Below are 922,746 nucleotides of genomic sequence, written 5' to 3' on the forward strand. Positions count from 1 at the left end.
TTTCATCACTTCAATTGGACCAAAAAAATTGGTTTCAAAATTATTTTTGATTTCCTCCATCGGAATTTCTTCCAAAGGACCAGTAATACCAACTCCTGCATTATTAATCACAACATCCAACCTTCCAGAAGTAGCAATAATTTTGGCAACAGCCGAATGGATGGAATCTGCATTTCTTACATCCAAAGCAATCAAAGGAAAAATTGAATTAAGCACACGTTCTGGATTTCTACTAGTTCCATACACCACAAATCCTTTATGATGCAAAAATTCCCCAATAGATTTGCCTATTCCCGAAGATCCTCCTGTAATTAAGACTACTTTATTCATTAACTATAAATTATGGTTAGGGTAAAAATAAAAAAATCCTCCCGAAGGAAGACTACTTTTGTATAATTCTTGAAAAGAATATGAAATAAAAAAAATGGCAAGCGATCTACATCGCACCGCTCAACCACGTACCCTTGCTATGTTCCCATCCTGGGGGAGTCTGCAGGAGCTGGTCGTGTAGGACTTGCCGGTGCAAATATACAATCTTTTTATATTTTTGCAAGGGCTTTGCCTCTTAAAATTATCGTTGTATATTGGCTTTTTAAAATTTCAAAACTATGAAAAACTATAACTTCCTATTTATCATTTTCTTAGGAATCATTTTATCCAATTGTGGAAACACAAAAAATGGTGAAAATTCTATATTTACCTTTGATAATTCCAATTATAAGGCACATTATATCTCTGATGATGCTATTTCGTTGGGTATTTTAAACCCAAATTCTAAAGAAATTGACAGTATTGTCTATTTTGTAAACGATAAAAAAGTAGGTTTCAAAAAAGGAAATGAGAAACTAAACTTCAACTTGAAAGATCAAAAACTGGGTTACCAAAATCTTAAAGCTTTAGTTTATTTTGGAGGTGAAAACTCTGCGGCTACAGCAAGAATTGAATTGGTTTCTAATGTAACTCCGAAATTATTAAATTATAAAATCGTAAATACTTATCCTCACGACACCGCTTCATTTACCGAAGGTTTCGAATTTCACAATGACACACTATGCGAAAGTACCGGACAAAAAGGGACATCCTATTTTAGAAAATACGATTACAAAACCGGTAAAGTTTACAAGCAAATTGATTTAGATTCAATGTACTTTGGGGAAGGAATAACCTTTATAAACGGTAAATTATACCAATTGACCTGGCAAGAAAAAACGGGTTTTATATATGATGCCAAAACATTTAAACTGGAAAAAACTTTTACTTTTGAGAAAGACATTGAAGGTTGGGGAATGACTAATGATGGTACCTATATATATCAAACTGATGGAACGGAAAAAATTTGGAAAATGGATCCAAAAACCCAAAAGATGATGGACCATATAAATGTATATTCTGGAGAATCCAAAATTAAAGCCATCAATGAACTGGAATGGATCAATGGTAAAATTTACACCAATGTTTGGCAAAAAGATGCTATTGCTGTAGTAAATCCAAACACAGGTGCAGTAGAAGGAATTTTGAATATGTCAGGTTTACGTAAATTTTTGAAAGTTACACCTGATGATGTATTAAATGGAATTGCCTACAATCCTAAAACAAAAACCATTTTTGTAACTGGTAAAAATTGGAATAAAATGTTTGAAATAACAGTTTCTGAATAAATTTAAATGACAACATTAATAGTTAATATTAAAGAACTGCTTCAAGTCCGCGAAAATTCCATTTCAAAAGTATCTGGAACTGAGATGGCTATTTTGCCAACAATTAAAAATGCTTTTTTACTTATCGAAGACGACTTAATTGCTGATTTTGGGTCTATGGACGATTTTCCTGAAATTAATGCCGATACCACTATTGACGCAACAGGAAAAACAATCCTTCCATCTTGGTGTGATAGCCATACCCACATCGTGTACGCCGGTAATCGCGAACAAGAATTCGTGGATCGCATAAATGGAATGACCTATGAAGAAATTGCCAATCGAGGTGGCGGAATCTTAAATTCGGCAAAAAAACTTAACGAAACCTCAGAAGAAGAAATTTATATCCAATCAAAAGCACGTCTTGAAGAAGTAATGCATTTGGGAACCGGTGCAGTCGAAATCAAATCGGGTTACGGTCTCACCGTTAAAGGAGAACTCAAAATGCTGCGTGTAATTCAACAATTATCACAAAACTATCCGATAACCGTAAAAGCGACTTTTCTTGGTGCTCACGCCTTCCCTACTGCTTTTAAAGACAATAAAAAAGGTTATATAGATTGCATTATTAACGAAATGCTTCCTGAAATTGCCAAAAAAAAATTGGCCGATTTTATTGATGTCTTTTGCGAAACAGGCTACTTTTCAGTCGAAGAGACCGAACAAATTATGGAAGCGGGAATTCAATTTGGCTTAAAGCCAAAAATTCATGTGAACCAATTCAATTCTATTGGCGGAATTCAAGCTGGTGTAAAACACAATGCCCTTTCGGTAGATCACCTTGAAATAATGAAACCAGAAGACATAGAAACCTTAAAAAACACAGAAACAATGCCGGTAGCTTTGCCTTCTTGTTCCTATTTTTTAAGTATTCCTTACACCCCAGCACGCGAAATTATTGCTGCTGGACTTCCTTTGGCTCTTGCTACTGATTATAATCCCGGCTCTACCCCATCGGGAAATATGAATTTTGTTGTTTCCACAGCTTGTATCAAAATGAAAATGACTCCCGAAGAAGCCATAAATGCTGCAACCTTAAATGGTGCTTATGCCATGGGAATTTCCAAAACCCACGGAAGTATTACCAAAGGCAAGAAAGCCAATTTAATCATCACAAAAGCAATACCTTCCTACTATCAATTGCCATATGCTTTTGGTAGTAATCTAATTGATAAAGTAATGCTCAATGGTAAAATTATTGAATAATAATTTTTAGCTTTTTAAAATATAAGTCAAAAAAGAAGGGCGAAATTCAAATTGAATTTCGCCCTTCTTTTTCAAAAAAACATGCTTATTATCTTAAAGAGAAATTAGTTGAAGAAACCAATTGATCCTTATCGAAAACATTTACGGAATACAATCCTTTAGCAAAATCTTTTCCAGCTAAATCCTGAGATACCTGAACAGTTTTGTTTTCATATTTAACGCTAGAAACAAAACTATATGACAAAGTTTTATCTCCAAAAGTAACCGTTTTAGCATCTCCTAAAACATTATTTTTACTATCAATAACTTGTACATAATAATCTTTATCACCTGATTTTGCTATAGAATTTTCAGCGATAGTGAAGCTGATTTTAAGAACATCTGCTCTACTTGCTTTATCTGTTGCGATTTCTTTACCCGAACTTTTTAATTTATAAGCTGCAGTTTGCAAATTCAAAACTGATAATTTAGATCCTTTATCAACTGTTTTTGCTAATTCTTCATTTTGCCCAACTAAAACTTCATTAAATTTTTGTGCTTGACCCAAAACAACAACTGTACTATCACGTTGATTAGTCAAAGTCACGTTTTGTTTTTTCAATCCATCATTTTCTTTCATCAATTCACTCATGTGAGCTTGCATAGTACGAACTTGGTTTTTGTATTTTGACAAATCACCATTAGATTTTTTAAGTTCATCCATCAAATTAACGACTTTGTCCCTTTCTTGAATTAATTCCTCAGACATCGAGGTATTTTCTGCAATAGCGGCATCATAAGTCGCTTTTAGATCTTGTAAATCTTTCATAACCGATTCTTTTTCAGAACCAACTTTTACAACTTCGGTATGAACAGCTTCAACTTCAGAAGACATTTTAAAAATATAAACTAAACTCCCTACTAATAAAATAGCTAAAACTGCTATAACAGCTTTTAGACTTGAATTGTTTTTTTGATTTTCCATGTTAAAATATAATTGTTTTTTACAAATTTAATAATATATATAACGCAACTTAACACAATTATATTATTTTTGAAAAATATATTTTTTATGGAAAAACTTATTACACTCAGTATTAACGACCTAGCCAAAATCACCAATCATCGAAGTGGTGAAATTAAATTTGGTGAAAAAATACTTACAATTCCAAAGAACACTGACCCTATAGACTTTATAAAATCAAGTGAAGCCAAATTTGTCTTATTTGGAATTCCGGAAGACATTGGTGTTAGAGCTAATTATGGAAGACCTGGAGCGGCATCAGCATGGGAAAGTGCCATCAAAAGTATAGCCAATATACAACATAATCGTTTTTCAAAAGGCAACCAAATTATTGCTTTAGGTCAGCTGAATGTAAAACAAGAAATGAAAGAAGTCGAAAATCTAGATTTCAATGATATCGATGATCGTTCTAAATTAAGTCAATTGGTCGAAAAAATTGACAAAGAAGTTTCCCATATAATTTGCAAAATAATACAGTGTGGTAAAATCCCGATAGTTATTGGTGGCGGACACAACAATGCATACGGAAATATCAAAGGAGCAGCACTTGCCAAAGGAAAAGCCATAAATGCTGTCAATTTTGATGCCCACTCCGATTTTAGAATTTTGGAAGGGCGCCATAGCGGAAATGGTTTTTCGTATGCCTTTGAAGAAGGATTCTTAAAAAAATATTTCATTTTTGGACTACATGAAAATTATACTTCCAAAAGTGTTTTGGATATAATAAAAAAGATCGAAGATAGAGTTCGATACAATACTTATGATAGCGTTAACATCCGAAAAGAAAAAAACTTTGATCAAGAAATGTTAACAGCCCTTGATTTTATCAAAAATGACCCATTTGGAATTGAAATAGATTTGGATGCCATTCCTAATATTGCTAGCAGTGCAATGACTTTGAGCGGCTTTTCAATTGAAGAACTTCGTCAATTTGTTTCTTTTTTCGGAAAAAATAGGAATGCAACTTATTTACATATTTGTGAAGGAGCCCCAGACTTAGGTGAAGACAAAAACAATCATTTAATTGGGAAACTGATAGGTTATTTAGTAACCGATTTTATGAAAGCACAAAATTCCATTGCCCTATAAATTTTACAAAAGCATTGCTGGAATTCAAAATTAATAGTCAACAAAAATAATAACACTATCTTTGCACACTTATCTATGTACTTATTACAAGATATTTAATACAAAAAATATGTTATTCGAAGATTTATCACTTTCAAAAAGTATACAAAGAGCCGTATTTGAAGAAGGCTATACAGAAGCAACACCCATACAAGAGCAATCTATTCCAATCGTTTTGGCAGGAAGAGATTTGGTAGGTTGTGCACAAACTGGAACAGGAAAAACAGCGGCTTTTGCAATACCAATTATACATCAACTACATCGAATCGTAGGGTCATCAAAAAAAGCCAAAGTAATTCGTGCACTTATAGTTACTCCTACAAGGGAATTAGCAGTTCAAATTGGACAAAGTTTTGATACCTATGGTAAATATACCAACTTGACACAATTGACACTCTTTGGAGGTGTTTCACAAAATCCGCAAGTAGACGCTTTAAAAAATGGTGTTGACATAGTAATTGCCACACCAGGACGTTTATTAGACTTACACAAGCAAGGTTTTATCGATTTAGACCATTTACATACACTTGTACTTGATGAAGCCGATCAAATGCTTGATATGGGTTTTGTTAATGATGTAAAAAAAATTGTAAAGCTTACGCCAAAAAACAGACAAACTCTTTTCTTTTCAGCAACGATGCCTATAGCTATCAGAGAATTGGCAGAAATGTTTCTTACAGACCCAGAAACAGTGACCGTCTCTCCTGTTTCATCAACAGCAGAAAATGTTGAACAACGTGTTTATTTTGTTGAAAAAACAGAAAAAAGAAACTTATTATACCATTTGATAAAAAATGAAAATTTATCAGATGTCCTTGTTTTCTCAAGAACAAAACATGGAGCTGATAACGTGGTAAAAGCATTGAGAAAAAAAGACATTCCCGCCGAAGCCATACACGGTGACAAATCCCAAAATGCAAGACAACGTGTTCTAGATGCTTTTAAGAATAAAGAAGTCGGAGTTCTTGTGGCTACTGATATTGCTGCTCGTGGAATTGACATTGACCAATTGCCTTTTGTCATCAATTTTGATTTACCCAATATTCCGGAAACTTACGTTCACCGTATTGGAAGAACGGGTCGTGCCGGAAATGGAGGAATTGCAATCTCTTTTTGCAGCAAAGATGAAAAAGATTACTGGAAAGACATCCAAAAATTAATTAAAGTAGATGTTCACACTATAAATGACCATCCCTATCCTTGGCATTCTGGAAGTCCTACAGAATCTCCAAATGCTCAGAAAAACTCAAACCGAAGCGGTGGCGCACATAAATCGAGAAAATCAACAACATCAAAACAAAATAAAAAGCGCTGGTACTAAGCTTTTTTATTAGATTCAAGAATTGTAAAAAAACACATTTTAACAGAGCGTTAAAATGTGTTTTTTTTTGTTAACTAAATATCAAAATAAAAACATAAAAAAAGGTATTAGTATCAAACAACGCTTTTTGTTTTTAAAATAAGACAATTAATAATTTTAAATAACTGAACTACTTCAAAAGGTTTTACAATAATATCGTTTATTCCAGCCATAATTGCTTCATCCGTAATTTCGTTTTTATCAAAGGCTGTCAAGGCTATTATTGGAGTTTCGATACCTTTTTGTCTTATTCTTCTTGAAGTTTCAAATCCATTCATCAAAGGCATGTTAATATCCATTAAAATAATATCAAATTCTTCGGTTTCCAAAATTTCCAAAGCCTTAAAGCCATCTTCTACTACCACACACGAGTAATTGTTCTTCTCTATGGTTCTCTTGGTAATCAATTGATTGATAGGATTATCTTCAACAACCAACACTTTAAATACTTGACTAGAAGTCATATCTACCTGAATATTATTTATGATATCAATAGTTTTGTCTGCATTAAATTCAAAATTGATAAGAAAACTAAATGCTGTCCCTTTTCCTAATTCACTTTCAACAACAATTTCGCTACCAAAAAGTTCTAATAATCTTTTAACTATTGGCAAACCTAAACCAGTCCCCTGATAATCTAATTCCTTTCTTCCTACTTGAACAAATTTATCAAATATTTTTTGTTGGTCTAAAGAGGCGATACCAATACCATTGTCTTTAATTTTAATCTCTATAGAATGTGTTTTGTCTCGTATTTCAACTTGTTTGGCAATTATATTTACTTCTCCATTTTTAGTAAATTTCAAGGCATTGCTAACTAAATTCATAAGAATTTGGGCGAATCTCAATTTATCTCCTATTAGACTTTCCGGAATTAATGGATCGACATCTATATATACTTTATTGTTGTTTTTTTTAGCAATAAAAGACAATGAATTTTTTATCATATAAAATTCATCTGTCAAATTGAAAGTCAAACTATCCAATACAATCTTATTTTCTTCAATTTTATTGATCTGTAAAATATCATTAACCAAAGACAATAAATAACGTGCTGAAAATTTTAAGGAGTTTAAATGTGGACTTGAAGCAAGCTCTTTATGCTCTTCCAGTAATAAATCAGTAATACCAACAACCCCATACAATGGCGTTCGCAATTCATGGCTTATTGTAGAAACAAATTGTGTTTTTAGAATAGATGATTCTTCTGCTTTTTTATTTGCTATAATCAATTCTTCATTGGCAATCATCAAATCGGCATTTGATTTTAATCTAAACTTATTATTTTTAATCAATGAGTTCAGGAAAAGCAACAAAACAAAAATTGCGATTATAAAAAGTAACACAATGATTCTTGATTTTTTCAAACTTTGAAATTGTAAATCCTTTTCATTTTCAATTTTATCAATGGTCCTTCTGTATTCATCCAATTCAAAGTTAATTCCTTCTACATTTGCCTTTTCTAACTTTTCTTCGGCATAAATTTCATCATTGAGTTTAGTGTAAATATCTAGATTTTCATATGCTCTTTTATAATCCTTTCGTTTCAATAAAAATTTAGAATACTCCAAATGAGAAAATGACAAATCCGATTTTTCATTTAGTTTTTTTCCAAGCCGAATGGCCTCTTTAAAATAAAAATCAGCTTTTGTATCTTCATTTTTAAAATTCCAATACATGCCGTTAAGCATTTTTAATACAACAATAATTGAATTATTATTGTGCCTTTTATAATAGGCATTAATCATTTTCAAATTCCCTTCACCCTCTTGAAACTTACCGATATCAAAAAAAGCCCAAGCAATATTGAGATTAGTAAAAGCCATTTGAGAAGAATCGGGTATTTTTTTACTGTATTCTAGTGCCTTTCTATAATAAACCACCCCTTTTTCGTATTTCTTTTTTTCAAAGCAATACATATTTCCAAGATTATTATTAATCCTTTGTTTTATAGTGTCATTTTGAGTAAGATTGGCATAAATCAAGGCTTTGTTGTAGTAAAAAATAGCCTTGTCAAATTCAACTAAATCATTATAATTAGCTGCAACATTATTATAATTTTTGGCAATAAGAACATTGTCATGTATAGCTACAGCTTTGCGCAAAGCCAACCTTGAAATCAACAAAGATTTTTCAAAATTACCGGATTCGCGTAGCTCAGTAGCTTGATTTGTTAATTTATCAATTACTTTTTTGGTTGGTAATTGCGTTTGGCCAAATGCAGTACCTAAAAAACTAAACCACAAAATAATTAATAAAACTATTCTTATTCGGGGCATAAATAGCAGTTATTTCTTCAAATATACGTCATAATCTATAGATATATCACATTTTAATTCAGAAAATTTTAGAAATATAACACTAAGTTTGATAAATAAAAAAGCAGTTACATTTGAGTTGTAACTGCTTTTTTTCAAAAAATCATATATTTATATTTTTAATATTTAAATCAAATATTAAAGACTTAAAATTCTATTTTAACTATTTTGTTTTCTTTCTTTTTCATCTTCCCATTTTCCAACTACCGAAGTTGCCAAAGCATTACCTAAAACGTTCGTGGCACTTCTAAACATATCACAAAAATGATCTATCGGCAATATTAACGCAATACCCTCAATTGGTATTTTAAACATTCCACAAGTAGCAGCAACAACTACCAAACTTGCTCTAGGAACTCCAGCAATCCCTTTACTGGTAAGCATAAGGACAAAAAGCATTGTGAACTGAGTAGGATAATCCAAATGTACTCCATAAGCTTGCGCAATAAAAATTGCCGCAAATGTCATATACATCATACTCCCGTCCAGATTAAACGAATAACCCAATGGTAACATAAAAGATACTATTTTGTCTTTTACGCCAAATCGTTCCAATTCTTCTGTAAGTTTTGGAAAAACAGCCTCAGAACTAGTTGTACTAAAAGCTATAACCAATGGACTCACGATATGTTTCAACAATACTTTTATTCTTTTTCCCAGAAAAAGTACCCCTACAAAAATTAATACTATCCAAAGCGTGCCAATACCAATTAAAAATGAACCGAAGAATTTGAAATAAGTAATTGCTAATTCCTGAAAATCGCGAACAGCAAATACTCCTGCAATAGCACCAAAAACTCCAATCGGAGCAAATTTCATTACAAAATTTACCATTTTTAAAACAATATGTGAAGTTCTATCCAAAAAATCGGTCACTGGTTTTGCATGATCTCCAACTGATGCAGCTGCCAATCCGAAAAATATAGAAAATACTACAATCTGCAAAATTTCATTGGTAGCCATTGCTTCAAAAAGGCTTTTGGGTACAATATGCTCAATAAAATTTTCAAAAGACAAACTTTGAGTTTTTGCCGTAACATCTGTAGCCGAAGCTAAATCGACATTAGACAAATTTAAACCAACACCCGGTTGCAATAAATTCACATACAACATTCCAATTAATAATGAAATAAATGAAGCTGTAAAGAACCAGGCTAAGGCTTTTCCCCCAATTCTACCAACCGTTTTTATATCCCCTAATTTGGCTATTCCCACTACTAAAGTTGTAAAAACTAATGGTGCAATAATCATTTGTACCAATCTAATAAAAATAGTAGCTAACATTTTTATTTTATTGCTGAATTCTTGTGCACTTTCTACTGCAATAGAGTTGTGAATAATAACACCTAAAACAGCTCCTAAGAACATCGCGGTTAAAATTTGGCCAGTAAGACCTTTAAAGAAAGATGGTTTTTTGGTTGTAATTGTAGTCATTTAATTAATTTCAAGGTTAAATCTCAATATTTAGCTCGTCAAAATACTAAGTATGCTTTGCAATTATAAATATGTTTTATTTAAAAGATAAAAATCAGCAAGAATAATCGCAGCCATAGCTTCTACAATGGGAACTGCACGAGGAACAACACAAGGATCGTGACGACCTTTTCCTGTCATTTCGGTTATATTTCCTTTATTGTCTAGTGATTCCTGTTTTTGCATTATAGTTGCTACCGGTTTGAAAGCCACACGGAAATAAACATCCATTCCATTGCTTATGCCACCTTGAATTCCTCCAGAAAGATTCGTTCTGGTAGTTCCATCAGGATTATACAAATCGTTATGTTCGCTACCTTTCATTTTAGAACCTTCAAAACCACTTCCAAATTCAAAACCTTTTACCGCATTGATAGAAAGCATTGCCTTTCCAAGTTCAGCATGTAATTTATCAAAAACAGGCTCTCCAAGACCAACAGGCACATTTTGAATTACACAAGTAACCACACCTCCTACTGTATCACCCTCTTTACGAATTTGTTTAATATAATCTTCCATTGTTGCAGCCATAGCTTCATCCGGACAACGTACTGGATTACTTTCTATTTTAGAAAAATCCAATTCTTGGTAAGGTGTATCCAAAGAAAGAGGACCTACTGCCGAAACGTAAGCATTTATTTTAATATTGGAAAGCATTTGTTTAGCAATAGCTCCCGCTACTACTCTACTGGCCGTTTCGCGGGCAGAACTGCGTCCTCCCCCTCGATAATCACGAACTCCATACTTTTTTTCATACACATAATCGGCATGACTGGGTCTGTAGTTATCTTTTATGTGGGAATAATCATCCGATTTTTGATTGGTATTCGGAATAATAAAACCAATAGGCGTTCCAGTAGTTTTTCCTTCAAAAATTCCTGATAAAAATTGGACATCATCTGGTTCTTTTCTTTGGGTAACTATCGCCGATTGACCTGGTTTTCTTCGTGACATTTCAAATTGAATTGCCTCCAAATCCAGTTGAATTCCGGAAGGACAACCATCAATAATTCCTCCTAATGCTTCACCATGCGATTCTCCAAAAGTAGTTATTCTATATAGTGTGCCGTAGCTATTTCCTGCCATTGTATAAAAATTTTACGCAAATGTAAGTTTTATGAATTAAACTAAAAATTATAAATTAGTAATATTTCACAATAATTCTATACAATATCCATATAAATCAACTTGTTTTTCAGAGTAAACAAAATGTAAACTCTTAAAATGTAATTTATCTTGGATGTATAAACTTTGCCGGCTTATTTTCAATTTAAAAGAAAAATGAATTTTGATTATTTCGAAACAAATCATAAATACCTGATTTAAAAATAACTAAACACAACCTTTATTATTTTTTGTATTTTTATAGAAAGTATGCTTATTAACTCCAAAAAATAAATAGACAAATGAAAAAAAGCTACTACTTGTTATATCTGCTAATAGGTCTAGCATTTTCTAGCCAAGCGCAAGACACTATTCCAAAACAAGATAACATTTCAAAAAATGCAATAGGATTGCGATTTGGAAATAATCATGGTTTAGGAGTTGAAATCTCGTATCAAAAGAAACTATCTGTAAAAAATCGATTGGAACTTGATTTGGGTTTTACTAATGATAATAATACCGATGCCATAAAACTATCCGGAATCTATCAGTGGTATTGGAATATTGAAAAGGAATTGGACTGGTTTACCGGCTTCGGAGGAGGATTAGGTTCCTGGAATACCAATGATAATTACAATAATGGATATGGAAGTGACAATGGAATTTTTGCCGTAATCAATGGAGATATTGGCATTGAGTACCACTTCAAAGAAATTCCTGTTCAAATTGCCATAGACTTAAGACCGGAATTAGTTTTTAACAATTACCAGAAAAATGATTTTGGAATCAATGCAGGTTTGGCAATGCGATATAAATTTTAAAAAAATCCATCTTTATATCAAAAAAAGATGGATCTTTTTTAAACTACTTGTATTTATTGATGGCTTTGAGATACAAAGCTTCATAAATAGGGAGAATGTTTTTAATATCAAATTTTTCGGCTACATGTAAGGCATTCGTTTTAAATTCAGCAAGAACACCGTCTTCTTTTAATATTTTTAGAGCATTTTGAGCCATTTCATTAATCTCTCCCACATCGCTTAAATAACCGGAAACACCATCCATATTCACCTCAGGCAAACCACCCGAATTACTTGATATCACAGGAACTCCACAGGCCATTGCTTCGAGTGCTGCCAATCCAAAACTTTCTGTTTCTGATGGTAAAAGAAATAAATCCGTAAGACCTAAAATTCTGTCTATTTCGTTACTATTTCCGAAAAAAATCACTTTATCCTGAATACCAAATTTTCGACACAACTTTTCAGCCTTTTCTTTTTCTGGACCATCCCCAACCATCATTAATTTGGCAGGAATCTCTTTTTGAATTTTATAAAATATTTTAATGATATCCGGAATTCGCTTTACTTTTCTAAAATTACTTATATGAGTAATTATCCGTTCATTCGGATTGGCCATAACAGAACGTCGACAAGGAACTGTTGGATCATAATTATTTTTGTCCAATTCAATGAAATTCGGAATTACCTGAATTTCATTTTTTATATTGAATAGTTTCAACGTATCGTCTTTTAAACTTTGTGAAACCGAAGTCACATAATCCGATTTATTGATGCTAAAAGTTACTGCCGGCTTATAAAAAGGATGATTCCCAACCAAAGTAATATCAGTCCCGTGAAGTGTGGTTACCATCGGAATATCAATCCCTTCATCTTTCAACATTTGCTTGGCCATATACCCAGCATAAGCGTGAGGAATCGCATAATGCACATGTAAAACTTCAATTTTATACAATTTAACCATATCAACCAATTTACTGGATAGAGCCAATTCATAAGGCTGAAAATGAAATAAAGGATATTCTGGAACGATTACTTCGTGGTAGTGAACATTGGGATTTAACAATGCTAAACGCACTGGTTGACTATAGGTTATAAAATGAATTTCGTGACCTCGCCTAGCTAATTCTAGACCTAATTCTGTAGCAACTACGCCACTTCCCCCAAATGTTGGATAACAAACAATTGCTATTTTCATGTATGATTTTTAATTGGAACGAAATTAAGGAGATTAGGTCTCTTTTAGTATAAAATAAAGTTAAAATTTAACTTTTAAACTTCATTCTCTGCAATCGAATTTCATAGTTTTTTATGTCAAGACTCTTCACTTACATTTTCATTCCCTCCATTGGGTCACTTCCTTTCCGGAATTTGTATTCACTATTTATGGCATAAGCACCTGTAATCACAATTTTTTTTGAGGGATCCAAATCGGATTTGATTTCAATCATTCCATTGGTTTCTATTCCTGTTTCTACCATAACATTTTCAAATATTCCTGGTCTTTTTTCAACCCAAATATAGGAAGCGTTTTCTTCTCGAATAACTGCATCAATCGGGATAAAAAGTCCTTTAGCATTTGATTGTGTCAATTTTACAACCGCCTGCATTCCCGGTTTGAATTGTAAACCCTGATTCGGAATTTCCAATCGAATTAAAATCAATCGAGTATCAGGATTGATTTCTGGATTAATAAAAGAAACACGCGCCTTTATGTTTCTAACAGGGAAATCTGGGAAAACAACTTTAGCATTTTGCCCTAAATGTACATTTTTGGCATAGTTTACATTAACTTGCGTTTCTAGCCAAAGACTATTCAAATCTGCCAATTTAATCACTGCGGAACCTTCCATCATATAACTGCCTTCTGTAGCAACTATTTCAGAAACATATCCGCTTGATGTACTATAAAAAATCGTGTAAGGAGAAACTTCAGCTTTGAATTTTATACTTTCAATTTGCGCATTGGTTAAACCAAAAAACAATAATTTTTGTTTGGCTGATTTCAGCATATTTTGAGCATTTTTACCAAAATCACCCGGCATATTCAATTGTTTATATGCTGTAAAATAATCTTGTTTGGCAATGGCAATGTCTTCGCTATACAAAGAATAAACAGGTTCATTTTTTTTGACGTATTCTCCAATGGTTTTGAAATACAACTTTTCAATTCGACCCATCGCTCTTGCCGAAAGCGTATTAACGTTCTCTTGATTAATGGCTAAAACTCCGGTATAATTTTGTTCCAGATTACTTTCACTTTTTGAAATAGTTTGAGTGGTAATATTACCCAATCGAATTTGCTGTTTACTCAAACTTATTTCACTAGGATCTGCATCATTTATATTTGTTGGAGTTAATGTCATGTGACAAATGGGACATTTTCCGGGTTTATCTTCTTTTATCTGTGGATCCATAGAGCAAGTGTAGAAAGTTGTGAGTTCTGAGTTCTGGGTTTTGGGTTGTTGATTGTTGGAATTACAAGCAACAAAAATTAGTATCAATAACAATAAATTTATCTTTCTCATCTTTATTCGGTTTTGATGAAGCTTTCGCTATCAATTAGATATTGCGCATTTTTGGCAATGGTGTCACCTGCAGAAATACCTCCAATAATTTGAACAAAATCATCTATTTCTATACCCGCTTGTATGGCTGTTGCTTTGAATCCATTGTCCATTTTAACAAAAACTATTTTTTTCTCACCCAAGCTAACCAAAGCTTGCTTTTGCAACCAAATAGCCTTTGATGAATTTAATTGTACAAGGCCTTGCAATCTTGCACCTATGAGCAATTCATAATTTTCATTATTCAGATATACCCGAATTTTATTGGTTTTATCCGCCGGATTTAATTGTGTTTCCACAAAATTTATTTTTGAGTAAATGATGTTCTTTTCATCCAATTCAGAAGTAATATCAATAGACTGATTGGTTTTAATTAGGCTATTGTACCCTTGTAAAACATTGAAAACACCCCAAACTTTATCAGTATTCATCAACTTGAAAACTACTTCCCCTTTTTTTATATAATTACCTTCTTTTACGTCCAATATTTCGGTAGTACTACCTGTGTTTGACATCGAAGAAGTTCCTGTAATAGCCATTTTTTCAGTCCCTGTAATGATTCCGTTAGCAGGACTGTAAATAGCAATTACAGGATTGACTTTTTTGGCGGAAGCCAATGCATTTATCTGAGAATTTGTCATCCCATAGAGCAATAGTTTCTGTTTTGCCGAATTAATAATTGATGCATTTTGGCTATCATTAGAAATCAAATAAATAAAATTTTGTTGCTCGGTCAATAATTCGGGACTGTACAATTCAAATATTTTTTGTCCTTTTGATACTTTTTGATACTTATAATTTACGTAGATTTTTTCAATTCGACCACTTATTCTTGCTGAGATATTTACAGCCGAATTCAAATCGTAAGTTACTATTCCGGGTAAACTGATTTCACCACGTATAACTGTGTCTTTTGCAATTATGGTTTCATAATTACCTACGACAAAATTATCGGTACGTTTCAAAAGATCGTCAATAGAATCATTTTTTTCGGAATGATCTTCGGTAACTTTTTTAACTAATGTCATTCCGCAAATAGGACAATTACCGGGTTTCTCTCGAATGATTTCAGGATGCATCGAACAAGTGTAAACCTCGTTTTGATGGTCCATTTCCAAATGTTTATCTGATTTTGGGGTAAAGAAGTAAATTCCAGTTCCAACCAAAACTACGACCAAAAATAGTATTGCAAATTTTAAATATCTGTTCATAATTTTTCGGTTTCAAGTTGTTTTTCGATTTCTACTTGTGTCGTTAAAATCGATTTTAATTTGTCTAAAGCATCAATTTGTGTCATATTCATTGCTTCCCAAGCTTCTAACGCCACAAATAAATCTCCGGTATTGTTTTGCCAAGCTAGAATGGCGGTATCATAGTTTCGTTTTAATGCAGGAATAATATTCTCTTGTGTAATTTGGTATTGTTTTTTTAGGTTCAAAAACTCAGCATTCATTCCTTTTATCATTCCGATTGCTTCGGTCGCAATCATTTGCTTTTGCCACTCCAAACTTTCGTTTTTTATGCGATAACTTTCCATATTGGCCTTATTCATTTTGGTCGACCAAGCCATCGGAATTGTAATCATTCCCATCAATGAAAATTGCTGTGGCTGATTCCCAAAAGCAAACATATGGTCATATTTTATACCAAATTCTGGTCTGGTTGCGACTTTTTCGACCTCTATTTTCAATGTATTGATATCCTTGGTTTTATCAATGGCTTTAATATCGCTTCGGTTGTTGATGTAGGAAGATAAATCGGTTTCAAAAAGATTGAAATCTTTAATTTCAAAATTAGAATCAATTTCAAAATCCTCATTTTTATCGCGAGCCATTAAGGTATTGAGCATATATTTTCGCTGTGACACATCATTTTCCAACATTACAATCATACTTTGCAAAGTGGCGTACTGAGATTTGGCCTTATAATACGATGATAATTTGTCCATATTATACTGGTAGCGTATTTCCATACTTTTAATCATGTAATTCAGGAGCTGAAGATTGTCTTGGGCTATCTTTATTTTTTTATTAATGATAATCCATTCAAAATAATAGGTTTTGGCAAATGCATTTAGTTGATTTAATGTAAAATTTTTATTTTCACTTTCGACCAATGACATGGCTTTCATTAAATTTTCATTTGCATTTAACTTAGAAGCATTCGGAATCATTTGGGTAACACCTAACATATAATTCCCCATCCCTGGTCCCATTTCATTGGCTTTCCATAAATTGGCATTGTAAGGCGTCATAAAGAATCCCGTTTCTACTTGTGGTGCCATCCAACTTCTGGCGCCTTTGGCTGAAGCATCCATACTTTGAATATCGGCATCATACATTTTTAATTGTGGATTATTTGTTTTGATGGTACTCAAAACATTTTCCAAAGTCAGTGTTTGGCCTTTACTATTTGCAAAGCTTAAAATCAAACAACTTAGAGCGATATAAAATTTATTCTTTAACATCTATCAGATTTATTTTTCCTTTTGTTCTCAATTCGTGAAGTTTCACCATTTCAAAAACAACAGGGGTTACTAACAATACATAAATCGTTGAAGTAATTGTCCCGCCTATGAGTGGAACAGTGATTGGGAGCATCACGTCGGCACCTGTTCCCGTTGCCCAAAGAATCGGGATTAATCCAAATAATGAAACCGAAACGGTCATCAATTTTGGACGCAATCGCTTGGCAGAACCTTCAATGATATATTCTCTTACTATTTCTTCTGTCAAGGTTTCGTTGCTATTTCCGTGTTTTTTGACCATTTTATTCATAGCTTCATTCAAATAAATCGTAATTAGCATTGCTGTTTCAACAGCCAAACCAAACAAAGCAATAAAACCCACCGCCACAGCTACAGATAAATTAATTCCATAAAAATAGACCATAAAAACACCTCCAATTAATGCAAACGGAACTGTTATCATGGTAATCAAAGCCTCTTTCATAGAATGATAGGTGAAGTATAAAATGAGGAAAATAATCACAACAACAATTGGCAAAATTAAGCTCAACGTTTTATTGGCTCTGATTTGATTTTCCCACTGACCACTCCATTCCACATAATATCCTTTGGGCATTTTGATAATCATTTCATTCAGTTTTGCCTGTGCTTCTTTCACCGTACTTCCTAAATCACGGTCTCGAACATTAAACAATACACTACCACGGAGCATTGCATTTTCGCTGTTTATCATTGGTGGCCCATCGCTTATTTTTACATCGGCAACCGTTTCTAAGGGAATTGGACCAAATTCCATCGTTTGTACTTGGAGTTTCTTTAAGGCTTCAATACTATTTCGGTATTCTTGTGCATATCGCGCATTGACCGAGAAACGCTGTCTTCCCTCGATGGTTGTGGTAAGTTTCATTCCGCCAATAGATGCTTCAACAACTGTATTTATGTCATCTATAGAAAGTCCATACCTGCCTATGACTTCACGTTTGGGTATAATGTCTATGTATTTTCCACCCGTAATAGGTTCGGCGTATAAATCCTTAACTCCCGAGGTTCCCTCCAAAGCCATTTTTATCTTTTGTGATAAAGCATTAATGGTGTCTAAACTTTCGCCGTAAATTTTTATACCCACATCGGTTCGAATACCCGTAGAAAGCATATTGATACGGTTGATAATCGGCTGCGTAAAACCATTGGTAACGCCCGGTATTTGCAGTTTGTTGTTGATTTCATTTATAATATCCGCTTTCTTTTTACCGTCCCTCCATTCGTTGCGGGGTTTTAGCAAAACAATTGTTTCAATCATACTCACTGGACTGTTATCGGTTGCTGTATTGGCTCTACCTGCTTTTCCCAAAACATTAGCCACTTCAGGAATTGATTTTATCAATCGGTCCTGAACCTGCAAAATCCGTTTCACTTCAGAATTGGACACATCAGGCAATGTTACTGGCATAAACAAAACGGAACCTTCGTCGAGCGGAGGCATAAATTCGGATCCCAAACGAGTGAACATTAATACGCCAATTAATAACGCCACAATATTGACTGCCAAAACTGTTTTTCTCCATTTTAAACAAAGTGTCAAAATGGGTGTGTAAATACTTTCCAATTTTCTGTTTATTGGATTTTTGTTTTCTGTACGAAGTTTGCCTTTGAGCAAAAAGCTAATCAAAACTGGCGTCAATGTAATAGCAAAAAACGCATCTACAATTAATATAAATGATTTTGTCCAAGCCAATGGACTGAACAGTTTGCCTTCCATCCCTGTAAGCAGGAACACGGGTAAAAAAGATGCAATTACTATTATGGTAGAATAAAACACACCCGGCCCGACCAATTTAGAAGAAGCCTCGATTAGTCTGAGTTTTTCTTCCGAAGTCAACGGATCACTTTCCTTTTCGAATATATTTTTCAGGTTATTTTTCATCTTAAATTGCATTTTGGTTATTATCCATTTCTTCCTGTTTCTCCGAAATTGTCCTGTATGCGTTCTCGACCATTACAATTCCGTCATCAACCAAAACACCTATCGCCAAAGCAATTCCCGTAAGAGACATGATATTCGAAGATATTCCAAAAGCTTGAAGAAAAATAAAGGCAACTGCAACAGATATAGGTATTTGAATCAAGATAATTAAAGCACTTTTCCAATGAAAAAGAAAAAGCAATACCACTATTGAAACGGCAATCATTTCTTCGAATAATGTTCCTTTAACGGATTCGATTGCTTTCTCAATCAATTCGCTTCTGTCGTAAGAGGTCTTAAAAGTTACCCCCTCGGGCAATCCTTTCTCCACTTCTTTCATTTTCAATTTGACCGCTTTTATCACTTTGTCTGCATTTTCTCCGTATCGCATCACTACAATACCACCGACGACTTCTCCTGTGCCATTTTCATCAAAAATACCCAAACGCAAATCTCCTCCCATTTGGATCGAACCAATATCTTTTACCCGCACTGGAATAGAATTGTAATTTTTGATAGCAATTTCTTCTACGTCTTTTATGTTCTTTATATAACCTAAACCTCTTATGATGTATGACATATCACTCATTTCGAACTTCCGTCCTCCCACATCATTATTATTAGCTTTGACGGCATTCATCACTTCCATCATACTGACTTTGTAATATTGCATTTTCAAAGGATCTAAAACCAATTGATATTGTTTTTCAAAACCTCCAAAAGAAGCTACTTCAGCAACTCCGGGAACTGTTTGCAAGGCAAATTTCACATACCAATCTTGCAAGGCTCTTTGCTCCCCTAAGTCCATTCCATTTGCATCTAGATGATACCAAAAAACATGACCAACCCCCGTACCATCTGGTCCAAGGGTAGGAACCACATTTTGAGGCAATAATCGTTGGGCATAATTGAGTCGTTCCAAAACCCTTGTTCTTGCCCAGTAAATATCAACATTGTCCTCAAAAACAATATATACGAAGCTCATTCCAAACATAGAAGCACCACGAATATTCTTGACTTTTGGGATTCCCTGAAGATTCGAAACCAAAGGATACGTTACTTGTGATTCGATAACCTGTGGACTTATTCCCATCCACTCCGTAAATACAATTACTTGATTTTCGGATAGATCGGGAATAGCATCTATGGGATTTTGTTGCACACTATAAACACCCCATGCAAATAAACAGGCCGAAACGAGTAAGACAACAAATCGGTTTTTTAATGAAAATGATATTAATTTTTCTACCATACTATTTTGGATAAAATTTCCCTTTCAGAATTAATAATCCGAAAGGGAAATGAATTATTTCACTTCTACATTCAATTTCATTCCACATTTTGGACATTTATCATTTAGTTTGCCTTTAGCTTCCGGATGCATCGGACAAGCATACACTTTATCAATTGATGTGGAGTCTTTCACCACCTCAGTACCATCTTTTACTGTTGTTGTTGTTGTTGTTGTTGTTGTTGTTGTTGTATCTTGTTCCGTCACTGGAGCATTTGTCGTTTCACTGTCTTTGTTTTTTTGGTTACAAGAAACCAATGTAAATGCAATAATTACAGCTAAAAGGATTATATTTTTCATTTTTATAAATTTTAGGAAACAGAGAATTGACATCATCGAAAGATTCGATTTAGTGAATTTCCGTTTTGTTTTTAGTTTAAATAATATTGAACTGAATAGGCCATAGAATAATAAAACAATAGCAAAAACTATGATTTAATAATTCAATTAACCGAAAATAGAATTGATTTTTAAAGCAAACATTGCTTTCGATTTGACACATTTATGGCTGTCAAAATTTGATTTAGCTTATTTTTGGTATAAGCCATAAAGAATTGAAACCAGAAGAAATTTTGGTTTCATAGTTGCAAAAATTTTGTTTTCCTGAAGAGAAATTAAAACGATTTGAAGTACTATTCCATTCAGCAATCGAAACAGATGTATTGCAGGAAGAAGCACAACCACATTTAGAATGATTGCATTTGCCATCACAACCTTCGTGATTTTTGCTTTTTGAATGACTGTCTTTTTTACAACAATCGTCATTACACATTTTGGAAGAAATCTCTTTTCTGGAAGAATGATTTGCAGAATTCATTTCACACGCAAAAACATCAACTGGCGTCAGTAAGATGCCAAACAATATTAGTACTAAAATGTGAAATTTATTCATTTTTATTTTCTTAATTTCAATTCAAATTTAATTAATTTATTTTGATTGATTCCTAATAAGGTGTTAAAAACGTAATACAGATAAATCAAAAAGGATGTTTATGAATTACAAACACCTTTTTTGAATTTAATCTAAAATTTCATTCTCTGAATCCGAACGGCATTCAAAATAGCCAATAAAGCGACTCCTACATCTGCAAAAACTGCCTCCCACATTGTAGCCAATCCTCCTGCTCCTAGTACTAAAACAACGGCTTTTACCACAAAAGCCATGGTTATATTTTGCCAAACTATTTTTTTGGTTTGTTTTCCAATGTTTATTGCGGTATAAATTTTTGAAGGCTGGTCGTTTTGAATAACAATATCGGCAGTTTCAATGGTAGCATCACTTCCTAAACCCCCCATTGCAATTCCGGCATCGGCGAGTGCAATTACGGGCGCATCATTTACTCCATCACCAACGAATGCTACTTTTAAATTTTGTGATTTTAATGCTTCTACATGTTCAGCCTTATTTTCTGGCAATAAATCTCCAAAAGCCAATTCGATATTCAGTTCTTTTGCAACTGCATCAACAACAGCTTGTTTATCACCAGAAAGCATAATAGTTTTGACATTTATTTTATGCAAACTTTCAATAGTAGCTTTCGCATCTTCCTTAATCTCATCTGCAATCAAAAAGTAACCGGAATAAACCTTATTAATCGCAACAACTATAATAGTAAAAGCTGAATTATCCAGTTCCAAATCATAATTTATATTGAACTTCTTCATTAAATTTACATTTCCAACTATTATTTCGATATCATCTATTTTCCCTTTAAGTCCATGCCCTGCAATTTCTTGAACTTCAGTAATATTTATTTTTTTATCTAATCCTTTTGCATATTCCACAATTGCTGTTCCTACAGGATGTGTAGATTTTGATTCTAATGCGGCTGTATATTGAACCAAATCTTGTTCTGAAATGCCTACAGCCACCACTTTTTGAACTGTAAATACGCCTTTGGTCAACGTTCCTGTTTTATCCAAAACAACTACTTGAATGGCTGCCATTATATCCAGAAAATTGGACCCTTTGAATAGAATTCCATTTTTGCTCGCGGCTCCAATTCCTCCAAAATACCCTAACGGAATAGAAATCACCAAAGCACAAGGACAAGAAATTACCAAGAAAACCAAAGCTCGATACAGCCAATCACTGAACACATAATGGGCAACAAAAAACATAGGTACCAAACAAATTGCTAGTGCCAAATAAACTACGATTGGTGTATATAGGTTAGCAAACTTCCTAATAAACAATTCGGTTGGTGCTTTTTTGGCAGTTGCCTCTTGCACCATTTCCAAGATTTTAGAGAGTTTACTGTCGGTATAAGCAGTCGTGACTTCAATTTCAACAACGGTGTTCAAGTTAATCATACCAGCCAAAACAATATCATTTTTTCTCTTACTAGCAGGCTTACTTTCACCAGTTAAAGCTGCAGTATTGAAAGTAGCACTTTTAGAAAGTAATTTTCCATCTAAAGCTAATTTTTCTCCTGGTTTTAATTGAATAATTGCACCAATACCAATTTCGGATGCTTTGATTGAAATAGTTTTATCCCCTTCTAAAACAGTTGCAAAGTCAGGTCTTTGATCTAATAATAATTTGATATTGGACTTAGCCCTTTTCACTGCTAGTCCTTGCAAATTCTCACCAATACCGTAAAATAACATTACGGCAACTCCTTCGGGAAATTGTCCGATGGCAAATGCGCCTATAGTTGCAATTACCATTAATGAAAATTCTGAAAAAAATTGCCCTTTTTTAATACTCTCAAAAGTTTCTTTTAAAACGGGTAAACCAACCGGAATGTAAGCAACAATATACCAGCCTATTCGAACCCAATATGTGAACCAAGTTTGAGGAAAATAATTATCGAAAACAATTCCAATCAGCAATAAGCAAAAAGAAATTACAGATGGAAAGAACATTTGAAAATAGCTCCCATCTCCGTGTGAATGATCATGATCGTGATCGTGATTGTGACCATTATCTTCACTATGATTTTCCGATCCACTATCAGTCGTACAACAGCTTGAATTTGAATTGTTATTTTTTGTGCTACCTTTTTCTTTAATGGTACAACGCGACTCTTTGCCGTTTATATCTTGTTTTTCCATTTGTTTCATATGCAGATAATATTTGTTTTTTATAGGAACATAGCACCGCTATTCCCTATTTGCGATCGTGATTAAACAATCTGTTGATTTTATATAATTCTTTTTTTGTATTCGATAAAAAACAAGAAATAAGCAATGACGAATACTGTTGCTATAGCTGTAACCAAAAAGGTTGTATTTGCATCAAATTCATACCAAATAAATCCCGCCAACGAACTGGCAATCATAGCGCAAATACTTTGAAACGCTGAATATGTTCCAATTGCTGTTGCTGTATCTTTTTTATCGGAAACGTTACTAATCCAGGCTTTTGAAATACCTTCGGTTGCCGCCGCGTATATTCCATAAATTAAAAACAATGAAGCAATAATGTAAATATTGGTACTAAGCGCCATTCCGAAATATACTATCGAAAATAACAAAAGTCCAAAAACAAACATTTTCTTGAGCCCTATTTTATCAGCGTAAAAACCTAATGGAAAAGCGCAAAGAGCATAGACTAAATTATAGAAAATGTAAACTCCTATAACCGACGTATCATTTAAACCCGCTTGCTTGGCCTTTAGCAATAAAAAAACATCCGAACTATTAAATATCGCGAAAGCCAAAAGCCCAACCACAATTTTACGATATTGCAACGGACTCGTTTTCCAGTACTTTAGAAATGAAAAAAAAGACGTTGCCTTTACTTCTGGTAAACTCTTTTTGTTTTTATCTTTCAAAAAAAAAGAAGCCGCTATTGCTAATAAACCAGGAACAAAAGCAATATAAAAAAGTGTTTTGTATTGCTGTGGATAAAAATAAAGATACAATAATGCCAAAGATGGTCCCAAAACCGCACCAAAAGTATCCATAGAGCGATGAAATCCAAATATCTTCCCCTTAGTTTCGGTAGTTGCTTCGTCAGATAGAATCGCATCTCTCGCACCAGTACGAATCCCTTTTCCGAATCGATCCATTGCCCGCGAGAAGAAAATCCATATTGGAAATGAAAAAATAGCCATCATTGGTTTTGAAATCGAACTTAGTGCATATCCCAGTTGTACAAAAGGAACGCGTTTCCCTGAATTATCCGATAATTTCCCAAAATAACCTTTACTTAAACCTGCTAAAGCTTCTGCAAAACCTTCTAAAGCCCCTATTAAAACAATTGAAAACCCTATTGTTTTTAAATAAATAGGCATTATGGGATACAACATTTCACTAGCAGTATCAGTAAACAAACTGATTAAAGAGAGTATCCAAACCGTTCTAGAAATATGCCTGATTATTTTCATTGCTGTACGCTTAGTATGCTTAACAAAAATAGTCTTTAAATCTCTTTTTCATCCAATTGCCTTTTCTTTATTAAAATAATAAATTAAAGCATATTATAAAACACTCTCAAATTTTTAAACACATATAAAATCCATATTGATGATTATCAATTTCAGGAATAAGGGTAACATTTTTTGTTTTTTCAAAAGGGTTCCATTTAATGATTGGGTCAAAATAATAAACCACTTTTGATACTAAAATACCAATTCCTGCACCCACCAAAACATCCGATAGCCAATGCGCATCATTCATTATCCTCAAAGCACCTGTAGTCGTTGCAAAACCATAACCACTATAAGCTAACAAAGGGCTAGTGTCTTTGAATTCTTCAAACAAAACAGTAGCATTGGTAAAAGCCGAAGAAGTATGTGCAGAGGGAAAAGACTGACCATCTGGAGAACCATTTGGCCGAATTTTATAAATATGAGTTTTTAATTTGAATGTAATAAAATCAGTAATAACTATTGATAAAGTCAAATTTTTAGTTTGGTCAAACCAATGATTTTTTGCTTTTACTCCCATTACATCAGCAGCGTAAAGTTCTACTATTGGCACATACCGAGTGTAATTGTCTGCCGTTGTGCTAAAATCATCCCCAACAGCATTTCTGACACCTTCTTGAAAAGACTTCTCGAAGTTACTACTACTTATCAAACTTCCACCAGCAATCAGGGCAATCGGCACAATACTCATTTTCAGAAAACTGTTTTTTTGCTTTGATTTTATATTGATAGTATCGTTTTGCGCTTTAACAGTTATTGTAAAGGATAATAATACCATTGCTAAAAGAGATGCTTTTATTCGCATAATTTAAGAAGGTTAATTTTAATAATTATGCACTGATTGAGCATTCAAAAAACTACATAAAATGCTTAAAATGTTTTTCGTTTTTATATACTTGAGCCAACAAACTCGGCAGAACAATCAATAACAAAGGCATTGCAATAATAAATCCGCCAATCACTGCTATCGCTAAAGGTTGGTGTAATTCTGAACCCGTTCCAATTCCGATAGCCAAAGGCAAAAGTGCAATTATAGCACCTAAAGCAGTCATTAATTTTGGCCGTAATCGTGTTGAAATAGAATAGACTATGGATTCGTTTACGTTTCGGGTCAATTTGAAAGTTTCTCGAAATTGAAGAAAAGTGAAAATCGCATTTTCTGCAATAATACCCACTATCATAATGATTCCCGTGTAACTGCCAACATTTAAAGGAGTCTCTGTTATAAAAAGCAAAATATAACTTCCCGCAATACCTAAAACGGAAATTAAAAGTAAGACAAATGCAATTCTGAAATCTCTAAAAAGAAACAAAATAACTCCAAAAACCAATAATGAAGATGCAATCAAAATCATCAATAATTCCTCAAATGATTGCTGTTGATCCTTGTAGGCTCCCCCATATTCAATATAATAGCCGCTTGGCAAATGAATTTTATCAGTAACTTTCGTTTGAATTTCTTGCATTACGCTTCCCAAATCCCGATTGTCCAATCGTCCGGTAACTACATTCATCATTTGAAGATTTTCGCGTTCAATTTCAGCAATTCCTTTTTGTACCGAAATTGTAACTAAACTTGAAATTGGAATAGCTTGTCCGTTGGGTAGGAATATCTTGAGTTGTTTAATATCTTCCAAACTGCGCTTTTGTCCATTGGAATAAATCAATCGAATAGACGTTTGCTTTTCATTTTCTAATAAACTACCTACCACATTTCCCTCTAAAGCAGTTTGCATTTGAAATTGCAAGTCAGTTGGGGTGATTCCATATTGTGCCAATTGCGCATAATTGGGCTGAATCGTTATTTCTGGCCCTGCCAAAACAATGCCATTAAATACGTCTGCGGTTCCTTTTACATTTTCAACAATTCCACTAACTTCTTTGGCAATTCTTTGTAATTCAGTTTGATTGCTTCCATATATTTTGACTTCAATTGGAGAAACAGAACTCATTAAATCGCCTAACATATCTCCAATAACCTGACCAAAATCAATACGCAACGCCGGCTGTGTCGCCTCAACTTTGGCTCTAATTTCGTCAATTACGTCATTACTGCTTTTGCTTCTGTTTTTCTTTAATTGAATCAAATAATCGCCACGATTGGGCTCAGTGATAAAAAAACCCATTTGCGTTCCCGTTCTACGACTGTAGGCTTCAACTTCAGGTATTTTTATAATAATTTTCTCCACTTCATTTAGCATTCTGTCCGTTTCTTCGAGCGAAGTTCCTGGAGGACTTTCGTAATCCAAAATGATACTTCCTTCATCCATTTCTGGTAAAAAGCCAGTCTCCAAGTTTGGCAAAATAATAAAAATGGAAAGAACCAAAACTATACAAAAAGCAATGCTGATAATGGGTTTTGAAATAAAATAAGCTACCCAATTTTGTGTTTTAACCTCGTGACTCTGGATTTTTTTTTGAATTCCGCTGGCTGAATTTTCATTTTTTGTAAGCAACAAATAAACCACCGGAAGCAATAACCAAGTAACAAAAAAAGAACAAATCAAGGTGATGATCATTGTATCGGTCAGTACTTTAAAATAGGAACCCGCAACACCACTCATTAATACAAAAGGGATAAAAATTACAATAGTACTAATCGATGAACCGACCATTGCTGGGAATAAGTAGTGAATAGCTTTTTGCAAAAGATTCACTGTAGGCTCCTCAGGGTGTTCTTCGTGTGTTCTGTGAATTTGCTCAACAACCACAATCGCATCGTCTATTATTAATCCCAAAGCAGCAGCAATGGCTCCCAAAGTCATAATATTAAAACTATTTCCGGTGAGGTATAATACAATTAAGGTTAAACCTAAAGTTACGGGTATGACGATTAAAATGGTAGCACTGGCCTTAACCGATTTCAAAAACAAAACTGCTACAATGATAGCCAACAACAAGCCTAATAACAAACTATCGGTTACACTTTTGACCGCATCATTTACAAAAGTAGCCTGTTCATAAAAAGGTTTGATTTTTATCCCATTTGGCAGAATCTTTTTTAAAGATTCTAACTTTGCATTCATATTACTCGAAAGCGTAATCAAATTAGCATTAGGTTGTTTAATGACGGCAACTAAAATGCTTTCTTTACCATTGGCATTAACTTTTATATATTCTTTGGCCTCCTTTATTTCGACTGTAGAAATATCTTTTAGTGTAATAATTCCTTTGCCATTATTAAGAATGACAAGGTTTTCCAACTCTTCTTTTTTATCTACTTGTGCATCGGTGATGGTTAAATACAAATACCGATAATCCGATAGATAACCATTGGATTTAATAAAATTGGTTTGGCTTAAAATTTGTGAAATACTATTTGGCGAAATGCCAAGTGCTCTCATTTTTTCAAAATCCAACGACAGCCAATACTCTTTTTCTTTTCCACCGATGATTCTAATTTCAGAAACACCATCAATTTGGGAAAGAAAGGGTTTGATAGTGAAATTGGCAATCTTCTTTAACTCAATGGGAGACATTCCTTTGCCTTCAATCGCGTAACCAATTACTGGAAGGATTGACGGATTCATTTTTTCAACCGTAATTTGAGTATCTGGCGGAAGGTTATTTTGGATTTGGCTAATTTGCTCTTCAATACGGGTTTTACTCAAATCTATATCTGCATTCCAATCCATAAAAGCTGAAATTTCACAACTTCCGCGACTGGTGGTACTGCGAACGGTCTTTAAATCTTGTACTTTTTTGATAGCGGTTTCTAGCGGTTTAGTAACCGTAATCATCATTTTGTCTATGGGTTGCTGTCCTGCATCGGCAATGATTTTTATTTTGGGAAAAGTAATTTCTGGAAACAAACTGGTTTGCATTTTGGAATACGCAAAAAAACCACCCAAAATAATCAGGAAAATAATGGTGCTTAATCCGTTTTTGTGTCTTACAAAAAAGTTGTTCATTTTTTATTTTTTTTAGCTACAGATTAAAAAATTTTAAAGGATTTTTAAGAATCTGTCAAATCATTTAAATCTATGGCAAACTTATTTAATCCTTAATCACTCTGACCTTAATTGTATCTCCTACTCCGTAATTACCCGTGAGTAAAATTCGATCTTCTACCGTTAGAACAGGAGAAAGAATTTCAACTTTATCTTCTGTTTGAATTCCTTTTTTTATCGGAATTTTGATTGCTGTATCAGCGTTTATCATTTTCATTATCCAAAAATCAGTTTCGGTTTCATCGCTTAAAACGGCCAATTTTGGCACTGAAATACCTTTATAATTAGTCGCTTTATTTACCCGAACTTTCACGATTAAATTCTCTGGAATATCTTGTTTGCCATTTATTTTTAAAATCACATTTTGCGTTTGGGAAGTAGCGTCAACTGAAGGCGAAAATTTTTCTACAGTCGCAGTTCTTTTTGAATTGTCTGGTAAAAAAACATTTAATTGTTGACCGACCGAAATATATTTCTTCAAATCGTATGGTAAACTCAAAACAATTACAAAACTTTTGGCATCATTGATGGTAACCAAGGCATCTCCGTCCTGCACATAATCGCCTTGTTGCACATTGACCATCGTTACTGTTCCGTTGGTGTTCGAAAGCACCTTGATCGCTCCACCAAAACCCAAAGTTGGGTCTATTTTATTTACGGAATTTCCAAGGACTTTGGCTTCTCGAGTTTTTATCGAAAATAATTCCTTACCATTGACTACAAAATCATTTGTCGCCACATTTACAGAATTTAAATAGCCCGTTGCGTTGGCTTTAATGCTATTTTTTACCAAATAAGTAGCCGTTGCATTCAGGTCAATATAGCTTTGTATACCGGTGGTATCAATTGAAGTTAAAGTTACCGGAACTCGAACAGCAGTTGGGGTTTCAGATTCGGATTTATCTTTACAGGAAATAAAAAAAACTGTAATTAGCAAACCTATAGAAAATGTTTTTTTCATTATGTTAGTCATTAGAAATCCAATAATTGATTTCGTTAATAAGTAGCAATTTGTTGATTTTGTTTTGAGAAATCGAATTATTGAGCGTGATAACATTTCCAATTGCAATAACAAAATCTGTTATTTGGGCATCACCTGACAGTAATAGTTTTTTGTCAGCTTCAATTAACGCATCGGTTATTTGAAGCTGAGATTGTAATTGGTTTCCTGTATCCACAGTTTGTTTCAATTTCTGATTAAGCATCAGTAATTGTTGTTGGTATTGCTTATTGAAATGGGTTTTGTAAGCCAAATTAGTGGCCACTGCCTGCTCATTTTTTTGATGTTGCAATGATCTTTGATTTCCGTCATAAATAGGAATTGACATTCCTAATCCAACACTAAATCCAAAATTTTTATACGGCAGATACTCAAAACTCGACAAATAGCCCGCGTCGCCAAGCAAGGCCAATGTAGGTTTATAAGCGTTATCTATCAACTTACTTTGATTAACAATTTTCAAACTATCAACTTCAAATTGTTTTAAGAAGATTGTTTTTTCAGGACTTGAAATCGTTTTTAAGTTAATATCCGGTTTTGCCAAACTCACAAAAGTGGTATCGGTTTCACCAGACAAATAATTGAGTATTCCCAAATTATTTTGATATTGTTGCTTAAGTTGTAAAACTTGTAATTCCTGCTGTTTTAATGTGGAAAGAAAAATCAAATAATCGGTTTGTTTATAAATGGAATTTTGAGCTAATTTTTTCAGCGTATTCAAACCGTTGCCCAATAGCGCTATCATTTTTTGATTATACACTATTTGTTCGGCGCTTCCGTATGTCGTGATATATTGGTCGGCGATTACTTTACTCAAATCTTTGAGAGCTATTTTTTTGTTTAAAACCAAACTCTCTTTTAGAATTTTGAAACTTTCAGCCTGTGAATCTGATATTTTCTTACCGACTATTTTTTGATTAATACCAATCAAACCTGAAACGGATTGTCCATTAGTTATAGCGGTATCATAACCAATTCCATTAATAACTGGCGCATAATTAGCATTGAGGTTTCCAGTAACTAGTGGTTTGTAATTGGCTCTATTAATCAAACTGTCAATTTGATTTGACTTGATTTGATTGGACAAATCAGTGAGTAAAGGCGAATTATTTTGTGCCTTTTCCATATAAAATCGCAAATCTTTTTCTTGCGAAAAAGACTGTAGACAAATAAAGCTAAGAATGAAAAAAAAGATGAATCTCATTAACTGATTTATAAAATAAAATTATTTTTTGCTATTACTCGCGACAACCAAAACCACAGAAGAATTGGAAACAATAGAAGCTCTTGGGTTAGGATTTTCGGTAGTTGCTTTGGGTTTTGCACCAAAATCAGCGGTGGTTAGATATAAATCCCCCCTAGTTTTGTTTAATACAATGGTTCTTGCTCCTTTTTGAGTTTTTACCGTTTCCAGAACCGAAAAGGTATTTGCGTTTTGTTCTTTTACAACCGTAATTGTTCCTTCACCGTTGGAACTAAAAACAAGTTTCTTTTTGGCATCAAAAGCAACACCATCACAACCATCTCCAATAGGTAATGTTTTGATAACTTTTCCATTTGAAGCATCAACAACAACCATCAGTTTATTGCCACAAACCGAAAATAATCTATTGGAATCTAAATCAATGGCCAGTCCTGATGGTTCATCACCAGGTGCAATACTCCAAGTTCCAATTACTTCCAATTTAGTGACATCGATTGTTTTGATTTCGTTTTTATCTTCAATGTTGACATAAATCAAGCCTTTGGTATTAGTAACCGAAAATTCGGGTTTTCCGCCCAATGGAATTGTTTTTACAACTTTATTAGTAATGGCATCAAGAACAGTTGCATCCTTAGAATTGGCATTATAGGTAAATACTTTTTGAGAAAACTGATCGTACAAAACAGCATCAGGCTTTTGACCATCAATGGCAACTTTTTCAATCAATTCGAGGCTTTTCAGATCAATAATTGTAACAGAATTATCCTTCCCGTCAGTGATAAAAGCTTTGTTTAAATCATTTGCTATTGCAATTCCATGAACACCTTTGGTATCACTAATGGTTGCAATAGTTGTGTCCGATTTTAAATCCACTACATTAACAACACTTCCGTGTGAAACGAACAAATTTTGATTTACTTCGTCAACAGCAAGATAATCCCAACCTTCATTACCTGCAATTTTAATTTTTTTAGAAACTTTATACTCTTGACTTAGACAAGTCATAAAACATAAAAAGGTAAGTGCTATGGAAAGTATTTTTTTCATTGGACCGATTTTTGAGTATAAATATCGGGATTCCAATTTGATATTAAATTAAATTTCGCTTAATTTATTGCTTCTGTCCATCAAATAAAATGGGTTTATTTTTTTTCTTATTAATCCATTTATTCAATTTATAACACAAAAAAGCAGAACCACTACCCACAAGTGCACCTGCCAAAACATCGGTTGGATAATGAACGCCAAGATATAAACGGGAATAACCAACTGCACCAGCCCATAAGAAAGACGGAGCAATAACATACCATTTTGGGTAAGCCATACTTAATGATGTCGCTGTCGCAAAAGCCGATGAAGTATGACCTGATGGAAAAGAATAACTGGATTCTTCTACAACATTATCAATTTCTGGATAGGTAACATATGGTCTGTCCCTTTTAACAATGCTTTTTAATGCCAAAGAAACAAATGCTGAAGCGGCAAAAGTTTCTCCTATAAATATGGCTTTTTTCTTTGTGAGACTGTCTTTTTCGATTAGCCCAACCGCATAGATAACAATAGGAGTTCCAATACTAACAGGCATGGCACTATTTGTAATCCCAATCATTGTTGATTCGAGATTTGTATTTCTATTTAAATTTATTTTCTTTAAAAGATCTATATCCGAATTTTGGGCATTTGAAATTGAAAAACAAAAAAGGAATACAAAAAGGGAAAGGATTTTAGACATATTGACTTTGTAAAATTGGTTTAAAAAAATCGGCTATGCCAGCTGTCCATAGCGGGAACTTCCCATGATTCATTGAACTCTTCGATATTGTTAACCAAATTATTAAAGACAATTGTATTTTCGGTAACTGCTTTATCTTTCGCCATTTTCTTAAAAACAATCAATGACTTATGTGCAATATGATCTCCTAGTTTGAAGGTTACATTCATTTTATCTAATAAATCTACATTGTATTTTTTTTCCAAACTTTGGATAAATTCAACTGAAGAATCAATAGAACAACCTGTAGCTGCTTGAACATCCTGATTTACGGCAATTATAATAAAACGATTGTATTTCAATAAATACGAAGACTCCAGGCTAGTTCCGTGTGCCGCCCATTCGTTAAGGAAAGCTTGCAAATCAGTTTCAATTTCAGAAAACTCGGCATCCGAGAACTTTCTGTTCGATTGATAAATCCAAATTCTAGATTCTTCGGGTAAATTTTCAAAAGGAACGTACATGTTGTGTAATTTTAGATTTATGATTTTAGATTTTTACACCTAAAATTTATTTGTATATTTTAATTTAAAAAGTGGAAATATATCCAAATCCTACTTGTTTCCCATCATAATAAGGAATAAACGCAGATTTTTTGTTTGGATTACTTTTGGAAGCAAATAATTTATTAACCGTTGGGAACAACCAATAACCTGCTTTGGCACTTAATATCCCAATTCCGGCTCCGGCTACCACATCGGTAAGCCAGTGTCGGTTATTATACATTCTAAATGCTCCTGTAAAAGTAGCTATAGCATATCCAGAAACACCATACCAAATAGAAACATCTTTATATTCCTGATATAGAAATTCTGCTCCCATAAAAGCGGTTGCAGTATGCCCTGAAGGAAAAGAATTATTACTTGTCCCATCAGGTCTTTCAACTTTAGTAATACTCTTTAATCCTGTAACCGTTGCTGTCATCAACAAAAAGGAGGTTGCAAGGATTATCGATTTATCTTTAAAATTATTTTTTCCTTTTATTCCAAAAGCTCCTAAAGCATAAACTGAAGCAGCTGGCGCATATTGAGTAAAGTCATCAATTGTTATTTGCTTATCAATATGTTCTACTACCTCTTCACTGATTTCGGCGTTTAGATCTTTTAATTGATCGCTATTAATTCCAATTACTCCAAATCCAATCAAAGCGGCTGGAAGTATCAATTGTTTAACATTAAACTTTAATTGTTTAACGGCACTCGAATCCGGAATGGAATCTTGAAAATTTACTTTCACTGTCGTTTGGGCTAATAAGGAACTCCAAATTGGCAATAACACTAGGAAAATAAATTTTCGTTTAGCCATTTTTTATAAATCTTGGGCGTTAGCAATCAATTCGGCAATATCCATTACTTTTACATCTCCTTCTCTTTCCTTGTTTTTAACTCCATCGGTCAACATGGTATTACAAAAAGGACAACCTGCAGCAATAATGTCAGGTTTTGTTTCAAGAGCATCTTCTGTTCTTTCCACATTGATTTCTTTATTACCAGGCTCAGCATCTTTAAACATTTGTGCCCCTCCTGCTCCGCAACATAAACCATTTGCTTTAGAACGTTTCATTTCTAGTAATTCAACGTCCAGTTTCTGAATTAAATCCCTTGGTGCTTCGTATACATTATTGGCACGTCCTAAATAACAAGGATCATGAAAAGTAATACGCTTCCCTTTAAACTGTCCTCCTTCGATAGTCAGACGTCCTGAATCTAATAATGATTTAAGGAATTCTGTGTGATGCACCACTTCATAATGGCCACCCAATTCTGGGTATTCATTTTTTAAAGTATTAAAACAATGCGGACAAGCAGTAACTATTTTTTTTGCTTCATAAGCATTAAGCACTTCGATATTCATCATGGCTTGCATTTGAAACAAAAACTCATTTCCTGCTCTTTTTGCTGGATCTCCAGTACAACTTTCTTCTGTACCTAAAACGGCAAAAGAAACATTGGCACGATTTAGAATTCGTACAAATGCCTTTGTTATTTTCTTTGCTCTATCGTCAAAACTACCTGCACAACCTACCCAAAATAAAACTTCTGGTTGTTTTCCTTGGGCTAGCATTTCGGCCATTGTTGGCACAATTAAATTTTCTGACATTTCTTTTTTGTTTAATCGTTTAAATGTTGAATCGTTTATTTGTTAATTGTTTAATCGGTTAAACTTTTTACCGATTAAACGATTCAACTATATTTCGTTTTTCCAGTTCAATCGGTCTTGTTGGCTGTATTGCCAAGGTGCACCATTATTCTCTATGTTGGTCATCATAGCATTTATAGGCATTGGAGCTGCGCTTTGCTCCATCACAAGATAACGTCTCATATCCATAATAATAGAAAGCGGGCTGATATTTACAGGACATTCCTCTACACAAGCATTGCAAGAGGTACAAGCCCACAATTCTTCTGGAGTAATGTAATCGTTCAATAGCGATTTGTTGTCTGGTACAAAAACACCTTTGTTGGCATCAATGTTCTTTCCTACTTCTTCCAATCTATCTCTTGTATCCATCATAATTTTACGAGGAGACAGTTTTTTGCCTGTTTGATTTGCAGGACAAGAAGAAGTACAACGACCACATTCAGTACATGTGTAGGCATTTAATAACTGAACCCAGTTTAAATCCTGAACATCGCTGGCACCAAATTTACTTGGAGCTTCATTTTCTGAAACTGGCGCTGCCGCAAAAGGATCTGCATTTGGATCCATCATCAGTTTTACTTCGGCAGTTACTGAAGCCAAATTATCAAACTGTCCTTGAGGATTTAAATTAGCGAAGTAAGTATTTGGGAAAGCCAATAAAATATGAAGGTGTTTTGAGAAATATAAATAATTCATAAAAATCAAAATCCCAACAATATGCAACCACCAAAAGCCTTCATTTAGTAACATCACCAACTCATTTGACATTCCATTGAACACCGGTGCAATAAATTGACTTATTGGATAAGAGCCTGCTTTTATAAAATGTGAAAATCCTCCAGGTACATTTTGCAAATGAAAATCGGTGGCATTCATTAATAAAAACAAAGTCATTAAAGTAATCTCAAAATACAAAATATAATTGGCATCACTTTTTGGCCAGCCTTTTAAATCAGCGTGAATAAATCTTCTCAACTTAACGATATTTCTTCTTATCAAAAATACAGTAACAGCAAACAATACCAAGAAAGCCAAGACTTCAAAAGAACCAATTAAAAAATCATAAACAACTCCAAGAGGAGCAAAAATTCTATGAGTTCCAAATAAACCATCAATAATGATTTCTAGTAATTCAATATTGATAATAACGAATCCAACATAAACTATGATATGCAGTATTCCAGCAACGGGTCTTTTTACCATTTTGGATTGCCCCAGAGCAATCATTGCCATATTTCTCCAACGTGCTTTAGCATTATCTTTACGATTAACATCAACGCCAAGATTAATATTCCTAATGATTTTTTTTACATTCGAATAAAAATACCCGAATCCAATAATCAACACTATGGCAAATAACACATTACTAAGGTAACTCATAAATACTAGTTTTTTATTTTTGTTATAGAATCGTTTGGAGCAACATATGGTTTGTTTTTCTTACCAAAAACAGAAACATTTACATAACGTGTTGGATTTAATCTTACATCCTGTAGAAGCAACTCTAACTCCTTGGAAGTTTTTTCTAAATTAGCATAAAGTGCCTCGTCTTTCAGTAATTTTCCCATGGTACCTTTTCCAGACTCTAAACCTTTCATTAATGCATCCACTTTGCTCAATGTCGCATTTAAATTTCTAACAGTATTACCTAAATCAGCTTTGTTTAATGAGTCTGAAATTTTAACGAAATTATCAGAGACTTTATTAAAATTAGAAACAACACCTTTCAACTGTCCTTTATTTTCATCCAAAATCACATTTGCATTTGATGCAACTTTATGGAATTGCTCCATAGTCGCGCTAAGTTCTGCTAAACTCTTTTTTAAATCTGCTTGCCCTTTTGCATCCAAAACAGAATTAAAACTAGTAATTAATTTATCTGCACTGGTCATTAATTTCTCTACTTTAGCCATAACTGGGGCCGCTTTGTCGCCCAATGAAGCCATAAGACTAGACTCTATAGTGCCCGCTAGGTAATCCCCATTTTCGGCGATAATTTTGTCTGAATAATTAGGATGGATGGCTACTTGCTTGCCACCAATAAGACTGGCATCATAAATTGTAGCCGTGCTTGATTTTGATATTGGAAATTCAGTATTTATTTGCAATTCAACCAATAAAGTTCCTTTTTCACTAATCGTAATGGTTTTCACTTTACCTATGCTCAGTCCATTGATTGTTACTGGAGCTGAAGGCGCAAGTCCCTCGACATTAGCATATTCAACATAAAAAGTTTTATAACTATTAAAAAGGTCTTTTCCTTTTAAAAAACTGTATCCCCAAATGAATAATAAAATTGATGTAATAACTAAAATGGCAGTTTTTATTTCTCTTGTAATTTTCAAAATTTTGTTTTTTTTAATGGGCAAATTTAATATAAAATATTCGAATTTATGAGTATTATTTGATTGCTTCCTGAATGCTTATTTTTTTTCCATTTTTGAATGCTATTAAAAAAGCTGAATTATATCCTTTGGATTTCACTTCATTTAATTGGTTCTTGGCATTTTCATAATCGGAAGTTTCACCGTATAAATATTTATAAATATTATCTTCATAAACAAGTTTTACATTTTGCAATCCTTTAAAATTTTTAGGTTCCAGTGCTAACTTTTTTTTACTAGCCGATAACTGAATTTTATAAATCGAACCTAGAGTATCTTTTTTAATAATCCCTTTATTAATCTCAGTTTTATTAACATCTGGATTTTCAGAACTTTTTACAGGATTTTCTCTAAGGATTTGAGATGGCTTTTCTCCAAAGGTTTCTGCTCCCCCATCCCCAAAATAATCATACTTATAACTGATTATTGCATTAGCAATAGCTCTGGCAATATCATTTTGTCCTTCTTCTGAATTTAATAAATCCCCTTCAACAGGATTGGAAATAAAACCAGTTTCAATTAGAACCCTAGGCATATATGCTTTATGCAAAACCATAAAAGGAGCTTGCTTCACACCTCCATGTCTTAATTTCTTACCTAATTTTGCAAATTCATCTTCTACCTTACCTGCTAATGAAATACTATTATCTAAATATTCTTCTTGCATCAAAGTCATACCAATCATGGTTTCTGGAGAATTTGGATCAAAACCTTCATATTTCTGCTTATAATCTTTTTCCATTGTGATTACAGCATTTTCCTTTTTGGCAGCTTCAAGATTTGAAGCAATCTTATTCATCCCCATAACGTAGGTTTCAGTTCCATCTGCTGCGGTATTTCTATTGGCATTCAAATGGATAGAAACAAAAATATGAGAATCAGCTCTATTGGCAATATTGGCACGCTCTATCAAATCAATAAAAACATCGGTCTTTCTAGTATATATAACATCTACCTTAGGATAGGATTCCAAAATTTTACCCACTTTTAAAACAATGGCTAATGCAATATTTTTTTCAATCCGTCCATTATAATTCGCACCAAAATCATGACCTCCATGACCAGCATCTAAAGTAACTTTAAAATCATTGGATTGGCTATGCGATTCTACTGCCAACATTACTAATAAAAATGTGAATGCAATTTTTATTTTTTTTGATATATACATCTATTAGTTAATTTAATTATAAGACTTCCGTTATAAATTTATGATTTGATTATTTTTGCCAAAAAATTATAGTAATTTTGGCTCGCGAATATTCGAGTCTTCATTTTACAAAAATAGCATTTAAACCTTTGCATACAAACTTATTTAATATCGTTTTACTATCATTTTTCCTATCTTTAGGATGTTCTAATTTATATTCACAAGATATAAAAAAGAAACAAACAACAATTCCGTCTAAGAAACAAGAAGTTAAGAAACCGATCCAGGAAGATAGTATTAAAAATCCTCTGGTCGAATCACCTACTGACACCATTAAACTAGACACCATTAAGGTTAAAAAAAACTTTCTTAATGGCAAAGTAAAATACAAAGCGGAAAAATATGCAAAGATTGAACAAAAAAAGAAACTCATAACTTTATACGACAAGGCTGAATTATACTACCAAGATGTTGAATTAAAATCTGGTATTATAGTAATGGATTACGAAAAAAATGAGGTTTATGCGGGAAGAATAAAAGATTCGCTCGGTAATTACACACAATTTCCAAATTTCAAACAAGGTTCAAATGTTATCGAACCTGATTCTATTCGCTTTAATTTTAAAACTAAAAAAGCTTTAATTTGGAATTCAAGGTCTTCTCAAGGAGAATTTAACGTAAAAGCGGCCATTACAAAAAAAGAAAACGATTCGGTGTATTTTCTAAAAGGAGCACGATTTACCACTTCAAAAGATGTAGACAATCCTGAATATTATTTTCAAACCAATAAAATAAAATTTATTCCTGGTAAAAAGATAGTTACGGGTTTCACCAATATGGTGATTGAAGGAGTACCTACTCCAATATTCTTACCTTTTGCTTATTTTCCTCTTTCAAAAGAAACTAGTACATCGGGAATTATTTTACCATCGTATAATGATTCAAACACTAAAGGTTTTTCACTTCAAAATGGAGGATATTATTTTGCGTTAAGCGACCACTATAACTTAACCGTTATTGGAGATTACTATACTAATGGGAGTTATGGTTTAGGAGTGCAATCATCCTATGCAGACAGGTACCATTATCAAGGAAATCTTCATATTAGATTTGAAAACAATATCGTCAGTGAAAGAGGATATCCAGATTATTCCAAGACGAAAATTTACAATATTCAATGGTCACATTCTCAAGATTCGAAAGCCAATCCAAATTCTACTTTTTCAGCTTCTGTGAATTTAGGAAGTAGTCAATATTATCAAAAAACTATAAATCAAATCAATGTTGGTTCCTCATTAAACAACACTTTGAGTTCTTCCATATCGTACAGTACAGTATTCCATTCAATCCCAGAAAGCAGAATATCACTGACTGCAACCCATTCCCAAAATACGAATACAAAAGTAATTGACATGACTCTTCCTACGCTACAGTTTAGCTTAGATCGTATTTATCCATTTGCACTAAATGACGGAGCAAAAAAGGGAATCTTCAAAAACATCAACTTACAATACAATTTAAACGGAAAAAATCGTTTTCTAACAACCGATTCATTGTTTTTCAAACCCGAAATGTTCCGAGATGGAGAACTCGGATTCCAACATACAATTCCAGTAAGTACTAACTTCAAAATTTTGAAATATTTTAGTGTTTCTTCTTCTTTAAATTATGAAGAAGTTTGGTATTTTAATACTATCAACAAGCGTTATGACGACCAATTAAGCACCGTTGTTACCACTGATGTAAAAGGATTTGACTCTTTTAGGACATACTCATCTTCTACTAGTGTTGGAACTACAATTTACGGTACATTTAATTTTGGTGATGACAAAATAATAAAATCCATTCGACACGTCATGCGACCAGCGATTTCGCATAGTTACACCCCTAGTTTTGAAAAATATTATGATACTTATGCAACAGATGGTAGTGGTACGATGCAAAAAGACTACACTCGATTTGAAGGAGGTATGTACGGTGTTCCTGGCATGAATAGTTCTAATTTTGTCGGCTTCAACCTTAGTAATACATTCGAAGCAAAAGTAGCTGACAAGGATAGTACCAAAGTTGAGCCTAAGAAAATAATGCTGCTTAACAATTTAAATTTTTCAACGAGTTATAACTTTGATGCCAAAGAACTTGCCTGGGCACCAGTTAGAGTAAGCGGTGGAACTCAGTTTTTTGACAATAAATTGAGTGCGAATTTTGGAGCAACTCTGGACCCATACGCGATTGACAATTCCGGAAATAGAATAAATGTTTACAATATCAATAATGGAGGTAGTCTTTTTAGAATGACGAGTGCCAATTTGACTATGAATTATTCAATATCAAGTACGAAAGAGAAAAAACAAAAAGACAAAAACGACCAAGGTAAAAGAAACGGAGGGCGTGAAGATGATTTATTTGGATCAAATATTGATGCTAATAATATTAGAAAAAGCCAGTTTGACGGGGACAATGAAAATGAAGATGTTGTTTCAGAATTCTTTAGATCAAAATTACCATGGGATATGACATTTGCCTATTCTTTAACGTATGGAAATAATAACAGAGAAAAGAAAATAACAGGAAACTCCATTATGATTTCTGCAAATGCTGATTTAACACCAAAATGGAAAGCAGGAGTTTCTACAGGATATGATTTTGTACAAAAGGGTGTTACCTTTACACAATTACGTTTTGAAAGGGATTTGATGAGTTGGAGAATGGCTTTCAACTGGACTCCATTTGGAGATAGTGCCAGCTGGAATTTTTTCATTGGCATCAAATCAGGTGTACTTAGTGACATTAAATGGGAAAAAAGAAAACTTACCAATCAATAGATTAACTCTAAATATATAGGTTATGAAAACAATAATTTACACCGAAAATGCCCCTGCACCAATTGGACCTTATAATCAAGCTATATTAAAAGGAAATACGTTATATACTTCTGGTCAAATTGCATTAAATCCAGCAACAATGGAATTGGTAGTAGACAATATAGAATCAGAAACCAAACAGGTGATGGAAAACATGAAAGCCGTTCTCGAGGCAGCTGGAATGACTTTTGAAAACGTAGTAAAAACAACCATTTTCATTATGAATATGAATGATTTTGGAAGTATTAATACTGTTTATGGATCTTATTTTAATGAAAAAACCGCTCCAGCTCGTGAAACGGTTCAAGTGGCTTGTTTGCCAAAAAATGTAAATGTAGAAATATCTATGATTGCTGTGCTATAGCATTAATCAACAATTGTGCTGTCGCTTCATTAGTTGCCAGCGGCACATTATGTACATCACAAACACGAATAAGCATATTAACATCTGCCTCATGCGGATGACTAGAAAGAGGGTCTTTAAAGAATAAAACCATTTGTGTTTTACCTTCAGCAACTCTTCCTGCAATTTGTGCGTCACCCCCTAATGGTCCAGAAAGCATTCTTCTGGTTTTAAAACCGGCAGCTTCCGCCCTTCCTCCAGTTGTTCCAGTTGCAATGAACTTTATTTTTTCTTGCTGCAACACCTCGCGGTTTTTAATTAGAAATTTAACAATATCTTCTTTTTTACCGTCATGGGCAATAATTGCTATTTCCATATAATTATTTATTTGCAATATGATAAGCTATCAATCCATCAATAGGTCTTCTTAATACATTACCCAATTGCAATTCGTATTTTTCAAAAATTTCAGCTAATTCATCTTTTAGATAAAAAGCAATCGAACCTACAAAATGTACAGGTACTTCTTTACAATTTTCAAATTGCTTGATATAATTCTTAATGAAAGATTTCATTTCCTTAAAAATGATTTTTCTACAAAATTCATGTTCCTTATTCTGAATTAAAAATTTTGCAAAAGTGGCAAGATAGGCGTTCGGATTTGGCTCTTTATACAATTTACTTTTGATATAATCTGGGTCCACATCATACTCTTTTTCAAAAACTTCGGCCAATTCTTTTGGCATTTTATTAAAATAGTATTTTCTAATTAAACTTTTTCCAAAAACGTTTCCGCTACAATCGTCCATAACAATATAGCCTAATGATTGTACTCTTTGTTCTAAAACCTTACCATCAAAATAACTGCAGTTTGAACCAGTACCTAATATACTAACAATTGCTTTTTCCCCTTTTGGTGTAGTGGCAAAAACAGCTGCATATGTATCTTCTTCAACAACTACAATAGCATTTGAAAAATATTCTTTAAAAACCTGAGAAAGAAAAATTTTCATCCTATCAGTTCCACAACCAGCACCATAGAAAAATAAATGGGTGGCCAATTTTTTATTTTGTAATATATCAAATCGATCATTCAAGCGATCGAGAATTTCATCTTTATCAAGAATTTCTGGATTTAAACCTAACGTTTGTGTGGTAAACATAACTTTCCCGTCATCATCTATTGCAATCCAATCTGCTTTAGTAGAACCACTATCAACTATTAATTTCATATGTAGATATTTATATATTTTTATCGGTCATATGTAATTCGCATATCTTCATTGGCACTTGTAACCAATTTATGCTCATTTCATATTATTTGGTTTATTGGTTATGAATTTTGTCCCTAATTTTAAACACTTCTGGCGAGAAACATTCAATAGAACAAAAAAACAAAATCCCATTAATTTCACTTAATGGGATTTGTAAAATTATAAATTTTATTTTAATGAAGAGATATGTACAGCTAGGTCAATTAATTTACTTGAATAACCATATTCATTATCGTACCAAGATACCAATTTGAAGAAAGTTGAATTTAAACCAATTCCTGCAGTAGCATCAATGATTGAAGTTCTTTTGTCAGAAATAAAATCTTGAGAAACAACTGCATCTTCAGTATATCCTAAAATACCTTTCATTGTCGTTTCAGAAGCTTTTTTCAAAACAGCCATAATTTCTTCGTAAGAAGTTTCTTTGGCAACTTTTACAGTTAAATCTACTGTAGAAACGTCTGCAGTAGGAACACGGAATGCCATTCCTGTTAATTTTCCATTCAATTCTGGAATAACTTTTCCAACAGCTTTAGCAGCACCTGTAGATGAAGGAATAATATTTATACTTGCAGCACGTCCACCTCTCCAGTCTTTTCTAGAAGGACCATCAGCTGTCATTTGAGTTGAAGTTGTTGCGTGAACAGTAGTCATCAAAGCTTCAACAATTCCAAAATTATCATGAATTACTTTAGCCAATGGAGCCAAACAGTTTGTAGTACAAGAAGCGTTTGAAACAACAATATCAGAAGCTTTTGCAGTTTCGTGATTTACTCCCATTACAAACATTGGCGCATCTGCAGATGGAGCAGAAATAATTACTTTTTTAGCACCACCTTTAATGTGCTCATTTGCAGTTTCAATAGTTGTAAATATACCTGTACACTCTGCAACTACATCAACATCAACTTCATTCCATTTTAAATCAGCTGGGTTTCTTTCAGCAGTAATACGGATGTTTTTTCCGTTTACATAAAGTTTACCTTCCTTTACTTCTACAGTTCCATTAAAACGACCGTGAACTGAATCATATTTTAATAAATAAGCTAAGTGATCTACATCTAATAAATCGTTGATTGCTACTACTTCTACGTTGTCTCTATTGAAAGTTTCTCTGAAAACAATTCTTCCAATTCTACCAAATCCGTTTATTCCTAATTTTACTTTTGACATTGTATTAAATTTAAATTATTTTTTTATTTTATTCTCTTTTACTTTTAAATAGACATAATATCTGAAACGCGAAGCAATTCCTGATCTATTTCAGTATGTCCTTTGATGGCTTGTTCTAAAGGTGTTAATTCAATTTTATCACATAATAATCCAACCATGAAATTTGATTTACCCTCTAATAAACATTCAACCGCTTTTACTCCTAATCGACTAGCCAAAACTCTATCAAAACAAGATGGAGCACCACCACGTTGCATATGCCCTAACACTGATACACGTACATCATATTCCGGAAAATTTGATTCTACGTAATCCTTTAGTTCAAAAACGGTTTTACCTATTTTATCACCCTCAGCGATAACCACTATACTTGAAGATTTTCCTGCAGCTTTACTTTTTCGTAAAGAGTCCAACAAACGATCCAATCCTAAATCTTCTTCTGGAATAAGAATTTCTTCGGCTCCAGCACCAATTCCTGCATTCAAAGCTATATGACCAGCATCACGCCCCATTACCTCAATAAGAAACAATCTGTTGTGAGAACTTGCCGTATCACGAATTTTATCAATTACATCAACAACTGTGTTTAGAGCGGTATCATAACCCAGAGTATGGCTCGTACCAAATATGTCGTTGTCGATAGTTCCAGGAATTCCCATAACTGGAAAATTATATTCAGAATTAAATAATAATGCTCCTGTAAAAGAACCATCACCACCTATTACTACCAGAGCATCAATTCCTGCCTTAACTAAATTCTTATGTGCTTTTTCTCTTCCTTCGGGAGTCTTAAATTCCATTGATCGAGCAGATTTTAAAATAGTCCCGCCTTTGTTTACAATGTTATTTACACTACGGGGTCCCATTTCTTTAAAATCCCCTTCAATCATTCCTTGGTACCCCCTATAAATACCAACACATCCTATATTATGAAAAGCACATGTTCGCACAACAGAACGAATAGCAGCGTTCATTCCCGGAGAGTCTCCTCCAGAGGTAAGTACACCTATCTTTTTTATTGTTTTTGACATTTTTTTAAGTATTAAAGTGTAAATTTAGCAAATATCAAAGACATTTTAGGGGGGCTTTCTAACATTTTAATAAAATATCTGAAATTCAAACGTTTTCGTTGATAAGTTTTTTTAATTAAAAAATGGCTATTATTTATTTCCTTTTTTTAAATCTAAAACTGTTGAAAAAGGGGAAATACGAACTATTTATCTCTTTTGTAAAAACAAATAAACAGACAGTATAAAATAATTGAATAAGTGCAAAACAAAATTTTAGCCATAAAGTTAACTAAAATTTTCAAAAAAGACATAAGTCCTTAATTAATAATTAATTATGATTAATCATCCTCTGGAAGTATAGCATCTTGATTAATTTTCGGTTTGTCCGAATTAGGCTCTTTGGGTTTGGTGAAATTAATAATATCAGGATTCAAATTGGAATCTGAATTATCAACTTTTGTTTTAGATTTTTTTTCTTTGGTCAGTTTATTACTTTTAAACATTTTATCGACCAATTCTCTAAAAGTATCAAAGTCTACTTCGTAAGTAATACCGGCACCTTGAGTATAACCAATATCCTGTCCTATATAATTTAAATCATTTTCTTTATTGAAAACATGGAAATTAAAAGACCCATCATCATTTACTCTGTACTTAATATCAACCGCTCCCACAATAGCGGATTCATTAACACCTCCAAATGGCACCCCAATTTTACCATTTATCGTAATTCTTTCATTTACTTGAGAAGTAACAATTGCTTCGACTCTACCATCTGTTTGGGTACTTGGTCTATTGTCTGGTGAAACAACATTAAAATTCATTTCAAATTTCTCATTATTTGATTGAACTATATTTCCCAACATACTCGAAGCTGTTTCATACATGCTTGATGCAACCGCTTGACTTGATCCATCTCTGCCTAAAAAACTCCCTGTTGACAATAAATACAAAGCTTGGGTTTGCCTTACATCTTTATCAGCTAATTCTGTTTGAAGTTCAGATTTTAAAACACTTGTAATGGTAGGAAAATCTATCATGAAATCAGGCTCTGGACGAGACAAATCGCCTCGAATCCCAATTATAACTTCAACATCAACCTTTTTATTGACACTTGAATTTTCTAATAAAAGTGCTGGATTTGCAGATGTTTTGTAAACTGCTTCGAGATTCAGTTGAGCTCTCATAGGGTCACCTTCCCAAATAATAGAACCTCCTTTTTTAACTTTAAATTTTTTATCAATTAATCCACCATATTTAAAATTATAAGTACCGTCATAAGGCAAGAAATCACCCCACATATTGAAAGCACCAAGTGTATTGATTTTAAACAAAAGTGTACCATTTCCGCGTCCTTTCATTCCGTGTCCAGAATTCCTGTCCAAAATAACTTCAACTTCCGCATTGGGAGTTATTTCAAGATCAAACTCTAATTCAAGTCCGTTATAATTCTTTGTTTTATCAACAATTCCTTTTTGTAAATTGAATTTTTCTTTCGGGGTTATAAAATGAATAAAGCTATTTTCGCTAACGCTTTCCGCACTGTTTATTGGTATTTTAAGAGCAGAGCCTTTTTCAGATTTTGCATCAACTTTAATAAATAAACCATTTGCAGGCCCTTTAATTGTGGCAATACCATTAATAAATGCTGTTCCAAAATAAGCGGCATCTTCACTATCTTTAGTGTCCAGCACAAGAAGTCTCTTAGAATTAATAGCCAAATCTAATTTCCAATCCGAAAAATTTTTATGCTCCACTACTCCATTTAAAGTTCCCGTAGTGTTGTATTTTGTATCTATCAAAGTGTTATTTCTGAAAAGAAATTTTTCACCTGTAAGATCAATAATAGTTTTTTCTTTTAGTGCATAATCAACATTAAGGTATGGTATTGCCAATCCTCCGCCATTGACGTATAGACGCCCATTGACATCCGGTTTGCTTAAGGTTCCACCAACGGTTGCATTTCCAGATACCAATCCTCTTATGTGGGAAATAACATCTCCTCCCAATGAACTTAATGTTGCCAAATTGAATTTGTCAAATTTTAAATTCAAGTCAAATAAGGTTTCTTTGTTTACTATCTCAAAGGTTCCATCGGCACTAAAAGATTCAAAATCTTTATTTTCAATAGTAGAAAATAAGGTGAATTTTCTAAAATTTTCATCCCCTTTTATATCAAAATTTAAAACTCCCAAATCATAATCATTAACTTTCAAGCTATCAATCCGCAAGGATGCTGTAGGTTTATAGACCTGCTTATTTTGGTTGTAATTAATTTTTCCGTTTAAATTTCCATAAATGGCAAAACTCTGTTGGGCCGAGGTTAATGCATTGATATCAAAATTCTTGAATTCGACATTAATATCTTTATAATAATTCCCCTTGAACTCACCATCGAGTTTTATTTCTTGCTCCTTATTGGAAAGTATAAAATCATCCAGTTTAAACTCCGTTAACTTTTTATCAAAAACTAAACGATTATTGGATAGATTTCCCTCATTCAAAAACCACAAACTATTTTTTAATTTGATTTCTGATTTACTGAATCCGATTACATTTTTATTTTCCTTATTAATTGTATGATATAAATCCAAATTAAAATAATCCTCCCCTTTTGAACCTCCTTTAAACTCAGTCCTAAAAAACAAAGTATCTTTTGAAGTGACATTTATTAAACTAAAATCACGGATTTTATATCTCTTAGTTTTAATACTGTCCAACTCAATGTAGGCATTATACAATGGGTTCTTATTATCAATAGAAATCCTAATATTATCAAAAGAATTATCAGCCTGTTTTATACTTGGAGAATTAAAATTGAATTTGAATTCATTAATATCCGAATTAATATTTCCTTTTACGACAGTATTTTCACTTAGCTTTATATCAGGCAAAAACACTTCAACTATCTTATTATAAACTTCAAAATTAAATTTCAAAAACTGCCCTTTTTTAACTGGAATAGGTTTGTAATTTGTATAAAGACTTCCCAGGGAATTTGTAACCAAACCTTTTAATTCCGAGAATTTATATTTTCCCACAACCGTTCCATTAGTTATATCGGGAGCTGTTATTTTTATAGTTCTAATTCTTTTATCATCAAAACTGGAATTCAAATTAAAATCATTGAACTGATAAGTATCCTTAGGATTAGTATAGTTGGCGGTATTCACGTAGATATTACCGTGCATATCATCAATAGAATTCCCCTGTACATCAACAATAATATTCCCGTTAAATTTAGAAACACTATCTTTTACAAAATTCAATTTATTCAATTCCGCTTTATCTATTTTAATCTGAAAATCATATTGGCTTTCTTTTTTACTTAAATCTACCAATCCATCAAAATTCATTTTCAAATTAGGATCATCTACAATAATTGATCCTTTATATATAGGTAATTTGAAATTACCATTTACGGCAACATTCTTATAATTATAGCCATTATAAACAATACTTGAAACTATTCCTTTTAATGAGGTATTCAAATACTTTTCTGAAAAACCATGTCCATCGACATCAATATTTAAACTTATTTTAGACAAATCCTTATTATCCAATAAATTTCCAATATTAAAATCATCCAAAACAACATAACCAACATAAGCTGCCTTGTCACTTTGATCCATATTATTGATAATGAATTTTGATTTTACAGCACCCAAAGCAGTGTTTGCCATCAGATTGGCATGGATTGAGGTGGTTGTAACCTGGGTGTTTCCAATTAATGAAATATCTCCAAATTTCTTTAAGATAATAGGGAGCTTTTTACCTAAAACATTCGGCAATATACTTACCAAATCATCATAATTAGCATCCAATTGATCAAACTTTCCATTCATATAGAATTTTTGATCTTTTGTTCCTAAAAGGTTTTTAAAATTTATAAAACCAACGATTTTAGTACCTCTATTATCTCTTAGATATAAATCGAGAAATTTCAAATTGTTTAAAGGTCCCGTAATATGTGATTTAAGTTTAAAATATTGATATTTACCCAATTCATTGTAAAAACAACGAATATCATTGGAGGCTAATTTTGCAGATTTTAACTGAACATCAAATTCGACTTTATTTTGAAAATCAGAAAAATCTTCAATCTCATAGTTCAAAGCGGCATAACCCTTAATACTGGATTCTTTGGTTTCAATTTCCATTTTATCCAATATCATATGCTGTTGCGTAAAACTATAATTTCCTTTTAAGCTCTTCACATACAAACCTCTATGATCCAAAAAAGACATTTTTTGGATATTGGCATATACTTCGGGACCGTATACTTTAAAATTGGTAACCAATATATTCAATCTTGTAAAATCGACAGGTTTTACAGTTTCATGATTTTCATTCGACAAAATAAATCGACCATTCGACAAATCAATACTTGAAGCAGTTAATAAAAAATGCTTTTTAGAAGGTGTTTTGCTTGGAGGACCAAAGGCGTCTAAAAAATAATCCAGATTGGTTTTATTTTCTTTTTTATAAGTTTTTAAATTAAAAAGAACACCATTCATTGCCAAATCTCCAAAAATCACATCCCCATCTAAAATCTTTTTGGCGCCTAAAAATGATGTATTCAATCTTTTAACATAAATCAAGGTGTCTTTATGATGATCTATAATCAAAACTTTTTTAAGTTTTACACCACCAAAAAGGGTAAGCTGTACTTCATCAATATCCATGTGAAGCCCATAATCATCATTGATGCTTTTCATGAAATACTGAGCCAGCTTAGTTTGAACAAAAGGTAAACTAAGGGCTATAAAAAGTACTAACAAAAGTAAAATTAGTCCAAGTAGACTGCGGAATACTATTTTTTTAATCTTTTTGATAAGAGTCGCTTTTTGTTTTTTTAGTACAAATAAATAATTTGCCGTTGGAAATACTAATACCTTAACTAAAAAATCTTTAATTTTGGCACAGCTGTAAAAATACTATTTTTATAGTAATCCATCAAATATACTTCAAAAATCATCTGTTTATATGCAAATTCCGGAGGTTTATATACTTGCCATAGAAAGTTCATGTGATGATACTGCCGCTGCAGTATTATGTAACGACAAAGTGCTGTCAAATGTTGTTGCCAATCAGTTAATTCATAATCAATATGGAGGCGTTGTGCCTGAGCTTGCTTCTCGGGCTCATCAACAAAATATAGTTCCAGTAATCGAGGCTGCATTAAAAAAAGCTAATATTAAAAAAGAACAGCTATCAGCAATTGCTTTTACACAAGGCCCTGGACTTATGGGTTCTCTTTTGGTTGGAAGTTCATTTGCAAAATCAATGGCATTGGCTTTACAAATACCTCTCATCGCAGTAAACCACATGCATGCCCATATTTTGGCTCATTTTATAGATGAAGAAGGTTTTGACAAACCTAGCTTTCCTTTTCTTGCGTTAACAATAAGTGGTGGACATACTCAAATTGTGCGGGTTGATGATTTTTTTGATTTAACAATCATCGGTGAAACAACAGACGACGCAGTAGGTGAAGCGTTTGACAAAAGTGCCAAAATACTTGGTCTTCCCTACCCGGGCGGCCCTTTGGTTGACAAATATGCACAATTAGGAAATCCGAAAGCATTTCCTTTTACAAAACCAAAAGTTCCAGGATTAGATTTTAGTTTTTCGGGTTTAAAAACAGCTATTTTATATTTTATTCAAAAGAAGAAAATTGAAAACCCTGATTTTATCGAAGAAAATTTAAACGACATCTGTGCTTCCATTCAATATACGATTATCGAAATATTGATGGATAAACTAAAAATGGCCGTAAAAGAAACTGGCATCACACAAATTGCAATTGGTGGTGGTGTTTCGGCCAATTCAGGAATTAGAAATACCTTGAAAGAAACAGAAACAAAATACGGTTGGAAAACATACATTCCTAAATTTGAATACACCACCGATAATGCTGCAATGATTGGAATTGTAGGTTATCAAAAGTTTTTATCCCAAAAATTTGAAACTGCAGAAGTTGTTTCAAAAGCACGAATACAATTTTAAATTATGCAATTATTTTATAACCCTACAATAAACGAAACTACCGAAACCTTTTCTTTTGATAAAGAAGAAAGCAAACACGTTATTAAAGTATTACGTAAAAAAGACAATGACATACTGTTTGTAACTAATGGTTTAGGTTTTTTATTTAAAACTGAAATTACATTAGCCTCTGATAATAAATGTACCGTTAAGATTTTAGAAATTCAAAAAACTGAAGCTCCAAAACACAAATTACATCTTGCGGTTGCTCCCACAAAAATGAATGATCGCTACGAATGGTTTCTTGAAAAAGTTACTGAGATTGGAATATATGAAATCACTCCAATTGTATGTGATCGGTCAGAGAGAAAAGTAATAAATACGGAAAGATTTGAAAAAATTATTCTTTCGGCAATGAAACAATGCAATCAAACGTATCTTCCAAAATTGAATCCTGCTATTTCGTTAAAAGAGTTCATAAAAAGAGAAAACTCAGGAGAAAAATTAATAGCCCATTGCGAAGAAACCAATAAAAAATCGCTAAAATCAATTCTTAGACCAAAAACAGATTATACTATTTTAATAGGTCCTGAAGGTGATTTTTCCAACAAAGAAATCGAATTGGCATTAGAAAACAATTACATCCCTGTTTCTCTAGGCGAAACACGATTACGAACAGAAACTGCTGCTGTAGTTGCCTGTCACAGTATTGTTTTTACTAATGAGGATTAGATTTTAAAATTCAATTCTACAATCAAATTTATGAAAAAGACAGTATTTTTATTATTATTACTATTCTCTTCTCTGACCAGTTTCTCTCAAGAAATTGCTTTACTAAAATATAGTGGTGGTGGCGATTGGTATGCAAATCCAACTTCACTGCCAAACTTAATAAAATACTGTAATGCCAACATAAACACAAAAATAAAATCGAAACCTAGAACTGTAGAACCAAGCAGTCCTGACCTTTTTTCCTATCCATTTGTTCACATGACAGGACATGGCAATGTTGTTTTTAGTGAAAGTGACGTAACAAACTTAAGAAAGTATTTATTTGGCGGTGGTTTTCTGCATATCGATGATAATTACGGAATGGACCAATACATTCGTAAGGAAATCAAAAAAATATTCCCAAATAATAGTTTGATTGAAATACCATCAAACCATCCAATATTTCAAAAACCTTTTGTTTTTGCCAACGGCTTGCCTAAAATCCATGAACATGACGGGACAAGAGCACAAGCGTTTGGAATATTTATCGAAAATAAATTAGTCCTTCTTTATACATATGAGTGCGACCTAGGTGATGGATGGGAAGATCCGGAAGTCCATAATGACCCTTTTGAAGTTCGCGAAAAAGCTTTAAAAATGGGAGCCAATATTATAAATTACGTTTTCTCAAATTAGATTCTCTTAAACAAAAATTTCCTTTCAATACTTTAATTCTCTTTTAGTGAAAAATAATTTTAGTTGCATAATTTTTTTAACACGTAAAATACTAATAATATTTTATTAGTAAATCTTGAAGCATAGCAAATTTCATAAATTAACAAGTTTAAAACTACGTATATACCCCTAAATTACTATTAACCAAGTCAATAAAATCAGCTAATTCTTAAAAATGACTAAAATTATTGTTAAAAAAATTTTAAATAACTGATATTTTGTTATAAAATTGCATAATAATTAACCAAACAAACTTTTATTTAACAAAAATGATTACTATTATGAAAAAATTAATTTTATCAGCGGCAGCTTGCTTAATGTTATTTTCTTGTCAAAATGAACAAACTGAATCACAAAACGATTCTACAAATGCAATTACCCAACGAAAATGTGCTACACAAGACGTTTTGGAAGCGCAATTAAAAGCCGATCCAACTTTGGCTATTAGAATGAACCAAATTGAAGCATTTACTCAAAATGCTTTATTGACAAAACGTTTAGTTAACGGAAAAGTCGAAATTCCAGTAGTTGTCAATGTTTTATACAGAACAGCTGCCGAAAATATTTCTGCAACCCAAATCCAATCTCAAATCGATGTTTTGAACAAAGATTTTAATGCACTAAATTCCGATTACAATTCGGTTCCTGCTTTATTTTCAGGAGTAAAAGCAAACGTAGGAATCACTTTTGTACTTGATCAAATCGTTAGAAAATCAACGACTAAAACATCTTGGGGAACTGCTGATGCCATGAAAAAAACAAGTAAGGGTGGTCTAGCCCCAATTTCACCAACCACAAAATTAAACTTATGGGTTTGTACAATTGGCGGTGGCATTCTAGGTTATGCACAATTTCCTGGAGGTGCTTCTGCAACCGATGGAGTTGCAATTGATTCTAAATATTTTGGATTATCTGGATCTGCAAATGCGCCATATAATCTAGGAAGAACAGCAACACATGAAGTTGGGCACTGGATGAATTTAAGACACATTTGGGGAGATGCTACTTGTGGTAGCGATTTAGTTTCTGACACTCCTACTCATAATGATGCTAATTATGGTGTTCCAGTTTATCCTCACTATAGCACTTGTACTGGTACTCCTGTTGAAATGACAATGAATTACATGGATTACACAGATGACAATGCTATGTATATGTTTTCAATTGGGCAAAAAAATAGAATGTCGGCAATATTTGTTTCTGGTGGCGCAAGAGCTGCTTTTGGAATTTAATTGCTTTTTGTTATTTGATTTAATTTGTTATTAAAATGAAAAACTCGCTACTTGATAGCGAGTTTTTTTATGCTTGCAATTTCCAAAACATTATTAAAAAAAAATTTCGACCTTTTGATATTAAAGATGTTATAAAAAAACTATTATTTTCTTCATATTTTAACAACAATAAATTGTAAATTGCACTTAATTAACTGATAATCAATTTTTTAAACACATAAATTATTATGAAAAAAATTATTTTATCCGCAGTTGCATTTATAATGCTTTTTTCATGTCAAAATGAAGATAATGGATCCGAGATCTCCCAACTAGATTCGCCAACGCTTCGCAGTTGTGCAACACAAGAAGTTCTTGAAGCACAATTAAAAGAGGATCCCACATTGGCAGTGAGAATGAATCAAATTGAAGCTTTTACCAAAGAAGCAGTACTAACTAAACGTTTAGTAAATGGTAAAGTTGTAATTCCTGTAGTAGTAAATCTTTTATATAGAACTTCGGCAGAAAACATCTCTGATAATCAAATACAATCACAGATAGATGTTTTAAATAAAGATTATACAGCTACAAATTCTGATTTTTCTAGCACTCCAGCTGAATTTGCTGCAGTTGCTGCAAATATTGGTATTACATTTGAGCTAGTAAAAATTGTGCGGAAATCGACAACAAAAACTTCATGGGGAACAAGGGATGCAATGAAAAGCTCAAAAAAAGGAGGCATTGACCCTACAACGCCAAGTACAACATTGAACATTTGGGCCTGCAAAATTGGAAATGGAATCTTAGGATATGCGCAATTCCCAGGAGGTTCACAAGCAACCGATGGTGTTGTAATTGATTCTAAATATTTTGGTCTATCAGCCAGTGACAGTTATCCTTATAATCTTGGAAGGACAGCAACTCATGAAGTTGGGCACTGGATGAATTTACGCCATATTTGGGGTGATTCCTCTTGCGGCAATGATCTAGTCGCTGACACACCAGTTGCAAAAACTTCTAATTTTGGTGTCCCAGCATATCCATATGTGAGTTTATGTTTACCAACTCACAATGAAATGACAATGAATTACATGGATTATACTGATGATAGAGGAATGTATATGTTTACTAACGGTCAAAAAGCACGAATGTCAGCATTATTTGTTTCTGGCGGAGTAAGAGCTGGTTTCGCTCAATAGTCATATATAAATTTATAGTTTTCAAAACTCGCTGCTTTTTGGCGAGTTTTTTTATCTTTATAACCAAATACAACGATATGATAACATCCAAAATTATTGCAAATGGGATTTTAAGGGCAATTGCTACTTTAATCTTAACTACTTTACTTCTATATTTTCTGTATCAAATTCAAAACGTACTGATTTATCTATTAGTTTCATTAATACTTACCTTAATTGGAATACCTATTTTAGATTTTTTCAAGAAAAGATTAAAATTCAGACATACAATTGCATCCATTACCGTTTTAATGATTTATATTTTAATCATCTTTGGTTTCATAATGATGTTCATCCCATTAATCATATCACAAGGACAAAATTTATCTCTTTTAAATACTATTGAAATTGAAAAGAATAGTTTAGAACTTTTCAAAAAATTAAACATTTTTTTGGAGCAACATCATATAGACTCCGCAACAATTTTTGATGCAAAAAATTACAAATCAATCCTAAATTTAAATATAATACCTAATTTTTTAAATTCTGTGGTCGGAACAATTAGTAACTTCGGAATGGGTCTTGGTTCCGTTCTCTTCATTACCTTTTTCTTCCTTAAAGACAAATCCATATTCTTAAAAGGAGCCAAACTACTTATTCCAGACTCTCATGAAGAAAAAATTTTGAATTCTGTTGAAAAAATAAATACCCTACTTTCTCGATATTTTATAGGTTTACTAATTCAACTGTTCATCGTTTTCATATTATATACTATTGTATTGTTTATTTTTGGAATCCCGGATGCATTTGTAATTGCTTTTTTATGTGCAGTTTTAAATATCATTCCATACATAGGTCCATTAATTGCTTCCATCTTGGCAGCTATTTTAACAATGTTAAGCAACTTAGGTTCCGATTTTCAGTCTGAAATCTTGCCTACGACCATTTATGTATTAATAGGCTTTTGGATTGTACAGGTAATCGATAATAACTTTTCTCAGCCAATCATTTTTTCAAAAAGTGTTAGTTCTCATCCTTTAGAAATATTTCTTGTCATATTGATTGCAGGATTCTTATTTGGTATTATGGGGATGATTATTGCCGTTCCTTTGTACACTATCATAAAAGTAATTAGCAAAGAGTTTTTTCCGGACAATAAATTTATTCAACAAATAACAAAAAACTTATAAATTGAACCTAGACATTTTAGACTCTAAAATTCAAGAATTTATTGATTTAAATATTGGGACCTCTATTTCTAAATTGGCTCTTCAAAAAAATCCATTTCCTGCTGTGGAGTGGATTTCCATTATAAATCAAATTGCTGCAAAATCAAAGGCAAAAGACAAACTGCCAACCTGGTTTTCAACTAAAAATATAATTTATCCAAGTAAAATATCAGTTGAACAAACTTCTTCCGAAAAGACAGCTTTATACAAAAGTTCAATTGTTTCGGGTGACAATTTAATAGACTTAACAGGTGGATTTGGCATTGATGATTACTATTTTTCTAAAAAAATAAAAAACGTAGCACATTGTGAAATCAATGCTGAATTATCCAATATTGTTCAACACAACTGTAAACAATTAAACAGCAATAATATAACTTGCTATGTAGGTGATAGCTTTGAAACATTGTTAAGCATAAACACCAAATGGGATTGGATTTACATAGATCCTTCCAGAAGAAATGACAGCAAAGGGAAGGTATTCATGCTAAAGGATTGTTTGCCCAATGTACCCGAAAATTTGGACTTTTATTTTGAAAAATCAAATTACATCTTGATAAAAACGGCGCCAATATTAGATATTACTGCTGGTATTAATGAATTAAACCATATCAAATCCATCCATATAGTTGCAGTTGAGAATGAAGTAAAGGAATTATTATGGGAATTAAGCAAAGATTACCAAGGAACTATTGGTATTAAAACCATAAATCTTTTAAAAGAAAAAACGGAAACATTTGAATTTATTTTAAACGAAACTCACGAACAGCCATCCTTTAGTTTACCACAAAAATATCTCTACGAACCCAATAGTTCCATTATGAAATCAGGCGGTTTTGACCAAGTTGGCCTTTTTTATGGATTGAATAAATTGCATAAACATTCCCATTTATATACCTCGAATGAACAAAGAGATTTCCCTGGCAGAATTTTTGAAATTAAAAATTGTATTACTTATAACAAAAGTGATATGAAACAATATTTAGAAAATCAGAAAGCCAATATTACTACAAGAAATTTTGCTGATTCAGTTGAAAGCATAAGAAAAAAGTGGAAAATAAAAGATGGCGGAGATTTATATTGTTTTTTTACAACCGACGAAAATAACACCAAAATTGTTTTAATTTGCACCAAAATAAAATGAAATCGTCATTAATACCCTTTTGGGAGATCAAAACCAATAAATAAAGACGACAACATATTTGACCGTTAAAAAATAAATTTTACATAATATGAAATACATTCTTGTTACAGCCTTATGCTTTTTAAGTTTTAATATTTTTGCTCAAAAACCTTGTGATTATGCAACAAATGTTACCGATTCTATTGGAACCTACAAATCCACAAAAGAATACTTAATAAGTGAAAAAGTTTTTGGAGGGAATTCCAATTATATTTTTTATTCCTTAGCTTTGACCGATGGATTACCAACGCTGACCGTACAATTAATACAAAAAAGTAAAGATTTTGTAAAAGCGAATTGTTTTGACAAAGATTCAAAAATATTTTTGCAGCTTCAAAATGGAAAAATAGTTACTCTGCTACATATAGACCAAGAAAATTGCGGTTCTATGGTGCGAGATGATAAAGGTTTTGACAATAGGGTGAAGTCAGGGATTTTTATGTTCACGAAAGAGAACTATGAAGACTTAAAAATATCTCCTGTTTCCTTAATGCGAATAAAATACTTAACAGATGTTGAAGACATTATATTCAAAAAAGAATTTACAGCTGAACTAGACGGAAAAGTATACCATCCAGAAACTTATTTCATGGACAACATACGTTGTATAGAATAAGCATCTTTTACTCAAAATAAAAAACATTTATCAATGAATTAAGATTCATTTGTAAATGTTTTTTTTATGCATTGTAACCCTCTTGATTATCATTTTGTTTATCAATATTGATAACATAATTCTTCACATTTCGCACTACCAATGGAACTAGTAATCCAACAACAACCACTTCTACAAATGTAATTCCTGACTTATTTTCCGGTCCAATACATTTAAAAAAACTATTCTGCAATATCCTTTTCATCTAACGATTCGTATGTTTTTTTTTAATTTAAAAAATAAAATTTAAGAACTTATTTAATCAACAGCCTAAACAAACATCTTTGATATCTCTTAATTTGCCAATAAACAAATTTTGATCAAGTCAATCTCATTATTTTTAAATCAAAAACTGAATTTAATAGCATTTTTTATGTTTGCTATTGTATTCAATATGGGGGTTAATTTAATCGAACTATAAATCATTGTTTTTAAATGATTTAAAGCGCGAAAGTAAATATATAAATCAATTAAATAACAATATAATCGATGAAATGCATATTTTACACTTATTTTAGCGTTAATTCTTTCAAAATTCACAACTAGCAAGACTTTAGATAGTTAACACAAATAAATTTTAACAAGAAAAAGAGCTGATTAAATAAACCATTTCGTAACTCCTTAAGAGTAAGAATACAATAAAAAAGATTTTTTTGAAGTAAAAAAAGAAAAATTTTATGATAATAAGCAAACCTAATTACAATCCCATTTAAAATTGGAAACTCTGTCATTTAAACCAGCTTTCAAATTATAGTGCCACCATTCAGAATCAAACGAATTAAAATGTTCCTTAACCATAACCTTTCTCAGCAGATTTCTATTATTTAAAATTTCTTTTGAAAAACCACGATAGTCATGACTGGCTTCTTTTCCGAAAAAATCAAAAGAAGTTCCCATATCCAATTCTTTACCTTCAAAATTAACCAATGTGATATCTACAGCCCCTCCTCTATTATGGATTGAACCTTTGCTTGGGTTTGCAACATATGTAGGATCCGGAACTATAGCCCACATTCTTTTTTGAATGTCTAAAGGTCGATAACAATCAAAAAGTTTTATTTTAAAACCTTTCTTCATAAATCTTTGATTAGCCAAAATTAGCTCTTTTACGGTTTTATAACGCAAATAACATTCGGCACAATCATATACTTTAGATTTCAAAAAATTGTCATCTGTAGCGTACCTCATATCATACATGAAATCTTGACTGAAGTCTTTTAAATTAACAAAAGTGGTATCATTGATTGCAACTATAGTCGCTGATGCATTTGTAATAGTTTGTGAATTACATTTAAGTAGGTTTAGTAGAAAAAGAAAAAAGAATAAAGGCTTGAAATAAGAAGTCATAACTAATAAATTTCCATAAAAATAAGGAAATTTAAAAGGATTAAAAAAGTAAAACCCTCTAAAAACAAAAAAAGCCCCTACAATAGGAGCTTTCTTGTGAACGCAGAAGGATTCGAACCTTCGACCGCCTGCTTAGAAGGCAGGTGCTCTATCCAGCTGAGCTATGCGTCCATTATTTTATTTGTCGGGGTGGCAGGATTCGAACCTGCGGCCTCCTGCTCCCAAAGCAGGCGCGATAACCGAGCTACGCTACACCCCGAAAACAATCTATTAATTTATTTTATGAAAATATAATAAAATATTGAATCTTGCTACGATTCTTAATCATGAATAAATTGCGGAGAGTAAGGGATTCGAACCCTTGGTACAGTTACCCATACGCTTGTTTAGCAAACAAGTCCTTTCGGCCACTCAGGCAACTCTCCAAGCTCAAGGAACGTGTCCTGTTTTGCGGTTGCAAACTTAAGACATGTTTACGTTTCTCACAACTATTTCAGCACTTTTTTTTCATATTTTTCTACTATTTATTCAAACGACTTCACTATCAAAGATATAACTAGCGCCTAAAAAATCATTTTTTCCACTAAAAAAATAAAAACGGTCTATTGTCACTAAAACGAACGAGTAAATTGTTTTTAAATATTAATTTAAACTTCCCATCGCTCCCATTTTTATGATTTACTATTTTAAGCATACAATAAAATCATAACTAAACAAACAAAGACATTTCATAATGGAGAACCATAAAACAAAGCGTGCTAGTGCATTTTTTTTTAATTAAAATTTATTTATACCTCGAAAATGGGCAATCTCATTTATTAGTAAATTAAACAAAAACAAACCCAAAAACAGAGATTCGTTAAATATATCCTAATTTAAATTCAATAAAAATTTGAATTTTACAAAATAAGTTTAAATTTGCTATAATAAATCAACATATAATAAACATGAGCAAAAGAGTTGTTATCGTTTCTGCTGTTAGAACACCTATCGGCAGTTTTATGGGAGGATTATCTACAATTACCGCACCAAAATTAGGAGCAATAGCCATTAAAGGTGCGCTAGAAAAAATACAATTAGATCCAAATTTAGTTGACGAAATTTTTATGGGTAATGTCGTGCAAGCTGGCGTAGGTCAAGCTCCAGCACGTCAAGCTGCCATTTATGCTGGCCTTTCAAATAATGTCGCTTGTACAACTGTCAATAAAGTATGTGCTTCTGGAATGAAAGCTCTAATGTTAGGATCACAAGCCATTCAATGTGGAGATGCAGAAATTGTTGTTGCCGGAGGAATGGAGAATATGAGTTTAATTCCGCATTATATGAACTTAAGAAGCGGAACCAAATTTGGTCCTAGCACAATGGTCGACGGAATGCAAAAAGATGGATTAACAGACGCGTATGATAACAATGCCATGGGGGTTTCTGCTGACCTATGCGCAGCAGAATATAAAATATCAAGAGAAGAACAAGATAATTTTGCAATACAATCTTACGAGCGTTCTGCTAAAGCGTGGAGTGAAGGAAAATTCGATAACGAAATAGTTCCTGTAGCCGTTCCTCAAAGAAAAGGTGAGCCGATACTCATTTCAAAAGATGAAGAATTTACTAATGTATCGTTAGAAAAAATACCTACGCTAAATGCAGTATTTACAAAAGACGGCACCGTTACCGCAGCAAATGCATCAACCATAAATGATGGTGCAGCCGCAGTTATTTTGATGAGTGAAGAAAAAGCAATTTCTTTAGGTTTAAAACCATTAGCATACATAAGAGGTTATGCAGATGCTGCCCAAGAACCAAAATGGTTTACAACGAGTCCTGCAAAAGCACTCCCTAAAGCATTAGCAAAAGCCAATCTGACTTTAGATGAAATTGATTATTTTGAATTCAACGAAGCCTTTTCAGTAGTTGGACTAGCCAATTCAAAGATACTTGGGTTAGACAATCAAAAAGTAAATGTTAATGGCGGAGCCGTATCATTAGGACATCCTCTTGGCTGTTCAGGGGTTAGAATAATTGTTACATTATTAAATGTTTTGAAACAAAATAATGCAAAATATGGAGCAGCTGCTATTTGTAACGGCGGCGGCGGAGCTTCTGCCTTTGTTATTGAACGAAACATTTCATAAATATCACTTTAAATAAAATACAATTATTAAATAATACGAATTGAAAATTACTATTTTTACAGATATTTTTGATTCGTATTATTTTAATTTCTAATTTATATAAATGTTTGGGATTTGTAATTTAGCCATGATTCCACTTCGTGCCGAAGCTAGTGATAAAAGTGAAATTGTTTCTCAAGTCTTATTTGGAGAACATTTTGAAGTTTTGGAACAACATAAACAATGGTCTTATATAAAAATGCAATATGATGAATACGAAGGCTGGATAGATACCAAACAATTTCAACCTATTACAGAATCTTGCTTCAACCAACTTTCGTCGGACGCAATCATCCTCAATGGCGATTTGATAGAATACATTATAGCACCTTCCAATTTATTAATTCCCATACCACTTGGAGCTTCCCTGTCTTTTTTAAATTATCCTGAAATCAACACAAGTAATTTTGATTTCGAAGGAACCAAAATTAATGGAGTAAAACCAAAAAATAATTTACTAAATTCAGCTTTCATGTATTTGAGCGCCCCCTATTTATGGGGAGGAAAAACACCTTTTGGAATAGATTGTTCCGGTTTTACGCAAATGGTTTACAAACTAAATGGCTATAAATTATTACGAGATGCATCACAACAAGCAACTCAAGGAGAAGCATTAAGTTTTATAGAAGAAAGCGAACCTGGTGATTTGGCTTTTTTTGACAATGACGAAGGAAATATAATTCATGTGGGAATAATAATGGAAAACAACTATATTATTCACGCCAGCGGAAAAGTAAGAATTGACAGATTAGATCATTTAGGAATCTATAATGCCGAAATAAACAAACACACTCATAAACTAAGAGTAATTAAAAAAATTATATAAAAAAAAAGCTAGAAAAATTTTCTAGCATTTTTTTTATTTATCACAATCACAAAGCTACATACTTGCTTTTAAGGAATTATATTCATTAGTCATATCCAAAGATCTATAAACGCCTAAAAGAGACTTCAAAACATCTTGATTTTTAGGTTCAATAACCAATGCTTTTTTAAGATATGGAATCACACTTCTTACCAAATCATCTTTTTTAGCTTTCAACTGATCATAAAGCTCCATCTCTTTTGGAGTATTACCCAAAGCCGCCATCTGATCCACTAAAGCCTTTTTAGATTCCAATTTAACATATGTTAAATTGATATATGCATCAATATAATTTGGATCTAACTCTAAAACTTTATTATAACAAATTTCAGCTTTAACTGCATCATTTTTTTCAAGATAGATAAAAGCTAAATTTTTATTAATTTCTAACTTTTTAGATGGTGAAAACTGATCTCTAGGTTTTTCATGAAACCCTGCAGTAATACTTGCTGTTCTAACGGCTGCAGAAGCAAAACTTTCTTCAACTTTTGTTTTTTTATTTGTGGCAAAATAAATTATCCCTTTTCCAGAATAATTAATTCTTTTTAGTTCTTCATAATATTTAATTGCTGAATCAAAATCTTTTACCGTCATCGATGAAGAAGCTGCATTAAATAAATTTAAAGTGTCTTTTTTATCAAATAAATAGACCTTATAACTTTTTTCGGCACTTTCTTTATATTTTCCTGCTTTATAATCATCTGCTGCACCATTAACAAGAGTAGATTTCATCTCTCTCAAAGCTGTATTTGCTTGTAAAGAATATTTATACTTCCCTGCCTCATTTTCCGCTTTAATCAATTCTTGATAAGCCTCAGCTGCCAAAGAAAGATTATTAGCCATGTCAATATTTTTTGAAGCTAAGTCTTTTAAAATATTACCTTTCAATAAATAGAAATCAGATTTTTCCTCATCAGTTGAATTGTAAATCAAATATTCGATTTTTTTCAAAATACCCAATGCATCTTGAGATTTTCCACTTTCAAAAACTGACTGAGCAGTTTTAATTTGATCCTTTTGTGCATACACACCAGCATTTATCAATAACACTATTGATAGCATTACAAATTTTCTTTTCATTAGGTTAAGTTTAGTTGTTAATATTAGGGGTTTAATTATATATAGAAATTAGTGCAAAAATCAAATCTTACTCGTTCCAAAGTTTAAAAAGACTATAATACTCACTAAACAAAAAAGGAGAATAAAACACTAAAAGGGCTTAAAAATGCAAATTAAAAAGTTAATTCAGTAAAGTTTTAAAATAACTTTTACCGCTAGTAAATGTTTTTTTTTTTGACATTTTAGAAGAAAGTAGTTTTTGGCATATTTATTTTTTTTAGTTAAACAATTTTTAAGCAATTAATTTTACAAATTACAAATTTTAATCTTTACACAATTAACAATACTTACTTTACATAAGCTTTCAGTCAACTATATCGATTTCTAAACTCATAATTTTTCTCTAAAATAAAATTATTTTTTGATTGCACAAATAAAATATTAATAAATTTTAACAAAAAGATAACGATTTCGTAAAATGAGGCAAACTCTACTGTTTTCCATTTTATTCAAAAAAAAATCATACAGTTTCAAAGTATTATTGCATTATAATAACTTTATTCAACATAAACCAAAACATCAATTCACATTCCTTAAGATATTTAAAATAATAAATCAATATAATATCCTGTTAAAATCGACATATACTTCCTATTCTAGTATTAACCAAAGAAAGAAGCTCAATTGTTTGTGTTTTTCTTTAAAAAAAACAAGTAAAATAAAAAATCCTGCGTCGATTATGCTCGAGCAGGATTTAATTTAACTATTTGGTCAAAATTACATTTTTGCTTTCAAAGTTTTATATTCTGTAGTCATTTCCAATGCACTGTAAACATTCAATAATGTTTTTGCTACATCAACATTTTTAGGATCTAACGCTACCGCTTTCTCTAGATATGGAATTGTGCTTCTAAACAAGTCTTCACGTTTCTTTTTCAAAACATTATAACGTTTCATATCATCAGCAGAATTACCAAGTTTATTCATCTCATCAATGATACCTTTTTCATCATCCAATTTCATTGCAGCCATATTAATATAAGCATTGATGTATTTTGGATCCAATTCCATAACTTTAGTATAGAATTTTTCAGCTTCAGCATAGTTTTTCGCTCCAGCACTAACAACACCTAAATTAAAAATCAAATCTACATCATTTGGATTTTTTTCCAATGCCTCAGAAATTAGTTTTTTATAAGTAACCATATCTTTTGACTCAAGATACAAATTAGCCTCGGTCAAAATTAACGAAGTATCTTCTGGATTTGCTTTTCTAGCATCAGAAACTGCTTTTTTAGCCAAATCCATTTTTCCTTGTTGCACATAAATTAAAGCTACATTTTTATAGATCTCGCCTCTTTTTGAAGGCACATTTTCATTTCTTGGTTTTTCATGAGTCCCCATTTTTACCAATCTATCTCTATCAGCAGCAGTAGTAAAATAATCTTCTTGATTATTTACCTTATTTACGGCATAATAATAAGTTGCTTTTCCAGAATAGTTTAAAACTTTTAATTCCTCGTAAAGCTTAAGAGCAGTATCATAATCTTTTGCATTTACGTAAGTAGATGCCGCATAATAAAGATTGATAGTGTCTTTTTTCTCTAACAAATAAGCTTCATACAACTTTTTAGCTCCATCTGCATCCTTGTTAGCTTTAGTATCTTCAATTGCTGAATTAATTAATTTACCTTTAATTTCAGCTATTGATGCTGCAGCTTGTGTCGAATATTTTGCTTTTCCAGAAGCTTTTTCAGCTTCCAATAATTCTTGAAAAGCTTTCGCCGCCAGACTTAAATTCTTATCTGCCTCAACATTTTTATTCGCCAAATCCAAATGTGCATTTCCTTTTACAAATAAGAATTGTGCTTTTTCAGCATCAGGCGCATTAACAGACAAATACTCTGCTCCTGTTAAAATTGTAATAGCCTCATCGGACTTACCCGCTTTTAATGCTTTTTCAGCAGCTTTTATTTCATTTTTTTGAGCAATACTTGCTACTGATAAAAATAATGCTGACGCTATTATTACATATCTACTTTTCATATTAATCTATTTTATATTTATTTATTCTATTACTGTTTAATTATGCCTCATCATCAGCATCATCTTCATCTGAGTCATCTTCTTCTATTTCCTCATCATCCTCTTCCTCATCCTCTTCAATTGCTCCATCATCTTCTAGCACTTCCAAAACAGGTTTTACTCTTTCGATTGCTGCATCTTCGATAACATTCCCATCTTCATCTACTACTACTTCTGCAGCATCATCTTTCATTACTTTAGTAACAGCTGCAATTGAATCATTACCCTTGATATTGATCAATTTAACACCTTGTGTTGCTCTTCCCATGACCCTAAGATCTTCAACAGCCATTCGTATGGTCAAACCAGATTTATTTATAATCATCAAGTCATCAGCATCTGTTACCGCATTTATAGAAATTAATTTACCCGTTTTCTCAGTGATATTAAGAGTTTTAACTCCTTTACCACCACGGTTTGTAATTCTATATTCGTCTAGACTAGAACGTTTTCCATAACCATTTTCAGCAACTACCAGAATTTCACTATTCATATCATTTACAGTAACCATTCCAATCACTTCGTCAGTTTCGTCTTTTAAAGTAATACCACGAACTCCAGAAGCTGTTCTTCCCATTGGACGAGTTTTGGTTTCTTCAAAACGAACCAATTTACCTGATTTAACCGCTAAAATGATTTGGCTTTCACCATTAGTCAATTTAGCTTCCAATAATTCATCTCCTTCTTTAATCGTAATTGCAGCAACACCGTTAACCCTTGGTTTAGAATATTTCTCTAATGAAGTCTTCTTAACCTGTCCTTTTTTGGTCACCATTACAAGATTATGACTATTGATATACTCTTTATCTTTTAAATCTTGAGTACAGATAAAAGCTTTTACTTTATCATCACTTTCGATATTCACTAAATTCTGAATAGCTCTACCCTTTGCAGTTTTACTTCCTTCCGGAATTTCGTAAACGCGCATCCAGAAACATTTCCCTTTTTGCGTAAAAAACATCATATATTGATGATTCGTTGCAACAAACATGTGTTCCAAGAAATCTTGATCTCTTGTACCAGCACTTTTTTGACCAACTCCTCCTCTATTTTGTGTTTTATATTCGGATAAGTTTGTACGTTTAATATAACCCGCATGAGATATCGTAATAACCACATTCTCATCTGCAATCAAATCTTCAATACTTACATCTCCGCCTGAATATTCAATTTGAGAACGGCGTTCATCCCCGTATTTATCGCGAATTTCTGTTAGTTCTTCTTTTATCAGTGCAATTCTTAAATTTACATCTGCTAATAAAGCTTTTAAATGCTCTATTAACTTCATGATCTCATCATATTCTGATCTTAATTTATCTTGTTCCAGACCAGTTAATTGACGCAAACGCATTTCAACAATTGCACGAGATTGAATATCAGACAAATTGAATCTTTCTATTAATTTTTCTCTTGCTTCTTCTGTGCTTTTAGATGCTTTAATTAACGCAATTACTTCGTCAATATTATCAGAAGCAATAATCAAACCTTCCAAAATATGAGCTCTTGCTTCGGCTTTCTTCAATTCAAATTGCGTTCTGCGAGTAACAACATCGTGACGGTGCTCTATAAAATAATGAATCAAATCTTTTAGATTCAACATTTGTGGACGACCTTTTACAATTGCAATATTGTTTACACTAAAAGAAGATTGTAATTGTGTAAACTTATAAAGTGTGTTCAAAACCACATTCGGTGTAGCATCACGTTTTAATATATAAACGATACGCATTCCGTTTCTATCCGATTCATCACGAATATTAGCTATACCATCGATTTTCTTTTCATTAACCAAGTCTGCAGTACGTTTGATCATGTCTGCTTTATTAACCTGGTATGGAATTTCGGTAACAATAATAGATTCACGGCCATCCACTTCTTCAAAACCTACTTTGGCACGCATCACTACTCTACCTCTTCCGGTTTTAAAAGCTTCACGAACTCCTTCATAACCATATATTATACCTCCAGTAGGAAAATCAGGAGCTTTGATATGCGTCATTAGCTCGTCAACTTCTATGTCATTATTATCCATATAAGCTAACGTACCATTAATCACTTCAGTTAAGTTGTGAGGAGGCATATTTGTTGCCATACCTACTGCAATTCCGGTAGCACCATTTATCAATAGTGTAGGAACACGAGTCGGCATAACTGTCGGCTCTTCTAATGTGTCATCAAAATTCAGTTTAAAATCAACTGTTTCTTTATCTATATCTGCTAGAATTTCTTCTGAAATCTTACGCATTCTTGCCTCAGTATAACGCATTGCTGCTGGACTATCACCATCTACAGATCCAAAGTTACCCTGACCATCAATCAATAAATAACGCATACTCCATTCTTGTGCCATACGAACCATGGCATCATAAACAGACGTATCACCATGAGGGTGATACTTTCCAAGAACTTCCCCGACAATTCTTGCGGATTTTTTATGGGCAGATCTTGAATTAACTCCCAAATCATGCATTCCAAATAGTACTCTTCGATGTACTGGTTTCAAGCCATCTCTAACATCTGGAAGCGCTCTTGACACAATTACTGACATCGAATAATCGATGTAAGCTGTTTTCATTTCATCTTCAATGTTAATAGGAATTAACTTTTCTCCTTCAGACATAATATATACTTAAATTAAAATTATTTTGTTTTAAAAAATCCCGCTAATATAACCTTTCTCAATATGTTTTCACTCATAAACAGACAGAAATTTATTCGATTTATTAACAAATTTTTATTGGGATTTAGTTAATAAATTAAGTAGGCTTTAACTATATGGTTATCATTTTTTTTGTCACTTAGCGGTAGGAGTATTTAAAGGTATGATTTTTGCTTTTGATAATCTTATTCACTAAATTTACAATAACAATACCAAACAATATGGATGATAATTTTTCACCTAGAGTAAAAGACGTTATTACTTATAGCAAAGAAGAGGCTCTGCGCCTTGGACATGACTTTATAGGTACTGAACATTTGATGCTTGGCATTCTAAGGGATGGAAATGGTAAAGCAATTCACATCCTTAACAACCTGTCTGTTGATCTTGATCATTTAAGAAGAAAGGTTGAAATCCTAAGCCCCGCCAGCCCTAGCATTGATGTTAGTGTAGAAAAGAAAAATTTACATCTGACACGTCAAGCAGAACGCGCTTTGAAAACTACTTTTTTAGAAGCAAAAGTTTTCCAAAGTTCATCAATCAGCACTGCACACTTACTGTTGTGCATCTTGAGAAACGAAAATGATCCTACAACCAAGCTATTGAATAAACTTAAAATAGATTATGACGTAGCTAAAGAACAATACATCAACATGACTCCAAACGAAGACGATTTTTTAGAAAACTTGCCAAAAAACGAATCCTACAATGACGATTCAGGACAAGATGACAGCCTCAAGGAAGGTAATTTCAATAATCCTGCCAATAAATCAAATAAAAAATCTAAAACTCCTGTACTTGACAACTTCGGAAGAGATTTAACTGAAATGGCAGAAGAGGGAAAATTAGACCCTGTTGTAGGACGCGAAAAAGAAATAGAACGTGTTTCTCAAATTTTGAGTCGCCGTAAAAAGAACAACCCTTTGCTAATAGGTGAACCAGGAGTTGGTAAATCTGCTATCGCCGAAGGTCTTGCGCTGCGAATCATTCAAAAGAAAGTTTCCCGTATATTATTCAACAAACGTGTAGTTACTCTAGATTTAGCAAGCCTTGTCGCTGGAACCAAATATAGAGGACAGTTTGAAGAAAGAATGAAAGCTGTAATGAATGAATTAGAGAAAAATGATGATATCATTCTTTTCATAGATGAGATTCATACGATTGTTGGCGCTGGAGGAGCAACAGGTTCACTAGACGCTTCCAATATGTTCAAACCTGCATTATCAAGAGGTGAAATTCAATGTATAGGCGCAACTACATTAGACGAATACCGTCAATACATAGAAAAAGATGGCGCACTTGAAAGACGTTTCCAAAAAGTAATTGTAGAACCGACTTCTGTCGAAGAAACTATTGCTATTTTGAACAACATTAAAAACAAATATGAAGATCATCATAATGTAATTTACACTCCCGAAGCTATTGAAGCTTGTGTTAAATTAACGAATCGATACATGTCTGAACGATTTTTACCAGACAAAGCCATTGATGCATTGGACGAAGCTGGATCAAGAGTTCACATTACCAATATTGATGTTCCAAAACAAATATTAGATTTGGAACGACAACTGGAAGAAGTTCGCGAATTGAAAAACTTGGTTGTTAAAAAACAAAAATATGAAGAAGCAGCTAAACTTCGTGATGATGAAAAAAAGATAGAAAAAGATTTAGCCATAGCACAAGAGCAATGGGAAGAAGATTCTAAAAACAATAGAATATTGGTTACCGAAGATAATGTTGCTGATGTCGTATCAATGATGACTGGAATTCCGGTAAATCGTATTGCACAAACAGAAAGCAATAAACTGGCCAAATTGCCTGAACTTATTCAAAATAAAGTAATTGGACAAAACGAGGCTGTTTTAAAAATCGCTCGTTCAATTCAAAGAAATAGAGCTGGATTGAAAGATCCGAACAAACCGATTGGTTCTTTCATTTTCTTAGGTCAGACAGGTGTTGGAAAAACACAATTAGCCAAAGTTCTTGCGAAGGAATTATTCGACTCGGAGGATGCACTGGTTCGAATTGACATGAGTGAATACATGGAGAAATTTGCGATTTCAAGATTGGTTGGAGCGCCTCCGGGATATGTAGGCTACGAAGAAGGTGGACAATTAACTGAAAAAGTTCGCAGAAAACCTTATTGTGTGGTCTTACTCGATGAAATTGAAAAAGCACATCCAGATGTTTTCAACATGATGCTACAAGTGCTTGACGATGGTTTTTTAACCGATAGTTTAGGTCGAAAAATTGATTTCAAGAATACGATTATCATTATGACATCTAATGTTGGAGCTCGTCAATTGAAAGATTTCGGACAAGGAGTTGGATTTGGTACTGCTGCCAAAATTGCACAAGCCGATGATAATTCTAAAAGCGTTATTGAAAACGCTTTAAAGAAAACTTTTGCACCCGAATTTTTGAACAGAATTGATGATGTAATTGTATTTAACACTTTAGAAAAAGAAGATATCAATTTAATCATTGAAATCGAATTAAAAAAACTTTATGACCGTATCGAAGAGCTGGGTTATAAGTTAAAATTGTCTGACAAAGCCAAAGCATTTATCGCCGATAAAGGTTTCGACAAACAATTTGGTGCAAGACCATTAAAAAGAGCAATTCAGAAATATGTGGAAGATACATTGGCTGAAGAAATTATCACTTCAAAAATTGCTTCTGGTGATGAAATCTTTATGGATATCGAAGATGGTTCTCAAGAATTAACGGTAAATATTCATAAAGCCGAAGAACCAAGAAACCAAGCTGAAGAACCTACTAATCAATAATTTAAAATAAAATATTACATAACAGACCCGTTACGTTTTAATAACATAACGGGTTTGTTTTTTATAGGATATTATCGTATTTTTTTAAAAACAAATATCTACATTTGATAGTTATAAAAAAGATCAACAAAATTAATTTATGTTTCAAAATAAAGTCATACTGGGTAGCGAAGAATGGTGCTCTTTTCCAGAATTAGGAATACCTACAATTAAAGCTCGTGTCGATTCTGGCGCAAAAACATCTGCATTGCACGCCATCAATATTGCACCATTTATAAAAAATGATGCGAATTGGGTGAAGTTTGACATAAATCCTATACAGAACAATATAAAAACTGTTATCCATTGTGAAGCTCCTATGGTTGACAAAAGGATTGTAAAAAGTTCTAGTGGCTTTAGGGAACACCGCTATGTAATTCAGACTAGTATTGCCATTGGAGATTCGAAATGGCCTATCGAAATGACCCTTACAAATCGTGATTCAATGGGCTTTAGAATGCTTTTGGGACGAGAAGCCATGAGCGGAAGAATATTGGTTGACCCGGAACAAAAATATCTTTTAGGACAACCTACCACAGAAAGTCTTGTTGAATTATATAAAAATTCAGAAAAAGCAAGCTCAGGTTTAAGAATAGGCCTTTTAGCAAGTAATCCTGAATTGTACAGCAACAAAAGAATTATGGAAGCTGGAGAAATGCGTGGTCACGAAATGCATTTTTTGAATATCAAAGAATGCTACATGAAACTGGATGCCAAAACTCCAGAAATTCATTACCGCGGTGGAAAAATATTAAATCAATTTGATGCTATTATTCCTAGAATTAGGCCGAGTATCACCTTTTACGGTTGTGCCTTAACTAGACAGTTTGAAGCTTTAAAAGTGTATTGTTTAAACTCTTCTACTGCTATTACACAATCTAGGGACAAACTTTTTTCTTTGCAATTGTTATTAAATCACGGTGTAGATATCCCAACGACTGGATTTGCCAATTCTCCATTAGATACTGATAATTTAATCAAAATGGTTGGAGGTTCTCCTCTCATTGTAAAATTACTGGAAGGAACGCAAGGAAAGGGTGTTGTTTTGGCTGAAACTAAAAAAGCGGCAGAAAGTGTAATTAACGCATTCAAAAGTCTTAATGCTAATATATTGGTACAAGAATTCATCAAAGAAGCCAACGGAAAAGATATCCGTTGTTTTGTAATTGATGGAAAAGTTGTTGCCGCAATCCAAAGAGAAGCCATGCCAGGTGAATTTAGAGCCAATATCCATTTGGGTGGAACAGCATCGGTAATTAAAGTTACCGCTGAAGAAAAAAGGATTGCCATAAAAGCGGCCAAAGCAATGGATTTAAAAGTTGCTGGTGTGGATATTATCCGCTCCGCAAAAGGGCCTTTATTACTTGAAGTAAACTCTTCACCAGGGCTTGAAGGAATTGAAGGCGCTACCAATAAAGATATTGCCGGAGAAATGATTAAAGCGATTGAGAAAAACTTTAAGATAAAATAAATTTTTAGAAAATAGAAAAAAGAGCAAAGAATACAGATAACAGAAAGTAGATGGCAGAAAACAGAAAAGACTATAAAAAATATAATCTAAATACAATTTGATGCTTAACATTCTTAATCTGAAATCTGAAATCTGAAATCTGAAATCTAAAATCTGAAAACCGAAATCCAAACTATGAATCCTTATCTAGACATCGTCATTCGCAGTGCAGCTGTATATTTATTCATGGTTATTGCGTTGCGTATTTTTGGTAAAAAAGAATTATCCCAACTCAATACCGCTGATGTGATTTTGATTCTACTGATAAGCAACTCCGTTCAAAATGCGATGGTCGGAAACAACACAACACTTTGGGGAGGTCTAGCAGCAGCAACAATACTTTTTGGGATTAATTTCATCTTAAAGAAACTAATGTACCGTTACCAAAATTTCGGTGAATTCATGCTTGAAAAGCCAGAAATTCTAATTCACAACGGAACTTTAGATTTCAAAAACTTGAGTAAGTTAGACATCACTTCGGATGAATTGAAAGAAGCCATGAGAGAGCATGGGGTAGAATCTTTTAAGGATGTAAAACTGGCAATGCTTGAAATTGACGGGAACATAAGTATCATAACAGGCGGAAATACTCTAAAGCAAACCCATTACAAGCGTAGAAAAAACCATAAAAATTTAATTCAGGGGAATTAGTTCTACCATAAAATCTTCTGAAATTTATTTTCTCCCTAAACCATAACTGTTTTCATAGAATTCTTTTGTTTGAAAAGCTGATAAAAGCACTAAACTAGTCATTTAGCCCAGATGGAAACGGCATCTCCCAATATAGAAAAACAAGGCTTTTTTGCCGTAGTTTTTATTAATCGGGAATACAGTGGACAGCTGGAGAACTGCTGATTATTGCTGAACAGGTCTTTGCTCCAAAAAATATAAAAGTAAATTTTAAGGCATAAAAAAAACCATTCGGAATACGAATGGTTTTATATAATGTGTATTGTTTTTACAAAAATATATTCAGAAACCAATATACTAGCGCAGCCAATAATGCTGAAACAGGAATCGTTAGTACCCAAGCCCAGAGTAAACTCACCGTTACACCCCAACGAACAGCTGAAATACGTTTCGTTAATCCAACTCCAATAATAGATCCTGTAATAGTATGCGTTGTACTTACCGGCACTTTAAAATGTTCTGTAAAATAAAGCGTCAAGGCTCCCGCAGTTTCAGCAGCCACTCCTTCAAAAGAAGTCACTTTGGTGATTTTAGAACCCATTGTTTTCACAATTTTCCAACCCCCACTTAATGTTCCAACAGCAATAGCCGTATAACAAGCCAATGGAATCCATTCAGGCATTGCTCCTTTTATACCTTTATCATCATCTGGAAGAACTACTTGCAACCAATCTGGAAGATTCATAATATCGACACCGCTAGTTTTGATATAAACCGCCACAGCCGCAGCAATAATTCCCATTACTTTTTGTGAATCATTTCCACCGTGACCTAAACTAAAAGCTGCTGAAGACAGTAATTGCATTTTTTTCAAAACTGCATCCGCTTTGTGTAAATTTAAACTACTAAATACTAAAGCAAATGTTGAAATCGAAAGTATTATAAAAGCTACCAAAAACCACTTAATATTATGAGATTCAAATACAACACTCCAAAAAACAGAAGATTCAAAACGAGGTTTTTCGATTTTTTCGAACGGAACCATTTGGCTATAAACAAACCAAATTGACAATATCATTAATCCAATTGTAAACAATTTAGGCAAAATCCTTTTTCTGGAAGCATTCAACAACCAAATAGAAATTAAATACGACATAAAGGCTCCTAACAAAGGGGCAAGAACTATAAATGCAATAATAATCACTACTCCAGAAGGCATACCACCATCTTTTCCTGCTTTGTACCAACTTACAATATCATACCAATGTCTAGTGTGCTGAACTCCATCTTCAATTAAAATATAATCTGAAAAACCGTGCACTGTAATTGCATGAGCAATCGCAGCACCAGCAAAACCACCAATTAAAGTATGTGAAGAACTGGAAGGAATTCCTTGCCACCAAGTAATTAAATTCCAAACAATTGCCGCTACAACACCTGCAAGGATAACGACTAAATCAATTTGACTTGAATCGGCCGTTTTTGCAACGGTATTTGCAACACCCAAGCCAAAAACCCAGTACGCCAAAAAGTTAAAAAAAGCTGCCCAAAGTACCGCTTGGAAAGGCGATAAAACCTTGGTTGCAACAACAGTAGCAATAGCATTTGCAGCATCATGGAAACCATTGATGTAATCAAAAATTAATGCTAGAACTATAATAATTATGAGTAAAGTCATATCAATATCTTCAAATGAATAGAATTAAATTAAGAATGTTTTACCGTAATAGATTCTAAAACACTGGCAACACTCTTACATTTATCAGTTGCTGATTCTAAAACTGACAACACTTCTTTATATTTAATGATATTTTTGGCATCGGTTTCGTTTTCGAAAATCTCAAAAACAGCTTTGTTATATACCATATCCGACTTGTTTTCCAACTTATTTATTTTAGCACAAGCGTTGGTGATCGTTTTCATATTGCTCAAGTTTTTCAACTCTTTTACCGCAACATCAATATTTTGACAGGCCTCTAGATTGATTTCTGTCATTTTACGAATTGACTTCGTGATTTTATCCACCTGATATAAACGCATTCTTGAAGCGGCACCATGAAGATAATCGGCTACATAATCAATTGAAGTGATTAGGGAGTGAATATCTTCCCTGTCAAAAGGAGTAATGAAATTTCTACTCAATTCTAAATTGGTTTGACGTGTAATGTCTTCACCTTTTTGTTCTAATTCATCTATTTTAAGAAAAAGAACTTCTCTTTCTTTCAATGGAAGATTTACGGCTTCGTGCAAAATTGAAGCCAATTCGATTAAATTACTTGATGCTTCTTCGAAAAGAGGAAAGAATTTTTTGTCTTTTGGAACTAAAAATTGAAAAATACTATTTAATGACATTTGTTTATGTTTTAGTAGTGCAAAATTACTTCATTATTTAAAGCTAATGTTAAGCTAATGTTAACAAATCCTCTTCGATTTGAAAACTATTCAGGAAAGACACTGTTTTCTCAATATCATAATGAAGAATTCTGTCTTCTTTTACCAAAGGAACTTCACTCCTGTAAGATTTTAAAAACATTTCTATAAAATCACTTGACTGCAAAGGTCTGCGGTATTCGATCGCCTGAGAAGCATTCATCAATTCTATGGCCAAAATACGTTCCAAATTATCCATCACACGCAAACATTTGGTTGCTCCATTTGCTCCCATGCTCACATGATCCTCCTGACCATTACTCGAAACTATACTATCTACGCTTGAAGGAGTTGCCAGTTGCTTATTTTGACTTGCAATACTTGCGGCAGTATATTGCGGAATCATAAACCCTGAATTCAATCCTGGATTATCAACCAAAAACGCCGGAAGATTACGCAATCCAGAAATCAATTGATATGTTCTACGCTCAGAAATACTCCCTAGTTCTGCCAAAGCAATTGCCATAAAATCCAAAGCCAAAGCCAAAGGCTGTCCATGAAAATTTCCACCCGAAATAATCTGGTCACTTTCTATAAATATATTTGGATTATCCGTTACCGAATTAATCTCGGTTTTGAATACTTTTTTCACATAATCAAAAGCATCTTTTGAAGCACCATGTACTTGGGGAATACAACGGAAAGAATATGGATCTTGAACATGCGTTTTTGGCTGTTCGATAATTTCACTTCCTTCCAGAAATCCTTTTACTCTTTTGGCTGTAGCAATTTGACCATTATGAGGACGTATATAATGAATCAACTCATTAAAAGGTTCAATTCTGCCATCAAATCCTTCTAATGATATTGTTCCTATTAAATCAGCCAAATAAGAAAACTTATTTGCTTTCATAACAATATGGGCGCCATAAGCACTCATGAATTGAGTTCCATTTAATAATGCCAAACCTTCTTTTGACTTTAAGACAATAGGTTCCCAACCAAAATGTTTTAAAACTTCGCTGGAATGCACTTTTTTACCTTCAAACCAAACTTCTCCTTCACCTAATAAAGGCAATGACAAATGCGCCAAAGGTGCTAAATCTCCAGAAGCCCCAAGTGAACCTTGAGTGTAAATAACTGGTAATATATCATTATTGTAAAAGTCAACCAATCGATCCACTGTTTGCAATTGTACTCCAGAATGCCCATAACTTAAAGATTGAATTTTAAGCAATAACATCAATTTTACAATATCATTTGGCACTTCCTCTCCTGTCCCACAAGAATGTGACTTTACAAGGTTTTCTTGAAGTTTAGAAAGGTTTTCATTTGAAATTTTCACATTACAAAGTGATCCAAAACCAGTATTGATTCCGTAAATGGGTTCCGAATGAGAAGCCATTTTTGCATCCAAGTATTTTCTACACTTTAGAATATTTGTTTTTGCATTCTCAGAAAGAGCAATTAATTTATTATGAGAAATAATTTCCTGTAAGACTTCGAAAGAAAGTAATTCGGTACTTATATAATGTGTATTCTCCATTTTGTTTGAATTTAAGAGTTCAAAATTCCATAAATCAATATTAAAAAGCAATGATTTTTGATAATAATTTAAAAAACCATTCAAAATAAAGTTTTCAATAGCTTTTAACTTCAGTATATACCTTAAATCTTATTCCTTTTTTAAAAAATGTTAGCCTAATTACCTTTTCTAAAGTTAAATATACCCTTATTCGAGTATGAATTAGTAGTAAAACCAAACAATAACTGCAATTAAATCAAAGATAATCTCAATAAACAAAGAAATAAATTATACAATATTAAATTTGAATCCATATTGAATTTAAATATTAAACTATTCGCAAAAATACCTCACAAAGCTTTATTTTTTGATGAAAAACTGTACTTTTGAAAAATCAAAAATGAAAAATTTTAACAGCACATATCATCCTTCGATAGCAACTCAAATTTGGGTTGCACTTGCTGTTACAACTACATCTACTACAACTACTACCCCTTAGGGGTATACATTTTACATATAATCCAGTTGCTGTACTTTTTTCTTAAAGAAAGAAAGAAAGAAAGAAAGTCATGGGTGTATAGAAGCCTTTTGCAATTAAAATAATAAAACACAATATAAATATCGTTTAGATTTAAAATAGCGATACTAAATTACATTAAAACAAATACATAATAATATCTACATATGAAAGTATTAAAATTTGGCGGAACTTCGGTAGCCAATGCAGAAAACATAAAATTAGTTTTAGATATAGTCATTAATAAAGCACAAGACGAAAAGCTTGTTGTTGTGGTATCCGCCTTGAGTAAAGTAACCGATTTATTGCATTTGGCTGCATCCAAAGCGGCTGCAAATGATGAAAGCTTTAAAGATATTGTTACCGAAATCGAGAAAAAACATTTAGAAGCACTTAAACAACTAATTCCCGTTAGCGAGCAAAGCGGTTTGTTAAGTCATATCAAAAGAATCATTAATCACCTGGAAACATTGCTTGATGGTTGCTTTTTGTTGGGAGAATTATCTCCAAGAACTTTGGACACTATCTTAAGTTTTGGAGAATTATTATCTTCTTATATTATTGCCGAAGCCTTAAAACAAAAATTAAAAAACAGCCGTTATAAAGACAGCCGAGAACTGATTAAAACTAATAATCAATTTGGAAAAGCAGCAGTTAACTTTGAACTTTCAAACCAGCTAATTTCAGATTTTTTTGCATCGAATGAAAATCAAGTAGTCGTGATGCCTGGTTTTATTGCTACTTCTGAAGATGGTATCAATACTACTTTAGGACGTGGTGGTTCGGATTATACAGCAGCTATTATTGCAGGAGCATTAAATTCAACAGATTTAGAAATTTGGACAGACGTAAACGGAATGTTTACTGCCAATCCAAAAATTGTAAAACAAGCGCAACCAATAGCTACAATATCGTACCAAGAAGCGATGGAATTGTCTCATTTTGGCGCCAAAGTTCTGTACCCGCCAACAATCCAGCCTGTCTTAAGAAAAAATATTCCTATTTTCATTAAGAACACTTTCGAACCAACAGCCGAAGGAACTTTGATTTCCAATACTATTGTACCACATACAAACCCAGTAAAAGGAATTAGTCACATCGACAACATTACTTTGATAACCCTAGAAGGTTCCGGTATGATTGGAGTTGCTGGTTCTTCCAAAAGACTATTTGAAGTTTTATCTAATGAAAGTATCAACGTAATTTTTATTACTCAAGCTTCATCCGAGCATTCTATATGTATCGGTATTTTAAATTCAGATGCCGAAACTGCTGAAATAGCTATCAATAAAGCTTTTCAAATAGAAATTGCACAAAACAAAATTGATCCTTGTATTGTAGAACAAAATCTTTGCATTATCGCTTTGGTAGGTGAAAACATGAAAAATCACCAAGGTTTGAGCGGAAGAATGTTTAGCACTTTAGGAAAAAACAATGTCAATATTCGTGCGATTGCACAAGGTGCTTCGGAAAGAAACATCTCAGTTGTTATCAATGAAAGAGATGTCAAAAAAGCGTTGAATACTTTACACGAAAATTTCTTCGAAGAAAATACTAAACAATTAAACCTATTTGTAATGGGGGTTGGAAATGTAGGTGAGAAATTCATCGAACAAATCCATCAACAGAAGAAATTTCTAAAAGAAAATTTAAAAATAAATGTGAGGGTTATTGCTGTTTCCAACTCTAGAAAAATGTATTTTGATGAAGACGGAATGCCGTTGAAAGAATGGCAATCGCTTCTTGAAAAAGGAGAAACAGCCAACAGAGAACAATTTATTGCGAATGTAAAAGCGCTCAATTTACGTAACAGTATTTTTGTGGATATCACTGCCAATGAAGAAGTATCAAAAACATACGATCAGTATTTAAAACAAAACGTTGCTGTAGTAACTTGCAACAAAATTGCTTGTTCATCGGCTTATGATAATTACAAAAACCTAAAAAGTTTATCTCGTAAATTCAATGCGCCTTTCCTTTTTGAAACTAATGTTGGAGCTGGATTACCAATTATAGATACAGTAAAAAACCTAATCGCTTCTGGTGATAAAGTACACAAAATACAAGCCGTTTTGTCAGGTAGTTTAAACTTTATTTTTAATAATTTTGATGAAAACAACACTTTTCATGACGTGGTAAAAGAAGCTGGAATTCAAGGATTTACAGAGCCAGACCCAAAGATTGATTTAAGTGGTATTGACGTAGCTAGAAAGATACTTATTTTGATTCGTGAAAGCGGTTATCAAATGGAAATTAAAGATATTGAAAACAAATCTTTCCTTCCAAAAGAGTGTATGGGAACTACTAATAATGAGGCTTTTTTCGCTTCATTAAAAGAACATGCAAAACACTTTGAATCCATTTTGGCAGAAGCCAATCAAAAAGAAAGCCGACTAAAATTTGTGGCACAATTTGAAGATGGAAAAGCAAGCGTAGGTTTACAATTCATCCCGAAAGATCATCCATTTTACAATTTGGAAGGAAAAGACAATATCGTTTTATTCTACACCGATCGTTACGTTGATCAACCGTTATTGATAAAAGGTGCTGGTGCAGGAGCAGCGGTTACAGCTTCTGGAATTTTTGCCGATGTGATTAGAATAGGAAATGTTTAAAAATTAGTTTCCAGTTTAATGTTTCAAGTTAAGACGTCTTCAAACAAACCTCTTTTAAACCTGAAACTTTAAACTTTAAACCTGAAACAAAATAACAATGACTGAAATAAAAATATTTTGCCCTGCCACCATTGCGAATCTTTCGTGTGGTTTTGATGTACTCGGACTTTGTTTAGCCACTGCAGGTGATGAAATGATTGTTCGTAAATCAGATGTGAAAGGAGTTCGTATTACTAAAATTGTAGGTGCGGACTTACCATTGGAAACCGAAAACAATGTAGCTGGAGTTGCTGCTTTGGCAATGCTGGAAGAAATTGAAACCGAATTTGGTTTTGAGATCGAGATCTACAAACACATAAAAGCAGGAAGTGGTATTGGTAGTAGTGCTGCCAGTTCAGCAGGTGCGGTTTTTGGAATCAACGAATTGTTGGGACGTCCTTTTACTAGAAAAGAATTGGTAAAATTTGCCATGCAAGGCGAAAAATTAGCCAGTGGAAATGCCCATGCAGATAACGTTGCCCCTGCCCTTTTGGGAGGTTTTACATTGGTAAGATGTTCAAATCCCTTGGATATTATCAAAATTGAAAGCCCATCAGAATTATACGCCACAGTGGTCCATCCACAAATTGAACTAAAAACATCGGATGCACGCTCGGTATTGAAACAAACTGTATCCCTAAAAAGTGCCATTACCCAATGGGGAAATGTAGGCGGATTGGTAGCAGGATTATATACTCAGGATTATGAGTTAATCGGTCGCTCTTTACACGATGAAATCATAGAACCTATTCGCTCTATGCTGATTCCGGGATTTGATTTAATCAAGCAGACCGCTTATGAAAATGGAGCTTTGGGTTCAGGAATTTCGGGTTCTGGCCCTTCAATTTTTGCCTTAAGCAAAGGAAAGGAAAACGCCGATAAAATTGCCAAAGCAATGAGTGCCGTTTACGAAGAAATGAATTTACCTTATGAAATTCACGTTTCTAAAGTGAATGATGAAGGAATGAAAATAATAAGTTAGCAGTAAAAAGTTAGCAGATTAAAATAATTTAAGAATTATGATTAACGATTTTTGATTTGTGATGTAACTTCTGTTGCGAAAATCTTAAATCAAAAATAGTTAATCTACAATCAAAAATCACAATGAAATATTACAGCTTAAACCACAATGCACCCAACGTTTCTTTTCAAGAAGCGGTAATACAAGGATTGGCAACCGATAAAGGGTTGTATTTCCCAGAAACCTTAACGCCATTAGCAACAAGTTTTTTTGAGACTATCGACAGTTTATCTCACGAAGAAATCGCTTTTGAAGCGATTAAACAATTTGTGGGAGACGAAATCCCTGCCGAAACTTTAAAACAAATCATAGCCGAGACTTTGTGTTTTGATTTCCCATTGGTGGAAATTGAAAACGGAATCTATTCCCTTGAATTATTTCATGGTCCAACTATGGCGTTCAAGGATGTAGGTGCAAGATTTATGTCTCGTTGCTTAGCCTATTTCAACAAAGACAACAAAAACAATAAAAATACAGTGCTTGTAGCGACTTCCGGAGATACGGGAGGAGCTGTAGCCAGTGGTTTTCTTGGCGTAACTGGTGTTGATGTCGTGATTCTTTATCCTTCGGGAAAAGTGAGTGACATACAAGAAAGACAATTAACAACTTTGGGTCAGAATATAAAAGCGCTTGAAGTAGATGGTGTTTTTGATGATTGCCAAGATATGGTCAAAAAAGCATTTCTTGACGAAAGCTTAAGCCATATGCAATTAACATCTGCCAATTCGATTAATATTGCGCGTTGGTTACCACAAATGTTTTACTTTTTCTCTGCATACAAAGCATTGAAAAAACAAAACAAACCATTAGTTTTCTCTTGCCCAAGCGGAAACTTCGGAAATATTTGTGCGGGTATTATTGCTAAGAAATTAGGATTGCCTATCGAGCATTTTGTGGCTTCCACCAATGTTAATGATACCGTTCCTAGATTCCTTGCCAACGGAATTTACGATCCAAAACCATCTATTGCCACTATTTCGAATGCTATGGATGTTGGGAATCCAAGCAACTTCATTCGCATTCAAGAGATGTACCAAAACGATTTGGAACAATTCAAAAAGGATTTTAGTTCATATACATTTACCGATGCTGAAACTTTGGTAGCAATGAAAGCCATTCATAACGAAAGAGGCTATATCGCAGAACCACACGGCGCTGTTGGATATTTAGGATTGAAAAAAGAATTGCAAAACATACCAAACGCAATTGGTGTTTTCTTAGAAACGGCACATCCTATTAAGTTTTTGGATGTGGTGGAACCAGCTTTAGGAGTTACTTTGCCTCTACCAACACAAATAGAAAGCGTGATGAACAAAGAGAAAGTGAGCGTAAAAATCTCAACTTATGATGAATTGAAGGCTTTCTTGAATTCAAAATAATTCTTTCAAAAAAAAGGTTTTCAAACCACATAAGTAATATAAGACCATTTAAGTTTTGCTAGTGATTAGTGAAATTTAAATGGTTTTCTTTTTATACAAAAATAATCTCAGCTCAACTAAGTATTCGCTGTTATGCTTAGCGAAATCTCCCGACTTCACCACACACTCAGAGCTAACAATACAAATCAACAATCAAAATAACATCCTGCTGTAGCAAAGAAACACTAGCATTTATAATAAAACGACACTCACCTACAAACAAAAAATTTAGCCAAACAGTAAAATTTAATTCAAAAAATATTAAATTTAACTCTCTAAAAAAGAACGTTATGGCAAATAATAAAGTTACACTTCACAGAGTTTTTTCGGCACTTCCTGAAAAAGTTTATAAAGCATTCACAGATGCTGATGCAATGGCATCGTGGTTATCTCCTTATGGTTTTCTCTGTAAAGTACATAGTATGGATGTTCAAATTGGCGGGAAATACAAAATGTCGTTTACAAATTTTACTACAGGTAACAGTCATTCATTTGGTGGCGAATATTTGGAAATTATACCTAATGAACGATTAAAATATACAGACGTGTTTGACGACCCAAATTTACCGGGACAAATGATTACCACAATCGAACTACGAAAAGTACTATGCGGTACAGAACTTTTTGCAACACAAGAAGGAATACCTGATGCAATACCAACTGAAATGTGTTATTTAGGCTGGCAGGAATCATTAGATAAATTAAAACGTTTGGTAGAACCAAATATTCCAGATGCTTAACTTAGTAAAACTAAAAAATTAAAAAAATGGCAAAACAAATTTTTATCAATTTAGCAGTAACTGATTTGCAAAAATCGATGGCCTTTTATACTGCATTAGGCTTTACAAACAATCCTCAATTTTCGGACGACAGTGGAAAGTGCATGGTTTGGTGTGAAAACATTTTTGTGATGCTTTTGACACACGAAAAGTTTTCAGGCTTTGCTACCAAACCTATTGCAGACACAAAATCAAGCGTAGCAGGACTTTTTTCATTATCGACTGAAAGTGTTGATGAAATGAACAGCATTATGACAAATGGACTAAATGCAGGCGGAACAGAGCCGAGTGAAATGAAAGACTATGGTTTTATGCAACAGCGAACTATCGAAGATTTTGATGGACACACTTGGGAAATTTTCTATATGGATATCTCAAAATTCCCAACAGCATAGGAAGACATAACGTAAAACAAATAATTGACTTTCAGACAACTCAAAAATACTATGACCTTAATTGCAATATTCTTTCCGTTTGTTTCTTTCTTTTTGAGAGGCAGAATACTCACCTCTATTCTCTGCCTGATTTTGCAAATAACTTTAATTGGCTGGATTCCCGCAGCAATTTGGGCTGTTATTTCATTGCAAAACTCAAGAGCTGATAAACGCAACAATAAGCTCATTAGAGCATTGAAAGTAAAATAGCGGACAGTAATAAAGCATAACTAAAAAACACTCCATATGTTTATTATTTCATTATCCTATAAAAAAGACATCAGTGAAGTAGATAAATTTATCGAAGCACATATTCAATTTTTAGACAAATATTATTCGGAAAAGAAATTCATTTTTTCAGGAAGAAAAAATTCAAGAACAGGAGGTATCATATTAGTTCGTAATGTGGACAGAGATACCCTTCAGGAAATTATTAAGCAAGATCCTTTTTATCAAAATGAAATCGCTGACTATGAGATTACCGAAGTAATCCCGACCAAATATGATGAAGACTTTGCTCTTTTTATATAAAGAAAAAACTTTAATAAAACCTTCTTCATTACTTGTAAAAAGAGCCTAAAACAATTACTATTTTCTATTTTGGGTTTACGCTCAAATTATAAAAATAATTGGAGTTACAAAACCAATTCTTCAAATAAGCGTTGAATGGTTTTATCCAAATCCGTACAAAAACCCGAATGCGGTCTGGAAGTTTGAATCGCCGAACTTCGGATAGCGGTCAGCCAACGAAAACGAGACGGAATATCGAACTCGCCAATTGGTCCTCCGCCTTTTCCTCCGTCTGCAATCTTTTGAAAAGAGGCTAAGTTTAATTCGAGTTGTTCCAAATCAAAATCTTCCGAAAACATCAACAATTTAGCCTCATTAACAGAATAGAGCATTTTTATGAATTTGGCGCTTTTGCAAAACAGAATAATGCCTACATTCAGGAATTCTTCGCGTTCTACCCTTGGCACAACGCGAATAACGGCATATTCATATAAGTTTTTCTCTTGCATTTTGGGCTTCATTTATAAAAATTTCTGAATGATTCAATCTCGTCCATAAAAACTGAAAGTAAACGGCTCTAATTTCGTCAGGAGTTTGTTCGGTATCTTCCCAATGGAGCCAATCTTCCGGAATGTAATCGACAATATCCTGCAGTATTTCTTTGGTAAGCAACTTTCTAAAAACAACATCAGTTGCTGCCAATTCGGTTGCTTGAGGCAATAAAACATGGTCTTTTATTAAGGCAAAAGGACTTTTGGCATGCGTTTCCCAAGTATTCCAAGAATGATGAAAATAAAGTGACGCTCCGTGATCAATGAGCCATAATTCTTTGTGCCAAATAAGCATATTGGTATTTCGGAAAGTACGATCAACATTGGTAATAAAAGCATCCAACCAAACGATTTGCGAAGCCAAGTCCGCAGGCAGTTTTGTCACAACGGGATCAAAAGTAATGGCTCCCGACAAAAAATGTAGTGCCAAATTGAGCCCTTGGCTTCCTTGCAATAAATCCTGAATTTCCTCATCCCCTTCGGTACGGCCAAAGGCTTCGTCGAGATTGGCAAATACCAATTCGGGCATTTTAAGATTTAGAACTCTTGCGATTTCACCGCCTATGAGTTCGGCAATCAAAGCTTTTACACCGTGTCCCGCACCCCTAAATTTCAAAACATATTTAAAATCATCATCCGCTTCGGCAAGAGCAGGCAACGAACCACCTTCCCGCAGAGGCGAAATATAGCGCGTAACATTTACGGTTCTTAATTCAAGTGGTTTTCTCATAGTATGATTTTACGAACTACAAATTTACAAATTACTGCTCTTCGATTCACACTTTCTGGAATAACGTTGCTTATTTTGTCTTGTAAACAAAAAGCAATCCACAAAAAATTATTTACTTGACTGACTTTTTTCTATTGGTTTAAATAAAAAATTAGATTCTTTGAATTCCAATGTCCCTTTCACATAGAAGGGTATTGTCATATAGGTCGAAATTATTCCTGTTCCCTGTTTTAATTTTTGATTCTTTTCCAGTAAAACAAAAGGGACTCTTTTTATGTCTCCACCATAAGATCTGTAACAAAAGTCACCTCTCAATGTGTCTCCAATACGATTTCCACGAACGGCTCCAGAATCTTTTCCTAAAAGTCCATATTGGATTTCATATTCACCATAAAAAGTATTTTTTGTAAAAACTAATGATAGATAAGCTGTTGAATCTCCTTTTGAAACTTTGTAAAATTTTTTAATAGAACTGTTTTCTCTCTTGTTACAGCTATGCAGCAAAAAAATCACAGCTACCACAAAAAACATTTTTTTTACTATATGTTTATTTGTTCCCATTTCCATCGAATAAATTGACAGGGCAAATATAAAATATCAATAAACAAGCTTGACTTTTTTTTGTAATTTCCAACAAGCTTCTTCCCAAATTAAATACCAGTGGGTTACTTATTTGAAGAAAAAAAACAAAAATCGCTGACAAAAAACTATTAATTGAAAAAGATTTAAGTTTTACCAATTCACTAATAGATATCAATGTCAATTTTAATAGGGCATCATTGAAATTATAGCTATATTTTAAGACATCACCCCTGCTCCTGAAAAGGCAATATCCCTAAATAATGCTTTTTTTAAAGCAATTAATTATTCAATGAAATAATAGACAAAACTCTGTTAAAATCCTTTGACTTTATTGACGTTTAAATATATATTTACAAATATGAAAACAGCTCGTAGAATAGCACTTTACACCCTTTGCTTACTACTAACCCTTTCTTGGGTTACGCCGTCTGTTTCAAATATTATAAAAACATCCACCGAAAAAAAAATTACCGATAAAAAGGAAGCAATGCCAGAAAACAAATCGGAAGTGGAGGAGAAAAAAATTGAAATAATTTTAGACTTTCCAACTCCTTTTAACATTCCTTTTCAAACTATAGTTTCAACAGACTTTTACTTTAGTAAGGGGACTGCCCTACCACAATCGGTAATCTTGGATTTATCAAATCCACCTCCCGAATTTCATTTATTTGCCTAAGATCAACTTCCGAAACTAATTAGCTTCGGAAAAACTTTTATACAATTAAATTAAAATTCAAACATATATGAAAACGATATTCACGATTGCACTCACTTTGTTTACCTCATTTCTATTTGCTAACTCTCATATTATTGTAAAACAAAATGGAGAAAAACTTGAAGTAAATTATGTAACCACCAAAAACAACACTGTTTATTATTCAGTTCCTGGAAACAGTACCCTAAATGAAATAAGTCTTTTTGCCATTGAAAAAGTAATTGATAAAAAAACAAACAGTTTAATTATTGATAACAACAAAATAGATGTTTCTGGAAAGGCAGGATATAAAAAAGTACAATTTTTAACAAAAGATCAAACAACTGGTTTACAGCAAGGAGCGATTTTAAAAACCATAATTCACAAACCAAAAGGATTCACAAAATCAGATTGGATTGCAGAAGCTTCGACAAATATAAAAAAACAGGCCGCAAAACAGGGTTTTCCTTTTGTAGTGATTACCAAACAAACCGATTCAAAAATAGAAGTTATGACATACACCTATTAAACAGAACTTTTAAAAGAAACCAAAAAGAGACAAGTCATTAATTCTTGTCTCTTTTTTGTACGCGAATAATTTATTAACGTTTAATTTTCCAAACTCAAATAGGCTCTCCCAATATTTGCAATAATATCCGACGCAATAAAAGACTGATAACCCGTTTCGGGCAAAGCGATATCGGCGGTTAAACCGTGGAGATAAACACCTAATAGAGCTGCATCGATAGGTTTATAAGATTGCGCCAAAAGACTCGTAATCATCCCTGTCAGGACATCGCCGCTTCCGGCTGTGGCCAGAGCAGCGTTCCCAGTTGTATTTACATAAATCATTTCGCCGTCAACAATGTAAGTTGGCGCGCCTTTCATCACAATCACAACTTGATTTACTAGCGAAAAAACGACAGCCTTGCCAAACATTTCCTCTTTGGTATACCATTTCCCTATCAATCGTTCTAATTCTTTTGGATGCGGAGTCAAAATAGTTCTAGGCGAAACCAAAGCTACCCAAGACGGGTTATGTGACAAAATATTCAGGGCGTCGGCATCGATAACGAGCGGAAGACTTGTATTCGACAAAAAATCGTGAAGTGCTTTTTGAGTTGCCATTTTTTGTCCCATTCCGGGACCTATCCCTATTGCATTGACATCCAAATTCAGGGCAATCTCCGAAATATACTTTTCATGATCATCCGTCACCACCATCACTTCGGGAACGGAAATTTGTACAATATCATACCCGCATTGCGGTACAAAAGCGGTAACCAATCCGCAACCCGTTTTCAGCGCCGCTTTCGATCCCAAACACACAGCACCTATCTTTCCATAGCTCCCGCCAATGATCAAAGTATGCCCCTGCATCCCTTTGTGGGTATATTTGTCAATGGTTTTGTAGCGTTTTAGAATTTCATTACGATCAATCAGAATAGGACTATTCATAAGATGTATTTTCCATTAAAAGTACGAAATTCTGAAACCAAATTTTTAAATTATATCTTGTTTTAAATTCTAAAATCTCTTACAGGCAATCATTCAACTATACTCCGCAGATTCAGAAATCAATTGTAAACATTAACTTATTGTTCGGTTAACATTACAGACGTGGAATTAAAATATTTTTGCGATATATTAACAAAACAAATATTTTAATGAAAAAACTATTCCCAATCGTCATTGCACTACTTTTTGCTTTTAATGCCAATAGCCAATCCAAGAACTACGCCTCTCTAAAAGTGAAAATCGCCAACCTTGAAGTCGATTCTTTGGTTATTATCTCATACAAAAATCCAAATTTCAAAAAAGTTATCAAAATCGATAGCGACGGGACTTTTAAAGACACTTTGAATGTACGAGCTGACAAATATTATATAAGCAATTGTTCGAATGTTTTTCCTAATGGGATCTATCTAAATAATGGATATGATCTAAAGATTACTGTTGATGCTAAAGCCCCTGGAAAAACCATATCTTTTAGTGGAAAAGGTGCTACAGAAAATGAATTTGTCGTGACTTTTTCCAAAAATGAAGAAAATTTTGATTACGAGTCGTTAATGCAATTGGACCAATCTGCATTTGATAAACAAACAGAACAAATACGATTGAATCTATTTGCTACCCTTGACAAGAAAAAATACGCCTCTGATTTTGTTGTTTACCAAATTGGTTATTTAGACAACTTCATCGAAATGAAAACCCAAGCATATAAAACCATTCTGGAGGAGCGAAAATAAAAATCTGTTTGCAAGAATAACTTTGGCTTTGCCACTATCTATAATTCTTCCCTAGCTTTCGATGTGTACATACTCTGTTACATTCTACGACAAAACATCACATCGATAATCAAAACTACTGAGAAATAAGTTTTCACTCAGTAGTTTTTCTTTCTAAAAGTGTCTCAATCTGCAAAAAAATAATTAAGACCAAAAAAATAACTTCTATTCTCTTACAATTATTATGCTTGCTTTATAACCCTTTCCAACATTCCATTGGTCTGACATTACGCTAACTCCTTTATCGTCATAAACTTCAAATTGTGCAGTATTGGGAGGAGCAAAGCCTTCATTCAAAGCTTCAATGTCTATTCTGTTAACACCTTTCTCAAGCTTTATTTCAAATTCTTTATAATCGCCCTCCAAAACAACCTCCGGGACAATTACTTTATTATTTAAAAATACTCTTATGTAGTCCCCATCCAAAAACGCAGCATCACGATAACGTATTTTAGATGTTAAAGATTTAGTTTTTATACTACCTAAATATTGATTTTTTCTATAATAAACACCTTCTGTATTAGCCTCTTTTTTATAGTAATTGATGTCATTAAAAAGCTTTTTTGGATCAACTAGCGAAGAATCAGGTTTTTTCACGATATCAGGCGGCGTAACTTTTGGTGAGATTTCTTTAGGAGGAATCTCTTTTTTCTTTTTGGTTTCTTTGGGTGGAATTGGTTTGTATTTAGCATTAAATTCTTCCTGGGCATATCCACTCAAGGATATTCCAATCATAATAACAAAAAACAATATCCTTTTCATATAAATGAATTATTTATTAGCGTTCCAATTGCTATACTTTTAATTAATTTGAATATTTTCAAAACCATTTAACAAATACAATCGGACTCTATTTAGATAACAGACTTTTCATGGAATTTATTGCATTTTTCTCAAGAAATGTGATTCTAAAATTAACTCACTGACTTATTTTTTCAATTCTAAAAGAAAAAGAATACTTATATGCCTGAACCAATTTAAATTTCCCCTATAACACAAAAATGCTAATTACCAATGCATTGGGATATATAAAAAATTAGAAATCAATTCTTCTAAACTCCATTCTTTTCTTTAGCATTAGTCTTACTTTTTCGTTTACCATTCAAAAAAAATCATTTTGGGTTAGAAATCTTGGAATATTTATAAGAACTTTGCACGCTTTTTGTGAACACACAAGCAAATAGCTTTTTTAGAAATTATAAAACGATCATCAACTGATGAAGAAGAAAATAGAAATTTTAGCCCCCGCAAAAGATTTAATTCATGGTATAGCAGCCATTAACAGTGGTGCCGATGCCGTTTATGTTGGAGCTCCCCAATTTGGTGCCCGTTCCAATGCCACCAACTCTATTGAAGATGTTGCAGCCTTGGTGCAATATGCCCATTTATATAATGTTCCTGTTTTTGTGGTTATGAATACCATTCTGTACGATAACGAATTGGAAACTTGCCGTCAGATGATTTGGAAATTGTATGATATTGGAGTTGATGCTCTTATCATTCAGGATATGGCTATTATGGAAATGGACTTACCTCCTATCATTTTACATGCCAGTACGCAAGCCAACAACAGAGATGCCGACAAGATGAAATTTTTGGCCGATGCCGGAATCAAACGTGTGGTTTTGGCTCGTGAATTGAATTTACACCAAATCAAAGAAATCAGCAACGCAACCGATGTGGAGTTGGAATTCTTTGTTACCGGAGCTTTATGTGTTTCTTTCAGCGGTAACTGTTATATGAGTGTTGCTAACGGAGAACGTAGCGCCAATCGTGGTTCTTGTGCCCAAAACTGTCGTTTACCATACAACTTAATTGATGGTCATGGAGAAACGCTAATTAAAAACACTCACTTACTTTCAATCAAAGATTTTGATGTTTCAAACGAAATTCCAAATTTAGTGGAAGCTGGAGTTTGTTCCTTCAAAATTGAAGGACGTTTGAAAGATATCGTTTATGTAAAAAACAACGTTTCTTACCTTAGACAAAAACTGGATGCTTTCTTGGCTGATAATGACAAATACACCAAAGCTTCTTCAGGAAAATGTACTTATACTTTTGATTCAGCATTGAATCGTACTTTCAACCGCGGTTATACTGATTATTTTGTCAATGAACGTCACGCCACTATTGGTTCTTGGGAAAGCCCAAAATCAAAAGGGCAATACATCGGTAAACTAATCCGAACCGTTGGGAATGCCTATGAAATTGAAAATGGCCATGTATTGAACAATGGTGACGGTTTGTGCTACATCAATGAAAATAACGAAGCCGACGGTATTTACGTAAATAAAGTCGAAAATGGTTTGGCTTATCCAAATGTATTAAAAGAAGTAAAAGAAGGGACTTTTATTTACCGAAATAATGATGCCGCTTTTATCAAAATCGTTGAACGTGAAGACAGTGCTGTCCGTAAAATAAGCACTTCATTGTTATTATACGAAAACGAAACTGGTTTTGAGTTACTTGCAACCGATGAAGATGGAAACGTGAGTACTGTTCAATTGGTTCATCCAAAAGAACAAACCAAAAATAATCAATCCATCGAGGAAAACATCAAAGCGCAATTGGCCAAAACAGGATTTACGCCTTACACAGCCGATGAAATAACCGTTCAGTTTACGGATAATTGGTTTTTACCTATTTCAAAAATCAATGAAATGCGTAGGACCGTTTACGAACAACTGTCTGAAATCCGTTTGAAAAATTACAAACGAGAAGAACGCAAAATCGAAAAAACATCTCATCCCTACCCAGAAACCAAATTGGATTTCATGTATAATGTTTCGAATAAACTGGCAAGAAAGTTTTATGAACGACATGGAGTGACCGAAATCGAGAAAGCATTTGAATTGCAATGGGATCCTGGAAAATCGCGCGTGATGACAACCAAATACTGCATCAAATACGAATTGGCCAAATGTCCAAAATACCATAGAGACACCATGGAAACCAAATTGAAAGAGCCTTTGGTATTGAAACAAGGAGAATTGGAATACAAACTAAAATTCAACTGCAAACCTTGCGAAATGGAGATTTGGGAAAAAGATGCCGAATTTGAAATTGAAGAAGATTAAGATAGGATTTTCTTGTTTTAGATACAATCAAAGCTACAAAGTAAAGTGACCTTTATTTTGTAGTTTTTTTATGACCACATTTTGAATTCTTTTTAAAAAGCAAACTTCAATTAAGGAGCGCATTATTTAAAATCCTAAATTTGTCAAAACCAATAAATCAAACCATGAAAAATCTGTTAACTCCCCTATTCATTATAGCATTCGTATTGATTTCTTGCAAAAATGAAGCTGAAAACAAAGCCCCTAAAGTAATTGTTCCATTTTATCAAGTTGCCAATCAGCAACAAAATCAAACGGCAACTGCTCCCCAACCCAGTGCACTTTATCAGCAAAATGGTGTAAATAAAAATACCGCAAATCAGATACAAACTCAAACTCAAACACAAACTGTAGCTGCTCCTGTAAAAGTTGCCAAGGGAATGAATCCTTCCCATGGTCAGCCAGGTCACCGTTGTGACATTCCTGTAGGCGCACCTTTAAATTCTCCGGTTGCCACTAATTCAACAACTCCACAAGTCGTTTCAACTTCGGGGCAATCTTTGACTACAGCGAAAGGTATGAATCCTCCTCACGGTCAGCCAGGACACCGTTGTGATATTCCAGTAGGATCACCATTAAATTCTCCGGTAGCTACCGCTAAACCCGCAAGTCCACAAGGAGCTCCAAATTACATTGTTTCCCCTCCGACAACAACTGAGACTCCTGCTTCAACTCCTACAGAAACTACTCCGCCCGCAACTGTTTCTGGTCAATAAAATTTTATTTGGGCGTGTCCCTTCGTAAAAACTGCGGGTCGTGCTGTACGTTCCCGCTTTTTTTTGTCCCGTAAAAAAACAGGACAAAAAAAGAGCTCCACTTCCATCACTCACGCAAAACACGAGCATCCGGATTAATTGATTCTTTTTTATAATCAAAGATCAGTCGAAAGAAATACCATGACATTATTTAATTTAAATAACTAAAAACCAAATAACTAAATACATTTTTTTCTTAACTTTATAAGAGCAAAAAAATCAGATTCTACTTATACAAAAAACAGTATAACCCAATCTATTTTTTGTTCGTCAAAAATTTTTATTAAATTTTAAAATAGTGTAAAATGAAAAAAGTATTGTTCTTGACAGGCGATTTCACCGAAGATTATGAAACTATGGTTCCCTTTCAAATGTTAGAAATGGTTGGCTACACCGTTCACACCGTTTGTCCCGACAAAAAAAAGGGAGACACCATAAAAACGGCCATCCATGATTTTGAAGGAGACCAAACCTATTCTGAAAAACCGGGACACAACTTCACATTGAATTATAGCTTTAGTGACATAAAAGTGAATGATTATGATGGATTGGTTATTGCAGGAGGAAGAGCTCCAGAATATTTAAGATTGAACGAAAAAGTGATTGAAATCACTAAGCATTTTTTCTCCACCAATAAACCAGTCGCGGCCATTTGTCATGGTATTCAGATTTTAACTGCTGCCGATGTAGTGAAAGGACGAAAACTAACCGCTTATCCAGCCGTAGGTCCCGAAGTAACATTGGCCGGTGGAATATTTCAATCCATTCCTGTAGATGGAGCCTATGTAGACGGAAATCTGGTTACTTCACCCGCTTGGCCCGCACACCCAAGTTTCATCAGAGAATTTTTAAAAGTTATGGGAACCAAAATTGCAATTTAATTTTTTCCTACCAATTAAGTTTTCAAAGAAAGGAATTAAATAGTTAGTTTAAATAATACCATATAAAAGCTACAGCAAGAGTTTATTTTGTTGTAGCTCTTTCATTTTTAAATGATGCTACAGGGATAAAACCGCTACAATAAACTGAGCAATTCATTTTTATAGAACACTTTTTTTATCTTTGGAAACTATTGCAAATAGCTTAAAAAAGTAAAATATAAACATACTACAGAAAATGAAAAGAATTTCCCTAACCATTATTGTAATGCTTTTTGTGATCTTGTCGGTTTCGGCACAAAAAAAGGAAGTATGCAAAATTACCACTTCGTTAGGTGAAATCACGGTAGAATTATATCCCGAAAAAGCTCCGATTACGGTTGCCAATTTTTTAAAATATGTTGATGCACATTTATACGACAACTGCAGCTTCTTTCGAGCCGTGACGTTAAATAATCAACCCAAAGATTCGATAAAAATTGAAGTTATACAGGGAGGTGAAATTGATTCTACAAAAGTGTTTGCACCTATCCCGCTTGAAACTACAAAGCAAACGGGAATAAGTCATAAAAACGGGACCCTTTCTATGGCAAGAGACAAACCCAATTCGGCTACCACCAATTTTTTTATTTGCATAAATGACCAGCCTTCTTTAGATTATGGTGGAAAAAGAAACAAAGATGGACAAGGATTTGCCGCTTTTGGTTCGGTTATAAAGGGCATGGAAATCGTAAAAAAGATTCAGCAACTTCATCCCGAGCAGGATCAATATTTCAAACCCGAAATACGGATTATCTCCATAACAAGAAAGAAATAAGATATTGAATACTGTTTAAATTCTCAATTATTTAAAATAAAAACACCAGAATATATTAGCGCTATGATTACAATTGCAACACTAGAAGACGCATCTGCTTTAGAAAAATTAATTAACTCTGCCTACCGTGGTGAAACTTCCAAAAAAGGATGGGCCACCGAAGCGAATCTTTTAGAAGGCAAAAGAATCACTTTAGATGAGTTAGAGGAAATAATTAAAAACAAAGGCAATACGATTTTAAAATATACAGAAAATAATCAAATCATTGGATCCGTTTTGCTTTCCAATAAAGGAAATAAACTCTATTTGGGAATGCTAGCCATTTCACCTGAATTGCAAAATAGAGGCCTTGGAAAAAAACTATTACAAGAAGCCGAAGTTCATGCATTATCCTTGGGCTTAACCAAAATTGTAATGACCGTTATTACCATTAGGGAAAAATTGATTGAATGGTACAACCGTTATGGATATGTAGATACAGGAGTAAGAGAACCTTTCCTACTCAATGATTATGATGCTATTATTACAGACCAACATTTGGAATTTATGGTCTTAGAAAAAATACTTTAGCACTTTATTACCCATTGGTTATTATTTTATAAATTAGTAAAAAAAATATAAAATATGAAAACATTAGACCAATGGTTTGAAGAATATGCAGTAAGTCATCAAAATCCAAAAAACAAGGCCATACACTATATTTGTGTTCCTGCCATTTTCTTTTCTGTTTTGGGTTTATTGATGAGTATTCCAAGTGGATTATTGAATTCTATTTTTCATTTAAACCAACCTATTATTGAAAACTGGGGATTTGTAGCTTTAATATTTATTTCTATATTTTACATCAGATTGTCAGTGTCTATGGCTATCAAAATTATCATTTTCTCTTTACTTTGTTTGGTACTTAATTTTTACATCGGGCAATTCGTTCCTCTTTGGGCATTTTCAATTGGAGTTTTTGTTATCGCTTGGATTGGACAGTTTTATGGTCATAACATCGAAGGCAAAAAACCATCATTTCTGAAAGATATCCAATTTTTGATGATTGGTCCAGCTTGGGTTGTGCAAAATTTATTTTCTAAAAAATAGCCGTTTCACATATCTTCAAAAAAAAATTTTCCTTATCGTAGTCCTTTAACAATTCATTGTTTTAGGACTTTTTTTTTAAAATAAATTTTAACAGAAATCCTTTTTAAAGATTAAAAAAAGCTTACCTCCAAATAACTTACTAAATTACAATACTTTAAAAAATAAAAAATCGCAAAAACTTAGAGAAGTCATTTTGTTATAGTAAATAAATTATTACTTTTACTCACCCCGCATTGAACTATAAAACTCAATCTAATCAATTAATAATAAGGTTTTAGACAACTAAATTTCTTATTAATTAATTGCATTAACCAAAAACAAAACCAATGGACTTAACAAACAAACCAACACCAGGAGTTTTCATTAATGAAATAAATGCATTTCCAAACTCTGCGGTTGGAGTACCCACAGCAATACCAGCATTCATAGGATACACCCCTCAGGCCCTACACGAAGGAAAATCATATTTAAATGTACCCGTAAAAATCACTTCTTTCGCCGATTTTCAGGACATATTTTGCCTACCTGATCATCCCCTTCCTGCAAGTCCAACTAAACAATACAGTCCGGAATATTATTTAGTTCAACAAAAAAGTCAACCTGAGAAAGGAGATTTTATGTTGATTTTCGAAGCCTATTATTCTATAGTACCCGACCCTTACACCATTTATTACCTTTATAATAGTGTGAAACTTTTTTATGAAAATGGTGGTGGTGAAGCATATATTGTATCCGTAGGTACTTATGGACCGTCTTCTAAGAAACCGATGGATATTGACACCCAAATAGTAAATCCAAATGTAGTATTAAATGATTTACTTGAAGGCTTGCAATTATTAGTACACGAACCTGAACCTACACTTTACATTTGTCCAGAAGCCACTTTACTTAGTCTTTCAGAGAATGGAGAACTTATGGAAAGTATGTTGCTTCAATGCACTCAAATGCAAACCGCTATGTCGATTTTTGATATTATTGGAGGCAATGATCCCGATCCAATTTTATACACACAGGACATTTCAAATTTTAGAATAAATACAGGTTCGGTTGGATTAAATTATGGTATGGCTTATTATCCTTTTATTGGAACCGATCTAATGCAAAAACAGGATATTGATTATACCAACTTATTTGGTGGAGACGTAAAACAATTAGGTTCTGTCATTAATCCTGCGAGTAATCCAAACCCTAATATTGCGGCAATTATTGCAAACATTCAAAATCCAGCAAGTACATTAACTACAACTCAAAACAATAATGCGCTCTTGAATGCCAGTTTAGAATATTCGTACATTATAAAAGAAGTGGAACGAATTGCAAGTATACTTCCAGCAAGTGGTGCAATAGCTGGTGTAATTTCAATGACCGATAATCAAGAAGGTCCGTGGCAAGCTCCCGCAAATAAATCAATTTTTGGTGCAATTTCATTACCCATAAAAATATCCGAAAGCCAACAAGCCAACTTAAATGTTGATGTAGTTTCTGGAAAATCAATAAATGCAATACGAGTGTTCAATGAGCTTGGCATACTAATTTGGGGAGCAAGAACACTTGATGGAAACAGTCAGGATTGGAAATATATTCCTGTAAGAAGAACAATGATTTTCATAGAACAGTCCTGTAAATTAGCTGCTCAGGCCTATATTTTCCAACCCAATGACAAAAACACTTGGGAGGCTGTAAAATTGACCATTGCAAATTTCCTAACTGATGTTTGGAAACAAGGAGGATTGCAGGGTGCAAGTGCATCAGATGCATTTTCGGTTGATTGTGGTCTGGGAACAACGATGACAGGAGAAGATATTTTAAATGGTTATATGACTATCAGCATAAAAGTTGCAGTTGCACATCCTGCAGAGTTTATACTTATTACTTTGCAACAAAAAATGGAATCTGCCTCTTAATCAATCTTTTTAAAGTTTTAAAATACTTTTATGGATACAAACAATAACAGCATTGAAGATACTTCATGGCCAATGCCAAAATTTAGATTTGAAGTAGACTTTGGAACCGAACTTGCAAAAGTAGCTTTCCAGGAAGTAACAGGAATGGATGTTGAAAACCAAATAATAGAATATCGTAAAAATGACAGCCCGCTTTTCTCTGTAGAAAAAATGCCGGGAATTATCAAATACGGAAATATTACTATGAAGCGGGGTCTTTTTGTAAATGACAATACTTTTTGGAATTGGCATCAACAAGTGGTAATGAATACAATTAAAAGAAGAACGATTGTAATAAAATTATTGGACGAAAATGGAAATGTAACTATGCAGTGGACATTAAACAACGCTTGGCCAACAAAAATCACCAGCACCGATCTAAAATCAGACGGAAATGAGGTCGCCATTGATATGATAGAAATTGCACATGAACAATTAATTATTTCAAATGGATAATGATTATCATATATTTTTCTCTTAGCATTTTCTTCTCTAAACCTAGAGGTAATCTCAACAAATTAATATTCCATCCAATAATATAAAATCTAAACTAAATGAGTACAACAAGTGAGATATCCTACGGTGGAATTGTAACGTTTTCTATCAAAGTTAATGGAGAAACTATCCCTGACGAATTGAGTGTGTTCTCAATTCATATTGAAAAGAAAATAAATCGAATCCCAATTGCCAAAATAGTAATTTTGGATGGAGAGCCTAATACGGGACAATTTGAAGCTAGTTCATCAAGTACTTTTCTGCCAGGTGCTACTATTAGTATTGAAGCGGGATATGATTCTAAAAACGAAATAATTTTTAAAGGAATAATTACAAGTCAATCACTTTTAATAGATGGTTTAGTTGGGTCTGCACTGGAAATTGAATGTCGGGATGCAGCAGTAAAAATGATTGTGGGTCGAAAAAGCCTTACTTATGCCAATAAAAAAGACAGTGAAATCATTTCATCCATTATAGGAAGCTATTCGGGATTAACGTCGGATGTGACGGCAACAAATACAACATGGCCGGAACAGGTACAATATTATGTAACGGACTGGGATTATATCCTGGCGCTTGCAGAAGCAAATGGACTAATCGTCACAACTTTGAATGGCACGATTACGGTTAATAGTCCTGACAGCAATACTTCATCTGTTTTGAAAGTCACTTATGGAGATAACCTGATGGAGTTTAATGCAAAATTGAATTCCAGTACGCAACTGGGTAATGTAACATCTTCTTCTTGGGATTATAAAAATCAACAAATAGTAAATAGTCAGGCAATCCCTAATATTGCCGGATCCGGAAACCTTTCGACAAAAAAACTGTCAGAGGTTATTGGTCTTTCTACATTTCAATTGCAAACTTCGGCTGCACTGGAAACAACTGATTTAAACAATTGGTCCAAGGCACAAATAGTAAAAAGCGAATATTCTAAAATAATAGGCGAAGCCAAATTTCAAGGAACAAATCTGATTGATCCTGGAAAATACATGACTTTTAATGGTCTAGGAAATCGTTTTAATGGAGATTATCTAATTTCGGGTGTTGTTCATGATTTATCAAATGGTAACTGGGTTTCCAAAGTGAGTCTTGGTCTTTCCCCTAATTGGTTTACAGAAGAACCCGATGTAATGGCTCCACCAGCTTCTGGTCTATTACCAGGGGCAAGAGGCCTTTTGAACGGAACAGTTAAACAAATATTTGGCGACCCTGATTCTCAATATCGAATCCTGGTAGATGTTCCATTATTCGATACCAATGGAGCTGGTATTTGGGCCAGACTTTCCAATTTTTATTCCACAAATGGAGCAGGTGCCTTTTTTTTACCCGAGGTTGGAGATGAAGTGATACTTGGTTTTTTAAACGAAGACCCGCGCTTCCCCGTAATATTAGGGAGTTTGTACAGCAATTCAAAAATAAAACCTTTTGCAGGATTGGAGCCCAATGAAAAAAATTCAATAAAAGCCATTGTTTCCAAATCTGGAATTTCAGTTGAATTTGATGATGAAAATAAAATTTGGACGGTTGCCACGCCTAATAAAAATACTATCATCATTAGCGATAAAGACAAGCAAATCACAATTAAAGATGAAAATCAAAACAGCATCGTAATGTCCAGTAATGGTATTGATATGTCGAGTCCCAACAATATAAACATTTCGTCCCAAGAAAAAGTCACCATCAAAGGCACTATGGGTATCTCAATAGAATCCAATGGCGGTGATGTTGAAACAAAAGGAATGAATATAAAAGAAACCGCAACTATGCAATATACCGCTAATGGCGGAGCAACAGCCCAAGTATCTGGAGGAGCGGAATTAACGCTGAAAGGCGCGATGGTAATGATAAACTAATAACTATGCCAGCAGCAGCAAGACTTACAGATTTTCATGAATGCCCAATGGTAACATCAGGATTACCTCCTATTCCTCATGTTGGTGGGCCAATAATTGGTCCAGGTGAACCAACCGTTCTAATTGGAGGATTACCCGCTGCCAGAGTTGGTGATATGCTAGTTTGCGTTGGCCCGCCAGATTCAATTATAGGAGGTTCATCAACTGTAATGATCGGTGGAGTTCCTGCAGCAAGAATGGGAGATCAAACTGCTCACGGGGGATCAATTGTACTAGGAGCATTTAATGTTATGATTGGTGGGTAGAAAATTGAAAAAACATCAATTACAATACAACTTCTTACCACATAATAAAACGTAGTAATTAATGCAATCGATAAAATAAAATCACAAACAAAATACAAATTGCTAAAAATCAGATAATTAATTCATTTTTTATTAATTTTATATTCATTATATAAAAGATAATCAAAATGGAAAATAAAAAAATAATTACCGTGTTTGGTGCCACAGGAGCACAAGGCGGCGGACTTGCCAGAGCAATTTTGGCAGACAAAAACAGTGAGTTTGCTGTAAGAGTTGTAACCAGAGATGCTAATTCAGAAAAATCCAAAGCATTCGTTAAATTAGGTGCCGAAGTAGTTGAGGCCAACATCGATGATATCCAAAGCATTAAAAAGGCAATTGATGGAGCCTATGGAGCATATTTTGTTACTTTTTTCTGGGAACATTTCTCCGTGGACAAAGAACTGCAGGAAGTGAACAATTTTATTGAAGCTGCAAGGGAATCTCATTTGCAGCACATCATTTGGTCAACATTGGAAGACACCAGAAACTGGATGAAATTGGATGATGACAGAATGCCAACACTACATGGCAAATACAAAGTACCTCATTTTGATGGAAAAGGAGAAGCGGATCACTATTTTAGAGAAGCCGAACTACCTACCACTTTTTTGAGAACTTCATTCTACTGGGACAATTTCATTCATTTTGGCATGGGACCCCAAAAAGGAGAAGACGGCAATTATTATATTGCATTCCCAATGGATGACAAAAAATTGCCAGCCATAGCAGCAGAAGATATTGGTAAATGTGCATATGGAATTTTCAAAAAAGGAAAAGAGTTGATCGGAAAAACCGTTGGTATTGCAGGAGAAAAACTAAATGGAAATGAAATGGCCGAAAAACTTTCAAAAGCATTGGACAAAAAAGTACTTTTTAATCCCATAACTCCAGAAGCATACCGCAATTTTGGATTTCCGGGCGCCGATGATCTGGGTAATATGTTTCAGTTTAAAAGAGATTTTAACGATGACTTTAATGGCGCTAGAAATGAAAATTTTGCAAAAGAATTAAACCCTGAACTTCAAAATTTTGATATGTGGCTTTCTGTAAATGCGTCCCGAATTCCTATCGAGTAACAGTTATAAATAACTTAGAAAAATTAAAAAAAATAACATCCCACCTCATCCTGAAAGTAATCTTGTGATTTAAGTAAAAGTAAACTCTAAGTTTTATCAACATCAAAAAGAATAATCACATCATAGTATAAAAAAGAAGACATGAGAACAACATAGGAATAAACAACCAATAGAATATGGATACGGTAACACATACGCTTTTGGGAGCTGCCATTGGCGAAGTAATCCTCGGAAAAAGAATTGGCCAAAAAGCTATGTTTTATGGTGCTTTGGTTAGTAACCTTCCCGACATTGATGTTCTTGGAATTCTTTTCCTTAGTGATTCCCAACAATTATTATTTCACCGTGGAATTACTCATTCATTTTTCTTTGTCGCACTAATTTCCGCGTTATTGGGGTGGCTTTTCAAAAGAAGGTTTAGCGATAGTAACGCAAACTGGATGGATTGGACTTGGCTATCCATTATTGCACTGTTGTCCCATTTAGTATTGGATTCTTTTACCTGCTACGGTATAGGATTGTTTGAGCCTTTTAACAATGAAAAGATATCCTTCAATACCATTTTTGTGACTGACCCATTTTATACTTTACCTTTATTGATTGGTGTATTATTTCCCTTAATTGGAAAGAAATCACCTGATAAAACAAAAAAATGGAATACTATTGGATTAACGTTTAGTTCTTGTTATTTAATTTTTGCAATGTGTGTACATGTATATGTCTGGAAGGTTATGCACCAATCTTTTAAAGAGCAACAATTACTTTCAGACGAATTCACCATTACTCCAACTCCACTAAATACCTTTCTTTGGATGGGTTATTCCCATGACAGTAATGGTGCATGGATTGGATATTACTCCATTTTTGACAAACAGAAAAAAATAGACTTTTACAGAGTGCAACGAAATGATTCTTTGATTGCTTCTTTTGAAAAGGACATCATGGTAAAGAATTTGAAACAACTTTCGAAAGGAAACTATATTATCACCAAAGAGGATTCCATTTTATATTTCAACGACATCCGATTTGGTCAGGTAAGCGGATGGAATAAAGCGGATGGCCCATTTGCTTTTAAATTTAACCTCAACAAAAATGCTGATAATAAAAGAGCTCTGAACAGAATAAAATATAAAGAATCAACTTATGAATGGTTTGCCATATTAGTAAACAGAATTGAAGGAAAGTAAATTGTAATACATATTTTTAATACTGATGGAAGAACAAGAAATCCAAACATCAAACTATTGTACAAACAATGTCTGTAAGGAAAAGACAACTCTTGTTCACAGCGGAGAAGATTATTTTTTGCGTGCCAGAAACATTATTTTAAATGCACAATTAGTGATTCATATTCAAATGTACATTTTTGAAAATGATGCTACGGGTTTGGATATTATCAATGCCTTAAAAGAAACAGCCATTAGAAATGTAGAAATCTTTTTACTTCTTGATGGATATGGCTCGTACTCGTTCTCGCGGTTAATTATGAAAGAACTTAAGCAGTTGGGTATTAATATCCGATTCTTTTCTCCTTTTTTTTCCGGAAACAATTTTTATATCGGCCGAAGACTGCATCATAAAATAATTGTTGCCGATGGAACTATAGCCCTTATTGGCGGACTCAATATTTCAAACAATTACAGAGGAACAACAATAGGAAGTACATGGCTTGATTATGCCGTCCAAATTGAGAACGATGAAACAGCAATGCAATTGGAACAATTGTGTCAAAATATCTATTTCAAACATAAAAGAACACACAGACTAAATTTGCAGCCTGTTTCCTATTTGGATAATGAAACCACCGTTACCGTTCTACAAAATGATTGGCTGAAAAGAAACGATGAAATTACAATCGCTTATGTCAAATCAATTCAAAAAGCACAAAAAGAAGTCATAATCGTTGGCTGTTATTTTCTACCTGGTCAAAGATTTACAAAAGTCCTTAAAAAAGCGGCCAAGAGAGGTGTAACAATAAAACTTATTTTATCTGGAATTTCAGACATTCCATTAATGCAGCGAGCAACCTATCATTTATATTCTTCTCTTCTTCAAAACAACATTGAATTGTACGAATGGGACAAGTCCGTTCTACATGGCAAAGCAGCTTTGGTAGATAATAAATGGGTAACTATTGGCTCTTTCAATTTGAATCATTTGAGTTCCTATGGAAGCATCGAAACGAATGTAGCTATAGAGTCCACAAAATTCGCCAAAACACTGGCATCCGATTTAAACGCTGTAATTTCTCAGTGTGAAAGAATTACTCTCGAAACTATGAAACGAAAAAACAGCCTTTTTGCAACAATTGCAAACTGGCTTTCCTACCAGTTTATGAGAACAATTTTTATAATCATAACTTATATCACTTACAATAGGTTCTTGAACAAGTACAGGGAAGAAGACTAAGAAGCAAAATTAACTATCTATCATGAATTGGCATTTACTTCCACTACCAGAAATTGCACAGTTATTAAACTCATCTCCAAAGGGGTTAGACAGCGTTACTGCTTCAGAACTACTCTTGGAATATGGAAAAAATCAGATAGAAGACCAAAAAAAGAAAACAGCTTTTCAGATGTTTTTACAGCAATTTACTGACTTTATGATTATTGTTCTAATTGCTGCAGCCATAATTTCTGGTATTTTAGGAGATTTAATAGATACCATCATTATTCTTGCGATTATCATTATCAATGCCATTATAGGATTCATTCAGGAATTTCGGGCCGAAAAAGCAATGGAAGCATTGCAAAATATGGTCGCAAGTACTGCTCTTGTTTTACGCGAAGAAAATCCAATTGAAAAACCTGCTTCTGATTTAGTTCCGGGCGACGTAATATTACTTGAAGCCGGAAATAGTATTCCTGCCGATATTCGCTTTTTGGAAACCCATAAAATCAAAGTAGATGAATCGACACTAACCGGTGAATCACATAATGTCGAAAAAATCACAGAGGAGCTTCCTTATGGTGACTATAGTTTGGGAGATAGAATAAACATGGGGTTCAAAGGCACTTATGTTACCAATGGACGAGCACTTGCCTATGTCGTTGCAACCGGTATGAACACAGAACTTGGACGTATAGCCAAGATGATACAAAAAGATGAAACAGCAACTCCTTTGCAAAAAAGGCTGATTGCTTTTGGAAAAAGATTATCAATAGTCATACTGACTATCTGCGCGGTAATATTCATAATTGGTTGGTTACGTGGCGAAGCTGTTTTAGTCATGCTGCTTACTTCTATTTCATTAGCCGTTGCCGCCATTCCCGAAGCATTGCCTGCACTGGTAACCATTGCCCTTGCTTTTGGTGCCAAGCGGTTGGCAAAAAACAACGCCCTGATCCGAAAACTACCTGCCGTAGAAACATTAGGCTCAGTCACCTACATCTGCACCGACAAAACCGGTACGCTAACATTGAACAAAATGACTGTTCAGGAAACACATGAAATTCAATACAACCCTTCCGATTCTGCTTTCTTCCCTACGAATACGTTGCTTACTGCAATGGCTTTAAATAATGATGTTTCAAAAGATAAAGACGAAAAATGGCTGGGTGATTCTACCGAAGTGGCCTTGGTACAATATGCCCATAATAAAAATTTCAAAAAAACTGAACTAGAAAAAACACTACCTCGAGTAATGGAGCTGCCCTTTGATTCAACGAGAAAATGCATGACTACATTACACCAAACAGAGCAAGGAATATTGGTCATTACCAAAGGTGCAGTAGATATGTTAATTGGCAAATTAGATAAAAATCAAAAAAAACAGATTCCTGAAATTGAAGCCAAAGTGAATGAAATGGCAGATAAAGGCTACCGGGTTTTGGGATATGCAATGAAGTGGCTACCCTCCATTCCCGAAAAATTCAACACGGATACCATTGAATCCCGATTAACCTTAATAGGATTTGCAGGAATGATTGATCCTCCAAGAGAAGAAGTAAAACAAGCTGTTGCTGAATGTAAAGAGGCTGGAATTATTCCGGTAATGATTACTGGCGACCATAAACTCACTGCAAAAGCCATTGCAAAACAATTAGGAATTTTCAATTCCGAAGATGATTTGATCTTAACCGGTGCTGAACTTTCAGCATTATCTGAAACTCAATTTGAAAGTATTGTAGAAAAAACACGGGTATATGCGCGGGTAAATCCGGAACAAAAATTAAAAATTGTAAAGGCATTACAGGATAAGAATCAATTTGTGGCCATGACAGGAGATGGTGTCAATGATGCACCCGCACTTAAAAATGCAGACATCGGAATCGCAATGGGCATTAACGGCACCGAAGTTACCAAAGAAGCTTCCCATATGATATTGTTGGACGATAATTTTGCTACCATCGTAAAAGCCGTCAAACACGGACGAAGAATATTTGACAACATCCTAAAATTCATCAAATATACTATGACATCAAACTCTGGGGAAATATGGGTAATTTTTTTAGCTCCATTTTTTGGCTTACCCATACCATTACTGGCGATACACATTCTTTGGATAAATTTGGTAACGGATGGATTGCCGGGACTGGCACTTGTCTCGGAACCGTCTGAATCCAATATCATGAGCCGCCCTCCAAGGAGTCCAAAAGAAAATATCTTTGCGGGAGGAATGGCGACTCATATTTTGTGGGTGGGCTTCTTAATGGGGGTCGTTACTCTCGGAATACAAGCATGGTCAATACATTACAACAACAGTCATTGGCAAACAATGGCTTTTACCGTACTGTGTCTAAGTCAAATGGGGCATGTAATGGCTATTCGTTCCGAAAGAGAATCTATTTTTAAAATAGGTGTTTTTTCAAACAAACCTATTTTAGGGGCGTCACTATTGACTGTCGGATTACAAATGATGATTATTTATACTCCTTTTTTTAATACAATTTTCAGAACACAGCCCTTAACGGTTTATGAACTTGTTATAACCATTGCTGTTTCAAGCATCGTATTTTGTGCTGTAGAATTGGAAAAATGGACTAAACGAAAATGGAAATAAAACAGTTTAAAACTTCATTCCCTCTTTTGCACCATTCACAAAATACATTTTCATCATCCCCCTGTTTTTGACTTCTACCTCTCCCCTGTACTCACAATCAAAAGAGTCTTTTATAATTGCAAATGTATTTTCAGAAATATTAATTTTCCCCCGAGCTGAATTCGATTCCATTCTAGAAGCAATGTTTACAGTATCGCCCCAAATGTCATAGGCAAATTTCTTGGTTCCCACTACTCCGGCAACTACAGGCCCAGTATTAATCCCGATGCGAATGTTAAATCGAGTATGATTGAGTGGATTTTCCCTGTTCGAATGCTGAACAAATTCTAAAATTTCTTGAGCTACCAAAATCATTTTATAAGCATGATCTTCTGTAGGGAAAGGCAATCCTCCGGCACACATATAGGAATCTCCCAATGTTTTTATTTTTTCTAAATCATACTTTTCGATAATCGCATCAAATTTTGAAAAGTAATAATCGACACTTTCTACCAATTTTTCTGGAGACAAATTTTCGGCATATTGCGTAAATCCTTCAAAATCGGTAAATAAAACAGTAACGGATTCAAATCTTTTAGCTACTACTTTACCACTTTCTTTTAGTTCAAGAGCCGTTTCTTCCGGAAGAATATTCAATAATAAAGTGTCTGATCTTTTTCTTTCTTCTTCAATGATACTATTCGTTTTCTTGATAAAACGATATCTTCTAAATAAACCAATCGCCAGCAAGAAAACAAGAACTAATGAAACGATAGAAGAAATGGCAATTATTTTTTGGGTCCGCTTTTGTTGAATCATCAAATCGACTTCTGCCTGCTTCTTTGAAACCTCAAAATTGGTTCTCAAATTCCCCATTTTCTCGACTTCTTCAAGATTTCTGACACTGTCTCGATAAGTAATGTATTTTTTATAATAGGTAAATGATTCAGGTATGTTTCCTGCTTGTTGATACAATTCAGAAAGTATCAAACTTGACTTTTGAACTTGGTCTTTCAATCCTTGTTTTTGTGCAATATCCAAACTTCTTTTTGCGTAATCAAGAGCAGATTTCCATTCTTTTCGCTTAAAATAAATATCTGACATATAGAGAAGGTAATCTGATATGCCATAGTAGTCTTCCTGTTTTTCTAGGATTGAAATGGCTTCACTTATATTTTTGATCGCCAATTCATCATTTCCTTGTTTAGCAAAGACCATCCCTTTATTCCCTAAAGTATAGGCAATACCAATGAGATAATTTTCCTTCTTGAATATTGTACCGGCCTCATTAAAATAATTTAAGGCCAAATTGAATTTTAAATTCTTCGAATATTCATCTCCGGCATTTAGCAAAGCAGTAGCCAATGAAAGCCGATTTGTCGTTCTTCTTAAAATTTTAATAGCTTTGTCATAATACAACTCTGCATTCTCTTTACTCCCCATAGTAGAATACACATCGGCAATAAACATATAAGACATTCCTTCTCCTATCACATATTCCGCTTTTGCAGCTGCATCAATACTCTTGAAATAAGAATCTAGAGCAATATTAAAATTCCCAATAATTCTGTTTTTATTCCCTTTTTGGCTATATCCCCTATATAAATATAAATAGTTCTTTTCAGCTTTGGATAAAGCAATGAGTTCCTCAGCATATTTTAATGACAATTCAAGGTTATTACTTTCATTAAAAGACAAATTCCTTAACAATTCCATTTTTTCAGAATTATTAAGTTTTTTTGTTTTGTAAATTTTGACAAGACTATCCGCTACTTTTTGATCTTGAGCAAAAACAACAGATTGCTGAAAAAAAAGTAGAATTAAATAAATTACAATATTAGTGAAATAGCCAAATAACCGTTTTACTATCATGGATTTCCCATTAATTTTGGGTCAATATGAAAACTTTTTTTATGTAAACCATCCTTGTAAACACTACAATTCATGGTATATATATCTTCTTTGTTTATCAATCTTAAATCCTCTTTGACTCTCGCCTCAACAATACTATTTACCCCACCACTTCCCATAATCGTTGTGTCATGAAAAAAATCAACATCATTTTGGTCTTTACCTTTTGAATGATATACAATACTGTCAATAGCAATTGAATACTCTTTATCATTAGATTTACCCACCCATTTTACATTTTTATGAAGATAAACATGAGTCACAAAATCGATCACTTTACTATCATTTGTTTTTCCAAAATTGTTATCCGTTAATTTGCATAAATTATCAACTATACTATGATCAGGTTCTATGGGTTGTATAATTGTATTCAAATATTCGTACAGTTTTTTGGCTTTAACCTCTAAGGTGATTTTAACTTTACCTCCCTTAGACAAACGTATTTTTAAAAATCCTTTTTCTGTCAAATAAAATTTTAGTCTTCTGTCCATTGTAATTTATTATTTCAGGTTTATAAATAATTTATTAACCATAAAAGCTATAATAAATTGAAAAATGGCAGATTCTTTGGGAGAAACAACTTTTAATTTTATTGATTTTTTTATATAAAATTCAAAAACTACAAACTATTATGGATTTGCTATTAGTTTAGGATCTATTAAATATGATTTAGCCACATTATTGTAATGAATACTAAATTCTATTTTATAAATATTTTGTGTTTTAGCCATTTCAATTTGGTCTTTGATAGTCGCTACAACTTTGCTGTTACAGCCTCCTGTTCCCATGATAGTAATGTCATCTTCCAAAAAGCACTTATCATTAGGATCATTCAAATCAAAATCATAAACGATTCTGTCTATTGCCACAGAATAACCATCATCTGTGGTTGAGCCTATCCATTCTACGTTATGTCCAAGATAAACATTTGATAAAAAGCCTTGCACTTTTCCATTTTCAGAAATGCCATCATTATCATCAGATAAAGTACTCACAGTATCAATTTCTTCTTGGGATGGATTTGACATTTGATAGAGACTGCTGGCATCAACAGTCAAAACTATCTGAACATTTTTACTCATAAATTTTAGATTTAAAAGATTAATTAATTCCAATAAAATTTATAGGTTAAAAAGTCGATTTGAGGGAAGCAAAAATTAGATTTTTACTATTTTTAATCAAAGTATAATCAAATTTAATGCTTTTTAAATTAAAAATTAACAAATAACAAGAAAATATAAAACCAAAAGAGCTAAAAAATGCATTTGTAAAAAATAAATAAAAAATAATAATTCAAAAGAAGTATTTTTCTTAAATTTACAACAATAACTAATTGTATTTTAGTTAAGTACAAATATTTCTCATACCAACTTCACTCCTAAAACCAAAGATAATATGAAATTCAACCAAGAACCTATAGACTGGAGAGAAATATTCGAACTGAAAAATATCATTCTTAATTTGGTTGGAGTAGCATTAATTACATTAGCCTTAAAAGGTTTTATGATTCCCAATAAATTTTTGGACGGAGGAGTTATAGGAGCTTCAATACTCATTCACGAAATCTCACATGTACCATTTGGTGTTTTAGTGCTCGTATTGAATATCCCTTTTTTATTTATTGGCAAAACTGTACTAGGTAAAACTTTTGCCATACAAAGTTTAATCACCTTTTTAATGATAGCAGCCAGTATGACATTTATTGACATTCAGCCCGTAACATCCGACCGTTTATTGATTGCATTATTTGGAGGTTGCTTGATTGGTATGGGAATGGGATTTGTCATTCGAAGTGGCGCAGCGGCAGACGGAATAGAAATACTCGCCTTATTTACTACCCGAAAAATTGGTCTTAACGTGTCGGAAGTTATTTTTGGAATCAACTCAACACTATTTCTTTGTGCTGCATGGTCATTTGGCATAAGTACCGCTTTATACTCTATAGTTACTTATTTTTCGGCTATAAAATGTCTTGATTACATTGCTAATGGAATAGAACAATACACTTCTTTACATATTATTTCATCCAAAAGTGAGGCTATAAAATCATTAATTGTGCAACAATTTGGAAAAGGAATTACAGTTATTAAGGGAGAAAGAGGCTATTTACCACATTCTTTTCATGAAAAAACAGATTGCGACATTATAATAACAGTCGTAACCCGACTAGAATTACTGAGGATAAAGGAAGAAGTTAGCCAATTGGATCCGCATGCCTTTATGTACATTCAATACATCAAGGAAGCAAGAGGAGGTATTTTAAGAAACAAGGCCAAGCATTAGGATATGAAAAACTGGGATTTATTGTGTCATACAGTCATTAATTTATTAAAAGAGAACTTAGCGCCATTCTTAACCTATCATGATTGGAAACATACTGAACATGTTATAAGAATGGCCGAATATATTGCGCGCAAAGAAAACATGCCTGAAGAAGACGTTGTATTAATAAAAACGGCAGCCCTATTTCATGATGCTGGATTTATCAACTCTGTTGCTGATGGACATGAAGAAGCAAGCATTCTAATGGCTCAAGATAGATTGCCTCAGTTTGAATACACTAAAAATGAAATTAAGGCCATTGCAGGTATGATTCAGGCGACCACTATTCCTCAAGAACCTAAAACAAAATTAGAATCCATACTCGCTGATGCCGACTTGGAATATCTCGGTACTGATAATTTTGAACGAATAGGAACCAATCTATATTTTGAAATAAAACATACAAACCCAAATCTCAGCATAAGCGAATGGAATGATATACAAATTAAGTTCCTCCAAAGTCACCAATACCACACTCCGTATTGCATTCAATATAGAAACCCCACCAAACAAAAAAACCTTGAATTACTTATTGAGCAGAAAAATGAAAGTTAGTTTGCTAAGATGAATCAAACTCTATTCTCTTTATTTTTTAATGCAACTAAGTAGATTTGATAAAATCCATTACATTTACTTTTCACAACCAAAATGCGTATCAGATTATGCATTCTGACATTATTTTCTAAAACATATTAAATTTCAAAAAATTATGGAAGAACTAAAAAAACTAATGACTGAGTTAGAAAACAAAATACATAATCAAGAATTACTCAATCCATTGGTTTCTAAATCTTCTGTAGGTTGGCATATTGAACATACTTTACTTACTATGAACTTAGTCCTCGAATCTATTCATAAATCGAATCCTGAGAATTACAAAAGAACTTTCAACCTTAATCGTTTTCTAGTATTTACACTAAATAAAATTCCAAGAGGAAAAGTCAAAGCGCCCCGAATGGTTAGACCTGAAGAGAATTTTACAACCGATTCATTAAAAAGTCATCTTGAAAAAGTAAAAATGAACCTCGAAAAATTAAGCACTCTTTCTGCTAACAATTATTTTGAACATCCTTTTATGGGACAATTGAATTTGAAGCCAACAATTCGTTTTATTAAAATCCATACTAATCACCATATTAATATTATAAAAGAGATTATTGAAAGTAAAAGTTAAAATAAAAAATACTAAAACAAATAATTTTTCTCTTCAAATTACTAATCGTATTTGAATGTTTTAATATTAAACTATTACTTTAAAATGCAATATTCATTTTATTCATTTTATTCATTTTATTCATTTTATTCATTTTAAAACAAATAGAAACTAAAATAATCTATAATTTTTTATTAAAACAAACAATCTTTCCTTACTAATAATTAACTAGAAATTCCTAACAGTCTTCCAAATCTGTTAGGATAAAAAACCTCGTTACTTACCCAGCTATTAAATTCCGATGCAATAATTAACACCGATACAAGATCATTTTTTTTGTTATTTCCCTGCATCTTACTTCATAAACAAAATTCTAATTAGCTAAAAATCATGTATTTATACTTTTGTGTGATTTATTTTCATTATTTTTGTTAAAACATTTATTAAAATAACCATTTCTACCCAAACGAAATGAATCAAAAAGATTGATTTTTTAAGGACTCCCCTTCCTCTTATATAATATGCACTTTGATAAATCATAAACACGATTATCAATTTACATGATGATTTTAAGAATATAACCAAACAACAATCTTAACTTATTGGAATTGCAGGGTCCACAATAATGTTATTACAGATATGGTCCCAAGAAAGCGGACGTTCCTTTATCTATTTTCAGTTTTAATCTAAAACAACTTTCTGTCCTATTTAAAAATATTTTTGATTTTATAAAAAAGCAATTAAAGTTTAACCAATTAAATAAAAAAAGATGAAAACAATTTTGACAATGTTTGTGGCAATGCTAGCCTTAAGTTTCACTTCCTGCAAAAAAGAAAGTGATAAGGAAGTAACTCCAGCCGAAAGCTCCCCAGAAAAAGTAGCAGTAAAAGAAGAACCTGTTTTTGAACCCTTTAAAGTTATGGTTATAACCCATACCGTAAAAGATTTTGATACTTGGAAAAAAGCATTTGACGAACACGAAAGTGTCAGAACCGCAAGTGGATTAACATTAAGAGCCTTGGGGAGAGATATGGATAACCCTAATAAAGTTTATGTCTTTTTGAATCTGGAAGATTTGCAAAAAGCCAAAGATTTTGCTGCCAATCCTGAATTAAAAGAACGAATGAAAAAAGGAGGTGTAACCAGTGCACCGGAATTCAGATATGCAGATGTAGTACGTTTCGAAGAATCTCCTGCTACACTGAAGGGAAGATTGCGGGTTGGACATAAAGTAAAAGATTTTGATGCATGGCTCAAAGTATATGATGCCGAAGGCAAAGAAACCAGAATGGCGAATGGATTAGTAGACAGAGCCATCTCCAGAAGCATTGATGATCCCAACATGGTTTATGTAACTTTTGCCATAAGTGATTTAGAGAAAGCTAAAGCGAGGCTAAAAGACCCCGCTTTACAAAAAATTATGACAGATGCCGGTGTGATAGGCAAACCCGAAGTGACTTTCTATAATGCGGTAGAATAAAAAAAACACATTCAAGAAAGCCAAACAAACTTATTTTATATCATTTAAGTTTGTTTGGCTTTTTTGCGTAAGAGATTGAAGCTATATCCCACGCTTTTGGGCGTGGATAAATCCTAAAACCCAACTCCATAGTTGAAAATTATGGAGAGACGACTGCAATTTTCAACTGTAAAGTTACGCCGAAATCAATATCGTAATTGCAGATTATCGTTTATTAATCACGCTTTATAGAATGTAAAGTATTTCAACGTTTATAGGCTTTGCCACGCAAAATAAAAACTATAAATTAGCACTTTAATAATTATATAAAAAAAACAATGAAAAATACTGCTTTAACGCACATACATGAGGGTTTGGGAGCGAAAATGCTACCGTTTGCTGGATACAATATGCCTATTCTTTATGAAGGGGTAAATGCTGAACACGAAACGGTTCGAAATGCAGTAGGTGTTTTTGATGTGTCGCACATGGGAGAGTTTATACTCTCGGGTCCAAATGCTTTGGCTTTGATCCAAAAAGTAACTTCAAATGATGCGTCGACTTTGACAATTGGAAGAGCCCAATATTCTTGTTTGCCTAATAATGACGGTGGAATTGTAGATGATTTAATTATCTATAAAATGAAAGAAGAACAATATTTATTGGTAGTAAATGCTTCCAATATTGAAAAAGATTGGGATTGGATTTCAGCTCACAATGATTTGGGAGTAGAAATGAAAAATCTATCAGATGATTATTCTTTGTTGGCTATTCAAGGACCAAAAGCAGTTGAGGCGATGCAATCTTTATCGTCTATAGATTTATCAGCCATTGCTTATTATCATTTTGAAGTAGCTGATTTTGCAGGTTTCCCTAATGTTATCATATCAGCAACTGGTTATACAGGTTCTGGTGGATTTGAAATCTATTGCAAGAACGACCAAGTTGAAACAATTTGGAACAAAGTTTTTGAGGCTGGAGCTGCTTATGATATTAAACCTATTGGTTTGGCAGCAAGAGATACTTTGCGATTGGAAATGGGATTCTGTTTATACGGTAACGATATCAACGATACAACATCACCTCTAGAAGCTGGTTTAGGATGGATTACCAAATTCAACAAAGAATTCACTAATTCTGATAATTTAAAAAAACAAAAAGAAGAAGGTGTAACCAAAAAATTAGTAGCTTTCGAAATGCAAGAGCGTGCAGTACCAAGACATGACTATGAAATAGTTGATGGTTCTGGAGCTGTAATTGGAATTGTAACATCTGGAACTATGTCTCCTTCTATGAACAAAGGAATTGGTTTGGGTTATGTTACAACAGCCAATAGTACAGTTGATAGTGATATTTATATCCGAATCAGAAAAAATGATGTTCCTGCCAAAGTGGTAAAACTCCCTTTCTATAAAAAATAAATATTTCTATGAAAAAAATCACATTTGTGTTTCTGTTTTCTACATTCTCTCTATTTGCGCAAAATAGTGATACAAGTTGTGACATTTTATTCAAAATAAATAAATTACTCCAAAAAGAGCACTTTAGTCCAAAGCCGGTAAACGACAGTTTATCGGCTTATCTTTTTGATGAACTATTTGATGAATTAGATCCCTCCAGAAACATTTTTTTAAAATCACAGGTTGATACACTGTCCAAGAAATACAAACTCAATCTGGATAATCTCATCTTGAAGAAAGATTGCTTTTTTATAACGGATATAAAAAATGAGTATAAAAAATCACTGCTGAGAAATAAATCCATTTTAGAAAAACTCAACCGAGAAACTATTGATTTCAATATAAAAGATACGATTCGATTCAAACAAAGAGACTTTAATTTTTATTTGAAAGAGAACGACGTTGAAAAAGCCTTAAATAAAAAAATCAGGTTTGAAGTATTCAATGATATCTCTGAAAAAAGCAAAAACTTAGATTCGTTGAAACTCAATTTTAATTCGATGAGTCATACATCCAAAAAGAGTATTATCGAAAATGAACTTTGCAAAATCAATGCTTTACTTTCCGATAGCAAATCATTTGAAGACAATCTTTTTAATATTTTTTGTGGTTATTTTGACCCTCATACCAATTATTTCAGTAACGACACTAAATCAAGTTTTGTATCTACTTTATCCAAAGAAAGACTTTCATTAGGATTGGACGTCAGTCTAAATGATAAAAATGAAATTATTGTAGACGAAATAGACCCTAATGGACCAGCATTTAGAACTGGAAAAATCAAAAAAGGAGATCAAATTATTGCAGTTTCCAATCAAAAAGAAACACTTGAAGTTTCCTGTTCCTCTCTGGAATCCATAGCTACTCTAATGTCATCAGAATTGAATACCAATATAACATTAACCATCAAACGAAATTCTGGAAAGAGTTTCAAGGTAAATATTGAAAAACAAGTTCTAAAAGACGAAGAAAATACAGTATATAGCTTCATAATTGATAAAGACTCCAAAATAGGTTATATAAAAATACCTAGTTTCTACTCAAATTTTGAAGGAGGAAACAGTAAAGGCTGCGCCCAAGATGTTGCCAAAGAAACCATTAAATTAATGAAAGACAATATCAAAGGATTGGTTCTTGATTTGACGGACAATGGAGGTGGATCTATGGAAGAAGCTGTAAAATTAGCCGGCTTATTTATTGACTACGGACCAATATCTATAGTCGTTGACAATAAAAAAGAACTATCTGTGATAAATGACCCGTATAGAGGTGTTATTTACAAAGGTCCAATTGTTATTATCATTAATGGAAATTCAGCCTCAGCAAGCGAGTTTTTTGCCTCAATCATGCAAGATTACAACCGAGCACTTTTGATAGGAAGCACTTCCCTAGGAAAAGCAACCATGCAAACTATTGTTCCTTTGGAAAAAAATGACGATCAACATTTTGTAAAACTGACCATCAGTAAATTTTACAGAATCACCGGAAAAAGTCATCAAGCCGTTGGAGTTATACCAGATGTGCAAATTCCAACAATCTATCAAGATGTTTTTCAAAAAGAAAGCGGATTTCCAACAGCTTTAAAAAATGAAAGCTTAAATTCAAGAATTCGCTTTACACCCTATGTAAGCAACGAATTAATTGAATCTCTTGCCCAAAAAAGCAGAATTAGAGTAGCTCAAGACCCTTATTTCAATTCCATTATTGCTCTAAATTCGAAGATTGATGCCGTAATAAAGAAATCCAAATTTGAAATTCCAATGACATTGGAAGCAGTTTTTGAAAACCAAAATAACATTAACAATTTATCCGAAGAAATCAATAATTTCAAAGCAGATGATTTGAATTTAAATGTATCCAATTCAGAATACAACAAATCATTACTTGAAATTTATCCTTCACTTATCGAGTACAACAAAATGCAACTTGATAATTTAAAATCCAATCACTATCTTAACGAGGCAATAGCCATTATAGCTGATTACAAAACATTAAAACAAAATAAACCGAATTAATTACACACTATTTTGCAAAAGATTTTCCATAGGCTTTTGGATAAATAAGGAATAGCTGTATTTTTGCAATTCAAAATAACAATAAGAAATGGGAAGAGCATTTGAGTTCCGAAAAGGTAGAAAAATGAAACGTTGGTCTGCAATGGCCAAAGCCTTTACCAGAATTGGTAAAGATATTGTAATGGCGGTAAAAGAAGGTGGTCCAAATCCTGAAGCCAATTCAAGACTAAGAGCCGTAATTCAAAATGCCAAGGCAGCCAACATGCCTAAAGAAAATGTCGAACGCGCTATCAAAAAAGCTACCGATAAAGACACTGCCAACTATAAAGAAGTATTATTTGAAGGTTATGCTCCTCACGGAATTGCACTTTTAATTGAAACTGCTACGGATAACAACAATAGGACTGTTGCTAACGTTAGAAGTTATTTCAACAAATGCAATGGAACTATGGGAACTCAAGGTTCTGTAGAATTCATGTTTGACCATACTTGTAATTTTAGAATCCCAAAAGAAGGTATTGATCCAGAAGAATTAGAACTTGAACTAATTGATTTTGGAGCTGAAGAAGTTTTCGAAGACGAAGACGGAATTTTAATTTACGCTCCTTTTGGAAGTTTTGGAACTATCCAAAAAGAATTAGAAAGCAGAAAATTAGAAATATTGTCCTCTGGTTTTGAAAGAATTCCACAGATTACTAAAAAATTAACAGAAGCCGAAATGGCCGATGTTGAGAAATTAATTGAAAAAATGGAAGAAGACGATGACGTTATGAACGTTTATCATACTATGGAAGAATAATAAATTCATCTAATAAAAAACTTATAAAACTCTAGAATCTCTCTAGAGTTTTTTTTTACCATAAAGTAATCACCTAATTAATCAAAGAAAAGGCAGATTACATTCGACAAGTTTCAAAAAAAGGTTGATGCAATAACTACATCAACCTTTTTTAATTATGTCTACTCTAAATTATTTTGATCCGAATCAAATCAATTAGACGATATTATTTTATCATTTGGGCTTTGTCCTGTATTCCTAATTTTCAACGAATAAGTTCCTTCTGGAATCGAACTAATATCAATTACACTTGCATTAGCTGCAAATACCTTTGCTCCTTTAGGCGAGTATATTTCAAAAGACTTGATTCCTCCTTCTGTTAAAGGAACAGTTAATACAGTCTTTGCCTCTTCCATTTTGTGCAAATTTGAGCTTATTTTTTTATCAGCTAAACTTTGTGTTTTATTAGCGATTTCCAACAAATAAGTTCCATCTAGAATTGAACTGATGTCAATTACATTAGTATTGCTCGCAAATACTTTTACACCTTTTATTGAATAAATTTCAGAAGACCTGATTTTACTTTCTGTTACCGGGACAGCCAATACTGTTTTTGTTTCTCCTACTACGGAGGTTATACTAGTTGTTGCAACATTTTTTGTTATCAAAGAAGAATTGCCTTTGTATAACGTAACAATTTGTTCGTCTGACAAGGCAACATCATATATTTTTAAATCATCAATATCAGCATTAATACTTACAGATGGACCCTTTTTACCAATTGAAAAAACAATACCTGAAGTCAATTTTCTAGGACTTATGGAGGACTTAATCAATTCACCATTTCTATAAATCTTTGAAGTAAACCCATCATAAGTTACTATGTAATTGTACCAAATATTTGAAGAAACTGCGGTGGACACAATAACATCGTTTTCATCTCCACATCCAGCGAGATTTAAATCCGATTTAGAATCCGTTGCAATTTGTTGTAATAAACCAAAATAACGTGCATTATATAAGGAACCATAGCCCCAAATATAATTTGCTTTTGTTACGTCATTATATTTTACCCAAATGGAAACTGTTCTTGAGGAATTGGCTGGCGGTAAATTAAGCACCATTGCTTCGATATAACTATTTGAAAGACGTATTGCACTATTGGGAACACCAGCTCTATCATTTACAAACATGGCTTTACCCGAAAATGAAATTTCATTTTTTGTATTGCTAAGGGTACCATTAAAATCAAACTCTTGGATTGCTGTTTGGGCGTTGATTGAGAAAGTAAATACAAACACTACTGTAAGAAGTGTCATTTTTTTCATAAGTTGTAGGTTTAGAATTTGCGGAATAAATAATTGCGATTATCATTTATTAATCTCAAATCTAAGGATTGATCTAGCAAGAGCCTAAATATCCCGATAAAATGTTAAAAAAATCGTTTAAAATCCACAAAACAAACAAAAAGACTTATAATTATTACATTTTTTTATCAAATTTAAAAGGAATATATAAATTATTTAAACATAAAAAATAACATTATTGCAACTATTGATTAAATAAAATTTTAGCGCTAAAGATGTTCTTCCTTGTCCATTCTTTTGAAAAATAAATCTTTAGTCCGGATTTTGGTATAAATAAATTTCTCTAAAAAAAACGTCTTTTAAATAGATCACTAATAGCCACAAAAAAACTCCAGCTATTTCTAAACTGGAGTTTTTATATTGAATAAAAGTTGATTCTTATTTTATAAATTCAACTTTCTGTACTTCTTCTTCATTAATACTGTCAAAAAATCCTTGGTCATTCATCCATTCATCACTAAACACTTTACTCATATAACGAGAACCATGATCAGGAAAAATAGCAACAACATTACTATTTTCGTCAAACTCTCCTTCTTCAGCATATTGCTTTATTGCCTGCATTACTGCACCTGAAGTATAACCAACAAATAAACCCTCTTTTCTGGTGATCTCTCTTGCAGAGTGAGCACTTTCCTCGTCGGATACTTTGATAAATTTATCTATAATATCAAAATCTGTAGCAGATGGGATCAAATTTTTCCCTAAACCTTCTATTCTATAAGGGTAGATTTCATCATTATCAAATTCTTTAGTTTCGTGGTATTTTTTTAAAACAGAACCAAAAGCATCAACACCAAGTATCTTAACATTAGGATTTTGCTCTTTCAAGTACTTAGCCGTCCCAGAAATTGTTCCTCCAGTTCCGCTACAAGCTACAAGATGTGTAATGTGACCATTTGTTTGTTTCCAAATTTCTGGTCCAGTCGACTTATAATGTGCATCAATATTTAATTGATTAAAATATTGATTGATATAAACAGATCCTTTAGTTTCTTCATGCAAGCGCTTGGCTACATTATAATAAGATCGATCGTCGTCTGCAGAAACGTGTGCTGGGCAAACATATACTTTCGCCCCCAAGCTCCTTAACATATCAATCTTATCTTTTGAAGATTTTGAACTTACCGCCAGTATACAATTGTATCCTTTTATAATACTAACCATTGCCAAACTAAAACCGGTATTTCCAGAGGTAGTTTCGATTATGGTATCTCCAGGTGATAAAATTCCTTGCTTTTCTGCTTCTTCGATAATATATAAAGCAATTCTATCTTTCGAAGAATGACCCGGATTAAAGGACTCAACCTTAGCGTAGAAATTACCCTTTAAATTCTCGGTTATACTATTTAGCCTAATAAGTGGAGTATTACCTATTAACTCTAAAACATTATTATAAGCATTTATTTCTTCTTTCATAAAAAAATAGTTTATCTAAGAGCATTTTTTTAATTTACCCCGATATGATGCAAATCTAACAAAAAAAATCTAATTAGTTTTCAATTTTCTCTAAATCTAATAAAAAACTATACTCTTTTGCTAATTCCTTAATGGCTTCAAAGCGACCAGATGCTCCTCCATGCCCTGCATCCATATTTGTATCCAAAAACAGGAGATTATTATCTGTTTTCAAAGCACGTAATTTAGCCACCCATTTAGCTGGTTCCCAATACTGTACCTGAGAATCATGTAATCCTGTTGACACATACATATTTGGATATTTTTGTGGCAATACATTATCGTATGGGGAATAGGAAAGCATATAGTCATAATATTTTCGAACATTCGGATTCCCCCATTCATCATATTCTCCCGTTGTAAGTGGAATACTATCGTCAAGCATCGTAGTTATAACGTCCACAAAAGCTACTTGTGCGATAACCCCATTGTATAATTCAGGAGCTTCATTGACAACAACTCCCATCAACAAACCACCGGCCGAACCTCCTTCGGCATACAAATGTTGTGGTGAAGTGTATTTTTCGGCTATTAAAAATTTTGAACAATCTATAAAATCAGTAAATGTATTTTTCTTTTTCAATAATTTTCCATCTTCATACCATTGTCTTCCCAAATCTTCGCCGCCTCGTATGTGCGCAATGGCAAAAATAAAGCCTCTGTCCAGTAAAGTCAGCCTTGTCGACGAAAATGTAGCATCCATAGAATGGCCGTAAGAACCATAAGCATATTGAAGCAATGGATTTGTGCCATCTTTCTTTAAACCCTTTCTATAAACCATCGAAATAGGTATTTTTACACCATCTGTTGCTGTTGCCCAAACACGTTCCTCAGCATAATTATTTTTATCAAATTTTCCACCAAGTACTTCTTGCTCTTTTTTGATTTCTTTGACTTTAGTCTTCATATTGAAATCAATAATCGAAGAAGGGGTTGTCATCGACTGATATCCATAACGCAATATATCGGTATCAAAATCAACATTAGAACTCGTATAAGCGGTATAGGTTTCACTTTCAAAAGGAAGATAATACTCCCCTTCTCCACTCCAAGGCATAATTCGGATTTTATTCAAGCCGTTTTCACGTTCCTCAACTACCAAAAAGTCTTTGAATATCTCAATATCTTCCAGCAAAACATCTTTTCTGTGTGCAATGACTTCAACCCAATTAGCTTTTGAAGTCTTGCCAACTGGAGTTTTCATCAATTTAAAATTCTCTGCCTGATCTTTATTTGTCAAAATATAAAAACTATCCCCAAAATGACTGATACTGTATTCCATTCCTCTAACCCTTTTTTGGAAAATCTTAAATTCGCCGTCAGGATTATCAGCATCCAGAATTTGATATTCTGTGGTCAAAGTACTATCAGATTCAATCGCCAAATACTTTTGTGACTTAGACTTTGCTATTTCTACATTAAAAGTTTCATCTTCTTCAAAATAAACCAATACATCGTCAGCTTGTTTTGCACCTAATTTATGTTTGAAAATTTTATGCGAACGCAAAGTAACATCATCTTGATCCGAGTAAAATATGGTTTTGTTATCATTCGCCCAAACGGCGCTTCCAGTAACATTTTCTATTTTATCTTCAAGAATTTCATTGGTTTCCAGATTTTTTATCTGAATGGTATAAATTCTTCTCCCAACGATATCATAACTAAAAAGCGCCAATTTATTATCCGGGCTAATACTCAATGCTCCCAACTGAAAATAAGGCTTGTCCTTTGCCATTTCATTGCAATTGAAGAGTATTTCTTCCTTTGCCGAAAGACTTTCCTTTTTTCGGGAATAAATCGGGTAATCCTGCCCTTTTTCATATCGGGTAATATAATAATACCCATTGTACAAATAAGGAACCGATTGGTCATCTTCCTTAATCCGACTTTTCATTTCTTCGAAAAGGGCTGCCTGAAAATCTTTGGTATGCGCCGTTTTTTCTTGATAATAGGCATTTTCTTGATTCAAATAATCAATAACCTCGGGGTTTTCCCTATCTTTTAACCAAAAATAATTATCGATTCTGACTTCGCCAAATTTCTTTAATTTCTTAGGAATTATTTTGGCTATGGGAGGTAAACTATTTTCTGGCATTGTTTGCGAGGGGTTTTAGTATTTAAAATGCAAAAATAACACAAAGCGATTTTAAAACGAATTCGTTTTAAACCTTATTTAACGTATATAAAAATCTAATTCAGTAATTTTGTCCTTCAATAATTTAAAAATCACCAAAATGGATTTAATGGGAATGATGGGTAAACTTAGAGAAACCCAACAAAAAATCGAAGATACTAAAAAACGTTTAGACACCGTACTAATTGACGAACAAAGTAGCGACAACTTATTGAAAGTCACTTTGACCGCCAATACCAAAATTAAATCAATCGCCATCGATGATTCACTATTGGAAGACAAAGAACAACTGGAAGATTACTTGATTTTGGTACTGAATAAAGCGATAGAAAAAGCAGCAAAAATCAACCAATCAGAATTAGATGCCGTTGCAAAAATGGATATGCCAATGATTCCAGGAATGGAAGATATGTTTAAATAAATATTTTGTTTCAGGTTAAAAACATGTTTCAAGTTTCATGTTCCAAACGTGAAACTTGAAACCTGAAACTTAAAACAAACCTTTCTACTCTCATGAATCAAGAAGCGTTAACTTTCAAAAAGGCAACCAAGGAAGATCTTGAATTTCTCCTTTGGCTTCGCAAAGAGACAATGGTAGAACACTACATTAAAGCTGGAAAGAAAGTAAACAAAGAGAATCTTTTAAGTCGAATAAACCATCATTTTGAACACGCCAAAATAATTCTGTTAAACGAGCAAAAAATCGGACTTCTAAAAGTTTCCGAAAGCAACACCGAAATTGAAATCCATCAAATTCAAGTTGCCCCAAATTATCAAAACAAAGGTATTGGAAGACAAATAATAAAATCCATTCTCCAAGAATCATCCACAAAGAAAATCCCAGTAAAACTTAGTGTTCTTAAAATAAACAAAGCCCAAACTCTTTATAAGAATCTAGGCTTTGCAATATATGATGAAAATGAATATTCGTATTTTATGAAAACGTCTTAAAGAGTAATCTTCTGCAATGTTTCCAAAACATAAGTATGCATCACTTCTTTGTAATCAAGATGCGTCACAATTCGCAGTTTTCCGTGTCCCAAGGCGCTAATCAAAATATTTTTCTCTTTTAATTTCTCGATAAAAACTTTTTCATTTAAGCCTTCACGAAGCGCAAAAATCAGAATATTAGTTTCTACTGGCTCTATTTTACCTATCCATAGTTGGCGTGACAAAACTTCAGCAATTTCTCTGGCTCTTCTGTGATCATCTACTAATTTGGCAATATTATTATCCAATGCAAAATTCCCTGCAGCCGCAAGATATCCCACTTGACGCATACCACCACCCAATATTTTTCGAATACGCAATGCTCTATGAATAGTTGCTTTATCAGCCAAAAGCACCGAACCAATTGGCGCTCCCAATCCTTTCGATAAACAAACTGAAATCGTATCAAACAATGCCCCAAACTCTCTTGGGTGCTGTTTTTTGGCAACCACAGCATTCCAAATTCGGGCGCCATCCAAATGGAATTTTAAATTATTAGCATCACAAACTGCTTTTATTTTCTTTAATTCTTCCAACTCATAACAAGCTCCTCCCCCTTTATTCGTCGTATTTTCCACACAAACCAAACTCGTCAACGGGCTATGGTAAAACTCAGGGTCATTTATCGCTCCGGCTACTTGCTCGGCCGTAATCATTCCTCTATCTCCATCCAGCAAACAGCAAGAAACTCCGCTGTTAAACGAAACACCGCCACCTTCATAATGATACACGTGGGCATATTTATCGGCAATCAATTGCTCCCCAGGCTGCGTATGCAATTTAATCGCAGTTTGATTTGCCATAGTCCCTGACGGAAAAAAAAGTCCCGCCTCCATACCAAACATCCCCGCCAATCTCGCTTCAAGTGCAATAACAGTTGGATCTTGCTTGTACACATCATCCCCCACTTGAGCGTTAAACATGTATTGCAACATTTCCACCGATGGTTTGGTAATCGTATCGCTAATCAAATTTATTTCCATAATCTAAAAACTATATCCTATTTTTGCATTCAAAACTAGTAAAATTATTAGGAGCTAATCCTGCTATTCGTTGCAATCTTTTCTATTTTTTAAGAAAAAATAGAAAAGGATTTCCACTGCTATCAGGGCTAATACTGCTAACCCAATAATTTTCGACACAAAACTACTATAATTTATGACAACTACCGAACAAATAAAAGGTATTGTGGAACGCCTTGGTGCGTTGAGGAGGTATCTTTGACGTTGATGCCAAGCTTATCGAAATTGCCAACGAAGAAGAAAAAACCTTTGCTCCCGACTTTTGGAACAACGCCAAAGAAGCCGAGATTCTTGTAAAAAACCTTCGGAGCAAAAAAAAATGGATTGAAGATTACAACAAAGCTGTCGAGATGACAGACGAGTTGCAACTTGCTTATGATTTTTACAAAGAAGGAGAGCTAACTCCCGAAGAATTAGACGATCAGTACAATTCAACTCAAGCACATATTGAAGCTATAGAATTCAAAAATATGCTTTCGGAAGAAGGTGATTCTTTGAGTGCTGTACTTCAAATTACGGCCGGAGCGGGTGGTACCGAAAGTTGTGATTGGGCCGAAATGCTCATGCGTATGTACATGATGTGGGCCGAAAAAGAAGGTTACAAAATCAGGGAACTGAATTTTCAAAAAGGCGATGCTGCGGGCATAAAAACCGTAACACTTGAAATTGAAGGTGACTATTCTTTTGGATACCTTAAAGGCGAAAACGGTGTTCACCGATTGGTACGTATTTCTCCTTTCGACAGTAACGCCAAAAGGCATACATCATTTGCTTCGGTTTATGTTTATCCGCTTGTTGATGACACCATCGAAATTGAAATCAACCCAGCCGATATCGAAATCGTAACTGCCCGTTCAAGTGGTGCCGGAGGTCAAAACGTAAACAAGGTTGAAACCAAAGTGCAATTGACACACAAGCCAACGGGAATTCAGATACAGTGTTCAGAAACGCGTTCACAACACGACAACCGAACTCGTGCTATGCAAATGTTGCGTTCTCAATTATATGAAATTGAGCTTAAAAAACAACAAGAGCAACGCAGCGATATTGAAGCCGGAAAAATGAAAATCGAATGGGGATCACAAATACGTAATTACGTAATGCAACCATATAAACTGGTAAAAGACGTAAGAACTGGACATGAAACCAGCGACGTTGACAGCGTTATGAACGGAAACATCGACGGATTCCTAAAAGCCTACCTGATGATGATGGGACAGCGTGAAGAGGAATAGTACTTAACAAACAATCTTATACCAAAAAATGCCTTTCAAAATATTGAAAGGCATTTTTATTTTGTCTTTATAATGAACTCTAAAAGAGTCAATACCCTACTGCCATTCAATCAATGAAACCCCAACTCCTACAGTAGTTTGATCGTGATTATAATCAATCAGTGAATTTCCATAACCGTGAGAAACCTGCAAATATCCCCTAAGATTTCCTTTTATGGGATAAGCCCATGAAAAAGTAGAACTTCCTCTCATTTTTCCATCAAAACTAAAATTATGACTTCCGATAAAAGTAAGAACACTTTTATTTTTTGTATAAATAATATTCACATCTGCATTACCAATATAATTTGATATATCGGGATTATCACCTTTTGATTCTGGAATTACATACCAAGGCCTGATGTAAATATTCCAATTTTTCCGCTCAAAACCAGTCATCATAATAACCCTATTCCAACTTCTGGTATTGGGATAACTTTTTCCGTTTGACTCGTGATCAAATGAAACCCCAATCATTCGGGTTTTAAACCCAAATACATTAAACTTAACAGGAAAATTAAGAATGATTTCGGGTTCGTAATTAATTTCTCTGAATGGGCGTGATAATTCTGTATTATATATTTGCCAATGCGATATTTGGGTATAAGCCACCCACAAATCTGCATGTCCCCATAAAAATCCCTGCAAAATTTTAGTTTTAAAACTCAACTGAAATTTCATTTCGACAACATCATAATCAACCTTCGCTGGCGGGATATATTCTGGTGAAGGATTTCCAGAATGGGGTTGCTCATTTGGATTACTCGTCCACACAAAAGGTAAAACATAAATTGCTTTGTAGGGAGTAACCAAAAAAGTCCCTCTTGCCGCGGTTGAATCTAATTCCCAACGGGCAACCATGGTTTTGAGTTCAACTTTATCATTGAATAAAGCTTGAACCTGAGCATTTGATGAAAAAATAGAAAGGAAAAATAAAATGAATGAGAATGTTTTTAACACAGCTTTGAATTTTATTCAAAGGTAGAATCCGAAAAAAGACTTACTGTTATATATTTAGTTCTAAAGCTTATATAATTCACGTTTTAGTTTAAGCCATTTTAATTCATAAAAAGCAATTAAGAATAATTTAAAAATTCAAGATATAAATAAGCTCTTTAGATTTAAAATCCGTTTCAAATTTTACAATAACTATCTCTAAAACGATATCGCTCAAGAAACTGATAAATAACACCATACAAGCATAATATATAACATCCAAAAGCACAATTTCAAAAACAAATTATTTAAATTTGTTAGGTATCAAACTTTAAATACCTACACAATATGAGTAAGAGTTTACCCGAAAAATACAGACATCCATACGCATTTGATAAAAAATACAAAAAATCGGCAGTTTATTTTTCTATGGAATTTGCCATTGACCAATGTCTCAAAATCTATTCTGGAGGATTAGGTTTTTTGGCAGGATCACACATGCGTTCTGCATATGATTTGAAACAAAACTTGATCGGAATCGGAATTTTATGGAAAAAAGGATATTATGACCAATACCTAAAAGAAGATCTTTCTATGGGTGCGCTTTTCAGAGAGAAAAACTACAGTTTTCTTGAAGATACCAACATACGATTCACCATAAAAATAAACAATCACGATGTTTGGATTAGAGCTTATTTCTTAAAACCGGAAATCTTTGGAACTGTACCCATGTTTTTTCTTTCCACAGATTTACCTGAAAATGATTATCTAGCCAAATCAACAACATTCAGGCTATACGATTCAGATCCAAGTGCCAAAATAGCCCAAACAATGGTTCTAGGACTCGGTGGAGCCAAATTACTGGACGCCTTGGACTACGAGCCGGATATTTATCATTTAAATGAAGCGCATGCCGTTTCTTCTGTTTTTCATTTGTACAACAAATATAAAAGCGTTGAGAAAATTAGAGAAAAAATGGTTTTTACCACCCACACTCCCGAAGAAGCCGGAAATGAGAAACACGATATTTATTTACTGGAAAACTTAAGTTTCTTCGACGGCATACCATTGGAAACCGTTAGAGAAATAACTGGTATCCATGATAATACTTTCAATCATTCACTCGTAGCATTACGATTGAGCCACAAAGCAAATGGAGTGTCAAAATTACATGGCGAAGTTTCTAGAGACATGTGGAAAGATTTCAGTGGAATTTGCCCAATAACACATATTACCAATGCCCAAAATAAAAAATACTGGGTAGATCCTTGGCTGGACGATGCCCATGCCAGTAAAGACCGAGAAGAATTAATCAATCGAAAAAAGAGACTAAAAACTAAACTTTTTGAAGTCGTTGCCGATCAAACTGGAAAAATATTTGATCCTGAAGTTCTTACTATTGTATGGGCAAGACGATTTGCCGATTACAAAAGACCAGATTTAATTACTAGAAATATTGAAAAATTCAGAAGTCTAATGACAGACACCAAAAGACCAATTCAAATTATTTTTGCAGGAAAACCATACCCTACTGACTATGGAGCCATTCACAATTTTGACAATCTTTCGCACATCAGTAAAGAATTCAAAAGTATGGCAGTACTTATCGGTCATGAATTAAAATTATCCCGCCAATTAAAAAAAGGATCCGATGTTTGGTTAAACAATCCAAGAGTAACCAGAGAAGCTTCTGGAACATCGGGAGTAACTGCCGCTATGAATGGTTCTATTAATTTTTCGACCAATGACGGATGGGTTCGTGAATTCAAAGATTTAAATGAAACCAAAAATTCATTTGTATTACCAATTGTCGATCACAATTTACCTACATATCAACAAGACCAAATGGATTTAGACAATTTATACCGAATGCTGGAAGACGAAATTCTGCCTTTGTATTACGACACTCCCGAAGAATGGTGGGATCTGGTAGAAACTAGCATGAAACAAATTGTACCCTTTTTTGATTCTGCCCGAATGGTCGATGAATATTACACCAAAATGTATAACTAAATCCATAATTTTGGAATTAAAGTTAAATACTAAACCTCGTTATCTGGAAAAATAGCGAGGTTTTTATTTTTATATGATTTTAAAGAACATTAAATTGCTAAAAATTTAAAATTATCTATATAAATTAAAAAAATTCAATCGTTTTCGTAAATTAGCACTCGTTACAAAAAATACATTTTACACCTATGGATTTAAACTTCAATAAAAACGAAGATCACAATAAACTTTTACTGTCTGAACTCAGACAAAAATTTGCCAAAGTCAAACTTGGTGGTGGCGAAAAACGAATCGAAAAACTTCATGCCGAAGGCAAAATGACAGCTCGGGAACGTATTGATTATTTGTTAGACGAGAACGCAAAATCTATTGAGATTGGTGCTTTCGCTGGAAAAAAAATGTACGTTGAACATGGAGGATGCCCATCGGGAGGTGTAATTGTAAAAATAGGATACATCAAAGGAAAGCAATGCATCGTTGTAGCCAATGATGCTACCGTAAAAGCAGGTGCCTGGTTTCCTATTACTGCAAAGAAAAACCTAAGAGCACAGGAAATCGCGATGGAAAATCGTTTACCAATCATCTATTTGGTTGATAGTGCTGGTGTTTATTTGCCATTGCAAGACGAAATTTTCCCAGACAAGGAACATTTTGGTCGTATTTTTAGGAACAACGCCATAATGAGCAGTATGGGAATTACACAAATTGCAGCCGTAATGGGCAGTTGTGTTGCAGGTGGTGCCTACCTTCCCATTATGAGTGATGAAGCTCTAATTGTTGATAAAACGGGAAGTATTTTCTTGGCAGGAAGTTATTTGGTAAAAGCTGCCATTGGCGAAAGTATCGATAATGAAACCTTGGGTGGAGCAACAACACATTGTGAGATTTCAGGAGTGACGGATTACAAAGCAAAAGACGACAAAGATGCGTTAGACAAAATAAAAAACATAGTCGATAAAATTGGTGATTTTGACAAAGCAGGATTCAATCGTATCAAAGCAGAAAGACCTGCTTTAGACGAAAAAGAAATCTACGGTATTTTGCCAAAAGCCAGAAATGAGCAATACGATATGATGGAAATCATCAATCGATTGGTAGATAATTCTGAATTTGAAGCTTACAAAGAAGGATACGGTCAATCGCTAATTACGGGCTATGCGAGAATTGACGGTTGGGCTGTGGGAATAGTCGCCAATCAAAGAAAAGTGGTTAAAACAACCAAAGGCGAAATGCAATTTGGCGGTGTCATCTATTCGGATTCGGCCGATAAAGCCACCCGTTTTATTGCAAATTGCAACCAAAAGAAAATTCCATTGGTTTTTGTTCAGGATGTGACTGGTTTTATGGTAGGTTCCAAATCTGAGCATGGTGGAATCATAAAAGACGGTGCCAAAATGGTAAATGCCGTTTCCAATTCGGTGGTACCAAAATTCACGGTCGTAGTTGGGAATTCATATGGCGCAGGAAATTACGCGATGTGTGGAAAAGCATTTGACCCGCGATTAATCTTTGCTTGGCCAAGTGCCGAACTCGCTGTTATGGGAGGCACACAAGCCGCAAAAGTATTGGCACAAATCGAAGCTTCTTCTCTAAAAGGAAAAGGTGAGATTGTGGACGAAGCCAAAGAAGCCGAATTATTTGCCAAAATAAAGGCCCGTTATGACGAACAAGTTTCACCATATTATGCTGCAGCACATTTGTGGACAGACGCCATTATTGACCCGCTAGAAACCAGAACTTGGATCTCTATGGGTATCGAAGCTGCTAACCACTCACCTATTGAAAAGAAATTTAATTTGGGAGTGATTCAGGTTTAATCTTAAACTAATTACGCTTTATAAAACTCCTGACTTATCGGGAGTTTTTTTTTGTTAAAAAAAAAACATCCAATTGATAATACAAGACCTAAAATAAATCTCCTTTAAAGAACAGCAAACAATCAAGTAGAATATTTTCATCAATAGACTTTTATTAATACTATAATTACAATATCAAATAAAAGAGATATTGTCAATAAATAGCATAAAAAAATATCTATATATCATTAATTATTAGTAACTTAGTATAACTAATTTAAAACTTAAGGCATTATGAACAATGTAAAAACCTTAAATAAGTGGGCAAATGCACATACTTATTTACCTGTTGATTTATTACGAATGGCTCTTGGTGTTTTTTTATTTATAAAAGGAGTCTATTTTTTTTCAAACATCCAATATTTAGCTGATTTATTATCACCAATAGATAAAATAGACCATATTGGTGGCGGTATGTTTCTAATTCATTATATAGCACCCGCACATTTAGTTGGTGGTATTTTAATTTTCTTTGGTCTATTGACACGCTGGGCCATTATATCACAATTACCTATTTTAATTTGTGCCATTATTATTAACTTTATGGGACATATGCATCACCAAAATTTACTATTAGCAGTACTAACACTAGCAATATGTATCTTTTTTCTAATCTACGGTAGCGGAAAAAACTCGGCGGACTATTTTTTTAAAATGCAAAAATGATCCGAACAAAAATTTATATCAAAACAAAAAAGAGAGGAATAACCATCCTCTCTTTTTTGTTTTGTATCTATTAGTTTTTCTTTACACAGTTATATTTTTGCTTTCTTCTCTCATAATTTTACCGGTAGCCGTTTCTTTAAATTTAGGAATAAAAACAATTTCTTTCGGTTTTTCATATTTATCCAAAACATCAAATACAGAATGGTCAATATCCATTGGTGAACCTTCAACATAAAGAACAACTTTTTCTCCCAAAGTTTCATCTGGCTCTCCATTCACAAAATAGCGTCTTGGTATTAGCGTAGATAATTTAGCCTCCACTTGCTCGGGCATAATTTTTATTCCTCCACTATTGATTACGTTATCAAAACGTCCCAACCAGATAAACTGATTATCCGAAATCAATTTTACGATATCATTGGTAACAATTTTTTCGTTTCCAATATTTTTGGCCACAATTTCCAAACATTGATTCTCGTTAACAGAAACTGTTACATGCGGCAATGTGGTAAAAGCTTCCACTCCAACTTTCTTGGCAGCAATATGCGTAATTGTTTCTGTCATTCCATAGGTTTCATAAATATCGACTGGTAATTTAATCAATTCCTGTTCTAATGATTTATGAATTTTTACTCCACCAATTATTATCTTCTTAATATTCGATAATTTGTCAATTGAATTCTTGGCTTGGAGCGGCACCATAGCAGCAAAATCATACTTTTGATCATTATGTTCTAAAGGATGAGAGCTTGGCGGCACAAAATCCATATCCAAACCTAAGATAAAAGAACGGACAAACATCATTTTGCCCGCAACATAATTAGCAGGCAAACAATGCAAAACTCTATTCCCAGGTTGAAGATCAAAAAAATCTCCAGTTGCTATAGCTGATTTAACCATTGCATCTTTCTCAATCCTAATGGATTTAGGATTTCCTGTTGTTCCTGAAGTGTACATATCGATATATGGTTTGTCATCAAACCAGTCCAATAAAAAATCACCAACCGACTGCTCAAAATCTTCTCCTTCTTTTATAAAACTATAAGCTATTCTGCATAAATCTTCTTTTGTCAAATGAAATCCATTTAATTTAAAATGGTTGTGCACATTCTTGTATGTTACTGTATTATCCATAATGGTTGTTTTGATTTTTTGGGTATTTAATTTAGACTATTTTACAATACTTCCCGTTAGTTTTTCTTTCCAACCAGACCAATTGTATTTTAAGCCAAATATAAGCAAAAGTAGAGGATAAATAACAACAACAGGGAAGATAATATCAAGTCCAGCCTTGGGTTCTGAGACATCTTTAAAAATAGAGTAAGTTTGAAAAGCAGACCAATCTGAGGTTACCAATAATGCTCCAATTAAATTATTTGCAGCATGAAAACCCAAAGCCAATTCCATTCCGTCATCCATTAAAGTTATTATCCCTAACAAAAGGCCTGTACCAATATAGTAAATCATAATTATATTCCCCATCTTGGCTACTTCAGGATTAAAAAAATGCATTAATCCAAAAATACTGGATGTCATCAATAACGGAAACCATTTATTTCTCGATAAATTGGCAAATCCTTGCATTAAATAACCACGAAAGACTAATTCTTCTACACTGGTTTGAATTGGTACCAAAAGAGTGGCAATCACGACCAAAATCAAGAAAGGAATAAGTTGAAAATTGATTTTAAAATCCGCTGGATTGAAATAACACATCAGCAGTGTTGAAATTATCGTAAATAGCGACCATACAAAAAAAGAGAAAAACACTCTTTTCCAATCTATTTTTTTCCTGCCCGTAACAATAGAAATAAATTTTTGCTTATGTAAAAAACGAACAACAAAATAAATTCCGCCCAAAGTAAACACAAACGAAATGAGCAGTAAAAACAGATTCAAATTTGGCTCAAAAAAATGCATTAATTCATCATCGGTGGTTGGATAAACTTTTCCTCTAAAAGATGTTTGAAACAATAGCAATGCTAACATTGGCAACTGCCCCACAAAAGAAGCCCCAATTATAAACATTGAGCCTAAGATATATTTCCAAAATTTATTATTTCCGTCAATTCCTTGTTCTATAAACATTTGTTATTTTTTCTATAATTTTAATTAAAATGGCATTTCAAATCTTATTTTTGCTCGAACTAAAGTAGTTTTTTATTTTAGTATAAACCAAATCTTACCTACAAAAATGATACAAATATACCACAATCAACGTTGCGGAAAATCAAGAAACTGTTTACTCCTTTTGAAAGAATCCAATAAAGAAATTGAAATCATCAATTATCTCAACACTCCACCAAGCGCAGCTGAATTGACCACGCTACTTCAAAAACTAAATTTAACACCAATAGAATTAGTACGTCAAAAAGAAGCTATCTGGATAGAAAATTTCAAAGCAAAAACATTGACTGAAAATGAAATAATTCAAGCGATGGTTGAGAATCCTATTCTTATTGAAAGACCAATCGTAGTTAATGGAGATAAAGCAATCATCGGTCGCGATCTGGAGAAGGTAATTCCATTCATATAGACATTAACATAATTTTAGGAAAATCATCTTTAAACCTTTTATTGCTTTCTCTATCCAATAGAGAAATCTTATTTATTATTAAATGAAAAATTTCAAATTTACAGTAGTTCTATTATTTCTATTTTTAGGACTAACCAACTTTGCTCAACAGGGGCCTCCAACAGTTAGCAAAATCAAAGTGACTGGAAAAATTGTAGACAAAAAAAGCAACCAACCCTTAGAATTCGCTACTGTCACTTTAAAAAATCAAAAAAATCCTAAAGCTCTTTCTGGAGGAATTACAAACAACAAAGGGGAATTTCAAGCCGATGTTGTTCCAGGAATTTATGATATTACTGTCGAATTCATTTCGTTTAAATCAATCGAGATAAAAGGAAAAAACATAACCGAAAAAACTTCACTGGGTACCATTGCACTTGAAGATGATGCTTCACAACTGAACGAAGTAGTTGTTCGTGCTGAAAAATCATCTGTTGAAATAAAACTGGACAAAAAGGTGTACAACGTTGGCCAGGATATGATGGTAAAAGGTGGAACTGTAAGCGACGTTTTAGACAATGTTCCTTCTGTTTCTGTTGATACCGAAGGAAATGTAAGCTTGAGAGGAAGTGATAATGTCCGAATTTTAATTGATGGAAGACCGTCCTACGCTGTAAATATTGCAGAAGCTTTAAGACAACTTCCTGCTGATGCCATTGATAAAGTTGAAGTTATCACTAATCCATCAGCCCGATATGATGCAGAAGGTGGTTCTGGAATAATCAATATCATCCTTAAAAAAGGAAAAAACCAAGGCTTTAACGGAACTATTATAGCGTCAACAGGTATTCCTGAGACTTATGGTTTAAGCGCCAATGTGAATTATAAAACAGAAAAATTAAACTACTTCACTACTGCAGGCTACAATCACAGAACTAATGAAGGTGGTGGTAAAACTTACTCAGAATATTTCAATGAAGACGGTTCTATCAAAAACTATTTAGATGAAGATCGTGATACAAAGAGAACCAGAGATGGTTTTAATGGAAGAGCTGGTGTTGAATGGACCGTGGCGCCAAATACTTATTGGACAAATGCAATCAATTACGAAAAAAACACTGGCGATGACAAAGATTTAATCAACTACAACAACTATGATGCAGCTCATATTTTCACAGCTTCAACTTACCGACTGAACAATGGAGATACTGGTAGTGAAAACGTCTCATATACTTCAAACTTAATCAAAAACTTCAACGACAAAGGACACAAACTTACTGTTGATGCTTCTGTTTCAAGAAATACTGATGATAGCCAAAGTATTATTACCGGTTCTAACAATTATAACAATACCTTAAATAATCAAGTTCAAAAACAAGCACAATTTCAGGCTGATTATGTACTACCGCTAGGGGAAGGAAGTCAGTTTGAAGCTGGATATAAAGGTAATTTTGGCGATTTAAACAACGAATATTATGTTCTTGACGATCAAGGAGTAAGAATAGATAATTTATCAAATACTTTAGAATACAAAGAAAACATCAATGCTGTTTATACACAGTATGGTTTCAAAAAAAATAAATTTTCTTATTTATTTGGTTTACGTTGGGAAGACACTAATGTTCATGTAAACTTATTAGACACCAACGATTTTAACACTAAAAAATACAACAACTTGTTTCCAAGTGCTTTTATCAGTTATCAAATTTCAGATCAAAGTAACTTCACTACAAGCTACAGCAAACGTTTAACAAGACCAAGAGGACGTTTCATGAACCCTGCTGTAAACTATTCAAGTAATGTTAATATTTTTCAAGGAAATCCTGATCTAGATCCTTCCCTAACTGACAAATTTGATATTGGATATATCAAGCGTTGGGACAAAGTAACTTTTAATACATCTGCTTATTTTGAAAACACAAAAGATGTTTTCAGCTTTGTGAGATCTCCAACGGGCGATGAAGTAAATGGAATTCCAGTTATTAAAAGTCAACCTATTAACTTAGGAAAAGAACAAAAATTCGGTTTTGAGTTTACTTTAAATTACAACCCATTCAAAATATGGCGAATAAACAGTAATTTCAATTTGTATAATGTAAAAACAACTGGAGATCACAGCTATACGGATACAAACGGTAATCTTATAGTACAAAATCTTGACAACCAAGCTAATACTTGGTTTGCAAGAGTGAATTCAAAACTTACATTACCATACAAAATAGACTGGCAATTGAATGCTACCTACAACGGTGAACAAAAAACGGCACAAGGAAAAAACTTAGATCAGTTTAGCATGAACACTGCTTTCAGCAAAGATCTAATGAAAGACAAAGCAACATTAGCGTTCAATATTAGTGATATTTTCAACACTAGAATAATGAGATCGTATACGTATCTTGAAAACCAAACATCGTATGGTGAAATGCAATTTCGTAAACGTCAATTCAATTTATCATTCACCTATCGTTTCAACAAATCTAAAAGTGATAAAGAAAAGACACAACCTAAAAATGAAGGTGGTGGAGATGCTGATTTCCCAGGATAATCTTCAGACCAGATATAATAAAAAAAGGATTCGTAATTACGAATCCTTTTTTTTTTGTAAAGTAAAAATAAGACTAAGCTTCTTCTTCTTTTTGTTTTGCTTTCTTTTCTTTATAAGCTTCCCAAGTTGCTCCACCTACCCAATAGGATACGAAACCAACTAGGAAAAACATTAACCAAAATCCCATTGTAAGGATGGTTAAGAAAAGTAAAAAGCCTAAATACTGATGAAATTCAAACATGTTTTCCGGAATTTTTGAATGTAGCGACAAATATAAGTTTTAAATCTTTTCGCACCAATAAAATCGGTAAAAACTATAACGTAATTTTAAAATTATTTTAGGCCAACAAAAATTAGAAACAAACAAAACGGTCTTACCGCTTGACATTCAAAAAATTAATTACTTTTTAACAAAATAAACATCAATAATTACAAAAAATAGACGGTTTATTTCATTTTTTTAATTTATTTTACGTACTGTTGCTTTTCCAAAAGAGTAATAATTTTTAAAAAATCCCTATGAATAAAACATTCCATTCATTCTATTTTCAAATTAGCAAAAAAATGGAAAAACACAGTGTCGATTTCATGAGATATGCGTTAGCAATTGTCTACATATGGTTTGGAACATTAAAATTAATAGGAATGAGCCCCGCTGGTGAACTAGTGGAACAAACTGTTTTTTGGTTTAAACCCGAAATTTTTATTCCGTCATTAGGGTTTGTTGAAGTATGCATAGGGGTAGGTTTTTTATTCAAAAAATTAATTCCCTTTACCATTATAATTTTGCTGTTTCATATGGCTGCTACGTTTTTTCCGCTTTTTATATTGCCTAAAATATGTTTTGATTCCTTTCCGTACTGTCCAACTTTGGTAGGTCAATACATTATCAAAAATCTAGTATTAATTAGTGGTGCTTTTTGTGTTGCTGGTAAATACAACCATGAGTATTACGCTGTTTCAAAAAATTAATTCTTTGAAACAATTCCAACTCATAAGTATAGAATAATTCATATTCAAAAGAAGATACAAAAAATCATCACTTATACTTATCCGTTTTAAGAATCCATCAAAGTATCAGCCTCATTTCGTAACAATATTATCAAATTATCATTTTTAGATCTAAATTTTTCTATTATAGTTCAATTAATAATTATATTTGTTCATCAAAAAAATTAAACTTTTATGGAAGAATGTATCTCAGTTTTTGATATGCTGAAAATTGGTGTTGGACCATCAAGTTCACATACACTTGGCCCTTGGCGTGCGGCTGAACGTTTCTTAAACGAACTGAGAAGTGAATATGACATCAATGCGGTAAAAAGAGTAAAAGTTGATTTATACGGTTCTCTTTCATTAACAGGAAAAGGACATGCAACTGATTTGGCCATTATGCTCGGACTAAGCGGTCAGGATCCGGAATACATCCCTATCCAAGATATTGACGGAATTATCAAATCGATTGAAGCTAAAAACGAAATCCATTTGGGAAACCAAATCCAAATTCCTTTTTATTTTCTTCAAGACATTGTTTTCAATAAAAACTTTCTTCCTTTCCACGCCAATGGATTAACTTTTACAGCTTATTTCAGTGATGAAACCGAATACAGTTCCACCTTTTATTCTATAGGAGGAGGATTTGTTGTCAAAGAAGAACGTGAAAATGCCCAAAAGAAAATTGCTATAAAATGTGCATTCCCCTTCCCTATCAATAAAGCCACAGAGCTTTTAGCCTATTGCACAAAAGAAAATAAATTAATTTCCGAAATCGTTTACGATAACGAAAAATCAATGCGTCCCGAGGCAGAGATTCACCATGAATTAATGCGCATTTGGAATACTATGTTGGAATGCATGTATATCGGTTGTCATTCCGAAGGCATACTTCCAGGCGGTTTACATGTGCGTAGGCGCGCTTTTGACATGCATCAAAATTTGATTGGTTTGGCAAATTACACCAATCCTCAAGAATGGCTGGAAGAAATTAGAAAAACCGAAGTTAAATTTCGTCAGATTCTAAAATGGGTAAGCTGTTTTGCATTGGCGGTAAACGAAGTAAATGCAGCTTTAGGACGAGTAGTAACTGCTCCAACAAACGGAAGTGCCGGAGTAATTCCTTCCGTTTTAATGTACTATTTGGTTATTGAAAACCATCAAGCCGGGGAAAAAGAAATCAAACAATTTCTAATGGTCGCTGGGGAAATAGGCAGTATTTTCAAGAAAGGCTCAACAATTTCTGCAGCAATGGGTGGATGTCAAGCCGAGATTGGTGTTTCAAGCGCTATGGCTGCGGGTGCTTTATGCGAATTGATGGGAGGAACTCCAGATCAAGTATTAATGGCTGCCGAAATTGCCATGGAGCATCACTTGGGTTTAACATGCGATCCAATTGGCGGTTTGGTGCAAATTCCTTGCATCGAAAGAAATACCATGGGTGCCATAAAAGCAATTAATGCCGCCGAACTTGCCCTTGAAACCGATGCCAAAAACGCCAAAGTATCTCTGGATAAAGTAATCGACACCATGTGGCAAACCGCCAAAGACATGAACTCCAAATACAAAGAAACCTCCGAAGGCGGACTGGCAATTGCCGTGAATATGGCAGATTGTTAGAGTTTTAGAAGGCAGATTTCAGGTTTCAGATAGCAGAACTAAGATAGCAGAAGGCAGATTTTAGAATACCAAAATAGAAGAATAAAAAAAGATTTCAGAACAAGAAGGTTATTCTTCTAATCTGAAATCTTTTTTTTGATTACTGCAAACCGAAATATGCCTTCAAAAAATTTTTTAAAAACTGCTTACTGCAGACAGCAAACTACCTTTTGCTACCTGAAAACTGCTAGCTAATCACTTTCCTTTCCAGTTCTAAATTAGAAATTGGTTGATAGACAATAGGAATTTCCTCAATTACCACGTCACTTTTGTCAAGTCCAAAAGCTCTAGTATCCGATAGTGACATGTTTTTTAATATATAATAGGAATTCAATAAAAGTCCATCTCTTACGGCAAATTCATTTTCGACAGATAGGAATTTTTCAATTATAACAAATTTAAAATCAGGTTCAGCATTGTATTTTGTTGAACCATCGGCACGAATATGCAAATTCAGTTCTTTATTATCAACTAGATTTTGAACTATTCTTTTAAAATACAATTCCACTTTTGGTTGAATTCTGAAACCAATATTCAAGACAATTTTGATTACTTTATCATCCAATAACTCTATAACTTCATAATTCAAATCAAAAGGTGAATTGGTTCTGTTAATATGAAAAAACCAATACACATCAGCCCTTTTTGGTTTTTTAGAAAAAATGGAATTTAATATTTTTTCTTCAATTTCATAATTTCTGTCCGCTTTTGATAAATAAATTAAATGCGTAGAATACTTCGGAATTGTAATGTCGTTGCTCAATTCCTCCAACTTAGCGGTATACTCAGTCAAATTGGTGAATTTCACAAATTTATTATTGATTTTTCTGGAAAAGAACCAAACGTACATTGTCATAAATATAAAAAGCTCGAAGAACAAAAACATCCAACGTTCTTTGATCTTAATAATATTTGCAACAAAAAAAGCAATTTCAATGGCTACAAAAATTGCAATGATTACACCAATAAGAATTCTGTTTAATTTTTTAATATAAATCAAATAATAATTAAGAAGAACCGTGGTCATTAACATGGCAATAGTAATCGAAAATCCATAAGCCGCTTCCATATTTGAAGAGGTTCTAAAATACAAAACCATCAAAATACATCCGACCCATAAAATAGTATTCACCGAAGGAATATAGATTTGCCCTTTCAAATTGGTCGGGTTTTTCATAGTTACACGTGGCCAAAAATTAAGGGAAACCGCTTCGTTGATTAAAGTAAACGAACCACTTATCAATGCTTGAGAAGCAATAATTGCCGCAAAAGTCGAAATAATAACACCAGATAAAATGAACCAATGTGGCATAATTGCATAAAAAGGATTTTTCCCAACCAAGAAATGATTACTTTGATTCATTAACCAAGACGCTTGCCCCAAATAATTAACAACTAATGCAATTTTCACAAAAACCCAAGTGGTTCTAATATTGCTCTTTCCGCAATGCCCCAGATCCGAATATAAAGCTTCGGCTCCAGTGGTACAAAGGAAAACAGCTCCTAGCAACCAAAACCCGTGTGGATATTCAACCAATAATTCATAAGCATACAAAGGATTCAATGCCGTCAAGATTGCTGGATGATCTAATATCTGAACAAATCCTAAAACAAAAAGCATCGAAAACCAAACTACCATTGCCGGTCCAAAAAAGAAGCCCACTTTTTGAGTTCCAAAACGCTGAAAAAAGAACAATCCTGAAATAATAACAATAACAATTGGTAGAATTGGAATATTTGGAACTATATCGCCTAATCCTTCAACAGCTGAAGTCACAGAAATAGGAGGCGTAATAATTCCGTCTGCCAAAAGTGTGGTAGCACCCAAAATGGTTGGGATTATTAATTTTCCTTTTCCAAATCGTTTAACCAAAGCATAAAGCGAGAAAACTCCACCTTCACCGTGATTATCTGCTGAAAGTGTCAGTAATACATATTTGAAAGTTGTTTGAAAAGTAAGTGTCCAAAATATACACGAAATCCCTCCATAAACCAATAATTTCGATATTTCTCTTTGCCCTATAATGGCTTTCATAACATATAACGGACTGGTTCCTATATCTCCGTAAATAATTCCGAGCGCCACCAAAAGGGAAGCTGCTGTTACTTTTTGAACCGTTGATTTATTCATTTTGTTTTAATTTATATTCTTTTAATTCATTTTTTTAGAGCACAAAAAGCCCTATATGAGATGCTTGCACACTTCAAGTTTTATTCTTTTTTTGAATATTTTAATTGATTTTAACTAGTGTTAAACCGGTATCCTACACCGGATTCTGTGATAATAAATTTAGGATGATTGGGGTCTTCTTCAATTTTCTTTCGAAGTTGCGCAACAAAGACACGCAAGTATTGCGTTTGATCGGCATAGCTGTTTCCCCAAACCTGTTTCAATAAATATTGATGGGTTAATACTCGTCCCTCATTTTTTATAAAAATAGAAAGTAAATTATATTCAGTCGTTGTGAGTTTCAAAATTTCATTATTCAACCTCACAATTCGAGAAGCCAAATCAATTGAAACCGAACCAAACTCAATTATAGGTTCCTTTTCATCGGTAACCGAATTTCGCAAAGCAGTTCGAATTCTAGCTAGTAATTCTTGTGTACGAAACGGTTTAGTCAAATAATCATTGGCTCCATTATCAAGCGCTTTTACAATCTCTTCTTCGGCACTTTTCACCGTTAAAATAATAATTGGATTGTTATACCATTCGCGTAATCGTTTCAAAACAACTTGTCCGTCTTCATCAGGCAAACCTAAATCAAGAATAACCAAATCCGGCTGATGATTTGCTACCATAGACAATCCTTCTTTTGCATTGACGGCAAAAATTGTTCTATAGTCATTTGAATTCAACGTGATTTCAAGTAGTTTTCTAATTTGAATTTCATCATCAATGACTAATATTTGAGCACTATTATTCATTTGAAATTTCTTTGGTATTCATAGTTAAAGTTTGAAAATTTAGTGTAAAAACTGAACCTCCCTCTTCTCTGTTTTCGAGTGTTACTTTTCCGTGTTGTGCTTCGACAAATCCTTTCACGATAGACAAACCAAGACCTGTTCCACCGGTTTTGGAATTTTGAAGACGATAAAACTTATCAAACACTTTGTCTATTTCATTTTCTGGAAAACCAATGCCATCATCTGCAATTGTGATTACACAAGGGTATAATTTATCGGGATTGTATTCAAAATCAACATCCACATTATAGGATACTTTAATTTCTATTTTTGCTCCTTTGGGTGTATATTGTGATGCATTAAAAACCAAATTAAAAATAATCTGTTGCATCAAGCCATAATCCAATTTAAAAAGCGGCAAATTTTCGTCTGTTTTTACGACTACTTTATGAAATTGCAGGTCATCCTTTAAATGATCCAAGACATTATAAATCAATTCTTCTAGATCGCACCAATCCATTTTAGCTTCAATAACCCCCGACTCTAATCGGGACATATTCAGTAAATTTTCGACCTGATGATTCAATCTCAAAGATGCTTTCTCTATTTCTGCATATAAATTTTCTTTATTTTCTTCAGAAATATGCACTGATTTGCTTTGAATAGTATCTATAGCTCCCATTATTGTAGAAATAGGTGTTCTCAATTCGTGGGATAAAGAATCAAGTAAGGCGTTGTAAAGTTTCATAGTATTAACCCTAACTTCCTTTACCTGTAATATTTTTTCTGCTCTTCTGATTTTATTAGTCAAAACCGCATTTACTAGAGCAATAATGAAGAATAGCACCAATAACAAAGAATCTTCGGCATCACTAATATGAAAAGTATAATAGGGCTGAATGAAGAAAAAATTCAATATCAATGCACATAAAACAGCACTAAGGAGTAGTGGTAAAATTGACAAAAACATTGACAATATTGAAACTACAACCAATAAAATATAACCTACAATTTTATAATCTAAATAATCTCGGGTAAATAAACACAGTGAAGCTACTATACCAATAGATAGTATGCTTACTAAATATTGATTTTTTATTTTGATTTGATCCAAAATACTACTCATACCCTAGTCTTTATTTGTTAATACAAAGTTAAAGGATATGATGTAAGTATTTTATAATATAACAAACTAGAATATAAAGATTTTATAAAGATTTACTTTATTAACCAATATGAATTAAGTTTCAACAAAGAGAATGCAAACTTTTCTGCTTAAACACTCAATAGTTTAAAATAAAATGTACTCCCCAAGCCCAATTCACTTTCAACTCCTATTGTACCTCCTTGGGCTTCAATAAACTCTTTGGATATAGCCAATCCCAATCCAGTACCCGTTTTGTGACTTCCTGGAATTTGAAAATATTTATCAAAAACTTTAGTTAAATAACGATTATCAATTCCTTTTCCGGTATCAATAACCGTAAACGAAATTTGATGGTTATCACTTTCCAATTTCACTCTAATGGCACTTTTTTCAGAAGAATAACGAATGGCATTTGTCAAGAAATTAATCAGCACCCAAGACGTTTTTTCGCTATCTGCTTTTACCATTGGAAGATTGTCGGTAGTTTCTACTAGCAATTCAATTTGCTTTTGTTCGGCTTGTATTTTTACCGCTTCGGTAGCATAATGCACGATTTCATAAGGGTTGCTTTTTTCAATATTGAGTTTAATATTACCGGTTTCAACCTGTGAAAGTTCCAATAACTCTCCTGTAATTTTCAGCAAGCGCTCACCATCATCCTTGATGCTTTCTATCAGATGTTTTTGCTCTTCATTCATTGTCCCTGTTTGCTCATTTTCCAATAAATTCAAACTTAATTTCATAGTTGAAATAGGTGTCTTTAATTCGTGTGAAATGGTCGCTATAAAATTTGTTTTGGCAAAATCCAATTCTTTAAATGGAGTTATATTTCTTAAGATAATTACGTCTCCAATATCAATAGTTTGGTCTTCACCTGTGGGCTGAATCGTAATATTTACGTTTTCTTTTTCAAAATAACTTTCTTTTCCATCGGCAAAAATTTTCATCGGAAGTGGTTTGCGCCCGTGTAAATTATCCTTATTTTCAATGTTTTTATCTATTAATGATTTCATCAAATCATTTGTCAACCCAAGGGTTATAGCAGTTTTTCCAAGTACTTCTTCCGATTTGAGGCCGATGATTTTCAAAGCTTCATCATTGACAAATAAAACCACTCCCTGATTATCCAATCCGATAATAGGATCATTCATCTTGTTGATTAAGGTTTCCAGTCTTTTCTTTTCAAACAACAATTTATAAAGATTGCTATCGTGGTACTCCTCCAATTTTTGAGCCATCGTATTGAATGATTTTGCCAAATCACCAAACTCACTATGACTCATAAAATGCACTCGTTCCGAATAATTTTTATTGGCAATTTCTTTAATACTTGCAGTAAGCTCCTTAATGGGGTCGGCAATATTGTTGGGTAAATTCACCAAAAGGTTAAAAGCTATCAAAAAACATAGTGTTCCCGTTATGGCTATCCACATATTGGCTGTTTCGGCGGTGTGTTTGGCAATATCACTTTTCTGTTTGATAGCAACCATATTCAACTTCATAATCTCGAAGATATCTTGTCGAATTTGACTTTTTAATTTTTCATCAGCTCTATTTGTTTTTAAAAGATTAAAACTTTTTTTTAAATTACGAGTTGCGTCACCTTCTCCTACCTCAGTTACATTCTTATTTTGTTTATTCAGATTGGTTTCAAATGTAGCTATTGCTTTCTCTTCATTGCCATCAACCTCATCTAATGAAAGCAGCATATTTCGAGAGTATTCCAAAGTATTATAATTGGCTTTCAAAATATTTTCAGTGTCTTTTTTTATCGAAAAAATATAAAAAGCACTGACTAAAGTCAAGATAATTATCATAACAAATAACAATCCGACACCTAAATTTAATTTAGTTTTAATTTTCATATATAGATAATATTTAAATTTTGGAAATATAATACAGCCATTCTTAATTCCTATTTGTATTTTGGAGTCATGGCGATTTCATTTTATGATAGAATTACAAGATCAATATTAGATGAAGATAATTTATTCAATAATCTGTTAAAAATGGTTGTAGACAAAATTACTCTAAATAGATTAAAATGTGGTTTCCCAATACAAACCGTTGTGATACCTTTTTGTTTAACCACTTCCAGCATAGCATCTGTGATATTTTTAGCCTCAACTTTAATCACCTCTGCTCCCAATTGTGTGGCTAATTTAAAATTATTAATCAAATGCCGTTGTTTGTCAAGTGCAATTTTATCTGAGCTTTCTTTTGGTGTTTCCACATATAAAACATACCAGTCACTGTTGTAATAACTAGCTAATCGAGCTGCCTTTCGAATGACAATTTTAGCCGTTCTGTCATTACTGCTAATACAGGCCAACAACTTTTCATGTCGCAAAGCTAGATTTTTTGGTACTTCATTCTCCACTTTTCGAACTACTTGACTAGCCACTTCACGCAAAGCCAATTCCCGTAATTGCAAAATTTGCTCAGCCTTAAAAAAATTACTCAAAGCAGTCTGAATTTTATCGGCTGTATAAATTTTCCCCTCTTTCAAACGATCAATTAGATCCTCCGAAGTCAAGTCGATATTTACGACTTCATCTGCCATTCGCAGTACATTATCCGGAACACGCTCTAGAACATCAACATTGGTGATTCGCTTTACGTCTTCGTTTAAGCTCTCAATATGCTGAATATTTACGGCCGAAATTACATTGATTCCTGCTTCCAGAATCTCCAAAACATCTTGCCAACGTTTTTCATTTTTACTACCTTCGATGTTGGTGTGTGCCAATTCATCAACTATTACTACTTCTGGACGCAAATTGATAATGGCCTGCACATCCATTTCCTCGAGCTGTTTTCCTTTGTAAAAAATAGTCCGACGTGGAATTACAGGTAATCCCTCCAACAAATCGTGTGTTTCCTTACGATTGTGTGTTTCGATATAACCAATTTTCACATCAATTCCGTTTTTCAACAGCGTATGCGCTTCCTGTAACATCCTATAAGTTTTGCCCACACCGGCACTCATCCCAATGTAGACTTTAAACTTTCCTTTACGTGATTTTTGAATTAAATCCAGAAAGTGCTTTACATTATTTTCTTTTTCGTTATCCATAAGTTAAACTAACAGTTGAATCATTTCATTTTAAATAAAACTTTTTAAACCATTAAGAAATTAAGCCTTATTAAACTTAATTCCTTAATGGTTTCCAATAAAAATTTCTTCTTATTGCCTTTTTACCTTAAATTGATATAGCCAAAGATGTAGTTATGCACACATTATTATTTGTCGGATTGTTGTCCTTCAAAAAGACATCATCCTTGCTATTCAAAGTTCGGGCTTCTATTCTAAACATTACATTTTCTGTTGGCAAATAATCAAAATTTGCTGAGAACCCATAGGTTTTAAAACCATTTGGTGTTCCTGTTGGAATTATCACTCCTTTTTCGTCTTGGTAATATTCTCCTCTAGCGGCCAATTGAATTTTGTCTGTTGGCTTGTATTGAATGATTGCAGACGGAGTATACCAAACATCATAATCGCTGCTTCCTTTTGCAGATTGTTGTGATCCAATATCAAAACCAGCAATAACAGTTGTTTTATCAGTCAATTTAAATGTTCCGTAAAAATCATTAAAATAGCGCCATTTCTTATCAATATCAGGCTGTTCGTTTCCCGCATAAGTACTCCAGTTTAATGCTACTTTTCCGGTTGGTTTAAAAGTCACCTGAGTTCCAAAAGCCGGCGTATGATTACCATCAACTTTTTGAATGCGTTGCCAACCGTTCAAATACAGTGCTGCCAAATACCATTTTTCAGACTTTGAAGTGTACCCGATTTTTACTCCAGCTTCATAAAAAGGAGTGTTATCGGCACCAATACTTCTGGTCAAAGTCATACAATCTTTTCCAATCGCACTTTCAGATCCAATATGTGAAGGCATAACTCCTGCATCAATCCAAAGATTATTGTCTTTTGAAATTTTAACACCTACATTAGCTTCATAAACGTTTTTCAACAAATCTTGTTCTGCTGCCATGTTGTAATGTGCATACGTTCCAGCCATAAGTGCCAAATTCCCACGAACATTTTCTTTTGTATAATTCACTTTTGCCATCCCCAAATTCAAATTAACTTCATTGGATCGATTGTAACTGTAAATAAATCCTGGCTTGGTATGATTATCCGGCTTCCCAAAATCATAGCTGTAATACACGTCCACATAAGCGGAGAAAGTAATTGGACTTTTTGACTCTTCTTGAGCATTAATTGTTGTAAAACCAAAAGCTATAAAAGCTGTAACTATTATTTTTTTCATTATTTTTGTTTAGATTTTTATTAATCGATGCCCTTTCAGATCCCTGGCCGGGAATGTAAATCTGAAAGGGTTATTTTTTTATTTCAACTCATCCAGAGCTACATTCAACTCTAAAACATTTACTGTTGAAGTTCCCATTAAAGTTGGCTTATTGATTTTGGTTTCCACCAATGCTTTCACTTTTTCCTCAGATAAATTTCGAACTTTTGCTACTCTTTTTACCTGAATCAAAGCGCCTTCCGGTGATATATTTGGATCCAAACCACTACCCGAAGCCGTTACCATATCCGAAGGAATCTCTGATTTTTTCAAATACGGATGCGCTATCAAAAACGTATCAATTCTTTTTTGTACCAAAGCCAAATACTCTGGATTGCTTGGTCCTTTGTTACTTCCTGCGCTTCCCGCGGCATTGTAATCCACTGCCGATGGTCGTCCCCAGAAATAATTGGGTTTGTCAAATTTTTGACCAATTTTTTGATACCCCACTACTTTTCCATTTACAGAAATGGTTTCTCCTTTACCCTTATTTGGAGCAAATTGTGCAATTCCTAAAATTGCCATAGTATAAATAACGGAGAATAAAACCACCAATAATGCGGTGAATTTTACTATTGAAAATATGTTTTTCATTTTGTTTGTTTTTTTTTAAGTTTAGTTTCTAAGTCGCTGAGATACTAAGTCTCTGAGATTTTTGAAAAGCAAATGCTTTTTGTTAAATAAAAAAGCAAAAATCTCTCTCCTTAGCCCCGATAGTAGCGAAAATCCTTGTGGGCCCGTGTTCGGTCCGCAAGATTGTAGCGGATAGCGGGACAATATTTCCAAAAATGCCTAATCTTTCTGCTCCGAAAAATCAACAATCGAACTCAGAAACTTAGCATCTTAGCTCCTTAGAAACTTTTTTATTACATAAATAAAGCAACTGCCAAATCAATTAATTTAATTCCGATGAAAGGAACAATTATTCCTCCCAAACCGTAAATCAACAGATTTCTTTTCAAGATAGCACTCGCTCCGATTGGTTTATAATCAACTCCTCTCAATGCTAGTGGAATCAAAATCGGTATGATAATCGCATTGAAAATCACGGCTGATAAAATGGCACTTTCCGGACTGTGCAATTGCATAATGTTCAATCCTTGTAAAGCAGGAATTGAAGCTATGAAAAGTGCAGGAACAATAGCAAAATATTTGGCAACGTCATTCGCAATTGAGAACGTGGTAAGTGTTCCTCTAGTCATCAACAGCTGTTTTCCAATTTCAATAATTTCAATTAACTTAGTTGGGTCATTGTCAAGATCGACCATATTACCCGCTTCTTTCGCAGCTTGAGTTCCACTGTTCATTGCTACACCAACATCGGCTTGAGCAAGAGCGGGTGCATCATTCGTACCGTCACCCATCATCGCAACTAGCTTACCAAGTTGTTGTTCATTCTTGATGTAATTCATTTTATCCTCAGGTTTGGCTTCGGCGATAAAATCATCAACACCGGCTGCTTCGGCAATAAATTTGGCCGTCAAGGGATTATCTCCGGTAACCATCACCGTTTTTACACCCATTTTTCTCAAACGTTCAAAACGTTCTCTCATTCCAGTTTTAATAATATCCTGCAATTCAATAACACCCTGAACTTCATTATTTTTGATAACTACTAATGGCGTTCCTCCTTTTGAAGAAATAGCAATAACTCTTTCAGAAACATCTTCGGGAAAAATATGACCTGCTTGAAGTGCAATGTTTTTTGCCGCATCCTGAGCTCCTTTACGAATATTGGTTCCATCTCTTAAAACCACTCCAGAAGTTCTGGTTTCGGCAGTAAATTTGATTAAAGTAGCGCCTTCAATAGATAATTTTTGAGATACATCTGGTCCAGCTAATTCCACAATACTTTTACCTTCCGGAGTATCATCGGCTAATGAACTCAATACCGCAGACTTTATAAAATCTTCTAGCATAACTCCTTTTGCAGGATAGAAATTAGTTGCTTTTCTGTTTCCAATGGTAATTGTACCTGTTTTATCCAAAAGCAATACATCAATATCACCTGCAGTTTCCACTGCTTTTCCTGACTTCGTAATTACGTTAGCACGCAACGCTCTGTCCATTCCCGCGATTCCAATTGCAGAAAGTAAACCTCCAATAGTAGTTGGAATTAAACATACGAAAAGAGAAATGAAAGCCGCAATCGTAATTGGTGCATTCGCATAATCAGCAAACGGTTTCAAAGTCACACAAACAATCACGAATATTAAGGTAAACGCAGCCAAAAGAATCGTCAAAGCAATTTCGTTTGGTGTTTTTTGACGGCTTGCTCCTTCCACCAAAGCAATCATTTTGTCAAGGAAACTTTCTCCTGGTTCTGAGGTTACAATGACTTTAATTTTATCTGACAATACTTTGGTTCCTCCCGTTACAGAAGATTTGTCTCCACCTGATTCACGTATTACCGGAGCACTTTCGCCAGTAATGGCACTTTCATCAATAGTTGCCAATCCTTCGATGATTTCGCCATCTGTGGCAATCAAATCACCTGATTCACAGATAAAAACATCTCCTTTTTTCAAAGCGGATGAACTTACATTTCTGATTTCACCATTGGCCAAAAGTTGTCTTGCAGGCGTTTCCTCGCGCGTTTTTCTCAAACTGTCCGCTTGTGCTTTTCCTCTGGCTTCGGCAATTGCTTCGGCAAAATTAGCAAACAAAAGAGTTGCAAACAAAATTAGGAAAACAATGAAATTATAGATAAAACTACCTTGATCCTGTGCACCAAACAAAATGGCAATACACACAGCAAACATAATGGCAGTCCCTATTTCTACGGTAAACATTACCGGATTTTTGAACATTACTTTAGGATTAAGCTTCACAAAAGACTGCACTAATGCTTCTTTTACCTGCTTGCTCTCAAATAATGAAGTGGATTTATTTTTACTCATTTTTTTTATATTATTTTATTGTAAAGTACTCCGCTAAAGGTCCAAGTGCCAAAGCTGGAAAGAAAGACAACGCCGCAATAATCGCGATTACAGCAAAAACCATCACACCAAAAATGGTGGTATCAGTTTTTAAAGTCCCAGCACTTTCTGGAATATATTTTTTGTTCGCCAATAATCCTGCTATGGCCAATGGCCCAATGATTGGAATGAAACGACTCAACAGCAATACAATTCCTGTACTGATGTTCCAAAATGGATTATTATCACCTAAACCTTCAAAACCAGAACCGTTATTGGCCGCACTCGAAGTGTATTCGTATAGCATTTCAGAGAATCCGTGATGTCCCGGATTATTCAACCAGCCTGTGGCGTTTCCGCTAAACCAATAACCCATTGCAGTATCGTTTGCAGCAAAATAAGATGCCAAAGCTGTTCCTGCCAATATCAATAAAGGATGAAGAATGGCAATGAAAGCTGCGATTTTTACTTCACGTGCTTCAATTTTCTTTCCTAAAAATTCAGGTGTTCGACCTACCATTAAACCCGAAATAAATACAGCCAGAATTACAAAAATGTAAAAATTCAACCACCCTACTCCACAACCGCCATAAAAAGCATTGACCATCATGGCCAACAGTTGCATAGCTCCAGAAGCAGCCATTGTGCTATCATGCATTCCATTAACTGATCCTGTAGAAATTACTGTTGTAGCAATTTCCCAAAAACTGGTGACTGCAGTACCAAAACGTAATTCCTTACCTTCCAACGCGCCTGTCGCTTGGGTAATTCCCATTCTTTCGATAGCTGGATTTCCGTTAATTTCGCTTACCATTGTTGGTATGACCAGCATCAAAAAACCAGCTGTCATGACGCCAAAAACTACATAAGAAAATTTTCTTTTGTTAAGGAAAAAACCTAATGCAAAGATCATTGCAAACGGGATAATTAATTGCGCCCACAATTCAACTGCATTAGTGAAATAGGTAGGATTCTCGAATGGATGTGCCGAATTGGCTCCAAAGAAACCACCACCGTTGGTTCCTATATGTTTGATCCCAATAAATGCAGCGGCTGGACCACGGGAAACTTCAACAGTATCCCCTTGCAAAGTCACTATTTTATCTTTCCCTTCAAATGTCATTGGAGTTCCGCTAAATACTAGAACTACAGCCACAATAGCAGAAAGAGGCAATAAAATACGGGTACAACTTTTGATGAAAAAATTATAAAAATTCCCTAGTTTATCAGTAGTTCTTTCTCTCATGGCAACAAAAACCATAGCGGCAGCAGCCATTCCTGTCCCAGCAGAAACAAATTGAAGGAACATTAACATAAGCTGACCTAAATATGAAAGGCCTGATTCACCTGAATAGTGCTGCAAATTACAGTTTACAACAAATGAAATGGCGGTATTGAATGCCAAATCCGGTGTCATTGATGGATTCCCGTCTGGATTTAGTGGTAAACTTCCTTGAGAAATTAAAACTAAAAAGCATAGAAAGAACCAAACCATGTTGACACTTAAAAGCGCTTTCAGATGTTGCTTCCAGTTCATCTCTTCAGTAGAATTGATACCACTGATTTTGAAAATAAATTTTTCAATAGGATTGAAAATTGCATCAAGCATTGTTTTATCTCCCAAATACACTTTGGCTATATACCTTCCAACAGGAATAGCCAAAACTATCGTGACGATAAAAATACTGATGACTCCAAAAAATTCTGTGTTCATATTTTATTTGTTAGAAATTAATTTTTTCGGCTTTTATAAGAAAACAATAAGCATTATAAAGGCTAATGTCCAAGCCATAATTACTAGGGATATTTTTCTATCTGCCTTTTTCATTTTTAAAATTTTTCGGGTTTGATTAATACATAAACCAAATAACCGAAAACGGCAAGTGCGACAATAAATAGTGCTGTCATGATCTAGATTTTTTCAAAAAATTCGACGGATTTAAAACAAATCGCAAAAAGCAAAACTCCTAATGCGAGTAAAAGAATAGTGATTATCATATTATTAAAAATTAAGGTTAAATTTAAACTCCAGAGGTATTAATTTGCTTGATATATTCAGCCTTCAACAATTTTGGAAACAGATTGGAAATACTGCAATGACGCAATTCCATAAAAGAAGAAACCGAAAAAACATACACATTCGAAATTGCATTCTTTGTCTCGTTGCTTCCCGTTTCGAACAATCGTTCGGCAAGTGCCAAACATTTTTTTGCCCGGTTAATATTTCCGGTAATAATTGCAATTTTTGTGATTTCGGCAAAGCGTTCTGCTTTTTCGTAAATCGTTGCTATTTTATTTTTCATTCTTGGTAATGGTTTATTTTGTTCTTCCTCCCTTATGCCAAAAAGCATTCCAAAAAAAGAAAAAAATCGTAAAACATTGTTTTTAATGCAATTAACTATTTCTCATCAAAAAAGGGCATAAAAAAAGCCTATCAAAATGATAGGCTTTTCTCAAAACGATAAATTTATTTTAAGACTTTTTCATCATAAAATATTGTGTTTATATTACGTGACAGCTAACACTTCAAAAGTTAATAGTCCTAAATTAGGATTAGAAATTTAAGAGTTGTAAATTAGAACCTATAAAAATCAACACTTTAACTTAGAAAGCAATAATAACAAAACAAGCATCATAATAATACTTTTGAAAATGAAAATAAAATTTAACTTAAGAATTGGATTGCTTTTCATAATGATAATTTCACTTTCATTAGTGAGTGCATACTATAATTTTTCGATTAAAAATGATACTGAAAACATTTTGGAAGATAATTATAACACACTCGAGTACTCTAGAAATATGCTCCTTTCATTAGACGAAAATAATTCTAATAAAGAAAAAGCAATATCCCAATTTGAAGCTAATCTAACCAAACAAATGGGAAATATTACCGAAGTTGGTGAAGATACAGCAACTTTTACTCTGCAGAATAATTTCGATTCTTTGAAAAAAAACTGGGATGATGAAGCTATGAAAAGTCAAATTCGTCAAAATATATTTCATATTTTGGAATTAAATACGTTTGCCATCAAAAAGAAAAGTGATATTGTCAAACATACAGCGGAAAAAGCCAATTTCGGCATCGCCATTTTAGGAACACTTTCTTTTTTGATTGCTTTTAATCTTCTGCTCACTTTCCCCAATTCAAAAAAATAGCAGCGTGTATTATTAAAAAAAACATCGCCTTGATATTTCTATAACAAAAAAGAATATAAAAAAACCAGTAAATCCTATGCTTTTCTATAAATGACAATTTTGTTATTGAATATTGTATTCGTCCAATTTTCGGTAAAGTGTTGCAACACCAATTTCGAGTAAACGGGCAGCTTCGGCTTTATTACCTTTGGTATAATTCAATACTTTTTGAATATGGAGTTTTTCAACACTTTGCATCGAAAATGCCGATAGCGTTTTGTTTGCATGATCTATTTGATGTTGTATTTCATAAGGCAAAACATCCTGTGTCAAAACATCGCCATTAACTAGAATTACAGAACGTTCAATCACATTTCTCAATTCACGGACATTTCCTGGCCAATGATAGGTTTCTAATTTATGAAGAAAATTAGGATCGATGGTCAATATCTTCTTATTCCCTCTTGATGAAAATTGCTCTACAAAATAATTGGTTAAAGGCGCAATATCTTTTATTCTTTCCCTCAACGGTGGAATCTTAATCTCAAAAATATTTAATCTAAAATACAAATCCGAACGAAAACGGTGTTCATCACTTTCTGTTTTTAAATCACGATTGGTAGCGGCTATCAAACGGAAATTGGATTTTCTGGGAGTCGTATCACCAATTTGAATATACTCGTTGGTTTCTAGAACCCGTAACAATTTAGCCTGCAGTTCTAATGGCATTTCCCCTATTTCATCAAGAAACAAAGTTCCGCCATTGGCTTCTTCGATAAAACCTTTTTTATCTTTTATCGCTCCTGTAAAAGCTCCTTGCTTGTGCCCAAATAATTCACTTTCCAAAATTTCCTTACTGAAAGTACTGCAATTTAATGCTACAAACGATTTTCCTGCTCTGTTACTGTTTTCGTGAATCGCTTGTGCAAAAACTTCTTTTCCTGTTCCTGTTTCACCAGTTAAAAGTACGGTTGAATCTGTTTTGGAAACTTTTTTGGCCAAATCAATTACTTGCTCCAATCCTTTTGATTTTCCAATAATGCCGTCAAAAGAATATTTATCGGAAATTCGTTTTTCGAGTTGCTTGACTTTCTTTTGGAGTTGCACTTTTTCCAAAGCCTTGTACAAAAGTGGTATAATTTTATCATTGTCATCCCCTTTCACGATATAATCGAAAGCTCCGTTTTTCATTGCTTGCACACCATCCGAAATTTTGCCGAAAGCAGTCAGTAGAATGACCTCTGTTAATGGAAATGCAGATTTGATTTTTTGAAGAAAATCAACACCATTGCCATCGGGAAGCTTGACATCACATAGAACAACATCAATATCATTAGTTTCCAATTTTTTGTAACCGGATTTTAAATCGGGAGCTTCAAAGACATCAAACCCTTCCGATTTTATAATTCGGGCCAGAAGATGCCGTAATTTTTCTTCGTCGTCAATAATGAGGATATTTTTCAAAATTCTGCTTTCTATATTTAGTTTTTCAAAATTAGTTTTTTTAGCCGTTTGTTATAGAAATTCTTCAAAATAGTTTGCTTAAATAGCAATCTCATAATTTCGCCAGTCTACTTTTTGATATTCCTTATAAAAATTCAATTTAAAAAAATTCAATTTATTACTTTTACACTCTCAAAATAAAATCAATACCGAGCCTTTCGGAAATAAAATTATAAATCCAATGTCTGCAATTAAAAAAGATTACAAAAGAATTACCACTAAGTCCTTAATCGAGATGAAATCCAATGGTGAAAAAATCTCCATGCTTACGGCTTATGATTATACAATGGCCAAAATTGTGGATAGCTCTGGAATTGATGTGATTTTGGTTGGAGATTCAGCCTCCAATGTTATGGCTGGTCATGAAACGACTTTACCTATTACGTTAGATCAAATGATTTATCATGCATCATCCGTAGTTAGAGCTGTAGAAAGAGCTTTAGTAGTTGTTGATTTACCTTTTGGAAGCTACCAATCCGATTCTAAGGAAGCGTTACGCTCCTCCATTAGAATTATGAAAGAAAGTGGTGGTCACGCCGTGAAATTGGAAGGTGGTAAAGAAATCAAAGAATCCATCAAAAAAATCTTGAATGCAGGAATTCCGGTTATGGGACATTTGGGATTAACCCCTCAGTCTATTTATAAATTTGGTACTTATACCGTTCGTGCCAAAGAAGAACAAGAAGCCGAAAAATTAATTGAAGATGCCATATTACTGGAAAAATTAGGTTGTTTTGCAATTGTTATCGAAAAAGTTCCTGCAAATTTAGCTGAAAAAGTAGCCAAAAGTATCTCTATTCCTGTTATCGGAATTGGTGCCGGTGGCGGTGTAGATGGACAAGTATTGGTTATTCATGATATGTTGGGTATGAATAATGAATTCAGTCCTCGTTTCTTGAGACGTTACATGAATTTATACGAAGGAATGACAACTGCGATTAGTCAATATGTTGAAGATGTAAAATCACAGGATTTTCCAAACGAGAAAGAACAATACTAGTTTTTCATTCATTAAAATTTGCTAAAACAATTAACCATTGTCGAATAAAATAATTTCAAATAAAAACAATCTCCAAATCCTGCACGAAGACAATCATCTAATCGTGGTCAATAAACGTGTAGGTGATATTGTGCAAGGAGACAAAACAGGTGACAAACCATTGAGCGATGTTGTCAAAGAATACATCAAAGATAAATACAACAAGCCTGGCGAAGTATTTCTGGGAGTGGTGCATCGATTGGACCGACCCACTACAGGAATTGTGGTTTTTGCCCGTACCAGCAAAGCCTTGACTCGGATGAATGAATTATTCAGCAACAGAGAAACCAAAAAAACATATTGGGCCGTAGTAAAAAACAGACCCTCCAAAAATGAAGACACCCTCGTTCACTATATCAAAAGAAACGAGAAAAATAATACTTCAAAAGCACACTCAAAAGAAGTTCCAGATAGTAAATTGGCCAGTTTGGAGTATAAAATCATCAAAGAATTGGACAATTATTTCGGTCTCGAAATTCAATTGCACACCGGCAGGCACCATCAAATAAGAGCACAGCTCTCTGCCATTGGCTGTCCAATAAAAGGGGATCTAAAATACGGTTTTGACCGAAGTAATCCGGATGGAGGAATCCATCTTCATGCCCGAAAACTGGTCTTTATCCATCCCGTTTCTAAAGAAGAAATCACTATTATTGCCCCAACTCCAGACGAAGTTATTTGGAAAGCTATATAATATTTTAATGAAAAAAATATTATATATGAATTTTAAAATTTAACTTGCAGTATATAAATAACCTGTTTTGCAATGAATTACAAATTAAACATTAGTTCAAGAAAAGAAGCTTTAATTAAATTGTTGGATGTAATTATCAAGCATGAAAATGAAATCATTCAGGCGTTATATGATGATTTCAAAAAACCTCCTTTTGAGTCGATTGCTACCGAAACCAGCTATGTTATATCCGAATTAAAAGACACCATAAAAAACATTGGGAAATGGTCAAAAATTAGAAAAGTATTTCCTTCAGTGCTTAATTTCCCGTCAACCGATTATATCGTAAAAGAACCCTACGGAAAAGTTTTGATTATTGCACCTTGGAACTATCCTTTTCAATTAGCAATCTGTCCTTTGGTATCTGCTGTTGCTGCTGGTAATCAAGTGGTTTTAAAACCTTCGGAATTGACACCCAAAACTTCAGCAATAATACTCAAAATTATCAAAAATGCGTTCCAACATCAGCATGTAGAAGTAATTGAAGGTGGTGTTGAAACCGCACAAAAATTATTGGAACAACGTTGGGATTATATTTTCTTTACCGGAAGTGTTGCTGTTGGAAAAATTGTTGCCAAAGCAGCCGCCGAGCACCTCACTCCAGTAACCCTAGAATTAGGTGGAAAAAATCCTTGTATTATAGATGAAACGGCCAATTTGAAGTTAGCCGCCAAGAGAATTGTTTGGGGGAAATTTTTAAATGCAGGACAAACTTGCATTGCCCCGGATTATATTTTGATTCAAGAAGATATGAAAAGTCATTTTGTAGAGTTTTTGAAAAAAGAAATCACAAAAGCTTATGGTAAAAACCCAAAGGAATCTCCAGATTTTGCTCGAATTGTGAACAAAAAAAACTGTCTACGATTAATGAGTTTGATTGAACCTGAAAAGGTGATTTTTGGTGGTGAAACCGACATCGAAGATCATTACATTGCACCAACCCTAATCGAAGAAAATTCCCTTGACAGTTTACTGATGGAAGAAGAAATATTTGGGCCAATATTACCAATAATCAGCTATAGAGACGAAAAAGAAATAGCGCAAACCATTTCAAGATACGAGAAACCATTAGCACTATACGTTTTTAGCGACGATAGAAAATTTGCTAGAAAAATAGTCACCACCTTTTCATTTGGAGGTGGCTGTGTCAACGATACGGTTATTCATTTTGCTAACAAAAGACTTCCATTTGGAGGTGTTGGCCATAGTGGAATAGGTGCTTATCATGGCCAACTGAGTTTTGATACTTTTTCCCATAAAAAAGGAATTGTAAAAAAAGCCAATTGGTTGGATTTGGAATTACGATATGCTCCCTATGCAAAAAAAATAGGTACCTTAAAGAAATTGCTGAACTGGCTCTAGCAAATAAAAAATTTGTTAGTAAATCTATAAAATAAAGAAGATTTAAAAAAAAAACTAACAGTCCTACTCGTTGATATAATTAATTTTTAACCCATGGCTTCTGTATTGATTTTTACTTTTTTTTCAAAACAAAAACATTCATAAACAGGAAGTTGATTACAGCAAAGAAGAAGAATTTACCACCGTATTTTAAGACAAAATTATTCCAACTTTTTATTTTTATTTTTTTAGGAATTCTGATATATATCAAGTACTTTGCTTTTTAAATTATCGGACTATTTAAATCTATTTTAAAGACAAACCAAAGAAGTTCAATCTGGATTGTTATATAATTAAATTAAACACTAGCTGTTCAAAATTTCACGATTAGACTGTCAGTAACTGCGACATTTGCCATAAGTGAGATTTTAACTCTTAAAGAATAAAAAATAGTAAATTTGCCCATTGATTTCAAAATCAAAATAGTTTTTGATTCTGGCATCAGAGAAAAAATAATATTTATAGAGACTATTTTGAAAGAATATAGCTCAACCTAACCAACATAATTAACCTATTCAAAATGAACCAAACAAAAGAAAGATTAAACGATATTGAAAAAAATGGATACCAAATTGATTTTGCCAACGTATTTAATCATGCCTTCGAAAATTATAAAAAAATAGCAGTGTATGCTGGATTAGTTCTTTTCATTTTTAGCGTTTTATTTGTCATCTTCATTGGAGTATCATTAATCTCTGTAATGGGAGTTACTGCAATGACACGTGAACTTTCCCCAGAAAAATTGAACGTTGAAAATCTTTCCGAATCTAATTTTTTAGTTTTTGGCAGTATAGCACTTATAGTATCCTGCATCTTGAGCCCTTTTCAGGCATCATTTTTAAAAATGGCACACTGTGGAGACCGAGATGAAGAGTTCCATATTTCCGATTTATTTGGCTATTATAGACTTCCATATCTTAAAGAAATTATTATATCCACATTTTTAATTTCAGCAATTGGTTTTGCCCAAGCTACTTTACTATCATACGTTCATTTTGACTTTCTCGGAACAATTATAACCTATTTTATTTCCTTTATCACACTCCTTGTTACTCCACTGGTAATTTTTGGTGATTTAAAAGCTATCGAAGCAATAAAATACAGTATTTTACTTATTTTCAAGCAGCCCTTCGTTATACTCGGGTTAATTATTGTAGCATTTATCGGTTCATTAGTAGGTTTTATGGGATGTTGTATTGGTGTATTTTTTACCTTACCCTTTCTGTATTCCATGAATTATGCAATTTATAGTGCAGTTGTTGGAATTGATGCACAAGAAATAGAATAAACAATTTCAATTTGTCGAATAATAAAGTTTTAAAAATTAAATCATAGAAGCAAACATTTTAATCAAATAGTTACCCCTAAATCTATGTTATTATTTTGTAACATACTGCTCTACTCAAACTTCAACTTTTCTTTACCAAGTTTAGTTTGTATTCCTATGTCATTAAGTCTAGAGTCAACGCATATAATAATGACAAGCTTTAGAAATGTAACCCTGTTAGCAATACTAGTTATATTAATAATAGCACTATTGTATTCAAACACCAAAATAAACTCTATTTTAAAAAACATAGATAATCTTCCTGCAGAAGAAGCAGACAAAAGGGAATACCAACTTTATTTATTATTTCTGGGGTTAATAATTCCATTTTTAGAGATCTTCTTTGAATTATTTCATGTCAGACCCAAAAGTCTATTAATCAACAATTTTTCAATAGGCTGTTTTTTTCTGTTATTATTTTTAATAAGCGAAAAATCAAAATACTTGTATGATAGAATTAGAACTATTTATATTTTCCTATTTTATCTATATTCGCTGTTAATTGGATACAACATTATATTCCTACAGAATGATATTATTCCTACTTATGCATTTATAGTTTTATTTTTCTTTTCATATATTATAATCAAACCAATAAAAAAATATTGGGTATTTTCAGGCTTTGTCTTTATTTATTTGTTCTTCATTTTTGCTTTTGATTTAGTTCCTGTCAAAAGGGCTATTATACTAATCAATTATGGTATTATGGTATTTATCATAAACCATATAAGACACGTTTCAATAACAAAAATCCAAGAGAAATTTAATTTTACCAATGAAATTGTAAACAAAGGGAACTCGCTCACAATAGCCACTAACAAAAAAGGGGAAGTTACTTTTTGCAGTGATACCATTATTCCTATTTTAGGTTATACTCCTGGAGAGGTAATGGGAATGGGATTTTGGAAACTAACAGAAGATCCTGAATTTATTGGCATTGATTATCATACAAATTTTATAGACAATCGACTATACGTTAGAAAATTAAAATGCAAAAATGGTGAATATAAATTTATCCAATGGATTGACAAACAATTTTCGGAAGACTCCATTATCGGGATAGGCCAAGATATAACTAATGAAATAAAAATAAGAAACCAGTATGAAACATTAATTCAGACTGCTGTAGACATCATTTTTGAAGCAGATTACCAAGGAAACTTTACTTTCGTAAATGATTATGGTATAAAAACGTTGGGGTACTCCAAAGAAGAATTTCTCACTAAAGATTTCCAATCCATTATTCATAAAGACTATGTAACCAATACAATGAGTTTTTATAGAAACATTCAATATTACGAGGAGAATTATACTACCCTTGAGTTCCCAATCATCAAAAAAAATGGTGAAGCAATTTGGATATCGCAAAATGTTTTTGTTCGAAAAAATAGTTTTGGAGAAATATCAGGATATTCGGGTATTGCGAGAGATATTACATTATTTAAAAACTTAGACGAAGAAAAAAACAAAAGACAGGAAAAAATAGAAAAATACAGTAAAACACTGAAAGATTTAGCAGTCATTAACCACTCTAATGGTGATGATTTTAACCAAACAATTATTAATATCCTAAAAATTACATCTGTAGAATTGGAAGTAACTAGAGCAAGTTATTGGATATATGATACTGATAAAATTATATGCGATAAACTTTATATATCGAAAACAAACACAATAGAAAGCGGGCTTCGATTTTATAGAAATGAAAATTTAGATTATTTCGAAAAAATTGAAAATAAACTTCAAGTTGTTCAATCCGATATTATATCTTATGCTTTCAATAATGAGATAAAAAGTAATTATGTAAATACTAATAACGTATTTTCAACACTTGATACTCCTATTTTTATTGATGGAGAATTAAAAGGTATTCTTTCTTATGAATCCACAGAAAATATTAAAAACTGGGACAATGAGGATATTAATTTTGCCAAATCTATCTCTGATTTAATTGTAATCGCATTAACCTCTCAAATGCGCTTGGAAATAGGACAAAGACTTGCTTATAAAAGCGAATTGCTTTTAGTTATCAATAAAAACACAAATGAATTTTTATTACAAAAAAGCACCAGCAAACTAATTATGGGAATCATAAATGAGCTTGGAAAAGTGACTTTATCAGAACGCATTTCCTATTTTAAGAAAGATCCAAAAACTCATTTATTTGACCAAAAATGTATGTGGACAAATGAGCTACAAGATTTTGACACGGTACATCCTAAATTACAGAACCTTTCATTTTCTGAATTTGACAATAATATAAAAGATTTATCCCCTCAACAATTTTTTGAAAGTATTAAGGATAAAATTCAGAATGAAAACATAAAATCATTTTTAAAAAGTTTGAACCCAGATTCAATGCTATTATTTCCAGTTTTTATCAAAAATGAATTTGATGGTTTTTTTGTATTTGATGATTCAACCAAAGAACGTATTTGGAGCAGCGATGAAATTTCCATTTTACATTTATTGGTAAAAAACATATCCTCTTCAATAGAAAGAAACATAAATGAAGCCATTATTGAAGAGAGTGAAGAACGATTCCGATTACTGGCCAATAACATCCCAGGAACTGTTTTTCTATCTAATTATGATGAAAAATACACCAAAATTTATCTAAATGACGAAATAGAAAAATTGACAGGTTATCCGAAATCTGATTTCTTAGAAAATAAAATATACTTTGTAGACTTAATCCTTCCAGAAGATTTAGAAAACGTTTTATCGAAAAATAAGATTGCTTTAGAAGAAAAAAAGCCATTGCATGTTATCTATCGAATTATTCATAAAAATGGTTCCATAGTTTGGGTAGAAGAATTTGGGGATTCAATTGTAAAGAATGGTGAAATTGCTTTCATGGAAGGTATCTTAATTGATATTACCGAAAAGAAAAAAAATGAATCCATCGTCAAGGAGAAAGAATTGGCAGAAGCTGCAAATAAAGCCAAATCGGAATTTCTTGCAAATATGAGTCATGAAATACGAACTCCCTTAAACGGAATCATTGGCTATACTGATCTATTAATGAATTCTAAACTGGAAAACACCCAAAAACAGTACATGAACACCATTAACCAATCGGCTAATATTTTATTGGAAGTGGTAAATGACATTCTGGATTTTTCAAAAATTGAATCAGGAAAACTAGAACTCAATATAGAAAAATACTGTGTAGACGATATAATTCTTCAAATAAAAGAATTAATCAATTATCAAGCCCATTCCAAAAATCTGGAGATAAACTATATTATCGAGAAAAATGTGCCAAAATACATTTGGGTTGATTATATCCGTTTAAAACAAGTACTTATCAATCTATTAACAAACGCCGTCAAATTTACCCATAAAGGAAAAATTGACCTTACTATTTCAGCATTAGAAATTCAAAAAAGTCAAACCGTATTGCGTTTTTCAGTAAAAGACACCGGAATCGGAATTCGAAAAAACAACCAGAAAATAATTTTTCAGGCCTTTTCACAGGAAGACAGTTCAACCACCAAAAAATTTGGGGGAACAGGATTGGGATTGACTATTTCCAATCAACTACTGGGATTAATGAATAGTAAACTACAGATTAACAGTCAATTCAATATAGGCAGTACCTTTTTCTTTGATATAAAGCTAAAAAGCAGCAATAAATCAAAACAAAAAAAAGTGGCAGATGCAGAAAAAAGTATCACAGAAAATCGTACATTAACCTTAGAAAATGAAGAGCCAAAAATATTGATTGTTGAAGATAACAAAATCAATATGCTTTTGACTAAAACATTAGTCAAACAGATTATTCCAAAATGTAAAATTTATGAATCTATTGATGGCGAAAAGGCTCTTGCAAAAGCATTGGAAGTCATTCCAGATATCGTTTTAATGGACATTCAAATGCCTTTAGTTAATGGTTATGAAGCCACTAAACAAATTCGAGAAATCGAAAAATTTAAAGACACCATTATTATCGCCCTTACTGCGGGAACCGTTATGGGCGAGAAAGAAAAATGTATAGAAGTAGGCATGAATGATTATGTCCCCAAACCAATTGTAAAGAAAACACTTGAAGATATTTTAGAAAAATGGTTAAAAGATAAAAGCAACGCATTATAAAATTGCCCTGATTCCAAAATCATAAGTTGATGGAGAATGGCAATACCTTATTCTTATAAAACTAATACTATCTAGATATGAAATGGATTGGCAGAAGACAAAGCGATAATGTAGAAGACCGCAGAGGCATGTCCTCTGGAGGTAAAACCGTTATTGGCGGAGGAATAATCGGAATTATTATTTTACTTGTAAATGTTTTTGGCGGTGAAAATGCTCAAATGATAACACCCATTTTAGAGCAATTCAACCAACAGCAAACCACACAAACCGAAAGTAGAACTTTGACCGATGCCGAAAAGACAGAAGGCGAATTTGTCAAAACGCTAATGGCGGATAATGAAGATGTTTGGACTCAAATATTTGAAGAAAACAACTTGACATTCGAAGCCCCAAAACTTATTCTTTTTAGTGGCCAGGTTGAAACAGCTTGCGGAGGAGCCAGTTCGGCTTCCGGTCCTTTTTATTGTCCCGGAGACAGAACCATTTATATGGATATGTCTTTTTTTGAAGAACTTAGAACTAAGTTCGGAGCTAAAGGAGGGGATTTTGCAGTCGCATACGTAATCGCACACGAATTTGGACACCACATACAAACCTTATTGGGAACTTCCGGAAAAGTGCATCAATTACAACAAAACAAAAGCGAAAAAGAAGGCAACAAACTTTCTGTTGCTTTAGAATTGCAAGCTGACTTTTATGCAGGTCTTTGGACACATTATAACGAAAATAAAAATGCCATGCTCGAAGAGGGCGACATTGAGGAAGCATTGAGCGCCGCAAATGCTGTTGGCGATGATGCAATCCAGAAAAAAATGCAAGGTCAAGTAGTTCCTGATTCCTTTACCCACGGTACCTCCGACCAACGAATGTATTGGTTCAAAAGAGGTTTTGTGTCAGGAGATTTCAAAAAAGGAGACACTTTTTCAGAAATGAATTAAAATAGATTCAATTTCAATGGCAATAGCAATGACAATATAAATTCAAAAGACTGAGTGCAATTATTGTTTTCTTTTTGATGATGATAAAAAAATAAAATATCTCGCCTAGCCCCGATTGCAGTAGAAATCCTTTTGTGCCGGGGTTCGGCACAAAAGATTGACACGAAAAGCGGGACAACTGTTGATGAAACATCAAATGTTTCTGCTCCAAATAGCAATAATCAAACTGCAAGTTCCAACAACTTACAACAACATCCCATCTATCTCAAATTAAACAAGTAAAGCAATAAAAGGCAGATCAAATAAATTAGCAGTACCTTTGCGCCAAATTAAAGGAGTAAACTAAATATATAGTGTTTACTCCATAAACACTTTTTATGTCATTCAACTCATTAGGCTTATCTGATGCTTTATTAAAAGCCATCAGCAAAAAAGGGTACACAAACCCTTCCCCAATACAACAAAAAGCAATTCCACCAATTTTAGAAGGTAAAGACGTTTTAGCATCTGCACAGACAGGAACAGGAAAAACAGCAGGCTTTACACTTCCAATATTACAATTATTATCACAAGGAAAACACTTAAGCCACAGACCCATTCGTGCCTTAATATTAACCCCAACACGAGAACTAGCTGCACAAATATTGGCTAATATAAAGGAATACAGTGAATTTTTAGATTTACGCAGCACCGTAATTTTTGGTGGTGTAAACCAAAATCCACAGGTTAGTCAATTGCGTCAGGGTGTGGATATTTTAGTCGCTACTCCTGGTAGATTAATCGATTTGCAAAATCAAGGTTTAATTTCGCTTTCAAAAGTTGAAATTTTGGTTTTGGATGAAGCAGACCGCATGCTGGATATGGGCTTTTTACGAGACATTGAGCGCGTTATGAAAGTATTGCCTCCAAAAAGACAAAACTTACTTTTTTCGGCAACTTTTTCAAAAGACATTAAAAAACTGGCAATGGGTATCTTGCACAAACCTGTTCAGGTTGAAGCCACTCCCGAAAACACAACTGTTGATGCTATTATTCAAAAAATATATCCTGTTGCCAAAGAGAAAAAAACAGAATTGATTATTAAACTTATTACCGAGGGCAATTGGAAACAGATTTTAGTGTTTACACGTACCAAACAGGGCGCCAACAAGCTGACCGAAAGTATGATTAGTTCTGGTATAAAAGCAGCAGCCATTCATGGTAATAAAGGTCAAGGGGCACGAACCAAAGCCTTAGCCGGTTTCAAAAACGGAAGCCTAACCGCTTTGGTCGCTACAGATATTGCCGCTAGAGGTTTGGATATTCCGTTGTTACCACATGTTATCAATTTTGAATTGCCGAATATTCCAGAAGATTACGTTCACCGAATAGGTAGAACAGGAAGAGCCGGAGCGAGTGGCGAAGCTATTTCGTTGTTTAGCCCAGATGAAACCACTTTTTTGCGCGATATCGAGAAATTAGTTGGTCTGAAATTGCCCAAAGAAAACATTAAAGGTTTTGAACCAGATCCTAACGCATCAACCGAGCCTATCAAACAAGGCCAAGGGAGACAGCAACGCAATTCAACTCCCAAAAAACCAAAAACGGATACTCCAAATAGAAGCGCAAATAATAGTTTTGGTCCAAGACGTCCAAGTCAAAATAATGACAGACGTTCTAATAGATAAATTATCTAAAAAATTGAGTTTTATTATTTTTTAGGAGCGGAGGATTTTATTTTCATAAGAACATCCCTCCCGCTATCCACTATAATCTTATGGGGGCAAAATGCTAGCCCCCACAAGGATTTTCGTTTCTATCGGGGCTAAAACACACTATTTGGCTTCTTTCAAATTTTCTAAAATCTGAAATCTTTACCCCAACCAACCATCGCGATCCAAACTTCTGTATTGAATAGCTTCGGCAATATGAGCTGAACCAACCACTTCTGCTCCTTCCAAATCGGCTATGGTTCTGGAGACTTTCAGGATTCTGTCAAAAGCACGGGCCGAAAGATTCAATCTTTCCATGGCAGTTTTCAATAATTGTAGTGAAGCATCATCAAGTGCGCAATGCTCGCGTATTTGTTTCGAACCCATTTGGGCATTGTAATGTATATAATCCATTTCTTCGAATCTCTTAGACTGAATCTCACGTGCAGCAGTAACGCGTTTTCTTATTTCTACGCTACTTTCCCCGTTTCTTTTTTCGGTTAATTTATCAAAAGGAACAGGCGTCACTTCAATATGAATATCAATTCTATCCAATAAGGGACCGGAAATTTTACTCAAATAGCGGGTCATTTCATGAGGCGATGAAGTATTGGGAGAATCTGGGTCATTGAAAAATCCGCTCGGACTCGGGTTCATACTTGCCACCAACATAAATGACGAGGGATACGTTATCGTAAATTTTGCCCTCGAAATGGTTACTTCCCTATCTTCCAATGGTTGTCGCATTACCTCCAGCACTTCACGTTTAAATTCGGGCAATTCATCCAAGAACAGAACCCCATTGTGTGCCAACGAAATTTCGCCGGGTTGCGGATAACTACCCCCGCCCACAAGTGCCACACTCGAAGCCGTATGATGAGGGCTCCGAAACGGACGCTGATTCATTAATCCCACATCCTTTACTTTTCCGGCGACACTGTGAATTTTTGTAGTTTCCAAAGCTTCTTTCAAAGTCATTGGAGGCAAAATACTGGGCAATCGTTTAGCAATCATTGTCTTTCCGGAACCAGGAGGACCTATTAAAATAATATTATGTCCACCGGCAGCCGCAATTTCCATACAGCGTTTAATGGATTCTTGTCCGCGTACTTCGGAAAAATCAAATTCCGGAAAATCTAAGGTTTTATAAAATTCATCCCGTGTATTAATAACCGTAGGCTCAAGTGTTCCTTTTCCTTCAAAAAAATCAATGACTTCCAATACATTTTCCACACCATAAACGTCAAGACCGGCAACAATAGCCGCTTCTTTTACGTTTTGTTTGGGCAGAAAAAAACCTTTAAAACCTTCTTCTTTGGCTTTAATGGCAATGGGAAGTCCTCCTTTTATAGGCTGTAAACTTCCGTCAAGCGAAAGTTCTCCCATAATGAGATATTTGTCTACCTCATCTGATTTGATTTGTCCTGATGCGGCAAGAATCCCTATGGCAAGGGTCAAATCATAGGCAGAACCTTCCTTCCGTAAATCTGCGGGAGCCATATTAATGGTTATTTTTTTAACCGGAAGATTATACCCATTATTTTTCAAAGCAGCAGCAATGCGGTAACTGCTTTCTTTTATGGCATTATCCGGTAAACCTACCAAGTGGTAGCCTACGCCTTTATCAATATTAACTTCAACAGTAATCGTGGTGGCTTCTACTCCAAAAACGGCACTTCCGTAAACTTTGATTAACATATAAAATAGTTTTGTTTAAATGTAAATACTATTTTACTTCAAACCAAAAATATTTAATCAAATTCTTACTTATACACATTTTTATGCTTCGTAACACTTAAATCAAGAATACATCAACCCTATTTGTTTCCTCACTTCATCTACAATTGTAATGAGTTCTAAACTATTTTGATGTGACCAAAGTTCACTTTCTATTTTATTTGCCCTAATGCAGAAATGACATTCCTCTATTTCGTAGGTATAGCCTTTGCCAAGTGTTGGTCTTTTGAATTTTTCTTTATGTCCGTCTTGAATCAAAGTATAGGATTCCGTCATATACCAAGGTGAGTTAAGATTAATTCGGCCATGTGTACCACTTATCGAAGCTTTTAAATTAGAAGTTGATAAAAAACTGGAATGTAATATTGCTTGCGCTGTTTCATATTGCAAAATGATGGACGTTTGCAAGTCGGCACCAGTGGAATGAAAATTGGATTTAGCTACAATCTCCTTAGGAATTCCCAACATCAAATAAGCCAAAAACAATGGATAAACACCAACATCCATCAAAGAACCACCTCCGAGTTTTATATCGGTCATTCGGTTGCCTTCCAGATTTTCGGCAGCAAAGGCAAAATCAGCATTAAGGTATTTCACATCACCAATTACTCCGTTTTGAACGTGATGCAGCGCTTCCCGAACCGAAGGATTGAAACGAGTCCAGAACGCCTCCATGAAAAATTTGTTATGCTTTTTGGCCGTTGTTATCATTTGCAAAGCATCTTGATAATGCAAAGCTATTGGCTTTTCGCACAGCACATGCTTGTTGTTTTGCAACGCCTTGATGGTTAGCTCAGCGTGGGAATCGTGTGGTGTGGCAATATAAAGAATAGCGACATTTTCGTCTTTAAAAAGTTCATCATACGAACCGTAAGCTTTTGAACATTGGAAATTATTGGCAAATTCTTGGGCTTTGTCAAGATTCCTAGAAGCTACTCCACAAAGTTCAGCCGATTCAACCAATTGTAATTCCTTGGCAAATTGATTGGCAATCTTTCCCAAACCTACGATTCCCCATTTTATTTTTATATTATTTCCCATTGAAACTTTTTTTTGAACACAGTAAATATAATTGTTTTGAAGAAAAAATAAACTGCATTTGATATGGTTACCATAAAAATTAACCACAAAGTTCACAAAGAATTACTCAAAGTTCACAAAGCTTAGTGTTCCTACAGATTCATTTGTGGACTTTGTGGTTAAACTTAAGGTTTGTCTCTACCGATGAATCTTTCTTTTCCGAGTAAAAAGTTTACGGCTCTCAAAACATTCTTATCAATGGATTCATTCCTATTATTTGAATTTTGGCTGATTATTTTAATCGCTGCTGAAAATTTATTTACTAACATACAATCCATCATTTAAAAAATAAACCGTTCCAATGTCGCAATTATGTTTCCTGTAACGTGCATAGTAATTGGAGTATAAATTGATTTTGTATAATGTCTGCCATAGCCAAATAATGTGGCGTCAATTAGAGCCTGAACAATGACAATGTTGGATGTCAATGTATTTTGATAGGCGAAATTATGAAGTAAAACAAAGAAACAGGCCTGTATTAAAATAGCAAGATGCATATTAACTTTTTTGGAAAGTTTACTCAAAAGCAAACCTCTGAAAATAAGTTCCTCTGATATTGGCGCCAGAATTACAGCACCAACAATTCTTATTATGGAAGAAAAGAATGGATGATTCCATTTATCTATTTCTAAAATTCCCGATTTATTAAGAAAAAATTCTATCAGTAGAATAAAGCTCAGAAATCCAAAAGTCCAAAAGAAAAAATGAGTCATTGAACTTGGTTTTTGTAAACCTAAATCTGCTGCTCGGTCAATTTTTCCTCTTTTGGTGGCAACAAACAAACCGACCAAAATCATCACAAAAGGAAACACTCTAATTAGCGCTAATTTTATTTCTTCATTCATCTTGTTAGTATTCTGTTAGCGAATTTTATGGTAAACGAAAATACGAATTAAAAACAGAAATCATTCAAACATAAAACAAACGAAAAATTACACTTTGTAAGTTTGTTATTATAATTTCTTAAATTTGAAAAATAAGGACAAATCAGATCAAGCTAGCTCAAATGAAGGTAGATTGGAATGATTTTATCAGACCTATAAACGAGTTGGCAGAAATCGTTTAGAATAGGAAAACAAAAGAAGCATAAAATGGAATTAACCTCTGAATTTAGAACATTATTTATTTTAAGGAAAATCTCAGGATTTATATTTTTATTAGTTATTTGTTGTTTACTAATGAATATTGGATTTGTAAGAAATGAATGGGTAATAATAGTAATTTCATTGATAATATTAGCTATATCTTATATAATACTGAAAAACGATATTAGGAAAATCTATAAAATTAAAGTTGTTAAAAATGGAATATTAAAAATTCCCATTTTTAACAACAAAGAGGAATTAATATTATTTAGCGACATTAAAGAAGTTCGTTTAGAAAAAGTTGAAGGAATGAGTAGTGATGCTGGTGAAATAACTTTAGGATATTACGAAAGTATATTAATTCTAAAAACAAATGAAAAAATATTAATCAGTCCTGACACTTTTGAAAATTATAAAGAGATTATGAAAACAATTAAACTCAATCGAAATGACGAATATAATTAAACAAATACGGCTATCTGCCAACAGCTACAACGGATTTGAGTAATAGACTTAATGGAAAGTTAAATTTGTATTTGGGATGATTTGGGAAATCCGAATAATGGACATAATTTAATAACAAACCCTGCTGTAGTATCGAGACACAGCAAAGAATAAAAAAACTAAAGATCAGAAAATTATGTTAGAAATTGAAAAAAGATTCAACAGTAAAATGTTCCTAATATTTTTTATTCTGAATTTTAGTTTAATTGCATTTTCAGATTTATTTATACTATCAATGAGTAATGGAAATTCAGAAAACAAATTTCCATGGAATATGTTTATAATAATGATAATGGTTTCTACTCCAATAATACTTCTTCAATATCCTCTATTAAATCTTAAACAAAATTGGTTTTATAAGACAATTATATTTTACTTAAGCATGATTATTTTTCTATTTTCTTATGGAACAATACAATCAATATTTGAAGAACATAAAGTTAATTTTCTTGATTATTTTGAAAACGGATTAAAAATGATTCTTCTGGGACAAATATTTGGTTTAACCGTTTTCCCAGGTATTGTAGTAGTGAATTGGTCGGTTAAAAAATATACTTTAAATGAAACAAAATAAGAACAAACAAATTTTAACTTAGTACCCAAACCAGAGCATTAGAAGTAAAAATACAAAGACGAATTACATACAAAATGAGTCTACCTCCATACGCCATTTTCCCAATTATCTCTGGCGACAAAATTTCGCTGAGAGAAATTACAACTACAGATATTGAAGACCTTATTGAAATTTCGTTTTATGATGCTTTTCAGGCAACAACCTTTCAAGAAGCGAATGAGATGCAAGATAAAATAAACAAAGACTATCTTGAAGGGAATTCTATTCATTGGGGTATTGCAGACAATTCAACAAATAAAATTATCGGGACTTGTGGTTACTATCGTGGACTTGACCAAGAAACGGGGGAACTTGGTTGCGTTTTATTACCGCAATACCGTGGGCAAGGTTTTATGACTTCGGCTATGTTATTAGCCATAGACTTTGGAATAAATACTATCGGGTTGAAACGAATTTATGCCATAACAACTAAACAAAACGAGAAAGCAATAAAACTTCTAGAGAACCTTAACTTTAGAAAAATTGCAGATTTGGACGATAGCGAAATTGAATACGAATTAAGACAAAACATATGAAAAAACAATTCCCTATCGCAATTTTTATTTTTCTAGGAGTGATTTTAGCTTCGATATCATTTATCAATCATAAAAACCAAGTAATTAATATTTATGACACTTATTATATAATAAGTTCTTCTGACTTTGGAATTGTTTTATTGTTACTGTTTTTAATTCCTGCCATTTTATCATTTACTTTCCAAAAATTCGTTTCGAAAAAATTACTTTGGATTCAACTACTGTTTTTTGCATTACCCATAATTTACTTTATGATATATGATATCGTTACCCAGCACTATTCTCCAGGATATTATTTTGCACATCCTTTTCTTTTCGAATTACAGACCGTTTATTTACCAATAGGATTTCTTGTCATTTTTCTAGTTAGTATTCTTCTATTAATTTTTAATTCGATATATTCAGTAGTGAAATTCATTAAAAATTAGGTTGTCTCTTTGATGATGCCTCAAAGATTATCTTTAATAATATCTCACTTTTCTCTTCAATACTAAGATCTTGTGTGCTCGCGTAAGGGATAGAAATAAGCTACCAAAGTAGCATGTATAGCCCGACCCCGTGACACAAAGGGGCTGTATAAGCGGCACTATAAATAAGTCCCTTTGTGTCACGGGGTTACGCCCAAACGAGTTTTTACGAACGGACGCCTTAAAACCCATTTATGATTTTATGGCAAATTGCAAGGCTAAAACAAGTAAATTCTTTAAATTTGAGTCAAATAACTTAAAGAAAATACCATGGGACTATTTAATGCCATTCTGGGCAATGCATCGGAAGTAAATCTTGAAAATCTTTCGAAGGAATTTGAACCTTTATTGATAGAGGGCGAAAGAATCGAAAAAGGATATAAAGTGATTAAGGATATGTTTGTTTTCACGAATAAAAGACTGATTTTGGTCGAAAAACAATTGGTAGGCAGTAAGGTCGATTATCTTTCGATTCCGTATTCGTCCATTAAAAAGTTCTCTAAAGAAAGCGCCGGTATCCTAGACATGGATGCAGAATTGAAGATTTGGCTGACTGGAGAAGATGCTCCTATCTCTAAACAATTTGGCAAGGGCGGAAATAATATCAATGAAGTGTATCAAATCCTGAGCCAACATATTTTGAAATAAGTATTAAGTATGCAGAATTAAGTATTAAGACTTGTTGATTTCTTAATACTTAATACTCACTTCTTGATACTCCTTAAAACCTACCTCCTATGAAAATAATCATACGCACTTTTAAGCTCAAGCTAAAGCACACTTTTACGATTTCGAGAGAGTCGCACGATATTCAACCTACATTGATTGTGGAATTGCAAAGTGAGGGGTTTTCGGGTTTTGGTGAGGCGACTTCGAATCCATATTATAATATTACGGTGGATAGTATGAGGGCTCATCTGGAAGCTATTATTCCGTTCATAGAATCACACAATGACGAAACTCCAGAGGAATTTTGGGATAGTGCTTCGGCTTTATTGAAGAATGATATGTTTGCATTATGTGCTTTGGATATGGCTTACAATGATTTGTATGCCAAGAAAAAAGGCAAAAAACTATATGAACTTTGGGGGAATTCTCCTTTGCACAATCCTAAAACCGATTATACGATTGGGATTGACAAATTGGATAAAATGGTGATGAAGCTGAAAGAAATGCCATGGCCAATCTACAAAATCAAACTAGGAACCAAAGATGACATTGCCATTGTTACCGAATTGCGCAGACATACCGATGCGCGTTTCCGGATCGATGCCAATTGTGGTTGGACGGTTACTGAAACCATTAATAATGCAATTGCCCTGAAAAAACTGGGAGTAGAATTCTTGGAACAACCTATGAAAGCTGACCAATGGGCGGCGCATAAAGAGGTTTTCAAGCACTCTGTCTTGCCAATTATTGCCGATGAAAGTTGTATTGCAGAGGAAGATGTTGCCAAATGTCACAACCATTTTCACGGGGTGAACATAAAGCTAGTAAAATGTGGTGGTCTCACACCCGCCCGAAGAATGATTGCTGAAGCCAAACACTATGGCATGAAAACAATGGTGGGTTGTATGACGGAATCCACGGTCGGTATTTCGGCTATTGCTCATTTATTACCCGAGTTGGATTATGTGGATATGGATGGCGCTTTGTTATTATCTGAAGATATTGCCACCGGCGTTACGATTACAGACGGAATTATTCATTATGCCGATTCGAATGGAATAGGTGCTTCTTTAATAAACAGATAACTTAATGGAGGTAAAAGAGATCCCGAATAGAGTATTTTATAAGGACGGAGAAGAGTTTCTGTACTTTGGTGGCACCAATTATTTGGGTGTCACTACCCTACCCGAGTTTCAAAATATTCTGCTGGCTAGCCTCCAAAAATGGGGAACGAGCTATGGAAGTTCCCGTTCGGCAAACATCCAGTTGGAGATTTACAAAACAGCAGAAGATTTAATTGCTAAACAAATTGGTACTGAAGCAGCTGTTACGATTTCCTCAGGGATGTTGGCAGGAAAACTGGCTTTGGAACAACTACAGCATACCACCGATTTGGTCTTTCATTTCCCTAATACACACCCCGCATTGTTACATCCTTTTTCACTGCCGTTAATTCAAAACGGGAAACTGAATCCGTTTCTTTTAGATCCAACGGTTTCAAGAATAGGAATTGTTGCCGATGCTATTCCGTCTCTGGAAGTTACTCCCATTGATTTGAGTATTCTGCAAAATATTCCTAGCGATAAAGAAATTACTTTACTGCTTGATGAATCTCATAGCATCGGAATTTTAGGCGACCAAGGACAGGGTGTTTTAAATCAGTATGAACTTCCAAATGTTCGCCACAAAATAATTATTGCATCCTTGGGAAAAGCCATGGGGCTTTCCGGAGGTATTATTGCTGGGGATTCTCAATTTATAGACGCAATAAAAAAACAGCAAAATTTTGTGGGAGCCTCCGGAATGAATCCTGCTTTTTTGGAAACCTTTGTAAATGCACAGACACTTTATCATTTGCAAAGACAGCAACTAAAAGACAATTTAAATTATGTTGCCAAGCATTTAATTCACAACGCTGCTTTTACGTTTACCCAAAATTACCCCGCAATTTATTTTGACCATGAGGAACTACTGCAATTGCTCTTGGACAATAATATTATTCCAACATCCTTTCCGTATCCAACGGCTTCTGGAAAACTGAGTCGGATTGTAATTAGTGCCCATCATACCAAAGCCGACTTGGATAAAATGGTGCAACAACTAAATACTTTTACGCAAATGAATTCAGGCTTTGAAGGAGACATCAGATTTGTGCTGTAGTTTTATATAATTCTGATCCGATAGATTGGAATTAATTGCAAGCATCGTAATTTTTTATAACAATGTACAACACAATTATTAGATCTATAACTTCAAACTGATAATCCCACAATAAATTGAAAGAAACAGCTACAATTTATATAAGTCAGCTTTTACATAGAGGGTAAAAAGACCTTCAAAATTAAATTATTGTTATTTTTTAATGATTTTTACATCACCCACTAAAAATATAGGGGGTTCAAAATACAAAAATGATAAAAATAACAAACACACATCTATTTTAAGAGGGTGATTGAAATGATTTTTTATTTTTGCATCAAAAAAAATAATAAAATAATTCAAAATGCGAAAAATAGTTTTAAGTGTGATTCTCATCACGATTTTGGTACTATCCTATTGCTCTAATTACTTTTTAACAAAAAACCCAACCAACCTTTCTGAAATTTCAAAATTCGATACTGGAGATACTGCATGGATGCTGGTAGCTTCGGCATTGGTATTATTAATGACTCCCGGATTAGGCTTCTTTTATGGTGGTATGGTCGGTAAAAAAAATGTCATCAGCACTATGCTTCAAAGTTTTATGGCAATGATTATAGTGACTGTTTTATGGGTACTGATTGCTTTTGGCCTATCATTTGGTCCATCTATAGGAGGCATAATTGGAAATCCTCTACCTAATCTCTTTTTTCAAGGCGTAGGTATCGGTACCTCATGGAAATTGGCACCAACAATACCTTTTTTATTATTCGCATTATTTCAGGCTAAATTTGCCATTATAACTCCCGCCATTGTAACAGGAGCTTTTGCCGAACGCATTCGTTTTTGGGCATACCTTTTATTCATGGTCTTATTCATTTTATTCGTTTATACACCATTGGCTCACATGACTTGGCATCCTGACGGATTACTATACAACTTAGGAGTACTCGATTTTGCAGGAGGAACAGTTGTACACATGAGTGCAGGATGGGCAGCTCTTGCCGGCGCTATGTTTCTTGGAAAACGCAAAGTACCAAAAGCAAATCCAGCCCGTATCACCTATGTATTACTAGGAACTGGCTTATTATGGTTTGGCTGGTTTGGATTCAATGCAGGATCCGCCATGGGTGCAAATGGTCTTGCCGCACAAGCACTGGGAACAACAACTGTAGCTGCCGCATCAGCCTCAATGGCTTGGGTATTCCTTGATAAAATTATGGGACATAAACTTTCAGCTATGGGCGCTTGTATTGGTGCTGTAGTAGGACTGGTAACTATCACTCCCGCCGCTGGATATGTTAGTATGCCACACGCTATCACCATCGGAATTCTAGGAAGTCTTGTAAGTAATATTATGGTCAGTAAATTTCCAAAAGGAAAAATCGATGATGCTTTGGACGTATTTGCCTGTCACGGTGTTGGCGGAATGGTCGGAATGGTACTAACGGGAGTTTTTGCTTCCAAAGACATCAACCCTGCCGTTATTAACCAAGGACTTGCTTTTGGTGAAACCAAATTATTCAATCATCAAATGATTGCTTTAGTAGGCGTTTCCATATTTGCTTTCACAATGTCCTACTTCCTTTTCTATATAGTCAACAAAATAACTCCTCTAAGAGTTTCCGAAGAAAAAGAACAATTAGGATTGGATATTTCACAACACGGAGAATATTTATAATTTCTATTTTCAATCACAAAACCAAAACACTCTAAGAAATTAGGGTGTTTTTTTTTACTCAATTTCAGTCACCAACAAATTCACCCTATTCATTGCATAAAGCAAATCACTCCCAAACAATGACCATACTTTTTTCGAGACTAAAGCCTTAACAAACAACTCAGTAAATTCACTCAAAACAAATAAATCATCATATTATTTATAAATAGTAAACATATTTTTAATAAATTTAACAAATTTGACTACAATGATAAAAACAAAAAAGTATTCAAAACACCATTTACTGCCACCCAAACCGACGTAAATAATTAAAAATAAATCCCTGCTAAAACTCATCGCAGAGAAAACAATTTTAAGTTATCATTAACAAAAAGTTCGCTTAATTACCAAAATCAGCGATAATTTCACGAATAATCAGTTAATACAAGACCAAACCTTAAAAAAAACTTAAAATTCCATTAACACATTCTATTTTTTTACTTCAAAAATTAAATACCCGTCAAAATATAGGGGTATGAAATATAATATCCGTAAAAATACTCGTGTTGACCCATATTTTTTGGAGGGTATAAAATCATTTGATACATTTATAAAAAATTAAAAACCGAAAAACTATGCGAAAAATTATTTTAAGTGTGATACTAATCACCATTCTGGTATTATCCATTTTTTCAATTCATTTACTGAATGAATCATCAAAACTAGGGGCACACGTTGTTGAACTAAAATTAGACACTGGAGACACGGCTTGGATGATTGTAGCCACAGCCCTTGTATTATTAATGACACCAGGACTTGGATTCTTTTATGGTGGAATGGTAGGTAAAAAGAATGTTATAAGCACCATGTTACAAAGCTACATGGCTATGGTTATAGTAACCATATTATGGGTTGTAGTTGGTTTTGGTCTTTGTTTTGGTCCTTCAATTGGAGGTTTTATTGGAGATCCAACCTCAAATCTGTTTTTTAGCGGAGTAAGTGCTAATACTGCCTGGGAATTAGCCCCAACAATTCCTTTTATTCTGTTTGCCTTATTTCAAGCAAAATTCGCAATCATTACTCCTGCATTAATCACTGGAGCTTTTGCTGAGAGAGTACGTTTTTGGGCTTACTTATTATTTATGGTATTGTTCATATTATTTGTATATGCACCATTATGTCATATGACTTGGCATCCTGATGGATTATTCTTCGGATGGGGAGTATTGGATTTTGCTGGAGGAACCGTAGTGCACATGAGTGCTGGTTGGGCAGCTCTTGCAGGTGCAATGTTCTTAGGAAAAAGAAAAGTACAAAAAGCTAACCCTGCTCGTATTACTTATGTATTATTAGGAACTGGTTTATTATGGTTCGGCTGGTTCGGTTTCAACGCTGGATCTGCTGCTGGGGCTGGTAGTCTTGCAGCTCAAGCACTAGGAACTACAACAGTAGCTGCTGCTGCTGCTGCAATGGGATGGGTATTCCTTGATAAAATTATGGGACACAAACTTTCAGCAATGGGAGCTTCAATCGGTGCTGTAGTTGGGTTGGTTGCCATTACTCCTGCTGCAGGATTCGTAAGCATTCCTCACGCTATGGCTATTGGTATTATTGCTAGTATTGTTAGTAACCTTGTTGTGAGCAAATTTCCTAAAGGAAAAATCGACGATGCCTTGGATGTATTCGCCTGTCACGGTGTTGGTGGTATGGTAGGTATGCTTTTAACAGGTGTCTTTGCATCAAAAGCCATAAACCCAATTGTTGGTGATAACCAAGGTTTAATTTTTGGAGATCCAACTTTATTTTTAATTCAATTGAAAGCCTTGGTTCTTGTTTCTATCTTTGCTTTCAGTGTTTCTTATTTCTTGTTCTTCATTGTAAATAAAATTACTCCTTTAAGAGTTACTGAAGAAAAAGAAGAACTGGGATTAGACATTTCTCAACACGGAGAATTCTTATAAGACTCAATTTTCTAACACCTCAAAAAACACTCTAGAATTCATTTTAGAGTGTTTTTTTTTATATTAATTACCCTCCTATTTACTACAAAAATATATGACGCCTTTAACACAAGCAGACATATTATATTCTTAAATTTATACTCCATTTCACAAAAACATCCCCCTTAAATCTCCAGCTTTTCTTTCCCTACAAAGTCGTGCATCCACAATATAATTAACAACAATAAATTATACTATTATGGAACTAGAAATCGAACAAATCAGGGACCAACAGAAAGAAACCTGGAACAAGTTTTCTTCCGGTTGGAAAAAATGGGATGAACTCACAATGGATTTCCTAAAACCCATGGGAGATGAAATCATCAAACTTCTCAATTTAAAAAACGACGCTATCGTTCTGGATGTCGCCGCAGGTACTGGAGAACCAGGCCTAACTATTGCATCTCATTTAAATGGAGGAAAAGTAATCTCTACAGACTTAGCCGAGGGAATGCTCGAAGTAGCCCAAGAAAATGCAAAAAACAGAGGAATCAAAAATTTTGAAACCATAGTGTGTGACGTTAGCGAACTCCCCTTTGCAGATAACACATTCGATGCCATTAGTTGTCGCTTTGGATTTATGTTTTTCCCTGACATGCTATTGGCCATAAAAGAAATGACACGAGTCCTCAAACCCGGAGGCAAAATCGCAACCGCCGTTTGGAACATTCCCGAAAAAAATTTCTGGATAACCGCTACCATGGGAACTATCAGCAAAAATATAGAGATACCTCCCCCTCCACCCGGAGCACCAGGAATGTTTCGCTGTTCAAAAAGCGGGCTCATGACCGATTTATTTTCACAAGCGGGTCTCAAAAACATTTCAGAAAATGAAGTCACAGGGAAATTAAACAGCAAAACAACAGACATATACTGGAGCATGATGAATGATGTTGCCGCCCCCGTTGTAGCCGCCCTCAGCAAAGCGGACAACTCTATGAGACAAAAAATAAAAGAAGAAGTTTATTCCATAATAAATCAAAAATACCCTGACAACAACGTCATTATTGACTCCAGCGCCCTTGTAATTTATGGTGAGAAATAATAACAAATTCTAAATTAAATCTACAACTCTTAAAACAACAAATCACAAACAAAAACAACGCTTAAAAAAGCAAACATGACACCATTACAAATTATCGTAACCATACTCGTTATTTTCCTTATAGCAGGTATTCGTATCGCACAAGAATATCAACGAGCAGTAGTATTTAGACTTGGTCGTTTCAAAAACATAAAAGGTCCTGGGATTTATTGGATTATCCCTTTCATTGAAAGACAACAACGCGTGGACATTCGGACAAAAACCGTCGATTTGGAACAACAGGAAACCATTACGAAAGACAGTGTAACGATTAAGGTAAATGCCGTACTGTGGTTCAAAATAACGAGCCCCGAAAATGCAATTATCAAAGTGGCAGACTACAATAAGGCAGTTTATCAGTTTTCTGTTACTGCATTACGAAATATTATCGGACAACATTCCCTTGACGAAGTATTAAGAGAAAGAGAACAGATCAACGGAACTCTTCAAAAAATTGTAGACTCGGCAACTGAACCATGGGGAATAAAAATTGAAATGGTCGAAATGAAAGATGTCGAAATTCCAGAAGCAATGCAAAGAGCCATGGCACGCGAAGCAGAAGCTATAAGAGAAAAAAGAGCGAGAATTGTAAAAGCGGAAGCCGAACTGGAAGCATCCATAAAACTAACCCAAGGAGCAAAAAAAATGGAAGAAAGCCCAATTGCATTAGAATTAAGACGTATGCAAATGCTAGCTGAAATAGGTATCGACAATAATACCACAACCGTAATCCTTATACCATCAGACTTTACAAATGCTGCAAAAAGTTTAACAAAACTGGTCAATGACAAATCGGATTCGTAAATTATAAGACAAAAGAAATCCCAATCTGTTACGATTGGGATTTCCTTTTAAAAAATAGCAATAGCTATTAAAAATCACTATTTTTTAAATTTTGAAATACCTAATTTCAACCAAGGCAAATATTCTTCAACAGTTACATAGCTTATAGTAGGTTGCTTTTCATTCAGATTATTCCCTTGCAAATCGGTTAAAACATACAAAGGCTGTGTATTGGTGTTGTATTTGGAAATCATAAAATCTGTCCATTTATCGCCTATCGTTTCAATTTCAGATCCAGTTGATTTGGAAATAAACTGTTCGCCTTCTGGTAATGGTCTTTTGTCATCCACATACAATGAAATTACTACAACTTCATTTTTAAGAATTGGAAGCACATTTTCATCCGACCAGACATTGTTTTCCATTTTTCGGCAATTCACACAAGCATGACCTGTGAAATCAAGCATTATAGGTTTGTTCACTGCTTTGGCATAAGCCAGTCCTTTATCATAATCATCAAAAACAACAATTTGGTTTGGACCTAATTTTGCTCCTTCTGGCAAAACAACCGACGAAGCATTTCCAACATTGGAACCGCCTACACCCAAAGGACTTTCACTATATTCCATTGGAGGAGGAAATGCACTTATCAATTTAAGTGGAGCACCCCAAAGCCCTGGTATTAAATAAATTGTAAAAGACAAAACCAACAAACCTAAAGACAGTCTTCCCACTGAAATATGTGATATTGGGCTGTCATGTGGCAACGTGATTTTTCCAAACAAATAAAAAGCCAAGGTTCCAAAAATTGCAATCCAAATCACCAAGAACACTTCTCTTTCCAACAAATGCAATTGTAAAACCAAATCGGCATTTGATAAAAATTTGAAAGCCAAAGCCAATTCCAAAAATCCTAAAACAACTTTAACGGTATTCAACCATCCACCCGATTTTGGTAGAGATTGCAACCATCCCGGAAACATTGCAAAAAGCATAAATGGCAAAGCCAAAGCCAATGAAAACCCAAACATTCCAATTATAGGGGCGATTCCCCCTTTGGAAGCTGCATCCACCAAAAGTGTTCCCACAATAGGTCCAGTACAAGAGAACGAAACAATAGCCAAGGCCAAAGCCATGAACAATATCCCTACAATTCCACCTCTATCGGCCTGATTGTCTACTTTATTTGCCCATGAATTAGGCAACATGATTTCAAAAGCTCCAAGAAATGAAGTAGCAAACACCACTAATAAAATAAAGAATAAGATGTTAAACCAAACATTGGTTGACAAAGCATTCAGCGCATCGGCACCAAAAATCCAGGTTACCAAAAATCCTAATAATACATAAATCAGAATAATCGAAATCCCATAAATAATGGCATTTCTGATTCCAGCCGCTTTATTTTTACTCTGTTTGGTAAAAAAACTAACCGTCATCGGAATCATTGGGAACACGCAAGGGGTCAGCAAAGCAGCAAAACCGGAGAAAAATGCGATAAAGAAAATTGACCACAATCCTCTTTCCGAAGTCGGCTTCGGTTGTTCAATAATTTTCTTTTCAACTGCTGCAACCGCAGTTTCTTTAGTCACCACAGTAAATGTATTTGCCGTATCAACTTTGACTGTATCCATTTTTACGGTAGCAACTGGAGTAGTTGCCACAGCAGCCGCTGATTCAACCATTGGAATTTTGAAAGTGAATTTCTTTTCTAGATTAATACAAACCTCTTTGCACACTTGATAATTCAATTCCGCTTTAATTGAAGTAATCTTTGGATTTATTAAAGTTATTTCCTGCTGAATTTGAGCTTTATCATGAAAAAAAGTTTCGTTCACTCCAAAAACGTCATTAAAAGCAGTAGTCGTTTTACTTTCTTTAGCTTTGCCTACTAAATCAAAATTCCCATTTTGATCTTTAAAAACAACTTCCAAAGGCAGTGGACCACCATCTGGGGTGAATTGTGAATACAGATGCCAATCTTTTTCGATCACACCACTAAAAGTCAAAATATATTTGGTCTCCGATTTTTTTTCGATTTTAGTAGTCCATTTTACAGGATCTAAAACTTGAGCATTCCCTTTGGCGAAAGCCAAAAAAACAAGAAGTATAACTATTATTTTTTTCATTTTTTATTTTCTATTTTCTAACTCTTTATTCTATTTTCTAATTCTCAAATTCTATTTTAAGTATATTTTTGGTCGCATTTGAGGTTCTAAATCGATGATCAGCTCTTATTCCAATGACCCAAACTACTCGATTTTCGGAACATAAAAGCCAAGTGTTTTCTTTTTCTATCAATGATAATTTTTCATCCTTAAAAAGTTTACTCACCTTTTTTGACTTTCCATCCATACCAAAAGGCAGAAAAACATCTCCCGTTTTCCACTTGCGTATCACCAATGGAAAAACCAATTGATCAGCATCGACAAATATAGTTTTATTTGAGGCAACAGATATGTCGGCTACTTTACAAAATGTCATATTTAAGGGAATCTTAACTTCTGTTTCATTTTCATTAACTAAAAATTCTATCTCATCCGCTACATCCTCAATAGGAGATAAAATCAGGGAATCCCTGTCTTTTAATAAACGAAAATCAACAGCAAAAACCTGTTTTCCGGATTGGCTGTCAACCAAATCGTAAATATCTTCCCAAGCGGTAAAACCATATTCTTTTAGCCATTGGTACAAATAGGATTGATAATTGGGTAATTGCAGTAATTTATTCAAATCAAAATGAATTTGATTTTCCACTTCACTGGCTACTTGCTGATAAATCATAATTGCAGCATCTTCAACCATCGCCAAGGATTCCTGTAAATAACCTTCGGTCTTCAAAAATGAGGTCATAAAATGCGGATTCAATTCCTTCAAAACAGGAATCAAATGATGCCGTATTTTGTTCCGCACATATTTATCAGATGAATTACTGCTGTCTTCTCTCCATTGAATATTATTTACCTTGGCATAATTTTCAATTTCTTGACGGGATAAAAAGAGTAAAGGTCGAATTACTCTGTCATTTTGCACCGGAATCCCTGTCAATCCTTCTAATCCTGTTCCTCGTGTGAGATTGATTAAAAAGGTTTCCAGATTGTCATCGGCATGATGAGCTGTCAGTATATAATCAAATTTTTCGGTTTCCAATAACTCATAAAACCAATTGTATCGTAGTTCTCTGGCAGCAACCTGAGTTGATAATTTATAATCTTTGGCGAATGCCTCAGTATCAAACTGAGTCACAAAAATTGGAATCTCATTAGCCTCTGCATAGTCTTGTACAAATTTTTGATCTCCAAAACTCTCTACTCCCCGAAGCTGAAAATTGCAATGGGCAATGGCAATATCACAGTTTAATTCCTGAAATAAATGCAATAAAACCATACTGTCCAAACCACCACTTACGGCAAGAAGCAGTTTTTTTTGCTTCAAATATGGGATTTTTTTATCGATATGATTTTGAAGTATATTTTTCATGCGAAGTTAATATTGTTTTTTTTTTAGGAACATGGTATGCTTTGCCTGTTCGCTATCGCTCGGGTCGCCATTCTTCATTCCAATCATCATTTTTGAATCATTGCGATTTCATTTATCAAAAATACTGATTATTATTTAATCCAAAATGAATTCAATTACAGCAAAACTTCATGCATTGCTTTTGCTTTAAGCAAACATTCCTCATATTCCTTTTCGGGAATTGACAAAGAAGTTATGGCACTTCCAACGGAGAACGATACATACTCATTTTCTTGATTATACAATATACTTCGAATAACAACATTTAAATCGAAGTCACCATTGGGCAAAAAATAGCCCACTGCCCCACTGTACAATCCTCGTTTGGTTTCCTCCAATTCCTCAATAATTTTCATGGCGGCATACTTAGGAGCTCCCGTCATACTTCCCATAGGAAATGTGGTTCTAATTGCATCTACTGCTGTATATTGGGGATCGATTTTGGATGTTATGGTCGAAATCATTTGGTGTACCTGCAGGAAAGAATAAATCCCACATAGTTCTTTAACTTCTACTGATGCTTTTTGGGCGGTTCGAGACAAATCATTGCGAACCAAATCGGTTATCATAATATTTTCGGCTCTTTCTTTAGGATCTTCAGCCAAAGTATTTTTAGATTTTTCATCCTCCAATGGATCTGCAAATCGTTTGGAAGTTCCTTTTATGGGTTGCGAAATTAGATTTACTCCTTCTTTTTTCAAATAACGCTCTGGTGATGCCGAAAGCAAAAAATTCTTGTTGTTCTTAAAAAAAACAGTTAATGGAGCCTGAGAAATTTCATTAAGCCTAAGGAATTTTTCCAGAGGATTGATAATGGCATTCTGAGCAAAAAACTCCATGCAAAAATTAGCCTCATACAAATCCCCGTGATGAATATGTTTCAATAATTCCGAAACTTTATGAATATAGCTGTCTTTTGAGATCCGTTGATTAATTATTATTTTATCCTTACTTACAACTTTTAACTTTTGACTTTTGGCTATCTCAGTAAAATCATCTTCAACTTCATCATCACACATATTAAGATATTTAATCTCAAGCTGATTTCCTTTTAGCAAAAACAACTTTTTAGGCTGAAAAAAGAACAAATCAGGAAAGTCAAGTCCATCAAAATTATTGGACTGTAAATGCTCCACATCATTTTTCAAATCATAGGACAAATAACCAAACAGCCAATCTTTAGTGGTTTGCTGGTATTGTTTTAAATCCTCAAAAGCATTGTGGTAATCCGTTTTCATGGACGTAAAAGCATCAACAGCCAATACGCAATCGAAGCTGGAATATTCGTCTGAAAAAGAATTACTGTCTAGAAAAGTTATTTCTCGAAATTGTTGTCCCCAAGCAACAAGCTGCTGCTTGAACTGCAATGGTTCTTCAATAAATTTATAAATGGAAGTTCTCAAAAATTAATCTGTTTATGGACCTCAAAATTACAACAAAAAAAATCGCTTCTCAAGTAGAAATATCATAAAACTAAACCGTAGTTAAATAAATATTAAAAAAGTTTTTACTTGTTAAAACATTATATATTTGATACAAAATTCAAGCTTAAAAATTTAAAAACAATCGAACATTAGAAAACAATCATCAATCCTTAAAAACCAAATCTATGAACAAAATTGTGAAGCAAGGCCTAATTTCTTTAGCCATTATTACTCTAATTATCAGCTGCAAAAAGAGTGATGCCAGCGAAGAATCATCTCCAGACATCGCAATATCTGCTGACAGCATTTCCTCCTCCGCAGCTGTTGAAAAAGAAGGAAGCACTCGAAAATTCATTCGTACTGCCGACCTGAAATTCAAAGTTAAAAATGTTACCCAATCTACTTATACAATTGAAAACATCACCAATAAATTTGATGGTTTTGTTACCTACACCAATTTACAAAGCAGTATTATCGATAAGTTTGAAACCAAAATAAGTCAGGACAGCACGCTCGAAACGACCCGCTACACTGTAGAGAACAATATCACTATAAGAGTTCCCAACAAACGTCTTGACACAGTTATAAAATCCATTGCCAAACAAATTGATTTTCTCGATTACCGAATTATAAAAGCGGATGATGTTTCCTTAAAAATGCTTTCAAACCAACTTTCTCAAAAAAGAAGCAGCATTACTGAAAAAAGAGTGGAAAAAGCCATTGACAATAGAGGAAAAAAAATCAACGATATTATGGAGGCCGAAAATAATTTGGCTGCCCAAAAAGAACAAAACGATAATTCCAAACTTGAAAATTTATCCATCCAAGACCAAATAGACTTTAGTACACTGACCATTCAAATATACCAACATGAATCAGTGAAACAAGAAATGATTGCAAATACTAAGGATTACAACTACTACAAACCCAATATTGGAATCCGCATCATCGATTCTTTAAAAACGGGTTGGTACGTACTACAAGACGTTATCGTTTTTATTATAGAAATTTGGTGGTTGTTATTTATCGTCATTGGTGGATTCTTTATTTACAAAAAATATCTCAAAAAGCAATAGAGAACACAAACTGTCCTAAATAAGACAAAATCCAATTCTAATCGTCCATCCTCATATCGAGCGAAGCCAAAACTAAAAAGTTTAGGGTTTCGCTCGAATTACTTAAAGTACCATCATTAGACAATAAAAATTCACAAACAACTCAATACTAGGAAAATATCACTAATAAAATAATTAAAAACACAATAAATAAGAAAAAATTTAACTAAATTTGTTAGTGAAATGGACTTAGTTTTCAGCCTCCGAAAGCTATCAATGTAAGTAAATGAATGAAAGGTGATCATATCTGTGATCACATAGTATTGCTTAAACATTCAACTTCTTAAATACTCGAAATATGAAAACTGCAACTTTCTTTATTCGCACAATAATTGGCTTATTATTAATTTGTATAGCAATAGCCTATTTTTTTAACTTAATGCCTGAACTAGAAAGCACAGAAAATTTCAAAGCTTTCAATGTAGGATTGATTTCTTCCGTTTATCTAATGCCATTAATTAAGACAATCGTTTTATTGTGTGGAATTTCATACCTCACTGGTCAATACGTAGTGTTATCCAATATCATTATTTTACCGGTAAGCACAAATATATTATTCATCGATTTCTTTTTAAATCCAAATGGACTACCTCTCGCTTTATTTATTTTTTTAGGAAATTTATTTTTAATCTACGTCCATCGAAAAAGTTATAAAAACCTGTTTCACAGAAAATCAGTTATGCATTTTGATTAAAAAAAATATATTTGAAAAGAAAAAAGACATAAACGTCAGCAAATCACAACCTACAAAAACATGAAAATTGCAACAATCATCATTCGTTCACTAATTGGATTATTACTATTATTCGCTTCTGTCAGCTATTTTTTACATTTATTTCCCGATCCCCCTTTGACTGGAAACATGAAACTCTTCAATGATGGAATCAAAGCTTCAGGATATTTAATGCCATTGGTAAAAACAGTAGAACTGCTTTGCGGATTATCTTTTATAACTGGGAAATTCAACAAAATAACTTTCATTCTATTAATACCTATTTCCGTGAATATCCTTTGCACACATCTATTCCTTGCTCCATAAGGCATTCCTGTGGCTAGCTTTTTATTGCTAGGAAACCTATTTTCTTTATACCAAATGGGACAGTTACAAAGGCTTATTTACCGCATAAGCTAAAACCTTTATAAACCAAAACCCCGTCTCATTTATATAACGAGACGGGGTTTTCTATTTCTACAAGCTTTTAAACTATACGTGCAAAGCTCTGTTATCTGTTGCTGCCAATGCCGCTTCTTTTATCGCTTCCGCAAATGTTGGATGCGCATGTGACATTCTGGAAATATCTTCGGCAGAAGCCTTGAATTCCATTGCTGTAACTGCCTCAGCAATCAAATCAGCTGTTCTGGCGCCAATCATATGAACACCTAGGACTTCATCTGTTTTTGCGTCAGCAAGAATTTTTACAAATCCATCCAAATCTCCACTCGCACGAGCACGCCCTAAAGCTTTGAAAGGAAAACTTCCCACTTTATATTCAGCACCAGACGCTTTCAATTGCTCCTCTGTTTGCCCAACAGCAGCAACCTCAGGCCAAGTATAAACCACTCCTGGAATCAGGTTATAATCAATATGCGGTTTTTGACCCGCCAAAATTTCGGCAACCATTGTTCCTTCCTCTTCCGCTTTGTGAGCCAACATAGCGCCACGAACCACATCACCAATTGCATAAATATTAGAAATGTTAGTTTGTAAATGGTCATTTACTTCTACCATTCCTCTATCAGAAATTTTCACTCCAGCTTTATCGGCATTCAATCCATCTGTATACGGACGACGACCAACAGATACAAGAGAATAATCACCCTCTAAAGTAATCGTCTCACCTTTTGCATTTTCAGCTTGAACAATCACGGCATCACCATTTCTTTCTACCGATTTCACTTTATGCGAAACGTAGAATTTCATTCCTTGTTTTTTCAACACTTTCGTCAATTCTTTAGACAAAGCGCCATCCATTCCTGGAATAATTCTGTCCATGAATTCCACAACCGAAACTTGCGCTCCCAATCGTAAATACACTTGACCTAACTCGATACCAATCACACCACCACCAATAATCACAAGGTGTTTTGGCACTTCCTTAAGAGCCAAAGCTTCAGTCGAAGTGATGATTCTTTCTTTGTCGATTTTGATAAAAGGTAATGAAGACGGTTTTGATCCCGTGGCAATAATGATATTTTTGGCTTCAATCGTTTCTGAAGTTCCATCAGCTTTTGCAATTGCAACGTGAGTCGCATCAACAAAAGAACCCAAACCATTAAAAACAGTGATTTTATTTTTTTCCATCAAGAAATTTACTCCTCCTGATGTTTGATCAACAACTGCTTGTTTACGGGCAATCATTTTCTCCAAATTCACTTTTACATCACCTGAAACTTCAATTCCGTGATCGGCAAAATGTTTAATTTCTGCATAATGATGTGAAGAAGACAATAATGCTTTCGATGGAATACAACCTACATTTAGGCAAGTCCCACCCAAAGTGGAATATTTTTCTATAATTGCTGTTTTGAAACCCAATTGTGCACAACGAATAGCCGAAACATATCCGCCTGGACCAGAACCTATAATGACTACGTCAAATGAACTCATAGTATGTGATTTTTATTTTTAGTGATGCAAAATTAAGGAATAAAGTTTTGTTTAAAGTTTAATTCTAGAGGTTTTTTGTTCGAATTATAACGATTTCATCAAGAATTACAGACAAACCTTTTAAATACCTCAAGTAAAACCTAAATCCCTTTTGATTCATTACAACAAATTCTATAAGCAGTTTAGTCTATAAATTTAGGAGCAGAAAAAATACATTCCTTAACAACATTTCTCCCACTATCATTCCAAACGAAGTTCACTGAACTCTGATAAAAATAGAAATATAGTGGAGTAATCGGGGCTCCATACATTTTGCTTTTTATAAGAAATTTTCAAAAGCATCACTCTCAAAAAAAAACGTCCTGAACCATAATGGCTCAAGACGTTATACTATTTATAATTATTCCGTTTTCAGGAATCGCTTTCGCAATTCACAACTCACAATTTTAAAAAAACTATTCTTTTTCCAAATTCAGCTTACTATTTTTACGACTGAAGCCAAAGTAAATCACCAATCCTAACAGCAACCAAATAGTAAAGTAAATCCAATTCCAAACGCTTAGCTCTGCCATCATATACAGACAACAGATTAAACCCAAAAGCGGAATCAAAGACAAATTTTCTTTGAAGGACCAATAAACCAATCCAACAATTACGATTAAAAAAATCCACATCGGTATTTTGTGTTTGAATAAATCAAATCCACTTTCGTATTTTATGGAATCCGAAATTGGCAATCCAGCAACTACTGTTTCATATTTAGCATCATCTTCCTGATACTGACTCAACAAATGCTCTACATCCAGTTTCTCAGTTGCATTCGTTTTTCCTTCAATCTTAACTAAATAATCATATACTTTTTGTGTCTCCTCTTTATTTAATGAAGTAATAATAAATTCCGAATTGTTAATTTTGGTCTCATTGGTAATGAAACCCATTGTTGCTTTTTTATTGTAGGTAAAAGAAATCACCAAAGCAATAATAATCAATAATGGAAATATGTATTTGGAATTAACATAAGGCGTTTTGAATTTCCCTCTTGGAATATCGGTTCTGTTTTGCAAAGCCAAAACACCCGCACAAACCAAAACAAAGGCAAACAATGTTCCAATACTGCATAAATCAGTAACCATAGTTAAATTCATAAACAAAGCTGGAACAGCAACAACAAAACCAACTACAATTGTGGCAAAAGAAGGTGTTTTAAACTTTGGATGCACAGTAGAGAATTTCTTTGGCAACAAACCATCACGACTCATACTCATCCAAATACGCGGTTGTCCCATTTGGAAAACCAACAATACACTAGCCATGGCAACCACAGCGCTTACCGCAATGATTCCTGACATCCATTTCAAATGCAATTGATCAAATACAAAAGCCAATGGATCCCCAACATTCAAGGTATTATAACTCACCATCCCTGTCAAAACCAATGCAATGGCAATATATAAAAGTGTACATATAATAATCGCCCACATCATCCCTCTTGGCAAGTCACGTTGTGGATCTTTACACTCTTCAGCTGTAGTCGAAATAGCGTCAAAACCGATATAAGCAAAGAACACTGCTGACACTCCTTTTAAAACCCCTGAAACTCCATTCGGAGCAAAAGGATGCCAATTCGTAGTATCCACATAAAAGATACCGACAGCAATAACCAAAAGAACAATACACAATTTAACAACAACCATGATATTACTCGCATTACGAGATTCTTTCATTCCTCTATAAATCAAGGCTGTAATCAAGACAATAATCAAGAGCGCAGGCAAATCGGCTACTAAATGAAAAGAACCAATTACAGGAGACGTCGTCCAGGCGGTATAAGCATTTTGCAATCCAGAACTCAAGTTCTCAAAAGTCTTCCCTCCTTCCATCAAGGCAGTGGCGTCTTTAAAACCATTAGAAGCTGTTAAATAATCCATTTGTACCCATTGTGGCAAGTCAATTCCGCCACTGGAGAGCAGCCCCGTAAAGTAATCACTCCAAGATATGGCGACCGTTATATTCCCAACAGAATATTCCATAATCAAAGCCCAGCCAATAATCCAGGCAATTAATTCACCAAAAGCTACATAGGAATAGGTATAAGCGCTTCCCGAAACAGGCACCATTGAAGCAAATTCGGCATAAGCAAAAGCGGCAAAACTACAGGCAACCGCAGTAAACAAAAACAAGAAAATTACAGCTGGACCTCCATCAAAACTGGCTTTCCCGATAGTACTAAAAATTCCAGCACCAACAATGGCTGCAATTCCAAAAGCGGTTAAATCTTTGGCTGTCAAATGTTTTCCAAGCGCTTCATGCCCTTCCATATTGTTTTTTTCGACCTGCTTTAAGATATCTTGAACCGTTTTTTTTCTAAAAAGCCCTTTTAATGCCATGTTATATATGTTACCGTTAAAAAATTAATATTTTATATTTTTTGCAATAGTGTTTTAGTAAAAAAGAAAAAATAGTAAAGGCCAAATATAAAAAACATATTCATTCTTTAAAGTCATGATTCTGATTTTTTATAATATTGGGATATTAAAACAATATTTCTCTTTTTATTCTTAAAAAAAGTCAAATATACACTAAAAAGATATATTAAAACAAAATATAATTCAATTTTTATTTTAAAAAGTTTAAAATAGCAAAAACTGTAATATTGAAGATTATTGACATAATATAGTAATTTAACGTATTATAATTCTCCAAAATTATAATAGTTCCCTGAACGAAAAGAGCCAAAATAGTTTAATTTTTATATTTTTTTTTATAACAATAATTAAATTATAAGTGGAATTTTTTCTTGTTAAAAAAAATATAATTTATTATATTTGTAATCCTTTTAAATCTAATTTTTAATAAAAAATACATATATTCTGTAATTTTAAAGTAACCTATAATTTGTGATAAATTGAACCAAAACACCCCAAACCTATACTCTTTAATACTTTTGTTGTTATTTATAAATTTAAATTGCCACTCCAATACATTTAAAGATTCCCTAAATAGTTCAAAAAAAAACAGGTCAAAACTAATTTTAAATGTAACTCCAAAAAATAGTTACATAAAAACTGCTGCTCAACAAATAAACACATCTCCTATCAGAAGTGAATTTACTGAGAGTTTTATCAAGAAAAAATTCCCTACATCAGAGAGTACAAGTGAAGATTTAAAAACAGCTAAGGCTGTGTTCCAAAAAATTGACAGTACAAATAACAATACTGAACTATTAGAGAATAAATCCCTTTCGATGCTGCCAATTGGCATCAAAAAGACTATTCATAAAACCCAATACATGTTGGGGATAAGTAATGCAAAATTCACCCCAGAGTATACTGAATTAACAGCATTTGTCAGAATAATTATCCCACAAATAGATTCACTTGGTAAGCCCAGAGAAATATTTTTTGGAGCAAACAACATCAAGCTTTCCCATAAAGGCGGTCTGATTGGAGATACTAAACTAGTTTTACTTGGAGATTTTCCTTTAAAAATATGTGGAGATAAAGCTCTTTTAGTTTTAAAAGGAGGCATGAATATGAATACAAGAGTTGTTGACAACCTAACTTATGTAACTATTGATTGCAATGGTTTTAAAGATTTAGGTATTACTGCCGACGTTGAATTCTCAAGAAAAATAATAGAACCCGTTAATGCCTATAATAAAGTAATTGATTCTGTAACTAGAGTTAAAGGCACTTTTCAAACAAAAATCACCAATTGGAATGATATCTTAATTGATATTTCATTACCTAAATTTCAATTAACATCTTTCAAGGGAACTTTCTTCGAACTCAACAATGCAGTCATAGACTTAAGTGATTTGCGGAATTCAGACAATATATCTTGGCCAGATAATTACGCCAAAGATTATTTGGTTCCTGGAAGCGAAAATCTATGGAGAGGATTGTATGTAAAATCGTTATTGATTACACTTCCTGAACAGTTTAAGTTTAATTCCAGCAAAGGCAGAGTTACCTTCCAAGCTACCGATTTACTGATTGACAGAATGGGAGTTTCGGGTAATTTTACAGGAAACAATATATTGAACATTGATCAAGGATCTGCAGGTGGATGGGCATTTTCGGTAAACAATATTAATCTAAAATTTAGAGCAAATGCTTTAGTTGCAGGAGGATTTGGCGGTGCAATTGTTTTACCTGTTTCAGATAAATCTAAGAAATGCGCTTCCAACTCACAAGGTGAAATTGGATACACAGCAATAATCAACCCGATAGACAATGAATACCTATTAAAAGCAGAAGTCAATAACAACCTTTGTTTTCAAGTATTTAAAGCTACTGCAAAAATTGACAAGGGTTCCTATATTGAATTGAAAGTCAAAGACGGGAAATTTTTACCAAAAGCATTGTTAAACGGAAGTCTTGCTATAAAAGGAAGTAACACACCAACACCTGATGCTGAAGCTCCAAAAACAGCAGCAAACACAAATGTTCCAACAACAAATTTCACATATTACGACCCACTAAAAGAACCTACAACTACTACACCTAAAACCGACAAACCCGAAGAACCAGCCAAAAAAGAAACTGTAGCGTTTGAAGGGATAACATTCCAAAACCTTCAACTGCAAACGGTTACTCCTGTATTTAAAGCAGACTATTTTGGGTATAAAAATGAAACCGAGAATGATCCAAAATCATCCAAAGTTGCCAATTTTCCTATAACAATTCATGAAATTGCCATTATTGCAGATGATGTATCCGCCACTCTAAAAATAGATTTATCCATCAATTTGATGAAAGATCAATTTAATGGCAGAACAAAATTCAATATCATTGGAAAATTCGATCAAAATGATGGTATTCAAAAATGGAAGTTTGATCATTTAAAATTTGAACAAATTAGCCTAAAAGCAGACATTGGTGGTGCCAAGTTTGACGGATATATTGTTTTAATGGATAAAGATCCCGTCTATGGAGATGGATTTAAAGGAGGACTAAAAGCGGAGTTCAAAGCGGGAATAATAGTTGAGGCCAATGCAATTTTTGGAAAAAAAGATGATTTTAGATATTGGTATGTTGACGCTATGGTTGATGGTCTAAACATTCCGTGCAGTGCCTTTGTAATAAAAGGTTTTGGAGGTGGAGCCTATTATAACATGAAAAAAGATGGTTTCAGTTCTAGTTTTACTGCTTCTGGTGCAAATTATGTTCCTGATGTAGAATCCGGTTTGGGAATAAAAGCAATGATCCATTTTGCTAATGCGGCGAAACCTGATGCTTTTTGGGGTGGAGCCGGTTTCGAAATTGCTTTTTTAAAAACCGGTGGCATTCGTAGAATTAGTATTTATGGAGAAGGTCATGTAATGCAAGATTTTGGTTTTAAAATCCCAGCAAATTCCTTAACTAAAAACTTAGAAAAAATTGTCACAGCCGAAAGTAAAATTGTCACTGCAACTTTGGATAAATTAAAAGAAAGCAATCTTACTGAAGCTGCAAAAACTGTATATCCGGATGAAGTTTCAGGAAAAGTAGGGATAAATGCTTTTGCAGCCATTGAGTATGATTTTGTTGCTAAAACACTTCATGGCTCATTTGATTTGTATGTAGATGCCGCAGCAGGATTATTGAAAGGAAGAGCTTCCCAAAACAGAGCTGGTTGGGCTGTACTTCATTTTGCCCCAAATAAATGGTACATCCGAATGGGTACTCCAACAGACAGGCTGGGTTTAAAAATGGCTATTGGATCTATAGAAGTTGAAGCTGGTGGTTATTTTATGTTGGGAGACGATATTCCTGCTAGTCCACCACCTCCTGCAATTGTAGCGCAAATACTAAAATTGGATGTAGGTTCATTAGATTATATGCGATCTGAAAATGCAAGCACTTTAGGTTCTGGAAAGGGTTTTGCTTTTGGCTCCGACTTTAGCCTAAAAACAGGAAATATGAACTTTCTAGTATTCTATGCCAATTTCGAAGCTGGACTTGGATTTGATGTCATGGTAAAAGATTACGGAGAAGCCATGTGCAAAGGAACTGGGCAAATAGGTATAAATGGTTGGTATGCCAATGGACAATCTTATGCCTATTTACAAGGTGAAATGGGAATAGATGTAAAACTATTTATGATTCGTAAAAAAATCTCTATTATAAAAGGTGGCGGAGCGGTTATTTTACAGGCCAAATTACCCAATCCAGTTTGGATTAGAGGATATTTGGGAGGGTATTATGATTTATTGGGAGGAACAGTAAAAGGCAGTTTTAGATTTAAACTAGAATTTGGTTCACAATGTGAATTTATAAGCAGTAATCCTTTGGAAGGACTTAAAACAATTGCCGACATTAACCCTACCGAAGCAAGCAAAGAAATTAACGTATTTACTATACCTCAAGTTGGTTTTAATATGCCTATTGAGAAAAATTTTGTAATTGATGGCGACGGAGGCACAAAAACATATAGACTCAAACTGGAAGAATATACTATAAAGAAAGAAGGAGTCCCAATAGCAGGAACTGTAAGTTGGAACAATACTAAAGATTTAGTGAGTTTTAACGCTACGGACGTATTACCGCAAAATTCAAAACTAATCCTTACAGTAAAAGTCAGTTTTCAAGAAAATGTAAATGGTTCTTGGGTTACCGTGTATGATAAAGGTCAAATTGCTACCGAAACAGAAGTTCGAAACTTTACAACTGGGACAGCTCCAAATAATATTCCAACTACAAATATTGCCTATTGTTACCCTGTTTTTGACCAAAAATATGTGTATCAAAACGAAAGTAAGCAGGCCTATGTAGTTTTAAAACAAGGTCAACCTTATCTATTTGATTTAAAACCCGGTCAATCCCAAAAAGCTTTTTATAAGACAACCGATAATACCGGTACGGGTAAAATAAGTTACGATGTCAGTAACAAAAGAGTGAATATCGAACTACCACTATTAAAAACGTCAAAACCTTATTCATTATCCTTAATGACTCTTGAAACAAAAACGGATGTAACCAATAACTTGTCTCAAAACTATGAGAAAAAAGAACTTGCAACTGATGTTAATGTTGAGATAAAAAGCAATAAACTCAATGAAACGGCAATTGGTGGAGAAGGAACAGAAATATTGCAATACAAATTCAACACTAGTCAATACTTTAGTTTCAAAGAAAAAATGGAAGCTAAGAAACCGAAACAAACATTAGTAGAGATTATTTATACAGATGTACATGCTTTACAATCCTTAAATGAGTCTACTGAACCATTTGACGAAATAGAAATAATAGGAAATTCAAAAACATTAAATAAACCTTTAATTAGTGTTGAAGCCGTATTAGATGACAGCTATTATTTAAACGAAATATATCCTCTTATCTACAAAGGCTATCCTTTGGAAAATGTAATAAAATTAGATAGAGATACAAACTCATTAGGAGTTCCGCCCATAAGAGCTGTTGAAGTTTTGGCTTGGTATCAGGATTACATCATAAACAGTCCTTCCAGCTTTATGCTAAAAGAATATCTACCATTTAGATACAACCTTCCATTTTATTATAAAACTGATTTCAAAGATCTTAGATACAAAGTAGCCAATAAATACATAAACTCATCAAATCAAACAATGATTCAAAAATACGATTACCTCATAAATGGAGAATTCCCATATATAAAACAAGGAACTTACAAGATAAAGTTGAACTACATTCTTCCTGGTGGACAAGCAGGGACTAGTTCTGGTTCAATTTTCACCTTCCAAAAATCAAATTAAATGAAAGAAAAAATCTTAAAAGATAAAATGAAATTTTATAAATAAAAGACAAGAATAGTGGGTAAAACAATAAATAAAATACACAAAAAAAAATGAAAAAACAAATCAGATTATTAATGGTGTTGCCATTTGTATTATTATTCGGCAACTGCAGCAAAGATTCAGAAGTAGAAGCGGTTAAAGTAGATACTACTGTACCAGAACCAAAACCAACTCCAGTGCCTTTGGTAGAAGTTAAAATAAATTCGTATTCTAAAAACTATGGTCGTAAGGATGATATAATTACAATCTATGGAGAAAATTTTACAGACAAAATCGAAGATATTAGTTTGGTTTTTGACGGCATCCCAGCAAAGATTATTTCAGCCACCTCCACGGAAATAAAATTTAAGATACCGGATACGATGGGCACGCAAATACCAATATTAACAATTATTATCACGAATTCAAAAGTAACAAATTTAGTTAAGAATTGTTACAATGGCAATATTGCAATTTTAGGAAACAGGAGCCCTAGTCCTTGGATTGTTATGAACAGCCCTTCTATAAATGCATCAGTAAGCAATGTTCAAATCTTGGATAACAGAGCTATATATTACCATACGGAGAGTAAAACCACCCTTTCTGGAGGAAGTAGTATTTCTTATTTTTATGTTTATAGATCTTTTGATGAAGGAAAAACATGGGGAATCTGGATAGATACGCAATCGGATTCTAGATTTCCATTTTCTGCTACAACAAATGATGAAGGGTGGTCTTTATACGGCAGTGCAAACTTATATAAGACGCTCGCTTCTAGTGGAACGAGGGGAGATCTTGTTTTTAAAGGCACATCAACGATTGGGGTGGTAACCGCAAACGAAAATTTGACCGCAGGAACAATTGTTACATATAATGGAACTGTTTACGACACAAATGACGGAATCAATTTTTCCAACGTATATACAAGCAATACCGATACTTATGTAGGATTAGGTCTTGCATCCTTTGCTTTAGACAATAACCACATTTGGGTAACGGGATACAAAGGAATAACTGTAAATTCAAGTTACACTTTGAAGCCTTTTATGATTTATAAAAATACTAGTTCTGCTGGTTGGAAAGAAAAATTCTTTACGGATGAACCAAATGACACATATATTAGAGAAATACAGTTTTTTGATGCTGACTCAGGACTGCTGCTGCTTGTAGGACCTTCTTCTTCTAAAATTTATAAGAGTAACAATGGAGGAGACAATTGGATTTCAATATATAATGGTGAAAATTTTTCAAACTTTGTATTTAAAGATGCTACTACTGGTTGGGCAACATTAAAAAATGTTATTTATAAAACAACCGATGGAGGAGCTTCCTGGTCTATCGAGTACAACCATAATGAAGATATTTTAAAAATAGCCTACAAGGATAATGTTATTTGGGCTTTCTCAAAAACTAAAATTTTAAAACGAAATCTGTAATTTCATAGCAGTATGTGATAATTCACATACTGCTTCAATTCGTTTTTGTACCCTCTATTATTCTCAACAAAATAATTCGCATGAAGCATACATTTTTGGTTGCATTAATTTTTGTTGTTCTTTTCAAAGGCTATTCTCAAGTAAAAAAAATTGAAAAGCCTAAAAAAGAATCAACTATTCAAGTAATCGTAAGAGTTCAAAAAGATAAAATTCTTTTGCGTTGGGCACCTAGCGATGCACTTGCATGGAAAAAATTAAATAAATATGGGTATCAACTCGAACGCTATACCGTAACAAGAGATAACAAAATATTGGCAAATCCTGAAAAAATAATTTTAGCAAAAGAACTAAAACCAGAACCACTTGAAAATTGGGAAAAAATAATAGCAGACAACGATAATGGAGCCATCATTGCACAAGCGCTTTATGGAGAAAGTTTTGGAGTAACTGGTGTAAATCAATTACAATCTATCGTTAATATATCCGAGGAAAGCGAACAACGATTCACCTTTGCATTATTTGCTGCCGATAAGGATTTTGAAATGGCAAAAAAAGCAGGATTGGGTTTTGAAGATATAACGGCTTTGAAAAATGAAAAATACACCTATAGAGTATCGTCTAACGCGCCTGAATCCGAACTTGATATAGAATATGGAGGTGTATTTGTGGGCTTAAAAGAATATGAAGATTTACCCAAACCTATGGATTTTTCCGCCCATTTTACAGACAAAAGCGCCATGCTGAGTTGGAACTTTAAGATATTAGCTCATGCTTATGGCAGCTATTATGTAGAACGTTCCCAAGACAAAATTCATTTTGAGCGAATTACCAATAAGCCCTACACCAGTATGAATCAAGAAAATGAAAATAATAATCGTATTTTTTATGTTGATTCAATTGCCAATAACCTACAATACAGTTATCGAATTCAGGGAATTTCTGCTTTTGGAGAATTAGGTCCTTACTCTGAAGTGGTTTCAGGGACTGGTAAATCAATCTTAAAATTTGTACCTCATCTTACCATAAAAGATTTTAAGGATGATAAAACGGTAACGCTAACTTGGGAATTCAACGAAGAAGGCAATGACGAAATCTCTGGATTTGAACTCAATCGTTCCGATGTTGATGATGATAAATACATCCCTGTCATAAAAAACATTGCTTCAAAAACTAGAACAGTAACATACAACAAACTAGCCTCAACCAATTATTTTACCATAACTGCCATAGGCAAACAAGGCAGCAATAGAACATCTTTCCCGATGCTGGTGCAACCTGTGGATTCTATTCCTCCAGCTAAGCCTGTAAACTTAAAAGGAGCTATTGATAGTTTGGGAGTAGTTAAAATATACTGGGATCTTAATAAAGAAAAGGATTTAATGGGCTACCGCATTTACAAAGCCTACAATCCGAACGAAGAATTTAGTCAATTGACGGTGAGCCCAAGCGAATCTAATAAATACCAAGACAGTGTCATCGTTAAAAGTTTGAACAGTAAAGTCTATTACAAAATAATAGCAGTCGACACCCATTATAACATGTCACCCTTTTCAGAAGTATTGATTGTCAAAAAACCGGATGTCATTCCTCCTACTTCACCAATTTTTACCAATTATGAGATAAAAGACGGAATGGTATCTTTAGAATGGATTAATAGCCAAAGTGAAGATGCAGCCTCGCATCAACTCTATCGTAAAGAAAATGAACAAAAAGACTGGCAATTGATTTTGGATACCAAAGACAAACCAGAATCCTACGTAGATAAAAGCATTATAGAAGGCGGTACTTATCGGTATGCCCTATATGCTAAAGACGAAAATAATTTGGTTTCAAATCCATCACCAGAAATAGTTGTTTTTATTCCTCTCGCCTCAGTTATGCCAGTTGTAAAAGGATTTTATGCACAAGCTAATACTACCACCAACAGCATTGATTTATCTTGGGAATACAGAGCAACGGGTGTCGAAAGTTTTGAAATTTACAAAGCCACAGCAGACGAACCCATGCAATTGATGCAAATGGTCACAGCTCAAACAAAAAAAATATCCGACCCTAGCATTACGATAAATACAACCTATAAATATGCCATAAGAGCCCTTTTTGCGGACGGAAGGATTTCAAAAATGGCTTTTTATGATATAAAATTTTAAGATTATGAGGAAGATAATTTTTTTAATGATATTTCTTTTTGCTTCTAAAAGTTTTGGACAAGACTATACGATAACTTTAAGTTATGAAGCATCAGCTTCTGACTGCCATGCTGCACATTTTGATTGGAATCTTTTAGGAATTGACTCTTTTAGCGCTGGAGGAAATTCTATGAATGTTTCTGGTACTCGTACTTATACAGCTTCTGGCGGGACTTTTACATTATCAAGCAATAGTAGTTGCATTGCTCTTGGCGCAAGTACTAACAATTGTAATATTCCCGCTAATTTAAATTCGCGAACTGAAACTTCTATAAATTTAATCAGAGGAATTTTTATAAATCTGGGGGGATGTAATGGAGGTGTCTCAATCGATGAATTCAAACCCAATGTGTCTATTACAAATAATAAAACCTCCTCAATTTGTTCGGGAGATGAATTGGATTTAGCCGCCACTGCAGGATTCCCAAACGTTGCGTATCATTGGCAATATTCTACGGATAACGAAGCCACTTGGATTGATGTTCCTTTAACAATTGGAATAACAAATACTAACAACACTCCACAAACGCATTTTAGTATTAATGATCTTTTAGGAACTAACTATGAAGATTATTTCAACAAAAAAATTTATTTCAGATTGGGTTATGGTCAAGACAGACCATTTTCTAATGTAATACCAATAACATTTTCTCCTTGTGCGCCAATTATAACTGATGTTCTATATTATACCCCAATATGTAGTGACAATATTCGTAAAGTTGAAGTTACATTCAATGAACCTTTAGAAAATGATGAAATATTAGACCGTATTAAAATGAAAGACGTTACCTATGGTTCAGAAAGAAATGAACGAACAAATGTTGGCTATGATATAAATACAAAAATATATTCTTTCGTTAATTTTGATGCTTTAGAGAATGGACATACTTATAAAATAGTATATCAAATGAAGAAAGGCAATGCTTTATTAGGTTTTTTAGAATCTACAAAAACTTTTCTATATGAAGAAGTAACCCCAATAACCTTTCAAACAACACCAACTGATATTTTATGTAATGGAGACACTACTGGTAGTATTACTATAATAAACCCACAAGGGGGCAATGGCAGTTACACATACAGCAAAGACGGAACAAACTTCCAAGACAACAAAACTTTTTCAAGTCTAGAGGCTGGAACTTATCAAATAACAGTAAAAGACATAAAAGGATGTACAACTACGCAAGCAGATTCATTAAGTGCTCCTCTTAAACCCATATCAATAAAAGGAAAAACTTTTCCTTCATCAGGCCCTAATATTGCCGACGGCTCTATAGAACTTAATAATATATCAGGGGGTACACCTGCTTATAAAATATTTTTGGGCACCACTGAAGCGCCAAACTTAAGCCAACTTATTGCAGGTTCTTATACAATAAAAATAGTTGACAGTAATAATTGCTCAAAAGATACAATAATAGAAGTCAAACAAAAAATAACTTGCATTACAACTAAAACAGATGTAAAATGCAACGGAGGTACTGATGGCATTATAACATTAAAAATACAAGGAGGTACTAAAAATTACAATGTGACTTGGAAAGATAGCGACAATAAACCTTATACAGTAACCTCAACTCCAATTACAACTACAGACAACGTTATCTATAACTATATCGCAACAGGTTTTAAGATGGGTGCATACACTTATTCCATTTCAGACAACGACACTCCAGTAGCCACATATAATGGCAGTGCTATTACAATTAAACAACCAACTTCGTCTTTAGAAATCACATCAACTATTACTCAACCCTCCCCAACAATCCTTACAGACGGGCAAATTCAGATTAATCCAAGTGGAGGTGTACTCCAAGGTGGCTCTGATATTTATTCTTATTTATTATCAAAAACAGATGAACCAAAATTTGATAACATAGCAAGAACTAACCCGATTACAGCATTAAGTAACGGTACTTATCTGATTACAGTTACCTCTTCTTCTGGATGCCCTATTACAAGTGATCCAATTACTTTACAAGCATTAAATGTAAAAATAAAAATAACTAAACCTATAAAATGCATTGGAGATTCGGGAACTTTAGAAGCAGTGGCTGAAGGTGGAACTAGAAATTACAATTATAGTTGGTATAAAGATGGTTCTTCAACAATAGTTGGAACTAGTAAAATCCTGACAGGAATTGATGTTACGAAAGGTAACTATAAAGTAGAAGTATTCGATGGAGACTATACGATAAATGATACTAAAGATTTACTTAAATCAACTAATCCAGCAATTGTGATTAATCCTTTTACAATTACACCTGTAAAATGTAGTAATGGAATAGATGGAGCAATAGAAATAACTGTTTCTGGTGGAACACCTGGATACACTTATAAATGGAGTAATTCAGATACAACAAAAGATCTTTCAGGATTAATCGCAGGAACATATTCTGTTACAGTAACAGACGCTATTGGTTGCACAAACACCTCATCCGATATTGAAATAACTCAACCTTTAGCCATTACCCTCCCTCAAGAATCAATCTCTCCTGTCTTAATCAACGGTCAAAGTACGGGAGCTATAACTTTTGCACAAGACCCAACAGGAGGTAATGGTGGCTATACCTATAATTGGACTTCAAGTACTGATACCTCTTTTACTCCAAAAACCATAAAAAATATTTCAGGGTTAAAAGCAGGTTTTTATACTCTTGAAATAAAAGATAGTAATCAATGTTCTGTTTCCAAAACTTTCGAAATAACAGAATCACCTTTGTTACAAATCAGTATAAAAGAATCTTCTGCTATAAAATGTAATGGAAATTTCAATGGTGAACTGCAGGCGGTAGTTAGTGGTGGTGTTGCTAACTATAATTATCAATGGTTCAAAAATGGATTAGCTTTTGGTGACAACTCATTTGAACAAAAAGGACTGGAATTTGGAGATTATAAGGTCATAGTAACCGATTTTGTTGGTGCCACAAAAACAGCAACTATATTTACTTTAAAACAACCTAATTTATTAACTGTAACCGCTACATCACAAACCAATGTTTTATGCCATAACGCTAGTACAGGTACTATTGGAATCACTATAAACGGAGGAACTGCGCCCTATACACAACAATGGACAAAAGACGGTGTAAATTATTCAACTAATAAAAATTTAATTGACCTAGGTGCTGGCACCTATCAAGTTATTGTTACAGATGCCGTTGGTCATAATTGTACTGCAACACTGCTAAACCCTATAATTATTACCCAACCTACTGCTCCTTTAGCAATAAATGATTTAGTCATAAAAAACCTAACTGGTTTTGAAACCTTAAACGGTAGTATTAAAGTAGCAATAACAGGTGGAACGAGCCCATATAAATATAGCTTTGGTAGCCAATCCAATGTTTCTATTGTTGGAAGTGAATTACTATTAGACAATCTCCCAATAGGTTCTTATACACTGACGATTACAGATGCAAATGGTTGTTCAACTTTTAACAACTACAATTTAACTCAACCCGACAAATTATTAATTACGGATATTTCTCAAACTCCAAGCTCAACCATTAAGTGTTATGGAGATAAATTTGGAATATTAGAGGCGACAATAACCGGTGGTGTACTTCCTTACACTTACAATTGGCACAATGTTCTTACGCCAACCATTACCGCATCTACTATCAATCCATCCGAAACATTGATAGCAGGAACTTATGAATTGAAAGTGACAGATGCAAATGGTAATACTTTCTCTTTGAAAAGCAATCCAATCAGTGAACCACTTCTTTTGAAAATTAATTCTACCCCGAAAAATGTTTCCTGCAAAAACGGAAATGATGGTTCCATAACGATTTCAACTTCAGGCGGAACAGGCGTACCAACCATAAACTGGAGCACAGGAGAGAACGCTACTACCATAAATAATCTTTTTGCTGGAAGTTATTCAGTAACCATTACTGACCAAAATCAATGTCAAACTTCTGAAACTATAACAATCACAGAACCTGACATTTTATACGTGAGTAAAATAACCAAAAATCCTCCTTCCGCTTTAGGATTACAGGATGGTAGTATCGAAATCCAAGTAACGGGCGGTACTCCAAATTATAATTATTTATGGTACAATGGCAGTAAAGATTTAATCTATTCGGATCTAAACCAACCGTCTAACACGAGCATCAATAATATTTATGCAGGGCAATACTTCGTTACAGTAAAAGATGCCAATGGCTGTGCTATTATCGAAAAAGATTTAGACAAAATCGACCCCTTGGTTCTTTCTATAAATCAAATCAACATAGTAAAATGTAATGGAGATGCTACGGCCAGTATCAAAGCTTCTGCTTCGGGCGGGACTCCAATTTATTATTACAAATGGTATAAAACAACCGACCCATTAAACGCTGTTGGACTAGCCGAAACTTTGTTAAATGTAAACGCAGGTACCTATTATGTAGTGCTTTCGGATTCTTTCGGATTGGTAAAACAAAGCGAAAACATAACCATTACTGAGCCTACACCATTAAATAACACTTTGGCTTCACAATACACGCGTTGTGGAGATGCTAAGGATTGGACAATTACTACCGCGCCAACCGGAGGAACAGCACCCTACACATACTTGTGGAATACAAGTCAGCGAACAGCAAATTTACAGGATATTACACCTAGCAGTTATTCCGTATTGGTAACCGATAATCACGGATGTACCATAACGAAAAGCATCACAATTACGGCTCCACCCCATTTGGCTACAGCCGAAACCATTACAAAACCAACTTGCTTTGAAGGATCGGATGCTACTATTGTTTTAACTTCATCCGGAGGACAAGGCCCATATACTTATTTATGGAATACCGGTGAGCAATCAAATATTTTGAGAAACGCTTCCGCAAAAGCATATACAGTATCCATCACAGATTTCAAAGGTTGTGTAATTAACAAAGCCTATACTATCGAAAATCCACCAAAAGACGTTATTAATCTAGGTGATGATGTTACTCTTTGTTTCGACCAATCACTAACAATTAATTCGACTATTGCCGATGATAAAGCCAAATATTCTTGGATATCGACAAAAGGTTTTACAAGTGACAAACCCATTATTACTGTTTCGGAAGCGGCTGATTATACGCTTGTTGTAACGAATAAATTAGGTTGTAAAGCCACCGATAAATTAAAAATATCCAAGCAAGACACCGCAATTAGCGCTGAATTTGCGGTTTCTTCACAAGTTTTTATGAACGAAAAATTCATTATTGTAGATATTAGTAATCCTATTGCCGACAGTATCGAATGGATCTTACCACCCGAAGCTACAGTAGTTTCAAAAAACAAAGATTTTGCCGAATTGAGTTTTAGCAAAGTAGGAGAATACGAACTAACATTAAACACCAAAAAAGGAAACTGTACGGCTACCCAAACCAAAAAAATTGTAGTAGTCGAAGGCGAGTACATAAATCCAGACAATACTGATTTAAAGAAAAAATTTGATCTAAAGATTTATCCAAATCCTTCACACGGAATTTTTACAGTTGATGTGACCCTTGATAAAGTAATGCCGGCTCACATCAAAGTCTTTAATTTGACCAATAATATGATAATCGACTCAAAATATGAAGAAGGAAAAGACACTTATAAATTCAACTTTAGTTTGAACGGACTAACAGCTGGTGTTTATTTTGTTTTAGTAGAGTCACAACAAGGAAATCAGCTAAGAAAAATAATTATCGAATAGACCAGTTAGGTTCATAAATTTTTAGACTTAAAAAAATAACCCATAAAAAGGCCAAAAGAGAAACATCTTTTTTCTACCCTTTTTATACCAACATTAAAATGATTTTAAACAGAATACTATTTTTTATTGTATTGTTTTTTGCGACTACCCTTGGCTATTCACAAAACTTCAATGTAGAACAATTGACAAAGACCAAACTGATTAATGTTTCGGGTGGTGCGTCGGCAAGTGCAATTATGTATTCGGGCAATGCAACTAGGGAACCTTTCTCCTATTTTTTAAATGGAAATATCAACATCAACGTGGCAGGATTGTACAACTTACCCTTTTCCTTCTCCTACTCTACTCAAAAATTTGGGTACACCAAACCCGTTGCCATAAAAACGTTAAGCATTCATCCCTCTTATAAATGGATAACAACCCATATCGGGGATGTGAGCATGACTTTTTCCCCTTATACCCTAAACGGACATCTGTTTACTGGTTTTGGAGTAGATCTTACTCCACCCGGCAAATTCAAGGTGAGTGCTATGTATGGACGTCTATTGAAAAGTAATGAGTATGAGGTCAATTTTCCTGCTGCAATTCCAACCTACAAACGCTATGGATACGGATTCAAAACAGCATATGCTTTCGAAAAAGTAAATTTAGGAATCATCTTTTTTAAAGCAACTGATATAGCGAGCTCGTTATCCAATCCAGTCCCATTTGAATTAGGGTTTACACCAAAAGAAAACGTTGCACTTAGTTTTGAAACCAGTTTTAAATTATTCAAAAAACTGCAAGTCATGACCGAATATGCCAACAGCAGCATAACCGAAGACATTAGTGTTAGCGGCTCAGCTAAAGGAAAAGGAATTGCCTCTCTGTTTTTAAATCCAAATGTAACAACAACTTCCCAAAAAGCGATTAAGGCACAATTGGTATATCCTGCCGGAAAAGGAACTTTAGGATTGGGCTACGAGCGCATTGACCCAAATTACAGAACCTTAGGAAGTTACTATTTTAATAATGATTTGGAGAATATTACTGTAAATGCAACCCAACAGGTTTTCAAAGACAAAGTCTCATTAGCCCTAAGCTTAGGGATGCAAAAAGACAATTTAGAAAAACAAAAAGTAAGTCAGTCCAAAAGATTGGTTTCCTCGCTTACAGCAGATTATAAAGCGAACCAAAAATTAAACCTGAATTTCAATTATTCCAATTTTCAATCCTATACCAACAGCCGCAACCAGTTTGATTACATCAATCAAGCCCCTGGTTTAGTTTATGTAGATACTCTAAATTTCAGACAAGTCAATCAGAATCTGGGCTTAACGGCAAACTACTTGCTTAAAAACGACAAGCAACTCAAGAAATCCGTTAGCGCCAATTTTTCTATGCAGGAGTCTGCCAATCAGCAACAAGGAAAAGCAGTGGCTGGCGGAAAGACCACTTTTTACAACTCGGCTATTTCCTATGTTCAAGGCTATCCAACAAAAGATTTAAACTTTATGGGTTCCATCAATAATACCTACAGTTTAATGGAAACAGGGAACAGTTTAATCATTGGGCCAACCCTTGGGGTAACCAAATTGTTTATGGATAGAAAATTAAATTCTTCGTTTTCTACCAGCTACAACACCACTTTTAGTAATGGCAACAAGCAAAACGATATTTTCAATTTGCGACTCACAAGTTCTTATTTATATTTAGAAAAACATAGCTTCAATTTGGGGGTTATCTACTTATTTGGCAAAACCACAAGCAACAGAAACAACGACCTTACCGCAACTTTGACGTATGCTTATTCATTCGATAAAATAAAATTAAGACCAACTCCAAAAGAACAGAAAAAAGACGAAAAACAATTGGGAGATAATATTCTGAAAATAAATTTCAAAGACTATAAACTGGAAGGAACTCTAGCGCAAATTACGCAACAATTAAAGGATTTACAGCAACAATTACAACCTTTACCAAATGAAGAAGCAAGCAAATTGGAACATCTCTTGACACTTGCCACTTTAACACCGGATGAAGCAAGCTTCAAAGACAAAGTGATTGATTATTTGGAAGAATACCAAGCAGCATCCGAAGTAATAAAAAAATACAACAAACTGATTGGCCAGGCTGTTCAAAAAGTAGCACAAGAAATCAGTAACAAAGACGAAAGTTTTGAAAAAACATACACCACAGCCATTAGCCGCGTGAATAGCCATAAACTGCATGGAGTTAATCCAAGCGAAATAACCGATAAAGTTGGCTATAATTCGTATCTGAAATTGATAGAAAGAAGTGACAAAGCAAAGCAGAAACTACAGGCACATCGTTTTATGCAAACCGAGTTTTTGAAACTTTCAAAAGCAGATACCAAAGAAATGGAACAAAATGATTACCTCCTAAGCTATAACAAAAAAGAAATTGAAGAAGTCTATAAATTGATCACCGACAAAAAAACAGATGCCGAAATCATCGCCCAGCTGGAACAAAATCTAATTCCGTTTTACCACGAACTGGCACTGGCAAATGGAATGAATGAGGAAGTTGAGTTGAAATACATTCAGAAGTAATTTAAAAAGATTGAAAAATTGAAATTAACAACCAAAATCTATTCCCGTCCGAACTCCCCTCTCAAGAGGGGTTGGGGGTGTGTTTTTGTTGATTTAAAAAAATCTAATAATCTAATAGTCAAATAATCTAAGTAGTCAAAAATATAATTACCCAAATGCAAAAAAAACTATACATCCTTGTTACCCTTTTACTCCTGCAATGCTCCCCTTTTGGGGGCTGGGGGGCTTTTGCCCAAACCTACCCCGTTACTATAAGCACACAACTTACGCAGCCCTCGCCTATTTACCTGAGTAATTATGCCAATACTGCGAGTATCAATAGTCCTATAAAAGTACAATTGATTCTTAACGATTTGACCATTATGAACAGGCAGGTGCGATTGAAATGCTATTTTCAGGGAGCTGTGTCTTTTGTTTCCAATGATTTTGTGGTGGGAGCAACACCAATCTACCTCGAAGGCGGATTTCCAACACTATTGACCAATGTTGAACTGGGACATTATTTCGAATTCCAAAACCTCCAAGGCATTAATCCCAATCAATATGCAAAGCCATTGCCCGAGGGAATATATACGATATCATTTGAAGTTTATGACTTTGCAACCAACAAAAAACTATCCAAAAAATCAAGTGTTACCACAGTTATTTTCCAAAACGAACCGCCGCTCTTAAACCTGCCTGTAAACAAAGCTGGTATTGTAGAACAGAACATTCAGAATGTCATATTTAGCTGGACACCACGAAGCATCAATGTGAGTAATGTAGAATACGAATTCTCCTTGGTGGAGATTTGGAACACCAATACGCCTATTCAAAATGCCTTTGCCTACTCGCCACCGCTATATACCATCACTACCAGAAATACCACAGTACAATACAGTATTGCGGAACCCCAACTTATTCCAGGAAAAACCTATGCGTGGCGTGTAAAAGCCAAAGCCCTGGTTGGCGCCGAAGAAATTGGCGTTTTCAAAAACAACGGTTACAGTGAGATTTTTTCTTTTAAATACCTCACGTTTTGTAAAGCACCATTGGCCATTACTACCACCGATGTAAGTCAGGATCAAGCCAAAGTAGCTTGGAGCGGGGAAGTCGATAATTATGATTACCAAGTAAATTATAGAGAGAAAAATGCCGATTCGAAGTGGTACAAACTCGTAACACCAAGAGAGTACATTACCATAAGCAACCTTAAACCCAAAACTACCTACGAGTACACGGTAGGCGCTGCCTGCGACCCTGGCGAATACACCCACAGCAACATACAGGAGTTTACTACACTGGCACAAGACGAAATTGCGTTTGTAGGTTGTGGCATCAAGCCCGACCCTGCCGCTTTATCCAACAAAACACCCCTACCTGCTTTGTTCACAAATGATGTGGTAACGGCAGGAGACTTTCCTATTGTAGTACTCAAATCCACAGGAAGCAACGGTACTTTCTCAGGCGAAGGCTATGTTACCTTGCCCTTTTTGGAAAAATTTAGAGAACTCATAGATGCCGCTGATGCTTTAGGAGGCGATAAAGTTAATATTGGAAAGTACTCCCGCATACGCATCACCTTTAACAACATTGGCATCAATACCGATTTCAAGTTGATTTCGGGAGAGATTGTGGCCAGTTATGATAAGAATTGGGGAGGTATGGTTGATGGGGATAAACTCGTTAATGATATAATGGGCGATACGGGAACTGTTATTCCTATTGATGTACAGTTTGAAATTAAAAGTGTTGTAAAAAATTCAGATGGAACTCTAACAATAACAGGTACAAATGGTGCTGTTAATATCCAGCCAAAAACAGCAAATGATGTAATCATCACTGACAGAAACGGTAACCAATATGCTGTTTCACCCAATACGCCAGCAAGCGAAATCAAATCTACTGGAAAAGCAGCAGCCGGAGGTGTACCTACTCCCCAAAATACAAACGGAATGGGATCTGGTGGTAATATAAAAGAAATTTCCTCTCCAGATGTTTCTATAACCTTTGCAGCAGGCACTGGTTTCTATAGCTTGGATGAAAATCCAAACCAAGATCCTAAACTTAAAGCCAATACCAAACTTAACAAAACCTATGATGTAATTCCTAGAAAGGACGGTAGCAACTATTATGTAAATTACAAAGTCATCTCGGATGCTCCCAATGCAGAAGACTATGTTACTGCAAAAGCGACATTCAGCAATGGAAAAACCACAGCCGATGTAGTATTCAAAACTGAAAACGGTACCGAAATTAAGCCTGTCTGGTCAGGAAATGTAGCAACGCTTCCATTAAAAAGAACTTTAGATTTTGCCAAAGAATCGATACTGGCAACGGTAAGACCTCCTGTTCAAAAAGAAACAGCAGATCCGAAAAATCCTGTAGTTGCAGGTAAATACGACATTGCAGGTACACTGAATTTGTGGCATATGACCGGCAAGAAAGTAAATGTTACTTTGGTTGGGCTTAATGGTGGAGAAACACCAACACAAAAAGATGCTCAAGATTACCTTAATAGCATATATGGTAAAGCAGGAATTCAATTTGAAGTTAGTACAATAAAAGTTGATATAACTGATAGTTGGGGTGCTAGCATAGAAACTGGCGACAGTGATTTGCTCAATACTTATACCAATGGTCAACAAACCATTACTAACAATTTCCAAACCCAATTAGGAACTAGTTATAAAACAAATACTTATTATGTTTTGTTTACTAAAGTAACATCTAGTAAGCCTGGCACACTAGGTTTTATGCCACTCAAACGACAGTTTGGTTTTGTATTTTCTCAATCTGAGGATAAAAAACTTCATACTCTAGCACACGAACTTGGACATGGTGTTTTTGGTCTGCAACACCCATTCACAGAATACAACACTGCAGTCCCTACAGATTTATTAATGGATTATGGAACTGGAACTGCTTTAAGCCATAATGATTGGGAAATAATGCATGCTCCAGGATTGCAGTTGTATCAGTTTACTCAAGGGAGTAGCGCGGGTGCTTTGGCAGGAAACTTGGCTGTCAAATCTGTTTTTGACGAACTGGATTATAAAAACGCAACCGTATTTAAATTTGTAAATAATGAAACACGCGAATTTTATTATCGTGGTTATAAGATAATATTTAAGCATAAGAACCTTCAAGTTGAATTTGATAATAATACTAGGCAATTCAACGTTAGCGAGAATGGAATAAAATCAACGCTCACGGTATTAAATTATTCAAATTCATTAATACCAATTCTTTGTTATACCGAAATTTTACCTCAAGTTCCGAAAATATCCGATTCAAAATCTGGTTTTGTTTATACAGAAAAGGATTTGATAAAGTTCTATGCTCTATATCCAAAAGCAAATTATGAGGTCGAAGCATTCAAAGGCAGTCTTCCTAGTAATGATTTAGTTACTATTAATGAAAAACTTAAGAAATTAGATGCCATTCGAGCTAAAAAAATTATTTCATTATTAGAATCTTTACCGCTTAATGAAGTGCTCGAAATATGTCCAACTGCAAAAGAATGTTATGACATTTTCGGAAAAGAATATTCGGTAGCAGAATGGGATAAAATCATAGAATTATTAGAAAAGAAAAAAAATAGTTTAGGAGTTGACTTAACCAAACTAGCAGTTACAGAACAATTAAATGCGATCAAAGCACTATTGTTAGACGAAAAGAATAAAGACAAAATATGCCGTTTAATATTAAGTGAAGTACGTGCAAAACGAGAAGTACTAGAGTATCCAAAAACATTTCGATTGGAATATTTGGGTAACAATTCGGGAAAAGACCAATTTAGAATTCAACTCCTAGAAAACTATAAAATAGCTAAAGTTGAAAGTATCTTCACAATGAGCTGTGCATTAAATCAGAATATTGTAAATGATAACAATGTTGCATTCGACCTTTCGCTAGAATCATCTACAGAAACGGTTACTATCGATAATCTATCCAAAGGAACTTCTGCAGCCGAAGCACTTTCAAATCTAATAGGTAAAACTGTTTTGGTTTCCTCAGTAACCATACCCGCAGTTTATGCTGCTGCCGAATATTTGATAGCTTCCGAAGCCTATACTACTTATTTAGGATTTCTAGAAACCCAAAACGGAAAGTGTCTAAACAACTTTTTGGCTGATATTGCTTTGCAGTACCTGATTGATGCTTTAGTAAGAAGTTACAACGGCGAAGGCATCCCTTTTTCTTATACAAGTCCAGCCGTGGCTTGTGGTTCTGCTTATTTGGGTAATATTGGAGGCTTAGAATCCTGTGGGATGGGTGCACTGGTTAGTTTGGGTGATACCGTCATTCATAATATCAAAACGGGGCAAGCAAAACCTATTGGAGCTACAATAGATGATGCCACAGTACTTTGTGCTATAAGTGCTGGTTTGCACAAAATAGTTTCTATAAATTATGTAAACGCTGTAAAAGAAGCAGGGCAATGGTTTTCTATTAAAAAACTAATTGACAAAACCCTCACCAATGCCGAGAAATCGATTGTGGCAAAGTTTATGGTAAAATATAAGGCTTCTGTATCTAAAGATTTATTGGCAAAACTAATTAACAACTCGGGCGATGATTTTGCTAATACAATCAAAAAGCTAGAAGAGTATTTGGCCAATGGTAATAAAATTGTACAACAGGGTGAAGAAATTATAATAAAAGATTTAGATGATAAAATAATTGTTAAATTTGAGAATGAAGAGTGGAAGGCAGCGAATGAGGCGGTGAGGTTTATTGCTAAGACAGGCGCAGAACTAAAAACCCATCTTTCGAAACTTGCAACCATACCTATAAGTAAAAGTTATAATGGAGATTTAATACGTTCTTTAAGCATAAAATCTGAAAATGAGTTTAAAGCTGTAGCTAATAAAATGACTTCCGATAAAGATTGGAGTTCATGGGGAAGATACGATTTAGATGGTGCGCAAAATGCCATGTATTTAAATAAGACAGTTTCTGGAAACCAAACCGAACTTTCTGCTTATGGACAATGGGCAGATTACAGTACCTACAAATTTGAAAATATTAAAGTAGATAATCTTTTAGATTTAACAGATGATGTCGTTAGACAACAGCTGGGTACCCAATTTGATGATTTGGTCAAAAATGTTGTAACGCTCAATCCTGATGATGCTAAATTAATTAATTATGAATTTACTAATGAGATAGCATCTTGGGCAAGGAAAAATGGCTATAACGGTATAATTGCTCCCGGAGCAAGAGGTGCAAAGGATTATGAAAGTATTATTTTGTTTGATCAAAATTATATTGATAATATACTGGTGAGTAAAGTTCCTAAAGCATTAGATAAAATATCTGGAAAGTGGGGAGTTACTTTAGATGCTACAAAATTAGGAATGGATGATGCAACAATATTAGCATCAAAATGGATTATTCCTGAAGTTGGCTGGTATGATGTAGTAATTCATGGCACACCTGATAATTTTATGATCTACACAGGTGAAAAATGGGTAAGTATTACTCATCGAGATTTAGTAAATTATTTAACAAGCAAAGGTTATAAAAATGGAACTCCAATCCGATTAATATCATGTAATACTGGGGTTTTTCCAGATGCAATTGCAAAAAATTTAGCAAATAAAATAGGGGCTAACGTTAAAGCTCCAAAAGGGTATATAACAGTTTTTGAAGATGGAAGTTATATAATTTCAAATAGTGGAAATTGGCAAATATTTAATCCTGGACTTTAATTAATATAAAACAATGGAATTAATAGGTATAATCAAAGAATACAGTCCTGAATATAAAGGAAAAGAATATGTAAAGTTTAAAACAAAATGTAATTATGATAATAAAGAAAATATTTTAAATTATCTGCAAAATGGAATTCCTATAGCGGTAACAATGCAAGTTGTACAATCCTTAATTAAAGATGATTTAAGTATTATTGGAGGAATAACTTATTTAACAGATGGATATTGGATTTGGCCAAATTATTTAAACTATTATTTTGATAAAGAATCTATTGAATTACCGTCAAAATTTATAGATTTTATTTCTAAAAATAAAACCAGTAAAATATTAAGTGATGAAGAAAAACTAGAGGCTATTAATTTTATTAAAAACAGTTTATAATAAACTATAAATTAATTATTTTAGGATAATCTAACCAAATTTATAGTCCAAATTTTATAAAATAAAAAATAATAAAGTGATGACAGATGCACAAAAAGAAGTTTTAAAATATAAAGATTACCCTGAAGGCAGTGGCTCAAAGCGACATTACGACAGTTTATTTCTTCCGTTTCAAGATTATTTAGTTAAATATTATACTAACCCTGATTTAACAAGTTGGGAAAGGTGGAAAAATAAATACATCGAACTTGCTTTTGATAAGAAAAGACACGATGAAATGATAAAAAACTTTGGATATGCTGAAAAAAAATATTATGATTTTGTAGTTCAAAATAAATTTTATTTGGAATTAATTAATGAAGATAGGATTGGTAATGATACAAAGAAATTTATAGGTTTTTTGGCAGGAGCAGGTTTTTTTAGGAAATATAATTTAACGCTTAAGCAATGGTTTGACATGAAAAATTGGTCAAATCCCAATTTCGAAGAAGCAGAAGATGGGAAAGCCATAAATGAAATATTAAACTATTCCTATGGTGAAAATTATATCAAAACCAGTTTACCGCATTTGCCATTTTGGAATAGATAAAAATTTAAGGATTATTCAAGTTTTACGCACCCGACCCGATCGCGCGGATATATCTCTACCCCCGCTCCGCAAAGTGTAGCTGCTCCGCGAAGTCTCCCGACTTTGCGTTTTTTTTTAAAGCTCTTGAAAGCAAAGAAAATGTCAAAAGTCTCCCGACTTTTCCCGTGAATGTCTTTAGAATTATATGCGTTTCAAATCATTATAAAAAGCTACAAAATAACAAACCCATATTTTTGTAGTTTTTTCTATATTTGAATTATAGGTTAAAAAACTTTTAGAATGAGTCAAGATAATACAACAACCAAAGAAGGCTATGTCATAAGAGATCAAACTTTGCCACATTTTATAACGGCAACAGTTTTCGATTGGATTGATATTTTTACACGAAAAACATATAGAGACACCGTTATTGAGTGTTTAGATTATTGTATCACAAACAAAGCGATGGTTCTTTATGGCTATGTTATTATGAGTAATCATATTCATTTAATTGTTCAATCCAATGATGGTAAACTTTCGGATTTAATACGTGATTTCAAAAAATACATAGCCAACAAAATCTTAGAAAAAATACAAATCGAACCCGAAAGTCGAAGACAAACCTAACGAAGTGGTTCGGCATAGCCAATGGATGTTGGAACGTTTTAAATTGGCTACCGAAAGCCATTCAAGAAACAAAAATTACCAATTTTGGCAATATGGCAACCATCCCGAAGAAATCTATACTAACAAGTTTATGTGGTCAAAGTTGAATTATATTCATCTAAATCCTGTACGTGCAGGAATTGTTGAGAAAGCATCATATTACATTTATTCAAGTGCAAGTAATTATGTAAACGATACAGGATTACTAAAAATAGAAAAAGCAGATAATCCAATTGTCGATGTTTTGAACCCAAATTCTTTTACAAAATTCAATTTGTATTGATTGTATCACTTATTTTATAATTCTGAAATGCTATAAATTACTAAGGTATTCACGGAAAAAGTCGGGAGACTTTTATTATGTTTACTACTATTTAGAAACTTTAAAAAAAGCGCAAAGTCGGGAGACTTTGCGTAGCGGGGCAAATTATTCAATTATGTTGAAGAAGGTAGTTGTGGAGTAATTAGATTTCAATCAAAACAATCAAAAAATGCAATTATTCCAATAGGTGAAGATTTAGTAAAGAAAAATAAATTTCCATTTACAAACCATGGATTTTCATCAGGTAATAAAGGAAGATTAGGTGCACCAGAATGGTTGTTGGATGGATACAATAATTATTTTGAGGATGGAGCCGAATTATGGGAGGTATATAATAATGGTTCTGAAATCTTAAGAGGTATTTATAGTAAAGATTTAAATAAATTTGTTAGTAAATAATTTATGAATATGGAAATTAGAAATGATTGCTACGCTAAATATAGAGGAGGGGAATATAGGTTTTTTGAAAAAGATAATAGTTATAGATTACAGGCAAGCATAAGCCAAAATTTATTAAACCTAGGATTTAAAAAATATACTCAAAAAGAACTTAAAGAAAAGATATATATAGATCTTGACATTAATGAAATTGTTTCGGCTTATCAAGTTTCGACTTATTGCAAATATAAAGGGTTTGTTTTTTTTATAGAGAATTCTTTTGAAGACATTTTTACGTTATTACCGCTAAAAGAAGCTCAAGAGCATTTTAGAGATTTTCCGCATCACGGATATGATCCCAGTTATGAAGCTAAAGAAAATGAAATGGAAGAAATATGGGAAGAACGTAAACCTATTGAGGGATTTGCTTTTGATGTTGAGCCAATTTTTTTTATTAAAAAGAAAGAGACATAATACCCCGATCGCCCCACTCCACGAAGTGTATATCTCTAAAAGCTACGCAAAGTCTCATGACTTTGCGTAGCTTTTTAAAGTTCATCAAAAACCATAAAAATATGCCAAATGTCTCCCGCCTTTTCCCGTGACTAACTTTATTATTAAGTTTTTTTCAAATCATCACAAAAAAGCTTCATCAACACACTCAATCCCTGCCCCAGATAGCAGCGGCAGCCGCGAGAATTGGAACACTATTTTTTACAGCTACTACAGAGCGACCGGCGGAAGCTCCTGGAGTTGCTAGTAAAAAAAAGCGTTCTAATGGAGGGCTATAGTGGATAGCTGGATAAGGCACATTAGTATACTTTTTAGCAATGATGCAAAACAAAAACGGTATGACTAATTTTATTACCAATTAATTTAATAAACTTAGCTAAAAAAACTACTTTTGATTTCTTTATAAAAAGAGTAAAAATGATCTTAAAGAAGTCCCTGTTATTCCCAACTATATATCTCCTGTTTTTTGCTGTAATTGGGCATGCCCAAAAAAGAGAGATGCACCCAAAAAACGAATTTAGAGCCGTTTGGATTGCCACTGTTGTCAATATCGACTGGCCAAAAAGCAGTATGGATTCGGTGGAGAAACAAAAGGCTGATTTTATCGACATTTTGGACACCTATCAAAAACTCAATTACAATGCAGTAATTGTCCAAATTCGTTCTGTGGGTGATGCGTTATATCCAACGATACTTGCGCCTTGGTCCCGTTACCTGACAGGAAGGGAAGGAAAAGCACCAAACCCAAATTATGACGTACTCGAATGGATGATTACCGAAGCCCATGCACGTGGTTTTGAATTCCACGCCTGGCTGAATCCCTACCGTGCGACTTTCGACTTGAAAACCGAAACCTTAAGTCCAACCCACGATTATTACAAACATCCCGAATGGATGATTGAATATGGTGGCAAATACTATTACAACCCTGCCCTGCCCGAAGTGCAGCAACACCTAACATCGATTGTTGAAGAAGTGGTGATAAAATACGATATTGACGCCATACACTTTGATGATTATTTTTATCCTTACAAAATAAAAGGAATCGAATTTAATGACGCTGCTTCCTATCAAAAGTTTGGAAACGGACTTTCCCTTGCGGATTGGAGACGTTCCAATGTGACTACTTTTGTCAAAAATATTTCTTCCAGCATCAAAAAACTAAAGCCATGGGTACAATTTGGTATTAGCCCGTTTGGGGTTTGGCGCAACAAATCGGTTGACCCAAAAGGTTCCGATACATCTTCAGGACAAACCAATTATGACGACCTATACGCAGATCCTGTTGATTGGATGAACAACAACTGGATTGATTATATCGTACCGCAATTGTACTGGAGCATTGACCATAAAACGGCTTCGTATGCCAAATTAATGAAATGGTGGTCTGAAAATGTGCCAAGCAACACCGCATTGTATGTCGGGAACAGCACCTACAAAATCAAAGCCGATTCTGATAAACACTGGAATAATAAATTCGAAATTCCGAATCAAATTGACCTTACCCGTTCTTATCCTAACGTGCAGGGAAATGGATTTTTTAGTGCCAAATGGTTTATGAACAAAAATATGGATGTGGTCAAAGTACTTCAAGAGTATGAATACAAATATCCAGCATTGCCATTGCCGGTTCCTAATTTCAAAAAGGCAATTACAGAAACACTCGCTATCAATTCCATCACAAAGGACACAGCCAATTATTATATCTCTTTTCAGAAACCAAAATTGCTGTCAAAAGTTAGATATATAGTGGTGTACGGTGCCAAAGATGCTTCTAAAATAAACATAAATGATGCGTCACAAATTCTGGATAAAATTGCTGTCACAGAAGAAAATGAAGGCTTCAGCATCGAAGTGCCCGATTATAAAATGATTGGCAAAACGGCCTTTGCTTTTACTTTCGTGGATTATTATGCCAACGAAAGTCCTGAGACCATAATCGATTTACAAGTAGAAACGCAAACTAAATAAGAATTGGTTTAACGAACTAAACCTTTTAAACTTTTAAACTTTTAAACTTTTTTAAACCCACTTTAACAAATGAAAGACAACAAACCTTGGTATTGGATTCCGTTTTTAAATTTTGCTTCGGGATTCCCGTATGCAATTATTCTTTCTGTTTCAGGAACTATGTATAAAAGCCTTGGTGTTAGCAATGAAGATATTGGAGTATATACAAGCTTAATGTATTTACCTTGGGTAATCAAACCGCTTTGGAGTCCTTTTATTGACTTACACGGAACCAAACGAAACTGGTTTTTAAGTATGCAATTATTTATTTCGATTGCCTTTTTAATAGTAGGTTTTATTATTCCTGCCAGTAATTTCTTCATATTGAGTTTAGCTATCTTTTGGGTAGCTGCCTTTGCTTCGGCATCCAATGATGTGGCGAGCGATGGCTTTTATATGTTGGCTCTAGAAAAAGAACAACAATCTTTCTTTCTAGGAATTCGAAGTACATTTTATAAAATTGCAATACTAACAGGAAATGGATTAGTTGTGATTTTAGCAGGATATCTGGAAATTGCATACGGAGACAAACATAAAGCCTGGTCATACACAATGATATTTGTAGCTATTTTTATGATTGCTATTACCATTTATAATTTCTTTTTTACTCCAAAAACAGAAACTAATGGAGAATTAGAAACTAAAACAAAACCCAATTTCAGCAAAGTTTTCGCTACTTTTTTTCAAAAAAAACAAATAGTTCTGATATTGGCATTTATTTTACTATTCCGATTAGGAGAATCTCAATTATTAAAAATGCTTAATCCTTTTTTAGTAGAACCTATTAAGTATGAATTAGATGAATCCGCAGCAAATATAAAACAAAAAGCAGCGTTGCAATCTTATTATTCTATCATCAAAAATGGAGGAGAATCATCTAAAACCGAATTAGAATTAATCTATTCTGAATTACCAATATTAGCTGTAATGCAAAATGAAAAAACAGCATTAGATTTAAAAAAAATACCTAAAGATGATGTCACAACATATAATGATGTAATGTCAAAAAGAACAAAGTTTATTGATGAATTAATTAAGGAAAAAGGTAATTCCGATGCCATTCCTAAAAAAGGTATGGGTATATCCAATATGGACTATGGAATTATTTATGGTATTTTTGGGGTTATTGCACTAGTTGTTGGAGGGTTAATTGGAGGCTTTGTAATATCAAGAGATGGATTAGGAAAATGGATGCTTCCAATGATTTTAGCAATGCACTTACCTATTATTGGATTCATTTTGATTTCTCATTTTCATCCTGAAATTATTTTTAATATGAACCTTCCCTATATTGAATATTCTTTAGATCCTTTTTACTTAAACCTGACCTCTTCAGTTTTTCATTACAATCCATACGTAGTCCTTTCAGTAGTGATAGAACAATTCGGATACGGTTTTGGTTTTGCGGCCTTTATGATGTATTTAATTTACGTAGCCGATGGCGAATCAAAAACTTCACATTATTCCATAGCTACAGGTTTTATGGCTCTGGGAATGATGCTTCCAGGAATGCTAAGCGGTTACATTCAGCAATATTTAGGATACGGAAACTTCTTTATCTGGGTATTTTGTGCCACAATTCCGGGTTTAATTTTATCTCAATTTCTAAAGTATCCAGCTGATTTTGGAAAGAAAGTTGAAGAAAAGAAAGTTTAAATTCACACAAAATTATTATTTTATTTTCTCGCAAAGTCGCAAAGACGCAAAAGAGAAAACACTAACATAAATTTGAATTTTAATAATAACATTTTATCTATTTAAGAACATTGATAGCCGTTTCATTTTGCGTCTTTGCGACTTTGCGAGCATCAATTTCAAAATTCTTAAAAGTGAGGAACTTATAAAAGACTAAAATGACACTAGAACAAAAAATAGGACAATTCTTTTTTCCTGCCGTTTTCATCAACGACACGGAAGAGAATATTCAGGAAACGGAACGGTTAATCAAGGAACATAACATTGGTGGATTGACGTTTTTTCATAGCAGAGCCAGTGCGGCTACCAACTATGAGAGCAAGAAAAAAGTAGAATTCAATGACGATAGCTATCAACGTTTGAAAGACCTGATTGTACGTTATCAAAAATGTGCCACCACTCCCCTATTGATGAGTATTGATGCCGAATGGGGCTTGGCCATGCGGGTAGAAAAAACACCGCAATATCCCTATGCCATTACCCTTGGCGCATTACCAGAAAGGAAAATCGACTTGGTGTACCAAGTGGGAAAACAAATTGCATTGGACTTAAAATCGGCGGGGATTCACTACAATTTGGCTCCATTGGCCGATATCAATAACAACCCTAACAATCCGGTGATTGGGTACCGTTCTTTTGGTTCCAACAAAGAAAAAGTGGCACAGTATGCTTTGGAATACCTTCGAGGAATGTCGGATGTTGGAATTTTAGGCTGTTTGAAACACTTCCCAGGACACGGAAATACCAATGTGGATTCCCATTTGGGCTTACCTATTTTAGAGGAAAATTTAGAGCAATTGCTCGAAAATGAATTGGTTCCATTTAAAAAAGGGATCGAAAACCAAGTTGATTCCATTATGATTGGTCATTTGGCTGTTCCCGCTTTGAACGACGGAAAGGAAACTTCGGCAACCTTATCCAAAAACATTATTGAATCTCTTTTGCGCGAACGATTGGGCTATGATGGTTTGGTTATTTCGGATGCTTTGAATATGCATAGTGTTTCCAAATTATATGATGTTAAAGGCCAACTGGAATGGGAAGCTTTCAACGCAGGAAACGACGTCCTTTGTTTTGCCGAAAACGTAGCCGAAGGGATTCAGGAAATATTAAAAAATGCAAGTCCGGAGCGAATCGAGGCTAGTTTGAACCGCATTATGAAATGCAAACAAAAAGCGGGTCTTTTTGACGAAAATCCAAGTCCTGCTGCTGATTTTGACTTTAAAATCACTTCGGAATTGAATCGAAAAATAGCCGATTATTGCATTACCGACCTCAAGGACAACAACAGTTCTGTGGTTCTTTTTGATGCCAAAAACAGGGAACGTCTGGCTAAATTGAGTATTTACAAACCTATCGATAATCCATTTTTTAAAACCTTAGGTCCCATCTTGCCATCCCCTGAATATGCGATTGAAAATGCCAATGACTTAATTGACACAACACTCGTAGAAGATCTAAAACCATTTGACACCATACTTATTTCTTTGTTTGTTCCCAAAGCAAAACCTTTGAATAAATTCGATCTGGAAGATTCAGTTTTGGAATTTTTAGGACAATTGTTTCAAACCAAAAAATGCATTCTTTATGTTTTTGGAAACCCATATGCTTTGCAAGTAATCCCAAATTTGCAACACACCAACGGAATTGTGGAGATGTACCAAGATTTTGTGGAATTTCAGGAAAGTGCTGCTGAACAATTATTGGAAGACAAAAAAGGAAAAGGAAGCTTACCGGTTTCAATCACAGGTACTTAACAATTATCAATAACCAAACACTATCACTAAATAAATATTAATAATCAAAATTTATTTAAAACACCTTTTTATATCTATTATATTTGCGGCATAAAATAACTTTAAAACTAAAAAAATGTCATTAGTAGGTAAAAAATTCCCAAGTATTGCAGTAGACGCTATTTCAGAAATGGGTGATAATTTAAAAATCAACATTTTCGAGGAAGCTACAAAAAACAACAAAAAAGTACTTTTGTTTTGGTACCCAAAAGATTTCACTTTTGTATGTCCAACAGAATTACACGCTTTCCAAGCTGCTTTACCGGAATTTGAAAAAAGAAACACAATCGTAATTGGAGCTTCTTGTGATACTAACGAAGTACACTTTGCTTGGTTAAATACTCCAAAAAACAACGGTGGAATTGAAGGTGTAACTTACCCAATTCTTGCAGATACAAACAGAAACTTAGCTAACATTTTAGGAATTCTTGACATCGAATCTACTAGCTACAGCGAAGATACAGATTCAGTTATTATCGAAGGATCAAACGTAACTTACAGAGCTACTTACTTAATTGACGAGACTGGAAAAATCTTCCACGAAAGCGTTAATGATATGCCTTTAGGACGTAACGTAAACGAATATTTACGTATGGTTGATGCTTATACTCACATTCAAGTAAAAGGTGAAGTTTGTCCTGCAAACTGGGAAGCTGGTAAAGAAGCAATGAATGCTGACAGAAAAAGTACTGCTGAATATTTAAGTCTTAACTAATTTAAAAAAGACACTAAGCTACTAAGTCGCTAAGATTCTGAGTTTTTTTTGAACTTAGGAACTTAGAGACTTAGAATCTTAGCAACTTAAAATAAAAATCTATGTTAATCGAATTAAACGAAGATACGTTAGGGGCTTTAATAGCACAAAACGAAAAAGTGGTGGTTCAATATTCAGCCTCATGGTGCGGAAATTGCAGAATCATGAAACCAAAATTCAAAAAATTGGCTTCAGAAAATGATGGAATTTCATTTGTTTTGGTAGATGCCGAGAATTCTCCAGAATCCAGAAAACTAGCCAACGTAAGCAATTTGCCTACTTTCGCCACTTTCGTAAATGGAAAATTGGTAAACGAAACCCAAACCAACAAACAAGAAGTTTTAATCGAATTGGTTAATGAAATTGTTTAAATCAATCATTGGAATTTTAGACCGTTAGATTTTTGAATCTTTTATCTAAAAATCCAGCAATCTAAAAATCTAAAAATGAAGTTACCCGTAATAAAACACCTGACCCAGTTCATCGAGGAAAACGATCAGGATTACATCATTGAAACCATCGAAGTATTGGAAGCCATGACCGAAATTCCCTCATTGAAAGATGAAGAATTGGACGTCATCGGAGAATTGATTTCAAACATGTATGGCGCCATTGAAGTCCACAAAATGGTACAACAAGGCACCGACAAAAAAGAAGCCCTAAACACTTTCATGAAAAGAGTTCTCGGGTCAATCGATAAATAAAATCGTTTCTTAAGTTGATACAAACGCATTCCGTAATGGGCTGCGTTTTTTTTGTTTAAAACACATTTAGAACAAAAAATTGCCGCAAACTTTCATTAACAACATCAAACTTCATCCAAAGATTTTCTTCCTCCTAATCGTATGTTTTTAAAATGACTTGGCGAAAGCCCTGTGACTTTCTTAAATTGATTGCTCAAGTGGGCAACACTGGAATAATTCAACTGGAAAGCAATTTCACCCAAAGACAATTCTTTATAAGCCAATAATTCTTTTACTCTTTCGATTTTCTGGGCGATAAAGTATTTCTCAATAGTTGTTCCTTCAATTTCGGAGAAAAGATTGGAAAGATAAAAATAGTCGTGATACACGTTTTGCACCAAGTAATCCGATAAAGTTATTTTTAAGTCATTGTTTTGCTCATGGATCAATTCAATGATTAAGGATTTTATTTTTTCAATATATCGGCTTTTTTTATCATCGATTAATTCAAAACCCAATTCTTTGAGTACAAGATCCAATCGTTCTTTTTCTGAGGCATCCAAATCTTTTTCAATGGTTACTTCTCCCAATTCAATATTGAGTGGAGTTATGCCGAGTTTTTCCAATTCTGCTTTGACAACCATTTTGCAACGGTTGCAAACCATATTTTTGATATAAAGAATCATTATTGTTGAAGTTTATAATACAAAGATACTTCAAAAGGGATGTTCATTTTTCCGAAGTCATTAACTAATAATACAGCCTAAAATCCAACAACTTACATAGAGCATAGTGCTTTTGATATAATTTTTCCACAATTTCCACTACATCATCATATTCTTGGCATAAACTAAAGAAAGCCTTGTCTATCGTACTGCAACTAGCTATTTTATTATATTTCGCACCATAACCCGAAACAGCGTATGCTCCCGTAATATCTAAGAAGTATTGTGCTTCTTCTACGTCTAAGTCCAATATTTTTGCATTGGCAAAATGGATGATTTTGCCTTTCATTTTGCCTTCAAAAATTTCGGCTATTTCTTCTATACTGTAGTAATAATTATTAAGGCAAATGCTGTTTTCCTTTCCAGGCATTACCAAATATATGATTTCGTAATCGGTAAAATTATGGTCATGATAAAGTAATGCATTCAAACTGTCTTCTAATCCTTCAATGGTGTCACAGGTTTTATAAATGCTTGCTATACCTTGTTCTATCGCTAACTGTTCCAGATTTTTAACCACTTCGGTAGTGGTACGTATCTCTACATCGGGAACAGCTTCGAGGCAGAAAATGAATTGGTCGCAATCCATGAAATTGAGTTTTTGCAGTTGCGTTATTTTACCCGTTGTCGTTAATTCATACTTGGAGATTCCGGTATTTTAACTCGAATCTTTTTTTTCTTTGCGAGTAGCAAATATAATGCGAAACTGCCTAAAACCACCAATAAAGCAATTTGAAGTTCACACCAGGTCGTGTTATCCCTGTGAATGGAATTGGAGCTTTCCAGTTTGGTTTTAGCTTCATTAATCTGGATTTGTGATAACAATTTTAGCGTTTTCAAGGCCTGGTCACCGGATTCGATCACTTGAACCCAGTTATTGTTTTGCGACTCTATTTCAATAGCTGAGCAAGAAGCCAAAAAGGACACAAAGGATGTTTTTTCTTTGGGAGTCAAAAATGTATTCAAATACAATTTGTCAATTTTATGAATACGTTGTATGGCAGACGCGATAGCAGCTTTTTTTTGCAAGTCATTAAATTCACTTTGTAGAGCCTTTGCTTTTATGGAATAAAGTTCATTGTCATACTGAAAGATGTAGTGAGCAACCACCAATCGGTCATTATAGAGTGCATTGATATTTTCGTTTGCTTTTTGGGAGTTTTGCAGTCTGATAAAATTGCTAATTAATATAATAACCATAACAATCAGCAAAACAATTGCAGCTTTGGTTTTATTGCTGGATTTTTTTAAATCATTCATATCCCTATTTTTTAGTATGCAATATAAACCATTGGCTTGAATTTATTACAGTAACTAAAGTGATTTCTGAAAAGCATTGCATCCATAAAAAAACTATCTGCATGACAAAATTCAAAAAAGGGCCTGACTTTTTAAATGTCAAACCCTTTTTTTAACTAACAAACTTTTAAAACAATGCTCTTTTTTATTTATTCAACATTACTCTTTTTCTTTAAAATAATTCGCGCCCCACAAACTGTATCTTTTTTTCTGGGTTTTTATTTTTGTTTGAAAATCGGACCAGTTCTTGTTTTCTTTTGGAGACCACAAAACTTCGCTTAATGCACTCAAGCGTGGGAAAATCATGTACTCCACTTTGGCAGGATTTTGCATGTATTCTGTCCAAACATTTCCTTGGGCTCCCAAAACATACTTAGCTTCTTGTTCATTCAATTCCTTTGGAACTGGCTCATAACTGTAGATTTTTTCTAAGTCCGTAAAACCACCAATGGTAACTTCCTTTTCATTTTTGGTTTGGGAATGATCTAAATAAACGTGACTTCCTGGAGTCATAATTACTTGATGTTTATCTCGTGCTGCTGTTATTCCGCCAGCTTCTCCTCTCCAACTCATTACAATTGCATTTGGTGCAAGGCCACCTTCTAGAATTTCATCCCAGCCTATTAATGTTCTTCCTTTGCCATTAATATATTTTTCCATTCTTTGGATGAAATAACTTTGAAGTTCATGCTCGTCTTTCAATCCTTTTTCTTTTATCATCTTTTGACAAAACTCACTTCTTTTCCAATCATCTTTAGGAGATTCGTCTCCACCAACATGAATGTATTTTGAAGGGAATAATGTCACCACCTCATCGATAACATCTTCCAAAAATTTAAATGTATATTCAGTTGGAGCATACACATCCGTAAAAACACCCCATGTTTCCTGAACAATTTTAGTTTTTCCGTTTGCCAATTCTTGTTTGCTCTTATCCGAAATCATTTTATCTGAAAGTTGGGTTTTCTCTTCTGGAAAACAACTCAACTGTGGATAAGCGGCAATGGCAGCGCTACTGTGTCCCGGCATTTCGATTTCTGGGATTACCGTAATAAAACGATCAGAAGCATATTTTACAATATCTTTAATTTCTTCTTGAGTGTAAAATCCTCCTTCTGGAGTATTATCGCTTCCTGTACCTGGGTAATGGCCAATAATGGATCCATTTCTTTTGGAACCTATTTCGGTAAGTTTAGGGTATTTTTTTATTTCGATTCTCCATCCCTGATCTTCGGTTAGGTGCCAATGAAAATAATTCATTTTATGGAAAGCCAAATAATCGATGTATTTTTTAACAAAAGCAACTGGGAAAAAGTGACGCCCAACATCCAGCATAGCACCTCTATACACAAAACGAGGTTCGTCTTTCACATCTACTGATGCAATTGTAAGACTATTGCTTTTTTCAACAGGCAACAATTGAATCAATGTTTGCATTCCGTAGAAAGTACCAATTGGCGAATTTCCATTAATTACAACACCTTTATCATCTGATTTTAAACTATAGCCTTCGCTTTTTAGTCCCTCGGCGTGCTTGCCACTTTTCAACTTAATGGAGTTTTTATCAGCTTTTTTAACTATCGGCAATTCAAAACCATAGTAATCCAATAAATATTTATTCAAGAAAGCCGCTGTAGACTTATCCTCTTTAATGGTAACAACCAAACTTGTTTTAGTGTTAATTACAAAATCCCCTGTGTTTCTGGTAACTTGTACTGGCTGGGGAATGATATTTACTTCCTGTGCAAACGACAATGCGCTGCATAAAAGAAGTGAAACGATAAATGATCTAACCATGATTATATTTTAATTTATTTATTACTATTGAATTTTTACTAATATTCCCATCTAACAAAGGCCTCCATAGCCGCGTACGTGGCAAGTCCCAGTTGTTGATAAAACATGGCGGTCTCTCTATTTCTGTCTTCGGCCCTTTGCCAGAATTCCCTAGCATCGGATCCTTGGAAAACCACACCATCTTTTTGGGATTGGTGCTTGAATATTCCCTGTCTTTTTTCCAATACCTGATCCGGGCTCATCGGCACAGCCATCTCGATCTCATCGATTCCCCATTCCTGCCAAGCACCTCTGTAAAGCCAAACCCAGCAATCTTTCATAAAATCTTTTGGTTTAAGGCGTCTGGTGGCTTCAAAAATGGCGTCCAAACACACTTTGTGTGTACCGTGCGGATCCGCCAAATCACCGGCCGCATAGATTTGATGCGGTTTTATCTTTTCGATAAGATTCATGGTTAATTGGATGTCCTCTTCTCCCAAAGGTCTTTTCTCAATGGTTCCCGTTTCATAGAAAGGAAGCTCCATAAAATGAATTTGTTCGTCTGGCAAACCTACAAAGTGAGCCGTTGCTCGGGCTTCTCCTTTTCTGATTAGCCCTTTCAAGTATCGAACTTCCGGAATGTCTATTTTACTGACTTTTTTGTTTTTAAGAAAAGCTTCGGCCTTTTTATAGATGTCCTCCGCTTCAGTACTTTGTATTGCAAATTTTTCATTGTAATCACAAACAAAACGTGCAAATCGCAAGGCTTCATCATCGGCAACGGCAATATTTCCAGAGGTTTGATAAGCTACATGCACTTCATGTCCCTGCTGTTGCAGTCTCATGAAAGTCCCTCCCATACTAATGATGTCATCATCTGGATGCGGGCTGAAAATCAGTACTCTTTTTCTGGATGGTTCTGCTCTTTCGGGTCTGTTGGAATCATCTGCATTGGGTTTTCCTCCAGGCCATCCGGTAATCGTATTCTGTAATTTGTTGAATATTTTGATATTGATGTCGTACGCTGGACCTGAATCGGCCAATAAATCGCTCATTCCGTTTTCGATGTAATCCGCATCGGTAAGCATCAGAATTGGCTTTTTTAAATGAAGGGCCAACCCTAATACTGCTTTTCGAATCAATTTGTCGGTCCACACAATTTTTTCAACCAACCAAGGAGTGTTGATTCTGGTCAATTTTGAGGAAGCTTCTTTGTCCAAAACAAAAAGGGCATTTTTGTGCTCCTGCAAAAAGGAAGCCGGTATTTGATTGGTCACTGTACCTTCTACAGAGGCTTTGATGATGTTCGATTTTCCTTCGCCCCAAGCCATTAAAATAACTTGTTTGGCTTCCATTATTTTTTTAACACCTAATGTGATTGCTGTTCTTGGAGTATTGCTTAACCCTTTGAAATCGCCACTTGCTGCCACTCTCGTGATATGATCCAATGCGACCAATCTCGTTTTGGAATTCTGCAACGAACCCGATTCATTGAATCCGATATGACCGTTACCGCCAATTCCCAGAATCTGCAAATCAATGCCTCCCAAAGCCTCTATTTTGGCTTCATAATCGGCGCAATAATCCGCGATTTCCTCTTTTGACAAAGTTCCGTCGGGAATATGGACGTTTTCAGGTAAAATATCAACCTGGTTAAACAGCAATTCTTTCATAAAACGCACATAGCTGTTTATGGAATCCGGTTCCATTGGGTAATACTCATCCAAATTGAATGAAATCACATTTTTGAAACTCAGTCCTTCTTCTTTGTGCAAACGAACCAATTCAGCGTACAACCCTTTTGGGGAAGAACCCGTTGCCAATCCCAATACGCAGGATTGGTTGTTTTCCTGTTTTAGTTGGATAAGATTTGCTATTTCTTTTGCAACAGCCACCGAAGCCGAAGTTGAGTTGTCAAAAACTACGGTGTTGATGTTCTCAAATCTTTTTTCAAATCCCGTCGACTTATCTATATTGCTTTTTAACATTTTTTGATTTATTATGATACTGTTTTTTATTTATAAATTATAAAATTCTATTGCATTTCCTCCCCAGAATTTATCTTGTTGTTCCGTTGAAAATTTCGAAAAATAATGCACTAAAATCTCGCAAGATTGCTCATAGGATGCAGCAAGTAAACTTACTGGCCAATCACTACCAAAAAGCAAACGATTTACTCCAAAAGCTTCTGTAACGACATCCAGACAATAGGTAAAATCCGATTCTTTCCAGCTGTGCCAATCGGTTTCAGTAACTAAACCTGATACTTTACAAAATACATTTGGACAATTTGCAATTTCACGAATTCCTTTTTCCCAAAGAGAAAAATCAGATTGCTTAAAGTCTGGTTTTGCCAAATGATCTATCACAAAAGACTGTTGTGGAAAGCGTTTTACCAATTCAACAGCATAAGGCAAATGCGTGGGAAAAATCAATAAATCATAGGTGAAATTATATTTTGCCAATTTTGATATTCCCGCACAAAAATCATCTCTTAACAAAAAATCATCTTCGGGTTCTGCCTGCACTATATGACGAAAACCTTTCAGCTTTTTATATTGTGAAAAATATCGTAATCGATCTTCTAAATTTTCAGATCTAAGATCAATCCATCCCACAACTCCTTTGATCCAATCATTTGCGGAGGCCAATTCCAATAGAAAATGAGTTTCTTCTTCACTTTGATCTGCCTGAACAGCCACACAGCCATCGATACTATTCTCTTGTAGCAATGAATGTAAATCTAAGGGCAAAAAATCCCGTTGAAGTATCTTCATATCATCATTAATCCAAGAATCTTTTACCGGATGAAATTTCCAAAAATGCTGATGACTGTCAATTTTCATAAATAACTACAATTATATTTTAATGAATATGAAATGCGTCTACTATAACTTCCAATACAAGAATGTATTTTTACAACCGTAATTTATTTACTGTAAGCTACAGCCAATTGTTTACTTGACCCTAATCCTTCCATTCCTAATTCAATCTCATCTCCTGCTTTGATGTAAATAGGCTCTGGTTTAATTCCCAAACCAACTCCTGGAGGAGTTCCCGTACTGATTACATCACCTGGAAGCAAAGTCATAAACTGGCTTAAATAATGTACTAAAAAAGGAATTTTGAAAACCAAATTAGATGTATTACTGCTTTGGAATATTTTTCCATTAACCGTTAACCACATTCGTAAATTGTTGACATCTACAATTTCATCTTGTGTTGCCAAAAAGGGCCCAAGTGGAGCAAATGTGTCACATCCTTTTCCTTTGGCCCATTGTCCGCCACGTTCTATTTGAAAAGCTCTTTCACTGTAATCATTATGCAAACAGTATCCAGCCACATAATCCAGAGCATCAGCCTCTTCCACATAACTCGCTTTTTTGCCTATCACAAAAGCCAATTCGATTTCCCAATCTGTTTTTTCGCTGTTTTTTGGTATAATAACATCATCATTTGGACCACATAAAGCAGTAGTTGATTTGAAAAAAATTATCGGTTCTTCCGGAATTGGAGCATTGGTTTCAAGGCAATGGTCCACATAGTTTAACCCGATACATATAATTTTTGAAGGTCTGGCTACCGGAGATCCCAATCGAACGGCTGCATCTACTTCCGGTAAAACAGGATTGCTTTCCAACGCTTTCTTTAATTTTTCCAATCCATTATTTTCAAAAAATGCTTCATTGTAATCAGTTACAATTGATGAAACATCAAATCTTTTTTCACCGATTAAAATACCTGGTTTTTCCTTTCCGACTTCTCCAAAACGTATTAGTTTCATTTTCTTGCTATTATTATATTATACTTAGTTGTTGCCTATATTATACTGTAAATCAATCACTCTTTATACGCCCTTTCAATCAAGAAGCTTTATTTTGAAAGCTATAAATTTTAGTAAATCGTTTTAGAAAATTATTTAAAATTTACTCTCTCTTTTCCTATTTATTTCCATCATTATTAAGGCTAAAAAATAATTCCTAAAATTACATGGATATTGGCATAAAAACAATTCGATTCAATCAAAACTACTGGCAGAATCTATTTTACCTCAACCTATTCTTGTAATCTATCTTATATTTATGTGGTCAAATTCAAAACAATTAATACCGCATATTTTTTACTAAAATTATACTACTTTGAAACTCTAAAGATATAATGACTAAATTATATTTACTAACTCAATATTATCTTTATTTAATTCTTATTTATCCACAATTCTAAAAATAAGTCTTTCCGGACTATTATAACTTAATCCACAAGACTAACCTATTGACTTACATTTATTTTTATTCAACAACATAAACCGTTGCACTTCTTGCTCCGTGTGCACCAATCACTAGTGACTGTTCAATATCGGCTGTTTTAGAGGGTCCAGCTATAAATACCCCAAAGCCTTCTCGTGCTACCTCTATTTTTTCGTAAGCTTGATGCAAAGTTGCCACAATATTTTTTTTATCAATAACCAAAACCAAATGCTGACAAATAAAAGGAACAAGTCTGTTTATCATTTGGCTTTCATAAATCCATACAGCACCATTTTCTGCCACTCCAACAGTTCCCTCGATATAAGCTTTATCAACTTTTTCCAATTCGATTGCCGTTAAAGAAGCAACATGATTATCAACATCTCCAAGGGCTGCTATCGTATTCACTATAAAACTTCCGGTTGATCTATTAGTATCTAACTGCTCTTTTAGCACAGCTGTATTTGAAATCAATTCCACTTTTCCTCCGATGCTTTCCAATACTGTTTTAAATTGCGCATACAGATCCTCATAACGAATAACAGAGGCCCTATCTATTACAGGAAGCGAAACCAATTCAGGTTGATTAGCCGCTATGGCATTCAAAATATTTTCCCTTACACTCATATTCTTTCGTTGTCTGGAGTTCTGTTTTATTTTATTGTTTTCCCGTTTTTTAAATACCAATCACGGAATGATTCTTTTGGAGCTTCTGGCATTTCTCTTTGCTTATACCAGACATTTAATTTATTGTTCACCACAAAAGGAAATAAATGCATGCACAATCTTCCCATTTTTCCAGCAAAACGATATACTTTGGGGTACGAGAGTACAAAATTCATTCCTCTCATGCCTATTTTTTTACTGGTCGCTACATATCCTTCGGCTACAACCACTTGTCTCCATTTCCACAACTGCTCATGGATATTGATTTTCACAGGACATACATTGGTACAACTGCCACATAAGGTCGATGCAAAAGGCAAATCGGCATTGGCCTTCATATCCAAGTTTGGATTTAGAATAGAACCTATAGGCCCTGCCACTGCAGTATGATAACTATGACCTCCGCTACGACGATACACTGGACAGGTATTGAAGCAGGCAGCACAGCGAATACATTTCAAAGAATTTCTGAAATCTTCGCGGCCCAATTGTCGACTGCGGCCATTATCAAGAATCACAATATGCATTTCCTGTCCCGGTCTTGGTTTGTGAAAATGACTGGAATAAGTAGTGATTGGCTGTCCTGTGGCGCTTCTGGCCAACAATCTTAAAAAAACAGAAAGATGTTCTGCTTTCGGAATTAATTTTTCAAATCCCATGCAAGCAATGTGTACGGGTGCAGTATGCGCGCCCATATCAGCGTTTCCTTCATTGGTGCAAACTACAAAACCTCCCGTTTCGGCAATGGCGAAATTAACTCCAGTTATTGCTAACTCTGACTCCACGAACTTATTACGTAAATGTTGTCTTGCGGCTTCGGTTAAATATTGCGGATCGTTATTTCCTTTTTCGGTTTGCAAATGCTCGTGAAAAGTAGCACTTACATCCTCTTTTTTTAAGTGAATTGCAGGCAGTACTATATGACTTGGAGGCTCTTTTCTGAATTGAACAATGCGCTCTCCAAGATCAGTATCGACTACCTCAATACCTTGATGCTGTAAATATTCATTTAGATGACATTCTTCGGTAAGCATACTTTTGCTTTTCACAATTTTTTGAATATTGTGTTTCCGAATAATTTCATGAATTATTTTATTGTGTTCATCACCATCAGCGGCCCAATGCACTTTGATACCATTGGCAGTGGCTTTTTCTTCAAATTCTTTTAAATAATTAGAAAGATTGGAGAGTGTGTGATTTTTTATCTGTGAACCCCATTCCCTTAACTGTTCCCATTCCGGTAGACCATGGGCAGCCTTATCCCGTTTCTCACGAACAAACCACAACGTTTCATCGTGCCAATCGGTTCTGGGCTCGTCTGCTATAAATTTTTCCGCTAATGCAGCATGTTTTGCCGTCATACTTTTTAAATTTATTTTAATCTTTACTAAAGACTAATTATTTTTTATAACAAGCTATTCAATATTTCAGCAATATGAATCGTTTTTGTCTTGCTTCCTTGTCTTTTTAATATACCTTCCAAATGCATCAAACAACTGGTATCGCCACCGGTTATGTAATCTACCTCATTGGCTTCGTGTTCGCTTATTCGGTCTTTCCCCATTTTAACGCTTACCGCTTCTTCAAACACGCAGAAAGTACCTCCAAAACCACAACATTCATCATTGCGTTTGGGTTTACTAAGCTCTATGCCCTTGACCATGTTTAACAATTGTTCCGGCTTGGAAAACTCAGGTAACATTCTTTCGGTCATTGAAGAAAGATGCAATCCTCTTTGACCGTGACAACTGTTGTGAAGCCCAACTTTATAGGGAAAACGGGCATCAATGCTTTCTACTTTAAGGATATCGGTGAGAAACTCGCTGAGTTCATAAATAGTATTGCGAATCTGTAATGCTTCTCCCGGATGTTTGTCATCATGCAAATGTTCTTTTACGTGCAAAACACAACTACCCGAAGGAGCAACTATATAATCAAATCCTGAGAAATTTTTAACAAAATTGACGTCGCAGCCCTTACTCAGACTTGCAAAACCACTATTAGCCATAGGCTGTCCACAGCAAGTTTGCTGCAAAGGAAAAGTAACATCACAGCCCAATTTTTCTAGTAATTGTAAAGTAGCTATACCCACATTTGGATAAAATTGGTCGATATAGCAGGGTATGAATAAAGCAACCTTCATTTTTTTAGTTATTAAATTTTTAGACTTTTAGATTTTAGCGGTATATTAAATTCATAATCAATGCATCTGCTTCTTTTACATAACTCGCTTTTTACCTAATGCATTAAAATCCTAAAGATATAATAGCCAAAATAGATTTACTAACTCAATATTATCTTTGTTTAATTAGTATTTGTCCTTTATTCAAAATTAAACTTGCGGTGTATATGAGCTATTTATTTCCCAAAAACACTTTTATCTTTTGAACTCCGGAAGTTTTAATTTCAAATGGTCCAGGAGACGGATTTTTTTCCAATCGCTTTGTACCACTATAATCTTTGTCTATGACTAATTTTGTACTGTCCGTGTTTTCATAAGGAAGATTTGAGATAATTGTTTTTCCCAAATTCTCTGTAGAAACGATAGCTCTTTTTTGATTTGTTAACCAATTTTTATCCAAATTAATTACCAAATACATAAAAGCCCCTTCTGTAATCAACTTGGTATCTCCATCAAAATTATCATTTACAATAAAATTATTTTCCACAGCATCAACATCTGGGACATTTTTTATTTTCTCCTTTGCCTGTACTGATATTTCACCAAAACTTCTTTGTTTATCACCAGAAATAGCCATCAATGAACCTTTTGTATATACATTACCATCAAAAAAAACGGGCAAAATATTTTTCTTATACTGGCTTACATCACCATCTTTCACAAATAAATTATTTCTAAATTGAATATCACCGGCCGGATTATCGTGTAAAGCTACAATATCGGTAGAATGTGGCTTATGATAAGGTGTCAAACGGCTATCATATGAAATAACACCTATTTTTCCTCCGAAAAGGTTATGTGCAAATACAGCACCTCTCGAATTCATGTATAAATTCACTTTCGAAAGAAATATATTATTATAAATCATCATCGGACCATGATTCACTTCCAAAAACAAATCCCATGCGGTATTATCGTGCATCAAATTATTGGCAACATGAACACCCTGCGCCATCCAATCTAGCCAAATTCCCATATCGGAGCGATAAATATGATTCCCTATAATCTGTACATCAACAGCTCCGTGAAATTTAATTCCAGCCATTTCGTACCCTGAAAATAATCTTTTCAAATGAATATCATGAATAGTATTTCCGGAAATCGTACTGAAAGCACATCCCATGCTGCCTACAATTCCCGTTTGCTCACAAAAGGCTATAGTATTGTTGCGAACGATATGCCCGCCAATACTTTCTTTTTCCCATTTGTTAACCAAGGCACGGTTGATGGTTCCCACATAACCCTCTGCTGATTCGGCTTTGTTGTCCCATTCATCACCATATTTTCCAAGAGCCACTCCCGAACATTTTGAATAACTGATATCATTGTTTTCGATAATCCATCCTTTGCTCCAATTGGTACCTATCAATCCTTTTTGTTCCGCTGTTGGTGGTGCCCAGTTAGTTGCTGCATGACACATCGTAAAACCTTTTACTGTGATATAATTCACAAACGCTTTCTTTGGATAGAAAACAGTTTCACGGGCATTTACTTCCACCAATTCATTGTTTGGATCTACACCAATAAATTGTGCGTAAATTGCTGTTTTTTGGGCATCCACTTCGGCAAACCAAAGAGGATCATTTACATTAACTCCATTTAAAACATCGTCTTTTTTGGCAGCTTCCATCAGCCATTTTCCGTTCAAATACACACAGCCCGTGTGATGTTGGCGATCTTTTGGAATGAACCAATCACCACGAATCAAATCATTAAACGGATTGAAAGCACCAAACATCGTATTCGGCACAATCGCTTTCCATGTGTAGTTACTAACTTTTTCCCATTTTTTTATGACTTCCGAACCTTTGATTATGACCTTCTCGCCTTTGGCTGCTTGATAGGTAATTCGTTTAGAGTCGCTCTCACCACCATTTTTTGGATTGATTCTTTCTCGATACGTTCCTGCATGGACAAAGACGATATCACCCGCCACAGCAATTTGGGCAGCATGGTTAATCGTTCGGAATGGTTTTGATGCTGTTCCGTCATTGGTATTATTCCCTTTTACAGACACGTGTATTTCTTTTGCCGAAAGGCTTAATGTCACCAAAAACAATAATCCTAATAATTTAAATTTCATTATTTATGATTTAAAACTGCTTATTCTTTATTATTTCAACTTTTACTTCACCACAATTTCATCGATAAATACCCAGGATTTCGATCCTGCCGAAGGATGCCATTCGGGCAACTGTTTAGTTCCTTTTACTTCAAATTTCACGTAACGAATGCTTTTTTGTGGCGCTTTAAAAGCAAAAACTTTATTTACTTCTGCTTTTTCTTGATTGCTTTCTGTTAACACATTACCAACTTCCGTAAAATCTTTTCCATTATCTGAAACTAAACAGCGCACACCAACCGGATGAAGAATCCAGCTTTTGGCATCCCAAAGCGAACTGATTTCGATTGTTTCGGCTTGAATCGTTTTCTCCAAATCGAGTGTTAAAGTAAAATCAATTCCATCCCAACCCAACCAATGCACTTTGTAATTACTGTCGCCTCTCACACCATTGGTCAGATAAGCCAAATCACCTTTGTTGTACTGGGGCGATGGAGCCACATCTGAAGTTACCTTTCTCTTAAAGGAATAATTTCCTTTGACCTGTACATCAATAAATCGTTTGGTGCTTTCATAATACGATTTGGGAGTCAAACCAGATTCATTCAGATGATCGATATTGGCTTGCTGACAAACCGAATAAAAATCTTCAATCATTTGCACTTTTTCGGGAATCACGGTGTATTCTCCATTTTTCTCCGAATACCAGCCTCGCGGCCCAAACATATCGTTTTTACCGATTTCCATAATAGCAAACTGCAACGGCAATCGCGCTACTTTCACATGTAGTAACTGGACTGAATCATTCTGAGTTGCCTTCTCTGCATTATCAAAATAAGAATTGTATTCATTGATGTTGTCTTGTGATAAAAAAGTATTCTGATGACTTGTCGGATGTCCGTAAATATCAAGTCCGTCACTGCTTTTCTTCAATTCACTCTCCAGTTTATCAATATATTTTTTTATCCAAGGAGCAGCTTTACCGTAATAGCCGTTCAAAAACTCATCAGTTATTTGAGCTACATCTGCATTTGGATTCCACAACAAACGGGAAAGTAAATAGACTTTCAACTCCGAAAATTCAGAACCCACTGAAGCATTAGCTTGCTGAAAATGAGCCGAAACATTGTTCTTTACAAAAAACTGAATATTGGGCTGAAGTACGTGTAAATTTGGGAAAGGACTCACCGAATTGACAAAATCAATATTGTAATCCCACAGATAAATGTGATTGCAAATTTTTCCCCATTCGATGATATCATTTTTAAACGATTCGCTTCCTTTATCATCTTCTATTGATTTACTGCGATTCAATTCGATGGTGCACAACATCACCTGAACATTTTTGGCAGGTTTTGTGATGACTGGCGCTTTTCGTGAATATTCATAAGCCAAAGTAGAGATGATTTTATCGGGAAATTGTTTGGCCACTTCATTTACAAAACGGATAATCGGACCGGACGGACTTCCCTCCTCAGCGATAATCTTGTTACATTTTTCGCATTGACAATACGAAAAATTGTCATTCTGGCTCACTGACCAATATTCCTCATTCGGTTGAAGTGCCATTTCTTTTTTCAATTTTTCTAAAGTCAGTTTCAAAACTTCAGGATTTGACAAACACAACTGATCGATATTTCTTCTGCCATTCATTTCAGAGAAATATTCCGGATGAGTTTTGAAGTACTCCTGCCACGGAACCAATTTCCCAAACGTATGAACATAATAACCTTTGGCAAAAATTTCATCAACGGTATTGAGTCTATTCCAATCCAGAAATTCCTGTCCCACTTTATCCACTATATAAACAATTCGGCAATCGTTTTTTGGCTCGTCTTTCAAATCAATCTCCGGCAAATTAATATCCTTTGTCGAAGGAATCACTGCATAGGATGAACTATAATAACGGCAGCCCATATACTTTTCGAGTAATGTTATCACACCATAAATACATCCTTTCTTGTTTCCGCCTTCAATGTAAAGCTTTCCATTTTTGGTCTTTATCGAAAATCCATCAGGATTCTTAATGGCATTGGAAACATTAATATAAATTGTCTTTTTTCTGTTCCCTAATTGATTTTTAGAAATAGGAGGCGCATAACCCGAAATTTGGGAAACGTATTTTTGCAAAAGCAAAGCTGCTTGTTTTTCTGACTCGTTTTCTTTGGCTGAAATTACGATAACATAATCGCTTTTGCCGTTAGCAACAAGAGGAATTGTCTTGCCGTAAGAATTAAACTGAAAACTGGTCAACAGTAAAAAGAGCAAAATTTTAAAACCTTTAGCTCCTATAAATTGGTTTATACTTTTTTTCATTTGTTTTTTTGATTTGTTCATATAAAACACAAAAGGCGAAATTGATAAACTATTCTTACCAACTTCGTCCCTTATTTTAATTCTATTTTTTATTCAGCTTTTCAAACATCACGATAGCCGTGTATAAAACACCTGCTTCGCCTCTGAAAGTCCCAGAACCTCTTGGTTTATTATCTACCGAATACCATTCGTAGAAACCATTGTTGTCCTTTACACGTTTCAGCATTGGCTGTACTTCTCTGTAAGCCTCTTCCACATAACCATATTCAATTAATTGCTGAATCGTTCTCGCTCCAAACCAAGTCCAGTCACCTCCGTTTTGGTAACTATACTCTGGATTCATGATTTTGTTTACAAAATAACCGTTAGGATAAGGAGGATAAAGTGTCAAACCGATGGATGGCGCTCCTGCTTCTTTTACTCTTTTAACCATTTCATCCAATGAAGCTTTTACCTCTTTTTTACTCAACAATCCCGCTTCCATTGCTACGGTAGTACCGCCGAAGTAGAAAATATTGTTTTCGTCGAAATCAGCAGGAAAAGGAGATCCATTCAAATACAAGTGCGGAATAAACTTTTGCTTTTTTGAATCCCAAAGATAAGTGCGGCAGTTTTTTGCCACATCCGTTTTAATTTTACTCCATTTCGTTTTAGTAGTCGGAATCATTTCCATCAAGTTATCCAAAGCATTGACAAACATCGCATTGTCATAAATATCACAAGCAATATGTGTGTTTCCATCAACGTCAACTCCGTAACCCGGCTCTGGTTGTACATCACCCCAGTCGGCTGTAGTTGCTCCGGTAATTAAGCCATATTTTTTAGTGTATCTGTTTTTCATTAGAAAATCCATCGCCCATTCCAATCTCTTGGCAACGGTTTTATCTCCGACCTTTTCAGTTAAAATTGATTTATCACCTGTCAATTTAATGTATTTATAAACCGCTTGTACCAATGAGGTTTCCTGGTCGGTTTCTACTGTATTTTTATGGGCAGCATATCTTGGTTCTAATTTCGAATACGAAAAATCTGTTTCTCCCTTCCCAATTTTTTCTTTAGGCGTATAACCGTCAATAATGTTTCCATCCTCGCCTTGCATTCTGAAAAACACCAAAAGATTTTCTTTTATATCTTCTTTTTTAGTGACTTCTGCAGCCAATTCTATAAAGGTATTATAATCGCGAATCCATACTTCGCGGTAACCATCACCTGCATTAACTCCAGTTTTCATTACTTCCAAAGCCTTGTTTTTCACAAAAGGCATATAGTAATCATTTTTTATTTTCTCCGACAATTTCTTGTCAATTGTCGCTTTTTGTTGAGCTATGGCAGTAAGTGCAAATACAAGTGCTACTACAGACGAAATTATTTTTTTCATTATATCAAATTTGAATTATTTGCTTGTACTCATCGATGGCGGTGGTATTTTTACTCCCCATTTTGTGTTCGGGTTTGCACCCATATCAAAAATCAAGGTTCCTCCGTCCGTCAGTTTTTTTCGGTCAATCCATGCGTTCTCGACTTTTTCTCCATTGAAAGAAGCCGATTGGATGTATCTGTTTTTCTTCGAATTATTTTTGGTTGCAATCACCAATTCCTCGCCTTTATAATATTTTTTATCCAGTTTGATAGTTATTTTATCAAATAATGGACTTCCAAATTGGAACGTCGGATTCATGGCTGAATGGCCCTGAACATCAAACAATCCCATTGAAGCCATCACATACCAAGCTCCCAATTGTCCTTGGTCTTCATCTTGTCCAAATCCGTAACCGTGAAGTGGTTCTGCACCATAGAATTCGTCACAAATCGTACGCGACCATTTTTGCGTCAGCCAAGGTTTTCCGGAATAATTAAATAAAAAGGAATGGTGCAAACAAGGCTGGTTTCCGTGGTTGTACAGCATCTCCAATCCAGAAAAACTGTCAATTCCGTTTCCACCACCAAAGGTTGATTTCTGACTTTCATTGAATGTCGTTTCCAAACGTTTGTTGAACAAATCCAAGCCCAAGACCTTGATTAATCCTGCTGGATCTTGCGGTACATACCAAGTATATTGATAACCGTTGGCCTCTTGAAATCCTCTCCAAGCCTGCATCGGATTGAAGTTTTCGATGAATTTCCCATCTTCGTATCGTGGTCGAATGAATTTGGTTTCCGAATCAAAAATATTTTTCCAATTTCCAGCCTGTTTCATCAGTTTTTCGTAATCTACTTTTTTACCCAAAGCCTTTGCAAATTGAGAAACACCGTAGGAAGTATAGGCAAATTCAAGTGTGTGGGATGCTCCAAAATTGAATTTCCATCCGTTTGCTAAAACAGTATCTTTTGAAGGGATATAACCATTTTTTACAAAATAAGCCAAATCGTATTTCCCTGAACCAAATGGGCGGTTGTTATAACCCGTTTCATTTTTATAGGCAATATTGTACGCTTCTTCCACATTAAAATCACGAATGCCACAGTTATAAGTCATAGCAATCATCAAACCGAAACAGTTCGTTTGTACGCCATTCGAATGTGCTCCGGCGGCAACTCCATCGTGCAACCAACCTGTTTCTTTTGCAAAATCAAGATTCGATTGAATGTACTCACTCAAATAATCGGGATAAGCCAAAGCCCAAAGCTGTCCCAAATTCCAAAATCCACCCCAGATTCCATCCGTGTTGTAGTGATTGTATTGTGGTTTTCCGTTTCCGTCCAACGGAATATGCCCTATTTTCCCGTCGTGTCTTGGATAACTTCCATTCACATCACTCGCTAATCCACGACCCAAAAGTGCGTGATACAAACCTGTGTAGAATTTTACTTTGTTGATGCTGTCTTTGGTTTCAACTTTGATTCGTCCTAATTTCTCATTCCATTTTTCTTGTGCAGTTTCTTTTACGGCATCAAAAGTCTGATCTTTCGATTCGGTTTTCAAATTCAATTTTGCATTTTCAATACTCGTATAAGAAAGTCCGACTTGCATTTCGACAACTTCATCTTTTTTGGTGGTGAAGTTCACATACATTCCATTCCCAATTCCTTTGGTTGAGGACTGATTATCGAAAGTTTTATCTTCAACAAATGAACCGTACGACTCAGGCGTTTTGCTTAACTGAATCACAAAATACATTTTTACTCGCTTTTCGGGATCGCAGAATTTCAAATACTCAGGATAGGTTTCAATCGTTCCTTCCAAAGTATTTTTACCCGATAATTTCATAGTCGCTCCAGTTACGCCACTGCTTTCACCCTGACGATGCCCAATGTCGAAAATAATGCGTGATTCTTTTGACTCTGGGAAAGTATATCTATGAAAACCAACTCTTTCTGTTGCAGTCAATTCCGCTTTAATACCGTATTCTTTCAAGAAAACAGAATAATATCCCGGCTCGGCGTGTTCATCTTCTTTGTCAAAAGTCGATCGATATCCAGTTTCCGGTTTATCCAAAGTTCCTGGAGTGGTTTGTAATTTTCCTGTCACCGGCATTGCCACCAGACCTCCTATTTGGAATTCATGAAAATGACCAAAACCTTCAATCGAGTTGTGACGGTTATCGTAGCCACAGGGTTCCCAACTTCCTCCACTTCCATAGGCGTTCGTATGTGGAGCCAGTTTTGCCATACCAAAAGGCACAGAGGCTGGCGTGTAAAAAAACCAACGTCCATGTACGGAACCAATTTGTGGATCGACCCAAGAAGCGGGATTGAAATCATCCTTTTTCTTCGAACAGGAAAAAATTGAAATGCTCATTATCAATAGTAAGATTCCTTTTGATATTGTCTTCATATCTATTTATTGAAATTAAAATTATTTTTTTAAACCTTTGAGGATGTTTTTTAACCACATAGAAACATAGTTTTTTTTTATGTTTATAAGAGTTTGATAGACGTTTTACTTTTCACATAGCCAATCTATGTGAAAAATAGTGCTATTTTCTATCTAGTCTTTAAAGATTGATTATTGATCTATGTTTCTATGTGGTTCATTTTTTATTTAAATTGGATTTCATCCAATTAACCTCCTTATTTCTTTAACAAAAACTCCGAAACGCCGCTTCCAACCATACTAATTTCAGATGAATTTGATTTTTCACTTCCGGTATTCAGATCAATAATGGATTTTGGAGTTAATGATTTCCATACAAATTTTGTTTGTTGCGCTGATTGTTCCGGATTGAATAAACGCATCAATATTGTTCCATCTTCATTTGGCGTCAAACTGGTAACCACAATTTTGGAGTTGGTCAATTCAAAAAGATTGGATGGTAATTTTACATCTTCATTTATAGTCATTCCAATCAAAGGCTGTGTAAACTCCTCGGCTTCTTTTTCTATATCGCCATCATTTACCATCCCGTGAGGACGAAGTGCATATTTAAAGTTTACAATTCCTTCCTGATCTGCCTTATAATTGGTGTGCCAATAATTATTCATCACATAAGAGAACCATGTTGAAGCGGGTTTCTCTGATTTTTTCCATTCCTTATGGTTGGGCGCAACCACTTTTCTTTCATCAATGATACTGTTCGGTTCCACCAAAGGTGATTCCAACAACATCCACTGGATTCCTTTGTCTCCCGCAGAAACATCCACCCATCTTCTTCCATAGAGATAATCCATATTGGATCCGGCCAATTCGTCTTTCAAAAACTCCATCGATCCATAACCGGCATCAAGAGTAGTTTTGGTAAATTGTGCATTGAACGGATATCCGAAATGAACACCTTCTTTAGCTCGGATGGCTTTTTTGTCCAAAACATTCTGAATCAACACTTCATCACTTCCGCTGTAAAGTGAAATAATACGTTCCAATTTGTTGGCTCCCGGAGCATCCGAAGTAATCGAAACTGCCGTCATAACCGGTCCTTTTTCGATAATTTTTACCTGAACATTTCCGTTGGTCTGTGCTTCTTCAGGATTCAATCCCGGTACATACCAATAACTGTTTAATCCTTGTTTGCTGAAATCTCCGGCATAGTTAAAATCCGAAACAGTCTTTAGATTCGTGATACTTCCATTGTTTTTGTCCCAACTGAATTCAATTTTTCCGTTTGATAATGAGTTCTCCCCCAAAACAAATTTGCTGGACAAAGCAGGAGCCGCTTTGTTTGTAATTTCATAAGTAAGAGTTCCAAAAGCAGGAACGTCTTTGGCTATAAAAGCATACTTTCCGTTGCTCAATTTTTGCAATGGCAAAATATTTCCATTGGTATCTTTTACCGATTTTCCTTCTACAGCTGTTTGAACAATTACCAATCCGGTTCTTTTCCAAGATGAAGTATTGAAAACAGCAATTTTTTTGGATTGGGAATTGCTTACAGTTTCAAACAAGTTTTTCTCTAATGCATTAATTTCTGTGTCTGCATCGAGCATAAATTGTTTTTTTATGCGCCATTGTTCCGTAACAAAAGGTACATCGGGCTCGGTGGTACTGTTGTGCGCTCCCCAAGTATGCTCATGAAACATGATGATATTTCTCCATGCTTCATAGAAATTTTGCTCATTGTATTTTTTAGGATCCAACATGGTGTAAAGTGTTGATAACTGTTGCAAACGCAAACTGTTCACTCTGTTTTTTCCTTCTTCTTCAGCTGTTGACATCGCACCGTCTTCCCAATAGGGTGTCAAATCACCTTTTACAGTTGGAATTTTATCCCCGTATCTTTTCTCGAAAGTTTCAAACATTTTCTCCGTCGTGTTCAAAACCAGTTTTGGAGAAGCATACTTTTCATTCCAATTTTTAACAAAATCAGAGGCATTAGGCTCAATCGGACCGTTATCGGCAACAATGTTAAAACGCCATTGCACCATGTCATATGGATAATTATTGGCCGTAAGTTCATTGAGATAATCAGCAATCTTCTTAGACCCTCTTTCATAAATAGCTCCTGGTTGCATACCGTGCCAAGAGGAATATCCTTTGGCTCCAGCCCAAAACAATACTTTTTCCTGACCTGAAGGCGATGTCCACCAAACGGGTTTGTCTCCCCAATTCTTCAGGAAATGTCCCGCTCTGTCCCCCATATACGGATGATCCAATCCCATAAAATTAGAACCAATTGAGAAATACTTAACACCGCCTTTTGAAAGCGCCGTCACCGTTGACCAAGCAAATCCCGGCACATCCGAAATCATTGCACTGTTGATTTTAAATCCAAATTTCTTACGCAGCTTGGCCGCATAATCCGTGTAATGAAACATCTCTTCGGCCTGACTCATACCGGTAAGCATGTTCACGTACAATGCCGAAAGGAAAATATCTCCATTTTTTACAGCAGCTACAAATTTCTCTTTTTGAGTTGGAGTCGCTTGCTTCAAATAATTTTCAACAGCCCAAATAGATTCTATATTCCATTTGAATTTTGCCTCTTCAGGATATGATTTTGTTTTTTCAATCATATCGAGGGCATCATCAATATTTTTATTGTGAATTTTTAAAACCTCAGGCTGTAAATGGGAATATCCAATATCAGTATGAGCATGATGCAATAAGTGAAGTTCTCTGTACACAACCGGTTTTATTGTAAAATAATCATTGATAAAAATTTTATTTCCAATAGTCGCCTGCACTTTTACTTTTTCCTCTTTGCTCACCGCGGTGATTGGAACATCAAAACTGTTCATTCCATCTTTGGCGATATAGCTAAAATCTTCTTTGTCATTGATCTTCACTTTTACGGTTTCGTCTTTACCTAAATGCAAAACGGTAAGAACAACAGTTTGCTTACCATTTTTCAGAAGAAAAGGCATTGGAACAACTTTTACATTTTCCTCAAATGCAAATTTGAAAGTCATAAACCAATCATTGCTGTTTTGTTTCTGACCAACAATTTTGATACGAACTGGCTGTCCGGGTTTTACTTTACTAGCAGGAAGACGCAAGAAAGCATATCCTTGTGAATCATTCGCACCATCTAATTTGATTTGTTGAAATACCATTGCCGCCCCATCTTCTCCTTTGAAAATCCAATTTGGTTTTTGATTTTTTGGCAAAGTGGTAAAAGTCAAAATCTTTTTGTCATCGACATACAAATCGAAATTTCTGTCACCACTACTCGTTCCCGAAGAATGCCCAGCCACCCAACTGAAATAAACATAATCACCTTTGCCAGCCTTTGGAACAGGAGCAGTTTCCCATTCTATCGTTTTATTTCCATCGGTATTTCTTGTCAAAAGAGCCACCGTGGCATAATCTTGAAAAGCCGAATTATAACTAATATTTTCACCGCTAATTTCTTTGGCAAAACCATTAATCCAATTGATTTTTCCAAAAAAAGGAACTTCTTTTTGAGCAAATGTATTTTGCATCAAAAAAACCAACAATATGAAGAAGCATCTTTTTAATGCTGAAATTATTTTATCTGTAACCATCGCTTTTTTATATAACATCATACAATTCTCTATAATCCACTTTAGGAATGTCTTTTCCCATAGCTTCTAATTCTTTATCTCCATCAAACAGCAGCGGAAAAAAGTTACTGTCTAATACTTGATCCTGTGGCATCTCTGGAAAGGTATGCAAAGCATCAAGTCTGTAATAACCTTCGGTGTTTCCCTGCGTAGTGGAACTCATTGCATTTAGAACAGTCGCTCTTCTGGGACGATCCGAAGTATTGGCATAAGAACCGTGCATAGTCAAAGGATGATGAAAACTGGCATATCCTTTTGGTAACTCATTTGCCACTCTTTTTTCAAAAGCTTCTAATTGCTCTTCATTCAATACTGTTCTTACCGAATCCATATCTCCCGTTAAACCTGTAATAGGAAGTAAGCCCCATTTATGGCTTCCCGGAACAAAATAAAGACAGCCATTTTCCTTATTGGCATCATCCAAACCAAGCCAGCAAGTAAGATGGTGCATTGGTTTTGTAAATGTCCAATACGAGAAATCCTGATGCCAAGCCACTACCCCGCCATGTTTAGCTGGTTTGCAAAATAATTGGTCATGAAAAATTCGGAACGATTGTCCCAACAATTGATAGGCAGCCATACGAAATGCTGGCGCCCAAAATAAATCATGGAATCCTGGAGTCAAACGCCAAGCTCCGATGGCATGAAAAAGCACTTTGTTTGGATCTTCGGATTCGTTGCTTTCGTAGTGGTAAAATAATTTTTTCTCGTCTTCATTTGCGGTTTGCAATTTTACCAGTTCGCTGTTGAGCAAATCTACTTGCTCTTCGGTCAGAATTTTAATTCCCTTTACAAATCCGTCTCTTTTAAAGTCAGCTATTTGTTCCTCAGACAGCATATAATGTTCCCACTCTTTGGCCGTTTTTGGCTGCACAAACATTTTGCTTATTGGGTGACTGTAATCGGCTAAATCTTTTGAAAAATTTAAATTTACGTTTTCCATAACTATATATTTTTAAAGCTTTTAAAAAGCATTTTTTTTACAATATCTCTCTTTCAGTAAATGCATCATATGTATATTAATATCCCATTGGCTGGCTATAGGCATATTCGTAAATGGCAAATGAACCATGTACGGTGCTGGACCAAATTCGGTGGTAATCGTTAATGCCTCGTCTTTAGTATCCCGATAATCATCTACAATTGCATCCCACCATTTTAAGTGCGCTTCCAATTCGTTTTTAAATTCCGGTAATCGAGGATCAATTACTTGCGCACTTTGCGAATGTCCGACCCTTGAGTGGAGATGTCCGACTTGTTTACAGGCCAAAGCAAGAGCTTCCTCCTGGTCTTCGAGCAAACTTTCGGCAACATTACACCAATGCGAAAAATCGGCAGTTATTTTTAGCTCAGGCATCTTTTTTAAAAAATCGTAAGCAATATGAGCGGCAAACAAAGCCTTATTCCGATGCGTTTCATGACAAATGACAATACCCGTTTCCTGGGTAATTCTATTGGCAATGGCAAATAATTCGGCATTCTGTTCAAAACTGAAATAATCTTTCCCAGTTTGTGCATTAATTTTTATTGGCTGGGCTGAAGCCAATACATGCAACTCCCTGGCATAATTAAATTTGTGTTTTTCAAAATCCTTCTCAAAAGACTGATAATATTGACCAATTAGCTTTAGATCATTATTTTTCAAAGCTTTCAAAATTACCTTTTGCTCATCATGAGATTCTGGTACTGGCGCTTCTACCCCATCATATCCAGCCTGCTTTACTTTTTGGCAAAAATGCTCCCAATCAATATCTTCTGAACCCCATCTCGGATAAAAAAAATGTATTCTCATGATTTGCACTTATTTAATTTCTTCCAAAACTTCCATTTTATTTACGGACAATTCCTTTTCTGCCTTCAAATCAGAATTCCATTCTTTTTCAATTTCTTCCAAACTTTTTCCTTTGGTTTCAAACAATCTCTTCTTTGCATATAAAAAAGAAAGGATACAAAAGAAAGAGAAAATAAAGAATGTAGTTGCTATTCCGAATCCGTCTCTCATCATTGGAAATAACAAATTCACAACATAGTCAGAAACCCACATCGTCATAATACACATCGACAAAGCAGTCCCTCTGATATGTGTTGGAAAAATTTCTGTTGAGATGACAAACTTTAGAGGCCCGAGTGAAAAGGCAAAAAATAGAAGAAACAAAATGATGCTAAACAGCATGAACCAACCTGTTATATTCATCATAAAACAAAAGCCTGTCAATGCCAATGCAAAAGCAGCACAAAGTGAACCAACAATGTATAAAGGTCGGCGCCCCCAGGTATCTACTTTCGAAATGGCGATAAAAGTAAAAAGCACATTAGCTGCACCCAATATCACCTGATAAAACAAGGCGTCACTGGTAACAATTCCAGCTGATTTTAAAATAGTGGGGCCATAAAAAATTACGCCATTGATACCACTAAACTGTGACAAAGCGGTAAGTACCATAGCCAAAACTAGTAATTTACGCAACGGTAAACGCAACAATTCTTTATAACCTCCTGATTTGTGACCGGCCATTTCTTTGATGGAATTGAGTTCCACACGTGCGGTCTCCTCACCACTTATTTTAGTGAGAATAACCAAAGCTTCGACGTTTCTGCCATATTGTACCAGCCAACGTGGACTTTCGGGAACTATCAGCAATAACAAACAAAATGCTAATGCAGGAATAACACCTACGATGAACATTCCGCGCCATACATTTTCAATAAATAACCAATTTATTAAACCATGATCTTCATCTGCTGCATGCAAAGAGGCATAACCTTGTAAAAAATAATTACTTATATAAGCTGCCAAAACCCCAACCGTAATAGCAAGTTGATAAAAGACTACTAACTGTCCGCGTTTATGAGAAGGTGCCACCTCAGAAATATAAAGTGGAGACACATTCGAAGCCACTCCAACACCCATACCGGCAAGAACTCGGAACAAAATCAACACTGGATATGCCTCTGAAAATGCAAAACCTACAGCACTGATCAAGAATAATACGGCAGAAACAAACAATACTTTTTTTCTTCCAATTTTATCGCTGAGATAACCCGAAAAACCCACTCCGACAATGCAACCCAACAAAGCACAGGATACAAATAATCCTTCCTGTCCTGATGATAATCCGTATTGCAATTTCAATGGTTCAATAATACCGCTTACCACGGCCATATCAAAACCGAATAAAAATCCGCCTAAAGCCGCAATCAGTGTAATAAGCGATATAAAATAGCTTGATCCTTTTGTTCCCATATTCTTTTTAGTTTTGGTAATAATAATTTTAATAGGTTAATTTAGGTTGTCTAATATTTTGACGTTTAACACCAACTGTCTTTTACGTATGAAACCACCACAAATGCTTTTTTGTCACCTTTGTAATTGATTTTGTATTTCGGAACGTTTGCTGGAATGACAAAAGTTTCGGCATATTTGAATGTTTGAGTATTTTCTCCAACAGACACTTCGGCACTATCGCCTTCGACCAACATACAGATATGACATTGACCGAGGGTTTCAATCTCGATTTCACCAGTAAATTCATAACGGTCAATCGCATAAAAATGCTCTTCATGAGTTGGTAAACTCATTTTTATACCGTTCGAAAATTCTTGAACTGCCTTTTGTTTTGAAATGAATTCGTTTGGAACCCTTTCTCCTTTTCTGTCGAAATAAACATTGTTTAATCCGTGTTCAACATTGATAGGACGAGGCTTTCCGTCCAATCCCGGACGAACCCAATCATACATTTTGAACGTAAAAATGTACGGTGTGCTACTAATTTCCAGAACCATATTATTGATTCCAGAAGCGTGAATGGTTCCGTTTGGAATCAAGAACAAATCGTGTTTTTGGGCTTTGAATTTTTGTACATATTTTTCAATCTCAATCGGCTCGCCTGTTTTCTGAGATTCCAATAAAGCGTTTCCAAATTCTTTCGGATTGATGTCCTCCGTAAAGCCTAAATAAACATTAGCATCATCAGTACAATCCAAAATATAATAGGTTTCATCTTGCGTAAAGGATTCACCAAAATTTTCTTTGATGTACTCAGGACGCGGGTGGCATTGCACCGAAAGATTTCCTCCATCGAAAGTATCCAAATAGTCAAAACGAATTGGAAAATCATTTCCGAAACGGTCAGCCGCTTTGCCTAATACTTTTTTGTTGTCTTGAAACATCAAAAAGTCAAAAGAAACTTCCAACAAATGGTTATTCCCTTCAAAAACGATTCCGTTTTCGGGAGTGATTAATTCAAAAGACCAGGCGTAATTCACTTCGTCCTGATTCAAATCTTCGATATGGTTTTTCATCCAATGACCTCCCCAAACTCCTGCTTCAAACCAAGGACGGGCACGCAACGGACCTTCCAACATCGAATCCAATGCTTTTCTGAAATTACTTCCCTGCATCCAGGTGATTTCATCGATACGCTGTTCATCAACAATAAGGTCGATTTTTGGTAACAAACGCTCTTTGTGCGCATTCAAAACCGGCCATTCGATAAAATACAGTCTCTTGTAAATTTGAGAATATGCCAAAGTATCGGTACAACCAATGTTTTTGGTCGAACAGGCTCTCATTCGGTATTGAATTTCATTTTTCGGAACATCCACATAAATTTGTTGTCCTTCCCAATTCGCCAAAGAAGCTCCAGTTCCATAAACGATACAAACATCAGCTGTTGCGTCTGGTTTCAGCATATTCAATTTTTCGGCATCAAAGAAATCCGAAAGCTCACCCACATATCTTTTTCCGAAAACCAAATCATCCCCATTCATATTAGGTTTGATCATTGCGTCGATTTCAGCAGATGATTTCAAACAGGAATCAATATCGTACCAAAGCACATTTATCTTTTTTTCGGTCAAAGCCGAATTCAAATGATTTCTAAAATTTTCCCAAAGTACCCCTCCAAATCCATCAATAACAACGGTTTTTTGTTGGGTAATGGCATTTGCCAAGGAATCAAATCCCACAAAAACATCCGAATTGGTGGGGAAAGAAGGAAAGATATTGTATTCTGAATTGTTTTTTACGACCGCATTTACCGGTAATAAAGCTTGTGTGGTTTTTCTTTTGGATTGAATCGCTTGCTCCATTTGTATTTTATTTTTCTTATCTGCTATAATTGTCGCTCCCCTTAAAATGCTTTGCTCCGCATCATCACAGAAAACGATGTTAATTTTATTTTTTAATGAATTCAATTTTTCTTCCAAAGCCGGCAAAAACAAAGCTCTGGCTTTAGAAATATTTCCGCCGATGACAAGTTCCTCGCAACCAAATTTTTCGAACCAAGGAAAAAGGAAAGCTCCCATATTGGCTCCAAAATTTCTAAAAACGGCATTAGAAACTTCCGTATTTAAAGCTGCAATAGCCTTAACCGACTCAATAGTTTCTCCCGAAAGACGTTTGTATTCGGCCAAAATCCACCGAGTCGAAAAACATTCATCTGCAATTGTATCTAGAAAAGGTTTATCATAAAACACTCCATTTTCCGGTACGTCTGGATGTTTTTCTGCCAAATCTCCATCAATCATGAAAGCAGAACCAAAACCAGTTCCCAGAGTCAAGAAAATAGTTCTATTACTTTTTAGTTGATGACGGAAATAAGCGCCTTCGGCAAAACAATGTGCATCATTGGCAAACACAAAAGGAACTGTATTTAAACCTGTAAAATTTTTCAGTGCCTGTTGAACATGAACCCCAAAAGTCGGTTCAAATTTTCCTCCAACTCCCATAATTTCACTCACGCCTTTCTCATAATTAAAAGGCCCAGGAAAAGCGATTCCCACTGCGTCAACAGTAATTCCATCAGTTAAAATATCTGTTATGCAATTTCCAATCACCGAAATAATGGCAGTTGGATTTTCCTTTGCATTAATTTCCTTTCTCATTATTGTCTGTGGACAATTTTCAACAGTACTGTTTTCGATAACGCTAACAGTAACATGGCTTCCACCTACATCAATTCCAATTTTCTTCATTCCTTTTTAAATCGTGCGTTTTATTTCTATCGTGTAGGTAAACCAGTCGTTTCGGTAATAACAAATATTGTACTCAATGGGTTTTCTGGCCGTGTCCAGTACCACACGTCTTCTCTCCAGAACGGGTTGGTCTTTTTCGATCTTCAAAAGGCCTGAGATTCGCTTACTTGCAGCAATGGCTTTGAGTTCTTCCTGAGAATACACTGGAACCACATTGTACTTATTACCAAGAATTTCATACAAAGGAATTTCAAAATTTTCTTCAATCGAAAGACCTATTCGTGGATGAAAATAGGATTCGAAATACACCATCGGACTGTCATCAATACTTCGGGTGCGTTGCAAAAGCAGGACTTCATCACCTTCATTAATCTGCAAATGTTTAGCTACTTTGGCACTGGCCGGAACCATTTTCACATTCACCGAAAGATTTTTAAATTCCAATCCCATATCCTCCATCTCGTGAGTAAAACTCATCCAATTATTCAGATTGGTAGTGATTCTATTTTGAGAAACCCGTGTTCCTGAACCTTTTTTTCGAACCAAAAGATTTTCATTTACCAAAATGGCAATTGCTTGGCGTAGCGTGTTCCGGGAAATCCCCCAACGCTTAGCCAGATCGACTTCTTTTGGGAATAATTCGCCATCTTTAAAATCGGGATGTTTGATTAGTTCACGTAATTGTTCCTCCACTTGCTTATGCAACGGAATCTTGCTGTCGTGATCCAGCAAAGGCAGTTTGTTCAAATGTTCATACATATGACAAAAATAGTTTTTTTATCTTATGAAAAAAATTATTTAACAAAAATGTAAGCTGCTGATTTTTAGTAATGTTTACTAAAATTTCTTTTATACTAAAACGTTATAGCAAAATGGCTGATTTTCAACAAATGAGGCGCCAAAAATTTCTTTTTTCATTTATACAAAATGATATGTTCATATACAATTGGAAAATAATAATATTGCTTCCCTTCACTTTTATATAGAGTTATTAATTATATTTGCTATTTAATAAAACGATTTAGTTAATTAAATTCCTATTATCAATTTACACTACCTAACACTACCTATCAAAACTAAAACATGAAAAAAATTCTATTTATATTCTTTACATTTTGTGCAATCAATTTGTCTTTTGCTCAAAAAGTTCAAAAAGCAATTAAAATTACATATCAAAGGACTTCAAATGGAAAACTGTCCGAAAATCAAAATTTGATGTTTGTATTTGCTTCCAAAGATTTGAGTTTAATCACCTCTGACAAAATCATCCAACAGAAAGCAGATTTTCCGTTCGAACAAACTTTTGTTGATTTTAATACCAAAACCATTTCACAATGGGCACAACTGAATGCAACCAAATCGATTCTAAGTCACGACACTGAGGCTTTGGGAAAACAAAAATTTGAATTCAGCAATGAAACCAAAAAAATTCTGAATTATACTTGCAAAAAAGCAACGACTTCGGTAAACTCAAATAAAATTGAAATTTGGTACACCAACGAATTGGGATTGAAAGGTGGTCCAGGAGTTTTGGGACAAGATTTAGGTTTGGTTCTCGAAACCATCCGCAACGGAAATAGCACTTTGACAGCTACAAAAATTGAGACTATAAAAGCAATCCCTTCGGTTTTGGCTATTCCTTCAGTTCCAGCAGTTGACCAATTGACTTATAAAGATTTACTGTGGAAAAGCCGTTTTGTCAATATTCCTGTTTTCAATAAAGAGCAAATACATTTTGTTTCAGATGCCAAATCGAATGACAGCATTTTCCGATTTGCGAGCGGAACGGTAATCGTTCGAAAAATTAAATTCCCAGAAATAAAAAAAGGAAGCGCTATTTATGTTGATGTTACCCAACAGTCGAACGGTGATGCTTACGACAGAACCGGTTCGGTTTTTATGATTCCAATGGACAAGAAACAATCATTTCTTGACGGATTGAAAAATGGAGTCAAAACATTGCCTGCTTATGAAAACGGAAACGGCAAAAAATACCAAGGCGTTGTGGCAACAGATGAATACAATCCTTTGCTGGAAATGATGCGTTTTTTTACCCCATTTGGAGTGAAACATTTCAACTATTTAGAGCTAAAAAACAAAGCCTGGCAAGACAGTGTTATTTATCGTCAGGACATTTCACTATTGCAGCCCAAATTGAGCAATCAAGAAGTCTATATCGGAATGTTTATCGGGAATTATGATGCGGGCGGACACAAAGCGAGTTTGAACATCACAATTCACCAAGGCGAAGACAACAATCCAAAAGGTGATTTTATTTTACCCCTATTCAATACACTGAACGTAATGGAAATGGCTGGGCAGGAATACTCTACTATGTTTGACAACGAAAAAGGACTCGAAATGACTTTTGAAGTACCGCAAGGATATAAAAATTTCAAATTGAGTTATACCACAACTGGCCACGGAGGATGGGAAAATGGAGATGAGTTTTTACAAAAAAAGAACACCATTCTAATTGATGGAAAGGAAGTTTTTGGATTCACACCCTGGCGTACCGATTGCGGTTCGTACCGATTGAGTAATCCTGCTTCGGGAAATTTTGGTAACGGATTATCCTCATCTGATGAAAGTCGCTCGAACTGGTGTCCGGGAACAACAACCAATCCAAATTTGATTGATTTAGGAAATCTTACACCCGGAAAACATACAATTCGTGTTTCGATACCACTAGGAAAGCCTGAGGGAACCAGCAGTAGTGCCTGGAATGTTTCCGGATTTTTGATTGGAGAAAAATAAACATAATATCATTATCAAATACATTAACTAATTGCAGTTTCAATACCTATTGACACTGTTATTTCAAAAAACCTTAAACCTTTAAATATAAATGAAAAAACTGGCACTTAGTCTGTTGTTCTGCTCGATGAGTTGGATGGGAATACAGGCACAAACGTACACCCCTTCGGAGGGAAATATGAAAAACAGAAAAGAATTTCAGGACAATAAATTCGGAATGTTTATTCATTTTGGTCCATATAGTGTTCTTGGCAATGGCGAATGGGTTATGAACAATCAAAACATAAAAGTTACCGAATACGGCAGATTGATTAATGTATTCAATCCGCAGGATTTTGATGCAAAAAAGTGGGTTGGGATTGCGAAATCGGCAGGAATGAAATACATCACTTTCACAACACGCCATCACGATGGTTTTAGCAATTTTGACACCAAATTATCCGATTGGAAAATTACAAATACACATTTCAAAAGAGATTTATTAAAAGAATTGGCAGATGAATGCCACAAACAAGGCATCAAATTGTTCTGCTATTATTCTCTTTTGGATTGGACTAGAACCGATTACCAATACGAAACTGGAAAAACAGGAAAAGGAACTGGTAGAACTCAAAAAAGTGATTGGGACAGCTACATTCGTTTTATGAAAGGACAATTGACTGAGTTGCTAACCAATTACGGAGAAATCGAAGGAATTTGGTTTGACGGACATTGGGATCAATTGGATAATGATACAGACAAAACATTGTCTTCAAAAGTAAATTGGCATTATGATGAAATCTATAAATTGATTCATTCACTTCAACCCGACTGTTTGATTTCAAACAATCATCACCTGACTCCAATTGCGGGAGAGGATTTTCAGGCGTTTGAAAAAGATTTGCCAGGCGGAAACACTTCTGGTTTTGGCGGACAATCCATCTCTCAATTGCCTTTGGAAACCTGCGAAACGATGAATAATTCATGGGGGTTCAACATCACTGACAGAAAATACAAATCAACCAAAGACTTATTGCATTACATGATAAATGCAGCCAGTTTGAACGCCAATTTCCTTTTGAATGTTGGTCCAATGGCCGACGGAACAATCCAACCAGAATTTGTGGCTACATTGAAAGAAATGGGAACTTGGATGGAGCAAAACGGAAACACCATTTACGGAACCAGAGGTGGGGTAATGAAAACCCAAGATTGGGGTGTATTTACTGCCAAAGACAAAATCTGGTATGCACACATCATCAACAATCCAAAACAAACAGAGTATATTTTTGTACCTGAAATGAAGCAAAAAATAAAAAAATGTTATTTGATGGACGGCAAAAAAGAACTGAAATTCAAACAACAACCTGAAGGAACTTTTGTGTACTTGGATGGTGTGAAAATCGATTCAATAGATACGATAATCGAAATGCAAATACAGTAAATTTTGTTATCCTGTGGGGCTTTTAAAAACCCTGCAGGATTTCTTTTTTTATAATTAAATTCTAAAATACATGCTTAAAAAAATTATTTTACTTTTTGTCGTTGCTTTTCTAGCAACCGAAAAAGGAACCGCACAATCAACATTTTCAGCTGAAAAATTCCTCAAGCATGACAGTTATTTGGCTTCAGATAAATTAGAAGGTCGTCTTGTTGGGACAAAAGGCAACAATGAAGCAGCAGCTTATATCAAAAAATATTTTAAAAAATTTGGGTTGAAAAAATTTAATGACAATTATTATCAGTCCTTCAAAGTTTTTATAAAACCAGACATCAACAAAATGAAATCGGATAGTGTAGCCACACAAAATGTAGTTGGTTATATAGAAGGCTCTGATGAAAACTTGAAAAAAGAATTTATCGTGATTGGAGCACATTATGATCATTGGGGATGGGGAGGAAAAGGTTCGGGCAGCAAGAAAAAAGACACGGTAGCAATTCATAACGGAGCCGATGACAATGCTTCGGGCGTATCGGCTTTGTTGTCCATTTTGGAGAAATGCCAAAATGATAAAATCACTACCAAGAGAAGCATCATTTTTATTTCCTTCAGTGGAGAAGAAGAAGGATTATTGGGTTCCAAATATTTTGTAAATCACCTCCCTGTAGATAAAAGTGCTGTAAAAGTAATGATGAACATGGATATGGTAGGTCGATTGAACGACAAAAAAGAGCTGTATATGGGTGGTGCAGGCACTTTTCCTGATGGAGTGGAATTGATGAAAAAACTGGGTGAAGGCAGCGGACTGAATCCGATTGTTTTTGCTGGAGATGTAGGCGGTTCAGATCACGTCACTTTTTACAAAAATGACATTTCGGCTATTGGGTTACATACAGGCGGACACCCGCAATACCATACGCCGGAAGACGATTCTGCTTTAATTAACAGTGAAGGAGCAGTTTTGGTTTGTAAATACATTTACAATGCTCTGACAGCTATTGCTAACTATGAGCAACCGCTAAGTTTTATCAAGTAAAACTAAAGCACTTCAAGATTTCCTCAATTGTCCATTTTAGCTATTTAGAGCGATAATTGGAAGAAATAAAGGAAATTACTTTTAAAAATAAAATCGGCGAATCTGCGGTAAAATTAACCGCAGATTCGCCGATTTATTTATGTGATAAAGATTTATTTCTTAAACGAAGCCGACCATTTTACTTCTTTGGTTATTGTATTATCCAATACCAAAACTTTTAACGAATCGCTGTGTGCGTAGTTTTACTATTTAGACGACTCGGAATCGGTGTCGATTTTTACTTTCTTCCAGTAATTGTAGCAGTATTACAATGTCATTAAGTTAAGCCTTAATTGTTCATGAGAAGCCGCAAAGAAACAAAATTTAGAACCAATTTCTTAGCGCCTTCGTGTCTTTGCGAGAGCCAAATTTTTAAAAATTTAGAGAGAAATCCTTAACTTAATGATATTGTACCAATCCAAACAAGGTAATCAGTAATAATCTGAATATGATTCTTCTCATTTCATTTATTTGTTATTTAATATATCATTATATCATATAAAGAAAACCCCGACCTCAAGAAATATCTAGAGTCCGGGGTTTACCCATTACTAACAAAAAATATTAACTAAAAAATGAGCTTATTTTACATCCCAAAAGATTTTAGTACTCAAATTATCATTTGCTTTAACAGCATTGTAATTCTCAGTATTGTAAACACTCTCAGAATTTGGATATGTCCAACGTGTTGGTGGTGTTTTTCTAATACTGCTAGTCTCATCCTCTTGGAATGTTAAAACTGGAAGTTTTAATCTTCTTTGTTCAGCCCAAGATTCATCAGCTTGCATTATATTGTAATGGATATACTTTTGGAAAGCAATTAACTGCAATTGAGCAGCAGGTGTTGCAGCTCCAGCGAAGTTGATTTTAGCAATATAAGCATCAACTTCAGCAGTTGTAGGTTCTGTAGTTGGTTTCCAAGTTGTATCATCAGCTTTATCCCCTAATCTTACATAATATTCAACTGATTGTCTGATAGCTTTCTCGAAATGAGTTTTTGCCGTACCAGCATTACCCGTTCTTGCATAATACTCTGCAAGAATTAAGTTTACTTCAGCCGCATTGATTAATGTTCCTGGCAACCAGTCGTTTCTACTGATTACAGATCTATTATAGGTTGAAATTTTTCCATCAGTGATTAACTGATCTTGTACGGATGAAGCCAACAGTGGATCAAGTCCTGTATAAACACCTGCTGTATTAACTCCTTCTTCAAACAACCAAGGTTTACGAGGATCATTATTAGCATTCATGTGATCAATCATAGGTTTTGGAGCAACATTGTTGTTCCAGCTTTCTAAAGCTTCAACAAATCCTGAAGTATCCAAATCAGTATCCTGAGTGTAAACTCTGAATGCAATATTTTCTGAGTTTTCATCTACAATTTTTCCATCAGCAATGATTTGAGCAATTTCAGTATTTGCTCTTGCTGCAAAAGCAGGAACTGCAGAAACTCTGTTTAACATTCGCAAACGCAAAGAATTGCAATAGTTTTTCCAACTATCCAAGTTACCTTTATTGATCAAGTCTTGATTTTTGAATTCTAAACCAACTCCTGCAGACAAAGTAATTGAATTCAATTCGGTAGAGAAAGCTTTCAATTGATCTAACATCATGGTATATAGTTCAGTTTGGTTATCATACTTAGCCGATGCACTAGCATAATCTCCACCTGTTAAACTAATTTTTCCAGCTTCAGAAAAAGGAATATCTCCAAAGTTATCAACCATTTTTGCTGTATGATCATACAAATAGATAGTTGAAGTAATCATAAAGATTCTTTTTTCAGTCTGCTCAGCTGCAGGTAAAGAAGCCATAACTTTTTCCAACTCTCTATATTGGGTAATGAATTTGTAATATCTATCCCATCTATTGGTTACAGCAGCACCCGGAACAAAACGACCCGTTAGGTTTGTAAAACCGTGTGCTTGCGTGTATGTTAGGGAAGTTGTTCTTAAAACTGTAAAATAATTCCAGTATGATGGAATTACATCCTCATAGTTGATTTTCATGAATCCAGCAAACTGCTTAGCAACTGTAGTCGTCTCAACATTTGCAGGATTTTTATAAGCATCCGCAAAATCATCTTGCGAGCAAGAGCCAAAGAAAACAGCCGCTGACGCTAATGATATATATAATAATTTTCTCATGTTATATTTTTTTAAATTATGATTTATCAAAAATTAGAAAGATACTCTCACCATTCCTCCAAAACTTCTGGTTGCAGGAGTCGTTCCGGAATTATTTACGTTTTGAGACCATCTAGATCCTGCAGTAGTTGCCTCTGCATCCATATCCTTAATTGTTCTGTAGATATAGAACAAGTTACGTCCGAAAGCAGAAAAACTGATTTTAGAAGCACCTATTTTATTAGCCCAAACACTTGGTAATCCATAAGACAATGATATTTCTCTCACTTTAATATAGTTATTCTTTTGAATATACAATTCGTAACGTGAGCTACTGTATTGAGGACCTCCCCAGTTATAAGTCATATTATAGTAACCTGCCTGAGATATAACATTAGTGTTTGTTGCTCCACTTGCAGTCACACCATCCATTAACATACCGTCACGGTATAATGTTTCTCCGTTAGGTCCAGTAGTTAGACTATTAGCAACTTGAACACCTTGACCGCTAGCATCTTTATAGTACGTTAAACCTCCACGATCATTAGTACTGTAGTTTAAAGTTTCTTCTGTCAATCCTCTAGATTTCATCCAGTTAACCCCTGTTGGCATTAAATAACCTCCATAAGTATAATCGATATTCACATCTAAAGTTAAGTTTTTATATGTAAATGTGTTCAACAAACCACCAACACCTTGAGGCGTAGCTGTTCCATATTTCTCCCATTTATCTCCATCGATCATATAAAATCCATCAGAGTCAACCATTTTATTACCACTAGCATCTGTTTTAACAGGGTGAGCATAAATTCCTCCCATTGGTTCACCTACAACTGATTTCAACTGAGCAGCCGATCCATCATAGTCAGCATGCAATAATTCATTTGCACCGTTAGCCAATTTTACAATTTTGTTTATGTTTTTTGCCCAGTTCAAAGTGATGTCCCAAGAAAAATCCTGAGTTCTAAAAGGTGAAGCTGTCAAAGCGATTTCAAAACCTTGGTTACTCAATTCTCCTACGTTAGCCAAGATACTATTAGCTCCAGTAGTAGGTGCCAATGTCAAATTCAAGATTTGATCTTTAACTTTTGCATTATAGTAAGAAAAATCCAATCCAAGTCTTCTGTCTAAGAATTTAGTTTCGAAACCAAACTCAAACTCATTTTTCATCTCTGGTTTGATACCCTCATTTCCATAAGCAGACATTGAATTAGTAATCAATACTGGAGAAGTAGTCCCTTGAGTTCCCAAAGTAGATTGATTGAAAGCTACGTTAGCAAGGTATCTGTCTGGGTAATTCCCCACTATACCCCAAGAACCACGTAATTTTGCATAACTAATAACCTCCGGCAATTTAACCGCATCCGATAATACGAAACTTGAATTTACAGAAGGATAAGTAAACGCATTGTTATTTGGGTTCATAGTAGAAGTACGGTCTTTTCTAATGGTTCCCTCAAGGAACAAATAGTTTTTATAGTTCCCGCTCAAAGTTCCAAAAAGGGCATCTTTCACTACTTCATATTTTGAAGAAGTACTTTTTGCCGTATTTACAGATGCATTCATATCGTACCACCCTTCAACACTTAAACCACCATCGGTAAAACGAGATAAAGCTTTACCTGTTTCAGTTGATCCTGTATAACCAACAGCTGCATTTACACCGAAATCCTCATTGATTTGTTTGTTGTAAGTCAACATTACATCGCCATAAAGAATATTGTAATCTTGAGAATCCATTTGATAAGAACCTGTTCCAAATCCATAAACCAAAGGTTTTTCCACCGGATTTTCAGTTTCAATATTTACTGAAGTTAAATCAGTAGATGCACGCCCACGAAGCGCAAAATCCTTGTTAATATTATACGTTTCTGTAACACTTGCAATCAAACGGTTTGTAATTTCGTCTTGCTGATTAGCATTTGTATTCCAGAAATAATCACCAACATCCGCTTTGAATCCATTACGTATAATGTTTTCGTTTGGAGTTAAACTTTGGTCTGTACCCCTAACATATTTATAACCTAAACTAGTTTTATATTTAGCTTTGTACCAATCACCATTATCAAACGGACTAATCATACCAGTAAAGTTATTTATCAAACGATCCATAGCAATAGCACGATTATGAACATTTTGATTCATATAACTCACAATCACATCTGTTTTTAAATGTTCACCTGTTTTGAATGATGTATTCAAGTTAAGTGTATTTTTCTTATTCAAATTACCCATACTCAACCCTTGTGATTCAACGTGTGTATAAGAAAAACGAGTACTGCTATTATCAGTATTGTTTGTAAGCGCAAGGTTTGTTGTCGTATCCCAAGAATTTTGGAACAAGTTTTTGTATCCATCTTTTTGAGGTGAATAAGGACGAACCACACCATCCCAAGACATAATAGGCTTGCCATCGAACCAGTTACCAAAGTTAGAACTTCCATTTGATACCCCTCTCGTCTCTTTAATACCATCACCATCTACATCGTAATGAGCAAAACCATCTGGAGCCAAATATGCTGACGGAGCATAAGCAGGATTTGCATAACCAGGACCTCTTTCATATTGGAATCTTGGTAAGTATGCAAGTTCGTTACTTGAATAACTACTACTAAAGTCAATACCTAAACCTTTTTTCCCTTTACCTGATTTAGAAGTAATCAATACAACCCCATTAACAGCTTCAGAACCGTATAATGCAGCAGCAGAAGCTCCTTTAAGAATAGAGATATTCTCAATATCTTCAGGGTTAATATCTGCTAAACCATTACTTCTAATGCGTGAATCATTCCAATAATTATTGTTACTTACCTCTCCATCACGAATAGGCACACCATCCATAACGATAAGTGGCTGATTTTTACCAGTGATAGAGTTTAACCCACGAATCTGGATATTGATTTGTCCAGCTCCTCCTGGCGTAGAGGTAACACGAACTCCCGGCGCTTTTCCATACAAAGAGTTAGCGATGTTAGGTGAAGCTGTCTTTACAATCACATCCGATTTAATGATACTTGTGGCATACCCAATCGATTTGTTCTTTTTAGATTGCCCCAAAGCAGTAACAGTAACACCTTCAAGTTCGTTAGTAGCAGTGGCTAATTTGATTTTTACTCCATCAACAGCTTTTACTTCCACAGTTTTAAACCCGATCGAACTTACAACTAAAGTTGCACCTTCTTTTACAGAAATTTGAAATTGTCCGTTCTCGTCGGTAATAGCTCCTCCTTCTTTTGTTCCTTTTTCCTTAACAGTAACAGCAGGAACTGGCATATTGGCATTATCCGTAATTACCCCGGAGATTTTTTTGTTTTGCGCATTCGCACCTTGGAAGCACAACACCGTTAGAAAAACTAACAGCGACTCATATAACAGTTTTCTCATAATTAGTATTAGTTTGGTTTTGTTTTGTTTTGAATTTATTTAAATTAAAAGGTTTTTATTTCTGGAAAAATATTAAACACTAGGCCCTTTAATTATATATTACCTATTTCTTGATCAAGCTTTTGGTAACAATTAGTTTACTAGATTAACATATCTCTACTTCTTTTATATCATAAGCAATTGTTTTTTTTCATTCAACATTCTGTTTAATTTTCTTTAAATACTTTAAAAATCTTACTATATCGTTTTAGTTTTGCTTTTAAAAAAAAAGGCCATCAGTTTTAAACCGACTCCCTTATAATTAAGCTTCCTTTTTTTTCTTCTTTCTCGATCAAATAATTACTTTTATCATTCATCTGCTTCATCAATAATCTTACTGTTTTTTTACCCATTTCCTCGATTGGCTGCGATAACACGGTAATTGACGGAGAATGCAACCTAAAACTGTCATGGTCGTCAAAACTAATCACTGCTTTATCCGCAGGAATTTTAATTTTTAATTTTTTAAATGACTGCAAGCCTGCAAGCAACAGATAATTTGCCCCAAACAATACAGCGTCAATTTCTGGAGTATTACTCAAAAAATCACTAATCTTTTCAATTCGCTCTTCTTCGGTAATATGGTATTCCAAATCAAGAATTCTAGAATCATCATACAAACCCAATTCTTTCAACGTATCTGCATATCCTTTTTTCCTTAACTGCATTTGAACCAATTGAGAAAAATTAGTTACAAATGCAATTTTTTTTAATCCCTTTTCCAAAAAATAACGGGTTGCTGTTTGAGCTCCTCCAAAATTATCCAACACTACGTGACTAACGTTTTGGCCTTCAAAATATCGGTCAATCAAAACAACAGGACGTTGAAGCTCTAACAATCGATCAATAGTAGTTTTCATACCCGCCGTTGGTGTGATGATAAAACCGTCAACATTTGCCTGTAACAGACTGTTAACCAACTCAACCGCACGTACATCATCTCCTCCAGTACTACAATAAAACACTCTATAGTTTAATTTTATAGCCTCGCTCTCAATCACTTTTGCCAATTCAGAAAAAAACTGATTTGAAATATCCTCCACAATAAGCCCAATAGATCTTGTCTTACCAGTCCTAAGACTACTGGCAATCATATTGGGTTTGTATTTCATATCTTCAGCTACTTTAAGAACTTTCTTGATCACTTCGTTACTTATCCCCATCTTCTCCCCTTTATCATTCAAGACAAACGAAACCGTTGTTACCGATACGTTTGCTGCTTTGGCGATATCCTTTATAGTGATCATTTTTTTCATAAAGTGTTAATTCTGTCTTAAACTATAGTTAAGTTATTTTTAACAAATATATACAATAAAACGTTTTACAAAAACGTTTTAGTATTTTTTTTTTCACAAAGAGCATTTTTTTTTAATCTCCCAATTCTTCTAAATTAAATTCGCAACACACTACATATAAAACAAATACAATTTAATAATTTCTCACTATATTTCAATAAACAATCCGAATCCTGTAAAACTTAAAACTCTAAAAAATATCTAATCAAAATAAAAAAATATACATTTTTTTAACAAATCCCATACTTCACTAAAATCATTGCACTACTTTTTGACTTCCAACTTTTCATTAAGTATTATTTCTAATTCTTTAACCATTTCAGGAAATTGAGGCTAAATTATTTTTCTCACCTCTATTATTGCTTAAATAATAAAATTGGCCTGCTCTTTAGGCAAAATTAGAATACTTTATAAGGTTCCCCTTGAATGGTTAGAGAGTTAAAACTACCTGTAGATTTATTAGGTTGACCGCCCCCGATATATATATCAATCTTTTTGGCACTCTCTGTCAAATTACCATCACTATCAGTCAAGGCGAGTTCTTCTGGAGTTAGGGTAAAACTTACTTTAGCAAATTCCCCTTTATTTAAATGAATTCTTTTGAATCCCTTTAAGGAATGGATTGGCATTCTTTTGTTGTTATCTTCTGGATGTACGAGATACAATTGTACCACTTCGTCCCCATCCCTATTTCCAATATTTTTCACTATTGTACTCACTTGAATGTTAGCTCCTGTCTGCAAAACTGAATCATTTTCTAATGGACCGTAGCTAAAATTTGTATAACTCAACCCGTAACCAAATGGGTATCTAACGGCTCCTTTAAAATAACGATAAGTACGATTTTCCATTGAATAATCTTCAAAGGCAGGCAAATCCTTATCACTCATATAAGTTGTCAATGGCATTCGTCCCGAAGGGTTGTATTTTCCGAAAAGCACATCGACAATGGCATCTCCTGCAGCTTGCCCTCCATACCATGCCTGCAAAATAGCATCTGCATTCTGGCTTTCCCATTGAAAATCCATAATGGAGCCCGACATATTAACCACAATCAATGGACGCCCTGTTTTTTTTAGTTCTTTCAAAAGTTCTGTCTGTACTGGTGGTAATGCAATGGTGGTTCTATCTCCACTAGCAAATCCCGAATAACCGCCGGCACCCGCATCACCAGCTTCTCCTTCATAATCGGCACTGATACCGCCCACGAATATAATCACATCCGATTTTTTGGCCTGTGCCGCTACTTGTGCAAATGAAGATCCATCTTTCAGTTTATCGACAATATTAACCCCTTTCATATAGTCAACCTTAATCTTACCTCCAAAGCGTTTTTGCAAACTGCTATAAGGTGTAATAATCTCACTTGGATTACCAAAATAATTGGCTAACTGTGTATGACCATTATCTGCATTGGGGCCTATTAAAGCGATTCTCTTAATTTTAGAATCATTTAGCGGAAGCACATTTTTCTTATTTTCCAACAGTACCATTGACTTTTGCGCCATCTCGTAAGCGTGTTTTTTGTGTGCATCGCAATCAATTACTTCCCTGCCAATAGATGCATAAGGCACTCTGTCTGCCGGATCGAACATTCCTATTTTGAAGAGAATCTTAAACAAACGGGTTAATGAAACATTAATATCACGTTCCGAAAGTAATCCCTTTTTAACCCCCTGTTCCAATAATTGATACAAGTTGCCGCATTCCAGATCCGTTCCGCTCAACAAAGCATCACTTACAGCCTCCGTATTGTTCGCATGTGTCTTATGAAATTGTGCAAAATCACTGACTGCCCAACAATCGGAAGTTACATAGCCATCAAAATTCCATTGATTATGTAAAATATCTGATAATAGTTTACTGTTTCCACAACAAGGCTGTCCGTCCAAACGGTTATAAGCACACATCACACCATGAACCTTTGCCTTGGTAATGAGTTCGCGAAAAGCCGGCAAATAGGTATCCCACAAATCGTATTTTGAAGGTTGAACATCAAAAGAATGACGGTTATGTTCGGGACCACTGTGCACGGCATAATGTTTGGCACAAGCCACCGCTTTTAAGTATTTTGGATCATTTCCTTCTAATCCTCTTACAATTGCCGATCCCATCTTTCCTGTCAAATAAGGATCCTCGCCATAAGTTTCCTGTCCTCTTCCCCAACGTGGATCTCGAAAAATATTGATATTCGGGGTCCAATACGTCAATCCTCTGTAAATTGAACCTGTTTTACCGTTTCGTAAGTCTTCATTAAAAAGTGCACGTCCTTCAGAAGAAACAATATCACCCATTTTTTGTAAAGCATCACTATCAAAAGTCGCGGCCATACCGATGGCTTGAGGAAAAACAGTTACTATTTCGCTGGTACGAGCAACGCCATGCAAGGCTTCGTTCCACCAATTGTAGGCAGGTACGCCAAGACGATCGATAGCTGGAGACTGATGTTTCATCATACTCACTTTTTCTTCTAGAGTCAATCTGGATATTAGATCTTTTATTCTTACCTCCATATCCAAATCCGGGTTACGGAAAGGGTAATTTTTGTTTTGTCCCTGCCCGTAACCTATAGAAAAGATACTCATTAGCAAAGTCAAAAAAATCCATTTCTTCTTAGTATTCATGGTTTATAGTTTTATTTGGCATTATTATCATTAATTTTTTAAAAATCAATTATTTCACATTTTTCACAGTACCATTATTGTTTAATGAAACCGATACCTCTGTTCCCGCTTTCACTTCAAGTTTTGGCCATTTTGTAAAATTTTGTACAAAAATCTATCCTGTAAAAGTGATATTTGCTTTCGAGTTCAAGCCAATACGTATTCTTACTAATTTTTAAAATGACTCATCACCGTGAATTCTTTAACATCGGCTGATTTGATTTTAACCGAAATGTTTCCTCCCGAATCCAAATCAAAATATTCAGACACCATTTTGTGCCAGCCTTTCGCCAACGCTTTTTGACCAGTCTTGGCTTTGTTTCCGTGTGGTCCATCGTTGTCTATAACCATTGCACCATCCACATACAACATCGAACCGTCATTGGATGCCAATTCAAAGGTATAAACTCCATCGGCTTTAACTTCAAAATAACCTTCAAAAATCAGCCCTGCAAATCCTTTAAAGTCTTTTGGCATTTCCATGCTTTCCACTTTCGATTCTTTGACCAATTTGCTGTTTTTGATTTCAGCACATTTTTTCGATTTCGATTCGTATTCTTTTACTACGATTCCATCACCAGTAAAAGCTCCTTCATAGGCTTTTGAATAACTTTCCTTGCGGAATTCAGCTTTATACACTTCCGAGCCACTTCCGTCGGGACGAAAGGATCTAAAACTAAAATTTGTACTTTCTGAAACCGTAAACGGCGCAATGTATTTTGTTGAATTCGAGTGTGGAATCGAGCCATCGGTAGTGTATCGTACAGTGATATTCGGTAAAATACAATTTACATTTACGGTTTCGTTTTCTATAAAAACATTCAAATCGTTGAAACCTGTTAGGTTCGGAATACGGTAATTGATTTTCTTGGCATCCAAATATTCGATTTCGTTCACCACTCTACTTCTGAATTCATCCCAATTGCGATTTCCTCCATTCCAAGCACCTTCTGAAAGTGCAAATATTCTTGGGAAGTACTGATGTTCGGCACGACGTACTGTCGGAACGGTTTCTGTCCAAAGATTCCCTTGAATTCCAATCACATTCTTCGATTGTTTTAGCGTAAGCCCTTTCAACGGTTCAAACGTATAGGCCGATTCCAAAGAAGTTGGTCCTTCGAGTAAATCAAAATACATTTCGAAACACGGACTTGAAATTGCCAAGTTTCCTTGCTCTGTAGCTGTTGATATCGCTTTTGGCGCCCAATTTCTCCACCACATTATAGTCGCTGTTGGTGATAATCCTCCATCTAAAATTTCATCCCAACCGATGAGTTTTTTACCTAACTTATTGAAATGCTTTTCCATGTCGTGAACAAACCAAGCCTGCAACTCTTCAACACCTTTCAAATGTTCTTTTTTTACTTTCGCCTGGCATTTTGGACATTCCTTCCAATTGGTTCTTTCTACTTCATCAGCGCCCAAATGCATGTATTCATAAGGAAATAAACCAGCCACTTCGGTGTAAATTTCTTTGACCAATTTCAAAGATTCTGGGTTTCCAATACACAATGGATCAGAAAAAGTAGTTCCCATATGCGCTCCTCCTTTACAGGAAAGATACGGATAACCGATGATTGCCGCCATAAAGTGACCCGGCATATCGATCTCGGGTAAAACATCAATACCTCTTTCTTTGGCATATTTCACCACCCCTTTGATTTGTTCCTGAGTATAAAATCCACCATAAAGTGTGTCATTTCCAACGATTTTTAAATGTTCTTTGGGCAAATTAAAATCGCTGTTATCTTGTTCTTTGCTTAATTTAAGACAATCTCTGTCTTGATTGTTCAATTTGCGCCAAGCCCCTTTTTCGGTCAACAGTGGATATTTTTTGATTTCGATTCTCCATCCTTGATCGTCTGTCAAATGCCAGTGGAATTTGTTCAGTTTATATCTTGCCATCAAATCCAAGAAATGTTTGACTTCGTCTTCGCTATAAAAATGACGACTTACGTCCAAATGTGCACCACGGTAACTGTATTTTGGATAATCTTCCATTTTCAGAAACTGCACTTTAGTTTGCCTTGCGCCAACGGGAATAAGTTGTTGTAATGTGGCAACAGACATCAAAATTCCAGCTGGTGAAGCTCCGCTAATTGCAATTCCATCGGCAGAAACCCCCATTTTATAAGCTTCCGCTTTTTCGTTTTTGAAACCTAATGAAAGTGTAATATCGGCTTTTGTATCTTTTGAAATTTTCAAATCCAAACCGTTTTCTTTCCCGATTGTTACCACGAGATAGTTTGCCAAAGGGGCAAGACTCGCATCGGTTACAGCTACTGTCGAACCATTTTTCAAAATATAACCTCCTTCGCTAAAGCTTATTTTCTGAGGTTTTGGTATAATCGAAACCCGGTAAGGTGCTTGTGCCAAACAAAGGAATGGCAACAATAAAAGTAAAAATGCTTTTTTCATATGTAGCTACTATTTTTTTATCTGTCATATGTAATTGATGGTTGTTATCATTTTATTAGAGCCATCGAACTACGTTTCGCATATCTTCATTGGTATTTGCGACCAAATTAACAATCATGCTCATTTCATTTGATAATGATTTATTGTTTCGAATGATTTTATTTTATAATTCGTAAACGATATAAGAACTCACCATCCAGTGATTTGAAGTTCCGTTGGCATTTTTTTGCGCTTCCGGAATGCTGAAAACTGCCGTATGCTTTCCTTCTTTCAAATCCAAAGGAACCACCATCGCGGGAACATTACTTCCTGGGCACCAATTGGAACGACTCAAATCACTACTCGCAATAGGTTCTTCGATTTCTTTGGTTGTATAAGTCCCTTTATCTTCCTGTATATAGGGCGCCACACGTTTTCTCAACCAAACTCCGGTTCCCGGATTGAATCGACGAAAACTAGCACAATCATCTCTCCACGGAATAAAATCAATTACTTTTTTGTCATCGATTTTTACGATATTTTGTTTTTTGACAAACTCGTCACCTTCGCTGTGACCACCATGACCGGTAGTGATATAATATAATTTTGCGTTTTTGGCCCCTTTTGGCAAATTGAATTCCACCTGAAAATCTTTATAGGCAAAAAGTTCATCGTTTCCTTGGTTGGTTCCAAAAGGATCCGTGTTTAATATGGATACAATCACTTTATTTTTGGCAATATCACAACTCAATTCACTTGGAGTAAGATTGATTGATGCGCTTACAATATGTCCTCCTTTGGTATAATTACCAATGTGAACACCAATCCAAACTTCGCCTTGCAATAAAGTGGAGAATTGCGAAATATCTTCTTTCCATTTCACTTCCCTTTCCCAATACGGAATGTAAACAGGTTTGCGTTGCAACGAATCATTACTAAAAAAACCAATACCGAATGTGGTCATAAAACGCATTAATTCGATGGTTGGTGAAAAATTTCCTTCTGGAACAATTGTTTTGATTTTGGTATATTCATTAGAAGCAAACTTTTTGTTTTTTACGACATCCTCAAGCGAATTGTTCTTGTCCACAGGAAGTACATAAATAGACCCTGCACGGTCGTAGCGATCCCCTCCTGATATTACGGTAACGCTGATTTCAACTTTGGTATTCAATTTTTGTTTTGGGAAAGTCACTTTTTTAAACACATATTGACCTCCACCGTAGTAGATATTTTCGTTATTATCAGTTGAAAAATCCTTACGATTTTCATCGTGATTAACTCTTACCTCATCAAAAATTTCTATTTTCTGTGCTGTAACACAATTGTTAAAAAACAATGTTCCCAACAGCATTGTAAAAATAATTTTCTTCATTATTATTTGTTTATTTCTATTCGCCTGTATTTCTTTTTAAAACTTCGCTTCTAATTTTCCTCCAGGTTCCAAATTAATTTCATAAATACCATTTTGAAGGTTTACTTTTTTAGAATTCCATTTAGGCGTTTTTCCTTCAAAATTGTCCTTTATTCTAGCAGTTCCTGCTTTTTTTGCAGTAATGCTGAAAGAACTTATTTTACCTTCTTTTCGGGTAGCCGAAACTTTATATCCGCCTTCGGCTCTCAGATCGGTAAACGAAACATCTGCCCATTCTTTTGGCGTGGCCGGAAAAATTCGGATAACCCCCGAATCGAGTTTACCAGGAGTTGCACTCCAACTCTGCAACAGCATTTCTTGGACGGCCTGCATCGCTAAAAAATTACCTTCTAATGTAAATGGTTTTCCTCCTCCACTACCATAACGTTCATCTGGAGTTTGGTCTTGATTCACATGGAAACCATTTTTCAAAATATAAGCTTTTTCAAAAACATCCAGATGATGGTAAGCACTTTCGGCATTGCCCACACGTGCCTGCATACAGGCCATCCATACCCAGGAATACCCACACCATTCGTTGTGTTTTGGTGCATTCCATTCTGGACGATTCAAAGTCGTATTGATTCTTCGTTGATCTTCTTTACTTCCTTCAACAGTAATAAGATTGAAAGGGTAAATTCCAATAATATTCGAAAGATGACGATGATGTTCTCTCAAAAGTAGTTTTGAATCCAACATCAATTCTCCATCGGGAGCCACATGGAAATCGCCTAATTTGGTGGCCAATTCGTTCCAAGATTTTGCTTCAGAAGTTAATCCTTGTGCTTCTGCCATTTCGGCTACAGCCAAAAAGTGCATTTTTATACTCATCAAATCATAATTGGTATTGGGTTCCAACCATTTATTATTAAATATTTCAGGCGATGAAGACCGCAATAATTTTAATTTACCATCTTTATCCGGTTTTAGAAGTCCGCGCAAACACTCGGCTGCTTCCTTACACCAAGGATAGGCGCGTTCTTTCAAAAAAGTATCATCAGCAGTATACAACCAATGAAGGTAAAACAAGTGCGCATTCCACGAAGTCATCGTAGGAGACAAACTAAAAGCTGCCCACCCCCCCAAAGGCTGCCCTGCAACCGTCATCACGCCGGGAACTGCCAATCCAGGCGTTTCATAGAAATCTTTTGCAAAAGCACGCCAAAGGTCTCTTTTGTTCCAAAGAAAATTCAGGTAACTGCTGCCTTCATCAAAATTTCCTGCAGTTTGATAAGCGATATAAGTCATTTGGGTATTCAAATCACTGTGATAATCGCCTTTCCATGGTGGTAAACTACCAGTCGCAGAAGTCCAAACACCTTGCAAAGGCATTGGTGGTGCATCAGCTCTTGATCCTGAACCATACAAATAGCGGGCAAATGTGTAATAATCCTGTATCCTTTTTTCGGGCAGATTGATTTGTGACTGTCCCCAAAATGCTTTCCACCATTTTACATGCTCCGAAAAGCATTTATCGATTCCTTCGTTGAGTGCTTCCGTGCAATGTTGTTTTCCCAATACAATAGGATCACCACCGTCACGATTCGTCGTAATGGAAATGGCAATTATCGATTCTCCTTTTACGTGACGGGTCTCGGTGTAAACACAATAGGTTAATCCTTCGGCGGCCTGTTGAACATACCATTTGGCATTAGCTTCCACACCGTTTGTTGCTTCAGGATAGCCCAATGCGTTTACCGAATGACTATCTGGTCCTGCCGATTTTCCTCTATATTTCGCCGAAACCTGCAATGGACTCAAAACTTCAAATCCTTTCAAATCCTGATCCGAAATACGAAATATTGCAACCGATTTTACGGCACTAAAAAAAACTTTAGCCTGTTTTCCATTCACAAAATGAACTATTCCAGTTGCTTTTTGTTTGTCTAATTCAAACGATTTGACAGTATTGTTATTTAAAGTAAATTCGATTCCACCGGCTGGCAATTTGGTTGGATAAGCGCCATAATAGGCATCTTCCCACATATTACCTCCTTTAATCCAAGTTTGGGTTTTCCACCAATCTTTTGGTCCATTGGTGCGTTCGTCCCACAAATCACCTCTGTCGAGCGAAAGTTTAATTGTGCTTTTTCCTCCCCATAAAAGCCCACCTGCTAGTCCATTTCCCAACGGAATTGCTTCATCCCACGAACTGATGGGAGCCTGCAATATCAGATTGTTTTCCTCTTTCGGGAAGTTGTTTTTATCTTGCGCGAAACCTATTGCAACACAAAATAAGGAGAATGATAATAGCAGTTTTTTCATTTTCAGTATTATTTTTAATATCTAGTTTCCTCTTTCAAATAAATCCTTAAAAGGTTTTGAATAGCATTTATAATTATTCCGTAACGTTAAGAATATCTCTCAATTTGATGTCTCTTGAAGAAGCCCCAATCATGATTCTGAAATCACCCGGCTCCACAACCCATTTCATGTCACCATTCAGCATTTGCAGTGTTTCTTTGTTGATTTCAAACGAAACTTCTTTTGATTCGCCAGCTTTCAGCGAAATTCTCTGGAAACCTTTCATTTGCTTGATTGGCTGAGCAATTGATGCCAAAACATCTCTCACATACAATTGAACCACTTCATCCCCGTCAACATTGCTGGTGTTTTTAATGGTACAATAGACTTTTGTGGTTTCGGACTTTCCGATTTGTTTTTTGTCAAATCGCATATTGCTGTATTCGAAAGTCGAATAGCTCAATCCATATCCGAAAGGAAACAAAGGCGCTCCGTTCAAATTGGTATAATCATCCGAACGGCCGGTTGGTTTATGGTTATAAACCAAAGGTAATTGCCCTTCAAAAACAGGGAAAGTAATTGGTAAACGTCCAGCAGGATTTTTGTCGCCAAAAAGGATATTCGCTACGGCATTACCTCCGTCTTCTCCTGGATACCATACATCCAAAATCGCCGGTATATTGTTGATCCATTTGTCCATTGTGATGGCACTTCCGCCCACCAAAAGCACCACAACAGGTTTTCCTGTTGCTGCCACGGCATTGATCAATTCTTCCTGATGTCCCAACAAACCTAAATAGGCTCTGTCATTGAACTCACCTTCTTCGATTCCGGCAGCAATCACCGCCACATCAGATTTTTTGGCTGCAGCCACAGCATCGTCAATTTTCTTTTGCCAATCGTTGTTTACACCAACATTCCAAACCAATTTGAATTTGGTATATCCTTGCGATTCAAAGAACTCCACTTTGATATCATATTCTTTGTCTTTTTCAAAATTAAAATCAACCAGTTTTGTTGAATACGTTTGGCTTTTCCAATTGTCGATGATTAGTTTTCCGTTCAAATACAAACGGTAACCATCATTCCCTTCAAAACCTATTTTGTAAGTTCCTGTAGTTGGTGATTTGATTTTTCCACTCCATTTGGCAGAATAAAAATCATAGTTAATTTTTGCCTGATCCGGCGAATATAATGTCCAATCAAAATTAATTGCGTTGTCCAATCGCGTCAAAACGGGACTTCCCGTCAATTGCACATTATTGAAATATTCGGCAGATAATCCGTTAACTGATTTTCCTTTTTCAACAGTGAATAAATTGCTCGTTGGAACAGGAACATATTCGGTGCTTTTTCTTGCGCAACCTCCGGCTAGATTGATTGCCACCGATTTCCCCAGTTTGCTTTTAATTCCGTCAAGCATACTCACTTTTCCGTTTCCGGGTCCACTGTAACCTCCCAATCGTCCTTCGGTAATATCATTTCCGATTAAAGCGATTGATTTAATGTTTTTTTGTAAAGGCAAAACTTTATTTTCATTTTTCAACAAAACCATCCCTTTTTCGGCGGCTTCTCTGGACAATAATTTATGGGCAGGATTTCCGTTCCATTTATTGGTTTCTTTTTCATCGGCATACGGATGCTCAAACAGTCCCAATTCAAATTTTAATCGCAACACTCTTGCCACCGATTCGTCGATGTTTTTTGCATCGATTCTTCCGTCAAGGAAAGGCGGTTGAAATAGTTTATAATGTTCATAAGCCGACTGGAATATCACATCCAAACCGTTATTGATGGCATTGGCTCCTGATTCTGGGTAATCTTTGGCTGTATAATGCAACACATTTCCTCCCCCAACGGCATTGGCATCCGAAATAATGAATCCTTTAAAATTCATTTCACCTTTCAGTTTTTTGTTCAACAACCAATCATTGGCAGTACAGGGACTGCCACTCACGGTGTTGTATGAAGTCATTACACTTCGGCTTCCGCCTTCCGTAAAACAAGCTCTGAAAGGTGGAAGTTGATATTCCTCCAAATAACGCTCGTTGTAATCAATCGGGTAACTGTCACGACCACCGTCTCCGCTATTTGCCAGGAAATGTTTAGGAGTTGTGATTACTCCTCTTTCTTCAAAAGAAGACACAAAAGCGACACCCATTTTGGAAGAAAGAAAAGGATCTTCTCCGTAGGTTTCCTCCACACGTCCCCAACGAACATCAGAGGCAAGATTAACAACGGGTGATAAAATTTGACGAATACCCCGACTTTTGGATTCCAATGCAATGGCAGTCGAAACACGTTTCATCAATCCTGTGTCGAATGTCGCCGCCAATGAAATAGATTGCGGGAAAGCAGTTGCTCCATCTCTTACCAATCCGTGTAATGCTTCGTCAAAAGCAATAATCGGAATGCCAAGACGCGTTTTTTCAACAAAATGTTTCTGTATTTTATTAATCAATTTTACCGTTTCCTGAGCGGTACTCGCAGCACTGTAATCCAAAATTTGGTTACCTGCATCAGCACTTCCTTTCGCACTTACCTGAAAACCGAAAATTCCATTTTTATAGTTCTCGGTACCGTCCGACAAATCGCCCGGAATCATATACATCTGCCAGAATTTTTCTTCCGGCGTCATTCGGGACAATAAATCCTGAACGCGTTCTTCCACGGGTAATTTTGGATTTTTGTACTTTGGCGTGTTTTGGGAAAACAACATCGGAGTTCCCAAAAGGAAACATAGTAAAAGTGCTTTGTTCTTCATGTCTTTGCTATTGGCTAACCAGTAAGGCGCAATTATATATTTGATTTTTAACACATAGAGACATAGAAATTATAAAATTTGAAAAGACCTTATAGACATTTCATTTCACATAGTCAAGCTATGTGGAAAATAGTTTTATTTCTATTATTCCCTTAAATAGGGCGTTTATTTCTATGTATCTATGTGTTTAAAAAACTAATGCTGTTTAAATTTACTCAACGAGTTATAATTAATCATTATTTTAAAATCAAAGAAACCGGTTGGTTTACTTTCAATTTTACTTGAATTGTATTGTTTGAAACAGACAATACTTCTCCTTTTTCTTCTCCTCTCAAATTACAGAATTGTGCTGTTTTGTAGGTCCCGCCTTGTGGTAAAGTCAAGGTACAAACAGTATCTTTTCCGTTTTGCTCCCAAAGTCGGATCAAGTCACCTTCTCCATCTCTGTTTTTTCCGAAGAAAGTCACCAAAACTCCTTTTTCAGAAACCGAAATTCCTTTGGCAGAAGCCGCAATTTTGCCGGCTGCCCCGCTGGCATATGATACCATTAAAGGGTTTCTGATTTCCTCAGAAGGAACAACGATTGAACTTCCATCTTTATAATTATCAATGCTCCACAAATAGAATTTTGCTGTCCAAGAACCTTCTACCCATTCGGTAAAATTGGTACTCCATTGATTGTTATACAAATTGAAAAACACATTTCCCTTTTGTGGCACAAAATCAGTCGAATATTTCCACAATCCCGGACGATCCAAACTTACTCCCGGCACATCAGCCGATGTTACACCAAACCCCTGATTGTTTTTATCCAACACTCCAACACCAGTATTGATGAAACCGTAATCCTGATTTGTTCCTTTTATAAAATCTTTCGTAGGATCAACTATACCTCCCAAACGTCCCAACTTAAACTGAGCATTCTCAATGTTGAAAGGAAAACTGATCCATCCGCCTTCAGGCCAAGCTTCCGCAGGCTTTCCGCTAATACTCCAAATTACTTCTACCGCAGGTTTGTTTTCATACAAAGTAAAAACCATTGTGTAATTGTGATTTAAATCGGAATCGCCTTTAAATTTCATTGTAGCCGAAACCGACAATGCATCTTTAGAGAATTCGATTTCAGCATTTTTTCCTGAAGCTCTTTTATAAGGAGAATCATCAAGATTGATTCGTCCCAATTCCTGATACGCCCAGTCCCAACCCGCTTTGATGTAATCTTTGGCATATTTATCGGTTTGCGTTTTGGCGAATCTTTCGTTGATGTATTGCCCAAATTTGTATTCCGAATTGGCATTCACCATCTCTTTATTTGATTTTTTATCAATCAATGATTGGATGGTTCCGTTTTGTTTGTCGAAAGTGATTTTGAAGAACACATTTTCCATTATTCCCTTTTCAGTATCAAAAGATAAATTCGATTTTGCAGTAGCTGCTTCTTCATCAGTGGAAACAAATGTTGCATATCCCATTGCAGGAATTTGATTCGCCTGGAACTGCAGAATATTTTTGTTTTTGATAATCGGAATGATTTCGCCAGTCGCTACGTTTTTCAATGATTTTTTAAAAGAAGTAACTGTCTGAACCGTTACCATATCGTTGCGTTCCCATGGAAGCGGATTGTACACCACAATACGGTCACCTTCAACATTTACAGCTGTCGCCAAACGTTTTAATTCTCTGCTGAATGTTGGCAAAATAAATTTTTCGGAACCAGTGATATGATTTCCCTTCTCTTTCCATGAATATTCAATCACATCATAATAACCTTTGGCACGCAGTTTTTCAAATTCATTGCCATACGCCCAATAACCTGAATGACCGTGACTCATGGACAATCCCCACGTATGCTCATCAAACAAATGAATACCTTCCAAAGATTCGCTTACGATTTTTTGTATTGGCTCTTCTTCTTTTTGTCCCCAAATCGTTGATAAAGTACTGAATGCTTCCAGATTCAAAGTCGATTTACTCAAAGCACGACTCGCTTTCATTTCGCGTGGCATTGACATATAACCATGTATCCAAGTATCTGGCATATCTCCTTTGATGGTCTCCAGTTTTGGATTTTCTTTAGTAATGGTATTGTAAAAATCCGCCAGACTACCCACTCTAACTTTGGCACCCGGATTAAGCTTTTCAATTTCTTTTACAGCTGCTCTGTACTCTTCATAAGACTGTGCACCAGAATTATCGTTGGTTTGAATGATTGCCAACCAGGTTTTATGATTCCACTCTTTTGGAGGTGCTGGACTTGTTCCATAATATTCTCCAAAATAGAAAGTCATCAACTTGGATTTGTCCGGGCCTTCCCACCAAAACAGTAAAGGAACTTGAGGCGACCTCGAAGCCGGATTACAGCCGATGTGCAAAAATTTCACTCCTGCATTATTCAACATTGTAGGTATAATCCAAGAATGGCTCGGCACATCCGACATTTTGGCGTCAATAGCCAAAGGCATCCCCAAATCGCGATGTATTTTAGATTCATAACCTAATGATTGAACTAAAGGTTCTAAATCGGCAGATTCTGTTTCCATCGAGAAAGGCAAAGCATGAACAAAAAGATTTCCGTCTTTTATGGCTTTCTCAATCTTCGCTTTTACTTCCGGTTTTGATTTCAAAAGCATTTCTTTCATTGGCCAGCCCGAAACCGTCCATTTGAATTGTTGGTCTTTGGGTAAGTTTTTAGATTGTTCGATAGTGTTCAGCGCACTGGTCACCATCGAATTGGCATAATTGTACCTCACATTATCGGACCAATCGGTGTAACCAATATCAAAATGGGTTTTAAAAACGACGATAACTTCATCAACCTTTGGAGTCTCTGATTTGTTTTTTTTCTGACTTATTCCCAAAAAAGGTAAAAGCGAAAATGTTAAAATTAAAACTGTTTTTTTCATATTCTAGATAACATTTATTTTTATTAATCATTTACAAATCAAGCTAATTGATTACTAAATCGATTAAATAAATTTGATAAAAAAATGCCATCTCCAAAGAATGAAGATGACATTTTCATTTCTTTTTAATTGGTCAAGAAACCACCTTGACCTCTGTATAATTTGATCGGCTTGTCTAATGTTACTTTGATACAAGTCACATATTTATCGATAGCGGTTTCTGGCAAGTCAATGTAAACCAATCCAGGAACTGCACTCCAAGAGATTTTACCAACCACTTTATGAGTCAACTTCACATTGGATCCCAAAACAGTAATGTCCTGAATTTTGTTGTCCAATCCTTTCAACATTACTTGTCCAGAAGTTTTTCCGTGAACAAATAAATAAAGTGTTGTTGAATCTTTAGAAAGTGTTGTTGGCCCGTAGAAATGCCCTTGTGGAATTCCAGGTATAGTCCCGAAGATTCCTTCACCGTTTCTTCTGTTCCAATCCCCTAATTCTTTCAATGTAGAAACAACTGTTTCAGGATAAGTTCCGTCAGGTTTTGGTCCAATGTCCAATAATAAGTTTCCTCCGTTTGAAACCGCATCCACAAAAATGGTAATAATTTCATAAGGTGTTTTCCAATTGTTGTCGCTTAATCGATAACCCCAGTTTTCATTCATGGTCATACATAATTCCCACCATTTAAATGCAGGACGCACCACTGGAAAATTTTGTTCTGGAGTGTCATAATCACCATATCCCTGCAAACGACCGTTGATGATTGTATTTGGATTTCTGTCCAACATCATTTTACGTGTTTTTTCAGCTTGCCATTCATCGGCGCTGTGTTCCCAGTCACCATCAAACCACCACAAATCAGGATTGTACCAATCAGATATTTCTTTGATTTGTCCTTGGAAGAATTTTTGGAAACGTTCCCAACGAGCTGGTTCTTTTTTGATATCATAACGTTCCTTATCTTTTAGAAAACCTGGATAATCATTGTGTGTCCAATCGATTAATGAAAAATAAGCACCACATTTCACATCACGTTTGCGCAGCTCTTCAAATAAAGGTTTTATCATGTCTTTTTTGGCAGCACACGTTTTTACCGAACTCAATTTACCTAATTTGGTGTCGTACATTGCCACACCGTCGTGGTGTTTGGTTGTGATTACACAATATTTGGCACCACAATCTTTAATCATTTCTGCCCAAGCAGCAGGATCATAGTTACTTAAATTATACCCTTTTTGTTGTTTCATGTAATCTTCAACAGAAATGTTTCCGTTATGAAAACTCCAAGACTCCGAAACATCCGCCACCGAATAAATTCCGGCGTGAATGAAGATTCCTAACTTAGCGTCTTCAAACCATTTCATTTTTTCAGCAATATCTTTCGCTTGAATTTTATTCTGCGCATTACCCACTATCGAAGTTCCAATAAGTAGAGCCCCAAATATTAATTTCTTTATCATAGTTTATATCTTTTTTGAGTTTGTTTTTTATTTGATTCTGATAACTGTCGAAGCAGCTTGTAATCCAGCGCTTTCTGCTTTCACGGTAAATTGTCCTTTTTGTCCCTTTTTAGCTTTTACAATCACTAAAACTTTTCCGTTGTAAGCAGGTCGTTCGTGACTTTGGAAAGGAATAAAACTAGTAGCATCACCATTGTCGGTTGCTACGATTTCTCCAGCTCCTTCAATTGAAAATTTAACTGATTGATTGGAACGAGGAACCATCAAACCAGCATTATCGGCAATATCCACAGTTACGAAAACCAGATCAACGTCGTCTGCAAGTACTTCGTTTCTGTCTGCAGACATTTTCAATTTTGTAGCAGCACCGGTAGTTTTAACGACATCGGTCGCCCATACTTTTCCCTTTTTATAACAAACAACTTTAAGTTCGCCTGGCGTGTAAACCACATTGTCCCAAATTAAACGGAAATCTTTTCCTGCTTCCATTTTCTTTTTTCCAAGACTTTTTCCATTAAGGAATAATTCTCCTTCATCTCCTGATGTATAAACGTGTACAGGAACAATTTGCCCAACACGTTCGCTCCAATTCCAGTGAGGAAGTATGTGAGCTGTTGGTACATCCGCTCTCCAATGAGATTTATAGCTGTAATAACGGTCTTTTGGGAAACCGGCCAAATCGATAATTCCAAAATAACTGCTTCTTGAAGGCGGATTGCTTTTTTGCAATTCTGCCAATTTAGCTTCCAATTCTGCTTGTTTTGAAGGATCGGTTCTAAAGTTTAACAGATTAGTTTCATCCGAATTATAAGGTGTTGGTTCTCCTAAATAATCAAATCCTGTCCAAACATATTCACCCAATAAATGAGGCAATTGGGCATTGGTACGGAATTGGGTATCTGGTGAACACCCCCAACCTGGAAATGCATCATCATAGGATGAAATTTGCCAAGACATTTTATTATATGGGTCACCAAAGAAATATTCGCCACGAGAACTCACTGTTGAAGCAGTTTCACTACCAATGGTTGGCTTTTTCTCATATCTTGGATCAACATCCCATTTAGATTGTTGGCTAAAGAAATAATTAACTCCCATAATATCCAATCCCACAACTGCACCAGAACTGCGTCCTCCATCTGGATCATTGTAACCATTCGAAACAGGACGAGTTGGATCTTCTCTTCGCATTATATCAGCCAGATGTTTGGTCATTGCAACGTTTTGTTGGTCTGGAACTTCATTACCAATTGACCAGATAAACACCGAAGGATTGTTTCTGTCCCTATGAGTTAAAGCTATTAAATCTTTTTCATGCCATTCGTCGAAAATCACGTTGTAATCCAATTTTTTCTTACCATTTTTCCAAGCATCAAAAGCTTCGTCCCAAACCAAGAATCCCATTTTATCCGCTAATTCCAATAATTCAGGAGCTGGAGGATTGTGCGAAGTACGCAAAGAATTACAGCCCATTTCTTTCAACATCACCAATTGTCTTTTCAATGCCGATGTATTGATGGCAGCTCCCAAAGCCCCTAAATCGTGGTGGTTACAGGTTCCTTGAATTTCAACTCTTTTTCCGTTTAAAAGGAATCCATTCCTTGGTGTAAATTCAATTGTACGAACACCAAAAGGAGTATTATAAGTATCCACCACTTTCCCGTCAACAGTTACTTTAGTTTGTGCCAAATAACGATTTGGTGTTTTCAAATCCCATAATTTTGGATTGTTTAAAACTGAATGCGCCTCAGATCTTCCAGTAGCGTTTGGTTTAATTTCAATTGTCGAACGAATTAATGAACCTACTTTTAATTTAGGCGTATTGTTGATATCCATTTCATATAAATCTGTCGTCACCACCGCTTTTACATTTTGGTTGGATGCATTGTCAACATTTACAATCATTCTGATATCAGCGGCTTCTTTGGTAATATTTGGAGTGGTGATGTAAGTTCCCCAATGACCAACATGCACCGGATTAGTTTTTACCAACCAAACGTGGCGATAGATTCCGGCACCAGGATACCAACGGGAATCCCAATTTTCTGTATCCAAGCGAACGGCTAAGATATTTTCTTGTCCAAATTTCAAAAATGGCGTCAAATTCATGCGGAAAGAATTGTAACCATAAGGCCAGGTTCCAACATAATTTCCGTTCAAATAGATTTTGGCATTAGCCATAGCGCCATCAAAATCAACAAAAATCTCTTTTCCGGAATCTGAAGCTGGTACAGTAAAATGTTTGCGATACCAACCAATTCCTTTCCATGGTAATTTTCCGGTTTCACCTCTTAATTCAATTCTGAAAGGTCCTTTGATTGCCCAATCGTGTGGCAAATTCAGTTTTTCCCAATTATTTTCGTTGGATGAAATGGCTTCTAAATTCTTAGGCTCGTCTTTAATCAATCCATCGGCTTGCAGCCCAAATCGTGAAAAAAGCCAATTATCGTCAAATGACTGAGTATCGGTCGAACCCATTCTCTTTATCGTTGTATTTTGTGAAAAGGCAGACAATCCCATCATCAAACAAAATACCAAAGCAAGGCAATTGTTCAGCGAAAACATCTTTTTGTTCATATTCATTTATTTATTTATTTGGTTTTGTTCGAAAAACGAACGGTATTTAGTTAATATTCTTTATTTAATATTCAAATCTTTTATATCCGTTTTAATTTGCTTCTTCGTCATTTTAAAGGCTGCTATTTTCGGTTTCCAAGTTGTGTTAAACTTGTTATTTTTGATTACTGCATTGTTACAAGCAGTAAGGGCAAATGAATTTTCATTGGATTCGGCAGGAAGCAAATCAGACTGATTGATTGTATTATTCGAAAAAAACAATCCATCAGTGGAACGTGCTGACAAAATAGGTTTGTCAAAAATCTTAAACGTATTGTGTTCAATTCGGATGTTACGATGCACATAATAGCCTTCAACTAATTCATGGTTTTCGGGTGCAATGTTGATGATTGTTCCCGAATTGTAGGCACACTCTTCAAAAGTGTTGTTACGAATCGTTACATCGGCAACAGCGCCCGACTCAAACCAACTCGAAGCATCGTTTGCAATCAGGATTGCGTGCATTCCCGTGCGGTAAAAAGTATTGTTTTCTATCAATACCTTTCTGCGGGTAGTCAGCAACAAACCTCTTGTGTTGGTGCGTTCGAATCTCGAATTACGGATGGTAACTTCAGGTGTCCAAGTCGTATTTTCAATCACATCACCCACTTTTACTTTATTCGACATTTCACCCTCCAAAACCAATTCCATATCTTTTTTACCAATCATTTTTGCCGATTTCAATTTGCCGGAAACAATTGGTTTCAACGTTTGTGGACTTACAAAACTAATGCTGTCACCTGCAAAAAAAGCTTCAAATCCATACGTTTGATGGTGCATGAATTGTACTTTTATCTTCTTATCAGCTGAAATTTCGGTAATTTTTAAATGGGTTCCATGTACATTCATCGGGTCGTCGTGTGAACCTGATGTTCTGCAACCGTCAACCAAGATTTTTCCTTTGCATCCTGAAAAATGAAAACAATCTGCAAACGAAGCGATCACACGACCAGAATCTTCCCGCGGTACAACGACAACTTTTGAAAACGTAATATTTTCGGCAAATTGAGAAACGATTCCCAATCCGTGCATAAAGTGCATTTTTACATTCGAAAGAACAATATCTTTAGTTAATGTGATAAATCCGCCGCAATTATCCCTGTAAGTATCACGAATAGAAAGCACATCTCCCACTTTATATTTTTCTTTTGTAAAATCACCCTCAAACAAAACAGTTCTGTTTTCTTCCTGAATCGCTTTTGATTTAAAAAACGGGGCAAACGAAGAATAACGCATCAGATTTTTTTCTTTATCCAATGAGATTGTGTGATACGAATTACTTTTCCAACCTTCACCATAAAACCCGATTTTACCATTTTCAATAAAATATATGGAATCGGGATGAATTTTTATTTTGATAGCAGATGGTGAAACCGAAGTAATAGTAACCTCCGACATCGTTGGACGCTCATAATCAAATTGTATGTTTTTGATGGCAATATTTTGACAATTGAACAAAGCAAACGAAATCATTTTTCCGTGCAAAATGACCAAAGTATTGTTTCCGTCTAAAGTGACATTTTTCAAATGGTCAAAGAAAAAGCCAATGTTTTTCACTTTCGATAAAGTATCACTTTCTGTCGAATTCGAAATATAAATTTCTTTCTTAACCGCATCCTCAGGCCACAAATCAATTCTTCCGCCCGGCAACTGAACAACTACATTTTGTTTGCCTTTGCATTTTTCCAAAGCTTGACGAATACCTTTACTGGAATTCAGGTAACTATTTGATTCCACGCCAAATTGCGTCACTTTGATAGTATCGGCAACTTGTCCTGAAACACCAAATGTTATCAGGAAAAATAGAAACAGCATGCCTTTTACTATGGAAAAATTCATTTTTGGTTAAAAGTCTGAGATTAAAAATAAAGGTTTCAATTATTGATTACAACGAACGATCCAAATGTGTGTAACCGCCATCCACATAAATCAACTGACCTGTGGTGTGACTCGATTTGTCAGACAATAAAAAAACCGTCATGTTTGCAATTTCTTCCGCAGTCGTCATTCTGTTTTCAAACGGAATTTTATCTGTGATTTCTTTTAATTTTTGTTCTGGATTTTCAAGAGTTTTAATCCATTTGTCATATAATGGTGTATAACATTCGGCAACAATAACCGAATTTACGCGGATTCCATATTTCAATAATTCAACTGCCCATTCACGGGTTAAGGCATTTCGCCCTCCATTAGAAGCTGCATAAGCCGAAGTATTTCCTTGTCCCGTATCGGCAGTTTTTGAGCCGATGTTCACAATTGCTCCTTTTGTTTTTTTTAGCTCTGGCAAAGCGTGTTGCGCCATCAAATAATAATGAACCAAGTTTTTATGAATGGATGCTAGAAATTTTTCGTAGTCTCCACTTTCCAAACCTACACCGTCATTCACGCCGGCATTGTTAATTAATCCGTCAATGCGACCACATAGAGCTATTACTTGGTCAACGGCACTTTTACACTCTTCTGGATTAGTTAATTCAGCCACGACAGATAAAGCTTTTCCGCCTTCGGCTTCAATTTCTTTGATAGCGATTTGGTTATCGGCATCAACTCTTCCCACAATTACAGGAATAGCTCCTTCCGAAGCCAAAACTTTGCAGATTCCAAGTCCAATTCCTTTTGCTCCACCTGTAACGATTACAATTTTGTCTTTTAAATTGAGATTCATTTTCTATATTTTTTTGAATTTGAAATTCCACTTATAAACCTTTTTGACTATCATAAAATGATTTCCAGTTTGGTCTGAAAGCTGCGTCTTTATCCTTATTAATTCTTCTTATCTATCGTTCTATTCAAATTTGACAATGGATTATCCATTTTTATGCAAGTCAAATATTTTATCCATCATCATCCATTTTTCACCTTCTTTTGCCCAAGGCAATGCTTTTTGATATTTCCACATCAATTCTTCCCATTCCTGAACCTTCGGATTATTGGCATCCATCTCTCCTTTTCTTTCAAAAGTAAAAGTCTCATTGGCCTCAATAATCATAAACATCCTGTTGCCCACGCAATAAATATCAAGATTTTCAATCCCTGAACCAGTGATGCTTTTTGTGATTTCCGGCCAAATTTTTTCATGGTATTTTTTATATTCTTCCATTAATGTTGGGTCTTCAATCAAGTCTAATGCAAGACAATATTTTTGGGTTACCATTCTATTTTATTTTAGGTTAAAAAGATTAAAGTTAATGATTGATCGATTGAAAAACAATCCAAGCAAAATACCATTTACTGAGCACTCACTTTAATGGTGACTCCTCCTTGTTTTACCAATTCCGCCTTCAATGAATTAGGAATCATAACACTGATTCCACCAGTAACGTTTTTGTAATTTAGTTTTTGTTTGTTTGCCAAAAGCGTAACATTTAGTTTCCCTTTTAAATTGTTTTTGATGACAATTTGTGAAGGAATTTCTTTTTCAGTTGCAGTTGGAAGGTAAATTCCGTAAACTGTTTTTTCACCTTTCGAAGTATAATATAAATTACCTTCAGAATATGGTGCGATTGGTCTTGTAGCATAAATGGCATCTCCATTAATATCAAGCCATTTTCCAACTTCGGCCAATGTTTGCTGAATTTTTGGCTCAAAATCACCTTTTCCGTCAGGGCCAACACCAAGCAATAAATTTCCTCCTTTGGCAACAATTCCAGTTAATAATTGAATCACTTCTGCACCTGATTTATAATTTGCATTTGGTACCCATCCCCAATCGGTTCCAAGGGTAACACAACTTTCCCATGGCACAGGAATTGGTTTTTCAAGCACTTTTCGTTCGGGAGTAAGATAATCTTCATATTCGCCTGGCACCCAACGATCCACTACAATCAATCCTGGTTGTTTTTTACGAGCGGTTTCTGCAATGAGTTTCATATTGATGTCTAAATTCTGACGTCCTTTTTTTCCTTCGTTTTCCTTTACGGTAGAAACTGGACGAACCCATCCTCCGTCAAGCCACAATATGTCAACTTTACCGTAATTGGTAGTCAATTCATCCAATTGATTTTGGGTATATTTTACGAAGCTTTGCCATTTTTCAGGATATGCTTTGATATCGTAATTTGGATTTCTGTCTTTTGGAGGATAATATTTCCACCAGAAATCCTGAGAAGTCCAATCTGGTTTTGAAAAATAAATTCCAACCGATAAACCTTCTTTACGGGAAGCATCCAAAACGTTTTTCAATACATCAGGCTTCTTGTTTTTGGCGTTTGGCAAATTTGGATTTGTGATTTTGAAATCGGTGAATTTCGAATCATACATACAAAAACCATCGTGGTGTTTGGATGTAAAAATCAAATATTTTACTCCTGCATTTTTGAACATTTTTGCCCATTTTTCGGAATCCAAATTTGTTGGATTCAAACTAAATCTTGCACCACGATAATCAGAGGCAAAAGAATCATAATCATCATAACCGTTGCGGGTGACCCAATCTTCTGGAGCTAAACCCCACGATTCGCAAATCCCCAATTGGCTATACAACCCCATATGAATTAAAACACCAAATTTGTAATCCTGCCATTTTGATAGATTTTCTTTTACTGCCTCATCTTTTGGAGCAATATAAGAATCATAAGGTGTTTTTTCGTTTTCGGCCATAATATCTCCTTGTGCGTGTGACAAAGTCGCAGTAGCAAAACAACAGGCGGCCAATACAAGTTTTATTCTGTTTTTCATGTTTTTATTTATTGTATTTTTTCTCTTGAACGATAACGATTTAGTAGTAGTAATAAGGCGTACCCTACCAAAAATAACATTATCAACTAAAACGTTTTATATTTTCAGACACAGCATTTTGACTCAATCTAAAAAAAATAAAGTTATTGCATAATTAAGTTTTATTTTAACTCAAAATTATCATTAATTAAGCAATTATTATCTTAACATTTAGTATCAAAAAACACTCTTAAATATTCTGCTATTTTAGAAATAATTAGAATATTTCAAAAAAATTGAAGAAAAATGCTTTAATACACTCATCAAGTGTTATTGCTTTTTTGATAGGAATTCAAATGAAAAAAAGACTAAAAATAGTCTTCACAGGAAATACAAAAATGATATACATATATAATAGGACACAATTTTTATTTTGCAATTTTCATTTTTGAAGTAACTTTTAATTCAAAATTCAACAAAATGGTTTCAGAAAAAATGACCAGTTCAAAATACAAACCCAATAAAATTGTCTGTTTTTACAAGTTGATTTTCTATTTCGGACAGGATTGATAATTACTAATTAAATATGGATAAAATTGAACTAATCGCTAAAATAATTAAGAAGTAATTTAGATTTTCTAAAAAAACAGAAATTATATAACACAAAGATGGAAAAGAGAATTTTCACTTTCGGCAATCTGACATTTTTTATTGCATTGCAATTGCTATTTGGTTTAAAAGTCCAAGCTCAATGGGATTTCAATACTAATTATTTCAAAATCCATATTAATGACAAAGGATTTATTACGAGCATGAAAAACACGACGGTAGCATCCAATCGTGAGTTCAGCCCAACGGACAAACCATCTCCGTTGATGTGTTTGTATGATAGTTCAAAAAAGAAATATTACGAGCCTCAACAAGCCAAATTCGAGCAGAAAAACAACACTTTTACACTAAATTATTCAAATGGTTCTGTTGCAAAAGTTGTACTGGCACCAAAAACAAAATATTTTAAATTAACTCTTCAATCGCTCACGAAACGAGAAGGAATCGATGATATTCAATGGGGCTCTTACCATACAAATATTACGAATTTGTTTGGAGAAATCATTGGTGTAGCCAGAGATACCACCAAAGCTGTTAATTATGCTATTGGAACAATGGCGCTGAACGATCAAACTACAGGCGGAATTGCAAATACAGAAGGCGAGGCAGCCCCTTTTCAATACATTATTCACTCTCCTGATAAAATAAAGTTTCCCTTGCCTGCAAATTTGCATGAAGGGCAAATATTCTCAATTGGAGGAGACGGAATAAGTGACGTGGCGTTTTACAGTCATCCCGAAGAATATTACAGAATTTTATATGGAAATGCGGCAATGATTGATAACAAAGGACAAGTTTACATAACCTATCATTCAAAAGACAGAACCAAAAAACGCGATATTTTCTTTTCTTTGATTCCAATGTTGGCAACCAACATTCCCAACCACCAGGAAATTGCACCAATTCCGGGAGTTGATTATATCGGTTCATCGATTGCGCTTTGGGGAAGTCCCGACAACACAGCCTTAATGGATGTTCTTCAGAATATTGTTGTATCCGAAGGACTTCCCTATCCTACCGTTAATGGCAAATGGGTAAAAGATCCTGCTCGATATACACCCGATGTAACTTCCGAAGGCAATTTGTTTGACAGCATTGTTTCCTATACAAAACAATTGGGTTTTAAAGCCATCGAAGCGAATGATTTACCTTATTATAAAGTTAACCGCAGTTATAAAGGCTATATCGACGGGAAAAATTTTGAAACAAAACCTTTCAAATTTACTTCTGGAAATAAATCGCACAAAGAGTTCACTGATATTTCGAACGCACAAGGAATTTTCATGGGCCGGCATACAATTGCAACGGCTTTGGCTCCAGGTACAAGAGATGCAAGCCCGATTCCAAGCGACAGTTTGTGTTACCTACAAAAGCGCCTTTTAGTGAAATCAATTTCGGCAACAGATACGATTATAGCGATAAACGACCCCAAATATTTAGACGAAATTGCCAGCTGGGAAGGTCATTGCAAAAACCTAAATATGGTAAAGATTGGCAAAGAACTTATTCATTATTTGGGTGTTTCAAAAACCGCTCCTTACCACCTTTTGAATGTAAAAAGAGGTTATTGGGATACAACTCCTTCCTCCCATAAAGCGAATGACGCTATTTATAAATTACAGGTAACCATCAACTACGGCTATGACGGTTTGATTCCGGATTTGAACTTACAGGATGCCGTTGCTGCAGATTATGCGGATGTTGCTAAAATCAACGGAATTTATTTTATGGATTTGGACGGACAGGAATTTCTGTTCAACACAGGTCAGGGCTATTATGGTGTAAAACGTTTCTTTAGAAAAATGTTTGACAGAGCCGCCTATCACAAAATAGATTATATTAGGATTACTGGAGCAACCCTTTCCGAAGGTTCTTGGCATTATCAAAGCGTTTGGAACGTTGGTGGCGGAAAAAACATGTATGATGTAGAAAAACGTGTTTGGAGAAGTACCACCAGCGAAGGTAAAGACATACGTGATGTGGCCTATGCCAATTATTTTCCAGCAACTTTTGGAGGCAACTTTAGTATCGATAAATCTTCAAAAGTGGAAGATTATGAACATGTTCAAGCCATATCGGTTGGCATTGGAGCTACATATATGTTGGGAATCAATCAAAAAAGTGTAGAAAGTTGCCCTCAAAAATATCAAATTTTCACAGCAATCCGAACTTGGGAAGATGCAAGGGCAGCAAATGCTTTCCCTGATGATTTGAAGAAAAAACTAGCCAATCCGAAAAGAAATTGGACTCTCGAAAAAGGAAAAGACAACAATACTTGGATTTTGTTTGAAAAACTTAATGGAACAAAAATAAATCCGATTACTCTGATAAGAGCCAAAGGCTATTAACCTAAATATTAAGAAAATTTAAAAATGATTTTACAGAAAGAAAAATAATTGTTTTAGTGAATTTAATTTCTTTATATTTGTGACAACAGCATGGGAATCATTGCTGTTCATCTAAAAATGGAAATCATAGTGTTTCCATTTTTTTAACCCTTTATACTAAACCGATTTAGTGAAAGGTGATTTATAAAAGTTGTGATGACAATTAAGTATAAAACAAGAATAAATAAAAACTAAACTTGATAAAAAATGAGGCTAAAGTTGATGATATCGTTACTTGTTTTGAGTACTAGTTTGATTGCACAAACAAAAGTTACCGGAAATGTGGTTGAATATTTTGGGAAAGAAAAAATTGTAACGACAGCTGAAGGGAGCGTTTTACACCATTTCAATAATGGTTATTTTCTTCCTGCCGAGAAAAGAACCGGCACTCTTTTTAACGGGCAAGACCCTATCGCTTGGCAATATGCGGTTGGAAAATTCATTAATCCAAACAAACAAAGAGGAGACTGGCAGCCTATCAAAATTGATTCTGCCGGGGCTTTCAGCCAAAAAGAAATGAAATCGGCTTTTCTTTTTACTGAATATAATTCACCAAGAGAGCAAATCGTTCTTTTGGAAACTACAGGCGGAACACGCACTTACATCAACGGCATGCCTCACGAAGGAGATCATTATGATTTTGGATATACTTTGATTCCGTTTAAACTTCGCAAAGGCGTGAACGAATTTGTTTATACTAAAGGCCGCTTTGGACGTGTGAAATCAAAAATTGTTGTCCCTTCAAAAAGCATACTGTTTACCAAACGCGATTTGACACTTCCGGATGTTATTAATGGTGAAAAAGACGAAAAATGGGCCTCGGTTCGTGTAATCAATGCAACCGAAAAAGACCTAAAAAACCTTGCCATTACTGCAAAATTGTCAAGTGGTGAAATTGCAACTTATGCAACCGATGCAATTATACCCTTGTTTGTCAGAAAAGTAAAATTTAAAGTTCCGGCTGCAAAAACTGATTATACCGGTGAATTAAAAATGAAAATAACGCTTTCGGACAAAAGCGGAAAAGTGATTGACGAAACCGAAGTTCCGATTCAACAACGTTCTGCAACCGTTCACCACGAACGTACATTTGTGAGTAAAGTAGATAACAGCGTTCAATACTATAGTGTGGCTCCTGCATTGGGAAGCGGACCAAAAGCCTTAATCCTTTCAGTTCACGGCGCTTCTGTTGAAGCACGAAATCAGGCACGTGCTTACAAACAAAAAGATTGGGCACACATTGTTGCAGCGACAAATCGTCGCCCTTTTGGTTTCAACTGGGAAGATTGGGGAAGAATCGATGCGTTGGAAGTTTTAGCAGAAGCCAAAAAAATATTCAACACCATTCCTGCCCAAACCTACTTAACAGGTCACTCAATGGGTGGTCATGGAACCTGGTTCCTGGGAACTACCTATCCTGATAAATTTGCTGCTATTGCACCTTGTGCCTCCTACCCTGATATTTCAACTTATGGATCAGATAAAGGCGATGAAATGCACGATCAATTCAAAGCTTTTGAATCAATCAAACGTTCAGCCAATTCAGGTCGTGTAAAAAGTATCGTTAAAAACCTGAAACAATCCGGTGTTTATGTTCTTCACGGCGATGCCGATTCGACAGTGCCAATTTCGCAAGTGAGAGAAATGCGTGAGATATTAAGCACTTTTCACCCGAATTTCTGCTATTACGAATATCCGGGTGGCGAACATTGGTATGGTGATCATTCTGTGGATTGGTTCCCTATTTTTGAGTTCTTTAAACGCCAAACGATTCCGACAAACAAAGAAGTAAAAGAAATTGATTTCCACACAGCCACTCCTGCGGTCTCTTCAACTGATTATTGGATAAAATTACAACAACAAATTCGTCCGTTTGATTTTTCTAACATCAACGCAAAAATTGATAATCAACAAATTACAGTAAAAACAGAAAATGTCTCTATCTTAGAACTTGATTTGGTTTCATTGGAATTTAAAGGAGAAATCACGATAAATATCAACGATCAAACTGTAAAAGCAGCATCAGATAAAAAAGCAATTCTGGCTTTAAAAGACGGAAAGTGGACTTTGATAAACGAAATCAACACAGCCGAAAAATACGCTGATCGTCAAGGTGGATTCAAATTTGCGTTCAATAACAACGTCGTTTTTGTGTATGCTACTGGTGGGTCGGCCTCAGAGCGTGAATGGTATCTAAACAGAGCCCGTTTTGATGCAGAAACTTTTTATTACAGAGGAAACGGAAGTATTGATGTGATTTCAGACAAAGAATTTTCATTGGAAAAATACAAAGACAGGAATGTGGTGATTTACGGAAATGCTTCCAACAACAGTGCCTGGAAATTGTTATTGAAAAATTCTCCAATTCAAATTGACAACCAACAAGTAAAAGTGGGCGACAAAGTGCTAAAAGGAAATGATTTGGCTGCTTATTTTGTGTTACCGAGAAAAGATAGCAAAACGGCGATGGTAGGTGTTGTGGCAGGAACTTCGGAAGCAGGAATGAAAGCAACTTGGGCAAATAATTATATTTCAGGAATCACGGGGTTTCCAGATGTGATGATTTTCAAAGCCGATTTACTTTTGAAAAGTTTACCGGAAATGAAGGTAACCGGTTTCTTTGATAACGATTGGTCAACCAGAACACTTGAATTTTTAAATTAAAAAGAAAACATATTTTACTGCTAATTCGCTAATTAAAACAAGATGTTGCAAGCATAAATTAGCGTTTTAGTGGTGAACTTAAAACATAATCGTTTTTCCCAATAAAAAACAATTTTTATAAAATGAAAAAAAATATTCTCTCCATTTTTCTTTTCTTTTTGTTGATTTCGAATGCAATCGGACAAAAAAAACACACTTTTGCCATCAAAGACGGTAATTTCGTTTTGGATGGAAAAAACATCCAGATTCATAGTGGTGAAATGCACTATGCCAGAATTCCTAAAGAATATTGGCGCAATCGTTTGCAGATGATGAAAGCGATGGGACTGAATGCTGTGGCGACTTATATTTTCTGGAATTATCACGAAGTATCACCAGGAGTTTGGGATTTTAAAACCGGAAACCGTGATGTCGCTGAATATATCAAAATTGCGCAAGAAGAAGGACTGTACGTGATTTTACGTCCGGGACCTTATGTTTGTGCCGAATGGGAATTTGGCGGTTACCCATGGTTTCTGCAAAAAGTACCGGGAATGGTGATTCGCGGAAACAATCCACAATATTTGGCAGCGACAAAATCGTATTTCACTGCACTTTACGGACAAGTGAAAAATTTATTAGTGACTAATGGCGGGCCAATTATCATGGTTCAGGGTGAAAATGAATTTGGCTCCTATGTTGCCCAACGCAAAGATATTTCGATAGAAGAACACAAAAAATACAGTGCAGCGGTTTTCCAACAATTAAAAGATGTTGGTTTCAACGTGCCTTTCTTTACTTCAGATGGAAGTTGGCTATTTGCCGAAGGAGCTCTTCCAGGTGCTTTGGCTACTGCAAATGGTGAAGACAATGTTGACAAACTAAAAGAAGTTGTAAATAAATTTAACGGCGGAAAAGGCCCTTATATGGTCGCTGAGTTCTATCCGGGTTGGTTAGATCACTGGGCGGAGCCTTTCCCAAAAGTTCCTGCCGAAACTGTAGCCAAGCAAACTAAAAAGTACCTTGATGCAGGTGTTTCTTTCAACTATTACATGGTTCATGGAGGAACGAATTTCGGATTTACTTCTGGAGCAAATTACGACGGTAATCACGATATTCAACCAGACCTGACTACTTATGATTATGATGCCCCTATAAGTGAAGCAGGCTGGGCAACTGAAAAATACAATGCTTTACGCGAATTATTGAAAACGCCAAAGACACCAGCTGTTCCCGCTAAAATAGATGTGATTTCGATTCCTGAAATCAAATTGACAAAAGCAGTGACTTTGGAATCATTGAAAAATAAAATAAAACCGGTAAACAACGAAAATCCATTGACTTTTGAAGAATTGAATCAAGGGCATGGTTATGTTTGGTACAGCAAAAAATTCAAACAGCCTATCAGCGGAAAATTAGAATTGAACGGACTTCGCGACTACGCAATTGTGTATGTCAATGGTCAAAAAGTAGCCGAATTGAATAGTTATTATAAAAATTACGAGTGCACAATTGACGTCCCTTTCAATGCAACTTTGGATATTATCGTTGAAAATATGGGACGCATTAACTACGGAGCAAACATCATCAACAGTACTAAAGGGATTATTTCTCCAGTTATTATCAACGGTGAAAAAATCACTGGCGACTGGAACATGTATTCACTACCGATGGACAAAATGCCGAATCTGGTTGATGCCAAAAGCAATGCCAAAGCAGGTCAACCCATCCTTTACCAAGGCACTTTTCAATTGACTAAAAAAGGAGACACTTTTCTTGATATGCGTGATTGGGGCAAAGGAATTGTGTTCATCAACGGAATCAATATTGGGCGCTATTGGAGTGTTGGGCCGCAACAAACATTATATGTACCTGGCTGTTGGTTGAAAGAAGGCGCTAATGAAATTGTGATTTTCGAACAAAAAAACGATAAACTTCAAACGACTGTAAAATCTATCGAGACACCAATTTTGGAAGACCTACAACCTGAAAAAGGAGAGACAAAATAAAAATATCCAATTCACATTTAGTGGTTAAAAAACAAAAAAATGAACAGAATCAAAAAAAACAATTTAAGCGTGTTGCTCCTTTTAGTGGCAACGTACTTTTTGGGGACAAGCTGCTCCAGCAACCAGGAAAAAATTTCGATGGAAATCAACAAAGGTTGGCAGTTTACCGAAGTAACAAAAAATGATTGGCATCCTGCAACAGTTCCCGGCGAAGTGCATACCGATTTGTTGAAAAACAAAATGATTCCGGATCCGTTTTATCGTGCTAACGAGAAAAAATTAGTCTGGATTGAGAAAAAAGATTGGGAATACAAAACCACTTTTGATGTCTCTCCTGAATTTCTGAAAAAAGAAAATAATCTGTTGGTTTTTGACGGATTGGACACTTATGCCACCGTTTATATCAACGGAATAGAAATTTTGAATGCCAATAATATGTTCCGTCAATGGTCTGCAGATGTGAAACAAAACTTGAAAGCGGAGAATAACGAGTTGAAGATTGTGTTTAAATCTGCCCAAAATGTGGTGGATTCTTTGGCAAAAAAAGATTTGCCATTTGTTATTCCAGACAATCCAAGATGTTATGTACGTAAAGCACAATATCATTTCGGCTGGGATTGGGGACCAAAATTCACCACTTGCGGAATTTGGAAAGCCGTTCGTTTGGAAGCTTACAATGAAAAGGAGACTGAAGAAGAATACAAAGCACCTCGTAAATATGAATTAATTCAGGAAAAAGACACTGCCGGAAGTTCGTTTTATTTTAAAATAGACGACAAAGCTGTTTATATGAAAGGTGCTAATTACATTCCATCAGATGCATTTTTGTCAAGAATGACAAATGCAGAATACGACAAAGTGATTGCCACGGCAAAAGACGCGAACATGAACATGCTTCGTGTTTGGGGTGGCGGAATCTATGAAAGCGATTATTTCTATGATTTGTGCGACAAAAACGGAATTTACGTTTGGCAGGATTTCATGTTTGCCGGAACAATGGTTCCTGGTGACAAAGACTTTTTTGACAATGTAAGAGAAGAAGTAAAATACCAAGTAAAACGTTTACGCCATCATCCGTCAATTGTGGTTTGGTGCGGAAATAACGAGATAGATGAAGCTTTTAAAAATTGGGGTTGGCAAAAACAATTCAAAATGAACAAAAAAGATTCTATCAAATTGTGGGGCGATTACAAACGATTGTTTCAGGACAGTATCCCGAAATGGGTGAAAGAAGTCGATCCGTACCGTCCTTATGTGAGCAGTTCTCCTCTTTTTGGTTGGGGCAAAAAGGAAAGTATCAAACAAGGCGACAGTCATTATTGGGGAACCTGGTGGGGATTAGAAGACATTGAGGTAGTACACAAAAAAACCGGTCGTTTTGTAAGCGAATACGGAATGCAAGCAATGCCAAATTATTCCACAATTGAAAAAATTACTTTAGAAGAGGATCGAAAACTGTATTCGGATGTATTGAAAGCGCATCAAAAAGCCGGAAAAGGGTTTACAAAACTAAATTCTTATATCAAACGTTATTTCAAGGACACAACGAATGTAAAAACCTGGTCGGTAAAAGATTATACGTATTTGACACAGTGTTTACAATATTATTCTTTTAAGAACATCATCGGAATTCACCGCTCTAAAGAACCATACAATATGGGAACCTTATTGTGGCAGTTGAACGATTGTTGGCCAGTGGCAAGTTGGAGTATCACCGATTATTACAACCGTCAGCCAAAAGCCGCCTGGTATGCAGTGAAAGAAGCCTACAGAGATGACGTGAAACCTACAATCGACAAAGTACGTCCAATTGATTTGAAATTGGAAAATCCACAAATTACATTCAAAGTGGAAGGCAATAACATCACTTTAAAAGCATCAAAAGACGCAAAATATGTGTGGATTGACATTAAAGGTTACACTGGAAGATTGAGTGATAATTATTTCGATTTGAAAGCGGGTGAAGAAAAAACCATCACAATACAAACTCCAACATCAAAACCAGTAATTACAATTACTTCGCTGTTTGATGTTTTGAGCAGAACTAAATAAAATAATTTTAAAAATAAAAAAGATGCAACCAAACAAATTAAAAGGCACAATTCTGGCAATGGCAAGTTTGTTTTTTGCAATGCCTGTTTTTTCTCAGGGCAAAGCAAAAAAATCTCCAAATGCCAATTATACCCAATTTGTAAATCCGTACATCGGCTCTGGTGGTCATGGACATATTTTTGTTGGGGCAAATGTTCCTTTCGGTGCAGTTCAATTGGGCCCTTCCACCATTTTTGAAGGCTGGGATTGGTGCAGTGCCTATAATTATTCCAGTAATACAATTCTAGGATTCACACACACTCACTTGAGCGGAACTGGAATCGGTGATTTGAATGACATTCTATTGCTGCCTGCAACGGGAAAAGTACCTTTGGTCAAAGCGGAGAAAAAAGACCCAAGCGGTTATGGTTCCACTTTTTCACACCAAAATGAAGTTGTAAAGCCAGGATATTACAGTGTTCTTTTGGACAAATACAATGTAAAAGCCGAATTAACTGCTTCGGAAAGAGTTGGTTTTCACAAATACACTTTCAATTCGAAAGATGAAGCTCATGTGTTGCTTGACCTTACTGATGGTGTGGGTTGGGATAGTCCAAAACAGACTATGATTCAAAAAACAGGAAGCAAAACAATTGTAGGTTATCGCCATTCAAAAGGTTGGGCCGATGACCAACGTTTGTTTTTTGCCATGGAATTTTCGGAAGAAATTTCAAATATTGCATTGTATGATAGCACTGCCGTAAAAAATGGTCTTCAGGGCGAAGGCCGAAAAATGAAATCCATTTTGGATTTCAAAAACAAAAAAGGAAATGTAATTATGGTGAAAGTGGGAATTTCACCAGTGAGTGTAGAAAATGCTGTTGCAAATATCAAAGCCGAAATTCCACAATGGGATTTTGCGAAAGCGGTTCAAAATGCCGACGCAAAATGGAACAAAGCTTTGTCAAAAATCGACATCAAAGCTGATGCTGATACCAAAACAATTTTCTATACTTCATTGTATCACACGATGTTTGCTCCATCAATTTTCAATGATGCAAATGGTGATTACAGAGGAACAGACAAAAAAATCTATAAAAATGCCGGTTTTGTAAACTACACCACCTTCTCTTTATGGGACACATATCGTGCGCTTCACCCACTTTACACTATCACCCAAGAGGACAAAATCAACGATATTATAAAAACATTTTTAGCAATTTACCAACAACAGGGAAGATTACCGGTTTGGCATTTGATGGGTAATGAAACCGATTGTATGAACGCGAATCACTCGATAGCCGTAATTGTGGATGCCTATTTTAAAGGGTATAGAAATTACGACGTGAATCTGGCATACGAAGCCATCAAAAAAACAGCGATGCAAACCCGTGCCGGAATGGATTATATACAAAAACTACAATACATTCCTGCAGACAGCCAATTCGAAACTGTTGCCAATGCATTAGAATATGCAATTGATGATTGGTGCATTGCCCGTATGGCAAAAGATTTAAATAAAATGGAAGATTACGCTTATTTCACAAAAAGAGCGGAATTATACAAACTCTATTTTGATAAAAACAGTGGTTTCATGCGTGGAAAATTGACTAATGGCCAATGGAATGAGCCTTTTGATCCAATGTCTTCCGCTCACCGTAAAGATGATTATGTAGAAGGAAATGCTTGGCAATACACTTGGTTGGTTCCTCAGGATCCTTATGGTTTAATTGATTTATTTGGCGGAGACCAAAAATTCATCGAAAAATTCGACCAGTTATTTACACAAAGTGAAAAAGTAGCCGGTGCGGAAGCTTCACCAGACATTAGTGGATTAATTGGACAATACGCTCAAGGAAATGAGCCGAGTCACCATATTCCGTATTTGTATGCTTATGTGGGGCAACCTTGGAAAACAGCCAAGATCGTTCGTCAGGTTTTTGACCAATTTTACACAACCAAAATTGACGGAATTTGCGGAAACGAAGATGTCGGACAAATGTCGGCTTGGTACGTGCTTTCCTCAATGGGATTCTATGCTGTGAATCCGGCAAACGGAACTTACGTTTTTGGAAGTCCAGCAGTTGATGAAGCGATTGTTCATTACAAAGAAAATGTATCATTCAAAATGACTGCAGTAAATAACAGCAAAACGAATATGTACATACAAAAAGTGGAATACAACGGAGAACCATATACAAAATCATACATCACTCACGACATGATCGTAAAAGGTGGTGAGTTAAAATTGTATATGGGAAGTCAGCCTTCATTGGACTTTGGAACAGCAAAAGCGGATAGACCACTGTAGGCGTACGAAAAACACACAACCAATTCAGAAAAGAAACATGAAGAAAATAATAGTTTTTTTAGGAATGTTTTTCGCTTTTGCAAATGCAAATGCGCAAACCAAAACAAAATCGAATCTGAATATCATGACGTTTAATATCCGTTATGATAATCCGGGCGATGGTTCGAACAGCTGGCAGTATCGAAAGGAAAACGCAATAAAAATGATTCGTTTCAACGAAATTGATATCCTCGGAATGCAAGAAGTTCTAGCTCATCAATTGAAAGATTTCACCGCAAATCTTCCTGAATATCGAGCTATAGGTGTAGGTAGAGAAGACGGAAAAGAAAAAGGGGAATACAGCCCAATCCTCTACAATAAAAATAAATTTACGTTAATCAAATCGGGCTATTTCTGGTTGAGCCAAACTCCTGAAAAACCTTCAAAAGGATGGGATGCCGCTTGCGAACGTATCGCGACTTGGGTGCAACTGAAAGACAAAGCAACCGGAAAAAAGCTATTTGTTCTAAATACACATTTTGATCATATAGGCGAAGTCGCAAGACGAGAAAGTGTGAATTTGATTAAAACAAAAATTGCCCAACTAAGTGAAGGAATGCCTCAAATCATGATGGGGGATTTGAATGCAACACCCGATTCATCGGTGATACAATCGTTGCTGACTGGAGATAAATCGTTAAGTTTATTGGATTCCAAAAAACTGGCTTCACTTGTATATGGCCCAAATTGGTCTTTTCACGATTTTGGAAAAATGCCTTTTAAAGACCGACCACTCATTGATTATATTTTAGTGACCAAAGGAATTACAGTTCATAAATATGGTGTCTTGGCAGAAACTTTAAACGATCTTTTCCTTTCGGATCATGCACCTGTGTTTATCAACATTTCTTTCTAAATAATCAACATTTGTTCAAAATAAAAACTTTATAATGAAAAATAACAGCTTCTTCTTTTTGGCATTTCTTTTTTTGAGCTTTGTTGCAAATGCACAAAACAAAACCGAAAGTCCTGCGGATCACGTTAATATTTTAATGGGAACACAATCGATTTACAGTTTGTCAAACGGAAATACCTATCCTGCAATTGCACGTCCTTGGGGAATGAATTTTTGGTCGCCGCAAACAGGCAAAATGGGTGACGGATGGATGTATACCTACACCGCCGAAAAAATACGCGGATTCAAACAAACGCACCAGCCATCACCTTGGATTAATGACTACGGTCAATTTTCAATCATGCCGGTTACGGGGAAATTAGCTTACAAAGAAGACGACAGAGCGAGTTGGTTCAGCCATAAATCAGAAATTGCAAAACCGCATTATTACAGCGTTTATCTTGCCGATTTTGACATTAATGCCGAAATGACTGCCACCGAAAGAGCGGCTCATTTCCAATTCACTTTTCCAAAAAATGAACAATCATCCGTTGTGATTGATGCTTTTGACAAAGGTTCATACATCAAAATCATTCCTTCAGAAAATAAAATCATTGGTTACACAACCAAAAATAGCGGTGGTGTTCCTGATAATTTCAAAAATTATTTTGTTTTGATATTCGACAAACCTTTTGAAACCAAATACACTTGGAACGACAATGGATTGACGAAGGACCAACTCGAAATGAAAGCCGACCATTCAGGAGCTGTTGTTGGTTTTAAAACGAATAAAGGAGAGAAAGTGAATGTTCGTGTAGCTTCGTCATTCATCAGCATTGAACAGGCGGAACAAAATTTGAAAGCCGAATTGAATAATGCCCCGTTTGAAAAAGTAGTGGCTGAATCCAAAGCAGCTTGGAATACCACTTTAGGAAAATTGAAAGCAGAAGGCGGAACCGAAGAGCAGATTAACACTTTTTACTCTTGTTTGTATCGCACCGTTTGTTTTCCACAAAAATTATATGAAATAGATGCCAAAGGAAAAATTGTGCATTACAGTCCGTACAACGGAAAAATTTTGGACGGTTATATGTATGGCGGAACAGGATTTTGGGACACTTTCCGCGCATTATATCCTCTGTTGAATTTGGTTTATCCTTCAATCAACAAAGAAATGCAGGAAGCTTTGATTAACGATTATAAAGAAGGTGGATTTTTACCTGAGTGGTCAAGTCCAGGTTTAAGGGATTGCATGGTGGGTAACAACTCTGCTTCAGTAGTTGCTGAGGCATATCTAAAAGGTTTAAGAGGCTACGACATCAACACTTTATATGAAGCTTTACAGCACGGTGCAAACAACGAAGGCCCGAATGCCACGGGACGAAAAGGTGTGGAATATTACAACACCCTGGGTTATGTTCCCTATGATGTAAAAATCAACGAGAATGCCGCTCGTACTCTTGAATATGCTTATGATGATTTTACGATTTGGAAATTGGCGAAAGCCTTAAACCGTCCGACTGCAGAAATTGCTTTGTACGAAAAACGAATGATGAACTATAAAAACGTTTTCAATCCGGAATTCAAATTGATGAGTGGAAGAAACAAAGACGGTAGTTTTACCAAGGATTTCAATCCGTTCAAATGGGGTGATGCTTTTACCGAAGGGAATAGTTTGCATTACAGCTGGAGCGTTTTTCATGACATTCAGGGATTGATTGATTTGATGGGGGGCGAAAAAGCCTTTACTGCAAAATTGGACGAGGTATTTTCGTTACCACCTACATTTGACGATTCATATTATGGCAGCGTGATTCATGAAATACGCGAAATGCAGATTATGAATATGGGACAATATGCCCACGGAAATCAGCCGATTCAGCATATGATTTATTTATACAATTTTGCGGGACAACCCTGGAAAGCGCAATATTGGTCAAGGGAAGTGATGAACCGTTTATACAAACCAACGCCTGATGGCTATTGTGGTGACGAAGACAACGGACAAACTTCAGCTTGGTATATTTTCTCTTCAATGGGCTTCTACCCTGTTTGCCCAGCTTCGGATGAATATGTTTTGGGTGCGCCTTTGTTCAAAAAAGTTACGGTTACTTTAGAAAACGGAAAACAAATAGTTATCAAAGCAGAAAAAAATTCAGCCGAAAACAAGTACGTTCAGGAATTGAAATGGAATCAAAAAGTATATGACAAAAATTACATCAACCATTTTGAATTGCAAAAAGGAGCCGAATTGGATTTCGATATGGTAAATAAACCCAACGAAAAACGAGGAACTTCGAAAACAAGTTATCCGTATTCCTATTCCACACAGAAAAAATAAACAAACACAGATTTTACCATTTTTTACAAACCTAATCATTTGCCAAAAATTGGTTCAATTTGACTCAAAAAATAAAACATATGCAATCACGTAGAAAATTTATAAAAAATACAGGACTTTTATCGGCAGGAATGCTAGCCTTGAACACTGAAGTTTTTGCTTCAAATACTAATTCCTTTTTCAATCTTGCTCCCGATTTCGTGAGCCAACGTCCTCCTTTGGCACAACGCAAATTCACCAGTAAAGCCATTGAAGACGCCATTGTAAGAATCAAAAAACAAATTGCCAATCCGGAATTGGCCTGGTTGTTCGAGAACTGTTTTCCAAATACTTTGGACACAACGGTCGATTTTGAAATCATCGATGGAAAACCAGATACTTATGTAATTACAGGCGATATCGATGCCATGTGGTTGCGTGATTCTACAGCTCAGATTTGGCCGTATATTCCTTTTGTAAAAGAAGATAAAAAGCTGAAAGAATTGGTAAAAGGAGTAATCAACCGTCAAACGAAATGTATTTTGTTAGACCCTTACGCCAATGCTTTTTACAAAGATTTCAATCAAGTTAGTGAATGGAAAAGCGATATTACCAAAATGCAACCTGGAATTCACGAGCGTAAATGGGAAATAGACAGTTTGTGTTATCCAGTTCGATTGGCGTACGGCTATTGGAAAGAAACTGGTGATACTTCAATGTTTGATGACAATTGGAAAAAAGCAATGAATTTGGTTTTACAAACGTTCAAAGAACAGCAGCGTTGGACAGATAAGGGACCATACACTTTCCAAAGAAACACTGCTTGGGCAACTGATGGTGTTCCTTTATCAGGTTATGGTTATCCCGTGAAACCTTGTGGATTGATTGTTTCAACTTTCCGTCCGAGTGATGACAGCACCTTGTTTGGTTATTTGATTCCGAGCAATATGTTTGCCATCGAAATATTGGGATACATGATTGAAATGTGTTCGACTTCGGCTTTGAAAGATGATGAAATCGTAAAAAAAGCAATCGAGTTGAGAGCGCAAGTTCAAAAAGGACTGAAAGAAAACGGAATCATTACCCACCCTAAATTCGGTGAAATCATAGCATTTGAAGTAAACGGTTATGGCAGTTTCCACTTTATGGATGATGCCAATGTGCCTTCATTATTGTCGTTGCCTTATTTGGGAGCTGTAAAACCAGATGATAAATTGTATTTGAATACGCGAAAAGTGGTACTTTCAGACAACAATCCATTTTTCTACAAAGGGAAAGCAGCCGAAGGAATTGGCGGACCACACACAGGAGCCGACACGATTTGGCCAATGAGTATCATTCTAAGAGCAATTACGAGTGTGGATGAAAACGAAATTCGAAATTGTATCAGCACCTTAAAGAAAACTCACGCCGATACAGGGTTTATGCACGAATCAATTCATAAAGACGACGCCACAAAATTCACTCGCAAATGGTTTGCTTGGGCAAATACTTTGTTCGGGGAATTGATTGTCAATGTCAGCAAAAATCATCCAAATATTCTAGCCGATAAAAATATTTAAATACATTCCTATGAAAAAATACTTATTACTATTGCTGATTTTTACAGGTGTTTTATCTTATGCACAACGAGCAGAAAACATTATTATCATAACGACGGATGGGCTAAGATGGCATGAGCTTTTTGAAGGAATGGATCAGACAATTGCCAAAGACCGAAAATTTAATCAAGGGGACAGTACCTATATTTTTAATAAATACTGGAGTCCTGACATTAAAGAACGTAGAGAAAAATTGACGCCATTTATCTGGTCAATTCTTGCTTCAAAAGGACAATTATATGGCAACAGAAATTATGGAAATAAAGTAAATAATGCCAATCCTCATTGGTTCAGTTATCCGGGTTATAGCGAAATAATGACTGGTTATGCCGATCCTGCCATAAATTCAAATGATTATGCTCCGAACCCTCATGTTACTTTACTGGAATTTTTAAACCAACAACCAAAACTAAAAGGGAAAGTGGCGGCTTTTGGTGCATGGGAAGCATTTGACCGAATCTTAAATGAAAAACGAAGCGGAATACCCGTGGCTTCAGCTTTTGATAATGTAGGAGGAAACAACCCAACTGAACAGCAGAAACTAATCAATAACATGCTTAGGGATTCTTACAAACCTTGGCATGCCGATGAGTGCTTTGATGTCTTTACGCAATACGAAGCCATGGAAGAATTAAAAACAAATAAGCCAAAAGTATTGTATGTTGCTTTTGGAGAAACAGACGAATGGGCCCATGCGGGACAATATCGTTCTTATTTGGATGCGGCTCATCAGGTTGACGCTTGGGTTAAACAAATTTGGGACTTTGTACAGAATGATCCAAAATATAAAAACAAAACAGCTTTGTTCATTACAACGGATCATGGTCGTGGTGATAAAATAAAACAGGAATGGACTAGTCATGGTAGTTCTATTCAGGATGCATCCGAAATATGGTTTGCCGCTATGGGACCTGGAATTAGTTCGAAAGGAGAAGTTAAAATGGAAGGACAGCTATATCAACAACAATTTGCCCAGACCATTGCTAAACTGATGGGATATACTTTCAAAGCAGAACATCCTATAGCTAAAGAAATAACAGAAGTATTGAAATAATAAACTTTTTTCGAATAATCGTTTTTTTAATGAATCAATAATTTTCAGTTATCCAATAAGTTTTTTAAAAAAATATCCGTCGTATTTTGTTTATTAATTGAACTCAGATTTAGACAGAATTTGAACAATTAATGCTTTTAATTTCAAAATAAATTTTTAAATGAATCGATTTCTGTTTTCAATCCTGACGATCTTAAATCTAGGCCTTACACAAGCGCAAAATAAGACAGAGCGCAAACAAAACTCACCCAATCAGCTAACTAATGTTGATTGGCTAGTTACGCCGATTACTCAAAAAGCCACAGTTTATGCGGAAGGAAAAAATATTATTCTGAATAATGGACTAGTAAGGAGAAGCTTTCGAATTACGCCCAATGTTGCCTGTACCGATTTTACCAATCTGACAAATGATCAACAATTAATAAGAGCAGTGAAACCGGAAGCAAAAATTACACTTGACGGAAAAGAATATGCCATCGGAGGATTGAGAGGTCAGAAAGAAAATGCCTATTTATTACCGGAATGGGTTGATAAAATGGAAGTTGGAAAAGAAGATTTCACATTCGTGAACTATACAATTTCGGATATAAAACCGTATATCAATTGGAAATCGACCAATTGGGCAATGAACAAAAAACAAGCCACAGGAAAATTATTGGTTTTTGAATATGCCTCTTCCCTACCGAAAATGAAAGGTTTGAAAGTAAAAGTAAATTACGAATTGTATGATGGATTACCATTAATTACAAAATCGATTTCAATCGAAAATGCAAGCCAGAAAGTTTTTAAACTAAATAAAGTTGTAAGCGAAACCATCGCAATGGTCGAAGAACAAAGCGCAGTAGAAGGCAATCCCGAAAAAATGAGAAGCCAACACGGATTTTATATAGAAACCAATTATGCTTTCAACAATTCGATGAGCTATGAGTTGAGCGATCAAACGACCCATTGGAAAATGGATTCTGTTTATACTTCCCAAGTACATTATAACTACAAAACGCCATGTCTTCTTGAAGTGTATCCCGATAAAGCTCCTGGAATTGAGTTGAAACCAAACGAAGTTTATAATTCGGTTCGTTCTAATGAGTTACTGATTGATACCTACGACCGTCAACGTCGCGGACTGATGATTAAGAGAATGTACAGTACAATTGCACCTTGGACTACCGAAAATCCAATTTTCATGCACTTGGTAAGTCAAAATGACGAACAAGTATGCACAGCGATTGACCAATGTGCCGCTACGGGTTATGAAGCGTTAATTTTGAGTTTCGGAAGTCATTTGAATATGGAATTGGACACACCCGAAAATCACCTAAAATGGAAAGCTTTGGCCGATTACGCTCACGGCAAAGGAGTTAAAATCGGAGGATATTCCTTGTTTAGCAGTCGACGAATCAGTGATGAAGACGATGTGGTCGATCCAAAAACAGGTAAACCTGGAGGTGCTTTTTTTGGAAATGCAGCTTGTTTTGGAAGTAAATGGGGATTGTCATATAGAGACCATATCAAGAAATTTTTCACAATAACAGGTTTTGATATTTGGGAAAATGATGGTCCTTACCCTGGTGATGTTTGTGCTTCGACGACACATCCAGGACACAAAGGTTTGGATGATTCACAGTGGAAGCAAATGGAAATCCAAAAAGAGTTGTACCGTTGGTTAAACGAAAAAGGAGTTTATATCAACGCTCCCGACTGGTATTTCCTTGACGGAACACACAAAATTGCCTTGGGCTACAGAGAAACAAACTTCTCTAGGTCGAGAGAACAACAACGTATTTTGAACCGTCAGAATATCCACGATGGAACCATTGAAAAATCGGCTTCGATGTCTTGGGGATTTGTTCCTCTGACCATTTATCAAGGAGGAGACGCTTCGGCAGTTTTGGAACCTTTGAGCGAACATCTAAAAGATTACGAACAATTAATGGTTCAATATTACGGAGCGGGAGTTCAGGCGTGTTACCGAGGTCCACGATTGTATGATACCGATGCCACGAAAGAATTGGTCAAAACAACAATCAACTGGTACAAAAAATACCGTGAAATTCTGAATTCCGATATGATTCAATTGCGTCGTGCCGATGGCAGAGACTGGGACGGTTTTTTGCATATGAATCCAACATTGAAACAAAAAGCATTTATAATGTTGTACAATCCGACCAAAGAAAAAATGATCAAAACAATCAAAGTCCCTTTATATTATTCGGGATTGACCGACAAAGCCATGATTCGCGAGAAAGAAGATGTTGCCAAAAGTTACAAGATCAACCGCAATTATGAAGTGGATTTGACTTTCACAATCGAACCGGAAAGTTATACTTGGTATGTCGTCGAATAACAAATAGAAATTGAATTTTAAAAGGCATATTAGCTTTAACTATGTCAAGATAATTCTATTAATTCATTAAAAAAAAGTTGCATTAGAATCAAAAACACTAATTAAAACTAAGCATAAAAAAAGGAAAATATTGGTTTTATGTTAAAAACTGGGTACCTGATATTCAATTTACTAATACGATTTAGTATTTCAATAAAATTTACCTACTTTTAGCAAAAAATCTAAAAAAAGAAAAAAATAAAGGAACAAAAGTATAAAAATGAAAAAAAGATTTGCAATAGGAATGGATATTGGCGGTTCGCACATTACTGCCGCAATTATTGATATAAATGAGATGAAAGTCGTTGAAGGGTCTGTTTCTAAAGTTTCTTTCAATTCTAATTTACCAGTTAAAGTGGTAATGGATTTTTGGGAAAATGCTATTCGTTCTTTATGTGAAAAAACACAGGTGGGAAAATTATCCGGAATTGCAATGGCTATTCCAGGTCCATTTGATTACGAAAATGGAACTTGCTGGATTAAAGACCAAAATAAATACGCTAATTTCTACGGTCTAAACATAAAAGACCTGTTAAGAGAACGTTTTGATTTTGATCAGGATTTCCCAATTGTTTTCGAAAATGATGCCATCAGTTTCGGAAAAGGAGAAGTTTACAAAAACACTGAAAACCTTTCTAAAAAAGTAATGGCAATAACATTGGGAACAGGGCTTGGTTCTTGTTTTATCGAAAACGGAAAAATTGTAAATTCAGGTGAAAACGTCCCTAAGCATGGTGAAATATGGGATCATCCTTATCAAAACGGTATAGCAGAAGATTCTATATCATTAAGAGGGTTACTTTCCAATTACCATCATTTAAGCGACATCCAACTAAAAAAAGGCATAGAACTATATCACTTGGCTATTGAGGGAAATGAAAAAGCAATCAAATCTTTTAATAAATTTGGAGAAGACATAGCCGAGGTTGTAATTCCTTGGTTAAAAAGCTTTAATGCAGATATGCTTGTTGTTGGTGGTAAATTAGCAAACGCGGGAGATTTATTTCTGAATATTTTCAGAGAAAAAGTAAAAGACGCAGGAATTGAAATTGAACTGGTAATCTCAAGTGATAATGAAACAGCTGCTTTATTGGGAGTAGCCACTTTGCTTTACGAAGTTAACGTATAATAATACTTTCTGATTTTAAAAATCAGATTAAAAATAAAGAGAGATGACAAATCGTAGAAATTTTCTAAAAAAAACAGCCATTGCATCGGCAGCAGTTGCATTGAGCTCCTTCAAAGGAATTGCTTCAGAAGGTGAAGAAACAATTATTGATTCTTCAAAAGTAAGAAAGCCTATTGTTCTTTCTACTTGGCGTTTTGGGCTTGAGGCCAATGAAGCGGCCTGGGAAGTATTGAAAAAAGGAGGACGTGCCTTAGATGCTGTTGAGGCTGGTGTAAGAGTACCCGAAGGCGATCCGAAAGAAAGAAGTGTGGGTTACGGAGGACGTCCCGACAGAGATGGACGCGTAACGCTGGATGCCTGCATCATGGACGAAATGTCGAATATAGGGTCAGTAGGATGTCTGGAATTTATCAAACACCCAATATCTGTGGCACGTGCCGTGATGGAAAAAACACCACACGTAATGTTGGTGGGAGACGGAGCGCTTCAATTTGCCTTATCGCAAGGATTTCCAAAAGAAAATTTATTGGTTCCCGATTCTGAAAGAGAATGGAAAGAATGGTTGAAAACTTCAGAATACAAACCAATTGCCAATATCGAAAATCACGATACCATCGGGATGATTGCTTTGGATGCTGCTGGAAATCTATCGGGAGCCTGCACTACTAGCGGGATGGCATTCAAAATGCACGGACGATTAGGAGACTCCCCTATTATCGGTGCGGGTTTATATGTTGATAACGAAATTGGTGCTGCAACAGCAACTGGGCACGGCGAAGAGGTAATCCGAATTGCAGGATGTCACTTGGTTGTCGAATTGATGCGTCAGGGCAGATCTCCTCAAAAAGCATGTGAAGAAGCAGTTTTGAGAGTGGTAAAACTGATGAAAAACAGAAATAAGAATCTGAAAGATATTCAGGTTGGATTTATAGCCTTAAACAAAAAAGGCGATTACGGTTCCTATTGCGTACAAAGCGGTTTCAACTATGCCGTTTATGACGATACCGGAAACCGATTGATCGATCCAGATTTTTATTTAAAACCATAAAAAAAAACAAAAGTATTAACCAGTACAATGAAAAGATACAATTTGGAAATTGCTTGTTTCAATCCGGAATCGGCAGTGATTGCACAAAAAAATGGAGCAAACCGCGTTGAACTTTGTGATGAAATGATTGAAGGAGGTACAACTCCATCACCGGAAGCGGTAATCACAACCCGCGAAGAATTGACGATTGATATGAACGTAATGATTCGTCCACGTGGCGGAAATTTCGTTTATAGCGACGCGGAATTCGAACAAATGAAACAAGAAGTAAAAGAATACAAAAAATTTAAAGTTGACGGATTTGTATTCGGAATTTTAAATAAGGACAACAGTATCAACGTAGAACGAAACAAAGAGTTGGTGTTTTTGGCAAGACCGTTGCCTTGTACTTTCCATCGTGCTTTTGACGTGGTTACTGATGTTTATAATTCCTTAGAAACCGTTATTGATTGTGGATTCAAAACCATTTTGACTTCTGGACAGGAACCAAATGTAGTGGAAGGAATTTCAGTTTTGGAACAACTGGCCAAAAAAGCAGGAAACCGTATTGTCATCATGCCTGGCGGAGGTGTTCGTTCCTCGAATATAACCATGCTAAAAGAAAAAATGAATACATCATTCTACCATTCATCGGCAATAACCGATGGAACAGAAATAGCCGATGGCAAAGAAATAAAAGCTTTAGTTACTAATTTAAAGTAAAAACACTCTCATAAATATTTTGCTTGTGAGCCATTTATCATTTTAAAAAAGACAGAAAATGAAAAACAGATTCAAGTTATTGTTTACAGCATTAATCTTTGCCAAAGCAATTTCGCTTCATGCCCAAAACGATTTCAGTATGAAGGCTGACAAATCGGAAGAGGAAGGTTATGTATGGACAAAAGATCCTCTTGTAAAAGCCAACCTTGATAAATGGCAGGGTTACAAATTTGGCGTATTGATCCACATGGGACTTTACACTCAGTTAGGAACAGTGGAATCTTGGGGCTTGGCTCCGGAAGATTGGGTAACCAGAGACGGTTATGACAGTTATTACAAATATGCCACCGATTACAGAAATACCAAATACAAATTGAATCCGACAAATCTGGACTCAGAAAAATGGGCAAAAATGTTCAAAAGTGCCGGAGCAAAATATTTGATTTTTACCTCCAAACACCATGATGGATTTTGTATGTATGATTCAAAATTTACCGATTTTAAAATCACAAATCCAGAACTGCCTTATGCCAAAAACCCTAAAGCAGATGTGTTGAAAAACGTATTGGATGCGTCCAGAAAAGAAGGATTGGCAGTGGGTGTTTATTTCTCCAAGCCCGATTGGACAACCGAAAACTTCTGGTGGTCCTACTACCCGCCAAAAGATAGAAACCCTACGTATGACATCACAAAATTTCCAGACAGATGGAAAAGCTATGTACAATACACTCAAAATCAGTTGAACGAGTTGACTACAAATTACGGAAAGGTTGACATTCTTTGGCTTGATGGATGTTGGGTTAGACCATTATCTACCATTAATAAAAAAGTGGAAGAATTCTGTAAATATCCATATGACATGGACATCAACATGAAATTAATTTCAGAAACGGCTCGCAAAAAACAACCGGGAATGTTGGTTGTAGATCGTTGGGTTCCGAGCGAATATGAAAATTATTTAACCCCAGAACAAAAAACACCGGAGAAGCCATTATCTGTGCCATGGGAAAGTTGCATCACTCTTGGAGGAGCTTGGGGCTGGGTACCAAATGACAATTACAAATCTTCAAAAGAAGTAGTACAATTATTGACCTCTATCGTGGTAAAAGGTGGAAACCTGTTATTGGGAGTTGGACCTGATGCCAAAGGGGAATTTGATCCAAAAATTGAAAAAACTTTGGCTAGCGTAGGAAAATGGTTGACAGTAAATGGTGAAGCTATTTACGATACTAAACCAGTTGCGCCATATTTAGACGGAAAAGTGGGTTATACTCAAAAAGGAAATGCAATTTACGGTATTTATATGCCTGCAAAAGATGAAAAAGAATTGCCTGCCGAAATCACCATCAAAACGGATATGAAAGGCAGTTTAAAAGCTACTTTATTGAGCAACAAACAAAAATTGACCAGCAAAAAAGTAGAAGGCGGAATCAAAATCACGATTCCAAAAGAACTCAGAACTTCTTTAGCCGGTCAAGAAGCGGTAGTTATTAAAGTGAGTAAATAATTCTTCGGAAGAAGCTATAGAAATAATCAGTCAGTAATATCATCATTTATTGACTGATTATTTTTTGTTTCAATTTAAAATTGTAAAAGATGAAAAAACAGTTATTAACAGTTTTGGGATGCTTGATGTTTTTGTCAATGACAGCGCAGAAAACGGCTGCCCCAGTACCTTATGGAGTTTTGCCTAGCGAAGCCCAATTGCGTTGGCAGGAATTGGAACAATATGTTTTAGTCCATTTTACACCAACGACTTTTCAGAACAAAGAATGGGGATATGGTGATGCCGACCCAAAAATTTTCAATCCAGCAAAATTTGATGCAAGCCAAATCGTGAATGCCGCCAAAGACGGTGGTTTCAAAGGAGTGATTCTTGTTGCCAAACATCATGACGGATTCTGTTTATGGCCAACTAAAACAACAGCTTATAATATTAGTAAAAGTCCTTTCCGAAACGGAAAAGGTGACATGGTGAAAGAATTTGAACTTGCAACACGCAATGCTGGAATGCAATTTGGACTCTATTGTTCACCTTGGGACAGAAATAATGAAGATTATGGAAAGCCTGAATATGTTACCAAATATCGTAATCAATTGAGAGAATTGTACTCGAATTACGGAAAATTATTTATTACCTGGTTTGATGGTGCCAATGGTGGTGATGGTTATTATGGTGGTAAAAATGAAAAAAGAAGTATCGATCGTGGTACTTATTACGGATGGGAAACCACTTGGGGTATTTCCAGAAAAATGCAGCCCGGAGCGGTTATTTTTGCCGATATGGGAGATGTCCGTTGGGTAGGTAATGAACACGGTTTTGCAGCTGAAACCTCTTGGGCAACCTTTACTCCACAACCAGCTAAAGGTAAAACAATTGCTGCTCCTGGCGAAACCAATTCAGAGAAAGCTCCGGAAGGAACACGAAACGGTAAGTTTTGGAAACCTGCAGAATGTGATGTACCGCTTAGAAATGGTTGGTTTTACCACACAAACGAAGACAATCAGGTAAAATCAGTTTCAAAATTATTCGAGATTTACTGTAAATCTGTTGGAAGAGGTGGTTGTCTGGATTTAGGAATTTCACCTAATACAGACGGTTTATTACATCCAAACGACGTCAAAGCATTGAAAGATTTTGGTGATTTCTTAAAGCAATTATATGCCGATAATCTAGCAAAATCGGCTGTAATTACTGCTTCGGAAATTAGAGGAGGTGATAACAAATCATTCGGAACCAAAAATCTGACTGATGACGATCGTTACTCCTATTGGGCTACCAGTGATGATGTAAAAAAAGCTTCAGTTACTTTAGAATGGAAAAAAGAACAAACTTTTAATATCATCCGTCTGAGAGAAAACATCAAACTTGGTCAACGCATCGAAAAAATTGAAATTGATGCTTTTATCAATGGTAATTGGAAAAAAGTGGGCGAAGCTACAAGTATTGGAGCTAATAGATTAGTGCGCTTACAAAATTATATATCCACTTCAAAACTGAGAATTCGTATCGAAGAATCACCTGTTTGTATTGCTTTAAGCGATGTGGGAGTGTTTAAAGAACCGGAACAATTACCGCTTCCAAAAATCAAAAGAGACAAAGTGGGAATGGTTTCAATAACTACCGACATGGCGGTAAACCAAATCCGTTACACCATTGACGGAACCGAGCCTACTGCTCAATCTCCGGTCTATGAAGGTGCCTTTTCATTTTTAACATCTGGTGAAATCAAAGCCAAATCATTTGGCACTAATATGAAATCTGGCGAAACAGTAATTCAATCCTTTAATGTCTGCAAAAAAGACTGGAAAATAGTCGCTGCTTCTTTTGATAATCAGGAAAAAGGAAAATCATCGAATGCAATTGACGAAAATGAAGAAACCCTTTGGAACACTTCCGATAATACATCGGCAACAGCCTTACCTCAATCTATTACTGTCGATATGGGCAAAGAAATGTCAATCGTTTCCCTGTCATATTTGCCTCGCCAAAACGGAACAGGTGGAATTGTGAAAAACTACCAATGGCAGACAAGTATAGACAATGTAACTTGGACAACAGTAACTGAAGGTGAATTTTCCAACATCAAAAGCAATCCGGTGGAGCAAAACATTGTTTTAAAAACGCCTGCAAAAGCCAGATATTTTAAATTCATCGGAAAAACCAGCGTGGATGGAAATTATATCAGTGCTGCTGAATTGGGAGTGAAAACACTAAAATAAAATCTAAAACAGAACCATGCATATTTTAAAACAAAATAGTATCATACTGATGTTGGTTTTATCAATGATGGTTGTAAAAGCACAGAATTCCTCAAAAGTCAAATTAATTACTCAGGAAAATATTTTTCCCGAAAGCACTTTCAAAAGCTGTCACGCCTCAACCTTAGTCGAATTGAGTGATCATCGAATAATGGCATCTTGGTTTGCAGGCGAGCATGAAGGTGCCAATGATGTAGCGATTTGGACATCAGTTTTGGAAAACGGAAAATGGAGTCAACCTAAATCCATTGCCAATGGGATTCAAAATGATACAGTTCGTTTTGCCTGTTGGAATCCAGTTTTATTCAAAAACAAAAAAGGGAAATTGTTTTTGTTTTACAAAGTAGGTCCAAATCCACGGGAATGGTGGGGAGAAATGAAGGTTTCCAACAACGACGGAAAATCGTGGGGAAAAGCCATAAGATTGCCCAATGAAATTCTGGGGCCAATTAAAAACAAACCCATTCAACTCAAATCTGGTAAAATTATTTATCCTTCAAGCACAGAAAGCGTAAAGGATAATATTTGGAAAATCCATATAGAAATTAGCGACAGTAATGCTTCCAAATGGAATAAGATAGCTATCGACAATGGAGAATTTGGACTAATTCAGCCTTCTATTGTGGAATACGCCGATGGAAGTCTTCAAATGCTATGCCGAAGCCGACAAAATGTAATTGTCGAAACCTGGTCAACAGATGAAGGCCTGACTTGGTCTAAACCAGCTGCGATTTCACTTCCCAATCCCAATTCAGGTATTGATTCCGTGATGCTTAAAAACGGTAGTCAGCTTTTAGTTTATAATCCAATGATTTCTGGAAAAGATTGGTGGTTGGGACGCTCGGAACTAAGATTGGCTATTTCTAAAGACGGAAAAAACTGGACGGATATTTGCACTTTAGAAAAACACGAAAAAGGAGAATACAGTTATCCTGCAATCATACAGAGTGGGGACGGAAATATTCACATTTCATATACCGACAACAGGAAAAATATACATTATATTTCAGTTGATATCACTCAATTATAATTAAAAATCCTTTAACATAAAAAAACAGCTGTGATTTAAACGAAAATCACAGCTGTTTTATTTTTGAGAAATCTCTTTATTACTCCACCATAATTTCATCAACAAACAACCAAGCAGATTGATTTTCGCCGGGATGGCCCGCAGGACACTGACCTAGGTTTTTGGCGGTAACGCGAACAACTTTCACTTTCTGTTCCGAAAATTTGGCCGTAAAGTCTTTTATCTGCGTGTCTCTTTCTGCAACTGGAATAGTATTGGTTATTGTTTTTACTTCCTTAAAATTAATTCCATCATCCGATACTTCAAACTTCACCCATAGCGGTAAAAACACCCATTGCCCCCAATTTTGAATACACCCCAAAGTAATGCTGCCAACAGTAGTGCTCGCTCCCAAATCAATAGTGGCAACCAAATCATTTCCATTGAATGCATGCCATTGTTTGCTTATATTTTTTGTCCCTCTAAAACCATCCGTTAGTGAATTGGCTCCATTAGCAGGATAATAGCGACTAAAGGCATTTGCATACGTCACTGTTTTTCCTGTAGCCTTATTAAAAGTAAATGATTGTTCTGCTGGTTTGGCATTCATCACCTTGTTGTTCAATGCCATGATTGCTTTTACTGTCATAGATGTATTGACTTCAAAAGGTTTTTCATACTTAGTGCTTCCGGTTGAAGGAATACTTCCATCGATTGTATAATAAATTAAACCATCTGTATTCTCTGTTTCGAGAGCAATAGAAAGTTTGTTGTTTTCCACGATTGGCATAATATCCACTTTAAAATTCCCTTTGGAATAATGAAGCCCTTTTTGCTCAAAACCTACCAAATGAGGCTGCAAACGCTCATTAAAATTTTTCCAATTGCGTTGTTCTTTTGGAGACCACAATACTTCTGCCAAAGCGGGCATACGAGGAAGAATCATATATTCTGCCTGTTCCGCTGTTGGTATATATTCTGTCCATAGATTAGCCTGTGAACCCAAAACGCGCTTACCTTCTTCCTTGCTTAATTCTGCAGGAATCGGTTCATAACTATACACTTTTTTCAAAGTATTAAAACCTCCAATCGCAGCTGGCTCTGTTTCTGGATCACCCTGATAATGGTCAAAATAGCACGGAAAACCGGGAGTCATAATAACATCGTGTCCCATCTTGGCAGCCTCGATTCCTCCTGCTTCGCCTTGCCAGCTCATAACAGTGGCTTCTGGAGCCAATCCTCCTTCCAGAATTTCATCCCAACCAATCATTTTTCTATCCTTTGAAACCAAGAATTTTTCCATTCGACGAATAAAATAACTCTGCAATTCTTTTTCATCTTTCAATTGCTCCGTTTTCATTCTGGCTTGACATTTTGCGCAATTTTTCCAACTCGTTTTATCCACTTCATCTCCTCCAATATGAATGTATTTAGAAGGGAAAATTGCCATCACCTCAGTAAGTACATCTTCCAAAAAAGCAAAAGCCTGATCATTGCCCGCACAGTAATTACTTTCGCCTTTACTGGCAAAGAAATTTCCTGATTGACCGAAATTATTTTTTGAATTACAGGAAAGTTCTGGATAAGCTGCCATCGCCGCTTCTGAATGTCCTGGCATTTCAATCTCTGGTACCACAGTAATATTTCTTTCTTTTGCGTAAGCCACAATCTCTTTGGCCTGTTCCTGCGTATAATAACCTCCATAAGTCGATTTACTTCTGTCTGCATTAAATTCTACCTCGGCCCAATTCCAAGATTTCCCCCAATCATCTACACGCCAAGCTGCCTGCTGGGTAAGTTTAGGATATTTTTTGATTTCCAAACGCCATCCGGCTCCGTCAACCAAATGCCAATGAAAAACGTTCATTTTATAAGTCGCAAGCAAATCGATAAATTCTTTCACCAATTCGGGTGCAAAAAAATGGCGACTGACATCCAGCATCAACCCTCTCCATTGAAAACGAGGATAATCCTTGATTTCCATACTAGGAATCTGAACCAAATCATTGTTTCTTGTAAAAGGTAAAGTTTGCAATAATGATTGGACCCCATAAAATAATCCTTTGGAGGTATTTGCCTTTACAAGAATTTCGTTCGGATTCACACTAATCAAATAGCCCTCATCCCCTATTTCTCCAATTTTATCGATGCTAAAAATAATCTTTCCACCTTTGGTCTTATTATCTTTTAACTCATAGCCTGAAACTTTCTTTACATATTCTGTGAAAAAGTGAACCACTTTCTCCGTTTCCTTATCTTTTTTGGAAAATTTTATTGTTGTTTTATCATCAATGACAAAACTGCCTTGTTTCATTTCTAAACTTACGGGTTGCGGAATAATGTGAACCGCCTGCTGCGCCCTCGATAACATGGAGAATAGCAATACCGTCAATAAAATTGTTTTTTTCATTTTTTACAGGTTTATATTATTTTATGAATCACTTTAAAAAAAATCATTTTTTCCCAGATATGAAAGGTTTTCTTCTTAGAAATTACCCTATTAATTTTTATAAAATTTTACAAAAAAAGTATAGCGCAATAACAAGAATCTCCACACTAACCTTCAGATAAACTCCAAGTTTTTAGTTAAATTTGCATTATTTGGGAATTTGAAAGATATAATAACTAAAGCATATTTTTTAATTCAATATTATCTTAGTTTAATTATTAATTATCTTTGTAAAAAAAACGAATAATGAAAATTGAAAAAACAAAAATCACATCATACCTAAATAGCTACATTTCTGTTATTTCTCGTGAAGATCCTTTTTTTCAATCTCCTTTTCATTCGCATCCGGAACTCGAGTTAGTCTATATCAAAGAAAGTTATGGAAAGAGAATTGTTGGGAATTCTGTAGAACAATTTGTGTCTGGCGACATGGTTTTTCTTGGTTCAGACATTCCTCATGTATGGTTAAATGACGAAATTTATTACAAAGGAATAAATACACTAAAGGCCCAGGCCATAGTTGTTTATTTTAACAAAGACATCTTTGGTCCCATTTTTTATGAATTAAAAGAAACCCAAAAAATAAACAATCTCTTTAATCGAGCAGGCAGAGGCTTATCGATTACGGGAAAAACAAACGAACTGATTGCTAAAAAATTAGAGAAATTAGTTCACAAAAAAAACTTCGAAATCATTATTGGACTTTTTGAGATTTTATCAATGCTTTCCGAGAGTAGCGATATTGCATTTGTAAATAATGAAGCTTACACTCCGGCAAATGAAAGTGCCAAAAACGATCGCCTTTCGGATGTTTTCGAATATGTAAAAGATAATTTTAAACAAGATATTTCGCTGGATGAAATTGCCAAAATTGCCAATCTAACACCAACCTCCTTTTGCAGAATGTTTAAGTCAAAAACCCAAAAACATTTTGTGGAATATCTCAACGAGATTCGGGTTTCCAATGCCTGCAAATTTCTAATTGAAACCGACATGGGCATGTCTGAAATTGCATACGAGTGTGGATACAAAACTGTTTCCAATTTCAATAAACTTTTCAAAAAGCTGACCGAAACCACTCCAAAAGAATACCGTAAAAACACAGAAAACTAATTTCTTTCGAATTTATACAGGACTCCTTTATATTGTACAAAATTTATAATGTTTTTTTTAAAAACAAAGAAATCTCCAAGCCCAACGATACAACAATCTAGATACCCCTTTCAGTAATTCTCTTTTCTAGGCAAACATATTTACAGCAAACAACAGACATACAATTACTTAGATAACATATTTTTATTATTTCTTTTTACAGAGATAATAAACAGTTAAACTAAGATAATATTGAATTAATAAATATACTTTAGGAATTATACCTTTCGAATTCTAAAACAGTAAAAAATTAATAAAATCCGTATGGCATTATCACCTACTTCAGTTGTTCGAAAGAGCGTTGATTCTACAGAAAATAAAAAGTGGTTATTTCCCTTTATTTTGGTAACCAGCTTGTTTTTTTTCTGGGGATTTGTACACAATTTGGATCCAATCCTTATTCCTCATCTAAGAAAAGCCTTTAATCTTACAGATTTACAGTCTTCTTTGATAGATTCTTCCGTATTTATAGCCTATTTTGTTATGGCTTTGCCAGCGGGTTATATCATGCGAAAGTATGGATACAAATCGGGTATTATGATAGGATTGACCTTATTTGGTATTGGCTCTATTTTATTTGTGCCTGCAGCCAATTCATTACAATATATTTATTTCCTTGGAGCTTTGTTCATTATCGCCTGCGGACTTACTTTTTTAGAAACAGCGGCCAATCCTTATGTTACAATATTAGGCCCAGCTGAAACGGCAACCAAAAGATTAAATTTTTCCCAATCCTTTAATGGTCTTGCCGCTTTTATAGCTCCAGCATATATTGGACCCATGATTTTGTCCGGGAAAAATTTGACTCAAGAGCAGATGGATGCCATGAATCCATCTGAATTGCATGCACATATTTTGGAGGAGGCAGCGAGTGTAAAAATGCCTTATTTAATTTTAGGATTGATTATTTTGGCTGTGGCCGTAGTATTTTATTTTACCAATATGCCTGATGTAAAAGACGAAGATAAAGAAGGTGTAGACGGTGCAAGTTTTGCCGGCGCCCTGAAATCGATGCGATTAAGATGGGGAATTCTGGCACAATTTTTTTATGTGGGAGCACAAGTTTGTGTGGCTAGTTTTTTTATAAAAATGGCAACCACTTCTGCAGCTCTTACAGAAGATACTGCAGCCAAATATTTAGGCATTTTTGGTTTAACGTTCATGATAGGACGTTTTGCCGGAACATTTTTTATGCAATATATACAGCCAAGAAAATTACTGATTATATATTCAATAATCAATATTTTACTTTCAATTTTAGCGATAATGGGTACAGGTATGATTGTGGTTTATACTTTAATTGCAATCGCATTTTTTATGAGCATTATGTTTCCAACTATCTTTTCGATGGGAATTGATGGACTTGGGCACAATACTAAAATTGGATCTTCGTTGATCGTAATGTCAATCGTGGGAGGAGCTTTATTACCTCCGGTTTTAGGATTAATCTCGGATGCTACAGGAAACATTCAAAACGGTTATGTTGTTCCATTGACTTGTTTTTCAGTAATACTGTTGTTTGCATTTAACGGACATAAAACAAATCAAGCATAAATTCTATTTAATATAATTATGGAAATGAAAAGATTAGTAGTGAAGATGCACCCAAGCGATAATGCATTGGTGGCTTTGATCGATTTATCAAAAGGAGAAAGTGTTATTTTTGAAGGGCAAACATATATCCTTCAAGACAATATTAAAGCAAAACATAAATTTTACACCTCTGATTTGAGTAAAGGGGATGAAGTGATTATGTATGGTGTTTTGGTTGGAAAAGTACAATGTGATGTGGCCAAAGGAAGTCTGATGACCACCGAAAATCTAAAACATGCCGCTGAACCTTACGGGTATCGTCAAACAGATTTTACATGGCAAGCCCCAGATGTTTCAAAATACAAAGACAAGACATTTAAGGGATTCAAAAGAAAAGACGGACGTGTGGGAACTGCCAATTACTGGTTATTTGTACCAACCGTTTTTTGTGAAAACCGAAATTTGGATGTAATTAAAGAAGCGCTACATAATGAATTGGGGTATTCTGTAAGCGATAAATACACACAATATACTCACCAATTATTGGAGGCTTACCAAAGCGGAGAAAATATTGATTCAGTTGACCTACAACTTACGCCAAATAATAGTGCCAATCGTGTTTTTAAAAATGTAGATGGAATAAAATTTCTCAATCATCAAGGGGGTTGTGGAGGTACACGTCAGGATTCGGCAACTTTAAGTGCTTTATTGGCATCTTATGCTAACCATCCAAATGTGGGAGGTATAACGTTGTTAAGTCTGGGCTGTCAGCATTTGCAAGTGCAGGATTTTGTGAATGACGTGAAGAAACAAAATCCGGCATTCGATAAACCATTACTTATTTTTGAACAACAGCAAACCGAAAGCGAAGAAACATTAATTGCCAATGCCATTAAAAAGACCTTCGAGGGCTTAATAGAAATCAATCAATATGAAAGATCAGAAGCTCCGTTAAGCGAATTGTGTGTTGGTGTAAAATGTGGTGGAAGCGATGGTTTTAGTGGAGTTTCCGCAAATCCAGCCGTAGGATATACTTCAGATTTATTGGTAGCTTTAGGTGCCAAAGTTTTATTGGCTGAGTTCCCTGAATTATGTGGAGTGGAGCAAAACCTGATTGACCGTTGTACAACAGAAACTTCGGCTAAAAAATTCATTGATTTGATGCAGTCCTACGATGCTTTGGCTCATAAAGTGGGTTCTGGTTTTCACATGAATCCTTCACCAGGAAATATCAAGGACGGATTAATAACCGATGCAATAAAAAGTGCCGGTGCCGCCAAAAAAGGAGGAACAGCACCTGTAGTAGATGTATTGGATTATACTGAACCAGCAACAAAAGCAGGTTTGAGTTTGGTTTGTACTCCAGGAAATGATGTAGAGGCAACAACTGGTAAAGCGGCTTCTGGAGCAACATTAATCTTGTTTACCACTGGATTGGGAACTCCAACAGGCAACCCGGTTTGTCCTGTGATTAAGGTAGCTACCAATTCCATTTTGGCTAAAAAAATGAGTGATATTATTGATATCGATTGTGGACCGGTAATCAGTGGAGAAAAAACCATTGAAGAAATGGGCGAAGATATCTTGGAGTATTGCATAAAGGCGGCCAGTGGAGAAATTATCCCCAAAGCAGTACAATTAAACCAAGATGATTTCATCCCATGGAAACGTGGTGTTTCATTATAAAAAAATAAAATAATTTTAAAATATAAAAATCATGTTCTCACTACAAAATAAAAAGGCGGTAATAACAGGAGGCGGAAGCGGAATAGGAAAAGCTATTTCGGTTTTGTTTGCCAAGCAAGGAGCCGAAGTCCATATTGTTGAATTGACTCAAGAAAGCGCACAATCAGCAGTGGAAGAAATAAAATTGTCTGGGGGAAAAGTGTTTTCTCACGCCTGCAATGTGGCCAATCAGCAAGAAGTATCGGCAACATTCGAGACAATCGGAGCTATCGATATCTTGGTTAACAATGCTGGAATCGCCCATGTGGGGAAAGTAGAAACCACTCCAGAAGCCGACTTTGATCGCATCATGAGCGTAAATGTGAAAGGTGTTTACAACTGTTTGCATATGGCTGTGCCACAACTAAAAATTTCTGGTGGTGGAGTTATACTGAATATGGCCTCAATTGCGGCTTGGGTAGGAATCCCGGATCGATTTGCTTATTCTACGGCAAAAGGAGCGGTAATGGCAATGACTTTATCAGTAGCCAGAGATTATTTGGGAGATAATATTCGTTGTAATTCGATTTCTCCGGCACGAGTTCACACTCCTTTTGTGGATGGGTTCATTTCCAAAAATTATCCAGGTCAAGAAGCCGAAATGTTTGAAAAATTATCAAAATCACAACCCATAGGCCGTATGGCCAAACCAGAAGAAGTTGCTGCTTTGGCATTGTTCTTATGCAGTGATGAAGCTGGTTTTATTACCGGTTGCGATTATCCAATTGATGGTGGATTTATCAAACTGAATAATTAATTCGAAGTCATTAGTTGATCTAAACAAATTACTCTGCATTGAAAGTGCAGAGTATTTTGTTTTATGGGGTATTGTGAACTTCATACTTTATCTATTAGTACTAAGAGCTAATGGATGCCCAAACATTTTGAGTACCTGTTTTACTTTTTAAGTTTCAGATTTTTTTGTGCTCTTTTATTTTTCGAATAACCATAAGTGATACTCCAACTCATTCCGCAAAGTCTTCCTGTATGGCATTACCTAGTTTCTTTTTTTTTTACAAAATCAGATAAATTATTCACACTTTGAAATTTATTGATTTTATAGATTGCTCCTTTTGGAATACAAGATTTTCTTTAAATTAATACTTTTAAGTTATGAGATTTTGTTTTTCCTTTGGTTTTCAAACAAATTAAATGATTTAAGAAAAAAAAAGTAACACTCAAAATACTTTTGAAGATGTCCTTTATTAATCTGTGCTTGAATCACCCGCATTCCTGATTTTTTTCTGAATTATAGTTTAATTTGTTTAAGGGCCGGTACAAAATTAGGATTTGTGGTTTTAGCAAACAATCAAAGCAATTGGTATTTAGTACTCAAAACGTTTAAAAGCTTCGATCGCCTCATATTCGGCAAGTCCTAATTTATCGTATAATTTTGCCGTGCTTTTATTTCGATCCTCGGCTCTAACCCAAAATTCTCTTGAATCATTTCCTTGGAACATTACTCTGTCTTTTTGGGATTGGTGGTACAAAATGGCTTGTCTTTTCAACATAACTTCATCAGGACTCAATGGAACAGCCATATCAATTTCATGTATATCCCATTCGTGCCAAGCTCCTCTGTACAACCACAACCAACAATCGTTCATGAATGGTTTCGATTTTAATGCTTTCATGGCCGCAAAAATAGCATTCAGACATACTTCATGCGTACCGTGCGGATCAGCAAGATCCCCAGCAGCAAATACTTGATGTGGTTTAATTCTCTCGATAATTTCCTTTACAATAGCAATATCTTCTGGCCCTAATGGTTTCTTTTGAACCATACCCGTTTCATAGAATGGCATATCCAAGAAATGGGTGTTTTCGTCCTTCAAACCAATGTATCTCGTTGCGGCATACGACTCGCGTCTTCTAATTAATCCTTTTAATTTACGCACTTCGGCAGAATCGCTTTGTCCAATTGTTTTTGAATGGATTGAATCTATTACAGCTTGAAAATTGATTCCTGATTTATCTTTTTCGACAAAATCATTGCACACTTCAGCAAACTTCAATGCCTCATCATCAGTAACCGCAATGTTTCCAGAAGTTTGATACACCACATGTACATCGTGACCTTGTTTGATTAATTTGGCAAACGTTCCTCCCATCGAAATAACGTCATCGTCCGGATGTGGACTGAACAGAATCACTCTTTTCTTGGCGGGATTCGAGCGTTCCGGTCTATTACTGTCATCTGTATTCGGCTTTCCTCCTGGCCACCCAGTAATGGTATGTTGCAATACATTAAACATATTGATGTTCAAATCGTAAGCCGAACTTCCTGCTGCCAACAAATCCGACATTCCATTGTTGTTGTAATCTCTGTCAGTCAATTTAAGGATTGATTGATCGGTATGTTGGCAGAGCCAAACAATTGCTTTATTTTTCAACTGTTCCGTCCAAATACATTCTCCAACTAACCAAGGTGTTTCCAATCTCGTCAATTCCGAAGCTGCTCCTTCATCCAACACAAAAGTAGTATTGTTATGATTTTGCAAAAATGTCGCAGGAACTTCAGAGCTGATATCGCCTTGAATGGTTCTCTTGATAATGGATGCTTTGTTTTGTCCCCAAGCCATCAAGACAATTCTTTTAGAACGAAGAATTGTAGAAACTCCCATTGTGATAGCCTTTTTAGGGACATTCCCAATTCCGTTAAAATCACCCGAGGCATCTACTTTTGTAATATGATCCAAAGTAATAATTCTAGTTCCAGAATTGATATGCGAACCCGGCTCATTAAAACCGACGTGACCCGTGCGACCAATTCCCAACAATTGAAAATCAAGACCTCCTGCATTTTTAATGTTCATTTCATAATCAACACAAAACTGGTTTAGGTCTTCCAAAGAAACAGTTCCGTCAGGAATATTGATGTTTTCCGGTCTAATGTCAACATGGTTAAAAAGATGCTGGTGCATGAAATAATGGTAACTTTGGTTACTTTCCTTAGGCATAGGATAATATTCGTCCAAGTTGAAAGTCACAACATTGTCAAAACTCAAACCTTCTTCTTTGTGCATACGAACCAATTCCTGATATACTTTTATTGGAGAAGAACCAGTAGCCAATCCTAATACACACTTTTTATTTTTTTCTTGTTTCGAACGAATTAAATCGGCAATCTCCTGGGCAACAATTATTGAAGCATCCGTTGAGTTTTTAAAAATTACGTTGTGGATTTTTTCAAAACGGGTATCTTCAAACTGACCTGCTTTTTTGAAGCTTATCTCTCTTTCTGATTCTAATGTGTTTTCCATTTTCTTATTTTTAATAAATTTTATTATTCTTTAAATATTGAGATTAATTTTTCTGTAAAAATCTCTTTTATTCTTTTATTCTTCAATAACAACTGTTTAACAATAAGTTATTTTTTAGCCAAAAACTCTAAATCTTAAATTCAGGACTTGCTTTTCTTTTGAACTATGTATAATCCGCTTATAACAAGAATAACTCCAAAAACAGTATAAAAAGTGATCGGTTCTTTCATTATAAAATGAGCAATCAAAAAACCAAATATTGGACATAAAAACAGCCAATACGAAGCTTTGATTGGGTTACTTTTTAATAAATAAAGCCAAAGCTGCACTGCGCCTATAGAAACCGGAATAGCCAACCAACAAACCGAAGTCCAAAAAGAAGTGTCGAAATTATTCTTATCCGATTCATAAGTTGCACATAAAGCCGGCAGTAAAAAAACACCTCCCAAAATAGTCTGCCACCCATTGATAGTTAGAATGTTCAACCCATTCCAATTCACTCTAGAATAATAAATAGTACCCAGTGAATAAGCAATCATGCTTATCAATAAAACTATTATCCCAAAAGGCGTTGCATAGCTGTTTTGCAAAAGCGGATAAGCTGCCATAACCACTCCCATAAAACACAATAATAAACTCAGAATATTTTTGAACTTGATTCTATGAGAAAACCAAAAGGCAGACATCATCGCAATAAAAACGGGATTCGTAGCGACTGCCAAACTCCCCAAACCTGCGGAAACTTGTTGCATGGCAATAACATATAACCCGAGATAAAATGTAATATTTAGAAATCCATAAATACTAATTTGTATCCATTCCCTTTTAACTGGCATGCGATTTCCTAACACTATATGAGAAACGAATAACATAATACTTCCCGCAATAAGAAATCTAAAAATAGATATTACAAAGGGTTGAGCAGAAACCAATCCAATCTTGGTTGCAGTTGAAGCAGAAGACCAAAGGAAAGCAAATACTATCCCTGCAAAAACACTTTTCCATTCTTTAACCTCAACTCTGCTTAACAAACTCTTCACTTTAATTATTTCACTCAAAATGTATTTTTTTACTCTTTATTAAAAAATTAACGATTCAACTTTTGATAAATCATCATTAAAACGAACAAAACTGGCTGGATACCCCGGTTTTATTTTACCCAATTTATCCTCCATTTTAATCGCACTTGCTACCCGACAAGTTGCCATTTTTATGGCCTCATCTATAGTCACATTCAAATACTGATGGGCATTACGAACAGCTTCATCCATTGAAATGCTGGCACCGGCCAAATTGCCTTCATCATTTCTATAGAAACCATTTTCCAGATGAGCATCAAAATTTTCCCATTTGAAATTGGAAACTTTACGTCCCAAAAATGCAGCATCCGTAATCAAAAAGAATTTCTCTTTCTTTAATTGATAAGCTATTCTCGCAGCGGCATAATCACAATGCGCACCATCTAAAATTACAGGAGCATAAACAGCTTCGTTGTCAAAAGTAGCCCCAACTAAACCCGGTTCACGATGCCCAAACTGAGTCATCGCATTAAATAAGTGAGTCACTAAATGTATCCCTTTCGAAAAATAATATTGCGCTTCTTTGTAAGTCATTGTTGAATGTCCAGCCGAAATCACAATGCCACTTTCCAAAAGCATATCCAGTTGCTCTTCTGTAAAACATTCTGGAGCAATAGTAATAACTTTTATAACATCTTTACCATAACGAATAATCTCTTCTAACTCCGAATTAGTAGGCTTCCGAACCTGATTCAAACTATGCGCCCCTCGTTTCAAAGGATTTAAAAAAGGGCCTTCTAAATGCATTCCCAATACCCCATTTTTGTGCTTTGACCGATAGTCTCTAATCGCTTGAATCCCTTGAAGAATGGTTTCCTTTGATGATGATATTAAACAAGGAAGCGTATGGGTTGTTCCATATTTTAAACTGGATTCATAGATATCCTGAATGGTTTCCTCTGTAGGATACTGACTAAAATAATGCCTTTCTCCTCCATTGATTTGGATGTCAATAAATCCAGCTGAAAGATGCCTTCCTTTCAGATCAATAACTTCAATATCCGTAGGGATTTCATTTTGAACGGAAAGAATAATATCATTTTCGATAATGACAATACTGTCAATTAGTATTTCATCACCTGTATGAATTATCCCGTTTATAATAGCCTTTTTCATCTTTTAAAATTACATTTTTATTTTACTTGATATTTTAAATAAATCAAGTCGTTTGACAATCACTTTAACGAGTTAAAAACTAACTTTCTTTCAAATGCTCATTTAAGATTTGAAGACAATACCATTCTTGGCGAGGCAAATGAAAGGGTCCTTTGTACATATTCCCTTTGGCGGTCTGCGCTATACTCCCGTCTCTATGCAGATAGCCAAACCATTCTCCATTCTTGTCATCATGGAATTTCTCATAGGCATAATCATGAACCATTTTATGCCAATTGGCATATTTTTCATCTCCTGTCATAGTGTAAGCCAGCAGTGTTGCTATAATTACTTCGTTATGTGGCCACCAGAACTTCATGTCTTGCCAATATTCTTGAACAGGCTTATCATAGACATCACGGAAGTACAAAATACCACCATGTTCTTTATCCCAACCGCGTTCCCACATATAATCCAACATTTTACAGCCTAGAGCAATTAAATGAGGATCATTGTTTCTATATTTTGCTTCATGCAAAATAAACCAAGCCCCTTCAATAGCATGACCTGGATTCAAAGTACGCCCATCAATATGATCCATAATAGATCCATCAGGCGCGACTTGCTCCATCACACATTTGATATCCTCTTTTACAAAATCACGTTCTATTTCGGCAATCCATTTGCTTATCCATTCATCGCAGCGTGGATCACCAATGTTTTCTCTTAATTGTTGGGCTGTATTCATCATAATCATGGGAACGCCAATCCCTTTGGATGGCCGGGTTGAAGTAAACTTAGGTTCCAATAAACCTGGTACCGTAGCATATTCAATACACTTTCCAAATAAAAAACGAGCTTTTTCAGCAACAGCTTCGTCCCCGCTCGCTTTTGCGTAAGCAGACATTGCAATTACTGCAAAAGTTTCAGAAAAAAAATAACGTCTTTTTCTAATAGGCAGTCCCTCACGTGTGACATGAAAAAACATCTGTCCATCCGTGTCAAAACAATGACTGTTTAAAAAATCGATACCCGATTTTGCCCCCTCCAGCCATTCTTTTTTAGGTTCTACTGTATTATAAAGCGTTGCCAATAACCACGAAGCACGCCCCTGAATCCAGACCGCTTTATCATCATCTATTAAACTTCCGTCTTGATCACGCATCAATAAATACCCCCCATATTCAGTATCTATCGAGCGGGGAAACCAAAAAGGAATTGTATCATTTAGTAATTGGTTCTGATAAAAATCTTTAAGGTTTTGAAGTTCTGTATTTGAATAGCTCATTTTTTTGGAATTTTTAAGCCGAAACGAATAATGCAAAGCAAATTTTCGATCGATCTGTCATTAATATTTATCTCTATATTGTTCTTGCTGACTTATTTATTTTTTTTGTAAAGAGTCCACTTCTAATCTAAAAGTAGAACACGGTAAACCTGATTCGTTAACCAAATTGGCCAATGTGAAAGGTTTCCAAGCGTATAAAACTGTTGTAATCTTCTCCCCTTTCGGAATGCTTATAACTACTTGATTATTTACAATTGAAGCCTCAGTTTCTATGTGTTTCCCTTTATCTGTTACTAATTCAAAACCTAATACTGCTTTTTTATCTGAGGTACTTAAATGTTTCGCTGACGCAAAAGAAATCCAAATCGTCTCCTTTTTTTGTTCTGCTTTTAATGCAAATGGTCCGTTGGCAGCAATTGCTTTTTTATACGTATAATGCAATGTCAAACGGGCGAGACGGTCTGCAACCTCTTTTTTCTTTATGGGATGCACATTTTTTTCATCACCATAATCCATACTAACGGCCATGCCACTATTCGGGATTTTATTTTGCAATCTATTTTGCATCTCTCGAAACTCGGGCCAAGTTGGTCGATCGGTGCTTGACAATTGAACGTAATAGAAAGGAAATTCGGCACCCCAAGCTTTACGCCAACTTTGCACCATTACAGGCAAAAGATGTTCATAAAGACCAACATTATGAGCGTTACTTTCCCCTTGATACCAAAGAACACCTTTGATTGGAAATTGAGTAAAATCTGCTACTCCCGATTCAAAATTATAACAGGGTTGGTATGGATGACGTTGTTTGGAATTGATAGCGTTTTTCAAATTTACCTCAGCTCGTTCGCGTACCCAAGGCATTATAAAATCTGATTTTCGCCAATTGGTCAATACGTCTACCTCTTTGTCATCATGTTCCAATGTGTATCTGTCCATCCAAGATTCGATGGGAGAACCGCCTACTGCAACTTGTATTAAACCAATTGGAACATTTTCCTCGTGAGCGATATTTTTACCAAAATAATAGGCAATTGCCGAGAAGTCTCTTGCTGATATTGAATCACAAACAGCCCAACTTCCCGAGAAAAATTTTAATTGATTGGTTTTAGCCAAAGTGACAGAATCCCATGCCATATCATCTGTTTCTTGTATCGCTTTCCAATTCAACAAACGAAGTTTCGAATTAGCAATTGCCTGTTGCACCTCGGCCATCCCATTTTCAGATTTTTGGAGCGGAAAAGCCATATTCGATTGCCCCGAACAGAACCAAACATCTCCAACTAATATATTTTTGAGTACAATGCTATTTCCTTTATCTTGAATAGTCATCTGATAAGGCCCACCTTCAATCATTGCCGGAAAGCGGACTTTCCATTTACCATATTCATCTGTAATTGCTGTTTGTTTTTGTTGCAGGAATGAGATTTCTATTGGATCACCTCCATTGGCTTTGCCATAAATAACAATAGGTTGATTGCGTTGCAAAACCATATTATCTGTAAAAACAGCTTCCAATTTTAGTCCGCCAAAATCTTTTGTGACATTCCCATAAACAGTTTGTGCCAAGATAGCTGCTCCTTCTTTGACTGGATGTAATGCATCTGGAAAAAGATCCGGACGGTTATATAATTTTTCGTGCAAATCGATTAAACCAACTTGATTCACTTTTGCAATTCTTTCGATATGCGCTTGGATTTCCCAAAACCAATCTCTAGTCCCTGATTTAAAGCGAGGATGTTCATTAAAGATTGGTGTCATGCGACAGATATATAGTTTTACTTTTGGATTTTGCTTTTTCAAAGTATCCAACAGCCAAGCATAATCGGCATCGAATTCTTCTTTGTAATTCGGCCAATTTCTTGGATCTGTATCATTCAATCCTAAATGGATAATCGCTATATCGGGTGCAAAAGCAATCGCATCAGCACATTCTTTGGTTTTATAATAGGGCGTATGTCCTTTTTTTAAAAGTGTTGCTCCACTGTGCCCAAAGTTTTTTACCTCATAGTTATTCCCCATCATTATTTGGAGTTGGGAAGGATAGGAATCCGTAACAGGATTCGCTAAAAGATAACCTGCAGTCACAGAATCTCCTATACACGCTACCTTCACCAAAGAAGTTTGCGCTACTATTCTATTGTTTGCTAAAAACAATAAAAGAATCAGTAGAGATAATAGGCATCCTTTAGAATTATTCATGTGCAGCTAATATTTATTTTTTAATAGAAAATGGCATCGTAATTATCAATCCCTGTTTGTGTTTATGAATCTTGAAATTTTTTATTTATAAAAAAAATGCATACTAAAGTTATCAGCCAAGGTGAAAATTTTAATTCCACCTCAGCAGATAAACAACCAAATAACCAACTCAAAAATTCTAAAAACTAAAAAACTTATTTATACATCAATGTAATCGTTAACCTGAGGACGCAGAAAAATAATCTGAACTAATAATGCAGCCAATACTACACCTGCCATCATTGCAAAACCACTTCCCAAGGTTCCTTCATCAGCATATTTCCCTAATATTGATGTGACCAATGCACCACAGCCAACTCCAGTCATATTCAAAATTCCATAAGCCGTTGCTCTTTGTTTTGACGATACAAATTGACAAAGTATCGGCATATTATTGGCATCAAACATTCCGTATCCAATTCCGAAACAAAGAGCAGCACTCACAATATGAAAGAGAGAATTTCCAAAACCAATTAACAATAAGGCAGGAATCGTCAAACTCAATCCAATAGCACTTGTATACACTCTCCCTTTGATATTTTTGACAACCCATTTATCGGATAATATTCCTCCGAAAATAACCCCTAACAAAGAAGACATTGAAATTGTTATTGTTGCCAATGGCCCGGCCTGTTCCATAGAAATTCCTAAATTATCCGAGAACAATGTTGGTAACCAATTTTTGGTAGCCCAACCCGGTAGGCTGATTGTTGCAAAAAAGAATAAAATAATCCAAAACGAAATATTCGTAAACAACAATCCTAATCCTTTAAAAACAGAGCTTTTTTCTTTTACTTTATCTAAATCTGTAACTACCATTTTTTTCTCAGGAGCTTTTTTCTCGTAAAGGAAGAATACCAAAACAAGAGCATAAACAACTCCTATTAATCCAAAATAATGAAAGGTTGTATGCCAAGAATAAGCAGCTGCAATAGTTGCTCCAAATCCTCCTAAAGCCGACCCGACATAAAGACCCGTCATGTGAATTCCTATGGCAAGTGATCTTGATTTTTGCTGATGATAATCAGCAATTAAAGACAAACCGGCAGGAATATACAATGCTTCGCTAACTCCCATTAGTGCTCTTAACCAATACACTTCATTGTAACCCGTTGCATATCCCATGGCATACGTGACTGCAGACCAAACAAATAAACTCCCAACAATCAACCACTTCCTATTTAATTTATCAGCTATAAGGCCTGACACTGGGCTCATCAAAGCATATATCCAAAGAAATATTGCCATTAACCGTCCGAAATTCTCGCCTGAAACCAATTCTGGAATATCTGCTTCCATTGAAGGGCGCATCGTAGCCAACATTTGCCTATCCATATAGTTGAGCAACGCTACAACCCATAGCAAGCCCACTACCATCCAAGGATAATATTTTGAGTTCTTCATAATTCTTTATGATTAAAAATGTATTCTAATGATTTTCTCCTCTTCTATTGGAGTGAAAAATAGCTAACCAGAAAAATTTAAGATTAAATTCAATTATTTTATTTTTCCCAACATTACATTAGGTGTTCTTATTCCCGGCTTTATTTCACCATTAGACAAAATAATATCATCTCCCCATAATACTGCAGTTGTTGTAACGGGAGCCAAAAACGGCAATTCACCTACTTTTGTCCATGCATCCGTAAGCGTATTATAAAACAACATACCCTTATAAAACCCTTGATGTGTCGTATTCAACACATTCTTCTCGGCAATAAGTCTTACTTTTTCTCCAGGCGAATTTGTTTGCGCTATCTGAGACAAATAGGTTTCTATTTTATGAAAAGTCACACCATTATCACCTCCCAGAATTAAAATCGAATGGGTTCCTACCGCAACCGCCGCGCCCGCTGAAAAGTTTGTGGTATTTACTCCATCGGATATTACGGCAGCTCTAGTCCATGTTTGTTTTTCTATGTTAAAAACAAAAGTAGTATTGTGTAATTCACTGATACCAGTAGCCGTTTTGGTTCTTCCTCCAATAACAAAAATGGCAGTACCTTCTTTTGTTTTTTGAACAACAGCAACAGCATTGGCCAAAGCAATAGGTAAATTAGGCAACTCTTCCCATGCTGGATTCAAAACATTTAAATCCAAACTATAAAAATGATTTGATGATTTTTTAGCTTCATCACCACCAATTGCATATACCGTATTTCCAATATGGGTTAATGCAATATTTGCCATCGCCAAAGGAAATTGTGGTAACGAAAGAATGGCAACGTCATTTTTAGAATCTTTCCATTTCAAAATATATGCCTTATTCGACAGTCCATTTTCATTTTCACCTCCTACATATACAACTCCTAAATCTGTTGAAGTAACACCACAATACGCAATCGGTTCAGGTAATTTAGCTTTTGTCTTTTTATTCCAAACAAAATTCTCTCCCTGTTTTTGCAGTACATGGATTTCATCAGAATATTTCTTTACTCCTCCTTCCCAAGGCATTTTATCTGGAAAATTAGCGCCACCAGTCACAATCAAGACATTCTTATGTACCCCATTTATAGGCCCTGCAAATCCAAGAGATTTACTTCCTTCGTTATTTTGCAAATAAGTTGCAATTTCCCATTCGATGGTATTAAAATCTTTTACCTGAGAACTGACCGTTGTTGTTATTGACATCATAAAAAATAATGGAATTAGAGAAAGTAATAACTTTTCTATTGAGTTCATTTATAATTAACTAGCCGGATTTGATTTAAAGCTTTTGAAATCCAAGCTTTCAACATCTTTTTGGAACTCCACAAACTGTTCTGCATTCATGTTTTTAACCGGTAATCTAAAATCACCCAAATTCAATCCTACAACTTTCATATAGGATTTACCAACTGAAATTCCTCCATATTTGCCTAAAAGACGAATCATGTTAATCGATTTTTGTTGTAAAACACGAGCCAAAACCAAGTCATTAGAATTAAAAGCATCAATCAATCTATGATATAAAGGTGCTGCATAATTAAAAGTGCTCCCCACTGCACCCTTTGCTCCTAGTACTAAAGCTGACAACATGTTCTCATCACGCCCCCAAAGCATATCGTATTTTCCGTCTTTATAACTCATACAACTTTGGAAATCCATAAAATCTTCATGGGTATATTTGACTCCGGCAAAATTGTCCAGTTTACCATCTAGTGCTTGAACCAAATCAAACATAGGCACGTTTACGCCTGTCAAAACCGGAATGTGATAGTAATATAATGGCATATTTGGTACGCTCTCACCAACCATGATGCACGCTTGAGCTAACATATCAACATTCGCAGGTTTAAAATAAAAAGGAGCCGTAAGGGAAACAGCATACAATCCTATTTCATAAGCGTGTTTTGCCAAATCGATACAATCTGAGAGACAAGTCCCTCCCAAAAAGACCATTACTTTAAAATCGGAATCGTGATTGGAGCAATCTGCCCAAGCTTGTGCTACAGCTTTCTTTTCTTCTAAAGTAATAGAAACCCCTTCGCCTGTTGAACCATTTATAAAAGCTCCTGTAATTTTGTTGTGTTTTAAGAATGCGTAATATGGTGCAATTAAACTTACATCTAATTTTCCATTGTTGTCAAATGGTGTGAATGGTGCCGCTATAAGTCCTTCTAAATGTTGTATATTCATGATGATTTTTCGTTAAATTATGGGTGTTAATTGACCAAGCCGAAAATTTTTTTATTTTCGACTCAATCAATAACAGTAAGTTTTTAATCTAGATTAGTACCCAGGATTTTGGGTTACTTTTGGATTGTAGTTAATTGTATTTTGTGATATTGGGAATAATATTTGCTTACCAGTCATAGAAGGTACGTTAGCCGTTTTATTAAAACGAACTAAATCCCACCATGCTTTTCCTTCAAAAGCCAGTTCTTTTAGACGCTCATTCAAAATAGCATCATCATTTGCCGCTTGAGAAGAATTGGCAAATGAAGCGGTTGCATCTGCTCTTTTCATCACTTGATTCATCTCTACAGTTGGATCCTGACCTAAAGCATTTTTAATTTCGGCTTTCATCAATAGGATATCTGCCCATCGGTAAATAATGATATCACTGGTAAATCGTCTTAAAGTACCGTCAACAGTACCGTTGTATTTCATTAAACCCGTAACCACATCTGCAGTATTTGCAGTATTTCTCAGTGTCAAATAAGTAGCATCTTTTCTAGTGTCTGTAGCTGCAAAATTAAAATGTGCCGGATCAGGTTGCACTCTAGAAATACCGGCATTACCGGCACCAGAACCCAATGTTCCAAACATTGCTGTAGCCGCTGCTGTCGTTGCTCCTGGATAATCTGAAGGGCCTACATACATAAAAGAATTCCAGTTATCCGATAAATTTGAAGTAACATCCGTTAGTGAATAACGAACTGCAAAAAGAACTTCATTATTTCCTTTATTCGCATAACTGAATACATCTTTAAAATTAGGAAGTAGCGTAAATCCTGCTGGTATAGCGTTTATAGCGCTTAATGCAGTATTCAAATCAGCCGATCCTCCATTTAATTGTTTGGCTGTCCACAAATTAACTTCTGCTTTTAGAGCATTCGCAGCCGATTTTGACAATTGTACTTTATTGATACTCTCGTCAGGGAAATTGGCAAGTGCTAATTCAATATCCGATTTGATGAAAGCAAAAGTTTCCTCCAAAGTATTACGGGGAACAATATATTCGTTTTGATTCGTGTTCTCTGTTGGCGTTGTCACAATTGGAACGCCTCCCCAAGAACGAGCCATAATAAAATAAGCCAAAGCTCTCATCGTATAGGCTTGAGCCAGATATCTTTTTTGTTCGTTTAAAGTAGATGAACTAAATTGAATAGTTGGAACATACTTTAAAATTAGATTCGCTTGTTGTACAACAGTATACAAACCACCCCAATCTACATCTACATTTTGAGCCGTAAGATTATTGTTGTAATAATTCGCTAAAGTTAATGGAGACTGAACTCCTCCTTTAATTTCGGCACTTCTTGCGCCACCCAATAAATAATAATTTTGTTGAGTTTGTGTTCTAAAATTAAAGTACAGTCCATTGACAGCTGCCTTGGCATCATCCTCAGTTTTCCAAAAAACGTCAGAGGTGATTACACTTTCGGATTCTAAGTTTAAGTCGTCCGCGCAAGAATTCAATAGCGAGAGACAAGCGAATAAGATAGAATATAATATATATTTATTTTTCATGATATTTAATATTAAAATTTACAGACTTACATTTAATCCAAGTATAATATTTCTTGGTACAGGATATGTTCCTGTAGCTCCAGCCGAATTTAAACCTTGGCTAGACCCTCCATCAATACCTTGAACTTCAGGATTTAAACCTGTATATTTAGTGAAATAATAAAGATTACTTCCCGTTAGATAAAAGCGGGCAGATGCCAATTTTATTTTATTTGCAAAAGAACTAGGAACGGTATATGCTAAAGTAATTTCTCTTAAACATAAATAATCTCCACTTTCATAATAACGGCTATTTCCTTGAAACATATTTGTATTATAAGCGGCTCCGCTTGCCTCAGATCTAAATAAATTGTTTTGATTCGTTTGATCTGCCCAACGGTAACGTGGTACATCTGTAATATCTCCTTCTTTTTGCCAAGACTGTAAACTTTCAGCTAACAACCCATAATTTCCTTGAAATTGACCTACAAAACGAGCTCTGGCTTCATTGTATATTGTTGCTCCCAAAGAATAATCGGTTCTTACCACTAATGAAAATCCTTTATAACTTACATCAAAATTAAAACCTCCTACATATTTAGGAAACATATTTCCCATGTAGGTTCTATCTTTACTATCGATAACATTATTGCCATCAGTATCTTCAAAAACAGCGTCTCCAGGATATTTTATACCATTTGGATTTCCACCTGCTGCGTTAGTTTTAGTTACATAAGTATCTTTTGTTGTTGCATTATAAGCATCCGCAGCGGCTTGTGTTGGAAGAATATACAATTGTTTGTGAGCGTAAAAATCTCCAATTTTTTGTCCTTCTTGTGATCCACCAACATATACATACGATTTACTTCCAGCATCCCAAATTTGAGTACCACCAATTCTATTGTTTAAATTTCCGTTGTAAGGAAGTGTTTCGATAACATTAGTGTTGTGTGAGATAATAAATCCTGCATTAATTTTCAAATCATTTTGATTGTAAATATTAGCTGATAACTCCATTTCGAATCCTTTGCTTCTTAAACCACCTAGATTGGTCAAAACGGTTGAGAAACCACTATTAGAAGGTAAAGTCAAATTGGTCAATAAATCTGAAGTCAATTTATTATAGAAATCACCAATTAATCGAATTTTGTCTTCGTTTATCCCCAAATCAAAACCAATATTATTCGTTTGTGATTGCTCCCATTTTAGTCCGGGATTTGCAATTTGAGAATTTACAATAGCAGACTGACCGTTGTAATTATTGGCAATTCCATTTACTGAACCAGAATATAATCCTCCAGCTTGAAAGTCACCTAGAGTTCCTAAATTACCATTGATACCAAAACTTCCTCTTAATTTAAATGAAGACAAAACGGTTGGCATTGCTTTCCAGAATTCTTCTTCATGGACATTCCACCCAACAGATACCCCTGGGAAAAATCCATACTTATTATCCGGTCCTAAACTTGAAGCACCATCATAACGGAAAGATCCTGTAAATAAATATTTGTTTTTATAATCGTAGTTCAAACGTCCGAAAACGCCGTTCATAACTAATTTGGTATTATTGGCATACACTGAAACTGGAATTGGAGACGAATCTAATGTTTGTGCCAGATCCGAAGGACTTCCTTTTCCTGAAGCATTAAATGTTTTTATAGTTCTTCCATAATTTGAAGCTCCTAACTTGGCTTGAAAATTTCCTATTTCATCAAATGATTTGGTATAGGTAAAAACTCCCTCAAATTGTGTTTGAAACAAACGATTATTCAATTGAGTTGCAGTTCGAGTATTATCTACTAATCCAGTACTTCCACTCAAAAAAGCTTGTTGAAAAGTGTTTCCAGAAGTGTTTTCGGTATACAAAGACATCGAAGGCGCAAAATTCAAATCCTTTGTAATCTTCAAATCTCCATCAACAGCTAATTGCAATTTTTCATTTTCATTAATCCCTTTGACTTTCCCCATTTGATACAATGGATTTCCGTTAATGTTATTCTGCCCCGGAGCCAAAGTGCCATCTTCCAATAAAAACTTGGTGGTTGGAGCATTTCCTAAATATCTATTAAAAACAACACTATTGCTTACCACTTGATTATTATTAGACCTAGCATATAACATTTTACCGTTTAATGTAAAATTATCCGCCAAGTTAAAAGATGCATTCATTTTTGCTGTAAATCTTTCGTAACCTGTATAGATTGTCACTCCATCTCCTTTTAAATATCCTAAACTTAAATCGAAAAGACCTTTGTCTGTTCCCCCACTAAAATTTAAATTATAGTTTTGTGTAAAAGCATCTTGAAACAAAACATCATTCCAATCTGTACTTTTGAACATAATTGTATTCGCAGCATTAAGAGGGTCTGCCATTTCTTGCCATCCTTTGGCTTGCAAAGAGGCAATCGTATCTGCTGACAAACTCGATTTTAATAATGTTGCAAATGGTGTATTATTATTCAAATTATTCCCAGTCCCATAAGGAGTTGCACCAAGTAATTGATTGTCTCTTGCATTAGGACGTGTACCACCCATAATATCAGCAGCATTTTTAACCCCTAAGCGAGATAGACGTATAAAATCTTCTCCTCCCAAAAAATCGTACTGTTTTGCGATTTGACTAAACTGAGAAGAATACCCAAAAGTAATTTTAGTTTTCCCAACCTTAGCAGTAGAGGTAGTAATAATAACAACCCCATTAGACCCACGTGCACCATAAATGGAAGTTGATGCAGCGTCTTTTAATACTTGCAATGAAGCAATATCGGCCGAGTTAATATCGTCAATTTGGCTACGAATTACCCCGTCAACAATATATAATGGTGTAGCTCCTGCAGGATTATCAATAGAGGTACCTCCACGAACTAAAATATTTGAAGCTTTACCCGGTTGACCAGATGCTGTACGAACAACTACACCACTTACATTCCCTTGCAATGCCTGAGTAACATTAGAATAAGGTACGTTTTCTAAAACTTTTCTATCTAATTTAGAAACCGAAGTACTAACAGTTCTTCTATTTTGAGAACCATACCCTACAACAATTACCTCATTCATTTGTTGTCCAACTTCTTTTAAAACAATATTCAGTTGTGCATCGCCTACAATCTTAACTTCTTGATCTTGTAAACCTATATAAGTTACAACCAATACAGTCACATCATCTGGAATTTCAATTTCAAAAGAGCCGTCAACATCAGTCTGTGTAGAAACCTTTGTGCCTTTAGCCAATATATTTACTCCAGGCAATGACTCTCCTTTTTCATTGGAAACCTTTCCTTTTATTTTTCTATTGATAGGTGCTATTGTGCTTTTCTTTAAAGTAGGCTCATCTTTTGGAATTAAAGAAATGGTTTTACCTTGAATAATCCATTTTACAGATGATTCCTTAAAAGCTTCTTGCAATACTTTTTCGATTGAAGCATTTTTCACATCAATTGAAATTGGCTTTACATTCTTTAAAATAGTGACGTCATAGAAAAAAACGTAGGTTGTTTGTTCTTTAATAACTGACAAAACTTTTTTTGCTGACACGTTCTTTCCAGAAAAAGTTATCGTTTGAGAAGATACTGCTGCCGATACATTGAGCGTAAGAGCAATTATCAATATGGACGTTAATTTCATAACTTTCCAGAATTTAGGAGTAAGCCAAGAATTTCTTGACTTGCATTTTGGTAATAATTTCATACTTTTGTAATGATTTTGGTTAATAATAAATTTTCCTTGCTTGGTCTATTTATACGTTTTTCAAGTCATAGTTCCTTTGTACTAAGGAACAAGCCAGCGATGCTTCCAACATCTGCTGGCTTTTTTTATTGAATTACAGATAAATATTTTATAAAATGAGTTTCCTCGATTTGTCTTTTTTCTTAAGGCATTACTCTCAAAACTTTGCCTTCTATTTTAAAATGAATATTATTTCCCTCTAAAATTTTTAATACTTGTGATAGTTCTAAATCACGATTTATTTCACCTTCAAAATTTCTGGAAACAACCCCTTTTTCGAAAACAATATCTACATCATACCATCTGCTTAATTGACGCAGAACAGTTTCTAAACTTGCATTGTTAAAATAAAACATGCCTTTTTTCCAAGCCATCACTTCATCAAAATTATCAAGCTCCTTAACAGCTACAGCTCCAGTATTTTTTATTTCGGCTTGCTGACCAGGTTTTAAAAGTACTTTTTTATCTTTTTTACCTACCAAGACACTACCTTCTAAAAGCGTGGTATTAATTTCACTTTCATCATCATAACTATTGATATTAAAATGAGTTCCCAATACCTTTACTTCAACATCCTTAACACTTACTGTAAAAGGTCTGCTTTTATCTTTGGCCACCTCAAAATAAACTTCTCCTTTTATTGAAACCTTTCTTTCATTAGCGGCAAAAGAAGTTGGAAATGTAATCGAGGAAGAAGCATTAAGCCAAACTTTTGTACCATCTGACAATTCTAATTTATATTGTCTCCCTCTCGGCGTAGTCATAATATTAGTAACGGCTTTAGCATTGTTCTCTCCCTTATAAACCAATTCTCCATCCTTTTTTGAAACAGCTGTATTACTTTGATTGGCCAAAACTCCATTGGCTACACTATCCAAAACAATTTGAGAGCCATCTGCCAATGTAAGTATGGCACCTGTTCTTCCTGGAGGAATTACATTTTTTTCATTATTAACTACAGCTGGAGCAATAGTATCTTTTTGAGAAAATTTAAAATATCCAAGCCCAAGAACAACTACGACACTCGCAGCAACAACTAATCTTTTCCAATTAAATAAAGTAAAGTCCGCTTCTTCTTCAATTTCCTTATTAACATTCATTTTCACCCTAAGCTTTTCAATAAAATGCTGAGTCGATTCCGAACTCTCACTAATAGGTTCTATACTTTCATAATTTTCGCGAAGGATATAATCCAAATCATCCGCATATTGAGGATCATCAATCATTTTTAACAACTGTGCTTTCCCTTCAGGAGATATTTCCCCTAAAACAAACTGGTACATAAGTTCTTTAAACACTTCTTTTTGATACATAACTAAAAGATTTAAGCCTTGTGATGATGTCCTTCTTATATAAAGACGAGGATACTTCAACAAAGTGGCAATGAAAATTATAAAAAAACTAAAAAAAGAATAAAAAAATATTGTGAGCTCAATAAAAATCACAAAAAAGAAGAAATAAAAGAACGCAGACCTATACCCAAAAGGATCAGCAAACGGATACCATAATGCCTGTGAAGATAAATTCTAAGGAAGTTTAAGGCCTCTAATAAGTGCCAACGTATGGTTCTTTTGGCCAGACCAAGTTCTGAACTAATGAAATCCGTATCTTTTCCTTCTACACGACTCAATAAAAATATAGTACGTCTTGGTTCTGTCAAAAGATTGGCTCCCTCATTTATGATTTTATCTAATTCCTTATATTCGTATTGCTCGTCCGGTTTTAAAAACATTTCCTGAAGTTTTTCTCCTTTAAAGGATTCTGTTTCGATCAATTTTTTACGAATATGGGTGATAATTAAATTACGGCTAACGATGAAAAGGTAATTGTCAAAACTTTTTATTTCGGACAACTTTTCTTTTTTTTGCCAAATTTGTATAAAAATATCTTGGGTAAGTTCTTCGGCTACAGGATACGATTTTACAAAACTCAAAGCCTGTTGCAACACTTTTTGCCAATATTTCTCTACGAAATAATTATAAGCCATTTCGTTCCCTGATGCTAATTCTAATAAAATAACTGACTCATCTGAAGTGAGCAATGGTGATTTCATAATACGTTTTTGGAGGTTAGTTGGTTAACTATTGGTTAAGCAAACATAACTAAATATATTAAACTTTAAAAAAATAAAAGAATGCCCCCCTTAATAACACTCCACAATATTGCCCCCTAATCTTGTATCAGTACAAAGCTGTTTCTTACTATGCATGCCGTTATAGACTCCTTTTAAAATTTGTCTCATTTATTCTTACTACCCGTTATACAACGAAACATTGTCATCCTCGTCTATTTTTTTTATACGCTTCATAACTAAATTTATTGTTTATTGCGAGAAAGATTTTGCCTGTTATAACAAGTGTGCATAAAATTAAATCATGAACAAAACTTGGATTTGAGATGATCAAGCTTAAGCTTAAAATTACTCTTTTTTTTTGCAAAAAAAATCCTTTCTTGAGCTATTTTGTGCAGATATGAAATCGTTTACCTATCATTTTCAGGAAGGTAAGAAGATACCCGCTTTACAGTAACAGATATCTAACGGTTTAATCTTGACTTACTAATTCCCACAAATAGCGTTTGTATTTTATGTAAAAAAAGCTACACCTTAGCAAAAGCAAAAACGGATGTCTAGCGTTAAACCAATCAAAAAATCGATTTGTTCAAACTGTTTTATACTTTAACATCAATTTCATTTCAAACGGTAAAGAATGTATAATTTAGAAAAAAAAATACTTAGAAAATTCGAAAAATGTATATAGTACAACTGAATGCGTTTCTATAAAATAGAAATTGAATATCAACATAAAGTATATGAAGGATGGCATTCTCATCAAAATACACTTATAACCCGAACCTCTCTTCGAGGTCTCCTGACCTAGCTAACTGAATGTTATTCCAAACCTAATTTTGTGTGATATGATAAAATCACACAAAGTAATCTAATAAACCTGCATACAACACCTACTACAACCGATTTGGACAATAAACTTAATGGAAAGTTAGTCTTATATTTCGAATGATTAGCTTCGCCTGTTCGCTATCGCTCGGGTACTTCGTCTATTCGTCCCAATAATTATCGGGACTCGGGTGGCTAATCCGAAAACAGGGCTTAATTTAATCCCAAAGCCGCTCCAGTACAAGAACGTCATTTTGCCCCAACATAATAAAAAAAAGAAAACTAATCCAAAGGGGAATAAATTTGTAGTTTTATCAATTATAAAATAAGAATTACAGAATGAAATATACACTAGTAGGAGAAGAAACGGAAAGGTTAAAATTCAGGTTATTAAATCTTGAGGATTTTGATGTTTGGGTTGAATTCTTTGAAAATATTGAAGTTTGTAGGTTTTTAGGAGTGGACAAAATTCAAACACCAAAAGAAAGATGTAAACTTTGGTTTGAAATGACATTTGAAAGATATAAAAAAGATTTGGGCGGAGCGAACGTATTAATAGAAAAATCGACAAATAAAATTATTGGTCAAAGTGGACTTATAGTCAGAGAAATTGATGGTAAGCAAGAAATAGAGATTGCATATTCAATTTTGCCAGCATTTAGAAAAAAAGGATTCGCAACCGAATCGACTGAAAAATGTAAAGAGTTTGCTTTTGCAAATAAATTTTCTGAAAGCTTAATTTCAATAATTAATACTGAAAATGTTAATTCTGAAAAAGTTGCCCAGAAAAACGGAATGAAAAATGACAAAACAATTGATTATAATGGAATGTTAGTAAATATTTACAGAATCAATATTAATGAACAATAAATAGAAAAACGAACGTAGAACAACTACTACAACGGATTTAGGCAATTGCCCTAATGGAAAGTTGGTTTTGTATTTCGAATGATTTACTTCGTCTATTCGCTATCGCTCGCGTGTTCACCTGTTTTTACAGAGAGTTAACAATAAACTCATGAAAACGTCCTCTTCCCCGCCCTTATATTTTTATACCAAGAATCATGGTAAGGATTTGCGCGCTGGCCGCTGGGAGTGCCCCCCTAGCGGAGCGGTTGGGGCGCGATAAGGAAATCTGTCCGATGATTTTTAGTTTAAAAATATTCAGGCTTGATCTTTTGTTTCTTTTCCATCAAGGGAAAAGAAAAAATGCTCTTAAAATAAAACAGCATAAACTGATGAAAACGTCTTCTTTCCAGCTCTAATATTTTTATAACAGAAAACACGGTAAGGATTTGCGTGCTTGCCATAGCGAGCATCCCAGCTCTTAGAAGTCTCCTGACCTCAGTTCGGCAAAGTCTCGCTATTTTGTATTTTTTTCTTGATTTTTAAGATGGTACCTTTTTCCGTGAATGCTTTTAGAATATTTTGAATTGAAAAAATAAATTTAGAAATGTGGGAGTGGCATAACTTTTACTTTTAATGATGTAACACTTTATACAAGTAAAAGACGGACTTTTGTACAATGAGAATTCGGTTATACCACCGAAGACATAATGAAACAAAATAAAATTATGACAACCACTTTATCTATAGTAATCTTCATTCTGATCCTATTCATTCTTGGCAAAGTAAACTTGTCCATAAAATTCGGCAGGGAAGTAAAAGCACTTTTTGCTCAATCCAAGAGAATAGCTGGCCAGTCATTCCATAAAACCCAATTGGACAGTTTACCGGAACCCGTGCAACGCTATTTTAACCATATCCTAAAAGAAGGGCAACCCTACATCAGTTATGCTAGAATAAAGCACAATGGGCTATTCAAAACAGGGCTTGACAAAGGTTGGATAAACATAACGGGGGAACAATATGCAACAACAGAAAAGCCGGGCTTTATTTGGAAAGGCACAACCGCAATGTTTGTTGCCCGGGATATGTATATTTCAGACAAAGGCAGACTGATTGCCACGCTTTTTTCACTGTATAATGTTGTGGATGCAAAAGGGGACAAATACAATGAAGGCGAACTGCTTCGCTGGTTGGGAGAGAGTGTTTTATATCCGACAAATTTTTTACCCAGTGAAAGATTACAATGGTTCCCGATAGATTCAAATACAGCAAAACTCACTTTTGAGTATAACGGACTTTCGTTGTTTTTCAAAATCACGTTTAATGAAATAGGCGAAATAACGGAAATGGAAACCAAAAGATATATGGGCGAAGACAATTTAGAAACCTGGGTTATAAAAGCGGCAAATTACAAAGAATGGAATAACGTAATTATACCAACAGCTTTTGACGTTATATGGCGATTGGACAAAGGAGATTTCAGTTATGCAAAATTCAATATCACTGAAGTGGAGTACGACAGACCTGAAAAATTCTAACTTCAATAGTAAACGGTATTGGGAGTCGTTGAATTATTAAAGCAAAAAGAGACATCGGCCTGTATGATTTTGGTCTCACCCGAAATAAACCAAATAAGCATATGATCATCAAACATCAAATCGGATTTAAACAGTTTGTCATCATAGCAGGAAAGCTTGATTTCAGGGGTTAAATATTTTGAGATATGTTCCTGTAACGATTGCTGTTTTTCCTTTAAGGCTGATGCCTTTTATTACATCACTTGCTGTTGACGTTGCGTTAAAACCAGAATCTAAAGGTTTTTGTAATGCTCCTTGATAATTGTTTTATCTCATTTTAGTGTTTATTTAAATGTTATAAGGCAAAATTAAGGAGACAACATACAAGTCACTTTGTTCAAAATTCCATTCTACTTTGTTCACAATGTCAATTTAATTTAACAGCCTGTATAGTTATTTTAGGACGGGACAATAAGCCTGAAGGCGGAATTGCGTAATTTTGTAGTGCATTAAGTAACTAGCCTCTTGATATCAAACTATGAACAATACATTTTCTGACAGCAGCCAAATTGGAATGGTATCCACTTTTTCTGAACTTGTAAATACGGATTTTAAGGGAGAAATGAATGCCCTATGCTGGTACCGAAATTTGGAAGGCGATTTTGCAGCCATTGTAAATCAACTGCAAATAAAAGAAAATATAACGGAAGTTTATCCTAAAGATTTATTGGCACTCCAACTATCGGAAAAGGGAAATATAGCAAGGGAAATTATCTTAAATGATTTACGCTTATTAGCCGATTTCGGAGCTTCCCCTTCTCTTAATTTACTTAAATGTTACGAACGGGATGATGAATTTGATTTCATATCCACCGATGTGTATTCATATCATGTTGATCGTTCGCCCATTGCAACGGATACTTTTTTATGTACCTATCACGGTATGGCAAGTGATATTATTTCTAATGAACAAGCGGAGCAAAAAATTCTAATCCCTGAAATTCGAAAAAAGCTCAAAGAGCTGCATAACGGCCCATCGGAGGAATTTGAAAACTTTTTAAAGGAAAATTATTTTGATTTGCATTATCAGGCGCAACCCCATGCAGTGCCTATTAATTTAGGATTAGGACATCTTTGGCGTCTGGCGGTGGATCATCCAAAACAACAGGTGCTACCTTGTATTCACAGAGCACCAATAGAAAATGAAGGAGAATACCGTTTATTGTTGATTTGCTAAAAAACAGACGTTATATCAACTTCTTTGATTCCCGATACTCGGAATTGCATTCTGTGACCGTCTTTTCTACCTCCATTATATTTTTACACCTGAAATCATGGTAAGGATTTGCGCGTTGGCCACAGAAATAAACTCATAAAAACGTCCTCTTCCCGCCCTTATATTTTTGCACTAAAAATCACGGTAAGGATTTGCGCGCTGGCCGTCTGGAGTGACCCCCGAGTGAGTGCCCGGCACGAACGGCTGGGGTCACGATAAGGAAATCCGTCCGATGATTTTTTGTGCAAAAATATTGTAGGCTTGATTTTTTTGTTACTTTTTTCATCAAGGAAAAAAGTAAAATACCCTTCATAAATAAAAACATCAATAAATTCATGAAAACGTACTCTCCCCACCCTTATTTTTTTGTGCTAAAAATCACGATAGAGAAAACCGAAACGAAGTGAAGTTCATCGAACACCAACAACAATAAGGGATAAGTGAGATAAATCCGTCCGATGATTTTTTGTGCAAAAATATTTTAGACTTGATCTTTTGTTTCTTTTGCATCAAGGCAAATCGAAGATTCAGCGAACACCACTTAAAATAAAGATTAAATGAGTTAAAAGAAAAATCACTTCTTAATACTTTCTTTCACTTCAAAAATCTCACGCTTTAATTCCAAAAACATCTCTTCCACACTTACAGCTTCAGAAACCTTGGGCTTAATATCACTTCGCCCAATATTGCATTCATACTCCCATATCTCCAATATATCAGAAGCTTTAACCTCATAGTTAGGATAAAACCGATTGTCGGATTCCAAAACAAGTGCATTCTTTTTGTTTTTATTGAGACGCTTATAAACCATCCCCTCACTCTTAGTGATGAATATATAGGTCTTGCCATCAAGCACCTCGCCCAGTGATTCTACGTAACGACCAATAATGATGGAACCATCCTCATGCGGAGGCATAGAATCCCCCTCTACAGGAAATCCCCTGTGCTTGCCAGCACCCAAAAAAGGGAGTGAAATTTGCTGCAGACTCTCAATATATTCGGGATCGGCATAACCGTTTAAATAACCGGCCTTCACCTTTTGTGTCACCACTTCAATAAAATTCTCTCCTTCCCTATCCACCATAATCGGAAGCACTAATCGATTATTCTCCAATTTCAGTAAATCTTGCGTGTCAATTTTACGCACATCTACCGACAACAACAAATCGATACTGATGTGGTAATAATGCGCTATTTTCTTCAAAATATCATAGGGAGCCTCCGATGTGCCATCTTCATACTTCACATACCTTCCCCTGGTAATACAAAGATTCTCGGCAAGTTTCTCCTGCGATATCTTATGCTTTACCCGAAGGGTTCTGATATTGTCTGAAAATAAGGACATAGCAATTTTGTTACAATTTGTAACAGCAAATATATTAAAAAATGTTACAACCTGTACTAATTTTGTTCACTACAAAAACAAAGGAAAATGATACGGGCAATTGTACACATGGATTTGGATACCTTTTTTGTATCCTGCGAAAGATTGGAAAACTCTCAATTGGAGGGAATTCCACTAATTATTGGTGGTGGAGATCGCGGTGTGGTAGCTTCCTGCTCCTATGAGGCACGTCGTTTTGGAGTACGCTCGGCTATGCCAATCAATATGGCAATGCGACTTTGCCCACAGGCCAAGATTGTCAAAGGCGATATGGAATTGTATTCCAAATTATCGCATGATGTAACCCAGGTGATTCAGGAAAAAGCCCCTATAATGGAAAAAGCCAGTATTGATGAGTTCTATCTCGATATTACGGGCATGGATCGTTTTCATGGCAGCTATAAATGGACGAATGAACTGGCACAATCGGTAATTAAAGAAACGGGATTACCTATCAGTTTCGCTTTGTCTGTCAATAAAACGGTTTCCAAAATAGCCACGGGTGAAGGCAAACCCAGAGGGAATTTAGAAATTCCCGAGAATAATGTACAAGCCTTTTTAAATCCGCTGTCCATCCAAAAGATACCAATGGTGGGCAATGTGACTTTTCAGCTTTTATCCCGAATTGGCATTCGCACCATCCAGACACTCTCCGAAATGCCTGCCGAAGTACTCCAACGCATGATTGGCAAAAATGGTCTGGAAATATGGAAGAAAGCCAATGGCATTGACAATACTCCTGTAGAACCCTATACGGAGCGAAAATCTATTTCTACCGAGCATACTTTTTCCCAGGACACGATTGACATCATAAAACTCAAATCGGTGCTGATGGGTATGGTCGAAAAACTGGCTTTCCAACTCCGTTCCGAACAGTGGCTAACCTCAACGATAGTGGTTAAAATACGTTATGCCAATTTTGACACCGAAACCAAACAATGCAAAATAGCCTACACCTCAGCAGACCACGTCCTAACCCGAAATGTAACCGATCTCTTCGATAAACTATACCAGCGACGAATGCGGCTTCGTTTAATAGGCATCCGTTTCAGCGGACTCGTCAGGGGAACCTACCAAATCAATCTCTTTGAAGACACACAGGAAATGCTGTCCCTTTATGCTGCAATGGACAAAATGAAAAGTCGCTATGGATTTGATGCCGTAATGCGTTGTGCCGGCGCATCCTTTAAACCCAACACCAAAGATGAAATTTTAAGACGTAAACTCTAAACTCTAAACAATAAACAATTACACGATTAAACAACAAAAAACAATGTACCTCAACTGCCACTCCTTCCATTCCTTGCGTTACGGCACTATTCCTCTAAAAGAGCTCATTGGACAGGCGGTCGCTTGTGGGGTAAAAACAATGGCACTTACGGATATTAACACCGTAACCGGAATTTATGACTTTATAAAAGGATGTGATGCCGTGGGAATCAAACCGATTGTAGGTATCGAATTTCGTTGTCATCACCAATTGCGATACATAGGTTTGGCTAAAAATACCAATGGACTCGCCGAGATGAACCGCTTTTTGACTGCCCATAATTTCAGTGGGGAGTCCTTGCCTATTTGCGCTCCCAAATTCAATAACGTGTTTATCATTTATTACTTAGAGGAAGCTCCTGCTACGCTTCGGGAGAACGAGTATATTGGAATTCGACCGGAAGAACTACCGAAGCTATTTCTGTTGGAATGGAAAAGTAAAATTTCAAAAATGGTCATCCTCCAGCCCGTAACTTTTAGAACCAAAAGAGAATTCAACCTGCATAAGATTCTGCGGGCCATAGATACCAACAACATCCTGTCCAAACTTACCGAGTCGGATTATTGCAAGACTTCCGAAGTAATGTTGCCCTTGGAATCCCTTTTATTGGCCTATGAGGAGTACCCCGAAATTATTTCCAATACACAAGCAGTAATGGATTTGTGCAATTTTGAATTTGAATTCAATACCCCCAAAAATAAAAAGTTCTACACCACCAATCGGGAAAGCGATCTGGCACTGTTAACCACCCTAGCCTATCAAGGACTTTTGTGGCGTTATGGTAAAGACAATACTTTGGCCAAAGCTCGTGTGGAAAAAGAGCTTAAAGTAATTGACCAACTCCAGTTCTGCGGTTATTTTTTAATCACTTGGGATATTATTCGCTACAGCAACAGCCGTGGATTTATGCACATCGGTCGTGGTAGCGGGGCCAACAGCATCATTGCCTACTGCCTGGGGATTACAGATATTTGCCCGTTGGAACTCGATTTGTACTTTGAACGCTTTTTGAATCTGAATCGTAAGAGCCCGCCCGATTTTGATATCGACTGGAGTTGGAAAGAACGCGATGTAATTTTAGAATACATTTTTAACCGATACGGAGCCGACCATGTGGCCTTCTGTGGTACGAATGTTGAATTCAAATACCGTTCTATCTTTCGGGAAGTGGGTAAAGTCTTTGGATTACCCAAAGAAGAACTCGATAGACTCGCCAAGAATCCAATGAAGTTGCACGACAGCAACAGCATAGTGAAATTGGTACAAGAATACGGCATGTTATTAGAGAAATACCCAAACCAGCGCAGTATGCATTCCTGCGGAATTATAATCTCCGAAGACCCCATCACCAATTATACACCGTTGGAAATGCCTCCCAAGGGATTCCCTATTGTGCTTTTTGACATGCATATCGCCGAAGACATCGGCTTCGAAAAATTCGACATCCTGAGCCAACGGGGCATTGGACATATTGATGATAGCGTGAAACTTATTGAAAAAAACAGGGGAATCCGAGTGAATATTCGCGACACTTCCCTCTCTAAAGATGAAGCTTTAGCCAATAACTATTTGGCTCAAGGCAAAACCATTGGTTGCTTTTATATAGAAAGCCCGGCCATGCGAGGTTTATTGCGACGCCTGAAATGTGATAATTATAAAACACTGGTAGCTGCCTCATCAATTATTCGCCCAGGTGTGGCACAGTCTGGAATGATGAAAGAGTATATCTTTCGTCACAACCATCCCGACAGATTCGAATACTTTCACGAAGTGTTTAAAGAACAGCTTGGGGAAACCTATGGCATTATGGTCTATCAGGAAGATGTCATTAAAATTGCCCTCTACTACGGTGGACTTCCCGCAGCAGATGGAGACATTCTCCGTCGTGCCATGAGTGGCAAAGGACGCTCTAAAGAAGCTCTTCAAAAAGTAAAAGACAATTTCTTCGCCTGCTGTGCCCAAAAAGGACATCCCCTTGCCCTTAGCGAGGAAATCTACCGCCAGATTGAATCCTTTGCCGGTTATTCATTCTGCAAGGCGCATTCTGCTTCCTATGCCGTGGAAAGCTATCAAAGCCTGTATCTTAAGGTCTATTACCCTATTGAATTTATGGTTGCTGTCATCAACAATCAGGGCGGATTTTACAGAACTGAAGTCTATGTGCACGAAGCGCGTATGGCAGGAGCCACCATCCATAATCCTTGCGTGAACAAAAGCGAATACGAAACCACGCTTTATGGCACTGATGTCTATTTGGGGTTTATGCACCTACAAAGTTTGGAATCCAAAATGGCACATTTCATAGTCTCGTATCGGAACAAAAATGGTGACTTTCAATCGCTGGAAGATTTCATCAATCGCATCCCAATGGGCATTGAAGGAATTAAAATCTTAATTTTTATAGGCGCTTTTCGTTTTACTGGCAAAACCAAAAACCAGTTGCTTGTTATCGCCAGTTTACTCTTGAATAATTTCAAACCCGAAAACAGAAACTTATTATTGATACAAGAACCTGTTAAAGAATACAAACTCCCAACGCTGGAGCGTTCACTGTTTGAAGACGCTTTTGACGAAATTGAACTACTCAGTTTCCCTGTTTCCTGCACTCCCTTTGACCTTTTGCAGACCAAGTCACGCGGCGACATAATGGCCAAAGATCTTCTTTCCTGTCATAAAAAACAAGTACGAATGCTGGCCTATCTCATCTCCAGAAAACAGGTACCCACCAAAAGAGGAACTATGTATTTTGGAACTTGGGTTGACCATGAAGGTTCTTATTTTGACACAGCCCATTTTCCCGATAGTCTAAGTCAATATCCTTTTCTGGGAGGTGGCTGTTATCTTCTTTTGGGAACTGTAGAAGTCGACTATCATTTTCCAACTATTACCATAACCAAAATGGCCAAGATGCCCTTTATCCCCGATCCTAGATATATGGATTCCAAAGACCAGTTCAAAACCCAAAGCCAAATCAAGGAAGATGTCAGCAGTACCCATCGTGCACCTTATCCACAGGAACATGAGATACATCTCCCTAGACACAGAATGATTTCTTGATTTAATTTCATTAACTAAACGCTGACTTTTTTTGTAATTTTATAAACCCTTTTTATTTAAACAATACCAAAAATGCCATACTCTAACACTACTTTAATGCGCTTTTTAGAGGCACAAAACAAAATGTATCTCACCGCTTTTTCTGAAATTGAAAAAGGTAAAAAAGAGACCCATTGGATGTGGTTTATCTTTCCTCAGATAAAAGGATTGGGACACAGCGATACTGCAAATTATTACGCCATTGCCAACCTAAAAGAAGCGGAAGAATTTCTGGGGCACCCCATATTGGGCAAACACCTTATCGAGATTACAACACTGCTGCTACGTTTGAAACATAAATCTGCAGAAGCAATATTTGGAGACTTAGATGCCCTCAAATTACGTTCTTCAATGACTCTTTTTGCTTCGGTAAAAAATACAAATCCCATATTCAAAGAAGTATTGGATGTTTATTTTTCAGGTCAGTTTGATACCCTTACTTTGTCCATTATTAATTCAACTTCACATAAACCTATTGATTCTACAATCTCATGAAAATATTGATGTCCTATATGGTTTAATTCCTGTTTTTAAAAATATGCAATACCACATAATATTGCCAATCCACATAAAAGAGGATGTGCATGAAAAACGTCCTCTCCACTGCCCTTATATTTTTAGGCCAAAAAATCAAGGTAAGGATTTGCGCCATTGCCGTAGGGAGTGACCTCGGAGTGGAGTGTGAAACACGAGCGGCTGGAGCCGCGATAAGGAAAACCGAAACGAAGTGAGGTTCATCGAACACCAATAACAATAAGTGATTCGTGAGATAAATACGTTCGATGATTTTCTGCTATAAAAATATTCAGGCTTGAAATCGAAGATTCATGAATACCACAAAACAATACTAACCCATGAACATTTTTTTGTTACTTTTTTCATCAAGACAAATCGAAGATTCAATGAACACCACTTATAATAAAAATTAAGTGAGCTAAAAAAGTAAAATGTTCTTAACAAAGAAAAAGTCCAATAAAACTATTAAAATTACTGGACTGCATTTACATCATCATTTTGCGTCGTAAGCTGGCTGATAGTAGACAAAATAACAGCAGCCACAACCATATAGCCTTCAATTGAAGTAACGACTACAGGCAAAGCAATTGATGCGGCCAAACAGTACCGCCTACAGTAGCCAATGCCAATCCAATAATACCTAAAAATAATATCCAAAAGAATAAGAAAAAGTAATATTTAAAAAGTTAAGGCTTCGATTTTATAACAGAAGCCTTAACTTTTCAACTTACACACTTTATGGGACAGTGTCTTGGATAGCGTAAAACTATTTAGTAATAGTGCTTTTTTTATCGATTTTCATATAATCACTAATTACTTTTTCAGAAATCTTCGGGTTTGCCCCTTCTTCTCCAGCTACTAAAGCCCCAATTGCACAAGCATAATTCAATGACTTTTGAGGCGACTTCCCTCTTAGTAACCTTACTATTAGCGATGCTAAAAATGAATCCCCTGCACCAACAGTATCCACTACCTTAATAAAGTAACCGCTATTATAATAAAACTTCTCATTGTAGTACAAAACAGCTCCAAATGCACCTTTGGTAACACATACTTGTTTTGTATTTGTTTTGTCTGCAATAAATTTAATGTTTTGCTCAAAAGAATTATAGGGAGAATTTAATTTTCTGCTTATTTCAAAAAGTTCTTCATCGTTAAGCTTGATGAAGTCTGCCTTTATCATAAGCTCTACTAATACATCAATTGTATAATAGGGAGCTCTTAAATTGACATCAAAAACTTTATATTTTGCTTCTTCCAATAAAGCTTTTAAAGTTGACCTAGATTCTTCATCCCTACAGATTAAACTTCCGAAAATAAAAACATCAGCATCAGAAACCTTTTTCTTTATATTTTCATTCAATACTATTTTATCCCATGCAGAAGGATATAAAATATCATATGATGCATTTCCCTTTTCATTAATCATTACATTAACAACACCCGTTTTATACTCTTCACTAATTTGAATTATATCCGTATCAATCCCTTTTTCTGATAAAAAAGAAACAATTTCTTTACCATCAGCATCGGAACCAATTTTACTGATAATAGTAGATTCAGCTCCAAAGGATTTCATTCTAAGTGCAACATTCAATGGTGCCCCTCCTATTTTCTTATGGGTTGGAAATACATCCCATAAAACTTCTCCGAATGTGACCGCTTTAACTTTAAATAATTTAATCATTTTTTCTAATTTTAATAAATTAAAGGGTAAGAAAATGGCCTTACCCTATAACTACTTAACTTAATCTAACCTTACTTTGTATACTAATAATCAACAGAATTACGATAAATCCCCGTGCTATTCTGGTTTTGTCACCTGAAGATCTGAAACTGTGAAATTTTGCCCCTCTGCTATGATTCCCCATTTATTTTTATCCCTTCCATAAATACGATTGCTCAATGCTGCTTTTCCATTAATGTAAAGAATACAAACACTTCCTTCGGCAACAATTTCAACATCATATTTCACGCCCGATTGAAATTTAAACGGAATCCTGGTTACTTCTTGTGAAGCCGAATTGTAGCCTACAATTTTACCTTTACTAGGCTCAAAAGCAATTTTATAATAGCTTCCGCCATCATTGGTCTGAAATACAAAACCAGCTGAACCAGTTGCATTTCCAAGAGTGAATTGTCCTTTTATCTTAACTTTTTTCTCAATATTTTTAAACAACACCATCGCCTTCTCCGATGCACCATTTAAATTATAAGTACCGTTACTTTCTGTTACATTCCCTAAAGTTGTAGCTGTTTCAACCTTGATGCTTTTAGAAAATAAATCTTTTACCGATTTCGGTGCCTGAGCTCCAAGAGTTCCGTCTGCATTTTGTGTCAACTCATGAATAACCATATTACCCGCCCACTCTTTGTTTCCAGTATCATTCTCAGGTGATTTTCTGGCATTCCAACCAAAAACATAACGTTTGTTTACGTCTGAAGCTGTTTTTCCTGCATAAAAATATTCACCATCAATCATATCATTTTCAGGAGTGATCCAAGGTCCATTGATTGAAGATGCCATTCTATAATGTGTTCCTTTTGAACCGCCCCAGTTTTCAGAGAAAAATAAGTACCAATAATTGCCCATTTTAAAAACATCAGCACATTCCATCATCAGATAATTCTCTTGTGCTGTAGTCGTATAAATAGGTTCTTGAACATCCCATTTACCAGATACAGGATCCGCACATGTAAAATGCAACAAAACGGCTTTCCTTCCTGGCTCAGTTTGGGTGCTCACAATCATTGAGTATTTTTTTAATTCCTCATTATAAAACACATGAGGATCTCTAAAATCATAATTGTAGTATCCTGCAGGAGCGGTGATTTTAAACGAAGGAACTTTTGTCCAGTTTTTTAAATCGGTACTTGTGGCGCATAACACGCTTTCTCTTGCATTAGATTGCATAAAAGCTGGCGTTTCATTGTGGCCTGTATAATAAAAATAATATACATTACCCACCTTGACAACCGAACCTGTTCCTACCGCAAAATCCGGATCGGTAGCATTTCCGAATGGAATCATTTGACCCTCATAAGAAAATTTGGCTAAATCAGTGCTTTGAAATTCATGGATATCATGAAATCCTTTTCCGGCAGGTTTATTTTGTGCATCATGCAGAAAAAAGATATGGAATTTCCCATTATCAAAATAAGGCATTATATCACCAGTATAACCTGCACTGTAGTAAGGATCCGTACCACCCATCCATTGAGATGGTGGTACAGGATAAATACTTGTCATTTCTACGGGACCTCCAGAAATGGAACCCCCAATATAGGTATCATCATTTTGACTGCAGGAAACCAGCGAAAAAAAGATTGATGATAACAGTACTATTTTTTTATACTTCATTGTAATTGTGTAAGTGTGATTAATTTTTAACTAAATAATTAATACTGTTTTGTGTCAAAAGCTTAATGTTATTCAAAAATTCATTAGCCTGACTTGGAACACCACTACTATTGGTTTCATTGTACCAGTCGTAAGCTCCCATCGAAATTACAATTACGTTTTTATCTGTGGCATTATTGGGCCACTCAGCAATAGTTACTCGACCATCAAGTGAATTATCCCATGACTCACTGGCAAGATTTGTACCTCCTGTTTGATTTCTCCAACCTTCTCCATTAACATAACCTCCCCATTCCGGAACAAACCACCAAGCAGTATGATTCTGTCTGAAAGTACCACTCTGTAGTAAATTAGCTTTTCCAGTTTCGTAGGTAGTTAGTCCTTCGAAAATCGGGTGGCTTTCATGTCCAACAAAGGACATTCCCCACGAATTTCCATCTACAAACCCATTAGGAGGAAAATCACCAAAAACGTTATTTGGTCCTTTTCCAGAAGGAACTATCCCTAAAGCATCCACATATTGGGATGCAAAAGTGGTCAATAATAAATTACCTCCATTGGCGCGGTAATTTTTTAAAGCATTCGTAACAACAGGATTGTAAGCCACTGCAGGTAAATTCGTTGCCGAATCAAAATGCCACCATATTAAATCAACATCACTTAAATCAGCACCACTAAGTATATTGTCAAATGATATGTATTTTGCTCCAGGAAAATTTTGGAACAACCAGTCTGCAGCAGTAATTTCATCCATATTTGTTATTCCTGCTCTAGTTGCCGCCGTTCCTAAGAAAGCAACGACTAAACCAGTTACTGGTACGCCTATATTTGCGGTATAGTTAACGCTTTTTCCATTAGATGTTACTACGAAAATAACCGGATTGGTAAAGTCAATAGTAGTTCCTGATGCAGGAGCTATTGAAACTCCTTCCGTTAATTCAATTACAGGTTGCAAAGCCTTCAAATTGGTGTTTTCAGGCAAAGTCATTGTAATCGTTTTATTTACATCATTGATTATTGCGGCAACAGAATTGATTTTAAAACTCTTAATGGGACTCAAGACCACAACCGTAACGGTATAATCTTTATACAAATTACCATTCACAACTCTAAACTTAACCGGGTTCGTAAAATTTATCGGTTTTGTTAGATCCAAATTTGTTGTTGCCCCTTCTTGTAATGCGATTTCCGGAGTGACGGCAGTAATTTCAGAGCCGTAAGGCATCGTAACATTTATTTTTCCTGTCTTCTGGTCAATGCTTCCATTTACTCCATTTATTTTAAAAGCAGTAACATTTGAGGGAGAATCAACCTCAAAACCGCCATTTTCAAAACTATCTTCGCAAGCCGAAATCACAAATATTAATGCCAATGCCATAAAGGCTTTAGTCATATTTTTATATATTAATTTTCTCATATTTATCGTTTTATAAGTGATTAGTAACCTGGATTTTGTTTGTATAATCCTTGACTGAAATTAATTTGCTTTAATGGAATCGGACAATACTCTTCTTTATGTTTATCAAAAAAGGCTTCTTGATAATACGTGCGTTTTGTTTTTTCCTTCGCATAAAATTCATTCATAACTTCATCGGTAACACCCCAACGAACTAAATCAAAAAATCGATTTCCTTCCATTGCCAGCTCTAAACGTCTTTCCCAACGCAATGCCTTACGAGCAAAATCTTGTGTCCAAGAACAATTTGTTCCATTAATGTAAGGGCTTATTTTAAAATTAGTAACGTAAGGAAGTCTTCCTGTACTTGCTGACGCTCTATTTCTAATTTCATTAATCAATGGTAAAGCTTCATCTTGTCTTCCTAATTCGATTAAAGCTTCAGCACGCATTAGTATTACATCAGCATAGCGAATTTGTATTCTGTTTTTTGAATTTCCGTAAAATGGGTCAATGTTTACAACACAAGGGCAGCTTGGAGCCACATTTTCTTTTAAAGAAGCATAATAGCCATATGTTCCTGGAGATCTTACCCAAGCCTCTACATATAGAAATTCAGGATCGTATTTATACGGCAAACCTGGCATTGCAACAGTATGGTATAATCTTGGATCAACAGTGAAATCGTCTATTTTTTTATAATCAAAATCCTTATCATTATAGGTGTCAAATTCTGGTAAACCGTTTGAACCTGTTTTAAATGCATTAACCAAATTCTGGCTTGGTTTGTGAAAATCGCAGCATCCTAATCCTTGTGGCGTTGAAAGTACATCTGAAAAATTTAATCTGCCATACAGAGTACCGTCACTATCGGAAAATTGAATTGAAAAAATGGATTCAGGGCCATTTTCAAAACTTCCAGGTAAAAAATTATTTGCAAAATCAGGCTCTAAAGAAGCTGAACCCATAACTTTATCCGTAGCGGCAACAACCTCTTGTAGATGTTGTTGGTTTATGCCGGTCACTGCAAAATTATCATCTTGGGTATACGCTTGATATAAGCGAGTTTTAGCCAAATAAGCATAGGCAGCCTTTTTTGTGGCTCTTCCTACTTGTGTTTGAGTATCTGGCAAAACAGCTGCTGCCGCCTCAAAATCTTCAGCAATTTTGTTCCATAGTTCCTCATTTGATAAATCATGATTTGAAATAGTATTATACTTTTCAACTGGAATATCTTCCGTAATGTAAGGAACGTTTCGGAACATGATTTTAAGCATAAAATAAAAATGTCCTCTCAAGAAACGCATTTCGGCAATGCGTGTCTTTTTCAATGGATAATCCGCTTCGTTGAGTTGTTCCAAAGCATGCAAAGCTTTATTCGCTCTGGAAACTCCTACATAACTGATGTACCAAAATGAGTCCAATTCTCCAAAATCAGGTCTTATGTTATTAGACACTTCAAAAAAATGAAAATCTTGAATATCGTTGGTTCCACTTCCTCCTTTATAGGCATCATCAGAACGAACATTTCCAAAAGGCCATAAACTATATGGTGAATCATAATGATCATTACCCAATTGGGCATAGGCCGCATTCATATAGCCATCTATGTTTTCCGGTGTAATAATATCCTTTTCAGATAAAACCCCTCGTGGCTCATTTTCTAGAAAATCAGAGCAGGAAGAAAATATCCCCAGCAATAAAAATCCTGTTATATATAGTATTTTTTTCATGTTTTTATATTTAATGGTTAGTTATAGCGCTAAATTGAGTCCAAGTGTAAATGTCATTGGAAGTGGATATCCAAATGCAGGACTTTCAGGATCGACACCTGTGAATTCTTTAGCATCTATTATAAATAAATTTTGTCCGCTTACATAAAGACGAAAAGTATCTAAGCCCGTTTTTTTCAAGAAATCTTTCGGCATAGTGTATCCCAATTGCAGTACACGAAGTTTTAAATAATTTCCATTTTCAACATAATACGTTGAAAATCTGGATTCGGCATTTTTATCAACCGTTGTCAAAGCCGGAATTGTAGAATTTGGATTATCCAATGACCACGCATTAAGTAAACGAGTTCCTTTGTTAGATCCTACGTCGTCAACACTCCAAAAATCCGTTTGATATTTTGTTGTATTGACTACATCAACGTCATTCACTCCTTCCCAAAACATAGTGAAGTCAAAATCTTTATATCTCAAGCCTAAATTAAATCCGTAAAGATATCCTGCATTCGGATTTCCTATCCAAGTACGATCTTTATCAGTAATAGTTCCGTCGCCATTCAAATCCTCATAACGAATACGTCCAAGACCTTTCCCTTCTTGATTAGGCGAATTATCAACTTCTTCTTGGCTTTTAAATAGTCCATCGGCAACATAACCGTACATAGAATTTATCGGACGACCCAAAATATTGTCATTTACACCATCTCCTCCATAATTGTTTTTAACTTCAGCAGGTAATTCCGTAATTTTATTTTTATTGGCCGATAAATTAACAGACACATCATATTTAAGTCCAAACGAAGTTTCATCTTGATAACCTAAGGTAAATTCCCATCCTTTATTTTCCATAGAAGCTCCATTTACCCAACGATTTCCACCTTCACCAATTACTCCCAAATAAGGGGGCAACACTAAAATATCATCAGTCTTTTTGATATAATAATCTACCGAACCGTTCAATTTTTGATTAAAAAATCCAAAATCCAAACCTACGTTCGTTTGGGTGGTAGTCTCCCACTTTAAATCATCATTACCTGATTGAGTTGCAATAAATCCTGATGGCAGTAATCCGTTTCCGTTTCCTGCAATATCATAAGCAGTTCCAAAAGAAGTCGCCCAAGTAGGGCTGCCGCCTGCATAATTGGCAACATACAATGAATACACCGCTGTATTACTGATTTCCTGATTTCCGGTTTGTCCCCATCCAGCACGCAATTTCAAATCAGAAATAGCAGAAACATTGTCTTTTATGAAACTTTCATTGCTAATTCTCCACCCTGCAGAAACCGCAGGAAAAGTACCAAATTGGTTGTTTTTTCCAAAACGGGAAGAACCATCACGACGTATTGTCCCCGAAACCAAATAACGATTATCATACTCATAATCCGCTTTTCCAAAGTAAGAAAGCAAAGAATAAGCAGTCGAAGTACCACTCGTAAACGATTCGCCGGTTCCTGCATCAGGATACATATAATCTGGCGTTTCTATTAAAAAATCATTTTTACGTAAAGTATTCGTGTCAAAAATGTCTTTGTACATTTCTGTTCCAGCCATCAAATTCAAATTACTCTTTCCTGATTTCAAATTGTAGGTTGCAGTGTTTGTCCAAGTCCACTTATCACCAACCGATTGATCTATAGTTACCGAATTTTGGTCGTTTTGTAGATATCCTGATTTATAACTTCTTTGCAAAGTGCGTTTGTTATAATAACTATAATCAATACCAAAACTTGTTCTAACGTGAAGATTTTTAATGACTTCCAAATCAGCATATGCATTCCCAAAAAGTCTCAAATAATCGTATTTATTATCTTTATTATATTCTAATAACCTAACAGGATTTTGTCTGTCGTTCATACCTCCTACTGGTCCTCCCCAACCTTTTCCGTCCACGGTATGAACTGGAATTAAAGGCAAAGCGCGAAGTGCCGGATCAAGTACACCTGGATCTGTTACTTCATTTGTTCTGTTAAAACTGAAGTTTTCTCCTATAACTAATTTGCCGTCAAAATATTTATAAGAACCATTCATTCTGGCTGAGATTCTTTCGAATTCCGTTGTTTTTACAACTCCTTCATTGTTATAATAACCAAGAGAAAATAAATAGTTACCTCTATCAGAACCATTGGAAACTTCCAAATCATAGGATTTTGCAATTCCGGTTTGTGAAATTTCTTTATACCAGTCCGTATTTGAAGACTTTAATGTTTGCCCGGAATCTAAATACTCTGGAACCAAAACTTTATTCAATTGTGGTTTGTTATTTACTACTGACCAGTCAAACTGATAACTCAAATTATTGTTATTCGGATTCAATCCATCATTGATATTAGCCTGCCACAACGCTTGCCCAAATTGCTCTGAATTTAAAACTTTCAGTTTGCTGGCATAATTTGAAAAAGAAGTGTACTGATTAAAATTAATTCTAGTTTTACCATCTTTTCCTTTTTTGGTGGTAATAATAATTACACCATTCGAAGCACGGGAGCCATAAATGCTGGCAGAAGACGCATCTTTTAAAACCTGCATCGATTCTATATCATTGGGATTTAGTTCATGCATACCTGATTTAGTAGGCACTCCGTCAATTACATAAAGTGGATCCGTATTATTTAAAGTTCCTACTCCACGTATCACAACTCTTGTGTTTCCACCGCTCGGAGAACCATCAGATGAAACTTTTACCCCAGCTATCCTTCCTTGTAAAGCTTTGATTGGGTTTGGTTCCGGTTGCTTCATTAATTCTTTCATATTAACGACAGCTACTGCCCCGGTAATATCTCTTTTCTTTTGTTTTGTATAACCTACAACAACAACTTCATTCAATTGTTTATTTTCTGGATTTAATGCAATCTTTAATGTGGTTCGACCGCTAACCGCAATCGTTTGAGAAGTATACCCCATAAAAGAAACTATCAAGGTAGCCTCAGACGAAACATTTTGAATAATAAATTTCCCATCAAAGTCTGTCGAAGCACTTTTATTGGTACCTGAAATAAGTATATTAGCCCCAGGAATTGGCAGTCCATCATTTGAAGAAATTACGGTACCGTTTACTACTATTTCCTGAGCTGTCGTTGCAAGCAATGGAAAAAATAAAAACAGTAAATAAAAAATTTTACTTTTCATAAATTTGTGGTTTTAGTTAATATTTAATTGGTTAATTATTAAATTATTTATTTCAATATCTTCATTTGAAGAGGCTGAAAAGTGAGTAAATGGTTGAGTTGTAAAAAATAATTCTGTCATTACTTTTTCACCATTGTTATAAAATAGTTCAATTGAGGTCTTATCAAGTACAATTTTAAAGTCACCTGTTTTTTGACTTTTATTCAAAAGTGCTTTTGAAATGGTTGAAGCAAATTTTTCAGAAAAATCAATTTTACCAGATTTTGAACGGTCTAGAAATAAGTAATTCTCTGAATTATTAATCCCAAAAGTTACCGACTCCCCTTTTTCGTTAGATAATGTAAAATTGTAAGTGGCTTTTTTTAAATTTTCCAATCTAAAAGAGATCACGGCTTTAGTCAGATCAATTTTTCCTGATGACACAATTTCAAGATTACCTTTTGCGCTCAGCTTTTTCCCTTTTTTGGTTTTAGAATAATAGTTTTCCAATTCTAAAACTGGATTACTGATCAAACTATAGTCATTTTCCTTTTTGATTAATTGAATTTCACGTGGGATTGTCATACTGCTTCTCCAGCCAGTTGTTGGAACCTGTTGCGCATAATCCCAATTTGACATCCATCCGACAAATAATTTTCTTCCATCAGAATTTGGGATATTATTCCAAGTAACTCCTGCGTAGTTATCTTTTCCATAGTCCAACCAAACCGCTTTTTCAGTGGCAACTCTTTGTGCAAAATTGGCATCTAAAGTAAAAGTCGTTCCGTCAAAATCACCAATAAAGTATTGCGTTCCCGAACCTCCATTTGCTCCTCCCGGATTCAAACTTTGAATTAAAACCCATTTGGTTTCATTGGTTCCTTTAACCTTAATCTGAAAGAAATCGGGACATTCCCAAACACCACCATGTGCACCAATATCCTTCCCAAAATCAGATGCATATTCCCAGTTTTTAAGGTTTTTGGATTTATAAAACTGTGCTCGGTCTTGTGCGGCCAAAATCATTATCCATTGCTTATGGGTTTCATCCCAAGTCACTTTTGGATCACGAAAATCACGAATTCCAGGGTTCTTCACGACAGGATTTCCTTCCTCAAATTTCTGCCATGTAAAACCATTATCATTCGAATAGGCCATATCTTGCTGCTCGACATCGATTGTATTTGCTTTTTCCTTTGTCATATCATGCAAAGTATAAATCGCAACAATTGGAGCTGCTTTACCAGTACCCAAACCCGAAGTATTATTGACATCAACGACAGCGCTTCCAGAAAAAATATATTTGTCTTTATCTGGATAAATTGCTATTGGCTGCTCATCCCACTTAATTAAATCTTTACTGATTGCATGCCCCCAATGCATAGGCCCCCAAGTATTTCCATCAGGATAATATTGGTAAAACAAATGATAATTGCCATTGGCAAAGAACATTCCATTAGGATCATTCATCCATCCCTTTTTCGGGCTATAGTGAAAATTAGGACGGTACATTTGTTCTTCTGTAGCAATTGAAGCTGAGACGACAGCCGTTTGTGCAAAAGCTGGTTTACAGCCTCCTATCGATAATAATGCAGCACTATATAATACCAGCGGCAGATGTTTCTTTGATTTCATTTTTTTTAATTTTTTTTCTAGTTAGATTTTCACTTAATACTTCTAAAGAAATTCCTTTGGTTTCAGGCATAATAAAAATCACAAACAGTAATTGCAATACCATCATTAATGCAAAAATTAAGAATACGGTGGCCGTCCCTATTTCAGAGAACAACATTGGAATCAATGATGGAATTATTGCTGCCAAAACCCAATGCACGGAACTTCCAAAAGCTTGTCCTGAAGCTCGAATATGATTTGGAAAAATTTCTGAGATGAAAACCCATATAACAGCCCCTTGACCAATGGCATGTGAAGCAATAAATATGAAAAGAAAAATAGGCACCGATAAACCTCCCCAGTTGTAATAAAAAGAAGCTGACACCAAACCTAACGAAATGATATATCCAACAGAACCAACGTACATTAACAACTTTCTTCCTAATTTGTCAATTAATGCAACTCCTATTAAAGTAAATATAAGATTTGTGATTCCGATTCCGATGCTGCTTAATAAAGCGGTATTTTGTCCTAAACCAGCTTCTTCAAAAATTCTTGGAGCATAATACAAAAAGGCATTTATTCCTGAAAATTGATTGAAAAACGCAATCAAAAAAGCCAATATTAACGGAAAACGATACTTTTTCATGAAAATATTTTCATGTTTTTTAGCACGATTTTCATTGCTGTCATCTATCAAACTCTTAATGTCTGCAGAAGGATCAATTTTGAAAAGTATCAAACGTGCTTCATCAACACGGTTCTTAGACAGAAGCCATCTTGGACTTTCTGGAATAACCAATATAAAAAGAAGGTAAATTAATGATGGGAAAGCCTGAACTCCAATCATCCATCGCCAGGAATTAGCACCAATATCTTTCAGGAAATAATTAGAAACAAAGGCAATCAGAATTCCCAACACAATATTAAACTGATATAAAGCGACCAAACGCCCACGCTTGTCAGCAGGTGCTATTTCAGAAACATAGGCAGGTGCAGCAATCGTTGAAGCTCCAACCCCAATGCCTCCTAAAAATCTAAAAGCAGCAAAAACATAAGGATTGTTTGCAAATGCCGCACCAATAGCAGAAATAAGAAACAAAACCCCTATCCAGAATAATGTCTTTTTTCTACCAATTTTATTTGTTGGAATTCCTCCGAATATTGCACCAATCACAGTTCCCCAAAGCGCCATTGCCATAACAACAGATCCGTGAAAAGCATCAGATGAATGCCAAAGAAGCTGCAATTGTTTATCAGCTCCTGAAATAACTACGGTATCAAAACCGAATAGAAAACCTGCCAGTGCAGCAGTAACAGACCAAAGTAATATCTTATTCATTGTACATGTATTAAAAACTTGTTGCTAAGATATCCGCAAAAAAAACAACTTATTTTTAACGATGTTACAATTTAATTCATCAATTATTATTGGTTTCGTATTTTAAAGACAATGCCTTTGTTTTCAAGTGTTTACGTTAATTTTTAATTATTTACGAAAACCTTGTAGTTTCGATTCTGTTACATAACGTTCAAAATTGATACCTAAAATGATATCAATTTTGTAACTAATTAATTTGAAGATTTGTATTCTTTAGGTGATATTCCAAATTTATTCTTAAAAGCAGTGGAAAAGTAGTTTGGAGAAGAGAATCCAAGAGAGTATGCAATTTCAGAAATATTCATCGTATTTGACTTTAAGAGCTCTGCGGCTTTCTCCAATTTTACATTATTAATATGATCACTTATATTAATTCCAATTATAGCTTTTACTTTGCGATACAATTGTACTCTGGAAACATTAAGCTTTTCTGCCAGGTCTTCAACTGAAAATTTTGGATTTTCGACGTTTAAATTAATGATATCATTCATCTTAGTAATAAATGATTGTTCTTGATTTCCAAATTTCGATTCTGGTTCTACTCTATATATATTGTTGGTATAATAATATCTTAGTTTTTCTCTATTAAAAAGTAAACTCGAAATAGATTGTCTTAAAACAGAAAGACTGAATGGTTTAGTAAGATATTGATCCACCCCACTTTGAAATCCTTTCAAAACGGACTCTTTATTACTTTGGGCCGTTAAAACAATAATTGGTATATGTGATGTCCTTAAATCTTTCTTTAATTCCTTGCTAATTTCATAACCATTTTTATCTACTAAATTGATATCACAAATAATAATATCAGGTATAATTTCCATTGCTTTCTCGATTGCATCACTGCCATCTGACAAGTAAACAGAATATTCATTTGAAAGTTTTACTTTTAAAAATGAAACCAATTCAACATTATCCTCAATGATCAATAATGTATGCTTTTCTGATTCCGAATGTACTTTAGCAATTTCTATATCAGCCTCTGAATTTATATTGTCAATTAAAAAATTGGATATATTATTTTGATTGTCACTTTTATCAACAATTTCTGAAGCCTTTAAATGCTTATTCCCTTTAAGTAATGTAACTGTAAATTCGCATCCTTGTTTTGATTTCAATTCAATCTTACCGTGATGCAACTCCACGAACTCTTCTGATAAATACAATCCAATTCCTGAACTGTTTTTATTGTTATTTGATGCTCTAAAAAAAGGATTAAATACCATATCCAATTCATTTTCAGGAATTCCTATTCCGGAATCCTTAAAGTTAATCTTTACCGTATTATCTAAACTTTCAGTGATTACAATAGCAATTTTACCATTATCAGGAGTAAATTTAAAAGCATTAGAAAGTAGGTTAAAATATACCTTATCCATCAAACCTCTATCAATAAACAACTCAAGATTCTTGTTTTTACAAGTCAATTGAAAATCAATATTTCTCCGGGCCGCTTCCCCCTTAAAATTCGCCATTACGTCAATGGTGAAATTGTAAATTTTGGTATTTGATGCTCTTAAAGTAAACTTTTGCTCTTCTATTTTTCTAAAATCCAGCAATTGATTAATCAACCTCAATAATCGATTGGAGTTTTTATGGATTAGCTTTATTTCTTCTATCAGTGCAGTTCCTTTAATCTTATCATTTTCAATTAACGATTCCACATAACTCATTATCAAAGTAATAGGTGTTTTAAACTCATGCGACAATCCTGTGAAGAAATTTAATTTTGCTTCGTTGCTTTTTTTAGCAATTTCAGACATCTTCTGAATTTCATCATTCTGATCAATTACAGTTTGATTAATTCTTTCAAGTTGTTTTTTCTTCCTTGAAATAGAAATAGTAGAATAAATGCTATAAATGGTTAAACTCAAAATAATCACTAAGAAAAAACTAAGTAAACGAACAAGGTTATTCTGCGAAGCATATTCTCTTTCCTGAATTTTTATAGCACCTTGCTGTGATTCAATGACTTTTTGCTGCTGATCAACTTTATCCATTTGATTTTCAATAATTTCAGCATTTACCTGATCAATCACAATAGTTTTTAATATATTGTTTTTAGCTATTGGTTCATTGTTATATATTTTTAATGCAAGTTTTAAAGCCTCGTTCCCGCCTGTTGGGTATAATATGGTACCATCTAAAATACCGTTTTTAACTAGTTCAATCCCCCCATTTACAGAATTTAATCCGTCCACTCCAATAAATTTTATTTTTTTTTCTAGCCCTAATGTTTTTGCAGTTTCCCATGCACTCAAAGCCATCCTGTCATTATGGGCAAAAATATATTCAACATCATGGTTTTGCAATAGAATTTCTCTCAAAGGTTCTTTAACTGATTCCTTTTCCCAGTCCCCTTGTATTTTATTTATGATTTTAAATCGAGTATTATCTTGAATAATTTGATTGAAACCAAGACTGCGTTCATAAGCTGGTGAAGACCCACTTGCTCCCATAATTTCAATTATCTTTCCAGATCCCCGACTTTTGGATATAATATACTTCGCAGCAATTCGACCTACTTCAATATTATCAGCGCCAAGATAAGCTGTGTATTTTTCACTGTCAATTTTTCTGTCAACTACCAATACCGGGATACCGGCTTTTATTGATTTTTCTACAACTGCAGTCAGTGGTTTTGACTCAATTGGAGATACAATAATGACATCTACTTTATTTGAAATAAACCTTTCAATATCTTCAATTTGTTTATCTACATTATTATTGGCATCCCGTATACTAAGATTAACTTCAGGTCGTAACGAGGCCTCAACCTTTATGGAACTATTCATTTGCTTACGCCAATCATCTGTAGTCATGGCCTGTGAAAAACCAACTTTTATCTTGTTACTTTTTTTCTGCTTACAAGACACTAAACTGAGTGATGCTACAAATAATAGCAATGTATATTTGATAATAGTATTCATAACATAATAAAATTAGGAAAATGGATTGTTTTTAAAATGCTTAATTTTAAAATTACTCTTATCAAAAATAATTAGGAAGGATTATTTTAGTGATGATAAGCAAGGAAGCCGTAATAATTAAACGTAAAATTAAACTTTTATTTTATGTCTGCAAAACTGTAAATACATTTAATGGTGATGTACAAAAAAAAAGCTTCTTTAGTTGGGATAATGTATTAAAAGTACTAGTGTGATAACAGGAAACATCAGGGTATGCATTTATCCAAAAGATGTACAACGTATTACCGGTAAAACATACAGACAGGCAAGGTTGTATTTAAACAAAATTAAAGACAACTTGAATAAAGAACCACATCAATTAATTTCTATAGAGGAATTTTGTTCGTATTCAGGCCTTCAACTGGAACATGTTTTACGTTGTATAATCGGATAAGAATCCAAGAATTATAAATTCTATCACTCAACTATAGCGTAACAAGATCTGTTAACTTAGCAGTTCAACTACTTCTTTTACTTCTAACACACGAGGCAAAGTAATTGCCTGTGTGATATCGAATGTTAATTAGGCATAAAAACAAAAAATCTCTTCGAGGTCTCACGTCCTCATCTTACAGTTAAGGATTCTGTTGAGAGTAAAGACAAATAGACGAGTAATAGCGAACGGAGGTAGTAAGGAAGGCCGCGATAAACGGAACTGGTTTTACTTAAACTTATTCCCGTTAGCAATGAGTATTAATTTTAATGCACTGCACAATCATTTTTCGTGACTTTAAATGGCTTTTTGTCACTGTTTATTTTTTATCAAGACAAAATTCATTTTTTAGGAAAAGCACATTTACTGTAGTTTAAATCTTCTATATTTACGTGATTTTTAACCAAAATATGGATGAAAGGTAGTTTTTAGACAAACTGACCTGGGCAGTAATTTTAAAATCGTAAAATGTCAAAATTAAAAAGTATAAGAGAATTACAAAATCTGACTCAAGAAGAATTATCAGAAAAATCAAGAGTTTCGGTAAGAACAATTCAGCGAATCGAGTCAGGAAAAGACCCAAAAGGGTATACACTTCGCCTTTTGGCAAAAGCATTACAATTAGAAGAAAACGAATTACTAAACCAAGAAACACAAGAACAAAACACAAAGATTATTGAAGAAAACGAAGAGCCTAAAGAAGACTTTTTCATTAATTATTCCTCTTTGAAATTAATCAACCTCTCCTCTATTCCATTTATAGTAATTCCACCATTAAATATTCTCGTGCCGTTGATCCTCATGTTGGTAATGAAGCAAAAAAATCACTTAACTAAACAAATAATTTCAGTTCAAATACTTTGGACCATAATTGCACCTATTGTATTTATGTTAGGCATTTTTTTGAAACTGGGACGTCAATTCACATTACTGATTATTATACTTATTGTTTTATCTAATGTACTCATTATTCTTCGGAATGCAACAGAAATAGATAGAAACAAAAAACTCCATTACAAACTGAATTTTAGCATGATATAAAAATTGTCGGGATTTTGTCAGGTTATTGTCGGGGAAGTTTTTAGGGTAGAAAACAAGAGTTTCTAACCTTTGCTAAAAAATAATTATAGCAAAACAAAATTCACGATGACAAAACAAATTCTCTTAAGCTTCATTATTGCCCTCTTTTTTAATGCAAACAGCGAAGCGCAGGTTGACAAAAATTCGGAACTATACAAAGTCATTATTTCTAAAGACAGTTTACTTTTTACAATTGGCTTCAACAAATGCGACATTTCGCAGTTTGAAAATTTGTTGAGTGAAAAATTTGAATTCTTTCACGATGTAGATGGTGTTTCTGATAGAAATAAATTTTTAAACGATCTCAAAACAGGTTTGTGTGGTGACAGGAAAAACTATCAGGCAAGAAGAGAATTGCTACCAGAAAGTACCGAAATTTATGCTCTTTGCAATAAATCAAATCAGGGCAAAATTTACGGTGCCATTCAAATTGGTGTGCATCAGTTTTTTGAAAAACAAACTGGAAAATCTGAAAAGTTTGGCAGTTCTGCAAGATTTACCCACGTTTGGCTTTTGGAAAATGGAGAATGGAAACTTTCAAAATCATTCAGCTACGAACATATTAAAAAACAGCTTAAAACTGCAAATACTTCACTATTTGACGATGATGCTGGAATTGAAAAATGGCTTCAAGAAAACAAAGTACCAACTCTTGGGCTTGGAATAATTGAAAATGGAAAACTCGAACAGATAAAAGTTTACGGAGAAATAACAAAAGGTGTTTCCGCACCTTACAACACTATTTTCAATGTTGCTTCCTTAACAAAACCTGTCACAGCAATGCTAGCTTTGAAATTGGTTAGTTTAGGAAAATGGAATTTGGACGAACCTCTTTATAACTATTGGATTGACCCGGAAATTGCAAATGACCCTCGAAATAAAAAATTGACAACAAGACTTATTCTGAGCCATCAAACAGGTTTTCCGAATTGGCGTTGGATGAATGAGGATAAAAAGCTCAATTTCCAGTTTGATCCTGGAACAAAATACCAATATTCGGGCGAGGGTTTTGAATATTTAAGAAAAGCGTTGGAAAAGAAGTTTCAAAAATCACTGCAGCAATTGGCCAGCGAACTTATTTTTCAGCCTCTAAAGATGTATGACACTAGATATGTTTGGGACAAAAACATAGACCCATCAAGGCTTGCTATTGGTTATGATAAAGACGGAAATGCCTATGAAACCGTAAAGAACAAAACTCCAAATGCAGCGGATGATTTATTGACTACCATTGAAGATTAAGGAAATTTCTTGATTAGCGTAATGAATAGTGACGGATTCACAGAAAAAGTATTTAAAGAAATGATTTCTCCTCAAGTTGCAAGCACAAAAGGAAAGCATTTTGGTTTGGGTTTCGAAATTTATGATTTGGGTAACGGAGAGTACGCTTTATCTCACGGCGGTTCAGACAATGGCGTTCAGACTATTGTGTTTATTTTTCCTAAAACAAAACAAGGTATTTTGATTTTCACAAACTCTGACACAGGCGCAAGTGTATATGAAAAGTTATTGAAGCATTATTTGGGAGAAAATGGGCAGAAAATATTTGACATTGAGATGAAATAGTAACTATCTCAAGAGGCAAGGGTTTCGTTCTCTGGGCAGCACTAACGCCATAGCGATGGCGATCAGACAAAGTAATGAATTAAAAATCACTACATACTAAAAAAAAAAGTGCCAACAAGATAAACCTTTGTTGAACGGAACCAATTAGATGTAATCGAACATACTAAAGTAGCCTTCACAGACAGTTAAGATATTAATCTTCCATTATTCAATATATCCATTTTTGATTCTAATTTTTGCCAAAAATTACACAACTAAATGATTATTAACGAAGTATATTTAAAATATTGATTATTTATGTTTAACTTTAAAAGATATAAATTTTTATGATTTAAAAAGAAACTATACTATTCAAGAATGAAAAGAAACTGCTTAAGTCAGATAAACTGCCCAAACCACAATCCTAATAAAGAGCATTATGACATCGATGAATTTAAAGCGAATGCTAATCAAATTTTATTATTAAAATGTAATGACCAGATAGGGGAATACATCATATTCTGATTATGTAAATATCAGATTGCAAATTGTAATATACAAATCTAATGGAAATCAATTGGTATATATTATCGATAGTCTTTCTTGGTGCTCTACTATTAATTATCGTATTAATAAAGCAAAATAACAAAGATGAAAAGGAAGTTGAAAATGAATTAAACTACTTTAAAAAACCCAATGAAGAAGAGTTAAACGATGAGAAGGACTTATAATATTACAAATGAATGTCTCGTCCTGAAAGAAGTTTACAAAGACCAACTACCCCCTCTGGTGCTCGTTTGTATCGAGTATCTACTTACTTATATGAACTGAATAAAGCGTTTGCAACGCGATTCTCATAAATAGATTACCCTAAAGATTCAATATTTGCATTACAAAAGACAGTATTACCTTCTTCATAATTCCTATAATATTTACGTAACCCTTCATTCAAACCCGAGTGATAGCGAATAGGCAAAGCAATTCAAAATAAAAAACATTTCTTTGTTCTTTCATCTTTCTTCTTTCTTCTCCAACCTGCCTCCTGCAATCTCCCTTCTTTCCTCTTGTCTTCTGGCTCCTGCAATCTGCCTTCCTCTCCCTTCTTTCCTCTCCCTTCTTTCCTCTCCCTTCTTTCCTCTTGCTTCTCCAATCTGCAACCTGCCTTCCGCCTTCTACAATCTACCTTCCAACCACTATACAATTCTGAAATCCAACACCACGACATTTGCAACCCCACTAACCATCAAATAGCTTTTTGGATCCGTTTCACATAATTTATGTTCTCTTCCATAACGATGGTTTTTGTGTATCATTATTTCAGAATGGACATAATCTCTTGGACGTTGTTTTCATACACTATCTATAGCTCTGATTAGGCTTTAGTATACTATAAAGTTAATCGGTAATTATTGATTTTTTTCAAAATGTAATTCAGGTAGAACAATCTTTACTTCAATCTTTTTGTCTTCATCTGTCCAATGAACAATGAAATTCACTTTGGCTTCTTTCAATTCATAACCGCTTTTCTTCTTCTCTGATATTGTTTCAAGAAATCTTTTGGAATACTTTAAAATCAATTCCCCTCTATCATTTTTGCAGCCTTCATCAGAAATAATAATTGAATCTCCGCTTGTCAATGTGTTTAATCGCTTCTGAACATACTCAAAGTATCCTAAATTCAAATCCTTATGTGAAAGGTGCATCACCAATTCGCTTGGTTTTTGAAATGTTTCGTTGTTTTCAATTTTCTCTAATTCTTCAGTTTTTATTTGGTCAAGATAATTCCCGTTCAAATGAACAGTCAAATTTTGTTTTGCTCTTGTCATGGCAACATAGACTTGTCTCTTCATTTTATCTTCTCTTGCATCAAAGTTATCAAGAAGCAAAAACACATTGTCGAACTCTTTACCTTTTGCTTTATGAATCGTTGAAACAAAAATTGTTTCACCATTTGTGCTTATGAAATCTTCCAGCTTTGATTCTCTGATGAAAATTTCAAAGTCAGATTTGTATTTCCTTTTTGTGTTTGTCCCTTCAAAATCTTTGATAAGGTTATTGCAGATTTCAAACTTTGAACTTAACTTGTATCTGTCAATCAATTTTCTTTTTGCGTTTACCCAGACATCATCACTGATAATAAAAATACCATCGTTTAATTTCAGCTCATTCAAAAAAAAACGAACCTCTTCAAGATTATACAAGCTAAAACTATCGTTGCTTTGAATTAACTTTGCCTGGTGTCCGTTTTTTGTCAGAAGTCCTGCAACCAGTGATGCTTCTTCGTTTTTGTGAGTCAGGATGCAAGTTGTTCCTGAAAGTCCAGTTGAAAGTATATCGTTAATTAACGGAGTGATAAGATTTCCGTTATTATAATGAATTATTCTAATTTTTCCGTTGCCGGGCTGACTAGCGGCAATCGGAATTTCTTTAAGGCGCTTATCAATAGTCTTTAAAAATTGATTAGTAAATGAGACTAAATTGCTTTTGCTCCTATAATTCGTTATGAGTTCGTATTTTGTTGCCTGCTTTTCTGTAATAAAACTTGATAAATATTTTGAATCTGCTCCCCGCCATTCATAAATATTTTGGTCATCATCCCCAACTGCAATTATTCTCATTTCCTCGTTCTTGTCCATCAGCACTTTTATCAATTCAAATTCTTCCTCGTCCATGTCCTGTGCTTCGTCAATTACCAAAACAGTTTTTGTTATTCTACTGGTTTCAACTTCGTTGGTTTTTATTTTCTCAACAGTATTTTTGATAATCGCACCCGCTCTGTCAATTGTTCCTACTTTTCCCAACAAGTCAAAACAATAAGAGTGAAATGTTTTTATGTCAATGAAGTGAGCGGCATTTCCAATTAATTCAATCAAACGCTTTTTAAATTCGGTTGCTGCTGCTCTTGAAAAAGTTACCATAAGTAACTGCTCATGCTTAACATCTTCCATCAAAAGCAATGAAGCTAACTTGTGAACTAAAACTCTTGTCTTACCACTTCCTGGTCCTGCAGCAACAACTATATATCTTGAATCTTTGTCGTCTATAATTCTTCGCTGAACATCAGACAAAGAGTCAAAAAGCTGTTTGTATTTTTTTGGGGTTATATTTCTTTTTATTTCAAGCTCTCTGCTGCCTTTGAAATATTTGTTTATAAATGAGGGAAAATTTAACTGGAAATAATCATCAACAAATTTTAAAGCACCAGAGTAGTCGTCAACCATTTTCTTAGCATATTCACCTACAATGTGAATTTGCTGAACTTTGTGGTCATAATATTGGCTTAGTTTCTGGTAATCCTGTTCTTTGTATTGAACTCTGTTGTTCTGTTCAAGCCTGTAAATAGTGAGTTTATTGTAAACTACAAGAAATCCACCTTCAATTTTTATTGCTTCAATACGTGACAGATAAAACAAAGTATCTTCAATGTCTTCAATTGTTGCTTTCACTTCAAACATCTGAACCTGATTTCCAAATGCTTCTTGTAATTCAAGAACTGAAAATTCAACCAAAACTTCTTCTCTCCTGGTTTCCTCTTTTCCAATTATGGAATTGCTTTTATCATATAAATAACCAACAATAAACTCGGCTAAAATGTGTCGCTTTTCTAATCTCTCTTTTAATTCTTCTTTGGGTTGACAGCTAATCGCTATAATATGATTTTTTGAGTAATCCTGATTATGTCGTTTGATCCAATTCTTTATTGCCCAAAAGTTGATTACGGTTTTTATCTTGTTTGGAGAAACATCTTTGCAGCCACTTTCTTCGATTTGCTCGTTAAGTTCTTTAATGTGAAATGATTTTTGCTGTTCTTCGAAAAGTGGACAAAGGAAATTTTCTATTAGTCCATAGCTTTGGGTAACTGAAAGAGAACGATTTTTGTTTTCTCCTTTTTTTATGAATGCGGTTAAATCCTTTGTGTCACCTAATATCTTTTCATCTCTTAACAAATTAACAATGGAAATTACATTTTTAATGTCAAGACCTAAAGTATCAGAGATATAATCAACTCTTGATTCTGCCTCATCAGATTTTGTTTGCTTTCTACTTTTGCTTGAAAATAAGCTTTTAATAATCCTAGTTGCAGTTATTTTTTGGTCCTCAGTAAATTTTTGCGAATGCATAATTTTATCAATCGCTTCTTGCGCTGTTTTTGGTAAAATACTATTTGCAAACACTTTTGGCATGTTTTGTTTTCGTTTCACATAGCCAGCTTCCTCCAATGCTGCAATTGCTGTTGTAACTCTCGTTTCAATTTCACTCAGATTGTCATCCCAACCAGCTACTCTTGCGATTTCCAAAGCAGATTTTTGAACACTTGACTTAAATTTGGTAATGAACTTTATGGCATTCCAAATTTGTTTTATCTCATGTAAATTTAGTTTGGTTTGGTTCAGCAGTATGAAATGTTTACCCAGATCTTCCTCATTAAATAAAACATAACAATCAGCAGTTATATTTTCATCTCGGCCTGCCCTTCCTGCCTCCTGAACATAGTTTTCAAGTGAATCGGAAATTTCAAAATGAATTACCATGCCTACATCTTTCTTGTCAACGCCCATCCCAAAAGCTGAAGTAGCCACCATAATTTGAACTTCACCAGTAATGAAAGCATTTTGGTTTTCTGTTTTCTCCTGACTTTCCATTTTACCGTAAAATGCTCTTGCATTAAATCCGTCTTCATTTAATCTTGTTGTAAGGTCTCTTGCCCGTTTGGTTCTTGAAACATAAATTATAGTCGGACAATCTTTCTCCTCTATTAAATCGCGAACGGTGTTGTATTTTTCTTCATCATCTCTTTTTTCAAAAACCCTATATTGCAGATTTGTCCTTGACGCTTTGGAAGGAAATATTTCAAATTTGATTCCCAATTTTTCTTTGAAGTATTCACAAATGTCTTCAATGACTTTTTGCTTTGCTGTAGCAGTAAAACAAGAAACAGGAATTTGTTCTTCAAGATTTTTGCTTTCCTGTAGCGATTTAATGAAATCACCAATGTATAAATAATCGACTCTGAAATCTTGTCCCCATGAAGAAAAGCAGTGAGCCTCGTCAATTACAAAGCGGACAATTTTTCTGCCTAAGAGCAATCTTTCAGTTGTCTTTGAACGAAGTGATTCAGGAGAGATATAGAGTATGGATGCTTTGCCGTTTTGAATTCTCTCAATAGATTTCGCTCTTTCAATCGGGTCAAGCAAACCGTTTATGGTAACTGCATCTGTAATTCCAATCCTTTCAAGATTATCCACTTGGTCTTTCATAAGCGATTGCAATGGTGAAATCACAACTGTTAAGCCTTTTATGTTTTCACCTGCCATCAAAGCAGGAACTTGAAAAGTAATTGACTTTCCTCCACCTGTCGGAAATACGGCTAATAATGATTTGTTGTCAACTGCGGCCTGAACTGCGTTCTCCTGGAGAGGTTCCCCTGAATAAGTTCTGTAAGCATCAAATCCAAAATAATTTTTCAGTCCCTTGTGGATGTCCAAAGCCTGATTGCAGTACTCGCAACCAGTCAGACAGGGATTGCTTCTAAGAAGAAACATTATTCGCTCAACTTTAGGATAGTTTTTTAAAACCCAAGGAGGTGTAATTGAGTATCGATTGTTGCAATTAATCAGTGATAAACAGTAAGCTAATTCAATTGGATGGTCTGAAATTATTTTTGATAAGTCTGCATGCTTGCAAATAACAGAATCAAAATTTTCATGAATTAGTTTTTCTGTTTCTGTATTACTGCTTTTGTATCCAATGAAGCGAAAAAAGGAGTGGAACTCTATTTTTTCATTTAACAATAGATAAAAAATCTGCTTAAGTTTTTCGTCACTTCGATTAAAAGCTGAAACTTCATCAAAAAAAAGATCTTTAGCTTTTATAGAGTCATTAAGTGGGTTGTTAGTGTCTTCTGTTTGTAACTTATCGTCTTTTACTAAAGCATGATAAGGCTTTGTCGGGAACAACAGAGGAGACAGTAATAAAGTATCAATTATGTTTGCAGAATCAACTTTAGCATCTGTGATCGCATTGTAAATATAATGTAAATCGTGATTTATTATGTTGTGCCCACATATAAACTGTGCTCCACTGAGAAAGGTTATAAAGTCAGCAATGGAATTGGAATGAAATGAATTACCATCGCTTTTGACGCTCCCTATGTCAAGAATCCTTTGGCTCTTAGGATCAATCTCGGTATCAACGAATGCGATAGAATTCACTGCTTTTGTTTTAAAAACTGGATTACATTTTTTTCTCTCGTTTCTAAGTTAAAATTAAGATTTTACTCTTAACCCTCACCGTAAGCTAAATTGGTATACTGTAAAGTTAATCGGTAACCTTTTGATATTGCGTAAATTTATGAAAAAAAAACACTATTTATTTGACAGCAATGTTCAAACTCCTTACTCCTCATTTTTAAATAATTCTCTCTCATTTACGGGACCTAAAACGTGCCCAAACATTTTCAGTACCTGATTTACTCCAGATAAACTTAAATTGTCCTTACCTTGTTCAATCTTTCGGACAACGGTCAATGCTACACCAGCTTTCATGGCAAATTCTTCTTGCGTAAGCCCTGCTTGTTTTCGTCTCTTCTTTACAAAATCTGCTATTGTATTCATCTATATGTATTTGCATATAAAAGTAATAAAAACCACTCAATTATATTCTTTTGAATATAAAAAAGAAGACTGGACTTTATTTTGTGTAAACTCTAAAAATCCATTAATGTTTAATTTGACATCTATCACCAAATATAATCAAAAACTGATTCATGATTAACCCCTGATCCGTAATATCGCATGTTAAATTAGGCATAAAAACAAAAAACCCTCAACGTTTGTTGAGGGTTTAAATACTGGCGGAGAAAGAGGGATTCGAACCCCCGGACCTGTTACAGTCAACAGTTTTCAAGACTGCCGCATTCGACCGCTCTGCCATTTCTCCAGTATGTCGCTTTCATTACCTGATTGCGAGTGCAAATATAAGAACCTTTTTTGGTTATGCAAATGTATTTTTATAAAATTTACATCTATTTTACAAGTAACTTTTTAATTGTTTCATTTGCTTTGTTTTAGAATAGAAATATTTTTTAAAAAAGTTTTTACAATAACGGTATGATTTATAAATAGTGATTAATAATTGACTTCGACCCCTTATACAATTGCTCATTCAGAATAAAAAGGATCAAAAAAAATCCTTCGAAATTATTTCCGAAGGATTCTACTATTCACTTTTAGCGATTCGCAATTCACAATTCACTAAAAATCTAATACTTCACATATTCTTTAATTTCCAGGCCATATCCTATCATACCAACGCGTTTGGTTTGCTCGGTATTAGACAATAATCGAATTTTGGAAATGTCTATATCGTGCAATATTTGGGCACCAATACCAAAATCTTTATTGTCCATCTTGATTTGTGGCGCTTTGAATTCCCCTTTCGTCTGTAATTCTTTCAATTCAACAATGCGATTCAATAAATCTATTGATTGCAATTCTTGATTAATAAACAATACTGCCCCCTTGCCTTCTGCATTGATTATTTGAAACATATCATCCAACTTTTTATGGGCATCATTGGTCAATGTACCTAAAATATCATTGTTCACCGAAGTGGAGTTGATACGGGTTAGAATTGGTTCACCAATATTCCAAGTTCCCTTGGTCAAGGCAATATGTATTTGCTTGTTGGTTGTTTGCTGATACGCTCTAAGTCTAAAAGTACCAAAACGGGTTTCGATATCAAAATCTTCTTTCTTGACAATCAAACTGTCGTGTTGCATTCTATAGGCAACCAATGCTTCAATTGAGACTAATTTTAAGTCGAATTTCTTGGCCACTTTTACCAATTGTGGTAATCGCGCCATAGAACCGTCTTCATTCATGATCTCGACAATCACTCCGGCCGATTTAAACCCTGCCAAACGTGCAAAATCAATGGCAGCTTCGGTATGTCCCGTTCTTCTCAAAACGCCTCCCTGTTTGGCTATCAACGGAAATATATGTCCAGGACGCGCCAAATCATGTGGTTTTGTATTTGAATCAACTAACGAAAGTATTGTTTTGGCTCTATCAGAAGCGGATATTCCTGTAGTCACTCCATTACCCCTTAAATCCACCGAAACCGTAAAAGCAGTTTCCATAGGATCGGTGTTGTTTGTTACCATCACATGCAATCCAAGTTCTTTACAACGGCTTTCCGTTAATGGTGCGCAAATCAAACCGCGGCCATGCGTAGCCATAAAGTTAATCATTTCGGGCGTTACTTTTTCGGCAGCGGCCAGAAAATCACCTTCATTTTCACGGTCTTCATCATCAACCACAATAATTACTTTGCCTTGACGAATATCTTCAATAGCTTCTTCTATTGTGTTGAGTTGTATTTTTGTGGTAGACATCTTATTCTTTATTTTGAGATGGAATTATTTTTTGAAACAACTTTTGAAATACTTTTTGTACAGGTGCCAATAGTACATCCATATTGATTAAACCAATATCATTGGTGGCACGATAGGTCAATAAAACGGCCAACGGCGTCAGGATCATAGACGACATCCAAGCCCCAAAGAAAGGCGGCAAACCGTCTTCCTGAGAAATCCTCTTCCCAAAAGTATTGATAAAATGGAAGGATATAAAAATTAAAACGGCGAATACGATAGGCAAACCAAGACCTCCTTTTCGTATAATGGCTCCCAACGGAGCTCCAATAAAGAACATCAGGAAACAAGCATAAACAATAACAAATTTATCATAAAGGGCCAAAATATGACTGTTTATGTTTTTCTTTTTATTGTCCAGTTCGCTTCTCGTAGCGTCAATAGTATACAATGTGCTTTGCGCATTACTGCTGGCAGCTTTTAAAATTTCAACTTTTTGTTTGTTATCGTAGATTGACAACAAATTTTTAACCAGAGCCTTTTTCTTTGCAACTTGAGGAGCATTATTATTGGTTAGGGTACCTATTCTTGCTCCGCTGTTTTCAGAAAATGAAACAATTTCGGTGTTCCTGTTCTTAGTCAAGGAATCCAAAGTGTACTTCAAATCACCCACCGTCAACATAGTACTGGTATTGGATACGCTCTCATCTTTTGTATCCACTTTATTCAATTGGGACAGATCAATATTGATGCGGTATTTCTTAAAGGAACTTTTGGCAAAAGGCAATTTATCTCGATCCTCGTATTTTTTAGGCACAATATCCTGATAATAATTACCGTCATTCAAAACCAACTGTAAAATACTTGTTTTATCACTGCTGATTAATTCTCCGTCCGTGGCGCGAATCACCGTTTTGCTGCCGTCGCCATTTACGGATTTTTGATGAATGGTAATTCCGGTAAGGTGATTTCCATTTTCTCCCGATTTTTTATTCACTTTAATATTATACGTGCCAACGTCGCTAAATTGTCCTTCGGTAATGGCAAGAGCCGGTTTGGCTTGGGCAATATTTTTTCTAAAATTGACAAATCTAAATTCGGCATACGGAATAACATTATTGGCAAATAAAAAAGCGACTATACTCAATATCGCTATAGCAATAGTCAAGCTTCGCATCGCTCTTTGCAACGAAATCCCTGAAGATTTCATAGCCGCAAATTCATAATGTTCAGATAGGTTTCCAAAAGACATTATCGAAGCCAATAAAATAGATAACGGTAAAACCAAAGGCACGATTCGAGGCATGGAGAACGCCAAAAATTTAATAACCATTACGAAATCCAAATCTTTACCGGCCAATTCGGCAATAAACAACCAGACGGTTTGCAGTATGAACACAAAAAAAAGGATAACAAATACCGTAGCAAATGTACCCAGAAATGTTTTTAATAAGTATCTGTCTAGAATCTTCACCTAAATAATTAGTCTAATTTATTGATGTAATAATTGGGATATTTGCTTGCAACAAAGGTAAACTGATTTTTCGGCAATGTCTGATTTGTTTTAAAAGAATTAACCGTCAATGTTGTTTTCGTTCCCTTTTTGGCAATTTCTATTACATTGTAAATATTGTTGGTTTTAGAATTAATACCCACCAAAATCTCTTTTCTTTGATCTTTGGCATTGGTAGGAGTCAGTTTTATGTATTGTATTTTTTTACCGTTTACATTCTGGGCAATATCCATTGAGAATTTATAACCCGTATTAAAGAAAGTCAGCATTTTTGATGGTGTGATAGCCGAATCGTCTTTCTCATCCACTTTCGATATAGTGATTTCTTCATCTTCAGGAACAATAGTATAATTCTTTTTACCGTCAAAAATCTTGGTGATTCCCATAAAATTCAACACATACTGATTCCCTTTCATCACCACGGTTCCTTTACTGTCCTGATTGATATTTTCTTTGGCATTGTTCAAAGAATATTTAAAATCAATTGTAATATTCTCGTAGCTTTTTACTTTGGCAGTTACTTTATCCAGTAAATCTTTTGCTTTTTTATCTTGTGCCTGAGTCGTAAATCCTATAAAAAAGGCAACCAAAAGTCCCATCACCATTTTCACTCCCATTTTGTTTTGTAATCTCATTTGTTCTGTGTTTTGTTGTATGCTTATTAATGATTTTTTGTATGTAATTGAATATTGAAATCACTTGGGCGTGCCCCCATTGAGAAAAGGGGCTTACTGATAGCACCGCTTACAAAGCCCCTTTCCTCAACGGTGTCGGGCTATCCGCGTTACTTCGGTAACTAGCTTCTATCCCTCACGCATCCGTGTAATATCATATTTGGTGCAAATGTAAAGACCTAAAAAATGAAAAGCATCTAAAAAAAAGCTAAATTTCTGTTATCAACGCTCTTTTGTAATATTGAAAAAATTTATAAATTGAAAGATTGAAAGATTTAAAAGTCTAATTATCCAAAATCTGCAACCTAAATTCTTTTCTCTTTATTCTTTTATCTTTATTCTTTTATCTTTATTCTGAAATCTGAAATCTGCATTCTAAAATTCTAACTTTCATTATTAAAAAACTGATCCAACCCCGTCATATCCTGTATGTTCACGCTTCTGGCTTTACTTCCTTCAAAAGGACCAACAATTCCGGCAGCTTCCAGTTGATCAATCAATCGCCCTGCCCTATTGTAACCCAGTTTCAGTTTGCGTTGCAATAACGAAGCCGATCCTTGTTGTGCATTTACGATTACTTCGGCAGCTTCTCTAAACAAAGTATCTCTTTCAGAAATGTCCATTTCCAAACTAATTCCTCCATCTTCTCCTACGAATTCAGGAAGTAAATAAGCAGTGGCATACGCTTTTTGTGACCCAATAAATTCGGTTATTTTTTCTACTTCTGGAGTATCAATAAAGGCGCACTGTACACGAACCACATCATTTCCGTTCGTATATAACATATCTCCTCGTCCTATCAATTGATCCGCACCCTGTGTATCCAAGATCGTTCTGGAGTCTATTTTGGAGGTTACCCTAAAAGCAATTCTCGCAGGAAAGTTGGCTTTTATCAAACCTGTAATTACATTGACCGATGGTCTTTGTGTCGCAATAATCAAGTGAATACCAATAGCACGGGCTAACTGTGCCAAACGCGCAATAGGTACTTCAACCTCTTTACCGGCTGTCATAATCAAATCGGCAAACTCATCGACTACCAATACGATATAGGGCAAAAAGCGGTGTCCATTCTCTGGATTTAATTTTCTTCCCTTGAATTTTTCGTTGTATTCCTTGATGTTTCTCACCATCGCATCTTTCAATAGCGAATAACGGTTGTCCATTTCCACACAAAGTGAATTCAATGTAGCAACAACCTTGGCATTATCGGTGATAATGGCATCTTCGGTATCGGGTAATTTGGCTAGATAATGTCTTTCTATTTTATTAAAAAGAGTAAGCTCTACTTTTTTAGGGTCAACTAATACAAATTTCACCTCGGCTGGATGTTTTTTGTATAAAAGCGATGTCAAAACCGCATTCAACCCCACCGATTTTCCTTGTCCTGTAGCACCCGCCATCAATAAGTGGGGCATTTTGGCTAAATCGACCACAAAAGTTTCGTTCGAAATAGTTTTTCCAAGAGCTATAGGCAATTCCATTTCCGCTTCTTGGAATTTAGCGGAACCAATAACGCTTTTCATCGAAACCATCGTTGGATTCTTGTTCGGAACCTCGATACCAATTGTCCCTTTTCCAGGAATTGGGGCAATAATACGAATCCCTAATGCCGAAAGTGACAAAGCAATATCATCTTCCAAACTCTTAATCTTCGAAATACGAATTCCTGCTTCGGGTACAATTTCATATAAGGTTACCGATGGGCCAACAGTCGCTTTGATTTGCGCTATTTCTATTTTATAATTACGAAGCGTATCTACAATTTTGTTTTTGTTTTCTTCCAGTTCTTCCTGATTGATAGTAATACCACCAGTTGAATACTCTTTTAATAAATCGATAGTTGGAAATTTATAATTGGATAAATCCAAAGTAGGATCGAACAATCCGAAATCCGAAACCAAGCGTGAAGCCAGATTGTCTTCAATAATATCTTCTTCTACTGCTTTTTCAATAACAAATGATTCTTCTTTAACAGGTGCAGCCGTTGGCAAAATCTCCATTGGAAGCGGTTTAAGAGTAGGCTCCAAATTAATTTCGGAAGCATTTGAAATTGTTGGTTTCAAAGCTTCTTTGTTGATTTCAAATTGGGACCCTGATGTTTTCAAATGGATATCATCCAATTCCTCTTCAGCTTCTTCAACTGCAAACTCCTCAAGATTATAGACACTGTCATTAGGCGATAATACTGGACTTTTAGCCAAGTCTTCTTTAATTTCTTTTTTGGTGCTTTCAAAAAAGGATTGCACTTTTTCAGGTGATACCTGCAATTTGAAAATCAAATAAATAATCAAACCAAAAATCAGAACCAAAAGGGTTCCTGTTTTTCCAATGTAATCTTGTGAGAATAAATTCAATTCATATCCAATCGTTCCGCCCAATTCAGGCATTGAAGTGGCAAAAAAGCCAAATAGAACAGATAAAATGATAACAGCAAATAAATCCCAAAACCAAACTCCTTTTAGTTTCTTTATCGAAAGACTCAAAACCAAATACATTCCGGTCAGGAAAAATAAACGCACAAATAAAAAGGAAGCAATACCAAAACCTCTGTACACAAATAAATCGGCAAGATAAGCACCAAATTTACCCAGCCAGTTTTGAACCACTTCTTTGCGGTCTGTTAATTCGGAAACAGCACTTTGATCAATTTTTCCATAGATAAAAAAGGAAACAAATGCGACTAATAAAGCGATTGAAAATAATACCAAAAGAGATCCCAAAACAATTTTGTGCTGTTTGGTGAATTCCCATGATCTTATGCCTTTAGATTCCGATTCTTTTTTTGTATCTGAAGATTCTTTTTTTGTAGATTTTGCCATTCTTGAATTTAATTGAACCTATAAAAATTTTGGGATATAAATAATTAGACCAATTGCGATTGCTGTTAATGCAGCAAAAAATACTGCTCCAGCAGCAATATCTTTTATAAAACCAATTCTTTCATGATAATTAGGGTGAATAAAATCAGCTATTTTTTCAACAGCTGTATTCAATCCTTCAATGCTCATAATTAAACCAATGGCCATCGTTTGAAAAAGCCATTCGGTAGTGGAGATATGAAAATAAAAACCGGCAATGGTCATTAAGATTCCAATTGAAAATTGAACCATAATACTGTGCTCGGTGGTAATTAATTTTACGGCACCCAGAAAAGCGAATTTTACGCTTTTCAATCGGCCCGTAAGTAATGTATTGTCTTTTTGAAATTCCATTATATACTATTAAAGTGCAGCTAAAGCGGCTTCGTAATTCGGTTCGTTTGCAATTTCACCCACTTGTTCCGTGTGAGTTACCACACCGTTCTCATCAACAACGATAATCACTCTTGAGTGCAAACCAGCCAATGGGCCATCAACAATCTCTAAACCATTATTTTTTCCAAAAGCTCCATCTTGAAAATCAGAAAGATTCACCACATTTTCAAGTCCTTCAGCACCACAAAAACGTTTTTGGGCAAAAGGTAAATCTCTGGAAATACACAAAACAGTGGTGTTTGCTAAGTTACTTGCACTTTCGTTGAATTTTCTAACTGATGTTGCACAAGTTCCTGTATCGATACTTGGAAAAATATTTAAAACTAATTTTTTACCTGCAAAAGTGCTTAAATCAGCAACAGATAAATCGTTTTGAACTAATTTAAAATCAGCCAGTTTTGAACCAACTTTTGGTAATTCACCTGAAGTGTGTATTGGGTTTCCACCTAATGTTATAGACGCCATAATGTTTGTTTTTTTAATGAGGTTCAAAAGTAAGGATTAATATTTGAATCTAAAAGAATTTGTTATCGGTTGTCCGTTGTTGCGGCATTTGTGAGCTTGCTTCTTATTTCAAAACAAAAGGAATACTCAATAGTATCTTAGTAGAAAAAAGGAATTGCCACAAGTAGCCCGACAATCTTGAAGAAGGATGAACTTTATTTTTTGACTTAAATACAAAAAACTAAGGTTATTCGCGACAACAAACTTACATGATATGGAATACCTAAATTATCAAAATTTAGGTTGTGGTAAGGGTACAAACTCGGTTTCATTGGGTACTTTCGGAAACTTTTGATCAATCCAGTCCTGTTTGGCTTTTTCGATTACCGCTTTATCAGAATGCACAAAATTCCAATAAATAAAATGTTCTTCCGGAAAAGGTTCGCCTCCAAAAATATAAATCGTACAATTTTCACTCATTTCAAACTGGCAAAGACTGCTTTCCTTGGCTACCAAAATTTGCTTTGATCCGTAAGTGTTGCCGTCATTTTTGATTTCGCCCTCCAAAATATACAAAGCACTTTCCCCAAACAGGTCTTTGCCAATATTCAGTATGGCTGGACTGGTACTTTTAATTTCGATTAAGTACAAAGGGCTGTAAACGGGAACAGGTGATTCTTTTCCAAAAGCTTTACCTGCAATGAGTTTTATGGAGACATTATCCTGTTGCCATTCGGGTATGTCTTTGGCTTCAATATGAAAAAAAGAAGGTTCTATATTTTCCTTTGCTTTGGGCAATGCCACCCAAATTTGTAAACCATGCAAACTTTTATCGGTAGTTCTCAAACGCTCTGGTGTTCGCTCCGAATGGACTACTCCTTTTCCTGCGGTCATCCAATTGACGGCTCCTGGCGTAATTTCCATTTCGGTGCCAAGGCTGTCCCTATGCAGTATCGCTCCCTCAAACAAATATGTAAGTGTCGATAAACCAATATGCGGATGGGGTCCGACATCTAAGTTTTGGTATTCTTTTAGTTTTGCAGGCCCCATATGATCCAAAAAAACAAAAGGCCCAACGGCACGCTTTTCACGGAAGGGTAACAATCTGCCCACTAGAAAGTTACCTATATCGGCAGCTCTTTCTTCTATTATTAATCCAATATTTGACATAACATATTGTTTGAGAGTTTAAAATCCTTAGGAATGGAATAATGTCATTCAAAAGACAATCTAAATTAATTAAAAAAACAAAGGAATTGGGAATGAAATCAAAATATTGTTATGCAAATGGATTTGCATGAGGGATCGCAACGGCATCTCCCGATTTAGAAAAACAAGGCTTTTGCCGTAGTTTTTGTTAATCGGGAATATAGTGGAGAGCCCGACCTCGTTGCCAAAATTGATGTTAAGAAAACAAATGCTGTACAACGAGGTCATGCCCAAATTGAAACCCACCAAAGTCTTGCAACTCTTTCACAAGAATCTGTAACTTATTAGAAGATTATCTGCTGAACTTTGTACTATAAATTAAAAGAAATACAAAAATGGCAACTCCTATAAATAATACATTTTATATTCCACTGGAAGATGTCGAGAGCGAACATTGTGCGCTTATCGTTGATAACGGCTTGGGGAAATTAAAAAATATTGATTCCCATAAAGTGGAACTCAACAATAACAGAGCCGTGATTACGACTTCGAAACCCGAAGCATTACCGGAAGCTGTGAGTGCGATTCGGGATTTGGGTTACGGCGTGACCACGGTAAAGAAAACGGTTCCCGTTCTGGAGATGAGTTGCGCCTCGTGTGCAATTGGGGTAGAAACCGCTATACAAATACAACCTGGAATTGTTTCGGCATCAGTCAATTTTGCCACTGCAACTGTGGCGATAGAATATTTACCGAATATGATTTCTGTAGCCGAAATCAAGAAAGCGGTTCAGCTGGCCGGTTATGATTTGTTTATAGAAGAGGCCAATAAAGAACAGGAATCGCTGGAAGAAATACACGAAAAAAAATTCAGCCAATTGAAATTGAAAACGCTTTGGGCGGGATTGCTTACAGCTCCTGTGGTGATCATTGGGATGTTTTTCATGGATATTCCCTACGCCAATCAAATCATGTGGGTTTTATCGACTCCTGTGGTTGTTTGGTTTGGTCAAAATTTTTACATAAATGCTTGGAAACAAGCCAAACACCGTTCGGCTAATATGGATACGTTGGTGGCTTTGGGAACAGGAGTAGCGTATGTTTTTAGTGTATTCAATACTTTATTTCCTCATTTTTGGCACGAAAGAGGATTGCACGCCCATGTTTATTTTGAAGCAGCAGCGGTAATCATTACGTTTATATTATTGGGCAAATTATTGGAAGAAAAAGCCAAAGGAAACACTTCGACTGCCATTAAAAAACTGATGGGATTACAGCCCAAAACGGTAACCATTATTACAGGTGATGAACAACAATGCACGATACCGATCGATACAGTTAAGCACGGAGATATTATTCTTGTAAAACCGGGGGAACAAATTGCGGTGGACGGTATCGTGACCAAGGGAAACTCTTACGTGGACGAAAGTATGCTGAGCGGTGAACCAATTCCACTCTTGAAAAAAGAAAACGAAAAAGTCTATGCCGGAACCATTAACCAAAAAGGAAGCTTTAAATTCCGAGCCGAAAAAGTGGGCTCCGAAACGATGTTGGCCAGCATCATCAAAATGGTTCAGGAAGCACAGGGAAGCAAAGCGCCAGTGCAAAAATTGGTCGATAAAATAGCGGGTATTTTTGTTCCAACAGTAATTGTGATTGCGATTATTGCTTTTGTTTCGTGGGTTATTCTTGGCGGTGCAAATGGATTTTCCCAAGGTTTGATAGCCTTTGCCACCGTTTTGGTGATTGCTTGCCCGTGTGCCTTAGGTTTGGCTACTCCCACTGCGATTATGGTCGGAATTGGTAAAGGTGCCGAAAACGGAATATTGATTAAAGATGCGGTAAGTCTGGAATTGGCTCAAAAAGTGAATGCCGTTGTTCTGGACAAAACGGGTACTATAACCGAGGGAAAACCTGTTGTGACTGATTCCCACTGGACTGACGAAAGTGCCGTTCTAAAACAAATCTTGGTTAGCATTGAAAAACAATCTGAACATCCTTTGGCGGAAGCCGTAATCAAACATTTTGATGACAATAACAGTATTTCATTGGAACATTTTGAAAGCATTACAGGGAAAGGAGTTACAGCAAACGTAGCAGATAAAATGTATTTGGTTGGAAACAAAAAACTGTTGTTAGAAAAGAACATTAAACTTTCGGATGAACTTATTACAAAAGCCAATCAATGGAGTACCGAATCGAAAACGGTTATCTGGTTTTCGGATGACAGCCAAGCAATAGCAACAATCGCCATTGCAGATAAAATTAAAGAAACATCTATTGAGGCTATTCAGCAATTACAAGAATCAGGGATTGCGATTTATATGCTTACCGGCGACAATGAAGTTACGGCTTCTTCAATTGCCCAAAAAACAGGAATCACCAACTACAAAGCCGAAGTCTTGCCCGAACAAAAAGCAGCTTTCATAAAACAATTGCAAAGCGAAGGAAAAATTGTAGCGATGGTTGGAGACGGAATCAATGATAGCACTGCACTGGCTCAAGCCGATGTGAGCATTGCCATGGGAAAAGGAAGTGACATTGCTATGGATGTGGCAAAAATGACTATCATCTCGTCCGATCTTAACAAAATTCCAGAAGCCATAAAACTTTCAAAACAAACCGTTGCGACCATCAAACAAAACCTGTTTTGGGCTTTGTTTTATAATGTCATCGGTATTCCGATAGCTGCGGGTATTTTGTACCCCATCAATGGATTCCTGCTGAATCCAATGATTGCCGGAGCAGCGATGGCATTGAGCAGCGTAAGTGTGGTGAGCAACAGTCTTAGATTAAAATGGAAGTGACATCGCTTAAACATGTAAGTCATATAAATTTTAAAATTCAATTATTAATCTGCTTTAAAAATAATTAGCACGCAGATTTACGCAGATCACAGATAAAAATTATCTCGGACAGTTGATTGCATCTAAGGCGCTCTTAAGGCTAATAATAAATTTACAAACTGACTAATGCAAAATTTAAAACAACAATAAAATAAACGAACAATGAACACTAATTTAAACGAAAAAGAAACCACATTTCATTTCAAAACAAATATAAAATGTGGTGGTTGCGTAGCCACAGTAACTCCATTTCTAGATGCTGCAAAAGGCATTAGTCAATGGTCAGTTGACACAACAGATAATGACAAAATTCTATCCGTTACCTCCAACGGTATTTCAAAAAACGAAATTATTGATACGGTTCAAAAGGCAGGGTTTAAAATTGAAGTTTTAGATTAAAGAACCGTTTTTTCTGTTATCAAAAAAAATGAACAGGTTTCGGCTCATTAGATTATAAATTAGAGGCCTCAGAGCTTCATTAGTAGCGAATTAAAAGTTGTCCCTTTATATGTTATTCACTCCTAACAACCGTACCTGTAAATCATAATTACCTCATTATTAAAGAATAACATTGCGGACATATAAAAATAATAACTACATTTAATTAATATTTACAAAAAAAATTGGTATAAAAGCAAAAGACTATCAACAGGATAAATTCTTAAATAGTAAAGCCATGAAATACTTTGCAGACATTCACAGTCATCCCACCATGAAGTCCTATGGACATAGCTTTCCATCAAAAGAAAATAGTCAAAATCCATTATCTAACAGTTCCATTTGGTATTATGATCCTCCTAATCTTTTTGAAAAACTTATTGATCTTTTAGGAGGAATTGTAAAATACCGGCAGAGCAATTTTTCGGCTATAGGTTTTGGTAACACTGGAATTGTATTTGCCTCATTATATCCAATGGAGCGGAGTTTCTTTGACAACAAGCTAAAAACGGGAGACTTCAACGATATGCTCTTGAATTTTATAACGTCAGTAGGTAAAAGCAGAATTGATTATATTCAGTCTATTACCGATTATTTTATTGATCTTGAAAATGAATACAATTACCTAAAACAGTTAGACGGCAAAACAGTTACGCTTGCGGATCGGGCAAACTATCAATATACACTTGCAAAAAGTGCAAGTCATCTAGACGCAATTCTGAATCAAGATGCTATAAATAATAAAAAAGTAAGCTCAATAGCCGTATTCATCACTATTGAAGGCGCTCATGCATTTGGAACAGGAATAAAACCAAAAACGAATCCTGCCGACCCAAAACAGGTTCTTGCCAATGTAGATAAAGTCAAAAACTGGGAACATCGTCCTGTATTTATCACCCTGACGCATCACTTTTACAACGAATTATGTGGCCATGCCAAAAGTCTAACAGGAATTGTGAAAAAAGCTACAGACCAAAGCTATGGTATGAACGAAGGATTTACCCCATTAGGTCTTGTTGTCCTTGAAAAATTGCTCGACAACTCCAATAACAAAAGAATCCTAATTGACATCAAACACATGAGCAGGAAATCACGCCTTGAATATTTTAAGTTATTGGAAACAAAATATAAAAATGAAAACATCCCTATAATTGTCAGTCATGGTGCTGTAATTGGCAATGAAAAAGACAAACATTTATTTCTGCAGGAAGACATTAATTTTTATGATGATGAAATAATCAAAATCGCAGAAACCAATGGTTTGTTTGGCATACAACTCGACGAAAGACGCATCGTAGCACCGGGAGATAAGGAATTAAAAAAATCACATGGGATGGAAAGACGAAAAGTTTTATTTCATTCATCCGTTTTAATTTGGAGGCAAATACAACATATTGCCGAATTATTGGACTCCAAAGGTCTTTTTGCTTGGGGAATCCAAAGCCTCGGCAGTGATTTTGATGGAATGATTAATCCTCTCAACGGATATTGGACAGTAGAAAACTACCCTACTCTTTCGGATTACCTCTTAATACAAGCCCATAACTACAGGAAAGACTTCCCAAACAATTTAACCCAAAGTCATAACCGTATTGATCCCGAAGAAATCGTTGATCGCATAATGGGCGTTAATACCTATCAGTTTATACAAAAACAATATCGTTAGCATAAAGGGGATTCGGTTATTAATTTGGAGCAGAAAAATTAGGCCTTTTTAGCAGGCATGGATCCCGCTATCCGTTGCAATCTTGTTTGCCGAACCCCGGCAAACAAGGATTTTCACTGCTATCGGGGCTAAGGAGCAAATATTGTGCTTTTTTCACATTAATAAAAAAACTTAAACAACACTCTTCCTATTATCAAAAAAATGAATCGGTTTTCTGCTCATGGGGTTGAAAATAATAGGTCTTAGAACTTCATTCGTAGTGAATTCAATTTTTGGAGTGACGCGCAATTTGGCTCTAAAATGATCTTTTAATTCCTGCAGGAAAATTGGTGTTGGATCTTTTACCGCAATCTTGATCAGAATCTCATCTGTTCCCAAATCATTAGTTCCAATCTCAATGATGTAACTTTCTATAGTATCAAAATCATTCAAAACATCGTGCATTGCAGGTGGGTACAAAGTCGTTCCCTTGTATTTTATCATATGCTGTTTTCTTCCGATAACGGGGCCAACCCGCAACGTGTTTCGTCCACACAGGCAAGGATCAGTGTGCAACTGAACTATATCACCCGTTTTGAAACGTATCAAAGGCATGGCTTCAATTCCCAAAGTGGTAAAGGTTAATTCCCCTGACTCGCCATTTTTTACGGGATCATTATTTTCATCCAATACTTCCACAATAATTAATTCGGGATGATGATGCCCACCTACTCCGTGTTCACATTCGGTAAAGGCGGTACTCATTTCGGTCGAAGCATAAGTCGAAAACAACTTTATTTTCCATTTATCTGATATTTTTTTGGACAATGCATTCATTGTGAAATCCTGATTCCTAAGAGATTCACCTATACAAATAGCACCTTTAACACTGGAATTATTGAAATCAATATTATGATTTTCGGCATATTCAATCATTTTTAACAAAAAGGAAGGAACCGTAATTAAATAAGTCGGTTTGTATTTTAAAATGGAATCCCATTGCAGTTCCGGAATTCCGGCACCAACACGAATAACACCAACTTTCATCTTTCGGAGACCCAAGAAATAAGCCAATCCTGCCATAAAACGGCGATCAATTGTAGTCATCAACTGCACAATATCACCTTCTTTTATACCGGCACAATCAAACGAAATGGCTTCGTTATAAGCCAGTCTGTCCAAATCACTGTCGGTTAACCCAAAAGTTACTGGATCTCCCAAAGTCCCGGAAGTGGTAGCATAATCAATAATTTTATTCGCAGGAACGCATAAAAAATCATCGTTGTGTTTTTGCAAATCTTCTTTAGTGGTAACCGGCAACTGAGTCAAATCCTCAATTGTTTTTATATTGGCAATATCAATATTTTTTTTAGTAAAAAGGGAACGGTAAAAAGGGGAATTGGCATTCACATAGCGCAAAAGTTCTACCAATTTATCTTCCTGAAACGATTTTATTTCGGCTGTAGTGGCAATTTCTATCTTTGGAATCATTATCGTTTTCTTTTAATTTTCTTTAAATAGTTGGTAATCTCCTCTTTTTCAGGAAGGGTACTAATTTCTTTGGTCAATGCTTTTTCAAATTGCTCTTGAGCCAAAACGTATTTTTTATTTTGATAAAAGTACAATCCTACTTTATAATAAACAACCCAATAATCTGGGTTTAAAGATTGATAATATTCAATAAAATCCGTAGGTAAATCCTCTTTATTTTTTAATAAGAGATCCGTTTTTTTATCCTCAATCCGAAACCTTTCATAGTTTTGATAGGCAACTGTTTCCAGAAATGGATCCTTGGCAATATTTCTAGTTTCATCTTCTAATGAAACTATAGTGTCACTTCCTTTTCTGTTTTTGAAAACAGTATTCAAATCATAACAAACAAATTCACCCAATTGATAGGGACTTGCCGATACCCAAACTAATCGTTTTGAGGGTTGAAACACAATTCCGTGATGAGCCAATAAGTGGTTTAAAGCCTTATCGTTCCCATATCCCAAAGGTAAATTATTTAATCCCTCTTTGTTTCGGAGTATATCAACAGCTATTTGAGGTGTTATTTTTGGATTTTCATCCAATAATTGAGTCATCCGTTCGAAACGATATTGCGAATGGCTGTTTTTAATTTGTTCTTTATTTCGATCGTTTTCTTTTAAAGCATCACTTTGAAAATGATTGGAACTAACCAACTGATTACCATTTGAAACTTCAAAAACCCCTAAATTATCGGGTGCGATTTCTATCAAAACAGCTTTATTATCATTGGCACTTCCTACCATAATCGACTCGGATACAAATACTTTTTTCGTTTTAGCTATTGCAATTGCTTCATCAATAGTTCTTGCATATTGCAATATCTCCCGTGTCAATATAGAAATAGGTGTTTTGGCAATCAACGGAATTTTAGACTTACTGGCATTGATTGTCAGTGTCAACCCTTCTGCATTCATTCCTGAACAAACGCCTATCATTCCCGGCCAGGTTACCATCATGAATGGATATCCTTCTTTTGGATTGATAAAGGCAATTATTTTGTCTTTTGCGAAAGCGTCGCCAGCATAAAAATCAAAATTTCGACCAAGTATTAAGTTTCCATCTTCCGTTTTGTTTCCCCAAGCCGCAAAAGAGGTACAGCCTACCAAAGCCAAATCCTGAACGGCATGACCTATATCATGAGCACCATGCAAATACATATCTCTTAAAAAACTGGGTGCTATATAACTTAAATCCTTTGGGGCATATTGTGAAAGCCCATAAATTTCGGTTTGATACTCATTATCAACATTCAAGTATAATTTTCGATTATACCAATTTAAAAAGCGCATCATCACATTCCTCTTAAAATTGGATGGAATCAAAACATCTACTCTATCAAAAAAAACATACTCTTGCTTTTTTAGCAAAGAATCTGTCAAACTTCCGATTGCCAAACCTCGTTCCAATGGATCGCCTTCAACATAAAGTTCCCAAAAATTTTGTTTGTTTTTTAGCAAAAAATTATTCCCAGTGCAAAAAGTGGTATTGGATTGTTTTGTGACAACGGGAATGGTGTTGTTAAAACTTGTTATTTCTGGTTGATGGTGCATAGATTTTGAAGTACCGCAAGATACGACCACAAAAGCTAAAACGATGAAAACAATATGTCGAATATGTTTCTTCATACACCTCAATTTATCATCAATCCGTATTTTGATTAATTTTATTGACTAAATATTCTCTGCCCAAAATCTCTGAACAAGTAACAACAGCGCCTATCGTTACGCCTAAGACCCCGTGCATGTTAATGCTTTGTCCAGTCAGATAAAGATTATCCAGCTTTGTTTTTGAGGGAATAAATGTTTTCATTGGGTTATTGGAATCTTTCTCATAACCATACATATTTCCATTATGGCCGCCGATATAATCCCTATAAGACAGTGGTGTCGATGTATGTACCGATTTTATGCACTCCTTAATTCCGGGAAACTTTTTCTCAATTTCTTCCAGAAAACGTTTTGTTTTACGCGCTTTGAAAGCTTCGTAACTTTCTCCCCTTTCATTTTCCTCAGCAATCGTGTTGAAAGTATCTTTCCAAGCCTCTACATCTGAGAATTTCATGTAAGCAATAAAAGTCATCCCTTCAGCCCAACCATCTTCCTTTTTTGTGGCATTCATAGAAGCCAAAAACGCCTTTGGCCAAGTTTCCTCAGTATAATCCTGAGCGGTCCAAACATCGTCACTGTTTTTGAAGTGATAATAATTTCGGTTCAAATATTTAAACTTTTTAGGTCTAAAAACAATATACAAACTGAATGCAGAAACTCCTCCTTCTAAACTGGTCACTCTATTGACAAAAGCCTTACGAAAATGGTCTTCTCCTGCCATTTTCAAAGTGGTTTTAGGCTCAATATTAGAAATAAAATATTGGGCTGAAACACTTAATCCATCCTTCATTTTGGCTTTTGTGACAGCGTTATCTTCAACACTTAACTCAAAAACTTCTTTGTATTTAAAAGCTACGCCTCCGTATTTTTTCAGTTCTTTTATTAACTGTTTAGTTATTTGGCTTCCACCATTAATGCAACGCCAAGCACTTTGCATATAGGTATTCACTGTTAATGCGTGGACATAAAAAGGAGATTTGTCTCCCATTCCCGCATACAAAAAATTGCTTCCCGCAAAAACAGCTCTCAATATTTTATTTTCAGTCAGTCCATCAATAAACTCTTTAGCATTTATCGCCAAAACATCGCTGTCATATTTTCCTTCCGATCTTAAATTATAAAGCGGAAATCCATCGCAAGTCTTCACTATTGCTTCGCAATACTTTTCAATAGCTTCTCTTTCCTCGGGAAAAAATTGGGTCAGTTGTTTTTTAAAATTATCATAACCCTGTGCATGCGGAAATTCTTGCTCATGGTTATCGAAAGAAATCATGTCATATCCATCCTCATCCATTTTTTTGAGATTCAAGCCATCCATAATTCCGACATACTTGAAATACTGATGCAGATTCTGTCCCTCGCTCAATCCTCCGATGTAATGAATTCCTGTATCAAAAATGGTTTTATCACGCACAAAAGTCTGCAAATTCCCTCCGTATTGATTGTTTTTCTCCAACACACAAACACTATAACCTTCTTTGGCCAAAATGACAGCCGAAACGAGTCCACCCAAACCGCTTCCTATTACGACTACATCATAGTGTTTTTTCATTTTCATTGTATCTTCTTTTTTAGAACAATCAGTTTTTCATTATCAAAAGTAATATCAAATCCAAAATTCAATACGCTGTCTTTTAGATTTTCAGCATTTAACAAAATGATGGTTGTAGCCAAATTACAAATTGCTTCCAAATTATTTGAGGCGTTTTTATCCGAAATCAAAATAACATCATATTTATTTGGAACAATCGGTTTAATTGGATTTAAATACTGAATCTTTCTTTTCTTTACGATGTAATTTGTTTGAGCAACCGCTCTGTTTTCATCCAAAACGATTACGGATTCAATTTTTCTCTGCGGTTCCTGCAAAGCCAAAAGCATATCCAACTGTCCAAAATCATTAGCAAAATGTAGAATTCTGGCTTTAGAGTCAATCCATTTATTCAAGCTATAGTATAAATCTAAATATTTTTCTAAATTTCCTTTTATGGCTAATATAACTTGCTCTTCCTTGAACGCATAACTGTTCATCAACTTTGCTTTGAAATAATCAGAACCTTCTGAATTCAAACGTATCTTTTTATATTCTAGTTTAAAGAAAGTACTTATTTTTTTTGTCCGTTCTGCTAAATTGTTTCCAAAAACTGAATTATCATGTGAAATTCGGTCCAAAATAGTCACAGTAGTATTTCCTCCATTGAGTATAAAATCCCCTTTTGGACAAACCTCCGAATAGCCATGAATAACAATTGGAACAATATCCAAATGCAATTGTTCCGCCAAATAAAAAGCACCTTTATGAAAACGTTTTATCGAATTATCTTCAGATCGCGTTCCTTCAGGAAAAACCATAATAGAAAATCCTTCTTCCACTTTGGTTCGCAAATGTTCTACTCCATTATCCATACCACTGGAAACGGGATAAAAACCTGCCAAACGCACTACTTTTCCAAAAACAGGTGAATTATAAACCCAATCACTTACCAAAAAAATGATTTTGGGACTCAACAATCCTACTGCCAAAATATCAAGGAATGAACTATGATTGGCTATAATTACCGCTGGCTTATCAAATTTTTCATTGGATTTATTTATAATTTTTCGTCTTATCGATGGATAGCTCATCAAAACCGATTTCATAAACTTAGATAAGATATAATGAAAAACTCTCAGTTTTGATTTTTTTGGAAAAGGCATGATTTTCATCAGAATTCCGCTCACTATCGAATATAAAAAGCCTCCCAAACCAAAATAGGCAAATGAAAAAGTTGAATGCAATAATCGTCTGATTTCATATGGAGCTTTTCCTTTTTTTACCCGATTGGTAACAAAGAAGTGAAACACTAAAGGCTGTAAAATAAAGGTGATCAGCAGTGCCGAGAATATCCCAATAATCGCAATTAAAGCTATTGATTTCAAGGCTGGATGTTTCGCAAAAATAAGCACTCCAATTCCTAAAATTGTGGTTGCAACCGATAATAAAATGGAGGTTCTGTAACTTGGCAATTCGATTTTACCAAAAGTATATTCCTTTTGCAATGCCGATGTCATAAAAATGCTGTAGTCTACTCCTATTCCGAAGATCAAAGTACAGACAATGATGTTAAACACATTAAATTGTAATCCAAAAATTCCCATAAGACCGGTGGTAAAAATCCAACTTATGAATATCGGGATAATGCTGATAATGGCCAATTCTATTTTTCTAAAAGCAAATAACAACACAAAAAATACGGCTATAAAAGAATAATTGACAAGATCTTCAAAACTTGTTTTTAGTGTTCCAAGAAAAGTTTCATTCGTTTGTTGCCTGTCGATAACAATTAAATTGGGTTGTTTTTTTATTTGATTCACAAAGACATCCCTTTTTACTTTAGGTACTTTCACCAAGGTAGAAATGGTATAAAAGCCGTCTTTTTGGGAGATAAACTCATCCAAGAAAAAGGATTTCACCTTGAGGAATTCCTGAATCGATATTGGGTAAAAGTTTTTGTCCAATAATTCATAAAAGCTATCAAAAGTAGTCGCTTTAAAACCATATTGATTTCCTTCACTGATTAAGGCTTGCGTCAGATTTGATTTTTTTTGGGAACTCCAAAAAGTATTCCATTCCGCGATTTTTTGTTTTTGAACTTCTGCAGAAAAAACAATACCCCCAATCGAACTGAAATTCAAGATTCCTTTGTCTTTTTTGTCCTTTTCCAATGTCTTGAAAAGCTTATTGTTATTAGCCACAACTTCTTCATAACTCTTTCCGTAAGTAGCCAAATAAATGGATTTTGATGAGTCATCATTGGCAATATGCTCCAACTGTTTCTCGGCCATTTTTAACTTGGGAGTCATAAAATTTAAAGCCGAAAGATCATTATTGAAAGTAACCTTAGAATAGGTAAAAAGCGAAACGACCAATAACAAGAGCATTGAACCAACCAAAAATTTATTTTTATGATAGGAATAAGCGCCGAGTTTATCAATAACATTAGGCTTTGGAATGAATAATTTTCCATTCGACTTGTACAAAATCGGTATTAAAATCAAGGAGAAAACAGATGTAGAAACCACACTCAAACCCGCAAAAATTCCCAAATCCTGCAAAGCTTCTGATTTGATAAAAAACAGGCACAAAAAAGTGATTGATGTTGTCACACCACAAAGCAACAAGGGCTTTGTAATGTCTCGGTAGAGTAATTTCACATCTTTATTATTCCTCAAATGGGTTAAAACATAAATAGAATAATCAGTAGTTTCTCCCAACAAAATAGAACTAATCCCCAAAGAAATAGCCGAAATACTCCCTTTACAGAAATACAAAACTGCTAAAGCAAAAAGAGCTCCAAACAAAGATGGAATAAAAATGATTATCGGGGTTGTCAGGTTTCTATAGAAAAAAGCCAAAATTAAAACCAACGTAACTCCAGCAAAAATAGAAGTATTTTTCACATCGGATTTGATTTGGGTCGCGTTGGCAACCGCAACTGGTGTCGCTCCAAAATAAGTCATTTCCACTTTTCCTTTGAACTGTACATTCAAATCTACTCTGATTTTCTCCAAATTATGAATAAAAGTGGTATTCTTGTCCGTTTCATTGGTTTGCAATTTAGGCGTCACAAAAAGCAATAAATTCTTTTTGTCTTTGCTTAGTATGAATCCGTTTTGAATTGCAAAATCGTCGCCAACACTCAGTTGTTGTAATTTCTTTAAGGCAATAAACGAAATTCCAAGGGGATCCCGAAGGATAAAATCTTTTGAAACCAATCCCGCCGGAGAAATTATGGATTTATAATCAGAGGCAACAATATTGGCAATACTGTCCTTTTGCAATTTATTCTCAATTTGCTCATAATCCTTTTGATCAAAAAAAAGAGGCAAATTGGCATACACAAAATCAAACGTCTCCTGAATATTTTCTTCTTCTATTTTGCCCTGCACTTTGGCCACAAAAGGCTTGCAATTGGCATCCAAACTATCGATAAAGATATTGGCATATTCCGTCAGATTCTCGGGGGAACCATTGTCTATTGTCGAAATAATGATGGTGATTTTATCGGCAAAATTAACCTGATTCAATACTTTTGAAGTCACTCCCGATTTATCGTTGGACGGGATTAACTGATTTATATTTTCCTGAAACGTTATTTGGGAAGCAAAGAAACCTAAAAACAAAGCTATAGCAATTACTATACCTGCAGAAAGGAACTTTCTCTTAGTCATGAATGAATATAAATCGAATAGATAATTGCGCATGCTGCTACTTTTTGTTTTTTAAATTATCTACCCAAGCGAGAAGCAAATAACTCGTAAGACCAAATAGAATAGCCATAAAAGTCGCTAAAATAAAACTTCCGACAATATATTGGGCTATATTTTTTTGAATATCAGCAAAAGTCATATCCGAATTCAAAATCAAAGATTTATCGCTAGTAACAAAAAAACTGCCAATTTTTAGCGAACCATAAATAATAAACGGAATGAAAGGTGGAAAGCTGATATTGGAAAAGGTAAAAGCAATGGCTTTATTCAGCTTCAGCAAAACCGCCAAAGACAAGACAAGAATGGTTTGAAATCCCCAAAAAGGACAAATCCCGATAAAAACCCCGAGCGCGATTGAAAATGCTTTTTTGGCATTCGAATCCCTGCTTTCTAATATGTTTTCAAGGAAAAATTTCTTAAGTCCTTTTTTTTTTAGTTTCAGAAAAAAATCTCTCGGCTTGATATAAACTATAGCAATGGTAACCAAAACGGTATTGAGAATGCTGATTCGGGTAAAATCTTTGAAAGGCCTAAAATGAGAAACCCTTTCAGCAGGATCGTACAAAACCTGAACCGGAATGTTCCTTACCGGAATACCTTTCCAAGCCGACCGAACAATAACTTCAATTTCAAACTCAAATTTATTGGTAAAATAGCGCCTCGGAATTTTCCGTAAAGGGTACATTCTAAAACCTGATTGGGTATCTTCAAGCTTATTTCCAGTTTCAAACCAAAACCAAAAATTTGAAAATTTATTTCCGAAACTGCTTTTTTTAGGCACATTCTCCTGAGTCATATTTCGGCAACCTATCAAAAGTTCGTCGGAATTTGCTCCCAAAGTATCAATAAAGTTAGGAATGTCTGAGGCGAAATGTTGTCCGTCAGAATCTATGGTAATGGCGTAATTATAATTTAATTCCAATGCTTTTTTGAAACCATTGCGTATCGCCATTCCTTTTCCGCTGTTTTTGGGATGGTGAATTTGTACCAAATTTGGATACGTTTCCAGAATTTGGACTGTGGTGTCCGTAGAACCGTCATTGACCACAATAACATTGGAAGTATATTGCAAAACCGAATCCAAAACCCGCTTTAATGTTTTGTGATTATTATACGTGGGTATAATAACACATACTTTATACTGTTCTATGCCTTCAATTCCGGGTAAACTTATACTCATTTACTCAATTCTTTAACTATTTAATCGACTGTTTTTCTGTTGCCGTAAAACTTTTTGATTGCGAAATAAAATCACCAATATAAGTTCTCAAAGTCCCCGTTTGTTCCTTATAATGATCCAATAAAAACTTTTTATCTTCTTTTTTATTTCCTCTATAATTAACAATCTTAGGAACGTTTTCCTGAATACTCAATCTAATCATTCTTATTTCTATAGCGTTGGGTTCATTTGCCACAGCATACTCAATTAAACTCGAACCTTCCTTGAATTTTTTGGACTTGTCCGATACTTTCTTTTCCAGTTTTGAAAGAATTGCCAATGAAGCGCCTTTGTAGGCAACCAGAATTTTATTATCCTCTTTGCTTACCTCATTCAACTTTGCAGCAAACTCTTTGGCATTACTTTCTGAGTTATTGGCGTCAGCATACAATTTTCTAATTTCAGTAATGGAAGGACTACTGAAAACGAATAAAAAAAAGGCTAAAAAGATAGTTTTCATTTAGGTAAAATTAAAAAATTAATACGTTTTTAATCTAAACTTTTCTGTAAACACTGCTCAATTTCAAAGCAATGGTTTCATCAAAATAGCTCACATTTTTAACTTTAACCAAATTATCCTCTGTTGTGGTAATATCCAATTCCAAAAGTAATTCTGGGGTTTGAAACGGATTAATCAATGCCATAAATTTCACATTGGATAATGATTGCATAAACAAAGAACTGCCAGTAATTTGCTCCGTCAGCTCTTTTATAATTTGCATCATACAAACACCCGGCATTATCGGGTTTCCAGGAAAATGTCCTTTAAAAACATCGTGCTGCTCATTGATTGAAATCACTGCCTTATATTTAGAATCGACAGTATTTTCCAATGAAATTATTTTATAAAAATCTTTTAATAACATAGCTTTATTTTACATCAAAAGTATAAGTTCCACCTATCGAAAAGACCACATTAGTATGGTTGTCATTAAAATCAACAACAGGAATTATTCCTTTTTTAACTCTTCCTTCAATTCCAAAATTGCGTGTTAAATTAATTCCCATTCCCAAAACAAAAGCCATATCAACATTCGCATCCGTATTGAAGTTTGTACTTGTTACAAAATCAAGGGTTGGGCCAAAATGCATATTGAATCTATCGTTAAACGTAAATTTATTCAGAACTTCAAAAGATAAATAATCAACATCCAAAGTAATTTCATTGTTGGTTCCCGATCTATAATTTGAACCTTGCGATGAATAATCAATTTCCGGTTGCAAAGAATAATATTTGGACAGTTTCAAAGTGCCATAAAAGCCAATATAAAAGTCCGTTTTAGTTGAATAATCGACAGTTGAAACGCTTGGATAAGCAGGGGCATAAGGATCTGCATAATAATTACTTCCTTTCGTGAAATGACTAAAATTGGCTCCTCCTCTAAATCCGGGTCTAAAACTCACCTGAGAATGTGTTTGTACTATTCCAAAAAACAAAAAAAGTAAAATCAGTATTCCTTTAGTTCTTTTATTCATAATGGTTAATTGGCTTGTTGGTTAAAATAATTCAGTTCTATTTTTAATTTTATGTTTTGATGCTGAATAACAATCTTCTCAGCAAAAATATCGTTTTCTGAAGTATAAATGAGGTTTATTATTTCTTTTCTTTTAGACGCATGTACAACTCTATTTATTTTATTTGTTGTTTTTGAAACGAATAGATAATTCATTTTGTCTTTATCTAATGCCTTATAAACATTATTTTCGTTATTCTCAAACTGTTCGCTTATGGTGTAATGACTTCGCAAAAGCAATCTAAAATCGTTGATCAAAGTGTTAATCACTATTTTTCTGTCCAGTTCTTCCTGAATGAAATTGACTTTGAAATCAGTCTCTGAAATTTCAAAATCCATTAGTTTATTTCCAAATTCGGTAGTAAACACCACTCTATGCGTGGTATCATTTATTTTCTTGGCAATAAAGACACCCGTTAGCTCATTACCATAAACTGTAATGTTTGCTTTGTAAACATAATCCATTGCGGGATTTGAAAAATAAGGGACTTCCAAAGACGTTTTTTCTAAAGGTGCACTTTTATAATCTTGTACCACTTTATTAGCTGAACAGGATGATAAAACAAAAACTAGCATACTGCTAATTCGTAAAAGAAGCTTCATCGACTTTGCCATTGATTACTTTGTTTTTTAATACAATTCGGGTAAAATCTGCAGATGATTCCAATAATTTGACCTGAACAACTGTAGCATCTTCTTTGTCAAAAGTCAATTCAATTTGCTTGATGTATTTTTTGAGCGTCGCATCTTTTGGAATAAACTTGGTAATATTTTGATCTTTGTTTTTAAAATACGAAATAGAAAACTCCTTATCATCAAATAAATCGCCACTCACGCTTCCCACAATCAGTTTGTTAATTTTTCCAAATAATTTGCTGTTTCCAATATCTACAGCACTTTTCTTTCCTTCATCATTAATCAGTATTTTTCCGTTTTTAAAAACAATCGAATAACTGTATGGTTTTTTGTACTGCCAGAGCAATGAATTAGGTTCTTTGAAAACCATTTTACCAGAAGTTTCAATATCTTTTGACAGGAAATCAAGATGTTTGTATTGCACAAAATCAGTACTCAAAGTCTTGATTTTCTTGGACACTACCGCAACAGATTGTTTGAATGCAGCAATTTCACTTTCGCTCATTTTTTGTTCTTGAGCCAAAGATTTAAAAATGGAAATATTCAAAAAAATCAGTAATAGAAAAATTTTAGTCTTCATAAGCTTTTATATTCAGAAGTTCTTCTAAAGGAACAACGGTATAATTATTGGTTTTTAAAAACGATAGCAATTGTTCTAACACATTTACCGTTTGAATCGATGTATCGTGCAAAAGTACGATTCCTCCAGGTTTAATTCTTTTTATAATTCGATTCAAAAGAAATTCTTCATTTTTGACAACTCCATCCAAAGATCTAATATTCCAACCGACCGTCTTGTGCTTCGTAACTGATAGTGCTCTACGAATGGAAGGATTCGTAACACCATAAGGCGGTCTGAAAAGCGTTGGCTTTTTTCCTAAAACAGATTCAATCAAAGCATCGGTTTGTCTAATTTCGGTAATCACTTGATTTTTTCTGTAAAAATCAAAAAAAGGCGAATGAGTATAGGAATGATTTCCTACGATATGTCCTTCATCTATTATCTTCTTTAAAATATTAGGATGTACTTCTATATTTTTTCCAACGCAAAAAAAAGTGGCCTTAGCGTTGTATCTTCTCATCACATCCAAAACCAACAACGTCATTTCATTCGGACCATCATCAAAGGTTAGAGCAATTTTTTTTTCGGTTTCGAATGGATTGCTGCAGTAGGTTTTGACATGATAATTGGAAGCAATAAACGTAGAACCCCAAAACACAATCAATAACCAAAGACAAGCGACAAGCGCAAAATACTTGATTTCTACCACTGCAAAAAAACTTACCATAGCGAGCAGCACTAAAACCAACACAAAAAAAGCATTTACTATTTTATGTTTCAACAGCTCGAGATTAAAGTGAAACTATGGTCAATTCCGTTGCGTTGATTGTACAAAAGAATTGTTTTATAGGATTGTTTATCCAACGCATTTAGCTTTATAATATCAGGAATATTTTGAGTTTGGATAATTTTGGATCCAACCCATAACCCAAATGCCGAAGCCGTATCGTACTCCCCACTCAAATGCTTATAGTATACTTGTGGTATGTTTATAAAAGTTGTATTAGACAGATTTTTATAATATAAGTCAGAGTCAACATCACCGTTATACCCGAGCAAAACAGCATCAATATCGGTAATTTCTAAACTATTGGCAGCAAGAAAAGAAACGATTTTATTTTCAACTTCCGACACATTCAATTTATTAAGGATTTCTACATCCAAAATTTCGGCAATTGTATTCTCTCTTATTTCGTTTTCTAAAGCAAAAAAAGTGGCTCCTTCACCAAAAACGACTCCTTTTGTAGTAGACCCTAAAATCGAATATGGTCCTTGATTTTCTTTCTTTATAAATCCTGCCAATTTAAACAATGACATGGTATAATCAGCAGTTTCATCAATTCCTCCAACCAATATGCTTGAAGCTTCTTCTTCTTCAATCATCATTTTGGCGTCAAAAAGAGCAGATTCAAAAGAAACAGAACCATTTACATACGTCAGATTATAGGCTTTGCATTGCAATCCCAAAGCAATTTGACCTCCAACCGTATTGTGCGTCGATTGAATAAAAGAAGTGGGAGTCAAAAATTGTTCGTCATTATCCAATATGGCTTTCAAGAACTTCTCAGAATCTTCGATGCATCCCATTCCCGTTCCTGTAATTATTGCGTCAACGGTTTCCAACTGTGCTTCTCTAAGAGCAAGAGCAGAAGCCACAATACCATTTTTGACTCCTTTTGCCATTCTTCTGATGGCAACTGGAGGTATAAAATCTTTATAAACAGGTGTTTCTAATGGTAAAATAGTATCATTTTCGTTTAATTCTGCTTCTTCCAAAAAAACAGTGTCGAACGTTTTTTGAACCGAAATACAACCTAATCCATTGATATATGTCTTTTTCATACGTCGTTCTTATTCGCTTTTAGAAAATATAAGAGTTGAACAATTTCCTCCAAATCCAAAAGAATTAGAAAGTACGTGTTCTATGTTTTTGTGTTTTAGAGTCGTTTGTGGCAGAAGATTAAATTCTTCCATTGGTGTTTTAAAATTCAGATTTGGAAAAACCACATTATTCTGAATAGCCAATACACTGTAAACCGCTTCAATCGCAGCCGCAGCCGCCAAAGTATGCCCCGTGAAAGGTTTGGTTGAACTAAAATCCGGTACTTTACTTTCGCCAAACAATCGAGCTATGGCTCTACCTTCGGACAAATCATTATTGGGAGTTGCTGTACCGTGAACATTGATATAATCAATTTGTTCTGGTTGCAATTGGGCGATTTTAAAAGCCTTTACCATTGCCAAAAAAGCGCCATCACCATTTTCTGAAGAGGCAGTCTGATGAAAAGCATCATTTGCATTTCCATAACCGGAAACTCGTGCCAGTACTTTTTTATTTTCCTTTTTGACCAATTCCTCTGATTCCAAAACTAAATAAGCGGCGGCTTCACCTAGATTCAAACCGTTTCGGTCATTATCAAATGGTTTGTTGTAGCCATCAGACAAAATCATAAGCGTTTTGAAACCATTAATGGTAAATTTGGACAAAGCATCTGTTCCGCCTACAATAACACGATCCAATTTACCCGATTTTATCAATCGCGCACCCAGCATAATAGCATTTGCAGCAGAAGAACAGGCCGTACTAATCGTAGTTACCATGCCTTTCAGTCCTAATTCACTGGCAATTTTTTCGGTATTATCACCGGCATTATGACTGCTAATGTATTTTACAACTTCGGGATTATCAAAATATTCGTGGTAATAGCGTTCAGTCATATCCATTCCGCCAACACTCGTCGCCGAAATTAATCCAGTTCTGTATTCATTAATTGAAGTTATACCTGCATTTTTCAAGGCTTGTTTAGCTGCAATTGTTCCCAACATAGCCGTTCTGGAAAAATTATTATCTTTCCCTAATTGCAATTCTTCAACTAACTCCCGATTGGTTTTCTTTATTTCGCCAACCTTTATTACATCAACATGTACTGTTGCTATATTTTCGATAGTAGTAATTCCAACTTGACTTTTCAGCAATGCATTGTAGTTCTCCTCAACCGAATTACCGATTGAAGAAATGATACCCATTCCTGTTATGGCGACTCCTATATTCATTGATTTTTGAATGTTGAATGTTGATTAACGATTTTTGATTTGTTCAAAACCTAAAAAAACTGATATACTCTAAAATCCGAATCTACTAATTCAGAAATCTAAAATCGTTAATCTAAAATCTAAAATTATTTAACTCTGTTTACGTCTATGTAAGCAGCCATAGTTTCTATCGACTTAAAAATAGTTTTTCCTTCTTTTGGATCCACTAATTTAATTCCATAATCTTTATCCAGCATCACAATAAGTTCCAATGCATCAATAGAATCAAGTCCCAATCCGTCACCAAATAAGGCATCATCATCGTTTATATCTGCTATTGCTATATCTTCTAAGTTTAAAACTTCAATGATTTTACTTTTTAATTCTTGCTTTAATGCTTCCATAATTATTGATTGTATAGTTTTTTTAATATTTCTTGATTATGTTCTATTTCGCCTTTCATATCCACTAAATACAGAAAAGCTTTGTAATCTTCATTATAATATTCAACCCAGCCACACAATACTTTATCCGCCTTTTGGGTTTCCAAAAGTATGTTGCTGTATTTCTCCATAAATTCAGGGTTGTAATCCACAAATATAAAGAAAGAATTTTCGCTTTTCAATTGATGCTTGATACTAATTTCTCCCAAACATATATTAGGCAGTGTATAAACAAAAACAGCCGGACTTGGATAATAATTTTCCGGATCAGAAATTGAATTTTGATATTTCACATCTGTATCTAAACTTGATGATTTATTGGCAAATACCAATGCCGTATTATTTTCTGATGAAGTATTATTTTCTGGTCTCAAAAGTAATTCTGCTCCTAGAAAAGCCAATTTACTTAAATTATCCATTTTAAAAAACTTAGGATAATTCATTTCCAAATACTGATACGTTTTCTTTGAAAAATCGCTAAATACAGTCGGTTCAGTGCTAAAAACAACTTCCCCATTCAGTGAAATTTGATTATTCTGAATCGTGCAAAAGGATTGTATATAGGTTTTGTTTGCCGCCATTAGTTTACTTTTTCGAATACAACTGCCGTATTGCAACCTCCAAAACCCGATGCCGTCTTTAGAAAAAAGCGAATATTTTTGTCTTCATTTTTTTCAATAACATTAATCGTCTGACTCACTCCAATGGTATCAAAACCCAAGGAAACAAACAATTTATTTTCTAGCGCCGATTGAATTCCGATAACGGTTTCCAACAATCCCGAAGCCCCTAATGTATGTCCATAAAATCCTTTAAGACTATTCATTGGAACATTTTCAAGTCCTAATCTATTCAAAGCTATGGCTTCCATTTCGTCATTAAAAGGAGTTGCAGTACCATGCGCCGAAATATAATCAATTTGATTGCTGTTTATTTTGGCTTCCGCCAAAGCACTTTGAATACTTCTATAAAGCCCTTCACCAGTTCTCGATGGCCCTGAAATATGATTTGCATCATTGATGGAACCATCCCCAAGAACTTTTATTTTTGCATTTTCTTTATTTGAGGAAACCAAAACTGCAGCGGCAGCTTCTCCTAAGGTTACTCCTGTTCTATTTATTGAATACGGTTTGCATGGCAAATCACTCATCGCCTGAAACGAATTGAATCCTGACAAAACAAACTTCGAAACTTCATCTCCAGCCACTATGAAAATGTTGTCATACATCTCAGCCTGAATTAATCTTTTGGCCACAGAAACCGCCAATATTCCCGAAACACAGGCATTGGAAACCACAATCGGTTCCACCTTGAAACCAAAGAAATCAGCAATAATTTTCGCCAATTGATCCAAATACGCAGGTTCTATATTTTGATTTTCTAATGCAGTAACATTTCCTTTTGTGGTAGAAAGTATAAATGCTGTTCTTTCATTTAAAACAACTTTAGACTTTTTGATGATTGGTTCCAAAGCCAAAATCATCATTTTTTCCAACCTGGAATAGTTCCTAGCCGAAGTCACTTTGGCGAAAGCCAAATCCAAATCAAGATCATTAATTATAGAAGCATAAAATGGCACATTAAACAGCTCAGGCTTGTCGTGCAATTGAATCCCGGAAACTTCATTACCAATATTTTTTATATTGGCAGCAACATCAAACCCAATGGGTGTAATGCAATTCGTTTCGGTTATATATACTTCTTTCATCATTCTTTTATCAAACCAACTTTTCGTTTCCATTCTTCAAAAAATGGAGGATTTGTCAACATTAATTCACCTTGGTTATCCAAAAAAACTTGAACGGTTTCTCCAGTACAGGCAATTTCATTTTTGGCATCAAATATCCTGTATCTAAAAATCATTTTTGCTGCTGGCGAATCAACAATAGTGGTTTCTATACGAATCACGTCACCATAACGCAGTGATAATTTATGTTCACAAGTCGATTTTACAATTGGAGTAGTATAACCGCTATCAGCAATATCCAAATAGGAAATCCCATGATGACGGCCAAAAGCTTCTCTTCCATCTTCAAAATAAGTAATATAGTAACCGTGCCACACTATTCCTAGCGGGTCAGTTTCGTTGAATCTCACTCGGATTTCTTCTGAAACGGTCAAATCGGTTGCCTCTTTATACAGCTCTTTTCTTCTTATCATACAGCAATGCTAATGTTGTGGTAACTACGAAAAATAAAAATAATAAAAATAATTCTGGAACCAAGTCCCAAAATGTTGCGTTGCGCAAAAGTACATCATAAAAGGCTTCCAGTCCCCAGTTCATAGGCGAGGATTGCGCAATGATTTGCATTATTTTAGGCATTGCAAATACAGGAACCCAAACTCCACCAATTGCCGCCAAAATAATAACTGCAGTAGCACCAAAAGGAGCCGATTGCTCTTGCGTTTTGGCAATTGTTCCCAATAAAATACCAAACCCTATCGCCGCTAAACCTGAAAACAAAGCTACAACACTCATTAAAATAAGATTTCCTTCTACATTAAGCGCAGGTAATCCCAAATGCGGAAATAGAAATATGGCAACGGCAACCATCATATAAAATTGAATCAAACAGATGATTAAATACATCACCGTTTTACCCGCCAAAACAATTTTATTAGAAACCGGATTGGTACGTAATCGAATAAAAGTACCTTGTGTTTTTTCCTTCACCATATTGATTGACAAAGGAATTACAATGAAAAATATAGCAAAAAGTGTCCAAGCCGGAACATTATGCTGTACCGAGTTTGGAGTAATATCTTTGTTGTTTATTTTAGGAACAATTTCTTTGAACGTAATAAAACTTTTTTGCTCAAATTTAGCATCATCCTCCCCTAATTGCTCTTGAAAAGTGGTATAGATTGATTTGGTTTCTATTTGAGAAATCATTTTGTCAATCCCATTCATCACGCCGCTTTTAAAACTCAGTTGCACAGCAGGGTCAAAATAAAGCTTGACTTCTTTTTGATTAACCAATTTAGCCTTTGATTTTGTTGCCAAAGAATCAGCAAAGCCCAGACTACTGACAATCTTTTGAACATTCTGATCAATCTTGGCTTGCAAATCGGTACTTAAATGAGACGGAATAATAATAGCCAACTGATATTTCCCTTTAAAAACGGCCTCTTTGGCGACAGCCTCCGTAATTGGTGTATTGTCTATAGTAGTAACAACACTAAAAACATTGCTCTTTTGTAAATTATCAAAAATCGTTTTTGAGACATTTCCTTTGTCATAATCCACCAAAAGGATTGGTATTTTGACATCATTGCCTTTTTTATAAGTGCTGTCCTGTATGAGTGTCACCGTTATAATTAATACCAACGGCATCAAAAATAGCGTCACTACGCCTCCCATATCTCGTTTCAGCAACAAGAATTCCTTATAAACAGACATCCAAAGTTTATATAACATCTCTCAATTCTTTTCCGGTTAATGAAATAAAAACATCTTCCAGATTTCTGGCATTTGCAGTAGAGGAAATTAAATCCTTTGGTGTTCCTTCGGCATGAATTATTCCTCCATCTACAATTGCAATATTGGTACAAAAATCCTGTGCCTCTGATAAATGATGAGAAGTATAAATAATGGTAGTTCCTGTTTTATTAAGTTCCGTTAAGTACTCGATAATAACATTTTTTGAATGCACATCAACACCTACGGTTGGTTCATCAAGGAAAAGAATTTTTGGATTATGCAGAATTCCGGCAATCAAATTCACGCGTCGTTTCATACCTCCCGAAAAAGTCTCTATACGCTTATCTGCAAATTTTAACAATCCCAAAAAATCAAGACTATCTATAACTTTTTCTTTAAGATCATTCCCTTTTAAACCGTACATACTTCCAAAATACAGCAAATTTTCTCTAGCTGTTAAGGTTGGATACAAAGCGTATTCCTGGGGTACGACACCAATTATTTTTTTGATTTCATTTGCGTTTTTAGCATAAACCAAATTATCAATTGTAAAAGAACCCGAAGTAGGTTTTATCAATCCGCAAAGTATCGAAATCAAAGTGGTTTTCCCAGCACCGTTTGGGCCCAATAAACCAAAGATTTGTCCTTCTTTTATATCCAAAGAAAAATCATCCAAAGAATACACTTCTGCATCTTTGTAAATTTTAGATAGATTTGATATTTGGATAATGGTTTTCAAAATAGTAATATTTTTTTAGCTAATTGCTTTTTTCAACTTCTTAAAAAACACTTCTTCTCTATCGGCAATAACCAAAAGCTCGTCTGAAAGCGTATTGTAAACATCTACTTTCGTGCTTCTGTTTTTATACACACGAGAAGCTTCTACAGCAAAATCTCTCCATAAATCACCAATAGCGGTCATTTCCAATGATAAGTTTTTCAGCTCGTCATTTCCTAATATAACTGCTGCTTCCTGTAAAAATGCAGCATATATAAATCGGAAACCACCGCCACCAGTTCCTATTTCTTCCTGCATTCTAACAATTTGAGCCAAATAATGATTGGCTTTCTTCGTTCCCTCTTTTACTGGCCATTTTTTAATTAGCTTGGCTACATATCGAATACCTCGTACACCAATTATTGGCATTGGTGCCAACATATCCCGACAGGTATTTTTTATTCCTTTGATAATCGCACCTTTCAAATCTACATTGGCAGGAACCTGAATTGGATAATACATTTGACCTCTTGGCGCAAAAGCGCCTTTGGCAAAACGAACTTTATTCAATTCGGCATGAGTCAGTGTCGTTACGTTTTCCATAACGGGGTCGCTGATTAAATAATCTGTTTCCGTTTTTCCATAAACCACCAAATTGTGGGCATTGAAGTGAAAACGATATTCATCAGGAAAATACGTTAAGTTGTACACTCCCACCTGTAATCCGGAGGGAATATTATTTTTTAAGTTTTCGTCCAATGCTTTAATGGCATTAGCTTCACTGGAAAATTTTTGTCTTTTTATTTTTAACCCTAAACGTTTGGCCAACTTATTAAAAATAGAACCTGGCATGGGCCTATAACTAATCGCAGGCGCATAATTCACTTTCAAAAAAGGTAAGTAAACGAAGAAAAGTCCTGAACCAATCCCGAAGACCATAGGCTCACTAATGTTCAATCCGTTATGTTTTAACAAATTGGAAGCAACTCCATTTTCACAATGGGCCGATTGATGATGTGCAAAATTTGTTTCCATTAATTTGTTTTAAAATTTTTCAATTCTTCGATAGTAATATTGAATGATTCCGCATATTTTTTCAAAATGGAATCGCTTAATCTTGCAAAAACTCTAGGTTTGAAGTGCCTTTTAACACGCCATTGCCACATTCCTACATAACTGGAGAGCACTCCAATATCCATTCTGCAAAACTCCATATAATAACAAATGGGACTCACCTCGTTATTCTCTACTTGCGCTTTTGCAATTGCAATTCGCTCACTAATTTCTTCAATAGAATTAGAAAGTGCAATAGTTTTTGGCTCCCAACCAGTGCTCAAAGCAGTTGTATAATTGCCTTTTTCATCTGTGGCATAAACCAACTCCTTCATATTTTTATTGGAAAGATTGCCTTTGTCTTGAGGAACTTCTTCTTTTTTCATACTATTACTATGATTTATTTTCTTGAATAAATAATGTAATCTCACCTTCCAAGAGCAATTCATCGGCTCTAAAAGTTTGACATTTCATGGTACACAAACTATAGGATTCTGTAATAAATTTGGAGACTAACAAAGCTTTTGTATAAATAACATTACCAACTTGTGGCAAAGCATGAATTTTCAATGCTTTGATACCGCTAATGAAACCAACGACATTCACACCCTCTTTATCATTATAATTTTCATCGATAAAATAATCTTTGGCGACTACAGATGAACAGGTTTGAGCCATATTTTCAACTAAGCCTGATTCTGTAAAAAAACCATTCTCCAGAAATATATTATCTGTTTTAATTTCAAAAAAGGTTTCCACTTGTTCGTCATCCATTTCCAGAATCAGATCCACCATCAGCATCGGAGCTCGATGTGGCAGATACTTTTTTATATCAACTGGATTTGAGGTTTCTTTTTTACTCACGGTGTTCTAAGTTATTTAGCCAAAACGGTCTTCATTTGACCTTTAGCTATTTCAACATCGTTCAATTTGGTTACAACATCAACCAAAGTAATTCCTCCAAATTCCTGTAATATCGAAACTGTTGTTCTTATTTCGTCATGAAGTTTGGGCAATTTATTTATTACAATATCTTTTACGGAGCCAATATACCCTGTAGGAGCTTTTTCGTTTCTTAAATAAAATTGATAGCCGGTATGCAAAGCCACAGATTGTGCCATATGTTCTATTATCCCTGACTCTAGAAAATTATCCTTTTCCAGAAAAATAGCATCGCTTTGTATTGTAAATCCTGAAACCAATTCGGTTTCTGAGTAAGAATACAATTTATCCACCATTACAAATGGGAATTTTTGAGGGATTAAAGTTTCGACAAAATCTTTATCTCCTAATGGATTATTTCCAAACCCTATCATTAACAGACCGTTAAATAAGCATAGGCATAAGAAAAACGACCACTCTCAGGAACTGATAAAAGAATTTTATTTCCTTTTTTTAATTTACCAGAATTCATTAATTCTTCTAAAGCCAAATAAATTGAAGCAGCACCTACATTCCCTACATAAGCCAAATTCATAAACCATTTTTCCATTGGTATCACCATACCTCTTTCTGCCAATGACTTACTCAATCCATCCACAAAATAATGAGAAGAAACGTGTGGCAGGAAGAAATCAATTTCATCTGCCGAAACATTATTTTTAGACAAAGCATCTTCCATGCTCAGAGAACCTTTAACCAAAATAAATTCGTCCAATAATTTAACATCCTGTTTGAAAGCAAACAAAGATTCATTCAACCATTGGTCTGGATTGTAATCGTTCCAAGGTTTTATTTCACCGTTTTCCATTTTATCTCCTCCAGCATACATACAAGTTTCCAGTTCGTATGCGTATGAGAAAGCCTCCATCCATTCAATTTTTAAAGAGATTGGGCCGTTAGGCTTATTTTCTAATAAAAAAGCTCCAGCACCATCAGACAACATCCAACGCAAGAAATCTTTTTTGAAGGCCAGAATCGGCTGCTCCTCAAGGTTCTTTAAGTTCACAACTTCATTCTCAAATTTTTCAGCCAACATCCAAGTGGATAGTTTTTCGGAACCGGCGCAAACCGCATTTTTAGTATTACCTGATTTTATAGAAAGATATCCAAATTTCAAGGCATTCATGCCTGCACAGCATACTCCTGATGAAGAATTTAATTCTAACGATTTATTCTTCAATAATCCATGTACCATTGACGCGTGAGAAGGTACCAGAACATCTGGGGTAGTTGTACCACAAGACAATAATTCCATATCTTGAGCTGTGAAATTTTTATCAAATAATCCTTGAATCGCGTTATTTGTTAATTCGGCATTATTATGAGTGCTTTTCCCGTTTTTGTCCAAAGCGTAATACCTACTAACAATCTTATTATTTCTTAAAATCAGTCTTCTTGCTTTGGATGCGGTTTCATTTATTAAACCCAAATAATCTTCCATTTCGTCATTAGAAACAGCTTCATTTGGCAAACATTTGGCCGCTTTTGTAATATATACATCAAACATAATAATCTATTTTACTCCTTTATAATATTCTAATTCTTTCCTTATTTTTTTAACTTTTAACGGATAAGTAAGAACGTGCAAGATATAAACTATTGGTGAGATTAACCAAATAGCCAATAACAAATAAACTTTAAAAACCTTTATCCAAAACTTTCTGGATTCTCCTTTATTAATAATCAAATTTGACCATTTTGCAAAAATCTTATTGGCCGTTCTATCAACAGTAACCAAGTATGAACTAATCCTAACCGCATCAATATCAATTAATTTAGATTGCAAATTATCTAAATCATTATCTTTCAAACTGGAAAGAATTACTTCCCCAAATTTTGTGGATTCATTAATATCCTTGTCTGAAACACCCGGTAAAGGAAAGATTCCAAGATATTTTTTTTTCACTCCAGAAAACATCCATTCTACAATAGTGATAACACTTATTAAATTTCCTACTCTATCAACTAAAGCGATATTTCCTTTTAACAATGCATTATTTTGTTTCAATAAAGTCTTTACTTTTTCTTGTGCCATTACCCACATATTTCTGGAACCGGTTATGGTTATAACGGGAGTATTATTTAATAGTATTTTAGCTTCCGGGCTCTTCAAAAAAGAATTTATAGGAATTGAAGGTGTTAAATACCAAACTTGGTAGTTCAAAAGAATCAAATCAAATTTGGTATTCATTATTTCTTCTGAAACCGGCTTCAACGCGGCTGGAATCTGCAAAAATGATTCTGGAAAAGCGCCAAAAAATGCGTCATTGTTCCAAGGAAACGGAAACGGCTTCTCTAGCTGAATTTCATGAAACAAAACATTTATACTATCTGAATTCAAAAGTGGTTTTGCAATATTTCTAGCAATAGACTCTAGTTGTCCCGATTGAGAATAGTAGATTACAAGAACGTTTTTCATTTAGGTTAATTTTTATAAAAACGAAAATAACTTAAAATTTATAATTAATCCTAATTACAATTTATTTCTTTCCAAACAAAAAAGTGTGTTGCTTTAGTAAATGACTCACAACACAAATTAATCCATTAAATATTAAGTAATTACAAATACCTAATATCAAATTCACAAAAAAACAGTAATTTAAATAATTGTTATTATTTATCGATCTGATTCCAGAAATCAAAATAGTTAAACCATTGCAAAGGGTATTTTTTAACCATCGTTTCCACGCTTTGGGCATATTCTTTCAACAACCCCTTTTCATCACGATGCTTTACAGTAGCTTCTCTGGTATAAAGGTGGTAATGTAAATTGGGCTCTTTCATTACATAAACAAAAACAACCGGGACTTTTAAACGAGAGGATATTAGAAATGGCCCAGCCGGAAAAAGAGCTTCTTCTCCCAATAATGTTTCACTTAATGATTTTACGCCCTCAAAATACCTGTCTCCGGTGAAACAAACCAGTTCATTTCTGGCTAGAGCCGAATTAATCTCAAATATATGTGACAAATCATCACCAATCAATATGAAGTTTATTGTTGGTTTTTGGGTAATACTTTCTAGATATTTTTTTATTGCAGAATGTTCTAAATCGGTAGTGACAAGGTTTATTTGAAAATTAACATCAACCTCACTGAAAAAATGCTCGGCAATTTCAAAATTTCCAATATGTGCGCTAATCAGCACTCCCCCTTTTTTTTCTTTCAAAAGTTTGATAATAATTTCGCCTCCATCATGTTCATAGGTAAACTTATTTTTCAATCCGGCACCAATGGCAATTTTATCAATAATAGTCTGTCCAAAAGTATAATAACTTTTAAAAACCATCCTTTTGGATTTAAAATAGGAATACCCCAATCTTTTTCTAAAATAATAAAAGATTGAGGTATTACTTTTTTTTAGGAAAATAAAATAATAAGTTGCTACAAAATAAAGGACAAGATAAGCTGCTTTAATCCCTACTTTTTTTATAAAAAAAACAAAAATTTTGTATCCTAGAACAGTCCCTTTAGATTTTCCATCCCATTGACTCATTTTAAATTGTAGATTTTAGATTTTAGAATGCTTGTGACATCTAAAAAATATAAATTATGCTTTTGCTTTTAATTTATTTTCGATAAGATCATAAAAATCTTGGAATGTATCTATTCCTACAAAATCTGCTTCAACTAATTTTACACCAAAGTTTGATTCAATAGAAACAACTAAATCTACATAGTCTAAACTATCCAATCCCAAAGTGATTTTCAAATTTGCATCTGACTGAATATCATCTCCATCTACCTCAAACTCATCAATTAAAAAATCATTAATCTTCTCTATGATTGCTTCTTTATTCATTCTTTTTTTTATACTTTTTGACTACTAATGCTGAATTCGTTCCTCCAAAACCGAAGGAATTCGACAAAAATATGTCAAATTTTTTATTTAAAGTGGTTTTAACCAAATTTAATTTTGCAGCATCATCATCTGGCGTTTCCAAATTAATGTTTGGCGCGATGAAATCGTTTTGCATCATCAGAATCGAATAAATGACCTCACTGGCACCAGCCATCCAGCATTCGTGCCCTGTCATTGACTTTGTAGAACTCACATAAGGATTGCTTTCACCAAAGACTTTAAAGATTGCTTTTGCTTCATTATCATCGCCAACTGGTGTAGATGTAGCATGGGCATTTATGTAATCTACTTCACTTGCGTTTATTCCCGCTTCATCGAGCGCTCTTTGCATGGCTATAGATGGACCTTCAACATTTGGAGTGGAAATATGACCGCCATTCGACGAGAATCCGTAGCCCACAACTTCTGCCAGAATAGGAGCACCTCTTTTGATAGCTGATTCATACGATTCTAAAACTAAAGTAGCTCCACCGCCACTAGGAATTAAACCATCGCGATTAATATCAAAAGGTCTTGAGGCTTTCGTTGGTTCGTCTTCCCTTGGGGAAAAAACACCCAAACCGTCAAAACTGCACATGGCATATTTGTTAATTTCTTGTGCACCACCACAAATGATTACATCCTGAAAACCGCTTTTTATTAAAAAATAGGCCAATCCAATAGAATGAGATCCGCTTGCACAGGCAGCGCTTACGGTTAAATTAATCCCTCTCATTTTAAAAATAGTCGATAAATTCATCGTTACCGTTGAATTCATGGACTTGAAAATAGCACCTGAACCAATTAAAGCAGAATCTTTTTTATCTCGGATAATGTCGGTTGCTTCTATAACAGATTTTGAAGCACTATCATTGCCATACATGATTCCAACTTCATTTTCATCAAAGAAAGCATCGTCAATATTGGCATTTCTTAAGGCTTCAACCGTTGCCATGTATGCATATTCGGTTTCTTCACCAAGACTTATTCTTTGCCTTCTGGTAAGCAAATTCTTCAAATCTGGCCTAGGAACCATCCCGGTCAAGGCTGATTGAAAACCAAATTCTTTTCGTTCTGGATCAAATGAAATACCAGATTTTCCTTGATATAATGAATCTTTTACCTCGTCTAACGATGTTCCGATACAGGAATAAATTCCCATTCCCGTGATGACAACTCTTTTATTCATTTCCTTACAATATTATTTATGAATAAATCCCACCATTTATATTGATAACCTCTCCAGTAATGTAGCTTGATTTCTTGGAAACCAAAAAGCTAACCAGATCAGCGACTTCTTCGGCTTCGCCAAAACGATTCACCGGAATCATTTTAATTAATTCTTTTTCATCAAGATGGCTGGTCATATTTGTTCTTATAAAACCTGGAGCCACTGCATTGACAGTAATATTTCTTTTGGCAACTTCCTGTGCCAGAGCCTTAGTTGCTCCTACCAACGCACCTTTTGCCGCAGAATAATTTGTCTGCCCTGCTGTTCCTTTTACTCCCGAAAGTGAAACGATATTCACAATTCGGCCGTATTTATTTCGCAACATTTTTTGCATAAAAAAGTTAGTCACATTAAAAAAACCATTTAAACTGGTATTGATAACACTGGACCAATCTTCCAGACTCATCCACATGAACAGACCGTCTCTGGTAATCCCTGCATTATTTATGATTGCTTCTACAATTGCTTCCGGATTTGCCTCTTGCCATTGTGTCAATACCGATTTTACTTCATCAAAATTGGCAACATCAAATTTTAAAATTTCTCCAGTAGCTCCGTTTGCGATAACTTTTTCTAATGTATTTTCGGCTTCTTCTTTATTGGAATAATAATTAATCAAAATATGATAACTGCTGTCCTGTGATAGTTTTTCACAAATAGCGTTACCAATTCCTCTAGAACCTCCTGTTACCAATGCACATTTCATATTTTTATTTTAGATTGCAGATAGCTGATTTTAGATTTAAACTTTTAAACCCTTAAACTTTCAAACTCTTTTTAGTTATTAATCAAATAATCTTTCACTTTTTGCACAAAAGGATACATTACCTGATCTTTTTCGAATCTTGGAATAATGACACGAATATCATCATATATTTTTCTGGTTACAGATGAAATTTGGTCTTTTTGTTCCAAATAATCAATTGCCTGAACAATGGTGATTAATTCGATAGCCAATACTTCAAATGCATTTTCAATAACTTTAGATGTAATTACGGCAGCATTAGTCCCCATACTTACAATATCCTGATTGTCATTATTATTTGGAATACTGTGAACATACATAGGATTCGATAACATCTGATTTTCGGCAGTTGTAGAAGTCGCCGTAAACTGTACTCCCTGCATTCCAAAATTAAATCCTAATGTCCCCAAATTCACAAATGGAGGAAGGATTTCGTTTATTTTTGAATTCAATAAATAATTCAACTGACGTTCGGCAAGCATCGTTAATTTGGTAATTACGATTTTCAATTTATCCATTTCCAACGAAATATAATCCCCATGAAAGTTACCACCATGATATACATGTTGGTTTTTCACATCTATAATTGGATTATCATTTGCCGAATTAAATTCTTCTTCCAAAATAGAAGACACATTGTTTATGGTTTCAAGGATTGGCCCCAAAATTTGAGGAACACAACGCAAAGAATAATATTCCTGCACTTTTTCTTTGAAAACATCTTCGGTATTTTCTCCTGAATATAAATGATCTTCCCTTTTTCTGATTAAAGTACTATCTTCAAGATTTCTTCGCATTCTCGAAGCTACTTCTCTTTGTCCTTTATGACGTTTTGTATTATTTAATTCTTCCGAAAAATGGTCGTCGTAAGCTTGTACAAGCTCATTAATGGCACAAGAAAATTTAATTGACCAATCTAATAATTTATTGGCATGATGCACATTGACAACTCCAATTCCGGTCATCACCGATGTTCCGTTCATCAAAGCCAATCCTTCTCTAATTTCGACTTGAATAGGTTCCAATTTTTCTATGGCAAAAACGGCTTGTGTAGGTCGTCTTTCTCCTTTATAAAACACCTCTCCTTCACCAATAAGAACCAAAGCCAAATGTGCCAATTGCACTAAATCACCACTGGCTCCTACTCCACCATGTTCAAAAATTAAAGGAGTAATATCTCTATTGATTAATTCTTTCATCAAATGAATCACTGAAGAATGAACTCCAGAATTACCTAAAGAAAGTGTATTTAGCCTAGCCAAAATTGCCGCTTTAACACAGGTTGCATTCAATGGTTTTCCTGTACCAGAAGCATGACTTCGTATTAAATTATATTGCAATTGTATACGATCTTCGTCTTTAATACGATATTGAGCCATTGGCCCAAATCCGGTATTTACACCGTAAATAATTTTATTAACTGAGAATTCTTTTAGAAAATCAAAACTTTCATTAACTCGATCTAAAACAACTTGGCTAATATTTATTTTGTCATTATTAAAGATTACAGATTCAAACTCTTCTAGACTTAAAAATTCCTTTATAGTATTCATTCAATTTGTATTATTTTTTCAACTAAATATATTAAAAATTAATTTTTATTTAGAATTTAATGTGGTTAATTTGGATAAACAAATGTAGCACAATATCGCTAAAATTAGTAAACCTATATTTTTTTTGTTTTACAAATTAGAAAAACAAGCATAACTAATATATTAACAAGCACTTACAACGCCATCTTAAATATCAAAAAAGAATGAAAGATTTTGGTTCTGACAAAAAAAATGTTGTTCAAGCGAATTTAGACGCACAAAAAATTGCTTTTGCCCCAATTATGTTTCAAGCAGCAAAATCACTTCGGAATTTGGGTATTTTAGAATACTTATTTAATAATGACAAAGCGAGTATAGAAACCATAGCGACCGAGTTGAATTTATCAGTCTATGGTGTAAAAGTTTTACTCGAAGCGGGTTTAAGCTTGGAAATGGTTTATTTGAAAGACAATGAATTCATACTCACAAAAACTGGTTATTTCATATTAAGGGATAAAATGACCAATATAAATATGGATTTTACCCAAGATGTAAATTATCTAGCGATAAACCATTTGGAAGAATCTATAGTAAATGGAAAACCCGAAGGTCTGAAAGAATTAGGAAATTGGGACACTGTTTATATCGGTTTATCCGAATTACCTGAAAAAATCAAAAAAAGCTGGTTTGACTTTGACCACTTTTATTCGGATTATACTTTTCCAGAAATTATGCCCATTTTATTTGACAATAATCCTAAATCATTTTTGGATGTTGGGGGCAATACAGGAAAATTTTCTTTGCAATGTGCCAAATATGATCCAACAGTAAAAATCACCATTTTAGATTTGCCGGGACAGATCAAAGTAGCACAGAAAAATATAGAGGCCGCTGGTTTTGAAGATCGAATTTCTACAATAGGAGCTAATTTATTGGACGATTCAATTCCTTTCCCAAAAGGAGCAGACATTATCTGGATGAGTCAGTTTATCGATTGCTTTTCTTTGGAAGAAGTTTATAGCCTTTTCAAAAGAGCTTATGAAGCAATGACAGACGATGCCAGTTTCTATATTTTGGAAACGTTTTGGGATTTGCAAAAATTTCAAGCATCAACATACAGCCTACACGCCACTTCTTTATACTTTACTGCGGTTGCCAATGGAAACAGTCAAATGTTCCATTCAGAGGACATTTTGAAAGTAATCGAAAAAGCCGGATTTGTAGTGGCTGAAATACATGAAATAATTGGAATGAGCCATACATTGATTAAATGCAAAAAAAGAGTATTATAAGGCGATAAATCTTTAATTTTGTGTTTTGTGCTATTACAGCGTATTTCAATCCTAATAGACCATTATGCACTCTTTACAAAAACTTTAATTGCAATAAATAAATGTTACAAGAATTCGTAGATGTTTTAATCATTGGAGCAGGACCATCCGGATGTGTATCTGCCTCTTATCTTCATAAAAAAGGAGTCAAAATTAAGGTTGTAGAAAAAACAAAATTTCCTAGAATTGTTGTAGGTGAAAGTCTTATTCCAAGAGTTATGGATCATTTTGCGGAAGCTGAATTATTCGAATGTTTGGATGCCATGAATTTTGAAAAAAAATTAGGGGCTCGATTTATAAGAGGAGAAGATATCTGTGTTTTTGATTTCAGCAATAAATTTTCCGAAGGTTGGGATTGGACATGGCAAGTACCAAGAGCCGATTTTGACAACACTATGGCTCAAGAAGTGATACGAAAAGGCATTGATTTAGAATTTGAATCAGAAGTGATTTCGGTTTCTTTTCAAGGGAAAAATTCGATTACTGTGGTAAAAGAAAAGGGAGGGAATCTAAAAGAAATTCACGCTAAATTCATTATCGATTCCAGCGGCTATGGAAGAGTGTTACCAAGACTTTTGGATTTGGACACGCCTTCTAAATTAGACCCGCATTCCTCAATTTTTACGCATGTTGTAGATATCAACCGTCCCGAAGGAGAGGAAGGCACTCTGATTTCATTTGACATACTTGAAACCGAAGTGTGGCTATGGGTTATTCCTTTTTCGAATGGCAATACAAGTCTTGGCGTTGTGGGCCCAACGGATTTTATCAATTCACTTTCTGCCAATAAAGACAATGCCGAAGCGCTGAAAAATGCCATTCAGCTTTCTGATTTTTATATTAAACGATTTGGTGGAGTTGATTTTATATTTGAACCAATCAAATTAGAAAATTATTCCCGATCAGTCAAAAAAATGTACGGAGATGGTTTTGCACTTACCGGAAACAGTTCCGAGTTTTTGGATCCCGTTTTCTCGTCTGGTGTTGCATTTGCTACCGAATCAGGTATGCTTGCCGCCAAATTATACCTCAAAGAATCACAAGGAATAACAGTAGATTGGGAAACCGAATTTACGGGTTACATGAAAAGAGGAATTGCTGTTTTTACCACTTACGTAAAAGAGTGGTACACAGGAAACCTACAGACTTTATTTTTTCATCAACCAGAAAACCCAGATGTAAAAAGAAAAATATGTGCCGTACTCGCAGGCTATGTTTGGGATGAAGAAAATCCATTTGTAAAAAAACACGACAATCTCATCAAAAACATGGCTCACATACTCCAAATGGAAAGTCCACAAAAAAAATCCTAGTTTAAAAACTAGGATTTTTTTTATTTTCACTGATTATTAAATGGTTAAACAAAATAAACCCACTAAAAACTTACATTTATTTTATATCTTTATAATTCAAAAAACAAACTAATAATTATCTAGATATGAAAAAGAAACTATTGATCACAGCCGTTCTATTAGGAACCATTTCATTTGCCAATGCACAAAGCATGGGAGATATTACAAAAGCAGCCAGTACAGCAAAAACTGCGTCAGCCAGCTCTTTTGATGTTGCGAGCATATCCAATCAAGTTATGGAAGTATTGTCCCCAAAATTAAAATTAACCGATGCTCAAAAACCTGCGGTAAATTCATTGGTTAACGAAACCTTGAACAAAAAGAAAAATCTTTTGCCAACCATGGCAACCGACAAAGCGGGATATACATCCAAAATGACTGCCAACAGAGAATCATTTACAGCCAAAATGAAAAAAATAGTTAGTCCAACACAATTTACGGCACTTACAGCATTATTGCCAAAATCTGCTTCGGCTTTGACACCACTTGTACAAATGTTGTACTAACCCCATTAATAAGAGAAGATTTATTTTCTAAAAAAGTTAAGCTGCAATTCCATAAAATTTAGGAATTGCAGCTTATTTATTTTGTTAAAATTTAAAACCAAAACAGTATTTCGTCTATAATTGTTTCGAGCTAACATATTCTGACAGTTTCAACCCTTTTGACAATTCATTAAGATATACATCCGAAATTCCGGATGCTTTCATAATTTCCTCATTAGAGTAATTATCCTTTTTAATTTCAGCAGCATATCTTATTCCAAATAAACGTATCATTAATGCTGCATCTTCTTTTGGAGAATTATTAAACATATCACTCAATACCGCTCCTAATTCTTCTATACTCATAATTTATATGTTTTACTAGTTACTGATACTTCTTTTCAATATCTATGCCAAACATCTATAAATAAATACATTACAACATTATATTAACAAAAGATCTGTACGCTTAAAATTCAACCCTACAAAGTATAGCTTTTGGATAAAGCAAACTGCTCTTTGATTTCTATTTAAGCACTAAACCAATGTTTACCAACACATTAGAACCTATTCAATTGCATTATTCCTTAACTTTATACGAGTAAAATCATTTTGTTTAACAATTAAATTTTGTACTCATGTATATAGTTCGCGAAATTTTTTATCTGCAATTTGGCCGTTATAAAGATGCCAAAGTTTTGATTGATGAAGCCACACATGGCGGATTGTTCCCTCAGACACCCGGAAACCGGGTTTTAACCGACTTTACCGGAGAAAGCTACCGACTGATTTTTGAATCGTCTTATGCCGCACTTGCAGATTTTGAAAAAGAACTTGCAAAAGACATGGGTGCCGCAAATTGGAAAGGATGGTACGAAAAATTCAAAGTCTTGGTTCGCCATTCCGAGAGGGAAATTCTCAAACAGATTTCCTGATTTATATAGGCATCTCTCATTAACCGATAAAAAACTTCGCACCGCAATCCGGTAAACTTTCCGAATTTTGGTGCGAAGAATTTAAATGTACTCCCAAATAAATCTAGGACTATTACCGCTCGAATTAAATACTTTCCTCCAAATAAGCTGGATCAAATTCCGTTGTATCCTCTACCTCAACTGTTGCAGGTTTCGAAGCTTTCAGCGCATTGAACCTTTCCAATTGTTCTGTTTCTCCTTCTTCACCACTGAAATAAGGAAAAACGTCCATAATAGGAGATTCCGAAATAGCCGGAATAGTGTATTCTCCCATCGTGGTACTCATTACATGAGTGGTGTTATCAAAAGCTTCTTTTACATCATTGGCTTGCACCAACAAATACATATTTGACTTTCTTTCTTTGCCACTTTCTTCGTCGTAAGCCATTAGAGAAACTCTTGATTTAAACCAACGGTCAGCATTTTCGAAAGGATGTATTTCGGCATAATTTGCCACCTTTATATTCGTGATTTTAAATTCTTCACTAACATATGCAGACATCTCTTCATTAATTCTGCTTTCTGCTTCGGTATAGGACAAAGCATCAACCAAATAAGGTTCTGTTACAACCTTTTGTCCGCCAGTTTCATCCGTTTTTCTATATTTTACTTTGCATTCGTACCAAATTGTGCTCATATATTTTTTTTAAGGATGCCAAAGATAGATTTTAAAGAAAATAAAATTCACAATTTAGAAAATAGATATTCACAATTTTGGATGCCTCTTAGATTACGTCTTTATTTTCTATAACTTCGTTAGTACTTTAGCGCTATGCAATTGAAAAATAGAAAAAAACTTTTACATAAAAATTAAAATAATAATGGCAAATCAAATTTATCCTTGCTTATGGTTTGACGGACAGGCCAAAGCAGCAGCAGCACATTATTGCTACATTTTTAAAAACTCAAAAATCACTTTCGAGAATTCATTTGTTGTCAACTTTGAATTGAATGGAACTAAATTTATGGCCTTGGATGGCGGTCCCATGTATAAATTATCGCCTGCCAATTCTTATGTTATAGAATGCGAAACACAGGAAGAAATTGACCATTATTGGGACAAATTAGGCGAAGGCGGAATTTATAATAAATGCGGTTGGCTCGATGACAAATTCGGCGTTACTTGGCAAATTGTCCCAAGAATATTGAGCGAGCTAATGGCTGATCCTGAAAAAGCGCCAAAGGTTATGCAGGCATTTATGCAAATGACAAAATTTAACGTACAAGGATTGCTTGACGCATAGGGAAATTCAAAATTAATTTAAACGAAAGTTCGATTATTACAGTTTTCCTTTTTCGGATGATGGAAAAAAACAAAATACCTCCTTTTAGCCCCGGTTGAAGTAAAAATCATTATGTGCCGGGGTTCGGCACATAATATTGCAACGGAAAACGGGACGATGTTTCCAAAAAAGCCAAATGTTTCTGCTCCAAATTAATAATCGAACTCCTGTTTTAAATTGTTGTATGTTCGAACTGTTCGCTTTGCCCATATGAAAATCCTAGCTATCTTTGCTTACAAAAACATACATAAATTATAAATCCTATGGCTACATTTAGCAAACAACTGTCCTTTCGCTGGTCTGATTTAGATCCAAATTTTCACTTACGTCATAGTGCCTATTATGATTTTGGGGCACAACATCGTGTTGAAATACTAGCACAATTAGGATTAACATTAAGAGTGATGCAAAAGGAACATATTGGCCCTATATTATTTAGAGAAGAATGTGTCTTTAGAAGAGAAATCAATCTCTCGGATGAGATTATCATGCAAACCAAAATGGCAAAAATGAAAGCTGATGCTTCACGCTGGTCAATTGTCCATGAGTTCTACAAAGAAGATATATTGTGTGCCGTTATTACTGTTGATGGTGCTTGGATGGATACTAAAATACGTAAATTAGCCACTCCAACTCCACAAGTTGTTGTTGATGCCTTAAGTGTTTTCCCAAAAACAGCTGATTTTATTGCACTATAATTAATCAAAAACCTATCAAATATGTTTACAATAGAACAAATAAAAGAAGCCCATTCTAAAGTAAAAAGTGGTGCTGATTTTCCAAATTACATACAAGATTTAATCATTTTAGGCGTAAAAGGATACGATACCTTTGTAAATGATGGCGACGTTCACTATTATGGAGTAAATAATTACTCTGTTGCTTCTAATGAAAAATATGATGAAATAAAAATTGCCGCATCAGCCAATAAAGAGCGATTCATCGAATTTTTAGTGATGCACCAAAACGGTCAAACCGATTATTTGACGTTTTGCCGTCATGCCGGCCAATGTGGTATTGCACGGTGGAGAGTTGATATTATTGAAATGACCTGTACATATTATGATCAATCAGGTTCTGAGATCTTAATTGAAAAAATTTCGGTTTAGGTTTTTATGATACAATTAAAAAAGTGGCCTGTTTCCAGACCACTTTTTTAGTAATATACAATACAATTATTTAGTTCAAATCGAAGCGATCCAAATTCATTACTTTATTCCATGCGGCTATAAAATCCTTCACAAACAACTCTTTAGAATCGCTGCATCCATAAACCTCAGCGATAGCACGAAGCTCTGAATTGGATCCAAAGATAAGATCCACTCGGGTCCCTGTCCACTTCAATGTACCTGTCTTACGATCACGACCTTCAAACACCTCTTGCGATTCTGAAGAAGCTTTCCAAGCTGTGCCATAATCTAGCAGATTTACAAAAAAGTCATTAGTCAATGTCTCAGGACGACTCGTGAACACTCCATGTCTAGAATGGTCAAAGTTCACATTAAGAACACGCAAACCACCAACAAGAACAGTCAGTTCAGGTACAGTTAGCGTCAACAATTGTGCTTTGTCAATAAGCATTTCTTCTGTAGAAATAGTATATTGCGTTTTAATATAATTTCTGAAACCATCTGCTTCAGGTTCTAGAACAGCAAAAGATTCCACATCCGTTTTTTCCTGTGAAGTATCAGCTCTTCCGGGTGTAAAGGGAACAGTCAGATTTTGACCAGCTTGTTGAGCTGCTTTTTCAATTCCAACACCTCCAGCCAGAACGATTAAGTCAGCCAGTGATACTTGCTTTCCGCCAGACTGAGCGTTATTAAATGAAGCTTGAATACCCTCAAGGACAGATAATACAGTTGATAACTGAGCCGGATTATTCACTTCCCAATCCTTTTGCGGAGCAAGGCGAATACGTGCCCCGTTTGCACCACCACGCTTGTCGGATCCACGGAATGTTGATGCCGAAGCCCAAGCTGTAGCTACCAATTGAGAAACAGACAAGCCAGAAGCCACTATTTTAGACTTTAAATCATTAATATCATTGTAATCAATTAATTGATGAGTAACCGCTGGAATGGGATCCTGCCAAATCAGTTCTTCTTTAGGCACTTCTGGTCCTAAATAACGTACAATTGGTCCCATGTCACGATGCGTCAGTTTAAACCAGGCACGAGCAAAGGCATCAGCAAACTCATCAGGATTTTTATGAAAGTGTCTAGCAATTGGCTCATAAATAGGATCTACCTTCAAAGCAAGATCAGCTGTCAGCATGGTTGGAGCGTGACTTTTTGATGGATTATGAGCATCTGGAACTGTTCCGGCACCAGTTCCGTTTTTTGGTTTCCATTGATGTGCACCAGCTGGACTTTTCGATAATTCCCATTCGAATCCAAACATATTTTCGAAGTAATTGTTACTCCACTTATTGGGCGTTGTTGTCCAAGCCCCTTCAAGACCACTACTAATAGTATATTCACCATTTCCAGTTCCGAAGGTATTTTTCCAACCAAGACCTTGCTCCTCTATTCCAGCAGCAGCCGGTTCTACACCAACATACTCGTTTGGATCGGCAGCACCATGGGTTTTACCAAAAGTGTGTCCACCCGCAATAAGCGCAACAGTTTCTTCGTCATTCATAGCCATACGTGCAAAGGTTTCCCGAATATCACGGGCAGATGCCAGAGGATCCGGATTACCGTTTGGCCCTTCGGGATTCACGTAAATCAAGCCCATCTGCACGGCAGCCAAAGGATTTTCTAATTCTCGGTCACCCGTGTATCGTTGATCATCCAGCCATTTTCCCTCGGAACCCCAATAGATATCTTCATTTGGTTCCCAAACATCGGCACGACCTCCTCCAAAGCCAAAAGTCTTGAGTCCCATGGACTCGAGTGCACAATTTCCGGTCAGAATCATCAAGTCTGCCCATGAAATTTTCTTACCATATTTCTGTTTGATTGGCCATAACAGCAAACGTGCTTTATCAAGATTCACGTTGTCCGGCCAACTGTTGAGTGGAGCAAATCGTTGGGTACCAGCCCCACCACCTCCGCGACCGTCAGCAATACGGTAGGTACCCGCACTATGCCAGGCCATCCGAATAAAGAACGGTCCATAATGACCGTAGTCAGCCGGCCACCAGTCCTGAGAATCGGTCATTAAATCGAAAAGATCTTTTTTTACAGCAGCCAAATCAAGGCTTTTGAAAGCCTCGGCATAGTTGAACGTCTCTCCCATCGGATTGGATAGCGATGAGTGTTGACGAAGGACATTTAGTTTCAACTGATTGGGCCACCAGTCATTGTTTCTCGTGCCAGAGCCAGCAATTTGTTTTGAGGTAACGCCAGAAAAAGGGCATTTGCCTCCCTCGTTTCCATGCTCAGCATTCGATGTGTTCAGATTTTCGTAATTTTCCATAATGTGATGATTTTTAAAAACTTACTCACGAATTTACCAAAATTATTTTTATCTAAAATATTTTTTCAATAGATAAATTCTATAACAACAATTAAAAACCTCAGTTTAGAATAGTTCTTTACTTGACCAAAATATCTTTTTTATTTGTATTTTCGTTTAGCAGAAAACATCCTATTTCTAACTAACTTAGTTTAAAAAAATAAATATTCGTACCACACAAATTGAAAGGAAACCAATGAAAACTGATTTTAAAACCGTTGACGAATACATTGCAACATTCCCAAAAGACATACAAACCCTTTTGCAAAACGTTCGCATGACCATCATTAAAAAAGCGCCCGAAGCCTTGGAATGCATATCCTACGGAATGCCCGCCTACAAGACATACGGAAAACCCTTGGTATATTTCGCTGGATATAAAAACCATATCGGATTTTATGCAACGCCAACCGGACACACAGAGTTTTCCAATGAACTTTCCAATTACAAACAGGGAAAAGGCTCGGTTCAGTTTCCTGTCAGCCACCCAATTCCATATTGGCTAATAGAACAAATCGTTATATTTAGAGTAAAAGAAAACGAACAAAAATTTACTAAACAATAAGTGCTAAGTTTATAAGATTTAAGCTGACAATTTAAAAAGTTACTTTGTACTTAGTATCTTAGCATCTCAGAAACTTAGTATCTAGAAAAAAAATATGGAACATAAAGCCAAATCAATCAGACCATTTATCGGTTCCAAAGACTTTGGGATTTCACGACGTTTTTATCAAGACTTGGGTTTCACGGAAATTATATTGGGACCCAATTTCTCGTATTTTGAAACCAAAGGAATCGGATTTTATCTGCAAGATGCATATGTCAAAGATTGGATAGACAACACCATGCTTTTTTTGGAAGTCGAAGATGTTAACCTATTTTGGACTGAACTTTTGGAATTGAACTTGCCCGCTAAATATGAAAATGTAAAATTAGTCCCGATTCGCGAAATGGATTGGGGCAAAGAATGCTTTATTCACGACCCATCCGGAATTCTATGGCACATTGGAGAGTTTTATAAGTAGAAAACATCTTTACTTAATTCATTTAATAATGATTAGGAACCACTACCAGCTGCTCACTGTATCAAACAGCCGCTATTAAAAATCATTTTATTTTAGAAAAAAAATAAAAATTAAGTATTTAAATTAAGTATTTATACGTATGTTTGCGTAGTAATACTTAATTAACAGATTATGATTAATGTGATAGTAGTCGGAAACGGCATGGTAGGTTATAAATTTTGCGAGAAATTCATTTCGAAATCTGGGCAAGAAAAGTATCAAATTACAGTATTTGGAGAAGAGCCAAGACGCGCTTATGACAGAGTTCACTTGAGTGAATACTTTGCCGGTAAGACTGCGGACGATCTGTCTCTATCAACGACATCATGGTATGAAGACAACAATATCATATTAAACACTTCGGAGTTAATTACAGATATCAACAGAGAACAAAAAACCATACATACTCACTTAGAAAAAACATATGAGTATGATTACTTAGTTTTAGCTACAGGTTCTGCCGCTTTTGTACCGCCAATTGATGGGGTAGAAAAAGAAGGGGTTTTTGTTTACAGAACCATCGAAGATCTTGACGCAATTATGGCTTATGCCAAAAAAATTAAAGCCAACGGAGCAACCGAAGCTGCTGTTCTTGGTGGTGGATTATTAGGATTAGAAGCTGCAAAAGCAGTACGCGACTTAGGATTAAATCCTCATGTAGTTGAATTTGCACCTCGATTAATGCCAAGACAATTGGACAAAGGCGCGAGTGATATGCTCCAATCCAAAATAGAAGAATTAAATATAGGGATACATCTTAATAAAGCAACACAATACATCGCCGGTGAAGAAAGTATAAAAGGGATGATGTTTGCAGATGATGAATTGTTAAACGTAGATATGTTGGTTATATCGGCTGGGATAAAACCTCGCGACGAACTAGGAAGAGTCTCTGGACTTGAAGTAGGCGTTAGAGGCGGAATCGTGGTAAATAATAAAATGCAAACATCAGATCCTTATATCTTTGCCATTGGTGAGGTTGCCTTATACAATCAAATGATTTATGGTCTTGTGGCACCAGGCTACGAAATGGCTGATGTTGCCGCCGAGCAAATCCTAAAAGGGGATAAAACGATGAGAGACACCATCGATATGTCTACTCAATTGAAATTGATTGGAGTTGAAGTTGCGAGTTTTGGTGATCCTTTTATTGAAAATGAAGATGTTACTGCAATTGTTTATGAGAACAAATTCAGTGGTATTTACAAAAGAATAAATGTTACCAAAGACGGAAAAACATTATTGGGTGGAATCCTTGTAGGAGATTCATCAGACTATAACGGATTATTTCAAATTTATGCCAACGCAATGGCATTACCGCCAAATCCGGAAGATTTAATACTAGGTTCTCGTGGCGGAGAAGGATCTACGCTTGGAAGCGCATCCGATTTGCCAGATACAGCCGTAATCTGTTCTTGTGAGAACGTTACCAAAGGCGCTATCTGCTGTTCGATTCTTGACGGAACTGCTAATACATTTGGCGATGTCGTAAAATTAACTAAAGCAACTTCAGGTTGTGGAGGATGTAAACCAATGGTCGCTGACTTAGTAAAAGCAGCTCAAAAATCAATAGGAAGAGAAGTAAAAGAAAGTATTTGTGAGCACTTTAATTATACTAGACAAGAATTATTTGATCTTGTAAAAATCAATAAATACACTAACTATTACGAAGTAATCGACCATCACGGAAATGGAGATGGATGTGAAATTTGCAAACCTGTGGTAGCTTCTATTTTCTCCAGTATCTATAATGATACCGCCAACAAACACGTAACTACTCAAGATACAAATGACAGATATTTGGCTAATATTCAAAGAAACGGAACCTATTCTGTTGTTCCAAGAATTGCAGGTGGCGAAATCACTCCTGAAAAATTAATTGTCATTGGAGAAGTGGCCAAACAATTTGATTTATACACCAAAATAACCGGCGCACAACGTGTCGATTTATTTGGTGCTCAATTAGATGATTTACCAAAAATCTGGAAAGTATTAATAGACAACGGTTTTGAAAGCGGTCACGCTTACGGAAAATCTTTAAGAGCTGTAAAAAGCTGTGTAGGAAACACTTGGTGTCGCTACGGAATGGATGACAGTACCACTTTTGCCATCGAATTAGAAAACCGTTACAGAGGAATTCGTTCTCCACATAAATTAAAAGGCGGAGTTTCGGCCTGTATCAGAGAATGTGCCGAAGCCAGAGGTAAAGATTTTGGAGTAATTGCAGTTGAAGGCGGTTGGAATCTTTACATCTGCGGTAACGGTGGAGCCAATCCAAAACACGCGGTACTTTTAGCTGAGCAAATAAACAAAGAAACTGTTTTCAAATATATGGATCGTTTCCTTATGTATTATATCCGCACAGCAGGACCATTAGTTAGAACTTCTACTTGGTTGGAAAAACTTGATGGAGGATTGGATTATCTAAAAGAAGTAATCATCCATGACCGCATAGGAATTTGCGAAACATTGGAAGCAGACATGGAAAAATTGGTCGGAACATTCGAATGTGAATGGAAACAAGTACTTGAAAAACCAAGATTGATGAAACGTTTCAGTCACTTTGTTAATACAGATGAGAAAGACGACAACATAGAATATGTGCCGTTAAGAGACCAAAAAATGCCTAGAGCTTGGTAAAACAACAATAATTATTTCACGAAGATTCGCGAAGGAAACATAGAGATTCGCTAAGATTTTTTTAAGAAAAATACAACACAAGGCAACTACAAATTAATCTCTCTGTGTTTCTTTGCGCCTACTCTGTGAATCTTAGCGTAATAGCAACTATTTAAAACTTAAATAAAAATATAATGGAAGAACTATTAAGCCAATACGAAACCGTAAACCTAAGTGCAGTAAAAATTTGGTTCAAAGCTGGAAGCATCAAAGATTTCCCAAGTAACAGAGGCGGTTGCATTAAATACAAAAACAAGCAAATTGCAATTTTCAACTTCGAAAGAAGAAACGAATGGTATGCTTGCCAAAATGCCTGTCCTCACAAAATGGAAATGGTTTTATCAAGAGGAATGACGGGTTCTACAGATGGAATTCCAAAAATCGCCTGTCCGATGCACAAAAAAACTTTTTCACTAGTAGATGGATCTAATTTAAATGGTGATGATTTTAAAATAGCTACCTACCCTGTAAAAATTGAAGGGAATGAAGTATTCGTTGGGTTTTTAGAATAATGTATATGCGTAAATGTTTCAAAATAAACCATACAATTTCTCTCGTTCTTTTACCCTTTTTCTTTGTTAAAAAATATTTCAATAGCCCAGCTATTCAATTATTTTTTGCCTTGAAAAAGACTAAAATAACTTCGTTAAATTTTGCATACCTTATTTCAAAACCTTTACTATCTTTGAATATATACTATTCCAAATGAAAACTATCCCCTTTTTAAACGCCAGTGCGTGGATTGATGCCGAAAACGAAGCCGATCCAAATAATGAAATATACCAGGACGTAACCTACCCAAAAGAGTTATTATATTCCGACAGAATGTACGAAAGGCTGATGTCTTTTGAGCCCAAAGCTTCAGAAGCCGTTCAAATAGCAGCCAAAGCACAACACATTTGCCGTTGGAAAATAGCAAGAGAATCGTATCCCATGGATCGTGTGGGATATCTGAAATGGCGAGAGGATCTAAAAAAATTCCACGCTAAAATGACTTCCGAAATCTTAAAGAAAGCAGGATATGAAGATGACTTCATTGATCGTGTTTCTTTTTTGATCGAGAAAAAATTACTTAAAAAAGACGAAGAAACCCAACTATTGGAAGACGTTATTTGTTTAGTGTTTTTAGAATTTTATCTAGACCCATTCGTCCACAAACACGATACCGAAAAACTAAAAAACATTATTCTGAAAACTTGGAATAAAATGTCAGACAAGGGACATCAGGAAGCGTTGAAAATTAGCTATACCCCTGAAAATCTTCAGTTAATAAAAGACTCTTTGGGATTGTAGATTTAAAAAAATTAAAGCCACAGATTAAAAATATTTTCAAAGATTACTTTATCAAAAAGCTATAATCCAACTAAATAAACACTATAGACTTGAAGTCCATAATTTTGCTTTAGCAAACTAAAAGCCTAAGGTAACAGCATATAATCAGCCACAAATTACACAAATTTGTACAAATCAATTTGCGGAAATTTGTGTAATTTGTGGCTAAAATGTTATTAGAAACCGAAAGCGAAATGCACTAAAATGGATAGTTTTAACTATTTTTTGGAACAATAAAAATTAAGTTTATTTAAAACAATTAATTAAAAATATTTCACAGATTAATTTTAAAAAAAACTTTTAATCATTTCAATCTGTGGCAAAAAATAAGTACAAATTTGCTTAGTCTGTTTAGTATTGCTCAGGAAGTTAATTAGGACTATTTCCTTAAAATTAATTTGTGAAAATTTGTGTAATTTGTGGCCAAAAAAAATTAGTGACAAAAAAATGTACAGTCTTCTATATGAAAAAAAAATCCAAAGCATCTTTTGATAAAATTTCATTTATAAAATTAAGGCGAATGTATCTATTCGCCTTAGTTACTATAGCCGTAACAGTACTTTTGAGCCAACTCCTAATTCAATACAACTTAAACAGCCAACTCAGCGATTCCAGAATAATAAACACCTCTGGAAAGCAAAGAATGCTCAGTCAAAAATTGACGAAAGAAGTTTTGATTCTTAATTTCATTACCGATTCTTTGCAAAAAAAGAAGCAAATCGATAAAGTTTCGAAAATCATATCTGAATGGAAATTCAACCATTATTCCTTGGTAAACGGGAACGACAGCTTAGGTTTTCCAAAAGGAAAAAATCCCATCCTGGTTCAATATTTTAAAAATCTAAAACCTAATTTTGACACTTTACTTGAGGCCAGCGGTACTTTTTTGGACAATAAAAAACAAAATAAAAACGAGCAGGAAAACCAAAAACTGATTCAAACCATACTCCACAATGAAGCCGTTTTTCTTTTGAAAATGAACCAAATTGTGGGTGAATATGATAAAGAAGCCCTAGAAAAAGTAACCCTTCAAAGTAAAACCGAATACGCTATTCTCGCTTTTACCCTATTAGTTTTATTACTGGAATTCATTTTCATTTTCAAACCTACCAACAAAAAAGTGGAGTCGTTAATTTCCAATCTCCTATCTTCAGAAAGAAAAGCAATAAAACTTGCCCAGGACACTGAAATCATCAGCGAAGCAAAAGAAAACTCCGTTAAAGAATTGAAATCGCTGAATTATGCAATGGAGAACACCCTACTCTACTGCCGAATTGCCACCGATGGAACTATTATTCACATTGGCGAGAAATTCTCCAAACTAATACAGTATAACCCTTTCCTTTCGGATAAAAAATTCGGACAAGTACTGACTCCTGTTGAAAAAGAACAACTTATCATCGACCGTATTGTACTCGAAAACCACCGTAGAGGCTGGCAAGGAGAATTGAACATCACCACGCGGAATGAACAATCGCTATGGTTGGATCTATCTATGGTACCGGTTACGATAAAAAAAGATGAATCGGAACTATTGATTATTTGCTTTGACATTACTGAACGCAAAAAAGCTGTTCAAGAAGTGGAACGTTTGAATGCGGCCAATGTTGCCGACAAACTAAACCAACAAAAAGTAATTTCGAGCAAGATTGTCGAAAACCAAGAAAACGAACAAAATAGAATTGCCCGAGAAATTCACGATGGAATTGGACAAATGCTAACGGGATTAAAATTCAGCCTTGAAAGCATAAACCTAGACGATAAAGAAAAAGCAGGTATAAAAATAGAATACCTAAAGAAACTATCTCTCGATATCATAAAGGGAGTTCGCACCGCCACTTTCAATTTGATGCCTCCCGAATTGAGCGACCACGGAATCAACTCGGCTCTTTCCAAACTTACTTTGGAACTTTCTAAACTTACCGGAAAGAGTATTCTCTTTTACAACAAAACCGATTTCAACAGCCGATTGGATTCTTTAATCGAAATCAATATTTATCGATTGACCCAAGAAGCCATCAACAATGCGATCAAATATGCCGACTCTACTCATATTATAGTACAGCTTTCGCATAGTACCACGCTCTTAAGCATCACTGTTGACGATAATGGAAAAGGATTTGATATTAATGCAGTCGAAAAAAAGAGAAACAGCGAATCCGGAATGGGCATGCTTTTTATGAAAGAAAGAATACAATATATTAACGGCCGTGTTTTCTTTAATTCTATTCCTAATGAAGGAACTAGGATTACATTTAATGTTCCAATTTAAAAAAATCAAATTCAATTTCAAAATTCAATTTCAATGGCAATGAAAAATAATAAAAAGGAATTTAAGTACAAAAATTTGCAACACAATTCAACAAAGAAATTACCGTAATACATCATTCTATCCAGCAAAAATTTATAATAACATTCTTCCCATCAGAATCAATAAAAAACATTTATCCATTTTTTTAATTTTAAATTTTGTTATTGAAATTGATTTTTGATATTGAAATTGTCATTGAAATTGTTATTGAAATTGAAAATTACGTATCTTAGCGTCGTAAATTAGATGAATCTACGTAAAAAGTCAGGATTGAACAATAAGTACATTATGAGTGATAAAATTCGAGTAATTCTTGCAGACGACCACGTATTTGTGAGAGATGGCATAAAATCTTTATTAGAAAACGAAGCAAACATCACTGTTGTAGGCGAAGCTACAGACGGTCTGGAAGCCTTAGCCTTAATAGACAGTGTCCAACCCGATTTACTTATTCTTGATATTCGGATGCCAAATATGACCGGTATTGAAGTTGTGGAGCAACTAAGAAGCAAAAACAATTTGGTAAAAATAGTAATGCTCTCCATGCATGAATCCGAGGAATACGTATTGAAATCCATTCAAGCGGGAGCCGATGGATACTTACTTAAAGGATCCAGTAAAGAAGAATTTTTAAAAGCACTTCATACTGTTGCCAATGGTGGAAAATATTTCAGTGGTGACATTTCTTCCATATTAATTGGTCAACTAACAAATCCTGTACTTACTGCCGAACCAAAACAATCTCTTGGGGAGGATCAAATAATCACCAAAAGGGAAAAAGAAATACTAAAACTTTTATTGACTGGTAAAGGAAACAAAGAAATCGCAGAAGCCTTAGATATCAGTAAAAGAACTGCTGAAGTACATCGATTCAATTTGATGAAAAAACTAAAAGTAAAAAACCTGATGGAACTTTCCAATAAGGCAGCGGAGTATTCGCTTCTTTAAGTCTCTAAGCTACTGAGTTACTAAGATTCTAAGATTTTTTTAAAGGTTTAAAAGTTTAAGGGTTTAAACAGTTAAAGGTTAAATCTGGATTTCTATTTTAAAAACTTAGCAACTTAGTTTCTTAGAATCTTTTAAAAAAATACGTATAAATACTTAATTACTTTTCAAAAACTGCGTTTTCGCAGTTTTTTTCTAGAACATACTACTTAGTTTTGTATAAAAATATAAGTATTATGTCAACAACACACTCTCTCTCACAATCGCACCGCATTTTATTCTTAAATACTTTAGCTTTTACGGTGTGCTTCGCCTCTTGGACTCTCAATGGGGTTCTTGTCACTTTTTTGGTAGATAATGGAATCTTCAAATGGGATGTAGTCCAAGTAGGATGGCTTTTAGGAATTCCAATTTTAACGGGATCTGTAATGCGTTTACCAATAGGTATGCTAACTGATAAATTTGGTGGTAAATATGTATTCTCTTTATTACTTCTGCTTTGTTCGATTCCTTTGTTTCTATTGCCTTTCGCAGATAGTTTTTTCATGTTTGCATTACTAAGCTTTTTCTTTGGAATGGTTGGAACCAGTTTTGCAGTTGGTATTGGTTTCACTTCTATTTGGTATCCAAAAGAATGGCAAGGAAGAGCCTTGGGGATTTTTGGAATGGGTAATGCCGGTGCAGCGATCACCACGTTTTTGGCTCCATCCCTATTAAATCAATTTTCTATATCCGACCCTCAAAATGGATGGAAACTACTTCCTGTTATATATGGAATTGCATTGGTCGTAATTGGTATTATCTTTTTGCTTTTTACCAAAAACAAGAAAAATGAAAACCAAACCAAAACGGTACCTCAAATGTTACAATCTTTAAAAAACACTAGAGTTTGGAGATTTGGAGCCTATTATTTCTTGGTATTTGGTTGTTTTGTAGCATACTCTCAATGGTTACTACCCAACTTTATGAATGTATATCAAACTAGTTTGGTAATGGGCGGAATGTTTGCCACCATGTTTAGCTTACCGTCTGGGGTGATTCGTGCCTTTGGAGGATATCTATCGGATAAATTCGGAGCCAGAAAAGTTATGTACTGGGTATTGAGTTCATCTGTAATTCTAAGTGCCTTATTAATGATTCCAAAAATGGACATCACCACCTCTGGCCCTGGTGTTATGGCCACCAAAAAAGGAATCATCACAGCAGTTTCGAATACTCTTGTAAAAGTGGGCGAAAAAGAATTCCCTATCAATTTAAAAGTAAATAAACCATTAGAAAACACCATATTCCCAACACGTAATTCTTGGCAACAAGTTGTAGTAAGTGAAAATCAAGAAGTAAAGAAAAAAGAACTTATTGCCAAAGGAGTAACAGCCATCCATTTTAGCGCCAATATGTGGGTATATCTCATATTAGTAATCCTTATCGGAATTTCATGGGGAATTGGTAAAGCTGCCGTTTACAAACATATCCCAGAATATTTCCCTACCGAAGTAGGTGTTGTAGGCGGTATGGTAGGAATGATTGGTGGACTGGGCGGTTTCTTTGGTCCAATCATCTTTGGATATTTATTGACAGCTACCGGAATTTGGTCAAGCTCTTGGATTTTTATATTACTGTTATCTGCAGCCTGCTTGATATGGATGCACATGACTGTAACCAAAATCATGAACGAAAAACAACCCATCTTATCCAAAGAAATGGATAGAAAATAATAATTTCCATTTTAATTACTTGTGTATAGCTGCTCCCAAAAAATTGCCATTTTGGGAGCAGCTTTTTTTATAAATAAAGAAAAAGTTTAGTGAAAATTTTTCTATAAACTAAAAAGCAATATTTCCGTTAAAAAACCATAATAACCTATTAATCAGTACTATTTTATAAAATTATCAAACTTTAACTTACTAAAAAATAGCACTAAAAATGATAATTCTACTTTTTAAAAACCTTTTTTTAAGATTTATATATAAAGAATAGGTCATAATATTAATTTCCTCAAAAATAGCCTAATACGTAATTTAAATTTTACAAAATAAGTACTATTACGTATATTTACTAAAGTATTAACAGCCAAACCAATAACCATGAAAAAACTAACCTTACAATTAACAGTGATACTATTAATAGCATTCACTGTTACCAGCTTTAAAAGTGAACTACCTGGCAATCCCATTTTGAAAAAAAGAAGTATAGGACCGCCGAAAACCAAAAAACTACAATTGGAAAAACCAAACATAACTATTGGATTCATAAAACTAACCGACATGGCACCGCTTGCGATTGCTAAATTTTTAGGTTATTTTGATGATGAAGGACTTATCGTTACCCTCGAGGCTCAAGCCAATTGGAGAGATATTTTAGACAAAGTAGTTGACAATCAACTCGACGGAGCCCAGATGTTAGCTGGACAACCGATAGCAGCAGCCGTGGGATGTGGAAGACAAGCTCAATTGGTCACCACCTATTCCATGGATTTGAACGGAAATGCGATAACAGTTTCCAATTCCATTTGGTCCAAAATGAAAGATAGTATACCTGAAGAATATGGCAGACCTGTGCATCCTATTCCTTCATATGCTTTGAAACCAGCCTTAAATTTTTACAAAAAAATGAACAAGCCTTTTACTTTTGGTATTGTTGCGGCTTATTCAACGCATAATTATCAATTGCGATATTGGTTGGCTGCTGGCGGTATAAATCCAGGTTTTTACAACAATAACAACATACAAGGAAGCAAAGGAAATACTGACGCAGATGTTTTGCTGAATGTTACGGCTCCGCCACAAATGCCTCAAACTTTAAAATCGGGAACTATTGACGGCTATTGCGTTGGAGAACCATGGAATCAGCAGGCTGTTGAAGAAACCATTGGTGTTCCCATAGTGACCAGTAGGGAGATATGGAAAAATCATCCTGAAAAAGTATTTGTACTGACCAAGGAGTTTGTTGCTAAATACCCGAACACTGCCATTGCGATTACCAAAGCATTGATCAAAGCGGGGAAATGGCTGGATAATCCCGAAAACCGAAAAGAAGCTACTCGTATCTTGTCAAAATCTGCTTATGTGGACGGGGACAAACACATAATCGATAATTCGATGCTTGGAACTTTTGAATTTGAAAAAGGAGATGTACGCTCCATACCTGATTTTAATGTTTTCTTCAAATACAATGCTACTTACCCATATTATTCTGATGGAATTTGGTTTATGACTCAAATGAAACGTTGGGGACAAATAACTGAATCAAAACCTAACGAATGGTATTTGAGCAAAATTAAAGAAGTTTACAAACCAGATATTTGGATTCGTGCTGCAAATCTATTGTTAGAAGAAGGATTTATTTCAGAAACCGACATCCCTTACACTGATGGCTTCAAGCCGGCAACAACCGATTTTATTGACAACATGTCCTATGACGGAAAAAAACCTGTCGAGTATATCAATGGGTTTAAAATTGGTTTAAAAAATTAAATAAACTCCCGTTTTATGAAAAATCAACCTATCTAATCTACCACATTTAGATAAAAAATTGCTTGCAGATTTGGCAGATTTGCGCAGATTTTTTTAAAATTTAATTTGTCGTTCAATCCTTTCGTGCCCCAAATACGAAGCAAGTCAATATCACAAAAAAATATTCCTTAAAAACTTGATGTATCTAGAAAATACATCAAGTTTTTTTTAGTTAAGTTTCTTATAAGTGTACTGAATGTGTTAATAGCCCGCGTGAGGGATTGCAGTGGAGCTCTTTTTATGTCTGGCGATTTTTATTCGCTAGACATAAAAAAGCGGGAACGGAAAGCCCGACCCGAAGTTTTTCACTGAGGGGCACGCCCAAATTCAAATTGCAGACTTCAGATTGCAGACTTCAAATTGAAGGTTTTAGATTGTAGGTTTTAGATTGTAATTTTCTATCCGATGCTTTCTTCCTTCTGTTTTCTGCCTTCTGCTCCCCGCCTACTGCCTACTGTTTTTCTGTTTTCTTCTCACCAATCTTGCAAAAACACAATTATTAATCTGCTATAACACCCAATACTTTTAATAATTCAAAAAAGGAAACTGATTTTTACCATTCTAATTTTATTTGCGCTGAGATCAAAATAAAATTAGACTTATACGTATTAATACTTATTTTTTACTTATTTTTGTTTGTGTAATATCATCTATATTGATTCTTACAAAGCTACTTTATAAACGAAGACATACATAATGCAAAATACAGAAATCAAAACTACGTGTTCCTATTGTGGAGTAGGATGCGGAATTATTGTAAAAAATGATTCTAAAAATGGAGTGACGGTTACAGGCGACAAAGACCATCCCGTAAATAGAGGAATGCTTTGTTCCAAAGGAATGAACTTACATTATGTAGTCAATGATACTTCGGACAGGATTCTCTACCCCGAAATGAGGTGGAGTAAATCACATCCGAAAGAAAGAGTAAGCTGGGATGCCGCTTTGGATCGTGCAGCTGCAGTTTTTTCTTCAATTATAAAAAAACACGGACCGGACAGCGTTGGATTTTATATTTCCGGACAATGTTTGACCGAAGAATATTACTTGGTTAACAAACTCGTAAAAGGTTTTTTAAAAACCAACAATATAGACACCAACTCCAGACTTTGCATGAGCTCGGCCGTGGCGGGTTACAAAAAAACTTTTGGTGAAGACTCCGTTCCAATTGCTTATGCCGACATAGAACTTGCCGATACTTTCTTGATAACAGGCGCCAATCCCGCTTTTTGTCACCCGATTCTGTTCAGACGAATCGAACAACATAAAGAGAAAAACCCAAAAACAAAAATCATTGTTGTCGATCCGAGAAGAACAGACTCAGCCATCGCAGCCGATTTACACTTGCAAATACTTCCAGGGACGGATATTGTTTTATACCATGCTATCGGGAAACGATTAATCGAAAAAGGATATGTGGATTCGGATTTTGTAAAAAACCATACCGAAAATTATCAGTTATACAAAGACATGGTAATGGGAAGTTCTTATGAAAAAGCATCTAAATTATGTGGCGTTTCCGTAAGCGACATTCACTTGGCTGCCGATATTATTGGCAAAGCCAAAGGATTTATATCCATGTGGGCTATGGGATTGAACCAAAGCGCCATTGGTGTTGACAAAAATACAGCCTTACTTAATCTTTCATTGATAACCGGACAGGTTGGAAAACCAGGTTCAGGTCCTTTCTCATTGACAGGACAACCCAATGCAATGGGTGGTCGTGAAGTGGGCGGAATGGCTAATTTACTTGCTGTTCACAAAGAATTAAACAATCCTAAACACCGCAAGGAAGTAGCCGATTTTTGGGGAGTGGAATCCGTTTCTGAAAAACCGGGATTGACCGCAACCGAAATGTTTGATGCCTTGGAATCGGGTAAAATGAAAGCCATTTGGATTATTTGCACCAACCCAATGGTGAGTTTACCAGATGCCAGAAGAGTTGAAAAAGCATTGCAAAACGCAAAATTTGTTGTCGTTCAAGACATCTCCCATAATGCCGATACCGCCAAGTTTGCCGATTTATTATTGCCTGCCGCCGGATGGTTGGAAAAAGAGGGAACAATGACCAACTCGGAGAGACGTATTTCGTATTTGCCAAAAGGAATTAACGCCCCAGGTGAAGCTTTATCGGATGTGGAAATCTTGCTGAATTTTGCCAAAAAAATGAAATTCTCCGGTTTCAACTTCAACAATACCGAAGCCGTTTACAAAGAATACTGCCTAATGACCAAAGGCACCAATATTGATATTTCCTATTTAAATTATTCCCGACTAAAAAACGAAGGCACTTTCCAATGGCCCGTTCCGGATTACGGACACCCAGGAACACCTCGTTTATTCGCCGATAAAAAATTCTTTACGCCTTCGCAAAAAGCAATTTTCAATATTCCAACGAGTATCGAAAACACATCGGCAATGCCTTCAGCTCAATATCCATTTATATTGACTACGGGACGAATTCGCGATCAATGGCACACAATGACAAAAACGGGTAAAGTGTCCCGATTGATGACGCACACTCCTAGCCCAGTTCTCGAAATCAATCCTATAGATGCCTACAAGTCTGAAATAAAAAGCGGTGACATTGTTGTTGTAAGCAGCAAAAATGGTGAAGTTCGTGTGAAAGCAAAAGTAACCGACACTATCAAAGAAGGTGTTCTCTTTTTGCCTATGCACTGGGGAAAACAATTGGACAATGACTTGAATAGAACCAACAATTTGACTAATACCATTGTCGATCCTATATCCAAAGAACCTGATTTTAAATACACCACGGTAGCGGTAACCAAATACATAAAACCGTTTCAAAAAATTGCCGTTGTTGGCGCCGGAGCTGCTGCTTTTCGTTTTATTCAAAATTACAGGGAAATCAATACTACCGATGAAATCATTGTTTTCTCCAATGAGGAAAACCCATTCTACAACCGCGTTCTGTTACCAGAATATGTGACTGGAGAATTTACTTGGGAAAGCCTTTTGAAAATAAAAAGCGATGGTATGAGCCAATTGAATATCACGATGAAATCGGGTGTGGCAATTGAAAACGTAAGTACTACCGATAAAACCATAACCGACAGTAACGGAACCGTTCATCAATTTGATATGCTGATAATGGCAACCGGAAGCCGCCCTTTTATCCCTGAAAATGCCCAATTGCATCTTCCGGGACGTTTTACCATCCGAAAGAAAACAGATGCCGATAGGTTGAAAAATTACCTGGACGAAACCAATTTACCCGCCGAAGAACAACACGTAGTGATTGTGGGTGGTGGATTACTGGGACTGGAACTGGCAGCAGCCCTTAAACACAAAAAAGTTAAAATAACGATTATACAAAGAGCTTCCCGATTGATGGAACGTCAATTGGACAGAATCTCGAGTAAATTATTGGCCGAAGAAGTACAGCAAAGAGACATTCAAATTTATTTTGATAATGAAGTCAGCACCGTATTTGAAACCGATAATGCAAACGAATTGGAAATCGCACTAAAAAGTGGTCGAATCATTACCGCCAATGCCATTGTTTACACCATTGGAACCATTCCAAACATAGAATTGGCCAAGGAAACAGGACTGGCTTGTGGACGTGGCGTAAAAGTCAATCAGTACTTGCAAACTTCCAATCCCGACGTATTTGCGATAGGTGAAATTGCCGAATTCAACAACCAATTATTCGGAATCACCTCTGCTGCCGAAGAACAGGCCGATGTTTTGGCCAACTTTATAGCCGGTGACATCAGCAGTTTTTACAAAGGTTCGGTACTAATGAACATCCTAAAACTGGAAGACATCAATCTTTGTTCTATTGGTGAAATTGAAGTGCCAGAAAACGATGATTCCTATGAAGAAATTGTTTTTGCCGATTTAGGAAAACGCTATTACAAAAAATGTATCGTCAAGAACGATTTGCTTATTGGAGCCATCTTAATGGGTGACAAAAATGAGTTTGCCGAATTCAAGACAATGATTGAAAGCAAAATCGAATTGGCCGACAAACGAAACACCTTATTAAGAGGAAGCGGTTCCGAAGCCAAACCAGTGCTAGGAAAACTCGTTTGCTCTTGTAGCCAAGTAGGAAGCGGAAATATTGAAGAATGTATCAAAAGCGGCGTTACCAATTTTACCGAACTTTGTAAAACCACCGGAGCAGGACTCGGTTGTGGCAGTTGCAAAACCGAAGTGAAGGAGATATTGGCGAAGGTGAAATAGGGTTTAAATTGTTTAAAGTTTAAAATTGTTTAATAGTCTCCTCATGCTAAAAAACAACATCAATATTAAAACAAAAAACCTTGAACAATTTCAAACGATTAAACATTTAAACAATTTTAAACCTTTAAACAACCAACAATAAAAACTAAAAACATGGAATTAACAAGACTCATAGTAAAAGGCGGGGTTATATCTCCGGGGGAATTACGAGAAATTGTAAATATGGCATTGGAGCAAGGTCTTGAAGCCATCTCTTTTGGTTCCAGACAAGACATTATATTTCCAAAAGGATTCAAAAATAACACTCCCGAAAAAATCGGGAAACATCATTTTGTTTTACCAAATGAAAAAAGTGGTAATAACATCGTATCCTCCTACGTATCGACCGATATTTTCAGGAATACGCCTTGGCTTACCGGAAATAAATTCCTTTACATATTGGAACAATTCAAGGAACAGCCTAAACTCAAGGTCAACATAACCGACCCGAAACAACAGCTTGTTCCCTTATTCACGGGACACATCAACTTTGTGGCTTCACACCACGAAGACTATTGGTTCCTGTATGTGCGCTTGCCAAAATGGGACAAAATGGAACTTTTCCCCGTATTGATCTACAGCTGGGACATTGGAAAAATATATTACGAAATAGAAAAAATTCTCCAAGAAGAACCCGATACTGTTGATATGATTTTCCAACTCATCAGTGATTTGGACACCAATAATAGAACCATCGACCAGCCACTAAACATTCCGTTTTACCCCTTCCCTTATTACGAAGGCATGAACAGACTCGGCATCGATCAATACTGGTTGGGACTTTACTGGCGCAACAACCTTTACGACTTGGAATTCCTAAAAGAAATGTGTGATTTATGCTTCGACTGTAAAATCGGAAAAATATGCATCACCCCTTGGAAATCCTTCATCGTGAAAGGTATCCCAAAAGATCGTAAACTTGATTGGGAAAAATTCTTGGGCAAAAAAGGAATCAACGTTCGCCACTCCCTGTTGGAACTCAACTGGCACTTACCCGTAGCTACGGAATGGGCCTTGAACCTCAAAACATTTTTGGTGCGCACCCTCGACCAGTTCGACATCAGCACCTACGGACTTACCTTCGGACTATCCGATTACAATAGAGACGGTCATTATTTCACCTCGGTGGTCATCGAAAAAAATGAATCGCCAAAAGACCTCGAATCCATCAAAATCCGAGATACTTTCAATGTTTTGTATGCTAAAAACTTTGACCCCAACACCAAGGAATACATCGTGCATACACAAGATGTCGACAAACTCGAATTGCCCAATATCCTGATTGAATTGAGCAAAAAGTATTTCGAAGACCTTGGGACCAGCGTACTTGAATTTCAAAACACAAGCGCCAAAAAAGAGACCAAAGCACAGGACATTCATCAATGTCCGGACTGCTTAACGGTATATAATTCGGACTACGGCGATGTCATTCAGGGTATCGAAAAAGGTACACTCTTCCAGGATCTTCCCGAAGATTACTGTTGTTCGTTATGTGAAGCCCCAAAAAGCAGTTTCATTCCATTGACAGAAGCAACAGTTTAATCATAATTATTGGGGCGAGCCACCATCCCGAAAAAAGGGCAATTCACTTTGCGAGTATACGCCCTTTTATCGGGATGCTGTCAGGCTGTCCGCGTTACTTCGGTAACTTGCTTCCATCCTTCTCGCGGGCTTCCTGTTATTACAAGAACTCAATTCAATTATTTAGAGTATTTCCTTTTTCGGATAATAACAAAAAAGCAAAATATCTCCCTTTAGCCCCGATTAAAGCGAAAATCCTTATAAGCCGGGGTTCGGCTTATAAGATTGTAGCGGAAAGCGGGATAATATTACCTAAAAAGCCTAATGTTTCTGCTCCTAAAAATTAATAATCAAACTCAGGTTAACACTTTTCTATTTTCTCTTCCCTTTATTCTCTATTCTGCAATCTTTTCCTTATCTTTATCATTCAACTAAACGCCTTTTACTTTAACTATACGCCCTATGAAGTGGACAGCCAAACTCATCAAACGCGGTGGCGAGAGCCGTATCGCTATTTATTTCGAAAAAGATCAAGATTGGATTGATCGCATTAAGCAACAAGAGGGATCCAGATGGAGTCAAACATTAGGCGTTTGGCATTTGCCAGACACCTTTGAAAACCGAATGTTATTTCAAATTGTCGAAGCACCAATCAAACTTCCTTCGACTGAGGGAATCGAACAAATAGAAAAGTTCAAACATTGGTTATTGTCCAGACGCTACAGCAATAGCACCATAACAACTTATACCGAAGCATTAAAATGGTTCCTGACATTTTACAATGAAAAACCAGTAGCCGAAATTGACAATGACGATGTCATACGGTACAATAACGAATACATTTTAAATAATAATTTGTCAGGTTCCTTTCAAAATCAGATTGTCAACGCCATAAAACTATTTTTCTCCACAATACGAGAAACCAAAATAGAGCTAGACAAAATTCACCGTCCGAAGCGAGAAAAATTGCTGCCTAATGTGTTGAGTAAAGAAGAAGTAAAACTGATATTGAATGCTCACGGCAACCTCAAACACAAAACGATGTTGAGTTTAATTTATGCTTGCGGATTGCGCCGAAGCGAACTCTTGCATTTAAAGCCTGCCGATATTGAATCTAAAAGAGGAGTAGTAATCATCAGACAAGGTAAGGGCAAGAAAGACCGAATTGCACCATTATCGGATAAAATATTGGCGATGTTACGGGATTATTATATAGCAAACAAACCCCTAATCTATTTATTTGAAGGCAAAATTCCTGGTGAGCCTTATTCTGAATACAGCTTACAAAGCGTTTTGAAACAAGCACTGTATAAAGTAGGAATTACCAAACCTGTCACGTTACATTGGCTGCGACACAGTTTTGCAACACACTTACTGGAAAGTGGCACCGATTTGCGTTATATTCAAGAGTTATTGGGACATAACAGCAGTAAAACAACCGAAATTTACACTCATGTCAGTACGAAAAGTATTCAACAAATAAAAAGTCCCTTTGACGATTTGTAAGTACTAATTTGTATATTTGGTTTTGAAAAAGTGTGTTATTTATCACACTTACACACCCGATTTTGGGTGGATATGTGTGACGGAGTCACACATATATACTAGTTAGCGATAATTTCACCGCAAAACAGAAACTTTAACCAAAACAGAAACCTTGTTCAATTTATTCAAAAGAAAAAAGAAAAGCGGTTGCCCAAATTGTTACGAACAAAATACCATTAGTTTTGGAACTGACTATTTGGAAAACAAGATTATTTCCCTTATCCAATTAACAGATGAAATAGGTGGAATAAAAATCTATAAATGTCAAAAATGCAAGACTCAATTCTACATCAATGGAAATATGTACGAAAAAATTTTTGATGGTCAAATCGAACTTCTAAAAAAATGGAGCGAAATAAATCTAGTTTGCTCTGAAAGCTTAAAAAAAGAAATCGAAAAAATAGGTTTAACAAATGATTGTAATTTAAGCAGGATTGCTCCTTGCAAAATTGAATTGAATAATGGAGAAAAATTTGAATTTACAACTATTAAATTGTCAAATAAACCACCTTTAGGTCATCATTACACGACTTTTAAGAATATTTTTTTCATAGATGAAGTGAATAATATTTCTGAAAGTGATTTTGGAATTTCGTTAGAAATAAGAAATAAAGCTGAAAAAGCTGAAGAAAAAAGAATGGGTTTTTATCCGATAATTTTGAAAAATAAAGAAGGAAAAAAAATTGCACTTAATGGAATTTCATTGTTTTTTAATTCCGAAGAAATTAAAGGTTCAGAATTGAAACTCGCAAACGAGGAATGGAATCATAAAGAAAAGTATATTTACGACACAAAAGACAAAGCGGAAAAAACGATTGTAATTGCGAAAAAATAGAAACTATCGCTAACAGCCACTACAACGGATTTGGGCATTGGGCTTAATGGAAAGATGGTTTTGTATTTGGGATGATTTGGCAAATCCGAAAATAGGGCTTAATTTAGTCCCAAACCCGCTGTAGTGCCAGAACGTTAGCCGTCATTTTGCCTAAAAAACGAAAATACACATGAGAAAAACATTATACTTTTTTGCAATAATTTTATTGTTTTATTCTTGTCAAAAAGAAATAAAAAAAACAATAACTGTCGAAAAAAAGGAAATTAAACCAGAACCAAAATTCAATTTTGCTGAAAATGTTTTTATGTCAGTATATGATTTATCTGAAAAAACTACTGCGATAATAATAAACATAAATGACACAGAAAAACAAACCAAATTTGATAAAATATTCGAAAATATAGATCTTAAAAATTCAATATCAAACGATTTTTATCATAATACAAAAGAATCTAAAAACATCAATTTTGTTGATACATTGGGAGAGTATAAATTAATTAAAAATATAAATTTAACCAATGAAATAAAAAAGAATGTTGATGCAAAATATTATATTTATGGAACAAAAGGTTACTCAGAAATGAAAATAAATGAAGTAATTCTTGGTCTTGATGAATGCAAAACGAATATTATAGGTTTAACTATTAAAAATTTTGATACGCTGAAAAATGGAAAACCAATATTGTGTTCCAGAAAATTATTAAAATTAGAATACAAAAACAATTATAGTAAAATTGAAACTTTAATTGAAAAATATAATAAGTCAAAGAATTACGATTATACAGATAATGTAAGAACTAAAGTTTTTGCGAATATAGATTCAATTTATTTCACATACGATGATGATTTTGCATGGGGAAAACATCCGAATAAATCAAAATGTCTATACCCAACAAGAGCTATTTTACTTTTAAAGAAAAATAGCGAAATAGAAACTTTGTGGACAGAAGGTTTAGACTTATTTGGAATCGCTTGTGACTAAAAAAAACGCCGGCTAACAGCCACTACAACGGATTTGGGCATTGGGCTTAATGGAAAGATGGTCTTGTATTTGGGATGATTTGGAAAATCCGAAAATAGGGCTTAATTTAGTCCCAAACCCGCTGTAGTGCCAAGACGTTGGCGGTCAGTTTAGCAGAACTAAATCAAGTAAAACACATATGAAATTAATAGACAGCTTGTTTAATCTTAAAAAAAACGTTGATAAAGATTTTAATTCGTTTTTAGAAAATGAAAAATTTAAAAAATTTATTCTTGAAGTTGAAAACATAACAATTGACTGCAGTTCGATAGAGTTTTTTAAGTTAGATAATCTTAAAGACGGACAAGTTGGTTATAGATTTAATCATATTGGAAAATCATTACTTGGAACAAAAAATGGAGATTGGAAAAAAAGTTGGGTCGTAATTGGTTATGATGGTTTAGGAGACCCAATATTTGTTGATTTCGAAAAGCTAAATTTACCAGTTTTTACTTCTGAACATGGAGAAGATGAATGGATTGAAACATATATTGCTATTTCTTTAGACAATTTCCGCATAATTTTAAATGATCTCAGAAAATTAAAAGAAAAAGAAAAAAAAGGAATTTCTAAAACTGAAATAGATTTATTTTTAGAAAAGACGAAAATTGAAAACAAATATATGGATGTTGACTATTGGAAAATGTTCTTAGATAATGAATAAAAAACCGAACCGCCAACACACGCTACAAGCAATTTGGGGATTTGGCTTAATGGAAAAATTGGCTTGTATTTGGAAGATTTGGCAAATCCGAAAGATAACGCTGATTTAATCCCAAACTGCTTGTAGCGCGAGAACGTTATAGGGCATTTTAATTCAAGAAACTGCAAAACAGAAAATAAACATTATGAATTCTGAAATCACTGAAGAAGAAAACAAACCTAGAAACCCAATATTAGCTTTTTTCTTTGCTTTATTTTTTGTTGGATTCGGACAAGTCTATAATGGACAAATCAAAAAAGGTATTATATTTCTTCTTATTGAACTTACCTTACCTTTCATTTTTGGCTTTACAAGATTAGGTGTTTTTTTTATTGGCTTCATTTCAATTATAATTATCGGGTTTGCTTTTAGAATTTATGTCATTTATGATGCAACAAAAACCGCAAAAAAATTAAAAATATATAAACTTAAATCTTATAACACTTGGTATTATCATCTTGCAATTATAATTGGTATAAGTACCATACTTTGGCTTTACGATTCCAATACAGTTAACTCAATTATGGGAGTTAGAAGTTACATTATTCCAACAACTTCAAGCGAACCTAATATTAAACTTGGCGATAGATTAATAGCAGATTCAAAAGCTTATGACCAAAGAAAACCAAATTATGGAGATTTAGTTGTTTTTCAGAAAAAGGACAGCCTAAAATCTTCAATGTATAGAATTGTTGCATTGCCAAACGACAAAATTGAAATCCAAAACAACTTTTTAATAATAAATGGTAAAAAGTGTAGAACATCATTTGTCAAGGAAACTAAAAATGGAGGATTGGATGTTAATGAATATGAAGAACAGCTTCCAAATGGTCACAAACATAAAATATATACTTTTAAAAAGCCATTTGAAGAAAACAAAAGGAAAATATCCGAAATGACAATTCCCGAAAATTGCTATTATTTGCTTGGAGACAATAGAGATAATGCAATGGACTCTAGATATGTTGGTGTAGTCAATAAAGACGAAATTAAGGGCAAAATAATTTTTAGCTATTGGGGGAAAACTAATGATAGAATTAATATCGATTTTAGAGATAAATAAAAAAACGCCCTATAACAGCCACTCCTATGTAAAGCATCGTAAAGTTATTCACAACTTTTGAGAGGGTTATATGTCGGTTATTTTTCGAGTATAGAATTCCATACCAGCGGCTTGTTGAAAAAGTTGGAAACAACTTTTTGTCCGCCGAAGGCTTGGACTGAAAAAGTTATTCTAACTTTTTCAATAATGCCAGGAATTCATGTCTCTTTTATTTCATAGTCTTTCTTTTTAAAATTCTTAAGGCTCACACTCCTATATGTGGTTCTCGTTTTCAGAACGAGACCACCAGCATCTGTATGATTGTAAGAATAAAAAATAGCTGCCTGCTACAAAATGTGGCTTCGTTTTATAGAACCACCTTAGCTGTTTTGCAGTCTATCTTCTGTTATAATTGAGCTTTTTAAGAAGGTTGTTTTTATTTTTCTAACACTAAATTTCTATTGATTTGATAGGGTGTTTCCGTTTTAATGACCGAGAGTATTCTTCGTGCCATTTTATGGGCTATTTTAATGATGATACTCTTTACGTTCTTGCCTTGATGTTTGCGGTAATAGTTTTGCATTTCGGTATCTTTTCTAATGGCAACCCAGGCGGCTTCCACTAAATAACTCCGTAATTGTGAACGGCTTCTGGGAGTTATTCCCAAACACTTTTCCGAACCGCCGCTATTATAAATCCCAGGAACCAATCCGATGTAAGAGCTGAATTGTCCCTCGTTATTGAATCGGCGCAAATCACCACACTCGGCCAGAATCACGCTTGCCAGATAACCCCCAATTCCTGGAATGCTCTTCAAGAGATTATAATCTTTCTTATGGGTCTTTCGGCAATGAGCACGCATTTGATTCGCAATTTCCAAATACTCTGACTTGATAAATTTATACATCCGTATTTTGCCCTGCAAAGCCAATTCTCCACAAGTATTGCTGAATTTTATATTTTCTAGCCAGACAATAAAATCTTTGCTCCAATTTGAATTATCAAACTCTTGAGGTATTGTTATGCCATGAAAGAGCAACATACTTTTAATATGCAATTTGCTTTGTCGGAGTTTCTTGGTGACTTGGGTTCTATGACGGGCCAAAGTCGTAAACTGTTCGTGTTCTTCAGTAGGAATATAAACTCCCCGCAGAACACCCGCCTTTAATTGATTGGACAGATTTCTCGAATCTAAGGCGTCTGTTTTTTGATATCGTTCCTTGTCTCCTGTCTTGACATCGGATGGATTGACAACCAAAACACTCCAACCTAAGTTTAAAAAATAGCGGGCGGCGCAAAACCCGCAACAGCCTGCTTCATAAACTAAATCCACTTCGTAATCAGGAAATGTTTGCTCCACATATTGAAATAAATCCTCGGCAACGGAAGGCATCGAGTACGTTCTGTGAAAGAACAAATCAGTTTGAATGGAAACTGTCCAGCTTTTTTTGTGAATATCTAAACCAATGAATATCTTTGGTTTTATTAAGGCATCTTGTAATTGCATAATCTTTGTTTTTAGTAATTCTAAGTTATGCTTTTACATAGATGCTACAACGGATTTGGGCATTGGGCTTAATGGAAAGATGGTTTTGTATTTGGAATGATTTGGCAAATCCGAAAATAGGGCTTAATTTAGTCCCAAACCCGCTGTAGTGCCAAGACGTTATGGGCAAACATCACAAAAATATGGAAATGAAAGAAATAGATTCAATTCAAAAAATTAAAAACAGTTTCTCTGATAGCAAAGATACACTAATTGCTCAATTCAAGACTTGGGATCCTATCAAAGATGCCAGAATTACAGTATTCTCTAAGTGTATAAATGTGTGCAACAGTACCCAATTATCTTTTACTTTTATGCATTTTCACTTAATCAACTTAGATTGGTGGAAAGAAATTGCAAAAAGTGAAATCCCAGCAAATGACGCTCAGATTTATGCAAACGAATATGCAATGTTCACTAAAATAGGTTTCATCCAATTTACCTTTTCATCTATTGAAAGTGCCTTCAGAATATACGTTAAATCGTTGGATCCTAACGCATGCAATAACGGGACAGCAGAATTTAAGAGTATTTATTCATGGCTTCTAAAAAGAGTCAATTTGCAAAACCACGAAAACTTACTTGACTTATTTCGACTAATTCGCAATACTATCCATAATAATGGAGTATATTTTCATAAAAGTGGCATAAGCGAAAGCATAACCTATAAGGCTAAAGTTTACAACTTTAATATTGGCCAACCAGTAGATTTTGTAACGTGGGATTTTATTTTTGAAGTAATGGAAGAAGTCGAAGAGTTAATCGTTAATGTCATAAAAACACAGGAGATTAGTTCGGTTATAGAAATTATCGACCCCTTTGCAAAATAATGTCTGCCCATAACAGCCACTCCTATGTAAAGCATCGTAAAGTTATTCACAACTTTTGAGAGGGTTATATGTCGGTTATTTTTCGAGTATAGAATTCCATACCAGCGGCTTGTTGAAAAAGTTGGAAACAACTTTTTGTCCGCCGAAGGCTTGGACTGAAAAAGTTATTCTAACTTTTTCAATAATGCCAGGAATTCATGTCTCTTTTATTTCATAGTCTTTCTTTTTAAAATTCTTAAGGCTCACACTCCTATATGTGGTTCTCGTTTTCAGAACGAGACCACCAGCATCTGTATGATTGTAAGAATAAAAAATAGCTGCCTGCTACAAAATGTGGCTTCGTTTTATAGAACCACCTTAGCTGTTTTGCAGTCTATCTTCTGTTATAATTGAGCTTTTTAAGAAGGTTGTTTTTATTTTTCTAACACTAAATTTCTATTGATTTGATAGGGTGTTTCCGTTTTAATGACCGAGAGTATTCTTCGTGCCATTTTATGGGCTATTTTAATGATGATACTCTTTACGTTCTTGCCTTGATGTTTGCGGTAATAGTTTTGCATTTCGGTATCTTTTCTAATGGCAACCCAGGCGGCTTCCACTAAATAACTCCGTAATTGTGAACGGCTTCTGGGAGTTATTCCCAAACACTTTTCCGAACCGCCGCTATTATAAATCCCAGGAACCAATCCGATGTAAGAGCTGAATTGTCCCTCGTTATTGAATCGGCGCAAATCACCACACTCGGCCAGAATCACGCTTGCCAGATAACCCCCAATTCCTGGAATGCTCTTCAAGAGATTATAATCTTTCTTATGGGTCTTTCGGCAATGAGCACGCATTTGATTCGCAATTTCCAAATACTCTGACTTGATAAATTTATACATCCGTATTTTGCCCTGCAAAGCCAATTCTCCACAAGTATTGCTGAATTTTATATTTTCTAGCCAGACAATAAAATCTTTGCTCCAATTTGAATTATCAAACTCTTGAGGTATTGTTATGCCATGAAAGAGCAACATACTTTTAATATGCAATTTGCTTTGTCGGAGTTTCTTGGTGACTTGGGTTCTATGACGGGCCAAAGTCGTAAACTGTTCGTGTTCTTCAGTAGGAATATAAACTCCCCGCAGAACACCCGCCTTTAATTGATTGGACAGATTTCTCGAATCTAAGGCGTCTGTTTTTTGATATCGTTCCTTGTCTCCTGTCTTGACATCGGATGGATTGACAACCAAAACACTCCAACCTAAGTTTAAAAAATAGCGGGCGGCGCAAAACCCGCAACAGCCTGCTTCATAAACTAAATCCACTTCGTAATCAGGAAATGTTTGCTCCACATATTGAAATAAATCCTCGGCAACGGAAGGCATCGAGTACGTTCTGTGAAAGAACAAATCAGTTTGAATGGAAACTGTCCAGCTTTTTTTGTGAATATCTAAACCAATGAATATCTTTGGTTTTATTAAGGCATCTTGTAATTGCATAATCTTTGTTTTTAGTAATTCTAAGTTATGCTTTTACATAGATGCTACAACGGATTTGGGCATTTGGCTTAATGGGAAGTTGGTTTTGTATTTGGGATGATTTGGCAAATCCGAAAATAGGGCTTAATTTAGTCCCAAACCCGCTGTAGTGCCAGAACGTTAGCGATAATTTCACCGCAAAACAGAAACTTTAACTAAAACAGAAACCTTGTTCAATTTATTCAAAAGAAAAAAGAAAAGCGGTTGCCCAAATTGTTACGAACAAAATACCATTAGTTTTGGAACTGACTATTTGGAAAACAAGATTGATTCCCATATCCAATTAACAGATGAAATAGGTGGAATAAAAATCTACAAATGTCAAAAATGCAAGACTCAATTCTACATCAATGGGAATATGTACGAAAAAATTTTTGACGATCAAATCGAACTTCTAAAAAAATGGAGCGAAATAAATCTAATTTGCCCTGAAAGCTTAAAAAAAGAAATCGAAAAAATTGGTTTAACAAATGATTGTAATTTAAGCAGGATTGCTCCTTGTAAAATTGAATTGAATAACGGAGAAAAATTTGAATTTGCAACAATTAAATTGTCAAACAAACCACCTTTGGGTCATTATTACAAGACTTTTAAGAATATTTTTTTCATAGACGAAGTGAAAAATATTTCTGAAAGTGATTTTGGAATTTCGTTAGAAATAAGAAATAAAGCTGAAAAAGCTGAAGAAAAAAGAATGGGTTTTTATCCAACAATTTTGAAAAATAAAGAAGGAAAAAAAATTGTACTTAATGGAATTTCATTGTTTTTTAATTCCGAAGAAATTAAAGGTTCAGAATTGAAACTCGCAAACGAGGAATGGAATCATAAAGAAAAGTATATTTACGACACAAAAGACAAAGCGGAAAAAACGATTGTAATTGCGAAAAAATAGAAACTATCGCTAACAGCCACTCCTATGTAAAGCATCGTAAAGTTATTCACAACTTTTGAGAGGGTTATATGTCGGTTATTTTTCGAGTATAGAATTCCATACCAGCGGCTTGTTGAAAAAGTTGGAAACAACTTTTTGTCCGCCGAAGGCTTGGACTGAAAAAGTTATTCTAACTTTTTCAATAATGCCAGGAATTCATGTCTCTTTTATTTCATAGTCTTTCTTTTTAAAATTCTTAAGGCTCACACTCCTATATGTGGTTCTCGTTTTCAGAACGAGACCACCAGCATCTGTATGATTGTAAGAATAAAAAATAGCTGCCTGCTACAAAATGTGGCTTCGTTTTATAGAACCACCTTAGCTGTTTTGCAGTCTATCTTCTGTTATAATTGAGCTTTTTAAGAAGGTTGTTTTTATTTTTCTAACACTAAATTTCTATTGATTTGATAGGGTGTTTCCGTTTTAATGACCGAGAGTATTCTTCGTGCCATTTTATGGGCTATTTTAATGATGATACTCTTTACGTTCTTGCCTTGATGTTTGCGGTAATAGTTTTGCATTTCGGTATCTTTTCTAATGGCAACCCAGGCGGCTTCCACTAAATAACTCCGTAATTGTGAACGGCTTCTGGGAGTTATTCCCAAACACTTTTCCGAACCGCCGCTATTATAAATCCCAGGAACCAATCCGATGTAAGAGCTGAATTGTCCCTCGTTATTGAATCGGCGCAAATCACCACACTCGGCCAGAATCACGCTTGCCAGATAACCCCCAATTCCTGGAATGCTCTTCAAGAGATTATAATCTTTCTTATGGGTCTTTCGGCAATGAGCACGCATTTGATTCGCAATTTCCAAATACTCTGACTTGATAAATTTATACATCCGTATTTTGCCCTGCAAAGCCAATTCTCCACAAGTATTGCTGAATTTTATATTTTCTAGCCAGACAATAAAATCTTTGCTCCAATTTGAATTATCAAACTCTTGAGGTATTGTTATGCCATGAAAGAGCAACATACTTTTAATATGCAATTTGCTTTGTCGGAGTTTCTTGGTGACTTGGGTTCTATGACGGGCCAAAGTCGTAAACTGTTCGTGTTCTTCAGTAGGAATATAAACTCCCCGCAGAACACCCGCCTTTAATTGATTGGACAGATTTCTCGAATCTAAGGCGTCTGTTTTTTGATATCGTTCCTTGTCTCCTGTCTTGACATCGGATGGATTGACAACCAAAACACTCCAACCTAAGTTTAAAAAATAGCGGGCGGCGCAAAACCCGCAACAGCCTGCTTCATAAACTAAATCCACTTCGTAATCAGGAAATGTTTGCTCCACATATTGAAATAAATCCTCGGCAACGGAAGGCATCGAGTACGTTCTGTGAAAGAACAAATCAGTTTGAATGGAAACTGTCCAGCTTTTTTTGTGAATATCTAAACCAATGAATATCTTTGGTTTTATTAAGGCATCTTGTAATTGCATAATCTTTGTTTTTAGTAATTCTAAGTTATGCTTTTACATAGATGCTACAACGGATTTGGGCATTGGGCTTAATGGAAAGATGGTTTTGTATTTGGGATGATTTGGCAAATCCGAAGAATGGGCTTAATTTAGTCCCAAACCCGCTGTAGTGCCAGAACGTTAGCGGTTATATTAGAAAAAAAAATGAGAAAAAAGACCTTTATATTATTACTATTTTCAATTCTAATTTCTTGTGCAAAAAAGAAATCAGAAGTCATAAATTTTTCTAATAAAAAAAGTCCAATAACTAAAAATATAAGTCTAAAACAAACACCTATAATTGAGGAACCGAAAAAATTAGAAATCGAACCTTATGATTTTGATACAATACTAAAAAATGATTTTCATTTATCTTATCGAGTTTATAAAGACACAATTGAAAATGAAACTTTACAAAGTTTAACTTTGGTAAAAGGGAAAAAAGATATAAGACAAATTAGTGAAACAAGTTTTCCAATGTTGCATAAAAACTTGGGCTATATTGGCGCTGATTTTGGAGAAACTTTTCTATTTGTTCAATCATTTGGTTCTGGAAATCCTCACGAAATACAACTTATTGAAAAGGAAAATGGAAAAGTAATAACTACTGGTGTTTTAGTTGACCAAAATGAAATTGAAAAAGTGTTACTTTATATAAAAAACGAACATAAGAAAAACGAAAAATTAATTTTGCTTGACATCAAAAATAATAAAGAAAAAATAATAACCGATTTTGATAATTTAGAATGTACTCACACTGGTAGATTAAGAAACTGTATCGTAATTGACACTGTGACGAAGAATGAAATTATTATAAAAACTGATTCGGAAGAAGACAATCTGACAAGAAAATACAACCGCTAACACACGCTACAAGCAATTTGGGTATTTGGCTTAATTTAAATATGGTTTTGTATTTGGAAGATTTGGCAAATCCGAAGATAAGGCTTAATTTAATCCCAAACTGCTTGTAGCGCGAGAACGTTAGCGGTAATTTTGCCACCGAAAGGAGAATTCGATAAATTAAAACAACATATGAAATTCAAATTATTATCAATCCTCTTACTTGTAATTTTTATAAGTTGTAAAAATGACAAACCAAAAATTAACAAAAACTCAAAATTTGTAAAAACTTGGTTTGACACCGTTAGAATGACGCCATTTACTTCCGAATTAACAATTAATGAAAATAATACTTTTGACTATAGTGGTGGTGCTTGTACTTCAAGCTTTGAATCTAAAGGCATCTGGAAAATTGAAAAAAATATATTAATCCTAAATAGTCTTAAAACAAAAAAATGTATTTGGAAAAATAATTTTGGATTGCTATGCTCAAAAGAAGATTTTGATAAAATAATCAATGACAATAAAACTATAAAAAACTGTAATCCCAATAGTGAGAAAAGTTATATTATTTTTAATAACGAAAAATTTCATCTTAGAAACGATACTTTAATCCATATTGAAGTAAACAAAAATTGTCCAAAACTAAAAATAGCTTTTTCGAGTAAAAAAAAGATTCGAAAAAATATATAATTTAAAAGTGGCTAACGTATTTTAGGACATAACAGAAATCGAACTAGAACTGGAATTATTTTTTAAATTATATATAACAATGAGTAGAAGCTTAAAATCACTATTTGTAATTTCTGACATCCCTGATTGGTTTTTAATCATATGTATTTTAATATCATTACCAATTTTGGCTTGTCCAATTGTTTTTTATTTTTCAATATTTATGTTTGATTCTCCAAAATCAGGCGGACTTGAATTTCTATACTTTCTGCTAATTAATTCCTATTCATTTGTTTTAATCGCAAATGCTCTTTTAAGTTTTCATTTTTACAGAAAATCAAAAATAATTGGAACATTAATTCTTTTAATTCCTCTAGCTTTATACATACTGTTAGGGAAATACTTTATGAATATATAAAAAACTACCGCTAACACACGCTACAAGCAATTTGGGTTTTAGGCTTAATTTGAAGTTGGTTTTGTATTTGGAAGATTTGGCAAATCCGAATAATGGGCTTAATTTAGTCCCAAACTGCTTGTAGCGCGGGAACGTTAGCGGTCAGTTGACGAGAAACGAGGAGAAAACCAGATTTAAAGATTTGGCTTTTTAAATGCAGAAACTGAAAAAGCAAGCGTGAAAATTGGGTCGGAATTGGCGAAATTCGATTTTTTTGATGTTTAAGATTGGAAAGCTGAAAACCGAAATTTAAATATTGAATCTGACAATTGAAACTTGAAAATCTGAGTTTTTAATTGGAACTTGAAAAGCAGAAACGTGAATATTGGAATGTAAATATTCGAGGTTTTAAGCGGGAAAACTTAAATTCTCGGGTTTTCTAATTGAAGCGAAACAAATGTTTTGATTGTGAAATTGAAACGAAAAAAGGGAATGAAATTTAGCCGAGATTTGGGCAAGAATTGGGTTTTAAACCTGCCAAGATAAGGCTAAGAATCGATTAATAATTAGGCATATCGGTAAGCAACAACCGAACCGCTAACAGCCACTCCTATGTAAAGCATCGTAAAGTTATTCACAACTTTTGAGAGGGTTATATGTCGGTTATTTTTCGAGTATAGAATTCCATACCAGCGGCTTGTTGAAAAAGTTGGAAACAACTTTTTGTCCGCCGAAGGCTTGGACTGAAAAAGTTATTCTAACTTTTTCAATAATGCCAGGAATTCATGTCTCTTTTATTTCATAGTCTTTCTTTTTAAAATTCTTAAGGCTCACACTCCTATATGTGGTTCTCGTTTTCAGAACGAGACCACCAGCATCTGTATGATTGTAAGAATAAAAAATAGCTGCCTGCTACAAAATGTGGCTTCGTTTTATAGAACCACCTTAGCTGTTTTGCAGTCTATCTTCTGTTATAATTGAGCTTTTTAAGAAGGTTGTTTTTATTTTTCTAACACTAAATTTCTATTGATTTGATAGGGTGTTTCCGTTTTAATGACCGAGAGTATTCTTCGTGCCATTTTATGGGCTATTTTAATGATGATACTCTTTACGTTCTTGCCTTGATGTTTGCGGTAATAGTTTTGCATTTCGGTATCTTTTCTAATGGCAACCCAGGCGGCTTCCACTAAATAACTCCGTAATTGTGAACGGCTTCTGGGAGTTATTCCCAAACACTTTTCCGAACCGCCGCTATTATAAATCCCAGGAACCAATCCGATGTAAGAGCTGAATTGTCCCTCGTTATTGAATCGGCGCAAATCACCACACTCGGCCAGAATCACGCTTGCCAGATAACCCCCAATTCCTGGAATGCTCTTCAAGAGATTATAATCTTTCTTATGGGTCTTTCGGCAATGAGCACGCATTTGATTCGCAATTTCCAAATACTCTGACTTGATAAATTTATACATCCGTATTTTGCCCTGCAAAGCCAATTCTCCACAAGTATTGCTGAATTTTATATTTTCTAGCCAGACAATAAAATCTTTGCTCCAATTTGAATTATCAAACTCTTGAGGTATTGTTATGCCATGAAAGAGCAACATACTTTTAATATGCAATTTGCTTTGTCGGAGTTTCTTGGTGACTTGGGTTCTATGACGGGCCAAAGTCGTAAACTGTTCGTGTTCTTCAGTAGGAATATAAACTCCCCGCAGAACACCCGCCTTTAATTGATTGGACAGATTTCTCGAATCTAAGGCGTCTGTTTTTTGATATCGTTCCTTGTCTCCTGTCTTGACATCGGATGGATTGACAACCAAAACACTCCAACCTAAGTTTAAAAAATAGCGGGCGGCGCAAAACCCGCAACAGCCTGCTTCATAAACTAAATCCACTTCGTAATCAGGAAATGTTTGCTCCACATATTGAAATAAATCCTCGGCAACGGAAGGCATCGAGTACGTTCTGTGAAAGAACAAATCAGTTTGAATGGAAACTGTCCAGCTTTTTTTGTGAATATCTAAACCAATGAATATCTTTGGTTTTATTAAGGCATCTTGTAATTGCATAATCTTTGTTTTTAGTAATTCTAAGTTATGCTTTTACATAGATGCTACAACGGATTTGGGCATTGGGCTTAATGGAAAGTTAGTTTTGTATTTGGGATGATTTGGCAAATCCGAAAATAGGGCTTAATTTAGTCCCAAACCCGCTGTAGTGCCAGAACGTTGGCAGTCATTTGAACTTTGCTGATAAATTGAACTAAATTAGAACGATATGAAAAGAATTTTAATTATTTTATTGGTGCCATTGATTTTTTTGAACTGTTCTAAAGATGACGAATCAAATAAAATTCCTAAAGTCAATATTCCTATTGGAACTATAACTGCGGAAATAGACGGAATTCAAACGACTTTTGATATACAACCGAAAGCGGTAATTGATACTATTTTTTTTGAGTTTTGGTCAAGAAGCTGTTAAACTATCTATATCAGCCAAAAAATCTAATGATATAAATTCTGAAAATATTTTAATATGGTTTTTTGTTACACCAGTCAGAGAAATTGACAAGGGCAAATATCCAGATTTAAATAAACAAATTTATCACTATTTGGAGTTTAATAATATATGGAGAAATGATTTATATAACTATGGTTCAAACCGATATGTTGACAAATTTTACTCGTCCGAATCAACAATTATTGAAATTGATTCGCTTGTAAAAGGTGTGTTCAGCGGAAATGTTGGAATTGGAGCTGGTGCAGAAGGAAATGAACAACCTCCATTATATCATAAAATTCGTAATGGACAATTCAATCTCGTACTTGAAAAATAAAAACGACTGCCAACACACGCTACAAGCAATTTGGGTATTAGGCTTAATTTGAAGTTGGTTTTGTATTTGGAATATTTGGCAAATCCGAATAATGGGCTTAATTTAGTCCCAAACTGCTTGTAGCGCGGGGACGTTAGGGTGTATAGCTGGGCAGACTCAAGAATCTAACGCAATTTTTAAGACAAAAATGACTTAAAATTGTGTTATGAAAACAGCTTACAAAAGACTCAATCGGAACCATAGAATTGAGATTGAAAAACTAATCGCTTTAGGCAAAAACAAAAAGCAAATTGCCACTACTCTATCGGTGCATCCAAGTACCATTTCTAGAGAATTAAAACGTGTCGAAAAAGGGGATTATAACAACCTAAAAGCAGAACTAAATTACGTCCATAATCTACTCGATAGAAGACTCGGGAAAACCAAAATTGACAGTAATCCAAAACTTAAAAATTTTGTATATTCACATCTCAAATTACACTGGTCTCCCAAACAAATTTCCAATGCCTTAAAACAGTTTTATCCGTTCGATCCAACAATGCAAATTTCACACGAAAGCATCTATTATCACATCTATGTTCAACCTAAAAAAGAGGTTGAAAAGTTACTTATTTCCCAACTTAGACAAAAGCGAAATTACAGAGGAAATACCCGTCGTGGGGCTGACAAAAGAAGTACAATTAAAGACCCAATTCGCATAGACGAAAGACCAGATGAAGTCCTTACAAGAGAAGTGCCTGGACACTGGGAAGGCGACTTAATACTGGGGAAGAATAGAGAATCAGCCATTGGAACTCTTGTGGAAAGAACAACTCGTTTTTTAATAATGGTGCCCCTAAAAAAGAAAGATGCAACATCTGTTAGAAAAGCATTTGAAAAAGCATTTTCTAACATTCCAAAACACTTAAAATTATCCCTGACATATGACAACGGAACCGAAATGGCACAACACAAATTATTTACCAAAAATTCCAAAGTAAAAGTCTATTTTGCACATCCATATTCGCCATGGGAAAGACCCACAAATGAAAATACAAACGGGCTGATCAGAGACTATTTCCCTAAAGGAACTGACTTCAAATTACTATCAAAAAAAGACATAATGGAAGTGCAAAATCAACTCAACGAAAGACCTAGAAAAACACTCGAATATGAATCGCCTTTAAACACCATTAGTCGATTGTATATGAACCAAAATTTCATTTAATTATTAGGTAAATTCAAAATAAATCGTAGCTTTATTTTTTGAATTTAGAAAGCCTAAGCACAATCAAAATTGGCTTTCTGAATTTGAAAAACAAGGCAAAACTCTAAAGCAAAAAATTGCGATAGAAACTTGAAACCGCCCTGTTGACGATCAACAGTCGATTTTAATCAGAAACTTTAGTTCGGAAAATACATAACGAAGCAGAAACCGAGCTGACCGAAATCTGAACTCAAATCTGAACCGAAATTCGAACCGAAATTCGAACCGAAATCTGAAACTTAATTGTTGCGGACAAAGAAACGTGAACTGCTTTATGGAAAACCGAAAGCGGAATTTTTTTGTCGATTTTCTTTGATGTTTAACTGAAGTTTGTAGTTCAAAAACGGAAACTATTTGGAACGGAAAGCGGAAAGCGGAAAACTTTGGGTAATTGGAATCGATAATTGGAAAGTCTAATCGTTCGTGCTCAGCATCGTCAAGCTACACACCCTAACACACGCTACAAGCAATTTGGGGATTTGGCTTAATTTGAAAATGGTCTTGTATTTGGAAGATTTGGCAAATCCGAATAATGGGCTTAATTTAGTCCCAAACTGCTTGTAGCGCGAGAACGTTGGGCACAATTTTGCTGCTTGACAGAAACTGAAATTGAAACTAAAACTATAAAATATGACATTAAATGAATTAGGAGCCAAACTTAGCGAAATGTATAATAATGCTCCAAAAGGTGATTCTGTAGCAATGATACATTTATTTGGAATTAAATATGCAAGCGAAATTAAAGGAAGTAATTACTCAAAAAAAGATATAATTACACAATCTGGAATTTCTTCATCATATTTAACTGAATTAACCAAAGGTGTGAAATTGGCTGAATATGTAATTCCGAAAAATTAATTGAATGGATAAATTATATATTCGTTCCAAACACTTCACATACGACGAGTTACAAACAGTTATAAAGCAATTAAAAGAATTAAATTACGAATGGATTGCTAACGTAGATTATATCGGTAGTAGCGATTCGGAAGAAATAGACGTGACTTTTTCTCTTTTAAAAGAAGATTTAGGAGAATTTCTTGCAGTTATATTTAGTTGCGGATACTTTCATGCATTCGAAAGATAAAAACTGCGCCCAACAGCCACTCCTATGTAAAGCATCGTAAAGTTATTCACAACTTTTGAGAGGGTTATATGTCGGTTATTTTTCGAGTATAGAATTCCATACCAGCGGCTTGTTGAAAAAGTTGGAAACAACTTTTTGTCCGCCGAAGGCTTGGACTGAAAAAGTTATTCTAACTTTTTCAATAATGCCAGGAATTCATGTCTCTTTTATTTCATAGTCTTTCTTTTTAAAATTCTTAAGGCTCACACTCCTATATGTGGTTCTCGTTTTCAGAACGAGACCACCAGCATCTGTATGATTGTAAGAATAAAAAATAGCTGCCTGCTACAAAATGTGGCTTCGTTTTATAGAACCACCTTAGCTGTTTTGCAGTCTATCTTCTGTTATAATTGAGCTTTTTAAGAAGGTTGTTTTTATTTTTCTAACACTAAATTTCTATTGATTTGATAGGGTGTTTCCGTTTTAATGACCGAGAGTATTCTTCGTGCCATTTTATGGGCTATTTTAATGATGATACTCTTTACGTTCTTGCCTTGATGTTTGCGGTAATAGTTTTGCATTTCGGTATCTTTTCTAATGGCAACCCAGGCGGCTTCCACTAAATAACTCCGTAATTGTGAACGGCTTCTGGGAGTTATTCCCAAACACTTTTCCGAACCGCCGCTATTATAAATCCCAGGAACCAATCCGATGTAAGAGCTGAATTGTCCCTCGTTATTGAATCGGCGCAAATCACCACACTCGGCCAGAATCACGCTTGCCAGATAACCCCCAATTCCTGGAATGCTCTTCAAGAGATTATAATCTTTCTTATGGGTCTTTCGGCAATGAGCACGCATTTGATTCGCAATTTCCAAATACTCTGACTTGATAAATTTATACATCCGTATTTTGCCCTGCAAAGCCAATTCTCCACAAGTATTGCTGAATTTTATATTTTCTAGCCAGACAATAAAATCTTTGCTCCAATTTGAATTATCAAACTCTTGAGGTATTGTTATGCCATGAAAGAGCAACATACTTTTAATATGCAATTTGCTTTGTCGGAGTTTCTTGGTGACTTGGGTTCTATGACGGGCCAAAGTCGTAAACTGTTCGTGTTCTTCAGTAGGAATATAAACTCCCCGCAGAACACCCGCCTTTAATTGATTGGACAGATTTCTCGAATCTAAGGCGTCTGTTTTTTGATATCGTTCCTTGTCTCCTGTCTTGACATCGGATGGATTGACAACCAAAACACTCCAACCTAAGTTTAAAAAATAGCGGGCGGCGCAAAACCCGCAACAGCCTGCTTCATAAACTAAATCCACTTCGTAATCAGGAAATGTTTGCTCCACATATTGAAATAAATCCTCGGCAACGGAAGGCATCGAGTACGTTCTGTGAAAGAACAAATCAGTTTGAATGGAAACTGTCCAGCTTTTTTTGTGAATATCTAAACCAATGAATATCTTTGGTTTTATTAAGGCATCTTGTAATTGCATAATCTTTGTTTTTAGTAATTCTAAGTTATGCTTTTACATAGATGCTACAACGGATTTGGGCAATAGGCTTAATGGAAAGTTGGTTTTGTATTTGTGATGATTTGGCAAATCCGAAGAATGGGCTTAATTTAGTCCCAAACCCGCTGTAGTACCAGAACGTTGGTGGCAATCTTAAGGCAGACTCAAGAATCTAACGCAATTTTTAAGACAAAAATGACTTAAAATTGTGTTATGAAAACAGCTTACAAAAGACTCAATCGGAACCATAGAATTGAGATTGAAAAACTAATCGCTTTAGGCAAAAACAAAAAGCAAATTGCCACTACTCTATCGGTGCATCCAAGTACCATTTCTAGAGAATTAAAACGTGTCGAAAAAGGGGATTATAACAACCTAAAAGCAGAACTAAATTACGTCCATAATCTACTCGATAGAAGACTCGGGAAAACCAAAATTGACAGTAATCCAAAACTTAAAAATTTTGTATATTCACATCTCAAATTACACTGGTCTCCCAAACAAATTTCCAATGCCTTAAAACAGTTTTATCCGTTCGATCCAACAATGCAAATTTCACACGAAAGCATCTATTATCACATCTATGTTCAACCTAAAAAAGAGGTTGAAAAGTTACTTATTTCCCAACTTAGACAAAAGCGAAATTACAGAGGAAATACCCGTCGTGGGGCTGACAAAAGAAGTACAATTAAAGACCCAATTCGCATAGACGAAAGACCAGAAGAAGTCCTTACAAGAGAAGTGCTTGGACACTGGGAAGGCGACTTAATACTGGGGAAGAATAGAGAATCAGCCATTGGAACTCTTGTGGAAAGAACAACTCGTTTTTTAATAATGGTGCCCCTAAAAAAGAAAGATGCAACATCTGTTAGAAAAGCATTTGAAAAAGCATTTTCTAACATTCCAAAACACTTAAAATTATCCCTGACATATGACAACGGAACCGAAATGGCACAACACAAATTATTTACCAAAAATTCCAAAGTAAAAGTCTATTTTGCACATCCATATTCGCCATGGGAAAGACCCACAAATGAAAATACAAACGGGCTGATCAGAGACTATTTCCCTAAAGGAACTGACTTCAAATTACTATCAAAAAAAGACATAATGGAAGTGCAAAATCAACTCAACGAAAGACCTAGAAAAACACTCGAATATGAATCGCCTTTAAACACCATTAGTCGATTGTATATGAACCAAAATTTCATTTAATTATTAGGTAAATTCAAAATAAATCGTAGCTTTATTTTTTGAATTTAGAAAGCCTAAGCACAATCAAAATTGGCTTTCTGAATTTGAAAAATAAGGCAAAACTCTAAAGCAAAAAATTGCGATAGAAACTTGAAACCGCCCTATATGTGGTTCTCGTTTTCAGAACGAGACCACCAGCATCTGTATGATTGTAAGAATAAAAAATAGCTGCCTGCTACAAAATGTGGCTTCGTTTTATAGAACCACCTTAGCTGTTTTGCAGTCTATCTTCTGTTATAATTGAGCTTTTTAAGAAGGTTGTTTTTATTTTTCTAACACTAAATTTCTATTGATTTGATAGGGTGTTTCCGTTTTAATGACCGAGAGTATTCTTCGTGCCATTTTATGGGCTATTTTAATGATGATACTCTTTACGTTCTTGCCTTGATGTTTGCGGTAATAGTTTTGCATTTCGGTATCTTTTCTAATGGCAACCCAGGCGGCTTCCACTAAATAACTCCGTAATTGTGAACGGCTTCTGGGAGTTATTCCCAAACACTTTTCCGAACCGCCGCTATTATAAATCCCAGGAACCAATCCGATGTAAGAGCTGAATTGTCCCTCGTTATTGAATCGGCGCAAATCACCACACTCGGCCAGAATCACGCTTGCCAGATAACCCCCAATTCCTGGAATGCTCTTCAAGAGATTATAATCTTTCTTATGGGTCTTTCGGCAATGAGCACGCATTTGATTCGCAATTTCCAAATACTCTGACTTGATAAATTTATACATCCGTATTTTGCCCTGCAAAGCCAATTCTCCACAAGTATTGCTGAATTTTATATTTTCTAGCCAGACAATAAAATCTTTGCTCCAATTTGAATTATCAAACTCTTGAGGTATTGTTATGCCATGAAAGAGCAACATACTTTTAATATGCAATTTGCTTTGTCGGAGTTTCTTGGTGACTTGGGTTCTATGACGGGCCAAAGTCGTAAACTGTTCGTGTTCTTCAGTAGGAATATAAACTCCCCGCAGAACACCCGCCTTTAATTGATTGGACAGATTTCTCGAATCTAAGGCGTCTGTTTTTTGATATCGTTCCTTGTCTCCTGTCTTGACATCGGATGGATTGACAACCAAAACACTCCAACCTAAGTTTAAAAAATAGCGGGCGGCGCAAAACCCGCAACAGCCTGCTTCATAAACTAAATCCACTTCGTAATCAGGAAATGTTTGCTCCACATATTGAAATAAATCCTCGGCAACGGAAGGCATCGAGTACGTTCTGTGAAAGAACAAATCAGTTTGAATGGAAACTGTCCAGCTTTTTTTGTGAATATCTAAACCAATGAATATCTTTGGTTTTATTAAGGCATCTTGTAATTGCATAATCTTTGTTTTTAGTAATTCTAAGTTATGCTTTTACATAGATGCTACAACGGATTTGGGTATTTGGCTTAATGGAAAAATGGTTTTGTATTTGGGATGATTTGGCAAATCCGAGAATAGGGCTTAATTTAGTCCCAAACCCGCTGTAGTGCCAAGACGTTAGTGGCAATTTTGCAGACCGAAAGAACAAGGAAGACAATGAACATACTTTCATTAAAAATATTACCGAGTCCAGAATCTAATGACAATGAAGTTAGAATTCTAATTGACAATGAAGATTTTTTAGGTGACGACTATTTGGGACTTGACCCGCCAGTTTTTTTTGACCAAACCAATTTTGATAAAAATGGCGAACTAATGATTGGACGCTGTTCGTGCGGTTGCGAAGGCTGTTGCGATTTTCCTGTTACAGTGAAAGTAAATGAAAGCAGAATTATTTGGACAGATGAAAATGGACTTAACCTAACTTTTGATAAAGAAGATTATTTAAACACTGTTGAAATTACAAAAAATGATTTTAGTTGGGAAGATGCAAACAGAAAGATGGAGCGTCTGACAAAAAACATTCTTAGAAACTCAGAAACAAAAGACAAATATAAATTTCAATGGGCTTCTGCAAGAATAAATAAAAATAAAATCACATTAAGTTATAGCAAAAATGGAGAACAAAAATTATTTGAGTTTAGTTGGGATGGACAAACTGGAGAAGACATTGAGATGAAAGCAAAACATTTTTTAAACAACAGATTAAAATAAAAACTGCCACTAACAGCTACTCCTATGTAAAGCATCGTAAAGTTATTCACAACTTTTGAGAGGGTTATATGTCGGTTATTTTTCGAGTATAGAATTCCATACCAGCGGCTTGTTGAAAAAGTTGGAAACAACTTTTTGTCCGCCGAAGGCTTGGACTGAAAAAGTTATTCTAACTTTTTCAATAATGCCAGGAATTCATGTCTCTTTTATTTCATAGTCTTTCTTTTTAAAATTCTTAAGGCTCACACTCCTATATGTGGTTCTCGTTTTCAGAACGAGACCACCAGCATCTGTATGATTGTAAGAATAAAAAATAGCTGCCAGCTACAAAATGTGGCTTCGTTTTATAGAACCACCTTAGCTGTTTTGCAGTCTATCTTCTGTTATAATTGAGCTTTTTAAGAAGGTTGTTTTTATTTTTCTAACACTAAATTTCTATTGATTTGATAGGGTGTTTCCGTTTTAATGACCGAGAGTATTCTTCGTGCCATTTTATGGGCTATTTTAATGATGATACTCTTTACGTTCTTGCCTTGATGTTTGCGGTAATAGTTTTGCATTTCGGTATCTTTTCTAATGGCAACCCAGGCGGCTTCCACTAAATAACTCCGTAATTGTGAACGGCTTCTGGGAGTTATTCCCAAACACTTTTCCGAACCGCCGCTATTATAAATCCCAGGAACCAATCCGATGTAAGAGCTGAATTGTCCCTCGTTATTGAATCGGCGCAAATCACCACACTCGGCCAGAATCACGCTTGCCAGATAACCCCCAATTCCTGGAATGCTCTTCAAGAGATTATAATCTTTCTTATGGGTCTTTCGGCAATGAGCACGCATTTGATTCGCAATTTCCAAATACTCTGACTTGATAAATTTATACATCCGTATTTTGCCCTGCAAAGCCAATTCTCCACAAGTATTGCTGAATTTTATATTTTCTAGCCAGACAATAAAATCTTTGCTCCAATTTGAATTATCAAACTCTTGAGGTATTGTTATGCCATGAAAGAGCAACATACTTTTAATATGCAATTTGCTTTGTCGGAGTTTCTTGGTGACTTGGGTTCTATGACGGGCCAAAGTCGTAAACTGTTCGTGTTCTTCAGTAGGAATATAAACTCCCCGCAGAACACCCGCCTTTAATTGATTGGACAGATTTCTCGAATCTAAGGCGTCTGTTTTTTGATATCGTTCCTTGTCTCCTGTCTTGACATCGGATGGATTGACAACCAAAACACTCCAACCTAAGTTTAAAAAATAGCGGGCGGCGCAAAACCCGCAACAGCCTGCTTCATAAACTAAATCCACTTCGTAATCAGGAAATGTTTGCTCCACATATTGAAATAAATCCTCGGCAACGGAAGGCATCGAGTACGTTCTGTGAAAGAACAAATCAGTTTGAATGGAAACTGTCCAGCTTTTTTTGTGAATATCTAAACCAATGAATATCTTTGGTTTTATTAAGGCATCTTGTAATTGCATAATCTTTGTTTTTAGTAATTCTAAGTTATGCTTTTACATAGATGCTACAACGGATTTGGGCAATAGTCTTAATGGAAAAATGGTTTTGTATTTGGGATGATTTGGCAAATCCGAAGATAAGGCTTAATTTAGTCCCAAACCCGCTGTAGTGCCAAGACGTTGGCAGTAATTGTGACCGAAAAAGGAGAATTCAATAAAAATGACTAAAGAAGAATTTAAAACATTTTGGAATTTAATGTATCCTAACACGATACCAATTTCGTATCTATTTAAAAATAATCATTCTCAAAAATGGTTCAGAATCCATAGTTTGCCAAAATCAAAACGATATCCTGAAAGTGAAAATGAATGGGGAATTTTATTGGAAAGACAAAATCAAATAATCACTGACTTATTTGGCGAAAACGAAAAAATTTTACTTGTTACAGGTGAATATAATTGGGGCGAACGAACTACTTTCATTACTGACGAAGAAGAAGTTTTTAAACAATACAAGTTTTTGAGACTTGACAACATAGATATGTTTGAATATAACTCCGATGATTATGATAAAGGAGAAATTTATAGACCTGCATTTGCCGAAATAATTTGGAATTTAAATCATTATGACAAATTGCTTAAAGAAATAGCTATCAATAATGTAAGTGCTTTTTTTGTTTCAATTGTCAAGAATATAATCGTTGTCCCTTATGACGGAGGGATTGACTTTATTTTTAAAGACAGTCAAACAAGAGATTCTTATAAAGAAAAATATAAAGAGTGGTTATCGGAACGTGAAGACGGCCTGTAAAGGACGAACAAAAAACAACTACTGCCAACACACGCTACAAGCAATTTGGGGATTTGGCTTAATGGAAAAATTGGTTTGTATTTGGAAGATTTGGTAAATCCGAAGATAAGGCTTAATTTAATCCCAAACTGCTTGTAGCGCGGGAACGTTGGCAGTAATTATTTGACGAATCGATTTTAAAAGATATTTTTGTTTAAATTTGTGGTATGGGAATTATTGACAACAATATAGATAACTTAAAAAAGCTTTGTGTAATATACAACGTGGAAAAAATGTATCTATTTGGTTCGTCCCTCAATTCCAGCTTTAATGAAAAAAGCGATGTTGATTTATTAGTTAAGTTTAAGCAAATTGAACTTTCAAAATATTTTGATAATTACATAAACTTCAAAGAAAAACTAGAGTCCTTATTTGGTAGAGATGTTGACTTACTTGAAGAACAGACTTTAAAAAATCCAATCTTAATTAAATCAATCGACAATTCAAAAGAACTAATTTATGGATGAAAGGATTCTTAAATGGTTGTTTGATATAAAAATGTCCATTGATGAAATAAACGAGTTCTTCCATAATGAAGAGAAAGATTTTTTCAAATATAGAAGTAACTTAATGCGTAAAAGAGCTGTTGAAAGAAATCTTGAAATTATTGGCGAAGCAATCAACCGAATAATTACTCGAGATGATTCTTTTGTTGAGAAAATATCAAACGCAAAAGCAATTATTGGGCTCAGAAATCATGTGATTCATGCTTATGATAATGTTTCTGACGAGAATATTTGGTCAATCTTAATCAATCACTTACCGAAATTGAAAATAGAGATTGACAATTTAATCCAAAAAGAAGAAAAATAACTACTGCCAACACACGCTACAAGCAATTTGGGCATTTGGCTTAATGGAAAAATTAGTTTGTATTTGGTATGATTTGGCAAATCCGAAGAATAGGCTTAATTTAATCCCAAACCCGCTGTAGTGCCAGAACGTTATGAACAAGCTTAGGGCAGACTCGTAAATTCAATAACTTAATGCAACACTTTTAATTTTTTAAATTTGTTGTATATGGAAAAGAAACGTAACAGATTAACCTTTGCTGAACGTGTTATTATCGAGACTTTGCTATCCGAAAAGAAATCAATTTTATATATCTCTAGACAATTAGACCGTAACAGGAGTTCGATCCACAGAGAAGTCAAAAAATGGATTCGTATCCCTAGTGATAAATACCAAGCACATCTTGCTGATTTTTGCGCTAAAGAAGAGTATTTAAACAAAAGAAACCTTGACAAAATAAACACTTATTTTAGGTTAAAACTGTTTGTTTATAAAGGATTACTCAATGATCACTCACCAGAACAAATCGCAGGAAGCATCAAAGATTTATATCCAAATGACCCAATAATGTCTATTTCCTATGAAGCAATATATAAGCATATCTACAAGCATAGACAATCTAGGTTAGGAAGAAAATTAATCAAACTACTACCCTACAGCCATTCTAAAAGAAGAAATAAAAAGAGATTTGGCTCTAAAAGATCTAGAATTAAAGATGCCATTAGTATCGAAATGCGACCAGATATCGACAACAGAAAACAGCTCGGTCATTGGGAAGGCGACCAAATTGTAGGTCTAGGACACAAAAGCGCAATTGCAACAATGGTCGAAAGAAAAACAAGATTTACTTATATCATTTTCCTCAAAGACAGAACATCCGAAACAATGACACAAGCCGTCGCAAAAGCCTTAAACATCTTAATTCCAGAGGCAAGAAAAACAATGACATACGATAATGGAATGGAAATGTCGAATCATAAATGGCTTAAAGACAATACAGGAATGGATATCTATTTTGCTCATCCATATTCGCCCTGGGAAAGAGGTACAAACGAAAACACAAACGGGCTAATAAGACGCTATTTCCCAAAGAAAACTGACTTTAATAACATTACCGAACAACAGCTAAATCAAGTTCAAAACAAACTTAATAATAGACCCAGAAAAGTATTAGGATATAAAACACCAGCATATATGTTGGAACTAGAAATAAATAAGATCAAATACCTCAATTTGAAACCAAATTAGTATTTTTGATCATAAACAAAAAGACCAACTGTTGCATTAAGGTCTTGAATCCACCAACCTGAAACGATATCAATGAAAACTAATAGAATATTCTTTTTATTATTAATCTTCGTATTATTTACTTCTTGTGACCCAGTGAATTCAATAATAATCGAAAATAAAACTAATAGTAAAATTGAAATAAGAATGTTTTTTAAAAACCTTGATGATATAAGCGAAGAAAATATATACTTTGAAAACTATCAAATTGATAAACAATCTATTAGTATTTCAAAAGAAATTATGCCTGATGAAGAAATCATAATCGGGATAGGAAGTGGAATTGCAAAACCAGTAGAAAAAGCAGATATTCGATTCGACAAAATAGACATTTTAATTGGTAAAAATGCCTTGAGCTTCAATAAAAATGCATTTTATTATTGCTTAGACGAAAGAACTAACTGGCCATTTTTTGCTGTTCATAACAAATATTTCACGTTAGAATAACGTTTGCTAACAGCCACTACAACGGATTTGGGCATTAGGCTTAATGGAAAGATGGTTTTGTATTTGGGATGATTTGGCAAATCCGAAAACAGGGCTTAATTTAGTCCCAAACCCGCTGTAGTGCCAAGACGTTACCAGCCATTGAAAAAAATCTGCTAAAAATTAGACTTTCTAAAAAATTGTAATAACTTTGTATATACAAAAAATAAAAGTTATGGACATTTCAGTTATTCCGATTGGAAATTCAAAAGGAATTCGTTTATCGAAAACCTTACTCGAAAAATATAATATCACAGATAAAGTCGAACTCATTCTTGAAAAAGGCTATATAATTTTAAAACCCAAAGCTGAACCAAGAAATGGCTGGGAAAAATCATTTAAAAAAATGCATGAAAACGGCGAAGACAAATTGCTGATTAACGACATTTTTGAAGACGAAAATTTTGAAGAATGGAGTTAAGACAATATCAAATCGTTTTAGTCAATCTTGATCCAACGATTGGAAGTGAAATTAAAAAAACACGACCTTGTGTTATCATTTCACCTAACGAAATGAATAAATATTTACAGACAATCGTTGTAGCTCCTATGACTAGCAGTTCAAAATCTTATCCGACAAGAGTTGAAATTTTACACAACGATACCAAAGGCCAAATTGCTTTGGACCAAATCAGAACTGTTGATAGACAAAGAATAACAAAAGTATTTGGAAATTTGGCTGAAAAAGAAGTTTCAAAAGTAAAAGAGGTTCTGAAAGAAACTTATGTTGATTAAAGTCAACGGCTGGTAACACACGCTACAAGCAATTTGGGGATTTGGCTTAATGGAAAAATTGATTTGTATTTGGAAGATTTGGCAAATCCGAATAATGGGCTTAATTTAGTCCCAAACTGCTTGTAGCGCGGGAACGTTGGTGGCAAGCAACAGGCAGACTCAAGAATCTAACGCAATTTTTAAGACAAAAATGACTTAAAATTGTGTTATGAAAACAGCTTACAAAAGACTCAATCGGAACCATAGAATTGAGATTGAAAAACTAATCGCTTTAGGCAAAAACAAAAAGCAAATTGCCACTACTCTATCGGTGCATCCAAGTACCATTTCTAGAGAATTAAAACGTGTCGAAAAAGGGGATTATAACAACCTAAAAGCAGAACTAAATTACGTCCATAATCTACTCGATAGAAGACTCGGGAAAACCAAAATTGACAGTAATCCAAAACTTAAAAATTTTGTATATTCACATCTCAAATTACACTGGTCTCCCAAACAAATTTCCAATGCCTTAAAACAGTTTTATCCGTTCGATCCAACAATGCAAATTTCACACGAAAGCATCTATTATCACATCTATGTTCAACCTAAAAAAGAGGTTGAAAAGTTACTTATTTCCCAACTTAGACAAAAGCGAAATTACAGAGGAAATACCCGTCGTGGGGCTGACAAAAGAAGTACAATTAAAGACCCAATTCGCATAGACGAAAGACCAGATGAAGTCCTTACAAGAGAAGTGCCTGGACACTGGGAAGGAGACTTAATACTGGGGAAGAATAGAGAATCAGCCATTGGAACTCTTGTGGAAAGAACAACTCGTTTTTTAATAATGGTGCCCCTAAAAAAGAAAGATGCAACATCTGTTAGAAAAGCATTTGAAAAAGCATTTTCTAACATTCCAAAACACTTAAAATTATCCCTGACATATGACAACGGAACCGAAATGGCACAACACAAATTATTTACCAAAAATTCCAAAGTAAAAGTCTATTTTGCACATCCATATTCGCCATGGGAAAGACCCACAAATGAAAATACAAACGGGCTGATCAGAGACTATTTCCCTAAAGGAACTGACTTCAAATTACTATCAAAAAAAGACATAATGGAAGTGCAAAATCAACTCAACGAAAGACCTAGAAAAACACTCGAATATGAATCGCCTTTAAACACCATTAGTCGATTGTATATGAACCAAAATTTCATTTAATTATTAGGTAAATTCAAAATAAATCGTAGCTTTATTTTTTGAATTTAGAAAGCCTAAGCACAATCAAAATTGGCTTTCTGAATTTGAAAAACAAGGCAAAACTCTAAAGCAAAAAATTGCGATAGAAACTTGAAACCGCCTATCAGAATGAAAGAGAAAGTAATTATCGGATTAATATTTTTTATTCTATTTTCCTGTAAACAAAATCAGGAAGAGAATAACTCAACCTTAAAAAATGAGATTCCTTTACAGAAAAAGACAATTAGAAGTATTGGGAATTATATTCACGATATTCATCCCGCAGATTCTTTATGTAAAGCAAATATTCAATTAGCAAAATCTCAAATAGATAGTGGCAAGTTATATTTTACATTACAAGTCGGATTTGGAAGCTATAATACTAGACAAGCCAAAAATCTTAAAAAACTTTGTCCAAAATATGGTTTGCATTTTTCTTATGAGGAGATTACCGATTTTTTTAAAAATGAACATGATACACCTGGCTGCTATGGGGCTTATATGGACGAAGCAATCGAAAAAAAACTAGGAAAAAATTTCAGAAAAAAAATTCTTCGTGAAGCAGATCAATTGAGTATCGCTAATAATGATACGATTGATGCTTATGAATGTGACATAAAACCAAAAATCGTTAATATTGAAGATGGAGGAATTTACTTACCGAGTAAAAATCTTAAAGTGAAGAAAAACAAATATGGACAACTAATTAATCTGGATGTCAAATTTTATATAGACAAAAATGGAAATCCATCGGGTTATAAGCTGTACAAATACATGGACGATAATTTAGATGATGAGCGAGAAAGGCTTTTTCCTCTTGTTTTGACTGAACTTATAAAATATAAAAACTGTACACCTGGTAAAATATTAGGAAGAAACGTGACGACTGAAAACATGGTAATTATCAATTTCCAATAAGAATGACTGCTGCTAACACTTGCTACAAGTGATTTGGGCATTTGGCTTGATGGGAAAATGGGTTTGTATTTGGGATGATTTGGCAAATCCGAAAATAAGGTTTAATTTAACCCCAAACCACTTGTAGCAAGGGAACGTTGGCAGTAATGTTCAGAAACCATATAAAAATCAAAAATCTAACATAATTTCAAATTAAAAAAATGACAAAAAAATTACTTTCTGCACTATTGTTTTTAATTGTAGTTCTTAACTCTAACTCTCAAACGGTATATGTGAAAAAAGATGCAACAGGCTTAAATAATGGTACTAGTTGGCAAAATGCATATACTGATTTAAGTACGGCTATTAATTCTACTAATTCTGGACAAATTTGGGTGGCTCAAGGAACTTATTTTCCAACAACAGATTTGAATGGACAAATACCTATTGATGCTAAATTAAATACTTTCAAATTAAAATTAAACATAGCCATTTATGGTGGTTTTAGTGGTATTGAGACTAATTTAAATCAAAGAAATTGGACAAATTACCCAACAATACTTAGCGGCAATATCGGTGATGAAAATTTATATACCGACAATGTGATTCATGTTTTCTCCTGCGAATATGTAAATTTAAATTCCACCACTATTCTCGACGGATTAACAATAAAAGGAGGATATGCAAAGCTTGCAAATGGATTTGGAAATGAAAAAGGAGGAGGAATTTATGTCAATCAAACCAGCTCAGGTAGTTTTATAGTAAAAAACTGCATCTTGGAAGAAAATTATGCCATAGGATATGGCGGGGGATTGTATGTGTTTAATAGTAATCCAATAATCGAAAATTGCATTTTCAGAAACAACAAGGCTTTCCAAGGTGGGGGAATGTATTTAGAGTATACGAAGGCAATAATTAATAACTGCCATATTGATAATAATATAGCGGACAATTTCCCAACTTCTGGCTATAGTTCTCTAAGAGGTGGAGGAATTTGTATTGGTTCCTATTCAAGCCCGACAATTTCCAACAATTCCATAACGAATAATTTTGCAAAAAATGAAGGCGGAGCTTTCGTTAATGACAGTAATTATGAGGTATTGTTCACTAACAATATTGTGAGTGGAAATAAATCTGGAGATGGTGGTGCATTATTTCTAGGTTGGACAACATATTGTTTTAATAATTTATTTTTCAACAATCAGGCAACACGGTATGGAGGAGCAATTTATATGGATTATGATCCTAATAGAAGTCAGTTTATAAACAATACTGTGGTTCAGAATTCTGCTGCAAGTCAAGGGGGTGGATTGTATATTACCGGAGCTAATCCCGATGTAACCAATAGTCTTTTTTATAGTAACACTAGTCCGATTGGTCCGCAAATAAAGACTATTAATGGTAACGGAAACTGGTCGCCTGATTTTAGATATTGTGACATACAAGGAGGTTTGACGAATTTAGTAACCTCTGGTAATGTGATAGTCTATCAAGACAATATAGATGTCAACCCTTTATTTACAGATGCAGCTAATAATAATTTCCATTTGCAAAGCACATCTACATTAATCAATGCAGGGACAACCAATTTAGCCATAATCACAGCTACTTGGCCTAGGGCGAACGGAGGAGTAATAAATTTCCCAAACACTGATCTGGACGGCTATCAAAGAATTCTAAATACTATTGATATTGGAGCGTATGAATTTGATAACTCATTAGGAATAATTGATGCAACTGAAAAAATTAGCTTTAGCATTTATCCTAATCCTGCAAATGGGGTCTTTAATTTTAGCTCAGACACAAATTATGATTTGTTATCTGTATATGATATTCAAGGTAGGGAGCTCTTTCATCAGTTCAACGAATCAGGAATGACTAGTATTAATCTTGCCAACTACCCGAGTGGATTGTACTTTGTTCGTTTTTTCATAAATAACAAAAAATACACTTATAAAATAATTAATAAATAAAACTAAATATTTTCATTTATATAAAGTGACAATCTATACAGAAACACTACTGCCAACAGCTACTCCTATGTAAAGCATCGTAAAGTTATTCACAACTTTTGAGAGGGTTATATGTCGGTTATTTTTCGAGTATAGAATTCCATACCAGCGGCTTGTTGAAAAAGTTGGAAACAACTTTTTGTCCGCCGAAGGCTTGGACTGAAAAAGTTATTCTAACTTTTTCAATAATGCCAGGAATTCATGTCTCTTTTATTTCATAGTCTTTCTTTTTAAAATTCTTAAGGCTCACACTCCTATATGTGGTTCTCGTTTTCAGAACGAGACCACCAGCATCTGTATGATTGTAAGAATAAAAAATAGCTGCCTGCTACAAAATGTGGCTTCGTTTTATAGAACCACCTTAGCTGTTTTGCAGTCTATCTTCTGTTATAATTGAGCTTTTTAAGAAGGTTGTTTTTATTTTTCTAACACTAAATTTCTATTGATTTGATAGGGTGTTTCCGTTTTAATGACCGAGAGTATTCTTCGTGCCATTTTATGGGCTATTTTAATGATGATACTCTTTACGTTCTTGCCTTGATGTTTGCGGTAATAGTTTTGCATTTCGGTATCTTTTCTAATGGCAACCCAGGCGGCTTCCACTAAATAACTCCGTAATTGTGAACGGCTTCTGGGAGTTATTCCCAAACACTTTTCCGAACCGCCGCTATTATAAATCCCAGGAACCAATCCGATGTAAGAGCTGAATTGTCCCTCGTTATTGAATCGGCGCAAATCACCACACTCGGCCAGAATCACGCTTGCCAGATAACCCCCAATTCCTGGAATGCTCTTCAAGAGATTATAATCTTTCTTATGGGTCTTTCGGCAATGAGCACGCATTTGATTCGCAATTTCCAAATACTCTGACTTGATAAATTTATACATCCGTATTTTGCCCTGCAAAGCCAATTCTCCACAAGTATTGCTGAATTTTATATTTTCTAGCCAGACAATAAAATCTTTGCTCCAATTTGAATTATCAAACTCTTGAGGTATTGTTATGCCATGAAAGAGCAACATACTTTTAATATGCAATTTGCTTTGTCGGAGTTTCTTGGTGACTTGGGTTCTATGACGGGCCAAAGTCGTAAACTGTTCGTGTTCTTCAGTAGGAATATAAACTCCCCGCAGAACACCCGCCTTTAATTGATTGGACAGATTTCTCGAATCTAAGGCGTCTGTTTTTTGATATCGTTCCTTGTCTCCTGTCTTGACATCGGATGGATTGACAACCAAAACACTCCAACCTAAGTTTAAAAAATAGCGGGCGGCGCAAAACCCGCAACAGCCTGCTTCATAAACTAAATCCACTTCGTAATCAGGAAATGTTTGCTCCACATATTGAAATAAATCCTCGGCAACGGAAGGCATCGAGTACGTTCTGTGAAAGAACAAATCAGTTTGAATGGAAACTGTCCAGCTTTTTTTGTGAATATCTAAACCAATGAATATCTTTGGTTTTATTAAGGCATCTTGTAATTGCATAATCTTTGTTTTTAGTAATTCTAAGTTATGCTTTTACATAGATGCTACAACGGATTTGGGCAATTGGCTTAATGGAAGGTTGGTTTTGTATTTGGGATGATTTGGCAAATCCGAGGATAGGGCTTAAAATAATCCCAAACCCGCTGTAGTGCCAAGACGTTGGCAGTAATCGCAAAAAAAACGTAAACCTATATTTATTCCGTCCTAAATTCATATATTTGTACGTATAAATATTTTACGCTATGGATACTAAACTCACATTGAAGCTTGACCAAGAGATAATTGAAAAAGCTAAACATTATGCTTCTGAAAAAAAATTAAGCTTATCTCGAATTATAGAAAACTACCTTAATTCTTTGACTTCAGATAAAACAAATAATGACATACAAATTTCGCCGTTTGTAAAAAGTCTTTCTTCAGGAATTAAAATTCCAGCTGATTATGATTATAAAAAAGATCGTGCTGATTATTTAGAACAAAAATACAAATGAGCAGAATTTTTTTAGACACTAACGTTATATTAGATTTGTTGGGGGAAAGAGTTCCTTTTTTTGATTCTATTGCTAAAGTTGCTACTTTGGCTGATCAAAAAAAGCTTACTCTAATTGTCTCACCTCTTTCATTCACGACAATAGATTACGTTTTAAATAAATATGAAACATCTGAATCTGTTTTGAATAAACTTCGAAAGTTTAAAATAATCTGTGAAGTTTGTGAGATCAATGAAGAAACAATAGATAAAGTGCTGAATTCGAGTTTTAAAGATTTTGAAGATGCTGTTCAATATTTTTCTGCTTTACAATCTAACTCCTCAATGATTATAACCAGAAACGGAAAAGACTTTAAGCACTCTACAATTCCAATTATGACAGCCGAGGAGTATTTAAGTAGCATTATATAAAGCGACTACTGCCAACACACGCTACAAGCAATTTGGGGATTTGGCTTAATTTTAAAATGGTCTTGTATTTGGAAGATTTGGCAAATCCGAAAATAGGGCTTAATTGAGTCCCAGAACCGCTGTAGTGCCAGAACGCTAGGGTGTATAGCTGAAACATGAAGGAATCGTATATTTGATGTTCATTTAAAGAACTAGGATTCAAAAACAAAATGTAAAAAAGGGCTTTACTAGAAGTCCACACTTTTTACAGAAAATATAAAACAGAAAAAATGACAAAAATTGCTTTAATAACAGGTGCAACTTCAGGAATAGGAAAAGCCACTGCGATTAAATTAGCCCAAGATGGATATAGCTTAATAGTGTGCGGACGACGTTCAGAGAAACTGAAAGAATTAAAAAATGTACTATCCACGAATGTGAAAATTCACCGCTTGATATTTGATGTTCGCGACAGAAAAGAAGTAGAACTTCAAATTAATTCCTTGCCTGCCGAATGGAAAAATATTGACGTACTGGTAAATAGTGCTGGTAATGCCCACGGACTTTCCTCAATTCAGAATGGGGAGATTGACGATTGGGATGCGATGATAGACGGAAACGTGAAAGGATTATTATATGTTTCAAGAGCCATAATTCCGCAAATGGTGGAAAGAAAAAAAGGGCATATCATAAATTTAAGTTCGATTGCCGGAAAACAAACCTATGCGAACGGCGCCGTTTATTGTGCGTCAAAAAAAGCAGTTGAGGCCATAAGTGAAGGAATGCGACTTGACCTAACCGAACATGGAATCAAAATAACCAATATTGCGCCGGGTGCAGTTGCAACAGAATTTTCGGAAGTTCGATTTAAAGGAGATAAAGAAAAAGCCAAAAAAGTGTATGAAGGCTACGATCCATTATTGGCGGAAGATATAGCTGATTTTATATCTTATGCCGTCAACGCTCCAGATAGAGTAACGATTGCCGATGTAACAATATATTCTAAAGCCCAATCTGCACCTACAATGATTTATAAAAAATAAAGGAAATCACGCAACAACAGTAATCTTTGTAAAGCCTTTTTATAATCTAATTTTTAGACAAATTATAAAGACAACCTCGTTTAATTATTTTTAAACGGGGTTGTTTGTTTCTAAGTTAAAATAGATATTATCAAAAAGGAGGTATAACAATTAAAAAAAATCTCTTTACTCATTATTAAAACAACCAAATTGAACAAAAACTTAATAACTTTACTTGGACAGTAAATAGAAACGGGGACTAAAATAATAATGAGTCAATTTAGATAAAATGAGAAAGCAATTTGGTGCAAAAGCGAAAAAATCGGACATTGAAAAATATTCAAAATCAAAGTATTGGAATGGAAAAATCTTCGAGAATTTAGAAGTAACCAAAATGAATATCAGCATTCAGACCTTACCAAAGTTGTTATACAAACAATTTTGTAAAAAAGAAGCTAGAGAACCTCAGAAACCCTTATCTATTATTCCATTCGATAAAGAACTTTTTATTCAACCTCATCAATCTATGCAAAGCATTTGGTACGGTCATTCGGCAATACTGATGCGATTGGACAATAAAACAATTCTAATCGACCCTATGTTGGGGTCAAATGCTGCACCTATTGCCCCTTTTGCAGTTCAAAGATTTAGTCAAAATACATTAGACCTCATAGATGAATTTCCAAAAATAGATTTAGTATTACTCTCCCACGACCATTATGATCATTTGGATTATGATAGTATTCAAAAACTCAAAAGCAAAACCAAACAATTTTATGTTGCTTTGGGAGTCAAAAGACATTTGGTTTCTTGGGGAATTCCCGAAAACACAATCACCGAATTCGATTGGTGGGACGAAAATCCATTCGGAGAAATCCAAATCACCTTCACTCCTACCCGACATTTTTCGGGCAGAGGATTGGTCGACAGAGCCAAATCACTTTGGGGTGGCTGGGCATTAAAAACTACTAAAGAAAACATTTGGTTCAGCGGTGATAGCGGTTATGGTGAACATTTCAAAGAAATAGGCACACGCTTAGGTCCATTTGATTTTGCTTTCATGGAATGTGGACAATACAATGAAAACTGGCACCAAATTCATATGTATCCTGAGGAAAGTATACAAGCCTCAATAGACGCCAATGTAAAAAATATGATGCCGGTGCATTGGGCAGGTTTTGCCTTGGCTCAACATACTTGGACAGAACCTGTAGAACGCTTTAGTCAAGAAGCAATTAACAAAAACCTTAAATATTGTTTACCTCAAATAGGTGAATTATTCGATTCTAATCATTCACTAACTCCTACTTGGTGGGTAAGTAAATCTAAATAAGTAATACAAATGAAAATATCCTTATTATCCATTATTCTAATTGCTTTCTTTAACTCAGCTCACGCTCAGGTCAATCCTGAAATTACCAAAATAGGTGTTCCAATAGAAATGCTCTTTCCGGAAGGAAAATCCAAAGCATTAATTTTGAGCTATGATGATGGACGCTCTGAAGACAGACGATTGGTAAAACTAATGAACAAATATGGACTAACAGGAACTTTTCATCTCAATTCAAATAAACTGGGACTTACTAATTACCTCAATAAAGCTGAGATAAAAGAGCTTTTTACTGGTCACGAAGTTTCGGTTCATTCGGCGAATCATCCTAATTTAACAGCCTTGTCCAAAATTGATATCGTTTATGAAATTGCCGAGGACAGAAAAGAATTGGAACGATTGGTAAATTATCCCGTTAGAGGAATGGCTTATCCCTTTGGTAATTATAATGACTTTTTAATTGAGACTATCAAAGGATTGGGGATTGAATATGCAAGAACGGTTTATGATTCTTATGATTTTAACATTCCCAAAGATTTCCTTCAATGGCGACCGACTATGCACCAATTTGGAAAAGCATATACAGAACCCAATAACCCTGAAAATGACAGAAAAGAATTGGAACATTTTTATCAAACCATAAATGAATTTCTTCAAACCAAAAATTTAGCATTAATGGATGTTTGGGGACACAGTTATGAAATTGGAAATGACGAAAACAAATGGAACGAAACGGAGAAATTCTTCAAAATGATTTCCAACAATCCCAGCATTTATTACGTAAAACAAATTGACGTTGTCGACTACATCAATGCTTTTAACAATCTGAAATTTTCTGTAAACAAAAGCATAGTAATGAATCCAAGTTCATTGACTATCTTTTTTAAGAAAGATGGAAAAACCTATTCCGTTTTACCAGGAAAGGCAATCGTTTTATCAACCGAATAATATAAAGATTATATTTTAAACACAGAATAAGAATAAGCATTAGATTTTATTTCGCAGAGAAACGCGAAGAATTCACAAAGTTTCGCAAAGTTATTTATGCTTAATCTCAAGGATCCTTTTTCCTTTGCGAATCTTTGTGTCTCCTTTGAGTATCTTCGTGAAATTAATTCCTATTTAGGAATTTCGGTTAAAAGGTAAAGCCCCGAATCTAATAAATTCGGGGCTTTTCTAATTTTATAACTGATATATAATTATTTCAACTGAGAACTGTCAACTCTTGTTGGAGTATCTTTTCCGCTAATAATTGATGATGAACTTATTGCAATAGCCTTAATAATTTCTGTCATATTAGCGATGTCCAATGTTTCAATTTCATCGTCTGCAGTGTGATAATTCGGTTCACTATCCATTTTTGAAGTTGAAATCGTATGTGCTGGAACTCCTAATTTAGCCAAAGTTGCGTTGTCAGAACGGTAAAACAATTGCTCCTGCGGATACGGATCAGGATAAAATTTAAAAGCTGTTCCTGCCAAATTCTTTTGCAAAATTTCTCCCATATTCGATTTTTCAAACCCAGTAATATAAGCAGAATTCTTTCCCCATTTAGACTCAGTTCCAATCATCTCTAAATTTAACATAGCAATCACCTTATCGGCATTAAGTTGTTTCGAGAAATATTTAGATCCAAAACCTCCCAATTCTTCAGCTACAAATGTTGTAAAAATTATAGTTCGCTCGTTGTTATTCTGCTTTTTAAAATAATTGGCTAGCATAATAACTGCTGTACTTCCCGCTGCATCATCATTCGCTCCATTATAAATAGAATCGGCTGCTGGATGAGGCATTCCTTCTTCTGGAGAACCTACACCAAGGTGATCGTAATGACCTGAAAAAATAACATATTCATCTGGTTTGCTTTTCCCTGGCAATACTCCAACCACATTATTCAGCATTTTTTTGGAGATAGTATTGCTTAGTTCGATTGAAAAAGTAGTCACCTCTGGAACTCCAAAAACAAATAAAACCGTATTATTTTCTGGATTAGCCTTAATTCTATCAATATGCTGAATATTTGGCAACACCTTGTCAAAAGAAGCATCAACCAGTACTAAATAACTTTTCGTTCCGTTGTAATACTCATTAAATTTTTGACCTAGATTATCTCCTTTGATGATTTTAACAACGGTTATATCGCTTTTTTCCGTTAAAGAGACTTGTGGTTGATATGAAAATGTAACAACTTTCGAATTATCGATTTCTTTTCCATCAATGATAATTTTGGATGCAGTTGCTTTAGACTCCGTCATAGCAAACTCTTGTCTAAAATTGGTTGCTCCCATAAAGGTTTGCAACCCTGCTTTTTTAAATTCAGATTCAATAAAAGCCGATGCTTTATCAATGCCAGGAGTAAAAGTTCTTCTCCCCTGCATATCATCTGCAGCGAGTACTTTCTCAATTCGCGTTACTTCGCTGGAAGTAATAATTTTATCAATCGATTGTCCATGCGCACTAATACACAGACTTAAAACAAATGCGCTTACAATAATTTTTCTCATATTTTATTTTTACAAATAATGGGTTAGCACACCAAAAGTATGCTATTTATTTGTAAAAAAAAGGAATATTTTAGGAGTTTTCGCCTGAATTTGATTCTGATTTTGAAGCAGAAAGATTTGGCATTTTTGGAGGCATTGTTCCCGCTATTTGTTTCAATCTCCCAAAAAAACGGGAGGATTTTCACTGCTATCGGGGCTAAAGGTTAGCATTCTACCTTCTTGTAATCATCAAAAAACATTCAAATTTTGTAAAATAAATTCTTCTTCCAAAAATGCATCGGAAAACATTTCCGCTTTCATATACGAAGTCAAGGTCGAAGCATTTTTAACCACTTCTCCAATAACGATAATCGCTGGTGAAGAAATTTCGTTATTTTTAACTAAATCTTTAATATTACTGATTGTCCCTATAACTTTCTTCTGTGATTTTTGGGTTCCATTTTGAATAATCGCAATCGGTAAATCATCTGTTCTATTGTTTTGGTACAAAGCAACAATCTCATTGAGTTTATTCATTCCCATCAAGATAACAACAGTCGCTGAAGATTGTGAAGCCAAGGCAACATCTTTAGACAATTTATGATCCGAGGTTGTTCCGGTAATTACCCAAAAACTTTCGGCTACTTTTCTTTGTGTCAAACTAATTCCATTGGAAGCTGGCACACCCAATGCAGATGATATTCCAGGAACAATGGCAGTTTCAATTCCAAATTGATGTGCAAAATCTATTTCTTCGCTTCCTCTTCCAAAAACAAAAGGATCTCCCCCTTTTAAGCGAACAACATGACCATACTTTTTGGCCATTGATACAATCAAATCGTTAATTTGATCTTGGCTGTAGGCATGGCAACCAAAACGTTTTCCAACAAATATAATTTCAGCATGTTTGGCATACTGCAATAACTCTTCATTGACCAAGGCATCATACAAAACAACATCAGCTTCTTCTAATGCTTTTATCGCTTTAAGGGTAATCAATTCAACATCACCAGGTCCAGCTCCTACTATTGTTAACTTTGGCTTATTTATTTGTATCATGATCTCAAGGTATAAATGGTACTATTTTTTGAACAACTAAGTATTAATACTTATACAAATGTAAGTATTAATTTTGTATTTGAACTATTCTTTAATACAAAATCATTAATTATAAATACTTACTTCATTACACCAGTAGATTAAGCTCCAAAACATAAAATACAAGGTAAAAAGCAATCAAAAAAACTAGAGTTATAAAAAATTAACTTTATTAAGTGTTTTTTGTTGTAGAATTGAATAAATATTACCCATATTTAAGTCATATTGTTTATTATTTCAAATTATCCCACAACTAACATTTAGATATTTTTTATTTTATTCGATTATTTAGTCAATTTAACTCATTTTTAAACAACAATAAGTGAATAATTCACAATAATGAGGTAAAAAAAGCATTTTATATAAAATATAATTTTTTATTTAACAATATATTATGATATTTGACACAACTAATCATAAAAAAACTAAAAATGAAAATTAATTTTAAATGTTTTTTGGCTTTACTATTCGTACTATTTGTACAAATAGTTAGCGCCCAGGAAATTAAAGTAACCGGAAAAGTTACTGATCAAGCAGGAATGCCAATTCCTGGAGCAAACGTCTTAATAAAAGGGACAAAATCAAGTGTTGAAACTGGCTTTGATGGAGAATTTACCATTGATGCAAAAAAAGGTGACAACTTAATTGTTACTTTCATAGGAATGAGAACGGTTGAACTAGCTGCTTCTTCATCTGTAAATGTTAAAATGGCTAATGCAACAAATGAACTAGAAACTGTACTAGTAGTAGGATATGGTACAGCTACGAAAAAAAAGTCAACTGATGCTACTTCAAGAGTTACTGCCAAAGACATTCAACAAGTTCCAGTTGCCAACGTACAAAATGCATTAGTAGGAAAATTAGCTGGAGTACAAGTCACTCAAACCAACGGAAAAGTCGAAGGCGGTATGAGTGTTCGTGTAAGAGGTGCAGCAAGTATCAGTGCAGGAAAAGAACCATTATATGTATTAGATGGTATTGCTTTAATTACATCAAACGAATCCAGCAATGGAGCGCCAACTAACCCACTACTAACATTGAGTCCAAATGAAATTGAATCTATCGATGTATTAAAAGATGCATCATCAGCAGCAATTTACGGAGCTCGTGGAGGAAATGGAGTTGTATTAATCACAACCAAAAAAGGAAAAGAAGGAAAAGGCACTTTTTCAATCAATCTTGCACAAGGAGCCAGTACTCCGACTCATAAAAAGAAATGGTTGAATTCAGCACAGTATGTAGAATTATTCAGTGAAGCTGCAATAAATGGTTCTGATGGAAAAGGAAATGGAGACATACTGGATGCAGAAGATAAATTTGACAAATTAAATCCAGATTGGAGAAATTCAACAGTTGATACCGACTGGCAGGATGAAGCTTTCCAAAGTGGTTATAATACGGATGCTGACTTTACAGCTTCTGGAGGAGACGCAAAAACAAAATACCTTATGACTGGTGCTTACAATAACACAACAGGGATTGTTTTTGGGAATAATCTTGAGCGACTCACTGGTAGAATTAACCTTTCGCACAAAGTATTGGAGAAACTCAACATCGGAATGAATCTTGGCTATTCGAGATCTGAAATTGACCGTATTCAAAATGACAAAGAATTCACAACTCCTCTTCAAGCGGTTGCACAATCACCCTTATCTCCAACACATTTGGCAGATGGAAGTGTAAATGAAAACACCTTATACACTAACTTTTTATTGTATAAAGACAATGCGTTTTGGAAAACAATTATGAGACGATTAACGGGGAAAATATATGGTGAATATCAAATTATACCTTCGTTAAAATTTAATTCTGACTTCGCCTATGATCTTTTAGCACAGACAGAAGACAACTGGTATGGATCAAAAACAGATGAAGGTAAATCTGTAAACGGTCAAGTTTTTGCTTCCTCAGTAAATAATGAAAATTATGTATGGAGTAATTATTTTACTTATGACAAAACATTTGCCGATGTTCATAATGTAAATGTGGTAGTAGGTATGGAGTATAATAACTCACATAGAAGATTTGAATCGGTTACTGGAATTAATTTTCCAAATGATTCATTCCAAACAGTTGATGGTGCGGCTACAATTTCTGCAGGATCGGGGAATGAAACTGGATACACTTTTGTTTCTCAGTTCGCAAGAGCGAACTACTCGTATGGTAACAAATACTTATTAAAAGCGAGTATTCGTCGTGATGGTTCGTCCCGTTTTGGAAAAAATGAACAATTTGGGACATTTCCCGCATTCTCTGCTGGATGGATTGCTTCTGAAGAAGATTTCCTAAAAGACAATTCAATTGTTTCTTTCTTAAAATTGAAAGGAAGTTGGGGTAAAGTAGGAAATGCCGAAATAGGTAATTTTGCTTCCTTGCAATTGTATGATTCCAATCCTTATGCCTCTGATTCTGGTCTTTCATTTGGCCAAGCAGGAAACAAAAATTTAACCTGGGAAAAATCAGATCAAACTGATGTTGGTTTTGAAATTGGTTTCTTAAATCGATTCAATATAGAAGCCGATTATTACAACAAAAAAACAAATGGCTTGCTTTTCAAAGTTCCATTAGCACTAAGCTCTGGTGCTTCGTCAATTAATCAAAATATTGGTGAAATTGAAAGCTCAGGTTTCGAGTTTTCATTAAATGCAAAAATTGTTGATTCAGATAAATTAAAATGGAATACTAATTTCAATATCACTACCAATCAAACTATAGTAAATTCATTACCAAATAACAATTCAGATATTGTAAACCGTTTTACTGTAAATAGAACTGGAGAGAATGTATCTTCATTTTATTTAGTGGAATTTGCAGGAGTAGATCCATCAAATGGAGATGCTTTATTTGTTAAAAACACTACAAATGCTGATGGTAGTCTAGATAAAAGCACAACCAATGATTATAGTGAGGCAAAAAGAGTTATTACGGGAAATCCTTTTCCTGAGTTAATGGCTGGTTTAACCAATACTATGAATTTTAGCGGTTTTGATTTTTCATTTACTTTACAAGGAGAATGGGGAGCAAGTATATACAATGATGGAGGTAGATTTCAATCTGCATCAGCTGACTATTTTGACAACCAGACAACAGATCAATTAAATCGTTGGCAAAAGCCAGGTGATATAACCAATGTACCACAGGCTAGACTTTTTGGAGGAAACGGTACTCAAGCTTCTACTCGTTATTTGGACAAAGCTGATTTTATCCGTTTGAGAAATCTAACTTTAGGTTACTCACTACCAAAACAAGTAGTATCCAAAATGGCAATGACCTCGGTGCGTTTTTATCTAACAGGAGTAAACTTATTGACTTTCACAGATTACAAAGGATTCGACCCTGAAGCCAGAAGAGATGATAGAGGTATTGGAGAAGAATTTTATTCAGCTCCACCAGCAAAAACTACTGCATTGGGTGTAAATATTAATTTTTAAAAAACTTAAAAGATGAAATCAAATAAATTAATCTTATGTATCATTCTAGCTGTATTTTTTTACAGTTGTGAAGATAAACTTGATATAGAGCCTCAACAAAGTATGAGCGAATCTGCTACTTTAAACTCTGAAGCCGGCGTTACAGGTATTTTAGTTGGTGGCTATGCAACTGCAGCATCAGGAAGTCTCTTTGGAGGAATCAATCTTGTTTGTGCCGAATTATTAGGAACAAATAATGAAATGGGCTTTTATGGCAGTTTTGATGACTTGCAACAGATGTATGATAAAAAAATATATGCTGACAACGGTTATGTAACCGGAATTTATTCAGCAAATTATAAAATCATAAATGCATCAAATACCGTTATAGAAAACATTGCTGTAATAAAAGATCCTGCAAAGCAAAAAACGATGGTTGGAGAAGCTAATTTCTTAAAATCTTTAGCCTATTTTGATTTGGTACGATTCTTTGCTAAGCCTTATGAATTTGGCAAAACAAATAGCCAACTAGGGGTAGTTATAAGACCTAATGCCATTTATGACTTTAGTGCAGATCTATCTAAAGAAAGAAGTTCTGTAGAAGAAGTTTACCAACTAATAATTGACGGATTAAATGTTGCCTATACTAATCTACCAGCGAACAACGGCATTTATGCCAATAAATATTCTGCTAAAGCACTTTTAGCAAGAGTGTATCTGCAACAAGGAAATTATGCAGCAGCACGAGATGCCGCGAACGATGTAATTACCAATGGTGGTTTTGCATTAGCTTCTAATTATGCAAATGCTTTCAACCGTAATGAAAATGGAACAGAAGATGTTTTTGCCATACAAATCACAACACAAACTGGGGACAATCAGCTCAATAATTTCTATGCAGACAAAGCTAACGGAGGAAGAGCAGACATTGAAGTAAACAAAGCTTATGTAAATAAATTTACAAGTAGCACCGACGAAAGAAAATATTTCTTTTACACTGGAGCTGAATATGGAGGAAGAATGACTTCAAAATTCAAAAATGAATTTGGAGATGTACCTTTAATTCGCTTGGCCGAAATGTTCTTAATCCGTGCAGAAGCAAATGTAGCCTTAGGAACAACAGTTGGCGACACTCCATTAAACGATATTAACAAAATAAGAAAAAGAGCACTTGCCGCTCCTTTCGTTACAGTTGATTTGACAACCGTTTTAAAAGAACGTCAACTGGAATTAGGCTTTGAAGGTTTTTTAATACATGACATCAAAAGAACCAAACAAAGTTTAATTGGTATCCCTTATGATGCTGACGAATTAGTATTCCCTATTCCGCTAAGCGAAATGGATACCAATAATAAAATCACTCAAAATCCAGGATACGGAAGTTAACACAACATGTTTCCTAGATTGAATTAAACCATCCGCCTCATCGGATGGTTTTTTTTTGTGTTCTTCCTTAAACAATAAATCTTAAAAAAAAGCTAGATCTGCAATTATTCCAAATTAATATCACTATAAAAATCTATGGAAATTCGAAAAACATAAAGTGGGAATGTTCTAATAATTCTTAATCAAAGTATTTCCTTAAAATGCAATTAAACATATCATTTAATCAACTAAAATCAATAAAAAAAGCCTAAAAACAAAATGCTTTTAGGCGTTACCAAATTCAAAAAAAACAGTAATAACCAAACTAACTTATTATTCGATAGGCAAAACCAAAGTTGCTGTTATGGCTTCCAGAACCTGAAAAGCAGTTTCAGCCATTTTATTACCTTTGGTATCCAATAGCGGATTTACCTCAACTACCTCAATACAAACAACCTTCTTGGACCAAATAATTTGATTAATAATATCAATAATCTCATATTGATCAAATCCCCTTGAAACAGGAGTTCCTGTACCAAACGAAATCAAGTCACAATCCATGGAATCAACATCAAACGAAATATACAATACGTCACAGTGTGATAATTTAGCCAAAGCCTCGTCTACACAAGTTTCTAATCCTCGATAGCGAACCTCATCAACTTTATAGTTTCGAATATGCAGTTTTTCGATTTGCTTGTCCTCTGCTTCTTCGGTATCCCGAACTCCAAAATAAATTAAATTTTCAGCCAATACTTTCGGACCATGAATGCCTATGTTTTTCATTTCGTCCCAATGTTCTTGCGTATCCTTAGCGACATCATTGACCTGACAGTCCAAATTATCGTCACCAAGCACAGCCGCCAATGGCATTCCATGAATATTTCCAGATGGCGTTGTATATGGCGAATGCAAATCTGCATGCGCATCGATCCATATAACGCCAACCGTTTGCGCAGGATAAGCAGCTTTTATACCACTAATGGTTCCCAAAGCTGAAGAATGATCTCCCGATAAAACTATAGGAAAATAATTATTGGTCAAGCTCTTTTTTACTGCATTATTAACACGAGTACATTGTTCAACAACATGTTCTATCCTTTTGGCAACAGAACTACGGTATTTATCATAGATGGATTCGTTATGCGTTTTTACATCTTCAAATTCATATTCATTAAAATAATCACTGTTTTTGTTTATCGCCGCAATCTCTATTGCATCAATCCCCATATCAGATCCACGGGTTCCTGCCCCAATATCCGATCGGTTTTTGATAATCTTTATTACTTTTTGCATCAAAAAATTTATTTTAGTTTCTGAGAATCTAAGTTTCTGAGAATCTAAGAAAAAAACTTAGAATCTCAGAAGCTTAGCAACTTAGTAGCTTTCTTTAGTAACTTATCTAAAATCATTTAAAGCCTTTTCAATAATGACAAGACATTCTTGAATTTGAGCTTCCGTAATAACCAATGGCGGTGCGAAACGTATTTTATTACCATGTGTTGGTTTTGCCAACAATCCATAATCCCTAAAACGAAGACAAATATCCCAAGCCAAATCTGAATCTTCTCCACTATTAATTACAATGGCATTCAACAAACCTTTCCCTCTAACCAAAGCGATTAATGGATTACGTTCAGCAATTTCATTAAGACCTTTTCTCAAAAGGATTCCTAATTTTTCTGCATTTTCAGATAAATTTTCTTCACGCACTACCTCAAGAGCTGCAATGGCAACAGCAGCTGCAATTGGGTTTCCCCCAAAAGTAGAACCGTGTTGACCTGGTTTGATAACATTCATGATTCCATTATTGGCCAAAACTGCAGATACTGGATAAACTCCTCCCGAAATGGCTTTCCCCAAAATCAAGATATCAGGTTGTACATTTTCATGGTGAACTGCCAATAATTTACCTGTTCTGGCAATACCGGTTTGAACTTCATCAGCTATAAACAACACATTATGTGCTTCGCAAAGTGCCTTGGCTTTCGCCAAATAACCGTCGCTAGGAACATAAACTCCAGCTTCCCCCTGAATTGGTTCTACCAAAAAACCTGCAATATTCTTAGAAGATTTCAAAACATTCTCCAAAGCTTCAGTGTCATCGTATGGTATTTTTATAAATCCTTCCGTGAAAGGACCAAAGCTTTTTCTTGCTCCTTCATCATTTGAAAAAGAAATAATAGTTGTTGTTCTTCCGTGGAAATTATTTTCGCATACAATAATTTGCGCTTGATTTTCAGCAATTCCTTTTACTTCATAAGCCCATTTTCTACATAATTTCAAAGCCGTTTCTACAGCTTCAGCACCGGTATTCATAGGCAACACTTTATCAAACCCAAAATAATTGGTTACATATTCCTCATAAACCCCTAATTGGTCATTATGAAATGCACGTGAAGTCAAAGTCAATCGCTGCGCTTGTTCGATCATTGCCCCAACAATTTTTGGATGACAGTGTCCTTGGTTCACCGCTGAATAAGCAGATAAGAAATCAAAATATTTTTTCCCATCAACATCCCATACATAAACACCTTCACCTCTCTCCAAAACAACCGGTAGTGGATGGTAATTATGAGCACCATATTTATTTTCTTTTTCAATTAAAACTTCCGATTTTGAAGAAAGTTCTTGTGTTGCATGTATCATAATTCTTTTTTTTATTAAAAACTCTACACAAAAGTAGCAAAAATTTTTTATTTACCAAATAAAATATTAATTTTGACTTAAATATTGATTTTTTAGGTTAAAAATAGTTTTATTTTTTAAATATAAAGTCATTTTACTAATGTTAGAATTCATTTTATAGTTTGGTATAGCATATACTTAAAAAATAATTACTTTTATAATTGAAAAAAAAAGTGATTTTAACTTAAAAAACTAGAAATGGACATATTAGATGAATTTGACATCAGCATTATTAAAGAGTTAGAGAAAGATGGTAGAATGGCCTTTTCGGCAATTGCAAACAATCTTAAAATATCGAATACAATGGTGCATCAACGCATCAATAGATTAATAGAACAAGAAATCATTACAGGTATAAAACCAGTATTGAACGAAAAAAAAATTGGTTATGATTGGGGTTCTTTTACAGGAATTACTTTAAACAAAGACCAAGACTCTAATAAAGTCATTGAAGCTTTAAAAAACATACCCGAAGTAACCGAATGTTATTTCATTACCGGATCTTTTACACTATACATTAAATTGATAGCCAAAGATCATGAGCATATGAGAAAATTACTTTATGAAAAAATAGACAATATACCAGGCATTGCCAAAACCGATTCTATCATCGAGTTAGGTTGTGCTTTTAAGCGAAACGTAACTTTATAAACCACTATAAAAAATGTCTTCAAATCCATTCATTAAAACCACAAAAAAAATTGCATTTATTTCATCTTGTTTAAGTTTAGCCTTCTTGCTGCTTTCCTGTGACAGTAATCAAAGCGAATCAATTCCTACTCCAAAACCTACATTCAAATTACCATCATCTATAGGTATAGTAGGAGACACCAGTAATGTAAATGTATCATCAAGTTTTGGAACGGTTTTAATGGGTGGATCAACTGATGTTGATGCCGCTATGAAATGGATGATCAACAAAAGTAGAGGAGGCGATGTCATAGTATTAAGAGCAACAGGTAGCACTGGATATAATCAATATCTATATGACTTGGTAAAAGCAGATGGTAAAAGTCAAGTCAACTCAGTTGAAACCTTATTAATCAATAGTGCAGAATTAGCCAACAACCCAAAAGTTGCAGAAAGAATTAAACAAGCCGAAATGGTTTTTATAGCTGGTGGTGACCAATTCAATTACATCAGTTATTGGAAAAACACTTTAGTAGAAGACGCATTGAATTATTTGATAACGACAAAAAAAATTCCCATTGGTGGAACGAGCGCTGGTTGTGCCATTATGGGCGATGCTGTATATACCGCAGAAAAGGGTTCTGTAACCTCTGCTGAAGCACTTGCAAATCCATATAACGCAAACATGACAATACAAAGGGATTTTGTAAACAATCCGTATTTGAAAAACACCATTACCGATACACATTACAACAATCCAGACCGAAAAGGCAGACACTTTACTTTTCTGGCTCGTTTACTAAAAGATTTTTCAATTACAACTCCAAAAGGAATTGGCGTTGAAGAAGAAACAGCTGTTTGCATAGATGAAAATGGTAAAGCAATCGTATTTGGAAACGGAACCGCTTACTTTTTAAATGCAAAAGAAGGCGCTCCTGAAAACTGCTCCTCTGCAACTCCTTTAAATTGGGTTATAAACAAAAAAGCCGTTCAAGTATATACCATTTCAGGAAATAATACTTCAGGCAATGGCAGTTTTGATCTTACTAATTGGTCAACTGTTTCAGGTGGAACTTATAAAAATATGTATTGTACAAATGGAGTACTTACTATTGAATAACTATAAATCCTTCTAAAACAAAAAACTATGAACACCAATCAAATAACCAGCAGAACTATTTTAAAATTATTCCCATTATTCCTAATATTTTTGCTTTGCAACTTCAATCAAGCACAAACTCCAAAAGGAAAACTTTTTATTATTGGTGGAGGAAACCGCTCAGACAAACTAATGACTCAGCTTTTATCAATTTCCGGTTTACAAAAAAAAGATTATATTGTTGTCTTACCGATGTCAAGTGAAGAGCCTGATAGTGCTTATATTTATTTCAAAGAACAAGTTCAGAAATTAACACCTAATCGTATTGTAATGTTAAATTTCAACAAACAGACGGCAACAAATCCTGTTTTAGTTGATTCATTACAAAAAGCTAAACTTATTTTTATAAGTGGTGGTGATCAAACCCGATTTATGGGAATAGTAAGCAAAACTCCTGTTTTCAATGCCATACATAAAGCTTATCAAAACGGAAGCACCATTGCAGGAACGAGTGCAGGAGCAGCGGTCATGTGTGAACATATGATTACCGGAAACCAAAAACTGGAAACAAAATACACAGAAACCTTTAATAATATACGATATGACAATCTAGAAACTGCCGAAGGTTTAGGCTTGATCAAAAATGTAATTATAGATCAGCATTTTCTCAAAAGAAGTCGTTACAACCGACTCCTTTCCGGATTGGTTGAATTCCCTACTCACATCGGCATAGGTATAGACGAAAGTACCGCAATAATTGTACGCAATAAAGAAATTGAAATTGCTGGAGAAAGCGAAGTCATTGTCGTTCAAAATCCAAACGAAATCACAAAGGCGCCTAGAAACAATGCCATAGGAATCAAAAAATTAGAAATGGGTATTTACTACGAAGGTCAAAAATTCAAAATCAAATAATATGCTTAATTACAAAAATATTGTCAGAGCCGGAATGCTGTTTTTTTGCTTTTCTTTAATTGGTTATGCCCAAAAATTGGACTCCAAAGAAATAAACAGATTGAACAAAATTGGCCAACAGGTTACTATCATTCGAGACAATTGGGGGATTGCACACATCTACGGAAAAACTGATGCTGATGCTGTTTTTGGCATGCTTTATGCACAATGTGAAGATGATTTCAAGAGAGTAGAAATGAATTACATAGACAAACTTGGCCGCCTTGCGGAAGTAAAAGGCCATTCCGTTTTATATAATGACTTAGAAACTAGATTATTAATTGATGTCGATGAAGCTAAAACCGACTACAAGAATGCAGCTCCTTGGCTAAAAAAATTATTGAATAGTTACGCTGATGGTATAAACTACTATTTGCACAAACATCCTGAAGTAAAACCTTTGATGCTCAATCATTTCGAACCTTGGTATCCTTTACTTTGGACGGACGGAAGCATTGGAGCAATTAGTACAGCCGACTTATCCAATGCTGAACTAAAATCTTTTTATGGAGGTGCTGATAAATTGACTTATGTCGAAAAAGTAAAGGATATGCAAACGGGTTCGAATGGTTTTGCAATCGCTCCCTCAAAAACAGCAAGTGGAAATGCTATTTTATACATCAATCCGCACACAACCTTTTACTTTAGACCCGAAATACAAATTAACAGTGAAGAAGGGTTGAATGCCTATGGAGCGGTAACTTGGGGGCAATTTTTTATCTACCAAGGTTTTAATGAAAATTGCGGCTGGATGCACACCTCTTCGAATGTCGATGTTGCCGATATGTACGCTGAAAAAATCGTAACCAAAAACAATAAACTGTTTTACGAATATGATTCAAAATTATATCCGGTTATAGAAAAGAAAATTACCATCAGTTATTTAGAAAAAGGCAAATTAGTTCCTAAAACTTTTACCACTTATTTTACCAATAACGGCCCAATAATGGCAAAAAGAGACGGAAAATGGATTAGTCTAAAATCCAACAACCGTTCGATGAAAAGTTTGGAGCAAAGTTGGTTGCGAACAAAATCCAAAAACTTTGATGACTATAAAAAAGGAATGGAATTGAAAGCCAACACTTCAAATAATACCGTATATGCAGACAATAAAGGAAATATTGCCTACTGGCACGGTAATTTTATTCCTATTCGAAATAAAGACCTAGACTGGGGTAAAGTTGTTGACGGATCTACTTCGGCAACACAATGGAAAGGTTTGCACGATCCTTCCGAAACCGTACATCTTTTCAATCCTAATAACGGATGGTTACAAAACTGCAATTCAACTCCCTACAGTGTTGCCGGAATCAACAGTCCAAAAGAAGGCGATTATTTGCCATACATGGCTCCCGACGGAGAGAATTTTAGAGCAATAAATGCTGTTCGTCTTTTAAGTAAAGGAAACAGTTATACATTAGACAAAGTAATTGCCGATGGCTACGATACAAAACTTTCTATTTTTGAAGTATTAATTCCGGCCTTGGTTTCTAGTTTTGAAAAAAACATACAACCCGAAAATCCAATGTACAAAGAGTTAATAGAACCAATTACGCTATTAAAAAAATGGGACTATTATGCCAACGAAAGTTCTGTAGCCACAACATTGGCCAATGAATGGGGATACAAACTAAACCCAATTATACAAAAAGTGTATATAGACGAAGGCGAAATGGATCAAGTAGAAAACACTATTGAATTTGCAAAAACCGCAACCGCCGATCAACTTATTCCTCAGTTACAAACTGTGGTAAGTGAATTAAAAACAAAATTTGGAACTTGGCAAATCCCTTGGGGAGACCTTAACAGATTTCAGCGTTCTTCCGGAGACATTGATTTAGCTTTTAATGACACGCTCGAAAGTTTACCAATAGGAAATGGACCAGCACTTTGGGGAAGTTTACCAGCATATAAAAGTAGCTATCAAAACGGAACCAAAAAGCGATACGGTTATAATGGAAATAGTTTTGTTTGCGCCGTTGAATTTGGCCCAAAAATAAAAGCCAAATCACTTTTGGCAGGAGGAAATAGCGGTGATCTAAAATCAAAACACTTTATGGATCAAGCCGTAATGTACCAAAAAGGCCTGTTCAAGGATGTTTTATTTTACAGGGAAGACATTGAAAAAAATGCCGAACGCACCTACCATCCTGGAGAATAATTCATAAAACACTTCACTTTTATAATCCAAACAAAACCTTGAAAGAAGTAACTTTCAAGGTTTTTTTATAACATTATTATTCAGATATTTGTAAAAAAATAAAGCCATGAAAAATTTAAAATTTATAATTTTAGGAATGGTATTGTTTGGTGGTCAATCTTTTGCACAATTAAAACCAGTACAATACAAAGATGGTAGCCAAATTCTGAATGGTTTTAAGATTGCACCTATAAAGAGCAGTACCCAAAAACCGGGTATCTTAATCTTGCCGGCATGGAAGGGAATTGACAAACTCTCCAAAGACACCGCCGACAAACTTTCGAAAATGGGGTATTATGCCTTTATAGCCGATATTTACGGCGAAGGGAATTACCCAAAAGACAATAATGAAGCCGGAAATAATGCAGGTTTCTACAAAAAAAACTTTGAAGCTTATCAAAAACGCATTTCTTTAGCTTTACAACAATTAATTGCAGCCGGAGCAAATCCAGAAAACATTGTCGTTATTGGATATTGTTTTGGAGGAACTGGAGCACTTGAAGCAGCCCGTGGTCATCTGAATGTAAAAGGAGTCGTCTCTTTTCATGGAGGTTTAGGCAAGGATGATTTAAGATCCACAGAGCCTATTACCGCAAAAGTTTTGGTATGTCATGGAGCCGACGACCCTTATGAATCAACCGAAGAAATCTTAGCTTTCCAAAAAGAAATGAAAGATTCAAAAGCCGATTGGCAAATGATTTATTATGCCAATGCTGTCCATTCCTTTACCAATCCAGAATCTGGAAATGACAATTCAAAAGGTGCTGCCTATAATGAAAAAGCAGCTAAACGTTCTTTCGAGCATTTCAAACTATTCATAAACGAAGTATTAAAAAAATAATAACTTAATTATCCCAATCTCTAAATGAAAAAAGTCCTAGCCCTCTTGTTGTTTATCACAACTATTTCCAGTTTTGCTCAAAAAAAAGCGGTCAACAACGATGACCCGACCAAGTTCATGAACACCATAACAGCCGATAAGCTAAAAACCAGACTTTATATTGTCGCTTCTGATGAAATGGAAGGTCGCGATACAGGATCCAAAGGACAAAAAAAAGCCGGAAATTATCTTATCAGCCAATACAAAAAAAGCAAAATATCCTATCCAAAAGGAGCTACGAACTATTACCAGCCAGTACCAGCTTCATACTTGAATGCCAAACGCAACGAAAACTTGCCAGATTCAGAGAACATCTGGGCTTACATTGAAGGTTCTGAAAAACCAGACGAGGTTTTGGTAATTTCAGCGCATTATGACCACGTTGGTGTAAAAAACGGTGACGTATATAATGGTGCCGATGACGATGGTTCCGGTACAGTTGCTGTTCTTCAAATTGCCGAAGCTTTTCAAAAAGCAAAAAAGGAAGGACACGGCCCTAAACGTTCCATACTGTTTCTTCATGTAACTGGCGAAGAACACGGTTTGCACGGATCACGTTTCTACTCCGAAAATCCATTGTTTCCTATAGCTAATACTATAGCCGATATCAATATTGACATGATAGGCCGTCGCGACATAGAACATGCAAATACCAACAATTATGTATATGTAATTGGTGCCGATAGATTATCAAGCGATTTGCACAACATCACAGTTGCACAAAACGACAAATACACACATTTAGACTTGGATTTCAAATTCAACGACCCAAAAGATCCAAATCATTTCTATGAGCGCTCAGACCACTATAACTTTGCTAAAAACGGAATTCCAGCCGTATTTCTTTTCAACGGAGTTCATGCCGATTATCACCAAAAATCAGATGAGCCTAACAAAATTGAATATGATGCTTTAGCAAAAAGAGCACAACTGGCTTTTGTAATTGCTTGGGATTTGGCAAACAGATCTGAAAGAATTGTAGTTGACAAAGCTATTCAATAAATAAATAGATCTACCCAAAAAAAAGGAGCTTCGAAGAAATTTGAAGCTCCTTTTTCCTTATAAACTACTTTTTTCCCAGATTACAATTAAACAAAACAAATCCAATTAATTTGGAGTTCTATCGTACGTTATGTAATTTAGCCCACTCGAATATATTCGCTGCTAAAAAACTAATAATAACTGCGAAACTTCGTTGAAAATCTTCCCGTTTTTGAGTCCAAAAAACAAAAACACTAACATTTGTAGTAATAGATAATGGCAAAAAAAACAAATTCAATTTTGGATTCAAACAACCATATATTCGAACATTTCTTCGAACTATCAGCTGATTTATTATGCATAGCAGGATTTGATGGTTTTTTCAAAAAAATAAATCCCGCGGTTACTGAATTATTAGGCTACACTAAAGAAGAACTATTTTCAAAACCCATAAACGAGTTTGTTTATACCGAAGATCAAGATTACACCTCAAAAGTCCGTAAAGAACTACTTAACAATAAACCGTTGTTGAATTTCGAAAATCGATATGTAACAAAAAGCGGGAACATTGTATGGCTCTCGTGGACATCCATGCCAATAACTGATGAAAAATTAGTTTATGCAGTTGCCAAAAATATCACGCACAACAAAAAACTAGAAGAGGAACGAAATTTACTTCTCTCAAAAATTACAAAAATCAATAAAGACCTCAAAAAATTAAGCTATACCAGTTCCCATGATTTAAGATCACCTGTAAACAATCTGCTTTCTATTTTTAGTCTTTTAGATGTTTCAAAAATTGAAGATTCCGAAACTCTGCAATTTATTGAACTGTTGAAGTCAACCAGCGAAAGCTTAAAACAGGCTTTAAATGATTACGTAGATATTTTAATTCATGAAGATAATGTAATTACCCAAGTTGAAGAATTAGACTTGAGTGAATCGCTAAACACAGTAATACAAACCATAAGTTCTTTGATTCAAAATTCAAAGGTCACGATTAATGTTGATTTTAGAGAACTTGAAAAAGTAAATTTCAATAAATCATACCTAGAAAGCATATTCCTGAATTTAATAACCAACTCCATAAAATATGCCAAACCTGGCAGTTCACCTAGTATTTCTATACATTCAAAAAGGACAAATGGAATCGATCAATTGATTTTTTCTGATAACGGTCTTGGTTTTGATATGGAACTTGTAAAAGACAAAGTTTTTGGCTTGCACCAAAAATTCCACAACCATATTGACAGCAAAGGAATCGGTCTGTATTTAATAAACAACCACATTACCAGTTTGGGTGGTAAAATTGAAGTGGAGAGTAAAGTTAATGAGGGAGCAAAATTTACTATATCGTTTAAAAAAGATTCACCCCAAACAAAATCATAACACGAAAATTTATTCCACAAAAAAGCTTCGAATTTCTTCGAAGCTTTTTTGTGGAATCATTATAATTGATTACAAATCTTCTTTTACATCAGCATCGGGTGCATTTTTCTTTACGGAGTCAATTCCGTTGTCACGTGCTGCAGCCGATTCATACATTTCACTGCTACCTATAATTTGACCGTTACTCGCTTTAAGATTGAAATAAAGCTTTCCATTTTTGGCTTCCAATTTATCAAATCTTTCATCCACTTGAGAATTCTTTCTCACAGACTCTATTCCGTTTTCACAAGCTGCTTTAGATGCATATCCTTCACTTGCAAGAATAACTTGTCCATTTCCTGCTTTTAAAACAAACTGAAATTCATCATTCTTTCTTTTGCTAACTAAAAATGTTCCCATATATTTTTACTAAATTGATTAATTATAAGCAATTTAGTAAAATCTAATTTATTTTAATTCAAGAAATTAATATTTATTATTACACGAAACTTAACTCCACAAAAAAAGCCCCGAATTACTTCGAGGCTTTTGCCTTTTGGGTGGATGACCGGGTTCGAACCGGCGACCCTCGGCACCACAAACCGATGCTCTAACCAGCTGAGCTACAACCACCATTTGTGCTTAGCGGTTGCAAATATAGAACAAATGTTTACTTCTACAAACAAAAAATTAAAAAAAATTCAGCAAATTTACTTCAAATCTCCTAAACTATTGACTGCCAAATACCTTTCAACTGTAAAACCTTCGGCATGTTCAACGCCAGTTAGCCTCCCTAAATCCCTAGAACGGTAATTCAGGCTTTCCAAGAAGTTTTTACTCGATATTGGCGACTCAGGCTCATTAGAATTAGGATCATAAAATTGCGAACGGTACGCCAAAATAGATTCGATTTTCTTATCAGTAAACCCAGTAATATCCACTACAAAATCTGGTTCTATGTTTTTCCATTGTATATAATGGTAAACCACTTTGGGTCTCCAAGGTTTTTGGATTTCACCATCAAGAACCGTTTCAATTTTCATCAAACCAGATAAAAAACAAGCATCCGAAACTAATTTACTTCCTTTTCCGTGATCAATATGTCTATCGTCAATCGCATTGCATAATACAATCTCAGGTTGATACTTTCTGATCATCTTTATGATTTCCAATTGATGCTTTTCGTCATTGACAAAAAAACCATCCCTCATATTCAAATTCTCACGAACGGAAACCCCTAATATCTTCGCAGCGGCATTTGCTTCCTGATCGCGAATTTCAGCTGAACCTCGCGTACCTAGTTCACCACGGGTTAAATCAATAACCCCTACCTTTTTACCCAAAGAAACCTCTTTTAAAATTGTTCCGGAACATCCCAATTCTACATCATCGGGATGTGCTCCAAAAGCCAGTATATCTAATTTCATCTATGTTTTATTTTAATTATTTTCAATGGTAATTTCAATAGCAATTAAAAATCTTAAATCGTTGATCTTCATTCTAAAATCAAAAATCAAAAACCCTCTTCATCGTCATTGACTTATTTACGCTTTCCTCCCACTCTTTTTCGGGGATGCTGTCTTTTGTAATTCCGCAACCCATGAATAAATTGGCTTTTGCCGTTTTGAGATCAAAACCCATTTCAATTTCCATACAACGCAAATTGACAAACAAATCAGAACTAGTTTTATCCGATGTGGAGCTGCTGTTCAATTCTCCCAAATAACCGGTGTAAAAAGTCCTGTCGTAATTTTCATTGTCCAAAATAAACTGTTTGGATTCCAGTTTTGGCAAACCACAAACTGCAGGAGTCGGATGCAATAAACCAATAACTTCGTTCAAATTCTGTACCGAATTCAATTGACCCGAGATATCTGTTTTTATATGCCAAATACTTCCCGCTTTTACACTATAAGGTTCCGAAACCAAAATTGAATTTGAGACTTTATTCAACTCCGAGACAATATAATCGGTAACGAATTGCTGCTCCTGTTTTTCCTTATCCGCCCACACAACTTCCTCATAACCAGTATTTTTTTGTGTTCCAGCTAAAGCCATTGTTTTAAAAATATCTTCTTCCACTTTTAACAATTGCTCGGGTGTTGCACCCATCCAAATTCCAATTTTTGGATGAAAAAAGCAATACACAAAAGTCGCAGGATATAATTGAACTAAGTTTTTAAAATTGGTAACCAAATCAAAATCAAGTAAGTAAATAGTTTCCTTTCGAGACAAAACTACTTTCTGAAATTCATTTTCTTGTATCGCTTCAATTCCTTTAGCAACTAATCTTTCAAAATTTGTCTTGATAATTTCATCAGGAGAAACAAAATCTTTTTCATTTTCAGAAAGTTCTTTTTTATCAAATACAAAATGCTTGATTTCGGAATACTCTTCAGGAATAATATATTTTTTATGTCCGTCGAAAGAAGAAAAAACAAAACCTTTTTCAGTAAAATCAACTACATCATACAAATTATCATTTTGCTGAAACATTCCAATTATAGCATCCGAATTGGGCTTGCAATACAAAACAAAAGGCAAGTTTTGCTGTAGTTGCTGTTTCACTTTTTCAAAAAAATCATTCATAATTATTGTTTCTCTTTCGTCAAAACCATATTCGTCAATTTGCAAAGCGAAACTAAATTCCCAGCTTCATCCGTGATTTTAATTTCCCAGAGATGCAAGCTTCTTCCTTTATGGATAATACGGGCAGTACCAAAAACAAAGCCTTCACGAATACTTTTTAAATGATTCGCTGAAATTTCGATACCACGTACTTCTTGGTTTTTATCATTAATAAAAAAATGCGAAGCGGCACTCCCAACGCTTTCTGCCAAAGCCACCGAAGCACCTCCGTGCAGCAAACCCATTGGCTGATGTACAGATGAATTCACAGGCATTTTGGCAACAAGAAATCCTTCGCCAGCATCTATAAACTCGATATTTAGCGTCTCCATCAAAGTATTTTTGGAAAACTGATTGCAATATTCGAGCATTTTATCTTTATCTATTAGCATATCTTGATTTTAAAGATTGTAAAAATACGCTAAATTGATAATTCAAAAAAGAAATAAATGAAATGCTAAAGAAACTAAAAATCTAATCCCTCGAACAAACCCAAAAATCTAATTTATTGTTATTTTTACAAAAAATAAAACGAAATGCGTCGAATCACCTTACTGTTTTTAACTGGAATTATACTTTCATTTTGCTCTTGTCGTAGTGATTTTGAAACCGTGGCCAGTACTGGTGATTTAACTTTTTCAAAAGACACGGTTTATTTGGATACGGTTTTCACCAATTTGAGTTCGAGTACATACGCCCTAAAAGTGTATAACCATTCCAAAAATGACATCAATATACCGATCATTAAATTTGCCAATGGAGCAAACTCAAGATACAGAATGTCCGTTGATGGTGCTCAGGGTAATCAAGGAAAGATGTTCGAAAATGTTACACTATTAGCCAAAGACAGCTTGTATATCTTTATAGAAACAACCGTAGAAAGTGACAACACTACCCCAACCGAATTTCTATATACCGACCAAATTGAATTTGACAGTGGCGCGAATCTTCAGAAAGTGGAATTAGTAACTTTGGTGCAAGACGCCATTTTATTACACCCAAACCGCAATGCAGACGGAACTACAGAAACGCTACCAATTGGGAATGAAAAAATAAGTGGATTTTATTTGGACAAAAATGACCCAATTCATGGTAATGAACTTATTTTTACTAATAAAAAAGCCTATGTGATTTACGGATACGCTGCCGTTCCCGAAGCAGAAACCGTGACTTTTGAACCAGGAGCAAGAGTATATTTTCATTCTGATTCCGGCCTTATCGTACCCAAAAATGCTTCAATACACATTAATGGAAGTACATCCACAACTGATAAACTAGAAAATGAAGTGATTTTCGGCGGTGATCGCCAGCAACCGGATTTTGGTTATATTCCGGGACAATGGGGCACTATTTGGTTGCAAAACGGAAGCACCAATAACACAATTCAAAATCTAACACTCAAAAATGCTACTGTTGGACTATTTATCGAAGGCAATGACGGAACAACCATGCCTATAAAAAACACACAGATTTATAATTGCACCCATTATGGAATTCAAGCCAAAAATGCTTTAATCGAGGGAGAAAATATTGCTATTAATTACACAGGACAAGCCAGCTTAGCCTGTACTTACGGAGGAAATTACAAATTCACACACTCAACCTTCAACAACGACTGGTCTAGTCCTGAACAAGCGGCAGTTTATATTAGCAATTATATAGATGGTGCCACTCCAGAAACCAGGGACCTTACTGGAGCAACATTCAACAATTGTATCATTTACGGTTCGTATTCGAACGAAATGCTTTTGGACAAAAAATCGGGGGCTGCTTTCGTATACCAATTCAATAATTGTTTAATCAAATCAAACAACACCAAAGATCCAGATTATCAATTCGACACTGATCCCGTTCATTATAATACTATTATTCTAAACAAAGACCCAAAATTCTTTAATCCCAATATCAACAATTTCAATATCGACGATACTTCTTCCGCTTTCGCAAAAGGAAATTCAACTTATTTAATACCACTTGACATACTAGGAATTACCAGAACACTTCCACCAGATTTGGGGGCTTATCAAAGTAAACCGTTTCCGAAAAGCAAGTAAGATTACAACACAGATTGCACAGATTAACACAAATTTCTTTGTCTAAAAAAAATACACAAACTTCTCATCCTGAGTTCATTTACCCCCAGATTCAGCATTAGAATTTATTACGCAGAGGCACAAAGGTTCGCAAAGTTTTTTAAGCTCTATTCAAAGAATTTCATTTTCCTTTGCGCATCTTTGCTAGTCCTTTGCCCAACTTCGCGGCATTTTTTCTAACGCGGAATCTAGGTTTATTGTTTTTCAAAACAGAAAGGCCTGGCATTGTTCTTTCTCGCGAAGGCGCAAAGACGCAAAATTAAAACCGTTTTCTTTGCGGCTTAGCATCTTTGCGAGAGCTCTATTTTGAAAAATTCTACTCAGAATTCGTGCTAATTTGTGAAATTCGTGTCTATCTCTTTATCAATCTAATTTTTCAAAGACTTTGCTTTTCACATTTGCTCTTACTATATATTTAACCTAAATTTGCACCGTTAAATACAACAAACTACACAACAATGATCCATTTCTTTGAAAACCAAAGCAAAACTGTTTTTGCAGTACAAACGCAAAACGAAATTTCGGCTCAAGACATTTCAAAACTTAACTGGCTTTTTGCAGATGCAAATAAAATAGAAAAATCCGTTTTGTCGGATTTTTTTGTTGGACCACGTGCCACAATGATTACCCCTTGGAGTACCAATGCGGTAGAAATCACCCAAAATATGGGAATTTCAGGAATCATTCGTATTGAAGAATTCCAGAAAGCAACGGCCGATTTCAATGATTTTGATCCAATGCTTTCCCAAAAATACACCGAGTTGAATCAAGATATTTTCACGATTCACATTCAGCCTGAAGCTATTTTGAATATTGATGATATTGCTGCTTATAACAAAACAGAAGGCTTGTCTTTGAGTCAGGAAGAAGTAGAATATTTGGATAATTTGTCAACTAAATTAGGTAGAAAATTAACGGATTCAGAGATTTTCGCTTTCTCTCAAGCCAATTCAGAGCACTGTCGTCACAAAATTTTCAATGGAACTTTTGTTATTGACGGTGTGGAAAAAGAAACTTCTCTTTTTAAATTAATCAAAAAAACATCTCAGGAAAATCCTAACGATATTGTTTCGGCTTACAAAGACAACGTTGCTTTTGTAAAAGGACCAAGAGTACAGCAATTTGCTCCAAAAACTGCCGACAAACCTGATTTTTACGAAATAAAAGAATTTGATTCGGTTATCTCTTTAAAAGCAGAAACTCACAATTTTCCAACCACTGTGGAGCCTTTCAACGGAGCTGCAACAGGATCAGGAGGCGAAATTCGTGATCGTTTGGCTGGAGGACAAGGTTCTTTGCCAATGGCAGGAACGGCTGTTTATATGACTTCTTACTCTCGTTTATCAGCAAACAGACCTTGGGAAGACGCCGTTGCCGAAAGAAAATGGTTGTATCAAACTCCAATGGATATCTTAATAAAAGCTTCAAACGGAGCATCTGATTTCGGAAATAAATTTGGACAGCCGCTTATTACCGGTTCGGTTTTGACTTTTGAACATGAAGAAAACAACCGCAAAATTGGTTACGATAAAGTAATCATGCAAGCAGGTGGAATTGGTTACGGAAAATTAGATCAAGCCATTAAACACAAACCAAAAGAAGGAGACAAAATCGTTATCCTTGGTGGTGAAAATTATAGAATTGGAATGGGTGGTGCTGCCGTTTCATCAGCAGATACAGGTGCTTTTGGCTCAGGAATTGAATTAAATGCCATTCAACGTTCCAACCCAGAAATGCAAAAACGTGCTGCCAACGCCATTCGTGGTTTGGTAGAAAGTGACAATAACCCAATCGTTTCTATTCACGATCACGGTGCGGGCGGACACTTAAACTGTCTTTCTGAATTGGTAGAAGAAACAGGAGGATTAATTGATTTGGACAAATTGCCTGTTGGAGACCCGACACTTTCTGCAAAAGAAATTATCGGTAACGAATCTCAAGAAAGAATGGGATTGGTTATTGGTAAAAAAGACATCGACATTTTACAACGAATTGCTGACAGAGAACGCTCTCCAATGTACCAGGTGGGTGATGTAACTGCCGATCATCGTTTTACTTTCGAATCAAAAACCACTGGTTTAAAACCGATGGATTATGCTTTGGAAGATTTCTTCGGAAGTTCTCCAAAAACGATAATGACAGACAAAACCATCGATTACAACTATGGCGGTTTAGAATATAACGTAAAAAATATAGCAACATACTTGGAGCAAGTACTGCAATTGGAAGCTGTTGCCTGTAAAGACTGGCTGACAAACAAAGTCGATCGTTGTGTTGGCGGAAAAGTAGCCAAACAACAATGTGCTGGACCATTGCAATTGCCATTGAACAATTGTGGTGTTATGGCTTTGGATTATCAAGGAAAAGAAGGAGTTGCAACCTCAATTGGACACTCTCCTATCGCCTCTTTGATTGACCCTGTTGCAGGAACAAGAACAGCAATTGCCGAGTCATTATCAAACATCGTTTGGGCTCCCATTAAAGACGGGTTGAAAGGAATTTCATTGTCTGCAAACTGGATGTGGGCTTGCAAAAACGAAGGTGAAGATGCTCGTTTGTACGCCGCCGTTGAAGCCTGTTCAGATTTTGCAATCGAATTGGGAATCAATATTCCGACAGGAAAAGATTCACTTTCGATGAAACAAAAATATCCAAACGACGAAGTAATTGCACCGGGAACGGTAATTATTTCTGCTGGAGGTAACTGTATCGACATTAGAAAAGTTGTTGAACCTATTTTGCAAAAAGACGGAGGTTCTATTTATTATATTAATTTGTCCCAAGACGACTTCAAACTAGGAGGTTCTTCATTGGCACAAACACTGAATGCAATCGGAAACGATGCGCCAACAATTAAAGACGCTGCTTTTTTCAAAAATGCATTCAATACTCTTCAAGAATTGATTTTAGACAATCAGATTTTGGCTGGACACGATATCGGAAGCGGTGGTTTGATTACTACTTTATTGGAAATGTGTTTTGCTGATGTGAATTTAGGAGCAAAAATTGATTTCTCTGTTTTTGAAGAAAAAGATATTATTAAATACCTATTCTCTGAAAATATCGCGGTTGTTTTCCAAGCTAATTCAGATGAAGCTGTTGAAGCTAAATTGAAAGCAAACGGAGTATCATTCTTCAAATTAGGAAATGCAACAAGCGAAGCTACTTTAGACTTTGGTCCTTGTAAATTGGATATTGCGAAATACAGAGACATTTGGTTCAAGACTTCTTTCTTGTTAGACCAAAAACAATCTAAAAACGGAACTGCCCAAGCACGTTTCGACAATTATAAAAACCAAGTATTAAACTATACTTTCCCAGCTCATTTTACAGGAAAAAAACCTGCAATTGATACTTCAAAACCACGTCCAAAAGCAGCTATCATCCGTGAAAAAGGAAGTAATTCCGAGCGTGAAATGGCGAATGCAATGTATTTGGCAGGTTTTGACGTAAAAGACGTTCACATGACCGATTTGATTTCGGGACGTGAAAACCTGGAAGACATTCAATTCATCGGAGCTGTTGGAGGATTCTCTAATTCAGATGTTTTGGGTTCTGCCAAAGGTTGGGCCGGAGCATTCAAATACAACGAAAAAGCAAATACGGCATTGAAAAACTTCTTCAAAAGAGAAGACACTTTATCTGTTGGAATCTGTAACGGTTGTCAGTTATTCATGGAATTGGAAGTAATAAACCCAGAGCATGAAGTTCACGGAAAAATGCTTCATAACGACAGCCACAAACACGAAAGTATTTTTACTTCGGTAACTATTCAGGAAAACAAATCGGTAATGTTATCGACTTTGGCGGGAAGCACACTTGGAGTTTGGGTTTCGCATGGTGAAGGAAAATTCAATTTGCCATACGCAGAAGACCAATACAACATCGTTGGAAAATACGGTTATGAAGAATATCCTGCCAATCCAAATGGATCGGCTTTCAACACCGCAATGATGTGTGACAAAACAGGTCGCCACTTGGTAATGATGCCACACATTGAGCGTTCCACTTTCCAATGGAACTGGGCACATTATCCAAAAGACAGAAATGACGAGGTTACCCCTTGGCACGAAGCCTTTGTGAATGCAAAAAAATGGATAGACAATACAAACAAGTAAGATTTTAATAATTAAAATTTTATTTCCAAATAAAGCCCGTCTCTAACTTTTTTCAGAGACGGGTTTTTCATGAAGATTTTTGCCCTAAAATCTGAATTAACCTAAAAAACCACCAATGAATACCATCAAAAACCTTATTATTATAAGCCTCCTACTTTTAATAAATCCAGTATTTGCACAAATTTCAGATGAATCCTTAAAAATTAATCCCCTATTAGAATTGTTTGGTTCTAATGCAAAAACTCTAGGTCTTAAAGGAAATGTAACCCAAATGCATGAGCAGCAATTTTTGATAAACTCAAAAGGGAACGTAACAGGTGATTCTGAATTGATCAATAATTTTTATAAATTTTATCCCGAAGGTTCAACCAAAGAGTTTGAGCAAAATTATAAGTATGTGCTCTCAAAAAAGCACTTTTTCAGCTACACCAACAAAGGTTATATTTCGCATATAGATATCGAGACTGTCAATGTTGGCAAAAATAAAGATACAACCGAAACCAATTTGGAGAATGAAACTCAAACTCCAGATTTTTCTATGGCTGATTACAAATATGTACAAAAGAAAAACATTTTGTACAAAGGAGAAGAAGTTATCAAAAGTTCGCCAAAAAAGGCAACTACCAGAAATGAGTACTTTTATCATTTCAATGATGATAACCAAATCTTCCAGATTGATTACCAACCTACAGATTTATCCACAAAATACATCTACGATTCTAATGCACTGGTAAAAGAAGTGCATACCATTAAATCAGGCATTTTATCCCATAAAAATATTTATAAATACGACCATAATAATAGGCTAATCAAGATTTCAACAATTAATTCTGATAACAATACAAAATACCCAAACAAAGAAATCATTTTGACCTACAAACTTGACGAAAAAGGAAACGTAATCGAAAAAAAAATGGTGACCTATCTTTATAACAATAAAGGTACCAAGGAGTTTCTTGAAGGATTTTTAATTTTATATAATTATACCTACTTGTAGTTTTTTATCTAAAATTCCGTTTGTATCTTAGCCAAAAGAATAAACATTTAACCTTACCTAAAAAGCAACGCCCCTTGCTTTTTAGACTTTTTTAAAATCAACCTACACCCATGAAAAAAATTACTTTGCTGCTTGCTGCACTTGTATTAAGTGCAACACATTCCTATGCCCAAATTAAAGTTACCAAAATCAGAAACAAGGACAAAGACCACTATATCGCTACAGTCATTGGCTATCCTGTTACCGGTCTTTATACTTTTGTAAATCAAGTTGAGCCTATAACAATCCTCAATGCTGACGGCACAGGAATTATGCAAAATGAAAATCTTGTAAAAGAAAATATCCTTTGGGGAATTGAATGTTCGGAATCTGGAGTTCCTATTTTTAAAGAAGGATTCAATAGTGCTTCTTACTCTTTTTGGTATAAAAAAAGTGATACGACCAAATCAAAATCAGAGGATGAAAACGAATGGATTTTACAACAATTTTCAATTCATCATGACAAAATGAAGATGTTCATTTCTGGAGAGAGAGTAAAAGAATATATCGAATAACAATATTCTGTATCAAAAACCGTAAATACTTGTATATCTCCTGTTTCGCAAATTATTTTACTCCAAAACCAATTAAAAAAGCGTTTTTCTAAACTCAATTCATCTAATTTAAACAATTTTAAGAAATCGATTTCGTTGATTACCAATAATGTAATTATATTAATCGTAATTAATCATTAGAAAATAAAAATTATTATTAATTTTTATTTAATTTGCGAAAAAATTTAACAATCATACAATGAGAACGATTACCCGTCTTTTTGATTTCCCTTACTATCAGCTTGAAAATTACAACAAATTAGATGCTTTGGTTACCAAGCAAGGTGATGTTTGGGTAAAAACCTCAACCCAAGAATATCTTGATAAAGCCAATGCAATTTCTAGGGCATTGCTAAGGATGGGCATACAAAAAGACGACAAAATAGCTATCATTTCAAGCAACAATAGAACGGAATGGCATATCATGGACATTGGTATTTTACAAACCGGCGCCCAAAACGTGCCGATTTATCCAACTATTGCTCAAGAAGATTATGAATATATTCTAAATCATTCTGAAGCTATGTATGTATTTGTTTCGGATATTGAAGTATACAATAAAGTAAATAATATAAAGGCGAATGTACCTTCCCTAAAAGAGGTTTTTTCATTCAATGAAATTGGGGGATGCAGAAACTGGACTGAATTATTAAATTTAGGTGAAGACAAAAGTAATCAAGATGTTGTTGAAGATAGAAAAAACAATGTAAAACCAGACGATTTAGCGACTATCATTTATACATCTGGGACAACAGGACGACCAAAAGGAGTTATGCTGTCACACAGAAATATTGTTTCAAATGTGCTTAACAGTGCTTCCAGAATTCCATTTGAAGCAGGAAAAAGTGTGGCATTGAGTTTCCTTCCTATCTGCCATATTTTCGAAAGAATGATTTTGTATCTATATCAATATTATGGTGTTTCAGTATATTTTGGAGAATCCATAGACAAGATCAGCAGTAATCTAAAAGAAGTAAGACCAACTGTAATTACTGCCGTACCTAGACTTTTGGAAAAAGTATACGATAGTATTCTTGCAAAAGGAACCGAATTGAAAGGAATTAAAAAAATGCTTTTCTTTTGGGCTATCGATTTAGGACTGCGTTACGAGCCTTATGGAGCCAATGGTTTTTGGTATGAATTCCAATTAAAAATTGCCCGCAAACTAATTTTCAGCAAATGGAAAGAAGGTTTGGGAGGTAACTTAGATTTAATGGTTTCCGGAAGTGCCGCTTTACAGAAAAGATTATCACGCGTATTTGCCGCTGCCGAAATTCCAGTTATGGAAGGTTATGGATTGACCGAAACTTCTCCTGTAATTACTGTAAATGACATGAGAAATAGAGGATTCAAAGTTGGGACTGTTGGAAAATCCATTGACAACGTTGAAGTAAAAATTGCCGAAGACGGTGAAATTCTTTGCAAAGGTCCAAATGTTATGATAGGTTATTACAAAGATCCTGAAAAAACAGCCGAAGCTATCATTGACGGATATTTCCATACGGGAGATATTGGTAATGTTGATCAAAACGGATTTTTGACCATTACAGACCGCAAGAAAGAAATGTTTAAAACTTCTGGAGGAAAATACATTGCACCTCAAATTATCGAAAACACCATGAAACAATCTCGTTTTATCGAGCAGATTATGGTTATTGGTGATGGAGAAAAAATGCCAGCTGCGTTCATTCAACCTAGTTTTGAGTTCATCAAAGAATGGGAAAAACTTCACGGAATTGAAGTTGGAAAGACAAACCAAGATATAATTTCAAATCCAAAAGTAATTGCCCGTATTCAGGAAGAAATTGACCATATCAATCCAAAATTTGGAAATTGGGAACAAGTAAAACGTTTCGAATTAACGCCAGATGTTTGGTCAATTGACGGTGGACACCTTACTCCTACTCTAAAATTAAAAAGAAAAATCATATTGGAAATTTACAAAAAACAATATGAAAAAATATACGGTCATCCGCTGTAGACTTTTATATTTAAAAAACCTCAAAGTCCTGATAGTTACTATCGGGACTTTTTTTTGTATTTAAAATCTTCTTATCTTCACAATTAATTAAAAATAACAGTTACGGTTTCATGCAATGAATGTATTTGAATCAAACTCTCACAAAGGCGCTAAGACGCAAAGAGAAGGTTTATAAACTTTGCGCCTTTGCGCCTTTGCGCCTTTGCGTCTTTGCGAGAAAAAAACATTACGTGATAACTGCCATAATCTATTAAAAACAAAAAATATCAACGCATGAAAATCAAAATCTACACTATGCTTTTCATCAGCCTACTTTTAATTATTGGCTGTAAAGAAAAAACCGAAGACACCATAAAAGCCAATTACCTTGATTTTTCCAAAAGGGATGACCAATTTACGGGCGGTATCAAAATTATTCCTATCACCACTCCAAAAGGGACTTTCAAAGTTTGGACAAAAACTGTGGGAAACAATCCAACCATAAAAGTGCTGTTGCTTCACGGAGGTCCAGGTCTCACCCATGAACTGTATGAGTCATTTGACGGCTATTTCCCGAACGAAAGTATCGAATACATCTACTATGATCAATTGGGTTCTTATTACAGCGATCAGCCGAACGACAACAGTCTGTGGACAAATGAACGATTTGTGGAAGAAGTGGAACAGGTTCGAAAAGCACTCGGTTGTGACAATACCAATTTTTATGTTTTGGGACAATCCTGGGGTGGAATCCTGGCTATGGAATACGCCTTGAAATACCAAAAAAATCTCAAAGGGCTCATTATTTCCAATATGATGGCAAGCGCACCTGCTTACAACAAATATGCCGAAGAAGTTCTTGGGCCAAAACTCCCAAAAACTGTTTTTGACCAAATAAAAACATTCGAAAAAAACAAGGATTACACCAATCCAAAATACACCGAACTGCTTTTTAAATATTATTATACCGAACATATTTTAAGAATGCCTATTGACAAATGGCCAGAATCCATTAATAGATGCTTCAAACACATCAATCCTAATGTGTATGTATATATGCAAGGACCGAGTGAATTTGGAATTACAGGAAATGCCACTTTAAAAGATTGGGATGTCACTGCCCGACTTAAAACAATTACCGTTCCTACTTTGGTTATTGGTGCCAAATACGACACGATGGATCCCAAACACATGGAATGGATGTCTCACGAAGTACAAAATGGACGCTTTTTATTTTGCCCTAACGGAAGCCACCTTTCGCAATACGATGATCAAAAAAATTATTTTAAAGGGGTGATTCAATTTTTGAGGGATGTGGATAGTGGGGATTTTAAGAAGGGATAATTCATTTTTTTTTAAATGAATTACAAATAAATTTTCTAACTCAAAAAAACCATCAATTTTGTTAAAACAAGAAAATACTGCGCATGCATAATATTTCCCAAACTCCTTATTTTAAAGGAGTTTTTTATTTATATTTATAAAAAATTAAAAAAAAACAAATTTTATTATGCATGCATAGTATTTTTTTTATTACATTTGAAATCGATATAGTAGAATATGAAAAACAAAACAATAGATTATATCTTAAGAGCAACTTGGCAAGCCGTATCCAGAATGTATAACGAAGAAGCTCATAAATATGATGCTACGATGGCAACTGGATTTGCATTATTAAGCATTGACAGAGAAGAAGGAACACCTTCAACAGCATTAGGGCCAAGAATGGGAATGGAGGCTACAAGCTTGACCAGAACCTTAAAATCAATGGAGGAAAAAGGGCTAATAATTAGAAAGAAAAATCCAGAAGACGGCAGAGGAGTTTTGATTTACCTAACCGATTTTGGAAAAGAAAAAAGAGAGCTTTCTAAGAATACTGTTTTGAAATTTAATGAATCCGTGAGAAAACACATCTCGGAAGAAAAGATAAATAACTTCATAGAAGTTGCAGAAATTATCAACGAACTAATTCAGAATAAAAACATATTTAATCAACAAGAAAACAGTAATGATGAAACGCACCATTAAAAAAGTAGCAGTAATTGGATCCGGAATTATGGGTTCGGGAATTGCTTGTCATTTTGCCAACATTGGAGTCGAAGTCTTACTTTTGGACATTGTGCCAAGAGAATTGACTGATGCCGAAACCAAAAAAGGGCTTACGCTTGAAAGTAAAATTGTTCGCAACCGTGTGGTAAACGAACATTTGGCCAACTCATTAAAATCGAAGCCCTCTCCTATTTACAGTCAAAAATTCGCCAGCCGAATCACCACTGGAAATACTACGGACGATATGGCTAAGATTGCCAATGTAGATTGGATTATCGAAGTGGTTGTGGAGCGTTTGGACATCAAAAAATTGGTTTTTGAGCAAATTGAAAAATTCAAAAAACCGGGAACTTTGGTAACATCAAATACTTCTGGTATTCCAATTCATTTCATGAGCGAAGGACGTAGCGAAGATTTTCAAAAACATTTCTGCGGAACTCACTTTTTTAACCCAGCGCGTTACTTAAAATTATTCGAAATTATTCCTGGTCCACAAACTTCTTCTGAGGTTTTGGATTTCTTAACCATATACGGAGAGAAATTCTTGGGTAAAACTTCAGTTGTTGCCAAAGATACTCCAGCATTTATCGGAAACCGTATTGGTATTTACGGAATCCAAAGTTTGTTCCATTTGGTAAAAGAATTGGGATTGACTATTGAAGAGGTCGATAAATTGACTGGCCCGGTTATTGGTCGTCCAAAATCGGCTACTTTTAGAACTGTGGATGTTGTTGGATTGGATACTTTGGTGCATGTTGCCAACGGAATCTATGAAAACTGCCCAACAGACGAACAACACGAATTGTTCAAACTTCCTGAATTTGTCAACAAAATGATGGAAAACAAATGGTACGGAAGTAAAACAGGCCAAGGTTTCTACAAAAAAGTAGACAAAGACATTCTTTCTTTGGACTTGGATACTCTTGAATACCGTCCTGCCAAAAGAGCTTCTTTTGCTACTTTGGAATTAACAAAAACAATCGACAAACCAATCAACAGATTTAAAGTTTTGGTTAAAGGAAAAGACAAAGCGGGTGAATTCTACAGAAAAAGTTTCTCTGGAATGTTTGCTTACGTTTCCAACCGTATTCCTGAAATCTCTGATGAGTTATACAAAATAGACGATGCCATGAAAGCTGGTTTTGGATGGGAAAATGGTCCATTCGAAATTTGGGACGCTATTGGTGTTCAAAATGGAATCGAAATCATGAAAGCCGAAGGTCTTGAACCTGCTGCTTGGGTTACCGAAATGCTTGCTTCTGGAAGTACAAGTTTTTACAGCATCAAAGAAGGTGCAACTTATTTCTATAATATTCCAACAAAATCGCAAACTAAAGTTCCTGGACAAGATGCATTCATAATCCTGAACAACATTCGCGAAAGCAAAAAAGTTTGGAGTAATAGTGGTGCTATCATCCAAGATTTAGGAGATGGAATCTTGAACTTAGAATTCCAATCCAAAATGAATACTATTGGTGGTGACGTTTTAGCTGCGATCAATAAAGCGATAGATTTATCCGAAAAAGAATACCAAGGTTTAGTTATTGGAAACCAAGCAGCAAATTTCTCTGTTGGTGCCAATATAGGAATGATATTTATGATGGCTGTGGAGCAAGAATATGATGAGTTGAATATGGCCATCAAAATGTTCCAAGACACGATGATGCGTGTGCGTTATTCTGGAATTCCTGTCGTAGTTGCTCCTCACGGAATGACTTTTGGTGGTGGTTGCGAAATGAGTTTACATGCTGACAAAGTGGTTGCTGCTGCAGAAACTTATATGGGATTAGTTGAATTTGGTGTTGGGGTAATTCCTGGCGGTGGAGGTTCGAAAGAATTGGCCATGCGTGCATCAGATCTATTCCGTAAAAACGATGTGGAATTGAATGTTTTACAAGAATATTTCATGACCATCGCTATGGCAAAAGTATCAACTTCGGCTTACGAAGCTTTTGACACAGGACTTTTACAACACGGTAAAGATATTGTGGTGGTAAACAAAGACCGTCAAATTGCAGAAGCCAAAAAACATGCGTTGTTAATGGCAGAAGCAGGTTATACACAACCTATCCGCAGAACTGATGTAAAAGTTTTGGGTAAACAAGCATTGGGAATGTTCTTGGTAGGAACTAACCAAATGGTTGCCGGTAAATACATCTCAGAGCACGATCTTAAAATTGCAAACAAACTGGCTTATGTTATGGCTGGTGGTGATTTATCTGAAGCTACATTGGTGTCTGAACAATATTTATTGGATATCGAACGTGAAGCTTTCTTGTCACTTTGCACCGAAAGAAAAACATTGGAACGTATCCAATTTATGTTAACCAAAGGGAAACCGCTTCGCAATTAGAGAATAGATGCAAGAAACAAGAAGCAAGACTTTAGAAATATCTTGCCTCTTGCCTCTTTCTTCTAATAAATCTTAAAAAACAAAAACAAATGAAAACAGCATATATAGTTAAAGCTTACCGTACTGCGGTAGGTAAAGCCCCAAAAGGAGTTTTTAGATTTAAAAGACCTGATGAGTTGGCTGCAGAAACCATTCAATACATGATGAATGAGTTACCTGATTTTGACAAAACACGTATTGACGACGTTATGGTAGGAAACGCCATGCCGGAAGCAGAACAAGGTTTGAACGTGGGACGTTTAATCTCTTTGATGGGATTAAAAGTAGACGATGTACCGGGTGTAACCGTAAACAGATATTGCGCTTCAGGATTGGAAACAATCGGAATGGCAACTGCCAAAATCCAATCAGGTATGGCACATTGCATCATTGCCGGTGGAGCCGAAAGCATGAGTTTTATTCCAATGGGAGGTTATAAACCTACTCCGGATTATGCTGTCGCAAAAGCGGGACACGAGGACTATTACTGGGGAATGGGATTGACATCGGAAGCGGTGGCGAAACAATTCAACATCTCTCGTGCAGACCAAGATGAATTTGCTTTTCAATCACACAACAAAGCATTGAAAGCGCAAGCAGAAGGTAAATTTGACAAACAAATTGTGCCTATTACAGTAGAGCAAACTTTTATCAATGAAAAGGGTAAAAAAGAAACTAAATCATACGTTGTAAACAAAGACGAAGGCCCTAGAGCTGGAACTTCATTGGAAGCATTGGCTGGTCTTAGAGCTGTTTTTGCTGCCGATGGAAGTGTAACAGCCGGTAACTCTTCACAAATGAGTGATGGTGCTGCTTTTGTACTGGTTATGAGCGAAGAAATGGTAAAAGAATTAAACCTTCAACCGATTGCTCGTCTGGTAAACTTCGCCTCTGCAGGTGTTGAGCCAAGAATTATGGGAATTGGTCCTGTAAAAGCAATTCCAAAAGCGTTGAAACAAGCGGGATTGACTCTGAATGATATTGATCTAATTGAATTGAACGAAGCTTTTGCTTCACAAGCATTGGCAGTTACTCGCGAATTGAACTTGAATCCCGATATTATCAATGTGAATGGTGGAGCGATTGCTTTAGGTCATCCTTTAGGTTGTACTGGAGCCAAATTATCTGTTCAATTGTTTGACGAGATGAAACGCAGAGGAAGCAAATACGGAATTGTTTCTATGTGTGTGGGAACTGGACAAGGTTCTGCGGGGATTTATGAGTTGATGTAAAAGCCCCCTAACCCCCGAAGGGGAATCACTAAAATTACCAACAAAAAATAAATTTACAAGTTCTTTAAAAAAAGTATAATCACATCTTTAACTTTATTTAGGTTAAAGAATTTAAAACCCTACTTACCCCTAGTAGGAATTCCCCCTTCGGGGGTTAGGGGGCTGATATGAGCGACAAAACAAGAGGTGGTCAATTCATCGTAAAAGAAACAAAATGTGAAGATATTTTCACACCAGAAGATTTCAATGAAGAGCAATTAATGATGCGTGACTCTGTAAAAGAGTTCGTTGATAAAGAATTGTGGGCACACAAAGATCGTTTTGAGAAAAAAGATTACGCTTATACACAAGAGTGTATGAAAAAAGCGGGAGATCTTGGTTTCTTGAGCGTAGCTGTACCGGAAGCTTATGGCGGAATGGGAATGGGATTTGTAAATACAGTTTTGGTATGTGATTATATTTCGGGGGCAACGGGTTCATTCTCGACTGCTTTTGGAGCGCACACCGGAATTGGAACAATGCCAATCACTCTTTACGGAACAGAAGAACAAAAACAAAAATACGTACCAAAATTAGCTTCTGGAGAATGGTTTGGAGCGTATTGCTTGACTGAACCAGGTGCTGGATCTGATGCTAATTCTGGAAAAACTAAAGCTGTTTTATCAGAAGACGGAAAAACATATTCGATCACTGGACAAAAAATGTGGATTTCGAATGCAGGATTCTGTTCTGTTTTTATCGTATTCGCAAGAATTGGTGACGACAAAAACATCACTGGATTTATCGTAGAAAACACTCCAGACAATGGAATCTCGATGAATGAAGAAGAGCATAAATTAGGTATTCGTGCTTCTTCTACTCGTCAGGTTTTCTTCAATGAGACTAAAGTTCCTGTTGAAAACATGTTGTCTGAAAGAGGAAATGGTTTCAAAATCGCAATGAACGCCTTGAATGTAGGACGTATCAAATTGGCAGCTGCTTGTTTGGACGCTCAACGTAGAGTAATCACAGGAGCGGTTCACTATTCTAATGAAAGAATCCAATTTAACACTGCAATTTCTCAGTTTGGAGCTATCCGTTCTAAATTGGCCGAGATGGCAACTTCTTGCTACGCTGGAGAAAGTGCTTCTTACCGTGCAGCAAAAGATATTGAAGATCGTATTACAGAGCGTGAAGCTGCTGGTGCATCTCACCAAGAATCAGAATTGAAAGGTGTTGAAGAATATGCTATCGAGTGTTCTATCTTGAAAGTTGCAGTTTCTGAAGACGTTCAAAATTGTGCTGATGAAGGAATTCAAATCTTTGGAGGAATGGGGTTCTCAGAAGACACTCCTATGGAAAGTGCTTGGAGAGATGCTCGTATTGCTCGTATCTACGAGGGAACAAACGAAATCAACAGAATGCTTTCTGTTGGTATGTTAATCAAAAAAGCAATGAAAGGTCACGTTGATTTACTAGGACCTGCTTCTAAAGTACAGGAAGAATTAATGGGAATTCCATCTTTTGAAACTCCTGATTATTCTGAATTGTTTGCTGAGGAAAAAGAAATGATTGGTAAATTGAAAAAAGCGTTCTTAATGGTTGCTGGTGGAGCCGTTCAAAAATACGGTCCAGACTTAGACGCTCACCAACAATTATTGATGGCTGCCTCAGATATCTTAATCGAAATCTATATGGCTGAAAGTACGATCTTAAGAACCGAAAAATTAGCCAAAACAAACGGTGCTGACAAAATCAAAGAACAAATCGCAATGGCACAATTATACTTGTACCAAGCAGTTGATATCATCACTCAAAAAGGAAAAGAAAGCATTATTTCTTTTGCCGAAGGAGATGAGCAACGTATGATGTTAATGGGATTACGTCGTTACACTAAATATACGAATATGCCAAATGTGGTTGGTTTAAGAGAAACAATCACAACTAAATTAGTTGCAGAAAACGCATACTGCTTCTAATTAAACAATCTTTTTTAGTTTTTATTTGTAAAAAGCCGCTATTGTCCCTGAATGACAAAGCGGCTTTTTTATGTGATGATGATTTGGTTTATTAAATAATCCTAACTGAAATTATTACTAATCACGCTCTAATTTATCAATATCTATATCCGTAAGGTTTCGAATATTTCTTGTGATTTTTTCAATGCTCCAATCCCACCATTTTAATTTTAAAAGCCTTTCGATAACATCATTTGAGAATCGTTTTTTGATTTCAGCTGCTGGATTTCCTCCGACAATTGTATAAGGTTCTACGTCTTTGATTACCGTTGCATTTGTAGCAATAATAGCACCGTCGCCGATGGTTACACCTGCCATAATGGTTGCATTATAACCTATCCAAACATCATTACCAATATGAATGTCACCTTTTTGTGGATATTGTTTTCCTTCCATAGCATTTTCCCAACCATTTCCAAAAATTGCAAACGGATACGTAGTTATAGCGTTTGTCAAATGATTGGCTCCGTTCATAATGAATTTCACATCAGAAGCAATCATACAAAATTTACCAATTATCAGTTTGTCACCAACAAAGTCGAAATGGTATTTTACATTTTTCTTAAAGTTCTCCACATTTTCAAAATCGTCATAATAGGTATAATCACCAACAATGATATTAGGATTTTTGATAACGTTTTTTAGAAAACAAAGGCGGTCATAATTTTGAAGTGGGAATTTTATATTCTTATTTGGGGCTGTCATTTTTAAATTTAGTTTATTGAATTTAAATTATTGTCCATTACATGCTCTAACCTTATCAAAACTTTCAAAAACAATTATTTTAATTATTTCCAAATGTATTAAATACTTATTAAAAGCCATAAAACATCTTAGTGATAACTTCAGTAAAAATGACTTTTAAAAAACAAACTTTTTCGCTTCTCCTTAGGTTATTAGAACCGCGTGAGGGATTACTTCACTGTATATTTATTTCATAAGGGTTCAGTCAATTTCATTTGAAGCTAGCTACCGAAGTAGCGCGGACAGACCGACAGCATAAAGCCACGGGGGCCAACTCACCGCTATAGATGAGTTGCCCCCCGTGGCTTTATGGCAACATGTCCACATGAGCTTTTTGCGCACTGATGAAGTAAATTATACTTATACTTTAGATTTCAGCTGAAGCACTTTCGGGTTTGTTATCCATCCAGGCGGCAAATAATTTATAGCCTATAGAAAATATGATTGGCCCCACAAATAAACCTACGAATCCAGACATCATGAATCCGCCGATTACACCAAGAAAAATAACCAACATAGGCACTAGCGCCCCTTTTCCTAATAGCAATGGTTTTAGGACGTTATCTGATAGTCCGCTTAGGACAAAAAACACTGACCATAAAGCTGCTGCGGTGGTATTATCCAATGAAAATAGATAGGCAATTACCCCAAGGTTGATAATGATGGGACCGACTTGGATAATGGAAAGCATCAAACAAATGACTGTTAGCACCCCCGCAAAAGGAATACCAGCACCAAAGAGCCCCACGGCTTGGATCAGGGTTTGGATAATGGCTACACCCAATATTCCTTTCACCACCTGATATACTGTTGACACTGAAATATCTAAAAATTCGTCACCTGAATCACCCGCAATTCTCTTGATGAAATTGGTTGCTAAATTTTGAGCACTAGTTGAAACCATCAATACTCCTGCAATAATTACGGAAAGAATTACCTGTAATAAAGCAACTGTAGAACTGAGTACGCTGCCCAGCAATTTTTTAGATAATTCTACAATTTGTTCTTTGTACTCGAGTACTCCAGCTTTTAGATCTGTGGATAATGAATAAAGAAAATCATAGGCTTTGTCTCCTACTAGAGGCCAGTCTTTGATGTTTTGACCTGGTGTTGCCACTTTCAAAGTACCATTCTCTACCCCTGTTTTTAATTCAGTTATACTTGCTGTAACCGAATTTACAAACAATACAGTTGGTGCAATAATGATTATCAATAAGGCTGCTGTTATTATAAATGAAGCAAGGCTTTTGCGACCCTTTAATTTTTTTTGCAAAAAATTGAAAGCAGGGTAGAATACAATAGCCAATATGATTGCCCAAAGAATTGGCATCATAAAAGGCAATAAAAGTTTGATACAAAATCCCAAAATTAGGAAAACTAGTCCTAGCTGTAAGATGACTTCAAAAATCTGTTTGCTTTTGTATGGGTTTGAATTTTCCATAAGAATTGATTTAAAGATTAGTTAAAAATTGTGAATATGTCTATTGCTTTTGTTTCTTTTTAGCATTGTTTTCATTGGCATCCGAAACCAGACGGCCAATAAGGATCACGGGATACAAAACCCCTATAATAGCTTCGATTTGCACCATTGCCCTAGCAAAGGGATGCAAAGGTACAATCTCACCAAAACCTGTTGTTGTGATTGTTATATAACTGAAATACAAGAAATTTGCCTGCAAAGTGTTGCTTTCAAAAGGCGGTAACGTGATTTGGAAAGCACCGGGAATGTGTTCGTAGATAAACAAATAAATTACAGACCAAAAATTGGCTAAAATCATATACACCACTATGGAACCTATCACTCGATATTCGGTTATTGGCCCCGGCTCAAAAACTTTTTTCAAAACCAAAAAAATCAACAGCATAAAAGTGGCAATGGTAAAAACAATATCGGCCAATAAAACAAATGGACTCGGTTGGAAAACCGAAATCCAGCCGAATAGAATAAAAAGGAATGGAATAATTGTGTACAAGATCGTTTGTTTTTTGGATTTGGATAAAGAAATAATCCCAGCTATAAGAAACAGCATCCAAAACACGTTGATAATAACCATGAAGGAAGAATAGCTTCCAAATATTGGAATCAGGAAAAAATGCATAATAAAAAGTAAGACCAACATTCCGCTGAGTCCACTTTCCTTATCCCAAAAATGATTTAAGAAACGATATTTTTTATTTTTTGTCATCATATTTTAAAATTATGATTTATAAGTTATGAATTACATCTTCACTTTTGACCTTTGACTTTTGACTTAAAAAGGAATCGGCTCCACATCAACCCTTCCGATTGGCCGTCGTCCTAATCGAAATAACAGAAGAATTAGAATTGGGAAGAAACACAGTACTGCCATTACCAGATAAATATCTTTGTAAGCCAACAACATCGCTGACTGTGACGTTTGGTTTGAAAGACTTTTTTCGGCTTTTTTTTGTGCTTCCCATCCCGATAATCCTTGAAGCATATAGTATTTTTTATTCTTATTTAATTGTGCTTTGGCCATTGGGTTTAATTCCGTTAATTGTTGGCTAAGACCTGTTTTATGTTGTACGTTCATATTGGAAATAAAAGTTCCCAAAATAGCCCCGCCCAATAATGAGGCAAAAACAGCACGTGAAATCACACCGCTCATCATTCTGGAATCCCCCAAAGTTTTAGGCACATTTTCAGAAATATAAAGTGATGCTGCTGGGTACAAAAAGCCAATGGCCAATCCTTTGAATATAAAAGGTCCAAAAAAATCGGCTGCATCAATTTCGGGATAAAATCTAAAATAAAGAAGAGTGTGATACATTCCATAACAGGCAAAACCCGTAACCCAAATTGTTGCCAAATAAATTCGCTTGAACAAAAGGTAAGTCGATAGTGGGATGGCTATAAAAAGCCCTATCAAAATGGCTAAATGTGTTCTTGCCACATAAATACTGTCAAAACCTAAAATATTGGTCATAAATCCAGTCACAATACTTCCTGTACCATTCATCATCCCAGTATAAAAAAAGAGCAAAGACCCCAGAACTACGTTTCGGTACTTATACACATCGGTATTGATTATGGGATTGTCGGTAAATCGAACATGGAGGAGATAAACACCTCCGATAACGAGTAAAAAAGCAGTTGCCATAGCTACTTTTGGATCGGTTAGCCAATTGCGAGTTTGCCCTTCGGCACAAAGAAAAAGAATAATTATAAGAAACAAGAGCATGATGAGCCAGCCTCTCCAATCAAATTGAAAAACTCCTTTCATGGGCGCCACATCTTTTCTATAAAAAATCCAAGCCAAAAGTATTGCCACCAAAAAATTGATATTCAAAAAGTAAATCCCAAAAGTCCAGTTATGAATACTTGTCATTTCTGTTCCAAAATATTGGTACAACTGCTTACTGCCCTGAAGAATAAACTGAACGATACCATACAAAATGGGCATGTTAAAAGTTGGATTGTATTTTAGGATTATAGGAATTATGGTTGCAAAAATCCCGATGATTGATAAAATGGCCAATAAAGCCCGCCAAATGGTAAACCATTCAATTGTGGTTGCATACAACGAAGCCGTGTTGCAGATTATGGACGAAAAACTAACGGATAAAATCATCGTTCGCATCGGAATCTGATTTCCTATTTTCAGTCCCAACGGCAAAAAGCCCAACATTGCAAAAAAAGGAATATAGGTCGAATAGTTAAAAACTGTGGCAGAAGCTCCAAAATGTCCCAATATTTGTGAATTGTCATAAGAGGTTACATTCAGTGCATTAAAAAAAGGAATTGTAAGGAAATAAAGTCCTACAAGGGTAAACACACTTCCTCTTTTTATTGAACCCATACTTTTTACTTTTTTATTTCCACAGTCACACTCATCCCTGGTTTTACGGATTCCAATTCTTTTGCGGAAGCTTCAAAATCAATTTTTACAGGAATACGTTGCGTGATTTTCACAAAATTCCCAGTCGAATTGTCCGGTTCCACCATTGAGAATTTAGCTCCAGTAGCCGGCGAAAAACCCACCACTTTTCCTTTAAATTCTTTGTCGTCAAGCGCATCAACAGTAATGGTCACTTCTTGCCCTGGTTTAATTTTTCCAATTTGGGTTTCCTTAAAATTGGCAGTGACCCAAACCTTTTGGTTCAAAACTTGAGTTGCCACAACCTGATTGGCATTAATCAACTCACCTATCGATATGGTTCTCTCACCTACATAACCGTCAGCCATGGCAATAATTCGCGTGTAAGACAACTGTAACAAAGCGTTTTCCAAATCGGCTTTTTTGCGGGCTACAGTGGCTTTGGCCGCTTCAAGATTGGTATAACTTTGTTTAGTGGTTGATACGCTCGCCAGTAATTGTTTTTGGCCAGCATCGAGATACGCTTTAGTCGATTGTAGTTTTGAAACTACTTGATCGTATTGATTTCTGGTAACTGCTGAATCGGCAATCATATTTTTAAAACGTTGATAATCCTTTTCGGCCTTGTCAAGACTCGCTTTATCACCCTCAAGATTATCTTTGGATGCAGCCTGATTTGCAGTGGCCGTAACTATGGATTGTTCCAATGAATGGAGATTCCCTTCGGCAACAGCCAAATCAGCTTCGGCCTGTTTTACTTTTATCCTGTATTCTTCATCGTCCAGAACAACCAAAGTATCGCCTTTATGAACAAATTGATTGGCGTCAAAATGGATTGAAGCAACATGCCCCGTTGCCCTGGCCGTAACACTGTTAATATAGGATTCAACTTGGGCATTATTGGTTGTCTCATACCGATGAAAATCGAAAATCAAGCTTAATATCCAAATGCCTCCTCCTATAATGAAAATAAAAGAAAGAATAGTCAATATTGTATTTCTCTTTTTTTCGCTTTTTACGACAGCTTCGTTGATGGTTTTATCTTCGCTCATAAAAAAAAAATTAAAGTTTACCCATTGCATACTGCAGGGAATAATATTGAATAATTGCATCTATATTGGCATTATTCAGTGAAATTTTAGCTTCGTTCAACTGCAATTCGGCATCAACGATATCGCTGATTACGGCAAAATCATTGTCATAACGGCTTTTTACGATTTTGTAATTGCTCAGTGCCAAATCAACATCTTTCTTAAAAGTTGTTATGTTTCTCGCACTTTCCGTAAATCGAATATAGGCTGCCTTTACATCTTGATTGATTTGATCTTTGGTAGCCGCAAGTGCAATATTGCTTTTATCTATTTGCAGCTTATCCGCATTGGCACGGTGTTTTATATTATAAAAACTGGAAATTTCCCAACTGAGAGACACTCCCGCCGCCCAATAATTGAGAATATTATCAGAATAATTAGGCCATTGCGCGGGATATTGTGTATTGAAAAGCAAGTTGGCATTGATATAAGGTTTAAAACCGCTCTTGGTTATATCCAAAGATGATTCGGCTATTTTAACATTGATTTGTGATCTTTTGATTTCATAACGATTTTCATAGGCTTCAGACAAACTTTCCTGCAAACTGACTTCTTTCGCAGGAATTAAAATACCATCCAATACCGGTTTTAGTCTGGTATTGGTAGGAAGCCCTGTCAATATATCCAAATAATTGCTGATTAACTCGATTGAATTGGAACTGCGAAAAACCGCCACCTCAAAATTCGACTTTTGCAATTCGGTTCTTAACAAATCACTTTTAAGATTTTGTCCATTGGAAACTCTGGATTCCAATTGCCTGATTCGTATATCCGTATTGACAATGTTTTGTTTAGTAATTTCAATTTCCTTATATAACTTTTCGAGAGTGAAGAATTGGGTTGTTATTGCTTGTTTAATTTCAGTTTCGGTCATCTTGGCAACCGATTCCTGCATACTGACCATTAGTTGTTGCTTGTCTATTTGATTGTTGATTGCCCCTCCATAATATAAAGGCATGGATGCAAAAACATTAGCTGATCCTTGGTGATTAAAATAATCGACTGTCGTATTTTTTTCATAAAAACCCTCAAAGACTTTAGGATTTCCAATATAATTATATCCCATATTTAAGCCAAGAACCGGTGCTTTGGCTATTTGGGACTGGTTCAAATTTTCATTGGCAATAGTAACGTCGGAATTGGCTATTTTAAGCTGATTATTATTGCGAATACCCAATTCTATGGCTTCATCCAATCTTATGATTCTGACACTTTCATCATTTTGGGAAAATCCAATTTCAGAAAAAAAACATGCTATTATCAGAATAACAAATTCACTTTTAAGACTTTTTAAAAAAAGGTAATCCATTAGCTAATTTTCAATTTAAAAAATTACAACTTGTAAAAAAATGCTACACTAATCTTAAACAAAACTTTATTTCTCACTCGAAATCAATAATATCCTTAAACAAATATAAACATTTTAACAATTTTATAACAGTAATTACACTAATAATAACCAGCGTCTAAAATAACACCTTTACAAAGTAAATTCATAATCAAATACTTTCAAGAAGTAATGTAGCCACCAGCAGTTCTCCAAATGTTAGAAAAAAACATATTGATAACCAAGGCTAATGGAATCATAATTTAGTCCAATACTCTTAAACGTTCCTGTATTAAATTGCAATTTAACAGATTGACTTCTTGATAATGGTACAGACCATGTTGCCCCGATTCTTGAACTATTGATTACACTTCCAGCAGGCAAGTCATCAATAACCGTTTTTCCGCCGCTAAACCAGTTAAGATTAATCCCAACCCACATGTGGTTTTTGAAAAAATAACTGGCATGACCCTGTAAAGAAAGCACTGGTTTTTGCTTCAAATCTTTATCACTAAGAAATTCATTATTTTGGGTATAAAACCAAACCCCAGAGTAGAATTCGGCGTAAACATGTTCAAATCGTTTGGAAATACCCACCTCCGGCTTGAATCCCCAACGGTTGGAACCTATATTAATTCTTTTATCGGCATAATAAACACCTGTAGGAACTGAGACAACTAAACTTGTCCCAAATATTGTTTTTTGTTGGTATTTGGCAAACTCTTTTCTTTCCAATGCGGGAGAACCTAATAAATTGATTCCAAATCGTATACGCATATCTCCAAAACCTGTTCGATTTCCTGTGACTTTTTCTCCACTTACTGTAGCTTTACCATCCATAGTCACGTACGGAACAGCGACTTGAATTCTAGCTAATTTATTAGCCAAACCAAACGTATGCATATACCCAACTCCAAAATTATTGCTTGAAATGACAAAATCCGCGATAGGCAAAGTTGGTTCTGAGACCACGTCTCCTTTCATGAACCCATAAGTACCCACTATAATATTACCACCTTTAGGCAAATTTGCATAAACTCTTGGCTCAAGATCCTGTGCCACACAACAATTGTAAATAAAGAAAAGGGCAATTAATAAAAATTTAGTCTTTCTAACACAAATTAAGCTTTGCACAACCATATCCTGAATTTTCATAAGAAATTAAAAATCTTTCTAAAATTGCATTTGAAACTATTTTAGATGCCATTCAAAAAAATCAATATACCTTTCTAAAAATTGAAACTAAAAAAACCTCAAAAAAATTTTGAGGTTACAAGTAATCCTTTCATGTATATTTAAAATCGATAACCAATACTGATATTATATCTAAACCCAACGGCGGTTACAGATTGCACCCCTTTTTTCTCAATCCCTTCATCTCCTGTGATTCCTTCAACGCCAGGGAATTTATCTTTTATCGCTTGGATTATCTTTTGATAAACCTCATTCTCATCAAGCCCTGGAATATTGCTATCTAGTTTTGCATTATATTTATATCGAGTCAAAGAAGGTCCAAATAAAACACAGTCGATAACAAATCTATCCCACAATACGAACTGATACCCTAATTCACCTCCTACATTGGTCAAATTTAACTTTGTAGAAATATTAGAATTACTAACAACTCCAGTATCTGGATTGGTATAAATTAAATCTCTATCCGTTGAAAATTGAAAAAAGCTAACAAATGGAGCCAAATACACCCCTCTGGGCGCTTTGTATTTATTGATACTTCCCAAATAAAATCTGTAATCTGCACCAACTGAAAAACCAGTTCTATTGTTCTTTTTATCAAAATCAACCCCATCAAGATCAATTGTTATTAAAGGAAACTCCTGATATCCCACAAAAACATTCAAACTTTGATTTTCTTTAATAATCCGCTCATACGAAAACTGATAGGAATTATCATAAAGTAACGTATTCGAGACGTTAAACTTAACTGAATTCTTAAAATCTCTAAAATCAGATTGGGAGAAAACATCATTTGAAGATATAAATAACGCAAATGCAAAAATGAATACAATTCTAAATGGAGTAGTTAAATTTTTCATGATTTATTTTTTAAATTACATAAAACTAGGAAAGTACATTAACAAATTTAACGTTTTTTTCTAAAATAAAGAAACAAAAATTAACACTTTTTATGACAAAAGAACTTATAATTAGTCACAATCTGAGATACTATTGCTTTTTTCATCACTAGTCCCTAAAAATGTACTTAAAGTTACAAAAAAAAGAGGCTGTCTATACTTTTTAGACAGCCTCTTTTTTTTGAGCAAACAAATCCTTATTTCACTTTTGTCATTTCCAATTCACCTACAAAAGGTATTGCATTTTGCAGACTACTTCTAATCTCGGTTTGCAAATAAATTTCGAGTTGAATAAATTTTGTGGCATTTATTGCTCCTATAGCTTTTTTGGCTTTCTCATAATAAGAACTATATAACTTATCATATGCAATATTATTTTTCAAAACACCTTTAGCTATTGCATCGGCTTTGTCATCTGTTAAAGCTGCATAATCTGTAGCATATTGATTAATTAAGTAGACTTTTTCTTCTCCTAGTTTTTTTCTTTCTAGTTCATAAGCATCATAGATTTTTGCAAAATCTGTAGCTTGAGTTCCAGACAATGCCATATATTGTCTTACCAATTCTGATTTGGACTTACCATAAACAGATTGTACAACATCAATATCATCTTTCAAAGTTGATTGGGCAAATGTTGTAGCTGAAAACGCTACTGCAAATAATAAAAATAATTTTTTCATGTGTATGTGTTTTAAATTTAGTTAATTTCTCTCAAATATAAGAATTTCTCATTAAAATATTACAAAATCTAAAAAACAAATTCATCATAAACCACTATTTATCAACAACAAATAATTCAAAACGTTTCTCCTGCATTTAAATAAAAACCTTTAGAATGATTTCCAACCGCATAATCAAAAACAAGATTGGTACGAGTAGCTTTATCTATCAGAAGTCTTAAACCAACCCCATAAGCAGGCTGAACATATTCAAAAAGTCCAATGTGGTCATACTTATTACTTGCAGATGTAAAATTTGTAAATACAGTCCCACTAAGAAGCTGATTGCAGGTTATGGGAAACCTTAATTCGACCTGAAAATAAGCTAAATTATTTCCACGAAAAAGGCCTTGTGTATAACCCTCCCCGCTCCGACTTCGTTGATCCCAACCTATGGCGGGCAAATTTAAATAGGGAACAACTCCCTTGGTTACAAACTGTCCATAAGCCCAAAAACCTAGCACAAATTGTTCTCTTTTGGGATCCATTGGAATAAAGTACCTAAACTCAGTATAAAGTACATTACTTGCCTTTTGGTCATTAAACAAATGTCCATTAAGCCTGTAATCGACATTAGCAAACCAGCCTTTTCGCGTATTAATTTGGTTATCCCTGGAATCGTAGATAAAATTAAAACTTAGCCCATTTACAAAATATTCATTTTCATTAAATCCATTAAGAACACTATAATTATAATGGTTAGTGAATTTTCCGTTTGCAACATCAAGGTTCTTATCAATTATTGACGAATACCAATCAATTTCAATTCCTCCACCTATATAAAAATCCTTTTTTATTTCCCATGAAGCGGTTTGATGAAACTTAAAATAGTTATAATCCATCGGCTCTTTGATCGATTCTATATCAAAATCAGGATCTTCTCTGTTTGTTGGAATAATATTAGTTCCCAGACCATAGTTGGGTTGTGTAAAAATGTACAGTCGATAATCGCCCCTAAGATAAATACTATTGCTTTTTAATAGAATATTATTTTTGACATTAACCAATAACTGTTTTTGGGTAGTAAAAGTCACCCCAAGATTGGCAGAAGAATATTTGTCTGAAATTCCTTTACCTTTGAAAGTATATTGTCCCGTCGCCCCGTAACTAAACCCTGTTGCCGGCTGTATCCCGATTATAGGAATAACCAGCAAAAAACTATTCTTAATAGGTTTTACAATCAGAATTGAGTCTTTCTTTTTAAACAATTCAAAAACCGTTTTGGGTGGGCAAGAATTGTCAATATCCGGATTAGTTTGAGCATTAACTAAACTTTGATTTCCAAATAAAACAATAAAAAAAGGAATTAAGAATTTTATCATAACAGATATTTACTTTTTTTCCGAAAAAATATTTCAACTTTGGTTGTCCGGAACCCACTTTTTCATCTTATCGGAAGATTTTTTTTAAATGTGGGTTTCAACTAATCCTACTAATTAGTTTTATTGGAAACAAAAAACATAAGTATAATAATGCAATTACATTAAATCCAAAATCACAATTAAGCAACAGTAAATCCAAACGAATTATTTCACTTTTATTTTTTCGATACTTCCTCTATAATTAATTGAATCACGATTATTTGACCCAATAGTTAAAGAAGCTCCACCTTCAAAATAGACAGTTAAAGTAACCGAATAATTATCTGAATTATCCCTAACTTCGGCTTTTATTATATAATTTTTCTTGCCTTTTGTTACCGAATAATCTTTTATAGGACCTTTAAAATATAAACCACCGTTACCACCTCCATAAGCCACACCACTATATGCTCTCCCAAAATAAGGCATTTCACTATGAATCGAATCCTTTTTGAATCTCAAAAAATTTGGGTTTGTAGTCAAATCGATGCTTCTACCACCATGCGGATAGGCCATTACACCCGTAAATTCATATTCTTTGGAATCTATAAGAGCTTCCACTTCTTTTTGTTTTGCCAATTTTTTTTCCTCTTTTATTTGCTGTTTCGTTTTTTCTTGTGCAAAACCTATTAGCATTGAAAAAGAAAGGAAAAAAGATAATACCACAGTTTTCATGAGTTCTTAATTTTTATGATAAACAAATGATTACAAAAAATTTATTCTTGATGGGTAAATCGCATCATTACAATATTACCTAACAAAAAATTCAAGGTTTTCCCATCATCAGTAATCGTGTACGATTCTATTTTATTCAGGGTATCCATATATACTGAATCCCCATTACCTTCACAGGCTATCATTGTCATACCAATTTTGGCATCTTTAAAATTAATTTTGGCACCATCCATAAGCAAAGCTCCAAAATACTGATTACAACTATTGTTTCCTGTAATTTTATTACCTTTCAAATCAAATGCAATTGTTGGTTTTTTGTTGGGGAACAAACCGTCAAAAGCAATTTTGGGTCCTGTTATGTATTTCAATTCCCAAGTTCCTTCAAGTGATGTCATTTTTGCAGTTGGTTTTGATGTAGTGCATGAAACACAACACAAGCAAACAAATACTATCAATAGCGCTACTTTACTCATGGTCAATAATTTAAAAATCATGTTGCGTAAAAATAAGAAAAATTAATAAGAAAAAGAGGTTTCCAATTCAAATTTGCTTTTTAAAAAAGGTATGATTATTTTCGTGAAAAAGAAAAAACACCATGACACTACTAGGAATAGGTTCGCGAATTGAACACCCAGAATATGGAAAAGGAGTAATAACTAATGTTTCTTCAAAAGAGTATTGGGTAACGTTTATAGAAAATGGCTTAGAAACTATCCCTTTGAACGACGAATTCAAAGTCATCGAAGCTACTGTTGACGAAGTGGATACTGTAAGCTTTTCGGAAGTGGAACAGAGTTTACGGGACCTTTTGAAAAAATGGTCGGATGTTTCCGAAATTGTACCTATTGGAGACAAATGGAAAGGGGGAAAAATAATTTTGGAACCGGGTCAGATGGGATTGGCTCCCAAAGAAATTCCAATTGACACTTTTTTCCATAAAATCATAATGGTACGTGATCGCTTGCGCGTTATGGAACAAAAGATAAACAGCAGCAAAATTGAAGAAATAGAAAAGATAGAATTACAGCAATATATTACCCGTATTTATGGCAGCCTAACCTCGTTCAATATATTATTTAAATCACCAACCAACCATTTTGTCGGAGAAAAGTCAAAATAGATTTTAAGAAACAATTAATTTTAATACGCTTTTTTATACGTAATTTTATAATCCAATTATAATTTTTTAAAATCATGAAAAAAATAATCTTTTCCGCTGCCCTAATTATTGCTGTAATCATTGGCTGTAAAACCAATAGCAAATCTAGTGATGCCAAAACCCTAAACCTTACTTTTGAACCAAAAAGTAATAGTAAAGTAACAGGGACAGCCACTTTTACAGAGAAAAATGGTAAAGTAACTTTTGTTGCAAAAATTGCTGGATTGCAACCTGGAATCCATGCCATTCATATTCATGAAAAATCAGATTGTTCTGCAGCTGACGGAAGTTCTGCAGGAGGGCACTGGAATCCTACCTTCAAAAAACATGGTAAATGGGGTGAAGGAGAATATCACAAAGGAGATATCGGTAATTTTACCGCTGATGAAAAAGGAAACGGAACTATCACTTTGACAACAGATGAATGGTGTATTGGTTGTGGCGATGCTACAAAAGACGTTATTGGTAAAGGTCTTATTGTTCATCAAGGTGCCGATGATTTTGTAACCCAACCAACAGGAAATGCGGGTGCAAGAGTAGCTTGTTCAGCAATAATAAAATAAAAAATCTCTTGAAAGAAAAGGAACATCTTTATTTCAAAAACGCATCAGATTGGCGAGAATGGTTGCATAACAATCATCATTTGTCAACTGGTGTGTATTTAATTTTCTATAAAGTAAATAGTCCTTTTGAAAGTATGCGTTGGGAGGAAGCGGTTCAAGTAGCCATTTGTTATGGTTGGATTGATTCCACCGTGAGAAATGTAGATGAACACAGCCGAAAGCAAATCTTTTCTCCCAGAAAAAATAAAAGCGTTTGGAGTAAACTCAACAAAACCTATATCGAAAAACTCATTGCCGATAATCTGATGCACGAAAGTGGCTTGGCCAAAATCGAGATTGCCAAACAAAACGGTTCTTGGACTTCATTAGATGCTGTTGAAGATTTGATAATTCCGAAGGATTTAGCGGAAGCATTCGAACAAAATCAGATGGCTTTTGAGAACTATAAAAACTTTAGCCCTTCCTATAGAAAAAGTTATCTGTACTGGCTCAATCATGCCAAAAGAGCCGAAACCAGAAACAGTAGAATTGCCTCTATAATTGACCTTTGCCAACAAAACAAAAAATCGAGAGACTGATTTTATTAGTCATCCCATTTTTTTCTGTAAATCCAAAAAAAATATTTATACACCATTAGACCATAATATAGGTATACGAATACTTTGAATTACTGAATCTTAATTTTCCAAAAGTGAAAAGTGAAAATTTCACAAAAATTCACCATGAGCTAATTTTATAAATCTAATAAGTCCCCATTGATTCATAAAAAAACATAGCTTTGCAAAATCAAAATTAAGCAATGATTAACCCTTCAGCATCTGGTTGGATAGATAAATTCTTTACAAAACTAAAGTTATCAGAACACAATGTATCTGAAACGGAAGATAGTTTTTATCAAAAATTAAGAAATACTGGTTTCATCTACGGTCACATCATTTCATTTGATACGCCTTTTGAAATAAAAACCAAAGGTTGGTTCAAAGAAGAAATTTCTAAAATAGCCTTACTAAATGCATTATATGGTATTTATTCATTAACGAATAAAGAAAAAGATTCTTCTGAATTTATTGAACAAGCCAATGCTTTTTATAAACAAATGCATCCGGAAGGCTTTAGTTTATTTAAAAAAATACTACCCAAAAACAATACCGCCCTAACGTTGGAAAACATAATTGACCAACGCGTACAGACAAACGAAAATATAATCAATAAAAACTTTTCGCATTTAGTTACCAATGCACTGCTATTCATTGATGTTTTGGCATTTCGTCAATACTTAATTCATGGTGAAATTCCTGAAAAATATCTTAAGAAAATTGAAGAAACGGTTGTCAATATTGTAACTCTGGCATTAAAAATTAAAACCAATAAATCTCAATATGATGATTTATTAATCAAATTATTTGAAGCCTCCATTCGATACAGTAAATTTTCCAAAAAAGGAAATATAACATTAGAGAATTTAGAGTTGGACTATTTCAATGCCGAGTTGGAAAAAAAATATCTGATTGATATTGCGGGAATGGCATTATGGAGTGATGGAGTCATAGAAAATAACGAAGCCTACTTTTTGCATACACTGGCTAAAACCTTACAAATCGAAGATGATTTTGTATCAAAAAGTATTCTCAGCACCGATGGATTCATTGCCAAGCACAAAAAAGACATTCCCTATTTTAATTATTCAAATCCGGTAAAACATTTTTACGATCAAACCACAAAAAGTGTCATTACTTTGATTTCACGCAATAAATCGAGATTAATAAAAGAGATACTAGAAAGTAAAGAGTTGATGCTGCTTTTGGCACATTCTACACATAGAGATTTGGACGAAAAAGAAAAGAAAAAGGTAAAAAAACAATTATTGGACATTTGCAAAACTGTGCCATCACTGACCATATTCTTACTTCCAGGAGGCAGTTTATTACTTCCCATTTTGATTAAATTTATCCCAACATTATTACCTTCTTCATTCAATGAAAATTTGGATAATGAAGATTAAACATAAAAAAGGCTGTCAAAATAGACAGCCTTTTTTTATAACCACAGCTAGTTATATTAGAACATATTATTATTATTCTTTGAAATTCAACTGATACACTTCATCCAAATCCTTATCTGAACTAAAATTAACTCCCAAATCAGTAACAAAACCTGAATTTAGACCATAAACCCATCCATGAATAGTTACTTCTGTGCCATTCTTCCAAGCGGATTGTATAATGGATGTTTTAGCCAAGTCAAATACCTGTTCTTTTACATTGATTTCTACAAAAGCATTAAAACGTTCGTCCTCGTTTACTATAGAATTTAAATATCTATCATGTAAACGATATACATCTTTTATGTGACGAATCCAGTTATCAATGATACCTATTGAGTCGTTACCCATTGCCGCTTTTACTCCACCGCAACCATAATGACCACAAACAATAACGTGTTTTACTTTCAACACATTTACGGCATAATCAAGTACACTCAACATATTCATATCCGAATGAATAACCATGTTGGCAATGTTTCTATGAACAAACACCTCTCCTGGTTTGGCACCTATAATTTCATTTGCAGGAACACGACTATCCGAACATCCAATCCATAATAATGGTGGTGTTTGCCCCAAAGCCAAATCTTTAAAATATTCTGGGTCCAATTCTAATTGATCTTCTACCCATTTTTTATTATTGTCTAGTATTTTTTTATAGAAATCACTCATTTTAGTTTTTTTTTTATTAGTCTGTTTTTTTTCAAATTAAATATAATACAAAGAAAAGTATAAAAGTCTTAATACTTTTAAAATCACAAATTATTCTGGAAACTCTTCTTTTACAACCTTTTTTTCTACGATTTCTCTTTTCACAAAATCGTAATGATGCTCTATGCTTACATGGTTTTGAGTTTCTGCGCTATTCTCTAATGCGTATTCTTTTTTGAATCCTTTTAGCTTCACCTTTATGTTTTCATCGACAGCTCTTGTTGATTTAAATTCATGGATTAAATCCAAAATATCGTGAGCTATATAAACAGTATCGTGGGCATTGATAACAACTTTACTGTTTTCAGGGATATTTGCCAATGTTAATTTGATAGCCGCTTTATTCAAAAAAGAAACTTCTTGAGCCAAGTCAATGTTAATAACGTCTCCATCGAGATACTCCTCTTTTCTAAAACTATAGGCTCTTTTAAGATTTCCTCTTAAAATAAACACAATGCTAATTGCAATTCCTAAAGCCACTCCTTTCAATAAATCTGTAAATACAACACCTAAAAAAGTAGCTATAAAAGGTAAAAACTGATATTTACCATAGTGCCAAAAATGCTTGAATGTTGCTGGTTTTGCTAATTTGTAACCAACTAAAATTAAAACGGCAGCCAATGTTGCCAAAGGTATCTTATTCAGAAGAAAAGGAATTGTAAGTACAGACACCAATAATAAAACTCCATGAATTATTGCTGATAATTTTGATTTGGCACCTGCTGCATTGTTTGCAGAAGAACGAACCACGACAGATGTCATAGGCAATCCACCCAAAAGCGAACTCACTATGTTTCCTATTCCTTGCGCTCTTAATTCAACATTGGTATTTGTAAAACGTTTGTGAACATCCATTCTATCAGCAGCTTCAATACACAATAAGGTTTCAATAGAAGCCACAATCGCAATAGTCAAACCTACAACCCAAACTTTTGGATTCATTATTCCTGCAAAATTAGGCGTCACAATAATTGCTTTAAATTCCTCAACGCTCGTTGGAATTGGTAACGAAACTAAATGGTCTTTTCCTATAGCCAAAGAACTTCCTGAAGCAATAAAAAACTCATTCAATAAAACTCCAATGACTACGGCAACCAATGCACCTGGAACCAACTTTAATTTCTTCAAAGCAGGAACCTTATCCCACATAATTAAAATCGTTATTGAAATTAAGGTAATCAATATTGCTCCTAATTGCAGATGATTAATTACATCAAACAGAGCTGAAAAAGTATTATTGTCACTTACCTGCAAGAAAGATTCATCACCCTCAAAATCGGCGTCGTATCCAAAAGCATGAGGTAATTGTTTCATTATAATAATAACACCGATACCGGCTAACATTCCTTCAATCACATTGGTTGGAAAGTAATTGGAAATACTTCCTGCTTTTAGGAAACCCAATGCCAATTGAATTAATCCTGCAATAAAAACAGCTGTTAAAAAGACATCAAAAGCTCCCAAATCGGTGATTGCCGTTAATACAATTGCGGTTAGTCCCGCAGCAGGTCCAGAAACACTTATTTGTGACTGACTCAGATAACCGACTACAATCCCTCCAATAATTCCAGAAATAATTCCTGAGAACAAAGGCGCTCCTGAAGCCATTGCGATTCCCAAACAAAGTGGCAGCGCCACTAAAAAGACAACCAAACCAGAAGCAAAATCAGATTTAAAATGAGTAAAGAGATTAGTTTTTTTTGACATAATATAAATTAATTATAAAAGTTTAAATTCATTTTTTACTGCAATACAATATTGCAGTGGCAGGAAGATAATCAATGTTCAAACACTGATATATCCAAAAAAAAGAATACCATTATCATTAAAGCAACATTAATTTTTGTAAAATATTCAATTAATTAGTTTGGAAACAAAAAAACAGATTTATCCAATAAACAAGAAAGCAGTTAAGTAACATTCTTATTTTCAGTATTTTAAATTAAAATTAAAGTAATTCGATAATTATACCAACAATAAATGAACAAATCAAGAATTTGCTCTATTAACTACTAAAACTATCAATCGATAATGAAAATTGGTAAAAAAACTAAACTAGATTTGGAGGAGGAATAAATATGGAAGCACTAATTAAATCATGCTTTGATAAATTTTCAAAAATTATTAGACGAGAGCCTTTTTCAACATCCAAAAATGACATTTCTAAAAAAGGATTGAACGTATAATATTTTATGTCATGTTTGATTTCTTCAATAGACGAAGAACGAGTATTGCAATCTTCACATAGGCTCGTACCATCTTTGTCTTTTTCCAAGCAAGCCACAATTGTAGGCCCTGCCAGAAATAAAACAAAAAACAATAATACGATACTTGCAAAAACTTTCATGTCGGCAAAAGTAGAGGATAGAAATTGAATTAAAAAATGAGTTCTATAAAATTAATTTATTTTTAACACGAAAAAAAGCCTAAGAAATACAATATATTACTTAGACTATCCATAAAATCTGCTTGGTTTATAAACTTTCTTCCAACCAAGCGTTCATCATCCAAATGGTTTTCTCTTGCTCTACAATAAAATCACTCATCATAGAATTCGTTCCTTCATCATTTATTTCTGAGGCTTTCATTAGAATTTCTCTTTCTATTTTTAACAATTGAGAAAGTGAATTCACTATTAATTCAATACCAGCCACGTCATTCGAAATATTCTTTCCAACCGGTAATTGATTGAATTTAATGTAATCTTCAAAAGTATGCAATGGTCTTCCGCCCAATGTTAAAACCCTTTCAGCAATTAAATCAATTTTTAGCTGGGAATCATTGTACAACTCTTCAAATTTCAGATGTAAATCAAAGAATCGTCTTCCTCTAATATTCCAATGTAAACCTCGTAAACTTTGATAATAGATTTGATAATTCGACAAAAGTACATTCAATTCAACTATTATAACCTCTGACTCTTCTACTGGTAATCCAATTGTATTTAGTTTCATGCTTTCTGTTTTATTTATTAATGTTCCTACTTGTATTTGGAACTATTTATTTATTACGATGTAACCTTAAAGCTACAGCAATACTCTACATCCTTTTTCTTTTTTATCAAAATTATCTATTAAACTTAAAAAATAACTATAAATTAAATTGATTGTTTTTATATTTGCATAAAAATATACTATCTAATGACAATCACACAACTCAAATATGTTTTGGCTGTAGCCGAACACAAAAATTTCACTTTGGCTGCCGAAAAATGTTTTGTGACTCAACCCACGTTGAGTATGCAAATTCAAAAAATTGAAGACGAACTGAGTATACAAATCTTTGACCGTACCAAAAAACCGATTCAACTAACTGATATTGGCCAAAAAATTGTTAACCAAGCGAAAAACATCGTTAACGAAGCCGATCGCATACAAGATATAGTGGAACAACAAAAAGGATTTATTGGTGGTGAGTTTAGGCTCGGAATTATCCCGACAATCATGCCCACTTTACTTCCAATGTTTCTAAACAATTTCATCAAGAAATACCCAAAAGTAAAGTTGATCATTGAGGAATTGAATACCGACGAAATAATTACAAAATTAAAAAACGGTAATCTCGATGCTGCAATTGCCGCAACACCACTAGAAGACGAAAAAATTAAAGAAATTGTACTCTACTTTGAACCTTTTGTTGCTTACATTCCAGAAAATAACGCCATTTTTCAAAAAGAGGAAATTGAAGTAGACGACCTTAACATCAATGACATCTTGTTGCTTCAAGACGGGCATTGTTTTAGGGATGGAATTTTGAATTTATGCAAAAATAGAAATGAGTCGGGGTTAAAATCTTTTCAAATTGAAAGCGGAAGCTTTGAGACATTAATAAAACTGGCAGATGAAGGATTGGGAACTACTTTACTTCCCTATTTACACACCTTAGATCTAAAAGAATCGGACAAATTAAAACTCAGACATTTCAAGGAACCTAAACCAGCTCGTGAAGTGAGCTTAATATATCCAAAAAGTGAATTGAAGATTCAAATCATCGACGCTTTAAGAAGCACAATTGCAGGAGTTGTTAAAGGCGCAATTGTCTTTCAAAACGTCCAAATCGTTAGTCCGCTTCCGAAAAAATAATTCATAAAAAAAGGAACCAATTTGGTTCCTTTTATATTCTTAATTACCTTATATGTGAATTAAGCATCTTTTCAATTCTGGCTTTTCATCCGTAAAGAACAACAACCAATTTCTTAAATGTTCAATCTCATAAGGCAATAAACTCCTTAACGCTTTTTTCAACTCTTTTTCAAAAAGCTCAGGATCAAAACTTACTCTCTCGAGTACCATTTTTGTATAATCATAAATCATTCTAGACATAACAAAAAAGGTTTAAATATTTCGTTAGTAAACAGGTACAAAAGTATTGAAATATTTTAATCTCACAAAAAAAATAATCCATCAAAAACAAATACCATCGACAAATTACACGTTATATATGTAATACGAAGCTAAATAACTACAATGTGCAATTTTAGGCCCAGTTGCAAAACTTGTAAAAATATAAAAGGAACCAATTTCTTGGTTCCTTTTATTTATGGGTTTACAATTATTAAACACTGTTTCAATTCTGGCTTTTCAATTGTGAAGCTAAACAACCACTCTCTTAATTGATCCAGTTCGAAAGGTAAAAGTGTTCTTATTGCTTTTTCTAATTCTTTACAAAAAAGGACAGGGTCAAAACTCACTCTTTCTAGCACAGATTTTGTATAATCAAACATTACTTTAGACATAATAAATTAAGATTTTTTTGGGGTTAGATCTTGATTTTAACGTGATGTAAATGTACATTTTTTTCATATACAATTATTTTTTTTAACATAGAAATTCAAAAATTATAACGTTTTCGTAAAATAACTTTATAAATCAAAGGCAAAAGAAAAACTTACTTTCTTGCTCTAAACATTTCTCTTTTTCCTGGAGGTCCTGCTAATTTTTCAACTGTGAATCCTACTTCAATCATACTCCTCTTCACAACACCCCTAGCCGCATAAGTAACTAACACTGAATCTGGTTTGAGCGCTTTGTACATTTTTTCAAATATTGAGGTACTCCATAATTCCGGTTGAACACGATAACCAAAAGCATCAAAATAAATCAAATCAAATTTTTCTATATCGTCAATATCCTGAAAAAATTGTTCCCTTTTGGTCAAAGAAAAATTTTCTGACAAATCATTTTTTTCTTCCCAATTTGTTGAATGTATTTTATCAAAAACAGCTTTTGAATCCAAAGCATCCAATTCCTCCAAATAATTCATGGATTGAATTTCATGTTCAGAAATCGGATAGGCTTCTACCCCAACATAATTAATTGTTTGACCAAGACCCTGAGCTTCCAAAAAGGTTATAAAAGTATTTAAGCCTGTACCAAAACCAATTTCAAGAATGGAGATACTTTGATTTGGAAACAATGCCAATCCATTTTTTATGAAAACATGCTTAGCTTCCTGTATTGCACCATGTTTAGAATGGTAACATTCATTCCATTCTTTGATATGAATTGTTGTAGAACCATCCTGAGTACGTATAATTTCTCTTTCCAAAATGTATTTTTTGAGGTGATATAGTATTTCCGAACACTATAATGTGTTCAAAATTAAATAAAAGAATTTCTTATCGCTATCTAAAAACCATATTTTTTATATAATCCACATAATTTTACTTCAATTTCCAAATAAAATTATACAATAAATAAATCACAGTTAAACACCATAATTAATGATATTTTGACAAGTATTTATCCGATTTTTATTTAATTTTGCAATCAATATTACTGGTAATAGAAAACTTTTTTTACTGCAGCCATTTTATTAACTAAATAACTATTTTTTTAAACATATTAAGCAACAATTATGAGTACCACTCAAGCCAACAAAATAGAAATAATAAAAGCAGCTACTTCAAAAATAAATGAAGTTGATTTTGATAATTTAAGCTTTGGAGCAGTATTCACAGATCATTTATTTGAGTGTGATTACATCAATGGAGAATGGCAACAACCAATTATTAAACCGTATGCGCCTTTCTTACTTGATCCATCTGCGAAAGTATTTCATTATGGACAAGCCATTTTTGAAGGTATGAAAGCTTACAAAGATGATAATAATGATGTATGGCTTTTTAGACCGGATGAAAACTACAAACGTTTCAATACATCGGCCGTAAGAATGGCTATGCCAGAAGTTCCTGAATTTGTTTTTATGGAAGGGTTGAAACAATTATTAAAATTAGATCAAGCTTGGGTAAAAAAAGGAAATGGAAGCACGATGTACATTAGACCTTTCATGATTGCCACTGGAACTGGTGTAGTTGCCAATCCATCTGAAGATTATAAATTCATGATTTTATTGTCACCAGCAAAAGCTTATTATTCTGGAGAAGTAAAAGTATTAATTGCAGAACATTATAGTAGAGCTGCCAATGGAGGTATTGGTGCTGCTAAAGCGGCCGGTAACTATGCTGCGCAATTCTACCCAACTACTTTGGCTAACAAACAAGGATTCCAACAAGTAATCTGGACTGATGACGCTACGCACACCAAACTTGAAGAAGCGGGTACAATGAACGTGTTTTTTAGAATAAACGACACTTTATTGACTGCTCCAGTAAGCGAACGTATTTTAGATGGTATTACCAGAAAAAGTCTTATCGACATGGCCAAAAAAGAAGGAATATCGGTAGAGGTTCGTCCTGTATTAGTTTCTGAACTTGTGGAAGCTTCTAAAAATGGAACTTTAAAAGAGATTTTTGGTGCTGGTACCGCTGCAGTTGTTAACCCGATTGCTGGTTACTCTTACAAAGACGTTTATTATGAATTACCAAAAATTGAAAATTCATTTGCTTCTTTATTGAAAGAAAAACTAACAAACCTTCAAAACAAACTAACTGAAGATACGTTTGGTTGGACAGTTAAGGTATAAATTTTAGACTGCAGAGTCAAGATTGCAGATTGAAGTTATAAAAAAAGCGATTTTCAAATTGAAAATCGCTTTTTGTTTTTTTAAAATATGTATAGTCCTTAAATAAGCTTAGAAAAATCAGGCTTGAAATAATTAGGCCCTTTCATTACTTTCCCGTCTTCACGATAAATAGGATTTCCGTCTTCTCCTAATTTACTCATATTAGAACGTTGGATTTCATCAAATACAGCTTCAATTTTATGTTGTAGCCCATGTTCTATAATAGTACCACAAAGAATATACATCATATCTCCCAATGCATCGGCAATTTCTACTAAGTCATTATTCTGAACTGCTTCAAGATACTCTTCATTCTCTTCTTTCATCAAATTGTAACGAAGTATATTTTTGGCTTCACCTAAACTAGCAATAGGCGTTTCACTGTGACCTATCCTAAATGCTGTATGAAATTCCTTAACAGCGTTGATTTGTTTTTCCATCCTTTATTATTATTTATTTGAAATGGAAAATTAACAACTATTTCTAAACTATTAGCTAAATTTGCAAAAAAAATATTCAAACATGTTCAGTCAAGGTCAACTACTATTTGCTCTCTGTTTTTTTATCGCATTTGTCATAGCAATGGTATTTGCTTACCGAAAAGACGCCAACTTACATAAAGTTTTTTACAAAGGAAATTATAAAATCTTAATTGGTTTCTTAGTATTTATAGGACTCTTATTTGTTATCAAAATTTATTTTAAGCATTAATTTCAAAAAGATGCTAAGTTTCTAAGACGATTAGATTCAAAGATCTCAAACTGAAATTTAGTGCTTTCGCTAAATTAAAAAACGCCCACATCACTGTGGGCGTTTTTCGTATTGTAGCATTATACTTTTTAATTTTCTAATGGCAAGAAACCATAAATTTTAGAATAGTTCAACATTTGCTCCGCAAATGTTTTTGGTTGTTCTATCGCTATCGATATTATCTCTCCTTTCGCATTCAACTTAGGAACCAAAACTGGATTTACAAAACCACTATAAGGAGCGTCTGGAAATTGTTTATTACGTTCCAATACTTCAGCATGCAATTTTTGATCAACTTTTACACCATAATTTTCCACTAAAGCTTTTCCTGCTTCATAATCACCTTCAGATTTAATTCGCTGCACTTCTTTCAATAATTGACCAAATAAATCATGTAGTTTATCGTAATCGGTAATATTAAAATAGGTTTTTCCATCACGAGTAATCTTTTCAATTACATTGTCTTTTTTGCCTTTTTCAAAAACCCAAGCACTTACCCATTGACGGTTTCTCATGTGAGCTTCTTCAATATTTGCACCCAATTCTAAACGAACCAATTGAGTCATCAAACCGTTTCTGATGTAACTGTCATAACATTGCATTCCTAGTTCTTTCCAATTGTCAACCAATCCGATTTCTTGAATTTTAGGGCTGTATAAGTAGTACAATCCAACTAAATCAGCTCTTCCTTCCTCCAAAGTTGAAGAGTAATTTTTCAAAGTTTCTTTCGGAGTTCCAACACCAGGATTGATTTGACCCGATGCATGTCCTACTACTTCATGTAAAGAAGTATGCAATTTACTTCCCAATTCAGCATATTTTTCAGCCAATCTTATTTCCTCTTCATCATTTGCAAATTCTTGCAGTTTTCCTTTTCCTGCTGCTTTGGAGTAAGCATCAATAATATTTCCAAGTGAAACCGATTTAGAACCATAATCTGCACGAATCCAATCTGCATTTGGCAAATTCACCCCAATTGGGGTACTTGGCGATGAATCCCCTGCTTCTCCAGCAACAACAACTGTTTTATAGGAAACACCAACTACATTTTTCTTTTTGTGCTCTGGTGCCAATGGAGAATTATCTTCAAACCATTGAGCGTTTTTCGATACTACTTCCATTTTTTTGGACATATCAAAATCCTTAATTTGAACAATTCCTTCATAAGAACCTCTATATCCCAATGGATCATTATAAACTTCTATAAAACTGTTGATATAATCGATATTCCCTTCTGTCGCCTGCAACCAAGCAATATTATAATCATCCCAGGTTTTAAGATCTCCTGTTTTATAATATTTTATTAAAAGTCCAATTGCATCGCCTTGCTTTTTATTTTCGGCAACTTTTTGTGCTTTCCCCAACCAATAAATAATTTTATCGATCGCTGGTCCATACATACCGCCACTTTTCCAAACTTTCTCTTCTAATTGACCATTCGCATTTCGAACCAATTTAGAATTCAAACCAAAAGAATACGGTTTCTTTGGATCTGGACTTTTTTTCGCGGCATAAAAAGCTTCTACTTCTTTTTGAGTGATTCCTTTTTCATAAAAATTAATTGCTGATCCTTCTAATAATCCTTTTGAAGTATCAAGATTTACTCTTTTCGAATCAACATCATTAAATAAAATGGCAACTATTTTAGGAGACAAAGTTGTTTTGGTAGCTTTCAACAAAGTATTGAAATAGGCTATTGAAAAATCTGGTTTGATTTTTTCAGTCGAATAATGATGGTGAATACCGTTTGAGAACCAAACTCTTTTCAAATAAATTTCAAAATTTTTCCAATCGGCTACATTTTTATCACCTTTATAATTTTGATAAATATTCTCCAATGCTTTTCGGATTGCCAAGTTGTATTTATAATGCTGATCCCACATTATATCACGACCAGAATTTCCGGCCTGTGTTAGATAATAAACCAATTCCTGCTCTTTAAGAGTAAGATCTTCCCATCCTGGAATTTGATAACGTAAAACTTTTATGTCCGAAAACTGTTCTACGAAGAAATCGGAAGATTCCTTTTGAGTAGATTTTGCTGTTGCATTTTTATCGCCTTGTGCATTACTTACAATCGAAATCGCAAAAACCATGAAAAGACCTGCTATTTTAACTAATTTCATTTATATTTCTTTTAGATGTTAAACAAATAAATACATAACAAATATACTGATTCTTTAAATAAATAATAAAAACAAAGCCTTGAATAATTCCTTATTTACATAATTATCAACTCAAAAATAATTATCAACTCAAAACATAGAATTTACCCGTACAATTTACATCCTAAAAATTCGTTCCATTTTAGTCTTTGTCCTAACATAAGAAAATACAAGTGGCCCAAAACACTTTAACATTTTATCTCTTGTTATTATAGTATAATTAATTAAATTTCTAACTTTACAACAGAAAACAATCAATCCCCATCATGAGAATTATCAAATACCTTTTTCTTTTATTTCTATTAAGCCTTGTGGCACTTACCATATATATTGCAACACAAAAAGGAAATTTTACAGTAAAGAGCAGTAAAGTAATTAATTCTCCAAAAGCAACCGTTTTTGGCTATGTAAATGATTATAAAAACTGGCAAAAATTCAGTTCATGGATTGCATTAGATAAGGATATGAAATTATCCTATTCCCCTACAACTGCAGGCCAAGGAAGCACTCTAACTTGGGAAGGTGTTAATGATATTGGTAATATTCAAACTTTATACACAAAAGGAAATGACAGTATTGTTCAAAAAATGGAATATAATGGCACTTCCTCTGATGTCTTTTGGAGTTTTAAAGACACTGTAGGAGGAACTAAGGTAACATGGAAATCCGTTGGAAAAATGGATTTCATGCTTAAAGTAAATTCTTTTTTTGGCGGGGGTACTCAAAATAAACTATCCAAAGTTTATGATAAATGTTTAGCAAATCTTGATAAGACTCTTGATTTTGAAAACACTACTTTTAGTGTAAAAATAAATGGGATAGTAAAAAAACTGGAGACTTTTTATTTAAGAGAATCCTTCACAAGCAAAATATCCGACATTACACGAAATGCGAATGTTGTATTTCCAAAGATTCTTACATTTTGCAAACAAAATAATTTACCCTTGAACGGAAAACCTTTTATTATCTATCACACATACGATACAATTAATAATTTAACCAAAGTCTCCTTTTGCATCCCGATAAAAGAACAGATTTTCACCAGTGAAGGAAGCGAAATCTTAGCTGGAAAACTGGTTGCTTTTGAAGCATTAAAAACTAGTTTAACTGGTAATTACACATACAAAAACAAAGCCTTAGAAAAAACAATTGAATACACCACTAACAAACATATCCTTATAGGATCTACTTTTTCGCATTTGGAAATATTTACGATTGGCAAAAATGAAAGTCTAAGTCCTTCAAAATGGCTGACGGATATGTATTTCCCAATAAAACCTAAAGTTATACCACCACCGTATAGAAAAGTTGTGAAAGACAGTACTAGAGTAGTTCCAACTACAATTAAAAATGAAGTGCAATCCGAATTTTAATTTATTTTCCTATTCGGATTAAACCTTTTTCATTCATTCGCATCTAAGTTTAAAACAGGACAAATTGCAGGAAGAAAAGGAATTCATTGTTCGTCTATTGAACCCACAAACGCAAAATCAAGCGTTTCAAGAACTCCTGCATGGATATCAAAAACCGCTGTACAATCATATTCGGAACATCGTTTTGAGTCATGATGATACGGATGATGTTTTACAAAACACCTTCATAAAAGTATTTCAAAATTTGAAAAACTTTAAGGGTGAAAGCAAACTATTTTCTTGGATGTATCGCATTGCGACCAATGAAGCATTGACTTTTTTAAATCAAAAAGCAAGAAAAAGTGGTATTTCATCGGTTGAATTACAAAACAAGGCGATTGATAATTTGAAAGCAGACGTTTATTTTGAAGGGGACGAAATTCAAATCAAATTACAAAAAGCAATTGCGGTATTACCAGAAAAGCAACAATTAGTTTTTAAAATGAAATATTTTGAAGATTTAAAATACGAAGAAATTTCGGAAATACTAGGAACATCGGTAGGCGCATTAAAGGCATCTTATCATCATGCTGTAAAAAAAATAGAAGCTTTTGTAATTCTCCAATTAAACCTTTAAGTCAGGACGTAGTCAAATACACAATTATGAAAACATTTAAATTAGAAAACGGAACAAAAATAGATTCAGGATTTAAAACTCCAGACAACTATTTTGAAAATTTTTCGGCAAACTTGCTTCAAAAATTATCAGAAGAGCCAGTTGCAAAGGAAACCAAAGTGGTGTCTATTTTCAGAAAAAGAAAAACCGTTCTTATGGCTATTGCCGCAGTTTTTGTACTTGCTTTAATGATTCCTATAGCGTATCAAACAAATACAAAAAACAAAGAAGTAGATACGGTTACTTTAGAAAATTATTTAGCCGAAGAAACCAATCTGAATCAAGACGAATTAATTAGTGAAATTGAACCTGAAAACAGTACTATAATTTCAAACACAAAAGAATTAGAATCCGAAACACTTGAAGATGTTTTAGTTACCAATCCCAATATCGAAAATCTAGTAATTGAAAATTAAACTCAAAATTCTGCAAAAATGAATGTATTTAAAAAAATAAAAACCATGGACTTTAAAAAACTGTATCCCATACTATTTTTATTCTTATCCTTTAATTTTTACGCCCAAGGCGAAAGATTTAAAGAAAAAAGAGAGCAAATCAAAACAATGAAAGTGGCTTTTTTGACTAGCGAATTAAATCTTACTTCAAGTGAAGCCGAAAAATTCTGGCCTATTTACAACACCTTTGATGACAAGCAATTTGAATTGAGACATCAAAAAATGAAAGGCTATTTCAAAAGAATGCAAGATGATGAACTTGACAAATTATCCGAAAAAGATGCTGCTACGCTTTTAAATCAAATTGAAGACAGCGAAGAAGACTTGTTCAATCTAAGAAAAAAACTCACAATTAGCTTAAAAGAAATTCTTCCTTCGGTAAAAATAATAAAGCTCAAAAAAGCGGAAGAAGATTTCAACAGAAAACTACTGCAACAATATAAAGACAAAGGCTTAAAAAAATAGTTTTCTATTAATTCAAAACAATTCCCGTTTTATAAAATTCATTATAAAACGGGAATTTTCTATTTAAAACGAATTCGAATCATTTTATTACGACCAGCTGCAATTGCTGTACTCTCATCGATAAATCGAATAGTATATAAGCTTGGATCTTTACTAAACTGCACCCAATTTACACCACCATTTGAGGAATAATACAATCCCGAAGCTCCAACTGAAACAATTCCTTTCCCTTTGCTGTTAGGAACAAATTGAACACAGGAGGCATATCCAAAAGCTTCATTATTAGCTATAAGTTTCCAAGTTTTCCCACCATCATCAGTTATTGCTTTATTCTCAGAATTTTGATTTAACAACTCGTAATTACCACCCGATATAAATCCATTCTTAGAATCATTAAAATCAGCCGTAAAAATCCCAGTCATTTGTTTTCCTTGAATTATAGGCGTTTCGTAAACACTCCAAGAATTTCCTTTATCTGGTGAATAAAAAACTCTTGCTTTCTTTCCCCCGGAAACAATCCACGTATCATTTCCTTTTATAATTATATTGGTATTGCTTGCCGCAAAATGAGCTTCGCCTTCAAAAACTTTTGGAAGCTTATTATCTGGTAATTTATTCCAGGTATTTCCTCCATCATGCGTCCTTATTATAGAAAGACAATCTGTTATAGGATCTCCAATTGCAATTCCTTCTTTATCATTCCAAAACTGCATACTATCGTAAAAAACCTTTTTATTTTTCTCCTGATAGACCAATTTGGTTTTTTTTCCATCTTTGGTAATTTGATACAACAATCCGGGATTCGCTACACTTAGTACATATATATAACTAGAAGTTTTAGCAATGCTTCTAAATTCTATTTTCAAAGTATCTTCTACGATGGTGTTTTCATTTTTTTTATTGGATTGCAAATCATAACAACCAAATCGATTTTTGTCTCCCGCATACCAAATCTTATCGCGATCAAATACAATTGCTCTGATACTAATTTTATCTTGAAAAAGGGTATCGATTTGAATTGAATTAAAATTAGTTTGCTTTCCTTTATTTATATTCTGAGCTTCCATAAAACACAAACAACTAAAAAACAGCACAGTTACAGTAATTATTCTTAACATATCTTCTTTATTTTTTTCAAATATATAATTTTATCCCAGACATATTAAAGATAAAACTAATTTCTGGCACAATTGTTGTATATAATCTAACACAAACAATTAACCTATTAAGCCATGAAAACTAAATTACAATTTGCCGCCATTATCGCCGCCTTTTTTGCTTTTCAAATGAATGCACAAAACAGAACCACTATAAGCGCAACTAATTCCGAAATTAGTGATAATTTAGATTTAACTGCGGTGTCTTCTATCTTTGGGGAATCTGAAAACTTAAACGATTTTGAAAGAAGATTAAACGATCCAAAACTTCAAATTTCAAATTTAGATTTGAACAACGACAATCGTGTTGACTACTTAAGAGTAATCGAATCTGTTGAGAACAGAACGCACGTAGTAATTATTCAGTCAGTTATTGGTCGTGATTTGTACCAAGACGTTGCTACTATTGAAATCGAAAAAGATAGAAGTAATAAAATTTCGATTCAAATAGTTGGAAACGCATATATTTATGGGCAAAATTACATTTACGAACCTGAATATTGCTACACACCACAAATTTACGCATCATTTTGGGCCAGCTATTACAGACCTTACTATTCAACTTGGACTTGGAACTATTATCCAACATATTATTATGCATGGAATCCCTATCCGATATATAGATACAGACAAAATGTGTATGGTTGTGTAAACTATTACAACACCTATAATTATGTAAGTTACAGAAGATGTAACAGAGCACCGGCAATTTACAACAATTACAGCTGTAATAGTTATGAAAGACAATATCCACAATATGCATTTTCCCGAAGAAACAATATGGTTTCAAACCGATATGAGTTAGACAAAAGAAGATACAGCACTAATAATGGATTAAAAAATGAAGTAGCTAACACCAGAAACAATCCAGGGTATTCCAGAAACAATATTAATTACAACGGTAATACTCAAAGAGAATACGCACAGAACAGAACTAACACTGCAAGAGTAGAGTCCCAAAGAGATTATACACAAAACAGAGTCAGTACTCAAAGAACAGAACCACAAAGAGAATACGCAGAGAACAGAGCTAGTTTCCCTAGAGAAAACAACACTCAAAGAGCGGAACCTCAAAGGGATTATTCTCAAAACAGAACCATTACTCCTAGAGAAAACAACACTCAAAGATCAGAACCTCAAAGGGATTATTCTCAAAACAGAACCAGTTCTCCAAGAGAAAACAACACTCAAAGAGCAGAACCTCAAAGGGATTATTCTCAAAACAGAACCAGTTCTCCAAGAGAAAATAACACTCAAAGAACTGAATCTCAAAGGGATAATTCTCAAAACAGAACTAGTTCACCAAGAGAAAATAACACCCAAAGAACTGAATCTCAAAGAGGTAACGATTATGCAGCGAGAGGCAATAACAGAAGAATCTAAATAAATTTAAAAAAGCGAAAAAGAGGCTTAATAGTAACATATTAAGCCTCTTTTATTATTTTAAAAAATAAGTCCTTTTATTATGTTAAAAACAGTAAATTTGTCGAGTTTTTATAAAAATAATACATGAGCGCAACGCACAAAGACCTCCATAGTAAATTAACTCTGGGTGGGTTATTAATTTCTTTAGGAATAATTTATGGAGACATTGGAACTTCTCCATTATACGTAATGAAAGCCATACTTGGCGAATACATAATAAATGCCGATGTTGTTTTAGGAGGTGTATCCTGTGTGTTTTGGACACTTACACTGCAAACTACAATCAAATATGTCCTTATTACATTAAGTGCCGATAATCATGGAGAAGGTGGGATTTTTGCCTTATATGCCTTGGTTAAAAAAACAAAAATCAAATGGTTGATTGTCCCTGCAATTATTGGCGGAAGCGCCTTGCTGGCGGACGGAATCATCACCCCTCCCATCTCAGTATCGTCTGCTGTTGAAGGAATGAGAAGTTATTTCCCTCAAATTAATACGGTTCCTATAGTAATTGGTATTTTAGTAATGTTATTTACTATTCAGCAATTTGGAACTAAATTAGTTGGAAAGTTTTTTGCCCCTATGATGTTGATATGGTTTGGTATGTTGGCCGTTCTGGGCATAAACCAAATTTCTTTACATCCAGAGGTTTTTAAAGCCATTAATCCTTATTACGCTTATCATTTATTAAGTATTCATCCAGAAGGTTTTTTTGTATTAGGTTTTGTATTCCTATGTACCACTGGAGCTGAGGCTCTATACTCAGACATGGGACATTGTGGAAGAAAGAATATTAGAATAAGCTGGATTTTTGTAAAATTAGCTTTAGTTTTAAACTACTTTGGACAGGCAGCGTATTTAATTCATCACGAAGGAACTACATTACAAGCACTTGGAGGTGATTTTGCCAATCCATTTTACTTGATAATGCCGTTATGGTTTAAACCATTTGGGATTGTAATTGCGACTGTAGCCACTGTAATTGCGTCTCAAGCCCTTATTTCTGGTTCTTTTACATTAATCAATGAGGCAATGCGATTAAGTTTTTGGCCAAAAGTTAAAATCAAATATCCAACAGAGCTTAAAGGTCAATTATACATTCCTTCTATAAACTGGTTATTACTTATTGGTTGTATTGGTATTGTATTGCATTTTGAAGAATCCAGTAATATGGAACATGCTTACGGTCTAGCCATTATTCTATGTATGATAATGACAACCATATTGTTGAATTTCTATTTGATAATGAAACGTGTAAAATGGTACTTTTTTGTTCCTTTAATTACAATTTATATGTGTATTGAATTGAGCTTTCTTGCCGCAAATATTACAAAATTTGCAGAAGGTGGTTACGTTACACTTTTCATCGCTCTAGTACTTATCGGTGTAATGACAATTTGGTACAGAGCCAAACAAATTAACAAAAGTTACACTAAAGTTGTAAAAATTGACGATTACAAAAAAGTACTTAGTGAATTAAGTGCCGATTTATCTATTCCAAAATACGCAACCCATTTGGTTTATATGACCAATGCTAACCGTAGTGATGAAATAGAAGAAAAAGTAATGTTTTCTATCTTGCAAAAAAGACCAAAAAGAGCTGACATTTACTGGTTTGTTCACGTAAATATTTTATCTGAGCCTTATAAAACTGAATATAAAGTAAGAGAAATTCTTAAAGACGATTTATACCGAGTAGATTTCAATCTAGGATTCAGAGAGCCTACCAAAATAAACCTAATGTTTAGAGAAGTTATCAAAGACATGGTAAAAAATGGTGAGGTGGATGTTACCAGTAGATATGAATCACTGAATAAAAACAATATTATTGGAGATTTCAAATTCGTTTTATCTGAGAAATTCCTGTCAAATGACAGTGATTTATTATGGCATGAAAAACTAATTATGAATTCTTATTTCTTTATTAAAAAACTAAGTTTATCCGAAGAAAGTGCATTTGGACTCGACAGTAGTTCAGTGAAAATTGAAAAATTCCCAATGGTTCTTCACCCACCAGAAAACATCGGACTAACAAGAGTTTTTGTCAAAAACTAAAAACATTCATTCAAAAACACTGTTTCAATAACAGTGTTTTTTTTTTGATTAAAATATAAAACTTAGTTTTAACCAATAAATAGTACCTTTGCACTTCAATTATTTAAAATGAGATTACACAGAAATTTAGTTTATACTACTATTGATGCACTTAACGCTATTTTCAACGAAGGAGAATACGCCGACAAAGTAGTAGCAAGATCCCTAAAAAAAGACAAACGTTGGGGAAGTTCCGATAGAAAATTTGTAGCAGAAACCATCTACGAAGTCGTACGTTGGAAAAGATTATATGCAGAAATTGCCGAAGTAAAAGAACCTTATGACAGAGACAATCTTTGGAGAATGTTCTCAGTATGGGCAGTTTTAAGAGGATATCCAATTCCAGATTGGAGACAATTGGAAGGAACTCCAGAAAGAAAAATAAAAGGTCGTTTTGACGAACTATCAAAAATAAGAGCCCTAAAGGAATCTATTCCGGATTGGATGGATGAACTGGGTGTAAAAGAATTAGGCGAAAAAGTTTGGGCTACAGAAATAGCTGCACAAAACCAACCTGCCAAAGTTATTTTAAGAGTAAACACACTTAAAACTACCAAAGAAAACCTAAGAGCTATTTTGATGGATTTAAACATCGAAACAGAATTTCTAAAAGACCAACCAGATGCATTAGTTCTAAAAGAAAGAGCAAATGTTTTCTTGACGGATGCCTTCAAGCAAGGATTCTTTGAAGTTCAAGATGCCAATTCACAATTAGTAGCACATTTTCTGGATGTAAAACCAGGAATGCGAGTAGTAGATACTTGTGCAGGTGCAGGAGGAAAAACACTGCATATCGCTTCTTTGATGGAAAACAAAGGGCAATTGATTGCAATGGATTTGTACGAAAGCAAATTAAAACAATTAAAGCTTAGAGCCAAAAGAGACGGTGCTTTCAACATCGAATACCGTATCATTGATTCTACCAAAGTTATCAAAAAACTTCATGAAAGAGCCGATAGGGTCTTGATTGACGCCCCTTGCAGTGGATTAGGTGTACTTAAAAGAAATCCAGATGCAAAATGGAAATTACAACCCGAATTCATCGATAACATTAGAAAAGTACAGTCGGAAGTATTGGAAAGCTATTCAAAAATCGTAAAACCAGGCGGTAAATTAGTTTACGCAACCTGTTCCATTTTGCCTTCTGAAAATCAAGAACAAATTGCCCGTTTCTTGACAACTGATATTGGTAAACAATTCAATTTCATAAAAGACAAAAAAATATTAGCATCAGAGTCTGGTTTTGATGGTTTTTATATGGCTTTGTTAGAAAGAAAAGAAGCTGCAGAAAAACCTGAAAAGGTTTAAAGTTCTAAACCTTCAATATCATTCATAAAAAAGTCCTCGAAATCGAGGACTTTTTTTTGTTTGTTATTATATAAATGCAAAGCATTACATCTACATAATATATTTCTACAATATTATTTCATTAATCATTCATAGAGATTAAAAACTCATCGTTATTTTTGGTTTTCTTAAAACGATCATTGATAAAATCCATCGCTTCAACAGGGTTCATATCTGATAAATATTTACGCATAATCCACATTCTTTGCAATGTTTTTTGATCTAACAATAAATCATCACGTCTTGTACTGGATGATGTTAAATCAATAGCAGGGAAGATACGTTTGTTGGCAATTTTTCGATCCAATTGCAATTCCATGTTACCAGTCCCTTTGAATTCCTCAAAGATAACTTCGTCCATTTTGGAACCAGTTTCTGTCAAAGCAGTTGCAATAATACTCAAAGAACCACCATTTTCAACATTACGGGCAGCACCAAAGAAACGTTTTGGTTTTTGTAAAGCATTTGCATCAACACCTCCACTTAAAACCTTTCCCGAAGCTGGTTGCACTGTATTATAAGCTCTTGCCAAACGAGTTATAGAATCTAATAAAATAACTACATCATGGCCACACTCTACTAACCTTTTGGCTTTTTCCAAAACTATATTAGCAATCTTAACGTGTTCTTGTGGTTCTCTATCGAATGTAGATGCAATTACTTCCCCACGTACACTTCGTTGCATATCTGTAACCTCCTCTGGACGTTCATCTATCAATAAAACAATCAAATATACTTCGGGATGATTCGCTGCAATTGCATTCGCAATATCCTTTAATAACATCGTTTTACCCGTTTTTGGCTGTGCCACAATCATACCACGCTGTCCTTTTCCTATTGGAGAAAACAAATCAATAATTCGTGTTGAAATTGTACTTTGTTTTTCGGCTAATTTAAATTTCTCAGAAGGAAAAACTGGAGTTAAATGTTCGAAAGAAACTCTATCACGAACTACTTGCGGGTCATGCCCATTAATTTTTAAAACTCGTACTAACGGGAAAAATTTCTCTCCTTCTTTTGGTGGACGCACCACACCTTTTACGGTGTCTCCGGTTTTTAAACCAAACAAACGCACCTGAGAAGTCGATAAATAAATATCATCTGGTGAAGCTAAATAATTATAATCAGAGGAACGTAAAAAACCGTAACCATCAGGCATCATTTCAAGAACACCTTCGCTTTCTATAATCCCGTCAAATTCAAAATCAGCATCTTTGAAATTGCTTTTTTTGTTTTTAAAATTTGGGTTCTGATTGGGATTTTGGTTTGAGTTTGTGTTTTGGTTGGAATTTCCATTTTGGTTGGAATTTCCATTAGGATTTGGATTAACCTTAATATTTGGGTTTTGTCCTTTTTTATTTAACTGATTTACTTCGTCAGTTCGCTTACGCTCGAGTGGATTTATTTTTTTTTCAGGAACAGAACTTTCTGTTTTCTCTACAATTACATCTGAATCCGAATCTGATGGAGTTTCTTCGGAAACTGCAACTTCTTTCAAAGCCTCTTTTTCTCTTAGCAAAGCCATCTTTTTTTCATAAGCAGATTTGCTAAACTTAACAACTTTAACTTCCTTTTTTGAAGCAACTCCTTCTTCTTTAGAAATATCACTATTGGAAGAAATAACCTTCTCTTTTTTTTCAGGAACAGCCACTATTTCTTGGATTACCTCCTCTTCTACTTTAGTTTCCAACAAAACTGGAGCTTCGCTTTTTTGAATCGCCACTTTTTTTACAGGTGCTATTCTAGCTCGCTTTGGCTTCTCTTCTTCTGTCTCTTTCTCTACCGTGGGTTTAACGACAGTAGCAGCTTGATGATCTAAAATAAGACTAATTAAAGTATCTTTTTTTACACCGTTGAATTTTATGGTTTTAGCCGTTTTAGCTATTTCTTGAAGCTCAGCAAGCTTCATTTCTTTTAATACAGAAATATCAAACATGAATGTTCTATTTGTTTAATTAATTTGGAAATAATGCAAAAGATTTTTTAGGTAGTATCTTATTTTAATGAACCGCAGTATGAAGTGCTTACGGTAATGTTATGCAATAATACAAATAAAATTTATCATACAATAGTATTTATTAAAAAGAAAATATATTTTTGTACAACAATACAAAGACATGATACAAAGAATTCAAACCGTATATTTAATCCTTACCTTTTTGGTGGTAGGTGTCTTACCATTTATTTTTCCGCTGTGGACTTTAAGCGATGGTAAAGAATATTTTTTTATGCAAAACCAATTTTATGTAATATTGTTTGGCTTAAGTACTGCAATAACCATTTACAGCATAATATCATTTAAAAAAAGACAAACTCAATTTGTTGCCAACAGATTGACTATAGTATTAAATTTGATTTTATTAGGATTGTTTGTTTATCATTCACTAAATTTATCTGGAGAAACACCCGTTGTTTCTGAGAAAGGTATTGGGATGTTTCTACCTATCTTGGCCATTGTTTTCTTAGTTTTAGCTAACAAAGCCATCAAGAAGGATGAAGATCTTGTAAAATCTGTGGACAGATTGAGATAAACCTATAAAATTTAATTTATTAATGTGCGAAGAAATCCCGAATGTAACAGTTCGGGTTTTTTTATTAAAAGGATAATTTTTTTTTATTTGATAAATAAAAAAATAGTACAGATTAGGAATCTTTTTTTTTATAAATTTGAGTACTGTAATAGATAATATGACAAAGAATATACGAATTCATCTTGCCGATGATCACCAGATAATTTTACACGGTATACAAACTTTACTACAAACAATACCACATTTCGAAGTTGTTGGGTCATCGCTCAACGGAACAACTATTTACGATGACGTAACCAAGAATAAAGCTGATGTTCTTGTTTTAGACATTAGTATGCCCGAAAAAGACGGAATTGAAGTCGTTAAAGAATTTGCTCAAAAAGGTTTTCCTTGCAAAGTAATAATCCTTTCCAGTTATGATGATTTAAAATTAATTAAAGAAATCATGGACTTGGGAGTAAGTGGCTATTTGACCAAACAATGTGCCGGAGACAATATTATTGAGGCAGTTCAAGCTGTTGCAGATGGTGAAGAATATTTTTGCGAGTCCATTCGAGAAAAAATATTCTCAAATGCCACCAAAAACAATCCAAAACTAAACACTTACAAACCCAATATAAATCCATTACTGACCGAACGTGAAATAGAAATCATCATTTTGATTGCTCTGGAATATAGTGGTAAAGAAATAAGCGAGCAGCTTTTCATCAGTATTAATACAGTTGAAACGCATCGAAAAAACATTATGAAAAAATTAAAAGCAAAGAACACAATTGGCATTGTTAAGTATGCCATGAATAATCATTTAATTATATCTTAAGTTCGGAAAATTTCGAAAATTTATTTATCGCTTCTACAATAAATGGTATGCATCAAATTAGGTTTCGAATACTAATCATTTTTTTATTTCTAATCTATTTTAGTCAAACCTCACTCGCCCAAAACAAAACTCTATCACAAAAAGAAACTACTAAACTCATAAAAGATGCTAGGGCAAACAGAATTAATGGCGATTACGAAAACTCATTATTAAAATCAAGGGTAGCATTAGAGCAAGCCATTAAAAACAAAGATAACTCATTAATTGCTAATTGTTACTTAATCATAGCTTCCAATTTTGATGAACTAACAGAACCCTTAAAAGCGCTATACTATTACAACATTGGGCTTTACTATGTCAACAAAACAAACGACAACACTCTAAAAAATCAGTTCTACAATAACTTAGGCAACATCTATTGTTTTGACAAAAAACAATATGACAAAGGAATTTTTTATTACAAAAAATCGCTACAGCTTAGTCAGACAGTTCTTGACAGAAAACAAATATTCCTCACAAAACTAAATATTACTTGGGCTTATTTTGACATTGAAAAGTTTGCTGAAGGACTCACTTATTTGCGATATATCAATAAATACCAATCTATTGATGGAAATGACTCTACTATTGTAGCTTTGAATATGTTGAACGGTATGTACTATAGTTTTATCAACAACATTGAAAAAGCCACTTTTTATTTCGAAAAAGCCATTAAACTTGGCACTATTGGAAATGAGAAATCCGACCTGTCCTACTCCTATTTAGAATATTCAAAATTTTTAAATAAAATTAATCGGCCCAAAAAAGCCTATGAGAATCTCATGTTGTATTACAAAATTACCAATGAGCTAAACATAGAAGAAAAACTAACCAAAGCCAATGTCATAGGGGTGAATCTCGAAATTGACCATTATAAGAGAGAGATCGACAAGATTGAAACAACTTATAAAATAAAGCAGAACAAACTCATTCAAGAACAATCCAAAAATAAAAAAATTGCCATTATCGTACTTTTTCTTTTATTGTGTGTGATTATTTTCTTCTATTTTTTCGTTCAAAACATTCGTTTGAAACAAAAAAACAGACTCAAAGATATCCGAAGTAAAATACAGGAAAATATCATCAATGCTTCTATTGACGGACAAGAATTGGAACGAAAAAAAATCGCCTCTTTTCTGCACGACAACATCAGCTCCCTTCTTTCCTCGGCTGGTTTACATCTTAATGTTTTTACTTCAATCAATAAAGCCCAACCCGAAGAAATAAACAAAACAAAAGAAATCCTCGAAGAGGCGCACAATCAAATCCGAAACCTTTCCCATGAACTGATGCCTACTCTATTGGTTCGATTTGGATTATTATATGCATTGGAAGATTTATGTGAAAAAACATCCAATTCAAGAATTAAGATTAATTTTAATTCAAGCATCTCAATTAAAAAAAGATACAACGAAGATTTTGAAATGAAACTCTATTTTATAATTGCTGAATTACTGAACAATATCATAAAACACAGTGGAGCAACTACCGCAGATGTTACGATCAAAGAAATGGAAAATAAACTTTTTGTAGTAGTGTCCGACAATGGAAATGGTTTTATGGACAGTAAACTTGAAGTCACCGAAGGTTTTGGAATCAACCAAATTCGAGCAAGAATAAACAATATGAAAGGAGAATTTATTATTAATTCCACATTAAACAAAGGCACAGTGGTTAGCTTAAAAATTCCAATAGTATATTAAGAACACTATGCTTTTTTATCTATTTCGATAATCTCCAAATCTTTAATTGCCTCTCCATCTATTATAAAACGAAGCATTGTCCTCACCTGATGAAAACCACTTTTACCGGCAGCACCCGGATTCATGTGTAGCAGATTATTTTTTTTGTCAAAAATCACTTTTAGAATATGTGAATGTCCGCAAATAAACAACTTTGGCGGATTTGACGCTATTTCAGCTTTTAAAGACGGATTGTATTTCCCTGGATAACCGCCAATATGTGTGATCCAAACATCTACTCCTTCACAAAAAAAACGGTTGTGTAAAGGAAATTCCAAACGTGCTTGGGCATCATCAATATTGCCATAAACACAACGTAAAGGCTTCAACTTCTTTATGGTGTCCGTAACGACCAAATCCCCAATATCACCTGCATGCCAAACCTCATCAGCTTGTGCGACATATTTTAAAATCGTATCATCAATGTGACTGTGAGTATCAGAAAGAAGGAGAATTTTTTTCATATTTCTGGGAGCTATTTACTTCGTCAATTCGCTATGCTCGTGTCTGCTATCCGTTTCAATCCACGCCCAAAAGCGTGGGATTTCCACTTCTATCAGGGCTATGAGATTTAAGCAAAAATAGACATTCTAGTTTTAAATAAAAAACAACCAAACAAGATACATTCTTTGTAAATTTGCAACAAAAAAATAGCAGTTCTCAGTTATAGGTTGTCGGAATTCAAAATCTAAAATCTAAAATCTGCAATCTATCCCGATAGCTATCGGGACTGCAATCTAAAATCTGCACCTTGAGGTATTTTATAAAACTAGCTTACAACGGAACTCACTATCACGGTTGGCAATACCAACCCAATGCCGCCTCTGTTCAAGAAACAATGAACAAAGCATTTTCGATTATTCTCAATACCGAGATTAATCTTATGGGAGCTGGAAGAACAGATACTGGAGTTCACGCCAAAGAAATGTATGCCCATTTTGATTTGGAAAAACCATTTGATATTCCGAATATAATACACAAGCTAAATTCCTTTTTACCAAAAGACATTGTTATTTATGATATTTTCCCCGTTGATGATGAAGCTCACACTCGTTTTGACGCCACAAAAAGAACTTACGAATACCATATAAACACTTTTAAAGATGCGTTTCTTCAAGAGCAAAGCTGGTACTTTCATCAAAAACTGGATTTAGATTTAATGAACGAAGCTGCAAAATCATTGTTAAATCATACTGATTTTCAATCTTTTTCCAAGGTCAACACCGATGTAAATACCTTTGATTGTAGTATATTTGAAGCCTATTGGAAACAAGAGGATGAGAAATTAATTTTCACCATTTCGGCCAATCGTTTTTTACGAAATATGGTTCGTTCCATAGTGGGAACTTTAATTAATATTGGATTACACAAAATCACTTTGAATGATTTTGAATCGATTATTGAAAGTAAGAACAGAGACAAAGCTGGATTTTCGGTTCCGGCACATGGGTTATATTTAACCAAAATAGAATACGATTACATTACGAAATAGCCCTGATAGAAGCGGTATCCTTTTTATTTTTTCTTTAAAAATAAAAAGATACAAGCGGATAGCAGGAATAGCTCCAAAAAAATAAATGAAAGCAAAAGCATTTGATACCCGATTATTCAAGAGAATATTAAAATACACAAAACCCTATCAATGGCGTTTTAATGGCGTAATTATTTTCGCCATTTCATTATCGGTTTTTGCAGCACTTCGCCCCTATTTACTAAAACAAACTGTCGATAGTTATATCCAGCCCAAAGACCAAAACGGCTTATTGATGTATATCACTTTGATGGGAATTATACTTTTATTGGAAGTTTTTTCCCAATTTTTCTTTGTCTATTGGGCCAACTGGCTTGGACAGGATATTGTGAAGGATATTAGGGTAAAACTGTTCAAACACATTTTGAGTTTTAGGATGAAATATTTCGACTTGGTGCCTGTGGGCCAACTCGTAACTCGTTCTGTTTCGGATATTGAAGCGATTGCCCGTATTTTTAGCCAAGGATTATTTATGATTATAAGTGACTTGATGAAAATGCTGGTGGTTCTTATTTTTATGTTTTATATGAACTGGAAACTGACGTGGATTGTGATTGTCGCCATGCCAATCTTGGTTTTTATTACCCGTATTTTCCAAAAAAAGATGCAGGTTGCCTTTGAGGAAGTACGTACTCAAATTGCCAATATGAACTCTTTTGTTCAAGAAAGAGTTACAGGGATGAAAATTGTTCAGCTTTTTCACCGCGAAGACATTGAGGCAGAAAAATTCAGGGTAATCAACGACAAACACAATAGAGCTTGGATAAAAACCATTTTGTACAACTCTATTTTCTTCCCTATTGCTGATATCATTTCTTCGTTAACGCTTGGTTTTATTGTTTTATACGGAGGATTTCATATTTTAGAAGGTGATACTTCGACCACTTTTGGAGATTTATTTTCATATACAATGTTCATCGGAATGTTGTTTAATCCGTTACGTCAAATTGCTGATAAGTTCAACGAGATGCAATTGGGAATGATTGCTGCCAACCGTGTTTTTGACATATTGGACACACAAGACCAAATACAAGATACCGGAACCATCGAAGCGCCTTTATTTGACGGAGACATTCGTTTTGAAGAAGTTCGTTTTGGATATATTCCAAATGAAGAAGTGATAAAAGGGATTAATCTTGAAGTAAAAGCAAGTCAGACCATTGCTATTGTAGGATCTACAGGAGCAGGAAAATCGACGATCATTAATTTACTGAATCGTTTCTACGAAATCAATAGTGGTTCAATATTTGTTGACAATCACAATATTGAAAATTATACTTTGAGTTCGTTGCGTAAGCAAATTGCTGTGGTTTTGCAGGACGTATTTCTTTTTGCCGATACCATTTACAATAATATTACACTAAACAATCCCGAAATTACTCGTGATCAGGTTTTGGCTGCAGCCAAAAAAATTGGTGTTCACGATTTCATTATGAGCTTACCCGATAATTATGATTTTGATGTAAAAGAACGTGGCGTGATGCTGTCCTCGGGTCAACGACAACTCATTGCTTTTTTACGGGCGTACGTTAGCAATCCGAGTATTCTTATTCTGGATGAAGCCACATCGTCAATCGACACTTATTCTGAGGAATTAATTCAACGGGCAACTGAAACCATAACCAAAGGCCGAACATCCATCGTAATTGCACATAGATTAGCAACCATTGTCAATGCCGATAAAATTGTAGTTATGGACAAAGGTCTGATTGTAGAACAAGGCACCCATCAGGAATTAATAAACCAGGAAAAAGGGTATTATAAGAATTTGTATGATTCGCAGTTTAGCACTTCCAGTTCGGACACTTTTTTATAACAAAATGTCAAAAAACTTTGTTCTTGCTAAATTTTCCCATAATCAAATAAATCCTTAAATTCGCAATCTCAATTTATTACGATAACATTAAAAGAAATGAGTTTTCACAAATTCATTTCACCATTAAAAAACAAATAAAAAAACTTTGAAATGAAATACGATATTATAGTTTTAGGAAGTGGACCTGGAGGATATGTTACAGCAATTAGAGCCTCTCAATTAGGATTTAAAGTAGCTGTAGTAGAAAAAGAAAACCTTGGTGGTGTATGTTTAAATTGGGGATGTATTCCAACTAAAGCATTATTAAAATCAGCTCAGGTTTTTGATTACTTAAAACACGCTTCAGATTACGGATTGACTGTTTCATCATTTGATAAAGACTTCCCGGCAGTGGTTCAACGTAGCCGTGGGGTAGCAGAAGGAATGAGCAAAGGAGTTCAATTCTTGATGAAAAAAAATAAAATTGATGTAATTGATGGTTTTGGAAAGCTAAAACCTGGAAAAAAACTAGACGTTACCGATAAAGACGGAAAAGTCACTGAATACAGTGCAGACCACATTATCATCGCTACTGGAGCTCGTTCACGTGAATTACCAAACCTACCTCAAGATGGTGTAAAAGTAATTGGATACCGTCAAGCAATGACATTGCCAACACAACCAAAATCTATGATTGTTGTAGGTTCTGGGGCTATTGGAGTGGAATTTGCACATTTTTACAACTCAATGGGAACTGATGTAACCATCGTAGAATTTATGCCAAATGTAGTTCCTGTAGAAGATGAAGATATCTCAAAACAATTTGAGCGTTCTTTGAAAAAAGCCGGAATCAAAATTATGACCAACTCTTCAGTTGAGCGCATTGACACTACTGGTGCAGGAGTAAAAGCATTCGTTAAAACTGCAAAAGGTGAAGAAGTTCTGGAAGCTGACATTTTATTGTCTGCTGTTGGAATCAAAACTAACATCGAAAACATCGGATTGGAAGAAGTTGGAATCGCTGTTGACAGAGATAAAATCTTGGTAAACGCTTACAACCAAACAAATATCCCAGGATATTATGCAATTGGTGATGTAACTCCAGGACAAGCATTGGCTCACGTAGCTTCTGCCGAAGGAATTAACTGTGTGGAGAAAATTGCAGGAATGCACGTTGATCCTATCGATTATGGAAACGTTCCTGGCTGTACATATGCAACTCCAGAAATTGCTTCTGTAGGATTAACTGAAAAGCAAGCTAAAGAAAAAGGATACGAATTAAAAATTGGTAAATTCCCATTCTCTGCTTCAGGAAAAGCGAAAGCTGCTGGAACTCCAGACGGTTTTGTAAAAGTAATTTTTGACGCTAAATACGGCGAATGGTTAGGATGTCACATGATTGGAGCTGGAGTTACAGATATGATTGCTGAAGCAGTTGTAGCACGTAAACTGGAAACTACAGGACATGAAATCCTAAAATCTATTCACCCTCACCCAACAATGAGTGAAGCGGTTATGGAGGCTGTTGCTGATGCATACGGAGAAGTAATCCACTTGTAATAAAACATTTTTTTATAAATTTAAAACCCGATTTGAATATTTCAAATCGGGTTTTTGTTTTAATCAAAAAATCAGATTTTCAACAAACAATAATCTTGATTCTATTTTGCTAATCTCTATAGGTTAAGTATATTTACTATCAAATATGAAAAGACTATGATATACAATAACATACTAGAAACCATTGGTAATACGCCACACGTAAAAATCAATAAATTATTTGGTCCTGATACAAATGTTTGGGTGAAACTTGAAAAAACAAATCCAGGTGCCAGCATCAAAGACAGAATTGCTTTGTCTATGGTAGAAGATGCAGAGCAAAAAGGATTACTGCAAAAAGGAAGTACCATAATCGAAGCCACATCTGGAAACACTGGTATTGGCCTGGCTATGGTAGCCGCAGTAAAAGGATATAAACTAATCTTGGTAATGCCCGACTCGATGTCTGTAGAAAGACGCCGATTGATGAGCATTTACGGAGCCGAATTTGTGCTTACTCCCCGAGAATTTGGTATGAAAGGTGCTCTTGCAAAAGCTGAAGAAATAGCAAATGGAATTCCAAATTCATGGATACCTCTTCAGTTTGACAACCCGGCAAATATTGAAGTCCATAAAACTACGACTGCACAGGAAATCATAAAAGCTTTTCCTGATGGATTGGATTATCTGATCACAGGAGTTGGAACAGGCGGTCACATCACAGGCTGTGCCGAAGTACTAAAACAGCATTTTCCAAACCTAAAAGTTTTCGCTGTAGAACCAGAATTATCTCCTGTTATAAGTGGGGGAACGCATTCACCCCACCCTATTCAAGGAATTGGAGCCGGATTTATACCAACCAATTTGCATACTGATATTCTGGATGGAGCAATTCAGGTAAGCAAAGACGAAGCTTTTGAATATGCCCAAAGAGCAGCCAAAGAAGAAGGTATTCTTCTGGGGATTTCTTCTGGTGCTTCTTTGGCTGCCGTGGCTAAAAAACTAAAGCAAATTCCTTCTGGCTCGAAAGTACTGACCTTTTGCTACGACACTGGAGAACGTTATTTAAGTATTGAAGGTTTATTTGAATAAAAAACAAATCCCACATATATCAAACCAATTTGCGAAAGCAGATTGGTTTTTTTTTGACTTTATCATTCTATATCCAACAAAAAATCAACTTCCTTAATTTCACTACATTAATTAAAAATCATTTTAAAAAAGAATTCAGTTTTTAAAATCCAACTCTATATTTTTTGTAATTTAGTAGGCCTCAAAAAAAGAGGAAATTGCTTCTCAAAAAACAATCAAATGAATTGCTCGGCAAAAAAGCTTTTTTAAATAGAACAAACTATTAAAAAGGCTGGTGACAAACACGAACTGCTGGAACACACCCTAACCTAACTAGACTGTCCTTGTCAATTCGACTACAAAATATTCTCAATAAAACCATCTGACTACTCTAAAAACAAAAAGTGTAGATCAATTAAATTCAAAAAAGTTTGACTTAAATTTAAATGAGATGAAAACAATTAAAATATTTTTAATGAATGCCTTTTTTTTCGGACTATTCCTGATTCAAAGCACCAGTTTGTATGCACAAGACCCAATAAAAGTAGCGCCAAATGTGTATAAAAAAGTGTTACTTGAAAATGACAAAGTAAGAGTTTTGGAAGTTGTATTTGCTCCGGGCACAACAACCGCATGGCACAGTCACCCGAACCATTCAGTCTATGCTTTGACTAGTGGCAAAATTCAGATCACCGACAAAGGCAAACCAGCGACGACTATAGATGTCAAAATGGGAACTGCAATGTATCTCCCAGCCGTAACGCATATGGCAAAAAATATTGGAACCACCACTTTAAAATTAATAGTGACGGAAATAAAGCCTGCAAAAAAAATGTAATAACTATTTTTAAACAAAGCAATTCATTTTTCCCTTTTTGGGCAACAATTTAAGAATCCATAAAATCTGATTCCTTTTTAAGAGTCAGGTTTTTTTTTATGGTGTGTCCTTGTTGCTAGCTATACTCTGCAAATAGGATAATTTGTTAAGCAACAAGGTCAGGCTATCCACTGTATTCCCGATTAACAAAAACTACGGCAAAAAAGCCTTGTTTTTCTAAATCGGGAGATGCCGTTCCTATCCTTCACACAAAAACATCAGATGCAATTACAAAATCTTCAGTTTTATAAGTTATAGGCAAAATCATTTTTGATTTCTTCCATCACAAAAGAACTTTGCACATTCGAAATCCCTTTTATAACCGACAATTTATCGATGACAAACTTTTGATATTCATTCATATCATTGACAGCCACTTTCAACAAAAAATCATAATTCCCAGACACGTGATAACAACCCGTAATTTCGGGCAGTACAAGAATATGCTGTTTAAAATCATCAATCAATTCCCGGGAATGCACCGCCAAAGTCACTTGACAATACACACTTATTGATTTTCCAATTTTGGTAGCATCCAGTAAAGCCACATAATTTTTGATATAACCTTTTTGCTCCAATTTTTTAATTCTCTCAAAAGTGGGTGAAACGGACAAACCTACTTTTTCGGCGATTTCTTTTGTGTTTTGTTTTGCATCCCGCTGCAAAAGCATCAATATTTTTTTGTCTATCGAATCCATCTCAGAATAATTATATGGTTTTAAAAAAAGTAAGCATTAAATACAATACCTAAAAACTGAATTGTGATTCAAAATTAGAATTATATTTTGAATATAATCTAGTATAAAGAATATTAAATCATTAAAAGTACATTTACAGTAAAATCAAACAGTATGCTACCTATTTCAGAATCATTATCCGAACAAGACAATCAACGCTTATTTGAGTTAGAACAATACATAGAAAATGCCAGAGATAATTTCTTGGGCTATCCTGTATCCAAAGATTTTGATTATTCAGAAATCAATCATTTTTTCAAATATCCAATCAATAATCTGGGCGATCCTTTTGAGGACTGCACTTACAAAGTTCAAACCCACGAACTCGAAAGAGAAGTGGTTGGCTTTTTTGCCAAATTATTTCGCGCCAATCCAAAAGATTATTGGGGCTACGTAACCAATGGAGGCTCCGAAAGTAACTTATATGGATTGTATCATGCCCGAGAATTATATCCAAAAGCGATGGTCTATTACTCAGAATCGACCCATTACAGCGTACGCAAAAACATTCACTTACTCAATATTCCGAGCATTGTAATTCGCTCACAGGAAAATGGCGAAATTGATTATGTCGATTTTGAAAATACCCTAAAAATGAATCGTCATAAGCCAGCAATTGTGCTTACCACTTTTGGCACAACTATGAAAGAAGCCAAAGACGATGTTTCAAAAATCAGGGATATTCTAAAAGGATTGGCCATACAAGACAGTTACATCCATTGTGATGCGGCCTTATCCGGAAGCTACGGAGCTTTTATGGAACCAAGATTTCCTTTTGATTTTAAAGATGGTGCTGACAGTATTTCAATCAGTGGTCACAAATTTATAGGCTCCCCTATTCCAACTGGTGTTATTATCACGAAGCGTTCTAATAGAGATCGAATTTCAAAAGGAATTTCGTATATCGGTTCTTTAGACACCACTATTACTGGATCTAGAAACGGTCATTGTCCGTTGTTTTTATGGTATGCCATAAAAAAACTGGGTATTGAAGGTTTAAAAAATCGTTATTTACACAGCTTGGAAGTAGCCGAATACTGTGAACAAAGACTAAAAAACATTGGAATCGCTGCTTGGAGAAATCCGAATTCCATAACAGTGGTTTTCCCAAAAACAGCTGAAGAAGTAAAATCAAAATGGCAATTGGCAACCGAGGGCGACATCTCCCATATTATTTGCATGCCCAATGTAACCAAAGAACAAATTGACCTATTCATCAATGACGTAGAAAATTGCATTGAAAACCCCGAAGAAATCGCAGAATTCAATTTCTAGATTTACATTTCGTTTGCAAAAGTTTGAGAAATTTATCTTTATACATTGATTATTAATTCTGAAAAATCCAGCCTCGAGTGAATTTGTGGTTGGATTTTAAGTATTGTTTCAACTTTCAAATTGAAAATAAAGTAACAATACCGCTGCCAAAGACATTATAATCAAAGCTATAAATCCTAAAACATTGGTTAACCATCCATTTACAAATTCACCCATAATTTTTTTGTTATTGGAAACATGCAAAATGATGGCAATCAAAACAGGAGCTGTCAATCCATACAATATTGCGGTATAGATCAGCGCTTTGACAGGTGAAATTCCAATATAATTCAGAGACAAACCAAGCAATAATGACATTGCGATAATGACGTAAAATCCTTTTGCTTCATGGAATTTTTTATCCAATCCTTCCTCCCATCCAAAAGTTTCGCTAAAAATATAAGACAGTGAACCACTCAATACCGGAATAGCAATTAGTCCAGTTCCTATAACTCCTATTGCAAAAAGCAAATAAGCCATATTTCCCGCCAAAGGTCTCAAAGCTTGCGCTGCTTGTTCCACTGTATCAATTTGATGAACACCTCCCTTAAACAAAACCGTTCCTGTTGTAAGAATAATAAAATACATCACCAATCCTGAGAAAGTCATTCCAAAATCGACATCTTGCCTCATTTCATGAATGATTCTTTTGTTAACCATTAAATGTTTTTTCTTATGCTTCATTTCCTCAACCTCAACTGAAGCTTGCCAGAAAAAAAGATAGGGTGAAATTGTTGTTCCCAAAATACCAACAAGGATTGCAATAAAATCTCTATTCCACTGAATTGTTGGAACAAATGTGGCTTTTATAATAGTCCCAAAATCCTGTTTATACAAAAAGGGAACTATAAAATAAACCAACATTACAATACATAAATATTTAAGCACTGAAGCTATTTTTTGATATGGCAAATAGATAATAAGTCCTAAAAGCAAAATAGTAAAAAAGACACTAAAAAAAGACGCCTCAATAGAAGGAAAAAGTAAATTCCCTACAGCTCCCATGCCCGCAATATCAGCTCCAATATTCATAATTATGGCAGGAAAACTAAACAAAAGCATCAAGTATAAAACGGGTCTAGGATAATTTTTCTTTAAAGTTCCCGTAAGTCCTTGGCTAGTTACCAAACCAATTCTCGCACACATTTGTTGTATGGCTGCCATCAACGGGAAAGCAACAATAGAAGTCCATAAAGTTGTAAGTCCATAGGCAGCACCCGCTTGTGAGTAAGTTGCAATTCCAGAAGGATCATCGTCACTGGCGCCTGTAACAAGTCCAGGCCCTATTAATCTCCAATAGTGAGCGATTCTTTTTCTCAATACATTTTTATTGTTCATTCAAGAATTTTATAATTATTTAAAAAAGCACTAATCCATTTTGACAACTTTATTTTCAACTATTTCTTGCTAATTTACATGTTTTAAACCATTGTTTCAATTCTAAATAAATCCAAATGAAAAATAAATTGTACTTTAGTTTTATAATTTTCAATCATTAAAACCTAAAAATGAAAATCAAACTATCTCTACTATTTATTGCGATAATCAGTTACTCCAACGGTATTAGCCAAAATAAAACCAAACATAATGATTTGCCAATTATCGGAACTTGGGAACTCATTTCGGCAACATCAACTCAAAAAGATTCTACTTTTTCTACTTTTGATTCAAAAGTAAAAATGATCAAAATTATCAATCCGGACCATTTTGCATTTTTCGTTCACGATTTGACTATGGGTAAAGAACCCAATCCAAAATTTTCTGCTGGTGCCGGTAGATATACTTTGGTAAATGATAACTACACTGAATATCTGGAATATTTCTCCAACAGAGCCTGGGAAAACAACAAATTTGAATTTAAAGTCTCCATAAAAAATGACACTCTAATCCAACAAGGAGTTGAAAAAGTAGAAAAACTGGGCGTTGACCGAATAATAACCGAAAAATACAAACGCATAAGAAACTAATCATTATTGTAATTTTGAAACAAATTATAAGGCCATTTCAATTGCAACCCACTATTTATGGAAAGAAAAGAAAAAATCCTCGACTGGGGGTATTTAAACAAATACAAAATCGAGAATGAACAGATTTTAGCTCCATCTTCTGGAGAAAAACGGATTGTGTTCTTTGGAGATTCCATAACCGAAGGCTGGAAAACCATTCATCAAGATTTTTTTGTTGGCAAATCATATATCAACAGAGGAATTAATGGACAAACCACTTCACAAATGCTCTTGCGTTTTAGACCGGACGTAATTGAACTGAAACCCAAAATTGTCGTTATTTTGGCTGGAGGAAATGATATTGCAGGAAATACTGGACCAGCAACACTCGAAACAATTCTAGGAAACCTCATATCTATGTGCGAATTGTCCAAAGTAAATAACATCAAAGTCATTTTATGTTCCATCCTCCCCGCCAATGATTTTCCTTGGAAACGAGGAATGGAACCCGCCAATAAAATTGAAGCATTGAATGAAATGATTCTGAAATATGCCAAAGCAAATAACATCCCGTATGTAGATTATTATTCGGCTATGGCGGATGAACGAAAAGGCTTAAAATCCGTTTATTCAGAAGATGGAGTTCATCCAAATAAAGAAGGCTATCAAGTTATGGAACCAATTATTGAAACAATCATTGGTTATTTGTAATTAATGTGATATAATTTCAAAAAAATAGCGATTCTGTAATATCCTTTCAAACCCAATTGTCTCAATGGTTATTAACCTAATTCTTTAGTTAATCATTGTTATTTTTTCTGAAAAACGCCTTACTTTTATCCTTTCAAAAATAACATTCAATTTCATAATCATGACCAAAGATCTGATTGTTCAAAATATTAGCGCTTCAAAAAGTCATTTTTCTATAAATTATAGTATAAAGACCAAAACGGAAGCCTTTACCGAAAAACTTTTTTACACTTTATTTGATTCTAATGCGCCACTCGACGAAAGTATTGATGAGTTAGAAAAACAATTTAAAGAAATAGCTTCTTTGGCCTGCAAAAAAGCACAAGATTCCTGTGAAAGTGCCTGGGGGAATTTTTTACACAAACTGCCCTCCGTACTCGAAAACCTGAACAAAGACGCCTCATACATCCTAGAAAATGACCCGGCATCCAATAGTATTGAAGAGATTTATCTTGCCTATCCTGGATTTTATGCCATTGCCATTTACAGATTAAGTCATGAACTGTATTTGTTGGATTTGATGCTTTTTTCAAGATTAATGAGCGAATATGCACACCGAATTACGGGAACCGATATTCATGCAGGAGCTACAATCGCATCTCCTTTCTTTATTGACCATGCCACTGGAATCGTAATTGGCGAAACCACCGTTATTGAAAAAAATGTAAAAATATATCAAGGGGTGACTTTGGGAGCGTTGAGCGTGAGTAAAGACATGAAAAATTCAAAAAGACATCCTACCGTTGAGAAAAACGTTTGCCTATATGCCAATGCAACCATTTTGGGAGGAACGACAATTATTGGAAAAAATAGTATTGTAGGTGGAAATTCATGGGTAACCAAATCTATTCCTGAAGATTCAATTGTATTGAACACCACTACAACCGAAGTTAAAGTAAAAGAGAAAAAATAAAATGAAAACCTATAAATTAGTAGAATTAATCGGGAATACCCCATTGGTAGAAACAACCCGTTTAGTTGCAAACAAAAACGTAAAACTTTTATTGAAACTTGAAGGTGATAATCCTGGAGGAAGTGTAAAAGACCGCGCGGCCTACAATATGATTGCATCAGCCATTGAAAGAGGAGATATCAAAAAAGGAGACAAATTAATTGAAGCAACAAGCGGCAACACCGGAATTGCTTTGGCCATGATAGCCCAATTATTCAATATAGAAATCGAGTTGGTATTACCCGAAGATTCAACTATCGAGCGCACTCAAACGATGGAGGCTTATGGTGCGACAGTTATCCAGACTCCAGCAAGTTTAGGGATAATTGGCTCTAGGGATTACGCGGATAAAAAAGTAGCCGAAGGCGGCTATGTAATGCTAAATCAGTTTGCCAATAATGACAACTGGAAGGCCCATTATAAAACTACGGGACCCGAAATATGGAATGATACAGACGGAACCGTTACCCATTTTGTCTCGGCAATGGGGACTACAGGAACGATTATAGGAACTTCAACTTACTTGAAAGAGAAAAATCCAAAGATTCAAATCATTGGGGCACAGCCTAGCGAAGGTTCACAAATTCCGGGTATTAGAAAATGGCCAAAAGAATATTTACCTAAGATTTTTGATGCCTCAAAAGTAGATACCACAATTGATGTCAGCGAAAAAGAAGCCCGCGAAATGACAAAAAGACTTGCCAAGGAAGAAGGCATTTTTGCAGGTATGAGCAGCGGAGGATCGGTGGCTGTAGCCGTAAAAATTGCCAATCAACTCGAATCGGGTGTGGTTGTCGCCATCGTCTGCGACCGTGGAGACCGTTATTTATCTTCTGATTTATTTGACTAAGAAAAGTTTCTAAGTTCCTGAGACACTAAGCATCTAAGTTTTTCTTTAAAACTTTTAAATCTCAATAATTTAGAAATAAACATCCTAAAAAAATTAGAAAAAATCTCAGAAACTTAGCTTCTTAGAAACTTAAAAATAAAAAAATGAACTATCGTAAACTAGGAAAAACCAATTTCAATATTTCAGAAATAGCACTTGGCACTTGGCAAGTAGGCGGAAAATGGGGTTCTCCCTTTAATGATAAAACCGCAGACGAATTAATCAATACCGCCATTGATAAGGGTGTGAATTTTATTGACACTGCCGATGTTTACGAAAATGGATTGAGCGAAACAGCCGTGGGAAGAGTGGTTCGTTCCCGTTCAGAACGCATTTATATCGCGACAAAATGTGGTAGACAGATCAATCCGCATGTAAATGAAGGCTATCAACCCAAAGTATTGCAAAAATACGTTGAAGACAGTTTGAAAAGAATGGGATTGGAAACACTAGATCTTATTCAGTTACACTGCCCACCAAACCAAGTATTTTACCGTCCGGAAATTTTTGAAATGTTCGACCGCTTAAAAGAACAAGGGAAGATTTTAAATTTGGGCGTCAGTGTAGAAAAAGTCGAAGAAGCCTTAAAAGCTATTGAATACTCTAATGTAACGACAGTTCAGATTATATTTAATCTTTTTCGTCAACGTCCTTCTGAATTGTTTTTCAAAGAAGCACAAAAAAAGGACATCGGAATTATTGCAAGAGTGCCACTGGCCAGCGGATTATTGACCGGATTATTTGATTCCAAAACCACTTTTGGTGAACAGGACCATAGAAATTTCAATCGTGAAGGAGCGGCTTTCGACAAAGGAGAAACGTTCTCCGGAATTAATTATGAGTTGGGATTAAAAGCCGTTGAAGCCTTAAAAGCACTTTTTCCAGAAGCTACTAACTTAGCTCCTATTGCCCTGCAATGGATTCTGAGTTTTAACGAAATCAGCTGTATTATTCCGGGAGCATCAAAACAAAGCCATGTTTTATCTAATCTTTCTTTATATGATATACCTAAACTGACTCCAGAAAAAATTTCTGCAATGAATGCCATTTACGAGCAGTATATCAAACCACAAGTGCATCAGCTTTGGTAATCTATCCAAATAGTCTATGAGAGAATGTATCAAACGAAATATAAAAGGTAAAACTGTATTATTGTTATTTATACTTTGTAATACCGTGTATGGTATTATGCTTATAATAACGATTCCTGAGATAATGAAATTTTCTGGAGACATGAAAATCTTGGATATGATGCCAACCGGTTATGATGTTCAATATGTCAGCACACTTTTTAACACTTTGGGAACTACTGGTAGAGATTCGTACTTGTACCATCAGCTCCCATTAGATTTGATTTATCCTTTCCTTTTTGGAATTAGTTCCTGTTTGATACTCGCTTATTTTTTAAACAAATTAGGAAAACTTGAAAGTTCATTATTCTATTTGTGTTTACTCCCTCTATTATCTGGTTTATTCGATTATGGAGAAAACATTGGAATTATAAATATGCTGAAAGATTATCCCAATATTAGCACATTACAAGTTCAAACCACAAGTTTCTTTACTGTTGTAAAGAGTGTATTCACCACCATTTACTTTATCATTCTTATCATTACTTTATTGGCATTAGCCAAAAACAAACTTTTTACAAGAAAGGTTTAAAGCTAGTAGCTTAATTCTAATTTTCAAAAAAACACAAAATGTTCAATAAAGCAAATTTTAAAGAATGGTTTGATCGTTATAAATACTCCGAATTGGCAGCCACTAGCGCCGCTTTGATTGCATCACAATTCAGCAGGATTTTTAGCGGATTGACAACAGCGTATTTGATTACGTTTGCCGAATATTTTGCTTTTTATGGAGTTATGATTTATAGGTCATACAAAACACATAAACTTCACAATGAAAAAACAACTCTAAAGGGAATCATGTACTTAATTCGGAATTTATTTCTCGAATTTGGTTATCCTGCTGCTTTGGATTTCTTTTTTATCCGCCCGTTTTGTATGTATTGGATGCCAATATTAACAGGCAGTTATTTCATCGGAATTATTTTAGGAAAAATAACAGCAGATAGTTTTTTCTACTTTTTATCCATCGTCAATTACGAATGGATTAAAAAGAAAGGGTAAGACTTTTTAAAATCAAGGAATTATATAAAACAACAAAAGGTTCGGTTAAACAGTAAACCGAACCTTTTGATATTTTTGTTAAATGACTAAACCAAAGTCGCTGCTGAAGTAATTTCGGTATTGAATAGTTTTGAAATCGGGCAATTCTTTTCCGCTTTAGTAACTAATTCTTGAAACGTTTCGTTTGAAATACCACTTATTTTAGCATTCACGATTAAGTGTGAACCGATAATAGTTCCGTCGACTAAATTAATAGCGCATTTTGTTTCTATACTATCAATTACCGCAGTGGTTTCGCCAATAAAAGCCGTTAGTTGCATCGTAAAGCAACCTGCATGTGCCGCCGCAACCAGTTCTTCCGGATTAGTGCCTACGCCTTCGGCAAATCGAGATTTAAATGAATATTGGGTGTTTTCTAAAGTTGTACTTTGTGTCGTTAATTTACCGGCGCCTTCCATCAGGGAGCCATTCCAAACTGCGGTTGCATTTCTTTTCATGATAATAGTCTTTTTAGTTTACTCAAATTTAGGTTTTAAATGAAAAATACATTTTTAAAAACATCTTTTTTAACGAAAATTTAATAATGAATAGCAACAAATAATTCTGTCTCCAAAATATTTTGTAACTTGTAAATCAGTTATTTACATACTTTATAATCAATAAAATTTAATAGAAGAAGAAACAGCAACAGTCAAATTCAGTCTAATATGATACCCATTCCACCCGATTTTTCTAAAAAAACTAATGCTTTGGAAGTTTTTCAGTATCTGTTCATTACATTGGTAATTTTGTATTTTGGAAAATCTTTATTCATTCCGTTGAGCTTTGCTTTACTTATCAGTTTTATACTTTATCCTGTTTGCAAATGGATGGAACAAAAAGGAGTAAACTTTAATGTAGCGATTGGACTTTCCTTAATTGCAGTAGCGCTTTTATTTACTATCATACTATTTCTCCTTTTCTCACAAATTTTAGAATTTTCAAATGAATGGCAAACTTTGGAAACAAAATTAGAAGAGACCATTAACCAACTGAGTGTGTTTTTAACCAATCAATTTGGAGTAAACGAAGAAAAACAAATGATCTACATAAAAAACACGCTAAACAATTCAGGTTCACAAATATTCACTTTCCTTAAAAACGCTGTCTATTCTTTCTCGGAATCACTATTTTATCTTTTAATAGTTCCCATTTTTTCGGCACTGATATTATTTTATCGTCAATTGTTAGTTGAGGCATTATACCATATTTTTCCTCTGGACAAAAAAGAAATGATTCGCGAAATTATCTTTGAAACTATTCATGAATACTACAAATTTATAAAAGGGATGCTCGTAGTTTATGTAATAGTCGGGCTTTTGAATAGCATTGGACTTCTTATTATCGGCATTCCCTATCCATTCCTTTTTGGGTTTACCGCTTCTGTACTTACCTTTATACCTTATGTGGGCATTATGGTTTCGTCGCTGTTACCAATTACAGTAGCTTGGATCACTTTTAATTCCATTTGGTACCCTATTGGAGTTATCTTAGTCTTTTCGCTGGTGCAAGTACTGGAAGCTTATATTATATTTCCATACGCTGTAGGGAGCCGCTTGAAAATTAATACACTCGTAATTCTGATTATGGTCATTGCAGGAGGCATTCTATGGGGAACTGCGGGGATGATTTTATTCATTCCATTTATTAGCATTTTAAAACTAATAGCAGACCGAACAGAAAGTCTTAAATCTCTATCACTGTTATTGAGTGATGGAAAATAATTTCAATAGCAATTTCAATGGCAATATTTAAATTATTATTTTCAAAATTGACGCAACCTTTCATTTAAATAGCCATCTATTTATCAAACAAACAATTATGAAAAATATAAAGTTTTTATTTATCGCGTTTAGTATATTCTTATTCAGTTGCAATAATGATGATTCATCCACAAAAGAAACAGAAACTAAGAATATAACGAAAATGTATGATGAAATCATTTCGGCCTCCATGGCTAATACCACTCCATGTACTAACCCAGCAGAATGGTCTTTTGCGGCTATTGGTTCAAAAGCATGTGGAGGTTCAACAGGATATATTACGTATTCCTTAAAAATTAATGTTCCTGAGTTTCTAAAAAAAGTAGAAAACTATACCAATGCACAAGCAACCTTTAATAAAAAATGGGGAATCATGTCTACGTGTGAAATAATACTGCCTCCAACTGGAGTAGATTGCGTTAATGGAAAACCAACATTGGTATACTCTGATTTGGATAATTAAGGATTAGCTAGAAACTAATTAATTCTCGACATTAAGCCTCTTAATATTTTTAAATCCCAAATCTCTCCATACATCCCCTGCCTCCGATTACAGCGTAAATACTTGATTTTTAGGCGATTTTAAAGCCGAATTCCTTAAAAACAATAAAAAACAAAATATTATGAAAAAAATTATCATTTATGGATTTCTTACTTTGATTGGAATTTTTATGATTTCTTGCAGCACTAGTGAAAATGAGGATCCTATAGGAAAATGGGATGACAATATTAAATTATCTCAAAAGACAGCAACTCTAAATCCCAATAAGAATTCTATTACTATTACAACCGAATCTACATCTTGGTGGTTAAGTGGCATTTCTTTTAACAATAATAATATTGATTTGATAAATGTTGACAAACTTTCTAAAAATTTTGTCATTACAAATTCTGATTTCCAAGTTGAACGCAAAGAAGACGGAAAAAAAATTATTATTACATTAAACCAAAACAATACTAATTCTGAAAGAATTCTAGTTATAAGTATGCAAAATGGCGACTATTATGATGGAGTGAAAATAATACAAACCAAATAAAAAACTACCAGCAACAACTACAGCAGATTTGGGTAATTTGCTTAATGGAAAGTTGGTTTTGTATTTGGGATGATATTGCAAATCCAATAATGGGCTTAATTTAGTCCCAAACCAACTGTAATACCAGAACGTTCTGGAAGTATTATAACACTTGCCCAGAAAGAGCGACCAACGGAAGCTCATTTCCAGGCTTAGTGATGTTACTTCTAAGACGAGAATTTAAAGCGAAAAGCGGGATTAGGCTCTAATAAAGAGAAAACTATACTTTAATTCGCTAACTTACGTTCTTATAGAAACTTATAATAGTATGAAGAACGTAATTATAATAGGCTGTGTTTTCTTGTTGATAGGATGTAAAACTAAAACCGTAAATGGGAAACAAATAGGAAAAAGTGTTGAACCGACAGAAATGAACACTGCCGATGAAGCGCAAAAAAACAAAGCTTACGAGTTAGGGAAAAGAGTTTTGATGACCTGTAATGACATTAAATTCAAGCCTTTTACACAAAGTGAAGCCACAGATAAGGTTATTGCCAAATCCACACCCGAGAACATCAAAAAAATTTGCGTAAAATACAGCCTAAAATATGGTCTTTTCAAAGATCTTGAATTCGTGGAAATGGTTCCAAACAAAACCGACAATACAAATGTGTTTCGATTTAAGGCTCTTTTTGAATATACTAAAGCAAATAAGGAAATGAGGGTAACGATGAACTCGGAAAATAAAGCTTCGGCAATTTCGACCAAAGACTGGAAGGATGAATTTGAGTAAATGGTTGCGGGCATTGGATAATTATACCATTTATTAAAAAAAATCAGAATTAAAATCCAAAAATAAATCCAAAGCCTTATTTTTGCGCTATGGCTAAGAAAAATACAGACAAAGTTGTCTTTCATCAAATAAAAGTCCTTGATGCTGGTGCAAAAGGCGTTTCGGTGGCAAAAGCTCCCGATGGAAAAGTAGTTTTTATCCCAAATGTTGTTCCCGGGGATGTTGTTGATGTGCAAACTTTCAAGAAGCGCAAGGCTTACTATGAAGGGAAAGCGGTTCATTTTCATGAATTATCGGAGCATCGTGTGGATCCAATTTGCGAACATTTTGGTGTTTGTGGCGGATGCAAGTGGCAAAATATGAAATACAGTCAACAGTTGATCTTTAAACAAAATGAGGTAAAAAATCATTTGCAACGCATTGGCAAAATTGAACTTCCTGAATTTGAGCCAATTTTGGGTTCTGAAAAACAGTTTTTTTATAGAAATAAAATGGAATTTTCGTTTTCGAACAGCCGTTGGTTGACCGAAGATGAAATCGGAAGCGAAGAAGATTTAGGTAACCGAAATGCCCTTGGTTTCCATATTCCAAAAATGTGGGACAAAATCTTGGACATCAACAAATGTCATTTACAGGAAGATCCTTCGAATGCAATTCGTAATGAAGTTCGCGCCTTTGCCAATGAGCATGGTTTAACTTTCTTTAATCCTAGAGCCCATGAAGGTTTACTAAGAACTTTGATGCTGAGAACGGCTTCAACTGGAGAAATCATGGTTTTGATTCAGTTTTTTGAAAATGACAAAGCCAAAAGAGAATTAATCCTTGATCATCTTTACGAGAAATTCCCTCAAATCACTTCTTTACAATATGTCGTTAACAATAAAGCAAACGACACTTTATATGATACCGACATAAAATTATATAAAGGAAGAGATTATATCCTTGAAGAAATGGAAGGATTAAAATTTAGTATTAATGCTAAATCTTTTTACCAAACCAACTCGGATCAGGCATACGAATTATACAAAATAACTCGTGATTTTGCTGGTCTTACCGGTAATGAAATTGTTTATGATTTATATACCGGAACTGGAACTATTGCGCAATTCGTATCCAAAAAAGCTAAAAAAGTTATTGGAGTAGAAAGTGTTCCAGACGCCATTAAAGATGCAAAAGCCAATGCTGTACGCAATGAAATCACTAATTGTGAGTTCTTTGTGGGAGATATGAAAGTTGTTTTCAATGATGCTTTCATAGCACAGCACGGACATCCTGACGTAATTATTACTGACCCACCAAGAGATGGTATGCACAAAGACGTAATTGAACAAATTATGAAAATTGCTCCTGAAAAAGTTGTTTATGTAAGTTGCAACTCGGCTACACAAGCTAGAGATTTGGCTTTAATGGACGAAAAATACAAAGTAACACGAGTGCGACCAGTGGATATGTTCCCGCAAACGCATCATGTTGAAAATGTTGTACTTTTGGAAAAACGATAAGCCTCACCCCTTAACCCCTAAAGGGGAAGAAAATAAATATGAAAAAAATAATTGCATTTTTAATGATTCTTGGTTTCGCCTCTTCCAGTTGCGAACCAGATGATATTTGTGATCCAAGTACACCCACCACCCCAAGAATGCTTATCCAATTTTTCGATATTTCGAATCCTTCAGTTAGAAAAAACGTGACGAATTTAAAAGTTATCGGTGAAGGAAAAACCGAAGGAGTGGTTTTTAATCCGTCTGGAATTGATGAAGCTAAGTATTTAACAAGTGCGGACAGTATACTGCTCCCATTGAATACAGATGCCGATATTGTAAAGTATAAATTTATTCTAAATTCCGGCAATAAAAATCCTCTCTTGGTGAATACAGACAACCTAGAATTTAAATATACCAGAGAAAGTAAATATGTATCTAGAGCTTGCGGTTTTAAGACCATTTATGATCTGGATTCAGTAAACCCTTTCGTACTATCAGATACAACACCTGCCGACGAAATGTGGATTCACTATGTAATAGTCGCAAAAAATAACATAACATCCGAAAATGAAACAATTATTAAAATATTCTTTTAGTATTTGCTTTTTGTTGTCACTGTTATTTGTACAGGCACAAGAAAAAACGACTACCACAACAAGTACGGAGCAAGATGTAAAAATAACGGAAACTAAAAATGTTACACCAACAAAAAAGAATCCAGAAAAAAAACTCGAAGCTGCAGCAACAGACACCATAAAACCCAAAACAGATCGCTATGGTTTGATTGTTGGTGCTGATATAAACAAAATTGCACGCTCTATTTATGATTCTAATTACAATGGAATTGGATTTACCGCAGATTATCGATTGACCAAAAAATACTATTTGTACGGAGAAATTGGTAGTGAAGAAGTCACAGTCGAAGATCCATTATTGAGCACCACAACCAAAGGCTCTTATCTTAAAGTAGGTTTTGATTATAATGCATACACCAATTGGCTGGATATGGAAAACCTTATTACGCTAGGTGTACGTTATGGTTTTAGTACATTTAACGAACAATTAAATAACTATCTTATCTATAATCCACATCCTTATTTTGGACAATCGGGATTGATAGATTCCGGAAAAAAATACGATGGATTAACAGCTAGTTGGGCTGAAGTCGCTGCTGGAGTAAACGTAAAAGTCTTCAACAATATTTATGTTGGCTTTAGTTTACAATTGAAAGTATTGGTAACAAATTCTGAGCCTGGTAACTTTGAGAACCTTTATATCCCAGGATTCAACAGAACTTATGATGGTAATTTTGGAGCAGGTTTTAACTATACCGTTTCCTATTTTATCCCTATTTACAAAAAGAAAGTTGTACCTGTAAAAACAACACCAAAGAAGAAATAAGTCAAAATTTAATTTAATAAAAAAGGAGTAAAACTGAGTTTATCGATTCAGTTTTACTCCTTTTATTTTTTAGTCTAAGTCGATTATCCGATTTCTTTAATTCCTTTTACAAATAACCAAGACATGAATAGTTTTTCACCGTCTTTGGTTTTGGCAGCTTGAAATTTTGGGGACAAAAGCGTTCCTGCTATAAAAGCCGTCATTGGAATCCAAAATCCAGAAAGATTGGTATACTGTTCTACCAAATAACGAAATGATATAAACAATATGGCAAAGCAACCTAGATTGTATAGAAATGCTCTTACTTGTAATTTTGTCATTTTATTGTATTTAAATATATTTTTTCAAAATTAGATGAAAATCTAGATAATTCTAAGTAATAACCACTATTTATTTTGAGCTTTAGTTTTATCTCGAAAAAACCGTTCAATAAATAAAACTTTAACAATAATTGACTTAAGTCTTTTTCCTATTGTTTTTTTGCACTAATTTTATATTTTATTAAAATTAAAATCATAAGCAACTAACTTACAACTACATACAAATAATTTTCCCCAGATTTATAATTGCATTCCATTTTAATCATCAGTAGATTAAAATTAGTTAAAAAAAAATTCATCATAATTTTAAAAAAATAATACTATGCCGATTGATTTTTCTATTACTAGCGCAGTAACATCAAGTGGAAGAACAGCTTTCAATGCACAAAGCATTAATTCAACTGAAACAAAATTCAATATTGGGAATAAAACCAGATATGAAGGGAATGTTGGACTATTCAATACTTCAGTTACTGCAGGACTGGCCTATAAACCGGAAGATTATAGTGCAGAATATGGTTTTTGGGCCTATTTTATCTATCCAACTGCCATGGCAGAAAGTTCAGGTTCATTCAAATGTTTGAATACATATGATAGAGCGCAATTTACTTTTAGCTTTATGCAGTATGCCGCACATGTCCCAAATGGAGATTTTATAAAATTTTTCAGAAAGCTATTGCAATTACCTAATGCAACCGATTATTTCCCAAAATTAGTTTTATCCAATAACAGGATTTTTTATAAATCTTCCAGTGGGGTACTTTCTCCTTTAGAAAATGATTCGAGTTCACAAGCACTGATGGATTATCTCAATCCAACACTAAATGATATAGAAAATCAAGAATTAATTTGTGCTGCACGATTTGTTCACTGGGCCACAAATGATCCCAATCATCGAAAAACTCAAGTTGAAACAGCAATTGATATGTATAAAGAAAATATGAAGTCCTATAATAAACGATATGGGTTAAACAATGTTCCTGCAAATGTCTGCCAAATGATTTGTGATATTCGACACCAAGGAAGAGCCACGAGTGACCGTATTGCACTGGCAATTAACACCAATGGAAACTACGACAAAGCCTTTTCTAACTTATGTACAATAGGCAACACTAATTATCAAACCAGAATAAATACAGTACGAAATACAATAAAAAAATTAACAGATATAGGCAAGTTCTCGATGAAATATGATGCTAATAGCGGTGAATTTGTAACAATTTAACAATGGATAAAACTTCATAAGCCAAGAAGGGACTTATATAGTAAGCTAAAAAACAACTATAATCTTACGGAAGTCAAATAAAAAATGCAAATTAACTCTATTATGGATGAAAGAGATTTTGACAAAATTTAAATGTATTATAACCAACTGTCTTCTAATTTTCCCAATAGTGTCAATTTATTAATATACATAAACCAAGCATTATAAGGTAACATCTTCGACAAAAAAACGAATTCAATTTTAATCTGAAAACCACAGTTCTAGATGACCTCTAACTTCAATTAATTTAAACAAAATAAAACATTTGGGATATATCCTAAAAAGAAATCTTTTAACTAAAAAAAATGAAAAAAACTTTAGTATTTATACATGGCTGGAGTGTCACAAATCTAAACACTTATGGTGAATTGCCTGAAAGGTTACAACTGGAAGCAGCTGCTAACGGTGTAGAAATTGATATACAACATATTTTTTTAAGTCGATACATTAGCTTTCACGACGAGGTTGGCCTGGATGATATTGCCAAGGGACTCGATTCAGCAATTAAGGAACAACTTAGAGGAATTCAAAGTTTTGTATGCATAACTCATTCTACAGGCGGACCAGTAGTGCGTCATTGGTGGAGTTATTTTTATGATAATAGTCCAACTAAAATAAGTCATTTAATTATGCTTGCTCCTGCCAATTTTGGATCAGCACTAGCCCAACTTGGTAAAGCAAAACTGAGCCGAATTAAATCGTTCTTTGATGGAGTCGAACCTGGTCAGAGAGTTTTGAACTGGCTTGAATTAGGCAGTAAATCTTCTTGGGAATTAAATAAAAAGTGGATTCTATCTGATGGACATCAAATTGGAGAACAGGGTATTTTCCCCTTTGTATTGACCGGACAAACTATTGACAGAAAACTGTATGACCACTTAAACTCCTATACAGGCGAACTAGGCTCTGACGGAGTTGTAAGAACTGCGGCAGCAAATTTGAATTCTAGATACATACAGTTAAAACAAAACGCAATAAAAAACAAAAATAATGAAGTCAAAATCTCCTCAACACTTGATATCATTGAATATAAGGAATCTCCCGAGGTGCCTTTAAGAATTATAACCGGAAAATCACATTCTGGATCAGAAAAAGGAATTATGAATAGTGTACGTAAGTCTAGGGATCCAAAAAGTAAAGAAATCATAACTTCTATTTTTAAATGTATAAACGTTGACTCTATTGAAAAATACAATGAGTTAAAAGAGCAATTTAAATTAGAAACTAATACCGTTCAAAAAAATGAATTAATAGAAACAGCACCTGAATTTTTATTTTTCCATACTCATTTTATTCATGATCGATTTTCGCAAGTAATTTTTAGAATTACCGATTCTGAGGGTTACCCCATTACAGATTTTGACCTACTGCTTACTGCGGGCCAAAACAATAATCCCAACGATTTCCCACCTGGATTTGTGGCCGATCGCCAACAAAATTCAATAAACAAGGAAATAATTACTTATTATTTTAACTACGACTTGATTGTTGGTGCGCCCAAAAATGAATTTAGACAAAAGACAGAGGGAATTACCCAAATTGGGTTAAAAATTATTCCTCGACCACAAGAAGGGTTCGTTCGATTTGTAACCTGTGAAATTAAAGCCAACGAAGACTTATTACAAAAAACAATTCAACCCAACAGTACGACCCTAATAGATATTGTTCTTCAAAGAGTTGTTAGCAAAGGTGTTTTTCAAATAAATAACATCACTCAATTCCCCAAAGATTTCGATTTTAGTAAAACTAAATGGGAAGAAAAAGGAATAATAGAGTAGCTCCCTTTTTATAACAAATAATGTCAAAAAATCATTTCAATCAGTAAACAAAACAAATACGAAATCAAAAATCCCGATAATTACTAGATTTAAATAGCAATTATCGGGATTAAATTTTTAGATATTTAGAACTAATTATTCAGCGCCACCGTCAGGAACAGTCTGAAACTTCGTTCTCTTACTTCCTTCATACATTTCATATTTCACCAAACGAGCCTCTAAGCTCGCATTAAAAAGTTTGATTTTACGAGAAGGTTTTAATCCTACATATTTCAAAGCTTCCAGGTTTGCTGTAATGAACCAAGCATTTGTTCCTGGATAATTCTTTTTCAAAGTATCACCAATATTTTTATAAAATTCTTCCATATGAATATCCAAACGTTCATCATAAGGCGGATTGAAGACGATATGTAATTTCCCTTCAGACGTTTTCTCAGTATCGAAGAAATTCTTTTCCTCTATCTTTATATATTCATCTAGATTGGCATTCTTCACATTGTCTTTGGCTTTTTGAACCGCAGATGGTGCTTTATCATATCCTTTTATAGTATAATGAAACTCACGTACGCGTTTCAACAAACTTTCTTGTATGCTGTCAAACAAATCATTATCCCAATCATTCCATTTTTCAAAAGCAAATTCCTTACGGTTGATATTCGCTGGAATATTACAAGCAATCATCGCTGCTTCTGCCAAAAATGTTCCAGAACCGCACATCGGATCCAAGAAATCAGTTTGTCCGTCCCAACCCGAAAGCAACAAAATACCCGCTGCCAAAACCTCGTTTATAGGGGCAATGTTGGTAGCCGTTCTGTACCCACGTTGGTGCAATGAATTTCCGGAAGTATCCAAAGCTACCGAAACCTGATCTTTATCAATATGTATATTTATCCTTAAATCAGGAAAAGCTTTATCAATACTCGGACGCTGTCCCGTTCTTTCACGAAACTGGTCTACAATCGCATCTTTACATTTTTGAGATACAAACTCAGAGTGATTAAAATACTCCGAATGTACCGTTGCGTCAATCACAAAAGTCTGATTAGCGTTGATGTATTTAGACCAATTCGTCCCTCTTATTCCTTTATATAACGATTGCTCGTCTCTCGCTTTAAAAAAATAAATCGGCTTCAAAATCTTCAAAGCCGTGCGCAAAGACAAATTTGCTTTGTACATAAATCCTTTATCTCCCTTAAAACTCACCATTCTCACTCCCTGCTCCACATCCTGTGCGCCCAGCATTGTCAATTCTTTTGCCAGTATTTCTTCAAAACCAAAAAAGGTTTTGGCAATCATCTTAAAATTCTCCATAGCCCCCTAACCCCCAAATGGGGGAATTGTTATCATTAATATTCGGCAAAAATACACTAAATTTGCGGGACTTAAATTAATTGAAAAAGAATAAATGTCCGATTCTACAAATAACAAAACACAAATTACCAATTCCAATCCTGAAAATTGGTTTGCCTCTTGGTTCGACAGTCCATATTATCATATACTTTACAAAGAAAGAAACTACAGAGAAGCGCAGTTGTTTATGGACAATCTAACGCATTACCTCAATCTTCCCGAGAAAGCCAAAGTGCTTGACTTAGCTTGCGGTAAAGGCCGTCATGCCATTTATTTAAATCAATTAGGGTTTAATGTTATAGGCGCCGATTTATCCGAAAACAGTATTTTGGAAGCTCAAAAAAACAGCAATGAAACCTTGCATTTTCAGGTTCATGATATGCGGGAAGTATTTGAAGATAAATTTGATGCTATTTTCAATCTGTTCACCAGTTTTGGTTATTTCGAAAACGATGAGGACAACCTTACTACTCTAAAAGCCATAAAAGAAAGCTTATCAGAATATGGTTTTGCAGTGATTGATTTTATGAATGTTACCAATGTGCTCAATAATTTGGTTCCAGAAGAAGTAAAACACGTTGATGGAATCGATTTCCATATCAAACGCTACCTGAAAGACGGACATATTTTCAAAGAAATTAATTTTGAAGACCAAGGTCACAACTATCATTTTACCGAAAAAGTAAAAGCTCTTACATTAAAAGATTTTGAAGAAATGATGGAAGAAGCCGGTATCTTTTTGTTGGATGTTTTTGGCGATTATAAACTAAAAAAATTCCACAAAACAGAAAGCGAAAGATTAATTATGATTTTTAAGTAATTGATTAATCGTGAAATTGTTTAACCGTTTAATCGATTAAACAAAAAACGATTAAACGGTTAAACCTCGAAACAAACGATTAAACAAAAAACATGAACTACCTATTACCATTACTGTCCGTACTTCTTGGTTATTTCATAGCTTTATTTCTAAAACCAAAAAGCAAAACCAACCTCAAATTATTGCTGGCGTTTAGTGGTTCGTTCTTGCTTTCACTTACCGTAATGCATCTACTGCCAGAAGTGTATGAAAGTAAAAACCATAACATCGGTATTTTTATAATGATGGGTATTTTGTTCCAAATCATATTGGAGTTTTTCTCTAAAGGAGCAGAGCACGGTCACGTACATGGACATGCCAAAATGTACCAAATTCCGTGGTTACTGTTCGTCAGTCTTTGTATTCACGCTTTTTTAGAAGGATTTCCAGTAAGTCATCATAGTGATTTAGCACTAGGAATAGCTATTCATCATTTGCCTATTGCAATTATTTTGACTTCCTTTTTCGTCAGTTCCAGTCTTAATAGAAAAGCCATCTTTTTATTTATGGTCACTTTTGCAATCATGACACCATTAGGCACCATTGTTTCTGACTTTATACCCCAATTGAACAACTATTACAATGAGATAACAGCCATAGTCATTGGAATCCTATTTCATATTTCATCGACTATTATTTTTGAAAGTAGCGAAGGACACAAATTCAATATCGCCAAAGTATCAATGATTGTAATTGGTATTCTGCTGGCGTATTTAATATAGACGAATACAATCTTCGAAAAAAAACCATTTTTAATTGTTTTCCAATTCTCTTTATTTATAAGAATCATTTAAATTAATCCCTTTTATTGGTTAAATTTTGATTTAATCCAATCTAATTCTGATGGAGATATTTTATAAATAATCAAGTATTTAGCGTCAATCACCTAAACTAACTTGCATATAATTCAAATAATTTGCATTATTAAAAATATTACCATTAATTTGTCAAAAAATATATTCTTGAGAAGTTTCTGTCTTTATGAGATTGATACCAAATTATTACTAAATTCACAGAAAAAGCGATGAGAGAAAATTGTCTAAAGACCTTAATATACATTTGTTTGCATGTTTAATTTTTTTAGAAAAAAACCTAAAGCATATACCAAAATTGAAAATCATATTTTTGGTATAATAACGGAGTTATTGAAAATTAGCTCAACCGACATCAATTGTGATGAATTAGGTGGTAAATATTATTTAAGTAACGAAGAGCAACATTTTAGAGTTACCATATTCAGTAATGAATCTGTGATACGAATGACCAACACACGTGATTCTGTTGCAGAGAAATATGACAAAGTTTTTGTTGAAAATGTTTTAAGGGCCGTCAAAGAAGAAAAACACCGTAGAATGGAATTGGTATGCGATTCAATTACGGATAGTATCGAAAAAATGGCAGAACGCTTACATAATACCCTTATTGAATCAAATGAGGAGGAAGAAACAAAAGAAGGAGAAGAAGACACTTTTCTAAAAAGCGTTTAAAAATAAGGGTTTAACTTTTTAATTAAAGTTGAACCTTTTTTTTTCAATTATTACCAACCAAAATACAACATTCCAGATAAAGTATTACTGGTTTACTAAAATGTTATCTTAAGCAAAATAAACATTTTTATTACTATTTTTCATTTTCCAGAGAATAGTAAGTTTTAAAATTCCCTAACTTTACCAAGTATAAAAGTTGTCAATTTTAAAGCAAAACAATGAACTTCACTAAGACCACCGAACAATCTTCCAAATACGAACATTTAGAAAAAATGTCGGTTCAAGAATTACTTACCAACATCAATAACGAAGACAAAACTGTACCTCTTGCTGTAGAAAAAGCCTTGCCGCAAATAGAGACATTGGTAACCGAAATTGTTGCCAAAATGAAATTGGGTGGCCGATTATTTTACATTGGAGCCGGAACTTCCGGACGTTTGGGAATCTTGGATGCCTCAGAATGTCCTCCAACTTTTGGAGTCCCTTTTGATTTGGTTGTTGGAATTATTGCAGGTGGAGATACTGCCATCCGCAAAGCCGTTGAAAATGCCGAAGACAACGCTACTCAAGCTTGGATTGACTTACAAGCTTTTAACGTAAACGCAAATGATGTGGTTGTTGGTATTGCTGCCTCTGGAACAACTCCTTATGTGATTGGAGGTTTACAGGCCTGTAATGCTAAAAATATAAGTACTGGAAGTATTTCCTGTAATGCGGGAAGTCCGCTTTCACAAACCGCAAAATTCCCAATCGAAGTTATTGTGGGACCTGAATTTGTAACAGGAAGCTCAAGAATGAAAGCTGGAACAGCTCAAAAATTGGTTCTGAACATGATTACCACAGCCACAATGATTCAGCTTGGAAAAGTGAAGGGAAACAAAATGGTTGATATGCAATTGAGCAATGTCAAACTTGTAGATCGTGGTGTAAAAATGATTATGGGAGAAATTCCTGTAACTTACGAAGAAGGCTCTGAATTGCTAAAAACTCACGGAAGCGTTAGAAAAGCAGTTGATTATTATAATGCTCAATAAGCATTTTCACATGGCAGATAAAAGATATCAGATTACATAATTTACGATTTAACAATTAAACGATTTAACAAAACAAACAAGTCTAAATGGCAAACAAAGAACACTTAGCAAAAGGAATTAAATATTTAACAGGCGCATTGCCACTAATGTTTATCGGACCATCAGTCATTTATAATGCCTTTATGAACCAGAAAAATGATTGGCATTATTTGGTTTTGGCTATTGGAATCATTGCTTGTCTCGCATCCATGTATTTAATGTTTTTAGGTTTGAAAATAATAATGAAAGGCATATTTAACGACTAATGGAAGACCTAATACACATTCAAAAAACATTTGAAAAAGTAACCTATATTGGTAAGAAGATTAACAATCGTGAATTTGAGGATTGCGTTTTTAAGAACTGCGATTTCTCAAATAGTGATTTTTCGAATAATAGCTTTATGGATTGTGAATTCATAGAATGTAATTTATCGATGACCCAATTGGGCGGTTCTAGTCTGAAGACTGTAAGCTTCAAGAACTGCAAACTAATGGGGATTCAATTTCAATCGTGTCAGGATTTTTTATTCAATGTGCAATTTCAAGATTGCATTTTGGACTATAGTTCTTTTGCAAATAAAAAAATGCCCAAAACCAAATTCAATTCGTGTTCGATGAAAGAAGTAACTTTTATTGGAACGAATTTGACCCAATCGATTTTTGGAAACTGTAATTTGGACAATGCTATTTTTAACGACACTGTTTTGGCCGGTGCCGATTTTACCACAGCCTATAACTATAAAATTGACCCCGAATTCAACCCGATGAAAAAAGCAAAATTTTCCAGTCAGGGAATCGCGGGGCTTTTGGATAAATACGATATAAAAATTGAGTAATCATGAATGCAACCATCTCCTATCTTGAAAGCGTAAAAAAGCAATTTCTCTACTATAAAATGTTGGGAGAAAAAGCGATAGATCAATTGGAACCGGAGCAGCTTTTTGTTACTGTAAACGAAGACACCAACAGTATTGCCGTGATTGTAAAACACCTTTCGGGGAATATGCTTTCGCGTTGGACGGATTTCCTGACCACCGATGGTGAAAAAGAAACTAGAAATAGAGACGGTGAATTTGAAAATGATTTGCACACAAAGGATCAAGTATTGACTCTTTGGAATGCAGGTTGGGATTGCTTTTTGGGAGCATTGGACAGCTTGAAGCCTGAACAACTTTCTGAGATTATCTATATTCGAAATGAAGGCCATACGGTTATTGAAGCCATCAACAGGCAACTGGCACATTATCCATATCATGTTGGACAAATTGTCTTTTATGCCAAACAACTTAAAAATAGCGAATGGGATAGTTTATCGATTCCAAAAAATAAATCGAATAGTTATAACGCAGATAAATTTGCACAAGAGAAAACAATTAAAAATTTTACGGAAGAAGAATTCAGACGTTTAAAATAAAGACAAAATTCAATGGCAATTGCAATGACAAAAAGCAATATCAATGTTAATGCCTAATACTTGCCCCAGATGGAAGTGAAAACCCCGCAGGGCTATATCTTATTTTTTCTTGCCCCAAAAGAGCGACCAGAGGAAGCTCCTTTTGAGACATTGGAAAAAAAGGGGATAGACCGAGGAGTTGTAACGGATAGCTGGATTAGGCCCAAATAAAAAAAGATAAATACGAAGAAATGAAAAAAATAATACTACTCTCTCCTTTACTGCTGCTAATGTCCTGCTATAATGTTGAACGTAACTGTGCCGACTTTAAAACCGGGAAATTTAAATTTGAATACGAGATTGACGGCGTTAAAAAAACTACGGTTTTTGAACGTAATGACAGTATTGAAATCGAAACTTTTGATGGAAAAACGGATACTTCAACTGTTCGTTGGGTAAATGATTGCGAATATGTTTTACAGAAAAAACACCCGAAAAACAAGGCCGAAGAGAAAGCGATTGACATGAAAATTTTGACAACTTCAAAAAATTCCTATACCTTTGAATTTGGAATGGTTGGTGTCGATTCTAAACAAAGAGGAACGGTTATTAAGATTTCAAATTAGAGAATTCAGATTGCAGATTGCAAAAAACCCATAATTTAAACCCATAATAAAAAATGGAAGTATTTTTAAACCCAGATGCTTGGATTGCCTTATTAACACTAACTTTTCTTGAAATTGTATTAGGTATAGACAACATCATTTTCATCTCTATTGCAACTGGAAAATTAGCTCCGGAAGACCGCAAAAAAGCAACCAAAATAGGAATGTTTCTAGCCATGTTCATGCGAATAGCTCTTTTATTTGGAATTAATTTTTTAACCAAAATGAAAAAGCCTTGGTTTACGATTGATTGGAGTTGGCTACATGCTGGGGTTACAGGACAAAGTATCATTTTATTGTTGGGAGGATTGTTCTTGATTTATAAAAGTACAAATGAAATTCGTGAGAAAGTTGATGAAAAAGGTCATGAAGAAAAAGAATTGGGACGAGCAGCCGCAAAATCTTTTCAGAGTGTTATTCTCCAAATTATAATGATCGACTTGGTTTTCTCATTTGACAGTATTTTAACCGCTGTGGGAATGACAAACGGTGTTGAAGGTGCTTTGATTATTATGATTACGGCTGTAGTGATATCGGTTTTGATTATGATGCAGTTTGCAGTTCCTGTTGGAAATTTTGTCAACAAGCACCCATCAATACAAATTTTAGGATTATCCTTTTTGATTTTGATAGGATTCATGCTATTGACTGAAAGTGCACACTTGGCCAATGCTCTTGTTTTTGGCAGTCATGTGACTCCAGTACCAAAAGGGTATTTGTACTTTGCCATTTCGTTCTCGTTATTTGTAGAAATATTAAATATGAGAATGACCAAAAAGAAATAATATGCTTTCTAAAAACATAAAAAACGCTTTGATTATTGCTGTTGTAGTGGGGACTATTTTGAACACTATTAACAGTTACGACGTAATCTGGGAAGGTGATTTTACATTTAGAAATACTTTAAGAATAGTATTCACTTACATTACTCCGTTTTGTGTTTCCTTATATTCTTCCACATTAGCATCAAAATCATTCGAAAAAACAACCATTAAAAACACAGTTACCTCAAAGTAGCTGTTTTTTTTTTACATAAATATAGTTTCAAAATAATACCAATGAAAAATACTATTTCGCATAGAGTTGCTGATTTCTTAAAGAACTTCCCTCCTTTTACTTTTTTAAATCAAAAAGACATTGAAATACTTTCGGAGCAAATATCCATTATATACAAAGAAAAAGATAGTGTCATTTTTGCAGAAAATGAAGAAACGCATAGCTCATTTTATGTGGTTCACAAAGGAGCTGTCGCACTTAGAAAAGGTCTAAAAAATGATATTTTAGATATGTGTGACGAAGGAGATATTTTTGGGCTGAGACCTCTTATAGCCAATGAGAATTATAAAATGGAAGCCAGAGCTTATGAGGAAACTATCCTTTATGCTATTCCCATCTCAATTTTTAGACCATACGCACTAGAAAATGAAGCTGTTGGTAATTTCTTAATACAAAGTTTTGCCTCTAATACCAACAATCCTTACTCTAAAAGCCATAGAGGAAAGTTGTATGGCGAAACTTTGGCGGGAGATCTATTGGAAACAGAAACTAAACTACTTGATATTCAACCCGTAAAATATTCCAAAAAAATAGTTACTTGTTCCGCTATAACCACAGCAAAAGCCATAGCCGAAATTATGACTAAAAAAAATGTTGGAGCTGTACTTGTGGTAGAAGATAAACTGCCTATTGGTATTATCACCGACAAGGATTTAAGGAACAAAATTGTAACTGGAGAATATCCTATCACTACATCGGCTTCCTTAATCATGACAAGCCCTGTTGTTACCTATCCCAAAAAACTGACAGCAACCCAGGCACAAATGGCGATGATGAAAAGCAATATCAGCCATATATGCCTTACAAAAGATGGTACACCAAACACAAAAGCGGTTGGAATCCTTTCGAAGCACGATGTTATGGTTTCTTTGGGAAACAATCCTGCAGTTTTAATAAAAGCCGTAAAAAGAGCAAAAAAATACAAAGATATCAAACCGATACGCGCCAATATCATGCATTTATTACAAGGCTATTTGGATCAGAACATCCCAATAACACTGACATCAAAAATCATTACCGAATTAAATGATGTTTGCATTCAACAAGTTATAGCCATTTCATTAAAAAAAATGAGTACTCCACCTCCTGTAAAATTTGCATGGCTGGCAATGGGAAGCCAAGGACGAAGTGAGCAATTATTGCAGACCGATCAGGACAATGCCCTAGTCTATGAAGATGTACCAGAAGAATTAAAAGAGAAAACTAAAAAATATTTCCTAGAATTAGCAACTCATGTCAACAAAGGATTATTTGAAATTGGATATGATTATTGCCCTGCCGAGATGATGGCCTCCAATCCAAAGTGGTGTTTAAGTCTGGGCGAATGGAAAAAACTGGTTCACCATTGGATCACAAATACCGGAAAAGACGAAGTATTATTGTCGTTTATATTTTTTGACTACAGCCTCTCGTATGGCGACAGCGAAATCGTAAACAACTTATCCGATTATATTTTAGAGGATATAAAGGCTAACCCTGTATTTTACCTTCATTTAGTTAGTGGCGCTTTGCAAAGCCCTTCTCCAACAGGATTTTTTAGAGAATTTTTATTGGAACAAGACGGAGCAAACAAAGATTCTTTTGATATAAAAAGAAGAGCTTTGATGCCTTTGAGTGATGCAGCAAGAGTTTTGATACTCTCACATGCCGTAAAATCAATTAGCAATACTCCCGAACGTTTTGAGAAATTAGCAGAATTGGAACCTCAGAATAGAGAATTGTACTTGGCCTGCTCTTATTCCTATAGAGCTCTTTTAAAATTCAGAACCAAACAAGGTCTTTTGCATAATGATTCTGGTCAATATATTGCCCTCGGAGATCTTACAAAACTTGAAAAAATAAAGCTTAAAAGTACTTTTAAAACTATTAAAGAGATACAAGAAGTTATTTCCATACGCTTTAATCCATCAAATATATTGTAATGAGGGACTTTTTAAAAAGAAGCAAAGCAAGCATATTTGATTTTTTGAAAATTCCCAAAAAATCAATTGACGAAACACTTTCAAATACCGTTGAAAGCACTCGCTTTGTAGTTTTGGATACTGAAACAACAGGTTTTGATTATGACAATGACCGAATACTTTGCATAGGTGCTGTTGTCCTACAGAACAATGTAATTGCAATTCCAGATAGTTTTGAAATTTACATCCACCAAGATCATTACGATAAAAGCAGTGCACAAATTCATGGAATTTTAAAAGATTGGGTTATGGACAAACCTTCCGAATTAGAAGCGTTGCAAAAGTTTTTGGATTTTTTGGGAGATGACATTATCATTGCACACCATACAATCTTTGATATTACAATGATCAATAAGGCATTGGAACGAAATGGTCTTCCACTTTTAACGAATAAAACATTGGACACTGCTTATCTTTATAAAAAAACACTCATTATGTCTAATTTACTGGAACGCAAAGAACACTATGCCTTAGATGATCTTGCCGATAAATTTGACATCTCCAAAAAAGACCGCCACACCGCTATGGGTGATGCTTATATCACTGCAATTGCTTTTTTAAAAATCGTAAAAAAATTAAAGGATCTAAAAGGAAAAACAGAATTCACTTTAAAAGATTTGTTTAAATAAAAAAAGCTCCAAAAGGAGCTTTTTTTTTCTAGAACAAGACAACCTGTCCGTCATCATCCAACTGAACATCAGTTTCATCGGAATTAATTTCTCCTTGAACTTCAATTTCCTCGGGAATAATTTCTTCTGGAGCTTCATACGGTAAAGGCTCCAATAAGTTTACTTGCTTCAATTTATCTGTTGTCAATTGATTACCGAGTGCTTTAAATCCTTTTACAGCAATAAAAGACTCAATATCCACAGTCATATTCTCTTTTTGAACTCCTTTTACCTTCGTGAAAACTAATTCGGCTACAGGACGATAATCTGTTGCTACGATTTCCAATCTAGAATTGGCATGCTCCGTGATGAAAGATTCCTCTTTATTTTCGGTTTCCACCAAGAAACGTTTGATGTAATAACGCTCTTTTTCACCATCATAATAAATTGCCGAAATTGGTTTTTTGGGAACCCATTTTTCCAGAACAATCATATCTTCATCAAAATGAGTACTCAGTTCAGGAGTAATAACTTTAATTTTTCCTGCCTGTGAAATAACTAGAATTTTGTCACTTGGTCTAAATTCGCCTAACAGTTCTCCTCTGGCATCAACGTTTAATCGCTGAACGGTATCATCAAACCAAATTTTCCTTGGCAATAGAGTTGAAATTCCTTTCTCCTTCAATTCAATTTTTTTGATAGGATATTTGGTTACCAAATTCCCTTTGGAAGCACGCCCTTTGATTGCCAAAGAAGCAAAGTCGATATCGAATTTCAGTTTCTTGATACTTCCTACCTGACGCAATAAAATTGTAATCACCTCAGCTTCTCCATTCGGATTACAAGAGAAATACAAAGTTTGCGAACCAGCAGTTTCATTGGTCAAATCATACGGTTTATCACGGGTAACTCCCGAAACATTGAATCGTTTGATATACGATGGTCCTGATTTTCCGTCACGGTAAATCATATTGTAAATGGTACGTTTGTCACTTTTGTCAAAAATAGCAACGTGGATGATATCTTTACCAACGAATGTTTTGGCATCGACTTTGGTTATCATCATTTTTCCATTTCGCAAAAACACAATTACATCATCAATATCCGAACAATCAGTTACATATTCGTCTTTTTTCAAACTGGTTCCAACGAAACCTTCCTCTCTATTTACGTACAATTTAGTATTTCTTAAAACCACTTTTGTCGCTTCAATATCATCAAAAATACGCAATTCGGTTTGGCGCTCTCTGCCTTTTCCGTATTTCTCTTTTAATCTTGTAAAATAAGCAATCGCAAAATCGATGATGTGTTCCAAATCGTATTTTACCTGCTCTATATTTCCTTCAAGAGCCTCAATTTTATCTTGCGCTTTGTTGCTGTCGAATTTTGAGATACGCATGATTCGGATATCCAATAATCTCAAAATATCTTCTTCAGTAACCGCACGTTTCAGATGTTGAATAAAAGGTTTTAAACCATCATCAACCGCTTGTATAACATCTTCGCGAGTTGTTTTATCCTCAATATCACGATAGATTTTATTTTCGATAAAAATACGTTCCAAAGACAAGAAATGCCATTGCTCTTCGAGCTCGCTCAATTGAATTTCCAACTCCTTCCTCAAGAGATCAACGGTTCGATTAGTCGAAATTTTCAACATATCCGAAACCCCAATAAACAACGGTTTGTTATCCTCAATCACACAGCCCAATGGCGCTACCGAAGTTTCGCAAGCAGTAAATGCAAACAAAGCGTCGATAGTTTTATCTGGAGAAACTCCAGGAAAAAGATGAATTAAAATCTCTACCTCAGCCGCTGTATTATCCTCAATTTTCTTGATTTTGATTTTACCTTTATCATTGGCTTTCAAAATACTGTCAATCAAAGTAGTCGTATTGGTCGAAAATGGAATTTGGGTAATTACCAAGGTGTTTTTGTCGAGTTGACCAATTTTGGCACGAACCCGAACACGTCCACCACGCATTCCGTCATTATAATTGGACACATCCGCGATACCTTGTGTCAAGAAATCGGGATATAACGTAAATGGTTTTCCTTTTAAAATTTTAATCGAAGCATCTATTAGCTCATTGAAGTTATGGGGCAATACTTTGGTCGAAAGACCTACAGCAATTCCCTCTGCTCCAGAAGCCAATAACAATGGGAATTTTACCGGTAAGTTATTTGGTTCGGCGCGACGTCCATCATAGGAAACGCCCCAATCGGTAATTTTTGGAGAATACAAAACTTCCAAAGCGAATTTTGATAAACGCGCTTCAATATAACGAGAAGCCGCAGCTCCATCACCAGTTAGAATATTCCCCCAGTTTCCTTGGCAATCAATCAATAATTCTTTCTGCCCAATTTGCACCATCGCATCACCAATACTCTGATCACCATGCGGGTGATATTGCATCGTGTGACCTACGACATTGGCAACTTTATTGTAACGACCATCATCCAACTCTTTCAAAGAGTGCATGATTCTTCGTTGTACCGGTTTGAAACCATCCTCAATCGCTGGAACGGCACGCTCTAAAATTACATAGGAAGCATAATCCAAAAACCAATCTTTGTACATTCCTGTAACTTTGGTGATGGTATCATTTTCATCCTCTGTGTTTTCGTAAAAATGCTGCCCCTCAAAATGTTTGGCTTCTACTTCAATAATATCATCCGAATCATTATCATCTTGATTGTCATCAATAGAATGATTTTCCGAATTATTTTCTTCGCTATCTGGAATTATGTTATCGTCTTCTTCGTCTTTCATTTATTTTGATTCCGAAATTAATTGTATTAAATCTTCTCTGCTAGGCAGAATTGTTTTGTATTTACTGGCAAATATTTGCTCGTTATTTTCAGGTAAAGTGTATTCTACAACCAAATCACTTTTGTTTTGGCAAAGCACAATTCCTATCGTTTTATTTTCATCTTCCAAACGCATTTCTCTGTCATAATAATTGACATACATTTGCATTTGTCCCAAATCTTGGTGTTTTAATTCGCCTATTTTTAAATCAATTAAAACAAAACATTTTAAAACTCGATTATAAAAAACCAAATCGATTCGGAAATGTTTATCATCAAAAGTAATTCTGTTTTGTCTGGCTACAAAAGTAAAACCTTGACCCAATTCCAATAAAAAATGCTCAAGTTTGTTGATAATCTCTTCTTCCAGCTCCGATTCAGAATACTGATGTAATTCTGGCAATCCTAGAAATTCCAAAATATATGGATCTTTGATAAGATCTTTTGGTTTCTCTATAATCTGACCCTTTTCAGAAAGTTTCAAAATCCCTTCTTTATCTCGGCTTAAAGCCAATCGTGTATAAAGTGCCGAATCATATTGCCGTTTTAATTCTCGAACACTCCAATTGTATTTTTCAGATTCTATTTCGTAAAAACGTCTCTCTTTCTCGTCGTCAATTCGAATTAAAAAAGTGTAATGAGACCATGTCAGCTTGAAAAATGAAAGTAGTACTTGAGAATTTATTGAATTCAATTCCGCAGACAGTGTCTGCGTTTTTTGAATACTGAAAATCCCCAACACTGTCTCGGATTTTGAATAAGATAAATAAAATTTTCTGAATTGCTCCAAATTCCTCAATGAAAACCCTTTCCCAAACTCATTAGTCAATTGTTCAGAAAGTCCTTTTAATAGTTGCTTTCCATATTCGGCTCTGTCTTTTCCGTTTTGCTCTTCTTCTACAATCATTCTTCCTATTTCAAAATAGGCGCAAACCATTGTTGAATTTACAGTACGCAAAACCTGTTGCCGAGCATTTTGCAATAGTTCGGTTACTTGAAAGAATAAAGCTTTATTTTGAAGATTGTCTGACACTAGCAAATCTATTTTATTTCACTTCTTCCAAAACATCGATCTCAACCTTCAGATTCTTGATGATAAAATCCTGTCTATCAGGAGTGTTTTTACCCATATAAAACGACAATAATTGTTCGATAGAAGTATTTTTATCCATCATAATCGGATCCAAACGAATGGTTTCTCCAATGAAATTCTTGAACTCATCTGGTGAAATCTCTCCCAATCCCTTAAATCGAGTGATTTCCGGTTTTGGTTTTAATTTTTCTATAGCATCTTTCCGTTCTTCTTCCGAATAGCAATAAATGGTTTCTTTTTTGTTTCGAACTCTAAAAAGTGGTGTTTGCAAAATATACAAATGCCCCTCTTTTATTAATTCCGGGAAAAACTGCAGAAAGAAAGTAATCAAAAGTAAGCGAATGTGCATTCCATCGACATCGGCATCGGTTGCAATTACAATGTTGTTGTAACGCAATTTTTCCAATCCATCTTCGATATCCAAAGCGGCCTGCAATAAATTGAATTCTTCGTTTTCATACACAATCTTTTTACTCATTCCGTACGAATTCAAAGGCTTACCACGCAAACTAAACACCGCCTGAGTATTCACATCACGAGATTTGGTAATCGACCCGGAAGCCGAATCTCCCTCGGTAATAAACAAAGTACTTTCTAAGCTCTTAGGGTTTTTTGTATCTGGAAGGTGGGCTCGACAATCCCTTAATTTTTTATTGTGAAGATTGGCCTTTTTGGCTCGATCTGTGGCTAATTTTCGAATTCCTGATAATTCTTTACGCTCGCGTTCGGCCTGAAGAATTTTTCGCAATAAGGCATCTGCAGTTGCTGGATTCTTATGTAAATAATTATCCAGTTTTGTTTTCACAAAATCATTTACGAACGTACGAACGGAAGGCATTCCCGGTTCGGAACCTATATCTGTAGAACCTAATTTGGTTTTGGTCTGTGACTCAAAAACAGGTTCCATCACTTTGATGCTAATGGCACTCACCACCGATTTACGTACATCCGAAGCTTCAAAACTTTTATTATAAAATTCTCGAATTGTTTTTACAATTGCTTCACGATAAGCTGCGAGATGCGTTCCTCCCTGTGTCGTGTTTTGTCCATTTACAAAAGAGTGATATTCTTCACTATATTGGGTTTTACTATGCGTCAGAGCCATCTCAATATCATCCCCTTTGAGATGAATGATAGGATACTCTAAATCATCAGCGTGAATGGTTTCTTCTAATAAATCTTTTAATCCATTTTCAGAATAATATTTTTCTCCATTAAAAATTATCGTCAGCCCATTGTTCAAATAACAATAGTTTTTAAGCATTTTGATTACATACTCAAATCTGAATTTATAATTTTTGAAGATGGTTTCATCAGGTGTAAAAGTTACTTTAGTACCTTTTCTCTTGGTAGTTTCAACAACATCTTCTTCAAGAACCAAATTACCGCCTGAAAACTCGGCAGCTTTTTGTTTGTCCTCACGAACAGACTCCACGCGAAAATAATTGGACAATGCATTTACGGCTTTTGTCCCGACTCCATTCAAACCAACGGATTTTTTGAAGGCCAAGGAATCGTATTTACCTCCGGTATTCATTTTGGAAACAACATCAATTACCTTCCCCAATGGAATTCCACGGCCATAATCACGAACGCTAACCGTTTTATCTTTAATGGTTACTTCAATGGTTTTACCAGCACCCATCACAAATTCATCGATACAGTTGTCGAGAACCTCTTTTAATAAAATATAAATACCATCATCTGGTGAAGACCCGTCACCTAGTTTCCCAATGTACATCCCGGGACGCATACGGATATGTTCTTTCCAATCGAGAGAACGGATATTATCTTCGGTATATTGATTTTGATCTGACATTTTGGAATTTTATCGAATTTAACTGTATTCTGTTCGGTCCTTTACTTTTCGCAAAAACCTCGAGTCTGCTAATGTAGTGTAATTCGATAAAATTAAAAAGAGGAATAACGCAAAGTTATCAAGAATGATATTGACAGATGGTTTTAAATTTTAGATTCAGATTATTATAAAAAAAATCTACTCTTTAAACATAAACCCAAAACCCATGCCCTTGAGCATTTTTTTTTCAAAAGCCCAAAAGAATTTAAATTGACCAAAAAGAAAACCTATTGCTACCAATAAAACTTGATAAATAGGAAAAATTAGCAGTAGACGAATCGGGGTGTACCAGTGGCCTAATTCTTCCTTCCCGATTCCCAACCACACACAAAAGGGTTTGGATAAATAAGCTGAAGCTGACCCTGTAATGGCGAAAACAACAAATATGACGGCTAATTGCCAATTGGATGTAAGTCCCCAACGTTGTTTCAATCCTTTCATTTTTAGTTAATTCCTTTTTTGCAAATATAACAGGTTTTAATTGTTGAATTTATTCTTATTTCCTTTTTTGTTTCTATATTTTAACTAATATATATCACGATCAATTGTTAAGAAACTTTCTTTTTTAGAATTACTTCTATTGTTTCAAACAATCGTTCTCTGTTAATGGGTTTTGTTATGTAATCCGTAAATCCAGCCCTGAAAATTCGATCCTTATCTTCATTGGATGCAAATGCGGTTTGTGCAATTATGGGAAGATTGGGTCTTATTGGCATAATTTTTTCAAGAGCTTCGAATCCATCCATAATAGGCATTTTGATATCCATTAACACCAAATCTATGTTTGGGTTATTAAAGCAAATATCAACGGCTTCTTGGCCATTTTCGGCACGAATTATCCTGAAATTTTTTCCTTTCATTATTTTCTGAAACAGCAAGAAATTAATATTATCATCCTCTGCAATTAATATAGTTCCTTTCTCTTCACCTTTAAAAATAGTAAGTTCATTAACAGGCTGAACCGATATTCTTTGTGATTTCACATATTCCAAAGGAATGGTAAAATAAAATTCGGAACCTTTTCCCAGTTTCGATTCTAATGTAATGGTTCCTCCCAGCATTTCGGCATAGGCTTTTGAAATCGCAAGTCCCAAACCAAGTCCGCCAATTTTAACTGTATGGTCTCCTCCCACTCTTCTAAAGCGATCAAAGATGTATTGTTGATTATTTTCATCAATCCCAAAACCAGTGTCTTTTATCTTGAATACAATTTTATTATTTGGTTCGTCAATCTCATAACCTAATTCAACAGAACCCTGCTCTGTAAACTTTAACGCATTAGTAACCAAATTTGTAATAATTTGTTTCAGTTTAACCTCATCCGTTTTTACTGGAAATGGTGCCGGTTTTTTGCTTTCAATTAGTTTGAAATCAATTTTTTTAGCTCTTTTATTTGTGATTTTAATACTGTCATACAAATCTTTGATGCAAGATTCCATATTGACAGCGGCATAATTAGGCTTTGTTTGATCGGATTCTATTTTTGACATTTCAATAAGATCATCAATAATAGCAATCAAATTTTTTCCGCTTTTGTCAATAACCGATAAATATTCCTGTTTCTCTTCCTCTTCTAAATCGGTATTCATCAGTAATTCCGTAAAACCGACTATGGCATTCATGGGAGTTCTTATCTCATGTGACAAATTGGACAAAAAGGAAGATTTTAGTTTATCACTTTCTTCGGCTTTTAATTTTGCTTTTACCAATTTACTTTTTTGCTTGGCATTTTCTTCAAAAAGAGTTCCGATGTTTTTAAAATCCCCTTCCGTGTTTTTTAAAATTTCGATGGATTCCTTATTCCCAGTTTCTAATGCTTTGGTGATAGCGTTTAAAGGGACAGAAATCCATTTTTCGGTATAAATAAAGCTAAACAATAACAATAATAAAGAAACAAATAAAATAAAATAAAGACTTTTTAAAATGGTAGCAATAAATTTTTCAAAAGGTCTTTCAAAATAAACACGTGCAACAAATTGATTTTTGTAATCTTTCAAATCCACTTTATATTGAAGAATGTAATTCTTTGTGACTTTGCTTTTTTGATTATTGAATACTGTTATCGTTGAATTGGTTATTTTTTCTACACTTTGTTTAAAAGACGAATCAATTTTTCTGGCTACTATAAAATAACCTACAGGTTTCTGATTTATAGTTCCATTTGATTTTGCAATGGTAATGCCAAATACCTGAATTATCCCATCGGATGTTTTTAAATAAAAGCGGGATTTACCTAATTTATTCAAAGCTAGTAAAGCTTCTTTTGGAACAAAATCAACTTCTTTTATTTTAGTTGAATTAGTATGATTAATAATTTTATTGTCCAAACCATAAACCCCTATATAATCAGATTTAAAGAAACTTGGGTCAGCATACATTTCGTTATACAAACTCGAATCTTTAGTTTTAAGATAATCTACCAAATCATTTCTCTCCATTGAAGCAACAATTTGGTTGAAACCAAGTTGCGTAATTCTAGTAATTTCATCTTGAAATTGGTTATTGTAATTATCTAAAATACTTTTCTTGATATTAGTTATATACAATAGTATGGTTAAAACCAATAGTATTGAAAACACATTCATGCCTACAACAAGCAAGATTATTTTTGGTTTCGTTTTTTTAACTTCTATTTTTTTCATAGGAAGAAAGAATATATGTTTTTTTTTCAAAAAAAAACATCTGGACAAATAGCTTTAAATAAATAAAAAAGCATTTTTCAATCTCTTTAATCAATTATCATGCCGCAATTTAAGAAGCAATACATAAGATTATTATGTTGCTCTAAAAATTTTAAAAAGAAGTTTTTAATAGGATTTGGGATGGTATTTAAAGACATCTGATGTCAAATATTTTTTTTCTGAATTTAACAGAAGAAAAATCAAGTATAAATATACCAAAAATAAATACTTGTTAATAAGTAATTTACACAAAAGAGACATTTACAAACTTGCAAATGTCTCTTTTAAAGATTTAAATTAATTTTAATTGCAAATACTTTTTAGCAGATTGTATTTCCTATCTTGCTGGTACTCGCCCATACAATCGTTGATTGTATTTGTTTTGGAAATAAATCATATAATTGTAGATAAGATAGTTTACTTCATAACCATAATTAATAGTTGGATTGTAATCGATAGTCATTTCATATAAATTAGGAGAATAGATTTGTGGTTGGTGGACACGGTTATTCCATTCCATTACATAATAATTATTTTTGTTTTCTAAATAGGATTGTGAATAATATCCTCTTGGATAGGCCGTTGATTCTAACCAAAAATCAAAACCCGGTTCAATGATAATCACTTCGTATTCGAGTTCCTTATTTTCAATTTTTATAGTGTCATTACCTGCAGTTTTTGTTTTTTCTGTACTTGCAACATTAGATTTAGAAGCACTACATCCTATAATTGTCAAAAGAACAATCAATATGTAAATTAAATTTTTCATAATAATAGCTGTTTGCGGATGTAATAAAAAGAACAATTCTAAGAATAAGTTATAATTAATTTGTAATGAAATATGAACTGTAGAGCTACACAAAGTTAAGGATTTTTACACTGATTTACTGTTCTTTACAATTAAAACAAACTTTAAAGTATATCTTTTTCAAAAAAAATCAACACCATTTTTTACTTTTTGAATCGAAATATTCTGATACAAAAAAAGACATTTACGACTTTGTAAATGTCTTTTTTAATATTAATCAAGATTTCATTTATTTCCCAAAAAGTTTTCCTAAAAAGCCACCAATACCACCACTACTTTTGGTCACTGCAATAGCATCATTCATATCCAGTTTTCCATCGGCATTTTGGTCCAAACCAAATTGAGTTCCATATTTTGAAATGGCATCCATTATTCCAGATGTTTGAGCGCCACCTCCAGAAATAGCCCCAATTAAATCCGTTATTTGAAAACTGTCATTCGGGTCATTGGCTTTATTAACTAATCCTCCTAGTATTTGAGGAATCATACTACTGGCCACTCCAGCAGCATCATTGCTATTTAAACCAAATTTCTCTCCCAAACTTCCTGTAAGTTGTTGCGTAATTTGTTGAACAGCTGGGTTCGAAGGATCTTGAGCATTATTCCCTTGGAGTAGTCCAGCAAGTTTCTCGATTCCTCCTTCGGAAGCCATTTTTTGTAAACTAGAAAATATGGAATTTCCTGCTTCACTCATTACCGCTTCATTATGTTCATTTGGAATCGCATTGTTATTCACAACTGCTTCCTGTCCAAATTGTTGCACTAATTGTGTTAATTGCTCAAACATAGGTTTTTGATTAAAATTAGATATCAAATTTAATCAAAAAAAGCGGTAATTTATTAATTGAAGTTAACAAATTACCACTATACAATTCAATATCAAACGATTGTTTTAGCTAACTAATGATTTACTTAACAAACTAATAATTTGATGTGCTAGTTCAGTACCAATTCTATCTTGTGCTTCTTTGGTAGCGGCTCCTATATGAGGAGTTAAAGAAATTTTCGGATTCATTAAAATAATAATTTCGGGATTTGGTTCACTCTCATAAACATCCAATCCCGCGAATAACACCTTACCGCTATCCAATGCTTTTACAAGTGCCACCTCATCAATAGCACCTCCTCTTGCACAGTTTACAATTCCAACACCATCTTTCATCATTTCTAATTCTTTTTCACCAATAACATGTGTATCCTGGGCAGGTACATGCAATGAAATGAAATCAGATTCCTGAAATAAAGATTCCTGAGTTTGTGAAACCAGTGATATAGAAATAGACTGCCCATCAAAAAAAGGTACTTTTATATCTTTTTTTGGAATATGTGTATCACTATAAATCACTTTCATTCCAAGTCCGATAGCCATTTTTGCGGTAGCTTGACCGATACGTCCCATTCCTATAATTCCAAGTGTTTTTCCTCTTAACTCAAGACCATTTGCATAAGCTTTTTTCAGACCATCAAAATTGGTATCTCCTTCCAAAGGCATATTTCTATTCGAGTCATGTAAAAATCGTACACCGGTAAATAAATGGGCAAAAACCAATTCAGCAACGGACTCTGATGACGAAGCTGGGGTATTTATGACATGAATCCCCTTGCTTTTGGCATACTCAACGTCAATATTATCCATTCCTACACCACCACGACCAATAATTTTAAGACCCGGACAAGCGTCAATTATATCCTTGCGAACCTTTGTGGCACTACGAACCAATATGACACTTATATTATTTTTGTTTACAAAATTAGCCACTTGTTCTTGTGCTACTTTTGTAGTGATAACTTCAAATCCAGCCTTTTCTAAAGCGACAATACCGCTTTTTGAAATTCCGTCGTTTGCTAATATTTTCATTTTGAGTTTATTTGGTCAACCGTTTAATCGTTTAGATGATGGTTAACATAAATTATTACTTTAAAATCGATTCGTTACATTGATTATTCCGATTAAACAAATAACGATTAATCGATTAAACTTTGCTTTCTAAAGCTTTCATCACATCAACAAGAACCTGTACACTTTCCAAAGGAAGTGCATTGTACATTGATGCTCTGTAACCTCCAACTGAACGGTGTCCTGGCAATCCAGAAATTCCGGCTGCTTTCCACATCGCATCAAATTTAGCAGCATGTGATTCATCGTTCAATAAAAAAGTTGCGTTCATATTAGAACGATCTTCAACAGCTGCCGTTCCTTTGAATAATGGATTTCTGTCTATCTCTGCATAAAGCAAAGCCGCTTTAGCATCATTTATTTTTTCGATAGCCTCAATTCCTCCTAGCTTTTTCAACCATTGTAAAGTCAACAAAGATGCATAAACCGGAAAAACTGGTGGCGTATTGTACATACTGTCTGCTTTGATATGTTTGGCATAATCAAGCATACTCGGTATTGCACGTCCTGTTTTTCCAAGAACTTCTTCTTTGATAACAACCAAAGTAGTTCCTGCTGGTCCCATATTTTTTTGTGCACCTGCGTAAATGATATCAAACTTTGTAAAATCTAATTTTCTTGAAAAAATATCAGAACTCATGTCACAAACAATTGGCAAGTCTGTTGATGGGAATTCCTTCATTTGTGTCCCAAAAATAGTGTTGTTGCTCGTGCAGTGAAAATAATCTGCATCGGCAGGTATAGTGTATCCTTTTGGGATATGATTATAATTTTGTTCTTTTGAAGATGCCACAACAATTGTTTCTCCAAAAAAATTAGCTTCTTTTATAGCAGCCGAAGCCCAAGTCCCTGTATCCAAATAAGCCGCTTTTCCACTTTCTTTCATTAAATTATAAGGAACCATAAGGAATTCCAGACTTGCTCCTCCTCCAAGGAATATAGCCTGATATCCTTTCCCTTTTAAATCCAAAAGCTCCAAAACTAAAGCTCTAGCTTCTTCCATTACGGCAACAAAATCCTTACTACGATGCGAAATTTCCAAAAGTGACAAACCAGAATCATTAAAATTCAATATTGCCTGTGCTGATTTTTCAAAAACTTCTTGTGGTAAAATACAAGGTCCTGCGCTGTAGTTGTGTTTTTTCATGGTATAGTTTGTCGTTACTGTTTGTTTATTATTTGTTCCAATTAACTTTTACAAGAAATTATCAATATAAATGCCTTTTGTAATTGGCAATCATGAGCATTTCGAGCTGTATTTTGTGTTTAATTTTTCAGAATGCAAATTTCGGGAATATGGGCTGAAAAACAGTTAAATTATTCGCAATAATACAAAAACATAGATTTATATTATTGACAAAAACGATATCGTATCGACGTTGTCTGCATAATCCCATAAATCTGGTTTTTGCGTGGTTCCAAATTCAATGCTGTTTTTTACAATATCTTTACTCACAATACACTGAATTTTATCACTTTCTTCCTCCAAACGTTTTTGCAAATCATCCAGATTTTCATAGTACTCATAAAAGACGCTTGTAATTGGCGAACCGTAACTTGAATCTTCTTTTATAGTCAAGAATCCATTATCCAGTAATTTGAAATTACTCATCAGGAAAACCGCTTTGTTGTAGTCATAATTATTTGCATATTTCTCGTAATGAATCACATCTTGATATTCAAAAATGGCTTCAAAAAAAGAATCAAAGGAATAACCTTTTGGAACAAAAAGTTTGGAAACATTTCGACATCCTAAACCAAAATATCTAAAAATATCTTCGCCAAGAGCCGTTAATTCCTCTTTGGTTTCTTTGCCATTTAAAACTGCAACTGAGTTTCTGTTTTTTCTTATGATGGAAGGTTTGTCTTTGAAATAATATTCAAAATAACGGGCCGTATTATTACTGCCTGTAGCAATAACGGCATCAAAACCTTCTAATTTCCCTTCTACAAACGTGATTTTGTTTTTAAATCCAGATTCAGAAGCGATAAGATAATTAGCCAAGAATGGCAAAAGATGTTGGTCATTCGAAGAAGTCTTTACCAAAACATCATGCCCAGTAATCAAAACCGATAAGAAATCATGAAATCCAACCAAGGGAATATTACCTGCCAAAACCAAAGCTACTTTTTTGGGCTCTACCTTACTCAAGTCGTAGTTAGAAAGCCATTTATCCAAATTAGCTTCGGTTAATGCTTCTGCCCAAGATTGCAAAGAAAAATATACTTGCTCTGGGGTATACCAGCCGTTATGCGATTGGGAAAGTTGAATTAAATCGATGAATTTTTCAAAAAATAAATCATTACCAAATACAGTTTCGTCTTTCGTGCAATTGCCTTCTTTAAATTGTCCTAGGAATTTACCTAATTTAACAAATGCGCTTTTTTTTGTATCTAATGTCATAATGTTTGTTTATGAAAAGTTTTGATTGTAATTTTGCACAAAAATAAGCTTTTTATAAGCTTTAGGCAAAAGTTGTGTTCAGTATTCGTATTTCGTGTTACGGAACATAAAACTTTTGAACTTTCAACCTTAAAACTAAACATAAAATGGCAATTATAATAACCGATGAATGCATAAATTGTGGGGCTTGTGAACCAGAATGCCCAAATACAGCAATATATGAGGGAGCAGATGATTGGAGATATAAAGATGGGACAAAACTGAAAGGTAAAGTGATTTTGCCAGATGGAACCGAAATAGATTCAGATGAGGCACAAACGCCAATCTCTGATGAAATATATTATATTGTTCCGGGAAAATGTACAGAATGTAAAGGATTTCACGACGAGCCACAATGTGCCGCCGTATGTCCAGTAGACTGTTGTATACCCGATGACAATCATGTTGAATCTGAAGAAACTTTATTAAACAGACAAGCTTTCTTACACAACGAATAAAGCTTATCTTTTGAAATTTCATAGAACCTGTGTCTTTACACAGGTTTTTTTATACAATATCGTTTTCTCTTTAAAAAAAATGATATTTAATTGATTTTTTTCCTATTTTTAAACAGAATATTTTTTTACTAATTTTTTATTTGCATTTAAAAAATATGAAAAAATGTCTTGTTTTACTTCAATTCTTTTTATGTTTTTCTGTTTTTTCACAAACCAATGAAAGAACATTAATACTAATGGAAAAAGATTCTAACCTTCCAATAGAAGGTGCTATTGTTGTTGTTTTAAAAACAAAACAAGTTTTAATGTCAAACAGTGAAGGAAAAGTCATTTTTGAATTAAAAGGAGGTTCAAATATAAAAGTAACACACTCGTCCTATTTACCACTAATCATAAAATGGGCTTCTTTAAATCTACCTGAAAATGTTATCTATTTAAATAGTAAACTAAATACACTTGATGACATAGTCGTAACAAAACAGCACCCTCAAGAAATAATCAAAGAATTAGTCAATAATTCAATTAAAAGACTGAACGTACCCGCTAGATTGAAAGCTTATTCAAGAGAATTTTTTAAATTAAACGGTAATTATGCTTATTTCAATGACGGTCTCATAAATTTTCAATTATATAAAGACCAGAAAAAAGTAAAATCGGTTTTATTGGTGGAACAAAATCGCTCTTTTGGCTTAGTCGATGATGAAATCAGTACGGATCTCTTAGGATACAATTTAAATGTATCGATGGAAAAGTATTATGTTTTTACGGTTTTAAGACCATTATTGGATGAAAAAATAAGAAAAAAATATAACTTTACTGTAAAGGTATATCCTTTAAATCAAGAGTATAACGAAATAACGGCAAGTCCACTGGAAGGTACAACTGAATTATTAGATGATTTTAAAATTGTTTATGACGTTAATAGAAAATTAATAATTGAGATAAATACTGAAGTATCTCCTATTACATTAGCAGGACTTAAAGAGGACTCTTCAAAAGGATCCAAAAATATAATTAGGTCTGTATTTAAAACCAATTATAGAGTTGATGGAGAAAATTATTATTTAATTAGTTCAAAAGAAGAGATTAATTACGAGATCAATACTGGTAATGAAACCAAAAACATAGAAGTGCTCAACAACTTAATAACAACAAATTTTAATATTCAAAATTACACTTATAAAGAAAGTGATGTTTTTAAAGACAAAACTCTTTTCAACATAAAGAATTCTATATTAACAGATTACTGGAATGTTTCCGGGTTAACTCCTACTGCCAAAGAATTGGAGATAATTAATGAAATTATAAAATCTTTTTAGCCATAATCACATAAGTATCATAAGCATATGTTTTTCGGTCAATTGTTTTGATGATTTCGAAATTATTGAGATACAAGAATAGTTGCATTTCATTTAATGTAAAAACCCGAACGGTAGAGAAATCATCCAACAGAATTTCTTTTTCATTATCTACAATCTTGTAATATTGCGCACTCCAATCCAACATGAAGTTTTCCATTGGAGTGGTTTCCCAATGACTCTCCCGTATGTATTTTATTCCTTCGTAAATAGCTTCATGGAGTATAGTTTGGTTTTCTTTTATAAAAGGAATGAAACGATTGGCATCGATAAAATCAAAAATAAAAATACCATTTGGATTCAAATTTTTATAGACCGACTCAAAAGTATCTATTACATCTTCATTGTTGGTCAAATAACTTGTGGATCGTCCGGTTATGATAATGGCATCCACTGGATTTTCAAGCACAAAATTACGCATATCCCCATGTATAAAAGTGCTGTTTTTATTTCTTTCCTGCGCAATATCAATCATACTTTGGCTATAATCAAGGCCTAAATAATTCTGATTATTTCCCTCAAATCGTTTGGCTAAATTTCCCGTACCGCTTCCAATTTCAAGTACAGAATCGCATTTTTTTTCTTGGATTAAGGTATTATAAAACTCATATTCTTCGTCATAATCGATAAAGGTTTGGTACATGGCATCAAAAATAGCAGCCATTTTACCAGTATATAAATTATTTGCCATGATAGTAGTATTGTTTTGTATAAATTTAAGGAATTCAACGAAATAAAAAAAGAGCTACCCGAAGATAGCTCTTTTGTAAATTGTGGATCAAAATTAGAATTTATAGTTTAATGATAAATTCAGCATTGTCCCTAATTGACTGAAATGAGATCCATCATAAGTAACTTGAGAGTAACGACCATTGAAAGTAATTAGGTTATATTGTGTTTTCACTTGCGCTGGATCTGCTAAAATAGCGCTTCCTGCAGCATTTTCAGCTACAAATTTCCATTCAGGTAATACATTGAAAATATTATTTACATTAAAAGCTAAAGTTAACTTTTCAGTTGCAGAGAAAGTAATTCCTAAATCAGTAACGATTTTAGGAATAAACTCTGTTTTCAGATCAGCATTTAAACCATCTTGGTTGAAAGTTGTTTTACCAAAGTAAGTGTTATTAAGAGAGAACCCAAATTTACCAATTTCATAATTGGCTCCCAAGATCCATTTGGTTTCTGGTCTTGAAGTAAACATTAATGATTCCAGTGTTTGGCTAAAGCTGTCCCCAGCTCTTACTGGTGAGATTCTTTCATTTTGGAAAGTAATATTACCCGATAAATTAAATCCTAATTTTCCAGATCCTATTCCAATATTATTATAGTTCATAACAACATCCAATCCTGAAGTTCTAGTGTCGAAAGAGTTAGAAAACCAAGCAACTGATCCAAATTGAGTGTTTTGCTTATCCCCTAATACGATTCTGTCCTCCACTTTGATATTGTAATAATCAAGAGTAAAATTGAAGTTTTTAAATGGTTTTGATCCAATACCAACAGTAATATTTGTTGATTTTTCAGCATCCAATTGAGGAATATTCAATTGACGCGCTTGTGGAGAAATATTATTGATAATACCACTTACTTGGATTCCTTGGCCAGGAACAAAAGAATATTGTGATTTTTGAGTATAAATCTGGTGTAAAGTTGGTGCTCTGAATCCAGTAGATACAGAACCTCTTAAAGTAACTTTATCATCAAGGAATTTATATCTTGAACTTAATTTCCAAACAGTTGCATCTCCAAAATCGCTATAATCTTCGTAACGAACGGTACCATTAATTAAAAAATCTTTGGTCACATCCCATGCTAAATCTCCATAAGCTCCAAAGTTGTAGCGGTTCCATTTTCCAGAATTTTCAGGACGGTTACCTGCAAATGAATCAGCACCTATTCCTTCCCATGAAGCTTCATCACCTGCTTGAACTCCAAAAGTTTCAGTTCTGAACTCCGATCCAAAACCAATACTAATATGATCTGAAAGCGTTTTTGAAATATCTATATTACCTACGATATGGTTAAAAGAAGTTCCCCCTGGCTTAAAAGAGATTGGGGAATTTTCTTGGTATTTATTAGTATAAATAACCTGTCCTGTGATTGGATCAACAGCTGGCAGCCCTGTATCAGGATCAATACTTGATTGTTTTATATTTGATCTGTTTACAGAATTATTCACAGAGTAAGTTTGACTATTTCCGCCAGTAGTTATACTCATATCAGTATTCCAACCATTTTTAGTTGTTTTAAAACCTAATGTAGCATTATAGTCATTTAAGTCACCTTCAAATGTTGGCACATAACCATCGTATGAAGGATTCGCATCATCTCCATTTCCAAAGAAATCATTTAAGTACGGATTCGCTGGATCTAATGTTCTCCAATATGGAGTTCTATAGTTAGCAAATGAATTTACTTTTTTATAAACATAAGCAGCATTATAATATACTTGAGTTATATCATTTAAATCATTTCCACCATTAATTAAGAATTTTGCTGCAGCAGTTTCAGGAGATCCATTAATATTACCCGCATCTGGACGTCTTGCGAGGAATGACTGCACTTCTGCTAAAGGAGCACCAAAATCACCTGCATCACCTTCTGCATCAACAGTTCCAGGTCTATTAGCTTGATTTACTTTTGAAAAATCTATAGTATAATTTAGAAAACCATTACCTCCAACAGTAGTTCCATTGTTCAAAGTAACTCCTAACATTTCACCATCTCCCTCTCCTGTAATACCCGATCTAATAGTAAGTGAGCCATCAGAATGATTCTTTTTTAAGATAATGTTCATTACCCCTGCAATCGCATCAGATCCATATTGAGCAGAAGCACCATCTCTTAAAATCTCAACTCTTTCGATAGCATCTGTTGGAATTGCTGATATATCAGCTCCTGTTTCTCCTCGTCCTGGTGAGGTTTGAACATATAATAATGAACTTAAATTTTTACGTTTCCCATTGATTAAGATTAATGTTCTACTAGGTCCCATATTTCTTATTTCATACGGATCCAGTAATGAAGTAGCATCATTTACAGGTGTGTTTACAGTATTAAATGACGGAATTCTGTATTGCAATGCTTTATCAAAAGTCGCTTGTCCCGTAGCAGTCAAATCTTTCGAGGACAATACATCAATTGGCAATGCGCTTGTAGTATTACTTCGAGGAGCAGTACGAGTCCCTGTAACTACAACTTCCTCTAGTTTTTGTCCACCGCTTTCTTCCTCTAAATCAACATTGATAATGGCTGTTGTAGCTGGTTTTGTAACTGTTGTAAATCCTATATAGCTAAAAACTAATGTAGCTCCTTCATTAACATTTAGTTTGTAACTACCATTCATATCAGTTGATATTCCATTTTTCGTCCCTTTTTCCTGAACATTAACTCCTGGAAGCGGAGTGCCCGTTTTGTCTTTTACGATTCCTGAAACTTCTCTTTGAGCCATCATAAACGTGACATTTAACAAAAAGAATAATAGCGTGATTTTTCTCATAATCAATTAAGTTTGGTTGGTTATTGGTTAATTACTAAGGCTAATATAACAAAATATTAACATAAAAAATACAAAATGTTATATTTTATCTAAAAATTAGAAAATAATTATCAATACGGTAATTCCAACAACTGATAACTATTAGAAAAAAAGTAATTGATGATTTTAGGAGTTTATTTTATATTTTTCCTTTTTTTGATATTATTATTTAAGAGAGTGTTTTTTATATAATTAAACAATATTTATTTTAACTTGGCATTCCAAGCATCAATAATGATTTGAAAAATCAAAGTAATGTGTGAAACAAAAGGAAAATCCAGTTTATCATACATAAAAATATTTAGTGGTGTCAAATTGATTCTTTCAGTTAAGACTAGATAAAAATTTGAGTACTTCAAGGCTTTATATAAGCTAAAGAATGAAAAGGAAGGTCGAATATTTGTGGAGTAATGTCTTTATACCTTATATTTGCAAACTTTAAAAAAGGAATTACTAAAGACAAGTAGTAGACAACTGTTATTTGTAAACAAACATAATATGAAAGCAGGAATTGTAGGGTTACCAAATGTTGGAAAATCAACATTATTCAATTGTTTATCGAATGCAAAAGCGCAAAGTGCCAACTTTCCATTTTGTACAATCGAGCCTAATATTGGAGTAGTGAATGTACCAGACCCAAGAATCGAAAAATTAGAATTACTGGTAAAACCGGAGCGTGTTCAAATGGCAACAGTAGATATCGTGGATATTGCTGGATTGGTAAAAGGAGCCAGTAAAGGAGAAGGTTTAGGAAATCAATTTTTAGGAAACATTAGAGAATGTAATGCTATTATTCACGTTTTGCGTTGTTTTGACAATGATAATATTGTTCACGTTGACGGGAATGTAAATCCTATCCGTGACAAAGAAACTATTGACATTGAGTTGCAATTAAAAGACCTAGAGACTGTTGAAAAACGTTTAGAGAAGGTCAATCGTGCTGCCAAAACCGGAAATAAAGAAGCACAAACTGAAAAAGCACTTTTGGACAGAATCAGAGAAACACTTTTGCAGGCAAAATCGGCAAGAACAGTAACTCCACAAAGTAACGACGAGGAAGTATTAATGGAAAGTTTTCAATTGATTACTGCAAAACCAGTGTTATACGTTTGTAATGTGGATGAGAATTCAGCGGTTTCAGGAAACAAATATGTAGATCAAGTTCGCGAATTGGTAAAAGATGAAGATGCTGAAGTAATTGTGCTTTCTGTAGGAGCCGAAGCAGATATCACCGAATTAGAAAGCTACGAAGAACGTCAAGTATTCTTGGAAGATATGGGATTGAGTGAGCCAGGAGCATCGGTTTTGATTCGCGCAGCTTACAAATTATTAAAGCAACAAACGTATTTCACTGCAGGTGTCAAAGAAGTTCGTGCTTGGACTATTAACATTGGAGCTACAGCGCCGCAAGCCGCAGGAGTTATCCACACCGATTTTGAAAAAGGATTCATCCGTGCCGAAGTGATTGCCTATGAAGATTTCGTTCAATACGGATCAGAAGCGAAATGTAAAGAAGCCGGAAAATTTAAAGTGGAAGGAAAAGAATATATAGTAAAAGATGGAGACGTAATGCACTTCAGATTCAACGTATAGTCTTTAAGAAAAGAGTAAGGAATAAAGAAAATAAATAGGAACCTGCAAGAGTCATTTTGCAGGTTTTTTTTATGACCAATTTAGAATATGTAATTTGTTACTAAAGAAATGTCTATTATTATGTAAAAACTAAAGTGAATCATATAAAACTTTAAGGAGGGAATGGTCTAATTTAGTTGCAATTTTAATAAACAGATTATGCTATTTAAAGACCTATTATCTAAGTCTTGGTTTTTACTCAAAAATGCAACTTTGGAATTTATAGATGATAACGCGATAAAACTTAGTGCTGCTTTGGCCTATTATACCATTTTTGCTCTTCCACCCTTATTAATTATAATAATTACAATTTGTGGTTTTTTCTTTGGAGATGAAGCAGTAACTGGCCAGCTTTATGGACAAATTAATACTTTGGTTGGTAACGAAGCAGCGATTCAGATTCAAGGTGCTATAAAGAACGTTGAGCTTTCTGGAAGTAATGTTTTTGTAACTATATTTGGAATAGGAATGTTATTGATTGGAGCTTCGGGAGTCTTTGCGGAGATTCAAAGCTCTATTAATTATATTTGGGGTTTGCGTGCTAAGCCCAATAAAGGGTTCAAAAAGTTCATTCAAAACCGGATAATGTCTTTTTCGATGATTGTATCATTAGGATTTTTGATGATCGTTAGTTTATCCGTAAATACCATATTGGACATAGTGAATACAAGGTTGAAACTATATTTTCCAGAAAGTACGATTTACTTGTTTTATGTTGTTAATTCAGTAATTGTCTTTAGTATAATCACTTTGCTTTTTGCAATTATCTTTAGGACATTGCCGGATGGAATAATAAAGTGGAGAGATGCTTGTCTCGGTGCTTCTTGCACGGCTGTATTATTTATGATTGGGAAATTTGCTATTGGTTTTTATTTGGGAAATTCTACGATTGCTTCTATCTATGGAGCTGCAGGCTCAGTAATAATTATTTTGATATGGGTTTATTATTCGTCTATAATTCTTTACTTTGGAGCAGAATTCACCAAAGTGTATGCAAAAACATATGGCGGAAAAATTTCTCCAAATGAATATTCAGTAGAAATTAAAAAAGAAATTTTGGAAATTGAGAAATCCTAAAAAACTAATTTATTATGAAAATCATAGCCTTTGCAGGAAGTCCAAGCAAAAAATCCATCAACAAAAAATTAGCCACTTATGCAGCGGGTCTGTTTGAAAATGCCCAAGTTGAAATTTTGGATTTAAACGATTATGAAATGCCGTTATTCAGCGTTGATAAGGAAGTTGTAATCGGGCAACATCCTTTGGCTAAAGCCTTTTTGGAAAAAATAGCAACAGCTGATTTGTTGGTAGTTTCACTTGCCGAAAATAATGGAAATTACAGTGCTGCTTTCAAAAATACCGTGGATTGGTGTTCGAGGATAAACGGAAAAATATTTCAGGAAAAACCAATGTTATTGATGGCCACTTCGCCGGGCGCTAGAGGAGGTGCAAGCGTTCTGGAGATAGCTAAAAATAATTTTCCCCGTTTCAATGCCGATATAAAAGCTGTATTCTCATTACCAAGTTTCGAGGCTAATTTTGATGTTGAGACAAATGTTATTTCAAATCCAGAATTTGATAATCAATTGAAAGAAATTGTTAGAGATTTTCAAATTTGAAATAAATATAGACTAACTCTTTCCCTCACTATTATTACTTTTTATCCAATAGGTATATATCCATGTCAGAGTAAAAGAAGGGACAACATCTGTGAATGGTAATATTTCTTCAACAAAAGTTAAAACACCAGCAACCTTACCCACTCGACCTTCATACATTCTGGTCATCAAAAAGCCGGCAAGAGGAGCCCAAACAACGTCGCCAAATTCGCCTATGCCTGGAATGGTAAAAGACAGCATACCAATCGCATCAAATAGAATCCCTAAAACTAATTTTTTACTTTTTAGGTTGTTTTTTACGGCAACAACATTTTTACTTTCCATTTTTTTGAGATTAAGTCGATATAAATATACAAATCTAGTCGTTATTTTCCAGAATTTATACTGGAGAAAAAACGCTTTAATCAGAGGGTTAATTACCAAATACTTTGTTTCTTTGTAAAAACAGTTTGAAATGATACACGCAAAAAACATACATAAATATTACGATCAACTTGAAGTATTAAAAGGAGTGGATTTACATATTAAAAAAGGCGAAATTGTTTCTATTGTTGGTGCTTCGGGTGCGGGAAAAACAACACTATTGCAAATTCTTGGAACATTGGATAAACCCAGTCCAACAAAAAAGGAATCCGGAAATCAAACACCAGAAAACGATACTTCACTTTTCATAAACAATGAAGATATTTTGAAAATGAACGACAAATCGTTGTCCAAATTCAGAAATTCGAATTTGGGATTTATATTTCAATTCCATCAATTACTACCGGAATTTACGGCATTGGAAAATGTTTGTATCCCAGCTTTTATTGCCAATAGATCAAAATCAGAAACCGAAAAAGAAGCCAAAAAACTGTTGGAATATTTAGGTTTATCGCACAGAATAGACCACAAACCAAACGAATTATCTGGAGGTGAACAACAACGTGTTGCTGTAGCACGAGCCCTAATCAACAGGCCTGATGTTATTTTTGCCGATGAGCCTTCAGGAAATCTTGACACGCATTCCGCCGAAAATTTGCATCAATTATTTTTTCAACTACGAGATGAATTTGGACAAACTTTTGTAATTGTAACCCATAATGAAGAATTAGCCAATATGGCTGACAGAAAATTAGTAATGACCGATGGACAAATAATGCTGTAAAATGATATTGATTCTTTTAAGTTGGATTTATATATTTTTTTCGACAATCAATCTCGGTTTTGTAACTGACAGAATCCTACGATTAAAGAATCAAAATTTTGTTATCCATACTATTTTAGGACTTTTTACCACCACCATTTTTACTAGTATTTCGGCAATTTTTGGAAGAGTAAACATTGAGTTTCATATAGTTCTTCTTTTAATTAACCTTGCTGTTTTTTTTAAATTTCAAAAAGAAATCAGGCTTCTTTATAAATTATTTTTAGAGGAATTACGTTCGTTGACAACTCCTTTAAAAATAGTGTTAAGCATTATTACTATTTTAATTTTGGCCCAATGCGCTTCCATTCCTTATATTTTAGATAACGAATCATATTATATTCAGACAATAAAATGGATTAATGAATATGGTTTTGTAAAAGGTTTGGCCAACTTACATTTTTTTCTGGCCCAAACAAGTGGTTGGCACATTCTTCAGAGTGCATATAGTTTTTCATTTTTATATGATAAATTCAATGACATCAGTGGTTTTTGTCTTTTACTCGGAAATATATTCGCAATTACAAAACTGAATGATTATTTCAAAAACAAGGATGAAAATTATTTGATAATAGGATTACTTCCATTGGCAAACGTATTTTTCTTCCAATTTATAAGTTCACCTTCCCCAGATATTCCGATATATATTTTTTCATTAATCATCTTCTTTTATTTTCTACAAAATTTTAAAAAATTGGATGTCGAAAATTTTAACCTGATAGTGATTTTGATTCTTTTTTCCTTGTTCATCAAAACAACTTCCTTTTCATTAATTTTCATTCCTATTCTTTTATTGGCAAAAAATTTCAAAAAATTATTGCCTGAACTTTTTAAATCAGTCCTAATATCAATCATTATATTAGTCCTTTTTGTAATTAAGAACACTATCATTAGTGGTTTTCCATTTTTCCCGGTAATCAATTTCCATTTCTTAGAAACTGACTATAGAATACCTGAAACAATAGCAAAATTGTATTATGAAGAAACCAGACTCTATGGGTATTTTTTGACACATGAGCAGTACGATAAAATGACCGTTTACGATTTATTTTTAAGATGGTTAACTTTACCTAAATTGCATGGCTTATTCAATAAATTAAGCATAATACTCATTATTACCAGTCCGATATTTATATACAAATATTTCCATAAGAAAGAAATATGGACCCTTTACTTTATAATGTGCCTACATTTCACATTTCTATTTTGTACTTCCCCACAATATCGGTTCTTTATGAATTTTTTATTGTTTTTTTCCTTTTTCTTGACGGCTCTATTCCTGAAACAAAAAAGAATCGTCCTTTTATCTCTTTACTTTTCAATTTTCATTACTGGCTTTGTTTTGTTAATGCCAATTAATTTATATTTTTTTACTAAAAATAAATTCGCCCTGTCAACCAGTAATTTTTCTACAAAAAATATTATTTTCCCATATAAAAACACAAAATCCAGTACTACTTTTGAATATCTTCAAAACGGTAATCTCAATTTTTATTCTCCTGTCGAAAATGATTTTTTTTGGAGTTCAGGAGACGGGAAACTTCCTTGTGTGAATAAAAATCAAATCCAATATTTCAATTACTATTATAAAGTAAAACCTCAAATGCGGACTACCGATTTGAAAGATGGTTTTTACTCCAAAAGCACTTCGAAAGAATAACAAAATGAATAAAACTGAACTTAAATCTTTTCTGGACGAAAAAGTACTATTATACAATAATCAGGATTTCATCGAAAGTGATCCTGTACAAATTCCGCATCTATTTACCCAAAAGGAAGATATCGAAATTGCAGGATTCTTGAGCGCCACTATATCATGGGGAAATCGAAAAATGATTATCAAGAATGCACACAAAATGATGGATGTGATGGGTAATGCGCCTTATGATTTTGTAATGTCGCACCAAGAAACCGACTTGGAACGATTGGAAAATTTCGTGCATCGTACTTTCAACGGACAAGATTTTATCGGCTTTATTAAAGGATTACAGCATATTTATCGAAATCATGGTGGATTAGAAACAATCTTTAGCCAAAATATAGAAGGAAACGATTTGCAAAATAGCATTCATAAATTCAAACAGCTTTTTTTTGAAATCCCACATCTTAACAGGACACAAAAACACATTTCTGACCCATTGAAAGGATCTGCGGCCAAGAGAATAAATATGTATTTGAGATGGATGTGTCGCCAAGACAACAAAGGTGTCGATTTAGGGATTTGGAAAAGCATCTCCCCTTCCCTTCTTTCTTGTCCGCTAGATATACACTCCGGAAATGTAGCCCGTAAATTAGGCTTACTTACGCGAAAACAAAATGATGGAAGAGCTCTAACCGAATTGGATATAAATCTTAGGGAACTAGACCCAATAGATCCCGTAAAATATGATTTTGCTTTATTTGGATTGGGCGTTTTTGAGGGGTTTTAGGCAAATACTAAAGAATCATTCATCCTTTTTACTTCAAATCCAAATTTCACTTTTCAATCTGTTTAACTTCTAAAAAAGTTGTTTTTTATAATCATATAAACCGACTCCCTTTCACTTCATAACAAACTGTTTTCCATTATTTTATTCAAAATATTTGAAATAATCATTATCTTTATGTAGATTTTTTTTTTAATAAAAAAAATACAACCCAACATTGGCTTAGTTTTTTGTAACCCTTTTCAAAACGCACCTCTTATTAATGGATGTATTAATTTATTATTTTGTCCTCATCGCACTTCCCATATTGACTTGTGGACTTATCTTATTAATAGCTTTTCTGATAATCAATAGATTCAGATACGATTTGTTCAGACCAAAATTTGAAGACGCAAAAAGTAAAATAGACAGTTTCCTAACCAACATGATTTTCTCGCCTTTTGATGAAACTCTTTTTAAAACTGAAATTGAGCAATTCAAAAAAGGAATTCCATTTGAAAAAAAATGGTGCAAAAAATTAATTCTTAATGAGATTATTTTCTTGAAATTGAATCTAAAAGGTGAAGTCACCAATACTTTCCATTTTCTATATGAACAATTTGAATTATTCGAATACACCAAAAAACTTCTAAAAAGCAATCGCTTTTATTTAAAGTGTCTAGGGATGTACCAACTGGAATCTTTAGAATATAAAAAAGGAGCTCCGCTCATTACTCCATTCTTAAATCATAAAAACAGAAGTGTCAAATCCAGTGCTTTTTTGTCCTTAATCTCACTAAAACCAAACAAATTAGAGACTTTAGTTGATTTCTCACACCAAATTACTATTGCTGAAGAAATCAATATTATGGATATTTTACATCAGAAAAAAACAAAAATTCCTTCCAACTTAAGTCAATGGATTAAATCAGATAATCTTTCAATTATCAAATTGGGAATAAAATTGATGGTATTTTACAACTATACCAATGACAATGAAACCATTCTAAAATTACTAAAACACAACGACAAATCGGTTCGACATGAAGCAATTATAGCTGTGAAATTTTTATATATCCACCAGGCAGAACCGATATTGATTGAACAATTTAAACACGAAGACACTCTAAATAAATTAGAAATCTTCGATACCCTTTCCGGAATAGGAACAACCGATTCTGAGCATTTTATTGCTCAATTATTAGAAAATAAAACCGACGAGGATATTAAGCTTGATGCCGTTTATTGTATCGACAGAATAAACTCACATTATTTTGAGCAACATTTTTTGGATAATGAAGATGTACAAAAAGTAGTCAAACATGTTAAAACACCTTATTTATAATGCTAGATAATATATTAAACATATATGCATATTTCATAGGAGTATTTTCTTTTACCTATATCATTTGTTATACCATATTAGCAATGCTATCCTATTATGCGATTAAAAAACACCTAAACACGAAATATTATATTCCAAATAATGTCATCATCAAATCCAATTACATCCCAGGTGTCTCTGTAGTAGCACCTGCATTCAACGAAGGGGCGACTGTTGTCTACAATGTTAAATCGTTACTCTCACTTACTTATCCAAAATATGAAGTCGTATTGGTAAATGATGGCAGTTCCGATGATACTCTCCAAAAACTAATTGATGAGTTCGAATTAATCAAAGTCGATTTTTATTATCAGGAAAAAATTAAAACAAGTCGTGTAAGAGGTCATTACAAATCCACAAATTCACTTTATTCAAAACTATTGGTGGTGGATAAAGAAAATGGAAAAAGTAAAGCAGATGCCTCAAATGCAGGAATAAATTCAACCAAATATCCATTGTTTTTATGCACCGATGTGGATTGTATTCTAAAGAATGATACCATCATAAAATTAGCAAAACCCTTCATCGAAAGTAAAAAAAGAGTCATTGCAACAGGTGCTGGTATTCGAATTTCTAATTCTTGCGAAGTAAAAGATGGCTTTTTGGTCAAAATCCATTTCCCCAAAGGATGGTATCCTAGATTTCAAGAACTGGAATATGTTCGCGCCTTTCTTTTTGGCAGAATGGCCTGGAGTCAGATCAATGGTTTGTTGTTGGTTTCTGGAGGACTGGGTATGTTTGACAAAGAAATTGCTGTTGCGGCCGGAGGTTATTGGCACAAATCATTGGGAGAAGATATGGAACTTATTACTCGAATGAGAAAATATATGTATGACAACAAATTACCTTTTTCAATTCAATACATTCCTGAATCTTTATGCTGGACAGAAGTTCCAGCTACAAGAGAAGTCTTGATTCGTCAACGCGTGCGTTGGGCAAGAGGATTGATCCAGACTTTATATTTACACAAAAATATTTTTTTCAATCCGAAATATGAAAAAACAGGATTTTTAATATTCCCTTATTTCTTTTTCTTTGAATTTTTGATTCCGATTCTAGAACTAACTGGCATCATTGTTCTGATTCTTGGCTTTTTTCTTTTGGATGTAAATTATGTAAATTTCCTCTACCTGTCGTTGATAGTATATTTATTCTATCTTATCATAACCTTTATTTCTATTCTATTGGACGATGTTATTTATAAAAACTATGCCAATACTAAGGAAATTATTGTTTTAATATTAATGGCTATTATTGAACCTTTTTGTTACCACCCCGTAAACGTGTATGCATCGTTAAAAGGGTATTATCATTTTTTTAGACAGAAAGAACAAAGTTGGGGAAATATGCAAAGGCAGGGATTTAATACCACTCCAAAACAAAATTAGATTGCATATTGTAAATTTTTAAAAGGTATGAAACATAAAAACTACATCAAAATCCTCTTTATTCTTTTTCTTGTATTGGGAATGGCGAAAAACAATGTCGTTTGGGCACAAAAAATAGATGTTGACAGTCTTTTGAATGTTGCCATAAAAGAAGTAAACAAAGACAAAAACTTTGAGTCGGCATTGAAGAAAACCCACTTGGGAATAAAACTGGCTCCCGATTATCTGGATTTTTATTTACTGACAGGCAGAATTTATCAATTGACAAATGTAAAAGACAGTGCTCAATATTATTATAATTATGTCATCGACAAAAATCCTGTTTATGAAGATGCCTTCACTTACCTAATCAATATGGATATCGAAGAAAAAAACTATTCGGATGCGGAGATAGTTGTCAATAAAGCCATTGCTGCACACCCAGGAAAAAAAGATTTTAGATACAAAAAACTCGCCATCTATGAATTGCAGGGAGAAAAAGAAAAAAGCGAAGCCTATTTAAAAGAAATGGAGGCTATGTATCCAAAAGATTCCGATTTCAAACTGCATTATTTCATTGCTGATAGCCGATTGAAATCGGATCGAATTGGAGTCAATTACAACTATACCACCTTTGACCGCTCCGGTTATGGCCCTTGGCATTACGGAAGTTTGCAATACATTAGGCAACGAAATTGGGGATCGGCCATTGCCAGAGTCAATTATTCCAATCGATACGCAGATGGACAAAGTGTAGTCAATGGTATTCAGTATGAAGCCGAAAGTTATCTTTTTACAAGCAAAAATAGCTACTCCTACATTGGAGCAGGTTATAGCAGCGATCCTGTATTTCCCAAATTAAGGCTCGGATATTCCTTTTTTCATAATTTCAATAAAGGATGGGAAGGTGATTTAGGCGTTCGCTACATTGATACCGAAGACACCAATTTTGCCACTGCAGTTGTTGGAGTTGGAAAATATTTGGGTTCCTATTGGCTCAATCTAAGGTCCTACTTTCAATTTGACAACAGCACCGTTTACCCAGCTTTTACCCTAACAAGTCGCTATTATTTCAATACCCGATTTGATTACCTTACAATAATTGCAGGTTACGGAACTTCACCAGATGAGCGAACTACCCTTGGACAAATAGAAGAACGTTTATCTCTTGATTCTTTTAGAATTGGAGGCGGTTATTATCGATTGTTTGGTGAGCATTTCGTAACAGGATTACAATTATCTGCAAACAATCAGGAATACACACCCGGCTTGAAACAAATCGAAACCGAGATTGCTTTGATGTTTCAATATCAATTTTAAAAAAATGATGTGCCAACAAGTTAAAATAATAGCCATCATTTTTATTTTGTTAGTAGCAAACTGTAAAATTATGGCCCAAAACTCACTTAATTTAACAAATACAAAAGGACAGGAAGTTTTTATACTTTCCACAAGTGATGCTACAAAAAATCCCGCAACGCTTTTAAAAACTTATTTAGACCAAGCCTTTGAAAATCCAATTCTTATACAAGTTGACAAAACAAAAAGTAATGGCAACTCAAAAATAATTCTCGAAATTGCTTCCAATAAAAACGCGACTCAAGAAAATTCTTTTGTCATCAAAAGCGACGAAAAAAATATTTATTTGATTGGTTCAAATGAAAAAACCTTAAGATACGCCGTTTATACTTTATTGGAAATTTGGGGATTTAGAAAATACACAGCAAACGATAGTTTCATTCCTAAGCTAAAACAAGTCTCCTTTCCTAAAAATTCAAATCAAATCTACAAACCGTCATTTGAATACCGCGCCTTATTTTATCCCGATTGTTATGATGAAGCTTTCAGGGAATGGCACAAACTGGACTGGCACATTGATGATTTTGGAATTTGGGGACATTCCTTTTATAAATTACTTAGTGCAAAAACGTATTTCAAAACCAATCCCGAATTTTTTGCGTACTACGAAGGAGAACGAAACAGTGAGTCATTGTGCATGTCCAATGATACTGTGGTCGAAATTGTCACCAAAAAAATGAGTGAAATAATTGCTCAAAATCCCAATGCAAGCTTTTTTTCGGTTAGCCAAAATGACGATGTCGTTTATTGTGAATGTACCAGATGCAAAACTCTGAATGAAAAATATGGAGGCCCGCAAGGCTCGTTTTATTATTTTCTGAATAAAATTGCATCCCAATTTCCTAAAACCCAAATCACCACATTAGCTTACCTCCACACCTATCGCGCTCCTGTAAATCTAAAAATTGAACCCAATATTTACACCCTATTCTGCCCAATTGAGTTGAATCGCGGAAAGGCCATTTCAGAAATACCAAACAATGCTGCCTTTTTGGATATCCTCAAAAATTGGAGCACCACATCCCCACATTTGTACTTATGGGACTATACCGTTGAATTTACAAACTACCTCTCCCCGTTTCCTAATTTTCAAACCTTTTCGAAGAACTACAAACTCTTCGAACAGAATCAGGTCAAGGGCCTTTTTGTACAAGGATATGCAGATGTCCCTGGGGATTTATACGAATTAAGACAATATCTTTTGGCTAAAATAATTTGGGATACCCAAACCGATGTTGAAGCAGTTACCAATGATTTCCTGAATGGTTTTTATGGAAACGCGGCTCCATTTGTTAAAAAATACATCGATTTACTTACCCAATATCAAGAAAAAATAGACCGCTATCTAGACATTTATTCAGATCCTATCCAAAACAGAAATACCTTTCTTACTCCTGAAGCCATGGATCAATACGATCAAATTATAAGTCAAGCAGAAAAGATTTCACTTGATAATCCAATAATAGCAAAGCGTGTTTTGAAATTGAGGATGTCCTTAGAATATGTATATTTTGAACAAGCCAAATTTTATGGCAAAGACAAGCACGGAATGTTTGCGGGCAAAAACAAAGAAGACCAAGGAAAACAACTCAGAGAACGAGTACTGAACTTTTCAAAAAACTGTAATGACTTTGGAATTTATGAACTAAGTGAAGGTGGTCTAACTCCCGATCAATACTATCAAGAATGGCTGGCTATAGAAAAAAACACCTGCAACCATTTGGGAGAAAAATACGAAGTTCGATTTTTGACTCCGCCAGCCGATGAAAACAAAGGCAAAGGAACTTATGGATTGGTTGACGGTGTTCGCGGATACAAAAATCCTGCTATTAACTGGATTGGCTGGTACGGCACTAATCCCGAAATTGAAATTACTACCCGAAAATTAAATTTCAATACCATCCGAATCAATTCCTTGAATGATCAAAGACATTGGATTTTTACACCCAAAAAAATCAGTATCTACGGGCTCAAAAAGAACAAATGGCAACTTATCACCCAGCAGAAAAGCGAGGAATTATCAGAAAGTTTAGAAGTTACCATAAAACCTTGGGAATTTAAGTCGGATAACTTTAACCGATACGATGTTCTAAAAATTGAAGTCGAAAATCTAAAAGAATTACCCATTTGGAGAAAGCGAAAAAACAAAAAGCCAATGGTAATGATTGATGAAATTGAGTTGTATAATAAATAATGCCACCCTAAATTCTATCATACTTTTTTCTTTTTCAGCTGATGGCAAAAAGACCAAATACTAAACCTTAGCCCCGATTGCTTCGCCAGTTCGCTTCGCTCATATGAAGTGAAAATCCTCCCGTTTTTTTCGGGAGATTGTAACGGAAAGCGGGACGATATTAACAAAAAAGCCTAATCATTCTGCTCCAAATTAACATTCTATAATTCTTCTTAGTTTACAAACACTTATATATTTTCAATGATGCTTCTTCAATCATTGGGCGACTTCTTTATCCTAACTCAATCATTACTAGATAAATAAAATTGGGAACAATTTAAGACTCTTTATCAAAACTTTAAGAGGTTTAAAAACAGCAAATAAATGTTTGGCATAGTTGTTGTAAATACAGAACAAATGCATTTCAACAGATTTATTTGCATTTTATGGATTTTTAAAATCTATAAACTCCTAAGGGAATGATTAAAAGATAAAAACATGAACAATTCAGATTTAAAAATATTGATTGCAGAGGATGATGTATTGATGATAAAAATCCTCGAGTTCATTCTTAAAAAAGAAGGATACCAAGTAACATCATGTAAAGATGGTTTGAGTGCTATAGAAAAAATTCCTGTACTTATACCTGACTTGATTATTACTGATATTATGCTTCCTTTTCGTTCTGGCCTTGAAATAATAGGATATTCTAAGGAAACCTTTGAAAACATTCCTGTTATTGTGGTTTCATCATTGGGTGAAGAAGAAGGGACAGTCATTGAGGCTTTTAATTTAGGAGCTGATGATTTTGTATCTAAGCCTTTTAATCCAAATGAATTATTGCTTCGAGTAAAACGTTTATTTGCAAAAAAGAATTACAGCATAAAACCAAAAGAAGTGGAAGTGAGCATTAGTGCTTAAAACCATTTGTTTTGGTTGTTTTCCTAAACCTCTGATTATTATTTCCCCAAGTAATTTTTAGAGGTTTTATCATTATAGCCATTTACACCTATTCAAAATGCATCTGTCCATTCCGTAAATAAAGCCAAAGTTAGCCTGACCTTTCTTTCCTTAGTTTCAAAAAACCTATCTTTGCACAAAATTAAAACAATAATGAGTACTTTCGAACAATTCAATCTCCCTAAATCAGTACAAAAAGCAATAGCCGATTTAGGTTTTACATCCCCAACTCCTATTCAGGAAAAAACTTTTTCTGTGATAATGTCTGGCCGTGATATGATGGGAATTGCGCAAACAGGTACTGGTAAAACATTTGCCTATTTATTGCCTTTATTAAAATTATACAAATTTACTCCAGGTCATACTCCAAAAATAGTAATCCTTGTTCCAACTCGTGAACTAGTAGTTCAGGTGGTAGAAGAAGTCGAAAAATTGACCAAATACATGTCGGTTCGTACTATTGGAATTTTTGGTGGGGTAAATATCAATACTCAAAAAACATTGGTTTATCAAGGATGTGATATACTTGTGGGAACTCCAGGGCGAATTATGGATTTAACGTTGGATAACGTTATTCGTTTTGAAGAAATGCAAAAATTGGTTATTGATGAGTTTGACGAAATGTTGAATTTAGGTTTCCGCACCCAGTTGACGGCTATTTTGGCTATGATGCCAAAAAAACGTCAAAACATATTATTCTCGGCGACAATGACCGATGAAGTAGATGCAATTTTGAATGATTATTTTGATTATCCAGAAGAGGTTACACTTTCAGCATCTGGAACACCGCTTGAAAACATTACACAAATTACATATCAAGTTCCAAATTTCAATACCAAGATTAATCTTTTAAAACACTTATTAGAAACCAATGAAGACATGAGTCGTGTTTTGGTTTTTGTAAATAACAAAAAGATTTCCGATATGGTTCATCAACGTATTGAGGAAGATTTTGAAGGTCAGTTTGGTGTAATCCACTCCAATAAATCTCAAAATTACCGTTTGAGCACGATGGCTGAATTCCAAGAAGGAAATCTTCGAGGATTAATCACTACCGATATTATGGCGAGAGGTTTGGATATTTCGAATATTACCCATGTAATCAACTTTGAAATGCCCGAATTACCAGAATTGTACATGCACCGTATTGGTAGAACGGGTCGTGCCGATGCTACTGGAACTGCTATAAGTCTAATTACTCCTCGTGAAGAAGAGTCAAAAGTGGCCATTGAAATTTTGATGAACACCGAATTAGCCGTTGAAACTTTCCCAGAAGAAGTTGAAGTTTCATCCAAATTAATCGAACCTGAAAAAGACAGGCAACCTATTAAGTTTTTGATGAAAAAACAAAAACTGGAAGGCGATGGCGCTTTTCAAGAGAAAAGTAAAAAGAATAAAAAAGTCAATTTGGGAGGACCTGGTGTAACCAAGAAAAAAACGCATGGTTCAGTAAATAGAAACATGTTGAAAACAAGAGATAAAAAGAGAAAAGACAAAAAATAGTAGGCAGAATTAAGTTATTAGTCTTCAGTTAAACAAATGGTCCATAGCTAAAACTATGGACCATTTGTTTTTATAAAAATAGAAGTTACCGAATAATAAAAAACCGAATACTAAACATTTTTGTTACTTTGCAAACACCAAACAAACAGGGGAACACAAATCAAATCTTTTCTTTGTATCTGTCAGCGTTCCTTTTCTTTTGTTTATTTTAAAAATCACTATATCATTTGTATATTGATGCGCTACCAAAAGAAACTTGCCTGTTGGATCAATCGCAAAATTTCTCGGGCCTTTGCCTAAAGTGCTTACTTGCCCTTTTGATTTTAATTTTCCTTTTCCAGAAATTTTAAAAATCGAAATTGTATTGGCGTCACCTCTATTTGAAGCATACAGGAATTTTCCATTTGGAGAAACATGAACATCAGCTGAGCTAAAAGTACCTTTATAATCATTGGCCAAAATGGTGGTTTCACCGATTTGCGTTAATTTTCCGTCTGCATAACTAAAAGTTGTCAATGAACCATCCAATTCTTGCAATAAGTAAACATATTTTCCTTTTTTGCTAAATGTCAAATGTCTTGGTCCACTTCCCGCTTTTACCAAAACACTGTCTTTTAAACTTAAAATATCAGCAGTCGCAGTTGGGTTATAATTGTATATATAGATTTTATCGGTTCCTAAATCATTACTTAAAACATATTTTTTATCCGGCGAAAAATAAACCATGTGAACGTGTGGCTTTTCTTGTCTTTCGGCATTCACACCTTTACCATAATGTTGAATAACTTGTTTCGCTTCTGTCAAACTACCGTCTTCGTTTTTACCAAAAACAGAAATATTCCCACCTGAATAATTCGCAACTATCACATTTTTATCATCGTTGATAAGATAACAAGGGTCAGCTCCTTTGGAACTTACAGTATTTATTGAACTCGGTTTCCCGCTTACTGCATCAAATGCAAAAGAACTTACGGTACTTGCTGCTCCATTTTCATTTACGGCATAAATAAATTTTTCATCCTTGGAAAGCGATAAATAACTTGGATTAACGATACTGTCTGATGATTTTTTTAATCTTATTTGAGCATTATTTGTATCAAATTCATACACATAAATACCTCTGCTATAACATGGATTGGTATAGGTGCCTACAAGAAGATTGACTTTGTTTTTTTGAGCCAACATTGGGCCTAAAGAAAAAATTAATAAAAGAAATAGGTAAACTTTTTTCATATTTTATAGTTTTCAGAATAGCTAAAATACTTATTTTCTTTCAGAATTACCCTATTTGCTTCCTATTTTGAAAAATAATAACAACATCATGAGAAACTGTCAACAAATTTGTATTTTTGAAACACAAAATCTTACGAACTTCATTGTCATAAAACCCTGTGAAGCAAACAAAAACTTAGAATGCACTTTAAACAACCCGAAATTCTATACTTTCTATTTCTGCTGATTGTTCCAATTTTGGTACATTTATTTCAATTAAGACGTTTCAAAAAAGAATATTTCACTAATGTCCGGTTTCTAAAAGCACTTTCGATTCAAACCCGAAAAAGTTCCAAAATAAAAAAATGGTTGCTTTTGACCTGCAGAATCCTTTTACTCACCTGCATTATTCTTGCCTTTGCCCAACCATTTTTCGAATCCAAAGACAGCAAAAATGCCAGCAATGAAATGTATATAGTCTTGGATAATTCCTTCAGTATGCAAGCCAAAGGAAAAAAAGGGGAATTACTTAAACGTGCCATTCAGGAACTGCTTGAAGAAACTCCGGAAAATGCCAATTTTTCTTTGTTGACCAATACTGATAATTACTGGAATACCGATATTAAAACCATTCGAGGTGAATTGCAAAACTTGAAATACAGTGCGACTCCTTTTCAATTGGATAATATTATAGCTAAAATAAAAGCGCATAAATCGGCTTTCAAGAAAGACATTGTCGTCATAACTGATGCGGTGGGCCTAAATCAAAATCAATTAAAAAATATTGACACCGAAAACATTCCGTATTTTATTATTCCAAAAGCGGAGCAAAAAAATAATGTGGCCATCGACAGTGTTTTTATTCGTCAAACTCTGGATGATTTTTATGAATTAAGCATCAACACGACAAATTACAGTTCCGATTTCAAACCCGTTCCCGTTGCTTTGTACAATCAAAACAAACTGATTGCCAAAACCATCATTAATTTCAGGAACAAAAAGGAAACCATAAATTTCACTATTCCCAAACAAACTTTTCATGGTTATGTTTCCATAGAAGACAATGATTTGGCATACGACAATAGATTGTTTTTTAGCATTTCAAAAATCAAAAAGACAAACATCATCAGTATAGGAGCACCTGAAAAAAACAATTTCTTAGCCCGAATTTATACTAATGATGAATTCAATTATAGTTCTTTTACGTTAAACACTTTGGACTACAATAGTATCGACAAGCAAGATGCCATCGTATTGAATGAATTGGATGAAATTCCGCAAGCCTTGCAAACCACTTTAAAAGCGTTTGTGAATAAAGGCGGAAATCTGATTATAATTCCGTCTGAAACAGGTTCAATTCCCAATTTAAATGCGTTATTGAATCAGTTTGGCGCCACTCAATTCCAATCATTGGGATCGAATGAAAAACTGATTACCAAAATCAACTTCAGCCATCCGTTGTTTGCTGGCGTTTTTGAAAACAAAACCAATAATTTTCAATATCCAAAAACCAAAAAAGATTTCGCCATTTCTACCACAAGTCCTGCGGTTTTAAATTTTGAGGATCAATCGCCTTTTTTGATAGGACTTCGAAATGCCGTTTCATCGGTTTATGTTTTTTCGGCACCGATAAATATTCTGAATTCCAATTTCCAACAATCGCCTTTGATTGTTCCTGTATTTTACAAAATGGCTTTAAGTAAGCTAAATAATGGTATAAATGCCAACACTATTGGTAATAACAGTTCTTATATTGTTTCAGTACTTTTATCCAAAGATGAAATTCTGACCGTAAAAAATTCGGAAGAACAATTTATCCCAGTACAACAACTGCTGAATAATAAAGTGCAATTATTCTTTAATGATTACCCAGAAAAAGCAGGCAATTACACGATATATGATTCTAAAAAAGCAATAGAAAACATCAGCTTTAATTACCCAAGAACCGAAAGCAATCTGGATCAAGTCAACGAAAGCATATTATCCGATTATAAAACAAGTGATTCCATTTCAACCATTTTTGATACGCTACAAACCAACCGAAGCGACAATCAAATTTGGAAATGGTTTATTATCTTTGCACTGTTATTTTTAGCATTAGAAATGGCAATTATCAAATTTGTGAAATAATTTTTTTTTACCATTAAGAAATTAAGAATATTAAGTTTTCCCTTTATTGACTTAATTTCTTAATGGTTCAAGAAAATTAAGTTTTAATGTTATCAGCATTTTTTTGTTTCAATTAAAGTAAATTATCTACACATGAAAATAATCATCCGAGGCGCCAAAATTATCGATCCGAAAAGTCCTTTTCACAATCAGACTGCAGATCTTTTAATTGTAGATGGTTTTATAAAAAAAATAGGAACGGCACTTCCAAATACCGATAATGGCCAAGAACTAAAGCTAGACAATCTTCACCTTTCACAAGGATGGTTTGACAGTAGTGTTTCCCTTGGTGAGCCTGGATTTGAAGATAGAGAAACTATCGCAAACGGACTGGATGTTGCAGCCAAAAGCGGTTTTACTGGTATTGCATTACAACCCAATTCTTACCCAGTGATAGACAATCAAGCTCAAGTGAATTTCGTAAAAAACAAAGCCAATGGTTTTGCCACGCAACTCTTTCCAATTGGAGCTTTAACCAAAGAAAGCGAAGGTAAAGACATGGCCGAATTGTATGATATGAAAAATTCGGGTGCTGTTGCCTTTGGCGATTACACCAAAAGTTTAGACAATGCCAATTTGCTAAAAATAGCATTGCAATACGTACAGGATTTTGACGGATTGGTTATTGCTTTTGCTCAAGACGACAAAATAAAAGGAAACGGTGTTGCCAATGAAGGAGTTGTTTCTACTCGATTGGGACTGAAAGGCATTCCAGACTTAGCTGAAGAACTACAAATTGTAAGAAATTTATTTTTATTGGAATACACAGGGGGCAAAATGCATGTCCCAACCATTTCCTCAGCAAAATCAGTACAATTAATTAAAGATGCTAAAGCAAAAGGACTAAACGTTACTTGTAGCGTAGCCGTTCACCATTTGGTATTGACCGATGAAAAACTGGAAGGATTTGACACAAGATATAAAGTAACTCCACCATTGAAAACTGAAAACGACAGACAAGCTTTAATTAATGGAGTTTTAGACGGAACTATCGATATAATCACATCCGATCACAATCCAGTCGACATCGAACACAAAAAAATGGAGTTTGATATGGCCAAAAACGGAACTATTGGTTTAGAAAGTGCTTTTGGCGCTTTGATGACTGTACTTCCATTAGAAACGATAATCGAAAAATTCACCTCTGGAAAAGCGATTTTCAGTATTCCAAACAACAGCATCAGTGAAGGTGAAATAGCCAATATCACTTTATTCAATCCGGAAGGCATAAGCATATTCACAAAAGAAAACATACTTTCAAAATCCAAGAATTCAGCATTTCTAGGCACCACTCTAAAAGGTAAAGCCTATGGGATTCTGAACCAAGGAAAATTAATCTTAGGATAACCAAATAGCATGAACAACAATATTGAAGCTGGAAAAACAGCAGCCATTACCAGTTATATTTTAGGAATTGGCGTATTTATAGCCATGTCAATGAATAGTGGTGAAGACAAAAACGAATTTGCTTCTTTCCATATTCGACAAGGACTAGGACTTACCCTTACTTTTATTTCTTTAGGGTTAATAATTAGCAATTTTGACAGTCTGATGATTTCTGCACCTATGTGGATTTTCGTTTCTGTTTTGTGGACTTATGGTATTTTCAGCGCCATAAAAGGTGAAACAAAACCAGTTCCATTACTTGGAGAGTTCTTTCAGAAATGGCTTAAAAGCATTTCTTGATTTAAGATTTTAGCTTGCTGATTAACGATTTTAGATTGAAACCAACAACTGATAACTGATTTATGAATCTATCCTTAGAATATAAAATAAGAGAACCGAAAGTGATTCTCGACAAAAATCCATTATTACTATTGCTTCACGGATATGGCAGTAACGAAGCAGATTTATTTTCGTTTGCAAGTGAATTACAAAACGAATATTATATTATCTCTGCTCGCGCACCTTATGATCTTCAATATGGAAGTTATGCTTGGTATGCCATTAATTTTGATGCTGACCAAAATAAATTTTCAGATAACGATCAAGCCCGTACTTCAAGAGATATAATTGCCAATTTTATTGATGAATTGGTTGCGAATTATCCTATTGATACCAATGATGTAAATCTAATTGGTTTCAGCCAGGGTTCCATTTTGAGCTATGCAGTGGCACTTTCGTATCCGGAAAAAGTGAACAAGGTGGTAGCGATGAGCGGTTATGTCAATTTAGAAATTGTTTCCGAAGATTACTTAAAAAACGACTTAAGCAAACTAAAAATATTTGCATCCCACGGAACAGTAGATCAAGTAATTCCCGTGGATTGGGCTAGAAAAACACCTGCACTTTTAGAGAAATTAGGCGTGGCAATCACCTACAAAGAATATCCTGTAGGCCATGGAGTTGCCCCACAAAACTTTTATGATTTCAAGAATTGGCTAGTTGAGAATTAGCATTCAGTCATCAGTTTTTTAGTAATCAGTTACCAACTGAACACTAAAAAACTGACCACGCATACTAACTTTTTACTTTTGGTATAAAAAAGACTGATTTACTTCAAAAGAAACGCTTTCGTCCTCGTTGATAAAATACTTCAACAATACTTCACCCCAATATTCTCCATCGCTGAAATCAGCAATTATCCAACGGTGGTTCAACACTTTTACTTTATTAATCGAAAACTTAGTGCCTCCCAATTGTACTTGTCCAGTATAAGGATTCCCTTTTGGATTGGCATTCAAATCCAATAGCTGTCCCGTCACGTAAGGAATTAAGGTCTCAAAATTTCTGATTTTATCCGACTTGGCCGATTCAAAATAATTTTGGGCATTTTCATTCTTTTCCAATGAAAAATAATTGGCATCAGACAATTTATTGGTAACAGACTGTAAACTATCTTTTAACTTGGTTGTGGTTTTTTTATATTTTTCCTGCTCAAAAGTTACCTCCTTGCTTAAATACATATAGGTATAAATATTAAAAACTAAAGACAAAATTAAAGCGTAAAGGAGTAATGATTTTTTCATCAGTAAACAGAATTAAATAGTAATTTCTAAATTATCATAAGCCAAGAAAACATTATCTGGCAATCTTTTTTGAACGACTTCATGAAAACCGAGCATATGACTGATATGCGTAAGATATGCTTTTTCAGGTTTCAGCAAAGCTATAAAATCGAGGGCTTCCTGCAAATTAAAATGTGTATTATGAGGCTCCTCACGTAAAGCATTTACCACCAATACCTTGAGACCTCTCAACTTATCTATTTCTGCTTCTTCAATAGTCTTCACATCCGTTAAATAGGCAAAATCATCAATTCGAAATCCAAAAACCTGAAGACTACCATGCATTACAGTTATTGGAATTGCCAGCTTGTTACCAATAGGAAAAGGAACATTATTAAATATTTCAATTCTTTTTACAGAGGGAGATCCAGGATATTTATTTACTGTTTCAAATATGTAATCAAATCGTTTCTCGATATTAACGAGCACCCGTTTATGGGCATAAATAGGAATCTCTCCCTGCTTAAAATTGAAGGGGCGGATATCATCCAAACCAGCTGTATGATCAGCATGCTCATGCGTAAAAAGAATACCATCTAATTTCCTGCAATTGGACGCCAACATTTGTTGCCTAAAATCGGGTCCGCAATCGATAACGTACGAATGGTCTTCCCACGAGATCCACGCCGAAACCCGGAGTCTTTTATCCTTAAAATCAGTGCTTTTACAAACTTCATGATCACTTCCAATAATTGGAATTCCTTGAGACGTACCTGTACCTAAAAAATATACCTTCAATTGCGTTGTTTTTTTTACAAAAATAGGATTAATTTCTCTTTCATTAGAAGCCGAATTAGTTAACTTTGTAACATAATTGCCCAAATTAAACAAAAAAAAATGGAAGCCAAAATAAAACTAAAAGGAGACAAAGTTATTGAGCAAATTCCTTCTTTAAAGGATAAAGCACTTCGTATCAATTTGAATGAAAACATATACGGAACTTTTGCTGAAATTGGAGCTGGTCAAGAAACAGTAAGACATTTTTTTAGATCAGGTGGATCATCAGGAACAATCGCAAAAGCAATGTCAGCTTACGATAAAGACTTTAGTGATGCGGTTTATGGGGTTGAGGAAGACGGTCGTTATGTAACCGAAAGCAGACTTAAAAAAATGCTTACTTTTGAAAGTGAATTGATTGAAGAAAGATTGAGCAGAACCAAACATCCCAACAAAATGTTTTTCAGTTATGCTAATACAGTTGCTACAATAGATTTTGCAAAACAATTTAAAGGCCATGGTTGGGTAGGAATTCGATACCAACTGGATCCAACCGAAGACTACAACGAAATTATCATCCACATCCGTTTCAAAGAAACCGATTCCAGATTACAGCAAGAAACATTAGGTGTATTGGGAGTAAATCTAATTTATGGTGCCTTCTATAAATACAATGACCCTAAAAAATTACTAAGATACTTATACGATCACTTGGACAAAGACCAACTGGAGATTGACACCATCAATTTCTCAGGTCCCCGTTTTGCTGATGTAGACAATCGATTGATGAGTTTACAATTAGTAAAAAATGGCATGACCGATGCGGTAATGTTCAATCCTGAAGGCATAAACGTTTTGCCGGCCGCTATACTGTACAAGAAAAACATTCTCGCTTTTAGAGGAAGTTTCCGTCCGGTTACCAAGGTAAATATGGATATGTACAAAGAGTCTTTAAAAATGTTTTTGGAAGAAAACAAAGTTGAGAAAGAAAACACCTTGGTGATTTTCGAAATTACATTGTCAAATTTACGTTCTGATGGTGAAATTGACGAAAGAGACTTTATGGATCGTGCCGAATTACTTTGCTCTTTGGGACAAACCGTAATGATATCCAATTTCCAGGAATATTATAAAGTTGTCGAATATTTTTCTAATTACACCAAAGCCAGAATGGGGCTTGCAATGGGAGTCAACAACTTAGTGGATATTTTTGACGAGAAATATTACCGTCATTTGAGCGGAGGAATACTGGAAGCCTTTGGAAAATTATTTTATCGCGATATGAAAGTATTTCTATATCCTATGTTAGGTGAAGAAGGCGAAATCATAACTTCCAAAAACCTAAAAGTTCATCCTAGAATGAAAGAATTATACAAATTTTTCAAATTCAATGGGAAAGTGGTTGACATCGAAGGTTACAATCCTGAGATATTAGAAGTATTTTCTCGTGAAGTATTAAAAATGATTGGTGCAGGAAAACCAGGCTGGGAAGAAATGTTACCTACAGGAGTACCTGAAATCATTAAAGAAAAACGTCTTTTCGGATATCATCCCAATTCGCTTTTAGAAGCCAGTAATTAAGATTTCATTATTCAAAAGAGAAATAACTTTATTAAAAAATCCAAGAAAGACTGATTGTTTTTCTTGGATTTTTTTTGGGTTCAAAGGGAATTTTAATTCCCTTAATGTATAATTTGGGCGTGCCACCATAAGGAAAAGGAGGCAACTCATAGAATCGCTCATTCGCCCCCTTTCCCTACCGCTGTCGTGCTGTCCGCGTTACAAGGTAACTTGCTCCCATCACTCACGCAGTCACAAGAAATTTTGACAAAACGACAACTTTTGATATTTAAAAAAATTACTATTACCCCAATATCTGATCAGCATGAGCTTTGGTTTTCACTTCCGAAATTACTTCGTCAATGATTCCGTTTTCATCAATTACAAAGGTAGTTCTATGAATCCCATCATATTCTCTTCCCATAAACTTTTTAGGGCCCCAAACCCCAAAGGCATTGATTACAGACTTATCCTCATCTGCCAATAGCGGAAAAGGAAATTCGTATTTATCTCTGAATTTGGCTTGTGCCTTTGCACTATCCGCACTTACACCCAAAAGCGCATAATTATTGGCTTGAAAACGCTCGAAATTATCTCTTAAATCACAAGCCTCAGTAGTGCAACCCGGTGTGGAAGCTTTTGGATAAAAGAAAACCACTAACTTTTTTCCTGCATAATCAGCTAATTGATGTGATTTGCCATCTTGGTCTACTCCTGAAAATTGAGGTGCTTTATCTCCTTTTTTTAATGTAGTCATGTTTTATAATTTTAGATTATAGAATATAGATTTCTCATTGCCATTGAATTTTGCTATTGTCATTACAATTGAAATTTCTTTTCTTTACAATTCAAATCTAATCAAAATGACCAAACAGGAACGCGTAACATTTGTTATAAATACGTTAAATGAACTATATCCTACTATTCCAATTCCTCTAGACCATAAAGACCCATATACTTTGCTGATTGCGGTTTTACTTTCCGCCCAATGTACGGATGTGCGCGTGAATCAAATTACACCTTTACTTTTTGCCAAAGCAGACAATCCCTATGATATGGTTAAAATGTCGGTGGAAGAAATTAAGGAAATTATTCGTCCTTGCGGATTATCACCGATGAAATCTAAAGGAATTCATGGTTTGTCTCAAATTTTGATTGAGAAACACAATGGACAAGTACCGCAAAGTTTTGAATATTTGGAAGAATTGCCAGCTGTAGGGCATAAAACCGCCAGTGTGGTAATGTCTCAGGCCTTTGGAGTACCTGCTTTTCCAGTTGATACACATATCCATCGATTGATGTACCGATGGAATTTGACAAATGGAAAAAATGTAGTTCAAACTGAAAAAGATGCCAAACGCATTTTCCCGGAAGAATTATGGAATGATCTTCACCTTCAAATTATTTGGTACGGACGTGAGTATTCGCCTGCTAGAGGCTGGAATTTAGAGAAAGATATTATCACTAAAACGATCGGACGAAAATCAGTTTTGAGCGAATTTACCAAAAAGTAAAAAGGTCATAAATAATAAATTTCACTAATCTCATAAAAAGAAATTAGTGAAATTTGTTATTCAAGCCAGCATTGTGAAACTTGAATTATCTTCTTATCAATAAGTCGATTAATTGGCTATAATTTCAAAAACCTTACCCTCTATTTTCACTATTTTTAATGCTTTAGAGTAATTTAATAATAAAGATACCACCTCTTTATCCGGTTTCATTTTTTTAGAAATTTTTAATGCTTTAGAGTAATTCTTTTCCATATGAAGTATAAATTTTATTTTATATAACAACGGGAGAATTATCTATTTATTGTCAATTTGTCAAAACAATTTGATGTTTATCTATAATTTTTCTCAAATTCATTATGGCATATCGCATTCTACCCAAGGCAGTATTGATACTCACTCCAGTAGTTTCAGAAATTTCTTTAAAACTCATATCTTGATACATGCGCATCATCAAAACTTCTTTTTGATCCAGAGGGAGCTCTTCAACTAATCTACGAATATCAACTTCAACTTGATCGGCAATAATTTGGTTTTCAACCGTAAGGGAATCATCAGACATTATAGAAAAAATTGAAAAATCTTCAGTTTCTCTGAAGAGCGGCATTTTTTTTGATTTTCTATAAAAATCAATTATTAAATTGTGTGCAATTCTCATTATCCAAGGTAAGAACTTACCTTCTTCGTTATAAGACTGTGTTTTCAAAGTTTTAATAACTTTGATGAAAGTATCTTGAAAGATGTCATTTGAAACCTCTCTATCGGCTACTTTAGAATAGATAAATCCATAAATTTTAGATTCATGTCTTTTGATTAATATAGCCAAGGCACTTTCGTCGCCAGCCATATAATCCTTTACTAGTAAAGCATCTGATTTTTGTAAATTTGCCATAGCAATTCCTTTTTAGATTAGTTAGTTTTTGGGGAATCTTCTAAAAAGTAGTTCTATACTATAGGCTTAAGGAGGTTATTTAGGTTAATTATTTGTCAAATTTAACAAATAATTATCAAAAGTAGCAAGAAAAAAATCAATAAATGTTATTTTTTCCATTTTAAATCAATTCATACAAGGCAATTATAACCTGATATCAAAACAATAAACCTCTGCAATACATCGTTATACAAGGCATATTCGAAAAACATAGAATATAAAAAATATTCTACCAATCTAAAAGGAGCGGAAGATTATACCTACAAGCCCCCAAAGAACTTGCAGGATGGAATACTTTATTTATGCTAAAACATAAAAACTTTAACTCCTGCTTTATCTTTTACTGATAAACTTTACTATAATCAACAATAAATTCTTGCGAAGATTCTTTGTCATCAACATTTGACTGGAAAGTATAAACTAAATTTTCATCTACAAAAAACCAATTTTTGATTATAATTCTTTGAGCATTCTCACATCAAAATTGAGTACTTTTGTGAAAATTCATTTTTAGTATGTCAATTGATATTTCCAAACTCGATCCAAAGAAAAACATCATTATAAAAGGTGCACAGGTACATAATTTAAAGAATGTAGATGTTGCTATCCCCAGAAACAAACTTGTGGTTATCACAGGGCTTTCAGGTTCTGGAAAATCCAGTTTGGCTTTCGATACTTTGTATGCCGAAGGACAACGCCGTTATGTGGAAAGTTTATCATCATATGCCAGACAATTCTTGGGCCGATTGGACAAACCAAAAGTGGAATACATTAAAGGAATTGCGCCCGCTATAGCCATTGAACAAAAGGTAAATACCACCAATGCGCGTTCAACCGTAGGAACTTCAACCGAAATATACGATTACATTAAATTATTATTTGCTCGAATTGGAAGAACCTATTCCCCTATTTCAGGGCAAGAAGTCAAAAAAAACACAGTTACTGATGTAGTTACGGAAGTAAAAAACTTTGAACTGGACAGCAAATGGCTACTCCTCGCGCCTATTCATCTTGAAGAAGGAAGACAATTGGAAGACAAACTAAAAGTCTTATTGCAACAAGGATTTGCTAGGATTTTGGTAAATAATGAAATGGTCCGCTTGGATGATTTCACCCCGGCAGAACAACATACTTTAGACCATAAAGACATTTTACTCATAATTGACAGAATCGTGGTCAAAGATGAAGAAGAGTTTTATAATCGATTATCAGATGCCGTTCAAACAGCCTTTTATGAAGGAAAAGGAATTTGCTATTTGCAGGAATTAAATTCAGATAAAAAATTTACTTTTTCCAATAATTTCGAATTAGATGGTATTACTTTTCTGGAACCCAATGTGCATTTATTCAGTTTCAATAATCCATATGGAGCTTGCCCCGTTTGTGAAGGCTACGGAAATATTATAGGAATTGATGCTGAATTGGTCGTTCCAAACACTTCACTTTCTATTTTTGAAAACGCCATATTTCCTTGGCGAGGAGAAAGCATGGGCTGGTTCCGAGACGAATTGGTAAACAATGCCTATAAATTTGATTTTCCTATACACAAACCTTACTTCCAACTTACAGAAGAACAAAAAGACTTGATTTGGACAGGAAACAAATATTTTCAAGGGCTAAATAGTTTCTTTAAAGAACTAGAAGAGAAAAATTATAAAATTCAAAACAGAGTAATGCTTTCTCGTTACAGAGGTAAAACCAAATGTCATGTCTGCAAAGGGAAACGTTTGAGAATCGAAGCTTCGTATGTAAAAATCAATGGAAAAACTGTATCCGATTTAGTGGATTTACCAATCAAACACTTGGTTGAATTTTTCAAAAATATTGATTTGGATGAATATGAAAAACAAATTGCCCAACGATTATTAATCGAAATCAATAATCGATTGTCTTTTTTAACCGAAGTTGGTTTGAATTATTTGACTCTAAACCGAAATTCATCAACACTTTCCGGAGGGGAATCCCAACGTATTAATTTGGCGACTTCACTGGGCAGCAGCCTTGTCGGATCCATGTACATTCTGGATGAGCCAAGTATAGGTTTACACCCAAAAGACACGGAACGCCTGATTAAAGTTTTATTGTCATTACGCAACCTTGGCAATACCGTAATCGTCGTGGAGCATGATGAAGACATCATGAAAGCCGCGGACATGATTATCGATATAGGTCCAGAAGCAGGAACTTTAGGAGGAAATCTGGTTGCCCAAGGCACTTATGACGAAATACTTAAATCAAGCTCTTTAACCGCAAAATATTTGAACGGAGACCTTGAAATAACAGTACCCAAAAAGCGACGCCCTTTTAAAAATTTCATTGAAATAAAAGGGGCAAGAGAAAACAATTTACAGAATATAGATGTTATTTTTCCACTTGATGTCCTAACAGTAATTACTGGAGTTTCGGGTAGTGGAAAAAGCACGCTTGTCAAAAAAATTCTTTTTCCTGCCATGCAGAAAAAACTGGATAATGCAGGAGAAAAAGCGGGGCAGTTTAGCGAGCTTTCAGGTTCTTTTTCACAGATAAAACACATTGAATACGTTGATCAAAATCCAATTGGTCGAAGTTCTCGTTCCAATCCGGTAACCTACATCAAAGCCTATGACGATATTAGGGAATTGTATGCCAAAGAAAAACTTTCCAAAGTAAGAGGCTATCAAGCCAAGCATTTCTCTTTTAATGTCGATGGTGGAAGATGTGAAACCTGCAAAGGCGAAGGATCAATAAATGTCGAAATGGTTTTCATGGCTGATGTGCAATTACCATGTGAAACCTGCAACGGAAAACGTTTCAAAAAGGAAGTTTTAGAAGTCACTTATGATGGCAAAAACATTCATGACATCTTGACGATGACCATTGATGATTCCATTAATTTCTTTGAAAAAAACAAACAAACAAAAATCACCCAAAAACTGCAACCTTTGCAAGATGTAGGTTTAGGATATGTTCAATTAGGACAATCCTCATCGACACTTTCTGGGGGAGAAGCACAACGTATAAAACTCGCTTCTTTTTTAGTTAAAGGAACTATCAAGGAAAAAGCACTGTTTGTTTTTGATGAACCTACAACAGGATTACATTTTCATGACATTAAAAAGTTAATGGCTTCCTTTGATGCTCTAATCGAAAAAGGGCATTCTATACTTGTAATAGAGCACAATCTTGACTTAATAAAATGTGCTGATTGGGTTATTGACTTAGGTCCTGAAGGAGGCGAAAACGGAGGCTTATTACTCGCTGTAGGTACTCCCGAAGAAATAGTAAAAAACAAAAAATCAATTACAGCAAAATATTTAAAAGAAAAACTATAATGGGTAGCTAACTACTCATACTGTCATACAAAAAAGCCACACACAATTAATAATTTGTGGTGACTTTTTATGCATTATCCCTTTATATATTTATTCCAGAAGAATTGCTCGTTATTTTCAATCAACCCTAAATCTAAAAGCAACTTAATATATTGCCACAGATTTACAGATTTTTTACTAATCCAATTCTATAATTTTCAAAAACGAAGTACGTCCCAATCAATCTGTGGCAATCTATTAGCGATTATAACACAAAAAAGGACTAACCTAAATAACATTTTTCTTCAAAAATCTTACCTTCCTCATCAATTGCAATCAACACTTTCTTGTCCTTGGAAGTAACTTGTGTTAAATACAACCAAGGCAAAGACCACATCCCAAACGTCATACAGCAAACCAAAAAATTGAGGCCATGATTTATTTTTTTGCCTTCTTTATATAAAATGGTAAAAGGCAATTTGTCATTACGCTCTACAACTACAAATCCATTTTGAATCTTATCAGAAATAATTTTCGTAAAGAGATTTAATTTATCTTGATTAACAAAATGATTTTTCATCTTCTGCGTATTAATTTAAACAAGTATTTATCCAAATATTTGTGAATATTGCAAATTTAGGTTACATATAAGAAGCATACAATACCCACTTTTGGTGATATTAAAAAAACGAATTTATAAACAACTAAAATCCAAGTAGTTAAAAACTAATTATTTATAAAACTGCAAAAATACTCGTTGAACTTAATCCTAACAAAAAATAAACATTATTTTACGTACAAAATATTTTTAATAAATAGTATTAAATTAACAAATTTATAATAAAAAAACTACTTATTAACTTTTATATTAAATGAAGAAGGCTTATATCCATTATCCAAATAATTATCTGGAATAGTTGTTCTGTTTCCATCGCGATGCGAATTGTAATGTGGGGACATTATTTCGAGACCTGCCTCATTAAAACAATCCTGTATGTTTTGGTGCAAATTTGAATAAACCAAAGGCTGTTCATTGGGGTGTTTGGTGTAGGCGTTTATTTCATACTCAACATAAAAATCATCTAAACTGGTTTGCAACACAAATGGAGCTGGAACCTTTTCGAGTAAATCGGTTCTCAAAGCAGCCTCAATAAGCGCTTTATGAACATCTTTCCATGAGCTGTCATAACCAATAGTAACTTTCGTGTGAATTAATAATCCATTGCCATTCTCACCAATATTCGCCGAATAATTAATGGAGGAACTTGACAAAACAGTGGCATTGGGAATTGTAATATCTTCGTGTTTTGATGTACGAACGCGGGTTACCAAAGCCGTTTTTTCAACAACCGTACCACTTACATCGCCTATTTTTATAAAATCACCTATTTTAAAAGGGCGCATATACGTAATTACCAATCCCGCTACCATATTGGCAATTGCATTGGAAGACCCCAATGAAAACAAAATACCAACAAATACAGAAACCCCTTGAAATATAGGTGAATTGGACCCTGGCAAATATGGAAAAATAATGACTATCATAAAAGCATAAATCAAGACCTTTATGATGTTAAAAGTAGGTTTTGCCCAATCACTGTAAAAGCCTTCAATTTTAATTTGACCTTTCTGAATCTCATCGACAAAAAACTTAATAGCTTTCAAAAGATAACGGAACAATGTTACTATTACAAGTATGGAAATTAAATTGGGTAAGAAATCAAGAAACCCCATCAGCGCAGCTTTGGCTGGCGAAAAAATCCATTTCAAAAGAGTGCTTGCGTAGGCTTTTGTTTCGGGAAAAACACTAAAAATAGCTGGTAAAGAAATATAAAATGTAAAAATCAAAACGACTATTCTAGCCATCGTCACAATCCTTAAAACGAATTCTAAATGTCTTTGTGGTGAAAAAACATAAGACCCCTTTATTTTTAATCCCGAAAAATACTTATCCTGTCTTTTAATAAGAAAAAGTCGAAGCCATCTAAATAGTTTATTGATGGCAAATACGATTACAATTACCAGCCCAATAAGCAATAATACAAGCCCAATACGCTTTAACAAACTCTCCACCGCATTATTCTCTTTTTGAAAAAGCACGGTCTTTTGTATAATAGCAAGATTTCTTTGTGCCAAAGCAAAATTACTGGTCCCGATTGTTTTCCCGTCAAGATCCGTAACCGACATTACAACAAAATCGCTGTTATAGACAATATCGACACCGAAATCAGATTTACTTAGCCGTAATGAATCTTTCTTAAAAAAAGGATCTTTGTAAAGTAATACTATTCTACTGGTAATGGCATTGGCACGATTCTCGGCATTAAAAGATCCTATTCTATTATAGACAAAAAATAAGGTGTCTCTAAAAGGAGCTATAGGATAACCTTTTAAACTGGGAAGATTTTGATAAAGTATAACACTTCCCGTTTTGCTTTTATCTAAGTTTGAATTACTGCTCTTTTGAGTTTGGGAAAACAACAATATTGAAGACCCAAGAAATAAATACAGTAGCGTAGTTTTAATATTCATCATCGTCTAAAAGTTTTCCATTAATTCATAAAAAAGTATCTAACATTAGAAACTATACTTACAAATATAAAAAAAACTAAGCGACAAAATTTTAAATATATCAAACAGAGAAACTTATGGACTAAATCTCCAATTAAAACTATTTCTCCCTCCTGATTTTTAAAAGAACTTTGTCCAAAGTTTGATTTATTTCTGGCGAAACAACAAACTTATAATTGATAAATACATAGACGATAGTTACTAAAATGGATTTTAATCCAATGGCAATAATTGGATTTATTGGAAACTTCCAAAAATAAAATAATAAAAACACCACAAACGTTATTCCAATAGAATGCAATGTTTGTTTAGTAAACGGATACAAATGCATTCGTTTTACAACAAAAAGCAATTTGGCCAAACTATAACAAGTGATGGATAATAAAGTAGCAAATGCTGAACCAATAATCCCAAATAGTGGAATAAAAATCATGTTTAATACGACTGTCAAAACCACCAATCCAACACCCAAAAACAATACGGCTCTATAATACTTTGAATTAAAAATAATCGCGTTATTATTCCCCAGTATCAAATCAAAATATTTAGACAAACCAATCATGAACACAACCGTAATTCCACCACTGTAATCTTTTGGCACTAATTCATATAACTGATTGATATTAACAAAAATACAAAGCATTACAAAACCACCTACAATCTGCAAGTTGATAGACGTTTTTTTATACAATGCATTCAATTCATCATGTTTATTTTCGTGCATCAATTTTGCGGTAATCGGATAGACAATCTGATGCATGGCACGACTTGGAACAGAAATAACCAAAGCTATATATGTAGCAACCGAATAGTAAGCGATGTTTTCAATCTTCATATATTGGTTTAACATTATTTTGTCTCCATCCAATAATAAATTGGCAACACTACCCGACAAAATAATATAAAAAGTGTAAACCAAAATATCTTTTACATTTTCCGGAATAACAAATTGAAAAACAGGTCTTTTTATGTAAAAAGCATAAAACATGGTAACAATCAATGCTACTAAATATATACCCGCAGTAACATAAACAAACTGCACTACAGTTATCCAATGATAATACACACCTATTAAAGTAATCAATGAAAACAAACGCAAGCCCACTTCCTTTATGAAATTACCAAAAACAGAATGCATATGAACTCTTGCCCATGCATAAAATATCTCGAAATAAGCCATACACAAACCAGTGAATGGAATCAGCAAAATAAATGTTTTAACAACTGGATTTTTCTTTGAAACGAAAGCTAAGATATCATCAAAGAAAAATAAACCTATAATAGCCAATGGGATACACATCAGTAACGGAAATAAAACCGTAAATGATAAAAACTGGGAACGTTCCTTCTCTGTCTGGTATTGTGCATAAAATTTCACCAGTGTATTTTGCATTCCGATTGCAAACAAAGGCATAATCACGTTGGCAGCTGAAAGAATATAATTAGTCAAAGCATAGTAAGTGGCTCCCAGAAAAATTGGATATAAATACAACGTATTAATGGCTCCAATTCCAAAACCAATATAAGTAATTATGGTATTTTTTAATGACTGATTTAATACTATGCCCATTAATAGGAATTTAAAGTTTAAGGTTTAAAAGTTTAAAGTTGGAAAACCTTAAATCTTTGAATTAATTAATTGTACCAAATCTTTGGTCAAATTCTTTCTGGAATATTTTTGCAAACCTACACCATACGATTGTAATTTCCCTTCCAAAAACTGGTTATAATAAGAGACAATCGTGTTTTTTAATTTTTCCTTTTCAGTATACTCAAAAAACACTCCTGTATTTGTTCCTGCTATTATCTCGGCAAAATCAGAATCTTTTGGCCCAATGGCAATAATTGGTCTATTGGAAACCATATATTCAAATAGTTTGCCAGGAATAATACTTTTCGTTTCTTCTGAATTTATTTCGATAAGTAATAAAACCTGAGAATTTCTTTGATGGGCAACTGCTTCAGAATGGGAAACATACCCAAGACTATTCAGATATGAATCCAAATTAAACTGGGAAATCGTATCCAATACTTCCTGACTGACAGCCCCGATTAATTTTAGTTCCAAATGAGACTTAAAATCTGGGATTCCCTGAAGTAATTCAGCCAAAGATTCCCATAATATGGTTGGATTTCTTTCCGAAAGAAAAGAACCGATATGAGCAAGACTAAATTTTGAATCCAAAACACTTTTTGTTACCGACTCTGTATCATAACCATTGGTAATAACTGCAATTGGTTTATTGGTTATTGCTTCAAATTCGGTTTTGGTTGTCTTACTGGTAACAATAATAGTATCAGCTGTATTCAAAACTCGATATTCAAGCGCTTTGTGTTTTCTTTCCGCTCTAGTGGATAACCGCAATGATTTATGATATCCAATAGTTGTCCAAGGATCACGAAAATCGGCAAACCAAGTAACTTTCATTTTTTGCTTTAAAACTAGCCCAATCAAATGCAAACTATGTGGTGGTCCCGAAGTGATTATAGTATCTATATTATTTTCGGCAATGTATTTTTCCAAATAGGAAACCGATGGTTTAACCCAAAAAACTCGTGCGTCCGGAATAAACAAGTTCCCCCGAATCCACAACAAGGTCTTTTCCAGAAAAGTTTGCTTCTTTTGGTTTGGAATAATACCCGAACTAATTTTTTTGGTTTTATTCTTAGAAAAAACAGATGCCAATTGATATGGTTCGAAAATTTTGTGTTTTAAAATTATCGCTTTCTCCGAAACTTCTTTTTCTAAATTAGTATCAACTATTGGATAAGTTGGATTCTCAGGAATATAAACAATTGGCTGAATATCGAAATCAGGCAAATATTTTACAAACTTAAGCCAACGCTGAACACCAGGCCCTCCTGCTGGTGGCCAATAATATGTTATAATGAGGATTTTTTTTAATTCTGGTTTCAATTTTTTCTTTTGTTGATTATAGTAGATATACATCGCAATGCATATCTACAATACTTCTCTACACTTCACTATTTTTCTTTTTCTCAAAGTACAATCCACCAACCAAAAGAAATAACATTCCAATACAACTAACAAGTGTTATTGCACTTCCTGTTTTCACCACTTGGGGTTCAAATTTAAATTCTATAGTATGTTTTCCTCCTGGAACCACTATCGCTCTCAAAGTATAATCAGCTCTCATGATTGATGTCTCTTTGCCATCGATAAAAGCTTTCCAACCTTTTTCATAATACATCTCAGAAAAAACGGCTAAACCTTCTTTGGCATTATTTGAAGTATATTTTAAATCATTTGGCAAGTACGAATCCAAAATTATGGTCGCCGAACTGTCTTTGGCGAAAGCCTTATTTTTGATATTCGAAAATTCATTTTCATTAATAACAGCTACTTCTTTCGAATTGAATTTATCCAAAGCTTTCATCTCTTCGTCTGAATTCTTAACCAAATTTACTTGATTCACAAACCAGGCATTTCCATTGGCGTCTGGGTTGATAATTGGATGTTCCTTGCCTTCTTTATCGTTTTGAATCACATACTTAACATTCAACATATTGAGTATTTCCAAATTATTTTTGGCAATTTGATAATCAAATAATTGTTGCATTCTTTTAGGTCTTACAGCACTATATCCACCAATCGCTTTATGAAAATAAGATGTTCTTGCTTGCATCAATCCCTGTATATCAAATACACGGTAATTTGTTGGATCTTTTAGAATTTCAACATCAGTAGGCGTTTCTTGAAATGGCACTTCTACTTCTCTAGCATTTATAAAATCTTTGTTCGATACATAATTTTTATCCACAAAAAACAAGTCGGAAACCATAAATAAACCAACCAAAATAATGGCAGTTTTTGCGGCAATTCTATTTTTTACAAACAACCATAACGTACCTGCAGCTATCAGAATGAAAAATCCAGAACGCAATAAGTCGGCACTGTATAATGATTTACGATCTGCTTTAAGAGCATCTACAAAACTTGGTCCGTAACTTTCTATTAAATAACTGTCGCTGGCTCCCGTAAAGCTGAATAAACTTTTACACAAAAACAAAACAATAATAAGTCCTAAACAAATAGCTCCTGATTGTAATAATGGTTTTAATTGCTTTTCTTTTTCCAATTTAAAAAAAGATTGCAAGCCCATAATAGCCAAAACAGGAAAACACAATTCCAAAATAACCTGTATAGACGACACCGCCCTAAACTTATTGTACATAGGAATATGGTCGATACAAAAATCCGTCAATGCCGGAAAGTTTTTCCCCCAAGAAAGAATTAAGGTTAAAAAAGCTCCGCCAAGGAATACATATTTAATTTTTCGTTCATCAATAAACAAAGCCAAGATTCCCAAAAAGAAAACCACTGCACCTATATACGCCGGAGCAGATACAATTGGCTGATCGCCCCAGTAGGTTGGCATAGCGGTTACAAAATCGGTAGCCTGTCCTTCTGGCACTCCTTGTGAAATCATAAACTCAAACATACTACTGTCTGTACCTACTTTTTCATTATTGGAACCTCCAAACAATCGAGGGGCGATTAAATTAAAACTTTCGGCAATACCATAACTATATTCAGTAATATAATCACGAGTCATAGCTCCATCAGTACTACTTTTAGAACCATCAGGATTGAAACTTAAGTCGCTTTTTCCACGGATACTAAAGTTAGCATACTCCGCTGTTGCCAATAAATTAGTTGCATTGGCTCCAATAGCAATAATTCCTGCACCAATAAGTGTTCCTATCGAATACAATAAAGATTTATATTCTTTTGATTTTATTCCCTCATAAATAAAATACCCAGAAAGAATCAACAACAATATCAATAAATAAAAGGTCATTTGAAAGTGATTCGCATTAACTTCTAATGCCACTGCAAACATAGTTAGCAACCCGCCCAAAATATATTTTCGTTGAAAAACCATTACAAAACCGGCCACAACCATTGGCATATAAGCAATAGCGTGCGCTTTGGCATTATGTCCAACTCCTAGTATAATAATCAAATAGGTAGAAAAACCAAAAGCCAACGCACCAAAAAAGGCTTTAAGCGGATCTGCTTTTAGTACCAACATCAAAACGTAAAAACTAAGAAAATATAGGAATAGATAATCCGCAGGTCTTGGTAAAAAACGCAATACATCATCTATAGCACCTACATAATCGTGAGGATATTTGGCTCCCAATTGATACGTTGGCATTCCCCCAAATGCAGAATTTGTCCAATATGGTTCTTCATGATGTGTGGCCCTAAAATCGTTTTGTTCTTTGGCCATCCCCGTGTATTGAGCAATATCCGATTGAAAAATTTGTTTTCCCTGCAAAACAGGGAAGAAATAAAGTGTAGAAACTATAACAAAACCAAGTATGGCTAATGCGTGCGGAAAGAACTTTTGAAGTTGCTTCATTATATAGAAATAGATTTTAGATTGAGGATTAACGATTTTTGATTTCTGATTTTAGTTTCGAATTTTCGAGAGAGATTTTAGATTAACAATATTAAGGATAAATGATCAATGATTTTAGATTACTCAATAATAACTAAATGCATTCTTTAGGAGGTTCAACACATCTAAAATCAAAAATCGTTAATCGAAAATCAAAAATCACTAATCAATCTCTTCATAATCGACATAATCCCCAACTTTTTTAGTTTCACGAGGATTTTTACTATTGGCAGTATCGATTATAATTTCATCATTATTGGTTGTTTTCTTCCAAGTTGTTTGTTGGGCGCGCTGTTGCTGTTCTTGAAAATTTTGTCCAGCTTTTTCCACTACCTTTTTTACTACTATAGGTAAAAATAACTTGGCCAAAAATTTAAAAATATAATAGAAAGCTATCATATAGAATACCATTTCTATAAAACCCGAAAAAGAGGCTGTTTGCATAATCAAATAATTTTTGGCAAAATTAATAAATCAATATTGAAACTTCGGAGCAATTTGAAAATATCATTCTTAAATAAATGATAAAAAAACGAGGAAACTCTTCAAAAAACGAGGAAAAAACATTTCCAACGTCCAAAATTCATTTTGCTTTTAAATTCTATACAACTTAAAAACAGTTTTTAAGTTCTTTTTTTAACAAAAACTATTGAATCGTGACATAATTTCACAGTGAAAAATCTATTTTAAAATCCAAAAAGTAATTTAAAAAGTATAATAATCTGATTATCAAAAGCTAATAAAAACCTAATTCTTAAAATAGCATTAGTTTTTATGGATTATAAACAGTAATTTTGCACCCTATTTTAAAAATACATATGAATAAATTTGAACAATTAGGATTGAGTGAATCGTTACTGAAGGCGATTTTAGATCTAGGATTTGAGAATCCGACCGAAGTACAGGAGAAAGCGATTCCCCTATTATTGGAAAAAGACACAGATTTAGTTGCGTTGGCTCAGACAGGGACAGGGAAAACGGCAGCATTTGGTTTTCCAGTTATTCAGAAAATTGATGCCAACAATAGAAATACACAAGCATTGATTTTATCTCCAACACGTGAATTGTGTTTGCAGATTACCAACGAACTTAAAAACTACTCTAAATACGAAAAAGGTATTAATGTGGTAGCAGTTTACGGTGGGGCTAGCATTACAGAACAAGCGAGAGACATTAAAAGAGGCGCACAAATTATAGTAGCGACTCCGGGTAGAATGCAAGATATGATTAACAGAGGATTGGTAAACATCTCTCAAATTAACTATTGCATCCTTGACGAAGCAGACGAAATGTTGAACATGGGTTTCTACGAAGATATCGTAAACATCCTTTCTACTACGCCTGACGAAAAAAGCACATGGTTGTTTTCTGCAACTATGCCTGCTGAAGTGGCCAGAATTGGAAAACAATTCATGACTGATCCTATTGAAATTACAGTAGGTACTAAAAACTCTGGTTCAGCTACCGTATCACACGAATTTTACTTAGTAAATGCTCGTGACCGTTACGAAGCTTTGAAACGTTTAGCTGATGCTAATCCAGACATTTTTTCTGTAGTTTTCTGTAGAACTAAACGTGACACACAAGCGGTTGCCGAAAAATTAATCGAAGACGGATACAGCGCTGCTGCATTGCACGGAGATTTATCTCAAGCACAACGTGATGGTGTAATGAAATCTTTTAGAGGAAGACAAATCCAAATGCTTGTGGCTACTGACGTTGCAGCACGTGGAATTGACGTTGATAATATTACTCACGTAGTAAATTACCAACTTCCTGACGAAATCGAAACTTACAATCACCGTTCAGGCCGTACTGGTCGTGCTGGTAAATTAGGAACTTCTATCGTAATCGTTACAAAAAGCGAATTGCGTAAAATTTCTTCTATCGAAAGAATCATCAAACAAAAATTCGAAGAAAAAACAATCCCTTCTGGAATTGAAATCTGCGAAATCCAATTATTACACTTAGCAACTAAGATTAAGGACACTGAAGTTGATCACGAAATTGACAACTATCTTCCTGCTATCAATAATGTACTTGAAGATTTATCAAAAGAAGAATTAATCAAGAAAATGGTATCGGTAGAATTTAATCGTTTTATCAATTACTACAAGAAAAACAGAGATATCTCTAATCAATCTTCAGGTTCAGAAAGACGTGAGCGTGACGATAGAGACGGAGCTCCGAGAGAAAACAACAACGGTGGTGCTACAAGATACTTTGTAAACATCGGTTCTAGAGACAATTTCGATTGGATGTCATTAAAAGACTACTTGAAAGAAACATTAGACTTAGGTCGTGACGATGTATTCAAAGTAGATGTAAAAGAAGGTTTCTCTTTCTTCAACACAGATCCAGAGCACACAGATAAAGTAATGGAAATATTGAACAACGTACAATTAGAAGGACGTCGTATCAATGTTGAAATCTCTAAAAATGACGGCGGTGGAAGACGCGACCACAATGGAAGAAGTTCTGGTGGCGGATTTGGTGCCGGAAGAAGTTCTGCCCCAAGAAGAGAAGGAAGTTTTGCTCCAAGAAGAGAAGGGTCAGGCGGATTTAGAAGCGACAGAGGTTCTGCTCCTAAAGAAGGTGGTTTCAGATCTGAAAGAAGTTCAGCTGCTCCAAGAAGAGAAGGTGGTTTTTCATCTGACAGAGCTTCGAGAGAAGGTTCATCAGAAAGAGCACCAAGACGTTCTGAAAGCTTTGGTGATTCTTCAAGACCAAGAAGACCAAGAAGAGACTAACACAATTAGCAATTCAAATATAAATCTCCCGAACATTCGGGAGATTTTTTTTTATAATACATCATCAGTAGGCAAAAACTCATCAACCAAAACAGACTGATTTAGCTCAACAATATTGTCACTTTGTTAATTTTCTTATAATTATAATGGAACAACAAAATATTTAATCCCGTTTTACTACTTTTAAACTTTTAAACCAGTTTATGAAATATTTTGTACTTTTTTTATTTTTAGTTACCTCCATAAGTTCAGTTGCCCAAATCACTGAAGCCCCCACAAAAATCTCTGGTACCATTATCAGCGACAACACCGGTACCCCATTAGCTGGTGTAAACATCATCAACATCAATCAGGTTACAGGAACCACTACAGACAACAAAGGTTATTTTGAATTGGCTGTTACCCAAAGTGACACCCTTCACATAACTCTTCTTGGTTACGAATCATTACGTGTCCGCGTTACCAATGACTGGGTCAAAAACAAAAAAACTACCATCCAACTTACCCAAAAAGCAATTCCGCTACACGAAGTTGTGATAAGCCCATATTACCTAACTGGTTACCTAGAAATCGATTCCAAATTAATCCCTATAAAAGAGGACTACCGTTACAGCATTTCAGGCTTAGGTCAAGGTTACGAAGCAGGACAATACGCACCCGAGGCATTCGGAAAAGTATTGGGTTCCATATTCAACCCCGCAGATATGCTTTACAATTTCTTTGGCAAAAAGCCACAGCAGCTCAAAAAACTTAGAGAGATGCGAAAGGATGACACCGTAAGAAACCTTATGGAAACAAGATACGACAGAGAAACCATTTCATTATTATTGGGTGTTTCTCAAGATGAAATTGCTGATATATTAACCCGTTGTAGTTACTCCGAAGCTTTTATCAAATCCGCAAATGACCTTCAAATCATGGATGCCATAAGCGGTTGCTACGAACAGTACAAAATCTTGAAGAAAAAATAATTAGCAATACGCAAATTTTTGATTAAATAATATTTGGGCGTGCCACCACAAAGGAAAGGGACCAACTCATCGCAAAACGGTGATTTGGTCCCTTTCCTTTATGCTGTCGGGCTATCCGTGCTACTTCGGTAGCTTACTTCTATCCCTCACGCAAAACATTTCAATTTTAATGACAATTTTAATGGCAATAGCAATAAAAGAATAAGAAATATTTATAAATAACAACAGTCTTCTAAATTTTGAAATTGAAATTTCCTATTGCTATTGAAATTTATTTCTGAGGATTCTCCTCAAAATACCTCGCTTGAATCCTCTTGATATCTTTAATTGACTTCTTGGCCCAATCCAATCTCTTCTCCAAAATCTCTTCTTCAGTCAATTCCCAAACAACATCGGAATTACGTAAACGATTAGTCAGATTCTGAATAATAATCGCCGCCGAAACTGAAATGTTCAAACTCTCTGTAAACCCCACCATCGGAATTTTAAGGAAACCATCCGCTTTCTGAAGAATCTCTTCCGACAATCCATCTCTTTCGGTACCAAAAAACAACGCACTGCGTTTGGAAATATCAAAATCCTCCAGTAAACAATCATTTTCGTGCGGTGTAGTAGCAATGATTTGATATCCTTTATCTTTCAAAGTGTCGATACAATTCGTAACACTGTCATAAGTAGAAATATCGACCCATTTTTGGGCACCCATCGCGATTTCCTTATCGATTCGTTTACCATAACGTTCTTCAATAACATGTAATTCCTGAATACCAAAAACCTCACAACTGCGCATTACTGCACTCGCATTATGCATTTGAAAAACATCTTCGACAGCAATTGTAAAATGTTTTGTTCTGTCTTTCAAAACTTTCAAAAATTTTTCTTTCCTGTTGTCTGTTATAATATCTTCAAGAAAATTAAGGTAATCCAAATCAATCATTATTTATTTTTTTATTGCTAAGTATATTTTTAATAACATTATAAAGCACAAACGTATTCCAATCTTCCTTATACGAATAACCCCTATTAATATTTCTTGGGTTTTCATTAGAATATATAGAAAAATACGAATTGTATAATCTAAATCTCAAATCTTCCCAAAGAATCTGTACTTTTTCTTGCTTTACAAGTTTTGAAACCGAAACTATAATTCCCTCAGGATTGATGACAACATCACCAATATAAAAAGATTCACCTGCTTTGAATTCTTTCAAAAAATCATTCACTTGCTGTCTAAAATATAAATTCCAAAGTGAATCGATTATACTCTCATAAAGACTATGATATTCTTTCTTCTTAATTCCAAAATAAGTATTAAACTTAATTTTTAAAATTTCATTTCTATAATTTCTAATATAAAATTGATATTCTCTTCCAAAAACAAAATAATACTTATACCAACTAATTCCACAGCGAAAATCCTTTATTTCAGAGGTTTTAAAAGAAGTAAAACTATTATTTACTAAATCCTTATCTTCAAATTGAATAAATTTTGGATGAAGATGTAAAGGCCTTTCATAATTATCCAAAAAACTTCTTTTAATTTTTACTTTTAGTTCTGTTTCCAATTTTTAGTCATTTAATATCCGCTAAAATAAGTATTTCATTTGAAAATCTAACCATTTGAGTATCTTTGAATAGAGTAATTATTAATACATTATGATGAATAATAAAAAGAAATTAGTGGTTCTTACCGGAGCCGGAATTAGCGCCGAAAGCGGTATCAAAACATTTCGCGATAGTGATGGATTATGGGAAGGTCATAATGTAATGGATGTTGCCACTCCCCAAGGCTGGCACAAAAACCCAGCATTGGTACTTGATTTTTATAACCAAAGACGTCAACAATTAAAAGAAGTACAGCCCAATTTAGGCCATCATATTTTGGCCGAATTGGAAAATGATTTTGACGTTTACATCATCACCCAAAATGTGGATGATTTACACGAACGTGCCGGAAGTACAAACATCATCCATTTACATGGGCAATTATTAAAAGTTCGAAGTTCCAGAAACGAAAACTACATCTTAGATTGGCATGACGATTTAAATTTTGGAGATGTTGACCAACAGGGAAATCAACTTCGTCCCCATATTGTTTGGTTTGGTGAACAAGTTCCTGCTTTAGAAGAAGCCATCACAATAACAGAACAAGCCGATTACTTTGCAGTAATTGGCACCTCATTACAGGTTTATCCAGCAGCAGGCTTAATTAATTTTACTCCAAAAAAAACTCCAATTTATTATATCGATCCAAAACCCATAAAAATTCCTAATCTTAGAAATTCCCTTGAAGTAATTCCGAATATCGCTTCGGAAGGAGTGCGTATTTTACAAGAAAAACTACAAACTAATCTATAACTACTATATCAAAGTCACTTAACAAACCTAAGTCCAAGACAGTACTTTGATGATTTTCACTTTGGGAATACATCGCCTTAAATTTGGCTCCATAAATGACTTCATCAAAAGTATAAGAAGTCCGAGTCGCCACCGTTGTGCTGAACATATCATCAAATGTTTTGATAATCACAATAATTTCACCCGAAATCGATTCATAATCCGAAGCTCTCAATCCATATAAAGGGCTTTCACTGGTTATTGGGTGAACCAATGTCCAGCTCAGTGCCAGCGAATTTATTTTTTGATATTCCAAATCCAAAGTGTAAAATTTATTCGTCATCACTCCATTCTCCTCGATTCGCATTCCAAGTGTCACATTAACTTCTGCATCAATATAATTGGTGTTTTTATAAGGAGCGAGCCTAAACATTAATGCTTTTCCATCATTAAAAGGCGCAATGATTGCATGGTGGGAAAATTTCAAAAAAATGGAAGGTTTGCTGAATCTTCCAAAAAATAAACCTGTGGCAATAGCAAAACTCAACAACCCCATCAAAGCTTCGGCAGAAGATAAGGCACTCGTGTAAAAACCAGTTGGACTAATATGTCCATACCCCACAGTGGTAAAAGTTTGTGCGCTAAAAAAATAAGCCTGCCCAAATTGCACCCACACATCATCGTTCGTTTGAATCCCGTTGAGATGCTCAATTCCGATTCCAAAATACAGCAACGCAAATACAAAATTGATTGTAATATAGAACAACAAAAGAATCGAAAGGAATTTCCAGGAAGACATATCCAGCATGGTATGGTACCAACTGATTCTGTCCAAAAATCCAACACCTTTTTTAACTGCATTTGCAGAGCCATCCTTATTAATAAAACGACCTCCATAACTGGATGCGCTGGAGCCAAACCCCGTATTGACTAGAGATTTTGCTTTCAAATTCAATCGATTAAATAATGCCATATATCTATTCCTTATTAACTGCAAATTAGACAATAAATTCTACTTAACAATAATATAATTCATATCTGATTTCTATAAAAAACTAAAGAAATGCATTCAAAATTTAATGCTCAAAAAGTTGGAAAATAATTTCAAACAAGAATCAGATTACAAGAAAAATAAATTATGTTTGTAATCTAAACCTTAACCGATATGTCATTTTTTCTTACCTACTGGTGGATATTCTTAATTGTATTATCCTTTCTTTTTTACAAATTTGTTTTACGTGTTTTCTTCGGAATGGTTATCGTTCCAGAAAACAAAATCGGCTTAGTCACCAAAAAATTCGTGCTTTTTGGCGCTGATAAATCATTGCCTGACGGCAGAATTATCGCAACCAAAGGAGAAGCGGGTTATCAAGCCAAAACACTTGCTCCAGGATTGTATTGGGCGATGTGGCCATGGCAATTTTCGATAGACATGGCCTCGTTCACTATTATCCCAGAAGGAAATATCGGTTTGCTATTGAGTAAAGATGGTGCCGAAATTCCAACAGGGCGCATTCTTGCCCAAAAAGTAAACTCTGATAATTTCCAAGATGCTACAATGTTTCTTGACAATGGCGGGCAAAAAGGAAGACAATCTGCCTTTGTCACTACAGGATCTTATCGTATCAACACTCATTTATTCGAAGTAGTCATTTCTCCCCAAGTGGTCATTTCGGAAAACATGGTCGGAATTGTTACAGCCATGGATGGAGAGCCAATCCCTATTGGACAAATAGCTGGTAAATTTGTAGATGGCCACAATAACTTTCAGGATTTTGATCAATTCTTAAAAAATGGAGGAAATAGAGGTTTGCAACCACAAGTTATGCTTGCCGGTTCCTATTATATCAACTCATGGGCTGTTCAAATTGAACAAACCCCTATGACCGATGTCCCTATTGGATATGTTGGCGTTGTAATCTCTTATATTGGTGAAGATGGACAAGATGTTACTGGCGACACTTTCAAACACGGAAATATCGTTTCAAAAGGACAACGCGGTGTTTGGATGGAACCTTTTGGACCTGGGAAATATGCTCTTAACAAATATACAACCAAATTAGAACCAGTACCAACCACAAACTTGGTATTGAACTGGGCTGATGCCAGAAGTGAATCTCACAACTTAGATCAAAATCTTTCTACCATTACGGTTCGCTCCAAAGATGGTTTTCCCTTTAACCTTGATGTATCGCAAATCATTCACGTACCGGCGAACGAAGCACCAAAAGTTATTGCTCGTTTTGGAAGCATGAATAACTTGGTTTCTCAAGTATTGGAACCTACCATTGGAAATTACTTCAGAAACTCTGCTCAGGAAAGCGACGTGATTTCATTCCTTTCCACCAGAAAAGAACGTCAAGAATCGGCTAAAAACCATATCAAAGTAGTTTTAGACGAATACAATGTTAATGCTGTTGACACCTTAATTGGAGATATTGTTCCTCCAGAATCATTGATGAAAACATTGACTGATAGAAAAATTGCCGAAGAAGAGCAAAAAACCTACCAGACTCAAAAAATGGCGCAGGAACAACGCCAAGGAATGGAAAAGGAAACTGCTATTGCCGATATGCAAAAAGAAATTGTAAAAGCTTCACAAAGTGTAGAAATTGCTCAACGAACTGCCGATGCAACCGTTAAAAAGGCTGAAGGAGATGCCACGAGTTTAAAACTTAATGTAAATGCTGAAGCCGAGGCAACTAAAATGCGTGCTAATGCAGAAGCAGAAGCTACAAAAGCAAGAGCAGGTGCCCAAGCAGAAGCAACAAAACTTACCGCTAGTGCTGAAGCCGAAAGAATCTCCAAAACAGGTCTTGCAGAAGCCGAAAAAATTATGGCTATTGGTAAATCCACTGCCGAAGCATATCAACTTCAAGTTTCAGCAATGGGCGGTGATAACTTTACAAAATACAAAATCACCGAAGAAATTGGTAAAGGAAAAATAAAGGTCATCCCTGATGTTCTGATTTCCGGTAACAACGGCACTGATGGATCCATGAGTGGGTTATTAGGGCTAAAATTAATGGAAATGATGGATTCTGGTAAAAATAAAGAAACCACAAAAAAAGGGGAATAAATCTAAATTCATATTCTTAAAAAAATCTGCCGTAACTGGCAGATTTTTTTTGTTTAAAAAGCACTTGTTTTATTAACAATCATTTTTAAATTTTCTAAATAAGACACTCGAAATTAATAAAAACACCTTTTAACAAAAAATAAAAATATTTTTTACCTAAAAAGTTAAAAAAATGAAAAAAAAGTTATATTTGTCTTTCCTAAACTAATCCAAAATTTAACCAAACACCACAAAATCATGAATTTAAAATTACCATTGATCATTGTTCTTCTAACATTTTCCCAAAGTTTTTTTGCACAAGAATCCAAAAATGAAGCTGTAGGTACAGAAAGTTCCGCTACAATTACCGCTAAGACAGAAGCTGCCCCAATTGATTTTAAAAAACAAATGCAAGATTTAAAAGATCAGGAAAAAGCATATTTAGCAAAAGTTGAAGCAGAAAAAAAAGCAGCAGCCGAAGCCAAAGTAGCTGCAGAAAAAGCAGCTAAAGCAAAAGCTGAAGCAGATAAAAAAGCAGCCGAAGAAGCAAAAATAGCCGCAGCCAAAGAAGAAGCGATTGCCGCAAAAGCCAAAGCTGAAGCTGATAAAAAATCTACAGCTGAGGCCAAAGAAGCAGCAAAAATAGCAGCTATCGAAGCTAAAGCAAAAGCCGAAGCGGATGCAAAAGCAGCCAAAGAAGAAGCTATTGCCGCTAAAGCAAAAGCTGAAGCTGATGCAAAAGCAGCCAAGGAAGCAGAAAAATTATCAAATGAAAAAATAGCTGCCTACCAAAAAGAAGCAGAAAAAGCTAAAGAAGCTCAAGAAAAGCTATATAAAGATGTTGAAAAGCTGAAAAAAGAAAAAGAAGAAGCTGATCAAAAATTAGCAGAGTCTGCAAAATTAGCATTGCAAAAATCAACCCTATTGGAAGAACAAATGGCAAAAGCTGAAGCTGAAGCTGCAAAAAAAGTAGCCGCCGATGCGAAAATAGCAGCAGAAAAAGCATCAAAATAAAACTAACCCCTCAAACCAAACCAAACCTAACTTATAACCAATTTTAAATGAAAATCCGTTTTGCAACGGATTTTTTTTATTTAAGCACATCACAACAAGACCATTCAAAACCAACAATCACTTTTTTAAAAATGTTTATCTTTGTTCAAAAACAAATACCATGCAAAATATTATTGATCGCTTTGTAAGTTATGTAACTATAGACACCGAGTCAGACGCAAGTTCAAACACCACACCCAGTACAGCTAAACAATGGGATTTAGCCAATAAATTGGTTGAAGAATTAAAGACCATCGGACTACAAGATGTCACCATTGATGACAAAGCCTACATCATGGCAACACTACCTAGCAATGTAGATCATGAAGTTCCTACAATTGGATTCATTTCGCATTTTGATACTACCCCTGATTTCACTGGCGCCAATGTAAAACCACAAATTGTTCCCAATTATGACGGTAAAGACATTGTGTTGAATGCTGAACAAAATATCATCCTCTCCCCTTTCTATTTCAAAGATTTGTTACAATATAAAGGGCAAACACTAATCACCACAGACGGAACAACGCTTCTCGGTGCCGATGACAAAGCTGGAATTACCGAAATTGTAACCGCTATGGAATTCCTGATTAATAATCCTGAAATTAAACACGGAAAAATCAGAATTGCATTTACACCCGATGAAGAAATAGGCCGCGGTGCTCATCATTTTGATGTTCAAAAATTTGCAGCAGAATGGGCCTATACGATGGACGGAAGCCAAGTAGGTGAATTGGAATATGAAAATTTCAATGCTGCGGGAGCAAAAATTATTTTCAAAGGAAAAAGTGTTCACCCTGGCTATGCCAAAGGAAAAATGATCAATTCCATGCTTATTGCCAATGAATTTATCAACGAATTGCCGAAAGGCGAAACTCCTCAGGAAACTAGAGGCTATGAAGGTTTTTTCCATGTGCACCATTTATCGGGAAGCATCGAAGAAACGGTATTGGAATTAATTATTCGTGATCATAACAAATTTAAATTTGAAAAACGCAAAGACTTAATTACCAAAATCACTAAAAAATTCAACAGGAGATTTGCCAAACAATTTAGAGAAGACATCGTAATTGCAGAAATTAAAGATCAATATTACAATATGAAAGAAAAGGTCCTTCCTGTCAAACATATTGTCTTTATTGCCGAAAAAGCGATGAGAGAACTTGGTATAAAACCGCTTATAAAACCTATTAGAGGAGGAACTGACGGATGCCAATTGTCCTATAAAGGATTGCCTTGTCCAAATATCTTTGCAGGTGGTCATAATTTTCACGGAAAATACGAATATGTTCCAGTAGAAAGCATGCAAAAGGCAGTAAACGTAATTGTAAGAATTGCCGAATTGACCGCCAAAGGTGACTACCTAAAGAAAGAAACCGTATCCAAAAAACGTTAAAACCTTTCTTTTTCTATGACTCAAAACGATCAATGGGAAAGTGAATTAGAGCTTTTAAAAACAATTATAGCCAAAACCGAATTGGTTGAAACCAACAAATGGGGTGGTTGCGTATTCGTTTACAACAATAAAAACGTAATTGGAGTCGGAGGATTCAAAAAATTTTTTACGCTTTGGTTTTTCAATGGTGTATTTCTAAAAGATGAAAAGAAACATTTGATCAATGCCAATGAAGGAGTTACCAAATCATTGAGACAATGGCGTTTTACATCCAAAGAGGAAATTAATGAAAAAGAAATTTTGGCCTACATTCAAGAAGCTATAGAGAATGAAAAACAGGAAAAAATAATTAAACCTGAAAAAACAAAAAGTGAAATTGCAATTCCAACACTATTGCAAAATGAATTGGATTCTGACAGCGTTTTAAAAGAAGCTTTCCTGAAATTCAGCCCTTATAAGCAAAAGGAATTTATTGAATATATCGAAACGGCAAAACGCGAAGAAACCAGACTTTCGAGAATCGAAAAGATAAAACCAATGATTTTAGACAATATTGGTTTGAATGATAAATACAGGTAGCTCAGAAAAAATTAAAATTCTAATAAAAATCTCAAATTCCGATCGCAAAGGAATTTGGGATTTTTTTATTTAAAGCTATAAATTTTTCACATCTAACTATTTAAAAATCAGTAAAAACTTAACATTAGCACATTCAATTATTCATTATATTTGTTAATACAAAAGTAACAATTCAATAACATTGAAGATTTAAGAGAATAGCCCATCTGTTTTTCAATGTCTAAAAAAAAATCACATACTAATACACACCATTATGATAGAAAAAAAAGACGAAAAAGTAATTCCAGAAAAAGCAGTTAGTCCTGATACGTCAAAAGAGGAAAAACCAGAAATTAGTAAACCTGTCGTTGCAAAGCCGAGAGCAACAAGATCAACAGTTCCCAGAGCGACAACCACAAAGCCTGCAACTGCAAAAACAGTTGCACCTAAGACAGTAACAACTGTTGCAAGTGCCACAGCAAAACCAAAAGTTGTAAAATCAACTGCTACACGAACCACAACAAGATCCAGCAAAGCCAAAGTTACCGCCCCTGCAACTGGAATTGTAAAAAGTGACATTAAAGTCCCTGCTACTGTAAAGACTACAACAGTAAAAACAGCTGTAATACCTCAAGAGGAAGAAAAAAAGAAAAAGAAAAAAAAATCAAAAATGAAGGAAAAAGAAAAAGAGAAAGCAAAAAAAGCCAAGGCTAAAGAAAAAGCAAAGAAAAAAGCGAAAAAAGCTAAGAAAGCAAAAAAAGAGAAAGCAAAAAAAGCTAAGCAAAAAACTAAAATAAAAGAGAAAAAAGCTAAAGCTAAAAAAGCCAAAAAGAACAAAAAAAAATAATACCCGTTTACAAATAAAAAAATCCCAAATTCCAATTAAAAAATCGGAATTTGGGATTTTAAATTTTATAGTTTCTTGACTATGCTTTTTTGTTCAAAGTCGCAGTCAATTCCAAAGAAATTGAAGAACGCTCCATTTTCAATTTTCCTGCCATTGTTTCAAGAATTACAGTAGAATCGGTAAGTTCTGCAATCTTTCCGTGGATACCGCTTTTGGTAATTATCTTATCTCCTACTTTTAGGTCTCTTTCAAATTCTTTTTCGTTTTTAGCACGTTTTTGTTGCGGTCTGATCATAAAGAAATAAATAACCACAAACATTAATAGAAATGGTAAAAACTGTTGTAATTGTCCCATAATTTAAAATTTAGTTTTTGTTAATTGTTTTTATTTTATTGTAAAATTTAGAATTTAACTATTACATCAAACCTCTTCCGATTTTCACAATTCTTTTGTTTGCTTCAAGCTCTTTTACCAAATTATCCAATATTCCGTTTATAAAAATACTACTCTTTGGAGTTGAATATTCTTTGGCCAATTCCAGATACTCATTCAAAGTTACTTTCACCGGGATAGAAGGGAATTTCAAGAACTCACATATAGCCATTTTAAGGATAATAGTATCAATTTCGGCGATACGTTCACTATCCCAGTTAGGCGTTTTATCAACATATTCTTTGGCCAGTTCCGTTTCGTTTAAAACTGTTTTTCTAAACAAATCTTTCACATAAGCCTTATCTTCATTGTCCTTGTATAATTTTGGAACCCTGAAGTTATCATCTTCACCTTGTTTAATTGCCTTTAGCTGTTTGATGATATGAGTGTTCACCAAAGGAATATCATCAATCCAAGTTAATTTATCATCTTCAAGATATTCATATAATTTATCGTTTGGAACAATTACATCCGTGAATATATCAACGATAAAATCTTTGTCTTCCTCAAAAGTGTTTACCTCGTTGCTCATGTATTTGGCATACAAATCACTTTCTTTTATGGCATTCAAAAGAAGAATAATATAATCATCATTTAAAGTCCAATTGTTAATCGAACGATTTTCCAGAGCTATACTAAGGGAATTGTTTTCGGCAAGAATTTGAAAAATACTGTTTTTGATGAATTTCTCATTTGGATTACGTTCTTCTTTTGTAGCCAAATGTTTCTGGCTCGATAGATGTAAAAAAACAGTTTCCTTTTTACATATTTCTATCAGTGAAGAAAGCATGATAAGGTATAAATCTTGAATTGCGTCAATACTATGAAAAAGGAATTTCTCTTCTTTTTCTAGATTATCAGAACCATTTTGATGCATTGCATAAATCGATTGCATGACTTTAACGCGGATGTGTCTTCTATTTACCACCTTGTAAGAACTTTTTAAAATTAGTTTGCAAAAATAAGAATTTCATCGCTCAAATGAAAATTTATAGCTGCTTTATTTGATATAGTTTTCAGTCAAAGTCCCAGTTTTCAATTGACCACAAAATTAAAGTCCCAGTTCTCAACCCAAAACAGGATATCAAACTGGGACTATAAATTGTAAACTGTAAACTATTTTTTACTGTTTTCTATCTTTCTTAAATCGATACGGTTTTGTGCAATAGTCAAAGCAGCTTGGTGAGTTGTTATTCCATTTGCGACAGCGTAATCAAAAATTTCCAATGTAGTATTGTAGATGTTTTCGGTTTTACGCATAATCTCAGCTTTGTCATAATGAGCCAACTCAGCATAAACATTGATAATTCCACCAGCATTGATCAAGAAATCAGGAGCATAAAGAATCCCTCTTTCTTGCAAAATCAATCCGTGTGTATTTTCATTAGCCAATTGATTATTGGCAGCACCAGCAATCACTTTAGCTTTAATTTTATTTACGGTAGCATCATTAATTGTTGCTCCCATCGCACAAGGCGCATAAATATCAACATCGGCGCTGTATAAATCGTCTCCAGTAAATATTTGAGCACCATATTTTGTTGCTACTTCATACAATTTTTCTTCATTGATATCGGCAATAATAACTTGAGCTCCTTCTTTTGTCAAATACTCAACCAAAGTTTCACCTACGTGTCCAATTCCTTGAACCAATATTTTTTTACCTTCTAATTTTTCAGAACCAAATTGTTGTTTTGCAGCCGCTTTCATTCCCATGTAAACTCCAAAAGCAGTAACTGGAGAAGGATTACCTGCTCCACCTCTTTCTTCAGAAATTCCGGTAACGTAAGGAGTTACATCTCTTACCAAATCCATGTCTGAAGTTTCCATTCCTACATCTTCAGCTGTAATATATCTTCCGCTTAGAGAATGTACAAACTCTCCAAATTTACGCATCAATTCGGGAGTTTTCTGAGTTTTGGCATCACCCATAATAACTGCTTTTCCACCACCAATATTCAATCCTGTGATAGCCGCTTTGTAAGTCATCCCTCTAGACAGACGCAAAACATCATTCAAAGCTTCCCATTCATTGGCATAATTAAACATACGAGTTCCTCCTAATGCAGGCCCCATAACCGAATTATGAATACCAATAATTGCTTTTAATCCTGTATCTTTGTCGTTACAAAAAACGATTTGCTCGTGATCATTGAAAGACAATTGTCCAAAAACTGGATCCATTTTTTGAAGTTCTTTCCCAGTGGTAACAGTAGCATTCATAGTACTATTTATTTTAGTTAAAAATTACGAATTTATCAAAAAGATAAGTCAAACATACATAAAAAATAAATATACAATATTAAATTTATCTAAAAATAAATATATGTCAATAATTTAGAATAAATTATTTTTTAACTCAATTGTTAAAATTCAGACATTAAATAAAAAACAAAAACAATTCAATAGCGAATCTCTTATAACATGAAAGAATTACGATATTTAAACAAATATTTCATTAAGTACAAATACAGCTTTTCACTAGGTATTATTATCACCATAATCGCACAAATATTTTCTTTATTTACGCCAAAACTAATTAGTAAATCATTTAATGAAATTGAAGCTTTCGCTAAAACTAAATCTGTAGACACCAGCGTTATAAGCCAAGAATTAATTTCGAATATTCTATTAATTATTGCAACGACAATTATCGCAGGTTTCCTTACTTTCCTGATGCGACAAACTTTGATTGTAATGTCCCGCCACATTGAATTCGACTTAAAAAATGAAGTTTTTCGTCAATACGAAAATCTCTCCCAAAATTTTTACAAGCAAAACCGAACAGGCGATTTAATGAATCGTATAAGCGAAGACGTTTCCAAAGTAAGAATGTATGTTGGCCCTGCTGTTATGTATACCATAAACACATTTATCCGTTTTGCTATCGTAATTGGATATATGTACAATGTGTCGCCAAGATTGACTTTATATACCATATTACCTTTGCCCATATTATCTTATTGCATCTTCAAATTGAGCTCTGAAATCAACAAAAGATCGACAACATTCCAACAATATTTATCTAAAGTTTCCAGTTACACACAAGAAGTTTTTTCAGGAATACGAGTTATAAAAGCCTATTCATTAGAAGACCAGCATCAATCCAACATTAACGATTTGGCCAATGAAAGCAAAAGCAAAAGTTTAAGTTTAGCCAAAGTACAATCCCTTTTTGGGCCTTTAATGATTGCCTTGATAGGTGTGAGTAACTTAATTGTGATTTATTTTGGAGGTTTGATGTACATTCATGGCACCATCAAAAGCATTGGTACCATTGCGGAATTTATTTTGTACGTCAACATGCTAACTTGGCCTGTTGCTTCCCTGGGATGGGTATCATCGATGGTTCAAGAAGCCGAAGCATCACAAAAAAGATTGAATGAATTTTTGAAAATAGAACCAGAAATTCAAAATACAAATATTCATAGATCAAAAATAGAAGGCAGTATCACGTTTGACAATGTAAGTTTCACCTATAATGATACTCAAATAAAAGCACTTCAGAATGTATCCTTCACAGTTCATAAGGGAGAAACTCTCGCAATTTTAGGGAAAACAGGCTCTGGAAAATCAACCGTTTTGGCTTTATTATCCCGATTATATGATGTAACCAGTGGCCAAATTTTGATAGACAATCATGAGATTAGTCAACTCAACTTGTTTGATTTACGAAGCAGCATCGGAGTAGTTCCCCAAGATGCCTTTTTATTTTCAGATACCATCAAGAATAATATCAAGTTTGGAAAAGAAAATGCGACCGATCAAGAAGTTGAAGCAGTGGCTAAAAGCGCTGTCGTTCATGACAATATTATCGGTTTCAACAAAGGATACGACACGATATTGGGAGAAAGAGGAATTACGCTTTCAGGTGGGCAAAAACAACGTGTTTCTATTGCAAGAGCGATTATAAAAAATCCCGAAATTTTACTTTTTGACGATTGCCTTTCTGCCGTTGACACCGAAACCGAAGAGGCTATTTTGAACAATCTATATCAAATATGCAAGAACAAAACTACCATAATAGTAAGTCATAGGGTTTCTTCTGCAAAAAATGCGGATAAAATTATCATTCTTGAAGATGGAAACATAATTGAACAAGGCACTCATAATCAATTAATAAACCAAGACGGGTATTATGCAGCACTTTATTTAAAGCAACTTTCGGAAAAAGAATTGCTTTAATTGTTGTATAATACATATATTTTTATGATTTTTGATTGCTATTAAATAAAAAAATGACGATAAGATTATGAGAGAAAATGATATGTTAGAAAAAGAAGAAATATTTTCAAAAGTTTTAAGAGCTGGCAGAAGAACCTATTTCTTTGATGTAAGAGCTACTAAAGCTGACGATTATTACATTACGATTACCGAAAGCAAAAAATTCACGGAAGAAGATGGTTCTTTTCATTTCAAAAAACATAAAATCTATTTGTACAAAGAAGATTTTACCGCTTTTTCAGAAATTCTAGAAGATATGACTTCTTACGTTTTGAACCACAAAGGCGAAGAGGTAATCTCGGAAAGACACCAAAAAGATTTCAAAAAAGAATATGCTTTAGATAAAACAAACGAAGACATTATTCCAAATACATCTAGTTTTACGGATATCGAATTTGACGATATTTAATTAAAGAAAAGCTCATTAATAAAAAGTCCAAAAATCACCTGATTCTTGGACTTTTTTTTGGGCTTAATAGTCAAAAATGGTTTGTGCTTTTTTAACCATTTTTACTTAATTCTAAGAATAACATCTTTATAGCAAATACATTATTAAAACATATAAGTCATCTAAGCCTTCATTTTGAATAAAGTCAAATAAAATTAAAGTTAATTTAAGCAAATTACTATAGACCTTGGAAGTACATTTTTAACTTATATTCCCTTTTGATCAGTACTATTGAGTACTAACTTTAAAAAAAACTTATATGACTTATATGTTTAAATTAAATAGTACTTTTTATCAATATTGAATCTGATCTAAAGTGATTTCCTAAACGTTTTTCTACGGCAATGCACTACAGGATTAAAATTTTTCCAAATCAATTGGATGGCTATATTATCTGATAATTCGGGTGTTCTAAAGCAATTTTCAATTCCCTTTTCGGTAAAGGTTTTGTGGTATTCGCTAAAAATCACAGCAGTTACTCCTTTATTCTGATATTCTGGATGTACTCCGATTAGGTAAAAAACAACATCCTTACTATTACGTCTTGCGTTTAATAAATGAAGAAATCCAAAAGGGAATAATTTACCATTGGCTTTTTGTAATGCTTTAGAAAAGCTAGGCATTACAATTGCAAAAGCCACAAGGTTTCCATCTTTGTCCTCAACATATTTTATGTATTCAGGATTGATGAAGCTGATGTATTTTTTCTTGAAATATTCTTTTTGAACATCCGATATCGCTACAAACGAAGACAAACTAGCATAGGATTCATTAAACAAATCAAACATTCTATCAACATATGGCATTACGGCTTTCGTCGATTTGAAGTTGATAGGTTTGAGTTGGTATCTTTTTTTGACCAACTCATTTATTTTTTCAAAAAACTCTGGTTTGGCGTTCGCAAAAGGGAATTTATTTTCAACATATTCTTTTTCAGTTACGTAACCTAATTTTTCAAAATGGGTTGCATAATATGGATGATTGTACCAAGTAATCATCGTCCCCAATTCGTCAAAGCCTTCGGTTAAAACACCTACTTTGTCCAGATTTGAGAATCCCATTGGACCTTCTACATATTCCAGATTATTTTTTTGACCTAATTCATATACTTTTTCAAGCAGAGCCTTAGTCACTTCAATATCATCAATAACGTCAAACCAGCCAAAACGAACTTTCTTTTTCTCTTGATGATTAACCTCATCCCAATTGATAATTGTTGCAATTCTTCCAACTATTTGATTGTCTTTGAGAGCAACATAAAAATTAGCTTCAGCACTGTTAAAAGCTGGATTTTTGGTTTTATCAAATGTTTCCAGTTCATCGGCAATTATGGGCGGAACCCAATACGGGTTGTCTTTGTATAAAGAAAAAGGAAATTTTATGAATTCGATTAACTCGTTTTTGGTCTTTGCTTCTTGAATGGTAATCATTTAGATGAAATGTGTCTGTTTATAGCTGTTTAAGCGATTGTTTGTTAAATAATAGAAACGCTACGAATATAACCAACTTTGGCACAATAAAAAAAAGTTGCATAAAAAAAGCCCAAATTAATGGGCTTTTTACCTTTAAAAATCTTCGTTTACTTTCTTATTTAACTATCGTAATAGTACTGCCTGTTTGTCCTTCGACTTCAACTCGCCAAACTAATACATCATTTAACCAAAGTTTTTCTAGTACTATTGAATTACTCGTTCTTCTGTATTTTGTTTTGATAGTGTCAGTTTCGGTAGAATTCCAATGAATATAGGTAATTGGATATTCTTCGGAAGAATCAGAATTTAAAAAGACACGCATACCTTTTCCTTTTTCATTTGCAGAGAGTATTCCAAGAAAAAAACCTCCAGGGTTGTCTAAAATTGCACCAGGGGTATTATAACCATAACCAAGGTCTTTTCCTCCTACGAGATATCTTACGCGAATACTATTTTCTGGATATTTATCAGAGCCTAAAATATTTTCGCCAGTACTATTTTTAAGATATATATCAATATTGGCGAAAAGGATAAAACTAGTTGTTGATTTATCGATAATGTTTTCACTACATGATAAGCACATAATTGTTAATAGGGCTATGAAAAGTTTTTTCATGATATTAAGTGGCTGGAAATAAATTAGTACACTTTTTTTTTGCAAGATCAAATGTAAGAAAATTTTCTATCTATTAAAAATTTCAATAATTAATTTTATAAGAGTACTTATTGTTTTTGACCTCGTATATGCTAACCGTTTTTATTTATAGGGTATCGATATATTACTTCTTCGTTTTTTTAAAGCCCTTTTGAGTTTTGGTTTTTTTGGCCATTTTTTCAGCAGCTTCTTCTTCTTTGGTCAAGAGACGAACTTCCTTATATCGACCGTCATATCGCCATGATATTCCAACACCTCCGTAAAGAACCGAAGGAGTGTCTTTAAAATTGGTACTTATCGACGCATCTACCTGCATGTTTCTATTAATCAAATAAGCGGCCCCACCTCGAACGATGGCATCACTATAAAAATCGCTTTTTATACCTTGGTTTTCAATAAAAGCGGACCAATTTTTATTAATTCCTTTGGTCAAAGTTAAAATGTAACTCAAACTAGGATAATCTGTCGTCATGTAATTGGAAATAATATTGGTTACAAAAACCCAAGAACCATCACCTAAATGATTTTGCAAAATGATAGCTACTTTTGGAGAGATTGCCGATTCTGGGGAAAAATAAAAAGGATTATCCGCTCCTGTAAAATTGGCTCCGGCAAAAACCGCAACAGCAGGAATTACTTGATGCCAGTTGAATTTGTGATTCGCTTTCCAGCTGTACAAATTAACTTCTTTTTTATATCCCTTATTCGGATCATAAATCAAATATTTGGCTCCCAAAACAGATTGCTTAAAATCGGCTCTGTCATCAACCTGCATCGGATAATTAAATGTTTCATACACATATTGAACGTCTGCAATGAACTCTAAATTCTCCAGAAATGCACCATATCTCACTTCCAAATCAAGACCAAAACCATTGGCGTCATAATTCAACAAACTATGACTTTCTTTAATACCAAACACACCTGTTTCTACTTGAAGAACTGTTTTGCCTACAGCAAAAGCCGACATGGATTCGCCAGGTCTGTTCGAGTTAATTTCATCTGTGTGTTGCCCGTAATGAACTGTTGGTATTAAAAAAAGGGAAGCAAAAATTATGGTTTTGATTTTGAACATACTGAATTATTTGAGTGAAAAGCTATAACGCATTTCAAATGTACTATATTTTATTGTAACTATCATTTGGTTAAAAATTTCTCTATGATCTAAAATAACTAGCATTTAATTTTACCATATAAGTTTTTAAAAAAATAAATTAGTGATTAAAAAGAACATATAAGTTAAAAATATTTTTAGCCAGCTAAATTCTTTGCTTGAATGAACTATTGATTTTACTAACTTAATTTTGTTTCAACTAAAAAACTTATATGACTTATATGTTTAATAATTTGTTTAACAAAACACTGTTTACGCTGGATTCTGATTTAAAAATGCAATAAGCTCTCGAGTGGCTTTTCCTCTGTGACTTATGGCGTTTTTGGTTTCCAATGAAAGCTGGGCAAACGTTTCTTGATATCCTTCAGGTCTGAAAATAGGGTCATAACCAAAGCCCTGATTGCCATTTTTATCCAAAGTAATTACACCTTTCGCAATTCCGGTAAAAAGATATTGCTTCCCTTTAAGATTTAAAGTAATTACGGTTTTAAATTGGGCATTTCTGTTTGTTGAATTTTCTAAATTTACAAGTAATTTATCCATATTATCTTCAGCCGATTTTTGCTCTCCAGCATATCGGGCAGAATAAACCCCAGGTTCACCACTCAACGCCTCTACCTCAAGTCCGGTATCATCGGCAAAGCAATCATAACCATATTTTTCGGTTACATAATTGGCTTTCATAATGGCATTTCCTTCTATTGTATCGGCAGTTTCTGGAATATCTTCGTGACAACCTATACTTTCTAGGCTAATAATTTCAATACTTTCAGGAAGCATACTTTGTATTTCGTGAATTTTGTTGACGTTGTTGGTAGCAAAAACGATTTTCATTTGTTGGTATTTAGTATTATTAAGAATACAAATATATCAGTTTACTGCACTCAAAGAAACAACAGATTTAGTAATAACATTCTAATTCTTAAAATGAACAAACAATTATTTTATTGTCAAAAAACAGTATGTTAAAAAAATAGTTAAAACTCTATTTTTCAATACATTAAATATAAAAATATCGTACATTTGAACGTGGTTCTGATTAATTACTTGAGCATATAATATCACAAATATTCAATATTAGAAAAAGTATCTCAATAGTCAGCTATACCGAATTTAAGTATAAGTTAGATAATGATAAATCAGAACTTACAAAGTTGGGAGGGCAATGAAAAGCCCTCCTTTTTTTGTGTTTTTTTTTAAGTATAACGCAATCTAACGTAAACATGTTTGATTCCTTTTTTATCCGAATCTCTTTCGTCTATTTCCAGAATATCGGTTAGGGATTTGAGCATGGGAGTCAATTTAGAAAAACCGTAGCTTCTAGGATCAAACTCTGGCTTTTTCTTCACAATGAGATTTCCCACATCGCCCAAGAAAGCCCAACCGTCATCATCTCCAATGGCATCGATTGTGTCTTCTATCAATTCTATGGTTTTATTATCAATTTTTATGGCAGTTTCTTTTTCGGGAATTTTCTTGGTGTCTTTGGTATCTTTAGCTTCTTTAAGATCTGCGGAAGGAACTGTTGCAGCTGTTTTTGGTTTTTTCTTTTTGATGGCTCCTTCCAAGACCTCAATGAAAATGAATCGGTCGCAGGAAACAATAAATGGATTCGGTGTTTTTTTCTCGCCCATACCAATAACTTTCATTCCCGATTCTCGCAATCGAATAGCGAGTCTGGTAAAATCGCTGTCACTGGAAACAATACAAAAACCATCCACTTTATCAGAATACAGCAAATCCATCGCATCTATAATCAAAGCCGAATCGGAAGAATTCTTCCCAACGGTGTAACTGTATTGCTGAATGGGCGTAATGGCGTGTTCCAACAAGACCGATTTCCAGCCGTTGGCATTTGGTTTGGTCCAATCGGCATAAATGCGTTTGGTGGTTGGAGTACCGTATTTGGCGATTTCCTCCATCATTCCTTTTACATTACTGTAGGGAACATTGTCGGCATCAATAAGTACGGCGAGTTTTAGTTCTTTTGCATTTTGAGACATCTTTTCTATTTTAGATTGTAGATTATTAGATTCTAAATTTTCAGATTGCAATCATCATGCTTATTGCCATATTAATCGAACCTGATTCAAATATACATGTTTTTATTGAAAAAAGTAATCATTTCCTGCATTAGCCCACAGTCATTAAGCTAAGCTTTATTTTTTCTCGCAAAGACGCAAAGGCGCAAAGTTTAGAACCGATTTCTTTGCGCCTTTGCGTCTTTGCGAGAGTTAAATTTAGAAAAAGCCTAGCAAGAAATCCTTAACTTAATGACATTGGCATTAGCCCTGATGGAAATGGAAAGCCTCGACGGAATAAACCTATTTTTTCCTGGGCTGACAGAGCGACCAACGGAAGCTCCTGCCAGCCCAATGGAAAAAATGGTTTATGACGGAGAGCTTGCAATGGACAGCAGGATATAGCTCCTTCATCCGACTTGGCTCAGGATGACGATATTACTATTTATAATGGATTGGTTTTAGAAAAATAAATATACTTTCAAGGTGCTAATACATTATAAATAATTATTTTTGCGACTTCTTAAAATTAATAGTAGTACATATTATATATTATGGTAAAAGATTTATTCGAAAGAATTCAAAACAATAAAGGTCCATTAGGAAAATGGGCATCGCAAGCAGAAGGTTATTTTGTATTCCCAAAATTAGAAGGAGACTTAGGACCGAGAATGAAATTTCAAGGAAAAGAGGTTTTGAACTGGAGTTTGAATGACTATTTAGGGCTTGCAAACCATCCTGAAGTGCGTAAAGCAGACGCGGATGCAGCAATCGAATATGGTGCTGCTGCCCCAATGGGAGCCCGTATGATGAGCGGTCACACTAAATATCACGAACAATTAGAGAATGAATTGGCTGCTTTTGTAATGAAAGAATCAGCTTATTTGTTGAATTTTGGTTATCAAGGAATGGTGTCTATCATTGATGCTTTGGTGACTAGAAATGATGTGATCGTGTATGATGTAGATGCGCATGCCTGTATTATTGACGGTGTTCGTTTACACAGCGGAAAACGTTTTACGTACAAGCACAACGACATCGAAAGTATGGAGAAAAACTTGGATCGTGCTACAAAATTAGCCGAAACAACTGGTGGTGGGATTTTATTCATTACTGAAGGTGTTTTTGGAATGCGCGGGCAACAAGGAAAGTTGAAAGAGATTGTAGCCATGAAAGAAAAATACAATTTCCGTTTACTTGTAGATGATGCGCACGGTTTTGGTACACTTGGAGAAACAGGTGCCGGAGCTGGTGAAGAGCAAAATTGCCAAGACGGAATCGATGTTTACTTCTCTACATTTGCCAAATCTATGGCTAATATTGGTGCTTTTGTGGCAGCTGATAAAGACATTATTGATTACCTAAAATACAATTTACGTTCTCAAATGTTTGCCAAAGCATTGCCAATGATTCAAACTATTGGTTCTTTGAAACGTTTGCAATTGTTGCGTGACAACCCAGGATTAAAAAACAAATTATGGGAAAACGTAAATACTTTGCAAAATGGTTTGAGAAGCAAAGGATTTAATATTGGTGACACAAACACTTGCGTTACCCCAGTTTATCTAGAAGGAAGTGTACCGGAAGCGATGGTGATGGTAAATGACTTAAGAGAAAATTACGGTATTTTCTTATCAATCGTAATTTATCCAGTTATACCAAAAGGAATGATTTTATTGCGCGTTATTCCTACTGCTTCTCACACATTGGAAGATATTGCTGAAACACTTACTGCTTTTGAAGCGATCCGTGAGAAATTGGTAAACGGAACGTACAAAGAAATTGCCAGCAGAACTACAGTAGATTTGGACGCTTAATTTTTAGCAGTTCATTTAAATATAGAAAATCCATCAGCCTCGAGTTGGTGGATTTTTTTTTTGGAGCAGACATTTTTCGCATCTATCCTATTCAGTCCTGCTATTCGCTATATCTTTTTCTTTTTAAAGAAAAAAGAAAAAGGATACCGCTTCTATCAGGGCTATTCTACATCTTTATATTTTCATAAGAACCAATGCAGTCAACGTATAAAAATTCTGTATTTTTATGCTTTCAAAATAAAAAACGAAAATGAAAAGATTCTTTATTTCCCTGATTCTACTACTTTCCCTAACATTACTTTCTGCCCAAAAAACAGAATATACCACAGTCACAAACATCCCATATTATAGCGAAGCCATAGCCAACACGGACCCTTATATAAAAGAACGTTGTGTTATCGATATCTATTACCCAAAAAATACTAAAGGATTTACAACTGTAATCTGGTTTCACGGAGGAGGATTAACCGGCGGAAACAAAGAACTTCCCGAAGGACTTAAAGACAAAGGATTTTGTGTTGTCTCGGTGAACTATCGATTGTCCCCAAAAGTAAAAGCACAAAAATGCATTGAAGATGCTGCAGCAGCCGTAGCTTGGACATTCAAGAATATTGCCACTTATGGCGGAGATGATTCGTTAATTATAGTTTCAGGACATTCAGCTGGCGCGTACTTATCACTAATGGTGGGATTGGACAAAAAATGGCTGAAAGCTGATGGAATAGAAGCCAACTCCATCGCAGGATTGATTCCGTTGAGCGCTCAAACCATAACTCATTTTGAAATCCGAAAAGAAAGAGGCATTCCAGACACCCAACCCATAGTTGATGAGTTTGCACCCTTGTATCACGTTCGCGCCGATGCACCATCTTTATTGCTAATTACGGGTGATAGAGAAAAAGAAATGTTGGGGCGTTATGAAGAAAACGCCTATATGATGCGAATGATGAAAGTTGCAGGCCACAAACAAACGACTTTGTATGAATTACAAGGTTTTGGACATAATATGACCGAACCCGCTTTTCCGTTGGTTGTCAAAGAAATTCAAAGAATTACAGCTTTAAAAACGAAATAAAAATGACCCCGCACTTTTTAATTATTCCAGGACTTGGTGATTCTGGCGAAAAACACTGGCAAAGCTTTTGGTTACGAAAATTTACTAATTCTACCAAAGTCATACAAGACAACTGGGACGAACCTCAGCTTAACGAATGGCTTGACCGACTTGATGAAAACATTCAGCAAATAAGTGAACCAACTATTTTAGTCGCTCACAGTCTCGCAGTTTCCCTAGTAATGCATTGGGTTTCCCAAAACAGCAATCCAAACATCGTTGGTGCGATGCTTGTCGCTCCCGCCGATGTGGATTCCCCAGCACATACACCTGATTTTCTGAGACACTTTTCCCCTATTCCAACCCAAGCTGTCCCATTTCCTACGCTGGTAATTGGCACCGAAAACGACACTTATATGTCGCTCGAAAGAGCCAAAGAATTAGCGAATTATTGGGGAAGCGAATTTATAAACGCAGGACAGAAAGGACACATCAACTCTGATTCCAATCTTGAATATTGGGAAGAAGGCCAGAATTATTTACAACAACTAATATCAAAAAGTAAGCGCTAAAAATGACAAATCCTATAGTTTCCACAGCTTGGTTACAAGAACATTTAAACGATTCAAATCTAATTATCCTTGAGGCGAGATTAGACCAAAACCAATCTAATCTAGAGAATCAAAATCCTGATTTACAAGTAAAGGGCGCCCGCTTATTTGACATCAAAAACAATTTTAGTGATACCAGCAATCCATTACCAAACACCTTCCCCTCGGAAGAAAAATTCACTGCCGAATCTCAAAAATTAGGCATCAACTCAAACAGCACGATTGTGGTTTATGACACTTTGGGAATCTATTCCAGCCCAAGAGCTTGGTGGATGTTCAAAGCGATGGGACATTCGAATGTTTTTGTATTGGACGGCGGACTTCCTGAATGGATCAAAGAAGGTTTCCCAACTGAAAAGCAACAGCAAACAACTTATGCAAAAGGGAATTTTGAGGCAAAATTTCAGCCTGAATTAATCAAAAATAAAGAACAGATTCTGGAGAATATCACGACCAAAAAAGCCGTTCTTATGGATGCGAGATCCGCAGATCGATTCCACGCTACTCATGAAGAACCAAGAGCTGGATTGAGAAGCGGACATATTCCCGGTTCTATAAATATTCCATTTACAGAATTGCAACAAGACGGAAAGTATAAATCGACAGAAGAATTAAAAGAAATTCTAAAACTAAACGATCAGCCTTTACTTTTTACCTGTGGTTCCGGAATTACCGCTTGCATCGTTTTATTAGCCTGTGAATTGATTTCGGATAACCCAAAAGCAGTTTATGATGGCTCCTGGACCGAATGGGGTGCAACAGATTTACCTATTGAGAAGTAAAAAACAAACAATAATTTTCATAAAAAGGATAGTTTTATTACATATAAAACTATCCTTTTTTTTAATTCCTTTCAATTTTAAAATTAGACATCTTTAAAACCTAAACCTCAATTCTTTCATATATACCACAGTAAAATTCCTAACATAAAACTTTTCTTTCTTTTGAAATAAAAAATAATTAAAACACTAAACTACAGACTATTACATGATAAAAATCAATTAAAAATGAGTTTAAATCACTAACTTTACATGATGTTTTTATGTTGTTTTAATTCTCAAAAAATTAAAAAAAGATAATCATGAAAAGAAATTTATTCATTGCATTCGGAAGAATATTTATACTCTTTCTATTATCATTTGGTGCCAACGCACAGGAATGGAAAAATGTGAACCCAAAAATGAATCATGTTTTGGCGGACACGACTTTCCTACGAGCAACTGAAGTCATACTTCAACCAGGAGAAAAGAGCGATATGCACACCCACCCTGCTAATTTCTTTTATGCACTTACAGACGGAAAATTAATAGTTCACTACAAAGACGGTAAAAATGAATCATTTGATCTCAAACCTGGAATGTCAGGCGTAAGCGCTCCAGAACGTCCACATGTAACTGAAAATGGTGGTTCGACAACAATAAAATTTCTATTGGTAGAACTGAAGGAACATCCTTATGACGCTTCAAAAGAAAAGAAAAATAAGGGTAATGATTAACTATTTTCCTATTGTCAAATCAAAGAGAACAACATGAACTAATAACAACAAATTGACGCAAGTAAAAATCTTCACCATATGCCTTTTAATTGTGTCAATTTGAAAAATTTAAGAGGCTTTTTTCGACAATAATAGATGAGAACAACAGCATATATAGGAACAAGCTTGGATGGCTTTATTGCAAGAAAGAATGGAGAAATCGATTGGTTAATCCAATTTGACAACCAAGAAATCAATAAAAGCTACACCAAATTTATTAGCCACATTGATGTAATAATAATTGGAAGAGGCACTTTTGAAAAAGTGATCACTTTTCCTTCTTGGCCGTATCAACAAAAAGTTTTTGTTTTAAGTACACAAATCAAAGAAATACCAAATAACCTAAAAGAAAAAGTTAGCATCCTCTCGATGAAGCCAAAAGAGTTACTGCATTATCTTTCCGACGAAGGTTATTCCAATGCCTATGTTGACGGAGGAAAAGTGATACAAAGCTTTCTAAAAGAAAATTTACTTGATGCACTAATAATCACTAGAGTTCCTGTTCTTATTGGTGATGGTATTCCACTATTTGGACAGCTTGACCAAGATACTACGTTTAAACACTTGCATACAAATATCTTTTCGAATGGGCTTGTAATGAGCCATTACGAAAAGAACTAAGAATAAATTACAAATTACAATAACATTTAAATCTCAATAGAATGACACCTCAAATTACCTTTAAAGAAGAACAAAATACAAAAACAAGCATCATGGAAAATATGAAATGGGAAATAGATCCCTCACATTCAGAAGTGTATTTCAAAATTAAACATCTTGAAATTGTTACTCTAACAGGGAGATTTAATGAAATAAATGGAACAGCTGAAGCAGAAGAAGATTTTGAAAATGCGGTCTTTTCTTTTACTGCAAATGTTGACTCCATTAATACCAATGATCAAAAAAGAGATGCTCACTTAAAAAGCCCTGATTTCTTCGATGCCGAAAAATTTCCAAAAATCACTTTCCACTCTACTAAATTCAAAAGAATAGGTGATACAACTTTTGAAATAATCGGCAAACTAACCATCAAAGAAGTTACAAAACCAACCATTTTGGAAATAAAATATGGAGGTAGTAATATCGATCCTTGGGGAAATACAAAAGCAGGTTTAAAATTGAAAGGAAAAATAAACCGTAGAGATTTTGGATTAGTATGGAATGCCGCAATAGAAACTGGTGGTTTCTTGATTAGCGATGAAGTAAAGATAGATGCCAATATTGAATTACTGAAAAAATAATACAAAATGCAAAACCCTAACAACAGTTCGTAATACTAACCTATCCGCAATCCGTTTTCTATTTTGAAATCGGGGGCCAATAAAATCACATCACCTTCCTCACCTACTGCTCCCAGCACCAAACATTCGCTCATAAACTTCCCAATTTGCTTTTTGGGAAAATTGACTACAGCTACGATTTGCCTTCCTGTCAGAACTTCTTTGGTATATCTTTTGGTAATTTGAGCCGATGTTTTTCGAATACCAATGACACTTCCAAAATCAATTGTGAGTTGGAATGCAGGTTTTCTGGCTTCTGGAAAATCATTGACTTCTAGTATTGTTCCCACTCGCATTTCTACTCTTTCAAATTCTGACCACGTTAAATCCATAGTTTGTTTTTTAAGTTGCTAAGTCACTAAGATAGTAAGGTTCTGAGTTAAGAACAAAAAAAATCCCAAAACAAATGTTTTAGGATTTCCTATTTATCGCAATAATCACTGATTACTGTTTTCTAAATACTATTTAACGTCCATTAATTCAACGTCAAAAATCAAAGTCGCATTTGGTGGAATAACACCACCTGCTCCTGCTGGTCCATATCCTAAATCAGATGGAATCACAAAACGAGCTTTATCTCCTACTTGTAACAAAGCAATACCTTCGTCCCAACCTTCAATGACCTGACCTTGACCCAATCTGAATTCGATTGGTTTTTTTCTTGGGTACGATGAATCAAAAACTTTGCCATTTTCTAATGAACCTTCATAGTGAACAGCAACTGTTTTTCCGCTTTCTGCTTTTTTACCAGAACCTCTTTGAATGAATTGGTAACGCAAACCGCTTTCTGTTTTTTCAAAACCAGCAGCTAATGTTTCCATTTTTGCTTCTGATTCTGCTTTTATAGCCGCTAATTTTTTCAAACGAGCTCCTTTTAAACCAACAAAAGCCTCAATTGCATTCCATTTTTGAGCTTCTTCACCTACTCTGATGATTTCAACCGTATCTAATGAATCTCCTTGAGCAATAGCATCTACAACATCTTGTCCTTCCACTACATTTCCAAAAACAGTGTGCTTGTCATCTAACCATGGCGTTGCAACGTGAGTAATGAAAAATTGAGAACCATTCGATCCTGGACCAGAATTTGCCATAGATAAAACGCCTGGTGCATTGTGACGCAAATCTTTATGGAATTCATCATCAAACTTGTATCCTGGATCTCCAGTACCAGTTCCTAGAGGACATCCTCCTTGGATCATAAAATCAGGAATTACTCTATGAAAATTCAAACCATCATAGAATTTTTGTCCTTGAGGTTTAATTTTATTTTCCATGTTTCCTTCGGCAAGAGCCACAAAGTTCCCAACAGTTCCTGGTGTCAAATCATGTGTTAGTTTTACCAAAATCGCACCTTTTGCGGTGTTGAATTTAGCGTATATTCCGTTTTCCATTGTGTTTGTTTTTTATTGAGGTGCAAATTTACGAATAAATTTATAGAATCAGAAAATTTGGAGATTTGAATGTAAGCAAACAAAATACATGAGTCAAAGAAATGACCACAGATTCGCAGATTTATTTTGAAAGCGGATAATCTATTTTAGTTTTTTTTATCTGCGAATCTGCGGTAAAATATATTTTGATCTGTTACTGCTAAATTAAACCACATCCGATTTTAAAAGCGAATATAAATTCAAGTCAATGAATGTGTCATAAAGCAATTCGCCTTGCCGAATCACACCTTCTTTTGTAAAGTTTAATTTTTCAGGAATAGTTTTGCTTTTGAAATTTTCGGTTCCGCATTTGATTTCGATTCTGTTCAGCTGTAAATCCGAAAAGCAAAAATCGATAATGGCTTTACAAGACTTTGTGACAATCCCTTTTCCCTGTAATCCTTCGATAATCCAATAACCAATTTCTCCGATTTTGTTTTGGTTATCAATTTTATAAACACCAATTCGGCCAATAACATTTTCATTTTCTATAATGACAAAAGCAAATTCGTTTCCATCATTGTTACGTTGCATGGTTCCTTTTACAAAATTATCCGCGAATTCAACGGTTTGCATTCTATCTACAAAAGGCAACCAAGGTCTTAAATGTGCTCTATTAGCATCAACCATTTCAAAAATAGGCTGCACATGGTTTTCAGTAATTAATTCTAGTTTGAGAATATTATCAATTGTAATTGTCATATGTTTTTCTTTTCTATAATAATGATTTGTGAACCAAATTAAATTCGTTTTCCAAAACTGTCTATTTAATATTTAAACCCTTAATGACCCGCGAAATCCTCTAACTGCGTAGTAAGAAGAAGCTCCGTTGTGATAGATAAACACCGTGTTATAGCGGAAATCAGCAAAAATGGCACCACCGAGTTTTCTAATATCCGAAGGCGTTATCACCCAGCTCGATGTTTTGGTATCAAAATTCCCAAGTTGTTGTAATTCTCGATATTCTGCTTCTGTCAAAATTTCGATACCTATTTCGGCAGCAAAATCAATAGCATTATTTTCCGGTTTAAATTCTTTTCTCGAATCCAGTGCTTCACGGTCATAACAAAGGCTTCTACGCCCTTTTGGACTTTCAGCTACACAATCATAAAAAATGTATTCATTTGTCTTTTCGTCATGGCCAACAACATCCGGTTCACCGCCAGTTCTTTCCATTTCATTGAGCGACCATAGTTTCTCAGGACTGGTTTCCAGCTTAGCTTGTACATTGTCCCAATTAAGACCTATGTGGCGGTTTCTATTTTTCTCAAAACGATTTTTTAATATTCCGAGTAATGTTAAATGTTGTTCGGGTGACAACTCTTTTTTATTTTCCATTGTCATAATGTGTTATTTTTTTACTCCTAATAGATTAACTCAAATCTAGTAAATATATTAAAATTTCCCTTACACCACTTTTAAAACAAGAATTGTGTTTAGAGCCGTTTTGTTATGAAATAAAATGCTGTTTAGAACGCTTAATTCCACTAAAGCCTAGCCCAGATAGAAGCGGTATCCTTTATAAGGCAATTTTTCTTTGCCTTATAAAGATACAAGCGGATAGCTTGAAATTGCTCCTAATAATTACTCTCTTTATTCTTTTTGGCAATACTGTTTTGATAGCATATTTGGTTGCAAAGGATTATATTTGTTTATCACTTTAAACCAATAAAATATGGGTTCAATATATGACAAAGCCGATAATGAGGCTATAATTGCCAGAATCAATTCTCTTACGCCTGACAGTAAAGCGCTGTGGGGCAAGATGACAGTGGACCAAATGTGCAAGCATTGCAACGCTGCGATTCAGGTTGCGTTTGGCACAAAAGAACTAAAGAAGTATTTCCTGTTGCGTATTTTAGGCAGATTAATAAAAAACAAAGCCTTTAATAGTGACTTTGGAAAAAACAGTCCTACGGCTAAAGAGCTAAAATTTGAAGGTTCCTATGATTTTGAATCCAGCAGAAAAGAATTTGCAGAAAATTTCAGCCAATTTACAAAAGGCACTCAAGTGATCAAGCTTATGGATCATCCTTTTTGGGGCAAAATGACTTATGAAGATTGGGATAAATTGATGTGGAGACATACGGACCATCATTTGAGGCAGTTTGGAGTTTAGCCCAAAACCATTAAAAAAAACATTCGTTTATGAGTATCATCAGACATAAGCATTTCTTTTTATCATATTCCGAAGAACACGAACAAGCGGAGTGGGCAGCCTATTATTTGACTGCGGAGTCCCAACAAGAGCATCATTTTGAAAGACCTTATTTCAAACAAGATCCGTTGGTAGACACCGATTCTGCACATTGGAAAAATTATAAAGATACCGGTTACGACAAAGGCCACCTTGTCCCAGCCGCTGATATGAAATTTTCCAGTGAAGCCTACAATGAAACTTTTTACACCTCGAATGTGTCACCTCAAAACAGAGCTTTTAACGCCGGAGTCTGGAACCGACTGGAACAAAAAATTCGGTATTGGGCTGATAAATACACGGCTCTTTTTATAGTGACGGGAAGTATTTTGCATGATAATTTAGTTACTATTGGCGACGAAGAAGTCTCGGTTCCCGATTATTTTTTCAAAATCGTGGTTCGGGTACAGGACGATGCTTTGGTAATGATTCCGTTTTTGGTTCCCAATGAAAAATCGGATGCTCCGCTTTATACTTTTGCAACAACCATTGATGCAATTGAACAAATTACTGGAATTGATTTCAACCAAAAACTATCTGAAAAAATTGAAGAAAAAATAGAAAAAGAGTTGAGTTATAAGGAATGGAGTTTTAGCTAAACCACAATATTCTGAGAAAAAAAATAACCATATAAGTAATATAAGTTCATTTAAGTTTTCTTATAAGGCCTTATATTACTTATATGGTTTAAAAAAGTTCTCCAAATTCCATTTGTTTTGAATTGAAGTAACAAATGGGTCTTGCTAATTTATTTGTACCTTTGCCGTTCCTAAAAAAGCAACATGAGAATTGACATTATAACCGTATTACCTGAATTATTAAGAAGTCCCTTTGAAGCTTCGATTATGAAACGCGCCATTGACAAAGGATTGGTGGAGGTTCATTTTCATAATTTAAGAGATTATACGACCAACAAACAAAAAAGCGTTGACGATTATCCTTTTGGTGGTGGAGCTGGAATGGTTATGACTGTTCAACCCATAGATGCCTGTATCACCCACCTGAAAAGTGAAAGAACCTACGACGAAATCATTTATATGTCTCCCGATGGCGAAACGCTAAACCAAAAAATGGCCAACACGATGTCGATGTATGAGAACATCATCATTTTGTGCGGGCATTATAAAGGTGTTGACCAACGCGTGCGCGATCATTTTATCACCAAGGAAATTTCGATAGGTGATTATGTTTTATCTGGAGGAGAATTGGGTGCTTTGGTTTTATCTGATGCCTTGATTCGATTGATTCCAGGAGTATTGAGTGACGAAACCTCGGCATTGACCGATAGTTTTCAGGATGGTTTACTTTCGGGTCCCATCTATACCCGTCCTGCCGATTACAAAGGCTGGAAAGTTCCGGATGTTTTATTGAGTGGCCATTTCGCCAAAATTGATAAATGGAGAGAAGACACGGCCTATGAACACACGAAAAATAGGAGACCAGACTTGTTAAACGATTAATTTTCAAATCATTAGATAATTAATTTTCATATATTTATACTTTAAACAAGAATTAGTTCACTTCTTAGTAACCTTTAAAAGTATAAATCATGAAAAAAATAATCTTCAAAGTAATTTTAATTGTTACTTTTTTCATTTCAGCTATTTCTTTTGCGCAAGGAATAAATAGAACATCCTTATTGAATGAACTCAACAAAACTTATGGTATCGCACTAAGTGAAGATGAAAAAACCTATTTCGGAAATGCGAACAGCACATTAGTATTGGAATTATTTGGTCTGGACGAAAAAAAATTATCAAAAGAAAATCGTGATAAAGAAATTGATAAATTATTTGACAAAAGAGACAAAACGTTGACTTCATCGTTGGGCATAAACAAATACAGTGATATTAAAGCAAGAACAGACGAGAAAATTGCGGAAATCATAAAAAAAGTAAAACAAGCAAAAATGGTTCCTTAATTTATTCTAGCAATACAATTCACAAAACAGCTCTTAATAATAACGGCTTTTTTCAAATAAACTAGCAATTAAATAATTTAAAAATTTATAATTCACAATTCATAATTATTTTTTACATTTGCACCCTCATTAGACCAACCTCTGGCGAAAACCGCGAATGTTGCTCTATTTAAACCATAATTAAACAAATTATCATGGCAGATTTGATGAAATTCGTTCAAGACGAATTCGTAACAAGAAAAGATTTCCCTGTATTCGGAGCTGGAGACACAATCACAGTTTACTACGAAATTAAAGAGGGTGAAAAAACAAGAACACAGTTTTTTAAAGGTGTTGTAATTCAAAGAAGAGGTTCTGCTAACACGGAAACTTTTACAATTCGTAAAATGTCAGGAGCAATTGGAGTTGAGCGTATCTTCCCAGTAAACTTGCCAGCTTTGCAAAAAATTGAAATCAACAAGAAAGGTGCTGTACGTAGAGCTAGAATTTTCTACTTCAGACAACTTACTGGTAAAAAAGCTAAGATTAGAGACAAAAGAAGATAGTTTACGCTATTTCTTTAATGATAAAAAAGTCCCAACCGATGAAAATCGAGATTGGGACTTTTTTTTTGATAATTTTATGGCATTAAAAATCACAATTTAAGAATCAAATGGTACTTAAAATATCAAATTAAAAATATCACAGAATATATATTTAATTTTATTTTTTTATATACAAATAAAACCACTATTACAACTGCATTTCTTATCTTTGCCCGCCTTAACTCAAACGATGTAATTCTACAAAAGGCCTTAAATAAATTGTGATTTAGATTAAAAAAAATAAAAAAAATGACAACAAAAGCTAAAATTTTTTACACACTTACAGATGAGGCTCCTTTATTGGCAACCTATTCTTTTCTACCAATTGTCCAGGCATTTACTGCTACTTCGGATATCGAAATAGAGACTAGAGACATTTCACTTGCCGGAAGAATCATCTCGAATTTTTCGGAATTTTTAAAAGAAGATCAAAAAACAAAAAACGCTTTATTGGAATTAGGTCAATTAGCGACTACTCCAGAAGCAAACATCATAAAACTACCGAATGTATCAGCGTCAATTCCACAATTGAAAGCTGCTATTGCCGAATTACAATCACACGGTTATGCTTTGCCGGATTTCCCAGAAGACCCACAAACTGAAGAAGAAAAAGCAATCAAAGCAAAATATTCTAAAATTTTAGGATCCGCTGTAAATCCAGTTTTACGTGAAGGAAATTCAGATCGTAGAGCTCCAAAAGCGGTTAAAAACTACGCAAAAGCAAATCCACACTCTATGGGTGCTTGGTCTGCCGATTCAAAAACTCACGTAGCCTCAATGGAAAGCGGTGACTTTTACGGAAGTGAAAAATCATTGACTTTGACAGATGCCACTGATGTAAAAATCGAATTTGTTGCCAAAGATGGTACTGCTACAGTTCTTAAAGCAAGTACTCCTTTGAAATCAGGGGAAATTATTGATAGTTCTGTTATGCATTTGAATGCTTTGAAATCTTTTGTATCTAAAACAATAAAAGAAGCCAAAGAACAAAACATTTTGCTTTCAGTTCACTTGAAAGCAACAATGATGAAAGTTTCTGATCCAATTATATTTGGTGCAATTGTTGAAGTATATTTTGCAGATGTATTCCAAAAATACGCTGCTTTATTTTCAGAATTAAACATCAATACCAGCAATGGTCTAGGAGATGTGTATGCGAAAATTGCAGGGAATCCAATGCAAGCCGAAGTAGAAGCTGCAATTACTCAAGCTATCGAAAACGGACCAGCTTTGGCCATGGTGAATTCTGATAAAGGAATTACCAATCTTCACGTTCCTTCGGATGTAATTGTAGACGCTTCAATGCCAGCTATGATCCGTACTTCCGGACAGATGTACAATAAAGACGGAAAACAACAAGATACCGTTGCAATAATCCCAGACAGATGTTACGCTGGTGTTTATACAGCTACTATCGATTTCTGTAAAAAGCACGGTGCTTTTGTACCAACTACAATGGGAAGTGTTCCTAACGTTGGATTGATGGCACAACAAGCCGAAGAATATGGTTCTCACGATAAAACATTCCAATTGAAAGCAGACGGAGTTGTTCGCGTTATCGATACAAACGGAACTGTTTTGATGGAACAAAGCGTAGAAGCAAACGACATTTTCAGAATGTGTCAGGCGAAAGATGCTCCTATTCAAGACTGGGTAAAACTAGCAGTAAACAGAGCTCGTTTGTCTAATACTCCTGCTGTTTTCTGGCTGGATAACAACAGAGCACACGACAGAGAATTAATCATTAAAGTAGAAAAATATTTAAAAGATTACGACACAACTGGTTTAGACATCAGAATCTTAAATCCTATTGAAGCTACCAACTTTACTTTGGAGCGCATCATCAAAGGATTGGATACTATCTCGGTAACCGGAAACGTATTGCGTGATTACTTAACCGATTTATTCCCAATTCTGGAAGTTGGAACTTCAGCAAAAATGCTTTCTATCGTTCCGTTAATGAATGGTGGTGGTTTATTTGAAACTGGCGCAGGAGGATCGGCACCAAAACACGTTGAGCAATTCATCCAAGAAGGATACTTGCGTTGGGATTCACTTGGTGAGTTTTTGGCTCTAGGCGCTTCATTAGAGCACTTGGGACAAACTTTACGCAATCCAAAAGCAATTATCTTAGCTGAAACACTTGATACAGCAACCGAAAAATTCTTGGCAACGGACAAATCCCCTTCACGTAAATTAGGAGGAATTGACAACCGTGGGTCTCATTTCTATTTGGCAATGTATTGGGCAGAAGCTTTGGCAGCTCAAGACAAAGACGCCGAATTGAAAGCAATATTCACTCCTATCGCTACTGAGTTTTTTGCAAATGAATCTAAAATCAATGCCGAATTAATTGGTTCTCAAGGTAAAGCCCAAAATATTGGTGGTTATTACCAACCAAATCCAGCCTTGACAGACAAAGCAATGCGTCCAAGCGAAACTTTCAATGCTATTTTAGCCAAACTGGCTTAATTCAAAAAGCTATCATTTTATACTCAAAAGACAACTGGAAACGGTTGTCTTTTTTTTGTGGAGATAGACGACCGATAACAATGATTGAAAGGATCAGCACTGAATTTAAAACCCTGTATTCAATTATTTTTTGTAGCAGAAAGATTCGGCATTTTTGGAAATACAGTCCAGCACGCGATGCTGAAAGCTGAACCCCGACTTATAAGGATTTCCACTTCAAACAAAGTTGACTGAACTCCTATAAAAATAAAACCATAGTGAAGCAATCGAGGCTCACATCTTTGACGCAGTTAGAAATATAAGCCCTGATGCAAGCGGTATCCCATCTCCTTTTTTCTACGAGATGGAATTTAGCGGGCAGCAGGAACTTTGTTTCCTGATAAAGCCTATTCATTCGCTCCATATAATTTTTATTTCGAACAATACAAAATCAAAACAAACAAGCGTTATTAACGATACATTAACATATGTTATGTACGAATTGACCTCCGATTTAATGACATTTGTAATTCAAAACCAAAACAATGATTTCAAAGAAAATTATTTACTTATTCCTTTTACTGCTCACTTCTTTTTACACTTTTTCGCAGGATACGAGCAATAACGAATCGAATAAACAGAAGTTCACACTTAGCGGAACCATCTCGGACAGCAATAGTAATGAAACATTAATTGGGGTCAACGTTTCGATTCCTGAATTAAAAACTGGAGTTATTACAAATGAGTACGGCTTTTATTCCATCACATTGCCAAAAGGTGTCTATAAAATTCAAATCACCTCAATAGGGTTTCAGACTACCGAGGAGACAGTCAATTTGGATAAAAATACCAAAATGAATTTCAAATTGACGGGTAGTGAAAATGTTCTGAAAGAAGTCATTATCAATAGCAACGATAGCCAAACCGAAAACCGAAAACCCGAAATGGGTGTAAACAAACTTTCGGTGGCAACAATTAAAAAAATGCCGGTAGTACTGGGTGAAGTCGATATTATCAAATCTATTTTATTGCTTCCCGGTGTTACCAATGCTGGTGAAGCTGCTTCTGGATTCAATGTTCGCGGAGGGGGCGCCGACCAAAATTTAATTTTGATGGATGAAGCCAGTATTTTTAACTCTTCACACGTTTTTGGATTCTTTTCTATTTTTAATCCAGATGCCGTAAAGGATATCAAACTGTACAAAGGAGGAATTCCAGCCCGTTATGGAGGAAGGGCATCTTCGGTTTTGGACATATATCAAAAAGACGGAAACAGTAACGATTTCCACATGAGTGGTGGAATTGGGTTGATAACCAGCCGCCTTTTGGCCGAGGGACCCATAGTAAAAAATAAAGGCTCTTTTCTTATCGCCGGCCGAGCTTCCTATGCACATTTATTTCTAAAACTATCCGAAGATCAAAAAGACAACGCTGCCTATTTTTATGATTTGAATGCAAAACTAAGCTATAAATTAACTCCAAATAATAACTTATACATGTCGGGCTATTTTGGTCGAGATGTATTTGCAATAAATAAAAGTTTTACGAATATATACGGAAATACCACTTTCAATACCCGTTGGAATCATTTGTTTTCTGAAAAACTTTTCTCAAACCTATCTGCTATTTTTAGTGATTATTACTATGGTTTGGATCTTGATTTTGTCGGTTTCGAATGGAGATCGGGTATTAAGAACTTCAACATTAAATACGATTTCAGAAGTTATGTTTCAGACAAATTAAAATTGAATTTCGGGGTAAATGGTATCTATTACGAATTCAATCCAGGAACCATAAAACCTTCAAGTCCTGACTCGGGAATTAATCCTGACCAACTCGAAAAAAAATATGCATATGAACCTGCAATTTATATCAATGCTGAGCAAAAAATAACCGAACGAATTGATATCAATTATGGATTACGTTACAGTTTATTTTACAATGTAGGCTCTTCAACGGTGAATTTATATGAGAATAACAATCCTGTATTGTTCAATTCACAATTTCAAATCTATGAAAAAGCAACTCCTATTGGCACAAAACAGTACAGCAAAAACGAAGTAATTAAAAGCTTCGACTATTTGGAACCTCGATTAAGCGTCAATTATCAGCTCAATGAAAACCAGTCTTTTCAAGCGAGTTACAACCGAATGGTTCAGTACTTACAGTTAATTTCGAATACATCCTCACCTACTCCGTTGGATGTATGGACTCCGAGCGGCACCTATATCAAACCTCAAATTGCCGATCAAGTAGCCTTGGGTTATTTTAAAAAATTCAAAGAAGGAGCCTATTCCACCGAAGTTAGTGGTTTTTATAAAGAAGTACAAAACAGATTGGATTATATTGATGGAGCCAACTTAATTGCCAATAAAGCAATTGAGCAAGTTTTATTGAACGGACAATTACGCTCTTATGGTCTCGAACTGATGCTAAAAAAGAACGAAGGAAAACTAACTGGTTGGATATCCTATACCCTTTCCAAATCCGAACAACAAACGCCCGGACGAACGCCCGAAGAAACTGGAATAAATAATGGTCAATGGTACAATACGGCTTATGATAAAGTCAACAATCTAGCCGTTACCGGTTCTTATTATCTAAATCCAAAATGGGCTTTCGGCGCCAACTTTATTTATCAAACGGGACAGCCTACCACTTATCCAAACGGACAGTACCAATATTTGGGAATGACCATCCCAATTTACGGATTGCGAAATAAGGAACGATTACCGTCTTTTAATCATTTGGATATTTCGGCCACATTAACTCCAAAACCAAATTACAATAAAAATTGGAGAAGCGAATGGGTTTTCAGCATTTACAACGTTTACAATAGAAAAAATGCTGCTTCAATTGCCTTTAGGGAAAATCTGGACACAGGTGCAAACGAAGCCGTGAAAACATCCATTTTTGGTATCGTGCCAGCTGTAAGTTATAATTTCAAATTTTAAAAATATTCTCATTAGACGAGAACTAAAACATAGAACCGATGAAAAAATTAATCGCAACCCTAATAATAATCGTCGCCATTGTATGCACAGGCTGTGAAGATGTTATAAAAGTAGATGTAGATACTGCGGCTCCTAGATTGGCTGTTGAAGCGGCAATCAATTGGCAAAAAGGGACAGAAGGAAGCGTCCAATACATAAAACTAACCACGACAACAGGTTATTTCGAGAACGTAATTCCTGTGGTCTCCGGGGCAGTTGTGACTGTGACAAATAGTTCCAATAAGATTTTTAATTTTATTGAAAACCCAAAAACAGGAATGTATGTTTGTTCTAATTTTGAACCTCAACTAAATGAAACCTATACCTTAACCATTAAAACAAATGGAGAAACATATACTGCCACCGAAAAAATGTACCCAGTGGCGGCGATTACAAAGTTTACACAAAATAATAATGGTGGATTTAGCGGAAAAGACATTGAGGTCAAAGCCTATTTTAATGACCCTGCCGACGAAATCAATTTCTATTTATACCGCTATAATTATAAAAATCAAAAAACAACAAATCTCTATACGGACGATGACACCTTTTTTAACGGAAATGAATTTTTTAGTATCTCCCAAAATGACTCTTTAAAAGTGGGTGAAAAAGTCAACGTTACGCATTTGGGAATTTCCAAAAGTTATTACAACTACATGAGTATTATTATCAGCCTAGCGGGACAAAACGGTGGCGGTCCGTTTCAGTCTCCTCCATCCACGGTCAGAGGTAACGTAGTCAACACCACCAATCCCGACAATTATCCTTTAGGTTATTTTTCGGTAAGCGAAAGCGATTCGAAAGAATATACAATTGAGTAAAATAAGAATCTATTACTTCGTCAGTACGCTATCGCTCGTGTCTTGCTTTCCACGACAAGTCCTCGCCCCAAAAAACATTTTTTCTACACCCTAAAAGGAGCTTTCTTTGGTCGCTTTTTTAGGGTAAGAAAAAATAAGTTTTTGGAGCTCCGGGCTTTCTGTTTTTATCAGGGCTAGTGACAGAAGATTTCACATTCCAGATTTTAGAATACAGAATTAAGCTTTTAGAATTTAGATTTTTCATACTTTTACAAAAAATCTGAAATTCTTTGTTCTAACTTCTATTTTCTTAAATCTAGAATCTAAGTTCTACATTCCGAAATCCAAATTCTGAAATCTGCATTCTAAAATCTAAAATCTAAAATGTCTTCACATCATATCGTTCGCGACGACCAAGAACCCGCTTTAATAATTGCAAACGGAGCAGCATGTCATCCAGAATTACTGGGACAATTACTCGAATGGTCTCCATTAGTAATTGTGTTGGACTCGGCCATAGAACGTGTCATGCAATTGGACATTAAAATTGATGTACTGCTGGGTGATTTTGACCGTGGTTTTGATCCTGAAAAATATCAAACTTCACAATATCCATTGGAAATTGTTCATACACCAGATCAAAACAAAACTGATCTAGAAAAAGCATTAGATTATTTAATCGAAAGAAAAATTCCTGCCGTAAATGTAGTTTGGGCCACAGGAAAAAGAGCTGACCACACGATTACCAATCTCACGAATATAGTTCGCTATCGAAATTTAATTAAAATCGTCATTCTGGACGATCACTCCAAAATATTTTTGCTTCCCAATAAATTTGAAAAATGGTACACTGCAGGAACGCCTATTTCATTAATTCCCATTGGAATTGTCAACGGAATATATTCTAAAAATTTAGTGTATCCTTTAGAAAATGACACCTTGACTATGGGGTACAGAACAGGAAGCAGCAACGAAGTTGCCCATGACGGAATTGTAACCATCAACCACAACGATGGCGATTTGCTATTGATGGAATGTATTGATTAGTAAAATTCTAGTTTTCAATACAGTAAAAACTATTCAAATTTGTACTCATTTTAAAAAAAACAGTACAAAAAACAATCTATTTATCACAGCACAAAAAATACAACCAACTACATATCAAACACTTTGGCTTGATTATTGTAATAATAACAAACAAAAACAGCTGCAAATAGGTGTTTTATCAATTACAAGAAAGGATTGACTATCTTTGCAGCGAAATTTAGGAAATGAAATCTACAAAGAATACCGAAAAGACAACTTTACATCCAAAAAATCTTCACCGATTTGGATATAACTTTGAACTATTAACACTAAATCACCCCGAATTGGGAGATTTTGTTTTCGTTAATGAACACAACATAGAAACGATTGACTTTAGTAATCCCGATGCGGTAAAAGCGCTTAATAAGGCTTTATTAATCACCAATTACGATATTCAAAACTGGGATATCCCAGCTGATTTTTTATGCCCGCCAATTCCAGGTAGAGCCGACTATATTCATTACCTCGCAGATTTATTGGCTACAACAAATAATGGCGTAATTCCACAGGGAGAAACCATTATGGGTCTCGACATTGGTATTGGAGCCAATTGTATTTATCCAATATTAGGAAATGCTATTTATGGCTGGTCATTTGTAGGAACTGATATCGATGAAAATGCAATTCAAAATTGTAAAAAAATCATCGAACACAATCCAAAATTGGCAGAAGCAATAAGTCTGCAATTACAGATAAATTCTCGTTTTATTTTCAAAAACATTATAGCTCCCGAGGATCGATTCACGTTTACCATCTGCAATCCTCCTTTTCATTCTTCATCCGAAGAAGCAACAAAAAGCAGTCTTCGAAAAGTTAACAATCTTACTCCAAATGCACCAAAAGCCGCAAAACCAATACTTAATTTTGGCGGACAAAATGCTGAATTGTGGTGTGAAGGCGGTGAATTAGGCTTTATCAAGCAAATGATTTATGAAAGTGCCAAATATCCTATGCAATGTCTTTGGTTTACTACATTAGTATCAAAACAATCCAATTTGAATACAATATACAAAACCTTAAACAATGTCGCGGCTATTCATAAAACAATAGAAATGGCCCAAGGTCAAAAAACAAGCCGAATCGTTGCATGGACTTTTATGAGTGAAGCACAACAAAAAGCTTGGAAATTTTAATATTTGTAAAAACTGATTTTCACTTTTAAGTTTGAATCACTATTTAAAGCAGTAAGAAAAGCTAAAAAACGATTTGCTTTCACTACATTTAAAAAAATTCAACTTAATCGCTATGTATAAATTAGTATCCAAAATCATTGTATTTGTTCTACTTATAAGCTGTAGCGTATCCAAGGAGAAGAAAATTGACGAATACGTTTTTAAAAGAAAAAAAGAAAAAACACAATACATTAACTCTTACAATAAGTCATTACAACTTTGGAAAGTTCCTTATAAAGAAGAATACGTAGCAACCAGTTTTGGCAAGGCTCATATCATTATTAGTGGCCCAAAAGATGCCAAACCATTGCTTTTGCTTCATGGTATGGATGCTAGTTCTACTATGTGGTTCCCCAACAGCGCAGCACTATCAAAAAACCATCGCGTATACGCCGTTGATTTCTTATTGGAAGCTGGAAAATCTGAATTTAAAGGAAATTCACTCTCCACTGATGAAATCGTAAATTGGTACACTCAAATTTTTAGCTATTATAAATTCAAAAATTTCGATATAATAGGAGCCTCACGAGGAGGTTGGATTGCCACTTTATTGACAATCCAAAAAAATAGCAAAATTGACAAACTCGTATTGATAAGTCCAGCCCAGACTTTTAATAATGTTGATCAAAAGGGAAAAGCATCATCAGCACTATTTTTAAAATTTTTCCCAAACAAAAAGAAACTCAAAAAAACATTAAGTGCATTTTCTTACTACCCAGATAAAATTAATCCTGTCTATAAAAAACAATTTTATTTGGCTAACAAATATTCCAAATCCAATGCCAGTATTTTACAGATGCAACCCTTTTCTGACGAGGAATTAAAAATGATAACAATACCTGTTTTAGTACTTATTGGAGATCATGATGTCATCAATTCAGAGAAAAGTCTGTTGCGTGCCAACGAATTTTTAAGTAACGACAAAACAGAAATTATTAAAAATGCAGGTCATTTTTTGAGCATGGATCAAGCTAAAGACGTAAATGAAATTATTGTTGATTTTTTAAAGTAAACCAAAATTCAAATTATTCCCCTCCTCTTGGCTTACATAATGAATTCATAAAAATCATAAGCCAGCTAGAATTCAACGATAAAACTCAATAGAAAAATTAGAAGTTCTACTATTCCTAACACTCTTTTGATTAAATTTGTGTAAATTATTTTCTTATGAGCGCAATCGAATTAAAAAATATATTGATTTCTAAAATATCCGAAATTGATGATGAAGTTTTTTTGTCAGCAATAAATACAATATTGGACAGTAAATCGAAAAGCATTGAAAGCTATAATCAAGGTTCTCAAAAAATAATAATTCTTACTGAACAACAAAAAAAGGAAATCCAAAATTCTCAAAAGGAATATTTAGAAGGAAATTATTTTGATAATGATTCCGTAAATGAAGAAATGGAAAGATGGTTGCGAGAAGAATAGTTTGGACATCATCTGCGAAACTTCAATTAAAAACCATTTTTGAATATTTTAATTTTAGAAATAAAAGTAAAGTCTATTCCTTAAAATTAAACACACTAATTCAAACCGGATTAAAGATACTTCTCCAACATCCAAATATTGGCAAAAAAACCGATTTCATAAATGTTCGCGGTTTATTAATTGAAAACTATTATGTTTTCTATGAAATAAATAAAACTCACATTATAATTCTATCCGTTTGGGATACGAGACAAGATCCTAAACGATTGAAAATATTAAACAAATGAATTTCCAAGTCATATCCGAATACCAACCCAAAGGGGATCAACCACAGGCCATTGAAAAATTAACTCAAGGCTTGCTGGATGGTGAACAATTCCAAACTTTGCTTGGGGTTACCGGTTCCGGAAAAACATTTACGGTGGCCAATGTTATACAGGAAATACAACGTCCCACTTTAGTTTTGGCACACAACAAAACCTTAGCTGCACAATTATATTCGGAGTTCAAACAGTTTTTCCCCAATAATGCCGTGGAATATTTCGTATCCTATTACGATTATTACCAACCCGAAGCTTTTATGCCAGTCACCGGCGTTTTCATCGAGAAAGATTTGTCCATCAATGAAGAACTGGAAAAAATGCGATTAAGCACCACCTCTTCCCTTCTTTCTGGTCGAAGAGACATAATAGTCATTGCTTCCGTTTCTTGTATCTACGGTATCGGAAATCCCGTTGAATTTCAAAAGAACGTTATTGCTGTAGAGAAAAATCAAATGATTTCCCGAACCAAATTATTGAAAAGTTTGGTTCAAAGTCTGTATTCCAGAACCGAAGCCGATTTTACTCCCGGAAATTTTCGCATAAAAGGCGATACGGTTGAAGTATATCCAAGTTATGCGGATGATGCATTTAGAATTCACTTTTTTGGAGACGAAATAGAAGAAATAGAAAGCTTCGATGTCAAAACGTCCAAAGTCATTGAACGATACGAAAAACTCACTATATATCCCGCCAATATGTTTGTAACCTCTCCTGATGTGTTGCAAAATGCGATATGGGAGATACAACAGGATTTGGTCAAACAAGTTGATTATTTCAAGGAAATAGGCAAACATCTTGAAGCCAAAAGGCTCGAAGAACGCACCAATTTTGATCTCGAAATGATTCGGGAATTGGGCTATTGTTCTGGTATCGAAAACTATTCACGCTATTTGGACGGAAGAGAAGCAGGATCGAGACCTTTCTGTTTATTGGACTATTTTCCAAAAGATTTTTTGATGGTCGTTGATGAAAGCCACGTAACCATTTCACAAGTACAAGCGATGTATGGAGGAGACAGAAGTCGAAAAGAAAATTTAGTGGAGTATGGTTTCCGCTTGCCGGCTGCAATGGACAATCGACCATTAAAATTTGACGAATTTGAGGCAATGCAAAACCAAGTCATCTATGTTTCTGCCACTCCTGCCGACTATGAATTGCAAAAATGTGATGGCGTATATGTAGAACAAGTGATTCGCCCAACAGGTTTATTGGATCCAATAATAGAAATTCGTCCTAGCTTGAACCAAATTGATGATTTGATCGAAGAAATTCAACTCCGTTGCGAATTGGACGAAAGAGTTTTGGTGACAACTTTAACCAAAAGAATGGCGGAAGAACTAGCCAAATACCTGACTAAAGTATCCATTCGTTGTCGCTACATTCACTCCGATGTAGACACACTGGAACGCATCGAAATCATGCAGGATTTACGAAAAGGATTATTTGATGTTTTAATTGGAGTGAATTTACTAAGAGAAGGATTGGATTTACCCGAGGTATCATTAGTAGCCATACTCGATGCAGACAAGGAAGGATTCTTAAGAAGCCATCGCTCACTAACACAAACCATAGGTCGTGCCGCAAGAAACTTAAACGGAAAAGCCATAATGTATGCTGATAAAATCACCAATAGTATGCAAAAAACGATTGATGAAACAAATTACAGAAGAACAAAGCAAATTAATTTTAACTTAGAGAATAATGTAGTTCCTCAAGCTTTAAATAAAAAAATCGAAAGCGCCTTTACCAACAACAAATTGGTGGAGTATGAATTGGGGCACATTATGAATGTTGCCGCCGAACCAGAAACTGCCTATATGTCCAAACCTGATTTGGAAAAACTCATTCGCGAAAAACGAAAAGCAATGGAAAAATCAGCAAAAGATTTGGACTTTATGCAAGCTGCGAAACTGCGTGATGAGATTAAAGCTTTACAAGCAAAAAATCATTAATTATGTTGTTCCTGAAAATGATCCAATAATACTTCTGGAGGAATCATAGTATTGGGAGATGCTTTCATTAATTTTAGAATACGATTGGTAGCACTTGGATTTAATCCCATATTGATGGCAATTTGACGAATAGCCTCTTCTTCTTTTTGATGCAAAACACCATCAACATGCATCAATAATGCCAAACGATAAAATTGTTGAATCCGTTCAAATTCAGATTTTATAACACCAGTTGGTAATTCTTGATGAAATAAATCTTTGAACTCTTTTCTACTGATTCCTAATTCTTGGGCAACAATCCAAACAAATTGATATTCGCGCTCATGTAATCGGCCATCAACAACTGAAAATGCAATCATTTCAGACAACAAATTGATCTTTTCTACGTGTGTGTTCATCTATTTATTTATTTTAGCTAAAATATTCTTTTTTTTTAAATCTTAAAATAAAATCACCTTGAAGTTAATTTACCTAATTCCGCTATTTTTATTTCTTAGTAAAACATCTGCCCAGAAGAATACTGCTTCCAAACAGGTTTCCACTTTTACCATGGAAGCTCCTCAACTAAAAACAAGCAGAAAAATTTGGTTGTACTTACCCAAAAATTACGAAACTTCAACCAAAAAATATCCCGTCATTTACATGCATGACGCCCAGAATTTATTTGATACCAAGACTTCTTTTGCAGGAGAATGGAATGTGGACGAAAAACTAGACAGCTTGAGTGCACAAGTAATTGTGGTGGGAATTGAAAACGGTGGTGAAAAACGATTAGAAGAACTGACTCCCTATAAAAACGAAAAATACGGTGGCGGAAATGCAGATAAATATCTCGAATTTATTGTTAACACCCTAAAGCCTGAAATTGACAAAAAATACCGAACTAAAGCCAATGCCAAAAACACTACTATTATGGGAAGTTCTCTGGGTGGTTTGACTTCATTTTATGCCGTTATAAAATACCCTAAAGTTTTTGGAAAAGCGGGTGTCTTTTCTCCAGCTTTTTGGATTAACCGAAAGGATATAAATGATTATATGACAAACAGTAAAAAAATTAAGGCTAAAATCTACTTTCTATGCGGTGATTCTGAAGGGGATGATGACAGTATGGTAACCGACCTGAATCATATGGAAACTCTGTTAAATACAAACCGTTGCTACTGTCTGCATTTAAACAAAAAAGTAATTGTAAAAGGAGGACATCACAATGAGAAGTTATGGAGAGATGGATTTACAGATGCCATTCTCTGGTTGGGGTATTGATAAATGATTGTAGATTAACGATTTTAGTTTTTAGATGCAGGTACAAAAAATATTACTCCTAAAATCGTTAATCATCATTCTTAAATCTAAAATATTTATTTTTTGGAATACTCTTTTTCCATTTGAGTAATAATGCTTTTTATGGCTTCAGAACCAATTCCTTTAGCTTTGATGACTTTATTTTTATCCAGAATATAAATCACGGGCGTTGTCACAACATCGTATTTATCCTTTAGATTATTGATATGGACGCCGTCATAGACATTAATCCAATCTATTTTGTTGTCAATAATGTATTTTTTGTATTTATCGAATTCATTTTGGGTATAAACCCCGAAAACTTTGACATCTTTCTTTTCTTTCAGCATATCGTGGTACATTTCGAGAATTTTCGGCACTTCCTTTTGGCAATGCCCACAGTCCACATCCCAAAAAAGAAGTATCAAATAATCGGCTTTTATACTCGACAAAGTCACATAGGATTGTTCAATTTCGGTTTTATTATCATAATAGATTTTGGTGATTTCCTCACTTGTTTTAGCGGTATCAAAACCCATTTTTGCAATTTTATCATGACCCGGAATGTCTATCATATAGAGCTCTGGCGCTGCCTTTCCTAGTTGTAATGGCGCTAAAATATTGCCTCTGTTTATGATGAGTTTAATCACACTGTCATCATAAACCCCCTTGGCTTTACCCGTTTTAAAATAATTATCTACCATATAAACAAACACCTTGTCCATTCCCATAATTTTTGGAATTTCATATGTTGAAGTAAAATAGGCCAATAAAAGCATATTCATTTTGGTGCCTTGTTTCGTTTTGAGCATCATACGATCAATCTCCACACAAATCGAATCGGGATGTTGTACCACAACCGAATTAAAATATTGCTTGATTTTATTGGCAAAAAATGGGTTGCGTAACATGGCATCGTCTTGGAAATTTACGCCATCCCAAAAATGTTTTTTATAATAGTTATAGGCAAAAATACTATCTGGTCTTCCGTTATTGGCTTTAGGAATGTCCTTGGCTACTTTTTCAGTTTTTAAATTGATTATTTCGGAAAGATAGTTTCCCTTGTTTTGAGCAATAGTATTCAAATCATTTTCCAGAATAGCCTCATTCAAGACTTTGAATTCCTTGGTTAGAAGTGCTGTAGAATCTGATTTTTTCTGTTCTTTCACTGATTTTTTATAACCCTCAAATTCTTTATTTTTGGTTGTCACAAAACGAATGTAGTTAAAGAAATTTTCATTTTGCTTGGAATTAACGGCCTTTAAATTATCGAGTAAATCGGTTTTATCTGAATTGATTTGTTGTTTTTGGGTTTGTTCGTCTATAATGAAATCAAAATAATTTCCTTTTTCCTGACTGAGTAAAAAATAAACACCTTTGTCTAAATTTTTCTTCCCTTTGAAAACAATATTCCCGTTCACCACTTTTTTGCAGGTATCCGAAATGTACAACTTATCAAATTGGTAAAAGGCTAGATAAGCAACGGTATCTTTACAATGCTGCAAATTAATCTTGATTTCATGACCTGACTGGGCTTGAGCAAACAGTAAACCAAAAAAGAGAACGAAACTCATTAAAATTTTCTTCATAATTCACAATAATCTTTGATACACTATTATAATAGATAGTTAAACAATTTTAGAAAATAATTCAAATTATTATATCCCAAAAATAATTGAATTTAAATCTAATTTCAAATAATTGACAAAGTGTTTTTACAGTCAAGAAAACAATATCAAGAAATTCATTTTGTAAATGCTTACCTTTGCGTTTTAAATAGTTAAAAAATGACAAATAACGATATATTCAAAAAACTTCGAGTAGCCTTGATGTTACGCGATGATCAAATAGTGGAAATTTTGGAATTGGTAGATTTTAGAATTACAAAATCAGAATTGGGTGCTTTTTTCCGTGATGAAAAACACGAAAATTACATGGAATGCGGAGATCAGGTTTTACGTAATTTCCTAAACGGATTGGTAATTCACTTGAGAGGAACCAAAGAAAATCCTAAAAACCCGAATGATGTTTTGGCCAAACACAAAGCTCAAATTCCGGCAAAAGAAAGTGATTCAAAAAGAGCTGAATTTAAACCAAAAGCAAAAGATGAAGAAAGAGCAAGAGGTGATCAAGCTCCTGGAAAATCTAGTACGGCAAAAAAACCTGCAAAAAAACAATACCCAAAAGGGAATTCAAAAACACCAGTTGTAGAGAAAGTTAAATATAACTTTGGAAAAAACAAAAAATCGTAATCCATTTTGAAAACAGCTTTAATAATAGGTAGCACTGGACTTATCGGTTCACAATTACTACAACTTCTTTTGGAAAGTGATCAATATTCAAAGATTATCACTTTCGTAAAAAGAGATACAGGTATTCAACACCCTAAATTAAAGCAACACATTATTGATTTTGACAAACCCGAAAATTATCACGATTTGATTGAAGGTGATGATTTCTTTTGCACCATTGGAACAACCATAAACAAAGCTGGAAGCAAAGAAGCTTTTCGAAAAGTCGATTATGAGTATCCAATGCAGTTCGCAAAAATTGCTGCAGAAAAAAAAATAAACCAGTTTCTGATTATATCTTCACTTGGAGCAGACGCAACTTCATCTAATTTTTATTTGAAAACGAAAGGTGAAATTGAGAATTTTCTTAAAGCTTCAACACTTGAAAAAGTAAGCATTCTAAGACCCTCACTCCTTTTAGGCAATCGAACAGAATTCAGATTGGGTGAAAAAGTAGGCACTTTTTTCATGAAAGCATTCTCTTTTATGTTTGTTGGAAATATGAAAAAATACAAACCTATAGAAAGTGCCAAAGTTGCCAAGGCTCTTTTTGCAATAGCTCAACAAGACAACAAAGGATTTATAATTTATGAATCGGACTCGATTCAAGAGATAGAAAAATGATAAAATAGAAACCTGAATGAAAGTTCAGGTTTTTTTATGCCTAAGATTTATAAAAATTCACTCTCAACATAACAAACTATTTTTTAGGCACAGCTGTCAAAAAATTAATATTTTTTTGTTAAATTTGACATACAACCATCTATTAATCTTCAATTTAAACAGTAAGAAGAACAAGTATTGGCGATACTATTTTAGTAATTCTGTTGATTCAAAAGATGAATAAATATTGTGCCCTTTTTTTAAATTCCTACAAATACGTTTCTAAAACACTAATTTCTTAAAAAATTAATGCAAAAAAAAAACATACTATAGCCCATGTTAAATTTTACCTTTCAACATATAAACGCTACCAAAAAAAATAACGGCAATAGTTGGAAATCTATTTTCGTTTTTTTTGCTCTAATTTCCTTCCTTTCTACTGCTGCCCAAACCCCAAAAAAGGAAATGGATTCCATTGTTAAAGAAATTGGAATCAAAAACAGAATAAACCAGCTTATGCTTGAAAGCAAAGCAGAAAATGAGAAGAAAGCGAGACAGGAGAAATACATAAATTATCAAAAAGTCCAAAAACAAAATAGAATCTTCAATTTAATTGAATTAGAAGTCCAAAATGCAAAATTTCTATTAACAAGAGGATATGCTTATAAGGACATTACTGCAGAAATCCATCAATTGAAAGAATGGGAAGAATTTGCCGTTAAGGGAATTGTTGGAAAAAAATTCAGAGTAATGACTGACAGAAATCTTAGCTCAACTTCCATCTTACTAGACGAATTATTGAAACGTACCAGCAATCGCTTAAAAAAAATAAGCGTTGAAAATCAGCAGTTAAGCAGAACACAAGAAAAAATTGATTCCTTGGTAGCTGAAAAAAATCTATATTATGTCCCAATCGATTCCGTTGCTAGGGAAATTTACCGTCTGCAATCTCTAAAGATGAACACCGACATCAATCTAATCTCTGAAAGGTTAAAAAATGCAGTAGATAGTATCCAAACATTGGAGATTATGGGTGACCAATTAAAATTTAAAATTGAGTCCGACATAATTGAAAATGACAGACTCCGGAAATTAGAAGTGGATCAATTATTCACAAAAAAAGTTCCTGTTTTTGAACGCCTTGACATTAAAAAGTTAATGATTGAAGACCCTCTGACCTTTTCATTAAAAACCAACTATTTGGTACTATATTTTTATTTGATAAACAATAAAAATTCGATTCTAATGATGCTGATTCTAATAATCGGCACAGCAGTATATTTTAAATTGCAAAAGAGAAAATTCCTTGATTTGGGATATGAAAAAAATATGTTATTTAATATATATATTCTAAACAGCCCTATTGCAACCGCCCTTTTGGCTGTCCTGAATTTGTACCAATTCGTTCTTCCTATGCCACCGCTTATTTTTTCAATTATAGCTTGGACAATATCGACCATTGCATTGACTATAATGATGTGGAAATCGATTAATACTTTTATTTGGAAAATTTGGGTAGCAATTTTTCTATTGAATTTGGTTGCCTTTTTTGACATTATAATTTTAATTCACTTTGTTGGTGAGTCCTTTTTAATTTTGGCGATTAATTGTTTAGGAATCGGAATAGGTGTTTATGCATTCAAGAACAGGGCACAAATTCAAAGAAAAGTTTATTTCTGGTATATCATTATAGCAACCATCTTTCAATTCTTTTCCTTCTATTATTTGCTAAACGGCCATTATAATTTAGGTAAATTTTTAATGACAAAAGCAGTTTATACTATTATAGTGGTGTTTTCTCTCTACAGCACCTTTATTATAGTCAAAGAAATTAATTTGATATCCAAAATTCTGGAAGCTGATGATGAAGATGAACCGAAGAAAACTCTAAACGGTATTCCCCATCAATTTACCCTTGGTTTTTATCTAATTCTCTTTCTCTGCTGGTTTTTGTTGATGATAAGAAACACGTATACCTTCCAAAATTTCGTTGATCCTTTCAGAAATACCATATCCGAGCCTAGAAGCATTGGAAACATCACGTTCACATTTGAAAATATTCTAACATTCATTGTTGTGATTCTATTGTCCAGTTTCCTTGCAAGAGTAGTTTCTTTTTTAGCATCAGACAATCAAATCATCAAAAATAAAAACAAAACCAAAAATTTTGGAAGCTGGTTATTTCTATCCCGAATAACCATTGTGACTTTAGGCGTTTTACTTGCTTTTGCATCTGCTGGAATTCCTTTGGACAAAATAACCTTAATCATTAGTGCATTGGGAGTTGGTATTGGTTTTGGTATGCAAAGCCTCGTGAACAATCTAATAAGTGGATTAATCATTGCTTTTGAAAAACCAGTGAGTTTGGATGACATTATAGAAGTTGGCACACAATCCGGAAAAATGAAATCAATCGGCATCAGAAGCAGCGTAGTCACAACATTTGACGGAGCCGATGTAATCATTCCAAACGGAGAATTATTAAATCAAAATTTAACCAATTGGACTCTTGGAAGCAGTAGTCGCAGATCAGAAATTCGATTTGGAGTAGCCTATGGAACCGACTTAGAATTGACCAAAAAATTACTTTTTGAAATCCTTGAAAAAAACGAAAATGTACTTATGAAACCGATGCCTGCAATTTGGTTTACCAGATTTGGTGACAGTTCGATTGACTTAGTTCTGAAATACTGGATTAGCCACTTTGATTTTGACAATGAGACCAGAAGTGAGTTAATAATTGCTATCGACAAAACATTAAAAGAAAACAATATTGTCATACCATTTTCACAACAGGATATTCACATTATAAATAAAGAAATTGAACCCGAGCCCGATTCAGAACCTGAGATTTAACACAAAAAAACATTTAAGAACTGCAGCTTAACATTGAGCAACCTACTTTATCTCTGGCCCAATCGGGTCTTTTGGCAAACCATTTTTGATTTTCTGGCTGTTCATCATAAGGTTTTTTAAGCAATTCAAACAATTCATTCAGTAAAGAATAATCTCCTTTATCGGCCTCATCAATACTCAACTGCGCCATATAATTTCGCAATACATATTTGGGATTTACCAAATTCATAAAGAGCTTTCTTTCATCGTCGGTTAGTGTTTCTTGATTTATTCTATTACTATAATGTTCGAGCCATATATGCCATTTATTCAGTATAGATTCATTAAGATCTTTTTCATTATAAAAAGCTTCTTTGATTTTATCCAAAGCAACCTCGGTTGAATCCTCTTTTTGAATATTACTCAAATTTCTAAAGAAAATGGTCATATCGGTTTCAATTAACTGAAGAAGTTCCGTCAAGCTTTCAATTAAAATAGCATCCTCATGTTTAATGATTTTTAGACCAAGCTTATTACGCATCATATTCAAATATTCTTTTTGATAGTTACTACCGAAAGCATTCAAAATAGCTTCAAGCGGTTTGGCATCATTAATTAAGGGATACAACGCATTAGCTAATTGGTATAAATTCCACAACGCAATATCAGGTTGATTGCCAAATCGGTATCTTTTGTGCTGATTGTCGGTTGTATTGGGAGTCCAATTGGGATTATAATCTTCCAACCATCCATACGGTCCGTAATCAATAGTAATGCCGTGAATCGACATATTATCTGTATTCATAACGCCATGAACAAAACCTACTCGTTGCCAATTCACAATCATATCAAGAGTAGTCTGAGTTACCGTTTGAAAAAAGTCTAGATACTTTTCGACACCTTGACTTTTAATATTCGGAAAATGATGTTTAATGGTATAATCTGCTAATAATTGAAGTGTAGTATGATCTTTCCTCGAAGCAAACAATTCAAAATTTCCAAAACGTATAAACGAAGGCGCCACTCTACAAACTATGGCTCCTTTCTCATAAGCAGGATTTCCATTATATAAAACATCCCTTAAAACCTGATCGCCGGAAAGCATAAGCGAAAGCGAGCGAGTTGTGGAAACACCGAGATAATGCATGGCTTCGGCACACAAATGCTCTCTAATAGAAGAACGCAATACTGCAAAACCATCGGCTGTACGGGAATATGGCGTAGGCCCTGCTCCTTTTAATTGCAAGGTGTACAATTTATCATTATGCAGTACTTCGGTTAGATTAATCGCACGGCCATCTCCCAACTGTCCAGCCCAATTTCCGAACTGATGTCCAGCATAAGCTAAAGCATACGGTTTGGTTTCTGGATAAACGGTTTTCCCCGAAAAAGTATTTAGAAAATCATCTGAATGAATATCTTCCTGAGACAATCCTAAAGAATTGGCCACCTCAACTGAAGCATGAATCAAAGACGGATTTGAAGGCTTTTTTGGTTCTACATAAGAAAAACAAGCTTGTTCTACTTGTCTCGGAATATTGATTTCAATCGAATCAGCAGGCAATTCTGAAGTAAAATTATTTTGTATATGAAGTTTCATTTGGTAACAGATATATAAACTAGCATAATTACAACTAGTATTGTAAAGATATTCGATAATTTACACTTAATTATTCGGTAATGATAATTTTATTTTATAACCAAAATCGTTTTGCTTATAAGAATGAAGAAACAAAAAATCCCGAGCTTTCGCTCAGGATTTCATTATACTTTGAAATGCACTACAGTGCATCTCTACAGAATCTTATATTAAGAAAGCGCCGCTTTAACTTGATCAGCTGCTTCTTGGAATTCAACAGCAGATAAAATTGGCATTCCAGAATTATCAATTAATTCTTTTGCTATAGCAGCATTTGTACCTTGTAAACGAACAATGATTGGCACTTTTATTGCATCACCCATATTTTTGTAAGCATCAACAACTCCTTGTGCCACACGGTCACAACGAACGATTCCACCAAAAATATTAATCAAAATTGCTTTTACGTTTACATCTTTTAAGATAATACGGAAAGCAGTTTCAACACGTTTTGCATCAGCAGTTCCACCTACATCAAGGAAGTTTGCAGGTTCAAAACCAGCGTACTTAATTAAATCCATAGTTGCCATTGCAAGACCTGCACCATTAACCATACATCCTACAGTCCCGTCAAGATCTACGTAGTTCAATCCTACTTCTTTTGCTTCAACCTCGATTGGATTTTCCTCACGAACGTCACGCATATCAGCATATTTCTTTTGTCTGTATAAAGCATTATCATCGATATTTACTTTAGCATCTACAGCTAAAATTTTATCATCTGAAGTTTTTAAAACTGGGTTGATTTCAAACATAGAAGCATCAGAACCAATGTAAGCATTGTATAATGAATCGATGAATTTAACCATTTCCTTGAAAGCATTTCCAGAAAGACCTAAGTTAAAAGCAATTCTTCTTGCTTGAAAACCTTGCAATCCAACAGCTGGATCAATTTCTTCAGTAAAAATTAAGTGTGGAGTATGTTCTGCCACTTCTTCAATATCCATTCCACCTTCAGTAGAATACATGATCATATTACGTCCTGTAGCTCTATTCAAAAGAACAGAAACATAAAACTCAGAAGTTTCACTTTCACCTGGATAATAAACATCCTCAGCAATTAAAACTTTGTGCACTTTTTTTCCTTCAGCAGAAGTCTGAGGTGTGATTAATTGCATTCCGATTATTTCTTCTGCAATTCCTTCTACTTTGTCAATTCCTTTGGCAAGCTTTACTCCACCACCTTTTCCACGACCACCTGCGTGTATTTGGGCTTTCACAACATACCAACTTGTACCAGTTTCGGTAGTTAATTGTTTTGCAGCAGCTACAGCTTCTACAGGACTATTGGCTACAATTCCGCGTTGAATGCGAACTCCATAGCTAGCTAAAATTTCTTTTCCTTGATATTCGTGTATGTTCATAATATAGAATTTGTCTGGATTCTGAATCTATTTCAGAATAAAAGTGGCACAAAAATAGCAAAATTTAATTTAATTGAAATTTTTTTTAATTATAATAACATATAAAAGTAAAAAATAGCGAATCTTTTATCTCAATCGTTATAGTATAAAAAATTTAAATATTCTCAGCATTTTTGTTAAAATAATTATCCTCAAAAAGTATAATCCTATATTTATTACAAAAATCAAGCGTTTTTAAAATTTATAAAAATATTTTTTGAAGATATGTCAATTCCGAAAGGAAAAATCAGCATTATTATCAAATATTCATACCTTTTTTAATTTTATAGCAAAAATAGAACCTAAACACTGTATTCATTAGTTATATGTTATGAAATCTTTAATTTTGTAAAAAAAAATATCAAGCATGAGAGTTAAAGAACAAGGCCTTTATTTACCCGAATTTGAACACGACAACTGTGGCGCAGGATTTATATGTAATTTGAACGGAATTAAGTCTAATGATATTATTCATAAAGCGCTAGATATCCTTATAAAGTTAGAACATCGTGGAGCTGTAAGCTCTGATGGAAGAACTGGAGATGGTGCTGGAATCTTATTTGATATCCCACACGCATTCTTTAAGAAAGTTTGTGATTTTGAAATCCCAGAAGTTAGAGAGTATGCTGTAGGAATGGTTTTTATGCCTAAAAGTACAAACCAAGTGGCATTTTGTAAAACCACTTTTGAAGACGCTATAAAAGATCAAAATCTATCTATTTTAGGATGGAGAGATGTTCCTGTAGATGTTTCTAATTTAGGGCAAATTGCCGCAGAAAAAGAACCAACCGTTAAACAAGTATTTGTTGGTAAAAACGGTCTAGATATCACAGAACAACAATTCAACGCCAAATTATTCTTGGCCAGAAAAATTGCTGAACATACAATTCGTAATTCAAGAACTTCGGAAAGTCATATGTTTTACTTTTCAAGCTGTTCTACAACTACTATTATATATAAAGGTCTATTGATGCCCGAAGACATTAGCAGATACTATACTGATTTATTAGATGACGATTTAGTGACCCGATTGGCTTTGGTTCACCAACGTTTTTCTACAAACACTTTCCCTTCTTGGGATTTGGCACAACCATTTAGATACATGTGTCACAATGGTGAAATCAATACTTTGAGAGGAAACGTAAGCAGAATGCGTGCTCGTGAAGAATTGATGAAAAGTGATGTTTTTGGAGAAGATCTAAAAAAATTATTCCCAATTATATTAGAAGGAAAATCAGATTCAGCTTCTATGGATATGGTTGTTGAGTTGTTATTAATGACTGGACGTTCTTTACCGGAAGTTATGATGATGGTTGTTCCTGAAGCATGGGAAAAACACAAAACCATGTCGGATGAAAAGAAAGCATTCTACGAATATAATGCTTGCATCATGGAACCATGGGATGGTCCTGCCTCTATCCCATTTACAGACGGGAACGTTATTGGAGCATTATTGGACAGAAATGGATTGCGCCCTTCTCGTTATACATTAACCAAAAGCGGATTTGTGATCATGTCATCAGAAATTGGTGTACTTGACATAAAACCAGAAGATGTAGTACAACACGGAAGATTGGAACCAGGAAAAATGTTCCTTGTTGACATGAACGAAGGTCGTATTATTGAAGACGAAGAAATCAAACATTCAGTAGTAACTAAACGTCCTTATAGAGAATGGTTGGACAAAAATTTATTGCAATTGGCTAAAATCCCTTATACGGACAATCCAATTCCAACTGAAAAAATAGATTTTGAAACAAGACAACGTCTTTTTGGCTATACAATTGAAGATTTAAAAACGATCATTAATCCAATGGGTGGTCAAGGTAATGAAGCATTGAGTTCTATGGGTAATGACACCCCTCTTGCAGTATTATCAGATCAACCACAATTATTATATAACTATTTCAAACAATTATTCGCACAAGTAACCAACCCTCCTTTGGATGGTATTCGTGAAGAAATAATCACTGATACTAGTTTGGCAATTGGTGGAGATTATAACATCTTTGACATTACCGACATTCACTGTAAAAAAATTAAAATTCAGAACCCTGTTATCTCTAATGAGGATTTAGATAAAATAAGAAGCATTGATCATGTCGATTTCAAATCGGTTACCATTTCTACTTTATACAAAATAGAAAAAGGGGTAAATGGTATGGAGCGTGCTTTAGAAAAATGTGTACAAGCAACTTTCAAAGCGGTTTCTGAAGGATGTAATATTGTTATCCTTTCAGATAGAGGCGTAAGCAAAGAATTGGCTCCAATCCCAATGTTATTGGCTACATCTTATATTCACCACTCTTTGAACATACTAAAAGTTCGTTCTAAATTTGGTATTATAATCGAATCTGCTGAACCACGTGAACCACATCATTTTGCTTTATTATTCGGATACGGTGCCAGTGCCATCAATCCTTATATGGTAAATGAAATTCTTCATGACCAAGTAAACCAAGGATTTATTACTGGGGTAAAAGCAGATTATGCAATTACAAACTATAATAAAGCAATTGCAAAGGGGATTTTAAAAATTATGAATAAAATTGGTATCTCTACTTTACATTCTTATAGAGCTGCTCAGATTTTTGAAATTTTAGGTTTAAACAAAACATTCACTTCAAAGTATTTCCCTTACACTCCTTCTAGAATTGAAGGTATTGGACTAATGGAAATTGAAAGAGAAGTTAAGAAAAGATACCAAAATGCATTTCCAAAAGCAGAAATTGCAAATCTGTTACCATTAGAAATTGGAGGTATTTACAGATGGAGAAGAAACGGTGAAAAACACATGTTCAATCCAACTACCATTTCAAAATTACAACAAGCCGTTCGATTGAATAGCCCAGAAAGTTATAAAGAATACTCCAAAATGGTCAACGATCAAAGCGAAAACTTGATGACCATCAGAGGTTTATTTGAATTCAACAATCTTGATCCTATTTCTATTGACGAAGTAGAACCATGGACTGAAATTGTAAAAAAATTCAAAACAGGTGCTATGTCTTATGGATCCATTAGCCAAGAAGCGCATGAGAATCTAGCGATTGCCATGAACCGAATTGGTGGAAAAAGTAATTCAGGTGAAGGTGGAGAAAATGCAAAACGTTTCCAAAAAGAAATGAATGGAGACTCTAAAAACAGCGCCATCAAACAAGTTGCTTCTGGAAGATTTGGAGTTTCGATCAATTATTTGACAAATGCTCAAGAGATTCAAATTAAAATGGCTCAAGGAGCAAAACCTGGAGAAGGTGGACAATTACCAGGTGAAAAAGTTGTGCCTTGGATTGCCGAAACAAGAAACTCTACTCCTTATGTAGGTCTTATTTCTCCTCCCCCTCATCACGACATTTATTCTATTGAAGATTTATCTCAATTGATATTTGATTTAAAAAATGCCAACAGAGAAGCTAGAGTAAACGTTAAGTTGGTTGCTGAAGTTGGAGTTGGAACAATTGCTGCGGGTGTTGCCAAAGCAAAAGCCGATGTTATCTTAATTTCTGGATATGATGGAGGAACTGGTGCTGCACCATTAACATCATTACAACACACAGGTATTCCATGGGAACTTGGTCTAGCCGAAGCACAACAAACTTTAATCTTGAATGACTTAAGAAGTCGTGTGGTTTTAGAATGTGATGGTCAATTGAAAACAGGACGTGACGTAGCTATTGCTGCCTTACTTGGAGCTGAAGAATTTGGATTTGCGACTGCGCCTCTTGTAGCTTCTGGTTGTATCATGATGAGAGCTTGTCACTTGAATACTTGCCCAGTAGGTATTGCAACACAAGATCCAGAATTGAGGAAAAATTTCAAAGGAACACCAGAACACGTTATTAACTTTATGTATTTTATTGCCGAAGAGTTAAGAGAAATCATGGCTCAACTTGGTTTCAGAACATTGAAAGAAATGGTTGGACAATCTCAAAAATTGAATGTTAATAAAGCAATTAAACATTATAAAGCTAATGGATTGGATTTATCTACCATTCTTTATAAACCAGAGAAAGCAAAAACAGTTCCAAACCATAATACTACTACTCAAGACCACGCATTAGAAAATGTACTTGATTTTGATATCATTAAAGCTGCTATTCCTTCTATTTACAGAAAAGAAAGAACAAGAGTTACTTTTGACATCAAAAATACAGACCGTTCTGTTGGAGCCATTTTAAGTAATGAGATTTCAAAAATATATGGTGCTCAAGGATTACCGGAAGATACAATTCTTGTTGACTTTACAGGTTCTGCCGGACAAAGTTTTGGAGCATTTGCAACTAATGGATTGTCATTCAAAATTCACGGAAACTGTAATGACTATTTAGGAAAAGGACTTTCTGGAGGAAAATTAATTATTAAAGTCCCTCCTACTGCCACTTTTAGTCCAGAAGACAACATTATAATTGGTAATGTAGCTCTTTACGGCGCGATTACTGGAGAAGCCTACATTAATGGTATGGCCGGAGAACGTTTTGCTGTTAGAAATTCTGGAGCGACAGCTGTTGTTGAAGGAATTGGAGACCACGGTTGTGAATACATGACTGGAGGAACAGTAGTTGTTCTTGGTAAAACAGGTAGAAACTTCGCAGCTGGTATGAGCGGTGGTGTTGCTTATGTATATGATGCCAAAAAGAAATTTGAAGATGGATTGTGCAATATGGAAATGGTTGCCTTAGAAACATTGGAAGACGAAGATTTAGCCAAATTAAAACGCTTAATCAAAAATCATTCGATGTATACCAATAGCCCATTGGCGAAACGCCTTTTAGCAGATTGGGAAAACGAAAGCAAACATTTCATTAAAGTAATGCCAACAGATTATAAAAAAGCATTACAAAGATTGGCAGAAGAAAAGCAAATTGAAGAATTAATAGCACAATAGTCATGGGGAAAATAGGTGGATTTAAAGAATATAATAGAGCCGACGAAAGTAACGTTGCTGTTCTAGAAAGAGTTACAAATTATAATGAGTTTACAATTCCATTATCAAAAGAAAAAATCAAAGAGCAAGGTTCCAGATGTATGGATTGCGGAATCCCTTTTTGTCACAGCTCCTGTCCATTAGGAAATTTAATTCCTGATTTTAATGACATGGTGCACCAAGAAGAATGGGAAAGTGCATTGCAGATTCTACAATCTACAAATAACTTCCCTGAATTCACAGGTCGTTTATGCCCTGCTCCATGTGAAAAATCATGTGTATTAGGAATTATCCAAGAACCGGTTGCAATCGAAAATATTGAAAAAAATATAATTGAAAGAGGTTTTGCCGAAGGTTGGATCAAACCACAAACACCAGAAAAAAGAACAGGAAAAACTGTTGCAGTCGTTGGATCTGGCCCAGCTGGATTGGCAGCAGCACAACAATTGAACCGTGCAGGTCATACGGTTACCGTTTTTGAAAGAGACAATGCAATAGGTGGTTTATTACGTTACGGAATTCCAAATTTCAAATTGGAAAAAGGAATTATAGATAGACGCGTAAAAGTATTGGAAGCCGAAGGAATTACTTTTAAAACCAATGTAAACGTAGGAGTAAACTTTAGCGTAGCAGAATTAGAAGCTTTTGATTCTATCGTATTATGCGGTGGAGCAACCGAAAGAAGAGGATTACCTACTAAAGGTGCCGATAGCAAAGGTGTTGTTCAAGCTATGGATTTCTTGACTCAACAAACTAAAGTGTTATACGGCGAAAAAATTGAAGATCAAGTATTGGCAACTGGAAAAGATGTAATCGTAATTGGTGGTGGAGACACAGGATCAGATTGCGTAGGAACTTCAAACAGACACGGTGCAAAATCGGTGACTAATTTTGAAATCATGCCGAAACCTCCAGTAGGAAGAAGCGAAACTACACCATGGCCATTTTGGCCGTTGCAATTAAAAACATCTTCTTCCCATGAAGAGGGTTGCAACAGAAACTGGTTGATTAATACTAAAGAATTCCTTGCTAACGAAAAAGGAGAACTTGTAGGATTAAAAACCGTTGAAGTTCAATGGAAATTAACTCCAGGACAAAGACCTGAGCTAATTGAGAAAGAAGGTTCTGAGAAAATTTGGCCTTGCGATTTAGCGTTGTTAGCCCTTGGATTTACAGGTCCAGAAAAAACATTAGCGGAGCAATTAGGTATAGAAGTCGATATTAGAACTAACTATAAAGCAACCAACTATCGAACTAATGTTCCACATATTTTTACAGCTGGTGATATGAGAAGAGGCCAGTCTTTAATTGTATGGGCCATCTCTGAAGGTCGTGAAGCGGCTAGAGAAGTTGATTTATACTTAATGGGCTTCACCAATTTACCAACAAAAGGTAATGGCGATTTACCCGCTTTATAATATTTGAACTAAAAATTAAAAATCCCTTGATATCATTTTTGTCAAGGGATTTATTTTTTAAAACGCATCAGAATTCAAACTTTGTTAAAAATTTAATTATTCAACAAAACAAACGTTAACTAAATAATATTTATATCATTTATAGGCACTCATAATAAATTTATAGCATGAAATCTAAACTTTAATTAAAGTTAAAAAAAATCACAAACATGAACTATTTGTTACAATTTAAACAAATTGTTATAATTTGTTAAATAACCTCAAATTGTTTGGTCGTAATAGCAAAGAATAATAAATTTGTCAAAAATAATAAGCAATATCAAGATGCAAGCAAACGATTTACTACACTTAGCAGAACAATTTGGAAGTCCACTTTATGTGTATGATGCCGAAAAAATACAATCCCAGTATAATCGATTAACGAAGGCTTTTTCTAAGGTTTCCAATTTACGCATCAATTATGCAATGAAAGCATTGTCTAATGTCGCCATTCTTCAATTATTGAGAGATATGGGATCTGGATTAGACACTGTTTCTATTCAAGAAGTACAGTTAGGATTACATGCTGGTTATGCACCAGAAAAAATATTTTACACCCCAAATGGCGTTTCTTTAGAAGAAATTGAAGAAGTACATGCATTGGGAGTTCAAATCAACATTGATAACTTATCTATATTGGAGCAATTTGGAGCAAAACATCCACATGTTCCAGTTTGTATTCGTATCAATCCACACGTAATGGCAGGTGGAAATGCTAATATTTCGGTAGGACATATCGACAGCAAATTTGGTATTTCTGTACACCAATTGCCTCATTTGGTCCGTATCGTTGAAAACACAAATATGAACATCGTAGGTATTCACATGCATACCGGTTCTGATATATTAGATATTGAAGTGTTTTTATACGCTGCCGAAATTTTATTTGACGCCGCCAAAAACTTCAAAAATCTAGAATTTTTAGATTTCGGAAGTGGATTTAAAGTTCCTTACAAAAAAGATGATATTGCTACTGACATTGACGAATTAGGTAAAAAATTATCAAAAAGATTCAATGCTTTCTGTACTGAATATGGCAAAGATTTGACTTTGATTTTTGAACCAGGTAAATTTTTAGTAAGTGAAGCTGGATTCTTTTTGGCTAAAGTAAACGTGGTAAAACAAACAACTTCTACAGTATTTGCTGGTATAGACAGTGGCTTCAATCACTTGATTCGACCAATGCTTTACGGTTCACAACATTTCATAGAAAACATATCAAATCCGAAAGGAAAAGAGCGTTTTTACTCGGTTGTAGGATACATTTGTGAAACAGATACGTTTGCAACCAACAGAAGAATTTCTGAAATTAAAGAAGGAGATATTTTAGCTTTCCGCAATGCTGGAGCTTATTGCTTTTCAATGTCTTCTAATTATAATTCAAGATACAAACCAGCAGAGGTTTTATGGATGAATGGACAAGGATACTTAATCCGAGCTCACGAAAAATTTGAGGACTTACTTCAAAATCAAATTCCGTTGCCTGTAGGTGCAGCCGCAACAGTTTAATATAAAAATCCCGTCTAGTTCTAAAAAACAAGACGGGATTTCTTTTTTTTATATATACCACTAAGGATTTGCGAACTTCTCAACGCTATTGTGTATCGGTTTTATCGTTTTTAAATAGGCGTAAATTGCTTTTAAATCTTGTTCTTTCATTCCGCCATACATTGTCCAAGGCATAACTGTATTAAAAAATCCTTTTGAAATTTTATTGGGAACATAACTACTGTCTGTATAAGATTTAAAGCGTTTAACAAAATCAGCCTCTGTCCATTTACCAATTCCGGTCTCTTTATCTTGAGTAATATTGGCCGAACGTGCAATACCTCCAGTCACCATTGGAAACTCAAAACCACCCGCCAATTCCATGCCTTCAATTGGTTTTCCTTTTTCTTGTTTCGAATGGCATTCCGAACAAGAAGCGGCATTAAACAAGTAACCTCCGTAAGCAACAGCATCACTTTCATTTGGTTTAGTGGAAAAATGGGGCTCATCCGGAATTGTATTAATTATAAAACTCATAGGAAAATCAGGTTCAGATTCAGGAACTATATTTTTGATAGGTTTCAAAGTTCTTAAATATACAATGATGGATTCCAAATCACCTTTATCCATTTTTCCAAAATGAGGATGTGGCATTATTGGAAACAAAGCTTCACCATTTTTTGAAACACCACTAGCAATTGCTCTCAAAACTTCTCCATCTGTCCAATCACCAATACCAGAAGGCGTAATGTTTTTTGCATAAAAACTACCAGGAAAACCAAACCTCTGATCAAAAACTTCTCCTCCTTTACCTAAAGTCCCATCTACCAATGGTCCCGAAAATTCATTCCAATTACGAGTGGAATGACAATCAATACAAACGCAAACATGGGTTGCAAGATACTTTCCTCGTTCCAATCGGCTTGCCGTTGGTTTGACACTGAGATATTCGATTTTCCCAACATTAGGCAAAGCCACTTTTACATATAATAAAATTGTCACAACCACAATGACAACTAATAGCAAGGTTCCTTTGATAATTTTCTTCATAATTTAGATTTATTTAGACAAAACAATTCAAATTTAACAGTTTCATCCTAGACCATCCTTTCAAAAATAAGAAAAAAAGTAATAAAAATAAAAATCCCATCCGCATAAACGAATGGGATTATAAAAATTTCAAAAAAGTAATTATTTTTTAACAAACAATTCTTCTAAAACTTGAGATTCTGAACCATTTGGGGTAGTAATCTTTAACATTTTAGAAAGCGTAGGAGCTATTTCTGTTATGTATTCTTTTTTATTTGACTCTCCTTGCGGAACATGCCATCCGTAAAAAAGTAAAGGCACATTAGTATCATAACTATTAGGAGTTCCATGTGTAGTGCCAGTTTCTATACTTTCCAAATACCCTGCACCTTCAAGAATAACAAGATCACCACTTTGTTTTGGGTCATATCCTTTAAAAATAAAACTTAAATAATAATCTTGAGCAGAACCTGCTAAAATATCTTCTTGAGTATACACTCTTTTCACATACACTTGCGTCATTAAAAAGTCTTTGAAACTTTGTTTCACTCTTGCCAATTCCAATCCTTTTTGTTTTATAACGTCTCTATCTAAGTAAACATTAAAGTTGGAATAATTCAACACTAAATTAACCCCAAAAGTATCGGTAGAAAATTTACTCAACGAAGCAAAAATATCTTTGGAAGGAATGTTGGTCACATTGTATTTATGATCTTTCAAATAAATCGGATTTTCGGCAACAGCATGATCCGCAGTCAAGAAAACTAAGTAATTATCCTTACCGACTGTTTTATCCAAGTAATCCAAAAATGCAGCAATGGTAAGATCCAAACGTAAATAAGTGTCTTGAATCTCCATAGATCTTGGACCAAAAGTATGCCCAACATAATCGGTTGAAGAAAAGCTTACAGCCAAGAAATCGGTAATATTATCTTTCCCCAATTCTTCCTTATCGATCGCTCTCATGGCTAATTCAGCTAAAAAATCATTTCCGAATGGAGTACTTTTTAAAATTTCCATTCCGGTTTCTTTGTAAATTTTATTTAAATCATACGGAAACACAGGTGGTAAAGATTTATCTAATCTTCCTTCATATGGATTGTTATCAGGCAAACTTTCGTTGTAAGTATCAATTGGCTTCAACAAACTCCATCCTTTTTGAATGTATTTCATATAATTCTTTTCATTGTTGAATTGAGTAACCCAATCCGGCATTTTATCCCCATAAAAACTACTTGAAATAAACGCTCCCGACTTAGTACACCAAAATGCCCAATTCGCAAAATGACCCGCTGGCAAAATAGCGCCACGATCCTTAATACTCAAACCGATCACTTTCCCATTAAAGTTGGTTGCCATACGCAATTCATCAGTAATTGTAGTGCTCAATAGGTTTTTGGGAGACATTGCCCCTTCTTTTTCAGTACCTTCCACTAGCGTTTTAACACTGGCATCATCCGTGCAATACATGTTTTTTCCAGCAGAACGAATGTACCAATCATTTCCTATTATTCCATGCACAGCAGGTGTTGTACCCGTGTAGATAGAAGCATGTCCAGGAGCAGTAAACGTAGGCACATAATTATAATTCATATTATAAAAAGTAAACCCTTTATCCATCAGTCTTTTAAAACCATTAGTTGAAAAATCATCCGAAAAACGATATAAATACTCCATTTTCATTTGATCTACCACGATTCCAACAACCAATTTAGGGCGTTGTTGTGCTTGACTACTAATAGAAAAAACACATACTAAAAACAAAACAATTTTTCTCATAATAAATTTTTAATAGTACACAAAAATACACTTTATCTTGTAAAAAAAGTCTAAAACAAAATAACTAATACAATAAATTAACCCATTGATAACCAAAAATTAGTAAATCATCAAAACAATCTGGGCATGACCCCATTAAGGAAAGATGCCAACTCAACTTTACGAGTATTCGGCCTCTTTCCCTAATGCCGTAGAGCTATCCGCGCTACTTCGGTAGCCAGCTTCAAATAAAATTCACTGAACTCCTATGAAAATAAATGTATAGTGAAGTAATCCATCACGCACTGCAATCAAGACCTTTTTGAGAAATTAAGAACTTTCATTTTCATAAGCTAAAAACAAAAAATAAATATTAAATTTGAGTACAAAACCACTGACTATGAACATGTACGACAACGAAAATACCGTTCAAAAATCATTTGATGAAACTTATTTGTCCGAAGATCTCTTACAAGCCCAATGGGCCGAATTTACGGAACTCAAAAAAGTCATCTCCGAAACATATTCAAAAAAAGGAAGTCCGCTTACCCTTTTGGACATTGGAATAGGAAGTGCCAGAATAGCGCGTCACTTAAGTGCCATTCCCGAAATGTGGCAGATGATAGAAAACTACGATGGTACAGATAATGCCGAAGCCTGTATAAAACTTGCCCAAGCAACAGCCGAAGAACTGCACATTGAAGACAAACTAAAAGTACATCTACTCGATGCTGTCAATTTAAATCAGCTTCAGAAAAAATATGATTTAATCATTTGTACTTGGTTTACTCCAGGCAATTTTTATCCCGATAATTTCCCTTTCAATGAGTATAATGATTCCTATAAAAGATTGGATTTATCAAAGAATGAAAAATTTACAACTATTTTTTCAAATGCCTATTCTTTACTACAACCAAATGGAGAAATAATTCTTGGTGCCTGCTACATTGACAATGGCAACACCCGAAAAAAACAGGAGCAATCTTATCAAAAAATGGGAATGAAAATAATCACAAATGCCAGCGATAGCTTTACTGCCACCAAAGAGCAATTTTGGTCACAAAGATTTACAAAAGAAAAAATTAAAAACTATTTACCTTTTGTAAAACCCGAAAATATAGTTTTTACGCCTCTTGATCCTTATGATTATGCGATGCAAATCAGGATTAAAAAAGAGTAATCAACTCTTTTTTATTCAAAATTGACAATATTATAAGCGAATACCCTATCTTCATATTTGACGTACAGTTGTTTCCTGTTATCTTGTTTTTTTCGGGTAATAAAGGAAAGAGTACAATCTTCTCCATTGTTATCTTTACAAACAAATGGATAAACAAGATCAGTTGTGCTTTCTTCAACAGGAAGAGATTCGATAATTTCAAACAACTGAATTACTTCCGAATAAATCACAATTCTATTTTTGTTGGTATCCAAATTGACCAATATACTTACTGGCTTTAATTCGCTCCAATCACCAAATTTGCCTTTCCCCTCTTTTACTGAAACACTTAAACCCGTTGTTTTGAATTTATAGGTTTGACTAAATCCATGATTCAATCCCAAAAAAAGAAACAATAATAGAGACCCTATTTTTAACTTACTCATTATCTTAAAATTTGTATTAAAACAAATATAACAATTTTAAAAACCAAATGAAACTACTTCCAGCTTTGCTTGTTTAAATTCGGCAATCATCTCATTTACTATATCTTTTGCCGGCAATATTTCTTTGATTAGTCCCGCTATTTGACCAATTTCCAATTCCCCTTCAATCAAATCCCCTTCAAACATTCCTCTTTTGGCTCTAGCCCTTCCTAGTAGAGTAGCCAGTTCTTCTTTAGTCGGACATTTTTCATACAATTCCTGTACGTCTTGATAAAATTTATTTTTAATCAAACGAACAGGTGCAAGTTCTTTCAGCGTCAATTGAGTACCTCCTTCCTGAAGATCTATAATAGTTTGCTTAAAATTTTGATGTGAAGAAGACTCCAATGAAGCGGCAAATCTACTCCCCACTTGCACTCCATCTGCACCAAGAACCATTGCAGCAAGCATTCCTCGACCTGTGGCTATCCCCCCAGCAGCAATTAGTGGAATAGAAATTTTATCTTTTACCATCGGAATCAAAGTAAAGGTCGTCGTTTCTTCACGTCCATTGTGTCCACCAGCCTCAAATCCTTCGGCTACAACAGCATCAACTCCCGCATCTTGAGCCTTCAAAGCAAAAACAGAACTACTCACTACATGCACAACCGTTATTCCATTTTCTTTCAAAAAAGGAGTCCAGGTTTTAGGATTTCCAGCCGATGTAAAAACGATTTTTACTCCTTCATCGACAATAATTTTCATTATTTCGTCAATATTTGGATACAACATAGGAACATTGACCCCAAATGGTTTATCTGTTGCTTTTTTACATTTTTGGATATGCTCTCTTAATATTTCTGGATACATAGAACCGGCACCAATCAAGCCCAATCCTCCTGCATTACTAACGGCGCTAGCTAATTTATAACCACTGTTCCAAATCATTCCTGCCTGAATAATAGGATATTTAATATTGAAAAGGCTTGTAATTTTGTTCATATATAAATGTTGCTTATTGTTTGATTAGTTTTCCGGTAGTCACATTGCCATTACAATCTATTTCATAAATATAGATTCCAGCTTGCAATGCTTTTAGGGAAATAGTTGGTGAAGTTTTTGAAATTTTCTGCTCTGTTATTTTTTGTCCTAGCATAGAATAAATACGAAATACTCCTGAATCAAAATTACTCAAAAACGAAACAGTAGTTACATCAGTTGTTGGATTGGGATACAGAAAAACATTTTTTATAGAAAAATCATTAATTCCCAATCCATTGGACAAAGCCAAGCTAAAATCTGGAATTCCATACCCATATTGATTATTCGGAGCAGTATACCTATCGGCTGATTTCACAATTAAATCTTTGATTTCTTTATTAGTTTTATTTGGAAACGCTTGCCACAAACAAGCCACCATTCCTGCCGTAATTGGACTCGAAAAAGAAGTTCCGTTTGCTGTTACAATATTCCCTGAAGAATCAGATAAAACGACTGCTTGACCTTGCGCCATAATATCTGGTTTCACTCTTCCGTCAAATGAAGGACCGATGGAACTAAAACTGGTTACCGTTTTGGTTGCATTCACTGCTCCCACAGTAAGTACAGAAATACCATCTGCAGGGACTGCTATATGAGGATTTGCAGTAGCTCCCTCATTCCCAGCGGAAACCACCACTATCATTCCACGAGAAAAAGCAATTTCGGCACCGCGAGTCATAAAAGTCGTTTTTCCGTCCATATCATTATAAGTATGATTGTAGGCTGTATTGTCAAATTCAAAATAGCCCAATGAGGTATTGATAACATCCACTCCCAAACTATCCGCTTTCTCTGCCGCCTCCACCCAATAGGATTCTTCAACAGGATTTTCGGTTGCAGCATCTTCTGTTCTAAACAAATAATAAGAAGCGTCTGGAGCAGTTCCTATAAGAGCATTATCTTTATATCCTCCCATAGAAGAAAGAACCATCGCACCATGCGAATCTCCTGTATAAAAATTAGCATCTTTATTCACAAAATCATAACCTCCCAATATTTGATTGTTGTCTCGCAGTCTTTGGAATGGTTGCGCTTTATTAACTCCAGGAAAACCAGCGTCCATAACCGCTATTATTTTTCCTGAACCTGTATAATTCTGCTGATGCAATACATCTCCGTGAAGCATTTGAATTTGATTTGCAGAACTACCATATGCAAAATCGATTTGTGTTGCCAATACTTTATTAACGGCTTTCATTTTGTTAGAAGTAGCTTTTTTTCCAGTCGTATTGAGTGATTTATTGGCAAAATCGATTTTATCAACAAATGAGAAAGATTTCAAGGAATTAATTGCTGTTTGAGTTCCACGAATATGCAAAGCATTTAGCCACTTGGATTTTGCCATAACCGTAATTCCCGAAACCCCTTTTATTTGACCAATAAAAGCGGGATTAATAGGAATATCTTTTGAATCCAAAAGAATATTTTGCTTAGTTCTTCGATCTATGGCTCTTTGCGAAAACATCAACAAAGGATTGTCATAATAACTTTGAGAATTATTTTTGACATTAAAATATACCCAAGCATCTTCTTGGGAAAATCCCACAAAACAGGAAAAGAACAAAATAATAAACAATATTTTTTTCATGTTTTAGCAATATTTAACCATATAAGTCATATAAGTACATTTAAGTTTTATGACTGTCTGCAAAGAGTACCAAGCTTTTTTTGCCACTGATTACACAGATTCACCAAGATTTTATTCCTAGTTATTAAAGAAATCTGTGTAAATTTTTTTAATCTATGGCTAATATTATTGGCTTGGTATTAGTTTCAGTTTCGCTTCAATTTCCTAAACTTATATTTCTTATCTGTTTCAAAGTTTTTATGATGTTAACCACATGTTGGCTCCAATTTAACTTATATGTCTTATATGTTTCAAAAACCACCTTCTCTTCAATCATTACGAAATAACCCCAGAACCAACTAACTCATCCTCTAAATACCAAGCAGCAAATTGCCCCTCTGTAATAGCAGATTGTGGTTCTTCAAAAGAAACATACATACCATTATCAAACTGATGCAAAGTGGCTTTTTGCAAAGGCTGTCTATATCGAATACGCGCCATAACTTCCATCGATTCACCATTGGCCAAAGCCAAATCTTCACGAATCCAATGCACTTCGGATTTTTCAATAAACAAAGCTTTTTTGAATAATCCCGGATGCATACTTGACAAACCAGTATAAATTGTATTAGTCTCTACATCTGTGGCAATGACAAACAAAGGATCTGTTGTCCCACCAACATTCAAACCTTTCCTTTGACCAACCGTAAAATAATGAGCTCCTTGATGTTTCCCCATTATCTTACCCATTTTTGGCGTATAAGGTATTTTTCTGGAAGCAAAAAGCAATTGCTCTTCAACAGACAATTCATTCTGCATTTCATAAGAATACACAGAATCGTTTTTATCAATTTGGATAATTGTACCTTCTTTTGGCTGTAGTTTTTGCTGCAAAAATTCAGGCAAACGTACTTTTCCAATAAAGCAAAGTCCCTGGGAATCTTTCTTTTCGGCTGTTACCAATTCCATTTGAGCAGCTATTTCACGTACTTCGGGTTTTGTTAATTCACCAATTGGAAACAATGCTTTAGACAATTGTTCTTGGGATAATTGGCATAAAAAATAAGATTGGTCTTTATTGTTATCAACACCGGCAAGGAGTTGGTATACTTTTTCACCATTCACTTCGATTTCACCTTTTTGGCAATAATGCCCTGTAGCCACATAATCGGCACCAAGACTCAAAGCGATCTTCATAAAAACGTCAAATTTAATTTCGCGGTTACAAAGTACGTCAGGATTTGGGGTTCTCCCTTTTTCATATTCGCTGAACATATAATCAACGATTTTTTCTTGGTATTGTTCGCTTAAATCAACTGTCTGAAAAGGAATACCTAATTTTTCGGCAACCAATAAGGCATCGTTACTGTCTTCCAACCAAGGACATTCATTTGAAATTGTCACTGAATCATCGTGCCAATTCTTCATAAAAAGACCTATTACCTCATATCCTTGCTGTTGCAACAAATATGCCGCTACACTTGAATCTACACCACCAGAAAGACCTACAACTACACGTTTCATTGTCAAAAATTGATTGTTTACATTTTAATCTTTTGCAAAAGTACAAATAATAAACCTACTTATAGCAACATCAGGATTGATGAAAACAATGCAACAATAACCCAAAATAATATCTCAAGAAATAGACTAAAGATTCCTAAACTCTTAATCTATTTTTACTTTGTCTTTTTTTAGTTGTGGCTTTTTAGGCTTATCCATATTCTCCTCACTTTCCAATTTCCCATTGATAAAAAACTGCCACTTCCCAACTTTCTTGCCATTTTTGAACTTTCCTTTTGCAATAACAAGATCATTCGGGTCTTTATAGACAGCCTCACCTTCATATTCGCCATTTTTGAAAAAACTATTTTCCAAAACAATTCCTTTCTCAGAATATTTTTTATAAACACCTTCTTTTAATCCGCTTTTATAAATGGTTTCATCCACAATTTTACCGCTTGGATAGTATACTGTTCGGACTCCATCGAGTTTTCCATTTTTATAATTCTCCAAAGTCATAATTGCTTTTGAAGCCTTATGATAATATTTCCATTGACCTTCTCGCAGTTTATTTATCTCTTTACCTTCACTCACAACATTTTTATTCTGGTCATAAAAAACGGTATAACAAGAGTTGTCCTTAGCATTAAAAGTTCTTGTCGCAATAATTGATTTTGCTTTTGTATCGTCAAAAAAATTAAAAACACCAACTTCCTTGCCATGTTCAAAAGTCCCTTCATAACGCTGTCTTCCCGATTCTTCATAAAATCCTTTCCAAACACCGTGCTTTTTTCCATTCTCATCTAATGGATTGGAATCTGTTTGTGAAAAAACACTTTGAAAACACAAGAAAAAAATTAAAAACCTAAAAATATAGAACATAGCATTACAATTTGGTTAGAACAAAACAAATGTATTTAAAATAATAAACTAATAATACAAAGGTTTAATATGATATAAAAGTACATAAATATTTCAATTCAAAAGTCACTTAAAATTACCGTAATTATAACTTACAAAATAGAAAAAATAGGAAAAAAAGACTAACTATCTCAGTTTTTTGTTTAAGTAAACTAGCAAAAAGAGTTGAATTATTAAAAACAAAAGATCAAGCTACATAACACTAAAAATAAGCACTAACAATAGATAACAAAAACACAACTTATTGATTTTCAAGTATAAACAAAATAAAACAAAATCATAAAGTTTATTTTTTTGTTTAATATTTAATTAATTTAAATAAACAACCATTGAAAATAATATTTAATTTTGGTTAAACAATCAAAAACAACTATTATGAAAAATTTATTAAAATTCAGACCATTGGGATTACTAGCTCTAGTACTAGTAAGTTTTATTTCTTGTACAAAAGATGACAATGAAATGGAAAGCACACCAATCGCACAAACAAACACTTCTATTGCAGAAATTGCAGTTTCGAATCCAGACTACTCTATTTTTTCAGAGGCATTATCAAAAGCTGACTTAACATCAACATTGACAGCCAAAGGTACCTACTATACTGTTTTTGCACCAACCAACGCAGCTTTCACAGCATTTTTGAAAACGACACCCTATAAAAGCATATTTGAAGTACCTAGAGATGTATTAATACAAATATTATCGAATCACATTGTTAAAGGCAAACTAAAATCAACCGACTTAACAACAGGTTATGTTAAAACACTAGCAAAAGGAGGCGCATCGTCCAATAATACTCTAAGTATGTTTGTTAATACTTCAAACGGGGTACAATTGAATGGAGTTTCAAAAGTTATAAAAGCAGATATATTGGCGGCAAATGGTGTTATGCATATTGTTGACGCAGTAATTCCTTTACCAACTATTGTAGATCACGCACTTGCAAATCCCAACTTCTCGATTCTGGTTGCCGCATTAACCTATAATCCATCATCTGGTTTCGCAGGAATTTTATCCGGTACCGCTAGTTCTCCATTTACAGTGTTTGCGCCAACAAATGATGCTTTTGTAGCATTCTTAGGTGAGACAGGGTTTTCAGGCCTTTCAGCAATACCTGCAAACGTTTTAGAAAAAACATTAAAATATCACGTATTTACGGGAGCCAATGTTTTATCTTCCCAATTAAGTGACAACCAAGTTATAGGTATGTTTTCAGGACAGAATGTAACTGTAAAATTCACTCCAACAAGACTTGTTGATGTAAATAGCAGAAATTGTAATATTATAGCAGTAGACGTGCAATGCACTAATGGAGTTATCCATGTACTAGACAAAGTACTCTTACCTACTTTTTAAAAAATCAAATTATTTTCCATAATTACTTTTTATAACGGAAAACTTATATCAAAATAAGATTTTCCGTTATTTTTTTGTCTAACTATTCACAGATTACTTTATTAGCCTTCATTGATACACGAATAGGGTTTAAAAATACTAACATAACATCATTTGGCCTTTACAATCAAATTTTAGACATAATCATTACTGAACTAAAACCAAATACTAATGGATGCATAAATTAGAAATTTAAAGTGATTTCGATAAATAATTTACAAATACATAATCTCATTTATGAACAATAAAAAAGCTAAGAATCTTTTACCTAAAAACAATTTTCTAGTACTTTAAGTCTCTGATTTAGCCAATTCAATGAAATCGAAACTTACAACAAAATCATCAATTGGATTTTATTGTCTAAAAATTTGATCCTAAAAAGCAGCCAACCCAAAATTCCAATACATTAAAAAAAATTTTTTTTTTATAATGTTTAACTATATCACGCCTAAATCAATATCAAACAAATAAAGCAACCCTTTAAAACATTACATATAATTGATTTACAAGTACTTATAAACGATTAAACACTTTTAAAAAAAATCATAAATTTTTGGTTTTGTTTAATTTTTTTTAATTTTTATCAAACAACTAATTATTTAAATCACTAGTTTTGTTTAAGAATTTAAACTAATTATTAAACATAAAACCACAACAAGATGAAAAATTTATTAAAATTCAAAAAGGAAATAGCTTTGGTTCTCTTATTAATCATTGGTATCTCATGCAACAATGATGACAACACCACTCCAACACCAGTTGCAGATAATACGATTACAGGAATTGCTTCAAGTAATCCAGATTTCTCAATTTTAGTTGAAGCATTAACAAAAGCCGATTTAGCAACAACCTTAAAAGGAGCTGGACCTTATACCGTATTTGCACCTACAAATGCCGCGTTTACCGCTTTTCTCAAAACCACACCTTACGCTACCATCAAAGATGTACCAACAGCTGCGTTAACTCAAATACTGCTAAATCACGTAGTAAGTGGCAAAGTAAAATCTACTGATTTAACAACGGGATACATTAAAACCCTTGCCAAAGGCGGAGCATCAACAACTAACACTTTAAGCATGTTTGTCAATACTTCATCTGGAGTAAAATTGAATGGAGTTGCCAAAGTGGTTACCGCTGATATTATGGCGACAAATGGAGTAATACATGTTGTAGATGCTGTAATAGGCCTTCCTACGATTGTAGATCATGCGATTGCCAATCCAAGCTTTACCACATTAGTAGCTGCATTAACTTATAATCCAGCCTCAGGATTTGCAGGAATATTGTCTGGAACAGCAAGTTCACCTTTCACGGTTTTCGCTCCAACAAATGATGCATTTGGAGCTTTCTTAACAGAAACCGGTTATTCTGGATTATCTGCTATTCCCGCCAATGTACTAGAAAAAACATTAAAATATCATGTAGTTGCTGGTGCCAATGTAGAATCAAAACAATTGACAAATGATCAAGTCGTAACTACTTTTTCCGGTCAAAATGTTACCGTAAAATTTACTCCTACCCGATTATTGGACGTTAGCGGAAGAAATTGCAATATCATTGCAGTCGATGTTCAATGTTCCAATGGAATCATACACGTATTAGACAAAGTTCTACTACCCACGTTTTAATAAATATAATTAATTGGTTGTTAATCTACTTTGTTAAAACAAAAAAGCTCCTGGTAAACAGGAGCTTTTTTACTTATATTCAATTTATATTTATTTCTTTTTTGCTTTTTGAGCTTCGGCTTGTTCCATCGCTTCTTGCAGTTTTTGTTGAAATTTACCTGGTTTCTTAGGCTCTTTCAATTTGTTCTCTTGAATTTGAGCATGAATCTTATCTGGATCCACAATATGATTTTTGATCACAAACATAATTCCGATTGTAATTAAATTCGACATGAAGTTATACAAACTCAATCCTGCACCGTAACTATTGAAGAAAATCAACATCATAAGTGGTGAAATATAAATCATATATTTCATCATCTTAGCCATATCCGGCATTCCTTCTTGCTGCGGAGCCGCCATTTGTTGATCCCCAGAAGTCATTTTCATATAAAAGAAAATTGCTACGGCAGCCATTAATGGAAACAAACCAATATGATCTCCGTATAATGGAATATGGAATGGTAGTTTATAAACAGAGTCAAATGAAGACAAATCATCTGCCCAAAGGAAACTTTTTTGTCTCAACTCAAAAGCTGATGGAAAAAACTGAAACGAAGCATACATAAATGGAATCTGAATCAGGGCCGGAATACAACCCGCCATAGGATTCACACCCGCTTTAGAATACAGCTTCATTGTTTCCTGCTGCTTTTTCATTGGGTCTTTTTTGAATTTCTCACCCAATTCTGTAATCTCAGGTCGCAATACTTTCATTTTAGCCTGAGACAAGAATGATTTATAAGTAATGGGAGACATTGCTATTTTTATGATAATCGTAAAAATGATAATCGCTATCCCATAAGAAATATTACTACTCAAAAATCCAAATAATGGAATAAAGATAAATTTATTAATCCATCCAAAAATACCCCAACCCAGTGGAACTATTTTCTCCATACCCTTATCATAAGCTTTCAGAGTCGCATAATCTGTTGGCCCAAAGTACCAATTCATTTTATAGTCCACTTCACCATTTTGGAAAGCCAATGGTACTGTAGCATTAAACTGCTTAGTAAAAATAGTATCTTTTGTTTCATCCAATACCAAGTTATTTGATTTCAAACTTGCTTTTTCAAATGAAGTATTGGTCAAAAGAATAGAGCTAAAAAAGTGTTGTTTGAAAGCTATATAATCTACTTTCTCTGGAGTTTCTTCCTTGTCTTTCCCTGCACCTACGTAATCATGCTTTCCATCTTTATACTGAAAACGCAATTCAGAAAATCTATTTTCATAAGAAATACTTTTCTCTGTTCTAAACGATTTCAAATTCCATTGTAAATCCAAAGGTTTAGCCGTATTCAATACTTTATTCAATCCTTGGGAACGAATATCAAAACCAACCATATAATCGTTTGGTTTCAAAATATATTTATACTCCAAGAATTCATTTGGACCTGATTTCAATTTCATCGAAAGAATTTGATCAGCACCAACTTTAGTTAATGTAGGCTCAAAATACAAGTCTTTTGTATTCAAAACTCTATTATCACTTGTCTGCAATTGAATATTTAAATCAGCATTGTTGTCTTTAATCAAAGAAACCAACTGACCAGAATTCTTCTTGAATTTTTCAAAATTCTTCAAAGTAGCTTCTACAATGTAACCTCCTTTGTTAGCAATTTTTAATAATACAAAATCATTTTCGATTGTTGTAACATCATTTTTTGCCGAAGGTAAAGTCGCAGAATAAGCAAAACCACCTAAAGTTTTCTGCAATTGAGCCAATTGAGTAGAATCACCGGCAACAGCAGCCATTGGAGTTTCAATTGATTTTACGGCTGCCGCTTTAGCTTGTGCTTCTTTTGCAACCAATTCTTTTTTAGCCTTTTCTGCAGCAATTTGCGCCTCTGAAGGTTTGTTTTGGTACATCATCCAAAGAAAAATACCAATAATTAATACAATACCTATAACCGAGTTAAGGTCTAATTTTTTTTCTTCCATTTTATTTATTGTTGTTTTCTTATTTCTAATTTAGATGAATAGAAACTGATTTCGTTAGTCATCAAAATATCTTTAATGTTACATTTTGACAAAAATCATTCCTAAAATCTAATTATAAGCTTTTATTTCTTTTTCGCCTTAACAGCTGCTGCCACAAAACTTACAAAAATAGGATGCGGATTTGCTACAGTACTCTTATATTCTGGGTGGTATTGTACACCGATAAAGAAAGGATGATCTGCTAATTCAACAATCTCTACTAGACCAGTATCAGGATTCACACCAGAAGAAATTAATCCCGCTTTTTGCAATTGATCCACATATTGACTGTTGTATTCGTAACGGTGACGGTGACGCTCCGATATTGACGTCTTTCCGTAAATCTTAAATGCCAATGAATCTGGTGTTATATCACATTTCCATGCGCCAAGACGCATTGTTCCACCTTTGTCAGTTACATTTTTTTGATCTTCCATCAAATTCACTACTGGATTTGAAGTTTTATCATTCATTTCGGTAGAATTAGCATCTGCCAATCCTAATACATTTCTGGAATATTCAATAATCGCCATTTGCATACCCAAACAAATTCCGAAAAACGGAACTTTATTTTCACGGGCATAACGAATCGCTTCAATTTTTCCTTCTATTCCTCTTTCTCCAAAACCTGGAGCCACTAGAATGGCATCCAAACCGGATAATTTTTCTTTAATATTCTCAGAATCTATAAATTCTGAATGTATAGAAATAACATTAACTTTAGTTTCATTTGCAGCACCTGCATGAATGAAAGCCTCAAGAATTGACTTGTAACAATCTTGCATTTCAACATATTTTCCAATCAAACCGATATTTACGGTATGTTTTGGGAATTTCAACCTACGTAAGAAAGTATTCCAGTTTTTTAAATCCGGAGCTGCTTTTTTAGGTAAATCCAATTTTTTCAGCGCCACAACATCCAGTCCTTCTTCCAACATTAAATTTGGAACTTCATAAATTGTAGAAGCATCGATAGATTGAATAACCGCTTCTCTTTTTACATTACAAAACAACGCTAATTTGTTGCGAATTTCATCTGAAATCTCATGCTCTGTTCTACAAACTAAAATATCAGCTTTGATTCCGCTTTCCATCAAGGTTTTTACGGAATGTTGTGTTGGTTTGGTTTTTAATTCTCCAGCTGCAGCCAAATAAGGAACCAAAGTTAAATGAATAACAATTGCATTATTTTCACCTAAATCCCACACCAACTGACGCACAGATTCGATGTATGGCAAAGACTCAATATCACCAACAGTACCTCCAATTTCAGTTATAACTATATCAAAATCGCCCGATTTACCAAGCAATTGCATTCTTTCTTTAATCTCATTAGTGATATGAGGTACAACCTGAACGGTTTTTCCTAGAAATTCTCCTCTACGTTCTTTTTCTATTACCGAAAGATATATTCTACCTGTAGTTACATTATTGGCTTGAGAAGTAGGCACATTCAAGAAACGCTCGTAGTGTCCTAAATCCAAATCAGTTTCCGCACCATCATCCGTTACATAGCATTCTCCGTGCTCATAAGGATTCAAAGTTCCTGGATCGACATTGATATAAGGATCAAATTTTTGGATTGTCGTCCTATAACCTCTAGCTTGTAACAATTTTGCCAAAGATGCTGCTATAATTCCCTTTCCTAAAGAAGAAGTCACACCACCTGTAACAAAAATATATTTCGTTTGATTCATTCTGTTGTTGTTTGTATTGTAGTTATGTAAAAAACGTGGCAAAAGTACAAATTTAATTGGAATACTGGAGTGTCCAATATTAGATTTTTAGACTTGTAGGATAATTGGCTAATTAGCAGACAACTTTAATCTACCCATCTAAAAATCTAGCAAACCCCACAATTAAATTAAGGTTTTGGGTACTTCTTTTTTATGTTTCGAATTAATTCTTCGAGTCCGTTGAGTTTTAACTCATAAATTAATTTCAATTGATCGCCCAGTTCTCCTTTGGGGAAACCTTTATTACTGTACCAAACTATATAATACTCGGGTATATCAATAAGAAACCAGCCTTCGTATTTACCAAAAGGCATTTTGGTGTGAGCCAGTTTTATGAGTTGTTTTTGGTTTTGATCCAAAATAAAGAATTATGAATTATGAGTTATGGGGTTCATAAAATTGAACACTACCTTCTATTTCCAATTAAAAGTAATTCGCTTCTCAATATCGGCATTCAAGCTCAAGAAAACAGGACATGTCATAGCGGCTCTTTCCAGAATCGTTTTATCTTTTTGCTCTGAAACTCCAAGCATTTCAAAAACAATTTCGATAGCTCCAATTCGTCTTGGTTCGGCATTCATGATTTTTGTCACCGCTGCAGTTGAACCTTTAAAATCAACATTCATATCTCTTGCTTTTATCCCCATAATCGTCATCATACAGGTAGCCAAAGCATTGGCAACCGAATCTGTTGGAGAGAAAGCTTCTCCTTTTCCATTATTATCAACCGGAGCATCCGACAGGATTTCACTGCCCGATTGTATGTGTATAGAGGAAGTTCGTAAATCCCCTAAATAAGTTACTTTTGAAGTCATTTTTTTGAATTTTCTGTTTTCTTTTTTCTGCTATCTAAACACTACTTCGCTTCTTTAATAGTCAAATCGGTATCGTAATACAGGATATAAACTCCTTTATTAGCATATCCGCCCTCTTCATTTTTGTGATAATCAAACTTATTTTCAACTTGTTCGGTTATCATTGTTTCGGCTGTTTCCTGATAGGTTTTATCTTGTGACAAGCGCATCATAGTATCAAAAGTAATATCAAAACCACGAATTGCGTAAGTACTTGGATTGACTTTGTTCTTCTTTCTGTAACTCTGCATGAATAGTTGAGCTTCAGGAGTATTATTTTCACGAGTTGCAGAAGGATACATCAAATGCAGTTTTGTCAAATTCTCAAAACTTATTTCATCTGTATCCAAAGTCTCATTAGGTTCCAAAATAACCAATTGCACTTGATAATTAGCCATAACTCCAAGCATAGCATTCATCGTGTATTTAATCATTCCTGTATTACCTGTCTCCAAAATAACATAATTCATTTTGTCTGTTACCAATAATCTTTTAAAATTTTCCACATCCAAACCACCAGTTGCTGTCAATGGAGCTATTTTTATTTCTTTTTGATTTTCTAAAATGTATTTTCTGATAGTCTCTTTTTTCTTATCAATCACTGCTATTACATTCCCTTGTTTAGCAGTTAAAAAATCAAACATCGCTGACTTCATAACAGATGTTGATACAATTGACTGGTATAAATTCGGCATTGGATTACCAGCATCTTTTGACAATGGCGAAATAACCGGTACATTATTTTGAGTAAGTAAACTAGCTGTTCTTTCGACATTGCTTTGATAAAATGGCCCCACTACCGCATCAGCATTGGTAAGATTGTTATCACTAAAAACAGAACTAACGTTTGAAGTCGTTTTGGTTTCATTGGAATCAAAAATTTTTACATCCATAGAAATCCCCACTTGTTTAGCAGAATCTATCGCCATCAATGCACCCGAATAAAAATCCAAAGTCATATTCAGAAATTTATCATTGTTCAGTCGATTAACGGTTGAAGTGATAGTGTCTCCCCCATTTTTGGCAATATTAAAAGGAAACAGCAACACCAAAGTCTTTTTGTCCTGACTATTTTTTTTTGTCAAAACAACTTTTTGTTTGGCAGAATTTACCGCAATTTGATTTGATTTCGATGGTACTTTCAAAACCATTCCTTCTTGAACACCTGCTGATAAAGCTGGATTCAATTCTATTAATTGTTGCTGTGTCAATCCAAATACTTTAGATAAGCTATAAAATGTTTCTTTTGGTTTGACTGTATAATCAATATAGTTTACTGGTTCAGGAACACTAACAGCAATATGCTTTTCACTTACAACTTTTGTTTCGGCAGGAACAACTTTGGCTGCTGTTTTACTTCCGTTTCCTTTTATCAACAACTCATACCCAATAGTTAAATTGGCTACAATCTCAGGATTTTTTCGTTCCAATTCTTCAATAGTAATGTCATATTGTTTGGCAATCGAATACTTGGTTTCTTTTGGCTGTACTGTATGATAAATTGCTACATTCTTTGCCACTACAGGAGTTTTTGAATTATTTTTTGAAGGAATATTCAAAACTTGACCTATCTGCAAACCATATTTCTCAAGATCTGGATTGGCTTTTTTCAAAGCTTCGTCGGTTACATCGTATTTGCTTTCAATTCCAAATAAAGTTTCCTTGGCAATCACTACATGCGTTTTTGGCTGTTGCGTTACCGTTTTTGTCGAAGTCAGGCTGCTTTTTCCATTGTTTTTTGGAATCAGCAATATGCTATTAGGTTTCAGTCCGTTTTGTGCATCTGGATTGAGTTTGTAAATTTCGTAGGGAGTTGTTTTAAACTTTTGGGCTATTTGGGCAATCGTTTCTCCTTTACCAACAACATATTTCTCTACTTTTTCTTGCGAAAAACTTGAAGTAACAGAAAATAAAATAGTACAAAATACTACTGAAAAATAGTTCATATTAGCGTGGTTCATGTGTGTTTTTAATTCAGTAAAAATACTGTGTTTATGGCAAATATTCCTTCTATCGTTGTTAATTTATTCCTTAATTGTATTCTCGGAAATTATATTAGCAATAAACATTTTTTCAAAAAGCGGTTTTCCTTGTTTTTGAACAAACTCATATTGCGCCTCTTCTTTTGTAGCAAAGGTCTTAGAATAAACATAATACGAAAGTATATTAATATTATAGAAAAAATTAGCATCCAAAGAACCTGAATCGGTTAATTTTCGAATAAAAGCATCTCTTTCACTAGCTACATGAAAATTCCCCAACACAACATAATATCCAGATTTCAAATCCTTTACACCTTCAATTTTTTCAATTTTAATTGCTTTGACCTTAGCTGGTTGCTTAGCCAACTCTTTTTTAATTTGATCTAAAGTAAGTGATTTAGACACCACTGCTGTCTTAGCTTTAGTTTGAGATTCGTATGCTTTATTCTGATAACTTTGATTTTTTAATTTAGCCAAATTATCATCAAACAATCGAGCTTGTTTACTATAAAAAGCAGCCTTACTGATATGTAATTTCAATTCTGACTTACTCTCATTATTTAAGGAATCCAGTTTTGTTATCAACTTCATGTTATTCAAATCACGAGTTTTTTGTTCCATTTCCATGTTTTTCAAATCCACCGGAGTAAATTTCACAGTTTTCTGATCAACCTTTGTTTTACTGTTTTCTCTGATACTTTTCTTGTATTCTTGATTCTCTTCTACAACAATTCGCTCTGCTTTGTCCATCAAACCAGAATATACTTTTCTGTTCTCTGCCAATTGCTTTTTAAGCTGTTGTGACAATTCATTCGTCTTTTGGATATTCTCATTGGATATTTTTTGCAAACGAATGGATTCGTCAAGATCGACCAATTCTGTTTTTTTCAATTCATTCAAATCTTTACCCATTGTTTTCACTAATGAATCCAATTTGACCAAAAGAATTTCCTGAATATTTTTATTGGCCTCCAAAACCAATTTAAGTTTTTCGGCCGAACCTTCTTTGGTATTTTCAATCTCTTTTAGATTCACCAAAAGACCATTTACATTAATCACCTTTTGATTAATTTCTTCTTGTAATACTAGTTTTTCTTTAAGGCTATTAATTTCTTTAGCATTAGCCTTGGATTTTTCTACCACAACTTGTTTTTCTGCCAAAGCAAGCATCAATTCTTCATTTTCATTGGTTGGCTTCACTTCTTTTACATTGATAGCCAATTTATTTCCTTCAGTTAATCCGTTTACAATTTCAGGATTTTGAGATTCCATTTGTTCTACAGTTATTCCGAATTGTTTTGCTATAGAATACTTGGTTTCTTTGGCTTTTACCACATAAAAAACAGTTTCGGCATTGATGACCCGCACTCTACCGTCAAGAGTTTTCTTTTTGTTTGGAATTTTAATTTCTTGCCCTACTTGCAATCCGTCTTTTAAAATAGCCGAATTGGCTTTATCTAAATCTTCAACAGATACATTATAAAGTCTGGCAATGCTGAATAATGACTCTTTAGGCTGAACCAAATGAGTATTTTTTGCAATAACTGTTTCTGTTTTCTGAGTATTTTCTTGTGGAATAACTAATTGTTGTCCTACTTGCAATCCATTGGCTAGAGCAACTGCATTTGCACTTTGAATGGCTTCGACTTTGATATTATATTTTGTCGCTAGCCCAAACAATGTTTCTTTTGGGGCAACAGTATGAGTAATTGTATTTTTGGATTGAGGAAGTAATTCTGGAACGTTAAGCATTTGGTTTTCTGCGATTCCGTTTTGGGCTTCTGGATTAAGTCTATAAATTTCAGAAGGAGTAGTGTTATAGTTTTGAGCGATTTGGGGGATTGTTTCGCCTTTTAAAACTGTGTGTTTTGCTACAGATTGCTGCCCAAAAGAGACATTTGAAACAAAACCGATAAATAATAAAACTCTTAAAAGTCCTTTCATAAATATAATTTTAAAAATTAAGTCGTTACAAATGTAACGACTTAATGTTAAAAAAATTATATTATTCCCACTCAATTGTTGCTGGTGGTTTTGAACTTATATCGTAAACTACACGATTCACTCCTTTTACTTTATTGATGATATCATTCGACACTTTCATCAAGAATTCATAAGGCAAATGTACCCAATCCGCAGTCATTCCGTCTGTTGATTCAACAGCTCTCAAGGCAACCACTTTTTCGTAAGTACGCTCATCGCCCATTACTCCAACGCTATTTACTGGCAATAAAATAGCTCCTGCCTGCCATACTTTATCATATAATCCCCAAGATTTCAATCCGTCAATAAAGACTTTATCTACATCCTGTAAAATTTGCACTTTCTCTAAGGTAATATCTCCCAAAATACGAATCGACAATCCTGGTCCCGGGAAAGGATGTCTTCCTAATAATTCAGGATCAATTCCTAATGTTGCTCCTACTCTACGCACCTCATCTTTGAAAAGCATACGCAAAGGTTCAACAATTTTAAGTTTCATATAATCTGGTAAACCACCCACATTATGGTGTGATTTGATAGTTGCCGATGGTCCTTTTACCGAAACCGATTCGATTACGTCAGGATATATCGTTCCTTGTGCTAACCAAGTAACGTCTTCAATAAGATGTGATTCTGCATCAAAAACTTCGATAAACGCATTTCCGATTGCTTTTCTTTTTAATTCCGGATCAGTAACTCCTGCTAAAGCATCATAAAAACGTTGGGAAGCATCTACTCCTTTTACGTTCAATCCCATTCCTTCGTATTGATCTAAAACACTTTGGAATTCATTTTTACGAAGCAATCCATTGTTTACAAAAATACAATACAGATTTTTCCCAATTGCTTTATTTAATAAAACCGCAGCTACAGTTGAATCTACACCTCCAGAAAGACCTAAAACAACTTTGTCGTTTCCGATTTTTTCTTTCATTTCAGCTACGATTTCTTCAACGAAAGCGTTTGGTGTAAAATTTTGAGGAACCTCGGCAATTTTCACCAAGAAATTCTCTAACATTTTTGAACCATCCGTAGAGTGAAAAACTTCAGGATGATATTGAATAGCATAAGTTGTTTCTCCTTCAATTTTGTAAGCGGCATATTCAACGTCATGTGTGCTTGCCAATTTTACTCCATTTGCAGGCAATGCTTTAATACTGTCACTATGGCTCATCCAAACCTGGCTGTTTTCAGAAACGCCGTCAAAGAAAGTTTCGCCTTCTTTAATGTAGGATAAATTCGCTCTTCCGTATTCTCTGGTGTTTGAAGCAGCAACTTCTCCTCCACTAAAATGGGCTAAATATTGCGCTCCGTAACAAACGGCAAGCATAGGAAGCTTACCTCTAATTTGTGATAAATCTGGATGCGGTGCATCTTCTCCTCTAACAGAAAAAGGGCTTCCTCCAAGAATTACGGCTTTATAACTTGATAAATCATCTGGAAAATGATTGTAAGGAAAAATTTCGCAGAATATATTTAATTCGCGAACTCTACGCGCAATAAGCTGTGTATATTGCGATCCGAAATCTAAAATAAGTACGTTGTGTTGCATGCGCAAAAATACTTTATATATTCGGAATTGAAAAATTGTATTTTGAAAAATTTTTATTTTATTTTTATCGAATAACTTTTCTTTATTTTAAGCAAAAGAGTCAAATTAATTCAAGAAAAAGCAACAAAAAACAAAGAATATCCAATTTATAATCAATTATAAAAAACCAAAACCTACTATTAATTAGAACCAAATCTACACGCTATGGCAAAAAAAATCTATTATTTCGGTATACTGGGGTTATTGATATTTGAAATTGCAAATGTTTATTTTATAATGCCAATGCCTGGAAGTCAGGAAATGAACAGTATCGATTTGGCCTATTTTTTATATTCTTGGCGATGGATTTTTAGATTGGTTTTTATACTAATGGTCCTTTTTGGCTTTAAAGCCGCTTTTCAAAAATCAAAAATTTTCTCTCTAATCTCTTTAGTTATCGCTATTGGGATTGGTTATTCTACAAATTATGTCATGGCAGCAGATTCTATGTTTCATCAAACCACTAACCTAAAAATGAGTGATGCCTCAAAAAGCAAAGTGGATACAAGCCGAATTGTTATTGGCATCACTTACAAAGGAGAGTCCAGAGCTTATCCCATACAATTTTTAGGATACCATCACCAGGTGTTTGACACAATTGCCCAACATCCGATACTTGTTACCTATTGTACCGTTTGCAGATCTGGCCGTGTTTTTGAACCAATAGTAAATGGTAAAAAAGAAACTTTTAGATTAGTAGGGATGGATCATTTTAATGCTATGTTTGAAGACAAAACGACCAAAAGTTGGTGGAGACAAGCTACTGGAGAAGCAATTGCAGGAGCATTAAAAGGGCAATCTTTACCCGAATTACAAAGCAATCAAATGTCATTAAACAAATGGCTCGACTTAAACCCAAAAAGTTTAATCATGCAAGTTGACAAAAATTTCAAAACAGAGTATGACAGCTTGAGTAATTATGAATCCGGAAGAAGAAAAGGAAATCTAACAAGAAGAGATACACTTTCATGGAAAGACAAGTCATGGGTTGTTGGTATTACCATTGACAATCAAAGTAAAGCCTATGACTGGAATGACTTTGTAAAGAAAAGAATCATTTATGATGTAATCAACAATAAACCAATCGTATTGGTTTTGGCCAATGACAAAAAAAGTTTCACGGTTTTACAAAGAAATAATAATGATCAAAAATTCACTCTTGAAGGAAATCTATTAAATGATGGACAAAACAGCTATACATTTCTTGGAAAATCAACAAACCCCTTAGATAATGGACTTAAATCCATAAAAGCCTATCAAGAATACTGGCATAGTTGGAGAACTTTTCATCCATTGACACTGAAATAACATTCCTACATAATTCGATTCATATAATAATTAAATGGTAAAACCGTTAAATGATGAGATTGTATATCTAGTTAGATTACATTTGCACGAAACTCCAAATCATAAACTTTTACCTTAAATGAAAACAAAAAAAATTACAATTCTAGTTCTTTTAGCCTTAATGATAGTCTCATGCAATGAAGTAGACAAATTATTGACTTTTACTATTTCCGATCAAACTACATTTAAAATAAATAGTGGATTGCCTTTTAACTCTCCTTTTGAAGTGGCAACGCCAGATGTTACAACCAATTCTACTTCAGAATTTAAGAACAATAACACAAATGTGGATTTAGTAAAAGATGTAAAATTGGATGAACTAAAATTGAGTATCACAAGTCCTGCTGATAAAACATTTAGTTTTCTAAAATCTGTTCACATGTATATTTCTACAACTGCCGATGATGAAATCGAATTGGCTTTTCTGGATAATATCAGCTCAACCACAAATACTATCAATCTTACTTGTACTGCCCAAAAGTTAGACAAATATATTAAGGCTTCGAGTTACAAAATAAGAACATCGGTAATTACAAAAGAAACCTTGACCCAAGAGACAACAGTAAAAGCGGATATGAAATTTAAAGTTACTGCCGATCCTTTTTAATCTTTTTTTCTAAAAAAAATTAAAACTACTCCTTTACAAGAATAATAGTGGCTTTAAAACCTGTACCAAGATTCCATTCACTAGCCGAAACCAGATTTTTTTTATCATCATAAACTCTGAATTCGGCTGTATTGGGGCCAGAATCCCCTTGATTTAATGCTTCAAAATCTATTTTATTAAAACCTTTTTGCAAAGTAATTTCAAAACCTTTAAAATTACTATCCAAATACACTGAAGATTGAATGACCTCTCCATTCAAATACACCCTAATTAAATCTCCGTCTACATATTGGGCATCCCTATACATGACTTTGGCTGATTCAGAAGTCGTTTTATAAGTACCTAAACTTTGATTGCGACGGTACGCAACTCCTTCCTGACGGTCAGTTTTTTTGTTCAATCTATCTCTTACCTCATCCCCAGGATTAATGAACTCATTCTTTGGAATCATGGAAATCTCACTCTTAACTTTTAGTTTATAGTCCGAAACAGCATTCGGAGGCGACTGTACATTTGGGCTTTTATAAACATTGGGAGGAATAATAACAGAAGAATCAATTGGAGGTGTAGGCTTCTTTTCTTTTGGTTTTATATTAACTGGCGGAATCGCTTTGAACTTTGTACTCGACTCAAATTGAGCATAAGTACAGGTCGAAAAACCTATCAGAAAAATAAATAAAATTTGTTTCATAGCATTAAAAAAGTAGGTTTTCTATCTAAAAACATTTTTTTCAAAAATAAAAAAACAGTGCTTATAAAATCACAAAACTAACATAATTTATTTCTGCTGACTTGTTAAGAAATTCTAAATTTAGAAAAAACAAAACTACACAATAAAATTATCTCCAATCACTGAACCGTTATCAGAAATTAAAACATCTCGCTTATTTTGTTATAAAAAATGAAAAACTACCTCAAGATGACCTCACGCCGTAATGTGATTGTTTTTTTAATTCTAATTTTTATAAATTGCGCCCTTTAAAGGAAAATCTTTAGATTTAGATACTTTTAAGCAGCAATTAACAAAACTAAAAAACCAAATAATGAAAAGAGAAAACATCTTAACTGGGTCACCATGGGAAGACAAAATGGGATATTGTCGTGCAGTCCGTATAGGAAACATCATTGAAGTATCCGGAACTGTTGCAATAGTTGACGGCGAAAAAGTAAAAGCCGATGATGCATATGCACAAACCTTAAATATCTTGGAAAGAGTCGAAAAAGTATTGGAAGATCTTAAAGTAGGAATGAAAGACGTGATCCGCACCCGAATTTTCACTACCGATGTTTCTACTTTTGAAGAAGTTGCAAAAGCACATGCAACTTTTTTCAAAGACATAAAACCCACTACCGGTTTTTATGGTATCAACCAATTGGTTGCTCCAGAATACTTGGTTGAAATAGAATTTACAGCAATTGCATCAGAATAGTTCAAAAATAGTATGAATTGTAATACTTTAGCATAAAATTTATTTAAAAAAAGTAACGCAATCGATGAATTTTGAAAAAATAAAACAAATAATGCTTATCACACTCAAATGGACTTTCATTTGTTGTTTGATAGGCATTTTTTCTGGATCGGCATCTGCTTTTTTCTTGGTTTCATTAGAGTTTGTAACCCAAGTCCGAAATCATAACAATTGGATTATTTGGTTCCTCCCCTTTGGTGGTTTACTTATTGGCTATGGTTACTTTTACTTTGATTCCAAAATTGCAAAAGGCAACAACCTATTATTGGAAGAATACAATAAACCCGAAAAAAAGATCCCATTCCTGATGGCTCCGTTGGTCCTTTTGGGCACATTAATAACGCATCTATTTGGTGGTTCAGCAGGCAGGGAAGGAACTGCAGTGCAAATGGGTGGTGCCATTGCCGATTTATGTACCAATATTTTCAGACTAAATCATGCCGAAAGAAGAACATTGATTATACTGGGAATTAGCGCTGGCTTTGCTTCGGTTTTTGGAACACCGCTAGCTGGTGCGATATTCGCATTGGAAGTTATTTTTTTTTACAAAATTAATTTTAGAAGTATTGTCTGCTCTTTTCTTGTAGCCTATATTGCTTATTTCACCGTTGAATTCTGGGAAATAAAACACACTCATTATAGCATTCCTGCAGTTCCCGAAATGAATTTCACTGCTATATTTTGGATACTTATCGCCAGTATTTTGTTTGGATTAGCCGCTTTACTTTTTGCAAGAAGCACTCATTTTTGGGGAAAATTATTTTCAACAACCATAAAATACCCACCATTAAGACCTTTCATAGGCGGAATTATTCTATCCCTATCGATTTATCTAATTGGCACCACAAAATATATTGGATTAGGAGTTCCTATGATTGTAGATGCTTTTTCCATTCATAATGCTCCTTATGATTTTCTTTTAAAAATCCTTTTTACTGGTTTTACCCTTGGAGCTGGATTTAAGGGAGGCGAAGTAACCCCACTCTTTTTTGTTGGGGCAACATTGGGAAGTGCTTTATCTGTAATTGTCCCATTACCGATAGCTTTATTGGCTGGAATGGGATTTGTGGCTGTGTTTTCGGGTGCAACCCATACTCCTATCGCTTGTACGGTTATGGGAATGGAACTTTTTGGTATAGAAAGCGGCGTTTTCATCGGAATTGCCTGTATCATTGCTTACTTTTTTTCCGGCTCTATCGGGATTTACAAATCTCAAATTGTTAGAGGTCCAAAATCTATTTTATATCAAAGCATTAGAAAAAAAGGATTGAAATACCTTTAGCCTAAAAAAAATGTTTTACACTTTATTTATGATTTTTTTTGTAGTATTGTTACTTTACAAACTTAATCATCAGAAAAATGGCTTTTGGATTCCCTTCTTCTTTTTTACACGGCCTACCATTAAACAATTTATCGAAAAATAAATTTATTTTCAAAGCTATTGAAATTTCCAAAAAACTAAATTGGCAATTAATTGAGATTAACAAAAAGGAAATAACATTTGAAACAGTTAATTCTCAAAACACTTGGAATGAGAAAATTCATATTACAATAGAAACCGAAGCTGCCTATTTTATTAGTTCTAGTAATGGCAACCAAATTTATGATAAAGGTCGAAATAAGAAGAATATTGAAGCATTTTTAGAATTATTTTATGAAGCAGATAGTCAAAATGAAAATTTAGAATTCTCTGAAAATTTGCTTTCTGAATACATTACTACTCTAAAAAACAACATTCTTAATCAAAATACAGAGGCCATAAAAACAACCCGCTTCTATTCATTCTTCTCTATTTTTATACCAACAAAAAATTATTTTATTACCCCAATCCTTATCAATTTAAACATCTTAATTTTTATTTTGATGGGCTTATCAGGAGTCAATATTTTCATTCCCGAGATTCAGGAAATCATTGATTGGGGTGGGAATTATGGCCCATTAACTACCGAAAATGAATGGTGGAGATTACTTTCTTCCTGTTTCATTCATTTTGGAATTATTCATCTTTTCATGAATTGTATCAGCTTAGCTTATATTGGCTTACTGCTTGAACCTTACATGGAAAAATGGCAACTACTGACTACTTATCTTTTTTGTGGAATACTTGCCAGTATTACAAGTTTATATTGGAACGATAATTTAGTTAGTGCTGGAGCATCTGGTGCCATTTTTGGACTGTGTGGAATTTTAATAATTTTTGTTCTTTTTAAAAAATTAGACGAAAAATTAAATTCTAATTTATTATTACCTCTTATTAGTTTAATTTCCATAAATCTACTCAGTGGTTACAAGGATGGGATAGATGGCGCAGCACATATTGGAGGATTTCTTTCTGGAATCTTATTTGGCATTATACTCGCACTCTTGGATGGACAAAGAAAAAAGGCAATAATTGCAATCTATTCCGTATCAATCCCACTTATTATAGCTTTGTCAATCATTTGTAGAAACTCCAAAATGTATATATATCAAACAATGGAATATGAAAACAGAATGCAAGATTTCGTTGATATGGAAAAAATGGCATTAGAAGCTTATGGCTCTAGTTCTTCAAAAGAACAAATGCTTTACATGATTAAAGATAGAGGCATTTATTATTGGGAAGAAAACATTAAATTAATAAAAGAGTTGGACAAGTTGTATCTTCCTGAAAAAATTCACATCAACAACAAAAATTTAATTGAATATTGTAAGTTACGGACAGAATTATACGAACTTGCGTATAACAAATTAAATGAAAACACAGATAAATACGATTCTAAAATAGGATATCTTAATAGTGAGATTACTAAGATTATGACAGTAATTAAAAACAATTCAACACAGGAATTCTAAGTTTGCTTTGAACCAAAAAAATAGTGATTCCATTTAAACTGATAACGAAATAAATTTTTCATTAAAGTCTTAGGCGCAAAAAAAATCAGAATACCTATAGTCTATATTTCTTTATAATTTCTTAAAAGCTTTCAACTTTTAGTTTAAAAAATGTAATTTCGCAAACTATGAATATACAAGACATACAAGCGATACAGTTGTTATTATCAACTCCAAAAAAAATTGCCATAATTCCACATAGAGGTCCAGACGGAGACGCCATGGGTTCAACATTAGCATTATATCATTTTTTAATAAAAAACAATCACAATCCTACAGTGATTTCTCCAAATGATTTTCCCGATTTTCTAGCGTGGATGCCAGGCTCCGAAACGGTTAAAATATACGAAAAAGATAAAGAGTTTTGTACTAAAATACTAGAAGAAGCTGAACTTATTTTTACTTTGGATTTTAATGCACTCCACAGAGTGGGCGAAATGGAACAGGTTTTAGAAAAACTTACCGCTCCTTTTATCATGATTGACCATCATCAATGGCCAGATGATTATGCTACTTACACCTATTCGGATGTTGCATTTGGTTCTACTTGCGAAATGGTTTACAACTTCATTTCTTTATTAGGCAAAAAACAAGATTTAGACAAAACGATTGCCACTTGTATTTACACTGGAATCTTGACTGATTCTGGTTCGTTCCGTTTTCCAAAGACTACTGGAACAACTCATAGAATAATTGCCGAATTAATTGACCTAGGAGTCGAAAATAGTTTGATCCCAACCTTATTATTTGACAATAGTTCCTATAATCGTTTGCAACTACTGGGTCGTGCTTTACAAAACATGAAAGTGATGATGGATCATAAAACATCCTACACTTCATTGACACAAGAGGAATTAAACAGTTTTAATTATGTAAAAGGTGACACTGAAGGCATTGTTAATTATGGTTTAAGCATAAAAGGAATTATTTTTACCGCTATTTTTATCGAAAACAAAGAAGAAGGAATCATCAAAATCTCTTTCCGTTCGCAAGGAATTTTTGATGTAAATCAATTTGCCAGAGATCATTTTCAAGGTGGGGGACACAGCAATGCTGCCGGAGGAAAATCGGAAGTATCAATGGAGGAAACACTACACAAATTTGAAAGTTTAGTACAAAAATTAAAAATATAATAGCCCATGAACTATTTTAAAGTATTACTAATTACCTTTTTTGCTGCCGTTTTATTAACGAGTTGCAAACAGCATCAAGAAGCCAGAAGACCTGTTTCACAATCATCCGGAAGCTTCATGAAGCAATCTATAGCCCGAAACAAGAAAATGATCGCTGGAGAAGAAGACCAAATCGAAGCTGTAATAAAAAGTGATCCCACCAAAAAATACATAGCCTCCAAAAAAGGATATTGGTATTACTACGAAACCAGAAACCTGACCGATAGTCTTACTCCCAAAAAAGGAGATATTGCTTTTTTTGATTATGAAATAAAAGATTTGAAAGGCAATATTATTTATTCCGAAGCCGAATTAGAGCCTCAGATTTACAAAGTGGACAAACAGGAAATCATGATGGGATTGAGAGATGGAATAAAACTTATGCGAAAAACAGAAAAAGTACATTTCCTTTTTACTTCGCATATGGGTTATGGGTATCATGGTGACAATAATAAAATAGGTACCAATCAACCTTTACTTTGCACTGTTACCCTTCGCGACTTTATGCCTGAATCTAAATATAATGCGCAAATTCAACCTAATACCGTCGCAAAAGTTAGCCCTCCTATGCCTATAAAACCCAAATCAACCATAAAAGACACGTTAACAAATTAAAAAAAGCAGAATGAAATGAGCATAACCTTAAATAGGTTACCCATGCCAATAAAGACATGCGAATTCCATACTCCAATGAAAAAATAATATTATCTACATATGAAAAAAAATATTTTATTTGCACTACTCCTCATTACAACTTTAATTTCCTGTAACAAAGAACACAACAATTTACCTGATGGTTTATATGCCGAAATAGAAACCAATAAAGGAAGTATCCTATTGGAATTAGATTATAAAAAAGCTCCAGTAACAGTTGCTAACTTCATTACATTGGCTGAAGGCGAAAATGAATTTGTTGTCAATGATACTTTGAAAGGAAAACCATTTTACAACGGACTAAAATTTCATAGAGTTATCAAAGATTTCATGATACAAACTGGCGATCCACTTGGAACAGGATCTGGAGATACAGGATACAAATTTAAAGATGAATTTAGCGATTTGAAATTTGACAAAGGTGGAATTTTGGCAATGGCCAATAATGGACCTGGAACCAATAGCAGCCAATTTTTCATCACCCATTTAGAGACCCCTTGGTTAGACGGAAAGCACACTATTTTTGGACATGTAGTAGATTACAACCTTGAAGTGGTGAATAAAATAGAGCAAGATGATTTTATAAAAAGTGTAACTATCATCAGAAATGGTGAAGATGCCAAGAAATTTGATGCTAAAAAAACTTTTTACGATTATTTCAAAATAGAATCTGAAAGCCAAAAACAAAAAGTAGCCGCAGAAGCCGCTGCAAAAAAAGAATATGAAGCCAAATACAAAGCCGTTTGTGATCAAAAAGTAGCTTCTTTTACGGAATTAAAAAGTAAAGCCACCAAAACAGCAACTGGACTTCAGTATGTAATCACTAAAAAAAGTGGCGGCAAAAAGCCAGCTATGGGTTCAACTGTTTATATTCATTATGCAGGATTTTTGGAAAACGGTACTTTATTTGACACAAGTATTGAAGACGTATCCAAAACTTTTGGAAAATTTGATCCGGCAAGAGCAGCAGCCAATCAATACACTCCAATCCCTTTTCAAGCAGGGAGAAAAGATGGTTTAATTCCTGGATTTATTGAAGGAATAGAAAAAATGTCCATCGGAGACAAAGCTGTTCTTTTTATTCCTTCACATCTTGCATATGGAGAAGCTGGTGCAGGTGACGTAATTCCACCAAATACCAATATCATTTTTGAGATTGAATTAATGGAAAAAATGCCTAATTAATTTTAAAATAGTTGACACTTAAATTTTATACAATGAAATCTAAAATCGCATTATTACTCTTTTTAGGGTTATTCAATTTACACGCACAAAACACAAAAAAACCTGTTGCTACAAAAAAACCACGAACAACTGTAAAAGCGCCTTCTACTGTTACTCCAGAAGGCATTTATGCCACTATCGCAACGAACAAAGGAAATATTACAGTTGAATTATTTTACAAAAAAACGCCTATTACAGTAGCAAATTTTATAAGCTTGGCAGAAGGAAAAAATCCATTTGTAAAAGTTGAAAGACTAAAAGGAAAACCTTTTTTTGATGGTCTAAAATTTCACAGAGTAATTAAAGATTTCATGATTCAAGGTGGCGATCCTGACGGTAATGGTTCTGGCGGACCTGGTTATGCTTTCAAAGATGAATTTACCGATTCGAAATTTGACAAAGCAGGAATTCTTGCAATGGCAAATTCTGGTCCCGCTACCAATGGAAGTCAGTTTTTTATTACTCACAAAGACACACCTTGGTTAAACGGAAAACATACTATTTATGGTCAAGTAATACAAGGAATGGCAGTGGTAAATGCTATTGCGCAAGATGATGTAATCACAAAAATTACTATTTCCAGAAAAGGAGAAGCAGCCAAAAAATTTGATGCTGCAAAAGTGTTCACTGACTATTACGGAAATAAAGCGGTTGAAGATAAATTAAAAGCTGAGAAAGAAGAAAGTGAAAGAGCTGCAGCAAATGCTATAGCTTTGAAAGAATTTGCTAATGGACAAACAACTGCAAGTGGTTTAAAATATATTGTTTTAAAAGAAGGTACGGGTGCGATGCCAACATTAACCAGTAATATCAAAGCGCATTACACAGGAAGTTTTGTCAATGGTACAGTTTTCGACAGCAGTGTTCAACGTGGTGAACCAATCGATTTTAATTTAAATCAGGTAATTAAAGGTTGGACAGAAGGACTTCAATTGATGAAGGAAGGTGCGAAATATAAATTTTATATACCTTATACTTTGGCTTATGGAGAACGAGGGTATCCTGGTGCTATTCCTCCAAAAAGCGATTTAATCTTTGAAGTAGAATTGATTAAAATAAATCAATAAATATTTAAACAATTATAAATAAAACCCAACAGATTTAAAGAAACTGTTGGGTTTTATTATTTATATAAAATGAACAAAACTACTTTTTAAACTTCCAGTCAAATTCGTCTTTATTATTGATTATTGCTCCAATTTCGAATTTAACTACTTCATCAAATTCGGTTTGAAGAATAATCCAATTTTCTTCATTGAAGTAATTTTCGAAAGTATCGAATTCCTCCTGAGTAAATTTGGTTATTCCTTTTTGTGCCAAATCTTTTTTGACTTCCGATATTTTTCTATTGATGATTTTATTACCAAGTAACTCCAAACTTGGGCTTGAGGCCACTAAATATCCCAATTTCAAATCTTCTTCTTCATAAAAAGTCAAACGGATCTTAAGCTCATTATAAACAAAAATCACATTATCATCTTCGTCTTTGTAATTTTTATTAGGCTTACCGTAAACAGCAATAACATCATTTTGTTTCATTCCGAAAATGAGTTTGTCAATTCCGTTTTTTGGATTTATTTTCATATAGATACCTTTTAATTAATTTATTTCTTACAGCCCACAAAGGTATTCTTTTTTAAGGGAATTCCATTTTTAGAAATCAAAAACAAAGAATACAATTAAAAAAGCAAAATTTAATTCTTTAGAAAAATGAAATGAATATTTCTGGTAAATATAAATTTATAACTTTATGACAAAACAATTCTTAATCAATAAATTACATAAAAAAAACTGTCATTATCCCAAATTCATAATAGTGCATTAAAAAAAAATTAAATAAAAATAAATTTAATACTACAAAAATTAACATATTATGCATTTTATCTATCAAAAAGTGTCATACATCTATATGTTTAGTATTTTTGGTACGATTGTTGGATAACGACAATACGAAATTTTCTATTTCAATACTATTTTAATAAAAAAAGATCGACAAAAAGCTTCAATGAACATCCTTCACAAAATAAATAAATGGATAATCTGCCTAGTCATACTAGGTAACTTTGCTTATTCTCAAGACCAAAATTCAGAATTAGTAGCGACATTAAAAATAAAACTTCAGAAAACGACCGTTGACACTACCAAAATAAATATCCTAAACGAAATTGCTGCAACATACAGGTATTCCAATCCGCAAGAAGGGCTAAAATATGGGAGGAATGCATTATCATTATCAGATAGTTTAAATTGGAAAAAAGGAATGGCCGAAGCAAATGAAAATCTGGGAATTTGCTACCAAACTGAAGCCAATTATACTGAAGCCATAAATCATTTACAGAAAGCGTTACAATTATACAAACAAATACCAAAAAAATCAGCTGTTTCTGGCACGCTCAAAAATATTGGGCTTGTTTATTTGGTACAAAAAAAATATCCAGAAGCACTTTTCTATTTTGAACAAGCATTAAAAATTAACCAACTACTAAACAATAAATTATTAATAGTATATGGTTTAAATGATATTGCCGATGTTTATTTCAAACAAAATAACAATTCAAAAGCGCTTGAACAATACAAACAATCCATTAAAATAAATGAAGAAATAAAGGACAATAATGGACTAGCCTATTGCTACGCACGTATTGGCGAAATTTATTCAAAGCAAAAAGAATATCCAAAAGCGGTAAGTTATTTATCAATGGCTTTAAGTAAATACGATAAAAATCAAATAGGAAACATTGACAATGCACTAAAGCAATTGAGCGAAGCTTATCTTTTGATGTCCAAGTCGGATACTGTAAATAAAAACAAATATATCGCTCTTTCAAAGAAGGCTTTGGAACAAACATCTTCAAAACAACAACAGTATTCACAATCAACAGATTCTTTAAAAGAATCACTCAGAAAAGCGACAGAAGACACTACAAGAATCAATATTCTAAACAGATTGACCAGTAGTTATTTTTACACCAATCCAAAAGAAGGAATTCCTTATGGAGAAAGAGCTCTTAAACTGGCAACAAAAATAAACTGGAAAAAAGGAATTGCTTTGGCATATAATAACCTTGGGGTATGCCAATGGGTATTAACTGACTATAATAAGGCCATCAACTATTTTGACCTGTCATTATCCAAATATGAAGAACTAAATGACCAAACTGGTATTTCGGAAGCTTATAACAATTTAGGGTTGGTATATGTTGAAATAAAAAAACACAATCAAGCGTTTAAGTACTTCGATAAGGCATTTGAGATAAACAAAAAAACGGGCAATAAAATATCAATGGTTTATAACTTGAATAATATTGCCTCGGCCTATTACAATGAAAAAAATTATAGGAAAGCTTTTGAATATTATACTAAATCAAAAGACCTAAATCTTTCCATGTATGATTTAAATGGTTTAGGATATTGTTATTCAAAAATTGGACAAATATATTCTGACCAAAAAAGATATGAAGAGAGTCTTGATTATTTCAAAAAAGCTTTAAATAGTTACGATAAAAGTCAAACCTATAATATTGGCAATAACTACATAGGAATGGGAATTGTCTATTACAAAATGGCTTTAGTAAATTCAAGCAATAAAAAACAATTACTAGCACAATCCGCTCAATCTCTTAATAATGCTGCGTATTTGTTTACACAAAAAGGTATTTTGGACCGGCTGAGCATTTGCTATCTTGAACTTTATAAAACCAAAAAAGAACAGGGTGATTTCACCGAAGCCTTAAATTATTTTGAAAAACACAATACTATAAAAGATTCTCTATTTTCAAATGAAAGCCAAAACAAATTAACTAATCTTCAATCCAAACGAGAAATTGATTTAAGAGACAAACAGATTGAGATTCAAAAACTTAAAATAAATAGTGATTACAGAAAAGTATATTTGTTAGTAACTATTACCATCACAATTGCAATACTTTTTATTTTATTCTTCTGGCTGTATATAATCAAAAGAAACACAAACGAATTACTATTAAACAAAAACGAAGAGATATCAAACATCAACAAACAAAAGGACAAATTTTTCTCCATCATTGCGCATGATTTGCGGGGACCTTTCAATGGATTTTTAGGACTGACGGAACTATTGGCCGAAGAAATTGATGATATGGATAATGAAGAAATTCAATTTGCAGCTATCAACATGAGAAGTTCTGCTAACAATTTGAACCGTCTTTTGGAAAACTTACTTGAATGGTCTCGAATGGAACAGGGATTGATTCCATTTTCTCCACAAGAAAGTAATTTGGTCAAAGTCATAAAAGAATGTGTAGAGCCCTTACAAGATGCTGCTAACAAGAAAGCCATAACAATCGAAACTATTATAAATCAAAATCTTAAAATTTTTGCAGACCATCACATTTTGCAGTCTGTTATCCGAAATATTTTATCCAATGCCTTAAAATTCACTCCAAAAAAAGGAAAGATAAAAATATATGCGCAAGAAGATTTAAAAAATACTATTATTTCAATAGTTGATTCTGGAATAGGAATGGATATCAAAATGATCGAAAATATATTCCAACTTGATGTCAAAACAAACAGAAGGGGAACCGATGACGAGCCAAGTGCTGGATTAGGGTTGATTCTTTGCAAAGAATTTGTGGAAAAGCACAGAGGAAAAATTTGGGTAGAAAGTGAAGAAGGAAAAGGTTCTACTTTTAATTTTAGTTTTCCAAAAAATAATACAATCAATGCCATTTAAAATGGCTTTATAATAATCAAAATGAAAAAAAATCTCATTTTAATTTATTTACTTTTTATTGGTATTAATTCATTTTCTCAAAAAAGTCAGGAACAGAAAATTGATTCTATAAAAACAGTAATAAATCAAGCAACGGTAGATACCATTAAGATAAAAGCGCTTAGTGATTTATCTGCTTTATTGTATTATAGCGACTCTCAAAAAAGTCTGTATTATTCTAACTCAGCATATGCTCTTTCAAAAAAAGCCAATTACAAAAAAGGAATAGCTCTTTCATACAATAATTTTGGAGTTTATTACAGAATAAGAGCCGATTTTCCAAAAGCACTGGATTACAATTATAAATCGCTTCACTTATTTGAAATTCTAAACGACAAAAACGGTATTGCCAAAGCAAATAATGGACTTGGCACCATCTACGTGGAATTTAAAAATTATAAACAAGCGCTAACTTGTTATAAAAAAGCATTGAAAGAAAGTCAAGAAATAAATGATCGAAAATCAATTGCCACATATTTAAATAACATTGGGGATGTCTATTTAAGAATGAAAGATTATCAAAAAGCATTAAGCTATTTTGATAAAGCAATTAAAATGAACGCTTATGAAAAAAGCAGTTATGAGTCCGGGCTAAACTATACCAATATTGCCATTACATTAAACTTTCTCAAACAATATGAAAAATCAATAGAAGCCAGTAATCAATCAATTTCAATTTATAAAGATGATTCCAGTTTGTTCAATGCCTATAATAAATTAGAATTAGGGAAATCCTATTATTATCTTGCCTTAGCAGAAAAAAACACGACAAACAGCAATCAGTTTTTACAAAAATCTTTGGACTACATCAATGAATCCATGAAAATTTTTAAAAGAGAGGGATCACTAATAGACATCAGAGATTCTTATTCTTATTTATCTAAAATTTATAAAACTCAAGAAAAACCAGAACTGGCACTTTCATTTTTTGAAAAAAGTTCAAATCTCAACGATTCTATTTTTTCAAATGAAAACAAAATACAAATAGAATTTCTAAAATCGCAAAGAGAAATCGAGTTGAGAGATAAAAAAATTGAGATTCAAAATCTTAAAATCAAAAATGAAGCTCGAAAAGTATATTTATTATACACCATAACCATTGCAGTTATAATTCTTTTAGCGCTGTTTTTTTGGCTATACTTATCAAAGAGAAAAACGAACCTACAATTAAAAGAAAAAAACAAAGTAATATCCAACATCAACAAACAAAAGGATAAATTCTTTTCTATAATTGCACATGACCTTAGAGGTCCTTTTAATGGTTTTCTGGGACTAACAGAACTATTAGCTCAAGATATTGACAATATGGACAAAGAAGAAATCCAGTTTGCAGCCGCAAACATGAGAAGCTCTGCTGTTAATTTGAACCGTCTATTGGAGAACTTACTGGAATGGTCGAGAATGGAACAAGGTTTGATTCCTTTTTCCCCTCAAAAAAGCAATTTTCTTCCCTTAGTAAAAGAAAGTATCAGTACGTTACAAGACGAAGCAAATAAAAAAAGAATCAAAATTCACACGTCAATACCGGAAGACTTAACCATTTATGCAGATCATCACATACTGCAATCGGTTATTCGAAACATATTGTCAAATGCGGTGAAATTTACACCAAAAGATGGAGCCATAAAAATTGAGGCTCATGATGATTCGAAAAGTACCGTCGTTTCAATAGCTGATACCGGAATCGGAATGGATGCCAAAATACTCAATAATCTGTTTCTACTTGATGTTAAAACCAATAGAAATGGAACCGAAAACGAACCCAGTACCGGTCTGGGATTGATATTGTGTAAAGAATTTGTGGAGAAACATAATGGGAAAATATGGGTAGAAAGTGAAGTAAATATAGGCACTACTTTTTATTTTAATTTTCCACATGCTATTTCATAAATTAGTGTATTTTTGAAAAAAATACCGCACTAAATGATTCAAAAAACTACTCAATTATTACTTTTTTTTATCTTTTCAACAGTTCCAGCACAAGCTCAAAATCCTATTTATAAGACCATTGATTCGTTAAAAATAGCATTAAACCAAACAAAAGAGGACTCGGATAAAACAGTTTTACTAACTAAACTTTCCTCTTATTCAGAATACATTGGACCTGATGAAGCAATAAAATATGCAAAAAAAGCACTTTATTATGCTCAAAAAACAAAAAACGAACAGCAGATTGGCCAGACCTATGGAAATTTGGGTACAGCTTATGAAATAAAATCAGACTATGCGCATGCTTTAAAAAACCTTTATAAAGCACTTGCAATCTATGAAAATTTGAATGATGTCAAAAGTCTAACTACGGTTTACAATAACATAGGACTAATCTATATTGACCTCAAAAATTATAAGCAAGGTCTTATTTTTTATAACAAAGCGCTTCAACTAAGCTACCAATCCAAAAAAGAAAGAAATGTTTCGTTGCTATTAAATAATATCGGTGATGTCTATTTGCAAAAAAAAGAATATCCAAAAGCATTAAACTACTTTTACAAAGCCTTAATAATAAATAAAAAACTTGACGACACAGAAGGAATTGGTTTAAATCTTTCCAATATAGGCATTTGTTATATCAACTTAAAAAATTATGAAAAAGGCATTGAGATGCTAAATAAGTCAATTGCAACTTATGATGATCATTCAAACCTGTACAATAATTATAATACTTATGATCTTGGCAGAGCTTATTACTTAATGTCTCAAGATGAAAAATATAAAAAGGATAAAAAAGCACTTATTGATAGATCCATCTCTTTATTTGAAAATGCTTTACAAATTTTTAAAAAATACAAATCTTTAAAAGATATTCAGGAAACCTATTTATATCTTTCCAAAACTAACAAGTCAAAAGGTAATTATGAAGTGGCATTGGATTGTTTTGAAAAACATTCCCGCATAAAGGACTCTATATTTTCGAAAGAAAGCGAGAAAAAATTAGCTAATCTTGAATTTCAGAGAGAAATAGATTTAAGAGATAAACAAATAGAAATCCAGACCCTCAGAATAAATAGCGATTCACGAAAAGTATATTTTCTAATTACCATAGCTACTGCAGTTGCTGCCCTATTGGGTTTGTTCTTATTCCTATATGATTCAAAAAGAAGAAACAACCTCTTGCTCAAAGAAAAAAACACATTAATTTCGAATATAAATTCTCAAAAAGACAAATTTTATTCGATTATAGCTCACGATTTAAGAGGTCCGTTCAATGGCTTTTTAGGCTTAACAGAGTTAATGGCCGAAGACATAGACATGATGTCCGCCGAGGATATAAAATTTGCCGCTGTTAATATGAGAAGTTCTGCCAAAAATCTTTTTGCCCTTTTGGAGAATTTATTGGAGTGGTCACGGATGGAACAAGGTTTAATTCCATTTGTTCCAAAAGAACACCCGCTAAAATCAACTTTATTAGATAGCATTATCACACTACAAGATAATGCAGACAAAAAAGGAATAAGTATCACTACAACAATTTCTAATTCGGCAACTCTTTTTGCTGATAAAAATATGTTCCAAGCTATAATTCGTAATATTGTTTTGAATGCTATAAAATTTACACCAAAAAAAGGATCAGTTAACATCCAAGAAAAAGAAGATCTCTACAACACTGTTATTATAGTTAAAGATACAGGAATTGGAATGAATCCAAAAACAGTAGAAAACCTATTCAAATTAGATGTACAAAACAACCGAGTTGGAACTGAAGAAGAACCTAGTACAGGTCTAGGATTAATTTTATGTAAAGAATTTATAGAAAAACACAAAGGTAAAATATGGGTTGAAAGCGAAGAAGGGAAAGGAAGTACATTTTATATTAGTTTCCCTAACAAAAACTCTAGCCTTATTTAATTCATTACACTCTTTTGCATTAACCTTATACAAAACCTAAAATCATGTTCAAAAAAATAATTGCATTACTGACGCTTTTTATAGTCCTATCATCATGTACTTCAAAAACAGAACCTTCATCCGCAAATATAAGTGGATTATGGGCAGATGTAAACTCCAGTAATTTTAAGAATTGCTATGTGATAATTGCCCAAGACGGAAATAAAATAGTCATGACTCATTACCTCGAATTTAAAGGCAATAAAATGGTCGAATATGGTATTGGAGAAATAAAAGAAACAACCGTTACTTATGATGCTGTTGTTACAAAAGCAATCCCTGGTTGGGCGACAAAAGGAAAACATCACCTTACATTAAACAAACAAGAAGATACTTTAAGAGGATCCTACGAGGATGAGAAAGGAAATAATGGTCCAATTGTATTTGCCAAATTAAAATAATTATAATTTTGCTTTTAAATTTTCTTTGACCCCATCAAACCATTCGCTTTTAAGAATACTCAATACTATGCTGTCCCTGCGAACATTACGATCAACAGTTGGCATGTGACTACGCATAACTCCCTCAACTTTACACCCTATGCTTTTCATGGCAGCTATGCTCCGCTGGTTGTTGTTGTCGGCACGAAATTCTACCCGTTCTATTCCGAGTGTTTCAAATGCAAATTGTAGCAAAAGATACTTACAGTGTTTATTGAGTCCGGTTCCCCTAAAATCTTTCCCATACCAAGTATATCCCAATTGCAGCGTTTTAAATCCCATATTGATGTCATAAAAACGCGTACTGCCTGCATATTTGCCCGTTTTTTTGTCTTGGACTATAAAAGGGTATTCGGTTTTATTTTCTCTGGCTTTAAGGGCTATTTGAATATAATTTTCAAGATTTTCTTTTCCGTTGGCGCGAACTAAAGAATACTCCCAAGTTTCAGGTTCATTGATTGAAATATCCAATAGGTTTTTGACATCGGTTGCTTGCAGGGGGCGAAGCAAAACCATTTCGTCTTCGAGTATTATATCTTGCGGGAATTGAAAAGTAGACATTATTATTTTTTTTACTAATTTATAAAAAAAAGACAAATCACAGTAATTTTCTAAATATGCACAGATGTCTTAGCACAGATAGAAACGAAAAGTCCACGCTGTAAAACACTAATTTTTCTTGTTATAAAAGAGCGACCAACGGAAGCTCCTTTTATGACTTAGAAAAATGGTGTTTTACAGCGTGGACTTGTAGTGGATAGCTGGATTAGCTCCTTAAAAAAGCTATTCATTCATTTCGTCGTAACGTTCGGGTACTTGAGGATCATAAAGAGGGCATTTGAATTCTGCCATGGTATCTACAAGTAAATTCATGGTCTTGCCTTCGGTGCCGTAACAATCTATTTTTATGCTTTGTGGGGTTGTTCTTATTTGAAAAGCGCCTTTACCATTGGTATTTTTCCAGCTGTTTTCATCGACTTTTTCCCATTTTGAAAAAACGGTATGAAATCTATTTAGGATTACCTCAACCGGAAGTGTTTCTAAGCCGTCCACAAGTTGCTGCTCATCTATTGCTTCATACACTTCGTGATGATTCAGATAAACGCCTTCCAAGTATTTCCAAAATAGTAGTTCGTACATTTTTTTAAATTAAATAATTAAATAACTAAACGATTTAACAATTTTTAATACTCGAAAGTACCGTATTCACTTGTAATTGTTAGTTTTTTGGAATCAGAGGCTTCTACTCTACCCACAATTTGGGCATCAACATTGAATGATTTTGAGATAGCGATGATATCCTGCGCGATTTCTTCTGGCACGTATATTTCCATACGATGTCCACAGTTGAATACTTGGTACATTTCTTTCCAATCGGTTTTGGATTGCTCTTGTATCAATTGAAACAAAGGTGGCACTGGAAATAAATTGTCTTTTATAATATGTAGATTTTGAACAAAATGTAAAATCTTTGTCTGTGCTCCTCCGCTGCAATGCACCATTCCGTGAACATCCGCAGAAGTATATTTATCCAAAATTTTCTTGATAATAGGTGCATAGGTTCTTGTTGGCGAAAGTACTAGTTGACCTGCATCTATAGGTGAATTCTCTACGGCATCGGTCAATTTTACTTGCCCGGAATAAATTAATTCATTAGGAACTGCCGCATCAAAACTTTCTGGATATTTGTTGGCTAAATATTTTTCGAAAACATCATGACGCGCAGACGTTAATCCGTTGCTTCCCATTCCTCCGTTATAGCCTTTTTCATAAGTCGCCTGACCAAAAGAAGCCAATCCAACAATGACATCACCCGCTTTTATATTAGCATTATCGATTACTTTGGAACGCTTCATTCTAGCCGTTACGGTAGAATCGACGATGATGGTTCTTACTAAATCACCAACATCGGCAGTTTCTCCTCCTGTTGAGTGGATAGTAACTCCAAACGACTCCAACTCTTTTATCAGCTCTTCGGTTCCATTGATTATGGCAGATAAAACTTCACCAGGAATTACATTTTTGTTTCTTCCAATAGTAGAAGAAAGCAAAATATTATCGGTTGCGCCTACACACAATAAGTCGTCAATATTCATTATTAAGGCATCTTGAGCGATTCCTTTCCAAACCGAAATATCCCCTGTTTCTTTCCAATACATATAGGCTAATGATGATTTTGTACCAGCACCATCCGCATGCATTATTAAGCAATAGTCTTCGTCCTGTGTCAAATAATCCGGAACAATTTTACAAAATGCTTGAGGAAATAAACCTTTGTCTATATTTTTAATGGCATTATGCACATCTTCCTTTGATGCCGAAACACCGCGTTGTGCATATCTTTTTGAAGTATCTGAACTCATTTTTTAGTTGTGTGTATGTTGGGCAAAGATAATTTTAATGTAACAATTATACAATTAAATTTCAATAGCAATGGCTGTGGCAAATTTCAAATTCTGGAATCCAATTTCTGATTTCTAAAATTTTGTACTAATTGGCAATAATTTCAATTTCTACACGGCGATTTGCTTCCCGTTCTGCTTCTGTTTTTTCTGGTAAAGCATATAATGGTTTCGAACTGCCAAATCCAATAAAAGTCATTCTGCTTTTATCAATACCATTATATTCCAAAAATTTGCAAATGGCTTTAGCCCTTTGGGTACTTAAATCCCGAATATCTTTCTTAACACAACAAATATGACCTTGAATTTGTATTTTTAAATCGGGACAGTTTTGCATAACTGTGAGCAATTCAAACATTACCGATCTGGATTGCGGCATTATTGCAAAAGTATCTACAAAAAAATTCATGCTTTCCAGTTTTAGCTTCTCCCCTACATTGGCAAGACTGACTTTTTTCATAAAGACAGTATCAATTTTAATATTGACTGCAGAACCATCTGGGTTTTCAAAAACATAAACATCCGAAAATTTAATTTTTGGCTTTTTCTTTTCTAGTGCAACTTCTTGTTTTTTGGCTATTATTTTTTCTTCATTTGCAAAATCTTTTGGCAAAATATAATACAACGTGACTTTTCTGTTTTCAGCTTGAATAGGAGACGAAGTATGTAACTCTCCAAAATTTCTTGTTTTGAAATCCTCTCTAATTTTTACTTTGCTCTTTATGATATTAAACACATAATCGATTCGCTTTTTGGCCAAAGTGTCATTATAAACAACAGATCCTTCTTCATCACAAAAACCATGAACTCCAACGACTTTTACAGTATTATTTGCATTTAACCATTTATTCAGTTTTATTAACTCCTCTTTTTTCAAAACAAACTTGTTGCTTTCAAAAAAAAACGAAACTTGTTCTTGCGCAAAAACACAAGAAACCGCGAAACTAAATAATAGAGTAGCAAAAAACTTCATGATTCGGGGATTAATTCCTCAAATTTACAATAAAACTTAATCGATAGTTCCATGAAAAAAAAGAAAACACAAATGACCGTTTATAATAACTCTCAAAAACAGAATTATCAATTTGGAGAAATCTACTAAATCAATTTTTTAAATAAACCCCAAAAAAGAAAAAACGCCTAAACTCTTCCATAAATTGCAAGAAAAGTTTAAACGTATTTCAACCTTTATATTTTAGACTCTTATAATATCCTTATTTCCATTCTGGCATCGAACCTCCCGAAAACAATAAAGTTCTAGCACTTCCCGTAGTACCTGTGCCTGTGTTTGTGAGCGATGTTTTGTATACATTTTTTACTGATATTCCATCATTTGAAGTATTGGTAAAAATCACTTCCGCTTCATTTGGAGAAAATTTTACATCCAAATCATTAAAGCCATTATCTTTGCTAGTATTCAGCTGTGTTATAGTATTGGCAACCTTATCATAAATAAAAATTCTTGAATCAAATCTTCTATAGGTTGAATTTTCATTCCCAGAAACATCTCTGGTAAACACGATTTTTTGCATATCAAAGGACATATTTAAACCACTAACTGCACCAGTTATTCCAGATAACACACTATACAACACCTGACCATTCCATTTAATTACATAAATTTCAACATTGTAACCCGAAATATCATTTACCTTGAGCACAATTTCTTTTCCATCTTGGCTCCAATCACATTCAGAAATAAATTTTCCATTTGGCGTCCTGAACATTTCAATCAGTCCTCCTCCATCAATATTTATTCGGTATAATTTGTCAAAATTTGGATAAATAATTTGACTTCCGTTGGTACTCCAGCAAAAGTTGATATTTTCCATATTAAATCCAGCAATAGGAGTCGTATTTGTTATTTTTTTAACATTCGATCCATCAAGATCCATGATGTAAATTTGGTTTTGGGATCCATCAGAACTGATATAGGCAATTTTATTGGATTGCAAATTCTTCCTAGGACGATAACTGTTGACAGACGAAGATGTTAATTGTAATTCATTGCCAGCTTCATCAGCAGTAAAAATCACATTATTACTATTTACCTTTTTGATGTATAAAAATCTTGGATTCGGAAATGGCAGAGTAGTAAAAGAACTTGTCAAACTATTGACAGGTGTATTAATTCCGTCAGAAGAAGCTACTTGCCAATAATATTTGGTACTATATTTCAAGCCTTTCAAGTCCAAACTTCTTGTTTTTATGTCTTTATAAGTTGTAATTTCATCTGTAGTTCCATTTTTAACAGTAACAACATAAGTCAATGAATCTTTATCAATATCGGTTGCAGTCCAGGTTAGCTTTAGATTTATGGCCTGATTTTTTGCTAGATCAACAGGAGAAGTCAATACTGGAACATCTGGAGGCCTATTATCTGCAGTAGAGACTTTCATCTCAAATATAATTTGAGTGGTTTTATTTAACTCCACTGTTGCCGCTTCAAATTTAGCAACGTATTTATCTTTTCTCGCTTCAAATGTATACTTTCCTGTTTCAATTCCCTCAAAAGTAAAATACCCATCCTTATCTGAATAGTATGTATTTGTAGCCGGATTTGAAGATACCTTTGCATTTTCAATAGGCGCATAAGTAACAGCATCCACAACTCTACCTTTTACAGTACCAGTTCCGCCGTCAGTTATCTTTTCTTCAGAACATGAAGTTAAGATAATTAAGCACATTAAAATTCCGATTCTTAACTTTTCCATTTGTAGGTTTTTTTATAAATAACTTATCTATTATTAGCAAAATCTAAGTATAACTTTAGCATTTCTAAATCAACATTATTTTACTGATTTTTTACCAAAATGTTGAGGCAAATAATAACTCACACCTAGACCAAAACAATAAAAATAATCATCTCTTTTACCAGCTGTTATATAATCGAGTTTATCCGAAAAATCCATATTAAACTCACTATAGGCTTTGATTCCAAAATTATTTGACACTAAATACTCTAAACCTATCCCTGCTTGAATTTTGGTTTGTATATTTTCGTAAGCTCTGTTAAAAAAAGTACCACTGCCTACATAAACAAAAGGGCTAAAGGCATCATACGGGAGAATTAAAAAATCCAGATTCAAATCTATAGATCCATAACCAACATCTAATCTATCTTTATTGCCGACTCGAAAAACACTAAACGAACCGCTTATATCAAAATAGGGAGTAAAAAAGTATCTCATTCCCGCTTTCACCATTGGTTTAGGTGTTGGATTTGCATAATCTCCATCAATATAAGCTGCACCTCCAGCTAAATCAAATCCAACTTTACCTCTTTTTTCATTTCTGTCTCTACCATAAAGCAAGGCTAAATCAGCTTCTTCCTTTTCTTTGGCATAACTGTCCAAAAATGCTTTAACTTCCTCATCTGTAGCCTTTACATCCCAAATTTTATCCTTAATTCCATCAACAACCAGACCTTCAACCGCTTTCTCGATAGCCTCGGTAACCGCAAGCTGAATAGGCTCATTTCTAGTATATCCTGTTTCAACTTCTAAGAGTCGATTAATATTAACATACCGAAACAAACTAGCATCAACACTTTGGGACAGTATTGTTTTTGAAACATAAACTGTATTTAGAATTTTACCATTTGAAGTAGAAACTAATCTTAGATAGATAGAAATTCTGTCTTGTCGATATTGGGTCGAAGCTCCTGCGCCAAAATATCTTGCTCCATATCCACCTGTAATAATATTGGAATCATATGATATAATTCCACCTTCTAACAGAACACCGGCAAACAATAACGGTGTCAAAGGGGCATCCTTGGTATTGGAATCGGTAGCATATTCTTGTCTTGTAGAACGAATAATATTTCTTTCGTTCAAAAGATTGCTAAGGTTTTCTCGCTCAATAGGCACGAACCATTTAGAGTCTTGAAGCGCTTTAATTAGTATAGAAGTAGCACCTTGTGTGACTGCAGTACTAAATGTGCTTCCTATTTCGGTAGGTTTATATTGACCCGTTTGATCTTTAAACTTGTAAACACCTACTACTACTTGCTCTTTAGGGAGTGGTAAACTTCTTAAATTTATAGTTGCAGGTGTGTTCTCACCAAAAACAGCCTTTTGAACTCCAACTGGTTGATTAAAGTACGCACCACAACTCGTCAAAAGAAGCGCAAGTAAAAATGCAATTGTTATTTTTCGATTCATGAATAAGGTTATTTAACAAAAATTGAGGCAAAATCTATTCTATTACTTTTATAATATTAACTTCCCGGAACAATTACTTGTGTTTGTTCACCAGTTTCTATATCCAATATATCTACTGTTAAACCAAGATTCGATGGGTAAACATCGACGGATAATGTCCCAAAATTATAGGTACCCTGAGATATACCGTTACTTCCAAACTGGTCACTGAATAATGAATTTGAAATTTTATTCAACAATTGATTATTTAAATTTTCTTTAAAACGTTCCAATTGTGTTGGTTGCTTATAAGTACTTGCACCATTGTCCTTAAAATCATTTTGTGCATCGGCTGAACTAAGTAACATTTGATAACCAAAAGTATCACCTCCAAAATTAGGATTCATGGGTTTGTACACTAACGCCTGAGCATTTGCATTCAAAAAAAGACCAAGCATACAAATTAAAGCTAGATATGATTTCATTGCTTTTTGATTTAATTATTAAAACATAAATTATACTTTACTCGACTCTTAATATCTCATTATAGCCTTGTTTTGCTTTTCAATATTTTTAAAATATTTAAAAACATTATCCGAGACGGTTTCAGCCATGTATTTCATAAAATCTTCATCAGGTCGTGATATAAATTCATTAATTAACTCTCCATCTACTGAAACCATTATTTTTGTTGTCCTTCCAAAAGTTAGTTCTTCTTGAACCGAAACAATTTTATTGGTCTTAATTTTTAATTTAGAATATTCTTTATAAAACAGTTCGTAGAAATCATTTCCTAATTTTGTCTTGGTATCATTAGACACAATCCCCATCATTTCCAAGCCGTCATTTGGTTTTGCTTCCCCAACTTTTGACTCGTCATCAATTCCCATTTCTATTCGATCTTTACCTATTATGACATTATTTTCATCATATATAATCAACAATAGAATAATTTGATCGTCCTTGCCCTCATTTATTTGAGTTTTTGATAAGACAACTTTCTGTTGAGGATCCAAAATAACTCTTCCATCTTGAGAATTCTTGGAACTATTTGAATTGCTTTTATTCTTTTTGAAAACTGTCAATTTATAGGAGATACTTTTATACTCAGATTTTAAATTTTCGACTGTACCTTTAACAGAAAGGATATTTTCAACTTTTTCAACTTCAATCTTTGCTTTTACTTCTTTATAAACAGCCTGAGAATACATTTTTTGTAAACTAAAAAACACAAACAAACAAACCCATTTGAGTACAAAGTCTTTCATGATCTAACGATTATAAATATACACAGTGCCAGAATTTCCAGTTTGGTTGATCTGTAAATTCTTGGAAATGGAATTTGAACCATTGTTAATTATTGTCAAATTATTTCCGTATTGATTGAATGTTGTGTTTACTGGTTCCGCTGAATAAACCGAGAAATCACTAATGAAATTATTATTCCCAGTTTGGCTAATATTTTCGTTAATTATGTAGGCGTTTCTATAAACATTAGCAAAATTGTTATCTCCATTCTGATTTAACTGAACCTCGGCTGCATAACTTCTAACATAAACATTTGAATAATTATAATTTCCAATTTGCTGAATTTGAACTAAATTATTATTTTGAAGAAATTGATTGGTACTTTGTGAATTTTCAACATTTACTTTATTATTTCTAATCAACAGTTCTTTTGTCATTAATGAAACCCCATCAAGTGATTTATTGTCAAAATCCTCTTGGGCATTAAGCACGACCGGAGAAGAGAGAAACATAAGGAATAAAAATATTTTAACTTTAATAATCATGGCTTTTGGATTTAAAAAATATAAGTCCTAAAATAAATTTTAAAAAATGCTTACCTCAATAATTCCAGTTAACAGAATCCAATTTTAATTGTAAAAAAGAAAAAAGATCAGAAACCAAAATTTTAGCAATTCAGTAAAAAAGCAACGCTTTTAAACTTTAAATTTCAATTATACACTCAAATTTATAAAATGTTTTTAAAAGATAACTAACTGAAATAAGCTATTTTACCTCAGTGAGTCACTTATTCGATAAAAAGCGACACTAAGTCGTTGAAGGGTAAAATAAGGTAAAACAAAAACAAGAAATTACTTTCTTTTTTAACCAATTTTAAACATTGGCTACTATTTAAAACTAAACTCACTTAAAAACAAAAAATAAAGCGATAAAAACATTTTTATCACTTTAAATGCAAATAATTAATATTTAAAATAAAAAAAGGAGAACTGAAATTAAATTCAATTCTCCTTTTTTAAAATTTTTCTGCTAATTAATTAGATTGGTATACAATCGCATTATTACCAGCTCCAGCTTGAGAGATAGTACTTATGTGTGAATCTCCAAGTTGAATAGTCAATGCGAAATTGCTGTCTCCATCTTGCATAGTAGTTGCAGAGTTATCAAAACCTAATTGCCAAGTACTACTGTCATTATAAGTACCTAATTGAGTGGTAGAAGCGGAATTATTGAATCCAAATTGCAATACCCCTGCTGTATTAAATTCACCTTCTTGATAGATGTCAGATGAATTTCCTACTAAAAATTGTAAAGTAGTTGCGCTGTTATCATTTCCTACCTGAATAGTTGAAGCTGAGTTAAAGGCCCCTAACTGTCCTGTTACGGCATCATTACTATCACCAGATTGAGCTGTTGTTGCCACATTAAATAATCCAAGTTGTCCAACATATGCATCATTTGAATTACCATCTTGAGTAACAGTTGAAATATTTAAAATACCTCCCTGATTAGTGTCGGTTTCATTTGAATCTCCAACTTGAGCCACTATAGATATATTGGCCAATCCAATTTGATAAACATCTGAATCATTAGATGATCCTACTTGGGCAACTAATGCTCCATTAAGAAATCCCACTTGATCAACATTACTTACGTTTGCTTGTGCAAAACCTACTACGGACAATAGCATCGCTGAGATGCTCAAAATAACTTTTTTCATAATAAATATATTTAATTGGTTGTTAATACAAATTATTATGTAGGCTAAAAATAATATAACAGGGGAATTATATTATTCAATTCTGTAGGTTTTTTAGATAGTCCAATGAGGGGCAAATTGTACTATATCGTAGGCTTAAAAAAAAATGAAATTTGGGAATTTCTTACTTAATAAATACATCTAAACAATCTTAATACAAGTGCTTTATGAAGTATTACGAGTCAAATTTATAACTTTATTTTTATAAAAAAAACTTATAACCACCTATTTTATAGACATTTCCAAGTTTTTCGATGAAGTGTAATAGTAAATCGACAAAGAACAAAAAGCATGTAAATTTAACTTGAACTATAGCTTTCCTTTTTTAACAACTGTTATAACATTAGCTCCTTTACGCTCTCTTTTACATTAATTCTACATTTTAATATGTCATTGAAAAAGACATTATTTACATTCTCACTTGAACATTCAATCAAATATTTTTAAAATGCTCTTTTTTATATTTCTAAAAATCAAACGGCTATTATTTAATATCAATCTCCAATTTAAATTATAAGATTAATCAAAATGAATTAACTGAAAAAAATATTAAAAATTAATTTTAAACGATAAAAAATCAAATTACAGACTACCTATAAAATTTCTAAATGAAACGCATTTCTAAATTATATTTTCTGACCTAGACACTTTTCACTATTCAAAATAAAAAAAGCAGAACCAATCAGTTCTGCTTTTGAAATAATTAAATTTTACTAATTAATTGGATTGGTATACCACTGCAACATTACCCGCACCCCATTGATTTATAGTGCTAATATGATCATTACCAACTTGAATCGTTGCGGCAAAGTTACCTAGACCATTTTGCATAATGTCAGATGTATTGTCCCAGCCAAGTTGAATTGATGATGCACTATTTCCAGTTCCAAGTTGATTTATGGCAATTGCATTTCCCCAAAAACCTTGTACATCAAAAGCAGTATTATCATTCCCGTCTTGATCAATTTTAGAATCATTCCCAAATCCTAATTGCCAATTTGTAGCACTGTTGTTATTCCCTTTTTGATTAATTTCAGAATAATTGAATGCTCCCACTTGAACAATCGCAGCATCGTTTGACCATCCATTCTGAGTTATTAGGGCTCCATTTGCAACTCCTAATTGCCCAATAAAAGCCTCATTCAAATTCCCTACTTGACCTACTACCGCATCATTAGCTAATCCAATTTGAAGAACATCAGAATCATTAGAAGCACCTACTTGTGCAACTAATGCCCCATTAAACCAGCCATACTGATCTACGTTACTTACGTTTGCCTGGGCAAAACCTACCATTGTTAATAGCATCATCGAGACGCTCAATAAAACTTTTTTCATAATACATATATTTAATTGGTTGTTAATACAAATATTACGTAGGTTTTAATAATATAAACAGGGCAAGTTATATTATATTTTGTAGGTTATTCATTTAATGAAATAGGGGATTTTTCATTTTTGTGACATTATTAAGATAATTTCATTTAGCTACATCTCATTTTGACACGGGACAAATTTATAAAATGTTCCGAACATTCAAAAAAAGGCAATGCCTTATTTATTAACTCATTAGCTATTTTCGACAAACTGTAAAACTAAACCGATAAAGCGTAAAATTGAATAAATATAAATCTATATTTATCCTACTAATTTTACAATTTAATTTAAAAAAAAAGAGGCTTTCTTACGAATAGCCCCTTTCTTAATGGATTTGCCAAAATTATTTTGTCAAAAGTAATTCACGATATTTAGTCAAAGTCCATAGTTCATTATCGACTAATAACTCTAACTTGTCACAGTGGTTTCTTATGATTTCAAAATATGGTTTTACATGATTACAATAAGCTTCTGCCATAGCATGAGCATCTGTCAGATTATTGGCTTTCTTTCTTTCTTCAGTCATCTCTTCCACTTTAGAATTGATACCTTCAATATGCCCAGAAATCTCCTTTATCAGAATAATTTGCTCTTTGGCAATGGATTCAAACTCCGATCCAAAAATATCTTTCAATCCTTTCACATTTTCAATCAAAGTATTTTGATATTTAATCGCCGTTGGAATTACATGATTCTTTGAAATATCTCCAAGTACTCTTCCTTCAATCTGTATTTTTTTGGTATATTCCTCCAATTCAATTTCGTAACGTGCTTCAACTTCTATTTGATTCATAATACCCATTTCAGCAAACAAATCAATCGCTTGTTTAGAAGCTCTAGCTTTCAAAGCTTCCGGAGTAGTTTTAAAATTGCTCAATCCTCTTTTTGCAGCTTCTTTTTGCCAGGCCTCACTATAACCATCCCCTTCAAAAAGGATTTTTTTGGATTGCTTAATGTATTCTCTTAAAACATTGAAAATGGCATCATCTTTCTTCATGTCTTTTGATTCAATCAAATCATCGACAGCAACTTTAAAATCCTTAAGTTGTTTTGCAACAATAGTATTCAACGTAGTCATGGCATTCGAACAGTTTGCTGAAGAACCAACCGCTCTAAACTCAAATTTATTACCGGTGAAGGCAAAAGGTGAAGTTCTGTTTCTATCGGTATTATCCAAAAGGACATCTGGAATTTTACCTACAACATTCAATTTCAAATCGGTTTTTTCTTCTGGAGACAATTTCCCGGTGGAAACTCCTTCCAATTCGGCCAACACCTTAGTCAATTGCTCTCCAATAAATACGGAGATAATTGCCGGTGGAGCTTCATTGGCTCCCAATCTATGATCATTACTAGCAGTAGCAATGGACCCTCTCAATAAAGCCTCATAATCATTCACCGCTTTAATAGTATTGATAAAGAAAGTCAAAAACTGTAAATTAGTCATCGGCGTTTTACTAGGACTCAATAAGTTTACTCCAGTATCTGTAGCTAATGACCAGTTATTGTGTTTCCCTGAACCATTTACCCCTTTAAAAGGTTTTTCATGAAGCAATACTTTCAAATCATGACGCTCAGCTACCTTTTGCATAACGTCCATCAACAAACAGTTATGGTCTACCGCCAAATTTGTCTCTTCAAAAATAGGTGCAAATTCAAATTGATTCGGAGCCACTTCATTATGACGTGTTTTCACCGGTATTCCCAACAACATACATTCTTGTTCCAAATCTCTCATATAGGTTAAAGCACGAGTTGGAATAGACCCAAAATAATGATCATCCAACTGTTGTCCTTTGGCAGAAGTATGTCCCAACAGAGTCCTTCCTGTCATGATAAGATCTGGGCGTGAATTAGCCAATGATCTGTCAATTAAGAAATATTCTTGTTCCCAGCCTAAAGTAGCTGTTACTTTCTTAACATTTTTATCAAAATATCTACAGACCTCCGTAGCAGCTTCATCCATAGCCGACAATGCTCTTAATAATGGAATCTTATTATCCAACGCTTCTCCTGTATAGGAAATAAAAATAGTTGGAATACATAATGTCGTTCCAAAAATAAACGCTGGTGAAGTAGGATCCCAAGCAGTATAACCTCTTGCTTCAAATGTGTTTCTTATTCCACCATGAGGAAAACTCGATGCATCCGGTTCCTGTTGGACCAATTGAGCCCCACCAAATTTTTCTAATGGATCACTTCCGTCATAAGAAGTTTCAAAAAAAGCATCATGTTTCTCTGCTGTTGTTCCCGTAAGTGGCTGAAACCAGTGCGTATAGTGAGTTACTCCTTTGGACAAAGCCCATTCTTTCATTCCCATGGCAATATAATCTGCCAGTTTTCTGTCGATTTTAGTTCCGTGTTGAACTGCACCTTGTACACCTTTAAAAGCATCTGAAGTCAAATATTGCTTCATAGCCTTATCATTGAACACATTAGCCCCAAAAAGAACCGATTTTCTTCCTGTCTCCTGAAACTCTACTAACTTTCTATTTGAAGCTTCTTTTAAAGCTTGAAAACGAATTGATGACATATGATAAATCTTAAATTAATAATCATTAATAAACACATACAAATATAAATTATTCTACTAAACAAAATAATTAAAGGCCCCATTAATACATAGCATCCAATTGAGCTAGATGTAATATCAAAAAAATTGTACCAACAGCTTGATTTTTAAATAATAGTAATAAAAATCTTAACTTATAATTAATATTAAAAACCCGCTAATTACGAATTTAATTATTATACCCTACAAAAATTATAATTTTTCAATTATACCCCTCCTAAAATGCAGTAATATCAAAAATTAAATACACATAAATAAAAACCACCCCCTAATTTTACGACATAATTAAATTATTTTATATTTGCATCAGAAAAAAAATCAAAAAACAAATTATTTATAATATTATGGCTAAAATAAAATTAGAGTATATCTGGTTAGACGGATACGAACCAACGCAAAATTTAAGAAGCAAAACTAAAGTTGAAGAACACGAAAACTTCAAAGGAACATTGGCAGAAATAGGAAACTGGTCTTTTGACGGTTCTTCGACAAAACAAGCTGAAGGCGGTTCTTCTGACTGTCAACTTGTACCGGTAGCTATTTATCCAGACCCAACTCGTATCAATGGATACTTGGTAATGTCTGAAGTTATGTATGCTGACGGAACTCCACACCCATCAAACGGTAGAGCTACAATTGATGACGATAACGATGATTTCTGGTTCGGATTCGAGCAAGAATACTTTATCATGGATACAAAAACATTACTACCTCTTGGTTTCCCAGTAGGTGGTTATCCTGCTCCACAAGGAATGTACTACTGTTCAGTAGGTGGAAAAAACACACACGGAAGAAAATTAGTTGAAGAACATGCCGATTTATGTATTGCTGCTGGACTTAACTTTGAAGGGATCAATCAAGAAGTTGCTTGTGGACAATGGGAATTCCAATTGTTTGCAAAAGGAGCTAAAAAAGCAGGTGATGAAATCTGGGTTGCTAGATACTTACTAGATCGTTTGACTGAAAAATACGGTTACTATATCGAATACCACCCAAAACCACTAGGTGATACAGACTGGAATGGTTCTGGTATGCATGCTAACTTCTCTAACGAAGTACTAAGAACATGTGGTTCTAAAGAAACTTACGAAAAAATATGTGAAGCTTTCCGTCCAGTTGTTGAAGAGCACATCGCGGTTTATGGAGCATACAACGAACAACGTTTGACTGGTAAACATGAAACTGCTTCTATTCACGATTTCTCTTATGGAGTTTCTGACAGAGGAGCTTCAATTAGAATTCCATTATATACTGTTCAACATGGTTGGAAAGGATATTTAGAAGACAGAAGACCAGCTTCTAATGGTGATCCATACAAAATTGCTGCAAGAATTATCAAAACTGTAAAATCAGCATTATAATCATAAGCATATCAAAAACCAAAAAGTGCCTTCGTAATTGAAGGCACTTTTTTTATTTAAGCAAATTACAGTACCTTTAAAAATTAATAGAGACAAATTAACAAATCAAATTTCACATTTGAGACCCACTAAAAAATAGATACGACTATGATTGTTTGGATATTATTTATTGTATTGATTTTTATAATACTGGCTCTTGACTTAGGAATATTCAACAAGACTCCCCATATTATCAGCACCAAGGAGGCCAGCAAATGGACCGCTATATGGTTTACTTTATCCATGTTATTCTCTGGTGTGGTTTATTGGCTGTATTCAACTGATTACGTATTAAACCCTAGTCAATTGAAGCCCTCTGTCGCTGCAATGAAATTCATAACAGGTTACTTAATTGAACTATCATTAAGTATTGATAATATCTTTGTAATCGCTTTGATTTTCGCTTCTTTCAAAATACAAAAAAAATACCAACATCGTGTTTTGTTTTGGGGAATCCTTGGAGCGATAGTTTTTAGAGGCTTAATGATCTATTTTGGTGTATTGTTGATCAATAAGTTCACATGGACAGCTTATATCTTCGGAGCATTCTTATTATTCACTGCTATAAAAATGCTATTCACCAAGGATGAAGAAGAGTTTAATCCTAAAAAATCTTTAATCTATAAAATCCTAGGAAAGATAATTCCTATTTCTACCCATACCGAAAAAGATCATTTTTTCATAAAAACAGAAAGAGGGAATGCTGCTACTCCATTATTCGTGGCATTAATAGTCATCGAAGTAATGGATGTAATTTTTGCGGTAGATAGTGTCCCGGCTATTTTAGCCATTACCTCCGACCCTTTTTTAGTATTTAGCTCCAATATTTTTGCGATATTAGGATTGCGCTCTTTGTACTTTTTCCTTGCCAATATGCTAGAGAAATTCAGTCACCTCGAATACAGCCTGATTGCTATTTTGAGTTTTGTGGGATTAAAAATGTTATTGCATGATTACATCGAAATTCCTGAATGGGCTTCATTGTCATTTATTGCTTTGACACTTGTTATCGGTGTAATTGTTTCTATTCAAATTAGTAAAAAAGAAAACATTTCAGAAACTAAATAAGTCTAACTTTTATACTGTTTTAAATTTAAACGTATAAAAAAATAAGCCCTTATATATTACTTGATTTTACAAAAACAGAAATGCTCTTTTAAATTAAGAGCATAAAAAAAGGAAATCGAGAGATTTCCTTTTTTTATGCTTACAAAGTTTACTATTGCAAATCAATTTTCTTAATTTGACTTTCGTTTATATTCAGAGCACTTATTACAGCATTGTAATTATTTTTATCAATTAAAGTTGAAAAATAACCCGGCAAAATTACAATTCTAAAAGTTTGATTATTTAGATACTGCGGAGTTAACGATAAATTATAAGTTCCTCCAGCATATATACTAAAATCCTCCTTGCTAAAATCAAAATCATAGTCCAACTCTCCTTGCTGCAAAAATAAAGTCCTTGGAATCAATTGCCATATTGGAGTATTGGCATCAATTGTCCCAGCCAATCTATAAATTAAAATTTGATCTGAATCTAATATTTTAGGATCCAATTTTCGATAAATATAATAACCTAAATCTGGGCTATCCAATGGGTCATTAACAAAATTAACATTTTTAAGCTCAAATACTTCCGCTATCAATCCATCCTGTCCATCCTGTCCAGGAATGCCCGGAGGTCCCTCTGGCCCAGTACATCCCTGAAAACCAAACATCCCTATAACTGACAAAAGTGTAATTATTTTTTTCATTTTTTATATATTTAAAGTTCTATAAAGGTATTTCAAAAATCGAGCCAAAAAAAAATTATTTTTTATAATATTATTAAAAATAATTTAAAAGTTTTTGGTTTACACAAACAATAATGGGCGAAAACACCTAAATTCATTGTTAAAAATTCATTCCTTCTCCAGTACAATTGTTTGTATCAAATTAAAAATAAACACTTTAAAAATAAAATTCATAGAAAAAGAGCTCTTCTAACCGAAAAGCTCTTTCTTTATTTTTAATCATTGTTTAATTAATTAGAACCCCATTGTTTTTTAATATTTTACTAAAAAACAAAACCTGATAGGGTAAAGCATTTTCCCAATACTCCCAAGTATGTGCTCCTGGACGTTCGGTATAGTCATGAGGAACCTTAGCATAAACTAATCTCCTATGTAATTCTCTATTGGGTTCAATAAGAAAATCATCAACTCCACAATCTATAATTAGTGGTAGTTTGTTGGCTTTAATTTCATCAACCATCCCCATTACAGCATTTTGTGCGTATAAATCAGGATTATTGCTTTGATCGCCAAAAACAGGCTGCATTAATTTTATAACTTGATCATTTGGCTCCCGACCTAACATTGTTCCCATATCTACAGCTCCACTCATACTCCCAGCCGCACAAAACAATTCGGGATGTTTAGCCGAAAGAGACAAAGCACCATGTCCTCCCATAGAGAGCCCAGCGATGACACGTCCTTTTTTATCATTTACCGTTCGATACGTTTTGTCAATCTTTTGAATTACTTCTTCAGTTATATAAGTTTCAAACTGACTGCCTTTATTTACTGGACTATTAAGATAGAAACTGAACGTCTCCCCTTCTGGCATCACTATTATAATATTATATTGATCGGCTAAATTTTTAACTGTATTTTTATTGGGCGTACTTGATAACCAATCCGAAAAATGCCCATAAGCACCATGTAAAAGATAAAGCACAGGATAAACAGCTTTCCCTTTTGCGTACGAATTAGGCAAGACTACAGCTGCTTTATAGGTTTTACTCATAGCAGCACTTGGAATTTGCAAAGTGTCTACTGTAGAAGCAAAAGACAAAATCGTATTGCCAAATAAAAATGCAATAAACAGTATTCGTAAATTTTTCATATTATTCCTTTTTTTGGATGAAATGTAAATATACAATTTCCAAAAGCAATAATAGGACACTCTTTATTTGATTAAAGAACAAAAAACAACAAAATATTAATATACAAATAATTACACTTAAATTGATTTGTTTTTGTAATATAAAACAAACAAACCATGAGCTCAAAATCACTCCATATAAGACTTCAATTCATGTCTGTATTGGGAAGCACTTTTTCCCGTAAATGCTTTAAATGACTTATTAAAATGACTAAAATTATTAAATCCGCTTTCATAGCAAATTTCAGTAATGCTTTTGGTATTTTCCGATAAGAGTTTTGAAGCATGAACCAAACGATAATCATTTACAAAAGTGGTAAATGTTTTATTGGTTATTTTTTTAAAATACCTGCAAAATGATGGTGTTGTCATACTCACCATACTCGAAACAGTATCCAATTGAATAGGTTCCTGAAAATGGTCTTTAACATGATTAAAAACTACATTGATTCTATCATTGTCCTGAACCTGCATTTCCATGGTAAAACCATCAGCATTCAAAATAGTATATTCATTATTGGTTTCCAAAGTATTCAAAACACGGATTATCCTTAACAACCGATCAAAACCCGATTGCTTTTCCATATCTTCCATCAAGCCCGCAATTAACTTCTTGGTTTCGGGGCCAAAAGCAATACCTCCTTTTGCTTTATGCAAAAGATGCTGAATATTTTTTAATTCCGGGATTTCCAGAAAATCATTTCCCAAAAAATCTGGACGCATCTGGATTACCGTTTCATTCTTATTACCAGTTTGCTCGTTTGTAAATCCACAATGAGGCAAATTGCTTCCGATAAGAACTAGATCACCATCTGAATAATAGGATATATGACTTCCTATTTGTCTTTTCCCCGAACCTCCATTGACAAAAACCAATTCAATTTCGGGATGATAATGCCATAGATCCGATTTGCAATTGGCGTTCTCAACATATCTGGAAAAAGTAAAAGAACTCCCAAAAGAAGGAGTGATAATTTCAAGTGTTGGACTCATTTTTTTCATTAGACCCATTTTTAAAACTATTCAAATTTAACACAAAACAATTCTATATTATCAAAAATTAACATACATCGTTTTCGTAAGGTTAAAATAACACATAAATAAGAAAAAACAGTTGTATAATCAAATAGATTATCGTTCTACTTTAGCAATAGAAATTTGATTACTAATTTAAAACAACAGTATTATGAAAACGATTTTAAAATTAAGTCTGGTAGTTTTAGTGGCAATGACTACAATGAGCAGTTATGCAATCGATGGTGATTTTTTACTAAATGTAAAAAAAGGAACCGGTAAAGAAATTAGTTTTTCTGTAAATGAAATTCCAAAAGCGAATGTGACTATCTACGATAAAGACCATACTGTAATCTATTCTGAGGTTGCAACTGGAAAAGGTGGTATTTTGAGAACTTACAGTCTTGAAGAATTTCCTGATGGTGTTTACTTTTTGGAAGTTGAAACCAATTTGAAAAAAGTAACACATGAGATTGTTATTTCAAAAGAAGTTTCAACCTTATCAAGAAAATCAGTCGCTGAAGTTTACAAAGGAGAATTGAAAATGAAAAATCAAAATGTAGCTACAACTAATTAATTGAGTTAGTTTATTTAAGAACTAAAACTTCGAATTATCTAAAAACAGCTCTTCTTTGGGAGCTGTTTTTTTTTATATTCTATCAAACCTGACTCAAAACCATTATTTTTTATCATACAATTGAATTACTTTTTTCAATTCCTCACAATAAAGCAATTTATCATTTTTAAAATTTCTTTTACTTTCATTGGCTGTTTCATAAACCAATGCTCTGGTCATAGATTGTATCCTATCAACCATATTTTTAATTGCAATATCTTTGCTCTTTGCTTTTCTCTCATCGAGCTTTTTTAATTCTGTTTTCCAAAATTTAAAATCATCATCACTTTTTGCAACTTCCAATTCTTTATCAAATTGATTTAAAAGTGAATTGGTAATTTCATTTTCTAAAACTGATATTTCATCTCTTTTTGCAATCTGAGCTTTATATTCTTTGGATTTTTTTATTGACTCAATAGTCGTTTTTATTTTTTCATCCTTACTATCATAAATAGCATAACATCTATCATACTCAGCAATAGCCGTAATCATCTCATTATTTCCTTTTAAACTATCGGCTATTTTTAAATTCTCATCATAGATTCTTTTAATGGTAGTTTCGTTGGATTTTCTAATGCTATTTTTAAAAGCTTGTATTTCTAACCAATCAAAAGCACGAAGCATTTCTTTTTGCGATGGCCAAGTATGAGCTTTATGATTAACAAACAAAGTGTTTTTTAACATCATTTTATTCAACCATTCTTCATTTTGAATCATTTCCTGATAATTCATATCCTTGTCACCTACCATGCCCACATATGAAAAACTAGCATCTTGCAAAGCAAACTTATCCACTTCATTAAAAGAAGCTCCACAAGCAATTACTCCCTGAAAAGCAACCGAAGAAACAGCCATACTACCCGCTAATCTTGCACCTCCTGAAAAGCCTGAAATGTAAAGTTCTGAAGGATTTAAATTATATTCCGTTGATACGCTTTCAAACAGACGATTTGCGATTTCTAAATTTACATCGGTTGGTCCGTTTTTTGAATTATTGGAACATACCAAAATATATTTATAGGTTTCTGCAGCCAAAATAAAAGGTTCAATCCCAACTTTCCCTCTTCCTCCTGGATCAAAAATAAAAACAATCGCAGAAGGCACCTCTCTCCTATATTGCTTTGGCAAATAAACAGCATAGGATTCATTAGCTGTATTTGCTATTTTAACCGAATCAACAATTACTCCTTTTGGCAACAATTGTTTTTCTTGGGAATAACTATAAATACTAATGAGAAGTATAAAAAGGTTTAAAAAAGTTTTTTTCATAATACTAATTTATAAAAATAAAATCAAAAAGACCCTTTAATGCTAAAGGGTCTTTTTTGACTTGTAATTTAAAATATAACACATTTTCTAAAAATAGAAACAAATGTTTTTTACATATTTCTTCTATACTGACCTCCAACTTCGAAAAGTGCTTCAGTGATTTGTCCCAAAGAACAAACTTTAGTCGCTTCCATCAAATGCCCGAATAGGTTTTCACCTTTGATAGCAGCTTCCTGTAGGGTATTCAAATGTTCTTTTACCAAAACAGCATGACACTGATGTAAATTATCTAGCATAGTAATTTGATATTGTTTTTCTTCTTCAGTGGCACGAATTACTTCGGCTGGAATTACCGTTGGAGAACCTTTGGAACTCAAGAAAGTATTTACTCCCACAATTGGGAATTCACCTGTGTGTTTCAAAGTTTCATAATACAAACTTTCTTCTTGAATTTTAGAACGTTGGTACATAGTTTCCATAGCTCCAAGTACACCTCCACGCTCTGTAATTCTGTCAAATTCCTGTAAAACGGCAGCTTCAACTAAATCTGTCAATTCTTCGATAATGAATGAACCTTGAATTGGGTTTTCATTTTTGGCAAGACCTAATTCTTTATTGATAATCAACTGAATTGCCATTGCTCTACGAACAGATTCTTCTGTTGGCGTTGTAATTGCCTCATCATACGCATTGGTATGCAATGAATTACAATTATCATAAATAGCATACAAGGCTTGCAAAGTGGTACGAATATCATTAAAATCAATTTCCTGTGCGTGCAATGAACGTCCCGAAGTTTGAATATGGTATTTCAACATTTGGGCTCTTTCATTGGCCCCGTATTTATTTTTCATGGCTTTCGCCCAAATTTTACGAGCCACACGACCTATAACTGCATATTCCGGATCGACACCATTCGAGAAAAAGAACGATAAATTTGGTCCAAAATCATTGATATCCATACCACGACTCAAATAATACTCCACATAAGTGAAACCATTTGAAAGGGTAAATGCCAATTGCGTAATTGGATTGGCACCCGCCTCTGCAATATGGTAGCCTGATATAGAAACCGAATAAAAGTTCCTTACGTTTTTGGCAATAAAATATTCCTGAACATCTCCCATCAATCGTAATGCAAATTCAGTCGAGAAAATACAAGTGTTTTGAGCTTGATCTTCTTTTAGGATATCGGCTTGAACTGTACCACGAACTTGCGAAAGTGTTTTTTCTTTAATTTCATTATATACTTCCAAAGGTAATACCTGATCTCCAGTTACTCCTAAAAGGAATAATCCTAAACCATTATTTCCTTCGGGCAAATCACCTTGATAATGCGGACGTTCTACACCTTTTTGTTTGTAGATTTCATTAATTTTTTCCTGTACCGATTCGGTAAGCTCATGCTTTTTGATATAAATTTCGCATTGCTGATCGATAGCAGCATTCATGAAAAAACCAAGCAACATAGGCGCTGGCCCATTAATCGTCATACTCACCGAAGTCATGGCATGTACCAAGTCAAAACCAGAGTATAATTTTTTGGCATCATCCAAACAGCAAATAGACACTCCTGCATTACCAATTTTTCCGTAAATATCAGGACGGATATGTGGATCGTTACCATATAAAGTCACACTATCAAATGCTGTAGAAAGCCTTTTCGCAGGCAATCCTGCACTTACATAATGGAAACGCTTGTTGGTTCTTTCTGGCCCACCTTCACCGGCAAACATTCTTGACGGATCTTCACCTTCTCTTTTAAACGGATATAATCCTGCGGTAAAAGGAAACTCTCCAGGTACATTTTCCTGTAAACACCAACGTAAAATATCACCCCAAGCTTGGTACTTTGGCAAGGCAATTTTTGGAATTTGCGAGTGCGAAAGCGACTCCGTATGCGTAGCCATTTTTATTTCTTTGTGACGAACTTTAAAAGTGTAAACTGGATCCTTGTATTTATTGACTTTGTCGTTCCAATTAAGAATCAATTTCCAATTGTGTGGATCTAAATCCATTTTTACTTTATCAAATTGATTCAGCAAAAGATTTAAAAAGATTTTATTATCTGCGCCACCTGGTTTTTCAGATTCTAATGCACTTGGCAATACTGAATCTTCATCAATTCCTGCTTTATTGATTACTGGAATTTTTCCGGAAACACTCTCAATCGTTTTAAATACTCCGTATAACTTTTGAGCCACTTGTTCTTGACTTAAAGCTGTTGCATCATACTTTCTGTTATTTTCGGCAATTTCAGATAAATAACGCGTTCTATGTGGCGGAATAACAAAAATCTTCTCGCTCATTTCGCGGGTGATTTGGAAAGTCGATTTCAAATCGGAATTTGTTTTCTCCACAATTTTATCCATAATGGATTTGTACAACGTATTCATCCCTGGATCATTAAACTGAGAAGCAATAGTTCCATAAACTGGCATTTCGTCAGGATTCACATCCCACAGATTATGATTACGTTGGTATTGTTTTTTCACATCGCGAATGGCATCCAAAGCACCGCGTTTGTCGAATTTATTTAAGGCTACTAAATCAGCGAAATCAAGCATGTCGATTTTTTCCAATTGGGTTGCCGCACCAAATTCTGGTGTCATTACATATAATGAAACATCCGAATGGTCCATAATTTCTGTATCAGATTGACCAATTCCAGAAGTTTCAAGGATGATGATATCATATTTTGCGGCTTTTAAAACCTCAATGGCTTCAGCTACATATTTTGATAAAGCCAAATTGGATTGACGAGTTGCCAATGAACGCATATAAACTCTGGAGTTATTGATGGCATTCATACGAATTCTGTCACCCAATAATGCTCCACCTGTTTTTCTTTTGGATGGATCGACAGAAATCAGTCCGATGGTTTTTTCTGGAAAATCAATTAAAAAACGACGCACCAATTCGTCCACCAATGATGATTTTCCTGCACCACCAGTACCGGTGATTCCAAGAACAGGAATCTTTGAAGATTCATTCTTAGTATGGATTTTATCAAAAAATGGTTTTGCTATTTCTGGGAAATTCTCGGCAGCCGAAATTAAACGGGCAATAGCCGTCGGCGTTTTATTTTCTATTAAATCTAGTTCATTCGTTAATTTATCTCCGATAGGAAAATCAGAACGTTGTACCAAATCATTGATCATTCCTTGTAATCCCATCGCACGTCCATCATCTGGAGCATAAATTCGGGTGATGCCGTAGGCTTGCAATTCGGCTATTTCCGAAGGCAGGATCACTCCTCCACCTCCACCAAAAATCTTGATATGACCCGCTCCTTTTTCCTGAAGCAAATCATACATATATTTAAAGTATTCGTTGTGCCCTCCTTGATAGGAAGTCATTGCAATCGCATTGGCATCTTCTTGGATGGCGGTATTCACCACTTCCTCTACACTTCTATCATGTCCCAAATGAATTACCTCAACTCCTGTGGACTGAATAATTCTTCTCATTATATTAATTGCGGCATCGTGACCATCAAAAAGTGATGCAGCAGTTACAATTCGGACTTTATTTACGGGTACATACGGTTTAAGTAATTCCATTTTGTGAATATGATAATTTAAGGGTGCAATTTACATAAATTTTAAAATAAAAATCATTAAAAATAACATAAAACACAAAATATGATAACAATGTTTTTTATTAAGAAAACGAGCTTAGTTTTCGGAAAAAATTGGTATTTTCGAGGTCTAGCCCTGATAAAAATAATTTAAGATTTTTGATTAACGATATTTGATTTTTGAAGTTTTAAAATTCATAAAACCAACAATCTTTATGCTTAACAGTACAAAATCTAATATCAGAAATCGGCAATCATCATTCAAAAATCTATAGGAATAGCTCCTAATTATTTTTAGAAAATTTTAGACAAATGCAAAAAATTACCATACTTATCCATTGCGAAGACAAAAAGGCGATCATTGCCTCGGTAACTAATTATATCGCTTCGATTGATGGAAATATTATTTACCTTGACCAACATGTTGATGCCGATGAAAATGTGTTTTTTATGCGACTGGAATGTGAGTTTAGCAGAGACACTTGGAATATTGAAGCTATAAAAAGTCACTTTCAAACCAATCTTGCCACTCCTTTTAATATGACTTGGGACATGTATCCGCAAGACCAAAAACCAAAAATGGCGTTGTTTATTTCAAAATACGATCACTGTCTGTATGATATTTTGGGACGTTATTGTGCTGGCGAATTGCCACTAGAAATCCCTTTAATAATTAGTAATCACGAAGATTTGAAACCGGTTGCTGAGCGATTCAATATTCCGTTTTTCCATGTTCCGTTTACGAAAGATAATAAGGAAGAAGGCGAAAAAGCACAAATGGAATTATTGAAAAAATTTGATATTGATTTTATTGTTTTGGCTCGCTATATGCAAATTATCACTCCAAATTTGATTGCACTTTACAAAAACAAAATCATTAATATTCACCATTCCTTTTTACCGGCATTTCCTGGAGCCAAACCATATCATTCAGCTTTCAAGCGCGGCGTAAAAATTATAGGTGCCACGAGTCATTACGTTACCGAAGGGCTCGATGAAGGACCAATTATTGAACAGGATATTTCGAGAGTTTCCCACAGCCATTCGATTGAGGATTTCATTATGAAAGGTCGTGATTTGGAGCGTATGGTTCTTGCTAGAGCCATTACCTTGCACGCCGAGCGAAAAACGATGGTGTATAACAACAAAACGGTTGTGTTTTCTTAGGAAGCACATCCGTTTTGTTAATCTGCCGAATCTGCGTAAAAAATTAGCACGCAGATTTTCGCAGATTCAGCAGATTTTTTTTTAAAATTCTTCAGCAAACTTAAACTATTTATAAGCAATTGCCGCACTTGCAGGTCCTGTGAGCGGAACAATCGAGGTCGATTTGAAGCCAACGCTTTTTGTCCATTTATTGAAACTGGAAAAAGTATAATCAAAACCAGTTCCAGTTTCAATCAACATATTTAGGCTCATCATCATTCCGAAGACATTTTTGGATCGATCATCATCAATTACATTCTCAATTGCGACGAATGCACCGCCTTCCGGAAGGGCATCGTAGGCTTTTTGAAGAAGTGCCAATTTCTTTGGTTCATCCCAATCGTGAAGTATATTTCCCATCACCACGACATCTGCTTTTGGAAATGGATCAGCAAAAAAATCGCCGCTTGCTGTTGTAACCCTATCCGAAAAAGGTGTCTTTGCTATTTTTTCTTTTGCAATAGGCTCCACAACAGGAAGGTCAAAACTGGTACATTTCATATGGGGTTGGTGCTTGGCAACTGTTGTAGACAGAGCCGCACCGCATCCGCCAACATCAGTCAAGGTTTTGTATTTTGAAAAATCAAATAGCTGGGCAAAAGCATTAAAATTCCCTATCTGAATACTTCCCATCGCATTGATAAACTCCAATAATCTTTCAGGTGATTTATAGAGTTCGTTAAATAAATTATCATCTCCTGCCTTAATTTCATTTTGTGGCAAACCTGTAAGCAAACCTTCCTCCAAGTTCCCCCAAAATTGATACAACCGATTATTCAGCATATCGAGCATTCCGCCTATATAAGCTGGTTTGTCAATAACCAAAAAAGCATCGGCATTGACGCTATTGGAATAAATTGCTGACTCCAAAAGTCCTTCCCTATTCAGAAATCCAAGTCCCGTCAAGGCATCCAAAAAATCAAACAAATGAATATCAGTGCACTTCAGATTCAACATCGTCTTTATTTGCTGAGCCGACATTGATTGTTTTTCAGCAAGTTTGGTAAATAATTGAAACTTTACTGCAGCCAGCAATAATTTTGATGACCAAAACCCAGATCCGATTTGCATAATACTAGCCGGTGATGGCTGATTGTCTTGATTTTCCATTTTTTTGTTTGATTTAATATTACATTTATTTTGATTTTATTTATTCTAAAACTTCCAATACTCTAGTTTCTCCTTCATGATTAAAAACTATTTTTGTCCAAAATGATTTTGATTTCCTATCTGTTGGATACCAATCCCTGTTTTCTTCCACAAGGATAAAAAGTCCCGTTACAGTTCCCAAAACAATAAACTTGGGTAATTTGGGTTGCTTTGAATAAGGCGTTAATCCATATTTCTCAAATAGTTCATCACATTGTCCAGTTACATTTTTGGAAACCAATCCCATCTCACTAACCGACAGAATGGATTTGCCATCAAATGGATTTTGTGAGGCGTTATCCAAATCGTTTCTCGCAATGAACTCCAGAATATTCCCGTTATTGTCATAAAAATAAAAAGACTTGGCATTCCAGTTGTAGAAATCGGCAATTTTATCGGGCGCGATTACGTACATAATTTCGGTTTTGCTTTCTATCCAAGAAAAAGCTTCAATAAGCTTATTATTTGGCACATCAAAAGCAAAATGATAAACCGGTTTTACATTTTGGGACGAATGAAAAGTCAGTTTCGTGGCGCCTGCATGGAATGAAACACTGGAGCGATCTCTATATAAAGTATTCAATCCCAAAACTTGATTATAAAAAGCTTCAGTTCTTGAAACATCATCCGACAGTAATTCCAATTCCAGTATCTTCATTTTTTAAAATTGCAATTATTCCAACTCAAAAAAAAACACACAAATATCTATTTTTCAACACATTACAAATATAATAAATAAAACCAAGCGATTATTGCAAACGATGTCTATCATTTTTAGCATTTCATTGGAAAATTGCTTTTCATTAGTAAATATTGTTTGTCTACTTTTGAAAAAAATTATAAACAAAATGAAAAAGGCCCTATTCCTATTCCTTATCCTACCTGCAATCAGCAATGCACAATTCAAAGACATACTGACAAAAGCATCCGAAAAAATCAATGCTGTAACGAAATCAAATAATAGCTTAGATATAGCTGCTGGTCTAAAAGAAGCCCTTAACAAAGGGGTTACCGTACAAGTATCAAAACTTACTGCTACCGATGGTTTTTATAAAAATGATGCAGTTAAAATTCTAATGCCCGAAGAATTAGCCAAACTGGACAGAACGCTGAGAAAGATGGGAATGTCAAAATTGGCCGATCAAGGAATATTAGCTATGAACAGAGCCGCTGAAGATGCCGTAAAAGAAGCAACACCCATATTTGTTTCGGCTATCAAAAATATCACTATAACCGATGCCAAAAGTATTTTGCTGGGTAAAGAAAATGCCGCAACGGTTTATTTGCAGTCATCAACAGAAACACCGCTTTACGCCAAGTTTAACCCAGTGGTTCAACAATCGATTGGTAAGGTTGGAGCTGATGTGATTTGGTCAAATATAATTAAGCAATACAACACCATACCGTTTGTTACCAAAGTAAATCCAGACCTTACGGATTACATAACCAAAAAAGCATTGGAAGGAGTTTTCAAAATGATTACTGTTGAAGAAAAAAACATCCGAACCAATTTGAATGCCAGAACTTCGGATGTGTTGAAAAAAGTTTTTGCTTTACAGGACAAGAAGTAAGATTGGGTCACAATGGCAATATCAATTTAAATAACAATAGCTAAAGTGATTTTTATGCTTTTTTAAAATTCAAAAATGTCAATTTTAAACCAAATCAAAAAAATACTGATAATCAATTAGTTCTGTTTTTGAAAAATCAAAATTTTAATGTGTTAAAATTAAAATACAAAACTTAACTTTTCAAGAAAAAGTAATAACAGTTCCTTAACAACAAAAAATAAACATTATGCTGATCTTTGCAATGTAATAAACTGGTTATTTATTACTTTGGTTTTGGTTAGTTATAAAATTGCCTGCATCTATATGGTGCAGGCATTTTTTATTTAGAATAAGTTTGATTTTATTTGGCCCTATGTATAAAAGATAAAACAGCAGAATTAAAAGCATTAGGCTGTTCTACATTGACCACATGTCCACAATTTTCAATTACGAATAATTGGGACGATTTATAATGGCTTTCGACAACTTTACGAACTGACGGCAAAAACATATAATCTTCTTCTCCCATAACATAAAGCGTAGGGATATTCAATTCAACCTGACGGAACCACTTTAGTACTGGATTTATCTCAGCAGTCAATTTAAACCACTTGATAAATTCTTTTTGATATAATTTCTTGGCTTCATTTATAAAAAGTGATCGTGATTGCTTGTGACTTTTTTTTGGCATTATAACAAAAGCGAAAAACTTATACAAAACCAAATAAGGCAATACATACTTAAAAGTATTTCCCAAACGCATTAATATCTGGGAACGGAAATTCATTTTTAAGATGGCTCCACCAAGAATCATACTTTGCACTCTATCCGGATACATTTCTGCCAATTGTCTGATGAGGATTGTTCCTAATGAAATTCCAACAAAATGTGATTTTTCAATTTTAAGATGATCCAAAACTTCCAGAATATCATTGGCTAAAGCCGAAAAAGTATATTTCTGTTTAAAAGCTGTTTTCAAAGTTGTTTTGGACTCTCCATGACCTCTCAAATCCAACAACAAAATATTGTAGTCTTTTTTGAAATCCCTGATTTGTTTAAACCAAATGGATGAACTTCCTCCAGCGCCATGCACAAAAGTGACCCATTGATCGCTGTTCTCGTTCTTATATACTGTATAGTTAATCACTTAGCTTTTTTTTTATTTGGCAAATATAGTTCTTTTTCAGACTTAATTTAGATTTCTGGGTGTTCTCAAGCGACTTTCAAGACATTTTTATCTGAATTCGATTATTGATTTGGAGCAGAAAGATTAGGCATTTTTAGAAACATCGTCCCGTTTTCCGTTACAATCTCCCGAATAAAAATCGGGAGGATTTCCACTTCACCCGGGGCTAAAGGGAAACATTTTGCTTTTTTTACTATCATCTAAAAAAACAAAATATCCCGAAACATTAGAAAAGCACAAAAAGTTTACCATATAAGAAATATAAGTTATCGTTTTTACATCCTACTTAAATGAACTTATATTTCTTATACGGTTAAAATTAAATGCTCTTATGCAAATATTTAAAATAATCAAAGGCCTTAAGCAATCGGCTTCCGTACCAGGAAAACATTTCTCCGTCCACCAAAACGGCTTGGGCATTATGGGTAGATTTGGCAATTTCATAACCGTCCGCCGCTTTAAAAGGAAACGGCTCTGATGAGAGCAAAATCAAATCCAAATCACCTTCCGTTTCCATTTTTTCAAGTTCAATTTCAGGATATCGTTCTTTTGAAGCAAAATGATTTTGAAAATGATTCAACTTTAATAATTCATCTATAAAAGTTCCCGAACCCACTACCATGTAAGGGTCTTTCCAAATAAAGTAAGCCACTTTTCTAACCGGAATATCATTGATGAATTTTTTAAAATCGCTCAAGGCAAAAGCCAATTTTTCGTTCCACTTTCTGGCCTCAGTTCTTTTATCAAATAGCTGACCAAAGTCGGTTATCATTTGAAAGTTATCTTCGATAGTAACAACATTGGTTACCCAAACTGTACAAATTTTCCGCAACTCTCCAACTATTTCCTGAGTATTCTCCTCTTTGTTGCAAATGATAATATCCGGTTCCAATAAACGGATTTTATCATAATGCACTTTCTTTGTTCCTCCGACGATTTTTTTGGTAGACTTAAAATGATACGGATGCACACAAAACTTGGTAATTCCCACTATTCTGTCTTCCAAACCCAAATCATATAACAATTCGGTTTGGGAAGGCACAAGAGAAACGATTCGCTTGGGAGAAGATTCAAAAGTGTGGGCAATTCCGAGTTGGTCCGTTAATTGTTTCATTTTAAGAATTGTTTAATTTTGTTTAAAGTTTAAATAGTTTTATACTTTTAAACGATTTAAACTCTTAAACATTTAAACCCTTTAAAATTTCCTCCATCTCTTGTTGCATTTTCAAGGCTTCGTTTCTGGCTACATCTGCGAAATCAGTTCCATTCGAAGCATAAATAATGGCGCGTGAAGAATTGATTAGCAATCCAACATTGTCATTCATTCCGTATTTGCATACTTCAGAAAGACTTCCGCCTTGTGCACCAACACCAGGAACAAGCAAGAAACTGTCAGGGACAATTTTACGAACTTCGGTAAAATATTCAGCTTTAGTAGCGCCAACTACGTACATTAGATTTTCAGAATTCTTCCAAGTTTTGGATGTTTCCAATACGTGTTTGTACAATTCTTTAGCTTCGCTCCGTTCGGCTTCGCCTCGGGTTCCATTAATAATTAAGGTTTGAAAATCAAAAGCACCTTCATTGGATGTCAACGCCAACATTATGGTATGTTTGTTTTCGAAAGCTAGAAAAGGCTCAACCGAATCTTTTCCCATATAAGGAGCCACAGTTACACTATCAAAATTTAGATCTTCAAAAAAAGCTTTGGCATACATCGATGAAGTATTACCAATATCGCCTCTTTTGGCATCGGCAATCGTAAAAATTTCAGGATGCTTTTCATTGATATAATTAATAGTCTTTTGCAATGACATCCATCCTTTTATTCCGTATGCTTCAAAGAATGCAATATTGGGTTTATACGCCACAGCCAAATCATGGGTAGCATCAATAATAGCTTTGTTAAATTCAAAAATAGGATCTTCCAATTCCAATAAATGCTTTGGAATTTTATTTAAATCCACATCTAAACCTACGCATAGAAATGATTTTTTAATTTTAATTTGTTGGATTAATTCTTGTGTAGTCATTTCTATTTTTTTTAATCACTATTAATTTATTGAGAAACAATTCTCTTTTATTTGGCATGCAAAAATAAAAAAAGCCATTCAATTAAGAACGGCTTTTTTTAGAATTTAAAAAACTATAATTTTCCTTCGTATATTGTCCCAACATGTATTACTTCTGTTCTTCTATTTTCAGCTCTTCCTTTTGCCGTTTTATTGCTGGCAACAGGTTTCGAAGCTCCAAATCCTTTATATGTTAGATTTTCTGGATTAACACCTTTTGCAATTAACGCATCCATAACCACTTTGGCTCTAGCCTCAGAAAGTTTTTGATTCGCTTTAGCATTACCTATACTATCTGTATGCCCTTCGATAGAGAATTTGGCATTTGGATAGTTTTTGATAATTTCTTTAATCGCATCCAATCTTCCGTCTGTTTGACCTTTATCTGCTGTTTGCAAAACCGCTTTTCCAGTTACAAAAAATACGGCTCTTGCCTGAACTTTAAGTTCTTTTAGCGTTTCTTTGGTTACTTCAGGACAACCTTTATTGCTTGCTGGTCCAGGAACAGTAGGACATTCATCCTCTTTATCAACAACACCGTCTTTATCAGCATCTAGTTCAGGACAACCTGCATTGGCAACCAACCCCTTTTCGTTAGGACATTTATCGTCTTTATCCAACACTGAATCTCCATCAGTATCTGGCCATGGACAACCTTTATTTTCAACAGGACCTGCAACTGAAGGACAAGAGTCAATATTATCCAAAACCGTATCTTTATCAGCATCACCCCATGGACATCCTTTATTCTCAACTGGACCTGCAACGGTTGGACATGTATCATCTTTATCGACAACCGTATCTGCATCACTGTCTGACCAAGGACAACCTTTGTTTTCAAAAGGACCTGCAAAAGTTGGACAAGAATCATTTTTGTCTAAGATTCCATCCTCATCTGTATCTTTAAATTTCTTTTCATATACCGGAATTTTAAAACCAAAATAAACATCTGCCGCTTTTGATTCTTTAGAAAACACATTAGTAATTAAAGAACTAGAACCAACAAACAAAGGTCCAAAACGCAATCCAGTACCAACTTGCATTCCGCTATATTCCATATAATTTATAGGTAAAGAGAATGTAAACCATCTTGTTTCATAACGTGGCGTCAAAATCCAAGTATTTGCAGAACTCGTTTTACCCAGAGCAGATTTATCTACTAAACTAAGGTTTCCATTTAAGTTCAAATAGAATTTCTTATACATATTCCAATCGGCATCAACATGCATTACCGTAGGTAAATTGGCTTTTTTTGTAAAATATCTTGTCGTAGGAGTTCCATAATGAGTTTCCAAAAAATCTCCTAAATTATCAGCATCATCAATATCCTGTTGAGTAACCACCCCGTTAATATTATAAAAATCTTCTTTTAAATTATTGTATTTAATAGAACCTATGTCAGTTATCGATAAACCAAAACGCAATTTATATTTGTTCAAGTCTCTAAAGTTATTGTCAACTGCTTTGGCTTTGTCCAAATCATAAGACTCATAATCGGGTCTCCACTCATAAATCAACCCAAAATCAGCACCATATCCCCTTGAATTAGGGTCAAATTTAAAATCCTCGTCTCCAGTAATAAAATCCGGATTACTTCCAATCGTAAGGGTTCCAGTAGTTATCAAGCTACTTGTTACAGGATCATTGGTTTGAATAAAAGCAGCTGTGGCATTTTCACCATTCATATAAGAATTTGCACCTCCAATCAAATATTTAGCAGTAAAACCTCCTTTAAGGAAATGTTGCTTGCTTTGCCATAAAACAGCAGCGTAAGATGCTCCTACTTCCCCCCAAGTATGTCCCACGACATTTGGATTTCCAACATTAATATTAAAACTGGATGCATCATCCAAACCATCTTTTAATTGATCATATAATGTTCCATTTATATCATTGGCATTTATGATAGCTCTGGCTCTTGTATAAATAGCGATCGCATGTTTTGGAGCTATATTAAACATAAATGAGGGTCCCATCACATCAGAATAAACAATCCCTCCATTATTTTTAGTTGGTGTTCTTTTCCCTTCCTTATTGACATCATAAGAACTTTTCGACAAATCAAATAAACTTAGACCATAGTAGTCATTGTTTAAAGAGCTACTAGTCGAAAATATATTAATGTCTGTTTTAAAACGAGAGTCAACAATAGAAGCCGGATTAAAAAGTACTCCCTGCACTCCTGCATAATTATCAGGAATATAACCCATATAAGATTGGGCATTTGCCTGTGCAATTGAAAATAGAACAATTAAAAATAGTAAAGATTTTTTCATCAAATTGATTTAAGGTTAATATAGTATTATGATTGTTTTAATAAGATTTTAATTCATTTAATATGGATAAACCACAAAAAAAACACTTAATTGGTTGTATCCAATTAAGTGTTTGTAAAATAAACTGGGCAAGCTTTAGAAAACTTCGCTTGCTTCTTTTAATTTTTCCATGTTGTTAACTAATGCTAGCTCATCAACAATTTTCTGGATGTCACCATTCATGATGTTACCCAAATCATATAATGTCAACCCAACACGGTGATCAGTAACACGTCCTTGAGCATAGTTGTAAGTACGAATCTTAGCCGAACGGTCACCAGAACTTACTTGAGATGTACGTTTGGTAGCATCCTCAGCTTGTTTTTTGGCTAATTCCATTTCGTATAAACGAGAACGCAAAACCGTCAAAGCTTTGTCTTTATTTTTGTGTTGCGATTTTTGATCTTGACATTGCGCCACCAATCCAGTTGGAATGTGCGTCAAACGAACTGCCGATTTCGTAGTATTTACCGATTGTCCTCCAGGTCCTGATGAACAGAAGAAATCCACACGAACATCGTTCATATCGATTTGTACGTCAAATTCCTCCGCTTCCGGAAGTACCATAACCGTCGCTGCCGATGTATGCACACGACCTTGAGTTTCCGTTTGCGGAACACGCTGCACACGGTGAACACCTGCTTCGAACTTCAAAGTACCATAAACATCTTCACCTGTAACCTCAAAAATTACCTCTTTGAAACCTCCCGAAGTACCTTCGTTCATATCCACAACCGATGTTCTCCATCCTTGTCCTTCACAGTATTTAGTGTACATACGGAACAAATCACCTGCAAAAATACTGGCTTCGTCCCCACCTGTACCAGCACGAATCTCCACCATTACGTTTTTCGCATCTTCTGGATCTTTAGGGATCAACATAAATTTAATCTCATCTTCCAGTTGCGGTAATCTTTCTTTGGCTTCGTCAAGCTGCATTTTGGCCATTTCCACCATATCGGCATCACTTCCGTCAGCAATAATTTCGTTGGCTTCCTCTATGTTGGCCAATACCAAAATATATTCTTCACGCTTTTCAACCAAGTTCTTAATACTTTTGTACTCTTGGTTAAGCAGCACATACCGTTTTTGATCAGCGATAACATCCGGTTGAATAATCAAATCCGAAATCTCGTCAAAACGCTGTTTTACATATTGAAGTCTATCTAACATCTGTATATTTCTTTATTTCTTGTCTATTTATTTTTGCCAAAAGGCTAAATGAACTGTTGTAATTTATATTTTCTATCTTCTAAAAAACATTCATTCCTTTCGGTTTGCAAAAGTACAAAAAAAAGTATTCAATTTTTATTGTTCTTTTTAGCAATTTCTGCAACCCAAGAATGGTATTACTTTTTCAAACTCAAGACAACAAGTTAATTTACATTTTTGCAAATTCACCCTCTATCACGAGCAGATTCTCGGAATAGCCAAAACTAAATCACACTAATACCTTCCCATTCCAATTGTCCGCCAAGATTGCGCGGATTTATAATCCCTGCCCGCAACGATTAGCGACAAAGCTAATACACAACCCAAAAAACCTACAACTAAACATTATTTGTAGCTTTTTTTATTTGCAAAAAATTAATCTTTATGTACATGTCTCACATCTGGGCTACAGCAAGCAGACAAAGTAAATTCACCGTATAATACTAAATATCAACCTAATATGTTTATTTTTTTTTTCAAAAAATACATTTTCTAAATCAAATCCATTAATTTTGCTTAATCAGTTAAAAACTAGATACTTATACTATTACTATTTTTCATTTTATATAGTGTTAGTTTTTACTTTTAGATTTAATACTAACTAACTTTAAAAACGCAGACGATGAATGGTTTTAAACTTCTCTTAATTTTGTGTGTTATACTATTTTCACCTATTAGTTATGCTCAAAAAAATGTTTCTGAATCCTTAAAAAAAGAACTGGAGGATGCTGAAACAAAAATGTTTCAGAATGTAAATTTTACACACGCTAACAGTTATTTCAAAACTGACGTTTCTGATGATTTTTTTACCATTAACGCCGACGGAGTTGTTGCTAACAAAGAACAGAGCCTTGCGGATACTGAACGCCTCAAGATGTTTGAAATGGGAACAACTAAATTCTTTGACAAAAAAATAAGGGTTTATGGAAATGTTGGGATTATTAATGGGAGAGGTCAAGTCTTTTTCGATGGAAAATATATTGTCGAATTTTTATACACCGCTATATTTGTCAAAGAAAAAGGGAAATGGATGTACACAAGCTGGCAAGGCACTATTTCAAAAGATTCTCCTCCACCTCCACCAATGCCAAAAAATTAATATGGGCATGCGGCTTTGCTCTGCGAAGTCTCCCGACTTCGCCCCACATGTTGCGGACCTAATACAAACCTGAAATCAAAGTCCATGTCAGGAACGAAGCAATCTAACGATCAATAGCAAAACCCAACAAATTATCGGAACGAAAATACCAAATATGATTAACTATCGCTCCGTTCGCTTCTTTCAGGTGCTTCGTTCTTCGCAATGACTTAGTCGTAGCCGTTTATAACTCCGTAAAATTTCTCTTTAATACCAAATTCTAAATTCCTAATTTGCGCCTTCAAATCAGTAGGAGAAAATGAAGGTCTGTATTGCCGAAAAACCAAGTGTAGCACGCGAAATCGCATCCGTTTTGGGAGCCAATACCAAACACGATGGGTATTTTGAAGGCAATGGCTATCAGGTCACTTACACCTTTGGACATTTATGCACCTTAAAAGAACCCAACGATTACAAACCCAATTGGAAAAGTTGGGACTTGAACAACCTGCCCATGCTTCCCGAGAAATTTGAGACCAAAGTGGTTCAGAATTCAGGGATTCAAAAGCAATTCAGAATCGTAAAAGGTTTATTTGACAAAGCCGAATTGGTCATCAACTGCGGGGATGCCGGTCAAGAAGGAGAACTGATTCAGCGTTGGGTGATGAATGAAGCCAATTATAAAGGTGAAGTACAGCGCCTATGGATTTCGTCCCTAACCACTGAAGCTATCAAAGAGGGTTTTGAAAACCTAAAACCATCAGCCAACTACGATAATTTATATTACGCAGGGTTTTCCAGAGCCATTGGCGACTGGTTACTCGGTATGAACGCTACTCGTTTATATACTGTAAAACATGGCGGATACAAACAAGTTTTGTCCATTGGAAGAGTACAAACGCCAACCTTGGCAATGGTCGTTGACCGATTTAAAGAAATTGAGAATTTCAAACCTCAACCGTATTGGGAATTGCAAACATTATATAGAGAGACACTTTTCAGTTATGAAGAAGGACGTTTTCTGAAAAAGGAAGACGGTGAAGTTTTAGCTAACAAAGTCAAGGAAAGTGAGTTCGAAATTGTTTCTGTCGAAAAAAAGAATGGTAATGAATATGCTCCTAAACTCTTTGATTTAACAGGTTTACAAGTTTATTGTAATCAAAAATTTGGTTTTTCAGCTGATGAAACGCTGAAAATTGTTCAGACCTTATACGAACAAAAAGTAGTTACCTACCCGAGAGTTGATACCACTTTTTTACCAAACGATATCTATCCGAAAGTGCCAGGTATTCTGCAAAAATTGACGAATTATAGTGAATTAACCCAACCACTTTTAGAAAAAAAGATTAAAAAATCACCTAAGGTTTTCAACGATAAAAAAGTAACCGATCACCACGCTATTATTCCAACAGGCGTACAATCCAATTTGCAATACAACCAGCAACAAGTATATGATATTATTGTGAAACGGTTTATTGCCGTTTTTTATGACGATTGTTTGGTTGCCAACACTACAGTAATTGGAAAAGCAGCCGATGTACTATTCAAAACCACTGGAAAGGAAATCCTGAAAAAAGGATTTCGAGTAGTTTTTGAAGATCCAAACGCCAAAGAAAAAGAAGCAGATATATTGCCAAGTTTTGTTGTTGGCGAAAAAGGCCCGCACGTACCTTCGTTTTTAGAAAAAGAAACCAAACCGCCCAATCAGTTTACGGAAGCAACTTTATTGCGGGCTATGGAAACCGCGGGCAAGCAAATAGACGATGAAGACTTGCGCGAATTGATGAAAGAAAATGGTATTGGCCGTCCATCAACGCGAGCCAATATTATTGAAACGCTTTTCAAACGCCAGTATATTGTTCGAAACAAAAAACAGGTATTGCCAACGCCAACGGGAATTCAACTGATTGACACAATTCAGAATGAATTAATAAAATCGGCTGAACTCACGGGTTCTTGGGAAAAACAATTGAAAGACATTGAAAAAGGGGAGTTTACAGCCGGTGCGTTTATCAAAAACATGAAACAGATGGTAGAAGCTTTGGTCTATGAAGTACGAAGTGAAACCCGACGCGCCAATATTTCACATGAAGGAAGTATTCAAAAACAAGAAGCCACGGTTGAGAAAAAGAAAGCCGCAGGAATCTTGGCAGAAGTTTGTCCGAAATGCAAAAAAAACACGCTTATAAAAGGAAAATCCGCTTATGGATGTGGCGATTATAAAGTGGGTTGCGCTTTTGTGTTGCCTTATACTTTTGCCGAGAAAAAGATATCCGAAAACCAATACTTGCGCTTGCTTCAAAAAGGGTCCACCGTAAATTTGAAAGACTTTAAAACCGATGCCGGAATTGTGGAAGGTTTGCTCCGCTTCGATGAAAATTTCAAACTGATATTAGAACCGAAGAAAACAACCGAGAAAGCTGAGAAGGCATCACCAGATACATTGGCCTGTCCTAAATGCAAAAAAGGAACGGTGCTAAAAGGAAAAACCGCATACGGTTGTGGCGATTATAAATTAGGTTGTGATTTTAAAGTAACTTTTGATGTGGTTAGAGAAAAACTGAAAGATCAAAAACCTACTAAAGAACTGGTTTATTCTATTTTGAATGAAAGCGTAAAATGATTGCTGATTTTTGATTAACGTTTTTTGATTTAAGAAGTCAAAATATCTAAAATCAAAAATCGTTAATCAAAAATCAAAAATCTTTCTATTCTATTTTTTCATAAATTAGCTCATTCAAAATAACACCAAATATTCACGCAAATGTTTCAAAAAATAACTCTTTTACTGCTTTTATTAGCCATAGTTTCCTGTAAAAACTCTGAAGCAACCGAGAAAGACCAAATAAAAACGGCCAACTGGTTACTTGGAAAATGGAGCACCAAAACAGCTGATGGTGATCTTTCCGAGAATTGGAAGCAACTAAACGACAGTACTTTTCAAGCCGAATGCTTTTTCATAAAAGGCAAAGACACTTTGCATTTTGAATCCATAATATTACAGCAAAAAGGAGAAGACTTATTCTATAACGCCACAGTAAAAGGACAAAATGAGAACAAAGCTGTTGCATTTAAACTCACGACCAAAACCCAAAAACAATTGGTTTTTGAAAATCCAAAACATGACTATCCACAAAAGATAACCTATACACTAATTAACAAAGACAGCCTTGTCGCAGCCATTTCTGGAGTTCAACTCGGGAAACCAAGCTCGGAAAAATTCGGAATGAAAAAAGATTCAATAGCTAAATAACAACTTTTATCTTACTAAATACTAACCTTGCTATTTTATAGCAAGGTTTTTTTATGCTCTAAAACCCCATAAATCATTGACTTAAATTTTTTATTTATAATTAATCTAAATAAATATAGTTAAATTAAGTATAATTTTTACATTTGCATTATTTTTATTTATTCTAAATAATAATAAACCATTAAAAAACTTTATACCTTAATCTATGAAATATTTGAATCAACAATTACCCCTATTAAAATTGTTCTTATGTCTATTTATCATTTCCACAGCCAGCTCTTTTGCGCAAAGCATTGGAAGCCTAAAAGGAACTGTTCAAACCAGTGACAATAAACCCGCAGAAGGAGTTTCGGTTACAATAAAAGAATTAAACAGAACAACAATCGCCGATAACAACGGTGTTTATACCCTCAAAAACATACCGGCAGATAATTACACTTTAATAGTGACATTAGTCGGTAACAATGATGTCCAACAAAGCATAACAATAGTAGCTGGAGAAACTGCAACTATAGACATCAATCTTTCTTTATCCAATAACGAATTGAGCCAAGTGGTTGTTTTAAGCAATAAAAGTGCTTTTAAAACCAATCGTGTTTCATCTTCACTTCGTTTGCAGTCCCCAATTATCGAAATCCCACAAAATATTCAGGTTGTAACAGGAAAACTAATTCAAGACCAACAAATCAATAATATGCTTGAAGGCGTAACCCGCAACGTGAGTGGAGCCACACGTGTAGAGCATTGGGATAATTACGCCAATATTACGATGAGAGGTAGCCAAGTTGCTGCTTTTAGAAATGGTATGAACGTGAGTACAACTTGGGGTCCGCTGACGGAAGACATGAGTATGGTAGAACGTATTGAATTTGTAAAAGGTCCCGCAGGATTTATGTTATCAAACGGAAATCCAAGTGGTTTTTATAATGTGGTAACCAAAAAACCAAGCGGAAGAAACAAAGGTGAGGCAAGTTTGTCTTTGGGAAGCTATGGCATGTACAGAGGAACATTGGATTTAGACGGTAAATTGACTAAAGACGGAAAACTTTTGTACCGTTTCAATGCTATGGGAGAAAAGAAAGACAGTTACCGCGATTTTGATTTTAATGACCGCTATACTTTTGCACCCGTATTAAAATATTTATTTACAGACAAAACTTCTGCAACGCTTGAATATACACAGCAATTCTCTAAAGTAAATGCAATTGGTAGCAACTATGTATATGCCAAAAATGGTTACGAAGAATTACCAAGAAGCTTTACTACATCAGAGAAAGAATTAGATCCTACACAAATGCTGGAAAGAAGCCTTTTGGGTATTTTTGAACATAGCATAAACGACAAATGGAAAATTACTGCTCAAGGTTCGTACTTAAATTACGAACAAGAAGGAATGTCTTTATGGCCAGCCGGTTTTGATCCTAACAATGATGCCATTCTTAAAAGAGCTGGTGGAAACTGGGATATTTTAGGAAAAATATATACTGGACAAGCTTATGTAAATGGTCAGGCACAAACTGGATCTGTTTCACACAAAATATTAGGAGGTCTGGATATGAGTGATAAAACCTATTATCATGATTGGTCACAATATTTCACTTTACCTGACTTAGACATTTACAATCCTGTACATGGTATTGCAGAATCACCAAAATTTGACAGAAGTAAGGACATAAAAGACAGAGGCGTAAAATATTATAATAACTATAAAGGTTTTTACGCACAGGATGAATTAGGATTCTTAGATAATTCACTTCGCTTAACATTGGCTGGAAGATATACTATACTAAAAGCTGGTGATGTATATTCTGGTAGTTCAAAAAACGAAAAATTCACTCCGCGTATTGGATTGAGTTATTCAATTGACAAAAATACATCTGCCTATTTTGTAAGAGATGAGTCTTTTACTGAAAATTATGGAAGCGATTGGCAAGGAAAAAGTTTTAACCCTCAAACGGGAACAAATTTAGAATTAGGTTTCAAAAGAGACTGGTTAAACGGAAAATGGAATTCTACTTTTGCAGCTTATCAAATTACCACAGATAATGTTCTTACATTAGATGCTGAACATTCTACTCCAGCTAAGCAGTTTAGCAAAGAAAATGGTCAGCAAAAAGTAAAAGGTTTTGAAGTTGACATTCGAGGAGAAATCTTCAAAAATTTAGATGTTGTTGTAAACTATGCTTTCACAGAAGGAAAAACTACAAAAGATACCGACCCAAATATGGTAGGAAATCAAATTCCAGGAAGTACAAAACATATTCAAAATACCTGGCTAAATTACAAAATAGATAACGGCTTATTTAACGGATTGGGTCTTTCATTAGGATACCAATATCAGGTAGGAAGAGCTCCATGGTATATTTCGCCTGATAACACTACTTCACTACCTGATTATTTCCGTTTGGATGGAGGTGTATCTTATCAAATCAAGAAAATATATATAAACCTTATTGTTAACAACATACTCAACAAATATCTGTATTCTGGAGGGTATTACAGCTATACCGATATGTACTACTGGCAAGCGGAAGCAGGTACTAATGCAAGAGTAACCGTAAGTTATAAATTCTAAAATTGTTTTTGTTTTGTTTAACTAAACTCCTCATTAAGGTGGGGAGTTTTATCCTTATTTAATGAAAAATAATAGCTTAAAAAAACTGATTGGGCAACTACATTTATGGCTCGGATTATCTTCGGGCATAATTGTATTTATAATTGCCATTACGGGCTGTTTGTATGCTTTTCAGGAAGAAATACAAAATAGTACCGAAGAATACCGCTTTGTCGAAAAAGAGAATAAACCTTTTCTCCTTCCTTCGCAATTGGAAGAAATTGCCAAAAAAGAACTCCCGGGTAAAACCTTGCATGCCATTAAATACAATGGAAACGAAAAATCAGCAGAAGCTATATTTTTCCATTACAAGCCCACTTATTATTATATCGTTTACCTAAATCCCTATTCGGGTACAGTAAAAGAAACGGCGAATATGGACGAGGGCTTTTTCAGATTCATCCTCGACGGACATTTCTATCTTTGGCTACCACCTGAAATTGGACAGCCAGTTGTTGCCTCATTCACACTAGTATTTCTCACACTGCTGCTTTCTGGGCTTTATCTTTGGTATCCCCGAAACAAAAATGCGGCCAAACAGCGCTTTAAGTTCAAATGGAAAAATGAAACAAAATGGAAACGCAAAAACTATGATTTGCACAATGTCACTGGATTTTATGTGCTTTTGATTGCGCTTATTTTTGCAATTACTGGTTTGGTTTGGGGTTTTCAGTGGTTTGCTTACTCGTATTACACAATATATGGAGGGGAAAAATCATTGATTTACGAAGACCCAGTTTCAGCAAAAAAGACAACCGCTTCAAGCAAGTCGTTGGATAAAATTTGGACATTAATGCAAAAAGAATATCCAACGGCAAAATCCATTGAAGTACATCCGCCAGAAAATGACAGTACCGCTATTGCCGCCAACGCCAATCCTGAGGAAGGAACCTTCTGGAAAACCGATTACCGCTATTTTGACCAATATACTTTGGAAGAAAAAGAGGTAAAACACATTTACGGCAAATATGATAATGCTGACGCTGCCGATAAATTGATGCGCATGAACTACGACCTTCACACAGGAGCAGTATTTGGACTTGCTGGAAAGATATTTGCTTTTTTAATCAGCTTGCTTATTGCCACGCTTCCTATTTCAGGATTTTATATTTGGTGGGGACGAAATAAGAAAGCAAAATGGGAATCCACTATTCATTAAGAAGCTTTTAAAAACAAAAAAATTCATTTCAAACTCATAATCTTGCCCTAAAAAGCAAGATTTTTTTATGCAAAATACTGACATTCAGGATTGTTAAAATTATTTTAAAATATTATTCATATTTAGTCTAAATAAGTTTGTCGAATCCAAAATGTGTATTTATATTTGCGTCGTTATTTTTAATTATTCCAAATAAACATCATGAAATATATTTTACTCCCTTTCACTTTTATATTATTCTGTTTCAACAGTCAAGCCCAAGAAGTCGCGAGCAATACAGATAATAACGATTTATATTATTTCTCTTCGGATTCTATAAAATCTACCACCGATACTGTTAAAAACAGAAAAGGGCAAGTGCTGAAAGAAGTTATTGTAACAGCTAATCAAAGAAAAAATCCTGTTAGTGTTGGAAAATCTGGAATCAAACCAATGGATTTACCTCAAAGCGTACAAGTAATCACTCAGAAAACATTAGAAAACCAACAAATCACAACCATGTCTGATTTGTTAAAAAACACCAACGGAGTTTATATCATGGGAAATTCTGGTGGTTATCAAGAAGAAATTGCTTCTCGTGGATATGCAATGGGGAGTTCCAATACATTCAAAAATGGTGTTCGCTATTTTAATGGAATGCCGACCGAAATGAGTGGAATTGAAAAAGCAGAATTCTTAAAAGGAAGTGCAGCAATATTATTTGGAAACGTTACTGCGGGTGGGGTTTTGAATTTGGTTACCAAAAAACCGAAATTCGATTTTGGTGCTGATGTATCTGTAGGAATCGGAAGTTTTGACTTATATAAAACCACTTTTGACGTTTTTGGGCCAATAGGAAATAGTAAAAAAGTAGCGTTCCGTATGAATGGTGCCAACACCCAAGCCAATAGCTTTAGAATTGGGGTAAGCTCTGAGACTAAATATGTAAATCCCTCATTTTTGGTAAATTTCAATGATAAAACTTCTCTTTTGGTAGAAGCAGACTATATAAAAGATATCAGAACTCCCGATTTTGGAGCAGGAATTATCAATTATGAATTGGTTGATTTGCCAAGAAGCCGATTTGTTGGAGTTTTATGGGGTAAAATCCAATCAGAACAAGCTTCTTTGACCGCTACTTTGAGGCATCAATTGTCTGAAAATTGGGACTTATCATTTATTAATTCCAATAGATTTTACGAAACCGATTTGTTTGCCAATACAAGACCAAACTCCCCGATTACTTCAATGAAAGCTAACGGAGATTGGACAATGGGCTTGCAGCGCTCGGAGGCAAAAGACAACTACTGGTTGCAAGAACTGAATGCAAAAGGAAAATTCCAAACTTGGAACATCGATCACCAAGTCCTTTTTGGTGCAGACCAAGACAAATACAAAACAGAAACATTGGCTTCAACGTATAAAAATCCTTTGAAATCATATAAAAACGAATACGATACCATAAATATTTTTACCACTGATTTATCGACAGCAAGAAATGACATTCCAACAATGGATAAAGTTACATTGACCAAAGCTCCCGTTCAACGAATTGGCGTATTTGCTCAAGATTTAATTAGTATAAACAAATATGTCAAAGCACTGGCAGGATTACGATACAGTTATCAGGAAACAACAAGTGATGTTTATACTTACCCTGTTGTAAACCCAAAACCAGTCGCTGAAAAAAGAATAATTTCAAAACAAATTGACGATGCTTTTTCTCCACGTTTAGGTTTAATTTTACAACCTAATAAGGACCATTCTATTTTTGCCAGCTATTCCACTTCATTTGTACCAAATGCAGGTCTGGATTATTTCACCAAAGAAGCTTTGGCTCCATCAACAATTAAACAATATGAAGTTGGTGTAAAAAATGAGTTTTGGGATGGTCGATTATTTGCAAATGTAACTGCATATCAAATTGAGAATAACAACTTAGCCCAAACCTCATTGATTGATGCAACATACAAAGAACTAGCTGGAGGTACAAAAAGTCAAGGAGTCGAAATTGACTTGGTTGCCAATCCTGCAAAAGGATTATCTATATTAGGTGGTTATAGTTTTAATGAAATAAAATATACCGATAGCAATATTTATATCGTGGGAAGCCAAATTTTATATATGCCTAAAAATACGGCCAACTTGAATTTCAATTATCATTTTGAAGACGGAAAACTAAAAGGATTAAATTTAGGATTGATCAATTCTTACGTTGGTGTTCGATATGCAGGACGTTCTACAAATCTTACTACACCAACAGATCCAAGAAAACCGGTAAAATTACCAGAATATTTCCAATCGGATGCAACTGTCGGGTACCAATTCAAACAAATCACTATTAGAGCTAAATTGAGTAACATCTTTAATGCTTTGAGCTACAATGTTCACGATGATAATAGCGTAAACCCCATTGCTCCAACAAATTATGCTATAACTTTAAATTACGCCTTTTAAAAATTAAACCTTTTGCTACAGAAAGAGTCTAACTTTTACAAATACAACTTTAACTTTACATCTTCTATTTAAAAACAAATTTTGAATTCTTATGAAGAAAATTAATTTCAGAAACTTACACCGTGATTTAGGCTATTTTTATATTGGTCTTATTGTATCCTTCGCCTTTTCAGGTTTAATGATGAATCACAGAGAATCTTGGCATCCAGAAAAATACAGTACCGAGACCAAAGCCATTGAAGTAAAACTCCCGGCTGAAAGTGAAATCAACGACGACTTTGCCGAAGATCTAGGTAAAAAACTAGGAATCGACGATAAATTCAGACGTCAAATGACCAAAAAAGGAACCTTCAAAATATCATTTGAGAATCACGATGTAGAAATTGATATGGAAACGGGTAAAGGTGAAATTGTTTCTTTTATCAAAACCCCAATCATCAGTCAAGCAATGAAATTACACAAAAATACTTCCGATTTTTGGATTTACTATTCTGATATTTTTGCTTTGAGTTTAATCACCATCGCCTTAACAGGAACTATTATGATTAAGGCAGGGAAATTCAGTTGGAAAAATAGAGGATGGAAACTTGCTGTTGCGGGAGTTGTGTTCCCTTTGCTATTCCTGATTTTGTTTGGATAAAAAATTCCATTTACAACAAACTTACAAACCTCGTTTAGCAATAAACGAGGTTTTTTGTTTTGTAAAAGGAAGTGTATTTTAACTATATTTGATAGTATTCCCAAAATTAATTATAACTAATCGATTCCTAAACTTAACGATAAAAGCATGACAGAAACCAAGAAGAACCAATTAAAAAAAAGTCTAGGGTTAAGTTTTAATATTGCTGTTTTAATTGGAGGTACAATTGGTGTTGGTATTCTTCGTACTCCTGGCGCTATTGCAGGAATGTTGAATGATTATTGGCTTATAATTATCTGTTGGATTTTTGGAGGATTATATATTCTAATTGGCGCCAATTCCTATGCCGAATTAGCAACAATGTTACCAAAAGCTGGTGGTTCCTACAACTACATCAAAAGAGCTTTTGGAGAGTATGCAGGTTTTATATCAGGATGGTTTGATTATATAACCAATGTGGTTCCACCTGCTTTTTACTGCATCGTTATTAGCGAATATATTGTTATTTTATTTCCAAATTTGGAAAGTTACTCAACAGTCATTGCTATTGCCTTTTTAATTGGGTTTGTGTTTATACATATCAGTGGGGTAAAAAACGGGAGCCTGATTCAGCAAATAACCAGTTTAATTAAAGTTATTTGTTTTGTGGCATTAATTGTGGCTTGCTTTATGTATTCGGGAGTAAAATTAAATCCCATCGAAAAAAACAGTTCTTTTTTTGAAATAGGGATTTTGTTTGGCTTTTTCAAATCACTACAACTCATCATTGGTACTTATGACGGTTGGTATTCTGTTTGTTTTTTTGCCGAAGAAGATAAAAACCCAAGCAAAAACATTCCCAAATCATTATATACTGGAGCCATACTCGTGATATTAATTTATGTATTAATCAACATTGCTTTTTTCCACGTCTTACCCGTTGCTGCATTGGCAAATTCCCATTTGGCGGCGGCTGATGTATCCAAAGTAGTTTTTGGAAATAATGGAGCCATTATAGTAACCGTAATCGCCATATTATCTTTGATTAGTATTCTAAATGCCTATATGATGATTCCTGCAAGAATATTGTATGGACTGAGCCGAGATGGCTTTTTATTTCAAAAAGGAACAACTATCAATAAAGGCGGCACTCCAATAGTAACACTCTTAATTTCTTCTCTATTTAGTTTACTATTGATTAGCATAGGTTCATTTGAGGTATTATTTTCATTTGGAACCTTCATGTCTGTTATTGTTTGGGGATTAGCTTATTGCTCGCTGATAAAATTAAGATCTAAAGAGCCCAATTTACTCAGGCCCTATCGTTCTTGGTGGTATCCTTGGTCAACGCTAATTGCTATTATCGCAACATCCGGGCTATTGATTGGTTTCATTTATAGTGACACTAAAAATTTTGCAATCATATTGATCATTACGCTAATTTCCTATCCATTATTTTTAGTACTAGATCACAGAAATAAAAAGAATAAATAGCAAAACTAAAAAATCCCAATCCTGAATAATTTCAGTATTGGGATTTTTAGTTTTATATAAAAGACTCTGATTGTTATTTCAAACATGCCAAACTTTGCTCAATTGCAGCCAAAACACCGACTTCTTTTTAATTTTCGTTTTATAAAAAACACAGTCTTATTTAGTATTCAGAAAATCTTAACTAACAAGGATTTTTCAGTTTTCAATTCAATTTTAAAGCTTTATTCATTTGTACTATTTATTTTATATATTAGCCACATAAAATAACAAACCTTTATAATTAGACACCAACAAAAAGATGCATAGTAGTTATTAATTAGTTGTGACGCATTATATTTAATACCTTTGTAAACAATATGAAATACCCATTAGAGAACTTAACAGATACTGAATTTGAAAACCTTGTAGCACTAATATGTAGTGAGATTTTAGGAATAGGTACTGTTATTTTTACTGATGGAAAAGATGGAGGAAGAGATGCTAAATTTTATGGGAAAGCAAATAATTTTCCGAGTAAATCTAAACCTTGGGATGGCAAAATTGTTATACAAGCTAAACATACGGATAAAATAAATGCCAGTTGCTCTGACAGTCCTTTTCAAACAATTTTAAAAAACAGTGTAATACCAGCAATAAATAAACTAAAAACTGATAAAAAGATTGAATATTATTTACTGTTTACAAACAGAAAGCTTTCAGGTATTCAAGATGCAAAAATTGAAGATGTTTTTGAAGAAAAAACTGGAATAGAGAATAGATTAATTGGATTAGAAACAATTGAGCTTTGGCTAAAAAAATACCCATCTATCGCAAAAGCTTTAAATCTAAATAAACTTTTATTGCCTCTTAGTTTTGATGAAAATGATTTGAAAGAAATAATTAATTCTTTCAGTAAAATAGATAAGAAAAAAGGGGATTTATCAAAAATTCCCAAAAGAGATATTGAAAAGAAAAATGAATTAAATAATTTGAGTAATGAGTACTTTAGCAATGTCATTAAAAAGAATTTAATTTATTTAGATCAAATCAGAGATTTTTTAATGGATCCAATTAATGATGAATTTTTAAATAAATATGAAAATACAATTGATGATATTAATGAGGAAATTATAGTTCACAGAGATGAATTTGACAAATTCGATCTAATTTTTAACTATTTATACAAGTTCATAATTGAGAGCAACCCTGAATTAAAAAGCAAACGCAGTTTGGTTCGCCTTTTTCTTCATTATATGTATTATAATTGCGATATTGGTATTAATGAATAATCTATGCTAAAACCAACAAAACATACTCACATTAAATTTTCTGTCATATATATTGCGGGAAAGATATTATCGTTTCTAACAAAAGAAACTATAATTAAATATGATGATTTAAAAGAAATGTTAATTCAAGATATTGGAGTTAAGTCAAAAAACAATGTTGATTTCGCCTTAACTTTTTTATTTTCAATTGGTAAAGTTGAATATTTAAAAAATATTGATGCTGTTAAACTATTAGGCAACGAAAATGAAGATTAGTAAAATTTATTCTAATAAAAATTTCAAAAACATTGAATTTAATGAAAAATTCAATGCAATTGTTGCATTCATAGAAAGTGACAAAAAAGAAGACACCCATAATTTAGGAAAGACTTCTTTAATAAGAGTCATTGATTTTTTACTGTTATCAAGTTTTGACAAAAACACTGATAAATTACTTGGAAATAATATTTTTACCGGACAAGAATTTTATGGAGAATTAAAATTAAATGATGGTAAATATTTGATAATAAAACGTACCATAAACACACCTACTAAAATATCTTTTAAAATAAACTATTCAAAACTAGATGATTTCAGATTAGACATTGATTGGGACGAAGAACTAACATTAAAAAAAGCAAAAGCAAGATTAAATGAATACTTAGACTTTAATATCTTACTTAATTGGGATTATAGAAAATCAATAACCTACTTTTTAAGAAGTCAACAAGATTATTTAGATGTTTTTAAGTTAAATAAATTTAAAGGCAAACATAAAGACTGGAAACCTTTTGTTTTTGATTTACTTGGGTTTAATGGAAAACTAATTTTAGAAAAATTAGAAGTTGAAGAAGAAATTGATGTTTTAAAGAAAAAAGTACAGACTCTAAAATTAGAAGCGCAAATAGACACTTCCGAAAAGGATAGACTTGAAGGACTTTTGGAAATTAAAAAAAATGAACTTTCTGAAATTAAAAATCAAATAGATAAATTCAATTTTTTCAAAGAAGACATTCAAACAAACAAGGAACTTGTTGAAGAAATAGATGTAAAGCTTCAAGCATTTAATACTGACAGATATAGAATTTCTTATGAAATCAATAAAATAGAATCATCACTTTCTGATATAAATGATGATGTTGATCACAAAGCAATTAATAATTTGTTTGAAGAAGTAAATTTATATTATCCTCAACAACTAAAAAAAGAATATAATGATTTAATTAATTTTCAAAAATCATTAACCATTGAGCGTAAAAAATATCTTCTGGAAACCCTCACTGAATTAAAAACTGAATACTCAGATTTAAACTTAAACATTAAAGAAATTGAATATCAAAAAGGAGATTTATTATCGTTATTAACTCAAAAGGATAGTTATTACAAGTTTAAGGAATATCAGAAAAAAGTAATTGCATTAGAAGTTGAGGTTGAACGAATCAAAGATAAAATTAAAGCAATTGATAGTTCTTTAATTATAGAAAATGATATTACAGAAAAGAAAGAATCAATTACAAATTATATTTTAATATTAAAAGAAGCTCTTTCTGAAAGAAAGCATTCAAATATTAATAAAATATTCAATTCAATAATAAAGGAAATAATAGATACTAATGCTTTGATTTCTTTAAAATTAAACAATCAAGGAAATGTTGAGTTTAATGCTGATTATCAAAACAAAATAGATTTATTAAAAACTTCTGAATCACAAGGTACAACTTATAAAAAATTACTCTGTGTAGCATTTGACTTGTCACTGTTAGTTAATTTTTCAGATAAATCATTTTATAAATTTGTATATCACGATGGCGTATTAGAAGGTCTTGATGATAGAATAAAAATTAGATATATCAAACTCGTAAAAGAGTTTTGCAAAAAATACGATTTACAATATATTGTCACTTTAATTGATTCAGATTTACCCAAAGATATGCCTGATTTAATTGAAGACAATGATATTTGCCTAAGATTAAATGACAAAGATAATAATGGTAAATTATTTTTAAATAGTTTTTAAATCAATCACGCATTTTTAAAATCTCTTCTCAAATTAAACAAAAAAAACAAACCCGACAAATTTCAAAAATCTGTCGGGTTTTATATTTTTATCAAAGTCTGATTGTTATTTCAAACCAGCCAAACTCTGCTCAATCGTAGCAATTTTAGAAAGTGCATCAGCCTCTTTTTGTCGTTCATTTGCCAAAACTTTTTCTGGAGCACCGTTCACAAATTTCTCATTCGAAAGTTTGCTTTGAACCGATTTCAAGAATCCTTGCGTATACACCAACTCAGCGGTAAGTTTCGCGATTTCTTCCTCAACATTTATATTTCCAGTGATTGGAATAAAATATTCATTCGATTTCACTCTAAATGACAACGCTCCATCCACTTTATCCGAAACATATTCTAATGAAGTGATGTTTCCTAATTTGGTCACAACCGAATCAAAATAAGTAGAAGCTTTATCATTGTTTACCACTTTCAATTCAATAGTATCTTTGAACGGAATGTTCTTGTCTTTACGAATTGTTCTAATTCCAGAAATCACATCGATTGTGCTTTCAAAATCAGCAATTAACTGCGCATTAAAAGGTTTCATTTCTGGCCAAGTCGAAACAATTAATGCCTCCTCGGCAGTTCTTTCTGCTAATATTTGCCAAATTTCCTCTGTCAAGAAAGGCATAAATGGATGCAATAATTTCATGTTATTTTCTAACATTTCTATCGCTTTCGCAAAAGTTACGCTGTCAATTGGCTGCTGGTAGGCTGGTTTGATCATTTCCAAGAACCAAGAACAGAAATCATCCCAAACCAATTTGTAAATTCCCATCAAAGCATCGGAGATTCTGTATTTCCCAAAGTTATCCTCGATTTCCAAAAGCGTTTGTTGCAATTTGGCTTCATACCACTCGATTGCTACTTTGGAAGATTCAGGCTGTGGAATCGCGTCAGATACTTCCCAACCTTTTATCAATTTGAAAGCATTCCATATTTTATTAGAAAATGCTTTTCCTTGATTGCATAATTCTTCGTCAAACATAATATCGTTACCCGCAGAAGCACTCAAAAGCAATCCTACACGAACTCCATCGGCACCAAATTTTTCAATTAATTCTAAAGGTTCAGGTGAATTCCCCAAAGATTTAGACATTTTACGACGTTGTTTATCACGAACCAATCCCGTTAAATACACATTGGTAAAAGGTTTTTTTCCTGTATATTCATAACCTGCAATAATCATTCTCGCAACCCAGAAAAACAAAATATCTGGACCGGTTACTAAATCATTGGTTGGATAATAGTATTTAAAATCCTCACTTTCCGGATCCATAATTCCACCAAAAACCGACATTGGCCACAACCAAGAAGAAAACCAAGTATCAAGTGCATCAACATCTTGTTTAAGGTCGTTGGTCGTAAGTTGTTGGTTATTGGTTCTTTCTTTAGCCAAAACTAAAGCTTCTTCAATGTTTTCAGCAACTACAAAATCTTCTTTTCCGTCTCCATAATAATAAGCTGGAATTTGTTGTCCCCACCACAATTGACGAGAAATGTTCCAATCACGAATATTGTTTAACCAATGTGCGTAAGTGTTATCAAAACGCTTTGGGTGTAATTTAATGTCGCCATCTTCTAAAACAGATTTGATTGCTGGTTTTACCAAATCTTCCATTTTCAAGAACCATTGGTCAGACAAACGAGGTTCAATCACCGCTTTGGTTCTTTCAGAAGTTCCTACTTTATTAAGATGTGTTTCAGTTTTAGCCAAATCACCATTCGATTCTAATTCTTTTACAATTTCGGAACGAACAACAAAACGATCTTTCCCTTGATAATGCAATCCAAAACTATTTAGCGTAGCATCATCATTGAAAATATCAATAATTTCCAAGTTGTGTTTCTCTCCTAACGTTTTATCATTCATATCGTGAGCCGGAGTAACTTTCAAACAACCCGTTCCAAACTCAACATCTACATATTCATCTTCGATAATCGGAATCACTCTGCCACAAATAGGAACAATCGCTTTTTTTCCTTTCAAATGAGCAAAACGCTCGTCATTTGGATTGATACAAATAGCTGTATCCCCAAAAATAGTTTCTGGACGTGTAGTTGCAACTGTCAAGAAATCTTCGCTTCCTTCAATTTTATATTTTAGGAAATATAGTTTCCCTTGTTGTTCTTCATAAATAACTTCTTCGTCAGACAAAGTAGTTTTAGCTTCAGGATCCCAATTCACCATTCGGTATCCACGATAAATCAAACCTTTGTTGTATAAATCCACAAAAGATTTAATTACAGAGGCAGACATATCCGGATCCATAGTAAACTTGGTGCGTTCCCAATCACAAGAACAACCTAATTGTTTTAACTGGTCAAGAATAACCCCACCATATTTGTCAGTCCACTCCCAAGCATGTTTCAAGAACTCTTCGCGGGTTAAGTCATTTTTATTAATTCCTTCCGCTTTCAATTTAGCAACTACCTTCGCTTCTGTAGCAATAGAAGCATGATCCGTTCCTGGAACCCAACAAGCGTTGAAACCTTTTAAACGTGCTCTTCGAATCAATACATCCTGAATTGTATTGTTGAGCATGTGCCCCATGTGCAACACTCCAGTTACATTGGGTGGTGGAATTACAATGGAATAAGGCGTTCTATGGTCTGGCTCCGAATGAAAATAATTATTTTTCATCCAATACGCATACCATTTATTCTCGATAGTTTTAGCGTCAAATTGTGCGGGAATTGTCATTTTATTGTGGATTCGTTGGATTGTTTATTCGTTTAATCGTTTATTCGTTGATTTGTTTGTTGCTCGTTTATCTGAATTAAACAAACGATTCAACAGTTAAACGAGTAAACCTTTCTACTTTGGTTTGATTTTTGATACTGATATAAAGCACAAAAGTAAATAATTAAGCACAGTATAAAAAGGGAAATAAAAAATTGTGCATTAATTAAAACATACTATATTTACTATACCTACTAAAAAAACATAAGGAAATGAAAAATATTACAGCTTTTATCGTATTGCTATTTTTAAGTAGCATTGGTTTTGCACAAAGTGGTCCAAAAATCAACATTCTTCAGGCAGAAAATACTGTTGACTATGGAAAAGTGTACAAATCAAGTGACAATGGTGTTCGAAGTTTTACATTTACTAATACAGGTGATGCACCGTTAAACATAACTGGAATTCAATCTACCGCAAGCTGCACGATATTGTACAAACCTGGCCAAGCAATTGCTCCAGGAAAATCAGACCGAATTGACATAAAATACAATATGGTTCCTGGTCCAATACGCAAAACCATTACTTTAGAGACTAATGCGGTAAATTACGAAGAAGGTCGAGTACCATTAAAAATCAAAGGAGAAATACTCACGAACTAAAATAATTTCATCAAAAGCGCTTTAAAAAAGAGCTTTTTTTTATAAAATATCCTGCAGTTGGAAGGCAAATTTTAATATTTGATTGTTTCGTTCTACTTCCAAATAAATCCATTTATCTTCTTCCGATTTAAACATTTCGTTCAGTTTTTGTAATGAATATCGATACGCAGGTGATTTGTTAACAGAAATAATAACATCTCCTACTTGCAAACCAGAATTTGCTGCCGGTGATTTTTTTCGAATATTGGCAATCTCGTAAATTGGTTTGAGTTGAAACTTATATTTAAAATCATTGGTTATATTCTTTCCGCTACTATCAAACGTAACACCTCCTGACAGAGGAACCGTTTCCAACTTTACAGTTTCTTGCACCCATTGCAAACCATTATGTTTTATTTCAATACCACTCTTATTATAGGTAAATGGCTCATTGAAATTGGAATTTTTCTTCAAATACAGTCTTTCATTTTTATAATCAAAAATCACCGAAAAACGCTTTAAAATTTCGCCACCAACAGACCCAACTCGATCTCGAACCATCCTAACACTTTTTATGGAACTGGAATCTGGAAATGCAACAATCGGAGATTTAAAGTCATATTTCTCAAATGAAAACTCAGGAATTCGAGCTCTTTTCCCCTCTATATCACCACTAAAACCTTTGCCTAAAAAATCTTCAAAATTCTTAGTAGGCACTTTAATTAGTTCCGATAAATTTTGAAAAAGCCAGATCGAATCACTGTTTCCTATATCAACTAATAATTTCACATCCACACCACCTTTATCCATAACAACATTACCCTTCAAATAAGGTTTGAATTTCTCAATTGTAATTGGAATTGTGCTAAATTTTTTTTCAAATTTTTTTCTTTTTTCATCGTCATTTTTATAAATAATTACCTTTTTACTGGCGTAATCTAAACGAACCAAATTATCTTTAAAGAATTGGTAGCCAATAATACCATTTACAGGAATCCCAATTTGGGAAGACAGATTGAAACTCTGATCCAAAATAACATAAATAAGCTGATGATGGGATGTCAAACCATTTAATTCCAAAATATTGTTAGTGGTTTTCAAACCTTCGATTGCCTCTTCGCTACCCAAACCTCTCAAGGTTATTTTTTCGGAATTATAAAAATTGACATCTGGATTATCTTCTAAACTAAAAAGAATAGTTTCCTCAACACCGGTATCCAAAAGAAAATTCAACTCTACTCCATTTACTTTTATCGGAATAAAAACCAAATTATTGATTAAAACCAACGGCACAGTAACTTTTTCAATTCCTTTGTCAAATACAAAACCATCCTGGGCAAAAACAGGCATTATTGCTATTAATAAAAGAAAAAATATACATTTTTTTTTCATTTAGTTATATTTCTATATTATTACCCAATTATACAATAATAATGGGCAAAAAACAACAAAATAGATACATTGTTTACAGTGATTTTGAAAAATAAATTGCAAATTTGCACCTCAAATTTTACAATCATGCCTGAAATTTCAATCAGAGGTCGAAGAATGCCGGAATCGCCAATCCGAAAATTGGCTCCTTATGCAGACATAGCTAAAAAACAGGGGCGTAAGGTTTATCATTTAAACATTGGACAACCCGATATAAAAAGCCCCGAAATTGCCATCAAAGCGATAAAAAACATTGATTTAACTATCATCGAATATGGGCCTTCTGCGGGATATGAAAGTTACCGAAAAAAACTAGCCCAATTTTACACCAAACAAGATGTAAAAGTAGACTATGAAGATATAATGATAACTACTGGAGGTTCTGAAGCACTTTTGTTTGCTCTTGGAAGTATTATGGATCCAGGGGATGAAGTCATTATTCCTGAACCTTTTTATGCTAATTATAGTGCTTTTTCGGAAGAATCAAGTGCAAAAGTGGTACCTGTAATTTCTAATATTGAAAGTGGTTTTACACTGCCAACAATTGAAGAATTTGAAAAAGCAATTACGCCAAAAACAAAAGCGATCTTAATTTGTAACCCAAATAATCCAACAGGCTATTTATATTCAGAATCTGAAATTAATCAACTGGGAGAATTGGTCAAAAAGCATGATTTGTTTTTAATTGCGGACGAAGTATATCGTGAATTTATATATGACGAAAGAGACAAACACTTTTCTGTGATGAACCTACAGGGAATCGAACAAAATGTAATCATGATTGATTCGGTTTCTAAAAGATACAGTATGTGTGGCGCACGAATTGGTTGTATGGTAACTAAAAACAGAGAAGTTATTGCTGCCGCAATGAAATTTGCACAAGCTCGTTTATGTCCTCCAACAATCGAGCAAATTGCTTGCGAAGCTGCAATTGACACCCCTCAAAGTTATTTTGACGAAGTAATAGTTGAATACAAAGAACGAAGAGATATTTTAATTAGCGAATTGAACAAAATTGAAGGCGTAATCGTAAAGACTCCAAAAGCAGCTTTTTATTGTATCGCTCAATTGCCTATTGATAATGCCGATGATTTTGCGCAATGGCTTTTAGAAAAATATGAATTAAATGGTGAAACAGTAATGATAGCTCCCGCTGCAGGATTCTATTCGACTCCGGGTGTAGGTTTAAACCAAGTACGTATTGCTTATGTTTTGAAAAAAGAAGATTTAATCAGTGCAGTTCGAATTTTGAAAGAAGCAATTACGGTTTACAATAAAAAATAAAAATTACCTTATAATTTCAAAAAGGCAATAGCATTCAAATGGTATTGCCTTTTTTGCTTTAATATCGAATTAATCAATCTTTTCATCAATTTTTGCTATAATTAAAACCCGAAACGATAGAAAATGTTTCCTTTTTATTAATTATCTTTACCCCTTAAAAATAGACACTCATAATAATAGTACCTTTTAATGATAAACAACGAAGAATTTCAAGACGAAATAGGAAACAATCATATTAGTACCAATGCCAAAAATCCAGTAAGAGAGGATGCCTTTGCCATTACAGATGAAGAAAAGATTGAAAAAATAAAAAAAGATGTTGAAAACATTCTATTGACATTGGGAATGGATTTGACAGATGACAGCATGAAAGGAACACCCAATCGTGTAGCCAAAATGTTTGTAAAAGAAATATTTGGTGGATTAAATCCTGACAAAAAACCAAAAGCTTCCACTTTTGAAAACAATTACAAATACGGAGAAATGTTAGTTGAAAAAAACATTACACTCTACTCCACTTGTGAACACCATTTATTGCCTATCATTGGAAGAGCACACGTTGCTTATATTTCCAGCGGAAGAGTAATTGGTCTTTCGAAAATGAATCGTATTGTAGAACATTACGCCAAAAGACCTCAAGTACAAGAACGCTTAACGATGCAAATTGTTCAAGAACTCCAACAAGCCCTTGGTACAGAAGATGTAGCTTGTGTAATTGACGCTAAACACCTTTGCGTGAATTCAAGAGGAATCAAAGATATCGAAAGTAGTACGGTAACTTCTGAATTTGGCGGGAAATTCAAAGACCCACAAACAAAAAGAGAGTTTTTGGACTATATCAAATTAGACACTAAATTCTAAAAAAGTTTATTGTTTTTGGTTTATAGTTAGTTGTTATGGGGAAAATACTAAAATTCGAAGATTTAGAAATATGGAGATTGGCTAGAGAAATCTGCCAAAACATTGAATACCTAATATAAAACACAAATCTAAAGACAAACTATTCTTTAAAAGATCTAATTGACCGCAGTTCAGGATCCATCATGGATAATATTGCTGAGGGCTTTGAACGAAATGGCAACAAAGAATTTATTCACTTTTTAAGCATTGCAAAAGGTTCTGCTGGAGAAGTAAAATCATAATCTTATCGAGCTTTTGATAAAAAATTGATTTCTGAAGAACAACATTAGAAATTACATGAAATGGTTGAATTAGAAAAGAACAAGATTGGTTCTATGATGAACTATTTAAACAATTGTGAAATCAAAGGCCTAAAATTCAAATAACAATTTTCGCATAACAATAAACAACAAACAATAAACCAAAATGTCCTTATATAAAAGTCAGACCTTAAAAATATACAATTCTCTTTCGGGAGAAAAAGAAACATTTACGCCAATCAACGAAGGAAATGTAGGGATGTATGTATGTGGACCGACGGTTTACAGCAATGTACATCTTGGAAATGTGAGAACTTTTATGTCTTTTGACGTAATCTTTAGATACTTATTGCATTTGGATTATAAAGTGCGCTATGTTCGTAACATTACGGATGTTGGCCATATTGTGGACGATGTAGATGAAGGTGAAGATAAAATTGCCAAAAAGGCACGTTTGGAACAACTCGAACCTATGGAAGTTGTACAGCGATATACTGTGGATTTTCATGATATTTTAAATGCTTTTAACTTTTTGCCTCCTAGTATTGAACCAACAGCAACGGGACATATTATTGAGCAAATCGAAATTATAAAAACCATTATTAATAAAGGAATTGGTTACGAAGCCAATGGCTCGGTTTATTTTGATGTTGTTAAATTCAACGAAACCAATCATTACGGCATATTAAGCGGTCGTAATATTGAAGATATGTTGGCCAATACCCGCGATCTTGACGGACAATCGGACAAAAGAAACCCACAGGATTTTGCGCTTTGGAAAAAAGCCGAACCACAACATATTATGCGCTGGCCTTCACCTTGGAGCGATGGTTTTCCGGGTTGGCACCTAGAATGTACTGCAATGAGTACCAAATATTTGGGCAATCATTTTGATATTCACGGTGGCGGAATGGATTTGAAATTCCCGCACCATGAATGTGAAATTGCACAAAATGAAGCTTGTACTGGACATACTCCCGTAAATTACTGGATGCATGCCAATATGCTTACTTTGAATGGTAAAAAAATGGCCAAATCTACTGGAAACAATATTTTACCTGGAGAGATTTTAACTGGAGATAATGCTTTTTTAAGCAAAGCTTTTTCGGCATCGGTAGCACGTTTTTTCATGTTGCAGGCGCACTATAGAAGCATACTTGACTTCTCTGACGAAGCCATTATTGCAGCCGAAAAAGGATATAAAAGATTGATGGAAGCAATGGAATCTTTAAAAGGAATTTCTGCAAGTGCCACCAGTTCTATAGATATTGCCAGTTGGAAACAATTCTGTTATGACGCGATGAATGACGATTTCAACACGCCAATTCTTATTGCACAATTATTCGAAGGCGTTCGTTTTGTTAATTTATTAAAAGAAGAAAAAGAGACTTTAAATGCTGCGGATTTAAAATCGTTCACAACAACAATGCAAGCTTTTGTATTTAATGTTTTGGGATTGGAAGAAGAAAAAACCAATGGGAATACTGATAAATTAGAAGGTGTCGTAAATATGCTTATCGGTATGCGTAAACAGGCAAGAGACAATAAAGATTTTGCATTGTCAGATCAAATTCGTGATCAATTAATCGCTTTGGGTATTCAATTGAAAGACGGGAAAGAAGGAACAACGTTTAGTATTCAGTAGGCAGACAGCAGATTACCGGGCATTCAGAATTTAGATAATTATATTTCAAATGTTTTCAAAAATAATAGTTTATCCTTTTATTTTACTCGTTCGATTTTATCAGGGAGCCATCTCCCCTTTTACTCCCGCTGCTTGCCGATTTGAACCGACTTGTTCCACATATATGATTCAGGCTTTACAAATTCACGGATTGTTTTATGGAGGATATTTAGGAATAAAAAGAATTTCAAGATGTCATCCCTGGGGTGGAAAAGGCTACGATCCAGTCCCTGACAAAAAATGCAGTCACACTCACTAAAAAAGAAAAATTCATATGTAGCTAATATTGTTTATGTTGGAATATGTAATTGCTTCGCCAATTCGCTATCGCTCGGGTCGCAAATCCGCATTAGTATTTGCGACCAATTTATACTCTAGCTCATTTCTTACCTTTTAATTAACACAATCAATAAATCAAAATAGTATTTTCACAAAAAATAAAAAATAAATGACACACGCTTTAAACATTGTATGGAATCCTTCCGAAGGAATTGATTTAGGTTTTTTCATTATTCGCTTTTACAGTTTAATGTTTGTAATTGCTTTTGGATTGGGATGGTACATCATGAAACATATTTTTGATAGAGAAAATATTGCCATAGACAAGTTAGACTCTTTATTTGTTTGGACCGTACTAGCAACATTAGTTGGTGCACGTTTGGGACACGTTTTCTTTTATGATTGGGAATACTACAGAAACAATTTAGCTGAAATCATTTTACCCTTCCGATTTAGCCCTAAATTTCAATTTACAGGATACCAAGGATTAGCCAGTCATGGAGCAGCAATTTCTATCATCATTGCGATGTATTTCTTTAGTAAAAAAGTACTTCAAAAACCATTACTATGGATATTAGACAGAGTAGTTATTCCAGTTGCCAGTGGAGCAATTTTTGTGAGATTGGGGAATTTTTTCAATTCGGAAATTGTCGGTAAAGAAACAACTTCTTCTTTTGGGATTCGCTTTGTGAGAGATCAATTTACTCCAAGAGAAGCTGTCAATGCGACTCAACTTCCTACGCCAAAAGAAGCTTACAATGCAATTGCCACCAATCCTCAATACGCCAACTTATTAGAACAAGTTCCCGCCAAACATCCAGCCCAATTATACGAAGCTTTTTGCTACATATTTGTATTTGCGGCATTGTTTTTGCTTTATTGGAAAACAGATGCCAGAAAAAAACCAGGCTTTTTATTCGGTTTGTTTTTAGTACTTTTATTCACAGTACGTATTATAGTCGAATCAGTAAAAGAGAGCCAAGGCGGCTTTGAAAGCGATTTAGGAAACATATTATCAACTGGACAATGGTTGAGTATTCCATTTATAATAGTTGGATTGTATTTTGTAATTACAGCAAAAAAAACAAATGAAATATAAATTGAATTTTATTTAATTTAAAAATAGCCACTGAAAATTCAGTGGCTATTTTTTTTACTACCCAATTCTTGAAGTCGTATAAACTGTTATTTTTTCTTCTAAAAAAAGTTCAGAAACTTGATTAAATTTCAAGAAATGCAATTGTTCTTTATGTAAATCAAGCCCTTCATTGTTTTTCCAAACTTCGTGAAGAATAAAGACATTTGGGTCTTCTATATTTTGATGCAAATCATATTGAAGACAGGTAGCTTCTTTTTTAGAATTCTTCGTTAAATCCACCAAGATTGCCTTCAATTCTTCTCTATATTCAGATTTACTTTTGATAATTACTGTCAAATTTATTTTCATATGCAACTAATACTGTTTATGTTGGAATATGTAATTCGCATATCTTCATTTGCGTTTAAGACAAACCTTAAGTCATGCTCATTTCATAATTAGTTCAAAAATAATTGAGTCAAATGATTTCTATACATTTCTAAATCACTATCAACATTAGCCCCTTTCATAACATCATGAAAATGTAAGCTTTCCAAAGGTTTCATCCCTGTAAAAGCATTCATTCTATGAAATCCAAATAAAGGTCCGTTGTCTACACTTGTTTCCCCAAAGAATTCACCTGGTAATGTAAAAGCCTCTTTCGGTGCATTCCATGAACTGGTCACCATATATTTCTTTCCATGTAACATCCCACCCGTTCCGTAATTTATAGCCGGATTTTTAGAAGACCTCCCGTCACTTTTATAAATGCCATTATTATGTCCTTCGGTAAATACTACGTCTATATATTTTTTGAAAGCGTGTGGTAATTGGAACCACCAAATCGGCGTATGATAAATAATTACATCGGCCCAAACAAATTTATCCACTTCTTGAGCCGGATCATACTCATCGTTTACATCAGTACTTTTTACTTCAAAATCTTTGTGATTTATAAAAAAATCAGCGGTTGCATTTGCTATTGTTTGATTAAACTTTCCACCTGAATGTCCGAACTTTTGTCCCCCATTTATTATAAATATCTTTTTCATATGTATTTGTTTATTGTTTTTTTATTGGTCATATGTAATTCGCATATCTTCATTGGTGTTTACGACCAATTTACGGTCACGCTCATTTCATATTGTTTTATATTAATTTGATAGTGCAAATTTACAACCCTTATCATTATTATTAAAATAACATAATTCATACCTTTGTATCATAATTATAATACTAAACGAAATGGTAAATCTAGAATGGTATAGAACTTTCAAATATATTTACAAAACCGGAACCTTAACAGGTGCCGCCGACGCATTGTTTATTTCACAACCTGGTGTTAGTTTACATTTAAGCTCACTCGAAAGTTATGTTGGTTATAAATTATTCGACAGAACCAGTAGAAAAATGATTCCTACCGAAAAAGGGAAAGTGCTCTATAATTTTATAACAGATGCATTGTCTAAATTAGAAGAGGCAGAGAAAAATTTCCAGCGAAGCACAGAAAAAAATACACCAACCATTAGTATCGGAATGTGTTTTGAAACCTTTCAGATTACTTTAGAACCCTATTTGGCAACTTTTCCGTTTAATGTGATTATTCAATTTGGAGAATACCCAGAAATGATTGAAAACCTGGATAAAGGAATTTTAGATTTAATCATTACTCCACAAATGATCGTTAAGAACACTATCGAATATCAAGGCTTTTCTTCAGAAACAATTGTTCTAATTGGTGGCAATGAAACAGATTCCGATGCCTTTGACTCTTTGAAAAAGCAAAATGACCTAGAAGCAATAGAATTTTGGCTAAAACAACAAAAATGGTATGGAACTACTGGAGACATGGAGCATTTAAGACGCTTTTGGCAACTTAATTTCAATAAACATGCAGATTTCAGACCAAACTATATTGTTCCAAATTTAAACTCTATAGTACGTTGTTTAAGCAACAGTAGTGGATTGGCAGTAATTCCGGATTTCTTGTGCAAAACAGAACTGGAAAGCGGCAAAATAAAGCTTTTGTGGGAAGGAAAAAATCCTTTAGAGAATACTCTCTATTTTGCTAACAAAAAGAAAACAATTTACACAGATGAAATACAATTAATAAAAGACACTTTCATGAAAATAATGTAGCAATTTTTAAACACAAATATTTACACACTAATCCAAAAAAAAAGATTCAACTTACGTTGAATCTTTTTTATAAATATATGTTGCTAATTACTAGCTTTCTTGGTGTTTAACCTCAACATTATGTTTCTCATCTTTAGAAATGGTATCAACCAATACTGGAGTTGCAATAAACAATGAAGAATAAGTACCAATAATAATACCGATAAGCATTGCAAAGATAAATCCTCTAATAGATTCTCCTCCAAAAATAAACATGATTAACAATACAAAAATCATTGTCAATGAAGTATTGATTGTTCTTGACATTGTAGAGTTAATAGATTTGTTAACAATTTCAGAGAATGAACCTTTTGTCTTACCATCCAAGAACTCACGTACTCTGTCATATACAATTACGGTATCATTCATAGAGTAACCAATAACCGTTAAGATAGCCGCAATAAAGTGCTGATCAATCTCCATACCGAAAGGCATGTATTTCCAAAGCAATGAATAAACTCCTAATACAAAGATAACGTCATGCGCTACCGCTGCAATAGCACCTAAACTATATTGCCATTTTCTGAAACTGATTACTAAATACAAACCTACAATTAGCATTGCTCCTAATACGGCCCAGTAAGCATTTGTTTTAATATCTTCAGCTACGGTTGGTCCAACTTTAGATGCTTGTACAACACCTAACTTTTTACCTTCATAAGCATTTATAAATTTATCGTAAGTCATGTCTGCACCATAATGCTTTTTCAAACTTGCAAATAATTTTTTATTTACATCTTCATCAGCAGCACTGCCAGTCTCCTGTATCTTATACTTAGTTGTGATTTTTAACTGATTGTCTTCACCAAAAATCTTAACCTCGGCACTACCAAATACAGTAGTCAATTCATCTTTAACCTCCTCAGGTTTCATTGATTTATCGAAACGAACTTGGAAAGTTCTTCCTCCAACAAAGTCTACACCTTGATCAAAACCGTGAGTTGCAATAGATGCTATACTTACAATAGTTACAACAATAGAGAAAAGGTAAGTCCATTTTTTAATTCCAAGGAAATCAAAATGGAAGTTAGTAAAGAAATTTTTAGAAAATTTAGTTACAAAAGATAAATCATTTTTACCAGCAATATTTTTGTCAATAAAAATTCTAGCAATGAAGATAGATGTAAATAAAGAGGTAATAATACCGATTAATAAAGTAGTAGCAAATCCTTTGATTGGTCCAGATCCAAAAATAAACAATACGGCACCAGTCAAGATGTGCGTTACGTTTGCATCTACGATAGAACGCATTGCACCTGTCCAACTATAAGAAGCTTTAACAGCCTCATCCAAAGTTTTACCAGACCTTAATTCCTCTTTCGCTCTTTCATAAATAATGATATTCGCATCAACCGCAGTACCCATCGTTAAAACGATACCTGCAATACCTGGCAATGTAAGTACAGCACCTAAGCTTGCCAAAATACCAAACATAAACAATAAGTTGACTGCTAAAGCAATATTTGCATACCAACCTGCTTTACCATAATAGATCATCATCCAAAGAGATACTAAAAGCAATCCAATTACTGCAGAATTAGTACCATTATCAATAGCTTCCTGACCTAAGGATGGCCCTACAACTTCAGACTGAATTATTTCAGCAGCAGCCGGTAATTTACCTGCTCTTAATACATTCGCTAAATCTTTAGTTTCCGTAACATCAAACTGTCCTGAAATCTCAGATCTACCCCCTGCAATTGGTCCACTTGAAACACCTGGTGCAGAATATACAATATCATCAAGGACGATAGCAATATTACTTTTTTGAGTATAAGCTCTTCCTGTTAATTCTTCCCACTCTTTGGCTCCTACGTTATTCATTTGCATAGAAACAGCAGGCTTTCCTAATTGATCAAAAGTATCACTAGCGTCAGTTACAACACCACCACCCATTGAAGCAACATTATCTCTGTTACCTTTTAAAGCATACAACTCAACAACTTCAACCTCTTTTTCTTTTGCATCCTTAATTGTAGTTGGTTTTCCCCATACAAATTTCGCATAACGTTGTTCGCCTGCCAGTAAAACTCTGATATCAGCTCTTTTGAAGTAAGAATTGATTGTAGCAGTATCTTTTGGAGAGAAAAGACCTAAAACTGGTCCACCACCTTGAGCTACAATTTTATCAATGATAGGGTTATTTCCTTTTTTAGTTGCAGTAGAATCTTTTCCATCAGTCAATAAAGCACTTAATGAATCTTTTGCAACAGTTTTAGTTTCAACTTTAGCAATTTCAGTTTTTTTCAAAGCCTCGTTAGCAGCCATGATGAAATTACCAATTTCTTCAACTTTATAAGTTTCCCAAAACTCTAATTGAGCAGTACTTTGCAATAATTTTTTGATTCTATCAATATCTTTAGCCCCTGGAAGCTCTACAAGAATTTGTCCAGACTCACCTAGTTTTTGAATATTAGGCTGTGTTACACCGAATTTATCGATACGTTTTCTCAATACGCCAAAAGCACTTTCAACAGATTCATCAACTTTTCTTTTGATTACTTTCTGAACTTGAGCATCTGTCATTTGAAAAGTTACTCCACCTTCACCTTGCAAACTTCTGTTCGCAAAAATATCAGGTGACGCCAATTTCACTGATCCTTTAGAATTAGCTTCAAAAGCTTCAAAAAATGCATCAATATAAGCTTGATTTCCTTTTTTATTTGCAGTGGCATCCGCCAAAGATTTATTAAAAACTGGATTTTTCGAATTATTTGATAATCCTTTCAAAATGTCTTTAACAGAGATTTGAAGAGTCACATTGATTCCTCCTTCTAAGTCAAGTCCTTTGTTGATTTGTTTATCTTTTACTTCATTGAATGTAAAATCAGTAAAACCTAAGCTAAACACTTTTTCTTTACCAATTGAATCCAAATATTTTACTTCCTTTTCTGGGTTTCCGCCAGCAAAAGATTTTGCATCACTTTTAACTTTGCTTGAAACAAAAGTGAAAGAAAGTTGGTAAATACTTACCAATGCAAATAGAATTGCGAAAAATTTAATAAGTCCTTTATTCTGCATTATTACTAAAAATTAATTATTTTTTATTTATTATTTTTGTTTTAAACCCTATAAAATAAGCCATTACGTCATTTTTGAAAAACAAAAAAGAACTGCACGATTTATATCATTTTTTTTAAACCGAGCAAATATATAATTAACGGAAAGATTAACCAATTTATTTATTAATTAAAATCAAAAAAAAGACTGCAGAAATTGCAGCCTTCTTTTTTTATACGTAAATTATTATGCCAAAACAGTTTTCAAATCAGCATTCATGCTTCTTACGGCCTCTGCACTTTTTGCAAAAGCAGCTTTTTCAGCATCATTTAATTTAATATCAACAATTTGCTCAATTCCGTTTTTACCTATAATACAAGGTACACCGATACAAATATCGCTTTGTCCGTATTCACCATCCAACATGACTGAACAAGCAATCATTTTCTTTTGGTCATTCAAAATACTATCTACCAAATAAGCAACAGAAGCTCCAGGCGCATACCAAGCTGAAGTCCCCAACAAACCTGTTAGTGTAGCACCACCTACCATAGTGGCAGCAGCAACTTTTTCTAACTCCTCTTGAGATAAGAATTCAGAAACCGGAATACCATTATAAGCAGCCAATCTTGTCAAAGGAATCATAGTAGTATCACCATGCCCACCAATAACCATAGCCGAAATATCATTAGATGGTTTATCCAATGCTTTAGACAAATAATATCTAAAACGAGAGCTATCTAAAGCTCCACCCATTCCGATAATTCTATTTTTTGGCAATCCAGTAGCTTTCAATGCCAAATAAGTCATTGTATCCATTGGATTAGACACTACTACTACAATACAATTTGGTGAATGTGCCAATACATTCTCTGCAACAGTTTTAACAATTCCAGCATTGATTCCAATCAACTCTTCTCTAGTCATTCCTGGTTTTCTAGGAATTCCTGAAGTAATTACAACAACATCGCTGTTTGCTGTTTTAGAATAATCATTAGTAACCCCTGAAACATTGGTGTTAAAACCAGTATTTGTAGCACATTGCATGATATCCATAGCTTTACCCTCGGCAAAACCTTCTTTAATATCCAATAATACTACTTCACTTGCAATTCCTCTATAAGAAATTGAATCTGCACAGGATGCTCCCACATTCCCTGCTCCTACAATGGTAACTTTCATTTTTTATTTGTTTTTTATTAATTTCAAACCAAAAAATAAAAATACAGTTACTCTAAAAACTACGCATCGATATTTGCGTAAACTGCATTTTTCTCGATAAACTCTCTTCTTGGCGGCACTTCATCTCCCATTAACATTGAAAAAACTCTATCTGCTTCTACCAAACTGTCTATTGTAACCTGTCTTAATGTTCTAAAACCTGGATCCATCGTAGTTTCCCACAACTGCTCCGCGTTCATCTCTCCAAGACCTTTATATCGTTGAATAGCCGCACTTCCACCCATTCTTTCATTCGCTTGATCACGTTGAACATCTGTCCAAGCATATTCTTTTTTATTTCCTTTTTTAACCAAATACAAAGGAGGTGCCGCAATATAAACGTGCCCTTCTTCAATTAATTCTTTCATGAAACGGAAAAAGAATGTCAAAATTAAAGTAGCGATATGACTACCATCGACATCGGCATCACACATGATAATTACTTTGTGGTAACGCAATTTCGAAATATTCAAAGCTTTACTATCCTCTTCTGTACCAACAGTTACCCCGAGTGCCGTAAAAATATTTCGAATCTCTTCATTTTCAAATACTTTATGGTGCATTGCTTTTTCCACATTCAGAATCTTACCTCTCAAAGGTAAAATCGCCTGGAAAGCACGGTCGCGGCCTTGTTTTGCCGTTCCCCCTGCCGAATCTCCCTCGACAAGATACACTTCACATTTTGCTGGATCTTGCTCAGAACAATCTGATAATTTTCCTGGCAATCCACCGCCACCCATAACGGTTTTACGTTGTACCATTTCACGCGCTTTTTTGGCTGCGTGACGTGCTTGGGCTGCAAGTATTACTTTTTGAACAATAATTCGAGCATCATTTGGATTTTCTTCCAAATAATTTTCAATCATTTCGCTCACCGCCTGACTTACCGGAGAAACTACTTCGCGATTTCCAAGCTTAGTTTTGGTTTGACCCTCAAACTGAGGCTCAGCCACTTTTACCGAAATAATAGCAGTAAGACCTTCACGGAAATCATCTCCAGCGATATCAAACTTCAATTTATCCAACATTCCGGAAGCATCGGCATATTTCTTCAATGATCTTGTTAGACCAGTTCTAAAACCTTGCAAGTGTGTTCCTCCTTCGTGTGTATTGATATTATTTACATAAGAAAAAATATTCTCAGAGTAACTTGTGTTATAAATCAAAGCTACTTCAACAGGAATTTCTCCTTTTTCATTATCCATAGAAATTACGTGTGCAATAATCGGCTCACGATTTCCATCTAAATATCGAATATATTCTTTTAATCCTTCAGAAGAATGAAAAATTTCTGAAACAAAATTTCCGTCTTTATCTTTTTCTCTTTTGTCTGTAAAAGTAATAGTGATTCCTTTATTCAAAAAGGACAACTCACGCATACGAGCAGACAAAGTATCATATGAATACTCTATTGTTTGGGTAAATATCGAAGGATCTGGATAAAAAGTAACGATTGTACCTCTTTTGGTAGTTTCTCCAATTTGTTTTACCGGATAAAGCGCTTTTCCTTTTTCGTATTCCTGTTCGTATACTTTTCCGTCACTGCTATGAACCGTTGCGCGTAAATGATTTGACAATGCATTTACAACAGACACCCCAACACCGTGAAGACCTCCAGAAACTTTATAAGAATCTTTATCAAATTTACCTCCTGCACCAATTTTGGTCATTACAACCTCTAATGCAGAGACACCTTCTTTTTTGTGAATACCAACTGGAATTCCACGTCCGTTGTCTTCAACAGAAATGGAACCATCTTCATTGATATCAACTCGTATCGTATCACAATGGCCTCCCATTGCCTCATCGATAGAGTTATCTACTACTTCATAAACTAAATGATGTAACCCTCTTACACCTACATCTCCAATGTACATCGATGGACGCATTCTCACGTGCTCCATTCCTTCTAAAGCTTGGATACTGTCTGCTGAATAATTGTCCTTCTTGATTTCTTCGCTCATATAATTTAATCTAAAAAAATGTGTTTTTCGTCTAACAAGCAAATATATAAAAATGTAACCTATATAAGTGTTTTATTCCAATTATAAGAGGCTAAGTTATTAACAAAAGATATCAACTTCAATGATATAAATCAGTTTTAATGGAATATTCAAAAATTCAGTTTCAATATCAATAACAATGGTGAAAAATCAATTGCAATAACAATAAAAAGAAAAAAATAATAAAAATTAGTCGGTAACAAATTGCATTCAAAAGAATTTAGAGCGAAAGATTAGGCTTTTTTAGCCAGCATTGTTCCCGCCATCATTCCTAAACTTGCGAGCCCCGCAGAAAAAGTAGTACTCACAAGGTTTATCCCTTCTGTCGGGGCTAAAAAGCCAAAATTAGCAATACTTGGAAGCAATAATTCCGATGGCAATTTCAATGGCAAAAATCAATTGCAATAAAAAAAGAAAAGGCAATTAAAATTAAAACCATTATAAAAACAAAAATTTCCAAAACAAACATTTAAAATTTCAATGGCAATTGCAAAAATCAATTTCAATGGCAATGGCAATGACCCTAAAAGCACAAATTTCCAAAACAAACATTTTAAAATGCCATTTTGGAAATTTGAAAAATTTAAACTTTTTTTTATTTTTTCATTGACATTGAAATTGCCATTGATATTGCTATTTAATAATTCTCACATTCATTTCTTCTACCTTTTTATCCGACAAAAGAGATGGTGCGCCAAATAATAAATCTTCGCTGGTTCCTGTCTTTGGGAAAGCCATTACTTCTCTAATGGATGCTTTTTTCTCCAAAATCATCATCAATCGATCAATTCCCCATGCAATTCCTCCGTGTGGCGGTGCGCCGTATTGGAAAGCTTTATGCATCGTTCCCACACTTTTTATCATTTCTTCTTTATTGTAGCCCATATTTCTATAAGTTGCTTCCAGGATTTCTGATTTGTGCGCACGAACAGATCCTCCTCCAATTTCATAACCGTTTAAGATTATATCATATTGTTGTGCGATGATAGTTCCAATTTCATTGTCGTCTCCTTTCATGTGTTTTTGCAAATCATAAATCGCAGGCATTGAAAACGGATTGTGCGTAAATGTCCATCTTCCTTCATCTGTTCTTTCAAACATTGGAAAATCAACAACCCAAGCCGGACATAATTCCTTTGGATTAATCAAGTGAAGCATTTTACCCATTTCTTGACGAACAGCATCCAAAGCTTTGTTAGCCGTAGCATAATCTGCCGCTGAAAAGAAAACAATATCACCCACTTGTGCATTAGTGGCCTTTATAATTCCTGCCGCAATTTCTTCACCTAAAAACTTAATAATCGGTGACTGCAATTCATCTTCATTTACAATAATATAAGCCAATCCACCTAAACCGTGCTGCTGGGCAACAGCCGTAAGGTTTTCGATTTGACCTTTAGACATACGCTTGTTTCCTTGCTCTTTAGCCGAAACCTTGATACATTTAACAATTCCGCCATCTTCAATTGGTTTACTGAATACTTGGAAAGTAGTATCTTTTACGATATCGGTAATGTCCTGCATTTTCAATCCGTAACGCAAATCCGGTCGGTCACAACCATAGAAATCCATCGCGTCTTTATAGGTAATCACTTCAAACGGACGCAAAATCCACTTGTTACCATATATTTTTTTAACTACTTCATTAAACATTTTTGTGTTTAAATCAATAATCTGCTGCATACTTGCGTAGGCCATTTCCATATCCAATTGCGTAAATTCCGGCTGACGATCTCCACGAGAATCCTCATCTCTAAAACAACGTGCAATTTGGAAATATTTCTCATAACCACTTACCATCAACATTTGTTTGAACTGTTGAGGAGCTTGTGGAAGCGTATAAAACATACCTGAACCCTTACGTGTAGGAACAATAAATTCACGCGCACCTTCATCGGTTCCTGCACTTAAAATCGGAGTTTCTATTTCTAAAAACTCTTCTTCATCTAAAATGTCACGCAATAATTTAATTACTTTATGACGGTTTACAATTGCTCTTCTTACCTCTTCATTTCTGTGATCTAAAAACTTGTATTGAAAACGAATTGCTTCGTTCGTTTTTGCCGCTCTTTTAATTTCAAAAGGCAAGGTTTTAGATAAATTTAAAATTTCCAAAACTGAAGTTTCCAATTCTATTTTACCAGTACGCAGTCCCGCATTATAATCATCTTCATTACGACCAACAACTTTACCAGTAACAGAAATTACCGATTCCGGTTTTAATTTTACTAACTCATCTATATTAGGAAATGATTCCCTACTGATTCGCACTTGAAAAATCTCATAACTGGAATCACGCAAATCAATAAACATCAATTCACCGTGGTCACGAACACTAGCCACCCAGCCAGACAATATCACTTCCTGTTGGATATTTTCTTCTGATAATTGTGAAATTTTATGTGTTCTATACGTATCTTTTATAATAATCGGAATTTCAGGAAGCGATTCTTCTTGACTTTCTTTATTCTCTGCAACTGTTGCTACAGAAACTTTCTCAGATGCTTCTTTCTTTTCCAAAATAGCGTCAGCGCCTAATTTGTCTAAAATAATTTGACGAATTACTTTACCATTAGCACCTTTTCCGATAACGCCTAAAACCTTACCAACTAAAATACCTGCTTTCCCTTGGTCTCCTGCTTTAATATCATTGGCAACCGCTTCATTTTCTGAAAGTACTTTAGCAATAACTTCATGAATAGTGTCTTCAGAAATGGTATTATCATCAAAATACTTATTATAGTCAAATGCCCTGTCTTTTAAATAAGATGTAATCGCATTTTGAACTAAAACCGCCGTAATTTTTTCCGCTTTAAATAATTGAAAAATTTCCGTTAAATGAGCAATGCTATGGATTTCAGCGTAATCTTCAGCCTTAATGTTGTTCGCCAAAGTTTTAGCAACAAACGAAGGATCTTTAATTTCGTTATTTATTTCTACAAATGTTTGCGAACGCAACTTATCTGCTGTAAAAAATTTAGCATCTTGTGGCAAAACACCACCGTTAATCAAAATAGATTCAACAGCATAAGGCAAGGCGCTTGTGTCTACTTTGATAGCTTCAATTTCAGCTTTAATATTTACAAAAGGTAAATCCGGCTCAGAAATAAAACGATAATCCGCTTCAAATTCTTTTTTACGCATTACTTTAGTCTGCTTTAAATCAGCATCCCATAATACAGTCGTTTGATCCGGTCTAAACTCTTTATTTTCGATAAAATAATTAAACTGTTTCTCTACCTCTTCTTTCAAAGCTTCCACCATAAACTTAAACGAGTTCAAGTTTTTGATTTCCGTTCTTGGATTCAATTCGTAACTATGTTTTTTGCGCAAAGACACTGAAACATCCGATTTAAACTCTCCTTTTTCAAGATTTGCTTCAGATATTCCTAAGTTCTGAACAATACGTTGAATGTATTGCGCGTAAGTTGAAGCGTCTTCAATATTACGAATACAAGGCTCCGTAACAATTTCAATCAATGGCACACCTGCTTTATTAAAATCGACTAAAGAAATCTTCTTTTCGTGCATCAATTTTGCCGCATCCTCTTCAATATGAACCTGAGTTAAATTTACGGTAAATTGAGAACCGTCATTTCGGTAACAAGACACATGTCCATCAGGAATTATCGGATTGTGATATTGTGTAATTTGAATGTTTTTCGGGTTATCTGGATATTCATAATGCTTTCTATCCCATGATATCACTTCATTGCTAAATGACGAATCCACCGCTTTTCCAAAATAAATAGCTTTTGTAATTGCTTCTTTATTTAAGGCAGGCAAAACGCCCATTTGTCCCGTACAAACGGAACAGATATTTTCGTTAGGTGTTTCAATTTCTTGATTTGGACAAGAACAAAACAACTTGGTTTTGGTATTCAATCGAACGTGAGTTTCCAGTCCAATTACCAATTCTAAATCGTGGGCTTTTATCGCCGCAGTTAATTGCTCCAATTCCATTATATTGTATCTTTTAAGAAGTTTGCAAACTTCAACACTAATTCATCATTATTTTTTGCTGCCGTAATTTGCAGTCCAGTACTTGTTCCTTGTGGCACTGTTAAAGTTGGCAATTGTCCCAAACTAAAACCAACCGTATAAGCATCTGACAAATACATCGCTAACGGATCTTTTAAACTGTCTCCAATTTTAGGAGGAGTACTTGGTGTAACTGGTGACAAAATGATATCAACTTCATTAAAATCCTTACTGAAGTTTTCAGAAATCTGATCTCTTAAAGCCAATCCTTTTAAATATATTTCGTCCGAAAAACCTTGAGACAGCACTTGGTTTCCTCCAACAATTCTGCGTTTTGTTTCTTCTGAAAAGTTTTCAGAACGCGTAACAGCATAGCTTTCAATTAAATTTTCAGCTTCAATACGGTTCCCATAATTTGTTCCGTCAAGACGAGATAAATTAGAAGCCGTTTCTGCCATTGCCAATGTATAGTAAGTAGAAACTAAAATATCAGATTTGAAAAAATCCAACTCTTTTACTTCAATTCCTTTTGCTTTTATTTTTTCGATGCTTGCCAAGAAATCAGATTTTATTTGAGCATCAATGGCATCACTTTCAATAAAGTTTTTAAAATAACCAATTGTTTTAACTGTTGAAGTTGCAATTGCTTCTTCCCTAATTTCTGATGATGTGATTGAAGTTTGATCTTTTGAATCTTTTCCGCTCATTACATTCAACACAATTCGGATATCTTCCACCGATCTAGCCAATGGACCAACACAATCCGTAGAGGATGCATAAGCCATAAGACCATATCTGGAAATTCTTCCGTAAGTTGGTTTTAAACCGTAAATATGGTTGTACCCAGCAGGCTGACGAACAGAACCTCCAGTATCTCCACCGATAGAAAACACAGTATATTCTTTGGCTACGTTAACAGCAGATCCACCACTTGAACCTCCGGCAACTAATGTTGGGTCGATAGCATTTTTTACAGCACCAAAAATGGTATTTTCACTGGAAGATCCGTGACCAAAACTATCACAGTTTTCTTTTACTAATGGAATAGCGCCTGCATCCAATAATTTCTGGATTGAAGTAGCAGTATAAGGCGATTTATAATTTTTCAATAGTTCAGAACTTGCAGTAGTGTAAGTTCCCTGCAACATATATACATCTTTAATTCCAAAAGGAATTCCTTCCAACAAACCTATTGTTTCCCCTTTTTCAATTTTAGCATCCACCTTAGCAGCCAAATCTAAAGCCAAAGTATCTAATAAAGAATTTACTGAATTATAAGTATTTTGTTTAAGTAAGTCTAATTTTTCTTGTACCAAAGCCGTACAAGTTATTTGTTTTGACACCAATTGCTGGTGTATTTTTTTTATTTGAGAATCCATTTTTTATCCTTCTATAACTTTAGCAACAACTAAAAAACCATTTTTCTTGTTCGGGAAGTTTTCCAAAATTATTTGTTTCTCAATAGCCGAACTCTCTATCACAACATCTTCTCTTAAATTATTTACAGACACACAATTTCGATTGACATTATTAAAAGAATTATTATTTGATGGAACTGCATTTTTAATTACATCAAATAATTTGTTCACGGACTCTGAGGGCTGTGCTCCTTTAATACTCGACAATATGTCGACTGTCATTGTTTTGCTCATAATTTCATTTAGTTTTAAAGTCAAACTTTTAAGGTGGCGAATTTACAAAAGTTTTATTAGGGAATCACGTTTATTTTAATGATTTCGACTGTTCTCAACATAAAAGAACAACATTTTAACATTATGTTAAATTTAATTATAATATATAACAGTATTTCAAAATAGTTTAGGTAGAATAGAGAATTTAGCAAAACTACAAAAGAATCAAATCCATTTTTTGAGTTATAAATTGTGCTTTTTTTACTTTTTGCAAAAAAAATTATTTCACTTTTGCTCCCTTTAAAAACACCTGAGTTGGAATTAATTTAACTATTTGATTTTCTTCAACTTTCATCAAATCTTGATCAAAAATTACAAAATCTGCCCATTTACCTACTTCAAGACTTCCTTTTTCTTTTTCTTCAAAATTAGAATAGGCTGCCCAAATAGTCATTCCTTTTAAAGTCTCCTCTCTTGTCAATGCATTTTCCATTTGAAAACCTCCCTTTGGATAATTTTTAATATCCTTTCTGGCTACAGCAGCATGAAATGTAAGCATTGGATTTACTTCTTCTACTGGAAAATCCGTCCCCAAAGCAACTATTCCAGCTTTTTGAAGTAATTTTTTATAGGCATAGGCATTTTTCAATCGTTCTTTACCTAATCTTTCACCTGCCCAATACATATCAGATGTAGCATGTGTAGGCTGTACAGATGGAATTATTCCAGTTGCAAAATAATCAAAATCGGCCTCTTGAATCACTTGTGCATGTTCGATTTTCCATCTTCTGTCTTTCTTACCGGTTAATGCATCTTTGTATATTTTCAACAAAACAGTATTTGCCGAATCTCCAATAGCATGTGAGTTCAACTGAAAAGGAGAATTGGCTATTTGATTGGCTACTTTTTTTAATTCTTCCACAGAAGAAAGCAACGCTCCATATTGTTTTGGACTATCTGAATAAGGTTTATGCAAACAGGCGCCACGTGAACCCAATGCGCCATCTCCATACATTTTAAAAGAACATACATTTAAATTATCTGTTTTGTAAATTCCTTTTTTCAAGTACAAATCAATATTCTTTTGATTTGCCGTAATCATGGCATACACATTAATTTTCATAGCCTTTGCTTTTTGCAAGCTATCCATCAAATTAATAACATCAGGATCTAAACCAGCATCATTAACAGTTGTCAACCCATATTGAAACATCACTTTCTCAGCGTCCAATAATCCTGCGATTTGTTTTTTACGATTGGGTTTCGGTATTATTTTAAAAACCAACTCCATTGGATTGTCAATTAAAATTCCATTAGGTTCTCCATTTTCTAAAACAATCTCTCCACCAGATACTTTCGTAGATTTTGAGATTCCAGCCAATTTCAAAGCCAAACTATTTACCACAATTGCGTGACCATCTATACGATTTAAAACTACCGGAATATTTGGAAAAGCTGCATCCAAATCTTCTTTGGTTGGAAACTTCTTTATATCCCAATCGTTTTGATCCCAACCATTTCCAACGATAAAAGTTGTTTTTTTTTCATCTTGATATTTCTTGATCCTATCAATTACTTCATCCATACTTTTGGTTCCTCGCAAATCGACTTCTTGCAGACTTAGCCCATAACTATAAAAATGACAATGTGCATCATACAAACCGGGATAAATAAATTTCCCTTTTGCATCAATAGTGTTTTTAGAATCATACGAATTTGCTATTTCATCATTGGAACCAATAGCAACAATTTTACCAGATTGAATCGCCATAGCAGACGCTTTACCAAAATCTTTGTTTACGGTATAAATATTGGCATCTGTAATAATGGTGTCTACAGTAATTTTTTCTTTTTGATTACAGGAAACCAATACAATCAATGAAAGCAGAAAAGAAATTTTCTTCATAATAAACAGTTTAGTTAATGGAGCTAATATAAAAAAAAGAGCTCCAATAAACCGTAAATTATAAAATGAATTGTTTTAAAGAATAAACTATAAAATTTCTTCTATTGTGTATTTGGTGCCATTAATCTCAAAAGTAAATCCTACTTTGTTTCCCATCAATTTATTTCCAAGTGGAGATTGTGGAGATAAAGCGATAATATTAATGCCGTCAACACTGATTTTTGGAAGAGCAAGACTTAAGTACAAATAAATTCCATTGGCTTTTACCAAACTTCCTAAAATAATAGTCTCAGCTACAACCGAAGAATCTAATTTATCCAAAACTGTCTTTTGAGTCAATACTTCTTTGAGTTTGGCATTGAGTTTTTCCTGCTCAATATGCATCATAGACAAAGCCGTCTCGTGTTTATCCCCAGCTGAACCTTTGGCATCATTTTTAGAATCTTCGGTCAAAGCCGCAATCATATCCCTGAAAGCGTCTATTCTATCTTGAACTAATTGATGGTATTGGTGGTATATTTTTTGTTTGAAAGTCATTGTGGAGAAAGTTGCTGAGTTCCTAAGACACTAAGTTGCTAAGACTCTGAATTACGAAGATGCTAAGTTATTAAAACTATTAATATTATAATCCTTAAAAAAAACTTAGAAGCTTAGCATCTTAGTAACTCAGAAACTTAGTCTTAAAAATCAAATTTATAATTCGCACCCAACATCACCTGGAAACCTTGAACCGGATAATTCAACCATTTTTGATATCCGTTATTCATAATGTTGTTCGCTTTTAAAAAGGTAGTAAACCTTTCACTGTATTTGAATCGAATATTGGCATTCAAATCAAAATAACCATCCAATGTAATTGGTCCTGGAGCAGTTACATAAACAATATCGGTATTCAACTGTTGATCTTTACGTTCGCCTACATAAAACAAATTTATACCTGCAAACCATTTCTCGGTAATCATAAAATCAACTTTGGAATTCAATTGAAGTTCTGGCAAATTCCAAGCTTCTCCTTGTATTTTATTAGAATAACTATTAAAAGTTGCATCGGCTTCGACTGTGACACCTTTGGCTAAATCGGCTTTAATTTCTCCGTAAAGACGTAAGGTTTTCATGTCATCGTAAATTACCTGAAATGAATTCCCGAAAGCATAATTGGCATTTGTATCTTTTTCATTGTAGTCATTGCTTTTGAATAATGCTTTGTTTTCATCATATATATACGAAGCTTTGATATCATAACTCACCGTACTGGCCAATTTCCCTTTTAAACCGGCATTAACATCATACAATTCATTGGTTGGTTTAATATTTAATGTCGGTGAAACAAATAGATTTCCATCAACAAAATCTTTATAGGTATTTTGCTTCAAGTTACCAATAGCACTTGCATAAAATATCATCAAATCACCCACAACATTATACGAAGCAGAAACCGATGGATAAACATAAAACTTGTTACTCGTGTTATTCTTACCCATACTATAAACCAAGCCTGCTCCGATATCGATCGTCCAATCGTCTCTTTTCATTACAAAACTCGGTACTATTCCCAAATTTGTAAAGCCATATTGAATGTCTGCAGTATTGGTTCCTGTATAATCTTTCTTAAAACTACCATCAACATAATCGACAAATACTTTTGTTTTTATTGCTTCATCCAAAACATCAAACTTAAAAGTTGGCGCTAATAAAAAACGATTCTCCGCCGAACTATATGCATCCGAAAAGTGAGTAAGTTCAAGTTTAAAATCTTTCACAAAAGCTTCTTCAAAAACCAGTGAACCTCCAGCTGTAATAGTATTGTAAGATTGTTGCGGATTAATACCATTAACCAAAGCCATACTTTCTGGAAGCGTTAATGTATTTCCAAAATCGGCAGGCAATCCATACCAATTATAAATTTGATTTTGATATCCCAGTTTTATATTCCAAGCCATTTCCTGTTCGTTTGAACCGTAAATCAAATCTATTTTCGTGTCAAAATACGAGTCGTCCAGTGTAATATCTTTTATACCTCCCTGTGAAGAATTATGACGAAACATCCCTCCTATATATTCATTATTATTAAGATCTTCATTCACATACAATTCAGCATTCAAAGCGCCATAGTTTCCAATTCCGAAAGTTGCATAATTTTTAAACAAACGTTCTTGCTTTGCTTTCTCAACTCCTTGTGCATTTCCTTTGGAAGGAGAAAAAGTAGAAGCCACAGGAAAAGGCAAAATAGAATATTTCACGCTTTCTTTTTTTGCATTTTCATCATTTGTAATCACCGGAACTTCTTTTACCTTGAAAGCATCAGAGATTGTTGGCGTATATGGTTTTACTACATTTACCACCTCTGTTCCAATATTGTCATTTTTATCTTTTTTGTCTTGCGAAAAAGATAATTGAGAAAGTAACAGAAAGAAAATCCCTATCCCAACATTCCCCGACGGGGATGGAGCCGAGAACGTTGATTGCTGATTTTTAAATGTTTTTATGTTTATAATTTTCATCTTTTGTTTTTTCTATCTTCTGTTTTCTAATTCTGCAATCTCTAATCTTAATTCTGCAATCTTAATTACGCCTTACACTTCCCATTCGCCTTTTGCAATAAATTGCGTTTTCCCTCCAATTTTTATGTCAAAATTATCTCCGGCCAATTCCCCTTCAAAATAAATTTTAGAAGGCCTATTTATAAAGTCTCCCTGATGATTGACCATTTTAATTTCTGGCAAATGATATTTCAGAAGAAAAGCCTGCAGACAAGTACTGGCACTTCCTGTGGCCGCATCTTCAATAATCTGATTGTGTTCAACACACAACATTCTGCTATAGAGTTTTCCTTCATCAAAACAATAGAAATACAATGCTCTATGATTTGTTTCGCAATGAACCAAAAGCCATTCCTTCATTTTATTCAATTCAAGGCTTATATTTTCCAAAGCTTTTTTGCTTTTAAGCGGAACAATTACAAATGCGCTACCCGTAGTCACTTCCTGAATCGGAAATTTATCATCAAAATCAGCAGCACTTAAATTAGTGAAAGACAAAAAATCTTCCTTTGCGAAAACGTCCCAAAATTGAGGTTGAGCTGCCTGCAACCAAACTAAATCACCCGATTGCTGAATTGGAATTTCACCAACTGGAACCGATAATTTAAAATTTCGGGGTTGGCTTTCGATAATTTTATTCATCAAAACCCAAGATGTTCCTATAATTGGATGACCTGCAAAACGCATTTCATGTTCTACTGTAAAAATTCGAATTTCGGCACTGTTATTTTCAGGGTGAATCGCAGTAATAAAAGTACTTTCGGCAAAATTAATTTCACGTGCAATTTTTTGCATCTGTTCTGTATTCAGTCCATCAGCATCCAAAAAAACTGCCAGTTGATTTCCGGCATATTTTTCCTCTGCAAAAACATCTACTATATAAAAAGGTAATTTCATTCTGCTATTTTATTTAGTAATTGATGAATTTGTTTTGGCTTCCTCTGTTTTTATTCTGTTCAGTTCCGTTTTGGCTTCTTCAACCACATCTGAATAATCGGTGAAGTTTTCGATTACATTATCTAAAACATAAGTCGCCTGATAACTGTCTTTCAAACCGTAATAGTTCTTTGCCATTAGAACCAAACCTTTGGCTCCAAAATAGCGATAGCTTGAATAATTCTTGGCTAATTTTTGAATCGCAGTATTTGAAATCTCGAATTTCCCATCTTTATTTTTAAAATAAGCATCATAATACAAAGCTTCGGCAGCCAATTCTCCTTTACTTACCGTTAATAATTTTGCGTAAGCTACTTTGGCTTTGGTTTCGTCACCCGATTGCATAGCAGAACGTGCAACAATAATTTGGGCGTCACTTTTTACATTTTCCTCCGCTTTCGGATTAGCCAACACCTTATCGGCATAAACCACAGAATTTGAATAATCTTTGGTTTCGTAATAACATTTCATCAAATTCGCTTGCGCAAAAGTCTTATTCTGTGGAAAATCGGCTTCATTTTCTATTCGAACCAAAACCGGAATTCCTTTGTCACAATTTTTATCTTTTAAAAATATTTGCGCCAATCGAACCAAAGACTGCTCCGTATATTCACAACGAGGCTGGCTTATTACATACTCATAATTAGGAACCGATTTACTTTCTGAACCTTCTGAGTAAAGCAATTGTGCCAATTGAAAATTAGCTTTCAGGATATGAACTCCATTTGGAAATTTTGAAACATAACCAGCGTATCCAGAAATAGCCTGTTTGGTATTTGCCTGTTCAAATTGTTTTTCGGCAGCCTCAAAAGTATCATTATCCAATTCCAAATCGGTAACTGCCACAAAATCCAAAGTTCTTACCCAAGTGGCGTATTCGTCTACTTTTCCGTTATCCACATAAATCAATCTGGCAGTAGCAACCGCTTCGTAAGCTTCTGGTGTTTTAGGAAAATCCGTAGCTACTTTTTTGAATTTAGCCAAAGCCAAATCATCACGATCCGAATTATAATAAACCAAACCCTCTCGTAAAACTGCCCTTGATGTATATGAACTGTTTTTGAAAGTTGTCGCTAATTTGTCATAGGTCTTTATAGCTAAATCCTGTTTGTTTTCGGCCACGTAGGTATTCCCCAATTCAAACAAAGCATCATCTTGGTAATCTGATTTTGGATACAATGTCAAAAACGCATTGAGTTCTTCTATCTTTTTACTGTTTTTCGAAAGAAATCCATAACAAAGTGCTTTTTGAAAATAAGCATAATCAGCATCTACACTTTTGGATTCTATTACCTTAATATAAGCATCCAAAGCTGATTGGTATTTGGTTGTTACGAATCGGCAGTCGGCAAGACGCAAATAAGAATCATTCAAACGAAATTTATCCGCTTTATTATTGTCGATTTGGCTTTGGAAAGAATTCCCCGCAGCATCATATTCTTTCAATTTGAAATTAGCGTAAGCAATATTATAATTGATGTTTTTAAATTCAACGGTTTCTTTGGCTTTTGCCAAATCCGAGAATTGCTGATAACTCAACAAGGCTTCTTTGTAGTCTTCCAAATTATATTCGGATTCCGCTTTCCAAAAAGTGGCACGTGCAGTTATAAGGGCATCTTTTTGTTCTTTTAATGCTTTTTCAAACATCGACAAAGATTCAGAATAATTCCCTTCGGTGTATAATTCCAATCCTCTATAGAAAACTACTTTTTGATAGGCAATTCTATTTTCTGGAGTTTTGTTTTTTTCCAATAAAACCAATGCTTCTTTATAGTTTTTTGATGAAATATAAGAATCAATCAACAATTTTTCAATAACATCATTATTTGGATTCGTCGGGTATTTATTGATAAAACCCAATAAAACTTCAGGAACGCTTTGGTACGAATTTCCAATTTCATAGCTCAACTTGGCATAATTGAAACTGGCATCTTCCTGCAATTTTAAATTAAAATTCATTTCGGAAGCATTCTTGAAAGCATTCAAAGCTTGTTGCTTTTTATCAGATTCCAAATAACTTTCTCCCAAATGATAATAAGCATTCTGGGCTATGAAATCATTTCCGTCAATAATTTTATTGAATTGCGAAATGGCATTTTCATAATCCTTTTGCACATAATAGGCATATCCTAATTGATAGAAATCAGTATTATTCCATTTCCCTTTTTTGCCTTTATAACCTACCAAATAAGGAATTGCTTTGTCGTATTGTTTTAGGTTAAAATAGCTTTCTCCAATAATTTTATTCAATTCTGATTTTTCTTCAGGAGTGGAATTCGGCATTGCCTTAATACCTAATTCAATAGCTTTTTGAAAATCCCCAGATTTGAAACTCATATCCGATTTGTAGTAGGATAATTTTTCGGAATATTTCTCATTGCCTGAAACCTGATCAAATTGTTTATTGGCTTCTACATAATCATCAGATTCGTAAGCCATAAAACCCATATAATACTTGCTTTGCGTTCCATATTCATCGGTATTGACGACTTTACTAAAATATTTTTGGGCTTCTTTTGTTTTTTTGGAATCAAAATAAGCATATCCTTTTTGAAAATTATACTTGTTGCGTTCACTGTCTTTTAAAACACTTTCATCCACCCTGTTAAACCATAGCAAAGCTTCTTTATAATCCCTGTGATCGAAATAATAATACGCAACATCAATAAAGGCTTGATTTTGTTTACGGCTTGCAGGATATTCTTCTACGAAACGGTTAATCAATTCCTCCGCATTATCCTGATCGGTGCGAATGGCGCAATTGGCAATATAATAGGCACAATCTGATCGCAAACCTTCGGTCGTGACAACATCCTGAACATTCTTAAAAATGATTTGAGCTGAAGCATATTGTTTGTCCTCATATAAAGAAAGTGCTTTATTGAAATCTTTTAATGGGTAAGTGTAAATGGTCGATTCTTGTGAATAAAGGGACGTTATTTGAACAGTAAAAAGGAATAAAAAAAGTCCGGGAAGTTTACGCATTGTTGTTTTTATTTAATGTTCAAATATATTTAATCTGATTCTATAACGAAAGGCTGACGGCTTTTATTATAAACTATTTTTAAACAGATTCCCTACACTCTGCCTAACTCCAAAGGAGAGTGGAGCTTGAATTGGAATTTGAAATTTAATTTTTGCATTTTACTTTTGTATTTGGATTTTATCTTTTTACTTTTACCCAATAAACAAATTCTATTATGTCACAATCTGTACTGTCTTTAAAAAACGTAAACATATACCAAGAAGGAAAAATTATTTTATCTGATGTTAATTTAGAGGTCAATCACGGCGAATTTATTTACATCATTGGAAAAACAGGTTCTGGAAAGAGTAGTTTGTTAAAAACATTATATGCCGATTTGCCATTATTGGAAGGCGAAGGTAAGATTGTAGAATTTGATTTGGCCACTTTAAAAGAAGATGATATCCCGTTTTTGAGAAGAAAATTTGGTATTGTTTTTCAAGATTTTAAATTACTGCCAGACCGTTCTGTAAAAGACAATATGCTATTTGTTTTGAAAGCTACTGGATGGACGGATGTAAACGAAATGGATGCCAAAATAAATGAAGTACTTGACAAAGTAAATATGAAAGACTTTGCAAGCAAAATGCCACACCAACTTTCAGGTGGAGAACAACAACGAATAGCTATCGCAAGAGCGTTATTGAACGATCCTGAATTTATCCTTGCCGATGAACCTACAGGAAATTTAGATCCTCAAACTAGTATTGAAGTTCTTGAAGTCTTGAGAAAAATCAACGCTAATGGAAAGACTGTCCTAATGGCTACACATGATTATGCCTTGTTGATGAAGTTCCCAAGCAAAACCTTAAAATGTGAGGATGCCACCATTTTTGAAGTGGTACAAAGAACGGTGTAATGTTATCCATTCTTATTCCTACTTACAATTACAATACATTTCCGCTTGTTTTAGAATTACACAAGCAATGTTTGGATTGTGAGATTGAGTTTGAGATTTTATGTCAGGATGATGCTTCGGGCTCCAATTGGAATACGGAAAACCAAAAAATAAATTCCCTAGATAATTGTACTTTTTTCATAAATAATTCCAACCTCGGAAGGGGAAATAACATCAATTCATTAGTAGAAAAATCAAAATACGATTTTTTACTTCTAATGGATTGTGACACTTTTCCGACCCAAAATGATTTTATTCAAAAATATTGTGAAGTAATTCCAACAGCATCAGTCGTTTTTGGAGGTATTCTATATGAGAAAAAAATCCCTAGCAAAGAACAGCTTTTACGTTGGGTTTATGGAAATAAAAGAGAAGCTCTTTCGCTTGAAAACAGGAATAAAAAACCCAATTTCAATGCACTGACTTCCAATTTATTAATTAAGAAAGAAATCATTTCACAATATCCTTTTGATGCAACCATTACAAATTATGGTTATGAAGATTTATGTTTTTTATCTGTGTTAAAAACCAAAAACATTAAAGTTTCTCATATTGATAATCCAACTTATCATTTGAATTTGGAAACTTCTATCCTTTTTTTAGACAAAACAAGAACAGCTATTGAAAATCTAGTTCTCATTGTCAATTCAGGTAAATTTCCTAATATCGAAAGCAAAATTAATTCCGCTTTTATCATTTTAAAAAGATTAAAGCTCGTTGCAATAACGGCTTACATTTTCAACAAAACAGAATCAAAAATAATTTCTAATTTACTTTCTAAAAAACCTTCTCTTTTCCTTTTTGACCTTTACAAATTGGGGTATTATTGTAAAATTCAATCCAAGTAATTATTTGCATACCAGACTTTCAAAAAGTAATTTCCATTGTTGCATTATGCTTTCTAAATCATATTTCTTCCCACTCTCTTGAGCATTTATACCCATTTTCATCCTCAAATTTTCATCTTCAATAAGCAATTCCAATTTTTGAACAAATAAATCTACATTTCCGTCTTCAATCAGAAAACCATTTTCTCCATCATCTATAATGGCTCTTGGCCCTGTTGGGCAATCATAGGCTACACAAGGCAGACCAGAAGCCATTGCCTCAAGCAAGACCATAGGAAATCCTTCGGAACGAGAAGTCATAACATATACAGATGAAGTCAGGTATTTTTCTGAAATATTCTTTATGGGTTCATTTAAATTCACATTGGATTCCATTCCCAACTCTAGAATAACTTCCTTCAAATATGTCACCGATTCTCCGTAAATATCTAAAATCCAATCGGGGTGTTTCGCGACCACTTTCTGCCAAATAACCAATAATCTATCCAGGCCTTTTTCATAGGAATTTCGAGCAACAGCTATGACTTTTTTGGATTTTAAATCGTTGACAATAATATTTTGAATCCAAGACGGATTAGAAATAACCAAACCATTTTCTACATTCCATTCTTTCAAACTTTCATCGGACAAAGCCACTAATTTTGAGAATTTGCTTGCGCCAAAATCTTTGAATCTATATTTAAGAGAACTTTTAATTTTTGAAATAAAATCCAATTTCAATTGTTTTTCTTCAATATATTTTGAACCGTGGCATTCAAAAACAACTGGAATTTTATCTGATAAAACAAAAGGAATCGTATAAGCTTTCAAACCATTATCACAAACAATAATAACATCTGGCTGAATGCTTTCTATCTTACTTTTTAAAGATTTACGAAAAGAGTTAAAAAAATTAAAAACTGTTCCCTCCAGAATCATATCATGGAAAACAATCTTTTCATGAAAGGAATAAAACAATGGATAGTTTCCTTGATTTTGGGTAAGAACATGAACTTCGTAACCAAGGTTTTTGACAAGGTAATTCAGCTTTAACGATAAAACTCTAGCAACTCCACCTTCATTATTTAGTTTGGGAACTATATAGAATAATCTCATTTTTTTGAGCTCAAGAATTCATCAAAATCTCTTATATAATCTTCTTCGAAAAAATCGTCAGAGGCCAAAACCAAACAAACAGCACCCGAAGAAAAATTCTCCAATTCACGCCAAATGCCTGTGGGAATAAGCAATCCAACATTTGGTTTATTTAACAGATAACGTTTTTTTTCAATCCCATCATTTACGGTTACTTCAAAACTACCACTCAAAGCGATAAGCACTTCTTGTTGATTTATATGGGAATGTCCGCCTCTAAATGCGCTGCTTGGAACATCAAAAAGATAATAGACGCGTTTGAATTCAAATGGCAAAAAATCACTTTGAATAATTCCTAAATTCCCTCTTATATCTTCAACGACAGGTATTTTTAATAATTGAATCGCATTTAGTGTTCCCATTCTTAATTCGTATTAATTTGCAATAAATCCATCCATTGTTTTCCTATTGTATATAACAAAAATGGAGTAATACTTTCTTTAGCATTTTGCTTGCAATATTGATATAATTTTTCATCTTCAACTAATACATTCATAGCTTCGGTAAGTTTTTCTATATTCTGATTTTCAACCAGAATTCCATTTTTTAAATTACTGATAATATCTCTTGGACCGCAAGGACAATCAAATGAAACCACAGGAGTTCCACAAGCCAATGACTCTAAAATTACATTTGGCATTCCTTCATTTTTACTGCTCAAAACTAAAAATCGAGCATTCTTTAGATATTTGAAAGGATTGTTTTGATACCCTAAAAAATGTACAAAATCAGTTGCATTAGATTCTTTTGCTACTTTTTTTAATTCTTTGCTATCCCCTTCTCCTACTATCACAAGGTGAATTTGTTTATCTATTAAAACAGAATTAGCATAACTCAGAATCAATTTATCAAACTGTTTTATATTATTTTCATATTGCCCAATTGCAATTATATATTCAAAATCAATAGTAATTGGTTCATCACACTTTTCATAAATCTCCTCCAAATTAACCGGATTTGAGATCGTAATTACATTGTTCAACTTATGTTTCTTGAGAATCAATTCTTCCATTTGATTGGTTATTGCTACATTGGCATAACAGTGATTGTACATCAATCGTGTCAACCAAGAATTATTTGGCATATAATGGTCAATCAAAAAACTATGAACGGTAAATATTGTTTTAGTATTATAAAAAAATCTGGCTAAAATTAATTCCTGAATGACTTTGGTTCGAAAACGAAAATCAATTATAAAATCAAAATCGTTATCATTTAGATACTTTCGCAACGAAATCAGTCTTTTAATCTTATTGAATATTCCGTTAGTTTTATTTTTTAGCAAACCTAAATTAACCAGTTTCCCGGAATAAGGATACGAGACTTCGTCCAAAACAATAATAATATGAACATCAATATTATTTTTCGCAAAGAAAACAGATAAATTGGCCATCACTTTATCGCTACCGCCACCACTTAATCTATAACCGATTAATGCGATTTTATATTTTTTGTGAGGCAATATCATTTTCGTTTTGTTATTTTCGTCTCAAATATAACTATTTTAAAAAATAATGCAGGACAATCCACTCGTTACTATTATTTGTTTGTGCTACAACCACGAAGCCTACGTAGTTGAGAGTTTGAATTCTGTCATTAATCAATCCTATCCTTCTATTGAACTCATTATAGTTGATGATTTCAGTGCCGATTCTTCAAAAACCATCATTGAAACTTGGCTGGAGAAAAAACCTAAAATTCAGTTTATAGCCAATGAAACCAATTTAGGAAACACCAAATCCTTTAACAAAGCACTAAAACTGGCCAAAGGAAAATATATAATTGACTTGGCAGCCGATGATTTGCTATTACCCAATTGTGTGGCGTTACAAATCGATGCTTTCAAAAACAGCTGCTACAAAAACCTCGGTGTTGTTTATGGCAATGTTGAATTAATTTCAGAAAATGGCACGTTCGTCTCTTATTATTTTCCGGTAAATGAGCAAAAAAAAGTAATCGAGAACAGAATTACAGGAGATATTTATCAATCAGTCCTTTCTGGAGGTAACAGTATTTGTTCTGTATCTGCAATGATAAAGAAAACCGCAATTGATCATTTACAAGGCTATGATGAAACTTTGGCGTATGAAGATTTGGATTTTTGGATTCGGGCTTCACGCCAATATGAGTTTGATTTTATTAACGAACCGCTTGTTCAAAAAAGAATAGTTGCAAATTCATTAGGAAGTGACTTCTTCAAAAAAAAGGATAGTCGAGCCAAGAAAATAAATCATTCCACTTACTTAATTCTAAAAAAAGCAATCACCATAAACCAAACCAGAGCCGAAGATTTGGCTATTCAGAAAAGAGTAAATCATGAAATTATCCATACATTAAAAATTAATGATTTTGGTTTGTTTTTGAAGTTTATCGGATTACGGATTTTGTTGATTAAGAGAAAGTTTTTTAAACATTGATTATTGTTTGAATTCTATAACTGAACAATCAAATATTTCATCAAAGGCTCTTTCTCATTCTCCCAATCACGGCTATAATTATTTTTCAATAGTTTGACCGGAATTCCTCCTAATAAAATATTGCTTCCAAAACTAGTATAATCTTTATTGCACAACGAATTTGAGGCAACAACACAAAAATCAGGAGTTCTTGTATTTGGCATTATCGAAATTCTGTTGGAAAATGCATTATAACTACCAATGTAGATTGGTCCTTTTAGCGGATATTGTTCACCAGTCAGTGTGTTTATCATAGGGTGAAAATTGGTGTCCATAATTTGTGATTCATGCCCTATCCTTGACCAATCCCCAATAAAAAGTTTATGGGTACAAATCACCTTAACACTAGACCCCAAACAAGACATATACCCAAACTCACAGTCTGCATTTTGACCGACATACAAAATAACATCTTTCCCCATATGTGCATATCCGTTGAATGTTAGCTTTCCATAAAGTGAAAGTTGCGCAATTCCTTTAGACTTAATTTCAATTTCAAATTGTTGTCCAAATCCAATCATCGCTGTTTTAATTGGTCCGTTTATTATGATTTCACCTTGAATACTTTGAAAATAAACTTTCCCATAAAAAAAGACAGGAAGCTTTTTTGCGGTTTGAAAAGGAAATTTTTTAAAATTAAAATAAAGCGTTTTTGTCCAATTTACAGAATAATAAAATTTTAATTTATGATATACCGATCGTAGTTTTCGGTACATTTTCTTAACCAACTCTTTAATCATTTTTTCTTTTAATTATTGAATTAAATAAAAATTTCAACCCTATTTTTTGATTCAAATGATGCAAAACAAATCCTAAAGACAAAGCTATCATTATTCCCATCAAGCCGTATTTTAAAATTGAATTTGATATGTACCGCATAAAAAAAGTGGCAACGCACATAACAATGCAAATCAAATAAGCGCGATAAAATTCAGCATCAAAATAAAAATCATACCTCATCTTAGTAATTATTTTTATAGCGACTAAATGTATCAAACAATAAATCAAAAAACTAAAGCCAAGTCCTTCTAAACCAAAAAAACAATATCCAAGTATATTTAAAATCACGGACAGAAAATTAAATCCAAAAGCAGTTTTGACAAACATTTTCGAGTCTCCTTTGGCTATCAATATAAAGCCCATTGACCATGAAACAGCCCGAAATAACATCGCCAGAATCCCAAAACATACCATTGGGATAATCGAAATAAATTCTGAAGTGTATAAAACCTTTATGATAAGCGGAACAAACGTTAAAAATAGAATTATTATTGGAGTAATGATAAATATAGACATATAGGATTGCTCCATCACACTTACTCTGATTTTCTTATTATCGTTGCAAATTGAGGATAATTTCGGAAAATAGTCGGTACTCATTACCGTAAAAACAATTCCAACATAAGAATTCAGTAATGTAAACCCCGCATTATAAAATCCCACTTCTTTTAATCCTCCATTATTTCCAACATAAATCTGAATTATGTATGACGCCAACAGCGTGAGTAATCCACTTAATGTTAGCATTATTCCGAGTTTGATTATACTTTTTCCTTCAACGAATAATTGAGCATTAGAAACAGTACTTTTTTCAATTTTTATTTTTCTCGAATAATAAAAAGACACCAACAAAGAAGAAACCGAGATTACCAGAATCGTTGGTACAATGGCATCAATTCTATAAAAATAATACAAAGGGATGGAGAACAATAGTCCGATCAAATTCCCATAAAAATTAGCTTTGGCCAATATTTTTAACTTGCGCAATCCTTGAAAAACAACCATCTGCCCAACAGACAACTGTTTAAACAACAAGGTTATTGACAGATAAATAAATAAATAAGTATAATTCGAATTCCCAAAAGTAAGTTCACTCAACCAACTTGAAAATAAGGCAACAACCAGCGTTCCAAAAATCCCCGTTACAAATGCTATTTTTTTAACTATTGTAATTATTAGAGTAACCGTATTTAAATCCTCCTCTTTATACTGTTCTGAAATGTGCTTTATGGCACTGGTTTCAATCCCTAAACCTGTAATACCACTAATCATATTCAGAGCCGAATTCAACAACGAAATAATTCCCATTCCTGCCGGACCTATAAAAATCGCAATCAGTTTTGTTCTGACAATTGAAATAAGAATATTAAAAAATTGAACTCCACCAAAAATAGATGTTGCTTTTATAATTTGCAGATATGAAGATTTGCTTTCGGTCACTATTTCAATATTTATTTAAAATCTCAACAACAAAACTTACCTCATCCATTGTCATAACTGGACTTATTGGCAAACTCAATACCTCATTGTGTATTTTTTCGGTTATTGGGAAAGATAAATTATTCCAGGATTCGAAAGCCTTTTGCTTATGTGGTGGAATCGGATAATGAATCACCGTTTCTATATTATTTTCTGCTAAATAATTCTGTAAATCCTCTCTACTTTTTGTCCGAATAACAAAAAGATGAAAAACATGATTGCTACTAAAATCCCAAAAGGGCAAGATGATTTTATCATTTTTTATTTCGGTTAAATAACGCTTAGCAATAACTCTTCGGTTTTCATTATCGGTATTTAAATTGGGTAATTTTAGACTCAAAAAAGCGGCCTGCAATTCATCCAACCTTGAATTGACTCCGATAAAATCGTTTTTATATTTGGTTTCCGAGCCATAATTCCTAAGTGATTGAATCGTTTTGGCGAGCTCTGTATCATTTGTCACTACAGCACCTCCATCACCAAGCGCTCCAAGATTTTTTGTTGGGTAAAAACTGTACGCTGCGCTTGATTGTTGATTTTTGATTGCTGATTTTTGATTGCTGATTGAACCTGAGCATTGAGCTGCATCCTCAATAATCAGTAAATTATTTTTAATGGCAATTTCATGTATTGCATCCATTTCAGCCAGTTGACCATAAAGATGAACCACAAGAATTGCTTTGGTTCTCGGTGTTATTTTGTCTGGAACTAAACTCGGATTGATGTTATAGGTTTCCAACTTTGGCTCGACCAAAACAGGCACTAAATCGGCTTGAAGAATAGCGAGTATACTGGCTATATACGTATTGGCGGGTACAATAACTTCGTCTCCTTTTTGCAATTTTCCTAGTTGAATATATCCTTTAAAAATCAAGGTTAAGGCATCCAATCCATTCCCTACTCCTACGCAATATTTAGCACCACAATACTGGGCAAAATTGATTTCAAACTTCTGAACTTCCTTGCCCAAAACATACCAACCACCAGCCAAAACCGATTTCAACTTTTCTTGAAAAGCGGTTTCATAAGGTTCGTTTATTTTTTTTAAGTCTAAGAATTTTATCATTTTATGACATTTTCAAGTTTCGAAAAATTGATAGTCGCTACTTCATAAAAATCCTGTACAATAGTGCTTGCGCCAAAACTTTCTTTCCAAAAAGACAATCCTTTATTGAGTATTCTGCCTTGATTTTTATTGGAAGTTCCAAAATCAAAAAATTTCTTATTGCTAAAAACTTCAGTTATTAAGTGATGATATAAAAAATCTAAACTCCCAGTTTCATTTTTGTTCTTATCCGCCGAAATATATTGCGAATGAATTACATTTTCGCTTTCAAATAAGGTCGCGCCTGCTACAATTTCGTATTTGTAATACACATTAAATTGGCGAATGCTTTTAGAAAACTTTCTTTTTAAATCTGTAATTTCTTCTAAACTATGAACCGGCTTTGCTTGATGCTTTTTTTCTAAATTTGGAATTAATATAGTATTCCAAAAATCATCAAAATCATTCACTTCTTTAATTTCCAAACTATTTACCATTCCTTTTTTCACCCCTTCTTTCCTTCCGTTTGCGATTAAATTTGGTTTAGATAAATCAATTACAGAAAGTGTTTCCCTTCTAATTAATTGGGCTTCCGCCAAAAAAAGGGCATAATTTAATTCTTCGGCTGGTTTGTTATGATAGATGGACGGCAGCGTTTTGATTTGGATTTTGAAAATTTTATTTTCATTTAAATAAAACAAAATGGCTTTGAAAATAAGAATTACCGAGGCTAATTTTAATTTCTCCCCATAAACTAGACCTCCATATGTTAATCCTTGATGAGAATAAACTACATTTTCAACTCTATTGGCAGGTAATACAGCAACTAACTTTTCGTTTTTAAATACCATTAAAGAAAAATCCTCGAATCGGTCTTTGTGGTAATCCATAAAATCACGATGAAATAAGAAAGTCGCATTTTTGGCATGGCTTATAAAAGCATTCCAATGGTTATAATCATTTTCTTGATATCGTTTTACAGTGTAATTTTTCACAATTGAGCATTAAGGAGTGGAAAAGTACACAATTAGGGTAATATTCTAAATACGAATTGCAAAAAAACGTGAATAATCAGCAATAAAAAAGCAAATATCGATTCACACCAGAACGATAATGACCTGAAGAAACAAATTGACTTTATTTTTTATGTTCTATGGGAGAAAAATGCCACTTATATTTTACGGCCAGTAAACGAACGACGATAATAACCAATGAGGTAATGAGGTATAAAATTTCATTCTCCAAATTCATTTTTCGAAGTATAAAAAATACGATTCCACCCAAAATACAGATAGTTGCATAAACTTCCTCTCGAAAAATAACCGGAATCTCGTTACATAAAATATCTCGAATAACGCCTCCAAAACAGGCCGTCATGGTTCCTAATGCGATACAAATAGTTGGATGAAGTTGGTATTCTATTCCTTTTTGAATTCCGATTAGGGTAAAAACACCCAATCCAATGGTATCGAATAAGGCTAATGAAGTGCGGAGCTTATCTAATCTTTTTCGGAACAATATTGTCAAAATAAAACCTAACGTAATTACATACACATAGGTCAAATCCTGCATCCAACCAACAGGCATGCGTCCTATCATAACATCTCGCAAAGTTCCCCCTCCGACTGCGGTCACAAATGCAATGATGAAAACGCCAAACGGGTCTAGTTTTTTGCTCATCGCCGTTAAAGCGCCTGACATGGCAAATGCCATGGTTCCGATGATGTCAAGTAGGTGAAACATAGTTAAATTTTAGATCGCAGATTGCAGGTTTTACTCCCGATAACTATCGGGAGTAGATTATGCTTAAGATTTCAAAATTAAATAAAAAAGGACTTACTATTGATTATTTTAAGAATTTAAAAAATGGTAGTACCTTAGCACCATAGTAACTTAGCAATTTTACCTTTGAAACAAATCACTTCCATCCAAAATCCTTTTATTAAATCCTTGGTACTATTGCAGGAAAAAGCAAAAGCTCGCAAACAATCGGGAACATTTCTGATTGAAGGAAAACGCGAAATTTCACTTGCCTTAAAAGGAGGATATGAAATAGAAACGATTTTGTTTTTACCCGAAGTTTGTTCGGAAACGGAAACCCGCAAATTATCGAATAACGCCGAATTGATAGAAATTAATAAAGATGTCTATCAAAAACTGGCGTATCGAGACACTACCGAAGGGATTTTGGCTATAGCCAAAGCCAAATCGATGCAGTTATCCGATTTACAATTATCCGAAAACCCATTAATTATTATTGCCGAAGCTCCCGAAAAACCAGGAAACATCGGCGCTTTATTGCGCACTGCCGATGCCGCAAATCTTGATGCTGTGATTATCGCCAACCCAAAAAGTGATTTATACAATCCAAACGTGGTTCGGTCAAGTGTTGGTTGTTTGTTTACCAATCAAATTGCAACGGGTACCACTACTGAGATTATTGCTTTTTTGAAAGAACGAAACATTAATTTTTATTGTGCCACGCTGCAAAATTCTACTTCCTATCATACCCAAGATTACACTTTGCCGACAGCTTTGGTTGTTGGAACAGAAGCCACGGGACTGACACAGGAATGGCGTGATGCTGCCACCCAAAACATCATTATCCCAATGCAAGGCGAAATAGACAGCATGAACGTATCTGTAGCTGCTGCTATTTTGATATTTGAAGCCAAAAGACAAAGGGGGTTTTAGATTGCAGATTTTAGACTGCAGATTTTAGAATAAAGCACATAGATAATATAGATTTCCGAATTTAATTACATAAAAATATGAAAAAAATTAACCTTTCACTTTTAGTACTTCTTGCGTTTAGCATCCATTCTTTTGCTCAGATTTCGGAACAAGAAGTGGACAATGTTGTTAACAGAACTTTAACCGCCTTTAATGTTCCCGGAATTGCAGTAGCGATTGTAAAAGATGGGAAAGTGGTACTTGCCAAAGGATATGGCGTAAAATCTATACTAACCAATGAAAAAGTCGATGCTAATTCACTTTTTGGAATTGCTTCCAACAGCAAAGCTTTTACAAGTGCAGCTTTGGCAATGTTAATAGACGAAGGAAAACTAAAATGGGATGATAAAGTCATTACTTACCTGCCGAATTTCAAAATGTACAATGATTATGTAACCAATGAATTTACGATTCGGGACTTGCTGACTCACAGAAGCGGACTAGGACTTGGCGCAGGTGATTTGATGATTTGGCCTGATGGAAGCAATTTTACGGCGCAGGATATCACTCAAAATTTACAGTATTTGAAACCGGTTTCTGCCTTTAGAACGCAATACGATTATGACAATTTATTATATATCGTTGCAGGAGAAGTAGTTCACAAAATAAGTGGTATGAATTGGTGTGATTTTATTGAAAGCCGAATCATGAAGCCATTGGAAATGAATAAAAGTGCTGCTTCATTTGTTCGCCTGAAAGACACCACTAATGTTATCGCACCCCACGTACCTATTGACGGAAAACTAAAAGTGATTTCAAGATATAAAAATCAATTATTTGATTCTGCTGCTGGAATTTATTCTAGTGTAAACGATATGAGCAAATGGGTAATCATGCAATTGAACAATGGAAAATACGGTACTGAAAACAAACAATTATTCTCCGAAAAAGAACATACCGAAATGTGGACTCCACAAACTATAATTCATGCGGTGACAAAACCACCTTACAACACTCATTTTAGCTCATATGGATTGGGTTGGTTTTTGAGTGATGTCAAAGGATACAAGCAAGTAACTCACACGGGAGGCTTAGAAGGAATTGTGACTCAGGTGACCTTAATTCCTGAATTAAATTTAGGAATTATAGTATTGACCAATCAGCAATCAGGCGCTGCTTTTAATGCGATAACCAATACCATAAAAGACAGTTATTTGGGAATCAAATCGGATGATTATGTCACTATTTACAGTAATAGAGTAAAAGCCACCGAAGAATCGGCTGATAAAGTAACTGACGAAGTTTGGGCATTGGTTGCCAAAAACAAAAAAGAAAATAACAAAATTAACCTCAATAATTACGTTGGCACATACAAAGACAATTGGTTGGGCGAAATTGTAATTAGTGAAAAGAAAGGAAAATTATATTTTGCATCAAAACGATCTCCACAGCTTTCAGGGGAGCTATTTCTTTACAAAGACAAAAACTTGGTGGTAAAATGGAATAATGCTTATTTCCATGCTGATGCGCATTTGTTTTTTGAATTTGATGCAACAGGAAAAGCAATTGCAATAAAAATGAAACCGATTTCAGAGTTAACCGATTTTAGTTACGATTTTCAGGATTTGGACTTTAAAAAAGTATTTTAGACTGCAGAAGGCAGAATCTAGATTCCTAAATTCTGCCTTCTAAAATCAACAATTAAATTCTAAAATCCCTTTCTTCCCCTTGCACATCTCCTGAAAAATTGTTATTTTTAGGAATTGAACCATGCCGTTATGATAGAAATCGATATAGAAAAAGAAAACAAAGCAATTGCTCAAGAATATAAAGAGTTACTGCGCATTAGTTACCAAACCCTAACAGCAGAGGATAAAAAACTGATACGCAAGGCATTTGACGTAGCTGTTGATGCCCATAAAGACCAACGTCGCAAATCTGGAGAAGCTTATATCTTTCATCCTATTGCGGTTGCCAAAATTGTGGCTTCCGACATTGGTTTGGGAGCAACTTCCATTGCCGCGGCTTTAATGCACGATGTTGTTGAAGACACACCAATCACCGTCAAAGACATTGAAAAAATGTTTAATCCTAAAATCGCCCAGCTGGTTGAAGGATTAACCAAAATATCATTGGTACAAAAAGACCTTAATGTTTCAATGCAAGCTGAGAATTTCCGCAGAATGCTACTGACTCTCAATGATGACGTTCGGGTAATCCTGATAAAAATAGCCGATAGATTGCATAATATGCTCACTATGGACTCGATGGAAGACCACAAACAAGTCAAACTGGCATCTGAAACCTTATACATTTACGCTCCATTAGCACATAGATTAGGCCTTTATAAAATTAAAAACAAACTTGAAGATTTAGGACTAAAATATACTGAACCAGAAAGATACAATTCCATTGTCAGCAAAATAAGAGAAACCAAGGAAGAACAAGACCTTTACATTAAAGACATTTCCGAAGTACTCCAAAAAGCATTAGATGAAGAAAATGTAGACTACATCATCAAAGGCCGACCAAAATCCATTTATTCCATCAACAGAAAAATGCTGGCCCAAAATGTGACTTTTGACGAAGTCTATGATAAATTTGCCTTGCGTATTGTCTATAAATCAAATCCACATGATGAAAAATTCCTAGCTTGGAAAATTTATTCCATCGTAACAGATCATTACAGACCCAGCCCAAGTCGTTTGCGCGACTGGATTTCCTCTCCAAAATCAACTGGTTACGAAGCATTACACATAACCGTAATGGGACCAAAAGGCCGTTGGGTAGAAGTACAGGTACGAAGCGAACGTATGGATGAAATCGCCGAAAAAGGATACGCAGCACATTATAAATACAAAAATGGAGCGACCGAAGAAAATGGTCTCGACGTTTGGTTAAACCTTTTAAAAGAAGCTCTTGAAAATTCAGAGACAAGTGCCGTTGATTTTGTTGAAGATTTCAAAATGAATCTGTATTCCAAAGAGATTTACATTTTTACCCCAAAAGGAGAAATCAAATCCTTACCAAAAGGAGCCACATCTTTGGACTTTGCTTTTAGCATACACTCCGAAATTGGAATAAAAACAAGAGGAACAAGGGTCAACGGAAAATTAGTCCCTTTAAATTACGAATTAAAAAGTGGAGACCAAGTAGAAATCATCACCTCTCCCAACCAGAAACCAACAATTAACTGGTTGGATTACGTAACCACTTCAAGAGCAAAAAATAAAATTAGAAACGTCCTCAACGAGAACACTAAGAAAATTGCCGAAGACGGAAAAGAACTCCTTACCCGTAAATTAAAGCACCTAAAAGTCACGCTAAACGAGCAAACTATTAACGAATTAGTTAACTTTTTTAGGCTAAAAACAAGTTTGGATTTGTTTTACAGAGTCGGTGTAGGCTCTATTGACAATCAACAATTAAAAGATTATGCTGCCCAAAAAAGCAACACTTTAATCAACTTTTTCAAAAACAAAATCAAGCGTTCCCATAGCACTGCCGACGAGGACATCCACAAACAAGTCATCAGTAGCAATTATGACATGCTTGTTTTTGGTAAAACTCACGACAAACTTGATTACAAACTATCCAGCTGTTGCAACCCCATACCCGGAGACGAAGTTTTTGGTTTTGTAACCATAAATGATGGTATCAAAATCCATAAAAAAGACTGTCCAAATGCTATTTCATTGCAGTCAAATTATGCGTACCGAATCATGCAGGCCAAATGGATCGATTCCACTCAGCAAGACTTCAAAGCGACCATCAACATCATGGGAATGGACACTTTGGGACTTACAAATGAATTGACAAAAGTGATTTCAAACAACATGAATGTCAACATCCAGAGCATTTCTCTAAACGGTGAAGCCGGTATTTTCAAAGGTCAAGTATCTGTAATTGTCCCCAACATCACCATTCTAAAAAAATTAATGGACAACATCAAAAAAATTGATGGAATCGACAAAGTAACTCGAGTTTATAAAAACTAACAAAAAGAGTTCATTACAAAAACAAACTTTAAAAGTCAAAATTGTGATAATCGCTACCAAAAGACAAAAACAAATAGTCCCAAAAATCATTTGGGCATGACACCATTAGGAAAAGAGGCCAAAATAACAAACCGCCGATTCGGCCTCTTTCCCTAATGCTGTCGGGCTATCCGCGCTACTTTGGTAGCTTGCTTCTATCCCTCACGCACTAAACCAGATACTTAGTTTTCATCAAAAATATCGCTTATTATCCGTCATTAAAACCTAAAAAATAAAATACTAGATTCAGAATTAAAACTCTAAATTTTTATACTTTTAAAATAATAATTTATCTTTGCAAGATATGACACTCATTTCCACAGATAACAACAAAAATCAGGAGATTGTAAAAAATGTTTTTACAATGTACCTCGAAAACAAAGGACACCGCAAAACCCCAGAACGGTATGCTATCCTTCAAGAAATATACGACAGTGAGGAACATTTTGATATAGAAAATCTATACCTCAAAATGAAAAACAAAAACTACCGTGTCAGTAGAGCCACCCTTTACAATACCATCGAATTATTACTGGACTGCGCCTTGGTTCGCAAACATCAGTTTGGACAAAATCAAGCACACTACGAGAAGTCCTATTTCGACAAACAGCACGATCATATCATTATGACCGATACTGGTGAAGTAATTGAATTCTGTGACCCACGAATTCAAACCATCAAAAAAACTATCGAAGAAATTTTTGATATCGAAATCACCAATCATTCCCTATACTTATACGGAAACAGAAAAAAAACAAACGCAGAAAATACAATAGAAAATTAACTACAAATAAAACATAGAATGACTGTAGATTTATTATTAGGATTACAATGGGGAGATGAAGGAAAAGGAAAAATTGTTGACGTTCTTACATCAAATTACGATATAATTGCTCGTTTTCAAGGAGGTCCAAACGCAGGACACACTTTAGAATTTGATGGAATAAAACACGTTCTTAGAACTATTCCTTCTGGAATTTTTCATAAAACAGCCATAAACATTATCGGAAACGGAGTGGTAATTGACCCAGTAGTTTTTCAAAAAGAAATTGAAGGTCTTGAAAAATTTAATTTGGACATCAAAAGCAAATTAATAATTTCTAGAAAAGCACATTTAATCTTACCAACACACCGCATACTTGACGCAGCTTCTGAAGCTTCAAAAGGAAAAGCAAAAATTGGATCTACATTAAAAGGAATTGGACCAACTTACATGGACAAAACCGGAAGAAATGGATTGCGTGTTGGAGATACTGAATTAGAGGATTTCAAAGAACGTTACAGAGCATTGGCTGACAAACACGAAGAAATGATTAAATTTCACGATGTTAATATTCAGTACAATTTGGCTGAAATGGAAAAAGAATTTTTTGAATCTATCGAGGTTTTAAAAACATTAGATTTTATTGACAGTGAAGAATACTTAAACCAAGCTCAAAGAGCAGGAAAATCAATTCTTTGCGAAGGTGCACAAGGTTCATTGTTGGACGTTGATTTTGGAACTTATCCATTTGTAACTTCTTCTAACACTACTGCCGCTGGTGCTTGTACAGGTTTAGGAATTGCTCCAAACAAAATCAAAGAAGTTTACGGAATTTTCAAAGCTTATGTAACTCGTGTTGGTAGTGGACCTTTCCCAACAGAACTTTTTGACGAAGATGGAGCGACAATGGCCAAAGTAGGAAACGAATTTGGATCGGTTACAGGAAGACAAAGACGTTGTGGATGGTTGGATTTAGTAGCCTTAAAATATGCTGTTCAAATCAATGGAGTAACACAATTAATGATGATGAAAGGTGATGTTCTTTCTGGTTTTGAAACTTTAAAAGTTTGTACTGAGTATAACTACAAAGGAAAAACCATTTCACATTTCCCTTATAACATCGAACCAGAAAATGTAACTCCTGTATTCAAAGAATTCAAAGGATGGCACCAAGATTTAACAGGCATGACTACTTATGATCAATTGCCAATTGAGTTAAAAGAGTACATCGAATTTATAGAAAAAGAGGTAGAAGTTCCAATAAAAATTGTTTCTGTCGGACCAGATAGAAAACAAACAATTCTTAAATAATAAGCTAACGTCCCGATAAATCGGGACGTTTTTTTTAACATTAATTAGCTAATATTATGTCAAATCCTAAATACAAAATACAGAAAACAGAATTGCTATCCGACAATTGGTACATCCTGAATAAAGTAACCGTAGACTATCAAAAAAAAGATGGTTCTTGGGACACTCAAGTACGGGAAGTATATGATAGAGGTAATGGAGCGGCTATTTTATTATACAATCAATCTAAAGGAACTGTTATTTTAACCCGACAATTTAGACTACCAAGTTATTTAAACGGAAATAAGAGCGGTTTATTAATTGAAGTTTGCGCCGGATTACTAGATGAAGACAACCCTGAAGCTTGTATCATACGTGAAACCGAAGAAGAAACCGGATATCGCTTGGATTCGGTTAAAAAAGTTTTTGAAGCCTACATGTCTCCTGGAGCAGTTACTGAAGTTTTACATTACTTTATAGGAGAATACGATTCCAGTATGAAAGTAAGTTCTGGAGGCGGATTAGCAAATGAACATGAAGAAATTGATGTTATAGAAATCCCTTTTATCCAAGCTTACGTTATGATAGAATCCGGCGAAATAAAAGATGCCAAAACCATTATGCTATTGCAATATGCAAAAATTCATAATTTAGTTTAACCCAGATTCAGCATTAGACTTTATTACGCAGAGGCACACGAAGAATTCGCAAAGGTTCGCAAAGTTTTTTAAGCTCCATTCAAAGAATTCGTTCTTCCTTTGCGCATCTTTGCGTCCCGATAGTTATCGGGATTGCGCATCTTCGTGACATTTTTTCTATTGCGGATTCTAGGTTTAATACAAAGGAAATAAACAGCACAAAAAAAGAGTACTATGTTTTAAAATAGTACTCTTTTTGTTTTTAATTCAAGACTTATAAATTAGGTTGTGGTGTCATTCTTAAATATGGTTTTATGCGAGTATGTCCTTTGGGAAACTTAGCTGCAATGTCACTGTCTGGAATGGCAGGAACGATAACTACATCTTCCCCGTTTTTCCAGTTAGCTGGAGTAGCAACACTATAATTGGCTGTCAATTGCAAACTATCAATAACCCTAAGTAGTTCTTCAAAATTTCGCCCTGTAGAGGCAGGATAAGTCAACGTCAATTTAATTTTCTTGTCGGATCCAATAATAAAAACTGAACGTACCGTAAATTTTTCACTTGCATTGGGATGAATCATATCATAAAGCATAGCCACTTCCCTATTTTCATCAGCAATAATTGGAAAATTAACTGTTGTATTTTGAGTTTCATTTATATCTTTTATCCATTCCTTATGAGATTCTAAACCATCAACACTTAAGGCGATGACTTTTGTATTTCTCTTTACAAATTCAGGATAATAATTCGCCACCGTACCTAATTCAGTTGTGCAAACAGGTGTAAAATCAGCAGGATGAGAAAACAATACTCCCCACGAATCGCCTAACCATTCATGAAATTTTATAGTCCCCATTGAGGTTTCTGCTGTAAAATCTGGAGCTGTATCTCCTAATCGTAATGTTGCCATAATTCTATAGTTTTAATATATTTAGTCCCTTAAAATTAAATAAAAAAACAACTACTTCAACAAAGAATATATTTCAAAGCATTCTTATATAAAACGCATCATAATAACCCAAAATATCAAGGTTATAAATGAAATGGGGATACCAAAACCAATCATCATGCTACTCAGTCTAGGTTTCAAACCATACGTAGAAGCCAAAATACAGCCAGTTATCATCGGCGCCATTGCCGATTCCAATATCGCAACTTCAATCTCTTTAGAATGTTGATGTAGTACTATCACATATAAAAAATAGATAATGGCGGGAGTCAAAATTAGTTTATAAAATAATCCCAATCCTAAGAAATCCCAATGCATACTGCGTTTTTCAAAACGCAATTGCAATCCCACCGAAAGTAATGCCAAAGGTGTCACAGCACTCCCCACCGATTTTAACAACAACTGCCCCCACTCCTGAAAATCGAATTGAAAGACATTCATCAAACACGCAATACAGAAAGTAATGAAAGGAGGAAAAAAAGCAATCTTTTTGGCAATTTGCACACTACTCAAATTCCCTTTAGAATAGACCGTTGCAACTAAAACACCCAAAGTAGAAAGTACCACAAAAGATCCTGGCTGATCCACTATAATAGCAGTTTTCAAGCCTTCTTCTCCATACAAAGCCTCAATTATCGGAAAACCTAAAAAAGAGGTATTACTAAGTCCCGCACAAATAATCAAACAACCGATGAGTTTTCTTGGCCAACCTCTTTTTTTTCCTAAGTAACTAAAAAAGAAATATGAGATTACAAATCCTATCCAAGCCACCCCAATGGGAAACAATAATTGATTGTCCCATTTAATTTTCGGAATATAATATAATGCTAATGCGGGAAGACAAATATAGACGACAATCCAATTTAGAATCTTATGCGCATTTTTGGGTATTTGCTTTATCCTCTGTAAAACAATGCCTAAAAATAAGAAAACAAAAATGAGTATAAAGTTATTCATCGCATGAAATGGAAGACAAAAATACCACTAAAAAATTCTAAACCCAAAAGGAATAAATTAAAAGAAAATAAACCTAAAAATTTATTTAACAAATCAAACAACTCCAAATCAAATATAAATCATATATTTGCAATATATTTTATTACAGTATGATTTCAGGTAAATTTGCCATCACAATACATATTCTAACATTGCTTTCTAAATTCCCTGATGAATATTTATCATCAGACTTTATAGCTAGCAGTATGAACGTACATCCTGTTTTGGTTAGAAAAGAGATAGCGAACCTTAAAAAAAATCATATTGTAGAAAGTAAGGAAGGAAAAAATGGTGGCACAAGATTATTAAAATCAGCATCAAAAATTAGTTTGAATGCCATATTCAAAATGACTTTTGATACCGTTACATTAGGTTTTTCCAAAAATGAACCAAATCCTGATTGCCCTGTTGGGAAACAAATCAACAAAAATTTAGAAAACTTATATGACGATATTAACAAGACAATCAATATACAATTGAACGAAATTACATTGGAAGATTTTGCCAATAAGTTTTAATACTATTTTTTTAAATTAAACTGTAACTTTTTTTATTACTTTTAAATACATATAACTATGAAGATCGCAATTATTGGAGCCACAGGATTTGTAGGCTCAGCAATTTTAGATGAATTAGCAAGCAGAAACCATCAACTTACTGCTATTGCAAGAAACCCAAAAACAGATACCGAAGCAAATTGGGTTTCAGAAGATATCTTTAACACAGACGCATTAGCAGAAACTTTAAAAGGGAATGATGTTATAATAAATGCTTACAATCCTGGCTGGACTAACCCTAACATCTATGATGATTTCATCAATGGATCCAAATCAATTCAAGAAGCTGTAAAAAAATCTGGCGTAAAAAGATTTATCACTATTGGTGGCGCCGGAAGTTTATTTGTTGCGCCAAATTTACAAGCCGTTGACACTCCTGACTTCCCAAAAGAGTATCATGCAGGAGCAACCGCAGCCAGAGATTATTTAAATATTCTCAAAGAAGAAAAAGAGCTGGATTGGGCTTTTTTCAGTCCTGCTTTCGAAATGCACCAAGGAATAACTACAGGAAGAACAGGTAAATATCGATTGGGATTAGAAAATCCAGTTTTTAACGAAGAGCAACGAAGCATACTTTCAGTAGAAGATTTAGCAGTTGTCATCGCTGATGAAGCAGAAAATCCAAAACACCATCAAGTTCGTTTTACCGCAGCGTATTAAGAAGTCAAATAGTTCAACAATAAAACAGTTTCAAGGATTCGTCTTTTGAAACTGTTTTTGTTTTGATTACTTTTACTATCAAAATTAATTATTTTGTCAACCAAAAAAAATAATCCAAGCGCTTTAAATGAAAAAGCTGGTATTTCGCCTCCAGAAATCATCAGTTCCAGCGCTATACACCAAATCAAAATATCAAGAAAGCAACAACCTTCCGCAAAAGAATTGATTGATGGGGTTTTGGCAGGAAATATAACGGCACTCAGCCGTGCTATCACATTAATTGAAAGTACTAATATTGCGCATCTGGAGAAAGCAAGCGAAGTAATAAACGGATGTTTGCCTCATGCCAACAAATCAATTCGAATAGGAATCACGGGAGTACCAGGAGTTGGGAAAAGCACTTTTATTGAAGCTTTTGGAAAATACTTAACGAGTTTGGGCAAAAAAGTAGCCGTTCTTGTGGTTGATCCAAGCAGCACTATTTCTCACGGTAGCATACTAGGTGATAAAACCCGAATGGAAGAATTGGTAAAAGACAAAAATGCATTCATTCGCCCTTCGGCATCTGGAGAAACTTTAGGCGGTGTTGCAAGAAAAACAAGAGAAACTATAACACTTTGCGAAGCTTGTGGTTTTGACGTTATTCTCATTGAAACGGTAGGTGTAGGCCAAAGCGAAACGGCTGTTCATAGTATGGTCGATTTCTTTTTATTGCTAAAAATTGCAGGAGCAGGAGATGAACTTCAAGGAATCAAAAGGGGGATTATGGAAATGGCCGACGCCATTATTATCAACAAAGCCGATGGTGATAATATTAAAAAGGCACAATTGGCAAAAGTAGAATTCAACAGGGCCTTACATCTTTTTCCGGCAAAAAAATCAGGATGGATTCCAACTACTGCAACTTGTAGTGCTTTGACCCAAGAAGGAATTAGTGGCGTTTGGCAAACTATTTTAAATTATCTTGACTTGGTAAATTCTAATCATTATTTTGTAGAAAAACGCAAGGAACAAAATCAATTTTGGATGATGGAAACCATTAATGATCAATTAAAAAGCCATTTCTACAATCAGCCAGACATAAATCAATTATTGGATTCAACAAAAAAAGCGGTGCAAAATAATGAAATATCCCCTTTTTCGGCAGCTCAAATTTTATTGGACAGTTACTTTAAAAAATAGTACTGAATAATATTTCATCAAACAAAAAACTGCAAAAGCTAATTGAAAGCTTTTGCAGTTTTTTGTTTATAAAACGATATGCTATAAAAAATTATCCTGATACCATTGTACTTGTGCTTTCAAACCATCGTACAAACTGGTTTTAGGATTATAGTCCAATAATCTTCTGGCTTTGTCTATTACAGCTTTGGTTCTCAATTGATCCCCTGTCCTGGCTTCAACAATTTGCAAATCAATTTTTTTATTTAATATTTGCTCAACAATTTCAATTCCTTGTTGAGTTGTATTTTCTTCCTCGGTACCTAAATTGATAATTTCATTATTGACCACCTCTTCCTTTCCAATTACACTCACTACGCCATCGACAATATCCTGAACATAAGTAAAGCTTCGCAAATGATGCTCACTCCCTTTAAACAAAGGAAATGGAACGTTATTGAAAGCATTCGCAATTAATTTTGTATATAACTTCTCTGGCCTTTCACGTGGTCCATAAACTGAATACAGACGCAAAGAACATGCCTTCAATTGCCCAAGTCTACTGCTTGCCAAAACCAATTGTTCAGCTGCCAGTTTAGTCACACCATAAAAAGAAGCGGGTGATGGTGCTACAGTTTCATCAAAAGTGGCATGAATTCCATAAATGGAAGATGTGGCAATATTTACAAAAAGAGCTAAGTTTTTATTTTTTAAGGCAAAATCGAGTAAGTTTTTGGTTCCAATTACATTGTTTCCCAAATAATCTTCAAAACTGGAAGTAGCAGAAATCCCAGGTTGAGCAGCAAAATGAAAAACATAATCAAAATCAGTTGGCAATTCTTGAAGCTGTTCTGCAAACCTCAAATCTTTCTCCTCAATTTCAATTCCTTTAGCATACAATACGCTCGCATTCAACTTCTTCAAAGAAACATCATAATAATCTGAAAAATTATCCAAACCAACTACTTCATGACCTAGAGATTGCAGTCGCTCGGCTGTGTGTGAAGCAATGTATCCAGCAGCACCAGTAATTAAAATTCTCATAAACTAAGCTTTAGTGATTAATATCGGTAGCAAATAATTTAAATCTCAATTCTATTTTCAACCAAAAAACTTTTCAGTTATTCAATCAAAACAAAGATAAACAAATACAATAGTACGTGATAAAAAATATTTGTAAAACAATCCGTATTAATAAAAAATATATGTAACTTGGTCATTATCATGTATTTAATTATTTCATTCAGAGACAATAAGATTTCTTAAAATAACATTAAAAAAAAGCCAATAAATAGCACTACCGCTTTAATAAATTATCAACAATACTAAAAAAACGATTCAACACTTAAATTTTTATTAACCCAAAATTTCATTTTATAATGAATAATAAATTTTTAATCTTAATTTCAAGAGAGCCCGTCAATTTAATCTTGATAGCTATTTTTCTCGTTACTCTATTTCAGCTCGGAGCATGGGGGCTTACTGAAACAAGTGAAGCCCGTTATGCAGAAATCGCCAAAGAAATGTTTGAATCTGGCGACTATATTCATCCCAGAAAAATGGGAATTTCACATTATCACAAACCGCCACTTACATATTACATAACCGCCTTAGGCTACGCCATCTTTGGAATTAATGAATTTGGTGCGCGCTTCTTTTTATCAATTGCGCTTTTGGTCCAATTGATTCTGATTTACAAAACCTCTCAACTTTTGTTTAATGACAAAAAAACATCCTTACTATCTGTCGTTTTATATTTTTCAACTCCTTTGGTTTTAGCATCTGTCCGTAATTTAACCACCGATGCCTACCTGAACACCTTTGTCATGATGTCAGTCTATTTTTGGCTTCGCTATTTAGATGAAAAAAAATTCTTTTTCCTATTTTATTTATCACTTTCACTGGGTTTCTTCACAAAAGGTCCATTGGTGCTTATTCCAGTTTTTGTCTTTCAATTAACTTGGCTTTATTACAACAAAAAAAGAATCAAATTTTCAGTATATGATTTTTGGGGAATCGTAGTGTTTTTTATTTCCTGCGGTTGGTGGTATTTGGCCGTTATAAAAGAAAACCCAATGGTTTTGGATTACTTTACCAGCAATCAACTTTACCAAAGAATTGCTTCAAACGATGCTTTCAATAGAGGAAAGCCCTTTTGGTATTATATCGTTTTTCTTCCTTTGTCTCTGTTCCCTTGGGTTATATATATTTTTCTGTCTGTAAAAAAAGCAGGCACCACAGTTGTAAAAGGAAAAATTTTATTGACTTCCTTTTTCATAATTATTTTAATTTTTTCACTATTCAAAACCAAACTGATTTTCTATGTTTTACCCTCTCTGCCTTTTCTGATAATGTTTGCTTCAACTCATTTGGTTCGATTAGATGAAATCCATTGGAAAAAATTCACGATTTATCTATACGGCTATTTTACTCTATTGTTTAGTGCCATTTTTGTAGCTATCCTAATTCACAAAGTCGAACTTGAACTTCCTTATGTTTTGATCTTGCTATCCGGAATGTTAGTTAGCATTTTTGGTATAAAGAATGATAACTGGTTCAACAAAAACCTATATACACTTCTAATAAACACGATCTCTTTACTGGTTTTCTCAACTTGTTTAATGAGGTCAAACGAATTGCTCATCAACTCCGTAAAACCTATCGCTACTTTTGTGACAGCATTGAAAACAAAAAAAGTGTACGTATATAATTATCTGGTTCCGTCCATGTCTTTTTATACCGATAAAAACATAATTACACTTAATAATGGAAATTACACTTGCAAAAGAGAAGTCCAATTCGAACAAAATTTAAACTATAGAAAAACCTATTATAACTTGGAGGAAAACAAAGAAATCAAGCGATTCAAAACCGATTTCAAAACACAAAACACAGTTTTCTTGGTGAGAAAAAAAGAAACATTACCCCAATACATCAAAACAGCAATTACTCCTTTTAGAAATAAAAAATATTTTAACAAATGGATACTTTATTACAATTAAAAACAAAAAGTCACTAAAGACGAAACTTCTTCTTTAGTGACTTTTTGTTTTCAACAGAAATGAAAAATTATTTTTTCACATCCCTCGACTTATATTCTTTCTCTTTATACAAATCTCCCGCCACTATAACATGCGCCAAAGCATCTTTTGCAAATTCTTCATTCAATTTAACCGGAATGAAAGTAGTATCATTTTTGATTTTAAATTGTAGCGGCTTCAAATTGGGTTGCATGATTACCACATTATTTTCAACTCGGAAAGCGTTGATATCATTAAACTGCATTAGGCTTCTTCCTTTAGTTACAGGCTGATTACCATTTAGATTTCTACCAACCATAGGCGTTTCAAACTGACCTCCAACATAACTTAACAAAGTAGGTGGAATATCGATCTGACTTGCCAATCGACTGTACACTTTACCCTTTGGCACACCAGGTCCCAATATCAATGCCGGAATATGGAATTTATTGATTGGAACTAAATTCTTGCCGTATGTTCGTGTATTATGATCTGCAATAACAATAAAAATAGTATTCTTGAAATAGGCTTCTTTTTTAGCCATTTCGAAGAATTTACCAATTGAAAAATCAGCATATTTCATAGCATTGTTAACCGTTGCCGCTTTTTTATCATAATGTTTGATTCTTCCAGCAGGATATTCAAACGGTTCATGGTTTGAAGTTGAAAACATTAGAGAAAAGAAAGGTTTATCTCCTTTACTTTTGAAATAATTATTAGCCTTTACTGCCAAATCCTCATCAGAATACCCCCAAGTACCTTTGAAAGCATATTTATTCCCATCAGAATCAAAATCATCCTGATCTACAATATCCTGAAAACTATTACCGTTAAAAAACGAAGCCATATTGTCAAAATTTGACATTCCTCCGTAAATAAAACTAGTCTCGAAACCTTTTCTTTTAAAAGCATCTGCCAAAGTAAAAAATCCTTGCTGAGACCCTCCTAATTTCACAACGCTCTCTGATGGTGATGGAAGAAATCCTGTAATTACTGCTTCAATTCCACGAACACTGCGGGTTCCTGTACAATATAAATTTGTAAAAAGAAGTCCTTCTTTTGAAAGACGGTCAAATTCTGGAGTTAAAGGTTTTCCCCCTAAACTTCCCACATATTCTGCACCCAGACTCTCTTGTAAAAAAACCACTAAATTATAAGGCCTCTTCAAAAGTACTTTCGGGTTCTGAACGTGAAGAAAAGGAATTTCGGGAGTACTAAATTCATTCTCGTCTACAGTCATATATTTTTTCACACGAGCAATCGCTTCGGCTTTGTCCATTTTGCCATACATCTCCGTATTTGCTTCGTTTTTGAGAGAATAAGCAGCAAATGCAACGGTATAAAATGAATTTATGCCTAAAGAATTTGTCAACTGATCCGTCGAAAAAACAGCATTACTTCCATTAATCGGTCGCTTGGAAGCAAGACTGGAACGAGCACCAAAAAACAATAAAAAAGCAACCAAAGGAAATATTGTCAATTTGCTTTTATAATCTGAATCCTTGGTGTAAAAAAACTCTTTACCTTTTTTGATAGCAAAATACAAAGCAATTCCTAAAATTGAAAAAGTAACAATTATCGAAATCAAATAACTTTTTAAAAGCATTCCAACAACTTCTCGTGGATAAATCAGATAATCCAAAAATATTTTGTTTGGTCTTGTATCATATTGTTTAACAAAATCTGGAGTCGCCAATTCGATAAAAAGAATTAGAAAAAGAAATAAAAAACTATAACAAACCAAAAATTTATTGGTGAATCTGATCCATTTATTTGGCAAAAAAGTAATTAAAAGCGCTGGAAGAAACGAAATATAACACAACAGTATCAAATCCATTCGTAAACCAATAGGGAAAATATACCAATAATTATGAGTTTCTACAACTCTGTCCTCAAAAAGAAAAAACAAGAACAAGCGACTTAACGTCATTATGAGTAACCCAAATAAAATGAAATTCAAAATAGGTTTTAGAAAATTGAATTTTCTCATTAACAAAAATTTAAAATTTAAGAGCAATTGAATCTTAAACGATTAATAAAATTATAAAAAAGCGGTTGAATTTTGAAGGACTAGTAAGTATTGAACTACACGTCTTAACCCCTTATTTTTGGAGGGCAAATATAGCTTTGTTTATCTAATAATTCCGTTCAAAATTTATTAAAATCATAGCGAGGAATAAAGCTGTAAAACAGCCTTGAAAATTCAAAAAACAATCATTCCTACAATGCTTTTTATCATAACTAATTAAACAACTATTACTTACACTAAACAAACCAGCCTTACTATGTTATACTGCATTAGTAAACGAGCTTAACAAAAACGAAACACTTTCAAATATTTCAATTATTGATCAAAATAAAAACCACTCGAAAGAGTTATTTGAAGAATAAAATTTGGAATTGATTCAAATTTTAAGTTAGAATACTTTAAAAACGAAAAAACTACATGAACTGTCCAAACAAATTTCACAGTCAAACTTATATACTTGCGAATTGCCAAAAAAAAGGTTGCCCATTAGAGATAAAAAAAATTAAATCTAAACGTTAACCTTTGTATTTTTAATGAAATAACAACCTGAATCTTCATAAAATTAAATACTTTTGTAAAAACTATCCTAAATATGAATTTTGAATTAACAATCATTATACCTGTTTATAACGAAGAGGATAACCTAGATCGTGTGCATCAAGAAATGAAACAGTTTTTGTCCATTTCGAAGAAAAAGACAAAAATCCTATTTGTCAATGATGGCTCCAAAGACAACAGTCAAGCATTAATTGAAAAAATCTGCAAAGACAACGAAGAATTCACTTTTATTTCTTTCGAAAAAAACGCTGGTTTAAGTGCCGCCATCAAAGCCGGTTTTGATTATACAGACACTCCTTGGGTTGGTTATATTGATGCCGACTTACAAACAGCCCCAGAAGATTTTAACATTCTAATGGAATATACTGGAGAATATGACCTTGTAACTGGGGTACGCTCCAACAGAAAAGATTCCTTTACCAAAAATATGTCATCCACCATAGCCAACGGCATCCGAAGAGCTTTTACGGATGACGGCATGGACGACACAGGATGTCCCTTAAAAATAATCCGCACGGATATGGCCAAAAAAATTCCAATGTTCAATGGATTACACCGTTTTTTACCAGCCATGATTTTGTTGCAAAATGGTAAAATCAAGCAAACTCCAGTTAGACATTTCCCTAGAGTGGCAGGGGTTTCAAAATTCAATCTTTGGAATCGACTATTGGGACCATTGCAAGATTGTTTTGCTTATTTGTGGATGAAGAAAAAATACATCAATTATAGTGTAGCAAAACAAGGATAATGAACAACATCATCATTTATTCCATAGGATTCATTGCTCAAATTTTATTTTCGAGCAGAATGATATTGCAATGGATTATTTCCGAAAAAAACAAAAAGGTATTGACTCCTGTTTTGTTTTGGGAAATCAGTTTATTTGCTTCTTTTTTATTGTTTGTTTACGGTTATTTTAGACATGATTTCTCAATTATGTTAGGACAGACAATCACTTATTACATTTACATCAGAAACATTCAACTGCAAAATGACTGGAAGAAAATACATGTGGCACTCCGGTGGTTCATTCTTTTATTTCCTGCTTTTATAGTTTGGTATTCTTATAATAATAATGTCTATGATTTGGACAATTTATTAAGAAATGAAGCAATTCCTAAATGGTTGCTTTGGACAGGAATAATAGGGCAAGTATTGTTTACATTACGTTTTGTCTATCAATGGATTTATTCTGAAAAGAAAAAAGATTCCGTATTGCCATTAGGCTTTTGGATCATTAGTTTGACTGGATCCCTTATCATATTCATTTATGCCATAATCAGAAAAGATCCAGTATTATTAGCAGGTCACGCCATAGGATTAGTCATTTATACTAGAAATATAATAATCATAAAGAAGGATGTCAAAATTAATTCATAATTACACTTTTTGGCTTTTTGTTATAGCCTGCTTGATGCTTTTCCCGCATTTAGATGTTATCGAAGTGAACATCATGGAAGCTCGAAACTTTATTACTGCAAGAGAAATGGCAACTCATAATCATTGGATACTGACAACCCTCAATGATTTACCACGTTATGAAAAGCCACCATTACCAACCTGGCTAACGGCTGTTTCCGGAATTATTTTTGGATTTGACAGTATTTATGGAATGCGAATCCCTGTTGCGTTAATTACATTATTACTTGTATTTGGAGTTTATAAATTTTCTAAAAAATTAGGTTTGTCCAAACAGCAAAGTTTCCACAACGGACTTATTTTGATTACTTCTTTTTATATTTATTTCGCAGGAAGAGACAATCAATGGGACATGTACACCCACAGTTTTATGGTCGTTTGCATACTGTTCATTTGGGATTTATTGAATGGTTCAAAGAAACCTCTTTTTAATGCTGTCATGGCAGGATTGTTTTTTGGATTTTCTTTTTTAAGCAAAGGACCAATTTCAGTTTATGCCTTATTATTGCCTTTTTTAATTGCTTATGGTTTCACTTATAAGTTTCAATTAAAAGACAAAAAAATGTACCTTATACTTATTCTTCTATTGGGTATAATCATCGGTTTATCATGGCCATTGTATGTCAAATGGGCAGATCCTGCAACCTATTTAAAAGTGACCAAAATAGAAAGCAGCCGATGGGGAAATTACAACACCAGACCTTTTTATTATTATTGGAGCTTTTTTACCCAAAGCGGTATTTGGACAGTCCCTGCATTTATTGCTTTAATTTATCCGTATTTAAAAAGCAAAGTCAGCAATTTAAAAGCTTATCAATTTACATTAATCTGGACGTTGGCTTCTGTGGTTTTACTTTCGATAGTACCCGAAAAAAAATCAAGATATTTATTGCCTGTTTTAATTCCGATGGCTTTGAACACAGGATTTTATATTGAATACTTGATTAACAATTTCAAAAATATCAGTCTAAAAAAGGAAAAAGGAATTGTTTATTTTGCTTTTGGGCTTATAGGAATCATTTGCATTGCCATTCCTGTTGGGATTTTCATTAAAGTAAAAAATGAAATAGCAGGATTTGAATTTTGGCTAATTGCCTTGAGTTTATCGTTATTGGCAATAGGTTATGTTCTTGTTACAAATCTTCGAAATAAAAACTTCATAAAAGTATTCTATGCGGTAATAGCTGTTCAGGTAGCCGTCATAGTTTTTGGAATACCATTCACTGAATTGATTTTAAAAAATCCTGATTATGCCAGTGCAAAAGCAATTAGGGAAAAAGAAAAAGTTTTTGGCGTTCGAACTTATGAGTTAAGTTCGTTTACACCCGAAATTATTTGGGATTATGGTTTTAGCATCCCCATATTATTAAATGAAGAAACCAACAAACTAAACTTACCCGCTGAGAGTAAATTTGGTTTATTGGCTTTGGAAAAAGATAGTGTTAATTCTAAAAAAGAATTTCAGAATTACAATCTAAAAAAAGTTTCGTATATCGATTTGAATCATGTTCCAAAAGATACAAAAAAGCACAATGAACGATTGGTTCGCATATACTATATCGTTATGAAGAAATAATTGGCTTAATTCTATAAACAACGGCTTTCTATTGAGTACTTAATTGAAACATATAAGTCATATAAGCTGTTCGATTGAAAAAAAATAAGCAAAGCCAAAATTTCATTTAAGCAAAAGTAAAGAACATTATAAAGAACATTATTTACTTATTTGCGCTTTTTGTCCACTTGACAAACTGTTTTTATTTTATTTTAAACTTAAATGACTTATATGGTTAAAAATATATGCTGTCTACTTTGGAATAAAGCGAAATAATTATTCTTTCTCGTAACGTTCCATTTCTCTATCATAAAATTCATTGGCAAGAACAATCAGTCCTTCCATTTCGGCGTTTAATTCAGCTTCATCAAGGTCTTCTGCCTCTTCCATAAATTCAACCTCATCATCTTTCAAATTGATGATGAATCTTGGGTAATCCAAGTGAATGATAAAAATATCATCTGGAAAATCAGTATTATCTCCCAGTAAAAATTTTGGTAATTCCATGTTTTTAAGTTTAATCGTTTATTTGTTTATTCGGTTAAACGGTTAAACAAATAACCGATTAACCAAAAATTTTATTTATCAGACAAAATAACCGGTGCACTTCCCTTTCCATTCATAAAAATAATTTTAGAATTTGGTGAAGCTGCCAGCTCTTTTTGTGCTTTAATTTGTTCGTATTGCAATTGTTTATCGGTTAATCCCAGAGAAATAATTCTTTGATAATCAGCGATACCTTGTGCTTCTACTCTTTTTCGCTCGGCTTCTTGTTTTTCTTTTTGAAGAACAAAAGTCATTTTTTGAGCATCTTGTTCGGCATTAATTTTACTTTCTATCGACTTTTTTACCGAAATTGGAAGATCAATATTTCGAATTAACAATTGTTCCAAAACTAAACCTCTGCTTTTAAAATCAGACTCAATAGTCTTAAAAATTCGTGCCTGAAACTCATTCCTTTTGGTCGAATACAAAGCCACAGCATCATAAAAAACAGCGTTGTCTCTTATTCGTGTTCTAGTAATTGGCCTTACTATTTTATCGGTATAATCCACACCAATAGTCTTAAAAATCTTTGGTGCATCGGTAGGAACCACACGATACAGAACAGTCAAATCAATAACTACTTCAAGTCCGTCGTTAGACAAAACACGAATGGCATCATCTCCTGCTTGTGCGCCTTCGCCGTGAACAGCAGACATCGTGTAATTTTGTGTTTGAATATCAAATGTGGTAATGTCCAAAAGCGGATTGATAACATGTAAACCGCTTTCCAATACATCAGAATCCACACTTCCATAAAGAGACTTCACTCCTACTTGCCCAGCGTCAATTTGCTTAAACATTGAAGAAAAAATTCCTAAAACGATTAGGATAAATCCAATAATCCTTAATAGACCAGTAAATTTAGAAAACGGATTAACATTGTGGCTTAATGCAAATCCAACAATCAGTAAAATTATTCCAAGAATAATAAATAGTATCATTTTATAGTTTTTAATTGGTACGTTGATTATACGTTAAAACCAATTATAAGTTACATTCTTACAAACACTTATTTTCCTGAATTTTCAAGAACCAGCTTTTTTGTCAAACGAGCAAAACGAATATACAAAAACAGAGCCGCTGCAGTCAAACCTGCCAAAAGGCCAATCCAAACACCAACCGCTTTTAAGTCGGTATATTTTCCCAAATAAAAAGAAATTGGGAAACCTACAATCCAATAGGCCACAAAAGTAATGTACATTGGAACTTTCACATCTTGCAAACCTCTCAAAGCACCCAAAACAACTACTTGAATTCCATCAGAAATTTGAAAAATAGCAGCTATCAACAATAATTTCGAAGTGATGAAAATGATTTCCTTATTATCCAAAACCTGAGCAGGATCATTCATATTCAAAAACAAATGCGGCAAGAAATTATGAAAAACAACAAAAATACAAGCAAAAAAAGCTTCAATCATTACCGCCAATAAAAAGATAGATCGCGCAACGATAATCAGGCCTTTATAGTCCGCCAACCCTTTGGAATGACTCACCCGAATCATGGCCGTAACACTCAAACCCATTGCCACCATAAATGTTGACGAAGCCAGTATCAAAGCAATTTGATTTGCTGCCTGACTATTTTTTCCCAATGTGCCCGAAAGCCAAATTGCCGCCGTAAACAAAGTCACCTCAAATAACATTTGCATAGCCGAAGGAAAACCTAGTCCAATAATCTTTTTAACGATTGATTTTTTTATTTCTTTAAAAGTGAAATTTTTAAAATACTGTTTCATAATGGCATTGTGCTTCATCAGATAATGCATAAAAACCACCATCATAATTCTGGAAATTACAGTTCCTAAAGCAGCCCCTACAACTCCCAATTTTGGAAAAATCCAAAAACCATAAATCAATACGTAGTTAAAAAACACGTGCACCACATTGGCCAAAATAATAGAATACATCGAATATTTAGTCAAAGACAATCCATCGGCAAATTGCTTATATCCTTGATACATCACAACCGGAATTAGAGAAAAAGCAACCCAATCAATATAAGGTGCCGCTAGTGCAACCACAGCTGGAGGCTGATTCATAAAATACATCAAGTGCTTCGACAACACAGTCAATATAAACAACGACACACCGAGAATCGTGCACAACAACAAACCATGGTGAAATGTAGTTCTGATTTTCTTATCGCTTTTCTCAGCATCGGCTTCAGCAGTTAATGGTGTTATAGCTGTAGAGAAACCTATCCCTATAGACAAAGCCAAAAAGATAAAACTATTCCCCAAAGAAACTGCGGCCAACTCAGTTGACCCTAAATTTCCAACCATATAATTATCCACAATTCCGATCAAAGTATGCCCAAGCATTCCTAGAATCACGGGATAAGCCAATTTTATATTATATGAGAATTCTTTAGTGTATTGTTCAACGTTCATTTTAATTTATTAAGTCAGCAAAGATAAATAGAAGCTTTCAATTGCATCAACAGTATTAAAAATATAACATCCGTTTTTTAGATATTTTTTGCGTAAATCAAGTAATTCTATAACAGTAAGCAATAATTCTATAACATTCCCGGCAAATCCTAACCTTACATTTGCAGGGTAGTTCTGATACAAATAAACAGAACCAATTAAAAAAATACCCAAAATTTCAATTATGAAAACTACAGTAAAAATTAAAGCATTATTTACATTCGCAATCGCACTATTCTTTGCAAACAATTCACAAGCTCAAGATACAAAAAGCTTCAATCAGGGATTCCGTTTAGGAATTGGTCTTAACGGAGGAATACCAACAGACAATGATGATTACGACTGGTCTTTGGGTGGAGATGTTCGCCTTCAATATGATTTAGCACCAAGAGCATCTCTAACACTTACAACAGGTTTTACTAATTTATTCGTTGACCCAAATGTAAAAGATTTAGGCTTCATTCCAGTAAAAGCTGGTTTTAAAGCTTTCATCGGTGGAAATCAATTTTATCTTTTAGGAGAAGTAGGTGGTGGTTTTGCTGTAACCAACGGTTATGACCAAAACACTTATATCTGGTCACCTGGAGTTGGATATGCTACTAAAAATATTGATTTAAGTTTACGTTATGAAGCTTATACAGATTATGATACTGATCAAATTGCATTACGTGTAGCATACGGATTTGATTTGTAAAAAAATAATTCGCCAAAAAAAGGCCTAATAATTGCAATGCCCCCGAAAAGTTAGAAACTATTTGGGGGCATTTTATTTATTTATATTCTAGCTTCTTATCCGTCAGGGTCTTCATAAAAGCAATTAGCTGTTTCTTTTCTAATGGTGTTAAATTTAATTTATCGATTGGTAACGTTTGATTGGATAAATTAAAACCCAAACCATTTCCACCACCGCCATCATAGAAATCTATTACTTCTTCCAACGTTTTGAAAATTCCATTATGCATATAAGGTGCGGTTAATGCAATGTTTCGAATCGTTGGTGTTTTAAACGAATAGCGATTCACTTCTGCTTTTGTCAAATCAAATTTACCCAAATCTCCATCTATCTTTTTGTCTTTTCCAGGAACACCTAGAACTTCACTTTCTGATCTGTCAAAATTAGGCGGAACGGTTCCATTTGTTAGCGGAATAAAATGGCAAGTTGCACATTTGGCTTTACCTGCAAAAAGATTAAAACCAGCTATTTCATCAAGATTAAATTTTTCTTCCCCTCTCATATAACCATCAAATCTTGAATCATAATTACTTAAAGACCGAATGTATGATGCCAATGCATTTTTGATTGCAAAAGCAGTAATTTCTTTGTTTGGAAATGCTTTCTCAAAATTGGCAGCATATTTTTCACTCTTTTTTAAATCCAAAGCTGATTTCTCCAAAGACCCGTGCATTTCGTTCTCATTTGTAATCACGGCAATTGCCTGATCTTCGAGATAATTCACTCTCGAATCATAAAAAAAGCTACGCTGAAAAGCAATATTGGAGAGCGTTGGCGTATTCCTTTTTACCATTTGTTTTCCATCCAATGTAACTGCTTTTTCCAAACCATCGGTAAAAGCTTTGTCTGCATAATGACAGGAAGCACAAGAACGAGTATTATTCCCTGATAAAACAGGGTCATTAAATAACAATTTACCCAATTCTATTTTCTCCTTTGTCGTTTTATAATCCGGGAATCCTGAAAAAGCTTCTGCATCAAAAGCATTTTTATCGAATAATGTCTGAGCTCCAACTTTCAATCCTCGACTTTCCTTAAAAAAAGGAATTTTCAAATCCGATTGCAATTCATAAATTGCTTTACTCAAAGGATTCAAATATTTTTTAATAAAATAGGCGCGGTCAAATTCATTGAACTTCGAATTTTTATCCAAATAATCTTTTCCTACTTTTAATATTTTTAAAGTCGTCGAATTTTGTCCATTCTCATCATAAATAGCTAACTGTTTTTCGATAGATTCCAATGAAGTTATCGCTTCTGGTAAAGAATTCAGGGCAATCGGAGAATCAAATCCCGTTATCCCCAATGTAATTATTCTAAAAACCTCCAAACGCATCGCATCAAAAACAGAAGCATCTGTTAACTCATTGGTTTTCGAAATCATTTCCAAACGGTACACATTAGCGGTGAGAATACCTATTTCTTTTAGAATTTCATTTTTAGCATTCTTATCATATACCGGAAAAAAAAATTCCTCAATAACCTGAAGTCCTGCAGGAGGAACTGTAATCCCTTCGTCATCTTCATATTCATCAAGAGCTGGACCGTTTATCGCTTTGGAAACTGACGGAAAAAAATATTCACTAATAGATTCAACTCTTTTATAACTCTGATGTGCTTTTAAAAATTGGTTTTGCAATTGCTTTTGAGTTGCTCCATTTTCGACTAAATGTTGTAGTTGAACAACATTTTTTTGCAAAACAACCAAATCCGATTGGTACAAATCATTAATTTGCTCGGCTTTGGGTTTAGATTCGGAACAAGAAAACAGTAAAAAAGAGATAAAAAGGAAAACAATATTTTTCATATAAATGATTAAAAATGTAAAAAACAGAAGCCACGATTTCAAGACAAAACCGTGGACTTCTGAAAAAAATAAAAAAGTAAATTATCTAGCTAACCCTTTAATCAATACAATTTGGCTTGCTTGATTTTCATTTGGACGGCCATTTCCTCCGTCAATATTTTTATACTTATCTCCAGTCCAAGTATGCGGTTGAACACTTAATAAAAAAGTATCATCTATTCCCAATTGCTCAGATACATCGATTAAAGCACCATATTCCCAATCTCCAAACTTAGAAGTTCCACCAACATTATATTTGGCTGCATCTGTTGCTGTACGACGGTGATCTAATTCAACTACCACTTTTAATTGTTTTGTCGCAATATTGTACTGATAAATATAGGCGTCATGTGTTTCATCACCATAACCATTTGCATCTTCTTCTACATAAACATAGTTTTTAGTCACACAAATATTATCTGGATTTTGAAATTTTCCGGCAATCCCCGTACGATCGTCCCCGTCAAGTAACACCTGCAAAGTTCCTGACAATGGATTTGCGGCATCCAAGTTCAATTTATAAACTCTACCATATTTGGTTCTGGACGCATCAGCATTTGTTTTAACGTAATCTTGACCAGTAACATTAAAGTAAATTTCACGATCGGCAGCATCGCCACCTTTTCTATAATCAAGGTCCTCCACTCTACCAAATTTGATGGCAGATAATGTATTTACCGCAGCATTGATTTGTGCCCCAGTCAAAGTAGTATGATTTTCAATTTTCACAAAAGAAACTGGATAATCTTTCCCCGTAACCATATCTTTCTCTCTTTGGTTACCATCCGTTCTTTTCATCATGTACAATGAACCGTTTGTAAGATCCCCAACTGTATTAGCCACATACATAAACAATTGACCTCCATAAGTTCCAGAATCATCATCACCAATGACTACCACCGTTTTACCTGCAAAAGCAGTTTTTCTTAAAGGCAAAGCATTTTCGGCGCTTAGGCGTCCAAAACCAGGCAACTCTTTAGAAACACTTGCCGATCCTACATCTCCATAAGGATTCAAGGCATGTGTACGAGACTCTTCTCCAGATTCACCACAAGTTAGGTAAGTTGGTCCAAAACCATGTTCTGCAGGAGTAGCCATTGTAGCACCGCATAATCTCCAAGTACCTCCTTTTGAGTTCAATAAATACTCTCCTTTTACTGGCTTAAATGTTTTGTCCAATGTTATTCTGGATACCGAAAAGTTGTCTTCCTGATTTACTAAAAATGTAAAAGTCCCATCTTCATTTTTTAATAATCCGGAACCGTCTGCAGAACCTCCAAAAACATAATTTGGACTTCCCGCCAAAACATCGTCAGAACTAATAACAGAAAACAATTCCAGTTTCTCAAAACCAGCTTGCTTTTTCAATAAAACTGGAGTTACTGATTGATTGGCTGTCAAAACAGTGCTATTGATTGGATTTTCTTCTGCATTTTTATCATTGTTACATGATACTAATGATGCAACTGCAAGCATCGATAGAATAATTTTTTTCATTTGGTTGTTTGTTTAAATTCGACACAAAGAAACCTCCATATTTTTAACTAAAAATGAACTCAACATTAACAAAACTTCAATAAAAGTTAACTAAAACAAACTAAACAGCAATTATTTTACATAAATCCACAAAACAGCAAAGAAAACAAAAATTCAAAAAATCACCTATTTTCTCCGTAATCCCTTTCAAAACAAAGGTTCCGTTTTCCTCTCCCAACAAAAAAGACTACTTTTGGGTAGCTAATCCAGCTGTTCGTTGTAATCTTTTTCAAGAACTGCTTTTTTTCTAAGTCCCGGAAGGAGCTTCTGTTAGTCGCTCTCCCGGAACAAGAAAAAATAGCTGTTCTTTTCAAAAGGATTTCCACGTCCATCTGGGCTAGGGCATTCATTTTCAAAACAACTTTTCATGGAAAAATTCACACTTGAAATCCTTTTTCACATTATCGGAATTGGTTCTGCATCGGGACTCATTTACAAAGACAACAGTTTATTTATCATAGGTGACAACAGCGGATTTCTATACGAATACAGCATAGAATCCAAAAATCTGCAACGCCACGAAATCATAGAAAACGCCACCGAAAATATTGCCAAAAGTGAAAAACCCGATTTTGAGGCTATTACTCATTTTGGTGACAATCTCTACGTTTTCGGGTCTGGCTCTACCGAAAAAAGAAATAAAATGATCCAGATCAATACACTTGAAAAAGAAATAAGTACCAATGACCTTACAGATTTATATGGTGTCATGCAAAGTTTTGGCGAAATAAAACCCGAAGATTTCAATATAGAGGGCGCTGTTTATACAGGAGAAGAATGGTACTTATTCAACCGAGGCAACGGAAAATCAGCCAAAAATGTATTGTTTACCATCCAAGGAAAAAATTTGATTAATGAATTCAACATCCTTTCCAACAATTATAAATTACCCAAAATAAAAGGAGTGCGAAGCAGTTTTACCGATGCCGCTTCGATCGACAATAAAATTTACTTTTTATCAACTGCCGAAGACACTGATTCCACATACCATGATGGAGAAATATTAGGTAGTTTTATTGGGTGCATCGACATCAAAACCATGAAAATCGATTTCACCAAAAAAATCAGTGACACCCATAAATTTGAAGGACTAACGGTTTATAAAAATTCTCCAGACGCAATTGAGTTTCTACTTTGTGAAGATAATGACACCGAAGTATTGGAAGCCAATATTTATAAATTAACATTAAACAAAAAACATTAAAAGTAAAATAATGAACGACTTAAAAAATAAAAATGCCGTAATTACGGGTGCTGGAAAAGGAATTGGTAAGGCAGTTGCCCTTGCTTTGGCAAAAGAAGGTGTAAACGTAATTTTATTGGCTCGAACACAATCAGAAATTGATGAAGTAGCAAAAGAATCAAGCACGTTCGGCGTAAAATCATTAGCCATAACCGCCGATGTTGCCAATATCAACTCCGTAAATTCAGCTGTAGAAAAAGCCTTAGTTGAATTTAAAACCATTGACATTTTAATCAATAACGCCGGAATTGCTGCTTTTGGTAATTTTTTAGAATTAGAGCCAGCCGATTGGGAACGCATTATTCAGGTTAATTTAATGGGAACGTATTATGTAACCCGTGCTATTTTGCCCAACATGATTGAAAGAAAAACAGGAGATATTATCAATATTTCCTCAACAGCAGGATTAAACGGAAATGCATTAACCAGTGCTTACAGTGCTTCAAAGTTTGCAGTTTTGGGACTGACAGACTCTTTGATGCAAGAAGTACGTAAACACAACATTCGCGTTACAGCTTTAACGCCAAGTACTGTTGCAACCGATATGGCAAAGGAATTAAACCTTACTGATGGAAATCCTGAAAAAGTAATGCAATCTGAAGATATGGCTGAATTAATCATTGCCCAGCTAAAATTAAACCGACGCGTATTTATTAAAAATAGCAGTATTTGGTCAACAAATCCTTAGCCAATACCAGCGTAAACTAAAAAACGTAAACTAAAAACTGCTTCTTTTAAATTTGCCAAAATGCATTAGTTTACAAAGTAAATGGTATAGAATTTTGAGATAATAGCTTTTGGGGAAATATTCAGTAATAAATAAATGTATAGATATCAAATATTTATAAATCTAAAAAAACAATAAAAAACAGATTACTTCTAAAAATATAGACAAGTATTTAATTTATTTTGACAATGATGAGCTCGATATTGTATCGGGCTCATTTTTTTAAATATAATTATTGCATTATTGTATAATTTGATGTTTTGTACAATCTTTTGCATTACTCCTAATACTTGCATTTTTTTTAAACTTAATTAGAATACTTGTATAAATTGATTGAGAAATGGATTTCATATTAACTCAATGACACTAACAAATTTGTTGTAAATGTTAAAATAAAGTTAATTTTAAGTACTATGCGATACACAATACCTTTTTTAAGATATATATTTGCATAGGATATTATTATATGATTTTAATATCTACAAAAAACAACAATCAAAAAAAACAACAATCAAAAATCAAGTATCATGAAAAATTCAATTTTAATCTTAGGAATCACATTAGTATCTCTATCTAATATTTGTAAAGCTTCAAACACAATAAACAGTCAAGTTGCTACGTATCAAGCAATAGTTTCTTTGAGCGAAAATGACACAATAACATCAAATGAAAAAACAGCAATAGTAAAACCCGAAGTAATTATGGATTCTGAAACTTTTAATCCAGAAACTGTAATTGGGTCCAATTCTAAAACGGTTAACGAAATTATTTCTGAAAACGATAAACTAACAGAAAACACAACTTCGGATGAAATAGAATTTATAGTTTTCGAAGATTCCATGAAAGATATTATAGCTCAATCTGACTTAATAATTGAGAATACAGTTTCAAATGAAGCTTATCCACTTTTTATTGAAAACACTATTGAATCTGAAATAACGCAACTTGAAATGGTTATTGAAAGTTCTGTCTCTGATGAAGTTAGTCCTTTAAACTTTAAAGAAATTAATAAAAACACGTTTTTGCAAAACAACTTGAATACAAAAACTTTTGTTGGAATGAATTAATAATAGTAAAACAACAAGTAGCTAAATTAGGGCAGGTATAAAGTTTACCAAATAAAAAAGCACCATTATAAAAGTATAATGATGCTTTTTTTTATGTTCAAAAATCGTTTTTATCTTAAATTTTAAGCCTCAACATTCAAAAATTCCATTCGAACGCTTCCGTCTTCATCAATTTTTGTCAAATTGATTTCGTGCAAAGTGTTAACCAATTCCGGGTTCCAAGGTGTTTTCACTTTTACGTAATTCTCGGTAAAACCGTGAATATAACCTTCCTTATTTTCACTTTCAAAAAGTACGGTTCTATTGGTTCCCAGCTGGCTTTCATAAAAAGCACGACGTTTTTTAACAGATAAACCTCGTAACATTTTACTGCGTTTGGCACGAACGTTTCCGGGAACAACACCTTCCATTTCAGCAGCTTCTGTATTATCACGCTCCGAATAAGTAAAAACATGCAAATACGAAATATCCATGTCATTCAGGAAATGATAGGTTTCCAAGAAATGCTCGTCAGTTTCTCCCGGAAATCCAACAATCACATCCACACCTATACAAGCATGTGGCATCACTTCCCTAATTTTGTTCACTCTTTCGGTATAGACTTCACGCAAATAACGGCGTTTCATTAACTTCAAAATATCATTGCTTCCCGATTGCAGCGGAATGTGAAAATGAGGTACAAAAGTTCTGCTTTTAGAAACAAATTCAATCGTCTCATTTTTCAAGAGATTAGGCTCAATCGAAGAAATACGCAATCTTTCAATTCCTTCAACTTCGTCTAATGCCTTAACCAATTCCAGAAAAGTATGTTCGTGTTTTTTATTCCCAAACTCTCCTTTTCCATAATCACCAATATTCACACCCGTCAGGACAATTTCTTTGATGTTTTGTTTCGAAATTTCGTAGGCGTTCTTCAATACATTTTCCAATTCATCGCTTCTCGAAATTCCACGCGCCAAAGGAATTGTGCAATAGGTACATTTATAATCACAACCATCCTGAACTTTTAAAAAAGCACGTGTTCTGTCCCCAATCGAATAACTGCCTACATAAAAATCGGCTTCGGCTATCTCACACGAATGCACTTCACCAAAATCATTCTTTGACAAATCATTGATATAATCTGCTAGTTTGAATTTTTCAGTCGCTCCAAGAACCAAATCAACTCCATCAACATTGGCCAATTCTTCTGGTTTCAACTGTGCATAACAACCTACCGCAGCGACAAAAGCCTTATCGTTCAACTTCATTGCCTTGCGCACCACTTGTTTGAATTGCTTATCGGCATTTTCTGTAACCGAACAAGTATTGATTACATACATATCAGCCACTTCCTCAAAATCAACTCGGTCAAAACCTTCATCTTCCAAATTACGTGCAATGGTTGATGTTTCCGAAAAATTCAGTTTGCAACCAAGCGTGTAAAAAGCAACTTTTTTTCTATTCTCCATAATTAACCTTAAATTAATGAAATCGTTGTCAAAAAATTTAAGTGCGCAAATTTACGAACAAAAATTTACACTGTAAAGCCGATGATTATTTATATTCATATCATTTCCAACCGTTAGGCACAATAACATGATATTGTCATTTAAACTAATGATGTTATGCACTTTAAAAAAGCTTTATTTTTCTCTTCAAGGTTTTGTTCTTATTTAATTAAATACTAATTTCACAATTCCAAAAACAATTCAACGGCACTAACTTTATCTTATACCAAATAAAGCTCCTGTGTTCCGTTATTCGAAATTTCAAAAACTAATTATTTTAAAAAAATAATTTAGTAGGAAAGTAATAATATATGATTTTATCTGTTTAAAACATGGATTAAATTATTAGTGACATTACATTTCTTGTAATTGAATTTACCTTAATCTTTAGAGGAATCATACTTAAGAAACAAAAAACATACTATTAACAACAATAAATGGGATCGCCGAAAACCATAAAGAGTAGGTCAATATTAAATAAACAAAAACAAAATGAAATCGTTCTGCCTCACAATCTCCCTACTATTCATTACACTTTGCTCACAAGCTCAAAATGCCCCATCAATAGCGACTAAAAATCCTTTCCCAACAATCAGTACTTTGACTGCATGGGCTAGTTATAATTCACAAGAAAAATTCAATCTTGATATCAGAAGTCTTGGTTTTAAATTTGAAGAAAAATCAGTTGAAACGGCATCAACTGCCTATACTTATATCAGGAAAGTTTCGGTGGACAACATCAACTATACGGACAGAATCGTTTACAGAATCGCTAACGATAACTCAGCAAGCATAATTTCATTGGTTACCGCTTCTACCGATTTAGTTTCTTTTTACACTCCACAATTGACAGGTTATAAAACAGGAAAATGTGACAACGAAATGTCAAAAGACAAGAAAACAACTTGTACTTGTTATGACAATGGTAAATTCAACATCGATGTATGTGACGAAAGGGTAAAACTTACGATGGGTGACGGAAATAATTATTTTATTTCGGTTGCTAAAAAATAAAAAAACAATGTGGTAGGTACGTTTCCACACAACTACAAAAAACCCATAAAAAATCCGTCTCATTCAACAACGAGACGGATTTTTAATTTTGTAAAAAAGGTTTTTTTATAAATTTGGATTTTTCATTTCATATGAAGTTAATATTTGTTTTTTATTGGAATATGGTATCGCCATTCTTCATTCAAATTTACGATTTGGAATCATGGTGATTTCATACCAAACTTCTTCTTCTCCATCGTATTCAAAGGAATTGACATAATGCATTCCCAGTTTTTCCAGTATATGTCTTGAACCTTTATTTCCTGCATCTGCGTAAGCATAAAGAACTTCCACTTTCATTTCATTAAAGGCAAAATCAACAAAAGCCAATCCAGCTTCGGTAGCATACCCTTTCCCCCAATGCTTTTGTATAAAACGATACCCTATCTCATAAAAATTTTGATGATTATTGATAGTCTCTTTAATCACTTTTATACCGGACCAGCCAATAAATTCATTGGTTTCCTTAAGGATTACAGCCCAACGACCAATACCGTTATCTACATATTGCTTTCTTATATTTTGAACCATTAGCCTACTTTCATCAATATGCTTTACAGGCTTATTTCCTAAAAAACGATGCACTTCAGGATTCGAATCCAATTCGAACATTCCTTCATCATCTGAAGCAATCATTTCCCTTAATATCAACCTTTCGGTTTCTATATAGGATTTCATTAATTTAAATTTAAAATATAACGCTTGATTACCTCGGCAACTCCATGATCATTATTGGAAGCGACAATTAAATCGGCTTTATCTCTTAATTCTGGAGTCACATTGTCCACCCAAACACCTAAACCAGCATATTCTACCATTGTCAAATCATTTCCTGCATTTCCAACGGCAATAATTTCACTTTGCTGAATATCTAATTTCTCAGCCAATTTTTTCAGACTGTAGGCTTTATCTATTCCCTGTTGGGCGACTTCAAGAAAGAAAGGCTTTGACATCGACACACTCAAATGTGGCATGGCCAGTTTCAAATCATCTTCAACTGTTTTTAGATAGGATGGTTCTTCAAGCAGAATACATTTCACAGCATTCGATTGTACAGCGCCTTTAAAGCTCACTACTTTATTATGTGCCAAACCTGTAATATGTTTTTCAATATCTATATATTCCGAATCGGTTTCACTGACAATTTCATCATTTACATAAGTAATGATATGTGTTTTACTTTTTAAACTATAGTCATACAATTCATGGATTTGTTCCTTGGTCAAGGTTTGCTCAAAAAGAACTTTATCTTCTTTCAGATCTGTAATTACAGCTCCATTGTAGGACAGCATAAATGAATTATAATAGTCCATCTTCAACTCTTTAGCATAAGCTGTCATCGCAGAAGTGGGCCTTCCTGATGCCAAAACCACATATACTCCCAATTCCTGGGCTTTAAAAATCATTTCTTTATTCTCATCTGATATGGTATGGTCGTCGGTCAACAACGTGTCATCCATATCCAAAACAAGCATTTTGTATTTTACTTCTTTCATTATATAAATTTTCGGCTAATAAATTATAAATTAATAAATTACAATTATTATGCCATTAAAAAACCCTGACACTAATAAGTCTCAAGGTTTAAAAAAAATCATTCTATTCAATTAGATATTCAACCTAAATTCTTCGATAACCGGATTTGCTTTTGCAAAATCAGTTTCCTGGATAAAAACCTCAACAGCTGCGTCTAAGTTTGGAAAACCTGACATTCTAGCCGATTGAACATTATTTTTAACTGTAGTTTCCACTCCAACGGCTTCAATTTTTTCTTGTAAAGCCAATGCCAAAATTTCACTTCCCGAAAATACTTTCATTAATCCCATGATGCTTTTATTTTTTTAAATTATTATTATATCAAATCATTAAACTAAAAGCACCTTAAAACCTGTCCGTTCGGAGTTCCGCTTCCTGTCTTCTGATCTATTATTATTTTTTACTCCTCCTCGTCATCATCAATTTCTTCGTCTTCTTCTTCAAAATCATCTACGTCTGGATTTACTGATTCTTCTTCTTCTAAATCCTCCTCGTCTTCGTCATACTCTTCCTCAAAATCGAAAACATAAGGCTCCAACAACATTTTATCGGCCAAGATTTCAATTCGTTCGGTCAATTGGTCAGTAAAAATAATGCGTTGCGTTTTGGCTATACTATTTGAGATTCGCATGATTTTTGTTTCATGACGTAATTTCAAAATCGGGTCTGCATCATCAAGAATAAACATTCTCAATCGGTTTACATTATATCCCGCTGTGGTAAACATATCACTCAATTTATTTGGAGTTCCAATAAGAACATCAATTCCTGTCGAAATATAGTTTTTATCATATTCCATATCGCCTTTATCATGAACACCATATACTCTCAAGTTGGTGAATTTTCCAAACTTCTCGAAAAGTTCTTCCATTTCAAGAACCTTAGTTTTGTCTTCAACGATAATTAAGGCACGAGGTGATTCTTCACCTTCACAAACCAATTGCTGAATTACATTCATCACAATAGTTGTTGATTTTCCCGAACCTTTTGGCGAAACAATAATTGCATCTGCACCACTTTTTATAGTCGAAAAAGTTTCTTTTTGCATCTCATTAGCTTCAGTCAACCCGCTATCAATTAAGGCTTCTTGCAATACTTGATTTATTTTCTTTAGTTTCATTTTTTTTAGTAATTAGGCATAAGACATAAGCCAAAAGCTAATGAATTATTACATAAAATATTCTTGTTTTTTATTTTACTTTATTTACTGGCAAAAGCTTTAACATCACTTTCGGAAATTTCGTTTCCACCAAGGATTATCAAACGTTCTACCACGTTTCTCAATTCACGAATATTACCCGTCCAATCGTATTCTTGCAATAAACGAATGGCTTCTACTGAAAAATGCTTTACCGCATTACCTTGTTCGATTGCAATTTTATTTGTAAAATGCTCAATCAAAGAAGGAATATCTTCCCTCCTATCATTTAAGGAAGGAACTTTTATGAGAATTACAGCCAAACGATGGTATAAATCTTCTCTAAAACGGCCTTCTGCAATTTCAGTTTTTAAATCTTTATTGGTGGCAGCTATAACACGCACATCAATTTTTATATCACTGTCTGCTCCTACTCTTGTTATGATTCCTTCTTGTAAAGCTCTCAAAACTTTGGCTTGGGCTGACAAACTCATATCACCTATTTCATCCAGAAAAATAGTTCCTTTATTGGCTGCTTCAAATTTTCCTGCGCGATCTTTTACCGCCGAAGTAAAAGCGCCTTTTGTATGGCCAAACAATTCACTTTCTATCAATTCACTTGGTATGGCAGCACAATTTACTTCTACCATTGGAGCGCTTGAGCGATCGCTTTTGTCATGCAATTGATGGGCAACCAATTCTTTTCCGGTTCCATTTGGTCCGGTAATCAAAACTCTTGCATCGGTTTTAGCTACTTTATCAATCATGACTTTCACCAGATTGATTGGTTCGCTATCTCCAACTATTTCATATTTTTTACTGACTTTCTTCTTCAGAATTTTATTCTCAACAACCAGTTTTTTCTTGTCCAATGCATTTCGGACAGTATTTAGCAATCGGTTTAAATCAGGTGGTTTTGAAATATAATCAAAAGCCCCAAGACGCATGGTATTGATTGCCGTTTCCATATCACCATGCCCTGATATCATTACGATGGGAATTTCGGTATCGATCTTTTTTACGGCTTCAAGCAATTCAACGCCATCCATTTTTGGCATTTTTATGTCACATAAAACCAAATCATAGTCGTTTTCTTTTATTTTTTCAAGTCCTATAACACCATCTTCGGCTACATCAACTTCATAAGACTCATTTTCTTCGCAAAGTATTTTGGCTAATACTCTCCTGATGGCTTCTTCATCTTCGATAATTAGAATTTTCGACATAAATAACTTTTTTATTTTGGCTTTATAACTTAACTATTGAAATAATCTTTAGTATTTCAACCATTTATACAACTCTTTCCAACTCGGCTTTTTTCCATACATCAAAATTCCAACACGGTAAATTTTGGCAGCAAACCAAACTACACCAAAAAACGTGGCGAACAACAAAGATACGGAAATTGCAATTTGCCACCACGGTACTCCAAAAGGAATACGCATTAACATTACTATTGGTGATGTTAATGGTATCATTGAAAAAACAACGGCGATAGTTCCATGCGGATCATTAATAACCGTAAAAAAACCAATATAAACACTAAGCATCAACGGCATTATGATAGGCAAAAGAAATTGCTGCGAATCAGTTTGATTGTCTACAGCAGCTCCAATTGCGGCATAAAAAGAACTATAAAGAAAATATCCTCCAATAAAATAAACCACAAAACTGATCAAAATACTGGCGATAGGCAGATTCCATAATTCTTTGATATACATTTGGGCAGTTCCTGAAAATTCTTGCCGAGCAACATGCATCATTTCTGGAGAAACTCTAGACGTTGGACCGATATTGACACCAAAAAATGCAGAGGCAGCAAACATCAATGACAAACCGATAACAGTCCAAATTAAAAATTGCAGTAAACCTGCCAATGAAGTTCCGATAATTTTTCCCATCATAAGTTGAAAGGGTTTCACCGAAGAAATGATAATTTCTACAATACGATTCGTTTTTTCTTCAATTACAGAGCGCATCACCATATTTCCGTAAATGATTATGAACATCATAATAAGGTAACCAAATGCACCACCTATTGCAATTTTTATTTCGTTAAGCCCTTTGATACTTTCTTCACCAGATGCTTTCGATAGATTCAAAACCACTTCAGCCTTGGCATTTTTTATTGCCAAAGTGTCCAAATGAGCCATTTCGAGATTATTTTTGGTCAACTTATCGGCAATAATTCCTTGGGCTTTTTCGATAAAAATAATACTGGGGCTATTATTGGAAATCAATTGAATTTTATTTTCCAAATCTTTGTTAGTGGTCGTTTTGGGAACATAAAGTAAGGCTTCAAAATCTTCTTTAGCAATACTGTCTTTAAGAGCGTGAACATCAATTGCCGACAAATCCAGATATCTGTATTCACTGTCTTTATTATTTTGAGAAATGAACTCGTTGACAAATAAACCCGATTCATCGTGAATTGCGACACGTTTCGTTTCGGCTTTCATAGAACTTAGATACGCTACAAAACCCGCAATCGCAACAAACAGCAGTGGGCTTAAAAAAGTCATGACAATAAATGACTTATTGCGAACTTTGGCAATAAACTCTCTTTTTATGATTAATGAAATAATGCTCATTTATATAGATTATTCGATTTTTAGAATATTTGATTATTTGATCATTCGATAGATGGATTGTTGGATTGTTGATTTTTAATCGAAAAGTATAAAAATCAAATAATCTAGAAATCCAATTAATCTATCCTGTTACTGTTTGAATAAAAATATCATTCACGCTTGGAATTTTTTCGACAAAATGCATAACCTGACCGCGTTGAGACAAGACATTCAGCAATTCGTTTGGTGTGGCATTCCCAAGTTGGATTTCCAATTTTATTTCATCATTCAAGGATTTAAAATTGGCTTGGCCTACTTTAAATTTTTGGGTAATGTCAAACATCAAGCCTTCTACATTGTCAGACAGAATACCAACTTCAAAACTATTGGTCTTGAATTTTCTTTTTACATCAATAAGCTTGCCTTCTATTAGCTTATTCGATTTGTGGATGAGTGCAATATGGTCACACAATTCTTCCACACTTTCCATTCTATGGGTAGAAAAAATAATCGTGGCACCATCGTCTTTCAATGCCAAAATTTCATCTTTAATCACATTGGCATTTACAGGGTCGAATCCAGAAAAAGGCTCATCAAAAATCAATAGTTTTGGTTTGTGCAAAACGCAAACCACAAACTGGATTTTCTGTGCCATTCCTTTCGATAATTCTTGAATTTTTTTATTCCACCACCCTTGAATCCCCAAGCGATCAAACCAATATTCGAGTTGTTTTTTGGCTTCGGCTTTGGACAATCCTTTCATTTGTGCCAAATACAAACATTGCTCGCCCACTTTCATAGTGCTGTACAAACCTCTTTCTTCAGGAAGATATCCAATGTGTTGTATGTGTTTGGGTTGAAGCTTTTCACCATCAAGGATGATTTCGCCACTGTCTGGCATCGTAATTTGGTTGATAATTCGAATTAGTGAAGTTTTTCCTGCTCCATTTGGGCCTAAAAGCCCATATATACTTCCTTTAGGAACGGTCAATGAAACTTCGTTAAGCGCTACATAATCACCATATTGCTTTACGACTTTATTTACTTCAAGTATATTACTCATGCTATTTTTTTAATTGGCGTAAAAGTAAATAATTTCGAGCCTAAATTCTCTTAATTATACATTAATACCATTCAAAATTAGAATTTACCCTAATAAAATGTTCTTTTTTCCTTTCTTCGTCAAAATAAAAAGATACCGTAGCGATGCTATGCTTTATTTTTCTTTTTCGAATAAAGAAAAAAATCTAAATTTTCTTTACGGCAAATTCTAACTTTAAATGGTATAAAAAACCCATCCTTAACGAATAAAGGATGGGTTTGTATTTTATTGTTTCTAAAAGTTATGAAAACATATCTTTCACTTTTTCGAAAAATGATTTTTCCGATTTCTCCGGGTTTGGAGTAAAGTTATCATCTGTTAGCGCTTTTTCAAAAAACTGTTTTTGCTCTTTGTTTAAAGTTTTTGGAGTCCAAACATTTACGTGTACCAATAAATCACCACTTCCGTAACCATTGATACTTGGAATACCTTTTCCTTTTAATCTCAAGATTTTTCCAGATTGAATTCCTTCTTCCAGTTTGATTCTTACTTTTCCGTTTACGGCATCAATATCTTTTGAAATTCCAAGAACGGCTTCTGCGAAACTAATATATAAATCGTAGTGCAGGTTTTCACCTTCACGTTTCAAGAATTCATGCTCAATTTCTTCAATAACAACAATCAAATCTCCCGGAACACTGTTTCCTGGAGCATCATTTCCTTTACCGGAAACTTTTAATTGCATTCCGTCCACAACACCTGCTGGAATTTTTATAGAAACGGTTTCGTCTTCTACAACCATTCCTTGAGAATCGGCATTGCTTGGTTTTTTGTCCAAAATTTGACCAGAACCACCACAAGTAGGACAAGTTGAAGCCGATTGCATTCTACCCAAAATCGTGTTGGTAACTCTCATTACCTGACCTTGACCATTACAGGTAGAACAGGTTTTATAGGATACACCTGCAGCTTGAACTTTACGTTTTACTTTTACTTTTTTCTCAACACCATTGGCGATTTCTTCCAGAGTCAATTTTACTTTAATACGCAAATTGCTTCCTTTTACGCGACGAGGACCTCCGCCTCCGCCTCCGCCAAATCCGCCGAAACCTCCCCCGAAGATATCTCCAAACTGACTAAAGATATCATCCATATTCATTCCGCCATGACCTCCGCCAAATCCTCCGGAACCGTCAAATGCTTGATGACCATATTGATCGTATTTTGCTTTTTTGGCAGGATCACTCAATACTTCATAAGCTTCGGCAGCTAATTTGAACTTTTCTTCTGCCTCTTTGTCGCCAGGATTCTTGTCAGGATGGTATTTCAATGCACTTTTTCTGTATGCCTTTTTAATTTCAGCAGCATCTGCACCTTTTGAAATGCCTAATATTTCGTAAAAATCTTTTTTCATAATAATTTAAAGTAAATTCCAAATTTTAATCCCGAAGGTTTCAGGATCAAATTCCAACCGTTCAACACATTAGAATTTAGGATTTGCAATTTGATTTTTTAGTTACCAATTACCACTTTTGGGAAACGAATAATTTTATCGCCTAGTTTGTATCCTTTTTCAAGAACATCCACAATTTTCCCTTTCATCTTATCTGATGCTGCTGGAATTTGAGTAATTGCTTCAGCAAAATCAGCATCAAATGCATCACCCGCTTTAACATCAACTTGCTCTAATCCTTTGGCCACCAACGTTCCTTTCAGTTTTTCATGAATCAATTCTACGCCTTTGGCTAACAATTCATCTTCCGATTTATTGATTTCAACCATTGCTCTGTCAAAATCATCCAGTACAGGTAACATAGCAAGCAAAACTTCTTGATTAGCTGTTTTAAACAGCTCAATTCTTTCTTTTGTAGTACGTCTTTTGTAATTTTCAAATTCAGCAAATAATCTCAAAAACTTATCTTTTTCTTTAGCTAAGTCTTGTGCTAATTGCTCTTCAACACTTAATTCTTCAATAATAAGTTGCTCACCATTTGCATTATTCTCTAATGTCACGTCATCTATTTCTTGATCGAATTCTGTATTTTCTGTAGTCATATTACTTTTATTTTTAAAAAAATTCTTAAACATAGTTTTATTCATTAGATTCGATTGCAAAAGTACTGCCAAAACTTATAAAATGTCAAATTGTCATCTTTTTTTAAGAATAAAATTTTTCAAAAGAAAATATCATCTAATCTTAGACAAAACTTTAATATAATTTTAAGACTATTACGTTATAGTTTTGTTTAATTTTGGAACAGATTTTTATTCACTCCCCCAAGGATACAACTCTCAAATATTGAAAGTAAGGTTGTTTTCTATATAATTATTAATTCACTATTGCCTTATATCAAAAAAAGCTTCGTTTCTAGTTAACGAAGCTTTTTTTTATTTTAAAAAGACAACCTTATTTTAATCGAATACTCCATTCAAAATCCATTTCAGAAACCTGAACACCTTCTTCATTAGTTCCAATAGATTTCATCCAAAACGTTTGACCTTCACCAGTGGCAATTGCCTTTTGAATTGCTTCTTCTATTAAATGGCCATCTTGGCACTCAAAAGTGATTCGGCCCGTCGCTTTCTTGGAAAAATTAGATTTATTATTAGCCACAAGCATCGATATTTTCTTTCCGCTCTGCTGGATTTTATCAATTACCATTGCTCCTGTTGTCAACTCGGCAGCCATCGCTTGTACGGCAAAATACATAGAATTAAAAGGATTTTGATTAATCCATCTGTGCTTTACGGTTACCACACATTTATCTTTATCTATAGATTTAACTCTAACCCCGCAAATAAAAGCAGAAGGCAATTTGAAAAATATGAATCGATTTAATTTAGATACTGTTAATTCCATGGGATACATTTTTTTGCTAAAATACAAAAAATACTATGCGTACATATAAAAAACCACAATTAGTTTATTCTACCTCTTTTCATCCACTCCAAAATAATTCTACTTTCAATTAAATTATTACTTTCTCAAATCTTTGGGCGTGCCACCACTAGAAAAAGGGGCTAAACAGTAGGAACACATATAGAGCCCCTTTCTCTAGCGCTGTCAGGCTATCCGCGCTACTTCGGTAGCTAGCTCTTATCCTTCACGCTCACTGCTATCAACGTCATAGAGTAACCCAAGTCAATAAATCACTCTTAAATGATGTAATTTTCTTTCAAAATAATCATTTTTTGTTAATATTATGTTAATATACACTACTATGCGATACAAGATACTCTCTTTTGGACATATATTTGTATAAGAAATTACTAGGTAAGTCATTTAATCAATTTCTGTCATCAATCATCACCCGAGGCGTAGCCGAATTGTTTGGAGCGTAGCGGAAAAAATCAAAAAACGTAATCAAAAAATCAAAAAAAATGGAAACTTCAACCGAAAGAAACATTGCCGCATTTACACACTTGAGCACTTTTAGCCAATATATTATTCCGTTTGGAAATTATATATTTCCAATTATCCTTTGGACATCCAAAAAAGAGCAATCGGAATTTGTTGACCACAATGGTAAACAAGCTTTGAATTTTCAATTGAGTATTTTAATTTACTCTTTGGTATTAGCCATGATTGCCATTCCGGTATTTTTATATACCGTTTTGAAAAACATCTCATTCAATGATTTGGTAAACAACAACGATATTATTTTTGAAAATTTTGATTATGGTAACAGCATCGGAATTTTGACAGTGGGTGTTTTAGCACTTTTTGTATTTGCCTGTATGAAAATAGCCGAATTCTTTTTAGTCATTTATGCTTCAATCAAAGCATCTAATGGAGAGGAATATAGCTATCCTTTGACAATATCTTTCCTTAAATAATAAAGCATCATGCTCAAATCAGCATTGAATTAAATATAGAAACATAATATCACAAAATAAATTAATCATTCAATCATCAATCAAAAATGAACAGTTTCATCAACAAATCTAATCAACTCAAATTAAAAAATTATGAACATTGAAAACACAAAAGCCCAGATGCGTAAAGGTGTTCTTGAGTTTTGTATCTTATCCGTATTAAAAGAGAAAGACGCTTATACCTCAGAAATATTAGACACTTTGAAAAACGCTAAATTGTTGGTCGTGGAGGGAACCATTTATCCGCTCTTAACTCGATTAAAAAATGACGGATTGCTCAACTATCGTTGGGAAGAATCCACATCGGGACCACCTAGAAAATATTATGGTTTGACAGAAATTGGACAAACCTTTTTAAGAGAACTAGATGGCACATGGACGGAATTGTCCGATGCCGTAAACCTAATAACCAACCAAAAATAATAGTCATGAACAAAACTGTAAATATAAATCTAGGCGGAATGTTCTTCCATATTGATGAAGATGCATACCAAAAATTAACCCGTTATTTTGACGCTATAAAACGATCGTTGTCAAAATCATCTGGACAGGAAGAAATCATCAAAGATATCGAAATGAGAGTTTCGGAATTATTGACAGAAAAACAAAAAACAGAAAAACACGTAGTTACAATTAGAGAAGTAGACGAAGTTATTTCCGTTATGGGACAACCTGAGGATTACATTATCGAAGAAGATGGTCCAACTTCAAATGACAACAGAGACTTTTCAGCTCCCAGACATACTAAAAAATTATACCGTGACAAAGAAAACGGAATGATTGGTGGTGTTGCCACAGGTTTAGGACATTATTTTGGAATTGATGCCGTTTGGTTAAAAATCATGTTCTTAATATTTGTTTTTGCTGGATTTGGAACTGGAATTTTAGCATACATTATCCTTTGGATCGTAACTCCAGAAGCGATAACAACATCTGAAAAACTAGAAATGACAGGAGAGCCTGTTACAATTTCAAATATTGAAAAGAAGGTTCGTGAGGAGTTCGAAAATGTTTCAGGGAAAATAAAAAATGCTGATTACGATAAATTTGGAAATCAAGTTAAGTCAGGAGCTGAAAAAATAGGAAGCGGTCTAGGAGATTTCATCATGACAGTTTTTAAAATTTTTGCCAAATTCTTAGGAGTGATTTTAATAATGTCTGGTTTAGCCGTATTAGTTATGCTTTTTATTGGGGTTTTCACATTGGGGACTAGCGTCTCTATGAATTTTCCTTGGCAAAGTTTTGTGGAAGCTGGTAATTTTACCGATTATCCAATCTGGTCTTTTGGTCTATTAATGTTCCTTGCTGTTGGTATTCCTTTCTTTTTCATGACTTTATTAGGCTTTAAATTATTGGCCCCTAATATGAATTCTATTGGAAATATTGCAAAATACACACTATTAGCCCTTTGGTTAATCGCTGTTTCAATTGCAATTTCAATAGGAATAAAACAAGCCACTGCATTTGCCGTAAACGGTAGATCGGTTCAAAAAGAGACACTCAATCTAAAACCAACAGATACACTTCTAATTAAATTCAAACACAATGATTATTTTGCAAAGAATGTAAATGATCGAAATGATTTTATGATTACAAAAGATTCATCGAATAATGATATTATTTACTCAAATCAAGTGAGTATCAGAATTGAAAAATCGGATGAAAAGTATGCTTACATACAAATCGAAAAAGAAGCCAAAGGAAAATCATTGTCTGAAGCTAAGAAAAGAGCTGATGCTATTAGATACAGCTATAAAATTGTGGGTAATCAATTGATATTTGACAACTATTTAATCACCGATTTGAAAAACAAATTTCGCGATCAGGAAATCGAAATCACTGTGTTTCTAACAAAAGGCACCTTATTGAAACCTGACGAATCTATGTCAAATTATGACCGTACAGATGGTGATTCCTTTTTGTGGCATGCTGATTCAACTAATGAAATTTTCAGAGTAGAGGACAACAAAATAAAATGTATCAATTGTCCTGAAGATGACAATGATGATAGCGATGATAATGACAATGACAATGAAACTAATGTAACCATCACTAAAAACGGTGTTACTATTGAAAGTGATTCTGTTGTTAAAACAAAAAAAGAATTTAAAGAATTGAAAATCAACAAAGACGGTATAATCATTAAAACTGAATAAGTAAAAATGAAAACCATTCAATCTTTTGCAGTACTTATTTTTGGAATATCTGCCTTGGCTGTTAATGCTCAAAACAAACTTACAATTGAATGTAAACCGCAGCATCCGCTGAAAGAGAAAATCAATGAACAACAATACAGTTTGAATTTTGATTTTGTTATAGAAAACCAATCAACGGATAGCCTTAAATTAACCAGGCTAGAGATATCTGCTTTTGACAAACAAAACAAGCTTATCCAACAAAAATTTTTGGATAATAATGGTACAGCCCCAAGTATAAACACTATTCCAAACATTGAATGGAATAGTGTTTCAAGAAAAATGCTTTTTAATCCTTTTCCGGATCTAAATAGTATAACTGATAAACTGGAATATACATTTGTTTTCAATGATAGTATTGAGATTAAAAAAGTAGTTATTCCTACAGATTATGAACAAAAGTCGGATTTTAATCTGCCTCTAAAAAACAAAATACTTGTGTATGACGGGCATGATTTTTATTCACATCACAGGCGTTTTGACTACGAATTTGCTCCTATTAAACAATTAGGTTTTACTGGAAACTTCATGAGATACGCTTATGATTTTGTAGTAGTTGATTCTGAAGGAAAAAAGTTTCTTTCAAAGGGAGAAAACGACACAGACTGGTTTGGTTTTGGAACTGATGTTTTGGCTGTTGCCGATGGTGAAATTGCAGCTATCGAAACGAATAAAAAAGACGATAAAACTTTTGACATTCCATCATTAAAAGATAATCCATTAACTTTATATGGAAATTATATTGTTATAAAACACAATGATAATTTGTACAGTATATATGGACATCTAAAAAGTCAAAGTGCAATTGGAATGAAAGTGGGGGATAAAATAAAGAAAGGACAGAAAATTGCTTCTATTGGAACTTCTGGTAGTTCATTCTTTCCTCATCTGCATTTTGAAGTTCGAAATTCTATCAATCATCAGGCGGAAGGACTTCCATCCTATTTTAAAAATTATTATTTAATTCTTGGTTCAAACAAAAAAGAGGCAACAACACACACCATTACAACCGGTGATATTATTCAATCAAAATAAAATCAATAGCCATGATAAAAGTCATCACATTAATCACCCAATTTATTATTGTTGCATTAACAGCTTTGCTTTTTGGGTCATGCAATCAACTTGGAGAAATAAATGCCATTACAGGAAGCGGTCATGTAACTACAGAAAAAAGAACAGTTACTGGCGATTTTAAAAACGTAGAAGTAAGCAATGCTTTAGACCTTGTTATAGAACAATCAGACAAAACAGAAATCATTGTCGAAGCTGATGATAATTTACAGAAAGAAATCACCATAAAAGTAGAAAATGGAGTACTGGTTATTTCTTGTAAATCGGGTAACTTTATCAATGTTTCCTCAAAAAAAATCACAGTAAAAATGCCTGTTATTGAAGGAATTGAAGCCTCATCTGCTTCAACTGTCAATTCTAACACTACACTAAAAGGAAGCAACCTTACTTTGGAGTCATCAAGTGCTGCCAATATTAACCTCACAGCCGAATATGAAAGTGTTCAATTGACAGGTAGTAGTGCAAGTAATCAAACCATCAAAGGAAAGGCATTACATATTGAAGTATCAGCTTCGAGCGCAAGTGTAATCAACACTACTGATTTAATGGCAAACGAAGTGGTAGCCAATTCATCCAGTGGTGGATCGATAACGGCTCATCCTATTGTAAACCTAAAAGCTGAGGCTTCCAGCGGTGGAAACATTACCTATAACGGAACACCAAAATCGATTCAAAAAGAAGAGAATTCAGGAGGAAGTATCCGTCAAGAATAAGTAACTCAATCTTAAAAACATTCACTAACAACGAATGTTTTTTTTTAATTAAAAATCATAATTATTAACCATTAATTTACTACTAATAATACAGACGTTCACACATAAAATCATCAATCAAATCAATCACATCATGAGAAAAAATCAATTCAAAGCTAGTTTTTTAGCTTTAGTTTTAGGAGGCATGTGTCTTCAGGCACAGGAACAGTCCACCACAGCGGGAGCGAATGTTAAGCCAACATCAAAGTATAACTATCACGATGCTTTTGCTCCCAACTTTTACACTAAAAATGGTACTGACACACATTCAGCCAGTGGACAGCCTGGAGCAAAATATTGGCAAAACAAAGCCGATTATCAATTAACTGCTACCTTGAATGAGAAAAATAACGAAATTATTGCCACGGAAATTTTAACCTATACTAACAATAGTCCTGATAAAATTTCTTTTTTATGGATGAACGTTGATCAAAATTTGTATAAAAACAACTCTCGAGGGAAAGCAGTAATTCCTGTAACTGGTAACCGTAATGGAGACAAAGGGCAAATATTTGACGGGGGTCATAAAATAAAATCAATAAAAGTAGTTACGCTTCAAAATGGCAAAACCGTTGAGAAAGTAGTACAATTTGAGATAATCGATACCCGAATGCAGGTTTTTCTTCCACAGGATCTAAATTCAAATGGAGGAACTATAAAACTTAAAATGGAGTTTTCATTTATTTCTCCAGATTTTGGCTCAAACAGAATGGGTGTGTTGGAAACAAAAAACGGAAAAATCTTCACTATAGCGCAATGGTACCCTAGAATGTGTGTCTATGACGATGTTAAGGGATGGAACAGCTTACCCTATCTTGGTTCTGGTGAATTTTATCTTGAGTATGGCGATTTTGATGTTACAATTACAGCTCCCTCAAATCACATTGTTGTTTGCTCTGGTGAATTGACAAACCCTTCCGAAGTATATACCCCTGAACAACAAAAACGTTGGGCTACTGCATCACAAAGTGACAAAACAGTAATCATCCGTTCGGCAGAAGAAGTTTCCAATACAACTTCAAGACCTACCGGAAAATCTACATTGAACTGGCATTTTAAAATTAAAAACGCACGTGATGTTTCATGGGCCTCTTCATCGGCATTTATTATTGATGCTGCAAAAATCAATTTGCCAAGCGGTAAAAAATCATTAGCCATTTCTGCATACCCAGTCGAAAGCTCAGGTCAAGAAGCCTGGAGTCGCGCCACTGAATACACAAAATCATCAATCGAAAATTACTCTAAACGCTGGTTTGAATACCCTTACCCTACAGCTGTTAATGTAGCCGGCAACGAGGCTGGAATGGAATATCCCGGAATCGTTTTTTGCGATTGGAAATCAAAAGGTGAAGATTTATGGAGCGTAACCGATCATGAATTTGGTCATGGCTGGTTCCCTATGATTGTAGGTTCTAACGAACGTTTATTTGCCTGGATGGACGAAGGATTCAACACCTTTATCAACACACTAAGCTCTGATGATTTCAATAACGGAGAATACAAATCCCGTCCGAGAAACTTGCAAAAAAAGGCTAAAGTACTATTCAAACCCGAATTAGAGCCTATTATGACTGCACCAGACGGAATGAAGGAAGGAAATATGGGAATATTGGCATACGAAAAACCAGCTTCGGGATTAACTGTCTTACGCGAACAGGTATTAGGGGAAGACCGTTTCGACAAGGCTTTTAGAACTTACACAGAGCGTTGGGCCTTTAAACACCCAACACCAGATGACTTTTTTCGAACAATGGAGAACGTTTCCGGAGAAGATCTTAATTGGTTTTGGAGATCTTGGTTCGTAAATAATTGGCAATTGGATCAAGGAATTACAAAAATCAAATATTTTAAAAACGATCCTAAGTTAGGCGCAATTATTTCAATCGAAAATTTAGAAAAAATGGCTATGCCAGTTGTTTTGGAAATTAAAACCAAAAGTGGTGCCATTAGTCGCGTACAACTTCCTGTAGAAATTTGGCAACGCAATACAACATGGGCATTTAAGAACGCCTCTACCGAAGAAATTGATACCATTACCATAGACCCTGATCACGTTTTTCCTGATATAAATACAGCAAATAATGTTTGGAGTGCTGACAAAAGTGAGTTAGAGAAAGCAGTAATTTTAGATAGTTATTTAGGTAACTACACAAGTAAACAACTTCCTGTAAAGCTAAGTTTCACTGAAGAAAACGGAACTCTTACAGGAACACCTGAAGAAGGTCAGGGTTCAGCCATTTCTTTTGAAAGTATTGGTAAAGATAAATTTGGCTCTGAAAGAGAAGGTGGTATTGAAATTCAATTTAACGAAGCTAAAAATGAATTTACATTAAAAATAGAAAGTCAAAATTTCTTATTTACAAAGGCATAAAACTAAGTTCAACAGTGTTATCTAATCAAAATAACTAGTGTTACTCATCTAAATTCTGCTTTTATATCACAAAAAGTTAAAAACAGGATTGTTTATGAATCTGACATTGGCCGATACTTAAATAACCTGTTAGAATTATATTAAAATTCAAAAAATCATCCATCAAAAATGGGTGATTTTTTTATATTTGTACCAAACCCAAATTGTATAAAATGAAATATTCATACTTAATTGTTTTTTTCCTATTAGCAACAACAATGACCATTGGTCAGAATAAAGAAAAAATAAAAGGTTCCAAAATCGTGGTCGAAAAACCAAAAGAAATTGGCGATTTTACCGCTTTGGAAATTGAAGACAACCTAACTGTTTTCTTGGAAAAAGGAACAAAAAACGAAATAAAAATTGATGCTGACGACAATCTTCACGATAATATTTCTTTTGACATTAAAGAAAAAACACTTCGTATTTACACTTCTAAAGAAATCACTAGTTTCAAAAGATTGGTCGTAAAAATTACATACACCAATGATTTAAAATCGGTCGTTGCCAAAAACGCGACTATTGTAAATGCACTTGAAGCCGTAATACTAGATGACATTACCTTTAGCTCATTGGATTTTGCAAAATTATACTTGAATGTCAATTCGAAAAATTTTACGTTAATATCCGATGATAAATCTAAGATAGAATTGAATTTAAAAGCTGAAAAAGCTAAAATTCAATTAAGTAAAAATGCACAAATCAAAGCTCTGGCTACCACTACGGATATTGCATTTGATTTGTACCAAAAAGCCACAGCAACAATAGAAGGAGATGCCACCAACGCAGTTATTCGACAAGATAATAATACTGTATTTACTGGTTTCAACTTCACTGTAAAAAATACTGATGTTACTACCGAAGGCAGTGCCATATGCAATCTAATGGCCGATACTTCACTAATAATTGACGCAAATCATACATCCAAAATCTACTTGCTTGGCACTCCAAAAATAGAGGTAAGAAAGTTTTTGGGCGAAGCTCAATTGATAAAAAAAGCGAAGTAATCCCAAAGTTGGGTTTTAGTCACAGTTTTCAGTCCATAAAAAAAGTCCCAACTTAAAAAATTGGGACTTTTCATTTTATAAAGAAAAAATTTAATCTTTAGAAGCCAAATATCTTTCAGCATCAAGAGCCGCCATACAACCAGTACCTGCAGCTGTTATTGCTTGACGATACACATGATCTGCTGCATCTCCCGCTACAAATACACCATTTACATTAGTTTTTGAAGTTCCTGGTGTATTTACAATATAACCAGTCTCATCTAAAGTTAAATAGTCTTTGAAGATTTCAGTATTCGGTTGGTGTCCAATCGCTACGAAAAAACCTGTAGCTGGAATATCAAACACTTCTCCAGTAGTTTTGTTTCTTGCTTTCACAGCAGTTACCACTTGTTCGTCTCCCAATACATCTACTGTATCGTGATTCATTAAGATGGTAATATTTTCCGTTTTACGAACACGTGCTTCCATAATTTTAGAAGCTCTAAACTTTTCGCTACGAACTAACATTGTTACTTTAGAACATAATTTAGACAAATAATGAGCCTCTTCGCAAGCTGAATCTCCTGCTCCAACAATCACAACTTCTTGATTTCTATAAAAGAATCCGTCACATACTGCACAAGCCGAAACTCCACCACCCATTTTCAAGTAATGTTGCTCTGATGCAATATTCAAATATTTAGCAGAAGCTCCTGTAGAAATAATCACAGTTTCACAATGCAATTCAATTTTATCATTGATCCAAACTTTGTGGATATCTCCAGAGAAATCTACTTTGGTGGCCCAACCATCACGGATATCAGCACCAAAACGTTGTGCTTGACTTTGCAACTGCACCATCATTTCTGGGCCTGTAACACCATCAACATACCCAGGAAAGTTTTCTACTTCATTAGTCGTGGTCAATTGACCTCCTGGTTGCATTCCTTGGTATAACACAGGATTCATGTTGGCTCTTGCTGCATATATCGCTGCAGTATAACCTGCTGGCCCAGAACCTATAATAAGGCATTTAATTTTTTCTATTGTATCCGACATATTTTTGATTTTTGAATTGCAAATGTAATCTTTATTCTAAAAAATACACACTCAAATAAATTCAAAAAACTGATGCCGAAATAAATTTTAATTATTTTACAAAATCACTTTGAAAAGCAGAAATAAACCTTATATTTGCACTCGAATTACGGGGTGTAGCGTAGCTCGGTTATCGCGCCTGCTTTGGGAGCAGGAGGCCGCAGGTTCGAATCCTGCCACCCCGACAAAAAAGCCGAACAGCAATGTTCGGCTTTTTTTATTTAAAAAATTAAAATCAATTTTAGAGATTGTAGTCCTTAAATATTTTAAAACAACAAAGCCATCCCAATTTAATGAGATGGCTTTGTTTTAACAATTACTATCAAAATATTTAATTTACTTTTTAATAAGTTTGAGTGCTTTTCGGTTAGATCCTTGACTTACTATTGTAAGATAAGTACCTGCCGGTAATTCCTCTCCAAATACAATTGATTGGTTAAAGTCGCTTTCAATATGTTTGATATGTCTACCACCCATATCATATACCTCAACTTCAATTTTTTCAACGCTGCCGCCTTCCACTTCAAGTGTAAATTGATAATTACTTGGGTTAGGATATGCTTTCACATCGAAAGGATCTGCAATAATTGTCGGCTCAATTTCTTTGGCTACAATATTCTCTATACCACCAGTTTTAGCACTAGGATTTGAACAATCGAATTGGTTCCAATAAACATTTTTATTTGTTGAAGCAACTTTACTGCCTATATAAAATCCTTTCATATTGGTGTTTTTAACAGCAGCGGCATCACCATCCACCTTAATTGTTCCATTCGGAGCAAACACGCTGGCATTTACCGTTACATTACCTCCAGGCAACACTCGGAATTCATTTCCACCGATAAAGAAAACTGCTTTATAACCGCCAGTTGGATTTACCATGGATGATTTACCAATAGACACAGTAGTTTTTACTCTTACAGATATATCGGAAGCGAAGAGTAATTTCGTAGGTGCAGCATCAGTTCCTTCTGCCAAACTTATACTATTAACATTCAGAACACCTGTACTGTTAGCATTAAATTTAACCTGACTGCTTTTGCCAATACTTATTGTCCCGAAAATCGTTCCTGTAGTAAAGGTCACATTACAATTGGTTCCGATTGTCACATTTTTGTAATTACCCGTTTTAGTTACTGTGGTATTATTTGGAATACTCAAATCAGCTAACCCAGTCGTACTAGTACTATTTACTTGCATATTAGGCAATACTACTACAGCTGGACTGTAGATTCTGGCAGGAACATTAGATCCAGACTGAACCGTGATGAACCTTGCTTTCACAAATGCTCCTGGTCCTGCTACTGTACTGTTTGTTCCAATGTTTGCATAACCCAAAGTAGTTGTAACACCTACACTTCCAGTTTGAACAAAGTTTTTGTCACCCAAACTCACATTGCTCATACCAAGAATTGTGTAATCATTAATAACATTTTGCGGTTGGAAATTATAACTAGCCTGAGCAGTTCCGTTACAGCCTCCTTGTTGAGTTACCGTTACTGTATATGTACCAGCATTGGATGAATTATTCAATGTAATACTTTGTGTAGTTGCTCCTCCTGGACTCCATAAGTAAGTGTAACTTCCAGCTACTGACGAATTCGCTGTTAGTTTCAAACCACTGCAGAATGCATCAGGGCTACTGGTTGCTATCGATGCCGTAAATGAAGAACCAGAATTGTTTGTTAGTTTCACCTCATCATACGCAGTACAAGAACCGCTGCCAACTGTCCATCTTACCGTTACATTTGTTCCCACTGCCACTCCTGTTATTGTTGTGGTTGGAGAACTAGGTGTCGTAATAATTGCGCTTCCACTACTACCCACAAATGACCATACACCTGAACCACTTTGTGTCATTGTAAAGGTTGAGGAATTACATTGTGTTTGGTCCGGTTGATTGCTTACGGCTGGTGCAGCATTATTATTAGTAACTGTCACATCATCGAATGCAGTGCAGGAACCACTACCGACTGTCCATCTTACCGTTGCACTTGTACCCACTGCCACTCCTGTTATTGTTGTGGTTGGAGATCCTGCTGTCGTTATGGTTGCGCTACCACTTACCAATGTCCATATACCTGAACCACTTTGTGTCATAGTGAAGGTTGAGGTATTACATTGTGTTTGGTCCGGTTGATTGCTTACGGTTGGTACAGCGTTATTATTAGTAACTGTTACATCATCGAATGCAGTGCAAGAACCACTGCCAACTGTCCATCTAACAGTTGCGCTTGTTCCCAAAGCCACTCCTGTTATTGTTGTGGTTGGAGATCCTGCTGTCGTGATGGTTGCGCTACCGCTTACCAATGTCCATGTACCTGAGCCACTTTGTGTCATTGTAAAGGTTGAGTTATTACATTGTGTTTGGTCTGGCTGATTGCTTACCGTTGGTGCTGCAGTATTGTTAGTTACTGTCACGTCATCGTATGCAGTGCAGGAACCGCTACCAACTGTCCATCTTACCGTTGCACTTGTTCCCACTGCCACTCCTGTTATTGTTGTGGTTGGAGATCCTGCTGTTGTGATGGTTGCGCTACCACTTACCAATGACCATGTACCTGAACCACTTTGTGTCATGGTGAAGGTCGATGTATTACATTGTGTTTGATCCGGCTGATTGCTCACTGTTGGTAATGCAGTATTAGTTAGTACAACATCATCGGACGAAGTACAAGAACCACTAGTCACTGTCCATCTAACAGTTGCGCTTGTTCCCAAAGCTAATCCCGTAACAGTTGCGGTCGGAGAGTTTGGAGATGGAATACCCACATTTCCGCTTACTACGCTCCATTGTCCGTTTCCAACAGGTGGTGCAGTTTGTGTCATTGTAAAACTCGAAGTGTTACATAAAGTTTGGTTTGGCTGATCGCTTACAGCTTGTAATATTGCGTTTGTCACTGTAACCTCATCAAAAGCGCTGCATGAAACATTGGTTACTGTCCATTTTACTTTTGCACTTGCTCCAGCTGCCACTCCACTAACAGTTGCTGTTGGTGAGTCTATCGGTGTGATAGTAACTCCCCCATCTCCGCTTACAATGCTCCAGACGCCAGTTCCTACTGATGGCGCACTTTGCGTCATTGTAAAACTTGAAGTATTACATAAGGTTTGGTCTGGTTGATTGCTTACGGATGGCAATATACTATTGGTTACCGTTACATCATCAGAAACACTGCAGTAACCATTGGTTACTGTCCATCTCACTTTTGCACTTGTCCCTACTGCCACAGCTGTAATGGTTGTGGTTGGAGAGTTTTCATCTGTAATACTTGCGCTACCGTTTATTAAAGTCCATTTTCCTTGTTGACCAACCGATGGTGCCGTTTGTGTCATTGTAAAACTCGAAGTGTTACACAAGGTTTGATTCGGCTGATCGCTTACGGTTATCATACCATAAACAGTTAATGTCACCTCGTCAGATATTATGTCGCCACATGAACCTTTGACAATCACTCTGTAATGAATTCCATTCATCTCATTTGTAACTGAAGCAATGTTTAAACTGCTATTAGTCTCTGAGCTAAGATTTCCCCATCCGCCGCCAACGTCAACTTGCCATTGATACCCTGTCGCTGCAGTAGCACTAACACTGAATGTTGCAGGTTGCCCTTCACACTTAGTCAAACTAACCGGTTGGGTATTGATAACTGGTGATGAGGAGGTAACGTTCACTGTTTGGTTTTGAGATGAACTTTTTCCATGACTGTCTGTATAAGTCCACACAATAGTGTGCGGTCCAGCAGTGCTGAAAGTTAGACCAACATCTGAAACTCCTGTAACGGTTCCATCGCAGTTATCCAATGCTGTTGGAGCTGTCACTGTTACAGAACATTCTGCGTTGACTGTTGGCAAAGAAGCAACATTTGGAACCGGAGCTTGATTATCTATTACCGTTACTGTAAAGCTACAAGAACTTTGGTTGTGGTTCGCTGATCCATCAGTAGCTGTCCAAATTACCGTTGTAGTACCAACAGGGAAGATATTGCCTGACAAATAACTGTTGTTATCAATACCGTTATTGTTAATGCTTAAAGTTGCACCGTTACAATCATTTACATTTGGCTGAATATAGAATACTCTGGCTCCGCAAATGTTATTCTCATTATTAACTGTTATATTACTTGGACAATTTGTTATGGTAGGTGCTACATTATCAATCACTGTTATAATAAAACTTGCTGTTTCGGTATTACCATTAACGTCAGTAGCCGTATAAATGATTGTATGTGTTCCTGAACCCAATAATGTTGAGCCGTTTTCATTAAAGGTTTCATCACTGCTCACCAGGCTAGCTACTCCGCAGTTATCCGCTGCTGATGGAGCATTCCACTTAACCAAAGCAGAACAATTACCTCCAGAAAGATTAACCGTTTTATTTGCTGGCATATTGCTAATAACTGGTTTAATAGTATCTTTTACTGTTACAATAGCTGTTCCAGTGTTTACCTTACCATTGGTATCCGTTACAGTTAAGGTAACTGTGTTTGGACCAACATTGAGACAAGTAAAACTATTCGGTGAAACACTCATTGATTGAATAGCACAATTATCATGCGAACCATCATTAACATCCGAAGCTATAATGCTTACACTGGTTGGATTGAGCGCAACTTCGATATTTTTTGTAATCACAGTAGGCAATTCATTGTCATCCACTATTATTGTTGCTGTCGCAGTATCTGTACAGCCATTGGCATCAGTCACTGTTACATGATAAGTCCCTGTTGCTAGATTGGTTGCGGTAGCAGTAGTCTGTGCCAATGCATCATCCCATAAATAAGTATATTCAGGGGTTCCTCCTGTGGCAGTTACTGTAGCTGAACCGTTGGTGTTACCAAAGCAATCCACATTGGAAGACGCTGTTATCGATGCGTCCAATACTTCCGATGGTTCTCCAATAGTGAAACTTGTTGTACCAGTTATGGTACAGCCGTTGGATTCTGTAATCGTTACAGTATAGGTTCCCGCCGCTAATCCGCTAATATCCTGAGTGGTTTCTCCGTTGCTCCATTGATAAGTGTATGAGCCACCTCCACCGCTAACACTCAAATCAATGGATCCGTTTGCTCCACCTTTACACAACACATTAACTTTAGTTCCGCTGGCTACCACTGTCTCATTCACCGTAATAGTAAATGTGCATGAATTACTGCAACCATTGCCATCTGTATAAGAATACGTTATCGTATGCGGACCAACTCCCGCTGTCGCAGGATTGAAATTGTTTGCACTTACCCCCGTTCCGCTATAGGTTCCTCCTGATGGAGAAGCTCCTGTTAATGCGTAAGGTGCCGAATCAACACAAACTGATGAATTGGATGGGCAGGTCAGAGTAGGTAATGGATTCACCGTAATAGTAAATGTGCATGAATTGCTACAGCTATCCCCATCCGTATAGGTATACGTTATCGTATGCGGACCAACTCCAGCTGTGGCAGGATAGAAATTGTTTGCACTTACGCCTGTTCCGCTATAGGTTCCTCCTGATGGAGAAGCCCCTGTTAATGCGTAAGCCGCTGCATCAACACATACTGATGAATCGGAAGGGCAGCTTACTGTAGGTAATGTTTTCACCGTAATGGTAAATGTGCATGAATTACTGCAGCCATTGCCATCTGTATAGGTGTATGTTATCATATGCGGACCAACTCCAGCTGTGGCAGGATCGAAATTGTTCGCACTTACGCCTGTTCCGCTATAGGTTCCTCCTACTGGAGAAGCTCCTGTTAATGCGTAAGATGCAGTATTGAGACATACTGATGAATCGGATGGACAGGTTACTGTTGGTAATGCATTCACAGTAATAGTAAATGTGCATGAATTGCTGCAGCCATTGCCATCCGTATAGGTGTATGTTATCATATGCGGACCAACTCCAGCTGCTGTAGGGTCGAAATTATTCGCACTCACACCTGTTCCGCTATAGGTTCCTCCTGCTGGAGAAGCCCCTGTTAATGCGTAAGCTGCTGCATCAACACAAACTGATGAATTGGATGGGCAGGTTACAATTGGTAATGGATTCACCGTAATTGTAAATGTGCATGAATTGCTACAGCCAACCTCTTCCATATAGGTGTACGTTATGGTGTGCGAGCCAACTCCCGCTGTTGCAGGATCGAAATTGTTCGCACTTACGCCTGTTCCGCTATAAGTTCCTCCTGCTGGAGAAGCTCCTGTTAATGCATAAACCGCTGCATCAACACAAACTGATGAATCAGAAGGACAGCTTACAGTTGGTAAAGTATTCACCGTAATAGTAAATGTGCATGAATTACTGCAGCCATTGCCATCTGTATAGGAGTATGTTATCATATGCGGACCAACTCCCGCTGCGGCAGGATCGAAATTGTTCGCACTTACGCCTGTTCCGCTATAGGTTCCTCCTACTGGAGAAGCTCCTGTTAATGCGTAAGATGCAGTATTGAGACATACTGATGAATCGGATGGACAGCTTACAATTGGTAATGGATTCACTGTAATAGTAAATGTGCATGAATTGCTGCAGCCATTGCCATCCGTATAGGTGTATGTTATCGTATGCGGACCAACTCCCGCTGTTGTAGGATCAAAATTGTTTGCACTTACTCCTGTACCGCTATAGGTTCCTCCAGCTGGAGAAGCCCCTGTTAATTCGTAAGCTACTGCATCAATACAAACTGATGAATTTGATGGGCAGGTGAGAATAGGTAACGGATTCACCGTAATTGTAAATGTGCATGAATTGCTGCAGCCATTGCCATCAGTAAATGTGTATGTTATCGTATGTGGACCAACTTCCGCTGTGGCAGGATCGAAATTATTCGCACTTACGCCTGTTCCGCTATAGGTTCCTCCTGCTGGAGAAGCTCCTGTTAATGCGAAAACCGCTGCATCAACACATACTGATGAATTGGATGGACAGGTCAGAGTAGGTAATGGATTCACTGTAATAGTAAATGAACAAGAATTACTGCAGCCATTACCAGCTGTATCCGTATAGGAGTATGTGATCGTATGCGGACCAACTCCCGCTGTTGCTGGATTGAAATTGTTCGCACTTACGCCTGTTCCGCTATAGGTTCCTCCTGCTGGAGAAGCTCCTGTTAATAAGTAAGCCGCTGTATCAACACATACTGATGAATCGGGTGGACAGGTCATAGTTGGCAAAGGTTTTACAACAAAATTAGTCTCAGTACGACAACCCGGAACCGAAGAACATTCTGCATAGAAATGGGTTGTACCTGGTGTATTTGTATTTGCTAAACCTGAATTTAAAACCCCAACTGGATTAAAAGGTGAACCTGTCCCGATTGATGACCCACCTGAAGAGGCAGTATACCAATTGAGGATTCCATTAACAGAATAGTAAACCGTTATTTGCATGAAATCAACATTTGCATTTCTGGTACCAAATGCACCGTTATGAGCTACGAGAGCTACTCCAAAATTGGCACTTTTCACATCACTGACGGTCCAATTTAGTCCCCACTTGTCAGTTGTCGAACCATAGGTGTCGATTGTAAGTGTTGTAGGCCATACAGTTGTTTTTGCCTTATTATCAGCAGCATCTTGAATTACTGGCGATCCTCCAACATCTTTGACTAAAAATACTGCCGCATCATTAAGGCCACCTAATGTAACTGAAGATCCTGAACGATTAATTCTAACCTGTATCCCCATAATTACCGCATTTGCAGGAATTGCAGAAAAATCATAATTTGTACCTCGAAGATAATCAGAATCAGTACCAACACCAAGATTTGTCAAGGTGGCATTCCCAGCACCTGCTATATTATTAGGGGTTGCCCAGTCCATATTAAAATTAATAGGCACATTAACACCTAATCCAGCATTTATATTTAAGGCGCCTGTATCTATTGGGGCACCAAGAGCACAAACCTCAGAGGATGTAAACGAGCCACTTCCACCCGGACAAATTGTTACACCGGTGGTCACAGGAACTGGTTTTACTATGATAGTTGCTGACCCAGTCATATTCGAAGTACAATTGGTACCACCTACTGCACCAATATCTGTTGCACGCACGGTATAAATACCTGCTGCTGTTCTATTTCCAAAAGTGATTACAGATCCATTGCTTCCAGCGACTGGTGCTCCATCTGGAGTAGCCCCCAAATATAATTGGTAATTTACATTGGTCTGTGAGTTGCTTAAACCAATGGGCGTTCCTGCTCCACCTGCACAATACGCACCACCTCCAGTAACCGTATATGTAGAGGTAGGTAAGGGATTAACCGTTATTTTTACTGCTGTTGAAGTACTGCTACAACCACCCGAAGTAACTGTTCTTCTATACCACATACTCTGGGTTAATGCTGGTGGAGAATACACCGGATTGGTACCGGGATTAGTGTAACCGCTAGCAGCAACATTATTTGTATTAAAATTATCAGTACTTTGAAACCAACTGTAAGAATAAGTTCCAGTACCTCCAGTAGGCACTCCTGTTAAAGTAGCTGGTGTTGTACTACTACAAATAAATTGATCAGAACTGATTATATTATTGGCTATTACCGGATTTACTGTTACCGATGATGTTACCGACATTTGTGCGGTACAACCTGTTGTTGTAATTGTCGCCAACACATTGAATGTCATTGTAATTGGAGAACTGGTTGCGTTAGTTAAATTTCCAGTGGAAAAAGTTACTACCCCATTATTCCCTGTCACTGGAGACCCAATAGGAATATTGTCTGTACCATTATACATACGTAATTGATAAGAGGTGGTGCTTAAAGTACCGTTTCCTGTTCCTGTTGCTCCCACAGTTATATTTATGGTTCCACCCGAACAGACTATGGCTGTCGTTGGAGTTACCGTTCTATTCACAGGTGGCGGATTCACGGTAATTGTTGTTGTTATAGTTGGTATCTCCACCTCACAATTTGTAACATCATTTTTAACAGACACATGATATGTTTTGATAATTGAGGAGCTGGTAGTATTATTTAAAGTACCAATAGTTAAATATATAGTCCCTCCATTACCATACACATTTGCTCCTACTGCATTACCTAATTCATCTTTCAATTGATACAGAAATCCAAATTCAGAATTATCAACTTGAATCTGTACATTAGAAGTCCCTGAACAAACCGTTGCTGGTAACGACAAAGAAACATAATTAGGATCTACTCCTACTACAGGTGACAAAACAATACTACCAACTGGAGGCAATGAATTTATTGTTATTGGATATTCTACAAATGTTGGGCTACAATGATTATTAGAAACTGTCATTCTTAAAATAACAGTATTTCCTGAATCAGCTGTATCCGGTGTATATGTTGGTGTTAAAGTTGCTGCATTAGTTAGCTGACCACTCCCGTTGGGAGTCGTCCATGATATTGTGCCATTACTGGCTCCTGCTCCACTTACTGTGGCGCTTCCGTTCGCACATATTGTCTGAGATGTAGGTGCACCGCCTACCCCTATTTCTGCGGTTGGTTTTTTATAAATGGTGATGTTTCTACTTGCTGATAAAGCGCCAGGACATGATCCTCCAGGGTTAGCTGAAGTGAAGGTCAATTTTATCAAATCTCCATCAATTACTGACGGTGGAGTATAACTTGTTGCCGATTCTGTATTATCGGGAAAGAACGTTCCACCGTGCCCATTGTCTGACCACGTCCCAGTACTTACATTACCCTGAATGTCTACAAACAAGCTTATTGGTTCTGGAGTTGTCATACAGTGCGTACTGTCGGCACCCGGATCCACGGTAACTGGACTTGCATTAACATTTACAGTATATGTTGCGGTAGCTGGTGTACAGTTCCCATTGGAAACGGTCATAGTTAAAATGGCTGTTCCGGAAAAAAATTGATTTGGGATAAATACAGGTGATGCTTTAGTTGGATCATCAAATGTTCCTGTGGTTGCACCATCTCCAACTGTCCATAATATAGTCCCATTTGTAGCCGTTCCATTTATAGTAGCAGTTTGATTTGCGCATATTGATTGGCTACCCCCTGCTGATGCTGTGGGTTGGATATTTACTACTTGAGTTTTTGAAGCTGTTTTAGTACCACATAAACCTCCACTTGTTGTCAGAGTCAATGTTGCTGTACCACTATATCCGGAAAGCGGAGTCCATGTTGCATTCAAATCGGTATCACTAGGGCTAAATGTTCCTCCAATTCCACCATCTGACCATGTTCCACCAGTGGCTGAACCGCCAACTGATCCTCCTAATGCTGCTGAGGTTCCTCCTTGACATATTGCACTTAGAGCAGCACCTGCATTTGCAGTTGGCAATGCATTAATTATCAAATCTGAGCCATTATTCGAACCCGTTACAGAAGGCGTACTTGAAACAACTCTAATTCTATAGCCTGTTCCTGATGCCTGTCCATTTGGAATGGTTGCTGTAATGCTTCCTGCTGATGTAGAAGTATTTGTTCCTATTGATATGGGTGAAGCAAAAGAACCAGAGGCATTTGAAAGCTGAGCAGTAAAAACATTTCCGGCTGTATATGTTCCTCCAATGGTATATGGCACAGTAACTGTAGCGCCCGCACAAAATGGAGAACCTGTAATGGAACTTGTAGTAATTGTTGGAGCAGCAGGTAAACTAATCGCAGACATTGCATAGCGAATGGTACCAGTAGGCGTTATTGCCGATGTTGCAGCAGCATCTGTCGTATTCGTGACTGGAATGTTGCGTTTGGCTACTTCAATCTTCCATGCTAAACCTCCACCTGTTCCCGTATTACTGCCTCCACTCGTCCAATTTCCATTTATTGTATAGCCTGGAAGAGTAGTATTAGTGTCGTTATAAATACTGGTAATATAAATCGCCTGATCATTTGCATTTACTGCCATTGCTGCGCTTAATTGCGCAGGTCCGCTTCCACCACCATTATTTAAATTATTCCCTACAGTATAAGTCCCGGTCTGGTTAACATTTGCAAATACAGCATAATATACGGTCATATTTAGTAATGTCCCAGCGACTGTTACATTAAGTGGTCGGGAAGTATTATCCATAACTGCATTATCTTTCAGATAGTACAAATAGGTATGCATACGCCCACTAGTATTTGGTGGATTACCTGCATTACTAGTAGCCTTCGTTAATGTAACACCACCGTAGCTGATAGTAGAGGGATCGGCTCCAATGCCACTACCAGAAGTGTTACTACTAATGGCAACAACTAAAATACGATTGGAACCATTTGCAATGGCAAAACTAGTTGTATTTCCTGTGCCTGACACTTGGTCGTATGCCTTTGTCCATATTGTAGGCTGTGTAACTTGCCCAAACACTATACTAGCAAAAAACAAATTCGCAATTAAAAAAACAACAGTAAAAATTCCGGTTTTAGGTAGAAATGCTTTCATATTTTATGAAATTAAAATTATTAATAACGAATACGATATGCTTAACGCTATAGACTAAAATCGGCAGAATGGGGTATCTGTGGAAAATGAAATAAAATGATAGAATTTGGGGAATCTATCTTAATGAAAAAATATAGAGTTGGGGTTTCTATTTTTTTTATATAATGGAAATCATTTTTTAAGAAAAAAGTAAGCCTT

The 922,746-nt window shown here is 34.5% G+C and carries 735 protein-coding genes, 6 tRNA genes, 1 other RNA gene and 1 pseudogene; 385 read left to right on the top strand and 358 right to left on the bottom strand.

Annotation, left to right across the window (positions count from 1 at the left end; translation table 11 throughout):
• Window positions 1-330: SDR family NAD(P)-dependent oxidoreductase (locus tag C8C85_RS00005; protein WP_116795228.1), on the bottom strand; the 330-nt coding region annotated here is incomplete at its 3' end.
• A gap of 92 nt (window positions 331-422) precedes the next feature.
• Window positions 423-520: signal recognition particle sRNA small type (gene ffs, locus C8C85_RS00010), an RNA gene on the bottom strand.
• Window positions 521-608: 88 nt separating this feature from the next.
• On the opposite strand from ffs, the gene C8C85_RS00015 reads away from it, so the two are divergent.
• Together C8C85_RS00015 and hutI are read left to right on the top strand one after the other, a co-directional pair.
• Complete coding sequence (locus C8C85_RS00015) at window positions 609-1,658, top strand: glutaminyl-peptide cyclotransferase (RefSeq protein ID WP_116795229.1); 1,050 nt, start codon at window positions 609-611, stop codon at window positions 1,656-1,658.
• A gap of 6 nt (window positions 1,659-1,664) precedes the next feature.
• Entirely contained in the window at window positions 1,665-2,903 is a 1,239-nt protein-coding gene (hutI, locus tag C8C85_RS00020; RefSeq protein ID WP_116795230.1) for an imidazolonepropionase, read from the top strand.
• Between the two features lie 88 nt (window positions 2,904-2,991).
• Here hutI and C8C85_RS00025 read toward each other — a convergent pair whose 3' ends face one another.
• Window positions 2,992-3,867, bottom strand: a complete 876-nt coding sequence (locus C8C85_RS00025) for a hypothetical protein (protein ID WP_116795231.1) — start codon at window positions 3,865-3,867, stop codon at window positions 2,992-2,994.
• A gap of 87 nt (window positions 3,868-3,954) precedes the next feature.
• Here C8C85_RS00025 and C8C85_RS00030 point away from each other — a divergent pair, with 87 nt between their 5' ends.
• Together C8C85_RS00030 and C8C85_RS00035 are read left to right on the top strand one after the other, a co-directional pair.
• Entirely contained in the window at window positions 3,955-4,995 is a 1,041-nt protein-coding gene (locus C8C85_RS00030; RefSeq protein ID WP_116795232.1) for a formimidoylglutamase, read from the top strand.
• Window positions 4,996-5,104: 109 nt separating this feature from the next.
• Entirely contained in the window at window positions 5,105-6,355 is a 1,251-nt protein-coding gene (locus C8C85_RS00035; RefSeq protein ID WP_116795233.1) for a DEAD/DEAH box helicase, read from the top strand.
• Between the two features lie 113 nt (window positions 6,356-6,468).
• On the opposite strand, the gene C8C85_RS00040 is transcribed toward C8C85_RS00035, so the two are convergent.
• The 3 genes from C8C85_RS00040 to aroC form a co-directional block, all read right to left on the bottom strand.
• Window positions 6,469-8,673, bottom strand: coding sequence for a response regulator (locus C8C85_RS00040; RefSeq protein ID WP_116795234.1), 2,205 nt, complete (start codon window positions 8,671-8,673; stop codon window positions 6,469-6,471).
• 198 nt (window positions 8,674-8,871) lie between these two features.
• Window positions 8,872-10,146 (bottom strand): dicarboxylate/amino acid:cation symporter, encoded by a 1,275-nt coding sequence (locus C8C85_RS00045; RefSeq protein WP_116795235.1) that lies wholly within the window; start codon window positions 10,144-10,146, stop codon window positions 8,872-8,874.
• 63 nt (window positions 10,147-10,209) lie between these two features.
• On the bottom strand, window positions 10,210-11,271 hold the full coding sequence (gene aroC / locus C8C85_RS00050; RefSeq protein WP_116795236.1) for a chorismate synthase: 1,062 nt from the start codon (window positions 11,269-11,271) through the stop codon (window positions 10,210-10,212).
• Window positions 11,272-11,591: 320 nt separating this feature from the next.
• On the opposite strand from aroC, the gene C8C85_RS00055 reads away from it, so the two are divergent.
• Window positions 11,592-12,110, top strand: coding sequence for a hypothetical protein (locus C8C85_RS00055; RefSeq protein ID WP_116795237.1), 519 nt, complete (start codon window positions 11,592-11,594; stop codon window positions 12,108-12,110).
• A gap of 43 nt (window positions 12,111-12,153) precedes the next feature.
• On the opposite strand, the gene bshA is transcribed toward C8C85_RS00055, so the two are convergent.
• The 22 genes from bshA to C8C85_RS00165 form a co-directional block, all read right to left on the bottom strand.
• Window positions 12,154-13,287, bottom strand: a complete 1,134-nt coding sequence (gene bshA / locus C8C85_RS00060; protein WP_116795238.1) for an N-acetyl-alpha-D-glucosaminyl L-malate synthase BshA — start codon at window positions 13,285-13,287, stop codon at window positions 12,154-12,156.
• A gap of 130 nt (window positions 13,288-13,417) precedes the next feature.
• Window positions 13,418-14,617, bottom strand: coding sequence for an efflux RND transporter periplasmic adaptor subunit (locus C8C85_RS00065; RefSeq protein ID WP_116795239.1), 1,200 nt, complete (start codon window positions 14,615-14,617; stop codon window positions 13,418-13,420).
• Window positions 14,618-14,619: 2 nt separating this feature from the next.
• The gene (locus C8C85_RS00070) at window positions 14,620-15,867 is read right to left on the bottom strand and encodes an efflux RND transporter periplasmic adaptor subunit (RefSeq protein WP_116795240.1); all 1,248 of its coding nucleotides are present in this window, start codon (window positions 15,865-15,867) and stop codon (window positions 14,620-14,622) included.
• Window positions 15,864-17,123 (bottom strand): TolC family protein, encoded by a 1,260-nt coding sequence (locus tag C8C85_RS00075; RefSeq protein WP_116795241.1) that lies wholly within the window; start codon window positions 17,121-17,123, stop codon window positions 15,864-15,866. Before C8C85_RS00075 ends, C8C85_RS00070 begins: the two co-directional genes overlap by 4 nt.
• Window positions 17,110-19,047: an efflux RND transporter permease subunit gene (locus tag C8C85_RS00080; RefSeq protein ID WP_116798315.1), complete on the bottom strand. Its 1,938-nt coding sequence runs from the start codon at window positions 19,045-19,047 to the stop codon at window positions 17,110-17,112. The genes C8C85_RS00075 and C8C85_RS00080 overlap by 14 nt, the downstream gene beginning before the upstream one ends.
• A gap of 1 nt (window position 19,048) precedes the next feature.
• Window positions 19,049-20,338, bottom strand: coding sequence for an efflux RND transporter permease subunit (locus C8C85_RS00085; protein WP_116795242.1), 1,290 nt, complete (start codon window positions 20,336-20,338; stop codon window positions 19,049-19,051).
• Between the two features lie 54 nt (window positions 20,339-20,392).
• Window positions 20,393-20,677 carry a heavy metal-binding domain-containing protein gene (locus C8C85_RS00090; RefSeq protein WP_116795243.1) on the bottom strand — a complete coding sequence of 95 codons (285 nt, stop codon included), beginning with the start codon at window positions 20,675-20,677 and terminating at the stop codon, window positions 20,393-20,395.
• A gap of 223 nt (window positions 20,678-20,900) precedes the next feature.
• Window positions 20,901-21,269, bottom strand: a complete 369-nt coding sequence (locus C8C85_RS00095; protein WP_116795244.1) for a hypothetical protein — start codon at window positions 21,267-21,269, stop codon at window positions 20,901-20,903.
• Between the two features lie 131 nt (window positions 21,270-21,400).
• On the bottom strand, window positions 21,401-23,443 hold the full coding sequence (locus C8C85_RS00100) for a heavy metal translocating P-type ATPase (protein WP_116795245.1): 2,043 nt from the start codon (window positions 23,441-23,443) through the stop codon (window positions 21,401-21,403).
• Between the two features lie 80 nt (window positions 23,444-23,523).
• Window positions 23,524-24,711: an MFS transporter gene (locus C8C85_RS00105; RefSeq protein WP_207786910.1), complete on the bottom strand. Its 1,188-nt coding sequence runs from the start codon at window positions 24,709-24,711 to the stop codon at window positions 23,524-23,526.
• 106 nt (window positions 24,712-24,817) lie between these two features.
• Window positions 24,818-25,558 (bottom strand): phosphatase PAP2 family protein, encoded by a 741-nt coding sequence (locus tag C8C85_RS00110; RefSeq protein WP_116795246.1) that lies wholly within the window; start codon window positions 25,556-25,558, stop codon window positions 24,818-24,820.
• Between the two features lie 52 nt (window positions 25,559-25,610).
• Window positions 25,611-28,664, bottom strand: a complete 3,054-nt coding sequence (locus C8C85_RS00115; RefSeq protein ID WP_116795247.1) for an efflux RND transporter permease subunit — start codon at window positions 28,662-28,664, stop codon at window positions 25,611-25,613.
• Between the two features lie 85 nt (window positions 28,665-28,749).
• Complete coding sequence (locus C8C85_RS00120; protein ID WP_165818072.1) at window positions 28,750-29,664, bottom strand: HlyD family efflux transporter periplasmic adaptor subunit; 915 nt, start codon at window positions 29,662-29,664, stop codon at window positions 28,750-28,752.
• A 4-nt stretch (window positions 29,665-29,668) separates the two neighbouring features.
• Entirely contained in the window at window positions 29,669-30,829 is a 1,161-nt protein-coding gene (locus tag C8C85_RS00125) for a TolC family protein (protein WP_165818073.1), read from the bottom strand.
• 99 nt (window positions 30,830-30,928) lie between these two features.
• Window positions 30,929-31,954, bottom strand: coding sequence for a YncE family protein (locus C8C85_RS00130; RefSeq protein ID WP_116795250.1), 1,026 nt, complete (start codon window positions 31,952-31,954; stop codon window positions 30,929-30,931).
• A 64-nt stretch (window positions 31,955-32,018) separates the two neighbouring features.
• Window positions 32,019-32,516, bottom strand: coding sequence for a phosphatase PAP2 family protein (locus C8C85_RS00135; RefSeq protein WP_165818074.1), 498 nt, complete (start codon window positions 32,514-32,516; stop codon window positions 32,019-32,021).
• Between the two features lie 143 nt (window positions 32,517-32,659).
• The gene (locus C8C85_RS00140; RefSeq protein ID WP_116795252.1) at window positions 32,660-33,142 is read right to left on the bottom strand and encodes an ABC transporter ATPase; all 483 of its coding nucleotides are present in this window, start codon (window positions 33,140-33,142) and stop codon (window positions 32,660-32,662) included.
• Between the two features lie 64 nt (window positions 33,143-33,206).
• Entirely contained in the window at window positions 33,207-33,983 is a 777-nt protein-coding gene (locus tag C8C85_RS00145; RefSeq protein ID WP_116795253.1) for a phosphatase PAP2 family protein, read from the bottom strand.
• 3 nt (window positions 33,984-33,986) lie between these two features.
• Window positions 33,987-34,778 carry a (Fe-S)-binding protein gene (locus C8C85_RS00150; protein WP_116795254.1) on the bottom strand — a complete coding sequence of 264 codons (792 nt, stop codon included), beginning with the start codon at window positions 34,776-34,778 and terminating at the stop codon, window positions 33,987-33,989.
• An 87-nt stretch (window positions 34,779-34,865) separates the two neighbouring features.
• Window positions 34,866-36,200, bottom strand: coding sequence for a (Fe-S)-binding protein (locus C8C85_RS00155; protein WP_116795255.1), 1,335 nt, complete (start codon window positions 36,198-36,200; stop codon window positions 34,866-34,868).
• 5 nt (window positions 36,201-36,205) lie between these two features.
• Window positions 36,206-37,165, bottom strand: coding sequence for an MlaD family protein (locus tag C8C85_RS00160; RefSeq protein WP_116798317.1), 960 nt, complete (start codon window positions 37,163-37,165; stop codon window positions 36,206-36,208).
• A gap of 55 nt (window positions 37,166-37,220) precedes the next feature.
• Window positions 37,221-38,372, bottom strand: coding sequence for an N-acetylmuramoyl-L-alanine amidase (locus tag C8C85_RS00165; protein WP_116795256.1), 1,152 nt, complete (start codon window positions 38,370-38,372; stop codon window positions 37,221-37,223).
• Between the two features lie 128 nt (window positions 38,373-38,500).
• On the opposite strand from C8C85_RS00165, the gene C8C85_RS00170 reads away from it, so the two are divergent.
• Together C8C85_RS00170 and C8C85_RS00175 are read left to right on the top strand one after the other, a co-directional pair.
• Complete coding sequence (locus C8C85_RS00170; protein ID WP_410501033.1) at window positions 38,501-41,176, top strand: putative LPS assembly protein LptD; 2,676 nt, start codon at window positions 38,501-38,503, stop codon at window positions 41,174-41,176.
• A 22-nt stretch (window positions 41,177-41,198) separates the two neighbouring features.
• Complete coding sequence (locus C8C85_RS00175) at window positions 41,199-41,579, top strand: RidA family protein (RefSeq protein WP_116795258.1); 381 nt, start codon at window positions 41,199-41,201, stop codon at window positions 41,577-41,579.
• Here C8C85_RS00175 and C8C85_RS00180 read toward each other — a convergent pair.
• The 5 genes from C8C85_RS00180 to C8C85_RS00200 all read right to left on the bottom strand — a co-directional run bounded on the left by C8C85_RS00180 (window position 41,560) and on the right by C8C85_RS00200 (window position 49,796).
• Entirely contained in the window at window positions 41,560-41,934 is a 375-nt protein-coding gene (locus C8C85_RS00180; protein WP_116795259.1) for a methylglyoxal synthase, read from the bottom strand. The two genes, C8C85_RS00175 and C8C85_RS00180, sit on opposite strands and share 20 nt — an antisense overlap.
• Before the next feature lie 4 nt (window positions 41,935-41,938).
• Complete coding sequence (locus C8C85_RS00185; protein ID WP_116795260.1) at window positions 41,939-42,790, bottom strand: N-acetylglucosamine kinase; 852 nt, start codon at window positions 42,788-42,790, stop codon at window positions 41,939-41,941.
• 210 nt (window positions 42,791-43,000) lie between these two features.
• Entirely contained in the window at window positions 43,001-44,005 is a 1,005-nt protein-coding gene (gene gap, locus C8C85_RS00190) for a type I glyceraldehyde-3-phosphate dehydrogenase (RefSeq protein ID WP_116795261.1), read from the bottom strand.
• A 44-nt stretch (window positions 44,006-44,049) separates the two neighbouring features.
• The gene (gene pfkA, locus C8C85_RS00195; RefSeq protein WP_116795262.1) at window positions 44,050-45,036 is read right to left on the bottom strand and encodes a 6-phosphofructokinase; all 987 of its coding nucleotides are present in this window, start codon (window positions 45,034-45,036) and stop codon (window positions 44,050-44,052) included.
• Between the two features lie 317 nt (window positions 45,037-45,353).
• Window positions 45,354-49,796, bottom strand: a complete 4,443-nt coding sequence (locus C8C85_RS00200) for a translocation/assembly module TamB domain-containing protein (protein ID WP_116795263.1) — start codon at window positions 49,794-49,796, stop codon at window positions 45,354-45,356.
• A 205-nt stretch (window positions 49,797-50,001) separates the two neighbouring features.
• Here C8C85_RS00200 and tsaD point away from each other — a divergent pair, with 205 nt between their 5' ends.
• The 8 genes from tsaD to C8C85_RS00240 all read left to right on the top strand — a co-directional run bounded on the left by tsaD (window position 50,002) and on the right by C8C85_RS00240 (window position 57,866).
• Window positions 50,002-51,024 (top strand): tRNA (adenosine(37)-N6)-threonylcarbamoyltransferase complex transferase subunit TsaD, encoded by a 1,023-nt coding sequence (gene tsaD / locus C8C85_RS00205; protein WP_116795264.1) that lies wholly within the window; start codon window positions 50,002-50,004, stop codon window positions 51,022-51,024.
• A 3-nt stretch (window positions 51,025-51,027) separates the two neighbouring features.
• Window positions 51,028-51,735 (top strand): 16S rRNA (uracil(1498)-N(3))-methyltransferase, encoded by a 708-nt coding sequence (locus C8C85_RS00210; protein ID WP_116795265.1) that lies wholly within the window; start codon window positions 51,028-51,030, stop codon window positions 51,733-51,735.
• 30 nt (window positions 51,736-51,765) lie between these two features.
• The gene (locus C8C85_RS00215) at window positions 51,766-52,410 is read left to right on the top strand and encodes a DUF4159 domain-containing protein (protein ID WP_116795266.1); all 645 of its coding nucleotides are present in this window, start codon (window positions 51,766-51,768) and stop codon (window positions 52,408-52,410) included.
• Between the two features lie 320 nt (window positions 52,411-52,730).
• Window positions 52,731-53,681 carry a zinc metalloprotease gene (locus C8C85_RS00220; RefSeq protein WP_116795267.1) on the top strand — a complete coding sequence of 317 codons (951 nt, stop codon included), beginning with the start codon at window positions 52,731-52,733 and terminating at the stop codon, window positions 53,679-53,681.
• 227 nt (window positions 53,682-53,908) lie between these two features.
• Window positions 53,909-54,859, top strand: a complete 951-nt coding sequence (locus C8C85_RS00225; RefSeq protein WP_116795268.1) for a zinc metalloprotease — start codon at window positions 53,909-53,911, stop codon at window positions 54,857-54,859.
• 77 nt (window positions 54,860-54,936) lie between these two features.
• The gene (locus C8C85_RS00230; protein WP_116795269.1) at window positions 54,937-56,028 is read left to right on the top strand and encodes an AI-2E family transporter; all 1,092 of its coding nucleotides are present in this window, start codon (window positions 54,937-54,939) and stop codon (window positions 56,026-56,028) included.
• A gap of 1 nt (window position 56,029) precedes the next feature.
• Window positions 56,030-57,211: a THUMP-like domain-containing protein gene (locus tag C8C85_RS00235; RefSeq protein ID WP_116795270.1), complete on the top strand. Its 1,182-nt coding sequence runs from the start codon at window positions 56,030-56,032 to the stop codon at window positions 57,209-57,211.
• A gap of 88 nt (window positions 57,212-57,299) precedes the next feature.
• Entirely contained in the window at window positions 57,300-57,866 is a 567-nt protein-coding gene (locus C8C85_RS00240; protein WP_116795271.1) for a hypothetical protein, read from the top strand.
• A 64-nt stretch (window positions 57,867-57,930) separates the two neighbouring features.
• Here the strand turns inward: C8C85_RS00240 and C8C85_RS00245 are convergent, their stop codons facing one another.
• From C8C85_RS00245 to C8C85_RS00265, 5 genes are all read right to left on the bottom strand, one after another.
• Window positions 57,931-58,110 carry a hypothetical protein gene (locus C8C85_RS00245; RefSeq protein WP_116795272.1) on the bottom strand — a complete coding sequence of 60 codons (180 nt, stop codon included), beginning with the start codon at window positions 58,108-58,110 and terminating at the stop codon, window positions 57,931-57,933.
• 488 nt (window positions 58,111-58,598) lie between these two features.
• Complete coding sequence (locus C8C85_RS00250; RefSeq protein WP_116795273.1) at window positions 58,599-59,252, bottom strand: M15 family metallopeptidase; 654 nt, start codon at window positions 59,250-59,252, stop codon at window positions 58,599-58,601.
• A gap of 97 nt (window positions 59,253-59,349) precedes the next feature.
• Window positions 59,350-59,423: transfer RNA gene (locus tag C8C85_RS00255), tRNA-Arg, on the bottom strand.
• Window positions 59,424-59,436: 13 nt separating this feature from the next.
• Window positions 59,437-59,511 (bottom strand) — tRNA-Pro (locus tag C8C85_RS00260).
• 79 nt (window positions 59,512-59,590) lie between these two features.
• Window positions 59,591-59,677 (bottom strand) — tRNA-Ser (locus C8C85_RS00265).
• 522 nt (window positions 59,678-60,199) lie between these two features.
• Here C8C85_RS00265 and C8C85_RS00270 point away from each other — a divergent pair.
• Both C8C85_RS00270 and C8C85_RS00275 read left to right on the top strand, forming a co-directional pair.
• Window positions 60,200-61,384: an acetyl-CoA C-acyltransferase gene (locus C8C85_RS00270; RefSeq protein ID WP_116795274.1), complete on the top strand. Its 1,185-nt coding sequence runs from the start codon at window positions 60,200-60,202 to the stop codon at window positions 61,382-61,384.
• A 103-nt stretch (window positions 61,385-61,487) separates the two neighbouring features.
• Window positions 61,488-62,249 carry a C40 family peptidase gene (locus C8C85_RS00275; protein WP_116795275.1) on the top strand — a complete coding sequence of 254 codons (762 nt, stop codon included), beginning with the start codon at window positions 61,488-61,490 and terminating at the stop codon, window positions 62,247-62,249.
• A 54-nt stretch (window positions 62,250-62,303) separates the two neighbouring features.
• On the opposite strand, the gene C8C85_RS00280 is transcribed toward C8C85_RS00275, so the two are convergent.
• From C8C85_RS00280 to gyrA, 3 genes are all read right to left on the bottom strand, one after another.
• Window positions 62,304-63,368 (bottom strand): hypothetical protein, encoded by a 1,065-nt coding sequence (locus tag C8C85_RS00280; protein ID WP_165818075.1) that lies wholly within the window; start codon window positions 63,366-63,368, stop codon window positions 62,304-62,306.
• A gap of 756 nt (window positions 63,369-64,124) precedes the next feature.
• Complete coding sequence (locus C8C85_RS00285) at window positions 64,125-65,393, bottom strand: tetratricopeptide repeat protein (RefSeq protein WP_116795277.1); 1,269 nt, start codon at window positions 65,391-65,393, stop codon at window positions 64,125-64,127.
• Window positions 65,394-65,433: 40 nt separating this feature from the next.
• Complete coding sequence (gyrA, locus tag C8C85_RS00290; RefSeq protein WP_116795278.1) at window positions 65,434-68,052, bottom strand: DNA gyrase subunit A; 2,619 nt, start codon at window positions 68,050-68,052, stop codon at window positions 65,434-65,436.
• 260 nt (window positions 68,053-68,312) lie between these two features.
• Here gyrA and C8C85_RS00295 point away from each other — a divergent pair, with 260 nt between their 5' ends.
• The 3 genes from C8C85_RS00295 (at window position 68,313) to C8C85_RS00310 (ending at window position 73,080) form a co-directional block, all read left to right on the top strand.
• Window positions 68,313-70,880 carry an ATP-dependent Clp protease ATP-binding subunit gene (locus C8C85_RS00295; protein ID WP_116795279.1) on the top strand — a complete coding sequence of 856 codons (2,568 nt, stop codon included), beginning with the start codon at window positions 68,313-68,315 and terminating at the stop codon, window positions 70,878-70,880.
• Between the two features lie 139 nt (window positions 70,881-71,019).
• Window positions 71,020-72,390 carry a 30S ribosomal protein S6--L-glutamate ligase gene (rimK, locus tag C8C85_RS00300; protein ID WP_116795280.1) on the top strand — a complete coding sequence of 457 codons (1,371 nt, stop codon included), beginning with the start codon at window positions 71,020-71,022 and terminating at the stop codon, window positions 72,388-72,390.
• A gap of 174 nt (window positions 72,391-72,564) precedes the next feature.
• Window positions 72,565-73,080: a DUF421 domain-containing protein gene (locus C8C85_RS00310; protein ID WP_116795282.1), complete on the top strand. Its 516-nt coding sequence runs from the start codon at window positions 72,565-72,567 to the stop codon at window positions 73,078-73,080.
• Between the two features lie 307 nt (window positions 73,081-73,387).
• Here the strand turns inward: C8C85_RS00310 and C8C85_RS00315 are convergent, their stop codons facing one another.
• Genes C8C85_RS00315 through hutH (C8C85_RS00325) form a run of 3 tightly spaced genes read right to left on the bottom strand, consistent with a single transcriptional unit; the run spans window position 73,388 to window position 76,975 of the window.
• The gene (locus C8C85_RS00315) at window positions 73,388-74,737 is read right to left on the bottom strand and encodes an inorganic phosphate transporter (protein ID WP_116795283.1); all 1,350 of its coding nucleotides are present in this window, start codon (window positions 74,735-74,737) and stop codon (window positions 73,388-73,390) included.
• A 29-nt stretch (window positions 74,738-74,766) separates the two neighbouring features.
• Window positions 74,767-75,411, bottom strand: coding sequence for a DUF47 domain-containing protein (locus tag C8C85_RS00320; RefSeq protein WP_116795284.1), 645 nt, complete (start codon window positions 75,409-75,411; stop codon window positions 74,767-74,769).
• 49 nt (window positions 75,412-75,460) lie between these two features.
• Window positions 75,461-76,975 (bottom strand): histidine ammonia-lyase, encoded by a 1,515-nt coding sequence (gene hutH / locus C8C85_RS00325; RefSeq protein WP_116798318.1) that lies wholly within the window; start codon window positions 76,973-76,975, stop codon window positions 75,461-75,463.
• Window positions 76,976-77,638: 663 nt separating this feature from the next.
• On the opposite strand from hutH (C8C85_RS00325), the gene thrA reads away from it, so the two are divergent.
• From thrA to C8C85_RS00360, 7 genes are all read left to right on the top strand, one after another.
• Window positions 77,639-80,086 carry a bifunctional aspartate kinase/homoserine dehydrogenase I gene (gene thrA / locus C8C85_RS00330; protein WP_116795285.1) on the top strand — a complete coding sequence of 816 codons (2,448 nt, stop codon included), beginning with the start codon at window positions 77,639-77,641 and terminating at the stop codon, window positions 80,084-80,086.
• 97 nt (window positions 80,087-80,183) lie between these two features.
• A complete protein-coding gene (locus tag C8C85_RS00335) occupies window positions 80,184-81,107 on the top strand; it encodes a homoserine kinase (RefSeq protein WP_116795286.1) in 924 nt (307 codons plus the stop codon).
• Window positions 81,108-81,229: 122 nt separating this feature from the next.
• On the top strand, window positions 81,230-82,525 hold the full coding sequence (gene thrC, locus C8C85_RS00340; protein ID WP_116795287.1) for a threonine synthase: 1,296 nt from the start codon (window positions 81,230-81,232) through the stop codon (window positions 82,523-82,525).
• Between the two features lie 329 nt (window positions 82,526-82,854).
• On the top strand, window positions 82,855-83,304 hold the full coding sequence (locus C8C85_RS00345; protein WP_116795288.1) for an SRPBCC family protein: 450 nt from the start codon (window positions 82,855-82,857) through the stop codon (window positions 83,302-83,304).
• A 26-nt stretch (window positions 83,305-83,330) separates the two neighbouring features.
• Window positions 83,331-83,738 carry a VOC family protein gene (locus C8C85_RS00350; protein ID WP_116795289.1) on the top strand — a complete coding sequence of 136 codons (408 nt, stop codon included), beginning with the start codon at window positions 83,331-83,333 and terminating at the stop codon, window positions 83,736-83,738.
• A 51-nt stretch (window positions 83,739-83,789) separates the two neighbouring features.
• Complete coding sequence (locus C8C85_RS00355; protein WP_116795290.1) at window positions 83,790-83,987, top strand: YqaE/Pmp3 family membrane protein; 198 nt, start codon at window positions 83,790-83,792, stop codon at window positions 83,985-83,987.
• Window positions 83,988-84,023: 36 nt separating this feature from the next.
• Window positions 84,024-84,308, top strand: coding sequence for a YciI family protein (locus C8C85_RS00360; protein ID WP_116795291.1), 285 nt, complete (start codon window positions 84,024-84,026; stop codon window positions 84,306-84,308).
• Window positions 84,309-84,412: 104 nt separating this feature from the next.
• Here the strand turns inward: C8C85_RS00360 and C8C85_RS00365 are convergent, their stop codons facing one another.
• From C8C85_RS00365 to C8C85_RS00375, 3 genes are all read right to left on the bottom strand, one after another.
• On the bottom strand, window positions 84,413-84,796 hold the full coding sequence (locus C8C85_RS00365; RefSeq protein ID WP_116795292.1) for a DUF3037 domain-containing protein: 384 nt from the start codon (window positions 84,794-84,796) through the stop codon (window positions 84,413-84,415).
• On the bottom strand, window positions 84,774-85,568 hold the full coding sequence (locus tag C8C85_RS00370; RefSeq protein ID WP_116795293.1) for a HipA family kinase: 795 nt from the start codon (window positions 85,566-85,568) through the stop codon (window positions 84,774-84,776). The genes C8C85_RS00365 and C8C85_RS00370 overlap by 23 nt, the downstream gene beginning before the upstream one ends.
• 108 nt (window positions 85,569-85,676) lie before the next feature.
• The gene (locus C8C85_RS00375; RefSeq protein WP_133243366.1) at window positions 85,677-86,129 is read right to left on the bottom strand and encodes a hypothetical protein; all 453 of its coding nucleotides are present in this window, start codon (window positions 86,127-86,129) and stop codon (window positions 85,677-85,679) included.
• A 379-nt stretch (window positions 86,130-86,508) separates the two neighbouring features.
• Here C8C85_RS00375 and C8C85_RS00385 point away from each other — a divergent pair, with 379 nt between their 5' ends.
• Both C8C85_RS00385 and C8C85_RS00390 read left to right on the top strand, forming a co-directional pair.
• Window positions 86,509-86,826: a hypothetical protein gene (locus tag C8C85_RS00385; protein ID WP_116795296.1), complete on the top strand. Its 318-nt coding sequence runs from the start codon at window positions 86,509-86,511 to the stop codon at window positions 86,824-86,826.
• 67 nt (window positions 86,827-86,893) lie between these two features.
• Window positions 86,894-87,373, top strand: coding sequence for a hypothetical protein (locus C8C85_RS00390; protein WP_116795297.1), 480 nt, complete (start codon window positions 86,894-86,896; stop codon window positions 87,371-87,373).
• Between the two features lie 80 nt (window positions 87,374-87,453).
• Here C8C85_RS00390 and C8C85_RS00395 read toward each other — a convergent pair whose 3' ends face one another.
• Window positions 87,454-88,302, bottom strand: coding sequence for an NAD(P)H-hydrate dehydratase (locus C8C85_RS00395; RefSeq protein WP_116795298.1), 849 nt, complete (start codon window positions 88,300-88,302; stop codon window positions 87,454-87,456).
• Between the two features lie 209 nt (window positions 88,303-88,511).
• Here C8C85_RS00395 and C8C85_RS00400 point away from each other — a divergent pair, with 209 nt between their 5' ends.
• Entirely contained in the window at window positions 88,512-89,093 is a 582-nt protein-coding gene (locus C8C85_RS00400; RefSeq protein WP_116795299.1) for a hypothetical protein, read from the top strand.
• Between the two features lie 204 nt (window positions 89,094-89,297).
• On the opposite strand, the gene C8C85_RS00405 is transcribed toward C8C85_RS00400, so the two are convergent.
• Window positions 89,298-89,894, bottom strand: a complete 597-nt coding sequence (locus tag C8C85_RS00405) for a hypothetical protein (protein WP_116795300.1) — start codon at window positions 89,892-89,894, stop codon at window positions 89,298-89,300.
• A 455-nt stretch (window positions 89,895-90,349) separates the two neighbouring features.
• On the opposite strand from C8C85_RS00405, the gene C8C85_RS00410 reads away from it, so the two are divergent.
• The 14 genes from C8C85_RS00410 to C8C85_RS00475 all read left to right on the top strand — a co-directional run bounded on the left by C8C85_RS00410 (window position 90,350) and on the right by C8C85_RS00475 (window position 106,512).
• Window positions 90,350-92,209, top strand: coding sequence for a peptidase U32 family protein (locus C8C85_RS00410; RefSeq protein WP_116795301.1), 1,860 nt, complete (start codon window positions 90,350-90,352; stop codon window positions 92,207-92,209).
• Between the two features lie 164 nt (window positions 92,210-92,373).
• Window positions 92,374-92,964 carry a hypothetical protein gene (locus tag C8C85_RS18520; RefSeq protein WP_243412016.1) on the top strand — a complete coding sequence of 197 codons (591 nt, stop codon included), beginning with the start codon at window positions 92,374-92,376 and terminating at the stop codon, window positions 92,962-92,964.
• Window positions 92,965-93,308: 344 nt separating this feature from the next.
• On the top strand, window positions 93,309-93,884 hold the full coding sequence (locus C8C85_RS00420; RefSeq protein ID WP_116795302.1) for a DJ-1/PfpI family protein: 576 nt from the start codon (window positions 93,309-93,311) through the stop codon (window positions 93,882-93,884).
• A gap of 235 nt (window positions 93,885-94,119) precedes the next feature.
• A complete protein-coding gene (locus tag C8C85_RS00425; RefSeq protein ID WP_207786911.1) occupies window positions 94,120-94,698 on the top strand; it encodes a peptidylprolyl isomerase in 579 nt (192 codons plus the stop codon).
• Between the two features lie 63 nt (window positions 94,699-94,761).
• Complete coding sequence (locus C8C85_RS00430) at window positions 94,762-95,268, top strand: GNAT family N-acetyltransferase (RefSeq protein ID WP_116795303.1); 507 nt, start codon at window positions 94,762-94,764, stop codon at window positions 95,266-95,268.
• Window positions 95,269-95,322: 54 nt separating this feature from the next.
• A complete protein-coding gene (locus tag C8C85_RS00435; protein ID WP_116795304.1) occupies window positions 95,323-95,787 on the top strand; it encodes a DUF962 domain-containing protein in 465 nt (154 codons plus the stop codon).
• Between the two features lie 326 nt (window positions 95,788-96,113).
• The gene (locus C8C85_RS00440) at window positions 96,114-97,691 is read left to right on the top strand and encodes a phage tail sheath family protein (protein WP_116795305.1); all 1,578 of its coding nucleotides are present in this window, start codon (window positions 96,114-96,116) and stop codon (window positions 97,689-97,691) included.
• A gap of 30 nt (window positions 97,692-97,721) precedes the next feature.
• Window positions 97,722-98,186, top strand: a complete 465-nt coding sequence (locus tag C8C85_RS00445) for a phage tail protein (protein WP_116795306.1) — start codon at window positions 97,722-97,724, stop codon at window positions 98,184-98,186.
• A 98-nt stretch (window positions 98,187-98,284) separates the two neighbouring features.
• Complete coding sequence (vgrG, locus tag C8C85_RS00450; protein ID WP_116795307.1) at window positions 98,285-100,084, top strand: type VI secretion system tip protein VgrG; 1,800 nt, start codon at window positions 98,285-98,287, stop codon at window positions 100,082-100,084.
• Window positions 100,085-100,089: 5 nt separating this feature from the next.
• Window positions 100,090-100,389, top strand: coding sequence for a PAAR domain-containing protein (locus tag C8C85_RS00455; protein ID WP_116795308.1), 300 nt, complete (start codon window positions 100,090-100,092; stop codon window positions 100,387-100,389).
• Window positions 100,390-100,556: 167 nt separating this feature from the next.
• On the top strand, window positions 100,557-101,507 hold the full coding sequence (locus C8C85_RS00460) for an NmrA/HSCARG family protein (RefSeq protein WP_116795309.1): 951 nt from the start codon (window positions 100,557-100,559) through the stop codon (window positions 101,505-101,507).
• 176 nt (window positions 101,508-101,683) lie between these two features.
• Window positions 101,684-102,694 (top strand): metal-dependent hydrolase, encoded by a 1,011-nt coding sequence (locus tag C8C85_RS00465; protein ID WP_116795310.1) that lies wholly within the window; start codon window positions 101,684-101,686, stop codon window positions 102,692-102,694.
• 25 nt (window positions 102,695-102,719) lie between these two features.
• Window positions 102,720-103,916, top strand: a complete 1,197-nt coding sequence (locus tag C8C85_RS00470) for a phospholipase D-like domain-containing protein (protein WP_116795311.1) — start codon at window positions 102,720-102,722, stop codon at window positions 103,914-103,916.
• A gap of 22 nt (window positions 103,917-103,938) precedes the next feature.
• Entirely contained in the window at window positions 103,939-106,512 is a 2,574-nt protein-coding gene (locus C8C85_RS00475; protein ID WP_116795312.1) for a cation-translocating P-type ATPase, read from the top strand.
• Between the two features lie 6 nt (window positions 106,513-106,518).
• On the opposite strand, the gene C8C85_RS00480 is transcribed toward C8C85_RS00475, so the two are convergent.
• The 3 genes from C8C85_RS00480 to C8C85_RS00490 all read right to left on the bottom strand — a co-directional run bounded on the left by C8C85_RS00480 (window position 106,519) and on the right by C8C85_RS00490 (window position 109,484).
• On the bottom strand, window positions 106,519-108,363 hold the full coding sequence (locus C8C85_RS00480) for an adenylate/guanylate cyclase domain-containing protein (RefSeq protein WP_116795313.1): 1,845 nt from the start codon (window positions 108,361-108,363) through the stop codon (window positions 106,519-106,521).
• Window positions 108,360-108,893 (bottom strand): hypothetical protein, encoded by a 534-nt coding sequence (locus C8C85_RS00485; protein ID WP_116795314.1) that lies wholly within the window; start codon window positions 108,891-108,893, stop codon window positions 108,360-108,362. The genes C8C85_RS00480 and C8C85_RS00485 overlap by 4 nt, the downstream gene beginning before the upstream one ends.
• 138 nt (window positions 108,894-109,031) lie before the next feature.
• Window positions 109,032-109,484, bottom strand: coding sequence for a hypothetical protein (locus tag C8C85_RS00490; protein WP_116795315.1), 453 nt, complete (start codon window positions 109,482-109,484; stop codon window positions 109,032-109,034).
• Window positions 109,485-109,797: 313 nt separating this feature from the next.
• Between C8C85_RS00490 and C8C85_RS00495 the strand changes: the two genes are divergently transcribed.
• From C8C85_RS00495 to C8C85_RS00525, 7 genes are all read left to right on the top strand, one after another.
• A complete protein-coding gene (locus C8C85_RS00495) occupies window positions 109,798-110,685 on the top strand; it encodes a YitT family protein (protein ID WP_116795316.1) in 888 nt (295 codons plus the stop codon).
• A gap of 3 nt (window positions 110,686-110,688) precedes the next feature.
• A complete protein-coding gene (locus tag C8C85_RS00500) occupies window positions 110,689-111,279 on the top strand; it encodes an HD domain-containing protein (protein WP_116795317.1) in 591 nt (196 codons plus the stop codon).
• Between the two features lie 154 nt (window positions 111,280-111,433).
• Entirely contained in the window at window positions 111,434-111,898 is a 465-nt protein-coding gene (locus tag C8C85_RS00505; protein ID WP_116795318.1) for a DUF1569 domain-containing protein, read from the top strand.
• A gap of 748 nt (window positions 111,899-112,646) precedes the next feature.
• Window positions 112,647-113,357 (top strand): hypothetical protein, encoded by a 711-nt coding sequence (locus tag C8C85_RS00510; RefSeq protein ID WP_116795319.1) that lies wholly within the window; start codon window positions 112,647-112,649, stop codon window positions 113,355-113,357.
• A 317-nt stretch (window positions 113,358-113,674) separates the two neighbouring features.
• Window positions 113,675-114,757 (top strand): glycine cleavage system aminomethyltransferase GcvT, encoded by a 1,083-nt coding sequence (gene gcvT / locus C8C85_RS00515; protein ID WP_116795320.1) that lies wholly within the window; start codon window positions 113,675-113,677, stop codon window positions 114,755-114,757.
• Between the two features lie 8 nt (window positions 114,758-114,765).
• On the top strand, window positions 114,766-116,811 hold the full coding sequence (locus tag C8C85_RS00520; RefSeq protein ID WP_116795321.1) for a S41 family peptidase: 2,046 nt from the start codon (window positions 114,766-114,768) through the stop codon (window positions 116,809-116,811).
• Between the two features lie 88 nt (window positions 116,812-116,899).
• Window positions 116,900-117,610 carry a YebC/PmpR family DNA-binding transcriptional regulator gene (locus C8C85_RS00525; RefSeq protein ID WP_111410375.1) on the top strand — a complete coding sequence of 237 codons (711 nt, stop codon included), beginning with the start codon at window positions 116,900-116,902 and terminating at the stop codon, window positions 117,608-117,610.
• Between the two features lie 191 nt (window positions 117,611-117,801).
• Here the strand turns inward: C8C85_RS00525 and C8C85_RS00530 are convergent, their stop codons facing one another.
• From C8C85_RS00530 to C8C85_RS00540, 3 genes are all read right to left on the bottom strand, one after another.
• Window positions 117,802-118,917, bottom strand: coding sequence for a LamG domain-containing protein (locus tag C8C85_RS00530; protein ID WP_116795322.1), 1,116 nt, complete (start codon window positions 118,915-118,917; stop codon window positions 117,802-117,804).
• 417 nt (window positions 118,918-119,334) lie between these two features.
• Window positions 119,335-120,375: a PLP-dependent cysteine synthase family protein gene (locus tag C8C85_RS00535; protein WP_116795323.1), complete on the bottom strand. Its 1,041-nt coding sequence runs from the start codon at window positions 120,373-120,375 to the stop codon at window positions 119,335-119,337.
• Between the two features lie 73 nt (window positions 120,376-120,448).
• Complete coding sequence (locus C8C85_RS00540; RefSeq protein ID WP_116795324.1) at window positions 120,449-122,509, bottom strand: S9 family peptidase; 2,061 nt, start codon at window positions 122,507-122,509, stop codon at window positions 120,449-120,451.
• Window positions 122,510-122,648: 139 nt separating this feature from the next.
• On the opposite strand from C8C85_RS00540, the gene C8C85_RS00545 reads away from it, so the two are divergent.
• Together C8C85_RS00545 and C8C85_RS00550 are read left to right on the top strand one after the other, a co-directional pair.
• Window positions 122,649-122,969 (top strand): YbaB/EbfC family nucleoid-associated protein, encoded by a 321-nt coding sequence (locus C8C85_RS00545; RefSeq protein WP_116795325.1) that lies wholly within the window; start codon window positions 122,649-122,651, stop codon window positions 122,967-122,969.
• A 92-nt stretch (window positions 122,970-123,061) separates the two neighbouring features.
• Window positions 123,062-123,499 carry a GNAT family N-acetyltransferase gene (locus tag C8C85_RS00550; protein WP_116795326.1) on the top strand — a complete coding sequence of 146 codons (438 nt, stop codon included), beginning with the start codon at window positions 123,062-123,064 and terminating at the stop codon, window positions 123,497-123,499.
• On the opposite strand, the gene C8C85_RS00555 is transcribed toward C8C85_RS00550, so the two are convergent.
• A complete protein-coding gene (locus C8C85_RS00555) occupies window positions 123,496-124,521 on the bottom strand; it encodes a threonine aldolase family protein (RefSeq protein WP_116795327.1) in 1,026 nt (341 codons plus the stop codon). The genes C8C85_RS00550 and C8C85_RS00555 overlap by 4 nt on opposite strands.
• 175 nt (window positions 124,522-124,696) lie before the next feature.
• Here C8C85_RS00555 and prfB point away from each other — a divergent pair.
• A protein-coding gene (gene prfB, locus C8C85_RS00560; RefSeq protein ID WP_116795328.1) for a peptide chain release factor 2 occupies window positions 124,697-125,795 on the top strand; the annotation gives its coding sequence in 2 pieces (ribosomal slippage) (window positions 124,697-124,759 and window positions 124,761-125,795; 1,098 coding nt in all).
• 96 nt (window positions 125,796-125,891) lie between these two features.
• On the opposite strand, the gene C8C85_RS00565 is transcribed toward prfB, so the two are convergent.
• Window positions 125,892-126,794 (bottom strand): phospholipase A, encoded by a 903-nt coding sequence (locus tag C8C85_RS00565; protein ID WP_243412018.1) that lies wholly within the window; start codon window positions 126,792-126,794, stop codon window positions 125,892-125,894.
• Between the two features lie 324 nt (window positions 126,795-127,118).
• Between C8C85_RS00565 and glgP the strand changes: the two genes are divergently transcribed.
• The 3 genes from glgP to C8C85_RS00580 all read left to right on the top strand — a co-directional run bounded on the left by glgP (window position 127,119) and on the right by C8C85_RS00580 (window position 131,302).
• Complete coding sequence (gene glgP, locus C8C85_RS00570; protein WP_116795329.1) at window positions 127,119-128,783, top strand: alpha-glucan family phosphorylase; 1,665 nt, start codon at window positions 127,119-127,121, stop codon at window positions 128,781-128,783.
• A gap of 185 nt (window positions 128,784-128,968) precedes the next feature.
• Window positions 128,969-130,597: an acyl-CoA carboxylase subunit beta gene (locus C8C85_RS00575; protein WP_116795330.1), complete on the top strand. Its 1,629-nt coding sequence runs from the start codon at window positions 128,969-128,971 to the stop codon at window positions 130,595-130,597.
• A 273-nt stretch (window positions 130,598-130,870) separates the two neighbouring features.
• Window positions 130,871-131,302 (top strand): DoxX family protein, encoded by a 432-nt coding sequence (locus C8C85_RS00580; protein WP_116795331.1) that lies wholly within the window; start codon window positions 130,871-130,873, stop codon window positions 131,300-131,302.
• Window positions 131,303-131,383: 81 nt separating this feature from the next.
• On the opposite strand, the gene C8C85_RS00585 is transcribed toward C8C85_RS00580, so the two are convergent.
• Entirely contained in the window at window positions 131,384-132,436 is a 1,053-nt protein-coding gene (locus C8C85_RS00585; protein WP_116795332.1) for an AMP-binding protein, read from the bottom strand.
• A gap of 36 nt (window positions 132,437-132,472) precedes the next feature.
• Window positions 132,473-133,390 (bottom strand): CPBP family intramembrane glutamic endopeptidase, encoded by a 918-nt coding sequence (locus tag C8C85_RS00590; protein WP_116795333.1) that lies wholly within the window; start codon window positions 133,388-133,390, stop codon window positions 132,473-132,475.
• 106 nt (window positions 133,391-133,496) lie between these two features.
• Here C8C85_RS00590 and arsC point away from each other — a divergent pair, with 106 nt between their 5' ends.
• The gene (gene arsC, locus C8C85_RS00595) at window positions 133,497-133,838 is read left to right on the top strand and encodes an arsenate reductase (glutaredoxin) (RefSeq protein ID WP_116795334.1); all 342 of its coding nucleotides are present in this window, start codon (window positions 133,497-133,499) and stop codon (window positions 133,836-133,838) included.
• A gap of 82 nt (window positions 133,839-133,920) precedes the next feature.
• Window positions 133,921-136,362 carry an outer membrane beta-barrel family protein gene (locus C8C85_RS00600; protein WP_116795335.1) on the top strand — a complete coding sequence of 814 codons (2,442 nt, stop codon included), beginning with the start codon at window positions 133,921-133,923 and terminating at the stop codon, window positions 136,360-136,362.
• 73 nt (window positions 136,363-136,435) lie between these two features.
• On the opposite strand, the gene C8C85_RS00605 is transcribed toward C8C85_RS00600, so the two are convergent.
• Window positions 136,436-136,603 carry a hypothetical protein gene (locus C8C85_RS00605; protein ID WP_116795336.1) on the bottom strand — a complete coding sequence of 56 codons (168 nt, stop codon included), beginning with the start codon at window positions 136,601-136,603 and terminating at the stop codon, window positions 136,436-136,438.
• Between the two features lie 323 nt (window positions 136,604-136,926).
• On the opposite strand from C8C85_RS00605, the gene C8C85_RS00610 reads away from it, so the two are divergent.
• Window positions 136,927-137,334 (top strand): hypothetical protein, encoded by a 408-nt coding sequence (locus C8C85_RS00610; protein ID WP_243412020.1) that lies wholly within the window; start codon window positions 136,927-136,929, stop codon window positions 137,332-137,334.
• Between the two features lie 213 nt (window positions 137,335-137,547).
• Window positions 137,548-138,975, top strand: a complete 1,428-nt coding sequence (locus tag C8C85_RS00615; RefSeq protein WP_116795338.1) for an L-serine ammonia-lyase — start codon at window positions 137,548-137,550, stop codon at window positions 138,973-138,975.
• A 226-nt stretch (window positions 138,976-139,201) separates the two neighbouring features.
• Here C8C85_RS00615 and C8C85_RS00620 read toward each other — a convergent pair whose 3' ends face one another.
• The 11 genes from C8C85_RS00620 to C8C85_RS00670 form a co-directional block, all read right to left on the bottom strand.
• Window positions 139,202-141,145, bottom strand: a complete 1,944-nt coding sequence (locus C8C85_RS00620) for a KUP/HAK/KT family potassium transporter (protein WP_116795339.1) — start codon at window positions 141,143-141,145, stop codon at window positions 139,202-139,204.
• A 110-nt stretch (window positions 141,146-141,255) separates the two neighbouring features.
• On the bottom strand, window positions 141,256-141,942 hold the full coding sequence (locus tag C8C85_RS00625) for a response regulator (protein WP_116795340.1): 687 nt from the start codon (window positions 141,940-141,942) through the stop codon (window positions 141,256-141,258).
• Entirely contained in the window at window positions 141,935-143,047 is a 1,113-nt protein-coding gene (locus C8C85_RS00630; protein ID WP_116795341.1) for an ATP-binding protein, read from the bottom strand. Before C8C85_RS00630 ends, C8C85_RS00625 begins: the two co-directional genes overlap by 8 nt.
• A gap of 149 nt (window positions 143,048-143,196) precedes the next feature.
• Window positions 143,197-144,933 (bottom strand): ATP-binding protein, encoded by a 1,737-nt coding sequence (locus tag C8C85_RS00635; protein ID WP_116795342.1) that lies wholly within the window; start codon window positions 144,931-144,933, stop codon window positions 143,197-143,199.
• A gap of 83 nt (window positions 144,934-145,016) precedes the next feature.
• Window positions 145,017-146,144 (bottom strand): sensor protein KdpD, encoded by a 1,128-nt coding sequence (locus C8C85_RS00640; RefSeq protein WP_116795343.1) that lies wholly within the window; start codon window positions 146,142-146,144, stop codon window positions 145,017-145,019.
• Window positions 146,145-146,271: 127 nt separating this feature from the next.
• Window positions 146,272-147,348, bottom strand: a complete 1,077-nt coding sequence (locus tag C8C85_RS00645) for a porin (RefSeq protein WP_116795344.1) — start codon at window positions 147,346-147,348, stop codon at window positions 146,272-146,274.
• Window positions 147,349-147,426: 78 nt separating this feature from the next.
• Complete coding sequence (locus C8C85_RS00650; RefSeq protein ID WP_116795345.1) at window positions 147,427-147,981, bottom strand: K(+)-transporting ATPase subunit C; 555 nt, start codon at window positions 147,979-147,981, stop codon at window positions 147,427-147,429.
• 272 nt (window positions 147,982-148,253) lie between these two features.
• Window positions 148,254-150,287 (bottom strand): potassium-transporting ATPase subunit KdpB, encoded by a 2,034-nt coding sequence (kdpB, locus tag C8C85_RS00655; protein WP_116795346.1) that lies wholly within the window; start codon window positions 150,285-150,287, stop codon window positions 148,254-148,256.
• Between the two features lie 10 nt (window positions 150,288-150,297).
• Window positions 150,298-152,019 carry a potassium-transporting ATPase subunit KdpA gene (gene kdpA, locus C8C85_RS00660; protein WP_116795347.1) on the bottom strand — a complete coding sequence of 574 codons (1,722 nt, stop codon included), beginning with the start codon at window positions 152,017-152,019 and terminating at the stop codon, window positions 150,298-150,300.
• A gap of 116 nt (window positions 152,020-152,135) precedes the next feature.
• Window positions 152,136-152,213 carry a K(+)-transporting ATPase subunit F gene (gene kdpF, locus C8C85_RS00665; RefSeq protein ID WP_111410498.1) on the bottom strand — a complete coding sequence of 26 codons (78 nt, stop codon included), beginning with the start codon at window positions 152,211-152,213 and terminating at the stop codon, window positions 152,136-152,138.
• Window positions 152,214-152,326: 113 nt separating this feature from the next.
• Window positions 152,327-152,608, bottom strand: coding sequence for a hypothetical protein (locus C8C85_RS00670; protein WP_116798321.1), 282 nt, complete (start codon window positions 152,606-152,608; stop codon window positions 152,327-152,329).
• Window positions 152,609-152,957: 349 nt separating this feature from the next.
• Between C8C85_RS00670 and C8C85_RS00675 the strand changes: the two genes are divergently transcribed.
• Window positions 152,958-153,464: a hypothetical protein gene (locus C8C85_RS00675; RefSeq protein WP_116795348.1), complete on the top strand. Its 507-nt coding sequence runs from the start codon at window positions 152,958-152,960 to the stop codon at window positions 153,462-153,464.
• A 102-nt stretch (window positions 153,465-153,566) separates the two neighbouring features.
• On the opposite strand, the gene C8C85_RS00680 is transcribed toward C8C85_RS00675, so the two are convergent.
• Window positions 153,567-154,910: a sigma-54-dependent transcriptional regulator gene (locus C8C85_RS00680; RefSeq protein ID WP_165818137.1), complete on the bottom strand. Its 1,344-nt coding sequence runs from the start codon at window positions 154,908-154,910 to the stop codon at window positions 153,567-153,569.
• 217 nt (window positions 154,911-155,127) lie between these two features.
• Between C8C85_RS00680 and panB the strand changes: the two genes are divergently transcribed.
• The 7 genes from panB to C8C85_RS00715 all read left to right on the top strand — a co-directional run bounded on the left by panB (window position 155,128) and on the right by C8C85_RS00715 (window position 166,149).
• Complete coding sequence (gene panB, locus C8C85_RS00685; RefSeq protein ID WP_116795350.1) at window positions 155,128-155,946, top strand: 3-methyl-2-oxobutanoate hydroxymethyltransferase; 819 nt, start codon at window positions 155,128-155,130, stop codon at window positions 155,944-155,946.
• 37 nt (window positions 155,947-155,983) lie between these two features.
• Window positions 155,984-156,679, top strand: coding sequence for an RluA family pseudouridine synthase (locus C8C85_RS00690; RefSeq protein WP_116795351.1), 696 nt, complete (start codon window positions 155,984-155,986; stop codon window positions 156,677-156,679).
• A 72-nt stretch (window positions 156,680-156,751) separates the two neighbouring features.
• Complete coding sequence (locus C8C85_RS00695; protein ID WP_116795352.1) at window positions 156,752-158,080, top strand: aldehyde dehydrogenase; 1,329 nt, start codon at window positions 156,752-156,754, stop codon at window positions 158,078-158,080.
• A gap of 559 nt (window positions 158,081-158,639) precedes the next feature.
• Window positions 158,640-159,407, top strand: a complete 768-nt coding sequence (locus C8C85_RS00700) for a hypothetical protein (RefSeq protein ID WP_116795353.1) — start codon at window positions 158,640-158,642, stop codon at window positions 159,405-159,407.
• Between the two features lie 744 nt (window positions 159,408-160,151).
• The gene (locus tag C8C85_RS00705; RefSeq protein ID WP_165818077.1) at window positions 160,152-163,544 is read left to right on the top strand and encodes a PAS domain S-box protein; all 3,393 of its coding nucleotides are present in this window, start codon (window positions 160,152-160,154) and stop codon (window positions 163,542-163,544) included.
• 77 nt (window positions 163,545-163,621) lie between these two features.
• Complete coding sequence (locus C8C85_RS00710; RefSeq protein WP_116795355.1) at window positions 163,622-164,482, top strand: neutral zinc metallopeptidase; 861 nt, start codon at window positions 163,622-163,624, stop codon at window positions 164,480-164,482.
• A gap of 377 nt (window positions 164,483-164,859) precedes the next feature.
• Window positions 164,860-166,149 (top strand): DEAD/DEAH box helicase, encoded by a 1,290-nt coding sequence (locus tag C8C85_RS00715; RefSeq protein WP_116795356.1) that lies wholly within the window; start codon window positions 164,860-164,862, stop codon window positions 166,147-166,149.
• A 186-nt stretch (window positions 166,150-166,335) separates the two neighbouring features.
• Here the strand turns inward: C8C85_RS00715 and C8C85_RS00720 are convergent, their stop codons facing one another.
• The 4 genes from C8C85_RS00720 to C8C85_RS00730 all read right to left on the bottom strand — a co-directional run bounded on the left by C8C85_RS00720 (window position 166,336) and on the right by C8C85_RS00730 (window position 169,835).
• A complete protein-coding gene (locus C8C85_RS00720) occupies window positions 166,336-167,871 on the bottom strand; it encodes a YifB family Mg chelatase-like AAA ATPase (RefSeq protein WP_116795357.1) in 1,536 nt (511 codons plus the stop codon).
• A 102-nt stretch (window positions 167,872-167,973) separates the two neighbouring features.
• Window positions 167,974-168,951, bottom strand: a complete 978-nt coding sequence (locus C8C85_RS00725) for a Gfo/Idh/MocA family protein (protein ID WP_116798322.1) — start codon at window positions 168,949-168,951, stop codon at window positions 167,974-167,976.
• 164 nt (window positions 168,952-169,115) lie between these two features.
• Complete coding sequence (locus tag C8C85_RS18385; RefSeq protein WP_165818071.1) at window positions 169,116-169,259, bottom strand: hypothetical protein; 144 nt, start codon at window positions 169,257-169,259, stop codon at window positions 169,116-169,118.
• A 12-nt stretch (window positions 169,260-169,271) separates the two neighbouring features.
• Complete coding sequence (locus C8C85_RS00730) at window positions 169,272-169,835, bottom strand: CPBP family intramembrane glutamic endopeptidase (RefSeq protein WP_116795358.1); 564 nt, start codon at window positions 169,833-169,835, stop codon at window positions 169,272-169,274.
• Window positions 169,836-170,081: 246 nt separating this feature from the next.
• Here C8C85_RS00730 and C8C85_RS00735 point away from each other — a divergent pair, with 246 nt between their 5' ends.
• From C8C85_RS00735 to C8C85_RS00785, 11 genes are all read left to right on the top strand, one after another.
• Window positions 170,082-170,540: a hypothetical protein gene (locus C8C85_RS00735; protein ID WP_133243367.1), complete on the top strand. Its 459-nt coding sequence runs from the start codon at window positions 170,082-170,084 to the stop codon at window positions 170,538-170,540.
• A gap of 175 nt (window positions 170,541-170,715) precedes the next feature.
• Complete coding sequence (locus C8C85_RS00740; protein ID WP_133243368.1) at window positions 170,716-171,153, top strand: hypothetical protein; 438 nt, start codon at window positions 170,716-170,718, stop codon at window positions 171,151-171,153.
• 74 nt (window positions 171,154-171,227) lie between these two features.
• The gene (locus C8C85_RS00745; RefSeq protein ID WP_116795361.1) at window positions 171,228-171,728 is read left to right on the top strand and encodes a GNAT family N-acetyltransferase; all 501 of its coding nucleotides are present in this window, start codon (window positions 171,228-171,230) and stop codon (window positions 171,726-171,728) included.
• Window positions 171,725-172,156 carry a hypothetical protein gene (locus C8C85_RS00750; protein ID WP_116795362.1) on the top strand — a complete coding sequence of 144 codons (432 nt, stop codon included), beginning with the start codon at window positions 171,725-171,727 and terminating at the stop codon, window positions 172,154-172,156. Before C8C85_RS00745 ends, C8C85_RS00750 begins: the two co-directional genes overlap by 4 nt.
• A 309-nt stretch (window positions 172,157-172,465) precedes the next feature.
• Window positions 172,466-172,843: a PH domain-containing protein gene (locus C8C85_RS00755; protein WP_116795363.1), complete on the top strand. Its 378-nt coding sequence runs from the start codon at window positions 172,466-172,468 to the stop codon at window positions 172,841-172,843.
• A gap of 89 nt (window positions 172,844-172,932) precedes the next feature.
• The gene (locus C8C85_RS00760) at window positions 172,933-173,949 is read left to right on the top strand and encodes a dipeptide epimerase (protein ID WP_116795364.1); all 1,017 of its coding nucleotides are present in this window, start codon (window positions 172,933-172,935) and stop codon (window positions 173,947-173,949) included.
• Window positions 173,950-173,953: 4 nt separating this feature from the next.
• The gene (locus C8C85_RS00765) at window positions 173,954-175,024 is read left to right on the top strand and encodes an aminotransferase class I/II-fold pyridoxal phosphate-dependent enzyme (RefSeq protein ID WP_116795365.1); all 1,071 of its coding nucleotides are present in this window, start codon (window positions 173,954-173,956) and stop codon (window positions 175,022-175,024) included.
• A gap of 343 nt (window positions 175,025-175,367) precedes the next feature.
• The gene (locus tag C8C85_RS00770; protein WP_116795366.1) at window positions 175,368-176,684 is read left to right on the top strand and encodes an ammonium transporter; all 1,317 of its coding nucleotides are present in this window, start codon (window positions 175,368-175,370) and stop codon (window positions 176,682-176,684) included.
• A gap of 614 nt (window positions 176,685-177,298) precedes the next feature.
• Window positions 177,299-178,624 carry an ammonium transporter gene (locus C8C85_RS00775; RefSeq protein ID WP_116795367.1) on the top strand — a complete coding sequence of 442 codons (1,326 nt, stop codon included), beginning with the start codon at window positions 177,299-177,301 and terminating at the stop codon, window positions 178,622-178,624.
• A 238-nt stretch (window positions 178,625-178,862) separates the two neighbouring features.
• Window positions 178,863-179,708, top strand: coding sequence for a class I SAM-dependent methyltransferase (locus C8C85_RS00780; RefSeq protein WP_116795368.1), 846 nt, complete (start codon window positions 178,863-178,865; stop codon window positions 179,706-179,708).
• A gap of 75 nt (window positions 179,709-179,783) precedes the next feature.
• Entirely contained in the window at window positions 179,784-180,551 is a 768-nt protein-coding gene (locus tag C8C85_RS00785; RefSeq protein ID WP_116795369.1) for a slipin family protein, read from the top strand.
• A gap of 77 nt (window positions 180,552-180,628) precedes the next feature.
• Here the strand turns inward: C8C85_RS00785 and C8C85_RS00790 are convergent, their stop codons facing one another.
• From C8C85_RS00790 to C8C85_RS00800, 3 genes are all read right to left on the bottom strand, one after another.
• The gene (locus C8C85_RS00790) at window positions 180,629-182,659 is read right to left on the bottom strand and encodes a protein-disulfide reductase DsbD family protein (RefSeq protein WP_116795370.1); all 2,031 of its coding nucleotides are present in this window, start codon (window positions 182,657-182,659) and stop codon (window positions 180,629-180,631) included.
• Window positions 182,660-182,696: 37 nt separating this feature from the next.
• Window positions 182,697-184,010, bottom strand: a complete 1,314-nt coding sequence (gene tilS / locus C8C85_RS00795; protein ID WP_116795371.1) for a tRNA lysidine(34) synthetase TilS — start codon at window positions 184,008-184,010, stop codon at window positions 182,697-182,699.
• 155 nt (window positions 184,011-184,165) lie between these two features.
• The gene (locus C8C85_RS00800; RefSeq protein ID WP_116795372.1) at window positions 184,166-185,452 is read right to left on the bottom strand and encodes an anthranilate synthase component I family protein; all 1,287 of its coding nucleotides are present in this window, start codon (window positions 185,450-185,452) and stop codon (window positions 184,166-184,168) included.
• A gap of 206 nt (window positions 185,453-185,658) precedes the next feature.
• On the opposite strand from C8C85_RS00800, the gene C8C85_RS00805 reads away from it, so the two are divergent.
• The 3 genes from C8C85_RS00805 to C8C85_RS00815 all read left to right on the top strand — a co-directional run bounded on the left by C8C85_RS00805 (window position 185,659) and on the right by C8C85_RS00815 (window position 187,627).
• A complete protein-coding gene (locus tag C8C85_RS00805; RefSeq protein WP_116795373.1) occupies window positions 185,659-186,549 on the top strand; it encodes a DUF4349 domain-containing protein in 891 nt (296 codons plus the stop codon).
• A gap of 337 nt (window positions 186,550-186,886) precedes the next feature.
• Window positions 186,887-187,282 (top strand): DoxX family protein, encoded by a 396-nt coding sequence (locus tag C8C85_RS00810; protein ID WP_116795374.1) that lies wholly within the window; start codon window positions 186,887-186,889, stop codon window positions 187,280-187,282.
• A 60-nt stretch (window positions 187,283-187,342) separates the two neighbouring features.
• Window positions 187,343-187,627: a DoxX family protein gene (locus C8C85_RS00815; protein WP_243412023.1), complete on the top strand. Its 285-nt coding sequence runs from the start codon at window positions 187,343-187,345 to the stop codon at window positions 187,625-187,627.
• A gap of 165 nt (window positions 187,628-187,792) precedes the next feature.
• On the opposite strand, the gene lpdA (C8C85_RS00820) is transcribed toward C8C85_RS00815, so the two are convergent.
• Together lpdA (C8C85_RS00820) and C8C85_RS00825 are read right to left on the bottom strand one after the other, a co-directional pair.
• Window positions 187,793-189,196 carry a dihydrolipoyl dehydrogenase gene (lpdA, locus tag C8C85_RS00820; RefSeq protein WP_116795375.1) on the bottom strand — a complete coding sequence of 468 codons (1,404 nt, stop codon included), beginning with the start codon at window positions 189,194-189,196 and terminating at the stop codon, window positions 187,793-187,795.
• Between the two features lie 455 nt (window positions 189,197-189,651).
• Complete coding sequence (locus tag C8C85_RS00825) at window positions 189,652-191,583, bottom strand: amino acid permease (protein WP_116795376.1); 1,932 nt, start codon at window positions 191,581-191,583, stop codon at window positions 189,652-189,654.
• A gap of 794 nt (window positions 191,584-192,377) precedes the next feature.
• Here C8C85_RS00825 and C8C85_RS00830 point away from each other — a divergent pair.
• The 17 genes from C8C85_RS00830 to C8C85_RS00905 all read left to right on the top strand — a co-directional run bounded on the left by C8C85_RS00830 (window position 192,378) and on the right by C8C85_RS00905 (window position 224,275).
• Window positions 192,378-196,910 carry a hypothetical protein gene (locus C8C85_RS00830; protein WP_133243369.1) on the top strand — a complete coding sequence of 1,511 codons (4,533 nt, stop codon included), beginning with the start codon at window positions 192,378-192,380 and terminating at the stop codon, window positions 196,908-196,910.
• Between the two features lie 92 nt (window positions 196,911-197,002).
• Complete coding sequence (locus C8C85_RS00835; RefSeq protein WP_116795378.1) at window positions 197,003-198,367, top strand: IPT/TIG domain-containing protein; 1,365 nt, start codon at window positions 197,003-197,005, stop codon at window positions 198,365-198,367.
• Between the two features lie 80 nt (window positions 198,368-198,447).
• The gene (locus C8C85_RS00840; RefSeq protein ID WP_116795379.1) at window positions 198,448-200,517 is read left to right on the top strand and encodes a fibronectin type III domain-containing protein; all 2,070 of its coding nucleotides are present in this window, start codon (window positions 198,448-198,450) and stop codon (window positions 200,515-200,517) included.
• Between the two features lie 4 nt (window positions 200,518-200,521).
• On the top strand, window positions 200,522-206,236 hold the full coding sequence (locus C8C85_RS00845; protein WP_116795380.1) for a T9SS type A sorting domain-containing protein: 5,715 nt from the start codon (window positions 200,522-200,524) through the stop codon (window positions 206,234-206,236).
• 98 nt (window positions 206,237-206,334) lie between these two features.
• Window positions 206,335-208,788 (top strand): hypothetical protein, encoded by a 2,454-nt coding sequence (locus C8C85_RS00850; RefSeq protein WP_116795381.1) that lies wholly within the window; start codon window positions 206,335-206,337, stop codon window positions 208,786-208,788.
• 155 nt (window positions 208,789-208,943) lie between these two features.
• Window positions 208,944-214,484 carry a fibronectin type III domain-containing protein gene (locus C8C85_RS00855; RefSeq protein ID WP_116795382.1) on the top strand — a complete coding sequence of 1,847 codons (5,541 nt, stop codon included), beginning with the start codon at window positions 208,944-208,946 and terminating at the stop codon, window positions 214,482-214,484.
• A 13-nt stretch (window positions 214,485-214,497) separates the two neighbouring features.
• The gene (locus C8C85_RS00860) at window positions 214,498-214,869 is read left to right on the top strand and encodes a hypothetical protein (protein ID WP_116795383.1); all 372 of its coding nucleotides are present in this window, start codon (window positions 214,498-214,500) and stop codon (window positions 214,867-214,869) included.
• Between the two features lie 79 nt (window positions 214,870-214,948).
• Window positions 214,949-215,458 carry a hypothetical protein gene (locus C8C85_RS00865; protein WP_116795384.1) on the top strand — a complete coding sequence of 170 codons (510 nt, stop codon included), beginning with the start codon at window positions 214,949-214,951 and terminating at the stop codon, window positions 215,456-215,458.
• Between the two features lie 279 nt (window positions 215,459-215,737).
• On the top strand, window positions 215,738-216,064 hold the full coding sequence (locus C8C85_RS18690; RefSeq protein WP_317046330.1) for a transposase: 327 nt from the start codon (window positions 215,738-215,740) through the stop codon (window positions 216,062-216,064).
• A gap of 4 nt (window positions 216,065-216,068) precedes the next feature.
• The gene (locus tag C8C85_RS18695; RefSeq protein ID WP_317046331.1) at window positions 216,069-216,386 is read left to right on the top strand and encodes a hypothetical protein; all 318 of its coding nucleotides are present in this window, start codon (window positions 216,069-216,071) and stop codon (window positions 216,384-216,386) included.
• A 447-nt stretch (window positions 216,387-216,833) separates the two neighbouring features.
• Entirely contained in the window at window positions 216,834-217,277 is a 444-nt protein-coding gene (locus C8C85_RS00875) for a guanylate kinase (protein WP_116795385.1), read from the top strand.
• A gap of 456 nt (window positions 217,278-217,733) precedes the next feature.
• On the top strand, window positions 217,734-219,287 hold the full coding sequence (locus tag C8C85_RS00880; protein ID WP_116795386.1) for a glycoside hydrolase family 10 protein: 1,554 nt from the start codon (window positions 217,734-217,736) through the stop codon (window positions 219,285-219,287).
• Window positions 219,288-219,356: 69 nt separating this feature from the next.
• Complete coding sequence (locus tag C8C85_RS00885; protein WP_116795387.1) at window positions 219,357-220,982, top strand: MFS transporter; 1,626 nt, start codon at window positions 219,357-219,359, stop codon at window positions 220,980-220,982.
• A 197-nt stretch (window positions 220,983-221,179) separates the two neighbouring features.
• Entirely contained in the window at window positions 221,180-222,778 is a 1,599-nt protein-coding gene (locus tag C8C85_RS00890) for a glycoside hydrolase family 3 protein (RefSeq protein WP_116795388.1), read from the top strand.
• A gap of 115 nt (window positions 222,779-222,893) precedes the next feature.
• A complete protein-coding gene (locus C8C85_RS00895; protein ID WP_077378516.1) occupies window positions 222,894-223,532 on the top strand; it encodes a peroxiredoxin in 639 nt (212 codons plus the stop codon).
• A 101-nt stretch (window positions 223,533-223,633) separates the two neighbouring features.
• Window positions 223,634-223,942, top strand: coding sequence for a thioredoxin family protein (locus C8C85_RS00900; protein WP_111410302.1), 309 nt, complete (start codon window positions 223,634-223,636; stop codon window positions 223,940-223,942).
• A gap of 75 nt (window positions 223,943-224,017) precedes the next feature.
• Window positions 224,018-224,275: a DUF6952 family protein gene (locus tag C8C85_RS00905; protein WP_077378508.1), complete on the top strand. Its 258-nt coding sequence runs from the start codon at window positions 224,018-224,020 to the stop codon at window positions 224,273-224,275.
• A 104-nt stretch (window positions 224,276-224,379) separates the two neighbouring features.
• Here C8C85_RS00905 and C8C85_RS00910 read toward each other — a convergent pair whose 3' ends face one another.
• From C8C85_RS00910 to C8C85_RS01005, 20 genes are all read right to left on the bottom strand, one after another.
• Window positions 224,380-224,940 carry an AraC family transcriptional regulator gene (locus C8C85_RS00910; RefSeq protein WP_173504251.1) on the bottom strand — a complete coding sequence of 187 codons (561 nt, stop codon included), beginning with the start codon at window positions 224,938-224,940 and terminating at the stop codon, window positions 224,380-224,382.
• Window positions 224,941-225,004: 64 nt separating this feature from the next.
• The gene (locus tag C8C85_RS00915; RefSeq protein WP_116795390.1) at window positions 225,005-225,568 is read right to left on the bottom strand and encodes a DUF6642 family protein; all 564 of its coding nucleotides are present in this window, start codon (window positions 225,566-225,568) and stop codon (window positions 225,005-225,007) included.
• A 41-nt stretch (window positions 225,569-225,609) separates the two neighbouring features.
• Entirely contained in the window at window positions 225,610-226,239 is a 630-nt protein-coding gene (locus tag C8C85_RS00920; protein ID WP_116795391.1) for an MCP four helix bundle domain-containing protein, read from the bottom strand.
• Between the two features lie 198 nt (window positions 226,240-226,437).
• A complete protein-coding gene (locus tag C8C85_RS00925; protein ID WP_116795392.1) occupies window positions 226,438-228,075 on the bottom strand; it encodes a beta-N-acetylhexosaminidase in 1,638 nt (545 codons plus the stop codon).
• Window positions 228,076-228,113: 38 nt separating this feature from the next.
• Window positions 228,114-230,042 carry a glucosamine-6-phosphate deaminase gene (gene nagB / locus C8C85_RS00930; protein ID WP_116795393.1) on the bottom strand — a complete coding sequence of 643 codons (1,929 nt, stop codon included), beginning with the start codon at window positions 230,040-230,042 and terminating at the stop codon, window positions 228,114-228,116.
• A 30-nt stretch (window positions 230,043-230,072) separates the two neighbouring features.
• A complete protein-coding gene (locus C8C85_RS00935) occupies window positions 230,073-230,900 on the bottom strand; it encodes an amidohydrolase family protein (RefSeq protein WP_116795394.1) in 828 nt (275 codons plus the stop codon).
• 83 nt (window positions 230,901-230,983) lie between these two features.
• Window positions 230,984-231,838 carry a fumarylacetoacetate hydrolase family protein gene (locus C8C85_RS00940; RefSeq protein ID WP_116795395.1) on the bottom strand — a complete coding sequence of 285 codons (855 nt, stop codon included), beginning with the start codon at window positions 231,836-231,838 and terminating at the stop codon, window positions 230,984-230,986.
• A gap of 505 nt (window positions 231,839-232,343) precedes the next feature.
• The gene (locus C8C85_RS00945) at window positions 232,344-232,928 is read right to left on the bottom strand and encodes a lactate utilization protein C (RefSeq protein ID WP_116795396.1); all 585 of its coding nucleotides are present in this window, start codon (window positions 232,926-232,928) and stop codon (window positions 232,344-232,346) included.
• A 26-nt stretch (window positions 232,929-232,954) separates the two neighbouring features.
• A complete protein-coding gene (locus C8C85_RS00950) occupies window positions 232,955-234,328 on the bottom strand; it encodes a lactate utilization protein B (RefSeq protein WP_116795397.1) in 1,374 nt (457 codons plus the stop codon).
• Window positions 234,329-234,372: 44 nt separating this feature from the next.
• Window positions 234,373-235,110, bottom strand: coding sequence for a (Fe-S)-binding protein (locus C8C85_RS00955; RefSeq protein ID WP_116795398.1), 738 nt, complete (start codon window positions 235,108-235,110; stop codon window positions 234,373-234,375).
• A gap of 211 nt (window positions 235,111-235,321) precedes the next feature.
• Window positions 235,322-237,232, bottom strand: a complete 1,911-nt coding sequence (locus tag C8C85_RS00960) for a DUF1565 domain-containing protein (RefSeq protein WP_116795399.1) — start codon at window positions 237,230-237,232, stop codon at window positions 235,322-235,324.
• A gap of 42 nt (window positions 237,233-237,274) precedes the next feature.
• A complete protein-coding gene (locus tag C8C85_RS00965) occupies window positions 237,275-239,527 on the bottom strand; it encodes a DUF4838 domain-containing protein (RefSeq protein WP_165818078.1) in 2,253 nt (750 codons plus the stop codon).
• Window positions 239,528-239,609: 82 nt separating this feature from the next.
• Window positions 239,610-240,905, bottom strand: a complete 1,296-nt coding sequence (locus C8C85_RS00970) for a GH36-type glycosyl hydrolase domain-containing protein (protein ID WP_116795401.1) — start codon at window positions 240,903-240,905, stop codon at window positions 239,610-239,612.
• Window positions 240,906-240,920: 15 nt separating this feature from the next.
• Complete coding sequence (locus C8C85_RS00975) at window positions 240,921-243,302, bottom strand: GH92 family glycosyl hydrolase (RefSeq protein WP_116795402.1); 2,382 nt, start codon at window positions 243,300-243,302, stop codon at window positions 240,921-240,923.
• Between the two features lie 236 nt (window positions 243,303-243,538).
• Complete coding sequence (locus C8C85_RS00980) at window positions 243,539-246,907, bottom strand: glycoside hydrolase (RefSeq protein ID WP_116795403.1); 3,369 nt, start codon at window positions 246,905-246,907, stop codon at window positions 243,539-243,541.
• Window positions 246,894-247,868, bottom strand: a complete 975-nt coding sequence (locus tag C8C85_RS00985) for a phytanoyl-CoA dioxygenase family protein (RefSeq protein WP_116795404.1) — start codon at window positions 247,866-247,868, stop codon at window positions 246,894-246,896. The genes C8C85_RS00980 and C8C85_RS00985 overlap by 14 nt, the downstream gene beginning before the upstream one ends.
• 21 nt (window positions 247,869-247,889) lie before the next feature.
• Window positions 247,890-248,717, bottom strand: coding sequence for a sugar phosphate isomerase/epimerase family protein (locus C8C85_RS00990; protein ID WP_116795405.1), 828 nt, complete (start codon window positions 248,715-248,717; stop codon window positions 247,890-247,892).
• 9 nt (window positions 248,718-248,726) lie between these two features.
• A complete protein-coding gene (locus C8C85_RS00995) occupies window positions 248,727-250,169 on the bottom strand; it encodes a sugar porter family MFS transporter (RefSeq protein WP_116795406.1) in 1,443 nt (480 codons plus the stop codon).
• Window positions 250,170-250,234: 65 nt separating this feature from the next.
• Window positions 250,235-252,901 (bottom strand): ROK family protein, encoded by a 2,667-nt coding sequence (locus C8C85_RS01000; protein ID WP_116795407.1) that lies wholly within the window; start codon window positions 252,899-252,901, stop codon window positions 250,235-250,237.
• Between the two features lie 6 nt (window positions 252,902-252,907).
• Window positions 252,908-253,660 carry a GntR family transcriptional regulator gene (locus tag C8C85_RS01005; RefSeq protein ID WP_207786912.1) on the bottom strand — a complete coding sequence of 251 codons (753 nt, stop codon included), beginning with the start codon at window positions 253,658-253,660 and terminating at the stop codon, window positions 252,908-252,910.
• A 324-nt stretch (window positions 253,661-253,984) separates the two neighbouring features.
• Here C8C85_RS01005 and C8C85_RS01010 point away from each other — a divergent pair, with 324 nt between their 5' ends.
• From C8C85_RS01010 to C8C85_RS01020, 3 genes are all read left to right on the top strand, one after another.
• Entirely contained in the window at window positions 253,985-255,658 is a 1,674-nt protein-coding gene (locus tag C8C85_RS01010; RefSeq protein ID WP_116795408.1) for a GLPGLI family protein, read from the top strand.
• A 91-nt stretch (window positions 255,659-255,749) separates the two neighbouring features.
• Window positions 255,750-257,081 (top strand): alpha-L-fucosidase, encoded by a 1,332-nt coding sequence (locus tag C8C85_RS01015; protein WP_116795409.1) that lies wholly within the window; start codon window positions 255,750-255,752, stop codon window positions 257,079-257,081.
• Window positions 257,082-257,151: 70 nt separating this feature from the next.
• Window positions 257,152-258,114, top strand: coding sequence for a M20/M25/M40 family metallo-hydrolase (locus C8C85_RS01020; RefSeq protein ID WP_116795410.1), 963 nt, complete (start codon window positions 257,152-257,154; stop codon window positions 258,112-258,114).
• Between the two features lie 620 nt (window positions 258,115-258,734).
• On the opposite strand, the gene C8C85_RS01025 is transcribed toward C8C85_RS01020, so the two are convergent.
• The 15 genes from C8C85_RS01025 to C8C85_RS01095 all read right to left on the bottom strand — a co-directional run bounded on the left by C8C85_RS01025 (window position 258,735) and on the right by C8C85_RS01095 (window position 288,141).
• Window positions 258,735-260,303: a SusD/RagB family nutrient-binding outer membrane lipoprotein gene (locus C8C85_RS01025; protein ID WP_116795411.1), complete on the bottom strand. Its 1,569-nt coding sequence runs from the start codon at window positions 260,301-260,303 to the stop codon at window positions 258,735-258,737.
• A gap of 33 nt (window positions 260,304-260,336) precedes the next feature.
• A complete protein-coding gene (locus C8C85_RS01030; protein WP_116795412.1) occupies window positions 260,337-263,666 on the bottom strand; it encodes a SusC/RagA family TonB-linked outer membrane protein in 3,330 nt (1,109 codons plus the stop codon).
• Between the two features lie 281 nt (window positions 263,667-263,947).
• The gene (locus tag C8C85_RS01035) at window positions 263,948-264,961 is read right to left on the bottom strand and encodes a LacI family DNA-binding transcriptional regulator (RefSeq protein ID WP_116795413.1); all 1,014 of its coding nucleotides are present in this window, start codon (window positions 264,959-264,961) and stop codon (window positions 263,948-263,950) included.
• Window positions 264,962-265,398: 437 nt separating this feature from the next.
• Complete coding sequence (locus tag C8C85_RS01040) at window positions 265,399-267,624, bottom strand: glycoside hydrolase family 3 C-terminal domain-containing protein (protein ID WP_116795414.1); 2,226 nt, start codon at window positions 267,622-267,624, stop codon at window positions 265,399-265,401.
• 207 nt (window positions 267,625-267,831) lie between these two features.
• A complete protein-coding gene (locus tag C8C85_RS01045) occupies window positions 267,832-270,081 on the bottom strand; it encodes a family 20 glycosylhydrolase (protein ID WP_116795415.1) in 2,250 nt (749 codons plus the stop codon).
• Between the two features lie 163 nt (window positions 270,082-270,244).
• Entirely contained in the window at window positions 270,245-271,435 is a 1,191-nt protein-coding gene (locus C8C85_RS01050) for a peptide-N-glycosidase F-related protein (RefSeq protein WP_116795416.1), read from the bottom strand.
• 36 nt (window positions 271,436-271,471) lie between these two features.
• Window positions 271,472-273,739 carry a glycosyl hydrolase family 95 catalytic domain-containing protein gene (locus tag C8C85_RS01055; protein ID WP_116795417.1) on the bottom strand — a complete coding sequence of 756 codons (2,268 nt, stop codon included), beginning with the start codon at window positions 273,737-273,739 and terminating at the stop codon, window positions 271,472-271,474.
• A 73-nt stretch (window positions 273,740-273,812) separates the two neighbouring features.
• Complete coding sequence (locus C8C85_RS01060) at window positions 273,813-276,482, bottom strand: glycoside hydrolase family 3 C-terminal domain-containing protein (protein ID WP_116798324.1); 2,670 nt, start codon at window positions 276,480-276,482, stop codon at window positions 273,813-273,815.
• A gap of 236 nt (window positions 276,483-276,718) precedes the next feature.
• On the bottom strand, window positions 276,719-279,385 hold the full coding sequence (locus C8C85_RS01065) for a glycoside hydrolase family 38 C-terminal domain-containing protein (protein WP_116795418.1): 2,667 nt from the start codon (window positions 279,383-279,385) through the stop codon (window positions 276,719-276,721).
• A gap of 125 nt (window positions 279,386-279,510) precedes the next feature.
• Entirely contained in the window at window positions 279,511-280,848 is a 1,338-nt protein-coding gene (locus C8C85_RS01070; protein WP_116795419.1) for an alpha-L-fucosidase, read from the bottom strand.
• Window positions 280,849-280,875: 27 nt separating this feature from the next.
• The gene (gene galB / locus C8C85_RS01075) at window positions 280,876-283,431 is read right to left on the bottom strand and encodes a beta-galactosidase GalB (protein WP_207786913.1); all 2,556 of its coding nucleotides are present in this window, start codon (window positions 283,429-283,431) and stop codon (window positions 280,876-280,878) included.
• A gap of 54 nt (window positions 283,432-283,485) precedes the next feature.
• Window positions 283,486-285,303 (bottom strand): right-handed parallel beta-helix repeat-containing protein, encoded by a 1,818-nt coding sequence (locus C8C85_RS01080; RefSeq protein ID WP_116795420.1) that lies wholly within the window; start codon window positions 285,301-285,303, stop codon window positions 283,486-283,488.
• A gap of 46 nt (window positions 285,304-285,349) precedes the next feature.
• A complete protein-coding gene (locus tag C8C85_RS01085; protein ID WP_116795421.1) occupies window positions 285,350-286,129 on the bottom strand; it encodes an SDR family oxidoreductase in 780 nt (259 codons plus the stop codon).
• Window positions 286,130-286,270: 141 nt separating this feature from the next.
• Window positions 286,271-286,618 carry an L-rhamnose mutarotase gene (locus C8C85_RS01090; protein WP_116795422.1) on the bottom strand — a complete coding sequence of 116 codons (348 nt, stop codon included), beginning with the start codon at window positions 286,616-286,618 and terminating at the stop codon, window positions 286,271-286,273.
• Window positions 286,619-286,692: 74 nt separating this feature from the next.
• On the bottom strand, window positions 286,693-288,141 hold the full coding sequence (locus C8C85_RS01095) for an alpha-L-fucosidase (RefSeq protein WP_116795423.1): 1,449 nt from the start codon (window positions 288,139-288,141) through the stop codon (window positions 286,693-286,695).
• 647 nt (window positions 288,142-288,788) lie between these two features.
• On the opposite strand from C8C85_RS01095, the gene C8C85_RS01100 reads away from it, so the two are divergent.
• The 16 genes from C8C85_RS01100 to C8C85_RS01175 all read left to right on the top strand — a co-directional run bounded on the left by C8C85_RS01100 (window position 288,789) and on the right by C8C85_RS01175 (window position 316,013).
• A complete protein-coding gene (locus tag C8C85_RS01100) occupies window positions 288,789-291,077 on the top strand; it encodes a hypothetical protein (RefSeq protein WP_116795424.1) in 2,289 nt (762 codons plus the stop codon).
• 246 nt (window positions 291,078-291,323) lie between these two features.
• On the top strand, window positions 291,324-293,780 hold the full coding sequence (locus tag C8C85_RS01105; RefSeq protein WP_207786914.1) for a prolyl oligopeptidase family serine peptidase: 2,457 nt from the start codon (window positions 291,324-291,326) through the stop codon (window positions 293,778-293,780).
• A gap of 122 nt (window positions 293,781-293,902) precedes the next feature.
• Entirely contained in the window at window positions 293,903-295,768 is a 1,866-nt protein-coding gene (locus tag C8C85_RS01110; protein WP_116795426.1) for a glycoside hydrolase family 35 protein, read from the top strand.
• 39 nt (window positions 295,769-295,807) lie between these two features.
• Window positions 295,808-297,820 carry a beta-mannosidase gene (locus tag C8C85_RS01115; protein WP_165818079.1) on the top strand — a complete coding sequence of 671 codons (2,013 nt, stop codon included), beginning with the start codon at window positions 295,808-295,810 and terminating at the stop codon, window positions 297,818-297,820.
• 22 nt (window positions 297,821-297,842) lie between these two features.
• Window positions 297,843-300,110, top strand: a complete 2,268-nt coding sequence (locus C8C85_RS01120; protein WP_243412024.1) for a GH92 family glycosyl hydrolase — start codon at window positions 297,843-297,845, stop codon at window positions 300,108-300,110.
• Between the two features lie 37 nt (window positions 300,111-300,147).
• Window positions 300,148-301,005: an endonuclease/exonuclease/phosphatase family protein gene (locus C8C85_RS01125; RefSeq protein WP_116795427.1), complete on the top strand. Its 858-nt coding sequence runs from the start codon at window positions 300,148-300,150 to the stop codon at window positions 301,003-301,005.
• 34 nt (window positions 301,006-301,039) lie between these two features.
• A complete protein-coding gene (locus C8C85_RS01130) occupies window positions 301,040-303,325 on the top strand; it encodes a GH92 family glycosyl hydrolase (protein ID WP_116795428.1) in 2,286 nt (761 codons plus the stop codon).
• A gap of 80 nt (window positions 303,326-303,405) precedes the next feature.
• Complete coding sequence (locus C8C85_RS01135; protein WP_116795429.1) at window positions 303,406-304,866, top strand: glycoside hydrolase family 125 protein; 1,461 nt, start codon at window positions 303,406-303,408, stop codon at window positions 304,864-304,866.
• 10 nt (window positions 304,867-304,876) lie between these two features.
• Window positions 304,877-305,959, top strand: a complete 1,083-nt coding sequence (locus C8C85_RS01140; RefSeq protein ID WP_116795430.1) for an alkaline phosphatase family protein — start codon at window positions 304,877-304,879, stop codon at window positions 305,957-305,959.
• A 160-nt stretch (window positions 305,960-306,119) separates the two neighbouring features.
• Entirely contained in the window at window positions 306,120-308,303 is a 2,184-nt protein-coding gene (locus C8C85_RS01145) for an alpha-galactosidase (RefSeq protein WP_116795431.1), read from the top strand.
• Window positions 308,304-308,562: 259 nt separating this feature from the next.
• The gene (locus tag C8C85_RS01150) at window positions 308,563-309,471 is read left to right on the top strand and encodes an ROK family protein (RefSeq protein WP_116795432.1); all 909 of its coding nucleotides are present in this window, start codon (window positions 308,563-308,565) and stop codon (window positions 309,469-309,471) included.
• A gap of 43 nt (window positions 309,472-309,514) precedes the next feature.
• The gene (locus C8C85_RS01155) at window positions 309,515-310,519 is read left to right on the top strand and encodes an isoaspartyl peptidase/L-asparaginase family protein (protein ID WP_116795433.1); all 1,005 of its coding nucleotides are present in this window, start codon (window positions 309,515-309,517) and stop codon (window positions 310,517-310,519) included.
• Between the two features lie 27 nt (window positions 310,520-310,546).
• The gene (locus tag C8C85_RS01160) at window positions 310,547-311,221 is read left to right on the top strand and encodes a copper homeostasis protein CutC (RefSeq protein WP_116795434.1); all 675 of its coding nucleotides are present in this window, start codon (window positions 310,547-310,549) and stop codon (window positions 311,219-311,221) included.
• A 58-nt stretch (window positions 311,222-311,279) separates the two neighbouring features.
• On the top strand, window positions 311,280-312,728 hold the full coding sequence (locus C8C85_RS01165) for an alpha-L-fucosidase (RefSeq protein WP_116795435.1): 1,449 nt from the start codon (window positions 311,280-311,282) through the stop codon (window positions 312,726-312,728).
• Between the two features lie 89 nt (window positions 312,729-312,817).
• Window positions 312,818-314,944: an alpha-L-fucosidase gene (locus tag C8C85_RS01170; protein ID WP_116795436.1), complete on the top strand. Its 2,127-nt coding sequence runs from the start codon at window positions 312,818-312,820 to the stop codon at window positions 314,942-314,944.
• 16 nt (window positions 314,945-314,960) lie between these two features.
• Entirely contained in the window at window positions 314,961-316,013 is a 1,053-nt protein-coding gene (locus C8C85_RS01175; RefSeq protein ID WP_207786915.1) for a sialidase family protein, read from the top strand.
• Between the two features lie 79 nt (window positions 316,014-316,092).
• Here the strand turns inward: C8C85_RS01175 and C8C85_RS01180 are convergent, their stop codons facing one another.
• Window positions 316,093-318,402 carry a family 20 glycosylhydrolase gene (locus C8C85_RS01180; RefSeq protein ID WP_116795438.1) on the bottom strand — a complete coding sequence of 770 codons (2,310 nt, stop codon included), beginning with the start codon at window positions 318,400-318,402 and terminating at the stop codon, window positions 316,093-316,095.
• Between the two features lie 285 nt (window positions 318,403-318,687).
• On the opposite strand from C8C85_RS01180, the gene C8C85_RS01185 reads away from it, so the two are divergent.
• The 4 genes from C8C85_RS01185 (at window position 318,688) to C8C85_RS01200 (ending at window position 323,608) form a co-directional block, all read left to right on the top strand.
• Entirely contained in the window at window positions 318,688-319,554 is an 867-nt protein-coding gene (locus C8C85_RS01185) for an AraC family transcriptional regulator (protein ID WP_116795439.1), read from the top strand.
• A 303-nt stretch (window positions 319,555-319,857) separates the two neighbouring features.
• A complete protein-coding gene (fucP, locus tag C8C85_RS01190) occupies window positions 319,858-321,147 on the top strand; it encodes an L-fucose:H+ symporter permease (RefSeq protein ID WP_116795440.1) in 1,290 nt (429 codons plus the stop codon).
• Window positions 321,148-321,171: 24 nt separating this feature from the next.
• Complete coding sequence (locus C8C85_RS01195; RefSeq protein WP_116798328.1) at window positions 321,172-322,812, top strand: UxaA family hydrolase; 1,641 nt, start codon at window positions 321,172-321,174, stop codon at window positions 322,810-322,812.
• 31 nt (window positions 322,813-322,843) lie between these two features.
• Window positions 322,844-323,608 carry an SDR family NAD(P)-dependent oxidoreductase gene (locus C8C85_RS01200; RefSeq protein ID WP_116795441.1) on the top strand — a complete coding sequence of 255 codons (765 nt, stop codon included), beginning with the start codon at window positions 322,844-322,846 and terminating at the stop codon, window positions 323,606-323,608.
• Window positions 323,609-324,176: 568 nt separating this feature from the next.
• Here C8C85_RS01200 and nagB (C8C85_RS01205) read toward each other — a convergent pair.
• The 12 genes from nagB (C8C85_RS01205) to C8C85_RS01260 all read right to left on the bottom strand — a co-directional run bounded on the left by nagB (C8C85_RS01205) (window position 324,177) and on the right by C8C85_RS01260 (window position 342,750).
• A complete protein-coding gene (gene nagB / locus C8C85_RS01205; protein ID WP_116795442.1) occupies window positions 324,177-326,114 on the bottom strand; it encodes a glucosamine-6-phosphate deaminase in 1,938 nt (645 codons plus the stop codon).
• 140 nt (window positions 326,115-326,254) lie between these two features.
• On the bottom strand, window positions 326,255-327,172 hold the full coding sequence (locus tag C8C85_RS01210) for a DMT family transporter (RefSeq protein ID WP_207786916.1): 918 nt from the start codon (window positions 327,170-327,172) through the stop codon (window positions 326,255-326,257).
• A gap of 21 nt (window positions 327,173-327,193) precedes the next feature.
• Window positions 327,194-328,309: an N-acetylglucosamine-6-phosphate deacetylase gene (nagA, locus tag C8C85_RS01215; RefSeq protein WP_116795443.1), complete on the bottom strand. Its 1,116-nt coding sequence runs from the start codon at window positions 328,307-328,309 to the stop codon at window positions 327,194-327,196.
• Window positions 328,310-328,388: 79 nt separating this feature from the next.
• On the bottom strand, window positions 328,389-329,576 hold the full coding sequence (locus tag C8C85_RS01220; protein ID WP_116795444.1) for an AGE family epimerase/isomerase: 1,188 nt from the start codon (window positions 329,574-329,576) through the stop codon (window positions 328,389-328,391).
• A gap of 96 nt (window positions 329,577-329,672) precedes the next feature.
• Complete coding sequence (locus C8C85_RS01225; RefSeq protein WP_116795445.1) at window positions 329,673-331,778, bottom strand: GDSL-type esterase/lipase family protein; 2,106 nt, start codon at window positions 331,776-331,778, stop codon at window positions 329,673-329,675.
• Window positions 331,779-331,976: 198 nt separating this feature from the next.
• Window positions 331,977-333,221 carry an MFS transporter gene (locus tag C8C85_RS01230; RefSeq protein WP_116795446.1) on the bottom strand — a complete coding sequence of 415 codons (1,245 nt, stop codon included), beginning with the start codon at window positions 333,219-333,221 and terminating at the stop codon, window positions 331,977-331,979.
• A gap of 93 nt (window positions 333,222-333,314) precedes the next feature.
• Complete coding sequence (locus C8C85_RS01235; RefSeq protein ID WP_243412025.1) at window positions 333,315-334,451, bottom strand: galactose oxidase; 1,137 nt, start codon at window positions 334,449-334,451, stop codon at window positions 333,315-333,317.
• Between the two features lie 54 nt (window positions 334,452-334,505).
• Entirely contained in the window at window positions 334,506-335,435 is a 930-nt protein-coding gene (locus C8C85_RS01240) for a dihydrodipicolinate synthase family protein (protein ID WP_116795448.1), read from the bottom strand.
• Between the two features lie 93 nt (window positions 335,436-335,528).
• The gene (locus tag C8C85_RS01245) at window positions 335,529-336,992 is read right to left on the bottom strand and encodes a RagB/SusD family nutrient uptake outer membrane protein (protein WP_116795449.1); all 1,464 of its coding nucleotides are present in this window, start codon (window positions 336,990-336,992) and stop codon (window positions 335,529-335,531) included.
• A gap of 18 nt (window positions 336,993-337,010) precedes the next feature.
• Window positions 337,011-340,658, bottom strand: coding sequence for a TonB-dependent receptor (locus tag C8C85_RS01250; RefSeq protein ID WP_116795450.1), 3,648 nt, complete (start codon window positions 340,656-340,658; stop codon window positions 337,011-337,013).
• A gap of 182 nt (window positions 340,659-340,840) precedes the next feature.
• Window positions 340,841-342,010 (bottom strand): FecR family protein, encoded by a 1,170-nt coding sequence (locus tag C8C85_RS01255; RefSeq protein WP_116795451.1) that lies wholly within the window; start codon window positions 342,008-342,010, stop codon window positions 340,841-340,843.
• A gap of 128 nt (window positions 342,011-342,138) precedes the next feature.
• Window positions 342,139-342,750 (bottom strand): sigma-70 family RNA polymerase sigma factor, encoded by a 612-nt coding sequence (locus C8C85_RS01260; RefSeq protein ID WP_116795452.1) that lies wholly within the window; start codon window positions 342,748-342,750, stop codon window positions 342,139-342,141.
• Between the two features lie 1,182 nt (window positions 342,751-343,932).
• Between C8C85_RS01260 and C8C85_RS01265 the strand changes: the two genes are divergently transcribed.
• The 3 genes from C8C85_RS01265 (at window position 343,933) to C8C85_RS01290 (ending at window position 347,196) form a co-directional block, all read left to right on the top strand.
• A complete protein-coding gene (locus C8C85_RS01265; protein WP_116795453.1) occupies window positions 343,933-344,463 on the top strand; it encodes a GNAT family N-acetyltransferase in 531 nt (176 codons plus the stop codon).
• A 704-nt stretch (window positions 344,464-345,167) separates the two neighbouring features.
• On the top strand, window positions 345,168-345,980 hold the full coding sequence (locus tag C8C85_RS01275; protein ID WP_116798330.1) for a DUF6544 family protein: 813 nt from the start codon (window positions 345,168-345,170) through the stop codon (window positions 345,978-345,980).
• A 517-nt stretch (window positions 345,981-346,497) separates the two neighbouring features.
• Window positions 346,498-347,196, top strand: coding sequence for a DUF1826 domain-containing protein (locus C8C85_RS01290; protein ID WP_116795455.1), 699 nt, complete (start codon window positions 346,498-346,500; stop codon window positions 347,194-347,196).
• A gap of 613 nt (window positions 347,197-347,809) precedes the next feature.
• On the opposite strand, the gene C8C85_RS01295 is transcribed toward C8C85_RS01290, so the two are convergent.
• Window positions 347,810-348,580, bottom strand: coding sequence for an XRE family transcriptional regulator (locus C8C85_RS01295; RefSeq protein ID WP_116795456.1), 771 nt, complete (start codon window positions 348,578-348,580; stop codon window positions 347,810-347,812).
• A gap of 87 nt (window positions 348,581-348,667) precedes the next feature.
• Between C8C85_RS01295 and dinB the strand changes: the two genes are divergently transcribed.
• The 3 genes from dinB (at window position 348,668) to C8C85_RS01310 (ending at window position 353,480) form a co-directional block, all read left to right on the top strand.
• Window positions 348,668-349,849 carry a DNA polymerase IV gene (dinB, locus tag C8C85_RS01300; RefSeq protein ID WP_116795457.1) on the top strand — a complete coding sequence of 394 codons (1,182 nt, stop codon included), beginning with the start codon at window positions 348,668-348,670 and terminating at the stop codon, window positions 349,847-349,849.
• A gap of 43 nt (window positions 349,850-349,892) precedes the next feature.
• On the top strand, window positions 349,893-352,946 hold the full coding sequence (locus tag C8C85_RS01305; protein WP_116795458.1) for a DNA polymerase III subunit alpha: 3,054 nt from the start codon (window positions 349,893-349,895) through the stop codon (window positions 352,944-352,946).
• Between the two features lie 72 nt (window positions 352,947-353,018).
• Window positions 353,019-353,480, top strand: coding sequence for a DUF1810 domain-containing protein (locus C8C85_RS01310; protein WP_116795459.1), 462 nt, complete (start codon window positions 353,019-353,021; stop codon window positions 353,478-353,480).
• Between the two features lie 492 nt (window positions 353,481-353,972).
• Here C8C85_RS01310 and C8C85_RS18635 read toward each other — a convergent pair whose 3' ends face one another.
• The 9 genes from C8C85_RS18635 to C8C85_RS01355 all read right to left on the bottom strand — a co-directional run bounded on the left by C8C85_RS18635 (window position 353,973) and on the right by C8C85_RS01355 (window position 369,021).
• Window positions 353,973-354,101 carry a hypothetical protein gene (locus C8C85_RS18635; RefSeq protein WP_256411838.1) on the bottom strand — a complete coding sequence of 43 codons (129 nt, stop codon included), beginning with the start codon at window positions 354,099-354,101 and terminating at the stop codon, window positions 353,973-353,975.
• Between the two features lie 166 nt (window positions 354,102-354,267).
• Window positions 354,268-355,188: a carbohydrate kinase family protein gene (locus C8C85_RS01320; RefSeq protein WP_116795460.1), complete on the bottom strand. Its 921-nt coding sequence runs from the start codon at window positions 355,186-355,188 to the stop codon at window positions 354,268-354,270.
• A 117-nt stretch (window positions 355,189-355,305) separates the two neighbouring features.
• A complete protein-coding gene (locus tag C8C85_RS01325; RefSeq protein WP_116795461.1) occupies window positions 355,306-356,862 on the bottom strand; it encodes a glycoside hydrolase family 32 protein in 1,557 nt (518 codons plus the stop codon).
• A 19-nt stretch (window positions 356,863-356,881) separates the two neighbouring features.
• Window positions 356,882-358,279: a DUF4960 domain-containing protein gene (locus tag C8C85_RS01330; protein WP_116795462.1), complete on the bottom strand. Its 1,398-nt coding sequence runs from the start codon at window positions 358,277-358,279 to the stop codon at window positions 356,882-356,884.
• A gap of 20 nt (window positions 358,280-358,299) precedes the next feature.
• On the bottom strand, window positions 358,300-359,991 hold the full coding sequence (locus C8C85_RS01335) for a RagB/SusD family nutrient uptake outer membrane protein (protein ID WP_116795463.1): 1,692 nt from the start codon (window positions 359,989-359,991) through the stop codon (window positions 358,300-358,302).
• A 21-nt stretch (window positions 359,992-360,012) separates the two neighbouring features.
• Complete coding sequence (locus C8C85_RS01340; RefSeq protein WP_116795464.1) at window positions 360,013-363,117, bottom strand: SusC/RagA family TonB-linked outer membrane protein; 3,105 nt, start codon at window positions 363,115-363,117, stop codon at window positions 360,013-360,015.
• 12 nt (window positions 363,118-363,129) lie between these two features.
• Window positions 363,130-364,731 carry a glycoside hydrolase family 32 protein gene (locus tag C8C85_RS01345; protein ID WP_116795465.1) on the bottom strand — a complete coding sequence of 534 codons (1,602 nt, stop codon included), beginning with the start codon at window positions 364,729-364,731 and terminating at the stop codon, window positions 363,130-363,132.
• Complete coding sequence (locus C8C85_RS01350) at window positions 364,694-366,052, bottom strand: sugar porter family MFS transporter (RefSeq protein ID WP_116795466.1); 1,359 nt, start codon at window positions 366,050-366,052, stop codon at window positions 364,694-364,696. Before C8C85_RS01350 ends, C8C85_RS01345 begins: the two co-directional genes overlap by 38 nt.
• A gap of 230 nt (window positions 366,053-366,282) precedes the next feature.
• Complete coding sequence (locus C8C85_RS01355; RefSeq protein ID WP_116795467.1) at window positions 366,283-369,021, bottom strand: substrate-binding domain-containing protein; 2,739 nt, start codon at window positions 369,019-369,021, stop codon at window positions 366,283-366,285.
• Window positions 369,022-369,961: 940 nt separating this feature from the next.
• Between C8C85_RS01355 and C8C85_RS01365 the strand changes: the two genes are divergently transcribed.
• From C8C85_RS01365 to C8C85_RS18390, 4 genes are all read left to right on the top strand, one after another.
• Complete coding sequence (locus C8C85_RS01365; protein WP_116795468.1) at window positions 369,962-370,534, top strand: helix-turn-helix domain-containing protein; 573 nt, start codon at window positions 369,962-369,964, stop codon at window positions 370,532-370,534.
• Between the two features lie 105 nt (window positions 370,535-370,639).
• A complete protein-coding gene (locus C8C85_RS01370) occupies window positions 370,640-371,815 on the top strand; it encodes a serine hydrolase (protein ID WP_317046332.1) in 1,176 nt (391 codons plus the stop codon).
• A 21-nt stretch (window positions 371,816-371,836) separates the two neighbouring features.
• The gene (locus C8C85_RS18700) at window positions 371,837-372,139 is read left to right on the top strand and encodes a hypothetical protein (RefSeq protein WP_317046333.1); all 303 of its coding nucleotides are present in this window, start codon (window positions 371,837-371,839) and stop codon (window positions 372,137-372,139) included.
• Window positions 372,140-372,684: 545 nt separating this feature from the next.
• Complete coding sequence (locus C8C85_RS18390; protein WP_165818080.1) at window positions 372,685-372,849, top strand: hypothetical protein; 165 nt, start codon at window positions 372,685-372,687, stop codon at window positions 372,847-372,849.
• Between the two features lie 675 nt (window positions 372,850-373,524).
• On the opposite strand, the gene C8C85_RS01380 is transcribed toward C8C85_RS18390, so the two are convergent.
• The 10 genes from C8C85_RS01380 to C8C85_RS01425 all read right to left on the bottom strand — a co-directional run bounded on the left by C8C85_RS01380 (window position 373,525) and on the right by C8C85_RS01425 (window position 387,550).
• Entirely contained in the window at window positions 373,525-378,330 is a 4,806-nt protein-coding gene (locus tag C8C85_RS01380) for a RecQ family ATP-dependent DNA helicase (protein WP_116795470.1), read from the bottom strand.
• Between the two features lie 183 nt (window positions 378,331-378,513).
• The gene (locus tag C8C85_RS01385) at window positions 378,514-378,732 is read right to left on the bottom strand and encodes a helix-turn-helix domain-containing protein (RefSeq protein ID WP_116795471.1); all 219 of its coding nucleotides are present in this window, start codon (window positions 378,730-378,732) and stop codon (window positions 378,514-378,516) included.
• Window positions 378,733-378,969: 237 nt separating this feature from the next.
• A tRNA-Ser gene (locus C8C85_RS01390) sits at window positions 378,970-379,057 on the bottom strand.
• A 322-nt stretch (window positions 379,058-379,379) separates the two neighbouring features.
• On the bottom strand, window positions 379,380-380,513 hold the full coding sequence (gene ribB, locus C8C85_RS01395) for a 3,4-dihydroxy-2-butanone-4-phosphate synthase (RefSeq protein WP_116795472.1): 1,134 nt from the start codon (window positions 380,511-380,513) through the stop codon (window positions 379,380-379,382).
• Window position 380,514: 1 nt separating this feature from the next.
• Window positions 380,515-381,966 carry an LptF/LptG family permease gene (locus C8C85_RS01400; protein ID WP_116795473.1) on the bottom strand — a complete coding sequence of 484 codons (1,452 nt, stop codon included), beginning with the start codon at window positions 381,964-381,966 and terminating at the stop codon, window positions 380,515-380,517.
• An 8-nt stretch (window positions 381,967-381,974) separates the two neighbouring features.
• Window positions 381,975-382,622, bottom strand: a complete 648-nt coding sequence (locus C8C85_RS01405; protein ID WP_410501042.1) for a LolA family protein — start codon at window positions 382,620-382,622, stop codon at window positions 381,975-381,977.
• Between the two features lie 440 nt (window positions 382,623-383,062).
• A complete protein-coding gene (locus C8C85_RS01410) occupies window positions 383,063-385,501 on the bottom strand; it encodes a DNA translocase FtsK (protein WP_116795474.1) in 2,439 nt (812 codons plus the stop codon).
• A gap of 18 nt (window positions 385,502-385,519) precedes the next feature.
• Complete coding sequence (locus tag C8C85_RS01415; RefSeq protein WP_116795475.1) at window positions 385,520-385,894, bottom strand: diacylglycerol kinase family protein; 375 nt, start codon at window positions 385,892-385,894, stop codon at window positions 385,520-385,522.
• Window positions 385,895-385,903: 9 nt separating this feature from the next.
• Window positions 385,904-386,401, bottom strand: a complete 498-nt coding sequence (gene tpx / locus C8C85_RS01420) for a thiol peroxidase (protein WP_116795476.1) — start codon at window positions 386,399-386,401, stop codon at window positions 385,904-385,906.
• Between the two features lie 270 nt (window positions 386,402-386,671).
• A complete protein-coding gene (locus C8C85_RS01425) occupies window positions 386,672-387,550 on the bottom strand; it encodes a pirin family protein (protein WP_116795477.1) in 879 nt (292 codons plus the stop codon).
• Window positions 387,551-387,924: 374 nt separating this feature from the next.
• On the opposite strand from C8C85_RS01425, the gene C8C85_RS01430 reads away from it, so the two are divergent.
• From C8C85_RS01430 to C8C85_RS01440, 3 genes are all read left to right on the top strand, one after another.
• Window positions 387,925-390,336 carry a heavy metal translocating P-type ATPase gene (locus C8C85_RS01430; protein WP_116795478.1) on the top strand — a complete coding sequence of 804 codons (2,412 nt, stop codon included), beginning with the start codon at window positions 387,925-387,927 and terminating at the stop codon, window positions 390,334-390,336.
• Window positions 390,337-390,537: 201 nt separating this feature from the next.
• The gene (locus tag C8C85_RS01435; RefSeq protein WP_116795479.1) at window positions 390,538-390,774 is read left to right on the top strand and encodes a heavy-metal-associated domain-containing protein; all 237 of its coding nucleotides are present in this window, start codon (window positions 390,538-390,540) and stop codon (window positions 390,772-390,774) included.
• Window positions 390,775-391,051: 277 nt separating this feature from the next.
• Window positions 391,052-392,479: a membrane dipeptidase gene (locus tag C8C85_RS01440; RefSeq protein ID WP_116795480.1), complete on the top strand. Its 1,428-nt coding sequence runs from the start codon at window positions 391,052-391,054 to the stop codon at window positions 392,477-392,479.
• 171 nt (window positions 392,480-392,650) lie between these two features.
• Here the strand turns inward: C8C85_RS01440 and C8C85_RS01445 are convergent, their stop codons facing one another.
• The 30 genes from C8C85_RS01445 to hutH (C8C85_RS01590) all read right to left on the bottom strand — a co-directional run bounded on the left by C8C85_RS01445 (window position 392,651) and on the right by hutH (C8C85_RS01590) (window position 421,758).
• Window positions 392,651-393,949: an AMP-binding protein gene (locus C8C85_RS01445; protein WP_116795481.1), complete on the bottom strand. Its 1,299-nt coding sequence runs from the start codon at window positions 393,947-393,949 to the stop codon at window positions 392,651-392,653.
• Window positions 393,949-395,616 carry a C45 family autoproteolytic acyltransferase/hydolase gene (locus C8C85_RS01450; protein WP_116795482.1) on the bottom strand — a complete coding sequence of 556 codons (1,668 nt, stop codon included), beginning with the start codon at window positions 395,614-395,616 and terminating at the stop codon, window positions 393,949-393,951. The genes C8C85_RS01445 and C8C85_RS01450 overlap by 1 nt, the downstream gene beginning before the upstream one ends.
• Before the next feature lie 16 nt (window positions 395,617-395,632).
• Complete coding sequence (locus C8C85_RS01455) at window positions 395,633-397,150, bottom strand: phytoene desaturase family protein (RefSeq protein WP_116798332.1); 1,518 nt, start codon at window positions 397,148-397,150, stop codon at window positions 395,633-395,635.
• 2 nt (window positions 397,151-397,152) lie between these two features.
• Window positions 397,153-400,842, bottom strand: coding sequence for a 1-acyl-sn-glycerol-3-phosphate acyltransferase (locus tag C8C85_RS01460; protein WP_116795483.1), 3,690 nt, complete (start codon window positions 400,840-400,842; stop codon window positions 397,153-397,155).
• Between the two features lie 4 nt (window positions 400,843-400,846).
• Complete coding sequence (locus C8C85_RS01465; RefSeq protein WP_116795484.1) at window positions 400,847-402,028, bottom strand: DUF2062 domain-containing protein; 1,182 nt, start codon at window positions 402,026-402,028, stop codon at window positions 400,847-400,849.
• A 16-nt stretch (window positions 402,029-402,044) separates the two neighbouring features.
• Window positions 402,045-402,527, bottom strand: coding sequence for a hypothetical protein (locus C8C85_RS01470; RefSeq protein ID WP_116795485.1), 483 nt, complete (start codon window positions 402,525-402,527; stop codon window positions 402,045-402,047).
• Between the two features lie 34 nt (window positions 402,528-402,561).
• Window positions 402,562-402,933: a 3-hydroxyacyl-ACP dehydratase gene (locus tag C8C85_RS01475; protein ID WP_116795486.1), complete on the bottom strand. Its 372-nt coding sequence runs from the start codon at window positions 402,931-402,933 to the stop codon at window positions 402,562-402,564.
• 4 nt (window positions 402,934-402,937) lie between these two features.
• Window positions 402,938-403,543 carry an outer membrane beta-barrel protein gene (locus C8C85_RS01480; RefSeq protein WP_116795487.1) on the bottom strand — a complete coding sequence of 202 codons (606 nt, stop codon included), beginning with the start codon at window positions 403,541-403,543 and terminating at the stop codon, window positions 402,938-402,940.
• Between the two features lie 5 nt (window positions 403,544-403,548).
• Window positions 403,549-404,184 (bottom strand): hypothetical protein, encoded by a 636-nt coding sequence (locus C8C85_RS01485; protein ID WP_243412027.1) that lies wholly within the window; start codon window positions 404,182-404,184, stop codon window positions 403,549-403,551.
• A complete protein-coding gene (locus C8C85_RS01490; RefSeq protein ID WP_116795489.1) occupies window positions 404,162-404,797 on the bottom strand; it encodes a LolA family protein in 636 nt (211 codons plus the stop codon). The genes C8C85_RS01485 and C8C85_RS01490 overlap by 23 nt, the downstream gene beginning before the upstream one ends.
• Window positions 404,787-405,560 carry a polysaccharide deacetylase family protein gene (locus C8C85_RS01495; RefSeq protein ID WP_243412028.1) on the bottom strand — a complete coding sequence of 258 codons (774 nt, stop codon included), beginning with the start codon at window positions 405,558-405,560 and terminating at the stop codon, window positions 404,787-404,789. Before C8C85_RS01495 ends, C8C85_RS01490 begins: the two co-directional genes overlap by 11 nt.
• Complete coding sequence (locus C8C85_RS01500) at window positions 405,557-406,621, bottom strand: beta-ketoacyl synthase chain length factor (RefSeq protein ID WP_116795491.1); 1,065 nt, start codon at window positions 406,619-406,621, stop codon at window positions 405,557-405,559. Before C8C85_RS01500 ends, C8C85_RS01495 begins: the two co-directional genes overlap by 4 nt.
• A 9-nt stretch (window positions 406,622-406,630) precedes the next feature.
• Window positions 406,631-407,833, bottom strand: a complete 1,203-nt coding sequence (locus C8C85_RS01505; RefSeq protein ID WP_116795492.1) for a beta-ketoacyl-[acyl-carrier-protein] synthase family protein — start codon at window positions 407,831-407,833, stop codon at window positions 406,631-406,633.
• A 125-nt stretch (window positions 407,834-407,958) separates the two neighbouring features.
• Window positions 407,959-408,216, bottom strand: coding sequence for a phosphopantetheine-binding protein (locus C8C85_RS01510; RefSeq protein ID WP_116795493.1), 258 nt, complete (start codon window positions 408,214-408,216; stop codon window positions 407,959-407,961).
• A 2-nt stretch (window positions 408,217-408,218) separates the two neighbouring features.
• Window positions 408,219-408,836, bottom strand: coding sequence for a 3-oxoacyl-ACP synthase (locus C8C85_RS01515; RefSeq protein ID WP_116795494.1), 618 nt, complete (start codon window positions 408,834-408,836; stop codon window positions 408,219-408,221).
• On the bottom strand, window positions 408,836-409,966 hold the full coding sequence (locus C8C85_RS01520) for a beta-ketoacyl-[acyl-carrier-protein] synthase family protein (protein WP_116798334.1): 1,131 nt from the start codon (window positions 409,964-409,966) through the stop codon (window positions 408,836-408,838). Before C8C85_RS01520 ends, C8C85_RS01515 begins: the two co-directional genes overlap by 1 nt.
• Window positions 409,963-410,415 carry an acyl-CoA thioesterase gene (locus tag C8C85_RS01525; RefSeq protein WP_116795495.1) on the bottom strand — a complete coding sequence of 151 codons (453 nt, stop codon included), beginning with the start codon at window positions 410,413-410,415 and terminating at the stop codon, window positions 409,963-409,965. Before C8C85_RS01525 ends, C8C85_RS01520 begins: the two co-directional genes overlap by 4 nt.
• Window positions 410,390-411,673, bottom strand: a complete 1,284-nt coding sequence (locus C8C85_RS01530; RefSeq protein ID WP_165818081.1) for an ABC transporter permease — start codon at window positions 411,671-411,673, stop codon at window positions 410,390-410,392. Before C8C85_RS01530 ends, C8C85_RS01525 begins: the two co-directional genes overlap by 26 nt.
• Complete coding sequence (locus C8C85_RS01535; protein WP_116795496.1) at window positions 411,663-412,415, bottom strand: ABC transporter ATP-binding protein; 753 nt, start codon at window positions 412,413-412,415, stop codon at window positions 411,663-411,665. Before C8C85_RS01535 ends, C8C85_RS01530 begins: the two co-directional genes overlap by 11 nt.
• A 15-nt stretch (window positions 412,416-412,430) precedes the next feature.
• On the bottom strand, window positions 412,431-413,429 hold the full coding sequence (locus C8C85_RS01540) for a BtrH N-terminal domain-containing protein (protein WP_116795497.1): 999 nt from the start codon (window positions 413,427-413,429) through the stop codon (window positions 412,431-412,433).
• On the bottom strand, window positions 413,429-413,833 hold the full coding sequence (locus C8C85_RS01545; protein WP_116795498.1) for a hypothetical protein: 405 nt from the start codon (window positions 413,831-413,833) through the stop codon (window positions 413,429-413,431). The genes C8C85_RS01540 and C8C85_RS01545 overlap by 1 nt, the downstream gene beginning before the upstream one ends.
• Before the next feature lie 7 nt (window positions 413,834-413,840).
• On the bottom strand, window positions 413,841-414,311 hold the full coding sequence (locus tag C8C85_RS01550) for an ABC transporter permease (RefSeq protein WP_243412029.1): 471 nt from the start codon (window positions 414,309-414,311) through the stop codon (window positions 413,841-413,843).
• Between the two features lie 11 nt (window positions 414,312-414,322).
• Window positions 414,323-414,763, bottom strand: coding sequence for a hypothetical protein (locus C8C85_RS01555; RefSeq protein WP_116795500.1), 441 nt, complete (start codon window positions 414,761-414,763; stop codon window positions 414,323-414,325).
• On the bottom strand, window positions 414,763-415,896 hold the full coding sequence (locus C8C85_RS01560; RefSeq protein ID WP_116795501.1) for a beta-ketoacyl-ACP synthase III: 1,134 nt from the start codon (window positions 415,894-415,896) through the stop codon (window positions 414,763-414,765). The genes C8C85_RS01555 and C8C85_RS01560 overlap by 1 nt, the downstream gene beginning before the upstream one ends.
• A gap of 6 nt (window positions 415,897-415,902) precedes the next feature.
• Window positions 415,903-416,808: a hypothetical protein gene (locus C8C85_RS01565; protein ID WP_116795502.1), complete on the bottom strand. Its 906-nt coding sequence runs from the start codon at window positions 416,806-416,808 to the stop codon at window positions 415,903-415,905.
• A 194-nt stretch (window positions 416,809-417,002) separates the two neighbouring features.
• A complete protein-coding gene (locus tag C8C85_RS01570) occupies window positions 417,003-417,884 on the bottom strand; it encodes a lipid A biosynthesis acyltransferase (RefSeq protein ID WP_116795503.1) in 882 nt (293 codons plus the stop codon).
• 54 nt (window positions 417,885-417,938) lie between these two features.
• Window positions 417,939-418,190, bottom strand: coding sequence for an acyl carrier protein (locus C8C85_RS01575; protein WP_077371081.1), 252 nt, complete (start codon window positions 418,188-418,190; stop codon window positions 417,939-417,941).
• On the bottom strand, window positions 418,183-419,418 hold the full coding sequence (locus C8C85_RS01580; protein ID WP_116795504.1) for a beta-ketoacyl-[acyl-carrier-protein] synthase family protein: 1,236 nt from the start codon (window positions 419,416-419,418) through the stop codon (window positions 418,183-418,185). The genes C8C85_RS01575 and C8C85_RS01580 overlap by 8 nt, the downstream gene beginning before the upstream one ends.
• A 16-nt stretch (window positions 419,419-419,434) precedes the next feature.
• Window positions 419,435-420,166, bottom strand: a complete 732-nt coding sequence (fabG, locus tag C8C85_RS01585) for a 3-oxoacyl-ACP reductase FabG (RefSeq protein WP_116795505.1) — start codon at window positions 420,164-420,166, stop codon at window positions 419,435-419,437.
• Window positions 420,167-420,237: 71 nt separating this feature from the next.
• On the bottom strand, window positions 420,238-421,758 hold the full coding sequence (gene hutH / locus C8C85_RS01590) for a histidine ammonia-lyase (RefSeq protein WP_116795506.1): 1,521 nt from the start codon (window positions 421,756-421,758) through the stop codon (window positions 420,238-420,240).
• Window positions 421,759-421,961: 203 nt separating this feature from the next.
• On the opposite strand from hutH (C8C85_RS01590), the gene C8C85_RS01595 reads away from it, so the two are divergent.
• From C8C85_RS01595 to C8C85_RS01605, 3 genes are all read left to right on the top strand, one after another.
• Entirely contained in the window at window positions 421,962-423,029 is a 1,068-nt protein-coding gene (locus tag C8C85_RS01595) for a methyltransferase (protein ID WP_116795507.1), read from the top strand.
• Window positions 423,030-423,130: 101 nt separating this feature from the next.
• On the top strand, window positions 423,131-424,381 hold the full coding sequence (locus C8C85_RS01600; RefSeq protein ID WP_116795508.1) for an NAD(P)/FAD-dependent oxidoreductase: 1,251 nt from the start codon (window positions 423,131-423,133) through the stop codon (window positions 424,379-424,381).
• A 125-nt stretch (window positions 424,382-424,506) separates the two neighbouring features.
• On the top strand, window positions 424,507-424,926 hold the full coding sequence (locus C8C85_RS01605) for a hypothetical protein (RefSeq protein WP_116795509.1): 420 nt from the start codon (window positions 424,507-424,509) through the stop codon (window positions 424,924-424,926).
• A gap of 114 nt (window positions 424,927-425,040) precedes the next feature.
• Here the strand turns inward: C8C85_RS01605 and C8C85_RS01610 are convergent, their stop codons facing one another.
• Window positions 425,041-425,271 carry a hypothetical protein gene (locus tag C8C85_RS01610; protein WP_207786917.1) on the bottom strand — a complete coding sequence of 77 codons (231 nt, stop codon included), beginning with the start codon at window positions 425,269-425,271 and terminating at the stop codon, window positions 425,041-425,043.
• A 272-nt stretch (window positions 425,272-425,543) separates the two neighbouring features.
• Between C8C85_RS01610 and C8C85_RS01615 the strand changes: the two genes are divergently transcribed.
• Window positions 425,544-425,840 (top strand): hypothetical protein, encoded by a 297-nt coding sequence (locus C8C85_RS01615; RefSeq protein WP_116795510.1) that lies wholly within the window; start codon window positions 425,544-425,546, stop codon window positions 425,838-425,840.
• 124 nt (window positions 425,841-425,964) lie between these two features.
• Here C8C85_RS01615 and C8C85_RS01620 read toward each other — a convergent pair whose 3' ends face one another.
• The gene (locus C8C85_RS01620) at window positions 425,965-426,516 is read right to left on the bottom strand and encodes a DUF4494 domain-containing protein (protein ID WP_116795511.1); all 552 of its coding nucleotides are present in this window, start codon (window positions 426,514-426,516) and stop codon (window positions 425,965-425,967) included.
• Between the two features lie 184 nt (window positions 426,517-426,700).
• Here C8C85_RS01620 and C8C85_RS01625 point away from each other — a divergent pair, with 184 nt between their 5' ends.
• The 3 genes from C8C85_RS01625 (at window position 426,701) to C8C85_RS01635 (ending at window position 428,271) form a co-directional block, all read left to right on the top strand.
• Window positions 426,701-427,123, top strand: coding sequence for a VOC family protein (locus C8C85_RS01625; RefSeq protein ID WP_116795512.1), 423 nt, complete (start codon window positions 426,701-426,703; stop codon window positions 427,121-427,123).
• A 302-nt stretch (window positions 427,124-427,425) separates the two neighbouring features.
• Window positions 427,426-427,860, top strand: a complete 435-nt coding sequence (locus C8C85_RS01630) for an acyl-CoA thioesterase (protein WP_116795513.1) — start codon at window positions 427,426-427,428, stop codon at window positions 427,858-427,860.
• Between the two features lie 21 nt (window positions 427,861-427,881).
• Window positions 427,882-428,271, top strand: a complete 390-nt coding sequence (locus tag C8C85_RS01635) for a DUF1398 domain-containing protein (RefSeq protein ID WP_116795514.1) — start codon at window positions 427,882-427,884, stop codon at window positions 428,269-428,271.
• A gap of 70 nt (window positions 428,272-428,341) precedes the next feature.
• Here C8C85_RS01635 and katG read toward each other — a convergent pair whose 3' ends face one another.
• Window positions 428,342-430,582, bottom strand: a complete 2,241-nt coding sequence (katG, locus tag C8C85_RS01640) for a catalase/peroxidase HPI (protein ID WP_116795515.1) — start codon at window positions 430,580-430,582, stop codon at window positions 428,342-428,344.
• A gap of 235 nt (window positions 430,583-430,817) precedes the next feature.
• On the opposite strand from katG, the gene C8C85_RS01645 reads away from it, so the two are divergent.
• The 16 genes from C8C85_RS01645 to lepB all read left to right on the top strand — a co-directional run bounded on the left by C8C85_RS01645 (window position 430,818) and on the right by lepB (window position 453,403).
• The gene (locus tag C8C85_RS01645; protein ID WP_116795516.1) at window positions 430,818-431,186 is read left to right on the top strand and encodes an iron chaperone; all 369 of its coding nucleotides are present in this window, start codon (window positions 430,818-430,820) and stop codon (window positions 431,184-431,186) included.
• A 94-nt stretch (window positions 431,187-431,280) separates the two neighbouring features.
• A complete protein-coding gene (locus tag C8C85_RS01650; RefSeq protein WP_116795517.1) occupies window positions 431,281-431,646 on the top strand; it encodes a glyoxalase in 366 nt (121 codons plus the stop codon).
• 171 nt (window positions 431,647-431,817) lie between these two features.
• Window positions 431,818-434,325 (top strand): nitrite reductase large subunit NirB, encoded by a 2,508-nt coding sequence (gene nirB / locus C8C85_RS01655; protein WP_116795518.1) that lies wholly within the window; start codon window positions 431,818-431,820, stop codon window positions 434,323-434,325.
• A gap of 173 nt (window positions 434,326-434,498) precedes the next feature.
• On the top strand, window positions 434,499-434,876 hold the full coding sequence (nirD, locus tag C8C85_RS01660) for a nitrite reductase small subunit NirD (RefSeq protein ID WP_116795519.1): 378 nt from the start codon (window positions 434,499-434,501) through the stop codon (window positions 434,874-434,876).
• Between the two features lie 193 nt (window positions 434,877-435,069).
• Window positions 435,070-435,657 carry a DUF4202 domain-containing protein gene (locus tag C8C85_RS01670; RefSeq protein ID WP_116795521.1) on the top strand — a complete coding sequence of 196 codons (588 nt, stop codon included), beginning with the start codon at window positions 435,070-435,072 and terminating at the stop codon, window positions 435,655-435,657.
• Window positions 435,658-436,216: 559 nt separating this feature from the next.
• A complete protein-coding gene (locus tag C8C85_RS01675; protein WP_243412030.1) occupies window positions 436,217-437,968 on the top strand; it encodes an ATP-binding protein in 1,752 nt (583 codons plus the stop codon).
• A gap of 327 nt (window positions 437,969-438,295) precedes the next feature.
• Window positions 438,296-438,955: a response regulator gene (locus C8C85_RS01680; RefSeq protein ID WP_116795523.1), complete on the top strand. Its 660-nt coding sequence runs from the start codon at window positions 438,296-438,298 to the stop codon at window positions 438,953-438,955.
• Between the two features lie 233 nt (window positions 438,956-439,188).
• Window positions 439,189-440,667 (top strand): MFS transporter, encoded by a 1,479-nt coding sequence (locus tag C8C85_RS01685; RefSeq protein WP_116795524.1) that lies wholly within the window; start codon window positions 439,189-439,191, stop codon window positions 440,665-440,667.
• Window positions 440,668-441,036: 369 nt separating this feature from the next.
• Window positions 441,037-442,425, top strand: coding sequence for a CmpA/NrtA family ABC transporter substrate-binding protein (locus C8C85_RS01690; protein ID WP_116795525.1), 1,389 nt, complete (start codon window positions 441,037-441,039; stop codon window positions 442,423-442,425).
• Window positions 442,426-443,160: 735 nt separating this feature from the next.
• Window positions 443,161-446,676, top strand: a complete 3,516-nt coding sequence (locus tag C8C85_RS01695) for a nitrate reductase (protein WP_116795526.1) — start codon at window positions 443,161-443,163, stop codon at window positions 446,674-446,676.
• A gap of 153 nt (window positions 446,677-446,829) precedes the next feature.
• The gene (locus C8C85_RS01700; protein ID WP_116795527.1) at window positions 446,830-448,257 is read left to right on the top strand and encodes a rubredoxin; all 1,428 of its coding nucleotides are present in this window, start codon (window positions 446,830-446,832) and stop codon (window positions 448,255-448,257) included.
• A gap of 441 nt (window positions 448,258-448,698) precedes the next feature.
• Window positions 448,699-449,742 carry a tyrosine-type recombinase/integrase gene (locus C8C85_RS01705; protein ID WP_116795528.1) on the top strand — a complete coding sequence of 348 codons (1,044 nt, stop codon included), beginning with the start codon at window positions 448,699-448,701 and terminating at the stop codon, window positions 449,740-449,742.
• A 151-nt stretch (window positions 449,743-449,893) separates the two neighbouring features.
• Window positions 449,894-450,616, top strand: coding sequence for a hypothetical protein (locus tag C8C85_RS01710; protein WP_116795529.1), 723 nt, complete (start codon window positions 449,894-449,896; stop codon window positions 450,614-450,616).
• A 169-nt stretch (window positions 450,617-450,785) separates the two neighbouring features.
• Entirely contained in the window at window positions 450,786-451,598 is an 813-nt protein-coding gene (locus C8C85_RS01715; protein ID WP_116795530.1) for a hypothetical protein, read from the top strand.
• Between the two features lie 178 nt (window positions 451,599-451,776).
• Window positions 451,777-452,301, top strand: coding sequence for a hypothetical protein (locus C8C85_RS01720; protein ID WP_116795531.1), 525 nt, complete (start codon window positions 451,777-451,779; stop codon window positions 452,299-452,301).
• A gap of 184 nt (window positions 452,302-452,485) precedes the next feature.
• Window positions 452,486-453,403: a signal peptidase I gene (lepB, locus tag C8C85_RS01725; RefSeq protein ID WP_116795532.1), complete on the top strand. Its 918-nt coding sequence runs from the start codon at window positions 452,486-452,488 to the stop codon at window positions 453,401-453,403.
• A 415-nt stretch (window positions 453,404-453,818) separates the two neighbouring features.
• Here lepB and C8C85_RS01730 read toward each other — a convergent pair whose 3' ends face one another.
• Window positions 453,819-454,889 (bottom strand): IS110 family transposase, encoded by a 1,071-nt coding sequence (locus C8C85_RS01730; protein WP_116795533.1) that lies wholly within the window; start codon window positions 454,887-454,889, stop codon window positions 453,819-453,821.
• Between the two features lie 188 nt (window positions 454,890-455,077).
• On the opposite strand from C8C85_RS01730, the gene C8C85_RS01735 reads away from it, so the two are divergent.
• On the top strand, window positions 455,078-455,758 hold the full coding sequence (locus C8C85_RS01735; RefSeq protein ID WP_133243370.1) for a hypothetical protein: 681 nt from the start codon (window positions 455,078-455,080) through the stop codon (window positions 455,756-455,758).
• Between the two features lie 413 nt (window positions 455,759-456,171).
• On the opposite strand, the gene C8C85_RS01740 is transcribed toward C8C85_RS01735, so the two are convergent.
• Window positions 456,172-457,242 (bottom strand): IS110 family transposase, encoded by a 1,071-nt coding sequence (locus C8C85_RS01740; protein WP_116795533.1) that lies wholly within the window; start codon window positions 457,240-457,242, stop codon window positions 456,172-456,174.
• A 208-nt stretch (window positions 457,243-457,450) separates the two neighbouring features.
• Between C8C85_RS01740 and C8C85_RS01745 the strand changes: the two genes are divergently transcribed.
• The gene (locus tag C8C85_RS01745) at window positions 457,451-458,173 is read left to right on the top strand and encodes a hypothetical protein (protein ID WP_116795535.1); all 723 of its coding nucleotides are present in this window, start codon (window positions 457,451-457,453) and stop codon (window positions 458,171-458,173) included.
• A gap of 413 nt (window positions 458,174-458,586) precedes the next feature.
• Here C8C85_RS01745 and C8C85_RS01750 read toward each other — a convergent pair whose 3' ends face one another.
• The gene (locus tag C8C85_RS01750) at window positions 458,587-459,657 is read right to left on the bottom strand and encodes an IS110 family transposase (RefSeq protein ID WP_116795533.1); all 1,071 of its coding nucleotides are present in this window, start codon (window positions 459,655-459,657) and stop codon (window positions 458,587-458,589) included.
• Between the two features lie 183 nt (window positions 459,658-459,840).
• Here C8C85_RS01750 and C8C85_RS01755 point away from each other — a divergent pair, with 183 nt between their 5' ends.
• The gene (locus C8C85_RS01755; protein WP_116795536.1) at window positions 459,841-460,539 is read left to right on the top strand and encodes a hypothetical protein; all 699 of its coding nucleotides are present in this window, start codon (window positions 459,841-459,843) and stop codon (window positions 460,537-460,539) included.
• Window positions 460,540-460,710: 171 nt separating this feature from the next.
• Window positions 460,711-461,211: a hypothetical protein gene (locus C8C85_RS01760; RefSeq protein ID WP_116795537.1), complete on the top strand. Its 501-nt coding sequence runs from the start codon at window positions 460,711-460,713 to the stop codon at window positions 461,209-461,211.
• Between the two features lie 1,377 nt (window positions 461,212-462,588).
• Here the strand turns inward: C8C85_RS01760 and C8C85_RS01770 are convergent.
• Window positions 462,589-463,659, bottom strand: a complete 1,071-nt coding sequence (locus tag C8C85_RS01770) for an IS110 family transposase (RefSeq protein ID WP_116795533.1) — start codon at window positions 463,657-463,659, stop codon at window positions 462,589-462,591.
• 208 nt (window positions 463,660-463,867) lie between these two features.
• On the opposite strand from C8C85_RS01770, the gene C8C85_RS01775 reads away from it, so the two are divergent.
• The 5 genes from C8C85_RS01775 to C8C85_RS01795 all read left to right on the top strand — a co-directional run bounded on the left by C8C85_RS01775 (window position 463,868) and on the right by C8C85_RS01795 (window position 466,759).
• Window positions 463,868-464,071: a hypothetical protein gene (locus C8C85_RS01775; RefSeq protein ID WP_116795539.1), complete on the top strand. Its 204-nt coding sequence runs from the start codon at window positions 463,868-463,870 to the stop codon at window positions 464,069-464,071.
• Window positions 464,046-464,426, top strand: coding sequence for a hypothetical protein (locus tag C8C85_RS01780; protein WP_116795540.1), 381 nt, complete (start codon window positions 464,046-464,048; stop codon window positions 464,424-464,426). Before C8C85_RS01775 ends, C8C85_RS01780 begins: the two co-directional genes overlap by 26 nt.
• A 205-nt stretch (window positions 464,427-464,631) precedes the next feature.
• Complete coding sequence (locus C8C85_RS01785) at window positions 464,632-465,633, top strand: IS30 family transposase (RefSeq protein ID WP_116795541.1); 1,002 nt, start codon at window positions 464,632-464,634, stop codon at window positions 465,631-465,633.
• Window positions 465,634-466,302: 669 nt separating this feature from the next.
• Window positions 466,303-466,530 (top strand): hypothetical protein, encoded by a 228-nt coding sequence (locus C8C85_RS01790; RefSeq protein WP_165818082.1) that lies wholly within the window; start codon window positions 466,303-466,305, stop codon window positions 466,528-466,530.
• 4 nt (window positions 466,531-466,534) lie between these two features.
• Window positions 466,535-466,759 carry a hypothetical protein gene (locus C8C85_RS01795; protein ID WP_116795542.1) on the top strand — a complete coding sequence of 75 codons (225 nt, stop codon included), beginning with the start codon at window positions 466,535-466,537 and terminating at the stop codon, window positions 466,757-466,759.
• A 413-nt stretch (window positions 466,760-467,172) separates the two neighbouring features.
• Here the strand turns inward: C8C85_RS01795 and C8C85_RS01800 are convergent, their stop codons facing one another.
• Entirely contained in the window at window positions 467,173-468,243 is a 1,071-nt protein-coding gene (locus C8C85_RS01800) for an IS110 family transposase (protein WP_116795533.1), read from the bottom strand.
• A gap of 231 nt (window positions 468,244-468,474) precedes the next feature.
• Between C8C85_RS01800 and C8C85_RS01805 the strand changes: the two genes are divergently transcribed.
• Window positions 468,475-469,476, top strand: coding sequence for an IS30 family transposase (locus C8C85_RS01805; RefSeq protein WP_116795543.1), 1,002 nt, complete (start codon window positions 468,475-468,477; stop codon window positions 469,474-469,476).
• Between the two features lie 303 nt (window positions 469,477-469,779).
• On the opposite strand, the gene C8C85_RS01810 is transcribed toward C8C85_RS01805, so the two are convergent.
• Entirely contained in the window at window positions 469,780-470,850 is a 1,071-nt protein-coding gene (locus tag C8C85_RS01810; RefSeq protein ID WP_116795533.1) for an IS110 family transposase, read from the bottom strand.
• Between the two features lie 198 nt (window positions 470,851-471,048).
• On the opposite strand from C8C85_RS01810, the gene C8C85_RS01815 reads away from it, so the two are divergent.
• A complete protein-coding gene (locus C8C85_RS01815) occupies window positions 471,049-471,606 on the top strand; it encodes a hypothetical protein (protein WP_116795544.1) in 558 nt (185 codons plus the stop codon).
• A gap of 413 nt (window positions 471,607-472,019) precedes the next feature.
• Here C8C85_RS01815 and C8C85_RS01820 read toward each other — a convergent pair whose 3' ends face one another.
• Window positions 472,020-473,090, bottom strand: coding sequence for an IS110 family transposase (locus C8C85_RS01820; protein WP_116795533.1), 1,071 nt, complete (start codon window positions 473,088-473,090; stop codon window positions 472,020-472,022).
• A gap of 199 nt (window positions 473,091-473,289) precedes the next feature.
• Between C8C85_RS01820 and C8C85_RS01825 the strand changes: the two genes are divergently transcribed.
• The 10 genes from C8C85_RS01825 to C8C85_RS01870 all read left to right on the top strand — a co-directional run bounded on the left by C8C85_RS01825 (window position 473,290) and on the right by C8C85_RS01870 (window position 481,317).
• Window positions 473,290-473,880, top strand: coding sequence for a hypothetical protein (locus tag C8C85_RS01825; protein WP_116795545.1), 591 nt, complete (start codon window positions 473,290-473,292; stop codon window positions 473,878-473,880).
• A 206-nt stretch (window positions 473,881-474,086) separates the two neighbouring features.
• Window positions 474,087-474,386 carry a nucleotidyltransferase family protein gene (locus C8C85_RS01830; RefSeq protein ID WP_116795546.1) on the top strand — a complete coding sequence of 100 codons (300 nt, stop codon included), beginning with the start codon at window positions 474,087-474,089 and terminating at the stop codon, window positions 474,384-474,386.
• Complete coding sequence (locus C8C85_RS01835; RefSeq protein WP_116795547.1) at window positions 474,379-474,732, top strand: DUF86 domain-containing protein; 354 nt, start codon at window positions 474,379-474,381, stop codon at window positions 474,730-474,732. Before C8C85_RS01830 ends, C8C85_RS01835 begins: the two co-directional genes overlap by 8 nt.
• 207 nt (window positions 474,733-474,939) lie before the next feature.
• Entirely contained in the window at window positions 474,940-475,959 is a 1,020-nt protein-coding gene (locus C8C85_RS01840) for an IS30 family transposase (protein ID WP_116795548.1), read from the top strand.
• 72 nt (window positions 475,960-476,031) lie between these two features.
• Window positions 476,032-476,445: a hypothetical protein gene (locus tag C8C85_RS01845; protein WP_116795549.1), complete on the top strand. Its 414-nt coding sequence runs from the start codon at window positions 476,032-476,034 to the stop codon at window positions 476,443-476,445.
• A gap of 214 nt (window positions 476,446-476,659) precedes the next feature.
• The gene (locus C8C85_RS01850; RefSeq protein WP_116795550.1) at window positions 476,660-476,905 is read left to right on the top strand and encodes an AbrB/MazE/SpoVT family DNA-binding domain-containing protein; all 246 of its coding nucleotides are present in this window, start codon (window positions 476,660-476,662) and stop codon (window positions 476,903-476,905) included.
• The gene (locus tag C8C85_RS01855) at window positions 476,896-477,219 is read left to right on the top strand and encodes a type II toxin-antitoxin system PemK/MazF family toxin (protein ID WP_116795551.1); all 324 of its coding nucleotides are present in this window, start codon (window positions 476,896-476,898) and stop codon (window positions 477,217-477,219) included. Before C8C85_RS01850 ends, C8C85_RS01855 begins: the two co-directional genes overlap by 10 nt.
• A gap of 208 nt (window positions 477,220-477,427) precedes the next feature.
• On the top strand, window positions 477,428-478,429 hold the full coding sequence (locus C8C85_RS01860; protein ID WP_116795541.1) for an IS30 family transposase: 1,002 nt from the start codon (window positions 477,428-477,430) through the stop codon (window positions 478,427-478,429).
• Window positions 478,430-478,576: 147 nt separating this feature from the next.
• Window positions 478,577-479,365 (top strand): hypothetical protein, encoded by a 789-nt coding sequence (locus C8C85_RS01865; RefSeq protein ID WP_116795552.1) that lies wholly within the window; start codon window positions 478,577-478,579, stop codon window positions 479,363-479,365.
• Between the two features lie 200 nt (window positions 479,366-479,565).
• Entirely contained in the window at window positions 479,566-481,317 is a 1,752-nt protein-coding gene (locus C8C85_RS01870; protein WP_116795553.1) for a T9SS type A sorting domain-containing protein, read from the top strand.
• Window positions 481,318-481,773: 456 nt separating this feature from the next.
• Here C8C85_RS01870 and C8C85_RS01875 read toward each other — a convergent pair whose 3' ends face one another.
• A complete protein-coding gene (locus tag C8C85_RS01875; RefSeq protein ID WP_116795533.1) occupies window positions 481,774-482,844 on the bottom strand; it encodes an IS110 family transposase in 1,071 nt (356 codons plus the stop codon).
• Between the two features lie 242 nt (window positions 482,845-483,086).
• Here C8C85_RS01875 and C8C85_RS01880 point away from each other — a divergent pair, with 242 nt between their 5' ends.
• The 5 genes from C8C85_RS01880 to C8C85_RS01900 all read left to right on the top strand — a co-directional run bounded on the left by C8C85_RS01880 (window position 483,087) and on the right by C8C85_RS01900 (window position 487,024).
• A complete protein-coding gene (locus C8C85_RS01880) occupies window positions 483,087-483,335 on the top strand; it encodes a DUF6364 family protein (protein WP_116795554.1) in 249 nt (82 codons plus the stop codon).
• On the top strand, window positions 483,332-483,745 hold the full coding sequence (locus C8C85_RS01885) for a type II toxin-antitoxin system VapC family toxin (protein WP_116795555.1): 414 nt from the start codon (window positions 483,332-483,334) through the stop codon (window positions 483,743-483,745). Before C8C85_RS01880 ends, C8C85_RS01885 begins: the two co-directional genes overlap by 4 nt.
• A 269-nt stretch (window positions 483,746-484,014) precedes the next feature.
• Window positions 484,015-484,767, top strand: coding sequence for an SDR family NAD(P)-dependent oxidoreductase (locus tag C8C85_RS01890; RefSeq protein ID WP_116795556.1), 753 nt, complete (start codon window positions 484,015-484,017; stop codon window positions 484,765-484,767).
• 268 nt (window positions 484,768-485,035) lie between these two features.
• Window positions 485,036-486,079: an MBL fold metallo-hydrolase gene (locus tag C8C85_RS01895; RefSeq protein WP_116795557.1), complete on the top strand. Its 1,044-nt coding sequence runs from the start codon at window positions 485,036-485,038 to the stop codon at window positions 486,077-486,079.
• 9 nt (window positions 486,080-486,088) lie between these two features.
• The gene (locus C8C85_RS01900; protein ID WP_207786918.1) at window positions 486,089-487,024 is read left to right on the top strand and encodes a polysaccharide deacetylase family protein; all 936 of its coding nucleotides are present in this window, start codon (window positions 486,089-486,091) and stop codon (window positions 487,022-487,024) included.
• A gap of 251 nt (window positions 487,025-487,275) precedes the next feature.
• Here the strand turns inward: C8C85_RS01900 and C8C85_RS01905 are convergent, their stop codons facing one another.
• Both C8C85_RS01905 and cobA read right to left on the bottom strand, forming a co-directional pair.
• Window positions 487,276-488,580 carry a M20/M25/M40 family metallo-hydrolase gene (locus tag C8C85_RS01905; RefSeq protein ID WP_116795558.1) on the bottom strand — a complete coding sequence of 435 codons (1,305 nt, stop codon included), beginning with the start codon at window positions 488,578-488,580 and terminating at the stop codon, window positions 487,276-487,278.
• A gap of 228 nt (window positions 488,581-488,808) precedes the next feature.
• Window positions 488,809-489,618 (bottom strand): uroporphyrinogen-III C-methyltransferase, encoded by an 810-nt coding sequence (gene cobA, locus C8C85_RS01910; protein ID WP_116795559.1) that lies wholly within the window; start codon window positions 489,616-489,618, stop codon window positions 488,809-488,811.
• A gap of 470 nt (window positions 489,619-490,088) precedes the next feature.
• On the opposite strand from cobA, the gene C8C85_RS01915 reads away from it, so the two are divergent.
• Window positions 490,089-493,088, top strand: coding sequence for a SusC/RagA family TonB-linked outer membrane protein (locus C8C85_RS01915; RefSeq protein ID WP_116795560.1), 3,000 nt, complete (start codon window positions 490,089-490,091; stop codon window positions 493,086-493,088).
• Between the two features lie 12 nt (window positions 493,089-493,100).
• On the top strand, window positions 493,101-494,453 hold the full coding sequence (locus C8C85_RS01920; RefSeq protein WP_116795561.1) for a RagB/SusD family nutrient uptake outer membrane protein: 1,353 nt from the start codon (window positions 493,101-493,103) through the stop codon (window positions 494,451-494,453).
• Window positions 494,454-494,765: 312 nt separating this feature from the next.
• Here the strand turns inward: C8C85_RS01920 and C8C85_RS01925 are convergent, their stop codons facing one another.
• Together C8C85_RS01925 and rocD are read right to left on the bottom strand one after the other, a co-directional pair.
• A complete protein-coding gene (locus tag C8C85_RS01925; protein WP_116795562.1) occupies window positions 494,766-495,728 on the bottom strand; it encodes an arginase in 963 nt (320 codons plus the stop codon).
• A gap of 102 nt (window positions 495,729-495,830) precedes the next feature.
• Window positions 495,831-497,081: an ornithine--oxo-acid transaminase gene (rocD, locus tag C8C85_RS01930; RefSeq protein WP_165818083.1), complete on the bottom strand. Its 1,251-nt coding sequence runs from the start codon at window positions 497,079-497,081 to the stop codon at window positions 495,831-495,833.
• A gap of 237 nt (window positions 497,082-497,318) precedes the next feature.
• Here rocD and C8C85_RS01935 point away from each other — a divergent pair, with 237 nt between their 5' ends.
• From C8C85_RS01935 to C8C85_RS01965, 7 genes are all read left to right on the top strand, one after another.
• A complete protein-coding gene (locus C8C85_RS01935) occupies window positions 497,319-497,771 on the top strand; it encodes an Lrp/AsnC family transcriptional regulator (RefSeq protein WP_116795563.1) in 453 nt (150 codons plus the stop codon).
• Window positions 497,772-497,784: 13 nt separating this feature from the next.
• On the top strand, window positions 497,785-498,870 hold the full coding sequence (locus C8C85_RS01940) for a cyanophycinase (protein ID WP_116795564.1): 1,086 nt from the start codon (window positions 497,785-497,787) through the stop codon (window positions 498,868-498,870).
• Window positions 498,871-498,897: 27 nt separating this feature from the next.
• A complete protein-coding gene (locus C8C85_RS01945; RefSeq protein WP_116795565.1) occupies window positions 498,898-499,764 on the top strand; it encodes a cyanophycinase in 867 nt (288 codons plus the stop codon).
• 1 nt (window position 499,765) lies between these two features.
• Window positions 499,766-501,964: a penicillin acylase family protein gene (locus C8C85_RS01950; RefSeq protein WP_116795566.1), complete on the top strand. Its 2,199-nt coding sequence runs from the start codon at window positions 499,766-499,768 to the stop codon at window positions 501,962-501,964.
• Window positions 501,965-502,070: 106 nt separating this feature from the next.
• Window positions 502,071-502,844: a dienelactone hydrolase family protein gene (locus C8C85_RS01955; protein WP_116795567.1), complete on the top strand. Its 774-nt coding sequence runs from the start codon at window positions 502,071-502,073 to the stop codon at window positions 502,842-502,844.
• A gap of 24 nt (window positions 502,845-502,868) precedes the next feature.
• Window positions 502,869-503,885: a M28 family peptidase gene (locus C8C85_RS01960; RefSeq protein ID WP_116795568.1), complete on the top strand. Its 1,017-nt coding sequence runs from the start codon at window positions 502,869-502,871 to the stop codon at window positions 503,883-503,885.
• A 255-nt stretch (window positions 503,886-504,140) separates the two neighbouring features.
• Window positions 504,141-505,253, top strand: a complete 1,113-nt coding sequence (locus C8C85_RS01965; protein ID WP_116795569.1) for a PAS domain-containing sensor histidine kinase — start codon at window positions 504,141-504,143, stop codon at window positions 505,251-505,253.
• A gap of 69 nt (window positions 505,254-505,322) precedes the next feature.
• Here the strand turns inward: C8C85_RS01965 and C8C85_RS01970 are convergent, their stop codons facing one another.
• The 5 genes from C8C85_RS01970 to C8C85_RS01990 all read right to left on the bottom strand — a co-directional run bounded on the left by C8C85_RS01970 (window position 505,323) and on the right by C8C85_RS01990 (window position 508,252).
• Window positions 505,323-505,652: a YegP family protein gene (locus tag C8C85_RS01970; protein ID WP_116795570.1), complete on the bottom strand. Its 330-nt coding sequence runs from the start codon at window positions 505,650-505,652 to the stop codon at window positions 505,323-505,325.
• A 139-nt stretch (window positions 505,653-505,791) separates the two neighbouring features.
• A tRNA-His gene (locus tag C8C85_RS01975) sits at window positions 505,792-505,865 on the bottom strand.
• Between the two features lie 77 nt (window positions 505,866-505,942).
• Window positions 505,943-506,659: a bacillithiol biosynthesis deacetylase BshB1 gene (gene bshB1 / locus C8C85_RS01980; RefSeq protein WP_116795571.1), complete on the bottom strand. Its 717-nt coding sequence runs from the start codon at window positions 506,657-506,659 to the stop codon at window positions 505,943-505,945.
• Between the two features lie 79 nt (window positions 506,660-506,738).
• Entirely contained in the window at window positions 506,739-507,821 is a 1,083-nt protein-coding gene (locus C8C85_RS01985) for an isochorismate synthase (RefSeq protein ID WP_116795572.1), read from the bottom strand.
• Between the two features lie 2 nt (window positions 507,822-507,823).
• Complete coding sequence (locus tag C8C85_RS01990) at window positions 507,824-508,252, bottom strand: PaaI family thioesterase (RefSeq protein WP_116795573.1); 429 nt, start codon at window positions 508,250-508,252, stop codon at window positions 507,824-507,826.
• Window positions 508,253-508,396: 144 nt separating this feature from the next.
• Between C8C85_RS01990 and C8C85_RS01995 the strand changes: the two genes are divergently transcribed.
• The 10 genes from C8C85_RS01995 (at window position 508,397) to C8C85_RS02040 (ending at window position 525,252) form a co-directional block, all read left to right on the top strand.
• Window positions 508,397-509,914: a hypothetical protein gene (locus C8C85_RS01995; protein WP_116795574.1), complete on the top strand. Its 1,518-nt coding sequence runs from the start codon at window positions 508,397-508,399 to the stop codon at window positions 509,912-509,914.
• A 497-nt stretch (window positions 509,915-510,411) separates the two neighbouring features.
• Window positions 510,412-514,071 carry a phosphoribosylformylglycinamidine synthase gene (gene purL / locus C8C85_RS02000; RefSeq protein ID WP_116795575.1) on the top strand — a complete coding sequence of 1,220 codons (3,660 nt, stop codon included), beginning with the start codon at window positions 510,412-510,414 and terminating at the stop codon, window positions 514,069-514,071.
• A gap of 115 nt (window positions 514,072-514,186) precedes the next feature.
• Window positions 514,187-515,068, top strand: a complete 882-nt coding sequence (locus C8C85_RS02005) for a hypothetical protein (RefSeq protein WP_116795576.1) — start codon at window positions 514,187-514,189, stop codon at window positions 515,066-515,068.
• A 110-nt stretch (window positions 515,069-515,178) separates the two neighbouring features.
• Window positions 515,179-515,622 (top strand): hypothetical protein, encoded by a 444-nt coding sequence (locus C8C85_RS02010; protein ID WP_116795577.1) that lies wholly within the window; start codon window positions 515,179-515,181, stop codon window positions 515,620-515,622.
• A gap of 238 nt (window positions 515,623-515,860) precedes the next feature.
• Window positions 515,861-517,642, top strand: a complete 1,782-nt coding sequence (locus C8C85_RS02015; RefSeq protein ID WP_116795578.1) for an AMP-dependent synthetase/ligase — start codon at window positions 515,861-515,863, stop codon at window positions 517,640-517,642.
• 273 nt (window positions 517,643-517,915) lie between these two features.
• On the top strand, window positions 517,916-518,965 hold the full coding sequence (locus tag C8C85_RS02020; RefSeq protein ID WP_116795579.1) for a proline iminopeptidase-family hydrolase: 1,050 nt from the start codon (window positions 517,916-517,918) through the stop codon (window positions 518,963-518,965).
• Between the two features lie 216 nt (window positions 518,966-519,181).
• A complete protein-coding gene (locus tag C8C85_RS02025; RefSeq protein ID WP_116795580.1) occupies window positions 519,182-519,649 on the top strand; it encodes a MarR family winged helix-turn-helix transcriptional regulator in 468 nt (155 codons plus the stop codon).
• Window positions 519,633-522,023, top strand: coding sequence for a 3-hydroxyacyl-CoA dehydrogenase/enoyl-CoA hydratase family protein (locus C8C85_RS02030; RefSeq protein WP_116795581.1), 2,391 nt, complete (start codon window positions 519,633-519,635; stop codon window positions 522,021-522,023). Before C8C85_RS02025 ends, C8C85_RS02030 begins: the two co-directional genes overlap by 17 nt.
• 89 nt (window positions 522,024-522,112) lie before the next feature.
• Window positions 522,113-523,294, top strand: coding sequence for an acetyl-CoA C-acyltransferase (locus C8C85_RS02035; RefSeq protein WP_116795582.1), 1,182 nt, complete (start codon window positions 522,113-522,115; stop codon window positions 523,292-523,294).
• 167 nt (window positions 523,295-523,461) lie between these two features.
• Entirely contained in the window at window positions 523,462-525,252 is a 1,791-nt protein-coding gene (locus C8C85_RS02040; RefSeq protein ID WP_116795583.1) for an acyl-CoA dehydrogenase family protein, read from the top strand.
• A gap of 117 nt (window positions 525,253-525,369) precedes the next feature.
• Here the strand turns inward: C8C85_RS02040 and C8C85_RS02045 are convergent, their stop codons facing one another.
• The 12 genes from C8C85_RS02045 to C8C85_RS02100 form a co-directional block, all read right to left on the bottom strand.
• Window positions 525,370-525,996 carry a CatB-related O-acetyltransferase gene (locus C8C85_RS02045; RefSeq protein ID WP_116795584.1) on the bottom strand — a complete coding sequence of 209 codons (627 nt, stop codon included), beginning with the start codon at window positions 525,994-525,996 and terminating at the stop codon, window positions 525,370-525,372.
• 406 nt (window positions 525,997-526,402) lie between these two features.
• Window positions 526,403-527,476 carry an AI-2E family transporter gene (locus C8C85_RS02050; protein WP_116795585.1) on the bottom strand — a complete coding sequence of 358 codons (1,074 nt, stop codon included), beginning with the start codon at window positions 527,474-527,476 and terminating at the stop codon, window positions 526,403-526,405.
• Window positions 527,477-527,516: 40 nt separating this feature from the next.
• On the bottom strand, window positions 527,517-528,224 hold the full coding sequence (locus C8C85_RS02055; protein WP_116795586.1) for a potassium channel family protein: 708 nt from the start codon (window positions 528,222-528,224) through the stop codon (window positions 527,517-527,519).
• A 63-nt stretch (window positions 528,225-528,287) separates the two neighbouring features.
• On the bottom strand, window positions 528,288-529,856 hold the full coding sequence (locus C8C85_RS02060) for an MFS transporter (RefSeq protein ID WP_116795587.1): 1,569 nt from the start codon (window positions 529,854-529,856) through the stop codon (window positions 528,288-528,290).
• A 5-nt stretch (window positions 529,857-529,861) separates the two neighbouring features.
• Window positions 529,862-530,926 (bottom strand): HlyD family secretion protein, encoded by a 1,065-nt coding sequence (locus C8C85_RS02065; RefSeq protein WP_116798339.1) that lies wholly within the window; start codon window positions 530,924-530,926, stop codon window positions 529,862-529,864.
• Between the two features lie 10 nt (window positions 530,927-530,936).
• A complete protein-coding gene (locus C8C85_RS02070; protein ID WP_116795588.1) occupies window positions 530,937-532,274 on the bottom strand; it encodes a TolC family protein in 1,338 nt (445 codons plus the stop codon).
• A 237-nt stretch (window positions 532,275-532,511) separates the two neighbouring features.
• Complete coding sequence (locus C8C85_RS02075; protein WP_207786919.1) at window positions 532,512-533,447, bottom strand: transporter; 936 nt, start codon at window positions 533,445-533,447, stop codon at window positions 532,512-532,514.
• A gap of 140 nt (window positions 533,448-533,587) precedes the next feature.
• Entirely contained in the window at window positions 533,588-534,346 is a 759-nt protein-coding gene (locus C8C85_RS02080) for a hypothetical protein (RefSeq protein WP_116795589.1), read from the bottom strand.
• Window positions 534,347-534,582: 236 nt separating this feature from the next.
• Window positions 534,583-535,065 (bottom strand): hypothetical protein, encoded by a 483-nt coding sequence (locus C8C85_RS02085; protein WP_116795590.1) that lies wholly within the window; start codon window positions 535,063-535,065, stop codon window positions 534,583-534,585.
• A gap of 116 nt (window positions 535,066-535,181) precedes the next feature.
• Complete coding sequence (locus tag C8C85_RS02090) at window positions 535,182-536,426, bottom strand: BamA/TamA family outer membrane protein (RefSeq protein ID WP_116795591.1); 1,245 nt, start codon at window positions 536,424-536,426, stop codon at window positions 535,182-535,184.
• A 204-nt stretch (window positions 536,427-536,630) separates the two neighbouring features.
• Window positions 536,631-537,140, bottom strand: a complete 510-nt coding sequence (locus C8C85_RS02095; RefSeq protein ID WP_116795592.1) for a DUF4251 domain-containing protein — start codon at window positions 537,138-537,140, stop codon at window positions 536,631-536,633.
• Between the two features lie 41 nt (window positions 537,141-537,181).
• Window positions 537,182-537,613: an META domain-containing protein gene (locus C8C85_RS02100; protein WP_116798341.1), complete on the bottom strand. Its 432-nt coding sequence runs from the start codon at window positions 537,611-537,613 to the stop codon at window positions 537,182-537,184.
• Window positions 537,614-537,735: 122 nt separating this feature from the next.
• On the opposite strand from C8C85_RS02100, the gene C8C85_RS02105 reads away from it, so the two are divergent.
• The 4 genes from C8C85_RS02105 (at window position 537,736) to C8C85_RS02120 (ending at window position 540,864) form a co-directional block, all read left to right on the top strand.
• Window positions 537,736-538,260 carry a hypothetical protein gene (locus C8C85_RS02105; protein ID WP_116795593.1) on the top strand — a complete coding sequence of 175 codons (525 nt, stop codon included), beginning with the start codon at window positions 537,736-537,738 and terminating at the stop codon, window positions 538,258-538,260.
• Window positions 538,261-538,334: 74 nt separating this feature from the next.
• On the top strand, window positions 538,335-538,862 hold the full coding sequence (locus C8C85_RS02110; protein WP_116795594.1) for a superoxide dismutase family protein: 528 nt from the start codon (window positions 538,335-538,337) through the stop codon (window positions 538,860-538,862).
• A gap of 8 nt (window positions 538,863-538,870) precedes the next feature.
• Complete coding sequence (locus C8C85_RS02115) at window positions 538,871-539,440, top strand: YdeI/OmpD-associated family protein (protein ID WP_116798342.1); 570 nt, start codon at window positions 538,871-538,873, stop codon at window positions 539,438-539,440.
• A gap of 221 nt (window positions 539,441-539,661) precedes the next feature.
• Entirely contained in the window at window positions 539,662-540,864 is a 1,203-nt protein-coding gene (locus C8C85_RS02120) for an LETM1-related biofilm-associated protein (RefSeq protein WP_116795595.1), read from the top strand.
• 72 nt (window positions 540,865-540,936) lie between these two features.
• Here the strand turns inward: C8C85_RS02120 and can are convergent, their stop codons facing one another.
• The 4 genes from can to C8C85_RS02140 form a co-directional block, all read right to left on the bottom strand.
• Window positions 540,937-541,578, bottom strand: coding sequence for a carbonate dehydratase (can, locus tag C8C85_RS02125; RefSeq protein WP_116795596.1), 642 nt, complete (start codon window positions 541,576-541,578; stop codon window positions 540,937-540,939).
• A gap of 90 nt (window positions 541,579-541,668) precedes the next feature.
• Window positions 541,669-543,324 carry a SulP family inorganic anion transporter gene (locus C8C85_RS02130; RefSeq protein ID WP_116795597.1) on the bottom strand — a complete coding sequence of 552 codons (1,656 nt, stop codon included), beginning with the start codon at window positions 543,322-543,324 and terminating at the stop codon, window positions 541,669-541,671.
• A gap of 343 nt (window positions 543,325-543,667) precedes the next feature.
• Window positions 543,668-543,964, bottom strand: a complete 297-nt coding sequence (locus C8C85_RS02135; RefSeq protein WP_116795598.1) for a hypothetical protein — start codon at window positions 543,962-543,964, stop codon at window positions 543,668-543,670.
• A gap of 127 nt (window positions 543,965-544,091) precedes the next feature.
• Window positions 544,092-544,571, bottom strand: a complete 480-nt coding sequence (locus C8C85_RS02140) for a Dps family protein (protein ID WP_116795599.1) — start codon at window positions 544,569-544,571, stop codon at window positions 544,092-544,094.
• A gap of 186 nt (window positions 544,572-544,757) precedes the next feature.
• Here C8C85_RS02140 and C8C85_RS02145 point away from each other — a divergent pair, with 186 nt between their 5' ends.
• Window positions 544,758-545,699 (top strand): hydrogen peroxide-inducible genes activator, encoded by a 942-nt coding sequence (locus C8C85_RS02145; protein ID WP_116795600.1) that lies wholly within the window; start codon window positions 544,758-544,760, stop codon window positions 545,697-545,699.
• A 48-nt stretch (window positions 545,700-545,747) separates the two neighbouring features.
• Here the strand turns inward: C8C85_RS02145 and C8C85_RS02150 are convergent, their stop codons facing one another.
• The 3 genes from C8C85_RS02150 to mnmD form a co-directional block, all read right to left on the bottom strand.
• Window positions 545,748-545,939 carry a hypothetical protein gene (locus tag C8C85_RS02150; protein WP_116795601.1) on the bottom strand — a complete coding sequence of 64 codons (192 nt, stop codon included), beginning with the start codon at window positions 545,937-545,939 and terminating at the stop codon, window positions 545,748-545,750.
• A 215-nt stretch (window positions 545,940-546,154) separates the two neighbouring features.
• On the bottom strand, window positions 546,155-546,352 hold the full coding sequence (locus tag C8C85_RS02155) for a hypothetical protein (protein WP_111409149.1): 198 nt from the start codon (window positions 546,350-546,352) through the stop codon (window positions 546,155-546,157).
• Between the two features lie 152 nt (window positions 546,353-546,504).
• Window positions 546,505-547,164 (bottom strand): tRNA (5-methylaminomethyl-2-thiouridine)(34)-methyltransferase MnmD, encoded by a 660-nt coding sequence (gene mnmD / locus C8C85_RS02160; protein ID WP_116795602.1) that lies wholly within the window; start codon window positions 547,162-547,164, stop codon window positions 546,505-546,507.
• A 309-nt stretch (window positions 547,165-547,473) separates the two neighbouring features.
• On the opposite strand from mnmD, the gene C8C85_RS02165 reads away from it, so the two are divergent.
• Entirely contained in the window at window positions 547,474-548,541 is a 1,068-nt protein-coding gene (locus C8C85_RS02165; RefSeq protein WP_116795603.1) for a branched-chain amino acid aminotransferase, read from the top strand.
• Window positions 548,542-548,639: 98 nt separating this feature from the next.
• On the opposite strand, the gene C8C85_RS02170 is transcribed toward C8C85_RS02165, so the two are convergent.
• The gene (locus C8C85_RS02170) at window positions 548,640-549,020 is read right to left on the bottom strand and encodes a nucleoside triphosphate pyrophosphohydrolase family protein (RefSeq protein WP_116795604.1); all 381 of its coding nucleotides are present in this window, start codon (window positions 549,018-549,020) and stop codon (window positions 548,640-548,642) included.
• An 82-nt stretch (window positions 549,021-549,102) separates the two neighbouring features.
• On the opposite strand from C8C85_RS02170, the gene C8C85_RS18540 reads away from it, so the two are divergent.
• Window positions 549,103-549,291 (top strand): hypothetical protein, encoded by a 189-nt coding sequence (locus tag C8C85_RS18540; protein WP_116795605.1) that lies wholly within the window; start codon window positions 549,103-549,105, stop codon window positions 549,289-549,291.
• A 128-nt stretch (window positions 549,292-549,419) separates the two neighbouring features.
• Here C8C85_RS18540 and C8C85_RS02180 read toward each other — a convergent pair whose 3' ends face one another.
• Window positions 549,420-551,456 (bottom strand): dipeptidyl-peptidase 3 family protein, encoded by a 2,037-nt coding sequence (locus C8C85_RS02180; RefSeq protein WP_116795606.1) that lies wholly within the window; start codon window positions 551,454-551,456, stop codon window positions 549,420-549,422.
• Between the two features lie 305 nt (window positions 551,457-551,761).
• Between C8C85_RS02180 and C8C85_RS02185 the strand changes: the two genes are divergently transcribed.
• The 4 genes from C8C85_RS02185 (at window position 551,762) to C8C85_RS02200 (ending at window position 554,443) form a co-directional block, all read left to right on the top strand.
• Window positions 551,762-552,868 carry an SRPBCC family protein gene (locus C8C85_RS02185; RefSeq protein WP_116795607.1) on the top strand — a complete coding sequence of 369 codons (1,107 nt, stop codon included), beginning with the start codon at window positions 551,762-551,764 and terminating at the stop codon, window positions 552,866-552,868.
• A 64-nt stretch (window positions 552,869-552,932) separates the two neighbouring features.
• Window positions 552,933-553,484: an RNA polymerase sigma factor gene (locus C8C85_RS02190; protein ID WP_116795608.1), complete on the top strand. Its 552-nt coding sequence runs from the start codon at window positions 552,933-552,935 to the stop codon at window positions 553,482-553,484.
• Between the two features lie 26 nt (window positions 553,485-553,510).
• Window positions 553,511-553,939 (top strand): hypothetical protein, encoded by a 429-nt coding sequence (locus C8C85_RS02195; RefSeq protein WP_116795609.1) that lies wholly within the window; start codon window positions 553,511-553,513, stop codon window positions 553,937-553,939.
• An 18-nt stretch (window positions 553,940-553,957) separates the two neighbouring features.
• Window positions 553,958-554,443 carry a sensor of ECF-type sigma factor gene (locus C8C85_RS02200; protein WP_254454504.1) on the top strand — a complete coding sequence of 162 codons (486 nt, stop codon included), beginning with the start codon at window positions 553,958-553,960 and terminating at the stop codon, window positions 554,441-554,443.
• 59 nt (window positions 554,444-554,502) lie between these two features.
• Here C8C85_RS02200 and C8C85_RS02205 read toward each other — a convergent pair whose 3' ends face one another.
• On the bottom strand, window positions 554,503-555,561 hold the full coding sequence (locus tag C8C85_RS02205; protein WP_116795610.1) for a WD40/YVTN/BNR-like repeat-containing protein: 1,059 nt from the start codon (window positions 555,559-555,561) through the stop codon (window positions 554,503-554,505).
• 114 nt (window positions 555,562-555,675) lie between these two features.
• Between C8C85_RS02205 and C8C85_RS02210 the strand changes: the two genes are divergently transcribed.
• The 3 genes from C8C85_RS02210 to C8C85_RS02220 all read left to right on the top strand — a co-directional run bounded on the left by C8C85_RS02210 (window position 555,676) and on the right by C8C85_RS02220 (window position 560,427).
• Complete coding sequence (locus C8C85_RS02210) at window positions 555,676-556,983, top strand: hypothetical protein (protein ID WP_116795611.1); 1,308 nt, start codon at window positions 555,676-555,678, stop codon at window positions 556,981-556,983.
• 126 nt (window positions 556,984-557,109) lie between these two features.
• Entirely contained in the window at window positions 557,110-559,080 is a 1,971-nt protein-coding gene (locus tag C8C85_RS02215) for a KUP/HAK/KT family potassium transporter (RefSeq protein ID WP_116795612.1), read from the top strand.
• 108 nt (window positions 559,081-559,188) lie between these two features.
• Window positions 559,189-560,427: an RsmB/NOP family class I SAM-dependent RNA methyltransferase gene (locus C8C85_RS02220; protein WP_116795613.1), complete on the top strand. Its 1,239-nt coding sequence runs from the start codon at window positions 559,189-559,191 to the stop codon at window positions 560,425-560,427.
• A gap of 121 nt (window positions 560,428-560,548) precedes the next feature.
• On the opposite strand, the gene rho is transcribed toward C8C85_RS02220, so the two are convergent.
• Window positions 560,549-562,402, bottom strand: a complete 1,854-nt coding sequence (rho, locus tag C8C85_RS02225; RefSeq protein ID WP_116795614.1) for a transcription termination factor Rho — start codon at window positions 562,400-562,402, stop codon at window positions 560,549-560,551.
• 181 nt (window positions 562,403-562,583) lie between these two features.
• Here rho and C8C85_RS02230 point away from each other — a divergent pair, with 181 nt between their 5' ends.
• The 3 genes from C8C85_RS02230 (at window position 562,584) to C8C85_RS02240 (ending at window position 565,559) form a co-directional block, all read left to right on the top strand.
• Window positions 562,584-562,997 (top strand): DUF4293 domain-containing protein, encoded by a 414-nt coding sequence (locus tag C8C85_RS02230; protein WP_116795615.1) that lies wholly within the window; start codon window positions 562,584-562,586, stop codon window positions 562,995-562,997.
• A 157-nt stretch (window positions 562,998-563,154) separates the two neighbouring features.
• Entirely contained in the window at window positions 563,155-563,817 is a 663-nt protein-coding gene (locus C8C85_RS02235) for a response regulator transcription factor (RefSeq protein WP_116795616.1), read from the top strand.
• 47 nt (window positions 563,818-563,864) lie between these two features.
• Window positions 563,865-565,559 (top strand): ATP-binding protein, encoded by a 1,695-nt coding sequence (locus C8C85_RS02240; RefSeq protein ID WP_116795617.1) that lies wholly within the window; start codon window positions 563,865-563,867, stop codon window positions 565,557-565,559.
• A 5-nt stretch (window positions 565,560-565,564) separates the two neighbouring features.
• Here C8C85_RS02240 and C8C85_RS02245 read toward each other — a convergent pair whose 3' ends face one another.
• A complete protein-coding gene (locus tag C8C85_RS02245) occupies window positions 565,565-566,062 on the bottom strand; it encodes a metallophosphoesterase family protein (protein ID WP_116795618.1) in 498 nt (165 codons plus the stop codon).
• 287 nt (window positions 566,063-566,349) lie between these two features.
• Here C8C85_RS02245 and truA point away from each other — a divergent pair, with 287 nt between their 5' ends.
• The 5 genes from truA (at window position 566,350) to C8C85_RS02270 (ending at window position 572,372) form a co-directional block, all read left to right on the top strand.
• Window positions 566,350-567,090 (top strand): tRNA pseudouridine(38-40) synthase TruA, encoded by a 741-nt coding sequence (truA, locus tag C8C85_RS02250; protein ID WP_116795619.1) that lies wholly within the window; start codon window positions 566,350-566,352, stop codon window positions 567,088-567,090.
• An 85-nt stretch (window positions 567,091-567,175) separates the two neighbouring features.
• The gene (locus C8C85_RS02255; RefSeq protein ID WP_116795620.1) at window positions 567,176-568,945 is read left to right on the top strand and encodes an ABC transporter ATP-binding protein; all 1,770 of its coding nucleotides are present in this window, start codon (window positions 567,176-567,178) and stop codon (window positions 568,943-568,945) included.
• Between the two features lie 150 nt (window positions 568,946-569,095).
• Complete coding sequence (gene lpdA / locus C8C85_RS02260; protein WP_116795621.1) at window positions 569,096-570,484, top strand: dihydrolipoyl dehydrogenase; 1,389 nt, start codon at window positions 569,096-569,098, stop codon at window positions 570,482-570,484.
• Between the two features lie 156 nt (window positions 570,485-570,640).
• Window positions 570,641-571,555, top strand: a complete 915-nt coding sequence (gene cysK, locus C8C85_RS02265) for a cysteine synthase A (protein ID WP_116795622.1) — start codon at window positions 570,641-570,643, stop codon at window positions 571,553-571,555.
• 430 nt (window positions 571,556-571,985) lie between these two features.
• Window positions 571,986-572,372: a cupin domain-containing protein gene (locus C8C85_RS02270; RefSeq protein WP_116795623.1), complete on the top strand. Its 387-nt coding sequence runs from the start codon at window positions 571,986-571,988 to the stop codon at window positions 572,370-572,372.
• A 284-nt stretch (window positions 572,373-572,656) separates the two neighbouring features.
• Here the strand turns inward: C8C85_RS02270 and C8C85_RS02275 are convergent, their stop codons facing one another.
• Entirely contained in the window at window positions 572,657-573,109 is a 453-nt protein-coding gene (locus C8C85_RS02275) for an Lrp/AsnC family transcriptional regulator (RefSeq protein WP_116795624.1), read from the bottom strand.
• Between the two features lie 153 nt (window positions 573,110-573,262).
• On the opposite strand from C8C85_RS02275, the gene C8C85_RS02280 reads away from it, so the two are divergent.
• Window positions 573,263-574,423 carry a histidine decarboxylase gene (locus C8C85_RS02280; protein WP_116795625.1) on the top strand — a complete coding sequence of 387 codons (1,161 nt, stop codon included), beginning with the start codon at window positions 573,263-573,265 and terminating at the stop codon, window positions 574,421-574,423.
• Window positions 574,424-574,531: 108 nt separating this feature from the next.
• Here C8C85_RS02280 and C8C85_RS02285 read toward each other — a convergent pair whose 3' ends face one another.
• Window positions 574,532-575,800, bottom strand: a complete 1,269-nt coding sequence (locus C8C85_RS02285) for an NRAMP family divalent metal transporter (RefSeq protein ID WP_116795626.1) — start codon at window positions 575,798-575,800, stop codon at window positions 574,532-574,534.
• Between the two features lie 170 nt (window positions 575,801-575,970).
• Between C8C85_RS02285 and C8C85_RS02290 the strand changes: the two genes are divergently transcribed.
• The 7 genes from C8C85_RS02290 to C8C85_RS02320 all read left to right on the top strand — a co-directional run bounded on the left by C8C85_RS02290 (window position 575,971) and on the right by C8C85_RS02320 (window position 581,131).
• A complete protein-coding gene (locus C8C85_RS02290; RefSeq protein WP_116795627.1) occupies window positions 575,971-576,429 on the top strand; it encodes a hypothetical protein in 459 nt (152 codons plus the stop codon).
• A gap of 57 nt (window positions 576,430-576,486) precedes the next feature.
• Window positions 576,487-577,119 carry an SGNH/GDSL hydrolase family protein gene (locus tag C8C85_RS02295; RefSeq protein ID WP_116795628.1) on the top strand — a complete coding sequence of 211 codons (633 nt, stop codon included), beginning with the start codon at window positions 576,487-576,489 and terminating at the stop codon, window positions 577,117-577,119.
• Between the two features lie 160 nt (window positions 577,120-577,279).
• The gene (epsC, locus tag C8C85_RS02300) at window positions 577,280-578,071 is read left to right on the top strand and encodes a serine O-acetyltransferase EpsC (RefSeq protein WP_116795629.1); all 792 of its coding nucleotides are present in this window, start codon (window positions 577,280-577,282) and stop codon (window positions 578,069-578,071) included.
• A 1-nt stretch (window position 578,072) separates the two neighbouring features.
• On the top strand, window positions 578,073-578,960 hold the full coding sequence (gene cysM, locus C8C85_RS02305) for a cysteine synthase CysM (RefSeq protein WP_116795630.1): 888 nt from the start codon (window positions 578,073-578,075) through the stop codon (window positions 578,958-578,960).
• Window positions 578,961-579,103: 143 nt separating this feature from the next.
• Window positions 579,104-580,090 (top strand): aldo/keto reductase, encoded by a 987-nt coding sequence (locus tag C8C85_RS02310; protein ID WP_116795631.1) that lies wholly within the window; start codon window positions 579,104-579,106, stop codon window positions 580,088-580,090.
• Between the two features lie 16 nt (window positions 580,091-580,106).
• A complete protein-coding gene (locus tag C8C85_RS02315) occupies window positions 580,107-580,661 on the top strand; it encodes a hypothetical protein (RefSeq protein ID WP_116795632.1) in 555 nt (184 codons plus the stop codon).
• A gap of 38 nt (window positions 580,662-580,699) precedes the next feature.
• Window positions 580,700-581,131, top strand: a complete 432-nt coding sequence (locus tag C8C85_RS02320; RefSeq protein ID WP_116795633.1) for a hypothetical protein — start codon at window positions 580,700-580,702, stop codon at window positions 581,129-581,131.
• Between the two features lie 86 nt (window positions 581,132-581,217).
• Here the strand turns inward: C8C85_RS02320 and C8C85_RS02325 are convergent, their stop codons facing one another.
• A complete protein-coding gene (locus C8C85_RS02325; RefSeq protein WP_116795634.1) occupies window positions 581,218-581,628 on the bottom strand; it encodes an OsmC family peroxiredoxin in 411 nt (136 codons plus the stop codon).
• A gap of 210 nt (window positions 581,629-581,838) precedes the next feature.
• Here C8C85_RS02325 and C8C85_RS02330 point away from each other — a divergent pair, with 210 nt between their 5' ends.
• The 7 genes from C8C85_RS02330 (at window position 581,839) to C8C85_RS02360 (ending at window position 587,627) form a co-directional block, all read left to right on the top strand.
• On the top strand, window positions 581,839-582,894 hold the full coding sequence (locus C8C85_RS02330; protein ID WP_116795635.1) for an AI-2E family transporter: 1,056 nt from the start codon (window positions 581,839-581,841) through the stop codon (window positions 582,892-582,894).
• Between the two features lie 97 nt (window positions 582,895-582,991).
• Window positions 582,992-583,396, top strand: a complete 405-nt coding sequence (locus C8C85_RS02335) for a hypothetical protein (protein ID WP_116795636.1) — start codon at window positions 582,992-582,994, stop codon at window positions 583,394-583,396.
• Between the two features lie 160 nt (window positions 583,397-583,556).
• Window positions 583,557-583,970 (top strand): hypothetical protein, encoded by a 414-nt coding sequence (locus C8C85_RS02340; protein ID WP_116795637.1) that lies wholly within the window; start codon window positions 583,557-583,559, stop codon window positions 583,968-583,970.
• A gap of 307 nt (window positions 583,971-584,277) precedes the next feature.
• Window positions 584,278-584,742 carry a hypothetical protein gene (locus tag C8C85_RS02345; RefSeq protein WP_116795638.1) on the top strand — a complete coding sequence of 155 codons (465 nt, stop codon included), beginning with the start codon at window positions 584,278-584,280 and terminating at the stop codon, window positions 584,740-584,742.
• 89 nt (window positions 584,743-584,831) lie between these two features.
• The gene (gene rlmD / locus C8C85_RS02350) at window positions 584,832-586,244 is read left to right on the top strand and encodes a 23S rRNA (uracil(1939)-C(5))-methyltransferase RlmD (protein WP_116795639.1); all 1,413 of its coding nucleotides are present in this window, start codon (window positions 584,832-584,834) and stop codon (window positions 586,242-586,244) included.
• Between the two features lie 62 nt (window positions 586,245-586,306).
• Entirely contained in the window at window positions 586,307-586,822 is a 516-nt protein-coding gene (locus C8C85_RS02355) for a DUF6452 family protein (RefSeq protein WP_243412031.1), read from the top strand.
• Complete coding sequence (locus tag C8C85_RS02360) at window positions 586,794-587,627, top strand: DUF6048 family protein (RefSeq protein ID WP_116795641.1); 834 nt, start codon at window positions 586,794-586,796, stop codon at window positions 587,625-587,627. The genes C8C85_RS02355 and C8C85_RS02360 overlap by 29 nt, the downstream gene beginning before the upstream one ends.
• A gap of 83 nt (window positions 587,628-587,710) precedes the next feature.
• Here the strand turns inward: C8C85_RS02360 and C8C85_RS02365 are convergent, their stop codons facing one another.
• The gene (locus tag C8C85_RS02365; protein ID WP_111409186.1) at window positions 587,711-587,947 is read right to left on the bottom strand and encodes a hypothetical protein; all 237 of its coding nucleotides are present in this window, start codon (window positions 587,945-587,947) and stop codon (window positions 587,711-587,713) included.
• A 322-nt stretch (window positions 587,948-588,269) separates the two neighbouring features.
• On the opposite strand from C8C85_RS02365, the gene C8C85_RS02370 reads away from it, so the two are divergent.
• On the top strand, window positions 588,270-589,172 hold the full coding sequence (locus tag C8C85_RS02370; RefSeq protein WP_116795642.1) for a hypothetical protein: 903 nt from the start codon (window positions 588,270-588,272) through the stop codon (window positions 589,170-589,172).
• A 344-nt stretch (window positions 589,173-589,516) separates the two neighbouring features.
• A complete protein-coding gene (locus C8C85_RS02375; protein ID WP_116795643.1) occupies window positions 589,517-590,989 on the top strand; it encodes an esterase/lipase family protein in 1,473 nt (490 codons plus the stop codon).
• A gap of 135 nt (window positions 590,990-591,124) precedes the next feature.
• On the opposite strand, the gene C8C85_RS02380 is transcribed toward C8C85_RS02375, so the two are convergent.
• Window positions 591,125-592,300 carry a class I SAM-dependent RNA methyltransferase gene (locus C8C85_RS02380; protein WP_116795644.1) on the bottom strand — a complete coding sequence of 392 codons (1,176 nt, stop codon included), beginning with the start codon at window positions 592,298-592,300 and terminating at the stop codon, window positions 591,125-591,127.
• Between the two features lie 94 nt (window positions 592,301-592,394).
• Here C8C85_RS02380 and C8C85_RS02385 point away from each other — a divergent pair, with 94 nt between their 5' ends.
• The 13 genes from C8C85_RS02385 (at window position 592,395) to C8C85_RS02440 (ending at window position 601,464) form a co-directional block, all read left to right on the top strand.
• Window positions 592,395-593,159 carry a class I SAM-dependent methyltransferase gene (locus C8C85_RS02385; protein ID WP_116795645.1) on the top strand — a complete coding sequence of 255 codons (765 nt, stop codon included), beginning with the start codon at window positions 592,395-592,397 and terminating at the stop codon, window positions 593,157-593,159.
• 92 nt (window positions 593,160-593,251) lie between these two features.
• The gene (locus tag C8C85_RS02390; RefSeq protein ID WP_116795646.1) at window positions 593,252-593,920 is read left to right on the top strand and encodes a ZIP family metal transporter; all 669 of its coding nucleotides are present in this window, start codon (window positions 593,252-593,254) and stop codon (window positions 593,918-593,920) included.
• 345 nt (window positions 593,921-594,265) lie between these two features.
• Window positions 594,266-594,685, top strand: coding sequence for a hypothetical protein (locus C8C85_RS02395; RefSeq protein ID WP_116795647.1), 420 nt, complete (start codon window positions 594,266-594,268; stop codon window positions 594,683-594,685).
• A gap of 218 nt (window positions 594,686-594,903) precedes the next feature.
• Window positions 594,904-595,719 carry an N-acetylmuramic acid 6-phosphate etherase gene (gene murQ / locus C8C85_RS02400; protein ID WP_116795648.1) on the top strand — a complete coding sequence of 272 codons (816 nt, stop codon included), beginning with the start codon at window positions 594,904-594,906 and terminating at the stop codon, window positions 595,717-595,719.
• A gap of 86 nt (window positions 595,720-595,805) precedes the next feature.
• Window positions 595,806-596,024: a DUF6095 family protein gene (locus C8C85_RS02405; RefSeq protein WP_116795649.1), complete on the top strand. Its 219-nt coding sequence runs from the start codon at window positions 595,806-595,808 to the stop codon at window positions 596,022-596,024.
• A complete protein-coding gene (locus C8C85_RS02410) occupies window positions 596,024-596,596 on the top strand; it encodes a pentapeptide repeat-containing protein (protein ID WP_116795650.1) in 573 nt (190 codons plus the stop codon). The genes C8C85_RS02405 and C8C85_RS02410 overlap by 1 nt, the downstream gene beginning before the upstream one ends.
• Window positions 596,597-596,598: 2 nt before the next feature.
• Window positions 596,599-597,174: a DUF1572 family protein gene (locus C8C85_RS02415; protein ID WP_116795651.1), complete on the top strand. Its 576-nt coding sequence runs from the start codon at window positions 596,599-596,601 to the stop codon at window positions 597,172-597,174.
• Window positions 597,175-597,243: 69 nt separating this feature from the next.
• The gene (locus C8C85_RS18395; protein WP_165818084.1) at window positions 597,244-597,384 is read left to right on the top strand and encodes a hypothetical protein; all 141 of its coding nucleotides are present in this window, start codon (window positions 597,244-597,246) and stop codon (window positions 597,382-597,384) included.
• Window positions 597,385-597,404: 20 nt separating this feature from the next.
• Complete coding sequence (locus tag C8C85_RS02420) at window positions 597,405-597,779, top strand: DNA topoisomerase IV (protein WP_116795652.1); 375 nt, start codon at window positions 597,405-597,407, stop codon at window positions 597,777-597,779.
• 53 nt (window positions 597,780-597,832) lie between these two features.
• Complete coding sequence (locus C8C85_RS02425) at window positions 597,833-598,603, top strand: TerC family protein (protein WP_116795653.1); 771 nt, start codon at window positions 597,833-597,835, stop codon at window positions 598,601-598,603.
• A gap of 1 nt (window position 598,604) precedes the next feature.
• Window positions 598,605-598,835: a nitrate/nitrite transporter NrtS gene (gene nrtS / locus C8C85_RS02430; protein ID WP_116795654.1), complete on the top strand. Its 231-nt coding sequence runs from the start codon at window positions 598,605-598,607 to the stop codon at window positions 598,833-598,835.
• A 41-nt stretch (window positions 598,836-598,876) separates the two neighbouring features.
• Entirely contained in the window at window positions 598,877-600,796 is a 1,920-nt protein-coding gene (locus tag C8C85_RS02435) for a DUF294 nucleotidyltransferase-like domain-containing protein (protein WP_116795655.1), read from the top strand.
• On the top strand, window positions 600,796-601,464 hold the full coding sequence (locus tag C8C85_RS02440; RefSeq protein WP_116795656.1) for a PolC-type DNA polymerase III: 669 nt from the start codon (window positions 600,796-600,798) through the stop codon (window positions 601,462-601,464). Before C8C85_RS02435 ends, C8C85_RS02440 begins: the two co-directional genes overlap by 1 nt.
• Before the next feature lie 28 nt (window positions 601,465-601,492).
• On the opposite strand, the gene C8C85_RS02445 is transcribed toward C8C85_RS02440, so the two are convergent.
• From C8C85_RS02445 to C8C85_RS02490, 10 genes are all read right to left on the bottom strand, one after another.
• Window positions 601,493-604,216, bottom strand: coding sequence for a DNA gyrase/topoisomerase IV subunit A (locus C8C85_RS02445; RefSeq protein WP_116795657.1), 2,724 nt, complete (start codon window positions 604,214-604,216; stop codon window positions 601,493-601,495).
• Window positions 604,217-605,287, bottom strand: coding sequence for a YhcG family protein (locus C8C85_RS02450; protein WP_116795658.1), 1,071 nt, complete (start codon window positions 605,285-605,287; stop codon window positions 604,217-604,219).
• 13 nt (window positions 605,288-605,300) lie between these two features.
• Window positions 605,301-607,166: a DNA topoisomerase IV subunit B gene (locus tag C8C85_RS02455; RefSeq protein WP_116795659.1), complete on the bottom strand. Its 1,866-nt coding sequence runs from the start codon at window positions 607,164-607,166 to the stop codon at window positions 605,301-605,303.
• Window positions 607,167-607,343: 177 nt separating this feature from the next.
• Window positions 607,344-607,646, bottom strand: a complete 303-nt coding sequence (locus tag C8C85_RS02460) for a DUF6787 family protein (RefSeq protein ID WP_116795660.1) — start codon at window positions 607,644-607,646, stop codon at window positions 607,344-607,346.
• Window positions 607,647-607,753: 107 nt separating this feature from the next.
• On the bottom strand, window positions 607,754-609,847 hold the full coding sequence (locus C8C85_RS02465; RefSeq protein WP_116795661.1) for an ATP-binding protein: 2,094 nt from the start codon (window positions 609,845-609,847) through the stop codon (window positions 607,754-607,756).
• A 376-nt stretch (window positions 609,848-610,223) separates the two neighbouring features.
• Window positions 610,224-610,655 carry a DUF6146 family protein gene (locus C8C85_RS02470; RefSeq protein WP_116795662.1) on the bottom strand — a complete coding sequence of 144 codons (432 nt, stop codon included), beginning with the start codon at window positions 610,653-610,655 and terminating at the stop codon, window positions 610,224-610,226.
• 268 nt (window positions 610,656-610,923) lie between these two features.
• A complete protein-coding gene (locus C8C85_RS02475; protein ID WP_116795663.1) occupies window positions 610,924-611,481 on the bottom strand; it encodes a DUF937 domain-containing protein in 558 nt (185 codons plus the stop codon).
• Between the two features lie 105 nt (window positions 611,482-611,586).
• Window positions 611,587-612,552: a D-2-hydroxyacid dehydrogenase gene (locus C8C85_RS02480; RefSeq protein ID WP_116795664.1), complete on the bottom strand. Its 966-nt coding sequence runs from the start codon at window positions 612,550-612,552 to the stop codon at window positions 611,587-611,589.
• A 115-nt stretch (window positions 612,553-612,667) separates the two neighbouring features.
• Window positions 612,668-613,738 carry a 3-phosphoserine/phosphohydroxythreonine transaminase gene (gene serC / locus C8C85_RS02485; RefSeq protein ID WP_116795665.1) on the bottom strand — a complete coding sequence of 357 codons (1,071 nt, stop codon included), beginning with the start codon at window positions 613,736-613,738 and terminating at the stop codon, window positions 612,668-612,670.
• Between the two features lie 198 nt (window positions 613,739-613,936).
• A complete protein-coding gene (locus tag C8C85_RS02490) occupies window positions 613,937-614,995 on the bottom strand; it encodes an acyl-CoA reductase (protein WP_116795666.1) in 1,059 nt (352 codons plus the stop codon).
• A gap of 146 nt (window positions 614,996-615,141) precedes the next feature.
• On the opposite strand from C8C85_RS02490, the gene C8C85_RS02495 reads away from it, so the two are divergent.
• Together C8C85_RS02495 and C8C85_RS02500 are read left to right on the top strand one after the other, a co-directional pair.
• Window positions 615,142-615,492, top strand: coding sequence for a 4Fe-4S dicluster domain-containing protein (locus C8C85_RS02495; protein WP_077371707.1), 351 nt, complete (start codon window positions 615,142-615,144; stop codon window positions 615,490-615,492).
• 236 nt (window positions 615,493-615,728) lie between these two features.
• Window positions 615,729-616,811 (top strand): hypothetical protein, encoded by a 1,083-nt coding sequence (locus C8C85_RS02500; protein ID WP_116795667.1) that lies wholly within the window; start codon window positions 615,729-615,731, stop codon window positions 616,809-616,811.
• Here C8C85_RS02500 and C8C85_RS02505 read toward each other — a convergent pair.
• Both C8C85_RS02505 and C8C85_RS02510 read right to left on the bottom strand, forming a co-directional pair.
• Window positions 616,795-617,541, bottom strand: a complete 747-nt coding sequence (locus C8C85_RS02505) for a class I SAM-dependent DNA methyltransferase (RefSeq protein WP_116795668.1) — start codon at window positions 617,539-617,541, stop codon at window positions 616,795-616,797. The two genes, C8C85_RS02500 and C8C85_RS02505, sit on opposite strands and share 17 nt — an antisense overlap.
• 93 nt (window positions 617,542-617,634) lie before the next feature.
• Complete coding sequence (locus C8C85_RS02510) at window positions 617,635-620,352, bottom strand: TonB-dependent receptor (RefSeq protein ID WP_116795669.1); 2,718 nt, start codon at window positions 620,350-620,352, stop codon at window positions 617,635-617,637.
• A gap of 537 nt (window positions 620,353-620,889) precedes the next feature.
• On the opposite strand from C8C85_RS02510, the gene ychF reads away from it, so the two are divergent.
• From ychF to C8C85_RS02525, 3 genes are all read left to right on the top strand, one after another.
• The gene (gene ychF / locus C8C85_RS02515) at window positions 620,890-621,984 is read left to right on the top strand and encodes a redox-regulated ATPase YchF (RefSeq protein WP_111409214.1); all 1,095 of its coding nucleotides are present in this window, start codon (window positions 620,890-620,892) and stop codon (window positions 621,982-621,984) included.
• Window positions 621,985-622,182: 198 nt separating this feature from the next.
• Window positions 622,183-623,100 carry a YihY/virulence factor BrkB family protein gene (locus C8C85_RS02520; RefSeq protein ID WP_116795670.1) on the top strand — a complete coding sequence of 306 codons (918 nt, stop codon included), beginning with the start codon at window positions 622,183-622,185 and terminating at the stop codon, window positions 623,098-623,100.
• Between the two features lie 14 nt (window positions 623,101-623,114).
• Window positions 623,115-623,642, top strand: a complete 528-nt coding sequence (locus tag C8C85_RS02525) for an NADPH-dependent FMN reductase (RefSeq protein ID WP_116795671.1) — start codon at window positions 623,115-623,117, stop codon at window positions 623,640-623,642.
• Window positions 623,643-623,654: 12 nt separating this feature from the next.
• Here the strand turns inward: C8C85_RS02525 and C8C85_RS02530 are convergent, their stop codons facing one another.
• Window positions 623,655-623,966, bottom strand: coding sequence for a hypothetical protein (locus C8C85_RS02530; protein WP_116798344.1), 312 nt, complete (start codon window positions 623,964-623,966; stop codon window positions 623,655-623,657).
• Between the two features lie 130 nt (window positions 623,967-624,096).
• Between C8C85_RS02530 and C8C85_RS02535 the strand changes: the two genes are divergently transcribed.
• From C8C85_RS02535 to C8C85_RS02575, 9 genes are all read left to right on the top strand, one after another.
• Window positions 624,097-624,789 (top strand): ABC transporter ATP-binding protein, encoded by a 693-nt coding sequence (locus C8C85_RS02535; protein ID WP_116795672.1) that lies wholly within the window; start codon window positions 624,097-624,099, stop codon window positions 624,787-624,789.
• Between the two features lies 1 nt (window position 624,790).
• Window positions 624,791-626,488, top strand: coding sequence for an LIC_10190 family membrane protein (locus C8C85_RS02540; RefSeq protein ID WP_116795673.1), 1,698 nt, complete (start codon window positions 624,791-624,793; stop codon window positions 626,486-626,488).
• A 4-nt stretch (window positions 626,489-626,492) separates the two neighbouring features.
• Window positions 626,493-627,257 (top strand): TIGR02757 family protein, encoded by a 765-nt coding sequence (locus C8C85_RS02545; protein WP_116798345.1) that lies wholly within the window; start codon window positions 626,493-626,495, stop codon window positions 627,255-627,257.
• A gap of 259 nt (window positions 627,258-627,516) precedes the next feature.
• A complete protein-coding gene (locus C8C85_RS02550) occupies window positions 627,517-628,578 on the top strand; it encodes a HEAT repeat domain-containing protein (protein WP_116795674.1) in 1,062 nt (353 codons plus the stop codon).
• Complete coding sequence (locus C8C85_RS02555) at window positions 628,578-630,005, top strand: glycosyltransferase family 2 protein (RefSeq protein WP_116795675.1); 1,428 nt, start codon at window positions 628,578-628,580, stop codon at window positions 630,003-630,005. Before C8C85_RS02550 ends, C8C85_RS02555 begins: the two co-directional genes overlap by 1 nt.
• A 27-nt stretch (window positions 630,006-630,032) precedes the next feature.
• Window positions 630,033-631,304, top strand: coding sequence for a YaiO family outer membrane beta-barrel protein (locus tag C8C85_RS02560; RefSeq protein ID WP_116795676.1), 1,272 nt, complete (start codon window positions 630,033-630,035; stop codon window positions 631,302-631,304).
• A 70-nt stretch (window positions 631,305-631,374) separates the two neighbouring features.
• Complete coding sequence (locus C8C85_RS02565; protein ID WP_243412032.1) at window positions 631,375-633,537, top strand: DUF4838 domain-containing protein; 2,163 nt, start codon at window positions 631,375-631,377, stop codon at window positions 633,535-633,537.
• Window positions 633,538-634,014: 477 nt separating this feature from the next.
• Window positions 634,015-634,437 (top strand): response regulator transcription factor, encoded by a 423-nt coding sequence (locus C8C85_RS02570; RefSeq protein WP_116795677.1) that lies wholly within the window; start codon window positions 634,015-634,017, stop codon window positions 634,435-634,437.
• A gap of 192 nt (window positions 634,438-634,629) precedes the next feature.
• On the top strand, window positions 634,630-635,979 hold the full coding sequence (locus tag C8C85_RS02575; protein ID WP_116795678.1) for a DEAD/DEAH box helicase: 1,350 nt from the start codon (window positions 634,630-634,632) through the stop codon (window positions 635,977-635,979).
• 123 nt (window positions 635,980-636,102) lie between these two features.
• On the opposite strand, the gene C8C85_RS02580 is transcribed toward C8C85_RS02575, so the two are convergent.
• Entirely contained in the window at window positions 636,103-637,212 is a 1,110-nt protein-coding gene (locus C8C85_RS02580) for a lactonase family protein (RefSeq protein WP_116795679.1), read from the bottom strand.
• Window positions 637,213-637,392: 180 nt separating this feature from the next.
• On the opposite strand from C8C85_RS02580, the gene C8C85_RS02585 reads away from it, so the two are divergent.
• From C8C85_RS02585 to C8C85_RS02600, 4 genes are all read left to right on the top strand, one after another.
• On the top strand, window positions 637,393-639,321 hold the full coding sequence (locus C8C85_RS02585; RefSeq protein ID WP_116795680.1) for a vWA domain-containing protein: 1,929 nt from the start codon (window positions 637,393-637,395) through the stop codon (window positions 639,319-639,321).
• A gap of 132 nt (window positions 639,322-639,453) precedes the next feature.
• A complete protein-coding gene (locus tag C8C85_RS02590) occupies window positions 639,454-640,707 on the top strand; it encodes a dihydroorotase (RefSeq protein WP_116795681.1) in 1,254 nt (417 codons plus the stop codon).
• A gap of 9 nt (window positions 640,708-640,716) precedes the next feature.
• The gene (locus C8C85_RS02595; RefSeq protein ID WP_116795682.1) at window positions 640,717-641,046 is read left to right on the top strand and encodes a hypothetical protein; all 330 of its coding nucleotides are present in this window, start codon (window positions 640,717-640,719) and stop codon (window positions 641,044-641,046) included.
• Window positions 641,047-641,108: 62 nt separating this feature from the next.
• Window positions 641,109-641,756, top strand: a complete 648-nt coding sequence (locus tag C8C85_RS02600) for an alpha/beta hydrolase (RefSeq protein ID WP_116795683.1) — start codon at window positions 641,109-641,111, stop codon at window positions 641,754-641,756.
• 72 nt (window positions 641,757-641,828) lie between these two features.
• On the opposite strand, the gene C8C85_RS02605 is transcribed toward C8C85_RS02600, so the two are convergent.
• Together C8C85_RS02605 and C8C85_RS02610 are read right to left on the bottom strand one after the other, a co-directional pair.
• Window positions 641,829-642,329 carry a hypothetical protein gene (locus C8C85_RS02605; RefSeq protein WP_116795684.1) on the bottom strand — a complete coding sequence of 167 codons (501 nt, stop codon included), beginning with the start codon at window positions 642,327-642,329 and terminating at the stop codon, window positions 641,829-641,831.
• Between the two features lie 12 nt (window positions 642,330-642,341).
• The gene (locus C8C85_RS02610) at window positions 642,342-643,106 is read right to left on the bottom strand and encodes an MBL fold metallo-hydrolase (protein ID WP_116798347.1); all 765 of its coding nucleotides are present in this window, start codon (window positions 643,104-643,106) and stop codon (window positions 642,342-642,344) included.
• A gap of 99 nt (window positions 643,107-643,205) precedes the next feature.
• Between C8C85_RS02610 and C8C85_RS02615 the strand changes: the two genes are divergently transcribed.
• Window positions 643,206-644,666 carry a TonB-dependent receptor gene (locus C8C85_RS02615; protein ID WP_116795685.1) on the top strand — a complete coding sequence of 487 codons (1,461 nt, stop codon included), beginning with the start codon at window positions 643,206-643,208 and terminating at the stop codon, window positions 644,664-644,666.
• 283 nt (window positions 644,667-644,949) lie between these two features.
• Here C8C85_RS02615 and bcp read toward each other — a convergent pair whose 3' ends face one another.
• Complete coding sequence (gene bcp, locus C8C85_RS02620; RefSeq protein ID WP_116795686.1) at window positions 644,950-645,402, bottom strand: thioredoxin-dependent thiol peroxidase; 453 nt, start codon at window positions 645,400-645,402, stop codon at window positions 644,950-644,952.
• Window positions 645,403-645,508: 106 nt separating this feature from the next.
• On the opposite strand from bcp, the gene C8C85_RS02625 reads away from it, so the two are divergent.
• Entirely contained in the window at window positions 645,509-646,159 is a 651-nt protein-coding gene (locus C8C85_RS02625) for an endonuclease III domain-containing protein (protein ID WP_116798348.1), read from the top strand.
• A gap of 108 nt (window positions 646,160-646,267) precedes the next feature.
• Here the strand turns inward: C8C85_RS02625 and C8C85_RS18400 are convergent, their stop codons facing one another.
• Together C8C85_RS18400 and C8C85_RS02630 are read right to left on the bottom strand one after the other, a co-directional pair.
• Window positions 646,268-646,411 (bottom strand): hypothetical protein, encoded by a 144-nt coding sequence (locus tag C8C85_RS18400; RefSeq protein ID WP_165818085.1) that lies wholly within the window; start codon window positions 646,409-646,411, stop codon window positions 646,268-646,270.
• 52 nt (window positions 646,412-646,463) lie between these two features.
• Window positions 646,464-647,048, bottom strand: coding sequence for an RNA polymerase sigma factor (locus C8C85_RS02630; protein WP_116795687.1), 585 nt, complete (start codon window positions 647,046-647,048; stop codon window positions 646,464-646,466).
• A 554-nt stretch (window positions 647,049-647,602) separates the two neighbouring features.
• Here C8C85_RS02630 and uvrA point away from each other — a divergent pair.
• Window positions 647,603-650,398 (top strand): excinuclease ABC subunit UvrA, encoded by a 2,796-nt coding sequence (gene uvrA, locus C8C85_RS02635; protein WP_116795688.1) that lies wholly within the window; start codon window positions 647,603-647,605, stop codon window positions 650,396-650,398.
• A 262-nt stretch (window positions 650,399-650,660) separates the two neighbouring features.
• Here the strand turns inward: uvrA and C8C85_RS02640 are convergent, their stop codons facing one another.
• The 6 genes from C8C85_RS02640 to C8C85_RS02665 all read right to left on the bottom strand — a co-directional run bounded on the left by C8C85_RS02640 (window position 650,661) and on the right by C8C85_RS02665 (window position 658,821).
• Entirely contained in the window at window positions 650,661-650,957 is a 297-nt protein-coding gene (locus tag C8C85_RS02640; RefSeq protein ID WP_116795689.1) for a hypothetical protein, read from the bottom strand.
• Between the two features lie 269 nt (window positions 650,958-651,226).
• Window positions 651,227-652,912, bottom strand: coding sequence for a mechanosensitive ion channel family protein (locus C8C85_RS02645; RefSeq protein ID WP_243412033.1), 1,686 nt, complete (start codon window positions 652,910-652,912; stop codon window positions 651,227-651,229).
• Window positions 652,913-653,048: 136 nt separating this feature from the next.
• Entirely contained in the window at window positions 653,049-654,518 is a 1,470-nt protein-coding gene (locus C8C85_RS02650) for an oligosaccharide flippase family protein (RefSeq protein WP_116795690.1), read from the bottom strand.
• A gap of 48 nt (window positions 654,519-654,566) precedes the next feature.
• On the bottom strand, window positions 654,567-655,865 hold the full coding sequence (locus C8C85_RS02655) for a glycosyltransferase family 4 protein (protein WP_243412034.1): 1,299 nt from the start codon (window positions 655,863-655,865) through the stop codon (window positions 654,567-654,569).
• A 58-nt stretch (window positions 655,866-655,923) separates the two neighbouring features.
• Window positions 655,924-658,338 carry a YfhO family protein gene (locus C8C85_RS02660; RefSeq protein ID WP_116795692.1) on the bottom strand — a complete coding sequence of 805 codons (2,415 nt, stop codon included), beginning with the start codon at window positions 658,336-658,338 and terminating at the stop codon, window positions 655,924-655,926.
• A gap of 201 nt (window positions 658,339-658,539) precedes the next feature.
• Window positions 658,540-658,821, bottom strand: a complete 282-nt coding sequence (locus C8C85_RS02665; RefSeq protein WP_116795693.1) for a DUF4834 family protein — start codon at window positions 658,819-658,821, stop codon at window positions 658,540-658,542.
• A gap of 374 nt (window positions 658,822-659,195) precedes the next feature.
• Between C8C85_RS02665 and C8C85_RS02670 the strand changes: the two genes are divergently transcribed.
• Together C8C85_RS02670 and C8C85_RS02675 are read left to right on the top strand one after the other, a co-directional pair.
• The gene (locus C8C85_RS02670) at window positions 659,196-661,127 is read left to right on the top strand and encodes a DEAD/DEAH box helicase (RefSeq protein ID WP_116795694.1); all 1,932 of its coding nucleotides are present in this window, start codon (window positions 659,196-659,198) and stop codon (window positions 661,125-661,127) included.
• A gap of 203 nt (window positions 661,128-661,330) precedes the next feature.
• Window positions 661,331-662,098, top strand: coding sequence for a carboxypeptidase-like regulatory domain-containing protein (locus C8C85_RS02675; RefSeq protein WP_116795695.1), 768 nt, complete (start codon window positions 661,331-661,333; stop codon window positions 662,096-662,098).
• Window positions 662,099-662,369: 271 nt separating this feature from the next.
• Here the strand turns inward: C8C85_RS02675 and C8C85_RS02680 are convergent, their stop codons facing one another.
• Window positions 662,370-663,035 (bottom strand): TrmH family RNA methyltransferase, encoded by a 666-nt coding sequence (locus C8C85_RS02680; RefSeq protein ID WP_116795696.1) that lies wholly within the window; start codon window positions 663,033-663,035, stop codon window positions 662,370-662,372.
• On the bottom strand, window positions 663,028-663,663 hold the full coding sequence (locus C8C85_RS02685) for a hypothetical protein (protein WP_116795697.1): 636 nt from the start codon (window positions 663,661-663,663) through the stop codon (window positions 663,028-663,030). Before C8C85_RS02685 ends, C8C85_RS02680 begins: the two co-directional genes overlap by 8 nt.
• A 91-nt stretch (window positions 663,664-663,754) precedes the next feature.
• On the opposite strand from C8C85_RS02685, the gene C8C85_RS02690 reads away from it, so the two are divergent.
• Window positions 663,755-664,456, top strand: a complete 702-nt coding sequence (locus C8C85_RS02690; RefSeq protein WP_116795698.1) for an SIR2 family NAD-dependent protein deacylase — start codon at window positions 663,755-663,757, stop codon at window positions 664,454-664,456.
• Here C8C85_RS02690 and C8C85_RS02695 read toward each other — a convergent pair.
• On the bottom strand, window positions 664,446-665,408 hold the full coding sequence (locus C8C85_RS02695) for an ion channel (protein ID WP_116795699.1): 963 nt from the start codon (window positions 665,406-665,408) through the stop codon (window positions 664,446-664,448). The two genes, C8C85_RS02690 and C8C85_RS02695, sit on opposite strands and share 11 nt — an antisense overlap.
• A gap of 192 nt (window positions 665,409-665,600) precedes the next feature.
• Between C8C85_RS02695 and C8C85_RS02700 the strand changes: the two genes are divergently transcribed.
• From C8C85_RS02700 to C8C85_RS02715, 4 genes are all read left to right on the top strand, one after another.
• Complete coding sequence (locus C8C85_RS02700) at window positions 665,601-667,514, top strand: SPFH domain-containing protein (protein ID WP_116795700.1); 1,914 nt, start codon at window positions 665,601-665,603, stop codon at window positions 667,512-667,514.
• A gap of 237 nt (window positions 667,515-667,751) precedes the next feature.
• Window positions 667,752-668,507, top strand: a complete 756-nt coding sequence (locus C8C85_RS02705) for a hypothetical protein (RefSeq protein ID WP_116795701.1) — start codon at window positions 667,752-667,754, stop codon at window positions 668,505-668,507.
• A gap of 160 nt (window positions 668,508-668,667) precedes the next feature.
• A complete protein-coding gene (pepT, locus tag C8C85_RS02710; protein ID WP_116795702.1) occupies window positions 668,668-669,942 on the top strand; it encodes a peptidase T in 1,275 nt (424 codons plus the stop codon).
• A 15-nt stretch (window positions 669,943-669,957) separates the two neighbouring features.
• Window positions 669,958-670,521 (top strand): YdeI/OmpD-associated family protein, encoded by a 564-nt coding sequence (locus tag C8C85_RS02715; protein ID WP_116795703.1) that lies wholly within the window; start codon window positions 669,958-669,960, stop codon window positions 670,519-670,521.
• A 231-nt stretch (window positions 670,522-670,752) separates the two neighbouring features.
• On the opposite strand, the gene C8C85_RS18355 is transcribed toward C8C85_RS02715, so the two are convergent.
• Window positions 670,753-671,079 (bottom strand): hypothetical protein, encoded by a 327-nt coding sequence (locus C8C85_RS18355; protein WP_116795704.1) that lies wholly within the window; start codon window positions 671,077-671,079, stop codon window positions 670,753-670,755.
• Window positions 671,080-671,170: 91 nt separating this feature from the next.
• On the opposite strand from C8C85_RS18355, the gene C8C85_RS18405 reads away from it, so the two are divergent.
• Window positions 671,171-671,347 carry a hypothetical protein gene (locus C8C85_RS18405; protein WP_165818086.1) on the top strand — a complete coding sequence of 59 codons (177 nt, stop codon included), beginning with the start codon at window positions 671,171-671,173 and terminating at the stop codon, window positions 671,345-671,347.
• A 79-nt stretch (window positions 671,348-671,426) separates the two neighbouring features.
• Here the strand turns inward: C8C85_RS18405 and yajC are convergent, their stop codons facing one another.
• The 3 genes from yajC to C8C85_RS02735 all read right to left on the bottom strand — a co-directional run bounded on the left by yajC (window position 671,427) and on the right by C8C85_RS02735 (window position 674,003).
• On the bottom strand, window positions 671,427-671,702 hold the full coding sequence (gene yajC, locus C8C85_RS02725) for a preprotein translocase subunit YajC (protein ID WP_116795706.1): 276 nt from the start codon (window positions 671,700-671,702) through the stop codon (window positions 671,427-671,429).
• 61 nt (window positions 671,703-671,763) lie between these two features.
• Complete coding sequence (gene nusB / locus C8C85_RS02730; RefSeq protein WP_116798350.1) at window positions 671,764-672,675, bottom strand: transcription antitermination factor NusB; 912 nt, start codon at window positions 672,673-672,675, stop codon at window positions 671,764-671,766.
• 221 nt (window positions 672,676-672,896) lie between these two features.
• On the bottom strand, window positions 672,897-674,003 hold the full coding sequence (locus tag C8C85_RS02735; RefSeq protein WP_116795707.1) for a Glu/Leu/Phe/Val family dehydrogenase: 1,107 nt from the start codon (window positions 674,001-674,003) through the stop codon (window positions 672,897-672,899).
• 201 nt (window positions 674,004-674,204) lie between these two features.
• On the opposite strand from C8C85_RS02735, the gene C8C85_RS02740 reads away from it, so the two are divergent.
• Window positions 674,205-675,965, top strand: a complete 1,761-nt coding sequence (locus tag C8C85_RS02740; RefSeq protein ID WP_116795708.1) for an ABC transporter ATP-binding protein — start codon at window positions 674,205-674,207, stop codon at window positions 675,963-675,965.
• A gap of 67 nt (window positions 675,966-676,032) precedes the next feature.
• Window positions 676,033-676,413, top strand: a complete 381-nt coding sequence (locus tag C8C85_RS02745; RefSeq protein ID WP_116795709.1) for a PUR family DNA/RNA-binding protein — start codon at window positions 676,033-676,035, stop codon at window positions 676,411-676,413.
• A gap of 350 nt (window positions 676,414-676,763) precedes the next feature.
• Here C8C85_RS02745 and C8C85_RS02750 read toward each other — a convergent pair whose 3' ends face one another.
• The 5 genes from C8C85_RS02750 to C8C85_RS02770 all read right to left on the bottom strand — a co-directional run bounded on the left by C8C85_RS02750 (window position 676,764) and on the right by C8C85_RS02770 (window position 681,696).
• Window positions 676,764-677,882 carry a GTP cyclohydrolase gene (locus tag C8C85_RS02750; protein WP_116795710.1) on the bottom strand — a complete coding sequence of 373 codons (1,119 nt, stop codon included), beginning with the start codon at window positions 677,880-677,882 and terminating at the stop codon, window positions 676,764-676,766.
• A gap of 157 nt (window positions 677,883-678,039) precedes the next feature.
• Entirely contained in the window at window positions 678,040-678,507 is a 468-nt protein-coding gene (locus tag C8C85_RS02755; protein ID WP_116795711.1) for a hypothetical protein, read from the bottom strand.
• A 196-nt stretch (window positions 678,508-678,703) separates the two neighbouring features.
• Window positions 678,704-679,654 (bottom strand): transporter, encoded by a 951-nt coding sequence (locus C8C85_RS02760; protein ID WP_116795712.1) that lies wholly within the window; start codon window positions 679,652-679,654, stop codon window positions 678,704-678,706.
• A 291-nt stretch (window positions 679,655-679,945) separates the two neighbouring features.
• A complete protein-coding gene (locus C8C85_RS02765) occupies window positions 679,946-680,527 on the bottom strand; it encodes a non-canonical purine NTP diphosphatase (RefSeq protein ID WP_116795713.1) in 582 nt (193 codons plus the stop codon).
• A 362-nt stretch (window positions 680,528-680,889) separates the two neighbouring features.
• Entirely contained in the window at window positions 680,890-681,696 is an 807-nt protein-coding gene (locus C8C85_RS02770; RefSeq protein WP_116795714.1) for an NYN domain-containing protein, read from the bottom strand.
• A gap of 297 nt (window positions 681,697-681,993) precedes the next feature.
• On the opposite strand from C8C85_RS02770, the gene C8C85_RS18640 reads away from it, so the two are divergent.
• The 8 genes from C8C85_RS18640 to C8C85_RS02805 all read left to right on the top strand — a co-directional run bounded on the left by C8C85_RS18640 (window position 681,994) and on the right by C8C85_RS02805 (window position 687,971).
• On the top strand, window positions 681,994-682,119 hold the full coding sequence (locus tag C8C85_RS18640) for a hypothetical protein (RefSeq protein WP_256413213.1): 126 nt from the start codon (window positions 681,994-681,996) through the stop codon (window positions 682,117-682,119).
• A 149-nt stretch (window positions 682,120-682,268) separates the two neighbouring features.
• Complete coding sequence (locus C8C85_RS02775; protein ID WP_111409279.1) at window positions 682,269-683,531, top strand: aminotransferase class I/II-fold pyridoxal phosphate-dependent enzyme; 1,263 nt, start codon at window positions 682,269-682,271, stop codon at window positions 683,529-683,531.
• 250 nt (window positions 683,532-683,781) lie between these two features.
• Window positions 683,782-684,606: an alpha/beta hydrolase gene (locus tag C8C85_RS02780; RefSeq protein ID WP_116795715.1), complete on the top strand. Its 825-nt coding sequence runs from the start codon at window positions 683,782-683,784 to the stop codon at window positions 684,604-684,606.
• Between the two features lie 2 nt (window positions 684,607-684,608).
• Window positions 684,609-685,157 (top strand): RBBP9/YdeN family alpha/beta hydrolase, encoded by a 549-nt coding sequence (locus C8C85_RS02785; protein ID WP_116795716.1) that lies wholly within the window; start codon window positions 684,609-684,611, stop codon window positions 685,155-685,157.
• Between the two features lie 2 nt (window positions 685,158-685,159).
• Complete coding sequence (locus C8C85_RS02790; protein ID WP_116795717.1) at window positions 685,160-685,978, top strand: sulfurtransferase; 819 nt, start codon at window positions 685,160-685,162, stop codon at window positions 685,976-685,978.
• Between the two features lie 299 nt (window positions 685,979-686,277).
• Window positions 686,278-686,691, top strand: a complete 414-nt coding sequence (locus C8C85_RS02795) for a cupin domain-containing protein (RefSeq protein ID WP_116795718.1) — start codon at window positions 686,278-686,280, stop codon at window positions 686,689-686,691.
• 135 nt (window positions 686,692-686,826) lie between these two features.
• Window positions 686,827-687,351, top strand: coding sequence for a dihydrofolate reductase family protein (locus tag C8C85_RS02800; protein WP_116795719.1), 525 nt, complete (start codon window positions 686,827-686,829; stop codon window positions 687,349-687,351).
• A gap of 41 nt (window positions 687,352-687,392) precedes the next feature.
• Window positions 687,393-687,971, top strand: a complete 579-nt coding sequence (locus C8C85_RS02805) for a YceI family protein (RefSeq protein ID WP_243412035.1) — start codon at window positions 687,393-687,395, stop codon at window positions 687,969-687,971.
• 35 nt (window positions 687,972-688,006) lie between these two features.
• Here C8C85_RS02805 and C8C85_RS02810 read toward each other — a convergent pair whose 3' ends face one another.
• The 4 genes from C8C85_RS02810 to C8C85_RS02825 all read right to left on the bottom strand — a co-directional run bounded on the left by C8C85_RS02810 (window position 688,007) and on the right by C8C85_RS02825 (window position 690,781).
• Complete coding sequence (locus C8C85_RS02810) at window positions 688,007-688,342, bottom strand: tRNA-binding protein (protein ID WP_116795720.1); 336 nt, start codon at window positions 688,340-688,342, stop codon at window positions 688,007-688,009.
• A 129-nt stretch (window positions 688,343-688,471) separates the two neighbouring features.
• Window positions 688,472-689,404 (bottom strand): peptidylprolyl isomerase, encoded by a 933-nt coding sequence (locus C8C85_RS02815; protein ID WP_116795721.1) that lies wholly within the window; start codon window positions 689,402-689,404, stop codon window positions 688,472-688,474.
• 204 nt (window positions 689,405-689,608) lie between these two features.
• Complete coding sequence (locus tag C8C85_RS02820) at window positions 689,609-690,145, bottom strand: GNAT family N-acetyltransferase (protein ID WP_116795722.1); 537 nt, start codon at window positions 690,143-690,145, stop codon at window positions 689,609-689,611.
• A gap of 72 nt (window positions 690,146-690,217) precedes the next feature.
• Window positions 690,218-690,781 (bottom strand): DUF4256 domain-containing protein, encoded by a 564-nt coding sequence (locus C8C85_RS02825; protein ID WP_207786920.1) that lies wholly within the window; start codon window positions 690,779-690,781, stop codon window positions 690,218-690,220.
• Window positions 690,782-691,118: 337 nt separating this feature from the next.
• On the opposite strand from C8C85_RS02825, the gene C8C85_RS02830 reads away from it, so the two are divergent.
• The 14 genes from C8C85_RS02830 to uvrB all read left to right on the top strand — a co-directional run bounded on the left by C8C85_RS02830 (window position 691,119) and on the right by uvrB (window position 706,353).
• The gene (locus tag C8C85_RS02830; RefSeq protein ID WP_116795724.1) at window positions 691,119-691,562 is read left to right on the top strand and encodes a DUF1569 domain-containing protein; all 444 of its coding nucleotides are present in this window, start codon (window positions 691,119-691,121) and stop codon (window positions 691,560-691,562) included.
• Window positions 691,563-691,591: 29 nt separating this feature from the next.
• Complete coding sequence (locus tag C8C85_RS02835) at window positions 691,592-692,239, top strand: DNA/RNA non-specific endonuclease (RefSeq protein ID WP_116795725.1); 648 nt, start codon at window positions 691,592-691,594, stop codon at window positions 692,237-692,239.
• A 183-nt stretch (window positions 692,240-692,422) separates the two neighbouring features.
• Window positions 692,423-693,100: a tRNA (guanosine(37)-N1)-methyltransferase TrmD gene (gene trmD / locus C8C85_RS02840; protein WP_115809876.1), complete on the top strand. Its 678-nt coding sequence runs from the start codon at window positions 692,423-692,425 to the stop codon at window positions 693,098-693,100.
• 89 nt (window positions 693,101-693,189) lie between these two features.
• Window positions 693,190-693,561 (top strand): hypothetical protein, encoded by a 372-nt coding sequence (locus C8C85_RS02845; RefSeq protein WP_116795726.1) that lies wholly within the window; start codon window positions 693,190-693,192, stop codon window positions 693,559-693,561.
• A 194-nt stretch (window positions 693,562-693,755) separates the two neighbouring features.
• Window positions 693,756-694,106, top strand: coding sequence for a 50S ribosomal protein L19 (gene rplS / locus C8C85_RS02850; protein ID WP_077370497.1), 351 nt, complete (start codon window positions 693,756-693,758; stop codon window positions 694,104-694,106).
• Window positions 694,107-694,394: 288 nt separating this feature from the next.
• Complete coding sequence (locus C8C85_RS02855; RefSeq protein ID WP_116795727.1) at window positions 694,395-696,617, top strand: NADP-dependent isocitrate dehydrogenase; 2,223 nt, start codon at window positions 694,395-694,397, stop codon at window positions 696,615-696,617.
• A gap of 524 nt (window positions 696,618-697,141) precedes the next feature.
• Window positions 697,142-699,550 (top strand): TonB-dependent receptor, encoded by a 2,409-nt coding sequence (locus C8C85_RS02860; protein ID WP_116795728.1) that lies wholly within the window; start codon window positions 697,142-697,144, stop codon window positions 699,548-699,550.
• Window positions 699,551-699,588: 38 nt separating this feature from the next.
• Window positions 699,589-700,410 carry a DUF4249 domain-containing protein gene (locus C8C85_RS02865; RefSeq protein ID WP_116795729.1) on the top strand — a complete coding sequence of 274 codons (822 nt, stop codon included), beginning with the start codon at window positions 699,589-699,591 and terminating at the stop codon, window positions 700,408-700,410.
• Between the two features lie 363 nt (window positions 700,411-700,773).
• On the top strand, window positions 700,774-701,436 hold the full coding sequence (locus C8C85_RS02870; protein WP_116795730.1) for a thiamine diphosphokinase: 663 nt from the start codon (window positions 700,774-700,776) through the stop codon (window positions 701,434-701,436).
• Between the two features lie 224 nt (window positions 701,437-701,660).
• On the top strand, window positions 701,661-702,608 hold the full coding sequence (gene rlmF / locus C8C85_RS02880) for a 23S rRNA (adenine(1618)-N(6))-methyltransferase RlmF (RefSeq protein WP_116795732.1): 948 nt from the start codon (window positions 701,661-701,663) through the stop codon (window positions 702,606-702,608).
• Window positions 702,609-702,720: 112 nt separating this feature from the next.
• Window positions 702,721-703,659, top strand: a complete 939-nt coding sequence (locus C8C85_RS02885; protein ID WP_116795733.1) for an alpha/beta fold hydrolase — start codon at window positions 702,721-702,723, stop codon at window positions 703,657-703,659.
• A gap of 155 nt (window positions 703,660-703,814) precedes the next feature.
• Complete coding sequence (locus tag C8C85_RS02890) at window positions 703,815-704,078, top strand: hypothetical protein (RefSeq protein WP_116795734.1); 264 nt, start codon at window positions 703,815-703,817, stop codon at window positions 704,076-704,078.
• On the top strand, window positions 704,060-704,365 hold the full coding sequence (locus tag C8C85_RS18725; RefSeq protein ID WP_116795735.1) for a type II toxin-antitoxin system RelE/ParE family toxin: 306 nt from the start codon (window positions 704,060-704,062) through the stop codon (window positions 704,363-704,365). Before C8C85_RS02890 ends, C8C85_RS18725 begins: the two co-directional genes overlap by 19 nt.
• The gene (gene uvrB / locus C8C85_RS02900) at window positions 704,362-706,353 is read left to right on the top strand and encodes an excinuclease ABC subunit UvrB (protein ID WP_116795736.1); all 1,992 of its coding nucleotides are present in this window, start codon (window positions 704,362-704,364) and stop codon (window positions 706,351-706,353) included. Before C8C85_RS18725 ends, uvrB begins: the two co-directional genes overlap by 4 nt.
• On the opposite strand, the gene C8C85_RS02905 is transcribed toward uvrB, so the two are convergent.
• Entirely contained in the window at window positions 706,350-706,751 is a 402-nt protein-coding gene (locus C8C85_RS02905; protein WP_116795737.1) for a TerB family tellurite resistance protein, read from the bottom strand. The genes uvrB and C8C85_RS02905 overlap by 4 nt on opposite strands.
• A gap of 58 nt (window positions 706,752-706,809) precedes the next feature.
• Here C8C85_RS02905 and C8C85_RS02910 point away from each other — a divergent pair, with 58 nt between their 5' ends.
• Window positions 706,810-707,616, top strand: coding sequence for an alpha/beta hydrolase (locus C8C85_RS02910; protein ID WP_410501034.1), 807 nt, complete (start codon window positions 706,810-706,812; stop codon window positions 707,614-707,616).
• A gap of 95 nt (window positions 707,617-707,711) precedes the next feature.
• Here the strand turns inward: C8C85_RS02910 and C8C85_RS02915 are convergent, their stop codons facing one another.
• Window positions 707,712-709,223, bottom strand: a complete 1,512-nt coding sequence (locus C8C85_RS02915) for a thioredoxin-like domain-containing protein (protein WP_116795739.1) — start codon at window positions 709,221-709,223, stop codon at window positions 707,712-707,714.
• 198 nt (window positions 709,224-709,421) lie between these two features.
• Here C8C85_RS02915 and C8C85_RS02920 point away from each other — a divergent pair, with 198 nt between their 5' ends.
• The 3 genes from C8C85_RS02920 (at window position 709,422) to C8C85_RS02930 (ending at window position 713,384) form a co-directional block, all read left to right on the top strand.
• Window positions 709,422-709,886, top strand: coding sequence for a DUF1456 family protein (locus C8C85_RS02920; protein WP_116795740.1), 465 nt, complete (start codon window positions 709,422-709,424; stop codon window positions 709,884-709,886).
• A gap of 6 nt (window positions 709,887-709,892) precedes the next feature.
• Window positions 709,893-710,549, top strand: coding sequence for an NAD(P)H-binding protein (locus C8C85_RS02925; protein ID WP_207786921.1), 657 nt, complete (start codon window positions 709,893-709,895; stop codon window positions 710,547-710,549).
• A gap of 444 nt (window positions 710,550-710,993) precedes the next feature.
• The gene (locus C8C85_RS02930) at window positions 710,994-713,384 is read left to right on the top strand and encodes a mechanosensitive ion channel family protein (RefSeq protein WP_165818087.1); all 2,391 of its coding nucleotides are present in this window, start codon (window positions 710,994-710,996) and stop codon (window positions 713,382-713,384) included.
• Window positions 713,385-713,397: 13 nt separating this feature from the next.
• On the opposite strand, the gene C8C85_RS02935 is transcribed toward C8C85_RS02930, so the two are convergent.
• Together C8C85_RS02935 and sucC are read right to left on the bottom strand one after the other, a co-directional pair.
• The gene (locus tag C8C85_RS02935; RefSeq protein ID WP_116795743.1) at window positions 713,398-714,963 is read right to left on the bottom strand and encodes a protein adenylyltransferase SelO; all 1,566 of its coding nucleotides are present in this window, start codon (window positions 714,961-714,963) and stop codon (window positions 713,398-713,400) included.
• A 209-nt stretch (window positions 714,964-715,172) separates the two neighbouring features.
• Window positions 715,173-716,366, bottom strand: coding sequence for an ADP-forming succinate--CoA ligase subunit beta (sucC, locus tag C8C85_RS02940; protein ID WP_111409314.1), 1,194 nt, complete (start codon window positions 716,364-716,366; stop codon window positions 715,173-715,175).
• 406 nt (window positions 716,367-716,772) lie between these two features.
• On the opposite strand from sucC, the gene gltB reads away from it, so the two are divergent.
• From gltB to lysA, 3 genes are all read left to right on the top strand, one after another.
• Window positions 716,773-721,290, top strand: a complete 4,518-nt coding sequence (gltB, locus tag C8C85_RS02945; RefSeq protein WP_116795744.1) for a glutamate synthase large subunit — start codon at window positions 716,773-716,775, stop codon at window positions 721,288-721,290.
• 2 nt (window positions 721,291-721,292) lie between these two features.
• Window positions 721,293-722,747, top strand: a complete 1,455-nt coding sequence (locus tag C8C85_RS02950; protein ID WP_116795745.1) for a glutamate synthase subunit beta — start codon at window positions 721,293-721,295, stop codon at window positions 722,745-722,747.
• A 324-nt stretch (window positions 722,748-723,071) separates the two neighbouring features.
• Window positions 723,072-724,295, top strand: a complete 1,224-nt coding sequence (gene lysA, locus C8C85_RS02955) for a diaminopimelate decarboxylase (RefSeq protein ID WP_116795746.1) — start codon at window positions 723,072-723,074, stop codon at window positions 724,293-724,295.
• A gap of 60 nt (window positions 724,296-724,355) precedes the next feature.
• Here the strand turns inward: lysA and C8C85_RS02960 are convergent, their stop codons facing one another.
• Together C8C85_RS02960 and pafA are read right to left on the bottom strand one after the other, a co-directional pair.
• Window positions 724,356-725,324, bottom strand: a complete 969-nt coding sequence (locus tag C8C85_RS02960) for a c-type cytochrome (protein ID WP_116795747.1) — start codon at window positions 725,322-725,324, stop codon at window positions 724,356-724,358.
• A 141-nt stretch (window positions 725,325-725,465) separates the two neighbouring features.
• Window positions 725,466-727,082, bottom strand: a complete 1,617-nt coding sequence (gene pafA, locus C8C85_RS02965) for an alkaline phosphatase PafA (protein WP_116795748.1) — start codon at window positions 727,080-727,082, stop codon at window positions 725,466-725,468.
• Between the two features lie 379 nt (window positions 727,083-727,461).
• Here pafA and C8C85_RS02970 point away from each other — a divergent pair, with 379 nt between their 5' ends.
• The gene (locus C8C85_RS02970) at window positions 727,462-728,241 is read left to right on the top strand and encodes a class I SAM-dependent methyltransferase (protein ID WP_116795749.1); all 780 of its coding nucleotides are present in this window, start codon (window positions 727,462-727,464) and stop codon (window positions 728,239-728,241) included.
• An 11-nt stretch (window positions 728,242-728,252) separates the two neighbouring features.
• Here C8C85_RS02970 and C8C85_RS02975 read toward each other — a convergent pair whose 3' ends face one another.
• The 5 genes from C8C85_RS02975 to C8C85_RS02995 all read right to left on the bottom strand — a co-directional run bounded on the left by C8C85_RS02975 (window position 728,253) and on the right by C8C85_RS02995 (window position 733,638).
• Entirely contained in the window at window positions 728,253-728,666 is a 414-nt protein-coding gene (locus tag C8C85_RS02975) for a hypothetical protein (RefSeq protein WP_116795750.1), read from the bottom strand.
• Window positions 728,667-728,702: 36 nt separating this feature from the next.
• Window positions 728,703-729,647 (bottom strand): NAD(P)H-dependent flavin oxidoreductase, encoded by a 945-nt coding sequence (locus C8C85_RS02980; RefSeq protein WP_116795751.1) that lies wholly within the window; start codon window positions 729,645-729,647, stop codon window positions 728,703-728,705.
• Between the two features lie 13 nt (window positions 729,648-729,660).
• A complete protein-coding gene (locus tag C8C85_RS02985) occupies window positions 729,661-731,274 on the bottom strand; it encodes a S8 family serine peptidase (RefSeq protein WP_116795752.1) in 1,614 nt (537 codons plus the stop codon).
• A gap of 315 nt (window positions 731,275-731,589) precedes the next feature.
• Complete coding sequence (gene mnmA / locus C8C85_RS02990; protein WP_243412036.1) at window positions 731,590-732,777, bottom strand: tRNA 2-thiouridine(34) synthase MnmA; 1,188 nt, start codon at window positions 732,775-732,777, stop codon at window positions 731,590-731,592.
• 144 nt (window positions 732,778-732,921) lie between these two features.
• Entirely contained in the window at window positions 732,922-733,638 is a 717-nt protein-coding gene (locus C8C85_RS02995) for a toxin-antitoxin system YwqK family antitoxin (protein WP_116795754.1), read from the bottom strand.
• A 414-nt stretch (window positions 733,639-734,052) separates the two neighbouring features.
• Here C8C85_RS02995 and C8C85_RS03000 point away from each other — a divergent pair, with 414 nt between their 5' ends.
• Complete coding sequence (locus C8C85_RS03000) at window positions 734,053-735,033, top strand: fasciclin domain-containing protein (RefSeq protein WP_116795755.1); 981 nt, start codon at window positions 734,053-734,055, stop codon at window positions 735,031-735,033.
• A gap of 698 nt (window positions 735,034-735,731) precedes the next feature.
• Window positions 735,732-736,700, top strand: coding sequence for a fasciclin domain-containing protein (locus C8C85_RS03005; RefSeq protein WP_116795756.1), 969 nt, complete (start codon window positions 735,732-735,734; stop codon window positions 736,698-736,700).
• Window positions 736,701-736,790: 90 nt separating this feature from the next.
• Here C8C85_RS03005 and yidC read toward each other — a convergent pair whose 3' ends face one another.
• From yidC to guaA, 7 genes are all read right to left on the bottom strand, one after another.
• Window positions 736,791-738,683, bottom strand: coding sequence for a membrane protein insertase YidC (yidC, locus tag C8C85_RS03010; protein WP_116795757.1), 1,893 nt, complete (start codon window positions 738,681-738,683; stop codon window positions 736,791-736,793).
• Between the two features lie 122 nt (window positions 738,684-738,805).
• Window positions 738,806-740,419: a CTP synthase gene (locus C8C85_RS03015; RefSeq protein WP_116795758.1), complete on the bottom strand. Its 1,614-nt coding sequence runs from the start codon at window positions 740,417-740,419 to the stop codon at window positions 738,806-738,808.
• Window positions 740,420-740,586: 167 nt separating this feature from the next.
• Complete coding sequence (locus C8C85_RS03020) at window positions 740,587-740,817, bottom strand: DUF3820 family protein (RefSeq protein WP_116795759.1); 231 nt, start codon at window positions 740,815-740,817, stop codon at window positions 740,587-740,589.
• Window positions 740,818-740,871: 54 nt separating this feature from the next.
• The gene (locus C8C85_RS03025; protein ID WP_116795760.1) at window positions 740,872-741,273 is read right to left on the bottom strand and encodes an OsmC family protein; all 402 of its coding nucleotides are present in this window, start codon (window positions 741,271-741,273) and stop codon (window positions 740,872-740,874) included.
• Window positions 741,274-741,314: 41 nt separating this feature from the next.
• Window positions 741,315-743,273: a LysM peptidoglycan-binding domain-containing protein gene (locus C8C85_RS03030; RefSeq protein ID WP_243412037.1), complete on the bottom strand. Its 1,959-nt coding sequence runs from the start codon at window positions 743,271-743,273 to the stop codon at window positions 741,315-741,317.
• 63 nt (window positions 743,274-743,336) lie between these two features.
• Window positions 743,337-745,238 carry a LysM peptidoglycan-binding domain-containing protein gene (locus C8C85_RS03035; RefSeq protein ID WP_116795762.1) on the bottom strand — a complete coding sequence of 634 codons (1,902 nt, stop codon included), beginning with the start codon at window positions 745,236-745,238 and terminating at the stop codon, window positions 743,337-743,339.
• Window positions 745,239-745,299: 61 nt separating this feature from the next.
• Complete coding sequence (gene guaA / locus C8C85_RS03040) at window positions 745,300-746,829, bottom strand: glutamine-hydrolyzing GMP synthase (RefSeq protein ID WP_116795763.1); 1,530 nt, start codon at window positions 746,827-746,829, stop codon at window positions 745,300-745,302.
• Window positions 746,830-747,033: 204 nt separating this feature from the next.
• Here guaA and C8C85_RS03045 point away from each other — a divergent pair, with 204 nt between their 5' ends.
• Both C8C85_RS03045 and C8C85_RS03050 read left to right on the top strand, forming a co-directional pair.
• A complete protein-coding gene (locus C8C85_RS03045) occupies window positions 747,034-748,176 on the top strand; it encodes a DUF3179 domain-containing (seleno)protein (protein ID WP_116795764.1) in 1,143 nt (380 codons plus the stop codon).
• A gap of 118 nt (window positions 748,177-748,294) precedes the next feature.
• The gene (locus tag C8C85_RS03050) at window positions 748,295-748,822 is read left to right on the top strand and encodes a hypothetical protein (protein WP_116795765.1); all 528 of its coding nucleotides are present in this window, start codon (window positions 748,295-748,297) and stop codon (window positions 748,820-748,822) included.
• Between the two features lie 25 nt (window positions 748,823-748,847).
• Here the strand turns inward: C8C85_RS03050 and C8C85_RS03055 are convergent, their stop codons facing one another.
• Complete coding sequence (locus C8C85_RS03055; protein ID WP_116795766.1) at window positions 748,848-749,513, bottom strand: hypothetical protein; 666 nt, start codon at window positions 749,511-749,513, stop codon at window positions 748,848-748,850.
• Window positions 749,514-749,865: 352 nt separating this feature from the next.
• Between C8C85_RS03055 and C8C85_RS03060 the strand changes: the two genes are divergently transcribed.
• From C8C85_RS03060 to C8C85_RS03090, 7 genes are all read left to right on the top strand, one after another.
• Window positions 749,866-750,252, top strand: coding sequence for a RidA family protein (locus tag C8C85_RS03060; RefSeq protein ID WP_116795767.1), 387 nt, complete (start codon window positions 749,866-749,868; stop codon window positions 750,250-750,252).
• A 64-nt stretch (window positions 750,253-750,316) separates the two neighbouring features.
• Window positions 750,317-751,573, top strand: a complete 1,257-nt coding sequence (locus C8C85_RS03065; RefSeq protein ID WP_116795768.1) for a voltage-gated chloride channel family protein — start codon at window positions 750,317-750,319, stop codon at window positions 751,571-751,573.
• A 77-nt stretch (window positions 751,574-751,650) separates the two neighbouring features.
• Window positions 751,651-753,126, top strand: coding sequence for a rhomboid family intramembrane serine protease (locus tag C8C85_RS03070; RefSeq protein ID WP_116795769.1), 1,476 nt, complete (start codon window positions 751,651-751,653; stop codon window positions 753,124-753,126).
• Window positions 753,127-753,293: 167 nt separating this feature from the next.
• The gene (locus C8C85_RS03075; RefSeq protein WP_116795770.1) at window positions 753,294-754,298 is read left to right on the top strand and encodes a DHH family phosphoesterase; all 1,005 of its coding nucleotides are present in this window, start codon (window positions 753,294-753,296) and stop codon (window positions 754,296-754,298) included.
• Between the two features lie 6 nt (window positions 754,299-754,304).
• Window positions 754,305-754,952, top strand: coding sequence for a gliding motility-associated peptidyl-prolyl isomerase GldI (gldI, locus tag C8C85_RS03080; RefSeq protein ID WP_116795771.1), 648 nt, complete (start codon window positions 754,305-754,307; stop codon window positions 754,950-754,952).
• 99 nt (window positions 754,953-755,051) lie between these two features.
• Complete coding sequence (locus C8C85_RS03085) at window positions 755,052-756,176, top strand: peptidylprolyl isomerase (protein ID WP_116795772.1); 1,125 nt, start codon at window positions 755,052-755,054, stop codon at window positions 756,174-756,176.
• Between the two features lie 32 nt (window positions 756,177-756,208).
• Complete coding sequence (locus C8C85_RS03090) at window positions 756,209-757,282, top strand: peptidylprolyl isomerase (RefSeq protein WP_116795773.1); 1,074 nt, start codon at window positions 756,209-756,211, stop codon at window positions 757,280-757,282.
• A gap of 79 nt (window positions 757,283-757,361) precedes the next feature.
• Here C8C85_RS03090 and C8C85_RS03095 read toward each other — a convergent pair whose 3' ends face one another.
• On the bottom strand, window positions 757,362-757,799 hold the full coding sequence (locus tag C8C85_RS03095; RefSeq protein ID WP_116795774.1) for a hypothetical protein: 438 nt from the start codon (window positions 757,797-757,799) through the stop codon (window positions 757,362-757,364).
• 421 nt (window positions 757,800-758,220) lie between these two features.
• Here C8C85_RS03095 and C8C85_RS03100 point away from each other — a divergent pair, with 421 nt between their 5' ends.
• From C8C85_RS03100 to C8C85_RS03115, 4 genes are read left to right on the top strand one after another with little or no spacing between them, the layout of a single operon-like run.
• A complete protein-coding gene (locus tag C8C85_RS03100) occupies window positions 758,221-760,929 on the top strand; it encodes a tetratricopeptide repeat protein (RefSeq protein ID WP_116795775.1) in 2,709 nt (902 codons plus the stop codon).
• A gap of 21 nt (window positions 760,930-760,950) precedes the next feature.
• Complete coding sequence (locus C8C85_RS03105; protein ID WP_116795776.1) at window positions 760,951-762,858, top strand: tetratricopeptide repeat-containing sensor histidine kinase; 1,908 nt, start codon at window positions 760,951-760,953, stop codon at window positions 762,856-762,858.
• A 33-nt stretch (window positions 762,859-762,891) separates the two neighbouring features.
• Window positions 762,892-764,814, top strand: coding sequence for a tetratricopeptide repeat-containing sensor histidine kinase (locus tag C8C85_RS03110; RefSeq protein ID WP_116795777.1), 1,923 nt, complete (start codon window positions 762,892-762,894; stop codon window positions 764,812-764,814).
• A gap of 44 nt (window positions 764,815-764,858) precedes the next feature.
• On the top strand, window positions 764,859-765,254 hold the full coding sequence (locus C8C85_RS03115) for a hypothetical protein (protein WP_116795778.1): 396 nt from the start codon (window positions 764,859-764,861) through the stop codon (window positions 765,252-765,254).
• Here the strand turns inward: C8C85_RS03115 and C8C85_RS03120 are convergent, their stop codons facing one another.
• The 12 genes from C8C85_RS03120 to C8C85_RS03175 all read right to left on the bottom strand — a co-directional run bounded on the left by C8C85_RS03120 (window position 765,255) and on the right by C8C85_RS03175 (window position 778,757).
• The gene (locus tag C8C85_RS03120) at window positions 765,255-765,854 is read right to left on the bottom strand and encodes a GNAT family N-acetyltransferase (protein WP_116795779.1); all 600 of its coding nucleotides are present in this window, start codon (window positions 765,852-765,854) and stop codon (window positions 765,255-765,257) included.
• 222 nt (window positions 765,855-766,076) lie between these two features.
• Window positions 766,077-766,433: a hypothetical protein gene (locus C8C85_RS03125; RefSeq protein WP_116795780.1), complete on the bottom strand. Its 357-nt coding sequence runs from the start codon at window positions 766,431-766,433 to the stop codon at window positions 766,077-766,079.
• A gap of 44 nt (window positions 766,434-766,477) precedes the next feature.
• Entirely contained in the window at window positions 766,478-767,656 is a 1,179-nt protein-coding gene (locus tag C8C85_RS03130; RefSeq protein ID WP_116795781.1) for an AIR synthase related protein, read from the bottom strand.
• Window positions 767,657-767,783: 127 nt separating this feature from the next.
• Window positions 767,784-768,668, bottom strand: a complete 885-nt coding sequence (locus C8C85_RS03135; protein WP_116795782.1) for an OmpA family protein — start codon at window positions 768,666-768,668, stop codon at window positions 767,784-767,786.
• A 241-nt stretch (window positions 768,669-768,909) separates the two neighbouring features.
• Window positions 768,910-770,409 carry a carboxypeptidase regulatory-like domain-containing protein gene (locus C8C85_RS03140; protein ID WP_243412038.1) on the bottom strand — a complete coding sequence of 500 codons (1,500 nt, stop codon included), beginning with the start codon at window positions 770,407-770,409 and terminating at the stop codon, window positions 768,910-768,912.
• A 75-nt stretch (window positions 770,410-770,484) separates the two neighbouring features.
• The gene (locus C8C85_RS03145; RefSeq protein ID WP_116795783.1) at window positions 770,485-771,861 is read right to left on the bottom strand and encodes a CsgG/HfaB family protein; all 1,377 of its coding nucleotides are present in this window, start codon (window positions 771,859-771,861) and stop codon (window positions 770,485-770,487) included.
• Between the two features lie 56 nt (window positions 771,862-771,917).
• Window positions 771,918-772,325: a curli assembly protein CsgF gene (locus C8C85_RS03150; protein ID WP_116795784.1), complete on the bottom strand. Its 408-nt coding sequence runs from the start codon at window positions 772,323-772,325 to the stop codon at window positions 771,918-771,920.
• 48 nt (window positions 772,326-772,373) lie between these two features.
• Window positions 772,374-773,108, bottom strand: a complete 735-nt coding sequence (locus C8C85_RS03155) for a CsgE family curli-type amyloid fiber assembly protein (RefSeq protein ID WP_116795785.1) — start codon at window positions 773,106-773,108, stop codon at window positions 772,374-772,376.
• Between the two features lie 3 nt (window positions 773,109-773,111).
• Window positions 773,112-773,633, bottom strand: coding sequence for a hypothetical protein (locus C8C85_RS03160; RefSeq protein ID WP_116795786.1), 522 nt, complete (start codon window positions 773,631-773,633; stop codon window positions 773,112-773,114).
• 488 nt (window positions 773,634-774,121) lie between these two features.
• Window positions 774,122-774,808, bottom strand: coding sequence for a hypothetical protein (locus C8C85_RS03165; RefSeq protein ID WP_116795787.1), 687 nt, complete (start codon window positions 774,806-774,808; stop codon window positions 774,122-774,124).
• Window positions 774,809-775,564: 756 nt separating this feature from the next.
• On the bottom strand, window positions 775,565-776,185 hold the full coding sequence (locus tag C8C85_RS03170) for a hypothetical protein (RefSeq protein ID WP_116795788.1): 621 nt from the start codon (window positions 776,183-776,185) through the stop codon (window positions 775,565-775,567).
• A 382-nt stretch (window positions 776,186-776,567) separates the two neighbouring features.
• A complete protein-coding gene (locus C8C85_RS03175; protein WP_116795789.1) occupies window positions 776,568-778,757 on the bottom strand; it encodes a glutamine synthetase III in 2,190 nt (729 codons plus the stop codon).
• Window positions 778,758-779,140: 383 nt separating this feature from the next.
• Between C8C85_RS03175 and C8C85_RS03180 the strand changes: the two genes are divergently transcribed.
• Together C8C85_RS03180 and C8C85_RS03185 are read left to right on the top strand one after the other, a co-directional pair.
• On the top strand, window positions 779,141-780,157 hold the full coding sequence (locus tag C8C85_RS03180; RefSeq protein ID WP_116795790.1) for a glutamine synthetase beta-grasp domain-containing protein: 1,017 nt from the start codon (window positions 779,141-779,143) through the stop codon (window positions 780,155-780,157).
• 147 nt (window positions 780,158-780,304) lie between these two features.
• Window positions 780,305-781,264, top strand: coding sequence for a TerC family protein (locus tag C8C85_RS03185; protein ID WP_116795791.1), 960 nt, complete (start codon window positions 780,305-780,307; stop codon window positions 781,262-781,264).
• Window positions 781,265-781,415: 151 nt separating this feature from the next.
• Here the strand turns inward: C8C85_RS03185 and C8C85_RS03190 are convergent, their stop codons facing one another.
• The 3 genes from C8C85_RS03190 to C8C85_RS03200 form a co-directional block, all read right to left on the bottom strand.
• Window positions 781,416-781,952 carry a hypothetical protein gene (locus C8C85_RS03190; protein ID WP_116795792.1) on the bottom strand — a complete coding sequence of 179 codons (537 nt, stop codon included), beginning with the start codon at window positions 781,950-781,952 and terminating at the stop codon, window positions 781,416-781,418.
• 265 nt (window positions 781,953-782,217) lie between these two features.
• On the bottom strand, window positions 782,218-783,084 hold the full coding sequence (locus tag C8C85_RS03195) for an alpha/beta hydrolase (RefSeq protein WP_116795793.1): 867 nt from the start codon (window positions 783,082-783,084) through the stop codon (window positions 782,218-782,220).
• 168 nt (window positions 783,085-783,252) lie between these two features.
• Entirely contained in the window at window positions 783,253-784,125 is an 873-nt protein-coding gene (locus C8C85_RS03200) for an AraC family transcriptional regulator (RefSeq protein ID WP_116795794.1), read from the bottom strand.
• Between the two features lie 184 nt (window positions 784,126-784,309).
• Between C8C85_RS03200 and C8C85_RS03205 the strand changes: the two genes are divergently transcribed.
• Entirely contained in the window at window positions 784,310-784,714 is a 405-nt protein-coding gene (locus tag C8C85_RS03205) for a secretion protein (RefSeq protein ID WP_116795795.1), read from the top strand.
• A gap of 102 nt (window positions 784,715-784,816) precedes the next feature.
• On the opposite strand, the gene C8C85_RS03210 is transcribed toward C8C85_RS03205, so the two are convergent.
• Window positions 784,817-786,022 (bottom strand): hypothetical protein, encoded by a 1,206-nt coding sequence (locus C8C85_RS03210; RefSeq protein ID WP_116795796.1) that lies wholly within the window; start codon window positions 786,020-786,022, stop codon window positions 784,817-784,819.
• 110 nt (window positions 786,023-786,132) lie between these two features.
• On the bottom strand, window positions 786,133-789,585 hold the full coding sequence (locus C8C85_RS03215; RefSeq protein WP_116795797.1) for a methylmalonyl-CoA mutase family protein: 3,453 nt from the start codon (window positions 789,583-789,585) through the stop codon (window positions 786,133-786,135).
• 329 nt (window positions 789,586-789,914) lie between these two features.
• On the opposite strand from C8C85_RS03215, the gene purU reads away from it, so the two are divergent.
• Entirely contained in the window at window positions 789,915-790,769 is an 855-nt protein-coding gene (purU, locus tag C8C85_RS03220; protein ID WP_116795798.1) for a formyltetrahydrofolate deformylase, read from the top strand.
• A 105-nt stretch (window positions 790,770-790,874) separates the two neighbouring features.
• Here the strand turns inward: purU and C8C85_RS03225 are convergent, their stop codons facing one another.
• Together C8C85_RS03225 and C8C85_RS03230 are read right to left on the bottom strand one after the other, a co-directional pair.
• Window positions 790,875-791,918, bottom strand: a complete 1,044-nt coding sequence (locus C8C85_RS03225; protein WP_116795799.1) for a methyltransferase — start codon at window positions 791,916-791,918, stop codon at window positions 790,875-790,877.
• Window positions 791,919-791,958: 40 nt separating this feature from the next.
• Window positions 791,959-792,615: a VOC family protein gene (locus C8C85_RS03230; RefSeq protein ID WP_116795800.1), complete on the bottom strand. Its 657-nt coding sequence runs from the start codon at window positions 792,613-792,615 to the stop codon at window positions 791,959-791,961.
• A 190-nt stretch (window positions 792,616-792,805) separates the two neighbouring features.
• Here C8C85_RS03230 and C8C85_RS03235 point away from each other — a divergent pair, with 190 nt between their 5' ends.
• Window positions 792,806-793,528: a DUF4197 domain-containing protein gene (locus tag C8C85_RS03235; RefSeq protein WP_116798353.1), complete on the top strand. Its 723-nt coding sequence runs from the start codon at window positions 792,806-792,808 to the stop codon at window positions 793,526-793,528.
• 340 nt (window positions 793,529-793,868) lie between these two features.
• Here C8C85_RS03235 and C8C85_RS03240 read toward each other — a convergent pair whose 3' ends face one another.
• The 5 genes from C8C85_RS03240 to prfA form a co-directional block, all read right to left on the bottom strand.
• Window positions 793,869-794,654: an alpha/beta fold hydrolase gene (locus C8C85_RS03240; RefSeq protein WP_116795801.1), complete on the bottom strand. Its 786-nt coding sequence runs from the start codon at window positions 794,652-794,654 to the stop codon at window positions 793,869-793,871.
• 358 nt (window positions 794,655-795,012) lie between these two features.
• The gene (locus tag C8C85_RS03245; RefSeq protein ID WP_116795802.1) at window positions 795,013-795,807 is read right to left on the bottom strand and encodes an ABC transporter substrate-binding protein; all 795 of its coding nucleotides are present in this window, start codon (window positions 795,805-795,807) and stop codon (window positions 795,013-795,015) included.
• 64 nt (window positions 795,808-795,871) lie between these two features.
• Window positions 795,872-796,726 (bottom strand): orotidine-5'-phosphate decarboxylase, encoded by an 855-nt coding sequence (pyrF, locus tag C8C85_RS03250; protein ID WP_116795803.1) that lies wholly within the window; start codon window positions 796,724-796,726, stop codon window positions 795,872-795,874.
• A 113-nt stretch (window positions 796,727-796,839) separates the two neighbouring features.
• Window positions 796,840-799,041 carry a DUF5723 family protein gene (locus C8C85_RS03255; RefSeq protein ID WP_116795804.1) on the bottom strand — a complete coding sequence of 734 codons (2,202 nt, stop codon included), beginning with the start codon at window positions 799,039-799,041 and terminating at the stop codon, window positions 796,840-796,842.
• Between the two features lie 135 nt (window positions 799,042-799,176).
• On the bottom strand, window positions 799,177-800,253 hold the full coding sequence (gene prfA, locus C8C85_RS03260; RefSeq protein ID WP_116795805.1) for a peptide chain release factor 1: 1,077 nt from the start codon (window positions 800,251-800,253) through the stop codon (window positions 799,177-799,179).
• Between the two features lie 661 nt (window positions 800,254-800,914).
• Between prfA and C8C85_RS03265 the strand changes: the two genes are divergently transcribed.
• The 11 genes from C8C85_RS03265 (at window position 800,915) to C8C85_RS03315 (ending at window position 816,209) form a co-directional block, all read left to right on the top strand.
• Entirely contained in the window at window positions 800,915-801,391 is a 477-nt protein-coding gene (locus C8C85_RS03265; protein ID WP_116795806.1) for a nuclear transport factor 2 family protein, read from the top strand.
• A 298-nt stretch (window positions 801,392-801,689) separates the two neighbouring features.
• On the top strand, window positions 801,690-803,993 hold the full coding sequence (locus C8C85_RS03270) for a DNA topoisomerase 3 (protein ID WP_116795807.1): 2,304 nt from the start codon (window positions 801,690-801,692) through the stop codon (window positions 803,991-803,993).
• A 141-nt stretch (window positions 803,994-804,134) separates the two neighbouring features.
• Window positions 804,135-804,623 (top strand): DUF6265 family protein, encoded by a 489-nt coding sequence (locus C8C85_RS03275; protein WP_116795808.1) that lies wholly within the window; start codon window positions 804,135-804,137, stop codon window positions 804,621-804,623.
• Between the two features lie 205 nt (window positions 804,624-804,828).
• Window positions 804,829-807,198, top strand: a complete 2,370-nt coding sequence (locus C8C85_RS03280; RefSeq protein ID WP_116795809.1) for a TonB-dependent receptor — start codon at window positions 804,829-804,831, stop codon at window positions 807,196-807,198.
• 61 nt (window positions 807,199-807,259) lie between these two features.
• Window positions 807,260-808,396: a PepSY-associated TM helix domain-containing protein gene (locus tag C8C85_RS03285; protein WP_116795810.1), complete on the top strand. Its 1,137-nt coding sequence runs from the start codon at window positions 807,260-807,262 to the stop codon at window positions 808,394-808,396.
• 201 nt (window positions 808,397-808,597) lie between these two features.
• Window positions 808,598-810,832, top strand: a complete 2,235-nt coding sequence (locus C8C85_RS03290) for a TonB-dependent siderophore receptor (protein WP_116795811.1) — start codon at window positions 808,598-808,600, stop codon at window positions 810,830-810,832.
• Window positions 810,833-810,923: 91 nt separating this feature from the next.
• Window positions 810,924-811,472 (top strand): PepSY-associated TM helix domain-containing protein, encoded by a 549-nt coding sequence (locus C8C85_RS03295; protein ID WP_116795812.1) that lies wholly within the window; start codon window positions 810,924-810,926, stop codon window positions 811,470-811,472.
• 147 nt (window positions 811,473-811,619) lie between these two features.
• Entirely contained in the window at window positions 811,620-812,945 is a 1,326-nt protein-coding gene (locus C8C85_RS03300) for an APC family permease (RefSeq protein ID WP_116795813.1), read from the top strand.
• A gap of 356 nt (window positions 812,946-813,301) precedes the next feature.
• Window positions 813,302-814,213 carry an ABC-three component system protein gene (locus C8C85_RS03305; protein WP_116795814.1) on the top strand — a complete coding sequence of 304 codons (912 nt, stop codon included), beginning with the start codon at window positions 813,302-813,304 and terminating at the stop codon, window positions 814,211-814,213.
• A 3-nt stretch (window positions 814,214-814,216) separates the two neighbouring features.
• Window positions 814,217-814,468, top strand: coding sequence for an ABC-three component system middle component 8 (locus C8C85_RS03310; RefSeq protein WP_116795815.1), 252 nt, complete (start codon window positions 814,217-814,219; stop codon window positions 814,466-814,468).
• Window positions 814,458-816,209 (top strand): DUF2326 domain-containing protein, encoded by a 1,752-nt coding sequence (locus tag C8C85_RS03315; RefSeq protein ID WP_116795816.1) that lies wholly within the window; start codon window positions 814,458-814,460, stop codon window positions 816,207-816,209. The genes C8C85_RS03310 and C8C85_RS03315 overlap by 11 nt, the downstream gene beginning before the upstream one ends.
• 105 nt (window positions 816,210-816,314) lie before the next feature.
• On the opposite strand, the gene C8C85_RS03320 is transcribed toward C8C85_RS03315, so the two are convergent.
• A complete protein-coding gene (locus C8C85_RS03320; protein WP_116795817.1) occupies window positions 816,315-818,948 on the bottom strand; it encodes a valine--tRNA ligase in 2,634 nt (877 codons plus the stop codon).
• A 251-nt stretch (window positions 818,949-819,199) separates the two neighbouring features.
• Between C8C85_RS03320 and C8C85_RS03325 the strand changes: the two genes are divergently transcribed.
• Entirely contained in the window at window positions 819,200-819,589 is a 390-nt protein-coding gene (locus tag C8C85_RS03325; protein WP_116795818.1) for a DUF1573 domain-containing protein, read from the top strand.
• A 39-nt stretch (window positions 819,590-819,628) separates the two neighbouring features.
• Here C8C85_RS03325 and C8C85_RS03330 read toward each other — a convergent pair whose 3' ends face one another.
• A complete protein-coding gene (locus C8C85_RS03330; protein WP_116795819.1) occupies window positions 819,629-820,960 on the bottom strand; it encodes a PDZ domain-containing protein in 1,332 nt (443 codons plus the stop codon).
• A gap of 126 nt (window positions 820,961-821,086) precedes the next feature.
• On the opposite strand from C8C85_RS03330, the gene C8C85_RS03335 reads away from it, so the two are divergent.
• From C8C85_RS03335 to lgt, 6 genes and pseudogenes are all read left to right on the top strand, one after another.
• The gene (locus C8C85_RS03335) at window positions 821,087-822,283 is read left to right on the top strand and encodes a pyridoxal phosphate-dependent aminotransferase (RefSeq protein ID WP_116795820.1); all 1,197 of its coding nucleotides are present in this window, start codon (window positions 821,087-821,089) and stop codon (window positions 822,281-822,283) included.
• A 189-nt stretch (window positions 822,284-822,472) separates the two neighbouring features.
• Entirely contained in the window at window positions 822,473-823,144 is a 672-nt protein-coding gene (gene folE, locus C8C85_RS03340; RefSeq protein ID WP_116795821.1) for a GTP cyclohydrolase I FolE, read from the top strand.
• 35 nt (window positions 823,145-823,179) lie between these two features.
• Window positions 823,180-823,569, top strand: a pseudogene (locus C8C85_RS03345) (four helix bundle protein).
• A gap of 40 nt (window positions 823,570-823,609) precedes the next feature.
• Window positions 823,610-825,088, top strand: coding sequence for a cysteine--tRNA ligase (gene cysS, locus C8C85_RS03350; RefSeq protein ID WP_116795822.1), 1,479 nt, complete (start codon window positions 823,610-823,612; stop codon window positions 825,086-825,088).
• A gap of 49 nt (window positions 825,089-825,137) precedes the next feature.
• Window positions 825,138-825,386 (top strand): membrane protein insertion efficiency factor YidD, encoded by a 249-nt coding sequence (yidD, locus tag C8C85_RS03355; RefSeq protein WP_116795823.1) that lies wholly within the window; start codon window positions 825,138-825,140, stop codon window positions 825,384-825,386.
• Window positions 825,387-825,575: 189 nt separating this feature from the next.
• Window positions 825,576-826,505, top strand: a complete 930-nt coding sequence (gene lgt, locus C8C85_RS03360) for a prolipoprotein diacylglyceryl transferase (RefSeq protein ID WP_116795824.1) — start codon at window positions 825,576-825,578, stop codon at window positions 826,503-826,505.
• A gap of 57 nt (window positions 826,506-826,562) precedes the next feature.
• On the opposite strand, the gene C8C85_RS03365 is transcribed toward lgt, so the two are convergent.
• On the bottom strand, window positions 826,563-826,853 hold the full coding sequence (locus tag C8C85_RS03365; RefSeq protein WP_116795825.1) for a putative quinol monooxygenase: 291 nt from the start codon (window positions 826,851-826,853) through the stop codon (window positions 826,563-826,565).
• Window positions 826,854-826,942: 89 nt separating this feature from the next.
• On the bottom strand, window positions 826,943-827,536 hold the full coding sequence (locus C8C85_RS03370) for an NAD(P)H-dependent oxidoreductase (RefSeq protein ID WP_116795826.1): 594 nt from the start codon (window positions 827,534-827,536) through the stop codon (window positions 826,943-826,945).
• Window positions 827,537-827,729: 193 nt separating this feature from the next.
• Between C8C85_RS03370 and C8C85_RS03375 the strand changes: the two genes are divergently transcribed.
• Window positions 827,730-828,623 (top strand): LysR family transcriptional regulator, encoded by an 894-nt coding sequence (locus C8C85_RS03375; RefSeq protein ID WP_116795827.1) that lies wholly within the window; start codon window positions 827,730-827,732, stop codon window positions 828,621-828,623.
• Window positions 828,624-828,713: 90 nt separating this feature from the next.
• Here the strand turns inward: C8C85_RS03375 and secDF are convergent, their stop codons facing one another.
• The 11 genes from secDF to C8C85_RS03430 form a co-directional block, all read right to left on the bottom strand.
• On the bottom strand, window positions 828,714-831,683 hold the full coding sequence (gene secDF, locus C8C85_RS03380) for a protein translocase subunit SecDF (protein ID WP_116795828.1): 2,970 nt from the start codon (window positions 831,681-831,683) through the stop codon (window positions 828,714-828,716).
• Between the two features lie 225 nt (window positions 831,684-831,908).
• Window positions 831,909-832,844, bottom strand: coding sequence for a malate dehydrogenase (locus C8C85_RS03385; protein WP_116795829.1), 936 nt, complete (start codon window positions 832,842-832,844; stop codon window positions 831,909-831,911).
• Between the two features lie 59 nt (window positions 832,845-832,903).
• The gene (gyrB, locus tag C8C85_RS03390; protein ID WP_116795830.1) at window positions 832,904-834,847 is read right to left on the bottom strand and encodes a DNA topoisomerase (ATP-hydrolyzing) subunit B; all 1,944 of its coding nucleotides are present in this window, start codon (window positions 834,845-834,847) and stop codon (window positions 832,904-832,906) included.
• 672 nt (window positions 834,848-835,519) lie between these two features.
• A complete protein-coding gene (gene gatB/aspS / locus C8C85_RS03395; RefSeq protein ID WP_116795831.1) occupies window positions 835,520-838,849 on the bottom strand; it encodes a bifunctional amidotransferase subunit GatB/aspartate--tRNA ligase AspS in 3,330 nt (1,109 codons plus the stop codon).
• Window positions 838,849-840,246 (bottom strand): amidase family protein, encoded by a 1,398-nt coding sequence (locus tag C8C85_RS03400; RefSeq protein WP_116795832.1) that lies wholly within the window; start codon window positions 840,244-840,246, stop codon window positions 838,849-838,851. The genes gatB/aspS and C8C85_RS03400 overlap by 1 nt, the downstream gene beginning before the upstream one ends.
• Before the next feature lie 3 nt (window positions 840,247-840,249).
• Window positions 840,250-840,519 carry an aspartyl/glutamyl-tRNA amidotransferase subunit C gene (locus tag C8C85_RS03405; RefSeq protein ID WP_173503839.1) on the bottom strand — a complete coding sequence of 90 codons (270 nt, stop codon included), beginning with the start codon at window positions 840,517-840,519 and terminating at the stop codon, window positions 840,250-840,252.
• A 259-nt stretch (window positions 840,520-840,778) separates the two neighbouring features.
• The gene (locus C8C85_RS03410) at window positions 840,779-842,404 is read right to left on the bottom strand and encodes an amidohydrolase (RefSeq protein WP_116795833.1); all 1,626 of its coding nucleotides are present in this window, start codon (window positions 842,402-842,404) and stop codon (window positions 840,779-840,781) included.
• Between the two features lie 87 nt (window positions 842,405-842,491).
• Window positions 842,492-842,941, bottom strand: a complete 450-nt coding sequence (locus tag C8C85_RS03415; protein WP_116795834.1) for a hypothetical protein — start codon at window positions 842,939-842,941, stop codon at window positions 842,492-842,494.
• Between the two features lie 143 nt (window positions 842,942-843,084).
• On the bottom strand, window positions 843,085-844,905 hold the full coding sequence (locus C8C85_RS03420) for a TonB-dependent receptor (protein WP_243412039.1): 1,821 nt from the start codon (window positions 844,903-844,905) through the stop codon (window positions 843,085-843,087).
• 72 nt (window positions 844,906-844,977) lie between these two features.
• Complete coding sequence (locus tag C8C85_RS03425) at window positions 844,978-845,841, bottom strand: PhzF family phenazine biosynthesis protein (RefSeq protein ID WP_116795835.1); 864 nt, start codon at window positions 845,839-845,841, stop codon at window positions 844,978-844,980.
• A 9-nt stretch (window positions 845,842-845,850) separates the two neighbouring features.
• Complete coding sequence (locus C8C85_RS03430) at window positions 845,851-848,865, bottom strand: tetratricopeptide repeat protein (protein WP_116795836.1); 3,015 nt, start codon at window positions 848,863-848,865, stop codon at window positions 845,851-845,853.
• Window positions 848,866-849,080: 215 nt separating this feature from the next.
• Here C8C85_RS03430 and C8C85_RS03435 point away from each other — a divergent pair, with 215 nt between their 5' ends.
• Both C8C85_RS03435 and C8C85_RS03440 read left to right on the top strand, forming a co-directional pair.
• Complete coding sequence (locus C8C85_RS03435) at window positions 849,081-849,764, top strand: cell division ATP-binding protein FtsE (RefSeq protein WP_116795837.1); 684 nt, start codon at window positions 849,081-849,083, stop codon at window positions 849,762-849,764.
• On the top strand, window positions 849,764-850,651 hold the full coding sequence (locus C8C85_RS03440; RefSeq protein ID WP_116795838.1) for a glycosyltransferase family 2 protein: 888 nt from the start codon (window positions 849,764-849,766) through the stop codon (window positions 850,649-850,651). The genes C8C85_RS03435 and C8C85_RS03440 overlap by 1 nt, the downstream gene beginning before the upstream one ends.
• On the opposite strand, the gene C8C85_RS03445 is transcribed toward C8C85_RS03440, so the two are convergent.
• Genes C8C85_RS03445 through C8C85_RS03455 form a run of 3 tightly spaced genes read right to left on the bottom strand, consistent with a single transcriptional unit; the run spans window position 850,652 to window position 853,253 of the window.
• The gene (locus tag C8C85_RS03445; protein WP_116795839.1) at window positions 850,652-851,746 is read right to left on the bottom strand and encodes a glycosyltransferase family 4 protein; all 1,095 of its coding nucleotides are present in this window, start codon (window positions 851,744-851,746) and stop codon (window positions 850,652-850,654) included.
• On the bottom strand, window positions 851,743-852,147 hold the full coding sequence (locus C8C85_RS03450; RefSeq protein ID WP_116795840.1) for a sugar 3,4-ketoisomerase: 405 nt from the start codon (window positions 852,145-852,147) through the stop codon (window positions 851,743-851,745). Before C8C85_RS03450 ends, C8C85_RS03445 begins: the two co-directional genes overlap by 4 nt.
• A 2-nt stretch (window positions 852,148-852,149) precedes the next feature.
• Window positions 852,150-853,253: a glycosyltransferase gene (locus C8C85_RS03455; RefSeq protein WP_116795841.1), complete on the bottom strand. Its 1,104-nt coding sequence runs from the start codon at window positions 853,251-853,253 to the stop codon at window positions 852,150-852,152.
• Window positions 853,254-853,299: 46 nt separating this feature from the next.
• Between C8C85_RS03455 and C8C85_RS03460 the strand changes: the two genes are divergently transcribed.
• Window positions 853,300-854,202: a glycosyltransferase family 2 protein gene (locus C8C85_RS03460; protein WP_116795842.1), complete on the top strand. Its 903-nt coding sequence runs from the start codon at window positions 853,300-853,302 to the stop codon at window positions 854,200-854,202.
• A 14-nt stretch (window positions 854,203-854,216) separates the two neighbouring features.
• Here the strand turns inward: C8C85_RS03460 and C8C85_RS03465 are convergent, their stop codons facing one another.
• The 5 genes from C8C85_RS03465 to C8C85_RS03485 all read right to left on the bottom strand — a co-directional run bounded on the left by C8C85_RS03465 (window position 854,217) and on the right by C8C85_RS03485 (window position 859,288).
• Window positions 854,217-854,981, bottom strand: coding sequence for an acyltransferase (locus C8C85_RS03465; RefSeq protein WP_243412040.1), 765 nt, complete (start codon window positions 854,979-854,981; stop codon window positions 854,217-854,219).
• Window positions 854,974-856,461, bottom strand: a complete 1,488-nt coding sequence (locus C8C85_RS03470) for an oligosaccharide flippase family protein (protein WP_165818088.1) — start codon at window positions 856,459-856,461, stop codon at window positions 854,974-854,976. Before C8C85_RS03470 ends, C8C85_RS03465 begins: the two co-directional genes overlap by 8 nt.
• A gap of 4 nt (window positions 856,462-856,465) precedes the next feature.
• Window positions 856,466-857,566: a DegT/DnrJ/EryC1/StrS family aminotransferase gene (locus C8C85_RS03475; RefSeq protein ID WP_116795844.1), complete on the bottom strand. Its 1,101-nt coding sequence runs from the start codon at window positions 857,564-857,566 to the stop codon at window positions 856,466-856,468.
• Window positions 857,563-858,540 (bottom strand): GNAT family N-acetyltransferase, encoded by a 978-nt coding sequence (locus C8C85_RS03480; protein WP_116795845.1) that lies wholly within the window; start codon window positions 858,538-858,540, stop codon window positions 857,563-857,565. The genes C8C85_RS03475 and C8C85_RS03480 overlap by 4 nt, the downstream gene beginning before the upstream one ends.
• 142 nt (window positions 858,541-858,682) lie before the next feature.
• Complete coding sequence (locus C8C85_RS03485) at window positions 858,683-859,288, bottom strand: trimeric intracellular cation channel family protein (protein WP_116795846.1); 606 nt, start codon at window positions 859,286-859,288, stop codon at window positions 858,683-858,685.
• A gap of 165 nt (window positions 859,289-859,453) precedes the next feature.
• Here C8C85_RS03485 and C8C85_RS03490 point away from each other — a divergent pair, with 165 nt between their 5' ends.
• The 6 genes from C8C85_RS03490 (at window position 859,454) to nudK (ending at window position 866,967) form a co-directional block, all read left to right on the top strand.
• The gene (locus C8C85_RS03490; RefSeq protein ID WP_116795847.1) at window positions 859,454-860,239 is read left to right on the top strand and encodes a TrmH family RNA methyltransferase; all 786 of its coding nucleotides are present in this window, start codon (window positions 859,454-859,456) and stop codon (window positions 860,237-860,239) included.
• 77 nt (window positions 860,240-860,316) lie between these two features.
• Window positions 860,317-861,867 (top strand): serine hydrolase, encoded by a 1,551-nt coding sequence (locus C8C85_RS03495; protein WP_116795848.1) that lies wholly within the window; start codon window positions 860,317-860,319, stop codon window positions 861,865-861,867.
• Window positions 861,868-861,996: 129 nt separating this feature from the next.
• Entirely contained in the window at window positions 861,997-864,216 is a 2,220-nt protein-coding gene (locus C8C85_RS03500) for a RelA/SpoT family protein (RefSeq protein WP_116795849.1), read from the top strand.
• Window positions 864,217-864,559: 343 nt separating this feature from the next.
• Window positions 864,560-865,039, top strand: a complete 480-nt coding sequence (locus C8C85_RS03505) for a Fur family transcriptional regulator (RefSeq protein WP_111409435.1) — start codon at window positions 864,560-864,562, stop codon at window positions 865,037-865,039.
• An 18-nt stretch (window positions 865,040-865,057) separates the two neighbouring features.
• Window positions 865,058-866,329, top strand: a complete 1,272-nt coding sequence (locus C8C85_RS03510; RefSeq protein WP_116795850.1) for an adenylosuccinate synthase — start codon at window positions 865,058-865,060, stop codon at window positions 866,327-866,329.
• A 56-nt stretch (window positions 866,330-866,385) separates the two neighbouring features.
• Complete coding sequence (gene nudK, locus C8C85_RS03515) at window positions 866,386-866,967, top strand: GDP-mannose pyrophosphatase NudK (RefSeq protein ID WP_207786922.1); 582 nt, start codon at window positions 866,386-866,388, stop codon at window positions 866,965-866,967.
• A gap of 253 nt (window positions 866,968-867,220) precedes the next feature.
• On the opposite strand, the gene C8C85_RS03520 is transcribed toward nudK, so the two are convergent.
• Window positions 867,221-867,859: a peroxiredoxin gene (locus tag C8C85_RS03520; protein ID WP_116795852.1), complete on the bottom strand. Its 639-nt coding sequence runs from the start codon at window positions 867,857-867,859 to the stop codon at window positions 867,221-867,223.
• A gap of 84 nt (window positions 867,860-867,943) precedes the next feature.
• Window positions 867,944-868,855, bottom strand: coding sequence for an AEC family transporter (locus tag C8C85_RS03525; RefSeq protein ID WP_116795853.1), 912 nt, complete (start codon window positions 868,853-868,855; stop codon window positions 867,944-867,946).
• A 149-nt stretch (window positions 868,856-869,004) separates the two neighbouring features.
• Here C8C85_RS03525 and C8C85_RS03530 point away from each other — a divergent pair, with 149 nt between their 5' ends.
• The 3 genes from C8C85_RS03530 to meaB all read left to right on the top strand — a co-directional run bounded on the left by C8C85_RS03530 (window position 869,005) and on the right by meaB (window position 871,293).
• Window positions 869,005-869,412: an RrF2 family transcriptional regulator gene (locus C8C85_RS03530; RefSeq protein ID WP_116795854.1), complete on the top strand. Its 408-nt coding sequence runs from the start codon at window positions 869,005-869,007 to the stop codon at window positions 869,410-869,412.
• Between the two features lie 57 nt (window positions 869,413-869,469).
• Entirely contained in the window at window positions 869,470-870,111 is a 642-nt protein-coding gene (locus C8C85_RS03535; protein WP_116795855.1) for an NAD(P)-dependent oxidoreductase, read from the top strand.
• A 93-nt stretch (window positions 870,112-870,204) separates the two neighbouring features.
• Window positions 870,205-871,293, top strand: coding sequence for a methylmalonyl Co-A mutase-associated GTPase MeaB (gene meaB / locus C8C85_RS03540; protein WP_116795856.1), 1,089 nt, complete (start codon window positions 870,205-870,207; stop codon window positions 871,291-871,293).
• Window positions 871,294-871,374: 81 nt separating this feature from the next.
• On the opposite strand, the gene C8C85_RS03545 is transcribed toward meaB, so the two are convergent.
• Entirely contained in the window at window positions 871,375-872,316 is a 942-nt protein-coding gene (locus C8C85_RS03545) for an NAD-dependent epimerase/dehydratase family protein (RefSeq protein WP_116795857.1), read from the bottom strand.
• A 335-nt stretch (window positions 872,317-872,651) separates the two neighbouring features.
• On the opposite strand from C8C85_RS03545, the gene C8C85_RS03550 reads away from it, so the two are divergent.
• Complete coding sequence (locus C8C85_RS03550; protein WP_116795858.1) at window positions 872,652-874,274, top strand: ArnT family glycosyltransferase; 1,623 nt, start codon at window positions 872,652-872,654, stop codon at window positions 874,272-874,274.
• Between the two features lie 67 nt (window positions 874,275-874,341).
• Here the strand turns inward: C8C85_RS03550 and C8C85_RS03555 are convergent, their stop codons facing one another.
• The gene (locus C8C85_RS03555; protein ID WP_116795859.1) at window positions 874,342-876,282 is read right to left on the bottom strand and encodes an LTA synthase family protein; all 1,941 of its coding nucleotides are present in this window, start codon (window positions 876,280-876,282) and stop codon (window positions 874,342-874,344) included.
• Window positions 876,283-876,913: 631 nt separating this feature from the next.
• On the opposite strand from C8C85_RS03555, the gene C8C85_RS03560 reads away from it, so the two are divergent.
• The 3 genes from C8C85_RS03560 to C8C85_RS03570 are packed head-to-tail and all read left to right on the top strand — an operon-like array spanning window position 876,914 to window position 879,874.
• Window positions 876,914-877,627, top strand: a complete 714-nt coding sequence (locus tag C8C85_RS03560; protein ID WP_116795860.1) for a glycosyltransferase family 2 protein — start codon at window positions 876,914-876,916, stop codon at window positions 877,625-877,627.
• On the top strand, window positions 877,627-878,259 hold the full coding sequence (locus C8C85_RS03565) for a lipid-A-disaccharide synthase N-terminal domain-containing protein (protein ID WP_116795861.1): 633 nt from the start codon (window positions 877,627-877,629) through the stop codon (window positions 878,257-878,259). The genes C8C85_RS03560 and C8C85_RS03565 overlap by 1 nt, the downstream gene beginning before the upstream one ends.
• Window positions 878,240-879,874 carry an ArnT family glycosyltransferase gene (locus tag C8C85_RS03570; protein WP_243412041.1) on the top strand — a complete coding sequence of 545 codons (1,635 nt, stop codon included), beginning with the start codon at window positions 878,240-878,242 and terminating at the stop codon, window positions 879,872-879,874. The genes C8C85_RS03565 and C8C85_RS03570 overlap by 20 nt, the downstream gene beginning before the upstream one ends.
• A gap of 255 nt (window positions 879,875-880,129) precedes the next feature.
• Here C8C85_RS03570 and C8C85_RS03575 read toward each other — a convergent pair whose 3' ends face one another.
• From C8C85_RS03575 to C8C85_RS03585, 3 genes are all read right to left on the bottom strand, one after another.
• Window positions 880,130-880,360 (bottom strand): hypothetical protein, encoded by a 231-nt coding sequence (locus C8C85_RS03575; RefSeq protein WP_116795862.1) that lies wholly within the window; start codon window positions 880,358-880,360, stop codon window positions 880,130-880,132.
• 71 nt (window positions 880,361-880,431) lie between these two features.
• Window positions 880,432-881,340 (bottom strand): prohibitin family protein, encoded by a 909-nt coding sequence (locus C8C85_RS03580; RefSeq protein WP_116795863.1) that lies wholly within the window; start codon window positions 881,338-881,340, stop codon window positions 880,432-880,434.
• Between the two features lie 68 nt (window positions 881,341-881,408).
• Window positions 881,409-882,791: an MATE family efflux transporter gene (locus C8C85_RS03585; protein WP_116795864.1), complete on the bottom strand. Its 1,383-nt coding sequence runs from the start codon at window positions 882,789-882,791 to the stop codon at window positions 881,409-881,411.
• 223 nt (window positions 882,792-883,014) lie between these two features.
• Here C8C85_RS03585 and C8C85_RS03595 point away from each other — a divergent pair, with 223 nt between their 5' ends.
• Window positions 883,015-883,524, top strand: a complete 510-nt coding sequence (locus C8C85_RS03595) for a hypothetical protein (RefSeq protein ID WP_116795866.1) — start codon at window positions 883,015-883,017, stop codon at window positions 883,522-883,524.
• A gap of 76 nt (window positions 883,525-883,600) precedes the next feature.
• Here the strand turns inward: C8C85_RS03595 and C8C85_RS03600 are convergent, their stop codons facing one another.
• Complete coding sequence (locus C8C85_RS03600) at window positions 883,601-885,370, bottom strand: cytochrome-c peroxidase (protein ID WP_116795867.1); 1,770 nt, start codon at window positions 885,368-885,370, stop codon at window positions 883,601-883,603.
• Window positions 885,371-885,451: 81 nt separating this feature from the next.
• Window positions 885,452-886,906, bottom strand: a complete 1,455-nt coding sequence (locus C8C85_RS03605) for a hypothetical protein (RefSeq protein WP_116795868.1) — start codon at window positions 886,904-886,906, stop codon at window positions 885,452-885,454.
• Between the two features lie 406 nt (window positions 886,907-887,312).
• Between C8C85_RS03605 and C8C85_RS03615 the strand changes: the two genes are divergently transcribed.
• The 3 genes from C8C85_RS03615 (at window position 887,313) to C8C85_RS03625 (ending at window position 889,982) form a co-directional block, all read left to right on the top strand.
• Window positions 887,313-888,149 (top strand): DUF6929 family protein, encoded by an 837-nt coding sequence (locus C8C85_RS03615; RefSeq protein WP_116795870.1) that lies wholly within the window; start codon window positions 887,313-887,315, stop codon window positions 888,147-888,149.
• A gap of 10 nt (window positions 888,150-888,159) precedes the next feature.
• Window positions 888,160-888,876, top strand: a complete 717-nt coding sequence (locus C8C85_RS03620) for a 3-ketoacyl-ACP reductase (protein ID WP_116795871.1) — start codon at window positions 888,160-888,162, stop codon at window positions 888,874-888,876.
• 566 nt (window positions 888,877-889,442) lie between these two features.
• Window positions 889,443-889,982 carry a hypothetical protein gene (locus C8C85_RS03625; protein ID WP_116795872.1) on the top strand — a complete coding sequence of 180 codons (540 nt, stop codon included), beginning with the start codon at window positions 889,443-889,445 and terminating at the stop codon, window positions 889,980-889,982.
• A gap of 122 nt (window positions 889,983-890,104) precedes the next feature.
• On the opposite strand, the gene mtaB is transcribed toward C8C85_RS03625, so the two are convergent.
• Entirely contained in the window at window positions 890,105-891,433 is a 1,329-nt protein-coding gene (gene mtaB / locus C8C85_RS03630; RefSeq protein ID WP_116795873.1) for a tRNA (N(6)-L-threonylcarbamoyladenosine(37)-C(2))-methylthiotransferase MtaB, read from the bottom strand.
• Between the two features lie 531 nt (window positions 891,434-891,964).
• Here mtaB and C8C85_RS03635 point away from each other — a divergent pair.
• Window positions 891,965-892,486 carry a hypothetical protein gene (locus C8C85_RS03635; protein ID WP_116795874.1) on the top strand — a complete coding sequence of 174 codons (522 nt, stop codon included), beginning with the start codon at window positions 891,965-891,967 and terminating at the stop codon, window positions 892,484-892,486.
• Between the two features lie 177 nt (window positions 892,487-892,663).
• Here C8C85_RS03635 and C8C85_RS03640 read toward each other — a convergent pair whose 3' ends face one another.
• The 10 genes from C8C85_RS03640 to C8C85_RS03685 all read right to left on the bottom strand — a co-directional run bounded on the left by C8C85_RS03640 (window position 892,664) and on the right by C8C85_RS03685 (window position 901,671).
• A complete protein-coding gene (locus C8C85_RS03640) occupies window positions 892,664-893,203 on the bottom strand; it encodes a GNAT family N-acetyltransferase (RefSeq protein WP_116795875.1) in 540 nt (179 codons plus the stop codon).
• Complete coding sequence (locus C8C85_RS03645) at window positions 893,203-894,021, bottom strand: Cof-type HAD-IIB family hydrolase (RefSeq protein WP_116795876.1); 819 nt, start codon at window positions 894,019-894,021, stop codon at window positions 893,203-893,205. Before C8C85_RS03645 ends, C8C85_RS03640 begins: the two co-directional genes overlap by 1 nt.
• Before the next feature lie 111 nt (window positions 894,022-894,132).
• Window positions 894,133-894,351: a putative signal transducing protein gene (locus C8C85_RS03650; protein WP_111409502.1), complete on the bottom strand. Its 219-nt coding sequence runs from the start codon at window positions 894,349-894,351 to the stop codon at window positions 894,133-894,135.
• Between the two features lie 110 nt (window positions 894,352-894,461).
• Entirely contained in the window at window positions 894,462-895,181 is a 720-nt protein-coding gene (locus C8C85_RS03655) for a DEAD/DEAH box helicase (RefSeq protein ID WP_116795877.1), read from the bottom strand.
• Between the two features lie 80 nt (window positions 895,182-895,261).
• Complete coding sequence (locus tag C8C85_RS03660; RefSeq protein ID WP_116795878.1) at window positions 895,262-896,425, bottom strand: sigma-54-dependent transcriptional regulator; 1,164 nt, start codon at window positions 896,423-896,425, stop codon at window positions 895,262-895,264.
• Window positions 896,426-896,473: 48 nt separating this feature from the next.
• Window positions 896,474-897,790, bottom strand: a complete 1,317-nt coding sequence (locus C8C85_RS03665) for an ABC transporter permease (RefSeq protein WP_116795879.1) — start codon at window positions 897,788-897,790, stop codon at window positions 896,474-896,476.
• Between the two features lie 121 nt (window positions 897,791-897,911).
• The gene (locus tag C8C85_RS03670; RefSeq protein WP_116795880.1) at window positions 897,912-898,832 is read right to left on the bottom strand and encodes an ABC transporter ATP-binding protein; all 921 of its coding nucleotides are present in this window, start codon (window positions 898,830-898,832) and stop codon (window positions 897,912-897,914) included.
• A 280-nt stretch (window positions 898,833-899,112) separates the two neighbouring features.
• Window positions 899,113-900,225, bottom strand: coding sequence for a molecular chaperone DnaJ (gene dnaJ / locus C8C85_RS03675; RefSeq protein WP_116795881.1), 1,113 nt, complete (start codon window positions 900,223-900,225; stop codon window positions 899,113-899,115).
• 98 nt (window positions 900,226-900,323) lie between these two features.
• Complete coding sequence (locus C8C85_RS03680) at window positions 900,324-900,899, bottom strand: nucleotide exchange factor GrpE (RefSeq protein WP_116798358.1); 576 nt, start codon at window positions 900,897-900,899, stop codon at window positions 900,324-900,326.
• A 319-nt stretch (window positions 900,900-901,218) separates the two neighbouring features.
• Entirely contained in the window at window positions 901,219-901,671 is a 453-nt protein-coding gene (locus tag C8C85_RS03685; RefSeq protein ID WP_116795882.1) for a DUF4442 domain-containing protein, read from the bottom strand.
• Between the two features lie 521 nt (window positions 901,672-902,192).
• Between C8C85_RS03685 and C8C85_RS03690 the strand changes: the two genes are divergently transcribed.
• The 7 genes from C8C85_RS03690 to C8C85_RS03720 all read left to right on the top strand — a co-directional run bounded on the left by C8C85_RS03690 (window position 902,193) and on the right by C8C85_RS03720 (window position 910,125).
• Window positions 902,193-902,648, top strand: coding sequence for a DUF4870 domain-containing protein (locus C8C85_RS03690; protein ID WP_116795883.1), 456 nt, complete (start codon window positions 902,193-902,195; stop codon window positions 902,646-902,648).
• A 132-nt stretch (window positions 902,649-902,780) separates the two neighbouring features.
• A complete protein-coding gene (locus C8C85_RS03695) occupies window positions 902,781-903,110 on the top strand; it encodes a PadR family transcriptional regulator (protein WP_111409468.1) in 330 nt (109 codons plus the stop codon).
• Between the two features lie 5 nt (window positions 903,111-903,115).
• Window positions 903,116-904,843: a PspC domain-containing protein gene (locus tag C8C85_RS03700; protein ID WP_116795884.1), complete on the top strand. Its 1,728-nt coding sequence runs from the start codon at window positions 903,116-903,118 to the stop codon at window positions 904,841-904,843.
• A 6-nt stretch (window positions 904,844-904,849) separates the two neighbouring features.
• Window positions 904,850-905,917, top strand: coding sequence for a M23 family metallopeptidase (locus C8C85_RS03705; RefSeq protein WP_116795885.1), 1,068 nt, complete (start codon window positions 904,850-904,852; stop codon window positions 905,915-905,917).
• Between the two features lie 11 nt (window positions 905,918-905,928).
• Window positions 905,929-906,669 carry a head GIN domain-containing protein gene (locus C8C85_RS03710; protein WP_116795886.1) on the top strand — a complete coding sequence of 247 codons (741 nt, stop codon included), beginning with the start codon at window positions 905,929-905,931 and terminating at the stop codon, window positions 906,667-906,669.
• A gap of 133 nt (window positions 906,670-906,802) precedes the next feature.
• Window positions 906,803-909,079 (top strand): M1 family metallopeptidase, encoded by a 2,277-nt coding sequence (locus C8C85_RS03715; RefSeq protein WP_116795887.1) that lies wholly within the window; start codon window positions 906,803-906,805, stop codon window positions 909,077-909,079.
• A gap of 212 nt (window positions 909,080-909,291) precedes the next feature.
• Complete coding sequence (locus tag C8C85_RS03720) at window positions 909,292-910,125, top strand: GIN domain-containing protein (RefSeq protein WP_116795888.1); 834 nt, start codon at window positions 909,292-909,294, stop codon at window positions 910,123-910,125.
• A 90-nt stretch (window positions 910,126-910,215) separates the two neighbouring features.
• Here C8C85_RS03720 and trxB read toward each other — a convergent pair whose 3' ends face one another.
• Window positions 910,216-911,163 (bottom strand): thioredoxin-disulfide reductase, encoded by a 948-nt coding sequence (gene trxB, locus C8C85_RS03725; RefSeq protein WP_116795889.1) that lies wholly within the window; start codon window positions 911,161-911,163, stop codon window positions 910,216-910,218.
• A 149-nt stretch (window positions 911,164-911,312) separates the two neighbouring features.
• Here trxB and C8C85_RS03730 point away from each other — a divergent pair.
• Window positions 911,313-911,387, top strand: a tRNA-Pro gene (locus C8C85_RS03730).
• A 151-nt stretch (window positions 911,388-911,538) separates the two neighbouring features.
• Here C8C85_RS03730 and C8C85_RS03735 read toward each other — a convergent pair.
• Window positions 911,539-922,548, bottom strand: coding sequence for an HYR domain-containing protein (locus C8C85_RS03735; RefSeq protein WP_116795890.1), 11,010 nt, complete (start codon window positions 922,546-922,548; stop codon window positions 911,539-911,541).
• Window positions 922,549-922,746 lie beyond the last annotated feature (198 nt).

Source organism: Flavobacterium sp. 103 (assembly GCF_003096795.1).
Classification (GTDB): Bacteria; Bacteroidota; Bacteroidia; order Flavobacteriales; family Flavobacteriaceae; genus Flavobacterium.

Bases quoted from the DNA above. Each gene is read 5' to 3' on its own strand.
- C8C85_RS02150 (WP_116795601.1), bottom strand. From the start codon at position 545,939: ATGTCTAGAATGATTTATGATTATACAAAAATGGTACTCGAGAGAGTA.
- C8C85_RS02855 (WP_116795727.1), top strand. From the start codon at position 694,395: ATGACAACAAAAGCTAAAATTTTTTACACACTTACAGATGAGGCTCCT.
- C8C85_RS00550 (WP_116795326.1), top strand. From the start codon at position 123,062: ATGAATCAAGAAGCGTTAACTTTCAAAAAGGCAACCAAGGAAGATCTT.
- C8C85_RS01185 (WP_116795439.1), top strand. From the start codon at position 318,688: ATGAAAATTGAAAAAACAAAAATCACATCATACCTAAATAGCTACATT.
- C8C85_RS00840 (WP_116795379.1), top strand. From the start codon at position 198,448: ATGAAGCATACATTTTTGGTTGCATTAATTTTTGTTGTTCTTTTCAAA.
- katG (WP_116795515.1), bottom strand. From the start codon at position 430,582: ATGGAAAATTACGAAAATCTGAACACATCGAATGCTGAGCATGGAAAC.
- glgP (WP_116795329.1), top strand. From the start codon at position 127,119: ATGAGTAAGAGTTTACCCGAAAAATACAGACATCCATACGCATTTGAT.
- C8C85_RS18390 (WP_165818080.1), top strand. From the start codon at position 372,685: ATGGAAATCAATTGGTATATATTATCGATAGTCTTTCTTGGTGCTCTA.
- C8C85_RS02320 (WP_116795633.1), top strand. From the start codon at position 580,700: ATGTTCAATAAAGCAAATTTTAAAGAATGGTTTGATCGTTATAAATAC.
- C8C85_RS02885 (WP_116795733.1), top strand. From the start codon at position 702,721: ATGTATAAATTAGTATCCAAAATCATTGTATTTGTTCTACTTATAAGC.
- C8C85_RS02630 (WP_116795687.1), bottom strand. From the start codon at position 647,048: ATGGCAAATTTACAAAAATCAGATGCTTTACTAGTAAAGGATTATATG.
- C8C85_RS01925 (WP_116795562.1), bottom strand. From the start codon at position 495,728: ATGCAAAAAGTAATAAAGATTATCAAAAACCGATCGGATATTGGGGCA.
- C8C85_RS02290 (WP_116795627.1), top strand. From the start codon at position 575,971: ATGAAAATCAAACTATCTCTACTATTTATTGCGATAATCAGTTACTCC.
- C8C85_RS02805 (WP_243412035.1), top strand. From the start codon at position 687,393: ATGACACCTCAAATTACCTTTAAAGAAGAACAAAATACAAAAACAAGC.
- C8C85_RS01825 (WP_116795545.1), top strand. From the start codon at position 473,290: ATGACTAAAGAAGAATTTAAAACATTTTGGAATTTAATGTATCCTAAC.
- C8C85_RS00040 (WP_116795234.1), bottom strand. From the start codon at position 8,673: ATGCCCCGAATAAGAATAGTTTTATTAATTATTTTGTGGTTTAGTTTT.
- C8C85_RS00070 (WP_116795240.1), bottom strand. From the start codon at position 15,867: ATGAACAGATATTTAAAATTTGCAATACTATTTTTGGTCGTAGTTTTG.
- C8C85_RS02040 (WP_116795583.1), top strand. From the start codon at position 523,462: ATGAGCGACAAAACAAGAGGTGGTCAATTCATCGTAAAAGAAACAAAA.
- C8C85_RS02165 (WP_116795603.1), top strand. From the start codon at position 547,474: ATGAGTACCACTCAAGCCAACAAAATAGAAATAATAAAAGCAGCTACT.
- C8C85_RS03175 (WP_116795789.1), bottom strand. From the start codon at position 778,757: ATGTCATCAATTCGTTTTCAAGCTTTAAAAGAAGCTTCAAATAGAAAG.
- C8C85_RS02820 (WP_116795722.1), bottom strand. From the start codon at position 690,145: ATGACAATTACAATTGATAATATTCTCAAACTAGAATTAATTACTGAA.
- C8C85_RS01815 (WP_116795544.1), top strand. From the start codon at position 471,049: ATGAACATACTTTCATTAAAAATATTACCGAGTCCAGAATCTAATGAC.
- C8C85_RS02715 (WP_116795703.1), top strand. From the start codon at position 669,958: ATGACTCAAAACGATCAATGGGAAAGTGAATTAGAGCTTTTAAAAACA.
- C8C85_RS18405 (WP_165818086.1), top strand. From the start codon at position 671,171: ATGAAGGAAAAAGAAAAAGAGAAAGCAAAAAAAGCCAAGGCTAAAGAA.
- C8C85_RS01595 (WP_116795507.1), top strand. From the start codon at position 421,962: ATGAAAGATTTTGGTTCTGACAAAAAAAATGTTGTTCAAGCGAATTTA.
- C8C85_RS01310 (WP_116795459.1), top strand. From the start codon at position 353,019: ATGCCATACTCTAACACTACTTTAATGCGCTTTTTAGAGGCACAAAAC.
- C8C85_RS03215 (WP_116795797.1), bottom strand. From the start codon at position 789,585: ATGGAATTACTTAAACCGTATGTACCCGTAAATAAAGTCCGAATTGTA.
- C8C85_RS02095 (WP_116795592.1), bottom strand. From the start codon at position 537,140: ATGAAAACTGTGGTATTATCTTTTTTCCTTTCTTTTTCAATGCTAATA.
- C8C85_RS01175 (WP_207786915.1), top strand. From the start codon at position 314,961: ATGCATATTTTAAAACAAAATAGTATCATACTGATGTTGGTTTTATCA.
- C8C85_RS03530 (WP_116795854.1), top strand. From the start codon at position 869,005: ATGATTTCAGGTAAATTTGCCATCACAATACATATTCTAACATTGCTT.
- lpdA (WP_116795621.1), top strand. From the start codon at position 569,096: ATGAAATACGATATTATAGTTTTAGGAAGTGGACCTGGAGGATATGTT.
- C8C85_RS01905 (WP_116795558.1), bottom strand. From the start codon at position 488,580: ATGAGAAAAATTATTGTAAGCGCATTTGTTTTAAGTCTGTGTATTAGT.
- C8C85_RS03030 (WP_243412037.1), bottom strand. From the start codon at position 743,273: ATGAACCACGCTAATATGAACTATTTTTCAGTAGTATTTTGTACTATT.
- C8C85_RS02355 (WP_243412031.1), top strand. From the start codon at position 586,307: ATGATTCTTGGTTTCGCCTCTTCCAGTTGCGAACCAGATGATATTTGT.
- C8C85_RS02015 (WP_116795578.1), top strand. From the start codon at position 515,861: ATGAGAACGATTACCCGTCTTTTTGATTTCCCTTACTATCAGCTTGAA.
- C8C85_RS00625 (WP_116795340.1), bottom strand. From the start codon at position 141,942: ATGAATAATAGTGCTCAAATATTAGTCATTGATGATGAAATTCAAATT.
- C8C85_RS00385 (WP_116795296.1), top strand. From the start codon at position 86,509: ATGAAAACAGCTCGTAGAATAGCACTTTACACCCTTTGCTTACTACTA.
- C8C85_RS02030 (WP_116795581.1), top strand. From the start codon at position 519,633: ATGAAACGCACCATTAAAAAAGTAGCAGTAATTGGATCCGGAATTATG.
- C8C85_RS01425 (WP_116795477.1), bottom strand. From the start codon at position 387,550: ATGTCAAATATTGGATTAATAATAGAAGAAAGAGCTGCCGATATAGGT.
- C8C85_RS02110 (WP_116795594.1), top strand. From the start codon at position 538,335: ATGAAAAAAATAATCTTTTCCGCTGCCCTAATTATTGCTGTAATCATT.
- C8C85_RS01720 (WP_116795531.1), top strand. From the start codon at position 451,777: ATGAAATTAATAGACAGCTTGTTTAATCTTAAAAAAAACGTTGATAAA.
- C8C85_RS03035 (WP_116795762.1), bottom strand. From the start codon at position 745,238: ATGAAAGGACTTTTAAGAGTTTTATTATTTATCGGTTTTGTTTCAAAT.
- C8C85_RS00055 (WP_116795237.1), top strand. From the start codon at position 11,592: ATGAAAAAAAGCTACTACTTGTTATATCTGCTAATAGGTCTAGCATTT.
- C8C85_RS01885 (WP_116795555.1), top strand. From the start codon at position 483,332: ATGAGCAGAATTTTTTTAGACACTAACGTTATATTAGATTTGTTGGGG.
- vgrG (WP_116795307.1), top strand. From the start codon at position 98,285: ATGAGTACAACAAGTGAGATATCCTACGGTGGAATTGTAACGTTTTCT.
- C8C85_RS00640 (WP_116795343.1), bottom strand. From the start codon at position 146,144: ATGGATAACGAAAAAGAAAATAATGTAAAGCACTTTCTGGATTTAATT.
- C8C85_RS01945 (WP_116795565.1), top strand. From the start codon at position 498,898: ATGAACACCAATCAAATAACCAGCAGAACTATTTTAAAATTATTCCCA.
- C8C85_RS01855 (WP_116795551.1), top strand. From the start codon at position 476,896: ATGGAGTTAAGACAATATCAAATCGTTTTAGTCAATCTTGATCCAACG.
- C8C85_RS02180 (WP_116795606.1), bottom strand. From the start codon at position 551,456: ATGAAATTAGTTAAAATAGCAGGTCTTTTCATGGTTTTTGCGATTTCG.
- C8C85_RS00760 (WP_116795364.1), top strand. From the start codon at position 172,933: ATGAAAATAATCATACGCACTTTTAAGCTCAAGCTAAAGCACACTTTT.
- C8C85_RS00600 (WP_116795335.1), top strand. From the start codon at position 133,921: ATGAAAAATTTCAAATTTACAGTAGTTCTATTATTTCTATTTTTAGGA.
- C8C85_RS02870 (WP_116795730.1), top strand. From the start codon at position 700,774: ATGTCTTCACATCATATCGTTCGCGACGACCAAGAACCCGCTTTAATA.
- C8C85_RS00405 (WP_116795300.1), bottom strand. From the start codon at position 89,894: ATGAAAAGGATATTGTTTTTTGTTATTATGATTGGAATATCCTTGAGT.
- C8C85_RS03155 (WP_116795785.1), bottom strand. From the start codon at position 773,108: ATGAAAGACTTTGTACTCAAATGGGTTTGTTTGTTTGTGTTTTTTAGT.
- C8C85_RS00905 (WP_077378508.1), top strand. From the start codon at position 224,018: ATGAAGTTACCCGTAATAAAACACCTGACCCAGTTCATCGAGGAAAAC.
- purU (WP_116795798.1), top strand. From the start codon at position 789,915: ATGCAAAAAATTACCATACTTATCCATTGCGAAGACAAAAAGGCGATC.
- nirD (WP_116795519.1), top strand. From the start codon at position 434,499: ATGGAAGAACTATTAAGCCAATACGAAACCGTAAACCTAAGTGCAGTA.
- C8C85_RS03195 (WP_116795793.1), bottom strand. From the start codon at position 783,084: ATGAAAAATTTACGAATACTGTTTATTGCATTTTTATTTGGCAATACG.
- C8C85_RS03055 (WP_116795766.1), bottom strand. From the start codon at position 749,513: ATGAAACAAATTTTATTTATTTTTCTGATAGGTTTTTCGACCTGTACT.
- C8C85_RS03305 (WP_116795814.1), top strand. From the start codon at position 813,302: ATGAAATACCCATTAGAGAACTTAACAGATACTGAATTTGAAAACCTT.
- C8C85_RS01345 (WP_116795465.1), bottom strand. From the start codon at position 364,731: ATGAAATCAAAGAAACATCTGCCGCTGGTATTATATAGTGCTGCATTA.
- C8C85_RS00175 (WP_116795258.1), top strand. From the start codon at position 41,199: ATGAAAACAATAATTTACACCGAAAATGCCCCTGCACCAATTGGACCT.
- C8C85_RS03015 (WP_116795758.1), bottom strand. From the start codon at position 740,419: ATGAATCAAACGAAATATATTTTTGTTACAGGTGGTGTGACTTCTTCT.
- C8C85_RS03640 (WP_116795875.1), bottom strand. From the start codon at position 893,203: ATGAAATCCTATATAGAAACCGAAAGGTTGATATTAAGGGAAATGATT.
- epsC (WP_116795629.1), top strand. From the start codon at position 577,280: ATGACCAAAGATCTGATTGTTCAAAATATTAGCGCTTCAAAAAGTCAT.
- C8C85_RS18355 (WP_116795704.1), bottom strand. From the start codon at position 671,079: ATGTCACTTTTTACAATTCCAGTTGCAGGGGCGGTAACTTTGGCTTTG.
- pfkA (WP_116795262.1), bottom strand. From the start codon at position 45,036: ATGTCAAAAACAATAAAAAAGATAGGTGTACTTACCTCTGGAGGAGAC.
- C8C85_RS02890 (WP_116795734.1), top strand. From the start codon at position 703,815: ATGAGCGCAATCGAATTAAAAAATATATTGATTTCTAAAATATCCGAA.
- C8C85_RS00150 (WP_116795254.1), bottom strand. From the start codon at position 34,778: ATGTCAGAAAATTTAATTGTGCCAACAATGGCCGAAATGCTAGCCCAA.
- C8C85_RS01125 (WP_116795427.1), top strand. From the start codon at position 300,148: ATGAAGAAAATAATAGTTTTTTTAGGAATGTTTTTCGCTTTTGCAAAT.
- C8C85_RS03700 (WP_116795884.1), top strand. From the start codon at position 903,116: ATGAACAAAACTGTAAATATAAATCTAGGCGGAATGTTCTTCCATATT.
- C8C85_RS01950 (WP_116795566.1), top strand. From the start codon at position 499,766: ATGCTTAATTACAAAAATATTGTCAGAGCCGGAATGCTGTTTTTTTGC.
- C8C85_RS03065 (WP_116795768.1), top strand. From the start codon at position 750,317: ATGAATTTTGAAAAAATAAAACAAATAATGCTTATCACACTCAAATGG.
- C8C85_RS01845 (WP_116795549.1), top strand. From the start codon at position 476,032: ATGAAAACTAATAGAATATTCTTTTTATTATTAATCTTCGTATTATTT.
- C8C85_RS00135 (WP_165818074.1), bottom strand. From the start codon at position 32,516: ATGATTGGGATTACAAATAGTGCCATGCCTGTTAGTATTGGAACTCCT.
- C8C85_RS01385 (WP_116795471.1), bottom strand. From the start codon at position 378,732: ATGAATACAATAGCAGATTTTGTAAAGAAGAGACGAAAACAAGCAGGG.
- C8C85_RS02020 (WP_116795579.1), top strand. From the start codon at position 517,916: ATGAAAATCAAAATCTACACTATGCTTTTCATCAGCCTACTTTTAATT.
- C8C85_RS01050 (WP_116795416.1), bottom strand. From the start codon at position 271,435: ATGAAGAAAATTATTTTTACAATGCTGTTGGGAACATTGTTTTTTAAC.
- C8C85_RS00395 (WP_116795298.1), bottom strand. From the start codon at position 88,302: ATGAATAGTCCTATTCTGATTGATCGTAATGAAATTCTAAAACGCTAC.
- C8C85_RS00940 (WP_116795395.1), bottom strand. From the start codon at position 231,838: ATGAAACTAATACGTTTTGGAGAAGTCGGAAAGGAAAAACCAGGTATT.
- nirB (WP_116795518.1), top strand. From the start codon at position 431,818: ATGATTAATGTGATAGTAGTCGGAAACGGCATGGTAGGTTATAAATTT.
- C8C85_RS02775 (WP_111409279.1), top strand. From the start codon at position 682,269: ATGGTAAAAGATTTATTCGAAAGAATTCAAAACAATAAAGGTCCATTA.
- C8C85_RS03125 (WP_116795780.1), bottom strand. From the start codon at position 766,433: ATGTACGAACTACTATTTTGGAAATACTTGGAAGGCGTTTATCTGAAT.
- C8C85_RS02790 (WP_116795717.1), top strand. From the start codon at position 685,160: ATGACAAATCCTATAGTTTCCACAGCTTGGTTACAAGAACATTTAAAC.
- C8C85_RS01330 (WP_116795462.1), bottom strand. From the start codon at position 358,279: ATGAGAAAATTAATATATAAAAATATGACTAAAGCCTTTATGGCATTG.
- C8C85_RS03310 (WP_116795815.1), top strand. From the start codon at position 814,217: ATGCTAAAACCAACAAAACATACTCACATTAAATTTTCTGTCATATAT.
- C8C85_RS03455 (WP_116795841.1), bottom strand. From the start codon at position 853,253: ATGATATTGCCTCACAAAAAATATAAAATCGCATTAATCGGTTATAGA.
- C8C85_RS01960 (WP_116795568.1), top strand. From the start codon at position 502,869: ATGAAAAAAGTCCTAGCCCTCTTGTTGTTTATCACAACTATTTCCAGT.
- C8C85_RS03430 (WP_116795836.1), bottom strand. From the start codon at position 848,865: ATGCGTAAACTTCCCGGACTTTTTTTATTCCTTTTTACTGTTCAAATA.
- folE (WP_116795821.1), top strand. From the start codon at position 822,473: ATGATAAACAACGAAGAATTTCAAGACGAAATAGGAAACAATCATATT.
- C8C85_RS03385 (WP_116795829.1), bottom strand. From the start codon at position 832,844: ATGAAAGTTACCATTGTAGGAGCAGGGAATGTGGGAGCATCCTGTGCA.
- C8C85_RS03405 (WP_173503839.1), bottom strand. From the start codon at position 840,519: ATGAGCAAAACAATGACAGTCGACATATTGTCGAGTATTAAAGGAGCA.
- C8C85_RS00890 (WP_116795388.1), top strand. From the start codon at position 221,180: ATGACACTAGAACAAAAAATAGGACAATTCTTTTTTCCTGCCGTTTTC.
- C8C85_RS03565 (WP_116795861.1), top strand. From the start codon at position 877,627: ATGAACAACATCATCATTTATTCCATAGGATTCATTGCTCAAATTTTA.
- C8C85_RS18700 (WP_317046333.1), top strand. From the start codon at position 371,837: ATGAATAGTGACGGATTCACAGAAAAAGTATTTAAAGAAATGATTTCT.
- C8C85_RS00465 (WP_116795310.1), top strand. From the start codon at position 101,684: ATGGATACGGTAACACATACGCTTTTGGGAGCTGCCATTGGCGAAGTA.
- C8C85_RS03460 (WP_116795842.1), top strand. From the start codon at position 853,300: ATGCAGGACAATCCACTCGTTACTATTATTTGTTTGTGCTACAACCAC.
- hutH (WP_116798318.1), bottom strand. From the start codon at position 76,975: ATGGAGAATACACATTATATAAGTACCGAATTACTTTCTTTCGAAGTC.
- C8C85_RS01235 (WP_243412025.1), bottom strand. From the start codon at position 334,451: ATGATGTCAATAACAACAACGGTCAGTTCTCAGGTAAAAGATTTTAAT.
- C8C85_RS02985 (WP_116795752.1), bottom strand. From the start codon at position 731,274: ATGAAAAAAATATTGTTTATTATTTTGTTCTTTTCCTGTTTTGTGGGA.
- C8C85_RS01410 (WP_116795474.1), bottom strand. From the start codon at position 385,501: ATGGCAAAATCTACAAAAAAAGAATCTTCAGATACAAAAAAAGAATCG.
- C8C85_RS00805 (WP_116795373.1), top strand. From the start codon at position 185,659: ATGAACAAAATTGTGAAGCAAGGCCTAATTTCTTTAGCCATTATTACT.
- C8C85_RS01555 (WP_116795500.1), bottom strand. From the start codon at position 414,763: ATGATAGGGTTTGGAAATAATCCATTAGGAGATAAAGATTTTGTCGAA.
- C8C85_RS03370 (WP_116795826.1), bottom strand. From the start codon at position 827,536: ATGAAAAAGATATTTATAATAAATGGGGGACAAAAGTTCGGACATTCA.
- C8C85_RS00225 (WP_116795268.1), top strand. From the start codon at position 53,909: ATGAAAAAAATTATTTTATCCGCAGTTGCATTTATAATGCTTTTTTCA.
- C8C85_RS00035 (WP_116795233.1), top strand. From the start codon at position 5,105: ATGTTATTCGAAGATTTATCACTTTCAAAAAGTATACAAAGAGCCGTA.
- C8C85_RS03330 (WP_116795819.1), bottom strand. From the start codon at position 820,960: ATGAAAAAAAAATGTATATTTTTTCTTTTATTAATAGCAATAATGCCT.
- tpx (WP_116795476.1), bottom strand. From the start codon at position 386,401: ATGGCGTCTATAACATTAGGTGGAAACCCAATACACACTTCAGGTGAA.
- C8C85_RS02680 (WP_116795696.1), bottom strand. From the start codon at position 663,035: ATGATTGATTTGGATTACCTTAATTTTCTTGAAGATATTATAACAGAC.
- C8C85_RS02205 (WP_116795610.1), bottom strand. From the start codon at position 555,561: ATGTTAAGAATAATTACTGTAACTGTGCTGTTTTTTAGTTGTTTGTGT.
- C8C85_RS01325 (WP_116795461.1), bottom strand. From the start codon at position 356,862: ATGAAGTATAAAAAAATAGTACTGTTATCATCAATCTTTTTTTCGCTG.
- C8C85_RS02310 (WP_116795631.1), top strand. From the start codon at position 579,104: ATGAACTATCGTAAACTAGGAAAAACCAATTTCAATATTTCAGAAATA.
- C8C85_RS01775 (WP_116795539.1), top strand. From the start codon at position 463,868: ATGAAAAGAATTTTAATTATTTTATTGGTGCCATTGATTTTTTTGAAC.
- C8C85_RS03005 (WP_116795756.1), top strand. From the start codon at position 735,732: ATGAAAAATTTATTAAAATTCAAAAAGGAAATAGCTTTGGTTCTCTTA.
- C8C85_RS03115 (WP_116795778.1), top strand. From the start codon at position 764,859: ATGTTCAAAAAAATAATTGCATTACTGACGCTTTTTATAGTCCTATCA.
- C8C85_RS00365 (WP_116795292.1), bottom strand. From the start codon at position 84,796: ATGCAAGAGAAAAACTTATATGAATATGCCGTTATTCGCGTTGTGCCA.
- C8C85_RS03685 (WP_116795882.1), bottom strand. From the start codon at position 901,671: ATGGAATTAACAGTATCTAAATTAAATCGATTCATATTTTTCAAATTG.
- C8C85_RS02315 (WP_116795632.1), top strand. From the start codon at position 580,107: ATGAGAGAATGTATCAAACGAAATATAAAAGGTAAAACTGTATTATTG.
- C8C85_RS02800 (WP_116795719.1), top strand. From the start codon at position 686,827: ATGAGAACAACAGCATATATAGGAACAAGCTTGGATGGCTTTATTGCA.
- C8C85_RS03315 (WP_116795816.1), top strand. From the start codon at position 814,458: ATGAAGATTAGTAAAATTTATTCTAATAAAAATTTCAAAAACATTGAA.
- C8C85_RS00585 (WP_116795332.1), bottom strand. From the start codon at position 132,436: ATGGATAATACAGTAACATACAAGAATGTGCACAACCATTTTAAATTA.
- C8C85_RS02220 (WP_116795613.1), top strand. From the start codon at position 559,189: ATGAGATTACACAGAAATTTAGTTTATACTACTATTGATGCACTTAAC.
- C8C85_RS00470 (WP_116795311.1), top strand. From the start codon at position 102,720: ATGGAAGAACAAGAAATCCAAACATCAAACTATTGTACAAACAATGTC.
- prfA (WP_116795805.1), bottom strand. From the start codon at position 800,253: ATGTTAGATAGACTTCAATATGTAAAACAGCGTTTTGACGAGATTTCG.
- C8C85_RS02145 (WP_116795600.1), top strand. From the start codon at position 544,758: ATGACAATCACACAACTCAAATATGTTTTGGCTGTAGCCGAACACAAA.
- C8C85_RS03665 (WP_116795879.1), bottom strand. From the start codon at position 897,790: ATGAGCATTATTTCATTAATCATAAAAAGAGAGTTTATTGCCAAAGTT.
- C8C85_RS02660 (WP_116795692.1), bottom strand. From the start codon at position 658,338: ATGAAGCAACTTCAAAAGTTCTTTCCGCACGCATTAGCCATACTTGGT.
- uvrB (WP_116795736.1), top strand. From the start codon at position 704,362: ATGAATTTCCAAGTCATATCCGAATACCAACCCAAAGGGGATCAACCA.
- C8C85_RS01610 (WP_207786917.1), bottom strand. From the start codon at position 425,271: ATGAGTATAGAAGAATTAGGAGCGGTATTGAGTGATATGTTTAATAAT.
- C8C85_RS00310 (WP_116795282.1), top strand. From the start codon at position 72,565: ATGAATCCTTATCTAGACATCGTCATTCGCAGTGCAGCTGTATATTTA.
- C8C85_RS02045 (WP_116795584.1), bottom strand. From the start codon at position 525,996: ATGACAGCCCCAAATAAGAATATAAAATTCCCACTTCAAAATTATGAC.
- C8C85_RS03570 (WP_243412041.1), top strand. From the start codon at position 878,240: ATGTCAAAATTAATTCATAATTACACTTTTTGGCTTTTTGTTATAGCC.
- C8C85_RS00210 (WP_116795265.1), top strand. From the start codon at position 51,028: ATGCAATTATTTTATAACCCTACAATAAACGAAACTACCGAAACCTTT.
- C8C85_RS03580 (WP_116795863.1), bottom strand. From the start codon at position 881,340: ATGATACTATTTATTATTCTTGGAATAATTTTACTGATTGTTGGATTT.
- C8C85_RS02935 (WP_116795743.1), bottom strand. From the start codon at position 714,963: ATGAAACTTCATATACAAAATAATTTTACTTCAGAATTGCCTGCTGAT.
- C8C85_RS00765 (WP_116795365.1), top strand. From the start codon at position 173,954: ATGGAGGTAAAAGAGATCCCGAATAGAGTATTTTATAAGGACGGAGAA.
- C8C85_RS00065 (WP_116795239.1), bottom strand. From the start codon at position 14,617: ATGAGAAAGATAAATTTATTGTTATTGATACTAATTTTTGTTGCTTGT.
- C8C85_RS03225 (WP_116795799.1), bottom strand. From the start codon at position 791,918: ATGGAAAATCAAGACAATCAGCCATCACCGGCTAGTATTATGCAAATC.
- C8C85_RS00500 (WP_116795317.1), top strand. From the start codon at position 110,689: ATGAAAAACTGGGATTTATTGTGTCATACAGTCATTAATTTATTAAAA.
- C8C85_RS01275 (WP_116798330.1), top strand. From the start codon at position 345,168: ATGACAACCACTTTATCTATAGTAATCTTCATTCTGATCCTATTCATT.
- nagA (WP_116795443.1), bottom strand. From the start codon at position 328,309: ATGAAAAAGGCTATTATAAACGGGATAATTCATACAGGTGATGAAATA.
- C8C85_RS00295 (WP_116795279.1), top strand. From the start codon at position 68,313: ATGGATGATAATTTTTCACCTAGAGTAAAAGACGTTATTACTTATAGC.
- C8C85_RS01770 (WP_116795533.1), bottom strand. From the start codon at position 463,659: ATGCAATTACAAGATGCCTTAATAAAACCAAAGATATTCATTGGTTTA.
- C8C85_RS03205 (WP_116795795.1), top strand. From the start codon at position 784,310: ATGAAAACGATTTTAAAATTAAGTCTGGTAGTTTTAGTGGCAATGACT.
- C8C85_RS01565 (WP_116795502.1), bottom strand. From the start codon at position 416,808: ATGAAAAACGTTCTTGTAATCTACTATTCTCAATCGGGACAACTAGAG.
- C8C85_RS02395 (WP_116795647.1), top strand. From the start codon at position 594,266: ATGTTTAATTTTTTTAGAAAAAAACCTAAAGCATATACCAAAATTGAA.
- C8C85_RS01260 (WP_116795452.1), bottom strand. From the start codon at position 342,750: ATGAAATCACCATTGCTCACTTCAGATGAGTCAGTTATTTTATTAGAA.
- C8C85_RS00140 (WP_116795252.1), bottom strand. From the start codon at position 33,142: ATGTACGTTCCTTTTGAAAATTTACCCGAAGAATCTAGAATTTGGATT.
- gltB (WP_116795744.1), top strand. From the start codon at position 716,773: ATGAGAGTTAAAGAACAAGGCCTTTATTTACCCGAATTTGAACACGAC.
- C8C85_RS01880 (WP_116795554.1), top strand. From the start codon at position 483,087: ATGGATACTAAACTCACATTGAAGCTTGACCAAGAGATAATTGAAAAA.
- C8C85_RS01515 (WP_116795494.1), bottom strand. From the start codon at position 408,836: ATGGCGGCAAACAAAACCTATATACAATCCTTTTGCACGATTCAGAAT.
- bcp (WP_116795686.1), bottom strand. From the start codon at position 645,402: ATGACTACATTAAAAAAAGGAGATAAAGCACCTCAATTTTCAGGAGTA.
- C8C85_RS02055 (WP_116795586.1), bottom strand. From the start codon at position 528,224: ATGATGACAAAAAATAAAAAATATCGTTTCTTAAATCATTTTTGGGAT.
- C8C85_RS01755 (WP_116795536.1), top strand. From the start codon at position 459,841: ATGAGAAAAAAGACCTTTATATTATTACTATTTTCAATTCTAATTTCT.
- C8C85_RS00675 (WP_116795348.1), top strand. From the start codon at position 152,958: ATGAAAATAAAATTTAACTTAAGAATTGGATTGCTTTTCATAATGATA.
- C8C85_RS01020 (WP_116795410.1), top strand. From the start codon at position 257,152: ATGCTTAAAAAAATTATTTTACTTTTTGTCGTTGCTTTTCTAGCAACC.
- pyrF (WP_116795803.1), bottom strand. From the start codon at position 796,726: ATGACTACACAAGAATTAATCCAACAAATTAAAATTAAAAAATCATTT.
- C8C85_RS03130 (WP_116795781.1), bottom strand. From the start codon at position 767,656: ATGAGTTCAGATACTTCAAAAAGATATGCACAACGCGGTGTTTCGGCA.
- C8C85_RS00880 (WP_116795386.1), top strand. From the start codon at position 217,734: ATGATCTTAAAGAAGTCCCTGTTATTCCCAACTATATATCTCCTGTTT.
- C8C85_RS03085 (WP_116795772.1), top strand. From the start codon at position 755,052: ATGAAAAAAAATATTTTATTTGCACTACTCCTCATTACAACTTTAATT.
- C8C85_RS01995 (WP_116795574.1), top strand. From the start codon at position 508,397: ATGCGTCGAATCACCTTACTGTTTTTAACTGGAATTATACTTTCATTT.
- yidD (WP_116795823.1), top strand. From the start codon at position 825,138: ATGTTTTCAAAAATAATAGTTTATCCTTTTATTTTACTCGTTCGATTT.
- C8C85_RS02455 (WP_116795659.1), bottom strand. From the start codon at position 607,166: ATGTCAGATCAAAATCAATATACCGAAGATAATATCCGTTCTCTCGAT.
- C8C85_RS01195 (WP_116798328.1), top strand. From the start codon at position 321,172: ATGAAAAGATTAGTAGTGAAGATGCACCCAAGCGATAATGCATTGGTG.
- C8C85_RS01625 (WP_116795512.1), top strand. From the start codon at position 426,701: ATGGCAAATCAAATTTATCCTTGCTTATGGTTTGACGGACAGGCCAAA.
- C8C85_RS02005 (WP_116795576.1), top strand. From the start codon at position 514,187: ATGAATACCATCAAAAACCTTATTATTATAAGCCTCCTACTTTTAATA.
- C8C85_RS00790 (WP_116795370.1), bottom strand. From the start codon at position 182,659: ATGAAAAAAATAATAGTTATACTTCTTGTTTTTTTGGCTTTCGCCAAA.
- C8C85_RS02340 (WP_116795637.1), top strand. From the start codon at position 583,557: ATGAAAAAAATTATCATTTATGGATTTCTTACTTTGATTGGAATTTTT.
- C8C85_RS01000 (WP_116795407.1), bottom strand. From the start codon at position 252,901: ATGAAGAAAATTGGAATTGATGTAGGTGGAAGCCATGTTACTGTTAGC.
- C8C85_RS02420 (WP_116795652.1), top strand. From the start codon at position 597,405: ATGAAAAAAATAATACTACTCTCTCCTTTACTGCTGCTAATGTCCTGC.
- C8C85_RS03140 (WP_243412038.1), bottom strand. From the start codon at position 770,409: ATGGAAAAGTTAAGAATCGGAATTTTAATGTGCTTAATTATCTTAACT.
- C8C85_RS00630 (WP_116795341.1), bottom strand. From the start codon at position 143,047: ATGAGTAGTATTTTGGATCAAATCAAAATAAAAAATCAATATTTAGTA.
- C8C85_RS00130 (WP_116795250.1), bottom strand. From the start codon at position 31,954: ATGAAAAAAATACTTTCCATAGCACTTACCTTTTTATGTTTTATGACT.
- C8C85_RS01455 (WP_116798332.1), bottom strand. From the start codon at position 397,150: ATGAAAAAACACTATGATGTAGTCGTAATAGGAAGCGGTTTGGGTGGA.
- C8C85_RS02745 (WP_116795709.1), top strand. From the start codon at position 676,033: ATGAGAGAAAATGATATGTTAGAAAAAGAAGAAATATTTTCAAAAGTT.
- galB (WP_207786913.1), bottom strand. From the start codon at position 283,431: ATGAATATGAACAAAAAGATGTTTTCGCTGAACAATTGCCTTGCTTTG.
- C8C85_RS01820 (WP_116795533.1), bottom strand. From the start codon at position 473,090: ATGCAATTACAAGATGCCTTAATAAAACCAAAGATATTCATTGGTTTA.
- C8C85_RS00700 (WP_116795353.1), top strand. From the start codon at position 158,640: ATGAACCAAACAAAAGAAAGATTAAACGATATTGAAAAAAATGGATAC.
- C8C85_RS00335 (WP_116795286.1), top strand. From the start codon at position 80,184: ATGACTGAAATAAAAATATTTTGCCCTGCCACCATTGCGAATCTTTCG.
- C8C85_RS03595 (WP_116795866.1), top strand. From the start codon at position 883,015: ATGAAAACTACAGTAAAAATTAAAGCATTATTTACATTCGCAATCGCA.
- C8C85_RS01715 (WP_116795530.1), top strand. From the start codon at position 450,786: ATGAGAAAAACATTATACTTTTTTGCAATAATTTTATTGTTTTATTCT.
- C8C85_RS02140 (WP_116795599.1), bottom strand. From the start codon at position 544,571: ATGAAACTAAATACAATTGGATTACCAGTAGAAGAGTCAGAGGTTATA.
- C8C85_RS00280 (WP_165818075.1), bottom strand. From the start codon at position 63,368: ATGAAAAGAAAATTTGTAATGCTATCAATAGTGTTATTGATAAATGCT.
- C8C85_RS03105 (WP_116795776.1), top strand. From the start codon at position 760,951: ATGAAAAAAAATCTCATTTTAATTTATTTACTTTTTATTGGTATTAAT.
- C8C85_RS01830 (WP_116795546.1), top strand. From the start codon at position 474,087: ATGGGAATTATTGACAACAATATAGATAACTTAAAAAAGCTTTGTGTA.
- C8C85_RS02025 (WP_116795580.1), top strand. From the start codon at position 519,182: ATGAAAAACAAAACAATAGATTATATCTTAAGAGCAACTTGGCAAGCC.
- C8C85_RS01080 (WP_116795420.1), bottom strand. From the start codon at position 285,303: ATGAATTTTTCCATAGTAAAAGGCATGCTGTTTCTATTTTTCCTGATA.
- C8C85_RS01840 (WP_116795548.1), top strand. From the start codon at position 474,940: ATGGAAAAGAAACGTAACAGATTAACCTTTGCTGAACGTGTTATTATC.
- C8C85_RS00915 (WP_116795390.1), bottom strand. From the start codon at position 225,568: ATGGATTGCGACCAATTCATTTTCTGCCTCGAAGCTGTTCCCGATGTA.
- thrC (WP_116795287.1), top strand. From the start codon at position 81,230: ATGAAATATTACAGCTTAAACCACAATGCACCCAACGTTTCTTTTCAA.
- C8C85_RS00435 (WP_116795304.1), top strand. From the start codon at position 95,323: ATGAAAACATTAGACCAATGGTTTGAAGAATATGCAGTAAGTCATCAA.
- guaA (WP_116795763.1), bottom strand. From the start codon at position 746,829: ATGCAACACAACGTACTTATTTTAGATTTCGGATCGCAATATACACAG.
- mtaB (WP_116795873.1), bottom strand. From the start codon at position 891,433: ATGGAGAATAGAAAAAAAGTTGCTTTTTACACGCTTGGTTGCAAACTG.
- C8C85_RS02995 (WP_116795754.1), bottom strand. From the start codon at position 733,638: ATGTTCTATATTTTTAGGTTTTTAATTTTTTTCTTGTGTTTTCAAAGT.
- C8C85_RS18400 (WP_165818085.1), bottom strand. From the start codon at position 646,411: ATGGAAAAGAATTACTCTAAAGCATTAAAAATTTCTAAAAAAATGAAA.
- C8C85_RS01055 (WP_116795417.1), bottom strand. From the start codon at position 273,739: ATGAAAAAACTGCTATTATCATTCTCCTTATTTTGTGTTGCAATAGGT.
- C8C85_RS03600 (WP_116795867.1), bottom strand. From the start codon at position 885,370: ATGAAAAATATTGTTTTCCTTTTTATCTCTTTTTTACTGTTTTCTTGT.
- rlmF (WP_116795732.1), top strand. From the start codon at position 701,661: ATGAAATCTACAAAGAATACCGAAAAGACAACTTTACATCCAAAAAAT.
- C8C85_RS01965 (WP_116795569.1), top strand. From the start codon at position 504,141: ATGGCAAAAAAAACAAATTCAATTTTGGATTCAAACAACCATATATTC.
- lpdA (WP_116795375.1), bottom strand. From the start codon at position 189,196: ATGAGTTCATTTGACGTAGTCATTATAGGTTCTGGTCCAGGCGGATAT.
- C8C85_RS03660 (WP_116795878.1), bottom strand. From the start codon at position 896,425: ATGTCGAAAATTCTAATTATCGAAGATGAAGAAGCCATCAGGAGAGTA.
- hutI (WP_116795230.1), top strand. From the start codon at position 1,665: ATGACAACATTAATAGTTAATATTAAAGAACTGCTTCAAGTCCGCGAA.
- C8C85_RS03520 (WP_116795852.1), bottom strand. From the start codon at position 867,859: ATGGCAACATTACGATTAGGAGATACAGCTCCAGATTTTACAGCAGAA.
- C8C85_RS00910 (WP_173504251.1), bottom strand. From the start codon at position 224,940: ATGATTCTTTATATCAAAAATATGGTTTGCAACCGTTGCAAAATGGTT.
- C8C85_RS00545 (WP_116795325.1), top strand. From the start codon at position 122,649: ATGGATTTAATGGGAATGATGGGTAAACTTAGAGAAACCCAACAAAAA.
- C8C85_RS02510 (WP_116795669.1), bottom strand. From the start codon at position 620,352: ATGAGAAAAATCACGCTATTATTCTTTTTGTTAAATGTCACGTTTATG.
- C8C85_RS01070 (WP_116795419.1), bottom strand. From the start codon at position 280,848: ATGATAAAGAAATTAATATTTGGGGCTCTACTTATTGGAACTTCGATA.
- C8C85_RS00960 (WP_116795399.1), bottom strand. From the start codon at position 237,232: ATGAAATTTAAATTATTAGGATTATTGTTTTTGGTGACATTAAGCCTT.
- C8C85_RS00455 (WP_116795308.1), top strand. From the start codon at position 100,090: ATGCCAGCAGCAGCAAGACTTACAGATTTTCATGAATGCCCAATGGTA.
- C8C85_RS02345 (WP_116795638.1), top strand. From the start codon at position 584,278: ATGAAGAACGTAATTATAATAGGCTGTGTTTTCTTGTTGATAGGATGT.
- C8C85_RS18640 (WP_256413213.1), top strand. From the start codon at position 681,994: ATGGAAAGCCTCGACGGAATAAACCTATTTTTTCCTGGGCTGACAGAG.
- C8C85_RS01065 (WP_116795418.1), bottom strand. From the start codon at position 279,385: ATGAAAAAAACAGTTTTAATTTTAACATTTTCGCTTTTACCTTTTTTG.
- C8C85_RS03505 (WP_111409435.1), top strand. From the start codon at position 864,560: ATGACACTCATTTCCACAGATAACAACAAAAATCAGGAGATTGTAAAA.
- C8C85_RS00865 (WP_116795384.1), top strand. From the start codon at position 214,949: ATGACAGATGCACAAAAAGAAGTTTTAAAATATAAAGATTACCCTGAA.
- C8C85_RS01370 (WP_317046332.1), top strand. From the start codon at position 370,640: ATGACAAAACAAATTCTCTTAAGCTTCATTATTGCCCTCTTTTTTAAT.
- C8C85_RS00835 (WP_116795378.1), top strand. From the start codon at position 197,003: ATGAAAAAACAAATCAGATTATTAATGGTGTTGCCATTTGTATTATTA.
- C8C85_RS02860 (WP_116795728.1), top strand. From the start codon at position 697,142: ATGATTTCAAAGAAAATTATTTACTTATTCCTTTTACTGCTCACTTCT.
- tilS (WP_116795371.1), bottom strand. From the start codon at position 184,010: ATGAAAAATATACTTCAAAATCATATCGATAAAAAAATCCCATATTTG.
- C8C85_RS01990 (WP_116795573.1), bottom strand. From the start codon at position 508,252: ATGCTAATAGATAAAGATAAAATGCTCGAATATTGCAATCAGTTTTCC.
- C8C85_RS01615 (WP_116795510.1), top strand. From the start codon at position 425,544: ATGTATATAGTTCGCGAAATTTTTTATCTGCAATTTGGCCGTTATAAA.
- C8C85_RS01955 (WP_116795567.1), top strand. From the start codon at position 502,071: ATGAAAAATTTAAAATTTATAATTTTAGGAATGGTATTGTTTGGTGGT.
- C8C85_RS00945 (WP_116795396.1), bottom strand. From the start codon at position 232,928: ATGAGTGTAAGGGAAAATATTTTGAATGCCATAGCGGCTAATCAACCT.
- C8C85_RS01450 (WP_116795482.1), bottom strand. From the start codon at position 395,616: ATGAAGAAACATATTCGACATATTGTTTTCATCGTTTTAGCTTTTGTG.
- C8C85_RS02915 (WP_116795739.1), bottom strand. From the start codon at position 709,223: ATGAAGAAAATTTTAATGAGTTTCGTTCTCTTTTTTGGTTTACTGTTT.
- C8C85_RS03120 (WP_116795779.1), bottom strand. From the start codon at position 765,854: ATGTCTACTTTTCAATTCCCGCAAGATATAATACTCGAAGACGAAATG.
- C8C85_RS02010 (WP_116795577.1), top strand. From the start codon at position 515,179: ATGAAAAAAATTACTTTGCTGCTTGCTGCACTTGTATTAAGTGCAACA.
- C8C85_RS01025 (WP_116795411.1), bottom strand. From the start codon at position 260,303: ATGAGAAAATTATTATATATATCATTAGCGTCAGCGGCTGTTTTCTTT.
- C8C85_RS18725 (WP_116795735.1), top strand. From the start codon at position 704,060: ATGGTTGCGAGAAGAATAGTTTGGACATCATCTGCGAAACTTCAATTA.
- C8C85_RS03160 (WP_116795786.1), bottom strand. From the start codon at position 773,633: ATGATTATTAAAGTTAAAATATTTTTATTCCTTATGTTTCTCTCTTCT.
- C8C85_RS00520 (WP_116795321.1), top strand. From the start codon at position 114,766: ATGAAAAAAATCACATTTGTGTTTCTGTTTTCTACATTCTCTCTATTT.
- C8C85_RS01860 (WP_116795541.1), top strand. From the start codon at position 477,428: ATGAAAACAGCTTACAAAAGACTCAATCGGAACCATAGAATTGAGATT.
- C8C85_RS02750 (WP_116795710.1), bottom strand. From the start codon at position 677,882: ATGATTACCATTCAAGAAGCAAAGACCAAAAACGAGTTAATCGAATTC.
- C8C85_RS01160 (WP_116795434.1), top strand. From the start codon at position 310,547: ATGAAAAGATACAATTTGGAAATTGCTTGTTTCAATCCGGAATCGGCA.
- C8C85_RS01505 (WP_116795492.1), bottom strand. From the start codon at position 407,833: ATGAATATAGGAGTCGCCATAACAGGAATGGGTATCATTTCTTCAATC.
- C8C85_RS02545 (WP_116798345.1), top strand. From the start codon at position 626,493: ATGAATAAAACTGAACTTAAATCTTTTCTGGACGAAAAAGTACTATTA.
- C8C85_RS01635 (WP_116795514.1), top strand. From the start codon at position 427,882: ATGTTTACAATAGAACAAATAAAAGAAGCCCATTCTAAAGTAAAAAGT.
- C8C85_RS02950 (WP_116795745.1), top strand. From the start codon at position 721,293: ATGGGGAAAATAGGTGGATTTAAAGAATATAATAGAGCCGACGAAAGT.
- C8C85_RS03445 (WP_116795839.1), bottom strand. From the start codon at position 851,746: ATGAGATTATTCTATATAGTTCCCAAACTAAATAATGAAGGTGGAGTT.
- kdpF (WP_111410498.1), bottom strand. From the start codon at position 152,213: ATGACAGCACTATTTATTGTCGCACTTGCCGTTTTCGGTTATTTGGTT.
- C8C85_RS01915 (WP_116795560.1), top strand. From the start codon at position 490,089: ATGAAAATTAATTTTAAATGTTTTTTGGCTTTACTATTCGTACTATTT.
- C8C85_RS02525 (WP_116795671.1), top strand. From the start codon at position 623,115: ATGAAAATCATAGCCTTTGCAGGAAGTCCAAGCAAAAAATCCATCAAC.
- C8C85_RS01085 (WP_116795421.1), bottom strand. From the start codon at position 286,129: ATGAATCTCAATTTAAAAGACAAAATTGTAATCGTTACAGGTGGAGCA.
- kdpB (WP_116795346.1), bottom strand. From the start codon at position 150,287: ATGAGTAAAAATAAATCCACTTCATTATTTGAGAGCAAGCAGGTAAAA.
- C8C85_RS00695 (WP_116795352.1), top strand. From the start codon at position 156,752: ATGAATTACAAATTAAACATTAGTTCAAGAAAAGAAGCTTTAATTAAA.
- purL (WP_116795575.1), top strand. From the start codon at position 510,412: ATGATCCATTTCTTTGAAAACCAAAGCAAAACTGTTTTTGCAGTACAA.
- C8C85_RS02460 (WP_116795660.1), bottom strand. From the start codon at position 607,646: ATGAAAGGATTGAAACAACGTTGGGGACTTACATCCAATTGGCAATTA.
- cysK (WP_116795622.1), top strand. From the start codon at position 570,641: ATGATATACAATAACATACTAGAAACCATTGGTAATACGCCACACGTA.
- C8C85_RS01890 (WP_116795556.1), top strand. From the start codon at position 484,015: ATGACAAAAATTGCTTTAATAACAGGTGCAACTTCAGGAATAGGAAAA.
- C8C85_RS03235 (WP_116798353.1), top strand. From the start codon at position 792,806: ATGAAAAAGGCCCTATTCCTATTCCTTATCCTACCTGCAATCAGCAAT.
- C8C85_RS00955 (WP_116795398.1), bottom strand. From the start codon at position 235,110: ATGAAGGTTGCTTTATTCATACCCTGCTATATCGACCAATTTTATCCA.
- C8C85_RS03655 (WP_116795877.1), bottom strand. From the start codon at position 895,181: ATGAAACTAAAGAAAATAAATCAAGTATTGCAAGAAGCCTTAATTGAT.
- C8C85_RS02575 (WP_116795678.1), top strand. From the start codon at position 634,630: ATGAGTACTTTCGAACAATTCAATCTCCCTAAATCAGTACAAAAAGCA.
- C8C85_RS02195 (WP_116795609.1), top strand. From the start codon at position 553,511: ATGAAAACATTTAAATTAGAAAACGGAACAAAAATAGATTCAGGATTT.
- C8C85_RS02495 (WP_077371707.1), top strand. From the start codon at position 615,142: ATGGCAATTATAATAACCGATGAATGCATAAATTGTGGGGCTTGTGAA.
- C8C85_RS00315 (WP_116795283.1), bottom strand. From the start codon at position 74,737: ATGACTTTACTCATAATTATTATAGTTCTAGCATTAATTTTTGATTAC.
- C8C85_RS01790 (WP_165818082.1), top strand. From the start codon at position 466,303: ATGACATTAAATGAATTAGGAGCCAAACTTAGCGAAATGTATAATAAT.
- secDF (WP_116795828.1), bottom strand. From the start codon at position 831,683: ATGCAGAATAAAGGACTTATTAAATTTTTCGCAATTCTATTTGCATTG.
- C8C85_RS00975 (WP_116795402.1), bottom strand. From the start codon at position 243,302: ATGAAGACAATATCAAAAGGAATCTTACTATTGATAATGAGCATTTCA.
- C8C85_RS02130 (WP_116795597.1), bottom strand. From the start codon at position 543,324: ATGTCAAAAAAAACTAATCTCTTTACTCATTTTAAATCTGATTTTGCT.
- C8C85_RS02100 (WP_116798341.1), bottom strand. From the start codon at position 537,613: ATGAGTAAAGTAGCGCTATTGATAGTATTTGTTTGCTTGTGTTGTGTT.
- C8C85_RS01340 (WP_116795464.1), bottom strand. From the start codon at position 363,117: ATGAAAAGTAAAATTTTTTATTTACTGTTTTTATTTTTTCCATTGCTT.
- C8C85_RS01650 (WP_116795517.1), top strand. From the start codon at position 431,281: ATGGAACATAAAGCCAAATCAATCAGACCATTTATCGGTTCCAAAGAC.
- C8C85_RS02415 (WP_116795651.1), top strand. From the start codon at position 596,599: ATGAATGCAACCATCTCCTATCTTGAAAGCGTAAAAAAGCAATTTCTC.
- C8C85_RS02360 (WP_116795641.1), top strand. From the start codon at position 586,794: ATGAAACAATTATTAAAATATTCTTTTAGTATTTGCTTTTTGTTGTCA.
- C8C85_RS02760 (WP_116795712.1), bottom strand. From the start codon at position 679,654: ATGTTCAAAATCAAAACCATAATTTTTGCTTCCCTTTTTTTAATACCA.
- C8C85_RS00110 (WP_116795246.1), bottom strand. From the start codon at position 25,558: ATGCGAATAAAAGCATCTCTTTTAGCAATGGTATTATTATCCTTTACA.
- C8C85_RS03695 (WP_111409468.1), top strand. From the start codon at position 902,781: ATGAACATTGAAAACACAAAAGCCCAGATGCGTAAAGGTGTTCTTGAG.
- C8C85_RS01730 (WP_116795533.1), bottom strand. From the start codon at position 454,889: ATGCAATTACAAGATGCCTTAATAAAACCAAAGATATTCATTGGTTTA.
- C8C85_RS03025 (WP_116795760.1), bottom strand. From the start codon at position 741,273: ATGACTTCAAAAGTAACTTATTTAGGGGATTTACGAACTTCCTCTATA.
- murQ (WP_116795648.1), top strand. From the start codon at position 594,904: ATGAACTTCACTAAGACCACCGAACAATCTTCCAAATACGAACATTTA.
- lgt (WP_116795824.1), top strand. From the start codon at position 825,576: ATGACACACGCTTTAAACATTGTATGGAATCCTTCCGAAGGAATTGAT.
- C8C85_RS03625 (WP_116795872.1), top strand. From the start codon at position 889,443: ATGAAAAATTCAATTTTAATCTTAGGAATCACATTAGTATCTCTATCT.
- C8C85_RS02780 (WP_116795715.1), top strand. From the start codon at position 683,782: ATGAAAAGATTCTTTATTTCCCTGATTCTACTACTTTCCCTAACATTA.
- panB (WP_116795350.1), top strand. From the start codon at position 155,128: ATGTCTGCAATTAAAAAAGATTACAAAAGAATTACCACTAAGTCCTTA.
- fabG (WP_116795505.1), bottom strand. From the start codon at position 420,166: ATGAAATGTGCATTGGTAACAGGAGGTTCTAGAGGAATTGGTAACGCT.
- gcvT (WP_116795320.1), top strand. From the start codon at position 113,675: ATGAAAAATACTGCTTTAACGCACATACATGAGGGTTTGGGAGCGAAA.
- C8C85_RS03605 (WP_116795868.1), bottom strand. From the start codon at position 886,906: ATGAAAAAAATTATTCTATCGATGCTTGCAGTTGCATCATTAGTATCA.
- C8C85_RS02120 (WP_116795595.1), top strand. From the start codon at position 539,662: ATGATTAACCCTTCAGCATCTGGTTGGATAGATAAATTCTTTACAAAA.
- C8C85_RS02245 (WP_116795618.1), bottom strand. From the start codon at position 566,062: ATGAAAAAAATTCTCCTTCTTTCTGATACTCACAGTCACATTGATGAT.
- sucC (WP_111409314.1), bottom strand. From the start codon at position 716,366: ATGAACATACACGAATATCAAGGAAAAGAAATTTTAGCTAGCTATGGA.
- C8C85_RS00145 (WP_116795253.1), bottom strand. From the start codon at position 33,983: ATGGCTAAACGAAAATTTATTTTCCTAGTGTTATTGCCAATTTGGAGT.
- C8C85_RS02835 (WP_116795725.1), top strand. From the start codon at position 691,592: ATGAGTATCATCAGACATAAGCATTTCTTTTTATCATATTCCGAAGAA.
- C8C85_RS00995 (WP_116795406.1), bottom strand. From the start codon at position 250,169: ATGGGAACAAAAGGATCAAGCTATTTTATATCGCTTATTACACTGATT.
- C8C85_RS03180 (WP_116795790.1), top strand. From the start codon at position 779,141: ATGGCTAAAATAAAATTAGAGTATATCTGGTTAGACGGATACGAACCA.
- C8C85_RS01480 (WP_116795487.1), bottom strand. From the start codon at position 403,543: ATGAATAAAAGAACTAAAGGAATACTGATTTTACTTTTTTTGTTTTTT.
- C8C85_RS02535 (WP_116795672.1), top strand. From the start codon at position 624,097: ATGATACACGCAAAAAACATACATAAATATTACGATCAACTTGAAGTA.
- C8C85_RS00165 (WP_116795256.1), bottom strand. From the start codon at position 38,372: ATGTATATATCAAAAAAAATAAAAATTGCATTCACATTTTTATTAGTA.
- C8C85_RS01900 (WP_207786918.1), top strand. From the start codon at position 486,089: ATGAAAATATCCTTATTATCCATTATTCTAATTGCTTTCTTTAACTCA.
- C8C85_RS03615 (WP_116795870.1), top strand. From the start codon at position 887,313: ATGGAAAAATTCACACTTGAAATCCTTTTTCACATTATCGGAATTGGT.
- C8C85_RS02520 (WP_116795670.1), top strand. From the start codon at position 622,183: ATGCTATTTAAAGACCTATTATCTAAGTCTTGGTTTTTACTCAAAAAT.
- C8C85_RS03690 (WP_116795883.1), top strand. From the start codon at position 902,193: ATGGAAACTTCAACCGAAAGAAACATTGCCGCATTTACACACTTGAGC.
- C8C85_RS03440 (WP_116795838.1), top strand. From the start codon at position 849,764: ATGTTATCCATTCTTATTCCTACTTACAATTACAATACATTTCCGCTT.
- C8C85_RS00620 (WP_116795339.1), bottom strand. From the start codon at position 141,145: ATGAATAAATCAACGGTTCAAAAAGTAACAGCAGCTTCCCTTTTGGTG.
- C8C85_RS02105 (WP_116795593.1), top strand. From the start codon at position 537,736: ATGACACTACTAGGAATAGGTTCGCGAATTGAACACCCAGAATATGGA.
- C8C85_RS03285 (WP_116795810.1), top strand. From the start codon at position 807,260: ATGAAAAATAATAGCTTAAAAAAACTGATTGGGCAACTACATTTATGG.
- C8C85_RS00575 (WP_116795330.1), top strand. From the start codon at position 128,969: ATGGATTTAAACTTCAATAAAAACGAAGATCACAATAAACTTTTACTG.
- C8C85_RS02675 (WP_116795695.1), top strand. From the start codon at position 661,331: ATGAAATATTTTGTACTTTTTTTATTTTTAGTTACCTCCATAAGTTCA.
- C8C85_RS02585 (WP_116795680.1), top strand. From the start codon at position 637,393: ATGCACTTTAAACAACCCGAAATTCTATACTTTCTATTTCTGCTGATT.
- C8C85_RS01970 (WP_116795570.1), bottom strand. From the start codon at position 505,652: ATGGGAACATTTTTAGTTAGCAAAAGAAAGAATGATGAATTTCAGTTT.
- nusB (WP_116798350.1), bottom strand. From the start codon at position 672,675: ATGCAATCGATTTATGCAATGCATCAAAATGGTTCTGATAATCTAGAA.
- C8C85_RS02980 (WP_116795751.1), bottom strand. From the start codon at position 729,647: ATGAACAAAATTACAAGCCTTTTCAATATTAAATATCCTATTATTCAG.
- C8C85_RS01095 (WP_116795423.1), bottom strand. From the start codon at position 288,141: ATGAAAAACAGAATAAAACTTGTATTGGCCGCCTGTTGTTTTGCTACT.
- C8C85_RS00240 (WP_116795271.1), top strand. From the start codon at position 57,300: ATGAAATACATTCTTGTTACAGCCTTATGCTTTTTAAGTTTTAATATT.
- C8C85_RS02070 (WP_116795588.1), bottom strand. From the start codon at position 532,274: ATGGATTACCTTTTTTTAAAAAGTCTTAAAAGTGAATTTGTTATTCTG.
- C8C85_RS03230 (WP_116795800.1), bottom strand. From the start codon at position 792,615: ATGAAGATACTGGAATTGGAATTACTGTCGGATGATGTTTCAAGAACT.
- C8C85_RS03070 (WP_116795769.1), top strand. From the start codon at position 751,651: ATGGCTTTTGGATTCCCTTCTTCTTTTTTACACGGCCTACCATTAAAC.
- C8C85_RS00775 (WP_116795367.1), top strand. From the start codon at position 177,299: ATGCGAAAAATTATTTTAAGTGTGATACTAATCACCATTCTGGTATTA.
- C8C85_RS00525 (WP_111410375.1), top strand. From the start codon at position 116,900: ATGGGAAGAGCATTTGAGTTCCGAAAAGGTAGAAAAATGAAACGTTGG.
- C8C85_RS02385 (WP_116795645.1), top strand. From the start codon at position 592,395: ATGTCCGATTCTACAAATAACAAAACACAAATTACCAATTCCAATCCT.
- C8C85_RS02705 (WP_116795701.1), top strand. From the start codon at position 667,752: ATGAATTTAAAATTACCATTGATCATTGTTCTTCTAACATTTTCCCAA.
- C8C85_RS00845 (WP_116795380.1), top strand. From the start codon at position 200,522: ATGAGGAAGATAATTTTTTTAATGATATTTCTTTTTGCTTCTAAAAGT.
- C8C85_RS00045 (WP_116795235.1), bottom strand. From the start codon at position 10,146: ATGACTACAATTACAACCAAAAAACCATCTTTCTTTAAAGGTCTTACT.
- C8C85_RS01620 (WP_116795511.1), bottom strand. From the start codon at position 426,516: ATGAGCACAATTTGGTACGAATGCAAAGTAAAATATAGAAAAACGGAT.
- C8C85_RS00670 (WP_116798321.1), bottom strand. From the start codon at position 152,608: ATGAAAAATAAAATAGCAACGATTTACGAAAAAGCAGAACGCTTTGCC.
- C8C85_RS01415 (WP_116795475.1), bottom strand. From the start codon at position 385,894: ATGGAATTTCAAAAAGACAATACATTACTTACGGGCCGATTGAAAAGC.
- C8C85_RS01110 (WP_116795426.1), top strand. From the start codon at position 293,903: ATGAAAAAAAATATTCTCTCCATTTTTCTTTTCTTTTTGTTGATTTCG.
- C8C85_RS02390 (WP_116795646.1), top strand. From the start codon at position 593,252: ATGAACTACCTATTACCATTACTGTCCGTACTTCTTGGTTATTTCATA.
- C8C85_RS03555 (WP_116795859.1), bottom strand. From the start codon at position 876,282: ATGAGAAAATTCAATTTTCTAAAACCTATTTTGAATTTCATTTTATTT.
- C8C85_RS02410 (WP_116795650.1), top strand. From the start codon at position 596,024: ATGGAAGACCTAATACACATTCAAAAAACATTTGAAAAAGTAACCTAT.
- C8C85_RS01250 (WP_116795450.1), bottom strand. From the start codon at position 340,658: ATGAAATTATTACCAAAATGCAAGTCAAGAAATTCTTGGCTTACTCCT.
- C8C85_RS01355 (WP_116795467.1), bottom strand. From the start codon at position 369,021: ATGAATACTATTATCAAATATACATTGCTATTATTTGTAGCATCACTC.
- C8C85_RS01320 (WP_116795460.1), bottom strand. From the start codon at position 355,188: ATGATTAAATTATTTAAAGTTAAAGCGGTCACATTCGGAGAAGTTTTA.
- C8C85_RS00430 (WP_116795303.1), top strand. From the start codon at position 94,762: ATGATTACAATTGCAACACTAGAAGACGCATCTGCTTTAGAAAAATTA.
- C8C85_RS01200 (WP_116795441.1), top strand. From the start codon at position 322,844: ATGTTCTCACTACAAAATAAAAAGGCGGTAATAACAGGAGGCGGAAGC.
- C8C85_RS01475 (WP_116795486.1), bottom strand. From the start codon at position 402,933: ATGTTATTAAAAGATTTTTATAAAATAATTTCATTGGAAAATACTGTC.
- nagB (WP_116795393.1), bottom strand. From the start codon at position 230,042: ATGTTAAAAAGCAATATAGATAAGTCGACGGGATTTGAAAAAAGATTT.
- C8C85_RS03365 (WP_116795825.1), bottom strand. From the start codon at position 826,853: ATGAAAATAAATTTGACAGTAATTATCAAAAGTAAATCTGAATATAGA.
- C8C85_RS03485 (WP_116795846.1), bottom strand. From the start codon at position 859,288: ATGTTTCACCTACTTGACATCATCGGAACCATGGCATTTGCCATGTCA.
- C8C85_RS01670 (WP_116795521.1), top strand. From the start codon at position 435,070: ATGAAAACTATCCCCTTTTTAAACGCCAGTGCGTGGATTGATGCCGAA.
- C8C85_RS02640 (WP_116795689.1), bottom strand. From the start codon at position 650,957: ATGAAAAATCATTTTGTTAATCAAGATAAATTAAATCTCTTTACGAAA.
- C8C85_RS02500 (WP_116795667.1), top strand. From the start codon at position 615,729: ATGGAAAAAGATTCTAACCTTCCAATAGAAGGTGCTATTGTTGTTGTT.
- C8C85_RS01680 (WP_116795523.1), top strand. From the start codon at position 438,296: ATGAGTGATAAAATTCGAGTAATTCTTGCAGACGACCACGTATTTGTG.
- C8C85_RS03000 (WP_116795755.1), top strand. From the start codon at position 734,053: ATGAAAAATTTATTAAAATTCAGACCATTGGGATTACTAGCTCTAGTA.
- C8C85_RS01985 (WP_116795572.1), bottom strand. From the start codon at position 507,821: ATGAATGATTTTTTTGAAAAAGTGAAACAGCAACTACAGCAAAACTTG.
- C8C85_RS02565 (WP_243412032.1), top strand. From the start codon at position 631,375: ATGGCCCAAAACTCACTTAATTTAACAAATACAAAAGGACAGGAAGTT.
- gyrB (WP_116795830.1), bottom strand. From the start codon at position 834,847: ATGAGCGAAGAAATCAAGAAGGACAATTATTCAGCAGACAGTATCCAA.
- C8C85_RS01690 (WP_116795525.1), top strand. From the start codon at position 441,037: ATGAAAAAACTAACCTTACAATTAACAGTGATACTATTAATAGCATTC.
- C8C85_RS00105 (WP_207786910.1), bottom strand. From the start codon at position 24,711: ATGAAAATAATCAGGCATATTTCTAGAACGGTTTGGATACTCTCTTTA.
- C8C85_RS00705 (WP_165818077.1), top strand. From the start codon at position 160,152: ATGGTATTTATCATAAACCATATAAGACACGTTTCAATAACAAAAATC.
- C8C85_RS03095 (WP_116795774.1), bottom strand. From the start codon at position 757,799: ATGAAAATAAATCCAAAAAACGGAATTGACAAACTCATTTTCGGAATG.
- C8C85_RS00015 (WP_116795229.1), top strand. From the start codon at position 609: ATGAAAAACTATAACTTCCTATTTATCATTTTCTTAGGAATCATTTTA.
- C8C85_RS03335 (WP_116795820.1), top strand. From the start codon at position 821,087: ATGCCTGAAATTTCAATCAGAGGTCGAAGAATGCCGGAATCGCCAATC.
- can (WP_116795596.1), bottom strand. From the start codon at position 541,578: ATGAGTGATTTCTATAAAAAAATACTAGACAATAATAAAAAATGGGTA.
- nudK (WP_207786922.1), top strand. From the start codon at position 866,386: ATGTCAAATCCTAAATACAAAATACAGAAAACAGAATTGCTATCCGAC.
- C8C85_RS00855 (WP_116795382.1), top strand. From the start codon at position 208,944: ATGCAAAAAAAACTATACATCCTTGTTACCCTTTTACTCCTGCAATGC.
- C8C85_RS00735 (WP_133243367.1), top strand. From the start codon at position 170,082: ATGGAATTAACCTCTGAATTTAGAACATTATTTATTTTAAGGAAAATC.
- gyrA (WP_116795278.1), bottom strand. From the start codon at position 68,052: ATGTCTGAAGGAGAAAAGTTAATTCCTATTAACATTGAAGATGAAATG.
- C8C85_RS03585 (WP_116795864.1), bottom strand. From the start codon at position 882,791: ATGAACGTTGAACAATACACTAAAGAATTCTCATATAATATAAAATTG.
- C8C85_RS02080 (WP_116795589.1), bottom strand. From the start codon at position 534,346: ATGAAAAATTTAACTACTCCATTTAGAATTGTATTCATTTTTGCATTT.
- C8C85_RS00715 (WP_116795356.1), top strand. From the start codon at position 164,860: ATGTCATTCAACTCATTAGGCTTATCTGATGCTTTATTAAAAGCCATC.
- C8C85_RS00770 (WP_116795366.1), top strand. From the start codon at position 175,368: ATGCGAAAAATAGTTTTAAGTGTGATTCTCATCACGATTTTGGTACTA.
- C8C85_RS01430 (WP_116795478.1), top strand. From the start codon at position 387,925: ATGGCAACTCCTATAAATAATACATTTTATATTCCACTGGAAGATGTC.
- C8C85_RS00180 (WP_116795259.1), bottom strand. From the start codon at position 41,934: ATGGAAATAGCAATTATTGCCCATGACGGTAAAAAAGAAGATATTGTT.
- C8C85_RS01010 (WP_116795408.1), top strand. From the start codon at position 253,985: ATGAAAAAAATTCTATTTATATTCTTTACATTTTGTGCAATCAATTTG.
- fucP (WP_116795440.1), top strand. From the start codon at position 319,858: ATGGCATTATCACCTACTTCAGTTGTTCGAAAGAGCGTTGATTCTACA.
- C8C85_RS02075 (WP_207786919.1), bottom strand. From the start codon at position 533,447: ATGAAAATTCAGGATATGGTTGTGCAAAGCTTAATTTGTGTTAGAAAG.
- C8C85_RS00535 (WP_116795323.1), bottom strand. From the start codon at position 120,375: ATGAAAGAAGAAATAAATGCTTATAATAATGTTTTAGAGTTAATAGGT.
- C8C85_RS03165 (WP_116795787.1), bottom strand. From the start codon at position 774,808: ATGAAAAAAGTTATTTTGAGCATCTCAGCGATGCTATTGTCCGTAGTA.
- C8C85_RS00440 (WP_116795305.1), top strand. From the start codon at position 96,114: ATGGACTTAACAAACAAACCAACACCAGGAGTTTTCATTAATGAAATA.
- C8C85_RS02170 (WP_116795604.1), bottom strand. From the start codon at position 549,020: ATGGAAAAACAAATCAACGCTGTTAAGGAATTTCATACAGCATTTAGG.
- thrA (WP_116795285.1), top strand. From the start codon at position 77,639: ATGAAAGTATTAAAATTTGGCGGAACTTCGGTAGCCAATGCAGAAAAC.
- C8C85_RS03500 (WP_116795849.1), top strand. From the start codon at position 861,997: ATGATAGAAATCGATATAGAAAAAGAAAACAAAGCAATTGCTCAAGAA.
- C8C85_RS00750 (WP_116795362.1), top strand. From the start codon at position 171,725: ATGAAAAAACAATTCCCTATCGCAATTTTTATTTTTCTAGGAGTGATT.
- yajC (WP_116795706.1), bottom strand. From the start codon at position 671,702: ATGGGACAATTACAACAGTTTTTACCATTTCTATTAATGTTTGTGGTT.
- bshA (WP_116795238.1), bottom strand. From the start codon at position 13,287: ATGAAAATAGCAATTGTTTGTTATCCAACATTTGGGGGAAGTGGCGTA.
- C8C85_RS02845 (WP_116795726.1), top strand. From the start codon at position 693,190: ATGAAAAAAATAATCTTCAAAGTAATTTTAATTGTTACTTTTTTCATT.
- C8C85_RS00895 (WP_077378516.1), top strand. From the start codon at position 222,894: ATGTCATTAGTAGGTAAAAAATTCCCAAGTATTGCAGTAGACGCTATT.
- serC (WP_116795665.1), bottom strand. From the start codon at position 613,738: ATGAAAAAACACAACTACAGCGCAGGACCTTGTATTTTACCACAAGAA.
- C8C85_RS03575 (WP_116795862.1), bottom strand. From the start codon at position 880,360: ATGGAATTACCAAAATTTTTACTGGGAGATAATACTGATTTTCCAGAT.
- C8C85_RS00090 (WP_116795243.1), bottom strand. From the start codon at position 20,677: ATGAAAAATATAATCCTTTTAGCTGTAATTATTGCATTTACATTGGTT.
- C8C85_RS00495 (WP_116795316.1), top strand. From the start codon at position 109,798: ATGAAATTCAACCAAGAACCTATAGACTGGAGAGAAATATTCGAACTG.
- C8C85_RS02365 (WP_111409186.1), bottom strand. From the start codon at position 587,947: ATGACAAAATTACAAGTAAGAGCATTTCTATACAATCTAGGTTGCTTT.
- C8C85_RS02650 (WP_116795690.1), bottom strand. From the start codon at position 654,518: ATGGGCATAGTATTAAATCAGTCATTAAAAAATACCATAATTACTTAT.
- C8C85_RS02785 (WP_116795716.1), top strand. From the start codon at position 684,609: ATGACCCCGCACTTTTTAATTATTCCAGGACTTGGTGATTCTGGCGAA.
- C8C85_RS02825 (WP_207786920.1), bottom strand. From the start codon at position 690,781: ATGGAAAATAAAAAAGAGTTGTCACCCGAACAACATTTAACATTACTC.
- C8C85_RS03265 (WP_116795806.1), top strand. From the start codon at position 800,915: ATGAATGGTTTTAAACTTCTCTTAATTTTGTGTGTTATACTATTTTCA.
- C8C85_RS00925 (WP_116795392.1), bottom strand. From the start codon at position 228,075: ATGGTTAGATCATTTATCGTTTCACTTCTTTTATGCAGCGCATTGTCG.
- C8C85_RS03550 (WP_116795858.1), top strand. From the start codon at position 872,652: ATGAATAATAAATTTTTAATCTTAATTTCAAGAGAGCCCGTCAATTTA.
- C8C85_RS02930 (WP_165818087.1), top strand. From the start codon at position 710,994: ATGGATTCCATTGTTAAAGAAATTGGAATCAAAAACAGAATAAACCAG.
- C8C85_RS02700 (WP_116795700.1), top strand. From the start codon at position 665,601: ATGTCATTTTTTCTTACCTACTGGTGGATATTCTTAATTGTATTATCC.
- C8C85_RS02085 (WP_116795590.1), bottom strand. From the start codon at position 535,065: ATGAAAAAATTATTTTTATTATTTGCAGTAGCGTTTTCAGCTACAACA.
- C8C85_RS02235 (WP_116795616.1), top strand. From the start codon at position 563,155: ATGACAAAGAATATACGAATTCATCTTGCCGATGATCACCAGATAATT.
- C8C85_RS02210 (WP_116795611.1), top strand. From the start codon at position 555,676: ATGAAAACTAAATTACAATTTGCCGCCATTATCGCCGCCTTTTTTGCT.
- C8C85_RS00885 (WP_116795387.1), top strand. From the start codon at position 219,357: ATGAAAGACAACAAACCTTGGTATTGGATTCCGTTTTTAAATTTTGCT.
- C8C85_RS01940 (WP_116795564.1), top strand. From the start codon at position 497,785: ATGTCTTCAAATCCATTCATTAAAACCACAAAAAAAATTGCATTTATT.
- C8C85_RS00825 (WP_116795376.1), bottom strand. From the start codon at position 191,583: ATGGCATTAAAAGGGCTTTTTAGAAAAAAAACGGTTCAAGATATCTTA.
- C8C85_RS01440 (WP_116795480.1), top strand. From the start codon at position 391,052: ATGAAATACTTTGCAGACATTCACAGTCATCCCACCATGAAGTCCTAT.
- C8C85_RS02295 (WP_116795628.1), top strand. From the start codon at position 576,487: ATGGAAAGAAAAGAAAAAATCCTCGACTGGGGGTATTTAAACAAATAC.
- aroC (WP_116795236.1), bottom strand. From the start codon at position 11,271: ATGGCAGGAAATAGCTACGGCACACTATATAGAATAACTACTTTTGGA.
- C8C85_RS02975 (WP_116795750.1), bottom strand. From the start codon at position 728,666: ATGAGTAAGTTAAAAATAGGGTCTCTATTATTGTTTCTTTTTTTGGGA.
- C8C85_RS01245 (WP_116795449.1), bottom strand. From the start codon at position 336,992: ATGAAAAATAAATATATATTATATTCTATCTTATTCGCTTGTCTCTCG.
- C8C85_RS03645 (WP_116795876.1), bottom strand. From the start codon at position 894,021: ATGAAAGAAGTAAAATACAAAATGCTTGTTTTGGATATGGATGACACG.
- C8C85_RS03325 (WP_116795818.1), top strand. From the start codon at position 819,200: ATGAAAAATATTACAGCTTTTATCGTATTGCTATTTTTAAGTAGCATT.
- C8C85_RS00615 (WP_116795338.1), top strand. From the start codon at position 137,548: ATGGAAGAATGTATCTCAGTTTTTGATATGCTGAAAATTGGTGTTGGA.
- C8C85_RS00445 (WP_116795306.1), top strand. From the start codon at position 97,722: ATGGATACAAACAATAACAGCATTGAAGATACTTCATGGCCAATGCCA.
- nagB (WP_116795442.1), bottom strand. From the start codon at position 326,114: ATGGAAAACACATTAGAATCAGAAAGAGAGATAAGCTTCAAAAAAGCA.
- C8C85_RS02625 (WP_116798348.1), top strand. From the start codon at position 645,509: ATGACCAAACAGGAACGCGTAACATTTGTTATAAATACGTTAAATGAA.
- C8C85_RS01170 (WP_116795436.1), top strand. From the start codon at position 312,818: ATGAAAAAACAGTTATTAACAGTTTTGGGATGCTTGATGTTTTTGTCA.
- C8C85_RS03275 (WP_116795808.1), top strand. From the start codon at position 804,135: ATGTTTCAAAAAATAACTCTTTTACTGCTTTTATTAGCCATAGTTTCC.
- C8C85_RS00755 (WP_116795363.1), top strand. From the start codon at position 172,466: ATGGGACTATTTAATGCCATTCTGGGCAATGCATCGGAAGTAAATCTT.
- C8C85_RS01695 (WP_116795526.1), top strand. From the start codon at position 443,161: ATGCAAAATACAGAAATCAAAACTACGTGTTCCTATTGTGGAGTAGGA.
- C8C85_RS00860 (WP_116795383.1), top strand. From the start codon at position 214,498: ATGGAATTAATAGGTATAATCAAAGAATACAGTCCTGAATATAAAGGA.
- C8C85_RS00810 (WP_116795374.1), top strand. From the start codon at position 186,887: ATGAAAACTGCAACTTTCTTTATTCGCACAATAATTGGCTTATTATTA.
- C8C85_RS01850 (WP_116795550.1), top strand. From the start codon at position 476,660: ATGGACATTTCAGTTATTCCGATTGGAAATTCAAAAGGAATTCGTTTA.
- C8C85_RS03415 (WP_116795834.1), bottom strand. From the start codon at position 842,941: ATGACTTTCAAACAAAAAATATACCACCAATACCATCAATTAGTTCAA.
- C8C85_RS01460 (WP_116795483.1), bottom strand. From the start codon at position 400,842: ATGCGCAATTATCTATTCGATTTATATTCATTCATGACTAAGAGAAAG.
- C8C85_RS00980 (WP_116795403.1), bottom strand. From the start codon at position 246,907: ATGATGTTATATAAAAAAGCGATGGTTACAGATAAAATAATTTCAGCA.
- C8C85_RS02665 (WP_116795693.1), bottom strand. From the start codon at position 658,821: ATGCAAACAGCCTCTTTTTCGGGTTTTATAGAAATGGTATTCTATATG.
- C8C85_RS02960 (WP_116795747.1), bottom strand. From the start codon at position 725,324: ATGAAGAAAATTATCAAAGGAACCTTGCTATTAGTTGTCATTGTGGTT.
- C8C85_RS02200 (WP_254454504.1), top strand. From the start codon at position 553,958: ATGAATGTATTTAAAAAAATAAAAACCATGGACTTTAAAAAACTGTAT.
- rocD (WP_165818083.1), bottom strand. From the start codon at position 497,081: ATGATACATGCAACACAAGAACTTTCTTCAAAATCGGAAGTTTTAATT.
- C8C85_RS02440 (WP_116795656.1), top strand. From the start codon at position 600,796: ATGAGGGACTTTTTAAAAAGAAGCAAAGCAAGCATATTTGATTTTTTG.
- C8C85_RS00850 (WP_116795381.1), top strand. From the start codon at position 206,335: ATGATTTTAAACAGAATACTATTTTTTATTGTATTGTTTTTTGCGACT.
- C8C85_RS00350 (WP_116795289.1), top strand. From the start codon at position 83,331: ATGGCAAAACAAATTTTTATCAATTTAGCAGTAACTGATTTGCAAAAA.
- C8C85_RS03560 (WP_116795860.1), top strand. From the start codon at position 876,914: ATGAATTTTGAATTAACAATCATTATACCTGTTTATAACGAAGAGGAT.
- C8C85_RS01365 (WP_116795468.1), top strand. From the start codon at position 369,962: ATGTCAAAATTAAAAAGTATAAGAGAATTACAAAATCTGACTCAAGAA.
- C8C85_RS02590 (WP_116795681.1), top strand. From the start codon at position 639,454: ATGAAAATAATCATCCGAGGCGCCAAAATTATCGATCCGAAAAGTCCT.
- C8C85_RS00345 (WP_116795288.1), top strand. From the start codon at position 82,855: ATGGCAAATAATAAAGTTACACTTCACAGAGTTTTTTCGGCACTTCCT.
- C8C85_RS03420 (WP_243412039.1), bottom strand. From the start codon at position 844,905: ATGAAAATTATAAACATAAAAACATTTAAAAATCAGCAATCAACGTTC.
- C8C85_RS03290 (WP_116795811.1), top strand. From the start codon at position 808,598: ATGAAATATATTTTACTCCCTTTCACTTTTATATTATTCTGTTTCAAC.
- gldI (WP_116795771.1), top strand. From the start codon at position 754,305: ATGAACTATTTTAAAGTATTACTAATTACCTTTTTTGCTGCCGTTTTA.
- C8C85_RS01735 (WP_133243370.1), top strand. From the start codon at position 455,078: ATGAAAGAAATAGATTCAATTCAAAAAATTAAAAACAGTTTCTCTGAT.
- C8C85_RS03300 (WP_116795813.1), top strand. From the start codon at position 811,620: ATGACAGAAACCAAGAAGAACCAATTAAAAAAAAGTCTAGGGTTAAGT.
- C8C85_RS00530 (WP_116795322.1), bottom strand. From the start codon at position 118,917: ATGAAAAAAATGACACTTCTTACAGTAGTGTTTGTATTTACTTTCTCA.
- C8C85_RS02470 (WP_116795662.1), bottom strand. From the start codon at position 610,655: ATGAAAAATTTAATTTACATATTGATTGTTCTTTTGACAATTATAGGA.
- C8C85_RS02230 (WP_116795615.1), top strand. From the start codon at position 562,584: ATGATACAAAGAATTCAAACCGTATATTTAATCCTTACCTTTTTGGTG.
- dnaJ (WP_116795881.1), bottom strand. From the start codon at position 900,225: ATGAAAAAAGATTTTTACGAAATATTAGGCATTTCAAAAGGTGCAGAT.
- C8C85_RS01030 (WP_116795412.1), bottom strand. From the start codon at position 263,666: ATGAGAAAACTGTTATATGAGTCGCTGTTAGTTTTTCTAACGGTGTTG.
- C8C85_RS03200 (WP_116795794.1), bottom strand. From the start codon at position 784,125: ATGAAAAAAATGAGTCCAACACTTGAAATTATCACTCCTTCTTTTGGG.
- C8C85_RS01865 (WP_116795552.1), top strand. From the start codon at position 478,577: ATGAAAGAGAAAGTAATTATCGGATTAATATTTTTTATTCTATTTTCC.
- C8C85_RS03185 (WP_116795791.1), top strand. From the start codon at position 780,305: ATGATTGTTTGGATATTATTTATTGTATTGATTTTTATAATACTGGCT.
- C8C85_RS02570 (WP_116795677.1), top strand. From the start codon at position 634,015: ATGAACAATTCAGATTTAAAAATATTGATTGCAGAGGATGATGTATTG.
- C8C85_RS00410 (WP_116795301.1), top strand. From the start codon at position 90,350: ATGAAGAAGAAAATAGAAATTTTAGCCCCCGCAAAAGATTTAATTCAT.
- C8C85_RS02765 (WP_116795713.1), bottom strand. From the start codon at position 680,527: ATGAAAATCGTTTTTGCTACCAACAACGTCAACAAAATTCACGAAATA.
- C8C85_RS01545 (WP_116795498.1), bottom strand. From the start codon at position 413,833: ATGAAAAAAGAAGAAGTTCCTCAAGACAAAGGCAATCTTTCCAATAAA.
- C8C85_RS00740 (WP_133243368.1), top strand. From the start codon at position 170,716: ATGTTAGAAATTGAAAAAAGATTCAACAGTAAAATGTTCCTAATATTT.
- lepB (WP_116795532.1), top strand. From the start codon at position 452,486: ATGAATTCTGAAATCACTGAAGAAGAAAACAAACCTAGAAACCCAATA.
- C8C85_RS02530 (WP_116798344.1), bottom strand. From the start codon at position 623,966: ATGGAAAGTAAAAATGTTGTTGCCGTAAAAAACAACCTAAAAAGTAAA.
- C8C85_RS00370 (WP_116795293.1), bottom strand. From the start codon at position 85,568: ATGAGAAAACCACTTGAATTAAGAACCGTAAATGTTACGCGCTATATT.
- C8C85_RS00245 (WP_116795272.1), bottom strand. From the start codon at position 58,110: ATGAAAAGGATATTGCAGAATAGTTTTTTTAAATGTATTGGACCGGAA.
- trmD (WP_115809876.1), top strand. From the start codon at position 692,423: ATGAGAATTGACATTATAACCGTATTACCTGAATTATTAAGAAGTCCC.
- bshB1 (WP_116795571.1), bottom strand. From the start codon at position 506,659: ATGAAATTAGATATACTGGCTTTTGGAGCACATCCCGATGATGTAGAA.
- C8C85_RS00605 (WP_116795336.1), bottom strand. From the start codon at position 136,603: ATGTTTGAATTTCATCAGTATTTAGGCTTTTTACTTTTCTTAACCATC.
- C8C85_RS00490 (WP_116795315.1), bottom strand. From the start codon at position 109,484: ATGAGTAAAAATGTTCAGATAGTTTTGACTGTTGATGCCAGCAGTCTC.
- C8C85_RS00250 (WP_116795273.1), bottom strand. From the start codon at position 59,252: ATGACTTCTTATTTCAAGCCTTTATTCTTTTTTCTTTTTCTACTAAAC.
- C8C85_RS01305 (WP_116795458.1), top strand. From the start codon at position 349,893: ATGTACCTCAACTGCCACTCCTTCCATTCCTTGCGTTACGGCACTATT.
- C8C85_RS03545 (WP_116795857.1), bottom strand. From the start codon at position 872,316: ATGAGAATTTTAATTACTGGTGCTGCTGGATACATTGCTTCACACACA.
- C8C85_RS00510 (WP_116795319.1), top strand. From the start codon at position 112,647: ATGAAAACAATTTTGACAATGTTTGTGGCAATGCTAGCCTTAAGTTTC.
- C8C85_RS00745 (WP_116795361.1), top strand. From the start codon at position 171,228: ATGAGTCTACCTCCATACGCCATTTTCCCAATTATCTCTGGCGACAAA.
- C8C85_RS18395 (WP_165818084.1), top strand. From the start codon at position 597,244: ATGGAAGTGAAAACCCCGCAGGGCTATATCTTATTTTTTCTTGCCCCA.
- C8C85_RS00155 (WP_116795255.1), bottom strand. From the start codon at position 36,200: ATGAGTTACCTTAGTAATGTGTTATTTGCCATAGTGTTGATTATTGGA.
- C8C85_RS02550 (WP_116795674.1), top strand. From the start codon at position 627,517: ATGGATGTATTAATTTATTATTTTGTCCTCATCGCACTTCCCATATTG.
- cysM (WP_116795630.1), top strand. From the start codon at position 578,073: ATGAAAACCTATAAATTAGTAGAATTAATCGGGAATACCCCATTGGTA.
- ychF (WP_111409214.1), top strand. From the start codon at position 620,890: ATGAAAGCAGGAATTGTAGGGTTACCAAATGTTGGAAAATCAACATTA.
- C8C85_RS03735 (WP_116795890.1), bottom strand. From the start codon at position 922,548: ATGAAAGCATTTCTACCTAAAACCGGAATTTTTACTGTTGTTTTTTTA.
- trxB (WP_116795889.1), bottom strand. From the start codon at position 911,163: ATGTCGGATACAATAGAAAAAATTAAATGCCTTATTATAGGTTCTGGG.
- C8C85_RS03045 (WP_116795764.1), top strand. From the start codon at position 747,034: ATGGCAAAAAAAATCTATTATTTCGGTATACTGGGGTTATTGATATTT.
- C8C85_RS02600 (WP_116795683.1), top strand. From the start codon at position 641,109: ATGAATCTATCCTTAGAATATAAAATAAGAGAACCGAAAGTGATTCTC.
- C8C85_RS00030 (WP_116795232.1), top strand. From the start codon at position 3,955: ATGGAAAAACTTATTACACTCAGTATTAACGACCTAGCCAAAATCACC.
- C8C85_RS00025 (WP_116795231.1), bottom strand. From the start codon at position 3,867: ATGGAAAATCAAAAAAACAATTCAAGTCTAAAAGCTGTTATAGCAGTT.
- C8C85_RS01350 (WP_116795466.1), bottom strand. From the start codon at position 366,052: ATGAATAAGATATTACTTTGGTCTGTTACTGCTGCACTGGCAGGTTTT.
- C8C85_RS01140 (WP_116795430.1), top strand. From the start codon at position 304,877: ATGAAAAAATACTTATTACTATTGCTGATTTTTACAGGTGTTTTATCT.
- C8C85_RS01800 (WP_116795533.1), bottom strand. From the start codon at position 468,243: ATGCAATTACAAGATGCCTTAATAAAACCAAAGATATTCATTGGTTTA.
- C8C85_RS00075 (WP_116795241.1), bottom strand. From the start codon at position 17,123: ATGTTAAAGAATAAATTTTATATCGCTCTAAGTTGTTTGATTTTAAGC.
- C8C85_RS01240 (WP_116795448.1), bottom strand. From the start codon at position 335,435: ATGAATATACAACATTTAGAAGGACTTATAGCGGCACCATTCACACCA.
- C8C85_RS00270 (WP_116795274.1), top strand. From the start codon at position 60,200: ATGAGCAAAAGAGTTGTTATCGTTTCTGCTGTTAGAACACCTATCGGC.
- C8C85_RS01805 (WP_116795543.1), top strand. From the start codon at position 468,475: ATGAAAACAGCTTACAAAAGACTCAATCGGAACCATAGAATTGAGATT.
- C8C85_RS02370 (WP_116795642.1), top strand. From the start codon at position 588,270: ATGCCGATTGATTTTTCTATTACTAGCGCAGTAACATCAAGTGGAAGA.
- C8C85_RS18385 (WP_165818071.1), bottom strand. From the start codon at position 169,259: ATGTTAGTAAATAAATTTTCAGCAGCGATTAAAATAATCAGCCAAAAT.
- C8C85_RS03210 (WP_116795796.1), bottom strand. From the start codon at position 786,022: ATGAAAAAAACTTTTTTAAACCTTTTTATACTTCTCATTAGTATTTAT.
- C8C85_RS03650 (WP_111409502.1), bottom strand. From the start codon at position 894,351: ATGGGATTAATGAAAGTATTTTCGGGAAGTGAAATTTTGGCATTGGCT.
- C8C85_RS01645 (WP_116795516.1), top strand. From the start codon at position 430,818: ATGAAAACTGATTTTAAAACCGTTGACGAATACATTGCAACATTCCCA.
- C8C85_RS01120 (WP_243412024.1), top strand. From the start codon at position 297,843: ATGCAACCAAACAAATTAAAAGGCACAATTCTGGCAATGGCAAGTTTG.
- C8C85_RS02920 (WP_116795740.1), top strand. From the start codon at position 709,422: ATGACAAATAACGATATATTCAAAAAACTTCGAGTAGCCTTGATGTTA.
- C8C85_RS03680 (WP_116798358.1), bottom strand. From the start codon at position 900,899: ATGTTTAAGAATTTTTTTAAAAATAAAAGTAATATGACTACAGAAAAT.
- C8C85_RS02770 (WP_116795714.1), bottom strand. From the start codon at position 681,696: ATGTCTCAAAATGCAAAAGAACTAAAACTCGCCGTACTTATTGATGCC.
- C8C85_RS02215 (WP_116795612.1), top strand. From the start codon at position 557,110: ATGAGCGCAACGCACAAAGACCTCCATAGTAAATTAACTCTGGGTGGG.
- C8C85_RS00480 (WP_116795313.1), bottom strand. From the start codon at position 108,363: ATGATAGTAAAACGGTTATTTGGCTATTTCACTAATATTGTAATTTAT.
- C8C85_RS00185 (WP_116795260.1), bottom strand. From the start codon at position 42,790: ATGAAATTAATAGTTGATAGTGGTTCTACTAAAGCAGATTGGATTGCA.
- C8C85_RS02280 (WP_116795625.1), top strand. From the start codon at position 573,263: ATGCTACCTATTTCAGAATCATTATCCGAACAAGACAATCAACGCTTA.
- C8C85_RS03245 (WP_116795802.1), bottom strand. From the start codon at position 795,807: ATGAAACAATTAACGGACCAACTCGGAATTGCCCACACTTTTGAATCT.
- C8C85_RS00400 (WP_116795299.1), top strand. From the start codon at position 88,512: ATGAAAAAACTATTCCCAATCGTCATTGCACTACTTTTTGCTTTTAAT.
- C8C85_RS03050 (WP_116795765.1), top strand. From the start codon at position 748,295: ATGAAAACAAAAAAAATTACAATTCTAGTTCTTTTAGCCTTAATGATA.
- C8C85_RS00970 (WP_116795401.1), bottom strand. From the start codon at position 240,905: ATGAAAAAAATAATTTCGTCTGTAGTAGCACTTGTATTTGCACTTACT.
- C8C85_RS01100 (WP_116795424.1), top strand. From the start codon at position 288,789: ATGGAAAAGAGAATTTTCACTTTCGGCAATCTGACATTTTTTATTGCA.
- C8C85_RS00650 (WP_116795345.1), bottom strand. From the start codon at position 147,981: ATGAAAAACATATTTTCAATAGTAAAATTCACCGCATTATTGGTGGTT.
- C8C85_RS01920 (WP_116795561.1), top strand. From the start codon at position 493,101: ATGAAATCAAATAAATTAATCTTATGTATCATTCTAGCTGTATTTTTT.
- C8C85_RS03375 (WP_116795827.1), top strand. From the start codon at position 827,730: ATGGTAAATCTAGAATGGTATAGAACTTTCAAATATATTTACAAAACC.
- C8C85_RS01225 (WP_116795445.1), bottom strand. From the start codon at position 331,778: ATGAATAATTCTAAAGGATGCCTATTATCTCTACTGATTCTTTTATTG.
- C8C85_RS01500 (WP_116795491.1), bottom strand. From the start codon at position 406,621: ATGAAAAAGACATATATCAATGGATTAGGTTGTATTTCGGTTCAAAAA.
- ribB (WP_116795472.1), bottom strand. From the start codon at position 380,513: ATGTCTACCACAAAAATACAACTCAACACAATAGAAGAAGCTATTGAA.
- C8C85_RS01675 (WP_243412030.1), top strand. From the start codon at position 436,217: ATGTATCTATTCGCCTTAGTTACTATAGCCGTAACAGTACTTTTGAGC.
- C8C85_RS03410 (WP_116795833.1), bottom strand. From the start codon at position 842,404: ATGAAGAAAATTTCTTTTCTGCTTTCATTGATTGTATTGGTTTCCTGT.
- C8C85_RS01870 (WP_116795553.1), top strand. From the start codon at position 479,566: ATGACAAAAAAATTACTTTCTGCACTATTGTTTTTAATTGTAGTTCTT.
- C8C85_RS18540 (WP_116795605.1), top strand. From the start codon at position 549,103: ATGTTCAGTCAAGGTCAACTACTATTTGCTCTCTGTTTTTTTATCGCA.
- C8C85_RS01895 (WP_116795557.1), top strand. From the start codon at position 485,036: ATGAGAAAGCAATTTGGTGCAAAAGCGAAAAAATCGGACATTGAAAAA.
- C8C85_RS18520 (WP_243412016.1), top strand. From the start codon at position 92,374: ATGAAAAATCTGTTAACTCCCCTATTCATTATAGCATTCGTATTGATT.
- C8C85_RS02380 (WP_116795644.1), bottom strand. From the start codon at position 592,300: ATGGAGAATTTTAAGATGATTGCCAAAACCTTTTTTGGTTTTGAAGAA.
- C8C85_RS00125 (WP_165818073.1), bottom strand. From the start codon at position 30,829: ATGGAAAAGGCACAAAATAATTCGCCTTTACTCACTGATTTGTCCAAT.
- C8C85_RS02695 (WP_116795699.1), bottom strand. From the start codon at position 665,408: ATGGCATTATTTAATCGATTGAATTTGAAAGCAAAATCTCTAGTCAAT.
- rho (WP_116795614.1), bottom strand. From the start codon at position 562,402: ATGTTTGATATTTCTGTATTAAAAGAAATGAAGCTTGCTGAGCTTCAA.
- C8C85_RS03280 (WP_116795809.1), top strand. From the start codon at position 804,829: ATGAAATATTTGAATCAACAATTACCCCTATTAAAATTGTTCTTATGT.
- C8C85_RS00355 (WP_116795290.1), top strand. From the start codon at position 83,790: ATGACCTTAATTGCAATATTCTTTCCGTTTGTTTCTTTCTTTTTGAGA.
- C8C85_RS00950 (WP_116795397.1), bottom strand. From the start codon at position 234,328: ATGACGGCAAAACATGCTGCATTAGCGGAAAAATTTATAGCAGACGAG.
- C8C85_RS01465 (WP_116795484.1), bottom strand. From the start codon at position 402,028: ATGAGTATAAGTTTACCCGGAATTGAAGGCATAGAACAGTATAAAGTA.
- C8C85_RS01060 (WP_116798324.1), bottom strand. From the start codon at position 276,482: ATGAAGAACAAAGCACTTTTACTATGTTTCCTTTTGGGAACTCCGATG.
- C8C85_RS02425 (WP_116795653.1), top strand. From the start codon at position 597,833: ATGGAAGTATTTTTAAACCCAGATGCTTGGATTGCCTTATTAACACTA.
- C8C85_RS03525 (WP_116795853.1), bottom strand. From the start codon at position 868,855: ATGAATAACTTTATACTCATTTTTGTTTTCTTATTTTTAGGCATTGTT.
- C8C85_RS00475 (WP_116795312.1), top strand. From the start codon at position 103,939: ATGAATTGGCATTTACTTCCACTACCAGAAATTGCACAGTTATTAAAC.
- C8C85_RS01150 (WP_116795432.1), top strand. From the start codon at position 308,563: ATGAAAAAAAGATTTGCAATAGGAATGGATATTGGCGGTTCGCACATT.
- C8C85_RS01335 (WP_116795463.1), bottom strand. From the start codon at position 359,991: ATGAAAAAAATACTATATATAACAGGATTTTTATTGCTGGGGATATTT.
- C8C85_RS01530 (WP_165818081.1), bottom strand. From the start codon at position 411,673: ATGTTATATAAACTTTGGATGTCTGTTTATAAGGAATTCTTGTTGCTG.
- nrtS (WP_116795654.1), top strand. From the start codon at position 598,605: ATGCTTTCTAAAAACATAAAAAACGCTTTGATTATTGCTGTTGTAGTG.
- C8C85_RS01155 (WP_116795433.1), top strand. From the start codon at position 309,515: ATGACAAATCGTAGAAATTTTCTAAAAAAAACAGCCATTGCATCGGCA.
- C8C85_RS02830 (WP_116795724.1), top strand. From the start codon at position 691,119: ATGGGTTCAATATATGACAAAGCCGATAATGAGGCTATAATTGCCAGA.
- C8C85_RS01935 (WP_116795563.1), top strand. From the start codon at position 497,319: ATGGACATATTAGATGAATTTGACATCAGCATTATTAAAGAGTTAGAG.
- C8C85_RS02560 (WP_116795676.1), top strand. From the start codon at position 630,033: ATGAAACATAAAAACTACATCAAAATCCTCTTTATTCTTTTTCTTGTA.
- C8C85_RS02670 (WP_116795694.1), top strand. From the start codon at position 659,196: ATGAATAAATTTGAACAATTAGGATTGAGTGAATCGTTACTGAAGGCG.
- C8C85_RS01525 (WP_116795495.1), bottom strand. From the start codon at position 410,415: ATGATAAGAAGAAAAGAGCTGTATAAAGAGGCAACCGATTTGACCGTT.
- C8C85_RS02155 (WP_111409149.1), bottom strand. From the start codon at position 546,352: ATGTCTAAAGTAATGTTTGATTATACAAAATCTGTGCTAGAAAGAGTG.
- C8C85_RS03510 (WP_116795850.1), top strand. From the start codon at position 865,058: ATGACTGTAGATTTATTATTAGGATTACAATGGGGAGATGAAGGAAAA.
- C8C85_RS02555 (WP_116795675.1), top strand. From the start codon at position 628,578: ATGCTAGATAATATATTAAACATATATGCATATTTCATAGGAGTATTT.
- C8C85_RS00555 (WP_116795327.1), bottom strand. From the start codon at position 124,521: ATGGAAATAAATTTGATTAGCGATACGATTACCAAACCATCGGTGGAA.
- C8C85_RS00100 (WP_116795245.1), bottom strand. From the start codon at position 23,443: ATGAAACAAATGGAAAAACAAGATATAAACGGCAAAGAGTCGCGTTGT.
- C8C85_RS03270 (WP_116795807.1), top strand. From the start codon at position 801,690: ATGAAGGTCTGTATTGCCGAAAAACCAAGTGTAGCACGCGAAATCGCA.
- C8C85_RS01090 (WP_116795422.1), bottom strand. From the start codon at position 286,618: ATGGTAACCCAAAAATATTGTCTTGCATTAGACTTGATTGAAGACCCA.
- cobA (WP_116795559.1), bottom strand. From the start codon at position 489,618: ATGATACAAATAAATAAGCCAAAGTTAACAATAGTAGGAGCTGGACCT.
- C8C85_RS02795 (WP_116795718.1), top strand. From the start codon at position 686,278: ATGAAAAGAAATTTATTCATTGCATTCGGAAGAATATTTATACTCTTT.
- C8C85_RS03150 (WP_116795784.1), bottom strand. From the start codon at position 772,325: ATGAAATCATATCTAGCTTTAATTTGTATGCTTGGTCTTTTTTTGAAT.
- C8C85_RS02255 (WP_116795620.1), top strand. From the start codon at position 567,176: ATGAAAGCAAAAGCATTTGATACCCGATTATTCAAGAGAATATTAAAA.
- C8C85_RS01145 (WP_116795431.1), top strand. From the start codon at position 306,120: ATGAATCGATTTCTGTTTTCAATCCTGACGATCTTAAATCTAGGCCTT.
- C8C85_RS03720 (WP_116795888.1), top strand. From the start codon at position 909,292: ATGAAATATTCATACTTAATTGTTTTTTTCCTATTAGCAACAACAATG.
- C8C85_RS03710 (WP_116795886.1), top strand. From the start codon at position 905,929: ATGATAAAAGTCATCACATTAATCACCCAATTTATTATTGTTGCATTA.
- C8C85_RS01005 (WP_207786912.1), bottom strand. From the start codon at position 253,660: ATGTATGAACATTTGAACAAACTGCCTTTGCTGGATCACGACAGCAAG.
- C8C85_RS02035 (WP_116795582.1), top strand. From the start codon at position 522,113: ATGAAAACAGCATATATAGTTAAAGCTTACCGTACTGCGGTAGGTAAA.
- C8C85_RS01575 (WP_077371081.1), bottom strand. From the start codon at position 418,190: ATGAATAAAGAAGCAATCATAGAGAAGATTAATGATTTTTTAATTGAT.
- C8C85_RS00580 (WP_116795331.1), top strand. From the start codon at position 130,871: ATGAACAATGTAAAAACCTTAAATAAGTGGGCAAATGCACATACTTAT.
- C8C85_RS02240 (WP_116795617.1), top strand. From the start codon at position 563,865: ATGCATCAAATTAGGTTTCGAATACTAATCATTTTTTTATTTCTAATC.
- C8C85_RS02475 (WP_116795663.1), bottom strand. From the start codon at position 611,481: ATGTTTGAGCAATTAACACAATTAGTGCAACAATTTGGACAGGAAGCA.
- C8C85_RS02735 (WP_116795707.1), bottom strand. From the start codon at position 674,003: ATGAATGCTACTGTTACCACTGGGAAAGAACTTCAAAAAATGGATCCA.
- C8C85_RS00645 (WP_116795344.1), bottom strand. From the start codon at position 147,348: ATGAAAAAAATAATAGTTACAGCTTTTATAGCTTTTGGTTTTACAACA.
- C8C85_RS01105 (WP_207786914.1), top strand. From the start codon at position 291,324: ATGAGGCTAAAGTTGATGATATCGTTACTTGTTTTGAGTACTAGTTTG.
- C8C85_RS03425 (WP_116795835.1), bottom strand. From the start codon at position 845,841: ATGAAATTACCTTTTTATATAGTAGATGTTTTTGCAGAGGAAAAATAT.
- C8C85_RS02330 (WP_116795635.1), top strand. From the start codon at position 581,839: ATGATACCCATTCCACCCGATTTTTCTAAAAAAACTAATGCTTTGGAA.
- C8C85_RS01290 (WP_116795455.1), top strand. From the start codon at position 346,498: ATGAACAATACATTTTCTGACAGCAGCCAAATTGGAATGGTATCCACT.
- C8C85_RS00390 (WP_116795297.1), top strand. From the start codon at position 86,894: ATGAAAACGATATTCACGATTGCACTCACTTTGTTTACCTCATTTCTA.
- C8C85_RS01135 (WP_116795429.1), top strand. From the start codon at position 303,406: ATGCAATCACGTAGAAAATTTATAAAAAATACAGGACTTTTATCGGCA.
- C8C85_RS01115 (WP_165818079.1), top strand. From the start codon at position 295,808: ATGAACAGAATCAAAAAAAACAATTTAAGCGTGTTGCTCCTTTTAGTG.
- C8C85_RS01750 (WP_116795533.1), bottom strand. From the start codon at position 459,657: ATGCAATTACAAGATGCCTTAATAAAACCAAAGATATTCATTGGTTTA.
- C8C85_RS01510 (WP_116795493.1), bottom strand. From the start codon at position 408,216: ATGGAAGCATTAAAGCAAGAATTAAAAAGTAAAATCATTGAAGTTTTA.
- C8C85_RS03090 (WP_116795773.1), top strand. From the start codon at position 756,209: ATGAAATCTAAAATCGCATTATTACTCTTTTTAGGGTTATTCAATTTA.
- C8C85_RS02540 (WP_116795673.1), top strand. From the start codon at position 624,791: ATGATATTGATTCTTTTAAGTTGGATTTATATATTTTTTTCGACAATC.
- pepT (WP_116795702.1), top strand. From the start codon at position 668,668: ATGCAAAATATTATTGATCGCTTTGTAAGTTATGTAACTATAGACACC.
- C8C85_RS02595 (WP_116795682.1), top strand. From the start codon at position 640,717: ATGAACAACAATATTGAAGCTGGAAAAACAGCAGCCATTACCAGTTAT.
- C8C85_RS01570 (WP_116795503.1), bottom strand. From the start codon at position 417,884: ATGAGTCAATGGGATGGAAAATCTAAAGGGACTGTTCTAGGATACAAA.
- C8C85_RS00875 (WP_116795385.1), top strand. From the start codon at position 216,834: ATGGAAATTAGAAATGATTGCTACGCTAAATATAGAGGAGGGGAATAT.
- C8C85_RS03100 (WP_116795775.1), top strand. From the start codon at position 758,221: ATGAACATCCTTCACAAAATAAATAAATGGATAATCTGCCTAGTCATA.
- C8C85_RS02375 (WP_116795643.1), top strand. From the start codon at position 589,517: ATGAAAAAAACTTTAGTATTTATACATGGCTGGAGTGTCACAAATCTA.
- C8C85_RS01405 (WP_410501042.1), bottom strand. From the start codon at position 382,622: ATGGGAGTGAAAATGGTGATGGGACTTTTGGTTGCCTTTTTTATAGGA.
- C8C85_RS02740 (WP_116795708.1), top strand. From the start codon at position 674,205: ATGAAAGAATTACGATATTTAAACAAATATTTCATTAAGTACAAATAC.
- C8C85_RS02065 (WP_116798339.1), bottom strand. From the start codon at position 530,926: ATGAGCGAAGATAAAACCATCAACGAAGCTGTCGTAAAAAGCGAAAAA.
- C8C85_RS01560 (WP_116795501.1), bottom strand. From the start codon at position 415,896: ATGTTTGATGTATATATTACAAAAGCGGCCAAATGTTTGCCAAATGAA.
- C8C85_RS00375 (WP_133243366.1), bottom strand. From the start codon at position 86,129: ATGGGAACAAATAAACATATAGTAAAAAAAATGTTTTTTGTGGTAGCT.
- C8C85_RS00965 (WP_165818078.1), bottom strand. From the start codon at position 239,527: ATGAAAAAAAGTATAAACCAATTTATAGGAGCTAAAGGTTTTAAAATT.
- pafA (WP_116795748.1), bottom strand. From the start codon at position 727,082: ATGAGAAAAATTGTTTTGTTTTTAGTATGTGTTTTTTCTATTAGTAGT.
- C8C85_RS00730 (WP_116795358.1), bottom strand. From the start codon at position 169,835: ATGAATGAAGAAATAAAATTAGCGCTAATTAGAGTGTTTCCTTTTGTG.
- C8C85_RS01230 (WP_116795446.1), bottom strand. From the start codon at position 333,221: ATGAAGAACTCAAAATATTATCCTTGGATGGTAGTGGGCTTGCTATGG.
- C8C85_RS01600 (WP_116795508.1), top strand. From the start codon at position 423,131: ATGTTACAAGAATTCGTAGATGTTTTAATCATTGGAGCAGGACCATCC.
- C8C85_RS03255 (WP_116795804.1), bottom strand. From the start codon at position 799,041: ATGAAAAAATCTTTACTATTTTTAATTGTTCTATTTTCAATTGCACAG.
- C8C85_RS02090 (WP_116795591.1), bottom strand. From the start codon at position 536,426: ATGATAAAATTCTTAATTCCTTTTTTTATTGTTTTATTTGGAAATCAA.
- lysA (WP_116795746.1), top strand. From the start codon at position 723,072: ATGCAAGCAAACGATTTACTACACTTAGCAGAACAATTTGGAAGTCCA.
- C8C85_RS01035 (WP_116795413.1), bottom strand. From the start codon at position 264,961: ATGAAAAAAATGATCACTATAAAGGATATCGCCAAAGCAGCAAACGTA.
- mnmA (WP_243412036.1), bottom strand. From the start codon at position 732,777: ATGAAACGTGTAGTTGTAGGTCTTTCTGGTGGTGTAGATTCAAGTGTA.
- C8C85_RS00215 (WP_116795266.1), top strand. From the start codon at position 51,766: ATGAAAAAGACAGTATTTTTATTATTATTACTATTCTCTTCTCTGACC.
- C8C85_RS02335 (WP_116795636.1), top strand. From the start codon at position 582,992: ATGAAAAATATAAAGTTTTTATTTATCGCGTTTAGTATATTCTTATTC.
- C8C85_RS01605 (WP_116795509.1), top strand. From the start codon at position 424,507: ATGAAAAAGAAACTATTGATCACAGCCGTTCTATTAGGAACCATTTCA.
- C8C85_RS00985 (WP_116795404.1), bottom strand. From the start codon at position 247,868: ATGGAAAACGTAAATTTAAATTTTTCAAAAGATTTAGCCGATTACAGT.
- C8C85_RS00230 (WP_116795269.1), top strand. From the start codon at position 54,937: ATGATAACATCCAAAATTATTGCAAATGGGATTTTAAGGGCAATTGCT.
- C8C85_RS02465 (WP_116795661.1), bottom strand. From the start codon at position 609,847: ATGAAAAAAATAGAAGTTAAAAAAACGAAACCAAAAATAATCTTGCTT.
- C8C85_RS02810 (WP_116795720.1), bottom strand. From the start codon at position 688,342: ATGGATTTAACGTGGTCAGAATTTGAAAGAGTAGAAATGCGAGTGGGA.
- C8C85_RS02270 (WP_116795623.1), top strand. From the start codon at position 571,986: ATGAAAACAATTAAAATATTTTTAATGAATGCCTTTTTTTTCGGACTA.
- C8C85_RS02755 (WP_116795711.1), bottom strand. From the start codon at position 678,507: ATGTGCTTATCATGTAGTGAAAACATTATCGATAAATCAACAACTAGT.
- C8C85_RS01685 (WP_116795524.1), top strand. From the start codon at position 439,189: ATGTCAACAACACACTCTCTCTCACAATCGCACCGCATTTTATTCTTA.
- C8C85_RS03320 (WP_116795817.1), bottom strand. From the start codon at position 818,948: ATGACAATTCCCGCACAATTTGACGCTAAAACTATCGAGAATAAATGG.
- C8C85_RS03715 (WP_116795887.1), top strand. From the start codon at position 906,803: ATGAGAAAAAATCAATTCAAAGCTAGTTTTTTAGCTTTAGTTTTAGGA.
- C8C85_RS03060 (WP_116795767.1), top strand. From the start codon at position 749,866: ATGAAAAGAGAAAACATCTTAACTGGGTCACCATGGGAAGACAAAATG.
- C8C85_RS02275 (WP_116795624.1), bottom strand. From the start codon at position 573,109: ATGGATTCGATAGACAAAAAAATATTGATGCTTTTGCAGCGGGATGCA.
- C8C85_RS00720 (WP_116795357.1), bottom strand. From the start codon at position 167,871: ATGTTAATCAAAGTTTACGGAAGTGCCGTTTTTGGAGTAGAAGCCACC.
- C8C85_RS02505 (WP_116795668.1), bottom strand. From the start codon at position 617,541: ATGGCAAATAATTTATATACTGGTAAAATGGCTGCTATTTTTGATGCC.
- tsaD (WP_116795264.1), top strand. From the start codon at position 50,002: ATGCAAATTCCGGAGGTTTATATACTTGCCATAGAAAGTTCATGTGAT.
- C8C85_RS01540 (WP_116795497.1), bottom strand. From the start codon at position 413,429: ATGGAAACAAATTTTGCACATCATCAATCGGCCCATTGTGAAAATGGA.
- C8C85_RS03495 (WP_116795848.1), top strand. From the start codon at position 860,317: ATGAAAAAAATTAACCTTTCACTTTTAGTACTTCTTGCGTTTAGCATC.
- C8C85_RS01785 (WP_116795541.1), top strand. From the start codon at position 464,632: ATGAAAACAGCTTACAAAAGACTCAATCGGAACCATAGAATTGAGATT.
- C8C85_RS01045 (WP_116795415.1), bottom strand. From the start codon at position 270,081: ATGAAAAAAGCATTTTTACTTTTATTGTTGCCATTCCTTTGTTTGGCA.
- C8C85_RS02445 (WP_116795657.1), bottom strand. From the start codon at position 604,216: ATGAAAGACGAAGAAGACGATAACATAATTCCAGATAGCGAAGAAAAT.
- C8C85_RS00085 (WP_116795242.1), bottom strand. From the start codon at position 20,338: ATGGTAGAAAAATTAATATCATTTTCATTAAAAAACCGATTTGTTGTC.
- C8C85_RS01490 (WP_116795489.1), bottom strand. From the start codon at position 404,797: ATGAAGACTAAAATTTTTCTATTACTGATTTTTTTGAATATTTCCATT.
- C8C85_RS00360 (WP_116795291.1), top strand. From the start codon at position 84,024: ATGTTTATTATTTCATTATCCTATAAAAAAGACATCAGTGAAGTAGAT.
- gatB/aspS (WP_116795831.1), bottom strand. From the start codon at position 838,849: ATGGAATTGGAGCAATTAACTGCGGCGATAAAAGCCCACGATTTAGAA.
- C8C85_RS01130 (WP_116795428.1), top strand. From the start codon at position 301,040: ATGAAAAATAACAGCTTCTTCTTTTTGGCATTTCTTTTTTTGAGCTTT.
- C8C85_RS03705 (WP_116795885.1), top strand. From the start codon at position 904,850: ATGAAAACCATTCAATCTTTTGCAGTACTTATTTTTGGAATATCTGCC.
- C8C85_RS03475 (WP_116795844.1), bottom strand. From the start codon at position 857,566: ATGATAAAATTCTTAGACTTAAAAAAAATAAACGAACCTTATGAAACC.
- C8C85_RS02865 (WP_116795729.1), top strand. From the start codon at position 699,589: ATGAAAAAATTAATCGCAACCCTAATAATAATCGTCGCCATTGTATGC.
- C8C85_RS00900 (WP_111410302.1), top strand. From the start codon at position 223,634: ATGTTAATCGAATTAAACGAAGATACGTTAGGGGCTTTAATAGCACAA.
- C8C85_RS01875 (WP_116795533.1), bottom strand. From the start codon at position 482,844: ATGCAATTACAAGATGCCTTAATAAAACCAAAGATATTCATTGGTTTA.
- C8C85_RS03435 (WP_116795837.1), top strand. From the start codon at position 849,081: ATGTCACAATCTGTACTGTCTTTAAAAAACGTAAACATATACCAAGAA.
- C8C85_RS01810 (WP_116795533.1), bottom strand. From the start codon at position 470,850: ATGCAATTACAAGATGCCTTAATAAAACCAAAGATATTCATTGGTTTA.
- dinB (WP_116795457.1), top strand. From the start codon at position 348,668: ATGATACGGGCAATTGTACACATGGATTTGGATACCTTTTTTGTATCC.
- C8C85_RS00935 (WP_116795394.1), bottom strand. From the start codon at position 230,900: ATGAAAATTGACAGTCATCAGCATTTTTGGAAATTTCATCCGGTAAAA.
- C8C85_RS01165 (WP_116795435.1), top strand. From the start codon at position 311,280: ATGAAAAACAGATTCAAGTTATTGTTTACAGCATTAATCTTTGCCAAA.
- C8C85_RS01040 (WP_116795414.1), bottom strand. From the start codon at position 267,624: ATGAATACTAAGAAGAAATGGATTTTTTTGACTTTGCTAATGAGTATC.
- C8C85_RS00095 (WP_116795244.1), bottom strand. From the start codon at position 21,269: ATGAATAAATTTCACATTTTAGTACTAATATTGTTTGGCATCTTACTG.
- cysS (WP_116795822.1), top strand. From the start codon at position 823,610: ATGTCCTTATATAAAAGTCAGACCTTAAAAATATACAATTCTCTTTCG.
- C8C85_RS01295 (WP_116795456.1), bottom strand. From the start codon at position 348,580: ATGTCCTTATTTTCAGACAATATCAGAACCCTTCGGGTAAAGCATAAG.
- C8C85_RS01180 (WP_116795438.1), bottom strand. From the start codon at position 318,402: ATGAAAAAAACAATTTTATTGACGGTATTGCTATTCTCCATGTTATCG.
- C8C85_RS18690 (WP_317046330.1), top strand. From the start codon at position 215,738: ATGAGTCAAGATAATACAACAACCAAAGAAGGCTATGTCATAAGAGAT.
- C8C85_RS00425 (WP_207786911.1), top strand. From the start codon at position 94,120: ATGAAAAGAATTTCCCTAACCATTATTGTAATGCTTTTTGTGATCTTG.
- C8C85_RS02970 (WP_116795749.1), top strand. From the start codon at position 727,462: ATGAACATGTACGACAACGAAAATACCGTTCAAAAATCATTTGATGAA.
- C8C85_RS01265 (WP_116795453.1), top strand. From the start codon at position 343,933: ATGAAATATACACTAGTAGGAGAAGAAACGGAAAGGTTAAAATTCAGG.
- C8C85_RS02490 (WP_116795666.1), bottom strand. From the start codon at position 614,995: ATGACATTAGATACAAAAAAAAGCGCATTTGTTAAATTAGGTAAATTC.
- C8C85_RS00785 (WP_116795369.1), top strand. From the start codon at position 179,784: ATGACACCATTACAAATTATCGTAACCATACTCGTTATTTTCCTTATA.
- C8C85_RS02325 (WP_116795634.1), bottom strand. From the start codon at position 581,628: ATGAAAAGAAATGCAACCGCAGTTTGGAATGGCTCCCTGATGGAAGGC.
- C8C85_RS01580 (WP_116795504.1), bottom strand. From the start codon at position 419,418: ATGAATAAAAGAGTTGTCATCACGGGAATGGGAATTTATTCCTGTATC.
- C8C85_RS01015 (WP_116795409.1), top strand. From the start codon at position 255,750: ATGAAAAAACTGGCACTTAGTCTGTTGTTCTGCTCGATGAGTTGGATG.
- C8C85_RS00115 (WP_116795247.1), bottom strand. From the start codon at position 28,664: ATGAACAACTTTTTTGTAAGACACAAAAACGGATTAAGCACCATTATT.
- C8C85_RS01220 (WP_116795444.1), bottom strand. From the start codon at position 329,576: ATGAGCTATTCAAATACAGAACTTCAAAACCTTAAAGATTTTTATCAG.
- C8C85_RS00540 (WP_116795324.1), bottom strand. From the start codon at position 122,509: ATGCCAGAAAATAGTTTACCTCCCATAGCCAAAATAATTCCTAAGAAA.
- C8C85_RS03620 (WP_116795871.1), top strand. From the start codon at position 888,160: ATGAACGACTTAAAAAATAAAAATGCCGTAATTACGGGTGCTGGAAAA.
- C8C85_RS00275 (WP_116795275.1), top strand. From the start codon at position 61,488: ATGTTTGGGATTTGTAATTTAGCCATGATTCCACTTCGTGCCGAAGCT.
- C8C85_RS00780 (WP_116795368.1), top strand. From the start codon at position 178,863: ATGGAACTAGAAATCGAACAAATCAGGGACCAACAGAAAGAAACCTGG.
- C8C85_RS03295 (WP_116795812.1), top strand. From the start codon at position 810,924: ATGAAGAAAATTAATTTCAGAAACTTACACCGTGATTTAGGCTATTTT.
- arsC (WP_116795334.1), top strand. From the start codon at position 133,497: ATGATACAAATATACCACAATCAACGTTGCGGAAAATCAAGAAACTGT.
- rplS (WP_077370497.1), top strand. From the start codon at position 693,756: ATGGCAGATTTGATGAAATTCGTTCAAGACGAATTCGTAACAAGAAAA.
- C8C85_RS01760 (WP_116795537.1), top strand. From the start codon at position 460,711: ATGAAATTCAAATTATTATCAATCCTCTTACTTGTAATTTTTATAAGT.
- C8C85_RS01485 (WP_243412027.1), bottom strand. From the start codon at position 404,184: ATGAAGCTTCTTTTACGAATTAGCAGTATGCTAGTTTTTGTTTTATCA.
- C8C85_RS03145 (WP_116795783.1), bottom strand. From the start codon at position 771,861: ATGAATCGAAAAATAACAATTGCATTTTTACTTGCGCTTCTTTTGACG.
- C8C85_RS02480 (WP_116795664.1), bottom strand. From the start codon at position 612,552: ATGAAAATATTAGCAAACGACGGAATTTCAAAAAGCGGTATTGTCGCT.
- C8C85_RS01470 (WP_116795485.1), bottom strand. From the start codon at position 402,527: ATGAAAACTATCTTTTTAGCCTTTTTTTTATTCGTTTTCAGTAGTCCT.
- C8C85_RS01705 (WP_116795528.1), top strand. From the start codon at position 448,699: ATGAAGTGGACAGCCAAACTCATCAAACGCGGTGGCGAGAGCCGTATC.
- C8C85_RS02060 (WP_116795587.1), bottom strand. From the start codon at position 529,856: ATGGGTTCAATAAAAAGAGGAAGTGTGTTTACCCTTGTAGGACTTTAT.
- C8C85_RS03135 (WP_116795782.1), bottom strand. From the start codon at position 768,668: ATGAAGTTTTTTGCTACTCTATTATTTAGTTTCGCGGTTTCTTGTGTT.
- C8C85_RS00220 (WP_116795267.1), top strand. From the start codon at position 52,731: ATGAAAAAATTAATTTTATCAGCGGCAGCTTGCTTAATGTTATTTTCT.
- C8C85_RS00990 (WP_116795405.1), bottom strand. From the start codon at position 248,717: ATGAGAATACATTTTTTTTATCCGAGATGGGGTTCAGAAGATATTGAT.
- C8C85_RS00080 (WP_116798315.1), bottom strand. From the start codon at position 19,047: ATGAAAAATAACCTGAAAAATATATTCGAAAAGGAAAGTGATCCGTTG.
- C8C85_RS00710 (WP_116795355.1), top strand. From the start codon at position 163,622: ATGAAATGGATTGGCAGAAGACAAAGCGATAATGTAGAAGACCGCAGA.
- C8C85_RS02185 (WP_116795607.1), top strand. From the start codon at position 551,762: ATGAGAATTATCAAATACCTTTTTCTTTTATTTCTATTAAGCCTTGTG.
- C8C85_RS02435 (WP_116795655.1), top strand. From the start codon at position 598,877: ATGAAAAATACTATTTCGCATAGAGTTGCTGATTTCTTAAAGAACTTC.
- C8C85_RS00725 (WP_116798322.1), bottom strand. From the start codon at position 168,951: ATGGGAAATAATATAAAAATAAAATGGGGAATCGTAGGTTTGGGAAAG.
- rlmD (WP_116795639.1), top strand. From the start codon at position 584,832: ATGGCTAAGAAAAATACAGACAAAGTTGTCTTTCATCAAATAAAAGTC.
- C8C85_RS00635 (WP_116795342.1), bottom strand. From the start codon at position 144,933: ATGAAAATTAAAACTAAATTAAATTTAGGTGTCGGATTGTTATTTGTT.
- rimK (WP_116795280.1), top strand. From the start codon at position 71,020: ATGTTTCAAAATAAAGTCATACTGGGTAGCGAAGAATGGTGCTCTTTT.
- C8C85_RS01700 (WP_116795527.1), top strand. From the start codon at position 446,830: ATGGAATTAACAAGACTCATAGTAAAAGGCGGGGTTATATCTCCGGGG.
- C8C85_RS03465 (WP_243412040.1), bottom strand. From the start codon at position 854,981: ATGATTAAAGAGTTGGTTAAGAAAATGTACCGAAAACTACGATCGGTA.
- C8C85_RS00485 (WP_116795314.1), bottom strand. From the start codon at position 108,893: ATGGACAGAAGACTAAAATTTTATTTGACAGAAAAAGGATTTTTAAAA.
- C8C85_RS02815 (WP_116795721.1), bottom strand. From the start codon at position 689,404: ATGGAAAACGGAATATACGCTAAATTCAACACCGCAAAAGGTGCGATT.
- C8C85_RS00590 (WP_116795333.1), bottom strand. From the start codon at position 133,390: ATGTTTATAGAACAAGGAATTGACGGAAATAATAAATTTTGGAAATAT.
- C8C85_RS02580 (WP_116795679.1), bottom strand. From the start codon at position 637,212: ATGAAAAAAGTTTACCTATTTCTTTTATTAATTTTTTCTTTAGGCCCA.
- C8C85_RS03670 (WP_116795880.1), bottom strand. From the start codon at position 898,832: ATGAGTAATATACTTGAAGTAAATAAAGTCGTAAAGCAATATGGTGAT.
- C8C85_RS01520 (WP_116798334.1), bottom strand. From the start codon at position 409,966: ATGATGAAAGAAGTATATATAACCGAAACGAATTGCATTACACCCATT.
- C8C85_RS01795 (WP_116795542.1), top strand. From the start codon at position 466,535: ATGGATAAATTATATATTCGTTCCAAACACTTCACATACGACGAGTTA.
- C8C85_RS01435 (WP_116795479.1), top strand. From the start codon at position 390,538: ATGAACACTAATTTAAACGAAAAAGAAACCACATTTCATTTCAAAACA.
- C8C85_RS02605 (WP_116795684.1), bottom strand. From the start codon at position 642,329: ATGAAAAAATCATTACTCCTTTACGCTTTAATTTTGTCTTTAGTTTTT.
- C8C85_RS03075 (WP_116795770.1), top strand. From the start codon at position 753,294: ATGAATATACAAGACATACAAGCGATACAGTTGTTATTATCAACTCCA.
- C8C85_RS00420 (WP_116795302.1), top strand. From the start codon at position 93,309: ATGAAAAAAGTATTGTTCTTGACAGGCGATTTCACCGAAGATTATGAA.
- C8C85_RS00460 (WP_116795309.1), top strand. From the start codon at position 100,557: ATGGAAAATAAAAAAATAATTACCGTGTTTGGTGCCACAGGAGCACAA.
- C8C85_RS01835 (WP_116795547.1), top strand. From the start codon at position 474,379: ATGGATGAAAGGATTCTTAAATGGTTGTTTGATATAAAAATGTCCATT.
- C8C85_RS03190 (WP_116795792.1), bottom strand. From the start codon at position 781,952: ATGAAAAAAATAATTACACTTTTGTCAGTTATAGGGATGTTTGGTTTT.
- C8C85_RS01445 (WP_116795481.1), bottom strand. From the start codon at position 393,949: ATGATTCCAAAGATAGAAATTGCCACTACAGCCGAAATAAAATCGTTT.
- gap (WP_116795261.1), bottom strand. From the start codon at position 44,005: ATGTCAAAAGTAAAATTAGGAATAAACGGATTTGGTAGAATTGGAAGA.
- C8C85_RS00920 (WP_116795391.1), bottom strand. From the start codon at position 226,239: ATGAATGATTTAAAAAAATCCAGCAATAAAACCAAAGCTGCAATTGTT.
- yidC (WP_116795757.1), bottom strand. From the start codon at position 738,683: ATGGAAGAAAAAAAATTAGACCTTAACTCGGTTATAGGTATTGTATTA.
- uvrA (WP_116795688.1), top strand. From the start codon at position 647,603: ATGTCAATTGATATTTCCAAACTCGATCCAAAGAAAAACATCATTATA.
- C8C85_RS03535 (WP_116795855.1), top strand. From the start codon at position 869,470: ATGAAGATCGCAATTATTGGAGCCACAGGATTTGTAGGCTCAGCAATT.
- C8C85_RS01740 (WP_116795533.1), bottom strand. From the start codon at position 457,242: ATGCAATTACAAGATGCCTTAATAAAACCAAAGATATTCATTGGTTTA.
- C8C85_RS03170 (WP_116795788.1), bottom strand. From the start codon at position 776,185: ATGAAAAAAGTTTTATTGAGCGTCTCGATGATGCTATTAACAATGGTA.
- C8C85_RS02405 (WP_116795649.1), top strand. From the start codon at position 595,806: ATGGCAAACAAAGAACACTTAGCAAAAGGAATTAAATATTTAACAGGC.
- C8C85_RS00505 (WP_116795318.1), top strand. From the start codon at position 111,434: ATGGAAGAACTAAAAAAACTAATGACTGAGTTAGAAAACAAAATACAT.
- C8C85_RS02690 (WP_116795698.1), top strand. From the start codon at position 663,755: ATGATGAATAATAAAAAGAAATTAGTGGTTCTTACCGGAGCCGGAATT.
- C8C85_RS02615 (WP_116795685.1), top strand. From the start codon at position 643,206: ATGGAAGCCAAAATAAAACTAAAAGGAGACAAAGTTATTGAGCAAATT.
- C8C85_RS03400 (WP_116795832.1), bottom strand. From the start codon at position 840,246: ATGGATTCTCAAATAAAAAAAATACACCAGCAATTGGTGTCAAAACAA.
- C8C85_RS03110 (WP_116795777.1), top strand. From the start codon at position 762,892: ATGATTCAAAAAACTACTCAATTATTACTTTTTTTTATCTTTTCAACA.
- C8C85_RS02905 (WP_116795737.1), bottom strand. From the start codon at position 706,751: ATGAACACACACGTAGAAAAGATCAATTTGTTGTCTGAAATGATTGCA.
- C8C85_RS03635 (WP_116795874.1), top strand. From the start codon at position 891,965: ATGAAATCGTTCTGCCTCACAATCTCCCTACTATTCATTACACTTTGC.
- C8C85_RS02135 (WP_116795598.1), bottom strand. From the start codon at position 543,964: ATGAAAGTTTTTGCAAGTATCGTATTATTGTTTTTTGTTTTATTTCTG.
- C8C85_RS03450 (WP_116795840.1), bottom strand. From the start codon at position 852,147: ATGGGAACACTAAATGCGATTCAATTATTAAAAATACCTGTCGTTGAA.
- C8C85_RS00285 (WP_116795277.1), bottom strand. From the start codon at position 65,393: ATGAAAAGTAGATATGTAATAATAGCGTCAGCATTATTTTTATCAGTA.
- C8C85_RS00320 (WP_116795284.1), bottom strand. From the start codon at position 75,411: ATGTCATTAAATAGTATTTTTCAATTTTTAGTTCCAAAAGACAAAAAA.
- hutH (WP_116795506.1), bottom strand. From the start codon at position 421,758: ATGAATACTATAAAGGAATTTTTAAGTCTAGAAGAGTTTGAATCTGTA.
- C8C85_RS02050 (WP_116795585.1), bottom strand. From the start codon at position 527,476: ATGGAAAATTCAAACCCATACAAAAGCAAACAGATTTTTGAAGTCATC.
- kdpA (WP_116795347.1), bottom strand. From the start codon at position 152,019: ATGAACACAGAATTTTTTGGAGTCATCAGTATTTTTATCGTCACGATA.
- C8C85_RS02645 (WP_243412033.1), bottom strand. From the start codon at position 652,912: ATGATGAATATTAAAACTACGCTACTGTATTTATTTCTTGGGTCTTCA.
- C8C85_RS00610 (WP_243412020.1), top strand. From the start codon at position 136,927: ATGGAAAAACACAGTGTCGATTTCATGAGATATGCGTTAGCAATTGTC.
- C8C85_RS02285 (WP_116795626.1), bottom strand. From the start codon at position 575,800: ATGAACAATAAAAATGTATTGAGAAAAAGAATCGCTCACTATTGGAGA.
- C8C85_RS00815 (WP_243412023.1), top strand. From the start codon at position 187,343: ATGAAAATTGCAACAATCATCATTCGTTCACTAATTGGATTATTACTA.
- C8C85_RS01255 (WP_116795451.1), bottom strand. From the start codon at position 342,010: ATGTATCAAAAAGAAGTGTTTAAAGAACTTATGTACCAGTTTGTTTTA.
- C8C85_RS00120 (WP_165818072.1), bottom strand. From the start codon at position 29,664: ATGAAAAAAACATTTTCTATAGGTTTGCTAATTACAGTTTTTTTTATT.
- C8C85_RS01630 (WP_116795513.1), top strand. From the start codon at position 427,426: ATGGCTACATTTAGCAAACAACTGTCCTTTCGCTGGTCTGATTTAGAT.